This is a genomic window from Micromonospora sp. WMMC241, from assembly GCF_027460165.1.
In the GTDB taxonomy this organism is placed as follows: Bacteria; Actinomycetota; Actinomycetes; order Mycobacteriales; family Micromonosporaceae; genus Micromonospora; species Micromonospora humi.
Genome location: NZ_JAPZBF010000001.1, coordinates 54665 through 961836, shown reverse-complemented (window position 1 = coordinate 961836; position 907172 = coordinate 54665). Strand labels below are relative to the sequence as shown.

The window sequence follows — 907172 nt, the reverse complement described above, 5'->3', positions numbered from 1 at the left end:
GAAGACGTCGAAGCCCGGGCCGCCGCGCCCGGGCTTTCGCGTCGGTTCAGCCGGCCTCGCGCCGCGCCTTCGCCCGCCGCTTGCCCTCGTGCATGGCCTGCACCCGGGCCACCGGGATGCCCCGCCCCTCGTCGACCAGCTCCGCCGGCAGCGCCTGCGGCGCGGGCAGCGCCTCCGCCCACGGATCCCGCTCGCCGAGCAGCGCCGGCACGGTCCGCACGGTGAAGTCGGCCGGGGTCGCCGACTCCAGGTCCGCCCAGCCGACCGGGTACGACACCGGCGTGCCCGGCCGGATCCGAGGGCTGTACGCGGCCACCACCGTCGCCCCGTACGCGCGGGTGGAGTCGACGAAGACCCGGCCCCCGCGGTCGGCCACGATGAACGCGGTGGTGGCCAGCGCCGGGTCGAGCCGTTCGGCGCGGGCCGCGAGCGCCCGGGTCGCGGCGGCGGCCTCCTCGGCCGTGGTTTCCGGCGCCACCGGCACGATCACGTGCAGGCCCTTCGCCCCGCTGGTCTTGACCGCGCCGGCCAGCCCGGCGTCGGCGAGCGCCTGCCGCACCAGCAGCGCGACGCGCACCGCCGCGCCGAACGAGTCGCCCTCCGGCGGGTCCAGGTCGAGCACCAGGTGGGTCGGGTGCTCGGCCTGCCCGGCGTGGGCCAGTGGGGCGTGGTATTCCACCGCCCTCTGGTTGGCGAACCAGAGCAGCGTCCGCCGGTCGTCGCAGAGGGCGTACGAGATGCGCCGGTGCGACGCCTCGGCCCACACCTCGGTGCGGCGCACCCAGTCCGGCGTGTACTTCGGCAGGTTCTTCTGCATGAACGGCTCCTGCCCGGGCCGGACCCGCAGCACCGACAGCGGCCGGTCCCGCAGCTCCGGCAGGATCCGGCCGTGCACCGCGTCGAGGTAGTCGACCAGATCGCGCTTGGTCGCGCCGGCGGCGTCGAACAGCGGCTGGTCCAGGTTGGTCAGCGGAACCCCGTCGCGGGTCTCGTCAGCGGCGCCCATCCGCCCACCTTCCCGGCCCGGACGTGCCTCGGCAACCCCGACACGGCGGCGGTGGCGCATGATGGTCACCGTCGGTCGTCGAGGTGAGGGAGGCGCGGTGACGTCCCAGGACGACAGGTGCGCGTCCGGCCCGGCGGACGCGGCGCGGGCCTGCACGGTGCGGGAGGCGCTGGACCGGGTCGGCGGCAAGTGGAGCATCGGCATCCTGATCGCCGCGTCGACCGGCCCGATCCGCTTCACCGAGCTGGAGCGGCGGGTGGAGGGCATCAGCCGGCGGATGCTCACGCTGACCCTGCGCAACCTGGAGCGCGACGGCCTGCTGGTCCGGCACGTGCACGCCACCGTGCCGCCGCGGGTGGAATACACCGCCACCCCGATGGCCCGGGAGCTGTACGAGTCGCTCGTCGCGCTCACCCGCTGGGCCGAGCGGCACCGCGACGCGATAAGCGCGGCCCGGGAGGCGTACGACCGGGAGCACCCTGTGGCGAAGCCCACGCAATCCGTCTGACCGATCGGTCAGGTGCTGACCGATCGGTCAGGCATGCTGGAGGGCATGGCACGCGCCACCCCCGCCACCCACGACGAGCTGCTCACCGCCGCGGCCCGTCGGTTCGCCGTCACCGGATACAAGGGCACCTCACTCCAGGACATCGCCCGCGAGGTGGGCTGCTCCAAGGCCACCGTGCTCTACCACTTCGCCAGCAAGGACGCCCTGCTCTGCGAGCTGATGGCACCCGCCATCGCGGTGCTGGAACAGCTCGACGCCCGGCTCGCCGACCTCACCGGCGCCGAGGCCCAAAGGGTCGCCGCCGAGGGCTTCGTCGACCTCGCGGTCCGGTTCCGCCGGGAGATCGCGCTGCTCCGGGGCGAGTTCCCCGACCTGCTCCAGCAGCCCGCGTTCGCGCACATCCAACAGATCTCCGAGCGGCTTATCGCCGCGTTCGCCGGCTTCTCCGACCGGCCGGTGGCCCGCATCGCCGCGCTCGTCGTCCTGGCCGGCATCGCCGAGACCTGCGGCGAGTTCCTGGACATCCCCGACGAGGAGCTGCGACCCGCGCTGCTCGCCGTGGCGCACCGCGCGCTCGAACCCACCACCTGATCCCACTGTCGCAATCCCGAGGACGAAGGAAGGTCCATGGCGACCCTGCTGTACCGGCTCGGCCGGGCATCCCTGCGCCGGCGGCGACTCGTCGCCGTCGTCTGGCTCGTCGTACTCGTCGGTCTCGGTCTGGCCGCGGCCACGCTGCGCGGCCCGACGGCGAGCAACTTCACCATGCCCGGCACCGAGTCGCAGAAGGCGATCGACCTCCTCGCCGACCGGTTCCCGGCGGCCAGCGGCGCCACCGGCACCATCGCCGTCAAGGCGCCCCAGGACGGCGCGCTCACCTCGCCGGCCGGCCAGGCGGTGGTCAAGCAGGTCACCCAGGAGGCGGCCACGCTGCCCGGGGTGGTCGGCGCGGTCGACCCCTACCAGGCGCAGGCGCTCACCCCGGACGGCCGGTACGCGCTGATCCAGGTGCAGTTCGCCGGCCGCGCCGACGACGTCACCACCGAGCAGCGCGACGCGTACGAGAAGGTCGGTGCGCAGGCCGAGGCGCAGGGCTGGCAGATCGCCCCCGGCGGCGAGGTGCTCAACGGCGAGCCGGAGGTCGGCTCGACCGAGGCGCTCGGCGTGCTGGTCGCGGCGATCGTCCTGGTCATCACGTTCGGCTCCCTGGTGGCGGCCGGAATGACCATGCTGAACGCGCTGATCGGCGTCGGCGTCGGCATGGCCGGCCTGTTCGCGCTCAGCGGCACCGTCGAGCTGACCAGCACCGCGCCGATCCTGGCGCTGATGCTCGGCCTCGCCGTCGGCATCGACTACTCGCTGTTCATCACCTCCCGGCACCGGCAGAACCTGCTCGACGGGCTCTCCCCCGAGGAGGCGGTCGGTCGCGCGGTGGGCACCGCCGGCTCCGCCGTGGTCTTCGCCGGCGCCACAGTGGTGGTCGCGCTGGCCGGCCTGGCCGTGGTGGGCATCCCGTTCCTCACCGTGATGGGCCTGGCCGCCGCCGGTACCGTCACCGTCGCCGTGCTGGTGGCGATCACGCTGGCCCCGGCGCTGCTCGGCTTCGCCGGCCGCAAGGTGCTGCCGCGCAAGCTGCGCAGCCGGGAAGCGGTAGCGGACCCGGGCACCGGCTCGGAGGACCGCTCCGGCTTCGGGTTCCGCTGGGCGAACTGGGTGACCCGGTTCCGCATCCCGGTGATCCTGGTCGGCCTGCTCGGCCTCGGCCTGCTCGCCATCCCCGCCCAGGACATGCGCCTGGCGCTGCCGGACGCCTCCACCGCCGCCGAGGGCACCCCGGCCCGGGTCAGCAACGACCTGATCCGGGAGGGCTTCGGGCCCGGCTTCACCGGCCGGCTCGCGGTCGTCGTCACCGCCGACTCGCCGCAGGCCACCCAGGCCGCCGTGCCCCAGGTCGCGGCGCTGATCCAGAAGACCGACGGGGTGCTGGCGGTGGCCCCGCCGCAGCTCGACCCGTCCGGCCGCACCGCGCTGCTCGGGGTGATCCCGAAGACCGGGCCGACCGACGAGAAGACCGAGGACCTGGTGCACGACATCCGGCGGCAGGTCGGCGGCATCCAGAACGCCGACGTCCTGCTGACCGGCGTCACCGCGATCGGCATCGACGTGTCGGAGAAGCTCTCCGACGCCCTCCCGGTCTACCTGCTGCTGGTGGTGGGCCTGTCCGTGCTGCTGCTGATGCTGGTGTTCCGGTCGATCCTGGTGCCGGTCAAGGCGGCGCTCGGCTTCCTGCTCACCGTGGCGGCCACGTTCGGCATCACGGTCGCGGTGTTCCAGCAGGGCCACCTGGCCGGTCTGCTCGGCGTGGACACGCCGGCGCCGCTGGTCAGCTTCCTGCCGATCCTGCTCATCGGCATCCTGTTCGGCCTGGCCATGGACTACGAGGTCTTCCTGGTCTCCCGGATGCGGGAGGACTTCGTGCACGGGGACACCGCCCGCCAGGCCACCATCAACGGCATGGGGCACGGCGCCCGGGTGGTCACCGCGGCGGCGCTCATCATGATGTCGGTGTTCGGCGGCTTCGTCTTCCTGGACGACCCGATCATCAAGTCGATGGGCTTCGCGCTCGCGATCGGTGTCGCCATCGACGCGTTCGTGGTCCGGATGACCATCGTGCCGGCGGTGATGTCGCTGCTGAACAACGCCGCCTGGTGGCTGCCACGCTGGCTGAACAGGATCCTGCCCAACGTGGACGTCGAGGGCGAAGGCCTCCGCGCCCACCTCGCCGCCCGCGAGCCCGCCCAGGTGAAGTGAAAGGCGGGGCCCCCTGTTAACGCCTGGCGTACAGCAGGGGGCCCCTCTTAACCTCACACCCCGGCCGGGTACGTCTCCATCTCGCCGGGAGTGACCAGCGCGGGCAACGGATGCAGGGCGGTCGTCTCGTCGCACCAGATGAACGCGTCGTACCGCTCCCCCAGCCGGGTCGGCACGTAGTTGCCCCAGGACTCGAAGCTCGGGTCGTACACCACGCCGATGGCCCGGTGGTCCGCCTCGCCGGTCACCCAGTCCGGCTCGTCCGGGCCACCGAAGACCAGCACCGCCCGGTCCGGCATCAGCTCGTGCAGCCGGTGCTCGACCGACCCCTCGCGGGCCGGCGGCACCACCATCGTCTCGGCCGGCGTGCCCCAGCGCGGGGCGGCGACCACGGTGCCCCGGTAACTGCCGAGGCCGATCAGCGCCACCGCGTCCCGGCCGTGCCGCTCCCGGCCGAGCTGGCCGATGTTCACCATGCCGTCCGCCGCCATCTCGGTCGCCCGCGCGTCACCGACGTGCGTGTTGTGCGCCCACACGATGCCCCGCGCGTCCGGCCCGTAGCGGTCGAGCAACCGGTCCAGCGTGTCGGCCATGTGGATGTCGCGGACGTTCCACGACTCCGGGCCGCCGCCGACCATGGCCCGGTAGTACCGCTCCGCACCGGCCACCACCTCCGCGTTCTGCCAGGCCGAGAAGCGGTCCGGCCCGTCCGCGGCGGCCTGTTCCCGGGTACGCGCCAACAGCCGGACCACCTCCTCCTCGCATCGCGCGGAGACGAACCGGCTGGCCATCCCGTACTCCTCGACCTGCTTGCCGTACGGCTCGAAGCATCGGTAGGCCTCCTGGGCCGCCTCCAGCGAGGCCGGGTCCTCCTCGCCCAGGTAGTCGAAGATGGCCTGCATCGACTCCCACAGCGAGTAGACGTCGAGGCCGTGGAAGCCGGCGCGTTCGCCCTCCGGGCGCTCCAGGTTCCAGGCCCGCAGCCAGCGGCAGAACCGGGCCACCTCGGCGTTCGCCCACATCCAGGTCGGCCAGCGTTCGAACCGCTCCAACGCGACCAGCGGATCGGCCGACCCGCCCGGCGCGCCCACCACCGAACAGTGCACCCGGTCGCAGTCCGGCCAGTCCCCCTCCACCGCGACGAAGTCGAAGCCCTGCTCGGCGATGAGCCGGCGGGTCAACTGCTCCCGCAGCCGGTAGTAGTCGTAGCTGCCGTGCGTCGCCTCGCCGATCATCACGATGCGGGCGTCCCGGACGCGCTCCAGCAGCGGGTCGAAGTCGCTCGGCGCGCCGAGCCGCTGAACCAGCATGTACGCGGCTACCCGGGACCCGTCGGGGCAAACCGCAGCCGTACGGGCATGCCGGTGGGCGCAGCGGGTAGCCGCGCGGCATGACCGTCACCGGCGCGCAGTTGCAGGAGTTCCTGGCCGGGCTCGACTATCCGGTCTCCCGGGAGGACCTGGTCCGCTGGGGTCAGGAGAACGGTGCCAGCACGGAGGCGCTGCAGGCGCTCCGGACGTTGCCGGCCGAGGAGTTCGACACCCCCGGCGAGCTGGGCGAGGCACTGGTCACCCTCACCGACTAGCCAGCCGGGTGTTGAGCGGGGCCCCTTCCTCTACCGAAGGCGTTAAGAGGGGGCCCTTCCTTTCACCGTCACGGTGATGGTGTGGTGGCCGGTGGCGCCGTCGGGGAACGGAGGGCGGCGCTGCTCGGGCTGCACCGCGCCGGTGCCGTCGGTGGCGCGTACCTTCAGGCTGTGCGGGCCGGCCGGGGCCCGCCAGGCGAAGCGCCACTGGACCCAGGTGTCGACGGAGGCGGTGGGCAGCAGCTCGGCGGCCCGCCACGGGCCACCGTCCACCGACACCTCCACCGCCGTGATGCCCCGGTGCTGCGCCCAGGCCACCCCGGCCACGGTGACCTCTCCGGCGGAAAGCCGGGTGAACGGCGCGGGCCGGTCGATCCGGGACGCCGTCTTCACCGGCGCATCCCGCGCCCAGCCCCGCCGCACCCAGTACGCGTCGAAGGCGTCGAATGTGGTCACCTCCAGCTCGGTGACCCACTTGCACGCGCCCGCGTACCCGTACAGCCCGGGGGTGAGCATCCGGACCGGGAAGCCGTGTGCGAACGGCAGCGGTGCGCCGTTCATGCCGACCGCGAGCATGGCGTCCCGTCCGTCGAGGAGCGTGGCGATCGGGGTGCCGATGGTCATGCCCTCGTCCGAGCGGGCCACCACCTGGTCGGCGCCGGCCCGGATGCCGGCGGCGCGCAGCAGCGGGGCGAGCGGCGCGCCGAGCCACCGGGCGGTCCCCACGTACGGGCCACCGACCTCGTTGGACACACAGCTCAGTGTGACGTCCCGCTCGATCAGGCCCCGGTCGAGCAGGTCGGCGAAGCTCAGCTCGACCGGCCGGGCGACCAGGCCGTGCACCCGCAGCCGCCAGGCGTCCACGTCGAGCCGGGGCACGGCGAGCGCGGTGTCGACCCGGTAGAAGTCGGCGGTCGGGGTGCGGAATCCGGGTGCCACAGCGGCCGGCGTCGGCCGGGCCGGCGAGGCCGGGGCGGGCAGCCGGACGGCCTCCCGGGACCGGGCGGCGTCGGCCACGTCGAGCCGGCGCAGCGCCGCCGCCCCGGCCCCGGCCAGCGCGGTGCCGGCCGCCACCAGCGCCGCGTTGCGCACCACCGCCCGTCGCGTCGCCCCACCCGCCGACGCCGAGCCCCCGGAGCCGGCCGCACCACCCGAGCCGGCGGAACCGCCGGAGCCGGCCGCGCCATCCGGACCGCCGGAACCGCCGCCGGAGCCGGCCGCGCCATCCGGACCGGCGGAACCGCCGCCGGGACCACCCGGACCACCCGGACCGGCGGGACCGGCCCCGGACGCCGCCCGGCCCACCCCCACCGGGTCGGGGGCGGCGTCCGGGAGATCAGGTGGGGCGGCCGGCAGGCCGGGCAGGGGCAACCAGCGCAGGAGGGCGGCGGCCACGGCGGCGCCGGCCAGGGCCGGCAGGGCGTCGACCGGGCGGGCGTCGGGGCGGGTCAGCGCGGCGGCGACGCCGGCCACCCCGAGCACCGCGGGCCCGAGCAGGCCCAACGCCGGGCGGCGGCGGGCGGCGATCCCGGTCAGCGCGGCCAGCAGCGCCAGCGCCAGCGCGATGCCGCCGAGCAGCAGCGGCTTGTCGTAGGTGCCGAACGTGCGCACCGCCCATTCCTTGACCGCTGTGGGCGCGCCGTCCACGACGGCGCCGCCGACCGCGACCAACGGCGCCGCCTGCGGGCGGACGGCGGTGGCGAGCAGCTCCGCGACCGCCACCCCGGCGGCCGCCGCGAGCAGGCCCGTTCCGGCGGCCGCCAGGGTACGGCGGGTCATCGGTTCCTCCCCTCACCGTCGGTCGACGCGTCAGGACTTCGGCATCAGGACCGAGTCGACGATGTAGACGGTGGCGTTGGCGGTCTGCACGTTGCCGCAGACGACCATGGAGTTGCCGTTCACGGTGAACTCGGTGCCGCTGCCGGCGACCGTCACCTCGCCGCCCTGGAGCGTCTTGTGCGCGCCGGCGAGCTGGTCCGGGCCGAGCTTGCCCTCCACCACGTGGTAGGTCAGCACGTCGGTCAGCATCTTCTTGTCGGCGAGGACCTTGTCCAGGTCGGCCTTGGGCAGCTTGCCGAACGCGTCGTTGGTGGGCGCGAAGACGGTCAGGCCCTGGGCGCTGTTCAGCGAGTCGACGAGCCCGGCCTGCTTGACGGCGGTGACCAGCGTGCTCAGCAGCGGGTTGCCGGACGCGGCGGTGGCCACCGGCACCTGGGCCATGGCGGCGAAGCTGCCGGGGTTCGACGCGTCGGTCGGCACCGCGGCGCACCCGGGACCGAACTGACCGTCGGCCATGGCCGGCGCGCTGCTGGCCGGCGCGGAACTCATCGGGGCGCTGCCGGCCGGCGCGGCGGCGCCGCTGTCGTCGCCGTCACCACCGCAGGCGGCGAGGCCGAGGCTGAGCGTGGCGGCGAGGGCGACGGCGGTGAGCTTCATGGGGCGCATCGGGTGAATCCCTTCAAGTGACTAATTGTCGGTCTGAAGGTGATTCGGTGCTCACCGCCGTCCGGATGGGTCGGCCGCCGAAAAAGATCAGGTGAGCGCGAATGCCACCAGTGGCGTCATGGTCGGTGCCGCCGACCCGGTCGCCGGCTCCTCGGTGACGCCGAACAGGCCCTTGCCGCGGACGCCCGAGAGCAGCTTCGTGCCGCCGCCCTGACCGGCCGGCAGCACCCCGGCCGAGGTGGCGGTGGTGCCCTGGATCAGCCAGAGCTGGTAGGCCCGACCCGGCGCGGGCGCGGCCAGCCCGTCCACCAGTGCCACCCCCTCGTCCCGGCTCGCCGACGCCACCACTGTGACTCGGCCGCCGGCCGCTACGGCTTCGGTGCGCACCACCGCGTCCGGGGCCGCCAGCACGGCCCGGATCCGGCCCGCCTCGTTCCGCGCCGCGCCCGCCTCGTCCCGGGCCGCGCCGGCCTCGGTGCGCGCGTCGCGTACCCGCTGCTCCTGGGCCACCCAGGTGGCCGCGCCCGCGCCGCCGGCCAGCAGCACGGCGGCGGCCGCGACCGCCAGCCGGCGCCGCCAGGCCCCGGCCCGGGCGGCCCCGGAGCGGCCCGCGGGACCGGGCCGTTCCTGCGGGGTACGCCGGATCTCCGCCAGCACCGCCGTGCGCAGCGCGGGCGGGGGTACGGACCAGGTCGAGTCGGCCAGCCGGGCGGCCGTCTCACGGAACTCGGCCAACTCCAGCGCGCAGCTCTCGCAGCCGTCCAGGTGCCGGGCGAACGCGGCCCGCTCGACGTCGTCCACCGCGTCGAGCACGTACGCACCGGCGAGCGCGTGGATGTCGGTCATCGGGTCAGCTCCACTCCCAGGCAGTCGCGCAGACGGATCAGTCCGTCCCGCATGCGGGTCTTCACGGTCGGCAGTGCGGTGTCCAGCAGGCCGGCTACCTCGCGGTAGCTGTGTCCGCCGTAGTAGGCGAGCGTGATCGCCTCACGCTGCACCTCGGTGAGCGCGTCCAGGCAGTGCCGCACCTGCTGCCGTTCCAGCCGCGCCGCCGCCTCCTCGGCCACCTCGTCGTACGGCGTCTCGGCGGATCCGGCGGCGACCCGGCGGGTGCGTTCGGCGCCGGCCTGCTCGGACCGGACCCGGTCGACGGCACGGCGGTGGGCGATGGTGAAGACCCAGGCGGTGGCCGAGCCCCGGGCCGGATCGAAGCGGGCGGCGGTGCGCCACACCTCGACCAGCACCTCCTGGGTGACCTCCTCGGCCTGGGCCGGGTCGCGCAGCACCCGCCGCACCAGCCCGTGGACGCGCGGCGAGACGAGGCCGTAGAGCCGTTCGAAGGCCGCCTCGTCGCCGCGCGCCACCGCCCGCAGCAGGTCGTCGGTCTCCGCCCGCTGGTCCGGGGCGGCCGAGGGCACGGCGTGCAACCTCGACCGCCCCGGCACGTCACCGGCGCTGTCGCCGTGGGTCATCCGGTCCCGCCTTCCGCCCGCTCCCTCTGCCAGCACGGTAGGCATTCGGAGCCGACGCCGGCCCGGATGGCCGCGATTTCCTACACCTCGACCGTGCGCCCCTGCGCCCGGGCGGTCTCGGCGGCCTCCAGCACCGCCACCACCTCCCGGCCGAACCGGACGTCGCAGCGGTGGTCGCGGGTGCCGGCGTCCACCTCCGCCAGGAGCTGGTCGAGCGCGGCGCCGAACGCCTGGAGCACGCTGCCGTCGCCGGGCGGGGCGCTCTCGACGCCGCCGGAGCCGAAGAAGACGAAGTCCCGGGTGACCGCCTCGGCGGGCGCGTCGAGGGTGAGCGAGAGCGAGCTGGTCGCGCCGCCGTGGTGGGTGAGCAGCAGGTGCACCAGGCCGCTCGGCCCGTCCATGGCGGCGACCCGGGTGACCCGGCCGAGCACCGGCAGGATCAACGACAGCGCGTGCGGGCCGATGTCCCACAGCGCGCCCCGGTCGCGCCGCCACTGCGAGTCGCCGTACGGGTTACCGGGCTGGTAGATCGAGGCGAACATGGTGGCGCGGGCGTGCTGCCAGCCACCGGCCGCCGCGGTCGAGGCGAGGAAGCCGGTGACGTTGGGGTGGAAGCGCTGGGTGAAGAAGACCACCGAGGCCACCCCGGACGCCTGGACCGCGTCGACCACCCGGTCGGCGTCCGCGAGGCCGAGTGCCAGCGGCTTGTCCAGCAGCAGGTGCCGCCCGGCGGTGGCGGCCCGCACCGCGATGTCGGCCTGCACGTCCGGCGGGAGCGCCACGGCGACCGCGTCGGACGCGGCGAGCAGCGCGTCCACGTCGGTGAAGGCCGGTACGCCGTGCCGCTGGGCCAGCGCCTCCGCCTTCGCCGGGTTCCGCCCCCACACGCCGGCCAACCGGGCCCGCGGGTGGGCGTCGATGGCGGCGGCGTGCGTTTCTGCCGCCCAGTGACCGGTGCCGAACAACCCGAACCGCACCGCGACCCCCTGGCGTCGTCGTCGGCCGTCGGCGTCCGCCGGGACCGTGATCCACGCTAGTCGCCCGGCCCGTCCGGCGCGCCCCGACCCGCGCGCAGAGCCACTACTACGAGGATTAGTAGGCTGAGCCGGTGAACGACACTGCGTCGATGACCAGCGCGGCGGCGGCCGGCTCGCCGGTGGACGGGTGGCTCGCCACGCTCGCGATCGTGCTCTCGCTGGCGGTGGCGGTCTGGGCCCTGGTGGCGGCCGTGCGGCAGCGCCCGCCGGACCGGATCCAGTTCGCCGGCCTGGCCGTGGTGGAGCTGGCGCTGCTGGCGCTGACCGTGGTGGCGCTCGTGGCGCTCGGCGGCGGCGACCGGCCCGGTGAGCCGGGGGCGTTCTTCGGCTACCTGGTGACGCTGGTCTGCCTGCCGCCGCTGGCCTGGGTGCTGGCCCGGATGGAGCCGACCCGCTGGGGCTCGGCCATCGTCTGCGCGATCTGCCTGGTCACGCCGGTCGTGGTGGTGCGGTTGCAGCAGACCTGGGAGGTCGTCGGTGGCTGAGACGCGGGCGCCGGAGCGCGCCACGAACCGGGGCCCGGGACGGCTGCTGATCGCGGTCTACATCCTCTTCGCCATCGCCGCGACCTCGCGGGCCGGGTTGCAGATCGCCACGAAGTTCGACGAGGCGCCGGTGGCGTACCTGCTCTCCGCGCTCGCCGCGCTGATCTACATCGTGGCGGCGGTCGGGCTGGCCCGCGCCGGGCACGCCGGCCGTCGGGTGGCGCTGGCGTGCTGCTCGGTCGAGCTGGTCGGGGTGCTCGCGGTGGGCCTGCTGAGCATCGCCGATCGGGAGCTGTTCCCGGACGAGACGGTCTGGTCCGGCTTCGGCAGCGGCTACGGCTACGTCCCGCTGGTGCTGCCGGTGCTCGGCCTGCTCTGGCTCTGGCGCACCCGGCGCGACCCCGCCTGAGCGGGGCCGCGCCGGGCAACGGTCAGTCCTTCGGGCCGCCGGCGACGTAGATGACCTGGCCGGAGACGAAGGACGCGCCCTCGCCGGCCAGGAACGAGATGGTGTGCGCGACGTCCTCCGGGCGACCGGTGCGGCGCACCGGGATCTCGGCGGCGGCGTGCTCCTGGAGCGCGGCGAAGTCGACCTTCATCCGGGCCGCGGTGGCCGCGGTCATGTCGGTGACGATGAAGCCCGGCGCGACCGCGTTGACGGTCACCCCGTACGGGCCCAGCTCGATAGCGAGCGTCTTGGTGAAGCCCTGCAGGCCGGCCTTGGCGGCGGCGTAGTTCGCCTGGCCCCGGTTGCCCAGCGCCGAGGTGCTGGAGAGGTTGACGATCCGGCCCCACTTCCGCTCGACCATGTGCTTCTGCGCGGCCTGGCTGAACAGGAACGCGCCGCGCAGGTGCACGGCCATGACCGTGTCCCAGTCGGCGTCGGCCATCTTGAACAGCAGGTTGTCGCGGAGCACGCCGGCGTTGTTGACCAGCACGGTCGGCGCGCCCAGCTCGGCGGCGACCCGCTCGACGGCGGCCTCCACCTGGGCCCGGTCGGCCACGTCGGCGCCGACGCCGAGCGCCCGGCCGCCGGCGGCGGCGATGGCGTCGACGGTCTCCTTGGTGGCGGACTCCTCGATGTCGACCACGGCGACGGCCATGCCGTCGGCCGCCAGCCGGCGGGCGGTGGCCGCGCCGATGCCGCGCGCGGCTCCGGTCACGATGGCGACGCGGGGCTCCTCCGACATGATTACCTCCCGGTAACTTGGGGTCGATCGAAGGAGCCTAACCCGCCGTCGCGTCCGCCTACAGGGCCCCGCCCCGGCAGAGCCGGATCCACCGATAACCGTGACCGGCGAGCTTGAGCCGGTCGAGCTTGCCCACGTCCTCGTAGTTGCGGTCGCTGAGCACGTCGATCGGCAGGTCCGCCTCGGGCGCCAGCGTGCTCAGGTCGACCTCCACGTCCTCGGTGCCGAGGTTGTGCAGGAAGACCATGGTCCCGGTCCGCCCGTCGGCGCGGTGCGCGAGCACGCCGGCCGGCACCGGCACGTCGATGTGGGTGGTGCTGCCCGAGCCGACCTCCGGGGCCTCCCGCAGGGTACGGATCATCCGCTCGAACCAGCCCAGCAGCGAGCGCGGGTCCTTGCGCTGCGCGGTGACGTTGACCTGCTGGTAGCCGTACTCGCCCTTGTCGATCACCGGGCGGACCAGCTTCTCCGGCTCGGCGGTGGAGAAGCCGGCGTTGTCCTTGTAGGACCACTGCATCGGGGTACGGATCGCGTCGCGGCCCTTCAGCGACAGGTCCTCCCCCATGCCGATCTCCTCGCCGTAGCGCAGCACCGGCGTGCCGCGCAGCGAGAACTGCAGCGCGTACGCCAACTCGATGTGCCGGCGGTCGTTGCCCAGCATCGGGGCCAGTCGGCGACGGATGCCCCGGCCGTAGAGCTGCATGTTCTCGTCCGGCCCGAACTTGGCCAGCACGTCGTTGCGCTGGTCGGCGGTGAGCCGGGACAGGTCGATCTCGTCGTGGTTGCGCAGGAACGTGGCCCACTGCCCGCCGGTGGGCAGCTTCGGGGTGTCCCGCAGCGCGTCGATGATCGCCTCCGGGTCCTCCCGGGCGAACGCCAGCATCAGCCGGCCGTTGAGCATGAAGTCGAAGAGCATGTGGATCCGGTTGCCGGAGCCGCTGCCGTCGCCGAAGTAGACGGGCAGCTGGTCGGGCTCGACGTTCGCCTCGGCCAGCAGGACCGCGTCGCCGCGCCGCCACTGCACGTGCTGGCGCAGGTCGGTGATGAAGTCGAAGTCCTTGGTCGCGTTCGGGTTGCCCGGCTCGGTCTTCTCGATGATGAACGGCACCGCGTCCATCCGGAAGCCGGAGACGCCGAGCTGGAGCCAGAACGAGGTGATCTTCTTGATCTCCGCGCGGACCTTCGGGTTCTCGATGTTGAGGTCCGGCTGGAACTTGTAGAACCGGTGGTAGAACCAGGCCTTGGCGGTGCGGTCGTAGGACCAGGTCTCGTGCTGCTCGCCGGGGAAGACCATGCCCTGGTGGCGGTCGGCCGGCTCGTGGTCGGACCAGACGTACCAGTCGCGGTACGGCGAGTCGGGCGAGGAGCGGGCGGACTGGAACCAGGGGTGCTGGTCCGACGTGTGGTTGACCACCAGGTCGATGATCACCCGGATGCCGTGGTTCTGCGCCTGGTGCAGCAGTTCGGCGAAGTCGCCGAGCGTGCCGAGCCGCGGGTCGACGTTGTAGAAGTCGGTCGCGTCGTATCCGTCGTCCTTGTTGGGCGAGGGATGGATCGGGTTGAGCCAGATGCAGGTCACACCCAGCCGGGCCAGATAGTCGAGCCGGCCGATCAGCCCTTGGAAGTCACCCACCCCGTCGCCGTCGGAGTCCGCGTACGTGTCGACGTCGAGGCAGTAGACGACCGCCTCCTGATACCACCTGTCACCCATGCGGGGACTACTTCTCCGAACCCGCGATCCGGCAAACCCCGGTACCGTGCCCCCATGAGCGAGGAGGCTTCCGACTGGTCCGCCGGCAGGTGGCTGAACCCACCCGAGCGGGCCGACGCCGTCGACGGCGGGCTGCTGGTCGAGCCGCGCGGCGGCAGCGACTTCTGGCGGCGCACCAGCTACGGCTTCGTGCACGACGACGGCTCCGCGCTGCTGGCCCCGTTCGGCGTGGACACCGCCGTCGAGGTCTCCTTCCGGCTCGACTACGCCGCCCAGTTCGACCAGGCCGGCGTGCTGGTGCGGGTGGACGAGCGGCGGTGGACCAAGGCCGGCGTCGAGGTGAGCGACGGGGCCCCGCAGGTGGGTGCCGTGGTGACCGACGAGTTCTCCGACTGGTCGGTGTCGCCGGTGCCGGAGTGGTCGGGGCGGGACGTGACGGTCCGGGTCAGCCGGGCCGGCGACGCGCTGACCGTCCGCGCCCGGGTGGACGACGAGCCGTGGCGGCTGGTGCGGGTCGCACCGCTGGACCCGGCGGCCGAGGCGACGGCCGGGCCGTACTGCTGCTCGCCCAGCCACGGCGGCCTGCTGGTCCGCTTCACCGGTTGGCGGCGCGGGCCGGCGGACGCGGCGCTGCACCCGGAGGGTTAGCCCGGTCACCGGCGGGTGTGAGCGGGGCTCGCACGGGTACTAGCTCCGGATCTCCGGCACCCGTGTGGAAGGACCGCTCATGGCCCTGGCCCAAGACGTCGATCCGAACCAGTTCACCGGGCTGACCGGGTGGGTGGCGAGCGTGATCGACTCGCTGGGCGCGGTCGGCGTGGCGCTGCTGGTGGCGCTGGAGAGCATCATCCCGCCGATCCCGAGCGAGATCGTGCTGGCGATGGCGGGCTACCTGTCCGCCGAGGGCCGGTTCAACGTGGTGGTGATCGTGCTGGCCGCTACTGCCGGCTCGCTGCTCGGCGCGCTGGTGCTGTACTGGCTCGGCGCGGCGCTCGGCGAGGACCGGCTGAAGCGCTGGCTGGACCACATCCCGCTGGTGGACCTGGAGGATCTGGAGAAGGCGGATCGTTGGTTCGAGCGGCACGGCCGCTGGGCGGTGCTGATCGGCCGGGTGGTGCCGGTGGTGCGCAGCCTGGTCTCGATCCCGGCCGGCGCGAACCGCATGCCGCTGGGCGAGTTCATCCTGCTCACCACGCTCGGCAGCGGGGTGTGGAACACGCTGATCGTCGGCGCCGGCTTCCTCCTCGGGTCGCGCTGGGAGGACGTCGACCGCTACAGCCAGTGGTTCAACTACGCGATCTTCGCGGTCTTCGGCGTGATGATCGTGAGCTGGGTGGCGAAGAAGGTGCGCCGGCGGCGCGCCCGGCAGTCGGTGACCACCGGGCGCTGACCGCGTCGGCTCAGCGGCGGAACGTGAACCAGTTGACGTTGACGAAGTCGGCCGGCTGGCCGCTGCTGAACGTGAGATAGACCGTGTGCCGGCCGGTCACCGCGCCGACGTTGCCGGGCACCGACCGCCAGGTCTGCCAGCCGCCGGTGTTGCCGACCGCGAAGCTGCCGATCGGTGTCGCGGTCGGGCTGTCCACCCGCACCTCCACCAGGCCGCTCACGCCGGCCGCCGCGCCGGAGGCGACCCGGGCCACGAAGTCGCGCGGCGGCGTCGAGCCGAAGTCCACGTTGTCGTAGCGGGCCCAGTCGCCGTTGGCCAGCCAGCCGATGTCCTGCCCGCCCTCGGCGCACGTCTCCACCTGCACGCCGCTCTGCGCGTTGAACGACTCGGCCTCGATGGTGTCGTACGCGTTGCGCACCCCGCCGGGCGGCGGCGTGGTCGGCGACGGCGACGGGTTGCCGCCGCCGCCCCGGGAGTAGACCGCCACGTAGTCGACGAGCATGGGCCGACCGGAGACGGTCGACCCGGTCGGCGTGGCCGAACCGGCGACCCCGTCCGGGAAGCCGCCGCCCATCGCCACGTTGAGCAGCAGGAAGTAGCCGGCGTGGCTGGTCATCTGGGTCCAGTACGGCTCACCGACCTGGCCCTGCGTGACGGTGTGGAACTGCTGCCCGTCGACGTACCAGCGCAGTTGCTGCGGGCTCACCGAGGTGTCCCACTCGAACCGGTAGGTGTGGAACGCCGACTGGCAGGTGCTGCCCGGGCAGGCCCGGGACGCGCCGCGACCGTTGAACTCGTCGCACGGGCCGCCCGGCGCGACGCCGCAGTGCAGCACGCCCCACACCGAGTTGATCCCGTTGACGTTCTCCATCACGTCGAACTCGCCGATGCCCGGCCAGTTCTGGTAGTTGCCGCGGTACGGCGAGCCGAGCGCCCAGAACGCCGGCCAGTAGCCGGCCGCCGCCGCGCCTGTCACGTTGGGCATCTGGATCCGGCCCTCGATCGCCAGCACGCCGCCGCTCGGCGGCTTGAAGTTGCTGCGTACCGTCTCGATGCGCGCCGAGGTCCAGCGGCCGGCGGAGTCCTTCAGCGGGGTGATGCGCAGGTTGCCGCCGCCGTCCTGGGCCAGGTTGGCGGTGCTGGAGGTGTAGGTCTGGATCTCGCCGGTGCCCCAGTTGGCCGGACCGCCCGGATAGCTGGTGCCGGTGTCGACGATCCAGTTGGCCGACGAGGGCAGCGTGCCGGCCGCGCCGGTGAAGTCGTCGCTCCACACCAGGCTCCACCCGGAGGGCGGGGTCGGGACGGCCGCCTGCGCGGCCATCGAGACGCCGGCGAGCGCGGTGGTGCCGGCCAGCACGGCCGCGGTCAGGCCGAGCCGGCGGCGGGACCGGGACATGGTGGTGGGGGCGGCCGGGGCCGCCGGGATCGGGTTCATGCGGGGTGCCTCTCTGCGGGGACGGGGCGGAGAGCGCTCTCTGAGGCGATTTCTACGCGCCCGTCCCCGCATTTGTCAACGCTTGTCGATGGCCGCCGGCTGCGGCCTCCGCAGCAGACCCTGCTCCAGCGCGGTCCACGCGGTGGTGGTGACCAGATAGAGCACCGCCGCGAGCGGCACCACGAGCGCCACCAGCACGGTCCCGAACGGCAGCAGCGGCAGCAGCCGGCCGAGCACCGCCGCGCCCGGCCCGTCGGCCGGCGCGCCGCCGACCGAGCCGGTAACGGCCGCCAGCCGGCGCGCCCGCCGCGACGACCACCAGGCCAACGCCAGCAGCGCGGCCAGCAGCACCCCGAACACCACCGGGACGCCACCGGCCAGCCCGTCGCCGAGATGCCACCCCAGCGGTACGCCGGCCAGCCGCTCCCCCAACAGCTCCGGCGCGCCGTCACCGGTGGCGAAGACGCGGTACATGACCAGGAAGAACGGCGCCTGCAACAACGCCGGCAGGCACCCCGCGACCGGGCTCGCCCCGGCCCGCCGGTAGAGCGCGAACAGCTCGCTCTGCAACCGGGTCGGATCGTCGGCGTACCGGCGTCGGAGTTCGCGGACCTCGGGGGCGAGCGCCGCGCGGCGCCGCTCCCCACGGACCTGCGCCAGCGTGAGCGGCGAGATCAGCAGCCGGACGCCGGCGGTGAACAGGACGATGGCGGCGGCCGTCGCGGCGCCGCCGGCGAGCGGGACGAGCGCGTCGGCGAGCCAGGTGACGACGGTCGCGGCGGCCGAGGCCGCGGAGTGCAACGGTGCGAAGGCGAACATGGGCAGACCCCTCGGACGATTCCGGACGTCCCAGGGCGCGCGAGGGCGCGACACGGCGGGACGAATGACGACGGAATCGGCCGCGCAGCCACGCGACGGACCGGCGGGCGTCGCCCGGCGGTGGGGGCACGGGTGTGCTCCCACGGGCGGCGTCCGGTCCGGGCCCGGCGGATGCGCGTTCGGGCGTCCGCACGGGGCGGAACGCGCTCCGGCGGATGCGCGTTCGGGCGTCCGCACGGAGCGGAACGCGCGCCGGTGGGGCTCCGGTGGGGCGTGGCTAGGCGGCCGAGGGGCGCAGCCCCGGCGCGCGGGGGCGCGGACGGCCCGGCGCGTCCGGATCGACCTGCCGGGGCACCCGGCGGGTCCGGACGCGGGCGCGCAGGGAGGCGGCGTGCCGGGCGCCGGGCGGCGTGGGCGCCAGCCGCACCCGCAACGCGAGCAACGTGGCGAGCAGCAGCGCGGCGGCGACCGCCGCGCCAGCCAGCAACCCGGCCGGCCGGTCCGCGAGCAGGGCGAGGGCGTACGCCCACGTCCCGGTCACCAGCCCCAGCATCCCCACCACACGCCCACCCTAGAACGCCGTGTCACGCCCGGCAGCCCCGTGACCGCCAGCTCGGGGAAATGGCGGCATCCACCCCGCCTCGACCCCGCCACCTCGCCGAACTGGCGAAACAAGCGCCCGCGGGGCCGGGCGGCGGGAAGCAACCGGTCAGGAGGACTCGCGGACCAGGGGGAAGGGCAGCGTCTCCCGGATCGAGCGGCCGGTCAGCAGCATCACCAGCCGGTCCACGCCCAGCCCCAGCCCGCCGGTCGGCGGCATCGCGTATTCCAGCGCGGTGAGGAAGTCCTCGTCCAGTTCCATCGCCTCCGCGTCACCGCCGGCCGCCTGCAACGACTGCGCGGTCAGCCGCCGCCGCTGCTCGGTCGGGTCCACCAGCTCGGTGTAGGCGGTGCCCAGCTCCATCCCGTACGCCACCAGGTCCCAGCGCTCGGCCAGCCGCGGGTCGCGCCGGTGCTGGCGGGTCAACGGCGAGACCTCGGTCGGGAAGTCCAGATAGAACGTGGGCGCCCCGGTGCGCGCCTCGACCAACCGCTCGTACAGCTCCAGCAGCACCGCGCCGGCCGTCCACCGCGGGTCGTACGGCACCCCGGCCGCGTCGCAGTGCTTGCGCAGCACGGCCGGCTCGGTGTCGGCGGTGACCTCCTCGCCCAGCGCGGCCGAGATCGCCTCGTGCACCGTGACCGCCCGCCACTCGCCGCCCAGGTCGACCAGCTCGCCGCCGGGCCGGCGGGCCACCGGCTCGCCGTGCACCGCGGTGGCCGCCGCCACGATCAGCTCCCGGGCCAGCTCGCGCATGTCGTGGTAGTCGGCATACGCCTGGTAGGCCTCCAGCACGGTGAACTCCGGGTTGTGGGTGGCATCCACGCCCTCGTTACGGAACGCCCGGCCCAACTCGTAGACCCGCTCGATCCCGCCCACGGCGAGCCGCTTCAGATACAGCTCCGGCGCGATGCGCAGACTCAACCGCAGGTCGTAGGCGTTGATGTGGGTGACGAACGGGCGGGCGTTCGCGCCGCCGTGCACCCGTTGCAGGATCGGCGTCTCCACCTCCAGGAACTCCCGACCGGCCAGCCCGGCGCGCAGGCTGTGCAGCGTCGCGCCGCGCGCCCGCAGCATCTCCCGGGCCGCCGGGTCCAGCGCCAGGTCGAGGTAGCGCTGCCGGACCCGGGCCTCCGGGTCGGCCAGCCCGTGGTGCTTGTCCGGCAGCGGGCGCAGGCACTTGGCGGTCAGCTCCCAGCTCGCCACCCGCACCGACACCTCGCCGCGCCGGGTCGCGTAGACCTCGCCTGCCGCGCCCACATGGTCGCCGATGTCGACGCTCGACCGCCACCGGTCCAGGTCGTGCTCCAGCAGGAGCTGGAGGTCGCCGCTGCCGTCGCGCACGGTGACGAAGAGCAGCCGGCCGTGGTCGCGCACCAGCAGCACCCGCCCGGCCACCGCCACCGTCTCGCCGGTGCCGGTGTCGGGGGCCAGTCCGGCGTGCCGCTCCCGCACCGCCGCACAACTCGCCGTGCGCGGATAGCCCGCCGGGTAGGGGTCGACGCCCTCGGCCCGCAGCCGGTCGAGCTTCGCCAGGCGTACCCGGATCTGCTCCGGCAGGCGGACGGCGGGCGGCTCCGGCGGAACGGCCCGGACCGCCGCGGCGGCCGGCGGCACGTAGCCGACCCCGCCGCCGGCCGGCGGCACTCCGTGCAGCGGGGTGGGCCGGCCGCCGGGCAGCGCCAGGAAGCCCTCGGCGGCGGCCGCCGCGAGACCCACCCGGGCCAGCTCCCGGCGCTCCGCGAAGCAGAGGTAACGCGGCGTCCAGTGCGGCTGGTACTTGGCGTTGGACAGGTAGAGCGACTCCAGCTGCCACCAGCGGGAGAAGAACAGCAGGGTGTGCCGCCACGCCCGGATGACCGGGCCGGCGCCGATCCGCGCGCCCTGCTCGAACACCGAGCGGAACGCGGCGAAGTTGAGCGACACCCGGTCGACGCCGAGGCGCGGGCCGGCGGCCAGCAACGCGGCCACCATGAACTCGGTGACCCCGTTGTCGGCGGTCCGGTCCCGGCGCATCAGATCCAGCGACACCCCGCGCGTGCCCCACGGGCTGAACGAGAGCAGCCCTCGCACCTGGCCGTCGCCGTCGCGCGCCTCGACCAGCACGCAGTCGCCGTCGGCCGGGTCGCCGAGGCGGCCCAGCGCCATCGAGAAACCACGCTCGTGCCCGGTGTCCCGCCACGAGGTGGCCAACGCGGCCACCTGGGCCAGCTCCTCCGGCGGGATCTCGGCGTGCCGGCGGACCAGCGCGGTGTAGCCGGCCCGCTCGACCCGGTGCACCGCCTGGCGGACCGGCCGCATGTCCCGGCCGTCCAGGTCGAACTCGCGGGTCAGCAGGATCGCCTCGTCGCCGAGCTGGAGCACCTTGAGGCCGTGCCGGCGGTACGCCCGCGCGCCGGCCTCGCTGGCGCCCAGCACCGCCGGCGTCCAGGCGTAGGCCCGGGAGTGCTCCAGCCACGCCTCGATGGCCGGGCCCCACGCCTCCGGGTCGCCGACCGGGTCGCCGCTGGCCAGGCTGACGCCGTTGACCACCCGGTAGGTGAGCGCGGCCTTGCCGCTGGCCGAGAAGACGGCGGCCTTGTCCCGCCGGGTGGCGAAGTAGCCGAGCGAGTCCCGCTCGCCGTGCCGGGCCAGCAGCTCCCGGATCCGCTCCTCCTCGCCGGCGTGCAGCACCGCGTTGGCCCGCTGCGAGCGGACCAGGGTGAACAGGGCGGCCAGGAACGCGGTCGCGCCGAACGCGCCGAGCAACAGGTTGACCCAGCCGGGCGCCTGACCCCGCCGGGTCACGTCCAGCGTGACCGCCCCGCCGAAGACCTTCTCCACCGCGTAGCCGAGCCGGTCCGACCAGGTGTGCAGGCTGCCCGGCTCGACCAGGAGCAGCAGGTAGCCCAGGCCGACGAAGGCGACGGCCAGGCCGGCGAGCACACCGAGGGCCCGCCAGGTGCTGCCCGGCCGGACCCGGGCGTAGAACTCCCGCCGGGCGGCGACCAGCAGCGCCACCGCGGCGGCGGCGAACGCGATGCCGACCCAGACGCCGATGGTCTCCAGGGTGCCGAAGAGGCGCTGGCCGGCGGCGTGGTTCAGCTCGTTGGCGCCCACCATCAGCAGCAGCCCGCCGGCCGTCAGGCCGACCACGAGCGTGAGGCTGAAGTAGACCAGCAGCACCCACCAGGCCAGCCGCTTGCGCCGCCGGGCCGCGGCGGCCAGCACGCCGAGGAACACCGCGTACGCCAGGTTGGCCGGCGCCGGCACCAGCAGCGCGTCGATCGCGGTGCGGACCGGCTGCACGTCGGCGGCGACGGCGCTGCTCAGCGCCGCGAGCGCGCACACCACCGCGACCACCGCGAGCAGGACCGCGAAGGCGCGCGGGACCTGGGCGCGAAGCCCGGTCACCGTCCGCGACGTGCCGTGCGCCGTCACCGCGACCTCCTCCGTCGCCGGCGGCGGCCCGCCGGGCCGGCTCATCGTAGACCCGGATTCCCGGCGCGCGGCGGCCCTCCACCGGCTCGCGGCGGCGACCCGGGCGGGCGAATCGGGCCGACACGCCGTCCGGTGCGTTTCCGGGCGTCGACACGGTGGGTAACAGGGCGTCTACCACACGGCACGGTGCCGTGACCGGTCGGGAGGAGACGGTGGTGACGATGAGCGGGCCAGTGGCGGAGCGGGAACGGGACGCCGCGCCGGGCGGGACGGACCTGCTGACGGTCGGCGTCGAGGAGGAGTTCCTGCTCGCCGATCCGCACACCGGCACCGCCGTGCCCGCCGTCGAGCTGGTGATGGAGCAGGTGCCGGCCGAGCTGCGGGGCCAGGTGGAACGCGAGTTCCAGACCAGCCAGATCGAGATCGGCAGCCCGCCCGGGCTGGAGCTGTCCTCGATCCGGCACTCGCTGGGCATGCTCCGCGCCGAGCTGGCCGACGCGGCCGAGCGGGCCGGCGTCCGGCTGCTGGCGATCGGCACCGGCCCGGTCGACGGGCCGGTCCCGCCGGTGGTGGACAAGCCCCGCTTCGACCGGATGATCGAGCGGTTCCGGCTGTTGGTGCCCGGCCCCGGCAACAACGGCATGCACGTGCACGTCGGCGTGCCCGACCCGGACACCGGCGTGCAGGTGCTCAACCACGTCCGGCCCTGGCTGCCGATCCTCCAGGCGGTCACCGTCAACTCCCCGTTCGCGCGCGGCGAGGACACCGGCTACGCGAGTTGGCGCTCCATCGAGTGGGAACGCTGGCCGTCCGTCGCGCCCACCCCCTACCTGGAGTCGCACGAGCACTACCAGCGGCTGATCCGGCAGCTCATCGCCAGTGGCGTGATGCTCGACGAGGGGATGCTCTACTGGTACGCGCGGCTCTCCGCCAAGTACCCGACCGTGGAGATCCGGATCGGTGACGTCTGCCCGTCCGTGGACGACGCGGTGCTGGTGGCCGCGCTGGTGCGCGGGCTCGTCGCGACCGCGCTGACCGAGATCGAGGCCGGCCGGCCGGCCGTCAACACCGACCACCACCTGCTGGTGGCGGCGCACTGGCGGGCCGCCCACGACGGGCTGGAGGGCCAGGGCGTCGACCTGCACGACGGCGAGCTGCGCCCGGCGTGGGAACTGCTGGACCGGCTGGTCGACCGGCTCCGCCCGGAACTGGACCGGCACGGCGACCTCGACCGGGTGACCGACCTGCTGGGCGGGCTGCGGCGGCACGGCAGCGGCGCGGCCCGGCAGCGTGCGGTCTTCGAGCGCACCGGCAAGCTGGTCGACGTGGTCGCCGACGTGGCCCGGCAGACCCGTGGCTGAGCTGCCCCGCGACGAGCGGGCGGCGTGACAGGATGAGCGGCGTGGCGGAGCGGATGATCGTCATCGGCGGGGACGCCGCCGGCATGTCGGCGGCCTCCCAGGCTCGGCGCCGCCGTGGCCGCGCCGAGCTGGACATCGTCGCGTTCGAGCGGGGGCACTTCACGTCCTACTCGGCCTGCGGCATCCCCTACTGGATCAGCGGCCTGGTGCCGGAACGCGACCAGCTCGTCGCCCGGACCCCGGACGCCTTCCGCGACGAGTACGACATCGACGTCCGGACCCGCCACGAGGTCACCGCCATCGACCTGGACCGCCGCGAGGTCGTCGCCCGGGACCTGGACGGCGGCGGCGAGGTCCGCGCCGGCTTCGACACCCTGGTGTACGCGACCGGCGCCACCCCGGTGCAGCCGGAGTGGGCGCGTGACGAGGTGGCCGGCGTGTTCGGCGTGCAGACGCTCGACGACGGCGCGGCGCTGCTCGACTGGCTCGAACACGAGCCCCGGCCCCGGCACGCGGTGGTGGTCGGCGGCGGCTACGTCGGCGTCGAGATGGCCGAGGCGCTGGTGCAGCGCGGGCTCACGGTCCAACTGGTCGAGCAGGCCGCGCAGCCGATGGCCACCGTCGACCCGGACATGGGCGAGCTGGTGGCCGAGGCGATGCGCGGGGTCGGCATCAGCATCCGCACCGGCATGACGGTCACCGGCCTCACCGAACGCGACGGCCGGATCGCCGCGGTGGTCACCGACGAGGGGCCGATCCCGGCCGACGTCGTGGTGCTGGGCCTCGGCGTACGCCCCAACACCGCGCTCGCCGAGGCCGCCGGCCTGCCGCTCGGGCCGTCCGGCGGGATCCGGGTGGACCGCCGCATGCGGGTGCCCGGGGTGCCCGGCGTGTGGGCGGCCGGCGACTGCGTGGAGTCCCTGCACCGGGTCAGCGGCATGCCGGTGCACGTCCCGCTCGGCACGCACGCCAACAAGCAGGGCCGGGTCGCCGGGATCAACATCGGCGGCGGCTACGCGACCTTCCCCGGCGTGGTCGGCACCGCCGTCACCAAGGTCTGCGAGCTGGAGGTGGGACGCACCGGCCTGCGGGAGCGCGACGCCACCGAGGCCGGCTTCGAGTTCGTCACGGTGACCGCCGAGTCGACGAACCGGGCCGGCTACTACCCGGGGGCCCGGCAGATGACCGTGAAGCTGATCGCCGAGCGGCCCAGCGGGCGGTTGCTGGGCGCGCAGATCGTCGGCTGGTCCGAGGCGGCCAAGCGGATCGACGCGCTGGCCGTGGCGCTGTGGAACGGCATGACTGTGGACGAGATGACCGCGCTCGACCTGGGCTACGCACCGCCGTACGCCCCGGTCTGGGACCCGGTGCTGATCGCCGCCCGCAAGGCCGTCGACGCCCTCGCCGCCGCCGGCAGGTAAGGAGGGGCCCCGCTTAACGCTTCCCGCATAGGCGGGGCCCCTCATCAACACCTCGCCGGCCGCCGTTTCGGGGCGGACACTCGCAGCGGAGCGCTGTGGACTGGACGGGTGCGGATACCCGGGGATGACGCGTCGCGGCTGGAATGGCTGCTGTTCGGGCAGTCCGGGGTGCTCACCTGGGCCCAGGCGATGGCCGAGCTCACCCCCGGCCAGGTCCGCCATCTCGTGGCCAGCGGTCGCTGGCAGCGGGTGTGCCGGGGCATCCTGCGAGCCGGGCCGGGCGGGCCGTACACCAGGGAACAGCAGTGGTGGGTCGCCGTGCTGGCGGCGGGCGACGGCGCGGTGCTCGCCGGGCCGGCCGCCGCCCGGGCCGGTGGGCTGCGAGGGAGCTGGGGCCCCGAGGTGGTGGACGTCCTGGTGCCGCACGGACGGCGCGCCGCCGACCTGCTGCGCCGGCTGCCACTGGGTCTGCCCGCGGTGCAGACCCACCGGGTCCGTCACCTGGCTCCGGCCGACCGGCAGCGCGGCCGGCCGGACCGCACCGGCATGGCGCGCTCACTGGTGGACGCGGCGGGTTGGGCACGCACCGACGATGAGGCGCAGGCGATCGTGGCGGCGGGCTGCCAGCAGCGGCGGACGACCCCGGCGGAAATCGGGGCAGTGCTGGAGCGGTTGCCCCGCGCCCGGCGACGGCAGCTCATCCGACAGACACTGGGGGACGTGGCGGGTGGTGCGGAGGCACTGTCCGAGATCGACCTGGTCCGGCTCTGCCGTCGCCACGGGCTTCCGCTACCGGACGGGCAGGAACGCCGACGGGACGCCGACGGCCGGCAGCGCTACCTGGACGCCTACTGGCGTCGCTGGCGGCTGCACGTCGAGGTGGATGGCGCGCACCACATGGACGCGCGCCACTGGGCGGCGGACCTGCGCCGGCAGAACCGGGTCTGGATCGAGGGCGATCGCATCCTGCGGTTCACCGCGTTCGACGTCCGGCACCGACCAACCGAGGTGGTCGCGCAGCTCACCGCCGCCCTGTCCGCTGCCGGGTGGACTCCCTGACCATCTTTGGGTGCGGTTGTTGTCGCCAGGGCAGCCACAACCGCACCCAAAGTCCGTGGCGGACTCGGGCAGGATGGGCGGATGCACATTCCGGACGGACTGCGGTGGACCGAGCGGACGCCGGGCGGGCGGGCGTGGCTGGCGGAGCTGCCCGACCGGCTGGCCGGGTGTGTCGCGCGGTGGGAGCTGACCGCCGTCGGACCACCGTTCGACTACGCGTTCGCCTCGCTGGCCCTGCCTGCGGAGCTGCCGGACGGGACGCGGGCGGTGCTGAAGCTCCAGTACCCGGACGACGACAGCGTCCACGAGGCGACCGCGCTGGCGCACTGGGCCGGCCGGGGCGCGATCCGGTTGCTCGCCTCCGACGCCGAGCGCCGCGCGCTGCTGGTCGAGCGCTGCGACCCGGGCACCCCGCTGCACGCGTTGCCGGCCGACGCCGCGCTCGACGCGGCGGTCGGACTGCTGCCCCGGCTCTGGGTGCCGGCCGGCCCACCGTTCACGCCGCTGGCGGAGGAGGCGGCCGGCTGGGCGGAGCGGATGCCGGACAACTGGCGGCGGGCCAACCGCCCGTACGAGCGGCGGCTGCTCGACGCCGCGCTCGGGATGCTCGCCGACCTGGCGCCGAGCCAGAGCGAGCAGGTGCTGGTCAACCAGGACCTGCACGCCGGCAACGTGCTCGCGGCCGACCGCGAGCCGTGGCTGGTCATCGACCCGAAGCCGCTGGTCGGCGAGCGGGAGTTCGCGGTGGTCCCGCTGGTACGCGGCGCGGAGCTGGGGCACTCCCCGGCGGCGGTGCGGCACCGGCTCGACCGGCTCAGCGCCGAGCTGGGCCTGGACCGGGAACGGGTGCGCGGCTGGGCGGTCGGGCAGACGGTGGCCTGGAGCGTCGGCGGCGACCAGGTCTTCCCCGGCAACGTCGAGGCGGCCCGCTGGCTGCTCGACGCGAGGTGACTCAGCCGGCCTGGCAGGTGGGGCACCAGTAGAGGTTGCGTCCGGCCAGCACGCCCCGGCGCACCTCGGTGCCGCAGACGTGGCAGGGCGCGCCGGGGCGGCGGTAGACGTACACCTCGCCGCCGTGCCTGTCGACGCGCGGCGCCCGACCGGTGGCCTCGGGCAGGTCGGCGTCGCGGACGGTGTCGATCCGGCCGCGCTCGACCGCGACCGTCATCAGCGCCACCAGGTCCACCCACAGTTCCGCCCAGCCGGCCGGGGTGAGTTCCCGTCCCGGCAGCAGCGGCGGCAACCCGGCCCGGAACAGCGCCTCGGTCACGAAGATCAGCCCGGTGCCGGCGACCACGGACTGGTCCAGCAGCAGCGCGGCGAGCGGGGTCGGGCTGCGCCGGATCCGGGCGTACGCCCGGTCCGGGTCGGCGTCGGCGCGCAGCGGGTCGGGGCCGAGCCGGGCGCGCAGCGCCGCCACCTCGGGCGGGGTGAGCAGCTCGCAGGCGGTCGGACCGCGCAGCTCCAGCCAGTTGCGGTCGCTGCGCAGGCGCAGCCGCACCTGGCCGACCGGGGCCGGCGGCTCCCCCGGCCCGTCGGCGAACTTCCCGTACAACCCCAGGTGTACGTGCAACGTCAGCTCGCCGGCGTAGTGGTGCAGCAGGTGCTTGCCGTACGCCTCGGTGCCGTCCAGGACGGTGCCGGTGAGCCGCGCGGCGCCGTCGGCGAAGCGGCCCTGCGGGCTGTCCGCGTGCACCTTGTCGCCGGCGAACAGCTCGGCGTGGCGGGCGGCGAGGCGGTGGATGGTGTGTCCCTCTGGCACAGGTGCCAAGCGTAGTCAGCCGCCCGCGCGTCGACTCCAGTACGGGCGAGGATCGGGAATCTCCCCGATGCGTCCCGGCCGGCGGACGAACAGACTCGGCCGCAATCGACGGGGAGGAATCGAACGATGCGCACTCAGGGAGTCCGGCGCTGGATCGGCGTTCTCGCACTGACCGCGGCCGCGGTCTTGACCGTACCGGCCGTCGCCCGAGCGGCAACCGTGCCGGAACTCGCTCTGCCCGCGCCCACCGGCCCGTATCCGGTCGGGGTGGCCGACCTGCACCTGGTGGACAAGCGGCGGGCCGACCCCTGGGTGCCGTCCGAGCGCCGCGAGTTGATGGTCTCGCTGTGGTATCCGGCGGCGAGCCGGGGCGGAGCGCCCCGTCCGTACGCGACGGCGGCGGAGTCCGCGCTGATCCTCGACGACCTGGAGGTCGAGGGTGTGCCGTCCGACGCGCTCACGACCGTACGAACGTACGCCCGGCTCGGTGTCCCGGCCGGCGCGACCAGGCGTGGCTGGCCGGTGGTGCTGCTCTCGCCCGGCTTCGGCAGCCCGCGCGCTTCGCTGACCGCCCTGGCCGAGGACCTCGCAAGCCGGGGTTACCTGGTGGCCGGCGTCGACCACAACTACGAGGCGGCGGCGATCACCTTCCCGGACGGCCGGGTCACCACCTGCCGGGCCTGTGACCTGCTCGACGGCGGCGACCCCGATGCCGGGGTGCGGGTGGCCCGGGGCCGCGCTGCCGACCTGGCGTTCACCCTGACCCAGCTGACCACCCACCGGCTGCCCGGCGGTGTCCGCCTCGACCCGTCGGCGGTGGCGGTGGCCGGCCACTCGATCGGGGGCGCGAGCGCCGCCGTGACCATGCTGAGCGACCGCCGCTTCGACGCCGGCATCAACATGGACGGCACGTTCTTCCCGCCGGTGACGACCGCGCTGAACCGGCCGTTCCTGATGCTGGGAAATCCCGGTCACGACTCGGCCGGCGGGGACGACAGCTGGTTGACGACCTGGCGGCACCTCACCGGCGGGCGGCGCTGGCTGACCGTCACCGGCACCACGCACAGCTCGTTCACCGACTTCGCGGTCCTCGGCGACCAGGCCGGCATCCCGGTCCAGCCGCTGCCGGGCGGCCGCTGCGCCGAGATCACCCGGGCGTACGTGGCCGCCTTCCTGGACCGGACCCTGCGCCACCGCCCGGCGCCGTTGATGAGCGGCCCGTCGCCTGCGTACCCGGAGGTGATCTGGCAGCCCGCGTCGTAGTCGGGCAGCCGGTGGCCGTCGCGCGTCCGGCCGGGCACGCCGGTCCGGCTACACCATGGGACGCCGTTGAAATCGATGGTTATCGAATGCCAGACTGGCTCCGGTCGCGCTCGGGAGCCGGTGCGAGCCGCTCGGTCCAGCAGGAGAGAGACGCGCGGAGTGGTGCGCCGCCCCGCGCCGGGCAGTCCTCTCCCGTTCCTCCGTCGTGCCGCCATTCCCGCCGATCGCGCCGCGGGGCGGGCTCTCAGCTCAGGAGAAACAGATGCTTCGTACGCTCGGCGCGGCACTGGCCGCCGCGCTCGCCCTGACCGGCCTGGCCGCCCCGGCCGGGGCCGTCCAGTCACCCGCCGTCACGGCGGCGACCCCCGCGCCTACGCCCACGGTGGCGTGCCCGCCGGCGCTGCCGGTCAGCGGCCAGGTGACCGGGACCACCGCCACCAGCCTCACCATCACCTACTGGATGCTGCTCAGTCCGCCCTGCGGCTACGACCCGCCGATGGTCGTCACCCTCTTCGCCAGCCGCGAGGACGCCACCGGCTGGCGCGACCCGGTGGCCGAGGCCGTCTCGAAGGCGGAGCGCTCCGGGACGGTGACCGTCGAGGGGCTGACGCCCGACACCGACTACTGGTTCCGGTTCAGCGACACCCAGGGGCACCGGGACCCGTACGTCATCGGCGGCCCGGCGCGGACGCTGTCCACGTCGACGTGCGCCGCGACGGTCCGGATCGACAGCCGGTGGTACGGCGGCTTCATCGCCACGGTCACCGTGCGCAACACCGGCACGGAGTCGACCCGTGGATGGCTCGTCTCCTGGCGGTGGACCGCCGACGAACGCATCGAGTCGATCTGGGGCGGGGTGGCCGAGCGCGCCGGCGAGAACGTCACGGTCCGCAACGCCTCCTGGAACGGGACGCTGGCGCCGGGTGCCTCGACGACGTTCGGCGTACTCGTGGCGGCCAGTAGCGCGTCCGCGGGCATCACGCCGATCTGCGGACGGTGAGCGGCATGCGTTTCCCGGCGGATCGGACGGGCGGACACGGACGCCTGCTGGCGGTCCTGGCGGCGCTCACCGTGGCCGCCGCGACGGTGCTCGGACCGGGCTCGGGCGCGGTGGCGGCGCCGGTGACCGTCACCAACGGCACGCAGTTCACCGACACGAGCGGCGCCGTCGTGCACGCCCACGGCGGCGGCGTCCTGAAGGTCGACAACTACTACTACTGGTTCGGCGAGAACCGTAACCCGGACAACACGTTCCGGGCGGTGTCCGTCTACCGCTCGACCGACCTGCGCACCTGGGAGTTCCGCAACAACGTGCTCACCCAGTCGTCGGCCGCCGAGCTGCAACGGGCCAACATCGAGCGGCCGAAGGTCATCTACAACGCGTCCACCGGCCGGTTCGTGATGTGGATGCACAAGGAGAACGGTTCCGACTACAACGAGGCGCGGGCCGCCGTCGCCTCGTCGGCCACCGTGGACGGCGCCTACACCTGGCACGGCAGCTTCCGGCCGCTCGGTCAGCACATGTCGCGGGACATCACGCTCTACAACGACAACGGCACCGCGTACATGATCTCGGCCGCCAACGAGAACCGCGACCTGCACATCTACCGGCTCACCTCGGACTACCTCAACGTGGCCGGCCTGGTGGGCAACTTCTGGGCCGGCGCGACCCGCGAGGCGCCGGCGATGTTCAAGCGGGGCAGCACCTACTTCCTGTTGACGTCGGCGGCGACGGGCTGGAGCCCGAACCAGGCCCGGTACGCCACCGCGTCGAGCATCTCCGGGCCGTGGAGCGGCTGGACCGACGTGGGCAACGGCACCACGTTCAACTCGCAGCCGGCCTTCGTGCTGCCGATCCAGGGCGCGTCCACCACCAGCTACCTCTACCTGGGTGACCGGTGGGCGGGCGCCTGGGGCGGGCCGGTCAACGACTCGCAGTACGTGTGGCTGCCGATCACCTTCCCGACCGCCACCAGCATGAGCCTGACCTGGTATCCGTCCGTCACCGTCGACACGGCCACCGGAACGGTCACCGGCAGTTCGCCCGCCTCCTACCGGGTGACCGCTCGACACAGTGGCCGGGTGCTGGACGTGATGGACAGCTCCACCGCGAACAATGCCGAGGTCAAGCAGTGGTCGTGGAACGGCGGCGGGAACCAGCGGTGGGAGTTCCAGGACGCCGGCGGTGGTTGGTACCGGCTCGTCAACGCCAACAGCGGCAAGTGTCTCGACGTCGCCAACGCGTCCACCGCCGACGGCGCCAACATCATCCAGTACACCTGCGGCAGCGGCGCCAACCAGCAGTGGCAGTGGGCCGCGACCGGCAGCTGGTTCCAGCTCCGGGCCCGACACAGCGGCAAGTGCCTGGACGTGGTCAACGCCGGCACCGGCGACGGCGCGGACGTCCAGCAGTTCACCTGTGGCAGCGGCACCAACCAGCAGTGGTCGCGGACCCAGTCCTGACGGCGAACCGGAACGCGGCCCGCCGGACGGGCGGGCCGCGTTCCGTCGACGGGTGTCGACTTCTGCGCTCCTGGGTACCTCCTGCGTGTCATGCGCGGCCTCCGCGCCTGCATCAGGAGGTGCCAAGGTGAACATTTTGTCCCGCCGGAAGTCTCCGGCGCGCAGTACCGATGTGAACGGCGACGGAGTCGTGGACGCCCGCGACGAGAGCCCGGTCGCGGACGGAACGGCCGGCCAGCCGGTGGTCACCGACCGCGACGCGGCCCGGACCACGTACCGCAGCGACGCGACCGCCACCGAGGCGGAACGGGCCGCCGACACCGGCCGGGTCGATGAGGCCGGCCGGATGGGTGAGGCTGCTCAGGTCACCGAGGCGGGCCGGGCGCCGACCGCCGGGCCGGTCGGTGACGGGCACGTCGAGACCGTGCCGCGGACCGGTGAGGCGGAGCGGCGGGCGGCACAGCGGGCCGCCGCGGCCCGGGCGGCGACCAGCCGGCCGTTGGGCCGCAACGCGCGGACCGTCGACCCGGAACCGACCCGGGAGCAGACCGTCGACCTGGACGGGGACGGCCGACCGGACCGCCCCGTCGACCTCGACCGCGACGGCCACGCGGACCGCCCCGTCGACCTGGACGGGGACGGCCGACCCGACCGCCCCGTCGACCTCGACCGCGACGGCCGACCCGACCGGGAACTCGACCCGGAGCTGACGAAGAAGCCGCGGGCCAGCCTGCTCGCCACGCTCGGTCTGATCGTGTCCGTGGCGGGCGCGCTCTTCGTGCTCTCCGGCACGCTGGCCGGCTACGGCATCGGGCTCGGCGCGATCGGCGCGGTGCTGGCGGTGCTGGGCCTGATCGCCACCCGACGCCGGCACGTGGCCGGGAAGACCGACGCGCTGATCGGCATCATGGTCGGCCTGGCCGCCGTGGTGCTCGGCATCGTGGCGATGACCGGCCAGTTCGACTGGCCGACCACGGACGGCGACTGGGTGGGCCGGTTCCGTGAGTGGCTTGATTCACAGTTTGTCGATCGGTTCTGAGGGCACTGTGGTGATCGCCGGCAGCGACCGGCAGCCCGAACATCCCGGTGGTTCACCGGGCGGACCCGGTGGTTCACCGGCCGGGCAACCTCTTTCGGGGGGCGACGATTTCGTCGCCCCCCGAAGTATGTCCGCGCCGCCCCCGGCTCAGAGATCTTGGAAGATCTGGCCCCTCTGGGAGCCGTTCGCTTCCAAGATCTCCGGCCATCTCGACACGCGGAACAACCGTCTCTGCTGGTGAGAGTTGGGCCGGGTGGGGCGCCAGTTCGCCGAAGTGGCGCCAACCCGAGCGTTGTGATGCCGCCACTTCACCGAGGTGGCGAGCCACCCGAGCGGACCGAGCCAGCGAGCCACCCCGAGCAGGTGAACCGTCCGAGTCGGCGAGTCACCGGGAGCGTGGACGCAACGGTTAGCCGAAAAAAGCCACGTAAACGCAACGATCTGCTGCTCAACGCAACTTCCCACGGTGGAAGTCGACGCCCCCGGCCGCATACGGTTGGAGCACGGCGCCAGCCCGTGGGCCGACCGTGGCCGGGCGCGCCCGACTCTGGGAGCACCACATGACGATGGACGCCACCCGCCAGCGCCTCCTGATGTGCCGGCCGACGTACTTCGCCGTCGACTATGCGATCAACCCGTGGATGGACCCCACCGCGCCGGTCGACCCCGACCTGGCGATCCGGCAGTGGGAGCAGCTCCACCAGACCTACCTCGACCTGGGCCACGAGGTCGAGCTGATCGACCCGGTCGCCGGCCTGCCGGACATGGTCTTCGCGGCCAACGGCGGCACGGTGATCGACGGCAAGGCGATGGCGGTGCAGTTCCGCGACCCGCAGCGCGCCGACGAGGCGCCCGCCTACCGGGCCTGGTTCGAGGCCGCCGGCTTCGAGATGCACGACCCGAAGCACGTCAACGAGGGTGAGGGCGACGTCCTGCTGGTCGGCGACCACCTGCTCGCCGGCACCGGGTTCCGCACCGCGCACGCCTCGCACGCGCAGCTCCAGGAGGTCTTCGGCTATCCGGTGGTGACCATGCAGCTGGTGGACCCCCGCTTCTACCACCTGGACACCGCGCTCACCGTGCTCGACGAGCGGACCGTGGCCTACCTGCCGGAGGCGTTCTCCCCGGGCAGCCGGGCGGTGCTGCGCCGGCTCTTCCCGGACGCGATCCACGCCACCATGGCCGACGCCGAGGTGCTCGGCCTGAACGCGGTCAGCGACGGCCGGCACGTGGTGCTGCCGGCGCAGGCCACCGACCTGGCCGCGAAGCTGCGCGACCGGGGTTACGAGACCATCGGGATCGACCTGTCCGAGCTGCGCAAGGCCGGCGGCGGACCGAAGTGCTGCACGTTGCGACTCCGTCAGGGAAAGGCAATCAAGTGATCATCGACGACATGCTGCGGACGCCCTCCGCGGTCCGGGACGCGGAGCGCCACACGGCGCACAACTACCACCCGCTGCCCGTGGTGATCTCGTCGGCCGAGGGCGCCTGGCTGACCGACGTGGACGGCCGCCGCTACCTGGACTGCCTGGCCGGCTACTCGGCGCTGAACTTCGGCCACCGACACCCGAAGCTGATCGAGGCCGCGCACGCGCAGCTGGACCGGCTCACGCTGACCAGTCGCGCGTTCGTCCACGACCAGTTCGCCGACTTCTGCCGCGAGCTGGCCGCGCTGTGCGGCAAGGACCTCGTGCTGCCGATGAACACCGGCGCCGAGGCGGTGGAGACCGGCATCAAGGTCGCCCGCAAGTGGGGCTACCAGGTCAAGGGCGTGGCCCCGGGCCAGGCCAACATCGTGGTGGCGGAGGGGAACTTCCACGGCCGGACCACCACCATCGTCAGCTTCTCCACCGACGAGGACGCGCGCGCCGACTTCGGGCCGTACACGCCGGGCTTCACCGTGGTCCCCTACGGCGACCTGGACGCGCTGGCCGCCGCGATCGACGAGAACACGGTGGCCGTGCTGCTGGAGCCGATCCAGGGCGAGCAGGGCGTCGTCGTGCCGCCGGCGGGCTACCTGCCGGGCGCTCGCGAGCTGTGCACCGAGCGCAACGTGCTGTTCGTCGCCGACGAGATCCAGTCCGGCCTGGGCCGCACCGGCGCGACGTTCGCCTGCGACCTGGAGGGCGTCGTCCCGGACATGTACCTGCTGGGCAAGGCGCTCGGCGGCGGCATCGTGCCGGTCTCCGCGGTGGCCGCGAACCGCGACGTGCTGGGCGTGCTCCAGCCCGGCCAGCACGGCTCGACGTTCGGCGGCAACCCGCTGGCCTGCGCGGTCGCCACCGAGGTGGTCCGGCTGCTCGCCACCGGCGAGTTCCAGCGCCGCTCGGCCGAGCTGGGCGAGCGGCTGAAGGCCGGCCTGGAGGCGTTGCTCGGCAAGGGCCTCGTCGCCGTCCGGGTCCGCGGCCTGTGGGCCGGCGTCGACATCGACCCGGCGCTGATGAGCGGCCGGCAGGCGTGCGAGCGGCTGATGGAGCGGGGTGTGCTGGCCAAGGACACCCACGGCTCGACCATCCGGCTCGCCCCGCCGCTGGTGATCACGGAGGACGAGATCGACCACGCGGTGGCGCAGCTCGCCGCCGTGCTGGCCGGCTGACCTCGTACCCGAAGAAGGGCGCCGGGACCACGACGGTCCCGGCGCCCTTCTCGCGTGCGGGTCAGGGACGCGGCAGCCGCATCGCCATGGTCGGCGCCTCGGCCATCACCGAGTTCGGGGTGTACGTCGCGTCGCTGGTCGTCTCGGCGGCCCGCCCGATCTGCACGCCCGGGTAGAGCTCGATCAGGTCCCCCTCGCCGAGCGTCCGGGACTGCTGCGGCGGCAGCGGGATGCGCTCCGCCTCGACCATCGACCCGCCCGGGCGTACGCCGGAGCCGTTGGTGCTGGTGTCGGTGACCACCACCTCGCCCCCGCGCCCCAGGTCGAAACGGACGTGACTGCGGCTGATCCAGCGCCGGGCCTCGTCGTTGAGCCACTGGCCGAGCTGCACCGCGCCGGGCCCGTCCGGCGCCCGCCCGACCGCCACCGGCTCGGTCTCGGTGAGCACGAACCGCCGCCGCACCAACCCCCCGATCCGCACCGCCAGCACCTCGCTGCGCGGGCGCTGACCGGCGTCGGAGAGGCGCGCGCCGTGCCGGGGGCAGGTCGGCGCGCCGGTCCGCAGCGTGGGCGGCGGCTGCTCGGACGGGCCCCGGTCCATCCCGGCCAGGTCGGCGAACGCGCCGCCGCCCCCGCCACCGCCGAAGAGCGCGCAGCCCGGCTCGGGGCAACGCCACTGCCGGGAGAGCAGCTTGACCCCGGCGGGCGAGCGGCTGCCGGTGGCCGGGTCCTGGCCGCCGCCGACGTGCGCGATGAAGACCGGGCCGCCGGCACCGGGCACCGGGGCGAGCACCCGACCGGCCTGGCCGACCCACGGGTACCTGCCGATCAGCCCGTCGAGCCGGGCCCGGGTGAGCACCGGCAGGCCGAGCAGGTCGGCCACCTCCAGCATCCGGTCACCGGGCTGGTCGAGCACCTCGACCAGGCCGTCGTCGGCCCAGCGACGGACCACCATCCGCTCGTTGGAGGTCAGGTCGGCGTCGGACAGCAGCGCCCGGTGCACGATCGCGTAGACCTGGACGCTGTCCTCCCCGATCTGCCGGGACAGCGCGTCGATCACCATCCCGAGCCGCAGCAGGCTGGCCGGCCGGCCGCCGTCGAGGTTCTGCCACCGGATCACCTCGGCCAGGTCGATCACGGCCCGCGCCAGCGAGGGGTCGGTGCTGACCCGCCCCTCGATGGCGTCCAGCACCTTGCTGATCTCGAATCTCATGCCGCGCTCCGCACCATGTCGCGCCCGTCCACCATGCGACGACCCTACCGGCCGCCCCCGACGCCCCCGCCCGGCCCGCCGCGCTCACCCCGCGCGCAGCGGTCGCCCCACGTCGTGCAGGTGCGCCAGACCCTGCCGGTACGACTCGACCAGCCCGGTCTCCGCGTACGGGATGCCCTGCTCGGCGCAGTACGCCCGCACCAGCGGCCGGGCCCGGCGCAGGTTGGCGCGGGGCAGGTTCGGGAACAGGTGGTGCTCGATCTGGTAGTTCAGCCCGCCCAGCGCCAGGTCGACGAGGCGCCCGCCGCGCACGTTGCGGGCGGTGAGCACCTGCTTGCGCAGGTAGTCGAGCCGGTCGTCGGCGGTGGGCATCGGCATGCCCTTGTGGTTGGGGGCGAACGCGCAGCCCATGTAGAGGCCCCAGAGCCCCTGGTGCACGGCGGCGAAGAGCAGCGCCTTGCCCGGTGACATCACCGCCAGGAGCATGCCGACGTAGCCGACGCCGTGCGCGGCGAGAAGCAGCGCCTCCACGGCCCGGTGCCGCATCGGGACGCGCCACCGGCCGTCCGGCTCCCGCCCGGTCAGCGCCCGGACGCTCGCCACGTGCAGCGCCAGCCCTTCGAGCAGCAGCAGCGGGAAGAACAGCCACGCCTGCCGGCGGGCCATCCACCGGCTCAGGCCCCGGGTCGCCAGCGCCTGCTCGTACGTCCAGACCAGCGCGCCCGCGCCGACGTCCGGGTCCTCGTCGGCGTGGTTCGGGTTGGCGTGGTGCCGGTTGTGCTTGTCCACCCACCAGCCGTAGCTGAGCCCCACGGCGAGGTTGCCGGCGACCAGTCCGGCCGCCTCGCTCGGCCCGCGCCGGCGGAACATCTGCCGGTGCCCGGCATCATGCCCGAGGAACGCGACCTGGGTGGTGGCCACCGCCATCACGGCCGCCATCGGGACCTGCCACCAGGAGTCGCCGACGGCCACCACCAGCGCCCAGCCGGCCAGGAAGGCGCCCAGGGTGAGCGCGATGCGAACCGCGTACCGGCCGGGTCGCCGCTCGAACAGCCCCGCCTCGGCGACCCGGCGGGACAGGCGCGCGTAGTCGCTGCCCCGCCGGGCGGCCGGTGCCGTCAACGTCGAAGAACTCACTGTCGCCCCCGGGTGCCACGAGCCGCACTCCGATAGGCGACTCTCCGTCACCAATCTTGGCGAAATCGATAGCGCTTAGTAATCCAGTCAGCCCCCGGGTCGGAGGTGGTGCTGGCCCTACCCTGCGGTCAGGACGCCTGGCGGGCGGGCAGGTCGGCGGTCCAGACGTCGGCCAGGTCGGCGAGGGGGACGCCGAGGGCCCGGCTGAGGCCGACCACGGTGCCGAACGCGGGCGCGGGCAGGCGACCCGCCTCGATCTTGCGCAGCGTCTCCGGGGAGATGCCGGCCGCCAGCGCCACCTCGACGAGACTGCGGTCGGCCCGCGCGGACCGCAGCGCGGCGCCGAGGCGCCGGCCGGCGGCGATCTGCTCGGGCGTCAGTGGCTGGCGAACCATGGCAGCAGGATATCCCTCCGGGAGCGCCCCGACCGGACGTGGTATAAAAATACCGTGATTGAGCTCAAGTCCACCAACGAGATCGACCGGATGGCGGTGACCGGCCAGTTCGTCGGCGAACTGCTCGCCGAGCTGAGCGGCGTCGCCGCGGTCGGCGTCAACCTGATGGACATCGAGCACCACGCCCGCCGCCGGATCGCCGAACGCGGCGCCGAATCCTGCTACTGGGACTACTCCCCCTCGTTCGGCCGCGGCCCGTTCCGCAACGTGCTGTGCCTGTCGGTCAACGACGCGGTGCTGCACGGACTGCCGCACGACTACGTGCTGCGCGACGGCGACCTGCTCAGCATCGACATGGCGGTCACCATCGACGGCTGGGCCGCCGACTCGGCGCTCTCCTTCGTCGTCGGCGCCCCCGACCCGGCCGACCTGAAGCTGATCGAGGCCACCGAGGTGGCGCTGGAGGCCGGCATCGCCGCCGCCCAGCCCGGCGGGCGCCTCGGCGACGTCTCCGCAGCGATCGGCGAGGTCGCCCACTCCTACGGCTACCGCGTCAACGGCGAGTTCGGCGGCCACGGCATCGGCCGCACCATGCACGAGGCCCCGCACGTCGCCAACAGCGGTCGCCCGCGGCGGGGCATGAAACTGTCGCCCGGCCTCACCATCGCCATCGAGCCCTGGCTGTGCCGCAGCACCGACAAGATCCGGGTCGACGACGACGGCTGGACCATCCGCTCCGCCGACGGCTCCCGCACCGCCCACTCCGAGCACACGGTCGCGGTCACCGACGCCGGCCCGCGGGTGCTGACCCGCCGCCCCGACGCCCCGCGCTCCTGACCTGATCAGCCCAGCCGGGTGACGGCCGCACGCAGCCGGGCCAGGTCACGCCGGCGCCGCTCGTACGTGGCCGCCAGGCCGATCAGCAGCAGCCCGCCCAGCGCAAGGAAGATCCACCGGGGCAGCAGGTCCCATCCCCGGGCCAGCTCGTGCAACGCCAACGGCACCAGCGTCGCCGCGCCCAGCACGACCGGCGCCTGCCAGCGCCGGACCGCCCCGCCGAACACGGCGCCGACCGCCACCGCGCCGAGCGCCAGCCGTCGCAGCGGTTGCGGGTCCGGCGCGGCCAGCACCGAGACCAGGCTGGGCAGCAGCGCCGCACCCAGCCCTGGGCCGAGCGCCAGCCAGCTGGTCAGCCCCGGCCGGTGCCGCAGCGCCAGCAGGCCGGCGCCGAGGGCGAGCAGCGCCGCCGGCACCGTGTAGGCCTCCAGCACCGCCACCTGACCGGCGGCCAGCAGCAGCCAACCGCCGAGCAGCTCGCTGCCCGCCGCGACCGCCACCAGACCGATACGCACGCCCGGCGTCTCCCCCCGCCGCAGAACCCGCAACCCCACGGCCACCCCCCACAGCGCACAGACCGCCGCCGCATACCGCAACGCCCCACCCGTGAGAAGCAGCGCCAGCACCGCCACCCCCTGCGCCACCGCCTCCAGTGCAGCCGCCGACACCCGCCTCGTCGATCTAGGAGTTGTGGCGCCCACGTGGTCGGATCCGCGCCTTTCGTGAACCACCACAAGTCCAAGGTCGACGGACCGAGGGGTGGTCCGCAGCGCCGGCACCGCGTGCAGCGTCACCGCCGCGACCGCCAGGACCGCGAACCCGGCGGTACGCAGCGGCAGCCCGCCGGCCAGTGGCGCGGTGACCGCGAAACCGGTGGCCGACGACACCGCGCCCAGCCAGCCGGCGAGCCGTACCGTGGCCGGCCGGCCCGCCGCCCCCACCACGACGCCGGCCACCACCAGTGCACCCAGTCCGACAAGCGTCCCGGCGCGGGTGGCGAGCAGCCCGGCGAACCCGAACCCGCCGAGCACCGCCCCCAGCGGCAGCAGCACCGCCGCGCGCGCAGCCGGCGCCCCGGCCGGACGCACGCCGAGCGGCGCGACCGCGTGATCGCCCGCCTCCGGACGCGCCCCAGCGGGCAGCATCGGGCGCACGCCGACGAGCGCGGCGGTCAGCAGCGCGGCGAGTCCGGTCCCGAACGCCACCGCCGGCACCACCGGCCAGGGTGCGCCGGCCGCCGCGAGCAGCACCGGCAGCGCCACCGCGCCGAACGGCAGCCCCGCCAGCGCCGGCAGCCCCCAGCCGAAGCCCCGGGCGACCACCGGAACGTTGGCACCCGCCCGGGCCGCGTCCGCCGTGGCACCGGCCGGATCCAGAACGCCCCGGGGACGCATCGCCGCCGACCGGGCGTACGCCGCCGCGACCACCCCCAGGAGCAGCAGCACCAGCCCGGCGCGGCCGGTACCCGCCGGGACCGCCGCGACCGTGGGCGCGCCCGACCAGGGCCGCACCGGCAGGCCCCCCAACACCGCCAGCGCGGCCGGGACGGCGGCCAGCAACGCCAGTCCGGCCAGCGCGACGCCGATCACCCGAGGGGCGAGCGGCGGGCGGGCCCCGCCACCGGCCGCGAGCGCCAGCAGCGCTCCCGCCACGGCGTAGAGCCCCACCGGCTCCCCGCCGGGCACGACCAGCGGCCCGACACCGACCCCGGCGAGCGCCACCGCGAGCCCCGCCGAGGCGTACCCGCTCAGGTCGGGCCACCGGCGGCGGACCGCGAGGACGGCGACCACCGGCAGCACGACGGCGGCGGCCCCGCCCCGAAGCTGCCACCACGGCGGCGCGCCCAGGCCGAACAAGGCGACCGCCACACCCGCCGGCCCGGCGAGCAGCGCCACGGCCAGCGCGACGCCGGCGACCGCCGGCTGCGCCCCGGACCCGCGCCGACCCAACGCTGCTGCCGTCACGCCGAGCCCGACGGTCACCGCGAGCACGGCCCCGACCCCGGCCGGAGCGGCGCAGCCCACCAGCAACGCGTGCCCGCCCAGCAGCGCGGCGGTCGACGCGGCGACCACCACCGTGACCGGGCCCCGGCGCGGCCGGAGCACGGCGACCAGCAGCAACGCGGCGGCCACCGCGAGGTCGGCGACCAGCACCACCGGCCAGGGCACGGCCACCACGGCCGGCGCGGCGAGAACGGTCAGGCCGGCCGCCAGCACACCGACCAACGGCCGGGTGGCCCGGGGCGCCAGCAGCGCCACCGCACCGGCGGCGAGCAGCAGCGCCGGCGGCAACTGCCAGCCCCAGGACGGGGTCGGCACCGCCCGGCCACCCTGCCAGGCCGGGAACGAGGCGCTCACGGTGGCGGCGGCGACCAGGCCGGTCAGCATCACGGCGACCGCCCCCAGGCCGGCCGCCACGGTGAACGCGCCCAGCCGGGGCCCGGTACGCACCCGGGCCGGCAGAGCCCGGACCGCGCCGGCCAGCGCGGCCACCACCAGCCCGGCCGCGATCAGCAGCAGCCCGGGACGTTCGGCGGCCACCGGTCGCACCAGCGCGGCGGCCAGCACCGGCACCAGCAACCCGGTGACCTCCGCGCGCAGCACCCGACCGCCGGCCGCGAACGCGCCCGCGACCAGGGCCAGCGCCACCACCACGAGCGGGCCACCGGCCAGCAGCGCGGTGCCGGCGGCGCGGCCCACGGCCAGCGGCACCAGCGCGCAACCGGCCGCCAGGGCCAGCGCCGCACCGTGTCCCGACCAGCCGAGCACCACCCCGGCCCGCACCACCGGACCGGCCGGCGCCGCGTCGCCCCCTCGCGACGCGGCACCGGCGACCCGGCGCAGGACGACCACCACCACCACGAGGTCACCCAGCGCCAGCGCGGTCAGGACCAGCGCCCAACCGGCCGCCGTCGGCCGGGCGCCCGCCGCCGCCAGCGGCAGCACCGGCTGCGCGGCCAACCACGCCGCGAACCACGGCGCGGTGAGCCGGCTGAGCCGCGCGTACCCGGCCGCCACCGCCGCGGTCCCGACCGCGACCAGCGCGGCGTACCGGCTGCCCGGCCAGCCGGCCACCCCGAACAGGTCCACCGACCAGGCCGCGTAACCGTCCAGGAGCACCAGCAGCAGCCCCACCGCGGCGATCGTCTCGGCGGTGCCGCGCAGGCCGCGCGCCCGGGCCGCCAGCGGCGCGGCGAGCGCCAGGACGGTGACGGCCAGCAGGATCAGCGCCCGGCCGGCCACCCCGAACGCCGCCCAGGCGACGGCGGTGAAGACCACCGCGGCGGTGCCGAGCAGCAGTCCACCGAGGACGAAGAGCAGGCCCTGCACCGCCCGGGTGGAGGTCTCCGCGCCGCCGGGGCGCACCGGGACGGGAGCGGGCGGCGCCGGCCGCACCGGCACCGGCGTGGCGGTCGGGCGCGGGGCGGGGATCTCCGACCGGATCCGGGCGGCCAGCGCCGCCCGCCGCTGCCGGACCGTGGACAGCCGGTTTGCCAGCTCCTGGTACGCGACCCGGGCCGCGTCCACCCGCGGGGTCAACGCGGCGATCTCCCGGTCCAGCCGCACCACCTCGGCGGCAGGCGGGTAGGGCGGGCGACCGCACGCGCGGCAGCCGACGACGAGGTCGGCCGGTGCGCCGCACCCGGGACAGGGGTAGCCGGTGTTCTCCACCCCGCCAGCCTCACCGACGGCGCGGTGGGCGGACAGAGTAGGCGTACCTAGGCTCGGGTGTGCTCGCGCACCCAGGCCGTGTAGTCGGGGTTGCCGCTGTCCTCCCGGCTGACCAGGATCTCCGGCACCTCGTACGGATGGTTGGCGCGGAGCTGGTCGACGAGCGCGTCCACCCGGTCCGGCGTGGTCTTGAACCGGACCCACCATTCGGCGGTGGTCTGGATCGCCGACTGCCACCAGTAGGTGCTGTCCAACGGCCCGCCGACCTGGGCGCACGCCGCCAGCCGGCCGGCGACGGCCGCGGCCGCCAGCACGTCCGCCACCCGGCGGGCGTCCACCACCGTCGTCACCACGCAGATCTGCTCCACCAGCGCACCCTACGCGGAGGCGGGGCCGCCACGCCCGAACCGGGCGCGAAAGCCGCTCAGTCGTCGGCCGTGCCGTCCCGGTTCGCGGCGACCCACCTGTCGATCCGGGCCCACCAGTCGAACAGCCAGTCGATGCGCTCCTGCTTGCCGGCCGGGATCTCCTCCGGCGGCACCGACCAGAACCGCATCACGATGCGCTTGTCCATCGGCAGCTCACGCCACACGTCCGCGACGGTGAGCATCTGGTCCAGGCCGGTGTGCGCCACGAAGATCACCCCGGCGTCCGGCGCGGCGTCGAGCGCGGCGAGCAGCCCACCCGGCTGCGGCGCCAGCACGTGCTGCATCCGCTCGGCGCGCAACGCCATCCGCTCCAGACCGAGCGCGCGCAGCCGGGCGATCGCGCGCAGCCGGCGCGACGGGGTGAAGTTGCCGCCCTCCGGGAAGATCACGAAGGCGTCGTCGTCGTCGAGGCCGGTGGCCAGGTGCTCGATCTGCCGCACCGCCGAGTCCCGGCCGTCCGCGCCCGGCGCGATGAACCGGTTGGGCAGCCGGTTGAGCAGCACGTCGATGGCCGGGTCCCACTGGAGGCTCTCCTTGAGCACGATCCGGGGCTCCCGGTGGAACCAGTTCACCAGCGCGTGGATCAGGATGAACGAGTCACCCGGCCCGGCGTGCCGGCAGAGCACCAGCTCGGGCCGGCCGGGCAGCGCGGTGTCCGGGTCGGTGCCGACCACGTCGATGCTCAGCCGCAGCGTCCACCGGGCCTGCCAGAACAGCACCCGCAGGAAGCGGCCGGCAACCACGTAGTGGGCCCGCTGGAAGGCCGGCGACCGCTTGTGGCGACCGAACCCGGAGGCCAGCCAGAGCAGGAAGAGGGTGAGCAGGGCGGCGGCGTCCCAGACCAGGTAGACGGCGCCGATCCAGAGCAGCCGCAGCGGGCGCAGCCGCCCCGGCACCAGCGGCGACGCGGCCAGCGCCAGCAGCGCCCAGCCCGGCAGCGTGATCACCACGGCGACGGCGAGCAGCACGACGCCCGGCGCGAGCAGCAGCCGGCGGACCCAGCGGGGTAGCAGCGGCATCAGCGGTCCAGCGCGGTGTCCAGGTAGCGGCGGGAGGCGGTGTACGCCCGGCTGATCCGCCGCCCCACAGCCGCCATGTCCCGGTAGGCCCAGGGGCTGTCGTCGCGCGGGTCGAGCCCGCCGGTCGGCAGCACGTGCACCTCGACGCCCTCGGGCAGCGCCGCCATCTCCCGGGCGAACCGGTGCCGCCGGGCGATCTCGAACGCGACCTGGGCGATCTCCCAGGGCCGGCGCGGCGGGCTCAGCTCACGTTCGATCCGGCCCACCTGGAGTACGAAGATCCGCGTCGCCCCGGCCGCCACCGCCTCGCCGACCGGGATCGAGTTGACCACCCCGCCGTCGATGTAGTGCTGGCCGGCGATCTGGGCGGGCGGCAGCAGCCCGGGCACCGAGGCGGAGGCGAGCACCGCCGGCACCACCGGCCCGGCGGTGAACCAGTGCTCGGCGGCGCGCTCGATGTTCGCGGCGCAGCAGCGGAACGGCACGGCCAGGTCGGCGAACGTGGTCGCCTCGCCCAGCTCGCTCTCCAGCAGCCGGCGCAGCGGGCGCGGCGAGTGCAGGTGGGTGCGGGCGGCGAACCGGCGCAGTTGCCGGGCGACCGAGTCGCCGTAGACCTCGCTCGCCTCCGGGGAGGCCCAGAGCCGGACCAGCCGGTCGGTGACCGCCTCGGTCGGGTCCGCGGCGACCAGGGCGCCGTTGACCGCGCCGATCGACGTGCCGAGCACCAGGTCGGGGTGGATCCGGGCGCGGAACAGGGCACGCAGCATTCCCACCTCGACCGCGCCCAGCACTCCCCCGCCGCCGAGCACGAACGCCACCGGACCGCCTGCCATGCCGTTCATCCTGGCACGCGACCCGCGGTCGGGCCCGTCCGTGCCACCGGACCGGGGGCCCGGTCACGCCGTGCCATCGCGGCGGCGCGCAGCGCCACCGCGGATCGACCCCCGTTGACAGGCAGGACACATTCCCGCAACCTGGTAGCGCTCCCGAGCCCAGGGCAGGTGCGAGGTGATGGCGACACTCCAGGCCGGCCGTCTGCTGGCCCGGCGGTACCGGCTCATCGACCGGATCGGCGCCGGTGGCATGTCGGTGATCTGGCGGGCCCGCGACGAGGTCCTCGACCGGGTGGTGGCGGTGAAGGTCCTCGCCCCCTCGCTCGCCGCCGACGCCCGGTTCCGCGACATGGTGCGCGAGGAGGCCCGCTCGGCCGCCCAGCTCGACCACCCGCACGTCACCGCCGTGCACGACTACGGCGAGACGGTGGCCCCGGACGGCTCGATCACCTCGTTCGTGGTGATGGAGCTGCTCAGCGGCGAGGAGCTGGAGCACCGGCTGACCGAGGGCCCGCTGCCCTGGGCGGCGGCGGTGGAGACGGGCGCGCAGGTGGCCGAGGCGCTGGCCGCGGCGCACCGGCTCGGCATCGTGCACCGGGACGTCACCCCGGCCAACGTGATGATGACCGGCGTCGGGGCGAAGGTGCTCGACTTCGGCATCGCCACCCGGGTCGGCGCGCCGGACGAGGACGAGGACGGCGGCACGTTCGGCACCCCGGCGTACGTGGCGCCGGAGCGGCTGGACGGCGCGCCGGCCCAGCCGGCCACCGACGTCTACTCGCTGGGCGTGCTGCTCTTCGAGACGCTGACCGGCCAACCGCCCTATCCGGCGGACACCTGGGAGCAGCTCAGCGCCGCGCTGGCGGAGAGCGCGCCGCCCACGCTCGACGGCGTACCCGGGCTGCCCCGGCCGGTCGCGGACATCTGCCTGCGCTGCCTGGCCCGTGACCCGCGGCAGCGGCCCACCGCGCACCGGGTGGCGGCCGTGCTGCGTGACCAGCTGCTGCCCGCCGACCCGCAGGCCACCACCATGCTGGCGCCGACGATGACGCTGCCCGCGCTGACGTCCGCGCCCACCCGGCCGGTGCCGCCGGCGTCCACGCCGCCCGGGCCGCCGACCCCGCCGGCGACGGCCGCGCCGAAGCGGCGGCGGACCCTGCTGCTGGCGGGCGCCGGCGTGGTACTGGTCGCCGCCGCCGCGCTGCTGGCGCCGACGCTGGTCCCGGACCGGACGGCCGACCCGCGGGTGCTGCCGACCGCCGGGCCGGTGGAGGCGCCCACCGACGCGCCGCCGGCGAGCGAGGACCCGACCGCCACCGCGCCGGTCGAGCCGAGCGGCGCGCCGAGCACCGCCGCCCCGACACCACCGGCGGTCGACGCGGCCGACCCGGCCGAGCGGGTGGACGGGCTGATCGAGGCCGGGCTGGCGGACGGTCAGATCCGCGAGGACGTCGGGGTGGACCTGCGCAACCTGCTGCGCAACGCGGTGGCCGCGAGCGACGAGGGTGCGGTGACCACCGCCGTGGAACGGCTCCGCGGCAAGATCGTCGAGCGTCGGCGCGAGGGCAGCATCACCCCCGGGTACGCGCGGCAGCTCGACGCCGCCGCGGCGGCACTGGTGGCCGGACGCACCTGAGCGGCGGTCAACCGGCGACGAGCGGGGCGACCGCCCGGGAACCCTCCGCCGTCGCCCGCCCGGCCAGGAAGCCCCGGTAGACCGCCTCGTAGTCGGCGGCCATCCGCTCCACCGAGAAGTTCTGCGCCACATGCGCGACGCAGTCCGCCGGATCCAGGTCGGCCACCGCGCGCAGCGCGGCCGGCAACTCCTCGGCGCGGTCGCAGACCAGCCCGGTGATCCCGGGGCGGACCAGTTCCGGCACCGCACCGCGGCGCAACGCCACCACCGGCGTCCCGGTCGCCATGGCCTCCACCATCACCATGCCGAACGGCTCGGCCCACTGGATCGGCATGACCAGGCAGCGGGCGTCGAGCAGCAGCCGCAGCACGGCCTCGCGGTCCGCGTTCACCACCAGGCTGACGTCGTCGTCCAGCATCGGCTCGACCACCTCGTCGAGATAGCGGCGTTCGGCCGGCTCGTTGCACTTGCCCGCCAGGGTGAGCGGCAACCCGGCCGCCCGGCAGGCTTGGATGGCCAGGTCGGGGCCCTTGTCCGGGCTGAACCGGGCAAGCCAGAGCACCGGCCCGCGCCCCGGCGCCCGCTTGCGCGGGAAGTCCCGTAGCGGCATCGCGTTGTGGACCGTGCCGACCCAGGGCAGGCCGGGGTTGGCCCGGCGCTGGGCGTGCGAGATCGCGATCAGGCCGACCCCCCGGTCGGTGTTGCTCAGCACGGTGCCGTACTCGCCGACCGGGTTCCCGTGCACCGTGGCCACGGTGGGGACGCGGCGCCGGCCGGCGACCAGCGGGCCGATGGTGCTGTGGTCGTGCACCAGGTCGAAGTGCGCCGGGTCGACCAGCCGGTCGACGTGCGCCAGGTGGGCCAGTTCGGGCAGCGACTCGCCCAGCCGGTCGTACTGCAGCTCGGCGCAGGTGGAGACGAACTCGGCGGCGGTGCCGTGCTCGGTGCCGGCCCCGAACAGCGTCACCGCGTGCCCACGGTCGATCAGCGCGTCGACCAGCCCGGCCACCAGGGTCTCCAGTCCGCCGTATCCGGGTGGCGGCACGGACAGCCACGGCGGCACCACCATCGCGATCCGGAGGGGCCCGGCCCGCGCCCGTTCCGGCGGCGGCTGGTTCACGGCCACGAGTCCCTCCCCTCTGGTCCCCCGGCGTACCCGATCGGCGACGGGTTCCCGAGCCGGCACGCGGTAAACGGCGGACCGGTGACACGAAGAGGGGCGGCGGGCGCCGGAGCCAACCCCCTTGGCTCCGTCGCCCACCGCCCCGGGAGGGAGGCAGGTCTTGTGGACTATGACGTCTCGGCGAGCGTCACGGTTGCCTTCTCGTCGGATCCGTTTCGCTTGAACTGGACCTCGACCCGGTCACCGACCTTGCCGGCCTGCACGGCGCCGACCAGGTCGTTGGAGTCGTTGACCGCCTTGTCACCGAACTTGGTGATCACGTCGCCCCGCTGGAGCCCGGCCTTCTCGGCGGCGCTGCCCGGGGTGACCGCGGCGACCAGCGCGCCCCCGTCCTCGGCGGCGTTCACGCTGACCCCGAGCGACGGGTGGCTGATCTTCTCGCCGCGCTGGAGCTTCTCGGCCACGTCCTTGGCCTTGTTGCTCGGGATGGCGAAGCCGACACCGATGTTGCCGTTGCTGCCCTGCCCGGCGGTGGCGATCGCGGTGTTGATGCCGATCACCTCACCCCGGGTGTTGACCAGCGCGCCGCCGGAGTTGCCCGGGTTGATCGGGGCGTCGGTCTGGAGCAGGCCGGAGATCGAGCTGGCGCCCTGCGGGCTCTGCTGCTGGCCGCCCTCACCGGCGGAGATGGTGCGGTCGCGGGCGCTGAGGATGCCGGCGGTCACCGACCCCTGCAGGCCGAGCGGGCTGCCCAGCGCCAGCACCTGGTCGCCGACCTGCATGCCGTCGCTGTCGCCGAACTTCGCCGCCTGCAGGCCGCTCACGCCGCTGGCCTGGACCACCGCGAGGTCGGTCTTCGGGTCGGTCCCGACGATCTTCGCCGTGGCGGTCTTGCCGTCGGCGAAGACCACCTTCACCGTGTCGCCGCCGGCGGAGGCGACCACGTGGTTGTTGGTCAGCACGAACCCGTCGGCGCTGAGGATCACCCCGGAGCCCTCACCGCTGCCCGTCATGATCGTGACGATGCTGTTCTGGACGGAGGCCGCGATCCTGGGCAGGTCGGCGCTGTTGATCACCGGAGCGGCGGAGTAGGAGCGGGTGATCCCGCCTCCGTCGCCGTCGAGGGCGAGCGCCAGCGCGCCACCGGCCACGCCCGAGCCGAACATCAGGGCCAGCGCGAGCGCGCCCGCGCCGATGAACTTGCCGGCCCGGCTCGGCCGGGCCGGCTGCGGCTGGCCCCACGCCGGGACCGGCTGGCCGGCCTGGTGCTGGTGCTGCTGCTGATACGGCTGGTGCCCGGGCTGCGCCTGGTAGGTCGGCACCGGTCCGCCGGCCGGCTGCGCCGACGGGTGGCCGGTGCCGCCCTGCTGGGCCCAGCCGCCGTGCTGCTGTCCCCCGTACCAGGGGTACGGCTGCTGCGGCTGCCCGGAGACCGGGTACTGCGGGGCGTACGGGCTGGCCGGGGTCGCGGCCGGCGGGCCGTAGGAGCCGGCCGGCGCGCCGGACGCGGGCGCGTACGGGCTGTCGGCGTGCGCGGTGGTTCCGGCGGCCGGGGAGTCGGCCGGAACCGACGCGGCGGCCGGGGTGGAGTCCGATGTCCCGCTCTGGACGCGGGGCAGCTCGGCGGTGTGGTGCGACGGCTCGGCGTCGGCGGGTGCCGGCGACCGCTGCGGCTCGGTCTCGTGGTCGGTCATGCCTACAGCTTTCCCCGTCGCACTGTCACCAGCCTGGAATCCGCCTGAATGTTTTCTGTAAGTCACTCGCCCGGCTCGGGCGCCTCGGGCAGCAGCGGCAGCTTCACCCGGAACGTCGCCCCGCCACCCGGCGTCTCCACCGCCTCCACCGTGCCGTGGTGCGCCGCCACCAGCGCGGCGACGATGGCCAGGCCGAGGCCGGTGCTGGTGGGGCCGCCGGCCTTGCGGGTCCGGGCGGCGTCCACCCGGTAGAACCGCTCGAAGACGCGTTCCGCCTGCTCCGGCGTGAGACCGGGGCCGGTGTCCGCCACCTCCACCACGGCGAGGTTCCCCGGCTCCGCCCGCAGCCGCAGGGTCACCGTGGCGTCCGACGGGGTGTGGGTGAGCGCGTTGGTCATCAGGTTGCCGATCACCTGCCGCAGCCGGGCGTCGTCACCGAGCACCACCAGCGGGCCCGCGCCCGGTTCCCGCTCCAGCTCGATCCGCCGCTCCGGGTCGACCACCCGGGCCGCCTCCACCGCGTCCGACGCCAGCACCGGCAGCTCCACCGGGGCCAGCGCGATCGGCCGCTCCCGGTCCATCCGCGCGAGCAGCAGCAGGTCCTCGACCAGCAGCCCCATCCGGGACGCCTCGTCCTCGATACGGCGCAGCAGGTCGGCGGTCTGCTCCGGTGCCCGCGCCGCGCCCTGGCGGTACAGCTCGGCGAAGCCGCGGATCGTGGTCAGCGGCGTCCGCAGCTCGTGCGAGGCGTCCGCGATGAACTGGCGCATCCGCTCCTCGGACCGGCGGGCCCGCGCCTCGGACGCCTGCGCGTACGCGGCGGCGTCCCGGGCGCCCACCTCGGCGCTGCGCGCCGCCGCCTCGGAGGCGGCCCGCGCGGTGAACGCGGCCTCGATCTGCGCCAGCATGGCGTTCAGGGCCCGGGAGAGCCGGCCCAGCTCGGAGGTGGGGCACGGCCGCCCGTCCTCCGGGTCGGGCACCCGCCGGGTCAGGTCGCCGCCGGCGATGGCCGCCGCGGTCCGCTCGATCTCCACGAGCGGCTTGAGGCTGGTACGCACGATGCCCGCACCGACCGACGCCAGGATGATCAGCACCGCGCCACCGGCCAGCAGGTCGATCCAGAGCAGTTGCCGCACCGAGAGGTCGACCTCGGTGAGGTTCTGCCCGATCACCCGGTAGGAGTCCTGGCTGTCCTGCCGAACCATCAGCCGCCAGCGGACCCGTTTGTCGGCCCCGCTCTCGGTGAACGCCTCGCCGTTGGCGTGCTCGTCGTACCAGCTCTGGTCGTTCAGCCTGGGCGGCAGGTCCCTGGGGCTCAGGCGCTGGTCGGCGGCGGAGAAGCCGGACTGGTCGTTGCGGCTCCACTGGGCCACGAGATAGTCGGTGGGGAACCTGCTGTTGGTCGCCCCGCTGATGCTCACCCCCCGGTCGAGCTGGTCGTCCAGCTCGCCGTCGATCCGGTCCACCAGATAGTTGTGCAGGAAGTACGCGGTGGAGACGCTGATCACGAGCAGGGCGCCGGCCACCAGCGCCAGCACGGCGGTGACCAGTTTGAGCCGCAGCGGGATCCCGCGTACCCAGCCCTTCGCGTCGTGGAGGACGTTCACGCCGCCGGCTTGCGCAGCACGTACCCGACCCCGCGCAGGGTGTGGATGAGCCGGGGCTGGGTGTTGTCGACCTTGCGCCGCAGGTAGGAGATGTAGGACTCGACGATGTTGTCGTCACCGCGGAAGTCGTAGTTCCACACGTGGTCGAGGATCTGCGCCTTGCTGAGCACCCGGTTGGCGTTGAGCATCAGGTAGCGCAGCAGCTTGAACTCGGTCGGCGAGAGCTGCACCCGCTGGCCGGCCCGGTGCACCTCGTGGGTCTCCTCGTCCAGCTCCAGGTCGGCGAACGTGAGCCGGGACGGGGCCTGCTCGCCGGTCGCGGTGCGCCGCAGCACGGCCCGGATCCGGGCGGTCAGCTCCTCGAGGCTGAACGGCTTGGTGACGTAGTCGTCGCCGCCCAGCGTGAGCCCCCGGATCTTGTCGTCGGTGGCGTCCCGTGCGGTCAGGAACACCACCGGGGTACGCGTGCCGCCCTCGCGGAGCATCCGGATGACCTCGAAGCCGTCGAGGTCGGGCAGCATCACGTCGAGCACGACCAGGTCGGGCCGGTGGTCCTTGGCGGCGTGCAGCGCCGCGCTGCCGCTGGTCGCGGTGGCCACGTCGAAGCCCGCGAAGCGCAGGCTCGCGGAGAGCAGTTCGAGGATGTTGGGGTCGTCCTCGACCACGAGCAGTCGGGCCTCGGTCTGGGTAGCCGCCATGGCACCCATCATCCGCGCTCCGGCTGCGGTCGCGCTGGGCGGAAGCTGGAAACAACCTGTGAGATCAGCGGAGCAGTCGCCGCAGCCCGTCGAGCGCGCCGTCGAGCAGCCGGATCGCGGTGCGGAGCTGGTTGTCGCTGAGCCGCCCGGCCCGCACCAGCGCGCCGACCTCGACGGTGAACGCGGCCAGCCGCTGATCGAACTCGGCGAGCAGCGGTGACTCGCCGGGACGGGTGCCGCCGCCGTTGCCGCCGGCCCGCACCGTCGGCGGTGGCGTCGTCCAGCGCCCCTGCCGGGTCTGCCGGGTCGCCTCGCGCAGCTCCCGTTTCAGGTCGCGCGTGGAGCCGCGTACCTCGGTGCGGATCTCGCCGGCCAGCGCAGAGAGATCCTCTACGGAGGCGCTGATGTCGGCCTCCAGGGTGGCCAGCTCGCCGGCGCGCTGGCGCAGCTCGGCGCGCCCGGCCTCGGTGATCGCGTAGACCTTGCGCCCACCCGCCGCGGTGTGGCTGACCAGCTCCTCCACCTCCAGCCGTTGCAGGCGGGGATAGATGGTGCCGGCGCTGGGGGCGTAGAGCCCGAGGAAGCGCTCCTCCAGCAGGCGGATCAACTCGTAGCCGTGCTTGGGCCCGTCGTCGAGGAGCTTGAGCAGGTAGAGCCGGAGCCGCCCGTGGCTGAACACGGCGGTCACGGCAGGTCCTCCGGGTCGTCGGCGTCCGTGACCGGGCGGGCCAGCAGCGCGATGCTGCCGGACGTCGCGGACGCCCAGAGCTTACCCGCGCCTCCGCCGAGCACCCCGTGGCTGTCCTTGACCGCGCCGAAGCCGTGCTGGCCGCCGCAGATCTGCGGGAAGCCGCTGGTGATCCGCCCGGAGGTGGTGTGCAGGTGCACGCTGAGGTCGCTGTCCTCGCGGACCCGGACGGTGATGCTGCCGGAGATGGCGCTGAGCTTGATCTCGCTGCCCCGCGGGTTGTCCAGGTCGCAGGTGATCGAGCCGGAGACCGCGTGGGCGCGGACCCGCTCGGGCGCGCTGTCGGCCAGGATCAGCTCGCCGGAGACGGTCTCCAGGTCGAGGTCGCCGCCGATGCCGAGCGCCTCCACCGGGCCGGAGACGACCTTGGCGGTGGTGCGGCCGCGCAGCCCCATCAGGGTGACCTGGCCGGAGGTGACGTCGACCCGGGTGTCGCGGCGCAGCCCGGAGGCGACCAGCGCGCCGTCCACCAGGTGCAGGTCGGCCAGCGCCTGGGCCGGCACGGCGACCGACACCTCGGCGCGGAACCGGCGACGGAGCTGACCGAGCCACCACAGCACGCCCGGCCAGCGGGGGAACCGCTCGTGCCGGACGCTCAGCCGCCCGTCGCGCAACTCGACAACGAGTGGCCGGCGGCTGACCCGGGTGACGTCGACCCGGGCCGGGCCGTCCGTGCCGACCACGTTGAGCCGCCCGCTGACCAGCCGGACGTCCAACCGGGTGACCGGCTCGTCCAGCGTGATCCGCTTCGGGCCGTCGACCGTCCAGCTGGCCATGTCGTCCTCCCCTCGCCGACGTGTCACCGCGACACGTCGAACAGCAGGAGGAGCGTAACGCGATACATCGCGATTGAACAAGACTGTATCGCGTTTCGGACCTGACTACGCTGCGCGACAGTCCTGGAACGCATGGGCACCGTGATGCGGTATACCTCAGAGGCATAATTATGACTGCGAGGTATACCGCTGTCGGGTCTGCTCTCTTTACTGGCGCGCCACGCCGACGCGTCCCCACGTGCCCCGGCGCGAGCGGTGCGTCAGGCAGCCAGATCGAGCCCGGTCCCGGTCGGCCGGTCCTCCCGCGCCGTCCCGAACCCGAACCCGGCACCGGCGGCGGGCCCGGGCAGCAATGCGGCCGAGCGCAGCGTCCCAGGCGAGGGCGGCGCCCGGTGGATCGCGGCCTCGGCGGCGCGGGCCAGCAGCCGGCGGTCCGCCCCGTCGGCCGGGTGCAGGGCGGCGGCCACGGTCACCGCCACGGTCAGGTCCCGGGCGGCCAGCACCCGGCGGAGCGACGCCCAGAGCGTCTCCGCGCCGAGGAAGGCGGGCAGGGTGCTCGGATCGCCGGCATACCGGTAGGCGACGGTCAGCGGCACCACCGGCGCGCCGGCCATCACCGCCGCCTCGAACATCGCCGGGCGGAAGCCACGGCCGGGGCGGCAGCCGATCGCCGCACCGCACCAGGTGGTGCCCTCCGGAAACACCGCCACCGGATGCCCGGCGCGCAGTGTGTCGGCCACCCGGGCGACCGTGGCCGGCAGGTCGCGCGGGCGGGACCGGTCCACGAAGACGGTGCCGCCCGCCGTGGCCAACGCGCCCACCACCGGCCAACTCCGGACCTCCCGCTTGGCCAGCATCCGGGCCGGCGACACCGCGAGCACCGCGAGGACGTCCAGCCAGGAGACGTGGTTGGCGACCAGCAGCGCGCGGCGGCGCGGCGGCCGGCCCCGGACCACCAGCCGCACGCCGAGGGCGCGGAGCGTCCCCCGGGCCCACCCGCGCAGCGCGGCCTGCCGGTCGGCCGCCGGCAGCACCGGCAGCAGCGCGGCCAGACCGGCCCCGACCACGAGCATTCCGAGTACGCCGAGCAGCCGTCCGATCCGACGCGGGGCGGACACGTCCGGCGCGGCCGGCGGGGGCAGGCAGCACGGCCCGCAGCCGGAGGCGGGCCGCCACAGCCCGTCGCCGGGCGGGCGGCCCCCGACCGGGAGAGCGGCGACGCCGGCCCGGCCCGGGTGAGCGTTCTCCACGAGCAGCGTCACGGCGCCACCTCGCCGAGGAAGTGCCGCAGGTGGCGCGGGTTCATCCGGTCCAGCGAGAACAGCACGTAGAAGTCGGCGCAGCCGAAGTCCGGGTCGTACGCCGGCTCGCCGGCGACCCAGGCCCCCAGCCGCAGGTAGCCGCGGAGCAGCGGCGGGACGAGCGCCCGGCGTTCGGCCGGGGTGAGCGTGGCTCCGACGGCGGCGCTCGGCGCCTCGGTGAACCAGGGCCGGCGCGGGGTCACCCGCAGCGGCGGCGGGGCGAGGTGCCGATCGGTGACCTGTGCCCACACCTCGGCGGCGGCGACACCGCCGTCGGCGACCGGCACCGAGGCGCAGCCGCCGAGCCAGCGTGACCCGCGCAGGTGCAGGTAGCGGCAGATGCCGGCCCACATCAGGTTGATCACCGCGCCGGTGCGGTGGTCCGGGTGCACGCAGGAGCGGCCGGCCTCGACCAGGTCGTCGCGGAGCGGGGCCAGCGGGCCCAGGTCGAACTCGCCGTCGGCGTACCGCCGGGCTGTGCGGCCGGGCGGCAGCAGCCGGTAGGTGCCGACCACCTCGCCGGTGCCCTCGTGGAGCACCACCAGGTGGTCGCAGTACGCGTCGAACCCGTCGGTGTCGAGCCCGGCGACCCCCGGTGGCAGGGTGGCGCCGAGTTCGCCGGCGAAGACCTCGTGGCGCAGGCGTTGCGCGGCCGCGACCACTGTCGGGTCGTCGGCGATCAGCAGGGTGTAACCGCTGGTCGTGATGGGTGTGCCAGCGGCGTGCAGAACGGCCATGGGTCCTGTGTAAGGGCCCCGGGTTGCCGCACCCGGGGTGAGGGGTGTCGATCCGGTGAACGCCCGTCGGCGGCGGCGTGCGCACCGGGGACGGCGGATGTGCGAGGCTGCCGGGCGACCACCGGCGACGGCGCCGGCAGAGGTGACCCGGAGGTGCACGTGCTGGTCGAGGCCCGCTTCCACGGACCGGACGGCTCCGGCAACGGCGGCTGGAGCGCCGGGATCTTCGCCGCGCTGCTCGACGACCGGGGGCCGGTGGAGGTCACGTTGCGCCGGCCGCCGCCGTTGGACACCCTGCTGACCGCCGCCGACGGCGAGGTGCGCGACCCGCAGGGCCGGCTGGTGGCCGAGGTACGCCGGGTCGAGCCGGTCGACGCGGTGGTGCCGCCGGTGGACCCGGCCACCGCCGAGGACGCCGCGCGGGCGTACCCCGGGCTGGTGGACCACCCGTTCCCCGGCTGCTTCGTCTGCGGCCCGGACCACCCGGACGGCCTGCGGATCTTTCCCGGCCGGCTGCCGGACGGGCGGACCGCGGCGCCGTTCCGCGCCCCGGCCGAGGTGGTGCCGGCGACGGTCTGGGCGGCGCTGGACTGCCCCGGCGGGTGGGCGGTGCTCTCCGCGGGCCGCCCGTACGTGCTGGGTCGGATCGCCGCGCAGGTCACGGCGCTGCCGCGGCCCGGCGACGCGTGCGTGGTGACCGGCCGCGCGGTGGGCCGCGAGGGACGAAAGGCCGAGGTGCACACCAGCCTGTACGGTCCGGACGGCACGTTGCTGGGCCGGGCCCGTGCCACCTGGGTCGCGCTGCCCGCCGGGTGATCTCCTCCCTGAGGAGGACGGCGCGTACACATCCCGCCTGATTGACCCCCTTGCGGCGGGTTGGAAGGCTGTGCGGGGCGCCCCCGCAACGGCGTCCCACCGGCGTGCGTCCAGTGCGCCGGGGCAGGAGAGGAGAATGATGTCCGACGGGCAGTCACGCCCCAGTGCCGCGACCGGCCAGATCATCGTGTCCGGCTTGACCAAGCAGTACAAGAACGTCCGCGCGGTCGACAATCTGTCGTTCACGGTCGAGCCGGGCCGGGTCACCGGCTTCCTCGGCCCGAACGGCGCCGGTAAGACGACCACGCTGCGCATGTTGCTCAACCTGGTCACGCCGACCGCGGGCACGGCCACCATCGGCGGCCACCGGTACGCCGACCTGGCCGACCCGCTGCGCACGGTGGGCGCGGTCCTGGAGGCGTCCAGCGCGCACAAGGGCCGCACCGGGATCAACCACCTGCGGGTGATCTGCGCGGCGGCCGGGCTGCCGAAGGAGCGGGCGGACGAGGCGCTCGCCCTGGTCGGGCTCTCCCCGGCGGCGAAGCGCAAGTTCAAGGGCTACTCGCTGGGCATGAAGCAGCGACTCGGGATCGCCGCCGCGATGCTCGGCAACCCGCAGGTGCTGATCCTGGACGAGCCGGCCAACGGCCTCGACCCCGAGGGCATCCGCTGGATGCGTGGCTTCCTCAAGGGGCTGGCCGCCGAGGGCCGGACGGTGCTGGTCTCCAGCCACCTGCTCTCCGAGATGCAGCTGCTCGCCGACGACGTGGTGATCATCGCGGCCGGCAAGCTGGTCCGGCAGGGGCCGGTCGAGCAGGTGATGGGCTCGATGACGCACGGCGCCCGGGTACGGGTGCGTACCCCGCAGGCGGACGAGCTGGCCGCGGCGCTGCGCGAGCAGTCCGCCACGGTGGACGCCGACTCGCACGGCGCGCTGCTGGTCAGCGGCGTGGACGCGCCGGCCGTGGGCCGCGTCGCGCTGGCCGCGAAGGTCGAGCTGCACGAGCTGACCACCGAACGTCCCGACCTCGAAGGGGTCTTCCTGGAGCTGACGGCCGGAAAGGCGGAGATCCGATGACGCTGGTCCGATCCGAACTGCTCAAGATCCGTACCACCAGCACCTGGTGGATCTTCGGGCTGATCAGCCTGCCGCTGTGGGCGCTCGCGCTGGGCTTCAACTGGCTGCAGACCGACGCCCTGGCCAGCGGGAACGTCGGCGACGTGCCGGCCGACCAGGCCGACCAGATCCAGGCGGTCTCGAGCGCCGACAGCATCGCCGCCAACCTCTACACCAACGGCCAGTTCTTCGGCCTGCTCATCGTGATGCTGCTCGGCATCGTGGTGGTGACCAGCGAATTCTTCCACCAGACGGTGACCACCACGTTCCTCACCGCGCCGCACCGCACCGCGGTGATGCTGGCCAAGCTGGTCGCGGCGGGCGTGCTGGCGCTGCTCTTCTGGATCGTCACCACGGTGCTCAACCTGATCTTCGCGCCGCTGATCCTGAACGCCACGGACGTCGGCACGCAGCTCGACAGCGGGGCGGTGTGGCGCGCGGTGGCCCTGAACGGGCTGGCCTACCTGCTCTGGTCGGTGCTGGGCGTCGGGCTCGGCGTCCTGATCCGCAGCCAGATCGGCGCGACCGTGACCGGCATCCTGCTCTACCTGGGCGGCACCATCGGCGCGGCCATCGCCATCAGCCTGCTGGCGCAGCGGTTCGGCGACTGGATCAACGAGCTGCAACTGCTCGTCCCGTCGCTGGCCTCCACGCTGATGGTGAGCGGCGCCGAGATTCCCGGCAACCCGCCGCGCTGGGCGGGTGCCGCAGTGCTGATCGGCTACGCGGTGGTGACCGGCGTGATCGGCGTGCTGACCATCCGGCGGCGCGACATCTCCTGAGTCACGACCCGACCGGGCCCCGGCCGGTGACCCTGCGTCACCGGGCGGGGCCTGTCGTCGTCTAGCAGGAGTCGACGGAACACGCAGCGTTTGCCGAACTTCTGGCATCTTCTGTGAAACGGGCCACCAGCCGGAGGCGAGAATGCCTGCGGCAATCGCACGGCGTAGCCTGGGATCCGTCTCCTGTGCCCCGGTGAACCGGGCGCGGGAGCCCACCGCGTGACATTCACAACCGCGTGAAAGAGGCGATTAGCGGCCGTGTCGACCCAGCAGACATCGCAGGAGAACCCACTGGCGGGTTTCGGCCCGAACGAGTGGATCGTCGAGGAGATGTACCAGCGCTACCTCGCCGACCCATCGAGCGTCGACTCGGCCTGGCACGACTTCTTCGCCGACTACCGGCCGGCACCCGGCGCCGCCACCCCGCGCCCGGAGAAGCCGGCGGCCAAGCCGGCCGCCGCGCCGGAGCCCGCCGAGCAGCAGGAGGCGGTGGCCACGGTCACCGAGAAGCCGGCCCCCGCCAAGGCCGCGCCGGCCAAGCCGGCCGAGAAGCCCGCCGCCAAGCCGGCGGCGAAGGCGGCCGAGCCGGCCCCGGCGAAGAAGGCGGCCCCGGCCAAGCCGGCCGCCAAGGCGGCGACCGCCGGCACCACCCCGCTGCGCGGCGTGGCTGCCAAGATCGTCCAGAACATGGACGCCTCGCTCGCCGTCCCGACCGCCACCAGCGTGCGGGCGGTCCCGGCGAAGCTGGTGGTCGACAACCGCATCGTGATCAACAACCACCTGGCCCGGGGCCGCGGCGGCAAGGTCAGCTTCACCCACCTCATCGGCTACGCGATGGTCCGGGCGCTGATCGAGCACCCGGAGATGAACAACTCCTTCACCGAGGTCGACGGCAAGCCGGCGATGCTCCGCCCCGAGCACGTCAACCTCGGCATCGCCATCGACCTGGCCAAGCCGGACGGCTCCCGCAACCTGGTGGTGCCGTCCATCAAGGCCTGCGAGCAGATGGACTTCCGGCAGTTCTGGCAGGCGTACGAGGACGTGGTCCGGCGCGCCCGCCGCAACGAGCTGACCATGGAGGACTACTCCGGCACCACCATCTCGCTGACCAACCCGGGCGGCATCGGCACGGTGCACTCGATCCCGCGCCTGATGCAGGGGCAGAGCGCCATCATCGGCGTCGGCGCGATGGAATACCCGGCCCCCTACCAGGGCATGAGCGAGGCCACCCTGGCGGAGAACGCGGTCAGCAAGGTCATCACGCTGACCAGCACCTACGACCACCGGATCATCCAGGGCGCGCAGTCCGGCGAGTTCCTCAAGGTCATGCACGAGCTGCTGCTCGGCGAGCGCGGCTTCTACGACGAGATCTTCACCTCGCTGCGCATCCCGTACGAGCCGGTGCGCTGGATGCGCGACGTGGCCGTCGACAGCGAAGGCCAGATCAACAAGACCGCGCGGGTGCACGAGCTGATCCACGCGTACCGGGTGCGCGGCCACCTGATGGCCGACACCGACCCGCTCGAGTTCGAGATCCGCAAGCACCCCGACCTGGACGTGCTCCAACACGGGCTGACGCTGTGGGACCTGGACCGGGTCTTCCCGGTCAACGGCTTCGCCGGCCAGCAGCGGATGAAGCTGCGTTCGATCCTCGGCGTGCTGCGCGACTCCTACTGCCGGCGTGTCGGTATCGAGTACATGCACATCCAGGACCCGGAGGAGCGGCGCTGGATCCAGGAGCGGGTCGAGCGCAAGTACGAGAAGCCCGGCTCCGACGAGCAGAAGCACGTGCTCAACCGGCTCAACGCCGCCGAGGCGTTCGAGACGTTCCTGCAGACGAAGTACGTGGGCCAGAAGCGCTTCTCGCTGGAGGGCGGCGAGTCGCTGATCCCGCTGCTCGGCGAGGTGCTGGAGTCCTCCGCCGAGGCCGGGCTGGACGAGGTCGTCATCGGCATGGCCCACCGCGGCCGGCTCAACGTGCTGGCCAACATCGTCGGCAAGCCGTACGAGAAGATCTTCTCCGAGTTCGAGGGCCACCTCGACCCGCGGTCCACGCAGGGCTCGGGCGACGTGAAGTACCACCTCGGCCAGAACGGCAAGTTCACCACCCCGGACGGCGACCACGCGGTCAAGGTGTCGGTGGTGGCGAACCCGTCGCACCTGGAGGCCGTCGACCCGGTGCTGGAGGGCATCGTCCGGGCCAAGCAGGACCGGATCGACCTCAAGCTGGAGGGCTACACCGTGCTGCCGCTGGCGGTGCACGGTGACGCCGCCTTCGCCGGGCAGGGCGTGGTCGCCGAGACGCTCAACCTGTCCCAGCTGCGCGGCTACCGCACCGGTGGCACCGTGCACGTGGTGGTCAACAACCAGGTCGGTTTCACCACCGCCCCGGAATACAGCCGGTCCAGCCTCTACAGCACCGACGTGGCCCGGATGATCCAGGCGCCGATCTTCCACGTCAACGGCGACGACCCGGAGGCCGTGGTCCGGGTGGCCCGGCTCGCGTTCGAATACCGCCAGGCGTTCAACAAGGACGTCGTGATCGACCTGGTCTGCTACCGCCGGCGCGGGCACAACGAGGGCGACGACCCGTCGATGTCCAACCCGCAGATGTACAAGATCATCGACTCGAAGCGGTCGGTCCGCAAGCTCTACACCGAGGAGCTGATCGGGCGCGGTGACATCACCGTGGAGGACGCCGAGGAGTTGCTGCGCGACTACCAGGCCCAGCTCGAACGCGTCTTCAAGGCCACCCGGGACGCCGCCACCACGCCGCGCCAGCTCAGCCGCCCGAAGCGGGAGGACGAGCCGGAGCCGCAGGTCGACACCGCCACCGACGCCTCGGTGGTGAAGGCGATCGGTGAGGCGCACGTCAACCTGCCCGAGGGCTTCACCCCGCACAAGCGGATCCAGCAGCTGCTGGAACGGCGCCGGAAGATGTCCGTCGAGGGCAACATCGACTGGGGCTTCGGCGAGATCATCGCCTTCGGCGCGCTGCTGCACGACGGAGTGACCGTCCGGCTCGCCGGGCAGGACTCGCGGCGCGGCACGTTCGTCCAGCGGCACGCCTCGATCGTCGACGCCCGCACCGGCGACGACTACCTGCCGCTGAAGACGTTCACCGCCGACGGCGAGCGGTCCCGCTTCTTCGTGCACGACTCGCTGCTCTCGGAGTACGCCGCCATGGGCTTCGAGTACGGCTACTCGGTGGAGAACGTCAACGCGCTGGTGGCCTGGGAGGCCCAGTTCGGTGACTTCGTCAACGGCGCCCAGTCGGTGATCGACGAGTTCATCTCCTCCGGCGAGGTGAAGTGGGGCCAGCGCTCGGCGGTCACCCTGCTGCTGCCGCACGGCCACGAGGGTCAGGGGCCGGACCACACCTCCGGCCGCCCGGAGCGGTTCCTCCAGCAGTGCGCCGAGGACAACATGCGGGTGGCCATCCCGACCACCCCGGCGAACTACTTCCACCTGCTGCGCCGCCAGGCGTTGTCGCCCAAGCGCAAGCCGCTCGTGGTGTTCACGCCGAAGTCGCTGCTGCGGCACAAGCTCTGCGTGTCGTCGGTGGAGGACTTCACCACGGGCACCTTCCAGCCCGTGCTGGCCGACACCGGCGCCCCGGCGCCGGAGCAGGTGAAGCGGGTGCTGCTCTGCTCGGGCAAGGTCTACTACGACCTGTTCCAGGCCCGGCAGGAGCGGGGTGTCACCGACACCGTGATCCTCCGGATGGAGCAGCTCTACCCGCTGCCGGTGGACGAGGTCCGCGCCGCGCTGGCGCAGTACCCGAACGCCGAGGACTTCGCCTGGGTCCAGGAGGAGCCGGCCAACCAGGGCGCCTGGTCGTTCGTCGCGCTCAACCTGCTGGAGCACCTGCCCGAGGTGCGGCTGCGTCGCATCTCCCGCCCGGCCGCCGCCGCCCCGGCGGTCGGCTCGGCGAAGATGCACGAGGTCGAGCAGAACGCGCTGATCGAGGCGGCCCTGCCCCGCCCGTGACACTGCCGGCAGCGGCCCGTCCCGGCACCGGGGCGGGCCGCTGCCGTACGAACGAGAGGACGATCGTGTACTTCACCGACCGTGGCATCGAGGAGCTGGTCGAGCGCCGGGGCGACGAGCAGGTCAGCCTGGAGTGGCTGGGCGAGCGCCTGCGCGACTTCGTCGACCTGAACCCGGAGTTCGAGACCCCGGTCGAGCGGTTCGCCACCTGGCTGGCCCGCCTCGACGACGAGGATGATGAGTGACGGTTCGCGTTTGACTAGTTCCGCTGCGTGACGTCCACTGTTGAGGTATGAACCCCGGGAGCCACAAACCACCGCAGGACGCGGTGACGGTGCGCCACCTGCGCCTCGGTGTCGGCTCGGTCGGCCTCGCGCTGCCGATCGTGCTGGTGGTCGGCCACATGGCCGCCACCCGGCGACTCACCCTGCTGGACTCGCTCAGCGGCTACTACCACTCCGAGATGCGGGACGTCTTCGTCGGGTCGATGTGCGCCGTCGGCGTCTTCCTGATCGGCTACCGCTATCGCCGGCCGGAGGACGTGCTGGGCACCGTCGCCGGCGTCCTGGCCGTGACGGTGGCCCTCTTCCCCACCACCACCGGCGCGCCGGCCGTCACGGTCGACGGGTTGGACCGGACCGCCGGCGTGGTGCACCAGGTCGCGGCCGCCGGCCTCTTCGCCCTGCTCGCGACCTTCTGCCTGGTGCTGTTCGTCCGCCCGGACACCGCAGGCGTACCGCCGCGCCGCTCGGCGGTGATCTTCTACCGGGTCTGCGGCGGGCTGATCGTGCTGGCGATCGCGCTCGCCTTGGCCAGCACGCAGCTTCCCGACGACGTCCGGCACACCGTCAAGCCGGTGCTGTGGTGCGAGACGCTCGCCGTGTTCGCCTTCGGCGCGGCCTGGGTGGCGAAGAGCGACGCCCTCCTGCGCGCCGCCACCCCCACCCCCGCCCCCACCCCAACCTCCCCCACCCCAACCTCCCCCACCCCCGCCTGACCATCCCCGCCGCCCGGCCACCCCCGCACCGCCGATCTTGGAGTTGTGGTGCCCCGAATGTTTGGTTCACGGCTCTTGTGAGGTGCCACAAGTCCAAGATCGACGGGAAGGGTGAGCAGCACCCCGCCACCTGGTGGCGGTTGCCCGATCGGCGGGCGGCGGGGCGGGAGCGGGCGGGTCCAAGGACCCGGGCGAGGGCTACCGCGATCTTGTAGCGTGGGGGCGTGGCGCGCAGCGTGTACCTGACCAGCGTGGGATCGGGCGGAGGGAAGTCGACCCTGGCGCTCGGGCTGGCCGAGCTGCTGTCCCGGCAGGTCGGCCGGATCGCCGCGTTCCGGCCGCTGGTGGCCGGCGACGGCATCGACCCGATCCTCGCCCTGCTCACCGAGCGCTACCGGGTGGAACTGCCGGTCGACGAGCTGCACGGCGCGACGTACGCCGAGGCCACCGACCTGGTCGCGAACGGCCGGCGGGAGGAACTGATCTCGCGGATCGTGGCCCGCTACCGGGAGGTGGAGCGGCGCTGCCCCGCCGTCGTGGTGGTGGGCAGCGACTTCGCCGACGGCGACGGCGCCGGCCCCCGCGAGCTGGCCTTCAACGCCCGCCTCGCGACCGAGTTCGGCAGCGTAGTGGTGCCCGTGGTGGACGGGCTCGGGCAGCCACCCGAAGCGATCGCGGCCGCGATGCGCGGCGCGTACCACGATCTCGCCGACCTGGGCGCGACGGTGGTCGCGGTGGTCGCCAACCGGGTGCCCGAGCCGATCACGGCGCCCGAGCTGCCGGTCCCCGCGTACACCATCCCGGAGGTGCCGACCGTGTCGGCGCCGACGGTGGCCGAGGTGGCGGCGGCGCTCGGCGCCAGCCGGCTCGCCGGCGACCAGGCCGCGCTGGACCGCGACGTGCTCGACTACGTGGTCGGCGCCGCGCACGTGCCGACGCTGCTGGACCACCTCACCGACGGGGCGCTGGTGATCACCCCCGGCGACCGGGCCGACCTGCTGGTCGCCGCCGGCGCCGCGCACGTGGCCGGGCAGGTCTCGCTGGCCGGGCTGGTGCTCACGCTCGGCGAGCAGCCCGACCCGCGCGCCATGCGGCTGGTCGAGCGGATGAACACCGGGCTGGCCGTGCTCTCGGTGACCAGCGACAGCTACGACACGGTCGAGGCGTCCAGCCGGATCGAGGGCCGCCCCAGCACCGCCAACCCGCGCAAGGTGGAGGCCGCGCTGGGCGCGTTCGAGCGCTGCGTGGACACCGACGACCTGGCCCGCCGGCTGCGGGTCACCCGCTCGGCCCGGGTCACCCCGCTGATGTTCGAGAACGACCTGATCGACCGGGCCCGGGCCCGACGCCGCCGGCTGGTGCTGCCCGAGGGCACCGAGGAGCGGATCCTGCGCGCGGCGGAGGTGCTGCTGCGCCGGGGCGTCGCCGACCTCACCCTGCTCGGCCGGCCGGACGAGATCGCCCGGCGGACCCGGGAGCTGGGCGTCGACGTCGGCGACGCACAGGTGGTCGACCCGGCGACCAGCGAGTGGCGGGACGAGTTCGCCGCCGCGTACGCGAAGCTCCGCGCGCACCGCGGCGTGACCCCGGAGCTGGCGTACGACGTCGTGGCGCAGCCGAACTACTTCGGCACCATGATGGTGCAGGCCGGTCGCGCCGACGGGATGGTCTCCGGGGCCACCCACACCACGGCCGCCACCATCCGCCCGGCCTTCGAGATCATCCGCACCGTGCCCGGCGTCTCGGTCGCGTCGAGCGTCTTCTTCATGCTGCTCGCCGACCGGGTGCTGGTCTACGGCGACTGCGCGGTCAACCCGGACCCGGACGCCGCCCAGCTCGCCGACATCGCCATCTCGTCGGCCGACACCGCGGCCCGGTTCGGCATCGAGCCCCGGGTGGCCATGCTGTCCTACTCCACCGGCAGCTCCGGCGCGGGCGCGGACGTGGAGAAGGTCGCGGCGGCCACCGAACTGGTCCGGAAACGCCGGCCGGAGCTGCTGGTCGAGGGCCCGATCCAGTACGACGCGGCGATCGACCCGCAGGTCGCGGCCACCAAGCTGCCGGACAGCGCGGTGGCGGGACGGGCCACCGTGTTCATCTTCCCGGACCTGAACACCGGCAACAACACCTACAAGGCGGTGCAGCGCTCGGCCGGCGCGGTGGCGGTCGGCCCGGTCATGCAGGGCCTGCGCCGGCCGGTCAACGACCTGTCCCGGGGCGCGACCGTGCCGGACATCGTCAACACGGTGGCGATCACCGCCATCCAGGCCGCCACGGAGGCGTCGGAATGAGCCGCATCCTGGTCCTCAACACCGGATCCTCGTCGGTCAAGTACCGGCTGTACGACGGCGACGACGTCCTCGACAAGGGCACCGTGGAGCGGGTCGGCGAGCCGGGCGGCGGCCCGGCCGACCACGAGAGCGCCGTGCGGGAGATCATCGACCGGCTCGACCTCACCGGCCTGGCCGGCGTCGGGCACCGGGTGGTGCACGGCGGGCGGCGGTTCAGCGCCCCGGTGCTGATCGACGACGCGGTCGTCGCCGCGATCGAGGAACTCGTCCCGCTCGCCCCGCTGCACAACCCGGCCAACCTGGCCGGCATCCGGGTCGCCCGGGAGGCGCTGCCGGACACCCCGCAGGTCGCGGTCTTCGACACCGCGTTCCACCACACGCTGCCCGAGGCCGCCGCCACCTACGCGATCGACCGGGCCACCGCCGAACGGTACGACGTGCGACGGTACGGCTTCCACGGCACCTCGCACGCGTACGTGTCGCGGCGGACCGCCGAACTGCTCGACCGGCCGTACGCCGAGCTGAACACCATCACGCTGCACCTCGGCAACGGCGCCAGCGCCTGCGCGGTGGCCGGCGGCCGGAGCGTGGCCACCTCGATGGGCATGTCACCGCTGGAGGGCCTGGTGATGGGCACCCGCAGCGGCGACCTCGACCCGACCGTCATCTTCCACCTGCGCCGCGAGGGCGGCATGGGCGTGGACGAGATCGACGACCTGCTCAACCACCGCAGTGGCCTGCTCGGGCTCACCGGCGTCAACGACATGCGGGAGGTGCTGGCCCGCCGGGACGCCGGCGACCCGGCGGCCGCGCTGGCGTTCGACGTCTACTGCCGCCGGATCACCGGCTACGTGGGCGCGTACTACGCGCTGCTCGGGCGGGTCGACGCGATCGCCTTCACCGCCGGGGTCGGCGAGCACGCCGCCGCCGTCCGGGCCGCGTCGCTGGCCGGGCTGGAACGGCTCGGCATCGCCGTCGACCCGGCCCGCAACGACGGTACGGGCGACCGGGCCGTCTCACCGGCCGGCGCGGAGGTCACGGTGCTCGTGGTCGGCACCGACGAGGAGCGGGAGATCGCCCGCGAGACCCGCGAGGTGCTCGCCTGACCTCCCGCCCTGCCCGGCGCGGCCCGGCGCGGCCCTGCCCGGCGCGGCCCGGCGCGGCCCTGCCCGGCGCGGCCCTGCCCGGCGCGGGGCGGGTCAGCCCAGCGCGAGCCAGGCGACCAGGGCGACGACGACCACGACGGCCACGCCGAGCCCGGCGATCAGCGGCAGCCGGGACGGGGCCGACGACGTTGCCGCCGCCGAGTCGGGCGCGTCGACGAAGGCACGGAACTGCGCCGTGTTGCCGCTCGGATCGGTGTAGTTCTCAGTCATGCGCGTGACCCTAGCGAAACCGGCCGGACCCGAGTGCCCCGCCGGGCCGGCGCCCGCGCCCACGGCGTCCCGGTCCCGGCGAAACCGGTCCGGCCGGTGGAGGCCCGGCCCGGCCGGACGGCGGGCGCGCGTCGACCGCTCGGCCGCTTACCGTGCAGGGGTGAGGGGGGAGCGGCTGGTGGCCGCGCTGACGACAGCGCTGCTGGCCGGCTGCGGGCCGGCCGTCGCGACCTCCGACCCGGTCCCGGCCGCCGTCCGGCCCGCGCCCGAACGCCCGTACGCGGTGGGCATGCGCCAGTTCACCGTCGACCCGGACGGCCCTCGCCCCCTGCCGGTCACCGTCTGGTATCCGGTGGACCCGCCGGCCTCCCCCGGCCGGGCCACGGGCGTCCCGTCCCGCACGGCGCCCGGTCCGGCCGCCGAGAGCCCATCCCCCGGCACGGTGCCCGCGCCACCCTCCTCCGGTCCGGCCGTCGACAGTCATTCCTCCGGCACGGTGCCCACGCCGCCCTCCTCCGGTCCGGCCGTCGACGTGACCTCTCACGCGGCGCCCGCACCCGATCGGTCCGGGCCGGGTCGACCGGCCGTCGCGCCGAGCCTCGGCACGAAGACCGGGCCGAGGGTGTGGGCCGGGGCGCCGGTGGCCGCCGGACGGTTCCCGGTGGTCGTCTACAGCCACGGGCTGCGCAGCCTGCCCGCGCTGCACGCGCCGCTGACCAGCCGTTGGGCGGCCGCCGGCCTGGTGGTGGTCGCGCCCACCTATCCGCGTACCAACCGGCGGGCCCGGAACTTCAGCCGCGATGACGTCCGCAACCAACCGGCCGACGCCTGGCGGCTGGTCCGCCACCTCGTCGGCCTGAGCACCCGCCCCGGTGACCCGCTCGGCGCGCACCTGGCCATGGACCGGCTCGCCGCCGCCGGGCACTCGGCGGGCGGGCACACCACCCTCGGCATGTTCGTGTCCGCGCCACCGGTCCCGCTGCGGGCGGCCATCGTGATCGCCGGTGGCCGGCCGGTCATCGGCCCGGTCCGGCCGCTCGCGCCGGTGCTCTTCGTGCACGGCACCGCCGACAAGATCGTCCCGCAGTCGATCGGCCGGGCCGCGTACGCCCGCTGTCTCGGGCCGGCCGCGTTCCTCAGCCTGCGCGGCCAGGGCCACGGCGAGTATCTGGGTCCCGGCCGGCCGGGTTTCCCGGAGGTGCTCGCCACCACCACCGACTTCCTCCGCTGGACGCTCTACGGCGACCGGGCCGCCCTGCGCCGCCTCCCCGCCGACGCCACCACGCCCGGCGTCACCGCCTTCACCACCCGCTCCTTCCCCGCCTGACCTCACCGGGCACCCTGTCGCCGGCCGCCCGTACCCGGCGCCCCGCCGCCGCCCGCCACCCGCCCGTACGTCGCCGCCCGCCGCCCGCCGCCCACCGCCCACCGGGCCGCCACCCGCGGCCGCCACCGCCTACCGCCCGCGGGCCGCGGGCCGCGGGCGGCGGGCCGCTCGTCGCAACGCCGCCGCCTCCCGCCGGGTGTTAACAGGGGGCCCCGCCTCTACCGAAAGCGTTAACAGGGGGCCCCGCCTTCACCCCGTCGGCGGTAGCGTTGCCGCGATGGACGAGTTGACCGGGCGGCAACTGGACACGATCGGTGAGGTGGTCGACCTGGCCGGCGGGGCCGGGATCGAGGTCTGGCTGCGGGGCGGCTGGGCGATGGACTTCCACCTCGGCGCGGTGAGCCGCCCGCACGTCGACGTCGACTGGTACTGCTGGCGGCACGACGCCGACGGGCTGGCCACCCTGCTCGGTGGGCGGGGCTGGCGTCCCGATCCCCGGATGCCGGCCGCGAAGCAGCTCGACCTGCTCCGCGACGACGTGGAACTGAGCTTCGCCTACCTGGAGCGGGATCCGGCCGGCCGGGTGGTCGTCGGCGCCGGGCCGTGGGCCGGCACCGCCCTGCCGGACGGGATGCTGGCCGCCCCGCCCGGCCGGATCGGCTCGCTGGTGGCACCGGTGATCAGGGTCACCGCACAGATCGAGTTCAAGGAGATGTTCCCGGTCTGGATGCCGGAGCGTCCCCGCCGCGCCAAGGACGCCGCCGACCTGGCCCGCCTCCGGGCGTCGGTCGGCGACCGTCCGCCGGCCTGACCCGCCGCACCGCCCCGCGAGGTGTCAAGCGGGGGCCCCGCCTCTACCGCAGGCGTTAAGAAGGGGCCCCTCCTTCAGATCGCGAGGCACAATCGGGTTCATGCGCCGTCGTCCCGTTGCCCTCGTTGCCGTCGCGCTGCTCGGCGTCGGTCTGGCCGGCTGCTCCGGGCCGCCGGCGGCCCCGGCCGGGCGGCCCGCTCCCGACAGCCCACCGCGGGCCACCACGCCCGGTCCCCGGGTACCCGCCGGCAAGGCGCCCACGGACAGCTTCGCGGTCGGGGTACGCCAGCTGAAGCTGAACCGCGACGGCGACCGGCCGCTGCCGGTGACGCTCTGGTATCCGGCGACGGGCACGGCCGGCGGCCCGGCCGAGCGGTCCGCCCGGGCGGCCACCGGGCGGTTCCCGGTGGTGCTGTTCAGCCACGGCCTGGGCGCCCGGCCGGAGGACTACGAGGTGCTGCTGACCCGCTGGGCGGCGGCCGGGTTCGTGGTCGCCGCGCCGCGCTTCCCGCACACCGGCCGGGGCGGTGACGGCAACCCGCTGGACGTGCTCAACCAGCCGGCCGACGTGTCGTACGTGTTGACCCGGGTGCTCGCACTCGGCGAGGCGGCGGGCGACCCGCTGCGCGGCCGGCTGGATCCGGAGCGGGTCGCCGCGACCGGGCACAGCGCCGGCGGGGTGACCACGATCGGCCTGTTCACCACCGGCCGGGACGAGCGGTTGGACGCGGGGATCGTGTTCGCCGGCACGGCGCTCGGCGTGGGCACCGCGTTCGCCGGCGCGGCGGCGCCGCAGATGTTCGTGCACGGCGAGGCGGACGAGGTGGTGTCCTACGCCGCCGGCAAGGCCGTCTTCGACGCGGTGCCGTGGCCGAAGGCGATGCTCAGCCTGCCGAAGGGCGACCACGGTCGGGCGTTGCTCGGCGACGGGAAGGCGCTGCGGGTGGTCGCCGACACCACAGTCGAGTTCCTCCGCTGGACCCTCTACGGCGACCCCGCCGCGAAGAAACGCCTCCCGGCCGACGCCACCCGCGGCAACCTCGCCACCCTCGACGACCGGCTGTAAGGAAGGGCCCCTTCTTAACGCCTCCGGTCGAGAAGGGGCCCCTTCTCACCACGCCGGCCTCACGCCGTGTGGTCGACGACCACCTTGCCGAAGACCTCGCCGGAGTGCAGCCGCGCGAACGCCTCGGAGATCTCGCTGAACGGCACCACCCGGTCCACCACCGGGCGGACCCCGTGCTCGGCGCAGAACGCCAGCAGCTCGGCCAGCTCGTCCGGGGTGCCCATGGAGGTGCCGAGGATCTCCAGCTGCATGGCGAAGACGCGGCGCAGGTTGACAGTGGGTTCGTGCCCGGCGGTGGCGCCGGAGACCACGATCCGGGCCATCGGGGCGGCCGACTTCAGCGAGTGGTCGAACGTGGCCGCGCCGACCGTCTCGATCACCACGTCGACCCGCTCGGGCAGCCGGGCGCCGGGCTCCAGCGCGGTGGCGCCCAGTTCGGCGATCCGCTCCCGCTTCGCGGCGTCGCGGCTGGTCGCGTACACCCGCTTGCCGAGCGCGACGGCGAGCGCGACCGCCGCGGTGGCCACGCCACCCCCGGCGCCCTGGACCAGCACCGACTCGCCGTCGGCGACCCGGCCCTTGGTGGTGAGCATCCGCCACGCGGTGAGCCAGGCCGTGGGCAGGCACGCCGCGTCGGTGGCCGACAGGCCGTCGGGCAGCGGCAGCAGGTTCATCCGGGGTACGGCGACCAGCTCGGCGAACGTGCCCTGGTAGTGCTCGGAGAGGATGGAGACCCCGCGCGGGTCGCCCGGGGTGGGCACGACCGGGTAGATGACCATCTCGTTGCCGTCCGGGTCGGTGCCGACCGCGTCGCAGCCCAGGATCATCGGGAGCTGGTCGGCGGTGAGGCCCACGCCGCGCAGCGACCAGAGGTCGTGGTGGTTGAGCGAGCTGGCCCGCACCCGCACGGTGACCCAGTCGTCCTGCGGGTGGGTCGGCTCGGGGCGGTCGCCGACGGCGAGCGCGGCGAGCGGGTTGTCGGCGTCGAAGGCCGAGGCATAGGCAGCACGCATGATCGGCACGGTAACAAGCTGAGCGGGCGTTAAGAAGGGGCCCTTCCTCTACCGGAGGCGTTAAGAAGGGGCCCCTCCTTACACCTCAGCGGCGGGCGACCCCGTCGCGCCGGGCGGCGTCGGCCACCGCCGAGGCGACGGCGGGGGCGACGCGCGGGTCGAGCGGGGACGGCACGATCGCGTCGGCGGTGAGCGACTCGGCCACCACGCCCGCGATGGCGTCGGCGGCGGCCACCTTCATCGCGTCGGTGATCCGGGTGGCCCCGGCGTCCAGCGCGCCGCGGAACACCCCGGGGAACGCGAGCACGTTGTTGATCTGGTTGGGGTAGTCGCTGCGCCCGGTGGCGACCACCGCGACGTGCCGGGCGGCCACCTCGGGGTGCACCTCCGGGGTGGGGTTGGCCAGCGCGAAGACGATGCCGCCGGGGGCCATGCCGGCCACCGCCGCCTCGGGGATCTGGCCGCCGGAGACGCCGATCAGCACGTCCGCGTCGCGCAGCGCCTCGGTGACGTCGCCCTGGCGGCCGTCGGCGTTGGTGAAGTCGGCCAGTTCGGCCTTGGTGCCGGTGAGTTCGCGGTGCCGGCCGATGATGCCGCGCGAGTCGCACACCACCACCCGGGCCGGGTCGACGCCGCCGGCGATCAGCATCTTGGTGACCGCCACCCCGGCCGCGCCGGCGCCGCTGACCGCCACCCGCAGGTCGCCGAGCTTGCGGTTGAGCAGCGTCGCCGCGTTGCGCAGCGCGGCCAGCACCACGATCGCGGTGCCGTGCTGGTCGTCGTGGAAGACCGGGATGTCCAGCGCCTCGTCCAGCCGGCGTTCCACCTCGAAGCAGCGCGGCGCGCTGATGTCCTCCAGGTTGATGCCGCCGAACGAGGGCGCGAGCGCCTTCACCGTCGCGACGATCTCGTCCACGTCCTGGGTGTCCAGGCAGACCGGCACCGCGTCCACGCCGGCGAACTGCTTGAACAGCACCGCCTTGCCCTCCATCACGGGCAGTGCGGCACGCGGGCCGATGTTGCCCAGGCCGAGCACGGCGGAGCCGTCGGTGACCACGGCGACGGTGTGCGACACCCAGGTGTAGGTGTCGGCGAGCGTGGGATCGGCGGCGATCGCCTCGCACACCCGGGCCACCCCGGGGGTGTACGCGAGGGAGAGGTCCTCCCGGCTGGTCAGCGGCACGGTGGAGGCGACGGCCATCTTGCCGCCGACGTGCAGTCGGAAGACGGGATCGGCGGGGTCCGGGGTGGACGCAGACATGGTGACTCCAGGATCTGTCGAGCAGACGGACCGGCCGGCGCGGTCAGCGGAGGTCAGCGACCGGCGGGGCGGCGGTGCGGGGGGTCACCCGGGCACTTTCCGAGCATAGTCACGCACCGGCTCCCAGGATGTGAGCGGGGTCATATCCACCACTACCCCTGTCCGCCCCTGATCCGGCCGGGGCGCGGCCACCAGCGGAGCACCACCCGGCCGCGCACGTCGGCCACCCCGTACGCCCGGGAGTCGTCGGTGACCAGGTCGTTGTCGCCGCGCAGCCACCAGCCGCCGTCCCGCGGCTCGACCGCGCGCTTGACCACCAGCAGGTCGGGGCGGCTGCGGAAGACCGCGATCACCACGTCGCCGGGGCGGACCGGGCGGCCACCGGTGCGGACCAGCACCGCGTCACCGTGGCGCAGCGTCGGCGACATGGACGGACCGGTGATCAGGACGGGCAGCACGGGTTTCACCTCCCGCCCGCTGGAAAGCATCTCCAGGAGTAATGTCGTCTTGGATCATCGCAAACATCCCGTGGAGGACCCTGATGCGCCTTCCTCGCATCCTCATGCCCCGTACGACCGCCAGTGCCCACTGTGACCTGCCCTGCGGTGTCTACGACCCGGCTCAGGCCCGGATCGAGGCCGAGTCGGTCAAAATGATCTGCGAGAAGTACCAGGCGAACACCGATCCGGAGTTCCGCACCCGCGCCATCCTGATCAAGGAGCAGCGGGCCGACCTGGTCAAGCACCACCTGTGGGTGCTCTGGACCGACTACTTCAAGCCGCAGCACTTCGAGAAGTACCCGCACCTGCACCAGCTCTTCAACGAGGCCACCAAGCTGGCCGGCGCGGCCGGCGCCAAGGGTGGCACCGACCCGGCCAAGGCCGACGAACTGCTCTCGAAGATCGACGAGATCTCCAAGATCTTCTGGGAGACCAAGCAGGCGTGACGTCGCCCGCCACGGCACCGACGATCCGGCCGGTACGTCCCGAGGACGTGCCGGCCGTCGTCGTCATGGTGCACGAACTCGCCGCGTACGAGCGCGCACCGGAGCAGTGCCACCTCACCACCGAGCAGCTGCACGCCGCGCTCTTCGGCGGGAACCCGGCGCTGTTCGGGCACGTCGCGGTGGACGCCGAGGACCGGCCGGTGGGCTTCGCCCTCTGGTTCCTCAACTTCTCCACCTGGGCCGGCGTGCACGGCATCTACCTGGAGGATCTCTACGTCCGGCCGGACGCCCGGGGCACCGGCGCCGGCCGGCTGCTGTTGGCCGCCCTGGCCGCGATCTGCGTCGAGCGCGGCTACCGGCGACTCGAGTGGTGGATGATCAACTGGAATCCGGCGGCCCGGTTCTACGCCGCGATCGGCGCCACGCCGATGGACGAGTGGACGCCGTACCGGCTGGCCGGGGCCGCTCTGCGCGATCTCGCCGCACAGGCGACGCCCGCACCCACGCGCCCGGCCGCCTGACCGGGTAGAGTCCCGCACCGGGGGGATGAGGCGTGACTCAACTGACCGGGCAGCCGACGACGGATGACGACGTCGTGCACCTCACCGTGCCCGCCGACGGTGGTTACCTCGGCGTGCTCCGCACCGCCACGGCCGGGCTCGCGGCCCGGCTCCAGTTCGCCCTCGACGAGATCGAGGACCTGCGCATCGCGGTCGACGAGGCGTGCGCCATGCTGCTCGCCATCGCCACCCGCGACGCCGAGCTGGAGTGCCGCTTCGCGGTCACCGAGGACGCGCTCACCGTCGAGGTGACAGTGCCGACCGTGCGAGGGGCCACGCTCCCGTCCGAGTCGTCCTTCGCCTGGAAGGTGCTCACCGCGTTGACCACCTCGGCGGGTGCCCGGGCGTCCGACGGCCGGGCCACCATCTCGCTGCTGACCCGCCGCTCCGGCGGCTTCTGACGGGTCCGGGCCGGGGGTCGCGCCGGCCCGGTGCGACCGGCCACGGCGCGGACGCACCGGTGGGCGGTCAGCGGCCGGCCGGGTCGCCGAAGCCGAGCGCCCGGTTCGTCGGGCCGCTGACCAGCAGTCCGACGACGCCGAGCCCGAGCGCCATCAGTGGCACGCCGAGCCAGCCCATCCCGCCCTGGATCATGAAGAACCCGATCGGCATCAGCATGAGCTGGAGCACGATGGCGGGCGCGCGGGCACCGGCCCGCCGGCGCGACAAGGCCCCACCGAGCGCCCAGAGTGCCGCCGCGCCGCCGACCGCGAACGCGGTCACCAGCAGCGCGGACGTCAGGTCGGTGGTCGTCGCGGTGAGATCCGACCAGATCAGCCACACCGCGACCAGCCCGAGCGCCACCGCCTCGGCGCGCAGCAGGAGCACCGCCGCGCGGAGCGGGCCGGGGAGCGGGTCGGAGTCGATCGTCACGGCCGCCACGATACCGGCGGGTAGGCGCGGTAATGTGCCGCCCATGCGGGCCGTCCTGGTGGTCAATCCGAAGGCCACCACCACAAGCGAGCGCAGCCGGGACGTGCTGGTCCGGGCTCTGCGCAGTGAAGTCGACCTGTCGGTGCGCTACACCCGCCGACGGGGCCACGCCATGGATCTGGCCCGGGAGGCCGCCCAGGAGGGTGTCGACCTGGTGGTCACGCTCGGCGGTGACGGCACGGTCAACGAGGTGGTCAACGGGTTGATGGCGGCGGAGCCGCCGACGTTCCGCACCGGGCCGACGTCGGCCGAGCGACTGCCGGCGCTGGCCACCGTGCCGGGCGGCTCGACGAACGTCTTCGCCCGCGCCCTCGGCCTGCCGCGGGAGTGGCCGGACGGCACCAGCATGATCCTGGAAGGGCTGCGGCTGGGCCGTTCGCGCACCATCGGGTTGGGCCGGGCGGACGACCGCTACTTCACGTTCTGCGCGGGCTTCGGGCTCGACGCGGCCGTCATCCGCCGGGTGGAGCAGGCGCGTAAGCGTGGGCGGGTCTCCACGCCGGCGCTCTACTTCCGCTCCACCGCGAGCCAGTACTTCGTCGGCTCGGACCGCCGGCACCCGCCGATCACGTTGGAGCGTCCGGGTGAGGCCCCGGCGACCGAGCTGGCGACCGCCATCATCCAGAACACCGCGCCGTGGACGTATCTCGGCGACCGGGAGATCAATCCGAATCCGGAGGCGTCGTTCGACCTCGGGCTCGACGTGCTGGCCATCCGGCAGCTCAAGGTGGCGAGCACCGCACGGACGGTGACCCAGTTCTTCTCCCGGCAGCCCGATCCGCACGGCAAGCAGGTGCTCCGGTTGCACGACCTGTCGGAGTTCACGCTGGTCGCGACGCGTCCGCTGCCGTTCCAGCTGGACGGCGACTATCTCGGCGAACGGGAAAAAGTCAGATTCACCTCCGTGCCGGCCGCACTGAGAGTAATCTGCTAGGTCTCGGGTATCCCCGTCGGTTGACGCGGACCTCCCACCGCACAGGGTGAGGTGGCCGCCACGCCGAGGAAGGGTGCCGGAAATGTCAGCAACGTCACGCAGACCGTACTATATTGATCCTCGACTGTGGCACGCCGGGTAACGAGAGCCCTCGTAAACCGGGACAAATGGGTGGTGAGCCCGCTCACTGTTCGGAGTTTTTCCGAGCGTCACCCTTGACATCGCTGTAGTTCGTGAAAGTATTCACAAGCGAACTCGTGTTACCGCGACATTGCCTGGATATGCTCGTCAGGTTGAGCTGTTCCAGCAGGTCCGGGGGCCAGCAGCCTGCTCACGCAGCGCCGAATTGACGGATGCTGACCGTCACCGATCGGCAATGCGGATGCATATAGGAATAGCAACAAAGCGTTATCCAGCCATCCACTAAGAATGAGGAGTGTTGCCGCCATGGACTGGCGCCACGATTCGGTCTGCCGCGACGAGGACCCGGAGCTGTTCTTCCCGATCGGGACGTCCGGTCCGGCCCTCCTGCAGGTGGAGCAGGCGAAGGCCGTCTGCCGGCGCTGCCCCGTGACCGACCAGTGCCTGCAGTGGGCGCTGGAGTCCGGTCAGGACGCCGGCGTCTGGGGCGGGATGAGCGAGGAGGAGCGCCGCGCGGTCAAGCGCCGCGGCGGTCTCCGGGTGCTGCGCGCTCACTCCGCCTGACCCACATCACGCGCGAACGCCCCGGCCGGGATCCCGGCCGGGGCGTCGCGCTGTCCGCTCCGGTCAGTCCGCTGCCGCCGTCACCCGTCGACGCACCAGGTCGGCCAGTTCCGGCAGGTCGGTGAGCGGTTCGGCGACCGCCACCGCGCCCGCCGAGCGGGCCGCCGCGCGTACCCCGTCGTGGAACCGGCCCGGGGCCAGGAAGTAGGCCGCCACCGCGACCCGGCGGGCGCCCGCCGCGCGCAGCCGCGTCACCGCGCCGCCGACCTCCGGGGGCGCCGCCGAGGCGTACGAGACGCGGCAGGGCACGCCCAGGCCGGCGCCGAGCGCCGCGGCCACCCGGCCCACCGAGGCGCGGGCACCGGGATCGCGGGTGCCGGCCGCGGCCAGCACCACCGCGTCCGCGTCCACGCCGGCCGCCTCGCCCAGCCGGCGCCGCAGCGCGGCCAGCAACCGGCCGTCGACCACGCCGCCGGTCGGGCCCAGCACCTCCGTCACCCGCACGTCGAGGCCGGCGCCGGCCGCCGCCACCGCCGCCGGGATGTCCACCTTCCGGTGGTACGCGGCGGTCAGCAGCAACGGCACCAGCACCACCCGGGAGTGCCCGTCGGCGGCCAGGTCGCGCAGCACGTCGGCCGGCCCGGGATCGGTGTGGTCGAGCCAGCTCGGCAGCACCGGCCGGCCCGGGCAGGCGGTCGCCACCGCCCGGGCCAGCGCCCGGGTCGCCTCCGCCGCGCGCGGGTCACGGCTGCCGTGCGCCACCAGCACCACAGGCGGCACGCCCGTCAGGTGTGCAGGCCGCACTCGGTCTTCTCGAACATCGCCCACCGGCCGGCCCGAGGGTCCTCCCCCGCCTTCGTCCGGCGGGTGCACGGCCAGCAGCCGATCGAGCCGTAGCCCCGGGCGAACAGCTCGTTGACCGGGATGTCGTGGCGGGCCACGTACGCGTCCACCTCGCGCTGCGTCCAGGCCGCGATCGGGTTCACCTTGACCTTGCCGCGTCGCGGGTCGAACCCGACCACGGGCGTGTTGGCCCGGGTCGGCGACTCGTCCCGGCGCAGCCCGGCGGCCCAGGCGTCGTACCCGGCCAGCGCCCGCTCCAACGGCTCCACCTTACGCAGCTGGCAGCACTCGTCCGGGGACCTGTTGAACAGGCGGGGGCCGTATTGGCCGTCCTGCTGGCCGACCGTCATCCGGGGCCGGATCGAGCGGACCCGCACCGGCATCCGCCGGGCCACCTCGTCGCGCACCCGGAGCGTCTCCGGGAAGTGCAGGCCGGTGTCCAGGAACACCACGTCGACGCCGGGGGCGACCCGGGACACCAGGTGCGCCACCACGCCGTCCGCCATCGAGCTGGTCACGCAGAACCGGTCGCCGAACGTCTGCGCCGCCCAGCGGGCGATCTCCAGCGCGGGCGCGTCCGCCAGCTCCCGCCCGGCCTCCTCGGCCAGCGCGCGCAGCTCCTCCGGATCCCGCCGGGCCTCGTCCACCGGGACGGTCGCTGTCGCGCCGACCAGACCCAGGCCGGTGGCGGAGAGCAGGCCGGTCACCGGTCCACCGCCCGGCTCAGCAGGCCGGTGAACTTCACCGAGAAGACCCGCGCGCAGGCGTGGCACTCCCAGGCGCCGTGCCCGGCCTCGTGCGGTCGCAGGTCCTCCTCGCCGCAGTACGGGCAGTAGAGAGGCGCAGATCGGGCATCACTCATCGGAGTTCCTCCTCGTCGACTCTGATCACCCAGTTGGCGAAGCTCTCGCCGTCGGTCCGGCCGGCCAGATAGCGGCGGGCCAGCCGTTCCACGTACTCCGGAAGCTCGTCGGCGGTCGTCTTCAGGCCACGCAGCTTGCGGCCGAAGCCGGCGGTCTGCCCGGCGGCCATGCCGAGCCCGCCGCCGAGGTGCACCTGGAAACCCTCGACCTGCCGGCCGTCCGGACCGACCACGAGCTGTCCCTTGAGCCCGATGTCCGCGACCTGGGTGCGGGCGCAGGCGTTCGGGCAGCCGTTGAGGTGGATGGAGATGTCCGCGTCGAAGTCGCGCAGCCGCTCCTCCAGGCGGGCCACCAGTTCCTCGCCGCGCCGCTTGGTCTCCACGATGGCCAGCTTGCAGAACTCGATGCCGGTGCAGGCCATGGTGCCGCGCCGCCAGGCCGACGGCCGGGCCTCCAAGCCGATCCCGCGCAGCGCCGTCACCAGCTCCTCGGTCCGCTCCGGCGCCACGTCCAGCACGAGCAGTTTCTGGTACGGCGTGAGCCGCACCCGGTCGCTGCCGTGCGCCTCGACCACGTCGGCCAGCGCGGCGAGCTGGGTGCCGGAGACCCGGCCCACCACCGGGGCCGCGCCCACGTAGTTGGCGCCGTCGCGCTGCGGGTGCACGCCGATGTGGTCGACCGGCTTCGCCGGCAGCTCCGCGGCCGGCCCGTCGAGCAGGGCCCGGCCCAGGTAGTCCTTCTCCAGCACCTCGCGGAAACGTTCCACGCCCCAGTCGGCGACCAGGAACTTCAACCGGGCCCGGTTGCGCAGGCGGCGGTAGCCGTAGTCGCGGAAGATGCCGACCACGCCGGCCCACACGTCCGGCACCTCGTGCAGCGGCACCCAGACGCCGAGCCGCTTGGCCAGCATCGGGTTGGTGGAGAGCCCGCCGCCGACCCACACGTCGAAGCCCGGCCCGTGCTCCGGGTGGTCCACCCCGAGCAACGCGATGTCGTTCGCCTCGTACGGCGTGTCGACCAGCCAGGAGATCGAGGTCTTGAACTTGCGGGGCAGGTTGGAGAACTGCTTGTCGCCGACGTACCGGCGGACGATCTCGTCGATCGCGGGGGTGGGGTCGAGCAGCTCGTCGCGGGCCACGCCGGCGACCGGGCTGCCGAGCACGATCCGGGGGCAGTCGCCGCACGCCTCGGTGGTCTGCAGGCCGACCGCCTCCAGCCGGCGCCAGATCTCCGGCATGTCCTCGACCCGGATCCAGTGGTACTGGATGTTCTGCCGGTCGGTGATGTCGGCGGTGTCCCGGGCGAACTCCCGGGAGATCTCGGCGATCACCCGGAGCTGGGCCAGGCTGAGCTGACCGCCGTCCACCCGGACCCGGAGCATGAAGAACTCGTCCTCCAGCTCGTGCGGCTCCAGCACGGCGGTGCGTCCGCCGTCGATGCCGGCCTTGCGCTGGGTGTAGAGGCCCCACCAACGGAACCGGCCGCGCAGGTCCTGCGGGTCGATCGAGGCGAAGCCCCGGTGGGCGTAGATGTTCTCGATCCGGTCCCGCACGTTCAGCGGGTCGTCGTCCTTCTTGATCCGCTCGTTGGGGTTGAGCGGCTCGCGGTGCCCGAGCGCCCACTGGCCCTCGCCGCGCGGCCGGCGGGCGGGGGAAGCCGGCTGGTCCGGGCGGGTGGGGGTGCTGCTGACCGCCATCGCGGCGTCCTCCGTTTGTCTGCTGCGGTGCCTGGGAGCGCGGACGCGACGGCCGGCCCTTCAAAGGGCCGTGGACGGCGATGTCGATGACGGCCGGCGCGGGTACGCGCCCGAGACGGATGGGTCGGGCGTCGTCAGTGGGCCGGACAGATCGCGCTGCGCACGCGGCCGTAGTCGACGTGGCGACGGGCCACGAAGCGGCGGACGACAGCGGCGGTCATGTGCCTCATGCTGCCACACCGCGGCAGGCCCGACCACCGCCCGACCCCCTGATCCCACATCACGGGCGCTCCTCACCTCGATCGACGCCCGTCCACCCCCCCAGCCCCGTGACCAGCATCACCCCCACCCCCCGCCGCCGTGATCAAGGAGTTCGTCGCGAACTCCTTGGTCACCTCCGGGGTCGTCGGTGGACCGGTGGGGGTGGAATCGGCGGAGCGGGGTGGTGGGGGCGGTCGGGCGTGTGACGCTGCGAGGGTGAGCGCGTTCACGGGGCCCGCGCCCGACCGAGCCCGCCTCGGTTGGGTGGTGTGGGCGGTCCCCGGACTGCTCACGCTGGCGGTCACACTGGTCGGGATCGGCCACGCGCAGCTCTGGCGGGACGAGTTGGCCACCTGGAGCGCCGCCACCCGCCCCCTTCCCGACCTGCTCCGCCTGACCCGCACCATCGACGCCGCCACCGGCCCGTACTACCTGCTCATGCACGCCTGGACCGCACTGGCCGGCACCTCGCCCACCGCGCTGCGCCTGCCCTCCGCGCTCGCCATGGCCGGCGCCGCCGCACTGACCGCCCGCCTCGGCGCGCGCCTCGCCGGTGACCGGGCCGGGCTGCTGGCCGGGCTGCTGTTCAGCGTGCTGCCGGCCACCTCGCGGTACGGCCAGGAGGCCCGCCCGTACGCGCTCGCCACGCTGCTCGCCGTGCTCGCCACGCTGCTGCTGGTGGACGCGCTGCACCGGCCGACGTGGCGGCGCTGGGCCGGGTACGCCGTCGCGGTCGCCGCGCTCGGCCTGCTCCACCTCATCGCGCTCACCCTGCTCGCCGCGCACGCCGTGGCGGTGCTGCTGACCGCCGCACACCCACAGCGTTCCACCCACGCCGGACACCGACCGCGAGTGGAACGCCATGGGTGTCACGGCGCCCGGGAGACACCCGTGGCGTTCCACTCGTCGGCGACATCGACCGCGGGTGGAACGCCATGGGTGTCACCGCGCGACGCGAGCGACGAGCACGACGCGAGCGGCGAGCGCGACGCGAACCCGCCCGGCGGCCCTGGAACGCAGCCGAGGGACGTGGGCGGCACGGATCGGGGCGGCCCCGGGGCACCGGCGACGGGCCGGCGACTGCTCGCGTGGTGGCTGCTGGCGCTGGTGCCGGCCGTCGTGCTCGTCGTCCCGCTGGCACTTGTCGCCCGGGGCCAGCGCGGCCGGCAGCTCGACTGGGTGGACCCGGCGCGCCTGCCGGATCTGGCCTCGCTGCCCGGCGGGCTGGCGCAGAGCGGCGTGGTGGGTGGGTTCGTGCTGGCTCTCGCCGCGCTCGGCGCGGTCCGGCTCGGCCGGCCGGCGCTGCTACCCGGGGCGGCGGTGCTGCTGCCGGTGCTGCTGCTCTTCGCCGCCGGCACGGTGGTGCCGCTCTGGGTGACCCGCTACCTGGTCTTCACCCTGCCGTTCGCCTGCCTGCTGGCCGGGGCCGCGCTGGCCGGAACGGCGCCGACCGGCACCGGTCCCGCCGCGGCGGGACAGCCCGAACCAGGACCAGCTCGAACCAGCCCGACCCGACCACCACCGCCCGGACCAGGAGCGGCCGGCACGGGATCGGCCGGCGGGCGGCTCGGGGCGGCGGCGGCCGTGGTCGCCCTGGCCGGGCTGCTCGGCCTGCCCGACCAGGCGGCGTTGCGCCGAACCCACGAGTGGCCCCGCAGCGCCCCGGTGGACTACGCGGGCGCGGCCCGGATCGTCGCCGGAGGCCAGCGACCGGGAGACGCGATCGTCTACTCGCCCCGCGACGGGTGGCTCTTCCCGGACCTGGGCCTGGCGTACCACCTCGGATCGCGGCGACCGCGTGACGTGCTGGTGGTGCGCGACCAGCGGGCGAACGCGAGCCTCTGGGCCGTCGAGTGCGGCGACCCGGCCCGCTGCCTGGCCGGCGTGGACCGGGTCTGGCTGGTGGTCACCGGTCGCCGGGCGGACCCGCTGGCGGCGGTGCCCGGTGTCGAGGGCGAGGCGCTGCGCGACGGCTTCACGGTCCGCCAGGTCTGGCCCCGCCCGGGCCTCACGGTGGCCCTGCTCGCCAGGTGAACGCCCGGACCGCCGCCGACCCGAGGCTCAGCCGGACAGGCGGTCGGTGGTGCCCCGGGCCAGCGGTACGACGAGGACCGCCTCGGTGCCGCCGGCCGCGCCGTCGCGCAGCGCGATGGTGCCGCGCAGCTCGCCGGTGACGAGCGCCCGGACGATCTGGAGCCCCAGGTTGCCGCCGCGCTCGGCGTCGAACTGGCCGGGCAGGCCCCGGCCGTTGTCGGTGACCGAGACGTGCAGTTCCTTGCGCAGCCGGTGCACCGAGACCACCACCTCGGGACGCGGCGCGTCGGCCGGTGCGGGTTCGGCCTCCTCGCCGGCCGGCGGGAAGCCGTGCTCGACGGCGTTGAGCAGCAACTCGTTGAGCACCATCACCAGCGAGGTGGCGATCTCGGCGGGCAGTATGCCGAAGCTGCCCCTGCGGCGCATGCCGACGGTCACCTCGGTGGCGGCCACCTCGGTCGCGGCGCTGGCCACCCGGTCCACGATGCCGTCGAACTCCACCGCCTCGTCGCTGGACATGGAGAGCGTCTCGTGCACCAGCGCGATGGAGGCGACCCGGCGTACCGACTCCTCCAGCGCGACCCGCGCCTCGGGCATGGCCACCCGGCGGGCCTGGAGGCGCAGCAGCGCGGCGACGGTCTGCAGGTTGTTCTTCACCCGGTGGTGGATCTCCCGGATGGTGGCGTCCTTGGTGATCAGGGCGCGGTCGCGGCGGCGTACCTCGGTGATGTCGCGGACCAGCACCAGCGCGCCGATCGGCACCCCGGCGGGCATCAGCGGCAGCGCCCGGGTCAGCATGGTGGCGCCCCGGGCGTCGATCTCCCGCCGGGGCGGTGCCTCGCCGCGCAGCGCGGCGAGCACCGCGTTGCCCGCGTCGGTGCCTTCGAGGGGGTCGCCGGCCAGCCGGCGGTGCAGCTTGGCCAGGTCCTCCCCGACCAGGTGGGACGCGTAACCCAGCCGGCGGTACGCGGACTGGGCGTTCGGGCTGGCGTAGGTGACCTTGCCGTTGGCGTCCAGCCGCACCAGGCCGTCGCCGACCCGGGGCGCGGAGGTGGTCTCGCCCGGGTGCCGGGGCGGCGGGAACGTGCCGTCGGCGATCATCTGGGCGAGGTCGTCCGCGGTGGTCAGGTAGTTCAGTTCGAGCTGGCTCGGGGTGCGCGCGGTGGAGAGGTTGGTGTCCCGGCCGACCACGGCGATGACCTCGCCGTTCTCCCCGTCGCCGGTGCGCAGCCGCACCGGGATGGCCTCGTGCCGGGCCGGCACGTCGCCGTACCAGACCGGGTCGCCCTCCCGCCAGATCCGCCCCTGCCGGTGGGCGACCTCCAGGTGCGCCACCTCGGGGCCGCCCACGATGCGACCGACCTGGTCGTCGAGGTAGGCGGTGGGGGCGGTGGTGGGGCGCACCTGGGCCACGCAGAGAAAGGTGCCGTCGCCGTCCACCGGCACCCAGAGCAGCAGGTCGGCGAAGGAGAGGTCGGACAGCAGCTGCCAGTCACCGGCGATGCGGTGCAGGTGGTCGATGTCGGCCGGCCGGAGCGCGGTGTGCTCCTCGGCGAGGTCACGGAGGGTGGACACGCCTCACAGCGTGCCACGCCCGGCTCACATCGTCGCGGTGACCTTCTTCAAGCCGCGCGGTGCGTCCGGATCCTCGCCCCGGGCCAGCGCCAGGGCCAGCGCGAGCCGTTGCAGCGGCAGGATGTCGAGCAGCGGGGCGTAGCGCTCGTCGACGTCCGGCACCGCCATCCGGGTGGTGCCGACGTCCGCGGAGCCGACCACCACCACGTCGGCGCGGCGCTCGCCGAGCCGGGGCAGCACCTCGCGCATCGACGTGCCGCCGGGCCCGGAACCGACCACGGCGAGCACCGGCACGTCCGGGTCGGTCATGGCGAGCGGGCCGTGCAGCAGGTCGGCGCCGGAGAAGGCGAGCGCCGGCAGGTAGGACGTCTCCATCAGCTTCAGCGCCGCCTCCCGGGCGGTCGGGTACGCGTAGCCCCGGCCGGTGGTGACGAGCTGGGCGGCGAACCGGTAGCGCGGGGCGAGCCGGGCCGGGGTGTCGTCGGCCAGCGTGCGCGCGGCCAGCTCGGGCAGCCGGGCCAGGGCGGCCCGTTCGTCGGCCGGCAGCGCGCCGTCGCCGGCGCGTACCCCCTCGACCAGCATGAGCAGCGCGAGCAGCTCGGCGGTGTAGGTCTTGGTGGCGGCGACCGCGCGCTCGTGGCCGGCGGCGATGTCCACGCTGAGTTCGGCGGTCTCCACCAGCGGCGAGTCGGGGTTGTTGGTGACCGCGAGGGTGAGCGCGCCGGAGGCACGGGCCACCCGGAGCACCTCGGCGAGGTCGGGCGAGCCGCCGCTCTGGCTGACGCCGACGACGAGCGCGTCGGAGAGGTCGGGGCGGGCGCCGAAGAGGGTGACCGCGCTGGGCGAGGCGAGCCCGGCGGGGAGCCCGAGGCGGATCTCGGTGAGGTAGGCGGCGTAGAGCGCGGCGTGGTCGGAGGTGCCCCGGGCGGTGAAGACCACGTGGCGGGGTCGCCGCTCGGCGACGACGGCCGCGACCTCGGCGATCGCCGTGGCGTGCTCGGTGGAGAGCAGCCGCTCGTAGCCCGCCGGCTGCTCGTCGATGTCGGCTGCCATGCCGGCCCCTGGACGCGTCACCCCGCACCCCCTTCTGCGCGATTGCCGCGCGTTCGATGCTCAGTCTTGCACGTTTCTGCCACCAGAAGCAAAACAACGAGCACTACTGCGCAGTGGATCACCATTGGTTGGCAAGATCCCCTACGCTGGCCCGGCTGAACCGACAGACCCGCCGGCGATGAAAGGACGACGTGCCCGAGGACGACGCCGCGCTCTCCGCGGAGGAGGAACTCGCGCTGGCCCGGCTGGCGCTGGGCGAGGGCGACCTCAAGCACGCCGCCGACCACGTCGCCGCCGCGCTGGTGCGCTCCCCCACCCTGCCCGAGGCGCACGAGACGCTCACCCGGCTCGCCGCGGCCAGCGGCGGCGACCTGGACCTCTTCCCGCTCGGCCAGCACGCCTTCGTCGGCGCCGTGGTGGCCCGCGCGCACCTGCTCGCCGCCGCAGGCCGGCCCGCCGAAGGACTCGACCTGCTGGCCGCCGCCACCGGCTACGCCCCCGGGGCGCCGTGGGCCGCCGTGCCCTGGGTGACCGCGGCCGACCTGCCCGAGCGTCTCGACCCGGAACGCACCGCCCGGATCCTCATGCAGGTCTGCGCCGCCACGCCCGACCCCGTCCCGCGCCGGCTGCACGAACCGCTGCTGCCCTACCTCACCCTGGCCCGCAACGCGATCGCCGTGCACCCCGCGCACCCGCTGCTGCTGGGCGCGGCGTCCGCGCTGGCCCGGCGCCTCGGCGAGGTCGCCCTCGCGGTCGGCTGGGCCACCCGGGGGGTACGCGCGAAGCCCACCAAACTCGGCGAGGTGTGGCTCGGGTACGCGTACCGCAGCGCCGGCCGCCCCACCGACGCGCTCGCCGCGCTGGAACGGGCGGTCGCGCTCGACCCGGACGACCTGGCGGTCTACGCGGACATCGCCGGCACGCTGGCCGACCACGGCAAGCTCGACGCGGCGCTGGTGTGGGTCGACCGGGCGTTGGCCAAGGACCCGACCTTCGACTGCGCCGTGCACACCGCGCACCGGCTGCGCTTCCAGCGCGACGGCGACGTGGACCACCTGGTGGCGCTCGCCGACTTCGTCCGGGACCACCCGGACGACTCGCACGAGCACGGGGACCTCGCCGAGTGCTGCCGTGGACGCCCGTGGCTCGGCCAGGTCACCCCCGCCGGCCCGGATCCCGTCCCCGCGCCGTCCGCCGACGCCGCGCGCCCGTCGGCGAACGCGGTACGGCGGCTCCAGCAACTGGCCCACCCGGCCTGGCCGCACCCGCCGGCCGCCTACGACGCCGCGGTCGGGCTGGCCACGCTGGACCTGGCCGACCTGCTCGGCCTCGTGACGTATCCGCCGGACGCGCCGTCCACCGCGCTGGGCCGGGTGCTCGGCGACCAGGACCCGGCGCTCTGGGCGCGCTGCGCGCAGGTCTGGGCCTGCCTCGGCCTGCTGCATCACCGCACCGACGAGCCGTGGGCGGAGTCGACGCGCCGCCGGGTGTTGCGGGAACTCGCCGGGGGCGAGCCGGGGCCGGTCGCCGAGGCGGCACTGTTCGCCCTGGTCACGGCCGCCTGGGTGGACCCGGCCGTACGCGCCGACGTGGCCTCGATGGTGGCCGGGCGGCTCGCCGAGGCGGCCTCCGGCCCGGCCCGGCGCACCCCGGAGGCGGTGTCGCTGGCGCACCTGGCCCGGGCCACCCCGGCCCTCGACCCGGCCACCCGGGCCACCGCCGACTCGGTGGTCGCCGACGCCGGTGCCGGCCCGCTACGCCGGCTGTGGCGACGCCTCGCCGCCCTGTTCCGCCGCTGAGCGCGCCGCGCGGCGTTGCGGCGTTGCGGCGTTAAGAGGGGGCCCCGGTACAACGCCAGGCGTTAACCGGGGCCCCCTCCTTACACCTCAGACGGGGGCCTTGCCGAGTGCCACCTCGGCCTCGTCCTCGGGGGTGGCGCCGGCGGGCGGGACGTCGTTCGTCGCGCGCAGCGGCACCTCCTTGATGAACCAGGCGAGCACCGGGACCGCCACGGTGAAGAAGACGGCCCAGAGGAAGACGTGCGAGATCGCGTCGGAGAGCGCGCCGAGCACCAGTTCCCGTGCCGGGCCGGTGAGCTCCTTGAGCTTCTCCAGGTCCATCGCGCCGCCCTCGCCGCCGCCCTTGCCGGCGAACGCCGGGCCGGCCGGCGAGTCGGCCAGCCGGTTGGCGAAGACGGCGCCGAAGAGCGAGACGCCGAACGAGCCACCGATGGACCGGAAGAAGGTGGCCGCGCCGCTCGCCGCGCCCAGGTCCTTCTGCTCGACGCTGTTCTGCGCGATCAGCATCGAGGTCTGCATGAGGAAGCCCATGCCCACGCCGAGCACGACCATGTAGAGCGAGGACTGCGCCTTGCTGGTGTCGAGGTCGAGCAGGCTGAGCAGGCCCATGCCGAGCGCCATCACCACGCCACCGATGATCGGGAAGGCACGGTAGCGGCCGGTCTTGGTGATCGTCCGGCCGACCACCAGCGAGACCACGAGCATGCCGAACATCAGCGGGAGCAGCAGCAGGCCGCTGTTGGTGGCCGAGGCGCCCTGCACGGTCTGCTGGTAGAGCGGCAGGAAGTTCATCGCGCCGAACATGGCGAAGCCGAGCAGGAAGCCGATCACCGAGATGAGGGCGAAGTTGCGGTTGGTGAACAGGCCGAGCGGCAGGATCGGCTCGGGCACCCGCCGCTCCACCAGCGCGAACGCGGCCAGCGCGAGCGCGGCCAGCACGGCCAGGCCGAGGATCTGCGGCGAGGCCCAGGGGTACTCGTTGCCGCCCCAGGTGGTGACCAGCACGATCGCGGTGATGCCGACGGAGAGAAGTGCTGCGCCCAGCCAGTCGATCTTGTGCTCGGTACGGTACTTCGGCAGGTGCATGGTGGTGGCGAGGACCAGCAGCGCCACACCGCCGAGCGGCAGGTTCACGTAGAACGCCCAGCGCCAGGAGAGGTGGTCGGTGATGAAGCCGCCGACCAGCGGCCCGGCCACCATGGCGATGGCCATGATGCCGGCGATCATGCCCTGGTAGCGGCCCCGCTCGCGAGGCGGGACCAGGTCACCGATGATCGCCATCACGCCGACCATCAACCCGCCCGCGCCGAGGCCCTGGACCGCCCGGAACGCGATCAGCTCGATCATGCCGCGGTCGGTGCCGCCGAAGACGCCGGAGCCGGACATGCCGCAGAGGGCGGAGCCGACGAGGAAGACGACCACCGCGGTGAGGAAGACCGCCTTGCGGCCGTAGAGGTCACCGAGCTTGCCCCAGATCGGGGTGGAGACCGTGGTGCCCAGCACGTACGCGGTGACCACCCAGGTGAAGTGGTCCGCGCCGCCGAACTCGAAGACGATGCGCGGCAGCGCGGTGCTGACGATCATGTTGTCGAGCATCGCGAGCATCATCGCGATCATCAGGCCGAACAGGACGACCCGGACGTTCGGTTTCGCGGTGACCGGGGTTGGTTGACTCATGGGTAGGCTCCCCCGCAGATCGGTGATCGACTTACTTGCCGCCCGGCTAGTTGACTTACCAGCCGCACGGTAAGCTCGATGCGAGGACAACGTCAAGCGGATTGGAAGGTGTCGGTCGGGTGAGCGAGAGCACAGGCGGCACACGGCAACGGATCCAGGCCGTCGCGCTGGAGCTCTTCACCGAGCAGGGGTACGAGAAGACCTCGCTGCGGGAGATCGCCGAGCGACTCAACGTGACCAAGGCCGCGCTCTACTACCACTTCAAGAGCAAGGACGAGATCGTCACCAGCTTCGCCGACGACCGACTGCGGCGGATGGACGAACTGATCGCCTGGGCTGCCGAGCAGCCGGCCACGCTGGAGACCCGACGCACCCTCATCGGCCGGTACGCGGACAGCATGTTCGCCGGCGAGCTGCCCAAGGTGATGCGTTTCTTCGAGCAGAACCAGACCCTGCTGAAGAGCCTCGTCGTCGGTCAGCAGATGCGTGACCGGATGATGCGGCTCGCCGGTGAGTTGAGCCGCGGCGACGAGTCGCCCGCCGCGCAGCTGCGCGCCGCGCTCACCCTGTTCGCGGTGCACAGCAGCTGGTTCGCGGTGCGCACCCCGGGGGTCACCGACGAGGAGCGCAAGAAGATCGCCTTGGAGGTGGCCGACGAGCTGCTCGCCAAGATCGGCGACGGCGACTGAGCCGGCGACCGGGACGGCGCGGGCCGGCTCAGCGCGCGGCGGTCAGGTCCAGGCGCAGGCCGAGCAGCTCGACGCCGGGCGCCGGGGTCCAGTCCTTCTCCGGCGCGCGGACGAACCCGAGCCGGTCGTAGAGCCGGCGCGCGCTCGCCGACATGCCGGCACGCACGCAGATCACCACGGCCACGCACCCCAGCTCGGTGGCGCGCGCCACGCACGCCTCCGCCAGTGCCGCGCCGGCACCCCGGCCCTGCGCGGCCGGATCGACCGCGAGCATCCGGAACTCGGCCTCGCCGGGCCCGGCGAGTTCCGCGTACGGGGTGCCGGGCAGCACGAACGTCACCGAGCCGAGCACCGCGCCGGTGGGCTCGTCCACCGCGACCAGCACCTCACCGGTCGCCGCCCGGCCGGCCACGTCGGCGAGCACCGCTTCGTACCCGGTCTCGGCCTTGAGCTGGCCGTCCGCCTCGTACGCGGCCACCGTCAGGCGGGCCACCGCCGGGAAGTCCGCCGGCCGGACGCGGCGGACGAGCGGGCCGGTCAACCGATCACCGCGATCAGGTCGCCGTCCTGCACCACGTCGCCCTCGTTCACCGCGAGCTGCTGCACCACGCCGTCGGACTCGGCGACCACCGGGATCTCCATCTTCATCGACTCCAGGATCACCAGCGTGTCACCCTCGGACACGGTGTCCCCGGCCGACGCGACGACCTTCCAGACGTTCGCCACCATCTCGGCGCGGATCTCCTCGGCCATCTCCGGGCCCTCCCTCAAGTCCGACGGTCCTGCGAACGTATCCAACCATGACCCCGGTCACGCCGGCCCGCTGACCACCGGCCCGCGACGCGGCCCCACCGCGCCCGGCGCGGCAGCGGCGGCACTAGCATCGTGCGGGTCGGCATCCGGCGATCCGCCGGCCGCACGCGACCTCCGCCGCGCTCGCCCGCGGCCGGACCCTGACCAGTACGAGGAGGCAGAGCATGGCGAAGAAGGCCCGGAAGAAGAAGGCCCGGAAGAAGAGCGGCGCCAACCACGGCAAGCGCCCCAACTCCTGATCACCGATCAGCGACGCCGGCCCCGGGGCCGGACACACCGGTGGCCCGGGTCCACGTGGACCCGGGCCACCGGTGTCTGATCGGTCGCCGACCTCAGTCGGCCAGCTCGCGGGACTCGCTGGTCTCGAACACCACCAGCTCGGTCAGCCGCAGCCGGAGCCGCTCGCGCAGCTTCTCGGGCGCCGCCTCGTTGCCGCAGCACCGGGCGACCAGCGCCTTGACCTCCTGCTCGATGCCGTACTCGCGCAGGCACGGCCCGCACTCGTCCAGGTGGTGCCGGATCAGCACCCGACGCTCCTCGCCGCACTCCAGGTCGAGGTAGAGGTAGACCTCGGCGAGCACCTCACGGCAGTCCGTCTCGTGCGGTTGTCCACAGCTCACGGTCACACCTCCCGGCCGGCGGCGGCGGTCGAACCCTTCGACGGCGCGGCGCTGAACCCGCGCTCCGCCGCGTAACGCTCCAGGAGCTTCCGCAGATTGCGTCGGCCGCGGTGCAGGCGGGACATCACGGTGCCGATCGGCGTGCCCATGATGTCGGCGACCTCCTTGTAGGAGAAGCCCTCGACGTCGGTCAGGTAGACCGCCAGGCGGAACTCCTCCGGCAACTGCTGGAGGGCCTCCTTGACGTCGCTGTCCGGCAGCCGGTCGAGCGCCTCGGTCTCGGCCGAGCGCAGGCCGCTGGACGTGTGCGACTCCGCCTCGGCGAGCTGCCAGTCGGTGATCTCGTCGGTCGGCGCCTGCACCGGCTGGCGCTGCCGCTTCCGGTAGGAGTTGATGTAGGTGTTGGTCAGGATCCGGTACAGCCAGGCCTTCAGGTTGGTGCCCTGCTCGAACTGGTGGAAGGCCGCGTACGCCTTCAGGTAGGTCTCCTGGACCAGGTCCTCGGCATCCGCCGGGTTGCGGGTCATCCGCAGCCCGGCAGCGTAGAGCTGGTCGACGAAGGGCATCGCGTCCCGCTCGAAGCGGGCCCTGCGCTCGTCCGTCTTCTCGGTGGTCAACCGCACATCCCCTCGCGTCGGATGCTTTCCCGCCGAGGATACGCGTACCCGCCTGGCGGCAGATTCACTTCCCGAGTGTGTGCCGGTGCTCACGGCCGACGCCGCCGCGGGCCACTCCGGCGCGTCGAGCAGCCGCCGGAGCTGCCGTTCGTCCCGTTCGTCCCGCTCCCGGCTCCGTGTCTCGATCGGCACCGGTCACCCCCCTCGCGCTGACAATGTCGTCCCAGGGGGGTCAACGCGGACCACGGGCCGCCGCATTCCGCCACGCCCGCCGCGGCTTCCGGCTCCCCGCTGTCGTCACCCCGAGCCGTCGCCGATCCGCCCTTGCCCTGCAGCCACCCACGCAGCACCGCATTGAGCAGAAACTTCGCCTGATCGGCCGAGGCGTCGGAGGCGACACCGAGGAAGTCTTGGAAAACGACGGCCCCTATAGGGGCCATTTCGTACCAAGATCTCCAAGACGTCGAGGCGGAGCGGCCACCCGTCCCGGCCCCAGCCTCGGCCGCGACCGACGCTGGGACCAGGAAGGGCCTGGGAGGTGGTCCCGGCCCCGCCCGAACCGGGCGGACGGCACCAACCGGTGCAACGACCGCCCACCAGGGACGGTCACGCACACCGATGCCGACGCCCGAGGCAGGACGGCTTCCGCCTCAGGCCGAGGTCACGGCAGCCAACCCCGGGCGGCGAGCCACCCGCGTACCACCTCGGCCGTGCCGGTCGGATCCCGTCGCAGGTCGTGCCGCTCCCCCGGCCGGACGACCACCTCGATCCCGGGCCCGGCACCGGGTACGCCGAACGGGTCCCGGTCACCGTTGACCACCAGCGTGGGCAGGCCGGTGCCCAGCTCGCCGGCCCGGGAACGCTCCGGCCGTCCGGGCGGGTGCAGCGGGAACGCCAACGCCACCACACCCGCCGCCCCGACCGCGCCGGCGGTCCGGCAGGCCACCCGCGCGCCACTGGACCGGCCGCCCACCACCCAGCGGCCGGCCTCCGGCAGGCGTCGACGCAGCTCGGCCAGCACCACGGCCCACGCCTCGTCCAGGTGCCCGGCCGGCGCGGGCGCGCGCCGCCCGGCGACCCGGTAGGGCTGGGTCACCAGCGCCACCCCCGCCCCGGCGCCGCACACCGCGTCGCGGACCGCCACGAGATCCGGCGCGTCGACGTCGCCGCCCGCGCCGTGACCCAGTACCAGCACGGTGCCGCCGGCCACCGACGGCGGGTCGAGCCGGATGCGGGCCGGTCCCCTCGGTGTGTCGATCTCGTCGTCGTGCCGCATCGGCCCATTCTGCGCACGGCACATCGCCCGGCGACGGCAGACCCGGCGACAGCCGTCGCCGCCGGACCGATCCGGCACCCAGACGCCATCGCCACCCAGACGCCATCGCCACCCGGCCGGCACGCAGACGCCATCTCCGCCGGGTCGACCCGACGCGGAAACGCCGTCGCCGGCTGAACCGTCCCGGGCGGCAGCTCCGTCGCCGGCCGGACCGCCCCGGGCGCCAGCTTCGTCGATCGTGGCCGGCAGGCGGGCCACGGGCGACGTCGGCGTCAGCTCAGCGGCACCAGGGTGAGCAGGCGGTCGCGCACCGGCGGACCGGGCTCGTCGACCGCGTCCGGATCCGGCTGCACCTCGCTGCGCCAGGCGACAAGCATGGCCCGCCGTTCCCGCGGCGTGGTGCCGCCCCAGACGCCGTGGCAGTCGCCCACCTCCAGCGCCCAGGCCAGACAGGAGCCCTGCACGTCGCAGGTGCGGCAGAGCGCCACCGCCGCGTCGGCCGGCTCGTTGGGCGCCGGGAAGAACGTCTCCGGATCGACGCTCTGGCAGGTTCCCCTGGTGCGCCACGCCTCGTCCTGGCGCCGTTCGCGCAAGGCCCGCAACAGGCGCGGATCACGCCGCGCGGCGGCCACCTCGTGCGGGCGCGGCATGCGTGCCCGTGTCAATACACCCACCTCCCCCGTGGGACCGGCGAAGATCTTGCTAGAGATCGATGGATGTCATCCGCCCCGTGCGAACAGACGCCCATCACCGGCGCTGTGTTCTATCGCACTCGCGTACGCGGGGACAAGTGTCTTCGGTAAACATGACTAAACGGCCGGGCGACGTATCAGGCGCAACCCCGGCAAATCAGCACTCGACAATGTGCTGAGTGTGATCAGAACAGCGTCGGTTCGGAGTCGGCCTCCACACCCGCCGGCACCACCCGGGCGATCAGCTCCGGGCCGTCGTTGCGGACGTCGCCGACCGCCGTCGAGACCGGTCGGATCTCCAACCCGGCCAGCTGCCCGGTGTCGGGCGGAACGAGCAACGCGGCCGGATCGTCGGTCGGGCCGAGCCAGGACGCCCACCGCTCCCGGGGCAGCAGCAGCGGCATCCGGTCGTGCACCTCCGCCAGCTCGCCGAGGGCCGCGGTGGTCAGCACGCTGAACGTGAGCCGGGACGACCCGGTCGACTCCCAGACCGACCAGATGCCCGCGAAGGCCAGCACCGAGCCGTCGCGCGGGGTCATGAAGTAGGGCTGCCGGCCGCCGTCGGGCCGACGGACCCACTCGTACCACCCGTCGGCCGGGACCAGGCAGCGACGGCGGGCGAACGACGGGGCGTAGGCCCGGCTGGTGGCGACCGTCTCGGCCCGCGCGTTGATCATCCGGGCGGCGCCGGTCGCGCTGCGGGACCACTGCGGAAGCAGCCCCCAGCGGCCCAGCGAGAGCAGCCGGTGCCCCTCGGGCGCGAGCCGCACCAACGGCGCGGGATCGGTCGGCGCGACGTTGAAGTCGGGCCCGACCGCACCGGCCGGGTCGGCCGCCTCGAACAGCGCGCTCAGGTCGCCCGCGCTCCGGGTCGTCGCGTACCTCCCGCACATGGCGCCCACGCTAGCCCCACCCGGCCGATCCGGCTGTCCCGCCCACCGGGAGCAGGCCCGACGACCGGTCCCACCGGCGGTGCCGGGTTGGCAGAATGGGGGCGTGGGGAATCTGACCGCTACGCGTCCGCCGCAGCCGTGGACCGCGCCGACCGCGAGCGACCCGGTCGCCGCGACGCTGCGCCTGCCCGGCTCCAAGTCGATGACCGCCCGGGCCCTGGTGCTCGCCGCGCTGGCCAGCGGGCCGTCGACGCTCGACCGGCCGCTGCGCGCCCGGGACACCGAGCTGATGGCCGGTGGCCTGCGCGCGCTGGGGTCGCACGTGTCGATCTCCGACGACGAACGCTGGCTGGTCCGGCCGCACCCGCCGGTCGGCCCGGCGCACGTCGACGTCGGCATGGCCGGCACCGTGATGCGTTTCCTGCCCCCGGTGGCCGGGCTGGCCGCCGGCCGGGTCACGTTCGACGGCGACCCGCACGCCCGCACCCGCCCGCTCGGCCCGCTGATCGACGCGCTGCGCGCGCTCGGCGTCCGCATCGACGCCCCGCCGGTCGGCAGCCTGCCGCTGGTCGTCCTGGGCGCCGGCCGGGTGGCCGGCGGCGAGGTGGTCATCGACGCCTCCGCGTCCAGTCAGCTGGTCTCCGGGCTGCTGCTCGCCGGGCCCCGCTTCGACCGGGGCGTGGTAGTCCGGCACCAGGGCCCACCGGTGCCCTCCGCGCCGCACGTGCGGATGACCGTGCAGATGCTGCGCGCCGCCGGGGCGGCGGTGGACGACACCACCCCCGACGTCTGGGTGGTCGAGCCCGGCCCGCTCACCGGGCGCGGCTGGGAGATCGAACCCGACCTCTCCGGCGCCGCGCCGTTCTTCGCCGCCGCCCTGGTCACCGGCGGTGAGGTCACCCTCCAGGGCTGGCCGCGCAGCAGCCTCCAGCCGGTCGAACGGCTGCGCGAGCTGCTGCACCGGATGGGCGGCGAAGTGACCCTCGGCACCGACGGGCTGCGGGTGCGGGGCACCGGCACGGTGCGCGGCCTCGACGCCGACCTCTCCGACGTCGGTGAGCTGACCCCGGTGCTGACCGCGCTCACCCTGCTGGCCGACACGCCGTCCCGGCTGACCGGCATCGGCCACATCCGGGGCCACGAGACCGACCGGGTCACCGCGCTGGCCAAGGAGTTCACGGCGCTGGGCGCCGACATCACCGAGACCCGCGACGGCCTGGAGATCCGGCCCCGCCCGCTGCGCGGCGGGACCTTCCGGACGTACGCCGACCACCGGATGGCGCACGCCGCGGCGGTCGCCGGGCTGGCCGTCCCCGGCATCGAGGTCGACGACGTGACGTGCACCTCGAAGACCATGCCGGAGTTCCCGGCACTATGGTCGGGGATGGTGACCGGCAAGAACTGACAGCGGGGGGACGTCCTGGCGACCAGGCGGCGGGAGTACGACGAGGACGACGTCCGGGTGCGCCCCGGCCGGTCGTCGCGGCCCCGCACCCGCACCCGGCCCCGCCACGACGACGCGGTCGACGGGTTCGTGATCGCGGTCGACCGGGGTCGCTACACCTGCGTCCGGCCGGACGCCGGCCTCGACGATCCGGTCGTCACCGCCATGCGCGCCCGCGAGCTGGGCCGCAAGTCGGTGGTGGTGGGCGACCGGGTGGGGCTGGTCGGTGACGTCTCCGGCGCGCCCGGCGCGCTGGCCCGCATCGTGCGCATCGCCGAGCGCACCTCCGTGCTGCGGCGCACCGCCGACGACGACGACACCACCGCCGAGGGGCGGCTGGAGCGGGTGGTGGTGGCGAACGCCGACCAGTTGGTGATCGTCAGCGCGCTTGCCGACCCGCCGCCGCGTACCGGGTTCATCGACCGCTGCCTGGTGGCCGCGTACGACGCCGGCATCGAGCCGCTGCTCTGCCTGACCAAGGCCGACCTGGCCGGCCCGGAGGCGGTGCTCGGCTACTACACCGAGCTGGAGCTGCCGTACGTGCTGGTCCGGCCGGGCTCCGAGCTGGCCGATCTGCGCACGCTGCTCGCCGGGCGGGTCTCGGTGATGGTGGGGCACTCCGGGGTGGGCAAGTCGACGCTCGTCAACCGCCTCGTCCCGGAGGCGGAGCGGGCGGTCGGCACGGTCAGCGCGATCGGCCGGGGCCGGCACACCTCGACGAGCGCGGTGGCGCTGCGCCTGCCGCCGGAGCCGGGCGCGCGGGCCGGCGGCGACCCGGGCTGGATCGTCGACACCCCGGGGGTGCGCAGCTTCGGGCTGGCGCACGTCTCCGCGGAGAGCCTGCTGCACGGCTTCCCCGACCTGGTCGAGGCGACCGTCGACTGCCCGGCCAACTGCCCGCACACCGCCGACGAGGCGACCTGCGCGCTGGACGCCTGGGTCGCCGCCGGCAAGGCGGACCCGCGCCGGCTGGCCTCGTACCGCCGGTTGCTGGCCTCGCAGAGCGGCGAGGGCGACGCGCGCGAGCCGGAGCGCAACCCCGGCGATCCGCTCGCCGGTTCCTGACCGGCGGACCGCGCGGCACCCGCCGGCACCGTCCGCCGCGGCGGCGCTAGCGTGTCGACCATGACCGGGTACGCCGACGACCTCGCCCTCGCCCACCTGCTCGCCGACGCCGCGGACGCGGTCTCGTCGGCCCGGTTCCGTGCGCTCGACCTGCGGGTGGAGTCGAAGCCGGACCTGACGCCGGTATCCGACGCGGACACCGCCGTGGAGCGGGAGATCCGCGCGCTGCTGGCCACCCACCGTCCCGCCGACGGCCTGCTCGGCGAGGAGTACGGGGAGCAGCCGGCGGCCGGCCCGAACGGGCGGCGCTGGGTGGTCGACCCGATCGACGGGACCAAGAACTTCGTCCGGGGCGTACCGGTCTGGGCCACCCTGATCGCGCTGCTGGAGCACGACCGGCCGGTGCTCGGGCTGGTCTCCGCGCCGGCGCTGGGCCGGCGCTGGTGGGGCGCGCTCGGCGCGGGCGCGTTCGCCGGCGCCGGCGCGGCGGACGGCACGCCGATCCGGGTCTCGGGTGTCTCGGCGCTGGCCGACGCGAGCGTCTGCTACTCCTCGCTGACCGGTTGGGAACAGGCCGGCCGGCTGGACGCGATGCTCCAGCTCATGCGGGACACCTGGCGCAGCCGGGCGTACGGCGACTTCTACGGCTACATGCTGCTGGCCGAGGGCGCGTTGGACGTGATGGTGGAGCCGGAGCTGTCGCTGTGGGACGTCGCCGCGCTGGTGCCGATCGTCACCGAGGCGGGGGGCCGGTTCACCGACCTGGCCGGGCGACCCGCGCCGGCCGGCGTCGACGCCGCCGACATCAGCGCCGTGGCCAGCAACGGCCGGCTGCACGAGGACATCCTGGGCCGGCTCGGCCGGCCGGCCGAGCGCTGAGGGGACCCGAGCCTCTATCCTCGCCAGGTGGTCTCCTCCGGTTGGTGCTTCCTCGCGGCGATGATCGTCGCGTACGGCTTCGCCAACCTCCTCCAGTCGGTGGCCGCGGCGCGGACCACCGTGCACCACACCTTCGACCCGGGGCTGCTGCTGCGGCTGGCCGGTCACCGGACGTACCTGATCGGCCTGGCCTGCCAGGTCGTCGGTTTCGTGCTCGCCTTCCTGGCCCGCCGGGACCTGCCGTTGTTCCTGGTCCAGGCGTCGGTGGCGGCCGGGCTCGGGGTCACCGCGGTGCTGGGCGTGCTGGTGCTCAAGTGGCGCCTGCCGGCCGCCGAGGTGGTGCTGCTGGTGCTGCTGTTCGGCGGCATCACCGCGCTGGTGCTGGCGGCCGAGCCGGCACCGTCCCGGCAGCTCGGCACCGCCGGGCTGGTCGGCCTGGTGGCGGCGCTCGGCCTGATCGCCGGGTCGGGTTTCTTCGCGGCCCGGTTACGGGGGGCGCTCGGTTCGGTGGTGCTCGGGTCACTGGCCGGGATGGCGTTCTCGGCCGCCGCGGTGGCCGCCCGCCCGCTCGCCTCCGCCGACTCGACGGAGGCGTTCGTCCGTGACCCGCTGCTCTACCTGCTGATCGCCCACTCGGTGGTCGGCCAGTTGCTGCTCGGCCTGGCCATGCAACGCGGGTCGACCACGGCGGCGGTGGCCGCGATGGACGCGGCCGGGGCGGTGCCCGCCGCAATCGTCGGGTTGCTGCTGCTCAACGACAAGATCTGGCCGGGGCGGGAGTGGTTGGCCGGGCTCGGCTTCCTGGTCACCCTGGCGGCCGTGGTGGGCCTGACCCGGTACGCCGAGCCGCAGCACCACCACGCGACCGCCCGGGGCCGGGAACCGGCGATGATCGGCGCCGGGGTGGTGCCGGTTCAGGCCGCCTCGACCGGCCCGCGTTCGGAGACGACCACCTCGACCGGGGGCGTCGGCTCCACCGAGATGGTGGCCGGGCGGCGGCGGCCGATCACCCGCTCGTAGAGCCGCTCCAGGGCGGCGGCGGTGCGTTCCCAGGTGTAGCTGCACCGCACCCGGTCCACCGCCGCGTGCCCGTACGCGAACCGGCCGGCGTTGTCGGTGAGCATCCGGCGCAGCGTGACCCCGAGGGTGCGCACGTCGCCGGGCGGCACCAGCTTGCCGGTCACCTCGTCGACGACCGCGTCGGCGATGCCGCCCATGGCGTAGCCGACCACCGGCACGCCGCAGGCCATCGCCTCCAGCGACACCCGACCGGCGGAGGAGTAGTGCGGGGTGCAGGCCACCACGTCCGCGGAGCGGTACCAGGTGGCCATCTGGTCGTGCGGCACCGCGCCGACGAGCTGGATCCGCTCCGCCACCCCGGCCCGCTCGGCCAGTTCGCGCAGCCGGCGCGCCTCCGCGTGCCCGGCCAGCCGTTCGGCCGGTGGGCCGCCGGCGATCACCAGCTCCGCGTCGCCGACCAGGCGCATCGCCCGGATCAGGTCGTCCTGGCCGTGCCCGGGCGCGAGCCCGCCCACGGAGAGGATCCGCGGGCGCTGGTCCCGGGGGGCCGCCTCACCGTCGGGGTGGAAGTATCCGGTGTCCACACCGGTCGGCACCATCGCCACGGCGGTCCGTTGCAGGCCCATCCGGGTCAGTTCGTCGACCTCGTCATTGCACTGGGCGACGGCGACGTCCACGGCCCGGGTCAGCGCCCGTTCCAGCGGGATCCGCTGGCCGGGCCCGGTGTAGCCGCGCCCGAGGTGACGCAGTTGCTCGACGCCGAGCGAGTGGAAGGTCTGCACCACCGGGATGTCGGTGGCGCGGACCGCGTGCGCGGCCGCCAGCCCGCCCACCCAGTAGTGCCCGTGCACGACCTCGGGCGTCCAGTCGCCGGACCACTCGCCGGCGAGCCAGCGGCCGAACTCGGCCACGTACGGCACCAGCTCGACGGTGGGCAGCGGATCGGGCGGGCCGACCGGCACCCGCTCCAGGCGGTAGCCGTCCAGCTCGGCCAGGGCCGGTTGGGTGGCCGCGTCGCGGCGCTCGTACACGCGGACCTCGTGGCCCCGGGCGGCGAGTTCAGCCGCCACACGCGCAATATGCTCCTGAGTCCCGACGGTGGGACCGTCGGTGGACGAGCCGGCGTGCGCGCAAACAAGGCCGACGCGCATGGTGCACCTCCATGCGTTGCTTCGGTAGCGGGGTCTCCCGGTAGAGCGTCCCATTAACCCGGGGTCGGTGGCCCCAAACCTGGCAGATCGCCACTGTGTCCGGCGTCCCGTCCACGGGACAGCACGTCCGACCGAACCCGATCAGCGTCACTCCGCCGGCATGACCGGCCGGCCCCGGGGTACCGCCGGGGAATGCCACTCACCCGCAGTCTCGCCGACGCCACCGTCGTCATCACCGGCGCCTCCAGCGGCATCGGTGCGGCCACCGCCTACGCGCTGGCCGGTCGGGGCGTCGCCGTGGTGCTGGCCGCCCGGAGCGAGGCGGCGTTGCGGCGCGTCGCCGAGCACTGTCGGGACCTGGGCGGGCAGGCCCTCGTGGTGCCCACCGACGTGACCGATCCGGACGCGGTGGAGCTGCTGGCGGCCCGGGCGGCGGACGAGTTCGGCCGGATCGACGCCTGGATCAACAACGCGGCCGTGGGCACGGTGGGGCTGTTCGACGAGATTCCGGTCGCCGAGTTCCGCCGGGTGGTCGAGGTGAACCTGCTCGGCACCGTGCACGGGACCCGGGCCGCGCTGCCGTGGCTCACCGCGGCCGGCGGCGGCGTGCTGATCAACAACGCGTCGGTGCTGGCCGAGGTGGCCATGCCGTACCAGTCGGCGTACAACGCGACCAAGCACGCCATCCGCGGGCTGACCGACACGGTGCGGCAGGAGCTCCGGGTCACCGGTCGCACCACCATCTCGCTCTGCACCGTGCTGCCGGCCAGCATCGACACCCCGTTCTTCCGGCACGCGGCCAACCACACCGGGCGCGAGCTGACCCCGCCGCCGCCGGTCTACCCGCCGGAGATGGTGGCCGAGACGATGGTCCGGCTGCTACGCCGGCCGCGGCGCGAGGCGTACGCGGGCGGCGCGGCCCGGTTGATGGGGCTCCAGTGGCGGCTCGCCCCGGCGCTGGCCGAGCGGGCGCTCGGCTGGTACACCGCGCGCACCCAGTTCGGCCCCGGCGTCCGCCTGGACGCCACCGGCAACGTCTTCACGCCCGGCTCGGCGGCCGAGCGGACCGACGGCTGGTCCGGCCGGCGCGGCCAGTTGCTGCGGATGACGGCGGCGTTCGGTCTGGCGGCCGCCGGCACGGCGGTCGGCACCGTCGCGGCGATCAACAGGCGCTCCCGTTCGGGGCGATCGTGAGTCCCGTCGACCGGACTGATGCGCGCGTCGGGACCGACGTGCACAATGGGACGATCATGCCGACGGACGCGCGTTGCCTGGTCGAGACCGACGAATCGTCGACGGTCAGGTTGACGGGTGTGCTCGACCGGGCCGGGGCCGAGACCGTACGCGGGGCGCTGCTGGCCAGGATCTGGGAGCGGCCGGGCCCGGTCGTGGTCGACCTGTCCGGGTTGCGGATCGACGAACCGGGCGTCCGCGACGTGCTCGACGAGGTTCGCCGGGAGGTCGCCGACTGGCCGGCCACCGACCTGCTGCTCGCCCCGGCCGGCCCGCCGGCGCCCCGACCGGCGGCGGCGCCGGAGCTGATCGAGGCCGAGCTGCCCCCGGTGGCGGAGGCCGCCCGCGAGGCCCGGTCGCTGATCGCCGACGGGTGCGCCCGATGGGGCCTGCCGGAGCTTGCCGAGCCCGCCTGCATCGCGGTCACCGAGATGGTCAACAACGTGGTCGCGCACGCGGTGACCCCGATGACGCTCCGGCTCGCCCCGTGCGGCGACGCCCTGCACGTGGCGGTCCGGGACCACGCCGCCGGGCGTCCCGCGTACGCCGGGCCGGCGCCTGTCGACTCGGTCGGCGGTCGCGGGCTGCTGCTCATCGACACGGTCGCCCGGCGCTGGGGCAGCACGCCGCTGCCCGACGGCAAGGTGGTCTGGTGCGTGCTGTACGCCGAGGACGAGGCGGCGTTCCGCAACTGAGGTGCCGTTTCGCACCGTTGCTCCCGATCCACCCGGCCGGTTGCGGTTAGTGCGGTCAACGCAGTGGGTAATTCACCCGCATGCGCGACGACGAGTACCCCACCCCCGTGTCCGACCCCGAGGCGGAGGGCCTGCCCGACACCGCCGACGACGACTCGACCGCCAACGACGACGTGCTGACCGGGCGCGAGGCGGACGGCCCGGAGCCGGCCCAGATCCCCGGCGACCGCACCCCGGTCGCCGTCGACCGGTTCGGCACCACGGCCGAGGAGCAGCTCGACGGCGAGTCGCTGGACTACAAGCTCGACCGCGAGCAGTACGAACGTCCGGCCGACGACCCGCTCGCCGGCACCGTCGACCCGGCGATCGCGGCCGAGGCCGACAGCGAGGAGGCCGCCGCGCAGGCGCAGCTGGACGCGGACGTGATCGACCCGGGACCGGTCTCCGACCCGCACTCCCCGGTCTCCGTCTACGACCACGGCCAGCTCGGCACCGTCGCCGACCACGAGGTGGGCCGGCTGGTCGAACCCGACGAGGGCGCGCACACCGACCAGGAGACCGACAACGTCGCCTACGACGCGGGCGCCGCCGGCGGCGGGGCCACCGCGGAGGAGCTGGCGGTGCACGAGACCCAGCCGCCGCCGGCCCACTGAGTCACCCGTCCAGGCCCCGCTCGATGGCGTACCGGGTCAGCTCGACCCGGTTGTGCAACTGGAGCTTGCCGAGGGTGTTCTGCACGTGGTTCTGCACGGTCCGGTGGGAGAGCCGGAGCCGCTCGGCGATCTGCTTGTAGGACAGCCCCTTGGCGACCAGCCGCAGCACCTCGGTCTCCCGGTCGGTGAGCCGGGGTGCGTCGTCGTGCGGGGCCGGCGGCGCGGCGGCCAGCCGGCGATACTCGCCCAGCACCAGCCCGGCCAGCCCCGGCGTGAAGACCGGCTCACCCGCCGCGGTGCGCCGCACCGCGTCCAGGAACTCGGCCGGGGCGGCCGACTTGACCAGATAGCCGGTGGCGCCGGCCTTCACCGCGTCCAGCACGCTCTGCGGTTCGCCGCTGGCCGAGAGCATGAGCACCCGCACCTCGGGCAGCGCGGCGCGCAACCCCCGGACCACCTCGACGCCGGAGACGTCCGGCAGCTGCAGGTCGAGCACGACCAGGTCCGGCCGGACCGCCGCGGCGACCCGGACCGCCTGCCGCCCCTCGCCGCTGGTCGCGACCACGTCGAGGCCGGCCTCGGTGAGGTCGCGGGCCACCCCCTCCCGCCACATCGGGTGGTCGTCGACCACCATCACCCGGATGCTCACCGCCGCCTGCTCCTCGGCACGGTCAGCTCGATCTCGGTCCCGGCACCCGGGGCGGAGACGATCCGTACCTCGCCGCCCAGGTCCGCCACCCGGCCCCGGATGGACTGGGCCACCCCGAGCCGGCCCTGTGCCGCGGCCTCCGCCAGTCGCCCGTCCGGGATCCCCGGCCCCTCGTCGCGTACCGACACGGTCACCGTCGCCTCCTCGTCCTCGATCAGCACCCAGGCCCGCCCGCCGGCGTGCCGGGTCACGTTGTCAAGCGCCGCACCGACCGCCGCGGCCAGCTCACCGGCCGCCCGCGCGGGCAGCGGCACCGGGGTCGCCGGCGCGGCGACCTGCACCGCCGCCGAGGCGTAGCGGTCCAGCAGGTCGCGCAGGTCCCGGTCGGCTCCGGCCCGCTCCGGCTCGGCGTCCACCCGGCCGATCAGCGACCGCAGGGCGGCCTCCTGCTCCCCGGCCAGCCGCGCCAGCTCGGCCGCCTCGCCGTCCAGGTCGGCGCCCCGCCGCCGGACCAGCGCCAGCACCTGGAGCACCGAGTCGTGGATGTCGCGGGCCAGCCGCTCCCGTTCCCGGGTGGCGGCCTCCAGCTCCACCGCCCGCTGCAACCGGGCCTCCGCCTCGACGACCAGCCGGCCCACGTGCCCGACCACCAGGCCGGCGAGCAGCAGCAGGATGGCCCCGGTGAACGCCGACGGGTTGATCGGGTCGCGGGTGGCGAGGTCGGCGCCGCCCAGCACCAGCGCGGCCACCGTGCCCCGCCGTCGGCCGCCGGAGACCGCCCAGGCCAGCACCGGCCCGGCCAGCCAGGCCGAGGTCAGCACCGGCACACCGGCGGCGAGCGCCGGGCGGCCGACCACCCACGGCGTGGCCAGGATGATCGCCAGTACCACGGCGAGGTCGGCCAGGAGCAACGGCCAGCGCCGCCCGGCCGGACGCCGGTAGCCGACCGCCGTCACGCCGCTCCAGGCCAGCATGCCCAGCAGTACGGCGCCGGCGGCCACCGGGTGCGCGTACTCGCCGCCGTCGCGCAGCACGAGCACACCGACGTACGCCAGCGAGGCGAACCGGAACACCGCGATGGACCGCCAGAACGGGCCTTCCAGGCCGGAGGACGACGGCATGGGCGTCACCCTGCCACAGTCGGTCACGCGGGGCCGCGGGGTGCGGGTCGAGAAACCCTGACGTACGGTGGAAAAGCCGCGAAAGTCGTCGAGAGCCATCGCCGGGACGGGGTCATGACAAACGCAGAACTCCCCGCACCGCGTACGGTTGTGCCCATCGAACCTTCCCGACTGATCGCCGAGGCCTTCGACCAGGCCCACGTGACCGAGCTGCGGCACACGGTCACCTCCTGCGCGCACGCCGTGGGGCTCACCGGGCAGCGGCTGGACGACTTCGTGCTGGCGGTCAACGAGCTGATCACCAACGCGGTGCGCCACGGGGGCGGGCAGGGCCGGTTGCTGCTCTGGCGACGCGGCGACGACCTGGTCTGCGAGGTCGCCGACCACGGGCACGGGATCAGCGAACGGCGACTGCGCGACCGTGACCGCCCGGCTCCGGAGACCGCCGGCGGATGGGGCCTCTGGCTGGCCCGGGAGCTGAGCGACACGATGGAGGTCGAGACCGGCGACGCCGGCACGGTCGTCCGGATCACCACGGCGTTGACCGCCCGGCAGAGCGTCACCCGCCCGCCGGACGGCTGACCGGCCGCCGGGCCGCCTCGCCCTCAGCCGAAGAGCGCGCTCACCGACTCGCCGTTGTGGATCCGGCGCATCGCCTCGGCCAGCGCCGGTGCCACCGAGAGCACCTCCAGCTTCGGCACCCGCTTCTCGGCCGGGATCGGCACCGTGTTGGTGCAGACGATCTCCAGCACGCCGTCCTGCGCGCTCAGCCGTTCCAGCGCACCGCTGGAGAAGAGCCCGTGCGTGCACGCCAGCCGGATCGAACGCACCTGCCGTTCCCGCAGGTGCGAGATCAGCTCGACCACCGTGCTGCCCTTGGCGATCTCGTCGTCCAGCACGATGACGTCCCGGTCGGCCACGTCCCCGATGATCGTGCTGATCTGCACCCGGTCGTCGCTGAACCGCTGTTTCGCGCCGGCCGCCACCGGGGTGCCGAGCATCCGGGCGAACGCCGCCGCCTCCTTGGCGTTGCCCAGGTCCGGCGAGACCACCACCGCGTTGCTCAGGTCGTGCCCCTTGAAGTGGGCGGCCAGCTCGCGCAGCGCGTGCAGGTGGTCGACCGGGACGCTGAAGAAGCCGTGCACCTGCGGCGAGTGCAGCGTCATGGCCAGCACGCGGTGCGCGCCGGCCGAGGTGAGCAGGTCGGCGACGAGCCGGCCACCGATGGAGATCCGCGGCGCGTCCTTCTTGTCCGACCGCGCGTACGCGTAGTGCGGCAGCACCACGGTGATCCGGGCGGCCGACGCGCCCCGGGCGGCGTCGATCATCAGCAGCAGCTCGACCAGGTGCTCCTGCACCGGCGGCACCAGCGGCTGGATGAGGAAGACGTCCCGCTCCCGGCAGTTCGCCTGCAACTGCACCTCAAGGCAGTCGTTGGCGAACCGGGACACCCGCACCGGGTGCAGCGGAACGGCGAGGTGGGCGCAGATCTCGGCGGCGAGGTCCGGGTGGGCGGTCCCGCTGAACACGGCAATGTCACGCACGTCTGATGATCGTACGGCCGGCCGGCGGAGGCGCGGGACGCGCCCGGCGGGTACGGTGCCTGCGTGACCGGAGAGTTCGTCGCCGCCATCGACCAGGGCACCACCTCCTCACGGTGCCTCGTCTTCGACTCCGCCGGTGAGATCGTCGCGGTGGCCCAACGCGAACACCGGCAGATCTTCCCGCGACCCGGGTGGGTCGAGCACGACGCCGAGGAGATCTGGACCAACGTGGAGCACGTGGTGCGGGAGGCGTTGGCGAGCGCCGACATCGGCCCCGAGCAACTGGCCGCGGTGGGCATCACCAACCAGCGCGAGACCACAGTGGTCTGGGACCGGGCCACCGGCCGGCCGGTGGCCAACGCGATCGTCTGGCAGGACACCCGCACCGGCCCGCAGCTGCGCGAGCTGGCCGAGGCGTACGACTCCGACCGGCTGCGGGCCCGCACCGGGCTGACCCTGGCCACCTATTTCGCCGGGCCGAAGCTGCGCTGGCTGCTCGACCACGTCGACGGGCTGCGTGAGCGGGCCGAGCGGGGCGAGGTGCTGTTCGGCACCATGGACAGCTGGATCATCTGGAAGCTGACCGGGCGGCACGTCACGGACGTGACGAACGCCAGCCGCACCCTGCTGATGGACCTGGAGACCCTCGACTGGGCGCCGGAGCTGCTCGACGCACTGCGGATCCCGGCCGCGATGCTGCCCGAGATCCGCTGCTCGGCCGAGGTCTACGGCACCGCCGAGGGCGTCCTCGCCGGGGTGCCGGTGGCCAGCGCGCTCGGCGACCAGCAGGCCGCGCTGTTCGGGCAGACCTGCTTCCAGCCCGGCGAGGCCAAGTGCACCTACGGCACCGGCAGCTTCCTGCTGCTCAACACCGGCGCGAGCCCGGTGCCGTCGCGACACGGCCTGCTCACCACCGTGGCCTACCGGATCGAGGGGCAGCCGGCCACGTACGCGCTGGAGGGCGCGATCGCGGTCACCGGCTCGCTGGTGCAGTGGCTGCGCGACAACCTCGGCCTGATCTCCACCGCCGGTCAGGTCGAGGAGTTGGCCCGCACCGTCGACGACAACGGCGGCTGCTACGTGGTGCCGGCCTTCTCCGGCCTGTTCGCGCCGCACTGGCGCAGCGACGCCCGCGGCGTGATCGCCGGCCTGACCGGCTACATCACCAAGGGGCACCTGGCCCGGGCGGTGCTGGAGGCGTCCGCGTTCCAGACCCGCGAGGTGGTCGACGCGATGAACGCCGACTCCGACGTCGCGTTGCGCCGGCTGCGGGTGGACGGCGGGATGACCGGCAACGCGCTGCTGATGCAGTTCCTCGCCGACGTGCTCGACGTGCCGGTGGTGCGCTCGCGGATCACGGAGACCACCTGCCTCGGCGCCGCGTACGCGGCGGGCCTGGCCGTCGGCTTCTGGCCCGACCTGGCGACGTTGCGGGACAAGTGGCGCTCCGACGCCCAGTGGGAGCCCACCATGGACCCGACCCACCGCGAGCACGAGCTGCACCAGTGGCACAAGGCCGTCCAACGCACCCTGAACTGGGAAGACTGACCCCTCCCACCCTCCCACCCCCGGGGTGGGTCAGGCTGGGGTGAGGACGCAGAACTCGTTGCCCTCGGGGTCGGCCATGACCGTCCAGTGGATGTGGGCTCCGGACAGGTCGATGCGGGTGGCGCCGAGCGTCTCCAGGCGGGCCACCTCGGCCGCCATGTCGTCACCCGGGTAGGGGCGGACGTCGAGGTGCACCCGGTTCCAGCCGGTCTTCGGGTCGGGGTTGCGGACGAACTCCAGGTAGGGGCCGACACCCTGGGCGGAACGCAGCGAGGCGTGCTGGTCGGTCACCTCGTGCACGGTCCAGTCCGTCGCCTCGCCCCAGAACCGGGCCATCTCGCGCGGGTCCACGCAGTCGACCACCACTGCGGCGATCGGCCCGGTGTCCCGGTAGATCGGGCGCGGCTCCAGCACGCAGAACTCGTTGCCCTCCGGGTCGGCCAGCACCGTGAACGGGACGTCACCCTGGCCGATGTCGACGGGCGTCGCGCCCAGCTCCGTCAGCCGTGCGACCAGCTCCGCCTGATGGGCCGCCGACGTGGTGGCCAGGTCGACGTGCACCCGGTTCTTGCCCACCTTGGGTTCGGCGGAGACGACGAGGTCGATGCAGACCGCGACCGGGTCGGGGTAGACGATGTCCTCGGGTTCGAGGTTGGTCACGCCCGGCCCCTCGCTGGAGACACCCCAGCCGAGCACCTTCGCCCAGAAGCCGCCGAGCGCGGCATCGTCCCGGGCCTTCATGTTGATCTGCACGAGCCTCGTCGCCATGCGGACGAGACTAGACGACCTTGATCGGCGCGACGAAGGCCCGCCAGGCGGCCGGGGCGAAGCCGAGGGCGCCGCCGGAGCGGTGGTACGGCCGGACGGCGGTATCGCGGTCAGTCCCAGCGGTTGCCGGTGAGCTTCTCGTACGCCTCGACGTACCGCGCGCGGGTCGCCTCGACCACGTCGGCCGGCACCTCCGGCGCCGGCGGGAGCTTGTCCCAGCCGCTCTCGACGGCCCAGTCCCGCACGTACTGCTTGTCGAAGGAGAACTGGGCCCGACCGGGCTGGTAGGACTCGGCCGGCCAGAACCGGGACGAGTCCGAGGTGAGCAACTCGTCGGCGAGGACCAGCGTGCCGTCCGGCGCCCAGCCCAACTCCAGCTTGGTGTCGGCGATCAGGATGCCCCGATCCGCGGCGATCTCCGCGCCCCGCCGGTAGACGTCGAGAGTGATCTCCCGCAGCCGCTCCGCGGTCTCCGGCCCGACCTTGTCGACCACCTGGTCGTAGGTGATCGGCTCGTCGTGCTCGCCCTTCGGCGCCTTGGTCGACGGGGTGAAGATCGGCTCGGGCAGGATCGACGCCTCCACCAGGCCCCGGGGCAGCGGCACGCCGGACACCGAGCCGGTGCGCTCGTACTCGGCGAGACCACCGCCGGTCAGGTAGCCCCGGGCCACGCATTCGACCGGCACCATCTCCAGCCGCCGGCACCGGACCGCCCGCCCGGCGAACTCCGCCGGCACGTCGGTGGCGGACACGACGTGGTTCGGCACCAGGTCCGACAGCTGCTCGAACCACCACAGCGAGAGCGCGGTGAGCAGACGGCCCTTGTCCGGGATCGGGGTCGGCAGCACCACGTCGTAGATGGAGACGCGGTCGGAGGCGACCAGGATCAGGTCCGCGCCGTCGGCGTAGACGTCCCGGACCTTGCCCGAGTGCAGAAGTTCCACGGCGGTAAGTACACCATGACCGGCGTGCGCCGTCCGGCGCGCCCGCCGGCCGTCCCACCCGGCGTTGACACCCCCGTTCGGGGCCGGTGGAATGATTCGTCCAGCCCATCATCGGAGAGAACCGTGCGCGCTCAGCGGCCCGTCCCCCGTCCCGGCCTCGACCGGCGACGGTTCCTCGGCGCGCTCACCGGCCTGCCGCTGCTCGCCGGTGGGCTGAGCGGCGGGCTGGCCGGTTGCAGCCCGGCGGAGGACGAGGCCGCGGCCGACGACGGGCCGATCGAGCTGTCGGTGTTCTGGTGGGGCGGCAACCGCCGCGCCCAGGTGACCGAACAGGCGCTGCGTCTCTACACCCAGCAGAACCCCCGGGTCAGCTTCCGGATCACCTGGCAGGGGCTGGCCGGCTACTACGACCGCCTCGCCACCCAGGCCGCCAGCGGCAACGTGCCCGACCTCTTCCAGATCGACGACACCCTGCTCACCGAGTACGACCGCCGCGACATCCTGCTCGACCTCACCCGCTACGCCGCCGACGACCGGCTGGAGCTGCGCGGCCTGCCGGAGCAGTTGGCCCGCTACGGCCGGGTGGAGGAGCGGACCGTGGCGGTGCCCGCCGCGCAGACCAACGCGGCGCTGGTCTTCAACCGGGACCTGCTGCGCCGGCTGGACCAGCCCGAGCCGCGCACCGGCATGTCCTGGAAGGAGTACGCCCGCTGGGCCGCCCGCGTCACCCGGGCCTCCGGCAACCGGGTGGCCGGCACCATGGACCCCTCCGGCGACTACCGGGCGCTCTGGCTCTGGCTGCGTGGCCAGGGCAGCGAGCTGTACCAGGGGCGGCAGCTCGGCTTCAGCTCGGCCGAACTGCTCGCCTGGTTCGAGTTCTGGGAGGTCGCCCGCTTCGACCGGGCCACCCCGAGCGCCGCCCTGGTGGAGCAGGCGGACACCGGCGAGCTGGCCCGCCAGCTCGTGGTCACCGGCCACACCGCGGCGTCCTTCGCCTGGTCGCACCAGTTCCCGGAGCTGCAACGCCTCACCGAGGACAACCTGGGCGTCGTCGCCTTCCCCGGCACGCCGGCCGCCCAGTGGCCGCGGGCGTCGATGTACTGGGCCGGCTTCCGCGGCACCCGCCATCCCGGCGTGGTGGTGGACGTGCTCAACTTCCTGACCACCAACGTGGCGGCCGGCCGGATCCTCGGCGTGGAACGCGGGCTGAGCCCCAGCACGCAGGTCCGCACGTACGTCGTCGACGGCGTTACCGACCGGGCCGAGAAGCGGGTGGCGGCCCTGGGCGGGGAGCTGGACCAGTTGGCCGGCCCGGCCCCCGCGCCGCCGCCGAAGGGGCACGCCGCGGTGCGGAGCCTGCTGATCGACGCGGCCGAGAGCATCCGTGGCAAGCGGGCCGGCGCCCGCACCGCGACCTCGCGGTTCATGGCCCGGGCGAACGCCGCCCTCGCCGGCGGGTAGGGCGGGGCCCCTTCTTGACGCATTCGGCAGAGGAGGGGCCCCCGCACAACACCCGCGACGCCCGTCAGCGCGGCGGACCCTTGCGCCGGTTCCGCATCAGCATCAGCACGAGCAGCACGATCCCGCCGACCACCACCAGGCAGCAGAGCAGGCCCAGGACGCCGAAGCCACCCCGGGAGCGCCGGCGCGCGGCCTCGACGACGATCTCGCCGGTGCCGGTCGACGCCCAGGCCGCGACCGGCACGAAGACCGAGAGCACGACCGTACCGATGACCGCGCCCAGGCGGCCCCACCATCTGTTCAATCCAGCCATGTCCCCCATCCTCGCCGAGGCGCGCAACCGGGGCACGTCGGACGCGAGGGAAGGATCCGGATAGGGCGAAGGGCCCCGGAGCGAACTCCGGGGCCCTTCGTCACGAGTAGCGGGGACAGGATTTGAACCTGCGACCTCTGGGTTATGAGCCCAGCGAGCTACCGAGCTGCTCCACCCCGCGTCGGTATGTACAGCTTATCGCATCCGAATCGGGGAGATCAGCCGGGTCCCCGATCCCGTGCGACCGCCCCTGCGGAACGGTGAAGGGCCCCGGAGTGAACTCCGGGGCCCTTCGTCACGAGTAGCGGGGACAGGATTTGAACCTGCGACCTCTGGGTTATGAGCCCAGCGAGCTACCGAGCTGCTCCACCCCGCGTCGGCTCGTTAACCGTAGCGCACCGGCACGGCGAGGCGCAAAACGGGGTGCCGCCTGCCGTCAGCCGCTCGGGGACGGCGACGGTGACGACGAGGCCGGTGGTGACGGCGAGGCGCTGCCCGAGGGTGCGGCGGACCCACCCGCCGCCGCCTGGGCCTGCTGGAACGCGGCCATCGCGTCGTCCAGCGCCTTCAACGCCCGGCCGTACCGCTCGAAGTCGCCGGACGCCTGCGCGGCCTTGACCTCGGCGATGGCGCTCTGCACCTTGCCGGCCGCGTCGGCCAGCTCGCCGGTGAGCGGCGGCGGGGTGTTGTTGTTGCCCCCGGTCGGCGGCGGGGTCTCGCCGTCGTCGGTCGACGGCGGGCTGCCGGCGCCGGCGCGTTTGCCCTGCTCGACGAGCTGTTTGATGCCGTCGCTCAGGTTGTTGGCGAGCACCACGTACGAACCGCCGTCACCGTAGGAGAGCAGCACCTTCTGCAACAGCGGGTACGCGTCCTGGCTGCTGCTCTTCACGTAGACCGGCTCGACGTAGAGCATGCCGTCGGCGAACGGCAGCGACAGCAGGTTGCCGTACTGCACCTGGGCCTGGTTGGAGGAGAGCAGGTTGAGCTGCTGCCGGATGTCGCCGTTGTTGGTCATCTGCTGGTGCACCTGGGTCGGCCCGGAGATCCGGGTCTGGTCCGGCAACTCCAGCACCTCCAGGCGCGGCTGCCCGTCCACGTACGAGCCGGAGACCAGCGCGGCGAGGTTCTGCCGCCCGTTCGGGGTGACCGCGGAGGTCAGCTGGAACCGTGGCCCCTCCTGCCCGGGGAACTGCGTGAACAGGTAGTAGGGCGGCTGTTTCTGCCCGCTGTCCGGCGCGTCCGGCACGTTCGGCACCTGCCAGAAGTCCTGGCCGGAGTAGAAGTCGCCGGGGTCGGTGACGTGGAACTTGGTGAGCAGGTTGCGCTGCACCTTGAACAGGTCGGCCGGGTAACGGAAGTGCTCGGCCAGCTCCGCCGGGATGTCGCCCTTGGGCAGCACCAGGTCACCGCCGAACGCCTTGTTCCACGCCTTCAGCACCGGGTCGGAGTCGTCGTACGAGTAGAGCTTGACCGTCCCGTCGTACGCGTCGACGGTCGCCTTCACCGAGTTGCGGATGTAGTTGACGTTCTCCCGGGCGAGCTGGAACGTGCCCCGACCGGTCAGCTCGTCGGCGGTCTCCGCCTGAAGGTTGACCCGCTCGGCGTACGGGTAGGTGGCCGCCGTGGTGTAGCCGTCGATGATCCACAGGACGCGGCCGTCGACCACCGCCGGGTACGGGTCGCCGTCCAGGGTGAGGAACGGCGCGACCTTCTCCACCCGGTCGCGCGGGTTACGCACGTAGAGAAGCTTCGAGTTCTCGTTGACCGCCTCGGAGAGCAGGAAGTTCGACTCCTGCTCCTTGATCGCGTAGAGCAGCCGCCGGGGGAACGAGCCGACCTTGACGCCGCCCTCGCCGGAGTAGGTGTAGTACTGCTCGCCGCCGGTCTGGGTGGGCCTGTCGAACTCGACGTTGCGGTCGCCCTTCTGCCCCACGATCGCGTAGTCGTCGGGCTCCATCCGCTCCCCGTAGTAGATCCGCGGCTGCTGGGCCGGGATCTCCTCGGTCGGCGAGGAGCACGCCTCCTGTGCCTTCTCGCCGAGGAAGCCGGAGACGAAGTACGGCTGGCCACCGCAGACCACCTGGTTCGCCGGGGCGGCGACCAGGCCGTAGCCGTGGGTGTAGACGGTGTGCCGGTTGATCCAGTTGCTCTGCTGATCGGTCAGCTCGCCATAGTTGATCTCGCGGACGCCGACCACGTAGTCGGAGGTCTTGTCCTTGACCGCGTACCTGTCGATGTCGAGCTTCGAACCGAAGTCGTAGAAGCCCCGCACCTGCTGGAGCTGCGTGTAGGTCTCGGAGACCAGCTGCGGGTCGAGCAGCCGGACGTTCGACACCACCGAGGTGTCGGTGGCCAGGCTGGCGGGTGGCACGAGGTTGCTGGCCGCGTACGGTGTCGTCTTCGTGTCGTTGAGGTTGAACGCGGACCTGGTCGCCTCGATGCTGCGTTGGATGTACGGCGCCTCCTTGTCCCGGGCGCTCGGCTTGACCTCGAAGGTCTGCACGGCCCACGGGTAGATGCCGCCGATCGCCACCGCGGAGACGCCGAGCAGGGCCAGCGAGATGCCGGGCCAGACCAGGTTCCGCATCACCGCGTTGGAGAACACGATGATCGCGAGGGCCACCAGCACCGAGATCCAGGCGAGGATCTCCTTCGCCGGGAGCAGTGCGTTCACGTCGGCGTAGCCGGCACCGTAGAGCTTGGCGCCCTCGTTGTACTCCAGCAGCATGGCCCGCCGGTCGAGCACGTAGGCGACGGCCTTGAGCAGGACGAAGACGGCCACCAGCGAGCTGAGGTGGGCGCGGGCGGAGTTGGTCATCCGGTCGCCGACGCCCTGCAGGCGCACCCCGCCGAAGATGTAGTGCACGGCCAGCGCGCCGAGCAGCGCCAGCACCACCGCGGTGAAGCCGACGCCGAGCACGTAGCGCCAGAACGGGAGCTGGAAGACGTAGAAGCCGATGTCGACGCCGAACTCGGGGTCCTTGACCCCGAAGTTGCCGCCGTTGCGGAACAGCAGCCACTGGGCCCAGCGGGTCTGCGCGGAGAGCCCGGCGAAGAGGCCGATCACGGCGGAGACCAGGGCGATCCAGGTGCCGAGCCGCGGGCTCAGCAGCATCCGGTAGCGCTCCAGCGTGGCCTGCTCGGCCGAGTGCGGGCGCATCCGGGGCCGCAGCCGGTAGGCCAACCAGAGGTTGCCGCCGACGATCAGCGCCATGCCGACACCGACCACCAGGAACAGCAGCAGCCGGGTGGCGAGCACGCCGGTGAAGACCTGGGTGTAGCGGACCTCGTCGAACCAGAGCCAGTCGGTCCAGGCGTTGACCCCCCACCCGAGCAGGGTGAACAACACGAACACCCCGACCAGGACCCCGATGGTGACGCGTCCGCGTCGGCTCATCCTCGGAAGGGGACTGCTACGCATGACCACTATTGGCTCCGCACGTTTGATGTGATCGGCTCCGACCAGGCACCCAAGAGTACGGGGTGTTCCTGAACACGTCGGGTCAAGGTCACGTCACGATCGCCCGGGGGCCGTTGACCGGTCCTGCTCAGCAGCGCGTCGGCTGCCCCCCGGCACGCAGCGCCTCCAGCGCCTTGAGCGCGTCGTCGAGCGTCGCCACCCGGAGCAACGGCAGATCCGGCTGCGGGTTACGGACCGCCTCGGCGCAGTTGTCCGCGGGCACCAGGAAGACCTTCGCGCCGGCCTCCTTGGCGCCGACCAGCTTCTGCGCGATGCCGCCGATCGGGCCGACCCGCCCCTCGTCGTCGATGGTCCCGGTGCCGGCGACGATCTTCCCGCCGGTCAGGTCCGCCGGCTCCAGCTTGTCGATGATGCCCAGGGTGAACATGAGGCCGGCGCTCGGCCCACCGATGTCCCCGAGGTCGATTTTGAGGGTGAACGGGTGCGGCTGCTGCTGGTCGATCTCGACCCCGATGCGCGGGCGGCCGTCCTGCTCGCGGCTGGTCACCGTCGCCGTGCCGGGCGTGCCGCCCCGGGTGTAACCGATCTTCAGCGCGGTGCCGGCGGGCTTGGCCCGGATCAGCTCGGTGAGCTTGGCCGCGCTGGTCACCGGTGCCCCGTCGACCGAGGTGAGCACGTCGTCGACCCGCAGCGCGTCCACCGACGGCCCGCCCGGCGTGACGGTCTTGACCAGCACCTTGATCGGGAAGCCCAGCTCACGCAGGGCCGCCGTCTCGGCGCTGGTCTGCGAGTTCTGGAAGTCCTCCGCGTTGCGCTTCTCGACCTCCTCCTGCGACTCCCCCGGCGGGTAGACCAGCTCCCGCGGCACCACCGCCTCGTCCGAGGAGAACCAGCCGGCGAGCGCGGACCGGAGCCGGACCGTGGGCTGCACCCCGACCGTGGTGAGCCGGAGCTGCCCGGCGGAGGTGGACGTGGCGCGGCCGGTGACCTGGATGACCTCCTTGCCGTTCTCACTGCCGAGCGTGTTGACGGTCGGGCCCGGGCCGAGCACGACGTACGGCAGGGGCACGCTCAGCACGCCGACGCTGAGCAGGGCGGTGAGCAGTGCACCGAGCAGGACGGTCACGCCGCGACGTCTCATGCGCCAGAGCGTACCGATCCGCGCCCCGCCGTCCGGCGCGGTGACCGACGGACTTCGCCCTCAGCGCAACGCCGACGGGCTCGACCTGCGGCGGGGCCCGCGTACCGTAGAGGTCGTGCCTGATATTCCGTTCGGCTTCGCGCTCCCGGGTGGTCAACCACCAGACCCCAACGATCCCGCGCAGATGCAGCAGTTCATGTCGCAGTTGCAGCACCTGCTGTCCGCGCCGGGCAGCGGGCCGGTCAACTGGGACCTGGCCCGGCAGGTGGCCGCGAGCCAGCTCGCCGCCGCCGGCGACCCGGCGGTCTCGCCGTTCGAACGCAACGCGGTCGAGGAGGCGCTCCGGATCGCCGACCTCTGGCTGGAGCCGGCGACCTCGTGGCCCTCCGGCATCCGCTCCTCGGTCGCCTGGAACCGCAACGAGTGGATCTTCAAGACGCTCGACGTGTGGCGCAAGCTCTGCGACCCGGTGGCCAGCCGGATGGTCGGCGCGATGGGCGACCTGGTGCCGCCGGAGGCGCGGGCCCAGCTCGGCCCGATGCAGTCGATGGTCGCCACGCTGGGCGGCGCGCTCTTCGGCGGGCAGCTCGGCCAGGCGCTCGGCTCGCTCGCCGCCGAGGTGCTCTCCGCCGGCGACATCGGCCTGCCGCTGGGGCCCGCCGGCACCGCCGCGCTCATCCCCGCCAACATCAAGGCGTACGGCGAGGGCCTGGAGCTGCCGGAGGACGAGGTACGCCTCTACGTGGCCCTGCGCGAGGCCGCCCACCAGCGGCTCTTCCAGCACGTGCCGTGGCTGCGCGGGCACGTGCTCACGGCGGTGGAGAACTACGCCGCCGGCATCCGGGTCAACCGGGAGGCGATCGAGGAGGCGATGGGCCGGGTCGACCCGACCGACCCGGAGTCGATGCAGGCGATCGCCCTGGAGGGCATCTTCACCCCCGAGGACACCCCGGCGCAGAAGGCCTCCCTGGCCCGGCTGGAGACCGTCCTCGCCCTGGTCGAGGGCTGGGTGTGCCACGTCGTCGACAGCGCCGCGGGCGACCGTCTGCCCAACGTGGTGAGCCTCGGCGAGGCGTTCCGCCGCCGCCGGGCCGCGGGCGGCCCGGCGGAGCAGACGTTCGCCGCGCTCGTCGGCCTGGAGCTGCGGCCGCGCCGGCTGCGCGAGGCGACCGTGCTCTGGGCGGCGCTGACCGAGCAGCGTGGCATCGCCGGCCGGGACGCGGTGTGGGGTCACCCCGACCTGCTCCCGTCGGACGACGACTTCGCGGCCCCCGAGGCGTTCGCCGCGACCTCCACCGACCTGGACGACGAGCTGGCCAACTTCGACTTCTCCGCACCCGGTGGGCCGGAGGAGCCGACCCCGGGCGAGGACGACGGCAAGCAGGCCTGATCCCGGCGACGCAGTTCGGGGCCCGCACGGTTCTCCGTGCGGGCCCCGCCGCGCGGGCGGGTCAGCCGGGGTGGCCGGAGAGCAGCGCCCGGGTCGCGTCCCAGCCCTCGAAGGCCGGGTCGAGCGCGCCCAGGTCGGCCGGACCGCGTAGCCGGCGCCAGCCGGCGGTGACCGCCACGTCTCCGGGTCGGGGCGCGGCGGCCCGCACCTCGGCCGGCGCGGTGGTGTCGAGGTCCAGCGCCGGCAGCCACTCCGGTACGGGTAGTCGCGCGGCCACGCCGAGCAGGCCCGGCCCGCTCCCCTCCACCGGAGCGATCGCCACCGGTCGGCTGGACAGCGGCCGGAGCAGCTTGCCGAGCGTCAGCCCGGGCACGTCGGGCGCGTCGGCGACGACCACGGCCGCCTGGTCGTACCCGGTGAGGGCCGCGAAGACCGCGTTCGGGGTGGGTTGCGGCACCTCGTGCACGGTGGTGCCGGGCCAGACCACCGCGTCGGCCAGCCAGCGGTCGGCGGGGGTGACCGCCACTGCGGTCTCCACCTCGTTCAGCGTGGCCAGCAGGTCGACCACGTCCTCGGCCAGGGCGGTTCGCCACCGCGCCGGCTCGACCCCCGGCGGAGACCAGGTCACCGGGCCGAGCAACGCCACCACCACACGTCGGACCATCCGCCGACCCTAACCCCGCGCGGGCGGTACCGGCTTGATCCACACCAGTTCGGCGAGATGGCGGGGTCCGAGCGAGCGGGACACCGCCACCTCGGCGTGCTGGAGGCACGGCGGACCAGGACGGGGTCAGATGCCGGCGGTGGCGGCCACGCCCTCCAGGTAGCCGCGGGCCCGCTCGGCCTTCGGGTAGCGGGCGACCAGGGACCAGAACGTGGCGTTGTGACTGGGAACGATCAGGTGCGCCAACTCGTGGAGAAGGACGTAGTCGATCACCCAGTCGGGCATGTCCTGGATCCGGTGGGAGATCCGGATGGTGCGGTCGGCCGGGGTGCAGGAGCCCCAGCGGCCGTTCTGGTTGGTCACCCAGCGCACACTTGCCGGCTCGGCGACGGAACCGTGGTCCGACAGGTAGAGGCCGATCAGACGGCAGGCCCGGGCGAGCAGTTCGGCGTCCGAGCGGGCGAAGCGGCCCTCCCGGGCGGCCAACCGGGCCAGCATCCGGTCGACCCACTCGCTCTCCTCGGCGCGGGAGAACTGGTCCGGGATGAGCACGACGACGCGCTCGCCGTCCCGGTACGCGGACACCGTGCGTCGCCGACGCTGACTGCGCCGCACCTCGACGACGGGCTTCCGCGCCACGGCCATTACCGCGCCGCGCAGCCTCGGTTGACTGTCACGAGGGAAAAGGTAATGCGTACTGACCAGGAGTCCGCAAGAGTCAACACGGCGACACGCGCCCGGAAAATGGCGTTTGGTAGTCAGGAGTCCCGAAAAATTTCTTTGCGACGGTAGTTGACCATCACCTCTCGGCCACCCGTCACGTTAGATGATCTACGACGGGTCGTCGGCGCGGGGGCCGCGCGAAGGGGATCTGAGCGCATTTAACCGGCGTGTCCTCCCGAAACTGACTTATCCGACGTTACTCGGCATGCACACTCTCGTCGTCGACTTGCTCACAGAGTCGGCGTGCAGCTGACATGGAACCGCCCAGACCTGGGTAGGGTCCGCCAACCAGCGGTCAGGAGACTGATCGCGGAGAACCCCCGGCGCCGGCGCCACGCGTGGCCCGCCGCAGGGAGACCCGCCGGGCACCTCCGGCGGACGAGACGAGGAGGCTACCGTGGCCGACCAGGCCCAGACCTACAACGGTTACTGCGTCAAGTGCAAGGAGAAGCGGGACTTCGAGGGGCACGTGGAGGTCTCGAAGACCGGCATGAACATGGCCAAGGGCAAGTGCCCGGTGTGCGGTACAACAGTGAACCGCATCCTGGGCAAGGCCAAGGTCTGACCCGACCGGTTCGTTCGGGGGAGGGGTGGCCGCCGGCCGCCCCTCCCCCGTCGGCGATCCGACATGGTTACCGACCGGTTGTGGAAAACCGGCGAGGTCCTGTGGACAAGGCTGGCCATGGCGCGCCGCGCCTGTGGACAACGAACGACGGAGCGCGCGGACACGGTCACCATTCGTGGTGTGACCCAGCCGACGCCACTCATCCGCCCCACCCTGCTGCCCGGGCTGACCCGCCTCTGGCGTGACCGGCGCACCCTCCAGCTCGGCGTGGAGCCCGGCCCGGCGGTGCTGGTCGAGGTCTCCACCCCCGGCACCACGTATCTGCTCGACCTGCTCGACGGCACCCGCAGCGAGCGGGCCGTGCTGGCCGCCGCCATCGCCGCCCGGGTCCCGCCGGCCGAGGCCCGCGCCCTGCTCGACGCGCTCCGCGCCGCCGGTCTGGTCGTACCGGCGCAGACGCTGCTCCCCCGCGACCTCGCCGGACCGCTGCGGACCCGGCTGGTCGCGGAGGCCGATGCCCTGGCTCTGGTCGCACCCCACCTGCCCGGCACGCCGGCCCGGCTGCTGCGCCGCCGGCGGGCCGCCCGGGTGCTGGTCACCGGCTCGGGCCGGCTCGGTGCGACGGTGGCGGTCGCGCTGGCCCAGGCCGGGATCGGGCACGTCGTACCCGATCTGTCCGGTCCGGTCCGCGCCGGCGACCTGGTCGGCACCGGCCTGCCCGACGAGGAGCTGGGCCGGCCGCTGGCCACGGCGGTGCGCGCGGCGCTGGGCCGGTGCGCGCCGGGCACCGCCACCGGCCCGCTGCGGAACGCCCGGCCGGACCTGGTGGTGCAGCTCGGCGTCGGCCGCCCGGCGGAGCTGCTCGCCGCCGGCTACGCCCGCCGCCGACAACCCCACCTCCTGCTCGACCTGCGCGGCGGGGTGCCCGTGGTGGGGCCGCTGGTGCGTCCGCCCGCCGGCCCCTGCCTGCGCTGTATCGACCTGCACCGCGGCGACCGGGACCCGGCCTGGCCGGCGCTCGCCGCCCAGCTCGCGGCCGACGTCGGCGACCCGGCGTGCACGGCCACCACCCGGCTCGCCGCGGCGGCCCTCGCGGCGGCCGAGGCGCTGGCCCAGCTCGACGGCGGCACCCCGGAGACGCTCGGCTCGGCGGTCGAGGTCCGGGGCCCCGGTCGCTTCCGGCGCCGCCGGTGGTCCCCGCACCCCGCGTGCGGCTGCTGCGGGCGTCGCTCGATCCGGTCGGCCCCGCCCGCTCCCGGCCGCACGCCAGCAGCGGGCCCCTCGCGTCGGTAACAATGGTCGGGTGACCGACATCCCGCGGCGGGCCGTGTCCCGCACCGCCAAACTCGCCGCCCTGCCGCTCGGATTCGCCGGTCGAACCGTCCTCGGCATGGGCAAGCGGGTCACCGGGCTCGCGTCCGACGTCATCTCCGCCGAGATCCAGCAGCGCACGGCCGAGCAGTTGTTCAGCGTCCTCGGGCAGCTCAAGGGCGGGGCGATGAAGTTCGGCCAGGCCCTGTCGGTCTTCGAGGCCGCGCTGCCCGAGGAGGTCGCCGCGCCCTACCGGCAGGCGCTCACCAAGCTCCAGGAGGCCGCCCCGCCACTGCCCGTGGCGACCGTGCACAAGGTGCTCGCCGAGCAGCTCGGGCCGGACTGGCGGGACCGCTTCGTCTCCTTCGACGACGTCCCGGCCGCCGCGGCCAGCATCGGCCAGGTGCACCGGGCGGTCTGGCGCGACCCGGGGTACGGGCCGAACGGCGGCCCCCTCCACCGGGACGTGGCCGTGAAGATCCAGTACCCGGGGGCCGGTGACGCCCTGCTCGCCGACCTCAAGCAGCTCTCCCGCCTGGGCGGCATGTTCCGCGCCATCCAGCCGGGGCTGGACGTCAAGCCACTCCTGGCCGAGCTGCGCGAGCGGATCACCGAGGAGCTGGACTACGAGCTGGAGGCCGAGTCGCAGCGGGCGTTCGCCGCCGCGTACGCCGACGACCCGGACATCTTCATCCCGGAGGTGCTCGACGCCGCGCCCCGGGTGCTGATCACCGAGTGGGTCGAGGGCATCCCGCTGTCCGAGATCATCCGGGAGGGCACCGAGGAGCAGCGGAACGAGGCCGGGCGGCTGATGGCCGAGCTGCACCTCTCCGCGCCGGAGCGGGCCGGGCTGCTGCACGCCGACCCGCACCCGGGCAACTTCCGGCTCCTCCCGGACGGCCGACTCGGTGTGATCGACTTCGGCGCGGTGGCCCGGATGCCGGAGGGCACGCCGGAGCCGATCGGCCGGATCGCCGCGCTCGCGCTGCGCGGCGACGCCGACGGGGTGGTGGACGGGCTGCGCGACGAGGGCTTCGTCGGGCGGAACGAGCCGATCGACGCTCCCGCGGTCCTCGACTTCCTCCGGCCGATGCTGGAGCCGATCGCGGCCGACGAGTTCCGCTTCACCCGGGCCTGGCTGCGGGCCGAGGCGGCCCGGCTGGCCAGTCCCCGCTCGGCGGCCTACCAGCTCAGCCGGCAACTCAACCTGCCGCCGTCCTACCTGATGATCCACCGGGTGACGCTGGGTTCGATCGGGGTGCTCTGCCAGTTGGAGGCGAAGGCGTCCTACCGGGCGATCCTGGAACGCTGGCTGCCCGGCTTCGCCCCGGTGGCCTGAGCGCGGAGCACGCCGAAGGGGCGGCGACCATTCGGTCACCGCCCCTTCCTCAGTTGGTCGATCTACAGAACGCCCAGGTCGCGGGCCGACTGGCCACGACCCCGCATGGCGACGGTACGGGCGGAACGGGTTGCCTCAGTGCTCGTGGTGGTGCGACCGGCCTGAGGCCGGGGCATTCGAGCCCTCGACAACGCTTCGTGGAGTAGTTGCATCTCGGTTCCGTTCGGCAGGTGCAGCATGGGTTTCTCTTTCAGGTCGGCCGGTGGAGGGACACCGGCATCGGTCGGTCGGTCGTGGAACGCAGGTTTGTCAGGCTGCCAGCCGGACGGCGCTACGCGACTCGGACAGCCCGCTGGCCGCCAGTCGCGCCTCCGCCTCAACCCGGAGCTGGGCGTCACGGGCGAGGTCCTCCTTGCGCGGACGGCCACGGGGCCGCTTGCGCGGGACGACCGCGCCACGCTCGAAGATCTCGCCGCCCCAGACGCCCCAGGGCTCGGCCCGCTCCACCGCCCCGGCCAGGCACTCGACGCGCAGCGGGCAGTCCCCGCAGAGCGACTTGGCCAGCTCGAGCTCGGCGGGCGAGTCGGAGAACCACAGGTCGGGGTCGAACTTCCGGCAGGGCAGGTTCGCCTCCACCTCGACGCTCACGTCGAGTGGGGCCAACGCCAGACTCATCCTCCGGTCACCTCTCTCTCACTTCGATCTCGTGGATCGCATTTCCGACGTACGGCGGCGGTACAAAAAACTGAGGCCGCGGATCCCGGTGAGCGGGTTCCGCGGCCTCGAGGTGAGCCGGTGGTCTGTGGATCAGACCGGTCTACCTCGAGGTGGAACGCCGCGGACATCAGTGCGCTTCTTGGCGCCGCCGATGCCCATGCCCGTGAAGCCACTGGTCCCCTCGACTCCGTTGATCGGTGCAACGGTCAGGTTCAGCTCGGCCTGAGCCTGGACCTGGTGCACCTGCGGAGCCGACGGTCGAGCGGCAAGGGCCAGCCGGACGGACGACAGGGGAACGCCGGCAGCTGGCATGGCCGCCGGACGCTCGTAGATGTAAATCTCCATTGGTGCCACCTCCCTGACCTTCCTCGTGCCGACCATGGACTCATCCCCCGTGAGCAGCCAGAACAGCGCTGCTCGTGAGGTGTGTCCTGAGGCTATTCCTCGCCCGCGGGGGAGGGCAAACGATTTACGGCTAGATTTTGAAACTTTTCTGCGGGCAGAACCTGGTCCACCGTGGCGCCGGCCACGAGGGCCAGCACCGGCTCGCCGTAGAGCCCCACCTTCCGGGGCCCGATCCCGGCGATCGCCACCAGATCCTCGACGCGTCCCGGCTTCCGCTCCGCCAGCGCGGTGAGCGTGGCGTCGGTGAAGACCACGTACGCCGGCACCTTCTGCGCGCCGGCCACCCGCTGCCGCCACTCGCGCAGTCGTTCGTACAGCTCCTCGTCGAGGTCCGACGGGCAGGTCGGGCAGCGGCCGAGCTTCCGGTCCGCGCCGGCGAGCAGCGTGGCGCCGCAGATCCGGCAGGAGACCACCTGCGGTCGTCGCCGTTCGGCCCGCCGGGCCGGGCCCACGCCGCCGGCCCGCTCGCCGCCGCCGGAGCGGTCCAGCTGGGGCAGGAAGCGGGATGGCCGCCGGGCCCGCCCGCCGGGCGAGCGCGCCGCCGCGTACGACAGCCAGAGCCACTCCCGGGCCCGGGTGATCCCGACGTAGAGCAGCCGCCGCTCCTCCTCGACCTGCTCCGGCGTCTTCGCGTACGAGGTGGGCATCGTGCCCTCGGCCAGCCCGACCAGGAACACCGCGTCCCACTCCAGGCCCTTGGCCGAGTGCAGCGACGCCAGCGTCACTCCCTCCACGGTGGGCACGTGCTGTTGGGCGGCCCGCCGGGCCAGTTCCTCGGTGAAGCCGCTCAGCGTCACCGGCCGCTCGACCGCGGCGGCCTCCCCGATCGGCACCACCTCGGGGGTCGCCGCGTACTCCTCGGCGAGCTGGACCAGCGCGGCGAGCGCCTCCCAGCGTTCCCGGGCGGCGCCGCCGGCCGGGGGGGCGTCCGGCGCCCAGCCGACCGCGGTGAGCCCTTCCACCACGGCCGCCCTCAGCGGTGTCTCGCCGGGGACCGACCGGGTGGCGGCGCGCAGCGCGATCATCGCCTGGCGCACCTCGGGCCGCTCGAAGAACCGCTCCGCGCCCTGGAGCACGTACGGCACCTCCGCCTCGGAGAGCGCCTTCTCGTACGCCTCGGACTGCGCGTTGGTGCGGAACAGCACCGCGATCTCGCGCGCCGGGGTGCCGCCGGCCACCAGCGCCCGGCAGCGGGCGGCGACGGCGTTGGCCTCGGCCGGCTCGTCGGTGAAGATCCGCAGCTCCGGCTCGGGGCCGGGTCGGCGCTGGCCGTGCAGCTCCAGCCGCAGCCGCGCCTCGGCGCCCCGGGCCGCCGAGATCACCGCGTTGGCCAGGCCGACCACCTGCGGGGTGGAACGGTAGTCGCGGACCAGCCGGACCACCGTCGCGCCGCGGTGCTGCCGCGGGAAGTCGACCAGATAGGACGAGGTCGCGCCGGTGAACGAGTAGATGGTCTGACTGGCGTCGCCGACCACGGTGAGGTCGTCCCGCCCGCCGAGCCAGACGTCCAGCAGCCGCTGCTGGAGCGGGTTGACGTCCTGGTACTCGTCGACGACGAAGTGCCGGTACTGGTTGCGCACCTGCTCGGCCACGTCCGGGTGCTCCTCGATCCCCCACACCGCGGCGCGCAGCATGTCCTCGAAGTCGATCACCCCGTTGCCGCGCTTGAGCCGCTCGTACGCGGTGAACACCTCGGCCACCCGGGCCGGCTCGTACGGCGTCTCGCGCAACGCCTTGGCCGCGGCCACCGGGTATTCGTCCGGCTCGACCAGGGAGGACTTGGCCCACTCGATCTCGGCGGCGAGGTCCCGGGCGGCGGCCCGGTCGGTGCGTAGGCCGACCTTGGCGGCGGCCAGCGTGACCACCCGCACCTTGCTGTCCAGCAGCTCCGGCATGGCCCGCCCGGCCAGCAGCCGGGGAGCGAAGTAGCGGACCTGGCGCAGCGCCGCGGCATGGAACGTGCGCGCCTGCACACCCTGCACCCCGAGCACGGTGAGTCGGCTCCGCATCTCGGCCGCGGCGCGGGCGGTGAACGTGACCGCCAACACGTGCCGGGCGGCGATGTCGCCGCTCAGCGCCCGGTAGGCGATCCGTGCGGTCACCGCCCGGGTCTTGCCCGTGCCGGCGCCGGCCAGGATGCAGACCGGGCCGGCCGGGGCGGTGACCGCGGACCGCTGCTCCGGATCCAGCCCGGTCAGCACCCGTTGCGCCGCTGAGTGAACCCCCACAGCAGGGAATCATCCCAGCCCCGTCCGACGTTGCAGCGGTTAGCCTGGCCTGATCGGACCGGGCGCGAGCCACCCTTGGAGGACCAGACCATGCTGACGATGTATTCCACCCCGTGGTGCGGCTACTGCCACCGGCTGAAGTCGCAGCTCGACCGGGAGGGCATCGCGTACGAGGTGGTCGACATCGAGCAGGACACCGCGGCCGCGGAGTTCGTGATGGGTGTCAACGGCGGCAACCAGACGGTGCCGACGCTGCGCTTCGCCGACGGCAGCGCGCTCACCAACCCCTCGATCAACCAGGTGAAGCAGCACCTCGCCGCGCTCCCCGGCTGACCGACCGCACCTGCCGAGCGGCCGTACCCCCGTCGGGGGTGCGGCCGCTCGTCGTCGGCTCACCGCGTGCGGCGCCGGTGGGTGGTGGCGAGCATCTCGTCGTCGAGCGGCCGGCGAGGGCCGGGGACGCGGGCCGGGCCGGCCCCCGGCGGGGTCAGCCCACGGCCCCGCCAGAGATAGAGGCCGGCGGCCGTGGTGATCGCGCCGACCAGCACGAACAGCAACCGGTAGTCGAACACTCCGACGAGCAGCGCGCCGGTGCCGATGGAGACCGCCTGCGGGCCGCTGATCAGCGCCTTCGACGCGGCGGTGACCCGACCCAGCAGCCCGGGCGGCGTCCGGCGCTGGACCAGCGTGTGCAACCCCACCATGGTCAGCGGCAGCGAGACGCCGGCCAGCAGCAGCGCGACCACCCCGAGCCAGAGCCGGGGGTACGCCAGCGCCACCATGGCCGGGCCGAAGAACGTCACCCCGGCGGCCAGCGCGCCCAGCTCACCGAGCCGGCGGACCACGGCGGCGGAGAGCAGGCCGCCGATCAGGCCACCGACGCCCTGCACCATGACCAGCACGCCGACGAACGCGGCGTCGCGGTGCAGCCCCAGATCGACGTACGCGAAGATCAGTGACTCGCTGAAGCCCATCACCAGCGAGCCGAGCCCGTAGCCGACCAGCGCCCGGCGCAGCGCCGCCTGGCGGGCCAGGTGGCGCAGCCCGGCGCCCACCCCGGCAGCCCAGTGGCGTTCGGGCGCCGGCGGCCCGTCCTCGTCCGCCCGGAGCAGGGCGACCACCGCGGCGGCGGCGAGGAACCCGCCCATCGCCACGGACGCCAGCAGCCAGCCGCCGACGGCGGCGTAGATGGCGGCCCCGGCGAGCGGCCCGACCAGCCGCAGCCCCTGACGGACGGTCTGCAGCGCCCCGTTCGCGTCGGCCAGCAGGTCGGCCGGGACCAGGTTGCGGATCAGCCCGTTGAGCACGGCGGTCACCGTGATCGAGGAGAGGCCGTAGAGCGCCGCCACCAGGTAGATGACCCAGACGTCGGACCGGTCCCGCACGGTGAGCAGCGGACCGAGCAGCACGGCGGCGACCAGGTTGGCGGCGATGAAGAAGGGTCGGCGGCGGTAGCGGTCGACCACCCAGCCCACCAGCGGGGCGAACGCCATCGGCGCGATGACGGCGAAGACGGTCGCCCCGGCCATGCTGTCCGAGCCGGTCAGGTCTTTGACCCAGACGGCCAGGGCGAGCAGCAGGATCGACTCCGCCGCCATGCTCGCCACCATCGCGGCGAAGAGCAGGCGGAAGTCGGGGCGGCGCAGGACGGTGCGCATCGGTTCCCTCCGGCAGGGTGCGCCCGCGGGCGCGTCGGGGGCGGGCGCCGGATGAAGGCGCTCTCCACAGTCCTCTTTTTGTCTCGTGACACGCCCTCGCCGGACCCGCCGACACCGGTCGCGCCGTCCATACTGGCCGTGGGGGGCGAATTCCATACAGTTACCGTCGCGTCTTGCGACGGTCGACGGGAAAGAGGACGCCGTGCCTCCTGCCGCACCAGGCCCGTTTCTGCGTCGTCGCCGCCTCGGCACCGAGCTGCGTCGGCTGCGCGAACAGGCCGGTCTGACCGGTGACCAGGTCATCGAGCGGATCGGTTGGGCCTCCGCATCCAAGCTGTCCCGGTTGGAGAACGGCCGCAGCCGCCCCGACCCGGACGACGTCGACGTGCTGCTGACGCTCTACGGCGCCGACGAGGAGCTGCGCGCGGAGCTGACCGGGATCACCCACGAGGCCGGCGACATGCGGGGCTGGCTGCGCAACTTCCCGGTGATGACCCAGCAGCAGCGCGCCTTCGCCGAGCTGGAGGCGGGTTGCGCGGAGATCTCCGAGTACAACCCGGTGCTGGTGCCGGGGCTGTTGCAGACGCCCGGGTACGCCCGGCACCGGATCCTCTCCGCGGCCCGGGTGGCCGAGGAGGCCGGCGACCCGGACCCGGAGGCCCCGGAGACCGAGGTGGCCGCCCGGCAGGCGCGCCAGTCGCTGCTGACCCACGTGCCCCGATACACCGCGGTGCTGGAGGAGGCCGCGCTCGGCCGCCGGGCCGGGCCGCCGGAGGTGCTGCACGAGCAGCTCGTCCACCTGTGCGAACTGGCCCTGCTGCCGAACGTGGAGCTGCGGTTGCTGCTGCGGGACACGCGGGTGGGTGACTGGTACCTTCCGCCGACCGCCTTCTCGGTCTATCGGTTCGCCGATCCCCTCGATCCGGAGACGTTGGCGATCGAAAGTGGGTTCACCGACGTCATGTCGACCGAGGTGAACACCCTAAATCGCTATAAAGTGGTGTACGAGTGGCTATGCTCGTCGGCACTCTCCGCATCGGACACCCTCTCCTGGTTGATCGAAGCGACGGGACGGCTGACCGGCACGGCAGTCGAGTCCACCGGGGCGCACGGGCCGGCAACGGCGCCGACCCAGCGCCGCCGTGACTCGGGGCGTCTCACGACGGAACGGTGATCCCCGGCGGACACCGTCCGGCGCCGGCGTCGCTCGTTCCCATCGGAGCACCTCATCAGGAGCAGGACACCATGAACGAGATCCGCCACAGCACGACCGCCCGCTCGGGGCGCCTCGCCGGCGCCGCCTGGCGCAAGAGCACCCGTAGCCAGACCTCGAACTGCGTCGAGGTCGCACCGCTCGGCACCGGGCCGGCGACCATGGCACTGCGCGACAGCAAGGACCCGAGCGGGCCGGTGCTGCTGTTCAACCGGGCCGGCTGGCTCGGCTTCATCGCCGGAGCGAAGAACGGCCAGTTCGACCTGAACTGATCCGGCGAGTGCCCGGGGGCCGTCGGCGTCATGCCGGCGGCCCCTCGCACGTCCACCCTCGACAACCGTGCTGACCTGGGGTCCCCCGAACGGTCGAGCCGGCCGGTTTCACTTGCTGGGACGACGGGCGAGCGTACGATGACGCGTGGAGTGACGTGGAAGTTCCACCGCGCATCCGTCCGTCTCCCGGGGGACACCATGCGGTTCCTGATCGTCCGCACCGAGATCCGTAACGCCGCCGACGCCGACATCGCCGCCGCCTGGGCCGACGGGGGGCGACTGCGGGACGAGACCCGCGCCCCGGAGCCCCGCCGCCAGGTCGTCCACGCCGAGGACCGGGACGCCGCACTCCTGCTCGCCCGGGCGCTGTCCGCCGTCGGCGCGGTACGCGCCGGCCGCCACCGGGTCAAGGTGCTGCCCATCGAGGAACCCGCCCCCGGCCGTCCGTACCGCTGGGACGGTTGACGACCGCCCACTGACGTCCGTCGTGGCCGGACCGGCTCCCCCGCCGCGCTCCACGCCTCACCCGGCCACGACGGCCCGTGTTCCCGGCCCGAGACCGCCGCGGCAACGACGGTCCGGGCCGGGACCGCGTTCCGCCCCACCCGACTCGCCCCACCACACCCCGGGCCGGCCCGCGCCACTGCACCCGAGCCGGCCCGCCCGCCGAGTCGAGCCGCTTCGCCCCCGAAGTTGCCACGGTCGGGTCAGGGTCAGCCGAGCCGGTACCCGAAGGCGGGCGGCCCCCGATCTTGGTACGAAAGTGCCCCCAGAGGGGCCATTTCGCACCAAGATCTCGGAGGGCCCCGCCAGACGAGCGGCAAGTCGGGCGAATCGCCTTCGGCCGAACCCGCCACTTCGGCGGAATGGAGGCGGGCGGCGCGGGAACGGCGGGCGGCGGAAGGTCAGCAGTGGCCGTCTAGCCAGCGGTGCACCAGGAAGAGCGCGATCGACGACGGCGGCGGCAGGAGCAGGCGGTCCCCGCCGTCCACCGGCACCGGCTCACCGGCCAGCGCCGCCCCGATCTCCCGCCGGCTGAACCACCGCGCGTGCGCGATCTCGGCCGGGTCGACCCGGATCTCCTCGTCGGCGTCGGCCCGGGCCAGGAAGCCGAGCATCAGCGAGCCCGGGAACGGCCAGGCCTGGCTCGACACGTACCCGATCTCCTCGACCGCGACGCCGACCTCCTCGCGGACCTCGCGCAGCACGGCGGCCTCGGCCGACTCGCCGGGCTCGACGTAGCCGGCCAGGCACGAGTAGCGGCGCACGCCGGGACTGCTCGGCCAGGCCGCGTTGTTGCCCAGCAGGCAGCGCCCCTCCGGGCCGTCCACCCCGTCGTGCACCAGCACGATCATCGCCGGGTCGGTGCGCGGCCAGGTCCGGTGACCGCCCGGGTCGATCCGGGACCAGCCGGCCTCGTCCACCCGGGTGGCCTGCCCGGTGGCCGCCGAGAAGCCGTGCCGCAGATGCCAGTTGAGCAGCGCCAACGCGGTGGTGAACAGGCCGGCGTCCCGGTCGGTCATCAGGTGGCCGACCTCGCGCAGGTGGGCCCGGCGGGCGTCCGGCACCGCCGGCAGCGGCCCGTCCACCGCGAAGACCGGAACCCCGTCCGGCTCCAGGCCGAGGAACATCGGCACCGAGCGCGGCACCTCGGGCAGCTCACCGGAGCCGACAAGCACCAGCGCCGGGGGCGCGCCCTCGCCGCGAACCAGGGTCCGACCCTCGTCGGTCGAGTCCAGCACCAGCACCCGGGCCTGCTCCCACGCCTCGGCCAGCCAGGCCGGGTCGGTACGCCGGTGGGCGGCCCGGTCCAGCGTGGACCGGGCCAGCGGCGGCGCCTGCTCTCCGGCGGAGCCGCCGTTCGCGACCGGTGCGGCCGGCGGACGCGGCTCGCCGCTCACGGGGACTCCGTACGCACCGGGGTGAGCGCCGCGAGCGAGTCGGCGACCCGGGCCGCGTCACCGAGCACCACGGTGACCGCCTGCGCCGGGGCGAGGTAGCGGGCGGCCGCCTCGGCGACGTCGTCAACGGTCGCGGCGGCCAGCCGGGCGGCGTGCTCGGTGAGGAAGTCCAGCCGCAGCCCGTTGCCGGCGTACGCGCTGGTCAGCGACGCCAGACCGGCCTGGGTGGACATGCCGAGCTGGAGCGTGCCGAGCGCGTACTGGCGGGCCTGCTCCAACTCCTCCGGCTTCACCGGCACGGTGGCCAGCCGGCCCAGCTCGTAGGTGGTCTCCAGCAGCGCCGCCGCGGTCACCTCGGTCGCCACCTCGGCGCCGGCGACCAGCACCGAGCCGGCCACCGAGTGCTCGACGAGCGAGTGCGGCCCGTACGTGTAGCCCTTGTCCTCGCGGATGTTCTCCACCCAGCGGGAGGAGAAGTAGCCACCGAAGATCAGGTTGGCCAGTTGCAGCGCCGCGTGGTCGGGGTGGGTGCGGGGCACCGCGGGCAGCGCCAGGCGCAGCGAGGACTGCACCGAGCCGGGCCGGTCGACCAGCAGCAGCGGCCCCGGCTCCAGCGGCGGGGCGGGCGGCAGCTCGGCGACGTGCCCGTCCCCCCGCCAGCCGGCGAGGGCCGCCTCGGCCGCGTCCAGCGCCTGCTCCGGTCGTACGTCGCCGACCAGCACCAGCACCGCGCCGGCCGGGTGCACCCGCTCGGCGTGCAGCCGGCGCAGTGCGGCCGGGCGGACCGCCCGGACCTGGTCCGGCTCGGGGGTCTGCACCGCGTACGGGTGCCGGCCGTAGACCCGCTTGAGCAGCGCCGTCCGGGCCAGGTGGGCGGGCTGGCTCTGGGCGACCTGGATGTGGTCGACCAGCCGGTCCCGCTCGGTCGCCACCCAGTCGCCCGGGTAGGTGGCACCGGTGAGCACCTCGGCGAGCAGCTCCAGCATCCGGTCCAGCCCGGTGACCAGGCCCGCGCCGGAGAGCATCAGCCGGTCCGGGTCGAGACCGGCGGAGAGCCCGCCGCCGACCTTCTGCAGCTCGGCGGCGATCTCGGTGGCGCTGTGCGCCTCGGTGCCGGCCAGCATGGTCTGCGCCAGCATCGCGCCGCGGGCCAGGTGGGTCCGCCCGAACGGCATCCAGAGCCGCAGCTCGAACAGGGGTACGGCGGGGCGGCGTACCGCGATCACGGTGAGGCCGTTGCCGAGCGTGCGCTCGGCCTGCTTCGGCACGGTCAGCCGCTTGTTGGGGCCCAGCGCCGGCAGCGGCCGGACGGTGGTGGTGGCATCGGCAGTCATCGGGCACCTCCGGCGACGACCTCGACGGACGCGCGGCGCTCGGGGCGCAGCGTGGCGGCGGCGGCGCGGACCTGGTCCTCGGTGACCGCGCCGACCAGCCGGGGCAGGTCGTTGAGCAGCCCCGGTTCGCCGCGTTGCTGTTCCAGCACCGCCATCCGCAGCGCCCGGCCGAGCACCGCGTCGGTGTCCCGCAGCAGGTGGGTGGCCATCCGGGCCTGGGTACGCGCCAGCTCACCGTCGACCAGCCCGTCGGTGGCCAGCCGGTCCAACTCCTCGTCGACAGTGCGCAGCACCTTGTCCACGTCGCCGCCGGGCGGCAGGTGCGCCTGGAGCAGCAGCGCGGTGGGGTCGCGCACGTCGAACGGGTCACCCATGAAGCCGAGGTAGCCGCCAACGCTGGTGACCGTGCGGTCCCGCTGCACCAGCCGCTCGACCAGCCGGGACGCGTCGCCGTCGGTGAGCACCTCGGCCAGCACCACGTAGGGCAGGTAGCCGGCGAAGTCGGTGATCGGGTCGGGCACCCGCCAGGCGCCCGCCACCGCCGGCAGCGGGGCCAGCGCGTCGGTGTACGTGCTGCGCCGCTCGTCGGTCAGGTCCGGCTCGGTGAAGTCGGGGCGCTCCGGGGCGGGGCGGGCGGGCACGTCGCCGAAGTGCCGTTCGATCAGCGCGGTCGCTTCGGCCACGTCGACGTCGCCGCTGACCGCGAGCACCGCGTTGCCGCTGGCGTAGTAGCGGCGGAAGAAGTCGGCGGCGTCGGCGACCGTGGCCGACTCCAGGTCGTCGAAGGAGCCGTAGCCGTCGTGCGCGTTGGGGAAGGTGTCGAACATCACCGGGGGCAGCGTCAGCCAGGGGAACCCGCCGTACGGCCGGTTGAGCACGTTGACCCGGATCTCCTCCTTGACCACGTCGACCTGGTTGCGCAGGTTCTCCTCGGTGAGCCGGGGGCCGCGCATCCGGTCGGCCTCGAGGAAGAGCGCCCGTTCCAGGGCGTTGCTCGGCAGCGTCTCGAAGTAGTCGGTGTAGTCCAGGTGGGTGGAGCCGTTGAAGGTGCCGCCGGCGCCCTGCACGTGCCGGAAGTGGGCCAGCTTCTCCAGGTTCTCCGAGCCCTGGAACATCAGGTGCTCGAAGAGGTGGGCGAAGCCGGTGCGGCCCTCCGGCTCGGAGCGGATGCCGACGTCGTAGACCACCGCCACCCCGATCACCGGGGCGCTGCGGTCGGGCGTGAGCACCACTCGCAGGCCGTTGTCGAGCGCGAACCGCTCGACCGGGTATTTCGTGGCGGGAATCCTGGCTCTCCGGGTCGGCACGCGATCGACACTAGCGCTTCCGTACCGGCCGCACCGGCGGTGTGCCGTGGCCGAACGGTGGACAGATGCGGGACGGGTCTTGACGCCGACCGCATCCTCCCCCACTCTTCCTACCAACTAAATAGGAATACTGCGGATTGGACATTCGATGAGACGGCTCCCCCTGCGCCGCCTGGTCACGCTGGCCACCCTGGCCGCGGTCGGCGCGGCCACGCTCGGCACCACCGCCGCCTGCGGCGGCGACGACAGCGACGCCGGCGCCTCCGGTCCGGTGACGCTGCGCCTCGGCTACTTCCCCAACATCACCCACGCGCCGGCCGTGGTCGGCGTGGAGAAGGGGATCTTCAAGGAGAAGCTGGGCAGCGACGTCACGCTGGAGACGAAGACCTTCAACGCCGGCCCGGCGGCCATCGAGGCGGTCTTCTCCGGTGCGCTCGACGCCACGTACATCGGTCCGAACCCGACCGTGAACGCCTTCTCGAAGTCGAAGGGCGAGGCGGTCCGGGTGGTCTCCGGCGCCGCGTCCGGCGGCGTCGCGCTCGTGGTCAAGCCCGGCATCACCTCGCCCGAGCAGCTGCGCGGCAAGAAGATCGCCACCCCGCAGCTGGGCAACACCCAGGACGTCGCGCTGCGCTACTGGCTCAAGGAGAAGGGCCTGCAGACCACCAAGGAGGGCGGCGGCGACGTCAAGGTCGTCCCGCAGGAGAACGCGCAGACCGTGGAGACCTTCGGCAGCGGCGCCATCGACGGCGCGTGGGTGCCGGAGCCGTTCGTCTCCCGGCTGGTCAACGCCGGCGGCAAGGTGCTGGTCGACGAGCGCGACCTCTGGCCGGACAAGAAGTTCGTCATCACCAACCTGCTGGTCAGCACCAAGTTCCTCAAGGCGCACCCGGACGTGGTCAAGAAGCTGGTCGAGGGTCAGGTGGCGGCGAACGAGTTCGTCAACACCAAGCCGGACGACGCCCAGCAGGCCATCTCCGAGCACATCGGCAAGATCACCGGCAAGCCGCTGGACGTCAAGCTCATCAAGCAGGCCTGGCCGACGTTGGAGTTCACCAACGACCCGATCGCGTCCTCGCTGAAGACCGGCCTGGACCACGCCGTCGCGGTCGGGCTGACCCAGCCGGTCGACCTGAACGGCCTCTACGAGCTGAAGTTCCTCAACGAGGTGCTGAAGGCCGAGGGCAAGCCCGAGGTCACCCAGCCGTGACGTCCACCACGACGACCCCGCGCAGCGCGACCGGCTCGGTCGCGCTGCGCGGCGTGACCAAGGTGTACGGCCAGGGCGAGCAAGCCGTCCTGGCCCTGGACGGGTTGTCGCTGGACGTCGCGCCGGGCGAGTTCGTCTGCCTGGTCGGCGCGTCCGGCTGCGGCAAGAGCACGCTGCTCAACCTGGTCGCCGGCCTGGACCGGCTCAGCGGCGGCACGATCGAGCTGGGCGAGGGCGTCAACCCGGGCCTGATGTTCCAGGAGCCGGCGCTGTTCCCCTGGTCGACCGTCGAGGGCAACGTCGAGGTGCCGCTGAAGCTGCGCGGCCTCCCCCGCGACCAGCGTAAGGAGCGGGTGGCCGAGCTGCTGCGCACGGTCCACCTGTCCGACTTCGGCCGCAAGCGCCCGCACCAGCTCTCCGGCGGCATGCGGCAGCGGGTCGCGTTGGCCCGCACCCTCGCGCTGGACACCCCGGTGCTGCTGATGGACGAGCCGTTCGGCGCGCTCGACGCGATGACGCGGGACATCCTGCACGACGAGCTGGAGCGGATCTGGACCGAGCGCAAGCTCACCGTCCTATTCGTCACGCACAACGTCCGGGAGGCGGCCCGGCTCGCCGATCGCATCGTGCTGCTCTCCAGCCGGCCCGGCCGGATCATCTACTCCACCCGGGTCGACGTGCCACGGCCCCGGCGGATCGACTCGCCGGAGGTGTCGGCCATCGCCGCCGAGGTCACCGACCGGCTGCGCAAGGAGGTGGGCCGGCATGGCCAGTGACACCCTCGCCGGTACGACGCGGAGCGACGCGGAGATCTCCGGCCTCGACGCGCTGGAGATCGCCGGCCGGGAGAAGGGCCCGTCCCGGGTCCGCCGGCTCTGGTCCGCCACCTGGCCCAAGTTCGCCGCGCTGGCGATGGCGATCGCCATCTGGCAGGCCGTGGTCCTCAGCGGCTGGAAGGAGCCCTGGGCGCTGCCCGGCCCGGCGGTGGTCTTCGCCGACCTCGGTCACTACCTGGTCAGCTCCGCGCTCTGGGAAGGGCTGGCCACCACCGCCCGCCGGGCCGCCGTCGGGTTCGCCGCCGCGGTGGCGGTCGGTCTGCTGCTCGGTCTCGGGGTGGCCCGGGTCAAGGTGCTCCGGGCCGCGCTCGGCTCGATGATCACCGCGTTGCAGACCATGCCGTCGATCGCGTGGTTCCCGCTGGCCATCCTGCTGTTCCAGCTCAGCGAGCAGGCGATCTTCTTCGTGGTGGTGCTCGGCGCCGCCCCGTCGGTCGCCAACGGCGTCATCCACGGCGTCGACTACGTGCCGCCGCTGCTGGTCCGCGCCGGCCGCAACCTCGGCGCCCGCGGGCTCAACCTCTACCGGTACGTGATCGCGCCGGCCGCGCTGCCCGCCATCGTGGCCGGGCTCAAGCAGGGCTGGGCGTTCGCCTGGCGCAGCCTGATGGCCGGTGAGCTGCTGGTGGTCATCGCCACCCGCACCTCGATCGGCGCGCAGCTCACCTACGCCCGGGAACTGAGCGAGGCGCCCCGGCTGATGGCCATCATGATCGTCATCCTGGTGGTGGGCCTGCTGGTTGACACCGCGTTCGGCGCGGCCGACAAGGCGATCCGCCGCCGGTGGGGCGTGCTGGACCAGGCCGGTAACTGACCTCGTGTACATCTCCGCGCGCGCCGACTACGCGCTCCGGGCCATGCTCGCCGTCGCCGACGCCGCTTCCACCGACGCCGCTTCCACCGGCGACGAGAGGTCCGGCGGCGGCGAGCTGGTCAAGGCGGCGAGCCTGGCCGACAGCCAGGACATCCCGCTCAGCTTCCTCCAGGGCATCCTGCTCGACCTGCGGCGGGCCGGGCTGCTGCACAGCCACCGCGGCACCGAGGGCGGTTACGCGCTGACCCGACCGCCGGCCGAGATCAGCGTCGGCGACGTGCTGCGCGCGGTCGGCGGCGCGCTCACCAGCGTCCGGGGGATGCCCGCCGACCGGGCCGGCTACCACGGAATCGCCACCGGGCTGCGGGACGTCTGGCTGGCGGTGGACGGCGCGATCGCGCTGGTGGTGGACCGCACGACGCTGGCGGACCTGCTGGCGGACCGCGCGCCGGCGCCCTGACCCGGCCCGCGGCCCAGCGGCCTGGCCCGGCCCGGTGGCCTGGCACGGTGGCACGGCCTGGCCCGGCCCGGTGGCCTGGCACGGTGGCACGGCCTGGCCCGGCCCGGTGGCCTGGCACGGTGGCACGGCCTGGCCCGGCCTGGGTGGCCCGGCCTGGCCCGGTGGGCGGACGCCGAGCGGGGCCCGGTGCCGGGGCCCCGCTCGGCTGCTCGCGCACCGCCTCGGGACCGCTACGCCAGGTGGCCCGACGGCCGCCGGCCTGGCGGAGGTCCCGCCGGGAAAGACATCGCCGGGAAGCCGCATGACCGTGAGGCATATTTATGCCTGTCAGTCATGCCGCTCGTCGGCGACCATTCTCCACCGGACGTCACGCAGGGTGACGCGCCCGGTGGTCAGACAAGGCTGTCGCACCCGCACCCGTGGGTCCGACCGGTCAGCCGGGATTGAAGGTGCGGGCGGCGCCACGGTCCTGCGGACCGTCCACCGCCGGGTGCCAGGGGCCGAACGCGGCCACCACGGCGAGCGCCAGGCCGGCGCCCGCGACCGCGAGCACCAACAGCACCTCCCGGGCACCGCCCGGGCCGGCGTCACCCGCCATGGTCGCCCCTCCGCATCCGGCCGGCCTCTGCGGACCGTCCGGACCCAGCATCGTCGCCCCGCCGGCAATGGACAGTCGGCCACCCGACTGAACATCCGCTGATCCCCGACTCAGCGAGAACACGCCTCGCGACCGGTCGGTCACGCCCGGGAAACGGCAGGTCGGCGACGCCGGGAACGACCGCGGGGAGGGACGCCGGGAACGACCGCGAAGACAGCCGGTCAGCGGCGTCGGGAACGACCGTGAGGGCGGCCGGTCACCGACGCCGGAGACCGTGGGGACGAGCGGTCAGCGACGGCGCGGGCGGCGGCGGGGACGCGTACCCGGGGCGGGGTGCGCGGCGGCCGGCGGCGTGATGGTCACCGGCGTGCCGGAGGGCTCGCGCGCCCCGGTCAGCCGGCCCAGTTCCGCGTCGCCCGGGCGTACCCGGGTGGTCTGCGGATTGATCCCCGCGGTGCTCATCAGCCGGGCGACGTCGCGGCGCTGCTCCGGCAGGACCAGGGTGACCACGGTGCCCGACTCCCCGGCCCGCGCGGTCCGGCCGCCGCGGTGCAGGTAGTCCTTCGCCTCCGTGGGCGGGTCGGCGTTGACCACCAGGTCCAGCCCGTCGACGTGGATGCCGCGGGCCGCCACGTCGGTGGCCACCAGCGCGGTGACCTGGCCGGTGCGGAACTGCTCCAGGATCCGGGTGCGCTGCGGCTGGGACTTGCCGCCGTGCAGCGCGGCGGCGCGAACGCCCTTGGCCAGCAACTGGCGGGCCACCCGGTCGGCGCGGTGCTTGGTGGCGATGAAGACGATGGTGCGGCCCTCCCGGGCGGCGATGTTCGCCAGCGCGCCCGGCTTGTCCTCCGGCTCCAGGTGCAGCACGTGGTGCGTCATCGCGGTGACCGTGGCGGTGCCCGGGTCGACGGAGTGCGTCACCGGGTCGGTCAGGAACCGGCGGACCAGCCGGTCCACGCCCCGGTCCAGGGTCGCCGAGAAGAGCATCCGCTGCCCGCCCGGAGCGACCTGTTCCAGCAGCTTCGTCACCTGCGGCAGGAAGCCCATGTCGGCCATCTGGTCCGCCTCGTCGAGCACGGTGATGGCCACCTGGTCCAGCCGGGCGGAACCCCGGTCGATCAGGTCGTGCAGCCGGCCCGGCGTGGCCACCAGCACCTCGGCGCCGGCGCGCAGCGCGTCCGCCTGGCGGGTCAGCGAGAGCCCACCGACCACGGTGGCGCAGCGCAGCCCGAGCGCGGCGGCGTACGGGGTGAGCGCGGCGGTCACCTGCGCGGCCAGTTCCCGGGTGGGCACCAGCACCAGCGCGAGCGGGCGGCCGGGACGGGCCCGGTGGCCGGCCGTGCGGTGCAGAAGCGGCAGCCCGAACGCGAGCGTCTTGCCGGAGCCGGTCCGCCCGCGGCCGAGCACGTCCCGGCCGGCGAGCGAGTCGGGCAGGGTGGCCGACTGGATCGGGAACGGCGCGGTGATGCCCTGGGCGACCAACTCGGAGACGAGCGCCGGGGCCAGGCCGGTGGCGGCAAAAGTGGGCATGGTCGTGGTCATGCGGAAAGCCTTCCTCGAGGCGGCACGTGTCGAGGAAGGGCGCCGACCAGCGGCGCGTCACCGGCGTGGCCGGTGGTCACAAGCACGAACCGAAAAGGTACGGGCCGGCCCGCCTCGGCGCGCCACGTCCCGGCTGGCGGGAGGGCGGCGCGGCGGGCCGGCCCGTGCACCACGCCCGGCGGGGCGTGGTGGTGGTGCCGGTTGATCTGAAAGATCAGAGCGGGCGGATGTTCTCCGCCTGCGGGCCCTTCTGGCCCTGGGTCACCTCGAACTCGACCCGCTGGTTCTCGTCCAGGCTCCGGTAGCCGGAGGTCTGGATCGCCGAGAAGTGGGCGAAGACGTCAGCGCCGCCGTCGTCCGGGGTGATGAAGCCGAAGCCCTTGTCAGCGTTGAACCACTTCACGGTGCCAATTGCCATGTGTTTCGTCTCCTTGACGGAACGGTCGGCCCGCACGTGTTGCGAGCCGGAGAGGAGCACCCCACGCATTGCTGCGTGGCGTGCCTGTCGCTGCTGGTCGCCCCGCCCGGAGAACTCCGGACACAACAAAGAGCGCCTGGGGCCACAATCCGCCAGGCGCACACAGAGTCTCTGGAAACCAAAACTGCAACGAGGACAACGTACCACGGATCTCGCCCGGTGGGGAGATCACGTCGAAAATTCTGGCACGGCGGCCACCAGGTCGGTCAGCCCGCCGGCGTCGAGCAGGTCGGTCGGGCGGACCGTCACCGCGTCCCGGACGTAGTGGAACGCCGCGCCGACCCGGTCCACCGGCACGCCCGCCAGCTCCGCCCAGGCCAGCCGGTAGACCGCCAACTGCACCGCCGCCGCCTCGGCCTCCCGGCCGGCGGGCTGCCGGCCGGTCTTCCAGTCGACCACGTCGTAGCGCCCGCCCGGGCGGGCGAAGACCGCGTCCATCCGGCCCCGCACCACCACACCGGCGATCACCGTGGCGAACGGCACCTCCACCTCCACCGGCACCCGGTCGGCCCACTCGCTGGCCAGGAAGCGCTCCTGCAGCTCGGTCAGCGCGTCGTCCGACGCGGCGCCCTCGTCGGCCGCGCCGGGCAGCTCGTCCACGTCCAGCAGCCGATCGGCGCCGAAGCGCTGCTCCAGCCAGGCGTGGAACGCGGTGCCCCGGCGGGCGTACGGGCTGGGCTCGGTCGGCATCGGGCGGCGCAGCGTACGGGCCAGCGCCTCGGGGTCGCGGCGCAACGCCACGAGCTGGGTCACCGAGAGCTGCCCGGGCAGTTCCACCTCGACCGCCTCGGCCCGGCGGGCCAGCTCCGCCTGCTCGGCGAGGAGCAGGTCGGCCTCCCGCCGCCACCGGGTCACCTCCGGATCCACCGGGACCGGTGCCTCGTGGCCCTCCGCCGGGCTCGTCCCGCCCGGCCCGCTCTCCGCCGCGTCGGCGGACCCGCCGACGGAGGCCAGCAGGGCCGCCTCGCGGCGGGCCGCGTCCGGGTCGGCGAGGTGTCGGCGGACCAGCGCCGCCGCCTCGGTCAGCGCCGGCCGGCGACCGCCCAGCGGGTCGGCCGGCCACTCCGCGCGCGACACCGTCTCGGTGGTCGGGTTCACCGCGTCCCCCGCCGGCTCCGGCGCCCAGGCGTCGATCACGTGCCCGTCGGTGCCGGACAGGCAGGTGTCGTGCACCTCACGGAGGAACACCGACGGTCCGCGGAACCGCTTCGTCCCCTCCCCCCACCAGTAGCCGGAGCAGAGCAGCAGCCGACGGGGCCGGGTCACCGCCACGTACGCCAGCCGGCGCTCCTCCCGCTCGTCGTGCGCCCGCCACGCGTCGGTGAACTCGGCCAGCACCCGGGCCACCCCACGCTGGTCCGCCGCCTCCGGAAGGGCCAGCTCGGGCAACCCGTCCGCGTCGCCGCGCAGCGGGAAGGGAAGCACGCCGAGCCCGCCCAGCCAGTGGTCGGAGCCGCGCACCGGCCCCGGCCAGACGCCCCGGGTGAGCCCGGCCACCGCCACCACGTCCCACTCCAGGCCCTTCGCGGCGTGTGCGGTGAGCACCTGCACCGCGCCCGCCACCACCTCGACCTCGCCCGGCGCCAGCCCGCGCTCCTCGTCCTCGGCGGCGGCCAGGTAGGCGAGGAAACCGGCGAGCGTGGCGCCGGGCGTCTCGCCGCTGAACCGGGCCGCCACGTCGCCGAGCGCGTCCAGGTGGGCGCGGGCCAGCCCGGCGTCCCCGGCGCCGTCCCGACCGGCCCGGACCGCCACCTCGACGTCCAGCCCGATGCTCCGCTCGATGTCCGCGATCAGCTCCGGCAGGGACTGGTCCATCCGGTAGCGCAGCAGCGCCAGCTCCATCCCGTACGACCGCAGCCGCGCGAACCCCTCCGCCGAGTAGGCCTGCGCCGGCCCGAGATCGGCCAACGCCTCCACCAGCGTCGCCTCGTCCAGCGCGTCCACCACGATCTCCGGACCGTCGTCCCCGGTCAGCTCCCGGCGGCTGCGGGCGATGGCTCGGGCCCGCCGGTGCAGGGCGACCAGGTCACGCGGCCCGATCCGCCAGCGCGCACCGGTGAGCAGCCGCAGCAGCGCCGCCCCGTCGGTCGGGTCGGCGAGCACCCGCAGGGTGCAGACCACGTCCCGTACCTCCGGGGTGTCCAGCAGGCCGCCGAGGCCCACCACGTCCACCGGCAGCCCCCGGGCCCGCAACGCCGCCTCGACGGCCGGGATCTGGCTGCGCAGCCGCACCAGCACCGCCGTGGTGGGCCGGCGGTCGGCCGGGATGTGCTCGGGCAGCGCGCCCGGCATTCCGGCCGCGCCCCGCCAGGCCGCCAGCACACTGTCCGCGATCCAGTCGGCCTCGTCGGCGTACGTCGGCAGCAGCGCGCAGTGCACGGTGCCGCCGGCCCGCCCGCCGGGTGTGCGGTGCGGGATCGGGTCGCGGACGCTGAGCGCGGCGTGCAGCTCCGGCACCCGGGCGCCGGCCGCCCGCAGCGGCACCGACAGCGCGTTGGCGACGCCGAGGATCTCCGGCCGGTTGCGCCAACTCGTGGTGAGGCCGAGCACCTCGGCGGGCGTGCCGTCGGAGCGGGCGAACTCGCCGGGGAACCGGTCGAGCGTGCCGGCGCTGGCCCCGCGCCAGCCGTAGATGGACTGGCAGGGGTCGCCCACCGCGGTGACCGGGTGACCACCGCCGAAGAGCGCGTTGAGCAGCACCACCTGGGCGTGGCTGGTGTCCTGGTACTCGTCGAGCAGCACCACCCGGTAGCGGTCCCGCTCGATCACGCCGACGCCCGGATGGTCGCGGGCCACCCGGGCCGCCCGGGCGAGCTGGTCGGCGAAGTCCATCGCCTCGAAGTCGTCCTTGCGCCGGCCGTACGCCCGGACCAGCGGCAGCAGCTTCAGCCGGGTCCGCTGGAGCTGGAGCGCCTTGCGCACGTCGGCGTAGACCCGGCCGGGACGCGACTGCACCTCGGCGAAGAAGCGGCCGGTCCAGCCGGCCAGCTCGTCCGGGTCGACCAGGTGCTCGTCCAGCTCGCCGGCCAGGGCCAGCACCGCGTCGGTGATGGTGGACGGCATCCGGTCCACCTCCGACATGTCCCCGTCGTAGTTGCGCACCAGCAGGTCGACCAGCTGCCAGCGGGACGCCTCGGTGAGCAGCCGGGTGGTCGGCTCGTAGCCGGCGCGCAGCCCGTGCTCGGTGACGATCCGCCCGGCGTACGAGTGGTAGGTGGACACCGTCGGCTCGCCCGCGAACGGGTCGTCACGTGGGTCCCGGCGTGGCCGGCCCAACCGGCGGACGAGCTGGTCGAGACGGGTCCGCACCCGGTGGGCCAGCTCGCCGGCCGCCTTGCGGGTGAAGGTCAGCCCGAGGATGTGCTCGGGGCGCACGTACGCGTTGGCGACCAGCCAGACCACCCGGGCGGCCATCGTCTCGGTCTTGCCCGAGCCGGCGCCCGCGACCACCAGCAGCGGCTCCACCGGCGCCGCGATGATCGCGGCCTGCTCCCGGGTGGGCGCCGGCAGCCGGAGCAGCCGGGCCAGCTCGACCGGGGTGTAGCGGGGGCCCGCGTCGGCGGTCCGGGGCGTGGGCGTGCCGGTGACACCGAACAGCGCCGGCTGTGTCGTCACGGTCCGGTCCCCCCGCTCACGGCTGGCTCTCCGGCGGCGGCTCGACCACCTGGCGGCCCTGGCCGGAGACCGGGCAGCTGGTGCGTACCGGGCAGACCCGGCACTTCGAGTTGGCCACCGCGGCGAACGTGGACGCCGCCATCGTCTCGGCGGTCCGGCGGACCAGCGCGGTGGCCCAGCCGGCCTCCGGGCCCTCCCCGGCTGCGGCCTGCGCCTGCTCCCGGGCGTCCTTCGCGCCGGTGCCGAGCTGCACCAGCGCCGCGCCGCCGGACTCCGCGCCGAACTCCGCGAACCCGCCCGCCTCGACCGCCGCCTGGTAGGCGCCGAGCTGCGGATGTTCGGCGACCTCCCGCTCGGTGACCGCGGTGGACTTGCCGGTCTTCAGGTCGATCACCACGAGCCGGCCCTCGGCGTCGACCTCCAGCCGGTCGACCCGACCGGTCAGCTCGATCGGCCGGGTCGGGTCGTCGAGCCGGACCGCGAACTCGTGCTCGATGGCGAGCAGCCGGCGCGGGTTACCGGCCAGCCAGCGCAGCAACTTGTCGACCATCGCCTCGGCGCGCTGCCGTTCCGGGCCGACCATCCAGCGGGCGGCCAGCTCGATCGCGTCGAACCGGGCGGCCACGTATTCCAGCAGAGCCTCCCGGTCGACGCTCGCGTCCTCGGCCAGCATCGCGGCGGCGTGCACCAGGTTGCCGACGCCCTGCGCCGCGCTGGCCGGCCCGCTGCCGCCGTGCCGTTCCAGCAGCCAGCGCAGGCTGCACCGCATGGCGCTCTCCATGGCCGACGGCGTGACCCGCACCGCCTCGCCGTAGTCGACGAGCGGCCGGTCGTCGGAGAGGCCGCGCAACCCCCACCAGTCGTCCGGGTGCGCGCCGGGCACCCCGGCGGCGGCCAGCCGGGCCAGCTCGCCCGCCGCCGCGTGCCGCCGGGTGATCGGTGCCGCCGGGTCGGTGATCGCCGTACGCAGCTCCGCCACCAGCGCGGACAGGGTGAGCCCGCGCGGCGGCAGGGTCACCGGGAGCGCGCCGGGCGGCCCGTCCTGGGGGTCTTCGTCACCGTGCGGCACCGGCCCGTCCGCCGCCTGTCCCCCGCCGAGCGCCGCCCGGCCCCGGCCCCCCTCGTTCGGGCCGTCCTTGGTCGTGCCGGGGCCGTTCGAGCCGGGGCCGTCCGATCCGGGACCGTTCGAGCCGGGGCCGTTCGGACCGACGCCGTCCGATCCGGGGCCGTTCGTGCCGGGACCGTTCGAGCCGGCGCCGTTCGGGCCGGCTCCGCGTGGGCCGGGGCCGTTCGGGGTCGGTGGGGAGGTGCCGCCCGCGCCGGTGGCGGGCGGGTCGGTCGCGGCCAGCTCGTGCAGGAAGCGGCTCGGCTGCTCCTCGTGGTCGTCGCCGCCGACCGCCGCGGAGGCGACCGCGGTGACCAGCAGCCGGCGCCGGGCCCGGCTGACCGCGACGTGGAACAGCCGGCGTTCCTCGTCCAGCAACGCCGACGTCTGCCCGACCAGGCTGGCCCGCAGCCCGGCCCCGTCGGCCCGGCCGGCGAGCACGTCGACCAGCCGCTCGGAGCCGAGCAGGCTGCCACGCAGCCGCAGGTCCGGCCAGACGCCCTCCTGCACCCCGGCGACGGCGACCAGGTCCCACTCCAGGCCCTTGGCGGCGTGCGCGGTGAGCAGGCGTACCGCCTCACCCCGGTCCGCGGCGGCGGCGAGCGTGTCGGCGGGCAGTTCCTGGCCGAGCACGTGGTCGAGGAAGACCTCGGTGCGCGCCCCTGGCAACCGGTCGGTGAACCGGGCCGCCGCGTCGAAGAGCACCAGCACGGCGTCCAGGTCACGGTCGGCGGCCTCGGCCCGCCAGCGCTGGGCCGTCTCGTGCTCGCCGGTGGCCGCCCGGCCGCGGGTGATCGCTCCGGCCCAGCGCTCGGCCAGCCCGCTCTCCCGCCACACCGCCCAGAGCACGTCCTCCGCGGTGGCGCCGGGCGCGCCGGCGGCCTGTCGGGCGGTCGCCAGCAGGTGCGCCACGGCCTGCGCGGGCGCCGCCCAACGCCGCTCGATGGTGGCCAGCTCGGCCGGGTCGCGCAGCGCCTCCACCAGCAGCTCGCCGGAGGGTCGACGGTCACCGCCGGCCAGCGCGAGCGCCCGCAGCCCCTGCCGCAGCCGCCGCTCGGCCAGCGGGTCGGCACCGCCCAACGGCGAGTGCAGCAGCGCGACGGCCGCCTCCTCGTCCAGCCGGTCGGGGTCGAGCGCGCAGCGGAGCAGGAGCAGCAGCGGGGCCACCGCCGGCTGGAGGTGCAGCGGCAGGTCCTCGCCGTGCACCACGGTCGGCACGCCCGCGGTGTGCAGGGCGCGCCGCAGCGACGGGAGCTGTCGCCCGGTGGACCGGACCAGCACCGCCATCCGGGACCAGGGCACCCCGTCCAGCAGATGCGCCTCACGCAGGGTGTGGGCCAGCCAGGCCGACTCGCTGGTGGCCGAGCGGAAGGTGCGGACGTCCACCGCGCCGGCCGGCGCGTCGGGGAGCGGGCGCAGCCGCCGGTGCGCCGCCGGGCCGCGCAGCCGACGGGCCAGCCGGGCGGTCGCCGCCAGCAGCGCCGGCCCGGCCCGGTAGGAGGTGGTCAGCACGACCTGGGCGGCCGGCGCGCCGGAGGCGGTGCGGAACCGGTGGCCGAACGTGGCGACCGCGGCCGGGTCGGCGCCCCGGAAGGCGTACGTGGAGGAGTCCGGGTCGGCGAACGCGACCAGGGACTTGCCGCCGCCGGCGACCACGGCGAGCAGGTCCACCTGGGCCGGGTCGGTGTCGGCCAGCTCGTCGACGTAGACGTGGGTCAGGCGGCGACGCTCGGCGGCGAGCAGCTCCGGGTCGTCGAGCAGCATGCCGGTGGCGGCCCGCACCAGCTCCGCCGGGTCGTACGCGATCGAGCCCCGGTTGCTCACGTCGCGCAGCGCGAGCACCGCGACGTACTCCCGGAGGAAGCGGGCGGCGGCCGGCCAGTCGGCGCGGCCCAGCTTCTCGCCGAGCCGGGCCAGCTCGACCGGGCCGACCCCCCGCTCGGCGGCCCGCATCAGCAGGTCGCGGAGCTGCTGGGCGAACGCCCGGGTGCGCAGCGCGGGAAGCAGGTCCTCCGGCCAGCCGACCGGGTCGTCGCCGGGCTCCGCACCGACGACGTCGAGCAGCTCGCGGATGATCAGATCCTGCTCCGGGCCGGTGAGCAGCCGCGGTGAGGGCTCACCCCGTTCGGCGGCGGCGCGGCGGAGCAGCCCGAAGGCGTACGCCGGGAACGTGCGGACCAGCGGCTCGCGGACCACGCGGTGCCCGTCCCCGGCGATCCGGGCCTCGATCCGCCGGCGCAGCTCGGTGGCGCCGCGCCGGCCGAAGGTGAGCACCAGCACCCGCTCCGGGTCGACGCCCTCGGCCACCCGGGCGGCGACCGCCTCGACCAGGGTGTCGGTCTTCCCGGTGCCGGGACCGCCCACGACCAGCATCGGCCCGTCGGTGTGCGCGACGACCTCGGCCTGCACCGGGTCGGCCCGACGCCGGTCGCCCACGGTGGGGCCCGAGTCTCCGGTCGGCTGCCGGCCGGGCTGCCCGGCCTCGATCGAAGGGTGCGCGGCATCGCCCGTCGACCCCCCGGATCGCGGCTCCGTCACGGCCGGCCCGTCGGACCGGCCCACCCCCTGCCCCGCCCCGGCGTCGTGGGTGACCCCCGCCCCCGCGCCGCCGGGCCGGCGCACCAACCGGTACGCCTGCATCACGGACATCCCACCACGCCGGTACGACACCCGGTAACCGACGCCGCCCCGCGCGCCGCAGCTCACCGAGAGCGCGGCCATCCGGCCGCTCCCCCGACAACCACCGCCCTACGTGGCGCGCAACCCCGATCATCCCCACCCAGAGCTCGGCTCGGCTCGGCTCGGCTCGGCTCGGCTCGGCTCGGCTCGGCTCGGCTCGGCTCGGCTCGGCTCGGCTCGGCTCGGCTCGGCTCGGCTCGGCTCGGCTCGGCTCGGCTCGGCTCGGCTCGGCTCGGGAGATCTTGGTATGGAATGGCCCCTATAGGGGCACCTTCCTACCAAGATCTACCTGGCTCCTGCCAGGTGGGAGGAGACTCCTGAAAGTTGGGAGCCGAGACGCAGCCGAGAGGCGGACGGGCGGCGGCGGGGTGCGGCAGGCATGGGGGCGGGCGAGGGGGCGGCGCTGCGGAGGGCGGGCGAGGGGGCGGCGCTGCGGAGGGCGGGCGCGGCGTCAGTTCGGGCGGATCGCGCGGGGCCTCGGCCGACCTGGGCGCTCACGACGGATCGGGCCGAAGCTGGGCAGGATCAGGCCGGAAAGGGGAGCCAAGCCGAGGGCGTGCCGGGAAACAGGGCCGAGCCAGGCCGGGTCGAAGGGCCCTCAGGTGAGGCGGGCGTCGATGAGGTCGAGCGCGGCGGGCACGCTGTCGGCGACCATCAGCAGGTCGAGACCGGCCGGCTTGAGGAAGTGGCGATCGGCCAGGGTGCGCAGCCAGTCGAGCAGCGGCCGGTAGAAGCCGTCGGCGTCGACCAGCACCATCGGCTTGGCGTGCAGGGTCAGGGTGGCGGTGGTCCAGACCTCGAACAGCTCGTCGAGCGTGCCCAGCCCGCCGGGCAGCGTGACGAACGCGTCCGACTTGTCGACCATCAGCGTCTTGCGGCTGGCCATCCCGTCGGTCACCAGCAGTTCGTCGGCGGCCAGGTCGGCGACCTCCAGGTCGACCAGGGCCTGCGGGATGACACCCAGCGTGCGGCCGCCGGCGGCCCGCGCCCCGTCCGCCACCGCGCCCATCATCCCGACGCAGCCGCCGCCGCTGACCAGCGTGTGCCCGCGCCGGGCCAGCTCCGTGCCGGTCTCGGTGGCCAACGCCAGCCAGTGCGGGTCGAGGGTGCGGGAGGACGCGCAGAACACGCAGACGTTGGCCATGTCAGCGCGACCCGGCCGGGCCCTCGGGTGCGGCCTCGGCGGCGGCCTGCTGGTCGGCGGCCACCCGGGCGACCGCCTCCTCGCGGACCGCCTCCTGCTCGGCGGAGAGCACCGCCTCGGCCTCCACGATGTGCCGGACCGCCTCGTTGACGTCGTCGGTGACGCAGATCAGGTCGAGGTCGCCGGGCCCGATCTTGCCCTCGGCCGCCATGGTGTCGCGCAGCCAGTCGAGCAGGCCGCCCCAGTAGTCCACGCCCATCAGCACCACCGGGAACCGGGTCACCTTGCCGGTCTGCACCAGGGTGAGCGCCTCGAAGAGTTCGTCCATGGTGCCGAAGCCGCCGGGCAGCACCACGAACGCCTGGGCGTACTTGACGAACATGGTCTTGCGGGCGAAGAAGTAGCGGAAGTCGATGGCGAGGTCGACCCAGTCGTTGAGGCCCTGCTCGAACGGCAACTCGATGCCGAGCCCGACGGAGAGGCCACCGGCCTCGCCGGCGCCCCGGTTGGCGGCCTCCATCACGCCCGGCCCACCGCCGGTGATCACCGCGTAGCCGGCCCGGGCCAGCGCGCCGCCCAGTTCCTCGGCCAGCCGGCACTCCGGGCTGTCCGGCTTGCTGCGGGCCGAGCCGAAGACGCTGACCGCGGGCGGCAGGTCGGCGAGCGTGTCGAACCCCTCGACGAACTCGGACAGGATCCGCAGCGCCCGCCAGGCGTCCTTGGTCTTCCAGTCGCTGCGCCCCCGGGAGTCGAGCAACCGCTGGTCCGCGGTGCTGGTCGGGATCGCCCGGTTGCGCAGCGTGACCGCTCCCCGGTGCCGCTCCATCCGCGGCCCCTGCTCAGCCGGCCTCCCGCTGCTCTCGCTCATGGGGCCACCGTAGTGGAGCGGCAGCGACCCGGCGCGCAGGCCGGCGAGCCGGAGAAAATCTTTGCGATCAAGGCAACTAATTCGCTCGCTGGTACGTCTTACTATTCACATACCCGGTATGCCTGGGAGACGCGCCTTCGGGGGAGGAGCCAGCGTTTTGATCAGCAACAGCGAGATGATCCGGATTCGGCGGCAGATGCAGCGGCGGATCCACGACGTGGTGGCCGAGCGCCGCCGCGCCCGGATGATGGAGGCCCACCGCGCCGAGCCCACCGGCGCGGCCGACGAGGCGGACACGCCGCTGACCACGAGCGTCTGACGATCCGGGGCCCGCGACGCCGGGCGCGGGCCCCGGATTCCGTACGTCAGGCCGGGGCGAGCCAGCGGTGCAGGGTGGCCGCGCCGTCACGGATCTTGGTCAGCTCGACGTGCTCGTCCTTGTGGTGGGCCAGGTTCGGGTCGCCGGGTCCGAAGTTGAGCGCCGGGATGCCCATCGCGGCGAACCGCGCCACGTCCGTCCAGCCGAGCTTGCCGATCGGCGCGGCGCCGACCGCGGCCAGGAACTCCTGCGCGGCCGGGCTGTCCAGCCCCGGGGCCGCACCGGCCGCCGCGTCGGTGACCGTCAGGTCGAAGCCGGCGAAGACCTCGCGCAGGTGTGCCTCCGCCCCCGCCGGGTCCCGGTCCGGGGCGTACCGGTAGTTGATCTCGATCTCGCAGAGGTCGGGGATGACGTTGCCGGCGACCCCGCCGTGGATCCCCGTCGCGTTGAGCCCTTCGCGGTAGTCGCAGCCCTCGATGGTCACCCGACGTGCCTCGTACGCGCCCAGGCGGCGCAGCACCTCCCCGGCGCCGTGGATGGCGTTCACCCCGTGCCAGGACCGGGCCGCGTGGGCCCGCTCGCCGCGCGTGGTGACGATCGCCCGCATCGTGCCCTGGCAGCCCGCCTCCACGATCCCGTAGGTGGGCTCCAGCAGCACCGCGAAGTCGGCCTGGAGCCACTCGGGGTGACTCTGGCTCACCAGGGTGAGGCCGTTGTAGCGCGACTCGATCTCCTCGGCCTCGTAGAAGAAGTAGGTGACGTCGTAGCGCGGGTCGGCCAGCGTCACGGCCAGGTGCAGCGCGAACGCCACCCCGGACTTCATGTCCGAGGTGCCGCAGCCGTACATCAGGTCGCCGCGCATGGTGGACGGGAAGTTGCCGTTGAGCGGGACGGTGTCCAGGTGGCCGGCGAGCACCACCCGCTGCGGCCGGCCCAGCTCGGTGCGGGCCATCACGGTGTTCGAGTGTCGATAGGTACGCAGGTGCGGTACGCCTCGCAGCACCTCCTCGACGCAGTCGGTGATCGCCTTCTCGTTGAGGGACACCGACTCGATGTCGACCAGGGCACGGGTCAGCGCCACCGGATCGGCCAGGACCTCGGGGGTCAACGGGTTCTGCATGTCTCGCACGGTACCGTCATCCTCGGTGGGTGCGAGGCACACGTTCCGCGCCCGCGGCCGCGAGCAGCGGCGGACGCCGCCGCCGGAAAAGAGAGGTGTCACCGTGACGTCCGCACCATCCGCCTGGGGCATCGGCCTGGCCACCGTCACCGCCGACGACCAGGTGCTCGACACCTGGTACCCGACCGGCAAGCTGGGCCTCGGCGAGCTGCCCCTGGTGCCCGGGGAGGACCAGGCCGACGTGCTGGACCTGCCGCCGGGCGCGATCGGCGAGCGGGCGCTGCCCGGCCTGCGTACCGTCGAGGTGACCACGGTGATCGGCTCGCTGGACGACCCGATCAAGGACGCCGCCGACGCGTACCTGCGGTTGCACCTGCTCTCCCACCGCCTGGTGCGGCCCAACGAGCTCAACCTCGACGGCATCTTCGGCAAGCTCGCGAACGTGGCCTGGACCTCGGCCGGGCCGTGCCCGCCGGAGCGGGTCGACGAGCTGCGCGTCATCGAGCGGGCCGCCGGCCGCCACCTGGCGGTCTACGGGGTGGACAAGTTCCCCCGGATGACCGACTACGTGGTGCCGGCCGGCGTGCGGATCGCCGACGCGGACCGGGTCCGGCTCGGCGCGCACCTGGCCGCCGGCACCACCGTGATGCACGAGGGGTTCTGCAACTTCAACGCCGGCACGCTGGGCACCTCGATGGTCGAGGGGCGGATCGTGCAGGGCGTGGTGGTGGGCGACGGCTCCGACGTCGGCGCGGGCGCCTCGATCATGGGCACGCTGTCCGGTGGCGGCACCGACAAGGTGCGCATCGGCGAGCGCAGCCTGGTCGGCGCGAACGCCGGCATCGGCATCTCGCTCGGTGACGACTGCGTGGTGGAGGCCGGCTGCTACGTCACCGCCGGTTCCAAGGTCACCCTGCCGGACGGCCGGGTGGTCAAGGCCCGCGAGCTGTCCGGGGTGGACGGGCTGCTGTTCTGGCGCAACTCGGTGACCGGCGCGCTGGAGGCCAGGCCGCGCACCGGCCGGGGCATCGAGCTGAACGCCGCCCTGCACGCGAACGACTAGTTGACGACCCCGTCCGGGTCCGCGGCACGATCGCCGCGGACCCGGACGGTCGGACTCACCGCAGGCGGTACGCCTGGATGATCCGCTGGGTAACCGTGTTGCCGGCGTCGTCGCGGGCCCAGGCCCGCAGCGACACGTAGCCGGGCCCGGCCGGGTGCCGGACCGTGGCGGCCCAACCGGCGCCCTGCTTCTTCACTGTCGCCTTCCGCCAGGTCTTCCCGCCGTCGTAGGAGACGTCGACGGTGAGTGCCTTGACCTTGCCGGCCGGCGCGCCGGGCTGGCGTTGCACCGTCACCGGGACGGTGAACGTCCGGCCGGCCGGCGCGTTGCCGTCCACCGAGAGCGACGGGGCGAACCGGATCGCCATCGCCGGCAGCCGTGCCGGCTTGTCGCCCGGCACCCGCTTCGAGCGGAACGTCCAGCTCGCCGAGACCTCGGTGCTCAGGTCGGTGAAACTGCGCTTCGCCAGCGTGTCGACCCGGTAGTTCGCGACGCCCGGCGGCACCTCGAACTCGCCGTATCCGGCGGCCTCGATCTCACCGACCAGCTTGCCGTTGCGGTAGAGCGCGGTGCGTGCGGTGTCGTTGAGCGAACCGCCCGGGTGCCCGGCCGCGTCGCTGTGCACCGGCAGCGAGATCACCACCGTGTTCCCGGTGCGGGTGATGCCCTGGTCCGGCCAGCGCGGCTGCGCGAAGGACGGGCCGTACGGCGCGTTGTTCCAGTGCTCCGTGTAGTTGTGGCCGGACCGGAAGCGGGTGGGCCCGGACTCCAGCACCGCCTGCGTGTCCAGCCAGCCTTCCTCGGCGCGCTTGCCGAAGTCCAGCTCGAAGTTCCAGCGCGTGCGGGCCGTGCTGAGGTGCTCGACCCGCTTGCCCGGCACCTGGACCGGCACGACGATCGCCGAACCTCCCATGTTGTAGTCGGGCTCCGGGTAGACGATGCGCTCGTTCTCCAGGCCCGCGTAGCCGTTCGCGAACCGGTTCGTGACGTGGGCCAGGTCGGCGGGCCGGTAGTGCCGGACGAAACCGGTCGGGAAGCGACCGGGGAACAACTCGTTCAGGCCGTAGAAGTAGGGGCTGCGTTCCGGCGCCTTCGCGTCGAGCCACTGGCTGGCCAGCGAGCCGACGAAGACCTTGTCGGAGACGTTGCGGCCGAGCTGGGCCGAGTAGAGGCCGTCGAAGGTGTCCGTCCAGAGCCCGAAGCTGGCGTAGTAGTCGCCGAAGCCCCAGGCCGCGGTGAAGTCGATCAGCAGCGGGGCGGCGCCGCGCTGCGGCACGGTGCTGCGGACCGGCTTGCCCCGTCGGGCGTCGAGGTCGAGCCGCTGGTTGCCCTTCACCACCAGTTCCGGCTGGGTCAGCATGGAGATCTCCGACCAGCCCTGGTCACCGTCGACGAAGAGCAGGCTCTGCACCCCGTAGCGGCCCTTGGGCACCCGGACGGTGGCCTCGCCGTCGGCGTCGAACACGTCGCGGGTGACGCCGTCGTCGAGCCCGATCAGGGTGGTGTAGTAGCTGCCGGTGAGGGCGCCGGCCCGGTTGCGGTGGGTCAGCGTCAGGTCGTAGCTCTCCACCTCCCGGTTGACCGCCAGCGGGGTCACCGCGACGGTGTCGCCGGACCGGGCGGTCAGCCGGCCGGTCCAGTAGCCGTCGACACCAAGCCGGGTGTCGACCACGACGGTGACCTGGGCGGTGCCGCCGGCCGGGACGGTGAGCCGGGTCGCGCTGAGGGTGACCATGCCGGCCGGCGCGGACCGGCCGCCCGGGCCGGTGAACTCGGCGCCCAGGTCGAGCGTGAGCGCGGCGGCGCCTCCGTTGCGGTAGGTGACGGTGCGGCTGATCGGCTGGTCGTCGCCGTGCGGCCAGAGCGCGACGCCGAACGAGACCGACGGCGGTTCACTGGTCACCTGCTCGGTGATCGCGTGGGCCAGGTCGACCCGGCCGGCGCCCTGCTGGAACGCGGTCTGCTCCGGGTGCGGCCGGGCGGAGGCCATCAGGGTGGCCTTGTAACGGCCCGCGTTCCAGCCGGGGTGCTGCTGGGCGATCAGCGCCACCGCGCCGGCCACGTGCGGGGCCGCCATCGAGGTGCCGGAGAGGGAGACGTACTTGTCCCCCACCGGGTCGCCGATCTGGCCGTGGGCCGCGCGGGCGGCCACGATGTCCACGCCCGGCGCGGTGATGTCCGGCTTGATGGCCCCGTCACCGACCCGCGGGCCGCGGCTGGAGAAGTCGGCCAGGTCGTCGTTCCGGTCGACCGCGCCGACCGAGAGCGCGGCGTCGGCAGTGGACGGCGAGCCGACCGAGCCGTCGGCGCCGTCGTTGCCGGCGGAGATCACGAAGAGCGTGCCGGTCTGCGCGGTGAGCGTCTCGACCGCCTGCTCCAGTGGATCGACCTCCGGGGTGTCCCAGCCGCCCAGGCTCAGGTTGGCCACGGTGGCGTGCTGCTCGGCGGCGGCCCACTGCATGCCGGCGAGGATCGCCGACTCGGTGCAGCCGTACTCCTCGCAGACCTTTCCGGACAGCAGCGTGGCGTCCGGCGCGACGCCCCGGTACTTGCCGCCGGAGGCGGCGCCGCTGCCGGCGATGATCGAGGCGACGTGGGTGCCGTGGCCGACGATGTCGTCCGGGTTCGCCTCCTCGCTGAAGTTGCGCGACTCGGCGACCTTGCCGGCCAGGTCCGGGTGGGTGAGGTCGACGCCGGTGTCGAGCACCGCGACCTTGACCCCCTTGCCGGTCCAGCCGGCGGCCCAGGCGGTCGGCGCGCCGATCTGCGGCACGCTGTGGTCCAGTGTCAGTTGCCGCCGGCCGTCCAGCCAGATCCGGTCGACACCCCCCGCCGCGTCGAGCCGGGCGCCGGAACGGTCCGTGGCGACGGCCCGCCAGAGCGCGCCGGTGTCGGACTTGGTCGCGCTGAGCGCCGCGCCGCCGATCGCCGGCAGGTCGCGGGTCACCCGGGTGCCGGCGAGCGGGGCCGCCGTCCGCCGGGCCGCCCCCGAGCGGTACGACACCAGCAGCGGCGTGTTGTCGCGGTGCGCGTCGTCGTACCCGGCCGCGATCAGCCCGGTGACGTCGAACAGGCGCGGGTCGAGCCGGCCGGACCGGACCAGCGGCAGCGCGTCCTGGGGGACCACGCTGAGGCCGGTCTTCTCGCGGCGGACCAGGAACTGGAGCTTGGCGCGCCCGGCGCCGGGGCGGACCGCCGCGCGGTTGCCGTCGGCGACGGTGACCTGGTCGCCGGTGATCAGGGTGACGGTGGTGGACTGACCGGACGGCCCGGTGCGGGCGGACGGACCGGTCGGGGCCGCCGGGGTGGCGGCGTGTGCGGGCACCGGCAGTCCGAGTGCCAGGCCCAGGGTGAGGCCGAGTGCGGCCAGTTTTCTGCGGTTCCGGGGCAACCTTTTCTCCTCCGTGAGGCGTCATCGTCGATGAGGAACACATCGACGCGGGTTATCAGAATTACATACCGGGTATGTAACTGGAAGTCGCCATTCCGACTCGATCCGTTCCACCCGAGCGGCCGAACCCGGGATGATCCCCCGATGACCTCCATGAAGGACCGCATGCTGGCCGGCGAGCCGTACATCGCCGACGACCCCGCGATCGTCGCCGACCTCGACCGCGCCGACCGCCTCACCGAACGGTTCAACCGCAGTTCCGCCGAGGACCCGCAGGGCCGCGCCGCCGCCCTGCGCGAGCTGCTCGGCTCACTCGGCGAGGGCGCCTGGGTACGACCGCCGTTCCACTGCGACTACGGCTACCAGACCCACATCGGGGCGCGCAGCTTCGTCAATTTCAACGCGGTCTTCCTCGACGTCGCCCGGATCACCGTGGGCGCGGACGTCCAGATCGGACCGAACGTGCAACTGCTCACCGCCACCCATCCGGTGGAGCCGGAGGCCCGCCGGGCCAAGTGGGAGGCGGCCCAACCGATCACCATCGGCGACAACGTCTGGCTCGGCGGCGGCGTGATCGTGCTCGCCGGGGTGAGCATCGGCGACAACACGGTGGTCGGCGCCGGCGCGGTGGTGACCCGCGACCTCCCGGCGAACGTGGTGGCGGTGGGCAACCCCGCCCGCCCGATCAGAGCCCTCGAATAACCGCCTGAGCTGCGGAAACAACCCCTTCGGGGGGATGCGGATTCCGGAATCAGCGTGCACTCTGGGTAGTGAGATGCTCACTCTGGGGAGGCCGCGATGGAGCGCGTGCTGGAACTACGGGTCCACGGGGTGTCGAACACCCCACCGGATCAGCTGCTGGGCCTCGACCCCGGAGCGGGAGCCGGCGGCACGCCACCGGAGCTGGTGGCCGGCGGACAGGTGACCGGTTTCTTCCGTTCCGCCACCGCCGCGCGCGACGACCCGATCAGCGTCGAGGCGTACAGCTGGGGGAAGTTGACCTCCGGCGCGCGGACCCGGCGGGACGTCGAACGCGCCCTCTGGACGCTGCTGCTCCCGTTCGCCCTGGCCAACGTCGCGCTGCACGCCCGGGCCGGCATCCCCGCGGACCCGGACCGGGAACGCTGGGCCAGCCGGTCCGGCATCACCGCCTGGCTCATCCGGCTGTTCTGCCTGAGCCTGACCTGCACCCTGGTGATCACCGTGACCGGGATCGGGGTGGACCTCGTCGGCTGGCAGTGCGTGAGCCGGGAGTGCCTCGGCCAGATCCCCGGGCCGTGGGAGTTCCTCGGCGACCCCTGGTGGCGTCAGGGCACCCGCACGCTCGCCGTCGGGCTGCTGCTGCCGCTGCTCGTGCTCGGCGCCATCGGGGTGCTCGCCTGGCGCACCTACCAGTACGAGGCGGAGATGCCGGCCGAACCGCGCCACCGGCCGGCCGGCCACGACGACGGGCCGGCCGAGCCGCCCGAGCCGCTGGAGAACCCGCTGCAGGACCCGACGTTCTGGAACGGGGAGGGCCAGTTGCGCCGGGCCGCGGTGCTGCACCTGTGCACCGGAGCGGTGGTCGCCGCCGCCGTGCCGGTCACCGCGGTACTGATCATGGATCCGCCGCGCGGCCTGCGGGCCGCGGTCGCCTGGCCGACCGTGCTGCTGTTCGCCACCGTGGTGACCATCGCCGTGATCGCGGTGGGCCGCCCCTGGCTCAGCCGCCGCCAGGGAGCCACCCCGCTGGGTCGGTGGAGCATCGCGGTGGCGGCGCTCACCGGGCTCGGGCTGATCGGCACATTCGTGCTCCTGCTGCTCCCGGACGGCCCGGCCGGGACCCCGTTGACCGGCTACCGGCCACCGGTCGGATGCGCGAGCACCCCGGCCCTCGCCGGCTGTGCCGCCGGGCGGCCGCTGCCCGGCTACGAGACCGCGCTCGCCTGGCTCGTCACCTACCAGGTGCTGCTGCTGGTGGCCATCGGCGCCGCGAACCGCTCCGGCCGGCGGGCGCTGGTCGGGCCGGTGGCCGCCGCCGCGCTGCTGCCGCTCGCGGTGGCCTGGATCGAACGCGGCCTGCCCGGCCTACCCGCCGCGCCGGCCGGGCTGCACACCTGGATGCTCGTCGGCCCGGCCATCGCGGTGGCCGTCGCCGGGCTGCTGCTGCCCCGGCTCCAGCCCGCGGTGCCGACCCAGCCGCTCGGCGCGTACACCGGTCTGGCCTGGCACGGCTGCGCGCCGGCGGTCATCGCCGGCTTCGGCTGGATGATGGCCGTCGCGTACTGCGCCGGGCTGCTCTACTGGGTCAGCGAGCGGCTGGCCGGCCCGCGCGAACCCGGCGACCCGAGTAGCGTGGTCCCACCGCTCGCCGTCTTCTGGGCCGGGCTGGCCTGCGTGATCGGGCTGGTCACCCTGCTCGGGTTGCTGATCCGCGTCGCGGTCCTGCTGCACGGCCTGCGCCGCGCCGAGTACGCCGGGCTGACCGCCGCCGGCGGCCTCTCCGCCCACGACCTGCGCCGGTGCCGCGACGTCAGCACCTACCGGGCGTTGCACCGGCTGGTGGGCGAGCACGCGGTCCGGTTGATCGGCTGCTACGCGGCCGTGTCCGCGGTCCTGATCACCCTCTGCTGCGCCGCCGCGCTCTCCGGCCACCGGCCCGACCCGCTCTCCCCGCCCGGCTGGCAGACCGTGATCCACGGGACCGCCGAACTCGGTGACGCCGTACTCGGTTGGCTGCCGGTGGTGACCAGCGCGCTCGGGCTGCTCATCTACCGCACCGACTCGGTACGCCGCTCGGTCGGGGTGATCTGGGACGTGTGCACGTTCTGGCCGCGGGCCGCGCACCCGCTCGCCCCGCCCAGCTACGCCGAGCGGGCCGTGCCGGAACTCCAGACCCGGGTGGCCGGGCTGCTGGCGCTGCCGCCGCAGCACCCGGACCGGATGGACGGCGTGATCCTCTCCGGCCACAGCCAGGGCACCGTCATCTGCGCCGCGGTGCTGCTGCAACTGCCCAGCCGGTGGCGGCGGCGCACCTGGTTCTTCTCCTACGGCTGCCAGCTCACCCGCCTCTACGGCCGGGTCTTCCCGTCCTACTTCGGCCCGGAGCGGCTGCGCACCCTGGCCCGGGCCGTCACCTGGCCGGGCGGGCACGTGGCCTGGACCAACTTCTGGCGGGACACCGACCCGCTCGGCTGGCAGGTCAGCGCCGGGCAGCGGGACGTGCCGGTGGCCGACCCGGAGGCGTTGCACCCGTCCGGCGGGGAGGTCGCCGACCCGCCCATCCGCAGCCACAGCGGCTACCCCGACGCGGTGGAGTTCGCCCGCGAGCGGGCCGTGGTGGCCCGCCTGCTACGCCGGAGCGTGCCGTCACCCCGACCGGGGGCCGGCTGAGCGCGGCCTCACGCGCGACCCGCCGGCCACCGTCGCGCCGGGCCGACCGCCCGGCGGCGGTCGGTCAGCGTCGCAACGGGACGTCCGCCCGGCGGCGGTCGGTCAGTCGCGCCGTCAGCCGGGCGGCGGGCCGGTCAGCCGGACCACCAGGTCGGCGTGCGCGGCCGTGCCGGCGACCAGCCGGGCGTTCTCCTCGTCGCTGCCCAGCGCCCAGGCGCGGGCCTGCTCCGGTGACTTCCCGTAGGCCTCGTGCCGGGCGGTGAGGCGGCGCAACCGCACCTCGGCGTCCAGATCGAGGAACCAGGCCTGGTGCAGCAGCGAGCGCACCTCCTCCCACGGGTCGTCCCGCAGCAGCAGGTAGTTGCCCTCGGTGACCACCAGTCGCACCTCGGGCGGCACCTCGATCGCGCCCGCGACCGGCTCCTCCAGGTCGCGGCGGAACTCCGGCGCCCACACCGAGGTCGGCTCCAGCCGCCGCAACCGGCGCAACGTGGCCACGAACCCGTTGACGTCGAACGTGTCCGGCGCGCCCTTGCGCGCCGCCCGCCCCAACCGGGTCAGCGCCGAATTGGCCAGGTGGAAGCCGTCCATCGGCACCAGCCGGGCGCTCGGGCCGACCTCGGCGACGACCCGCTCCGCCAGGGTGGACTTGCCCACGCCGGGCGCGCCGGCGATGCCGAGCAGCTGCCGGGGACCGTCCTCGGCCAGCGCCCGCGCGCGGGCGACCAGCTCGTCGAGCGCGAGCACCCGGGCCGGCGGCATCAGCCGAGCACCGGCTCGCTGATGGTGAACCGCGCCTCGACCGCCGCCTGCACCGGCTGCGGCACCGGGTCCAGCTCCAGCTCCGGTGCGGACTCGCCGGACCGGGCGTAGGCCGCCTTGGACAGCATCGGCGGGGCCGCGGTCAGGCCGGTGTCGGCCAACTCGCGCAGTGCGGTGACACGGGCGCCGAGCGCCTCGGCGTATTCCCGGGCCCGGGCCAGGGCGTCGGTGATCGCGGCCTGCCGCGCCTCCCGGTAGGCCGGATTGTCCGGCCGCAGCGACCACACCGGACCGGCCACCTCGACCTGCTCCTGGTCGGCCAGGCGGAGCATCAGCTCGCCGAGCGAGGTGAAGTCGGTGACCGTGACCGTGGTGCCGACGCTGCCCTGCCAGGCCACCACGCGGTCACCCGCGCGCTTCGTCACCGGCCAGACGTTGACCTGGCCGGTCTCCCGCCGGTCCACGGCCGGCTCGGCCGCGTCCAGCAGCGCCCGCACCGCGGCGGCCCGCTCCGCCAGCCGGGTCAGCGTGGTCTCCCGATCGCGGTCCCGGGCGACCGCGGTCACCGTGAAGCGGGCCAGCTCGGGAGCGACCTCCCGGTAGGCCTCGCCGCGTACCGCCACGACCGGTGCGTCCGCCATGCCGCTCAGCCTAACGGCGGGGTGGCCGGCAGGTGCGCCGTGTACCTCACCGCGCCGGCCGCCATCCGGCACCCGGTCAGGTGGCCCCCCGCCGCGCCCACCTCGCGCAGGTAGGCCAGCTCGACCGCGGGGTCCGCGCCGGCCGGGAACTCCCGCCGGTGCGAGGTGAACGCGCGGCCCCGCAGCGCGGCCCGCGCGGTGCGGGCCTCGGCCAGCCGGCCGGTCAGCGCCGCGGCGTCCCCGGCGCGCAGCGCGCCGGTCAGCTCGTCCAGGAAGGCGCTCACCTCGGTCAGCTCGGCCAGCACCCGGTCCCGGTTGCCGAGCAGCATGTTGGCGGTCCGCTCGGGCGGGCCCCCGGCGACCCGGGTGCCGTCGGAGAAACTGCCGGCGGCCAGTGCCAGCACCGCGTCCCGCAGCGCCGAGCGCTGTACCGCGCCGGCGAGCGCACCGGCCAGCAGGTGCGGCAGGTGTGAGGCGAGCGCCGCGGCGGCGTCGTGCTCCGGGGCCGACATCGGCACCACCCGGGCGTGGAAGACGTCGACCAGCAGCGCGGCGAGCCGCCGGAACGCGTCCACCCCGGTCGGGCCCGGGCAGAGCACCCAGGCGGCGCCGTCGAGCAGCTCCGGTGCGGCGGCACCGAGACCGGCCCGGTCGGCGCCGGCCATCGGGTGACCCGGCACGAACCGGTGCCCGAGCCCCTGCGCGGTGGCGGAGGTGGCCACCTCCGCCTTCACGCTGCCCACGTCCGTCAGCACGCACCGGTCGTCGGTGGCGGCGGCCACCCGGGCCAGCGTGGCGGGCAGCGTGGGCAGCGGACCGCAGACGAACACCACGTCCCGGCCGGCGACCGCCTCCTCGACCTCGTCCGGGGCCGCGACGCCACGCTCGCGCACCTGCCTCCGGGCCGCCGGATCGGGGTCCCAGGCCGCCACGTCCAGCCCGGCGTCGCGGAGCCGGAACAACACCGAGCCACCGATCAGCCCGGTCCCGACCACCGCCGCGCGTGCCAGCCCGCCGGCCTCGCCCACCATCGGCCCACCTCGGCGTCCGCGTCGTCGGCGGAGCCCGGGCGGCCCCGCGGGAAGTCCCGCCGAGGATATCGCCCGCCGTCCCGCCGAGGACCGGGGTGTAAGGCGGGGCCCCTTCTTAACATCCGGTGTTAACAAGGGGCCCCGCCTCTACCGGAAGCGTTAAGCGGGGGCCCCGCCTTACCGGATCGTCGGTGGAGATCGATCCGTCCGGACGGTGGATGTCCACACCGGGGCCGCGTCGTACGGTCCTCCGGCGGCTCGCCCGGAACGACCGGTCGGGCCTTCGTCAACGGGGGAAGGGACACTCATGTCCGCGACGTACCGGGCGCTCGCCTCGGTGGTCATGTTGATCGGTTTCTACGTCGTCGCGCTGCTCCAGCTCGCCGCCGTGATCGCGCTCGGGGTCTGGCTGTTCGGCCACACCACCGGGCTGATCACCGGCAAGCTGCTGCTGCCGCTGGTGGTCGCGCTCGGCGCGGTGGGCGTCGGGATGTGGAAGGCGATCCGTACGAAGAACGAGCCGGCGCCCGGCCTGGTCCTGGACGAGCGGGCGGCGCCCCGGCTCTGGGCCACCGTGCGGGAGCTGGCCGTCGCGGTCGGCACCCGGGCGCCGGACGAGATCCGGCTGGTGCCGGAGGTGAACGCCGCGGTCGGCGAGCAGAGCCGGCTGCTCGGCCTGGTCGGCGGCCGGCGCACGCTCTACGTCGGGCTGCCGCTGCTGCAGGCCATGCGGTCCGACCAGCTCCGCTCGGTGCTCGCGCACGAGCTGGGCCACTACTCCGGCCGGCACACCCGCCTCGGCGGGGTGGCCTACCGGGGCCGGCTCGCCATCGGGGAGACGATCGAGCGGATCAGCCCGCGCAACCCGATCGGCTGGGTGTTCAAGGGCTACGCGCTGCTCTACCTGATGGTGGACAACGCCGCCTCGCGCCGCCAGGAACTGGAGGCGGACCGGGCGTCGGTGGCAATCGCCGGCACCGAGGCGGCCACCTCCGCGCTGCGTACGCTGCCGGCGCTGGACGCCGCCTGGGCGTTCTACATGCGCCGCTACGTCGAGTCGGGCTGGTCGGCCGGGCTGGCCCCGGACGACCTCTTCGGCGGTTTCGCGGAGCTGCTCGACGCCCGCCGCGAGGAGATCGACTCGCTGCGGGAGAACGCGCCGGAGCGGGAGCCGTCCCGCTGGGACACCCACCCGCCGATCGGTGTCCGCGTCGCCGCGATGGCGGCCGCCGCACCGACCGCGGCGGGGGCGGACGACCGGCCGGCGCGGACGCTGCTCGCCGACGTGGGCGGCGCCGGCCGCCAGCTCCAGGCGCTGGTTGTCGCGCACGGCTCCCGGCGGGTGCTGCCGTGGCCGGAGTTCGTCGCCGAGTCGGTCGCCGCCGACGTGCAGCGGCAGGCGGACGGCATCTACCGGGCCGCCGGCCGGTTCACCGGCACCCCCACGCCGGGCCTGTCGACGGTGCTGGACCTGGTCCGGTCCGGCCGGCTGGGCGAGTTCGCCGAGGGGTTCTTCGACGGCGCCACCCGCAAGGAGGCGGCGACCGCGTTCGCCGGCCCGATGGAGACGCTGCTGGACAACGCGGCGGTCCGCTCCGGCCGGGCCCGCTGGGAGCTGTCCTGGTCCGGCCCGGCCCGGCTGGTCGGCCCGGGCGGGGAGCCGTGGGACCTGGCCGAGGTGGCCAAGCTGGCGGTCGTCCCGGCGAGCCTGGACGAGGCGCTGGCCCGGCTGGCCGAGCTGGGCGTCGACGTGACCGGCGCCACCGTGGTGCAGGCCCGCGCCTCGGCCCGTGACGCCGACCTGATCGGCGGGCTGGCCAACATCAAGATCGACGGCCGGGAGCACGACGTGCTGGTGCTGGACAACGGCCTGGTGCTGATCGCCGACCCGGGCAAGGCCGGCGAGGGCGAGAAGCGGCTGACCACGCTTGTCGGTTCGGTGCCGGTCGCCGAGCTGGCCGGCCGCCACCCCTACCTGCCGTACGAGGAGATCACCTCGGTGGAGGTGCGGCGGGAGGTGCCGCTGAAGGCCACGCTGACGCTGTTCGACGGCCGCACCGTGCAGATGCAGGAGCTGATGGCCAGCGAGTTCCTGGAGAAGCACAGCCGGGACACGCTGCTGAAGGTGTTCCGCCGGATCAACGGCTGAGCGGTGCCAGCCGCCGGCCCTCCCACGAGGGCCGGCGGCCGGCGCTCAGGACTCGGCGAGCCGCCCGGCCACGGCGTCGACGTGCGCGTCGGACTCGGTCAGCGCCACCCGCACGTGCCGGGCGCCGGCCGGGCCGTAGAAGACGCCGGCGGCCACCAGGATGCCGCGCCGGGCCAGCCAGTCGACGGTGTCCCAGCAGTCCTCGTCGCGGGTCAGCCAGAGGTAGAGCCCGGCCTCGGAGTGCTCGACCGTGAAGCCGGCTCCGGTGAACGCGGCCCGCAGCGTCTCCCGCCGGGCCCGGTAGCGCTCCCGCTGGGCGTCGGCGTGCGCCTGATCGGCGAGCGCGGCGACCATGGCGGCCTGCACCGGCGCCGGCACGATCATGCCCGCGTGCTTGCGCACCTTGAGCAGCTCGGCCGTCAACGCCGGGTCGCCGGCCACGAAACCGGCCCGGTAGCCGGCCAGGTTGGAGCGCTTGGAGAGCGAGTGCACCGCCAGCACGCCCGCGTAGGACCCGCCGCACACCTGCGGCGAGAGCACCGAGACGGGTTCGGCGTCCCAACCCAGCGGCAGGTAGCACTCGTCGCTGGCGACCACCGCGCCGCGCTCCCGCGCCCACTCGACCACCTTGCGCAGGTGGGCGGCGGGCAGCACCCGACCGGTCGGGTTGCCCGGCGAGTTGACCCAGACCAGGCGGACCCGGGGATCGGGGCCGAGCGCGGTCAGCGAGTCGCTGCGGACGACGGTGGCGCCGGCCAGCCGCGCGCCGTCCTCGTACGTCGGATAGGCGACCGACGGCACGACGACCACGTCACCGGGACCGAGCCCGAGCAGCGTGGGCAGCCACGCCACCAGCTCCTTCGAGCCGATCGTGGGCAGCACCCCCAGCCCGTCGACGCCCGCGCCGCAGGCCCGGGCCACCCAGGCCGCGATGGCGTCCCGCAGGGCGGGAGTGCCTGCGGTCAGCGGATAGCCCGGCGCGTCCGACGCGTCGGCGAGCGCCTGCCGGATCAGCGGCGGCACCGGGTCGACCGGCGTGCCCATCGAGAGGTTGATGAGACCGCCCGGGTGCGCCGCGGCCGTGGCGGCCGCGGCGTCCAGCGTGTCCCAGGTGAACTCGGGCAGCCGTGCCGAGACCGGCGTGGGCCGGCTCAGTGGCCCTCGCCGCGCGGCGGCTGCGCGGCGACGAAGGTGGCGTCCTTCTCCACCTTGCCGATCTTCGAGGCGCCCCCGGGCGAGCCCAGGTCCTCGAAGAACTCGTAGTTCGCGCCGGTGTAGTCCTTCCACTGCTCCGGCACGTCGTCCTCGTAGAAGATCGCTTCGACCGGGCAGACCGGCTCGCAGGCACCACAGTCGACGCACTCGTCGGGGTGGATGTAGAGCATCCGGTTGCCCTCGTAGATGCAGTCGACCGGGCACTCCTCGATGCATGCCTTGTCGAGCACGTCCACGCACGGCTCGGCGATGATGTAGGTCACCGGTCTTCTCCTCCGCAAGACTCGTCGCGATCATCCGCAACGGTAAGAGCCTAGTATCTCGCCGGGGAGGGGGTCGATCGTGCTCCGACAGCAGGACGTGGGACACCGGATCGTGGTTCGCCGGATTGTGGGGATTCGCGAGGGCCGGCCGCTGTTCTCCGACGCGCTCGGGGAGCTGGTCGAGCTGAGCGAGACCCACATCACCCTGGCCACCGACGGCGGGCCGCTGCGCGTCCCGGTCGGCGAGGTGCACCGCGCCAAGCGGGTGCCGCCGGCCCGCCGGCCGACCGCCGCCGCCGTGATCGCCCTGGAGACCGCCGCGGACGAGGCCTGGCCGGCACCGGTACGCGGACGGCTCGGCGACTGGCGCCTACGGTCCGCCGCCGGCTGGACCGGCCGGGCGAACAGCGCGCTGCCGATCGGCGACCCGGACCGACCGCTGCCCGAGGCGTTGGACGCGGTGCAACGCTGGTACGCCGACCACGGCCAGCCCGCCCTGGTCAACACGCCGCTGCCGCTGGCGGCGCCGGTCGGCGCGGAACTGGACACGCGCGGCTGGACGTCGCGCCCCCCGGTGCTGGTGCAGACCGTTCCGCTCGCCACCCTGACCGCACCGGGTCGCGCCGTCGGGACGTCGCACGAGGCGGTGCCGCCCGCGAACGCGTCGACCGGCGGGGACGCTCCCCCGGTGACCCTGGCCCGGGCGCCCGCCGACGACTGGCTTGCCGTCGCCGCCGACCGCAAGGGCGGGTTGCCGGAGGCCGCACGGCACGTGCTCACCGCCGTGGACCGGATCCGCTTCGCCGAGCTGCGGGTCGACGGCCGGCTGCTCGCGGTGGGCCGGGGCACCGTCACCGGCGAGGGCCGCTGGCTCGGCGTGAGCCTGCTCGAGGTGCTGCCGGAGGCCCGTCGGCGCGGCTACGCCGGGGCGGTCGTGCGGGCCCTGGCCGGCTGGGCCGGGGCGGAGGGCGCCACCCACGCGTTCCTCCAGGTCGAGCAGCACAACGTCGGTGCGGTGGCGCTCTACCGCCGGCTCGGCTTCACCACCCACCACACCTACCTCACCCGGGTGGCGCCCTGACTCAGCGGCGAACGATCTTGCGAGGCCGGGCCTGCTTCATCTCGGCGTACCGCTTGAGCTGGCGGGAGCGGAAGTCCCGGCCGAGCGCGGTGAGGGTCAGGTAGCCGACCAGCACACCGGCCGCGGTGGCCGCGAGATAGAGCCAGATCTGGGCGAAGAAGAGGCCGGCGCCACCGCCGAACGGGTTCTCGCCGACCAGCAGCGGGCCGACGAAGACGGTCAGCGCGAGCGCCGCCACCACCGCCAGGGCCAGGTCACCGGCCCAGTGCCCGAGCGGCCGGGCGGCGCCCCAGCGGAACGCCGCGCCGGCCAGGATCAGGCCGATGACCAGGAACATCACCAGCGAGACCCGGCTGGCGGCGGTGTCGTCGTCCGGGAAGGCGAACCGGATGACCAGCCGGGCCACCACGTTGACCGCGAACAACGCGGCCGTCAGCACACCTGTCGCACGCCACCGCTGACCCATCGCACGCCTCCCGCCGTACCGCCCGCCACCGCGGCGGGCCTCTGGCAGGAATGTTCTACCACCGCCACCGGTGCGGCGTCAGCACCTCACCGGTGCGTGTGCGGCGGCGTCACGATGTGCCGGAAGCCGATCACCGCGAAGGTGACCGCGCCGGTCACGATGAGCGCGAGGCCGAGCACGTTGTCGCCGGCCAGCGCCAGGTCGCCCTCGGTGGTGCGGAACCCGCCCACCACGATCACCAGGAACCACGGCAGCGCGACCAGCGCCACCGCCCACCGGCTGCCGGTCGAGGCGTGCGCGAACCAGCCCAGCAGCACCGTCGAGGCCGCCACCGCCGCGATCCCGGCCACCGCCAGCCCGATGCCGACCAGCGCCTGCGCGCCGCCGGAGCGGCCCTGCACGGTCTCCCAGGCCCAGGTGGCGAAGATCAGGTCGAGCAACGCGGCCAGCACGCCGGCCCAGAGCGCCACCACGCCGCCGGCCACCCGGAGCACACGGTCGAGCGCCCGCTCCGCCCGGCCGGGCGGGGCGGGCGGCGGCGGCTCGGGCAGGACCGACACGGGTGCGGCGGGCGACGTCACCGGAGACCGGCCGCCGCGACCGGAGCGTGGTCCGGCGCGTCCGGGGCGTGGTCCGGCGCGTCCGGGGACACCCCGGCGAAGAGATCGTCCTCCCAGCCGTACGGGCCGTTGCCGGGTCCCTTCTCGCCGACCGCGAGCGTGAAGTATTCGACGCCCATGAACTCGGCACCGAAGTTGCCGGCGATCGAGTAGAGCCAGGAGTTGGCCGGGATCTGGGTGGCGTGGGCGCGCATCGCCGCCTCCTTGGCCGCGTGCTGGTCGGTGGCGTCGATCCGTGCCGCGATCTGCGCGTCCGGCGTGCCGAACGGCAGCTCCGCCACGTCCTCGATGCCGGCGAAGGGATTGTCCGACGACTCGGTGAACGCCTCCAGGCCGGCGTCGAGCACGCTGCGCGGCATGGCCGTCCAGTAGACCTTCGCCGGGGCGATCCCCTCGGCCGCGGCCATCTCGACGCCGCGCATGGCGACCCGGTGCGCCTGGATGTGGTCGGGGTGGCCGTAGAAGCCGTTCGGGTCGTACGTGATCACGACCTGGGGGCGGACCTCGCGGATGACCTGCAGCAGGTGCCCGGCGGCGGCGTCGAGGTCGGCCCGCCAGAACGCCCGTGGGTGGTCGTTGGTGGCCAGCCCCATCATCCCGGAGTCGCGGTAGCGGCCCGCGCCGCCGAGGAACCGGTGGTCGGTGACGCCGAGCGCGGCGCAGGCCGAGGCCAGCTCCGCGATCCGGTAGCCGCCGAGCTGGTCGGCCTCGGCCGCGGCGAGACCGGCCAACTCCGGTACGTGGATCTCGCCCTCCTCGCCCAGCGTGCAGGTCACCAGCGTGACGTGGGCGCCGGCGGCGGCGTAGTGCGCCATCGTCGCGCCGGTGCCGATCGACTCGTCGTCGGGATGCGCGTGGACCAGCAGGAGGCGTCGGTCGGGCAGCGTCGTCACGCCCGTCACTCTAACCGGCGGTCCTGCCCCTCCGGCGGTCATGCGTCCGCCCAGGTCGGCCACATCACGCCGGGAGCCCGCCTACGATCTGCAGGCGTGGACTTTCCCGAGCTGGCCGCCCGTACCCGTCGGTTCAGCCACGGGGCGCCGCGCGCCGTGACCGTCGCGGGGGACGGCTCCCGGGTGCTCTTCCTGCGTTCGGCGGGACCGGAGAACCCGGCCGATGCGCTCTGGCTGCTCGACGTCGACACCGGCGCGGAGCGTCTGGTCGCCGACCCGGCGGTGTTGCTGGGCGCCGACGCCGAGCCGGCCCGCCTGGCGCCGGGCGAGCGGGCGCTGCGCGAACGGCAGCGGCTCAGTTCCGGCGGCATCGGCTCGTACGCGCTGGACGCCGCCGGGCGGGTGGCCGCGTTCGCGCTGGCCGGGCGACTGTTCCGGGCCGACCTGGTGCACGGCGACGTGATCGAGGTCGCCGCCGTCGGGCCGGTGATCGATCCGCGGCCCGACCCGACCGGCGAGCGGCTGGCCTACGTCACCGACACCGCCGAGGGCGTGCGCCGGGGCCAGCTCCGGGTGGTCGAGCCGGACGGCACGGACAACCTGCTCGCCGGCGAGGACAGCGGCGTGACCTGGGGGTTGGCCGAGCACATCGCGGCCGAGGAGTTCCACCGCCACCGGGGCTACTGGTGGGCGCCGGACGGGCGTTCGGTGCTGGCCGCCCGGGTGGACGAGTCCCGCCTGCCCCGCTGGTACCTGCACGACCCCGCCGAGCCGGCGAGCCCGCCGACGCCGCTGGCGTACCCGGTGGCGGGCGGCCCGAACGCGGAGGTGAGCCTGCACCTGCTCGACCTCGACGGCGGCTGGGTCGACGTGCACTGGGACCGGGAGACCTACCCCTACCTCAGCTCGGTCGAGTGGGCCGACGGCGGACCGCTGATCACCGTGCTGCGCCGCTCCCAGCAGCACGGCCTGGTGCTCGCGGTGGACCCACGCACCGGGGAGACGCAGGTGCACGCCGAACTGGCCGACCCGCGCTGGGTGGAACCGATCCCGGGCACCCCGGCGCACCTGCCCGACGGGCGGGTGCTGGTCGGCGGCGAGCTGGCCCACGACGGGTACGACGCCCGCTGCCTGTTCGCCGACGGCACGCTGCTCACCCCGCCCTCGCTGTACGTGCGGCGAGTCGTCGGGCGGCTGCCGGCCGGCCCGGGCACGGCGGCCGACCTGCTGGTGGAGGCGAGCGAGGGCGAACCGAGCCAGCGCCACCTCTACCGGGTGCGGACCGCGATCGGCGGCGGGATGGACGCCCGCCGGATGGGCAGCGACCCGGGCTGGCACACCGCCGCGATCGGCGGGTCCACGCTGGCGGTGGGCGTCGCCTCGCTGGAGCACGCCGGGGTCCGCTGGCGGGTGTGGCACGGCGACCGCGAGGTGGGCGAGCTGCGCTCGCTGGCCGCCACCAGCTCGTACGCCCCGCGGCCGACGCTGGTGCGGGTGACCGACCGGCGGCTGCCCAGCGCGGTGCTCTACCCCGGCGAACACGTCAAGGGCACCCGACTGCCGGTGCTGGTGGACATCTACGGCGGGCCCGGCCACCAGGAGGTGGTGGCGGCACGCGACGCCTGGCTGGAGCGGCAGTGGTGGGCCGACCAGGGCTTCGCGGTGGTGACCGTCGACAACCGGGGTACGCCGGGCATCGCGCCCTCGTTCGAGAAGGCGATCCACCGCCGGGTGGCCGACGTGATCCTGACCGATCAGGTGGACGCGCTGACCGCGCTCGCCGGCAAGCACCCCGACCTGGACCTGGGCCGGGTCGCGGTGCGCGGCTGGTCGTTCGGCGGCTGGTTGGCGGGGCTGGCGGTGCTGCGCCACCCGGAGCTGTTCCGGTGCGCGATCGTGGGCGCGCCGGTCACCGACTGGGCGTTGTACGACACCGCGTACAGCGAGCGTTACCTGGGCCTGCCGGAGGACGGCATGGACGTCTACGCCCACCACTCGCTCGTCGAGCTGGCCGCCGAACCGTTCGGCGACCCGGCCGAGGCGCGGCCGATGCTGCTGGTGCACGGCCTGGTCGACGACAACGTGCTGGCCGCGCACACGCTGCGGCTCTCGGCGGCGCTGCTGTCCACCGGCCGCCCGCACGCGGTGCTGCCGCTGCCGGGCGCGAGTCACCTCGCGGCCGGCGGCGTGTCCGAGCGCCTGCTCCGCCTGGAGCTGGATTTCCTCCGCCGCCACTTGTAAGGAGGGGCCCCCTGTTAACGCCTTCTGCATAGGAGGGGCCCCCTTTTAACAGCGAGTGTTAAAAGGGGCCCCTCCTTACCGGCGGGCCGGCGCTACTGCTTGACGTACGCGTTGACGAAGTTCGGGTAGCCGAAGACGGAGGAGATGAAGACGCCGCCGGCCTTGGAGCCGTGCACGTTGTACGCCACGTCGACGTAGAGCGGCACCACCGGCGCGTGCTCCTTCATGATCCGCTCGTCGAGCTTGCCCCACTCCGGGCCCTGGTCGGCCGGGGGCATGGCCAGGATCCGGTCCATCTCGGCGTTGATGGCGTCGTCGTTGAAGTAGGACTGGTTGCTGTTGCCCTCGGCCTTGATGGTGCGGCCGTCGTAGAGCACCGGCAGGATCGACGCGCCGCTCGGCCAGTCCGCGGCCCAGTTACCGATGTAGAGGTCCCAGGGGTTGTTCTTCTTCTTGACCTCGTCCAGCTTCGAGTCGTCCGGGATGTTCCGCACGGTGATCTTGAAGCCGGCCCGCTCCAGGTTGCCCTTGAGCTGGACCGCTTCCTGCTGCTCGGTGGTGTTGTCCGCGACGCCGAGGACCAGCGCGGGCGTCTGGCCGCCGAGCAGCTCCTTCGCCTTCTCCATGTTGCCGTTGGCGCCGGCCGGATAGGCGTCGTACGCCTTGTAGCCGATGGTCGACGGCGGCATCAGGGTGGTGATCGGCTGGGCGACGGTCTGGCCGCCGAGCGCCTTGACCAGACCCTCGCGGTCGATCGCGTAGTTGAGCGCCTGGCGGACCTTCAGGTCCTTGACCCGCTGGGTGTTGATCACGAGCTGGTTGGCGCTCGGGGTCGGCGACAGCAGGGTGCGAGACTTCAGCGCCGGGTCACCGGCCACCTTGGCGACCAGCGAGGCCGGCACCGAGTTGAAGGCCAGCGCGCCCTGGTCGGCGCCGTTGTCGGCGATCACCCGGTTGTTCGCGGCGTCCGCGGTCGGGCCGAAGCTCCAGACGAACTGGTCCGGGTACTGGTGGCGCACCGGGTCGGTCTTCGCGTCCCAGTTCGGGTTGCGGTCCAGGGTGAGCTGGACGCCCACCTGGTTCTTGGCGATCTTGTAGGGGCCGGACGAGAACGGCTTCTGGTCCAGGTTGACCCCGGTGTCCGCCTGCGGCTTCAGCGGGGCGGTGGTGGGCAGCGAGACCGCGAACGGCAGGTCGCAGCGCGGCTTGGCGAACTCGAAGCGCAGCGTCTTGTCGTCCGGCGTGGTCAGGCCGGGCGGCAGCGACGTCTTGTTCTTCTTGAAGTCCCACTTGGTGTCGAACTGCGGGGTGTCGGCCAGCCACTCCTGGATGTAGGTCGGGCCGCCGGTGAGGTCCGGGTCGAAGGAGCGGGCGATGCCGTACGCGATCTCCTTGGCGGTGATCGGGCTGCCGTCCTCGAACTTCACCCCGTCCTTGACCTTGAACTCCCAGACCTTGCAGTCGTTGTTGACGTTCGTGCCCGGGGTCTCGGCCAGGTCGCCCACCAGGACCAGGCCACCCTTGCCGTCGTCCTTCCAGGTGGTCAGGTAGCGGGCGAAGAGCGGGTTGGCCATCAGGCCGGCGAACGAGTACGTCCGCTGCGGGTCCAGGTGGGAGATGGGGGTCTCCCGGATGATGGTGAACGTCCCGCCCTTGGCCGCGCCGTCGATCTCGGCGGCCGGCCCCTGCGAGTCCTTGGGGTCGGTCGCGATGACTCCGGTCTGCTGCCGGTTGGTGTCCACCTTGGTGCCTTCGCCCGTGTTCTCCGAGCAGGCACCGAGTGCCACAACCAGTGCGATGGCACCGCCAGCGGCGGCCGCTGCGCGTGGTCGCATGTCCTACCTCCTCCACCCGTTCGCCGAGCGCATCCGCCGACGTCCCGAGGATCGTAAAGAAGAAAAACTACGAGTTGGGTAACAGTTGTCGATAAATTTCGTCGCGGTTCAGCCGAGCCGCACCCGCGGGTCGATCACCGCGTAGAGCAGGTCCACCACCACGTTCGCCAGCACCACGAAGACCGCCGCGATCAACACGGTCGCCATGATCGTCGGCAGGTCGCCGGAGCGGACCGCGTCGACAGCGGTACGCCCCATCCCGTTGAGACCGAACGTCGTCTCGGTGATCACCGTCCCGCCAAGCGCCCCGCCCACGTCCAGGCCGGCGATGGTCACCACCGGGGTGATCGCGGCCCGCAACGCATGCCGGCCGTAGACCGTGCGTTTGGCCAGCCCCTTGGCCCGCGCGGTGCGGACGAAGTCCTCCGACAGCGTCTCCAACATCTGCGCCCGGGACAGCCGGGCGTAGATGGCGGAGAAGAGGAAGGCGAGCGCCACCCAGGCCAGCACCAGCCCGCTGCTCCACTTCAACGGGTTGTCGAACAACGAGGTGTAGCTCGGCACCGGCAGCAATCGCAGGTTGTAGACGAAGACGATGAGCAGCACCGCGCCGACGAAGTAGAGCTGCAACGAGGCGCCGGTCAGCGAGAAGCCGATCGCCGCCCGGTCCAACCAACTGCCCCGGCGCAGCGCCGAGAGCATGCCGAGCCCGACCCCGAGCAGCAGCCACAGGACCGCCGCCGGGATGACGATGCTCAGCGTCACCGGCAGCACCCGGGCGATGGTGTCCGACACCGCCTCGTTGGAGACGTACGACCAGCCGAGGCAGGGCGCGTCGCAGCGGCCACCCTGGGCGCTGCCCAGATCCCGGCCGGTGACGATGCCCTTCATGTAGCCGGCGTACTGGCTGATCAGCGGGTCGCGCAGGCCCAGCTCCTGCCGTACCCGCTCCAGCCGCTCCGGGTTGCAGTTCTTCGGGCACATCCCGGTCACCGGGTCACGCGGCAGGGCGAAGAACATCAGGAAGCTGAGCACGCTGACCGCGAACAGGGTGAGCGCGGCCGAGAGCAGCCGGCGGACGAGGAAACGCGTCATGGGTCGGCCTCCTACCGGGACGACTTCGGGTCGAGCGCGTCGCGCAGCGCGTCGCCGAAGAGGTTGAAGGCGAGCACGAGCGCGAAGATCGTGATGCCGGGGAAGAAGACGTACGACGGATCGGTCTGCAGGTAGTCGAGGCTGCGGTAGATCATCCGCCCGAAGCTCGGCGTCTCGTCCGTCAGTCCGACGCCGATGAACGACAGCGCCGCCTCGCTGGTGATGTATTGCGGGACCGCGAGCGAGAAGGCGACCAGGATCGGCGCCCAGACGTTCGGCAGCAACTGGCGGAACAGCATGTGACCCAGCCCGGCGCCGCTGGCCCGGGCCGCCTCCACGAACTCGCGCTCGCGCAGCGCGATGATCTGACCCCGCACCAGCCGGGCCGTGCTGGTCCAGCCGAACAGCGCGAAGATCGCGATGAGCACACCGATCTGGAAGTACGCCGGGACGGCCTCCCGCTGGCCGTAGAAGCGCAGCGCCACGGTCGGCATCAGCGCCAGCGCGATGATCAGGAACGGCATCGCCAGGGTCAGGTCGGTGATCCAGTTGATCACCGAGTCCAGCCAGCCGCCGAGGTAGCCGGCGAGCGTACCCAGCGTCACGCCGATCACCGCGGTCAGCACGGCGGCGGCGAACGCGATGAACAGCGACGTCCGCAGCCCGTGCACCATCCGGATGAAGATGTCCCGACCGAGGCCGGGCTCCAACCCGAACCAGTGCTCGCCGGTGACGCCGCCGGCGTAGCCCAGCGGCATGCCGTAGCCGTCGAGGCGGCTCTGGAACTGCTCCTTCGGGCCCACCCCGTACAGCGCCTGGATCAGCGGGACGGCGAGCGCGACAAGCACGAAGAAGACGAGCAGCGCGCCGCTGACCATGGCGGTCCGGTCGCGTCGGAGCCGCGCCAGCGCGAGTTGACCGGGCGACCGGCCGACGAACTCCTTGTCCCGGCGTTCGTCGCCCTCACCGGAGGACTCGATCTCCGCGAGGGCCACGCCCTCGACCGGGGACAGGCTCATTCCGCCACCTCCTTCAGTTGCGGGGTGCCGCCGCCGACGGTCGCGGACGCACCGGCGTCGACCGGGTCGTTCTCGGGGTAGTGGCAGGCGGTGAGTTGGGTGCCGCCGTCGCGGGTGGTGAGTGCGGGTGTGTCGGTGGCGCAGTGGTCGGTGGCTTTCCAGCAGCGGGTGCGGAAGCGGCAGCCCGAGGGTGGGTCGAGGGGGGTGGGGACGTCGCCGGTGAGGCGGATGCGGCCGGCGGGTCCGAGGGTGGTGACGTCGGGGATGGCGGAGAGCAGGGCGCGGGTGTAGGGGTGCTGGGGGCGGGTGTAGATGGCGTCGCGGTCGCCGATCTCGACGATTTTTCCGAGGTACATGACGGCGACGCGGTGGCTGAAGTGGCGGATGACGGCGAGGTCGTGGGCGATGAACACGAAGGCCAGGTCGAGGTCGCGTTGCAGGTCGCGTAGCAGGTTGATGACCTGGGCCTGGATGGAGACGTCGAGGGCGGAGACGGGTTCGTCGGCGACGATGAGTTTCGGTTTCAGGGCCAGGGCGCGGGCGATGCCGATGCGTTGGCGTTGCCCGCCGGAGAACTCGTGGGGGTAGCGGTTGTAGTGCTCGGGGTTGAGTCCGACCAGTTCCAGCAGTTCCTGCACGCGGTGTTTGACGCCGCCGGGTGGGGTGATGTTGTTGACCTGCAACGGCATGGCCACGATCCGCCCGACGGTGTGCCGGGGGTTCAGCGACGCGTAGGGGTCCTGGAAGATGATCTGCAGGTCCTGCCGCAGACCGCGCAGGTCACGCCGCCCGGCGTGGGTGATGTCCCGGCCGGCGAACGTGATGCTGCCGGTGGTGGGTTCCAGCAGGCGCACCAGCATCCGCCCGGTGGTGGTCTTCCCGCACCCGGACTCTCCGACCAGGCCGAGGGTTTCGCCGGGGCGCACGTCGAAGTCCAGCCCGTCGACCGCCCGCACCGCCGCCTTGCCCCGCAGCCCTTGGCGGACCGGGAAGTGTTTGGTCAGCCCTCGCACACTCAGCAGCGGCTCGGTCTCGGTGCTCATCGGGCCACTCCCGTCTGGGCGACGTCCTGCCGATAGAGCCGGGTGCGTTGCTCTGCCGGCAGGTGGCAGGCCACCAGATGACCGGGCTGGCCGGCGTCGCGCAGTGCGGGCACCTCGGCGCGGGAACGGTCGCCGTTCACCTCGGCGTAGCGGCAACGCGGATGGAACGCGCACCCCGACGGCAGGTTGATCAACGACGGCGGGTTACCCGGAATGGGTACGAGGTCCGCGTCCGCGTCACCGTGCAGCGACGGCACGCTCGACAACAACCCCCACGTGTACGGGTGCTGCGGCGCCCGCAACACCTGCGCCACGCTGCCGCGCTCCACCGCCCGCCCCCCGTACATGACCAGCACGTCGTCGGCCACCTGGCTGACCACACCCAGGTCATGGGTGATCAGGATGATCGCCGAGCGGAACTCCTCCTGCAGATCACCGAGCAGATCCAGGATCTGCGCCTGCACCGTCACGTCCAACGCCGTGGTCGGCTCGTCGGCGATCAACAGATCCGGATCGTTCACCAGGGCCATCGCGATCATCGCCCGCTGCCGCATCCCACCGGAGAACTCATGCGGATACTGCTCGAACCGCCGCTCCGGCTGCGGGATCCCCACCCGCTGCAGCATGTCCACCGCCCGGGTGCGGGCCTCCCGCTTCCCCGCGCGCGGATGGTGCACCCGATACGCCTCGGCGATCTGCTTCCCCACCGTGTAGTACGGATGCAGCGCCGACAGCGGATCCTGGAAGATCATCGCCATGTCCCGACCCCGCAGCCGCCGCACCTCCTCCTCCGGCAGACCGACCAGCTGACGCCCACCCACCGAGATCTCCCCGGAGATCGACGCCCGCTTCGAATCGTGCAGACCCAGGATCGCCAACGACGTCACGCTCTTGCCCGAACCGGACTCCCCCACGATCCCGAGCGTGCGGCCACGCTCCACGGCGAACGACACCCCGTCCACGGCCCTGACCACACCGTCCTCGGTGTCGAACCGCACCCGCAGGTCGCTGACCTGGAGATAGGGCACCTCGCCGGGGCGCTGCTCCGGCACCTCGGGGCGGTCCGGCTCTCCGGACGGCACCAACTCCGACCTGCCCATGACCGCCTCCCCCTCAGTAGTGAAGAGAACCTACAGCAAATCTCTGGAGGCGAAAATAAGCTACAAAGCTCGGGCTGTCAGCGGTCAGAGCGTAACGACTCGGTTTCCGACCTGAACAGCCCTCACCTGGGACATTCACCGCCGCAACTGCGCATCGTCGTCTCGCCGTCGCACCCGAGGTGGGACCATGGTCGTGGCGACCACAGGAGGATTCCCGCCGACACGAGGTGGAGGTGACCATGACCGCGGCGGTGTTCGGCCACGACGGCCCGTGGACTGAAGAGAAGTACCTCGCCCTCGGCGAGACGCAGCAACGCGTCGAACTCTTCGACGGGAGCCTCCACGTGACACCGGCACCGACGCCACGGCACCAGCGGATCCAGCGGAACCTCGGCAACCTGCTCGAAGAGGCGGCGCGACGCGTGGGCCTGGAACTGTTGGAGACGGTGAACGTCCGGCTCAGGCCGGGCCGGATCCCCATCCCTGACCTGGTCGTCACCGCGCCGATCGACTTCGACGAGCCGATGGTCGAGGCGCGGGACGTGCGACTCGTCTGCGAGGTCATCTCACCGAGCAACGCGGCGACCGACAAGGTGCTCAAGATGCACTACTACGCCGCGTCCGGCATCGAGTGGTATCTGGTTGTCGAGCAGGAGGACGGCACCCTGCACCTCTACCGGCGACAGGGGCGGCACTACCGGGAGGTGTCGGTGACCAAGCCCGGCGACGCCCTGGAGCTGACCGAGCCCGTCCGGGCCACGATCCGGCCCGAGGACCTCGTCCCCTGACGGATGTCGGTGCGCTCGCCTAGGGTCGGGCGCATGGGATTCGACGCGGCGACCGCCGCCGTCCAGGCCGCCCTCGACGCGGGAGCCCGCTACGCGGACGCCCGGGTGATGCACCGTCGCTACGAGTCGATGTCGGCGCGCAACGGCGACGTCGAGGAGCTGGCCCAGCACGAGAGCATCGGGCTGGGGGTGCGTGCCCTGGTCGGCTCCGGTTGGGGCTTCCACGCCGTACCCGAGCTGTCCGACGCCGCGGCCCGCGACGCCGGCCGGCGCGCGGCGGCGATCGCGAAGGCGAGCGCGCGGGTCCCGGGCCCGCCGATCGACCTCGTGCCGGTCGACGCGGCGGTGGCGAGCTGGGCCTCCGACTGCGCGGTCGATCCGCTCGGGGTCCCGCTGTCCGACAAGGGCGACCTGCTGGTCGGCGCCACCGCGACGATGCGCGAGCACGGCGCCGATCTGGCCGAAGGGCTCTACCAGATCTGGGACACCACGAAGTGGTTCGTCTCCAGCGAGGGCCACCGGATCGACCAGCACATCCGGGAGTGCGGCGGGGGCATCTCGGCCACCTCGATCGGCGACGGCGAGACGCAGCGCCGGTCCTACCCGAGCTACCGCGGGCAGTACGGCACCACCGGTTGGGAGCTGGTCACCTCGCTCGACCTGGCCGCGCACGCCGCCCGGATCGCCGAGGAGTCCCGCGAGCTGCTCACCGCCCCGGAGTGCCCGGCCGGCGAGACCGACCTGATCCTCGGCGGCGAGCAGCTCGCGCTGCAGATCCACGAGTCCGTCGGGCACGCCATCGAGCTGGACCGCATCCTCGGCTGGGAGGCGGCCTTCGCCGGCACCTCGTGGCTCGACCTGGCCCGCCTCGGTTCGCTGCGTTACGGCTCCGAGCTGATGAACGTGACCATCGACCCGACCATCCCCGGCGCGCTGGGCAGCTTCGGCTTCGACGACGAGGGCTCCCCGGCGGTCGCCCGGGACGCGGTCCGCGAGGGGCGGTGGGTCGGCGTGCTCGCCGGCCGGGACTCGGCCGCCGTCGCCGGTCTGGGCTACGGCGGCAGCGTACGCGCCGACGGCTGGGCCCGGCTGCCGATGGTGCGGATGACGAACGTGGGCCTGGAACCGGGTCCGCACACGCTCGACGAGATCATCGCGGCCACCGACGACGGAGTGCTGATGGACGTCAACCGCTCCTGGTCGATCGACGACAAGCGGCTCAACTTCCAGTTCGGCTGCGAGGTCGGCTGGGAGGTGCGCAACGGCCGGCGGGGGCGGATGCTGCGCAACCCGACCTACACCGGCATCGGGCCGATCTTCTGGCGCTCGATGGACATGCTCTCCTCGGAGACGGTCGCCTGGGGCACGCCCAACTGCGGCAAGGGGCAGCCCGGCCAGATCGGGCACACCGGCCACCCGGCCGCGCCGGCCCGGTTCCGCGGCGTCCGAGTGGGGGTGCGCGCATGAGCGAGGGCCGTGAGCGCGTGCCCGGTGGGCACGGCATGAGCGGTGACGAGCGGGACCTCGCGGGTCGGGTGCTGGAGCTGGTCCGGCGGGTGGCCGGGTCGGCCGCCCAGGCGGAGGTCCTGGTGACCCGCTCCGACCTGGCCCTGACCCGGTTCGCCAACTCGTTCATCCACCAGAACGTGGCCGAGACCGGCATCACCGTGCAGCTGCGACTGCACGTCGACGGCCGGACGGCCGCGGGCGGCGGTAGCCGGGTCGACCCGGACGGGCTGACCGCGCTGGTCGAGCGGACCCGGGCGGCGGCCCGGCTGGCCCCACCCGACCCGGCCTGGCCGGGGCTGACCGCGCCGGCGCCCACGCCCACCGGCCGGCCCGTCGACGAGGCGACCGCGTTCGCGTCGCCCGACGAGCGGGCCGCCCGGGTACGCGCGTTCGTGGACGCGGTCGAAGGGCTGGAGGCAGCCGGTTACTGCCGCACCTCCTACCGGTCCGGGGCGTTCGCCAACTCGGCCGGGCATTCGGCGGTGGGCCGGGCGGCCGAGGCGACCATGGACGGCATCGCCCGCGCCGGCGGCGCGGACGGGGTGGCCCGGCACAGCGCCGACCGTCTGGCCGACCTGGACGGCGCCGCGCTCGGCGCCCGCGCGGCGGCCAAGGCGCGGGCCGCGACCGACCCGGTCGAGTTGCCGCCCGGGCGCTACGAGGTGGTGCTGGAGCCGGCCGCCGTGGCCGACCTGCTGCAGAACCTCGCCTGGTACGGCTTCAACGGCAAGCGGTACGCCGAACGCCAGTCCTTCGCCGAGCCGGGCGCGGCGCAGTTCGACCCGGCGGTGACGCTGGTGGACGATCCGCTGCACGCCTCGACGCTGCCGTTCGACCTGGAGGGCACGGCCCGGCGGGCGCTGCCCCTGGTGGAGGCCGGCACCACCGGAGCGGTGGCGCACGACCGGCGCAGCGGCGCCGAGGTGGGCGCCGGTTCCACCGGGCACGGCATGCCCGGCGGGTCGACGTTCGGCCCGATCCCGCGCAACGTACGCCTGCTGCCGGCGGACCGGGCGGCGGACGCGGCCGGCGGCGGCGCGGCGGGGGCGGTGGGCGCGGGGGTGACGGGCGCGGTGGGCGACCCGGACACCGCAGCCCTGGTCGCCGGCGTGCGGCGTGGGTTGCTGGTCAGCGACTTCTGGTACACGCGAGTGCTGGATCCGAAGCAGTTGGTGGTCACCGGTCTGACCCGCAACGGCGTCTGGCTCGTCGAGGACGGCGTGCCCACCCGGGCGGTACGCGACTTCCGGTTCACCGAGTCCTACCCGCGTGCGCTGGGGCCGGGGCGGGTGCTCGGCCTGGGCCGGTCACCGGTCCGCCAGCCGGACCGGTCCGACGGGTCCTGGTGGGAGGCGCCGGCGGTGCGGCTGTCCTCGTGGAACTTCACCGGTGGCGCGTCCGGCTGACCGGTCGGCCCGCGCCGGCGACCGGTCGGCGCGCCGCTCGCCGCGTCACGCATATTGATCATGATTCGGGTCTTTCCAACCAGCGGGACACACGGGACACTGCGTTGCGCGGCCGGGCCGTGAAGATCGGCGTAACGTGTGTCACTTGACCGCGCCGGTTCGCGGCGTGGTCGTGCGTGCGCAATGACGGGGTAGTGACGTCAGGGAGAATCGAATGACATCAACGGCAACGAGGCCGCGGGGTGTGCGGGCGCGTGCCGCCATCGCGGCGAAGACGTTGCGGACCGACCGCTGGTGGCTCGCGCCACTGCTCACCGTGGTCGGGCTCAGCGCCTGGGTCATCTACGCGACCGTCCGGGTGTTCATGCACGACTTCTACTGGGTCGCCGAATACCACTACCTGACGCCGTTCTACTCCCCCTGCGTGACCGAGCGGTGCGTCGAGGGCGCCTCGCACTTCGGCAGCTTCCTGCCCGGCTGGTGGATCATCCCGGATGCGGCGCTGACCCTGCCGTTCCTGCTGCTGTTCCGGCTGACCTGCTACTACTACCGCAAGGCCTACTACCGGTCGTTCTGGCTGTCGCCGCCGGCCTGCGCGGTGCCGGACGGTCACGAGAGCTACAGCGGTGAGACCCGCTTCCCGCTGCTCGGGCAGAACCTGCACCGTTACTTCTTCTACGCCGCCGCGATCATCTCGCTGATCAACACCTGGGACGCGATCTACGCCTTCCACTCGCCGAAGGGCTTCGGCTTCGGTCTGGGCAACGTCATCCTGCTGATCAACGTGGTGATGCTCTGGGCGTACACAATCTCCTGCCACTCCTGCCGGCACATCATCGGCGGCCGGCTCAAGCACTTCTCCAAGCATCCGGTGCGATACAAGGCGTGGACCGGGGTGTCCTGGTTGAACACCCGGCACATGCTGCTCGCCTGGATCACCCTGGGCACCCTGGCACTCACCGACTTCTACGTGATGGCGCTGGCGGCCGGCTGGTTCCCCGACCCGCGATTCATCAACTGAAGGCCCCTGACATGACTGAGACGCGAATCGAACGACACCACTACGACGTCGTCGTGATCGGGGCCGGTGGCGCCGGCCTGCGCGCGGCGATCGAGGCCCGGCTGGCCGGCAAGAAGACCGCGATCATCTCGAAGTCGCTGTTCGGCAAGGCGCACACCGTGATGGCCGAGGGTGGCGCCGCCGCCGCGATGGGCAACGTGAACTCGCGGGACAACTGGCAGGTGCACTTCCGGGACACCATGCGCGGCGGCAAGTTCCTCAACAACTTCCGGATGGCCGAGCTGCACGCCAAGGAGTCGCCGCAGCGGATCTGGGAGCTGGAGACGTACGGCGCGCTCTTCGACCGGACCAAGGACGGCAAGATCTCGCAGCGCAACTTCGGCGGTCACGAGTACCCGCGCCTGGCGCACGTCGGCGACCGGACCGGCCTGGAGTTGATCCGCACGCTCCAGCAGAAGATCGTCTCCCTCCAGCAGGAGGACAAGCGCGAGTTCGGCAGCTACGACGCGCGGATCCGGGTCTTCTCCGAGACCACGATCACCGAGTTGCTGCTGGACGGCGACCGGGTGGCGGGCGCGTTCGGCTACTACCGGGAGTCCGGCGAGTTCATCCTCTTCGAGGCGCCGGCCGTGGTGCTGGCCACCGGCGGCGTCGGCCGGTCCTACAAGGTCACCTCGAACTCGTGGGAGTACACCGGGGACGGTCACGCGCTGGCGCTGCGCGCCGGGGCCACGCTGATCAACATGGAGTTCCTCCAGTTCCACCCGACCGGCATGGTCTGGCCGCCCTCGGTGAAGGGCATCCTGGTCACCGAGTCGGTGCGCGGCGACGGCGGCGTGCTGAAGAACTCCGACGGCAAGCGGTTCATGTTCGACTACGTCCCCGACGTCTTCCGCAAGCAGTACGCGGAGACCGAGGAGGAGGCGGACCGCTGGTACACCGACCCGGACAACAACCGGCGTCCGCCGGAGCTGCTGCCCCGCGACGAGGTCGCCCGGGCGATCAACAGCGAGGTCAAGGCCGGTCGGGGTACGCCGGCCGGCGGCGTCTACCTGGACATCGCGTCCCGCAGGTCGGCGGAGGAGATCCGTCGCCGGCTGCCCTCGATGTACCACCAGTTCAAGGAGCTGGCCGACGTCGACATCACCAAGGAGCCGATGGAGGTCGGCCCGACCTGTCACTACGTGATGGGTGGTGTCGAGGTGGACCCGGACACCGGCGCGGCGGCGGGCACGGTCCGCGGGCTCTTCGCCGCCGGTGAGGTCTCCGGCGGCATGCACGGCTCCAACCGGCTCGGCGGCAACTCCCTCTCCGACCTGCTGGTCTTCGGCAAGCGGGCGGGCGGCCACGCCGCGACGTACGCCGATCAGCTCGGCGCGCGCCCGGCGGTGTCGGTGGCGGCGGTGGAGGCCGCGGTGGAGACGGCGCTGGCGCCGTTGCAGCGCGACACCGGCGAGAACCCCTACCAGCTCCAGCAGGACCTCCAGGTGGTGATGGGCGATCTGGTCGGCATCATCAGGCGCGAGGGCGAGCTGGCCGACGCGCTGGGCCGGCTGGCGGAGTTGCGGGAGCGGGTGGCGAAGGTGAGCGCGGTCGGCGGTCGCCGTTACAACCCGGGCTGGCACCTGGCGCTCGACCTGCGCAACATGCTGGTGGTCTCGGAGTGCACCGCGAAGGCGGCGCTGGAGCGGCAGGAGTCGCGTGGCGGGCACACCCGGGAGGACTACCCGGCGATGGACCCGGCGTGGCGTCGGGTCAACCTGGTCTGCGCGCTCGACGGCGACGCGGTCCGGCTCACCCACAAGCCGCTGCCGAAGATGCGGCCCGAGTTGATCGGGCTCTTCGACCGGGCGGAGCTGTCCAAGTACCTGACCGACGAGGAGCTCGCCGAGTTCGACGCCCTCACCGAGGAGGCGAGCAACTGATGGGAAGTAAGCGACAGTTCCGCATCTGGCGGGGCGACGAGACCGGCGGCGACCTCCAGGACTACACGGTCGAGGTGAACGAGGGCGAGGTCGTCCTCGACGTCATCCACCGCCTCCAGGCCACCGAGGCGCCGGACCTGGCGTGCCGGTGGAACTGCAAGGCGGGCAAGTGCGGCTCCTGCTCGATGGAGATCAACGGCAAGCCGCGGCTGGGCTGCATGACGCGGATGTCGACGTTCGAGGAGGCGGAGACCGTCACGGTCACCCCGCTGCGCACCTTCCCGGTGATCCGGGACCTGGTCACCGACGTCTCGTTCAACTACGAGAAGGCCCGGGAGACGCCGGCGTTCGCGCCCCCGGCGGACGTGGCGCCCGGCGACTACCGGATGCAGCAGATCGACGTCGAGCGGTCGCAGGAGTTCCGCAAGTGCATCGAGTGCTTCCTGTGCCAGAACGTCTGCCACGTGATCCGTGACCACGACGAGAACAAGCCGGCGTTCTCCGGTCCCCGGTTCTTCATCCGGGCCTCGGAGCTGGACATGCACCCGCTCGACACGCGCACCGACCGCAAGGAGTACGCGCAGTCGGAGATGGGGCTCGGCTTCTGCAACATCACCAAGTGCTGCACCGAGGTCTGCCCCGAGCACATCAAGATCACCGACAACGGGATCATCCCCATGAAGGAGCGGGTCGTCGACCGCAGGTACGATCCCCTTGTGTGGCTCGGTAACAAGATCTTCCGGAGGGGTCAGGTGCCTCAGACCAGCGCGACCAGCGGGCATTCCAGCGGTGCGGTGACCAGCGGCGCGGCCCACGGCGGGGTGCACTCGCACGCCGGCGGCTCGCACGACAGCGGCGCCGAGCGCCAGGCCCAGCAGGGCGTCAACTGGCAGCGGGAGGTGCCGCACCCGACGGCGCCGGCGGTCGACTCCAGCGGCAAGCTGCCGCTGACCGAGCTGACCTTCGACCGGGCCGCCGCGCCGTCGCCGTTCGGCGACGACGTGGAGTTCCCGCTGCCGGCCGAGCATCTCAACTTCGCCCACCCGCAGCAGGACGAACCCAAGCACTGAGCAGCGGCGCGACGATGACGGGGGCCAGCGGCACACGCCGCCGGCCCTCGTCCCGTTTCCGGCCGGCTGTCCGGTTCGCCGGCGGCTCGACGCCGCTCGGCGGCAACGCGCCGGGCCGGCGCGGCTCAGGAGGCGGCGGGCCCGAGCGACCCGGCTCAGGGGGCGGCGAGCAGCGGGCGCAGCGCGGGCACGATCGGCACGTCGGCCGGCAGCCAGTCGACGCTGTCCAGCTCGGTCGCGGAGAGCCAGCGCAGATCGGCGTGCTCCAGGGCGGTCGGCTGGTCGCCGTGGAGCAGACGGGCCGCGTAGACCCGCAGGACGGACCGGCCGTGGGCCATCCGCACGTCCCGGCCGACCCGCGCGCCGACAGCGACCCGGACGCCCAACTCCTCGGCGCACTCGCGAGCCAGCGCGTCGGTCTCGGTCTCCCCCGGCTCGACCTTGCCGCCGGGGAACTCCCAGCGGCCCGCCACCTCGGGAGGCGCCGCGCGTTCACAGGCGAGGACCCGGCCGGCCACGATGATCGCCGCTCCGACGACCACCCTCGGCTCACGCCGGTCGGCCTGCCCACTCCCGCTAAACCGTTCGGTCCGCACGGGCCACCAGCGTGCCAGATCAATCGGCGGTTTGGGTAGCTGAGTCGGCCATCAGGCCAGCAGAACACGGAAGTGTGGGCGTGGACACACCTTCCGTGCGACGACAGACTAGAGGGCGTCGACTGGGACACGGGATGGCGACGATTTGGCCACAAGCCGGCAACGACGCCTGGGAGGTGCGGTGATGCGCGTGCTGTTCAGCAGCCGGGCGAAGCACGACTACCTCAGCGACGCGCTCGCTCTGCTGTCCGGATGGACGCGGGAGGGTGAGCAGATCCGCCGCACGCTCGTCCTCGACGACACCCAGCACGCCGCGCTCACCGAGCGGGTGGCCGTGGTGGCCGACGCGCTGCGGCTGCGCCCGGAGATCAGCCGCCGGGCCGACCGGACCCAGATCCGGCTCGGGCACGACGACGGCGAGCCGCTCACCGAGGGCGAGGTCCTGCTGGCGGCGCGCATCGAGGACGCGGTCCGGGCGGTCACCGAGCACTGACCGCTGGCGCGGCTGTCCTACCGTCGTGGTCATGTCTGGCCCGACGTACGACCGCAAGGAACAGTTCCAGCAGATCCAGAGTGGCCTGCTGCCCGGTGAACAGATCGTCGCCGTCTACGACGCGATCGGCACCGGCACCGGCTTCATCGGCCTGACCGACCGGCGGGTGATCGTCCAGGACCGCTCCTTCGTCGGCAAGAAGTTCGCCATCACGAGCATCCCGTACTCGAAGATCACCAGCGTGAGCGTGGTGAGCAACAAGTCCTGGGGCGGCTCGTTCTTCTCCACCGGGGCGATCGCCGTGCACGTCGGCACCCACTCCTACGAGGTGGAGTTCCGGGGCGCGGACAAGGCCCACCACGTGCACAACGTGATCCTGCACCACATCTCCTGAGCGGGCTGGCACAATCGCCGCCATGCGGGGGCTGATCGCACGTGGGCGTGCCTGGCGCGCCACCCACCGGCGGGCCGTACGCCTGGCCCGCCGGCTCGTCCTGGTCGCCGCGGCCGGCGTTTTGGCACTGGCCGTGGTGACCGCGGCCAGCGCGGCCTGGATCCGCGGCGACGCCCGGGGGCGCGTGTTCAACGCCGCCGACGTGCCGGAGGCGCCGGTGGCGCTGGTGCTCGGCGCCAAGGTGGAGGCCGACGGCACGCCGTCGCCGTTCCTGGCCGCCCGGCTGGAGATCGCCCGGCAGCTGTTCGACTCCGGCAAGGTCAAGGTGGTGCTGGTCTCCGGCGACCACATGGACTGGGACTACGACGAGCCGGACGCGATGCGCCGCTGGCTGGTCGAGCGGGGCGTGCCGGCGGAGAAGATCGTGCTCGACCACGCCGGCTTCGACACCTACGACTCGTGCGCCCGGGCCCGACGGATCTTCGGCGTGCGGCGGGCCACCGTTGTCACCCAGTCGTTCCACCTGCCGCGCGCGGTGGCGCTCTGCCGGGAACTCGGCATCGAGACCAACGGCGTCGGTGACGACACCGTCCGCCGGTTCGCCCAGCAGTGGCGGATCAGCACCACCCGGGAGTACGGCGCCGGGGTGAAGGCCGCGGTGGACGTGCTCTCCGGGCGCGACCCGGTGCACCTCGGTCACCGGGAGACCGCTGTGGACGACGCCCTGCGGGCCGGCTGAGGCGCGGTAATCCGGTTGTCCACCGGGGACGGTGGCTGGTCTGCTGGCGTGATGTCCGTCTTCGACGATCCCGGCCACTTCGGCCGGCTCTGGGCCGCGAACTACGACGGCCCCGGCAATCCCGACCCCGCACCGGCCGTCGACTTCCTCGCGCCCCTGGCCGAGGGCGGTCCGGTGCTCGAACTGGCCGTCGGCACCGGCCGGGTGGCCCTGCCGCTGGCCGCCCGCGGCCTGACCGTGGAGGGCGTGGAGGCGTCCCCGGAGATGGTGGCGCGGCTGCGCGCCAAGCCGGGCGGCGAGCACATGCCGGTCGCCATCGGCGACATGGCCGACGTACCGGTGTCCGGGCCGTACCGTCTGGTCTTCCTGGTCTTCAACACGCTGTTCAACCTGGTCGACGCGGAGCGTCAGGCCGACTGCTTCCGCAACGTCGCCCGCGTGCTGGCCCCCGGCGGGGCATTCGTGATCGAGACGTACGTGCCCGACCCGGCGAACTTCGACCGGGACGAGCAGGTCCAGGTGCGGGAGGTGACCGAGGATTCGGCCACCATCCGGATGCACCGCTACGACCGGGCGGCGCAGACGTTCGTGCGGCAGACGATCACGTTCGACGCCGACGGCGTGCACCTGCACCCGTTCGCGATGCGCTACGCCTGGCCGGAGCAGATCGACGAGATGGCGGAACGGGCCGGCCTTCGCCTCACCGAGCGGTACGCCGACTGGGACCGCACCCCGTTCGACACGGAGAGCCGCGCGCACATCTCCGTCTACCGGCTCGGATAACGTTCCCGTCGATGACCGTGACCATTGCCGCGATGACCGACGCGCACGCCGACGCCGTGCTGGACATCTACCGCCTCGGCATCGCCGAGGGCAACGCCACGTTCGAGACCGAGCCGCCCGACTGGGAGCGGTTCACCGCGGCTCGGCTGCCCGGGCAGCGGTGGGTGGCGCTCGACCCGACCGGGCGGGTGCTGGGCTGGGTGGCGTGCTCGGCGGTCTCCGACCGCTGCGTCTACGCCGGCGTGGTCGAGCACTCCGTCTACGTGCACCCCGAGGCACGGGGACGCGGCGTCGGCCGGCTCCTGCTGGACGCGTTGATCGCCTCGACCGAGGCGGCCGGCGTCTGGACCATCCAGTCCGGTGTGTTCCCGGAGAACACCGCGAGCCTGGCCCTGCACGCGGCCCGCGGGTTCCGGGTCGTCGGCACCCGGGAGCGGATCGGCCGGCACCACGGGGTCTGGCGGGACGTCACGCTCATCGAACGGCGCAGCCCCCGGATCCGCTGACGCGGACCGGGGGCTTCGCGCCGGTTTCAGCGGGACTCGCGGGTGAACAGTCGCCTGGACCAGAGATACCCGCCGAGCGCGACGGCGGCGCACCAGCCGAGCGCGACCCAACCGTCGTTGCCGATCGGCTCCTCCATCAGCAGCCCGCGCAGGCTCTCGATGATCGGGGTGAACGGCTGGTACTCGGCGAACCAGCGCAGGCCGGCCGGCATCGAGTCGGTGGGCACGAACCCGCTGCCGAGGAACGGCAGCAGGATCAGCGGCATCGGCAGATTGCTCGCGGTCTCCACGCTCTCGCTCACCTGGCCGAGCGCGACGGCCAGCCAGACCAGCGCGAACGTGACGGCCGCGAGGAGGCCGACCGCGCCCAGCCAACCGGCCGGCCCGGCGGTGGGCCGGAAGCCGACCAGCAGCGCCACGCCGATCACCACGGCCAGGCTGATCGCTGCCTGGATCATGCTGCCGAGCACGTGGCCGGTCAGCACCGAGACCCGGGCGATGTGCATGGTGCGGAACCGGGCGATGATGCCCTCGGTCATGTCCATGGCGATCGAGATCGCGGTGCCCTGGACCGTCGCCGCCACGGTCATCAGGATGATCGCGGGGGCGACGTAGTTGGCGTATTCGGCGCGCCCGCCGCCGCTCCCCAACCCGGCGCCCAGCGTGCCGCCCAGCACGTAGACGAAGAGCAGCAGGAACACCACGGGCATCCCGACCAGCATCACGGTCATCGACGGGTAGCGCAGCATCCGCCGGAGGTTGCGGCGCAGCATCGTCACCGAGTCGCGCAGCGGGTGGAAACGCAGGTCGGCCTGGATCGGGATGCTCATGACGTGGTCACCTTCCGGTCGGTGAGGGCGAGGAAGACGTCGTCGAGGTCGGGGGTGTGCACGGACAGCTCGTCGACCTCGACGCCCCGGTCGTCGAGCCGGCCGATCAGCGCCTTCAACGAGCGCAGGCTGCCGTCGCCGGGCACCCGCAGGGCGAGCGCGTCGGTGTCACGCGTGGCCCGGTCGAGCACCCGTACGGCCGCGTCGAGAGCCTGCGGGTCGGCGAACCGCAACCGGACGTGCCCGCCGGGGATGCGGCGCTTCAACTCGTCGGGGGTGCCCTCGGCGACCACCCGGCCACGGTCCAGGACCGCGATCCGGTCGGCCAGCTCGTCCGCCTCCTCCAGGTACTGCGTGGTCAGGAAGATGGTGACGCCCCCGGCCACCAGGTCGCGGACGATCTGCCACATGTCGCGCCGGCTGCGCGGGTCCAGCCCGGTGGTCGGCTCGTCCAGGAAGATCACGCGCGGGCTGCCGACCAGGGTCATCGCCAGGTCGAGACGCCGCAGCATGCCGCCGGAGTAGGTCGACGCCGGCTTGCCGGCCGCCTCGGTGAGGCCGAACCGTTCGAGCAGCCCGGCGGCGCGCCGCCGGCCCTCCTCCCGGGGCAGGTGGTGCAGGTCCGCCATCAGCCGCAGGTTCTCCGCGCCGGTGAGCAGCTTGTCCACTGCGGAGAACTGCCCGGTGACGCCGATCGCGGCGCGTACCGCGTCCGGTTCGCGGGTCAGGTCGTGCCCGGCGACCCGCACCTCGCCGCCGTCGGCCGCGAGCAGGGTGGACAGGATCTTGACGGTGGTGGTCTTTCCCGCGCCGTTCGCGCCGAGCAGCGAGAAGACCGTCCCCTCGGGTACGCGCAGGTCGATGCCGTCGAGCACGACGTGGTCGCCGAACGACTTCCGGAGCCCGGTGACGGCGATCTGATTCGTGGTCATGGTGCCCTCCTCAGGACCGGTGGACGGTGATGTCGCCGTAGGAGGTGCGGCCGCGCACCTCGACGGTCTGCTCGGCCCCGCCCGGCCGGGCGGTGCTCTCCAGCCGGTTGTGCACCTGGCCGAAGCCGGTGTTCACCTCCAGCCACGCGGCGGTGCCCTGGGCCACGCCGATGTCCAGATCGCCCATGGCGGTGCCGAGCACGACCGAGCCGCGTACCACCTCGCCGACGCGGATGCCGCCGTTGGAGGTCTTCGCGTCGACGTCCGCACCGGCGCGGGCCACCTCGACGGCGCCGTTGGCGTTGCGTACCCGCACGTCGCCGGTGGCCGCGTCGATAGTGGTGTCGCCGTTGGAGTTCTTGACCGCCACCGCGCCCTCGACCCGGCCGACCTGGACGGTGCCGGAGCCGGTGGAGATCTCCGCGTCGCCGTCGACGCCGTCGACCGTGACGCGGCCGACGCCGGTGTGCAGGCGCAGCGGCCCGGTCTGCTCCAGCCGGACGTTGCCGGTGGTCTTGACCCGGGTCTCACCGAGCCGGCCGGTGGCGACGACGTCGCCCATCAGCAGGTGCGCGGAGAGACGGGAGTCGCTCGGCAGGTCGATGGAGACGTCCACCGACCTGCTCTTCTTCGAGAAGTCGAAGGCGCGCCTCGGGCCGGTGACCTGGAGCGCGCCGTTGGCGAAGTCGACGCGTACCTGCGCGGCGGCCTGCACGTCGGACTCGTCGTCGCCGTTGCTGGGGCGGACCTCGACCACGGTGTCGGCGCGGTCGCCAGCGGCGATCCGCACCGAGGCGACGCCGAGGTCCATCGTGACGGAGATCGATTCGGGAGTGTCGAAAACAGGCATGGTTGTCCCCGCATCCTGGGTGGGTGGGTCGTCCCCGCAGGTCAGGGGGACGTGAGAGGAGAAGTGGTGCGGCGCGGTGCGGTCAGTGCACCCAGCCGGTGAACCGCTGCTGGGACCGCCGGCCGCTGTGGGGCGGCTCGGGGCGCGCATCCCGGTCGCCGCCGCGCAGGCCGGCGGCGGCGGCCCGGACCAGCCAGGCGTTCACCGAACGCCCCTCGGTGGCTGCGGCCTCCTCGACCGCGGCCTTGAGCTGCTCGGGCATCCGGACGTTGATCCGGGCGACCGGGCCGTCCTCGGCGATCGGCAGGTCGATGTCGGGCGCCGCGCCCACCTCGGGCGCGGCGGGGAGCGGTTCGGCGGACGGCACCGTCACGACGAAGTCCGGGTCGCGGCCGCGTAGGCGCAGCTCCACCGAACCCGGCGCCAACTCCCGGGTGATCTCGTCGGCGGCGGCCGACAGCGCGTCCAGCAGCGTCATCCGGATCGCCGATTCCAGCGGTCCGGTCAGGCGCTCGACCAGCGCACGCGATTCTTCACCGCCGGCTTCGGCGAGGGCGGCGAACTCCCGCCCGAGGTTGCTCACATACGAGGTCAAGTCCATGGCACTACTGTGGCACACACCGTGGCACCACCGCAAGCCTTAATGGCATCACTTTGGCACACGCTTACCTTCTTTTCTGCATCACCGCTGCTCAGGCGTCATATCAGGATGGCACCACCGTGCTGCCATTGGTGCCATCGCCAGCCCGCCCGCCCGAAGCGGGCGCCATGTCCGTGCCACCTTTCGAGCTGATATCACCAACGACTCAGGCCGCATTCGCTCGGCAATCCTGTGTGGCGGGCCGTGGCTACACTGACGCCTCTAAATCCCTGCTCGGCAACGGAAGCGGAGGCGCGATGGGTAACCCGCTGTTGGACGTCGAGGATGCGCGGGAACGCCTGGAGGCATGGCAGGCCAATGCCTCGCGCCGGGCCGCCGACACGCAGGCCGCCAGTGCCGGCTTGCGCGCGCTGCGGGTCACGGCCACCGACGCCTCCGGGGGCGTCGAGGTCACCGTCGACTCCACGGGGGCGTTGGCCGACGTCCGGCTCTCTGCGCGGGTGCAGCGCATGAGCCTGGAGCAGACGCAGCAGGCGATCATGGGCGCCTATCGAAACGCGCGGGTCAAGCTCGCCGAGGCCGCCGCCGAGGTCGTGCGGGAGACGGTCGGCACCGACTCGGCGACCGGCCGGGCCCTGCTGGCCGGATTCCGGACCGCCGACACCGAGGACGAAGAGGGGCGTTACTGATGTACGGGGGGTTCGAGGTCGACATCGAGGCCCTGCGCGCGCACGCCGCGGCCATGTTGGCCATTCACGACCGCTTCGCCGCCGTCAAGGCCGCGAGCGGCACCATCTTCCAGGCCGACGATGCCTACGGGCAGCTCTGCCAGTTCTTCCCGCCCATCCTGGAGGGACGCCACCGGGACCAGGACAGGGGCGTGGAGATACTCGCCGAGAACATCGAGCTGCTCGCCGCGGGAATCAAGAAAACCGCCGACGCCTACCAGCGGGCCGAGGAGTCGACCACCGACGGCTTCAAGTCCTTCCACTCCGCGGCCTGAGCCGCCCCGGCGTCCTCTCATGAGCAACCCACTGGTCGCCACGACCTCCGACATCCCTTCGACCAGCGCCGCGCACCGCGACGGCTGGACCGGCCTGCCGCTCGCGGACGACTACAAGGGCATCAAGGACGCCATCGACTCCGGCAGCTGGATCGACGGATCGATCGCGGGCATGGGCGCCGCTCTCGACGCGGCGGCCATCGCCATCGACCCGTTCAGCACGCTCCTGTCGATGGGCATCGAGTGGGCCATCGAGCAGGTCGAGCCACTGAAGCAGGCACTCGACTGGCTCGCCGGTGATCCCGAGACCATCGAGACGCACGCCATGACCTGGGACAACATGGCCAATGAGCTGTTCTCCATCGCCGAGGACCTCAAGGCGCGGCTGGTCGGCGACCTCGACGGATGGCAGGGCGCCGCCGCCGACGCCTACCGCGACATGCTCGCCGTCAACATCGACGTCGCCGGGATCTTCGCGGGCACGGCCGCCGGCATGGGTGCCGCGACCCGTGGCGCGGGAACCCTGGTGCAGATCGTGCGGGAGTTCGTGCGCGCCTTCGTCGCCGACTGCATCGCCAAGGTCGTGGTGTGGCTGGCCGAGGAGGTCTTCTCGCTCGGCGTCGCCACACCACTGGTCGCCTCCCAGCTCGCGGTCGCCGTCGTCCGCTGGACCGGCCGCATCTTCGGCTGGCTGATGGGCCTGATCGCCAGCCTCTCCGCCCTCCGCGCACTTCTCGACGTCTAGGCGGCCCTCGATGCGACAACTCGTGGCGGTTCTGCGGACCATCGCCGTCCTGGTGGTCCTGTTCGCTGTGGCGGGCCTCCACAAGCACCCCTCAGGCCCCACCCCACCGCACGGCGGTGGCGACGACGGCCCCAAGCGTCCCAAGTTCAACCCCGGAATGATGCCCAAGCGCGTGGGACCAGCCCAGCAGCACGGCATCAAGCGCGCCCAGGAGGAGGGCCGCCCGAAGGACGCCGACACATCCGAGCTCGAGGCGCCCAAGAGGACCAACCCCTGGGACGACCCCGACTTCGCCGACGCCAGGTACGACATGCGCCGCTTCGGTCAGATGGGCGACGGGGCGATGGACAAGATCTGGGACGGCGACGGCCTGGGCAATGGCAACCACAAGCCTTCGTCCACCCAGCCCGGCAAGACGCTCTTCCCGCCCGGCACCACCAAGGCGCAGGTCGAGGGCTGGTTCAAGAGCATCGCCACCAACCCCGACAGCCGCCCTCAGCCACGTCCCCACGGCGACGGCTGGGTCGTCACCGGTACCCGCGACGGCATCACCTGCGTCGTTATCCTGGACAAGGACGGCAGCATCTCCGGTGGCTACCCCGTCAGCGGCGAGGGCGTCACCACCAATCCGGCCTAGCCACCGAACCCCACGGGAGACCCATGGACGTCAACGACTACTTCCGGCGCAGCCGCCGGATCACCGACCAGGTCGCACCCAAGATCAGCCCGAAGTACCTGCCGATCGTCCGGAGCGCCGCCGGCGCCGGGGCCTGGGACCTGGCGATCACGACGCTCGTCGGCGCCCTGTCGGAGGAGGACGTCGTGATCACCGCGGCGGAGAAGGACGCGCTGCGGGAGCTCATGGAGTACCTCCGGGAACCTCTGACCTACCTGGAGCAGATCCGGACCTCGGACTGACGGCCGAGGCGTAGCTCGGGCCCCTCGAACCCTGCACCGTGTCAACCTCCTGACCTGCGAAAACGGGCCGGAGTCAGACGTTGAAGCGGAACTCCACCACGTCGCCGTCCTGCATGACGTACTCCTTGCCCTCGATCCGGACCTTGCCGGCGGCCTTCGCCGCCGCCATCGATCCGGCCGCGACCAGGTCGTCGTAGGAGACCACCTCGGCCTTGATGAAGCCGCGCTGAAAGTCGCTGTGGATCACCCCGGCAGCCTCCGGCGCGGTCGCCCCGACCGCGACGGTCCAGGCCCGCGCCTCCTTGGGGCCGGCGGTGAGGTACGTCTGGAGCCCGAGCGTCCGGAAGCCCACCCGGACCAGCTGGTCCAGACCCGGCTCGGACTGCCCGATCGACTCCAGCAGCTCCCGGGCCTCGTCCTCGGGCAGGTCCACCAGCTCCGACTCGATCTTGGCGTCCATGAAGACCGCCTCGGCGGGTGCGACCAGGGCACGCAGCTCGTCGAGGAACTCGGCGTTGCCCAGCTCGGCCTCGTCGACGTTGAAGACGTAGATGAACGGCTTGGTGGTGAGCAGGTGCAGCTCGCGCAGGTGCTCCAGCTCGACCTTGGCGGCGGCCGCGCCCGCGTACAGCGTGACGCCCTGGTCGAGGACCTCGGCGGCCTTCTTCGCGGCCTCGACCGCGGCGGCCCGGTCCTTGCGGAGCTTGGCCTCCTTCTCCAGCCGGGGCAGCGCCTTCTCCAGCGTCTGGAGGTCGGCCAGGATCAGCTCGGTGTTGATCGTCTCGATGTCGTCGGCCGGGGAGACCTTGCCGTCGACGTGCACCACGTTCGGGTCGGAGAAGGCGCGCACCACCTGGCAGATCGCCGAGGCGTCGCGGATGTTGGCCAGGAACGCGTTGCCCCGGCCCTGCCCCTTGGAGGCGCCCCGGACCAGGCCGGCGATGTCGACGAACGAGACCGGCGCCGGCAGCACCTTCTGCGAGGAGAAGATCTCGGCCAGCTTGCCCAGCCGGTCGTCGGGCAGCCCGACCACTCCGACGTTCGGCTCGATGGTGGCGAACGGGTAGTTCGCCGCGAGCACGTCGTTCTTGGTCAGCGCGTTGAACAGGGTGCTCTTGCCCACGTTGGGCAGGCCGACGATGCCGATGGTGAGACTCACGACGAGCCAGCTTACGCGGTCGACCGGCCGTCCGGCCCGGCGGGCAGCAGCCGGGGCTCGATCCGGGTCTCCCGCACCGTGCCGTCCTCGGCGCGCACCAGCTCGTACGCGGCCACGTCCGGCCGGTCGGCCACCGCCTCGGACAGCTCGGTGCCCCGGTAGATCAGCCCGACGCCGTCGTCGGTGCAGTGGCTGGTCGGCAGCGTGCCGTCGGCGACCAGCTTGTGCATCAGCGGCCGGCGCTGCTCCTCGCTGTCGTAGTGCACGCCGTTGCCGTACGGGAGCCAGCCCAGCCCGTCGGTGAAGGCCCGCAGCTCGGGGCCGTAGCTGTCGGTGGCGCCGCCGGTGTGCCAGCAGATCGAGCCGGCGGAGACCCCGCCGAGCACCACGCCCGCCTGCCAGCACTCGTGCAGGATCTCCGGCAGGCCGTGCACCCGCCACACCGCGCACAGGTTGGCCACGCTGCCGCCGCCGACCCAGACGATGTCCTGGGCGAGCAGGTGGGCCCGGACGTCGTCGACGGTGGGCATCGGGAAGAGCGCCAGGTGGGACGCGCGGAACCGGGTGTTCGCGAACGCGCCGTAGAACACGGTGAGGCCGGTGGGCTGGTCGCCGACGGCCTGGCCGAGGTAGCAGACGTTGGGCGCGTCGCCGGCCTGCGCCAGCTCGGCCATGTGGTCGAAGAGCTGGCTGGGCCGGGCGTCCCAGGGGCCCCGGCGCCGGCTGAAGTAGCCCATGCTGGTGGCGACGATCGTCGGTTCAGAGGCGGGCATGGACGTCCTTCCGGCCGGTGGCGGTCGAGATCATTGTGCCCCGTCCGCGACCGGTTCCGCCGTTTCGGCGGCGGCGAGCAGCGTGCGCAGCAGGTCGGCCAGCTTGTCCTGGTCGGCGGCGGGTAGCGCGTCGAGGATCCGGCGCTGCACCTCCAGCCCGGCCTCCGCCGACTCCTCGACCACCCGGCGGCCGACGTCGGTGAGGCTGACCCGCAGGGCCCGCCGGTCGGCCGGGTCGGGCGCGCGGCGCACCAGCCCGGCCCGTTCCAGCCGGTCGAGCCGGCCGGTCATCCCGCCGGAGGTGAGCATCAGTGTGGCGGTGAGCGCCTTCGGGGCCAGGGTGTACGGCGCGCCGGAGCGGCGCAGCGCGGCGAGCACGTCGAACTCGCCGCGGCCGATGCCCCAGCCGGCGTACACCTTCTCCTGGCGGTCGCCGACCAGCCGGGCCAGCCGGTAGATGCGGCCGAAGACCGCCATCGGCTCGGGCCGCATGCCGGCCCGCTCCCGGCGCCACTGCTCGACGATCGCGTCGACCTCGTCCGTTGCCACGGCTGTCGATTGTGCCGTACCGCACCATTCCGCTTTCACTCGACACCAAGTAGCTTAGTGCCAAGATACTTAGTGTCGTGAAAAGAGGTCGTGATGAACCGTCGCACCGACGTCGCGCTCACCGCGCTCGCGCCCGCCACCTGGGGCACCACCTACCTGGTGACCGCCGAACTGCTGCCCGCCGACCGGCCGCTCTGGGCCGGGGCGCTCCGCGCGCTGCCGGCCGGGCTGCTGCTGCTGGCCCTGACCCGCCGCCGGCCGCGCGGGATCTGGTGGGGGCGGGCCGCCCTGCTCGGCACGCTCAACATCGGGGCGTTCTTCCCGCTGCTCTTCGTCGCCGCCTACCGGCTGCCCGGCGGCACCGCGGCCGTGCTCGGCGCCGCCCAGCCCTTGCTGGTGGCGGCGCTCACCGTGGCCCTGCTCCGGGACCGGCCCGGCCGACGAGCCCTGCTCGCCGCCGTGGCCGCCCCGGCCGGCGTCGCGCTGGTCGTGCTGCGGCCGGGCGCCGGGCTCGACCCGCTCGGCGTCGCCGCCGGCCTCGCCGGCACCGCCGCGATGGCCGCCGGCCTGGTGCTCACCCGCCGCTGGGGGCGGCCGCCCGGGGTGGGCACGCTGGCGGCCACCAGCTGGCAGCTCGTCGCCGGTGGCCTGCTGATCGTGCCGGTCGCCGCCGCCGTCGAGGGCGCGCCGCCCGCGCCGGACGGTCCGGCCCTGCTCGGGTACGCCTGGCTCGGGCTGGTCGGCACCGCGCTCGCCTACTTGCTGTGGTTCCGCGGCGCGGCCCGGCTGCCGGTGTCCCGCGTGTCGATGCTCGGCGCGCTCAGCCCGCTGACCGCCGCGGCGCTCGGCTGGCTCGTGCTCGACCAGACGCTCGGGCCGGTCCAGCTCGCCGGCTTCGCGGTGGCCGTCGCCGCCATGGTGCTCGGCCAGCTCCCGGGCCGGACCGCGACCGGCAACCGGCACGACCGGCCCGCGACCGGCGGGCCGGCTCGGACCGCCCTGGGCGGTCGGTCGGATCGGCCCGGAATCGGCGCACGGCCGGCTCGGTCGGATCGGGCCGGGATCGGCGCACGGCCGGATCGGCCCGGGATTGGCGCACGGCCCGCTGAGGTCGAGGTCGGGGTTTCGCCCGCTCAGCCGGCCCGCAGCCGACGCCACTCGTCCGGCCGGGCGTCGTCGGCCACCGCGTCGACCACCGGGTCGGGCAGCGCGCCGGGCGGCAGTTCGGCGGCGGCGGCCATCGGTAGCGCGAACCGGTGCGCGGCGGCGGGCCCGGCCTCGTGGGAGCGGTCGAGCAGCCAGCGCACCTCGTCGGCGGTCCAGCCGAGGCCGGACCGGGCGGCGATCTCCCGGACCAGCCGCACCCCGACCCGGGTGTCGTCGTCGTAGAACCGCATGCACCAGTGGTGCGCCCACATGCCGAGCGCCCGCAACCCGGCCGGGTCGAGCGAACCGGCCAGCCGCCCGCACGCGGTGTCGGCGAAGGGCCGCCCCGGGTCGTCGGCCCGGTCCCGCTCGATCGCGCCGTAGGCGGCCGGCGCCACCGCCCGCATCCGGTCGTAGAAGCCCTGCACCACCGCGGCGTCGATCCGTGCTCGCCTCGATCGCATCAGCGGACACCCCGCCCGGCCACGCTCGCCATGCCCCGCACCTTTTCTTGAGTTGGTGGCGGGACGGTACCGACCACTTACGACAGTTTCCCCGGCCCGCCGGCAAGATCCACGCCAGCTCGCCGAGGTGGCGGCATCCGGAGGGCGGGGAAACCACCACTTCCCCGAGCTGGCGGAACTGCCGCACGTCACGTCCGAATCCCGCCAGCCGAGCGCCCGACCTGCGAGGCAGGATCGGTGTCATGGAACTGGACTTCGAGCGGTGCTACCGGGCCGTCGACAGCCGCGACCCGCGGTTCGACGGCTGGTTCTACACCGGTGTCACGTCGACCGGGATCTACTGCCGGCCGTCCTGTCCGGCGATGACGCCGAAGCGGCAGAATGTCCGGTTCTTTCCGTCCGCCGCCGCCGCCCAGGGCGCCGGGCTGCGGGCCTGCCGCCGCTGCCGGCCGGACGCCGCGCCGGGCTCCCCGCAGTGGGACGTCCGGGCCGACCTGGTCGGCCGCGCGATGCGGCTGATCGCCGACGGCGTGGTCGACCGGGACGGCGTCCCCGGGCTGGCCACCCGGCTGGGCTACACCGAGCGGCACCTGCACCGGATGCTCCGGGCCGAGCTGGGCGCCGGCCCGCTCGCGCTGGCCCGGGCGCAACGCGCGCAGACCGCCCGGATCCTGGTCGAGACCACCGGGCTCGGCCTCGCCGAGGTGGCCTTCGCCGCCGGGTTCGGCAGCGTGCGGCAGTTCAACGACACGGTCCGCGACGTCTACGGCGCCACCCCGTCCGAGCTACGGGCCGGCCGGAGCCGCCTGCGGGCGACCGGCGGGGCGGGCACCATCACCCTGCGCCTGGCCCACCGGCCACCGCTGCACGCGGGCGCGCTGCTGGACTTCCTCGCGCTGCGCGCGCTGCCCGGCGTCGAGGAGGTCCGCGGCGGGGCGTACCACCGGGGCCTGCGCCTGCCGCACGGGCCCGGCACGGTGGCGCTGACCCCGGTCGACGGGCACGTGGCCGCCACGCTGCGGCTGGCCGACATGCGCGACCTGGCCCCCGCGGTGGCCCGGTGTCGCCGCCTGCTCGACCTCGACGCGGATCCGGTCGCGGTGGACGCCACGCTGGCCGGCGACCCCGCCCTGGCCCCGGCGGTCACCGCCGAACCCGGGGTCCGGCTCCCGCACGCGGTGGACGGCTTCGAGATGGCCGTCCGTGCCGTCACCACCCAGCAGATCTCGCTCCGTTCGGCCCGGACCACACTCGTCCACCTGCTCGCCGCCGTCCGGCGCGCCGACGCGTCGGTCGCCGACGGCGGGCCCCGGGCGTTCCCGAGCGCGGCCGAGGTGCTCGCGGCACCGGATGAGGCGTTCCGCATGCCGGGGGCCCGGCGGGCGACGATCCGGGCGCTGGCCCGGGCCGTCGCCGACGGCGAGCTGGACCTGGAGCCGGGCGGCGACCGTGAGGAGGCGGTGCGGCACCTGACCGCGCTGCCCGGCGTCGGGCCGTGGACGGCCGGCTACCTGGCCATGCGCGCGCTCGGCGACCCCGACGTCATGCTCGCCACCGACCTGGGCGTACGCCGTGGCGCAGCCGCGCTCGGCCTGCCCGACGACCCGAAGACCCTGCACGCCCACGCCGACCGCTGGCGCCCCTGGCGGTCGTACGCGACGATCCGACTCTGGAGAGCGGCATGACCATGTTGGACAGCACCGTCATCGACACTCCCGCCGGCCCGCTGAGCGTGCTCGCCGGCCCCGACGGGGCGGTACGCGCCGCCGGCTTCACCGCCGACCCGGCGACGCTGGTGCCGTTGACGCACCTCAGCCTGCGCGGCGACCTGCGGGAGCGGTCCGACCTCGGCCCGGTCACCGCCGCGGTCCGGGCCTACCTCGACGGCGACCTGACCGCGATCGACGCGGTCGAGGTGGAGCAGCACACCGACGGGGTCTTCCTGGCGCACGCCTGGCGGGTGCTGCGCGACGTCAAGCCGGGCGACCCGGTGACCTACACCGGTTTCGCCGCGCTGGCCGGCCGACCGGCCGCGGTCCGCGGCGCCGCGGCGGCCTGCGCGCGCAACGCCGCCGCGCTCTTCGTCCCCTGCCACCGGGTGCTGCGCACCGACGGCTCGCTCGGCGGCTACCGCTGGGGGCTGGACGTGAAGAAGTGGCTTCTCGGGCATGAGGGACGGGTGACGGCTAGCTGACCCCGCTTCGTCACACCAGGCCGCTACCGTCGGTTGGTGCCCGCGCCCAGCGACGGCAATCCCGCGGCGCATCCCGACGCCCGGTCCCAGCCGCTGCACAATCTCTGGCGGTTGCGGCCCTACCTGCGTCCGTATGCGGCGGAGTTCGCCTGGCTGCTGGTCGCGGCGCTGGCCGCCACCGCGGCGAGCCTGGCCGTTCCGCTGGTGGTGCAGCGGGTGGTGGACGGGCCGGTGGCCCGGCACGACGAGGTCGGGCTGCTCCGGCTCGGCGCGCTCGCGCTGCTGCTCGGGCTCGCCGAGGCGGTGCTGATCTTCATCCGGCGGTGGACGCAGTCGTCCTCCTCGGTCGGCATGGAGGCGGCGATCCGGGCCGACATCTACGCCCACCTGCAACGGCTCCCGGCCGGCTTCCACGACCGCTGGCAGTCCGGCCAACTGCTCTCCCGGGTCACCAGCGACCTCTCGGTGATCCGCCGCTTCCTCTCCTTCGGTCTGCTCTTCCTGGTGCTCAACCTGATCACCTACGCCGCCGTGGTGGTGCTGCTGATCCGGCTGCACCCGTGGCTGGGGCTGCTGGTCGCGGCCAGCGCCGTTCCGCTCTTTCTGATCAGCCGCCGGTTCGCCCGGCACTACCATGCGGCCTCCCGCCGCATGCAGGACCAGCAGGGTGACGTCGCCACGCTGGTCGAGGAGACGGCGCAGGGTTTGCGCACCATGCGCGCGTACGGGCGCGGTCCGGAGCTGGCCGCCCGGTTCGCCGCCGGCGCCCACCGGCTGCACGACACCGGGGTCGGCAAGGCCCGGCTGCTGGCCCGCACGTCAGCGCTGTTCGACCTGGTGCCCAACCTGACGCTCGGCGCGGTCCTGGTGGCCGGTGCCGCCGCCGTGGCCGGGGGCGCGCTCACCATCGGGCAGCTGGTCGCCTTCGTCAGCCTCCAGCTCATGTTGATCTGGCCGGTGCAGTCGCTCGGCTGGATCATCGCGAACGGGCAGGAGGCCGCCACCGCCGCCGACCGGATCCAGGAGGTGCTCGACACGCCGCCGACCATCGTGGACGCGCCGGACGCCCGGTCGCTGCGCCGCGCCGAGGTCCGCGGCCGGCTCCGGTTCGAGCGGGTGAGCTTCCGCTACCCGGGCGCGCCCACCCCGGTGCTGCACGAGCTGGATCTCACCGTCGAGCCGGGTGAGACGCTCGCGCTGGTCGGCGCCACCGGGTGCGGCAAGAGCACGCTGCTCTCGCTGGTCCCCCGGTTGCACGAGGTGACCGGCGGCCGGATCACGCTCGACGGGCACGACCTGCGTGACCTGCGGCTCGGCTCGCTGCGCCGGCTGGTCGCGGTGGCCTTCGAGGAGCCGACCCTGTTCTCCATGTCGGTCCGGGAGAACCTCACCCTGGGGCGGCCGGACGCCGGCGACGAGGAGATCCGGGCCGCGCTGACGCTGGCGCAGGCGGACTTCGCGTACGAGCTGCCGTGGGGGCTGGCGACCCGGATCGGCGAGCAGGGGCTGTCGCTCTCCGGCGGCCAGCGGCAGCGGTTGGCGCTGGCCCGGGCCGTCCTCGGCCGGCCCGCGCTGCTGGTCCTCGACGACCCGCTCTCCGCGTTGGACGTGCACACCGAGGCGCTGGTCGAGGCGGCGCTGCGCCGGGTGCTGCGGGACACCACGGCGCTGCTGGTGGTGCACCGGCCCTCCACGGTGGCGCTGGCCGACCGGGTGGCGCTGATGGAGGACGGCCGGATCGTCGCCGTCGGCACCCACTCGGAGATGCTCGCCGAGGTGCCGGCCTACCGGGCGGTGCTCTCCGCCGAGCCGGAACGCCGGGCCGGTGGCGTCGGTCTGGTGCGGTCGTGACCCGGCGGGCCGCGCGGGTCCCGCCACCCGGTGGCCCACGCGCCCCTGCCGACGACTCCGAGCCCGACCTGTCGCGCTGGCGGGGGCGGGCCACCGACCCCGACGCCGACCGCAGCCGCGCCGAGGACTCGTCACCCGCGGCGGTGACCCGACTCCGTGCCCGCAGCCGGCTCCTGCTGCGGCAGCTGCTCCGCCCGCACCGGCGTCCGCTCGGGCTGGCGGTGACGCTGCTGCTGGCCCAGAACGCGGCCGCGATGGCCGGCCCGTACCTGGTCATGCTCGGCATCGACCGGGGCATCGCGCCACTGCGGGCCGGGGACGCGGGCCCGTTGATCGCGGTGGCCGCCGCCTTCGTGGTGGCCACCGCCGTCGAGTACGCGGCCCGGCGCGCGTTCCTCGCCCTCGCCGCCCGGATCGGCCAGGCCGTCCTGCTCGACCTGCGCCGCCGGGTGTACGCGCACTTCCTGCGGCTCGACGTCGGCTTCCACGAGCGTTACACGTCCGGTCGGATGGTGTCCCGGCTGACCAGCGACCTGGAGTCGATCGGCGAGCTGGTCGACGGCGGGATCGACCGGCTGGTCATGGCCGTGCTGTCCGTGCTGTCGGTGGCGGGCATCCTGCTCTGGCTGGACCTGCCGCTGGCCGCGGTCACCCTGTCCGCGTTCCCGTTCCTGTTCTGGCTGTCCCGCTGGTTCGCCCGGGCGTCAGCCGGGGCCTACCGGCGCACCCGGGAGGCGGTGGCGCTGGTCATCGTGCACTTCGTCGAGTCGCTGCGTGGGATCCGGGCGGTGCAGGCGTTCCGCCGTGAGTCCCGCAACCAGCGCATCTTCGACGCGGTCAACGACGACTACCGGCGGGCCAGCCTGCGCGCGTTCCGGCTGATCGCGGTCTACTCCCCCGGCATCCGGCTGATCGGCAACCTGACCGCCGCGACGGTGCTCGCGTACGGGGGCTGGCGGGTGCTGGGCGGCCACACCGAGGTGGGTGTGCTCGCCGCCTTCCTGCTCTACCTGCGACGGTTCTTCGAGCCGATGGAGGAGCTGAGCCAGTTCTACAACTCGCTCCAGTCGGCGACGGCGGCGCTGGAGAAGCTGGCCGGGGTGCTGGACGAGCGTCCGGCGGTGGCCGAACCGGCCCGGCCGGCGCCGCTGCCCGCCGGGCCGCCGCGTGGCGCGGTGACCTTCCAATCGGTCTCCTTCGGGTACCGACCGGAGACGCCGATCCTGTCCGGCCTGGAGCTGACCGTGCCGGCGGGGCAGACGGTAGCGCTGATCGGGCCGACCGGGGCGGGGAAGTCCACGGTGGCCAAGCTGCTGGCCCGGTTCCACGACCCGCACGCCGGCGCGGTCCACCTGGACGGCGTGGACCTGCGCGACCTGGCCGACGCCGAACTGCGCCGGGCGGTGGTGCTGGTCACCCAGGAGACCCACCTGTTCAGCGGGTCCGTCGCGGAGAACATCAGGTTCGGCTGCCCGGACGCCGACGACGCCGATGTGGTCGCCGCCGCGCGGGCCATCGGCGCGCACGAGTTCATCGTCGCGCTGCCCGACGGGTACGCCACCGACGTGCACCGGCGCGGCGGCCGGCTCTCCGCCGGGCAGCGGCAACTGGTCGCGTTCGCCCGGGCGTTCCTGGCCGACCCCCGGGTGCTGATCCTCGACGAGGCCACGTCGTCGCTTGACGTGCCGACCGAACGCCTGGTGCAGCGGGCGCTGCGGAACGTGCTGCGTGACCGCACCGCGCTGGTGATCGCGCACCGGCTCTCCACCGTGGAGATCGCCGACCGGGTGCTGGTGCTGGACGCGGGCGGGATCGTCGAGGACGGCTCGCCGGCCGATCTGGCCGCCGCCGGGGGCCGCTACGCCGCGCTGCACCGCCAGTGGCGCGACTCGCTGCTCTAGGTGTTCGACCCGGCCGCGGCCTCGGCGCGCAGGTCGCGCCGGATCCGGTCGACCGCCCGGCCGAAGCCGAAGAGCAGCACGAGGACCACCGCGCAGGCCGCGACCAGCACCGGCACGGTCAGGGCCACCCCTTCGGCCGGGGCGGTGCTCAGGCCCACGAGCAGCGTCGGGGCCAGTGCCAGCGCGGACAGCGTCGCCGCGGCCGCGCCGAGCGCCAGGACCCCGGCCGCGGGCCCCGGCTCCGCGTCGACCCCGTCGACCCGACCGGCGTGGTTGTCCGTGCGAGCGGGGGTGTCCGGACCGGCGGCGGCGTCCGGACCGGCGGCGGGGTGCGGACCGACAGCGGCGTCCGGGCCGGCGGCGGGGTGCGGACCGGTGCCGGCGTCCGGGCCGGCACCGGCATCGCGGCCGGGAATCACGCCCCGGCCGGCGGGAACCGCGTTCGGGCCGGCGGAGGCGAGCACCAGGCCGAAGCCGAGCGCCAGGCCGAGCCCGACCGCCGAGGGCAGCGACACGACGAGGTTGGCGGTGCCCGGCAACTCGGCCTGGATCGCCGGGGCGGCGAGCGGCACCGCCAACGCGGCCAGCAGCAGGCCCGCCGCGTCCCAGGGCAGCAGGCCCGGACGCAACCGGGCCATCGACGCACCGGCCAGCACCGCCGCGACGCCGGCCAGCACCACGAGGTACGCCTGCGACCGCTGACCGGTGAAGATGAGCCGCAGCCCGAGGAAGAGCAGTGGCCCGGCGGCGAACCCGAGGACCACCCAGCGCGCGGCCACCACCCGGCCGGTGCGGTAGGCGTAGCCGAGCAGGACCAGACCGGCCAGCACCGCGACGGCCACCGGGGAGAAGTAGGCGACCGACTCGACGAACCGGGCCCGCCGCGGCCCCGCCAGCCCGTCCGGGCTGAGCCGGAACACGTCCACCACCCACCAGCGGACCACCAGCCCGACCAGGGTCAGCACGGCCGCCAGCGCGGTGACCACCACGGGGCCGATCCGCGCCGGCCCAGCCGGAGCGCGGCCGGCGGGCCGGTCGAGGTGGGTCAGCACCGCGGCCACCGCGACCGCCAGGACGCTGACCCCGGCCTGCGCCGGCCAGGCCCGCTCGACGCCCTGGTAGTCGTCGCTCACCGCGAGGCGGAACACGTCCGCCACGCCCGGATGCACCACCAGGCCGGCGGCGAGCGCCGCGGCGACCGGCCAGCGCCGCGGCGGCCCGAGCCGGGCCAGTGCGGACAGCGCCCCGCCGAGCGCCAGCCCCGCCCCGACCGCCATGGCGAGGACGGTCGACACCTGCTCGGCGGTGAGCGGCTGCTGGGGCACGATCCCGGCCCCGCGACCGAAGGCCACCCCGCCGGCCAGGTAGTCCAGCGCCAGCCCGGTCAGCGCGACCGGCCAGCCGGGCAACCGGTCGACCACGGCGACCGCGACCAGGACCACGGCGAGCAGCCCGCCGGCGGCCAACGGGAGCAGCGTCACGCCGGCCCGCAGCGACCCGGTCGGGAAGCCCTGGGCGAGATCGGCGAAGCCGGCCTGGCGGGCCACCGCGAGGCCCCGCGTGCCGAAGTAGGCCCCTACCGCGAACGCCGCGACCGAGGCGGCGACGAGCGCCGGTGTGCGTGTTCTTCCGTCCATCGTGGTGCCTCCCCCGCATCCGTGGACGGGCAGATGCTGTCACACCCCGGCACCGGCCCGCTGTCCCCCGACCGCCGGAAAGCCGTGGAGCGGCCCGGTCGGCCTGCCTACCATCGGCAGATGACCGACACGACGAGGACGGCCCGCGCCGGGGTCCCCGAGCGCCCGAGCCTGGACGGCCTCGAAGAGACCTGGGCCCGCCGCTGGCAGTCCGACGGCACGTACGCGTTCGACCGTTCGAAGGAACGCTCGGACGTCTACTCCATCGACACCCCGCCGCCGACCGTGTCGGGCGAGCTGCACATGGGGCACGTCTTCTCCTACACGCACACCGACACGGTGGCCCGGTTCCAGCGGATGCGCGGGCGGACCGTGTTCTACCCGATGGGCTGGGACGACAACGGGCTGCCCACCGAACGCCGGGTGCAGAACGTCTACGGGGTGCGGCCCGACCCGGCGCTGCCGTACGACAGGGACTGGCGACCGCCGGCCGCCCCGGTGGGCGACGACGCCCGGAAGAACCCGACGGCGATCTCCCGGCGCAACTTCATCGAGCTGTGCGAGACGCTGACCGTGCAGGACGAGAAGGTGTTCGAGGCGCTGTGGCGCCGGCTCGGCCTGTCGGTGGACTGGTCACTGACCTACACCACGATCGGGCGGGCGGCCCGCGCCGCCAGCCAGCGCGCGTTCCTGCGCAACCTCGCCCGGGGCGAGGCCTACCAGGCGGAGGCGCCGACGCTCTGGGACGTGGGCTTCGGCACCGCGGTGGCCCAGGCGGAGCTGGAGGACCGGGAGCGGCCGGGCGCCTACCACCGGCTGCGGTTCACCGGTCCGGGCGGGCGCGAGGTGCTGATCGACACCACCCGGCCGGAGCTGCTGCCGGCCTGCGTGGCACTGGTCTGCCACCCGGACGACGACCGGTACGCCGACCTGGTCGGCGCATCCGTGCGTACCCCGGTCCTCGGGGTGGAGGTGCCGGTGCGCGCGCACCCGCTGGCGGACCCGGCCAAGGGCACGGGCATCGCGATGGTCTGCACGTTCGGTGACCTGACGGACGTGACCTGGTGGCGGGAGCTGCGGCTGGACACCCGGGTGGTGATCGGCCGGGACGGCCGGTTGCTGCCGGAGCCGCCGGCCGGCGTGCCGGCGGGGCCCTACGCGGCGCTCGCCGGGCAGACGGTCAACGGCGCCCGGCGGACGCTCGTGGAGCTGCTGGGCGACGCGGGTGCCCTGGTCGGCGAGCCGCGCCCGATCACCCACCCGGTGAAGTTCTACGAGCGCGGTGACCGGCCGTTGGAGATCGTGTCGACCCGGCAGTGGTATCTGCGCAACGGCGGCCGGGACGCCGACCTGCGCGAGGAGTTGCTGGCCCGGGGCCGCGAGCTGCGCTGGGTGCCGGAGCACATGCGGCACCGCTACGAGCACTGGGTGGGCGGCCTCACCGGTGACTGGCTGGTCAGCCGGCAGCGGTTCTTCGGCGTGCCGGTGCCGGTGTGGTACCGGCTCGACGACGCTGGCGAACCGGACCGGGCCCACCCTCTCACACCGGACGAGGCGACGCTGCCGATCGATCCCACCAGCGAGCCGCCACCCGGCTACCGGGAGGCGCAGCGCGGCGTCCCGGGCGGTTTCACCGGGGATCCGGACGTGCTGGACACCTGGGCCACGTCGTCGTTGACCCCGCAGATCGTCGGCGGCTGGGAGACCGACCCGGACCTGCACCGCCGGGTCTTCCCGATGGACCTGCGCCCGCAGGGCCACGACATCATCCGCACCTGGCTGTTCGCCACCGTGGTCCGGTCCCATCTGGAGCACGGCGTGCTGCCCTGGCGGACGGCGGTGCTCTCCGGCTGGATCCTCGACCCGGACCGGAAGAAGATGTCGAAGTCCAAGGGGAACGTGGTGACCCCGATGGGGCTGCTGGAGCAGCACGGCTCCGACGCGGTGCGCTACTGGGCCGCCAACGGCAAGCCGGGCATGGACCTGGCCTTCGACCCGGCCCAGGTCAAGGTGGGTCGCCGGCTGGCCACCAAGCTGCTCAACGCGTCCCGGTTCGCGCTCGGGCTGGGCGCCGCCGACGCGCTGCGCGCGCCGGTCACGGCCCCCTTGGACACCGCGATGCTCGCCGAACTGTCCGGCGTGGTCGCCACCGCGACCGCCGCCTTCGACGGGTACGACCACACGGCCGCGCTGATGGCGACGGAGGCGTTCTTCTGGCGGTTCTGCGACGACTACATCGAGCTGGTGAAGGAGCGCGCCTACGGTTCCGGGCCGGCGGCCGACTCGGCCCGGGCGGCGCTGGCGACCGCGCTGTCGGTGCAGTTGCGGCTGTTCGCCCCGGTGCTGCCGTTCGTCACCGAGGAGGTGTGGTCCTGGTGGCGGTACGGCTCGGTGCACCGCTCGACGTGGCCGACCACCTACGAGGTGGGCCGCGCGATGCGCGCGCCCGGCGACCCGGAGCTGCTGCGGTTGGCCGCCGACGCGCTGGGGCAGGTCCGCCGGGCCAAGTCGGAGCGGAAGCTGTCGATGAAGGCGGACGTGCCGCTGGCCGAGGCGCTCGGGCCGGCGGCCCTGCTGGACCAGCTCACCACCGTTGCCGACGACCTGCGCGCGGCGGGGCGGATCGCGAAGCTCGACCTGCTTCCCGACCGCACTCCCGAGCTGGTCATCGCCTGCGCGTTCTGAGCACACGGAGCGGGGCGGCCCGGTGCGTGCCGGGCCGCCCCTCGACGTGCTAACCGGCCGCGCAGGCCGTCCTGAGCTTCGCCTGGGCGGCGGTGAGGTCCGCCTTGCTGGGCGCCTTCTTCGGCGCCTTGGCCCAGGTGTCGGCGAGGTCGCCCATCTCGGTCGCGACCGCCTTCACCGCGCCGTTGACCTCGTCGCTGCTGGTGAACGCGTGCGTGTACATGGTCGCCGCGCCGGCGGAGTATTGCGCGCTCACCGCGGAGTGACCGGCCGGCGGGCCGATCTTCTCCGCCTTGGCGACCTCCTTGAGCGCGGCCGTGATGTCCTTCTCGACGGCCGTGCAGGTGGTCCTGGTGGCGTCGTCGAGACCCACCGGGGCGGGTGACACCGACGACGCGGTCGGCGTCGACGCGGCCGGCGCGGACGATCCGGCGGGCTCGGCCGCCGAGGTGTCGTCACCGTCGGTGGTGCAGCCGGACATGATGATCAGCGCCACCGCGGCCGGAGCCAGCAGGGCGTGTCGAGCGGAACGCAAATTGTTCTCCCCGTGTCTGGTGTTGTCGCCGCCGCAACGTAACAGAACCACGGGGGTCGGGCGGGACCCCTTTTCCCGTCGCCGGAGCGGACGGGGCCGGGGTCCCGCCCGGCTCAGCTCGTCTCGCCGGCCACGCTGAACGACCGGAGGCGGTCGATCGCCAGCACGGTGAAACCGATCGCCACCAGGGCGGTCAGCACGGCCGCGACAGGCACCGAGACGGTGGTGCCGAGCAGTGACGTGGGCGCCATCCGGTCGGCCAGCGCGATCACCCACTGCTGGATCGAGAGCACCTTGGTGCCGTTGACGAACCGGCCGAGCAGACCCTCCCAGATCAGCACGTAGACCAGGCCGAGCAGCACCGGCCGCCGGGTCACCAGGCTGAGCGCCAGGAACAGCGCCGAGTACGCCAGCGCGCCCGCGGCCGACGCGGCGACCAGGGCCAGCCCGAGGCGTACCGAATCGGCCAGCACGCCCGCGACGTAGAGCGGGATGCCGGCGGTGACCGCGCTGACCGCGGCCGCCACCGCCAGCTTCGGCAGCACGATCTGCCAGCGGGGCAGCGGCTTGGTGAGGATGTGCACCACGGTGCCGTCGTCGATCTCGGCGCCGAGCACGCCGGTGCCCACGATCAGCGCCACCACCGGCAGGACCACGGCCAGGCCCAGGCCGACGAGCACCGGCGGCCCCCACTGGCCCGGGTCGACGCCGAGCGACCGGCAGAGCACCGCCAGGCCGATCAGGATCAGCGGCAACGGCAGGAGCATCAGGAACCGGCTACGACCGAACAGGCCGCGGGCGGTGATCCAGGTAACTGTCGACATCAGGCCTCCACCAGATACGAGAAGACGCTCTCCAGCGACTCGTCCTCCGGCAGCAGCTGCCGGACCCGGATGCCGTGGCGGAGTGCGATCCTGGGCAACGCCCGGGTGAAGGCGCCGTAGTCGCCGGCCTTCACGGTCAGGCCGGTGCGGCCCAGCTCGACGCCGCCGACCGACGGCTCGGCCATCAGCGCCACCGCCAGGGCCCGGTCGTCGGTGGAGCGCACCGTGAACACGTGCGGCCGATTGGTCATCAGCCGGCGGATGGTGCGGTAGTCGCCGGAGGCGGCCAACCGGCCGGCGACCATCACCTGGACCGTCCCGGAGACCTGCTCGACCTCCTCCAGGATGTGCGAGCTGAACAGGATGGTCCGGCCGTCGTCGCCGAGCCGGTGCAGCAGCGCCATCATGTGCAGCCGCTGCCGCGGGTCCATGCCGTTGAACGGCTCGTCGAGCAGCAGCACCTGCGGGTCGTGCACCAGCGCGGCGGCCACCCGGGTGCGCTGCCGCATGCCCTTGGAGTAGGTGCCGATCCGGCGGCCCTGCGCGTCCTGCATCTCGACCAGGTCGATCGCCCGCCGGGCCGCCGCCTCCGGGTCGGGCAGCCGGTGCAGCTTCGCGCTGGCCAGCACGAACTCGTACGCACTGAGGAAGGTGTGCACCGCCTCCCGCTCGCTGACCAGGCCGAGCCGCCGGTAGACGCCCGGGTTGCGCCAGGTCGGCTCCCCGTCCAGCGTCACCGCGCCCCGCGACGGGGCGAGGAAGCCGGCCATCATGTGCAGCAGCGTGGTCTTGCCGGCCCCGTTCGGGCCGAGCAGGCCGGTCACCCCCGGGCCGAGCCGCATGGTGACGTCGTTGACCGCCACCACGTTGCCGTACCAGCGGGAGACGCCGGCCAGGTCGAGGGTGCTGGTCGTGGCGGCGGGCACGTCGGCCGCCGGTTGCGTGTGCAGCGCCGTCATCGGGCGGCCACCTTCCGGTATCGCAGGAGCAGCAGGCTGACGCAGGCGGCGACCAGCAGCACGGCGACCACGGCGTAGACCGGCCCGAAGCCGCCGATCGGCATGCCGTCGCCCTGCCCCTGGGTCAGCCGGTCGCCCAGCGCCCAGGTGCCCACGCCGCCGACGAGCGTCGACGGGGAGGCGAGGAACGCCAGCTCGTTGACCGTCCGGGAGGGCATGATCGAGAGCACGCCGACCACCGGCGCGGTCATCAGGAACACCGCGACGATGCCACCGGCGGCGAACGCGCGCTTGCCGGTGAGCGACGCGACCAGCAGGCCGATCGCGGCGAAGACCACCGCCCAGAGCCCGGCGTAGAGCAGCCCGGGCAGCAGGTCGAGCAGCTCGTCCCACACGCCGCGCATGCCCCGCGAGGTGGTGAACGCGGCACCCAGGAACATCACCAGCTGCGGCCCGCCGAGCAGCAGCCAGAGCGCGGTGCCCAGGGACAGCAGCTTGGCCAGCGCGTAGTCGCCGCGCGGCAGCGGGCGGGAGAAGTAGAGCGGCAGCACGCCGCTGCGCAGGTCGCGGGAGACCAGCTCGGGGGCGGCCACCGCGACGAAGAAGATGACCAGCCAGCTCATCGCGTCGGCGAACTGGGCGTACGTCATCACCACCTCACCGATCTGGCTGCGCACCGCGGTCACCCCGGCGGCGACCACGGTGACCACGGCGACCACCAGCCACGGGAAGATCTTCGCCTTGGCGCTGCGGCCCAGCCCGAAGACGGTACGCACACCGTGGCCGTAGAGCGCGCCGAAGACCTGCCGGCGCCCCAGCCGGGGGCCGGTGTAGCGCTGGTAGCCGATGTCGTGGATGACGCCGGTGGCTTCAGACATGGCTGGGCTCCCTCGGGGCGAAGAGCTCGGCCACCCGGTGCCGCCGCTGGTCCAGCCGGTGCAGTGGCAGGTCCAGCTCGGCGACCGCGCCGAGGATCAGGTCGTAGGTGTGGTCGTCGGCGAGCGGGACGAGCAGCAGCCGGCCGTCCCGGGACACCGGCAGGTCGAGCGCGGCCAGCCGGGCGGCCAGCTCGTCCGTGCCCTCGCTCACCTCGACGGCGAGCACGTCGGTGGCGGTGGTCATCGCGGCGACCCGGTCGGCGCGCAGCAGCCGGCCGCCGTCGATCGCGACGAGCGTGTCGCAGATCCGCTCCACCTCGCCGAGCAGGTGCGAGCAGACCACCACGGAGATGCCGAACTCGGTGCCGATCCGGTGGATCAGGGCGAGCATGGCGTCCCGGCCGGCCGGGTCGAGGCCGTTGGTGGGCTCGTCGAGCAGCAGCAGGTCCGGGTCGTGCACCAGCGCCTGGGCGAGCTTGACCCGCTGCTTCATGCCGGTGGAGTAGCCACCGACGGCCCGGTGCCGCTCCTCGTGCAGGCCGACGTGGCGCAGCGCCTCGGAGGCCCGTTCCCGGGCGACGGTGCGCGGCAGCCCGCTCATCCGGCCCAGGTGGGTGACCAGCTCGGCGGCGGAGAGGTCGGGCGGGAGGGCGTCGTGCTCGGGCATGTAGCCGACCCGGGCGCGGACCGCGGCCGGGTCGGTGGTGGGGTCGAGGCCGAGCACCTGCACCCGGCCGGTGGTCGGCGGGAGCAGACCCAGCAGGATCTTGATCAGGGTGGACTTGCCGGCGCCGTTGGCGCCGACCAGCCCGATGATCCCCGGCTCGACCGACACGGTGAGGTCGGCCAACGCGGTGACCCGTCCTCCGTACGTCTTGGTCAGCGACTCGGTCGCGAGCAGTGTCACGCTGCCAGCCTAGGAAGCGAGGGCTCCCCGTTGCACCGGGAAACGCTCGGGGATGTCCCTGATTCCGCCCGGACGCCACCGGTAAGGCTTCCGTAAGCGGCCGGACCGGTGACCGCGCGGCCGGCGCCCGGGAGACTCGACGCATGCCGATGCGTCTCCTGCGCGCCCCGCTGACCTGGGTCGCCGTCACCGTCCTCGCGCTCGGCGCGGCGGTCGCGCTCTACTGGTTCCAGCCGTGGAAGCTGGTCACCGACACCGAGGTGCACGAGGAGCTGGCAGCGGTGCCGTCCGCGGCGACGCCGGCGCCGCCGCCGTCGGGTCCGTCGCCGTCGGCCGCGCCCGCGTCGACGCCGGCCGGCCCGGTGCTGCTCGGCAGCGGCGAGTTCGTCAGCCACGAGCACGACACCCGCGGCACCGCCCGGATCGTCCGTACCGTCGACGGGCGGCACCGGCTGGAACTGGTCGGGCTGGACACCTCCAACGGTCCGGATCTTCAGGTCTGGCTGACCGACCAGCCGGTTCGGACCGGTCCGTCCGGGTGGCATGTCTTCGACGACGGTCGGCACGTGGCGCTCGGCCCGCTCAAGGGCAACCGGGGCGACCAGGCGTACCCGATTCCCGCCGGAACCGATCTCGCCGGGCTGACCAGCGTCTCGATCTGGTGCGAGCGGTTCGCCGTCTCGTTCGGCGCGGCGGCGCTGGCCGGCGGCTGAGCGGTCGGCGACACCCGGGGAGACCGGGTGGTGGCCGGGAGGTGGAGTGGCGCTCTCGACCGATCGCCGGTGGGCTGCGAAACTGTGTGCCGGCCGGCGAGTTGGGGGTTCGATGAGCAACGGGTGGATCCTGCCCGAGGATGTTCTGCGGGATGCGCCGTCGTACGCGCCCAGGCCCGCTGAGCTGGCCGATCTCGAGTTGTTGCTGACCGGGGCGTACGCGCCGTTGACCGGCTTCATGACCCGGGCGGACCTCGCCGCCCTGGGTCGGCGCGGTCGGCTCGCCGACGGCACGCCGTGGCCGGTGCCGGTGACGCTGCAGGTGCCGGCCGCGCTCGCCGACGGCCTGGAGCTGGCCGACCCGGCCCGCCGGGCGCTGGTGCTCACCGACGGCGAGGGCGCGCCGGTGGCGGCCATGGACGTGACCGACGTCTGGCCGGCCCGCGAGGGCACGGTGGGCGTGGGCGGCGCGGTACGCCGGCTGGGCGACGGTGGCCACGGGCCGTTCCAGCGGCTGCGGCGCAGCCCCGACGAGGTGCGCGGGCTGCTGCCACCGGGCCGGGTGCTCGGTGTCTTCGCCGACCGCCCGATGCACCGCCCGCAGCTGGCCCAGATCGCGCACGCGGCCCGCACGCTCGGCGCGCACCTGCTGGTGCTGATCCCGGTGGGCGAGGAGTCGACGGGTGGCCTGCCGGCCGAGGCGCTGGTGCGCGGCGTGTTCGCGGCCCGCGACCGGATGCCGCCGGCCACGCTGGTGGCGGTGCCGCTGGCCCGCCGGCCCGACGAGATCAGCGACGCGTTGCTGCGGGCCCGGGTCGCCGCCGCCTACGGGGTGAGCCACCTGCTCTCCACCGAGGGCATGCTCTCCGGTGCCGGCCTGCGGGTGCTGGTGCCCCGGGAGCTGGCGTACGACAACCGGGACGGGCAGTGGCGCTGGCGGGAGGACATCCCGCCGCGCAACCGCCGGCTGGCGCTCAGCCAGGAGGAGATCGACGACCTGCTCGACCGGGGCTTCCCGCTGCCCGAGTGGCACACCCCGCCCGCGGTGGCCAAGGAACTGGCCCGGGCCCGCCCGCCTCGACGGCACCGCGGCCTGGTGATCTTCCTGACCGGGCTGTCCGGCTCGGGCAAGTCGACCATCGCCCGGGGTCTCGCGGACGCGCTGCGGGAGCAGGGCGACCGGAGCATCACGCTGCTCGACGGCGACGTGGTGCGGCGGGAGCTGTCGGCCGGGTTGGGCTTCAGCAAGGCCGACCGGGATCTCAACGTGCGCCGGATCGGCTGGGTGGCCGCCGAGATCGCCCGGCACCGGGGCGTCGGCATCTGCTGCCCGATCGCGCCGTACGCGGCCGCCCGGGCGACCGCCCGGGAGATGGCCCAGGCGGCCGGGGCCGGCTTCCTGCTGGTGCACGTCGCCACCCCGTTGGCGGTGTGCGAGCAGCGCGACCGCAAGGGCCTCTACGCCCGCGCGCGGGCCGGCCTGATCACCGGGATGACCGGCATCGACGACCCGTACGAGGAGCCCACCGACGCCGACCTGGTGGTGGACACCTCGGACCTGACCGTCGAGGAGGCGGTGCAGCGGGTGATGGAGCACCTCGGCGAGACCGGCTGGGTGGAGCCCCGCCTCCAGCCGGCCTGACCGCCGAGCCGCCGAGCCGCCGATCATCGTCGTCCCACGTCGCGTCCACTTCTCCTGCGCGGTAGTGTTCGTCTTTGTTGGAACACGTTCGACCGCGTTCGCACGGTCGGTGAGCGCTCGGGAGGCGACGCGGGATGCTGGCGCGACAGCGGCAGACGGCCATCCTGGAACGGGTCCGCGCCGCCGGCGGGGTCCGGGTCACCGACCTGGCCGCCGAGTTCGGCGTCTCCGACATGACCATCCGGCGCGACCTGGAGACGCTGCACGAGCAGGGGCTGCTCGCCAAGGTGCACGGCGGGGCGACGCTGGCCGGGCCCGGCTCGACCGACGAACCCGGCTTCCGGGCCAAGTCGGTGCGCCAGTCCGCCGAGAAGTCGGCCATCGCCGAGCACGCCGCGCGGCTGGTCCGCCCCGGCGCCGCGATCGCCCTCTCCGCCGGCACCACCACCGCCGAACTCGCCCGCCGCCTGGTGGACGTGCCCGGCCTGACGGTGGTCACCAACTCGCTGCCGGTGGCCGAGATCCTGCACGTCGGCGGTCGACCCGACCAGACCGTGGTGCTCACCGGCGGGGTCCGCACCCCGTCGGACGCGCTGGTCGGCCCGCTCGCCGTGGCCGCGATCGCCGCGCTCCACCTGGACTTGCTCTTCCTCGGCGTGCACGGGATCAGCGAGCGGGCCGGGTTCACCACGCCCAACCTGATGGAGGCGGACACGAACCGGGCACTGGTGGCGGCCGCCGACGCCCTGGTGGTGCTCGCCGACCACACCAAGTGGGGCACGGTCGGGATCTCCTCCATCGTCGGCCTGGACGCGGCGGACGTGCTGGTCACCGACGACCGGTTGACACCCGAAGCACGGCGGGTACTCGAGGACAGGGTGGGTGAGCTGGTGACGGTGCCGGCGACGAAGGGGGCGGAGTGAAGCGTACGCAGATCGAGCTGGCCGACGGCCGTGAGCTGATCTACTTCGACGAGCGGGACGACGCGGTGCGGGACCAGCCGGACCGGCGGGACCTGCCCCCACCACCTCCCGCCTCCCAACTGCGCCACGACCCGCTGACCGACGAGTGGGTGGCGGTGGCGGTGCACCGGCAGACCCGCACCTTCCTGCCCCCGGCCGACCAGTGCCCGCTCTGCCCGTCCCGGGGCGACCGGCACACCGAGATCCCGGCGCCGGACTACGACGTGGTGGTCTTCGAGAACCGGTTCCCGTCGCTGAGCCAGCGGGTGGCCGAGGAGCCGGCCGAGATCACGCCGTTCACCCCGGTCCGCCCCGGGCTCGGCCGGTGCGAGGTGGTCTGCTTCACCGACGACCACAACGCCTCGTTCGCGCGCCTCTCCCCGTCGCGGGTGCGGACCGTGCTGGACGCGCTCGCCGACCGCACCGCCGCGCTGAGCGAGCTGCCCGGCGTGGAGCAGGTGTTCCCGTTCGAGAACCGGGGCGAGGAGATCGGGGTGACGTTGAACCACCCGCACGGTCAGATCTACGCGTACCCGTTCGTGACGCCGCGGACCCGGAGCCTGCTGGCCGCCGCCCGGCGGCACGCCGAGCGCACCGGGGGCAACCTCTACGCCGACGTGCTGGCCGCCGAGCGGGCCGCCGGCGACCGGGTGGTGACCAGCAACGAGCACTGGACCGCGTACGTGCCGGCGGCGGCCCGCTGGCCGTTCGAGGTGCACGTGGCCCCGCACCGCCCGGTGCCGGACATCCCCGCGCTGGACGACGCCGAGCGGGACGCCTTCGGCCCGCTCTACCTCGACCTGCTGCGCCGATTCGACGGGCTGTTCGACATGCCGATGCCCTACATCGCGGCCTGGCACCAGGCGCCGGTACGCGTCGACCGGGAGCTGGGCCACCTGCACCTGCAGTTGTTCAGCATCCGGCGGGCGAAGGACAAGCTGAAGTACCTGGCCGGTTCCGAGTCCGGCATGGGCGTGTTCATCAACGACATCGCCCCGGAGCGCGCCGCCGAACTCCTGCGCGCCGTGTGAAAGGCGGGGCCCCCTGTTAACGCCTGCGGTAGAGGAAGGGCCCCCTGTTAACAACCGCGACTCGGGCGTGGGGCGCGGGGGGCCCAGGGCAGGACCCCCCGCAGGGAAGGGACGGCTGGCTGCGCTCAGCAGCCGCGAAGGTCAGCCGGCCGGCGTACGACCACGGCCCACCTTCCTGGACGCGACTGGCATCTCGTCCACCCTGTCAACGACGGCGCACCGGACGACGTCACGCCGGCTCGCCGCCCCGAGGCGTTAAGAAGGGCCCCTTCTACAACGCGAGGCGTTAAGAAGGGGCCCTTCCTTACTTCAGGCCGCGAGCTTGCGGGCCAGGTTCTCGTCGAGCGCGTTCATGAACTCGTCGGTGGTCAGCCACGGGGCGTCCCGCGAGATGAGCAGCGCGAGGTCCTTGGTCATCTGGCCGCCCTCGACGGTCTCCACGATGACCTTCTCCAGCGTGTTCGCGAACTCGGTGACCGCCGGGGTGCCGTCCAGCTTGCCCCGGTGGGCCAGGCCCCGGGTCCAGGCGTAGATCGACGCGATCGGGTTGGTCGAGGTCTTCTCGCCCTTCTGGTACTGCCGGTAGTGCCGGGTCACCGTGCCGTGCGCGGCCTCCGCCTCGACGGTACGGCCGTCCGGGGAGAGCAGCACCGAGGTCATCAGGCCGAGCGAGCCGAAGCCCTGCGCGACGGTGTCGGACTGCACGTCACCGTCGTAGTTCTTGCAGGCCCAGACGTACCCGCCCTCCCACTTGAGCGCGGCGGCGACCATGTCGTCGATCAGCCGGTGCTCGTAGGTGAGGCCGGCGGCGTCGAACTCGGCCTTGAACTCGGCCTCGAACACCTCGGCGAAGATGTCCTTGAACCGGCCGTCGTACGCCTTGAGGATGGTGTTCTTGGTCGACATGTAGACCGGGTAGTTGCGGTCCAGGCCGTACCGGAACGAGGCCCGGGCGAAGTCCCGGATCGACTCGTCGAAGTTGTACATGCCCATGGCGATGCCGCCGCCGGGGAAGTTGGCGACCTCCATCTCCATCGGCGCGGAGCCGTCGGCCGGGGTGTAGGTGATGGTGACCTTGCCCGGGCCGGGGACGACGAAGTCGGTGGCCTTGTACTGGTCGCCGTGCGCGTGCCGGCCGATGATGATCGGCTTGGTCCAGCCCGGGACGAGCCGCGGCACGTTCGACATGATGATCGGCTCGCGGAAGACCACGCCGCCGAGGATGTTGCGGATGGTGCCGTTCGGCGACCGCCACATCTTCTTCAGGCCGAACTCCTCCACCCGGGCCTCGTCCGGGGTGATGGTGGCGCACTTGACGCCGACGCCGTGCTCCTTGATGGCGTTGGCGGCGTCGACGGTGACCTGGTCGTCGGTCTCGTCGCGGTACTGGATCGACAGGTCGTAGTAGTGCAGGTCGACGTCGAGGTAGGGCAGGATCAGCTGCTCCCGGATCTGCTTCCAGATGATCCGGGTCATCTCGTCGCCGTCGATTTCCACGACCGGGTTGTTTACCTTGATCTTCGCCATCGGCCGGCGCTCCTCTCGGGGGACACGTGCTCAAGCAGTACGAGCGTACTGGAAACCGACCGGGGCGCCCCAGCCGGCCTCGCGGTGGCATCCTTCCCGGATGCCGCTGACGCACACGCTCGGGTCTATCACGATCACCGCGCTGCTCGACGGTGCGGGTTCCTTCTTCCAGCCGCGCGCGCAGGCCTTTCCCGACGCCACGCGGGCGCAGTGGCGCGAGGCGGACCGCCGGGACCCGGACGCGGTCGGGCCGGACGGCGGCTGGTGGTTGCCGTTCCGCGCGTTCGCGCTGCGCCGTGGCGACGGGCCGGTCGTCCTGGTCGACGCCGGCATCGGCCCGGCGGACGCGCTCGCCGCGAGCTGGGCGCCGGTGCCGGGGCGGCTGCCCGACGAGCTGTCGGCGGCCGGCATCGACCCGGCGGACGTCCGCACCGTCGTCCTCACCCACCTGCACACCGACCACGTCGGCTGGGCCGGGCCGCTCTTCGCGAACGCCGACCACCTGGTCCAGCGCGCGGAGCTGGCCGCGCTGGAGCTGTTCCACCCGGAGCTGCCGGCCCGGCTGCTGGGGCCGTTGCGCGCCGCCGGCCGGCTGCGGGTGGTCGACGGCGACACGGACCTGACCTCCGGGGTACGCGTGCTGAGCACGCCGGGCCACACCCCCGGCCACCAGTCCGTGCTGGTGGAACAGGGCGACGACCGCCTCCTGGTCACCGGCGACCTCCTGGTGCACGCCATCCAGCTGGTCGACCCGGCGCTGCCCTACGCCCACGAGGAGAACCCGCCCGAAGCCCGCCGAACCCGCGAGCAGATCCTGCGGGCCTTCTCCCCCCTGACCCTGGCCACCCCCCACCTGACCGCCCCCTTCACCCCCCACCCCCACCCCGCCTGAACCCGTCGATCATGAAGTTGGCGGCGTTTTCGATCTCCAGAACTGCCGCCAACTTCATGATCGACGCGGTGGAGGTGGGGGGTGGGGCCCGGGGACGTTGAAGGGCGGCCGGCGGGACGCCGGCCGCCCTTCAGCGGGTGGTGCGGGGTGGATCAGAGGGAGGAGATGTCGGCCTGCTTGGCGCGGACGGCCTCGGCGGCCTCCTTCAGGGCGGCCAGCTCGTCGGCGTCCAGGTCGGTCTCGACGACCCGCTTCACGCCCTGCGCGCCGATCTCGGCCTCGACGCCCAGGTAGACGCCGGAGATGCCGTACTCGCCGTCGACCCAGGCGCAGACCGGCATGACGTCGCCGGAGTCCTCGGCCACGGCCTTCGCCATCCGCGCCGCGGCGGCGGACGGGGCGTAGTACGCCGAGCCGGTCTTCAGCAGCGCCACGACCTCGGCGCCACCGTTGCGGGTCTTGACGACCAGTTCCTCGATCTGCTCGGCCGGCATGACGTCGCGCAGCGGCTTGCCGTTCACCGTGCTCTTGGACGGGACCGGGACCATGGTGTCGCCGTGCGAGCCGAGGGTCAGGGTCCGCACCGACTTCACCGGTACGCTCAGCGCCTCGGCGACGAAGTTGGTGAACCGGGCGGTGTCGAGCATGCCGGCCTGGCCGAGCACCCGGTTCTTCGGGAACTGGGTGGCGAGCTGGGCGAGCGCGGTCATCTCGTCGAGCGGGTTCGAGACCACGATGACGACGGCGTTCGGGGCGTACTTGGCGACGTTCTCGGCGACCTGACGGACGATCTTGGCGTTCGTCTCCAGCAGGTCCATCCGGCTCATGCCCGGCTTGCGGGGCAGGCCGGCGGTGATGACGACGACGTCGGAGCCCTCGATGGCCTCGTAGCCCTCGCCGTTCGGGCCGGTGGTGACGCCGACGATCGTGGTCTCGAAGCCCTCGACCGGCCGCGACTGGTTGAGGTCGAGGGCGAGGCCCGCCGGCTTGCCCTCCACGATGTCGGTGATGACGACGGTGTCGAAGACGTCGTACTCGGCCAGGCGCTGTGCGGTGGTGGAGCCGTAGAAGCCGGCCCCGACGACAGTGACCTTCTTACCCATGGTCGTCCCACTCCCTGATACCAGTCGGTTTCCCGGACCGTATCAGCCATCCTGGCACCGAACGGGCGAGGGGCGGACGGTTATGACCTGTCTGGGTGGTCAGGCGTCCCGTTCGGCCCGCTCGACCACGTTGGTGAGCAGCATGGCCCGGGTCATCGGCCCGACGCCGCCCGGCATCGGCACCACCTTGCCGGCCACCTCGGCCACCTCCGGGTCGACGTCGCCGGTGTAGCGCCCCTTGCCGTCGTCGCCGATGACCCGGGTGATGCCGACGTCCACCACTGTCGCCCCGGGGGTGACCATGTCGGCGGTGAGCAGCCCGGGCACCCCGGCGGCGACGATGACCACATCGGCGGCGCGGGTGTGCGAGGCGAGGTCGAGGGTGCCGGTGTGGCAGAGCGTGACGGTGGCGTTCTCGCTGCGCCGGGTGAGCAGCAGGCCGAGCGGCCGGCCGACCGTGTTGCCGCGCCCGACCACCGCGACGTTCGCGCCGCGCAGCGGCACGTCGTGCCGGCGCAGCAGTTCGACGATGCCGCGCGGGGTGCAGGGCAGCGGGGCGTCGTAGCCGAGCACGAGCCGGCCCAGGTTGACCGGGTGCAGGCCGTCGGCGTCCTTGTCCGGGTCGATGGACTCCAGCGCCCGCTGGGTGTCCAGGTGGGCGGGGAGCGGGAGCTGGACGATGTAGCCGTGGCAGGCCGGGTCGGCGTTCAGCTCGGCGAGCGCCGCGTCGAGTTGCTCCTGGCTCGCGTCGGCGGGCAGCGTCACCCGTAGCGAGGCGATGCCGACCTCGGCGCAGTCGCGGTGCTTGCCGTTGACGTACGCCTGGGAGCCGGGGTCCTCCCCGACCAGGACCGTGCCGAGGCCCGGCGTGATCCCGCGCTCCGCGAGCGCCTTGACCCGCGCCCGCAGTTCGTCCTTGATCTCCGCCGCCGTGGCCTTGCCGTCCAGGATCGTCGCCGTCACCACGTGATCGTCTCACGTCTGCGCGGAGGAGCCGCGACGCCCGGCAAGGACGCGCCGACGCGTGGCCTTCATCACTGACGGTCACCAGACACCTCTCAAAATGGAAGATTCGGGCACGATGCGTCACTGCTCCGTTACCCATTCGTTGTCGATCCGCCGCACCGCGACCTACCGTTACGGCTCGTTGCGCAGCGTCACCCAGCGTCGGGCCGACCGCGCAGCGTGAGGAGATGAGGAGACTCCATGCGTGTTCGTAGGCTCGCGGCCTGGACCGCTCTCCCGCTCGCGGTGACCCTGGGCCTCGCGGCCTGCGGCACGGGCGGCGGCAGCGGCGGCGCAAGCGACCCCGACGCGGCCGTGCGGATCGAGATCGCCGAGCCGCAGCACCTGGTGCCGACCAACACCAACGAGACCAGTGGCTCGCAGGTGCTGTCGGCCCTGTTCAGCCCGCTCGTCGACTACGACGAGGCGAACAAGCCGCACGAGGTGGCGGCCGACTCGATCACCTCGTCGGACAACAAGGCCTGGACGATCAAGCTGAAGCCCGGCTACACGTTCCACAACGGCGAGAAGGTCACCGCCGACAACTACCTCGACGCCTGGAACTACGGCGCGTACGCACCGAACGGCCAGAACTCCAGCTACTTCTTCGAGAAGGTCGCCGGCTACCAGGACCTGCAGGGCGAGACGCCGAAGGCGAAGACGCTGAGCGGCCTGAAGAAGGTCGACGACCTGACCTTCACGGTGACGCTCACCGAGCCGTACGTGGACTTCAAGACCATGCTCGGCTACACCGCCTTCTACCCGCTGCCCAAGGCGGCCTTCGCCGCGCCGGGCGTGCTCGCCGAGGGCTACGAGCAGGCGCCGATCGGTCAGGGCCCGTTCAAGATGAAGGGCAACTGGCAGCACGACGCCAGGGTCGAGGTGGAGAAGTACGACGCCTTCCCGGGCGAGCAGCCCAAGGTGAACGGCGTCGAGTTCCGCATCTACCAGCAGCCGACCGCCGCGTACGCGGACGTGCTGTCGGACAACCTCGACGTGATCAAGACGATCCCGACCGAGAACCTGTCGACCGCCGCCACCGACCTCGGCGACCGGTTCCAGCAGAGCCCGGCCTCGTCGCTCCAGGTGCTGGCGTTCCCGACGTTCCAGAAGGAGTTCAGCAAGCCCGAGGTGCGCAAGGCCATCTCGATGGCGATCGACCGGGACGAGATCACCAAGTCGATCTTCAAGGACTCCCAGCAGCCGGCCCGCTCGTTCGTCTCGCCGGTGGTCGCGGGCTACCGGGAGAACACCATCGGCACCGCCGGCTCGTTCGACCCGGCCAAGGCCAAGGCCATGTACGAGGCCGCGGGCGGCCCGAAGAAGATCGAGCTGTCCTACAACGGCGACGGCGGCCACAAGGACTGGATCGACGCCACCTGCAACCAGCTCAAGGCCAACCTGGGCGTGGAGTGCGTGGGCACCGCCGAGCCGAAGTTCGCCGACCTGCTGACCAAGCTCAAGCAGAAGCAGTCGGTGGGCCTGTTCCGGATGGGCTGGGTCATGGACTACCCGTCCATGGAGAACTACCTGGGCCCGCTGTACAGCACCAACGGCTCGTCGAACTACTACGGCTACAGCAACCCGGAGTTCGACAAGCTGCTCGCCGAGGGCGCCCGCGCGGCGACCGAGGACGAGGCGGTCAAGAAGTACCAGGCGGCGGAGGACCTGCTCGCGCAGGACATGCCGGTGATCCCGCTGCGGTACGGGCAGAACAACTTCGGACACTCGACCAAGGTCAAGAACGTCCACGTGGACCTCTTCGACCGGGTGGACCTGCTGAAGATCGAACGCGCCTGACCTGACCGACCCACGGGCCGGGCCACCCCCACCGGGTGGCCCGGCTCTGGCATTGGCACGTATTTAGCGCATTTTCGGCAGACTTGCCAGCATGCTCCGGTTCATCCTGCGGCGACTGCTCCAGATGGTCCTCGCCTTCTTCGGGACCACGCTGATCGTCTACGCGCTGATGTTCGCCGGGCAGGGCGACCCGATCCAGGCGCTCGCCGGGGAACGGCCGGTCACCGCGGCCCAACGCGCCTACCTGACCGAGAAGTACCACCTGGACGCGACCGGGGTCGGCGGTTTCTTCTACCGCTACCTCAACTATCTCGGCGGCCTGCTCCGGGGCGACCTCGGCCAGTCGCTGACCGGCCGACAGATCGGCGACATCCTCGCCGCCGCCTGGCCGGTCACCGTGAAACTCGCAGTGATCGCGATGGCCGTGACCATCCTCGTCGGGGTCACCGCAGGGGTCATCGCCGGCATCCGGCGGGCCGGCGTCTTCGACCACGCGACGCTCGTGCTCACGCTGCTGGTGCTCGGCATCCCGACCATCGTGCTGGCCCCGCTGGCGCAGTACTTCCTCGGCGTACGCTGGCCGATCTTCCCGCCCACCGCCGGCGCGCAACCCTCGCTGTGGGCGCTGCTGCTGCCCGGCATCGTGCTCGGCTCGCTGTCGCTGGCCACCGCGCTGCGGCTGACCCGGACGTCGGTGTCGGAGAACCTGCGCGCCGACTACGTGCGGACCGCCCGGTCGAAAGGGCTGGTGCGGCGCCGCATCGTCGGCGTGCACGTGCTCCGCAACTCGCTCATCCCGGTGGTCACCTTCCTCGGCGTCGAACTCGGCAACCTGATGAGCGGCGCGATCATCACCGAGGGCGTGTTCAACATCCCCGGCGTCGGCTTCAACCTGTTCCGCGGCATCCGCACCGAGGACGGTCCGCTCGTGGTCGGCATCGTCAGCGTGCTCGTCGTGGTCTACCTGCTGTCCAACCTGGTGGTGGACGTGCTCTACGCCGTACTCGACCCGAGGATTCGCTATGAGTGACTTCGAGACGGTGGCGGCGACCGAGGACCAGTCGGCGCGGCGGGGCGTCTCCGGCGAGCCCGGCACCCCGGACCGGGCCGGCGAGCCGAACCGGCCGCGCAGCCTGGCCGGGGACGCCTGGCGGGACCTGCGCCGCAACCCGGTCTTCTGGCTCAGCCTGCTGCTGGTCCTGCTGGTCGCCGCGATGGCCGTCGCCCCCGGGCTGTTCACGTCGAACGACCCGCGCGACTGTGTGCTCTCCCGGCAGCACGCCGGGCCGTCCGGCGGGGCCATCTTCGGGTACGACTTCCAGGGCTGCGACACGTTCGCCCGGGCGGTCTACGGCGCCCGGGCCTCGCTGCTGGTCGGCGCGCTGTCGGCGCTGATCACCGGCGTGATCGCGCTGATCGTCGGGATGCTCGCCGGCTACTTCGGCGGCTGGGTCGACGCGGTGCTCTCCCGGGTGATCGACATCGTGCTCGGCATCCCGCTGCTGCTGGCCGCGATCGTGCTGCTCAAGCGGGTGAGCACCAGCGGCGAGACGGTACGCCTGTTCGCGGTCATCCTGGTGCTGGCGCTGCTCGGCTGGACCACCGCGGCCCGGGTGGTGCGCTCCTCGGTGATCACCGCGCGGGAGCAGGACTACGTGGCCGCCGCCCGGATGCTCGGCGCCGGCAACGGCCGGATCATGTGGCGGCACATCCTGCCGAACGCGCTGGCCCCGGCGATCGTGGTGCTCACCATCGCGCTCGGGTCGTTCATCGCGGCCGAGGCCACGCTGAGCTTCCTCGGCATCGGGCTGAAAGCGCCGACCATCTCCTGGGGCATCGACATCGACGCGGGCCGGGTGCACATGCGCGAGTCGGCTACGCCGCTGATCGTGCCGTCGACGTTCCTCGCGCTGACCGTGCTCGCCTTCATCATGCTCGGCGACGCGGTCCGCGACGCCTTCGACCCGAAGCTGCGGTGAGCCCGATGCCGACACCCGTCTCCCCCACCCCGCCCGACGGGCACCTGCTGGAGGTGCGGAACCTGCACGTGGAGTTCCGCACCGGCGAGGGCGTGGCCCGGGTGATCAACGGGGTGAGCTACCACCTGGACGCCGGCGAGACGCTCGCCGTGCTCGGCGAGTCGGGCTCCGGCAAGTCGGTCACCGCCCAGGCGATCATGGGCATCCTGGACACCCCGCCCGCGTACGTCCGCTCCGGTCAGATCCTCTACCAGGGGCGGGACCTACTCACCCGGTCCGAGGAGGAGCGCCGGCGGGTCCGCGGCACGGAGATCGCGATGATCTTCCAGGACGCGCTGTCCGCGTTGAACCCGGTCTTCCCGGTCGGCTGGCAGATCGGCGAGTCGCTGCGGCAGCGGGCCGGGCTGTCTCGCGCCGACGCGCGCCGACGCACCGTCGAGCTGATGGACCTGGTCCAGATCCCGGGCGCGGCGAAGCGGCTCGGCGACTATCCGCACCAGTTCTCCGGCGGGATGCGGCAACGCGTCATGATCGCGATGGCGCTGGCGCTGGACCCGAAGGTGCTGATCGCCGACGAACCCACCACCGCGCTCGACGTCACCGTGCAGGCCCAGATCATGGACCTCCTGGCCGACCTGCGGCGGGACCTCGGCATGGCGCTGATCCTGATCACCCACGACCTCGGGGTGGTGGCCGGCGTGGCGGACCGGATCGCGGTCATGTACGCGGGCCGGATCATCGAGCACGCCGACGTACGCGCGCTCTACCGGGCGCCCGCCCACCCGTACACCAAGGGGTTGCTGGAGTCGATCCCCCGGCTCGACGTGCGCGGCCAGGCGCTGTCGACCATCCGGGGGCTGCCGCCGAACCTGATGCGGATCCCGCCCGGCTGCCCGTTCCACCCCCGCTGCCCCTACGCGCGACAGGTCTGCGTGGACGAGGTGCCGCACGACCTGGTCCTCGGCGACGGCCGGACCAGCGCGTGCCACTTCGCGCAGGAGGTTCACGATGACCGTGCCCGCTAGCCCCGCCAAGGTCCGGGGCGAGACCATCCTCGGCGTCGACGAACTGGTCAAGCACTTCCCGATCACCCAGGGCGTCCTGTTCAAGCGGCAGATCGGCGCCGTGCGGGCGGTCGACGGGGTGAGCTTCGAGCTGCGTCGTGGCGAGACGCTCGGTGTGGTCGGCGAGTCCGGCTGCGGCAAGTCCACGCTGGCCCGGCTGCTCATGCGGCTGGAGACGCCGACGTCCGGCCGGGCCACGCTGGAGGGGCGGGACCTGTTCCAGGCGTCCGGCGGGGAACTGCGCCGGCTGCGGCGGAACATGCAGATGGTGATGCAGGACCCGTACACCTCGCTCAACCCGCGGATGACCGTGGGCGACATCGTCGGCGAGCCGTTCGCGATCCACCCGGACGCCGCGCCGAAGGGCAGCCGGCGGCAACGGGTGCGGGAGCTGCTGGACGTGGTCGGCCTCAACCCGGAGCACATCAACAGGTACCCGCACCAGTTCTCCGGCGGCCAGCGGCAGCGCATCGGCATCGCCCGGGCGCTCGCGCTGCGGCCCGACATCATCGTCTGCGACGAGCCGGTGTCGGCCCTGGACGTCTCCATCCAGGCCCAGGTGATCAACCTGCTGGAGCAGCTCCAGGACGAGTTCGGCCTCTCCTACATCTTCATCGCGCACGACCTGTCGGTGGTCCGGCACATCTGCGACCGGGTGGCGGTGATGTACCTGGGCCGGATCGTGGAGATCGGCACCGAGGAGCAGATCTACCAGCGCGCCACCCACCCGTACACCCAGGCGCTGCTCTCCGCGGTGCCGGTGCCCGACCCGGAGGCCCGCGACCGGCGGACCGTCATCCGGCTCACCGGCGACGTGCCCAGCCCCGCGGAGCCGCCGTCGGGCTGCCGGTTCCGGACCCGGTGCTGGAAGGCGGAGGAGGTCTGCGCGGTCCAGGACCCGCAGACGGTGCCCCGGGCGGCCGACCCGCACCCGTCGGCCTGCCACTTCGCCGAGGTGCGCACGGACGTCTGAGGCCCCGTCCCCCGGAGGAAGTGGGGACGAGGCCTCGCGGGACGCGGACGGGGTGCGTGAGGCGCGCCCCCGTGGGCGACGACGGCCCGCCTCGGAACCGCCGGGTCGACGCGGCGGAATCCGGTGCGGCTCAGGCGGTGGGCGGCGCCCGCGCGGCGCGCACGCCGCGCGGCGGCAGCGGCGGGGCCGGCGGCCGGTGCGCGGGCGCGGACCGCGCCGACACGACCGGGCCGGCCACGCTCGGGGGCACCGTCGGAAGCGGCCCGTCCGGCCCGTCGCCGTAGGCGAGGCCGCCGCGCCGGTCACCCCACCATCCGCCGGAGACCTCCGCGCACCGCCGTTGCGGGTACGCGCGGACCGCCGCGACCGGGTCCGACCCGGCCCGGCAGCCGGTGACCGGTACGACGCCGGGCGAGCCGGTGCCGGGCGGCGCGACGGCGGGCACCACCGTTGCCGGCGGCACGGTGGCCGACACCGGCGCGGCGGCGGACGGCACGGCGGCGGACGGCACGGCGGCGGACGGCACGGCGGCGGCCGACACCGGTGCGGCGGCGGGCCGGGCGGCGGGCGGCGGCGCGGCGGCGGCCGCACCGGCAGCCGAGCCGAGTGCCACGAGGACGAACGCCAGCGTGACGACGGCGGCGGTCAACCGGTCGCGCACGCGCATGGCACACCTGCCGGGGCTCATGAACAGTGGCGATGGTCGATCAACCGCCGCCGGGCACACGCTAGCAACCGGCCTCACCGCCGGGCAACGGAGTCCGGAGGGACGCGGGGGGCCGTCGGCCTTCGGCGTGTCGGGGCCAGCGGTATTGAAGCGATGAGAGCGGTATACCTCAGAGGCATATTTATGCCTCTGAGGTATACCGCTCAGAACTGACTGTTCCTTTGCCGGGGCTCACCCACGGTGATCGGCGGTGAGGCGCGGCGCGCGGATCGGACCTAGTGGAAGAAGTGCCGGGTGCCGGTGAGGTACATGGTCACGCCGGCCTCCTTGCAGGCCGCGATGGTCTCCTCGTCGCGGATCGAGCCGCCGGGCTGCACGATCGCCCGGACGCCGGCGTCGATGAGGATCTGCGGCCCGTCGGCGAACGGGAAGAACGCGTCCGAGGCGCAGACCGAGCCGCGGGCCCGCTCGTCGCCGGCCCGCGCGACCGCCAGCCGCGCCGAGTCGACCCGGTTGACCTGACCCATCCCGACGCCGACCGTGGCGCCGTCGCGGGCCAGCAGGATCGCGTTGCTCTTCACCGCGCGCACCGCACGCCAGGCGAACGCGAGGTCACGCAGCATCGATTCGTCGGCCGGATCGCCGGTGGCGAGCGTCCAGCCGGACGGGTCGTCGCCAGGGGCGTCCACCGCGTCCCGCGCCTGCACCAGCACACCGCCGGTGACCTGCCGCCACTCGGCCGGGCGCGGCGCGAACGCGGGCGCGCGCAGCAGCCGGATGTTCTTCTTCGCCCGCAGCAGCTCCAGCGCGCCCTCGTCGAAGCCGGGCGCCACCAGCACCTCGGTGAAGATCTCCGCCACCTGCCCGGCCAGCTCCACGCTCACCGGCCGGTTCACCGCGATCACGCCGCCGAACGCGGAGACCGGGTCGCAGGCGTGCGCCTTGCGGTGCGCCTCGGCCACGTCCGCGCCGACCGCGATGCCGCACGGGTTGGCGTGCTTGACCACCGCCACCGCCGGCTGGTCCGGGAAGTCGTGCGCGGCCCGCCATGCGGCGTCCGCGTCGACGTAGTTGTTGTAGGACATCTCCTTGCCGTGCAGCTGCTCGGCCTGGGCCAGCCCGGCCGGCGCGCCCGGGTCGGCGTAGAGCGCCGCCGCCTGGTGCGGGTTCTCGCCGTAGCGCAGCACGGCCTGCCGGCGCAGCGCCAGCCCGGCGAACTCCGGAAAGCCGTCCTCGGCCGGGGCGACAGTGGTGGCGAACCAGTCGGCCACGGCCACGTCGTAGTCGGCGATGTCGGCGAACGCCCGGGCCGCCAGCGCCCGCCGTCGGGCCAGGGTGAAGCCGCCGTCGGCGAGCGCGGCCACCACCGCCGGGTACGCGGCCGGGTCGGTCACCACCGCCACCGAGGCGTGGTTCTTCGCGGCCGCCCGCACCATCGCCGGGCCGCCGATGTCGATCTGCTCGACGCACTCGTCGGCGTCCGCGCCGGAGGCGACGGTGGCCTGGAACGGATAGAGGTTGGAGACCAGCAGGTCGATCCCGGCGATGCCGTGCTCGTCGAGCTGGGTCGCGTGGGTGTCCTTGCGCAGGTCGGCCAGGAGACCACCGTGGATCTTCGGGTGCAGGGTCTTCACCCGGCCGTCGAGGATCTCCGGGAAGCCGGTGACCTGCTCGACCGGGGTGACGGGCACGCCCGCGCCGGAGATCGTCGAGGCGGTGCTGCCGGTCGAGACGATCTCCACGCCGGCCTCGTGCAGGGCACGGGCCAGCTCGGCCAGGCCGGCCTTGTCGTAGACGCTGACCAGCGCGCGCCGGATCGGGCGACGGCCTTCCTCAGTGGTGCTCACGGAATGCTGACCTTTCTGCCGGTGATCGTCCAACCTTCACGGACCAGGCGGCCGACCTGCTCGACGAGCTGGCGCCGCTCGGCGGACTTGATGCGCTCGGTGAGCGTCTCCACGTCGTCGTCGTCGCGCACCGGAACGGCGACCTGGGCGACGATCGGGCCGGTGTCCATCCCGGCGTCGACGAAGAACAGCGTGGCCCCGGTGACCTTCACGCCGTACGCCAGCGCGTCGCGGGGGCCGTGGATGCCGGGGAACGCCGGCAGCAGCGTGTTGTGCGTGTTCAGGTAGCGGTCGCCGAACGACGCCAGGAACTCCGGGCCGACCAGCTTGAGGAACCCCGCGCTGACGACCAGGTCGGGCCGGTGCTCGGCCACCCGGGCGGTGAGCGCCTTGTCCCAGTCGGCCCGGGTGGGGTGGTCCTTGACCCGCTCGACGAAGGACGGCACGCCGGCGGCGGCGGCCCGGTCCAGGCCGGCGATCCCGTCCCGGTCGGCGCCGACGGCCACCACCCGCGCGCCGTAGCCGGGGTCGGCGGCGGCGTCCAGCAGCGCTTGGAGGTTGCTGCCGGAGCCGGAGACGAGGACGACGAGGCGGGCGACGGACGCGGGCTCGGTCACGCGGCAACCCTATCGGGCAGTCCGGCCGGTCCGGCCGTCGGGCGGCGGCTTGTCGGGTGATCTCCCCGGTGGCGCCGTCGCGGTACGCTGCCGGTCGCCCGGTGTCCGGCCTACGCCCGACCCGCACCCCCAGAGAACCCGGCACGTCGCCCGTGCCGCCGGACCTAGGAGTCACCCCCATGCAGCCCGGTTACCCCCAGCAGCAGCCCCCGCAGCAGATCGACAACAACATGACGATGTCGATCGTCGCGATCTTCCTGTTCTGGCCGCTCGCCATCCCGGCGATCATCAACGCGTCCAAGGTCAACCCGCTGATCCAGCAGGGCGACTACGCCGGCGCCCAGGCCGCCGCCGCCGAGTCCAAGAAGTGGTCCAAGTGGGCCCTGATCGTCGGCCTGGTCTGGATCGGCATCATTGTGGTGTGTTGCCTGTTCGGTGGCCTGGCGGGTCTCGTCGGCGGCAGCAGCGGCACGAACTGACCGACAGCCGAACCAATCTGAGGAGTTCCCTGACATGCAGCCCGGTTACCCCGGCCAGGACCCGTACGGCCAGCAGCCGAACCAGGACCCGACCGCCCAGCCGCACGACCCGTACGGCCAGCCGCCGCAGCCCCCGCAGTACGGGCAGCAGCCGCAGTACGGGCAGCAGCCGACCTCCGGTCAGCCCTACGGCGAGCCGACCTCGGGCCAACCCTACGGGCAGCCCACCTCCGGCCAGCCCTACGGCCAGGACCCGTACGCGCAGCAGCAGCCGTACGGCGCCGCGCCGCAGTACCCGGCCGCGGGCTACCCGGCCGGCCCGGGCACGGGTCAGGGCCAGAACAACACGCTGGGTCTCATCGGCATGATCGTCGGCATCGCCTCGATCGTGCTCGGCCTCTGCTGCCCGCTGCTGGGCGTCCCGGCCGGCATCGCCGGCGTGGTGCTCGGCGTGCTCGGCCAGAAGAAGGTCCAGGCCGGCGAGGCCAGCAACGCCGGCCAGGCCCGGGCCGCCCTGATCTGCGGCGCGATCGGCGTGGTCATCGGCATCATCAGCGCCATCGGCGGCGCCATCATCAACACGAGCAACTTCGGTTCCTGAGCGGTTCCCCGAGGGGCGTCCGGCGACTGGCCGGGCGCCCCTCGCGCGTCCCTGCCGTTTCCCTCGCCGGGCCCGGGTGGTCGGGGTGGGCGAGGGCTCCGGTCCGGTCGCGCCTCCGGGCGCGGGTCAGCGCGGGTCGGGGGCGGCGCGGGGCGGGACCGGCGGGCGAGCCGGCGGCGCGGGGCGGGTGAGGGAACGGGTGGCGGCGGCGCCGAGCATCGCGCCGACCGCGATCACCACCGTGGCCACGCCGAACACCGGCCAGGGCGGCGGACCGATCTCGGCCAGCCGGCCACCGCCGAGCGGCCCGCCGGAGGCCGCCGCGACCAGCCCCAGCAGCACGCCGGCGACCGGACCGGCGAGCGCGGCCGGGACCAGGAGAGCCCGCCAGCCGACCTCGGCGCGGTCCTCGGCCGCGGCGCGCAGCAACCGCCGGGCCAGCAGCCAGCCGGCCGCCATCGCGGCCAGCACCGGCACCGCGAGCAGCCCGGCGCCGAGCCCGTCCACCGGGCCGCGCGGCAGGCCGGCGAGCAGGGGTACGGCCGGCAGCGCACCGACCGACACCTCGCTGGTGCGGACCGCCGTGTCGGTGCCGACGGCGAACCCGGGGCCGAGCAGGTAGCTGGCGGACCAGGCGGTGGCGTTCGGCGCGTAGGCGAGGCTGACCAGCGTGATGCCCGCCTGGCCGGCCACCCCGGTGCGGTAGGCCCCGATCATGTCGGCCGCGTCCCCGCCGCCGGTGGCCACCGACAACCCGGCCGCGCCGGCGCTCGCGCCGAACAGCAGCAACGCGGCGACCAGCCCGGCGCGCAGCCCGTCGCGGACCGGCGGAGGGCAGCTCCTCGCCAGCAGCGCCCAGACCCCGGTGGTGCGCAGCGCGCCGACCAGGGCGGCCGGGGCGGCGAACGCGGCGAACGTCAACGCTGCGGTGACCGGGGAGACCCGCAGCCCGCCGGCGCTCGCGGTCAGCGCGCCGAGCGCGCCGAGCAGCGCGTACGCGATGCCGACCGCGACCGCGACGGTGAGCGCCTGCCGCGGCGAGCCGCCGCCGCGGGCGCCCACGGCCCGGCTGACGTGCACCCCGGCGCGGGTGAGCCGCCAGACGACGAGCACGCTCAGGGCCAGCGGCGCCAGGCCGAGCGGCCCGGCGGCGGTCTGCAGCGGCACCCCGTGCCCGAGCAGCCAGCCGGCGAGCCCGGCGCGCAGCGCGCCGGTGAGCGAGCCGGCGTCCTCGGTGAGCTGGGCGAGGCCGAGCACCACGGTGACCGGCAGCCAGGAGGTCACCGCGGCCCAGAGCGCGGCCACCCCGGCGGCGACGGGCAGCGGGGCCCGGTTACGGGACGGCTCGCCCGGTCGGGGCGCGGGCACCCGCGCGGCCGGGCGGGCACGGTCGCGCGGCCGGGCGCCGGCGGTCGGGCCGGCCGCGCGGCGAGGCTGGTCAGGGGTGACACGTGACATCGCCGTCTACTCTGGCACGCCGCGCTGAGGACGGCAGTCCGATACCGGGGCGGGACGGTGGCGAGTTCGCCGAACCTGAGGATCGGTCCCGGTGATCCGGTCTAGCCTCGGCTTGAGGCGCGACCTTTCCTGTCGCGGCGCCGACCGCTCGGAGGAAGCCGTGAACGCTCCGTATCCGCCGCCCCCGCCGCCGCCGGCCGCCGGGAGGGACCGGACCACGCTCTGGGGCGTCCTCGGCATCGTGCTCGGCCTGCTCTGCTGCGGCATCCTGGGCATCGTCCTCGGCTGGTTGTCGATCCGGGACGCGCGGCGCTTCGGCAAGTCGCCGCTGCTCGGCTGGCTGGCCATCGCGTTCGGCGTGATCAACATCGTCGCCAGCGCCATCGTGCGGGCCCGGGGCAGCTACTACTACCCGTACTGGTACCGCTGAGCGACGAGAGGGCCGACCGGAGAACCGGTCGACCCCCTCGACATGTCACGCGACCGCTCAGCGGCCGGACATGAGCTCCCGCATCAGCTCGGCGGTCTCGGTCGGGGTCTTGCCGACCTTGACGCCGACCGCCTCCAGCGCCGCCTTCTTGGCGTCGGCGGTGCCCGCCGAGCCGGAGATGATGGCGCCGGCGTGGCCCATCGTCTTGCCGGGCGGGGCGGTGAAGCCGGCGATGTAGCCGACGACCGGCTTGGTGACGTTGGCCTTGATGAACTCGGCCGCCCGCTCCTCGGCGTCGCCGCCGATCTCGCCGATCATGACGATCGCCTCGGTCTCCGGGTCCGCCTCGAACGCGGCGAGCGCGTCGATGTGGGTGGTGCCGATGATCGGGTCACCGCCGATGCCCACGCAGGTGGAGAAGCCGATGTCGCGCAGCTCGTACATCATCTGGTAGGTCAGCGTGCCGCTCTTGCTGACCAGGCCGATCCGGCCGGCGCCGGTGATGTCGGCCGGGATGATGCCGGCGTTCGACGCGCCCGGCGAGGCGATGCCCGGGCAGTTCGGGCCGATGATCCGGGTCCGCTCGCCCTTGGCCACGTTGTACGCCCAGAACGCGGCGGTGTCGTGCACCGGCACGCCCTCGGTGATCACCACGGCCAGGTCGATGCCGGCGTCGATCGCCTCGACCACCGCGGCCTTGGTGAACTGCGGCGGCACGAAGATGACCGTGACGTCCGCACCGGTGTCCTTCATCGCGTCCGCGACGGAGGCGAACACGGGCAGCTCGGTGCCGTCGAAGTCGACGGTGGTGCCGGCCTTGCGCGGGTTCACGCCGCCGACGACGTTGGTGCCGGCGGCGAGCATCCGCCGGGTGTGCTTCGAACCCTCGGAACCGGTCATGCCCTGCACGATGACCTTGGAGTCCTTGGTCAGCCAGATAGCCATTGTCAGACCCCCGCAGCTGCCAGCTCGGCGGCCCGCTCGGCCGCGCCGTCCATGGTGTCGACCCGCTGGATGAGCGGGTTGGCCGCGCCGTCGAGGATGGCCCGACCGGCCTCGGCGTTGTTGCCGTCGAGGCGGACCACGAGCGGCTTGGTGGCCTTCTCGCCGCGCTGCTCGAGCAGCGCCAGCGCCTGCACGATGCCGTTGGCGACCGCGTCGCAGGCGGTGATGCCGCCGAAGACGTTGACGAAGACGCTCTTCACCGACGGGTCGGACAGGACGATCTCCAGGCCGTTCGCCATCACCTCGGCGCTCGCGCCGCCGCCGATGTCGAGGAAGTTGGCCGGCTTGACGCCGCCGTGCCGCTCGCCCGCGTAGGCGACCACGTCGAGCGTGGACATGACCAGGCCCGCGCCGTTGCCGATGATGCCGACCTCGCCGTCGAGCTTGACGTAGTTGAGGTCCTTCTCCTTGGCGGCCTGCTCCAGCGGGTCCACCGACGCCTGGTCGACCAGGGCCTCGTGGTCCGGGTGCCGGAACGCGGCGTTCTCGTCCAGGGTGATCTTGGCGTCCAGGAGCAGCAGCTTGCCGTCCTTGGTGGTGGCCAGCGGGTTCACCTCGACCAGGGTGGCGTCCTCGGCGACGAACGCCTGCCACAGCCCGACCGCGACGTCGACGATCTGGTCGGCGACCTCGGCCGGGAAGCCGGCCGCACCGACGATCTCGCGCGCCTTGGCCTCGTCCACGCCGGTGTTGGCGTCGATCGGCGCCTTGACGACCTTCTCGGGGGTCTCGGCGGCGACCGCCTCGATGTCCATGCCGCCGGCGACGCTGGCGATGCAGAGGAAGGTGCGGTTCGCCCGGTCGAGCAGGTACGAGAAGTAGTACTCCTCGGCCACGTCCGCGGTCACCGTGATCATGACCTTGTGGACCGTGTGACCCTTGATGTCCATGCCGAGGATGTCGGTGGCGCGGGCCACCGTCTCCTCCGCGCCCTCGGCCAGCTTCACGCCGCCGGCCTTGCCGCGGCCACCGACCTTCACCTGCGCCTTGACGACCACCCGGCCGCCGAGGCGTTCGGCGATCGCGCGGGCCTCCTCCGGGGTAGTGGCGACGCCGCCGGCGAGCACGGGCAAGCCGTGCCGCTCGAACAGGTCCCGCCCCTGGTACTCGTACAGGTCCACGATTGCGCGTCCCGTCCCGTCTCCGCGGCGCGCCGTCGCGCCGCCACCAGCGTTGGAAAATCAGTTTGACGCCTGTCATCAGACCAGACAGGCCATTTGCCGCAGCCTAACGAGATGGGAACCGGCGGCAACCGAGCGGGTGCGTGGTGTGCGGTAATGCACAGCCGTCGACGGATCGTCCGGTGCCGGTACGGCCCGACGTCAGCCGTCCGGGGGATGTCCGGGCCGGGGCGTAACCCCCGGTCAGGGGCGTCGTTGAGTCTGATGTCGGAGCGCTGGTCAAGCGCGATGACGGGAGCGGCCGATGCCCTGTCGGTCGAGGGGTGGCGGCGGGGCATCGTGCATAGAGGGGCCGGGCGTGTGAGGGGTGCGTCCGGCCCCTCCCCCTGCCCGCGATCCGGCGGCGCTCAGCCGACCGGCTGCGCCACGTTCTCCCGCACCCAGTCGACGATCGAACCGGTGGTGGCGCCCGGGGTGAAGATCTTCGCGACGCCGAGCCGCTGCAGCTCCGGGATGTCGCCCTCCGGGATGATGCCGCCGCCGAAGACCACGATGTCGGCGGCCTCGCGCTCGGTGAGCAGTTCGAGGACCCGCCGGAAGAGGGTCATGTGCGCGCCGGAGAGCACCGAGAGGCCGACCGCGTCCGCGTCCTCCTGGATCGCCGTCTCCACGATCTGCTCGGGGGTCTGGTGCAGGCCGGTGTAGATGACCTCCATGCCCGCGTCGCGCAGGGCCCGGGCGACGACCTTCGCGCCCCGGTCGTGGCCGTCCAGGCCCGGCTTCGCGACGACGACCCGGATACGAGAGCTCATTCGCGTACACCTTTCACCGGCACCGGCACTCCTGACCTGAACGAACGGTAACCCGGCCGGACGGCGGGCCGGTAGCCGGGCCGACCCCTACCGCCCGATCGCGTTCGCCGGAAGCCGGACACCTCCGCCGAATGGTCACCGTCCGCGACGAATGGACAGTCCAGGGGCCATCCGTCCGGGGGCACGAGCTATGACAAGAACGCACGGAAGCGGACATAAAGAATCGCCGGTTCGGCGCTTCGGCTTGTGACAGGAGTGGCGGTTGGCTAACGTGTCCACGGTTGTCATCGAGTCCACGGACGGGTGACGACGCGACACCGGAGGTTCGACCGAGCTTCACCGAACGGTCCGAGGTCGCATCGGATCCCCGACAACGGAGGGTGTGCGTGCGCCAGCGCCTGTCGTCTGAGCCCGATAGATATCGCGGCCGTCGCCGCGTACCCACCCCCCCGCGGAGCCGTTACGCGGCGGTCGTCACCACCGCCTTCGTCGGTGCCGGCATCGTCGCCCTCGGCGCGAACGCCCTCCCCGACGCCAAGAGCGTCAGCCCCTCGGTCCTCGACGAGCTCCGGCAGGCCTCGGTCGCCAGCCAGGATGCCGCCGACCGGGCGGACAGCGCCGACCGCGCCGACCGTGACGAGCGCCCGGGCGGCGTGGACGCCACCCAGCAGGACACCTGGCTCCTCCCCCTGCACGGCTACGACTTCAAGTCGCCCTACGGCGTGCGCTTCGGCAAGCTGCACACCGGCGTCGACCTGGTCGCCCCGGAGGGCACGCCCTACCAGGCCATCCACGCCGGCACGGTCACCAAGGCCGGCTGGTTCGGCGGCTACGGCTACGCGGTGATCGTCAAGCACGCCGACGGCAGCGAGGCCATCTACGGCCACTCCTCCGCGGTGACGGTCAAGGAGGGCCAGCAGGTGAAGGCCGGCGACCAGCTCGGCCTGGTCGGCAACACCGGCCACTCCTACGGCTCGCACCTGCACCTCGAGGTCCATGTCAACGGCCAGCCGCTGGACCCGGTGCCGTGGCTCGTGGACCGCGGAGTGGACATCAAGCTCGAAATCGAGGCAGCTTACAGCGATGTAGCGGCCTCCTGACTCTGCGCACCGCCCGACAGCCGCCCGGATCCCGCGATCCGGGCGGTTTCGCGTCCGGGCAAGTCTGGCGCGTCACATCGGAGAGTGTGAGCGGGCCCACACGGCCTCGTGATCGACTCTTCTCGGGAACCACCCAGTCGACGTGAAGCCGGACAGCCGCCCGTGGGGCCCGCGCCCGGGCCGCGAACCCGCCACCGAGCGGACCGAGGACCGACACCAGTATTTCCAGGTCCGCGTGCCCCTCGACCGGTGAAGGTTCTCGTGCAGCACAGCAGTCCCACAGCGAACGGCAACACCCCGGACCACGCCCCCGCCCGGCACCGCCGCGCCGGCCGGCGCACCGCGTACCTCGTCACCGGCGCGGTCGCCCTGCTCGGCCTGGGCCTCGGCGGCGTCGTGGTCGCCACCGGCGACGAACCGGCCCCCGCTCCCGCCGCGATCGGCCTCGACGCCCGGGAACGCGCCGAGGCCGCCGACCGGGCCGACCGGTCGGCCCGCGAGTCGGTCAGCCCGGTCACCCCGTCCGCTGCGCCGACCAGCCCGACGCCGAGCCCCAGCGCCACCACCCCGAAGCCGCGAAAGACGGCGAAGCCGAAGCCCAAGCCGAAGCCGAAGCCGAAGAAGATCGCACCGAAGCCGAGTTGGGTCGTGCCGATGAAGGGCGCCGACATCACCTCCTGCTACGGGCAGCGGTGGGGCACCCTGCACGCCGGCATCGACTTCGCCATGCCCGCCGGCACCCCGATCCGGGCCGCCGCGGCCGGCACCGTGGTGAAGGCCGGCGACGTGGGCGACGGCTACGGCAACTCCGTCTTCGTCGACCACCACAACGGCTATCTGACCCACTACGCCCACCAGAGCCGGCTCCTCGTCGACGTCGGCGACCGGGTGAAGGCCGGTCAGGTCATCGGCTACGAGGGCGCCACCGGCGACGCCACCGGCCCGCACCTGCACTTCGAGGTGCACAAGGGCGCCATGTGGAACCAGATCGACCCGGCGCCGTTCCTGCGCGCCCGCGGCATCGACGTGGCCTGCTGACGGCTGCCGCACGAGCAGGGGCCCGGTCCGGCGTCGCGCCGGACCGGGCCCCCTCGACGGTCAGAGCTTCTCGATCGGGGCGTGTCGCAGCACCAGCCACATGGTCTGGTCGCCGAAGTCGATCTGGGCCCGGGCACCCGGCCCGGCCCCCTCGACCGCCAGCACCCGGCCGAGGCCGTAGCGCTGGTGGTTGACCCGGTCACCCGCCGAGACCTTGGGCGCCTGCTTCAGCTCGCTCGCCGTCGCCAGCCGGCTGGCGTCCACGCCGAGCCGCTTGGCGAGCTGGGTCGCCTTGGGCGTGCCGCCGGTGAAGCCGCCCGACAACCGGTCCGCCCGGCCGCCGACGCCGCCCCCACCGCCACCCCACGAGGTGTACGACCCCTCGGTGCGCTCCCACCGCACCAACTCCGGCGGCAACTCCTCCAGGAAGCGTGACGGCGGGTTGTAGGCCGGCGCGCCCCAGGCCGAGCGGGTGACCGCCCGGGACAGGTAGAGCCGCTGCCGGGCGCGGGTGATCCCGACGTAGGCCAGGCGCCGCTCCTCCTCCAGCTCGCGGGTGTCGCCGAGCGAGCGCAGGTGCGGGAAGACGCCGTCCTCCAGGCCGCTCAGGAAGACCACCGGGAACTCCAGGCCCTTGGCGGTGTGCAGCGTCATGAGGGTGACCACGCCCTGGTGGTCGGGATCGTCGGACGGGATCTGGTCGGCGTCGGCGACCAGCGCCACCTGCTCCAGGAAGCCGGCCAGGGTGGCCCGCTCGTCGTCGGCGCCCAGCGCCTCGATCCGCTCGGTGTATTCCCGGGCGACGCTCACCAGTTCCTGGAGGTTGTCCACCCGGCCGGCGTCCTGCGGGTCGAGGCTCTCCTCCAGCTCGGCCAGGTAGCCCGAGCGGGTCAGCACCGCCTCCAGCACCTCCTCCGGGGTGCCGGTGGCGGCCAGCTCACGCGCCGAGTCGAGCAGCGCGACGAACTCGGCGATGCCGTTGGCCGCCCGGGTGGAGATGCCCGGCGCCTCCCGGGCCCGACGCAACGCGGCACCGAAGGAGACCCGGTCCCGCGCGGACAGCGCCTCGACGCAGGCCTCGGCCCGTTCGCCGATGCCCCGGCGCGGGGTGTTGAGGACCCGGCGCAGGCTGACCGTGTCGTCGTCGTTCACCACGGCGCGCAGGTAGGCCAGCGCGTCACGGACCTCCTTGCGCTCGTAGAAGCGCACCCCGCCGACCACCTTGTAGGGCAGGCCGACCCGGATGAACACCTCCTCGAACACCCGGGACATGGCGTTCGTGCGGTAGAAGACCGCGACGTCGCCCGGGCGGGTCTCGCCGGCGTCGACCAGCCGGTCGATCTCCCGGGCCACCCAGTCCGCCTCGGCGTGCTCGGTGTCGGCGACGTAGCCGACGATCTGCTCGCCGGCGCCGGCGTCGCTCCACAGCCGCTTGGGCTTGCGCGAGGTGTTCCGGTCGATCACCGCGTTGGCCGCGTTCAGGATGGTCTGGGTGGAGCGGTAGTTCTGCTCCAGCAGGATGGTGCGGGCGTCGGTGAAGTCCCGCTCGAACTCCAGGATGTTGCGGATGGTCGCGCCGCGGAAGGCGTAGATGGACTGGTCGGCGTCGCCCACCACGCACAGCTCGGCCGGCGGGATCCCCTCGGTGCCGGAGACCAGCTCCTTGATCAGCACGTACTGGGCGTGGTTGGTGTCCTGGTATTCGTCCACCAGCACGTGCCGGAACCGACGCCGATAGCTCTCCGCCACGTGCGGGTGGGACTGGAGCAGGTGCACCGTGGTCATGATCAGGTCGTCGAAGTCCAGCGCATGCGCCTCGCGGAGCCGTCGCTGGTAGAGCGCGTACGCCTCGGCGAGCGCACGCTCGTTCGGCCCCTTCGCGCCCGCGGCGAAGGTTTCCGGATCGGTCAGCTCGTTCTTCAGGTTCGACACCTGGGCGGCGAGACCTCGGGCCGGGTACCGCTTCGGGTCCAGGTCCAGCTCGCGGGCCACCATCTGCATCAGCCGGCGCGAGTCGTCCGCGTCGTAGATCGAGAAGGTCGACTTGAGGCCGGCGTGCTCGTGCTCGGCGCGCAGGATGCGGACGCAGGCCGAGTGGAACGTCGACACCCACATCATCCGGGCGCGCGGGCCCACCAACGCGGCCACCCGTTCCTTCATCTCGCCGGCGGCCTTGTTGGTGAAGGTGATCGCGATGATCTCGCCGGGGTGCACGTCGCGGGCGCCGAGCAGGTAGGCGATCCGGTTGGTCAGCACCCGGGTCTTGCCCGAGCCGGCGCCGGCCACGATCAGCAGCGGGGAACCGGCGTGGGTCACCGCGTCCCGCTGGGGGCCGTTCAGCCCGTCGAGGAGGGCCTGCGGATCCGACCGCGCGCCCCCGGAGTGGCGTGGCGGGGTCGGCCGGGACTCCGGCGCGGGCGGGGACGCGGGAATGTCGAAGAGAGGATGCATCGCGGTCCGAGTCTATGCCGCCGCCCGGACACTTCCCCGCCCGCGCCACCGGTCCGCGGCCGGCGTCGCGTCCCACCTGTTGGCCGGTTTCCTTGCGCGCCCGCCCCGGGGGTCGGCATACTCGACGGCGTGTTCGATCAGCGTTCCTTTTACTACGGCTCCGGGAGTCCGGCAGCCGTGGGTCGCGCCTGATCGTCAGACCTACGAAAAAGCCCCGGGCTCCCAGAGCCCGGGGCTTTTCCGTCCCGGGATCCGGGTACCGGGCCCGAGCCCTGAGAGGGACGACGATGATGACTGACGTGGTGGAGTCCAGCGGCAGCCTCGCGCGGCACGACCGGCCGACCGGCGGCGACCCGACCGGCGCCGCGGCGTCGCGGACCGGCACCGACGACTCGGCGGCGGCGGAGCGGATCGGTGAGATCCGGCGGCGGATCGACGAGATCGACCGCACGCTCATCACGCTCTGGCAGGAACGGGCCGCGCTGTCCCAGGAGGTCGGCGCGACCCGGATGGCCTCCGGCGGGACCCGGCTGGTGCTCTCCCGGGAGCGCGAGATCCTGGAGCGGTTCCGGACGGAGCTCGGCGCCGACGGCACCCAGCTCGCGCTGCTGCTGCTGCGCGCCGGCCGCGGCCCGCTGTGACCCGGCCGGCGCGGGCGCCGGAAACGACGAACCGCCTGCCGACGTCGAGCTGACGCCGGCAGGCGGTCCGGTCTGGTTCAGGCCACCTCGTGGGTGACGACGATCTCCCGCTTCTCGGCGAAGTGGCAGGCGCTCGGGTGGTCCGAGCCCCGCCGGATCTCCAGCAGCGGCACCTCCTGGGCGCAGACGTCCTGCGCCTTCCAGCACCGGGTGCGGAACCGGCAGCCCGAGGGCGGACTGATCGGCGAGGGGACGTCGCCCTGGAGCCGGATGATCGCCTTGGTCTCACGCAGGGTCGGGTCCGGCACCGGCACCGCCGACAGCAGCGCCTGGGTGTACGGGTGGGTCGGCCGCTCGTAGATCTCGTCCTCGGTGCCGATCTCCACCATCTTGCCCAGGTACATCACGGCGACCCGGTCGGACAGGTGGCGCACGACCGACAGGTCGTGGGCGATGAAGACGTACGAGAGGCCGAACTCGGCCTGGAGCTTCTCCAGCAGGTTCATCACCTGGGCCTGGATGGAGACGTCCAGGGCCGACACCGGCTCGTCGCAGACGATCACCTCGGGCCGCAGCGCCAGCGCCCGGGCGATGCCGATGCGCTGCCGCTGGCCGCCGGAGAACTGGTGCGGGTACCGGTTGATGTGCTCCGGGTTGAGGCCGACCAGGTCGAGCAGCTCCTTGACCTTGCCCCGCCGGCTGCCGCGCGGAGCCACCTCGGAGTGGATCTCGAACGGCTCGCCGATCAGGTCACCGACCGTCATCCGCGGGTTGAGCGAGGTGTACGGGTCCTGCATCACCAGCTGGATCTGCCGGCGCAGCCGCCGCAGCGCGCCACCGGAGAGCTTGGAGATGTCCTGACCCTTGTAGAGCACCTGACCCGCGGTCGGCTTCTCCAGGTTCATCAGCACCCGGGCGAGCGTCGACTTGCCGCAGCCGGACTCGCCGACCACGCCCAGCGTCTCGCCGGCCTTGAGTTCGAAGGAGACGCCGTCGACCGCCTTGACCTGGCCGATGGTCTTCTTGAACACGACGCCCTGGGTCACCGGGTAGTGCTTGACCAGGTCACGAACCTCGATGATGTTCTCAGTCACGGTTCACGAGCTCCTCGGCGAAGTGGCAGGCGCTGGCCCGACCGTTGCCCAGCTGCAGCAGCGGCGGGACCTTCTCCCGGCACACCGGCTGCGCCATCGGGCAGCGCGGGTTGAAGGCGCAGCCCGGCGGGATGTTCATCAGGTTCGGCGGAAGCCCCTTGATGGTCCGGAGCTCCTGCCCCTTCTCGTCCATTCGCGGGATCGAGTTGAGCAGGCCCAGCGTGTACGGGTGCCCGGGCTTGGCGTACAGCTCGTAGACGTTGGCTTCCTCGACGATCCGGCCGGCGTACATGACCGCGATCCGGTCCGCGACGTCGGCGACCACGCCGAGGTCGTGGGTGATCAGGATCATGCCCATCTGCCGCTCCCGCTGGAGCTCGCCGAGCAGGTCCATGATCTGGGCCTGCACGGTCACGTCCAGCGCGGTGGTCGGCTCGTCCGCGATCAGCACCTCGGGGTCCAGCGCCAGCGACATGGCGATCATCGCGCGCTGCCGCATACCGCCGGAGAACTGGTGCGGGTAGTTGCTGAACCGACCCTTGGCGTTGGGGATCTTCACCTGGTCGAGCATCTCGATCGCGCGCTTCTTGGCGTCCGCGCGGCTGAGGCCGCGCCGGATGCGGAACTGCTCGGCGATCTGGAAGCCGACGGTGAAAACCGGGTTGAGGGCCGAGAGCGAGTCCTGGAAGATCATGGCGATGCCCTCGCCACGGATCCGTCGCCGCTGCTCAGCGGACATCGTGAGCATGTCCTTGCCGTGGAAGCGCACCTGGCCGCCGGTGACGAACCCGGGCGGGGTGTCCAGGATGCCCATCACGGTCTGCGCGGTGACGCTCTTGCCGGAGCCGGACTCGCCGAGCACGGCGAGGGTCTCCCCCGCGTCGACGTGGTACGTCACACCGTTGATGACCTTGGCGACGCCGTCCCGGGTGCGGAACTCCACCCGCAGGTCGTCGACCTCGAGCAGGCGGCCCGAGGGGCGGCCGGATCCGTCGGCGCCCGCCGAGGACTGCTCGTGCACGAGAATGTCGGACAACTCAGGTCCCCTATCGGAGCTTCGGGTCGAGGGCCTCGCGGACCGCCTCGCCGAGCATGACGAAGCTCAGCACGGCGGTGACGAGGAACGCGGAGGGGAAGAACAGCAGATACGGCGAGACCCGGATGTAGTTCTGGGCTTCGCTGATCATGATGCCCCAGGAGACCACCGGGCTCTTCAGGCCGATGCCCAGGAACGACAGCGTGGCCTCGGCGCCGATGAACGAGCCGACCATGATGGTGCCGTAGACCAGCAGCGGGGCCAGGCAGTTGGGCAGCAGGTGCTTGAGGATGATCCGGCCGGTGCCGGCGCCCAGGGCGCGGGCGGCGACGATGTAGTCGGCCTCCTTGGTGGCGAGCACCGAGGAGCGCATCAGCCGCATCACCACCGGCCAGCTCAGCACGCTCAGGGACAGGATGACCAGCCCCATGATCGTCCACTCGCCGTTGTCGGTGCCGGAGCCGTTGAACGTGGTCAGGATGACGATCGCGCCGAGCACGAACGGCAGGCCGAAGAAGATGTCCGCGACGCGGGAGAGCAGGGCGTCGACCCAACCGCCGCGGTAGCCGGCGATGATGCCCATCGCGCCACCGAACAGCAGCGTGAGCAGGGTGGACACGACGGCCACCACGATCGAGGCGCGGGCGCCGTAGATGACCCGGGAGTAGACGTCACGGCCCTGCACGTCGTAGCCGAACCAGGCCGACGAGGACGGCTCGACCCGGCTGCGCTCCAGCGCGCCGTTGACCGCGTCGCCGGAGGTGAACAGCGACGGGAACGCGGCCATCACCAGGAACAGCACGATGAACGACGCGGAGATCCAGAACAGCGGCTTGCGCCGCAGGTCGATCCAGGCGTCGCCGAGCAGGCCGCGGGGCTTCTGCTGCTTGGCGCTCTCCGGCAGGCCGGCGTTGGTGGGCGCGCCGGACCCGGCCTCGGTGGGCATGGTCGCGGGCGGCGTCGTCACGATCGACGCGGTATTCGGGTCACTCATGCCCGCACCTCGCTGCGCTCGGCGCGGGCGTGGTTGCCCGCGCAGACTGCTGGGACGATTAGTTCGCTGCGGCGGTCACTCATAGCGGATCCTCGGGTCGAGGGCGGCGTAGAGCAGGTCCACCAGCAGGTTCATCACGAGGTAGACGACCACCAGCACCACCACGATGCCGACAACGGTAGCGCTCTCCTTGGTGACGATCGAGCGGAGCACCTGCCGGCCGATGCCGTTGATGCCGAAGATGCCCTCGGTGACGATCGCGCCGCCCATCAGCGCACCGAGGTCGGTGCCGAGCAGCGTGACCACCGGAATGAGCGAGTTGCGCAGCAGGTGCACGCCGACCACCCGGCGCATCGGGAGGCCCTTGGCGATCGCGGTGCGCACGTAGTCGGCCCGCCGGTTCTCGGCGATGCTCGTTCGCGCCACCCGGGCGATGTACGCCATCGAGGCGCTGCCGAGCACGAAGCCGGGCACGATCAGCTCGCTGAACCGCATCTCGTTGGAGACGGTCGGGTTGATGATGCCCCACTTGACGCCCAGCACCCACTGGAGCACGAAGCCGATGACGAAGACCGGCAGGGCGATCAGGAACAGGGTGGAGACCAGGACCAGGTTGTCCATGAAGCCGTTGCGTCGCAGACCGGTCAGGATGCCCGCGCCGAGACCGATCACGGCCTCGATGGCGAGGGCGACCACCGCCAGCTTCAGGGTGTTCGGGTACGACGTGGCGATGATGTCGCTGATCTCGCGACCGCCGAACGTGATACCGAAGTCACCCTGGAAAAGGTTCTTCATGTAGCTGGCGTACTGCACCCAGATCGAGTCGTCGAGATGATATTTCTCGGTCATCTGCGCCCGGAAGTTCGGCGGGCAGCCACGGTCGCCGCACTTGCCGGCGAAGGGGTCACCGGGCACCGACCAGACGAGCCAGTAGATCAGGAACGTCGTGCCGATGAACACCGGCACGAGTTGCAGCAGCCGTCTCAAGAGATAACGGCCCATGGGGTGGTCCTCCAGACAGGGAGCGCCGGGCACCCGACGCGGTGACGACAACGTGCGAGGGGTTTGTTGTACACCCCCTCGCGGAACGGCCCCGGGCCGGGCTCACCGGTTAGGCGAGCCCGACCCGGGGTCAGACCGTTCGGATCAGAGCTCGACCGAGGTGATGTCGAGCTCGCCGACGTTGGTCAGCTCCAGCTTCTTGATCTTCTCCGAGTGGCCGGACTGCTCGCCGCTGAAGTAGATCGGGACCGCCGGGACGTCCTGGTCGATCAGCTTGGTGGCCTCGGCGAACTTCTTGTGCGCCTCCTCGATGCTGGGGGCCGCGGAGGCCTCCTTGGCGAGGGCGTCCACCTGCGTGTTGCTGTACTTGCCGTCGTTCGAGGAACCACCGGTGACGTAGAGCGGGTTGATCCAGTTCTCGACGTCCGGGTAGTCCTGCTGCCAACCGGCGCGGTACATGCCGGTCATCTTGTAGTTGTTGATGTTGGCGCGGAAGACCGCGAAGGTCGGCACGCCGACCGCGACCGCGTCGATGTTCAGGTTGGTCTTGATCTGCTGCGCGACGGCCTCCATCCACTCCTTGTGGCTGGCGTCCGCGTTGTACGACAGGGTCAGCTTGCCCTGGAAGCCACCGGCCTCCTGGAGGAGCTGCTTGGCCTGGGCCGGGTCGAACTTGCAGACGGTGCAGTCGCCCGGCGTGGCGCCCGGGGTCAGCGGGTTGGCCCAGCTGTCGGCCGGCTTGCGGTTACCGAAGAAGATCTTGTCGGTGACGGCCTGCCGGTCGATGGACAGCGAGATCGCCTTGCGCAGCTTGGCGTTCTGGAACCGCTTGTCGTAGATCGGGAAGGCGATGATGCCGTTCGACGGGACGGTCGTCTGGATCGCCCGCTCGCCCAGGTCGGTCTTCCACTTGTCGCCGGCCAGCGACGAGACCGGAACCTGCTGCTGGAAGTCCAGGTTGCCGGCGAGCAGGTCGTTGTAGGCCGCCGTGTCGTCCTGGTAGATCTTGACGGTGACGTCCTTGATCTTCATCTTGTCGCGCAGGCTGTAGTCGTCGAAGCGGGTGAGCTTCAGCTCGACGTCGTCCTGCCAGGCGGTCAGCTTGGCCGGGCCGTTACCGATCGGCTTCTTGCCGAACTCCGCCGGGGTGGAGGAGAAGAACGCGTCCGGCAGCGGCATGAAGGCGCTGTAGCCGAGCTTGGTCGGGAACACGGCGGTCGGCGCGGCGAGGGTGACCTCGAAGTTCCAGTCGTCGACGACCTTGAGGCCGGACATCTCCTTGGCCTTCGGCTCCGGAGCCTTCTTCGGGCCGTCCGGGCCGTCCGGGTCCTCGGTGTAGACGTCGCCGAAGCCCTGGATGTCGGAGAAGAAGGAGGCGTTCTGCGCGCCGTTCGGGCCGTAGGCCGCCCAGTTCCAGGCCTTGACGAAGCTCTCGGCCTTGACGGTGGTGCCGTCGTGGAACTTGGTGTTCTGCTTGATCTTGATCTTGAAGACCTTCGAGTCGCTCGTGTCGATCGACTCGGCGAGCAGGTTCTGCGGCGCCCCACCGTTGTTGGGGTACTCGACCAGGCCGCTCCACACCCAGTCGATGATCTTTCCGCCACCGGTCTCGGTGGTGTTCGCCGGAATCAGGGGGTTCTCCGGCTGGGTGCCGTCGATGACGATGGCGCCGTCCGCGCTGGCACCGGCGTCGCCACCGTCGTCGTTCCCGCTGGAGCAGCCGGATGCGATGAGCGCGAACGCCGCGCCCACCGCGAGCGCGCCGCTCGCCCGCTTCGAGACTCTCATTCCGAGGGGCCTCCTCTTTCTTAACCTGGTTCCGTCGTGGGTTTCACGCACGTGGGGGGTGACACCGCCGACGACCCGAACCACAGGACGCCGGTTTACCGCAGAGGAAATCGGGACACCCCAGGGGTACCGATCCGCCGGGCGCCACACCCTTCGACGAGGACACCGCGCAGGGTCGACGGCCACGAGGCGACGTGGGTAACGGCGTCACGTGATCGGCGGGCCCGACGAGATGCCTCACACCGGGGGGTGAGGTGCTGCCACTGTGACACCCACCGGCCCTTTCCGTGAAGGTGCCGTTATCAAGCCGTTAGTTGCTCGCCACGTTGCCGATACTTGAGAAAAGATCACAAAGGGCGTGGAGCGTACGGCTCTGAACAGGTAAGACGTGCCCACACCGATCGACACCGCCCAGCGCCCGCGTCGCGGGGAGCGCGCCCAGGCCCGCGACGACGCCGGCCGGGCGAGGACCGACACGCACAGTTTTGTCCGTCCGGCCGATGGCACCTTCGGCTGTGCGGACGTGGGCGCCGCCCGGGTGGACGAGGGGGTCGAGGGTGCCGCGGCGCGTGGGCTCAGACCAGCCGGCGGTCGGCGGCCCACCGGGACAGCTCGTACCGGTTCGACATCTGGAGCTTGCGCAGCACGTTGGAGACGTGCGTCTCGACCGTCTTGATCGAGATGAACAGCTCCTTGGCGATCTCCTTGTACGCGTACCCCCGGGCGAGCAGCCGGAGCACCTCGCGCTCCCGGTTGGTGAGCTGGTCCAGCTCGGGGTCGGCGACCGGCGCGTCCGGCCGGGACGCGAACGCGTCCAGCACGAACCCGGCCAGCCGCGGGCTGAACACGGCGTCGCCGTCGGCCACCCGCCGGATCGCGTCGGTCAGCTCCTCCGGCGAGATGGTCTTGGTGACGTAACCCCGGGCGCCGGCCCGGATCAGACCGATCACATCCTCGGCCGCGTCGGACACGCTCAGCGCCAGGAACTTCACCTGCGGGTGGGTCCGCCGCATCGCCTCCAGCACGGCGCGGCCGCCACCGTCGGGCATGTGCACGTCGAGCAGCACCACGTCCGGCTGGACGGCCGCGATCCGGGTCACCGCCTCGGCCACCGAACTGGCCTCGCCCACGACCTCGACCCGGGTGCCCAGCTCGGCGCGGACGCCGGCCCGGAACATGGCATGGTCGTCGACGAGGAACACCCGCAGCGGCCCGCGCGGTGCCGCGCCCTCGACCGGTTCCTGCTCGGACATGGTCATCTGTCCCTTTCCGCCGTGGAGCCGGAGCCGCTGATCGGCAGGATCAGCCGAACCTCGGTCCCCTCTCCCGGCTCGGACCGGATCTCCGCCCGGCCGCCGTGTCGTTTCATCCGTCCGATGATCGAGCCGCGGACGCCGTGCCGGTGATTCTCCACCGTATCGAGGTCGAAGCCCTTGCCCCGGTCCCGGACGAAGACGCTGACCTGCTCCGGTTCCACCTCGGCATACAGCGACACGGTCCGCACCCCGGCGTGCCGGGCCGCGTTGACCAGCGCCTCGCGAGCGGCGGCGACCAGCGCGCCGACCCGCTCGTCGGTCTCCCGGTCGCCGACCACCACCGCCTCGACGGTGATCGCGAACGTGTCCTCCACCTCGGCGGCGGCCTGTTCGAGGGCGGCCGCGAAGCGCTCGGTCGGCGAGGCGGTCGGCTTGTAGAGCCAGTTGCGCAGCGAGCGCTCCTGGCCCCGGGCCAGCCGCTGCACCGTCTTGACGTCGCCGGCGTTGCGCTGGATCAGGGCGAGCGTGTGCAGCACCTGGTCGTGCACCATGGCGGCCAGCTCGGCCCGCTCCTGCTCGCGGATCCGCCCCTCCCGCTCCGAGCGGAGCTGGTTCCAGGTGCGCCAGAGCACCGGGCCGGTCACCACGCCCACGCCGGCCAGCCCGACCAGCGCGAAGATGACGCCGTTGAGCACCGCGTCGAAGTTCTGCGCCGGCGAGTAGACCGCGGCCACGCCGATGATGCCGACCGCGACCAGCACCCCGCCGCCGATGAACCGGAGCACGAACGCCCGCCGGTCGCTCTCCTCCACCACCGCGCCCAGCCAGGGCACCGCGGAGTCGCCCCACTGCCGGCGCCGCTCCGGCCCGGACTGGTGCCAGATGACGCCGGCGCCCACCGCGATGATCGCGACCAGCCACCCGGCGGTGCCGGCCGCGCCGACCGAGTCGAACGCGACCACCTGGAGCAGCAGCACGCCCAGCCCGATCGCCACGAACGGCAGCAGCTGGCTGAGGTCGCGGCGGGGCGGGGCGGCGGTGTCGCCGGGCCGGGGCGGGACCACCGCCCAGAAGGCGGCGTAGAGCAGCAGGCCGAGACCGCTCAACCCGAGCAGCACCATGAACGCCACCCGGACCCGGAGCACCGGGATGCCCAGGTGCTCGGCGATGCCGGCGGCCACTCCGGCGCCCAACCGGTGCCCGGTGGCGCGGTAGAGACGCGGGGGATGCGGCGTGACGGTGCTGGTGATTTTCAGGCTCCCGGGTCGGCGCGGAGGTGCCGGCGGCGGCCGACGAACCGATCGTCACACGGCGGGAGCGCCCCGGACCACGGGGACGCCCCGGACATTCACCATCGGCGGATCTCAGGGTGGGGTCAGGGTCGGTTCCTGAGGCCGTCCGGGCGGCCGGGGCAGCAGTATCGGAGGCATGACCGACGACGCTGCCCGTCCGCCCCGCCCCTGGGCGGCAGCACCTGACGACCCGCCACCGCCCCCGCCGGGGCCGGCATCCGCCGCCGACGAGAGGCCCCCGCCGTCCGGCGGCGCGCCGTTCGCCGATCCACCGCCCGGTGGGTACGCCCCACCGCCCGGCGCCGCCGGCTTCACCACCCGCTACGGGCTGGTCCGCCCGCGGGAGGGCCGCTACCTGGCCGGGGTGTGCGCGGCGGTCGGCCGGGCCACGAACACCGACCCGGTGCTCTGGCGCGTCCTGCTGGCCGTGCTCGGCTTCTTCGGTGGCATCGGGCTGCTGGTCTACCTCGCCGCGTGGCTGATCATCCCGGGCGAGGGGGACACCGCCTCGCCGGTGGAGTCGATGCTCGGGCGGGGCCGCTCCAGCATGTCCCCGATCACCGTCATCGTGCTCGGCATCGTGGTCGCGGTCGGCTTCGCGTACGTCGTCACCGACGGCTTCCGGGCCATCCTGCTGGGCGCGGTGATCCTGATCGGCGGCGCGCTGATGCTCAACCGCGAGCAGCGCGGCCTCGCGTCCCGGGCCGGAGCGGCGCCGGGTCCGGTGCCGCCGGCCGCGCCCTGGGGTGGGCCGACCGGCACGCCCTGGCCCGGCGGGTACCCGACGGCGCCCGGAGCCGCCGCCTCCCCCCGTCCCGGCGAACCGGTCGAGGTCACGCCGCAGGTATGGCCCGCCGCCGCGCCCGGTACGGGTTCACCGACCGACGTCCGGGGCGAGCCCGGCTACCCGCCCATGCCGCCCGCCCTGCCGGAGCCCGGCTACCCACCCGCACCACCGGCCCGGTCCGAGCCCGGCTACCCACCCGCACCACCGGTCCGGTCCGAGCCCGGCTATCCGGCGACGCCGCTGCCGGCCCCCGGGTGGCCGGCCGCAGCCGGTATCCGGCCGGTCCGGTCCGAGCCGGCGACCGGCGCGATGCCCGGGGTGACCTCGCCGGCCGGTGACACCGCAGCGTGGCCGACCTCCGGCCCTGCACCGGCCTGGCCCGCCGCGCCGACCACCGGCGCCCCGGTCGGCGAGCCGGCCGCCGTGCCGCCGCCCGCGCCGGTCGGCGCCCCGCTTCCACCGGGCGGTTACCGTCCGCCGTTCGCCCCGCACGGCCCGTACGCCGGCCCGCCCCCGGCCCCGGCGCCCGCCCGGCCACACCGGCCGCCGAAGCGGCCGAAGGAGCGCTCCCCGCTCGGTGCGATCACCTTCTCGCTGATCTTCCTGGCGCTGGGCCTGGTGGCGATGCTCGACCTGCTGGACGTGTTCCCGGTCGGCGCCGCCGGCTACTTCGCCGCGGCGCTGGCCACCATCGGCCTCGGGCTGCTCGTGGGAACCTGGTTCGGCCGGGCGCGTTGGCTGATCGCTCTCGGTCTGGTGACCGCGGCGGCGCTCGGCGTCGCCACCGTCGCCGAGTCCTACGACCGGGTCCGGGGCATCGACGGCAACGTCACCTGGGCCCCGACCGACCGCCGTGACCTGGCCGACCGGTACGAGAACAACTTCGGTGACGCGGTGCTCGACCTGCGCGGCATCGACTTCGACAAACAGGACATCCAGGTGACCGTCGACGTGAACCTCGGCAACGCGACAGTGGTCGTGCCGCCGAACGTGGACGTGACCACGGTGGCCGACGTCAACGCCGGCGAGGCGTCCGTCTTCGGCCGGCGCACCGGCGGGCTCAACGGCCGCCACTGGGAGAGCACCGACGCCGGCGCGGACGGCCCCGGCGGGGGCAGCCTGCGCCTCTACGTCCACCTGAACGCCGGAAATCTGGAGGTGACCCGGTGAAGGCCCACCGGACGGACATCGTCTCGTTCGCCTTCGGTCTCGTCTTCCTGGGGCTCGCGCTCTGGTGGCTGCTGGCCCGGATCCTCGGGCTGGCCGTGCCTCCGGTCGGCTGGTTCCTGGCCGGCGGGCTGGTCGTGATCGGCCTGCTCGGCCTGGTCGGCGCGCTGCGCTCGGTCCGCGGCCCGAACCAGCCCGCCCAGCCGGACGGACCGGGTCAGCCGGACGGACCGGGCCAGCCGGACGGACCAGGCCAGCCGGACGGACCAGGCCAGCCGGACGGACCAGGCCAGCCGGACGGACCAGGCCAGCCGGACGGACCGGGCCAGCCGGACGAGCCGGGCGAGCTGGACGGGCCAGGCGAGCCGGGCCAGCCGGGCCAGCCGGGCCAGCCGGGCCAGCCGGAGGCGACCGTGGCGGCGCCCTGGCGCGACGGCACCCCGACCGGCGCCGTGGCCCCCGTCGGGCCGGAGCCCGGGCGCGACGGCAGCCCGACCGGTACCGCGCCCCCCGTCGGGGCCGACGAGTGGCCCACCGACGCCGTCGGCGACGTGTCGGTCCAGGCGCGGGAGGACGGGCCCGTCGACGGGCAACCGCGCTGGTCGCCGGCCGGGGACCGGCCCGTCCTCGAACCCGAGGACCGGTCCGACCCGGTCACCCGCGAGCTGCCGCCGGTCGACGCGGAGACCGACGAACCGCCCGCCGGACGGCGTACCTCCGGGGAGCCGCCGGTCTGACCGCGCCGGTGCGGCGGCTCAGCGACGCGGCCTATGCTGGTCGCGGGAGATCTCGCCGCTGCCGTCCGGTCCGTGCCACCCCGACCGTGCCCGGAGCTCCCGGTCCCGCCCGGTCCGGCCGGTCGGTCGCGACAGGCGGAGCGGTCCCCGTCCGTCTCTACCTCGTCAGGAGTTCATCCGACATGACCCAGTCCCCCGCCGTGCGCGTCACCGGTCCGTCCGGTGCGGTCCGCCTCGGCGAGCGCGCCGCCCGTACGCTCGTCGCCGAGTTCGCCCGGCGTAACGACTCGAAGGCCGGCCTGCTGGTCGGCGCGACCCCGGAGTCCGCGGTGCTGGCCGCCGCGATCGAGGCACTGCTCCCGGGCGACCGGCTGATCGTCGTGCCGGCGGAGGGAGCCGCCGCGGCGGCGCTGCGCGAGCACGTGACCGCCCAGGGGCGTTGGGTCGCCGACCGGGTCCAGGTGATCGACACGCTCGCCGAGGCGGACGCCGCCGCGGTGGTGGTCGTCGCCGAGCCGTTCACCGGCACCGCCGACGAGGCCCGCGCCGCGGTGGACGGGCTGTCCAAGTACCTCACCGAGGGCGCGGTGCTGAGCGTCGCGGCACCGCTGTTCCGCACCGAGGGGGCCGGCGCCGAGCTGGACCGGCAGGGCGTGCTGCACGGCGTCCGCACCGACGTGGTGCTGCGCAACTCCCCACCGGTGCGCGTGCACCACCTGCGCTTCACCCCGGCGCCCGCCACGCTGGCCGCCTCGCTCTCGCCGGCGTACCGGCCGTCGAGCGTGCCGCTCAGCCGGCGGATGCACATCGACTCCAACGGGGTGGCCGCCGCCGGCATCACGCTCGGCCTGGCCGCCCTGGCCCGGGCCGCCCGGCCGAAGTCCAAGCTGTGGCTGCTGCCGGCGGTGGCCGCCGGCCCGGTGGCCGCGTTCTTCCGGGACCCGGAGCGGGACGTCCCGGAGGACCCGTCGGCCGTGGTCGCCTCGGCGGACGGCCAGGTGCTGTCCGTTCAGCGGCTCCAGGACGAGCGCTTCGGAGACGGCGAGTGGCTGCGGATCGCGGTCTTCCTGTCGGTGCTGGACGTGCACGTCAATCGCGCGCCGGTGGCCGGCAAGGTGGTCGACTACTTCGTCGCCGACGGCGGGTTCGTCAACGCCATGAAGCCGGACGCCGAGCACAACGTGGCGGCGTACACCGTGCTGGACACCGACCGGGGCACCGTGGTCGTGGCCCAGCGCACCGGGCTGATCGCCCGCCGGATCGTGCAGCGCGCGCCGGTCGGCTCGCTGCTCGCGAAGGGCGAGCGGTTCGGCCTGATCCGGTTCGGCTCGCGCACCGACGTCTACCTGCCGGCCGACACCGCGGATCCGCTGGTCGGCCCCGGCGACAAGGTGGTCGGGGGCTCCACCGTCATCGCCCGCTGGCGCTGACGCCGGAAGCACACGACGAAGGGCGCCGCTCGCGAGCGGCGCCCTTCGTGTCGTACGTGTCGTCGGCTCAGGCGGCGCGACGCTGGTGCAGCCAGAGCAGCGGGCCGCTGACCAGGTAGCCCACCACCACGAGGGCGAAGGTGAGCCGGATGTCGACGAGCGCGCCGACCACCGGGACGAACCAGAGCCACGGCGGCAGCTTCAGCAGCCGGGCGAGCTTGGCGTAGGGGAAGCTCGACACCATGGCGAAGGCGAGCAGCGCCACGCCGGCGACCATGACCAGGCCGGGGACCGGCACGCCGATCGCCACGGTCAGGGCGAGCACCATGGCCGCCATGGTGGTGGGCACGCCGCAGAAGAAGCGGCCGTCCTTCGGCGAGACGTTGAACCGGGCGAGCCGGATGGCCGCGCACGCCGCGACCAGCGCGCAGGCGACCGCGGCGGCCGCCGGCGGCACCGAACCGGCCAGGGAGGCGTAGACCACCACCGGCGCGGCGAGGCCGAACGAGCACATGTCGGCGAGCGAGTCCATCTGCGCGCCGAACGGGCTGGCCACGCCGAGCTTGCGGGCCAGCGCGCCGTCGAGGCCGTCGAACGCGACGCACGCGATCAGACAGACCGCGGCCAGCCGCACCTCGCCCTGCATGGCCAGGAAGATGGCCAGCATGCCGAGCATGAGGCTGCTCAGGGTGCACGCGTTGACCAGCGCGAACTTGGCGCGCCGGGCGGCGGTGCGCTCACCCGGCAGGAGCGGGATCGACATCGCCGGGGACTCGTCGACCGGCGCGGTCATGGGGAGCGCCGGGCTGATCGGGCGCACCGCTTCGACGTCGGCGTCGAAGCGGCCGTAGCGGATGCGCTGGCGGTCGGCGTAGCGGTGGTCGGGGGTGACCAGGTCGGACCCGGAACCGGCCAGGCCGTCGCGGCGACCCACCCGGACCAGAAGCACCTGGCGGGCGAACGTGCTGCTGCGGCGCAACCGGCCCGCCCAGCGACGCCCTGCGGGGCGCGGACTGTCAGTCGTACGACGCCGGCGCCATGGGGCTCTCGGCACGTTTCCTCCATCACCGGATCGACTGGCCGCCCACGTCGGGGCGGGTGTCCGGCTGTCTCGTGCCGGACCTTTCGGGCCCGGCAGCCCATTTGCGGAGTACACCATTGCACAGGGGACAAGGGCTTGGGTATAGCTGCCGGCGGTACTTATAACTCCCTTAACCGCGCGAACCGCTCAATCATTCCCATCTCGGGCCTGAACGCCCAATTTTATCGGCCTGTCCCAACTCCCGACTGTACCGGAGGTGGCCCAGGGCGGCTCGGCGAGCGGTTCAGCTCACCCGCCGCCGGGTGGCCCGGACGGCCACGTCGGTCATCGACAGGTCGGCCAGCTGGTCCCGGGTGAACCAGCCGGCCCGGGCGGTGGAGCCACCGGCCAGCTCGGTCACCACCGCCTCGGTCGGCACGTCCACCCGAACCCGGTAGATCACCCGGATGCCGTGCCAGTCCAGCGGGCGACCCTCCGGGCCGAGCGCGGCCGGCGTGTGCCGGCTGTCCACGGCGAGCAGCTCGACCACCCGACCCAGTTGACCGGCCTCCTCGACCAGCTCGCGGAGCAGCCCGGCGGCCGGCTGCTCGCCGTGGTCGGTGCCGCCTCCCGGCAGGTGCCAGAGGCCCGCGCCCGGATAGCCGTCGGCGATCATGGTGAGCAGCACCCGGTCGTCCGGGTCGGTGACCAGCCCGTACGCGGCGAAGCGCACGCGGCGGTCGGCGGACGGGCCGGCCGGGGCGGAGGGCAGGGCCCGGGGCAGGTCGGCCGGCAGCGGCGACACCGGCAGGCCGAGCAGCTCGGCGGTGAACGGCATCAGCGGACGGGCCGCGGCCTCCTCGGCGCTGAACCAGCCGACCTCGTCGCTGCCACCGGCCTCCTCGGGCCGCAGCCGTCCCCCTCGGGCCTCGACCTCGAAGATCAACCGGTCGGTGTGCACCGCCACGCCGTCAGGCGGATAGGTGGCCACGTCGGCGACCGCGTCGGCGAGCCTGCCGACCGCCACCGTCAGCCCGGTCTCCTCGGCGAACTCGCGTACCACCGCGTCGGCCGGGTGCTCGGCGTGCTCGACCCCGCCCCCCGGAAGCTGCCACACCCCCGGATACGGGCACCCCGCTCCCCCGCGAGCCAGCAGCACCCGCCCCCGCTCGTCCGACAGCAACCCGAACGCCGCCACCCGCCGCAGCCGTTCCACCACCCGGCACCTCCCCTTCCCCCTGCGTCGATCATGAACCTATTGCCCGCCGCAACGGCGTGTCGTGGCAATAACTTCATGATCACCGCGCCTGGCTAGGGCGGGGCGGGGCGGACGGCTAGAGGAGGTGGGCGGCCTGGACGGCCTCGGCGGTCACCTCGGTGAGGCGGTCGGTGGGGAGGGCGCCGAGTTCCTCGCGGCGGAACCAGCGGGCCTCGCAGGTGGAGCCGCCGACGTCCGCCACCGTGCACGGGGCGGGCTGGTCGACGACCACCCGGTAGAAGGCGCGGACGCCGTGCCAGTCGATCGGGTAGCCCTCCGGGCCGAGCGAGGCGGCGTCGCGGTGACTGGCCACCCCGAGCAGCTCGACCAGACGGCCGGTCTGCCCGGTCTCCTCGACCAGCTCCCGGATCAGCGCCGCGGCGGGCTGCTCGCCGTAGTCGGTGCCGCCGCCGGGCAGGTGCCAGCAACCGGCGCCCGGGTAGCCGTCGGAGACGCGGGTCAGCAGCACCCGCTCCTCCGGGTCGGTCACCACCGCGTAGGCGGCGAAGCGCTGCGCCCGGTGCAGCCCGTCCGGGCCGGGGACCGCGTAGAACGACGGGAACTCGGGGACCTCCTCCGGCACGACGTCGTCGGTCGAGGTGGGCAGGCCCAGGGCACGTGCGGTGAACGACCGCAGCGGCAGCTCCCGGGCCTCGTCGAGGGTGAACCAGCGGGCCAGGTCGGTGGGGCGGTCGATCCGCTCGGTGAGCGTCCCACCGCGCACCGAGACGGTGTAGAGCAGGCGGTCGGTGTGGATCGTGATTCGTCGCTCGGGCAGCGCCCGCATGTCGGCGAGCACGTCCTGCAGGCCGGCGACGGCGACCGAGAGCCCGGTCTCGGCCGCGGTCTCCCGGACGACGGTGTGCTTGGGGTCCTCACCATGGTCGACCGCCCCTCCGGGGAGGGACCAGGTGCCGGGGGTGCCGGAGCGCTCCGATGCGCGGACCAGCAACACTCGGCCGTTTGAATCAGCACAAACTGCGTATGCCGCGATCCTGCGCAGCGGCTCCAGCGAGGTGGTCACGGGAGCAAATTCTCCCCGGGCCGGGTTACCTCCATCGAAAAGAGTCAGATTCCTGACTCTTCGCTGGCGCCTCAGGGATGGATCAGGGTAGGCGTCCGGGCGGTCACCGAGGTCGCCCGCCGGACGACGCGGGACCGTGGACACATGACCTCCACGAACCCCTCCCAGGCCCCGTACAAGCAGCTCCGCCGCCCGGTCAGCGACCGCATGATCGCCGGGGTGGCCAGCGGGCTCGGTCGCTACTTCGCCCTCGACCCCACGCTGGTCCGGGTGGTCTTCGCGACCGCGACCGTGCTCACCGGCGGACTGGCCGCGCTCGCGTACCCGATCATGTGGTTCCTGATGCCCGAGGAGCCGGCCGGCGCGCCCGCCTGGCCGCACCCGCCGGGCACCGCGCCCGGGTGGCCGCCGGTCCCGCCGGCCGGGCCCGGCACTCAGGCCGGGCCGCCGCCGGCCGCGTGACCCGGCGTCACTCCCACTCGATGGTGCCCGGCGGCTTGCTGGTCACGTCCAGGACCACGCGGTTGACCTCGGCGACCTCGTTGGTGATCCGGGTGGAGATCCGGGCCACCACGTCGTAGGGCAGCCGGGACCAGTCGGCGGTCATCGCGTCCTCGCTGGAGACCGGGCGCAACACCACCGGGTGGCCGTAGGTGCGCCCGTCGCCCTGCACGCCGACGCTGCGGACGTCGGCCAGCAGCACCACCGGGAACTGCCAGACCCCCCGGTCCAGGCCCGCCGCGGTCAGCTCCTCCCGGGCGATCAGGTCGGCCTTGCGGAGCACGGCGAGGCGCTCCTCGTCGACCGCGCCGATGATCCGGATGGCCAGGCCCGGGCCGGGGAACGGGTGCCGCCACACCATCGCCTCGGGCAGCCCCAGCTCCAGGCCGATCGTGCGGACCTCGTCCTTGAACAGCGTGCGCAGCGGCTCGACCAGGGAGAACTTCAGGTCCTCGGGCAGACCGCCGACGTTGTGGTGGCTCTTGATGTTGGCGGTGCCGGTGCCGCCGCCGGACTCCACCACGTCCGGGTAGAGGGTGCCCTGCACCAGGAACTCCACGTCGCCGTGCGCGGCGATCTCCCGGGCGGCGGCCTCGAAGACCCGGATGAACTCGCGGCCGATGATCTTGCGCTTCTGTTCCGGATCGGTCACCCCGGCGAGCGCGCCGAGGAACCGCTCCCGGGCGTCGACCACCTTGAGCTTGATGCCGGTGGCCGCCACGTAGTCCTTCTCCACCTGCTCGGCCTCGCCGGCCCGCAACAGACCGTGGTCGACGAAGACGCAGGTGAGCTGGTCGCCCACCGCCCGGTGCACCAGCGCCGCCGCGACCGCCGAGTCGACGCCGCCGGACAGGCCGCAGATGACCTCCTTGTCACCGACCTGCTCGCGGATCCGGGCCACCTGCTCGTCGATGATGCCCTCGGGCGTCCAGGTCGGCGCGACGCCCGCGATGTCGTAGAGGAAGCGGGTCAGCATCTCCTGCCCGTGCGCGGTGTGCCCCACCTCGGGGTGGAACTGCACGCCGGCCCGCCGGCCGGCCAGGTCCTCGAACGCGGCCACCGGGGCGCCCGCCGACTCGGCGGTCACCGTGAAGCCGGCCGGCGCCTCGGTCACGCAGTCACCGTGGCTCATCCAGACCGGCAGGTCGGCCGGCAGGTCGCGCAGCAGCACGCCGGGCTCGGTCAGGCGCGGGCGCAGCGGGGTGCCGCCGTACTCGCGGTTGCCGGTGCGCGACACCGTGCCGCCGAGCGCCTGGGCCATCGCCTGGAAGCCGTAGCAGATGCCGAAGACCGGCACGTCGGCGTCGAACACGCCGGCGTCGATCTGCGGCGCCTCCGGGGCGTAGACGCTGGCCGGACCACCGGACAGGATGATCGCGGCCGGGTTCTTCGCCAGCATCTCGGACACCGGCATGGAGTGCGGGACGATCTCCGAGTAGACCTTCGCCTCGCGGACGCGGCGCGCGATGAGCTGGGCGTACTGGGCTCCGAAGTCCACCACGAGGACGGGGCGAGGCGTGCTCATGTGCGCAAAGCCTACCGACAGTCACGGGCCGCGCGGACGCGCCCCGGCGGCGCGTCGCTCGCCAGGTGTTAAGAAGGGGCCCCGCCTCTGCCGGAGGCGTTAACAGGGGGCCCCTCCTTTCACCTCAGCGCGGCGGGAGCGTGCGCCGGCACCGCGGGCGTACGCGGGGGCACCGGCGCGACGCGGCGGTACGCCGAGCCCGGTGCCGGCCGTGGATCCGCGTCGCCCTTGTTGGGCCAGAACGACATGGCGCGTTCGGCCTGGGCGGTGATCGTCAGCGACGGGTTGACGCCCAGGTTCGCCGAGACCGCCGCGCCGTCCACCACGTGCAGCCCCGGGTGGCCGTAGACCCGGTGCCAGGGGTCGACCACGCCGTCGGCCGCTGTGGCGCCGATCACCGCCCCGCCGAGGATGTGCGCGGTCATCGGAATGTTGAACGGCTCGGTCACCGCGCCGCCAGGGGTGCCGTCGATCTCCTCGGCGAGCAGCCGGACCGCCTCGTTGCCGGCCGGGATCCAGGTCGGGTTGGGCGCGCCGTGGCCGGGGCCGGAGACCAGCCGGCGCCCCCGCCAGCGGGTGGTCAGCGAGTTGTCGACCGACTGCATGACAAGCGCGATGACGGTGCGCTCGGACCAGCCGCGCACGGACAGCATCCGCGCGGCCAGCCCCGGCTGCCGGACGATGCTGCCCAGCCACCGCCGCACCCGGTGCGGCCCGCCGTCGACCAGCAGCGACTGGAGCAGGCCCATCGCGTTGGAGCCCTTGCCGTAGCGGACCGGCTCGATGTGGGTCTGCGGGTCGGGGTGGAACGAGCTGGTGATCGCCACCCCCTCGGAGAAGTCCAGACCGCGTCGGCGGGCCGCCCCGGAGCCCACCGAGGCGCCGAGGATCGCCTCCGAGTTGGTCCGGGTCAGCTCGCCCAGCCGGGGTGAGAGCGCCGGCAGCGCCCCGGTCGCCTTCATCTCGTGCAGCAGCCGCTGGGTGCCCAGCGCGCCGGCCGCGAAGACCACCTGGTCGGCGTGGATCACCGCGCGGCGCTTGCGCAGCCAGGCCCCGGTGCGCTCGGTGTGCACCGCGTAGCCGCCGGCCTCCTCCGGCCGCACGGCGGTCACCGTGGTCAGCGGGTGCACCTGCGCCCCGAGCCGCTCGGCCAGCCAGAGGTAGTTCTTGACGAGCGTGTTCTTGGCACCGTGCCGGCAGCCGGTCATGCAGGAACCGCAGTGGCTGCACCCGGTGCGGTCGGGCCCGACGCCGCCGAAGTACGGGTCCGGCACCCGCTGCCCGGGCCGGCCGATGTGCACACCGACCGGCGTCGGGTGGAACGTGTGGGCCACCCCCATCCGCTCGGCCACCGCCCGCATCGCCCGGTCCGCGCCGGTGTCGATCGGGTACGTGGTGACGCCGAGCATCCGCTTCGCCTGGTCGTAGTGGCGGGCCAGCTCGTCGCGCCAGTCGGTGATGTCCCGCCACTGCGGGTCGGCGTAGAACGCGTCCAGCGGCTCGTAGAGCGTGTTCGCGTAGACCAGCGACCCGCCGCCCACCCCGGCGCCGGAGAGCACCATCACCCCGCCGCCGGCCTTCCGGTCGGCGGAGCGGAGCAGGGTGATGCGTTGCAGCCCGAAGCAGCCGAGCTTCGGCGCCCAGAGGAACCGCCGCGCCTGCCAGGACGTCTTCGGGAACTCGTCGTCGGCGAAGCGCCGGCCGGCCTCCAGGAGGCCGACCGAGTAGCCCTTCTCGGCCAGCCGGAGCGCGGTGACGCTGCCGCCGAAGCCCGAACCGATGACGACCACGTCATAGCGCATGAACGCATCATTACCGACGGGTAGCTATGGCGCCAGCACGACTTTTTCGCAGATCATGCAGAGCGCTCCGGCCGCCGGTGCAACCTTCGGCGCCCCCGGACGCGTCGAATCCCACGGGGAGAGGAAAGAACGCGTGACGAGACGACGCCTGCTCGGCCTGGCCGCCCTGGTGGCGGCGCTGCTGGTCGCCGGCGGCACGGTGGTGACCACCCGGCTGGTCGGCAACCACTCGCCGACCCGGGCCGCCGCGCCGGCCACCTCGTCACCCGGCTCCCCCACGCCGGCGCCGACCACGGCCAGCCCGACCCCGCCGCCCGGCGCCGACCTGACCGGCCCGCTCAACCTGATGCTCGTCGGCGTCGACACCCGGGTCAGCATCCCCGGGTGGGAGCCGCACGCCGACGCCGTGCTGGTGCTGCACGTACCGGCCGGGCTGGACCGGGCGTACCTGTTCTCCCTCCCCCGCGACCTGGTGGTCGACATCCCGGCCTTCCCGAAGGCCCGCTACCCGGGCGGGAAGACGAAACTCACCCACGCGATGAGCTACGGCAGCCGGGTGCCGGGCGACAAGGCCCACCCCAGCACCGCCCAGGGGTACGAGCTGCTGCGCGCCACCGTCTCCCGCTACACCGGGCTGCGCATCGACGCCGGTGCCGTGGTCACCTTCGGTGGCTTCGACAAGCTGGTGGACACGCTCGGCGGCGTCGACCTCTACGTCGACCAGAAGGTCGCCTCCAGGCACCGCCGCCCGGACGGGAAGATGCGCCCGCTGGGCGGCGGCGGCTACACCGGGCCGCAGATGGTCTACCAGAAGGGCAACCGGCACCTCATCGGCTGGCAGGCGCTGGACTACGCCCGGCAGCGCTACACCGCCGGCGGCGACTACACCCGGCAGCGGCACCAGCAGCAACTGCTCCGCGCGCTCGCCCGCAAGCTGCTCGACCAGGGCGCGCCCCGCGACCCGCAGCGGGTCGAGCAGGTGGTCGCCGCGCTCGGCAAGACCCTGGTGTACGTCGGCGGCGGGCGGAAGCTCGTCGACTTCGCGTACGCCCTGGGTGGCATGCCGGCGGACCGGATCACCCTGGTCGGGTTGCCCGGCACCGGGGTGGGCAGCGGCGGGGCCTACCGGGGCGAGCAGCTCCAGAAGCCGGGCCGCGACTTCCTCACCGCGCTGCGCGGCGGCAAGGCCGACGCGTTCCTGGCCGCCCACCCGTCCCTGCGCGTGAAGACCTGAGGTGTCAGGCGGGGCCCCGCCTTACTTCGCCTTGGGTGCGGGGGGTCGTTCGGTGCCGAACAGCCAGGCGTCGAAGAGCTTGTCCAGCTTCTTGCCGGACACCCGCTCCGCCAGCGCCACGAAGTCCGCCGTGGCGGCGTTGCCGTTCTTCCGCTCCGCCGCCCAGGTCTTCAGGATGGTGAAGAACGCGGTGTCGCCGACCGCCAGCCGCAACGCGTGCACGGTCATCGCACCGCGCTCGTAGACGGACCGGCCGAACAGGTTCTCCACCCCCGGCTTGCCCGGCGGCGTCCGCCACACCAGACCCGAAGCCGCCGCGTACGTCTGCTCGAACGTGCGCTGGACGGTCGACGACCCGCTGTGCTCGGCCCACAGCCACTCCGCGTACGTGGCCAGGCCCTCGTTGAGCCAGATGTCCTGCCAGCGCTGGATCGAGACGCTGTCGCCGTACCACTGGTGGGCCAGCTCGTGCGCCACCACGTCGGTGTTGTCGCCCCGCCGGAAGAAGCTGGCGGCGTAGACCGGCCGGGCCTGCGTCTCCAGCGCGTACCGGATCCGGTCGTCGGCGACCACCACGCCGCCGTACGCGTCGAACGGGTACGGCCCGAAGATGCTCTCCAGGTAGTCGGCGACCTCGACGGTGCGGGCGATCGAACGGTCCGGCGCGCCGCCCTCGGGCAGCTGCGCGGCGACCGCGCTGAAGACCGGCCGTCCCTTGTGCTCGGCGGTGGTGACCCGGAACTTGCCGATCGCCACCATGCTCAGGTAGCTGGCCATCGGCGAGCCCTCCGCCCAGCGCCAGGTGGTCCAGTCGCCGGCCGTCGACTTCCCCTTCGGCACCCCGTTGGAGACCGCCGTGAGCCCCTTCGGCACGGTGACCTCGACGTCGTAGGTGGCCTTGTCCGACGGGTGGTCGTTGACCGGGAACCAGGTGCTCGCCGACTCCGGCTGGCCGAGCGCGATCGCCCCGTCCGTGGTGTGCAGCCAGCCGCCCTCGCCGAGCGCCTCGGTGCGCAGGGCCGCCGGCCTGCCGTCGTACCGGATCTCGGTGACGAAGCCGTTGCCGGAGGTGAGGCCGGTGGCGGGCGTGACGACCAGCTCGTCGTCGGTGCGGGCGTGCCGGGCCGCGGCGCCGTCCACGGTGACCGAGCGGACCGTCAGCCCGGCCAGGTCCAGGTTGAACGCGGACAGGTCGGCGGTCGCGGTGGCCCGCACCGTGGTGGTGCCGGTCAGCTTGTCGGTCTCCGGGTCGTAGCGCACCTTGATCGTGTAGTTCGCGACGTCGTAGCCGCCGTTGCCGTAGCTCGGGAAGTAGCTGTCGCCGACGCCGGCAGCCCCGGGCGCGAAGCTTCGGGTGGCGGTCGGGCCGGGCTCGGTGGGCGCCGCCGCGCTCCGGTCCGGCTCGGCCGATCCGCAGCCGGCCAGCAGCAGCGTCCCGCAGGCCAGCAGCCCGAGCCGTCGTCGTCCGCCGCGCCGCGCCATCGCCTCGATCCCTCCCGGGGCCCGAACGGCGGCCCTGCCCGCGGGCCGTTCCGCCCGCGGCAGCCTACCGAGTGTCGATCACGTCCGCGTCACGGCAGGCCCGGCGGCGTCGCCCCGATCAACCAGGTGTCCAGGAGCGCGCGCAGCGGCCGGCCGGCGGCCCGTTCCGCGTACCCGATGAAGTCCGCGGTGGTGGCGTTGCCGTCGCGGCGCTGCGCCAGCCACCCGCGCAGGACGCGGTAGAACGTCTCGTCGCCGAGCGCGCGGCGCAGCGCGTGCACCGCGAGCGCGCCCCGCTGGTAGACCGCGTCGCCGAACATCCCGGCCCGGCCCGGGTCGACCGACGGCTTCGACCAGTCGGTGGCGGCGTAGCGGTCGGCGACGGTCCGCGCCACGCTCCGCCCGCCGTCGTGTTCGGCCCAGAGCCATTCGGCGTACGTGGCGAAGCCCTCGTTGAGCCAGATGTCGCTCCACCGGGCCACCGACACGCTGTCGCCGAACCACTGGTGGGCCAGCTCGTGCGCCACCACCTCGGTGTTCGGCCGGCCGCTGCGGAAGAAGCCCGGCCCGTAGACCGGGCGGGTCTGGGTCTCCAGCGCGTACCGGATCCGGTCGTCGGCGACCGCCACGCCGCCGTACGCGTCGAACGGGTACGGCCCGAAGCGGGCCGCCAGGAAGTCGACGACCTCGCCGGTGCGGGCCACCGACGCGGCGGCCGGCCCGTCCGCGGGCAGCGCCGCGGCGACGGCGGTGACCAGCGGCTTGCCGGCGTGCGTGCCGGTGGTGACCCGGTAGTCGCCGATCACCAGCGTGGTCAGGTAGCTGGCCATCGGCGAGCCCTCCGCCCAGCGCCAGGTGGTCCGGCCGCCGGCGCTCGTCCGCCCCTTCGGGACGCCGTTGGAGAGCGCGGCCAGCCCGTCCGGCACGGTGACCACGACGTCGTAGGTGGCCTTGTCCGACGGGTGGTCGTTGACCGGGAACCAGGTGCTGGCCGACTCCGGCTGGCCGAGCGCGATCGCCCCGTCCGGCGTGTGGTGGAACCCGCCGTCCCCCAGCTCGGCGGCGGGCAGCGGCCGGGGCACCCCGCCGTACGCCACCTCCACGGTGAACCGCTTCCCGGCCGGCAGCCCGCGCGCCGGCGTCACGACCAGCTCCGCGCCGTCGTGCCGGTGCTTCGCCGGCTCGCCGTCGACCCGGACCCGGTCCACGGTGAGGCCGGCCAGGTCGAGCTGGAACCGCGACAGCGCCTGGGTGGCGGTGACGGTCAGCGTGGCCGTGCCGGTGAGCCGGTCGTCCGCCGGCTCGTAGCGGACGTCCAGCGCGTAGTGCCCGACGTCGTAGCCGCCGTTGCCGGCCCCCGGCACGTACGGGTCACCGGCGTCCGCGGCACCGGGCCGGAACCCGTCGCCGTCGTCGCCGCCCGTGCACCCGCCGAGGGCGAGCGCCACCGCCAGCACGCCCGCCGTCCACACCCGCCTGTGCGCCATCCCCCGACCCTAGGTGACCGGGCGGCGCCGGCCGGTGGAGTCGCGGTGAAGCGGCGGCGCGTCAGGGACGGTCCAGGACCAGGCCGACCTTCTGGAACTCCTTGAGGTCGCGGTAGCCGCACTTCGCCATCGCGCGGCGCAGGCCGCCGAAGAGGTTGAGCTGGCCGTCCGGCTCGTCGGCGGGGCCGAACAGCAGCCGCTCCATCGAGCCGATCGGCTCGCCGGCCACCTCGAACGCCCCCCGGGGCAGCGACGGGTGGCTGGCGGCGGAGTGCCACCAGGCGCCGCCGGCCGGGGCCTCCTCGCAGAGCGAGAGCGGCTCGCCGAGCATCACCGCGTCCGCGCCGCAGCCGAGCGCCTTGGCGATGTCGCCGGAGGTCTGCATGTCGCCGTCGGCGATCAGGTGCACGTACCGGCCACCGGTCTCGTCGAGGTAGTCGCGGCGGGCCGCGGCGGCGTCGGCGATGGCGGTGGCCATCGGCACCCGGATGCCGAGCACCGACTCGGTGGTCGACCAGTCGTCGCCGCCGATGCCCACGATCACGCCGGCCGCGCCGGTGCGCATCAGGTGCAGCGCGGTCTTGTAGTCGGTGCAGCCGCCGACGATGACCGGCAGGTCGAGGTCGGCGATGAACTCCTTGAGGTTCAGCGGCTCGTCGGTGGTGGAGACGTGCTCGGCGGAGACGAGCGTGCCCTGGATGACCAGGATGTCCACGCCGGCGTCGAGGATCACCGGGGCCAGCGCCAGGGTGTGCTGCGGCGAGACCCGGACGGCCACCGTGCCGCCGCCGGCCCGCAGCTCACGGACCCGCTCGGCGATCAGGTCGGGGCGGATCGGCTCGGCGTAGACCTCCTGGAGGCGCTTGGTGGCCCGGGCGTCCTCGCCGAGGCCGGCCAGCTCCTCCAGGATCTTGGTGGGGTTCTCGTAGCGGGTCCAGAGGCCCTCGACGTTGAGCACGCCGAGGCCGCCCAGCTCGCCCAGGCGCACCGCGGAGGCGGGGCTCATGGTCGCGTCCGAGGGGTGCGCGACGCAGGGGATGCCGAACGGGTAGGCGTCGAGCTGCCACGCGGTGGAGACGTCGTCGACGTCCCGGGTGCGGCGGCTCGGCACGATGGCGATGTCGTCCAGGTGGTAACCGCGCTGCGCGGTCTTGCCCAGCCCGATCTCGACCACGTCACGCATGGGGACTCCAGATGTGTTCGGGGGTGGAGGGAGAGGTCAGCGGGTGTGGTAGTTGGGCGCCTCGACGGTCATCTGGATGTCGTGCGGGTGGCTCTCCTTGAGCCCGGCCGCGGTGATCCGGATGAGCTGCCCACGCTCGTGCAGCTCGGCGATGCTCTCCGCGCCCGCGTAGCCCATCGCGAGTCGCAGGCCGCCGGTGAGCTGGTGCGCGACCTGGGCGAGCGGGCCACGGTAGGGCACCTGACCCTCGACACCCTCGGGGACCAGCTTCTCGTCGTTGGTGACGTCCTGCTGGAAGTACCGGTCCTTGGAGTAGGACTTGACCTGGCCGCGGGACTGCATCGCACCGAGCGAGCCCATCCCCCGGTACGCCTTGTACTGCTTGCCGTTGACGAAGATCAGCTCACCGGGGCTCTCCTCGCAGCCGGCCAGCAGGCTGCCGAGCATCACCGTGTCGGCGCCGGCCACCAGCGCCTTGGCGATGTCGCCGGAGTATTGGATGCCGCCGTCACCGATCACCGGCACGCCGGCCGGGCGGGCGGCCCGGGCCGCCTCCATGATCGCGGTGATCTGCGGCACGCCCACCCCGGCCACGATCCGGGTGGTGCAGATGGCGCCCGGGCCGACGCCCACCTTGATGCCGTCGGCGCCCGCGTCGACCAGGGCCTTCGCCCCCGCGTAGGTGGCGATGTTGCCGCCCACGATGTCGATGGTCACGTCCCGCTTGAGCCGGGCGACCATCTCCAGCACGGCCCGCTGATGACCGTGCGCGGTGTCCACGATCAGCACGTCGACGCCGGCGTCGACGAGCGTGCGCGCCCGCTTGTAGGAGTCCTCGCCCACGCCGATCGCGGCGGCGACCCGGAGCCGGCCCGCCTCGTCCTTGGTGGCGTCCGGGTACTGCTCGCTCTTGGTGAAGTCCTTGACCGTGATCAGGCCGCGCAGCTTGCCGGACTCGTCGACGATCGGCAGCTTCTCGACCTTGTGCCGGCGCAGCAGGGCGAGCGCGTCGTCCTTGCTCACCCCGACCGGCGCGGTGATCAGCGGGGTCCGGGTCATGATGTCGCGGACCGGCGTGGCCGGGTCGGAGACGAAGCGCATGTCGCGGTTGGTGACGATGCCGACCAGCTGCCCCTGGCCGTCGACGAGCGGGACGCCGGAGATGCGGTAGCGGCCACAGAGCGCGTCGACGTCGCGGAGCGTGTCGTCCGGGCTGGCCGTCACCGGGTTGGTGATCATGCCGGACTCGGAGCGCTTGACCAGGTCGACCTGGAGCGCCTGGTCGTCCACGGAGAGGTTGCGGTGCAGCACGCCGATGCCGCCCTGACGGGCCATGGCGATCGCCATCCGCCCCTCGGTGACGGTGTCCATCGCGCTGGAGAGCAGCGGCACGGTCAGCTCGATGTTGCGGGTGAGCCGGGTGCGGGTGTTGACCCGGCTGGGCACGACGTCCGACTCGCCGGGCTGGAGGAGCACGTCGTCGAAGGTCAGCCCGAGCGGCACCACCCGGGCGGAGCCGGCCGGCAGCTCGGGCAGATGGCCGCCCAGCTCGCCGCCGTCGGGGCCGGTCGGGATCTCGGTGCTGGGCGAATTCTCCACGATTGCTCCCCTGAGCTGGTCGAACGGGCTGCAGCGAGGTGGCGCGCGCGGGCAGGGGCGCGCACCGGGGTGACGGCGCGTCGCCTCATCGTACCCACTGGCCCGGTCGGTCCCGGGCAGCGGCGGGCCCGGGGTAGGCCGGGCCACAGCGCGGCCGGGGGCGGGCTTTCCGGCGGCGCGGGGTCTACGGTGAGAGGGTGCACGACGAGCCCATCGACCCGTTCAACGGCGACCCGGCCGATCCGGCTGCCGGCCTGCACGACTCCGGCGAGGAGGAGACACTCGACCCGCTGACCGAGGTCGAGCGGCAGGACGTCCTGGAGGATCTCGCCGATCTGGAGATCTACCAGGCCCTGCTCCAGCCGATCGGGGTGCGCGGCCTGGTGATCGAGTGCGAGGACTGCCGCGAGCCGCACTACTTCGACTGGGACCTGCTCCGGGGCAACCTGCGTCACCTGCTCAACTCGGGGCGTCCCCGGGTGCACGAGCCGGCCTACGATCCCGATCCCGACCACTACGTGAGCTGGGACTACGCCCGCGGCTACGCGGACGGCGTGCACGACACGCTCACCGAGGGCACGGACGACACCGCCCAGGAGTGATCCGGCCGCCGCTCAGGCGACCAGGCCGGCCCGGAAACCGGCGGCCACCGCGTGCGCGCGGTCCCGCGCGCCGAGCTTGCGGAACAGCCGCCGGGCGTGCGTCTTGACGGTGTCCTCGGAGACGAACAGCTCCCGCCCGATCTCCGCGTTGCTCTTGCCCTCCGCCATGCCGAGCAGCACCTGAAGCTCACGCTCGGTGAGCCCGATCGCGCTGCGCGGCGTCCGCGCCGGGCGCTGGCCCGGGCTCGGCTGGGGCGTCTCCGAACCCTCCGCCGCCGGGTCGTTGGCGTCCTCGCCCCGCTGCACCGGCACCATCGTGGGCAGGCCCGCGGCGTCCACCGGCGCCGCCGCCGGCCAGCCCGGCCCGCCCGGGGTACGCCCCGGCGCGGTGGCCCGGGTCGGCCCGCCGACCGCCGCCGCGTCCCGGGCGGTGTCGGCGACCCGGTGCCGGTTGGTCCGTCCGGGGGCGGAGAGCAGCAGCAGGGCCTTCGCCACCGCGCTGGTCAGGTCGTGGTCGGCATTCTGGATCAGACCGCGCGCCCCGGCGCTGATGGTGGCCGCCGCCGCCTCCGACTCCTCGGCGCCGAGCAGCAGCACCGCGGCCTGCGGCGCGCGGGCGAGCACCCGACGGACGAAGCCCGGGCTGTCCGGTCGGGTCAGGGCGGTGTCGGCGAGCACCACGTCGACCGGGCGCTCGGCCAGCCGCAACATCACCTCGGGATCGGAGACTGCCGTCCGGACGACGCCGGACAGCCCGAGCCGCGCCGCCGCGGAGGTCAGATGCTGGGCCGCCAATGGTGTCCGAACGCATACAAGAACGCTACGCACTGTGGTCTCCTCTCCGACTCAGAGCAGACCACGTGCGGGTGGGGTCGGGTGGGGGTTCCGAGCAATCATCCGAACTTTTCCGACAGATGGGGCATATGCCACGGACTGTCCGAGGTTTTCGATCACAGATGTGTGAGCCGGGGACGGCTCGGGTACCGAGTCGTTCATCCGGAACCGGCATCCCGCGCGGACCGCCGCCCGGTAGCTGGCCACGAACATTCTCCGCGGTGCCGCGCGGGAGGAGGGGTGCTGATGTCGAACGTACGTAGGCTGCCTGGACCCATCGTCGACCTCTGGGACTGGCAGCGGCTCGGCGCTTGCCGGGGCCGCGACAGCGCCCAGTTCTTCCACCCGGACGGCGAGCGCGGCTCGTCCCGACTGCGCCGCGAGACCGGCGCGAAGACGGTCTGCGGCACCTGCCCGGTGCGCGCCGAGTGCGCCGCCCACGCCCTCGCCGTCCGTGAGCCGTACGGCGTCTGGGGCGGGTTCAGCGAGTCCGAGCGGCTGCGGCTGCTCGCCCTCGGCTGGGAGGACGCCGCCGACCGCCGGCAGTCCCGGGTGGACGTCGCCCGGCTCGAGGCCCGCCTGGGCCGCGCGCACAAGACCGCCGTCCCCGACCAGCGCAAGGTCGCCTGACCCCTCCGCACGCCTCGACGCCGCGCCTCCGACCCCGGGGGCGCGGCGTCGTGTCGCGTCCACGCCCTGGTTCCGCGGCCCGACATCGTGCCGCGTCACGCCCTGGTTCCGCGGCCCGGCATCGCCGCCGCTGGCGGCGCCCCGGTGGAGGTCCCTCGATGACAGCCTTTGGAGCTGATATCGGGAACGACTCAGACCAGACCGGCGTGGCCTCGGGCCCGTCCGGAGGCGAGCCCGGAGCGCGACCCGAGCGCTCGCCTCCGGCCCATGGCCGGGCTCCGGAACCCGCTGCCGAGCGCCCACGGCGGGTTGGTACCTGAGTCGTTCCCGATATCAGCTCCAAAGGCGGTCCACCGAACAGCACGGCCGCACGCCGCCCGAGCCGCTGACGCGCCGACCACCCGCCCGCCCGGTCAGGCCACGGCCAGACCACGCGGTCAGGCCACGGTCACCTTGACGGTGTGCCAGCCGGTCGCGCCGTCCGGGGCTACCGGGCTGCGCCGCTCCGGCTGCGTCTCGCCGGCCGCGTCGGTGGCGCGTACCTGGAGGGTGTGCTCGCCGGGGGTGGCGTCCCAGCGCCACGACCACTGGACCCAGGTGTCCGACGACACCGCCGGGGCGAGCGTCGCCTCCCGCCAGGGGCCGTCGTCGACGCGTACCTCGACGCGGCGCACGCCCAGGTGCTGCGCCCACGCCACGCCGGCGACCGTCACCGGGCCGGCGGACGGGCGGCTGCGGGCCCGGGGCGTGTCGATCCGGGACTGCGTCTTGATCGGGCCCTGGGCGGACCAGCCGCGCGGTACCCAGTACGCGTCGAAGTCGGCGAAGCTGGTCAGCTCCAGCTCGGTCAACCACTTGCACGCCGAGACGTACCCGTAGAGGCCGGGCACCACCATCCGCACCGGGAAGCCGTGCTCGACCGGCAGCGGCTCGCCGTTCATCCCCACCGCGAGCAGCGCGTCCCGCCCGTCGCGCAGCACCGAGGTGGGCGTGCCGCAGGTCCAGCCGTCGGCCGACCGCCCGACCACCTGGTCCGCGCCCTCCTCCGGGCCGGCCTCGTCCAGCAGCTCCTTGATCGGCACGCCGAGCCAGCGGGCGTTGCCGATCAGATCGCCGCCCACCTCGTTGGAGACGCAGGCCAGCGTCACGTACCGCTCGACCATCGGCCGGGCCAGCAGCTCGTCGAAGCTCAGTTCGATCGGGTTGCGGACCCGGCCGTGGATGCGCAGCTTCCAGGTGACCGGGTCCACCTGCGGCACCACCAGCGCGGTGTCGATCCGGTAGAACTCCCGGTTCGGGGTGACGTAGGGAGCGAGCCGGGGCAGGGACAGGTCCGCGCCGGCCGGCACCGGCGGGGCGGGCACCGCCGGGGCGGGCAACGTCACCGCCTCCCGCGCCGCCGACACACCACGTCGGCCGGCCAGCCAGTGCCCGCCGAGGCCGGCGACCGCCGCCGCGCCGGTCAACAGGCCGGCGCCGCGCAGGAACCGGCGCCGCGACTCCTGGTCACCGCCCTCCATCGGCTCCCAGCCGCCCGGATGCTCCTCCTCGCGCGCGAGCGCGGCGGCCACCGACGGTGGCGGCGTGGGCCGGGACGCCGGCTCCGGCATCGCCGAGGGCAGCGGAGGCCCGGCCGGCGACGCCGATCCGGTGCCCGCCGGGGCGCGGTCGGCCCGCAGCGGGCCGGCCACGAACGCCCAGAGCGTCAGCCCGCCGAGACCGGCGCCGACCAGCGACGGCAGCGCGTCGAACCCGTCCGCGCCGGGCCGGGTCAGCGCGGCGGTCACGCCGAGCGCGGCGAACGCGGCGATGCCGGCCAGGCCCAACGCCAGCCGTCGGGCCGCGGCCAGGCCGAGCAGCGCCGCGAAGCCGCCCAGCAGCAGCGCCGTGCCGACCAGCAGCGCGATCTTGTCGTACCTGCCGAAGACGTCGATGGCGAACTGCTTGAGCGGCTCGGGCACCAGGTCGACCACGAGGCCGCCGACGGCGATCAGGGGGGCGGACCGGGGACCGGTCAGGACGGCCACCGGTTCGGCGACGCCGAGCGCCACCACGGCGGCGACGACACCGGAGAGTGCCGCGTGGCGGCGGGAGATCGGGCTCACCCGGCCCAGTGTGGTCGACCGGTCGGGCCGGTTGCCAATCTCGTCAGCGTTCCGTAAGCGGATGGGCGTCGGGGCACACCGCCGGCTCGGCGATGTGCCCCGACGTCGGGCCTTACTCCTCGGGTCAGAAACCCGGGCCGTGCTGGTGGCCGTGGCCGTGCGAGTGGCCGTGCCCGCCGGCGGCGGCCGGCTCCGGCTCGGCCGGCTTCTCCACCACGAGGCTCTCGGTGGTGAGCAGCAGGCCGGCGATCGAGGCGGCGTTGGAGACCGCGTTGCGGGTCACCTTCACCGGGTCGAGGATGCCGGCCTTGGCCAGGTCGACGTACTCGCCGGTGGCGGCGTCGAGGCCGGTGCCCCACTCCTGGCCGACGACCTTCTGCACCACCACGTAACCGTCGTGGCCGGCGTTCTGGGCGATCCAGCGCAGCGGCTCGACCAGCGCCTTGCGCACGATCGAGACACCGACCTTCTCCTCGCCGGTGAAGCCCAGGTCGTCGTCGAGCACCGGCAGGATCTGGGCCAGCGCGGCGCCGCCGCCCGGGACCGTACCCTCCTCGACCGCGGCCTTGGTCGCGGCGATGGCGTCCTCGATGCGGTGCTTGCGCTCCTTCATCTCGACCTCGGTGGCCGCGCCGACCTTGATCACCGCGATGCCGCCGGAGAGCTTCGCCAGACGCTCGGAGAGCTTCTCCCGGTCCCACTCGGAGTCCGACGCCTCGATCTCCTTGCGGATCTGGGCGACCCGGTCGGCGACCTCGGTGGACTGGCCGCCACCGTCGACGACAGTGGTGTTCTCCTTGTCGACCACGACGCGACGGGCGGTGCCGAGCACCTCCAGGCCGACCTGGTCGAGCTTGTAGCCCAGCTCCGGGGCGACCAGCTCGGCGCCGGTCAGGACCGCCATGTCCTGCAGCATCGCCTTGCGGCGGTCGCCGAAGCCGGGCGCCTTCACCGCGCAGACCTTGACGGTCTTGCGGATGGCGTTGACCACCAGCGTGGACAGGGCCTGGCCCTCGACGTCCTCGGCGATGATGAGCAGCGGCTTGTTGTTCTGGAGGACCTTCTCCAGCAGCGGCAGCAGCTCCTCGATCGCCGAGATCTTCTGCGTGGTGATCAGGATGTACGGGTCCTCCAGGACCGACTCCTGCCCCTCCACGTCGGTGACGAAGTTCGGCGAGATGAAGCCCTTGTCGAACTGGAGACCCTCGGTCACGTCCAGCTCGGTGGTGAGCGCCGAACCCTCCTCGACGGTGATCACACCGTCGCGGCCGACCCGCTCCATCGCCTCGGCGATCAGCTCGCCGATCGCGGCGTCCTGCGCGGAGACGGTCGCCACGTGCGCGATCGACTCCTTGCTGGCGACCTCGACGGCCTTGCCGAGCAGCGCCTCGGAGACCTTGGCGGCCGCCGCGTCGATGCCCCGCTTCAGGCCGGTCGGGTTGGTGCCGGCGGCCACGTTGCGCAGGCCCTCGCGGACCATGGCCTGGGCCAGCACGGTCGCGGTGGTGGTCCCGTCGCCGGCGACGTCGTTGGTCTTGGTCGCCACCTCCTTGACCAGCTGCGCGCCGAGGTTCTCGTACGGGTTGGTGAGCTCGATCTCCTTGGCGATGGTCACGCCGTCGTTGGTGATCGTGGGCACACCGAACTTCTTGTCCAGGACGACGTTGCGCCCGCGGGGGCCGAGGGTGACCTTGACCGCGTCCGCGAGGGCGTTGACACCGTGCTCGAGCAGGTGCCGGGCGTCATCCGAGAAGCTCAGGATCTTTGCCATCAGTATCCCTTCGAAGCGACGTTGCCCCGGCCCGGCGAGCCGGACCGGGGCAACGACACTGATCGGTTGCTTACTTCTCGATGACCGCGAGGACGTCGCGGGCGGAGAGCACCAGGTACTCCTCGCCGGCGTACTTGACCTCGGTGCCGCCGTACTTCGAGTAGAGAACGGTGTCGCCGACCTTCACGTCGACCGGCACGCGGTTGCCCTTGTCGTCGATCCGGCCCGGGCCGACAGCGAGGACGGTGCCCTCCTGCGGCTTCTCCTTGGCGGTGTCGGGGATCACGATGCCCGAGGCGGTGGTGGTCTCGGCCTCGTTCGCCTGCACCACGATGCGGTCCTCGAGCGGCTTGATCGCAACCTTGGTCGCGGTAGTCACGGGCATACCCTCCTGGGGTACTGGGTGTCGTTACCGGTCGGCGTGCCGACCAGCGTCAATCTGCCACATGCCACCGGGCGGGGCCGTCGTCGCGGGTGCCGGTCCGCCTGGCGTTCAACCGCCGGACACCAGGGCCCGGAGGTTGGCACCCTCAGGGTGAGAGTGCTAATCGCAGGTTATTCCTCGGCTAGCACTCCGTCAAGGAGAGTGCCAGCGTCGCGCCCACCGTGTCGCCGCCGGACCGGGTCGGGAGAATGGTCGGGTGGATCTCGACCAGCTCGCCGCGCTGCGTACCCCCGAGGGGTCGGCCGCGCTCGCCGCCGCGGCGGAGGTGGCCGGCGGCGACCCGCTGTCGGCGGCGGCCGCGCTGCGCTCGGCCGAGATCCCGGGTGGACTCGCGGCGGCGGCGCTGACCCAGGCGGAGCTGCGCCGCCGGGCCGCCGGCAAGTTCGGCGCGGCGGCGGCCGGGATGCTCCTCACCCGAGCCGGACTGGAGCAGGCCACCCGCCGGGTGGTCGCCGACCGGCGGGCCGCCCGGTTGCGCGCCGCGGGCGTGACCCGCCTCGCCGACCTGGGCTGCGGGCTGGGCGCCGACGCGCTCGCCGCGGCCCGCGCCGGCATCCGGGTGTACGGGGTGGAGGCCGACCCGGTGACCGCCGCGATGGCCGCCGCGAACGCCGAGGCGGCCGGGCTGGCGGATCTGGTCACGATCGAGTGCGGCGACGCCACCGCGTTCGACGTGCGCCGGGTGGACGGCGCGTTCTGCGACCCGGCGCGCCGGCGGGCCGGCACCGGTCGCCGCATCTTCGACCCGAACGCCTACTCCCCGCCGTGGGACTTCGTCACCGGGCTGGCCGCGCGGGTGCCGCACACCGTGGTCAAGGTGGCGCCCGGGCTGGACCACGCGCTGATCCCGGCCGGCGCCGAGGCCGAGTGGGTGAGCGTGGACGGCGACCTGGTGGAGGCCGCGCTCTGGTGCGGCCCTCTCGCCGGCGTCCCCCGCCGCGCCACAGTGCTGCGGGAGAAGGAAGGGCCCCCTGTTAACGCCTCCGGTAGAGGCGGGGCCCCCTGTTATCACCTCACCGGAACCGGCGCGGAGGACGCCGCGGTCGGCCCGGTCCGGCGGTTCCTCTACGACCCGGACCCGGCGGTGGTGCGCGCGCACCTGGTCGCGGAGCTGGCCGCCGACCTCGACGCCACACTCGCCGACCCGACGATCGCCTACCTGTACGCCGACGAGCCCAGGTCGACGCCGTTCGCCCGCTGCCTGGAGATCACCGACGTGCTGCCGTTCTCGTTGAAGCGGCTACGTGCCCTGTTGCGGGAACGTCGGGTCGGCCGGGTGGAGATCCGCAAGCGGGGGTCGGCGCTGGAGCCGGAGAAGCTGCGCCGCGACCTGCGGCTGGCCGGCGACGAGGCGGCCAGCCTGGTGCTGACCCGGGTGGCCGGCGCGCCCACCGTGCTGATCTGCCGCCCGGTGCCGACCGCCGGCTGACCGGACGGTTCCGGCTCGCCGGGCGGCGGTCGCCGGGTTAGCTTGACCCTCATGGCGGGACAGGGCACTCCGGCGACCGCGCTGCTGACCAGGCGGAAGATCGCGCACACCACGCACCCGTACGACGTGTCGCCGGACGCGCCGAACTACGGCGCGCTGGTCGCCGCCGCGCTCGGGGTGCCACCGGAGCGGGTTTTCAAGTCGCTGGTCGCCGAGGTCGACGGCAGGCTGACCGTGGCGGTGGTGCCGGTGACCGGGGAGCTGGACCTGAAGGCGCTGGCCGCGTCGGTCGGCGGCAAGCGGGCCGCGTTGGCGGACCGGGCGGTGGCCGAGCGGACGACCGGATACGTGCGGGGCGGGATCAGCCCGCTCGGGCAGCGCAGGGCGCTGCCGACCGTGGTCGACGCGTCCGCGCTGGATCACCCGACCGTCTATGTCTCGGCCGGCCGCCGAGGTCTCCAGGTGCAGCTTGCGCCGGCCGATCTGGTGGCGCTGACCGGGGCCGTGACCGCCCCGATCGCGGCCGGCTGAACCGGACGTCTGGGAGCGTTTCCGCAGCCGGTGTCGGTGAGGTGACAACCGCGTTGCTGAATTGTTACCGCCGCCAACAAACTTCTGACCTCGGCACTCTTGCGGAGCGCGGGAAGCGCGGAATACGTTGCCGGACACAACAAAACACTGGACGCAACTCCCCCCACCCCCCGAAAGGACCCGTGCACATGCGCAAGGGCTTCCTCACCTTCGCGGCCGTCGGTCTCCTCGCGACCGGCAGCATGGCCGCCTGTGGTGACAACGGCGGTTCTTCCGACCAGGCCGGCGGTTCGAACGACAAGAAGCCGAAGATCGGCGTGATCCTGCCGGACAGCAAGTCCTCCGCCCGCTGGGAGGGCGCGGACCGCAAGTTCCTCAAGGCGGCCTTCGACGCCGCCGGCGTCGAGTCCGACATCCAGAACGCGCAGAACGACAAGACCGCGTTCCAGACCATCGCCGACCAGATGATCACCAACGGCGTGAACGTGCTGATGATCGTCAACCTGGACTCCGGCACCGGCAAGGCCGTGCTCGACAAGGCCAAGTCGCAGGGCGTCGCCACCATCGACTACGACCGGCTGACCCTGGGCGGCTCCGCCCAGTACTACGTCAGCTTCGACAACGAGGCCGTCGGCAAGCTCCAGGGCGAGGGCCTGAGCAAGTGCCTGACCGACAAGGGCGCCAAGAACCCGTCGATCGCGTACCTCAACGGTTCGCCGACCGACAACAACGCCACCCTGTTCAAGAACGGGTACGACTCGGTGCTCAAGCCGAAGTTCGACGCGAAGGAATACACCAAGGTCGCCGACGACCCGGTGCCGGCCTGGGACAACGCGCAGGCCGCCACCATCTTCGAGCAGCAGCTGACCAAGGCCGGCGGCAAGATCGACGGTGTGCTCGCCGCCAACGACGGCCTCGGCAACGCGGCCATCTCGGTGCTGAAGAAGAACAAGCTCAACGGCAAGGTCCCGGTGACCGGTCAGGACGCCACCAAGGAGGGCCTGCAGAACATCCTCGCCGGTGACCAGTGCATGACCGTCTACAAGGCGGTCAAGAAGGAGGCGGACGCCGCCTCCGAGCTGGCCATCGCGCTCGCCAAGGGCGAGAAGAAGGACACCGGCCAGACCGTCAAGGACCCGGAGGGCAACCGGGACGTGCCGGCCGTGCTGCTGGAGCCGAAGGCCATCTACAAGGACAACGTCAAGGACGTCGTGGCCGACGGTTACGTCACCAAGGAAGAGCTCTGCACCGGTGCGTTCGCCAAGCTCTGCACCGACGCCGGCGTGAGCTGACCCACCCCGCCTCAGGCGGCGCCGCCCGGCACGGGACGACTCCCGTGCCGGGCGGCGCCCTCGCCGGACGGGATCCGAGACCTCCCTCCGCCCAAAGGAGACCCCCCGTGTCCGCAACCCCCCTGCTGGAGCTACGCGGGATCGACAAGAGCTTCGGTCCCGTCCAGGTGCTGCGTGACGTCGCCTTCGCCGCGCACCCCGGCGAGGTGACCGCGCTGGTCGGCGACAACGGCGCCGGCAAGTCGACCCTGGTCAAGTGCATCAGCGGCATCTACCCCACCGAGGCCGGCGAGTTCCTCTTCGACGGCCGGCCGGTGAGCATCAACAGCCCCCGGGACGCCGCCGCGCTCGGGATCGAGGTCGTCTACCAGGACCTGGCGCTCTGCGACAACCTCGACATCGTGCAGAACATGTTCCTCGGCCGGGAGAAGCGCAGCGGCATCGTGCTCGACGAGCCGACCATGGAGCAGATGGCCGCCGAGACCCTGGCCGGCCTGAGCGTGCGCACCGTCAAGTCGCTGCGCCAGCACGTCTCCAGCCTCTCCGGCGGGCAACGGCAGACGGTGGCGATCGCCAAGGCGGTGCTCTGGAACAGCAAGCTGGTCATCCTGGACGAGCCGACCGCCGCGCTCGGCGTCGCGCAGACCGCCCAGGTGCTGGAGCTGGTCCGCCGGCTGGCGGACAAGGGTCTGGCCGTGGTGCTCATCTCGCACAACATGAACGACGTCTTCGCCGTCTCCGACCGGATCGCCGCGCTCTACCTCGGCCAGATGGTCGCCCAGGTGAAGACCACCGACATCACCCATTCGCAGGTGGTCGAGCTGATCACCGCCGGTCGCTCCGGCGACCTCGGCCTCACCGGCGAGCCGGGCAGCAACGGCACCGGCGCCGCGCCCGCCGACATCACCCCAGGAGCCGTCCGATGACCGCCACCGCCGTGAAGAAGGAAGGCCCGGCCAGCGTCACCCCGGCGCCGACCGTGGGCAGCCACGTGAGCAACTACTGGCGCCGGGTACGCGGTGGCGACATCGGCGCCCTGCCCGCCGTGATCATGCTGCTCGTGCTCGCGGTGGGCTTCTCGATCGCCCGCCCGTCGTTCTTCACCGCCGGCAACCTGGCGAACCTCTTCACCCAGGGCGCGGCGGTCACGCTCATCGCGATGGGCCTGGTCTTCGTCCTGCTCCTCGGCGAGATCGACCTCTCCGCCGGCTTCGCCAGCGGCGTCTGCGCCGCGATCCTGGCCAACGTGGTCACCGTGCTCGGCTACCCCTGGTACGTGGCGACGCTCGCCGCCGTCGTCACCGGCGTGGTGATCGGCGTCGTGCTCGGCCTGCTGGTCGCGAAGGTCGGCATCCCCTCCTTCGTGGTGACGCTCGCCGGCTTCCTCGCCTTCCAGGGCGTCGTGCTGACGCTGATGGACGAGGGCGCCAACATCGCGGTCCGGGACGACGTGCTGGTCGCGATCGCCAACCGCAACCTCGCGCCCGTGCTGGGCTGGACGCTCGCCGCGCTCGCCGTCGGCGGGTACGCCGCCGTGCAGCTGCTGCGGCACCGCAACCGGTCCGCGCGGGGCCTGCTCACCGACCCGATCGCGGTGGTCGCCGCCCGGATCGGTGGCCTCGCCGTGATCCTCGGCGTCGCGGTCTACGTGCTCAACCTGGAGCGCAGCCGCAACGTCCTGGTGGTCTCGCTCAAGGGCGTGCCGATCGTGGTGCCGATCATCGCGCTGCTGCTGGTCGTCTGGACGTTCGTGCTCCAGCGCACCAGCTACGGCCGGCACATCTACGCGGTCGGCGGCAACGCCGAGGCGGCCCGCCGGGCCGGCATCAACGTGGACAAGATCCGCATCTCCGTCTTCGTCATCTGCTCCGGAATGGCCGCCATCGGCGGCATCGTGGCGGCCAGCCGGGCCAACTCGGTCGACCCCAACACCGGCGGCAGTAACGTGCTGCTCTACGCCGTCGGCGCGGCGGTGATCGGCGGCACCAGCCTCTTCGGCGGCAAGGGCCGGGTCCTCGACGCCGTGCTCGGCGGCGCGGTGATCGCGGTGATCGACAACGGTATGGGACTGATGGGATACAGCTCGGGCGTCAAGTACGTGGTCACCGGCGTGGTGCTGCTCGCCGCCGCCACCATCGACGCGCTGTCGCGGCGGCGCGCCGCCGCCACCGGCGTGCGCTGATCCCGGGTACGGACACACCATGGCAGTGGCAATGCGCGCGGGGCCCAGTCAGGACGAGATCCGCCGGCAGAACCTGGGCGCATTGCTCCGCTACGTGCACGTGCACGGCGCCACCACCCGCGCGGAGCTGACCACCGCGCTCGGGCTGAACCGCAGCACCATCGGCGCGCTGACCGCCGACCTGGCCGGCGCCGGTCTGGTCAGCGAGGGGACGCCGAAGGAGACCGGCCGGGCCGGACGACCGTCACTTGTCGTCCGGCCCGAGTCGGGACGGGTGTACGCGTACGCGTACAGCGTCGAGGTGGACCGGCTGCGGGCCGCACGGGTCGGGCTCGGCGGCGAGGTGCTCGATCGTCGCGAGCTGGACCGGCCGCGCAACCTGGTCGCCGGGGAGGCCGCGCCGCTGCTGGCCGGCGCGGTCAAGGAGATGCACCAGGCGGTGCCGCCGGACTCGCTGTGCGTGGGCGCGGGGGTGGCCGTGTGCGGCATGGTCCGCCGCGACGACGGGCTGGTGCGGCTCAGCCCGACCACCGGTTGGGTGGACGAGCCGATCGGCGGGGCGCTCGCCGCCGAGCTGGGCATCGACGTGCCCATCACCGTGGGCAACGTGGCCGACGTGGCCGCCTACGCCGAACACGCCCGTGGCGCGGCCACCGGCTGCGACAACGTCATCTACCTGTACGGCGACGTCGGCGTCGGCGCCGGCATCATCGCCGGTGGGCGGCGACTGACCGGGCACGGCGGCTACGGCGGCGAGGTCGGCCACATGGTGGTGGTCCGCGACGGCATGCGCTGCGACTGCGGCCGGAACGGCTGCTGGGAGACCGAGATCGGCGAGCACGGGCTGCTGCGCACCGCCGGCCGTGCCGACGAACGCGGCCGGGACGCGCTGCTCGCCGTCTTCGACGCCGCCGACCGTGGGGACGCCCGCGCGCAGAGCGCGGTCCGGCAGGCCGGGGACTGGCTCGGCTTCGGCGTGGCCAACCTGGTCAACATCTTCAACCCGGAGATGGTCATCTTCGGCGGCACCATGCGCGACCTCTACCTGGCCGCCGCCGCCCAGGTGCGCAGCCGGCTCAACCGCAACGGCCTGCCCGCCTGCCTGGAGCACGTGCGGCTGCGTACCCCGGAACTCGGCGACGACGCGGCGCTGATCGGCGCCGCCGAGCTGGCCTTCGAACGCCTCCTGGCCGACCCGCTGAACTGATCGGCCCGGTGATCCGTACCAAGGTGCGGACGGCCGGTCGGCTCGGCCGTCCGCGTGACCCCGCGTAGCGGTCCGGACCGAGGAGGCAACCCAACCATGGCATCGCTGGAATCCGCACGTCGCCGGCTGGCGCACCGGGTGACCCTGCTGCTCGTCGTGATCGGCGCGGGGATCGGCGTCCTTCCGGGCGCGGCACTTGCCGCGCCCAATCCCGGCGTGCAGATGAACGCCGCCGACATGACGCTGCTCAACGGCGTCCGGCTGGCCGGGCTCTGGGAGATGCCGGCCGGGACGATGGCCGCCGAGAAGGGCCAGTCCCCGCGGGTACGGGAGGTCGGCGCGGAGATCGCTCGTCAGCACGGCGTGCTGGACCAACTGGTGGTCGAGGCGGCCAACAAGCTGGGCGCGGTCCTGCCGACGGACCCGACCACCCAGCAGAAGGGCTGGCTGACCGAGATGCAGAACGCCAACGGCGCCCAGTTCGACCAGATCTTCGTCACCCGGCTCCGGGTCGCCCACGGCAACATCTTCCCGGTGATCGGGGCGGTCCGGGCCAGCACCAAGGACCCGGTCGTGCGCAAGCTCGCCGAGGACGCCAACAAGTTCGTCAACGACCACATGACCATGCTGGAGAGCACCGGACTGGTCCGCTGGCAGCAGCTGCCGCCGCCCGCGATTCCGGCGGCGCAGAGTGACTCGCTGGTCGCCGCCGCCCAGGCCAACGCGGCCAGCGGCGGCGGGATCCAGGTGGGCACCGGGATCGTGTGGGCGGTGTTCCTGATCGCGTTGGGCACCGGCGGGTACACGACCTGGCGGTTGATGCGCCGCTCCTGACGGGTGTCAAGCGGGGCCCCTTCCTATACGCCAGGCGTTAAGAAGGGGCCCTTCCTTACGCCTCAGCCGTGCCAGGAGCGCCACAGGGCGGCGTACGAGCCGTTGGCGGCGACCAGCTCGTCGTGCGAGCCCAGCTCGACGATCCGGCCGTCGGCGACGACCGCCACCCGGTCCGCGTCGTGCGCGGAGAAGAGCCGGTGCGCGATCGCGATGACGGTCCGCCCGTGCAGCACCGCCGCCAGCGAGCGCTCCAGGGCCCGGGCGGCCCGCGGGTCGATCAGCGAGGTGGCCTCGTCCAGCACCAGCGTGTGCGGGTCGGCCAGCACCAGCCGGGCCAGCGCGAGCTGCTGCGCCTGCGCCGGGGTCAGCGGGTGCCCGCCCGCGCCGACGACCGTGTCCAGCCCGTCCGGCAGCGCCCGCGCCCAGTCCAGCGCGTCGACCGCGGCCAACGCGGCGCGCACCTCCGCCGGCCCGGCGGTCGGGCGGACCATCGCCACGTTGTCGGCAAGCGTGCCGATGAACACGTGGTGCTCCTGGCTGACCAGCGCGACATGGCTCCGCAGCTCGTCCAGGGGCAGGTCGGCGAGGGGCCGGCCGTCCACTGTCACCGCGCCGGCGGTCGGGGTGTGCACGCCGGCCAGCAGCCGGCCCAGCGTGGACTTGCCGGCCCCGGACGGACCGACCATGGCCAGCCGTTCCCCGGGCCGGGGCACCAGCGTCACCCCGTGCAGCACGTCGTGACCTGCCCGGTACGCGTACCGGACGTCGTGCGCGGCCAGCCGGCTGCCGGCGTCGCGCCGGCCCGGGCCGGTGGGCGCCGCGAGCCGGTCGTCCGGCTCGACGGCGACGCCGAGCAGCCGGGCCAGCGAGGCGCCGCCCACCTGGAACTCGTCCAGCCAGCCGAGCAGCCGCTCGATCGGGTCGGTGAGCTGCTGGGCGTAGAGCGTGGCGGCGGTGACCTGGCCGAGACTGGCCCAGCCCTTCAGGTGGAACCAGCCGCCGATCAGCAGGGTGGCCACCATCGGCACCAGGTAGCCGAACTCGGCCACCGGCCAGAACACGGTGCGCAGGTACAGCGTGTACCGCTCGGCCGCGTACGAGCGGCGGATGTCGGTGTCGCCACGGGCCCGGCGGCGGGCCGCCTGGCGCAGCGCCTCGGTGGTCCGCGCTCCCTCGACCGTCTCGCTGATCCCGTCGGTGATGTCCGAGTAGGCGGCGTTCTCCCGCAGGTAGCCCTGCGGCGCGCGGCGCAGGTACCACCGGGTGCCGGCCCAGAGCACCGGCACCGCGAGCAGGCTGGGCAGCGCCAGCAGCGGCCCGGTCAGCACCAGCGCGCCGAGGATCAACACCACGGTGAGCGCCGCGATCAGCGTCTCCGGCCCGGCGAAGCGGACCGTCCGGGACAGCGCGGAGACGTCCCGCGAGGTGCGGGTGAGCAGGTCACCGGTGCCGGCGCGTTCCACGGTGGACAGCGGCAGCGCGAGCACCCGGTCGACGAACTCCTCGCGCAGCTCGGCGAGGATCCGCTCGCCGAGCCGGGCCGAGGCCAGGTGCGCGAAGCGGACCAGCACCGACTGCACCACCACGAACGCGGCGATGGCCGCCACCACCCGGTCGACGGTCGTCGCGCCGACGCCTCGCGAGATGCCCTCGACCAGGTCGCCGAGGAGACGCGGGGTGACCAGCCCGGCCGCCGCGGCCAGCGCGTGCAGGCCGAGCACGGCCGCCAGGCCGCGCGGATGGCGGCGGATCAGCTCCCGCACGTACCGGCGGACACGCGCGCCGTCCGCGACGGGCAGCGCGTTGCTCATCGGTCCTCCTCCCGGCTCACCGTGGCCGCGTACCGGGGCTCGGCGGCGAGCAGTTCCTCGTGCCGGCCCTCCGCGACGACCTTGCCGTCCTCCACGAAGACCACGTGCTCGGCCCGGCCGAGCATCAGCGGGCTGGTGGTGCAGATCAGCGTGGTGCGACCACGGCGGGCCGCGCCCAGCCGGTCGGCGATCTGCGCCTCGGTGTGCGCGTCCACCGCGCTGGTCGGCTCCACCAGGATCAACGTCTCCGGGTCGGCGACCAGCGCGCGGGCCAGCCGCAGCCGCTGCCGCTGGCCGCCGGAGAACTCCCGGCCCCGCTCGGCGACCGCGCCGTCCAGGCCGCCGGGCAGCGCCTCGACGACGTCCGTCGCGCTCGCCGCGGCCAGCGCCGCCTCGACCGAGGCCCGGTCGGCCCGGTCGTGCGGGTCCAGCTCCGCGCGGAGCACGCCGCTGAACAGCTGCGCGTCGTTGTCGGCCACCAGGATCCGCTCGCGCACCGTCGCCAGCGCCACGTCCCGCAGCGGTACGCCGTGCAGCGTCACGTCCCCGTCGACGTACCGGCCGAGCCGGTCGGCGATCTCGGCGGCGTCCTGCGGCGCGGTGGCGGCCAGCGCGGTGAGCCGGCCCGGCCGCAGCACCAGCCCGGAACGCACGTCCACCATCTCCCCCGGCCCGTTCGGCACCGGGACCGGGCGGGCCGGGTCGGTGAACTCCGGCGCGAGCCGGAGCAGCCGGACCACCCGGCGGGCCGCGACGTGCCCCCGGGTCAGCTTGTCGGCCGCCTCGGTGAGGTTGCGCAGCGGGCTGACCAGGAAAGCGGTGTAGCCGTAGAAGGAGACCAACTGGCCGGCGGTGATCTCGCCGCGCAGCGCGAACCGGGCGCCGAGCCAGGTCACCAGCACCACGAAGACGCCTGGCAGCAGGATCTGCGCGGCCTGGAGCAGCGACTCCACCCGGGCCACCCGCAGGCCGTCGGCGCGCAGCGCCTGCGACCGTTCCCGGTAGCGGGCGGCCAGCATCGGCTCCCCGCCCACCCCGCGCAGGACCCGCAGGCCGGAGACGATGTCCGCGGCCCGGGCGGTGAGCCGGCCGGTGGACTCCCGGTAGGCCGCCTGCTTCCGGTGCAGCGGCCGGATCAGCAGCCCCACCAACGCCATCAGCAGCGGCACGCCGAGCACCACCACGAGACCGAGCGGCAGGGAGGCGTCGAGCAGGATCACCGCGACCGTGACGATGCCGACCACGGCCCCGGCACCCCGGGCGGTGATGTCCACCGCGCTGCCGATGTGCTCGATGTCGGACGTGCCGATGCTCACCACCTCGCCGGCGGCGACCCGGCGGGGCAACGCGGCGCCGAGCCGGTTGGTGGCGTCCACGGTGACCTGCACCGTGCGGTAGGCGGCGCCGAGCCAGTTGTGCACCGCGCAGCGGTGCCGCAGGATGCCGGCGCCGGCCTGCACCATGCCCAACCCGAGCAGGGCGAGAGCCCAGCGCAGCAGCGCGTCCGGGTCGCGTTGGGCCAGCCCGGCCTCCACCGCCCGCCCGATCGCGGCCGGCACCAGCGCCTGGGCCAGCATCCAGATCACGCCCAACGTGAGGCCGCCGCCGAAGTAGACGGGATGTCGCCCGGCGAGCCACACCAGGTAACGGGTGGCGGACCGCGCGTCGGGGGTGCCGGGATCGCCGGCCGGTGAGAAGCGCATGACCCACCGACGCTAGGTGGCGGCCCGTGTCGGACGCCAACCAATTCCGGGCCGCCGTGACGACCGTCGCCTAGCGGTCGACCTCGGTGAAGTCCCAGCTGTGCGGCGGGCGGGCGACCAGACGCATGGGTGGCTCGGGCAGGTCGCGCGGGTTGTTCCGCCACTTGGAGATGACCACCAGCCGGTGGTCGGTGGAGGAGAACACCTCGCTGCCCACGTGCATGGGGTCGTGCTCGAACTCGGGCAGCGCGGTCTCGCAGACCCAGGTGATCAGGTCGGCGAAGCCGTACGGTTCGGCCTTCGCCTCCCACATTCGGACGATCATGTCGGTTTCCTCCTGCGGTCAGACGCTGACCACGGTCAGCGGCATCGCGGAGTCGGCCGGCAGGTCCAGCCGGCTCGGGGCGACGCCCGCGGCGACCAGGTGCGAACCGAGCGCCGCCACCATCGCGCCGTTGTCCGTGCAGAGCTTCGGCCGGGGCGTACGCACCCGGACGCCGTGCTTCTCGGCCCGCTGCTCGGCCATCGCCCGCAGCCGGGAGTTGGCCGCGACCCCGCCGCCGATCACCAGCGTGTCGATCCCACTGCTGCGGCAGGCGTCCAGCGCCTTGCCGACCAGCACGTCGCAGACCGCCTCCTGGAAGGACGCCGCCACGTCGGCCACCGGCACCGGCTCGCCGGCCCGCTGCCGTGCCTCCACCCAGCGGGCCACCGCCGTCTTCAGCCCGGAGAAGGAAAAGTCGTACCGGTGCGCGGCCAGGTCCTTCGCGGCGGTCAGCCCGCGCGGGAACGCGATCGAGGCCCGGTCGCCGGCCCGGGCCTCCCGGTCGATGTACGGCCCGCCGGGGAACGGCAGCCCGAGCAGCCGAGCCACCTTGTCGAACGCCTCCCCGGCCGCGTCGTCGATGGTGGCGCCGAGCGGGACGACGCCCCGGGCCAGGTCGTCGACGCGCAGCAGCGAGGAGTGCCCGCCGGAGACCAGCAGCGCGATCGCCGGCTCGGGCAGCGGGCCGTGCTCCAGCGTGTCCACTGCGACGTGCGCGGCCAGGTGGTTCACCCCGTACACCGGCTTCTCCGCGGCCACCGCGTACCCCTTGGCGGCGGCGACGCCGACGAGCAGCGCGCCGGCCAGACCGGGCCCGGAGGTCACGGCGATGGCGTCGACGTCGGCGATGGTGACGCCGGCCTCGCGCAGCGCCCGGTCCATGGTCGGCACGATCGCCTCCAGGTGGGCGCGGCTGGCCACCTCGGGCACCACGCCGCCGAACCGGGCGTGTTCCTCGACGCTGGAGGCCAGCGCGTCGGCGAGCAGCGTGTGCCCGCGCACGATGCCCACGCCGGTCTCGTCGCAGGAGGTCTCGATGCCGAGGACCAGTGGTTCGTCAGCCATGCCCGTCAGTCCTCGTTGCGCTGCATGACCAGCGCGTCGGTGTTGCTCGGTTGGTAGTAGCCGCGCCGTACGCCGATCGGCTCGAAGCCGTAGGTGGCGTAGAGCCGCTGCGCCGGGGCGTTGTCCGCGGCGACCTCCAGCAGCGTGCTGCGGACGCCCCGCCGGGCCGCCTCGGCGAGCAGTGCCTCCAGCAGCAGCCGGCCGGCCCCTCGGCGCTGGGCGTCCCGGCGGACCGCGATGTTCTGCACCCACGCCTCGTCGGGCGGCGCCACGGCCAGCCCGGCGTAGCCGGCCACGCTGCCGTCGTCGTCGGTGGCGACCAGGTAGAAGTGCCCGTTGGCGAGTTCGTTCCAGAACATTCCCGGGGTCCACTGCTCGGCGCCGAACAGGTCCGCCTCGATGGGCAGCACCTCGTCCACGTGCCACCAGCGGAACCGGCCCAGCCTCATCGCAGGACCGGCTTGTGGCCGGTGGCCGCCACCGCGTCCGGCCGGCGCAGGTAGAGCGGGGTGAGCGGCTCACCCGGCTGGCCCGCGCGGATCCGCGCCGCGGCGAGACCGGCCAGCGCCAGCGGGTCCGGGTAGCGCGGCTCGTCCCGTACCGGCAGCCCGAGCACGTCGGCGTACCGGTGCGCGCCGTCGCCCACCGCAACGGTGACCGCCAGGTCGCGGGCGCGGTCGGCGGCGACCGCCGGGGCGGCCACGTCCGGCCCGGCCACGCGCCGGCCGGCGCCGTCGTAGACGGCCCAGTAGACCTCGCGCCGCCGCGCGTCGCTCGCCACCAGCACCGTCCCGCCCTCGCCCGACGGCCCACCCGGCGCCGACGGCCGGCCCGCAGTCGACGGCCGGCCCGCAGTCGGCGGCTGGGCGAGGCCGTCCAGGGAGCAGACGCCGTATGTGGGGACGCCGAGCACCTGGCCCATGGTCGCGGCGGTGACCAGGCCGACCCGCAGCCCGGTGAACGGCCCGGGGCCGAGCCCGGCGACGATCGCGGCCAGGTCGGCGGGGCGCACGCCGACGTCGGCGAGCACGGCGTCGACCTGCGGCGCGAGCAGCTCGCCGTGGGCCCGCGCGTCGACCGTGCACCGGGACGCGCGGAGCGCGACGCCGTCCGCCGAGACGTCGACGAGCGCCGCGGTCACCGCGGGCGTCGAGGAGTCCACCACCAGTACGAGCACGGTGAACCAGCCTAGCCGCCTCCCGGCGAGCCCCTCCCACCCCATGCCATCACCCTGCGTAGCGCCCGGACCGAAGACATCACTATGCAGCGGTATACCTCTCAGTCATATTTATGACCCAGAGGCATACCGCTCGAAAGTGGACTGCCATCCTGTGGGCATGACGGAGAGTCGCCTGGTCCGGCAGATCGCCCACGCCCTGCGCCACGAACGCGAACGGGCCGGGCTCACCCAGCAGGCGTTGGCCGCCCGCGCCGGGCTGAGCCAGGCCGCCATCGCCCGGATCGAGCGAGGCGATCGGCTGCCCAGCCTGACCACCGCCGAGCGCCTGCTCACCGCGCTCGACCGCCAGTTGCGGATCGAGGTCGAGCCGCTGGACAGCCACCTGGACGCGGCGCTCGACGAGATGTCCGGGGCCGACCTGGTCGAGCAGCTGGCGGATCTCGGGCTGGACCGGCTGGTCGCCGCGCTCGGCGACCTGCCGTACGTGCTGGCCGGCAGCACGGCGGCGGTGCTGCAGGGCGCGCCGATACCGGTGGATGCCGTCGAGATCGCGGTGCGTTGGCGTGATTCCCCCGCGTTCACGGCGTTCCTGGAGCGGACCTACGCGCAGCGCTGGAACGCCCGCTGGGAGGAGTGGGGCGGGGTGCGCCACGAGCCCGAGGAGCCGGGCGAGCACCACTGGCGGACCCGCCACGGCGAGCTGCGGGCCCGGATGGTCGAGGAGCTGCCCGAGCCGATCGAGGTGCGGTTCGGCGAGCGGACCTATCCCGTCGAGCCGCTGGTCCAGGTGGAGGTGACCGACCGGCGCGCGGCCGACCTGCTGCGCCGGCACCGGCAACGCCTGACGGCCGACGCCGGCGGGTCAGCCGGCTGAGCGCGCCCAGTCGACGGTGGGCAGGCCGGCGTCGGCCAGTGCCTTGTCGGCCGCGCTGAACGGCCGGCTGCCGAGGAAGCCCTTCGGGTTCATCGGGCTGGGATGCCCGGCCTCCAGCACCACGTGCCGCGGGTTGGTGACCAGCGCCGCCTTCTTGCGCGCGTAGCCACCCCAGAGCAGGAAGACCACCCGCTGGTCGAGCGCGTCGAGCGCCTTGATGGTGGCGTCGGTGAACTCCTCCCAGCCCCGGTTGGCGTGCGAGCCGGGGCTGGCCTGCCGGACCGTGAGCACCGAGTTGAGCAGCAGCACGCCCTGGGCCGCCCAGCCGTCCAGGTTGCCGCTGCGCGGCTTCGGCACGCCCAGATCCGCCTCCAACTCCTTGAAGACGTTGCGCAGCGACGGCGGCACCGACACGCCCTCGCGCACGCTGAAGCTCAACCCGTGCGCCTGCCCGGCCTTGTGGTAGGGGTCCTGCCCGAGGATGAGCACCCGGGTCTGGTCCGGACCGCACAGCCGGTAGGCGGAGAACAGGTCGGCCAGCGGCGGGAAGACCGTGGCGGTCGCGTATTCCCCGGCGACGAACTCGGCCAACGCCGCGGTGCGGGTCGGGTCGAGGTGCGGAGCGAGGGCCGCACGCCACGGCTCGGGCAGGAGCGCCAACAGGTCGAGGGCGGGGGCGTCGTCGGGCATCGGCAACCTTTCGCAGTCGTCCCCGGGACTCTAGGCAGCGGGTACGACAGCGCTCAGTCGAGGGTGGCCAGCCGGGCCGCCCAGTCACCGCCGACCGGCTCCAGCGTGACCACCCGGGTGTCGTCGTCGCGCCGGTCGATGCGGACCCGCAGGTGCGCGTCGACCAACTGCTCGACCATCCCCTCGCCCCACTCCACCACGGTCACCGCGTCGTCCACCGAGGCGTCCAGGTCGAGGTCGTCGATCTCGGCCCGCGGGTCGGCGGCCTCACCCAGGCGGTACGCGTCGGCGTGCACCAGGGTCACCTTGCCGCCCCGCGCCGGGTCCGGCCGGTGCACCCGGGCGATGACGAAGGTCGGCGAGGTGATGTCGCCGCGTACGCCGAGGCCGGCACCGACGCCCTGGGTCAGCGCGGTCTTGCCGGCCCCCAGCGGGCCGCTGAGCAGCAGCAGGTCGCCGGCGCGCAGCACCCCGGCCAGCCGCCGGCCGAACTCGTGGGTGTCGTCGACGGTCTTCAGCTCCACCAGCACGGTCACAGCGACTCCAGGAACCTCTCCACGGCCGCGTTGACCTCGTCGGCGTGCTCCAGCATCACCACGTGGCCGCTGTCGTGGATCTTCACGAACTCGGCGTCCGGCAGCCGCCGGACGATCTCCTCCGAGTGGGTCACCGGTGTGATCATGTCCTTGTCCCCCACGATCACCAGCACCGGCGTGCCGGCCAGCGCGGCCAGCGCCGGGAACCGCGAGTGGGTGGCCAGCGTCCGCAGGTAGCGGGTGACGGTGTCGGCCGAGGTGCGGGAGTTCATCGTTTCCACGTACGACACCAGGGTCGGGCTGGGCTTCGGGGTGCCGAAGCCGTACCTGCGGGTGAGCAGCCAGGCCACGTTCGAGGTCGACTTGCGAGCCTTGTCGATCACCGTGCCGCCGTAGCGGGTGGCGTTGCTCATCATGTAGAGCACCGGCGCGCCGACCCGGCCGAGCAGCGCGGGCGCCACCAGCTTGGTCTCCGCCGCCAGGCCGCCCGAGGTGGCCATCAGCACGGTGCCGACCACCCGGTCGCCGAACAACTCCGGGTACAGCTCGGCCAGCGCCATGATCGTCATGCCGCCCATGGAGTGCCCGACCAGCACCAGCGGCCCCTCCGGGGCCACCTCGTCGAGCACCCGGCGCAACGTGCGGCCCAACGCGGTCAGGTCGTACTCGCCGGTCTCCAGCCGCCCGGACCGGCCGTGCCCTGGCTGGTCGTACGCCACCACGCGGTAGTCGCCCCGCTCGGCGAGCATCGCGCGCTGGAAGTGGAACGTCCCCATGTCCAGGCAGAAACCGTGCACCAGCACGACGGTCGGGTGCCCGGCCACCGGCCGGGTCGGCTCGACCACCTCCACATGGATGTCGGTGCCGTCCGGCATCTCCAGCCGGTACGCCTCGTCGTAGCGCTGCTGGCCGAAGACCTCGTGGGCGTACCGGTCGGCGGGGTCGTTCTTCAACCGGCGGACCAGCACCCGCTCGCTGACCACGCCCGCCGCGAGCCCGGCGGCGGCCACCCCGACGGCAGCGCCGACCAGCCCGGCGACCTTGCCGGCGGCGCCGCGCGGACGTGGCACCCTCACGGCTTCTCGCCGTCGTAGACCCGGGGCACCCGCACGCCGCCGAACCGGGTGACGATCTCGTAGTTGATGGTGCCGACCGCCTCGGCCCAGTCGTCCGCGGTGGGTTCGCCGTCCGCGCCGCTGCCGAACAGCGTCACCACGTCACCGGCGGCCACCTCGTCGTCGCCGCAGTCGACCACGAACTGGTCCATGCAGACCCGGCCGGAGATGGTCCGCCGCTCGCCGCCGAGCAGCACCGGCCCGGTGTTCGAGGCGTGCCGGGGCACCCCGTCGGCGTAGCCGAGCGGCACCACGGCCAGGTTGCTCTCGGCGTCGGTGAGGTAGGTGTGGCCGTAGGAGACCCCGGTGCCCGCCGGGACCCGCTTGGTCAGCATCACCCGGGCGCGGGCCGTCATCGCCGGGCGCAGCCCGAACCGCTCACCCGCGATCGGCGACAGGCCGTAGACGGCGATGCCGGGCCGGACCAGGTCGAAGTGGGTGTCCGGCCGGGTCAGGGTGGCCGCCGAGTTGGCCAGGTGCCGGTAGCGGGGCCGCAGGCCGGCCCGCGTCACCATCTCCAGCCCTTCGTGGAAGATCGCGAGCTGACGGTCCGTCGTGGGGTGGCCGGGCAGGTCCGCGTACACGAAGTGGCTCCACACACCGACCACCTCGACCACGCCGTCGGCCTGGGCCTTCGCGGCGGCCTCCAGCAACGCCGGCCAGTCGGCCACCGTGGCGCCGCCCCGGGCGAGCCCGGTGTCGATCTTGAGGTGGAGCCGGGCCGGGCGGCCCGCCCGGCGACTCGCCTCGATCATCTCGTCGAGCTGGGTCAGGCTGGCGCAGCCGAGGTCGACCCCGACCGCGACGCCGTCGTGCAGCGGCAGGCCCGGGTCGAGCAGCCAGGCCAGCACCGGCGCGGTGATCCCCTCCTGGCGCAGCAAGAGCGCCTCGTCGAGGGTGCAGACCCCGAGCTGGTCCGCCCCGGCGTCGAGCGCCGCACGGGCGGCCGGCACCATGCCGTGCCCGTAGCCGTCGCCCTTCACCACCGCCATCAGCTCGGCGCTGGTGCCGGCCTTGAGCCGGGCCACGTTCTCCCGGATCGCGTCGAGATCGACGCGCACCTCCGACTGCCACATGCCCCCAGCCTACTTCCGCCGGTGATCATCGTGGCCGTGAGCCGCCCGGCCGGCGCTCCCGGCCGGCCCCGGATCAGCCCAGACGGGCCAGCACCGGACGCAACGCGGCGGCCACGTCGGGCGCGGTCACCGGACCGCCGCGCGCCGCCTCCCGGCCGGCCAGCCCGTGCAGGTACGCCGCCGCGGCGGCGGCCCGCTCGGGGGCCAGCCCGGCGGCGAGCAGCGAGCCGAGCAGCCCGGCCAGCACGTCGCCGGTGCCACCGGTGGCCAACGCCGGGGTGCCGGTCGGGTTGACGTACGCCCGCCCGTCGGGCGTTCCGACGATCGTCCGGTCGCCCTTGAGCAGCACCACCGCGTTCATCCAGGCGGCCAGCCGCAGCGCCGCGGCGACCCGGTCCTCGCCCGGCATCTCGCCGCAGAGGCGGGCGAACTCCCGGTCGTGCGGGGTCACCACGATCGGGGCGTCCCGCCCGCGCAGCCGGTCGGCGAGCTTGCCGTCGACCAGCAGGGTCAGCGCGTCGGCGTCCAGCACCACCGGCACCGGCGCGGCCAGCACGGCGCGCAGCTCGGCGGCGGACTCCTCCCCGGTGCCGAGCCCTGAACCGCAGACCCAGGCCTGCACCCGGCCGGCGTCCGCGACCCGGGCGGTGGCGATCACCGACGGGTGCTGGTGCACCACCTCGGCCCGGGCGCCGCCGGCGTAGCGGACCAGGCCGGTGGGACCGGCCAACGCGCCGCCGACGGAGAGCACCGCCGCCCCCGGGTAGGTGGCCGAGCCGGTGGCCACCCCGACCACGCCCCGCGAGTATTTCTCCGCCGAGGCGCCGAGCGCCGGCCACCACTCGACCAGGTCGGACCACTCGGTCACGCGCAGCGCCGGCGTGCCGCGCAGCCACGGCGTGAGCCCGATGTCGACCAGGTCGACCTGACCGGCCAACTCGGCGGCGGGACCGACGACCAGGGCCGGCTTGAGCGCGCCGAAGGCCACGGTCACGTCGGCCCGGACCGCGCAGGGCCGCCCGGCGTCGGTCAGCGGGATGTGGCCGGTGTCCACCGCGACGCCGCTCGGCACGTCCACCGCGACCACCGTGGCCCGGGCGTCGTCGCGGCCGAGGCGCCCGGTCAGGCTGGCGGCGAGCTGGTCGGCGGTCTCCCGCAGGCCGCCCGCGCCACCGATGCCCACGATGCCGTCGAGCACCAGGTCGACCACCTCGGCCGGCCGGTCGACCACCCGCCCACCGGCGGACCGCAGCGCGGCCAGGCCCTCGGCGTGCGCCCGGCCGGGGGTGAGCAGCAGGGCGTCGACCGCCGCACCCCGGGCGGCCAGGCGAGCCCCCGCGTAGAGGGCGTCGCCGCCGTTGTCGCCGGAGCCGACCAGCAGCAGCACCCGGGCGCCGTAGACCCCGCCCCGCTCGGCCAGCAGCAACGCGCAGCGGCGGGCCAGCCCGGCCGCGGCCCGTTGCATCAACGCCCCGGTCGGCAGGGTGGCCATCAGCCCCGCCTCCGCCGCGCGAACGTCCGCGACCCGCCACACCGGTCTCATGCTATCCCGCCCCGTTCGTTCCGCCGGCCGGATCGGCCACGATCAGGACCCTCACCCTACCGGCGGCCCGGTTCCGGGGCCGGTTCACCGAAGGGCCTGTGGAAAACCCGGAGCCGTGTCCACAGGGCCGACGCGGGCGGTCCCGCTGCCCCTAGCGTCCCCGCTGTCCGGGACCGGCCGGTGGGGCCGGCGGGGTGGGGAGGTCGTCGTGGTCGAGGAGCCGTTCGCCGTCGATCCGGAGCTGCTGCGCGCGGTGGCCCGGGGCTTGACCGACGACGCGTACCGGCTGGCCCACGGGCCGGGCGGGATCCCGGGTCCGGTCCCGCCGCCGCCGGACGGGTGGCGGGCCGGCGCGGCCCTGGACGAGCTGGACACCGCGGTACGGCGCTGGTCCGGCATGCTCGCGGCCCGGGTGGCCGGCACCGCCGAGGCGTTGCGCGGCGGCGCGGACGGCTACGAGGCGGCGGACGACCGGGCCGCCCGCCGCCTCACCGGGACCACGCGATGAGCGGCCACGACACGCGCACCGTGGCCACCGGTCCGACGATGGGCGGACACGCCGCCCAGGTCGGGCCGACCACTCCGGACCCGACCGGCGGCGCACGGTCCCGGCCGGCCACCCAAGTCGGGCCGACCATTCCCGACCCGACCGGCGGCGCACGGTCCCGGCCGGCCACCGCAGGGACCGTCGGCTACGCGCAGCTCTGGCGGGCCGATCCGGGGGCCTGGCTGGCCGCCGGCGCGGCCTGGCGCGGGCTCGCCGGCCCGGTGCGCGGGCGGGCCGCCGGGCTGGCCGCCCACGCCGGCGTGCTCCGGCCGGGCTGGTCCGGCAGTGCCTCGGCGGCCGCCCAGCGGCGGATCGGTGAGCTGCGCACCACGCTCACCGACGTGTTGCCCGTCCTGTTCGAGGTCGACCAGGCGTTGGCCGAGTTCGCCGCCCGGATGAGCGTGGCGAAGGCCCGGCTCGGGGCCGAGGTGGCTCGGGCCGAGAGCGGCGGCCTGGCGGTGGACCGTCGCGGCGCGGTGCGGGCCGACCCGGCCCGGCCACCCGACCGGGTCGGCCCGGCGGTGGTCGGGGCCCGGGCCGGGATCCGCGGTGCGCTGGCGCTGGCGGGCGCGGCGGACCGGGAAACAGCCGAGCGGCTGGACGCGCTCGCCACGGCGGCGGTGACCGGGTGGGTCAGTGTGCCGCCCGCCCGGCGGCCGGGACCGGGGGCCGGGCCGGTCGAGGTGAGCCGCTGGTGGGCCGGGCTGAGCCCGGCCGAGCGGCGGTGGCTGGTCGGGCGCGAGCCGGGTCGGATCGGCCGGCTCGACGGGGTGCCGGCGGGTGCCCGCGACCAGGCCAACCGGGTGCTGCTCACCGACCGGCGGGAGGAGTTCCTCGCCCGCCGCCGCGCGCTGCTGCGCCCGCTGCCGGCCGGCCCGCTCGAGGTGACCCGGCGCGCCCGGTTGGCCGGGGTGGAGGCGGCGCTGCGCGGCCTGGACGGGCTCGGCGAGCGACTGGCGACGCCGGGTGCGCCGCGGGCGTACCTGCTGGGGTTCGACCCGGCCGGGGACGGGCGGGCGGTGGTGGCGCTGGGCAACCCGGACCGGGCCGGCGCGGTGCTGACGTACGTTCCCGGCATGACAGCGGATCTCGCCGACGCGCCCGCCGAGCTGGGCCGGGCCGCCCGGGTGCTGGAGCGGTGCGCGGCGATCGGGCCGGGCGAGGAAACGGCAGCGGTGCTCTGGCTCGACTACGACGCGCCGGACTTCCTGCCCGAGGCGTCCTCCGCCCGGCAGGCAGAGGATGCCGGGCCGGCCCTGCACCGGTTCCAGGAGGGGCTGCGGGCCACGCACGAGGGGCCGCCGGCCCGGCAGACGGTGCTCGGGCACAGCTACGGCTCGCTGGTGGTGGGCGCCGCCGCCCGCGACCACGGTCTGGCCGCCGACGCGCTGGTCTTCGTCGGCTCGCCCGGGGTCGGCGTCGACCACGCCGCCGAGCTGCGGATGCCGGCCGGGCAGGTCTGGGCGTCGACCGCGCCGGACGACGTGATCCGGTTGGTCCGCGAGCCGGACGAGCTGGCCCGCCGCGCCGTGCTGGCCGGTACGCCGCTCGGCCCGGTGCTGGCCGTGCTGGACCCGCACGCCGAACGGCTCTGGTTCGGCGCCGACCCGAGCGCGCCGGGCTTCGGCGGCCGGCGCTTCCCGAGCGCGCGGCACGGCCACACCGGTTACTGGGATCCCGACAATCCGGCGCTGGACGGGATGGCCCGGATCGTGCTGGGCCGGTGAGCGGCGGGAAGACGGCACCGGCCCCCTCCGCCGTGGGGCTGAGGGGGCCGGCGCGTCGATCCGGGCTACTCGACCGTGACCGACTTGGCGAGGTTCCGCGGCTGGTCGACGTCGTGCCCCCGGGCGGCGGCGATCTCGGCGGCGAGCACCTGGAGCGGCACGGTGGTCATCAGCGGCGCCAACAGCGTCGGCGTACGCGGCACGTAGATCAGGTGGTCGGCGTAGCGGACCACCGCCTCGTCGCCCTCCTCCGCGATCACGATGGTGCGGGCGCCCCGGGCGCGCACCTCCTGAATGTTGGAGACGACCTTGTCGTGCAGCATCCCCCGGCCGATCGGCGACGGCACGATGCAGATCACCGGCGTGCCCTTGTCGATCAGCGCGATCGGGCCGTGCTTCAGCTCGCCGGCGGCGAAGCCCTCGGCGTGCATGTACGCCAACTCCTTGAGCTTCAGCGCGCCCTCCAGGGCGACCGGATAGCCCACGTGCCGGCCGATGAACAGCACGGTCGGCTCGGCCTTCAGCTCACGGGCCAGCTCGCGGACCGGCTCGATCCGGTCCAGCAGTTCGCGCAGCTTGGCCGGCATCTCCTGGAGCTGGGACACCACGGCGCCCACCTCGTCGGCGAACTTGATGCCGCGCACCTGGGCCAGGTGCAGCCCGATCAGATAGCAGGCGACGACCTGGGTGAGGAACGCCTTGGTGGAGGCGACCGCGATCTCCGGGCCGCCGTGGGTGTAGAGCACCGCGTCGGACTCGCGCGGGATGGTGGAGCCGTTGGTGTTGCAGACGGCCAGCACCCGGGCCTTCTGCTCCTTGGCGTGGCGCAGCGCCATCAGCGTGTCCATGGTCTCGCCGGACTGCGAGATCACCACGATCAGCGTGGACCGGTCGAGCACCGGGTCGCGGTAGCGGAACTCGCTGGCCAGCTCCACCTCGCAGGGGATCCGGGTCCAGTGCTCGATGGCGTACTTGGCGACCAGGCCGGCGTGGTAGGCGGTGCCGCAGGCGACGATGAAGATCTTGTCGACGTCGCGCAGGTCCTGCTCGCTGAGGCGGACCTCGTCGAGCGCGATCTCGCCGCTCTCGGTCAGCCGGCCGAGGAGCGTGTCCGCGATGGCCTGCGGCTGCTCCTCGATCTCCTTGAGCATGAACCAGTCGTAGCCACCCTTCTCGGCGGCGGACGAGTCCCAGTCGATGTGGAAGTCCTTGCCGGTGGCGGGCTGGCCGGCGAAGTCGGTGATCTCGATGCTGTCGCCGGTGATCAGGACGATCTGGTCCTGCCCCAGCTCGACCGCCTCCCGGGTGTGCTCGATGAACGCGGCCACGTCGCTGGCGAGGTAGTTCTCGCCGTCGCCCCGGCCCACCACGAGCGGCGAGTTGCGCCGGGCGCCGACCACCGCGCCGGGGATGGCGGCGTCCACGGCGAGCAGCGTGAACGCCCCTTCGAGGCGCTCGCAGACGACCCGCATGGCCGAGGCGAGCAACTGCGGGCCGTCGGCCTCGCCGGCGGCCCGCAGGTCGGCCAGTGCGCGGGCGATCAGGTGCGCGGCGCACTCGGTGTCGGTGTCGCTGGCGAACTCGACGCCCTCGTTCTCCAGCTCGGTGCGCAGCTTCGCGAAGTTTTCGATGATGCCGTTGTGGATCACCGCGACCCGGCCGTCCGGGGAGAGATGCGGGTGGGCGTTGCGGTCGGTCGGCCCGCCGTGCGTGGCCCATCGGGTGTGGCCGATGCCGGTGGTGCCGTCGCCGATGCCGATCGGGCTGGCGGCGCAGTCCTCGGGGTTGTCGGCGGCCCGCTCGGAGAGCACCTTCTCCAGGTTCGCCAGCTTGCCGGCCTTCTTCTCGGTCAGCAGCTCGTCGTCGCAGACGATGGCGACGCCGGCCGAGTCGTAGCCGCGGTATTCCAGCCGCCGAAGTCCGTCGAGCACGATGCCGAGCGCCGGGCGCGCACCGGCGTAACCCACGATTCCACACATGGTCCGCAGCCTAACCCAGTTTCGCTCACCACGCGTGCGCGGAAGGCGGGTTAACGATCACTGACCATGAGTGAACCGGTCAGCGGAGCGCACCCAGCGGACAAAACACGCAGCCCTCGCGCACGTCCCCGGCCCCTCGCCCTCGTCCCACAGCCCCGAGACCCGAGGCCCGTGTGTCACCTATCGGGACAGACCAACCGCATGGCGAGAACCATAGATCTTGGTACGAAAGCGCCCCTCCAGGGGCCGTTCCGTACCAAGATCTCGGCCCGGCCGTGGAGGCGGAACGGCGGGTCCGCGGGGATGGCTACCACCCCCTACATTGAGGGCCCCGCTCCCTCCTCCGCGGTCGTCCGCGCCGTACCCCTGTGAGCTGAACCGATGTCCGAGACGACCCCCTCCCCCGAGCCGGCCGCCGGCCCTACGGACCCGGCGGCCGCGCCGGCCGCCGGGGAACCCGCTGCCTGGACGCCACCGGATCCGCTGGCCGCCCCGCAGCCCTGGACCCCGCCCGCACCCTGGTCGCCCTCGGAGCCCAGCCCCTGGGCAGCGCCCGGCTACGGCCCGACCGACCGGCCCACCGAGCCGGGCTCGGCCACCACACCCGGCTCGGCGACCCCCGCCGGCTCGCCGGGCTGGACCACCGCGCCCGAGCAGCCCGGGGCACCCGAGCAGCCGGGCGCGACGAGCCGGCCCGGCGTGACCGGCCAACCCGGCGCGTCCGACCGAGCGGACACCACGGGTGAGCCCGCCGGTGCCGGCGCGCCAGGCTGGCCGCCGGCCACCCACGGCACCGGGCCGTACCCGCCGGGACCACATGGGCCGTACCCACCCGGGCCGTACCCGCCGGGACCGCACGGGCCGTACCCCTCCGGGCCGCACGCGTCCGGGCCGTACCCGTCAGGGCCGCCCGCATCCGGGCCGTACCCGCCGGGGCCGTACCCGGCCGGGCCGTACCCGCCGGGGCCGTACCCGGCCGGGCCGTACCCGCCGGGGCCGTACCCGCCGCCGTACGCGTATCCCGGCTCGACGCCGCGCCGGTCGAGCGGGGGTTGGGTGGTCGGGCTGGTCATCACCCTCGTCGCCGCGGTGGTGCTGGCCGTCTGCGGCTGCGTCGGCCTCGGTGCGCTCGGCGGCTTCGTCGACGGGGTGGCCTCGTCCGGCGAGCCCTACGACGAGCCGTACATCTACGGGCCGGACGAGCCGGACCTCGCGCCGACCAGCCAGGCGCCGGCCACCCCGGTCACCACCCCCTCCGGCGGGCCCGGCCGGTTCACCGTCGTCTACGAGGTGACCGGGGCCGACCAGGTCTACCTGCAGTTCTACGACGCGGACGCCAACTTCCTCCAGATCGAGGACGTGGACGCACCGTGGCGACTGCGGTTCACCGCGAACGACCGCGAGCGGGTGCAGATCATCGCGAGCCCGTCCGAGTCGGGGGAGGTGACCTGCCGGATCACCATCGACGGCAAGGTCGTCTCGCGCGACTCGGGGGAATACGGCGCGACCTGCTTCGGCTGGTGACGGCCCGGAGGTGGGCCGTAGGCTGGCCGCCGTGACGACGACGGATCCGCTGGTGGCCCGGATGCGGCCGTTCGGCACCACCATCTTCGCCGAGATGTCGGCGCTGGCCGTGCGCACCGGCGCGGTCAACCTGGGGCAGGGCTTCCCGGACACGGACGGCCCGCCGGAGATGCTGGCCGCCGCCGCCGAGGCGCTGCGCACCGGCCACAACCAGTACCCGCCGGGTCCGGGAATTCCCGCGTTGCGCGCGGCCGTGGCGGCCCACCAGCGCCGGTTCTGGGATCTGGAGTACGACCCGGACGGCGAGATCGTGGTGACCGCCGGCGCGACCGAGGCGGTGGCGGCCAGCATCCTCGCGCTCTGCGAGCCGGGTGACGAGGTGGTCTGCTTCGAGCCGTACTACGACTCGTACGCCGCCTCGATAGCGTTGGCCGGCGCGGTGCGTCGCCCGGTGACGCTGCGCCCCGGCGGCGACGGCCGGTACGCCTTCGACCCGGCCGAGCTGCGCGCCGCGTTCGGCCCGCGGACCCGGTTGGTGCTGCTGAACTCGCCGCACAACCCGACCGGGAAGGTGTTCACCGCCGACGAGCTGGCGCTGATCGCCGAGTTGTGCGACGAGCACGACGCGTACGCGGTCACCGACGAGGTCTACGAGCACCTGGTCTTCACCGACGCCGCCGCGCCGCACGTGCCGCTGGCCACCCTGCCGGGCATGCGGGAGCGGACGCTGCGCGTCTCCTCGGCCGGCAAGACGTTCTCCTGCACCGGCTGGAAGGTCGGCTGGGTGAGCGGCCCGGCGCCCCTGGTCGCCGCCGTGCTGCGGGTGAAGCAGTTCCTGACGTTCGTCAACGCGGGCCCGCTGCAACCGGCGGTCGCGGTAGCCCTCGGGCTGCCGGACGCGTACTTCACCGGGTTCCGGGACGACCTGCAACGCCGGCGGGATCAACTGGTGTCCGGGCTCGCCGACGCCGGGTTCGGCGTGCTCGTGCCGGAGGGGACCTACTTCGTCACCGCCGACGTCTCCCCGCTCGGCGGCCGGGACGGGGTGGAGTTCTGCCGGGCCCTGCCGGAGCGGTGCGGCGTGGTGGCGGTGCCGACGCAGGTCTTCTACGACGACGTGGCGGCCGGCCGCCGGTTGGTCCGGTTCGCGTTCTGCAAGCGGCCGGAGGTGCTCGCCGAGGCGGTGACCCGGCTGGGCCGGCTCCGGGAGGACCGATGAGCGACGGGTACGCCGAGCGGCTGCGCCGGCTCGCCGCCCAGCGCGGCTGCGACACGATGCTCTCCGGCGTACGCCCGGCCACGGCGCGGGAGCAGTTGGCCGCGCTCGACGCGATGGCCGGCGACGACCTGCCCGACTTCTACGGCGAGGGCGGCGCGGTGGCGGAGCTGGAAGCCCGGGTCGCCGAGCTGCTCGGCGCGGAGGCGGCCGCGCTGTTCCCGTCCGGCACCATGGCCCAGCAGGTCGCGGTGCGCTACGGCGCGGAGGTGACCGGGCGGCCCGGCGTCGGCCTGCACCCGCTCAGCCACCCGCTGCTGCACGAACGCGACGCGTACACCCTGCTCGCCGGCGTGCGGGCGGTGCGCACCACGACCGCGCCGCGTAATCCGACGGCCGACGAGGTGGCCGCGCTCGACGAGCCGGTCGGCACGCTCTGCCTGGAGCTGCCGTTGCGCGATGCCGGCTTCGTGCTGCCGACCTGGGACGAGTTGGTCGCGGTCGTCGCGGCGGCGCGGTCCCGGGGCGCCCGGGTGCACTTCGACGGCGCCCGGCTCTGGGAGTCGACAGTCCATCTCGGATACTCGACCGCCGAGATCGCGGCGTTGGCGGACAGCACCTACGTCTCGCTCTACAAGTCCCTCGGCGGCCACTCCGGCGCGGTGCTGGCCGGCGACGCGGACCTGATCCGGTACGCCCGCGCCTGGCGGCACCGGTACGGCGGCACGCTGTTCCAGCAGTGGCCGGTGGCGCTCGCCGCGCTGGCCGGGCTGGAGCGGGAGCTGCCCCGGCTGGCCGGCTACGTGGGGCACGCCAAGGTGGTGGCGGAGGCGCTGGCGGGCCTGCCCGGCGCCCGGGTCCACCCGACGCCGCCGCACACCCACCAGTTCCGGTTCTGGCTGCCGTATCCGGCGGCGGTGCTCGACGCGGCGAACGTCGCGCTCGCCGAACAGGAGCGGGCCTGGTTCGTCGGCGGCTGGCGGGACAGCGAGGTGCCGGGGCTGGCGCTGGCCGAGGTGACGATCGCCGGGCCGGCGCTGGAGCTGGACGCCGACGGCGTACGCGAGCTGGCCGACCGGTTCCTGCGCCGCCTGCCCACCGGCTGATCGCGCCGACCGTCCGCCATCGGCCGAGCCGCCGGGTCGGGGCGCCGGTTCAGCCGGCGGCCCGCGCCGGGTCGGCATCCTCGCCGGATCGGGCACCCGAGGGTTTGCCTGGTCCGGCCGCGGTGGTCTCGGCGGCGAGGCCGGCGAGCGTGGCGCCGCCGTCGGCGAGCAGCGCCGCCTCGGCGTCGTCGACGAAGGCCAGGTCGGCCTCGACGTGCCGGCCGGCGGCCGAGAGCAGCAGCCGGACCACCGGGTCGTCGGCGCCGCGCCGCAGCCCGTCGAGGTTGCGCAGCTCGCGCATGAGGTGGCCGCGCTGGTTGGCGAGCACGGTGCGGACGACGGCCGGTTGACCGGACCGGGCGGCGGCGGTGACCTTGAGGAAGAAGTCGTCCCGGAAGCCGCCGCTGCGCGGGCTGGGCGCCGTCAGCCAGCGGTCGAGTTCGGCGCGGCCGTCGTCGGTGATCTCGTAGACCACCCGGTCGGGCTTGACCGGCTGGGGCTGCCGCTCGGCGATCACCAGGCCGTCGCGGGAGAGCCGGTCGAGGATCTGGTAGAGGTGGCCGATGTTGAGCGGACCCCACTGCGGGCCGACCGCCGCCTCGAAGGCGCTCTTCAACTCGTAGCCGTAGCTGGGGCCGCGGGCGAGCAGGGCCAGGACCGCGTGCTGGATCGCCACCGTCTTCTCCGATCCGGTTTTCGGACAGGCACCCGGGCGGGGCCTTGCATTGTCACAATGTATCGCGCACAGTGTGCTCAGCACACGGGGAGGCGCAATGGTTCGGTTCGTCTGGGGTCATCTTCGCGGCCGCGCCGGCCGGTCGGTGGCACTGCTGGTCGGCGTACTGGTGGCCACCACCGGCTTCGTCGTCCTGACCGGGGCCACCACCACGTCCCGCCTCGCGGTGACCGGCACCGTGGAGCGGAACACCCGCGCCGCCTACGACATCCTGGTCCGGCCGAAGGGAACGCGCACCGCGCTGGAGGCGGAGCGCGGGCTGGTCCGGCCCAACTATCTCTCCGGCAGCTACGGCGGCATCACCACCGCCCAGTACGACCAGGTCAAGGCCGTCGAGGGGGTGGACGTCGCCGCCCCGATCGCCATGCTCGGTCACTCCACCACCGAGGTCGAGCTACCGCTCGACCTGACCGGCGTGGTGGACCGCTCGCTGGAGCGCCAGGTGATCCGCGTCGACCGCACCTTCCTCGCGGAACGCGGGTCGAGCCACGTCGCCGCGGAACCGATCTACGTGTACGTCACCACGCACCCCCTCCTTTATCCGCGGACCGACAACGGCTTCCGCGCCGACGCGATCCCGTACAGCGACGGTCGCAGCTACGACTCCTCACTCTGTGGGGACGTGCCCCGGGAAGTGCTGTCGCGCGGGCGCAGCGCGCCCGTCTGCGATCCCCGCTGGTACCTCGCCCCGTCGATGAACACCCTCACCGACCGACAGGTCTGGTCCGTCGAGGCGTTCCGGTTGCTGCCGGACGGACGGTTCGAGAGCCGCGCTCCCGGCTCGACGCCCAGCCAGCGGTCGGACCGGCTCGTCGTCCGGCCGAAGGTCACCGTGCCGTTCCTGCTCGCGGCCGTCGATCCGGACGCCGAGCAACGACTGGTCGGCCTGGCCAGATCCGTCGTGGCCGGCCGACCGCTGGAAGCGGCCGACGCCGTGCGGACGAGACGGACGACGGGCACCCGCGTGCACACCGTTCCGGTGCTGGTCAGCGCCCGGCCCTACCTGGACGGCACGGTCCGCACCACCTGGCACCGGATCACGCCACGGAACAGCCTCGGCGATGTCCCACCGGAGGATCTCGGCCGGGTGCTGCGCGACGCCCCGACCACGCCGGTGGGTGGCGCCGAACAGAAGGTCGCGACCGCGTACCAGGCACAACTCGCCGGTGACGCGGACTGCTGCGCGGGCCAGCTCACCCGCGTGGTGCAACCCGGCCAGACCAGCTACGACCGGCAGCCGGACGGCAGCCTCCGGGCGCGTTCGGCGGACCCGAACCCCAAGGTGTACGTCGGCAAGGACCAGGCCATCGCCATCCCACGCCCCTGGCTCACCGCGGACACACCGTTCCGACCGCTGGCGGCGCTCGGGCTGCCGTCGTCCGGACGATCCCTCACCGACGTGCGAGGTTGGCGGTCCGTGGGCTCCTTCGACCCGGAGAAGCTGACCGGGTTCAGCGACCTGGGTGAGGTGCCGCTGGAGACGTACGAGCCACCGCGCGCCGAGGGCGCCGACGACTCCAGCCGTGCCGTGCTGGGCGGGGAGCCGCTGGAACCCAGCGGGAACCCGGCCGGCTACCTCACCGCACCGCCGCTCCTGCTGACCACGCTCGCTGCGGTGCCCGACCTGCTCAAGGGCGGCACCAGTCCGCAACGCACCGCGCCGATCAGCGCGATCCGGGTCCGGGTGGCCGACGTGGACGGTTACCGCGAACGCTCCGCCGAACGGGTCCGGCTGATCGCCGAGCGGATCGCCACCTCCACCGGCCTCGACGTCGACATCACCCTCGGCTCCTCCCCCGCCCCGCAGACCGTCGACCTGCCCGCCGGCGAGTTCGGGCGCCCCGACCTGCGGCTCACCGAGAACTGGTCCGCCCTCGGCGTCGCCTCGGTCATCACCCGGGCGGTCGACCGCAAGAGCGCCGTGCTGTTCGCGCTAGTGCTCGTGGTGTGCGCGCTCTTCCTCGGCAACGCGGTCACCGCCGCGGTCCGGGACCGCCGGGCCGAACTCGCCGTGCTGGCCTGCCTCGGCTGGTCGGCCCGCCGCATCGGCGCGCTCGTCCTCGGCGAGGTCGCCACGCTCGGCCTGGTCGCCGGGCTGCTCGCCGTCGGCTTGGCCGTTCCGCTCGGCCACGCGCTCGGCATCGGCGTCGACTGGCGGCGGGCCCTGCTCGCCGTACCGGTGGCTCTGCTGCTGGCGCTGGTCGCCGGCCTGGCACCCGCGCTGCGGGCGGCGCGCGCCCACGCCGCCGCCGCGCTGCGCCCACCCGTCACGGGCGCCTTCCGCGCCCGCCGGACGCGGACCGTCGCGGGGATGGCCCTGGTGAACCTGACCCGGGTTCCCGGGCGCACCCTGCTCGGTGCCGCCGCGCTCGCCATCGGCGTGGCCGCGCTCACAGTGGTCGCCGCCGTCTCGTACGCCTTCCGCGGCGCCGTCGTCGGCAGCCTGCTCGGCGACACGGTGTCGCTGAGCGTGCGCGGCGCGGACACCCTCGCCGCGGTGGCCACCGTGCTGCTCGGCGTCGCCGCCGTCGCCGACGTCCTCTACCTCGACGTCCGTGACCGGGCCGCCGAGCTGGCCACGCTGCGCGCCACCGGCTGGACCGACGGCGCGCTCGCCCGCCTGCTCGGCTACCAGGCGTTGTTCCTCGGCGGGTTCGGCGCGCTCACCGGCGCCGGGCTCGGCCTCGGCGGCGCGGCCTGGCTGGTCGGTGACGTGCCGGCCGCCCTGGTGACCGTGGCGGCCCTGGTCGCCACGGCCGGCGTGCTGCTCACCTGTTTCGCGGCGCTCGTACCGGCCGGGCTGCTGCGCCGCCTGCCCACCGCGCGACTGCTCGCCGAGGAGTGACGATGGATCCGACCACCGGAAGCAACGTGCGCGCGGAGGGGCTGGTCCGCGAGTTCCGGTCCGGCGCCGAACGGCTCACCGCCGTCGACGGGGTGTCGCTGGAGATCGCGGGCGGTTCGGTGACGGCGCTGACCGGGCCGAGCGGCTCGGGCAAGTCGACGCTGCTGCACCTGATCGGCGCGATCGAACGGGCCGACCGGGGCAGCCTGACCGTGGACGAGGTGGAGGTCACCGCACTGCGCCGGGCGGCGCTGGCCCGCTATCGGCAGCGGGTCGGCTTCGTCTTCCAGCGCTACCACCTGCTGCCGGCGCTGACCGTGCTCGACAACGTGATCGCGCCGGTGCTGCCCCGGCGGGAGGGCCGCGCCGACCACCCGGCGCGGGCCCGGGAGCTGCTGGCCGCCGTCGGCCTGGCCGGGCGCGAGCGGGCCCTGCCCGCGCAGCTCTCCGGCGGTCAGCAGCAGCGGGTCGCCATCGCCCGTGCGCTGATGGGCCGGCCCCGGCTGCTGCTGGCCGACGAGCCCACCGGCAACCTGGACTCCACCACCGGCGCGCAGATCCTCGACCTGCTGCTGGAGTTGCGCGACAAGCACGGCATGACGATCCTGCTGGCCACGCACGAACGGACCATCGCCGCCCGGTGCGACCGGTTGATCCGGCTGGGCGACGGGCGGATCGTCGAGGACGTCGACCTCACCGACGGCGAGGACCCGGCCGACACGTTCGACCGGGCCTCCCGACTACGTATGTGACCGCCGGCGGGCCGCTCAGCCGACCGGGCTGGCGGTGCGTACGTGCCCGGCGATGCGCTCGGCGACCTCGCGCGCGGTGGCCTCGGTGGCCGCCTCGACCATGACCCGCACCAGCGGCTCGGTGCCGGACGGGCGGAGCAGCACCCGGCCGGTCTCGCCCAGCTCGGCCTCGGCCCGCTCGACCTCGGCGCGCACGGCCGGCGCGGCGGCGCCGACGGTACGGTCGCCGACCGGCACGTTGATCAGCACCTGGGGCAGCTTGGTGACCACGGCGGCCAGTTCGGCCAGGGAGGTGCCGGTGGCGGCCATCCGGGCCATCAGGTGCAGGCCGGTGAGCACGCCGTCGCCGGTGGTGGCGTACGCGGGCAGCACGATGTGGCCGCTCTGCTCGCCGCCCAGGGCCAGGCCGGAGGCGCGCAGCTCCTCCAGCACGTACCGGTCGCCGACCTTGGTCTCGACCAGCCGGATGCCGTGCGCGGACATGGCCAGCCGCAGGCCGAGGTTGCTCATCACGGTGGCGACCAGGGTGTCCTGGGTCAGCTCGCCGGCCTCGCGCATGGCCAGGGCGAGGATCGCCATGACCTGGTCGCCGTCGACCTCCTCGCCGTCGGCGGTGACCGCGACGCACCGGTCGGCGTCGCCGTCGTGGGCGAGGCCGAGGTGCGCGCCGTGCTCGACCACGGCGGCGCGCAGCGCGTCGATGTGGTTGGAGCCGCACTCGTCGTTGATGTTGAGCCCGTCCGGCTCGGCGTGGATGGCGATCACCTCGGCGCCGGCCTCCCGGTAGGCCACCGGGGCGACGTCGGCGGCCGCGCCGTTGGCGCAGTCGACCACGACCTTGATTCCGTCGAGGCGGTGCGGGACGGTGCCGACCAGGTGCTGCACGTAGTGGTCGGCGCCGTCGAGCAGGTCGTTGACCCGACCCACGCCGGCACCGATCGGGCGCTCCCAGGCGGTGGTGGCGTTCGCCTCGACGGCAGCCTCGATCCGCATCTCGATCTCGTCGGGCAGCTTGTGCCCGCCGGCGGCGAAGAGCTTGATGCCGTTGTCCGGCATCGGGTTGTGCGACGCGGAGAGCATGACCCCGAGGTCGGCCTTGATCTCGGCGGTGAGGAACGCCACCGCCGGGGTGGGCAGCACACCGACCCGGACCACATTGGCGCCGGCGCTGGTCAGGCCGGCGACGACGGCCGCCTCCAGCATCTCGCCGCTGGCCCGGGTGTCCCGGCCCACCACCGCGAGCGGCGGATGGCTCCGGTCCGTCTCGGCCAGCGTGTGGGCCGCGGCCACCGCGACCGCGAGCGCCAACTCCGGGGTGAGATCCGCGTTCGCCCGCCCGCGTACGCCGTCCGTGCCGAACAACCGGCCCATACCCGCCAACCTCCGTGGAACTGCCGTTGAGGAGAGAAACACGGAACGGCCGGGCCGCCCCCGCAGAAGGGAGGCGGACCCGGCCGTCCGTCAGAAGTACAAGACGCTGTCGGTGATCAGCGCTTCGAGTACTGGGGAGCCTTACGGGCCTTCTTGAGGCCGTACTTCTTGCTCTCCTTGACCCGGGCGTCACGGGTCAGGAAGCCGGCCTTCTTCAGGGCCGGGCGGTCGTCGGGCTCGTTGACGATCAGCGCCCGGGCGATGGCGAGCCGCAGCGCGCCGGCCTGGCCGGTGGTGCCGCCGCCACGCAGGTTGGCGATCACGTCGAAGGTTTCCGGCTTCTCGGCGGTGACCAGCGGGTCCTTGATGAGCTGCTGGTGCACCTTGCTCGGGAAGTAGGCCTCGAGGTCGCGGCCGTTGCAGGTGATCTTGCCGCTGCCCGGGATGATCCGGACCCGGACGATGGCTTCCTTGCGACGGCCCACGGTCTGGATCGGGCGGTCACCGCGGGGCGCGCGCGCGACGGGCGCCGGCGCCTCGGTGGCCTCGGGGGCGACCTCGGTCTCGGTGATGTCGGTCATGCTGCTTCCTTCGCCCGCGCTCACTGCGCGATCTGCTTGATCTCGAACGGCGCCGGCTGCTGCGCGCCGTGCGGGTGCTCGGCACCGGCGTAGACCTTCAGCTTCTTCAGAATCTGACGGCCCAGCTTGTTGTGCGGGAGCATGCCCTTCACGGCCAGCTCGACGGCCCGCTCGGGCCGCTTGGTGAGCAGCTCGTCGTAGCCGACCCGCTTCAGACCACCCGGGTAGCCGGAGTGGCGGTAAGCGACCTTGGTCTGGCGCTTGTTGCCGGTCAGCGCGACCTTGCCCGCGTTCACGATGACGACGAAGTCGCCCGTGTCGACGTGCGGCGCGAAAGTCGGCTTGTGCTTGCCACGCAGCAGCGTGGCGGCGTGGGTCGCGAGGCGGCCCAGCACGACGTCAGAGGCGTCGATGACGTGCCACTGACGCTCGATCTCACCCGGCTTCGGGCTGTACGTACGCACAGGTCTACCTTGTCTCGTCGTCGGTCTGGGGTCGCGCGCCGAGGTAACCGGGGCTTCCCAGTCGAACCAGCGCGCACGAACGACCAAGCGTACCTGATGCGGCACGCCTAAGAATGTCGTACAACAGCAGGCAACGATACCGGGCCGCCGGGCGGCAGGTCAAAACGGGGTCACCTCGCGCGCGGCCATGACTCCGCTCACACTCCGTGCAGCGTACGCGGTCCCGGCCGCAGGTAGACCGCCCAGGTCACCAGGAAGCACAGCGCGTACCAGCCGATGAACGCGAGGTAGGCCGCGTCGGCGGTGCCCGAGGTCAGGAACGACTGCCGGAACGCCACGTTCACCAGCACCCCGCCGGACGCGCCGACCGCGCCGGCGATGCCGATCAGCGCGCCGGAGAGCCGTCGGGCCCGGCGCTGCGCCGCCTCCGGGTCACCGGTCGCCTCCGCCTCGGCGGAGGCACGGGCCCGGAAGATCGCCGGGATCATCTTGTAGGTGGAGCCGTTGCCGATCCCGGAGAACACGAACAGCGCCAGGAACCCGGCCAGGTAGAGCGGGAAGGACCGGTCCCGGGCGGCGGACAGCACCAGCGCGGCGCCGGCGGCCATCGCCACGAAGTTCCAGAACGTGACGCGGGCCCCGCCGATCCGGTCGGCGAGCTGACCCCCGAGCGGCCGGACCAGCGAGCCGACCAGCGGACCGAGGAAGGTCAGCCAGGCCGCGTCGACCGGGGTCGGGAACCGGTCGTGGAACTGGAGCTGGAGCACCTGGCCGAAGGCGAAGCCGAAGCCGATGAACGAGCCGAACGTGCCGACGTAGAGCAGCGACATCACCCAGGTGTGCGGGTCCCGGGCCGCGGCGCGCAACGCGCCCGGCTCGTTACGCGCCCCCGGGACGTTGTCCAGCCAACGCGCCGCGGCCAGCGCGGCGAGCACGATCAGCGGCAGGTAGACGGCGGGCACGAGCCGGGGGTACGCGGCCCCCGCGGTGGCCAGCACCGCCAACCCGACGAGCTGCACCGCCGGTACGCCGAGGTTGCCGCCGCCGGCGTTGAGCCCCAGCGCCCGCCCCTTGAGCCGGTCCGGGAAGAACAGGTTGATGTTCGCCATCGAGGAGGCAAAGTTGCCGCCGCCCACGCCGGACAGGCAGGCCAGCACCATCAGCGTGGCGTACGACACCCCGGGGGTGATCAGCAGTGCCATCGGCACCGCCGGCACCAGCAGCAACAACGCGCTGACGACGGTCCAGGTCCGGCCGCCGAACCGGGCCACGGCCAGCGTGTACGGCAGCCGCAGCACCGCGCCCAGCGCGGCCGGCACGGCGGTGAGCAGGAACTTCCCGGCCGGGTCGATGCCGTACTCGGGGCCGAGGAAGAGCACCGTCACCGACCAGAGGCTCCACACCGAGAAGCCGACGTGCTCGACGAAGATCGACACGTACAGGTTGCGCCGGGCGGTCCGGGCGCCGCCGGCGGCCCAGAACGCCGGGTCCTCCGGACGCCATTGCGTGATCCCTCCCGGCCGGCCGGTGGCGACCGGGGTCGGGGTGGTGGTGGAAGCGAGCGTGCTCACGGCGACTCCTCCTCGTCGGTGACGAGGGGGACGCTAGGTACGGGTGGTTTCGCACCCGGTGCCCCGCGCGCGTCGGCGCGGCTACGGAGATCGCACGTCCGCCGCGCGGCGGCGGTGAGGCGGTCACAACTCCTGGAGGATCCGCAGCGCCCGGCCGACCCGCTGCATGGTCTCCGTGTCGGCCACGTCCACGCACTCGCTGAACCACTTCTTCATCGGCGAGGAGAGCCGGTCGGGCATCACCACGAAGCCGCCCATCCGCACGGCGAGCGGCGAGTCGCGCAACAGCGACTCCTCGACCACCTCGGCCACGATCACGATCGGCACGTCGGTGGAGTTGTAGACGTCGGAGCTGATGACCAGGCCGAACCGTTCCCGGGCGCCGGAGATGCGCCAGACCTCTCCCCTACGCAGCACGCGGGCGTCCACCGCCGAACAGGGCGTCGTGGACCATGCCGACCTCCTGGGCGTCGGCCAGGGCGGCGGATTCCAGGTCCAGCCCGGCGCGGCCGACCGCCTCGGCGTGCGCGGTGAACACCTCGCGCAGCGCCTTCTCCCGGGCGGCCTGGTCCATCCAGGCGGAGAGGGAGAGCCCTTCCCGCTTGGCGAACCGGCGCGCTTCCTCGATCGTCTCGTCGGAGAACGACAGTGTCACCTTGGCGGTCATGCCGAGCAGACTACCCAGCGGTATGACCGCCAGTCATCCCCGCTCGCGCCGATGGCGGAATCGGACACCGCGGATCATCGGGGACGCCGGCCGCCGAAGACCGCGAAGCGCCACTCCTTGAAGAAACAGTCCACGTCGACCAGGCCGGCCTCGTCGAGCCAGTGACACTGGTCGACCACGGTGGCCGGGCGGTCGTAGCGCATCCGTTCCCGCGACGCGGCGATCTCCTCGGCGTCCGAGCCCAGTTCGGTGATCCGCGCCGTCCACACCTCGTCGTAGCGCCGGTCCAGCGCCGGGGTGGGGCCGGCCACCTGCTCGGCGTTGACGAAGACCCCGTCGGGCGCCAGCGCGTCGGCCGCCCGCCGGTAGAGCGCCCGCTTGCCGTCGTCGTCCAGGTGGTGGACGGCCAGCGCGGAGACCACCGCGTCGTAGCGGCCGGCGGGCAGCGGGTCGGTCAGGTCGGCGTGCACCGTGCGGTGCGGCACCCCACGGGCGGCCAGGTGGCCGGTGGCCACCGCCAGCATGCCGGGCGCGCCGTCGACGAGCGTCAGCCGGACGCCCGGGACGGCCGCGGACAACAGCAGGGAGAGCAGGCCGGTGCCCGCGCCGAGGTCCAGCACCTCGGGGGTACGCCCGGCGGCGAGCGCCGCTCGCAGGGGCGGCGCGGCCACCTCGACGGCGGTGCCGTAGAAGGCGTCGAAGCAGGGCACCAACCGGCGCCGGGCCTCGTCGTAGCTGCCGGCCACGGCGTCGAAAGCGTCCGTCACGCTCATACGTGCCTCCCGTATTATGAGACAGTTTTCTCATATTCTAGACTCTGCGGTCCGTTCCGTCACGCCGGTGCGGTGTGAGGGGCTCTTGACAGGACCGAAACAGAAGGGACCCGGACCGGAAACCGCCCGGCGGCACGCTTTCCCGACATGACAGACGGTGCGCGCGTGGCGACGCAACCGGGGGTGCGCCCCCGGGAGGCGGCGACGCACTGCCCGTACTGCGCGTTGCAGTGCGGCATGGTGCTGCGCGACTCCGCCGCCGGCGTCGAGGTCACGCCCCGGAACTTCCCCACCAACCGGGGCGGGCTGTGCCAGAAGGGCTGGACCGCCGCCGAGCTGCTCGACCACCCGGAACGGCTGACCACGCCGCTGCTGCGCGACCGACCCGGCGGCGAGCTGCGCCCGGCGGGCTGGGACGAGGCACTCGACCGGGTCGCCACCGGGCTGCGCACGATCGCCGACCGGCACGGCCCGGACGCGGTCGCGGTCTTCGGCGGCGGCGGGCTGACCAACGAGAAGGCGTACGCGCTGGGCCGGTTCGCCCGGGTCACGCTCGGCACCCGACACATCGACTACAACGGGCGCTGGTGCATGTCGTCGGCCGCGGCGGCCGGCAACCGCGCCTTCGGCGTCGACCGCGGGCTCCCGTTCCCGCTCACCGACCTGGGCCGGGCGGACACGCTGCTGCTGGTCGGCGCGAACCCGGCCGAGACCATGCCGCCCCTCATGCGCCACGTCGCCGACCTGCGGGAGCGCGGCGGCACGCTGATCGTGGTCGACCCGCGCGCCACCGCCACCGCCCGCCAGGCCGACCTGCACCTGCAACCGCTGCCCGGCACCGACCTGGCGGTGGCGAACGCGCTGCTGCACATCGCGCTCACCGAGGGCCTCGTCGACCGCGCGTACGTGGCGGCGCGGACCACCGGCTTCGACGAGGTCCGGCGGACGGTCGCCGGCTGTTGGCCGGCGGCTGTGGAACGCCTCTCCGGGGTGCCGGTGGCCGACCTGGAATCCGCCGTCCGGGCACTGGCAGGCGTGGACCGGGCGATCGTCCTCACCGCCCGGGGCGCCGAGCAGCACGCCAAGGGCGTGGACACGGTCACCGCCTTCGTCAACCTGGCGCTCGCCCTGGGCCTGCCCGGCCGCCCCGGCTCCGGCTACGGCTGCCTGACCGGCCAGGGCAACGGGCAGGGCGGCCGGGAACACGGGCAGAAGGCCGACCAGCTCCCCGGCTACCGGCGGATCGACGACCCGGCGGCCCGGGAGCACGTGGCGAAGGTGTGGGGCGTCGACCCGGCGACGCTGCCCGGGCCGGGCGTGCCGGCCTACCAGCTGCTCGACGCGCTCGGCACCGCCTCCGGGGCGCGGGCGCTGCTGGTGTTCGGCTCGAACCCGGTGGTCTCCGCGCCGCGGGCGGCCCGGATCGAGTCCCGGCTGCGCGACCTGGACCTGCTCGTGGTCGCCGACTTCCTCCGCTCGGAGACCGCCGAGCTGGCCGACGTGGTGCTGCCGGTGGCGCAGTGGGCCGAGGAGGACGGCACGATGACCAACCTGGAGGGCCGGGTGCTGCGCCGGCGGGCGCTCCGCGAACCGCCCGCCGGTGTCCGTACCGACCTGGAGGTCCTGGCCGCGCTCGCCGCCCGTCTCACCGACGGCGAGCCGTTGCCGACCGACCCGCGCGTGGTGTTCGAGGAGCTGCGACGGGCCTCGGCCGGCGGCCCGGCCGACTACGCCGGGATCACCTGGGACCGGATCGACGCCGACACCGGGGTCTTCTGGCCCTGCCCGGACCCGGCCGGGCCGGACCGCCCCCGCCTGTTCGCCGACCGGTTCCCCACCCCGGACGGCCGGGCCCGGTTCCATCCGGTCACCCACCGCCCGGCCGCCGAACCGGTCTGCGCCGACTATCCGCTGCACCTCACCACCGGCCGGGTGCTCGCGCACTACCAGTCCGGTGCCCAGACCCGGCGGGTGGCCGCGCTGCGCAAGGCCGCTCCCGGCGGGTTCGTCGAGCTGCACCCCGACCTGGCCGCCCGACTCGGCGTGACCGAGGGGACGCCGGTGCGGGTGGTCTCCCGCCGGGGCGAGCTGTGCGCGCCGGCCCGACTCAGCACGGCGATCCGGCCGGACACCGTCTTCGCCCCGTTCCACTGGCCCGGTGCGGCCCGGGTCAACTCGGTCACCAACGACGCCGTCGACCCGATCTCCGGGATGCCGGAGTTCAAGGTCTGCGCGGTCCGGGTGGAGCGGGCATGACCGGCCGGATCGTCGTCGTCGGGTACGGCATGGCCGGCGCCCGGCTCGTCGCCGACCTGCACGCCCGGGGCGGCGACCGGCGGATCACCGTGCTCGGGGCGGAGCCGCACCGGGCGTACAACCGGATCATGCTGTCCACGCTGCTGGCCGGGAAGATCGACGAGACGGACGCGGAGCTGGTCGAGGCCGTCGGCCCGGAGGTGGACGTGCGGACCGGCACGCCGGTCGCCGCGATCGACCGGGCCACCCGCGAGGTACGCACCGGCGACGGCGACCGCCACGGGTACGACCACCTGGTGCTCGCCACCGGCAGCCGGGCCGTGGTGCCGCCGCTGCCCGGCCTCGACCCGCTGCCCGACCGGGTGGTCCCGTTCCGCACGTTGGCCGACTGCCGGCGGATCCTCGCCGCCGCCCGGGGCGCGCGCCGCGCCCTGGTGCTCGGCGGCGGGCTGCTCGGGCTGGAGGCGGCCCGCGGCCTCGCCACCCGGGGCCTCGACGTGACAGTGGTCCACCCGCTCGGGCACCTGATGGACCGGCAGCTCGATCCGGCCGCCGGCACGGTCCTCGCCGGCACGCTCGCCGGGCTGGGCGTGCGGGTTCGGCTCGGCGTGCCGGCGACCGGGGTGACCGCCGACGCCGGTGGCGTCCGACTGCACCTGGCCGACGGCGAAGCGCTCGCGGCCGACCTGCTGGTCCTCTGCTGCGGCGTCCGCCCGGACACCGCGCTCGCCGCGTCCGCCGGGCTGGCCGTCGACCGGGGCATCGTGGTGGACGACCGGATGCGGACCGGTGACCCGCGGATCTCGGCGATCGGCGACTGCGCCCAGCACGACGGGACGCTGACCGGGCTGGTCGCGCCGGCCTGGGCGCAGGCCCGGGTGGTGGCCGACGTGTTGACCACGGCCGACCCGTCGACCCGCTACCGGCCCGGGCCGGTGGTGACCCGGCTCAAGGCGGCCGGCATCGACCTGGCCGCGATGGGCGACGTGGCCGGCGCACCCGGGCCGGGCGACGTGGCCGGCGCACCCGGGCCGGGCGACGTGGCCGGCGCACCCGGGTCGGGTGACAGGACCGGCTCGGCGGTCGGGAGCGATCCGGGCGGAGTCGGGCCGGTGGAGGAGCTGACGTTCGCCGACCCGGCCCGGGGCACCTACGCCCGGCTGCGGATCCGCGACGAGCGGCTGATCGGGGCGATCCTGCTCGGCGACAACCCCGCGGTCGGCGCCGTGGTGCAGCTCTTCGACCGGGGCGCCCCGGTGCCGGCGGACCGGCGTTCGCTGCTGCTCGGCCGCGCGTTCGGCGCGGCACCGGCCGAGCCGGCCGCCTCCCCCGCGCTGATGCCGGACGCCGCCACGGTCTGCCGGTGCAACGACGTGACCAAGGGCGCGCTGGTGGCGTGCTGGCGGGCCGGCGCGCGAACCGTGGCGGCGCTGTCCGCGGCGACCCGGGCCGGCACCGGCTGCGGCGGCTGCCGGGACGCGGTGAGCGGCATCGCCGGCTGGCTCGCCCAGGCCGAACCGGGCGTCCGGCCGGACACGGAGACACCGAACGGCAACCCGGCGACCGGCATCGGTCCGGGCGTGGCGGAACGAGGCGCGGGCGCGGACCGCGCGGTGGCGGAGGTGACGCGATGAACGAGCGGGGCGGCCGGCTGGTGGTCGTCGGCAACGGCATGGTCGGGCAACGCTTCGTCGAGGCGCTGCGGGCCCGCGACCGGGACGGGCGCTGGCGGATCACGGTGCTCGCCGAGGAGCGCCGACCGGCGTACGACCGGGTGCGGCTCTCGGCGGTCTTCGACGGGGTCGACGCGGACGAGCTGAGCCTGCACACCCCGGACGACGGGGTGGAGCTGCGGCTGGGCGAGCCGGCCACCGGCATCGACCGGGCCCGGCGGGTGGTGACCACGGCGACCGGGGAGCATCCGTACGACGCGCTGGTGCTGGCCACCGGGTCGTCCGCGTTCGTGCCGCCGGTCGACGGCACCGACCTGCCGGGCGTCTTCGTCTACCGGACGCTCGGCGACCTGACCGCGATCCGGGAGCGGGCCCGGGGCCGGCGTACCGGCGCGGTGATCGGCGGCGGGCTGCTCGGCCTGGAGGCGGCGAACGCGCTGCGCCTGCTGGGGCTGGCGACCAGCGTGGTCGAGTTCGCGCCCCGGCTGATGCCGGTGCAGGTGGACGCGGCCGGTGGGGCGATGCTCCGCCGCTACGTGGCGGAACTGGGCGTCACCACGTACCTCGGGGTGGCCACCACGGCGCTGCGCCCGGGCCCGGACGGCACGGTGGCCGCGCTCGCCCTCGCGGACGGCCGCACGGTGGACGCGGAACTGGTCGTGGTGGCCGCCGGGATCCGGCCCCGGGACGAGCTGGCCCGCGCGGCCGGGCTGCCGCTGGGCCCGCGCGGCGGGGTGCTGGTGGACGCGACCTGCCGGAGCGCGGACGAGCGGATCTGGGCGGTCGGCGAGTGCGCGGCGGTGGACGGCGTCTGCCACGGGCTGGTCGCGCCCGGGTACGCGACCGCCGAGGTGGTCGCCGACCGGCTGCTCGGTGGGGCGGCCACGTTCCCCGGTGCGGACACCGCGACCAAGCTCAAGCTGCTCGGCGTCGACGTGGCCTCGTTCGGCGACGCGCACGGCGTCACCGCCGGCAGCCTGGACGTGACGTACACCGACCCGGCCACCCGCTCGTACGCGAAGCTGGTCCTCTCCGACGACGCGCGGACGCTGCTCGGCGGCGTGCTGGTCGGGGACGCGAGCGCCTACCCGACGCTGCGGGCGAGCGTCGGCGGGCCGCTGCCCGCTCCCCCGCTGGCGCTGCTCGCCCCGGCCGGCGACCCGGGCGCCGGCGCGCTGCCGGCCGCCGCCCAGGTCTGCTCCTGCAACGCGGTGACCCGGGCCGACCTGGACGCGGCGATCGCCGGCGGGGCGACCGACGTGCCGGCGTTGAAGGCGTGCACCCGGGCCGGCACGAGCTGCGGCTCCTGCGTGCCGATGCTGAAGCAACTGCTGGACGCCGCCGGGGTGCGGCAGTCCACCGCGCTCTGCGAGCACTTCGACCTCGGCCGGCAGGAGCTGTTCGACCTGGTCCGGGTGCGCGGCATTCGCACCTTCTCCCGGCTCGTCACCGAGCACGGGCGCGGGAGCGGGTGCGACATCTGCAAGCCGGTGGTGGCCTCGATCCTCGCCTCCCTCGGCACCGGCCACGTGCTCGACGGCGAGGCGGCGTCCCTCCAGGACACCAACGACCACTTCCTGGCCAACCTGCAACGCGACGGCAGCTACTCGGTGGTGCCCCGGATCCCCGGCGGGGAGATCACCCCGGAGAAGCTGATCGCGATCGGTGAGGTGGCGCGCGACTTCCGGCTCTACACGAAGATCACCGGAGGGCAGCGGATCGACCTGTTCGGTGCGCGCGTCGACCAGCTGCCGCAGATCTGGCGCCGGCTGGTGGACGCCGGCTTCGAGTCCGGTCACGCGTACGGCAAGGCGCTGCGCACGGTGAAGTCCTGCGTCGGTGACACCTGGTGCCGCTACGGGGTGCAGGACTCGGTCGGGCTGGCGATCGCGCTGGAGCTGCGCTACCGGGGCCTGCGCGCCCCGCACAAGCTGAAGTCCGCGGTCTCCGGCTGTGCCCGGGAGTGCGCCGAGGCGCGCGGCAAGGACTTCGGCGTCATCGCCACCGAGACCGGCTGGAACCTGTACGTCGGCGGCAACGGCGGCTTCCGGCCCCGGCACGCCGACCTGTTCGCCACCGACCTGTCGACGGAAGCGCTGATCACACTCATCGACCGGTTCCTGATCTACTACATCCGCACCGCCGACCGGTTGCAGCGCACCGCCGCCTGGATCGAGGCCATGGACGGTGGGCTCGACCACCTCCGGTCGGTGCTCGTGGACGACTCGCTCGGGCTCTGCGCCGACCTCGACGCGGCCATGGCCCGGCACGTCGCCGGCTACTCCGACGAGTGGCGGGACGTACTGGAGGACCCGGTGCGGCTGCGCCGCTTCACCTCCTTCGTCAACGCCCCGGACGTGCCGGACCCGTCCATCACCTTCACCGTGGAGCGGGGCCAGCCGGTGCCGGCCCGCGGCGCGCCGCCGGGCCCCGACCGTCGCCGCCAGCCCGTCGCGCTCGGCCTTCCGGAGGTACGGCGATGAGCCCGGCCACGACGCTCGACTGGACGCCGGTCTGCCCGCTGGACGCACTCGACGAGGACCGTGGCGTCGCCGCCCTGGTCGACGGCGTGCAGGTCGCCCTCTTCCGGACCGCCGCCGGGCTCTTCGCGGTGGACAACCTGGACCCGGTCGGCGACGCGTACGTGATGTCGCGGGGCCTGGTGGGCAGTCGCGGCGGCGCGCCGACGCTCGCCTCCCCCCTGCACAAGCAGGTCTACGACCTGACCACCGGGCGCTGCCTGGACCTGCCCGGGGTGGCGCTACGGCGGCACCGGGCACGCTGCCGGGACGGCCTGGTCGAGGTGCGGCTGCGGCAGGAGGAGTGAATGCGGGACGAACTGGCGGGCTTCACCATCGGGGTCACCGCGGACCGGCGGCGCGACGAACTGGCCGCGCTGTTCCAGCGCCGTGGCGCCCGGGTGGTGCTCGCCCCGGCGCTGCGGATCGTGCCGCTGGCCGACGACAGCGACCTGCGCGAGGCCACCCGGGCCTGCCTGGAGCACCCGCCGGACGTGTTGATGGCCAACACCGGCATCGGGATGCGGGGCTGGCTGGAGGCGGCCGAGGGCTGGGGGCTGGCCGACCCGCTGCACGCCATGCTCGCCCGCGCGTACGTGGTGTCGCGCGGGCCGAAGGCGACCGGGGCGATCCGCGCCGCCGGCCTGCGCGAGCACTGGTCGCCCGCCTCGGAGAGCTGCGACGAGGTGGTCGAGCACCTGGTCCGGCGCGGGGTGGCCGGTCAGGTGGTGGCGTTGCAGTTGCACGGTGACCGGCAGCCGGAGTGCACCGAGGCGCTGGTCGCGGCCGGGGCCACGGTGATCGAGGTGCCGGTCTACCGCTGGGCGCCGCCGGCCGACCCGGCGCCGCTGCACCGGCTCATCGACCTGGTCGCCGGGCGGCTGGTCGACGCGGTCACGTTCACCTCCGCGCCGGCCGCGGAGGCGCTGCTGCGGGCGGCCGGGGACCGTACCGAGACGGTGCTGGCGGCGCTGCGCGGCGACGTGCTGGCCGGGTGCGTGGGCACGGTCACCGCCGAGCCGCTGGTGCGGCGCGGGGTTCCGGTGAGCGCGCCGAGCCGGGCCCGGCTCGGCGCGCTGGTCCGGACGATCGTCGAGGAACTGCCCCGCCGTACCGTCTCGGTGAAGGCGGCCGGGCACGTGCTCACGTTGCGCGGTCACGCCGCCGTGGTGGACGGCGAGCTGCGCCAGTTGGCGCCGGCCCCGATGGCAGTGCTGCGGGCGCTGGCGGCGGCGCCGGGGAAGGTGCTCTCCCGCACCGCGCTGCTGCGGACGCTGCCGCGCGGTGCGGACGAGCACGCCGTCGAGATGGCGGTGGCCCGGCTGCGGGTGGGGCTGAAGGCGCCCCGGGTGGTGCAGACCGTGGTGAAGCGCGGCTACCGCCTGCGGGTGGACTGACGCCGGCTCAGCCCTGACGGGCCGCGCGGTCACCCCCGCCGCCGACCTGGAGGTCGACCAGGGCGAGCAGGAACGCCGACGCGTGGCCGGCCTCGTCGTGCGCGATCTCGGCGAACAGGTCCGCCGCCTCGTCCTCGCCCACCGAGGCCGCCTGCCGGGAGAAGGCCGGGTACATGGTGCCCGCCTCGTAGACCTCGCCGTCGATCGCGTCGCGGAGGTTGTCGGCGTCGCCGCGGACCAGGCCGGCGAGCGTGGCCGCCTCGGCGAAGTGCTCACCGAGTTCCTGACTGGCGGTGTTGTCCCAGAGCCGGGCCAGGCGCGGCTGGCCGCCGTCGCGGGCGTGCCGGGCGTAGAGGGTGTACTTGGCGTACGCGAACGCCTCACCGCGCACCGTCGCCTCCAGGTTGTCCCGGGTAGCGCCCGAGCAGACCGGGCGACCGGCGGTGACGGGAACCGGCGGGACCGCCTCGCCGACCGGGATGCCCACGCCGGAACCCGGGTGGGTGATCGCGTACCGGGCGAGGCGGAAGCGGGCGGCGTGCCGGGCCTCGTCGCCGGCCAGTTCCTGGAACAGTCGCGCGGCCCGCGGGCAGCGGTCCCGGCGGGCCTGCTGGGCGTAGCCCGGGTAGACCACTGTGGCCTCGTGCCACTCCCCGTTGATCGAGTCGTTCAGGTTCGCCTCTTCCGAACCGACGAAGCCGATCAGCGCGGCCTCCTCGGTGAAGTGCTCGGTCAGCTCGGTGGCACCGGTGGTCCGGAACAGGTCGGCGATCCCGTCGTGGCCGTTGCGTGCCGCCTCCGCCCCGTACGCCAGGTACTTGGCGTGCGCGAAGGCCTCCCCCTTCATGGCCGTCAGCGTGTTGGCGCGGGTCCTGGCGTCGGTCACCGCGGCCTGCGCGGGCGCCGCCGTCAGGCCCACACCGAGCAGGGCGCCGACGACCAGCGCGGTGATGCCTCTGACTGTCCGCATCGGGATCCCCTCTCACTTGCGCCCACTGTGAAAATCCGTTCACACAGCGTGACGATGTTCGGGGGAATCCTAAGTTTGCGCAGGTCAGGAGCGGAAGAACCGCGATCCGGCGGGTCGCCCTCAGCCGACGGACGCCGGGTAACCGTGCTCGGCCTGGAGCCGGAGCATGGCGTGCTCCACCACGGTCACCAGCACCTGCTTGACCGAGTCCCGCCGCCGGGCGTCACACATCACCAGCGGCACGTCCGGCGAGATGGCCAGGGCCTCCCGGATCTCCTCCAGCTCGTAGTGCGGCGCGTCGTCGAACCGGTTCAACGCCACCACGTACGGCAGCTTGCGGTTCTCGAAGTAGTCCAGCGGCGCGAAAGCGTCGGTGATCCGGCGCGTGTCCACCAGCACCGCCGCGCCCACCGCACCCCGGATGATCTCGTCCCACATGAACCAGAAACGCGTCTGGCCCGGCGTTCCGAAGAGATAGAGGATCAGGTCCTCGGCCATGGTGATCCGGCCGAAGTCCATGGCGACCGTGGTGGTCTCCTTGCCCGGCACCTTCGACGGGTCGTCGATGCCCACGCCGGCCGCGGTCATCAACGCCTCGGTGGTCAGCGGCTGGATCTCGGAGATCGCCCCGACCAGGGTGGTCTTGCCCACCCCGAAGCCACCCGCGATCACGATCTTCGCGGAGATGATCTCCCGGCCGCGGCTCGCCCCGTCGGGGTCATAGTTCGCGAAGTCCACTTAGCACCCTTCCAAGCAGGTTCATCCGCGCCGCGAACCCCGTCGCGGGAGCGGCACTGTGTAGCGTCAGCAGGCCCTCGGCCACCATGTCGGCGACCAGCACCCGGGTGACGCCCAGCGGCATCCGGGTGTAAGCGGCGATTTCCGCCAGCGACTGCGCCCGGCCTTCACAGACCGAGGAGATGCGGTACTTGTCGTGCCCGGCGAAGCGCGCCTCGGCGGACTGGGTGGCCGTGCTCGACAGCACCGCCTCGAGCGCGATGTTCTGCAACGGCTCGGTGCGGCCGCGGGTGACCGCGTACGGTCGCACCAGCGCGCCACGCGGATCACGTCGCGGTTCCATCTCGCGATCACCTCCCCTCGTACGGAGCCGGACCGGCCCCGGATCACCAGGTCAACAGCCGGTCAGGACCGGACGGCGTCCCTGGGCAGCGGCACCAGCGCCTGGCCGACCCGCTCCACCAGCAGCGCCATCTCGTAACCCACCTGGCCGACGTCGCAGCTGCGCGCCGCGAGCACGGCCATCGAGGAGCCGTCGCTGATGGACATCAGGAAGAGGTATCCGCTGTCCATCTCGATCACGGTCTGCAACACCCCGCCGGCGCTGAACATCCGCGCCGCGCCCTCGGTGAGGCTGACCACGCCGGAGGTGATCGCGGCGAGCTGGTCGGCCCGGTCACCGGGCAGGTCCCGGGAGGAGGCGAGGAGCAACCCGTCCGCGGACACCGCCACCACGTGGGCGATACCCGCCACGCTGTCGGCGAAGTTGGTGAGCAACCAACCCATGTCCTGCATGGCCGCAGGCCTGTTCATCGGTTCGTCTCCTTGGTCGAGGTGCTGTTCAGGTCGGTGCCGGCCGTACGACCCCGCTGGACGCCACGGTGGTAGGCGGAGAGCAGACCCCGTACCTCGTCCGGCGTACGGCGGCTGCGGTCCCGTCCGCTCTTCGGTTCGATCCCGCCGGGCACGAGCTGCGCCTGCGGCACCCGCTTGGGCAGGCCGGAGCGGGTGGTGCCGCCGGTGGTGGGCTCCGCGGCCTGGCTGGCCCGACTCCACCCGTCGTCGGCCGCCGTCCGCCAGGCCTCCGGGTCGATCGTCGGGGCCGCGGCGGCCTCCGGCGCGGGCGTCACCGGGCTCGCGGGTGCGGGCGCTGCCGGCGCGGGCGGCGCCGCCGCCGGCGGGGCGGTCGGAACCGCGGGTGGGCTGTACGCGGGTGGGGTGGTCAGCCCGGACGCCTGGGCGCCCGGGGTACGGGTGGGCAGCGGTGGCCGCGCGGCCGCGGCGGGTTGCGCCGGGGCGGGCGGCGGCTCGTCGAACCGGGGCCGGGTGAAGATGGTGGTCTCGTCCTCTCCGTGCGAGCGGAACCAGACCGCCTCCATCTCCCGGAATATCGGCGCCTCGGCCGGCCGGGCCGGTCGGGCCACCACCGGTGCGGCCGGGGTGGACTCGACCGCCGGTGCGGCGGCGAGCGGCTGGTAGGCCGGCGGGGCCGGCGCGGCGGCCGGTTCGGCCTCACCGCCCGGCGTCCGCTTGGGCAGCGGGTCGAGGGCGGGGTACGCGACCGTCGGCCCACCCGCCGACCAACCCGCCCCCGAGGCCGGGGCGGCGGCCGGCGCCGGGGCGGCGGCGGGCATCCCGCCGAGCTGGACGGCCGGCGTGGTGTCCCGCACCTCGGCGGGCGCCTGCCACCGCGCGGGCGGCGGCGTCGTCGTGTTGCGCCACTGGTCGGCCAGGGTGGCGGTGCCGCCCCGGCCGGCGCCGGCCAGCGCGTCGGCGGCGCCGACCTGGCTGAGCGGCGACGGCTCCACGGCCAGCGGCTGGCGCGGCCGGGTCAGCGGCGCCTGGCCCCGGTTGGCCGGCAGCACCACCGTGGAGTTCGGCAGGGTCACCTGGGCGACCGTGCCGCCCTCGACGTTGCGGCGCAGCTCCACCCGGATCCCGTAGCGGGAGGCGAGCCGGCTGACCACGGCCAGACCCATCAGCCGGAACGCGGCCACGTCGACGGTCGGCGGCGCGGCCAGGCGGCGGTTGAGCGAGTCGAGCTGGTCGTCGGTGAGGCCGAGGCCCCGGTCCTCGACCTGGATCAGCACGTAGTCCCGGATCCGCCGGCCGTCGGCCACCACCACCGTGTTCGGCGGCGAGAAGCGGCTGGCGTTGTCGAGCAGCTCCGCCACCAGCCGTACCACGTCGTTGACGGCGTGCGCGGCGACCGAGATGTCGGTGTCCACGGTGCCGAACTCGATCCGGTTGTAGAGCTCCACCTCGGACTGGGCGGCGCGCAGCACGTCGACCAGGAGCGCGTCGTCGCGGCGCGGCACGGCCGAGTCGGCGCCGGCCAGGACCAGCAGGTTCTCGTCGTTGCGGCGCATCCGGGTGGCCAGGTGGTCCAGCTCGAAGAGCTGGGCGAGACGCTTCGGATCCTCCTCGCCGCGCTCGATCGCGTCCAGCTCGCCGATCATGCGGTCGACCAGGCTCTGCGAGCGGCGGGCCAGGTTGAGGAACATCGCCGAGACGCTGGTCCGCAGCGCGGCCTGCTCGGCCGCGACGCGGACCGCCTCGCGGTGGACCACGTTGAACGCCACCGCCACCTGACCGACCTCGTCGCGGTTGGTCAGCTTGATCGGGTCCCGCACCTGCTGGACGATCTCGTCCACGCCACCGTCGCCGATGGCATTGACGTTCTGCAGCCGGCTCACCGCGTCCGGCAGGTCGTGGTTGGCCACCGAGAGCGCGCCCTCACGCAGCCGCCGCAGCGAGTCGTTGAGCGAGCGGGCGAGCACCACGGCGAGCGTCACGGCGACGGCCAGGGTGAGCAGCACGAGCAGGCTCTCCACGAAGGCCTGCCGGATCACGTCGGTACGCACCGCGTCGGCGTCGGCGAGCAGCTCGTCCAGGAGCTGGGTCTCCGCCCACCGCATCAGGTCGTCGACCGCGCCGACGGCGGCGGACGCGTCGAGCGCGGTCACCAGCGCGGGCCTGCCGACCGACCGGGACAGGTCGCCGGCGACCCGGTCGGCGAGCTGGACGGCGTCGCCGGAGACGGTGCGGTCCACCAGGGCCCGCTGCTCCGGGGTGGCGGCCCGGGAGAAGGCGAGCAGCGCCTCCTGCTGACCGGTGAGCGTGGCCACGAAGGAGGAGAACTGCTCCTCGTCGATCCTGCCGCCGGCGGTGAGCGCGGTGAAGGCGACCGCCTCCTCCTCCTGCACCTCGGCCTTGGCGTGGGCGAACGCGGCAACCGCCCGGCGGGCGTCGGCGAGACTCTCCGCACCGGGCTGCTGAGCCAGCGTGTCGCCGTACGCGACCAGGTCGTCGAGGACGATGCCGTAGCGCAGGCTCGCCTCGGCCACCGGCATCTGCGCGCGGTCGAGCACCTCCTGGCGGGTGCCGTTCAGCGTCTCCAGGTGGTCGTCGATCACCTTGAGCCGGTCCCGGACCGAGGTCGACACGTCGCCGAGCGTGCCGCGTTCCTCCTTGTAGGCCGCGATCCGCTCGTCGGTCCGGCGCACCCGCAGGTTGTAGGCGTCGGGCGTCACCGCCGGGTTGGCCAGGAAGATGGCCGCCGCCATCCGCTCCTTGTGCAGGTCCTGGGCGAGGGCCGAGACGTCGACCGATACCGCGGTCAGCGCGCGGACCTGGTCTGCCTCGTACGCACCCTGGCCCACCGAAATGAGTCGGATAGTTGCCAGTGCAATGACAGCGGCCACCGGGACGACCAGGATGAGGGCGAGCTTGGAGCGGATCCGCGCGTCACGCAGCCGGGGCAGGAGCCGCCGGCGGTTCCGCTGATCGGCGTGGGGGCTCCCGGGCAGGGTCGTAGGTCCGGTGCTCACGACATCGCCTCCGTCGTTTCTTCCACGCGTGACCCGCTGACCCGTGCCTGGTGCAGCGGCCAGCGCCACGCGCGGCACGGCCGCGATTTCATCAGACGAGATCCTTTTTGGGAAGCCGCGGTGAGGTAGGAAACGGTCGGTGTCGACGCAAGCCGCGATCCGGTCACCTAATACCTTCTTTTCTCCGACGCCCTGAACTGGGGATGTCACTCCAGAGTGGCCGCGCGCATCTGGGCAGTAATTGTCAGTTAACGTTTCGTGTCCCCAACATGTGGGATGAGCGTCCCGAAACGGCATCCTGCCGCCGCGCTTGACCACGGGGCCCGGCATTGGCAAGGTTTTGCAGGCTTCGCGCACACCGTACGGCACACCAATCCCGTTCCTCCACTGAGGACGGACAAGCGGCGGTGGTCGGGCGCCGGCCCGCGCCGCACCCTGGAGGACTGAGTTGAGCCCCATCCGCTCCGCGCGCATCGCGGCGCTCGCATCGGCCGTGCTGGCCACCACGCTCACCGGCTGCGGGATCGGCGGGGAACCGCAGGACACCAGCCCGATCGTGATCGCCGCCGACCTCGAACTCTCCGGCGCTTCCGCGCCCATCGGCAAGGTCTACCAACGGGCCCTGGAACTGAAGGTCGACCAGATGAACACCTCCGGCGCGCTCGGCGGCCGGAAGATCGAACTGAAGGTCAAGGACAACCGCTCCGACGCGGCCGAGTCGTTGCGCAACATCAATGATTTCAGCGCCGACTCGAAGGTGGGCGCCGTCATCATGGGCGGCTGCAACGAATGCGCCGTCGGCGCGGCCCGCACCATCAACGACAAGCGCATTCCGACCATCGCACTCGCCTCCGCCGGCGCGGTCACCGAACCGGTCGACCAGCGCCGCTACGTCTTCAAGCTGGCCCCGAACGCGGTCGACAGCGCGGCGGCGCTCACCACCGAACTCACCCGCCGCGACATCCGCAAGGTGGCGGTGCTGCACAGCGCCGACGGGTACGGCCAGGAAGGGCTCGCCGCGCTGCGCCGCGAGTTCGACAAGACCTCGCTGCGGCTGGTCGCCGACGAGTCCGTCCGCATCACCGACACCGAGGTGAGCGCGCAGATCGGCGACCTGGTCAAGAAGAAGCCGCAGGCGCTGATCCTGTGGACGCCGCCGGAGCAGGCGACGCTGGCCGCCACGACGGCGCGGCAGCAGAAGTTCGGCGGGGCGCTCTTCTTCGACGCCTCCGCCGCCGGTGACCTGTTCCTCGGCCCGTCGGCCCGCTCCACCGAGGAGGCCACGCTGATCTTCACCCAGACCATGGTGATCGACGACGTGATCGCCACCACCCCGGCCAAGGCCGCCCGGCGGCAGTGGTTCCAGGACTACACCGCCCGGTGGGGCGGCTACAACGGCTTCTCCTCGTTCGCGGCGGACGCCGTCCAACTGATCGCCGACGCCGAGCAGCGCGCCGGCGGCGAGCCGGGCGAGGTCGACCGGGACGCCCTGCGCGAGGTCCTGGAGACGTCGCAGCTCGACGGCCTCTCCGGGCCGATCCGGATGACGCCGGACAACCATTCGGGGTTGATGCCGCAGGCTCTGACGACGCTTGTCGCTCGGGGTGGTCGCTGGCGTCTCGCCGGGTAGTCACCGCGGGGGTGTGGGCCCCGGCACAACCGGCTCCGGGCGGTCAAACTTGACCACTCCGCCGGTTGCGCCGGGGCCCACACCGTCGTGGTCGGCCGCCGTCCGGCCGCCACTGCTTCGATCTTGGATGCGACCCGGTCGACCTGATGTTCTCGGTCAGCGGGCGGAGGTGGTGGCTCGGACCCAGGGGAGGGCGAAGCGCTCGATCGCGCTCAGCGCCGCGTAGAGCACGATGCTCATCAGCGCCACCAGCACGATGGCCGCCCAGGCGGTCGCCGTGTCGCCGACGCCGTTGTACTGCAGGATCTGGTAGCCCAGGCCGGGCCGGTCCGAATAGAACTCGCCGATCACCGCGCCGATCGCGGCCAGCGGCATGGCCACCTTGAGGCCGACGAAGATCTGCGGCAGCGCGGCCGGCAGGCGCACCTTGCGGAACGACTGCCACCAGGAGGCGTTGAGCGACCGCCCCAGCTCCGCCAGGTCCGCCGGGGTGGTGGTCAACCCGGTGGCGGTGGACAGCACGATCGGGAAGAAGCAGAGCAGGAAGACCATGGTCAGGATGGGCTTCTGACCGAAGCCCACGGCCACCACGAGCAGCGGACCGAAGGCGATCTTCGGGACCGCGTTCACCGCCACCAGCAGCGGCGCGAACATCCGCTCCACCCGGCCGGAGGCGGCCAACGCCATCCCGATCAGCACGCCGACGACCGCCGAGAGCAGGAAGCCGGAGAGGGTCATCCAGGTGGTGATCCCCAGCGCGGGCAGCAGCACGTCGGTGGTGTCGGCCAGCGAGCGGGCCACCGCCTGCGGCGGCGGCAACGCGACCGGGTGCACCAGGTGCAGCCCCGACGTGACCAGCCACCAGGCGGCCACCGCGATGACCAGGCCGAGCACCGGCAACCCGACCGCGGCCGGGGACACGGCCCGGCGACGTCGGGCGGCCGCCGGGGGCGGTTCCGCCGGCGCTCCCGGCCGGGCCTCGGTCAACTGCGTCAACGTGTCCTCCTTCTCCGGCCGGTCGCGACGACCGGCACGCGAAGGGGGTACGACCCACCGGGTGTCCGGCGGGTCGCACCCCCGTGGCCCGAGCCGACCGGTCAGGCCTTCGGCGCCAGGTTGAAGTCGATGATCTGGTCGGGGGTGAGGTTCTGCTTGAGCGCACCCGCGCCCTGCAGCAGCGCGATGCTCTTGGCGACCCGGCCGCTGTCCAGCGTGCCGATGGCGGTGCCGGAGTTGCTCGACCGGACGTACGCGGCCATCAGCTGGAGCTCGGCGGCGGACGCGGCCGGGTTCGCGGCCGGCACGTTCTTCTTCAGGATCTCGCCGGCCTCGTCCGGGTGCTCCAGCGAGTACTCCAGGCCCTTGAGCAGCGCGGCGGTGAACTTCTTCACCATCTCCGGCTTCTCCTTGGCGATCTTGCTGGAGGTGATCAGCGCGTTGCCGTAGAGGTCCTGCATCACGTTGCTGTAGGGCAGCACGACCGGCTTCTTCTTGGTCACCACCTCGACGGTGGGCTGGCCGACGACGAACTGGCCGATGCCGTCCACCGCGCCCGAGCCGAGCATGCCGATCAGGCCCTGGGCCTCACCGTTGACCCAGGTCACCTTGCTGTTGTCGATGCCGGCCAGCCGGGCGTACGTGGGGAAGAGGTTGCGCACGACGGAGGTCGGGGTGTCGGCGAGCTTCTTGCCCTCGAGGTCCTTCGGGGTGGCGATGTTCTTGCCCTCGACCGTGACGATGGCGGCCATGGTGCGCTGCTGGATCGCGGCCACCGCGACGAAGTCCTTGGCCTGGCCGTTGCCGAGCTGCAGGATGCCGCCGGTCAGGTCGATCGGGCCGAAGTCGGCCTGGCCACCGGTGATGGTCTGGATCACGGAACCGGTGCCCTGGCCGGGCTTGATGTCGACGTCGAAGCCGGCCTCCTTGAAGAAGCCCTTGTCCTTCGCCACCCAGGCGTAGGAGTCACGGCCGAAGTTGCCGAACGAGGTGAGGTAGGTCACCTTCTCCAGCGCCGCTCCGTTGCCGCCGCTGCCGCCCTCGGACTTGTCCGAGTCACTGCTGCAGCCGCCCACGAGGGCGAGGGCGGTCGCCAGCGCCGCGGCGGCGACCGTACGGGTCAACCTTCTCATCAGTGCACCATGTCCTTTCCGACCAGGAGATCTTCGCCGGTCGGGTCGTGGGTCCGACGGGGTCGGCAGGAGGGGTCGGCCGACTGGACCGTCGCGAGGGGACTCTTCGCGCGCAACAGCGTACGAGAAGGCTGATGACGCGCCGCAACCGTCCGGGTTGCGGAAAGGAAACGAAGTGGGGTGACGGAAAGCGGACTGACGTCCACCCCGGACGGTGCTATAAGCACGAGCCCGCTACGCTAGCCCGGCTCGCGTTCGCGACGATGTGGGAAGGGAGCCGGCGGGAGATGATCCGACTGTCCGGGGTGTCCCGCACCTTCGACGGCCGCTCGGGGCGGGTGGAGGCGCTGCGCGGCATCGACCTCGACGTCGCCGAGGGCGAGTTCGTCGCCGTCCTCGGTCGATCCGGCTGCGGCAAGTCGACGCTGTTGCGCATGATCGCCGGTCTGCTGCCGGTCACCGCCGGCGAGATCACCGTCGCCGGCACGCCGATCACGAAGCCGCGCCAGGACGTCGCCATGCTGTTCCAGCGCCCGGCGCTGCTGCCCTGGCGTTCGGTGCTCGACAACGTCCTGCTCCCGGTGGAGATCTTCGGCTGGAGCCGGGCCAAGCACCGCGGCCGCGCCCGCGAGCTGCTGGAGATGGCCGGGCTGGGCGGCTTCGAGAAGCGCCTCCCGCACGAGCTGTCCGGCGGCATGCAGCAGCGGGTCTCGCTGTGCCGCTCGCTGATCGGCTCGCCCCGGGTGATGCTCATGGACGAGCCGTTCTCCGCGCTCGACGCGCTCACCCGCGAGGAACTCTCCGGCGAGCTGCAGCGGGTGCACATGGACACGAAGGCGACCATCGTCTTCGTCACCCACTCGATCGACGAGGCGGTGCTGCTGGCCGACCGGGTCGTCGTGCTCAGCCCGCGTCCCGGCCGGATCCGCGAGGTGGTCGAGGTGGCCGTCCCCCGGCCCCGCACCCTGGGCCGGCACGCGCACCTGGCCGACGTCGCCCGGATCAGCGCCGAGCTGCACGAACTGCTGATGGAGCGGGACGCCCCCGACGTACCCACGCCGGCCGGCCCGGCGCGACCGCCGGCCGCACCGGCCGAGACGCCGCCGCGGGCCGCGGCGGCGGGAGGACGGTGAGCATGCGGGTCTCGGTCTTCACCGAACCCCATCGCGGCGCGGACTACGACGACCAGCTCCGGTTCGCCCGGCTGGTCGAGGACGCCGGCTTCGAGGGCTTCTTCCGCGCCGACCACTACCGGTCGATGGGGGACGAGCCGGCGCTGCCGGGGCCCACCGACGCCTGGCTGACGCTCGCCGCGCTGGCCCGGGAGACGTCCCGCATCCGGCTCGGCACACTTGTCACCTCTGCCACCTTCCGGCTCCCCGGGCCGCTGGCCGTCATGGTCGCCCAGGTCGACCGGATGAGCGGCGGCCGGGTGGAGCTGGGCATCGGCGCCGGCTGGTTCGAGCGCGAGCACACCGCGTACGGCATCCCGTTCCCGCCGGTCAGTGAGCGCTTCGACCGGCTGGCCGAGCAACTGGAGATCGTCACCGGGCTGTGGCGCACCCCGGTCGGGGAGACGTACAGCTACAGCGGCGAGCACTACCGGCTGGTCGACGCGCCCGCGCTGCCCAAGCCGGTGCAGCGGCCCGGCCCTCCGGTGATCGTCGGCGGCAAGGGCCCGAAGCGCACCCCCGAGCTGGCCGCCCGGTACGCCGACGAGTTCAACATGCCGTTCAAGAACGTCGCCGAGACGGCCGCCGCGTACGAGCGGGTCCGCGAGGCGTGCGACCGCACCGGACGCGACACGTCCGGGCGCGCGCCGCTGACGCTCTCCGCCGGCATCGTGGTGGCGATCGGACGCACCGACGCCGAGGCGCAGCGGCGGGCGGCGCCGCTGCACGTCACCAGCGCGCTCCCGCCGGAGGACCCGGTGGTCGGCTCCCCGGCCCAACTCGTCGACCGGCTCGGCGAGTTCGCCGCGGTCGGGACGACCCGGGTGCACCTGCGACTGATCGACTTCGACGACCTCGACCACGTGGAGCTCATCGCCGCCGAGGTGCTCCCCCAACTGGACGGAACGCGATGAGCGAACTCTCCACCGACCTCGAACTCGGCCCGGTGGGCCAGGAGATCGTCTTCGAGAACGACCGGGTCCGCGTCTGGCACATCCGGCTGGAGCCGGGCGAGCGGCAGCCGCTGCACCGGCACGACCACCCGTACCTGGTGGTGGCGGTCCAGGGCGCGAAGAACGTGGTGCAGACGATCGACGGCGTCACGATCGACGCCGACGAGCCCACCGGCGGGGTGGTCTACCGCGACCCGGGCGCGGTGCACATGCTGACCAACGTCGGCGACACCACCTACCTCGCCCGACTGGTCGAGTTGAAGTAGCCACGTCGGCGCGGTTCGCCGCGCCGCGCGGTGGCAAGGTGGCGAACCACCCCACCGGGCCGTAACGTGCCCGACATGGCCTTTCGGACGTGGGGCAGGCTGCTGCTCACGGCGCTCGGGGTGAGCGTGCTGGCCGGTGCCGGCCAGCTCGGCATCGCGTACGGCTTCGGAGTCGTCCGCCTCGACGGCGCGTTCGTCGACGGCTCGGTCAACCGGTGGCCGGCCCAGCTCGTCTGGGTCGCCTGGTTCGCCGCGGTCGCCACCGTCGCCGGCGCCGTCCTCACCGAGCGCCTCGCCCGCCGCGACGACCGTCCCGGCGGCACCACCGAGCTGCTCTCCGTCGCCGGCGTGAGCGCGCTGGGCGCGATCGTGGTCGCCCCGCTCTGCATGCAACCGGCCCGCGCCGCCGAGCTGGGCGGCTCCGTCGACCCGGTGTGGGCGGCCGGCATCTGCGCCGTCCTGGGCGCGGTGGTGGGCGCGGGCGCGGCGATCGCCGTGCTGCTGAAGCCACCGTTCGGCTGGGGCGTCGCGGCCACCGCCGCGATCGTCTGGCTGCTGGCCCTGCTCTCCGTGGCGCCGGCGATCGTCACCAACCGGCCGCTGGCCACCGTGCGGCTCGGCGTTCTCGAGCCGTCCTGGCTCGACGCCGGGACGGCGCAACGCCTGGCGATGCTGCTGCTGCCCACGCTGGCGCTGCTCGCGGGCGGCGCGCTCGGCGTGCTGGCCCGCCGGGCCGGGCACCCGCCGCTCGTCGGCGGCGCGGCCGGGGCGGCCGGGCCGGTGCTGGTGGCCTTCGCCTACCTGACCGCGGGCCCGGGCACCGCGACCGACCGCTACCAGGTGGCGCCCTACTACGGCGCGTTGATCGCGATCGTCGCCGGGGCGCTCGGCTCGACCGCCACCACTGTGCTCCCCCGGCCCGTCACCGGGACCGACGCCGTCGACCCCACCGACATCCTCGCGCCACTGCCGACCGGCGCGCCACTGCCGACCGGCGCGCCACTGCCGGCCGGCGCGTCCGCCCCGGCAACGGCGGCCCTGGCCACAACCGGCGCGCCGGCACCCGCGCACTGGGACTGGCCCGAGGCAGGTGGGCCGACCGCACCGCGGCGCGCCGCCGCCGTGCAGACCGACCCGCCGACACCGACCGACGCCGGGACCGACCGACCGGCGCCGACCGGTGCGCAGGCCGACCGACAGACGTCGCCGGGCGACGAGGACGCGACCCGTGGCCTGCCGATGCCCGGCCTGTTGCCGCCGGGCCGGCGGACCTCGGCGATCGACGTCCTGGCGGCCGGCCGTTCCGGTCCGCAGCCGCCGGCCGGGCCGGATCCGCTCGGCACCGGCACCCGGGCACCGGCTGGTGGACCGGCCGAGGCCGAGCCACCGCCGACCGCCGAACCGCTCCAGGCCGGACCCGAGCCGCTGACGGCCCCGGCGACCCTCTCCGAACCGCGCACGGTCCCGATCGACGCCGAGCCACGCACGGTGCCGATCGACGCCGAGCCACGCACGACCCCGGCGACTGTCGACGCCGCGACGGCCGATGCCTCGCCCACCGACGCGGCCATGCCGGGAACGACGCCGCGAGCCACCCGGCCACGGCGTGGTCGCACCGCCGCCGGGTCCACGCCGACGGCGGACGGACCGACGCCGACGGACCGTTCCGCGGAGCCGTCGGTGGGCGCGGCCACGCTGGCCGGCGGCCCTGCCCCGGCACCCGTCGGGAACGACGCCGCTCCGACCGCTGCCCCCCGGCGGCGCGCCGCCCGCCGCCCCGCGGCCCCGCAGCCGGTGACCCCGCCGGCCACCGCACCGCAGCCCGTGACCCCGCCGGCCACCGCACCGCAGCCGGTGACCTCGCCGGTAGCCGCCCCGCAGCCGGTGACCCCGCCACCCGCCGCCCCGCAGCCCGTGGTCCAGCCGGCCGCGGCCCAGCCGCCAGCCGGCGCCGCCGCGGCCGGTGCGTCCGTGCCGGCGCCGGACGACCCCGTCGCGCCGGCCGAGCCGCCGGTCGCGGCACCGAAGCCGGCCCGTCGCCCGCGCAGCTTCTTCTTCGCCCCCGAGCCGGCCGACAGCCCCGCCCCGCCCTCGTCGCCCCGACCGCGGTATCCCATCTTCGACGACGTGACCGAACGGCCGGGAGACGTGCGGCCGGCCTGGCCGATCCCCCCGGTGGCGAGCCGCCCGACCGACACCGTCGCCACGGGAGAACCGTCGACCGGCCCCGGGAAGCCGCCGGGCGAGCCGGCCGCGACGGGTGGACCGGCCGGCGCACCGGGCCGGACCGTGACCGACCGGGACGGCGATGACGCGACGGTCCGGGTCGAGACGGCACCTCGTCCCCGCCACCAGGGTCTGCCCGAGCCGGGCCGGAGCACGGGATGGGACGCCCTCGCCACCAATGCCCGCCGCGCCGGCCGGACCGGACCCGGCGCGACTGTCCCGGCCCAGGGCGACGACGCGGGAACGGATCCGACCGGATCGGCCGGTCCGGGTGCGGAGACCTCCGACCGGGAGACCACCTCGGGCCGGCACGCCGGGGCGGACGAAGCCGAGGCCGCCGGCGGGAAGTCGAAGGGCCGGCGCGGCCTGTTCCGCCGCAACCGGGACCGGAGCGGGTCGGCACCGGCCGACGACGCGGCCGAGCCGAGTGCCACCCCGGACGAGGAGTACGTCGACTGGGTCGCCGGTCTCGCCTCCGACGACAATGCCGACGACGCCCACTCCCTGCGTACCGGCCGGCACCACCGCGACTGAGTCGTGAGCCGGCGCGCCCGCCGACGACCAGATCTTGGTACGGAACCGCCCCGCCGAGGGCCGTTCCGTACCAAGATCTACTGATCTCCCCGCACGTGGACGAGTTCAGGCCAGCGGCAGGTAGACCCGGGAACCTCCGGCGACGAACTCCTCGGACTTGCCGCGCATGCCCCGCGCCGCGTAGTCCTTCAGCTCCTGGGTGATCTTCATGGAGCAGAACTTCGGCCCGCACATCGAGCAGAAGTGCGCCGTCTTCGCGGGCTCGGCGGGCAGCGTCGCGTCGTGGTACGCCCGCGCCGTCTCCGGGTCGAGCGCCAGGTTGAACTGGTCCTCCCAGCGGAACTCGAACCGCGCCTTGGACAGCGCGTCGTCCCAGGCCTGCGCGCCGGGATGCCCCTTGGCCAGGTCGGCCGCGTGCGCGGCGATCTTGTACGCGATCACGCCCGCCTTCACGTCGTCCCGGTCCGGCAACCCGAGGTGCTCCTTCGGCGTCACGTAGCACAGCATCGCGGTGCCGAACATGCCGATCATCGCGGCCCCGATCGCGGACGTGATGTGGTCGTACGCGGGCGCGACGTCGGTGGTCAACGGACCGAGCGTGTAGAACGGCGCCTCGTGGCACCACTGCTGCTGGAGGTCCACGTTCTCCTTGATCTTGTGCATCGGCACGTGCCCCGGACCCTCGATCATCACCTGGACGTCGCGTTCCCAGGCCACCGTCGTCAGCTCGCCCAGCGTGCGCAGCTCGGCGAACTGGGCCTCGTCGTTGGCGTCCGCGATCGAGCCCGGACGCAGCCCGTCACCGAGGGAGAAGGTGACGTCGTACTTCGCGAGCAACGAACACAGCTCGGCGAAGTGGGTGTAGAGGAAGTTCTCCTCGTGGTGCGCCAGGCACCAGGCCGCCATGATCGAGCCGCCCCGGGAGACGATGCCGGTCACCCGATCCACGGCGAGCGGCACGTACGGCAGGAGCACCCCGGCGTGCACCGTCATGTAGTCGACGCCCTGCTCGGCCTGCTCGATCACCGTCTCGCGGAACACCTCCCAGCTCAACTTCACCGGGTCGCCGCCGACCTTCTCCAGCGCCTGGTAGATCGGCACGGTGCCGATCGGCACCGGCGAGTTGCGCACGATCGCCTCGCGGGTCTCGTGGATCCGCTTCCCGGTGGACAGGTCCATCACGGTGTCCGCGCCCCACCGGGTGGCCCAGGTCAGCTTCTCCACCTCGTCGGCCACCGACGACGTCACCGCCGAGGTGCCGATGTTGGCGTTCACCTTCACCAGGAACGCCTTGCCGATGATCGCCGGCTCGCACTCCGGGTGGTTGACGTTGAGCGGCAGCACCGCCCGCCCGGCCGCGATCTCGTCCCGGACGAACTCCGGCGTCACCCCCTCCCGGATCGCCACGAACTCCATCTCCGGCGTGACGGTCCCGGCCCGGGCGTACGCGAGCTGGGTGGGACGGGTCCCCGCCAGCGGCGTGCCGGCGCCTCGGACCGGCGCGACATCGCCCCGCTCGGCGATCCACGGTCCGCGCAGCGCGGGCAGCCCCACCTCCGGGTCGGAGCCGGGGCCGGAGGTGTCGTAGAGCCGCACCGGCGGGTTGTCCCCGGTCAGCGTCACCTCGGCGAACGGCACCCGGACGCCCGGCCGGGTCCCCTCCACGTACACCTTGCGACGTGCCTGCATGACAGCCTCCCTGTCGCTCAAGCGGACCAGCCGAAGTGGTCCAGCGGGCCGTGTCCCGCGCCCAACGCCCAGCTCCGCGCGCCGGTCAGCGCGCGGGTCACGTACTCCTTGGCGGCGGCCACCGCGACCGGCGGCGGATCGCCGGCGGCCAACCGGACCGCGACGGCCGCCGCGAACGAGCAGCCGGTGCCGTGGTTGTGCCGCGTCGCCACCCGCGGCGCGCGCAGCAGCCGCGTCGTCCCACCGCCGGCCAGCACGTCCACCGACTCGCCGGCCGCGTCGGCGTCACCGCCGGTGACCACCACGAACGCCGGTCCGCGCGCGGCCAGCGCCTCGGCCGCGGCGACCATCTCCTCGACCGTGCCCACCTCGCGTCCGGTGAGGGCCGCGGCCTCCGCGCAGTTCGGCGTCGCCACCTCGGCGTACGGGAGCAGCCGCTCGACCGCCTCCACCACGCCGAGCCGGTGCCCACTGGTGGCGACCAGCACCGGGTCGACGACCAGGTGCGGCAGCCGGCCGCCCCGGGCCACCTCGGCCACCGCGTCGGCGACCGCCGGGGTGCCGAGCATCCCGGTCTTCACCGCGCGGACGGCGAAGTCGCCGAGCACGCTGGCGAGTTGGTCGCGCACGGTCTGCGGGGGCAGCGGCAGGACCGCGTCCACGCCCCGGGTGTTCTGCGCGGTGACGGCCGTGAGCACGCTGGTCCCGTACGCGCCGAGCGCGGCGAACGTCTTGAGGTCGGCCTGGATGCCGGCGCCTGCGCCGGAGTCGGAGCCGGCGATGGTCAGAACTGTCTGCGGCGTCACTGCGTTCCTCTGGTGGTCGCGGTGGGGGGCTGCGGTTCTTTGGTCGCGGTGGGGGGCTGCGGCCGACCGTGCCCACTCCGGGCGGTCAGGCTTGATCCCTCCGTGGTCACGGTCGGCCGCAGCCCTCTCGGGGGGACGTCCGTCGGTGGGTGGAGGGTGCCCGACAAGCGGGTGGCCGCCTCTTCGAAGGTGCCCGAAGTCAGGGGTGACGTCGGGGTGGGCGCCTGCGGGAAGGCCTTGCCGAGCGTGGTGGCGGTGTGGGTGGGGTTCTCGGCGCGCATCAGTGCACCGAGGACGGCGACGCCTGTGGCGCCCGCGTCGACGCAGGCCCGCACCTGGTCGGGGGTCTCGATGCCGCCGAGGGCGAGCACCGGCACGGGGCTCACCTGCACCAGTTCGCGTAGGCCGTCCGGGCCCAGCGCGGGGCCGTAGCCGGGTTTGGTGCGGGTCGGGAACACCGGGGAGAGGGTCGCGTAGTCCTCGGTGGTCAGTCGGGCCAGTTCGGCGGCGTCGTGGCAGGAGCGGCCGACCAGCGCGAGGCGAGACGGCGGGTACGGGCCGGCGGCGGGCAGGTGCACGGCGTCGCCGTCGAGCGGGTCGGGGCCGGCGACGATCAGCGTGCCGCCGACGTCGGCGAGCACCGCCCGCAGCGCGACGGCGAGGGCGAGGCGCTCGACGCGGGGCAGGTCCTTCTCCCGCAGCACGACCCACCGCACTCCCCCGCCCACCGCCGCCGCGACGACGTCCGCCAGCGGCCGCCGAGCCACCCGCCGATCCGTCAGCAGCACCAGCCCGCCCGGGCGTCGACGGACCCTGGTACGCATCCGCCCCTGGATGGGCGCGTTCGTACCAAGATCGGAACAGGCCGTCACAGGTCCGGTCGACCTTCGTCGGGAGTGGACGGCAGGGCGTGGTCGCGGCGGGGGATGCGACCCGCGCCGTACGCCAGACGGCCGGCCTCGACCGCGTACCGCATCGCGGTGGCCATCGCCACCGGGTCGGCGGCCCGGGTGACGGCGCTGGCCAGCAGCACCGCGTCGCAGCCCAGCTCCATGGCGAGCGCGGCATCGGAGGCGGTGCCGACGCCCGCGTCGAGGATCACCGGCACGTCCACGGCCTGCCGGACCAGCCGGATGTGGTGCGGGTTGCCGATGCCCAGACCGGACCCGATCGGCGAGCCGGCCGGCATCACCGCCGCGCATCCCACGTCGGCCAGCCGGCGGGCCAGTACCGGATCGTCCGAGGTGTACGGCAGCACGGTGAATCCGTCAGCGACCAGGTCCTCCGCGGCGCGCAGCAGTTCCACCCCGTCGGGCAGCAGCGTGCGCTCGTCGCCGATCACCTCCAGCTTCACCCAGTCGGTGTCGAACGCCTCCCGGGCCAGGTGCGCCGTCTTCACCGCCTCCACCGCGGTCCGGCAGCCGGCCGTGTTCGGCAGCAGCCGTACGCCGCAGCGCGCCAGCAGGTCGAGCAGCCCGCCCGGCCCGCCCGGCGTGGTGTCCACCCGGCGCAGCGCCAGCGTCACCAGCTCGGTGCCGGAGGCGCGGATCGCCGCTTCCAGCACGTGCAGGTTGGCCGCGCCGCCGGTGCCGAGCACCAGCCGGGAGCCGAACGTGACGCCGCCGATCTCCACGGACATCCCGCTCACCCGCCCTGCGCGGCGCTGAGCACCTCGACCCGGTCGCCGTCGCGCAGCACGCTCGCCGGCCAGCCGCCGCGCGGCACCACCTCGCCGTTGACCGCGACCGCGACGCCGCGCTGCTGCCCGGTGACCGCGCGGACCACCTCGGCCACCGTGGCGCCGTCGGGCAGCGTCCGTCCCGTGCCGTTGACGATCAGTTCCACAGGTGCTCCTTCGCGAACCGGTCCGGGGTGAAGGGGGCGAGCGCCGGATCCGGCTCGCCGGTGACGATCAGCTCGGTGACCAGGTCGGCGGTGACCGGGGTGAGGACGATGCCGTGCCGGTGGTGCCCGGTCGCGGCGAGCACGTCGGGCCGGCCGGGCAACGCCCCGAGGATCGGCGCGTTGTCGGGGGTGCCCGGGCGCAGCCCGGCGACCGCCTCCACCAGCTCGTACTCGGTCAGCTCCGGGACCAGCTCGGCGGCGGCGCGGAGCAGCCGCAGCACACCGCTGGCGGTGACCTCGGTGTCCGCGCGTTCCTCGACGGTCGCGCCGACCACCACCTCGCCGCTGTCCCGGGGCACCAGGTAGACCGGGTCGCCGTCGGCGTACCCCCGGATCACGTGCCGGAAGCCCGGTGGACCGCCGGCGGGCGCGCGGAGCCGGAGCACCTGCCCCTTCACCGGCCGCACCGGCAGCCCGGTCAGCGCGGCCGCGCCGCAGCCGGCCGCGACCACGGTGACCCGCGCGTCCACCTCGGACAGCGCGCCGACCCGTGCCGGCCGGAACACCACGCCGGCCCGCTCCGCCGCGACGCGCAGCGCGGCGACCAGCCGCCGCGGATCGACCTGGTGGTCGCCGGGCGCGACCGCGCCGCCGCGCACCCGGGTGGCCAGCGCCGGCTCGCGGTCGCGCAGCGCCGACGGGCGCAGCGGCGTGATCGGCAGTCCCAGCCCCTGCTGGTACGCCCACAGCCGCCCCGCCTCGGCCAGGTCGTCGGCGGTGAGCCCGACCACCAGCGTGCCCTCGGTGCGGTGGCCCGGGTCGACGCCGCTCGCCTCGGCCAGCTCGGCGGCGAAGCCGGGCCAGCGGGCCGCCGACTCGACGAGCAGCGCGGTCAGCTCGTGCTCACCGAAGTACGCCTCGGCGACCGGGGAGAGCATGCCGGCGGCGACGTGCGACGCGCCGGACCCGGGGCGGTCGTCGTACACACTCACCCGCAGCCCTCGCTGCGCGCACCGCCACGCGATCGCCAGCCCCACCGGCCCCGCCCCCACCACCCCCACCTCGGTAAGGAAGGGCCCCCTGTTAACGCTTTCGGTAGAGGAGGGGGCCCCGCTTAACACGTCAGCGCCCCGAGCAGCTCGGCGGTGGCGTGCGCGGGATCGGCCGCCGAGCTGAGCGCGCCGACCACCGCCACCCCGTACGCCCCGGCGGCCCGCAGCGCCGGCACCGACGCGGCGGTCACCCCGCCGATGGCGATCACCGGCACGGTCACCGCCCCGGCGACCGCGCGTACCCCGTCCGGGCCGATCGGCGCGGGCAGGCCCGGCTTCGTGGTGGTGGTGTGGCACGGGCCCACGCCCAGGTAGCTGGCCCCGGCGGTCACCGCGGCCCGGGCGGTGTCCGGCTCGCGGGCGGTCGCGCCGAGCACCGCGCCGGCGCCGAGCACGTGCCGGGCGGCGGCCACCGGCAGGTCGTCCGCCCCGACGTGCCCACCGGCCGCACCCACCGCGAGCGCCACGTGCAGCCGGTCGTTGACCAGGCAACACGCCCCGTACGGCCGGCACTCCTCGACCACCCGGCGGGCCAGTTCGTACGCCTCGCGATCGGTGGCGTCGTCCGCCACCCGCACCTGCACGACGAGTTCGGCGCGGGCCACCGGCAGGGCGGCACGCAGCACGCCGAGCGGATCCCGCCCGGACCGGGTGTCGGTGATGAGATGCAGTCGTCCCAGGGACGGCACGGCAACGCTCCTCCCTGCGCCGGCATTATCCGGATCAGGTTCGACGGTCGGGGGCTGTCAGCCCCCCTCTCAGCCCGGTCCGCACCGGGCTCCCGTGGGTCACTTGCGGCCTACCGTACGACGCGTCCCCGCCGGGCGGAAGACCTGGTGAGGTTTTTCCCAGGACGGCACCACTCGGCGGACCGGGTCAGCGGGTGACCGTCCCATCACGACACGCTGCCCGGATGTCCACCTCCGCCCGTGTCCCGCAGCGCCTGTCCCACCTGCCGTTCCGAGGCAGCCGTGCCGTCTCCGGAGGGCTGCTGACCTGGACGATGCTGCGTGGGCCGACCTGGGTCCGGCTGCTGCCGGACGTGTACGTGCACCGGGACGGGCTTCGTGCCGACGACCACCGGATGTGGTGCGACGCGGTCGCGTTGCGCCTGCCACCAGGCGCCGCGCTGGCCGGTCGCAGCGCGGCCTGGCTGCTCGGTGTCGACCTGCTCGCCCGGGGCGACCGGGTCACCGTGCTCCTGCCGACCGGTGCCCGGCTGCGCCCGCACCCTCGGCTGTCGATCGTGCGGTCACCACTGCCCGGTGCGGATCGCCGCTGGTTCGCGGGGCTGCCGGTCACCACCCCGCTGCGCACCGCCTTCGACCTCGGCCGTCAGGGTGCTCGTGCGGAAGCCCTGGTCGCTGTGGACGCGCTGCTGCGTCGGCAGGTGGTGAAGCTCCCCGCCCTGCGGGCCTACGCCGCCGACCGACCAGGCTGGCCGGGTTCGCGGCTGCTGCGTGAGGTGTTGGCGCTGGCCGAGCCGCTGAGCGAGTCCCCGATGGAAACCCGCCTGCGGCTGCTCCTCCTCGACGCCGGGCTCGGCCCCCTCACCGCCCAGCACGAGGTGCGTGGTGGTGGTCGCTTCCTGGCCCGGGTGGACCTGGCCTGGCCGGCGCTCCGCATCGCGGTCGAATACGACGGCGACCAGCATCGGGAACGAGCCCGGTTCCGGCGGGACGTGGCACGCCTGAACGCGCTCCGCTCGGCCGGCTGGATCGTGCTCCGCTTCACCGCCGACGACGTGCTGCGCCGTCCGGAGGCCACGGTCGCCCTGGTCCGTCAGGCCATCGCGGAACGCCGCACCCCCGCCCCGCCCCGCTGACCCGTGCACGCGTCCCCCGCCCACGCCAGCGCCTCCCACCCACACCTATGACGTTCCACTCACCGCGAGCACCAAGCGCGGGTGGAACGCCATGGGTGTCTCACCGCCCCTTTGGCACCCATGGCGTTCCACTCACGACGAGCGCTGGCCGTGGGTGGAACGCCATGGGTGCCTCGAAAGGGGTGGCGGCATTTCGCCGAGTGGCGAAGCCACGCGGCCAGGCCGCACACGTGGGCACGCCGCACACGCGGGCGACGCCGCGCGGGACGGTCAGAGGAGGGCGTCGAGGGTGTCCTGGTCCTCGTCGGTGGGCTGCCAGGTGCCCGCCTCGGCGTTGGCGCGTACCTGCTCGGGCGTGGTGGCGCCGGCGATCACCGAGGTCACCGCGGGCCGGGCGGCCAGCCCGCCGATGGCCACCTGGAGCATGCTCACCCCGCGCTCGGCCGCGTACGTCTCGATCGCCTCGATGGTGTCCCAGCGCGCCGCGGCCAGCCGCTCGGCGTACCGGCCGCCGCCGGCGAGCCGGCTGCCCTCCGGTGGCTGCTGACCACGCTTGTACTTGCCGGTGAGCAGCCCGTTGGCGAGCGGGAAGAACGGCAGCATGCCGAGGCCGAACCGCTCGCAGGCGGGGATCACCTCGTCCTCCACCCCGCGCTCCAGCAGCGAGTAGTGGTTCTGCGCGGAGATGAACCGGCTGTGCCCCTGCGACGACGCCGTCCAGTCCGCGTCGGCGATCTGCCAGCCGGCGAAGTTGGAGTTGCCGAGGTAGCGCACCTTGCCGGCGGTCACCAGGTCGTCGAGCGCGGCGAGCGTCTCGTCGATCGGGGTGCCCGGGTCGGGCTCGTGCATCTGGTAGAGGTCGATGTGGTCGGTGCCGAGCCGGCGCAGCGACGCCTCGACCGCGCGGGCGATGTAGCGGCGGGCGCCCCGGGCCCCGTGGTCCGGCCCGTTGGCGCCGTGCATGTCCATGCCGAACTTCGTGGCGACCACCACGTCGTCACGGCGGCCCTTGAGCGCCTGACCGAGCAGTTCCTCCGAGCCGCCCTGGGGTTCGCCGTAGATGTCGGCGGTGTCGAAGAAGTTGATCCCCGCGTCGAGCGCGGCGTCCACCACCGCCCGGGTGCCGTCGCTGTCGAGTTTGCGGCCGAAGTTGTTGCAGCCGATGCCGACCACGGAGACCACGAGCCCGGAGTCGCCCAGCCGGCGATAGGTCATCTCACTCACGAGATCCACCCTATGCCTGCCGGCCGCGGGCGGCGCCTCAGCCGAGGACGTCGTCGGCCAGCGCGCGGGCGGCGCGCACCGTCGCCGCCAGCTCCGCCGGGGTACGCCCCACCGTGCCGAGCAGCGTCTGCGCCCGTTCGGCGAAACCCGGCGGCGCGCCCGGCAGCCGACCGGCGGAGGCGAGCATGCCCTTCTCGTTGACCAGCCACCGCCCGGCCCGGCCGTGCAGCGCCTGCGCGAGCACCCCGACCACCCGGAACAGGCAGCCGGCCACGTAACCGGCGTCGCCGCCGGACGCGCCCTTGGCCGCGGCGTCGAGCAGCAGGCCGGTCTCCCAGCCGCCGGCCACCAGCGCGGCGCCGAGCGCGGGCGGGTAGTCGACGGTCTCGGCGCGCAACGCGCTCAGCTCGCCGGTCGGGTCGGCGTGGACCCGGCCGAGCGCCACCTCCCCGGCGTACGCGTGCGAGTAGAACCCGAGCGGGTGCCCGGCCTGCACGGTCACCGTGTAGCGGCCGGCCCGGCAGTCCGCCCAGACCCGGTGCACCCGGTCCAGGTCCCGGTAGATCCAGTCGACCGCCGCCCCGCCGACGCGCAGCCAGCCGCCGCCGTCGACCCAGGGGCCCCAGCCGCCGGGGGCGGTGAGGTCCACCGGGCCGTCGGCGATCGAGGTGGCGATCGCGCGCAGGCCGGCCAGGTCCGGCGTACCCCGGTAGTAGAGGCCGACGTCCCAGTCGGAGTCGGGCCGGTGCTCGCCACGGGCCCGGCTGCCGCCGAGCGCCACCGCGACCACGCCGTCGACCGCGCAGAGCCGGTCCGTCAGCTCCTGGTCGATCATCCGACGTCCCAGACCGGCTCCGGCGTCTCCACCACGTCCCCGTCGCCGCGGAACAGCACGAACCGGTCGAAGGTGCGGGTGAACCAGCGGTCGTGGGTGACCGCGATCACCGTGCCGTCGAACGCGGTCAGGCCCGCCTCCAGCGCCTCGGCGGAGGCCAGGTCGAGGTTGTCGGTCGGCTCGTCGAGCAGCAGCAGCGTGGCCCCGGACAGCTCCAGCAGCAGCACCAGGAAACGGGCCTGCTGGCCGCCGGAGAGCGTGCCGAACCGCTGGTCGCCCTGGCCGGCCAGCTCGTAGCGGGACAGCACGCCCATGGCCGCGTGCCGGTCCATCCCGGCCCGGTGCTCGTCGCCCCGCCACAGGATCTCGACGAGCGTCCTCTCCATCAGCTCCGGCCGGTCGTGGGTCTGCGAGAAGTGCCCGGGCCGGACCCGGGCGCCGAGCCGGACCACGCCGTCGTGCGCGACCGCTGTGAGCGCGGCAGCGCCGTCGACCGGGGTGTTGCCCGGTTCGGGGTCGGTGCCGCCGCGGGCCAGCAGGCGCAGGAAGTGCGACTTGCCGGTCCCGTTCGCGCCGAGCACCGCGACCCGGTCGCCGTACCAGATCTCCAGGTCGAAGGGGTAGGTCAGGCCGTCCAGCTCGAGCTGCTCGGCGATCACCGCACGCTTGCCGGTCCGCCCGCCGGTCAGCCGCATCCGGATGTCCTGGTCCTTCGGGGGTACGGGCGGCGGTCCGGCCTCCTCGAACTTGCGCAGCCGGGTCTGCGCGGCCTGGTACCGGGAGGCCAGCCCGTCGTTGTACGCGGCCTTCTGCTTGTACATCAGCATCAGCTCGCGCAGCTTCTGGTGTTCCTCGTCCCAGCGCCGGCGCAGCTCGTCGAGGCGGGCGTGCCGGGCCACCCGCGCCTCGTGCCAGCTCGCGAAGCCGCCCGGGTGCACCCAGGCGCTGCCGCCCTCCACGGCCACCACCCGGTCGGCGGTCTGCGCCAGCAGCTCGCGGTCGTGCGAGACGTAGAGCACCGACTTGCCGGACTCGCGCAGCCGCGCCTCCAGCCACCGTTTGCCGGGCACGTCGAGGAAGTTGTCCGGCTCGTCGAGCAGCAGCACCTCGTCCGGGCCGCGCAGCAGCAGTTCCAGGGCGAAGCGTTTCTGCTGGCCGCCGGAGAGGGTGCGGACCGGCCGGTCCCGGGCGCTGTCCCACGGCAGGTCGAGCACGATCGTGGTGACGGTGTCGAAGAGCACCTCGGCGTCGTACCCGCCGCTCTCACCCCAGGCGGCCAGCGCGTCGGCGTACGCGAGCTGGGCCTTGCCGGCGGCGGAGCTGTACTTGCCGCGGACCTCGGCCGCGCGCATGGCCGCCTCGGTCTCGACGAGCCGGTGCCCGGCGTCGCGCAGCGCCGGCGGGGCGAGCGACAGGGCCAGGTCGGCGAGCGTCGAGTCGTCGCCGATCATGCCGATGAACTGCCGCATCACGCCCAGGCCGCCGGCGCGGGCGATCGCGCCGCTGCGCACCGGCAGGTCGCCGGCGACCATTCGGAGCAGCGTCGTCTTGCCGGCGCCGTTGGGGCCGACGAGCGCGACCTTGGCGCCCTCGCCGACCCGGAACGACACCTCGCCGAACAGCTCCCGCCCGTCCGGGAGGATGTGCCCGACCCCTGCCACGTCCACGTATCCCACGCCGGCATCCTGCCCGAGCCGGCGGTGCGGGCGACACCGGATTACCGGGTGACGCGCAGCACCCGGTAGCCCTTCTGGCTGGCGTGCCGCTCGACCTGCCAGCCCTGCTCGACGAGCCAGCGGTGCAGCGAGTCGCCGCCGAGGTGACGGGCGACGACGAGCCAGGCCACGCCGTCCGGGGTGAGCCGGGGCAGCCAGCGCAGCAGCAGGTCGTGCAGCTCGGCCTTGCCGATGTGGATCGGCGGGTTCGACCAGATCTGGGCGAACGTGACGTCCGCCGGCAGGTCGTCCGGCGCGACGGCCCGGACCCGGTCGGCGGCGCCGATCCGGTCGGCGTTGGCGGCGGTGAGGGCGCGGGCGCGTTCGTTGACGTCGACCGCCCAGACGGTGGCGGCCGGCGCGACGGTGGCCAGGACGCAGGTGATCGGGCCGAACCCGCACCCGATGTCGAGCAGCGGGCCGGCGACGTCGGCGCCCGGCAGGTCGGCCTTGCGCAGCAGCACCGCGGTGCCGGGGTCGAGCCGGTCGGCGGAGAACACTCCGCCGGCCGAGCTGAGCGCGTAGTCGCGCCCGGCGACGGAGAACTCGACCTCGCGCGGCCGGGCCGGGGTCGAGGGTTCAGCGGTGAAGTAGTGGTCGCCGGTCACGCCGGCATTCTCGCACCGCCGGGCGGCGGGCCGGGCGACGGTACGGCGGGCAGGGGCGGACGCCACTCTGCCGGAATTTCCCAATATTGCCCTCGAAAGGGACAATCGGTCTTACTCTATCCCACATGGTGTACCGGTACGAGTCCGATGAGGACGCCTTCCTGGAGTACCCGGAGCCCGGGCCCGCGGCCGCGACGCCGCCTCCGGCAGGTCCGTCGCCCTCCCGCTTCCCGACGCCGTCGCTGCCGCCGGCCCGGGCCACCCGGCCGGCCCTCGACGACGCCCGGGCGCCTGCTCCCGCGCCGCCCGCGCCCGCGCCGGCGCCGGGTCCACCCGCGCCGCCCGGGGAACCCTCGCCGGTGCCGCAGCCGCTGCCGCCCACGCCGCAGCCCGTGCCCGCCGCGTCGACGCGGCCCACCGTGCCGATCCCGGCCAGCCCGACGTTCCGCGCCACCGACGTGTCCGAACTGCCCCGCAGCCGGCGCGCCGACCGTCGCGGCGGCCGCGTCTGGCAGACGCTGATCGGCGGCGCGGCCGTACTGCTCCTGCTCTCCCTCACCGGCCTGGCCGTCGCGGCGCTGCTCGACGAGCGGGCCGCCACGCCCCCGGCGAGCCAGCCCACCGCGCAGCCCACAGCGGCGGACACGGACCCGCCGGGCCGGTCCGACCTGGACTCCCGGGACACCGACCAGACGTCCGTCACCGTCAAGGAACTCTTCCCCGGCAAGCAGCTGGTGATCACCGACGGCAAGCCCGCCTACCGGGTGCTCAAGACCCAGGCGAGTGCGAACTGCGCGGTCGCGGCCACCGGAGAGATCGCCGACCTGCTGGTCCGGCTCGGGTGCAACCAGGTCGTCCGGGGCACGCTCCGCTCCCCCGACGGCGACCACCTGCTCACCGCCGGCCTGTTCAACCTCACCGACCTGGCCAGCGCCCAACGGGTACGCGACCGGATCCGCCCGCTGCTGGACGACCGGCAGGGACGGTTCCGCGGCCTGGCGACGGGCGACGACGACACCGAGGTGGTGGAGAAGGCCGCCGCCCGGGTCGGCTGGCAGGTACGCGGGCACTACATCGCCTTCTGCCTGGTCACCCGCGCCGACGGGGAGCGGATCCCGACCGACGACGCACGCGCCCGCGAGATCATGTACGACCTGGTCGAGCTGCACCTGAACCGGGGCGTGCTGGACCGCCGGGCATCCGGCGGGACGGCCGGACAACCCAGCGGCGGCCCGACCGACGACAGCGCCGGCCAACAGAGCACCGACGACTGATCCGGACCGGCGACGGCCCGTCACCGCAGCGGGGTGGCGGGCCGTCGCCGTGCCCGGGTACGGCCCCGCTCAGCCCTCGGCGACCGGCACCCGCAGCCGGCGGGTGAGGTCGGCGCGGCGGGCGTAGTCGGCCGGGTCGACCGGGTAGCCGACCTCGACCAGGGCGAGGCCGTGCGCCGGGGCCACGGTCACCTCGCTGGACCGTTCCCGACGGGTCAGGAGGCTCGCCGGCCAGGTCACCGGCCGGCGACCGTCGCCGGCGACCAGCATGGCGCCGACCAGGCTGCGCACCATGTTCTGGCAGAACGCGTCGGCCCGCACGGTGGCCACCAGGATCCCGTCCGGGTCGCGGCGCCAGTCCAGCCGGGTCACTTCGCGCAGCGTGGTGGCGTTCTCCTTGCGACGGCAGTACGCGGCGAAGTCGTGCTCGCCGACCAGGCCGGCCGCGGCCTCGTTCATCGCGACCAGGTCCAGCGGCTTCGGCCAGGCCAGGGTGTCCCGCCGGCGCAGCGGCTCGGCGCCCCAGGGCGCGTCGGTGACCCGGTACTCGTAGCGGCGGAAGGTGGCCGAGAACCGGGCGTCGAAGTCGGCCGGCACCTCGGTCATCGCGCGTACCCGGACATCCGTGGGCAGCAGCCGGGCCAGCCGGCGCAGGAGCCGCCCCTCGTACGCGCGCCACACAGCGGCCGGCAGGTCGAGGTGGCAGACCTGCCCGGTGGCGTGCACCCCGGCGTCGGTGCGACCGGCCACGGTCAGGCCGGTGACAGTGCCCGCGCCGAGGACGAGATCCAGCGTCTCCATGAGCACCCCGGCCACCGTGCGTCGGGTGGGCTGGGGGGCCCAGCCGGAGAAGTCGGTGCCGTCGTACGAGACGTCCAGCCGCAGCCGGGTCCGCTCGTCGTCCACCTCGTACCTCCCGTTGACGGCGTCGGGCCCGGCACCCCGCGAGGGGATGCCGGGCCCGACGATGCTGCCTGCGATCAGGCCTTGTCGTTCTCGGTGGCCTCGTCGCTGTCCTCACGTGCGGCGGCGGTGTCGCCCGACGCGGAGACGGGCGCCTCGGCGTCCTGGTCACCGGCGGTCGACTTCGGGGCCTCCTCGGCCGGGGCCAGGGCCTCGACCTTGTCCTGCTGGGCGGCCTTGCGGGCGGCGGTCTTCTTGTTCGCCTTCGGCTCGGCGACCTGAAGCTCCTCCACCAGCTCGATGACCGCCATCGGAGCGTTGTCACCCTTGCGCGGACCGGTCTTCACGATCCGGGTGTAGCCACCGTTGCGGTTGGCGTACCGGGGCGCGATCTGGTCGAACAGGGAGTAGACCACGTCCTTGTCCTTGACGACGCCCGCCACCCGCCGGCGCGAGGCGAGGTCGCCGCGCTTGGCCTTGGTGATGAGCTGCTCGGCCAGCGGACGGAGCCGCCGGGCCTTCGTCTCGGTGGTCTTGATCTTGCCGTGCTGGAACAGCGCGGTGGCCAGGTTGGCCAGCATCAGCCGCTCGTGCGCGGGGCTGCCGCCGAGGCGGGGGCCCTTGGTGGGCGTGGGCATGCTTGGTGCTCCTCAGGTGTGGCGGCAGCGCGGACTAGAGCTGCTCGGTCTCGCGGTAGTCGTCGGTGTCGTAGTCGGCCTCGCCGAAGGCGTCCACGACGTGCGCCGGGTCGAAGTTCGGAGCCGAGTCCTTCAGCCCCAGGCCCATCCCGGCGAGCTTCATCTTGACCTCGTCGATCGACTTCTGACCGAAGTTGCGGATGTCGAGAAGGTCGGCCTCGGTACGCCCGATCAGCTCACCAACGGAGTTGATGCCCTCGCGCTTGAGGCAGTTGTAGGAGCGGACGGTGAGGTCCAGCTCCTCGATCGGCAGAGCCAGGTCCGCGGCCAGCTGGGCGTCCTGCGGGGACGGCCCGATGTCGATGCCCTCGGCGGTCTCGTCCAGCTCACGGGCGAGCCCGAACAGCTCCACGAGCGTCGAGCCGGCGGAGGCCAGCGCGGTACGCGGGCCCATCGACGGCTTGGTCTCGACGTCGATGATCAGCCGGTCGAAGTCGGTCCGCTGCTCGACGCGGGTCGCCTCGACGCGGTACGTCACCTTGAGCACGGGCGAGTAGATCGAGTCGACCGGGATCCGGCCGATCTCGGCGCCCGCCTGCTTGTTCTGCGCAGCGGTGACGTAGCCCCGGCCCCGCTCGACGGTCAGCTCCATGTCGAGCCGGCCCTTGCCGTTGAGGGTCGCGAGCTTCAGGTCCGGGTTGTGCACCGAGACACCGGCCGGGGGCTGGATGTCGCCGGCGGTCACGTCGCCCGGGCCCTGCTTGCGCAGGTACATGCTGACCGGCTCGTCGTGCTCGGAGCTGACGCACAGCTCCTTGATGTTCATGACGAGCTCGACCACGTCCTCCTTGACCCCGGGGATCGTGGTGAACTCGTGCAGGACACCGTCGATCTTGATCGAGGTGACCGCCGCACCGGGGATGGACGACAGCAAGGTACGCCGCAGCGAGTTGCCGAGCGTGTAGCCGAAGCCGGGCTCCAGCGGCTCGATGGTGAACCGGGACCGGGTCTCGTTGATCGACTCTTCGGAGAGAGACGGTCGCTGGCTGATGAGCATCTTTTCTCTTCTCTTCCGGGGCGCCCGCTATTTGACGCCCACGACACAACTGTTCCGGTGGCCCGCCCCGGAGGACGGGCCACCGCAACGAGCCCTTACTTGGAGTAGAGCTCGACGATCAGCTGCTCCTGGACCTGGGTGTCGATCACCTGGCGGGCCGGGAGCGAGTGCACGAGGACCTTCATCTGGCTGGGGATGGCCTCGAGCCACGCCGGAACGGTCTTGGAGCCGGCCTCGGCCTGCGCGACGATGAACGGGGTGAGCTCCTTGCTCTTGCCCCGGACCTCGACGATGTCGTGCTCCTTGACGCGGTACGACGGGATGTCGACCTTCTTGCCGTTCACCGTGAAGTGACCGTGCTTGACCAGCTGACGGGCCATGTCCCGGGACTTGGCGTAGCCGGCCCGGTAGACCACGTTGTCCAGCCGCGACTCGAGGATCTGCAGCAGAACCTCACCCGTCTTGGCCTTCTTGCCCACGGCCTCTTCGTAGTAGCCGCGGAACTGCTTCTCCAGCACGCCGTAGACACGGCGGGCCTTCTGCTTCTCACGGAGCTGGAGCAGGTACTCCGTCTCCTTCGTGCGGCCGCGGCCGTGCTGCCCGGGCGGGAACGGCCGGGACTCGAACGGGCACTTCGGGCCATCGCACTTGCTGCCCTTGAGGAACAGCTTCATCTTCTCCCGCCGGCAACGGCGGCAGTCAGCACCGGTGTAACGAGCCATCTCTCTCTAACCTCTCAGACCCGGCGACGCTTCGGCGGACGGCACCCGTTGTGCGGCTGCGGCGTGACGTCGGAAATCTGTCCGACCTCGAGACCGGCGGCCTGCAGCGAACGGATGGCGGTCTCCCGGCCGGAGCCGGGACCCTTGACGAACACGTCGACCTTGCGCATGCCGTGCTCCATGGCCCGACGCGCGGCGGCCTCGGCGGCCAGCTGCGCGGCGAACGGGGTCGACTTGCGGGAGCCCTTGAAGCCCACCTGGCCGGAGGAGGCCCAGGAGATGACCGCACCGGTCGGGTCCGTGATGGACACGATGGTGTTGTTGAAGGTGCTCTTGATGTGCGCCTGCCCGTGGGCGACGTTCTTGCGTTCCTTGCGCCGGACCTTCTTGACGGCGGCTCCGGCACGAGCCTTCGGTGGCATAAGTCTTCTGCGCTCCTATTACTTCTTGCCGGGCTTCTTCTTGCCGGCCACGGTCCGCTTCGGGCCCTTCCGGGTCCGCGCGTTGGTCTTGGTGCGCTGTCCACGCACGGGCAGACCGCGACGGTGCCGGATGCCGGCGTAGCAGCCGATCTCGACCTTGCGGCGGATGTCAGCGGCGACCTCGCGGCGCAGGTCGCCTTCAACCTTGTAGTTGCCCTCGATGTGGTTCCGGAGCTCGACGAGCTCCTCGTCCGTGAGGTCCCGAACGCGCTTGTCCGGCGAGATGCCGGTCGCGGCGAGCGTCTCCAGGGCGCGGGTGCGACCGACCCCGAAGATGTAGGTGAGCGCGATCTCCATCCGCTTTTCGCGGGGGAGATCCACGCCGACTAGACGTGCCATGTGCGGGCGTACTCCTCATGTCTGTGGCGGAGGTGTGGACCCGTCCCACCCCGCTGCCCGAGCGGGCCCCGGCCTCCGACCGGGGGTCAACCACGAGGGGTACGCGTGACGCGCACCGTCCGCGGCTGGGACGAGCTTGGTGATGTGGGGCGTCAGCCCTGGCGCTGCTTGTGGCGCGGGTCGGTGCAGATGACCATGACCCGGCCGTGCCGGCGGATAACCCGGCACTTGTTGCAGATCCTCTTGACGCTCGGCTTGACCTTCACGGTTGCCTTACTTCCCATCTGGCCCGGAGCGCGCAAGCGCGACCCGGACGTCGAAGACGGACACGGGACGTCCCGGCCGCCGTCAGGCTTACTTGTAGCGGTAGACGATGCGCCCGCGGGTCAGGTCGTACGGCGACAGTTCGACGACGACCCGGTCCTCCGGCAGGATGCGGATGTAGTGCTGCCGCATCTTGCCGCTGATGTGCGCGAGCACCTTGTGGCCGTTCGCGAGCTCCACCCGGAACATGGCGTTCGGCAGGGGCTCGATGACCCGACCCTCGATCTCGATGGCTCCGTCTTTTTTCGGCATGTACTCCGCTGTCCTGACGTCGGTTGCTCCGGACGGCCCACAACGTCTTACACGGGCCACCCGATCAAGATCAGGAAGCCCGCGCCAGCCGCGGCTCCGACTCCCACCGAAGCGCAGGGTGGGCATGGCGGAGTGGACGCTGTGCGCCGATCTGAAAGTGTACGCCGCGCGAAGCGCTGCCGCCAAACCGACCGGCAGGCAGGTCACCCGCAGGGCGTGGATGTGACGACCGTCATGCCTCCGGCAGCTCCCGGCCCGCGTCGTCCTCCCGCTTCGCCCGGCGTCGGGCGTCCCGCTCGACCTCCTTGCGCCGGCGGCGCTCGGCCGCCCTGGCCGGTTCCCCGGTCGCCAGCCCCTGCCAGATCTGGAACAGCACCACGGCACCCCACGGGCCGAGCACCCAGAGCGGCCAGTAGTACCCGAACCCGCCACCCAGCCCGGAGACGAACCAGATCGCGGTCAGGATCAGGGCCACCTTCAGCCAGGGGCCCCCGGTCTCCATCAGCCAGGCGGCGCGCTCCCCGCCCGCCGCCACCGGAGCCGGGCCGGCCACCGGCGCCGCCACGCTCTCCCCGGCCGCGCGGGGGGCCGGCAGCGCGCGCTCCCCGGGCAGGTCGCTCAGCAGGTCGTCCAGCTCGCCGTAGGTCTTGGCCCCGTACGCCCGCCCCAGTCGCTCGTCGTACTCGTGCAGGCCGAGGCGGCCCTCCTCCAGCGCCACCCGGAGGCGCTCCGCGATGGCCTCCCGGTCACTGTCGGCCGCCCGCATCTCCCGCTGCCCGTCCATGGCCGCAAGGATGCCACCGTCCCGCCACCGGGCGGAAACGCATGGCCGCATGATCCCTACCAGCTCGCCGAGGTTGCGGCATCGGACCCAGCCCGACACCGCCAGATCGCCGAACTGGAGTCGATCAACCAGCCCGGGCCGAGGCCGGGCCGAGGCCGGGCCGGGCCGGGCCGAGGGACTCCCGGCGCGGGCGTCAGCGGGCCGGGGAGTCCGCGGGCTGGCGGGAGGTGACCAGGTCGCCGAGCCGCGCCCGACCGCCGTCGACAGCGGTCAGCACCCACACCCCGTCGTCCAGCAGCGCCATCGAGTGCTCGACGTGCACCGCCATCGAGCGGTCCCGGGTCACCACCGTCCAGCCGTCGGACAGTTCGACGGTACGCGGGGAGCCGGCGGTGATCATCGGCTCGATGGCGAGCGCCAGGCCGGGCACCAGGCGCGGACCCTTGCCGGGGCGGCCGTGGTTGAGCACGTGCGGGTCCTGGTGCATCTCGGTGCCGATGCCGTGGCCGCCGTAGCCGTCCACGATGCCGTACCGCCCGCCCTTGCGGACCGCGGTCTCCACCGCGTGCGAGATGTCGGTGAGCCGGCCCCGACCGGACGCGGCACCCCGGGCCGCCGCGGCGATCCCGGCCCACATCGCGTCCTCGGCGACCTCGGCCATCCGCAGCAGCGCCGGGTCGACCTCCCCCACCGCCACCGTGACCGCCGCATCGCCGTGCCAGCCGTTCAGCACCGCGCCGCAGTCGATCGAGATCAGGTCGCCCTCGCGCAGCACCTGCTTCGGCGACGGGATGGCGTGCACCACCTGCTCGTTGACCGAGGAGCAGATCGACGCCGGGAAGCCGTGGTAGCCCTTGAACGACGGGACGGCGCCGGCCTCCCGGATGGTCGTCTCGGCGATCGCGTCCAGGTCGGCCGTCGTCACGCCGGGCGCGACCGCCTCCCGCATCCGAGACAGGGCGCGGGCGACCACCAGACCGGCGGCCCGCATCAGCTCGATCTGCTCGGGGGTCTTCAGCTGGACGTCCAGCTGGGGACGGCGCATGACGGCGTCACCTTTCGTTACACGGAACAGCGGGGCACGTCTCGCGTACCCCGCTGTTCGTACTCTATCCGCCGGTGTGAGGTCAGCCGCCGTACGACCGCAGGGCGTCGATGGCGCGGACGGTGACGTCCTCCACCGGCCCGGCCGCGTCGATGCCGACCAGCTTGCCCTGCGCGCCGTAGTAGTCGACAAGCGGCGCGGTCTTCTCGGAGTATTCCCGGAGCCGGGCGGCGATCGTCTCCGGCTTGTCGTCGTCCCGCTGGAACAGCTCCGCGCCGCAGCGGTCGCAGACGTCCTCCCGGCTGGGGGCGTCGAACTCGACGTGCCAGATCTTGCCGCAGCCGCGGCAGGTGCGCCGGCCGGAGAGGCGCCGGATCACCTCGTCGTCGTCGACGACCAGCTCCAGCACCAGGTCCAGCGCGGTGCCCAGGTCGGCGAGGAGCTTGTCCAGCTCGGCGGCCTGCGGCGTGGTCCGCGGGAAGCCGTCGAGCAGGAACCCCTCACCGGCGTCCGGCTCGTCGAGCCGGTCCCGGACCATGTTGATGGTGACGTCGTCCGGGACCAGCTTGCCGGCGTCCATGTAGCGCTTCGCCTCGACCCCCAGCGGCGTGCCCTGGGTGACGTTGGCCCGGAAGATGTCGCCGGTGGAGATCTTCGGCACCGAGAGGTGAGCGGCGATGAACTCCGCCTGTGTGCCCTTGCCCGCACCCGGCGGGCCAACCAGAACGAGTCGCATCTACCGCAGGAACCCTTCGTAGTTCCGCTGCATGAGTTGGCTCTCGATCTGCTTCACGGTCTCCAGACCGACGCCGACCATGATGAGCACAGCGGTGCCGCCGAACGGGAAGTTCTGGAACTGCTGGTTGTCCAACCAGATGAAGAAGAAGTTCGGCAGGATCGCGACGATGCCCAGGTAGAGCGCGCCCGGCAGGGTGATCCGGCTGAGGATGAAGTCGAGGTACTCGGCGGTCGGCTTGCCGGGGCGGATGCCCGGCACGAAGCCGCCGTACTTCTTCATGTTGTCCGCGACCTCGGTCGGGTTGAACGTGATCGACACGTAGAAGTACGTGAAGAAGATGATCAGCAGGAAGTAGATCGCGATGTGCTCCGGCGCGCTCGCCTTCACGATGTGGTTCTGGATCCAGGCCTGGGTCTTGCCCGGGTCGTTCTGGTCGAAGAACTGGAGCGCGAGCGTCGGCAGGTAGAGCAGCGACGAGGCGAAGATGACCGGGATGACGCCGGCCTGGTTCACCTTGAGCGGGATGTAGGTCGACGTGCCGCCGTACATCCGCCGGCCGATCATGCGCTTCGCGTACTGGACCGGGATCCGCCGCTGCGCCTGCTCGATGAAGGTGACCGCGGTGATGACCAGCAGCACCAGGGCGATGACGAGGAGGAACATCCCCCAGCCCTTGGTGGTCTTGATCTTCCAGCCCTCGCTGGGGAGCCGGGCCGCGATCGAGGTGAAGATCAGCACGGACATGCCGTTGCCGACGCCCCGGTCGGTGATCAGCTCGCCGAGCCACATCACCATGCCGGTGCCGGCGGTCATGGTCAGGACCAGGATGCCGAGGGTGAGCCAGTCCGGGATGCCGGTGCCCCGGGGCACGATCGGGAACTGGTCGCACTGGTTGTTGAACAGCTGCCCGGAGCGGGCCAGCGCCACGAACGCGGAGGACTGGAGGATGCCCAGGCCCAGCGTGAGGTAGCGGGTGTACTGGGTGATCTTCGCCTGACCGGCCTGGCCCTCCTTGCGGAGCTGCTCCAGGCGCGGGATCACCACCGTCAGCAGCTGCAGGATGATCGACGCGGTGATGTAGGGCATGATGCCCAGCGCGAAGACCGAGAGCTGGAGCAGCGCGCCACCGGAGAAGAGATCCAGCAGGTTGAGCACGCCGGTGCTGCCCTGGATGGTGTCGAGGCACTTCTGCACGTTGCCGTACGAGACGCCCGGGCTGGGCAGCGTGGCGCCCAGCCGGTAGACCGCGATGATGCCTACTGTGAACAGCAGCTTCTTGCGCAGGTCAGGCGTACGGAACGCACTGAGAAAGGCGGACAGCAACTTCTTCCTCCTGCGCGACGCGGGCCGCCGGTGACGATCCCTGGCGGGGCGGGGTGGATGCCGGGCCCAGTGCCCGGTATCCATGGCTGGCAACGGACTCTAACAGTCCGATCCCGGTCCGGGCAGATGTGCCCGGCTACATAAAACGAATCCGATGTTACCCGGCGCACACGTGGCCGGTAGACCATGACGCCCGCCCAGTTGCGAACAACTGAGCGGGCGCCACGAACATGCCTTACAGCTCGGTGACCGAGCCGCCGGCCGCGGTGATCTTCTCCTTGGCCGACGCGCTGAACGCGTGCGCCGACACCTGGAGGGAGACACCGCCGAGGTCGCCGGTGCCGAGCACCTTGACCGGGTGGCCCTTGCGGACCGCGCCGGACTCGACCAGCTCGACCGGGCCGACCTGGCCGCCGTTCGGGAAGAGCTCCGCCAGCCGGTCCAGGTTGACCACCTGGAACACGACCTTGAACTTGTTCTTGAAGCCCTTCATCTTCGGCAGGCGCATGTGGATGGGCATCTGCCCACCCTCGAACGCCGCCGAGATGTTCTTCCGGGCCTTCGAACCCTTGGTACCGCGACCGGCGGTCTTGCCCTTCGAGCCCTCACCGCGACCCACACGGGTCTTGTCGGTCTTGGCTCCGGGCGCCGGGCGCAGGTGGTGCACCTTGATCGTCATTACTCGACCTCCTCGACCTTCACGAGGTGGTTGACCGTGAAGATCATGCCACGGATCTCCGGCCGGTCCTCCTTGACCACCACGTCGTTGATCCGCTTGAGCCCGAGCGAACGCAGCGAGTCACGCTGGTTCTGCTTGCGCCCGATCCCGGACCGGACCTGGGTGACCTTCAGACGTGCCATCAGGACGCCACCCCCGCACGCGACGCCAGCATGGCGGCCGGCGCGACGTCCTCCACCGGCAGGCCACGACGCGCCGCGACCTGCTCGGGGGACTCGAGCCCCTTCAGGGCCGCCACGGTGGCGTGCACGATGTTGATCGGGTTGGACGAGCCGAGGCTCTTGGAGAGCACGTCGTGGATGCCCGCGCACTCCAGCACGGCACGCACCGGGCCACCGGCGATGACGCCCGTACCGGCCGAGGCCGGCTTGAGCAGCACCACACCGGCGGCGTCCTCGCCCGTGACCGGGTGCGGGATCGACTGACCGATCCGCGGCACCTTGAAGAAGTGCTTCTTGGCCTCCTCGACACCCTTGGCGATCGCCGCGGGCACCTCCTTGGCCTTTCCGTAGCCCACGCCGACGGTGCCGTCGCCGTCGCCCACGATCACGAGGGCGGTGAAGCTGAAGCGACGACCACCCTTCACGACCTTGGCGACGCGGTTGATCGCGACGACCCGCTCGAGGTGCGGGGTCTTCTCGACGGGCGCGTTTCCGCGGCCGCCCTCACGGCGGTTGTCGCGGCGACCACCCTCGTTGCCACCGGACCCGCCGCCACGGCGCTGTTGACCTGGCATCAGCAGCCTTCCTTCTCTCTCGTGACGGGGTTTCTAGAACTCGAGCCCGGCTTCGCGGGCGGCGTCGGCAAGCGCGGCGACCCGCCCCGCGTACCGGTTGCCACCGCGGTCGAAGACGACCTTCGAGACGCCGGCGGCCTTGGCACGCTCGGCGAGCAGGGCGCCGACCTTGCCGGCCAGGGCGCTCTTGTCGCCCTCGGAGCCGCGCAGCGAGGCGTCCATGGTCGAGGCCGACGCCAGGGTGTGACCCTTGGTGTCGTCGACGACCTGGGCGACCATGTGCCGCAGGGAACGGGTGACGACGAGGCGGGGACGCTCGCCGGTGCCGCTGACGTTCTTGCGGACCCGGAAGTGCCGACGCGCACGCCCGACGGCACGCTTGGCGGCAACGCCGCGGCGGCGCTTGAGCAGCGTGGCGCTCACTTCTTACCTGCCTTTCCAGCCTTGCGGCGGATGACCTCGCCCTGGTACTTCACGCCCTTGCCCTTGTAGGGCTCCGGCGGGCGGATCTTCCGGATGTTGGCGGCGATCTCGCCGACCTGCTGCTTGTCGATGCCGGCCACGTGGAACAGCGTGGGCCGCTCGACCGTGAAGGTGATGCCCTCCGGCGCCTGCACCACGACCGGGTGCGAGAACCCGAGCGCGAACTCCAGGTCCTTGCCCTTGGCGGTCACGCGGTAACCGGTGCCGGCGATCTCCAGGCTCTTGCGGTAGCCCTCGGTCACCCCGACGATCATGTTCGCCACCAGGGTACGGCTCAGGCCGTGCAGTTCCTTGGCCTTGCGCTCGTCGTTGGGCCGGTTCACGAGCAGCTCGCCGTTGTCGCTGCGCTCCGCCGTGATCGGCTCGGCCAGCACGTGGCTCAGCTCGCCCTTGGGGCCCTTGACCTTGACGGTCTGGCCGTCGATCGTGATGTCGACGCCGGATGGCACCGGGATCGACTTACGTCCAATACGCGACATTTCTACCAGTCTCCCGTTACCAGACGAAGGCGAGGACTTCCCCGCCAACACTCCGCTTGCGGGCCTGCCGGTCGGTGAGCAGCCCCTGGGACGTCGAAATGATCGCCACGCCCAGCCCGCCGAGCACCCGCGGGAGCCCGTCCGACTTGGCGTACACCCGGAGACCGGGCTTGGACACGCGCTTGATGCCGGCCAGGCTCCGCTCGCGGCTCTGGCCGTACTTCAGCTCGACGACCAGTCGCTTGCCGACGGCACCCTCCTCGGGGTCCTCGACCGACCAGGCGGCGATGTAACCCTCGGCCTTGAGGACCTCGGCGATGTTCGCCTTGATCTTCGAGTAGGGCATCGTCACCCGGTCGTGGTACGCCTGGTTGGCGTTACGCAGACGCGTGAGCATGTCTGCGATCGGGTCGGTCATCGTCATGAAAACTCGTCAACCTTTCTCGCCGGGGTTCCCCGGGCCAGGCCCGGGGCCTACGGCGAAGAGACAGTTCAGCTGACGCGCCGGAGCGCGCCTGGCTATTACCAGGAAGCCTTGGACACGCCGGGCAGCTCACCGCGGTGGGCCATCTCCCGGATGCACACCCGGCAGAGACCGAACTTGCGGTAGACCGCCTTCGGACGCCCGCACCGCTGGCAGCGGGTGTACGCGCGAACCGAGAACTTCGGCTTCGCGGCCGCCTTGAGGATCAGCGCCTTCTTGGCCATCTCAGTTCTCCTTGAACGGGAAGCCCAGGAGCTTGAGCAGCGCCCGGCCCTCGTCGTCGGTCGTGGCGGTCGTGACCACCGTGATGTCCATGCCCCGCTGGCGATCGATCTTGTCCTGGTCGATCTCGTGGAACACCGACTGCTCGGTCAGACCGAACGTGTAGTTGCCGTGCCCGTCGAGCTTGCGCCCGTCCAGACCGCGGAAGTCGCGGATACGCGGCAGCGCGATGGACAGCAGCCGGTCCAGGAACTCCCACATCCGGTCGCCCCGCAGGGTGACCTTCGCGCCGATCGGCATGCCCTCGCGGAGCTTGAACTGCGCGATGGACTTGGTGGCCCGCCGGACCAGCGGCTTCTGACCGGTGATCGTGGCCAGGTCGCGGACGGCGCCGTCGATCAGCTTGGCGTCCCGAGCGGCCTCGCCGACACCCATGTTGACCACGATCTTGACCAGACCGGGCACCTGCATGGGGTTGCCGTAGGCGTACTGCTCCTGCAGCTTCGCCACGACCTCGTTGCGGTACCGCTCCTTGAGACGCGGCAGGGTCTTCGTTTCGGTAGCCGTGGTCATCACAGGTCCTTACCGGTGCTACGCGCGATGCGGACCTTCTGGCCGTTGTCGTCGATCCGGTAGCCGACGCGGGTCGGCTTGCCGTCGGAGTCCACGACCATCACGTTCGAGACGTGGATCGGGGCTTCCTGGGTGACGATGCCACCGGTCTTGGCGCCACGCTGGGTGGTGCTGATGCGAGTGTGCTTCTTGACCCGGTTCACGCCCTCGACCAGGACCTTGTCCTGCCGCGGGTAGGCCGCGATGACCTTGCCCTTGGCACCCTTGTCCTTGCCGGCGATGACGACGACCGTGTCGCCCTTCTTGACCTTCACGGTCACAACACCTCCGGCGCGAGAGAGATGATCTTCATGAACCGCTTGTCCCGCAGCTCGCGGCCCACCGGGCCGAAGATGCGGGTGCCGCGCGGGTCCCCGCCGTCCTTGATGATGACGGCGGCGTTCTCGTCGAAGCGGATGTACGACCCGTCCGGCCGCCGCCTCTCCTTGGCGGTCCGAACGACGACGGCCTTGACGACGTCGCCCTTCTTCACGCCGGCACCGGGGATCGCGTCCTTGACCGTGGCCACGATGACGTCGCCGATGCTCGCGTAGCGCCGACCGGAGCCACCGAGAACCCGGATGCACAGGATCTCCCGGGCACCCGTGTTGTCGGCGACGCGCAGTCGCGACTCCTGCTGAATCACGTCTATCTCCTATGTCTGCCGGTTCTCCGGCCGCCGGGGGCGGCCGGAGCCTGGCGGAACCTGCGCCCGACCGATACCGGCCGAGCTCGAGCCTTCGCTACTTGGCCTTCTCGAGGATCTCCACGAGCCGCCACCGCTTGGTGGCGGAGAGCGGCCGGGTCTCCATAATCACGACCCGGTCACCGGTGCCGGCCGAGTTCTGCTCGTCGTGCACCTTCAGCTTGCGCGTACGGCGCATGATCTTGCCGTACAGCGCGTGCTTGACCCGGTCCTCGACCTCGACCACGACGGTCTTGTCCATCTTGTCGCTCACCACGAGGCCCTCACGGACCTTACGGCGGGCCCGCACGGTGGCGGTGGCGTTCTCGTCACTCATGATGCAGTCACCTCAGTCGGCGCGGTCGAGAGACCCAACTCACGCTCACGCATGATCGTGTAGATCCGGGCGATCTCCCGACGGATGACCTGCAGCCGCCGGTTGTTGTCCAGCTGCCCGGTCGCGCCCTGTACGCGGAGGTTGAACAGCTCCGCCTTCGCCTCACGCAGCTTCGTGACCAGCTCCTCCTCGGAGAGCTCACGCAGCTCGGAGGCCTTGACGCCCGCTGCCATCAGGATTCACCCACTTCGCGCGTAACAATGCGGCACTTCATCGGGAGCTTGTGGATCGCGCGACGCATCGCCTCTCGCGCGATCTGCTCGTTGGGGAAGGACATCTCGAAGAGGACCCGCCCCGGCTTCACGTTGGCGACCCACCACTCGGGAGAACCCTTACCGGAACCCATCCGGGTCTCGGCCGGCTTCTTGGTAAGCGCCTGGTCCGGGAAGATCGTGATCCAGACCTTGCCGCCACGCTTGATGTGACGGGTCATCGCGATACGTGCCGACTCGATCTGGCGGTTGGTCACGTACGCCGGCTCGAGAGCCTGGATCCCGAACTCGCCGAACACCACCCGGTTACCACCCTTGGACGCGCCACTGCGGTCCGGGTGGTGCGGCTTGCGGAAGCCCTTCGGGGGCTTGCGCGGCATCAGCATCTGTCAGCCCTCCTGCTGCTGTTCTGCCGGCTGGGTCGTAGCCGCGGCCGCGGCCACGGCTCCGGCGTCGACCGGCTCACCGGCCGGCGTCTCCGCCTGCTGCGCGATGGTGGTCGCGGCAGCCCGGCCGGCCTCGGTACCGCCGGCGGTCGTACCCGACGAGCCCGACCGGCCACGACGCGGCCGCTCCGGCCGGTCGCCACGGTCGCGGCGCGGGCCGCGCGACGGGGCGGTCTCGGCCGGGGTCTCGCGACCCGGGACGGCGTCGCCCTTGTAGATCCAGACCTTCACGCCGATCCGGCCGAAGGTGGTACGGGCCTCGAAGAAGCCGTACTCGATGTTGGCCCGCAGCGTGTGCAGCGGGACGCGGCCCTCGCGGTAGAACTCGGTCCGGCTCATCTCGGCGCCGCCGAGACGGCCCGAGACCTGAACCCGGATGCCCTTGCAGGCCGGGTTCTTCATCGCGGACTGCATCGACTTGCGCATGGCCCGACGGAAGCTGACCCGGCTGGACAGCTGCTCGGCGACGCCCTGGGCGACCAGCTGAGCGTCGGCCTCGGGGCTCTTCACCTCGATGATGTTCAGCTGGACCTGCTTGCCGGTGAGCTTCTCCAGCTCGCCGCGGATCCGGTCGGCCTCCGCACCCTTACGGCCGATGACGATGCCCGGCCGGGCGGTGTGGATGTCGACGCGGACCCGGTCCCGGGTGCGCTCGATGTCGACCTTGGAGATGCCGGCGCGCTCGAGGCCCTTGGACATCATCCGGCGGATCTTGACATCCTCGCCGATGTAGTCCTTGTAGAGCTTGTCCGCGAACCAGCGGGACTTCCAGTCGGTCGAGATGCCGAGCCGGAACCCAGTGGGGTGAACCTTCTGACCCATTACTCGGCACCCTCCGTCGTGCTCTGCGCCTGCGCCGGCTCGGCCTGCTTGGCCGGAGCGGCCTTCTTGGCCGACTTCCTCGGCGCGGCCGGAGCCACCGCCTCGACCGCCACGGTGATGTGGCACGTCCGCTTGCGGATCCGGTACGCCCGGCCCTGCGCCCGCGGCCGGAACCGCTTCATCGTCGGGCCCTCGTCGACGAACGCCTCGCTGACGAGCAGCGCGTCGGGGTCCAGCCGCTCGTTGTTCTCCGCGTTGGCGATCGCGCTAGCGAGCACCTTGTACACCTGCTCGCTCGCAGCCTGCGGCGCGAACTGCAGCACCGTGAGCGCCTCCTTCGCGGGCAGGCCGCGGACGAGGTTGACCACCCGGCGCGCCTTCATCGGCGAGATGCGCACGTGCCGCGCAACCGCCCGCGCGCCCGGAAGCACCGGAGCGTCGCCCTTTCCTGGCATCGCTGTAACCCCTTGTTCCTCTATCCGTATGCCCGCGGCGTCAGCGCCGGCGGCTCTTCCGGTCGTCCTTCTCGTGACCCTTGAACGTGCGGGTCAGCGCGAACTCGCCGAGCTTGTGCCCGACCATGGCCTCGGTCACGAAGACCGGGACGTGCTTGCGTCCGTCGTGCACGGCGATCGTGTGACCCAGCATCTCCGGGATGATCGTCGAGCGCCGCGACCAGGTCTTGATCACGTTCTTCGAGCCCTTGTCGTTCTGCGTCTCCACCTTCTTGAGCAGGTGGTCGTCGACGAACGGGCCCTTCTTCAGGCTGCGAGGCATGTCTTATCTCCCTCAGCCGCGCTTACGCGTGGCGTAACGGCGGCGGACGATCAGCCGGTCGCTCGGCTGGCCCTTACGACGGGTGCGGCCCTCGGGCTTACCCTGCGGGTTGACCGGGTGGCGACCACCGGAGGTCTTACCCTCACCACCACCGTGCGGGTGGTCGACCGGGTTCATGGCGACACCACGGACGGTCGGGCGCTTGCCCTTCCAGCGCATGCGGCCGGCCTTGCCCCAGTTGATGTTCGACTGGTCGGCGTTGCCGATCTCGCCGACGCTGGCGCGGCAGCGCACGTCGACCCGCCGGATCTCGCCGGACGGCATACGCAGGGTCGCGTACGCGCCCTCACGGCCGAGCAGCTGGATGCCGACGCCGGCCGAGCGGGCCAGCTTGGCGCCGCCGCCCGGACGCAGCTCCACGTTGTGGATGGTGGTACCCACCGGGATGTTGCGCAGCGGCAGGTTGTTGCCCGGCTTGATGTCGGCGCCCGGACCGGACTCGACGCGGTCGCCCTGCTTCAGGTCCTTCGGCGCGAGGATGTAGCGCTTCTCGCCGTCGGCGTAGTGCAGCAGCGCGATGCGCGCGGTGCGGTTCGGGTCGTACTCGATGTGGGCGACCTTCGCCGGCACGCCGTCCTTGTCGACCCGCTTGAAGTCGATCAGACGGTACTGCCGCTTGTGACCGCCACCGTGGTGCCGGGTGGTGATCCGGCCGTGGGCGTTGCGTCCGCCCTTCTTCGGCAGCGGAGCCAGCAGCGACTTCTCCGGCGTGGACCGGGTGATCTCGGCGAAGTCGGCGACGCTCGAACCGCGTCGGCCCGGCGTCGTCGGCTTGTACTTACGGATAGCCATTGTCTACACCCCTCAGCTGACCGGGCCGCCGAAGGCCTCGATACGGTCACCGTCAGCCAGCTTCACCATCGCGCGCTTGGTGTCCTTGCGCTTGCCGAACCCGGTGCGGGTCCGCTTGCGCTTGCCCTCGCGGTTGAGCGTGTTGACCGTCAGGACGCGGACGTTGAAGATCTGCTGGATAGCGATCTTGATCTCGGTCTTGTTCGCGTCCGGGTGCACCAGGAAGGTGTACCAGTTCCGGTTCAGCTCGCTGTAGCTCTTCTCCGAGACGACCGGCGCGACGATGACGTCACGCGGATCGGCGATCGTGCTCACTTGCCACCCTCCTCGGTGGTCTCGGCTGGCACGCCCAGGAACTCGTCCAGGGCCTCCTTGGTGAAGACCACGTCGTCGGCCACCAGCACGTCGTAGGTGTTGAGCTGGCCGGCCTCGATCAGGTGCACCCGGCTGTCCCGCGCGTTGCGCAGGTTCCGCAGCGACACCCAGTTCAGCTCGTCGGTGCTGCTCAGCACGACCAGGACCCGACGGGCGCTGGTCAGCTTGGTCAGCGTGGCCAGGGCCGCCTTGGTCGACGGCTGCTCGCCCGAGACGAACGCCTCGACGACGTGCACCTGGCCGGCGCGGGCCCGGTCGGAGAGGGCGCCACGCAGGGCGGCGGCCTTCATCTTCTTCGGGGTCCGCTGGCTGTAGTCGCGCGGCACCGGGCCGTGGACCACGCCACCGCCGGCGAACTGCGGCGCGCGGGTCGAGCCCTGGCGGGCACGACCGGTGCCCTTCTGCTTGTAGGGCTTCCGGCCACCGCCGGAGACCTCGCCGCGGCTCTTGGTCTTGTGCGTACCCTGCCGGGCCGCCGCGAGCTGAGCCACCACGACCTGGTGCATCAGCGCGATGTTCGCCTGCACGTCGAAGATGTCGGCCGGCAGCTCGACGGAGCCGCTCTTGCCGCCTTCGACGTTGAGGACGTCAACGGTGGTCACTTGGCCACACCGCCCTTCTTCACCTTCGCCTTGGCCGCGGTGCGGACCAGGACCAGCGCGCCCTTCGGGCCAGGGATGGCACCGCGGACGAGCAGGAGGTTGTTCTCGGTGTCGACCGCCTGGACGGTCAGGTTCTGGACGGTGTAGCGCACGCCACCCATCCGGCCCGCCATCCGGGTGCCCTTGAAGACGCGACCCGGGGTCGCGCAGGCGCCGATCGAGCCGGGCGAGCGGTGCTTGCGCTCGACACCGTGGCTGGCGCGCAGACCGTGGAAGCCGTGCCGCTTCATCGGGCCGGCGTAGCCCTTGCCCTTGGTCTTGCCGGTCACGTCGATCACGGCGCCGACCGGGAACTCGCCGACGGTGACCTCCTGGCCCGGCGCGTAGTCCGCGGCGTCGGCGGTGCGCAGCTCGACGATGTGCCGGCGCGGCGCGACGTCCGCCTTGGCGTAGTGCCCGGCGACCGGCTTCTTGACCTTGCGCGGGTCGATGGCTCCGTAGGCGAGCTGAACGGCGGAGTAGCCGTCCTTGTCGGCGCTACGGACCTGGCTCACGACGCACGGGCCGGCCTCGACCACGGTCACGGGGACAACCTTGTTGTTGTCCCAGACCTGGGTCATGCCGAGCTTGGCGCCCAGGATCCCCTTGACTTGCCTGTCCATTTGATCGATCCCTACAGCTTGATCTCGATGTCGACGCCAGCCGGCAGGTCGAGGCGCATGAGCGAGTCGACCGTCTTCGGGGTCGGGTCGATGATGTCGATCAGACGCTTGTGCGTGCGCATCTCGAAGTGCTCGCGCGAGTCCTTGTACTTGTGCGGCGAGCGGATGACGCAGAAACGGTTGATCTCCGTGGGCAGCGGCACCGGGCCCGCGACCTGCGCCCCGGTACGCGTCACCGTCTCGACGATCTTCCGAGCCGACGAGTCGACGACCTCGTGGTCATAGGCCTTGAGCCGGATGCGGATCTTCTGTCCCGCCATGGTGGCTTCTGTTCCTTCTCTCGATGCCGCTGTCTTGCGGGCACCTGTACCGGCTGGTGCAGGCCCCACTTCGCCGACCCCCGCGGTCGGGCGTGTCGCGCCCGTGGACCAGGCTCCGCCCCGAGGCTCCGGAGCGATTCTCTGACCGCGCGGTGGGTCATGACGCCGATCGCGGATACCGCGACCTGGACGCCGCGCGAGGGTGGTTGACCGCCGATGGCGATCAACCACCCCACGCGAAACGATCTGACTCCCGGAGGTCCAGCCTCAACCGGACGCAGGTGACCGACCGTCGTTACGCAACCTGACTAGTATGCCGCACGACCGGCGGCAACGCTAATCGGGGTTACCCAGCTCACTTGATGATCTTGGTGACGCGACCCGCGCCGACCGTACGACCACCCTCGCGAATCGCGAACTTCAGGTTGTCCTCCATGGCGATGGGCTGGATCAGCTTCACCGACATCGAGGTGTTGTCGCCCGGCATGACCATCTCGGTGCCCTCGGGCAGCGTGACGACGCCGGTGACGTCCGTGGTCCGGAAGTAGAACTGCGGACGGTAGTTCTGGAAGAACGGGGTGTGGCGGCCACCCTCCTCCTTGGAGAGGATGTAGACCGTCGCCTCGAACTCCGTGTGCGGGGTCGTGGTGCCCGGCTTGATGACGACCATGCCGCGCTCGACGTCCTCGCGCTTGGTGCCACGCAGCAGCAGGCCGACGTTCTCGCCTGCGCGGGCGTCGTCCAGGGTCTTCCGGAACATCTCGATCGCGGTGACCTTGGTCTTGAAGCCCTTCTCGCGGATGCCGACGACCTCGACGTCCTCGTTCGGGAGCAGCACGCCACGCTCGACACGACCGGTGACGACGGTGCCACGACCGGTGATCGTGAACACGTCCTCGACGGGCATGAGGAACGGCTTCTCGGTCTCGCGCTCCGGCTGCGGGATCGCGGTGTCGACCGCGCTCATCAGCTCCAGCAGCTTCTCGGTCCAGACCGGGTCGCCCTCGAGCGCCTTCAGCGCGGAGACCTGGACGACCGGCAGGTCGTCACCCGGGTACTCCTGCGAGGAGAGCAGCTCGCGGACCTCGAGCTCGACGAGCTCCAGGAGCTCCTCGTCGTCGACCATGTCGCTCTTGTTGAGCGCCACGACGATGTACGGCACACCGACCTGACGGGCCAGCAGCACGTGCTCGCGGGTCTGCGGCATCGGGCCGTCGGTCGCCGCCACCACCAGGATCGCGCCGTCCATCTGCGCGGCACCGGTGATCATGTTCTTGATGTAGTCGGCGTGACCGGGGCAGTCGACGTGCGCGTAGTGACGCGCCTCGGTCTGGTACTCGACGTGCGCGATCGAGATCGTGATGCCGCGGGCCTTCTCCTCCGGCGCCTTGTCGATCTCGTCGAACGGCGTGTACGGGTTCAGGTCCGGGTACTGGTCGTGCAGGACCTTCGTGATGGCCGCCGTCAGCGTCGTCTTACCGTGGTCGATGTGACCAATGGTGCCGATGTTGACGTGCGGCTTAGTCCGCTCGAACTTCGCCTTCGCCACTGGTGTCCTCCTGGTGGACTTTCTTGGTTCGTTCGCCCCGGTGCGCCGGTCGGCGCGTAGGACTCTGTCGACAGCCTTTCCGGCCTGACGGCCGGATAGCCTTTGTGGGTTCTGCGGCGATGAAGCCTACAGGCCCGGATTCACACAACCCGACCGAGGTGGCCGCGGGCGGGATATCCCTCCCGCGGCCGGCCCCGGATCACCGGGTCAGCTACGGGTGAGCGTCACTCACCCGTCGCCTTGGCGATGATCTCCTTCGCCACGCTCTGCGGCACTTCGGCGTAGGAGTCGAACTGCATGCTGTAGCTAGCCCGGCCCTGGGTCTTCGACCGCAGGTCGCCGACGTAGCCGAACATCTCCGACAGCGGCACCAGAGCCCGGACGACGCGAGCGCCGCTGCGCTCCTCCATCGCCTGGATGATGCCCCGACGGGAGTTGAGGTCGCCGATGACGTCACCCATGTTCTCCTCAGGAGTGGTGACCTCAACAGCCATCATCGGCTCGAGCAGTGCGGGGTCGGCCTTGCGGGCCGCCTCCTTCATCACCATCGAGCCGGCGATCTTGAATGCCATCTCCGACGAGTCGACCTCGTGGTACTGGCCGTCCAGCAGCGTCAGCTTGACACCCACCAGCGGGAAGCCGGCGAGAATGCCGTACTGCATGGCGTCCTGGGCGCCGGCGTCCACCGACGGGATGAACTCCCGGGGGATGCGGCCACCGGTGACGGCGTTCGCGAACTCGTAGGTCGGCGAGTCGTTGCCCATGGGCAGCGGCTCGACGCTCACGATGACGCGGGCGTACTGGCCGGAGCCACCGGTCTGCTTCTTGTGGGTGTACTCGATCTTCTCCACCTTGCGGCGGATGGTCTCGCGGTACGCCACCTGCGGCTTACCGATGTTCGCCTCGACGTTGAACTCGCGGCGCATCCGGTCGACCAGGATGTCCAGGTGCAGCTCGCCCATGCCGGAGATGACCGTCTGACCGGTCTGGTCGTCCAGCTTGACGCGGAAGGTCGGGTCCTCCTCGGCCAGCCGCTGGATGGCGGTGCTGAGCTTCTCCTGGTCGGCCTTGGTCTTCGGCTCGATCGCGACCTCGATGACCGGCTCCGGGAAGGTCATCGACTCCAGGATGACCGGGTTCGCCGAGTCGCAGAGCGTGTCGCCGGTGGTGGTCTGCTTCAGACCCTGCACCGCGATGATGTCGCCGGCCTGGGCCGAGCCACGCTCTTCCCGCTTGTTGGCGTGCATCTGGTAGATCTTGCCGATGCGCTCCTTGCGGTCCTTGGTGGAGTTGACCACCTGGGTGCCGGTCTCGACCACACCGGAGTAGACCCGGACGTAGGTGAGCTTGCCGAGGTGCTTGTCGGTCTGGATCTTGAACGCCAGGCCGGAGAACGGCTCCGACTTCGACGGCTTCCGCAGCATCGGCGTCTCGCCGTCGGTGGCCGTACCCTCGATCGCCGGAACGTCCAGCGGCGACGGCAGGAAGTCGATGACGGCGTCGAGCATGGGCTGCACGCCCTTGTTCTTGAACGCCGAACCGCAGAGCACCGGGTTGGCCTTGCCCGCGATGGTGGCACGACGGATGGCGGCCTTGATCTCCTCGACGGAGATCTCCTCGCCCTCCAGGTACTTCTCCATCACCGCGTCGTCGACGTCGGCCAGGGTCTCCATCAGCTTCTCGCGCCACTCGGCCGCGGAGTCGGCCAGCTCGGCCGGGATCTCCTCGATCGCGTAGTCCTCACCCTTCTGGGTCTCCCCGCGCCAGGTGAGGGCGCGCATGCCGATCAGGTCGACGACGCCGATGTGGTCGCCCTCGAGACCGATCGGGATCTGGAGCACCAGCGGGGTGGCGTTGAGCCGGTCGATCATCATCTGCACGCAGCGGAAGAAGTCGGCGCCGGTCCGGTCGAGCTTGTTGACGAAGCACATCCGGGGGACGTTGTACTTGTCCGCCTGGCGCCAGACGTTCTCCGTCTGGGGCTCCACACCGGCCACGCCGTCGTACACCGCGACCGCACCGTCCAGAACACGCAACGACCGCTCCACCTCGACCGTGAAGTCGACGTGGCCGGGCGTGTCGATGATCTGGATCGTGTGGCCCTTCCACTCGCACTTCGTGGCGGCGGAAGTGATCGTGATACCGCGCTCCTGCTCCTGCTCCATCCAGTCCATGACGGCGGCGCCCTCGTGGACCTCGCCGATCTTGTACGTGATGCCGGTGTAGAAGAGGATTCGCTCGGTGGTCGTGGTCTTACCGGCATCGATGTGCGCCATGATGCCGATGTTGCGTACGTTGGCGAGCGCGTCTGCGGCGGCCACTTCAATCCCTACTTATCGTCGTCTCGACACAACTGGTGGTTGGTTCCGGCGCCTGGTGGGCGCCGGAACCTCAGGTGTTACCAGCGGTAGTGCGCGAAGGCCTTGTTGGACTCGGCCATCTTGTGCGTGTCCTCGCGCCGCTTGACGGCGGCACCGAGGCCGTTGCTCGCGTCCAGCAGCTCGTTCATCAGCCGCTCGATCATGGTCTTCTCGCGGCGCGCCCGGGAGTAGGTCACCAGCCAGCGCAGACCGAGCGTGGTCGCGCGGGCCGGCCGGACCTCGACCGGAACCTGGTAGGTGGCGCCACCGACCCGGCGGCTGCGGACCTCGAGCGTCGGCTTCACGTTGTCCATCGCCCGCTTGAGCGTGACGACGGGGTCGGTGCCGGACTTCTCGCGGCAGCCCTCCAGGGCGGCGTACACGATGCGCTCGGCGAGCTGACGCTTGCCGCGCAGCAGGATCTTGTTCACCAGCTGGGTGACCAGCGGCGAGTTGTACACCGGGTCAGCGACCAGCGGATTCCGCGGAGCGGGTCCCTTACGCGGCATGTCAGCTCTTCTCCTTCTTCGCGCCGTAACGGCTGCGAGCCTGCTTGCGGTTGCGGACACCCTGGGTGTCCAGCGAGCCGCGCACGATCTTGTACCGCACGCCGGGGAGGTCCTTCACACGGCCGCCACGCACGAGCACGATCGAGTGCTCCTGCAGGTTGTGGCCGACGCCCGGGATGTAGGCGGTCACCTCGATCTGGCTGCTGAGCTTGACACGAGCGACCTTGCGCAGCGCCGAGTTCGGCTTCTTCGGGGTGGTGGTGTACACGCGGGTGCACACGCCGCGCCGCTGGGGAGACCCCTTGAGCGCCGGGGTCTTGGTCTTGGTCGTCTTGGCCTGTCGGCCCTTCCGGACCAGCTGCTGAATGGTGGGCACCGGGTTTCTCCGCTCCCTTCGGCCGCTGCGAGGCGACCGCGCCGTCTGCTCTAGCCGGCCTGATGGACGGCTCTCCTACATTCCAGCCGGGGCCACCTGACGGGGGTCCCAGCACCCGCGGTCGGGCGTGTCGCCCGAGTCACGGCCCGGCAGCGTCGCTTGCGCGTCGTACCGGATCTTTGGTCTTCGTGTGCGACCGCGCGATCACCGGGTGACCGGCTCCAGCGCACGCACGCATTGCCCGGGCTGGCCCGGGCGCAAGGGGAAAGAGTACCTATCACAGCCGCGCCGGTCAAAACGGATCGGCTCGGGAGGACCGCGTCGCAGCCCCGCCGACCGGCTTCCGGATCGCCGGCGCGCCCTCGATGGGCACCTACGTCGTCAAGTGTACCGGCTCGTCCCGGGCCCGACCCGGCGGCCCCGGCCCACCCAGACCCGGCCATTCCGGTCACAACCGGCCATCGACCCGAGCGGGCTCAGGTGATCTGCACCACCAACGCGATTCCCAACCCGATCACGCTCAACACCAGCCCCACCGCGCCGCAGCTGAGCCCGGCCACCGCCAGGCCGGCCCCGGTGAACCGGACCGCCGGCGGCGGCGCCGGACGCCGGATCTGCCGGCGGGCGAACAGCCAGGCCACGATCGCTCCGACGCCGGCGAGCGCGCCGAGCACGGTGAAGGCCCCGGCCGCCCAGGCGCCACCGTAGTCGGGACCGGCGACGCCGAAGCAGAAGACCAGCAGCGACACCAGGATCGAGCCGATCCCGGTGACCAGCGAGCCGATCGCCAGGCCGGAGGTGACCGGCGGCACGTCGAGGTGGACCACCCCGAACGGCGTGCCCGGCACCGCGTCGACCCGCTTCGGCGGCCGGGGCGCCTCCCGCGGGGGCGGCGGGAACGCCGGCGGTCCGCCCGCCGGACCCCACCCACCGCCGTGGGCCGGCCCGCTCCCCGGGTACGCCCCGAGCGCCGGCCCGGAACCGCCGTACCCGCCCTGCCCCGGGTGGTACGGCGAGCCGTGCGCTCCGGACGGGTACGGCCCACCGGATCCCGGGCCGGGCGCGCTCGACGAATACGGCCCTGCGGACCCCGGGTCGTGCGTGCCCGGCGAAAACGGACCGGGCCCCGGGCCGTGCATCCCCGGCGGGTACGGTCCCGCCGGCGGCCAGGGGCCGGGCGGCGCGGAGTGCGGGGCCGGCACCGATCCCGGCGGCGCGGAGTGCGGGGCCGGTTCCGGCGCGGAGTGCGGGGGCGGCGCGGCGTGCGGGGCGGCCCACGGGCTGACCGCGTCGGCGGCCGGCGGCGCGGCGGGATCCGGCCCGGCACCTGGGCGGGTCGGGTCGCCTCCCGGCGGGGCCGGTTCCGTCACGGCGTCCTCCTGTCCACATGGCTCACCCGCCACGCGGCGGACACCGGCCAAGGCTACCGTCGCGGGTCACCACCGGGTGGACGGGCGCGGAGCCGCTCCCCCGCCGGGTCAGTCGAAGTTCGGGGCGAAGTCGTGCCCGAACGAGGCGTCGGCGTGCCGGACCACGCCGATCACCACCGCGGCCACCACCGCGACCGCGGTCAGCACCAGGCCGATCCGGGCCAGCCGCTCACCGCGGCGCAGCCAGTCGGCGCCGGTGAGGTAACCCCCCGAGGCGTACGCCTCCCGGCGGGCCTGCCGGGCCAGGGTGAGCGCGAGCGTGGCGGGCACCGCCCCGCCGACGAAGAAGCCGGTCAGCGCGCCGATCAGGCCGAGGGCGAAGACGGCGCGGGCCTTCGTGGAGCGGACCGGCTGAGGATCGTGCGGATGGCGTTGCGCCTGCGGCACGACGGGCACCTGCTGCCCCGGCACGGTCGTCATGCCTCCCATTCTGCCCCCGCCCGGACGAGCCGGCGCGCCAGCTCGCCGAGGTGGCGGCATCCGGGCGTACCGGTGTGGGGCAGGCGGTCCCGGACGCGACGAGGCCCCCGGCGGGTGCCGGGGGCCTCGTCGTTCGTGCGGTTTAGCGGTACGACCCGAAGTCGAAGTCGTCCAGCGGCACCGCCTGGCCGCTGGCCGGCCCGAAGCCGTAGTCGGTCTCCGGGTAGCCGGTCATCGAGTAGACCTTGGCCTTCGCCTCCTCGGTCGGCTCGACCCGGACGTTGCGGTACTTGCTGATGCCCGTACCGGCCGGGATGAGCTTACCGATGATCACGTTCTCCTTGAGGCCGATCAGCGAGTCGCTGCGGGCGTGGATCGCCGCGTCCGTCAGCACCCGGGTGGTCTCCTGGAAGGAGGCCGCCGACAGCCAGGAATCCGTGGCCAGCGAGGCCTTGGTGATACCCATCAGCACCGGGCGACCGGCGGCGGGCTCGCCACCCTCGCCGACGAGCCGGCGGTTCTCCGACTCGAACAGCGCCCGGTCGACCAGCACGCCCGGCAGGAACTCGGTCGAGCCGGAGTCGATGACCGTCACCCGCTTGAGCATCTGGCGGATGATGATCTCGATGTGCTTGTCGTGGATGAGCACACCCTGCGAGCGGTAGACCTCCTGGACCTCCTGGGTCAGGTGGACCTGGACCGCGCGCGGGCCGAGGATGCGCAGCAGCTCGTGCGGGTCGATGGTGCCCTCGGTGAGCTTCTCGCCGACCTCGACGTGGTCGCCGTCGTGCGCCCGGAGCCGGACCCGCTTCGAGATCTTGTCGTAGACGATCTCGTCGCTGCCGTCGTCCGGGATGACCACGATCTTGCGGGACCGCTCGCCGTCCTCGATCCGGATGCGACCGGGGGTGTCGGCGATGGGCGCCTTACCCTTCGGCACCCGGGCCTCGAAGATCTCCTGGACACGGGGCAGACCCTGGGTGATGTCCTCACCCGCGACACCACCGGTGTGGAAGGTACGCATGGTCAGCTGCGTACCCGGCTCACCGATCGACTGGGCGGCGATGATGCCGACCGCCTCGCCGACGTCCACGGTCTTGCCGGTCGGCAGCGAGCGGCCGTAGCACGCACCGCAGACGCCCAGCTTCGACTCGCAGGTGAGCACGCTGCGCACCCGCACCGTCTCCACGCCGGCCGCCACGATCGCGTCGACCCCGATGGAGTTGATGTCCTGGCCGCGGTGGGCCACCACGGTGCCGTCCGGCCCCTTGATGTCGTCGGCCAGCGTCCGGGCGTGCACGCTGGTCTCGGCGTGCTCGTGCACGACCAGCTTGCCGTCCAGCTGCTCACCGATCTGCATCGGGATGGCCCGGTCGGTGCCGCAGTCCTCCTCGCGGATGATGACGTCCTGCGAGACGTCCACCAGACGACGGGTCAGGTAACCCGAGTCGGCGGTACGCAGGGCGGTGTCCGCGAGACCCTTCCGGGCGCCGTGCGTGGAGATGAAGTACTCCAGCACGGACAGACCCTCCCGGTACGAGGCCTTGATCGGCCGCGGGATGATCTCGCCCTTCGGGTTGGCCACCAGACCACGGATCGCCGCGATCTGCCGGAGCTGGAGCAGGTTACCGCGGGCACCCGAGTTGATCATCTTCCACAGCGGGTTCTCCTGCGGCAGCGCGGTGTCCATCTCCTTGGCGACCTCGTTGGTCGCCTTGGTCCAGATCTCGATGAGCTCGCCGCGACGCTCCTCGGCGGTCATCAGACCACGCTGGTACTGCTTGTCGATCCGGTCGGCTTCCTTCTCGTACCGCTCCAGGATCTCCCGCTTGCGCGGCGGAGCGATGACGTCCTCCATGCCGATGGTGACGCCGGACCAGGTGGCCCAGTGGAACCCGGCCTCCTTGAGCCCGTCCAGGGTGGCCGCCAGGGCCACCTTGGGGAAGCGCTCGGCGAGGTCGTTGACGATCGCGGAGAGCTGGCCCTTACGGATCTCGTAGTTCACGAAGCGGTAGCCCGGGGGCAGCGTCTCGTTGAACAGGACCCGGCCCAGGGTGGTCTCCACCGTGACGGTGTCGCCCTCGGCCCAGCCCTCCGGCGCGGTCCACGGCTCGGCGCCGGCGCCGTTGTCGACACCGACCACGTCGTGCAGCCGGATCTTGACCGGGGTCTGCAGGTGCAGCTCGCCGTTGTCGTACGCCATCCGCGCCTCGGCGTCCGAGCTGAACGCCCGGCCCTCGCCCTGACCACCCGGAGTGAGGTGGGTCAGGTGGTAGAGACCGATGACCATGTCCTGGGTGGGCATGGTGACCGGCTTGCCGTCGGCAGGCTTGAGGATGTTGTTCGACGACAGCATCAGGATCCGCGCCTCGGCCTGGGCCTCGGCGGACAGCGGCACGTGGACCGCCATCTGGTCACCGTCGAAGTCGGCGTTGAACGCGGTGCAGACCAGCGGGTGGATCTGGATGGCCTTGCCCTCGACCAGCTGCGGCTCGAAGGCCTGGATGCCCAGCCGGTGCAGGGTCGGCGCCCGGTTCAGCAGGACCGGGTGCTCGCCGATGACCTCTTCCAGCACGTCCCACACGACCGGCCGCTGCCGCTCGACCATCCGCTTGGCGGACTTGATGTTCTGCGCGTGGTTGAGGTCGACCAGCCGCTTCATCACGAACGGCTTGAACAGCTCCAGCGCCATCTGCTTGGGCAGGCCGCACTGGTGCAGCTTGAGCTTCGGGCCGACCACGATGACCGAACGGCCGGAGTAGTCGACGCGCTTGCCCAGCAGGTTCTGGCGGAACCGGCCCTGCTTGCCCTTGAGCATGTCGGAGAGCGACTTCAGCGGCCGGTTGCCCGGGCCGGTGACCGGACGACCACGACGGCCGTTGTCGAACAGCGCGTCGACGGCCTCCTGGAGCATCCGCTTCTCGTTGTTGACGATGATCTCGGGCGCGCCGAGGTCGATCAGCCGCTTGAGGCGGTTGTTCCGGTTGATCACACGCCGGTAGAGGTCGTTCAGGTCGGAGGTCGCGAAGCGGCCACCGTCGAGCTGCACCATCGGGCGCAGGTCCGGCGGGATGACCGGGACGCAGTCCAGCACCATGCCGAGCGGCGAGTTCCGGGTGTTCTGGAACGCCGCGACGACCTTCAGCCGCTTGAGCGCACGGATCTTCCGCTGGCCCTTGCCGGAGCGGATGGTCTCGCGCAGGTTCTCCGCCTCGGCGGTGAGGTCCATGTTCTGGACCAGCGCCTTGATGGCCTCGGCGCCCATGCTGCCGGTGAAGTACTCACCGAAGCGGTCGCGCAGCTCGCGGTAGAGCAGCTCGTCGGTGACCAGCTGCTTCGGCTCCAGCTTGCGGAAGGTGTCGAGGACCTCGTCGAGGCGGTCGATCTCGCGCTGGGCCCGGTCGCGGATCTGGCGCATCTCGCGCTCTCCGCCCTCCTTGACCTTGCGCCGGACGTCCGCCTTCGCGCCCTCGGCCTCCAGCTCGGCGAGGTCACCCTCGAGCTTGGCGGCCCGCTTCTCGATCTCCGAGTCACGGCTGTTCTCGGCCTGCCGCTTCTCGGCCAGGATCTCGTTCTCGATGGTCGAGAGATCGCGGTGACGCGCTTCGGCGTCCACGCTCGTCACGACGTACGAGGCGAAGTAGATGATCTTTTCGAGGTCCTTCGGGGCGAGGTCCAGCAGGTAGCCCAGCCGGCTCGGCACGCCCTTGAAGTACCAGATGTGGGTCACCGGAGCGGCCAGCTCGATGTGACCCATCCGCTCCCGGCGAACCTTGGAGCGGGTCACCTCGACGCCGCAGCGCTCGCAGATGATGCCCTTGAAGCGGACCCGCTTGTACTTACCGCAGTAGCACTCCCAGTCCCGCTGCGGACCGAAGATCTTCTCGCAGAAGAGCCCGTCCTTCTCCGGCTTGAGGGTGCGGTAGTTGATGGTCTCGGGCTTCTTGACCTCGCCGTGGGACCACTGACGGATGTCGTCGGCGGTGGCGAGACCGATGCGCAGCTCGTCGAAGAAGTTGACGTCGAGCACTGTGTCCCCTATGTCGTCGTCTGTACTGCTAGCTAACGGGCGGGATCGGGGGCCGGCGAGCCGGCCCCCGAATCACCGCCTCAGACCTCTTCGACCGAGCTCGGCTCGCGCCGGGACAGGTCGATGCCCAGCTCCTCCGCCGCCCGGAACACCTCGTCGTCGGTCTCGCGCATCTCCAGGGCCACACCGTCGCTGGAGAGCACCTCGACGTTGAGGCACAGCGACTGCAGCTCCTTGAGCAGCACCTTGAACGACTCCGGGATGCCCGGCTCGGGGATGTTCTCGCCCTTGACGATCGCCTCGTAGACCTTGACCCGGCCGAGGACGTCGTCGGACTTGATGGTCAGCAGCTCCTGCAGGGCGTAGGCGGCGCCGTACGCCTGCATGGCCCAGCACTCCATCTCACCGAAGCGCTGGCCACCGAACTGCGCCTTACCACCCAGCGGCTGCTGCGTGATCATCGAGTACGGGCCGGTCGACCGGGCGTGGATCTTGTCGTCGACCAGGTGGTTGAGCTTCAGGATGTAGACGTAGCCGACCGCGATCGGGTCGGGCAGCGGCTCGCCGGAACGACCGTCGAACAGCTGCGCCTTTCCGGTGCGCCCGATCAGCTGGTTGCCGTCCCGGTTGGGCAGGGTCGACGCCAGCAGGCCGGAGATCTCCTCCTCGCGGGCACCGTCGAAGACCGGGGTGGCCACGTTGGTGTCCGGCTCGGACTCGTGCGCGTTGATCGACTTGAGCTGGCGCTTCCACTCCTCGTCGTCACCGTCGACGCTCCAGCCGGTCTTGGCCACCCACCCGAGGTGGGTCTCCAGGACCTGGCCGATGTTCATCCGGGACGGGACACCGAGCGGGTTCAGCACGATGTCGACCGGGGTGCCGTCCTCCAGGAACGGCATGTCCTCGATCGGCAGGATCTTGGAGATGACGCCCTTGTTGCCGTGGCGGCCCGCGAGCTTGTCACCGTCCTGGATCTTGCGCTTCTGGGCCACGTAGACCCGCACCAGCTCGTTCACGCCCGGGGGCAGCTCGTCGCCGTCCTCGCGGGAGAAGGTACGCACGCCGATGACCGTGCCGGTCTCGCCGTGCGGCACCTTCAGCGAGGTGTCACGGACCTCGCGCGCCTTCTCACCGAAGATCGCGCGGAGCAGCCGCTCCTCGGGGGTCAGCTCGGTCTCGCCCTTCGGCGTGACCTTGCCGACCAGGATGTCGCCGGGGACGACCTCGGCGCCGATCCGGATGATGCCGCGCTCGTCGAGGTCGGCGAGCATTTCCTCGCTGACGTTCGGGATGTCGCGGGTGATCTCCTCCGGGCCGAGCTTGGTGTCCCGGGCGTCGACCTCGTGCTCCTCGATGTGGATCGAGGTGAGCACGTCCTGCTGCACGAGGCGCTGCGACAGGATGATCGCGTCCTCGTAGTTGTGGCCCTCCCAGCACATGAACGCCACCAGCAGGTTGCGTCCGAGCGCCATCTCGCCCTCGTCGGTGCACGGACCGTCGGCGATGACCTGACCGGCTTCGACGCGGTCGCCCTCGAAGACGACCGGCTTCTGGTTGACGCAGGAGCCGGCGTTGGAGCGGCGGAACTTGTGCAGCAGGTACGTCCGGCGGTGGCCGTCGTCCTGGTGGACGGTGACGTAGTCGGCGCAGAGGTCCTCGACCACACCGCCGACCTCGGCGACGACGACGTCGCCGGCGTCCACGGCCGCGCGGTACTCCATGCCGGTGCCGACCAGCGGGGCCTCGGCCTTGACCAGCGGCACCGCCTGACGCTGCATGTTCGCGCCCATGAGCGCGCGGTTCGCGTCGTCGTGCTCCAGGAACGGGATCATCGCGGTGGCGACCGAGGTCATCTGCCGCGGCGACACGTCCATGTAGTCCACGGCGCCGGGCGCCACGTCCTCGGTCTCGCCGCCCTTACGACGGACCAGGACGCGGTCCTCGGCGAACGTGCCGTCCGACTTCAGCGGCGCGTTGGCCTGGGCCTTGACGAACCGGTCCTCCTCGTCCGCGGTCAGGTAGTCGATCTGGTCGGTGACCCGACCGTCGATGACCTTCCGGTACGGCGTCTCGATGAAGCCGAACGGGTTGACCCGGGCGAAGGTGGAGAGCGCGCCGATCAGGCCGATGTTCGGGCCTTCCGGCGTCTCGATCGGGCACATCCGGCCGTAGTGGGACGGGTGCACGTCGCGGACCTCGAAGCCGGCCCGCTCACGGGACAGACCACCCGGGCCGAGCGCGCTCAGCCGGCGCCGGTGGGTCAGACCCGCCAGCGGGTTGGTCTGGTCCATGAACTGGGACAGCTGCGACGTGCCGAAGAACTCCTTGATCGCCGCCACCACCGGGCGGATGTTGATCAGGGTCTGCGGCGTGATCGCCTCGACGTCCTGCGTGGTCATCCGCTCGCGGACGACCCGCTCCATCCGGGAGAGACCCACCCGGACCTGGTTCTGGATCAGCTCGCCCACGGTGCGCAGGCGACGGTTGCCGAAGTGGTCGATGTCGTCGGCCTCGTAGCCCTCCTCACCGGCGTGCAGCCGGCAGAGGTATTCCACGGTGGCGACGATGTCGTCCTCGGTCAGCGTGCCGGTGTTCATCGGCACGTCGACTTCGAGCTTCTTGTTGAACTTGTAGCGCCCGACCTTGGCGACGTCGTACCTCTTCGGGTTGAAGAAGAGGTTGTCGAGCAGGGTCTGGGCGTTCTCGCGGGTCGGCGGCTCGCCAGGGCGGAGCTTCCGGTAGATGTCGAGAAGCGCCTCGTCCTGACCGGCGATGTGGTCCTTCTCGAGCGTGGTCATCATCAGCTCGGACCAGCCGAACTTCTCGCGGATGCGCTCCGCGGACCACCCGATGGCCTTGAGCAGGACGGTGACGGCCTGGCGACGCTTACGGTCGATGCGGACGCCGACCGTGTCGCGCTTGTCGATGTCGAACTCCAGCCAGGCACCCCGACTCGGGATGACCTTGACGCTGGAGAGGTCGCGGTCGGAGGTCTTGTCCGGCTGCTTGTCGAAGTAGACGCCCGGCGAGCGGACGAGCTGGCTGACCACGACGCGCTCGGTGCCGTTGATGATGAAGGTGCCCTTGGGCGTCATCATCGGGAAGTCACCCATGAACACCGTCTGGCTCTTGATCTCGCCGGTGGTGTTGTTGGTGAACTCCGCGGTCACGAACAGTGGCGCGCAGTAGGTCAGGTCCTTCTCCTTGCACTCCTCGATCGAGGCCTTGACCTCGTCGAAGCGCGGAGCGGAGAAGGACAGCGACATGGTGCCGGAGAAGTCCTCAATGGGACTGATCTCGTCGAGGATTTCCGCGAGACCCGAGCGTGCGTGCGGGTCGTCCGCCGACCGGCCCTGCCAAGCCTCGTTGCCGACGAGCCAGTCGAAGGACTCGTTCTGGATGGCGAGGAGGTTGGGGACCTCGAGGTGTTCGGTGATCCGACCGAAAGAAACTCGGCGGGGTGCGAAAGCGCTCGACGTACGACTGGTCTTCGCAGGGCGGGAAGCTGCCAAGATGCGTCCTTCCGAGGACCGGTGCTGCAGAACGGCTGGTACGCGTGCACTCCAATGACCCCACCAGAAATATCCGCAATCGGACATTTCCGAGCAGGGGTCAAGTCGGAAGGCAGCGCAAACTAGCAGTGTAGCCGAGAGGCTAACCGCTGTCCAGCCCACCCCGCAGGTCGTCGCGGAACAAGCCCTGGGACCTCGGAAAACCGGGTCCGCCGGGCCGCTCGGAACGCGACGCTCCTGCCGGTCCGCTCGTGGTGCGGCGGCGGTGGTGCTGCCGTTGCCCTTACCCGAGTGGCGGCCGTTGCAAGCGCGGAAGGTCTTGCTGATGTCAGCGTGCCTGCCCTGCCGGTGCCGCGTCAAGGGCCGGTGACCCCTCGGGGTGTCTTTCCCCCCGACGGACTACCGACTCGGCATCCCTGAAAGGCCGGTGCGAGGACGCTGGACGCCCTGCTCACGCCGCTGCCACCGGGTAGCACCAACACGACGGGCGGTGATCCTCTTCCGGATCACCGCCCGTCGCGACGCGGTTGTGCCCCGGCTCACGTGAGCCGGACGCGCGTCAGGTCAGACCAACGTCACTTGAGGGTGACCTTGGCGCCCTCGCCCTCGAGCTTGGCCTTGGCCTTCTCGGCGGTCTCCTTGTTGGCCTTCTCCAGGACGGCCTTCGGAGCGGCCTCGACCAGGTCCTTGGCCTCCTTGAGGCCCAGGCCGGTCAGCTCGCGCACGACCTTGATGACCTGGATCTTCTTGCCACCGTCGGCGTCGAGGATGACGTCGAACTCGTCCTTCTCCTCCTCGGCCGGGGCAGCGGCAGCGCCACCGGCGCCACCGGCGGCGGCGACCGCGACCGGAGCCGCGGCGGTGACCTCGAAGGTCTCCTCGAACTGCTTCACGAACTCGGAGAGCTCGATCAGCGTCATCTCCTTGAACGCGTCGAGCAGCTCGTCGGTGCTGAGCTTCGCCATGTCTGGCGTCCTTTCCTCAAAGAATTAACTAAGAACGTGGTGCGCCGCGCGGCCTCAGGCCGCCTCGGCGCCCTCCTGCTCGCGCTTCTTGTCCGCCAGGGCGGCCGCCGCGCGGGCGGCCTTGGAGAGCGGAGCCTGGAACAGGGCCGCGGCCTTGCTCAGGTTGCCCTTCATGGCGCCGGCCAGCTTGGCCAGCAGCACCTCGCGGGACTCCAGGTCGGCGAGCTTCGTGACCTCGGCCGCGGAAATGGCCTTGCCCTCGAAGACACCGCCCTTGATGACGAGCTTCGGGTTGGCCTTCGCGAAGTCGCGAAGCCCCTTCGCCGCCTCGACGACGTCGCCCGAAACGAAAGTCAGCGCGGTAGGACCGGTGAACAGCTCGTCGAGGCCGGAGATGCCCGCATCGGCCGCGGCACGCTTGGCCAGCGTGTTCTTCGCGACCGTGTAGCTGGTCTCCTTGCCGAGCGTGCGCCGCAGCTGGGTGAGCTGCGAGACCGTGAGCCCGCGGTACTCGGTCAGCACGGTGGCTCCCGAAGAGCGGAAGCTCTCGGTCAGCTCGGCGACGGCCGTGGCCTTGTCGGCCCGGATCGGCTTGTCCGCCATGTCCCTCCTCTCTCGTTGCTCGGAGCTGGCACGCCGGCGACGAGAGAACTCGCGACGGCGGCGGAGGCGCCACGACAACGAAAAAGCCCCGGCGCGGGGCGCACGGGGCGAGGGCCGGGATCATGGCACAGTCGGCGGACCGTGGATGACACCGAGTTTCGCTTGCCGCCCTGCGCGGGTCGCCCGTCGTCGCGGGACCTTCGACCGTGCCAGGGCACGGTGACCAGCGGTCTGTGGGTGGAACTACCGCACCAGGTTACGCGACCGCGCCACCCGCGCCAAATCGCCCCCGGGTGCTCCCCGTCACCCGTCGGTCAGGCACGGGTGCGGCGGCCCCAGGCGTAGCCGGTCAGCGCGACCGCCGACCACAGCGCCGCCCAGCCGGTCAGCAGCAGCCCGGTGCCGGGCGCGACCGGCCCGGTGACCGCCCGCGCCGTCGCCATCACCGGCGGGACCAGCCACGGCACCAGCGAACCGGACAGCCCGAAGACCACGAAGCCGACCGCGCCGACCGCGAGCACGGCCACCCCGTAGCCGGCGCTGCGGGTGATCGCCCGACTGGCCAACGCGCCGAGGGCCACCGCCGCCGGCAGGGCGAGCAGGTGCGCCCACAGCCCGAGCGCCACGCCGACCAGGGCCGGCCGCCCGTCCGGACCGGCCGTCGTGGTGAGCCCGCCGATCGGCCACGGCAGCACCAGCGCGACCGCCACCACGGCGAGCCCGGCCACCAGCGCCGCGAGCAGCCCGGCCGCCCGCTCCCGGGCCGGCCCGACCACCACCCGGGCCAGCCGCCGCTGCACGTCGGGCTCGACGTCGAGCAGGATCTTGGTCTGCCAGGCCAGCACCGGGAAGAGGACCACCGCGGAGACCCCGTAGGCCTCCGCCGGCCGCGCCCGACCGCCGCCGTAGAGGACGCCGAGGGCGAGCAGGCCGGCCAGGACCGGCGCCAGCGCCCGTCCGGTACGCACGAAGCCGGCCAGTCGCAGCCGCACCAGGGCGATCACCGGCTCACCTCCGCCGCCGGACCGGGCCGCTCGGGCGAGACGCCCTCGGCGTCGTCGACCGGGGCGCTCCCCCACCGTGCGGGCGGCCCGTCGGACGCGCCGCCCGAGGTGTCGGGCGGGCTCGCGACGGGTCGGCCGGGTGGCGTGGCGGCGGCGGGGACGGCGTGGTCGCGTATCCGAAGGATCTGGTGGCCGTCGGCGCGCAGGCGGGCGACGGCGGTGGCGAGGCTCGCTGCCGGCACCGCCAGCTCGACCACCGCGACGGCCGAACCGCCGGTCGGCGCCGCCTCGGTCAGCGTGCCGTCGGCGACCGACCACTGCCGGGCGCCGGGCAGCCGGACCGTCTCGCCCCGGTGGTCGCTGACCAGCACCGCGCCACCACCGGCCAGCACCTCGCCGATCAGCTCGGGGACCAGCTCGCGGGCGGCGGCGTCGAGCCCTTCCCAGGGTTCGTCGAGCACCAGCAGGCCGGGCGGACGCAGCAACGCCTGCGCCAGGCCGACCTTCTGCGCGGTGCCCTTGGACAGCTGCGGCAGGCGCACGCCGTGGAAGCGGGTCAGGCCCAGCCGCTCGACCCAGTGGGCCACCGCCCGGTCGGCGGCGGGCCCGGGCAGGCCGGCGACGCGGCCCATCGCGGCCAGGTAGGCCCCGACGGTGAACGGTTGGTCGGCGGGGAAACGCTCGGGCACCCAGCCGACCGTCGCCGGCCGGTCGGTCACCCGGCCCCGGCTCGGGCGCAGCACCCCCGCGGCGAGCTGGAGCAGCGTGGACTTGCCCGCCCCGTTGCGGCCGAGCACGACCGCGACCTCACCCGGGCCGATCGCCGCGTCGACCTGCCGCAGCACCCACGGGCCGTGCCGGTGGTAGCGGAGCCAGACCCCGTCGAGCCGCATGCGCCGAGCCTGCCACACCGGACAGACGGACGGGGCCCCGCCACGGCATGGTGGCGGGGCCCCGTCCGGGGAGTGTGGTTGCTCAGGCCTCGGCCGAGCCCTCCCGCAGGTTCTTGACGGCCTTCGGGTCGACCGGAACGCCCGGGCCCATGGTCGTGGTCAGGGTGATCTTCCGGAGGAAGGTGCCCTTGGACGCGGACGGCTTGGCCCGGAGCACCTCGTCGAGCACCGCGGCGTAGTTGTCGACCAGCTGGGTCTCGGAGAACGAGGCCTTGCCGATGATCAGGTGCAGGTTGGAGTGCTTGTCCACCCGGAAGGTGATCTTGCCGCCCTTGATGTCCGCGACCGCCTTGGTGACGTCCATGGTCACGGTGCCGGTCTTCGGGTTCGGCATCAGGCCGCGCGGGCCCAGGATCCGCGCGATCCGGCCGATCTTGGCCATCTGGTCCGGGGTGGCGATGGCGGCGTCGAAGTCCAGCCAACCACCCTGGATGCGGGCGACCAGCTCGTCGGTGCCCACCTCGTCCGCACCCGCCGCGACGGCCTCCTCGGCCTTCGCGCCGGCGGCGAAGACGATCACGCGGGCGGTCTTACCGGTGCCGTGCGGCAGGTTGACCGTGCCGCGGACCATCTGGTCCGCCTTGCGGGGGTCGACGCCGAGGCGCATCGCGACCTCGACCGTGGCGTCGAACTTGACGTTGGTGTTCTCCTTGGCCAGCTTGACGGCCTCGGCGGGGGCGTAGAGCTTCGAGCGGTCGATGACCTCGGCGGCCTTGCGGTAGCTCTTGCTGCGCTGCATTTCTGGTGACTCCTGTGGTCTCTGGCGGGCGCGCGGGGTCGCGGCCCTCCCACGAACGGATCGGGTGGAGCGGTGGCGCGAGATCAGTCGGCGACGGTCAGGCCCATCGACCGGGCGGTGCCGGCGATGATCTTCTCGGCCTGGTCGATGTCGTTGGCGTTGAGGTCCGCCATCTTCTTCTCGGCGATCTCACGCAGCTGGGCGCGGGTCACCGAGCCGACCTTCTCCTTGTGCGGGACGCCCGAGCCTTTCTGCACACCGGCGGCCTTGATCAGCAGCCGGGCGGCGGGCGGGGTCTTCAGCACGAAGGTGAAGGTGCGGTCCTCGTAGACGCTGATCTCGGCGGGGACGACGTCGCCCCGCTGGGACTCGGTCTGCGCGTTGTAGGACTTGCAGAACTCCATGATGTTCACGCCGTGCTGGCCGAGCGCGGGGCCGACCGGCGGCGCCGGCGTGGCCTGGCCCGCCGGCAGCTGAAGCGTGAACGTCTTGACGAGCTTCTTCTTCGGAGGCATGTCTCTTCCTGGGGCTTGAAACTGGGATTCTCCGCCGCCCGCGGGCGCGCACGGTCAGCGCGGTGCGGACGGCCGACGTTCAAGAGTAGCGCAGTCTCACGCGACACCGGCGGCCGGCCCGCGAAGGCCGACCGCCGGTGCGGACGTGACGTGCGTCAGATCTTGGCGACCTGGTTGAAGTTCAGCTCGACCGGAGTCTCCCGGCCGAAGATCGACACCAGCACCTTGAGCTTCTGCTGGTCGGCGTTGATCTCGCTGATCGTCGCCGGCAGCGACGCGAACGCGCCGTCGGTGACGGTGACCGAGTCGCCGACCTCGAAGTCGAGGACCTTGACCTCGGGCTTGGCCTTCTTCTGCTCGGTCTCGACCGCCGGCGCGAGCCACTTGAGGACCTCGTCGAGGCTCAGCGGCGCCGGCCGGTCGGCCCGGTCGGTGGCGCCGACGAAGCCGGTGACCCCCGGGGTGTTCCGGACGCAGGAGTAGGACTCGGCGGTCAACTCCATCCGGACCAGGATGTAGCCCGGGAAGACCTTCGCCTGGACCTGCGACCGCTTGCCGTTCTTGACCTCGACCTCTTCCCGGGTCGGCACCTCGACCTGGTAGATGTAGTCCTCCATGTCGAGGGACGTGATCCGGGTCTCGAGGTTGGTCTTGACCTTGTTCTCGTAGCCGGCGTACGAGTGCACCACGTACCAGTCGCCGGGCGCGTAGCGCAGCTTCTGGCGCAGCTCGGCGACCGGGTCGAAGTCTTCCTCCGGGGCCGGCTCGGTGGTCGGGAACTCCGGCTCGCTGGCGGCCTCGACCGACTCGTTGCTGTCCGCCGTCGCCACCGCGGACTGCTCGTCCGGGGTCTCGGCGGTCTCGTCGTACTCAGGCACGCTCGCTCACTTCCGTCAGTATCGCTGTCCGCAGGTCAGCTGGGGTTGCCGAAGACCCACAGCACCGCCTTGGCGAAGCCGTAGTCCAGGCCGGCCACGATCGCCAGCATCACCGCGACGAAGGTGACCACCACCGCCGTGTAGGTCAGCAGCTCCTTGCGGGTCGGCCAGATGACCTTACGCAGCTCGGCCACGACCTCGCGGAAGAACCGCGCGATGCGGGCGAAGAGCCCGATCCGCTCGGTGTCCTTGCGGGTCTTGCGGCCCTCGGCCGGCTCGGCGTGAGCCCGCTTGCGGGTCGCCGTGCCGCCCCGGGAGACCGGCTCGTCCGCGTCGGCGGCGTCGTCGGCCACATCGTCGTCGGCAACGCCGTCGACGGTCGCGTCGTCGTTCAGACGCTCGTCGCCGTCGTCCTCGCCGCGCCGCTTCTTCTCGGCCACTTCGCCCTCCGTGCGGGTATGGGGTCGCACGCCGGGCGGCGTGCGCGGCGTGTTGGTCACGCCGGCCGGACCAACCGTCCCGCGACGGGCCGCGGCCGGCGGACCGGCCGGGAGAGCCCCGATCGCCTCGGAACCACCCCACCGGTGCCACCACCACGGGCCGGACGCCGCCGCGAACGGCGACGCGACCCACGGGAACGGTCAGGCCTGAGGCGCAGGGGTGACAGGACTTGAACCTGCAGCCTGCGGTTTTGGAGACCGCTGCTCTGCCAATTGAGCTACACCCCTGTGCGGCAACTCACCTCCACCCGGACACGTTGTGCCGAGCGGGGGTCACTTGCCCCACGGCGGACCAGTGTACGGGTAGTCGTACGACTTTCCCAACCGGTCTGCCCCTCGCGCGTCTCCTCGCCCCTCAGCGAGAAGTGCGGATCAGTGCCCGGGCCTGCGACAGCACCTTCTCACCCCGGCAGGTGGCGGTGATGTCGAGCCTGGTCAGCCCGTCCTCGGTGACCTCCTTGACCACCGCGGCCACCTCGACCTCGGTGCCCTCGTCGGTGTCCGGGACGACCACCGGGCGGGTGAAGCGGACGCCGAAGTCGACCACCGCGTCCGGTGCGCCGGCCCAGCCGGCGACCGCGCGGCCGACCAGGGCCATGGTGTACATGCCGTGGGCGATGACGCCGGGCAGGCCCACACCGGTGGCGGTCCGGTCGCTCCAGTGGATCGGGTTGAAGTCACCCGAGGCGCCCGCGTAACGGACCAGGTCCGCCCGGGTCACCCGGTAGGTCTGCACCGGCAGGTCCATGCTCACTTCTCCCCGCGTACGACGATCTTGGCCCACACCGTGACCACCGGCTCACCGTCCACCGTGCTCACGTCCGTGCGGGTGGTCAGGAAGCCGTGCCCGCCCCGGCTGGTCACGTCCTCGATGGTGTTCACACAGACCAGCTCGTCGCCGGCCAGCACCGGCCGCGTGTACGCGAACCGCTGGTCGCCGTGGACCACCCGGCTGTAGTCGACGCCCAGCTCCGGGTCGTTGACGATCTGCCGGCTGGCCGCCATGGTCACGAGCACCGGGAACGTCGGGGGCGCCACCACGTCGGGGTGGCCCAGCGCCCGGGCCGCCTCCGGGTCGTGGTGCGCCGGGTCGGTCGCCCCGACGGCGGTGGCGAACTCGCGGATCTTTTCTCGGCCCACCTGATAGGGGGCGGTCGGCGGATAGGTCCGGCCGACGAAGGACGGGTCCAGGGACATGCCGCGAACCTACACGGAAAACACGAACGCCGATCCGAGCGGTCGGCCGGCTGGGTGGCCGTCGACCGGGCGGATCGGCGTCGGTGAAGCTGCTGCGGGCCGGCGGCGCCGGCCGTGCGTCAGCGGGTCTCGCGGTGGACGGTGTGCTTGCCGTCCCGGGGGCAGAACTTCTTCAGCTCGATGCGGTCCGGGTCGTTACGACGGTTCTTGCGCGTGATGTAGTTGCGCTCCTTGCACTCCACACACGCCAAAGTGATCTTCGGCCGGACATCGGTCGCCTTCGCCACGGCGGAGTGCCTTCCTCGCTCAGGAATATCAACTACGGCGTGTCAGCCTACGCGCTGACGACGCGGACATGCAAAGTGGGCGCCTGTGGCGCCCATCCCACCGGCCACCGGGCGGACCCGGAGGACGAGAGTAGCGGTGGCCGGACTTGAACCGGCGACACAGCGATTATGAGCCGCTTGCTCTGCCATCTGAGCTACACCGCCGTGGCGGGTCCAGCCGGACCCTTTGAGCCCCCTTACGGAATCGAACCGTAGACCTTCTCCTTACCATGGAGACGCTCTGCCGACTGAGCTAAGGGGGCCTGCCCGATCACCCTTCGGGTGTCGCGCAGAGGAAACAGTACACGACCTCGCCCCCGAGGTGAAATCGGATCCCCCCGACAGGTGTCGCGCCTGATCAGGGCACCACACGCAGGCGCGGAAGCTCGCCGGCGACGATGGTCTCCGGGTCGACCTGGGCGCCGAACCAGGCCTCCAGACGTTCGTACGGCAGCGGCCGGCTGAACAGGAAGCCCTGGCCGATCTCGCAGCCGATGTCCTGGAGCAGTTCCAGCGTCAGCTCGCTCTCCACGCCCTCGGCGACCACGGTCAGACCGAACTGCTGGGAGAGCGTCACCACCGCGTTGACGATGGCCAGGTCGCCCGGGTCGGTCGCCATCCCCTGCACGAACGAGCGATCCACCTTGACCTCGTGCACGGGCAGCCGGCGCAGTTGGGCCAGGGACGAGTTGCCGGTGCCGAAGTCGTCCACCGAGAGCCGGACACCGAGGTCACGAAGACTGCGCAGGGTCGGGATGGGACGTTCGGTGCCGTCCAGCACACCCGACTCGGTGATCTCCAGGGTGAGCCGCTGCGGGGGGACGCCGTACTCCGCCAGCAGGTCGCGCACGAGCGCCGGGAAGTGCTGGTCGTTGAGCGTACGGGCGGCGAGGTTGACCGAGACGGAGAGCGCCTGCTCCCCGTGGCTCCAGTCGCGGCTGCGCCGCAGGCTCTCCCGGAGCACGAACTCGGTGAGCCGGCCGAGCTGGCCGGTGTGCTCGGCCACGGCCACGAAGTCGTCCGGCTCGACCGCGCCGTGCGCCGGATGTTCCCAGCGGGCCAGGCACTCCACGCCCACCAGGCGGCGGTCCCGCAGCGTCACCTTGGGCTGGAAGTAGACCTCCAGGTCACCGTCCGCCAACGCCCGCTCCAGGTCACCGGCGAGGCCGAGCCGGCGCAGCGAGCGGGACTCCAGCGCCGGGCTGTAGAGCTGCACGCTGCCCGGCACCGACTTGGCCGCGGTGGCGGCCAGGTCGACCCGCTGGAGCAGGGCCACCGCGTCGCCGCCGTGGTCGGGGTGAACGGCCACACCGACGGCGGTGTCCACGTCCAGGGTGAGCGTGTCGAAGACCATCTCGTCGCGGATCTGCTCGCGGAGCTGGGCGGCCAGCTCCAGCGCCGCGTCGGCGCTCTCCAGCCGCAGCGTCACCAGGAACTCGTCGCCGCCGGCGCGACCCACGAGCGCCGAGGAGGGAGCGCAGGCGCGCAGCCGCTCGGCCACCTCGACCAGGACCTTGTCGCCGGCCGCGTGCCCCAGCGACTCGTTGACCTGGCGCAACCGGTCGACGTCGAAGAGCAGCAGCGCCACCACCTCGTCCGGCGCCTTGATCTTGATCGCCTCGGCCACCGCCGACGTGAGCCGCCGCCGGTTGGGCAGCTTGGTGAGCGCGTCGTGGTCGGCGTCGTGCCGGAGCCGGTCGACGAGGCGGGAGTTTTCCAGGGCGACCGCGGCGTGCGCGGCGACCGTCTCGAAGACGGGCAGGTCGCGCGGGGTGAAGTGGCCGACGTCGCTGATCCGGTTGACCACCTCGAGCGTCCCGATCACCGCCTGCCCCGACCGCAGCGGCACCACGATGGCGTCCTTGACCTGCTTCACATCCGCCACGCCGCGCAGCGCGGTGTCGGCGCCCAACTGCCGGCCGGTGGTCAGCGTGCGACCCAGGCTGCGCGCCTGCTCCCGGAACACCGCGGGGGTGGGAGCGACGTCCAGCAGCCCGGGCGCGTCGACGCGGGCGGTGAGCAGCACCTCCGGATGCCGGCCCTGGGCGGGCAGCCAGAGCGTGGCGTATTCCGCCTGCATGAGCGCGCGGACCCGGTCGAGCAGCACGTCGCCCAGGGCGCCCTCGGCGCTGGTGGTGATCAGGCGGGCCAGGTCGTACATACCGGCCAGCGTGCGGTGCTGCTGGAAGAACTGGGAGTAGGAGCGGTAGACCTGGCCGAGCGCGACGAAGAGCGCGCCGAGCAGCAGCGCGGACCACCAGGTCGTCTCCAACGCGATCAGGATGAGCAGACCGATCGAGGCGTTGATGGACGACGTCAGGAAGACCGACGGGGCGGTGCGCAACGCCTCGCGGCCGGGCTGCCAACCCTGGAGGAGCACGTGCACGCCGACCACGGAGAGCAGGCTGACCAGGGTGATGGTGTTGATCGCGACGAAGAGACTGGCCCAGGTGCCCGGCCGGTCGACGCCCTGCAACGGCGGCAGGGCCAGGAGGACGAGACCGGCCAGCGAGGTCGCGGCCGCGGCCTTGGCCGCGTTGAACCACAGTTTCGCCGGCGTGAAGCGGTGCCAGACGCACCAGCCCAGCGTCGACAGCGTGTAGATGAGGACCACCGTCAGTGGTGGCAGGTAGAACAGCGCCACCACCAACGGCACTTCGGTCAGCGTCACGGCTACCGACTGGCGCCGGACGATGAAGTTGAGGACGGGGACGCTGACCGCCGTCATCACGAGGAGCAGGACGAAGCCCCAGCCCCAATCACCGAGGGGGTTGTCCGCGGTGATCGCGATCGCGGTGCTGAAGATGACCGCGCTGAGCGTCAGTGGTGCGGTGATGAGCCAGGCCCGCTCCGTCGATCGGCGTCCTTGGTTCCGGCCGGCCATACCACTCCCCTGTGCCGCACGAGGCGGTCCTTGGGTCACCGGGTGATGTCGGCGGCCCAGATGACGTCGCCCAGTTGCGCTTCGTTGCTGCCGATGACGCTGGAACCAACCAGAAGGGCAGCGAGCACGAGGAGCGAGCCGAGCAGCCGGCCCAACCTTCGACCAGACATGATTGCTCCTGTCGGGAGAGTGTCACAGGGATGGTGGAGGTTCCACGATCGTGCCACACCGGTCAGGGGCAGAAAAGGCGAGAAGACCCGCGCAGCCCGAGTAGCTGTCAGGTTCCGCCGTTCGGCCCAGGCACCCGCCACACGCAGCCAGGTCATGGAGTTGGAAGGTGGTCGTCGACTCCGTCCATTGCGGATTCCGACGTTCACCGCGAAGCGATCAAGACACGCGAAAACTCCGTCCCACCAGCGCCCATGCTCGTCTGGCCCACGACCCGCCCGCGAGGCGAGATCGGCTCCGGCCATAGACCACCATACCTGCATTCGGCATGAGCGCCAGAGGGTGATTCCCTCACTCACGGCGAAACCCACCTGACGTACGCCAACTGTGGCGTGACCGTCAACGCCGGGCACGGGAACCGACCCGACCGAGCAGGATCAGCAGCCCCGCGCCGACCAGCAGACCGATGACGGCGAAGACGAGCGTCTGCGCCAACCAGTGCGCGCCGCCCAGGAACGACGTGGCCAGCCAGACGCAGAGCAGCCCGGCGAGCGGCCCCGCCACCAGGGCGAGCACGATCGCGGTCAGTCGCTGGCCGTCGCTGGCTTCGAGGTACGTGTTGAACCTGTTGATCGAGCGGCGACCGGAGACTGACATGTATCGCTGGATACCCGCACGCGGTGCCGCCGCAAACCGGTTACCGCCGCACGACTCCGCCGACGGATCATGTGGGGGTGCTCGCCCACGCCGCCCTCGCCCGACTCCAGGAGACCGCCGTCCTCTGGAGCACCGGCCCGGGCACCGCCGCCCAGGTGATCGAGGCCGCCTGCGACTGCCTGGTGGCGGGCGTGGACAGCCCCACCCTCCGCATCCTCGCCGGCGCCTCCTGCGCCAAGGGCGAGGAGAGCGACGAGCTGCGACGGTGGCTCGAAGGCGCGCTGACGGAACTCTCCCTCACCTACTACCCCCAGGGGAGCCGCGCGGGCGAGGAGGCGGCCGTCCGACTCATGGCCCGGCGGGTGGTCGCCGGGGAGATCACGCCACGCGAGCTGACGGTCTGGGCGTACCTGCACATCACCTGGGACGGCACTCCCCTGGCCGCCGAGCTGGTCGCCCTGGAGAACACCTACGAGTACGCGGAAGCCGTCCGTGACACGACCACGGACATCGACGCGGACGTGATCGCCGAAGCCCGACACCTGGTCGACGGGCGCCGCTGATTCGGAGCCCCCGGCACCTCACTCTGCTCGATCGCGGTTCAGGTCGCGCCGCTCCCGCATGGTGCGGCGGCGGGTCGCACGGACCTCGGCGAGCATCCGCTCCCTCTGCTCTGCCACCTTGGCCTCGTCGAGGTTCATCCGGGAGCGGGTGTCCTGCCAACTTCGCACCATCAGCGCTGTTCCTCCAACGTCCGCCGGCGGGATCGCCGCCGGGTCTGACTACCGCGAGCAGGTGGGACGGACCCCGGTCTCAACCCCCGTCGCATGACGAAGATCGAGCGACGCGCCACGGCTTCACCCCGCTCGTCGAGCTGGTAGCCGTCCAACCACGTCCAGCCGTCATAGGTGGTCCAGTCGAGGACCCGGATCAGGCGGAAGTGGAACGGCTTCCCGAACTGCACGCTCGCCGCCCTGCTGATCAGGAGCAGCGCGCCGGACCTCAGCTCCGCCACTGCTCGCGGACCCGGCCCCACGCGCGAATGCGGGCCCGCGCCACCACGACCCGAGGACACCAGCCGTACGGACGGCAGCGGGAGCAGGTGTACGCCAGGTGGTAGTCGACGATCGCCCAGGACAGCGCCACCAGGAATGGCGTGTCCAGCCGCTGCTCGGGCGTCACGGCTAGCCGATGAGGTCCTTGAGCGGCATCGTCCGGTCTGGTCATCCCGCCTCCCGCCGGTCAATGAGCACGCGGGCACCCCGTCAGCCGTCGCTGGAGACGGGGCACCCACGTCGGGACGACCCGGCCGCCAAGCTGAGAGGCCCCACGAGCAACTTAGGACGCAATGTGCGCAGGGTCAACAGCTACGACACATAGCGTTGTAAGTTGCGCCGGAGGTGTGGTCTGCTTGCACCAGCCGCCAAGCTGGGAGCACCACCTATGTCTGAAGCCGCCTACCTCCAGGTCGCCCGGGATATCCGAGAGCAGATCAGCTCCGGCCAGTTGAAGCCGGGCGACAAGCTGCCCTCGTTCGCCGCTCTCTGCGAGAGCTACGGCGTCAGCAACACCGTCATCAGGGCGACCATGCTGCTGCTCAAGGCCGAAGGGTTGATCGACGGCCGACAGGGCAAAGGCGTCTACGTCACGAAGCCGCCGCCCCGGTAGGCGCGAGACGCAACGCTGTCGGCCGCGAGCGTCTACGAGGGAACGACGGAGCGGCAGCCGGGCTAAGGTCTCGCCGTGTCGGTGACGAACATCGTGGAGAAGTTCGGGACAGACGGTTACCTCGACCGCTCGTGGGATCTCCCAGCAGAGGTGATCGAGCCGCTGCGCGCGCACGTCGAGGTGACGCCTGCCGGATGGGTCGTGAACGCCTGGCCCATGACGGCGCAGCTCGCCAGCATCGTTCAGCCCTGGATCGACGAGCCCATCGACGTTCTGTCGAGCGACTGGTTCGTCAGCTCTGCTCAGTCCGCGTCGGCAGAGGCCTCAGCGACCGAGAGCGACCGCCAACTGCCGGCGACCGGTCGTCGACCGCTCAACCGAGCCGGCCAGACCGACGACAACGGCCCCTGATCAGCATCTCTGCTGGTCAGGAGCCGCATCTGCACCTGGTGGCGGGTAGAGGATTCGAACCTCTGAAGCTTTCGCGACGGATTTACAGGGCGTCCGCGATCTTGCTGCGGGCAAGGCACCTGAACAGGCGTTTCGCCCCTTACTGACTGGTCGATCAATTCTGACGCCCACGGTGTGCCCACTGCCTACGCTCACGTCATCAACCCCAAGAGCAGGAGGCCCGGCGGACCTGCCAAGAGCGCAATCTCGGCGGCACAGCGCCGGAAGGCCAAATACTCTACTGCCTACTCAGAAGTAACTAGGTAGTTCAGTTTTTTTGGGGGTGCCCATGACCTGCACCCCACTGCTCCGAGCCGCGAGCGAGCCGAGCAAGGCGGAAGCCCCCAAGATCCAGACGTGCGAATCACGAATCGATGCTCCCGGCACGGCGAGCCCAGCCGTCACCGCAGCCGCCGAGGTAAGCAGATGCGGCCTCAGCCACAACGCGACCCGACGAAGCTTCCGCATCCGACAAGTCTGGCATGGCTTGGTTCCAATCACCCTCATCCGAGCGCGTCGCCGATCTTTTCGTTGATCGTGTCGTCGCCGCCGTCGATGCAGTTGGCGTAGACGCGGAGCAGGACGGCGACGCCGTGGCCCAGGCGGCGGGCGACCTCGGTCGGCGTGACGCCGGCGTTCAGCCAGAGCGAGGCCGCCGCGTGCCGCAGGTCGTAGGGCCTGCGGACGAGCGGCGAGGCGACCTGCGCTTCGGTCAGCGCCTTCTCGCGGGCGAGCTTCCACCACCGGTCGTAGACCGACTCGGAGAGCGGCCCACCGTGCAGGCCCCGGAAGAACCGGCCATCCGGACCTACCCCGTGGTTCTCTACGTGCGCGCACAGCAGCTCGACCAGCCGGGGCGGGATCGGGACCGTACGAGTCTCGGCCCTCCCCCGGTGCTTGAGTCCGCGTCGCTCGTGGGAGCCGCCGTCGTCGGTCCAGTGGGAGCCGGCGCGCGGCGAGGTACCGGCGAGCACCAGGCGGCCCCAGCGATATTCGATCTTCTCGTGCTCACAGGACCGCGAAGGCTTGACCGCCGCCAGGTCGTCGAACTCGGCGCCGCAGTCGATGCACCGGCCGGGTAGGTCGCAGTCCTCCCGCCGCAGGTCGGCCGCTTCCGAGGGCCGCATGCCCGCGTAGTAGAGACAGCCGAAGAACGCCGTGACCTTGTCGGCCCGTTTGCCGAGAGATTTCACCGCTTCCAGGAGTGTGGCCACCTGAGCGGGATTCGCCACCACCCGCCGGTCGATGGACTGGGCGACCTCGGGCGCGGTCCACTGGACCTTGTCGACCGGGTTGGAGTCGATCAGCTCCAGCTCGACGGCGTACCCGAGCACGTTGTAGAAGGTGGCTCGCTTCCGCTGGACGGTCGAGGCAGCCGCGGGCTTGCCGTCGAGGCGTACGCAGAGGCTGTCCAGGACCCGGCGGACCATCGCTGGCGAGTCCAGCTCGACGACCCACCGCCCGACCCGGCAGCCTCTGTACGAGCCGTCAAGGTCCGCTTGACGTGGGGGGCCGAGCGGACGCCCGCACCAGGGAGGGCGGGTCGCCGGCAGATGGTTTCCACGCCATCTCAAGTCTGACGACTAGTTTTCGCTTAACCAGTCGAGCGGGATCAACGCCTCGTCCCCTCGCCAGTTATCCACCAGGGCATTCTGAAACCACTCCTCAGAGAGATTCGCGTGATCACAGACTATAATCTGGACCCCTCCCTCTGTTACGCGTACGAACTCTCGGAACAGGAGAAACTGGCGTCTTACGGCCGCCCAGTCTGCGTCTGCAACCTCGGTTGCGTCCGGTACCTGTTCCGGGAAGAAGGCTTGAGTGGGCTGGTCAAACATTATGAAGTGCGGGACCGGTCGGTCATGCTCATAGAACCACCAATGAATCCCAAGATGCGCCACCAGGTGGTACCCGATCCAGTTTTCGGCACTGCCGATTCTCCGCAGCGGCCGCGGCCCCTCCGGCTTATCGGCGATAACCGTTAGTTGTTTCGGATCGAGTCGGACGTTGTGTTCCGAATGTTCTAGCCCGAGTTGCTGCGCCCATTCGGTCATTCGCTGGCTGACAAGAGATAGCCGCGATGACAATTCGTTCTCGGCCTCACTAGCGTCGAGCTGGTCTTCAAGCTGGGCAACTGCGCGTTGATACCGACTCACGTCGACTGGAGCGCTCGGCGTTGTCGTGGGCGTAGCCACCCGTTCAAGTGCACTCGCGATCCGACCCCGAAGATAGGCGGCGCGTTCCCTATCCCGCAATTCGCCCTGAATTACCGACTCGGCAGATGCAAGCTGCTCAAGCTCTGTAGCATTATCGCGCATACGGTTGCGAATCTCGGAGATGCTGTCGGAAAGCTCCGCTAACCGTCGATTATTTGCGGGTCGGGCCCGGTCTACCCTACTCAACTCCTCCGATATGCGATCCGTCAGATTCGTAATCTCGGCGACGGTGGCATCCGGTTCGGCTAGCCGGGAGGAGCAGAGGGGGCATGTTTCGTTGTCACCGTCGGGCGCAGGGATAAGGCCCAGAGCCGTTAGTCGTCCCCTCTGGACCTGAAGCTCCCGTTGAAAGTCGGCTCCTTCAACTTGCATGCTGCTTATGAGGTTAAATTGCGACTCTACGTAGTCCAAGTCTCTGCGCATATCCCTTCTCGTCGCCAGCAATTCCTGGCGACGAGGCTCCAGTTCGGGTGAAAGCGTCGGCCCGTCCGTCGTTTCCTCGAAACCTGTTATTCCATTCAGGCGTTCCATGATCTGGCCGGAAGCCAGTTGAAGCACGTCGGAATCGAGCGCTCCAAAAGCAACTGCTGTGCGTGCAAGGGACTGGATCTCTGCGTCGTTCGCAACGTTCGCCGCATCACGTCGGGCTGAGTCGCGCTCAGCTCTTGCCAGTGCACGTTGAGCGGTGCGGAGTTCGTAGCGTAGCTGAGCGAGGTCGGGACCGGCCGCACCCAGAAAGTATGGCAATGTGTCTTTGATCGATTGCTCGATTCGGCCTTCATCCTGGCGATGGAATAGCTGTCGCTGGCTCGCAATCTCGGTCTGCTTCTGCAGACAGAATAGGATTGCTTGCGCCACGGATATGTCGTACGGATATCGTAACGAGCCCTCAGTCGGTTCAATGCGGTAGCTCTCGATTCCAAGGCGGCGGCTTAACTCAGCACGGAGAGAGTCGGAATCCGCGTTGGCAGCTAGCCGCCCAGGCGCCGGAAGGTCTAGGTCGGGACCACCGACGGTGATCATGGCCTGGTTGGTGGACGCACCTTCAGGATTGGGACGGGCTAAGACCAACCGGGATTCGCCAATCTCGACCAGAACCGCATACCAACTCGTTACGTCTGTGATGGTACCCAGTGGGAGGGATATCTCAGTCCGGCCGAGGCAAAAGTCGACAATGTCGAGCAACGCGGACTTCCCGGTTTTCGACTTGCCCGTAAGGATGTTCAAGCGTTTCGGCTTGAATCTGATTTCTCGTCGTTGCTGTCCGCGTTTGCTGTACAAGGCTACGGCAAGAATCTGCATGCTACGGCCTAACTCCAAGGAGGGCAAAAGCTGTTGCGATATCAGTGGTCTGGAACCAAAGGCCAACGATCCTGGCTGCTCTCACACATGCCACCACGTCGACGCTCTGGGCAGTCGGCACCGGCCTCGGGCGCGTGCCGAGCAGTAGCCCTCCCTCATTGGCTACGCGGATCATTCCGGTTCTTAGAGCCAACCTGAGGCCTTCACGCGTTAGTTCCACCGTCTCAGGGGCGCGCGACGCAAAGGTTGCAACTATCCAAGGATTCTCGGCGATCCACGCCGCAAATCTCTTACGCCGATTACGTGGAAGGGCTTGCCGTGTCTCTTCATGTAGGACCAGGGGCAGAGCCAAGAACGCCATCGGGAAGGGCATGGCTTCCCCACTACCTTCGAAGTAGCCGCTGACTGACTCGGTCAATACCCGGGCTGTGAAGGCTGGGTTGAATAGAGCAGCCGCCTCCGGCAGTCGTTCGGTAAAGCGTGTCATGCGACCGGTTCTTCTGCTAGAACGGGGCGAAGCAGGGATTCCAACTTGCGCTCAAACTCGGGGTGCCACCCGACGGTGAGCCCAGCAAATCCCTCAGCCAACTGATGCAGCGTCCCGCGATTCAACCATCCTTGGTCGAAGCGCTCTCTAATCCGAGCGCGTGAGTTGGCGCAGACGTCTTCGAAGACCGCCATCCCCGTGTCCTCATGCGTCACGTCGCCCGCCCGTTTCGCTCTCGCGACCAAACGGTCGAATACTTGCTCCCACTCGTCATGTAGCGCAAAGGCGAATCGGTCTATCTCAGCCTCGCACAAATATCCTCGGCGAAGCCATTCTGATCGCTGGGTATATGCGCGGTGATAGTCCCTGATTGCCTTCAACAAGCGGGTCTCATCAAGTGCGATCCAGAGCAGTTGGGTTACAAAGGTTCGATCGCGATAGACGTCGGCGTCTTCTGGGGCGAACCTCGCCATTACCTGCGGGTCAAGGGGTAGGGTTTGGGGGCCAAATTGGTCCCGGAGATCTTCGGCCTGTATTCGAAGATCTTCCGCTTTAATCGCCTGCAACGACCGATCCAAGAGGCTCACGGAGATTCCGCTCCACCACCCCTTCAGGTACCTAATGTAGTCGTCCTCGCGGCCACGGGGCACAACGTATCCGAACGCCTTCCGCAAGCTCTTGTCTATGTCAGCGGCATGGGGGGCACCGTCGTCGATAACAATCGCTCCCACTAGCGCCTCCCGATGTTCCGTGGATCGGCCCAGAAATGCCTGCCGCCATGGTTCGGTTGTGCGGGATCTGCTATTAGTGGCTGCCGCTTCAATCGCAACGAGAGCCGCAGGCACATCCCTGTCAGGTCCATCGCGAAGTTTTGCTAGAACACCGCCGCTAGGCGCTTCCGCCGTGGTTAGAAGCCGTAACACGGGAATCCGGTCAAGTGACAGATTTACTGTGTCCAACCAAGCGTTGATAGATCGCCACAGATCGGTGTTATTTTCGGTGAGATCGCTCGCAGGCGTGACATGATGCTTAACTTGCAGAAGTTCGTCCGGGGTACCGTCACGCATGAAGTCGATGTCATCAAGTGCTTCCAGCCGAAGCTCTACACTCGGGTCTTCTCGTCCACGCTCTGCCAGCTCAACCAGAGCCCACTGGCACTGATAGAGGTAACCTAACGCGTTTCCTGCCGCAGAGTGTGAGCCCCTTACAGCCATAGCGGCAGCCTAGGGATCACTTCACCGTTCCGCAATCCTCCGGTAGCAGTCTGTGCAGGACGGACGGCCGAACGAAATGCCGCGCCGGACGTTGCACGGGCGCAGGGCAGTGGGTACCTCCACTCCCGCGGCAGCTCCCGGAGCACCGATCCACGACGAGGTCACCCGCCCAGCGGCCGTGGGGACGGTCGGCTGAGGCCGGAGTCGGGCAGCCAAGACGGTGCATACCGACGGACGAGGCCGCACCTCGATGGACCTAGGGGGATTTAGACGGACGGCGGAGGTAGCGTGCTCATGATCCGCAGGCACAGATCCGGCACAGCTAGCCCCGACAAGCGCTGTCAACGGCTGTAAGACGAGAGCACGACTTGCTGCCCAGTCCGCACGGCCCATCCGCCCGGTTCGATCTGGTCAGGAACCCGCCCGAGGGGTTCAGGGTTCGGTCCCTGGCATCAGAAGCTGCACGGCATCCGAGGGCCGGGGGCCGAATGGCTTCACTGCCGATTTCCTCTGTTTTGGATCAAGGCGCCGCGCTCCGCGCGGCGCGGGGCGGTGAGCCGGCCGGCGGCAAGCCGCCCCGGCCGCCTGCGGCGCCGGGGCGGAGAGCCACCGACTGCCGCCGGACCGCCGCCCCAGGTCTATTGATCCGCCCCACGGCACGATCACGGCCGGGCGGCGGAAGCCGAACCGGTCGGCCCCATCGACGGTCAGGGCTTCCGACTGCCGCGCCAGTCCAACCCCGGGACTGGCTTGCCCCCGGTCCCTCTCCCACAGCCGGCGACACCTCACCGCCGACCCCTCAGCCGATCGCCACACCCGCGGACTCGCCAGACCGGAAGACAGCCACTAACCCCGGCGTTCGCAGCGCCAACAGAGCCCTCAGCCGGCAAGATCGACCTGCCCACCATCTCCCCACAACCAGTCGTCAACGGCTGGACTCAGCCGGACCAGACCGGACAGACGACGACGGCCCCCGATCAGCATCTCTGCTGGTCAGGGGCCGCATCTGCACCTGGTGGCGGGTAGAGGATTCGAACCTCTGAAGCTTTCGCGACGGATTTACAGTCCGCTCCCATTGGCCGCTCGGGCAACCCGCCAGGGCACCCCACCGCGTCGCAACGCGGCGGCGGAAGCAAGGATAGCGGTTGCCCCCGGCCTCTCCGCAACGGGGTACCGTCAGGGAGTCCCACGCTGGTCAGTGCGGGACGGATCAGGACACATCGCCGGATAGCAGGAGCATCAGCATGGCAGCGAACCCGTCGTTCGACATCGTGAGCAAGGTCGACCGTCAGGAGGTCGACAACGCCCTCCGCCAGGCGGAGAAGGAGCTGTCGCAGCGGTTCGACTTCCGCGGCACCGGTGCTGAGATCTCCTGGTCGGGCGAGGAGGGCATCAGCCTCCAGGCGGAGACCGAGGAGCGGGTGCGTGCCGCCCTCGACGTCTTCAAGGAGAAGCTGGTCAAGCGCAACATCTCGCTGAAGTCGCTGGATGCGGGCGACCCGAAGGCGTCCGGCAAGATCTTCAAGATCGACGCCAAGGTGATCCAGGGCATCGACACCGACAAGGCGAAGGCGATCAGCAAGAAGATCCGCGACGAGGGTCCGAAGGGCGTGCAGGCGCAGATCCAGGGCGACCAGCTCCGCGTCACCGGCAAGAAGAAGGACGACCTCCAGGCCGTCATCGCGCTGCTCAAGGGCGAGGACTTCGGCGTCGCGCTCCAGTTCAACAACTACCGCTGACCGCGAGAGGGCTTCTGCCCTGAGGCAACTTCGTTGAGTTGCGGGCCCCGGGTGCGGTCGGGTGGGGACCATGCCGTTCCTCCCGTACCGCCCGGTCCTCGCCCAACCGGTGTTGCGCCGGCTGCTGCCCGGGCTCGCCGTGTCCGCCCTCGGCGACGGGTTGGCCCTGGTCGCGGTGACCTGGCTGGCGCTGCAACTCGCACCCGCCGGGCAGCGTGGCACCTGGACCGCGTTCGCGGTAGCCGCGTACACGTTGCCGGGCGCGGCCGGTGCGGTGCTGTTGGGGCGGGTGCTGGGTGCGCGGAGCGGCGCCCAGCTCGCCGGGTGGGACGCGGGCGTGCGGGCGCTCGCGTTGGGGGCGATTCCGGTCGCCCACCTGGCCGGGGTGCTGGACGTCGGGCTCTACGTGGCGTTGCTGGCGGTGTCGTCGCTGCTGCACCCGTGGGGGACGGCCGGCCGGTTCACGCTGGTCGCGGAGCTGTTGCCGCAGCGGCACCACCTGGCCGGCAACGCGCTGCTGGGTCTCTTCGGCCAGGCGGCCACCGTGGTCGGGCCGCCGCTGGCCGGGCTGCTCATCGCCGGGGTGGGGCCGGTCTGGGTGCTCGCGATCGACGCCGCCACGTTCGCGGCGCTGGCGGTCAGCTACCGACTCGCGGTGCCCGCGGATCGCCGGCGCGCGCGGCGGGCGGCGGGGGCCGGGCCGTCGCGTACCTCGGGTTTCCGGGTCATCGCCCGGGACCGCGCGCTGCTCGGCCTGCTGGTCCTGACGTTCGTGTTCTTCTTCCTGTTCGGGCCGTTCTACGTGGCCATGCCGGTGCACGTGACCGAGGATCGGCACGCCTCGGCGGCGCTGCTCGGCGCGTTCTACACCGCGTTCGGCGTCGGGTCGCTGCTCGGCGGGCTGCTCACCGGGTTCCTGCGGGACCGGTCGCCGCGGGCGGTGCTGGCCGGCGTCGTGGTGGTGTTCGGTGCGGCGTTGCTGCCGCTCGGTCTGGGCGCGCCGGTCGCCGTGTCACTGCCGGCGTTCGCAGTCGCCGGGCTGGTCTGGGCGCCCTACCGGCCGACCGCGACGGCGCTGTTCCAGCGCCGGGCCGGCGCGGCGGAGCTGCCCCGGGTGCTGGCCGCCAACGGGGCGGTCACGGTGCTGGCGGTGCCGCTGGGCACCATGCTCGGCGGCCCGGCGACCGCCGCGCTCGGGGCGCGGCAGACGCTGCTGTGGTGCGCGGCGGCGACCGTCGCGGTCGGGCTGGTGGCGGCGTTCGGGGCGCGGTCAGGCGGCGAGGGACTGCTCGGCGCGGACCGCGGCGGCCTCCGCGCGGGCGATCGGGCCGCCGGGCAGCGCCGCGACCAGGGCGCCGACGCCGACCGCCGCGCCGGCGAAGAGGAACGCCCACGGCACGCCGCCGGCGTGGTCGACGATCAGACCGGCCACCGCGCCGCCGACGGCGCTGGCCGCCACCGACATGGTGACCACCCAGGTGTACGCCTCGTTCAGCATGCCGGCCGGGGCGACCCGCCCGACAAGCGTGTTCTCCAGGGTGAGGGCGGGTGCGATGGCGGCGCCGCCGAGCACCAGGGCGACGCCGAGCGCGACCGGGCCGGGCATCACCGCGAAGACGGCGAAGCTGGCCGCGACCGCGCCGAGCAGCCAGGCGAACTGGCGGGTCATGTTCGCGGCGGGCCGGCGTACGCCGAAGGAGAAGCCACCGACGGCGCTGCCGACGCCCCAGACGGCGAGCAGGACGCCGGCCAGGCTCTCCGGGTCGTCGGCGCCGGTGTTCCCGGCGAAGGCCGGGACGATCACGCCGGAGGCGCCGAACGCGACGCCGAGGCTGGCCACGCAGAGCAGCAGCGCGGGGAAGCCGCCGACGCGCAGCGGGCCGAGGCCCCGGGCGTGGTGTTCGCGCGGGTGCGGCCGCCAGCCGCGCATCACCCGGCCGAGCGCTACCGAGCCGGTGCCGACGAAGGTGACCACGGCGGCGCCGACCAGCGCGGCGGACGCGTCGGCGGCCAGCACGAAGCCGGCCACCAGCAGCGGGCCGAGCACGAAGACCACCTCGAACAGCGAGGTCTCGGCGGCGAGCGCGGTGTTGCGCAGGTGCCCCCGGCCGGTGGCCGGGGCGGTGAGGTCGTTCCAGGCGCCCCGGATGGCGGCGGTCAGCGGCGGGTAGGTGGCGCCGGCGACGCCCGCCGCCAGGTAGATCAGGGGGAGGTTGGCGACGTCGGCGCGGCTGGCGCCGAGCAGCCCGATCAGGGCGAGCGGGTGGGCGAGCGCGGTGGCCAGCAGCACCGGCGCGGGGCCCACGCGGTCGGCGATCCGGCCGGCGACCGGGCTGAGCGCGGCGCCGGAGAGCGCGTAGATGCCGCCCGCGACGGCGGCGAGCGAGTAGCGGCCGGTGACCTGCTCGACCACGAGCAGCAGCGCCAGCGGGGTCATGCCGATCCCGAGCCGGCCGATGATGCCGAGGATCAGCAGCATCGGCGCGCCGGGGATCCGCCAGACGCCCAGGTACTGGCGCAGTGCGGCCACGGTCGACCTCCCGGATGTAATGAGTCAGAAGCCCTTCGACCCTAACGCCGGACCGGGCCCGGCGGAACGGTCGGCTGCCTCACAGCGCCCCGGCCGTGCGCCTTTCCCGGAAAGCCGTCCCACGCGGGCATCCGGCGTCGGAGAGTCGGGACGGGACGTCCGGGCCGAGGAGGAGCGGTTGAGCCACCCGAGGGGCAGGTTGCTCGGACTCGTCGCGCTCGCCGCGGCCGTCCCGGTGCTGCAGAACGTGCTGTTCCTGATGCTCGACTTCCAGAGCGCGGAGGGCCTCTCGCCGCAGGGCTCGGCCGTCTGGCCGTACGACTCGTACAACGACATGCGGTGGCTGCTCGTCTACCACAACACCTGGCAGGCGTACGCGGTCGGACTGGTGGCCGCCATCGTGCTGCGCGGGCTGCTCTCCGCGGCCCTGGTGAGTCTCGCCTGGCCGGCCGAGTCACCCCGGCCGGCCGGCGGATCCTGCTGCGCAACCTGGGGCTCGCGGCGCTCACCGCCCTGATCGTCTCGCCGTTCGCCGCGCTCGCCATCGCCGCCGGGGTGGTGTCGCTCTCCTGGTTCGTGTTCGCCGCGGTGGCGCCGATGCTGCTGCTCGCGCCGTTCCTGCAACGCGCGGCGGTCGGCCCGGGCTGGTGGCGCGGCCTGCCGTCGGCGGCGCTGGTCGGCTGGTCGCTGCTCGACTTCGTGGTGATCACCATCGCCGGCGCGGTCGTCTGGCGGGTGCCCGGCTGGTGGACGCTGCTGGTCGCGGCGCTCGCCGGGGCCGTCAACGGGCTGCTGTGGAACCGGACGGTGCGGGCGGCGGTGCTGCCGGCCCGGGTCCACTGGGCCCGGGTGCCGGTGGCCCCGTTCGTGGTGGCGCTCGCCCTGGCCATCCCGCTGACCGCCCAGGTGGTGACGTCGAGTCCGGCATACCAGGTGGGCGTGTTCCGGCCGCTGCTGCTCGACCGGCGACTCCCCTCCTCGGTGCCGTACGCGGTGATCGTGATCGGCCCGCACAACTCGCGGTACGACGGGCGGCCCGCCGTCGACCCGTTGGTGGAGACGTTCTCCTACGCCGGCCGGGACGCCGCCGGCCGCCCGAAGCCGTACGTCGCTCGGGACACGCACCGCTCGCTCGGCTCCAGCTCCGAGCTGCTGGACCAGCAGGTGCGGGCGTTGCACGCCCGGACCGGCCGGCCGGTGGCGTTGCTCGGCGAGAGCGAGGGGGCGATGGTCGGGCGGACCTACCTGCGGGACCACCCGTCGTCGCCGGTGAAGGCGCTGCTGATGTTCAGCCCGCTGGTCCGCGCCGCCCGGGTCTACTACCCGCCGGAGGACGCGGCGGCGGGCTGGGGCATCGCCCCCGGCTGGCAGTTGCGGGGGATCTTCGCGCTGGCGGCCCGGCTCAGCGGGGGCTCGGACAGCCCGGACGAGCCGTTCATCCGCTCGCTGATGGAGAACGCGCCGTTCTACCGGTTCCAGACCATGTGCCCGGTCCCCGGGATCCGGGTGATCGCCTTCCTGCCCACGGTCAGCGCCACCGAACTCCCGCCCGGCCCGTACACCCAGATCCCGGTCTACGAGGTGCCCGCCCTGCACGGCGGGCTGCTGGGGCGGCCGGACATCAGCGATCGGGCGGTCGAGTTCCTCTCCGGCGCCGACCTCCAGTCGAAGCGCCGCGAGTACGGCACGTTCCAGCTGCTCGGCGCGGCGTGGCAGGTGCCGACGCTGGCGGTCACCATCAACCCGGTCTGGCGGGGCCACGTGTCGCCGGGACCGCCGTTCTCCCGGGGGCGCCTCTGCGGGAAGTAGGGGCGCGGTACCGGGGCTGACTGGCTTGCCGGCAAGGGGTAGGTTGCTCATCGAACTGAGTCCATGCCAACGGCGGCGGGGTCGGCCGCCGGCGTGATCGGAGGTCGGATGAGCGGCAGGGCCGTCACGCCGCAGCGTGTCGAGGTCGAGGAAGCGGACCCGTCGCACCGATGACCGACACCGCGACGCCCTCCCCCGGCTACCGCGCGCTCTTCCGGCATCCAGTCGCGGCCCGGCTGCTCGCGGCTCGGGCGATCTCCGAGCTGGGTGACTTCATCGGGCTGGCCGCGCTGCTGCTGCTCGCCTACGACGAGACCCGGTCGGTGCTCGGGCCGGCCGCCGTCTACGCCGCCCGGATGCTGCCCGCGCTGCTGGTCGCGACCGTGTTCAGCGGCTGGCTGGACGTGCCGGCCCGGCGCACCATGCTGGTCGCGCTCTCGCTGGCCGGCGCGGCGCTGATCGCCGTACCGGTCGCGGTTCCCCGGCCGCTGCCGGCGATCCTGGCCGCCGGCCTGCTCGGCGCGGTCCGGGCCGCCTACTCGAGCGTGCACGTGGCGGTCACCGCCGAAGCCGTGGCGCCGCCGCTGCGGCTGCCGCTGTTCGGGCTCTCCGCGTTCGCCAACCAGAGCGGCCAGGTGGTCGGCCTGCTCGCCGGGGCGAGCATGACGGTGGCGCTCGGCCCCCGGCTGGCACTCGTGATCGACCTGGTGTCGTTCCTGGTCGCGGCCGTGGTCCTCGCCGGGCTGCCGGTGAGTCCGCAGGAGGGCAGGCGCCGCCGGCCACCGGCCACCGCGGGCATCCGGATCATCGCCGGTCATCCGGTGCTGCGCGTCGTCGCCCTGCTCACGCTGGCCACGGTCCTGTCCGGAGCGCTGCCGGAGACGCTCGCCCCGGATCTGGCCGGCGGGGGCTGGCGGCCGGTGCTGCTGGCCGCCTCGTCGTTCGGCGGCGCCGTGTTCGTGCTCGTGGTCGGCAGTCGCGGCTGGCTGGCCCGGGTGTCCGGCCAGTTGGTGGTCGTCCGGGCGCTCGGCCTGGCGCTGCTGCTGGCCGGTCTGCTGGTGGCGGTCGGCGCCCCGGCCTGGGCCGTGGCCGTGGCGAACGCGCTGATCGGTGCCGGCGCGGGCTGGCTCATCGGCGCGCAGGCGACGTTCGCGCGGCTGGCGCCCCGGGAACGGATGGGACAGGTGGAGGCGACCATGATCGCCTCGAACATCATGTTCTCCGGGGTGGGGATCTTCCTGCTCGGCGGTACGGCGGCCCTGTTCGGCCCGGCCGCGGCCTACCTGGCGGCGGGGCTGGTGGTGCTCGTCGTGGTGCTCGCCACCCGGGCGGACCGGCTGGTCGAGCCGGCCTGAACGCGGTTCCGCCCGCGTCCGGGACGGACGCGGGCGGAACCGGACGGACGGGTCAGCGCTGGAACTGCACCGGCCCGGAGTTGCGGGCCATCTGCTCCAGCCGGGCCACCCGCTGCTCCATCGGCGGGTGGGTGGCGAACATGGCGGCGATGCCGCCGCCCCGCTTGAACGGGTTGTCGATCATCAGGTGGGCGGTGCTGGCGAGCTGACCCTGCGGCGCCAGCGGGCGGGCCTGGGTCCCCATGTGGATCTTCTTCAGCGCGCTGGCCAGGGCCAGCGGGTCGCGGCTCAGCTCGGCGCCGGACGCGTCGGCCTGGTATTCGCGGCTCCGGCTGATCGCCAACTGGATCACGGTGGCCGCGATCGGGCCGAGGATCAGGGTGAGCAGCAGCACCGCCGGGTTCGGGCCGTCCTCGTCGTCGGAGGAGCCCAACGGGATGAACCAGGCCAGGTTGGCGAGCATGGTGATGATGCCGGCCAGGCCGGCCGCCACGCTGGAGATCAGGATGTCCCGGTTGTAGACGTGGGACAGCTCGTGCCCGATCACGCCGCGCAGCTCCCGGTAGTCGAGGATCTCCACGATCCCCTGGGTGACGCAGACCGCCGCGTGCTCCGGGTTACGCCCGGTGGCGAACGCGTTCGGCTGCGACGTCGGGCTCACGTAGAGCCGGGGCATCGGCTTGCCGGCCTGCGTCGACAGCTCCCGCACCATCTGGTAGAGCTCGGGGAACTGTGCCTCGCTGACCGGTTGCGCCTTCATCGAGCGCAACGCGAGCTTGTCGGAGAAGAAGTAGGTGACGCCGTTCATCAGCAACGAGACGACCACGGCGATGACGAGACCACCGCTACCGCCGAACCAGTAGCCGACCGCGAGGATCAGCGAGGTCAACAGGCCGAGCAGCGCTGCGGTCTTGAGACGGTTGTGATGCACGATCGATCGCTCCTTCGGTGCGCGGGCCCGTGCGGGTGTCCCGCTGACCGGTTCAACACACCGGTACCCGTCAACCATCCGGCTCATGGCTGAAAGTTGGCTGGGGATTCCTGTGCGCCCGCTGAACCACCCGCCCAGCCGGGCACGAACCGGTCAGCGCGCCGCCACGTCCAGCACCAGCTGCGGTGCGAAACCGATCACCACGGCCGCTGCGGTGGCCACCCCGAGCGCGATCGCCACCGTGCGGGCCGGCCGGGTCACCGCGACCCCGCCGGACGGCGCGTAGAGCGTCGCGGCCACCCGCAGGTAGTAGGCCAGGCCGAGCACCGCGTTCAACGCCACCACCAGGGCCAGCCAGCCGGCGTGCCCGGCCAGCAGCGACCGCACCACCGTCACCTTCGCGAACAGCCCGGCCAGCCCCGGCGGCAGCCCGGCCAACCCGATCAGCGCCAACGCGAACGCGCCACCCACCCACGGGTGCCGCCGCGCCGCGCCGCGCAGGTCGGCCAGCGTGCCGCCGTCGCCGTCCGCCGGCCGCAACGCCACCACCGCGGCGAACGCGGCCAACTCCAGCAGCACGAAGAACACGGCGTACGCGACGGCCGCCGCGTACGCCCCGACGCGCGCGTCGGCGGTGCGCCCCGCCGCCAGCGCCAACGCGCCCAGCGGGGCCAGGATGTAACCCGCCTGGGCCACCGACGACCAGGCCAGCAACCGGACGGTACGCCGCTGGCGCAGTGCCACCAGGTTGCCCACGGTCATGGTCAGCGCCGCCAGCGCTGCCAGCACCGGACCGGTCACGCCGGCCGGCAGCGCCCGCTGCACCACCGCCAGCAACGCCACCACACCGCCCAGCTTCGACGCGGTGGACAGGTAGGCGGCCACCGGCAGCGGCGCGCCGTCGTAGGTGGCCGGCGCCCACGCGTGGAACGGCACCGCGGCGACCTTGAACGCCAGCCCGGCCACCACCAGCGCCACCGCGACCGTGGTGAGCGGCAGGTCGCGCAGGTCGTCCCGGGCGGCCAGGGTGCCGCCCAACCGGTCCAGGTGCAGGCTGCCGGTCACCGCGTAGAGCAGCGCCGCGCCGAGCAGCGTCACCGAGGTGGCGACCACGCTGACCACGAAGAACGTCACCGCCGCCTCGGCCCCGGCCAGGCTGGCCCGGCGCAGCCCGACCAGCACGTAGAGCGGCAGCGTCAGCGTCTCCAACGCCACCAGCAGGGTGATCAGGTCGCCGGCCGCGCCGAGCACCACACCGCCGGTCATCGCGCAGGCCAGCAGGAAGCAGTATTCGCCGGCCGGGGTGCGCCCGGCCCGCAGCAGCGGCCCGGAGATCGCCAGCACGCCGACCGTGAGCAGCGCGATCACCACCGCCACCAGCGCGGCCCGGCCGCCCCACACCCAGGAGCAGTCCGCGCCCACGCAGAACGTGCGCCGCTCACCGGCCGCCCCGACCAGTGCCGCGCCAGCCGCGGTGCCGGCAGCGCCGAGCGCCGCCACGGCCACCGTCACCGCCCGGCGGGCCACCAGCAGGTCGACCAGGAGCACCAGCACCGCCGTGCCGGCCGCCAGGTAACCAGGCAGCAGCGCCACGTTGTCGACAGCCTGCACCAGACTCATGGCACGACCCCCAGCAGGGCCTCCACCGGGCCGGAGGCGTAGGACAGGACCAACGCCGGCGCCAGGCCGACCGCGAGCGCGAGCACCACCAGCGGCGCCCAGGCGGTCAGCTCCGCCCCCGCCAGCCCCGGCCCGAGCGGCGCCACCGCCGCGCTGGGCCGGCCGTGGCTGACCCGGCGCAACAACCGCAGGAGGTACGCGGCGGTCAGCGCGCCGCCCAGCGCCGCCAGCACGGCCAGCGTCAACCACAGCGGGCCGCCCCGCCGCACGGCCGCCACCACCGCGAACGCCTCACCCCAGAACCCGGCCAGGCCGGGCAGCCCCAGCGAGGCCACCGCCGCGAAGCCGAGCAGCCCGGCCAGCCGGGGCGCGGTCTCCCGCAACCCGGACAGCTCCGCCAGCGAGCCGGTGTGCGTGCGGTCCTTGATCGCCCCGGCCAGGAAGAACAGCAGACCGGTGATCACCCCGTGGGCGATGTTGCCGATCAGCGCCGCCTGGAGGCCGGTGGCGGTGAGCGTGGCCACCCCGAGCAACACGAACCCCATGTGCCCGACGCTGGAGTAGGCGATCAGCCGCTTCAGCTCGGTCTGCGCCAGGCAGACCAGGCCACCGATCAGGATCGCCGCCACGGCGAGCGCGCCGAGCACCGGCGACGCCCAGCGGGCGCCCTCCGGCGCCACCCCCACGGCCACCCGGATGAGCCCGTACGTGCCCATCTTGAGCAGCACCCCGGCGAGGATCACGCTGCCCACGGTGGGCGCCTGGGTGTGCGCGTCGGGCAGCCACGAGTGCAGCGGCCAGAGCGGGCTCTTCACCGCGAACGCCAGCGCCAGCAGCGTGAACGCGGCGAGCTGGGTGTCGCGGGACAGGCCGGCGCCGCCGGTCAACGTGACCAGGTCGGCGGTGCCCGCGGCGGCCACCACCACGTAGACGCCGACCAGCAGCAGCACCGAGCCGAACAGCGTGTAGAGCGCGAACTTGCGGGCCGCCCGCCGCCGGTCGTCGCCGCCCCAGCCCGCGATGATCGCGTACATCGGCAGCAGGACGACCTCGAAGAAGAGGAAGAACAGCACCAGGTCGAGCGCCAGGAACGTGCCCAGGATGCCCACCTCGACCACCAGCAGCAACGCCACCAGCGCCCGGCCGCTGCCGCCACCGGCCGGCACCCGCCAGAGCGTGTAGCCGCAGCACAGCAGCGTGAGCAGCGCGGTCAGCACCACGAGCGGCCAGGAGATGCCGTCCACCCCGAGGTGGAAGCGCAGGTCCAGCCCCGGCACCCAGGTCAGGTCGAGCTGGTGCCACGGCTGCACCGCCGGCCGCGGACCGTACCCGAACCAGCCGTGCTCGCCACCGACCAGCGGGAGCGTCGCCAGCAGCGTCAACGCGGCGGCGGCGGTGCCGACCAGCCGGCCGGCCCGGTCACCCGGGACGGCGGCCGTCGCGACCGCGCCCAGCGCCGGCACCGCGACCACCGCGACCAACAGGACCTGCCCGAACGTCATGAGCCGACTCCGATCAGGGCGACCGCCAGGCCGATCAGCAACGCGCCGGCGAGCACCCCGGCCGCCGCCCGCGGCAACGCCGCCCGGTGCGCCGCGGCCAGCCCGTCGCCCAACTCCACCGCCGCCCGACCGGCGCCCTCGACCAGGCCGTCCACCCCCAGCTCGTCGCCGGCCCGCACGGCCCGCGCCAGCGCGCCGGTCGGGCGTACGACGAGAGCGTGCTGGACGTCGTCGAGCCGGAACGCCCGGGCGAACACCGGCCGCAACGGACCCAGGAAGCGGGCCGGGTCGGCGGCCGGATCCCGGCGCCAGCCGGCCCAGGCCACGCCCGCGCCGACCACCAGCAGCAGGAACGGCAGGATCAGGTTCGGCGCCAGGTGGACCAGCTCGACCGCCTCGCCGGTGTCGTCGCCCGGCACCCGCAGGCGGTCGGCGAACCAGGGCGCGAACGCGGCCAGCCCGAGCAGCGCGGCCGGGACCGCGAGCAGCAGCACCGGCCAGCGCAGCGACGCCGGCGGGTCGTGCGGGCGGACCAGCGGCGAGCGGGCCGTGCCGAAGAACGTGCGCAGCAGCAGCCGGGTCGCGTACCAGGCGGTGACCGCGACGCCGAGCAGCCCGGCCAGCCAGACCAGCCAGCCCACCCAGCCCGCGGTCGGGCCGGCGCCGTCCAGCGCGGCGGCCTCGGCGGCGGCGAGCACGCCGTCCTTGCTCCAGAACCCGGACAGCGGCGGCACCCCGGCCAGCGCGCCGAGGCCGACCACCATGCACCAGAACGTGACAGGCATGCCGGCGCGCAGGCCGCCCATCCGGGACATCAGCGTGGTGCCCACCGCGTGGATCACCGCGCCGGCGGCGAGGAACAGCAACGCCTTGAACGCGGCGTGGGTGAGCAGGTGGAACAGCGCGGCGGCGGGCGCGCCGACCGCGAGCGCGCCGGTCATGTAGCCGATCTGGGACACCGTCGACCAGGCCAGCACCCGCTTGATGTCGTCCTGCGCGGTGGCCGCGAACGCGCCCAGCAGGATGGTGATCGCGGCCAGCACGCCGAGCACCGCGAGCGCCGCCGGGGCCTGCGCGAAGAGCGGGAACAGCCGGGCCACCGCGTAGACGCCGGCGGCCACCATGGTCGCGGCGTGGATCAGCGCGGAGACCGGCGTCGGGCCGGCCATCGCGTCCGGCAGCCAGGTGTGCAGCGGGAACTGGGCGCTCTTGCCCGCCACCCCGGCCAGCAGCAGCAGGCAGGCGGCGGTCAGCGTGCCGGTGGACCAGTCGTGGGCCAGCACGTCGGCGATCCGGAAACTGCCCGCGCCCACCCCGAGCAACGCGATGCCGAGCAGGAAACCGACGTCACCCACGCGGGTGACCAGGAACGCCTTCACCGCGGCGCCGGGCGCCTCCGGCAGCCGCCGGTCGTGGGCGATGAGCAGGTACGAGCAGATGCCCATCACCTCCCAGCCGACCAGCAGCATGATCAGGTCACCGGACACCACCACGGTCAGCATGGCGGCGGTGAAGAGGCTGAGCTGCGCCGCGTACGGCGGGTAGCGGTGGTCGACGTCCACGTCGTCGTGCGGGCCGCGACGCAGGTAGCCGGTCGAGTAGACCTGCACGGCCAGCGCCACCACGGTGACCGCGGTGGCCACCAGCACGGCCACGCCGTCCAGCCGCAGGCCCAGCGTGACCCGGAGCCCACCCAGCTCGACCCAGGTGGTGGCCGCCTCCACCGGCGCGTCGACGCGCAGCAGCAACGCCAGCGCGGCCAGCAGCGCCACCGCAGCGCCGGTCACGCCCAGCCCGACCGCCAGCCGCCGGGCCGGCGCGCGGTCCCCGTGCGACGCGGGCGGCAGCAGCAGCCCGAGCAGGCCGGCGACCAGCGGCGCGCCCGGCAGCACCGCCGCGAGCCAGACCGTTGCCGTGCTCATCGGGTCGCGCCTTCCGGGGCGGGCGACGCGGGCTCGCCGGTCGCGGTCGGCTCGTGCTCGGTGAGCGGGACGTCGTCGACAGTGACGCTGGCCCGCAGCCGGTAGAGCTGGAGCACGATGGCCAGCCCCACCCCGATCTCGGCGGCGGCCAACACGATCACGAACAGCGCGAACACCTGGCCCGAGTGCGGCAGCGCGGCCCGGACCGTGGTGTCCGCGGTGACCAGGATCAGGTTGACCGCGTTGAGCATCAGCTCCACCGCCATCAGCACCAGCACCGCGTTGCGCCGGCGCAGCACGCCGTAGACGCCGAGGCCGAACAGCAGCGCGGCGGTGACGTACGGGATGACCGGCCTCACCGGCGCCCGCCCTCGTCGGCGGCCACCGCGGCCGGTTCCGGCCGGTCCGGGCCGTCGCCGGCCGGGTTCTCGTCGGCGGCGGTCTCGGCCGGGCGGCCGATGTCGGGGCGGGAGAGCACGATCGCGCCGACCAGCGCGGCGAGCAGCAGCACCGAGAGCACCTCGAACGGCAGCACCCAGGAGCGGAACACCTGCTCGCCGAGACGCTCGGCGGTGCCCGCGGCGGGCAGGTCCACCCGGGACCAGCGGAACGCGTCGACGAGCAGCGCGGCCAGGCCCAGACCGCTGCCGGCGCCGACCAGCGCGGCCGCCCAGCCGGGCCGGTCCAGGTCGTCCGACGGGCCGATCGGGGCCCGGGTCAGCATCACCGCGAACAGCAGCAGCACCACCACCGCGCCCACGTAGATCAGCACCTGCACCCAGGCCACCAGCTCGGCGGTGAGCACCAGGTAGTCGCCGGCCAGCGCGCCCAGGCACACCACCAGCCACAGGCCGGCCCGGACCAGGTGGCGGGTGGCCACCACCAGCGCGCCCGACCCCACCGCCACCGCGCCGAGCGCGAGCAGCAGCACGTCCGCACCGGTCATGAGGCCGCGCCTCCGCCCGGCTCCTCGGCGGCGTCGGAGCGTACCCGGGTCGGGGCCGGACGGGCGGCGGGCGCCGCGGCCTTGCGGGCGGCGGTGGTCTCCTCCTTCGAGGGGTCGCCGAGCGGGTCGTGCGCCGGCGGGGGCGGCACGGTGCCCATCCACTCGCCCAGGTGGTCCTTGTCGTGCAGCAGGTCCTTGATGTCGTACTCGGCGTACTCGAACTCGGGCGACCAGTAGAGCGCGTCGAACGGGCAGACCTCGATGCAGATGCCGCAGTACATGCAGAGTGAGAAGTCGATGTCGAACTTGTCGAGCACGTTGCGCTGGCGGGGGCGGGCGGCGCCGGGCACCGCCACCTCCTCCTTGTGCGAGTCGATGTAGATGCACCAGTCCGGGCACTCGCGGGCGCACAGCATGCAGACCGTGCAGTTCTCCTCCAGCAGCGCGATCACGCCACGGGAACGGGGCGGCAGCTCGGGTGCGACGTCCGGGTACTGCTGGGTGGTCGAGCGGCGGGTCATCGTCTTCAACGTGACCGCGAGGCCCTTCACCAGCCCGCCGCCGGGCACTCCACCGTGCTCGCTCATGCCGCCCATCCTGCCCTGTGGCCCCGGCGCGCGCGACCACCACCCGACTCTTGGCGGCGCTGTCGTGAGCGCGGGGAGATCACGCCTCGCCGGGTGTGAACGGGGGCAGCATCTGCACACCGAGCTGCTGGAGCACCTGGAACAGCTCGTTGACGCTCCACACGTCCACGATCCGGCCCGCCTCGTCGAAGCGCAGGAACGACGCCCCGGAATAGCTGACCACCCGCCCGGTCGGCGGCACCGGCCCGAACTGCCCGGCCTGGGTGCCGGCGGCCCGCCAGCGCACCGCCACCCGCCCGCCGCCGGCCACCACCTCGACGATCTTGTAGCGCAGGTCGGGGAACGACGCCCGCCGGTCCCGGTGCCAGGCCAGCACCGCCTCCGGCCCGACGCCGCCCAGCCCGGGGCACTCCGGGGCCACCAGCTCGTAAGCGCTCTCCTCGCGGCCGGCGTTCCACACGTCGGCGACGAAGCGTCGGGCCGCCGCCTCCACATCGGTCACGCCCGGCAGCCTATGCCGTCCTCTGCGCCGCTCGCCCTGCCGGGACCGGCCGGAGCGACCATGATGGGAACGGAACCAACTCGGGAGGTGGGCGTGGGCGGCAGCGACGACGAGGTCCTGGACCGGACCGGCGGCAAGTACGTGGAACCCGGTGGCGAGTTCACCCGGGACCAGCGCTACATCGCCACCCGGATCACCGCGGACGCGCGGGACGGCTGGCCGGTGGAGCCGGGCCGCTACCGGCTGGCGGTCAGCCGGGCCTGCCCCTGGGCGAACCGGCTGATCATCGTACGCCGGCTGCTCGGGCTGGAGGGCGCCATCTCGCAGGCGGTGGCCGGGCCCACCCACGACAAGCGGAGCTGGACGTTCGACCTGGACCCGGGCGGCAAGGACCCGGTGCTGGGCATCGAGCGACTGGCCGACGCCTACTTCGCCCGCTTCCCCGGCTACGAGCGGGGCATCACCGTGCCGGCGCTGGTCGACGTGCCCACCGGCCAGGTGGTCACCAACGACTACGCGCAGATGAGCCTGGACCTGTCGGCCGAGTGGACCGCGCACCACCGGCCGGGCGCGCCGGACCTCTACCCGGAGCGGCTGCGCGGCGAGATCGACGAGGTCAACGCGGTGGTCTTCGCCGACGTCAACAACGGTGTCTACCGGTGCGGCTTCGCCGGCAGCCAGGAGGCGTACGACAAGGCGTACCACCGGCTCTTCGACCGGCTGGACTGGCTGAGCGAACGGCTGGCCGGGCAGCGTTACCTGGTCGGCGACACGATCACCGAGGCGGACGTGCGGCTGTTCACCACGCTCGTCCGCTTCGACCCGGTCTACCACGGGCACTTCAAGTGCAATCGGCAGAAGCTCAGCGAGATGCCGGTGCTCTGGGCGTATGCCCGGGACCTGTTCCAGACGCCGGGCTTCGGCGACACGATCGACTTCGACCACATCAAGCGGCACTACTACGAGGTCCACCGGGACATCAACCCGACCGGCATCGTGCCGCTCGGCCCCGACCTGTCGAACTGGCTCACCCCGCACAACCGGGAGGAGTTGGGCGGCCGCCCCTTCGGCGACGGCACTCCGCCCCCGCCCCCCGCCCTCGACGAGCGGGTCGACCCCGCCCATACCCCGCTGCCCTGACGCACCCCACTCGTCGGTTGGGTCGCGACGCCGCTGCTCGGGCGTGTCGCGCCCGGGGGAATAGAAGTGCTCAGAGCGGTATACCTGAGAGGCATAAAAATGCCTCTCAGGTATACCGCTCAAGGGCGACTGTTTCTTCGCTGGGGTCACGCACGGTGACCGGCGGCGCGGTGCGGTGCGGCCGAGCCGGACCTAGAGGGCGAGGCGGACCGCGACGGTGAGGACCAGCTGGGCCAGGGCCAGGGGGACCAGGACCAGCCAGCAGAGGCGCTGGAGCTGGTCCTCGCGCAACCGGGGATAGCTCACCCGGAGCCAGATGATCACGAATGCCACGGCGAAGACCTTGAGCAGCGTCCACAGCCAGCCGAGCTGGGCGTCGGCGAACGGCCCCTGCCAGCCACCCAGGAAGAGCACAGTGGTCAGCGCCGCGATCACCACGATGCCGACGTACTCGGCGAGCAGGAAGAACGCGAAGCGCAGGCCGGTGTACTCGGTCATGTAGCCGAAGACCAGCTCGGAGTCGGCGATCGGCATGTCGAACGGTGGGCGGCGGATCTCGGCCAGCCCGGCCACGAAGAAGATCACCATGGCCGGCGCCTGCCAGAGCAGCCACCAGGGCCGCCACGCCTCGACGATGCCGCTCAGGCTGAGCGTGCCCGCCGCCATCGCCACCGAGGCGGCGGCCAGCACGAGTGGCAGCTCGTAGCCGAGCAGCTGGGCCGCGCCGCGCAGCCCGCCGAGCAGGCTGTACTTGTTGGCCGACGCCCAGGCGGACATGAGCACCGCCAGCACCCCGACGCCCACCACGGCGAGCACGAAGAACAAGCCGATGTCCAGCGGCTGGGCGACCAGGTCACCCGGCCCGAGCGGGATGACCAGCAGCACCAGCAGATAGGGCACCAACGCCACCGCCGGGGCCAGCCGGAACACCTGCCGGTCCGCGTCGCGCGGGGTGACGTCCTCCTTCTGCACGAACTTGACGCCGTCGGCCACGAGCTGCGCCCAGCCGTGGAAGCCGCCCGCGTACATCGGGCCCAGCCGGCCCTGCATGTGGGCCATCACCTTGTGCTCGGCCTGGCCCACGATCAGCGGCAGGGTGAGGAACGCGACCAGCACGCCGGCCACCCGCAGGACCAGCTCCAACCAGTCCGGCATCAGTCCTCCCCCGCCTCGGGCGCGGCACCGGGCTCCGGCCGGGCCGGGTCCGCGGGCCGGTCGCCCGCCGGCTCCGGCCGGGCCGGGTCCGCGGCCCGGTCGCCTGCCGACTCCTGCCGCACCGGGTCGGCCGCCGGCTCCTGCCGCGCGGGGCCGGTCGGCCGCTCCCCGGGCACCGGACGCCCGAGCGGGCCGGGTTCCGCCGGCGGCGGGGCGGGCTCCCGGCGGGCCGGACCGGTCGGCCGGGACGCGCCCGGGACCGGACGATCATCGGGACCCGGACGCGCCGGGCGCTCGCCGGACGCCGGACGCGCGGGGCGTTCACCCGGACCCGGACGCGCCGGGCGCTCGCCGGACGCCGGACGCGCGGGGCGTTCACCCGGACCCGGACGCGCCGGGCGCTCGCGGGCCGGGCGGGCCGGCGTACCCCCGCGCGGGCCCTCGCCGACGCCGACCGCGCCGGCCGGCGTGGGCGTCGTCCCCCACTCCCCCGGCGCGGGCACGCCCGGCGGACGGATCGGCCGGCGCCCGCCGCCCGCCTCCGACTCGCCCGGCTCCTTCGCGCCCGGCCACGGCTTCGCCACCCGGGACGCCAGCACGAACTCCTTGCGCAGCGGATGGCCCTCGAACTCCGGCGGCAGCAGCAGCGGTCGCAGCTCGCCGTGGCCGGCGAAGTCGATGCCGAACATCTCGTGCGTCTCCCGCTCGTGCCACGCGGCGCCCGGGAAGACGTCGACCACGGACGCGACGACAGGCGCGCCCCGGGGCACCCGGGTGCGCAGCAGCAACCCGTGCCGGTGCCGGACCGACCAGAGGTGCGCGACCACGTCGAAGCCGTCGGCCAGCTCGTCCACCGCCGACAGCCAGTCGAGGAAGTCGCACCCCAACTCGGCGTCGTCGCGTGCCGCGCGCACCGCGTCCGCCCAGCTCGCCGGCGGTACGTCGACGGTGGCGCGGGCGTGCCCCTGACCGCCGGAGACCGACGCGGTGGCCTCCACGGGCGCGAGCAGCTCGACCACCCGCCGGCCGACCTCTTCCGGAGTCATGCGCTGATCCTATGGCCGACGGCTTCCGCCCGGGTCGGGCCGTCCGGGCCCGGATCGTCGCTTTGCCGGGCGGGTGGGCGGCCGGCGGGGAAAGATGAGGCTCGTGCGCGCTGTGACTGTGACCCCCGGTGTCCCCGACTCGCTACGCCTCACCGAGGACTGGCCCGAGCCGGCGCCCGAGGAGGGCGCGATCCTGGTCGAGGCGCTCGCGGTGGGCGTGTGCGGCACCGACCAGGAGATCATCTCCGGGGAGTACGGCGAGGCGCCGCCGGGCCAGGAGCGGCTGGTGCTCGGCCACGAGTCACTGGGCCGGGTGCTGGAGGACCCGACCGGCACGTTGCACCCCGGCGACCTGGTGGCCGGCGTGGTCCGCCGCCCCGATCCGGTGCCCTGCGCCAACTGCGCGGTGGACGAGTGGGACATGTGCCGCAACGGGCAGTACACCGAGCACGGCATCAAGGGGTTGAACGGCTTCGCCCGGGACCGTTGGCGGCTGCAACCCAAGTTCGCCGTCGGCCTGGACCCGGCGCTCGCGTCGGTGGGCATGCTGCTGGAGCCGACAAGCGTGGTGGCGAAGGCCTGGGACCACATCGAGCGGATCGGCCGCCGGGCCGAGTGGAAGCCGAAGACCGCGCTGATCACCGGTGCCGGGCCGATCGGCCTGCTGGCCGCGCTGCTGGCCAGCCAGCGCGAGCTGTCCGTGCACGTGCTGGACCGCAACACCACCGGCCCGAAGCCGGACCTGGTCCGCGCGCTCGGCGCGACCTACCACACCTCGACCGTGGCCGACCTGGACCTCGAACCGGACGTGGTGGTCGAGTGCACCGGCGCGCCACCGGTGGTGCTGGACGCGATGTGCAAGGCCGCCCCGAACGGCATCGTCTGCCTCACCGGCGTGTCCAGCGGCGGCCGGAGCATCGACTTCGACGCGGGCGCGCTCAACCGGGAGCTGGTGCTGGAGAACAACGTGGTGTTCGGCTCGGTCAACGCCGGCCGGCGGCACTGGGAACTGGCCGGCGAGGCGCTCGCCCGGGCCGACCAGGCGTGGCTGAACGCGCTGATCACCCGCCGGGTGCCGGTCTCCGCCTACCGGGAGGCGTACACGTCGACCGGCGACGACATCAAGGTGGTCCTGGACTTCGCGCAGTGAGCCGGGCGCCGGCTCAGATGCCGGGCAGCCGGCCGTTGCGGAACAGGTCCACGAAGAGCTGGTGGTCCTCCCGGGCCCGGATCCCGTACCGGTGGGCGAAGTCCACCAGGTAGCCGGTGAAGCCCTCGGCGTCGGCGTCCACGGCCGCGACGATCGACTCCTCGGTCGAGTAGTCGACCAGGTCGTGGCTGGACTCGTCGTCGGCCACCGAGTGCATCCGGGCCACCGCCCGGCCCAGGTCGGTGAGCACCCCGGCCAGCTCCTCGGGCTCGTTCACGTCCGCCCAGTCCAGGTCCGCCGCGTACGGGGAGACCTCGGCGACGAGCTGGCCGACGCCGTCCAGCTCGGTGAAGCCCAGCCACGGGTCGGCGTGCGCCTGCAACGCCCGCTGCGACTCGGCGGTGCGGTGCCCCTGGTGCCGGAAGTACGACCGGACCCGCTCGTCGTCGATGTGCCGCGCCACCGCCGGCACCTGCGCCTGCTTCATGTAGATGACGACGTCGTTCTCCAGCGCCTCGGTGTGCCCCTCCAGCAGGAGGTTGTAGGACGGCAGCCCGGCCGAGCCGATGCCGACGCCCTTGCGCAGCACCACGTCCTTGATGCCGGCGGCCACCGGGCGGTGCCGGGTGGTCGACTCGGGCAGCGTGTCGAGGTAGTCGGCGAACGCGGCGCAGACCTGCTCGCGGGTCGCCGCGTCGATCTCGTGCACGCCGTCGCCGAGGGAGAACCGGCGCTCGTAGTTGTCGACAGTGGTCTGCGCGGCGAGCAGGTCCACCCGGGTGCTCAGCCGCGCCTGCTGGAGCACCCGGCGCAGCACGCCGTCGGCGTTCTCCAGCGTGATCGAGCCGATCGCGTCGTCCCCACCGGCCGCGATCGCCCGCAGCTCGGCCAGGTAGGAGCGCGCGAAGCCGGTCACCAGGTCGCCGATCACCAGGTCGGAGAGCGCCTTGGCGTAGCCGAGCAGGGCGACGCTGGCGGCGAGGCGCTTCAGGTCCCAGGTGAACGGACCGACGTACGCCTCGTCGAAGTCGTTGACGTTGAACACCAGCCGGCCGGAGGCGTTCATGTAGGTGCCGAAGTTCTCGGCGTGCAGGTCGCCGTGGATCCACACCCGGCTGGTCCGGTCGTCGAGGTACCTGTCGCTGGTGAATTCGCCGCGCTGGTCGGCGTAGAAGAGCGAGGCGCTGCCCCGGTAGAACGCGAACGGTGAGGCGGCCATCTTGCGGAACTTCCGGCGGAACGCCGCCGGGTCGATCGCCATGGACGCGCCGAACTCCTCGGTCAGCACGTCGACGATGAAGGCGGAACGCTTCTCCGGGGAGTCGGTCATGGTCCGCAGGCTAGCGCCGCCCCGCCACCGGCGGGATCAGTCGGCCGGCGGACGCACCGGCGGCGCGGTCAGCGCCTCCACCGGCCGGGGGACCACGTCCGCCGGGGAGGCGAGCGGGTCCGGCCGGGAAACCCCACCCGGGCCGGACTGCTCGGCGGCGATCTTCTCCTGGAGGCGGAGGATGCCGTGCAGCAGCGCCTCCGGGCGCGGCGGGCAGCCGGGCACGTAGACGTCGACCGGGATGAGCTGGTCGACGCCCTTGGTCACCGAGTAGGAGTCCCAGTACGGGCCGCCGCAGTTGGAGCAGGCGCCGAACGAGATCACGTACTTCGGTTCGGGCATCTGGTCGTAGAGCCGCTTGACCGCCGGGGCCATCTTGTCGGTGACCGTGCCGCTGACCACCATGAGGTCGGCCTGCCGGGGGCCGTGGGCGAACGGGATCACACCGAGCCGCATGAAGTCGTGCCGGCCCATGCTGGTGGCGATGAACTCGATGGCGCAGCAGGCCAGGCCGAAGTTGAACACCCAGAGCGAGTAGCGGCGGCCCCAGTTGAGCACGAACCGGATCGGCTCGCCGAGCACGGCCGGCAACTGCACCTCGGGCCTCCCCTGCGCTGTCTGTGAACCGACAGTCAACCACAGCGTCCGGGAGCGCATCCGGCGCAACCGACGGCGGCGTCAGCACGTGTGACGGAGGGGACCGCGTTGGCGGCGCCGTACGGGGAGGAACGGATGACGGTGACGAGGGAGGCGCGGCGCGGCGAGCCGCCACCCGACGAGACGACGGACGGCCCGGACCGACGTCAGGCGGTCGACTTCGACGGGCTCTACCACGCGCACTTCCGGTCGCTGACCGTGCAGCTCGCCGCGTACTGCGGCGACCTGTCCCAGGCGCAGGACCTGGTGCAGGAGGCGTTCTGCCGGGCGTTCGCCCGCTGGTCGCGGGTCTCCCGCTACGACGACCCGGTGGCCTGGGTCCGCCGGGTCGCCTGGAACCTGGCCACCAGCCGCTGGCGGCGGCTGCGGACGGCGGAGTCCTGGCTGCACCGGCAGCGCGAGGAGCACGTGCCGGGTCCCGGGCCGGACCGGGTGGCGCTGACCGCCGCGCTCGCCCAGTTGCCGCCCACGCAGCGCCGTGCCGTGGTGCTGCACCACCTGGCCGACCTCAGCGTCGGCCAGATCGCGGAGCAGGAGGGCGTGCCGGAGGGCACTGTCAAGTCCTGGCTGCACCGGGGGCGGGCCGCGCTGGCGGCCCAGCTCACCACCACGAACGAGGTGACCGATCATGCCTGAGCCCCGGGAGACGCGCCTGAGCGGCGCGTTCGAGGCGTACCGCACGCTGACGCTCGACGCGGTCGTGCCGGCCGGGCCGGACGCGGTGCGGCGCACGGTGCGACGTCGGCAGCGACGCCGGGTGGCCACCGTGGCCGTCGTGGTCGCGGTGGCGGTCGCCGCGCCGGTGGCCGCCTGGGCCGCGCTGGGCCGCCAGAGCACGCCGGCTCCGGTGACGTCACCGGCACCGACCACGTCACCCGCCCCGACCGGGTCGCCGAGCGCCGGCCCGTCGGCCCCACCGAGCGCGCCGACCGGCCGCATCGAACGGGCGGAACTGCTCGCGGCCACCATCGACCTGCCGTCCTGGTCGGCCGGCGCCGGGTGCCGGACCCGGGGCGTGCGGCTCGTGGACCGGGCCGGCGGCGGCGACGTGGTGCTCTCGAACGCGGCGTACGCCTACGGCGACGTCGACGGCGACGGGGTGCCGGAACCGGTGGCGGTGCTGCGCTGCCTGCGGGGCGCCGGCCCGTACCCGGAGCAGGTGGTGGCGTTCGACCGGGACGCGGCCGGCGCGCCGGTGGCGCTCGGTCGGGTCTTCCGCTCCGACCCGAGGCGGCCGGAGTGGTTGGTCGCGTTCGACGCGCGACCGGACGGCGCGGTCCGGGTGGAGGTCACCGACCGGGCCCCGACCGACGACACGGAGCCGGACGCGTCGCACCGGCAGACCCGGACCTACCGCTGGACGGACGGCGGGTTCACCCAGACCGGCGGGCCGACCGCCTTCCCGGTCGAGCCGTCGCCGCCGGCGTCCACGTCGCCGTCCGGCCCGACGCCGGTGTCGCCGTTGTTCACCGTCACCACCACCCCGGTCGTCTACGGCCCGCCGGACGCCGACGGATGGCGACGCGGCACCACGACCGTCACGTACACCAACCTCGGCCCCACCCGGCTGACCGACGTCCGGGTCACCCTGCCGGACCCCGGCGAGGACATCCACGAGCACACCCTCCTCGACGGCTGCCCCACGGCGGCTCAACGGCCCGGCGTCTTCCACTGCTATCCCGGCCCGCTCGACCCGGGCGAACAGGCCACCGTGGGTCTGCACTTCATGCGCCGGACCACCGGGGCGGACCACAAACTCGCCGTCTCGGTGGAACGGGGTGGCGACGCCGCAGCGGTGCCCGGCACCACCACGAGGGCCAGCATCCCGGTGACGTTCCAGTGACCGGTGGGGCGCCGTCACCAGGCCGGGCGCTGGAGCAGCCCGACGAACTCGGCGAGCAGCCGCTCCCGCACCGCCGCCGGGGCGGCGTCGAGCAGCGTGTTGACCACCGCCATCCGGTCCGGCACGCCGGTGCCGCCGCCCAGGCCGAGCCCTTCGGCCAGCCCGGCCACCAGCTCCGGCGTGAGCGCCTCCGGGGCGAGACCGCCGGCCAGCGCCACCAGCTCCGGCGGCAGCACCACCGGGCCGGCGGCCCGGGCCGCGGCCACCGCGTCGGCCAGCGCCGGGGCGAACTCGGCCACCCGGGGCGTCACCGCGGCGGTCACCGTGAGGTGCACGCTTGCCGGCAGGTCGGCGTACCGGAGCTGGGGCTGGGTGTGCCAGCCACGTGCGGTCAGCTCGTCGACAAGCACGAACAGGTCCAGCTCCGGGTCGTCGGCGGTGAAGCAGACCACCGTCGACTCGGGTTCGGCCATCAGCCGCAGGCCGTCCGTCGCCCGCACCGCGGCGGCGAGCCCGGCGACCGCGTCCCGGGTCGACGCGGCCAGCCGCAGGTAGCCGTCCTCGCCGAGGTGGCGCAGGGTGGCGTAGGCGGCGGCGATCGGGCCGCCGGAGCGGGTCGAGGCGATCACCGGGTTCACCATCGTGTAGCCGGGCCAGTCCGCGTACGCGAAGTACTGCGGGGCGCGCAACGCCGGATCGCGGTGCAGCAGCACCGACACGCCCTTCGGGGCGTACGCGTACTTGTGCAGGTCGACCGAGATCGAGGTGACAGCGGGTACGGCGAAGTCGAACGGCGGCACCGGCGCACCGAGGCGGCGCAGCCAGGGCAGCGCCCAGCCGCCGAAGCAGGCGTCCACGTGGCAGCGCACCCCGGCGTCCGCCGCGACGGCGGCGATCCCGGCGACCGGGTCGACGACGCCGTGCGCGTAGGACGGGGCGGACGCCACCACCAGCACGGTCTCCGGCCGGATCGCGGCGGCCACCGCGTCCACCGACGGGCGCAGCGCCACCGGGTCGACCGGCACCGGGTCCAGCGTCACCCGCAGGTAGTGGGCGGCCTTGGCGAACGCGGCGTGCCCGCTGGCCGGCACCACGATCCGGGGCTCGGCGAGGTCGGGCCGGGCGTCCCGGGCCGCCTTCACCGCGAGCAGCAGCGACTCGGTGCCGCCGCCGGTGACGCTGCCGACGACGTCCGGCGCGCTCGTGCCGGGGCCGCCGCCGAGCAGCCGGGCGGCTGCGCCGACCAGCGCGTTCTCCATCGCCAGCAGCGACGGGAAGGCGGTCGGGTCGAGGCCGTTGACGTGCGCGCTCTCCGCGTACGCGGCGTGGGCCAGCTCGTCCAGCCCGGCCACGCCGGGGTCGTAGACGTAGGCGAAGAGCCGGCCACCGTGCGTCGGCCGGTCGGCGGCCCGCAGCGCCCGGATCTCGTCGAGCACCCGCGCGGCGGGCAGCCCCTCGGCGGGCAGCGCGCCCGCCCCGGCCGGGTCGGTCATCGGGCGTTCCTCTCGTGACGGGCGGCCGCTGTGACAGTGGTGGCCGGGTGAGCCGAGGTGAGCGAATAGCCGCGCAGCAGCACCACCGGGGCGGCCACCAGCAGGGCCGGCAGGACGGTGAAGCCGAGCAGCACGCCGAGCCGGGCGGCGGCCGGCTGGGCGGCGGCGGAACCGGTCGACGAGGAGACGTAGCCGGAGAGCTGGAGCACCAGGCCGTAGATGCCCGGGCCCAGGGCCAGGCCGAACGTCTCCCCGGCGGTCCACAGCCCGGTGAACACGCCGGCCTGCCGGCGGCCGGTGCGCGCGGTGTCGTGGGCGATGCAGTCGGGCAGCATGGACAGCGCGAAGACCTGCTGGCCGGCGTATCCGACGCCGATCAGCGCGACTACCGCGTACACCGCGGCGGCCGGCAGCGCGGGCGCGGCGACCAGGGCGAGCGCGCCGGCCGCGAAGAGCAGCGACGCGGCGACCAGCGAGGTGCGCTTGCCCAGCCGGGCGCCGGCCCGGCTCCACAGCGGCATGACCAGCAGGGCCGGCGCGACGAAGCAGGCGAACAGCAGCGTGGGGCCGCTGTCCGGCGCGCGCAGCACCTGGTCGGCGAAGTACTTCACGCCGGCCAGCACGGTGGCCACCCCGGCGGACTGGATCACGAAGCAGACCAGCAGCACCCGGAACGGCCGGTTGCGGCCGGCGACTGCGAGCTGGGCCCGTAGGCTCGGCTCGCTCTCGGTCACCGTCCCGGCCGGCGCCGTCCGGGTGCCGAGGAACACGCCGAGCGTGCCGAGCACGATCAGCGCCGCGACGAACAGGCCCATCCACCGGTGGCCGGGCACGCCGTCGCCGCCGGCCGCCACGACCGCCGGGGCCACCGCGCCGGAGACCAGGATGGCCAGCGCCAGCACCGCGATCCGCCAGGTCATCATCCGGGTACGCTCCGCCGGGTCGGCGGTCAGCTCGGCCGGCATCGCCACGTAGGGCACCTGGAAGAACGCGAACGCGGTGGCGGTGGCCAGGAACGCCAGCGCCACGTACGCGGCGGCGGCCGGACCGCGCGCGAACGGCGCGGCGAAGATCGAGGCGAACAGCGCCGCCAACGCCAGCCCGCCGCCGAGCAGCCAGGGCCGGCGGGCGCCCCACCGGGAGCGGGTCCGGTCGGAGATCCGCCCGGCGACCGGGTTGACCAGCACGTCCCACGCCTTCGGCAGGAGCACCAGCAGCGCGGCCAGCCCGGCCGCGACGCCCAGCGTGTCGGTGAGGTAGGGCAGCAGGAGCAGCCCGGGCACGGTCCCGAACGCGCCGGTGACCAGGGAGCCCGACGCGTACCCGAGGTGCACCCGGCGGGGCAGGCCCGAAGCAGTCATGGAGCCGAATGCTACTCACGTTATGGTCGCGGTCACATCCCCTGCTCCGGCGACCACGCGGCCGCCGCCAGGTCCACCCGGTCCCCCCGTAACGGGCACCCCTCGGCGCGCAACCGGGCCCGGGCCTCCCGCTCGTGCCCCGGCGGCAGCCGGCCGGCCGCGTTCACCACCCGGTGCCACGGCACCCCGCCGCCGTGCCGCGCCATGATCGAGCCGACCAGCCGGGCCGACGCCCGCCCCGACCGTTCGGCCAGCGCGTCGGCCACCGCCCCGTAGGACATCGCCCGGCCCGGCGGGATCCGCTCGACCAGCGCCAGCACCGCCTCGACGTACTCGTCAGGTGTCACGAGCTGCCACGATATGGGAACGCGCCACGGCCGCGCGGACCGCAACCCGCAGAATGGGCGGGTGCGCGAAGCAGTCACCTCGGCCCGCCGGATCGTGGTCAAGATCGGTTCGTCCTCGCTGACCACCGCGACGGGCGGCCTGGACGACGCCCGGGTCGACGCGCTCGTCGACACGCTCGGCGCGCTGACCGCGCAGGGCCGCGAGGTGGTGCTGGTCTCCTCCGGCGCTATCGCCGCCGGCCTCGCCCCGCTCCGGCTGACCCGACGCCCGCGTGACCTGGCCACCCAGCAGGCCGCCGCCAGCGTCGGCCAGGGGCTGCTCATCGGGCGGTACGCGACCGCGTTCGCCCGGCACGGGCGCACCGTCGGGCAGGTGCTGCTCACCGTCGACGACGTGACCCGGCGGGCGCACTACCGCAACGCGTACCGGACCCTGCGCAAGCTGCTCGACCTGCGGGCCTTGCCGATCGTCAACGAGAACGACACGGTGGCCACCGAGGAGATCCGGTTCGGCGACAACGACCGGCTCGCCGCGCTGGTGGCCGCGCTGGTCGACGCCGACCTGCTGGTGCTGCTCTCCGACGTGGACGCGCTCTGGACCGGCGACCCGGCCCGCCCCGGCAGCACCCGGATCACCGAGGTGCACGGCGAGGGCGACCTGGCCGGCGTGGACGTCGGCGGGGCCGGCCGGGCCGGGGTGGGCACCGGCGGCATGGTGACGAAGGTCGAGGCGGCGCGGATCGCCACCGGCTTCGGCATCCCGGTCGTGCTCACCGCCGCGCCGCTGGCCGGCCCGGCGCTGGCCGGCGACCCGGTCGGCACGTTCTTCCACGCCAGCGCCCGCCGCCCGGCCGCCCGGCTGTTCTGGCTGGCGCACGCCACCGCGCCGCGCGGCCGACTGCACCTCGACCCGGGTGCGGTGCAGGCGGTGGTGGGCCGGCGCAAGTCGCTGCTGCCGGCCGGCATCACCGCGGTGGACGGCGCGTTCACCGCCGGGGACCCGGTGGACCTGGTCGACACCGCCGGCGCGCCGGTGGCCCGGGGCCTGGTCAACTACGACGCGGTGGAGCTGCCCGGCCTGCTCGGCCGTTCCACCTCGGAACTCGCCGCGGCGCTCGGCCCGGCCTACGAACGTGAGGTCGTCCACCGAGACGACCTCGTCCTGCTGTAAGGAGGGAAGCGCACGATGAGTGTCGTCGAGCAGGCCCGCCGGGCCCGGGACGCGGCGGAGGATCTCGCCACGACCACCCGTACCGCCAAGGACGCCGCGCTGCACGCGATGGCCGACGCGCTGGTGGCGCGTACCCAGGAGATCCTGGCCGGCAACGCGACGGACCTGGCGGCCGGGCGCGACGCCGGGCTGAGCGCGGCCGTGCTGGACCGGCTCGCCCTCGACGAGGGGCGGGTCGCCGCCATCGCCGACGCGTTGCGCGAGATGGCCGCGCTGCCCGACCCGGTCGGCGAGGTGGTACGCGGCTCCACCCTGCCGAACGGGCTGGAGCTGCGCCAGGTGCGGGTGCCGTTCGGGGTGGTCGGCATCGTCTACGAGGGCCGGCCGAACGTGACCGTCGACGCGGCGGGGATCTGCCTGAAGTCCGGCAACGCGGCGCTGCTGCGCGGCTCGTCGTCGGCGGCGCACTCCAACGCGGCCCTGGTCGCGGTGCTCCGCGACGCGGTCGCCGCGACCGGGCTGCCGGCCGACGCGGTGCAACTGCTCGACTCCTCCTCGCGTGACTCGGTCAAGGAGCTGATGCGGGCGCGAGGCCTGGTCGACGTGCTGATCCCACGCGGCGGCGCGTCGCTGATCCGCACCGTCGTCGAGGAGTCGACCGTGCCGGTGATCGAGACCGGGGTGGGCAACTGCCACGTGTACGTGGACGCCGCCGCCGACCTCGACAAGGCGGTGGCGATCACGCTGAACGCCAAGACGCAGCGCCTGTCCACCTGCAACACCGCCGAGTCGCTGCTGGTGCACCGCGACGTGGCGGACGCCTTCCTGCCGGCCGTGCTGGCCGCGTTCGCCGAGGCCGGGGTGACCGTGCACGGCGGTCCCGAGGTGGCCGCGCACTCCCCCGCCGTGGTGCCGGCGACCGAGGAGGACTTCGCCACCGAATACCTCTCCGCCGACATCTCGGTCGCCGTGGTCGACTCGCTGGACGCGGCGGTCGCGCACATCCGGCGGTACGGCACCGGTCACACCGAGGCGATCGTCACCGACTCGCAGCGGGCGGCCCGGGAGTTCGTGGCCCGGGTGGACGCCGCGGCGGTCATGGTCAACGCGTCGACCCGGTTCACCGACGGCGGCGAGTTCGGGTTCGGCGCCGAGATCGGCATCTCCACCCAGAAGCTGCACGCCCGTGGCCCGATGGGCCTGCCGGAGCTGACCAGCACGAAGTACGTGGTCACCGGCGACGGCCACCTCCGCTGACCCACCACCACCGGCCCGGGCCGGCTGGCAGTCACACGAGCCGAAACTCGCTACTCACCCCGCCTCGTCCAAGACCTTGGTAGCAAATGGCCCCTGGAAGGGCCGGATTCTTCCAAGATCTCCACGAACGGGGATGCTGCCGGGAGGGGGGTCGAGGGTCGACACAGCAGAGGCTGCCGGGTCGGGGACGGGGCGGGCTGCCGGGTCAGGGCCCAGGCCTGAGGACGGGTCGGGGGCGGCACCCGAGGACCCCTCGGGCGTGGGGGGCGCGGGTCGGGTGGACGGCCGGTCGGGGACGGAGCGCGGGGACGGCGGCGCGGGTCGGGGTGACGGCCGGTCGGAGGCGGAGCGCGGAGACGGCGGAGCGGGCAGCGCGACGGTGCGCGGCACCACGAACTGCGCGCCGGTGCGCAAGGCCTCCGGGGCGTTCGGGCGGCAGGCCCGGATCGCGCGCAGCGTGGTGTGCACGTCGAACTGGTGGCCGTCGTCGCTGTCCCAGCCGCCGTCGCTGCGCTGCGTCTCGGCGAGCCGCCGCCGCGCCGAGACCAGCAGCCACTGCTCCTCGCCCACCTCCACCCGCCGCAGTGTGGCGGCGAGCCAGGCCACGTCCGCCGGGGACATCTCCGGCAGCCGGTCGGCGAGCACCGCCTGGATGCGGGCCGACTCGTAGAACATCTGCTGCCGGTGCAGCACGGCCGCGGCCAGCCACCCGGCCGGCAGGAACGACGGCCAGGTGCCGTCCGGCGCGAGCTGCGCGGCGAGCGTGTGCGCCGCCGCCTGCACCACCCCGGCGTACGCCCCGCCGACGCGGTGGTCGAGCGGGCCGGCGGCGCGGGCGTCCAGCCCGGCCACGGTGAGCCAGAACCCGGCGTCGGCGGTCAGGTAGAACCGGGCCTCCGGATCGCCGGGGGTGGCCCACTCCGGGGCGAACCCGGCCAGCGACCGGTGCTCGTCCCAGCCGCCGTCGGCGAGCTGACCGCTGGCCAGCCAGTCCAGTGCGTGCCGGGCGGCGGGGCGGCCCAGCGCTCCGAGGTCGTCCAGCTCGGACAGGCGGAAGCAGGTCGCGTCGACCGAGGCGACCTCGCCGCCGAGCACGGCGGGCCAGCCGCCGCCCGGGGTCTGGCCGGACTCCGCCGCGTCGAGCAGCTCCGGCGACACCGGGGCGCCGGAGCGCAGCCGGGACATGCGGGCGCGGTCCACCGCGTCCCCGTGTGCCACGACGAACCCGATCGCCGCTTCCAGATCGACCACGGCGGTGACGCTACCTGCGCCGACGTGGTTACGCCTCGGTAGCTCGGCCAGCATTTGGCCCGGACCGCCGGACCGGCGGGGACACATGACGCGAAAGCCCCATCACTCACGGGTATGAATGTCCCGGAGTGATGGGGCCGCGGAGCGACAGGCGACTCAGTACGCGGGCAGTGACGGGTCGACCTGCTTGACCCAGGAGAGCACCCCGCCCTGCACGTGCACCGAGTCCTTGAAGCCGGCCGCCTTCAGCGCGGCGAGCGCCTCGGCGGACCGGACACCGGACTTGCAGTGCAGCACGATCTGCCGGTCCTGCGGGAACTTCGCCAGCGCCTCGCCGGAGAGGATCTCGCCCTTGGGGATGAGAGTCGAACCGGGGATCCGGACGATCTCGTACTCGGCGGGCTCGCGGACGTCGACCAGGAAGATGTCCTTGCCGGCGTCCTGCCACTCCTTGAGCTCCAGCGCGGTGATGGTGGAGTCGACCACCGCCTCCTGCGCCTCCTCGGAAACCGCGCCGCAGAAGTCCTCGTAGTCCTCCAGCAGGTCGGTCACCGTGGGGTTCTCGCCGCACAGCGCGCAGTTCGGGTCCTTGCGCACCTTGATCTTGCGGTAGCTCATCTCCAGGGCGTCGTAGACCATCAGCCGGCCGACCAGCGGCTCACCGATGCCGGCGAGCAGCTTGATCGCCTCGTTGACCTGGATCGACCCGATGGACGCGCAGAGCACGCCGAGTACGCCGCCCTCGGCGCAGGACGGCACCATGCCGGGCGGCGGCGGCTCCGGGTAGAGGCAGCGGTAGCAGGGGCCGTGCTCGGCCCAGAAGACCGAGGCCTGGCCGTCGAAGCGGTAGATCGAACCCCAGACGTACGGCTTGCCGAGCAGCACGGCCGCGTCGTTGACCATGTAGCGGGTGGCGAAGTTGTCGGTGCCGTCGACGATCAGGTCGTAGCGGGAGAAGATGTCCTTGACGTTCTCCCGGTCCAGCGCGGTGTTGTGGATCTCCACGTGCACGAGCGGGTTGATCTCGCGGATCGTGGCGGCGGCGGACTCGGCCTTGGAGCGGCCGACGTCGGAGACGCCGTGGATGATCTGGCGCTGAAGGTTGGACTCGTCGACGGTGTCGAAGTCGATGATGCCGAGCGTGCCGACACCGGCGGCGGCGAGGTACATCAGGGCGGGCGAGCCGAGACCGCCGGCGCCGACGCAGAGCACCCGGGCGTTCTTCAGCCGCTTCTGCCCCTCGACCCCGACGTCCGGGATGATCAGGTGGCGCGAGTAGCGGCGGATCTCGTCAACGGTCAGCTCGGCGGCGGGTTCGACGAGCGGGGGCAACGACACGGTGGACTCCCCGGGATCGGCGGTGGGACCGCGCCATTGTCGCTCGCCGCACCGACGATCGGCCATGACGAGGGACACCCGGCCCGAACTGCGGGACCGGGAATAACTCAGACGCCGTCGGTCGGCTCGCCCTCGTACCGCACCCCGTCGACGTACGGCCAGGCGTTCGGCACGCAGCCTTCCAGCCCGTACGTCTGCTGCTGCATCACCGGGGCGGGCGCGCCGGGGCGGGGGCAGGACTGGTGCAGCTCGCCGAACTCGTGCCCGACCTCGTGGTTGATCACATAGGTCCGGTAGACGTCCAGCGGGGCGCCGTAGTCGGGTACCGCCGTCATCCAGCGCGCCAGGTTGAGCACGACCCGGCCGGGCAGCCGGCAGGACGTGTACCGCTCGGTGTGCAGGCCTCCCTCGGCGCACATCCGTTCCGAGGTCACCGGCGTGGCCAGGTAGACGGTGAAGTCGGCGGCGGCCGCCTCCGGCACCCGCTGCACCCGCAGCCGGCCGGAGGCGATCCAGCTGCGTGGGTCCCCGAGCACCGTGTCGACGGTGGCGGCGAACGCGTCGACGTCCGGCCCGGCGCCCTGCTCGACCTCGACCCGGTAGCGGCGCAGCGGGCCGGCGTCGCCGCGTACCGGTGATCGGCCCTCGGCCACCGCGAAGGTGCCGGGGCCGGCGGTGGGATAGCCGGTCGGCGACGCCGCCGGTCCGGTGTCGGCGTCCGGCATCAGCGTCGGCTCGGCGGCGAGCGGCAGCCGCTCGGGTCGCGGCGGCTCGCTCAGCCGGGTGATCCCCACCGCGCCGCCGACGGCCGCGACCAGCATGGCCAGCAGCAGCGCCGAGCGCCGGCGGCGGCGCCGCATCCGGCGCAGCCCGGGACGTTCGGGCGGGTCGTACGGGGACGACGACGTCATGACACCAGCGTGACACGCAATTCGGGCATTTAGCTGCTTTACCGCTTATGCCGCGAATATCTTTCGCGATCGACTCACAGCGACGGCCCGGTGTACCGCTTCCCGCCCAGGTACGGCCACGGGTTCGGCCGGCAACCGTCGAGGAACAGCGTCTGCTGCTGCATCACCGGCGCGGGCCGGCCCGCACCCGGGCACGCCTCGTGGTGGTGCCCGAGCTGGTGCCCGACCTCGTGGTTGACCACGTAGAGCCGGTAGGTGTCCAGCGGCATCCGCGCGGCCACCAGGTGCGGCGCCGAGGTGCGCCACCGATCCAGGTTGATCACGACCTTGCCGGGCACCCGGCAGGACGTGTACGGCACGCCGCCCTTGCGGATGTCGATCCCGCCCGCCCCGCACAGCCGGCCCGCGGTGTCCCGGGAGGCCAGGTAGATCGTGAAGTCGTACCGGGTGCCCGGCGCGACCCGCTGCAACCGCAGCCGACCGCCGTCCACCCAACTCCCCGGCCCGGCCAGGGCCCGCTGCACCGCGTCGCCGAAGGCACGTGCCTGCTCACCGGAGCCGATCTCCACCGCCACCCGGAACCGGCGCAGCACCCCGGCCCGACCCAGCACGCCGCCGGACCGGTCGTCGTAGGAGAAACCGCCGCTGCCGTGCGCGGGCACCGGACCGGGCAGCGCCAGCACCGGCGCCGCCGGCGAGCTGGGCGCGACGGGCGGCGGCGCGGCGGACGACGGCGCGGCCGTCGGCGCCGGCGGCTGCGCGGCGAACCCGTCGGCAACCAGCTCCTTCGCGCCGGCCGGCGGCAGCCGCAACGCGACCCCGACGCCCACCCCGGCGGCGGCGAGGAACGCGCAGACCACCACGGCGGTACGCCACCGGCGGGCCAGAGACGTGGACCGCGCGGCACGCGGACGGCGGGAGCTGGGCATCCGGCTCAGCCTGCCACGTCACGCCCGCTTTCGCTCTCCCCCGTTCCGGTGACCAGGGCCGTGGCCTGCGCTTTCCGCTCCGCCGGGCCCGGCGTGGCGGCGACGTCCGGCGACCCGGCCGCCACCGGGACCGGGGCCGATGCCGCCTCGTCGAGCAACCCCAGCACCGCCCGGGCCACGACCCGGGGCACCTCGAGCTGGGCCACGTGCCCGACACCGTCGAGCATCAGCAGCCGGCTGTCCGGGATCACCCGGGCGGTCTGCGGGGCGACCCGCACGTCGACCAGTCGGTCCTGCCGCCCGCCCACCACCAGCGTGGGCACCCGCACCGAGGCGGCCTGCCGCCAGAGCGCGCCCTCCCCCGGCAGGTACGACCGCAGGAAGCTGCCCACCAGGCCCCGGAACGTGCGCACGTAGGCGGCGGCGTAGTGGGCCGCCTCGTACCGGATCCGGATCTCGTCGATCGCCTCCTGCCGGCGTTGCTCGCTGATCCGGGTCAGGTCCGCCACGCACGACTCCATCACCTGCTGCGCCATCACCTCCGGTGCGAGCTGCGCCAGCCGCCAGGCGGCCAGCCGCTCGCCCCGGGGGATCACCAGCACCGGCAGCATCCGCCCCTGCAACGAACGCCGGAAGTCCAGGAACGGCAGGGCCGGCGAGATCAGCGTAAGCGTGCGGACCAGCTCCGGCCGCAACGCCGCCACACGGACCGCGACCGCGCCGCCCAGCGAGTTGCCGAACAGGTGCACCGGCCCCCGGTCGCTGTGCTCGATCCAGCGGACCACCCGGTCGGCGAAGGCCGGGATCGTGTAGCGCCGCCCCGGCTCGCTGCGCCCGAAACCGGGCAGGTCGATCGCCTGGCCGTCGAGCCGGCCCGCGAGCAGGCCGGCCAGGTCGGTCCAGTTCTGCGCGGAGCCGCCGAGGCCGTGCACGTACAGCGCCGGCTCCGCGTCGGGTGTGGTGGCCGGGGTGTCCCGGACGTGCACGAGTGTGCCGTCGAGCGGCACGTGCCGGCCGGGCCAGGGCGGCGGGACGTGGTGCGCGGGGAGGAGATGATCCGGCCAGAGTGCGGCACGCTTCATGTCTCCAGTCTTCCCCGGGCGGCCCCGACCGCACCACTCCTCAGGCGAGCAGCGCCTCCAGGCGGCGGTTCACCGCCGCCAGGGTGGCCCGGACCACGGCCTGCCGCGGATCGCCGGCCACCAGCGCCGAGCCGGCCAACTGCTCCACCCACCCCTCGCAGACCAGCAGCACCACCACGGTCGCCACCTCGCAGTTGCCGAACGGCACCACCGCGGCGTGCTCGACGAAGCAGCGGCCCCGCTCACCGGCCGGGACGTCCCCGCCGCCGAGCAGCTCGTCCACCGCGGCGGCCGCGGCCACCGCGCAGAGCCGCAGCACGTACCCGTCGACCGCCGGCCCGGTCGCGTGCCCGTCGGCCGCCCGGTCCCCGGCGAGCAGGCGGACCTCGGTGGTGGCGTCCAGCCCGAACGTGCTCACCAGGACGTGGTCGATCACCACCCGGGGCCCCGGCGCGCCGCCCGGGTCCAGCGGTCGCGACGGCGCGGTCTCCGTCGTGGTCATCTGCCCACCGGAGTACGAGGTGCCGAGCGTGACCGGGCTGCCGGTGGACATGCCGGTCGGCGCGGCGGCCAACGACGTCTCGTCCACGGTGGCCCGGCCCCGGTGGGTGGACTGGCGACGTCGGCGCGGCGGCTCGCCGCCCGGCTCGACGCCCTCGGCGGGCGCCTCGGTGGATCGGCCGGTGCGCGACTCCACCCCGCCGAACCGGCCCTCACCGGAGCGGTTCTCGGCCGGCCGGTTCGCCGTCCGCACCAGACCGGGCCGGGCGGGCGTGTCGTCACCGGCCGGGCCGGGCGGCACCGCGGCACGCGCCGGGGCGTCCGGCTCGTCGTCGGCGCGCGACCGGGGCGTACCCGATCGGGGTTCGGTCGGAAGCTCGCCGATGCGGTCGCCGCGCGCGGCGGCGGACCGGCGGCGGACCGGTGGCGGCGGCACGGCCGGCGCGCCGGGCAGGTTCTGCGGCGCGGCGGCCAGGCCCATCCGCTCCTGGAGCAGGCGGGCCACCAGGCGGCTCACGTCGGCCGGATCGGCGCCGTCGGCCAGGTCCAGCCGGAGGCTGTGCGCCCCGGCCGGGGTGCGGCGGAGCGCGGCGTCACGGACGCCGGCCACCTCCCGGACCGCGTCCAGGATGGCGTTCACGTCGAAGCCCTCCGGCCGTTCCCGCAGCGGCGCGGGTTCGTCGTCCCGGCGCAGGTCGGTGGCGATGCGGGCCAGCTCGGGAGTCTCGGCGGACGGTTCCACCGCCGGTGGCTCCGGCACGACCGGCACGTCCGGCTCGGCGGGAACGCGCTGCGGCAGCACCGGCGGGGCCGGCTCCGCGGCCGGGGACTCGGCGACCGGCGCGGCGGCGGCCGGCGGCGGCTCGGGGGCGGACCGGCGGGCCGCGTAGGGCGGGGCGCTCGTCGGCCGGGGCGCCCGGAAGCTGTCGAACGGCGCCGGGGCGGCGGAGACCGGCGGGACGCCGGCCGGCTCGGCGGACGGCTGGTCCGGCGCGCGCGCGGGCTCGTCGGCCGGCTCACCGGCGGCCCGGGCGGCCGGCGCGGGAGCGTACGCCGCCGGCGGCGGACCGGCCGGCGCCTCGCGCGGCGTCGGCGGGACGGCGGTCGGCTCGGGACGCGCGCCGAACGGGGTCACCGGCACCGGCGGGCCGGCCCAGGAGGGCCGCTGGGCGGCCGGCTCGTGCCCCGGACGCGGCTCGGGGTCCTCGCGGGGCAGCCGGAACGGTCGGGTCGGTTCCGGGTGCGGCGGCTCGTGCCCGGCACCCGACTCCGCCCGCACCGGCTCGTACGGTCGGACCGGCTCGGGCCGGGGTGGCTCGTACCCGGTGGGCGGATCGACGCGGGCCGGCTCGTACGGCCGCACCGGCTCGGGCGCCCACTCGGCGGCGCGGTCCTCCCGGGCGGCACGGCGACCGCTCGGCTCGTCGTCGCGGGGCGCCCGGTCGACGGGCTCGTCGTCGGGAACCGCCCGACGGAGGCCGGGCCCATCGTCGGGAACCGCCCGGCGGAGGCCGGGCCCGTCGTCGGGAACCGCCCGGCGCCCGGCCGGCTCGTCGTCGCGACCGGCCCGGCGCCCGGCCGGCTCGTCCGTGCGGGCCCACGGCGGGGCCCAGCCGTCGCCCCAGCTCGGACGGTTCCAGGACGGGCCGGACCAGTCCGGCCCGCCCGGGCCCGCGCCCGGGTCGTCCGCCCCGGCGCCTCGTGGGTCGGCGGCGGCGCGGGCCCCGTCGGACGCGCGAGGGTCGACCGGGTGCTGCGCCGGCGGCTCGGTCAAGGGCTGCTCGGCGCGGGCGGCCGCGGCCGGCTCGACCGGGCCCCGGTCGGCCCAGCCACGCGAGAGCGACGGGGCGGTGGGGTCGACGGTCGGCGCGTGGAAACCCGGCGGCACCTCGAAGCCGGAGGCGGCGGCGCCGACCGGCGGCACCTGGAGTGCCGGGGGCGCGGAGGTCGGACCGGTCTCGGCCCAGCGGGGGAGCCGCCCGGCGGCGGTGTCGTCCGAGGCGTGGCGGGAGCCGGTCGCATCGGGCTGCTGCTCGACCGCGGGCGCGGGTCGCGGGGCCGGCACGGCCAACCGGTCGCCGTCGGTCTCCCGCGGCGGCTCGCCCACGGGCGGGGCACTCACCGGCGCCTGGCGGGTCACGGGCGACTCCTCCCCGGCGTGACGCACGCCGTTGACGTGGCGGCCGTTGGCGCGGGCCGGCGGCTCCTCGGCCGCGTGACCGGGCAGCGGGGCCGGCAGGTCGCCGTGCCGGGGCGAGGAGGCGGCCCAGCCACCGCCCAGGTCGCCGTAGGGCCAGCCACCGGGCGCCGGGGCGCCTCGGGACCAGCCGTTCGCCGGGGGCGCCCAACCGCCGCCGGTGCGGGCCGGGTCGTCCTGCTGACCCGTCCCGTCGCCGTGCTCTCCCGGGGTGGCGGCTCCGGGTTGCCCTGTTTCACTCACCGCGCGCTCCTTGGTCGCCCCCGCTGAGGCTACCGTGTGGTGACAGTGGCGATAAGTTACAGCGGCGGGCCAATTCCGCGACGGGTTCACGAACCCGGCCCGGTTCGGGCGATACGTGCCGGCTCGACGCAGATACTCGGAGGTTCCCATGACCGCAGTGGGGAACGGTTCTCAGACCGCCGGCCGGCCCACCCGCCTGCCCCGCTCGGCGCGCCGTAAGCAGCTGCTCGCCGCTGCCCAGGAGGTGTTCGTGGCGCACGGCTACCACGCCGCGGCGATGGACGACATCGCCGAGCGGGCCGGCGTCTCCAAGCCGGTTCTCTATCAGCACTTCCCCGGAAAGATGGAGCTCTACCTCGCGCTGCTCGACACGCACTGTGACGCCATCGTCGCGAAGGTGCACGACGCGATGCGCGGCACGCAGGACAACAAGGAGCGGGTCGGCGCGGCGGTGCGGGCCTACTTCGACTTCGTCGACCACGAGAGCGAGGCGTTCCGGCTGGTCTTCGAATCCGACCTGCGCAACGACCCGGCCGTACGGCAGCGGGTGGAGCGGGTCGAGCAGGGCTGCATCGCGGCGATCACCGACACCATCATCTCGGACACCGGGTCCAGCCGGGCGCACGCCGAGCTGCTCGCGTCCGGGCTGGTCGGCGCCGCCGAGACGGCCGCCCAGTTCTGGCTGGCCGGCGGTCGGCAGGTGGCCAAGCCGGAGGCGGAGGCGCTGGTGGCGGCGCTGTCCTGGCGGGGCATCGCGAGCTTCCCGCTGCAAGGTGAGTCAGCCTGAACATCGCGCCGTCCGATCGGATAGCCTTCCCACGGTGGCTTTTTCGCCCCAGTTGAGGAGGCACAGTGGAGGTCAAGATCGGCGTGCAGTACGCGCCGCGGGAGCTGGTCCTGGAGAGCGCGCAGTCGCCGGCCGAGATCGAGCAGATCGTGACCGACGCCTTCGCCAGGAGCGAGGGCACGCTCTCCCTGACCGACGAGAAGGGCCGGCGGGTCATCGTGCCGGTCGGCAAGGTCGCCTACGTCGAGATCGCGGAGGCCTCGCCCCGCGCCGTCGGGTTCACCGTCCGCTGATCCGCGTCGCGCCGGTCGCCGTGGCGGGGTCACCCGCCGCGGCGACTCAGTCGCTCCGGCCGGCCCGGTCCTCCGGGCCGGCTCAGTTGTTCCGGCCGACCCAGCTCAGTTGTTGAGGCCGGCGGCCGACATCCGCGCGGCGTGCGCCTCGGTCAGTTCGCGCAGCAGCGTCGGCACGTCCACGCCGGCCCGGCCGATCAACGCGACGAGCGCGCCCCGGTCGGCGGCGGCGACCCGGCCCGCCTGCGAGAGCGCCTCGCCGAGCAGCCGCCGCGCCCACATCGAGAGCCGGCCGGCCGCACTCGGGTCGACCGCCAGCGCGGCCCGGATCTCGGCCGCGGCGAACTCGGCGTACCGGGAGTCGTGCAGGACGTCGAGCAGCAGCGCGCGATCCGGCCCGGTCAGGCCGCCGGCGAGCCGGCGCAGGAAGTCGTCGGTGATCGCGTCGCCCACGTACGCCTTGGTCACCGCCTCCGCCCAGTCCCGCGGCTCGGTCGAGGCGTGGTACGCCCGCAATGCGTCGACATAGGGGGTCATCGCCTCCTCGGGGGCCACGCCCAGCGCGCCGAGGCGGTCGGCGAGCCACCGGTAGTGCGCGATCTCGGCCGCGGCCATCTCGCTGAGCGCGGCCCGTCGGCGCAGGTCGGGAGCGAGTCGGGCGTCGGCGGCCAGCCGGTCGAAGGCGAGCAACTCGCCGTACGCGACGAGGCCGAACAGGTCGACGGCGGCAGGGTCGGGGGCGGACACGAGCGCAGGCTACCGCCCCGTTGCCATGTGGCGCAGGTCACACGAGGCACCCCTGGATACGCGGTCGGCACCCGGAATCGGGACGACTGAGAGGCTGTTCAGGTAGGATGAGACAGTTGCCGTGGGCACCGACCAGGTCAGCTTTGCTGATCAGCACCGGTCCCCGGAGCGCGTGCGGCCCGGTCCGGCTCGGCGAAACCGCCGCCGACCGCGTGGCCCGCGCCAAACCGTTCGCGCCCTGAGGACATGAGGGGCGCACCACGAGAGGGCACCCCCACATCCACATGAGTGAGCAGACTATCGGCCAGCCACTGGCCCCCACAGCTCCGGTCCCGCCGGAGGCACCCACGTTCGCCGCGCTCGGCGCCCGTCAGGAGACCGTCGAGGCGCTCGCCGCCGCGGGCATCACCCGCGCCTTCGCCATCCAGGAATACGCGCTGCCGATCGGCCTGCGCGGCGTCGACCTGATCGGCCAGGCCCCGACCGGCACCGGCAAGACGCTCGGCTTCGGCATCCCCCTGCTCGAGCGCGTCTTCGCCCCGTCCGAGGGGAGCGACGGCGTGCCCCAGGCGCTGGTCGTCGTCCCCACCCGTGAGCTGGGCATCCAGGTCGCCAAGGACCTCGACGCCGCGGGCCGCACCCGGGGCGTCCGGGTGCTGCCGATCTACGGCGGCGTGGCGTACGAGCCGCAGATCGAGGCGCTGCGCAAGGGCGTCGAGATCCTGGTCGGCACGCCCGGCCGCCTGCTCGACCTGCAGAAGCAGAAGCACCTGCGGCTCGACCGGGTGCGCGCGCTCGTGCTCGACGAGGCCGACCGGATGCTCGACCTGGGCTTCCTGGACGACGTCGAGAAGATCCTCGCGATGCTGCCGGAGGACCGGCAGACCATGCTCTTCTCGGCCACCATGCCGGACCCGATCGTCGCGCTGTCCCGGCGCTTCCTGCGCCGGCCGGTGACGATCCACGCCGGGCACACGGCCGAGACGGGCCCGTCGCCGCAGACCCAGCAGCTCGCCTACCGCACCCACTCGATGAACAAGATCGAGATCGTGGCGCGGATCCTGCAGGCCGAGGGTCGCGGGCTGACGATGATCTTCACCCGCACCAAGCGGGCCGCCGACCGGGTCGCCGAGGACCTCGACTTCCGCGGCTTCGCCGTGGCGGCGGTGCACGGCGACCTGGGTCAGGGCGCCCGCGAGCGGGCCCTTCGGGCGTTCCGCGCCGGCAAGATCGACACCCTCGTGGCCACCGACGTGGCGGCCCGGGGCATCGACGTCACCGGCGTGACCCACGTGATCAACTACGACTGCCCCGAGGACCAGGACACCTACACCCACCGGATCGGCCGCACCGGCCGGGCCGGGGCGACCGGTGTCGCGGTGACGTTCGTCGACTGGGACGACGTGCCCCGCTGGCGGATCATCGACAAGACCCTCGGGCTGGACATGCCCGAGCCGCCGGAGACCTACCACACCTCCGCGCACCTCTACACCGACCTGGACATCTCCCAGGACGTCAGCGGCACCCTGCCGACCGCCGAGCGCACCCGCGCCGGCCTGTCGGCCGAGGTCGAGGAGGACCTGGGCGGCGGCCGTGCGCGTCGCGGCGACAGCCGGGGCCGGGGCGGCGACAGCCGTGGTCGGGGCGGCGACAGCCGGGGCCGCGGTGGGGACCGCGGGCGCGGTCGCGGGGGCGAGACCGGCGGCGCACCCGCCGTCGGGAGCGAGCCGACCGAGGCCGGGGCCGACGAGGGCACCCGTACCCCGCGTCGCCGGCGCCGCCGCCGGGCGGGCGAGACGTTGGCCGGCGAGCAGCCGACCAACGTGATCACCGCCGAGGGCGGCGCGGAGCCGACCGTCGCGGCCGCCGGCGAGGGCGAGACCGCCGCCAAGCCGCGCCGTCGCCGGCGCCGTCGTGGCGGCAGCTCCGGCGCGCCGGCCGAGGCCACCACCGACTGACCAGGACCAGACACACCACGGCCCCCGGACCCACCAGTTCCGGGGGCCGCTCCCTGCCCCCACCCCGGGCACCGGCGACGATCATGAAGTTGGCCGCGCGACACGCCGTGTCCGCGCCGGTCAACCTCATGATCGACCGCCCGGGCACGGACGGGACGGCAGGGCGGCAAGGAAAGGGGTACGGCATGGCGGAACCGTTGGACGCGGCACTACGGGAGGTACGGGAGCTGCTGCTCGGCGCGGACCTGACCCGGGCCGTGGCCGCCGGTCGGCGGCGGGGGCAGCGGCCCTCGGTGGTCCGCGCGGAACTGCGCCCGGTCACCCTCAAGGCCGGCGCCCGGCTGCAGATCGCCACCTCGGACGGTGCCCGGCCGCACACCCGCAACGTCGTCCCTGGCGCGGAGGCCGGCACGGCCGTGGACGAGCTGCTCGCCGAGCCGTTCGGCAACTGGCACGTGGAGACCGCCGACACCACGCTCCAGCTCCGGGTGACCAAGTCCGGCGAGGCGCAGGTGCACCGCGCCACGGCCAACCGGCCGACCGCCGAGCCGGCCGGGCACGACCGGGCCAAGGACTGGCTGCTCGACCCCGGCGACCCGCTGTTCGACGCGATCGGCGGGTCGGCCGCCAAGCGTCGCCAGGTCGACGCGTTCCTCCGCGCGCTCGCCGCCACCCTGCCGGACGACCTCGCCGGCCCGCTGCGCGTGGTGGACCTGGGCTGCGGAAACGCGTACCTGACGTTCGCCGCCCACCGCTATCTGACGCAGCGCGGCCTGGACGTGACGCTGGTCGGCGTGGACGTCCGCGAGGACCAGCGGCGCCGCAACACCGAACTGGCCGAGCGACTGGGCTGGGCCGACCGGGTCAGCTTCGTGGCCGGCACCATCGCCGAGGCACCTGTCGAACCGGCCCCGGACCTGGTGCTGGCACTGCACGCCTGCGACACGGCGACCGACGAGGCGCTGGCCCGGGCGGTGCGCTGGGACGCCCGCTGGGTGCTCGCCGCCCCGTGCTGCCACCACGACCTGGCCGCGCAACTGCGGGCCCGCCCCGCGCCCGGGCCGGACGAGCTGCTCACCCGGCAGGGCATCCTGCGCGAGCGGTTCGCCGACGTGCTCACCGACGCGCTGCGAGCCGGGCTGCTCCGGCTGCACGGCTACCGCGCCGAGGTGGTGGAGTTCGTCGACTCCCGGCACACGCCGCGCAACCTGCTGATCCGCGCGCGGCGGACCGCGGGGCCGCCGACCGACGACAACCAGTCCGACTATCGCGAGCTGGTGGACCGGTGGGGCGTCACGCCCCGGCTGGAGACGCTGCTCGCGGACGCGGGCCGGGCACCGCGCTAGCGGCGGCGCTCCCCCCGGTTGCGGTCCCCCCGGTCCAGCACCGAGATCCGCTCGCCCGGGCCGCGGTTGGTGGACCGCTCGCTGTCCGGCGACGGGCTCGGGAACGGCACCACCTTCGCCGGCTCGTCGGAGTTGCCGGCGGCGGCGAACGCGTTCCAGGAGATGTCGACCAGGAGTCGCTTCAGCTCGGCGTGGCGGGCGGCGGCGTTGCGCTGGAGCGCCATCCGCGCGCCCAGCACCACGCCGACCAGCGTGGTGCAGACCGCGCCGGTCGCGGCGATCAGGTGCAGGCCCTCCGCCGGATCCCCCTGCGCCGCGAGCACCAGCAGCCAGATCCAGAAGCCGAGCGCGAAGACGCCGGCCTTGGCCACGAAGAAGAGGCTCACCGCGCCAGGGCGGTGCGGGACGGGACGGTCCGGCTCGGCCATGCTGCTCCTTACGAACTCGCTGCCGGGGAGGGTTTCGACCAGCTTAGTTGACAGTTCGCAAGTGTTCACGCTGTGTGGGTCCCACCCATGGGACCTTCCGACCGATCAGTCAGTTGTTTCCTCGCGCCGGCGTACTAGGCTCGGGGCGCAGAGCCGGGCGCACCGGCGGAAGGGGACGATTCCGGAGGGATGGGCGCCACCGACGTTTCGCCGCAGATGGCCTTCGCACGCTTCGTGCGACGGGCCATCGACGACGCGCGCGAAGAGCGCGGCTGGACGGTGACCGACCTCGCGACCCACACCGGTGTCGGCCGCTCCACCGTGTTCCGCTGGCTGGCCGGCGACTGGCAGGACTACCCCGAACTCGCCAAGGTGCGCGGCTTCTGCGCCGCCCTCGACCTGCCGGTGGCCGCCGCGTTCCGGGCGCTGGGCCTGCCCGACGCCGGGTCGGTGCCCCGCCGCCGAGGCGCCGAGGACGGCCCGGTCGAGGCCGACGTGCGGGTGATCCTGGACCGGCTGGCCGACCCGAACGTCCCCGCCGAGGAGAAGCACCACATCCGCGACCTGCTCCGCTATCTGGCCCGCCGCCCGGTCCGCCGGGCCGGCTGACCGACAGTCCCCGGGGCCCGGGTCAGGCCACCGTGAGCGTGAACGCGGCGGTACGCACCACACCGGCGACCTGGAAGTCCAGGAACATCCGATAGCGACCCGGCCCGGGCGCGGTCAACCAGAACGTGACCGCGTCGCCGTCGCGCACCGGCTCCGGGTGCACGTGCAGGTAGCCGAGATCGCCCTCGCGCAACGCGACCAGGTGCCCGTACGCGCCCAGGTAGGGCTCCAGCGGCGCGACTCCGCCGCCGGGGGCGGTCACCCGGAACCGCAGCGGGGCCGCGCGGCCCACCTCGGGCGTGCCGGTGTACGCGGCGGTGAACCCGTCGACCGTGGCCGTCGTGGCCGGGGCGGGCAACGGGCGGGGCGCGTACCCGCCGGGCACCGCCAGATCGGCGCCGAGCACCGCGGCGACCTGCCGACCGTCGTCGGCGACCGCGGTGAAGTCCGCGTACATCCGCCAGGCGCCCGGGTCGGACGGCGGCAACGGCACCGACCAGGTCCCGTCGGCGGACATCGTCGGGTGCAGGTGCCGGTAGCCGGTGAGGTCGCGGCGCACCACGATCACGTGCATCGGCTTGTCGTGCACGACGGCGAACCGGGTGACCGCCCGGCGCCTGTCGTCGCGGATCTGGAACCGCAGCTCACCGGCGCGGCCGGCGGTCGGCTCCGGGCCGGACGGGACGAGCGTGTAGCCGGCCGAACTGATCGACAGGCCGGTCGCGCCGTCGCCCCCGCCCTGGGTGACCGTGGCGCCGTCGTGGGAGTGCGCGCCGGTCCCCGGCGCGTGGGAGTGGTCGCCGGCGACGGCGGCGGCGGAGGTCGCGCCGCCCGGCGCGGCCCCGGCCGGGTTCGCCGGCGGGTTCAGCCGGCCCAGCCCGAAGCCGAGCAGCACGGCCAGGACCAGGCCGCCGACCACCAGGGCCAGCCGCAGCGTCTCGCGGTCCACCGCGACCGGACCCGCGGCACCGGGACCCACGGCACCGGGACCTGCCGCGCGGCCGGTCGGGCCGTTCCCGACGCCACCGGCCGCCGGCGCGGGACCGTCCGGCCGGGGACCGCCGGCGGCCGCCGGACCGTCGACCGCGGGTGCGGTGGACTCAGGCAACGCCGCCGGCCAGTTCGTAGCCCGCCTCGTCGACGGCGGCGCGGACGGACTCCACCGGCAGCGGGGCCGCGCTGGTGACCGTGGCCGTGCCCCCGGCCAGGTCGATCCGGACCTCCTCGACGCCCGGCAGCGCGGACAGCTCCTCGGTCACCGCGCGGACGCAGTGTTCGCAGGTCATCCCGGTCACGGTGTACGTCTGGACGACGGGTCGCTGCTCGGTCATGGCCCCACGGTACCGCCGGCCGGGTCGCCCGCCGACGACGCCCGCGCGGACGGTGGCGCCGCTCGCACCTGCCGGGTGTCAAGCGGGGCCCCTTCCTCTACCGGAAGCGTTAACAGGGGGCCCCGCCTTACACCGTGGCGAGCGCGAGCGGCAGCACGTCCGGCGCGCCGGCGCGGCGCAGCAGGCGCGCCACCATGCCCATCGTCCAGCCCGAGTCGACCAGGTCGTCGACGAGCAGCACCGGCCCGTCCAGGCCGGGCAGCGCGTCGGTCAACTCCTCGGGCAGGTGGAAGGCGTCGTGCAGCGTGCGTACCCGCTGGGCACTGTTGCCGCGCGGCCCGTCCGCGCCGGCCGGGCCGGTCGGGACGACCACGCCGAGCAACGGCAGCCGACCGACCGCGGCGATCCGCTCGGCCAGCGAACCGACCAGCAGCGGCCGGGTCCGGGAGCCGACCGCGACCACGCCGGCCGGGCGGCGCGGCCACGGGTCGTCGCCGTGCGCCCACGCCTTCAGCACCTCGACCACGGCCGCGGCCACGTCGTCGGGCACCGGACCGTCCGGCGCCTCCGGCCCGACCAGGCCCCGCAGCCGCCCGCCCCACCCCAGGTCGGACAGCCGGCCCACGGCCCGCCCGGGCAGCGCCTGCTCCGCCGGCGCGATCCGACCCTTCAGGGGTACGCCCACCGCGTCCAACCCGGTCGGCCAGAGCTTCTTCGGCGCGATCTGGACGCCGGGGCGGCCGAGGAAGGTCTGCGCGGCGGTGAGCGCCTCGGCGGAGACGTCAGCGTCGAACAGCGGGCCGGCGCAGTTGTCGCACCGGCCGCAGTCCTGGGCCCCGGCGTCGTCGAGCCCTTCCCGCAGGTAGCGCATCCGGCAGCCGGAGGTGGCCGCGTACTCCCGCATGGCCCGCTGCTCGGCGGTGCGCGCGTCGGCGACGCGCCGCAGGCGGGCCTCGTCGTAGACCCAGGGCTCGCCGGTGGCGAGCCAGCCGCCGCGCACCCGGCGGACCGCGCCGTCCACGTCGAGCACCTTGAGCATCAGCTCCAGGCGGGCCCGGCGCAGGTCGACGATCGGCTCCAGGGCCTGGGTGGAGATCGGCCGGGTGGTGTCCAGCGCGGCGAGCACGGCGCGGACCTGCTCCTCCGGTGGGAAGGCCAGCGAGGCGAAGTAGCGCCAGATCGCGGCGTCCTCGACGCCGGGCAGGAGCAGCACCTCGGCCTGGTCGACGGCGCGGCCGGCGCGGCCGACCTGCTGGTAGTAGGCGATCGGCGACGGCGGCGCGCCGAGGTGCACCACGAAGCCGAGGTCGGGCTTGTCGAAGCCCATGCCGAGCGCGCTGGTCGCCACCAACGCCTTGATCTTGTTGTCCAGCAGGTCCTGCTCGGCGGCGCGGCGGTCGGCGTCCTCGGCCTGCCCGGTGTAGGCCGCCACCGACCAGCCGCGGGCCCGGAGGAACTCGGTCGTCTCGGTGGCCGCGGCCACGGTCAGCGTGTAGACGATGCCGGAGCCGGGCAGCCGGTCCAGGTGATCGGCCAGCCAGGCCAGGCGGTGCGCCGGGCTGGGCAGGTCGAGGACGCCGAGCCGCAGCGACTCCCGGTCGAGCGTGCCGCGCAGCACCAGGGCGTCGCCCAGCTGCTCCGCCACGTCGCGGGTGACCCGGGCGTTGGCGGTCGCGGTGGTGGCCAGCACCGGCGTGCGCTCGGGCAGGTTGGCCAGGAACGTCCGCAGCCGCCGGTAGTCGGGGCGGAAGTCGTGCCCCCAGTCGGAGACGCAGTGCGCCTCGTCCACCACCAGCAGGCCGGTGGTGGCGGCGAGCTTCGGCAGCACGCCGTCGCGGAAGTCCGGGTTGTTGAGGCGCTCCGGGCTGATCAGCAGCACGTCGACGGCCCCGGCGTTGATCTCGGCGGTGATCTCGTCCCACTCGTCGAGGTTGGCCGAGTTGATGGTGCGGGCCCGGATGCCGGCGCGGGCGGCGGCATCGACCTGGTTGCGCATCAACGCGAGCAGCGGCGAGACGATCACGGTGGGCCCGTGCTCACCGTGCTCGCGCAGCAGCGCGGTGGCCACGAAGTAGACGGCCGACTTGCCCCAGCCGGTGCGCTGCACGCAGAGCACCCGCCGCCGGTCGACGACCAGCGCCTCGATGGCCCGCCACTGGTCCTCGCGCAGCCGGGCATGGTCCCCGGCCAGCCGCCGCAGCACCGCCTCGGCCCGTTCCCGCACGGCCATCCGATCCTGACTCATCCGGCATTTCTACCAGGGGAGGCGGGAGCGGCCGGCGGGCCGGGCGGGGGCTCGGGCGGCAGGAAGAGCAGCAGCTCCCGCAGCGGATCACTGATCGCCGGCGACAGCAGGCACCGCGCCGCCAGTTCCTCCATCGAGGCGTACGGGCCGCGTACCCGCCGGTCGAGCACCAGGTGCTGGGCCTGGCTCGGGCTGAGGCCGGGCAGCCCGACGAGCACGTGCTCGGCCACCGAGTTGATGTCGACCAGCCCTCCGTCGTCGTATCCCCGGGGCAGGTCGGGCCGGCCGATCCGCAGCTCGCCGCGGGCCGTCGGATAGTGGTAGAGCAGGTAGCGGGCGTGCTCCCGCCGCAGCCTGCCGGCCGGGGCCGGCCCGCGCCGCCGGTAGGTGCCGACCCAGGCGAGGAACCGGCCGTTGAGCAGCGTCACGTGCAGCACGCCGGCCGCCCAGGTGATCAGCCAGAGGAAGATCAGCGCGCCCTCCGGGTCGCTCACCTCCTCCGTCTCGCTGGAGCCGATGATGATGACGAACGCCGCCCCGAGGGTCAGGTAGTAGACCGCCGCGAGGGCGTTGCCCCAGCTCCGCCGCCAGATCGCGTATCCGCCCACCACCAGCCAGGTGAGCAGGCCGAAGGAGAGCAGGGCGACCAGCGCGCCCAGCGCGGTGGCGCCCACGCTGAGCCAGCCCGGGATGCCGCGATGCCCACGGGGGGTCGCCGGCAGCGGCAACGGCGGCCCTCCGGGCCAGTGCCAGGCCGGCAGGGCCGACGTCGGTGCGGCGGGGCTCGCCGGCGGAGGCTGGACCAAGCTGACGGGATGTGCCGGACTGACCGGGGCCGGGGCCGGGGCCGGGGCCGGGGCCGGGGCCGAGGGCTGGGCCGGGACGGCGGCCGGGACCGGGACGACCGGGGTCGAGGGCCGGGCCGAGTTCGCGGGCTCCGCCGGGATCGCGGGGTCGACCGGCGGAGTGGGCCGGATCGGCGGGGCCGGGTGGTTCGGGAGCGGCAGGGGTGAGCGATCGCGCTCGTGGTCGGTGCCGCCGCGCCCGTGCACCGGCGCGTCGGAGGCACCCGGCCCGGCCGGTGCGCCCGAGGTCGGCCGGAGGCCCGGGTCGGAGCGGAGGATGCGCCGGTGCAGGGTCTGGAGCGGCTCGCCGGGCTCGATGCCGTACTCGTCGCGCAGCAGGGTGGCGAAGTCCCGGTAGGCGGCCAGCGCCTCGGCCTGCCGGCCGCTGCGGTGCAGCGCCAGCATGAGCTGGAGACGCAGCCGCTCGCGGACCGGGAACTCGGCGATCAGCTCGACCAGCCGGCCGACCGCCTCGTCGTGCCGGCCGGCGGCCAGTTCCAGCTCGGTACGCGTCTCCAGCGCGACCGCCCGCAGCTCGACCAGCCGGTGCCGGGCGGCGTCGAACCAGGGCCCGGTGAACCCGGTGAACGGCTCGCCCTGCCACAGCTCCAGCACGGCGTCCAGATCGGCCAGTGCCTCCGCCGTACGCCCGGCCGCCTGCGCCTGCCGGGCGCGCTGGACGCCCCGCTCGAACCGTGTCGCGTCCACCGCCTCCGGCGCGACCCGCAGCACGTAACCGGCGTCGGTCAGGGTGAGCACCCGGGCCGGGGTACGCGGTGACCGGTCCGGCTCCAGCACCCGGCGCAGGCCGGCCACGTGCTTCTGCACCACGTTGGCGCCGTTGACCGGCGTCTCCTCCGGCCACACCGCCTCGACGATCTGGCCGGTGTGGACCGGACGGCCGGCGGCGAGCAGCAGCACGGCCAGCACGGCCCGCTGTTTGGCCGGGCCCAGATCGAGTGGACGGTCGGCGTGCCAGGCCCGCTGTGGACCGAGGAGCTCGAAGCGCAGCGCCTCTGACATGCGAGTTTCCGCCCCCGTACCCCCGGCCGTCGTCCGCCGTGGCCGACGGCAGTCGGACGGCAGCATATCGGCAGCGGAGCGGCCGTGGCGGCCTGCGATGCTTCCCGGCGACAACCCGACCCGGGAAAGAGAGTCGAACAAGATGACGCAGCGAAACGGCACCGCCGCGACCGTCCGGCGGATCGTGCTCCGCACAGCCGCCGTGCTGGCCACCACCGCCCTGGCCGCCGGGTGCGGCACCGGGGACTCCTCGGAGGGCGCCGGTCCCGCGCCCTCCGCCTCGCCCGACCCGAAGGCCGCCCTGCTGGCCGCCGTCCCGAACGAGCAGGACCCGGGCTTCCGGTTCCTGCTCCAGGACGGCGCCGACAAGTACACCGGCGTGCTGGACCCGGCCACCGAGGCCATGGATCTCGCCCTCAAGCAGCAGAACGACGACCCGAAGTTCACCATGGCCATGACGTTCCGCTGGATCGACAAGGATCTGTGGATGCGGGTCAAGCTGACCGGCCTGCCCGGCCTGCACGAGATGCTGAAGCTGCCGAAGCGTTGGATGGCGATGGACCGGGACAAGCTCAAGGACGAGGCGAGCATCCCGGCCTACCAGGGCGCCGACCCGGGCAACACGGCCGCGGTCATCCGCACCGCGGACACGGTGACGGACAAGGGCAACGGTACGTACACCGGGCTGGCGGACCTGACCGACAACGCCGACGTGCAGTCCACGTTCGAGAACGTGGACCTGAAGGCGCTGGGCGAGGCGGGCCGGAAGGTGCCGTTCACCGCCGTCGTCGGCCCGGACGGCAACCTGACCTCGCTGACCCTGGACGTGCCCGCGGCCGGCAAGCAGAAGGCGATGAAGCTGGTCACGAAGTACTACGACTACGGCAAGGCGCCGAAGATCGCCGCACCCACCGGTGACGACGTGCAGAAGGCGCCGTCCTCGGCGTACGAGATGCTCAACGGCTGACCCACGACGCGTGGGACGGGCGGCGGCCGCACGGGGGGCCGCCGCCCGTCGCGTCGGGTCAGCGGCCGAGGACGGAGCCGCCGTTGACGCCGAGGACCTGCCCGGTGACGTAGCCGGCCGACGGGCCGACCAGGTAGCGGACCGCGGCGGCGATGTCGTCCGGCACCCCGGCCCGACCGACCAGGGTGGCCGCCACCCGCTTGGCGTGCCCCTCCGGCGTCATCCGGTCGCCGAAGAACTCGGTCTCGGCGACGTATCCGGGGCTGACCACGTTGACCGTGATCCGGTCCGGGCCGAGCTGCGCGGCCAGGTCGTACGCCCAGCCGTGCAGCGCCGCCTTGGCCGCCGAGTAGGGCCCGCCCCCGCCGCGCTGGGCGGCGATGGAGCTGAGCAGGACCACCCGCCCGCCGGGGCGGCGCAGGGCGGGCAGCAGCGCCTCGGTGAGCAGGACCGCGGTGAGCACATTGGCGTCGAGGTTGGCGCGCCACCAGGCGGCCACCTCGTCGAGGGTGCCGGTCGGCCCGCCGAGGTAGCCGCCGGCGTTGTTCACGATCGCGTCCACGCCCCGCCCGCCGACCGCGTCGACAACGGCCCGGATCTGCCCCGGATCGGTCAGGTCCGCGACCACCGGCACGACGGCGTTCGCACGTCCACACTCGGCGGAGATGTCCCGGGCGGCAGCCGCGAGCACGTCCCCCCGCCGCCCCACGACCAGCACGTCGAACCCGTCCGCCACGAGCCCTCGCGCCACGGCGGCCCCGATCCCCGTCCCACCCCCGCTGACCACCGCGAGCCGCTGTCCTACCTCACCCATCCCCGACCCCTCCCCGGACGCACCGAACCCCGTTGACCATGAAGTTAGCGGCAACGGACACGGCGTGTCGCGCCGCCAACTTCATGATCGACGAGTCAGTGCCCGGGTGAGGGGGATCAGGCGGGACTTCAGGCTGGCCAGGCCGCCGGGGAAGAAGTAGACCGCCAGGATGAAGACGGTGCCCAGGACGAACAGGGGCTGGCTCAGGGGATGGCTCAGGAAGGCCGGCAGGCTGTTGACCGCGTCGCTGCTGCCGAACGCGGTCAGGCGGTGGTCCAGGTACATGTAGAGGATGCCGCCCAGCACCGGGCCCCACCGGGTGCCCGGGCCGCCGAGCACCACCATGACCAGCAGCGACAGCGTCAGCTCGGACGACGTGATGTGCGGGCTGGCCCCGCCCACGATCAGCACGTAGACCACCCCGCCGGCGCTCGCCAGGCCGCCGGCCAGGGTGAACGCGACAAGCTTGAACCGGTACGGGTCGAGCCCGAGCACCCCGATCCGCCGCTCGTCGTCGCGCAGCCCGGCCAGCACCCGCCCGGTCGGCGAGCCGCTGACCCGGTGCACCACCAGCACCACGAGCGCCAGGTAGGCCAGCGCCAGCCAGTAGAGGTTGACCGTGTTGGTGACGCCCACCAGCGCCGCCGGCAGCCCGGACACGTCCAGCGGCAGCCCTTCCTCGCCGCCGGTCAGGCCGCCGAAGTCCCGGGCCACCAGGATCGCCCCGACCTGCGCGAACGCCAGCGTCACCATGGCGAACGCGATGCCCACGGTGCGCAGCGCGACCGCGCCGAGCAGCGCGGCCAGCGTGGTCCCACCGATGACGGTCAGCACGGCCGCCTGCCACAGCGGCAGCCCTGCCTTGGTGACCAGTACGTCGGTGCCGTACACGCCGGCGGCGAAGTAGAGCGCGTGCCCGAAGGAGAGCATTCCGGTGCGCCCGAACAGCAGGTCGTAGCCGGCCGCGAGGCCGCCGAAGACCAGGCAGATGGCGAGCAGTTGCAGCGTCCCCGGCGAGTTGAGCGGCCCCTCGAAGATGCCGGGCAGGTTCAGCGTCGAGTACGGCAGCACCGCCGCCACCACCAGGGCCACCAACGGCAGGTACGGGCGGAGGCCGTGCCAGCGGGAACGCCCGGGGGTCAGTTCGTCGGGCACCTGCGCCGGGGGCGCGTCGACCACCGAGTTGGTCATGCGTGAGCCACCTTTCCGGCCAGACCCTGCGGACGCAGCAGCAGCACCACGGCGAGCAGGCCGACCACGCACAGGTCACCCAGGCCGGACGTGCCGTAGTAGTTGACGAACTGTTGCAGCAGCCCCACCGCGACCGCCGCGTACGCGGACCCGACCACCGAGCCCATCCCACCGATCACCACCACGATGAAGGCGAAGATCAGCAGCGAACCGCCCTGGCCGGGCGAGACGGTGCCGAAGTAGACGCCGCCGAGCGCGCCGGCCAGCGCGGCGGCGGCCCCGCCGATCGCGAAGACCAGCGTGAACGCCTTACGCACGTCGATGCCGAGCGCGGTGACCATCTCCCGGTTCTCCACCCCGGCCCTGATGATCAGGCCGTACCGGGTCCAGCGCAGGAATGCCAGCAGCGCGCCGAGCACCACCACGGCGGCGACGATCAGCAGCAGCCCGGCGTTCGGCACCTGCGCACCGAGCACCGCTGTCACCTCGCGGCTCCAGTCGGGGCGGGGGAACGTCCGCGGGTCCGCGCCCCAGGTGGCCTGGAGCAACGCCACGCCGGCCAGCGACAGGCCGACGGTGACCAGCACCTGCTCGATGGTGCGGGAGTAGAGCGGCCGGATCAGCACCAGCTCGACGAGCACCGCGACCAGCGAGCCGGCCAGCACCCCGAAGAGCACCGCGACCACGAAGCCGAGGCCGTCCGGCCCGGCGCCGGGCAGGTTGCCCGCCGCCCACCAGGTCGCGTACGCGCCGACGCCGAGGAACAGGCCGTGCGCGAAGTTGAGCACGTCGGCGAGGCCGAAGACCAGGGACAGGCCGGAGGCGACGAGGAAGTAGAGCGCCGCCAGGCCGAGCCCGGTCAGCGTCAGCAGAACCACCGTGTTCATCAGGCGTGCACCTCCCCGGAACCGACGCCCAGCAGCGACTTGGTCAGCGCGGTCTCCAGCAGCAGCTCGCGGGCGTCGCCGGTCCAGGCGACCCGACCGGCGGAGAGCACCACCGCGTCGGACGCCAGCCGCCGCACCACCGCCAGGTTCTGCTCGACCAGCAGCACCGGCACGGATTCCGCCACCCGTTCCAGCACCTCGGCCACCTCGGTCACCACCTTCGGCGCCAACCCCTTGGTCGGCTCGTCGACCAGCAGCAGCCGGTTGTCGTTGAGCAGCACCCGGCCGATGGCGAGCATCTGCTGCTGCCCGCCGGAGAGCGAGCCGGCCCGTTGCCGTCCGCGCCGGTCCAGCTCCGGGAAGAGCGCGAAGACCTTGTCGTACGCCGGGGTGGTGCCCCGCCGTTCGGCGAGCCGCAGGTTCTCCGCGACGGTGAGCCCGGCGAAGACGCAGCGGTCCTCCGGCACGTAGCCGAGGCCGCCGCGGACCAGCCGGTGGGTGGGGCGGGCCAGGAGGCTCTGCGCGCCCATCCGCACCGTGCCACGCACCTCGCCGTTGCGCGGGGTGAGGCCGACGATCGCCCGCAACGTGGTGGTCTTGCCGACGCCGTTGCGCCCGAGCAGCACGGTGACGCCGGTCGGCGCCACCTCGAACGACACGCCCTGGAGGATGTGCAGCCCGGCGATCCGCACGGACAGGTCCTCCACGCTCAGGACAGGCTCAGTCATAGGGACTCCCCCAGGTACGCCTCCTGCACGGTGGCGTTGGCCATCACCGTGTCCGGGGTGTCGCAGGCCAGCAGCGCGCCGTGGTGCATCACGGCGATCCGGTCGGCCAGCTCCAGGATCACGTCCATGTGGTGCTCCACCATGAGCACCGCCCGCCCGCTGTCCCCGGTCAGCGACCTGATCACGCTGACCAGCTCGGGCACGTCCTCGGCGCTCACCCCGGCCATCGGCTCGTCCAGCAGCATCACCCGGGGTTCCCCGGCGAGCAGCAGGGCGATCTCCAGCTTGCGCTTCTCGCCGTGGGCGAGCGTGCCGGCCAGCGCCGTACCCCGGTGGTGCAGGCCGACCCGGTCGAGCGCCGCGTCGGCGGCGGCGGCCACCTCCCGGTCGGCCGCCGCCCGCCGCCACAGCTTCATCGAGCCACCCCGGTGCGCCTGTACGGCGAGCCGGACGTTCTCCCGCACCGTCAGCGAGCCGAAGACCGAGGACGCCTGGAAGGTACGCCCCAGGCCGAGCCGGGCCCGCCGGTGCGGGGGGAGCGTGGTGACGTCCGCCCCGTCCAGCACGACCCTGCCCTCGGTGGGCCGGCGCAGGCCGGTGATCAGGTTGAACAGTGAGGTCTTGCCGGCGCCGTTGGGCCCGATCACGCCGAGGAACTCCCCCGGCTTCAGGTCGAGGTAGACGGAGTCGACGATGGCGACCTCACCGATCCGCCAGGTCAGACCGCGGGTGGCGAGCATCGGTCAGCCCTTCATCTGCGCGACCGGCGGCGCGCTCTCGTCACCGGTCAGGGTCTTCTGCGCGGTGGCCGTGAACGCGGTGCCGCTGCCGGTGAGCTTGGCCTGGTACATCGGCTGGAGCAGCGCGTGGTCCTCGGCGCGGATCTTCATGGTGCCCTTGACGCCCTCGAACTCCCAGCCCTCCAGCGCCGTGACCATCTTGTCCACGTCGTCGCCGCCCTCCTGCACGGCCCGCACGACCATCTGCGCGGCGGCGAACCCGTCCGGGTGGAACAGGTCGAGCGTGCCGCCGGCGATCTTCGCCTTGGCGGCCTTGGCCGCCTCGGTGTCGCTGGCCCCGTCGAAGTAGTGCGACAGGAAGGAGATCTTGCTGCCGGCCGCGCCGAACGTCGGCCAGGAGGCGCGGATGTCCAGGCCGGTGACGACCGTGGTGGCGGCGAGTACGCCCTGCTGGTCGAGCGTCTGCCACATGGCGCCGGCGGTGGTGCCGGCCCAGGCGACGAAGAGCAGGTCCGGCTTGGCGGCCTTGATCTGGCTGGCGAACGGGGTGAACTCGGTGGCGCTGGCCGGAGCGCGGACGCTGCTCACGGTCGCGCCGGCGCCGCCGATCACGGCCTTGACGGCGGCCTCGTTGGCGTCACCGAACGCGCCGTCCTGGGCGAAGACGACGACCTTCTTGCCGGCCGCGTCGCCGATGAACGACTTCGCGGTCACCACGTCCTGCCAGGACTGCCGGCCGGAGCGGAAGGTGTACTTGTTCGCGCCGGTCACCGCGTCGGTGGCGGCCGGGCCGGAGATGAACAGCACCTTGTTCTGCGCGGCGATCGGGGCCACCTGGAGCGCCACTCCGGAGGAGGTGGACCCGGCGATGATCTTCGTGCCCTTGCCGATCAGGTCCTTGGCCGCGGACACCGCCTTGGCCGGGTCGCCGGCGTCGTCGGCCTCGGTCACCTCGATCTTCCGGTCACCGACCTTGCCGGTGCCCTTGGTGGCGAAGTCGAGGCCGGCCTTGAACCCCTCGATGTACTGCTTGCCGTAGCTGGCCAGCGGCCCGGACTGGGAGTAGACCAGACCGACCTTGACCGGCGCGGCGTCGCCGCCGCCGGAGGCGGTGTCCTGCGGGCTGCCACAGGCCGTGGCGGCCAGCGCGGCCGCCATCATCGTGGCGGCGGAAAGGAACACCCGTCGCGTGTGCCGGATCGTCATTGCGACTCCAGGTGAGGACAGGGGAATGTCAGTTGTCGGCTCACGCTAGAAGTGACGTCACCCACGGGCTATGTGGTCGGCGCACACAAGTCTCCGGAGCGGGATGGCCGCACGTTACAACGTCGGACATCGCCTGGTAACCCCACCGACCCGGGATGGCCCGGCCCACCACGCGGGACCCGGCCGCAATGTCGGAGCGGCCCATCGCGGACGGCGGACGCGCGACGGCCCGGCGGGAAATCTCCCGCCGGGCCGCCGCCCCCGGTCAGCCCTTCACCGGCCGACCCTGATCGGTCACATCGTCCGGCGTCGTCGCCAGCCCAGGACGATCAGCACCACGCCGCCGGTCATCGCCAGCGCGCCGCCACCGATCAGTCCGGTCAGCTTCATGCCGGTGACCGGCAGGTGCTTGCCGGGGTGGAACGGCGGGAACGGCTTCTCCGCCATCCGGTTGGTGAAGGTGCAGGTGATGTCCTGCCCCCGCGCCGGGGTGACCACCCCGTCCACCACCGGAACCGGGGTGTCGGTGCCGGTCAGCACGCACTCCGGCGGCCCGACCTGCTGGTAGCCCTTCGGCCCGCCCGACTCGCCGAGCCGGTAGCCGACGCCGACCTGCACCGGCACCGCCGTCACCTCGGGACTGCCGGACGGCCCGCTGATCGGCGTCGCCGCGTTGCCCGGCGCCGCGGTCAGCGTCCAGTCGGTCGGCGCGGCCTTGCCCCAGACCTTCTTGACCAGGGTCAGGTGCGCCCCGTTCGGGTCGAGCTGCCCGTTGCGCCAGGTGCAGGTGTACGCACGGCCCGCGGCCGGGGTGAGCACGTTGCCCGGGGTGGGCGCCGGCTCACCGGTGTCGTTGAAGACGCAGCGCAGCTCCGTCAGCTCGTACCCGGCCGGACCGCCGCTCTCGCTGAGGCCGTACGGCACGCCGGCCGTCACCACGGCGTCGGTCACCGCCGCCTCACCGCTGCGCCCGCTGACCGGGTTCGCCCCGGAGCCCTGCGGCGGGGTGGCGCCCAGCACCCAGTCGGTCGGCTTGGCGGTACCCCCGTAGGTGTTCGCCACCTCCTTGACCAGCGTGACCGTGCCGGTGGCCGGCGGCTGCGGCACGTCGGCGTTGACGAACGTGCAGGTGATGTCCTGCCCGAACGTCGGCGTCAGCACGTTGTCCGGCGTCTGGACCGGCGTGGAGGTGCCGGTGAGCACGCAGGTGGGCGTGCCGACCTGCTCGTACCCGGCCGGGCCGTCGCTCTCGGCGAGCCGGTAGGCCAGGTTCGGGTTCACCGCCGCCTTCGTCACCGCGGGTTCGCCACTGCGGCCGGTGACCGGCGTGGCGGACCCGGCCGGCGGGGTGGCGTTGAGCACCCAGTCGGTCGGCACGGCGGTGCCACCGTGGGTGTTGCGCACCTCCTTGACCAGGGTCAGCAGCGCCGGCTGGGCCTGGTTGACCGCGATGCACACCACGGTCTGCCCGATCTGCACGGCCACCTGGCCGTTCTCGCCACCGAAGTCGGGGTTGACCCCCGGACCGGCGCGTTCCCGGACCCCGCAGCTCCAGCTACCGGTGGCCGGCGGCACGATCACCGCGCCCGGCACCACGGTCTGGGTGAAGCCGGGCACGGCGCTCTCGCCGAGCGAGTAGATCGCCTCCGCGACGACCGGTCGGGCCGGGTCGCCGCTCTTCACGGTGAACCCGTTCGGCCCGTGCGCGGTCAGGTCCCAGGCCGTCGCCGGCGGCGCCGGCGGCCCGTACGGGTTCTGCACCGACTTGGCCAGGATCAGCTTCGTCTCGCAGGTCACCGTGTTGGTGATCTGGTAGGTGTTGGCGCCGGCGGCGAGCGTCTGCTCACCGAGGTCGCCGCTTGCCGTGTTGCTGCACCCGGGCGGCAGTGCGGTGATGGTCTCGTCGATGACGACCGACTGCCCCGCCTGGAAGGTGTGGTACTCCACGCCCCAGGCCGGCTGGTCGACGCCGGGCAGCAGCAGCCCGGCCTGGATGGAGACGTCCTGCTGCGGGTCCGGGACGGTCTGCCCGTTGACCACCCAGGTCTTGTTCACCACCACCGTCGCCGGCGTGGGTTCGGCCTGGTTGATCATTACGCAGCTCACCGCGTCGTTGGCGAGCGCGTCCACGTTGAAGCCGGCGTCGCCGTTGTTCGTCACCAGCACGGGCTGGCCGCCGGCCGTGCAGGTGGCGTTGAGGCCGTCCTGCTGCACCAGGGCGTACCCGGCCTGCGGCGTCTCCGCGATCGCCACCGCCCGACCGGGCTGGGTGCCGAGGTCGACGGCGAGGCTGACCGCGCCGGTGGCGGTGTCGGTGACGGCGCTCGGCGGGGTCACGCCGGTGCTGCTGGACGAGATCGTCCAACCACCGGTCGGCTGCGGGTCACCGCCGCCCGGCGGGATCACCATCTTGACCACGCTGACCGTACCCCGGCAGTTCTCCAGGGCGAGTTCCCGGAATACGGCGGCGAGTTGGTCGTAGTCGGTCTGGTAGTAGTCGGAGTTGGCGACCGGCCCGGAGATGGCGACCAGGTTGTCCGGCGCGCCGGAGACACCGGCGCCGACGCCGACCGCGACCACCCGCGTGCCCTGCGCCTTCACCGCGTTGGCGGAGAAGATGCCGTTCTCGACCTCCACGAAGCGGGTGAAGCTGCCGGACCCCTGGGCGGGCGGCGGGCCGTACACGGTGGGGTTGCCGTCGGTCAGGACGATGACCGCGTCGTAGTCGTACGGCGCGGCGGCGATCTGCCACAGGCCCTGGTCCCAGTTGGTGGAGCCGTTGGCGGTGAGGCCGTTGATCGCGGCCTTGACCGTGTTGGCCCCGCTCGGGTCGGAGACCGGGACCGGGTTCAGCACCGCGTTGGCGTTCGTGGCGAACGTGTAGAGGCCGATCTCCGACGGCGTGCCGGTCAGCGCGTCCACGAAGCCGTTGGCGGCGTTCTTCACCACCGGCAGGTCCGGCCGGATCGACCCGGACACGTCGATCAGCAGCGCGACGCGCAGGCCGCACGAGGCGGGCAGCGCCGGGTTGTCGCGCTCGTCGGCCCAGACCGCGCCGCGCGCGGTCCGGTTGGTGTTCCCGGTGGTCACCGCCGGGAAGGTGTACGTCTGATTGTTGGCCACCGCCCCGGTGAACACCCCGTTGTACGGGGTGGACTGGTAGGGCGCGCTACCCCCGTTGCCGGTGACCAGGCTGTCGACGACGCGCCAGCCGCTCGGCGCGCTGCGCTCGACGATCCAGTAGCCCTGGTTCGTGCCGGTCCGCCCGGGCACGTCGACCGCGCACCTGCCGCTGGCGTCGGTGGTGCAGGACGCGTCCGGCGTGGCGCCCGGGCCGGGCCGCGTCCCGCTGACGCCCGCGTAGAAGTCGAAGGTGGCGCCGGCCAGCGGCCCCACGGTCTGTTCGCCGGTGCGGTCGCCGCCCTTGTTGACGACGAGCGTCGCGTGGGTGGCGTCGGCGGCGCGGGCCGGCGTCGCCGCCTGCGGCCCGATCAGCGGCAGCAGGCCGCCCACCAGGGTGAGGGCGGCGGCCGCGCACCACCGGCGCCGCGCACGTGTCATCGTAGGAATGGACATTCACAACCCCCGTACAGCGCCTGCCCTTGTCGCAGGACAACCAGGCCAGTATTGGGTGATATGTCCGTTTCCCGGGGCACTTTGCCAATGGTGAGCGTTGGTCACCTCCACCCACGCTCCCACCCGGACCTCGGACGTGCGGCAGCGCTGTTCGCAGCGGCCGGCCCGGGTTGAGTCGTTTCTGATATCAGCTCTGAAGGCAACGGAACAGGAACTGCCCGCAGCGAACGACAGCCGCCAGGCGCAGGTCGCCGACCGCCCGCCTGGGCGGAACGCGCCAGGCGGGCGAGCCGGACCGACGTCGAGCGGTACGCGGGTCAGCGGCCGGCGCGGGCGGCCACCGCGGTGTCCGGCTGGTCGGCGAACACGCCGTCCAGGCCCAGCCCGAGGAAGAGTTCGTACTCGGACGTGATGTCGCCGCGCGCGTTCGGGTCGGCGCCGAGGCGGAAGTCGAGCGGCAGGAACTGGTTCTCGGCGCGGAACGTCCAGGCGTGCACCACCAGGCCGAGCCGGTGCGCGTCCCGGATCACCGAGGTCGGCGCGAGCAGCCGGCCGGTGCCGTCGCGGGGCACGATCAGGTTCTTGTTCAGGCCGACGCCGTCGGCGTACCGGGACACCCAGGCCAGGCCGGTGGCGGTCGCCAGATCGGCGTAGGTCCGGCGGTCGCCGGCCGCGGTGAAGTCGTAGGGCGCGCCGGTCGCGTCCATCAGCTGGACCAGACGCACGTCGATCATCGTGTCGAGCTTGCGCAGGTTGGCGGTCTCGAAGCTCTGGACGAAGACCGGGTCGTCGCGGTGGGTCAGCCGGTTCCGGCGGAGCACCGCCACCAGCGGCTCCTCCAGCGCACGACCGATCGACGCGAAGTAGGTGGGGTGCTTCGTCTCCGGGTAGACGCCGATGGTCCGACCGCGGGCCTTCGACTCGGTCCGGGCCAGGTCGACGACCTCCTGGAAGGTGGGGATCTCGAACCGCCCGTCGAACGCGGTGTTGGTCACCCGCACCTGCGGCAGCCGCTCCTTGGCCCGCAGCGTCTTCAGCTCGGCCAGGGTGAAGTCCTCGGTGAACCAGCCGGTCACCGAGACCCCGTCGATGGTCTTCGTGGCCTTTCGGGCGGCGAACTCGGGATGCGACGCCACGTCCGTCGTACCCGAGATCTCGTTCTCGTGCCGGGCGACCAGGATGCCGTCCTTCGTCGAGACCAGGTCCGGCTCGATGAAGTCGGCGCCCTGGCGGATGGCCAGCCGGTAGGACTCCAGGGTGTGCTCCGGGCGGTAGCCGCTCGCCCCACGATGGCCGATCACGAGCGGTCGCTGGGCCGCGCGGGGCCGCTCGGCGCGGGCGTCCGGGCCGGCCTGGGCGGCCACGGCCGGCACCACCACGGCCGCCGCCGCGAGCAGCGTGCCGGCCACGCCGAGGGCGGAAAGGGTACGTCGCAACGCAGTCTCCTGTCGTCGATGGGTACGCACAGCAGACCCGGCGTGGTTGACGTCCAGTTGGTCGGTTCCTGACCTGCCGGTGAATCTCCGGACGGAAGATGACGGGATGCGCCGCCTGCTCCGGAAGCCGGTACGGCTGGTGCCGCTCGGGTTCCTGGCGGTGATCCTGGTCGGCACCGGGCTGCTCATGCTGCCCTGGGCCACCAGCCAGCAGCGTTGGACGCCGTTCCTGACCGCGCTGTTCACCTCCACCTCGGCGGTCTCGGTGACCGGCATGACGGTCACCGACACGCCGAACTACTGGAACGACTTCGGGCTCGTGATGATCACCGTGCTGACCCAGCTCGGCGGGCTCGGCATCCTGACCGGCGCGTCCCTGGTGATCCTGGCGGTCTCCCGACAGCTCGGCCTGCGCAACCGGCTGCTCGTGCAGGCCGAGACCGCCGAGTTCGGTCTCGGCGACATACGCCGGCTGCTGCTGCGCATCGCGGCCACCGTCTTCGTCACCGAGGCGCTGATGACCGCCGTGATCAGCGGACGCTTCTGGCTGGTCTACGACTACCCGGCCGGGCGGGCGCTCTGGTCGGCGGTGTTCCACTCCGTCCAGGCGTTCAACAACGGCGGCTTCACCCTCTACACCGACGGGCTGGTCGCGTTCTCCCGGGACCCGTGGGTGGCGCTGCCGCTCAGCATCGGCGCGATCATCGGCGGGCTCGGCTTCCCGGCGCTGTTCGAGGCGGTACGCGAGTGGCGGCAGCCCCGCCGGTGGGCGGTCGCCACCAAACTCACGGTCTGGGGCAGCGTGGTGCTCACCGTCGTCGGGTTCGGCTACCTGCTGCTGGCCGAGTGGCGGAACCCGTACACGCTCGGCACGTTCGACGTGCCGGGCAAGGTGCTCGCCGCGTTCACCCAGATCGCGTTGAGCCGCACCGGCGGCTTCGACGTGATCCACGTCGGACGGCTCACCGAGGAGAGCTATCCGATGCTGATCGGGCTGATGTTCATCGGAGGTGGCAGCGCCAGCACCGCCGGCGGCATCAAGGTCTCCACGTTCTTCCTGCTCGGTTTCGCCATCTGGGCGGAGCTGCGCGGCGAGCCGGACACCACCGTCGGCCACCGCCGGGTGTCCTCGAACAGCCAACGGCAGGCGCTGACGGTCGCCCTGCTCAGCGTGGCGCTGGTGGCCGGTGGCACGGTCGTGCTGATCGCGATGACCGACGAGGTGCGTTACTACGCCGCGCTGTTCGAGATCACCTCCGCGTTCAGCACCACGGGCCTCACCGTCGGCCTCGCGCAACGACTACCGGAGCCCGGCCAGTATCTGCTGGTGGCGCTCATGTACATCGGCCGGATCGGACCGCTCACCCTCGGGTCGGCGATCGCGTTGAACACCCGGCGACGCCTGTACCGCTATCCGGAGGAGCAACCCATTGTCGGCTAGACACTCGGACGACGCCGGCGTCGTCGTGATCGGCCTGGGCCGGTTCGGCTACCACCTGGCCGGCGCGCTGACGCGACTCGACCACGAGGTGCTCGCCATCGACCGGGACCCGGCGCGGGTCCAGCGGTGGTCCGCCGAACTGGACCGGGTGGTGCAGGCCGACGCCACCGAGGAGATGGCGCTGCGCCAGCTCGGCGTGGCCGACTTCGCCCGGGTGGTGGTCGCCATCGGCGCCTCGGTCGAGGCCAGCGTGCTCACCGTGCTGGCCCTCACTGAGCTGGGCATCCCGCAGATCTGGGCGCGGGCCACCTCGGAGAAGCACGCCAAGATCCTGCACTCGGTCGGCGCGCACCACGTGGTGTTCCCGGAGGCGGAGACCGGCGAACGGGTGGCGCACCTGATCGTCAGCCGGATGCTCGACTTCATCGAGTTCGGCGACGACTTCGCGATCGCCAAGGTCCGGGTGCCGGCCCCGCTGGTCGGCCGCGCGCTGCGCGAGGTGGCCCCGCGCGACAGGTACGGGGTGATGGTGGTCGGCGCGAAGCTGCCCGGCGAGCCGTTCCGCTACGCCGGGCCGGACACGGTGCTGGCACCGGAGAGCGTGCTCATCGTGGAGGGCAGCATCACCCAGGTGCAGCGCTTCGCGGCATTGACCTGACCGTCGGCACCGACCTGACCGTCAGCCCTTCGGGCCCTTGCCCTTCCCCTTGGGCTTGCCCGGCCCACCCCCCTTCGGCTGTTCGCCTACCCTTTTCCCTTGCCGCCCTCCTTGCCCTTCTTGCCGGGCTTCGGCGGTTCCGCCTTGGGTTTCGGCGCCGGCTTCGCCTTCGCCGGCCCGCTCTTGGCGGCGCTCTTCGTGGTCTTCGCGGGCGGCTTGGCCGGCGCCTTGGTCTTCGGCGCGGTGGTGATCGGCACCGACCCGGCGATGCCCGACACCTGCACCCCGCACGCCCTACCACCGACCTTGAACTCCACCGGCAGCGTGTTGCTTCCGGTGTAGCGCCCGGCCAGCGTGAGCTTCGTCGACGCGCCCGGCGCCAGCGCCGGGGTGGCCGCCGGGGCCGCCACCGACACGGTCCGCCCCTCCTGGCGTGCCGGCGGCTTCGCCGTGGTGACCGCCTGCTTACCGGGGAAGCTGAAGCTCATCGTCCAGTCGCGCAGTTCCCGGGTGCCGGTGTTGGTGAGCGTCAGCTCGGCCGAGAAGTCCCTGCCGGTGTCGCGGCGCAGCGAGTAGTCGACCGCGCAGGGCGCCGGCTCGGGCAACCCCATCCGCGCCTCCGTCGGCTCCACCCCGCCGCTGGCCGGGCTGCGCGACGTCACCCCCCACATGGCGGCGGTGACCGCGATCAGCCCGGCGGCGGCCACCCCGGCCTCCACCTTGCGCCGCCGCGCCGCCGACCGCCGGGTCCGGGTGCGGATCGCCGAGTACGGCAACGCGTCGGTCGCCGCCGACCAGGGCAGGATCGTGGTGTCGGCGTTCTCGGTCAGCGCCGGGTCGACGCCACCGAACGCCGGCGACACCGGCACGATCGACGCGATCCCGGCGGCCTCGGCGAGCGTCCGCGCCACCTCGGGGGTGGGCGGTCGGTCCTCCGGGCGCTTGGCCAGGCAGCGCTGGACCAGGTCACCGACCTGCCCGGGGAGCCCCGGCACCGGCGGCATCGGGTCCGGGTCCTGGTACATGTGCGCGCGCAGCATCTGGGTGGTGGTGCTGGCCTGCCACGGCAGCCGGCCGGTGAGCATCCGATAGAGCAGCAGGCCGACCGCGTAGACGTCGGTGGCCGGCGAGACGTGCCCGTTGTCGAGCCGCTCCGGTGCGAGGTAGGCGGGCGTGCCGAGCAGCGCCCCGTCCGGGCCCTTGTCGCTCTCCCCCACCAGCGCCGAGATGCCGAAGTCGACGACCTTCACGCCGGTCGGGGTGAGCATCACGTTGCCGGGGGTCACGTCCCGGTGCACCACGCCGCGGGCGTGCGCGGTGGCCAGCGCCGAGGCGACCTCCGCGCCGATGGTCAGCGCCTCCCGCCAGGGCAGTTGCCCGTCACGGCCGAGCCGGCCGCTGAGCGGGCCGCCGTCGACCAGCTCCATGACCACGTACGGCACGGTCAGCCCGACCTGGACCGACTCGCCGTAGTCGTACACGTTGGTGATGTTGGGGTGGCAGAGCCGCGCGGCGGCCTGCGCCTCGACGCGGATCCGGTGCCGGAACGCCTTGTCGGTGGCAAGCCGGGAGGCGAGCACCTTGACCGCCACCTGCCGGCCGAGCACCTCGTCGTAGCCGCGCCACACCACCGACATGCCGCCCGCGCCCAACTGCTCGACCAGGCGGTAGCGCTCACCCAGCAGCTGCACGCCGTTCCTGACCGCTGCACCCATGGTCGGTGCAGTTGCCCGAAGTGGCCCCCGGTACACCTGTCCGGTCGGAATCGGTCAGGAAAGTCACCCGATCAGGCGGTCGCGAGGAGTTGGTCCACCGGGGCGAAGTCGTCGGTGAGGACCCGTGCGTCGCCGACCCAGGCGGCCGTCCTCGCCTCGTCGAGCAGCTCGGCCGGCTCGGGGAAACGCTTCAGGCCGGCGGGGATCCCGGCCAGCGGCAGCGGCACGTCCGAGGCGACGATCACGAAGTTCGCCCCGTGCTGGCCGGCGATCGCGCCCGGCGGCGCGATCAGCGCGACGTGGTCGAACACGGCCGACACGGTGGCCAGCTCGGCCCGGATGAACCGGTCCGGCGGATAGTCGATCACGTTCTGCACGTAGATCCCGTCCGGCCGGAGCACCCGCCGGATGTCCGCGGCCATCTCCCTCGTGGCCAGGTGCCAGGGCACCACCAGGTGGCCGAACGCGTCGCCGACGATGAAGTCCCGGCTGTCGGCCGGCTCGCCGCCGAGCAGCACCCGCGCGTCGCCCACCTCGGCCCGCAGCTTCGGCCCGGTGCGCAGCCCCATCTCCCGCTTGTCCAGCTCGACCAGGCCGCCGTCGACCTCGAAGACCAGGTTGTCGGTGCCGGGCCGGGTCGCGGCCAGGTAGCCGGGCACGGTGAAGCCGCCGCCACCCAGGTGCAGCGCCTCCATCGGCTGCCCGGCCGGCCGCGCCAGGTCCGCGACCAGGCCGACCCACTGGGCGTACGAGTACTTCAGGCGGGTCGGATCGCTCAGGTCGACGTAGGAGTGCTCGGCCGAGTTGAGGAAGAGCGTGCGCCCGTCCGGCGAATCCGCGTCCACCTCCACCCGGGCGCAGTGGTAGGCGGTCTCCACATCGCACGGGTTCGGCGCGGCCGCGGTCAGCCCGGCGGCGGAGAGGCCGAGCAACGCCAGCGCCGCCTTCGCCCGGCCCGGCGTCGACAGCCCCGAGCCGTCCCGCCGCCGCAGCCAGAACCCGAGCGCCAGCCCGGTCACGCCGAGCACCGCGGCCAGCGCCAGCACGATCACCGAGCTGGGCAGCGCGGCCACCAGGATGAAGCCGGTGCCCAGCGTGGCGGTGATCCCGCCGAGCGTGCCGATGCTGGAGAGCTTTCCCACCACCTGGCCGGTACGGCGCAGGTCGGCGAGCTGGAGCTTCACCACGAGCGGGGTGATCCCGGCGAGCAGCGCCGCGGGCAGCAGCACGGTCAACGCGGTCAGCAGGAGCACCGCGCTGGCCGCGCCGCCGCGCAACGCCTCACCGGCGTACCGGACGATGGGCAGGGTGACCGCGGTGGCGATGCCGGCCAGCACCAGAGCCGGGGCCAGCAGGGCGCGCGGGTCCCGCCGGTCGGCGAGCCACCCGCCCATCCACGCCCCGTACGCGATGGCGGCCAGCGCCATGCCGATGACCGAACTGGTCACCTGGAGGGTCACCCCGACGTACGGGCCGACCAGGCGCAGCGAGACGGTCTCCAGCACCAGCACCGCCCCGCTGGAGAGGAAGACCAGGAAGGCGGCCAACCCGTTCGGCAGGGCGCGCGGCGCGGCCGGCGCGTCGGTCGCCGGCTCGATGACGATGTCGGACGATGTGCTGCTCACCGTCGCGAGGGTACGCGGCGTTCCTGGTGGTTCGGGTCAGTACATCGAGATGTGAACATGGTTTGTGTGGTCGGCGGCCGGGCTGCCACCGCCGCTGTACGCCCGCCAGCCGGTGTTCGGCATCCAGATCTGCCGATACCAGATCACGTACATGATGCCGAGCCGGTTCGCGTTGTTCTTCGCCCAGCTGGCGAGGCGGTCGCCGTACGACTTGTCGCCGCCGGTGGCGGTGCGGTCCTCGAAGCCGCCGCTGGCGGCGGAGAAGTCGCAGGCCCGACCCTTGGGGTGTTCCCCGCCGCCGCCGCTGCGGTGGCAGGAGGCGTAACGCGTGAAGCTCGCCGCCTTGGCCTGCTGGAGCATGTGCAGGGTGCGCGGCGTGATGCAGCCGCTGGCCGGCGTCGGGTCGTCCACCGAGCAGGACTCCGACGGCCAGGAGCCGTCCGAGTTGCGGGGGGCGGGCTTGGCCGACGAGGAGCCGCCGTTGAAGCCGGAGCCGGCGCCGGAGCTGACCTTCGCCAGCGCCACCTCGGCGTCCTTCTTCTTCCGGGCCAGCACGGCGACCTGCCTGGCCTGTTCCCGGACCTCGGCGTCGAGGGCCAGCTTGGACTCGGCGAGCTGGGCCTTCGCGGCGGCCAGGGCACCGAGGCGCTGGCTGTCGCGCTGCGCCATCATGTCCAGCTCGGCGGCCCGGTGCAGGAAGTCGTCCGGCCCGGAGCTGGCCAGCAGCATCGACACCGCTGTCAGCCGGCCCTGCCGGTAGGACTGCACCGCCACCTCACCGGCCTGGGCGGTCAACCCGACCAGCCGTGCCTCGGTGTCCTTGAGCTGGACGGCCAGCTGGGCCTGGCGGCGCTTGGAGTTGTCCAGCTTGTTGCGGGCGTCGATGTGGCCCTTCGCCGCGGCCTCCAGCGCCGCCCGGAGCTGCTTGCTGTCGCCCTCGTCGGGGGCGTTCGGGCTGGGCGCGGCGGCGGCCGGGCCGGCCGTGGCGAGGCCGGCGCCGAGCAGCACGGCCGTCGCGGCGAGCAGCGCGAGCAGCGACCGGCGGACCCGCCGGCCGGTGAGCCTGGTCCTGGGCACGTGATGGTCCTTCCGTCAACCGCGGTCACGATACCGGACCAGGCGCGCCGCGCCAGATCCGTGACCGCCGACAAGGCGGATCGTCGACGCAGCGTGTCGCCGACGTCGCCGAGCGCTGCTCAGCGCGCCAGCAGCGCCGCGTACACGTCGTCCCAGATCTCCGGGCTGGCCGCGACCAGCAGGCCCCGACCCTCGTCGGCCGGGTGGTAGTCGGTGCCGTCGAAGCGGCGGGCGACCCCGCCGGCCTCCCGGACCAGCAGCGTGCCGGGGGTGTGGTCCCACGGCAGCGTGCGCCAGAACAACACGAACTGCTGCGCGCCGGTGAGCACGTCCAGGTATTCCCGGCCGGCGCAGTGCTGGCCGGGCAGCAGCTCGCCGATCCGGCGACCGCCGGCCTCGACGTCCCGGCGGACGTCGCCGGGCAGGAACTTCGTCATCGCGGTGCCGCGCAACGCGCCCGCCGCCGGCGTCGGCCGGTCGGTCCGCACCGGGGCGCCGGCCAGCGTGGTGCCCCCGTCGAGCCGACCCGCGGCCATCGTGCCGTCCAGCGGGTCGTACACCCAGGAGGCCACCGGCACGCCGTCGGTGAGCAACGCCGCCATCAGCGCGAACGGCCGCTTGCCGGCGGCGAAGTTGGACGTGCCGTCGACCGGGTCGACCAACCAGACGTCACCGCTGCCTCGCAGGTGCCGCAGCAGGTCCGGGTCCTCGGCGACGGCCTCCTCGCCGACCACCACCGAGCCGGGGCGCAGCCGCCGCAGCCCTTCGGAGATCAGCTTCTCGGCCTCGCGGTCGGCGACGGTGACCACCTCGCCGGGCGCCTTCTCGGAGATGTCGGACGGGTCGAGCCGGCGGAACATCGGCACGACGACGTCGGCCGCGGCCTCCCGCAGCAGCGCGGCGACGTCGTCCAGCAGCGGGTCAGCCACGCGGCGGCAGCTTGACCACGCTGACGAAGAACTCGTCGATCTGGCGGACCACCGAGATGAAGCGCTCGAAGTCCACCGGCTTGGTCACGTAGGCGTTGGCGTGCAGCTGGTAGCTGCGCAGGATGTCCTCGTCGGCCTGGGACGTGGTGAGCACCACGACCGGGATCCGGCGGAGGACCTCGTCCTTCTTGATCTCCTCCAGCACCTCCCGGCCGTCCCGGCGGGGCAGGTTCAGGTCGAGCAGGATCAGGTCGGGCGTGACCGCGTCCGCGTACGGGCCCTCGCGGCGCAGGTAGGCCAGCGCCTCGGCGCCGTCGGAGACGACCGTCAGGCGGTTGCGGAGCTTGTGCTCCTCGAACGCCTCCTGGGTCATCAGCACGTCACCCGGATCGTCCTCGACGAGCAGGACCTCGATCGGGCTCTTGCCGTCCGCAGGCGCGGTCATCCCACCGTCTCCTTCATGCCACCGTTTGTATCCTGTCGGTCCGCCTCCGTGGGCGGCTCTTCCCGTGCCACGCCGTCCGGCTGCGCCGCGTCGTCCGCAGGCGCGTCCTCGGCGGTCGGCTCCGCCTCCTCCGCGTCCCCGGCCGCCTTCGCCGCCTCGACGTCGGCCTCCAGCGCCGGCAGCGTGAACCGGATCGTGGTGCCCTCCTCGGCCTCGGTGTCCACCCAGACCCGGCCGCCGTGGTATTCCACGATCTTCTTGACGATGGCGAGCCCGATGCCGGTCCCCGGGTACGCGTCCTTGGAGTGCAGCCGCTGGAAGATCACGAAGATCTTGTCGGCGAACTCCGGCTCGATCCCGATGCCGTTGTCCCGGCAGCTGATCTCCCACTCGCCGTCGACCAGCCGGGCCGAGACGTGCACCTTCGACGGCACGTCGGGGCGGCGGAACTTCACCGAGTTGCTGACCAGGTTGACCAGCAGGTTGGTCAACAGCGGCTCCTCGCCGCGGATGGTCGGCATCTCGTCCCAGGTCAGCTCCGCGTCGGCGTACTGCCGGGCCGCCTCGGTCTGACCGGCCACGTCGCCCATCACCCGGTTCAGGTCGACCTCGGTGAACCCGGTGGTGAGCCGGCCGATCCGGGAGAACGCCAGCAGGTCGTTGATGAGCCGCTGCATCCGCTGCGCGCCGTCCACCGCGAACGCGATGTACTGGTCGGCCCGCTCGTCGAGCTGGCCGGCGTAGCGGCGCTGGAGGAGTTGGCAGAAGCTGGCCACCTTGCGCAGCGGCTCCTGCAGGTCGTGCGAGGCCACGTAGGCGAACTGCTCCAGGTCACGGTTGGAGCGGGTCAGCTCCTCGGCCTGCTTCTGGAGCTGGTCGTTGACCCATTCGATCCGCTCCCGGGCCTGGCGTACCTCGTCCAGCTCTTGGGCGATCTTCTGCCGCATCTGGTCGATGTCGTCGGCGAGCCGGCGGAACTCCGGCGGACCGGACCCGGCGATGCGGTGCTGGTAGTCGCCGTCGGCGACCTCCCGCACCTGGCCGACCAGGCCGGCCAGCGGGCGGATCAGGATCCGGTCGAGCGAGAGCAGCATGACCGCGCCGGCCACCGCCACCACCAGCGCCGCGACGATCAACAGCACGACCAGCGCGTTGCTCGTCGAGTTGACCCGGTCGGCGGTCTCCTTCCGGACGGTGAGGACCTCGTCCTGGAGCGTGGTGATGGAAGCCCTTATCCCGTCGAACTGCTGGCGGGTCCGGTCGGTGATCAGTGCCTGGCCGGCCGTCGGGCCGCCACGGTCGGTGGCCGCGATCACCGGCTCGGCCACCTGGGACCGCCACTGCGTGGTCTGCTGCTCGACCACGCCCAGTTCCCGGCGTACGTCGGGGTAGTCGGCGGAGAGCCCGCGGATCGAGGCGATCAACGCCTGCTCGCGCTTGACGCCCTCCTGGTAGGGGCCGAGGTCGTTGCGGTCGCCGTTCACGGCGTAGCCGCGCACCGCGGTCTCCTGGTCCAGCAGGACGCTCATCAGCTCCTGCGCCTGGACCCGTAGCGGACCGGTCTTCAGCAGCACCGCGTCGATGTTCTGCCGGTTCTTGGCGGCGACCGCCGCCTCCGCGGCGGCCAGCCCGAGCAGCAGCGCCAGGACCACGCCGAGCAGCGCGACCACCCGCCGCCGCAGCGTCCACCCCTGCTGGTACGCCTTCATCGTGCCTCTTCCATTCGAACCGTCACCGACCGCTGCCCCGGGTCACCAGCAACATCGCCACGTCGTCGGCGAGCGGGCCGCCGTTGATCTGCTCGGCGCGGCCGACCAGCCAGGCGGGCAGCTCGGACAGCGGCACCGCGCGGTTGGCCGGTTCGGCGAGCAGGCCGGTGAGCCCGGGCACGTCGAGTCGTTCGTCGCCGCCCTCGACCCGACCCTCGATGAGGCCGTCGGTGTACATCAGCAGGGACCAGTCATCGGTGTCGAACTCCAGGTCGAAGGCGACGGGGCGGCGGGGCCGGACGCCGAGCAGCAGCCCGCCCTTGGCCGGCACCGGGGCGACCTTACCGCCGCTGAGCAGCAGCGGTGGCGGGTGACCGGCGAGCCGTACGGTGGCCCGGGCGGACGCCAGGTCGAGTCGGGCGGTGGCCACCGTCGCGAAGATCTCCTGGAGCCGGCGCTCGCTCATCAGCACCTGCTCCAGCGCGGGCAGCACCTCGTCGTCGGGCACCCCGGCCAGCACCAGGGCCCGCCAGGCGACGCGCAGCTCGACCCCGAGCGCGGCCTCGTCCACGCCGTGACCGCACACGTCGCCGACGATCAGGTCGATCCGGTCCGGCCGGGTCTGCACCACGTCGTAGAAGTCGCCACCGATCAGCGCGGCGTGCCGGCCGGGCCGGTAGAACGTGTGCACCGACACCTCGTCGGTGGTCATCAGCGGCTGCGGCAGCAGACCGCGTTCCAGGCGGGCCGACTCGGCCTGGCGCAGCTCCACCTCGCGTAGCCGGCGGGCGTTCTCGTCGGCCCGTTTGCGTTCCACCGCGTAGCGCAGCGCCCGGGTCAGCAGCACACCGTCGACCTGGCCCTTGACCAGGTAGTCCTGCGCGCCCTCGGCGACCGCCACGATGCCGAGGTGCTCGTCGGAGCGGCCGGTGAGCACGCAGACCGCGGCGCCGCTGGCCATCTCCAGCACCCGGCGCAGCCCGTCCAGGCCCTGCGCGTCGGGCAGGCCCAGGTCGAGCAGGACGCAGTCGACGCCCATCACCCGCTGGCGGGCCTCGCTGAGGCTGGTCGCGACCAGCAGGTCGATCATCGAGTTGGTCTCGGCGAGCAGCTCGCCGACCAGGAAGGCGTCGCCTTCGTCGTCCTCGACCAGCAGCACCCGCAGCCGTTCGCCGGGCGGGAGGCCGCCGTGCAGCGCCGAGCCGGCCCGGGGCACGACGGGGGCGCCCGGTGTGTCGGTCCCCCGGTGCGGCCGGGCCACCGCCGCGAGTCGCGGGAGTTCGCTGGTGATGGCGGGCTCCTTCCGAGTGCCCTTGCTGATCCTGGCGGAGACAACGGTCGCACACAACACGAACCCCGCCGTGGGTGGCGGGTGGGTGACCCGTCCACCCGGACAGCGACGCGGCCGACCCACGATGTTACGCGGGAGCGCTGCCAGCCCGGCAACGCACCGACGCCGGGAGTGCCGCCGCGCCCGGCGGGGGTGCAGGATGATGCCCACCCCCGTTGATCCACCCCGAGGAGTTCCCGTGGGCGCACCCCCCACCCGCCCCGCCGACCGGGCGTTCGCCAAGCCTCGTCGCCGGCTGCTCGCCGCCGTCGTCGCGCTTGTCGCGCTGCTCGCCGTCGGGGCGGGCGTCCTGGTCGGTCTGGCCACCCCGGCGCCGCGCCCGGCGGACGCGCCGGCCGGCGAGTTCAGCGCCGGCCGGGCGTACCGGAACGTCGAGGTGATCGCGGCCCGGCCGCACGTGGCCGGCAGCGAGGCCAACGACCGGGTACGCGAACACCTGGTCGGCGCGCTGCGCGGGCTGGGCCTTCAGACCGAGGTGCAGGACGCGGTGGCGCCCGAGGCGGGGCAGCTCAGCGGCGCGGCCGGCGGGTCGACGCTGGCCCGGGTGCGGAACGTGGTGGCCCGGCTCCCCGGCACCGACCCGACCGGCAAGGTCTTCCTGGTCTCGCACTACGACTCGGTGCAGACCGGGCCGGGCGGTAACGACGACGCCGCCGGCACCGCCACCATCCTGGAGGTGGCCCGCGCGCTGAGCACCGGCCCGCGCCCCCGCAACGACGTGGTCTTCGTGCTCACCGATGCGGAGGAGGCGTGCCTCTGCGGCGCGGCCGGGTTCGCCGCCGACCACCCGTTGGCAGCCGACGGCGGGGTGGTGCTCAACCTGGAGGCGCGCGGCTCCACCGGCCCGGTGATCATGTTCGAGACGTCGCGGAACAACGCGAAGCTGGTGGACGTGTTCGGCCGGGCCGCGCCGCACCCGGTGGGCACCTCGTTCGCGGTGGAGATCTACCGGGCGCTGCCCAACGACACCGACTTCACCGCGTTTCTCGACCAGAAGTTCGTCGGCCTCAACTCGGCCTACATCGACGGGGGCGCGATCTACCACACCCCGCTGGACGTGCCGGCCCGGATGGACCGGGGCAGCCTCCAGATGCACGGCGACAACGCGCTCGGCCTGGCCCGCGAGTTCGGCCGCACCGACCTGGGCGACCTGCGCTCCGGCCACGACGACACCTACTTCCCGGTGTTCGGCGGGCTGGTCAGCTACCCCGGTTGGCTGACCCTGCCGCTGGCGGTGGCCGCGCTGCTCGCCGTCGGCGCGCTGGGCTGGCTGCTGCGCCGCCGGGGCCGGGCCTCCGTCGGCACGCTCGCCGCCGGCTTCGGGCTGTCCCTGGTGCCGGTCGTCCTGGCCCCGCTGGGCGCGTGGCTGCTCTGGGCCGCGGTCACCACGATCCGACCCGGGTACGCCGAGCTGCTCGACCCGTACCGTCCGGTCTGGTACCGCCTCGCCGTGGTGGCGCTCGCCGCCACGGTGCTGCTCTGCTGGTACGCCCTGTCCCGCCGCCGGGTCGGCCCGGCCGCGCTGGCCTTCGGGGGCCTGCTCTGGCTGGCCCTGTTCGGCGTGCTGCTCGCCGTGCTGGTGCCCGGCGGCGCGTACCTGACCACCCTGCCGGCGCTGGCCGGCGCGGTCGCCGGCCTCGCGGCGCTGGCCACCCGGCTGGACGGCCCGTGGCCGGTGGTCGCGGTGACGCTGGCCGGCGCGGTGGCCGTGGTGATCCTGCTGCCCCCGGTGGTGCTGCTCTTCCCGGCGCTCGGCATGGGCATGGGCGCGGTGGCCGCGCTGGTCGCGGTGCTGCTGGGCCTGGCCCTGCTGCCGGTGGTGGACCTGCTGCACCCGCGCGCCGGCGGCCAGCGTGGCCTGCTGGCGCTGCGCGCCCGCCGCCTCGGCGCGCTGCCGGCCGGCGCGGCGTTCGTCGCGGCGGCGGTGCTCGCCGCTGTCGGCCTCGCCGTGGACCGTTTCGACGCCGACCACCCCGTGCCCACCCACCTGATGTACGCGCTGGACGCCGGCACGAAGAAGGCGGCCTGGCTCAGCCACGAGGACAGGCCGCAGCCCTGGACCGACCGCTACGTCGACCGGACCATCTCGGTGGCCGACGACTTCCCCGGGATCGGTGACGGCGAGCTGCGCGCCGGCCCGGCCCCGGCGGCGGCCCTGCCCGCGCCGAAGCTGGAGACGCTCGACGACTCCCGCGACGGCGACCAGCGGGTGCTGCGGGTGCGGGTCACCCCGCAGCGGCAGGTGCGGCTGCTCACGTTGCACGTCGACACCGGCACCGCCACCGTGCGGGCCGCCTCGGTGGCCGGGCGGGACGTGCCGGTGAAGGCGCGCGCGGGCCGGTGGGGCTTCGGCATCGTGTTCCACGCCCCGCCGCCGGAGGGCGTCGAGGTGACGCTGACGCTGGTGCCGTCGTCCGACTCGGTACGCCTGCGGGCGATGGACGCCAGCGACGGGCTGGACGCGCTGCCCGGCTTCCGGCCCCGGCCGGCGACCGTGGGCGTGGTCGGCTCGCACAGCTCGGAGATGCTGGCGGTGGCCCAGACGTACTCGTTCTAACCGGCCGTCCCGGGAGCGGGCACCGCGTGCTCGGCGGCGCGGCTGACCCGCTCCCAGCCGGCCCAGGTGTCCATCCGTCGGCGGGAGATGTCGAACGCCAGGTCGTAGACCATGCTGCCGAGCAGCAGCCGCAGCGGCGGGTTGTCGCTGTCGACGAGTCGCAGCAGGGCCTCGGCGGCCAGCCGGGGCTCGCTGTCGACCGAGCCGTCCGCCCACTGTCGCTCCAGCTCGGCGCGGAGCGGCGCGTAGGCGTCCATCGGGGTGGTGGCGCCGGCGCTGGTGTAGAGGTCGGTCCAGTAGCCGCCGGGCTGCACGATGCTGACCTTGACGTCGAAGGCCGCCGCCTCCGCCGCCAGGGCCTCGCTCATGCCCTCCAGGGCGAACTTGCTCGCACTGTACATGCCGGTGCTCGGGAAGCCACCGAGCGCGGCGATGCTGGAAACCTGCACGATGTGGCCGGACCGTTGGGCGCGTAGGTGCGGCAGCACGGCCTGGCTGACCCACAGCGCGCCGAAGACGTTCACCTCGAACTGGGCGCGCGCCTCGGCCTCGGTGAACTCCTCGATCATGCCCATGGACAGGGTGCCGGCGTTGTTGACGACGACGTCGAGCCGCCCGAAGTGCTCGACCGCGCTGGCCACGGCGGCGAATACGGCCGCCCGGTCGGTCACGTCGAGGGTCAGGGTCAGCAGCCGGTCGCCGTGCCGCGCGTCGAAGTCGTCGGGGGTGACGGTCCGGGCCGCGGCGACCACCCGGTCACCCCGGTCGAGCGCCGCTCCCGCGAACGCCCGACCCAGGCCGCGGCTGGCGCCGGTGATGAACCAGGTACGCATGTCGGTGTTCCCCTCCGTTGATGAGACGAGACGGTCCGTCTCGACTCTGCACCCTCACGCCGTTCGTCGTCAAGACGAGACGGTTCGTCTCGTTGATATGCTGCTCCCATGACGCCGCCGAACACGGCCCGCCGACGGGAAGCCTCCCGCCGCGCCATCCTCACCGCCGCCTTCGACCTGCTCCAGGAGGTCGAGTACGCGAAGATCAGCATCGAGGGCATCGCCAGCCGCGCCGGCGTCGGCAAACAGACCATCTACCGCTGGTGGCCGTCCAAGGGCGCTGTCGTCTTCGACGCGTTCCTCATGCTCAGCGAGGGCGCCGAGGGCGAGCCGGTGCGCCTGCCGGACACCGGTGACCTGGCCGCCGACCTGACCGAGGTGCTCCGCGCGACGGTGGCGGAACTGACCGACAGCCGGTACGAGCCACCGATGCGCGCACTGGCCACCGAGATCGCCCACGACCCCGACCTGGCGGCGGCATACGCCGAACGACTCGACGGGCCGCTGCGGGAAGCGAAACGGGAGCGCCTGCGCAGCGCCCAGCGGGCCGGACAGCTCGCCGAGGATGTCGACCTCGACGTCGCGGTGGACCTGATCTGGGGACCGGTGTTCCAGCGCTGGCTGCACCGAGGCGGGCCGCTCACCACCGACTGGACGGACCGCCTGGTCGCCACCGCGCTGGACGGGTTGCGACCCCGCCGGTGACTTCTTCGGTATGGATGTCGAGGAAGGGCCGGTCGGCTTCTACCCCCGGGTGAAAGCTGGCGACGCGACCCGAGGAGCAGACGATGAACAAGGTGACCACCGGCGCGACCGTGTCCCTGGACGGCTACATCGCCGACCCGTCGCACGGCGGGTTCGAGCACCTCTTCCAGTGGTACGGCAACGGCGACGTCGAGGTGCCGACAGCCGACCCGGACCTGACGTTCCGGACCTCGGCGGCCAGCGCCGAACACATCCGCGCGCTGGTCGAGCGCACCGGGGCGCTCGTGGTCGGCCGCACGCTGTTCGACCTGACCAACGGCTGGGGCGGCCGGCACCCGCTGGACAAGCCCGTGGTCGTGGTGACCCACCGGGTGCCGGACGGCTGGGAAGCCGCGGGCGAGTCGTTCGTCTTCGTCACCGACGGCATCGAGCAAGCCATCTCGCGGGCCCACGCCCTGGCCGGGGGCAAGGAGGTCGGGGTGAACGGCGGGACGATCGCGCGGCAGGTGCTGGAGGCCGGGTTGCTGGACGAGGTGCACGTGGACCTGGTGCCGGTGCTGCTCGGCGACGGGATCCCGTTCTTCTCCGGGCTGGGGATCGCGCCGGTGCAGTTGGAGGGGCCGTTCCGGGTGGTCGAGGGCACCGGGGTCACCCACCTGGCCTACCGGGTCCCGCGTCACCAGTGATCCACACCACCTCGGCGTAGCGGAGTCGATCACGAGCCTCGCGGCCGATCAGCGGGGTGGACGCCCCTCGCTAGGGTCGCCTGCGTGATCGACGCGATCTCGGCCGCCGTGGTGCGGCATCGACGTCCCATCCTGGTGGCGGACGTGCTGCTGGCGGCCGGGAACGCCGCCGCGATGGCGTACGCGCCGGACGTGGCGGATGCGTTGGTCCCGCTGATCCTCCTCCTCGCCCTGACCGGCCTGCTCCTGTCCATCATCAGCCTCGGCAGGCGCCGCGCCGCCCTGGTGGTGCTGCCGCGGCGCCCGGCCTTCGCCGCACCCGTCCCGGCGTGGCGGGTCCTGCTCACCCTGGGTCTCCTCGGGCAGTCCTCCGTGACCGTCGGCGCGTACCTGCGGTCCACCGAGGCGGGCATCTCGACCACGTTCGACGCCGTCGTGGGCGCGCTCTGGCTCGGGGTGATCGCGCTGCTGGTCGTAGCGGCGTGGCGCGGAGACGACGTGCGGCTGAGCCCGGACGGCGTACGCACGATCGGGCTCCTCGGCTCGCGCACGGTCCCGTGGGAGGCCGGGCCGGGCGTCGCGGTACCCCGCGACGTCGAGCGGCCGCCGTTGCGGCTTCCGCTGACGGTCGCCGAGCCCGCGCTGGCGCGACGTCGTGGCCTGGTCGGGCGCGCCACCGTGCCGGTCGACAGCGTCGAACCCCGGTTCCTCGCCGCCGTGGTCAGCCACTACGTCGCCCACCCGCAGCATCGGACCGCCATCGGTACACCGGACGAGTACCAACGCCTGCTCACCCACCTGCGCGGCGCGACCGGTTGAACCGAGCGGCACGGCAGGCCAGGGTGGACGGGTGTGGCGCGCGCCCGAGGCCGACTGCTGGCTCCACCCCGACGTCGAGGTCCGCCCGTCCGGGATCTCGGGTGAGGGCCTGTTCGCCCGGGCTGCCATTGCGGCCGGGACGGCGGTGTCCCGGCTCGGCGGCCGGCTCGTCACCGACGGGGAGTTGCGCGCCCTGCTCGCCCGACCGGACCGCCCCTACGTCGACACCATCACGGTGGCGGACGATCTGCACCTCGTTCTGCCGCCCGGGCGGCCCAACGGCAAGGGCAACCACAGTTGCGACCCGAACCTGTGGTGGGACGCCCCGTTCACCCTGGTCACCCGCCGGGACGTCGCAGCCGGCGAGGAGCTGACGAACGACTACGCCACCAGCACCGGAGTCGGCGACTTCGCGATGGCGTGCGGATGCGGCGCGACGCGCTGCCGCCGGGTCGTCACCGGCGACGACTGGCGGTTGGCGGACCTCCAGCACCGGTACGGGGACCACTGGGTCCCCGCCCTCCTGACCTGGATCCGCCGTTCATAGAAACCGGACCGGCCAGACCGTTGATCCACACCAGTTCGTCGAGGTGGTCGCATGCACCCGCCCGGGATGCCGCCACTACGGCGTACCGGAGTGGATCACCGAGTCGCCTGGCAGGACCGCCCGCTGCGGCACGCGGTCAGGACGTGCCGAGTTCCACCCGGCACCCCTGGCCGATGTCGTCCGCCTCGTCGTCGGTGACCACCGCGTACGCGCCTCGCGGCACCCGGTCGAGCGCGGCCACCCGGGACGCGGCGGCGAGCAGGCCCGCCTCCTCCGCACCGCCGACCGCGAAGACGTAGACGTCGCCGCGTTCTTCACCCTCGTCGAACACGTCGATCTCCCCTCGGCCGTCCATCTCGGCGAGAAGCGCCTCGATGTCGTCGATCCAGGGGAAGGGATACACGTCAGCGGAGAGACCGGACGCCGGCACCAACGGAACGTGGATCTCCACGATCAACTCAGCCACCCGAGCATGATCGCCGTTGGCGGGGCTCCCGTCCACGAATACGGAGTCGCCGGCTCCGGCCTACCTCACTACGCTGCGCGCATGCGGCTGGAGAAGGTCACCCCCGACAACTACGAGGCGGCCCTCGGCCTGTCGGTACGCCCCGACCAGGAGGATCTGGTGGCGCCGGTGGTCAAGTCGCTCGCCGAGGCGTACGTCTTCCCGGAGCACGCCTGGCCGCGGCTGGTCTACGACGGGGACCGGCTCGTCGGCTTCCTCATGGCGTTCTTCGACATCGCGTGGAACGACGACCCGGACGACGTGCGCGCCGGCCTCTGGCGGCTGAACATCGCCGCCGACACCCAGGGCCGGGGCTACGGCCGGTTCGCCGTCGAGGCGGTGTGCGAGGAAATCCGCTCCCGGGGCGGCCACCGGGCGTACGTCACCTGGGAGCCCCGCCCCGGCGGCCCGGAGGAGTTCTACCTGAAGCTGGGCTTCCGGCCGACCGGTGAGCAGAGCGGCGGCCAGACGGTCGCCGTCCGGGACCTGTAGACCGAGTCCTGGTGTCGGCCCGGGCTGGCATGATCCGCGCCGTGGGCATCCTCTGTGACTACTTCTCGGCGCCGGACGACGACGCCGCCGCCACGGTCGCCGACGTGCTCGGCGGCCCGCGCTCCGCGTCGGGCTTCGAGGTGGTCGAACTGAAAGGGATCCAACCCGTCGTACAGCTCGGCACGCTGGAGGCGCTCCTGACCGGCGTCGCCTACGACGTGGTGACGGAGAACCCGAGGTGGGGCCAGGCCGTCGCGGTCCGCCACGACGGCGAGCTGCTGGTCATCTCGCTGACCGACGAGTTGCACGCCGCCCTGGCCGACGCCTCGGAGAGCCGGCTCCGGGAGGTGGCGGTGCCCTGGTCGGAGACCGAGGAGTTCTGGGGTCGGGGCGAACCGTCACTCCTGGCCGAGGTCCTGATCGAGCTGGCCGGTCTGGCCCGGCGGGCAACCGCCCGCAGCGAGCGGCTGTACTGCTGGGTCTGCGTCTAGTCCCGGTGCGTCACCACTCCGCTTCAGTTGCCGAGCGGTCATGATCGCGACGCCCAGCGAGACGACGTACAGGGCGAACGGGAAGACAAGCAACCAGGCCGCCGGGCCCACGACCCGGAGCAGCGCGGCACAGCCGACCGCGGCCCCGGCATTCAGGGCCACGTAGAAGCGGGCCAACCAGGCTCCCAGCCACCGGGCCCACACTCGGTCGCGGCGCAGTCCGATGCAGACAACGCCTGTCGCGACGGCGAACAGGAACGACGCGACGATGTCGCCGAGCCAGGTCGCCGTGCCGGCGGTACGGCCGAGTTCCGAGATCAGCAGCAGGTGGGCCGGCCCGAGGAGCGGTGCGACGTTCAGGGTCGTGATCACCCACAGGGTTCCCCGAAGCAGCACCGATCCGACCAGGCCGATCAACAGCCAGGTTCCGGCCGACCACTCTTTGAACATGTTCAGATCTTGCACCGTCCGCCGTGCGGGCCGCAGCCCCGGCGAAGCGCTATTTCCAGCGGAAGTGCACGAACAGCCGGCCGAAGTTCTTCGAGTCCTTCTCGACCCGGTGGTAGAGCTGCTTGACGTCCTTCTGGTCGAGGAAGCGCAGCACCTTCTTCTTCAGCGCGCCGGAGCCCTTGCCCGGGATGATCTCCACGAGCGTGGCCTTCTTCGCCACCGCCTCGTCCATGATCCCGCGCAACGCGCGGTCGATGTCGTGGCCCTTGTTGTAGATGTCGTGGAGGTCGAGCTTGAGCTTCACGAGTCCATCCTAGGTATGCCGAGGGGCAGCCCACCCGGGCTGCCCCTCGACGGAACTAACGACCGACCCGCCCCTCGACCCGCTTGAGGGCGGTGGCGTAGTCGGTGTTGGTGGAGTGCATGGCCGCCGCGATGCGCAGATGCCGCAGCGCGTCCGCCGGCCGGTTCATCCGCTCCAGCGTGCGACCGAGCACGTGGTGCGCGTAGTGGTCGCTCGGGTCCCGGTCGACCAGCTCACGCAGGTGCTCCTCGGCCCGGTTGAGCTGGGCCGACTGGAAGTAGGCCCGGGCCAGCAGCTGCCGCACCGAGGAGTTGTCGGGCTCCGCCTCGATGATCGGCTCGAGCAGCCGGGCCGCCCCGGTCGGGTCCCCCGAGTCGAAGAACATGGTCGCCCGCCGGTACTCCGCCAGAAGGTCCACTCGACCCACCTCCTCGTGTCGCGTCAGCCCTTTGTCCGACGCTGGCACAACACCGGAGGAACCGCGAGTGTTCCACGGGTAGAGATCAGGGCGTGGGGTCGTATCTGTCGCCCACAAGCTCCCAGGCCCGGACACCACCCACGATTCCGGCCGTGTTCGGGACGACCACGACATCGTCCCCCATCCGGGCCACCTGCTCGGAGCGGATCAGGCGCGAGTTGCCGCCGCCGAGGTAGAGCCGGTCCCAGCGGAACACCGGCCGCAGCCCGTCCACCACCTGCCGGATCCGCCGGGACCAGAACGCGTCGCCCAGGCGCCGCCGTTCCGGCTCCCCGACGTACGTGTCGTAGGTGGTGTTCCACCGCACCGGCGCGTGCGACAGCTCCAGGTGCGGGGCGATCGTCCCGCCGTCGAAGAGCGCGCTGCCCAGCCCGGTGCCGAGCGTCAGCACCAGCTCGCAGCCGGTCCCGGCGACCACGCCGGCGCCGTGCACCTCGGCGTCGTTGAGGACCAGCGCGGGCACGCCGAACGCCTCGGCCAGCGCGCCGCGCGCGTCGTACCCGGACCACTCCGCGACCAGGTCCGGGTCCACGCGGCTGCGCGGCCCGGCGCGGGTCACGTAGTGCGGGGTGGCCACCACCACGCCGTGCCGGATCATGCCGGGCATGCCGACGGTGAGCCGGTCCGCCGCGGGCAGCCGGGCGCCGAGATCGCGCAGCGTCTCGACGAACAAGGCCGGGGGCAGGGGGTACGGGGTGGGCACGCGCAGCGGGCGGGCCCGCATGGTGCCGGCGGCGTCAAGCACGGAGGCCTTGATCCCGCCGCCCCCGCAGTCGATCGCCAGTGTGGTCACCACGGCTGTGAGTCTCCCTCACGGGTGTGCCTGCCCGAGCGCGGGTCACGGTAATCCGGATGCGCGCGCCGGTAGGCTCGGTGACCTGATGAGCGCCACGTTGATCGCCAAGGATCTCACCGCCGGCCACGGTGACCGCCTCCTCTTCGAGGACCTCAGCCTGGTCGTCGCCCCCGGCGACGTGATCGGCCTGGTCGGGGTGAACGGCGCCGGCAAGTCCACGCTGCTGCGCACGCTCGCCGGCCTCCAGCCCCGGGAGCAGGGCACGGTGGCGTTGAACCCGCCCACCGCCACGGTCGGCTACCTGCCGCAGGAGCCGGAACGCCGGCCGGGCGAGACGGTCCGCGACTTCCTGGCCCGGCGCACCGGCGTGACCGCCGCGCAGGCCGCGCTGGACGCCGCCACGGAGGCGCTGACCGCCGGGGCGGCCGGCGCCGACGACGCGTACGCCGTCGCTCTGGAACGGTGGTTGGACCTGGGCGGCGCGGACCTGGACGAGCGGGCCGAGCAGGTCGCCGCGGAGCTGGGCCTCGACGTGGGCCTGGACCATCCGACGGTGGGGCTCTCCGGCGGGCAGGCGGCCCGTGCCGGGCTGGCCTCGCTGCTGCTCAGCCGCTACGACATCTTCCTGCTCGACGAGCCCACCAACGACCTCGACCTGGCCGGGCTGGACCGGCTGGAGCGGTTCGTCACCGGGCTGCGCGCCGGCACCGTGCTGGTCAGCCACGACCGCGAGTTCCTCACCCGCACGGTCAACCGGATCGTCGAACTCGACCTGCACCAGCGGCAGGTCAACCACTACGGCGGCGGCTACGCGGCCTACCTGGAGGAACGGGCCGTGGCGCGCCGGCACGCCCGCGAGGAGTTCGAGGAGTACGCCGACACGAAGGCCGGCCTGGAGGCGCGCGCCCGGACCCAGCGGGCCTGGATGGAGAAGGGCGTGAAGAACGCCCGCCGCAAGGCCACCGACAACGACAAGATCGGCCGCAAGTTCCGGGCCGAGTCGACCGAGAAGCAGGCGGCGAAGGCCAAGCAGACCGCACGGCTGATCGAGCGGCTGGAGGTGGTCGAGGAGCCGCGCAAGGAGTGGGAGCTCCAGATGGAGATCGCCGCCGCGCCCCGCGCCGGCGCCGTCGTGGCCTCGCTCCGAGGAGCAGTGGTACGCCGGGGCGCCTTCACGCTCGGCCCGGTGGACCTCCAGATCGACTGGGCCGACCGGGTGGCGATCACCGGGGCGAACGGCTCCGGCAAGAGCACCCTGCTGGCCGCGCTGCTGGGCCGGCTGCCGCTGGACGAGGGGCACGCCGCGCTCGGCCCGGGTGTGGTGGTCGGCGAGGTGGACCAGGCGCGCGGGCTGTTCCTCGGCGACCAGCCGCTGCTCGACGCGTTCGCCGCCGCCGTACCCGAACTCAACCCGGCGGACGTGCGGACGCTGCTGGCCAAGTTCGGCCTGCGCGCCGACCACGTGCTGCGCCCGGCGGCGACGCTGTCCCCCGGCGAGCGGACCCGGGCCGCGCTGGCGCTGCTCCAGGGCCGTGGCGTCAACCTGCTGGTGCTCGACGAGCCGACCAACCACCTCGACCTGGCGGCGATCGAGCAGTTGGAGTCGGCGCTGGCCGGTTACCCCGGCACGCTGCTGCTGGTGACCCACGACCGGCGGATGCTCGACGCGGTGAGCGTGAACCGGCGGCTGCGCGTGACCGACGGACGGATCGCCGAGGACTGATCCGTGCCGGCGCGCTCCCCCGGGGTGACAATGACCCCATGCCCAAGTGGGAGTACGCGCTGCTGGTCCGCCGCCGCCAGCCCGCCACCAACGACGCCGGCTGGGAGATCGTCTTCATCTGGTACGGCCCGGACGGCTCCATGGTCGACGTCACGCCCTACGGCGACACCGCCCTGGCCCACCTGAACCGGGCCGGCGACCAGGGCTGGGAGCTGGTCGCGATGAGCGAGGACCCGTCCCTGGCCGGCAACAACGAGCTGCACCGCTACCACCTCAAACGCCCGAAGCCGGCCGCTCCCCAGCCCCGCCAGCGCATGCGCCCCTCCCGCCGAACCCTCGCCCCCTGACCCCCCTCCCCTCCCCTCCCCTCCCCCACCCCGCCCCGCTCGCGTCGATCATGAAGTTGACGGCAGCGCGTGCCCGATTTGTCGCCGCCAACTTCATGATCGACGCGCTCTCTCGGGGCCGATCGGGTCGGCACGAGCTCCTTGATCACTGACCGGCGAGGCGCGGGCGAGGGGCAGACGCTGGGGCGGAGGGGGGTGCGGGCGCGGGGCGAGGGCGGGCGCGCGGGCGAGGGCGGGCGCGCGGCGCGGGCGCGGGGCACGGTGGGCGGGCGTGTATCGGGGCGGAATGGGGGTAACGCGCGGCCGGAGGTGGCGCATGGTGGCGATGGGGCAGGCCGCGCTCTCGGGTGAGCGGCTCCGGCAGGCCGACGGTTTCCTCGCCGAGGCGTGGGCCGATCTGGCGCGGCACGACGAGCGGCTGCGCGGCACGACAGTGGAGGTGCGCTTCGACCGGGGCGTAGCCCACCTGACCGGGGAGGTCGCCGACCCGACGCAACTTCGGCTGGTGCGGGATCTGATCGGCCGGTTGGACGGGGTGCTCGGGGTGTGGTGCCGGGTCGGGGTGGCCGGCCGGCCACCGGTGGTGGTGGACCTGGGCTGCGGGGCGACCAAGCAGTGGCCGGGCAACCTGGGGCTGGACATCTATCCGGCGCCGGGGGTGGACGCGGTCGCCAACCTCTCCGGGTCACTTCCGCTGCGGGACGACTCGGTGGACGTCTTCTTCGCCGTGCACATCGTGGAGCATCTGATCGACTTTCTGCCGCTGTTCGACGAGTGCCACCGGGTGTTGCGGCCGGGCGGGGTGCTGCACGTGATGAGTCCCTGGTGGCGGCACGTCAACGCGGTGGCCGACCCGACCCACGTCCGACTGCTCGACGTACAGACCTTCAAGGGCATCTGCGGTCAGCGCCCACCGGGCGCCCCGCGCTGGTATCCGCTGCACGTGGGCTGCGACGGCGCGTCCATCTTCGCCGACCTGACCCCGCTCCCCGCCGACGCTCCCCCGCCCCCCTCGTCCCACCTGGCCCGCTTCTTCGACTGACCCCGCCCCCCACCTCGCTGATCTTGCACTTTGTGCCCCTCGGACGAGGCATTCGCCCCGAATGCCGGGGCACCAACTGCAAGATCGCGGAGGGGAAGGGGGTGGAGGTCAGGGGCGGGGGGCGGATTCGCGGAGGGAGAGGCGGTGCGGGGCGACCAGTTCGCGGGGCGGGGCGTCGCGGTCGGCGGTCAGGCGGCCGGCGAGTAGTTCGACCGCCAGGCGGGCGATGCGTTCCTTGTCGGGGGCGACAGTGCTCAGGGTGGGGATCGAGAAGCGGCCGTCCTCGATGTCGTCGAAGCCGGCGACCGCGACGTCCTCCGGCACGCGCAGGCCGGCCTCGTGCAGGGCGCGCAGCGCGCCGAGGGCGAGCGTGTCGTTGAAGCAGAAGACGGCGTCGGGGCGTACCCCGGAGGTGAGCAGGTGCCGCATGGCGGCCGCGCCGTCCGCGCGGTGCCAGGCCGGCGCGGGCGCCACCAGGCTGTCGTCGTACCCGATGCCGGCCTCGGCCAGCGCGGCGGCGTAACCCTCCAGGCGCAGCCGGGCGCTGGCGCCCTCGGGGGTGCGTTGCGAGCCGATGGCGGCGATCCGGCGGCGGCCGAGCCCGACCAGGTGGGCGGTGATCTCCCGGGCGGCGGCCACGTTGTCGATCATGACGTGGTCGGCGGGGCCGTGGTCGACCCGCTCGCCGAGCAGCACCATCGGCAGGCCGTCGAGGCCGGCGAGGTCGTCGGCGGTGAGCGCGAGCGGGCTGAGGATCAGGCCGTCGATCATGTGGTCGCCGATCCCGCTGGCGGCCTTGCGTTCCTGCTCCGGGCCGCCGCTGGTCTGGTCGATCAGCACCGTCCAGCCGTGTTCGGCGGCGGCGGCGACGACGTGGCGGGCCAACTCGGCGAAGTAGGGGATGTCGAGTTCGGGGACGGCCAGCGCGATCACGCCGGTGCGTCCCTTACGCAGGTTGCGGGCCGACAGGTTGGGCCGGTAGTGCAGTTCGGCGATGGCCTCCTCGACCCGGGCCCGGGTGTCGGCGCGCACGTGCTGGTAGCCGTTGACGACGTTCGAGACGGTCTTCACCGACACGCCGGCCCGCTCCGCCACGTCCTTGAGCCTGTGCCGCACTGAACTTCCTCCCCGCCGAGCACTCCGGGCGCACTCTACCGCGTCACGACGTCGTAACGACCTCTTTACAGCACGGGTTACAACGTTGTAGAAACCAGGGACACGGTGACCGTGGTCACCGTTGAAGCGGCCCCGAGGGAAAGGTGGCATCCGTGCCGAACGCGCAGCTCACGGTCGACCCGGCGTTCCGGGTCGGCGAGGCCGACCGGCGGATCTTCGGCTCCTTCGTCGAGCACATGGGGCGATGCGTCTACGGCGGGATCTACGAACCCGGGCACCCCAACGCCGACCCGCGTGGCTTCCGCCGCGACGTGCTGGACCTGACCCGCGAGATGGGCGTCTCGGTGGTCCGCTACCCCGGCGGCAACTTCGTCTCCGGCTACCGCTGGGAGGACGGCGTCGGCCCCGTCGGCGACCGGCCGCGCCGGCTCGACCTGGCCTGGAAGACGATCGAGACCAACGCGTTCGGGCTGGACGAGTTCATGACCTGGGCCGCCGAGGCCGGCGTCGAGCCGATGATGGCGGTCAACCTCGGCACGCGCGGCATGCCCGAGGCCTGCGACCTGCTGGAGTACGCCAACCACCCGGGCGGCACCCGCCTCTCCGACCTGCGCCGCAAGCACGGCGCCGAGCAGCCGTACGGGGTGCGGCTGTGGTGCCTCGGCAACGAGATGGACGGTCCGTGGCAGGTCGGGCACAAGACCGCCGACGAGTACGGCCGGCTGGCCGCCGAGACCGCCCGCGCCATGAAGATGATCGACCCCTCGATCAGCCTGGTCGCCTGCGGAAGTTCCAACCGGGGCATGCCCACGTTCGCCGGGTGGGAGGCGACAGTGCTGGAGCACACCTACGAGCACGTCGACTACATCTCCGCCCACACCTACTACGACCCCTCCGACGGCGACCGGGCCAGCATCCTGGCCTCCGCCGTCGACATGGACGCCTTCATCACCGAGGTGACCGCCACCGCCGATTACGTGGGCGCCAAGCTGCGGCAGAAGCGCAAGCTGAAGATCTCCTTCGACGAGTGGAACGTCTGGTACCAGTCCCGCCTCCAGGCCGACCTGGACCGGCGCGGCTGGGTCGAGGCGCCGGCGCTGATCGAGGACGACTACACCGCCGACGACGCGGTGGTGGTCGGTGACCTGCTGATCACCCTGCTCCGGCACGCCGACCGGGTCGGGGTGGCCTGCCAGGCGCAGCTCGCCAACGTGATCGCCCCGATCCGCACCCGCAACGGCGGCCCCGCCTGGCGGCAGAGCATCTTCCACCCGTTCGCCCTCACCGCCCGGTACGCGCGCGGCACCGTGCTGCGCACCGAGCCGGTCGGGCCGACGTACCCGACGAAGCGGTACGGCGACGTGCCGGTGCTGGACACCGTCGCCGTGCACGACGAGGAGACCGGCGGCCTGGCCGTCTTCGCGGTCAACCGGGGCCCCGACGACCTCCCGCTCGACCTGGACCTGCGCGGCCTGCCCGGGCTGCGCGGCGAGGCGCATACCACCCTCGCGGCCGGCGCCGACCCGGTCGCCACGAACACCGAGGCCGATCCCGAGCGGGTCACGCCCCGGGAGCTCACCACCCCCACCCTCGACGGCGGCCGCTGCACCGTGGCGCTCCCCGCCACCTCCTGGAACCTGCTGCGTTTCGTGCCTCAGCCGTGACCAGGCAATACTCCAATTCCGTCCCCCAAGGAGTTCGCATGATCCAGAACGAGATGAGCCGGCGACGCCTGCTCGGCCTCGGCGTCGGCCTCGGCGCGGCGGCCTCGATGACCCTGGCCGGGTGCGGTGGCGGCAGCAGCAGCCCCGACAAGGCCGGCTCGGCCGGCAACGGCGGCAAGGACTACACCGGCCCGAAGGTCGACCTGAAGCTGTGGAACGGCTTCACCGGCGGCGACGGCGACATCTTCAAGACGCTGGTGCAGCAGTTCAACACCGAGCACCAGAACATCGCGGTCAGCGTGGTGACCTACCAGTGGGAGGACTACTACAGCAAGCTCCCCGGCGCGGTCTCCAGCGGCAACGGCCCGGACATCGCGGTCATGCACATGGACCAGCTCGCCACGTTCGCCGCCCGTGGCACGATCAGCGAGCTGGACGACGTGGCCAAGAACCTGGAACTCAGCGAGGGCGACTTCGCCCCCACGGTGTGGAAGGGCGGCCTGTACAACGAGAAGCGCTACGGCATCCCGCTGGACATGCACCCGCTGGGCTTCTACTACAACAAGGCCGTCATGCAGAAGGCCGGCCTGGACCCGAACAAGCCGCCGGCGACGAAGGACGAGTACACCGCGGCGCTGACCGAGCTGAAGAAGTCGGGCGTGCAGGGCTTCTGGGTCAGCCCGTTCCAGTTCACCGGCGGTATGACCTACTACAGCCTGCTGCACCAGTGGGGCGGGAAGCTCTTCGACGACGAGGTGGCGAAGGCGACCTTCAACTCCGACCCGGCGGTCGAGGCGTGCACCTGGCTGGTCGACCTGATCAAGCAGGGCCACTCGCCGGCCAACGTCGGCCAGGACGCCGACTACCTGGCGTTCAAGAGCGGCAAGAACGCCTTCAACTGGAACGGCATCTGGCAGATCAACGACCTGAAGAAGAGCGCGAACGTGGAGTGGGGCGTGGCCCCGCTGCCCCAGATCGGCAGCCAGCAGGCCGCCTGGGCGAACTCGCACAACTTCACCATCGTCAAGCAGCGCTCCGCCAACGAGAACAAGGTCTCCGGCGCGAAGGTCTTCATCAACTGGCTGAGCCAGCACTCGCTGGACTGGGCCAAGGGCGGCCAGGTGCCGGCCCGCAAGGCGGTCCGGGAGAGCGCCGAGTTCAAGGCGCTCGCCGAGGTCAACGCGCTCGCCCCCGAGCTGGAGTACGCGGCGTTCCCGCCGGCCACCCCGGGTCTCGGCGAGGTCATCCTGACCTTCTACAACGCCTTCAACGAGGCCGCGCTGAACAAGAAGTCGCCGAAGCAGGCGCTGGACGACGGCGTGGCCAAGGCGAACAAGCAGCTCGAGGACAACCGCAAGAAGTACGGGAACTGATCCGTCGTGGCGGACGTGATCGAGGCCGGGGCGGCGCGTGACAGCGCGCCGCCCCCGGCGGGGCCCACCCGTCGCCGGCGCGCGACGGAGCGCGGCAACCGGGCGACGCCGTACCTCTTCCTCGCGCCGTACCTGATCCTGTTCGGCGTCTTCGGGCTGGCGCCGATCCTGTTCGGGGTCTGGATCAGCCTGCACCAGTGGGACCTGCAACTGCCCAACCGGCCGTTCATCGGGTTCGACAACTACCAGGACCTGTTCTCCAGCGACTCGGCCATCTACGGCGACTGGTGGTCCAGCGTCCGGGCGACAGGCATCTTCACGCTGTTCTCGGTGCCGCTGCTGGTGGTCATCCCGCTGGGGCTGGCGCTGCTGCTCAACCGTTCGTTCCCCGGCCGCACGTTCTTCCGGGCCGCGTTCTTCGCCCCGTACGTGCTGGGCGTGGCGGTGATCGGCCTGCTCTGGCGGTTCCTGCTGGACGCCAACCTGGGCCTGGTCAACCGGCTGCTCGGCGCGGTCGGCCTCCCCTCGGACACGCCGTGGGTCACCGACGTGCCGTGGGCCTGGGTCTCCCTGGTCGGCGTGACCGTGTGGTGGACCTGCGGCTTCAACGCGGTGATCTACCTGGCCGGCCTCCAGGACATCCCGGCCGAGCTGTACGAGGCGGCGAAGGTCGACGGGGCCGGCGGGTGGGACCGGTTCCGCCACGTCACGATCCCCGGCCTGCGCCCGGTCATGCTCTTCGTCTTCACCACCACGATCCTCGCCTCGGCGAACGTCTTCGGGCAGGCCTTCCTGATCACCCAGGGCGCGCCGGGCGAGCAGACCCGGACCGTGGTGTGGCGGATCGTCGACGAGGGCCTGCGCGACTACGACGCCGGTCGGGCCGCCGCGATGAGCGTGTTCTTCGCGCTGATGCTGGCCGTGGTGAGCATCGTCAACTTCCGGCTGTTCCGCTACCGGGAAGACTGAGGGACCGACCATGTCGAAAGTCCGTCCGGTGCTGCGCTACGGCGTACTGCTCCTGATCACCGCGATCTTCGTGACCCCGCTGGTGTGGATGCTGCTGACGTCGGTGAAGACCTACGACGCCGCGCAGCAGGTTCCGCCGAGCTGGTTGCCGAACCCGTTCTCCACCTACGGCTACGACCAGATCCTGAACAGCACCGCCAACCCGGTGCTGCGCTGGTTCCTCAACAGCATGCTGGCGGCCACCCTGCACACGTTGCTGGTGCTGGTCACCGCGTCGATGGCCGCGTACGCCCTGGCCCGGATGCGGTTCCGCGGCCGCAAGGTGCTGTTCGCGCTGATCGTGGGCACGCTGTTCCTGCCGCCCACCTCGCTGATCATCCCGAACTTCATCATCGCCGAGCGGATCAACTGGATCGACACGCTGACCGTGGTGATCGTGCCGGGCGCGGCGAGCGCGTTCGGGGTGTTCTTCCTGCGCCAGTTCTTCGTCTCCATCCCGGCGGAGCTGGAGGAGGCGGCGGTGCTGGACGGGGCGAACCAGTGGCAGATCTTCCGCCAGGTGCTGCTGCCGCTGTCCAAGCCGGCCCTGGCCACTCTGGCGGTGCTGTCGTTCCTGACCAACTGGAACGACTTCCTCTGGCCGGTGTACGTGCTGTTCAGCCCGGAGCGGCTGACCCTGCCGGCGGGCCTGGGCCTGCTCCAGGGCGCGTACGTCACCGACTATCCGGTGATCATGGCGGGGGCGATGCTGGCGAGCGTGCCGGTGCTGATCCTGTTCGTGTTCGCGCAGCGCCACATCATCCAGGGCGTCTCCCGCAGCGGCCTGAAGGGATGACCGGCCGACTGTTCCGGCGCGGCGCGGCGGCCCTGGCCGTCGCGCTGCTCGCCGCCGGTTGCGGCGGCGGACCCACCACCGAATCGAGTACGCCGAAGGACGCGAACGTGTTCACCAACCCGGTCGTCCGGACCGACGCACCCGACCCGCAGGCGATCCGGGTGGGCGACACCTGGTACCTGTTCCACACCAACGCCGGCGGCCAGAACGTCCCGGTGCTCACCTCGCCCGACCTGGTCGAGTGGACGCCGGCCGGCGACGCGCTGCCGGAGCTGCCGGACTGGGCGGACGCCGGGAAGACGTGGGCGCCGGAGGCGATCCAGCTCGCGCCGGACCGGTTCGCCCTCTACTACACGGTGGCCGACCGGGCCTCCGGCCGGCAGTGCCTGGGCCGGGCGGTGGCGAGCGCGCCGCTCGGGCCGTACGCGGACGACTCCGACAAGCCGCTGGTCTGCCAGCCCGACCTGGGCGGCTCGATCGACGCCAGCCCGTTCCGGGACACCGACGGCAGCCTGTGGCTGTTGTGGAAGAACGACGGCAACGCGATCGGTGTGGACACCTGGCTCTGGTCGCAGCGCCTCTCGCCGGACGGGCTGACGCTGACCGGCCCGGCGACGAAGCTGCTCAAGCAGACCGAGCCGTGGGAGGGGACCCTGATCGAGGGGCCGTTCTTCCACCGGCACGACGGGAAGCTCTTCCTGTTCTTCGCCGCGAACGCCTACGACAAGGACACGTACGCCGAGGGCTACGCGGTCTGCGAGGGCCCGACCGGGCCGTGCGTGAAGGCGCCGGAGAACCCGATCCTGAAGAGCAACGACGTGGCCACCGGGCCGGGCCACGCCTCGATCGTCGAGCAGGACGGCCGCACCTGGCTGCTCTACCACGCGTGGCCGCCCGGGCAGGAGGGCACCACCGATCCGGGCCGGCAGGTGTGGCTGAACGAGCTGGTCTGGACCGACGGCAAGCCGTCCGTACGCGGCCCCCTCACTCAGGTGACCCGGTAAGGAGGGGCCCCCTCTTAACGCCTCCGGTATAGAAGGGGCCCCCTCTCACCACCGGGTGTTAAGAGGGGGCCCTTCCTTGCACAGCTGGTCTCAGGGGGTGGGGGCGGGCTCGGGGGTGTCCTCGGCGTGCTCGAGGCGGGCCAGCCGGTTCTTGCGGTGCCCGTAGCCGAAGTAGATGATCGCGCCGAGCGCCATCCAGATCAGGAACCGCACCCAGGTCTCCACCGACAGGTTGAGGCTGAGGTAGAGGCAGGCCACCGCCGTGACGATCGGCAGCACCGGCGAGAACGGCACCTTGAACGGCCGCTCCAGGTCGGGCCGCCGCTTGCGCAGGATCGGCACCGCGATCGCGACCAGCATGAACGCGCAGAGCGCGCCGATGCTGACCAGGTCGGCCAGCGCGGACAGCGGCAGGAAGCCGGCCAGCAGCGCGACCGCCACCGTCATGATCGCGGCGATCCGGTACGGGGTGCCCCAGCGCGGGTGCACCTTGGCGATCGACGGGGGGATGAGCCCGTCCCGGGCGATGGCGAAGCCGATCCGGCCCATGGCCACCAGGTCGACCAGGATCACGCTGGTCAGGCCGGCGACGGCGGCGATGGAGACGAGCGTCGCGGCCCAGCCGGCGCCGACCGCCCGGAACGCGGACGCGATCGGCGCGCCCTCGTCGATCTCGGTGTACTTGACCATGCCGACCACGACCAGCGAGACGCCGATGTAGAGCACGGTGGAGATGACCAGGGTGCCGAGCAGGCCCAGCGGCAGGTCGCGCTTGGGCTTGCGGGTCTCCTCGCCCAGGTTCGCCACGGCCTCGAATCCGGTGTACGCGAAGAACACCACGGCGGCGGCGGTGAGCACCCCGACGAAGCCGAAGACGGAGGGCTCCAGCCCGAACAGGGCCTGGGTGACCGGCTGCTTGATGCCGTCGTCACCGGCGCCGGCCGGCTCGCTGGACGGGATGAACGGGGTGAGGTTGGCCGCCTTCACGAAGAACAGCCCGGCGATGACCACGAAGGCGCAGATCGCCACCTTCACCAGCACCAGCACGTTGGTGACCCGGGCGGACTCGCGGATGCCGACGATGGCGACCACGCCGAGCAGCAGCACGATGCCGATCGCACCCAGGTTGACGATGCTGCCCTCCTCGGCGAACCAGGCGCTGGGCAGGCCGAACAGGTCGGCGAGGTAGCCGGACCAGCCGCGGGCCACCACCGCCGCGCCGAGCGCGAACTCCAGCAGCAGGTCCCAGCCGATGATCCAGGCGACGATCTCGCCCATGGTGGCGTACGCGTAGGTGTAGGCGCTGCCGGCGGTCGGCACGCTGGAGGCCAGCTCGGCGTAGCAGAGCGCGGCGAGCAGGGCGACCACGCCGGCGATGCCGAAGGAGATCACCACGCCCGGGCCGGCGGTGTTCTTGGCCTCGACGCCGGTCAGCGTGAAGATCCCGGTGCCGATCACGATCCCGATGCCGAAGCCCATCAGGTCGACCGGGCCGAGCCGGCGCCGAAGCCCGGGCTTGCCGTCTTCGCCGTCGGCGTCGCCCTGGGCGAGCACGTCCTTGATCGGCTTGGTCCGCAGGACTGACATGGATCACCTCCCCCAACAGTGCGAACCGCCGCGGTCGGCGGCCCGTGACCGGCCAAGCTACCCAGCCGCTCCCTCACCCAATCCAGTACGCGAGGTGTCGGAATGGTCACGATCCGCGAGGTGACCCCGCTCACCGGGACCCGCCCGGCGGATGCCTGCGCATCGATCCGGGCCGGGGTCTTGCGCCAGGTCGGGATAGATGAAAGTTTTCTACCGGCGGCTTGAACTGCGCGGCGAATGTTGCCGTGGCCGCCGTCCGTCCCCGGACCCGACGAAGGGACCGCACCGCATGAAGGCAACTCCGCTCAGGGCCGCCGCGCTGGCCGTGGCGCTGCTCGGCGCGCTGGTGGCCGGCGTTCCGGCGCAGGCCGCACCGACCGAGACGACAACCACCAACTCCACCGACTGCGTGACGAACCCGGCCACCCCCAAGCGGCAGTTCCGGGCCATGTGGATCGCCTCGGTGACGAACATCGACTGGCCGAGCAAGGACTCCTGGACCGCGCCGGACCAGGTCGCCAAGCAGAAGGCGGAATACCTGGGCTGGCTCGACCTCGCCCAGAAGCTCAACCACAACGCCGTCGTGGTCCAGGTCCGCCCCACCGCCGACGCGTTCTGGCCCTCGCCGTACGAGCCGTGGTCGGAGTACCTGACCGGCGTGCGCGGCAAGAACCCCGGCTGGGACCCGCTGGCCTTCCTGGTCGCCGAGTCGCACAAGCGGAACCTGGAGTTCCACGCCTGGTTCAACCCGTACCGCGTCTCCATGCCGGCCCCCGGCGGCGCCGGCGCCGACCTGTCGCAGCTCGCGCCGGACAGCCCGGCCCGGGCGCATCCGGACTGGGTCTTCGCCTACCCGCCGGCCGGCGTCGCCGGCAGCCGGCTCTACTACAACCCCGGCATTCCCGCGGTCCGCGAGTTCGTCCAGACCGCGATGATGGACGCGGTCAAGCGGTACGACGTCGACGGCGTGCACTTCGACGACTACTTCTACCCGTACCCGAGCGGCACCCACCAGGTGCCCGACGACGCCACCTTCGCCCAGTACAACCGGGGCTTCACGGACAAGGCGGACTGGCGGCGGGACAACATCAACCTGCTGATGCAGGAGATGAACGTCAAGATCAAGGCGGCCAAGCCGTGGGTGAAGTTCGGGGCCAGCCCGTTCGGCATCTGGCGCAACGCCTCGGCCGACCCGAACGGCTCGGACACCACCGGCTCGCAGTCCTACGACATCATCTCCGCCGACACCCGTAAGTGGATCAAGGAGGAGTGGATCGACTACGTGGTGCCGCAGCTCTACTGGTACATCGGCCAGTACCCGGCCGCCGACTACGCCCGGCTCGTGCCGTGGTGGGCGGAGCAGGTGCGCGGCACCAAGGTCCAGCTCTACATCGGCCAGGCCGACTACAAGAGCGGCGACCCGGCGTACGGGTCGTTCTGGATGAACCCGCAGGAACTGTCGAACCACCTGACGTTGAACCGGTCGTACCCGGAGGTGCTCGGCAACGTGCACTTCTCGGCCGTGCAGGTACGGGCGAACCGGCTCGGCGCCACCGACATCTACGCGGCCGAGCACTACTCACGGCCGGCGCTGGTGCCGACCATGACGCACCTGCCGCACAAGCCGCTGCTCTTCCCGGTGGTCACCAAGGCCCAGCGGGAGGCGGACGGGGTGCGGCTGAGCTGGCGGCAGCCCGCCGACGGCAAGGGCCCGCTCGGCACCGCCGCCTCGTACGCGATCTACCGGTTCGACGGCCTCGGCCTGGCCGGTCGCTGCGACTTCGCCGACGCGTCCCACCTGGTCGGCACCGTGCGGGCCACCGACGGCGCCACCCAGTCCTGGGTGGACACCACGGCGGTCGCCGGCAACCGCTACACCTACTACGTGACCGCGCTGGACCGCCTGGCGAACGAGAGCCCGGCGAGCCCGCCGCGCTTCGTCCGCTGACCGGTGACGCCCGGGGCTCCCGCCGTGGAGCCCCGGGCGTTCCCCGGCGGTCAGCCGGCGCGGGTGAGCCGGACCTCCAGGCCGATCCCCCCGTCCCGGTCCACCTCGGCACCACCGAACGCGCTCGCCCCGGCGAGCCGGGCGAAGGTGTCGGCGGTGACCGCCCGCCGGCGCAGCATCCGCAACGCCGAGCGGGTCCAGAAGGCGTCCAGCCGGCCCAGCCCCATCCCGGCCACCTCCCGCGCGATGTCCGCCGCCGAGATGTCGGACCGCAGGTCGTGGATCACCGCCCGGCCGCCCGGCCGCAGCACCCGGTGCATCTCGTCGAGCGCCCGCACCGGGCGGACGAAGTTCTTGAACGCCGCCTGGCAGACCACCAGGTCGAAGGCGCCCGCCGGGAACGGCAGGTCGTGGACGTCGCCCTGGCGGAAGTCGACGACCACGCCCGCCCGCCGGGCGGCCTCGCCGGCCAGCGCCACGAACGTCCGACTGACGTCCAACCCGGTGATCCGGTACGCCCCGAGCCGGGCCAGCTCGATCGCCAGGTAACCGGGGCCGGGCGCGACCTCCAGCACCGCCGCCCCGTCGGGCAGCCCGTCGGCCAGTCTCGCGGCCTGCCGGCGGTACTCGGCCAACTGGGCCGCCGAGCCTCGGTTGCGGGCGTACCAGCGGGCGGTCGCCCCCTCCATCTCGGGCATCACCTTGCGCTTGGGCGCGCGCAGGTCCTTCGTACCCATCTCTTTCCTCCGTCTCGATTCGTGCGGGCACGAACCGACCCGGGGACGGACGCCCGGTTATCGTTGCGGTTGCCACCTTGCGGCCGGGCTGCCGTTCCCGCGGTATCGGTTCGCAGGTCAGGGCCCCGGCGGCGGTGTTACCGCACCCCGCCGGGGTCCGTGGGTCAGTGCTCCTCGGTCCCCCTCTCCGCCGGTTCCGCCCACTCGGGCGGCATGGCGCCGGTCTCGTGCCAGGCCCGCCACGCGGCCAGCCCCGGCAACGAACCGGTGGTCAACTCGTCGAGCAGCCCGCGCACCCAGGTCGCCTCGGCCTTCCGGACGGCCAGGTCGTACTCGGCCTCGACGAGGAAGAGCCGGGGCACCTCGCGGGCGTGCCGGGCCAGCTCGGCCCGCTGCGCGGCGAGCTGCTCGGTCAGCCGGTCGAGGCGCCGCCGCAGCAGCTCGGTCGCCTCGGCCGGGTGGAGCGCGCCGAGCACGGACAGGCCGGCCTCGAAGCGGGGGTGCTCCCGCTCCGGCACGGCGACCAGCTCCCGGGTCCAGTCCACGAGCTCGGCCCGCCCGGCATCGGTGATCCGGTAGACGGTCCGCTCCGGACGCCGCCCCTGCCGGCCGCTCTCCACGGCCGCGAGCAGGCCGTGCCGTTCCAGGTTCGCCACCACGGTGTAGAGCGAGCCCCACTTGATCGGCATGTCCTGGTCCTTGCCGCGCGCGCGGAGCACGGTGGCGATCTCGTACGGGTGGCGCGGGCGCTCGACCAGCACGGAGAGCACGGCGAGCGCCAGCAGGTTGCCGACCCGGCGTCGCTTGGCCACGACCGAACTCCTCGCTGCCGATTACTCGTAGACGAGCATAGAGGGCTCGCTCCGCGAGGCCATTCGTCTGTTTGGGCGAATGTCAACAAGTGTCCGTCCGAGGCATCCCCCGACGTCGCCGCATTGATCGACAATCTTCGAAATCCGGAGATCCCGGAGCGCTCGATCCGACGCCGACCACGCGGAGGTCCCCATGCCCCGACGCCTCGCCACCACCCTCGCCGCTGGGCTGATCGCCCTGCTCACCGTGCTCGGCCTGGCCGCACCGGCCAGTGCCGCGGTGAGCACCGCGCAGAAGCTCTCGGTGCTGTCCTCCTGGACCCAGACCAGCGCCACCAGCTACAACGCCTGGAACAGCGCCCGGCTGAACAAGTCACCGTGGGCGGAGTACGGCTTCGACTGGTCCACCGACTACTGCTCGTCCAGCCCGGACAACCCGCTCGGCTTCTCGTTCAACCTCTCCTGCTACCGGCACGACTTCGGCTACCGCAACCACAAGGCCATGGGCATCTTCCCGGCCAACAAGTCCCGCCTGGACAGCGCGTTCTACGAAGACCTCAAGCGGGTCTGCGCCACCTACAACGCGGTCGTCCGGCCCGCCTGCTACAGCCTCGCCTGGACCTACTACCAGGCGGTCAGCGTCTTCGGTTCGGTCGCCGCGGTGCAGCAGGCCGACATCGACCGCGCCGCGAAGATGAAGGCCGACGCCGAACGTCGCGCCGCCGCCCGAAGCTGATCCGCCGCCGGGGAGCCCGCCCGACGGGCTCCCCGGCACACGGCTCGGGGACGCTCAGCCTGCGGTGCTCCGGGGCTCGGCCGCCGGCCGCGACCCGGACGGGCCGAACCAGAACGAGTCGGCCGTCAGGTCCGGATGCTCCACGTGCAACGCCAACGCCGCCGCCTCGTCCAGCCGCAACCCGGCACCCGCGCCGTACGCGGCGTCGAACGCCTCGTCGCCCAGGGACCGGCGCAGCTCCGCCTGCCGGGCCAGCCAGTACGGCTCGAAGATGCCCGGGGTGGCCCGCAGGCTCGCCCGGGTGGCCTGCGCCGCGCCGAAGAGCCGGGCCGCCGCCACCGCGTCCCCGGCCAGCGCGCAGCGCACCGCGATCGCGTTGATCGTGTCGCAGGCCCGACCCAGGTAGCCGTGGCTCATCCGGGACCGTAACGCCACCAGCAGGTGCTCGTGCGCCGCGACCAGGTCGCCGCGGGCCAGCGCCACCATGCCCAGCAGCATGTCCACCGACCGGCGCCCCCGCTCCACCGGGCGGGCCGCCTCCACCGGGCGGGCCCCGCCGAGCACGTCGGCCGCCTCGTCCAGCGCGCCCCGCCTCCAGAGCAACTCGGCCAGGTTGTAGACGGCGAGCAGCGCGTCGCCGACCACGTCCTGCGCGTACGCCCAGTCGAGCACCTCCCGGCAGACCCGCTCCGCCTCGGCGAACTGGCCCATGTCGACGAGCGGCGCGGCGCGCCCGGCCAGCACCCGGGCCAGCAGCCCCAGGTCACCGGCCTGCCGGGCGGCCGCCTCGGCCCGCTGCGAGTAGCGCAGCTCCTCGGCGAACTCCCCGTCGGCGCCCGCATGCAGCGAATGCATGTGGTAGGCGGCGGCCAGCTCGGCCTCCGGGATCTCCTCGCCGGTCTCGGCGATCCGGCCGTAGAGCCGGAACAGCCACAGCCGCCCCTCCCGGGCCAGCCCACGCTCGCGCCACCACTGGTCCAGCCCGCCGGCCAGGTAGAGCCCCGACCGGGCGCTGCCGCCGGTGGCGCACCACCGCAACGCGGCCCGCAGCTCCCCGGCCAGCGGATCCAACGCGTAGAGGGAGAGCGTCACCGGCCGGCCGTCCGGGCCCAGGTGCGCCCGGTCCAACGCGTGCCGGGACCAGGCGACGTGCCGGTCCCGGGCGGTCTGCTCCTCACCCGCGGAGACCAGCCGGCGGGCCGCGTACGCCCGGATCGGGTCCAACATCCGGTAGGTGCTGCCCGAGGCGTGCGGCTCGGCCAGCACCATCGACTTGTCCACCAGCACCGACAGCGGATCCAGCGGATCCTCGTCGAGCAGCCACTGCACGGTCGGCAGGTCCACCGGGCCGGCGAAGACCGCCATCCAGCGCAACAGCCGGGACGAGCGGGCGCCCAGCGTCCGGTAGGACCAGGTCACCGTGGCCTGGATGGTCAGGTGCCGCTCACTGGCCGAGCGCTGCACCGCCCGGGTCGCCGGGGTCGGCGGCGCGGACCCGGTCGCGGCGGCCACCAGGTCCACCGTGTCCTGCTGGTTGCCGCTCCAGCCGGCCTCCACCGGCGGCGGCTCCGCGGAGTCCCGCCCCGCGTCCAGGGTGCCCAGCATGTCGTCGAGCCGCTCGGCCAACTGCCCGGCGGAAAGCACCCGCAGCCGCGCCGCGGCCAACTCGATGGCGAGCGGCAACCCGTCCAGCCGGCGCACCACCCGGCGCAGGTCGTCCTGCTCGGTCGGCTCCGGCGGTCGCCCACCCCGGGCCGCGGCGGTGCGGTCCAGCAGCAGGGCCACCGCGTCGCTCCCGCCGACACCCGGGCCCTCGTCCACCGAGAGCGGCGGGATCCGCCACACCACCTCGCCCGGCACCCCGAACGACTCCCGGCTGGTCGCCAACACCCGCACCCCCCGGCCGCCGGCCAGCAGCCGGGAGATCACCTCGGCCGAGGCGGCCGGCTGGGCGTCGCAGGTGTCCAGCACCACCAGCATCCGGCGCGGCGCCGCGTACTCGACCAGGGTGTCGACCATCGGCCGGCCCGGCTCCGGGCGGAGGCCCAGCACGGCGGCGATCTCGAACGCGACCAGCCCCGGGTCGGTCACCGCGGCGATGTCGACGAACCACACCCCGTCCGGATAGTTCTCGACGATCCCGGAGGCCAGCTCCACGGCCAGCCGGGTCTTGCCGGCGCCGCCCGCGCCCAGCACGGTCACCAGCCGGTACGCCTCCACCAGCCGACCCAGCTCGGCCCGCTCGAAGTGCCGCCCGACGAACGAGGTCACCTGGGTGGGCAGGTTGTGCGCCGCCGCGTCGGCGGTACGCGGGCGCGGGAACCGTCGCTCCAGGCCGGGCGCGACGAGCTGGAACAGCCGCTCCCGGTCGTCGAAGCCGCGCAGCCGGTGCAGCCCGAGGTCGAGCAGGGAGGCGCCGTCGGGCAGCGGATCGGCGTGCCGGGCGGTGGCGGCCGAGCAGAGCACCTGACCACCGTGCGCGGCGGCCGCCACCCGGGCCGCCCGGTGCACCTCCGGGCTGGCGTACTCGCCGTCGCGCGGCTCGGCGTAACCGGTGTGCAGGCCCATCCGGACGCGGGGCGTCGCGTCGGGGTTCGGCCACTCGTGGGCGGCGAGCGCGCGCTGCGCGGTCAGGCAGGCGTGCACCGCGGCGGCCGCGTCCGGGAAGGCGAGGAAGAACGAGTCGCCCTCGGTCAGCAGCTCCGCCCCGTCGGTGCCGGTGAGCGTGTCGCGCAGCAGCCGGCGGTGTTCCGTCAGCACCGGCCGGTAGACCGGGCCGAGCATGCGGGCCAGCCGCGTCGAACCCTCGATGTCGGTGAACACGAAGGTCACCCACCCGCTCGGGAGGTGGATCCGTTGCGACATACGTCGAACCTCCGCCCGCTGACGTCGGGTTCATGCTGCCCTATGATCGCGTCGTCACGCATCGTGAGAACGGTCGGGCAGATTCCGACCAAACGTTCCCACGAGCGACGCGGTACCCGCCGCCCGGGTCAGCAGCCGCAGGCGCCGCCGCAGCAGCCACCGCCGGCCGGGGCGGACGCCCCACCGACCGGCCCGGCGCCGCCGCCCCGGCCGGTGAACGCCACCGTGGAGAGCAGCTTCACCGTGTCGGCGTGGCCCTGCGGGCAGGTCGCGGGCCGGCCGGCCTCGGCCATCGGGCGGTTGACCTCGAAGGTGTCGCCGCAGGCGCGGCAACGGAACTCGTACCGGGGCATGACGCCAGCGTACGGCCGGGCCTGACGCCGTCGCACGGATGGGTGATACTCGACGGGTGGTGGACGGCGAACGGCGATCGACGGTCCGACCCCTGCGACCCGCCGCGCCGCCCGACGGCGACGCCGGGCCGGTCCCCCGCCCGCGACGCGGCGCATCCACGCCCAAGTCCACTCCGGAGGCCGCGACCGCACCGAGGAGCGGGCCCGGAACCGGCGCGAAGCCGGAGACCGGCGCGACCACCCCCGACACCGAGCCGACGCCCGACAGCCCCACCGCCGAGCTGGAGCCGGCCGGCAAGGACGGCACCGCCACCGAGGCGGGCCCCGCGACGGGCGACCGGGCCGGCGCGAAGCCGGACCCCGAGGCCGGCGACAGCGCGGGCGCGAAGCCGGGCCCCGAGGCGGGCGACAGCGCCGGCGCGAAGCCGGATCCTGAGGCGGGCGACAGCGCCACCACCGGGCCGGGCGACGACGGCGCCGAGCCGAAACCGTCGGCGGCCGGCCGGCGGCGGCGGGTGCCGTTCGCGCACGCCGGGCGGGTCCGCCCGCGGCAGCTCGCCGTCGGCGCCGCCCGGGCCATTCGCGCCTGGTCGCGCCGGCCGAGCGGACGCACTGCGGTCCCCGCGCTGTTCCTGCTCGTCCTGGTCGGCGCCGCCGTCGCGGCCGGCGCGGTGCTCGTGCCGGCCGCCGTCCGCAAACCCGAGCCGGTCGCGGTCGAGGCCACCAGCGCCGCGCCGATCCTCGGCGTGCCGCAGACCGGCGCCGTGCCGGGGCTTACCGCGGCGCCCGGCCCGACCGGCCAGCCGGGCCTGCCCGGCACGGTGGGCCCGACCGGCACGCCGCCGGCCGGTGGCACAACCGTCGCCCCGGTGCCGCCGACCGGCCGCCCGGCCGACGCGCTGAGCGGTTGGGCGCAGCGCGTCGGCGCCACCACCGGGATCCCCGCGGTGGCGGTGCAGGCGTACGGCTACGCCGAGCTGGTGCTCGCGCAGACCCACCGCAGCTGCCAACTGAGCTGGACCACGCTCGCCGCGATCGGCTTCGTGGAGTCCCGGCACGGCTCGTTCGGCGGGGCGACCCTGCTGCCCAGCGGCCTCACCTCGAAGGAGATCCTCGGCTCGCCGCTGGACGGGCAGGGCGGCCGCTCCCGGATCCTCGACACCGACCAGGGCCGCCTCGACGGCGACACGACCTACGACCGGGCGCTCGGGCCGATGCAGTTCATCCCGAGCACCTGGCAGGAGATCGGCGCGGACGCCGACAACGACGGCGTGAAGAACCCGCACGACATCGACGACGCGGCGCTGGCCGGGGGCGAATACCTGTGCAAGGGCGGCCGGAACCTGACCATCCCGGGCGACTGGTGGGGCGCGATCCTCTCCTACAACGATGTGCGGCGCTACGCTCAGGAGGTCTTCACGAAGGCCGACGAGTACGGGCGCTCGAGCGGCACGTGATGTGACGACGCGCGCACATTCGCGGACTCAACCCTTCCCCCGAGCTGCGGTTGACGGCAAGCTAGACGGGTGATGGTGCGCGAGTGGGACCCTCGGACCGCGTCGTCCGCCGAGATCGCGTCGCTGTTGGACACGCTGAACGCGGTCCTGGCGGCTGATCTCCCGCAGGATCCGCCCTGGCGGGCGAACTCCCTTCGGGAATACCTGTCCGAGGTGATGCCCGGCGAACGACGGATCTCCTGGGTCGCCCAGGACGACCCGGCGCCCGACGGCACGCCCGGCGCGATCGTCGGGCACGTGCACGTGCTGCTGCTCGGCGGCATCGGCGTGCTCGAGGTGCTGACGCACCCGGCGCGTCGACGCACCGGCATCGGCCGCGAGCTGGTGCGGGTGGCCGCCCGACGGGTCTGGGACGAGGGCTTCCAGTCCATCGGCGTCGAGGTGGTCGGCGACACCCCGGCCGTCGGGTTCTACGAGGCGCTGGGCTTCACCCGGGACTACGTCGAGACCCGCAGCGTGCTCGACCTCGGCGCGGTGGACTGGCCGGCGCTGACCGAGATGGCCACCGAGGTCGGGGCGGGTTACCACGTCGAGTTCTGCCCGGGCGGGCCGCCGGACGAGCTCATCGAGGCGTACGCGCGGGCGAAGGCCGAGGTGCGCGAGGTGGACGACGTCGAGCTTCGCCCCAGCTCCTACGATCCCGACCGGCTCCGCGACAGCCTCGCCACACTGCACCGGCGGGGCATGAAGCCGTACATCGTGCTGGCCCTGCACGAGCAGACCGGCGAGGTGGCCGGGTTGACCGAGGTGGTGGTGCCGGCGCAGCACCCGACCCGGGCCGACCAGTACGACACCATCGTGGTCCGCGAGCATCGCGGCTACGGCATCGACCGGGCCATCAAGGCGCGGATGCTGCTGGAGCTGCGCTCGGCCGAGCCCGAGGTGGCCGAGGTGCAGACCTGGAACGCGCAGGTCAACGAGTCGATGCTCAAGGTCAACGCGGAGCTGGGCTACCGGCCCGACCGCGACTGGTGCGAATACGGCGTTGACGTCGGCGAGTTGGTGCACCGGCTGGACAGCCATCGTTGACCCCTGTTCACCAAACGGCTGGCCGGGGGATGGACGACGGACGGCCGTGACCCTTAACGTGCGTTAGTTCCCGCCCACCCATCGTGGAGGCTCCATGCGCCCGCGCCGCACACTGGCCGCGCTCGCGACCACCGCCGCCGTCACCGTCACGGCGATCGGCGTCGCACCCCCTGCGGCCAGTGCCGCGCCCACCGACCTGTTCATCTCCGAGTACGTCGAGGGGTCGTCCAACAACAAGGCCGTCGAGCTGTTCAACGGCACCGGCGCCCCGGTCGACCTGGCCGCCGGCGGCTACCAGCTCCAGCTCTTCTTCAACGGCGCCACCACCTCGACCAACGTGGCGCTGAGCGGCACCGTCGCCGCCGGGGACGTGTTCGTCTTCGCCGCCGCGGCGGCGGCGCCGGCCGTTCTCGCCCAGGCCGACCAGACGTACGGCGGCGCGCTGTTCAACGGCGACGACGCGATCGTGCTGCGCAGGGGCGAGACGGTGGTCGACTCCATCGGGCAGGTCGGCGTGGACCCGGGCACCGAGTGGGGCAGCGGGCTCACCAGCACGGCCGACAACACGCTGCGCCGGCTGCCCTCGGTGAGCGCCGGCGACACCGACCCGGCGGATGCGTTCGACCCGGCGGCCCAGTGGGCCGGCTTCGCCACCGACACGTTCGACGGGCTGGGCAGCCACAGTGTCGACGGCGGCGGCCCGGTCGACCAGCCGGCCACGCTGACCTGCGGCGGCGCGCTGACCCTGGAGGCGGGCGCCACCGCGACGCGCGAGGTGACCGCGACCGACGCCGACGACACGATCACCGACCTCGCGGTCACCTCGGTCGTCCCGACGCCGGCGAGCGGCTCGATCAGCCGTACCGCGTTCACCCCGGCGACCGCGGCCGGCGGCACCGCCAAGGCGACGCTGACCGCGACCGGCCTGCCGGCCGGCCCCTACACCGTCACCGTGACCTCGACGGACGCCGACGGCGGCACCGCCAGCTGCACGATCGCCGTGCAGGCGACGAGCGTGCTCTCCGTCGGCGAGGTGCAGGGCCGCACCGGCGACGACGAGAGCGGCCGCACCGACCGGTCGCCGCTCGCGCCGGCGACCGGCAACGGCACCAGCTCGACGCTGTACGACGTGCGCGGCGTCATCACCGGCAAGTCGCTGACCCGCACCTCCGCCGGAGCCGACCAGTGGGGCTTCTATCTGCAGAGCCGGCTCGGCAGCGAGGACGGCGACCCGCTCACCTCGGACGGCATCTTCGTCTTCACCGGCGCGTTCACCACGCTGATCGGCGGCTACGCCCCGACCGTCGGTGACGAGGTCGTGCTCCGCGGCCGGGTCTCGGAATACTTCAACCAGACCCAGCTCTCCAGCGCCTCGCTGGTCCGCAAGCTCGACTCCGGGCTCGACGTGGACACCGCGGTCCGCACCGACGACGCGGTGCCGCCGGCCGAGGCGGACGCCGCCGACCTGTTCTGGGAGCGGCACGAGGGTGAGCGGATGCGGGTCCGGGCCGGCAGCGGCGTCTCCGCGCCCCGGCACATCTACGCCTCCACAGCGGATTCCGAGATCTACGTGCTGGACCGCGAGGACCCGATCATGAAGCGGTCCGACCCGTACGCGCGGCGGGTGTTCCGGGACGCGCACCCGCTGGACGACATCCCCGGCACGCTCTTCGACAACGGCAACAACCAGCGGATCCTGCTGGGGGCCGGTGGCGTGAAGGCGACCGCCGGTGACTCCGGCGCACTCCTGCCCGAGGCGCGCACGTTCGACACGCTGACGGAGGACGCCTTCGGTTCCGTCTCGTACGCGTTCAGCAAGTACAGCGTGCAGCCCGAGCAGCTGACGCTGACCGGCGGCGCGGACCCGGCGGAGAACCACCCGCCGCTGCCGGCCGACCGCAACGGCGAGGTCGCGGTCGCCACCTACAACGTGGAGAACCTGTACGACTACCGGGACGACCCGTTCGACGGCTGCGACTTCGCGGGCAACAGCGGATGCCCCGGTGTCAGCCCGCCGTTCGACTACGTGCCGGCCAGCCCGGAGGCGTACGCGGCCAAGCTGGCCACGCAGGCGCGGCAGATCGTCAACTCGCTGCACAGCCCGGATCTGATCCTGGTGCAGGAGGCCGAGGACCAGGACATCTGCTCGGTGGTCGACGGCAGCCTCGCCTGCGGCGACACCAACGACGCCGACGGCGCGCCGGACACCGTGCAGGAGCTGGCGCTCGCCGTCGCGGCGGCCGGCGGCCCGGCCTACGCCGCCGCGTACGACCGGACCGGCGCGGACGCCCGCGGCATCGCCTCGGCGTTCCTCTACCGCACCGACCGGCTGACGCTGGCCCAGGCGACCGCCACCGACCCCCTGCTGGGCGCCACGCCGACCGTGGAGTACCGCTCGTCCGCGTTGCCGTCCAACGCGGACGTGCAGAACCCGAAGGCGTTCAACGCGGTGCTGCCGGCCGACGTGGACCGGTCGACCGGTGTGGACGGCAGCAACGTCTACACCCGGGCGGCGCAGCTGGCCCGGTTCACCGTCAGGGCGGCCCCCGGGTCGAGCGAGCAGTTCACGCTCTGGGCGGTGGCCAACCACTTCTCGTCCGGGCCGGACAGCCGGGTCGGGCAGCGCCGCGAGCAGGCCGCGTACGGTGCCGCGCTGGTGCGGGCGGTCGAGGCGACCGACCCGGACGCGCGGGTGGTCTACGGCGGTGACCTGAACGTCTTCCCGCGCCCCGACGACCCGATCGTGACCGCGCAGAACCCGACCCCGTCGGACCAGCTCGCCCCGCTCTACCAGGCCGGCCTGCACAACCTCTGGGACGACCTGGTCGCGGACGCCCCGGCGGCGGCCTACTCGTACACCTTCAGCGGGCAGGCGCAGACGCTGGACAACATGTTCGTCAACGACCCGATGCACGCGGACCTCGTGCAGGTGCGGACCGCGCACATCAACGCCGACTACCCGACCGACGCCCCGGAGCTGGGGGACCGGGGCGCCAGCGACCACGACCCGACGGTGGCCCGGTTCCGCTCCCGCGCCGCGCTGCGGGTGGCCGACACCTCGGTGACCGAGGGCGACAAGGGCACCACCACGATGACGTTCACGGTCACCGTGTCCCGGCCGCTGTCCGAGCCGGCCCTGCTCTGCGCGGCCACCTACGGCACCACGGCACAGGCCGGCTCCGACTACGACCCGTACGTGGGCTGCCGGGTGCTGGCCGCGGGCCGGACGTCGCTGGCCTTCCCGGTCACCGTGCGCGGAGACCGCAAGCGGGAGGCGGACGAGCGACTCACCTTGTACGTGGCCGGCGTGCCGGGGCTCCGGCTGGCCGACCCGTCCGGCGTCGGGACGGTCCTGAACGACGACTGACCGGCCCACCGCCCCGCGGCCCGTCGTTCCGCTCACCAGCGGATCGGCGGGCCGCCGCGGTATCCGCAGCGCTGCGGATCCTTCGGTGGTGGCACGTTGCGGTACTTGGCCACCCGGACCTCCCACTGGCTGCGCCGCCGCAGCGCGTCCCGGACGGCCCGGTCCCGGTAGAACGTCTCCGGCGGTCGGGCCAGCCCGTAGATGTCGGCCCACCACTCCCCCGGCTGCGGGTCGACGACGACGTCGAGGTGCGACGGGTATCGCCGCTCCGCGCCGTCGCGCAGGTCGGCCCGATCTCGCATCGGCGTGAGCACGGTGCCGGAATCGTCGACGACGACGAGCCGGAAGCCGGCCGTGCCGACGATGCGCGACAGCATGGCGAGACTCGGCACCAGGGCGCCGGCCTCGATCCGGCCGACCGTGGTCGGGTGCACGCGGGCGAAGCGGGCCAGTTCCCGTTGGCTGGCGTCGGCGCGGCGGCGGACCGCCCGGACGATCCCGGCGGCCGGGAAGGGAACGTCGAGCGGTTCGGTGAGCAGCGCCGGCCGTTCGTCGTCCTCGGGCGCACCGGCGCCGCCACGGGTGGCGGGCGGGTCCGGCGCGGCGGCCAGGGCCGCCTCGGTCGTGGCGTCGTCGGTGGGGCCGGTCATGCCGTCACGCTCGCGCCTCCACGCCTGACCGGCAACCCCGCCCGCGCCGGCTGTGGACAACCCGGGCCTGTGGCGGCCGCCTCTCGACGCCGCACCGACGCGTGTTCCCTCAGGGCGTCACGGAGCGTCATTTTCACGGTGCGTGACGCTCGGCCTCGTCCGTTCAGCTGACTGCCGCCCTCAGAAGCCGCCCAACGGACAAATGGTCGCGATCGGGCCCGGCGACCAGGACGCCCGCCGCTGCCTTTGCTCTGCAACCACGGAAGCAGCGGTGACCGAACGTTCCTGCTGCGTCGATGGCTGCAGAGCAAAGGCAGCGGGAGGTGAGGGCTGCGGCGGGCGGGAATGTGACGCTCCGCCACGAAGGCCGCTCACCCCGGCGAGCTCGGCGGAGGACCGGATGATGCGGCGCGCAGACCGGGGCGGCGGAGGCGAGCCGGCGGCCGCGCCGGACGCGGAGGACGGCGCGTCGTCCCGGGGGCGACGGACCACCTCACGACCGCCGAGAACGAACGGGTCAGGACGAGCCGCGCCCTCTGGGTCACAGGTCGCAGAGGCGGCGGCCGGAGCGGATGTCGTCAAGCGCGGCGTGCAGTTCGGCGATGCGCCGCTCCGCCTCGGCGGTGAGCCGGTCGTGCAGTCGTTGCCAGTCGGCCAGGGCCGGCTCCGGCGGCAGGGCGGCGAGCAGGTCCCGGATCTCGCCGACGCTCAGCCCGATCCGCTGCGCCACCCGGGCGACCCGCACCCGGCACGCCGCGTCGGGACCGAACCGGCGCTGGTTGCCGCTGGTCCGGCCGGCCTCGATCAGGCCCTGGCGCTCGTAGAAGCGGATCGCGGAGCCACTGACCCCGCTCTCCCGGGCCACCTCGCCCACCGTCAACGTGTGCACGATCGCTCCCCACGCCGGCTTGACTTCAACAATTGTTCAAGTCCTACCGTCCAGAGCATGACGACGCAAGAATCGCCGCTCACCCTCGCCGTGCTCGTCGGCAGCGTGCGCCGCCCCCGGATGGGCCGGATGATCGCCGACTGGTTCGTCGACCACGCCGGCCGTCGCGACGGCCTCCGTACCGACCTGGTCGACCTCGCCGACGTGCCGCTCCCGCTCGCCGACACCCCGCCCGGCGGCAACCCGGCCAGCCCGATCGCCGGCCGCCTCGACTCCGCGGACGCGTTCGTCGTGGTCACGCCGGAATACAACCACAGCTTCCCGGCGGCCCTGAAGAACGCCATCGACTGGCACCACCGGGAATGGGTGGCGAAGCCGGTCGGGTTCGTCTCGTACGGCGCCGGCTCCGGCGGGATCCGCGCGGTCGAGCAGCTCCGGCTGGTCTTCGCCGAGCTGCACGCCACCACCACCCGCAGCGGCGTGGTGCTCACCGCGCCGTGGGACCGCCTCGACCAGCAGGGCCGGCTGGTCGCCGACGGCCCGCTGGAGCGGGCCGCCGACGCGACGCTCGACGAACTGAGCTGGTGGGGCGACGCACTGCGCGCCGCCCGCGAGCGACGGCCGTACGGTCAGTAGCGATCGCGCAGCATCTGGGCCGCCTCGACCGCCCAGTAGGTGAGGATGATCTGGGCGCCCGCCCGGCGGATCGAGGTGAGCGTCTCCAGCATCGTCCGCTCCCGGTCGATCCAACCGTTGGCGGCGGCGGCCTCGACCATCGCGTACTCGCCGGAGACCTGGTAGGCGGCGACCGGGACGTCCACCGCGGCCCGGACCGCCGACACCACGTCGAGGTAGGGCAGCGCCGGCTTGACCATCACCATGTCGGCGCCCTCGGCGACGTCCAGCTCGACCTCGCGCAGCGACTCGCGCAGGTTCGCCGGATCCTGCTGGTAGGCGCGCCGGTCGCCGTCCAGCGCCGACTCCACCGCGTCGCGGAACGGGCCGAAGAACGCGGAGGCGTACTTGGCGGCGTACGCGAGCACCGAGACGTCCTGGTGCCCGGCGGCGTCCAGCGCCTTGCGGACAACCCCGACCTGGCCATCCATCATCCCGGACGGCCCGACCACGTGGACCCCGGCGTCGGCCTGGGCGACCGCCATCTCGGCGTACGCGGCGAGCGTGGCGTCGTTGTCCACGCCGCCGTCCGGGGTGAGCAGGCCGCAGTGCCCGTGCGAGGTGAACTCGTCCAGGCAGAGGTCGCTCATCACCACCGTCGCGTCGCCGACCTCGGCGATCACGTCCCGGATGGCCACGTTGAGGATGCCGGCCGGGTCGAGACCGCCGGAGCCGGTCTCGTCCCGGGTGGCCGGCACCCCGAACAGCATGATCCCGCCGACCCCGGCCTGGACCGCCTCGACGGCCGCCTTGCGCAGCGAGTCCCGGGAGTGCTGGAGCACCCCCGGCAGCGACGCGACGGCCCTCGGCTCGGTCAGCCCCTCCTTGACGAACATCGGCACGACCAACTCGGCCGGGGCGACGCGGGTCTCGGAGACCAGCCGCCGCACGGCCGCGTTGCGACGCAGCCGGCGGGGCCGGATCTCGGGGTACGGCATGGGGGTGCCTCCTGTCAGCGGAACCGCAGGGCGGTCGGCCCCTGCACCTTCGAGCCGCGGCGCTGCTTCGCCGGCATGGCGGCGAGCTTCTCGCGCAGCTCGACGGCGTAGGCGGCGAGCGCCTCCACCAGGTCGGGCACCGAGGCGTGCGGCGGCTGCACGTCGACCCGCAGGCCGAACTCCGTCGCGGTCTCCGCCGTCTTGGGCCCGATGACGGCAACAACGGTACGCGCGTGCGGCTTCCCGGCGATGCCGACCAGGTTCCGGACGGTGGAGGACGAGGTGAAGAGCACCGCGTCGAACCCGCCCGACTTGATCGCGTCGCGGATCTCGGCCGGCGGCGGCGCCGCCCGCACGGTCCGGTAGGCCGTCACGTCGTCGACCTCCCAGCCACGCTCGGTGAGGCCGGCGGCAAGCGTCTCGGTGGCGATGTCGGCGCGGGGCAGCAGCACCCGGCCGACCGGGTCGAGGATCTCGTCGTGCGGCGAGAACTCGGCCAGCAGGCCCTCGGAGGACTGCTCCCCGGCGGGGACCAGCTCCGGCTGGATGCCGAACGCGCGCACCGCGTCCGCGGTCGCCTCGCCGATACAGGCGATCTTGACGCCGCCGAAGTGCCGGGCGTCCAGGCCGTGCTCGGCGAACTTCTCCCAGACCGCCCGGACCGCGTTCACCGAGGTGAAGATCACCCAGGCGTACCGGCCGTCGACCAGGCCCTTGACCGCGCGCTCCATCTGGGCCGGGGTGCGCGGCGGCTCGACCGCGATGGTCGGCACCTCGCACGGGATCGCGCCGTACGCGCGCAGCCGCGCGCTCATCGCGCCGGCCTGCTCCTTGGTGCGGGGCACCAGCACCTTCCAGCCGTACAGCGGGCGGTTCTCCCACCAGCTCAGCTTGTCGCGGTCGGTGACGCCCGCGCCGACGGTGAGCACGACGCGGCCGGTGAAGCCGAGCGCCGCCGCGACGAAGGAGTCCACGCTCGACGTGGTGGTGTACTGCGTCTCGCCGGTGCCGTCGCCGGTCACGCCGACCGCGGTGGTGCCGTCGACGCCGGCGGCCAGCAGCCCGTCCCGGACGGCGGCGAGGTCACCGGCGTCCACGGCGAGCGCCAGCGAGCCCCGGCCCACGGCCGCGGCGAGCGCGTCGAAGTCCAGCGTGGTGACGTCCTCGACGTCGGCGGCGGTGCGGACACCCGGCAGCGGTACGCCCGCGTAGGTGGCGACGCCCTCGGCCTGGCCGACGCCCGGCACCACCTCGAAGTGCGCGGCGGTGCGCGCCACCGCCTGCACCTCCTTGACCACCGAGTCGTGGCCGAACGGGTCGCCGGCCACCAGGTGCACGGCGTTCTGGCCGGAGCGGGCCGCGGAGATCAGCACCTTCGCCACGTCCCCCGGCACGCCCTCGGCGGGGCTGAACTCGGCGTCGGACCTGGCCTGGGCGCGGACGTGGGTGAGCAGCGACTCGGGGACTCCCCGGTCGTACACCACGTGGTCGGCATCGACCAGGGCGTCGAGCGCCCGGCGGGTCAGCAGGCCCGGGTCGCCGGGGCCGGCCCCGACGAAAGCGATCCGGCCTACGGGCTTACGGGTGCGGGTCATTCTGTGCTCCCAAGTTGCTGGGTCCCCGGGCCGGCGTGTCCTTCTTGGCCGAGGATCGAGTCGGCGCCGAGTTCGAGGAGTTCGGCGGCGAGTGCCTTGCCGATCTCCGCCGCGTCGGCGGGCGTTCCGGTGCGGGACAGCCGGAGGTCACGGGAACCGTCCGGGCTGATCACCGCACCGCGCAGGTAGATCTCCTCACCGGTCTCACCCTCGGCGAGTTCGCCGTAGGCGGCCACCGGTGCGCTGCACCCGGCCTCCAGGGTGGCCAGCAGCGCCCGTTCCGCGGTGACCGCGGCCCGGGACGGCGCGTGGTCGAGCCGCGCGATCAGCTCGACCAGGTCGTGGTCGTCGGCCCGGCACTCCACTGCGAGCGCGCCCTGGGCGGGCGCGGGCAGCATGAGCATCGGGTCGAGCGTCTCGGTGATGACGTCGGCGCGGCCGATCCGGGCCAGCCCGGCCCGGGCCAGCACGACGGCGTCGAGGTCGGCGTCCGGGCCGAGCACCCGGCCGAGGCGGGTGTCGATGTTGCCCCGGATCGGAGTGACCTCGAACTGCATGCCCAGCGCGTGCAGCTGGGCGATCCGGCGCAGCGCGCCGGTGCCGATCACCGCGCCGGGCGGCAGCTCGGCGAGGGTACGGCCGCCGGTGGCGACCAGCGCGTCCCGCGGGTCCTGCCGGGGCGGCACGGCCGCGATGTGCAGGCCGGGAGCCGCCGCGGTCGGCAGGTCCTTGTACGAGTGGACGGCGAAGTCGATCTCACCGGCGGTCAGCGCGTCGCGCAGCGCGGAGACGAAGACGCCGACGCCGAGCCGCTGCACCGGGGCGGTGGAGCGGTCACCGGCGGTCACCACCTCGACCAGCTCGACCGGGCGGCCGGTGGCTGCGGTGAGGGCCTCGGCGACCTGGCCGGACTGGGCCAGCGCCAGGACGCTGCCCCGGGTGCCGAGGCGCAGGGGGGCGGTCATCGCGCACCTCCGGTGGACGGGACGTCGGCGGCGTCGAAGGACGGCCGGCCGTCGGTGTCGGTGGCGACCACGTCGGGGACGGTGTCGACCGGGGACGTCTGCGGCACTTCCAGGTCGAACAGCTCGCGCAGCAGGGCCGCGTACTGGTCGCCGCCGGGTTCGGCGGCGAGTTGGCGGACCCGTACGGTCGGCTGGTGCAGCAGCCGCTGCACGACCCGGTGCACGGTGCGGGCGACCTCGGCGCGCTGGTCGTCGCTGAGGTCGGGGCGGCGCTGGCCGAGGCGGCGCAGTTCGGCGGTCACCACGTCGTCGGCCCGGCCGCGCAGCGCGGCCACGGTCGGTGCCACGTCGGCGCCGCGCAGCCAGCTCAGGAACGCCTCGACCTCGCCGGCGACGATCCGGCCGACCTCGGCGGCGTCGGCCGCGGCCGGACCGTCGGCGAGGACGGCGGCCATCCGGTCGATGTCGATCACCTCGACGCCGGGTAGTTCCGCGACGCCCGCCTCGACGTCGCGGGGGACGGCCAGGTCGAGCAGGACCAGCGGGCCCCGGTCGGCGTCCCGGCGGGCCAGCGCCCGGGTCACCACGTCGCGGGTGAGCACGGCCTCGGTGGCGGCGGTGGCGGCGACCACGACGTCCACCGTGGAGAGCGCCTCGACCAGGTCGGCCATCGGCACGGCGGTCGCGCCGTACGACTCGGCCAGCCGGACGGCACGGGCGGCGCCCCGGTTGGTGACGGTGAGCGGGCCGGCGCCCAGCCGGGACAGCGTCGCCACGCCCAGCGAGCCCATCGCCCCGGCGCCGACCACCATGGCGGGTCGGCCGGCCAGGTCGCCGTGGAGCAGGTCGGCGGCGAGGTCGAGCGCGGCGGTGACCACGCTCTGCCCGGCCCGGTCGATGCCGGTCTCGGCGTGGGCGCGCTTGCCGACCCGCAGCGCCTGCTGCATCAGCTCGTGCAGGAGGCGGCCGGCCGAGTCGGCGCCGCCGGCCGAGTGGTAGGCGTCACGGAGCTGCCCGAGGATCTGCGCCTCGCCGACCACCATGGAGTCCAGCCCGGCGGCGACCCGGAAGACGTGGTCGACGGCGGCGGCGTCGTAGTGCACGTAGAGGTGACCGGCGAGCGCCGACGGCGGGCAGTCGGCCTGTTCGGCCAGGACCGCGCAGATGTCGCCGAGCCCACCGTGGAACCCGGAGACGGCGGCGTAGATCTCCACCCGGTTGCAGGTGGAGACGAGGACGGCCTCGGCGACGTACGGCTGGGCCACGAGCCGGTCCAGCGTGCGGGTGAGGTCCGCGGGCGGGACGGCGAGTCGCTCCAGGGCGGCGACCGGGGCGGTGCGGTAGGACGCGCCGACGACGAGCAGTTTCACGTGCCGATCGCCTCCTGGGTGTCGGGGGTCGCGAGCCCGCCGGGCAGGGCGGTGAGGGCGGACCCGCCGGTGGCGGGCAGCGCGGTCAGCGACGCCTTGCGGTGCTCGTGGAAGGACAGGATCTGCAGCTCGATCGCGAGGTCGACCTTGCGCACGTCGACCCCGTCCGGAACCGAGAGTACGCACGGCGCGAAGTTGAGGATGCTCGTCACGCCGACGGCGACGAGCTGGTCGGCGACCGCCTGGGCGGCCGGCGCCGGGGTGGCGATCACGCCGATCGAGATCGACTCCTCGGCGACCACCCGGGGCAGCTCGTCGACGTGCCGGACGACCAGGCCGTGGATCTCCTCGCCGACCCGGGAGGGGTCGGCGTCGAGCAGCGCGGCGATCTGGAAGCCCCGGCTGGCGAAGCCGTCGTAGCCGGCCAGGGCGTGACCGAGATTACCCACGCCGACCAGCGCGACGGCCCGGCACTGGGTGAGCCCGAGCACCGACTCGATCTGGTCGATCAGCAGCGCTACGTCGTAGCCGACACCCCGGGTGCCGTACGAGCCGAGGTGGGAGAGGTCCTTGCGGAGCTTCGCGGAGTTGACCCCGACGGCGCTGGCCAGGCCCTCGCTGGACACGGTCTCGTGCCCGGCGTCGGCGAGCGCGTGCAGCGCGCGCAGGTATTCCGGGAGCCGGGACACGGTCGCCTCGGGCAGGTCCGGAAGCGCCGGTACGGCACCGGTGCGGCCGGGCGCGCCAGAAGGACGGTGCTGACTCATGAGACTCCGTGCGGTGCGATCCTCGACCGGCGACGGGGGCCGGCCGCTTCGGGACTCCCGCTGGCGACCGATGTTGCCGGCTGTGCTAGCAGGGCGCGTCGGAACTACAGAGTAGGCGCTTGTGAAGAGGTGCACAAATCGCGATCTTGATGACTCGCGACGCGGCTCCACCTGCCCCTCCATTCCCACAAGATCGATAAACCGCGCTTCCTCGGCGGCGCCTGGCGATTATTGCTCAATCCAGACTTCTCTGACCAATCGCGCGCGCCCGGTAGCGCTCCGTGATCGGCGCGGCGAGGCGCGGCTCACGTTCCGGAGTAGGGAGAACCCCACCCGGGAGAGGCCGGCGAGCGGGATGGGCCGGGCCGCGCCGCGCCCATAGCCTCGAACCATGACCGCCGTACCCGTCCCCTCCTCGCCCGCCCGAGGGCTCCTCCGTCAGCTCGCCCGCGACACCGGCTACGTGCTCTTCAGCCTCCCGCTGGCGGTGGTCGGCTTCGTGCTCGCCGTGGCGGGGATCTCACTCACCGCCGGGCTGCTGGTCACCACGCTCGGCCTGCCGGTCCTCGCCGGCGTGCTCTACGCCGCCCGCGGGCTGGCCGACCTGGAACGGCTCCGGCTCCCCGGCGTGCTCGGCCGGCCCCGGGTCCGCCCGGTCTACCGGACGCCCGAGCGGGGTGCCGGGTTCTGGCGGCGGGTCTTCACCCCGATGCGCGACCCGCAGTCCTGGCTCGACCTGCTGCACGCGTTCCTGCGGCTCCTGGTGGCATTGCCCACCTTCGTGCTGATGCTGGTGTGGTGGGCGCTGGCGCTGACCGGCACGCTCTACGGCGTCTACGACGGCGCCATCCCGCGCGGGCCGGACGACCAGGACCTCAGCGAGCTGCTCGGGATGGGCGACGGGACCGGCGCGCGGATCGCGCTGAACACCGCGATCGGGCTGTTCGCCCTGTTCACCCTCCCACTGGTGGCCCGGGCCCTGGCCCGGGTGCAGGCCGCGCTGGCGTACTCCCTGCTCACCGGCGTGGCCGAGATGCGGCAGCGGATCACCACGCTGGAGGAGCAGAAGCGGGCCGCGGCCTCGGCGGAGGCGTCCGCGCTGCGCCGGCTGGAACGGGACATCCACGACGGGCCGCAGCAGCGCCTGGTCCGGCTCGCCATGGACCTGGGTCGGGCCCGCCAGCAGCTCGCCGCCGACCCGGAGGCGGCCCGGCGCACCCTGGACGAGGCGGTCGCCCAGACCCGGGAGACGCTCGACGAGCTGCGCGCCCTGTCCCGGGGCATCGCCCCGCCGATCCTGGTCGACCGAGGGCTGCCCAGCGCGCTCGCCGCGCTCGCCGCCCGAGCCCTGGTGCCTACCGAACTGGTGGTCGACGACGAGCTGGGTCGGGCCGGCGGCCGGCTCGACCCGGGCCTGGAGAGCACCGCCTACTTCGTGGTGGCCGAGGCGCTGACCAACGTGGCCAAGCACAGCCGGGCCGGCGCCTGCCGGGTCGAGGTGACCCCGAAGGTGGGCCGGCTGGAGATCACCGTCGCCGACGACGGGATCGGCGGCGCGCACCTGGCCAAGGGACACGGGCTCAGCGGCATCGCCGACCGGGTCCGGGCGGCCGGCGGCACGCTCGAGGTGACCAGCCCGGCCGGCGGGCCGACCCGGGTCCACGCCGAGCTGCCCCGGTGACGACGCCCGCCGGCGCGCCGCCGTCCGACGCCACGGACCGGGCCGGGGACGCGTGGCCCGGCGACGCCCCGGCCCGCACCGAGGCCGCGCGGTGGGACCCGGACGTGATAGACACCGGACCCATGCGGGTGGTGATCGCGGACGACGCCGTACTGCTCCGGGAGGGGCTGATCCGGCTGCTGACCGAGTCCGGGCACGAGGTGGTGGCGGCCGTCGCCGACGGGGACTCCCTGGTCGAGGCGGTGGTGACGCACCGGCCGGACATCTCCGTGGTGGACGTGCGGATGCCGCCGTCGCACACCGACGAAGGGCTGCGCGCGGCGGTGGAGGCCCGCCGCCGGGTGCCCGGCACGCCGATCCTGGTGCTGTCCCAGTACGTCGAGGTGTCGTACGCCGACGACCTGCTGGACACCGCGGGCGGCGCCGGCGGCGGCATCGGCTACCTGCTCAAGGACCGGGTGGCCGCGATCGACGAGTTCCTGGACGGGCTGGCCCGGGTGGCGTCCGGCGGCACCGTGCTCGATCCGGAGGTGATCAGCCAGTTGCTGGTGCGGCGGCGGCGCGACGACCCGCTGGCGGCGTTGACCCCGCGCGAGCGCGAGGTGCTGGCGCTGATGGCCGAGGGCCGGTCCAACACCGCCATCGCCCGCCTGCTCGTGGTGAGCGACGGCGCGGTCGAGAAGCACGTGCGCAACATCTTCACCAAGCTCGACCTGCCGCCGGACGCCACCACCCATCACCGCCGGGTCCTGGCCGTCCTGGCCCACCTCCGCGCCTGAGCGACCGGCTCAGGGCAGGGCACGGGCCAGGGTCACCGCCTCGGTCAGGGTGTCGGCCACCGGGTGACCACTGGCCCGCAGCCGGGCCGGGTCGGAGAGCCCGCCGGTGTAGAGCACGGCGGCGCCACCGACCGAGGTGGCCGCGTCCGCGTCGTCCAGCGAGTCGCCGATCAGCACCACGTCGGCGCCGTCGAGGCCCAACTCGGCCAGGTGCTTCTCCAGCCACTCCGCCTTCGGGCCGCCGCCGACCGTGGCGCGCAGCCCGTCCACCCGGCGGAAGTGCGGGGTCAACCCGTAGGTGTGCACGGTGGGCACCAGCTCGTCGTGGAACCACATGGACAGCAGCGACTGGCTGCCCGGCCAGGCGGCGATGGCGGAGGTCGCGTCGGCGGCCAGGGCGCAGCTGGTCAGCCCGGCCCGGTACGCGTCGTGGAAGATCCGGTCGAGCGCGCCGAACGCCTCGGCGTCGACCGCCCGGCCGAGCATCTCGGCGTAGTAGTCGGCGATCGGCCGGCGGAACCGCACCCGGTGCTCGTCGGCGCTGACCGCCGGGCCGCCGGCGCTGGCGAACGCCACGTTGGTGGCCCGCACCACCAGGTCGAGGTCGTCGAGCAGGGTCCCGTTCCAGTCCCACACCAGGTGGCGCCGCGTCTCCGTCACCCGGACACGATAGCTAGAGCTGCGGCGTGGTCAGGTCCCGCAGCAGCCGGTCCTCCTCGACCCGCCAGTAGCCGTGCTCCTTGCCGTCGAGCAGCACCACCGGCAGCCGGTCGCCGTAGTCGCGTTCCAGCTCGACGTCGCCGGTCACGTCCTTCTCCACCCAGCGGTCGCCGGTCACCGCGACCACCCGGTCGAGCGCCGCCTTCGCGTCGTCGCAGAGGTGGCAGCCGGGCCGGGTGATCAGGATGAGCCGCGGGTCACTGGACATCGGATACCTCCGTGCGGTTCTCGGTCGACGGCGACGGCGACGGCACCACGGGCGCCGGGCGCAGCTCGGTCTTGCGGACCTTCCCGATCGCCGAGTACGGCAGGGCGTCGACGAACTCGACGGCGGTCGGGCACTTGAACCGGGCCAGGTTACGCGCGCAGTGGGCGAGCAGTTCCTCCGCGGACACCTCGGCCGCCCGCACCACGTACGCCCGGACAGTCTCGCCGGTCCGCGGGTGCGGCACCCCCAGGACGGCCGACTCGGCCACCCCGGGGTGCGCCTGGAGCACCAGCTCGACCTCGTGCGGGTAGACGTTGAAGCCGTTGACCAGGATCAGCTCGCCGAGCCGGTCGACCAGGAAGAGGTCGCCGTCGCCGTCGGCGTAGGCCACGTCACCGGTGGCCCACCAGCCGTCCGGTTCCGGCCCGCCCCGCGCGTCCGGCCAGTAGCCGGCGAACAGGTTGGCCCCGCGCACCACGATCTGCCCGGGGTCGGTGCCGGTGGGGTCGTCGGAGAGGTCCATCCCGTCGTCCTCGGTCTCGGCGGCGGGCACCCCGTCGCGCCACAGCTCGGCACCGTCGGCCCCGACCAGGCGCAGCTCGACGCCGGGCAGCGGGCGGCCGATCGAGCCGGGTTTCGGCTCGCCGCCGACCAGCGTGGAGGTGAGCACCGGCGCGGTCTCGGTGAGCCCGTAGCCGACGTGCACCGGGTGCCCGGTCAGCTCGGTGAAGCGCGCCCCGGCCGCGGGCGGCAGCGGCGCCGCGCCGCAGACCGCGAGGCGCACGCCGGCCAGCGCCGCGGCCGGGTCGCCGTGCGCGCCGGCCCAGGTCAGGAACATCGACGGTACGCCGAGCAGCACGCTGACCCGGTGCCGGGCGATCTCGTCCAGCGCTCCGTCCGGGCCGGGCTCGTCGACCAGCACCCCGGTGGCGCCGTGGTGCACCACGGCCCCGAGCCCGGAGTTCAGCCCGTACGCGTGGAAGAGCGGAAGCGCCAGCAGCACGGTGTCGTCGGGGCCGACCACCGGCGGTTCGATGCGGTCGACCTGGTGGTGGTTGGCGGCCAGCGCGCGGTGCGACAGCATCGCGCCCTTGGGCCGCCCCTCGGTGCCCGAGGTGTAGAGCAGGACGGCCAGGTCGTCGCCGTCGCGTTCCGGGAACCGGGCGAGGGCGCCGCCGTCGGCGACCGGCGGGGCGGTGTGCACCGCGCGCAGGGCGGGCAGCGCCGCGGTGTCCACCCGGGCGGTCACCTCGGCGGCGCCGACCAGCAGGGCGGCGCCCGAGTCGGCGAGCACGTGCCCCAGTTCCCGGCTGGTGAGCGTGGGGTTGACCGGCACCGCGACCAGGCCGGCCCGGAGCGCGGCCAGGTAGGTGACCACGAAGTCGGGGGTGTTGCCGAAGGCGACGGCCACCCGGGGCGGGTGCGCCGTGCCGTCGGGCGGCGGTGCGGCGGCGTGCAGCGCGCGGGCGGTGGCGGTGACCGCGGTGTCCAGGTCGGACCAGGAGAGCGTCCGGTCGCGCCAGTGCAGCGCGGCCCGGTCGCCGTGGTCGGCGGCCGCCCGGCGGAGCCGGTCGGCGAGGTTCGGCGCGGGGCTGTCGGCGGCGTCCTGCACGGTGGCTGAGTCTGGCACAGCCGCGTCCGCCGGACCATGCCCCGACCGTCGGCGCGGGTCCGCCGCACGGGACCGCAATTGGGATAGCGTGGGATTCCCGAGCGTGGGATCCAGATCTTCACCAGCCGGCGGAGGTGCCGCCGGACCGGCCCGTCCCGGCCGCCGCCGCGACACGCCGAGCGGAAAGAAAATCCGCTCCGACCTGGACTTCCATTCGCACCCAGGTTCCGGCGCGAAAGTCAACCACACGCGACGGACAACGGGTCCGGCGATAGTGCGACCGCACGGGAAATACTTCCGCTCTGTGTAACGGACTTGCCACGCGCGGGTGACGTTGGGCCTATCATCACTCGGGTCGGCTCACCCCATTTGCCGTGAGTCGACACCCCTCAGCCCGAGGAGGCCCCCGTGCCCGTGAGCGCATTGGACCAGCACCTCAAGGGGATCTGCCGCCCGCCGGCACGTCCCGGACCGGCCGTGCCCGACCGGGTCGTACCCGGCCTCGCGGTTCCGGCGCGGTCGCTGTCCACCTGGATCGGGGAGGCACGGTGACCACCTTCGGTTACGCGGACCGGCCGACCGGACTGACCGGCCCGACCCAGCGGAACCCGCTCAACGAGCGCGCCGACCCGGCCCCCCGCGCCGACGGCCTGCTCACCGCGCGCAGCGAGGCGGCCCGGCGGACGCGCAGCCGCACGCACCACGGCAACGAGGCGCCGCTGCGCCCGGCGCTGCCGGGCACCAACGCGAAACCGGCCGGCGGACGGCTCGGCGCACCGCCCCGCCCCGGCCCACCGACCCAGGTCCGGCGGGGTGAGGCGGCGACCAGCGCGGAGCCGTCCGCCGCCGAGACCGCCGTGCTGCCGGCGGTGACCGCCGGCGACACCGCGGTGCTGCCGGCCGTCCCGGCCGCCGCACCGGCCACCGGCTTCCCGAGCCGCCCCGACCCGTCCGACCCGGCCACCGAGGTCTGGGGGCTCGTCGAACGGGCGCAGGCCGGCGAGGCCGAGGCGTTCGGCCTGATCTACGACCGGTACGTCGACACCGTCTTCCGGTTCGTCTACTTCCGGGTCGGCAACCGCCAGCTCGCCGAGGACCTCACCTCCGACACGTTCCTGCGGGCGCTGAAGCGGATCGGCAGCTTCACCTGGCAGGGCCGCGACCTGGGCGCCTGGCTGGTGACCATCGCCCGCAACCTGGTCGCCGACCACTTCAAGTCCGGCCGCTACCGGCTGGAGGTGACCACCGGCGACGTCCTGGACGCCGACCGGGAGGACCGCGGGCCGGAGGGCAGCCCGGAGGCGGCGGTGGTCGAGCACATCACCAACGTGGCCCTGCTCACCGCCGTGAAGCAGCTCAACCCGGAGCAGCAGGAGTGCATCGTGCTGCGGTTCCTGCAGGGCTTCTCGGTGGCCGAGACGGCCCGTGCCATGGGCAAGAACGAGGGTGCCATCAAGGCGTTGCAGTACCGGGCGGTCCGGGCCCTGGCCCGGTTGCTGCCCGACGGCTTCCACGGCTGACCGACCCGACCCGTCCGCACCACCGGCGCAGTCGCCGGTGGTCGGCGTGTGTCCGACATCCCCCGCGGCACCGATCACACCCGGTGATTTCGCCGCCGATCGGGCCGTAACCGGCGACCGGCGCGAACCGTTTCTCCGGGTGCGACCAGTGGTTGTCCCGGCGTCCCCCGGGCCACCCGGTCCGGCGGGTCAGGTCGGCCGTCCCGGGCGACCCTCGGCCGCACGCTGCCACGGGTCGCTGGTGACGATGACGGCCACCCGGCCGTGACCAGCGGAAGGGGGTGCCCGCGGTGGACAGCGACCTCTTCTCCGGTCGGCGAGCCGAGCGCTTCGCGCAACTCCTCGACGAGGCCAACGGCGGACGCCGACACCACGTCCGGTCCCGGGCCGACCACGAGCTCACCGCGCTCGTCGAGGTGGGCCGGCGGCTCACCGTCGAACGGCCCACCGTCGACGTCGACAGCGAGTTCCGCACCGGCCTGCGGGCGATGCTCGTGGCCACCGCCGAGCGCGAAGGCGTCACCGCCGCAGCCGCCTCCGGCGCCGGCACCGGCCTGCGCGGTGCGTTGCTGCCGGCCATCACCGGCCGACGGGCCCGCGCCCGGGGCGCGATCCTGGTCGGCGTGGCCGCCGGCGCCATCGCGCTCTCCGGCATCTCCGCCGCCAGCGAGAACGCGCTACCAGGTGACGCGCTGTACGGCATGAAGCGCTCCACCGAACGCGCCCAGCTCGCACTCGCCAACTCGGACATCAGTCGGGGCCAGCTCTTCCTCGACTTCGCCCGCACCCGGCTCGACGAGGCCGCCTCGGTCCGCCACGACCGGCTCGGCTTCAGCGCCGTCCTGGACGACATGGACGCGGACACCCGCCAGGGCGTACGCCTGCTGACCACGGTGGCCGCGCAGCGCTCCGACCCGACGGCGCTGGACGCGGTGGACACCTTCCTCGCCGGCCAGCGTCGGGTGGTCAGCGGCCTGCTCGACCGGCCCGACCACGCCGACCGGGACCGCACCCGTCGCTCGCTGGCGCTGCTCGACGCGGCCGGCCGGCGCGCCGACGCGCTGCGCGAGGCGATCGCCTGCGGGCTGCCCGCGCCGACCGCCAGCGACACGCTCGGCCCCGCGCCGAGCACCTGCCCCGGCGAGCGCTGAGCCCACGGCCACACTTCTCCCGGCGGACACCCGACCGTCACGGCGGGCCGGATACGCTCGACGCGGAGCCCGTACACCGCCGTCGAGGGAGGGAGGTCGCCGTGACCGAGTCCCGCAAGGTGACGGTCAGCACCGACGTCCACGGCCACACGGCCGGCTGGGCGGAGACCCCGGCGGCACCGGCGACCACCGTCACGCCGGATCCGACCGCCGCCGCGTTCTTCGACGTGGACAACACGATGATGCAGGGCGCGTCGATCTACTGGTTCGCCCGCGGGCTGGCCGCCCGCAACTACTTCACCGCCGGTGACCTGGCCCGGTTCGCCTGGCAGCAGGCCCGGTTCCGACTGCTCGCCACCGAGCACGTGGGCACCATGTCGCAGGCGAAGGAGGCCGCGCTCGCGTTCGTGCAGGGCTGGCGGGTCGACGACGTGGAACGCCTCACCGAGGAGATCTTCGACGAGCTGATGGCGCCGCGCATCTGGGCCGGCACCCGCCGGCTCGCCCAGCGTCACCTCGACGCGGGCGAGCGGGTCTGGCTGGTCAGCGCCGCCCCGGTGGAGATCGGCCGGGTGATCGCGGCCCGGCTCGGCCTGACCGGCGCGATCGGCACGGTGGCCGAGGTGGTCGACGGCGCCTACACCGGCCGGCTGGTCGGCGACCTGATGCACGGGCCGGCGAAGGCCGAGGCGGTCACCCAGCTCGCCGCGGTGGAAGGGCTGGACCTGGCCCAGTGCGCGGCCTACAGCGACTCCGCCAACGACCTGCCGATGCTGTCGGTCGTGGGCCGCGCGGTGGCGGTCAATCCCGACCCGGCGCTGCTACGGCAGGCCCGCGAGCGGGGCTGGGACGTCCGCGACTTCCGCACCGGGCGCCGGGCCGTACGCATCGCGGTGCCCTCGACCGCCGCCGTCGGCCTGCTCGCCGGCGCGGTCAGCGCCGGCCTGGCCCTGCACCGCCGCCGCCAACGGGCCTGAGCCGCGCCGGTCAGGGGCCGAACGGGTCCGGCCGGCGTTCGAGCAACTTGTGCAGCGTCTGCTGGATGGTCTCTCGCACCTGGTCGGCGAGGTTGAACACGACAAGTGGGTCGTCCGCCGAGTCGCGCAGGTGCGCGGTCGGGATCGGCGGGCAGAACTCGATCAACCATTTGCTCGGCAGCGGCACCATGCCCAGCGGCCCCAGCCAGGGGAAGGTCGGCGTCACCGGGAAGTAGGGCAGCTTGAGCAGCCGGGCGAGCGGCTTGATGTCGGCGAGCATCGGGTAGATCTCCTCGCCCCCGACGATCGCCACCGGCACGATCGGGGTGCCGGTGCGCAGCGCGGCGGAGACGAAGCCGCCCCGGCCGAACCGCTGGAGCTTGTAGCGGTCGGCGTAGAGCTTGCCGACCCCCTTGAAGCCCTCCGGGAACACGCCGACCAGCTCGCCGTTGCCGAGCAGCCGTTCCGCGTCCGGGTTACAGGCGACGGTGCCACCGGTCTTGCGGGCCAGTTCGGAGACGACCGGCATCCGGAAGACCAGGTCGGCGCCGAGCAGGCGCAGGTAGCGGTGCGCCGGGTGCCGGTCGTGCACCGCGGTGGAGAGGATCAGCGCGTCCAGCGCCACGGTGCCGGAGTGGTTGCCCACCACCAGGCCGGCGCCGTCGGCCGGCACGTGCTCCAGGCCGCCGACCTCGGTGCGGAACCAGTCCCGGTAGAGCAGCCGGACCAGCGGGTGGAAGACCGCGTCGGTGAGGTCGCTGTCGAAGCCGAACTCGTCCACCTCGTAGTCACCGGAGAGCCGGCGCCGCAGGAACGCGAGCCCCTGCGCGACGCGGCGGTCCCAGTGGTCCCCCGGCCGGTCGGTAACGGCCGGCCCGGGCGCGCTGTCGGCCGCCGTGTCCCCGGCCGCCGGCACGGGCGCGGCCTTCTGCACGACCGCCTTCTTCGCCACGGCCTTCTTCGCCACGGCCTTTTTGGCGACCGCCTTCTTGGCGACCGGGCGGCCGGCGGCGGACCCCGAACCGTCGGTCCCGCCGGGTGCCGCGTCGGCCGGTGCCGCGGGCGCGTCGCCCCCGACGGCCGACTCGCGGATCGGGGTGGCCGGCTCGTCGGCGGAGGTGTCCGGCTCGTCGGCCGGTGCGGGCGGGCGGGCGGCCGGCGCGGTGACCGGCCGGTGTCCGTTGCGCCGCGCCGGCTCCGCGTCCGGCCCGGACCCGGCCGGGGGTACGTGGAACCGCGCGTCACGCCGCTCCGGCGAGCTGCTCACGGGCGCTCCCGGACGGTCGAGCGGACCTGGCGGATGCTCTCCAGCACCAGCTGCTCGGCGGCGGCGAGCTGATCCCGGGTCACGACCACCCCGCCGTGGTGGGCTCGGACGAAGTCGTCGAAGGCGGCGGCGGTCGAACGGGGGGTGAAGCCGAACTCGCGCTCCAGTCGGGTGGTGTCCACCACCCGACCGTGCACGAAGAGGTCGACCTGATCCAAACCGTAGCGGCCGAAACCCATGGTGCGGGCGATCGCGGCCACCCCGGCCAGGCCCGGCTCCAGCACCGGCACGGCCACCCGGCCGGCCCGGCGGATGGCCTGCGACAGCGACAGCACGCCCGGCCCGGCCACGTTGAACGTCCCCGGGTGCTCCTCGGCGACCGCGCGGTACAGCACCGTCAACGCGTCGTCGATGTGCAGGAACTGCAGGCGCGGGTCGCGGCCGAAGATGGTGGGCACGACCGGCTGGGAGAAGTAGCGGGTGAGCGTGGTGTCGGCGGTGTAGCCGATGAACGGGGCGAAACGCAGCACGGTCGCGGTGACGTCGGGGCGGCGGCGGCGGAAACCACGGACGTATCCCTCGATGTCGAGGATGTCGCGGCCGAACCCGCCGCGCGGCACCTCGCGCGGCTCGGTCTCCTCGGTGAAGACGGCCGGGTCGCGGAACGACACCCCGTACGCGGCGGTCGAGGACCGGACCACGAGCCGGCGCAGCCGGGGCGCGCGCTGGCAGGCGGCGAGCAGCTGCATGGTGCCGATGACGTTCTGTTCCTTCATCGCCGCCCGGCCACCCTGCTGCTGGTCGGGGGCGGTGACGAGCGCCAGGTGCACCACGGCGTCGACGTCGAGGTCGATCAGGAGGCCGCCGAGCGAGTCGAGGTCGAGGCGGACCAGCTCGACGTCGGTGAGCAGGTCGGCCAGCTCGGGGTTGGGCGGGGCCGGGTCGACGCCGATGACGCGTTCGATGCGCGGGTCGGCGGCGAGCCGGGCGGCGACGTTGGCGCCGAGGAACCGGCCGACCCCGGTGACGACGACGACCCCCGGGGCACCTGGGGTGCCACCGGGGGTCATGTCGTGCGCCTTGCGCGGCAGGCACGATCGAGCCGGGACGTCCGCGGCCTGATCACCTGAGCCTCCGAGGGTCGACAGTTGGCAAGTGGTGCCGGTGCCGGGTCAGCGCCCGGCCCCGGTCACTTGCCGAGACGGCGACGCTGGACGCGGGTCTTGCGCAGCAGCTTGCGGTGCTTCTTCTTAGCCATGCGCTTGCGGCGCTTCTTGACCACCGAGCCCATACGACAGCCTTTCGATGCAACGTGCGGGGCGGACCGGCAGGCACCACCGCACGGTGGCACCGTGCCCGCTTGCGGACAACGGACCGGACCAGCGAGGTGGGCAGGGCACACCAGGGTGCGATCTCGGTCGGGCTCCAGGGTAGCCGGAGAGCGTCAGCAGGACCAACGCGCCCCCGTCGATGCCCCTTTTCGTCGCACTCGGCGGCGGACCGCCGAGTGCGTCAGGCGGACTCCTGGAAGGCGCCTCGGAGGTATTCGTGCACGGCGTGCTCGGGCACCCGGAACGAGCGACCGACCCGCACCGCGGTCAGCTCACCGCTGTGCACGAGACGGTAGACCGTCATCTTGGAGACCCGCATGACCGTGGCCACCTCGGCGACGGTCAGGAACCTGACATCCGACAGCCGTGCGTCGGACTGCGACCCGGCCATGGCTCACCGACCCATTCCCGTGCCCGGCGCGTGCCACCGGGCAGGTGCTTCCGCCTCGACGAGCGACGCGCGTGTAACCAGTACGGTAGCGGGACGGCTGTGACCTGCGCGATCCCTTCCCACCTTTGATCATGGCGGGACACCCGTTCACCCCGTGTCCACCAGGGCTTTTTCGCCCGGACGGGTGGCTCGTCCCGTTCCCGCCGACCGGTACGCCTACTCGGCGCGCAACGCGACCACCGGATCGAGCCGCCCGGCCCGCTGCGCCGGCACCACCCCGAAGACGATGCCGACCGCCGCCGACACCCCGAAGGCGAGCGCCAGCGACCACCAGGTGATCGCGGCGGGGATCGGCGAGAACGCGTCGACGAGCAGCGCGGTGCCCACGCCGAGCGCCATCCCGGTCAGGCCGCCGATCGAGGTGAGCAGCACCGCCTCCAGCAGGAACTGCACCCCGATGTCCCGAGGTCGGGCGCCGACCGCCTTGCGCAGCCCGATCTCCCGGGTCCGCTCACGCACCGACACCAGCATGATGTTGGAGACGCCGACGCCGCCGACCAGCAGCGAGATGCCGGCGATGGCGGCCAGCACGCCGGTGAGCACGCCCAGGATGTCCCCGAGCACGCCGAGGATCTGCTGCTGGGTGACGGCACTGAACTCGGTGTCCGGGTGCCGGCGGGACAGCTCCGCCACGATTCGCTCGCCGAGCTGGTCGATCCGCTCCCGGTCGGGCGCCTTGACCGCGATGCCGTCGATCCGCTGGGTGCCCCACAGCCGCTGCGCGGCGGTCACCGGGACGTGCACCTCGTCGTCCCGGTCCACGCCGAGGCTCTGCCCCAGCGGGGCGAAGACCCCGATCACCCGGAACCGCACCCCGGCCAGCGTGACCTGCTGGCCGAGCGGGTCCCGGTCGGGAAAGAGCGCCCGGGCCACCGAGGCGCCGAGCACCGCCACCCGGCGGCTGGTGTCGACGTCGGCCCCGGTCAGGTAGCGGCCGCGTTGCAGCGATCGGGTGAACACCGACGGGGTGGTCTCCAGCACGCCCTGCACGGTGGTGAAGTCGGACCGGTTGCCGGCCCGCGCGGTCGCGCCGGACGCCACCGTCACCGCCACCCGGCCGGGGTCGCCGACCACCCGGGAGACGGCGTCGACGTCCTTGAGGTCCAGCGGGGACACCACCGGCGCGGTGCCCACCTCGATCTTGCCCGGCACCACCAGGAGCAGGTTCGAGCCGAGCCCTTCGACCTGCTGCTCCACCTGCTGCTTGGTGCCGGTGCCGATGGCCACCAGGATGACCACCGAGGCGACCCCGATGATCACGCCGAGCATGGTCAGCACGCTGCGCATCCGGTTGGCCCGCAACGCGTCCAGCGCCACCCGCCAGGCCTCGGCCAGCCTCATCCGGCGCCCCCGGTGGTGTGCGGAAGGCGTCCGGTGGCTCCGGTGGCGCCACCGGAGCCACCGGACGGGCGCCCCGGACCGCTTCCGGACGCGGACCGGGGCTCCGCGCTGGGAGCGGGATCCAGTGTCGCAGGTTCGCCGGCGCCGGCCGATCCCGGTCGATCATGAACGGTGTCGGACCGGATCAACCCGTCCCGCACCGCGATCCGCCGGCGCGCGCGGGCCGCCACCTCCTGGTCGTGCGTCACCATCACCAACGCCACCCCGGACTCGGCGTTCAGCCGCTCCAGCAGCTCCAGCACCGCCTCGCCGGTGACGCTGTCCAGGTTGCCGGTGGGTTCGTCGGCGAGCAGCACCGCCGGCTCGGTGACCAGCGCCCGGGCGATCGCCACCCGCTGCTGCTCACCGCCGGAGAGCTGGTTGGGCCGGTGGTGCAGGCGGTGCCCCAGCCCGACCCGGCCGAGCATCGCCGCCGCACGCTCCCGCCGTTGCCGCGCCCCGACGCCGCGATAGACCAGCGGCAGCGCGACGTTGTCCACGGCGGACGTGCGGGCCAGCAGGTGGAACGCCTGGAAGACGAAGCCGATGGTCTCGTTGCGCAGCGTCGCCAGCTCCGGTGCGGTCAGCGAGGCGACGTCCCGGCCGCCGATCACCAGCCGGCCGCCACTGGGCCGGTCCAGCCCACCGAGCAGGTGCATCAGCGTGGACTTGCCCGACCCGGAGGGGCCGATCACCGCCACGTACTCGCCCTGGGCGATGGTGAGCGACACGCCGCGCAGCGCGGACACCGACACCCCGTCCAGTTCGTACGTGCGGGACACGTCGACCGCCTCGACCGCGGCGACGGTCACGGGAGTTCCTGGCCGTCGGTGACCTGGTCGGCGCCGCGCACCACGACCCGGTCGCCGGCCCGCACCCCGTCGACGATCTGCACCAGGTCCTGCCCCTGCACGCCGACGGTCACCGGCACCCGGTCCGCCCGGCCGTCGCGCGACACCCAGACCGCGTCCCGCCCGTCGGCGGAGAAGACCGCCGAGGCCGGTACGGCCACCGCGTCGGCCGCCTCCCGCACCCGCAGCCGGACCACCGCGTTCATGCCGGGGCGGGGCGCCGGGGCGGCCTCCGCCTCGCCGAGCCGGCCGGCGCCCAGGTCCAGCCGGACCCGGTAGGTGACGCCGCCCCGCGCCGAGCTGGTCGGCAGCACGTCGACCGAGCGCACGGTCGCGTCGTACGTCGCGCCGGTCACCGCGTCCAGCTCCACCGAGGCGGGCACCCCGGCGCGCACCAGCAGCACGTCGGTCTCGTCGACCTCGGCGAGCAGGCCGAGCCGCGCGGTGTCCACCACGGTGAGCACCGGAGTACCGGCGGTGACCCGGCCCCCGGCCGGCACGGCGTCGTCCACCCCGGCCGGCGGCCCGCCCGAACCGGCCCCGCCCGACACCGACGGGTCGAGGCCGGGCGGCACCCCGCCGGCCGCCCCGAACAGCCCGGCCAGGTCGGTCGGCGCCGCCGCCCGGGTGCCGCCCGGCTGCACCACACCCGCGATCGGGGCGCGCAACGTCAACGCGTCGACGGTCGCCTTCGCCAGGTCGTACGCCTGCTGGGCCTGGAGGCGTTGCGCGGCCGACAACGCGCCGACGGCGCTGTTCAGGCCGGACACGCCGCGCTGCACGGCGGTGACCGCGCGGTCGGCGGCGCGGGCGGCCGACGCGTACTGCTTCTGCGCCGACTCGACCTGGAGCAGCAGCGCGGCGCGCGCCTGCGGGTCGCCGACCTTGCCGGCGGCGGCCCGGGCGGCGGCGAACGCCTCGTCGGCGGCCCGGTCGGTGCCGCGACGGTTGCCGCCCAGGTCGCCGACGCCGACGCCGCGGCCGGCCCGCTTCGCGGCACGCAGCGCGTCGCGGGCCTGGGCCAGCCGGTCCCGCGCGGACGGCGAGTCGACCACCGCGAGCACCTGCCCCTTGGCGACCCGCTGTCCGGGTTGGACACGCAGGGCGGCCAGGGTGCCGTCGGCGGGGGCGGTGAGGGTGGCGGCGGCCCGCGCGGTCACCGTGGCCGGCGCGTCGATGACCTCGGAGACCGGGGCGCGGCCGACCGGGGCGACGGTGACCGCCGGGGTGTCGTCGCCGCAGCTGGCGGCCGTGGTGCCGGTCAGCGCGACGGCGGCGAGGAGGGCGGTGAGCAGGCGGGGCCGCGTGGCTGGGCGCAGCCGCGGCGAGGGAGGGCGGGCCACCCGGCCCATGCTACGACCCGTCGACAGGCGTCGACGTCGTCGGCGCGTCGGGGGTGGCGCTCAGCCGGCGGCCGACCGGACGTAGGCGACGCAGTCGTCGTGCAGCATCGACCACGGGTCGCCGAACACCTCGTCGGCGGCCTCGGCCGGGGACCGGCGCTGGTGCACCACGGCCCGGAAGAAGTCCAGCACCCGCTGCTCGCCGTACCGGTCGACCAGGTGCCGCACGGCCAGGTACCCGACGCCGTAGGCACCGCCGACGCGGTCGTCGGTGGCGTCGTCGGCCGGCGCCACCGCGTCGAGCCGGCCGGCCCAGTCGCCGCGGACCAGCTTGCGCACCTCGGCCAGCCCGTCGTAGCGGTCCACCGGCTGGCCGTCCGTGCCGGCGTACTCGGCCAGCCCTTCCACCAGCCACCAGTCCGCGTGGTCCGCGTAGCCCTGGTCGGGCAGCGAGGAGGCGTGGGTCAGCTCGTGCCGCAGCAGGTCGTCGACGCCGCCCGGGGCGAGGCTCTGCGCGTTGAGCACCACGTCGTGACGGCCACCGCCGACCCCTACCGCGTACCCGGCGGTCCACTTCGGCCGGCCACCGCCGTACCAGCGCTGCCACTCGGCCTTGCCGGCGTAGTAGACCAGGTACCGGTCCGGCGGCGGCCCCACCGCGTACCGGTCGGCGACCCGGGCGGCAGCCTCGGCCTGGGCGAGCAGGCCGGGCAGCTTGGCCCGTTGGGCCGGCGTGGTGGCCACCAGCGCCCGCTTCCCGACCGCCACGGCCAGGTCGTTCACCGCCCAGGGACGGACGCCGGTCGGATCCGTGCGGGACGGCTCCACCGCGAGCAGCCGCGGCTGCTCCCCCACCAGCCGCCATCGCGTGCCCAGCCCGGTCGTGCTCGGCGCGCATCCCGGCACCACGAAGCAGTAGCCCACCGTCACCGTCAGCCGCCACTCCCCCGGCCGCCCGTCGACCGCCACCGGCACCCCGTCGGCGGCGGGCCGCCACACGGAGACCCGGAGCGCCCGCAGGGCCGCGTAACGCTTGGTCAGCGTCGGCCGCGCGGCCGGCTCCGCGACCGCGAGGAAACCGGTCCGGTCGCCACCGAGCAACGCGGCGGCCTGCCGGTCGAGCTGCCCGACCATCCGCTCGGCGAGCTGCCGCTCGGCCGCCGTCCCCCGGTGGGCCGGGCCCGCCGCCGGCCGTCCGGCCGCGTCCGGCGCCAGCTCCCGCAGGAGTACGCCGGGAACCGCGCCCGCCACCAGGCCGAGCGCGAGCCCGAGCGCGGTCCAGAGTGGCCACCGCCGCTTCCGCACCGGCGCGACGGGTACGGGCCACTGCGGCCCGGCCGGACCCGCCATGCTCGGTACCGGCGCGCTCGGAACCGGCGCGGGGGCGGTGGGGATCGACGGCGATGCGGCCGGCTTCGCGGCGGCGGCAGCTTCGCTCGGCTCGGGGTGAGCCGCCGTCACGGCGAGGATGACTGTGCTCGCCTCGCCCGTGCCCGGCGCCGAGGTGGGGACAGCATCGGTCGGCGCGGTTGCCACCGGGGTCGGGGCCGGAACGACTGGGCTGCCCACAGGGGCAACGGCTGTCGCCTCGGAAGCTGAGGCCGGCGCCGGACCGAGATCGGCCGCGCCCCGGCTGAGCGAGTTCTCGCTCGATTCCGGGCAGCCAGGCGGGCTCGCTTCCGGACCATCGGCGGCAGAAGCGGGCTCGGGCACGGCCGGACCTGGTACGGGCACGGCCGGACCTGGTACGGGCACGGCCGGACCTGGTACGGGCACGGCCGGACCTGGTACGGGCACGGCCGGACCTGGTACGGGCACGGCTGGACCTGGTTCCGACGCGACCATGTTCGCCTCGGACGCGGCTGGGCTCGACGCGGGCGCGACCGGATTCTCCTCGGACGTGGCCGGGCCAGGCGCGGGCGCGATCGGGCTCGACTCGGGCGGAACCACGGTCCCTCCGGGCACGACTGAATTCGGAGCGGGCGCGGTGGGCGGTGGACTGGACACCATCGGTCGAGGTGTGACCGGGGCGGCCTGCGGGAGTGCGCCGTCCGTCGGCGTCTTCGTCGAGGTCGGAGGCGGTGTCACCGCGTCAACGTCGGCGCGGGGGCGCTGCCCCTCGCCGTCGCCGCCGGCCTGTGGCTCGTCGCCGTCGGCTGCCCGGCCGGGAGGCTCCTCGTCGCCGTCGGTCACCGGCGAAGGGTACGACCAATCGGGCGTTCCGGGAAAGAGCCCTGCGCGCAATCGCAGGGCTCTTTCCCACGCCAGATCTTGGAAGCGTAGGGCCCCTCTGGCGGCCATTTGCTTCCAAGATCCAGGTGGGAAGCGGCAATCCGCGGGGATCTTGGTACCGATCCGCCCCTCCGCGGGCGGTCCCGTACCAAGATCGCGGGGCGCGGGGCGCGGGGCGCGGGACGCGGGACGCGGGACGCGGGACGCGGGACGCGGGACGCGGGACGCGGGACGCGGGACGCGGGACGCGGGACGCGGGACGCGGGACGGCGGGGTGGGTGGGGTGGGGTGGGCGGGGCGTGTCCCGGTCGGGCCTTGAGGATGGGTCAGACCGGGTCGCCGGAACGCAGCAGGAGGGACTTGTCGACGGCCCAGGCGAGCACCAGGGCCACGCCGGCGAGTGGGTGGCCGGCCAGGGCGAGCAGGACTCCGCCGGTGAGGAAGCAGGCCGCCTGGACGGTGAGCTTGGCCGGGGCGGGCAGCGGGACGGCGGCCCGTGGCGAGCAGAACACTCCCCACGTCACGGCGAGCGCCAGCGGCGCGCCCAGCCCGGCGAGCAGCCGCACCGGCCAGCCGGCGTCGAGCGTGAAGCCCCAGAACCCGGCCGCGGCGAGCAGCGCCAGTTCCAGCAGGAAGACGAGGCCCAGCAGCGCGGCCTTCGTCGCGCCACCGGCGGACGCCGGCCCGGCCCTCATCACGACCGCCAGCCGCGGTACGCGAGGTCGAGCCCGTCGATCATCCGGTCGAACGAGCGGTCGACGTCGCGGGGCAGCCCGAACCCGCCCGCCGCCTCCAGGGTGACGAAGCCGTGCACGGTGGCCCGGAACATCCGGGTGGCGTCGACTGCGGCGTCGCCCTCGACGCCGTACCCGCGCAGGATCGCGAAGATCGCGCCGACGGCACGCTCGGCGGCGGCCAGGTGTTCCGGGTCGCCGGGGTCGGGCGCCCGCTGGGTGGCAGGGTAGCGGCCGGGGTGCCGGTGGGCGTACGCCCGGTAGGCGGCGGCGACGGCGCGCAACGCGTCGCTGCCGGCCCGGCCCGCGGCGGCGCTGGTCAGCACGTCGGCGATCTCGGCGGTGGCCAGGACGGCGAGCTTCTGGTGCAGCGCGTCGACGCCGCGCACGTGCTTGTAGAGGCTGGGCAGCGCGACGCCGAGCCGGCCGGCGAGCGCGGCCAGGGTCAGCCGGTCGTGTCCGACCTCGTCGACGAGCACGGCGGCCTCCCGGACCACGGTCACCGGGGTCAGGCCGGCCCTAGGCACGCGCGGTCACCGTCAGGAACTCGACCAGGTCGGCGGCGGTGGCGTCGGGCTGGTCGGCGTGCGGGTAGTGGCCGGAGTCGGCGACCATGCGCGCCTCGGCGACGGCGAACTGCCGGCGGGCGGCCCGGGCCTCGGCGCCCGGGTCGGGGAAGTCGGGGTCCTTGGTGCCCATCAGCACCAGCACCGGTTGCCGCACCTGGGCGGCCCGCGCGGTCCAGTGCGGGTCGACCGGCGCGACCACGCCGCGCACCGCGTCCATCCGGCCGCGCAGCTTGGCGACCAGTTCCTTGCGGTACGCGGCGTCGTCGGCGGGCCGCCCGCAGGGGAACAGGGTGCGGTGGAACATCCCGAACAGCCGAGGGCTGCGCAGCACGGCGGCCTGGAGGGCCCGCATCGCCGGGTTCGGCTTGGGTCGGGTGGTGAACGGGCTGATCTGCACGATGCCGCTGACCAGCTCGGGCGCCTCGGCGGCGGCGAAGACCACGCCCGCACCGCTGGACGAGCTGCCGACCAGCGTGGCCGGCCCGCCGCCCAGGGCCCGCACCACGGCGAGCAGGTCGCCGCCGACCTCGGCCGGGGCGTAGGTGGGCCAGTGCGGGCTGGAGTCGCCGTGCCCGCGTACGTCGACCGAGGCGACCCGGTAGCCGGCCGCCACCAGCAGCGGCGTCAGGTGCCGGAAGGCCGCCCGGTTCTCCCCCATGCCGTGCGCGAGCACCACGAGGGGCCCCGAGCCGTGCACCTCGTACGCGATCGTCCCGCCGTCCCGCGCCACCTGGCTAACAATCATAGCCATAAAGCTAATGTCATTAGCTTTGCCCGTCAAGGCTTGACCTGAACCCGACCTGAGGTCGCACGATCACCGGCATGCCGATCTCCGCCGACACCCACGTCCGCCTCGCCCGGCCCAGCCGCGACCTGACCGCAGCCGAGCGGTTCTACGCCGACGGCCTGGGCCTGGACGTGCTCTACCGGGGGGCGCCCGACGGGCCGGGCGAATACCACCTGGTCATGCTCGGCCTCCCGGGCGCCGGCTGGCACCTGGAGCTGTTCGGCGGCGCGGCGCTGACCGTCGACCCGCGGCCGGCCGAAAACGACCTGTTCGTGCTCTACCTGGACGGGCCGGTCGAGGACGCGCTGGTGACCGGACTCGAACGGGCCGGCGGGACCAGGGTCTCCGCCGGCCCGTACTGGGACAGGTGGGGGATCGCGTTCGCCGACCCGGACGGCTACCGCCTCGTGCTGTCCACCCGGACCTGGTCGAACGACTGACTCACTTCTTCGACATCACCGCGCGGCCGAAGAACGCCAGGTTGGCCGGACGCTCGGCGAGCCGGCGCATCAGGTAGCCGTACCACTGGTCGCCGTAGGGGACGTAGGTGCGCACGGTGTAGCCCTCGCCGACCAGGCGCGTCTGCTCCTCCGGGCGGATGCCGTAGAGCATCTGGAACTCGAACCGGCCCGGTTCGCGGTCGAACCAGCGCGCCCGGTCCTCGCCGATGGCGATCAGGCGCGGGTCGTGGGTCGCCAGCATCGGGTAGCCGTCGCCCGCCATCAGCACGTTCATGCAGCGCACGTACGACTTGTCGACCTCGCGGGCGGACTGGTAGGCCACCGACTCGGGCTCCTTGTAGGCGCCCTTGCACAGCCGCACCCGCGAGCCGGCGGCGGACAGCTCGCGGCAGTCCGACTCGGTGCGCCGCAGGTAGGCCTGGAGCACCGCACCGGTCGACGGGTGGTCCTTGCGCAGCTTGGCGAGGATGTCCAGCGTCGAGTCGGTGGTGGTGTGGTCCTCCATGTCCAGGGTGACAGTGGTGCCCACCGCGTCGGCCGCCGCGCAGATCTGGCGCGCGTTGTCGTACGCGAACTGCTCGTCGAACGCCTGGCCGAGCGCGGACAGCTTCACGCTGACCTCGGCGGCCGGGGTGAGCCCGGCGGCGCCGAGCAGACGGAGGAGTGTGAGGTATTCGTCCCGGGTGGCGGTCGCCTGCTCACCGGTGGTGGTGTCCTCGCCCAGATAGTCGAGGGTGACCGCTTGGCCGTCGGCGACGAGTGCGCGGGTCGCGCGCAGCGCGTCGTCGGTGCCGGCGCCGGCGACGAACCGGCGGACGACGTCCCGGGTGAACGGGGCCGTCGCGACGAGCCGCTCCACCTGGGATGACCGGGAGGCGGCGAGGATGACGGAACGGAGCATGAGCCGAGCGTAACGCCCACCCCCGACCCCCCGCCGGGCAGCCGAAGTAGCGACGATCGGCTACAACGTTCACGTGGAACGACACCCCCGACGCCGCCTCCGCTCCGCCACCGTGCAGCTCGGCGCGCTCACCGCGCTGGCGCTCGCGCTCTCCGGCTGCAACAACGGCTACGACGACGACGATGACGACTGCGCGCTCGGCCCGGCCGGCGGCGGTGGCGACACCGTCGCGGTGGCCCTGCGGGTTCCCGCGCCGGCCACGGCCGCGCGCGGCGACGCCGCCCCGGCCGCCGCCGCGCTGCCCGAGCGCGGCGGCTTCGGCTCCCACCTCGCCTCCTGCGGCGGCTGACGTGCGCCGGGAGGCGAGCACGCCGCGCCCCGAGTGGGACGACACCATCCGGGCCCAGGGCCTGGTGTACGTCGACACCGAGCTGCCCGACGGCGAGATCATGTCGTACTGGGACGAGACGGCCGCGTACGCCTTCACGCTGGACGAGGTGCTGCGGCTGGAGGAGGCGACCGAGGAGCTGCACCGGATGTCGGTGGCCGCCGCCGAACACGTGGTGGCCCGCCGCCGCCACACCGAGTTCGGCATCCCGGAGTGGGCCGCCGAGGCGGTCGCCCGCTCGCTGCGGGAGGGCCCGCCGACGCTCTACGGCCGCTTCGACCTCGCCTACGACGGCAGTTGGCCGCCGAAGATGCTGGAGTACAACGCCGACACCCCGACCGCGCTGGTCGAGGCGAGCATCGTGCAGTGGTACTGGCTGGAGGACGCCCGCCCGGACGCGGACCAGTGGAACAGCCTGCACGAGCGGCTGGTCGGCGCGTGGGCCCGGATCGGCGCCGGGCTGCACGAGCCCCGGGCGCACGTGGTCTGGTCGAACGAGGAGGAGTCGGGCGAGGACCAGATCACCGCCGGCTACCTGGCCGAGACCGCCCGCCAGGCGGGGCTGGACGTGACGCTCATGCCGATCCAGCGGGTCGGCTGGGACGGGCGGCGCTTCGTCGACGCCGACGACCGGCCGATCACCACCTGCTTCAAGCTCTACCCGTGGGAGTGGATGCTGGCCGAGCCGTACGGGCCGCCGGCGCTGGACCCGGGCACCCCCACCACCTGGATCGAGCCGGCCTGGAAGTTGCTGCTGTCGAACAAGGCGCTGCTGGCCGTGCTCTGGGAGCTGTATCCCGGGCACGAGTTCCTGCTGCCCGCCTACCTCGACTCGCCGCGCGGGATGACCGAGTACGTGGCCAAGCCGCTGCTCGGCCGCGAGGGCGGGTCGGTACGCATCGTCACCGGCGGCTCCGAGATCACCAACCCAGGGATCTACGGCGACGAGGGTTTCTGCTTCCAGGAGTTCCGGGCGTTGCCCCAGTTCGCGGGCAATCACACAGTGCTCGGCAGCTGGATCGTCGACGGCGAGTCGGCCGGCGCCGGGGTCCGCGAGAGCGAGAGCCTCATCACAGACGGTTACGCGCGGTTTCTACCCCACTACATCGACGCGCCACGCCCGGTCTGAGTCGTCTACCGTTGGGGTCGTGAACTTCGACGCGTACGCCCGGACCGGGGTCGAGCTCGTCAACGCCCGGCTGGACGACCTCGACGGCCTGCGGGCCCTCTTCCCGGACGAGAACGCCTGGATGCGCGACGAGGTCGCGGAACGGGACCTGGCGATCTTCCGCCGGGCGCAGAAGCGCCTGCGGGACGTCTTCGAGTACGGCACCTCAGGAAGGGACGCCGACGCGGTGACCGAGCTGAACGCGCTGCTGGAGGCGTTCCCGGTGCAGCCGCGCATCTCCGGCCACGACTCCTCCGACTGGCACATGCACGTGACCAGCCGGGGCGCCTCGGTCTCCGCCGAATACCTGGCCGGCGCGGTCTGGGGCCTGTCGGTCTGGCTCTGCGAGTACGGCAGCGCCCGCTTCGGCGTCTGCGCGGACGAGCGCTGCGGCAACGTCTACCTGGACACCTCGTCCAACTGCTGCCGGCGGTTCTGCTCGGAGCGCTGCGCCACCCGCTCCCACGTGGCCGCGCACCGGGCCCGCAAGCGGGCCGCGGTCGGCGAGCAGGCCGTCCCGGCCCAGCCGCTCGCCCCGGTCAGCTGACCTTCGGCGGCCGGCCGGGCTCCGGTCAGACGTCGACCGGCGAGGGGGCGGTCAGGTTCGCGCGGGCGAACTCCAGCGACTCGCGCAGGTCCGCCTCGCGGACCGCGCGGCTCTTCGCGCCCCGGGTGGTCACCTCCACCGCGACCGAGCCGGTGAAGCCGCGCCCGGCCAGCGACCGGAGCAGCTCCGCGCAGGGCTGACCGCCCCGACCGGGCACCAGGTGCTCGTCGCGCCCCTCTCCGGTGCCGTCACCCAGGTGCACGTGCGCCAGCCCGGCGCCCATCCGGTCGGCCATCGCGAGCGCGTCGGTGTGCGAGGCCGCGCAGTGCGACAGGTCCAGCGTGTAGGAGGCGTAGCCGGTGTCGGTCGGATCCCAGCCCGGCACGTACGGCACGAACTGCCGGCCGGCCATCCGCACCGGGAACATGTTCTCCACCGCGAAACGCAGACCGCCGAACTGCCCGCCGATGGCGTCCAGCCCGTCAGCGAACGTGCGCGCGTAGTCACGCTGCCAGGTGAACGGCGGGTGCACCACCACGGTGGGCGCCTCCAGCGTCTCGGCCAGCTCGGCGGCCCGCCGCAGCCGCTCCCACGGGTCGGGGCTCCACACCCGTTGGGTGACCAGCAGGCAGGGCGCGTGCACCGAGAGCACCGGCACGCCGTAGTGCTCGGAGAGCCCCCGCAGCGCGCCCGCGTCCTGGCTCACCGGGTCGGTCCAGACCATCACCTCGACGCCGTCGTACCCGAGCGCGGCGGCGAGCTGGAACGCCGCCGCGGTCCGTTCCGGAAAGACCGAGGACGTGGACAGGAGCACCGGGACGCGGGAAGTCACACCCCTCAGGGTAGCCGCACCCGTGGGGAAGCATCGGGACGAGCAGCCGCAAAGCGCCCAGAGCGGCCGCGCGGATCACATCGGCGCGAGCTGATCCAGCCGGCGCAGGATGACCCCCTCGCGCAGCGCCCAGGGGCAGATGTCGAGGCACTCCACGTCCAGCCGGCGCATCACCGCCTCGGCCACCACCGCGCCCGCCAGGAGCTGGTGCGCCCGCTGCGCGCTGACCCCCTCCAGCTCGGGCAGGTGGGTCGGCGGGATGTGCCGGACGAAGCCCAGCACCTGCCGCAGCCCGGTGCGGGTCAGGCTGCGCCGGGCCCACAGGCCCGCGCCGGACGGCGCGGCCCCGGCCAGCCGGGCCAGCGTGCGGAACGTCTTCGAGGTGGCCACCGGACGCTCCCAGCCCACCTCGGTCAGCTGCTTCACCACCGGGTCGAGCTGCGCGTCCACGTACTCCCGGAGGTCCTCCACGGCCTCGGCGGACGGCGGCATCAGACCGGCCGGGTCGACCGCCAGCCGCTCCCGACTGAGCCGGCCCGCGCCGAGCGGCAGCGAGATCGCGACGTCCGGGTGCTCGTCGATGCCGGCGGCCAGCTCCAGCGAGCCGCCGCCGATGTCGAGCGCCAGCAGCCGGCCCGCGGACCAGCCGAACCACCGCCGCACCGCGAGGAACGTCATCCGCGCCTCGTCCGCGCCGGAGAGCACCTCCAGGCGTACGCCGGTCTCGTCACGGACCCGGGCCAGCACCTCGGCGGCGTTGGTGGCGTCGCGGACCGCGCTGGTGGCGAACGCCAACAGATCCTCGGCACCCAGCCCGTCGGCCGCCGCCCGGGCCATGCCGACGGCCTTGACCAGCCCGTCCGCGCCGGCGCCGGTCAACGCGCCGTCCGGGCCGATCTGCTCGGCCAGCCGGAGCACCACCTTCTCCGAGTGCGCCGGCCAGGGATGCGCGCCGTGGTGGGCGTCGACCACCAGCAGATGCACCGTGTTGGAACCGACGTCGAGGACACCCAGTCGCATGCAAGAACCCTAGGCGCAACACGTTTCGTCGGCTCGCCGGCCGGCCGGGGTGACCGCGCGTACGCTGGTCCGGGTGACAGGGCAGATCGAGCTTCACGTGCTGGTGGACGACCCGGCCGACCCGCGCAGCCGCGAGGTCGGGCTGGACTTTCCCCGGGAGTGGATCGAGTTCGCCGACCCGGCCGACCCGAAGCACGTGGTCCGGGCCGACCTGACCTGGCTGCTCTCCCGCTGGACGTGCATCTTCGGCTCGGGCTGCCACGGCATCGTGAAGGGCCGGGCGGCCGACGGGTGCTGCTCGCACGGCGCGTTCTTCACCGACGCCGACGACGAGAAGCGGGTCCGGGCGGCGGTCAAGCGCCTCACGCCGGAGACCTGGCAGCACTTCCGTCGCGGCTTCAAGAACTGGACCGAGAACGACACGGTCGACGGCAAGACACCGGCCCGGCGCACGGCCACCCGCGACGTGGACGCGCCGTGCGTGTTCCTCAACGACGCCGACTTCCCCGCCGGGGGCGGCTGTGCGCTGCACGCCCAGGCGCTGCGCGACGGGGTGCACCCGCTGGAATACAAGCCCGACGTCTGCTGGCAGCTGCCGGTCCGCCGGGACCAGGAGTGGCACAAGCGGCCGGACAACACCAAGGTGCTGATCTCCACGCTCGCCGAGTTCGACCGGCGCGGCTGGGGTGCCGGCGGTCACGACCTCGACTGGTGGTGCACCTCCTCGACCGACGCGCATGTCGGCGCCGACCCGATGTACGTCTCCTACGGTCCGGAGCTGACCGCGCTGATCGGTGCGCCCGCGTACGCGAAGCTGGCCGAGCTCTGTGCCGCCCGCCAACGCCAGGGCCAGATCGCCCCCCACCCCGCCAGCGAGTAAGGAAGGGCCCCCTCTTAACGCCTCCGGTAGAGGAAGGGGCCCCTCTTAACGCTTCGGCAGCGCCGCGTCGACCAGGGCGCGGGCGGTGCTGCGGGCTGCCTCGGCGATCGCCGGGTCGCCGTCGAGCACGCCGCCGGCCAGGCCGCCGTCGAGCAGCAGGGTGAGCTGCCGGGCCAGCAGCTCCGGCTCGGCCGCCCCGGCCTGCCGGGCCAGGTCGGTCACCCAGGCCCGCACCGCGTTCTTGTGCGCGACCGTGCGGGCGTGCACCGGGCTGCCGGCGGGTGACTCGGCGGCGGTGTTGATGAACGCGCAGCCGTGGTAACCCTCCCGGCGGCAGGCGCCGGTGAGCGCGTCGAACATCCCGACGAGTTGCGCGCGAGGGTCGTCACCGGCGGCCCCAGCGGCGGCGTGCAACGCGCCGGACCAGGCCTGGTCGACCTTGTCCAGGTACGCCAGGACCAGGTCGTCCTTGCTCGGGAAGTGCTTGTAGAGCGTGGCCTTGGCGACGCCCGACTCGGCGATCACCGTGTCGACGCCGACGCCGCGCGGCCCGTACGCGTAGAAGAGCCGGAACGCGGTCTCCAGGATGCGGTCCCGGGCGGTGCCGGCGGGGGTACGGGCCATCGGTCCTCCCTGTCGTGGTCCGCCGAAGTCTACAGACAGGTACGTCTTCTTCACGCTTCCAGTAGACAGACCTGTCTGTTAGTCTCGACCGCACGAGGCGGGCGCATCGGCGCCCCCCGATTCCGGAGGACGGATCCGACATGCGCATCGCAGTACTGGGCACCGGCATGGTGGGCCGCGCCGTCGCCGCCCGCGCGGCCGAGCTGGGGCACGAGGTGGTCGTCGGCACGCGAGACGTTGCCGCCACCCGTGGCGGGGAGTGGGGCGGGTGGGCCGCCGACCACCCCGGCATCACCCTCGCCGGCCACGCCGACGCCACCGCCGAGGCCGACCTGGTGGTGAACGCGACGAACGGCGACGGCTCCCTCCCCGCCCTCGACGCGGCGGGGGCGGAGAACCTGGCCGGCAAGATCCTGCTCGACATCGCGAACCCGCTCGACTTCAGCCAGGGCTTCCCGCCCACCCTGTCGGTCGTCAACGACGACTCGCTCGGCGAGCGGATCCAGCGCGCGTTCCCGCGTACCCGGGTGGTGAAGGCGCTCAACACGCTCACCGCCGACCTGATGGTCCACCCTCGGCAACTCGCCGACGGGGACCACAGCATCTTTGTGTCCGGCGACGACGCCGACGCGAAGAGGGTGGTCACCGAGCTGCTGACCAGCTTCGGCCACACCGACGTGATCGATTTGGGCGACATCACCACGGCGCGGGGCACCGAGATGCTGCTGCCGATCTGGCTGCGCCTCTACGGCCGGCTGGGCACGGCGCTGTTCAACGTCAAGGTCGTGCGCTGAAGGCCGGCACCCGTTCTCGGGTGCCGGCCTTCGCGTGTGTGCTTACTTGGTCCAGTGCTGGTTGACCAGGTCGGTGGCCTGCTTCTCCCACTGCGCGTACGCGTCCGGGTAGGCCGAGACCTGCACGGTCTGGGCGGCCTTGGTCAGCGGCATGTCCTGCCAGCCGTCGACCTGCTTCAGGCCCTTGAGGAACGCAAGCGTCGAGTACTCGGGGTCGGTGATCTGCTCCGGGCTACCCCAACCGGAGGAGGGGCGCTGCTGGAACAGGCCCAGCGAATCGTGATCGTTCTTGTCGCCGAGGTGGCCCAGGTTCTCCAGCTTCGACTCCTGCAAGCTGGTGGCGATCGAGACGACCGCGGCGCGCTCGGGCAGGCCGGCCTTCTTCGTCGCGGCGATGATCGCCTTGACGTTGGCGGTCTGCTCGTCGTTCAGGCTGATGGTCGACTGCTCACCCTGCACCGTGGCGACCGCGACCGGCTTGGTCGAGGCGGCGTGGGCGGGGGTGTCGGCGTGCGCGGCGATCGGACCGGCGAACACACCACCGGTGAAAGCCAGACCAGCAATACCGAGAATGCTCTTACGCAGGATCGTGTTCATGAGGGGCTCCATTCGGGGGTCGACGCACCACCGTCCGGGGGGACGGGAGTGCGGGGGCACCGTCAGGCGCTCAAAGATCAAGGGGTCCGGCTGCTCGCGTTGCGGCGCCGGGAGTGTGTGTAACGACCGGGCGGCCACCGTCATTCCCTCGGGGGGCGGGGCCATGGGGCTTGCCTTCCTCGGTCGTTCACCGGGTTACAACGCCCCGCCCCCGCCGACGATTCCGTCGTCAGCGTGCCGCCCACCACCGCCGAACCGGATATCGGGCCCAGTCGGCGCATCCCGCGCCCTGCCCGACCCCGCAACGTCGTCGATCTTGGAGTTGCGGCGCCATGATATGTCAGATTTCGACCATTATCGGAAGTGCCACAAGTCCAAGATCGACGACGGCCAGGCCGGAGGGCGCGAGCTGGCGCCATCGGCGGATCGGCGGGGCTGGGCGGGTGCTGTGGCGTTAGGAGGGGGCCCCTCTTATGCAGAATGCGTTAACAAGGGGCCCCTCCTAACGCACGGCGCAGGTAGGGCGCTCACGGCTCGAACTTGTAGCCCAGACCTCGTACGGTGACGATGTAGCGCGGCGTGGACGGCTCCGGCTCGATCTTGGAGCGCAACCGCTTCACGTGCACGTCAAGCGTCTTGGTGTCGCCCACGTAGTCGGCGCCCCACACCCGGTCGATGAGCTGACCCCGGGTGAGCACCCGGCCGGCGTTGCGCAGCAGCAGCTCCAGCAGCTCGAACTCCTTGAGCGGCAGCTGGACACCGGCCCCGTCCACGGTGACCACGTGCCGTTCGATGTCCATCCGGACCGGGCCGGCGGCCAGGGTGGGCGCGCCCGTCTCGTTCGCCTCGGCGCTCTGCCGGCGCAGCACCGCCCGGATCCGGGCGACCAGCTCACGCGGGGAGTACGGCTTGGTCACGTAGTCGTCGGCGCCGATCTCCAGGCCGACCACCTTGTCGATCTCACTGTCCCGGGCGGTGACCATGATGATCGGGACGTGCGACCGCTGGCGGAGCTGGCGGCACACCTCGGTGCCCGACATCTCCGGCAGCATCAGGTCGAGCAGCACGATGTCCGCGCCGGTCCGGTCGAACTCGGTGAGGGCGGAGGTGCCGGTCGCGGCGACGGAGACCTCGAACCCCTCCTTGCGGAGCATGTAGGACAGGGCGTCGGAGAACGACTCCTCGTCCTCGACCACCAGTACGCGGCTCAACGGGTGTTTCCTTTCCTGTGGTCAGACCTGCCGGAGCTCGGCCGGGCCGGCCTCGATCCCAGCGGAGGCGAGTGTCGCCTCCAGGTCGTCCGGGGGGCGGGCAGGCAGCCGGAGGGTGAACGTCGACCCACCACCAAGAGTGCTCGACACATCCACCCGGCCGCCATGGTTGCTGGCGATGTGTTTGACGATGGCCAGCCCCAGGCCGGTGCCGCCGGTCGAGCGCGAGCGGGCCTGGTCGGCGCGGTAGAAACGCTCGAAGATCCGGTCGACCTCGTTCGGGGCGATGCCGATGCCCTGGTCGGCCACCGCGATCTCGACGTGCTCGTCGGCGCCCCGCACGGTCACCCGGACCGTGGTGTCCTCGGCCGAGTAGTTGACCGCGTTCTCCACCAGGTTCGCCACCGCGGTGGCGAGTTGGCTGTCACTGCCGTACACGGTCAGGCCCCGCTGCCCGCCCACGACGATCTCCACCCGGCGGGCGGTGGCCGCGGTGCGGGTCCGGTCGACCACCTCGGCGAGCACCCAGTCCACGGAGACCGGTTCGGGTGCGGGCTGCGGCTCGGCGCCCTGGAGCCGGGTGAGTTCCAGCAGCTCCTGCACCAGCCGGCCGAGCCGGGTCGACTCGTGCTGGATCCGCTCGGCGAAGCGCCGCGCGGCGACCAGGTCCTCGGACAGGTCGGGCGCGCCGTCACCGGTCGGTTCGGTGGCGTCCACCAGCGCCTCGGCGAGCAGTTGCAGGGCGCCGATCGGGGTCTTCAGTTCGTGGCTGACGTTGGCCACGAAGTCCCGGCGCACCCGGGCCAGGCGGTGCGACTCGGTGACGTCGACAGCCTCGATCGAGACGTAGCCGGCACCCAGCCCCATGGCGCGCAGGTGCACGCCGAGCGGGTTGTCACCGGCGCTGTCGCGGCCCCGGGGCAGGTCGAGCTCGATCTCGCGACGCACCCCCGTGCGGCGGACCTGGCCGGCGAGGGTACGGATCAGGGGGTGCGCCGCGATCGCGCCCGGCCCCGGCCCGGCCCGGAGCAGGCCCATCGCCCGGGCGGCCGGGTTCACCAGCACGGGCACGTCGTCGGAGTCGAGCACCACCACGCCGGCGCGCAACGAGTCGATCGTCTTGCGGCCGAGCCCGGATAGGCCCCCCTGCTGGTCGTCCGGAATCGTCGGCCTCCCTGCGTCACGACGGGAGGTCCCGCCGCCCCGCGACGCCCGGAGGCGCCGCCACTCCCCTATCGGCCCGGACAGCATCGCCCCGGCGACCAGTCCGGTCACCAGCGCCACGGCCACCGCGATGGCCACCGCCCATTCCACCCGGCGATCGTAGGGTCATTGTTAACCCAGAGATCGGTCACAAAGGGACGAATCACTCTCGCTTCCGGGAATGTTCACCCACGGGTCCCGCGTCGTTCATCCGCGTTCACCCTGGTGCCGGCCGTCCGGCCTACCGTGGGGCGCGCACCTGCTCACGCCGTACCCGAACCGGGCAACGGCCACCGACCCCAGGAAGTGACGATGCGCGACGAGTTCCGGGCCGACCTGCAGATTGTCAGCCAACTGCTGGTGGACATGGCCGAGGCGGTGCGCGCGGCCATGCGGCAGGCCACCAGAGGGCTGCTCACCGCCGACCGCGCGGCGGCCGAGACGGTGATCGCGCGGGACGCCGAGATCGACGAGCTGTACAAGCACGTGGAGGAGCGGGTCTGCGATCTGCTGGCCCGGCAGGCGCCGGTCGCCTCCGACCTGCGCGCCATGATCACGGCCCTGCACGTGGCCGCCGACCTGGAGCGGATGGGCGACCTGGCCGACCACGTGGCGAAGACGGCGTTGCGCCGGCACCCCTCGCCGGCGGTGCCGGCCGAGCTGCGGCCGGTCTTCACCGACATGGCCGGCATCGCCGACCGGATGGCCGAGAAGATCGGCGCCGTGCTGGCCAAGCCCGATGCCGACGTCGCCGCGGAGTTGGACCGGGACGACGACGCGATGGACGACCTGCACAAGAGCCTCTTCGGCGTGCTGCTCGGCGAGGACTGGCCGTACGGGGTGGAGACCGCGATCGACGCCACCCTGCTGGGCCGCTTCTACGAGCGTTTCGCCGACCACGCGGTGAACGCCGGCGAACACGTGGTGTACCTGATCACCGGCGCCCCGTCGGCCTGACCCACCGGGGGTAAGGAGGGGCCCCTTCTTAACAGGGGAGTGTTAAGAAGGGGCCCTTCCTCTACCGGAGGCGTTAAAAGGGGGCCCCGCCTTACATCAGCGGCCCTGGTTGGCCACCGCGGCGGCGGCCGCCTTGGCGGCTTCGGGGTCCAGGTAGGTGCCGCCCAGGACCTGGGGGCGCAGGTCGGGGTCCAGGTCGTAGCGCAGCGGGATGCCGGTCGGGATGTTCAGCTTGGCGATCGCCTCGTCGGAGATCTGGTCGAGGTGCTTGACCAGCGCGCGCAGCGAGTTGCCGTGCGCCGCCACCAGCACCGTCCGGCCGGCCAGGATGTCCGGCACGATCGAGTCGTACCAGTAGGGCAGCATCCGCTCGACGACGTCCTTGAGGCACTCGGTGCGCGGCATCAGCTCGGTCGGCAGCAGCGCGTACCGGGGGTCGCCGACCTGCGACCACTCGTCGTTGTCGTCGATCGGCGGCGGCGGCGTGTCGTACGACCGGCGCCAGAGCATGAACTGCTCCTCGCCGTACTCGTCGAGGGTCTGCTTCTTGTTCTTGCCCTGGAGGGCGCCGTAGTGGCGCTCGTTGAGCCGCCAGGAGCGGCGCACCGCGATCCAGTGCCGGTCGGCGGCGTTCAACGCCAGCTCGGCGGTGCGGATCGCCCGGCGCATCACGCTGGTGTGCACCACGTCCGGCAGCAGGCCGTGCTCGCGGAGCAGCTCGCCGCCGCGCCGCGCCTCGGTCTCACCCTTGGCGGTCAGGTCGACGTCGACCCAGCCGGTGAAGAGGTTCTTGGCGTTCCAGTCGCTCTCGCCGTGCCGCAGCAGGACCAGCGTCCCGATGGTGGGTCCTTCGCTCGCAGTCATGCGGATCATCCTGCCGTACCGGCCGGGCGGACACGCGGGGACCTGTGGTGACGACCACCACGTGGAAATGCGGATGACCGACGTTCCGGCGCGGCACTAGGTTGTAAGGCGTCCGAGATTGATCGGTCATTACCGAACGGGGGGCGTCGGGATGCGGACGGTGCGGGGTTGGTTCCGGGACACGGCGGGCGGGCTGCCGCGTTCCTTCTGGTACCTCTGGACCGGCACGCTGATCAACCGGCTCGGCTCGTTCGTGCTGATCTTCCTCGCCATCTACCTGACCCGGGAGCGGGACTTCTCGGCCGCGCAGGCCGGCCTGGTGATCGGGCTCTGGGGAGTGGGTGGCGCGGTCGGCACCACCGTCGGCGGCACCCTCACCGACCGCTGGGGCCGGCGACCCACGCTGCTCACCGCGCACCTCGGCGCGGCCACCATGATGGTCGCGCTCGGCCTGGCCCGGCCGCTCTGGGCGGTGGCGGTGGGCGCGCTGCTGCTCGGCATGTTCGCCGAGGCGGCCCGCCCGGCCTTCGGCGCCATGATGATCGACGTGGTGCCGGAGAAGGACCGGCTCCGCGCGTTCTCGCTGAACTACTGGGCGATCAACCTCGGCTTCGCCTGCGCCGCCGTGCTGGCCGGTCTCGCCGCCGAGGCCGGCTACCTGCTGCTCTTCCTGGTGGACGCGGCCACCACGCTGGTCACCGCGCTGATCATCTTCACCCGGGTCCGGGAGACCCTGAACCGGCCGGCCGCCCCGGTCACCAAGGGCGCAACGGCGCCGGCCGGAGCGCTGCGCACCATCCTGCGCGACCGGGTGTTCCTCGGCTTCGTGGCGCTCAACCTGTTCGCCGCGCTGGTCTTCCTCCAGCACATCTCGATGCTGCCGATCGCCATGGTCGACTCCGGGCTCAGCCCGGCCACCTACGGCTCGGTGATCGCGCTCAACGGCGTGCTCATCGTGATCGGGCAGCTCTTCGTGCCCCGCCTCATCCGCGGCCGGAGCCGGTCGCACGTGCTGGCGCTCGCCGCACTGATCATGGGGGTCGGCTTCGGGCTCACCGCGTTCGCCGACACGATCTGGCTCTACGGCCTCACCGTGCTGATCTGGACGGTCGGCGAGATGCTCAACTCGCCCTCCAACGCCACCCTGATCGCCGAGCTGTCGCCGGCCGCGCTGCGCGGCCGCTACCAGGGCGTGTTCTCGCTCTCCTGGCAACTCGCCGGGGCCTCCGCGCCGATCCTCGGCGGCCTGCTGCGCGAGCACGGCGGAAACACCGAGCTGTGGCTGGCCTGCGCCGGCATCGGCGCGGTGACGGCGGTGGCGCACCTGGTCTCCGGCCCGGCCCGGGAGCGGCGCGCCACCCAGCTCCGCGTGGCCGGCGCCCCGGTCGCGCCGGTCACCCTGGCCCGCACCCCGGCGCCCGAGGCGGCCGAGGCCGCGGCCGCGTCACCCGCCGAGCAGGTCCGGGTCGGTTCCTGAGTACGCCGACCGGCTGGGTACGGTACCGGGGGCGTATCGGTAAGGAAACCTTCCTGGAGGACGGGTGCGCGGCCTGCGGCGCTGGTGGGACGACACGGCCGGCGGACTGCCCGCCACCTTCTGGTACCTCTGGTCGGGGCTGCTGGTCAACCGGGCCGGCGCGTTCGCGCTGCTGTTCCTGTCGCTCTACCTGACCTCCGCCCGGGGCGCCTCGCCGTCGCTGGCCGGGCTGGTCGTCGGCGCGTACGGGATCGGTGGTGCCGGCGGCACGCTGCTCGGCGGCGTGCTGGCCGACCGGTGGGGCCGGCGGTCCACGCTGCTCGCCGCCCACCTCGCCGCGGCCGGGCTGATGACGGCGCTGGCGTTCAGCCGGCACCTGGCGGTGATCGCCGCGCTGGCCGCGCTGGTCGGGGTGGCGCACTCGATGCCCAGCCCGGCGTTCGTGGCGGCCATCGTGGACGTGGTGCCGGAGGCCCGCCGGTCCCGCGCGTTCAACCTCCAGTTCTGGGCGTTCAACCTGGGCATGGCCGTCGCCTCGCTGCTGGCCGGGGTGCTCGCCGAGGCCAGCTTCCTGGCGCTGTTCCTGGTCGACGCCGGGGCCACCCTGACCGCGGCAGTGGTCATCGCGCTCAAGGTGCCGGAGACACTCGACCGCCGGGCGGTGACCCCACGGGCGGTGCTGGGCCGGCGGCCCGGGCTGCACACGGCGCTGACCGATCGCACCTTCCTCGCCTTCGTCGGGCTGACCTTCCTGCTCGCCGTGCTGACCATGCAGACGTCGACGATCATGCCGCTGGCGATGCGCGCGGACGGCCTGCGCCCGACCGCGTACGGGCTGGTGGTGGCGCTCGGCGGGGCGCTGATCGTGGCCGGGCAGCTCTTCGTGCCGAAGCTGATCGAGCCGTACCGGAAGTCGACAGTGCTGGCCGTCTCCACCGGGTTGATGGCGCTCGGGTTCGGCACGCTGACCGTCGCCGACGGGTTGCCGCTCTATCTCGGCGCGGCGGTGGTCTGGACGGTCGGGCAGATGCTCGCCGCCCCGCCGAACGCGCAGATCAACGCGGATCTGGCCCCACCGGAACTGCGGGCCCGCTACCAGTCGGTGTTCTACCTGACGTTCCCGGCGGCGTCCTTCGTGGCGCCGGCGCTCGGCGGGCTGAGCCTGGAGCACCTCGGCGAGCGGCACTGGCTGGTGGTGGGCGGGCTGGGCCTGTGCGCCGCGGCCGGGCACCTGCTCGCCGGCGGGCCACGCGAGCGCCGGGTCGCCGCGTTGCGGGCCGCGGCCCGGCGGCCGGAGGAGGTCCGGCGGTGAGAACGGCAGAGCGCCCACCCCGACCCCCGTCGAGATGGGCGCTCGTACCGTACGCCCGGCGGCGGCGGGCGACACTCACCCCCGTAAGCGTCGCCCGCTCGCGCCGCCGGTTACCACGGGCGGCACCGTCCCCCAACGGTGTGCTCCACCCGATCCTCGCGTCTCGCTTGCGCGGATCTGATCGATCCGCCGCTCCCCCGAACGAAAACAAGCGTGACGCGGTGCAATAAAGTTAGTTCGCCCGGATTCCGGATTCAACCCAGATCGCTGTCTTACCCGTCACAGCATCCGTGTCGGGAATCCGGCTGCCCCTGCTGTGGTCTCCGCGATGGCCAACGTCGGGTTCCCGGCGACCATTCCCGTAAACCTCAGCCGTCCTCGCGATTCGGGTTCTCGGTCCGGAAGAAGTTGCTCTGCCGGCCGTCCCGCATCTGCTCCTGGTAGATCAGGTTGAGCCGACGCGAGTCGAACGTGCGGAACCAGTCGTCCCAGGTGACCTCCCGGATCCGGCTGCTCTCCCGGTAACCCGGCATGTTGAAGGTCAGCACCCCGGGCCGGTCGCCCCGCTCGGTGCCGGCAATGGTGGCCGGCTTCGCGCCCCGGGCGCGGGCCCAGCGCTGGATCACCTCGTGGTCGCGGGTCACCAGGCTGCGCCCCGGACGCTCCGGACGATCCGCGAGCGACGTGATGAGCTGCGAGGACCCGATCGACCGGCTGGACGCGGGCCCCCGTGTCGGCGCGGCCTGCGCGCGAGTGGACGCCCTACTCGGCGCGGCCGTTGCCTTCGGCCGAGCGACCTTGGCGCGGGCCGGGGCGGCCTTGGCGCGCGCGGGCGCCGCCTTCGCCCGAGCCGATGTGGCCTTCGCCCGCGCGGGTACCGCCTTCGCCCGAGCCGGAGCGGTCTTCGCGCGCGAGGGAGCAGCCTTGGCGCGAGCGGCCTTCGCCCGGGCGGGGGCCGCCTTGGCGCGAGCCGGGGCGGCCTTCGCCCGAGTGGGCGTGGCCTTCGCCCGCGCCGGGATCGCCCTGGCCCGCGACGACGTGGCCTTCGCCCGCGCGGGGGCCGCCTTGCGCGTACCCGTCGCCTTGGCCCTGGCCCCGGTCGCCCGCGCGGCCGGCGCGGACTTGGCCGGGCTCTTCCGCGCCGCCGTGGTCTTCTTCGCGGCGCTGGACCTGCGGGTGGCGGAAGCCCGACCGGCCGGGCCGGTGCTCCGCCGCGCCGCGCCGCCGCGCCCCTCCGCGCGCATGGTGCGCGCGAGCGTCTTCACCAGCTCCGGCTTCCGCAGCGCGGAGATCCCGGAGACCCCACGCCGGCGGAGCTGGCCCCGGATGTCGTCGACCTTCATCCGGGAGATCTCGGACTCCGACACCGTCGGGGTGTTCGGGGTCTGGTTACCGGTTTGCCGCTTCGTCCGGGTCGCAGTCGTGCCGCGACCTGAGCTGTTGCGCTGAGCCATGGGACACGCTCCTCGACAGTCCGTCCTCGGCCCGCGGTGGGTCCCAGTGCTCCGCACCGCGCGGTGCGGCATACCCGTCAGGAGGGCTCCGAACCTCCGGCGGTCGAGCCGGCCGGCGCCGAGGGCTCGAAGAGGTGGGCGAACGCGGCCAGGTTGGCGGTCGACTCGCCCCGCTTCACCCGCCACTCCCACTCCCGGCGGATGGCGGTGCCGAAGCCGATCTCCAGCATGCTGTCGAAGGACTCGTCCGCGTAGGTGAGCACGGAGCCGAAGAGGCGGTCCAGCTCGTCGGCGTCGAGCCCGGCCAGGTTGACCCGGCCGGTCAGGTAGACGTCGCCGGCCGCGTCGATGGAGAACGAGACGCCGTACATCCGCGCGTTGCGCTGGAGCAACCAGGCCCACAGCTCCTCGCGACGCTCGTCGGGCTGGCGCATCACGAACGCCTCGATCCGCAACGCGTGCTCCCCGACGATCAGGTTGCAGATCGTCTTGAGCTTGTGCGTGCCCGGCAGGGTCACCGCGTACGACGCCTCGCCGGTGGACTCCCACTGAAGCTCGCGCTCCGCGCAGACGGCCTCGATCAGCGCGGCGACCTCACTCGTACGGCTCATCGCACCCACTCTACGGTCGCCCCACGCCGGCTGCCGGGCGGCGGTGTGTCACCAGGAACAGGCGAGCGCCGGGTCGCCGAGCCGACCGGCCAGCCGGGCCCGGTGCTCGGTGATCGCGTTGCCGTAGACCGCCAGCAGCCCGGACACCGTCCGGTGCCAGGAGAAGTCGCGGGCGTGCCGCTCGGCGCCCACGGCCAGGGCGGCCCGACGCATCCGCTCGGGAAGCAGGCCGGCCAGTGCCCGGGCCCAGTCGACCGGGTCGTGCCCGTCGATGAGCATCCCGCTGACGCCGTCGCGGACGGCGGTGACCAGGCCGCCCACGGCGGCGGCCAGCACCGGCGTGCCGCAGGCCTGCGCCTCCAGCGCGACCAGCCCGAACGACTCGTTGTGCGAGGGCACGGCGACCAGGTCGGCGGCGCGGTAGAGGGCGGGCAGGTCCGCGCCGGTCTGCGGCGGGAGGAAGCGGATCCGGTCGGCCACGCCGAGCGAGTGGGCCAGTTCCATCAGCGCGGTGGGCCGGTCCAGCCCGCTGCCGCTCGGGCCGCCGCAGATCACCACGGTCAACTCGTCGGCGAGCGCGGGGTCCCGTTCGCGCAGCGCGGCGACGGCGCGGACCAGCACGTCCGGGGCCTTGAGCGGCTGGATCCGGCCGACGAACGCGACCACGTAGCCGTGCGCCGGCAGACCGAGGCGGCGACGGGCGGCGCGCATCGCCGACTCCCGGTCACCGCGCGCGGGGCGGAACCGGTCCAGGTCCACGCCGGGCTCGACCACGGCGACCCGGCCGGGGTCGGCCGCGTACCGGTCGAGCAGGTCACGGGCCTCCACCCGGGTGTTGGCGACCAGCCGGTCGGCCTCGGCGACCACCTGCTCCTCGCCGATCACCCGGGCCTTCGGCTCGGGTCGGTCGCCGGCGGCGAGCCGGGCGTTCTTGACCTTGGCCAGGGTGTGCGCGGTGTGCACCAGCGGCACGCCCCAGCGCTCCTTGGCCAGCCAGCCGACCTGGCCGGAGAGCCAGTAGTGCGAGTGGATCAGGTCGTAGTGGCCGGGCGGGCGGGCCGCCTCGGCGCGCAGCACGCCGGCGGTGAAGGCGCAGAGCTGACCGGGCAACTCCTCCTTCGTCAGCCCTTCCAACGGACCGGCGGTGACGTGCCGGACGGTCACCCCGGGCGCCATCTCGACCACCGGGGGCAGGTCACCGGAGGTGGCCCGGGTGAAGATCTCTACCTCCACGTCGGCCTCGGCCAGTCGTCGGGCGACCTCCAGGATGTAGACGTTCATGCCGCCCGCGTCGCCCGTGCCGGGCTGGTGCAGCGGCGAGGTGTGCACCGAGAGGGTGGCGATGCGGCGCGGCCGGGGCCACGGCAGGGAACCTCGCTGACGACCGACACCGGTGTGCACATCCGCCACGTCCGCTCCCTCTGTCACGGTTGATGCCGTCCCGCACGACCGGCGCCTCTCGGGTCAACCCGCACGCCGGGTGTCATCTTCCCCATCGGGGTTCGGAAATGCCTGCGGCGGGTTCCCCGGCGTGACGGACCTCATCGCGGCGGGACACGGGACGGCGGGGCAGAATGTCCGGATGACCTCAGTCGCCATCGTCACCGGAGCGTCCAGCGGGATCGGCGCGGCCACCGCCCGCCGGCTGGCCGCGGAGGGTTTCCACGTGCTCGCCGCGGCGCGGCGTACCGACCGGTTGGCCGCGCTGGTCGCCGAGATCGAGGCGGCCGGCGGCGTCGCCACCGCGGTGGCCTGCGACGTGACATCGGACGAGTCGGTCGCCGGCCTGGCCGCCACGGCGGACGCCGCGCCCGGCCCGGTCACCCTGCTGGTGAACAACGCCGGCGGCGCCCGCGGCTTGGACCCGGTGGAGACCGCCGACGTCGGCGACTGGCAGTGGATGTACGACGTCAACGTGCTCGGCACGCTGCGGGTCACCAAGGCGCTGCTGCCCGCGCTGGAGCGTTCCGGGGCCGGCACCGTGGTGATCGTCAGCTCGACCGCCGGGCACGTCGTCTACGAGGGTGGCGGTGGCTACACGGCGGCCAAGCACGCGCAGACCGCGATCGCCGGGACGCTCCGGCTGGAGCTGTCCGGCCGGCCGGTCCGGGTGGTCGAGATCGACCCGGGCATGGTGAAGACCGAGGAGTTCGGGCTGGTCCGTTTCGGCGGCGACGCGGACCGGGCCGAGGCGGTCTACGCCGGGGTGGCCGAACCGCTGGTCGCCGACGACGTGGCCGACTGCGTCGCCTGGTGCGCCACCCGCCCGCACCACGTCAACGTGGACCAGCTCGTGGTCCGACCGCTGGCCCAGGCCGCCCAGCACAAGGTCCACCGGACGTCCTAGTGGAGCGGCCGCTCGGGGTGGTCACCCGGGGCACGACGAACCCCAACCGGCTCCGGCGGGTGGACAACTGGATCGTCACGGCCTGCGGCGACGCGCTGCGCGCCGCCGCCGACCCGCTCGTGGTGGACCTGGGCTACGGCGCCAGCCCGGTCACCCCGGTCGAGCTGCGGAGCCGGCTCGTCGCCGGGGTCCGCGCGGACGTCCGGGTGGTCGGGCTGGAGATCGATCCGGTACGCGTGGCCGCCGCCCAGCCGGCCGCCGACCCGCCCGGGTTGACGTTCGCCCGGGGCGGCTTCGAGCTGGCCGGGCTGCGTCCCGCACTGGTCCGGGCATGCAACGTGCTGCGCCAGTACGACGAGGGCGAGGTCACCGACGCCTGGCGCACGATCACCGGCCGGCTGGCGCCCGGCGGGTTGCTGGTCGAGGGCACCTGCGACGAGTTGGGGCGGCTCGGTGCCTGGGTGCTGCTGGACGCCGCCGGCCCGCGCACGCTCACGCTGGCCGCGAAGCTGACCACGCTGGAGAGCCCGGCCACGCTCGCCGAGCGGCTGCCGAAGGCGCTGATCCACCGCAACGTGCCGGGTGAGCGCGTGCACGAGCTGCTCGACGCGCTGGAGCACGCCTGGCGCTCCGCCGCCGGCTACGCCCCGTTCGGCCCCCGCCAGCGCTGGCTGCACGCGGTGACGGCGCTCAAGGAGTCGGGCTGGCCGGTCCTCGACCGCCCGAGCGCCTGGCGCCACGGCTACCTGACCCTCCCCTGGCCCGCCGCGTCCCCCACCTGACCCCTCGTTCCCGCCCCGCCCCGCCCCGCCCCGCCCCGGCGATCTTGCAGTTTCGGCCCCCGGAACGCGGCATTAACGAGGATTGTCCGGGCCGAAAGTGCAAGATCGACGCGCTGAGGGGGCGGGGCGAGGGAGGCAGGGGTGGGGGTCAGATGGTGCAGTTGACCAGGACGGGTTCGGGGTGGAGGGGGACGCCGAAGCGGGCGTGCACGCCGTCGCGGATCTCCCGGGCCAGGGTCACCAGGGCGGCGGTGCTGGCCGTGCCGGACCGGTTGGTGAGCGCCAGCGTGTGCTTGGTGGAGATGGCCACGCCCTCCGGGCCGGCGTACCCCTTGCCGAAGCCGGCCTTGTCGATGAGCCAGGCCGCGCTGACCTTCACCACGTCGCCGGCGCCCGGCCAGTGCGGTGGCTCGCCGAGGTCGGCGGCGCGCTCCCGGAGCAGCTCGTACGCCTCGCGGTCGAGCACCGGGTTGGTGAAGAACGAGCCCACCGACCAGGTGTCCGGGTCGGCGGCGTCGAGCACCATGCCCTTGCCGGCGCGCAGCCGGCGCACGGTGGCCCGGGCGTCGGCGAGCGGCACCCGGTCACCGACCTCGACGCCGAGCGCGCGGGCGAGTTCGGCGTAGCGGACCGGGCCGGAGAGCGGCGAGCGGGTGAGCCGGAAGTCGACCGAGAGCACCACCCAGCGGTCGCTGTACTTGAAGACGCTGCCCCGGTAGGCGAACCCACAGTCGGCGGCCGGGATCCGGACCACCTCGCGGTGCGTGCGGTCGTACGCCTCGACCGCGACGATCGTCTCGGCGACCTCCTGGCCGTACGCGCCGACGTTCTGGATCGGCGTCGCGCCGGCCGAACCGGGGATGCCGGAGAGGCATTCCAGCCCCGCCCAGCCGCGTTCGACGGTGGCGGCGACCAGCTCGTCCCACGGCTCGCCGGCGGCCACCCGTACCGTCAGGGTGTCGCCGTCGGTGGCGACGACCTCGAAGCCCCGGGAGCGGACGAGCACGACGGTGCCCGGGAAGCCCTGGTCGCCGATCACCACGTTGCTGCCGCCGGCCAGCACCAGCACGGCCTGTTCGCGGGCCTCCGCCTCCTGCACCTTACGGACGATCCCGGCGGCGTCGTCGGCGATCTCCAGCCGACCGGCCGGGCCGCCGAGGCGTAGGGTGGTGTAGCGCGCCAGGGTGCCCGGGTCGGTCGGTCCGGTGGCGGTCGTCGGTTCGGCGTAGACGTCTGACACGCCTTTCACCCTAGGCTGAGGGCTAGCCGCGGCACCCACTGGTGGCCCGGTCACCCCCGGGAGGATGGCGATGAGCAGACTGCACCACACGAAGGACTTCTGGATCGGCGCGTTGCGGACGGAGGGTCCGGCGTTCGCCGCGGCCGTGACGGAGGCGCCTCCGGAGACACCGGTGCTGTCCTGTCCCGGCTGGACGGTCACCGATCTGGCCCATCACCTGACCCGGACCTACGTCTGGGTGGGCACGGTGCTGACCGCCGGCGCCACCACCCGCCCGGAGCGGCACGACCCGGAGCCGCCGGCCGGTCTCACCCCGGCCCAGTGGTACGCGCAGGAGTACGAGCGGCTCACCGCGCTCCTGGACGGCCTGGACCCGGAGACGCCGGCCTGGAACTTCGCCCCGCAGCCGAAGAAGGCCGGTTTCTGGCCGCGCCGGGTGGCGCACGAGACCGCGGTGCACCGCTGGGACGCCCAGCTCGCCATCGGCGCGGGCGACCCGATCGAGTCCAAGCTCGCGGCCGACGGGGTGAGCGAGGTGCTGGACACCTGGCTGCCCGCGGGCCGGCGGGTCAACTCCGGCCCGTGGCACGGGGTCGTCCAGTTGACCGCGACCGACGCCGCCCAGGAGTGGTATCTGCGGCTGCGCGGCGAGGGGGTGGCGTTGCTGGACACCGCGACGATCCTGGACCACGACGACCACCGGGCCCGGGCGCAGGTGACCGGCACGGCCAGCGACCTGCTGCTGGCGTTGATGGGCCGGATCAGCTTCGACGCGTTGGGGGTGGCTGGCGACCGGAGCCTGCTGAACGGGCTGCGGGTGGGCTGACACAGCACCCGATACCGGGCGGAGAGGGGCGTTGATCGCCCCTCTCCGCTTTTTTCGGACGCCATGAGAGCGCTCTCTTGACACGGTCCCGGGCCAACCACCAGGCTGTCGAGAGAGCGCTCTCTAAGTACCGGAACCGCCTTCCACCACCCGTTACGACCCCGAGAGGTCAGGACAGCATGCTCACCTTCACGCGCCGTCGACTCGCGGCGGCGGCCCTGGTCGCCGCCACCGCACTGCTCGGCACCACCGGCTGCGGCGGCGGCGACGACGAGGCCGCCGCCGACGGGCCGGTCACGCTCACCGTCGACGTCTTCGGCCAGTTCGGTTACGCGGATCTCTACCAGGAGTACATGGCCAGCCACCCCGGCGTGAAGATCGTCGAGCGCGGCACCGGCAGCAACCTCGACGAGTACTCGCCGAAGCTCACCCAGTGGCTCGCCGCCGGCAAGGGCGCCGGCGACGTGGTCGCCATCGAGGAAGGGCTGCTGGTCGAGTACAAGGCCAACCCGCAGAACTTCGTCAACCTGCTCGACCACGGCGCGGCCGACCTCAAGGGCAACTTCCTCGACTGGAAGTGGAACCAGGGACTCACCGCCGACGGCAAGCAGCTCATCGGCCTCGGCACCGACGTCGGCGGCATGGCGATGTGCTACCGCAAGGACCTGTTCGCCAAGGCCGGCCTGCCCACCGACCGGGAGGCGGTGTCCAAGCTCTGGCCCACCTGGACCGACTACGTCAAGGTCGGCGAGCAGTTCACCGCGAAGAAGACCGGCGCCGCGTTCCTGGACGCCGCGACCAACACGTTCAACACCATCCTGCTCCAGACCGCCGGCAACACCAGCGGCTACAGCTACTACGACACCGACAACAACCTGGTCGTGGGCAGCAACCCGGCGGTGAAACAGGCGTACGACACCACGATGGACATCATCGACTCCGGCCTCTCCGGCAAGTACGGCTCCTGGTCCGAGGAGTGGGTCTCCGCGTTCAAGCAGTCGAAGTTCGCGACCATCGCCTGCCCGGCCTGGATGACCGGAGTGATCGAGGGCAACGCCGGCCCCGGCGCCAAGGGCAAGTGGGACATCGCCCAGATCCCCGGCGACGGCGGAAACTGGGGCGGTTCCTTCCTCGCCGTGCCGAAGCAGAGCAAGCACCAGGCCGAGGCGATCGAGCTGGCCAAGTTCCTGACCAGCGCCAAGGGCCAGATCGGCGCGTTCAAGCTCAAGGGCCCGCTGCCCTCGTCCCCGCAGGCGCTGGCCGACCCGGCGATCGTCGACTCCAAGAACGCCTACTTCTCCGAGGCCCCGGTCGGCAAGATCTTCGCCGAGGGAGCCAAGAACCTGAAGCCGGTCTACATGGGCCCGAAGAACCAGGCCGTCCGCACCGAGGTGGAGAACGCCGTGCGCACCGTGGAGCTGGGCAAGCGCTCCCCGCAGCAGGGCTGGACCGACGCGGTGTCCAACGCTGAGAAGGCCGCCGCCAAGTAACCCGAGCAGCGCGTGCGGGCGGGCCCGGCGACGGGTGCCGCCCGCACGGCGGAAAGGAGTTCTCAGGCATGGCCGTCCAGCTCGACGCCCGCCCGCCGGTCGCACCGGCCCCCCGGCACAGCCGCCCCGTGCGGGGCGCCCGGCTCAGCCGGTTCGACACGAAATACTCGCCCTACCTCTACATCGCCCCGTTCTTCCTGCTCTTCGGCGTCTTCGGGGCCTACCCACTGGCGTACACGTTCTGGGTCTCGCTGCACGACTGGGACCTGCTCGGCGCCGAGCACCCGTTCATCGGCCTCGACAACTACAGCCAACTGCTCGCCGACCCGGACTTCTGGCACTCCGTGGTCAACACGCTCGGCATCTTCGTCATCTCCACGATCCCGCAGCTGCTGGCCGCGCTCTGGCTCGCCAACCTGCTCAACCGCCAGCTCCGCGCCCGCACCACCTGGCGGATGGCCGTGCTGGTCCCGAACGTCACCTCGACCGCCGCGGTGGCGATCGTGTTCGCGGTACTGTTCGGCCGCGACTTCGGCATGATCAACTGGCTGCTCGACCACGTCGGGGTGAGCGCGATCGACTGGAAGGCGAACAGGTTCGCCGCCTGGACGGCCATCTCCACCATGGTCGACTGGCGGTGGACCGGCTACAACGCGCTGATCTTCCTGGCCGCCATGCAGGCCATCCCCCGCGACCTGTACGAGTCGGCGTCGATCGACGGCGCCGGACGGGCCCGGCAGTTCTGGTCCATCACCGTCCCACTGCTCAAGCCGACGATCATCTTCGCGGTGATCATCTCCACCATCGGCGGCCTCCAGCTCTTCACCGAGCCGCGGATGTTCAACTCCGGCACCAACGCGATCCGGGGCGGGCCGCTGCGCGAGTCGCAGACGGTGACCATGTACATGTTCGAGAACGCGTTCGCGCCGCACTACAACTTCGGCTACGGCTCGGCCATCGCCTGGCTGCTCTTCGCGCTGATCGCGATCGTCGCGGCGATAAACGTCCTGTTCCTGCGCCGGCTCGGCGGCGGCTCCCGCAAGGAGGTCTCCCGATGACCCGCGTCTGGTCCGCCAGCCGGCTCACCTACCTGGCCCTGGCCATCTCCGCGCTGCTGTCGGTCTTCCCGATCTACTGGATGTTCGTGGTGGCCAGCCGCACCAGCGACGCCATGGGACAGGTCCCGCCGCCGCTCACCCCCGGCGGCAACCTGGGCGCCAACATCGCCCGGCTGTTCGACAACACCGACGCCTACTTCCTCACCGGCCTGATCAACTCGACGATCGTGGCCGTCACCGTGACGTTCTCGGTGGTCTTCTTCTCCACCCTCGCCGGGTTCGCGTTCGCCAAACTGCGCTTCCGCGGCCGCAACGGGCTGCTGCTGGCGATCGTCGCCACCATGATGGTCCCCACCCAGCTCGGCGTCATCCCGCTCTACCTGCTGATGACGAAGCTGAACTGGAACGACAGGCTGCCCGCCGTGATCGTGCCGGCACTGGTCACCGGCTTCGGCGTGTTCATGATGCGCCAGTACGCCGGCCAGGCGGTCAGCACCGAGCTGATCGAGGCGGCCCGGATGGACGGCTGCAACACCGCCCGGATCTACTGGAACGTGGTGCTGCCCGCGCTGCGCCCCGCCGCGGCGGTGCTCGGCCTGCTCACGTTCATGACCACCTGGAACGACTTCCTCTGGCCGTACGCGGTGCTCAACGACCCGGAGAACCCGACCGTGCAGCTCTCGCTGCGGGCCCTCTCCGACGGGTACTACCAGGACATGTCCCAGGTGTTCACCGGAACGGCCATCGCCACGCTGCCGCTGCTGCTGGTGTTCGTCCTGTTCGGCCGCCAGATCATCGGCGGGATCATGGAAGGTGCGGTGAAGGCATGACGGATCTCCGTTTCCCCGAGGGCTTCGTCTGGGGGGCGGCCACCGCCGCGTACCAGATCGAGGGCGCCGCCCGCGAGGACGGCCGCGGCCCGTCGGTCTGGGACACCTTCAGCCGTACGCCGGGGGCGGTGTTCCAGGGCCACAGCGGCGACGTCGCCTGCGACCACTACCACCGGTACGCCGAGGACGTCGCGCTGATGGCCGAGCTGGGGCTGCGGGCGTACCGGTTCTCGGTGGCCTGGCCCCGGATCCGTCCGGACGGCACCGGCCCGGTCGAGCCGCGCGGGCTGGACTTCTACGACCGGCTGACCGACGCGCTGCTGGAGCACGGCATCGACCCGATCGTCACGCTCTACCACTGGGACCTGCCGCAGGCGCTGGAGGACCGGGGCGGCTGGACCGTCCGGGAGACCGCCGAACACTTCGCCGACTACGCGGTCGCGGTGCACCGCCGCCTCGGCGACCGGGTGCGCACCTGGACCACGCTCAACGAGCCGTGGTGCTCGGCCTACCTCGGCTACGGCAACGGGGTGCACGCGCCCGGCCGGCGCGACGCCGCTGACGCGTTCCGGGCCGTACACCATCTGCTGCTCGGCCACGGCCTCGCGGCGCGGGCGCTGCGCGCGGCCGGCGCGGAGACGCTGGGGATCACGCTCAACCTGGCCGACGTGCAGCCGGCGGACGCCGGCAGCGCCGCGGACGCCGAGGCGGTGCGGCTGGTCGACGGCCTGCACAACCGGATCTTCCTGGACCCGCTGACCGGCGCCGGCTATCCGGCGGACGTGCTGGCGCACGTCGAGCGGATGGTGGCGACCGACTTCGTCCGGGACGGCGACGAGAAGGTCATCGCCGCGCCGCTGGACCTGCTCGGGCTGAACTACTACTCGCCCACCTACGTCGCCGGGCGGGCGGGCGGCGCGGGCAGCAGCGCCTACCCGGGCACCGAGGGCGCGGTCGAGTTCCTGCCGGCCACCGAGCCGGTCACCGACATGGGCTGGACGATCGAGCCGGCCGGGCTGACCCGGCTGCTGGAACGGGTGGCCGCCGACCACCCCGGCCTGCCGTTGTTCATCACCGAGAACGGCGGCGCCTTCCCGGACGCCGGCCGGGACTCCGCGGGCCGGGTGGCCGACGCCGACCGGACCGCCTACCTCGACGGCCACCTGCGCGCCGCGCACGAGGCCATCGCCCGCGGGGTCGACCTACGCGGTTATCTCGTATGGTCGTTGCTGGACAACTTCGAATGGGCCGAGGGATACCGGAAGCGGTTCGGGATCGTCCACGTCGACTACCTGACCCAGCGGCGCACACCCAAGCAGAGCGCCCGCTGGTACCAGGAGGTGATCGCCCGGAACGGGCTGTGACGAGGTGGTGGTTACGGGGATGACGACGGCACATCGACCGACCCTGGAGGCGGTGGCCCGACGGGCCGGCGTCTCCCGGGCCACGGTCTCCCGGGTGGTCAACGGCTCGACCACGGTCGCCGAGTCGATCCAGCAGGCGGTCCGCCGGGCGGTCGAGGAACTCGGGTACGTCCCGAACCTCGCCGCCCGCAGCCTGGTCACCCAGCGCACCGACTCGGTCGCGCTGGTCCTGCCCGAGGCGGCCACCCGGGTCTTCTCCGACGACCAGGTGTTCCCCGGCATCATCCGCGGCGCCGCCCAGGAACTGGAGGCGGCCGACAAGCAGCTCGTGCTGATGCTGGCCGGCTCCCCGGCCGGGCACGAACGGGTCGAGCGGTACACCACCGGGCGGCACGTCGACGGCGTGCTCTTCGCCTCGCTGCACGGCGAGGACCCGCTCCCAGGCCGGCTGGCCCGGCTCGGCATCCCGGTGGTGTGCAGCGGCCGGCCGCTCGACGGCGCCGAGGTGCCCTACGTCGACGTCGACCACACCGGCGGCGTGACCACGGCGGTGGAGCACCTGATCGCCGCCGGGCGGCGCCGCATCGCCACCATCGCCGGGCCGCAGGACATGGTGGCCGGCATCGAGCGGCTGATCGGCTACCGCACCGCGCTCACCGGCGCCGGGCTGCCGGAACTGGTCGCGTACGGCGACTTCACCCGGGAATCAGGCACCGCCGCGATCCGCGAGCTGCTCGCCGCCGACCCGGAGCTGGACGCCGTGTTCGCCGCCTCCGACCTGATGGCGCACGCCGCCCTGCGGGCGCTGCGCGAGGCCGGGCGGCGGGTGCCCGACGATGTCGCGGTGATCGGGTTCGACGACATCGAGACGGCCGCCTACACCGAGCCGCCGCTGACCACCGTGCGGCAGCCGATAGTGGAACTGGGCCGGGCGATGACCCGCCAACTTCTGCGGATCACCGCCGGCGAGCACGTCGAGCAGGCCCTGATGCTCCCCACGGAGCTCGTCCTCCGCGATTCGGCGTAAGGCGGGGCCCCCGGTTAACGCATTCCGCATAGGCGGGGCCCCTTGTTAACCGCTCGCGCGGCACGCAACGAAGTGACTAGGGTCGCGCCGATGAGCGAAGCCGAGATCCGTCCCGCCCGTGCCGACGACGCGCCCGCCGTGGTGGCGCTGCGCGCGCTGGTCTTTCCCTACCTGGTCCGGGGCGTCCCGTCGACCCGCCGCATGATCGCCGAGCCGCCGCCCGGCGAGGACTGGGCGGCCTGGGTCGCCGAGGCGGACGGGCAGGTGGTCGGCTGGGTGTCGGCGTACCGCAACACGCAGACCTCGACGCCCGGGGTGGGTGAGATCGCCACCCTGCACGTCCACCCGGAGCACCGCCGCCGGGGCATCGGCACCGCGCTGTTCGACCACGCTCTCGCGCACGTACGGGCGCTCGGGTCCACGCGGGTGCTCACCCACGCCCGCACCGAGTCGCTGCCGTTCGCGCAGCGGCACGGCTTCACGCCCAGCCGCGAGCTGCGCTACTCCGCGCTCGACCTGGACCCGGCCCCGCCGATGCCGGAGCCGCCGCCGGGCGTACGGCTGCTGCCGATCGCCGGGCTCGACCCGCGCCGGGTCCACCGGGTGGACTCCGAGTCGGCCCGGGACGAGCCGGGTGACGTGCCGACCGACGCCCTCGGCTACGACCTCTGGCTGCACGAGTGCTGGGAGAACCTGGGGCTGGACCGGGACGCCAGCACCGTCGCCGAGATCGACGGCGAACTGGTCTCGCTGAGCCTGGTGAAGCGGGACGGCGACCGGATGTGGTCGGACTTCACCGGCACGCTGTCCGCGTACCGGGGGCGGGGGTTGGGCCGGCTGACCAAGCAGGCCGCGCTGCACGCCGCCGCGGCGCGCGGGGTACGCACCGCGTACACCTCGAACGACGAGGCGAACGCGCCGATGCTGGCGATCAACGCGGCCCTCGGCTACCGGCCGGTGGACAGCCAGTGGTCGTGCCGGCGCACGCTCAGCTGAGCCGCCCGGCGGCGACCCGCACCGCGGTCGCGTACGTGTCGGCGCCGAACAGCACCAGCCGGGCCTCGACCAGGTGCGTCGGGGTGGCGGCGTGCAGCACGGCCAGCGCCTGCGCGACCGCGTCCTCGACCGGCCAGCCGTAGATCCCGGCCGAGATCAGCGGGAACGCGATCCGGAGCGCGCCCAGCTCGTCGGCGACCCGCAGGCTGTTGGCGTAGCAGTCGCGCAGCAGCGCGGACCGGTCCTCGCGGGGCGAGAAGACCGGCCCGACGGTGTGCACCACCCAGCGCGCCGGCAGGTCGCCGGCCGTGGTGGCGACCGCCTGCCCGGTCGGCAGCCCCCGCCCGTAGCGGGAGGCGCGCAGCGCCTGGCACTCCGCCAGGATCGCCGGCCCGCCCCGGCGGTGGATCGCGCCGTCCACTCCCCCGCCGCCGAGCAGCGACGAGTTCGCCGCGTTGACGATCGCGTCGACCTGCTGGGCGGTGATGTCGCCCTCGATCAGCACGGTGTCCATCTCATCGCTCCTCGACGTGCTGGCCCAGCGACCGGCGGGCCAGCAGGGCGGCCCCGGCGACGGCGGCCGGCATGACCAGCACCGCGCCGAGCGGGATCAGGAAGCACAGGAAGACCGCCACGCCGAAGCCGAGCGCGGTCGGCCGGTCGGCCCGCAGCCGCGACCGCCGGTCGGGCAGCCGCATCCCCCGCCGGTAGAACGGCGCGCCGACCAGCTCCAGGGCCAGGAACCAGCCACCCACCAGGGCGCCGACCACCGGCACCACCGTCTGGCCCACCACCGGGATGAAACCGGCAGCGAAGAGGGGTACGCCGATCAGCGCGGAGATGGCCACGAGGCGCAACGAGTCGGCGATGCTGCGCCGCAGCGACGCCCAGAACGGCACGTCCACCTTGCCCGGGGTGCCGCCGAGGCGGTCCTCGACCCGCTCGGAGATGGCCTCGTAGAACGGGTCGCCGACGGCGAGCGTCACGGCGGTGAAGGTGAGCACCCCGACCAGCGCGGCCACCCCGACGACGGCCAGCCCGGCGGCGACCCGCAGCAGACCGCGCGCGGTCGTCGACCAGTCGTCGGCGAACGGGGTGAGCCAGGCGGCCAGGTCGTCCACGAAGTAGATCAGCGTGGCGAACAGCGCCAGATAGAGCACGCCGGAGATCAGCGCCGGCACCACGCCGAGCAGCATCAGTTTCGGGCTGCGGACGTACATGCCGAAGCCGCGCAGCAGCAGGCCGGCGCCGCCGAGGAAGCGGCCGACCGCGCCGGTGACGGGCGCGACGGTACGGGAGGCGTTCACGACGGCACAGCCTAGTGGGCCCGCGCACGCCGCCCGGGTGTGAGGAGGGGCCCCCTCCAATCCGTATGCGTTAAGAGGGGGCCCTTCCTTACACCCACAATGGGGGGGTGCGTGCGTCGCGGCTGATCTCGTTGGTGCTGTTGCTCCAGTCCCGGGAGACGATGACGGCGGCCGAGCTGGCCCGCGAGCTGGAGGTCTCCGAACGCACCGTCTACCGGGACGTGCTGGCGCTCTCCGCCGCCGGTGTGCCGGTCTACGCCGACCGGGGTCGCGCCGGCGGCTACCGCCTGCTCGGCGGCTACCGGACCCGGTTGACCGGGCTGAGCCGCGACGAGGCCGAGGCGCTGTTCCTGGCCGGGCTGCCGGGACCGGCCGGCGACATGGGGCTGGCCGACGCGGTGGCCGCCGCCGAGCTGAAGGTGCTGGCCGCGCTGCCGCCGAGCCTGCGGGACGCGCCGGCGCGCACCGGCCAGCGGTTCCACCTGGACGTGCCCGGCTGGTTCCGGGAGTCCGCGCCGCCGCCCCTGCTCACCGAGCTGGCCGGGGCGGTGTGGCGGGACCGGATGGTCGAGCTGCGCTACCGGCGCGGCGACCGGGAGGTGACCCGCACGCTCGCGCCGTACGGGCTGGTGCTGAAGAACGGGGTCTGGTATCTGGTCGGCCGGGTCGGCGTGGCGTGGCGGACGTACCGGGTGGACCGGGTGGTCGGCGTCGAGGAGGGCGCGGACGGGTTCGACCGGGACGAGCGCTTCGACCTCGGGGCGTACTGGCGGGAGCAGGCCGGCGCGTTCCTGCGCGAGCTGCTGAGGGAGCGGGTCACCGTGCGGCTCGGCCCGGTCGGCCTGCGGCTATTGCGGCACCTGGTGGACGCGCCGTTCGTCTACGCCGAGGCGGTCGCCGCCGCCGGCCGGCCCGACGGGCAGGGCCGGCTGGTGCTCCGGCTGCCCGTCGAGTCGGTCGACGTGGCGTACGGCCAACTGCTGGCGCTCGGCCCCGAGGTGGAGGTGCTGGCGCCGCCGGAGCTGCGGGCGCGCTTCGGCGAGGCGGCCCGCCGCGCGGCGGCGCTCTACGCCGACCCGGGCGAGCACGCCGAGCCGCGCGAGCACGCCGACCCGCCGGAGGACACCGGTCAGCGGTAGCCGCTGTCGTCGGCCGGCTTGCCCGGCTTGATCACTTCCTCGTGGTAGCGGAGGAAGTGTGGGCGGGTGCCGTCGAGGTCGGTGAAGCCGTACTCCTGGGCGAGGCTGCCGGCATCCAGCGACTGGCCGTTCCAGCGGTGCCGGTCCGGGTCGGCGGCCAGCGCGGCCACCGCCCGCCCGACGAACGCCGGCGTCTCGGACATGACGAAGTGCGGATCGGTCTTCGCGCCGTCGCGCCAGTTGGCCTCCGTGACGCCGAAGTGCTCCAGCATCGACTCGGAGCGCAGCCAGCCGGGCGTGAGCGCGACCGCCGTGCCGCCGTGCGGGGCCAGCTCGTGCGCCTGGGTGAAGCCGAGCCGGTTCACCGACACCTTCGCCAGGTCGTAGAAGACGGACAGCCGGTAGGTCGCGTCGTTGTACGCCTTGGTGCCGTCGCCGATCTCGACGACCAGGCCGCCCGGCCTGCGGATCAGCAGTGGGATCGCGAAGTGGCTGGTGATGATGTGGGTGTCGACGGCCAGCCGCAGCGTGTGGAAGCCGGCGTCGAGCGGCTGCTCCCAGACCGGCTTCTCCCAGGTGATCAGCGGGTCGGCGCCCCAGATGTCGTTGACCAGCACGTCGAGCCGGCCCTGCTCGGCGTCGATCCGCTCGACCAGCGCGCGTACCTGCGCGGGGTCGAGGTGGTCGACGGCGACCGCGATGCCGGTGCCGCCTGCGGCGGTGATCAGCTCGGCGGTCTCCTCGATGGTTTCCGGCCGGTTCATCTCCGAGCGGCGGTCCCGGGTGGTGCGGCCGGTGGCGTAGACGGTGGCGCCGGCGGCGCCGAGCTGGACGGCGATCTGCCGGCCGGCGCCGCGGGTCGCGCCCGCGACGAGGGCGACAGTTCCGGTCAGTGGTGAGTTCATGGGTTCACCGTGTCACCGATACCTGACAGCCGAAGTCCGGTTTCCCGGCGCGGTTGGATCCGCGATCATGACGGCATGCACCTGCTGCTCTCCGGCGTCGTCGGCTCGGTCGCGTACGGCCTGGCCGGCCCGGGCTCGGACACCGACCGGCTCGGCGTCTTCGCCGCGCCCACCGTCGCGTTCCACGGCCTGCGCCCGCCCCGGGAGTCGGTGGTCACCACCGACCCGGACGTCACGCTGCACGAGGCGCGAAAGTTCGCGCTCCTGGCGCTGAGCGGCAACCCGACCGCCACCGAGCTGATGTGGCTGCCGGACGACTGCTACGAGACGCGCACCGCGTTCGGCGAGCGGCTGATCGGCATCCGCTCGGCGTTCCTCAGCGCGCCCCGGGTCCGCGACGCCTACCTCGGGTACGCCGCACAGCAGTTCCGCAGGCTCGCCGGCGCGCCGCCGGACACCGGCGGCGCGCGGCGCTCGGCCAAGCACGCCCGGCACCTGGCCCGGCTGCTGCACCAGGGGCGGGTGCTCTACGCGACCGGGGTGCTGGAGATCCGGCTGGCCGACCCGGAGTGGTTCCGCGCGTTCGGCGAGCGGGTGGCCGCCGGCGCGCTGGACGAGGCGCAGGCGCTGGTGGCGACCGCCGAGGCGGAGTTCGCCAGGACCCGCTCGCCGCTGCCCGAGCGCCCGGACGAGGAGACCGTGGAACGCTGGCTGCTCGACGTCCGGGCGGCGTACCTGCCCCGCTGAGTCAGTCCGCGAGCCGGACCCGTACCCGGCGGTTGGCCCGTCCCTTGCTCTCCACCTTGACCACCTGGACCTTGCCGATCTGGGCGGTGGACGCGACGTGGGTGCCGCCGTCGGCCTGCACGTCCAACCCGACGATGTCGACGATCCGCACCTCCTGCTCGCTCGGCGGGATCAGGTTGGACTGGGTGCGGATGATGTCCGGCAGGGCCAGCGCCTCGGCGCGCGGCAGCACCCGGACGGCCACCGAGCGGTCGGCGGCCACCTCGGCGTTGACCAACTCCTCGATGCGGGCCTTGAAGTCCGGCGGCACCTCGGGGAGGTTGAAGTCCATCCGGGCCTCGCCGGGTTCCATGTTGCCGCCGGTAACCAGCGCCCCGAAGTCCCGGAAGACCACGCCGCAGAGCACGTGCAGCCCGGAGTGGGTCCGCATCAGCATGGTCCGCCGGGCGTCCTCGACCGCGCCGGTGACCTCGGTGCCGACCGGCGGCAGCGGGTCGCCGTCGACCGGGATCAACCAGAGGTCGTCGGCCTTGCGGGTGCCCGCGATCCGGGTCTGCACGCCCTGCCAGAGCAGCACGCCGTGGTCCGGCGGCTGCCCGCCGCCGCCCGGGTAGAACGCGGACCGGTCCAGCACGATGCCCTGTTCGGGATCGGCCGCCAGCACCCGGCACGTCCACTCCCGCAGCGTGGGGTCGGCGAGGTCGAGGCGGTGCGTACGGCCGTGGTGTGTGACGCCCATGCGCAGCGACGTTACCCGTTCAGGAACGACGAGACGCGCTCCCGCAGGTCGGCGCGTTCGGTCCAGAGGACACCGGGCCTGTCGTACACGTGCAGGGTGGCCGCCGGCAGCGCGGCCGCAAGCCGCTCGGCGACCGCGACCGGATGCAGGTCGTCGTCGGCGCAGGCGATCACCAGGACCGGCGCGGTGACCGCGGCGAGCGCGGCGGCGTCGTCCAGGGCGGCCTGCTCGGGCAGGCCGGCCAGGCCGGGCGCGAGCCCGTCGCGCAGCAGTTGGTCGAGCCGCTGCCGCAGGTAGGCCCACCCGGCCGGGGTGTTGCGGACCGACGGCGGCAGTTCCAGCGACACCGCCTCGGCGAGCGCGTGCGCGTCGCCGTCGGCCACCGCGTCGAGCAGACCGGTGAGGCGGGCCCGGGCCACCTCGCCGCGCGGCGTGTCCAGCACGGCGGGCAGGAAGAAGACGAGCTTCTCGAAGCGTTCCGGGCTCTCGGCCAGCAGCCGGCAGAGCGCGCCCGCGCCGAGGCTGGCGCCGAACGCCCGGGTGGCGCCGCCCAGGTCGGCGACCGCGCGCAGGTCACGGGCGAGGTCGAGGTAGGTCCACGGGCCGGGCGGGGAGTCGGAGCGGCCGTGCCCGCGGAACTGGAAGAAGACGCGGCGGCCGGTGACGCCGCTGCCGAACGGCCGGGTGGTGGCGATGCCGTTGCCGAGCCCGTGCGCGAACACGGTGACCGGATCACCGACGCCGGTGACCAGGCGTTCCAGGCTCACGCCGTGCGGGGTGGCGACCAGCTCCGTCTCCGGCTCGGGCAGCGCCGGCCGGCCGGTCCGCGGCCCGCCGGGACCGGGCCCCCAGGTGCGGGGACCGCCGTCCGGCGGCGGTGGCCAGCGGAAACCTCTCACCAGGACCCTCGGCCGTCGTGCAGGTCCCGCAGGCCGGGTCGCACGTCGAGCAGGTAGATGAGACCGGCGGCGATGCCGACGAGTCCGAACAGGCTGATCGGGCCGAAGCCGAGCAGGGTCAACAGCATGCAGACCGCCAGGATGGCGACCCAGCCCCCCTTGGGGAGGGTGCCGATCGCGGCGAACCCGTCGCCGCGCTGGGTGACCGCGTGCACCAGGGCCACGCCCTGGATGACCAGGGCGAAGACGAGCAGGATCAGCTGGATCACGGAGCGTACTTCGAACGCGAAGATCGGCGCGGCGTAGGCCATGTCGGCAAGCTTATGCCGAGACCCCGGAAACGTCCGACAGGACGCTGTCCGGGGTCTCGGTGGAGAGTCGGGTCACTCGGCGGCCGGGCGGGTCCGCTTCGTGGTCTTCGGCAGCTTGGCCGACGGCGTGGCGGCGGCCTTGGTGGCGGTCGCCTTGGTGGCCCGGGTGCGCTTCACGGCGGCCGGCTTGGCGGCCACGGCCTCGGCCACCTCGACCGGGCTGGGCGCCTCGGTCTTCGGGGCCACCGCGGCCGGCGCCGGGAGGGTCTCCTCGGTCGCCTCGATGTCGGCGTTCACCGTGTCGGCGGCCTCCAGCACGCCGGCGCCGACGACCCGCTCACCGCGGGCGACCAGCTCGGCGTACGCGGCCAGGGCGCGCTCCTGCGCGGCGTAGGCGCCGGACACCACGGCGGCGGCGTTGCGGGTGGCGGTCTCGCGGAGCCTGTCCAGGTTGGCCGCCTGGCGGAGCTGGTCGAGGTCGGTCGTCCGCAGCGTGTCGGTGGCCTTCTGGCGCAGCTCGAAGCCGGTGCCGACGGCCTTGCCGCCGAGGTCGGTGACGACGCGGGTGCCGAGACCGCTGACCACGGTGGGCAGCTTGCGGAGCTGCTCCAGGGCCAGCTCGCCGGCGCCGGCGGCGGCGTAGAGGGGGGCGGGGATGCGGTTGGTCTTCGGCTGGGTCATGACTGCTCCTCTTCGGCCGCACCGGCGGCCTTCCGGGCCGCCCGGTGGGCGGTCGTGCGTTCACGGGCGGCGGTGGTCGGTGCGGGCGCGGTGCCCGCCTCGGTGACGGCGACCGACTCGAGGACCGCCTCGGTCGGGGTGCCGTCGGGCGTCACGGGGCCGGTCGCGGCCGGCGCGACGGTGGCCGGGGCCTCGGGCGCCGCGCTCGGCCCGGTGGGCTCCGCCGGGGCCGGCCCGGCCTGCTCGGCCGGGGTGGCGGCGCCGGTCGCCTCGGCGAGGCGCGCGTTCTCGCGGCGGAACGTCTCGTAGATCTGGGTGAGCGACTGCTTCTGGGCCATGGTCAGCTCGCTGTCGACCGCGATGGCCGCGAGCACGCCCTGGCCCTCCTTGTCGTCCAGCAGCCCGGCCCGCAGGTACATGGCCGGGGTGGAGACGCGCAGCGCGCTGGCGAGCTGTTGGAGCACCTCGGCGCTCGGCTTGCGCAGCCCGCGTTCGATCTGGCTCAGGTAGGGATTGCTGACGCCCGCCTGCTCGGCGAGCTGACGCAGCGAGATCTTCGCGTTGCGCCGCAGGTCGCGAATGAACCCGCCGACATCGGGAAGGTCCTTGCTGGTGGCCATGACTCCACCGTAACGCGGCCTGCTAGCTGCTGCAAGCAAAGTGCTAGCCAGAGTTAGCGACGTCACCACAAGCCGGTTGCGGGCCCGGTGTTCGGTTCCGTACCGTTCCACCGTGACCAAGATCGAGATCAACGGCGCCTCGCTCGCATACGACGAGGCCGGCGACGGCAGCGCCGTGGTGCTGTTGCACGCCGGCATCGCGGACCGCCGGATGTGGCACGCGCAGGTGCCGGCGCTCGCCGCCCGGCACCGGGTGATCGTCCCGGATCTACGCGGCTACGGCGACTCGGAGCTGCCGACCACTCCGTTCACCCACCACGACGACGTGCTCGGGCTGCTCGACGCGCTCGGCGTCGAGCGGGCCGCGCTGGTCGGCTGCTCGTTCGGCGGGCGGGTCGCGGTCGACACCGCGCTGGCGCACCCGGATCGGGTGAGCGCGCTGGCGCTGTTCGGCGCCCCGGTCTCCGGGAACGAGTGGTCCGAGGAGACCGAGCAGCTCTGGGAGGAACTGGTCGGCGACGTGGACCCGGAGGACTTCGCGGCCACCGCCGCCGGCGAGGTGCGCTTCTGGGTGGTCGGGCCGACCCGGCAGCCCTCGGACGTCGACCCGGAGCTGATCCGGTTCGCCGAGGAGATGGACCGCCGGGCGCTCGCCGCCGAGCAGGCGCTGAGCGCGATCGAGGTGGGCGAGTTGGACCCGCCGGCGATCGACCGGCTGCACGAGCTGCGGATGCCGGTGCTCACCGCCGCCGGCGCCGACGACCTGCCCGACATCCGCCGCCTGGCCGACCGCATCGCCGCCGAGGCGCCGCAGGGCCGACGTCTCCCCGACATCCCCCACGCCGCCCACCTGCTCCCCCTGGAGCGCCCCACCGAGGTGAACGCGGCCCTGCTCGACTTCCTCCCCTGACCCCCGCCCCCCTCGTCGGTGCGGTCACCAGAGGGGGCGGACCGCCCCGACCGGGAGGCCGCCGCCGAGGAGCGGCAGTTCGGCGTACTCGGTGAGGATGGGGGCGCGCACGTCGAGGCGGGACAGGGCGGAGGTCAGGACCGGCATCCGGGCGCGGGTCGCGCCGTCGTCGATCTTCAAGGCGACCGCGCCGACGTCCGGGACCGCCGCGGCCATCACACCCTCCGCGCCGATCTTGGCCAGGAGCCCGGGTACGCCGCGCATCAGCCGGGTGTCGTCGGCCAGGGTGCCGCCGACCATCTCCGGGTACGCCCGCATCGCGTCCGCCACGGTCCGCTCGGCGGTGCCCGGCTCGGCGGTGACCAGCCGCAGGAAGGCGCGCGCCAGCCCGGTCAACGAGACGGCGTGCACCGGCGCGCCGCAGCCGTCCACCCCGATCGCCGCCGCCCGCTCGCCGGTGAACTCCTCGACGGTCGCGGTCAGCCGCTGCTGGAGCGGATGCTCCGGCCGCCAGTAGCCGTCCAGCGGCCAGCCGGCGGCCAGACAGGTGAGCAGCATGCCGGCGTGCTTGCCCGAGCAGTTCATCAACACCCGTGACGGTCCACCGCCGGCCCGCAGCACCGCCTCCCGGGCCGCCTCGCCGAACGGCAGGTCCGCCGGGCAGTGCAGCGCGTCCTCGCCCAGCCCGGCACCCCGGAGCAACGCGACCACCCGCTCGACGTGGAACTCCTCGCCCGCGTGGCTCGCGGCGACCAGCGCCACGTCGGCCGGGTCGGTCAGCGGCAGCCCGGCCCGCAGCATGCCGATCGCCTGCATCGGCTTGTTCGACGAGCGGGGAAAGATCGGCGAGACGACGTCACCCGCCCCGACCACCGGCGAGCCGACGGCGTCGAGCACCACCACGGAACCCCGGTGGACGCCCTCCACGAACCCGGACCGCACCACCTCGATGAGCGGCACGCCGCCCTCGTACGTCTTTCCCACGAGATGGACGGTACCGACGGGACGCCGCGGGTCCGCAGCGGGGTGACCTGCGACGTCGACCCCGGCCGTACAGGGGTACGGGCGCGTGCGCCGCTTACACGCCGAGCAGCGCGCGGGCCTCCGCGGTGGTCAGCGGCGGGCGCTGGGCGAGCTGGGCGAAGCCGACCGCCCGCGCGACGAGCTGCATGTTGGACTCCACCGGGCGGCCCTTGGCGTAGGTGACCGTGTCCTCCATGCCGACCCGCAGGTGACCGCCGGCCGACAGCGAGGCCAGCATCACCGGGATGGTGCTGCGCCCGATGCCGGTGGCCGAGAACGTGGTGCCCTCCGGCAGGTCCCGCAGCATCTGGTGGGCGGCGACCAGGGTGGCCGTGGTGCCCGGCATGCCGCCCGGCACGCCCATCACGAAGTCGACGTGCACGTGCCCGCCGTGCGGCAGCCCGTACTTGCCGAGCAGCCGCTGCAACGCGGTGAGGTGGCCCAGCTCGAAGATCTCGTACTCGGGGACGACGCCCCGCTCCTGCATCCGGGTGTGCAGGTCGACGATGAACTCCCAGCGGTTGAGGAACACGTCGTCGCCGAAGTTGACAGTGCCCATGGTGCAGGAGGCCATGTCCGGCGCGGCGTCGACGACGGCCAGCCGGTGTGCCTCCGGGTCGGTCACCGCGCCGCCGGAGGAGAGCTGAACGATCAGGTCGGTGCTCTCCCGCAGCGCCGTCACGGTCTCCCGCAGCCGGCCCTGGTCGAGCGTGGGCCGCGCCTCGTCGTCGCGGATGTGGACGTGGACCACGGCCGCGCCGAGCGCCTCGCACTCCTTGGCGGTCAGCAGCAGCTCGTCGAGCGTCACCGGCAGCGCCGGCACCTCCGCCTTGGCCGACTCCGCGCCGGTGGGGGCAACCGTGATCAACGTCCCTGTCGTCATGCCCCGGATCCTAGACCGCCAGCCAGCGCCACCTCGACGGGTGTTGAGCGGGGGCCCTTCCTCTACCGGAGGCGTTAAGAAGGGGCCCCTCCTTACACATCGATGGCGGCGGCGCTCTCGCCGACCATCAGGCGCGCGTCGTCGGGAGTGTTGCGCTTGATGACGGCGAGCGCGATCTGACCCAGCTCGTAGTGGTGCACCGCGGTGCCGACGAACCCGACGGTCCGGCCGTCCAGCGTCACCGGCGTGCCGGCGGCCGGCGGCTGGTCGCTCGCGACGCCGTCCAGGTGCAGCAGCGCGAGCCGGCGCGGCGGCCGGCCCAGGTTGTGCACCCGGGCCACCGTCTCCTGCCCCCGGTAGCAGCCCTTGTCCAGGTGCACGGCCGGGGCGATCAGGTCCACCTCGGCGGGGATCGTCCGGTGGTCGGTGTCCACGCCGACCCGGGCCCGGCGGGCGGCCACCCGGATCGCCTCGTACGCCCACAGCCCGGCCACCGCCACGCCCGCGCCGCGCAGCCGGTCCACCACCTCGGCCATGGCCGGGCGGGGCACCAGCAGGTCGACGCCGAGCGCCACCCGCCGGGCCCAGCCGCCGGTCGGCAGCGGCTTGACGTCGTAGAGCACGGAGGGCCGCGCAGGCACCTCGCCGGAACGGAACTTCGGGCCCGGCACCCCGACCAGGTCGGGTGCGGCCAACTCGGTGACGTCCAGCGTGGCGAGCGCGCCGGCGGCCTCCGGGCCGACCAGCGAGAGCAGCGCGTGCTCGGCGGTGGCGTCGCGCGGGTCGACCTTGCTGAAGAACCGCATCCGCTCCAGGTACGACAGCAGCCCGGCGGTCATCCCCGGCTCGGTGTCCAGCCAGGTGGTCTCGCCGTCCTCGGCGACCGACGCGTGCTGCTCGACGTGGCCGTTCGGCGAGAGCACCAGCAACTCGGTGCCCTGCCACGGGGCCAGGCCGGACAGGTGCTGGCTGGTCAGGGTGTGCAGCCAGCCGATCCGCTCCTCGCCCGGCACCGCGACCACGCCCCGGTGCGAGCGGTCGACCAGGCCCACGCCGGTGGCCAGGACGCGCTGTTCGCGCATCGGGTCGCCGTAGTGCGCGGCCACCGGAGCCACGCCGGCCGCCCGGTGGGCCGCCTCGGGCTGGTCCCGGGTCTGCTCGTCGATGGCGTCGGTGGTCACCGCGCCGGCGATGTCGATCATGTGGGTTCCCCGTTCTGTGCGCACCGACCGCAGACCCCGAAGAGCGCCACGTGCCCGATGTCGACCTGGAAGCCGCGCTGCGCGGCCAGCTGGTCGGCGAGCGGCCGGAGCATCTCCGGGGAGATCTCGTCGATCGCCCCGCACTCCCGGCACACCAGGTGCACGTGCTGGTGCTCGCCGGCCGCGTGGTAGGTCGGCGAGCCGTGCGAGAGGTGGGTGTGGGTGACCAGGCCGAGCCGTTCGAGCAGCTCCAGCGTGCGGTAGATGGTGGTGATGTTGACCCCGGCCGCGACCTCACGGACCGCCGTGTGGACCTGCTCCGGGGTGGCGTGCCCCAGCTCCAGGACGGCCCGCAGGACCAGCTGCCGCTGCGCCGTCAGCCGCAGCCCGCGCGAGCGGAGCAGTTCCGCGAGGGAGGATTCGGACACCCTCCGATCATAGTTCGGGCGCCGCGCCGCGCCGATCCGGTCAGCCGGCCACCCGGATCAGGCGGGCGGAGAGGTGCGGGCTGAGGGGGTGTCCCATGGCGGCCATCTCCTGCGCGTAGAGCAGGGCGCCCTCGACGATGCCGAACAGGCGGGCGCCGGCCGTGACCTCCTTCGCCGTCGCGGTGCGGACGACCGCGTCGGTGGAGAACTCGATCTGGGTGCCCTTGCGCTTGCCGATGTGCAGCTCCATCACGCCGGTCGGCACGCTCATCAGCGCCTCGATCTCGTCGGTGACCCGCTCGCCGTCCAGCACCGGACGCCACCAGCCCACCTCGCGACCGGCCGGGCGGACCGGGCGGCTCTGCTCGTCGAGGATCCAGGCCCGCGACTCGTAGAGCAGGAACGGCCGGCCGTCATGGCTGATCCGGATCTCCTGGGCGAAGTCGAAGTCCTCGATCGTCGGGAAGCCGCCCCGACCCCGGCCGCGCCACACCCCGATGTACGGCAGCAGCCCGTCCAGGCTGGGGTGCAACTTCGGGCCGACGCGCAGGTCGTGGCTCTCCTCGTACGGGTATTCCTCGACCGGGGGCGCGTTCAGCCACGGCGGCTGAAGCGGATTCTCACTCACGCACTCACCACTTACCTCTTGCTATCCGGACCGCGACATAGACCAGGCCACCGGCGAGCGCGCCGAGGCCGGCGACCAGCAGGCTGACGAACCCGATCTCGGTAACCATCCGGGCCATCCTATGCTGGGCGGCATGACGCGCACTCTCGTCGTCAAGGCCACCGCCGGGGCGGACGCCCCGGAACGCTGCGCCCAAGCGTTCACCGTCGCCGCCACCGCGGCCGCTGCCGGGGTGGACGTGTCGCTCTGGCTGACCGGCGAGTCGACCTGGTTCGCGTTGCCCGGCCGGGCGGAGTCGTTCGAGCTGCCGCACTCGGCGCCGCTGGGCGAGCTGCTGCACGTGATCCTCACCACCGGGCGGGTGACCGCCTGCACCCAGTGCGCGGCCCGCCGGGAGATCGGCCCGGACGACGTGCTCGCGGGCGTCCGGATCGCCGGGGCGGCGGTCTTCGTCGAGGAGGCGATGGCCGAGGGCGCGCAGGCCCTGGTCTACTGAACCGCCCGCCGGGTTGTCCATTCTGCCCGGTGCGCCGATCCTGACCCGATATGCCGGGCTCGCGCCTACCATTCGGATGTGAGTGAGGCGATCGAACGATTCTTCGCGTCCCTGCCGGCGCGCGCCCCCGCCCTGTTGCGCAGCCCGATCGGCGGCACCCTCCGGATCGACCTCGCCGACGGCAACCACACCGAACATTGGTACGTGACGCTGGCGCCCGGCTCGGCCCGCGTGAGCCGGCAGGAGGAGGGTGCGGCGGATGCCATCCTGACCATCGGCACCCAGCTCTTCGAGGCACTGGTCACCGGCCGGGAGGCCGCGCTGTCGGCGGTGCTGCGCAACGAGGCCACGTTCGGCGGGCACGTCGTGCTGTTCCTGGCGCTCCGCCGCTTCCTGCCCGACCCGCCCGACGTCCGGGACCCGCGGGAGACCGCCCGCGAACACGTCCGGCGGTCGGCGTGAAGGAACGGGTCAGCATCCTCGACGGCAACACCTTCCTGGTCAGCGACCGACGCGGCAACATCGAACCGTCGTACGACTTCCCCACCGGGCTGTTCTCCTTCGACACCCGGTTCATCTCGACCTGGATCCTCTCCCTCGACGGCCAACTGCTGCACGCGCTCTCCATCGACGACTCGCTCTCCTACAAGACCCGGTTCTTCATGGTCCCCGGCGAACCGACGCACTACCTGGACGCGGACGTCTCGGTGATCCGCAGCCGCTCGATCGGCGGCAGCTTCGACGAGGAACTGACCCTGCTCAACCACTCCGAGCAGGAGCAGGAGTTCCGTCTCCGGCTCGACATCGGCTCCGACTTCGCCGACCTCTTCGAGATCAAGCACCGGCGGGAGAAGAAGGGCAGCACCACGCCGACGGTGGAGGAGAACGGCCTGCGGCTCACCTACCGCCGGCAGGGATTCCACCGGGAGGCCAGGATCAGCAGCACCGCCCCGGCCGAGGTCGACCGGGACGGGATGACGTTCCGGATCCGCATCGCGGCGCACGGCGAGTGGACCACCCGGCTGCACGTCGCCACCATGATCTACGGGGCGCGGGGCGAGGACATCAGGGCCACCCTGCCACTCGGCGGCCACCGCTCGGTGGCGGCCATCGAGGCCGAGCAGAACGCGCTCATCGAACGCGCGCCCACGCTGGGCTGCGACTGCGAACCGCTGGCCGGGGCGTACCGGCGCAGCCTCACCGACCTGGCCGCCCTCCGGTACGAGTCGATCACGCTCGGCGTGCGGCTGGTCGCCGCCGGCCTGCCCTGGTTCATGACGCTGTTCGGCCGGGACAGCATCTTCACCTCGCTGCAGATCCTGCCGTTCCTGCCCGAGGTGATCCAGCCGACCATCCTCATGCTGGCCGGGTTGCAGGGCGTACGGATCGACGACTTCCGGGACGAGGAGCCCGGCAAGATCCTGCACGAGCTTCGGTACGGCGAGACCGCCGGCTTCCAGGAGCAGCCGCACTCGCCGTACTACGGCGCGGCCGACACCACCGCGCTCTTCGTGATCCTGCTCGACGAGTACGAGCGGTGGACCGGGGACACGAAGCTGGTCCGCCAGCTCGAACAGGAGACCCGGGCGGCGCTGGCCTGGCTCGACACGTACGGGGACCTGCTCGGCACGGGCTACGTCTGGTACATGACCCGCAACCCGGAGAGCGGGCTGCCCAACCAGTGCTGGAAGGACTCCCCGGACGCCATCTCCTACTCCGACGGCCGGCTGCCGCCGTTCCCCCGGGCCACCTGCGAACTACAGGGGTACGCCTACGACGCCAAGCGGCGCGGCGCCCGGATGGCCCGCGAACTCTGGGGCGATCCGGCCTATGCGGACCGGCTGGAACGCGAGGCGGCGGCGCTCAAGGAGCGGTTCAACCGCGACTTCTGGATCCCGGAACGGGAGTACTACGCGCTGGCCCTGGACCCGCAGGGACGACACGTGGACGCGCTCACCTCCAACATCGGTCACCTGCTGTGGAGCGGCATCGTCGACGAGTCCCGCGCCCCGGCGGTCGCCGCGCATCTGCTCGGGCCACGTCTCTTCTCCGGCTGGGGCGTCCGCACGCTCGCCGACGACCAGGGCCGCTACAACCCGATCGGCTACCACGTCGGCACGGTATGGCCGTTCGACAACTCGATCATCGCCTGGGGCCTGTGGCGGTACGGCTTCCGGGAGGAGGCCGGCCAGATCTGCGACGCGATGCTCAGCGCCTCCCGCTACTTCGACGGGCGGCTCCCCGAGGCGTTCGCCGGCTACGAGCGCGGCCTCACCGACTATCCGGTGCAGTACCCGACCGCGTGCAGCCCGCAGGCCTGGTCCGCCGGCACCCCCCTGCTGCTGCTCCGGGTGATGCTGGGGCTGGAGCCGCAGGGCGAGCACCTGATCATCGATCCGGCGGTACCGCCCGGGATGGGCCGGGTGGAGCTGCTCGACATCCCCGGCCGGTGGGGACGGGTGGACGCGTTGGGCCGCAGCCGCGCCCCGCACGACGAGAACCACCGGCACTGAGCCCGGCCGGGTTCAGGACGGGCAGGAGGTGGTCACCGCCACCCGGACCCGCTCGTCGACCCGCTCCGCCAGCACCGCCGGATCACCCGGTCGGGCGTACCTGTCGACGGAGTCCACCACCGGCGCGGCGCCGGCACCGAACGCGGCGGCCAGCCGCTGGTCCGCCGGCGCGGCCGCCTCGGCGCGGGCGGTCCGGGCGGTGCCACCGCCGGGGCAGGGCGCGGTCAGCACCTGGACCGCCCCGGTCGCGCCGCCCCAGGGACCCAACGCGCGGGCCAGCGCGGCGGACTCCCCGGCGGCGTCGGCGGCCGGGGCGCGGTAGCCCGCGCCGACCGGACGGCAGCCGGTGGCGGCGGTCAGCAGCACCCGCCCGGGCCCACCGGGCCGGCCCTCGACCGCCACGAAGTCGCCGGCGTCGGCGCGCAGCAGCGGCTCGCCGTCGAACGACGAGACGCCCGCCCGCCATTCCGACGGCAACCGGTCCGCCACCCGACGCAGCACGTCGCGGGCGTCGCCGCCGGTGGTCGCCACCTCGATGCCGCGCTCCAGGGCCGCGCCCCGTTCCAGCGGGGTCACCCGGCAGTCCCGCTCCAGCCGGTCGGGCAGGAGCGCCGGCACCCCGGCCGTACCGATCGCGGCGCTCAGCTCACCGATCGCCCGGTCCACCACCGGGCCGGCCTGGTCCAGGGAGCGCTGCTCCTTGACCGTGGGCGGATCGTTGCGCACCGACCACCAGGTCAGCCCGGCGAGCAGCACCGCCCACACCACCGCGGCGACCACCAACCAGCGCTGCCGGCGACGGCCGGGACTGGGCTGGTCGGGACGGGTGGGCGGGGCGTAGCCCGACGGGACGGCACTCACCGGGTCATGGTGTCACGCGTCGGCGAACCGCCCGCCCGCGGCTCGGCACCCCGGTCAGGCCGGGACGGACCGCCGGGACAGCAGCCACAGCAGGTAGAAGGGGCGCTGACGCAGCTCGCCGCGACGGTCGGCGTACTGGTCGGCGGCGAGCACGGCGGAGAAGAAACCGCCCGCCCCGAGCATGCCGAGCACCGGCGCCAACTGCGTGCCCTCCACCGCGACCAGGGTGGCCGCGACGGTCGCCACCGCGGCGCCGGCGGCCTGCACGGCTGACCGTCGGGCCACCCGGGCGACCTCGGAACGCGCCGCACGCACACCCTCCTGGATCTCCGCGTCGAGCTTCGCCAACTGCACCAGCGCCTTCTCCGGGTCGGTGTCGACGTCCAGCATCCGCCCCCGCAGGTGGGCCTGGGTCGCGGCGAGCGCGTCGCCCTCCTGGGTGAGGATGGCGCAGTAGTCGCGCAGCGAGGTGCCCTCCAGCATCGGCAGGTCCAGTCGGAGCAGCGGGGTGACCAGGCGTGCCTTCACCGGGTCCCCACTCGGCACGTCGACGACCCGGTGCCCCTTCACGATCAGGTCCAGCGTGCGGTCCGGATGGTCCCCCAGCTCGATCCGACCGACACTGTCGAAGGGCGACGAGGTCGACTGGGCGTCCGGCGCGCGGGACTCCAGGTGGCTGCGGCGGGAGGTCTGCGGGAAGTAGACCAGTTGACCGCTCTCCAGCAGCGGCGCGCAGTCCCGCAGGTACGCGCCGAGCCTCTCCAGGTCCTCGCACTCGGCGTAGAGGTCGTCGATCTGGACGTCCTCGAACCGGCAGTCCCGTCCGCAGCGGGCCGGGTCCTCCCCGCACCGCATGCACCGCTCGCGATTCGCCAGGTAGCGCGTGGCGCCGCCGGGCTGGGAGAGGATCAGCTTGCCGGTGACCAGCGTGGCCCGTTTGGTGAGGAACGAGAGGTCCTGGTCGAGACTGGCGACCGAGACGTCGAACGGACGGGACCGGCCGGACCGCCCGGTCGGCGCGAGGTCACGGGCGATCTCCTCGCCCCGGTTCCCGTCGATGAAGTCGACCAGGTAGCGACGGGCGTAGCCGGCGACGTCGTCAGGCACCTCGGTCCCCTTTCGGCGCGGCGGAACGCCGCCGCCCAGCGTGCCACGCCCGGGCAAGGAGCGCCGTCGACGCCCGTGGCCCGCCACCCCGGACGGGGGCGGCGGGCCACGATCCCAGCGTGTGGGTCAGGCGGCGCGGGCGTTAAGAAGGGGCCCTTCCTCTGCCGGAAGCGTTGACAGGGGGCCCTTCCTTACGCCTTCACGGTGACGGTGACCTCGTTGATGCCACGCGCGGCGGTCACGGCGGTGTCGCCGTTGCCGTGGCGGGAGAGCGCCCGCAGCGTCCACGAGCCCGGCGCGGCGAAGAACCGGAACTGGCCGGCCGGGGACGTCACCACCTCGGCGGTGAACTCACCCGTCGAGTCGAGCAGCCGGACGTAGGCGCCCGGCACCGCCTCGCCGGACTCGGCCAGCACCTGACCGGTGATCACGGTTTCCTTCTCCAGGTCCAGGCTGGCCGGGAGCGGGGCGGCCTGGTCCGGCGCGGCGCAGCCGGCAGCGGTCGGAGCAGTGGGTGCGGTCGCCATGGTCACGCCTCCCCGGGCTCGTCGCCGAGGGCCACCGGCACACCGACCAGCGAGCCGTACTCGGTCCAGGACCCGTCGTAGTTCTTCACGTTCCGGTGCCCGAGCAGCTCCTGGAGCACGAACCAGGTGTGCGACGAGCGCTCGCCGATCCGGCAGTAGGCGATGGTCTCCTTGCCGTCGTCCAGCCCGGCGGCGGCGTAGATCTTGCGAAGCTCGTCGTCGGACTTGAACGTGCCGTCCTCGTTGGCCGCCTTGGACCACGGCACGCTGATCGCGGTCGGCACGTGCCCGGCCCGCTGCGCCTGCTCCTGCGGAAGGTGGGCCGGGGCGAGCAGCCGGCCGGCGTACTCGTCGGGGCTGCGCACGTCGACCAGGTTCTTGGTGCCGATGGCGTCGACCACCTCGTCGCGGAACGCGCGGATCGAGGTGTCCGGCGCCTGCGCGACGTACTGCGTGGCCGGGCGGGTCACCGCGTCCTTCACGAGCGGGCGGGCGTCCAGCTCCCACTTCTTGCGACCGCCGTCGAGCAGCTTGACGTCGCGGTGGCCGTAGAGCTTGAAGTACCAGTACGCGTACGCGGCGAACCAGTTGTTGTTGCCGCCGTAGAGGATGACGGTGTCGTCGTTGGCGATGCCCCGCTCGGAGAGCAACGCGGCGAACTGCTCCTGGTTGACGAAGTCCCGCCGGATCTGGTCCTGCAGGTCGGTCTTCCAGTCGAGCTTGATCGCGCCGGCGATGTGGCCGGTGTCGTAGGCCGAGGTGTCCTCGTCGACCTCGACGAAGACGACGCCCGGGGCGTCGAGGTTCTTCTCGGCCCACTCGGCCGAGACGAGTGCGGTGTCGCGACTCATCAGATCACTCCCTGGTGAGGATGGGTGGTGAGCCTGCGCGCGGAGATCGAAGTCGGTGGTTGTCGCACCACGCGCGGGACCCAGAGCTAGGAACGGATCACGGGTACGTGCGACGGCGCCGCTGCCGGGCGTGGAGGGGGTGGTGAAGACCCTTGGTGCCGTGGCCGCTCAGGCGGCCGGAGACAGCCCCGCCGTCAGATGACGGGGCGACACAGGCAGGTGGCCACGCGGCACAGGTCGACCGCGCGCCGTTTGGTGAGGTGGGTCCCCATGGGCAGGGACATTACCAGCCGTCCCGGCATGCGCCACCGGTCCGACCAGCATGCGAGACGTCGACACCGCCAGCCGGGAGCGCCCGGCCGGCGGTCAGCCGGCCGAGTTGATCGGGACGTTCTTGGCGTCCGCGTCGACCACCAGGCCCTCCGGCGTCGGCGAGACCTTGCGGAGGTTGAGCTGGAACGGCAGTTCCGGCAGCGGCACGTCGATCGAGATGCTCTTGGCGTAGTTGGCCAGCAGCGTCCGGGCCAGCGCCACGTTCGGCAGGCCCTCGGCGGTGAGGTCGTTGAACCGCAGCGCCACCTTGCCGTCGGCCACTGTCACGTCGGCGATGCCGTTGACGGTCAGCTTGACGCCGAGGATGTCCACCGGCGCGGTCACCGCCAGCTTGCCGTCCCGCTCGCCGAGCGTCAGGCCGGGCCGCTTGATCAGCTTGGCCAGGCTGTCGTAGGTGACGGTGCCCCGCCCGTCGACGGTCTGGGCCACCACGTCGCCCTGACCGGAGCGGAGCGTGTCCAGCGACGCGGTCACGTTGCGGGCGTCCACGTCCAGCCGGGGCACGTCGACCGCGCCGCCCTGCACGTTGCCCTTCACGTCGGTCAGCTGGATCGAGATACGCTCGTACTTCCCGGCCAGCACCTGGTTGAGGAACGGGAAGCCACCCACCTCGACCTTGGGCGCGGCGGACTGCGCGTCCTGCTTGCTGAGCTCCTGCCGCACCTGGTCGGCGATGGCCCGCTCGGCGACCCCGGCCGCCACCCGGTCGGCGACGACCAGCAGCCCGGCCAGCACCAACAGCAGGACGACGAAACCGATCAGCACCTTCCGACCCCGGCGACGGGGCCGGCCCTCCGCCGGGTACGCCTCTGCCACGCCGCCTCCAAGCCTCGCCGCCGTCACCGCGTCTCGCGGCGCAACCGTACTTACCCGGGGCGAGACTTCTCCAACCGGGCGCTCAGAGGAAGAGCACACACATGGCGTACGCGGCGGGAGCGGCGAGCGCGAAGCCACCCAGCGGCCCCTGCATGTGCCGGGCCACCCACATGGTGGGCGGCTCGCCGGCCATCAGCCGGCCCGCCTCGGCGTACCCCACGGCGAGGTCGGCCAGCACGGCGGTGGCCGCGGTGACCACCCCGACCAGCGCGGCGCTGGTCGGGGTGAAGCCGACCAGGTAGCTGCCGAGCACGGCGCTGGTCAGGGTGCCGAGCATGGCGCCCGCGACGACGCCGGCCGCGCCGCGGGGCACCTGCGGGGCGAGTCGGGGCCACGGCGCCACCGCGTCGGTCAGCCGCGCCACCAGCAGGGCCACCCCGGCGGCGGTGAGGCAGACGGTGATCGCCTGGGTGCCCTTGGGGATCCGGCTGAGCACGATCAGCGAGGCGAATGCGACCACCCCGACCACGATGAGCAGGGTGCCGCCGAGCGAGTCGGTGACCCGGACCCGGTCCACCCGACGGACGAGCTGCCCGAGCACGCCGAGCACGAGGCCGGCGACCGCGGCGTAGCCGAGCGGGGCCAGGCCGGCGATGTCCGACTGCACGGCGGCGACGTCGGCGATCGCCGCGGTGCCGGCGCTGACCAGCGCGACGACCAGCAGCGCGGGCGGCCGCATGGCCATCGTCCAGGCGAGCACGTAGAGCAGTTGGACGCCGAAGATGATGGCGGCGAACGGCAGCCGGTGCCCCGGCCCGGCGGTCTGCGCCCCGAGCACCAGGCCGACGCCGAGCAGCGCGGCGAAGCCGGCCACGGTCAGCGCCAGCGGCCGGCGGAACTCCACCGGCGGCACCTCCTCCTCGGGCGCGGAGTCCGGGGCGTCGTCGGGGCGGCGGCCGGGGCCGCCCTTGCGGAGCCGGCGCGGGCCCTTACGCGCCCGCGGCTCCGCCTCCTCCTCGTCCGGCCCGGTGCGCGGGGCGGGCGGGTAGCCACGGGCGGGGGCGGACGGCCCGGAGGACGGGTCGTCGGCCCACGGTTCACGACCGGCGTCGCGCGAGGTGGAGGGAAACACGCCCCGATCGTGCCAGACCCGGGCGGCTCGGCGGAGGTCACGGTTTCGGCAACGTTAAAACCTGCGCCGCGATCGAGGGCAGAAAGGGCAAACGGGAAAAGGCGTGAAGGTGACGGCCGGACCATCGGTTAGGCTCACCCCGTTACCCCGCCCGTCAGCGACGCCGGGACCCACGCAAGTTCACAGCGCCGCCCCACCCGGGTGTGCCGCTGGTCGCGCGCGGCCGAAGGGCCGCCGGGACGGAGGTGATCGTGGAGCTCCTGCTGCTCGTGACCGCACGAGCGGGTGAGCCGTCGGCGGTGCTGCCGGCACTCGACCTGCTGCCGCACTCGGTGCGCACCGCACCCCGTGACGTGCGCACCCTGGTTTCCGGTCCGACCCCGGACGCCGTCCTGGTGGACGCCCGCTCCGAGTTGAGCGAGGCGCGGGCCACCTGCCGGATGCTGCACGCCACCGGGCTCGGCGTGCCGCTGGTCGCGGTGGTCACCGAGGCCGGTCTGATCGCGTTGAACGCCGACTGGGGCGTGGACGACGTCATCCTCGCCGCGGCCGGCCCGGCCGAGGTGGAGGCCCGGCTGCGGCTGGCGGTCGGCCGGCTGAGCAACGCCGTGGCCGGCGCCGGCGGCTCGATCCGGGCCGGCGAGCTGAACATCGACCCGGACACCTACGCCGCGAAGCTCAAGGGCCGGCCGCTCGACCTCACCTACAAGGAGTTCGAGCTGCTGAAGTTCCTCGCCCAGCACCCGGGACGGGTGTTCACCCGGGACCAGTTGCTGCGTGAGGTCTGGGGCTACGACTACTTCGGCGGCACCCGCACGGTCGACGTGCACGTCCGGCGGCTGCGCGCCAAGCTCGGCTCGGAGTACGAGTCGATGATCGGCACGGTCCGCCAGGTCGGCTACAAGTTCGTGGTGCCGCCGTCGCGCTCGTTGCCGGAGTCGGAGCCGGCCCCGCTGCCGGTCTGACCGCGGCCCCCAACCGGGGGCACTTTTCCTATATGCCCTATTTGTGCGCCAAGCCGCCCATATCCTGACTGCCGGATTCGTCAGGCTGAGGGGGGCCAACGGTGCGCGCGGTGACCACGGGGGCGGCGAACGGCCGGTACCACTGATGCCCGGCTCGACGCTGAAGGCGGTGGCGGTCGTCACCGTGGTGCTCGCCGGGCTGCTGGCCTCCGCGTACGCGCTGGGCCGCAGCCTGGTTGCCGAGCCGCACCCGTCGACGGCGGGCGCGACCACCTCGGCCTACGGCCCGCGCTACGCCGACCAGCCGCCCAGCGGCGACCCCGGCACGCCGAGCCCGGACCCGGCCCCGGACGCGGCCGACGGCACCGGCCCGTACGGCGCGCACGTCAGCACCGGCTCCGCCCGGGTCGCGCTGACCTTCGACGACGGCCCCGACCCCCGGTGGACGCCACAGGTGCTCGCACTGCTCGACCAGTACGGCGTGAAGGCCACGTTCTGCGTCGTCGGCGAGAACGCCGAGAGCTACCCGGACCTGGTCCGGTCGATCGCGGCCGAGGGGCACACCCTGTGCAACCACTCCTGGAAGCACGACGTCAACCTCGGCAGACGCACCCCGGAGACGATCCGGACGGACCTGGTGCGCACCAACGACGCGATCCTGGCCGCCGTCCCGAACGCCCACGTCGCCTACTACCGCCAGCCGGGCGGGGTCTGGACACCGCAGGTGATGTCGGCCTGCGCGCAGTTGGGTCTCACCCCGCTGCACTGGAGCGTCGACCCGTCGGACTGGAAGACGCCGGGTGCCACCGCCATCGAGGCCACCGTCCGCACCCAGACCGGGCCGGGCTCGATCGTGCTGATGCACGACGCGGGCGGGGACCGCTCCGGCACGGTCACCGCGTTGCAGCGGCTGCTGCCCGAGCTGCTGGCCCGGTTCGAGCTGGAGCCACTGCCCACCGGCGCCGCGTGACGAGCACCACCGCCCACGTCGTCGCTGCACCGCGAACGGCGGCCCACCGGCCGCTACCGTGACTCAGATGAGCAGCACCGAGCCGACGAGTGGTGGCGGACCCGACAAGGCGGCCCCGGGCGACCGGGTGGACTCCGCCGGCCGGCTGACGGCGCCCGAGGTCGCCGAGGTGCTGGCGCTGGCCCGGGCCGCCGGCGACGCCGACGGCGCCGACCCGCTCGACGAGCACGTGCTGCTGCGGATGCGCGACCCCGAGGCGCCGGCCGTACACCTCACCGCCCGCGCGGCCGACGGGACCCTGACCGGGTACGCGCACCTCGACACCACCGCCCCGGCCGAGGGGGTCGGCGTGGAGCTGGCGGTGCATCCGGGCCACCGGCGGCGGGGCACCGGGCGGGCGCTGGCCCGGGGCGTGCTCGCCGCCACGCCGGGGCCGCTGCGCGCCTGGGCGCACGGCGACCACCCGTCGGCCGCCGCGCTCGCGGTCGACCTGGGCTTCACCCGCGCCCGGGTGCTCTTCCAACTGCGCCGGCCGCTGACCGAGGCGGTGCCCGCACCGGCCCTGCCCGAGGGCGTCGAGCTGCGGGCGTTCCGGCCCGGCGAGGACGACGAGGCCTGGCTGGCGGTCAACAACGCCGCGTTCGCCCAGCACCCCGAGCAGGGCCGGTGGACCCTCGACGACCTGCGCGTACGGTTCGCCGAGCCGTGGTTCGACAGGGCCGGTTTCCTGCTGGCGGTGGACGCCGCCACCGGTCGGCTGCTCGGTTTCCACTGGACCAAGGTGCACGAGCGGCAGGGGTCGGCCCGGATCGGCGAGGTCTACGTGCTCGGCGTCGACCCGTCCGTCCACCGCGGCGGGCTCGGCCGGGCGCTCACCGCCGCCGGCCTGGCCCACCTGCGCGACCGACGCGGGCTGGACCGGGTGATGCTCTACGTCGACGAGAGCAACACCGGGGCGGTCGCGCTCTACGAGCGGCTCGGCTTCGCCCGCTGGTCCGCGCACGTCAACTACCAGCGCGACTGATCACCGAAGCGGCAAACCACCCACGAGGACGCCGACGGGCCGCCAGTTCACGAAATGGACAGGCCCTCCTCAGCGTACGGCCATCCCGCCGGCCGGACGTGTTCATCCCGCGTTCACTTCCGACCGGCGAACCGTCCACCTGGCCCTCCTAGCTTTCACGTCAAGCCGGTCAGCGCCGGCCCCCGGCAACCCCGGGCGACCTGACCAAAGACGTGAAGGGAAACCCCTCAAGTGAAGCTCCAGCGGCACGGCGCCATCGCCTGTCTCGCTCTTACCGCGGTTCTCGGTCTCAGCGCCTGCGGCTCGGACAACAACGAGCCGGCCTCCGCTTCCGGCTCCACCGCCGCCGTCGACTGCGGCAAGGGCACGCTGAACGCGCAGGGCTCCTCCGCGCAGAAGAACGCCATGGCCGAGTGGATCAAGGCCTACCAGCAGAAGTGCTCCGGCACCACGATCAACTACGAGCCGAGCGGCTCCGGCGCCGGCATCCAGGCGTTCATCGCCGGCACCGCCGACTTCGCCGGCTCCGACTCCGCGCTCAAGCCGGAGGAGCAGCCGCAGGCCGACGCCAAGTGCGCCGGTGGCCAGGCCCTCAACCTGCCGATGGTGATCGGCCCGGTCGCGGTCGTCTACAACGTCGGCGGTGCGGACAACCTCCAGTTCAGCCCGGCCACCCTGGCGAAGATCTTCGCCGGCAAGGTGACCAAGTGGGACGACGCGGCGATCAAGGCCGACAACCCGGACGCCAAGCTGCCGTCGGCCGCGATCCAGGCGGTGCACCGCTCCGACGAGTCGGGCACCACCGACAACTTCACCAAGTACCTTTCCAAGACCGCCGAGGCGGACTGGACCTTCGGCAACGCCAAGGCCTGGAAGGCGCCGGGCGGCGTCGGCGCGGCCAAGTCCGACGGTGTGGCCAGCAAGGTCAAGAGCACCGAGGGCACCATCAGCTACGTCGAGCTGTCGTACGCCGAGAACTCGGGCCTGAAGATGGCCAAGATCAAGAACGGCGCCGGCGAGTTCGTCGAGCTGACCGGCGACTCGGCCGGCAAGACCATCGCCGGGGCCAAGTTCGAGGGCCAGGGCAACGACCTCAAGATGTCGATCGACTACAACACCAAGGAGGCCGGGGCCTACCCGATCGTCCTGGCGACCTACGAGATCGTCTGCAGCAAGGGCCTCGCCGCCGACAAGCTGCCGCTGGTCAAGGGCCTGCTCGGCCACGCCGCCAGCGCCGAGGGCCAGCAGGAGCTGGCCGAGCTGGGCTACGCCCCGCTGCCGGACGCCGTCCGCACCAAGGTCGAGGCCGCCGTCAAGAGCCTCGCCTGACGCCCTGAACGACACCTCCTCAACGCGAAGCGAGCGAGCAGATGGGTGACACCCCTCAGCGCTCGGCGCACGCCGGCACCGGCGGGACCGGAGTGGCCACGAGCCACGAGCGGCCCGCCGGTGCCTCGGCGCGTGTGGCCGAGCGCTTCGGCAACCCCGGCCGCCCCGGCGGCGACCTCGGCGGGGGCGGCGGCCTGCCCCGCGCCCGCGCCTTCGGCGCGGAACGGGCGTTCCGCGGCCTGACCATGGCCGCCGGCACCACCGTGCTGGTGATCATCGCGGCCATCGCGATCTTCCTGATCGCCAAGGCCGTGCCGGCGCTGCGGGCCAACACCGAGTCGTTCTGGACCTTCGAGGGCTGGTTCCCCAACGACGACCCGCCGAAGTTCGGCATCGGCGCGCTCGCCTTCGGCACGGTCCTGAGCTCGCTGCTGGCGCTGTTCATGGCGGTGCCGGTCGCGCTGGGCATCGCCCTCTACCTGACGCACTACGCCCCGCGCCGGCTCGGCAACGGCCTGGGCTTCCTGATCGACCTGCTGGCCGCCGTACCGAGCGTGGTGTTCGGCCTCTGGGGCCGCGACTACTTCGCCGGACCGGTCGCCGACCTCTCCGCCTGGCTGCACACCTACTTCGGCTGGATCCCGATCTTCGGCGACGGCCCGTACGGAAGCTCGATCCTGCTCGGCTCCGTGGTGCTGGCGATCATGGTGCTGCCGATCGTCACGTCGCTCTCCCGCGAGGTGTTCCGGCAGACCCCGACCGCCAACGAGGAGGCCGCGCTCGCGCTCGGCGCCACCCGCTGGGAGATGATCCGCACCGCGGTCCTGCCGTACGGCCGGCCCGGCGTCATCGCCGCGGTGATGCTGGGCCTGGGCCGCGCGCTCGGCGAGACCATCGCGCTGGCGCTGACGCTCGGCTCGACGTACGCCATCTCGTTCAACATCCTGCAGAGCGGCGGCAACTCGATCGCCGCCAACATCGCCAACCGGTTCGCCGAGGCGAACGACACCGGCCGGGGCGCGCTGATCGCCTCCGGCCTGGTCCTCTTCGCGATCACGCTGATCGTCAACATCACCGCGCGGGCGATCATCTACCGGCGGCGCGAGTTCACGGAGTCGGCTGCCTGATGACCACCACACTTCCCACCCGTCGTCCGCGCCCGCCGGCCCAGCCGGCCACGCTGCGCGCCCGGCGGCTCCCCGCGTACGCCGCGCCCGCCATCGCCGTCGCGGCGCTGCTGGTCGCGACCGGCCTCGTGTACGGCGCCGGCATCGGCGGTCCGGTCCTGGTCGTGGTGCTCGGCGCGCTGCTCTACCTGGTCGGCCTCTTCGTCGCCACGAACGCGGTGGAGGGCCGACGGTCCGCCCGCAACCGGACCTGGAGCGCCCTGATCCACTCCGCCTTCGTGCTGGCCGTGCTGCCGCTGGCCTCGGTGGTCTGGACGCTCGTCAGCAAGGGCTCCGAGCGGCTGGACGGCAACTTCTTCGGCACCTCGATGAACAACATCGGGGCGCGGGACGCCAACGGCGGCGCCTACCACGCGATCATCGGCACGCTGGAGCAGGTCGGCATCGCCGCGCTGATCACCGTGCCGCTCGGCGTGCTCTGCGCGATCTACGTGGTCGAGTACGGCCGGGGCCGGTTCGCGTTCACCATCCGCTTCTTCGTGGACGTGATGACCGGCATCCCGTCGATCGTGACCGGCCTGTTCGTGCTGGCCTTCTGGGTGCTCATCGTGTCGCCCTGGTTCAACGACGGCCGGCCGAGCTTCTCCGGCTTCGCCGCCGCGCTGGCGTTGAGCGTGCTCATGCTGCCCACCGTGGTGCGGTCCACCGAGGAGATGCTCCGGCTGGTGCCGGCACCGCTGCGCGAGGGCGCGTACGCGCTCGGCGTACCGAAGTGGAAGACCATCCTGCGGGTCGTGCTGCCGACCGCGCTGCCCGGCATCGTCACCGGCATCATGCTCGCCATCGCGCGGGCCGCCGGTGAGACGGCGCCGGTGCTGCTCGTCGCCGGCGGCGGCGCGGCGATCAACTTCAACCCGTTCGAGAACAACCAGTCGTCGCTGGCGCTCTTCGTCTACCAGCAGGCCGGCGAGGCGTCGAAGTACTCGCCGGCGCGGGCCTGGACCGCGGCACTGACCCTGGTCGCGCTCGTCCTCGTCCTGACCGTCGCGGCCAAGCTGCTGGCCCGTCGAAACCAGCTCGGCCGATGAACCCCGGAGGTACCGCCACCATGGCCAAGCGTGTCGAAGCCGCCAACGTGACCGCCTACTACGGCGGTTTCAAGGCGATCGAGAACATCAACCTGACCGTCGAGCCGAAGACCGTGACCGCCCTGATCGGCCCGTCCGGCTGTGGCAAGTCGACGTTCCTGCGGTCGATCAACCGGATGCACGAGGTGCTGCCCGGCGCCCGGGTCGAGGGCAACCTGACCATCGACGGGCAGGACATCTACGACCGGGACGTCGACGTCACCGCGGTCCGCCGGATGATCGGGATGGTCTTCCAGCGGCCGAACCCGTTCCCCACCATGAGCATCTTCGAGAACGTGGTGGCCGGCCTGCGGCTCAACGGGGTGCGGCGCAAGTCGATCCTGGAGGAGTCGGCCGAGCGGGCGCTCCGCTCGGCGAACCTGTGGGACGAGGTGAAGGACCGGCTGGGCAAGCCCGGCGCCGGCCTCTCCGGCGGTCAGCAGCAGCGGCTCTGCATCGCCCGCACCATCGCGGTCGAGCCGCAGGTGGTGCTGATGGACGAGCCGTGCTCGGCCCTGGACCCGATCTCCACACTGGCGATCGAGGACCTGATGTTCCAGCTCAAGGACAAGTTCACCATCATCATCGTCACGCACAACATGCAGCAGGCCGCGCGGGTGTCCGACCGTACCGCCTTCTTCTCGATCGAGAAGACCGGCGACCCGGGCCGGCTGATCGAGTACGACAACACCCAGAAGATCTTCAGCAACCCCACCCAGAAGAAGACCGAGGACTACATCACCGGCCGCTTCGGCTGAGGCGTCAGCGCAACACGAAGCGCGGCGCGGCGGAGTCGAGGCCCTCGATGCGCGGCAGGATCGGCGTACCCGGGTCTCGTTCCGCCGCCGCGCGGGCCACGCCCGCGAGGTCGCCGGCGGCGGCGATCTCGCCGAGCGTGACCATGGTCGGCGGCAGCATGGTCAGCTCGCCCGCCTCCGCCCGGGCCAGCGCGTCCGCCGGGCGCAACCACAGCGTGTGGTCGGCCTCGCCGGAGACGTCACGGGTCCGCTGCCCCTCGGGCAGCAGGGCGACGAAGAAGTACGTGTCGAAGCGGCGCGGCTCGAACTCCGGAGTGATCCACCTGGTCCACGGCAGCAGCAGGTCCGACCGGAGCGTGAGCCCGCGACCGGCCAGCAGGTCGGCGAAGCCGGTACGCCGACCCACCAGGTCCTGCCGGGCCGCCTCCCAGTCGTCGCCGCTCACGTCGCCGACCACGGTCCCGGAGTCCGGGCCGGCGAGCAGCACGCCCGCCTCCTCGAAGACCTCGCGGGCGGCGGCGCAGACCACCGCCTGCGCGTCCGCCGGGTCGAGCCGGAACCGCTCGCCCCAGGCCGCCGGCTCCGGGCCGGCCCAGCCCAGGTGCGCCTCCGAGTCGGAACGGTCCACCCCGCCGCCGGGAAAGGCGTACATCCCGCCGAACGTCATCGCCGCCACCCGCCGGATCAGGTAGACCTCGAACTCGTCGCCGGCCGGACGGAGGAGCAGCACGGTGGCGGCGACGCGGGCCGGGGCGGGCACGCCGCCTTCGGCGTGGAAGCGGCGGGCGTGCTCCACCAGGGCGGGGGGTGCGGCGAAGCCGTCGATCGTCATGTGCCGAGCCTAGTTCCCGCTCAGGCGGCTCGACGGCGTCGGTTCCCGCCATTGTCGTCGCGCTGCGTAACGGTTCGTCCCGACACCCATCCCACCCCTCGCCGCCTTTGCTCTGCAGCCATTCGCGCATCAGCAACCAACAGCTACCGCTGCGTCGGCGGCTGCAGAGCAAAGGCGGCCGAGGGCAACATGTGAGCCAGGGCCCAAGGGGCAGTTATGTCCGAGAGAAGCCTTTCGCAGCCGTCGCTCGCGGCCAAGAACGTCACCGCTGGCTACGCTCCGCAACCTTGACACTCCGTGATCGGCACCGGCCGTCCGACGCCCCGAGCCCCAGCGCCGAACGAGACGTCCCGACGGGTGGATCATCTCGCCGACCGGAGAACCGACCGGGATAGCGTTCCAGGCATGACGCGTTGGGGAATCCTGGCCACCGGACACATCGCCGCCGCCTTCGCCACCGACCTGCGGCTGGCGCCGGGCGCGGAACTGGTGGCGGTCGGGTCGCGTACCCGGGAGAGCGCCGAGGAGTTCGCGCGGCGGCACGACGTGCCGCGGGCGTACGCCTCCTGGGCCGAACTGGCCGCGGACCCGGACCTGGACGCGATCTACGTGGCGACGCCGCACGCCGCGCACCACGAGGCGGCGCTGGCCTGTCTGGCCGGCGGCAAGGCCGTGCTGGTGGAGAAGCCCTGCACGCTCGACCTGCCCACCACCACCGAGCTGGTGGAGACGGCACGCGCCCGCGGCCTCTTCTTCATGGAGGCCATGTGGATGCGGACGAACCCGCTGATCCTGCGGGTACTGGAGCTGATCTCCGACGGCGCGATCGGTGCGGTCACCCACGTCCGGGCCGACTTCGGGGCGGCCGGGCCGTTCCCGCCCGAGCACCGGATGCGCAATCCCGCGCTGGGCGGCGGCGCGCTGCTCGACCTCGGCGTCTATCCGCTGAGCCTGGCCCACATGGTGCTCGGCGCACCGCAGCACGTGCAGGCGTGGGCCCGGCTGAGCCCGGAGGCGGTGGACGAGAACACCGGCATCGTCCTCGGCTGGGACTCCGGCGCGGTGGCGACGTTGAGCTGCGGCATGGTCGGCGCCACCGCGATCACCGCGTCGATCACCGGCACCACCGGCCGGATCGACCTGCCCGAACCGTTCTTCCGGCCCGGGTCCGCGGTGCTGCACCGGCTCGGGGCCGAACCGGAGACGATCCCGGCGGACATGACCGGCGGCGGCTACCAGTACGAGGCGATCGAGGTGGGGCGCTGCCTGGCGGCGGGGCTGACCGAGAGCCCGTTGGTGCCGCACGCCGCCACCCTGGAGATCATGGCGCTGATCGACGACATCAAAGCCCGGATCGGCGTCTCCTACGCGGTGTGAGATGGGGCCCCTTCTCTACCGGAGGCGTTAAGAAGGGGCCCCTCCTTTAGAACAGCGGCCGGACCAGCAGGTACGCGAGGCAGGCGATGGCTGCCGCCGCCGGGAACGTGATGATCCAGGCGATCACGATGTTGCCGGCCACGTTCCAGCGGACCGCGGAGAGCCGCTTGGTCGCGCCCACGCCCATGATCGCCGAGGTGATCGTGTGGGTGGTGGAGATCGGCGCCTTGAGCACCAGCGCGTTGAAGTAGAGCACCGCGCTGGCCACGGTCTCGGCCGCGAAGCCCTCCGCCGGGCCGAGGTCGATGATCTTCCGGCCCAGCGTCCGGATGATCCGCCAGCCGCCCGCGTACGTGCCGAGCGCCAGCATCGTCGCGGAGGTCCAGAACACCCAGCTCGGGATGTGCGTCTTGCTGTCCTGGAAACCGCCGGTGTAGAGCGCCAGCACGATGATGCCCATGGTCTTGGCGGCGTCCTGCATACCGTGGCCGACGGACATCGCGGCGGCGGACACGGTCTGCGCCCAGCGGAAGCCGCGGCTGAGCTTGCCCGGCTGCCCCTTCCGGAACAGCCACATGATCGCCAGCATCACCAGGAAGCCGAGGACCAGGCCGACCACCGGGGAGAGCACCATCGGGAGGAGGACCTTCTCCACGATGTTGCCCCACTGGACGATGCCGTCGGCGGCGAACAGGGTCGCGCCGACCAGCCCGCCGAAGAGGGCGTGCGACGAGGAGGAGGGCAGGCCGAAGTACCAGGTGATCAGGTTCCAGGCGATCGCGCCGAGCACGCCGGCGAAGACCACGCCGAGGCTCTCCACCCCGGTCGGGAGTGTGACCAGTCCGTCGCCGACGGTCTTGGCGACCCCGGCGCCGAAGTGCGCACCGACGAAGTTGCCGACGGCGGCCAGGCCGAGCGCGATCCGGGGGGTCAGGGCCCGGGTCGAGATGCTGGTGGCGATCGCGTTGGCCGCGTCATGGAAGCCGTTCGTGTAGTCGAACGCCATGGCGACCGCGATCACCGCCAGCACGGCGATGAGTTCGGGGCTCACTGGATCAGGACTCCTTGACCGCGATGGTCTCGACGGTGTTGGCGACGTGCTCGAAGGCGTCGCAGGCGGCCTCCAGCTCGTCGGCCACCTCCTTCATCTTCAGCACGGTGAGCGCGTCGTACTCACCGGAGAAGAGGCGGACGAGCAGCATCCGGTACGCCTGGTCGCCGTCGTTCTCCAGTCGGTTGCACTCGATCCAGTAGTCCTCGAGGTCCTTCATCGACTTCAGCCGGGGCATCGCCTCGGCGGTGAGCTTGGCCTGCAGGTCGAGCACGTTGACCAGCTCGTGCAGCTCGCGCGGCAGCGACGGGAGCTTGGTCAGGCCGTACAGGTAGAGCAGGTTGCCGACCGCCTCCAGGTGGTCCATCACGTCGTCGAGCAGCGAGCCCAGCCGGTAGATGTCCTCCCGGTCGAACGGCGTGATGAAGGTGGAGTTGATCTTCTTGTAGAGATCATGGGTGATCTGGTCGCTGTCGTGCTCGATGTCGGTCAGCCGCTCGCTGATCGACTGCACGTCGGAACCGGGCAGGGCCAACTCGTTGAGCAGGTCGGTCCCCTTCACCAGGTTCTGCGCGGCCCTGGTGAAGAGCTCGTAGAAGGCGCCCTCGGTGGGACGGAAGGAAAACTTCACAGCACGGACCTCGTCGTGTCGGTGGAAGGGGGGCCGTCGCCTCCGGAAGGCGCCTGCTCTGGGCATGCTAGGGACCCGGTGGAACCGGGCATCGACCGGCCCACCCCTGGTCAGGCCCGATTCACCGCTCGTTCACCTGCTGTTCACCTGAGGGCTCGCCACCCTGGTCGCGCAACCGGGCACGCTCCCGTTCTACGTCGAAATCGGGAGCCGGATACCCCAGATCCAAGTCGTCGAACGTCTCCCGCAGCAGGTGGGCCACCGCCCAGTCGCGGAACCACTTGCGGTCCGCCGGCACCACGAACCAGGGCGCGGCGTCCGTGCCGCACCGCTGGAGAGCCTCGGCGTACGCGGCCTGGTATTCGTCCCAGCGGGCCCGGGTGTCCAGATCGCTCGGGTTGTACTTCCAGTGCTTCGTCGGGTCGGTGAGCCGCTCCATCAGCCGCTCACCCTGCTCGGCGTGGGAGATGTGCAGCATGACCTTCACCACGGTCACCGCCTGCTCGGCCAGCTCCCGCTCGAAGTCGTTGATGATCTCGTAGCGGGACCGCCAGGTGGCCTCGTCCACCAGCTCCTCCACCCGGGCGATGAGCACGTCCTCGTAGTGCGAGCGGTTGAACACCCCGACATAGCCGGGAGGCGGCAGCGCCCGCCGGATCCGCCACAGGAAGTCGTGCCGCAACTCCTGCTTCGTCGGCGGGCCGAAGGAGCGGATGTGCAGCCCGAGCGGGTTCATCGCGCCGGCCACCCGCTTGACCGTGCCGTCCTTGCCGCCGCAGTCCATCGCCTGGAGCACCAGCAGCACCCGGCGCGGTCGTCCCCCCACCAGGCCCGCCCCGGCCTGAGTGGGCGCGCTGGTGGCACTGCCCGGGCCGGCGGCGACCTGTGCGGCGGCGTACAGCATCTCCTGCTGCCGGGCCAGTTCCGCGCCGATCAGCTCGACCTGGCCGCGAGCCCACTCCTTGCGCGCCGACCCGCGCCCGGCCGCCTTCGGCAGCCCCGGCATCGAGCGGGGGTCCACCGCCCTCAGGTCCACCGGCCCCGGCCCCACCCGCAACAACTCCCGCATCGACCCGTCCTCGGGCCCGACCACGCCACTCATCCCCCGATCCTCACCCCACAACCCCGATCATGGGTACGGAGCATCCGCTACACCCGATACATGCACTTTGTCCGGTGGGGATTCGGGTTCGCGTCCCGGCAGCCACCTGCCCGACCACCCCCGTCCGGCCCGGAGGAGGCCGGGCGATCAAGGAGCGCCAAAGGCGCAGCGCCCTGGCGGACGAGGAGGAGAAGAGGGGCGATCATGAAGTTGACTGCCGTGAGAGCGCTCCCCCGCGACGTCAACCTCATGATCACGGGCCGTGGGAGAGCAGCCGGTCCACGCGTGGGGAGACTCGGAGATCTCGTCGATCATGGAGTTGTGGCACCTCACGAACCTTCCCAAAGCCACAAATTGGGTGCCACAACTCCATGATCGGCGCGGCGGGGCGGACTGCGAGGCGGGCGGGGCGGGGGGCAGGAGGCGGGGGCGGGAGGATAGGAGGGTGGACGAGCTGGCGGCGGAGTTCGAGGCGGAGCGGGGGCACCTCCTGGCGGTGGCGCAGCGGATGCTGGGCAGCCGGAGCGAGGCCGAGGACGCCGTGCAGGAGACCTGGCTGCGATGTGCCGGCGCGCTCGCCGACCCGGCCGACCGCGCCCGCGTACGGGACCTGCGCGGCTGGTTGACCACCACCTGCTCGCGGCTCTGCCTGGACGTGCTCCGCTCGGCCCGGGTGCGTCGCGAGGCGTACCCCGGTCAGTGGCTTCCGGAGCCGGTGGTGGCCGGCCTGCCGACGGCGGACGGGTTCGCCCCCGACCCGGCGGAGCGGGCGGTCCGCGCCGACCAGCTCGGCACCGCCCTGCTCGTGGTGCTGGAGCGGCTGACGCCGGAGCAGCGGGTGGCGTTCGTGCTGCACGACGTGTTCGCGGTGCCGTTCGGCGACGTCGCCGAGGTGCTCGGCGGGACGCCGGAGGCGGCCCGGCAGCTCGCGTCCCGGGCCCGCCGGGCGGTGCACGGGCCGGACGCGCCCCGGCACAGCGCCGACCTCGCCGAGCAGCGACGGGTGCTCAGCGCGTTCGTGGCCGCGGTGGAGTCCGGCGAGTTGGCGCAGCTCGTCCGGGTGCTCGCGCCGGACGCGGTGTCGATCGGAGACTCCGGCGGCCACTTCCCGGCGGCCCGCCGGCCGGTGGTCGGCGCCGAGGCCGCCGCGCGCCTGCTCCTCGGCCTGTTCGACCAGGCCCGCCGGCGGGGCGGCCTGCGCGTGCGGCCGGTGCTGGTGGACGGGACGCTGGGCTGGCACGCCGAGCTGCCCTGGCGCGACGGGCGGACGATGCGCATGGTCACCTCGTTCGCCGTGCACGAGGGACGGGTCACCGGCGTGTTCAACCAGCTCAACCCGGAGAAGGTGGCCGAGCTGCCGCCGCTGGGCCCGGGCGCCGCCTGGCCGCCGCGCTGGTGAGCGCGGCTCAGACCACCAGGGCCAACCACTTCCGGTACGAGGTGGCGAACGGCTCGCTGCCGTCGCCGAGCGCGCCGAGCAGCCAGCGGGCCGCCGCCTCGGCCTCGGCGACCAGGTCGTCCGGGTAGTTCCACCGGGCCCGGTGCTCGGCGAACTCGTCCTCGTCGCGCAGCTCGACGAGGCCGGTCTCGCGGCGGCGCACCACGTCCAGGTCGAGGTCGACCAGGTGGACCGTCTCGTCGCCGTCCCAGCGGGCCGGGGTGGCGATGTCGCAGTAGACCTCGCTGGTGCGTGGCGGCGGGTTGAACATGCCCGTCCACCAGCCGTGCCGGGGCACCAGCAGGACGAACGGGATCTGCTCGACGGAGGGCCGGCCGTGGTAGACCGACTCGGTGCCGGCCGGCACGCCGAGCCAGACACCGAGGTCGTCCTCGGCGAGGCGGCGGGCCGGGTAGTCGCGGTGGGCGCTGCCGTCGTACTTGCGGTAGATCACGCGGACCACGTCGCTCGGCATGCCTGGCACCCTAACCGATTCCGGCCACGCCACGCGATCGGCAGGTAACCGGACGCGACCTGCCGTACGCCACGCCGCCGGAGCGGCCGGACCGGCGTCGGTGCCGGCGGGTACGGTCGCACGGTGAGCCCGTCCCGCACCGCCACCGGCACCGCCGTCCCGAAGAAGCGCCGGAGCGGCCGCCCGAGCGGTGAGGAGCTGTTGGCGGCCGCGGTCGGCGCGGTCCCGGGCGGCGCGACCCGGCCCGGCCAGCAGCAGATGGCCGAGGCGATCGAGCGGAGCATCGCCTCCGGCGAGCACCTGCTGGTGCAGGCCGGCACCGGCACCGGCAAGTCCCTGGCCTACCTGGCCCCGGCGCTGACCGTGGACGGCCCGGTGGTGGTCTCCACCGCCACCCTGGCGTTGCAGTCCCAGCTCGTCGACCACGATCTGCCCCGCCTGGCCGACGCGGTCGAGCCGGTGCTGGGCCGCCGTCCCACCTTCGCCGTGCTCAAGGGCCGCCACCACTACCTGTGCCTGGCCCGGCTGGACAGCTCCGTGGAGGACGAGCCGGACGACACGCTCTTCGACACGCCCTCCGCCGGCGGGGGCACGAAGTGGCTCGGTGAGGCGGGCCGGCTGGGCAAGCAGGTCCAACGGCTGCGCGACTGGGCGGAGGAGACCGCCACCGGCGACCGCGACGAGCTGGATCCGGGCGTCGACGACCAGGTCTGGCGGAGCGTCTCCATGCCGGCCCGGGAGTGCGTCGGCGCGTCCCGCTGCCCGTTCGGGCAGGAGTGCTTCGCGGAGGCGTCGCGGGCCCGGGCCCGGGAGGCCGACCTGGTGGTCACCAACCACAGCCTGCTCGCGGTGGACATGCTCGCCGGGCGGCACATCGTGCCGCCGCACCGGCTGCTGGTGGTCGACGAGGCGCACGAGCTGGCCGACCGGGTCTCCTCGGCGGCCCAGGCCGAGCTGGTGCCGGAGCTGATCGACAGGTCCACCCGGCGGGCCCGGCCGCTGCTCCGCCCCGACCTGGCCGACCGGCTCACCGAGGCCGGTGACGCGCTGGCCGTGGGGTTGGCCGAGGCGCCGGCCGGGCGGCTCACCGCCGGCCTGCCGCCGCCGCTGCGCGAGGCGTGCACGCTGCTCGACTCGGCGACCCGGGCCGCGCTGGAGACGATCGGCGACGTGAAGGCCGACGACCCCGACCCGGTCCGCAAGCAGCAGGCCAAGGCCGTGCTGGACGAACTCTCCACCACCGCCCAGCGCCTGCTGGAGGAGGGCGACCACGACGTGGCCTGGGTGGAGAAGCCGGAGAACGGCAGCCGCCGGGCGCTGGTGGTGGCGCCGTTGTCGGTGGCCGGCACGCTCGCCACCCACCTCTACGACGAGCGCACCGTGGTCGCCACCTCGGCCACGCTGGCGTTGGGCGGGCGGTTCGACACGGTGGCCCGGGCGCTCGGGCTGGAGGCGCCGCCGCCCGCCCCGCCGACGCCGGCCGCCGCGGCGATGGCCACCGCGGCCGCCGCCGGTCGCGGCACCGGTCCGGCCCCGGTGGCGAGCACCGAGGGCAGCCGGGCGGCGGTCGGCACGGTGCCGGCCACCGAGGGTCCCGGCTGGCGGTCGCTCGACGTCGGCTCGCCGTTCGACTACGCCCGGCAGGGCATCCTCTACGTCGCCGCGCACCTGCCCCGCCCCAGCGTCTCCGGGCTGCCCACGGCGGCCGGCGAGGAGCTGTTGGCGCTGGTCGGCGCGCTCGGTGGGCGTACCCTCGGGCTCTTCTCGTCGCGGCGGGCCGCGCAGCAGGCGGCGGAGCTGCTCCGCGCGCGGACCGACCTGCCCGTGCTGCTCCAGGGCGAGGAGGCGCTGCCGCTGCTGGTGCGCCGGTTCCGGCAGGAGCGAGAGAGCTGCCTGTTCGGGGTGATGTCGCTCTGGCAGGGCGTGGACGTGCCCGGCGACGCCTGCCAGCTCGTGGTGATCGACCGGCTGCCGTTCCCCCGGCCCGACGAGCCGCTCGCCGCGGCCCGGGCGGCGGCGGTGGACGCGGGCGGCGGGTCCGGTTTCGCGGCGGTGAGCGTGCCGATCGCCGCGGTCCGGTTGGCGCAGGGCGTCGGCCGGCTGATCCGGGCCACCGGCGACCGGGGTGTGGTGGCGGTGCTCGACTCACGGCTGGAGACGGCGCGTGGCTACGGCCCGTTCCTGCGCCGCTCGCTGCCCCCGTTCTGGTACACCACTCGCCCCGAGGTGGCCCGGGGCGCGCTGGAACGGCTGGCGAAGAGCTGACGCCCGCGCCTCCCCGGGCGGGGTGACGCGGGCGTCGGCGGGTCGGTCCGGGTCAGGGCGCCTGGGAGGCGACCACCACCGCGTCCGGCGGGGTGTCCGGCACGGTACGGGCGGCGAGCCGCCGGACGGCCGTGTTGAGCACGGCGATCAGCGGCACCGCGACCAGCGCGCCGGCGATGCCGGCGAGCACCACGCCGGCGGCGATCCCGATGATCACGGCGAGCGGGTGGATGGCCACCGCGCGGCCCATGATCAACGGCTGGAGCACGTGCCCCTCGACCTGCTGCACACCGATCACCGCGCCGAGGATGATCAGGGCGGTGACCGGGCCGCTGTCGACGAGCGCCACCAGCACGGCCACCACGCCGGACAGGAACGCTCCGACGATCGGGATGAACGCGCCCAGGAAGACCAGCGCGGCCAGCGGGAACGCGAACGGGATGTCGAAGATGACCAGGAAGATGCCGATGCCGAGGGCGTCGATGAACGCGACGAGCACGGTGGCGCGGACGTACGCGCCGAGCGTCGCCCAGGACGCGCGACCGGCGTCGTCGACCTTCCAGCGCGCGGCCACCGGCAGCAGCCGGACCAGGAACCGCCAGATGTTGTTGCCGTCGCGGAGGAAGAAGAACGTCGCGAAGAGCACCAGGACGGTGCCGGTGAGCACCTCGGCGAGCGTGGCCGCGGTGCTGAGCGCGCCGCTGGTGAACCGCTCGGTGTTGCCGTTGATCCAGTTCTGGGCCTCGTCGATGTAGCGGGTGAGCTGGCTGTCGGACAGGTGCAGCGGGCCGGTCTTGAGCCAGTCCTGGATCTGCCGGACGCCCTGGGAGGACTTCTCGCTCAGCTCGGGCACGCCCTGGATGAACTCGTTGACCACCAGTGTCAGCGTGCCGACCACCGCGGCGAGACCGCCGACAAGCACCACGCCGGTCGCCAGCGACCGGGGGAACCGGGCCTTGAGCAGCCAGCCGACCGCCGGGGCGAGCAGCGCCGAGAGCAGTAGGGCGACGGTCAGCGGGATGATCACGATGCTGATGGTGCCGACGATCTTGAGCAGGGCCCAGGTGACGATCCCGATCACGATCAACCGCCAGCACCACGCGGCGGCGATCCGCAGCGCGTGCGGCACCTCGGTGTCGTCGCGGCTGACCGTCGAGTTGTGCATCGCGGCCGGCGGCTCCGCGCCCACTACCGTCGCCGCCGCCGGCGCCGCCGGACCGGGCGCGCCGGGGGAGGCCACGCCGCCCGCCTCGCCGGGAGTCGGGTCCGCGTCGGACCGGCCGGCCGCAGCCGCCTCACGACCCGACTCGTACGCGCGGCGGAGCCGTCCGCGCATCCGCTCGAAGCGGCTCAAGCGCACCTCCCGCAAGAATGGTCCACCCACGTCACAGGTGGGACAGGATACGTCCGACCGGCCCACCGTAGGGCGGTCCCGCCACACATTGCCCCGTCGCGGCCACCGGCAACCACGACGGGACCGCCCGTGGGGCGCGCGGTAGCGTCTTCGCGTGACCGCCGACCAGAGTCTCGACGCCGGGCTGCCCATCCGCCTGCTGCACGATCGCGTGCTGGTGCGTACCGAGGGCGGTGAGGGGGAACGCCGCTCCACCGCCGGCATCGTCATCCCGGCGACCGCGGCGGTCGGCAAGCGGCTGGCCTGGGCCACCGCGGTGGGCGTCGGGCCGCACGTGCGCTCGATCGTCGCCGGGGACCGGGTGCTCTTCGACCCGGACGACCGCTCCGAGGTCGAGCTGCACGGCCGGGCGTACGTGCTGCTGCGCGAGCGTGACGTGCACGCGGTGGCGGCGGAGCGGGTGGAGAGCAGCGACACCGGCTCCACCGGCCTCTACCTCTGACGGCCGGCTCCGCCGGCTCTACCTCCAGCGCCGCGCCGTTTGCGGCGCGTCCCGGCGGGAAGCCCAGGCACCTCAGCGCGCCCTGGGGAGGGACCATGCCGATCGTGATCAAAAGGATTCTCGCCTGGGGGTTCCTCGCGTTCCTGATCTATTTCATGGCGTTCCGGCCGGACGGGGCGGCGCAGCTGTTCCGGGGCATCGGGGTCGCGCTGATGGCCATCGCCCAGGGGCTGGGCGACTTCCTCACCGGCCTGATGGCCTGAGCGCTCAGCCGCGCGGATACCACGGGTGCGGGCCGTGCCCGATCGGCGGCGGTGGCGGGGCCAGCACCACCGGGATCGGCACCACCGGCTCGTCCGGCGCCTCGACCGCGCGCTGGGAGCCGTCCGGGAACCGCAGGTGGTAGCGCTGACCGTCCCAGACCCCGACCGGCGCCTGCGGGTCGCGGCCGACGAAGAACGACCGGTACGCGGCGATCGAGTCCAGCAGCTCCCGTTCCTCCCGCGCCGTCCGGTCCCGCTCGGCGGGCTTGCGGTCCAGCCCCCGGCGCATGCCGTCGCGCAGCAACGCCAACCGGGTCGCGGCGAACTGGTAGCCGCGCATCGCCTTCACCCCGCCGTCGCCGGCCACCCGCCGGGCCCAGGCGCGGGCGGCGTGCCGCCGGCCGAGGCTGCCCAGCGCCGCCACCTCGGGCGGGGTGAGCCAGCCGGCCCGGACGTAGTCGGGCAGGGTGCGCTCGGTGAGCCGCCCCTCCCAGGCGCGCAGGCCGACGGCCAGCCCCACCATGCCGAAGAAGATCGGCACCATCACGCCGATGTAGCCGTAGAGCACGATCACCGTCTGCCCGGTGGCCTGCGCCAGTGAGGGGATCAGGTTCCAGGTGCCGTGCAGCATCATGGCCAGCAGCAGGCCGGCGAGCGGGGCGAGGATCCGCACCCGCCGGTCGGCGGTACGCGCGGCCACGCCCAGCCCGACGCCGGTCATCGAGGTGAACAGCGGGTGGGCGAAGCCGAACAGCAGGATCCGCACGATGAAGATCGCGATGACCTGCTGCGCGCCGGTGGCCGGGCCGTATTCCTCCACGCCGGTGCGGTAGCCGTACCCGCCCAGGTAGAGGATGTTCTCCACCATGGCGAAGCCGACCGCGGAGAGCCCGCAGTAGACCAGGCCGTCGGTCACCCCGGAGAACTCCCGTCGCCGGAAGATCAGCAGCAGGATCGGCCCGGCCGCCTTGGTCAGCTCCTCGATGAACGGCGCGACCAGCACCGCGGTCAGCGCGGCGGGCAGCCCCCAGTCCTTGAACAGCCGTGCGCCCGTCTCGTTGACCAGCAGCGAGATGGCGGTGGAGACGAACGCGCCCCAGGCGAAGCAGAAGATCAGGTATTTCAGCGGCTCGGGTTCGTAGCGGTCGAGCCAGAGGAAGCAGGACACCAGCACCGGCACCGGCAGGATCGCCGCGATCACGCCGATCAGCAGCGCCTCGGCGCCCAGGCTCTCGCCCAGCGTGAACACCATGAACAGCGCACCGGCCGCGATCAGCAGCACCACCCCGGCCAGCGCCAGGAAGCGGCGCCAGCCGAGCCGGCGCAGCGGCATCCGCGGCGTCGGCGCCCCGGGCGGCGGGACGGCGGGCGCGGACGGCGGCGGCAGTGCTCCGCCGGGCGGGGTGACGGCCATGCGGTCAGCGTAGTCACCCGCGCCCCACTGTTCCGGCCGCATCACGACGGCTATGCTCCGCAACAGGTCACGAGCGCCAGCGTCAAGCCCCGGCTTGCTGGCCGGCAACCCTCGTCAGTTCGCGGTGGGGTGCCCCGGGTGATGACCGGGCCCAGCGCCGACACGCGTGCTGGGCAAGCGCGGACCCCTTCGGCGACATCCGGGGGTCCCCGGTGGCCCGGGAGGCTCCGCCATGACCGTCACCCTCGTCCCCGCCCCGCCCACGCTGCCCGGGCCGGTCCGACCGGACCCGCTCGGCGTGCTCGGCGTACCGGGAGAGATCAACCTGGACCACGCCGCCAGCGCGCCGTGCGCGCGGGCCGCGGCCGACGCGGTGGCCGAGCTGCTGCCCTGGTACGCGAGCGTGCACCGCGGCGCGGGCGCGCTGTCCCGGCGCTGCACGCTCGCCTACGAGCGGGCCCGGCAGACCGTGGCGGACTTCCTCGGCGCCCGCCCCACCGATCACGTGATCTTCACCCGGAACACCACCGACGCGGTGAACCTGCTGGCCCGGGCGCTGCCCGCCGGCACCACGGTGGTCACCTTCGGCGGTGAGCACCACGCCAACCTGCTTCCCTGGCCGCGCGGCTCGGTGCGGCTGCCGGTCCCGGACAGCCCGGCCGGCGCGGTCCGGTCCCTGAGCCTGGCGCTGGGCGAGCTGGCCCGCGACGCCCGGCCCGGCCTGCCGGTGCTGGTCTCGGTCACCGGCGCCAGCAACGTGACCGGCGAGCGCTGGCCGGTGGCCGAGCTGGCCCGGGTGGCCCACCGGTACGGCGCGCGGATCCTGGTGGACGCCGCGCAGCTCGCCCCGCACGCCCCGGTCGACGTGACCGCGTCGGACCTGGACTACGTGGCGCTCTCCGGCCACAAGCTGTACGCCCCGTTCGGCGCGGGCGTGCTGGTCGGGCGCGCGGACTGGCTGGACGCCGCCCCGCCGTACCTGCCCGGCGGCGGGGCGACCAGCCACGTCGGCGCGGCCACCCACGACGTCCGGTGGACCACCGGCCCGGCCCGGCACGAGGGCGGCACCCCGAACCTGCTCGGCGCGGCGGCGCTGGCGGCGGTCTGCGCGGCGTTCGCGGCGGTGGACCGGGCCGCGCTGCACGCCCGGGAGCAGGCGTTGCTGACCCGGCTGCGGTCCGGCCTGGCCGCGCTGCCGGACGTGGTGGAGCTGCGCACGTTCGGCCCGGCGGCGCCCCGGGTGGGCATCGTCAGCTTCGTGGTCGCCGGGCGGGACTCCGCCGAGGTGGCCGCGCACCTGGCGGCCCGGCACCGGATCGGCGTCCGGGACGGCCTGTTCTGCGCCCATCCCCTGACCCGGCGCCTGCTGGCCGAGGCCGCCGCCCGGTCCGGCCGCGCCGACCTTCCCCCCACCGCCCTGCGCGCCAGCCTCGGCCTGGGCACCACAGCCCACGAGATCGACACCCTCCTGGGGGCCCTGGCCACCCTCTCCCGTTGACCGTCGACGGTCAGCCGACCGGCGGGGCGGTGGGAGGTCGGGGCGCCTCGTCGGCCTGCTGGTCGCTGCCGTGGAACGCCTCGCGGACCAGGCGGTTCGCCTCCTCCTGCTCGATGCCGGAGGCCACCATCAGGTCGCTGGCGGCGGTACGCACCTGCGCGATCACCACGCTGCCGGAGAAGCCCACCCCCACGCCGTACGCCCGGCCGGCCTCGCTGACCGCGCGCAGCGTCCGCTCCCGGGCCTGCTGCGGCTCCTCCCCGACGGCGAACTCGTGCCGGAGCAGGCGTACCGACTCGGCGAGGTGGGCGATGGCGTCCGGCATCGGCTCGGGGATCGCCTCCTCGTCCTCGATCATGGTGACCGAGCGCCGGATCAGCGTGCCGCTGTTGCGCATCGCCCGGTCGATCGGCTCGGCCGCCTCCGCGTAGTGGGTCAGCTCGCTGCGCCGGTGCCAGCGGGCCGGCGAGATGGTGATGGTCTCCTTGGCGCCCTCGATCGCCTCGCTCAGCGCGGCCAGTTCCTCCTTGTTCTCCCGGAGCCGGAACAGCGCCCGCTGGGCCGCGCCCCGGTCCCGGTTGCGCAGCGCCTCGGCGCACACGTCGAGCTGCTCGGCGAGCAGGTCCAGCGCCGGCCGCGCGGCCCGGTTGATCACCCGGAGCGGGTTGAGCGGGAGCAGGACGGCGGTGACCACGAGCGCGATGCTGCCGCCGATGAAGGCGTCGACGAAACGTGGGAACTCCAGGTTCTGGGTGGACGGGCTGAGCGTCACGATCAGCACCGCGGTCGCCGCCGCCTGGATCACGATGGCCACGCTCGCCCCGGCGAAGATGGTCAGCAGGATCGCCGAGGTCACCACCAGCGCGAGCTGCCAGGCGCCGGTGCCGAGGAAGTAGATCAGCACGTCGCCGACGAGGACACCGACCGCCACCCCGATGATCAGCTCGACAGTGCGCCGGAACCGCTGGCCGACCGAGGCGGCCAGCGTGCCCACCGCGGAGATCGGCGCGAAGACCGGCTGCGGGTTGTGCAGCAGCCGGTGCGAGACGAGGTACGCCAACCCGGCCGCGAGCCCGGCCTGCAACGCCAGGCCGAACGCGGTGCGAACCCGGTGCAGCCGGTCGTGCAGGGTGGCCTTGCCCTTGTCGCGCAGCTCGTCCATGGCGGCGGAGATCCGCGGCCCGTCCAGATCGGCCAGCCCTTCGCGCGACGTCATCCGCCGCAGGAGCGGCGGTCGTGGGTCCCGGGCCATGGCGGGTACTACCCGTCCCGCCCCGGGTGAATCCTCGCCCCGCCGCCCGGATCGGGCAGACTGCACCGGATGGACGAGCTGACCGCGCGATGGCGCACCGCGGCGCGGGCGGCCGGGGCCACCGACCCGGACGCCGTGCGGCGGGCCGGGGCGCGGCTGCTGGCCGGCTGGCGGGAGCCGCACCGACACCACCACACGGTGGATCACCTGCGGACGGTGCTCGACGTCGTCGACGCGTACGCCGGTCGGGCCCGCCGCCCGGACCTGGTCCGGCTCGCGGCGTGGTGCCACGACGCGGTCTACGACCCGCGCGCGGGCGGCGACGCCAACGAGCGGGCCAGCGCCGACCTGGCCGGGGCGCTGCTCACCGCCACCGGGCTGCCGGCCGGGGCGGTCGACGAGGTACGCCGCCTGGTGCTGCTCACCGCCGGCCACGCGGTCGCACCGGACGACCCGGACGGCGCGCTGCTCTGCGACGCCGACCTGGCTGTGCTGGCGGCCGAGCCGGGCGACTACGACAGGTACGCCACCGCGATCCGCCGCGAGTACGCCCACGTCGCCGAGCCGGACTTCCGCGCCGGCCGGGCCGCGGTGCTGCGGGAGCTGCTCGACCTGCCGGCGCTCTACCGGCTACCCGAGCCGCACGCCCGCTGGGCGGACCGGGCCCGCGCCAACCTGACCCGGGAGCTGGACGGCCTCACCTGAGCCCCGGCGCTTCGGGCGGCGCAGTCCGGCGGCGTGCAGCCGGCGGACGATCTCCCGGGACGGAACCACCGTGGCGCCCAGCCAGACCGCCACCGCGAACCGTTCGGCGGGCAGGTCGTAGTGGTCCCGGTCGAAGCCGCGCCGGGGCACGCCGAGCAGTTCGGCGAAGGCGTGCAGCTCCGCGTACGAGACGTCGCTGATCAGGTGCGACCAGAGCCGGCCGCGCCAGGGCACCGCGGGCGGGTCCAGGAAGAGCATGGCGACCGAGGGTACGCGTAGCCTTCCCGGCATGGCCGCCCATCCCCTCCTCGACGAACTGCGGGCCGAACTCGGCGACACCGCCGTGCTGACCGACCCGGACCTGCTGGCCGGCCACGAGCGGGACGAGGCGGACCTGTGCGCCTCGGGCACCCCGCTGGTGGTGGTCCGCCCCCGCGACACCGCCCAGGTGGTGGCGACCGTGCGCGCGGCCGGGCGGCACGGCGTACCGGTGGTGCCGCAGGGGGCGCGGACCGGGCTGGCCGGCGCGGCGAACGCGGTGGCCGGGGCGCTGGTGCTGAGCACCGTGGCGATGGACCGGATCGTGGAGGTCGACCCGGTCGGCCGGATCGCCGTGGTGCAGCCCGGAGTGGTCAACTCGGCGCTGGCTCAGGCGGTGCGGGCGCGTGGGCTCTGGTATCCGCCGGACCCCGGCTCCTGGGAGTCGTCCACCATCGGCGGCAACGTGGCCACCAACGCCGGCGGCATGTGCTGCGTGAAGTACGGCGTGACCAGCGAGTACGTGCTCGGCCTGGAGGTGGTGCTCGCCTCCGGCGAGGTGCTGCGCACCGGCCGGCGCACCGCCAAGGGAGTCGCCGGGTACGACCTGACCCGGCTCTTCGTCGGCTCGGAGGGCACCCTCGGGGTGATCACCGAGGTGACCGTGGCGCTGCGGCCGGCGCCCGAGGCGTCGCTGACCCTGGTCGCGGTCTTCCCGACCACGGCCGCAGCCGGCGGCGCGGTCGCCGGGATCGCCGAACGGGGGCTCACCCCGAGCCTGCTGGAACTGCTGGACCGGACGCACCTGCGGGCCATCGAGGCGTACCGGCCGATGGGGTTGCGGACCGACGCGGAGGCGCTGCTGCTGGCGGCGGTGGACACCGGCGACCGGGCGGCCGGCGACCTGGCCCGGATCGCCGAGGTGTGCACCGCGGCCGGCGCCGACGAGGTCTGGACCGCCACCGACGCGACCGAGGCCGCCGCGCTGCTCCAGGCCCGGCGGCTGGCCCACCCGGCGATGGAACGGTTCGCCGCGCAGACGTTCCCCGGCGGCAACGGCGGCCTGGTCATCGACGACGTGGCGGTGCCGCGCGGCCGGCTCGCGGAGCTGCTGGACGGGGTGGCCCGGATCGCCGGGTCGTGCGACGTGCCGATCGGCGTGGTCGGTCACGCCGGCGACGGCAACATGCACCCCAACATCGTGGTCGACCGGGCCGACCCGGCGAGTCTGGACCGCGGCCGGCGAGCCTTCGACGAGATCATGCGGCTCGGTCTGGAACTCGGTGGCACCTGCACCGGCGAGCACGGCGTCGGGCTGCTCAAGCGGGACTGGCTGGCGCGGGAGATCGGCCCGGTGGGCGTCCGGGTGCACCGGGCGATCAAGACCGCGCTGGACCCGGCGGGGCTGCTCAACCCCGGCAAGGTGATCTGACTCAGCCCTTGTCCTCGGCCGGCGTGGCCTGGGTGAGCAGCAGCAGCACGTCGTACGCCACCGGGGGCGCCGGCTCGCCCGGGCAGTCCTGGATGGTGATGGTCAGCTCCGGCGGGATGAGCAGCGACGAGGTCAGCGCGCCGATGCACAGCTGCCGGTAGCGCCGGGCCTCGTCGGTCTCCTTCGCCAACGCCGGGTCGGCGAGCATCCGCTGCAACCGCTGGGTCTGCTCGGGGTTGAGCGCGCCTGTCGCGTCGACGCCGTCGCCGGCGCAGTCGCGGCACTGCCACCGCCCGGCCGGGTCGACGTCCAGCGTGCGGACCTTGCCGTCCGAGCCGAGCCGTTGCAGCAGCGTGACCCGCTTCCCGACCGGCGTCGGGGTGGCCGAGAGCTGCTCACCGGTGGGCGTGGCGCTCTCGGCCCGGCCGAGGAGCGAGCAGCCGGTCAGGGCGGTTGCCAGCAGGACGGCGACGGACACTGCGGGGACGCGCGTCGAGGATGGACGAACCACGCGGGAAACCTACACTTCCGTAGGTTGCGCGCACTACCCACCGAGCGGCCGGTAAGGGTTCCGGTCTGCTCAGCGGGGCGAACTCGGCAACTCGGTGCCCCGATCGGCGGCGAAGCCGCGCACGTCGGGAGCGCCGAGGCGCGCCGCGTCGGCGGCGATGTCGTCCGGCATGAGCTGCGACTCCCGCTCGGCCTCCACCCGCGCCCGGTAGTTGGCGACCTCGCGGGCACGGGTCGCCGCGTCCCAGCCGAGCACCGCGCCCATCAGCTCCGCGACGTGCTCCGCCGACTCCAGGCCGCGGTGGCTGGTCTCGATGGAGATCCGGGTACGCCGGGTGAGCACGTCCTCCACGTGCAACGCGCCCTCGGCCCGCGCCGCGTACGTCACCTCGGCGGCGAGGTATTCCGGCGCGCCGGCCAGCGGCGAGCCGAGCAGCGGGTCGGCGTCGACCAGGGCGAGCACGTCGAGGGTGAGGTTGCCGTAGCGCTCCAGCAGGTGCTCGACCACCCCGACCGGCACCCCGTGCCGGCGGGCCAGGTCGGCCCGGTCCCGCCACATCGCGGCGTAGCCGTCGGCGCCGAGCAGCGGCAGGTCGGCGGTGCGCGACGGACGGGTCCGGCCGAGCCGGTGCGCCGCGTGGTCGACGACGTCGGCGGCCATCACCCGGTAGGTCGTGTATTTGCCGCCGGCCACCAGCAGCAGGCCGAGCATCGGCTCGACCACGGCGTGCTCCCGGGAGAGCTTGGAGGTGGAGTCGGCCTCGCCGGAGAGCAGCGGGCGCAGCCCGGCGTAGACGCCCTCGATGTCGGCGGTGGTCAGCGGCCGGTCCAGCACGGTGTTGACCTGTTCCAGCAGGTATTCGATGTCGCGCGCGGTGGCGGCCGGGTGGGAGCGGTCGAGCTGCCAGTCGGTGTCGGTGGTGCCGATGATCCAGTGCCCGCCCCACGGGATGACGAAGAGGACGCTCGTCGCGGTGCGCAGGATGAGGCCGGTCTCGCCGACGATCGCCGACCGGGGCACCACGAGGTGCACGCCCTTCGACGCCCGGACCCGCAGGCCGGGGCGCAGCCCGACGTCGTTGAGCATCCGCGACATGTCGTCGCTCCACACGCCGGTCGCCGCGATCACGGTGCGGGCGCGGACCTCGAACTCGGCGTCCGGCGAGCCGGCCGGCGCCTCCAGGTCGCGCACCCGGACGCCGGTCACCTCGCGGGCCTGCCGGACCAGGCCGACCGCCCTGGCGCTGTTGACCACTGTGGCACCGAGGCTGGCCGCGGTGCGGGCCAGCGTCACCACCAGCCGGGCGTCGTCGACCTGGCCGTCGTAGTAGCGGATCGCGCCGGCCAGCGTGTCGGGTCGCAGGCTCGGGAAGACCCGGCGGGCGCCCTCGCGGGTCAGGTGCCGGTGCAGCGGCATGCCGCGCCCGCCGCCGAACACCCCGGCGAACGCGTCGTACGCGGCCACGCCGAGGCCGTAGTAGGAGCGGCGGAGGAACCGCCGGGGCAGGTCGCGCACGCCGCCCTCGGCCGGCAGCGGCACCAGGATCGGCACCGGGCGGACCAGGTGCGGGGCGAGCCGGGTGGCGAGCAGCCCGCGTTCGGTCAGCGCCTCGTGGACCAGGTGGAACTCCAACTGCTCCAGGTAGCGCAGGCCGCCGTGGATCAGCTTGCTGGACCGGCTGGACGTGCCGGCGGCGTAGTCGCGCGCCTCCACCAGGGCGACCTTCAGCCCGCGGGACGCCGCGTCGAGCGCCGCGCCCGCGCCGGTCACCCCGCCACCGATGATCAGCACGTCGAACCGCTCGGCGCGCAGCCGGCGCAGGTCGTCGGCGCGGCGCTCGGCGGAGAGCTGACCGGCCGCGGATCGGGACACGTTGGGGTCGCGCACCCGTCCACGGTAGCCGTCCCCGCGCCACGGCGACACGCCTCGGCCGTACCGTGATGACCATGCTGACCGGCCCGCCCGCTGCTCCCGTACCCCTGCCGCCGCGCGAGACCGGGCCGTGGCCGGTCGTCGCGGCGGTGGCGACCGGCGTCTGGGCGGTGCTGGTCACCGTGCCCGGCCAGGTCACCGGCTGGTTGATCGACCAGGTGGTACTGGTCACCGGGCTGGACCGGGCGGTGGCGGTCTGGCCGATGGTGGCGGTGATCACCATGCTGCTGGTGGGCGGACCGGCGCTGGCGCTGGCGCTGCTGCCCCGGTCCCCGGCGGTGCGGGCGGCCGGGCGGGCATGGACCGGCGGCGCTGTCGCGCTCGGCGCGGCGACGCTGCTCCGGGCGCTGCCGCCGGTGCACCACGAGGCGTACCTGGCGGCGCTGGCGGTGACCGCCGCGCTGCTCGCGCTCGCCGCCGCGTGGCTGGCCCGCCGTCGCCCGGCGGCCCCGGCGACGCCACCGCCCGGCCACGTCGCGCCCACGGCGACAAGCGGGGGCGACGGCGGAACGGCGGCCGGCGGCCCGGATCCGTCGCCGGGGACGGCCGCCGGCGGGGGTCGGCGGCCCGGCGCGGTGTCGCTGCTGGCGGTCGCCGCCGGGCTGGCGGTCCTGCTGCCCTGGGTCTGGGTGGGCGCGCTGGGCGGGGCGTTGGAGACGCTGCTCGCCGGCCTGGCCGCCGCCGCGTTCGGCGTGCTGGCCGGGGTGCTGCTCGGCCCCGCGTTCTGGGCCGGCCTCGCGCCCGGCACCGAGGTCCGGCCGGCCCGGCTGGTGCTTGTCGGCGGCCTGGTCGCCGGCGTCACGCTGGCGCTGCTGGCCGCCGGCGCCGGGCAGTCGGGCGCCCAGTTGCCGGGCCTGCTCCTGCTGCCGCCGCTCGGCTTCGTGCTGGGCGCGCTGGAGGTGGCGGCCCGGCACGCCGGCCGGCCGGCCGGGCCGGCGCCGGTGCGCTGGCTGGTCGGCCTGGCGCTGGCCGGGCCGCTGGCCCTCACCGACCCGGAGGAGATCACGCTGCTGCTGGCCAGCACCCGCGACGTGCCGTTCTGGGTCGCGGTCGGCGCCGGCGCCGCGTTCGCCGTCGCGGTCCTGCTCGCCGTCGGGTACGGCGTGCTGCTCGCCCGCCCGCGCGCCGGCGCACCCCGCCGGGGCGTGGCCGGGTCGGTCGCCGGGGCGCTGCTGGCCGCCGTGGCGGTGGTCTACGTGGTGCCCGGCCAGCCGGGCCTGTACGGCGAGCGGCTGCTTGTGGTGCTGCGCGAACAGGCCGACCTGAGCGGCCTGCCGGCCGGCGCGCCGGGCCGGGCCGGCCGGGACGCCCGGGCCGCCGAGGTGTATCGGCGGCTGGTCGACACCGCCGACCGCACGCAGCGCGACCTGCGCCGCACGCTGACCCGGCTGCGCCTCGACCCGACGCCCTACTACCTGGTCAACGCGATCTCCACGGACGGCGGCCCGGCGGTACGGGCCTGGCTGTCCGGCCGCCCCGAGGTGGCCCGGGTGCTCGTCGACCAGCGACCGCGCCCGCTGCCCGCGGCGGCGCCGCCGGCCCGGGGTGACACGCCCGCGCCGACCGGCCCGACCTGGAACGTGTCGCTGATCGGCGCGGATCGGGTCTGGTCGGAGCTGGGCGTCACCGGCGCCGGCGTGGTGGTGGGCAGCTCGGACTCCGGCGTGGACGGACGGCACCCGGCGCTGGCCGGCGGCTTCCGGGGCGGCGACGACTCCTGGTACGACCCGTGGGAGCACCGCCGGGCGCCGGCCGACCGGGGCGGCCACGGCACGCACACGCTCGGCAGCGCGGTGGGCCGGGACGGAATCGGGGTGGCGCCGGGCGCGAGCTGGGTCGGCTGCGTCAACCTGGACCGCAACCTCGGCAGCCCGGCCCGCTACCTGGACTGTCTCCAGTTCATGCTGGCGCCGTTCCCGCCGGGCGGGAACCCGCTGACCGACGGCCGGCCGCAGCGCGCGCCGGACGTGCTGACCAACTCGTGGGGCTGCCCGCCGCTGGAGGGGTGCGACCCGGGGGCGCTGCGCCCGGCGACCGCCGCCCTGGCCGCGGCCGGCATCCTGGTGGTGGCCGCCGCCGGCAACGAGGGGCCCCACTGCGGTTCCATCTCGGACCCACCGGCGCCGTACCCGGACGTGCTCACGGTCGGCGCGGTCGACCGGTCCCGTCGGCTCACCGAGTTCTCCAGCCGGGGCCCGACCGGGACGGTCGCGAAGCCCGACCTGGTGGCCCCCGGCGCGGCCGTGCCGTCGGCGTTCCCCGGCGGCGGGTACGCCACCCTGGACGGCACCTCGATGGCCACCCCGCAGGTGGCGGGCGTGGTGGCGTTGATGTGGTCGGCCAATCCGGCGCTGGTGGGTGACCTGGACCGGACCCGGCGGATCCTCACCGAGACCGCCACCCCGGCCACCGTTCCGGGCGGCTCGACCTGTGGCGGCACCCGGGACCTGGTCGGCGCCGGCCTGGTCGACGCGTACGCGGCGGTGCGGGCGGCCCGCGCCGGTTAACAAACCTTGCCCGATGGCCTAACGTCGGCCGCCATGGAGATCATCGAGCTGGGCCCGGAGCGCCTGCCCGAGGTCGTCGACCTCTGCCGGCGGGCGCTGGACCTGCCGGAGGACGCGGCCGAGGCGCCGGCCGTGGTGGCCACGCTGGCCGTGCGGGCGGCGGCCGACCGTCCGGTGCTGTGCCTCGGCGCGGTCCGCGACGGCACGCTGGTCGGGGCCCTGGTCGGGTCGCTGTCGGCGACCGATCCGCGGCGCGGCCACGTCGACCTGGTCGCGGTGGCGCCGACGGAGCGCCGCCGGGGGATCGGCACGGCGCTGCTGACCGGGGCGGAGGATCGGCTGGCCGCGCTCGGCGCGTCCGAGCTGCTGCTGGCCGGCAACCCGCCGTACTACGCCTGGCCGGGCATCGACGTCCGGTACACCCCGGCGGTCTGCGCCGCGTCGCGGCTCGGCTACCGGCAGGACCGGACGGCCTGGAACATGACCGCCGCGCTGACCGAGGGGTCGCCGGCGCTGCGCCCGACCGAGGCCGCCGAGCATCGGCTGGCCGCTCACGGCGTGACGGTACGCCGGGCCAATCCGGCGGACCTGCCGGCGTTGGTCGGGTTCGCCAGGTCGGTGTTCGGCGGCACCTGGGACGGTGAGCTGGCCGGCTCGGTGGGCCGCCCGGACGCGGGCACGCACCTGGCCGAGCGGGACGGCGAGATCCTCGGCTTCGCCGCGTACGGGTCCGCGCGGCCGAGCTGGTTCGGGCCGATGGGCACCGCCCCGGCGGCCGAGGGCTCGGGGATCGGCGGGGTGCTGCTGCGCCGCTGTCTCCGGGACCAGGCGGCGGCCGGGATCGCCGCGGCGCAGATCGGCTGGGTGGGGCCGGTGCCGTTCTACTCCGGCGCGGCCGGCGCCCGGATCGAGCGCGTCTTCTTCCTCTACCGGAAAGCCATCAAAGGCGCATAACGCCGTTCGCCCTCCGCGATGATCGGCCGCCCCCTACGGTCGAGGCACGGAGGAGGCGGCGCATGCCCACGGATGACGAACGGACCCACGAGCCGGCCGGCGAACTGGCCGCCGATCGGCTCGACCTCGGCGACGCCGAGCAGGACGCCGCCGACCAGCCACCCACGGAGGAAGCACGCCAACCGGTGGACGAGCCGAGGCGGCTGGTCCCGCCGTACGACCGGGCGCACAAGCGGCGCAACCAACGCCCGCTGCCCACCTGAGGCGACATGCGGAAGGGGCGGACCGCTGACGCGGCCCGCCCCTTCCGGCGTACTGGTGGAGCTGGACTCAGAAGTCCATCTCCCCGCCACCCGGGCCAGCCGGGGCGGCCGGGGTCTTCTCCGGCTTGTCCGCCACGACGGCCTCGGTGGTGAGGAACAGCGCGGCGATCGAGGCGGCGTTCTGCAGCGCGGAACGCGTCACCTTGGCCGGGTCGATGATGCCGGCGGCCAGCAGGTCCACGTACTCGCCGGTCGCGGCGTTGAGGCCGTGACCCGGGTCGAGGTTGCGAACCCGCTCGACGACGACGCCACCCTCGAGGCCGGCGTTGACGGCGATCTGCCGCAGCGGGGCGTCCAGCGCGATCTTGACGATCTGCGCGCCGGTCGCCTCGTCGCCGGCCAGGTCCAGCTTGTCGAAGGCGGTCTTGCCGGCCTGCACCAGCGCGACGCCACCACCCGGGACGATGCCCTCCTCGACGGCGGCCTTCGCGTTGCGGACGGCGTCCTCGATGCGGTGCTTGCGCTCCTTCAGCTCGACCTCGGTGGCCGCGCCGACCTTGATCACCGCAACACCGCCGGCCAGCTTGGCCAGACGCTCCTGCAGCTTCTCCCGGTCGTAGTCGGAGTCGCTCTTGTCGATCTCGGCCCGGATCTGGTTGACCCGACCCTGGATCTGGTCGGCGTCGCCGGCGCCGTCGACGATGGTGGTCTCGTCCTTGGTCACCACGACCTTGCGGGCGCGGCCCAGCATGTCGAGGTTGACGGCGTCCAGCTTGAGGCCGACCTCCTCGCTGATGACCTGGCCACCGGCGAGGATGGCGATGTCGGTCAGCATGGCCTTGCGGCGGTCACCGAAGCCCGGCGCCTTGACGGCGACCGACTTGAAAGTGCCACGGACCTTGTTGACCACCAGGGTGGCGAGGGCCTCGCCCTCCAGGTCCTCGGCGATGATCAGCAGCGGCTTGCCCGACTGCATGACCTTCTCCAGGATCGGGAGCAGGTCCTTCACCGACGAGATCTTGCTGTTGACGATCAGGATGTAGGGGTCGTCGAAGACGGCCTCCATACGCTCCGGGTCGGTCATGAAGTAGGCGGAGATGTAGCCCTTGTCGAAGCGCATGCCCTCGGTGAGCTCGAGCTCGAGGCCGAAGGTGTTGCTCTCCTCGACGGTGATGACGCCTTCCTTGCCCACCTTGTCCATCGCCTCGGCGATGATCTCACCGACGGTGGTGTCACCGGCGGAGATGGAGGCGGTGGAGGCGATCTGCTCCTTGGTCTCCACGTCCTTGGCGAGCTTGAGCAGCTCCTCCGAGACGTTGGCGACGGCGGCCTCGATGCCCCGCTTCAGGGCCATCGGGTTGGCACCGGCGGCCACGTTGCGCAGACCCTCGCGAACCAGGGCCTGGGCCAGGACGGTCGCCGTCGTCGTGCCGTCACCGGCGACGTCGTCGGTCTTCTTCGCGACCTCCTTGACCAGCTCGGCGCCGATCTTCTCGTACGGGTCCTCGAGCTCGATCTCCTTGGCGATGCTCACACCATCGTTGGTGATGGTGGGGGCACCCCACTTCTTCTCGAGCACGACGTTGCGGCCCCTCGGGCCGAGCGTCACCTTCACGGCGTCGGCGAGCTGGTTCATGCCCCGCTCGAGGCCGCGGCGCGCCTCTTCGTCGAACGCGATCATCTTGGCCATACGGCGTTGTCCTCCTGGACACTCACGGGCCACCCGGGATGCCCGGATGGGCCGTCTGGTGTACGCACCTTGGGGACGTCGCCACCTGGCGACGACGACGTCCTCCTCGGTCGGGCCGGACAGCCCGCGACGACCGGCCCCGTGCCGCGCCGACGCCCTCCAGGCACCTGCGCGGCCGTGGCCCTACCGCCCCGACCATTGGCACTCACCGTACGCGAGTGCCAATGACTTGTTTAGCACTCTCCCTAGCCGAGTGCAAGCACGACAGCGCCGCTCAGCCGAGTTCCGCAGCCAGTCGGGCCGCGTTCACCGGGCCTTCGTGGGCCCGCTGCTCGGCGTACGCGGCGACCAGCCCGACGAGCTGCGCGAGGTAGGCCGGCACGGCCACCGCGGCGCCGATCACCGCCAGCGCCACCGCACCGACAGTGGTGCCCGGCGCCGCCGTCGGATCGGCACCGAACAGCGCGCCGCTCACCGCGCTCACCACGACGTCCAGCACGCTCGCCGCGACGAGCGCGCACACCACCAGCGCCACCCGGCCCAGCATCATGCCGAAGCGCTGGTGGAACATCCGCCAGGCCCGCCCGATCGGATCCTGCCGCTCGAACAGGTACACCGGCCCGAACAGCGCCACCGCGAACCCGGCGTAGACGCCGGGCAGCAGGCAGAAGCAGGCGCCGACGGTGACCAGCAGCGAGACCACGATCGTCCAGCCCCACAGGCCGAGCGCGCGGCGCAGCCCGTACCGCAGCGCGGCGCCGACACCCACCGGCTCGCCGGCCGCCTGCCGGGCCACCACCCAGGTGCCCGCGGCCCAGCCCACGGCCTGGAGCGGACCCAGGAGCAGGGCGGCGAGCAGCACCGCGCCGTAGAACACGAAGAACCGCTCCAGGTAGCCGTCCGGCAGCACCGGCGCGCCGTCCGAGCCGGTCACCATCTGATCGGTGGGCACGAGGAAGAGCGAGAGGACGGAGATCACCGCCGCCGGGACGCCCTGGGTGAGCAGCATGATCGGCAGGAGCTGCCGCCACCCCCGCCGCACCGCGCCCACGCACCGGGCGAACCAGCCGCCGACGCCCGCGTGCGGCGGGGTGACGAGCGGATCGTTCGGGTCGAGACCCGGATACCAGCCGTGCGGACCGCCGGGCACCGGCTGCGCGGGGAAGGCCGCGCCGGGCATCGGATGACCGGGGTACGCCGGGCCGGCCTGCCAGTTCCAGCCGGAGGACGGTACGGCGTCCGGCGCGGGCCAGCCCGGCGCGGCGGTGTCCGGCGCGGGCCAGCCCGGCGGGGCGGCGTCCGGCGCGGGCCAGCCCGGCGGGGCGGCGTCCGGCGCGGGCCAGCCCGGCGGGGCGGCGTCCGGCGCGGGCCAGCCCGGCGGGGCGGCGTCCGGCGCGGGCCAGCCCGGCGGGGTGCCCTGCTGCGCCGGCCACCCGGGCGGCGGCGGGCCGTCCGGAGTGGGGCCGGGCGGGGTGCCGTACCCGTGCGGGGTGGAGCGGCCCGGGTCGGAGTCGGACGGCCCGGCGGTGGCCGGCGCGGCCCACGGGTCGGCGGCCGGCGGACCGGAGGTGGGCGTCGGCGGATCGGACGGGCCCGCCTGCGCCGGCACCGGCCCGGCGGCCGGCGATGCGGGCCGGTTCGGGTCGGTCGGGGGCACCGGTGGGGTGGAACCCGACGGGGGCAGCTCGGACATGGGCCCTCCTCAGCGGCAACGGCTGGAACGGCTCATGATCTTCCACGGTGCGGTGCCACGACGCTGCACCGGTCGGGGTGGTTCGGCCGCGTGCGGCGGCCGCCGAGGGATCAGGCGATGACGCGGACGTGCTCGGCCTGCGGACCCTTCTGGCCCTGGGCGATCTCGAACTCGACCCGCTGGCCGTCGTCCAGTGCCTTGTAGCCGTCCATCTCGATCGCGGAGAAGTGGACGAAGACGTCCTGCCCGCCGTCGACGGCGATGAAGCCGTAGCCCTTCTCGGCGTTGAACCACTTCACGGTGCCCTGTGCCACGGTGCACTTCCTCACTCTGCGCGGCGTTCCAAGACCCGGGAACCGGCGGACCGGCACCGGCGGCGCACCGGTTCGAGCCATCGGCGACGGCCGCTGAATTCGGTGACCGAAATCGCACGCTACACGAGGCGTGACGACGGCGCACGACCACAAATCGGGCATAATTCGGCCGCCTGCGGCCCCGCCGGAGCACGATTCCGGACCGATCCGGTATGCATGCGGCATGACCAGCGCGCCCACCCCGACCACGGTCCGCCGGATCCGCCCCGAGGACGCCGCCCGGATGCGGGCGCTGCGGCTGGAGATGCTGGCCGACGCGCCGCTGGCCTTCCTGGAGACCGTCGCCGAGGCCGCCGCCCGGCCGCACGCCGACTTCGCAGCCCGGGTGGCGACCGTCTCCCGGGGCGACCACACCGCCCAGTTCGTCGCCGACCCGGGCGGTCGCCTGGTCGGCCACGCCGGGGGCACCGTCGCACCGGACGAGCCGGGCCTGACGCTCGTCTACGCGGTCTACGTGACGCCCGCCCGGCGCGGCAGCGGGCTGCTCGCCGCGCTTGTGGACGAGGTGGCGGCCTGGTCGCGCGCCTGCGGGCGGCCGGAACTGATGATGGAGGTGGTGGTCGGCAACGACCGCGCCTTCCGTGCCTACCAGAAGCTGGGCTTCACCGACACCGGCGTACGCGTCCGGCACCCGCGGATCCCCGCCCTGCGCGAACTCCAGATGCGCCGCCCGGCCTGACCTCCGCGTCGTTAAGAGGGGGCCCCTCCTCTACCGAATGCGTTAAGAAGGGGCCCCGCCTTTCACGCGTGGCGGCGTGACTGGACGATGCGGAAGCGGTTCGCGACGTAGGCGCCGTCGGTGAGCGCCGAGTTGGCCGCGGGGTTCGCGCCCGAGCCGTGGAAGTCGGAGAACGCCGCCGACTGGTTGACGAACACGCCACCGGTCAGGTTGCAGGACAGGTGCACCCCGGCGTCGACCGCCGCCGCCTCGGCCGCGTCCAGCACCGCCTCGTCGGTGGAGTAGACGGCGGCGGTCAGCGCGCCCTTCTCCCCCACCGTCTCGCGCAGCACGCGCAGGCTGTGCTCGGTCGAGTCGGTCGCGATGGCGAACGAGATCGGCCCGAACCACTCCCGCCCATAGGTCGCGGTGTCGCCGGCGTCCAGCTTCACCACCGTCGGCGTACGCACCACGGCGCCCGGGAAGGACGGGTGCTCGACGGTGCGCGACTCCAGCACCGGCTCGCCGACCTTGGTCACCTCGTCGAGGCGCTCCAGCACCCCGTCGTTGACGATGGCGCCGGTCAACTCCACGCCCCGGGCCGGGTCGGCGGTGAGCTTGGCGACCGCGCTGGCGATCCCGGCGGCCACCTCGTCGAAGCTCTTGTGCCCCTGGTCGGTCTCGATGCCGTCGCGGGGGATCAGCAGGTTCTGCGAGGTGGTGCACATCTGGCCGCTGTAGAGCGTGAGCGTGAAGCCCAGGTTGCGGCAGAGCCCGGCGAAGTCGTCGGTGGAGTCGATCACCACAGTGTTCAGGCCGGCCTTCTCCGTGTAGACGGCGGCCTGCCGGGCGTTGGACTCCAGCCAGTCGCCGTACTCGGTGGAGCCGGTGAAGTCGACGATCTTCACGGCCGGGTGCAGGGCCAGCGTCGAGGCGAGCTTCTCGCCGGCCGCCTCCGGGGCGAGCTGCACCAGGTTCGGGTCGAAGCCGGCCTCGGCGAGCACCTGGCGGGCGTACTTCACGGTGATCGCCAGCGGCAGCACCGCGCGCGGGTGCGGCTTCACCACCACCGGGTTGCCGGTGACCAGCGAGGCGAACAACCCCGGGTACGAGTTCCAGGTCGGGAACGTGTTGCAGCCGACGACCAGGGCCACCCCGCGCGGCACCACGTGGAACGTCTTGGTCATCCGCAGCGGGTCGCCCTTGCCGGCGGCCTTCTCCCAACCGGCCGTCCCCGGGTGCCGGGTCATCTCCGAGTACGCGTAGGCGACCGCCTCCAGCGCCCGGTCCAGCGCGTGCGCGCCACCGGCCTGGAACGCCATCACGAACGCCTGGCCGCTGGTGAACTGCACCGCGTTGGCCAGCTCGAAGATGTTCCTGTGCAGGCGGTCGAGGATCTCCAGGCACACCCCGGCGCGGGCCTTCGGGCCGGCGTCACGCCAGGCCGGCAGCGCGGCGGTGGCGGCGTCCACGAGCTGGTCGGCGCCGGCGTGCGGGTAGCGCACGTCCAGCGGCACGCCGAACGGGCTGGCCTCGGTGGCGACCGTGCTGCCGTCGCCGGGTTGGTCGAGCGGGAAGTCGCCGCCCAGGTACGCCTCGAAGGCGGCCTTGCCGTCGGCGGCGGCGGTCTCGCCGTACACCCGAGGGCTGGGCGACTCGGGATAGGCCGACCAGTACCCGCGCTCCGTGATCGCGGTCAGCGCCCGGTCGAGGGTCTCGGCGTGCCTGTCGTACAGGGGGTGCGGGGTCTCCGTCATGCCCGCCATCATGCAACAGGAAGGCACCAGATCAGTAGGGGCGTGTCACAACTCAGATGGCCAACTGCCAGTCGACCGAGCCGGCGGCCGGGCGGAAGCCGAGCTGCTCGTTGATCGCGATCATCGGGGCGTTGGCGGCGGCGTTCCAGGTGTCGACGGTCCGCAGCGCCGGTTCGTGCGCCAGCGCGTACCCCAGGTTGGCGGCCTTGCAGAGCAGGCCGAGCCGGTGGCCGCGGTGGCCGGGGTCGACGATGGTGATCTGCTGCCAGGCGTGGTCGGTGCTGCTCGCGTTGAGGCTGAGCTGGCTCCAGCCGACCAACCGGCCGGACGCCTCGTGCACCGCGCCGGTGTTGTAGCGACGCACGCCCCGGGCGTCGAGCGCCCGTTCCACGCTCCGCTTCCGCTGCGCGTCCATCTTCTGCTGCTCCCACGCCAGCTCCCCCATGGGCGCGTCGAGCAGCAGGCGGCCCTCCAGGTGGGCGACGTCCGCGACGTGCTCGTCGGGCACGCGGTCGCGCCAGCGCACGGTCCGGTAGCCGGCGGCTGCGGCGCGGGCCTCGGACAGCAGCGCGGCCAGCCGGGTCCGGTCGAGCGCGGCCACGTCGAGCCGGCGGCGGACGTCGACGTTTGCCGCCGTCGCGCCCATCGCGGCGGCGAACGCGACACCCGGGAACTCCCGGTCCTCCTCGCCGGGCAGCGCGGCGACGGTGGAACCCACCAGCCGCTTGCCGCCGTGCTCCCGGAGCAGCCGCAGGCCGTGCTCGTGCAGCGCGCGGCCGATCCCGCGCCGCCGGTGGGCCGGGTCCACCACCAGCTCGACGCCGGCGTTCTCGGTGTTCTCCAGCGTGTGCAGGTGCAGCCGGAGCCAGCCGACCGGCTCGCCGTCGAGGCGGGCGACGGACCAGCGCCCGTCGATCCCGGGCATCGGGTGGCGCAGCAGCGCCTCGAACCGCCGCCGGCAGGTCGGTGGCAGGTCGGGCTCGTCGACGGCGCGGGCCGCGCAGTCGATCCGGTACGCCGCGTCCAGCGTCGGCTGGTCGGCGGGGTCGAGCGGCGCGACGGTCAGGCCCATGACGGTGATCCTGGGCCGGGAACGGCGACAGGGCCAGCGGATTTCCGCTGGCCCTGCGCGAGGTTGGTCGGGAGGGACGTCCGCACAACGCCTCCGGCGTTGGGTCGCAAAACTTAGAAAAGTCTCCGGCGGATGCCCTCCCGCACGGAGCATCTTGCGCCGTCCGGTTCCTGCCGTCAAGTCCTTGCCGGCGGTTTTCTGCCACTCCCCGCAGTTTCCCCGTCACCCCCTGGTCGCCCCCAACCCCCCACCCGGGCGCGCCGAACCCCGCCCCCTTCGCCGATCTTGCACTTTCCGCCCCGACAGAAAGGGCGAATCACCCACATCGAGGGCCACAACTGCAAGATCGCGGAGGAGGGCGGGAGGGAGGGAGGGAGGGGCGGGGCGGGGGTTATGGGAGGAGGCCGGCGTCTCGGGCGGCGCGCAGGTTGGGCTTGATGCGGTGGGTGGGGCCGGACTCGGCGGCCACCGCGTCGAGCGTCTTGAGGCCCTCACCGGTGTTGAAGACCACCGTCTCCGCCGTGGGATCGAGCCGGCCGGACTCCACCAGCTTGCGCAGCACCGCCACCGTCACGCCGCCCGCGGTCTCGGCGAACACACCTGTGGTGCGGGCGAGCAGCCGGATCGCCGCGCGGATCTCGTCGTCGTCGGCGTACTCCATCCAGCCGCCGGTGCGACGGACCGCCTCCAGCGCGTAGACGCCGGCCGCCGGGTCGCCGATGTTCAGCGACTTGGCGATGCCGGTCGGCTTGACCGGGACGATGGTGTCGCGGTCGTCGTGCAGCGCGGTGGCGATCGGGTTGCAGCCGGCCGACTGCGCGCCGAACACCTTCCAGCCACCGGCCGGCGCCTCCACCAGCCCGATCTCGACCAGCTCGGAGAACGCCTTGTCAATCTTGGTGAGCAGCTCCCCGCTGGCCATCGGGATGACCACCTGGGCCGGGATCCGCCAGCCCAACTGCTCGGCCACCTCGTAGCCGAGCGTCTTGGAGCCCTCGGCGTAGAACGGCCGGACGTTCACGTTGACGAACGCGGTGTCCTCGAACTCGTCGGTCTCCACCAGCTCACCGCAGAGCCGGTTCACGTCGTCGTAGGAGCCGTCGATGGCGACCAGGTCGCCGCCGTAGACCGCGGTGGTGACGACCTTGCCCTGCTCCAGGTCACCGGGAATGAAGACCACCGACGGCACGCCCGCGCGGGCGGCGTGCGCGGCGACGGAGTTGGCCAGGTTGCCGGTGGACGCGCAGGCGTAGCGGGTGAAGCCGAGCGCGCGGGCGGCGGTCAACGCCACCGACACCACCCGGTCCTTGAACGAGTGGGTGGGGTTGGCGCTGTCGTCCTTGACCCAGAGCGGGCCGGTGAGACCCAGCTCGGCGGCGAGGTTCCCGGCGGCGACGAGCGGGGTCAGCCCGGGGTCGAGGGTGACCCGGGTGGCCGGGTCCTGGCCGGCCGGCAGCAGCGCCGCGTAGCGCCAGATGCTGTTCGGGCCGGCCTCGATCTGCTCCCGGGTGACGGTGGCCAGCGCGGCGGTGTCGTAGTCGACCTCCAGCGGGCCGAAACACTCGTAGCAGGCGTGCTGGGCGGCCAGCGGGTAGCGCGCCGAACAGGCGCGACAGACCAGGGCGCGGGCCGGGCTGCGGGTGGTGTCGATACCGGAGACGGCGGGAAGCGTCGACGTCATGTCGAGGGGTTCCTCTCATCTTTCCCCGCATCGCCGGGTGCGGCGGGGACGGAATTGGCACCTGCCCGCAGGGCGCTCGGCGTCGAGCGTGCGGGTGGTTGCCGGGGCGTCGTCGGGCCGTATCCCTCAGCCCCTCTGGATGAGGTATGCAGTTGTGCCGTCGAGTCTATGCGCCGCTCACGCCGTCGCCACCCGGGGTTCCCACGCAGTGGGCCGGCTCAACGACCGACCACGGCGACCGGTTCCACCACCGCCGGGTGGTCGACGACGGCGGCGACCACCGGGGCGGTCAGCGTCACCGACCGGTTCCGGGTGACCAGGTTCGCGGCCACCAGGGCGGCGATGGTCAGCGCGGCACCGGCCAGCTCCACCGCGCCGGGCCGGTAGCCGCGCGCGATCTGCACCGCGAACGTGGTCACCGGCACCAGGTTCATGAACAGCGCGGCGTCGGCCGGGCCGAGCCGGCGTACGCCGGTGTTCCAGGCCAGGACCGCGACGACGGCGGCGACCAGCACCGCGTACGCCAGTTGTGGGGCGACCGCGACGAGGGCGGCGGCGGCCGGCGCGTGCTGGAGCCCGGTGAGGTCCGCCACCGCGCTGGCGGCGAGCATGGCGAGCGCGCCGGCGACGGCGGTCAGCGTGGTGTAGCGCAGCGCGGACCACTCGGGGAACCGGCTCGCCCCGTGGGTGTAGAACGCCCAGCCGAGCACCGCGCCGATCATCAACAGCCCGCCCACGCCGAACTCGCCGAGCCCGTCGAGCCGGCCACGGGTGATGACCAGGCCGACGCCGACGAGGGCGACCAGCGAGAGTCCGAACAGCGCCGGGCGGGGGCGTACGCCGTCGCGCGCCCAGCGGACGAGTTGGGTGACCACCGGCACGGTGGCCGCGAAGAGGGCGATCTGCTGCGGGGCGGCGTGCCCGAGGGCGAGGTTGGTCAGCGTGTTGAAGCCGGCGAAGCCGAGCCCGCCGAGCAGCAGCACCTCCAGGCCGCGCCGGTCGGTGGCGAGCGACGCGACTCCCTCACGGGCCAGCAGCAGGGCGAGCAGCACGGCGGTGGCGAGCACGTACCGGGCGGCCGTCAGGTTGAGCGCGTCGACCCGGGTGAGCGCGCTGGCCAGCACCGGGAACATGACGCCCCAGCTGAGCACCGCGAAGAGCGGGAAGGCAGCGTTTCGGGTACGCATCGCAGCTCCTATGTTCGAGTTTCGTCGAACCAACGGGGCCGACTCTAGGAGCTTGTTCGATGAAAGTCGAACATGGGTTAGGCTGGTCACATGGAGCTGCACGAACCCGAACTGCGCGAGGTGCCGGTCACCGCCGTGCTGGCGGCGCTCGCCGACGACGTCCGGCTGCAGATCGTGCGGACGCTCGCCGAGGGCGGCGAGTACGCCTGCGGCACGTTCGAGTTCGGCGTCTCCAAGGCCACCCGCAGTCACCACCTCAAGGTGCTGCGCGAAGCCGGCCTCACCCGCACCCGGGTCGCCGGCACCAGCCGCTACGTGCGGTTGCGCCGCGACGAACTGGACCGCCTCTACCCGGGGCTGCTCGACGCGGTCCTCACCGCGCCGGAGGCGGTGGCATGATCACCGGATGCGGAACGCGGCAGCCGGGACCGGCCTCCTCGCGGCGCTGACGCTGCTCGCGTCCTGCACCCGGGCACCGGCGCCGATCGACCCGCCGCCCACGCCTCCGACCGGCCCGGTCGTCTCACCCACCCCGCTGTGCACCCCGGCCGGCGTCCGGATCACCGAGACCGGGGTGAGCGCCGCGATGGGGCTGCGGGCCATGGGGCTGGAGCTTGTCAACTGCGGAAACCAGCCGTACGAGCTACGCGGCTATCCGGCGGTCCGCCTCGCCGACGCCGACGGGGACCCGATCGCGGTCCGGATCATCCCGGGCGCCACCGGAATCACCTCCGGGTTCGACGCCCCACCTGCCCGACTCGTGCTGCGCCCCGGGGAGCGGGCCGGGGCCGCGCTGCTCTGGCGCAACACCGTCACCGACGCGACTGTGGTGGCGACCGAGGGCCGGGAACTCGACGTCGCGCCGGTGACCGGCCGGCCGGCACAACCGGTAGCGCTGGACGGACCGATCGACCTTGGCACCACCGGCCGGCTCGGGGTGAGCGCCTGGAAGCGCCGCGACGCCGACCCCACCACGGAACCGACCGCGCCGAGCGCCCCGCCATCCACGGCCACCACCCCGATCAACCCACTCTGAGCGCTCCACCTGCACCGCCGACAGCAATCGGAGAGACCTTGGAAGGAAGGCGCCCCTCCAGGGGCCATTTCCTTCCAAGATTTCGGGCGGTCCGGCTACTCGTCGGCGTCGGGGACGGCGTTGGATCTTGGTACGGGACGGCCCCCTGAGGGGCGCGCCCGTACCAAGGTCTCGGCGAGCGAGGGGTTCAGGCGGGCACGGACGCGCGGCGGGTGGACGGGGTTTCCGCCTCGGCGGCGGGGCGGCGGCGGGCCAGCAGTGCGTCGAGCGCCCAGGGGCCGGCGCCGAGCACCGCGACCAGCAGGAACGACCAGCAGAACATCGCTGCCGCCTCGCCGCCGTTGCTGATGGGCAGCAGGCCGTGCGGCTGGTGCACCACGAAGTACGCGTACGCCATCGAGCCGGAAGCGAGCAGCGCGGCGGGCCGGGTGAACAGGCCGACGAGCACCAGCGCGCCGCAGACGAGCTGGATCAGCGCGGCCCACCAGCCGGGCCAGGTGCCGACCGGGACCGCCTTGCCGGTGACCGGGTTGCCGCCGAGTATGCCGAAGATCGACGCTGCGCCGTGGAGCAGGAAGAGCAGGCCGACGACGATGCGGAACAGGGAGAGCACGGGGCCTTTCAACTGCGCCGGAACCATGGGAAACCTCCTGGGACGGGTGTCGGACGACGTCCAGGATGGCGGGCAAGAGCATCGATGGTAATCGATTCCTTGCAGGCGGGACAATCTTGTGGGAACGCTCCCATGATATGGGCCGAAGGTGTTAAGCGGGGCCCCTTCCTCTACCGGATGCGTTAATAAGGGGCCCCTCCTTACACCTCAGCTCGTGATGTCCTTGCGGGTGAAGCGCCAGAAGGCCAGCGACCAGAAGAGCGTGGCGTAGACGACCGCCGAGATCGCGCCCTTGACCACGTCGTCGGTCTGCATCGGCGACGACAGCAGGCCCAGCCAGGCGCTGCTGTAGTGGGTCGGCAGCAAGTTGCGCAGCCCGCCCAGCGCGGTGATCTGGTCGAGGATGCTGGACAGGATCCAGAGCAGCACCGCCCCGCCGACCGCGCCCAGCGCGGCATCGGTGGTCACCGAGAGCAGGAACGCGAGCCCGGCCACCACCAGCAGCACCACCGCCAGGTAACCGAGCACCCCGAGCAGCCGGAGCAACCCGTCGCCCGGCGCCAGCTCGGCGGAGACCTGGCTGCTCAGCGGCTCCCAGCCGTAGCGCAGGGTACCGGCGACCAGCGCGGTGCCGGCCAGCAGCAGCAACGCCAACCCGGAGTACGCCAGCGCGACCACCAGCTTCACCGCCAGCAGCCGGGCCCGGGGCACCGGCACGGCCAGCAGGTAGCGCAGGCTGCCCCAGCTCGCCTCGCTGGCCACCGTGTCACCGCAGAACAGCGCCACCACCACGACCAGCAGGAACGACGCCGACACCAGGATCGAGAAGAGGGTGAAGTTGAGCCCGCCCGAGGTGGCCAGGTCGGCCAGGCTGGCGAACTCGCCCCGCCCGCCGCCGTCGTCGTCCCCGGAGTCGAACTGGAACGCCACCAGGATGATCAGCGGCAGCAGCACCATGAACCCCAGCGCCAACTGGGTACGCCGGCGCGACGCCTGCCGCCGGAACTCCGCGCCGAACGGCATCGTGGCCGCAGGCCGGTAGCCCGCCGCCGCCCCGCCCGGCGTCGTCGCCGTCGAAGAACCCACCATCACCGGTCACCGCTTCCCCGAGAGTTCTCGCCGACCAGGGCGAGGAACGCGTCCTCCAGGCGGCGCCGGGGCACCACCCGGTCCACCCCGATGCCGGCCCGGACCAGTTCGGCCACCACCTCGCTGCGGGCGGTGCCGTTGGTGTCGACCACCAGCGCCCCGTCGTCGTCGGGCAGCACCCGCACACCGCCGAGCCGATCGAGCACCGACCGTGCCGCCTCCGGGTCGCTCACCTCGAACAGCACGCTCGGCGACTCGCCGACGATCTCCTCGACCGGACCGGACGCGACGATCCGCCCCTTGTTCACCACCACAGCGTGCGTGCAGGTCTGCTCCACCTCGGCGAGCAGGTGGCTGGAGACCAGCACCGCCCGGCCGTCCGTGGCGTAGCGCTGGAGCACCCGGCGCATCTCGGCGATCTGCGGCGGGTCCAACCCGTCCGTCGGCTCGTCGAGCACCAGCAGCTCGGGCAGGCCGAGCATGGCCTGGGCGATGGCGAGGCGCTGCCGCATGCCGTGGCTGTACTTCTTCGTCCGCCGGTGCACCGAGTCACCGAGCCCGGCGATCTCCAGCGCCTCGTCGAAGTGCGCGTCCTCCCACGGTCGCCCGGTGGCCCGCCAGTACGCCTTCAGGTTGTCCAGCCCGGACAGGTGCGGCAGGAAACCGGGCCCCTCGACCAGCGCGCCGATCCGGGAGAGCACCGGCGAGCCGGGCACCAGCCGGTGCCCGAAGACGTAGATCTCGCCCGCGGTCGGCTGGGTCAGCCCCATCAGCACCCGCAGCGTGGTGGTCTTGCCGGCGCCGTTCGGCCCGAGCAGGCCCACCACCTGACCGGGGTGCACCTCGAAGTCGACGTCGGAGACGGCGACGAAACCGTCCGCGTACTCCTTGCGCAGGTTGCGCACGGCGAGCGGGACACCCGCGTACTCCGGGTGGATCGAGCGGTCCTGGCGGCGGTGCCGGCGGCGGGTGAGCAGCACGACCACGACGAGCCCCACCACGATCGCGGCGAGCAGGCCGGCCAGCACCCAGCGCCAGACCGCGGCCGAGGTCGGGATCGGCGCGGCGTCCACGGTGGGCAGCACCAGCGGGCCGTCGCCGAGCGCCACGGTGTGCACCGCCGGTTGCGCCGGCGAGGCGTACGCCTGGTCCGACGTCGCCACCACGAGCCGCAGCCGGTGCCCGGCCTCGACCCGCCGCACGATCGCCGGCAGCGTCACCGTCACCGGCGTCGCGGCGTCGAGGTCGGCCGGCAGCCCGGTCAGCCGCACCGGCGCGACCAGGCCGTCGGGCAGCGTGGCCGCGCCCTGCGGATCGACGTCGTAGAGCTTGACGAAGAGCACCGCCTCGCCGGTCGCCGAGGCGGCCCGGATCCGCACGGTCGGCGCGCCCACCACGTCGACCGGGTCGTCCAGCGGCGCCGACTCGAAGCGGGCGTGCTGGCCGGGAATGTCGCCGGCCACGCCGTCCAGCAGCGAGCCGAGCGCCCCGGCGAACGGGATCGCCGAGATCGCCGCCGGGTTGCCGTTCGGCGGCACCGCGACCGGCTGGGCCGGGCCGGTCAGCGCCACGTCGCGGCGCTCCTGCCCGCTCACGCCCGGGTAGTCGTCGGTGCGGTAGCCGGTGGCCACCAGGCCCCGGTCGAGCGCGTCGAACCCGGCGATCCGGGAGAACGTGAAGGTGTCGCCCGGCGCCGGCCCGTCACCCCGGACGTAGTGGTCGAGCCACTGCGCGGTCAGGAACTTCACCCGGTCGGAATCGGAGGTCGGCCCCGCGCCGCCGTCGTGGCCGCCGGTGAACCAGGCGACCCGCACCGGCGTGCCGGCGGCGGCGATGCCGCGCGCGTTGGCGTCCGCCTCGGTGAGTGGGAAGAGCGTGTCCGCCTCGCCCTGCACCAGCAGGGTGGGCGCCTTGATCCGGTCGAGCACGCCGGCCGGCGAGGAGCGGCGCAGCAGCTCCACCGCGGCGGCGTCGGCCCGGCCGGTGGTGGCGATGCGCAGGTACGCGGCGCAGACGTCGGCGGCGAACCGGCCGCACGACGGGTCGGCGGCGCCACCGGGCGCCCGGCCGGAGCCGCTGCCCGGGCCGGCGCCCGGCTGCGGGCTGGCCGGCCCGGCCGAGGCGGGCGCGCCCTCCGGCGCGGCGGCGGTGGCACCGGACAGCCCGGCCGGGCCGGAGCCGGCGTTGCCGCCACCGCCGAAGAAGATCCCGGCCCAGCCCTTCTTGAACACGCCCTCGGTCGGCGCCTTGCCGGTGCTCTCCGGCAGGAACGCGCGGGACAGGTCGTTCCAGGTGATCATCGGGACGATCGCGTCGACCCGGGGGTCCTGCGCGGCCAGCAGCAGGGCCAGGCCGCCGCCGTACGAGCCGCCGACCACGCCGACCCGCGGGTCGCCGGCCGAGTCGAGGCGCACCTCCGGGCGGGCGGCGAGCCGGTCCAGCAGGCGCTGCGCGTCGCGGACCTCGTAGTCCGGGCTGTCCAGGTGGATCTGGCCGCCGCTGCGACCGAAGCCGCGGGCGGTCCAGGTGAGCACCGCGTAGCCGCGGGCGACCAGGTCCTCCGCGTCGGAGCGCACCGACTCCTTGGTGCCGCCGAAGCCGTGCGCCAGCAGCACCGCCGGGACCCGGTCGGCCTCGGAGGCGTCGGCGGGCAGGTAGAGCGTGGTGTCCAGGTCGACCGGCTCGTCGCCGCCCGGCCCGGAGCGGACGCTCACCAGCGCCGACTCGGTCCGGAAGTCCGGACCCTGCGGCCGGACCACCCAGACCAGCGCGGCGGCGACCAGGACGACCACCACCACGGCGGCGACGATCCGGCGCGGGTGGCCGGACAGGGCGCGCCGGACCCGCGCGACGGACAGCGGTGATCTCATGCGGCACACGGTACGGCCCGCCGGCTGAGCGTTCCCTGAGATCCGCCGTACGTCCGTCCGGTTGCACCGTTCGGCGCGTACCGCCCGTCGTCCGCAGAAGGTCCAGAGCATCCCAGCGGGATGTATTCGGATCACGTGAATTCACATCTACAGCCGCAAATCAGTGCCGATGCCGCGTCTCGCCGGTTCAATCGGACGCTGAGTGTCCTCTTTATCGACTTTCTGTCACCCCGGACGAACTGACGTGAAGCCGACTCCACGACCACGGCTCCACCCGCGCCCGGTTCGACTAATTTTCCGGTCCGGTGCACGGGACTGCGTACGGCGACCTTCCGCGCACCGACCGCCCCGCCGTCGCCGGAGGAGACAGACCATGACAGTTCCCGCGCCGCGGGTCCGTCGGCGGCCCTCCGTACCGGGCCGCGTCCTGCCCCTGCTGCTGGCGCTGGCGCTCGTCGCCCCGCTCGGCCTGCTCTTCGCGCTGGCCGAGGGGACCACCTCGGACGACCACGACCTGGCCGCCCGGGAACGGCTCGGCGTCCGCTACCTGCGCGCCCTCGGGCCGGTCACCGACGCGCTGGTGGAGGCCCAGTCCACCGCCGTCGCCGGGGCGCCGGTCTCCCGCACCGCGCTCAACGCCGCGATCGAGCAGGTGGCCGGCGTGGACAACGCGGTCGGCGACGAGTTGCGCAGCCACGAACGCTGGGCCGGGCTGCGAGCCAAGCTGGAAGGGCTGCCGGACCGCGGGCTCGCCGACCCGGAGGCCGCCTACCTGGCGTACGGCGAGGCCAACGACCTGCTGCTCGCCCTCTACCGCAAGGTACGGGAGAGTTCCGGCCTGATCCGCGACCCGAAGGCCGACTCGTTCTTCCTCCAGGACGGCATCGGCGGGGACCTGCCCACCGCGATAGCGCTGGCCGGCCGGCTCGCCGACCTGGTCCGGCTGGCCCCCGCCCGGCCCGCCGCCGAGCGCGCGAAGACCGGCCTCGAACTGGCCGAGCTGCGGGTCGCCGCGTTCGGCCCGGCCAACGACCTGGTCGCCGACCTGCGCGCGGCGGTGGACAGCTCGGAGAGCACCGACCTGGGCCCCAACGTGCTCACCCCGCTGGACGCCTACCAACGCTCGCTGGAGGCGTTCACCGCCGCGGGCGGCGGACGCGCCGCGCCGAATACCGACCAGCTCACCGCCGCCGGTCTCACCGCCCAGGCCGCCGCCAAGCAGCTCCGCACCGTCATCCTCGACCAGCTCGACACGCTGCTGGAGGAGCGGCTGGACGCCGTCGACCGGGACCGGCTGCTGGCCCGGGTCGCGGCCGGGGTGGCGATCGCGCTGCTCATCGGGCTGGCCGTGATGCTCTTCCGGCGCCCGACCGGCGCGACCCGCCCGGCGCCGGCCGAGGCCCCGCTGCCCGCGGCGGTCCGCCCGGACCAGCCGGCCACCGCCCGGGACGCCGACCGCCTGCCCGTCGCGGTCGGTACCGGTGCCGACGCCGAGCGGTGGAGGCCGTTCGATGCTGCTCGCTAGGTTGCGGATCCGGGGCAAACTCGCCCTGCTGGTCATCATCCCGCTGCTCAGCATGGTCGGGCTGGCCGTGCCGGTGATCATCGACCGGGTCGCCGCCGCGCAGCGGGCCGCCGACACCGCCGAGACGGTCCGCGTCGCCAGCCGGCTCGGCAGCCTGGTCCAGGACCTCCAGCAGGAACGCCTGCTCTCGATCGGGCTGCTGCTCGGGCGGGTGACCCGCACCGAACTCATCCAGAAGTCCGCCACCGTCGACGACCGGGTCGCCGACCTGCGCGCCGACTCGCTGCCGACGCCGGTCCGCGAGTCCCTCGACGGGGTACGCCGACTGGCCGACGTCCGCACCGCGACGCTCGCCGGCCGGGCCACGCCGGAACAGATCCTCACCACCTTCGCCGCTGTCGACACCGCCCTGATCGACTCGCTGCGGCTGCCGTTCCAGGTGGACACCGAGACCTCGGCCGGACGGCAGGTGCTGGCGCTGGACGCGCTGCTGCGCACCGACGAGGCGCTCAGCTCCTGCGCCACCCAGATCGTGCTGGTCCGGGCGACCGGCGACCCGCGGGTGTCCGCCTCGTACATCGCCTGCATCGCCGCGCTCAACGTGGACAACCGGCGCTTCCGCCGACTCATCACGCCGGAGCAGCTCAAGCTGGCCCTGCTGGACGACGCGGCGGTGGCCGCCCGGACCAGCCCCACCTTCCTCCAGGACAGCGTCCGGGACCCGGTCGGCGCGATCGCCCCCGTGCCGCTGGACGCGCTCTTCCCCTCGGTCCGCTCGATGATCACGCTGGGCCAGTTCGTGGAGAAGAAGGTCGTCGCGGACGTGATCGCGGAGACCCGGACCGAGGAGCGGAACGCGCTCACCACCGCCTGGCTGGTCGCCGGCGCGGCGGCCGTGATCCTGCTCCTGGTCGTGCTGCTCAGCATGACGGTGGCCCGTACCGTGTCCCGCCCGCTGAGCCGGCTCACCCGCTCCGCCGAGCGCGTCGCCCGGGTGACCGAGGCGGAGCTGACCCGGGTGGCCGACGACGAGACCGAGTCGGTGCCGCCGGTGCGTCTGGACCCGGTGGACGTCGGCGCCCGGGACGAGATCGGCGACCTGGCCCGCGCCTTCGACCGGGTGCAGCACACCGCCGCCCGGCTGGTCGAGCGGCAGGTGGCCGGCCGGCGCAACGTGGCGCAGATGTTCGGTCACGTCGGCCGGCGTACGCAGAACCTGGTCGGCCGCCAGATCGCGCTGATCGACCGGCTGGAGCGGCAGGAGGCCGACCCGGGCCGGCTGGAACACCTCTACCGGCTGGACCACATCTCCAGCCGGCTGCGCCGCAACGCGGGCAGCCTGGTGGTGCTCTCCGGCGCCACCGGCTCGGACGGCCACGTGGCGCCGATCCCGCTGGCCGACGTGGTCCGGCTGGCGCTCGGCGAGATCGAGGACTACACCCGGGTCGACGTGCAGGTCCCACCCGGCGTCTCGGCGGCGCCCGCGATCGCCGGTGACCTGGTGCTGGCGTTGGCCGAGCTGATGGAGAACGCCACCGCCTTCTCGCCGCCGCACACCCGCGTGGTGGTGGCCGGCGAGCTGACCGAGGGCGGCGCCCGGCTGAGCGTGGTGGACCACGGCATCGGACTCACCGAGGAGCGGCTCGCCGAGGAGAACGCCCGGCTCACCCGACGGGAGCGGCTCGACCTCGCCCCGACCGAGGTGCTGGGGCTCTTCGTGGTGGGCCGGCTGGCCCGCCGGCACGGCTGGCACGTCCGGCTGTCGGCGACGCTCGGTGGCGGCGTCACCGCCGGCGTGGAGATCCCGGCCGGGTCGCTGGTGATCCGCCGGCCGGAGCCGGTGGGCGCGACCATGGCGCGGGCCACCGTGCCGGCGGTCGAGCGACTGCGGGAACCGGGGCCGGCGGAGCACGCGATCGCCGCCCCGCCGGCCGGCGGCGAGCCCGTCGGCTTCGACGCCGAACTGCTGAGCCGGGCCACCCGCAGCATCTCCCACGGTGACTCGTGGAACGCCTTCGGCAGCCAGGCCGACGAACCTGAGCCGGGCGACACGCAGGATCTCGCGCCGTCCGCTCCGGCGGCGCCGGCCGCCGACGGACCACCGGTCGAGGACTTCCGCTTCCCCACCGGCGGCCCGCCGCCCGCCTGGCCGCCCGCAGCCGGCTCGCCCACCACGCTGCCCGCCGGCCCGTCGGCGCGTCCCGCGAACACCACCCCGCCGACACCGGTCGTCGGCCCGGCACCGGCCGCTCCCCCGGCCGCCGGGCCGACGACCGGCCCCGCCCCACTTCCCACCCGGCCGGTGCCACCCGCCGGCCCGGCCCACGCGGCGCCACCCGCCGGCCCGGCCCGTTCCGCGCCACCCGCCGGCCCGGCCCGTTCGGCGCCACCCGCCGGCCCGGCCCACGCGGCGCCACCCGCCGCGCCGCGCCGCCCGACACCGCCCGCCGGCTACCCGCCGGCCGGGTCACCTCCCGCGCCGGCCGACCGGCCGGCCGCCACCCCGTCCTCCCCCGGCCCCGTCGGCGCGCCGGCCGGGCCGGCCGGGACCCGGCCGATCCGCAAGCGGGTACCCGGGGCGAACCTGCCGGCCGGCCCCCCGGCCGCGCCGGCCGGGCCGGTGATCGGACCGCTGATCGGCGTCCCCGACGACCCGGCCACGGTTCGCGCCCTGGTGGAGGCGTTCCAGGACGGGGTACGCCGAGCCGAGGACGACGTCACGCCGGCCGAGCCCGAGCCGGAGCGGCCCCGGCTCAGCCGCCGGGTGCCCGGGGCGAACCTGTCCGTCTCCCCGGTGCCGCCCGCACCCCCCACCAGCTCCGATCCCGGTGACCCCGTCGAGGTCCGCAACCTCGTCACCGAGTTCGAGGCGGGCGTCGCCCGCGCGCTGCGCGAAGTCAGTCCCGACCGCCGCTACGAAGAGGATCCATCACGGTGACCAGCCCGTTCCTGCACGACAACGTCGAACAGAGCACCGGCGACCTCAGCCCCGAGGCGCGCACCTTCAACTGGCTGCTCGACTCGTTCACCTCGAGCACCGCCGGGGTGATGGAGGCGATCGCGGTCTCCTCGGACGGGCTGCTGATGGCCATGTCCGCGATCAAGGACCGGTCCAACGCGGAACGCCTCGCCGCCGTGGTCTCCGGCATGACCAGCCTCGCCGGCGGCGCCGCGAGCTGGTACGCGCTGGGCGGGCTCAACCGGGTGATCGTCGACATGGCCGAGGGCTACCTGCTCATCAGCTCGATCAGCAGCGGCTCGGTCCTCGGCGTGGTCGCCGACCGCACGGCCAACCTGGGCACGGTGGCGTACGAGATGACGCTCTTCGCCGGCCGCGCCGGCGGCGCCCTGAGCCCCCGCCTGATAGCCGAACTGAAGAACGCCGTCCAGCAATGATCCCGGGGGCCGCCGGTGGGGACCCGGAGCCGGAGCCCGGCGTCCGGATCCGCCCCTTCCTGCGCGCGTCCACCCCGGCTCCGGCAGCGGACGACGGCGACGGGGAGCCGCCCGGCCCACGCCCGTTCGTGCTGACCGCCGGACGGGTGGACGGCGACCCGTCGATCGGCCTGGAGACGCAGGTGACCGCCCGCCCGGGCAGCAGTTCGTGGGCGGTGACCGCTCGACTGGCCCCGGAGCTGGCCACGATCGTCGCGATCTGCGCCGAGCCGGTGTCGGTCGCCGAGATCTCCGCCCGGACCCGGTTGCAGTTCGGGGTGACCCGGGTGCTGGTCGGCGACCTGCGCGCCGCCGGGCACCTCGACGTGCACGTCGCGGACGTCGACGACGCCCTCGATCCCGACCTCATCCTGCGAGTGATTGATGGACTTCGTGCGATCTCCTGAATGGCGGGCGGCCGGCCAGGGCGGGCCGGCCGCGAACAGCGCCCCCGCCCGCTACGGCAACCCGGCCCCCCTGATCGGTCGGGCCACGCCGCCCCCGCCGGCCGGGCCACCGCTGCCGTACCGGCCACCGAGCGGGCCCGGGGAACCGACCCCGATCGTCAGCCGGGTGCCCGCGCCCCGACCTCCGATCCCGGTGAAGATCCTGATCGCCGGCGGCTTCGGCGTCGGCAAGACCACCACGGTCGGCGCGATCTCCGAGATCGCGCCGCTGACCACCGAGGCGGAGATGACCACCGCCGGGATCGGCGTCGACGACCCGGGCGGGGTGGCCGGCAAGACCACCACCACGGTGGCCATGGATTTCGGCTGCGTCACCATCGACCGCAGCCTGAAGCTCTACCTCTTCGGCACGCCCGGCCAGGCCCGGTTCGGCTTCATGTGGGACGACCTGGCCCGGGGCGCGCTCGGCGCGCTGGTGGTGGTGGACAGCGCCCGGCTCGACGACTGCTACCCGGCGATCGACTTCTTCGAGCGGGCGGGGCTGCCGTTCGCCGTGGGCGTCAACGCCTTCGACGGGCGGCTGGCCCTGGACCTGCCGTCGATCCGCTGGGCGCTGGCGATCGCCGAGCACGTGCCGCTGGTCCAGTTCGACGCCCGGGACCGGCTCTCCGTACGGGACGCCCTGCTGGTCGTCCTCGACCGGGCGCTGGACCGGGCGACCCGAGCCCGGGAACGCTGAACCGCCCGTCGGTGCGGTCCGTGATCTGCGAAGGGGTGGGCGCGATGAGAGGTGATCTGGACGAGACACTGGCCCGGCTGGCGCGGCGGGAGGAGGCGCAGCGCCGCCGGGTGCCGCTGCCGGACGAACCGGCCGGGGAGATCGACCGGGGGACGCCCGTCCCGGAACCGGTGGAGCCGGCGGAGCGCCGGGCCGGGCACGGCGCGTACCGGCTGCGGGGCGGCGTGGCGCTGCGGGGTGGCGAGACGCCGCCGCGCCGGGACCCGGTCGAGGAGGTCGCCGAGGCGGTGCGACGGGTGGTGGCCGAGCACCCCGGGCTCGCCGTGACGCTGCGGGTGGAGGTGGGCGAGCAGGCGTACCCGCTGCGGGTCTCCTGGGCGGGCCCGGCGGTGACGGTGGGTCCGGTGCCCGCGCCGACGCCACCACCGGCCTGGCCGATGTCGGTGAAGACGGTGGTCGCCCCCGGCAACGACCCGCTGGAGGCCGATCCGGCGGCCCGGCTCGCCGAGATGATCCGGCGCGACCCGTCGCTGCTGGAGGACCCGGGCCCACGCTGAGCCACGCGGTGGTCCGGACCCGGCGGCTACTGTCGGCGGGTGGCGGAACCCGACCTGACCCTGACCGCGAGCCTGCGGCCGGCCGCGCTGGACGCCCGCCGCGGCGTCGTGCGCCTGCACCCCGAGGTGCTGACCGCGCTGGCGCTGCGTCCGGGCGACCCGGTGCGGCTGACCGGCCGGCGGGTGACCGCGGGCATCGCGGCGGCCGCCGACCCGGGCACGAGCAGCCTCCTGCTCCACGCCGACGACCTGCTGCTCGGCAACCTCGGCCTGCGGGCCGGCGGCCAGGTCACGGTGAGCCCGCTGCCCTGCACCCCGGCGACCCGGGTCACGCTGACCGGCCCGGTGGCGGTGACCGCCGCGGTGCCCCCGGAGATGCTGCGGCTCGCGCTGCTGGGCAAGGTGGTCACCGCCGGCGACGACGTCTCGCTGCTGCCGCAGGACGTGCTCCCGGACGCCGCCGTGCGCGGCCTGGTCGAGGCCGCGCGGCGCAGCCTCGCCAGTTCCGTCGGGTACGCCTGGACCAGCACCCTGCTCGACGTCGTGGCGGCCGAGCCGGCCGGCGGCGCGCTGGTCACCATGGACACGGTGGTGGCCTGGGAGCACGGCGCCGAGACCCACGGCCCCGGCCCGTCGGGCACGGCCGGCGCGGCGTCCCCGGCGGGCGCAGCTTCCTCGAATGACGCGGCGTCATCGGGGGGCGCGACGTCCCCGAGCGGCGCGACGTCCCCGAGCGGCGCGACGTCCCCGAGCGGCGCGACGTCCCCGAGCGGCGCGACGTCCCCGAGCGGCGCGACGTCCCCGAGCGGCGCGACGTCCCCGAGCGGCGCGACGTCCCCGAGCGGCGCGACGTCCCCGAGCGGCGCGACGTTCCGGTCCGGGAGCGCGGACCCGGCCGGCGGCGCTGCCGCGTCGGAGTCGGTCGACGGCCGGCGCGACGCGGCGGAAGCCGGTGGCCTGCTCGGGCCGGAGGACGCACCCGACGTGGACGAGCTGCCGGGGCTGCGGGCGCAGGCCGAGGAGCTGACCGAACTGCTGGACCTGGGCTTCCACCACCGGGAGGTGCTGGGCCGGCTGGCCACCACGGTCTCGCTCGGTGTGCTGGTCGAGGGTCCGGCCGGCTCGGGCAAGTCGTCGCTGGTCCGGGCCGTCGCCGCCCGGGTGGGAGCGCCGATCCGCCCGATCTGGGCGCCGGAGCTGGCCGCGCTGGCCACCGACGCGGCGGCCCGGCGGCTGCGGGAGGCGGCCGCGGCGGTACGCGGCGACGGACCCGCCGTGCTGCTGGTCACCGACGTGGAGGCGCTCGCTCCGGCCGACGACCCGGGCCCGCTGGCCACCGTGTTCCGGCAGCTGGTCGACGAGGTCCTGCGCGCCGGTGCGGCGGTGGTCTGCACCACGGGGCGACCGGAGGCGGTGGACCCGGCGTTGCGCGCCCCGGACCTGCTGGCGCTGCGGATCACCGTCCCGCTGCCCGACCCGGCGCTGCGCCGGGAGCAGTTGACAGTGCTCACCCGGCAGGTGCCGCTGGCCGGCGACGTCCGGCTGGACGAGGTGGCGGCGCGTACCCCCGGTTTCGTCGCCGCGGACCTGGCCGCGCTGGTGCGGGAGGCCGGGGTGCGGGCGGCGCTGCGGCAGAAGACGGCGGAGACGCCGACCGTGGCGATGGCCGACTTCACCGCCGCGCGGGAAGTGGTCCGCGCGACCACGATGGCCGCCTCCACCCTGGAGCTGGCCTCGGTGACGCTCGACGACGTCGGCGGCCTGCACGAGGTGAAGCAGACCCTGACCGAGTCGGTGCTCTGGCCGCTGACCTATCCGGACACGTTCGCCCGGCTGGGCGTGACGCCACCGCGCGGTGTGCTGCTCTACGGCCCGCCCGGATGCGGCAAGACCTACCTGGTCACCGCGCTGGCCGGCTCCGGCCGGGCGAACGTGCTGTCGGTGAAGGGCGCCGAGCTGCTCTCCAAGTGGGTGGGTGAGAGCGAACGCGCGGTCCGCGAGCTGTTCCGACGGGCCCGCGAGGCGGCACCCACGCTGCTCTTCCTGGACGAGGTGGACGCGCTGGCGCCGGTACGCGGCCAGGCCACCGACGGGGGCACCACCGACCGGGTGGTCGCCGCGCTGCTCACCGAGCTGGACGGGGCGGAGGCGCTGCGCAACGTGGTGGTGGTCGGCGCGACGAACCGACCGGAGCTGGTGGACCCGGCGTTGCTGCGCCCCGGCCGGCTGGAACGCCCGGTCTACGTGCCGCCGCCGGACGGGCCGGCCCGCGCGGAGATCCTCCGGGCCGCGGCCCGGCACGTCCCGCTCGCGCCGGACGTCGACCTCGACGCGCTCGGCGCCGAGCTGGACGGCTTCTCCGCCGCCGACTGCACGGCGCTGGTCCGGGAGGCGGCCCTGGCCGCGATGCGCGAGTCCCTCAGCGCGAGCACCGTCACGGCGACGCACGTCGAGGCGGCCCGCGCCCGGGTCCGCCCGTCCCTGGACCCGGTCCAGCTGGCCCGCCTGGAGTCCTACGCGGACCGCCAGCGCTGAGCCCGGCGCCGGATCACCCACGAGTGGTCCAGCCGAGGAGGCGGTCGAAGAGGTCCTTCGGGCTGGGCATCCGATCGGGATTGAGTTTCAGCAGGTCGGCAGTGGCGTCGGAGAGACAACCCGCCATGTGGATCGAGAGAGCGACACGATCACACCGGTAGTCCATCAGCAACAGCAGGCGCCCCGGCTGGCACGGCCAAGGGGCCGCACACACTCGGCAGAGCCATAGCGGCCGCACGGCCCGTCGGCTGCGATCGGGTACGGGGACAGCGCTGTGTGGTCATCCCCCGATAGCGCTGTTGTCATCGGTCGTCAACAGCGGTCGCTGTCAGCGGCCGTCAGGCAATCGGCGGTACCTACCGTCAAGACGTGGTCGAGTTCGTGAGAAGTGGGTCAAGGAACGCCGCCCGGACCTGTCGCCCGACTGACCGCCGTCCGAGATCTTGGAAGGAATCGGCCCTCATAGGGGCCCTTCCGTACCAAGATCTCCCCCACTCCCGACATGCAGGACGGCCCACCCACCTTGCGGGAAGCCCTCGTCGATCATGAAGTTGACGGCAATGTGGATCTCCATTGGTGCCGTTAACTTCATGATCGACGCCGCCTGGGGCGGGCGGGGGTCAGTCGGTGGGGAGGAGGGGCCCCAGGGGGCCCAGGTCCAGGTTGAGGTCCTCGGGGGCCAGGCCGAAGTAGTCGCGGAGCTGGGTCATCTGCTCCTCCAGCGCCATCAGCGTGGCGCCGATCCGCTCGATCTGGTCGTCGGTGAGGTCGCCGAGGTCGACCCGGCGCAGCGCCTGCCGTTCCATGAGTTGGCGGAGCAGCTCGACGACGGTGAGCACCAGGCTGGCCAGTCCACGCTCGACCGAGTTCTCGTCGACCGCCAGCCGACGGTCCAGCGGCCGCACCCGGGGCGCCTGCCACTGCGGCTCGCCCAGCGCCGCCGCCAGCTCGGCCGCCTCGTCCCGGCCGGTCACGACGTGCCCACGACCGGTTGCGGGACTTCCACCGCGAGGCCGGTCACGGCAGCACCGCCGGATCGGCCGGGGCGAGCGGCCCGCCGACGGGAGCGGCCGGGGCGAGCGGGCCGCCGACGGGAGCGGCCGGGGCGAGCGGGCCGACCTCCGGACCCGGCAGGACGAGCGGGCCGGCCACCGATCCGGGTGGGACGAGCGCGCCGACGGACGCGACGAGCGCGCGCAGCGAGATCCGGACCAGGTCCACGTCCGCGACGGCCAACGTGATGTCCCCGGTGATCACCACGCCGGTGGCGAGGACCCGGTCGAGCAGGTCGACCAGCGCGACCTGCTGGTAGGCCGCCGGGTCGTCGGCGCTGCTCGGCGCCAGCGCCGTCACTCCCATGCCGGCTCCGCCCCCGGTTCGGCCACGAAGGAGTACGGCGGCCACGGCCCGGTCAGCTCGAACCGGAGTTCCGGATGCCGTTCGGCCAGCTCCCTCGCGAGCGTGGCGAACGCGTCCACCCGGGCGCGCTCCACCAGGTAGGCGCCGTTGAGCACCATGGCGGTGGCCGCGCCGGACAGCCGCCGGTCCTGCGGCGCGTGCCGCCGAGCGGCGACCGCGTGCCCGGCCAGCGCGGTGTGCACGGTGGCCGCCGCGTCGGCGGCGATCCGCTGCCCCTCCTCCCGCGCGGTGAGCTGGGCCCGGCGTCGCCGCAGGTACGCAGCGCCCGCCCCACCCCCACCGGCGGGTTCCTCGACGCGCGGGGTGGCGCCGGGCACCACGTACCCCTTGACGCCCCACTCCTCGCGGTCGGTGAGCCGGCCCAACGTGTCGGCCAGGGTGTCGTGCCGCTCGGCCAGCACCCGGGCCACCCGGTCGTCGTCGTGGTGGACGGTGGCGAGCCGGGCCGGCACCACGGCGACGGTGCGGGCTAGCGCGTCCACCACCGCGTGGTGCGCCCGGGCGGCCCGCTCCAGCCAACCCAGGTCCTCCAGGTTGCGGCGCAACGCCTCCTCGCCGTACTCGGTCAGCGGGACGTCGGCCACCACGGCGACCAGGCCGGCGCCCGCGACCGCGCGCACCGGGGCGCCGGCGATCCCGGCGATCCCGGCCAGCGACGCCGGGTCCACGTCGGCCACCACCGCGTGCAGCCAGACGCCGGTCCCGGTCGCCGGCGCCACCGGGACGGGCTCAGCGGTCGTACTGTTCATCCCGGTCCCTCCTCGCGGCCCGGGCGGCGACCCGCGGCCGGCGCGACGCCTCGACCTCCTCCGGGTCGCGCGGACCCGGCTCCACCGGCGGGCGGGCCCGGGAGCTGAGCCACGGGTCGTGTTCCCACCAGTCGATGCCGATCTGCCGTGCGGTGTCCACCGAGGCGATGACGAGCCGCAGCTTCAGTGTCAGCAGTTCGATGTCGAGCAGGCTGACCCGGATGTCACCGGCGATGACGATGCCCCGGTCAAGGACCCGTTCCAGGATGTCGCCGAGGTTCGCCGGCTCGTTGCCGGCCGGCAGCACCTGGCCCGAGTTCTGCACCACGGGTGGCGTGGACGCTTGGCTCATGTCAGCCCCCGTCGCCCTTGCCGCGTTGGTAGCGGCGGGTCCGCCGGTAGCCGAGCAGGCTGCCGGTCATGTCCAGCTCGACCTCGTAGAGACCGAGCAGGTCGGTCGAGGCCGGGATGCGGTGGTCCTCGACCACCTCCACCCCGACCAGCCAGCCGTCGTCGGTGGGCTGGATCGAGGTGATGCCGAGCGCGTCCCTGCCGGTCAGCGCCACCACTTGACGCTGCCCCTCGCGGGCCGCCTCGGCCGCGCTGATCTCGTCCTCGTGATACCGCTCGCGGTCGTCCCGGGTCCGCGCGGATGTCATCGTCGCCCCCCTCGTGGCCGGCGCGGCTCGCCGCGGCGGTCGGTGGTCGCCCGCCGCGCGGCCGCCGGCCGCCGCGCCGCCCCGTTCCGTTCCGACGGGGTACGGCCGGCGGCCGGCCCGGTCAACCGTTCCAGGACCTGCTGCTGCCCGCGGTCCCGCTCCTCCGGCGTGATCTCCCCGGCAGCGGCGGCCCGGTCCAGTTCCTCCAGCTCCCGCCGGATGTTGACCGGGCTGTGCTGCTGCGACTCCGCCTCCCGAGCGACCACCTTGACGATCGCGGTCAGCCCGCGCACCGGCGCGTACGGCAGGGTCAGCAGCGTCCAGAGGATGTCCATGCTCACTCCACCAGTTGGTGCGCGCTGACGAAGTCGTACGGCGCCAGCGGCCCGATCAGGCGCATCCGGATCAGCTCCCGCCGCTGCTCGGCGAAGTCCTCCACCGCCCCGATGAACTCGTCCTCGTCCTCCTCCGCGACCAGGAACGCGACGTGCACGGCGTCCATCTCGTGGCTCGGGGCGCGGGCCGCGTCCGCCACCGCGTACCGGCCCACCGCGTCGATCAGCTCGCGGTTCTCGGACTCCCGGCGCAGTTCCACCGACTGGCTGATCATCTCGCCGAGCCGGATCCGCTGCTCCCGGCTCTGCCCCTCCGGCCGGCCGCGCACCTGCTCGGCGAGCGCGGCGGCGTCCCGGCTGGCGGCGAGCAGCTCGCCGATGAACTCCTGCTCGTCGAAGCGGCCGCGCACGGTGTACTGCACCCGGCCCTCGAACTCATCCAGGGCGGCGGCGAACCGGTCCTGGTGCGCGTCGAGCAGGTCGGCGACCGCGTCCTCGCCGGTCACCACCGTGCCGAACCGCACGGGCAGGACCGGCGCGACCTCCGCCGTGCCGTCCAGCAGCCGCTCGTACGCGGTCAGGTCGGCCGGCCGGCCCAGCGGCTCCTCCAACACCACCTCGCTGACCAGCGCGGCCAGCTCGCCGTGCCGGACCGCGCTCACCTCCCCCGGTGGGGAGCCGACCCCCTCCGCGTCGGGGGTCGGCTCCACGTCGGACGGCACGATGCCGTAGATGAACAGCCCGCTGTCCTGGGCCATCTCAGTCCTCCCCGTCCCGCCGGCGTGACCGCTCACGCCTGGCGCCACGGTCGCGCACCGAGTCCGCCACCGCGCCACTGATCTCCTGCGCCGCCTTGCCCAGTCCGGCCACCGCCGTGCCCTTGGCGGCCGCGCCCGCGGCGCCGTCGATCAGGTCGGGCAGCGTCTTCTGGTCCTTCGGCACGATGCTCATCCGGTCGACCGCCTCGGCGTACCGCAGGTACGTCTCGATGCTGGAGATCACCACCCGGGCGTTGATCTCCAGGAGCTGGATGCCGACCACCGCGATCGACACCTGGGCGTCGATCACCACGCCCTTGTCCAGCACGGTCTCCACCACGTCCGCGAGCGCGCCGCCCCCACCGCCGCCGGCGGTGCGTTCCAACGCGCCGCCCGGCTGGCCGGCCGTCGCCACGCTCACTCGTCACGCTCCTCACGGCGACGCCGGACCACCGGCCGACGGGGCGCCTCGGGTGCGCGGCGGGCCCGCTCCTCGCGGGGCGCCCGCTCCTCGCGCTGCGGGCGGCGGGCCCGCTCGGGCTGCCGGCGACGCGGCGGCTGCTCCTCCTCCGCCGGCTCCTCGTCGTACTCGTCGTCGTCGAAGTCGTCGCCGGAGTCGTAGTCGTCGTACTCCTGCTCCTCCTCGGTCGGCCGGCGGCGCTGCGGCGGACGGCCGCGACCGCGCTCGGCGGGTCGACGCTCCTCCGCCGGCTCCTCGTCGTGGCCCGGCTCCTGCCCGCTGCCCTCCTGCTCCTCGCGGAGCGCGGTCTCGTGGTCCTTGACCACTTCGGAGTCCCGGATCTCGCCCCGCCAGCCCTCGACCGAGTCCGGGTCGAGCACGGTCTCGGTCATCACGTGCCGGACGAAGTGCTTCAGCTCCAGCCGGACCCGGCGGCCCTGTGCCCGCCAGAGGTTGCCGGTGTGCTCGAAGAGGCCCTGCGGGTGGTACTCCAGCACGACCAGGATGCGGGTCAGCTCCGGGCCGACCTCGTGGAAGCTGACCGTGCCGTCGACCGAACCCTTGTCGCCCTTGGACCGCCAGTGGATGAGCCGGTCCGGGATCTGCCGGACGATCGTCGACTCCCAGGTGCGGTGCGACCAGAGGACCTGGGCCTTCCAGGTCATCTTCTCGTCCTCGTCGTTGTCGGCCTGCTCGACCTTCTTCATGAAGCTCGGGAAGTCGCCGAAGGTGGTCCACTGGTTGTAGGCCACCCGGACCGGCACGCCGACCTCGATGGTCTCGACGATGTTGGTGACCTTGAGCTTCTTGCCGCCGCCCTTGCCACCCTTGCCGCCGCCGAACGCCGACATCAGCTTCTCCTTACCGCCGGCCAGGCCGGCATGGAACATGGCCTTCAGCGGGGAGTGGCCGTCGGCGAGCTTCTGCGCGCCGGTGGCCGCGGCGACCAGGCCGGGGCCGCCACCCTGCTTCGCGTACTCGCTGAGCCGCCCGGTGGCGCCGGTGACCCGCTCGGTCACCACCTGCACGGCGCGTTCGCCGATCGCGGTGGCGAGGTTGCGCAGTTCGCCGCCGAGCTGGTCGCGCGCCCGGTCGGTGAGGCTGTTGGTCGTGGGCATGGTCACCGCCCCCGACGTCGACGCACGGGGGCCGGCTGCTCGGCGCGGTCCTCGTCGTCGGTCTCGTCGTAGTCGGCGTCGGGCTGGTCGTCGAGTTCCTGCTCCTCGTCCGGAGCGGACCGCTGCCCGTCCTCAGCCGGCGCGCCGGAGCGGCGGCGCAACGCGTCCGCGCCGCCGCGCAGCCGGCCGCTGACCGCGTCGATACCGCTGCCGGCGGCGGCGGTCGCCGCGGCCCGGCCGGCGGTGACCAGCGGCGCGCCGAGCTTGCTCAGGTTGCCCAGTTGGGGGTTCGACCCGAGCAGGCCGGTGGCCATCTGCTTCAGGCCGCCGGGGTTCTGGCTGGCCCGCCCGGCGGCCACGGCGGCGGCCAGGGTGAGTGCGGTCCGCAGCTTCCGGCGGCGGCCGAGGACATATCCGAAACCGACCGCCAGTGCGATCCGAGCTCCGCTCTTCATGAGTTCTCCTTCGCTCCCCGGCGGAAGGGACACCTGATGGGTGGAGCAGGCCCGGACGACAACTGCCGGGGATCAGCGAAAAAGGGCCTGCGGACCGGTGTCCCGCATCAGCGGACCTGGCCGGCAGTACCCGTCACAGAATGGGTGAAACATTTGCTCAGCGGAGTTGGATACGCGTCGCAGCGAGGTGAAAACCTCGCATCTACACCTCAACGAGCAGGGAGAACGCGGGGAAGTTGCCGAACGGCAAGCGATGACTCAGTGGGTGGGGAGGGCCGAATCCAGGCACATTCTGGCGTACGTCTTTCCGCCTTCTTCGCGCAATTCAGCGCCACATTTGCGGAGCACCGAAATGGCACCGGCATTGTCCGGCGTGGTGTCGGCCACGACCGTGTGCATCCCGGCCGCCGCAGCGGCGTGCAGCAGTTCCCGCAGCGCGGCGGCACCCAGGCCACGACCCCGCGCGGACCGGCCGAGCCACATCCCGGTCTCCACCGTCCCCGGCTCGTCGCGGCGGGCCATCCGCACCATGCCGACCACCTCGCCGCCGGAGACGATCGCGTACATCAGGGTGCCGGTCGGGCCGTCCAGCCCGCCGAAGCTGGCCCGGTGGAACTCGCGGAACGCGTCCCGGCGGGCCAGCGACCAACCGGCCGGAGCGTCCACCGGAGGCATGACATCCTCCGGTTCCGCCTCCGCCGCCGCTACGGAGAGCAACGGCTCCAGGTTGCGCTCGTCCACCGGCTCCAGCTTCACCGCACCAGTCACGAGCCGGAGTCTGCCGGCCGGTGCAGCGCCCGTCCACCCCTTTGCCGACTCATTGCCGGTACGGCGGAACGGGGCGGCCGGTCGTACCCCCGGGGTGTTCCGCCTCACGCTGCGTTGTCATCCGACCGGTCCGTTCCGGGCGTGAGGGTGCTCACGCCGGGGGCCCGAACTCACAGAGCGCCACCGAAGCGTCGTCGGTGCGCTTGCGCCGGCGCAGCCGGTCGGAGTAGTCCCGCTCGGCCGCCCTGACCCGGTCGATCAGACCCTCCGGGCCCTCCACGGCCACCACCTCCAGCAGCCCGGCCCAGTCGAAGAGACCGAACTGCTCCACCGCGCAGGACGCGCCGTCGCTGAGCAGCACCGCCCGACGCAGGGCCCTCGGCCCGCGCAGCGGCACCGACCCGGTCACTGCGTGGTACGCCGCGTCCGGGTCGGCGGCCGCCGCCCAGTAGCCGTGCGTGCGGTTCATCCGGGTCCGCTGCACGGTCACGGCCCGCCGGAACCGGGTCGACGGGTCGGCCTCGCCGTCGGGCAGCGCGGCGGCGGTGCGGCGCAGGTCGGCGAGCGCGGTCTCCAACCGGTCGTCGGAGACCACCTCGATTCCGTCGCCGGTGTCCAGCACCAGCGGACTGTCGCAGAGCACCAGGTGGTCGACCCGGTCACCGCCCTCGCGCAACAGGCAGACGGTGGACGACGGGGTGCCCGGGTGGTCGAGGTCGCAGGCGCCGCCGTGGTCCGCCCGCACCGCCAGGATCGCCGCCGCCAGGCTGCTCATCAGCGTGGCGGCCGGGCGCGCGGCGACCGCCAGGGCGATCCGGGCGGCCAGGTGCCGCACGTACCAGGCCGGGCCGTGCACGCAGCCGGTGTCGAAGCCCTCCGGCACGGTGGCCCCGTCCAGGATGCCGACGAGCGGGCCGAACCGGAACACCAGGTCCTCGTTCTCCAGCCGACCCGGTGCCGGGTCGGAGGCGGTACGGACGCGCATCATCGGCGCCGCACCGACCGGTCGGGTCGTCGCGCTGCCGGTCGCGTACCGGCGGTCCGGTGCCCCCATCGATCCGCTCCCTCCGTCGCCGCCCGCCGCCTTACCCGGAGGGAGCGCGGCCATGCCGCGCATCCGGTCAACTCCACGTCACCATCCTGGCGCAGCCGGTAGCGTCGGTCTCGACCTGCTCGGACCGTGACAGGGGGATCACCATGTTGGAGCGACTGCACGAGTCGGGAATCCGCGCGGAACACGCCTACCTGGCCGGGTTCGTCAGCATCGGGCTCTCGTTCACCAGTTGGTTTCTCTCCAAGAGCCTGGAACGCGCCGGCGTGGACCGGGCCGACCGCTGGGGCATCTTCATCGGCGAGTGGGCGCCGACCTTCTTCGCCATCGGCAACGGGCTGCGTTCGTACGAGAAGTGAGGCCGGTCAGCGTCGCCGGTTGCGGGCCCGCGACGAGCGGAGCCGGCGCAGCCGGCCGATCAGCAGCGGCTCGGCGGCCAGCGCGGCCGGGTGGTCCAGCAACGCGTTGAGCATCTGGTAGTACCGCGTCGCGGAGAGGCCGAACGTGTCCCGGATGGCCTGCTCCTTGGCACCGGCGTGCTTCCACCACTGCGACTCGAAGTCGAGGATCCGCCGCTCCCGCTCGGTCAGCCCGCCTGCCGGTTCTGCCGGGACGGCGTCCGGTACGGCCTCGTCGACGGCCGACGGCTCGGCGGGCGACGTGGGGTCGACCGGCGGGGTGGACTCGACGGGCGGCGCGGGGCGGGGCGGGGGCACGGAGACACCGGCGCCGCGCGTACCCCTGGTCGTGGCCGACTCGTCGACGGCGGCCCGGTCGGTGGCGTCGGCGGACATGGCGCTCCTCTCCGACGGCGAATGACCGGCGCGGAGACGCGCCGGCCGGGGAACCCCAGCGTAACCAGGGCCGCCACCGGCCGCACCGGACGCGTGGTCCGCGCCGCCGGCGTCGGCCGGCGGCGCGGACCTCGGTCAGGCGATGTCCCGCCGGCGCATCGTCCAGAACGCGGCGACCAGGGCCGCCACCGCGCCGAGGCCGAACACCACTGCCGACTGCTCCCAGGTGACCACGTACTTGGCCGGCTCGCAGGCGCCCTTGGCGAACTGGCAGGTGTCGTAGTCGAACAGCTCCGCCTGCTTCATGAACCACGACTGGGCGTACGTGGAGAGCACGTAGCGTTCGCCGAACGGCACCGACAGCACGCCGACCGCGATCCGGATGCCGATCTCGCTGATCGCGAACAGCGCCACCGCCGCACCGAGCGCCATCGCGGTGTGCCGGCCCAGCGAGGCGAGCGCGTAGGCGACCGCGCCGACGACCAGGATCAGCGCCACCGCACGCAGCCCGTCCAGCCCGATCGAGCGCCACGCCCCGGCGGTCATCTTCGCGGTGGTGCCACGGGACGTGCCGATCAGCCAGAACGCCGCCGTCCACAACGCGCCCAGCACCACGCTCAGCCCGAGCACGGTGGTGAGCAGCGCGGCCAGTTTGGTGCCCAGCACCGCCAGCCGCTTCGGCCGCCAGAGCAGCAGGTTCATCATCCCGCCGGTGTTCCACTCGGCGCCCACGAAGGACGCGCCGACGATGAACGCGAAGAGCGCCACCGCGCCGGCGAACACGGCGATGAACATGGGGAACTCGGCTCGGAAGTCGAACTGGTAGGGCAGGTTCCACTTCGGGTCGAACATCTCCGGCTGCGGCTGGTAGTCCTTGCCGCAGTTCGGGCCGTACCGTTCCTCGGTCTGCTCGCCCTTGGCCTGGGCGGCCTCGCACTCGGTGACCGTGCGCTGCCACTCCTGGACCGACCGCTTGTACTGGGCGTCGGACTCGGCCTGCGCGGCGGCCACGACCTCGGGTGAGAGCTTGTGGCTGGAGAAGCTGAAGGCGGTGGCCACGGTGGCGAGCCCGAGCACCAGCAGGACCAGCATGAGCCGGGTGAGCCGGCGCTTGGTGAGCCGCCGCAGCTCGGTGACGAACAGGCTCATGCGCCCCAACCTCCTGCGGTGCCGGTCTGGTCGACCTTGGCGGACTGATCGACCTGACGGTTCTGGCCGGGGACCGGCGCGGTGGCGGTCAGTTCGAGGAACACGCTCTCCAGGTCGACCGCGACCGGGGTGAGTTCGCTGACGTAGAGGCCCTGCTCGGCGAGCATCCGGCTGACCACGGCCGGCTTGTCGACGCCGGCCAGCATCAGGTGGTCGGGCTCGGTTGCGGCGACGCGGATCCCGGAGCGGGTCAGCGTCTCCGCCGCCTGGGGCAGGTCGGTGGCCGCCTCCAGGCGGACCCGGACGCTGCCCTGGGAGTGCGCCGCGAGCACCTGGTCGACCGGTCCGAACGCGACCCGGCGGCCGAGCGAGATGATGGTGACCGAGTCGCAGATGAGCTGGATCTCGCCGAGGATGTGGCTGGAGAGCACCACTGTCATCCCGGATTCGGCCAGCTCGCGCATGAGCCGGCGCATCTCCCGGATGCCGCCCGGGTCGAGGCCGTTGGCCGGCTCGTCCAGGATCAGCAGCTTCGGCTCCTTGAGCAGCGCGGACGCGACCGCGAGCCGCTGCTTCATGCCCAGCGAGTAGGTCTTCACCCGCTCCCCCGCCCGGTCCCGCAGCCCGACCTGCTCCAGCACCTCGTCGACCCGTCGTCGCGGCAGCTCGCCGGCCTGGGCGAGCAGGCCGAGGGTGTCCCGCGCGGTGAAGTGCGGGAAGAACTGTGGGCTCTCCACGATGGCGCCGACCTGACCGGCGACCGCCGGCAGCGCCCGCGGCAGCTCCTGCCCGAGGATGGCCATCCGGCCGCCGTTGGGCCGGATCAGCCCGAGCAGCGTACGCAGCGTGGTGGTCTTGCCGGATCCGTTGGGGCCGAGGAAGCCGTGCACCTGGCCGGCCTCGACCCGCATGTCGAAGCCGTCGAGCGCGTGGCGGACCCCGCGTTTCCGGCTCCGGTACGTCTTACGGAGACCTTCGATCTCCAGGACAGCCGACACAGCTGACCTCCCCCGATGAGTTAGGTGACAGCGACACCATACGCGGTATGCACGGGAAGGCAATACCGGGTATGCAGTATCGGCGTGTTCCGCTCAGGCGCAGACGACGTGCACGCCGGCGTCCCGGAACGCCTGCACCACCGCGGGCGCGGCCCCCGAGTCCGTCACCAGCGTCTCGATCCGGTCGACCGGGCAGATCCGGGCGAAGGCGTGACCGCCCAGCTTGGACGAGTCGGCGATGACCACGACCCGCTTCGCCCGCGCCACCATCAGGCTGTTCATGGCCGCCTCACCCTCGTGGTGCGCGGCGGCGCCGAGCTGCGGGTCTATCGCGTCCACGCCGAGCAGCGCCACGTCGAGCGTGACCTCACGCAGCAACGCCCCGCCCAGCGGCCCGACCAGCTCGAACGACTTCGGCCGGACCACGCCGCCGGCCACCACCACCTTCATCCGCGAGCGCACCAGCAGCTCGTTGGCGATGTTCAGCGCGTTGGTGACCACGGTGAGCTGGGCACCCTCGGCGCTGGTGTTCAGATCCGGGCGGACCGCCAGGGCTCGGGCCACCTCGGTGCTGGTGGTGCCGCCGTTCAGGCCGACCACGGTGCCCGGGGAGACCAGCGCGGCGGCGGCCGCGCCGATCCGCTGCTTCTCAGCCGAGTGCTTGGCGGTCTTGTAGCGCAGCGGCAGGTCGTAGGAGACGCCGTTGGCGACCGCGCCACCCCGGGTCCGCGTGATCATCTGCTGCTGGGCGAGCTGGTCGAAGTCCCGCCGGATGGTGGCCTGGGAGACCTCGAGCCGCTCGGCCGCCTCCTCGACGCTGACCCGGCCGCTGTCGGTCAGCATCTCGAGCAGCGCGTTCCAACGCGCGTAGCGGTCCACCGCGGGGGCCTCCCCTGACTGTGCACGTACGGTGATTGATTGCGTGCACAGTAGTGCGCGAAACTAGGTCTGCGCAAAACCCTGCTCTGCGCGAACCGGGAGATGGTTGCCACGCCCACCCCACTTCGCGCAGAATGACGCGCGAAAGAAGGCCCTATCGCGCCGTATTGCGCAAGGTCTCCCCTGGCGAGGAGTTGTCATGGCGTACGTGCACGCGGAGATCGCGAGCCAGCCCGACTGCTGGCGTGAGGCGGCCCGGCTCGCGCCGACCGTCGCCGAGCATCTGCCGCGCCCCGGCGAGCGGGTCGCCGTCGTCGGGTGCGGCACGTCGTGGTTCATGGCGGCGGCGTACGCCGGGCTCCGCGAGGGCGCCGGCCAGGGCGAGACCGACGCCTTCCAGGCCAGCGAGTTCCCCACCGGCCGCCACTACGACCGCCTCATCGCGATCACCCGCTCCGGCACCACCACCGAAGTGCTCGACCTGCTCGCCGCGCTACGCGGGCGGATCCCCACCACGGTCCTGGTCGGCGACCCGGGCTCGCCCGCCGTCGCGCTGGCCGACGCCGCCGTCGCGCTGCCCTTCGCCGACGAGCGCTCGGTCGTGCAGACCCGCTTCGCCACCACCGCGCTCGCGCTGCTCCGCGCCCACCTCGGCGAGGACCTCGGCCGGCTGGCCGCCGACGCGGAGGTGGCCGTCCGGGCGCCGCTGCCGATCGACCCGGCCCGCATCGAGCAGGTCACGTTCCTCGGCCGCGGCTGGACGGTCGGGCTGGCCCAGGAGGCCGCGCTGAAGTGCCGCGAGGCCGCCACGTTCTGGGCCGAGGCGTACCCGGCCATGGACTACCGGCACGGCCCCATCTCGATCGCCGCGCCGGGCCGGCTGGTCTGGGCGTTCGGCGGCATCCCGGACGGGCTGGCGGAGGACGTGGCGGCCACCGGCGCGGCTTTCGCGCACAGCCGCACGCACGGCTGCCGCACGGTGCTGACCAGTTGGGCGGCCGGGCGCACCCCGGTCGACCCGATGGCCGACCTGATCCTCGCCCAGCGGTTCGCCGTCGCGCTGGCCACCAGCCGCGGCCTCGACCCCGACGCGCCCCGGCACCTCACCCGGTCCGTGGTCCTGGCGTGACGGACCGCGACGAGGTCGTCGTCGCGCTGGACGTGGGCGGCACCGGGATGAAGTGCGCCCTGGTCCGCCCGGACGGCACGACCGTGCACACCGAACGGCACGCCACCGATGCGCAACGCGGGCCGGACGCCGTGGTCGAGACGATCCTGGACGTGGCCGACGGACTGGCCGGCAGGGCGCGCGCCGCCGGCCGCACGCCGGTCGCCTGCGGCGTCGCCGTGCCCGGGGTGGTCGACGAGACGCGCGGGGTGGCGGTCTGGTCGGCGAACGTGGGCTTCCGGGACGTACCCCTGCGCGATCTGGCGACCACGCGCCTGGGCCTGCCCGCGGCGCTCGGCCACGACGTGCGGGTGGGCGGCCTGGCCGAGGCCCGGCTCGGCGCCGGCCGGGACGCCGGCCACGTGCTCTTCGTCGCGATCGGCACCGGCATCGCCGCCGCGCACGTGGTCGACGGCTCGGCCGCCACCGGCGCGCACGGCGCCGCCGGGGAGATCGGCCACATCCTGGTACGCCCCGGCGGTCCGCGCTGCGGCTGCGGCCGCGACGGATGCCTGGAGGCGGTCGCCTCGGCCGCGGCGATCGGCCGCCGGTACACGGAGCTGGCCGGCGCGCCGGCCACCGCCGCCGAGGTCGCCGACCGGGCGGCGGCCGGCGAGCAGCTCGCCGGCGACGTCTGGCGGGAGGCGGTCGAGGCGCTCGCCGACGGTCTCGCCACCGGGCAGGCGCTGTTCGATGTGGCGACCGTGGTGATCGGCGGCGGACTGGCCCAGGCCGGCCCCCGGCTGTTCGACCCGTTGCGGGAGGCGTTGCGCGAGCGGCTGACCTTCCACCGCGAGCCGCGCCTGGTCGCGGCCGCCCTCGGCGACGAGGCCGGCTGCCTCGGCGCCGCCCTGCTGGCCCTGGACACCCTGGCGAAGGAGAGTCGATGACCCGGCGCGTGACCGGCAAGGTGGTGGCCCCGACCGGTGTCATCCGGCAGGGCTGCGTGGAGATCCGGGACGACCGGATCAGTGCGGTCGCCGACTACCCGTCGGTACGGGACGGCCACTGGATCGTGCCCGGCTTCGTGGACATGCACACCCACGGCGGCGGCGGGCACACGTTCACCACCGGCGACCCGGAGTCCGCCCGACGGGCCGCCGAGTTCCACCTCGGCCACGGCACCACCACGCTGCTGGCCAGCCTGGTCAGCTCGCCGTTCGCGCTGATGCGTGACGCCACCGCCGCGTTCCGCCCGCTGGTCGAGTCGGGCGTGCTCGCCGGCCTGCACTTCGAGGGCCCCTACCTGTCCGCCGACCGCTGCGGCGCGCAGAACCCGGAGTTCCTGCGCGACCCGTCCGTCGACGAGCTGACCGAGCTGATCGAGCTGGGCGGCGGCGCGGTGCGGATGGTCACGCTCGCCCCCGAGCGGGCCGGCGCGACCGCGGCGATCGAGCTGCTGGTGGCGCGGGGCGTGGTGGCGGCCATCGGGCACACGGACGCCACCTGGGCGCAGACCCGCGCGGCGGTGGCCGCCGGCGCCAGCGTCGGCACCCACCTGTTCAACGGCATGCGCCCGGTGCACCACCGCGAGCCCGGGCCGGTGGTGGCGCTGCTGGAGGCCCCGAACGTGGTCTGCGAGCTGGTCGCCGACGGCGTACACCTGCACGACGGCATGCTCGGCTTCGCCACCTCGGTGGCCGGCCCGGAGCGGGCCGCGCTGATCACCGACGCGATGGCCGCCGCCGGCATGCCCGACGGCGACTACGAGCTGGGCGGCCAGGCGGTCACCGTGGCCGACGGCGTGGCCCGGCTCAGCGCCGGCGGCGCGATCGCCGGCAGCACGCTCACCATGGACGCGGCCCTGCGACACGCGGTCGGTGCGGGCGTGGCGATGCCGGACGCCGTCCGGATGGTCGCCACCACCCCGGCCCGCGCCCTCGGCCTGGGCGACCGGGTGGGCGCGCTGCGGGCCGGCCTGCGCGCCGACCTGGTGGTGCTGGACGACGACCTGAACGTGGTCCGGGTGATGCGCGCCGGCGACTGGGTGGAGTGAGTCAGGCGGTGGGCACCTCGACGCCCAGCACGGCCTGCTCGTCCGGGCGGTGCACCAGCACGTCGGCCAGGTAGGAGTGCACGGCCCGGCGCATCCCGACGTCGCGGCCGGCCTGCTCGGAGAGCAGCCACTTGTGCTCGATGATCTGGGCGAACAGCTCCTGCGGCTCCAGCTTGCGGCGCAGGTGGGCGGGGACCGCCCGGACCACCGGCTCGAACACCTCGGTGAGCCAGCGGTGCGCCGCCTGCTGCTCGTCGGTCAGGTCGCTCTCCACCCGGTAGGCGTCCAGGTCGTTGAGGAGCTTGCGGGCCTGGTTCTCCTCGGCGTCCAGGCCGGTCAGCCGCAGCAGCCGCCGGGTGTGGTAGCCGGCGTCGACCACCTTGGGTCGCACCAGGTAACGCCCGTTGTCGACGGTCGACAGGGCCACCTCGGCCACGTCGAAGCCCAACTCGTTGAGGCGGCGGATGCGTCCCTCGATGTCGTGCCGGGCGGCGCGCTCGACCTGCTGCTCGTAGGTGATCTCGTGCCAGAGCCGCTCGTAGCGCCGCACCACCTCCTCGCAGACCACCTCCGGGTCGATCGACTCGTGCAGCAGGCCGGCGGCCTGCAGGTCGAGCGCCTCACCGAAGATGTTCACCCGGGCGATCTCCAGATCCTCCCCGCGCTGGCCGTTGGAGAGCGACGGGTGCAGCGCCCCGGTCTCGGCGTCCACCAGGTAGGCGGCGAACGCGCCCGCGTCCCGCCGGAACAGGGTGTTCGACAGCGAGCAGTCGCCCCAGAAGAAGCCGGTCAGATGCATCCGCACGATCAGCGCGGCCAGCGCGTCCAGCAGCCGGTTCATCGTCTCCGGGCGCAACGTGTTGGAGAACAGCGCGCGGTAGGGCAGCGAGAACTGGAGGTGCCGGGTGATCAGCACCGGGTCGAGCGGCTCACCGTCGTCGGTCTGCCGGTCGGCCACGATCGCGATCGCCTCGACCGACGGGAAGTCGATCCGTTCCAGCGCCCGCAGCAGGTCGTACTCGCGCTCGGCGACCCGCTCGCCGGTCTCCTTCACCGCGTAGACGAAGCCGCCGAGCCGGACGAAGCGCACGACGTGCCGGGAGATGCCCTGCGGCAGCGCCACCAGGTGCTCGGCAGGCCACTGCTCCAGCGGGGTCGACCAGGGGAGGTCGAGCAGCGCCGGGTCGACGAGGGCCGAGGTGATCCGCACGGCAACCAGTGTGACCGCTGGCTCCCCGGAGCGCTTCCCTTCGTGGTTCGGCACACAGGCCGCCGAGGCCCGCGGGGGCCGGGCCGCCGCCCGCGGCCGGTAGCGTGGTCGCGTGCGCCAGACCTCAGGGGTACGCCGCGACCTGCGGCTGCGGCCCGTCCGACCGGCCGGGTGGTGGTGCGACGGGCTGCTGCTCGCCGCCCTGGTGGTGCTGACCGTGGCGCTCGCCTCGGGCCACCTGTTCGGGCTCGACCGGGCGGTCGCCGACTGGTCGGCCGCGCACCGGCCGACCGCCGCCCGGTGGATCGCCATGGCGCTCAACCTGCTCGGTCAGGGCACCCCGCTGACGTTGCTGGCGGCCGGGCTGGGCGTGCTGCTGGCGCTACGGGTGCGCTCGGTGCGGGCGGTGCTGCCGCCGGTGACCGCGTTCGTGCTGACGTTCTTCACGATCGGCCCGCTGAAGGTGTGGACCGCCCGCCCGGCGCCGAGCGCGAGCGTGAAGGAGCCGTTCCTGCCGCCCGAGCAGACGTTGCCGCTGTTCCAGCACGAACTGCCGGTGCGTTTCGCCCAGTCGTACCCGTCCGGGCACGTGGCCAACGCGATCGTCTGGTACGGCGTGCTCGCCCTGCTGTTGGCCCCGCTGCTGCGCACGGTCGGCCGGGTGGTGCCGCCCCGGTTGGTCACCGTGGTCCGGGTGGCGCCCCCGGCGATCGTCTTCTGCACCACCGTCTACCTGGGCTGGCACTGGATCACCGACTCGGTCGCCGGGCTCCTGCTCGGGTTGCTGCTGGACCGGCTGCTGCGCCGGGTGCCCTGGAACGCCCTGCCCCTGCCGGCGCGGCTCGGTGCCTGGGGGCGGCCGGCCGACGGGCTCGACTGACACCCGCCATTAACCCCGGCACCCTAGGCTGCGGGCGTGGAACGGCTGGCGCGGCGACTCGGCGTACCCGATGCGGTCGTCATCGGTCTGGGCTCGATGCTCGGCGCGGGCGTCTTCGTGGTCTTCGCCCCGGCCGCGTCGGCGGCCGGCGGCGTCGGGCTGCTGGTCGCGCTCGCGCTGGCCGGCTTCATCGCGTTCTGCAACGCCACCAGCTCGGCCCGGCTGGCCGCCCGCTACCCGGAGTCCGGCGGCACCTACGTCTACGGCCGCGAGCGGCTGCACCCGTTCGCCGGCTTCGTCGCGGGGTGGGGGTTCGTGGTCGGCAAGACGGCGAGCTGCGCGGCCATGGCGCTGACGGTCGGGCCTACCTGTGGCCGGGGCGGGCGCGGCTCGTCGCGGTCCTCGCGGTGGTGGCGGTGACCGCGGTGAACCTGCGCGGGATCGGCAAGACGGCGGCGGCCACCCGGGTGCTGGTCGCGGTGGTGCTCACCGTGCTGGCAGTGGTGGCGGTGACCGGCGCGCCGCAGGTGGCCGGCGACCGGTTCACCGGGTTCGCCGACGTCGGCACACACGGCGTGCTCACCGCCGCCGGCCTGCTCTTCTTCGCCTTCGCCGGGTACGCGCGGATCGCCACCCTCGGCGAGGAGGTCCGCGACCCGGAACGCACCATCCCCCGCGCGGTGCCGCTGGCGCTCGGCGCGGTGCTCGCGATCTACCTGACGCTGGCCGTGGTCGCGCTCGGGGTGCTCGGCGCCGACCGGCTGGCCGCCTCGGCCGCGCCGCTGGTCGACGTGGTGACCGCGGCGGGCCGGCCCGGGCTGGCCTGGCTGGTGCGCGCCGGGGCCGCCGTGGCGGTGACCGGGGTGCTGCTCTCCCTGCTCGGCGGCGTCGGCCGCACCACGCTGGCGATGGCCCGCCGCCGCGACCTGCCGGGCGCGCTGGCCGCCGTGCACCCGCGCCACCGGGTGCCGCACCGCGCCGAGCTGGCCGTGGCCGCCGTGGTGATCGTGGTGGTGGCGTTCGGCGACGTCCGGGGCGCGATCGGCTTCTCCAGCTGCACCGTGCTGGTCTACTACGCGATCACCAACGCGGCGGCGCTGACGCTGGGCCCGTCGCTGCTCGCCGCGCTGGGGCTGGTCGGCTGCCTGGTGCTCGCGGTCAGCCTGCCGCTCGCCAGCGTGCTCGCCGGGTTCGGCGTGCTCGCCCTCGGCGCGCTCTGGTACGCCGTCCGCCACCCAACCCGCGCGACCTGACCTGGATCACTCGGTCGCGCGTGGATGGCCGGTGCCCGCGTAGGTGAGCCACACCGTGCGGCGCTCATCGTCGATCAAATACCAGATCCGGCCACCGCCGGTCACTTCGTACTGCCAGCGCTCCAGGGTCTGCCCCTTCCACCGGCTGATCGCCAACAAGCCTTTGAGTCGGTGGTGACGGTCGGGGTTCGCCATGGATCGTGGGTCCGCCCGCAGCGCTTCGAACGCTCGGCGCAGGTTCGTCGGCACCTGGCGGGCCAGATGCTCCCAACCCTCGGCAGCGGCCGAGTCGGCGAAGCGCAGTTCGTACTCGCCGCCCACAGCCGGTGGCGCCGCCCGATCGCCCCGCTTCGGGCTCACGGCTGGGCGTCCGGCGCGGGCACCGGGCCGAAGTCTCCGCTGGGTTCCCGGCCGACGTGCTCGAGCAGAACGGGATCGGCGTGGACCTCGGCAGTGTGCCGCCACTGGGTCAGCAGGACCGCGACGGGCGACAGGTTCTCCAGCGAGGCGGCGCCCTGCGCGACCGTGGTCAGCTCGGCGAGCAACTGGTCGACGTCCTCGTCGGGCAGGAAGGCGACCCAGGGCAGGGCCTCGCCCAACACTCGACGGACAGCCACCAACGGCTCGGTCCGAACCATGCCGGCCAGTAGCCGAGCGGTGAAATCGACGACGACCGCATCCCGTTCCAGTTGGTCGGCGCGGGTCAGCGCCAGGTCCCCCGCCTCCCGCCGGCGCAGCCGTAGGGCACGCACCTTCTCCAGCCGGTCCGCGGTGGCGGCCGGATGGTGGAGGAATTCGCTGAATGGAAGCTCTTCGTAGACTGCACCCATGACTTCCACACTACCTTGGAAGTCGACCTCAGTGGGTCACTCGTCCGGTTGGCGGGGCGTCGGCACCGGTGTGGTTTCCCGCAGCAGGGCGGTCAACCCGGCCCGCCGGGCCACCACGGTCAACCGGTCACCGGCGTTCAGCACCACGCGCGGGTCGACCGACCAGTCGGCCTTGTGCCCGGTGCGGGTGTGCGCGAGCAGGCGCACCTCCCCGGGGCGGGCCACCGCGCCGAGCGGACGCCCGTCCAACGGGGAGCCGGCCACCACGGGCACCTCGGTGACCAGCAGCGCGTGCCGGTCCACCGGGATGGTGGCGATCACCGCGCGGTCCAGCAGGGCCGCCGCGAACGACGGCGCGGCCAGGTAGGAGACGCTGCGCGAGATGCCGATGCCGAACGCCTGCTGGATCCGCTCGGCGAAGTCGCCGTCGAACAGCCGCAGCACCACCCGCAGGTCGGGGTCGAGCGAGCGGGCGATCAGCGCGGCCCGCAGGTTCGCCCCGTCGTCCGTGGAGACCACCACCAACGCCTGGCTGGTGTCGACCGAGGCGGACCGGAGCGTCTCCTCCAGGCCGGCGTCCCCGACGATCACCGGTACGCCCAGCCGGTGCGCCAGCGCGGCGCCCCGCGCCTCGGAATTCTTGTCGATGGCCACCACCTCGACGCCGAAGTCGTGCAGTTGGGCCATCACCCGGGTGCCGATGTTGCCCAACCCGACCACCACCACGTGCCCGGAGCGGTCGGGTTGGATCCGGCCGGCGTGCAGGGCCAGCCGGGCGTTGACGATGCCGTCGACCACCGCGGCCGTGATCAGCGGGATCAGCGCCAGCCCGGCCAGGTTGAGCACCACCTGCATCACCTGGGCGGCGGCCGGTTTGTTGACGTCCGGGTCCTGACCGCTGAGCGTGGTGACCAGGGTGAGGTAGAGCGCCTCGCCCCAGTCGACGCCGGCGGCCCGGGCATTCAGCCAGCCCAGCACCGCGATCACGCCGAGCAGCACCAGCACCGCGATGCCGATCTTGCGGGTGGCGAAGCTGCGCACGGCGCGCAGCAGCACCTCCACCGGCTGCCGGCGCCGCCGGGCCCGCACCAGCCGGCGGGCGGCCAGCTCGGTGCCGGGCGGCTGGCCGGTCGCCTCGGCCAGCACCACGTCGGCCGCCGCCTCGTCGGCGGGCAGCACCCGGACCAGCTCCGGGTCGGCGGTGACGGCCAGGCCGCACACCACGTCCTGCGCGCGTACGTCGGTGCGGCGGGCCACGTAGAGCGTGCGGCCGGCGTGCCGGAAGTGCGTCGGCGCCAGCTCGCCCAGCGCGGCGGCGACGAAGGCGGGGGCGGCCATCGAGGCGTCCGAGATGATCGCCGAGTCGGGGAAGAGCTGCCGCAGCCCGTCGGCCAGGTTGGTGTTGAACATCCGCACCACCAGGCGCAGCCGGGGCTCGACCTCCTGCGCGCAGAGCGCCGCGTGCATGTTGCCCACGTCGTCCTGGTGCAGCAGCGCCAACCCGGCCGCGTCGGCCAGCCCGGCCCGGCGGAACGCGGCCTCGTCGAGCCGGTCCGCCAGGACCACGCGTACACCGGGCACGTCCCGCCCGTCCGGGCCGTCGGAGCGGCGGCGCTCCGGCACCACGAGCGTGACCCGGACCTGACCGGCGGCCGGGTCGGTGGCGAGCAGCGCCCGGACCACCCAGTAGGCCAACGGGTCCGAGCCACAGACCACGTAGTGGGGGCGTTCGTCCCCGTTCGGCCGGAACCGCCACCCGGTCGCGCGGCGCGCTCGATCGCGCAGAGGCTCGGCCATGCCCGGATCGTAGTCAGCCGCTCGCGGTGGGCGCAGCCCCCATCGATCTTGAACGCATGGCGTCGCCTGCTGCGGGTAGAGCACCGGCATGCAGACGTTCCTGCCGTATCCGGACTTCCTGGCCAGCGCCCGGATCCTGGACCAGAAGCGGCTGGGCAAGCAGCGCGTGGAGGCCATCCAGGTGCTGCGCGGGCTGACCCGACCCGACTACGGGTGGCGCAACCATCCGGCGGTGAAGATGTGGGCCGGGTACGAGGAGGCGCTGACCCGCTACGGGCTCGACATGTGCGCGGTGTGGTGCGAGCCCGGCCGGGCGGACACCTGCGCCGCCACGCTCGCCACCGACCTCGCCGCCGCCTGCGGCGTCACCACCGTCCGGACCCAGGACGAGCTGGCCGCCACCGGGGACGTCCCGCCCTGGTTGGGCCGCGACGACCTGCATCGCAGCCACCGTTCGTCGCTGCTGCGCAAGGACCCCACCCACTACACACCACTCTTCCCCGCCGACACCCCGCTCGACCTCGACTACGTCTGGCCCTCCTCCGACCGCCCCCGCCGCTGCCTCGGATGAAAGGCGGGGCCCCCTGTTAACGGATTCGGTAGAGGAAGGGGCCCCGCTCAACACCACGGCCCGCGCTCAGCCCGGAGGTGTTAAGCGGGGGCCCGCCACATCCGAATGCGTTAACAGGGGCCCCCGCCTTACACCTCGGGCAGGATGGGGGCACTGTTGAGCGGAGGGTGGGGCGTGGGGCTGTCGCAAGTGGTTGGTCGGCTGATCGGCGTACGTGAGCACGTGGTGGACCCGGGCGGCGGTGGCGCGCCGCGCGTGCCGCAACCGGCCTCGGCGCTCGTGGTCGGCGGTGGCATCGCCGGCATGTCGGCGGCGGTGGTGCTGGCCGAGCGCGGGGTGGCGGTGACCGTGCTGGAGGCCGCGCCGCACCTCGGTGGTCGGCTCGGCGCCTGGCCGGAGGCGCTGCCGGACGGCGCCCAGCAGAACGAGCACGGATTCCACGCGTTCTTCCGGCAGTACTGGAACTGGCGCTCGATCCTGCGTCGGGTCGACCCGACGCTGGGCTTCCTCAAGCCGATCCCGGGTTATCCGATCCTGTCCGCGCAGTGGCCGACCGAGGAGTTCGGCAAGTTGCCGCCGGCACCGCCGGCCAACCTGCTGGCGTTGCTGCTGCGCAGCCCGAGCCTGCGCCTGGCCGACCTGCGCGCGATGGACCGGGACGCCGCGCTGCCGCTGCTCACCTACGACCCGGTGCGCACCTACGCGGAGTTCGACGAGCGGACCGCCGACGAGCTGCTCAGCTCGTTGCGCCTGCCGGATCGGGCCCGGGCGATGCTGTTCGAGGTCTTCTCGCACTCGTTCTTCAATCACGAGGCGGAGATGTCGGCCGCCGAGATGATCGCGCAGTTCCACTTCTACCTGCTCGGCAACCCGGAGGGGTTGGCCTTCGACTGCCCGGACCAGGACTATGCGACGGCGATCTGGGAGCCGCTCACCCGGCACGTGGAGAAGCACGGTGGCCGGGTGGTGACCGGCGCACCGGCGGCCCGGTTGGACCGTACCCCGGAGGGTTGGCGGGTGACCGGCGCCAACGGCGACACCTGGGCGGCCGGGCACGTGGTGCTCGCCGTGGACCCGCCGGCGCTCGCCGCGCTGGTCGCGGCCTCCCCCGGCCTGGTCGCGGCGGCGCCCGAGCTGGTGGCGCGGATGCCCGCGTTCGGCCGGCCCGGTCCGCCGTACGCGGTGGCGCGCTACTGGATGGACGGGGACGTCCGCCCGGACCGGGCGGTGTTCAGCGGCGTCTCCCGCCAGCCGACGCTGGACTCGGTGACGCTCTACCACCGGCTGGAGGACGAGCCGCGCCGCTGGGCGGAGCGCACCGGCGGCTCGGTGGTGGAGTTGCACGCGTACGCCTGCGAGCCGGACGTGCCGGCGGACGAGTTGGCCGCGCGGATGCTGCGGGAGCTGACCGCGCTCTGGCCGGAGGTGGCCGAGCTGCGGGTCCGCGAGTTGCGGGCCCGGGTGGAAGCGCAGGCCCCGGCGTTCACGCCGGGCAGCCACGCCGGCCGTCCCGGGGTACGCACCGACGCCGAGGGGCTCTACCTGGCCGGGGACGGGATCCGGACCGAGTTCCCGAGCGCGTTGATGGAGCGTTCGGCGGCGACCGGGATCATCGCGGCGAACCACATCCTGCGGGCCGAGGGCGCGGCGGCCGAGCCGGTCCGCTCGATCCGTCCGCGAGGGCTGCTGGCGCGAACCGCCGATAAGCGGTCATAAAACGCATAAGGTCGAGCGGTGGGCACCGCGACCCGGACGGAGGACCGGCAGGACGAGCGGACCGCCGTGGTGACCGCGCTGCGCCTCGGCTGGTCCATGGCGGACGCCTACCACCACGCGCGGACCGCCGACCTGGCCGAGGACACGGACCGGCCGGCGACCGCCCCGGGGAAACTGTCCAACCTCACCGAGATGCCGGGGCGGCACCGGCTCGGCATGTACCTCGACGGCGTGGACGTGGCGCTCGCCCTGCTCGCCCCTTCGGCCCCGGCCGGCCGCGCACTGCCGTCGACCGACGCCGCCCGCCGGGCCGGCGGGGCGGACCGGGAACCGCTGCTGCTCGCCCTCGACGAGCTGAACGTCCACGTGCTGCGCTGGACCATGGCGACCAACCACCGGGTGGGCGTGGCGTACCGGCTCGGCCGCTCGCTCGCCGACACGGTCCGGCGCGGCGACGCCGCCGAACTGGTCCAGCGCTTCGGCGGCCGGCAGATCCAGCTCAGCCGGTGGCTGGACGAGCTGGCGAGCGTGCTGCCGCCGTACTCGGCGGCGGTGGTACGTCGCTCGCTGTCCGCCTGGGCCGACGCGGTCGGCCGGGCCACGGTCGGCGCCCCCGGCGAGGCCGGACTGGCGGAGCTGGCCCGCGAGCTGCGCAACCAGGGCGACCTGTGGCAGGACGTGCTCACCGGCGGCCTGCACCCGCGCGACCTGCTGGACGAGGAGAACTGGGCGGTGGTGGCCCGCAACGTCGTCATCCGGGACCGGAAGCTGGTGGCGCAGGCGGCCCGCGGCCTCTTCTGGCCGGTGCTGGCACCGCTGCTGGTGGTGCTCCTGGCCGTGGTCGGGGTGAGCGCCGCGGCGGCGGCCGGCTCCCCCACCACGCGGGCCGCGGTGGCACTGGTCGGCCTCGGCGCCGGGCTCACCGCCATCTGGCGGTCGATCTCCACCCCGACGCTGTCGGTGGCCGCCGAGGTGAACCGGCCGCTGCTGGAGAGCGAGCTGGTGGCGCAGATGAGCGCCCGGATCGACCGCCCGCTCGCCGCCGCCCGCCGGGCCGGACGCGCCGGACGGCAGCGGCCACCGTCCGACGGCCTATCGAAATACGTTGCCCGCGTTTCCGAGATGGATCTACCGTGAACGCGCAAGGTCAACCACCGTTCCGGGAGCCGTCCATGTCGTACCGACCCGCCACCACGATGACGTCGTGGCTGCTCGGCGACGGCTGCCCGTGGTCCGGAAGGCCCGACTGACGCGTGCCTCGCGCGTCCCCGTCGTCGCCGCCCGGTCCGTGTGGACCTGGCGGCTTTTTCGTCTGATCGTGAAGGGAGAACCCGGTGGACGCCGTCCTCGTCGTCAACGCCGACCTCGGCCCGCTGCACCGGGTCACCGTCCAGCACGCGATCCGGATGCTCTGCCGCCGGGTCGCCGAGATCCACGAGGCCGAGCCGGACCGGCTGATCGGCGTCTTCCCGCTGCCGCGGGTGGTCCGCCTCGTCCGGTACGTGGTGACGCGCTGGCGGTTCCGCGCCGGCCCGGCCTGGTCCCGGGCCGGGGTGCTGGCCCGCGACGGCCGGCGGTGCGCCTACTGCGACGGCCCGGCCGGCACGATCGACCACGTCCTGCCCCGCTCGCGCGGTGGCCGGAACACCTGGGGGAACACCACCGCCGCCTGCTACGCGTGCAACCAGCGCAAGGGCGACCGGACCCCGGCCGAGGCGGGCATGCCGCTGCGGCGGGAGCCGACGGCCCCGAGCTGGGCAACGCTGGCGCGGTGACGGACGGCCGGCGGGCACAGGGGGCGGCGTCGGGGGCAAGCCCTTCGGCGCGGCGCCCGCCGGCCCCACCCAGCCGAGATCTTGGAAGGAAATGGCCCTCAGAGGGGCCGAAATCTTCCAAGATCTAACGCGACGCGCGGTTCTCACGCATTCGTGGGGGCGGTGGCGGGTGGCTCGGCCGGGTGGTGGCGCAGGAACGCCGCCGCTCGGCGGGCACCATGGTGGACCTGCCAGCCGACCAGCGCGAAAGTCACCGCGATCAGCCCGAAGAGGGCCACGAAAGCCGGTGAGGTGACGCGGATCAGCGCCTGACCGAGGTTCACCAGCACCAGCCCGGCGACGGGCACGGCCGCCCACGCGCCGTCCACCATCTGGCGCGCGACGAGAGTGAGCGTCGGCAGGTCGGCGTCGGGGCCCACGGTGCCGCGCCGCACCTGCTTGATCAGCCGGGATCGCCGGCGCATCGGCATGGCCCACATGGAGGACTCCCGGTTGGACCGGTACCGCCCGCTGCGGACGGCCCACACGATCGCGCCCACCTCGACCACCAGGCCGAGGCCGACGAGCACCGCGCCGGCGATCTGGGCCGCCTCCGGGGCGTCTCCCTCCCACCAGCTCGACCAGCCCGCGCCGAGCAGGCTGCGAGCGAGCAGGAATCCGAGCACACCGAACACCAGCCCCACGCCCAGCATCAGCCCACGGGTCCGGCGCCTGCCCCGCCGGATCAGGTCTGCCTCGTCGTCGCGACCGTCCATGGTGGCCTCCCCCGTTCGACCGCTCAGGGCGTACCCCGGGGGTGTGGCGGGCAAACGGCGGTCAGCGCGTCGCCGGCGGCGTCCAGTCGAAGCGCGGCGGCCGGCGCTCGTTGACCGCCGCCACCCCCTCGCGGGCCTCGCCGCTGTCCCGCACCTGGGCGTGCCACCAGGCGATCCGGTCGGCGTCGACGCGCCCGTCGACGATCTCCTTGGCGGCGGTCACGGTGAGCCGGGACCGCTCGGCGATCGTGGCGGTCAGCGCGGCCACCCGGTCGGCCAGCCCGGCGGCCGGGAGCACCTCGTCGACCAGGCCGATCCGCAGCGCCCGCTCGGCGTCGACCAGGTCGCCGGTGAAGAGCAGGTGCTTGGCGGCGGACGGCCCGACCAGCCCGGCCAGCCGTCGCGTGGTCGGCACCGGATAGACCAGGCCGAGCCGCGCCGGGGGTACGCCGAACCGGGCGTCCGCCGCGGCGAGGCGCAGGTCGCAGGCGACGGCGAGCTGGCAGCCGCCGCCCACGCAGGCGCCCTCGATCGCGGCCACGGTGGGCCGGCCGAACGCGGCGAGCCGTTCCTCGGCGGCCACCGCGATGCTGCCGTCACCGGCGGCCAGCAGTTCGTCCAGGTCACCGAGGTCGGCGCCGGCGCAGAACGTGCCGCCCGCACCGGTGAGCACCAGCGCCCGCACCGCCGGGTCGGCCTCCAGGCCGTCGAGCAGCACCGGAAGCCGGCGCCACATGGCCGGGGTCATGGCGTTGCGGCGGGCCGGGTTGTGGATCACCACGGTCGCCACCGGACCGGTCACCGTGACGGTCAACTCCGCGTCGGACATGGGCCCGACCGTAACGGGCGGGGCCCGGTGACCACCCACGTGGGGTGGCCGCCGGGCCCCGGGGTCGGGCGGTCAGGTCAGGAGACGTTGACCGCGGTGTCGTCGACGACGAACGAGGTCTGCAGCGAGGCGTCCTCGGTGCCGGTGAACTTCAGGGTGACGGTCTGCCCGGCGTACGAGGCCAGGGAGAACGACCGCTGGGTGTAGCCGGTGGCCTTGTTCAGGTTCGAGTAGGTCGCCAGCGTCGCCAGCACGGTGCCGGACGAGTTGAGCACCTGCACGTTCAGCTTGTCGTACTGCACCGTCGACGTGCTCTCCGCCGAGTCGATGTGCAGCCAGAAGCTGAAGTTGTAGGTCGAGCAGCCCGACGGCAGGCTCACCGACTGGGCCAGCGTGTCGGTGCGGGTGGTGCCGTAGCCGTTCAGCCACGCGTTCCAGGTGCCGCCGTGGGTGGGCTGGCCCTGCGAGCCGTACTGCCCGATCACGCCGGAGGTGGTGGTCCAGCCGGTGTTGCCGGACTCGAAGCCCGGGTTGCCGAGCTTCTGGCCGGCGCCGGTGCAGCCGCCGCCGGTGCCGGTGACCGTCAGCGAGTACGTGGCGGTCTTGGTGCCCGAGGTGGCGCTGCCGGTGACCGTCACCGAGTAGGTGCCGGTCGGGGTGCTCGCGCTGGTGGCGATGGTGAGCGTGGACGAGGCGCCCGAGGTCACCGAGGCGGGGCTGAACGACGCGGTGGCGCCGGTCGGCAGGCCGGACGCGGAGAACGTCACGGTCTGCGCGGTCCCGCTGGTGGTGGCGGTGGCGACGGTGGTGGAGGCGGATCCGCCCTGGGTCACCGACCCGGCGGTCGGCGACAGGGAGACGGAGAAGTCGTTGCCGGTGGAGCTGCACGGGGCGTCGTTGCCGGCCACGTTCACCGCGGTCCACGCCGCCTGGACGGTCTTGTACTCGGTGGAGCAGTTGCCGTACAGGTCGGTCGCCGCGCGCAGGGTGTACGCCCGGGCGGTGTTCGACGGCGTGGTGTTGTTGACGTACGAGGTGTTCGAGGTGAAGTACACGTCGAGCGCCCGGTACCAGATCTTCTCCGCCTTGGCCCGGCCGATGCCGGTGACCGCCGGAGCCGAACCGCAGACCGGCGAGGTGCCGTACGAGGTGGCGCCGGTGCCCTCGGCGAGGTTGAAGAAGAAGTGGTTGCCGACGCCGGACGAGTAGTGCACGTCCTTGTTCTTGGTGCTGGTGGACCAGCAGGAGTCGGACGAGCCGTCCAGCGACGGGTTGTACATGTAGCGCAGCGGCGTACCGTTGCCGTTGATGTTGATCTTCTCACCGACCTGGTAGTCGCCCGGGTCGCTCGGCGCGGCGGCGTAGAACTCCACCATGTTGCCGAAGATGTCGCTGGTGGCCTCGTTCAGGCCGCCGGACTCACCGGAGTAGACCAGGCCGGACAGCGCCTCGGTGACGCCGTGGCTCATCTCGTGCCCGGCCACGTCCAGCGAGACCAGCGGGCGGGAGTTGCTCGACCCGTCGCCGTAGGTCATCTGGGCGCCGTCCCAGAAGGCGTTGACGTAGTTGTTGCCGTAGTGCACCCGGCTCGGCACGCCCTGGCCGTTGCCGAAGATGCCGTTGCGGCCGTGCGTGTTCTTGAAGTAGTCGAACGTCTTCGCGGCGCCGAAGTGGGCGTCCACCGCGGCGGACTGCCGGTTGGAGGTGGCGCCGTTGCCCCACGCGTTGTCCGCGTCGGTGAAGGTGGTGCAGGTGGACGTGCCGTTGTTCATGTCGCAGGTACGGCCGTTGCCGTGCGACGGGTCGATCATCTGGTAGGTGCTGCCGGAGAGCGTCGTGTCGATGCTGACCGTGCCGGTGTAGATGCCCTGGCCGCTGCCGACCACCGACTCGATCTCGTCGTACGAGCCGATCACCTTGCCGGTGGTGGCGTCGGTGACGACGTGCAGCTTCGACGGCGTCTGCTTGTCCGCCTTCCACCCGGTGGCGACGGTCTCCCACGCCAGCCGGCCCTTGCCGCTGCTGGCGTCGACGAAGAGTTCGGGCGCACCGACGGAGGTGAGGCTGCCGGTGAACGCCTTGCGCGCGCTGGCCTTGGCCGCGGACGCGCCGACCTTGGCGCTGGTGCCGAGGGTGAGCGGGGCGGACAGGCCGACCGAGGTGCCGGTCAGGGTGCCGTTCGGGGCGGTGTGGACGACGAAGTCACCGCCGTAGACCCGCAGGCCCTGGTAGGTCCGGGTGTAGCGGGTGTGCGCCGCCCCGGAGGGGTCGACCTTGGTGCGGACGGCCTGGTAGGCCTCCCCGTCGGCGCCCTGGACGGCGCCGGGGTTGGTACGGATCAGGCTGTCGGCCCGGGCCGCGGCGGCGGGCTCGGGGCTTCCGGCGTTGGGCGCGGCCGCTTGCGCCGTGGTGGTGACGCAGGCCAGCACGCCGCTGGTGAGCAGCGCTGCACTGACGGCGGCGACGGTTCTTTTCACGTGCCCTCCTGAAAGGAGAAGTTGTGACGGGGGTAGTCACTGATGTAGATATAGCTGAGACATCGACAGGCGTGAAAGAGGGCGACGGTTTCCCGTCCCAGACACTGACCGAACGGATGAGGAGGCGCGGTGGTCCGGAACCGGGTGGCCCCGTCGCGCGTCCGATCGGCATGAGAGCAGCCCCCGCCGTGGCGGTCACCGTCGCCGCCGTCCTCACCCCGCTCGCGGGCTGCGCCCGCGCCGACACCCCGCCGCCGGTCGGCCCGGCCGTCACCGCACTGCCCGGCGTCGAGGTGACGCTCGTGAAGTCGGGCGGCATCGCCGGCCTGACCGACACCATCACCGTGCGGCCCGACGGCAGCTGGACGAAGACCGACCGGGCCGGCGCCGCCCACGACGGCCGGCTCGCCGAGCCGGACCTCGACCGGCTGCGGCAGCTCGCCGCCGACCCGCGGCTGGCCGCCGAGGCGGCGGTCACCGTGCCGGCCACCATGTGCGCCGACGCGTTCAGCTACCGCCTCACCATCGGCCCGACGAACGTCGGCTACGTGGACTGCCCGCCGCAGGCCACCCCACCGGCCGCCACCGCCGAGGTGGTCGGCCTGCTCACCCGCGCCACCGGCTGAGGAGGGCCGCTCACCAACCGGGCGCGGCCGCGAGCAGGGTCCGCCGCACGGCCTGCACCTCGCGCCGCCCGGCCGCGCCCGGCCGGGCCGCGAGGAACAGCGTGTTGAGCGGGGGCACCGGCGGCGCGAGCAGCGCCCGCAACTCGCCGGATGCCAGCTCACCCCGGCAGAGGTACGCGGGCAGCACGCTCACCCCGGCGCCCGCCGCCACCGCCGCCCGGACCGCCCGCAGGTCCGCCACGACCAGGCTGGGCGTGCGGGTGAGCCGGGTGTCGAAGACGGTCCGCCAGTACCGCCGCAGGATCGGCGCCTCCTCGCCCCAGGCGACCAGCGGCACGTCCCGCAGCGCCGCCGGGGTCACCGGCCCGGCCAGCCGCTCGGCCCAGGACGGCGCGGCCACCAGCACGAACTCCTCGTCGTAGAGCGGCTCGACGACCACTCCCCGCCGGCGCGGCCGCACGCTGGTCACCGCCAGGTCGAGCCGGCCGGCGACCAGGTCGTCCAGCAGTCCCTCCGGCATCCCGGCCACCGCCCGCAGCTCCAGGCCGTCGGCGACCGGACCGGCCAGCGCCGGCAGCACCCGCTCGGCGAGCAACTCGGCGGGTCCGCCGAGGAAGACCGTCCGGGCGTACGCCGTGTCCGGCGCCCCGGTCAGCACGGCGGCGAGCCGGTCCAGCGGCTCCGCCACCCGGCGGGCCAGCTCGTCCCCGGCCGCGGTCGGGGTGACGCCGCGGGGCAGCCGGTCGAAGAGCGGCCGCCCGACCGCCTCCTCCAGCGCCCGGAGTTGCGCGGTCACCGTGGGCTGCGCCACACCGAGCAGCTCGGCCGCGCCGGTGATCGAACCGGCGCGGTGCACGGCCAGGAAGCTGCGGAGCAGGTCCAGCGACGCCTTCACATCAGCAAACCTATCGCCGACGTGACTCTTACCTATTGGTCAGCTATGGCTCGACGCGCCAGCATGGGTGGCATGACTCGTGCACTCATCGCCCTGACCAGCCATTCCGAGCTCGGTGACACCGGCCGCAAGACCGGCTACTACGTCGGCGAGGCCGCCGAGCCGTGGGAGGTCTTCCGCGCCGCCGGGTACGACGTCGACCTGGTGTCGGTGGCCGGCGGCGAGCCGCCGACCGACGGCCGCGACGCCGACGACAAGACCCAGAACGACTTCCTGGCCACCGCCGGCGTGACGGACACCCCGAAGGCCTCGGACGTCGACCCGTCCCGGTACGACGTGATCGTCTTCGCCGGCGGCCACGGCACCATGTGGGACTTCCCCGACGACGAGGACCTGGCCCGCATCGCGCGCTCGGTCCACGAGCGGGGCGGCGTGGTCGCCGCCGTCTGCCACGGCCCGTCGGCGCTGGTGAACCTCACCCTCACCGACGGCTCCAGGCTGATCGCCGGCAAGCGGGTGGCCGGCTTCACCAACGACGAGGAGGCCGCCGTCGGCCTCACCGACGTGGTGCCGTTCCTGCTCGCCGACAAGCTCACCGAGGCCGGCGCGCAGCACGTCCCCGCGCCGAACTTCACCGAGCACGTGGTGGTCGACGGCAACCTGGTCACCGGCCAGAACCCGCAGTCCGCCCGCGCCGTGGCCGAGGCAGTGGTCAAGCTCCGCAGCTGACCCCTCCCCCTCCTTGATCACCGCCCGTTTCCACCGAGGCTCGGGCGTCAGAAGTGGTAGTCGTCGGGGAAGCCGGTGGCGCGCAGGTCGGGCGGCAGGTGGGCGGCGTCGTTCAGGGCGATCAGCGTGGGCGGGCCGGCATCGCTGTAGCGGATCACGGTCAACGCGCAGTTGGCGTGGTTCAGCCCGATCCAGCGGCGCTCCGGCGCCTCCAACGCGTGACGCACCAGCCAGGCGACCAGGAAGTTGTGGGTGACGACCAGCTCGCGGACGTCGCCGGAGGCGGGGGCGGTGGCGAACCGGGCCACCGCCCCCGCCGTCACCTCCGGCCCGTCCCGACGCTCCGCGTCGGTGAACCCGGCCAGGAACGCGGCGTGCCGATCCGGCAGGCCGGCCGGGTCGGTGTCGTGCGGCATGTGGTCGCCGGCCCGGTCGTCCACGTGGACCGGGACACCGGGCAGCGCGGCGGCCACGAGCGCGGCGGTCTCCGCCGCCCGGGCCAACGGCCCGTGGTGCACCGCGTCGATCCGCGCCCCGCGCAGCCGCTCGCCGAGCAGCGTCGCCTGCCGGCGGCCCCGGGCGGAGAGACCCACCTCCGGAGCCTCCGTGCCGGTCTCCTCCTGCTCGCCGTGTCGGGCCAGGAACAACAGTCGGGTCGCCACCGGTCACCTCACCAGATCGGGAACGGCCGACCCTAGCCGCCCGCCCCCGATCCGCGCAGCCCCGCGGTCAGCCGTTCGCCCACTGCTCACGCGGGTGCATCTGACCGATCCGGATCCGGTTGCCGAACGGGTCGCGGATGCCGAAGTCGATCCCGTACGGCCGGTCGGTCGGCTCGTCGGTGACCTCCACGCCCTTGGCGACCAGGTCCGCGTACGTCTTGTGCGCGTCGTCGGTGGTGAGGAACAGGAAGCCACCGGCGGCGCCCTTGGTGAGCAGCTCGCGGACCTGCTCGGCGGTCTTCGGGTCGAGCGCGGGCGGGCCGGGCTTCTCCAGCAGGATCTCCCGCTCGACGTCGCCCGGCACGTTGACAGTGAGCCAGCGCATGAAGCCGAGATCCTGGTCGGTGTTCACCTCCATGCCCAGCTTGCCGACATAGAAGTCGAGCGCCTCGTCCTGGTCCAGGACGTAGATCTGGGAGCGGGAGATCGAAGTCATCGTCATGCCACAGACGCTAGAGCAACGCCCTGACCTGGCGCTTATCCGAAACTGCTCGGTCTGGTCCAGGACTTGGCGAAGCAGCTCGGCACGTTCGCGGCGGCGCTCCGACGGCGCCGGAAGTCGCTCGGTGACTCGCCGACGATCTCCCGGAAGGTCCGGCTGAACGTGCCGAGGCTGGCGAAGCCGACGGCCAGGCAGACGTCGGTGACGTCCCGGTCGGTCTCCAGCAGCATCGACATGGCCCGCTCCACCCGGCGGCGCTGCAGGTAGCGGTGGGGTGTCTCGCCGAACGTGGCGCGGAAGGTGCGGATGAAGTGCGCCTCGGACACGTGCGCGATCCTGGCCAGCGCGGGGATGTCCAGCGGCTGCGCGTACGCCCGGTCCATCGCGTCCCGGGCCCGCAGCATGGCCCGGTTGGACTCCTCCACCGCCCGACTCATCGCTAGCAGGCTACCGCCTGCAAGGCGGGGCCCCCTGTTAACGCATTCGGTATAGGAAGGGGCCCCGCTTAACAGCCGCCAGGACGCGCGCCGCGGCGAGGATGCCCGAGCGGCCGATTCGCAGCCGCCAGCGGAGTGGCCATCATCGATGGCGTGGCGGCGGCGGAAGGGGCACCGATGGAGTCACTGCGGAAGACCTCGCTGGTGGCCGGCGGGTTCTACCTGCTCACCTTCGTCTCGATCCCGACCGTCGCCCTGTACCGCCCGGTGCGCGACGCGAACTACCTGGTGGGCACCGGATCGGAGACCCCGGTCGTCGTCGGCGGCGTCCTCGAGGTGATCGTGGCCCTCGCCTGCATCGGCACCGCCGTCGCGCTGTTCCCGGTGCTCAGGCGGCATGGCGAGGCCCGGGCGCTGGGGTTCGTCGCCGCTCGGGTGGTGGAGGCCACCGGCATTCTCGTCGGCGTCGCGAGCATCCTGACGATCGTCGGGCTGCGGCGGGCCGGCGCCGGAGCGGACGCGCTGGCCACCGGGTCGGCGCTGGTCGCCCTCTACGACTCGATGTTCCTGCTCAGCCAGAGCCTCGTCCCGGCCGTGAACGCTCTGCTGCTGGGCTCCCTGCTGTACCAGTTCCGCCTCGTCCCGCGCGTACTCCCGCTGCTCGGGCTGGTCGGCGCGCCGCTGCTCGTCGCGTCCGACGTCGGCGTGCTCTTCGACCTCTGGGACCGGCTGTCCCCGGTGACCGCGGTCGCGGCCCTCCCCATCGCGGTGTGGGAGTTCTCGCTGGGCGTCTATCTGGTCGTCAAGGGCCTCCGACCTGCGCGCGGAATCGCCGCCTGAGCACCGGTCGGGTCACCGCCTGCGGGAAACGGGGCAGCGGTGAGCCGGCCGCCTCCGCCACCCACGGTAGCGTGACTGTGATTGATATCTTCTGCGGCATGAGTCGGGGCCGGGGTGCTGACAGCCGCAGCAAACGGCGGCAGGTCAGCGAGCGGCAACGCGCTGCGGCGGTGGAGGACTACCGGGAGTCTGTCGGCCGGTTGCAGCACACCGCCTACCGGAACATGCGGCGGACGGTCGCCTTCGCCACGTGCTTCGTCGCGGTCATCGCTACGTGGATGCTCTTTATGGGTCAGGCGACGCCAGCGATCTTCCCGTGGTACGCGGTGGCGATCCTCGGCGGCGCGTTCGGCTTGACCACTTACTTCGTTCGGCAGTCGCGCCCGCGGCTGTACGTGCTCACCGTTGCTGTCGTCCTGGCGGTGGTGGGCGTGACCGGCATATTCCTAACGAGCTAAGGGCCTGCGCCGCGCGACGCCCGCGGGCGACGGCACCCCGAGCGAGCAGACCGTTCAGCGGGTCGCCGGGAAGCTTCACATCTTGGACGCGCAGGCGCTCGGCAAGCTCGACGGGCAGCTGTCGTGACCCCGGTTGCTGTCAGCGTTGCTGTCAACCGGGGAGATCACGACGGCCACCGGCCGGGATCGCCTTGTGGAATTGGAGCCCCCGGCCGGGATCGAACCGGCGACATCTCGCTTACAAGGCGAGTGCTCTGGCCAGCTGAGCTACAGGGGCGCGTGTGACGGGCTCAGCATAGCGACTGGGTCCCGGAATTCCCGCCTGGCAGCGCTCCCGACCACGGAAAACGTCAGTTTCCCGACCGGCCCCACCGATGGATCGTCGACGGATCGCGCTCCCAGCCGGGAGATTGATGCCTCGCCGTGCCCGGCTGACCGAAATGTCTATGCCGTCCGTCCCACCCGTTGCCCCACGTCTTGGCACGATCGTGAAAGCCGTTTACGGTGCAGTGACACGGACGACACTCCGACCGGCCCCGGCTGCCCGGATGACGTCCCGTTGGCCGGCGCCTCGGGCGCCGGTCGCTCCTTCACTCGGATCGTCCGGCACGTTCCTGCCGGTGAAAGGAAGCGCCCCTCATGGCTACGGTCACCTACGCGAAGGCGTCCCGGATCTATCCGGGCACCGAGCGCCCCGCCGTCAACCAGCTCGACCTCCAGATCGGTGACGGGGAGTTCCTCGTCCTGGTCGGCCCGTCCGGCTGCGGCAAGTCCACCAGCCTGCGGATGCTCGCCGGCCTGGAGGACGTCGACGACGGCGCGATCTACATCGACGACCGGGACGTCACCCACCTCCCGCCGAAGGCCCGCGACATCGCGATGGTCTTCCAGAACTACGCCCTCTACCCGCACATGACGGTGTACGAGAACATGGCGTTCGCCCTCAAGCTGCGCAAGACCTCGAAGTCGGAGATCGACCGGCGGGTCAAGGAGGCGGCCAACCTTCTCCAGCTGGAGGAGTTCCTCAGCCGCAAGCCGAAGGCGCTCTCCGGTGGTCAGCGCCAGCGGGTCGCCATGGGTCGCGCGATCGTCCGCGAGCCGCAGGTCTTCCTCATGGACGAGCCGCTGTCGAACCTCGACGCCAAGCTCCGCGTGCAGACCCGTACCCAGATCGCCTCGCTCCAGGCGAAGCTCGGCGTCACCACGGTCTACGTCACCCACGACCAGGTCGAGGCCATGACCATGGGCCACCGGGTGGCGGTCATGCTGGACGGCGTGCTCCAGCAGGTGGACACCCCGCGGGCGCTCTACGACACCCCGTCCAACGTCTTCGTCGCCGGTTTCATGGGCTCCCCCGCCATGAACATCAAGACGGTGAAGCTGACCGATCAGGGCGGCGCGTTCGCCGAGCTGATGATCCCGCTGACCCGTGAGCAGATCGAGGCGGCCCGCGCCGAGGGCGGCGACGGCAAGGTCACCGTCGGCTTCCGTCCGGAGGACTGCGACCTGGTCGGCCCGTCCGAGGGCGGCATGCCGGTCGTGGTCGAGCTGGTCGAGGACCTGGGCTCCGACGCCAACGTCTACGGCCACGCCGCGCTCGAGGGCCACAACGAGCGGTTCGTGGTCCGCACCGACCGGCGCACCATGCCGAACATGGGCGACACCGTGTTCGTCAAGCCGCGCACCGGCCGCAGCCACGTCTTCCACGCCTCGACCGGGCGCCGGATCTGACGTACGCGAAGAAAGGGGCGGTCCGCCACGGCGGACCGCCCCTTTTTCGTGTGCGGCGTCAGGCCTCGGCGGCGCGGCGGCGGGCGACCTCGGCGAGCGTGACCGCGGCGGCGACGCTGGCGTTGAGCGACTCGACGTCGGAGACCATCGGGATGCTGACGGTCAGGTCGCAGGTCTCGCCGACCAGGCGGGACAGGCCCCGCCCCTCCGAGCCGACCACCACGACCAGCGGACCGACCGCGGCCTCGAGGTCGTAGAGGTCGGTCTGCCCGTCGGCGTCCAGGCCGACCACGACGAAGCCGGCCTCCTTGCACGCCTTGAGCGACCGGGTCAGGTTGGTGACCTGGGCGACCGGGACGCGCGCGGCCGCGCCGGCGCTGGTCCGCCAGGCGGTCGCGGTGATACCGGCGGCACGCCGCTCGGGTACGAAGACACCCTGTGCGCCGAACGCGGCAGCCGACCGGATCACCGCGCCGAGGTTGCGCGGGTCGGTGACCCCGTCCAGCGCGACCAGCAGCGGGGCGGCCTGCTCCAGCGCGGCGGTGACCAGGTCCTCGAACGGCTCGTAGGCGAACGGCGGCACCTGGAGGCCGACACCCTGGTGCAGCACCCCGCCGGTCATCCGGTCCAGCTCGGCGCGGCTGACGTCGAGGATCGCGATGCCCCGGTCGGCGGCGGTGCGGACGATCTCCTTGACCCGGTCGTCGACGTCGATGCCCTGCGCGGTGTAGAGCGCGGTCGCCGGCACCTGCGCGCGCAGCGACTCCAGCACCGGGTTCCGCCCGACGAGCAGTTCGGGGCTGTCCTTCGCCGGGTTCGACTTGCGGCCCGGGGAGACCCGGGGCCCGCCGGAGCGGCCGGTGGGCTTGCCACCCCGCCCCTTGGCGGCGGTGGGTACGCCCCGGCCGCCGCCCCTGCCCCAGGTGGTGTCCTTGCTGCCGGGCTGGCCGATCTTGGGCGCGCGGCCCTCCTCGGCGGCGGCGCGGCGCTCCTTGTCCTGCTTCCAGGCGGTGCGCTGGGGCAGCTTCTCGGTGCCGGAGTAGGCCTTGTGCCAGGGACGCTCGTCCGCGGGCAGGGTGCGACCCCGGCCGGCGAGGGAATCCTTGTTCTTGCCACCGGTGCCCTTGGGGGCGCCAGCCTTCGACGTCAGTCGCCGGCCACGGCGCTGCGAGTTGCCGGCCATCAGTCCTGCTCTCCAATAGTCCAACGCGGGCCCTGGGGGGTGTCCTCGACGACCACGCCGGCCTGCTTGAGCTGGTCGCGTACGGCGTCGGCGGCAGCCCAGTCCTTGCGGCCGCGGGCCTGCGCGCGCTGTTCCAGGGCCAGCGCGACCAGGGAGTCCACCACGCCGCGCAGGTCGCCCGCGCGGTCGCCGCCGGTCCAGGCCGGATCCAGGGGGTCGACGCCGAGGATATCCAGCATCGCCCGGGTGGCGGCGAGCGTCGTGCGGACGGTCACATCGTCGCCGCCGCTCAGCGCCGTGTTGCCGTCCCGGACCACCTCGTGCAGCACGGCGAGCGCCGCCGAGGTGTTGAGGTCGTCGTCCATCGCCGCCGCGAAGGCGTCCGGCAGCCCGTCGGGTCGGCCCGCGCCGACCCGCTCGGCCGCCCGCTGCACGAAGCCCTCGATCCTCCGGTACGCGACCGCGGCCTCGCGCAGCGCGTCCTCGGAGTAGTCGATGCGGGACCGGTAGTGCGCGGCGGCGTAGTAGTAGCGCAGCTCGACCGGGCGCACCCCGAGCGAGGCCACGTAGTCGAGGTCGAGCGTGTTGCCCAGCGACTTGCCCATCTTGGTGCCGCCGATGCCGAGCAGGCCGTGGTGCACCCAGTAGCGGGCGAACGGCAGGTCGGCGGCCTGCGACTGGGCGATCTCGTTCTCGTGGTGCGGGAACGTCAGGTCGAGCCCACCGCCGTGGATGTCGAACTCGGCGCCCAGGTAACGCCAGCACATCGCGGAGCACTCGATGTGCCAGCCGGGTCGGCCGCGACCCCACGGCGACGGCCAGGAGGCGTCGGCCGGTTCGTCCGGCTTGGCGCCCTTCCAGAGCGCGAAGTCACGCGGATCCTTCTTGCCCCGGTCGGGGGCGTCCCCGGCGGGCTGCATGTCGGCGGGGGACTGCCCGGACAGCGAGCCGTAGGCCGGCCAGGAGGCCACGTCGAAGTAGACGTCGCCGGAGTCGTCGCCGGCCGGGTAGGCGTGCCCGGTCTCGATCAGGCGGGCGATCAGCTCGTGCATCTCCGGGACGTGCCCGGTGGCCCGCGGCTCGTAGGTCGGTGGGAGCACGTTCAGCGCCCGGTAGGAGGCGGTGAGGATCTGCTCGTTGGCGTACGCGATCGACCAGAACGGCCGGTCCTGCTCCATGGCCTTGGCGAGGACCTTGTCGTCGATGTCGGTCAGGTTGCGGATGAACGTGACCTCGAACCCGTGGCGGACCAGCCAGCGACGCAGCACGTCGTAGTTGACGCCGGAGCGAAGGTGGCCGATGTGCGGGGGCGCCTGGAGCGTGAGACCACACAGGTAGACCCCCACCTTGCCGGCTTCCCGCGGGACGAAGTCCCGCACCGATCGGGTGGCGGTGTCATACAGGCGTAGCGTCACCTCACAAGGGTAGCCGTCCGCACATTTCGAGGTTGGCCGGAGCCGGGTCGTACGCTGCGTGCTGTGGACACGGCGGCACGCCCTCCAGAGACCGCGCAGACCCTGGACCGGGGTCTACGCCTGTTGCACCTCGTCGCGGACGCCCCGGGCGGGCTGACCGTCACCGAGGCGGCACACCGGCTGGGCATCGGCCGGGCGGCGGTCTACCGGCTGGTCGGCGCGCTGGCCGGGCACGGGATGCTCCGGCGCGACGGCGAGGGCCGGCTGCGGATCGGGGTCGGCGTGCTGCACCTGGCCCGCCGCGCCCAGCCGCTGCTCGCCGAGGGGGCGATGCCCGCGTTGCGCCGCCTCGCCGAGCGGACCGGGGCGACCGCGCACCTGACCGTGGTCGAGGGCGGCGAGGGCGTCGCGCTGGCGGTGGTCGAGCCGAGTTGGACCGCCTTCCATGTGGCGTACCGGACCGGTTCCCGGCATCCGTTGGAGCGGGGCGCGGCGGGCCGGGCAGTGCTGGCCGGACGCGCCGGCGACGCCGGGCCGGTCAGCACCAGTGGTGAGCTCCAGTCCGGCGCGTACGGGGTGGCCGCGCCGGTGCTCGGGGTGCCCGGGCTGGAGGGGAGCGTCGGCGTGGTGTCGCTGACCCCGCTGGACGTGGCCGAGGTGGGCGCCCAGGTCACCGCCGCCGCCGAGGCGGTCGCCGCCGCGCTCGCCTGATCCGGCGTGCCCGCCCTGCGCCGAGCGGGGATTCACCTCCTGCTCGCCGAGATGGTGGCATCCGTCCGGCCCCGACCCCACCACCTCGGCGAAGCGCAGCCGATCGTTCCGGGCCCCAACACGGCCCGGCCCGCAGGCCCGCCAGTCAGACGCCACCTCGGCGAAGTGAACTCGATCTTCGGGCAGATGGAGCACGGCGCTAGCACACCGACAGGCCGCGTGGCGGTTGTCCACAGGTGCGGCGATCAGGGCCGTCAGTGGTTGTCCACAGGGATGGAGACGGCGGCAGGCACGGCTCACGCTGGACACATGCCACCTCATCCATATCGGCCACCGCAGTTGGCCTGGCAGGTCTTCCGTGGCTCGGACGCGGTTCGGCGCGGGTTGCTGTCCCGGCACCATCTCCGGGGCGCGTCCTGGGTCCGGCTCCGGCAGGACGTCTACGCCGACGCGCGCCTCGACCGTGACCACGCGCTGGCCTGCCGGGCCGTGCTGCTCCGGATGCCGCCCGGCACCCTGGTCGCCGGCCCGTCCGCGGCCTACCTGCACGGGGTCGAACACGCCGCCGACTTCACCGACGACGTGCACGTCCTGCTTCCGGCCACGGTCCGGGCCGACTCCCAACCGGGCATCCGGGTGCACCACGCCCCGATGACCGACCCGTGCCATGACCTTCCGGCCCGCGCCGACGCTCGCGGTCCCGCCAAGGACCGACCCCTGACCGGCGCCCACGATCCCGGCACTCGGGGCCCCGCCCCGGGCCGACCCCCGACGAACGATTCCGGCACTCGCCGCAGCGGCGCAGGTCGTCCCGGAACTGGCCATCTCGCCAATGATCGTCTCGGCACGGGCCGTCCGGATGCTCGGTCGGGATCGCTCGCCGCCTCCACGTCGACCGGGCTCGTGACGGCGACCATCGTCGGCACGTCGCCACTGTCGGTCGGGCCGTCGGACATGGCGGCACCGGCCGGGAGATCAGAGCCGGACGGTCCGTCCCGCCTCATCCATGCGCCGTTCCCGCCCGAACCCACCCGCCCCGGGCCCTCACCACGCACCGGGCCTGCCGCCTGCGCCTGGGAGACGGCGGTCTGGGTCGATCCGGTGAAGGCCATAGGCATCATCGACGGGCTGCTGCGGGTCGGGGCGGTCAACCGGTCCGGGCTGGCCTCGGAGGCGGCCCGGAACGCCGGTCGGCCGGGTGGCCGGCGGGCGTCCTGGGTGTTCGGCCTGACCGACGGCTGCGCCCAGTCGCCACCCGAGTCCCACCTGCGGGTCCGGCTCGTGTTCGCCGGTCTGCCGCGACCGTTGGCACAGCATCCGGTACGCGTGTCCACCGGCCTCGTCCTGCACCCCGACCTGGCCTGGCCGCAGTTCCGGGTCGCCGTGGAATACGACGGTCAGTGGCACGCCGATCCCGACCGGATGCACCTCGACAGGCGTCGGCTCAACCAGTTCGTCGAGGCCGGCTGGCTGGTGCTGCACGTGACCGGCCGCCGCCTGCGACAGGAGTTCCCCGCCCTGGTCCGCGAGATCCGCGCCGCGTTGGTGGCCCGCGGATGGCGCCCATGACGCGTCTCGGCCTGGCCGGCACCCGCCCGGGCACCGAAGGCACGACGGACGCCCCACCACCGGGCCCGAGGGACCCGATAGACAGACCACGCACCGGCCGGTGGACACGACCCACGCGCAGCCGCACCCCGAGGACAGGGTGCGGCGGCGCCCAGGCCGGCCGGACGCCGCCGCACCGGTTCCGGTCAGGCCGGCGTGGTCACGGCAATGATGCCGCTGAACGCCGAGCTGCCGGACGAGTTGACGGCTTGGATCCGGTAGTAGTAGGTGGTCGACCGGGCCCGCCCGGTGTCGCTGTAGCTGCGGGCGGTTCCGGCCGGCGTGAACGTTGCCAGGTTGGCCGTGAACGCCACGTTGGTGGCCCGTTGGAGCACGAAGCTGGTGACCACGCTCGTGGCGCTCTCCTGCCAGGTGAGGTTCACGGTCGCCGTACCGCCGGTCACGGCGACGGCGGTGCCGGCGAGGTTCGTCGGGACGGCCGGCGGGCCACCGACGGCGATCGTGGCGGTGTTCGACCAGGGCGAGCCGACGCCGAGATAGACCGTACGCACCCGGTAGTAGTAGGAGGTGCCGGCCGCGACGGTGGTGTCGGTGTAGCTGGTCGCGTTGGCTGCCAGCGTGACAGTGGTCAGACCGGTGGTGAAGGTGGCGTTCGTCGCGCGCTGGAGTTCCACCGAGGTGGAGTACGACCGGTTGATCCAGGTCAGGGCGACGCGCACCGGAGTGCCGCTCGGTTGGGTGGCGGTCAGGTTCGTCGGGCCGGTCAGGGTGACCACCGCGGACGCGGTGTTCGACCAACCGGAATAGCTGGCGCTGTTCTCCCGACGGATCCGGTAGAAGTAGGTGGTGCCCGGCGCGGCGGTCGAGTCCGTGAAGCTGGTCGCCCCCGCCGCGGCGGTGAAGGTGGTGAGCCCGGCGGTGAAGGTGGAGTTCGTCGAGCGCTGCACGAGGACCTGGGTGGCGGCGGGCAGGCCGGCCGGGTTGACCCAGCTGAGCACGATTGCCGGCGGGACCGTGGTCGACCCGGCGTTGGCCGTGGCGGTCAGGTTGGTCGGCGGCGCCGGCGACACCCGGATCACCATCGGCCGCATCATGTCGAAGTCCTCGTGGTCGACCATGTGGCAGTGCCACACGTACTCCCAGCCGAAGTTGTAGGGCTGGTTGGTGACGGTGGCCGGGTCGCCGGTCTGCGGGTTGATCTGGGTGAACCCGTTGGTGGTGCCGGCGACCTGGGTGGGGTCGAGCATCCGCACGCTGTCGCCGATCTTGAACGGCAGGTTGGCGGGCAACGCGGGCCGCATGGCGACGATGCAGTCCTCGAGCGGGTTCATCCGCACGGTTTCCTTCCACCCCACCTCGTTGGCGTCCGGCGGCTTGTAGGCGCCGTCCCAGCCCACCCGGTTGATCAGTTGGACGTTGAAGTAGTGGAAGTGGATGAAGTGGGTGTCCACCCCGTTGTGGGTGACCTTCCAGATCTGGGTGCCGTCACCGGTCGAGCCGACCGGGGTGGCCAGGTTCGACATGTAGAGGATCTCGGTCGGCGGGTCGATGTAGGCCAGCGGGATCGTGGTCTGGATGAACGCGCTGGTCTTGGGCAGCTCGACGCCGAGGGTGGGCATCATCCGCCCGTACGTCGGGTCGAATTCCTCGACGATGGCCTTGGGCTGGAGATCGAGGGTGACCGGGGTGGTGCCGCCCACCGGGACGTAGGTGATGGTGGTGTCCTGGATCGCCACGTAGTGGTTCGTGTAGTTGGTTCCGAACGCCGCGTTGTACGCCTTCTCCGGCACGATCGGCTTCGGCTGGCTCTGCGCGTAGGCCTGGGGCAGTCGGGTCCGCAGGCGGGCGAGGTCGAACGGCGTGGCGGGGGTGCCCACGACGCGGATCTGCATGATCGTCCGGGTGTTCGGGCCGTAGCCGGGCTGGGTGGTGGGCGCCCCGCCGCTGTCGGTCTGGTCCGGGTCGCCGGTGTAGTAGTCGTACCGGGTGTCGTAGGCCGGCATCGGCGCGGGGGCGTCGTTGTAGAGGATGAGCGTCGAGCCGGGCGCGACCGTGGAGAAGTCGACGATCACATCCGCGCGTTCGGCCGGTCCGATCAGCAGCGAGTGGTCGGAGACGTTGAGCACGGTGATCGACCGACGGTCGTACTCGTAGTTGATCGGCTGGGGTGGGATGACGGCGACCTCCGGCAGGAGCCCACCCTCGTTGCCGATCTGGATCCAGTCCGGGCCGACCGCGCTGGGGGCGGGCACTCCGCCCTCCCGGCCGTCGGTGGGCCAGGTCGGTGGCAGGCCCTCGCCCGGGCAGGCTTCCACCATCGGCACCTCGCCCGCCGCGCCGTCGTTCAACGTGCCGTCCGGCTTCCACATCGTCCCGTTCGAGGCGGCGTGGTAGAGCTGCAGGTTGAGGGCCCGGTCGTTGCAGGCGTTGAGGATCCGGAACCGGTACGCCCTCGGTTCGACCTGCAACGTGGGGTAGGCGCAGCCGTTGACCACGGGGGTGTCCATGAACGCCTCGGGTGTGATGGTGGGCAGCGGCGTCCCGGGCTGGACCGGCGGCTCCCAGGGCCGGTTGACCGGGTCGTAGTACGGGTTGGGCACCGGGCCATGCTCGATGCCGGTGAAGGGCGGCCAGAACCACGGTCCGTAGTCCCAGCGGCCCATCGGGTTGGCGCCGGCCTCGTTGTACGGGTTCTGGTTGGGCATGTAGACGTGTGGCAGCCACAGGCTGCCCTTGCCGCCCCAGTTGGCGGTGTCCCAGGTGGGGTCCTGCCTGGCGAGCTGGGCCGGGTCCGGCACGAACGTCTTGTCCTGGATCAGGAGCGGGATCTCCTCGGCGGGGATCACCCCGTCGGTCACCAGCTGCCGCTCCACCGGGTCCTGGAGCAGCAGCATCCCGATCTGTCCGCTGTACGGGTTGAGGTGGGTTGTCCCCTCGGTGTGGTCGTGGAACCACATCATCCGGGCGCTCTGCTGCATGGGGAAGTAGAGCGTGACCGCGCCCGCACCCGGGTCGGGCATGTCCGGCACGATCGCGTAGGCGGCGCCCTTCGGGTAGGACGTGACCTCGCCCGCCGGGGTGAACCACTGCAGCGGGGTGCCGTCACTGATCCACTGCGTCTCCGAGCCGTGCAGGTGCAGGACGGCCCGGTTCTGCTTGTACAGCTCGGTGCTGTTCAGGGGTCCGGTGCCGTTTCCGCACAGGGTGATGTCGACGGGCAGGAAGAGGTTGCCGGCCGCGCCGGTGGGCAACTGGTTGACCAGCTTGATCCGCACCGGGCGGTTCCGCCGGGCGTAGATGAGCGGACCACCGTAGTAGGGGCGGGGCGGTGGTGCCACGGTGTTGTGCCCGCTCGGGTCGGTGCCGTTGTTGATCTGCTTGTAGCCGCGCAGGCGGGTCGCCGGCAGGTCCTTGTGGAACTGCTGGGAGTACTGCTGGATGCCGATCTCGTAGTAGTCGCTGCCGGGGTAGGTGATGGTGTCGGGCACCGCAACCGGCAGGTAGTTGCCCAGGTCGTTCGCCTTGGTGGGGCCGATGCCGGGCAGCGTGTCGACGAACTTGCGCATCCCGGTGCCCGGCTGCACCACGCCCCCGACCACCGTCGGCAGCGGACTGTTCGCGTAGTTCGGGGTGAACCCGAAGTAGTCGGGCGGCGCGGCGGCCAGGGCCGCCTCGGCCGCGCTCTGCTTCGGGATGGCCACCTCGCGGATGGTTTCCTCGGACATGTCTTTACCTCCTCCCCGAGGGCCGCCGCAGCAGCGCCGCCCGCAGCCCGACGATCACTTTCCGTGACAAGTCAAGCCGAGCAACGTCGGGGAAGGAAGGGACCATTGGCCCGTCAAAGCGGGTTTGAGCTGGGCAAACGCCAATTCACGCCAACCGGACAGTCCTCGGCGGGAAAACCACGGTACGCATTCGCCGACACGGAGAAGCCCGGGCGACAGACGTCGCCCGGGCTTCTCGCGGTGGTGCGAGGTGGTTACGGTCGCGCGTTGGGCTTCAGCGGGGTCTTCACCGCGGCGTAGGCGTCGACGATGCCGTAGCCGTAGAAGCCGCTGAAGTTCAGCGAGCCCGCGCAGTACGCGTTGAACTCGTCGCTCCGGCCCTCGTTGGTGTAGGTCTGCAGCCGCGGCTCCGGGCAGGCGTGCTCGGCCGCCGTCCGGTAGAGGTGCTGCTCGACCTGGTCCGGCGCCATGCCGTAGCCGTCCCGGCCCTGCTTCTTGCCCCACTTGCTGACGATCAGCGCGGCCACACCGGCGGCGTGCGGGGACGCCATCGAGGTGCCCTGGAGGTAGGTGTACCAGCCACACTCACCCTTGGCGGTGCACTGCTTGAACACCGAGTTCTCGAAGCCGGCCACGATGTTGCCGTCCTCGTCGACCGACCCTTCCTCCTGGAGCACCTTCTTCGGGTACGTGGAGAGGATCATGTTGGCGTCGGCACGGTAGGTGTCGGTGCCGAAGCCGTCCCGGAACCAGCCGCCCGGGGCCGCCACCGAGGTCTGCTCGGTGCCGTAGTTCGAGTAGTCGGCCTTCTTGCCGGACGGGCCGACCGCCGACACGCTGATCACGTGCGGGCCCTCGGTGGGCAGGTCCCAGCAGCTCGCGTTGTCGATCGGCCGCGGGTACGGGTCGGCGCCGTAGTCGGGGCTGCTCACGTCGGTGCGCGGGTCGCCCAGGTCCTCGTGGTTGTTGCCCAGCGCGCCGACCAGCGTGACGCCCTTGCGGTGGGCGAAGGTCAGCGCCCGCTTCATGGCCTCGATGATGGTCCGCTGCTCGGCCTGCGCCTCCGGCGAGTCGGCCGGGTTCGCGGCGCAGTTGTAGAGCCACGGGTCGACGTAGAAGGACATGTTGACCACGTCCAGCCCGGAGCGGCCGGCGTGCACCAGCGCGTTGACCACCGGGTTGAGGAAGAAGTAGCCGCTGTCCTGGCCACCCTTCAGCTCGACCAGGGAGATCTTCGGGGCCACGCCGGAGAGGCCGAAGCCGTTGGCGGCGGCGCCGATCGTGCCGGCGACGTGCGTGCCGTGGCCGCCGTCGTCGGTGCCGACCGGGTCGAGGCAGCTCGCCACCTCGCACGGGCCGTCGACGTCGGGAAGGTCCGGGGCGAAGTTGCGCGACAGCGCCCAGTTGAAGTTCGGGGCCAGGTCGGGCTGGCTGGCGTCGACGCCGGTGTCCAGCACGCCGACGGTCACCCGGCGGTCACCCGGCTCGATCTTGCGGGCCTGGTCGGCCCGGATCATGTCCAGACCCCAGAGCTTGTCGTCCAGCGGGTCCATCTTCTTGGCGTTGCCCTTGGCAGCCTTGCCCTTGGCCGCGGCGGCGGCCAGCAGGTGTTCCTGCTCGACCCGGTCCAGCTTCGGCTTGCGGCCGATCGCCTTCTCCTCGGCCGCACCGACCAGCGCGCCGGCGGCGGTGGCGCGGCTGGCGAAGTCCGCCCGCTCACTGGTCACCTGGAAGAGGCCGACGTCGTCGGTGCGGGAGACGACCGTGCCGCCGGCCGCCTTGATCGCGGCGATCGCGGCGTCGGTGGAGACGCCGTTCTCCGCCAGCACGGTGAAGGTCCGGGTGTCCGACGGCGCGGCGGTCGCCGGGACACCCAGGCCGGTCACCGTGAGTGCCAGCGAGGCCGCGACCGCGACCGCACCGGCGGTGAAGCGCTTGCTCACCACATCAGATCCTCTCGTTGAGGGACGTGGCAGTCATCCCACAACATGGACGCGGGTTTCGCCAGGGGCCCGTCCGGAATAGCCCTCAATCAGGCATTCGCGCTCGTCACATCGATCAGCACGCCGGGCAGGTCGGTCAACGTGGACACCTCGGCGTCGGGTCGGAGGCCGGGCGGGCGCGGCAGGCCGCCCCGGTTGAGCCAGACGGCCCGCAGGCCGGCCCGCTGGGCGGCGATCACGTCGTGTTCCGGCGAGTCGCCCACGTGCACGACCCGGGCGGCGGGCAGCCCGGCGGCCACCACCACGGCGGCGAAGAACTCCGGTGCCGGCTTCTTGGGCAGGCCACCCTCGTGGGCGTACAACGCGAAGGCGAACTGGCCGGCGAGGCCGCAGCGTTCGGCGCGGCTGTTGCCGTTGGTGGCGAAGCCCAGCAGGTGGTGCGGTCGCAGGGCGGCCAGCGCCGGCAGCGCGTCCGGGAACGGCCGACTCAGGGCGTACCGGCGGGCGAAGAAGAGCGCGGCGAACTCGTCGAGGTGGGCGCCGAGCCCGGCCCGCTCCAGCGACCGGGCCAGCGCGGCCCGCCGGATCTCCTGCACCGGGGCCGCGCTGAGCGCCCCGAACACCGAACCCCAGTCGCCCTCCAGGTCCGCGAGCGAGACCTCGGCCGCCGCCGGGGTCCGCCGCCGCATCTCCTCGAGTACGGCCGCCAGCGCGCCGGTGACCGCCGGGCGCAGGTCGACGAGGGTCTCGTCGGCGTCGAAGACGACGGCGGTGCGGTGGCCGCTCATCGGTCGCCGCTCAGCGCCGGCTCGGCCGGGGTCGGCGCGACCGCCCCGGCGGCGGACCGCAGCTCGTCCACCCGGACCAGGGCGACGCCGCCGACGATGAGCGCCCCGCCGGCAAGCTGGACCACGGTCGGCAGCTCGTCCAACACCAGCCAGGCGATCAGCACGGCGAACATCACCTCGGTCAGCCCCACGAACGAGGAGAGCCGGGCGCCGAGCAAACGCGTGCCCGCCACCCCGGTCAGGTAGGCCACGACGGCGGCGATCAGCGACAACCCGGCGATCGGCACCAGCCAGCTCACCCGGTGGCCGGCGAAGCTGACGTCGGCGGTGCCGGCGGCCAGCGGAAGGGCCCCGACCGCACCGAGCAGCAGCAGCGCGAGGGCGCCGACGGCCATGCCGCCGCTCGCCATCACCACCGACGGCAACTCGTCGTCGAGGCGGCCGGCGATGACGAAGTAGCCGGCCAGGCCCACCCCGGCGCCGAGCCCCCAGAGCACGCCCACCGGGTCGAGCCGGCCCGCGCCGGTGAGGTCGAGGACGAACACCAGGCCCACCAGGGCGGTCAGCGAGCCGGCCACGGTCAGCCGCCGGGGGCGCTGGCCGTGGACCAGCCACATCCACCCGACCACCAGCACGATGCCGAGGTATTCCAGCAGGAGCGCGACGCCGACCGGCAGGTAGCGGACCGCGTTGAAGAAGCACGCCTGGGCCATGGCCACGCCGAGCAGCCCGAACAGCACCACCGGGAACGCGTTGCGGCGCAGCACCGGCCACCGGCCGCGCAGCGCCAGCAGGGCGGGCACGGCCAGCACCAGGGCGGCGATGCCGACCCGGGCGATCACCACCGCCACGGCCGACCACTCGCCGCTGATCAGCGGTCGGGCGAACGTGCCCGAGGTGGCGAACGTGAGCGCGGAGAGCAGGGCCAGGCCGAGCCCGGCGCCGGACCGTTCACGCATCGGCAACTCCTGGTCATTGGTGAAGGAGCGTTACGCTGATGACGCTAGGGGCACCGTCCGACAGGAGTCAAGTTGCTTTTCGCTCATGACACCGAGTGCGCGCTGGTCGCCGCCGCCGCGCTGGTGAACACCGCCGGCCCGGACCGGGAGGGCCTGCCCGACGTGGCCGCGCTCGACAGGTTCTTCACCGCTTACGGGTGGAGCGGCCGGCACGAGCACACCGACGCCGAGCTGCGCCAGGTCCGGGCGCTGCGACCACGGCTGCGCCGGATCTGGGACGCCGACACCGACGAGGTGGTGGAGATCGTCAACGCGCTGCTGCGCGAGTCCCGCGCGCTGCCGCAGCTCATCCGGCACGACGACGAGCCGTACCATCTGCACGCCGTGCCCCGCGACGCGCCGCTGGCCACCCGGATGGCGGTCGAGGCCGCGATGGCCCTGGCCGATCTGGTCCGGATGAACGAGCTGAGCCGGCTGCGCCACTGCGACCACCCCGACTGCGACGACGTGCTGGTCGACCTGTCGAAGAACCGGTCCCGCCGGTTCTGCGACGGTGGCTGCGGCAACCGGGCCGCGGTCAGCGCCTACCGGGCACGCAGGGCCGCGTCCCACTCCTGACGCACCCCCGGCCAGTCCGACCGGGTCAGCTCGTACTCCACCTCGCCGTGCTCCGTACCCGGGATCGGGTCGTCGAACGTCAGGTGGAACGTGCGGACGAAGCGCAACCCGGCCCGGGCCATCACCGCGCGGGACCTGTCGTTCACCGCCATCGTCTGCGCCCACACCCGCCGCACCCCGACCGTGTCGAACGCGTGCCGCACCAGCGCCCGCGCCCCCTCGCTGGCCAGCCCGTGCCCCCAGGCCGCGCGACGCAGCCGGTAGCCCAGCTCCGCCTCGGCGCCGTCGTGGGACGGGTCGAGCGCGTGCCAGCCGAGGAACTCGCCGGTGAACCGGTCGAGAGTGGCCCAGCGGCCGAGGCCGGGATGCCGGTCGTACTGCGCCAGCAGCCGGGGCAGCATCTCGCCTCGAACCGTCGCGGCCGGCGTCGGCTCGCCGCCGGTCAGGAACCGCATCACCTCCGGGTCGGCGTCCAGCGCGACCAACCGGTCCGCGTCGTCCACGGTGAACCGGCGCAGCGTCAACCGCGCGGTCTCCAGCAACACCCCGTCGTCAGCCACGGTCGGATCATCCCGCCGTCCCCGGCGCCCGAGCGAGGCATTTACCGCCGCGGTGGCGCGGCGACGAAAACCCGCCAGGGGTACGCGTCGAAGGTGAGCACCGGTCCCGCCGGGTCCTTGCTGTCCCGCACCCCGACCACGCCCGGCAGGTCGACAGCGACCTCGACACAATCATTGCTCTGGGCACTCCGGCGGCTCTTGCGCCAGGTGGCGCCGCTCAGATCCACGACTCCGCCACCTCCCTCACGAACTCGATGGACTCCTGCGGGGGCAACGCCTCACCGAGGATAGCCTCCCAGACTCGCTGGACGAGGCCGAGATCCGCCGGTTGATCAACCTCTTGGCCACCCGCCAGTGTGGCCATGAACGCCAGATCGGCTCCGTCCCGCAGGGTCGCCAGAATGAACGGACCGCCGAGGCCCGGATACTCCAGAGCGGACCGCGGCACGACATGCAACCGGACCCGCGGATGCTCGGTCACGATCCTGGCCAGATGCGTCGCCTGGTCGCACATCGTCTTGCGGGTGCCGACCTGCCGGCGCAGCGCGGCTTCGTCCAACACTGCCCACAACCGTGGTGGGTTCTCGTCGTAAAGAAGGCGCTGTCCCTCCATGCGCTCGGTCAACCGGTGCTCGACAACGTCCGGTTCGAGCACGCCGCCCGCCTCGAAGACGGCGCGGGCGTATGCCTCGGTCTGGAGCAGGCCGGGCACGTACAGCGGCTCGTACCAGCGCAGCACCCGCGACTGCGCGACGATCTCGCCCCGGCCCCGCAGCCAGGGCTGGGCGCGGTCCAGGCTGACCAGTTCGGTGAGCATCCGGCCGAAGAGGCCGCCGGCGTCGAGCGCCTGGTCGACCAGCTCCACGTACTTCGCGGTCGGCGGCTGGTGACCCAACTTCACCGCGCTCACCATCGACGCCGAGTAGTTGACCGCCCTGGCCAGCTCCTCCTGGCTCAAGCCGCGTCGAACCCGGGCCCGGCGCAGCTCGGCGACCAGGAAGGCCGCCGCCGTCATCTGCCCGTCCGCCATCCAGCCGCCCTCCAACGCCGGGTCGGTCAACTCCGACGGCGTGCCACCGACCCGGCGGCCCGCCGCAGCGTGCCTCGCGCAGCGCGCGCAAAGCCTTCCGAGCGTAGTCGTGCCATCAGCAGACTGTGAAGCGCGACGTTCGTGCTCCGATCCCCCGGGCACGGCGTCGCGGTGGGACCGCCCGCTCCCCCGGCCGGGCGGTCCCACACCCGCCGGGGCGGCGACATCACCAACGACTCAGCTCGAAAGGGACTGGCATGCCCCCACCCGACCGGCCGCACCTGGCGTTACGCCCGCTCTGGCTCTGCCGTACGTGCGGCGCCCCCTGGCCATGCCCGGAGGCGCGCCTCACCCTGGTCGGCGAGTACGCCACCGACCCGGTCGGGCTGAGCGTCTATCTCTGCGGCGTGCTCCACGAGACGACCGCCGACCTGCACCGGCTCCACCCCGACCACCGGCTCGACCCGGCCGCCCTGTTCGACCGCTTCCTCGGCTGGGCCCGGCGGCGGGCGACGCCCTGACTCAGGGGTGCGTCATCCGCAGCAGGTCCAGCGCCTCGTCCAACTGGGTCTCGGTGAGCTTGCCCGAGTCGACATGGCCGCGGGAGATCACCACCTCACGGATGGAGACCTGCTTGGCCAGCGCCTCCTTGGCGATCGAGGCGGCCTCGTCGTAGCCGAGGTGGCGGTTGAGCGGGGTGACGATCGACGGCGACCCTTCCGCGTACGCCAGGCAGACCTCGGCGTCCGCGACCAGGCCGGCCACCAGGCGCTCGGCGAAGAGCCGGCTGGACGCGGCGATCAGCTTGATCGACTCCAGCAGGTTGCGGCCCATGACCGGGAGCATCACGTTCAGCTCGAAGTCGCCCTGCGAGCCGGCGAAGGCCACCGCCGCGTCGTTGCCGATCACCTGGGCGCAGACCTGGCGCATCGCCTCGGCCACCACCGGGTTGACCTTGCCGGGCATGATCGACGAACCGGGCTGGAGATCGGGGATGCGCAACTCGCGCAGGCCCGCGCGGGGCCCGGAACCCATCCAGCGTACGTCGTTGGCGATCTTGTACAGGCCGACCGCGACGGTGCGGAGCTGACCCGACGTCTCCACCAGCGCGTCCCGCGCGCCCTGCGCCTCGAAGTGGTTGCGCGCCTCGGACAGCGGCAGGCCTGTCGAATCCCGCAGCCGCCCGATCACCTTGCCCGCGAAGCCCAGCGGCGTGTTGATCCCGGTGCCCACCGCGGTGCCCCCGAGCGGCAGCTCGGCCAGCCGGGGCAACGCCATCTCCAGCCGCTCCACGCCGTAGCGGACCTGCGCGGCGTAGCCGCCGAACTCCTGCCCCAGCGTCACCGGGGTGGCGTCCATCAGGTGCGTCCGGCCGGCCTTGACGACGGTTTCGAACTCGGCCGCCTTGGCCTCCAGCGCCATGGCGAGCTGGGTCAACGAGGGAAGCAGATCCTCCACCACGAACTGGGTGGCGGCCAGGTGGATCGAGGTCGGGAACACGTCGTTGCTGGACTGCGACGCGTTGACGTGGTCGTTCGGGTGGACGTCCCGGCCCAGCTCACGGCTCGCCAGGGACGCGATCACCTCGTTGGTGTTCATGTTGGACGACGTGCCGGACCCGGTCTGGAACACGTCCACCGGGAACTGGTCGTCGTAGCCGCCGGCGACGACGTGCGCGGCCGCGACGGCGATCGCCTCGGCCACGTCCGCGTCGATCACCCCCAACTCACCGTTGACCTGGGCCGCCGCACCCTTGATCTGCGCCAGCGCCTTGATCTGGGCCGGTTCGAGCCCGCGCCCGGAGATCGGGAAGTTCTGCACCGCGCGCTGCGTCTGCGCCCGCCACAGCGCCTCGGCGGGCACCTCCACCTCGCCCATCGAGTCGCGTTCGATCCGGTAACCGGTCGCCTCTGGAGTCGTCACGGATCCCATCCTGCCGCGCCGCCCGCCGACGTGCAGCGGAACGCGCGCCGGTCTCAGCCCAGCTCGGCCAGCAACTCCTCGGTGGCCCGCCGGTCCGGCGACTCGATCTGGACGAACAGCGCCAGCGCCCGGCTGGCGTACCGGTGCGCCTGCTCCGGGTCGGTCCACCGCAGGCACCGGGCCATGCCGTCCAGCGCCCGGGCCTGCTCGTAGCGGGCGCCGAGCCGGGTGGCGTCGGTGAGCACCCGGCGGTGCAGGTCCAGCGCGCTCGCCTCGTCGCCCTGGTCGAGGATCGCCCGGGCGAGCAGGTTGCGGGAGGCGCACTGCCCGACCAGGTCACCGGCGTCGTTGATGGCGACCAGCGCCTCCCGGTGCAGGGCCGCGGCCAGGTCGGGTCGGCCCTCCTCGCGCTCGATCACGCCCAGCTCGTTGAGCAGCTCACCCTCGCCGAACCGGTTGCCGGTGCGGCGCTTCACGGTCAACCCGGCCCGCAGCAGCCGCCGCGCCGGCTCCCGTTCCCCGCGCTGGCGCCGGGCCATGCCGAGATGGCCGATGGCGTTGCCGATCTGGCGCAGGTCGCCGCTCTGCCGGGCGACGCCCAGGTGATGGCGGCACATCCGCACGGCCTCGTCGGTGCGCCCGCTCCACAGCAGCGTGAGCGACAGGTTGTTGAGCAGGTTGGCCAGCGGCGCCGGGCCGTCCGACTCCCGGAAGAACGCCCGGGACGCCTCCAACGTCTCGATCGCCCGCCGGAACTGCAGACCCACCGCGTACGCCGTGCCGAGGTTGGCCACCGCGCCCCGCAGCTCCCCCGTCAGGCCGAGCCGCCGGTAGATCCCGACCGCCACCTCCATCTGCCGGATCGCCTCGGCGAAGCGCGCCCGCCGGTAGTTGGCCGAGGCGAGATAGTTGTGCATGGTCGCCACGGCCTTGTCGTCACCCAGCCGCTCGGCGGCCCGCAGGCCGACCCGGTGCGTCTCGATCAGGTCGTCCAGGTGACCGCCGTCGAAGTTGACCGCCCACCCGGCGCGGGCGAGCTGCCAGCTCTGCTGGAGGAAGCCCTCCGCCTCGGCCAACTGCACCAGCGCGGCCAGCGTCGCCCGGTTCTCCTCGATCCAGGTGCGGCCCAGCCCGACCGTGGCCGCCACCAGGTCGGGCCGCAGTGGGTCCGCCAGCGCGAACAGATCGCGCGGCACGGCGAGTTCCAGCGACAACGCGATGGTCGCGGCGACCTGCAGGTGATGATCGAGGAGCCGGGCGAGCGCCGCCCGCCGCTCCTCGGCCGTCTCGCGCTCCGCGCCGAGGGTACGCGCGTACTCCCGGATCAGGTCGTGCAGGCCGAAACGGCCCGGTTCCACCTCCTCGACCAGGTGCGCGTCGACCAGTTCGTCGAGCGCGTCCTGCGCGTCGGCGAGCGGGAGATCCGCGAGCACGGCCGCCACCCGGTTGTCGGCTCGGGCGCCCGGGTGGAGCCCGAGCAGCCCGAACACCCGCTGGGCGGCCGGCGACACCTGCTCGTACGACAGCGCGAAGGCCTGGGCCACCGACCGTTCCCCGGCGGCCAGTTCGGCCAACGGGTCGGCGGCGGTGGTCAGCCGCTCGGCCAGGTCAGCCACCCGCCACCGCGGTCGGTGTGCGAGGCGCGCCCCGGCCAGCCGCAACGCGAGCGGGAGGAGCCCGCAGCGACGGGCCACCTCCGCGGCAGCTTCCGGCTCGGCCGCGACCCGCTCCACCCCGGCCACCCGGGCCAGCAACTCGACCGCCTCGTCGAGGTCCAGCACCGGCAGCGACGACGGGCGGCCCTCGTCCAGACCGATCAGGCGGCGGCGGCTGGTGATCAGCACCAGGCAGTCCGGACCGTTCGGCAGCAGCGGTGCGACCTGCGCCGCGTCCGCCGCGTTGTCCAGCACCACGACCGCCCGTCGTTCGGCCAGCTCGGAACGCCACATCGCCAGCCGGTCGGCGGCGTCGACCGGCACCCGCTCGGCCGGCACGCCGAGCTGCCGCAGCAGGGTCGCCGCCGCGGCGGCGGTGGTCAGCGGGCTGCGCGCACTGTGCCCGTGCAGGTCGACGAAGAGCTGTGCGTCCGGGAACCGGTCCGCCAGGGCGGTCGCCACCTGGACGGCGAGCGTGGTCTTGCCGCTGCCCGCCATGCCGTCGACCAACTGGACCCGGACCCCGTCCTGCTCGATCTCCTTGACCAGCCGGGCCACGGTCTGCTGCCGCCCGGTGAAGTCGCTGATCGCCCGGGGCAGCGCCCGCACCGGGCCGGTGGCCCGGCTCTCCGTCCCGCCCAGTGCCAGGTCACCGGCGAGCACCCGCTGGTGCAGCTCCTGCAACGCCGTACCCGGTTCGATGCCCAGCTCGTCGGCGTAGATGCGCCGGCCCTCGCGGTAGACGGCGAGCGCGTCGGCCTGGCGACCGACCGCGGACAGGGCCAGCATCAACTGCCCCCGCAGCCGTTCGCGCAGCGGGTTGCGTTCGACCGCCTCGGTGAGCTCGTCGATCAGCTCGGCCGCCCGGCGCAACCGCAGCTCGACGTCGACGCGCTCCTCCAGCACCGCCAACCGTTGCTCGTCGAGGATCTGCGCCCGCCGCCGCACGCTCCGGGCGGGGATGCCGGCCAGCGCGGGACCGCGCCAGAGCGCCAGCGCGGACCGGAACTGCCGGCACGCCTCGCCCACCTGGCCGGCGACCACCTGCGCGCGGGCGGCCTCCACGGTCCGGGCGAACACCTCGGCGTCGAGGTCGTCCGGCTCGACCCGGACGCCGTAGCCGGCCGGATCGGTGACGATGGTCTCGGCGGGCAGCCCCAGCACCACGAACCGGTGCCGCAACCGCGAGACGCAGATGTGCAACTGGGCCCGGGCCGTGGCCGGCGGGCGTTCCTCCCAGACCGCGTCGATCAGCTCGTCGAACGGCACCACCCGGCCGGCGCGCAGCAGCAACAGGGCGAGCACGGTCCGGTCCCGACCTGCGGTGACGGTGGCTTCGCCACCGCCCACCCGCAGGGGTCCCAGGATCCCGAACCGCATGCGCGCCCCCGTACGCCCCTTGGTCACTTCCTGGAGCGTAACGCGGTGGTCACCGAACGCCGCGTGGAGGTGATAGAGATCTGATAGACGTTCGAGAGCGGCGGCGTCCACACTCATCCCGGGTTGCTGTCGGTGACGGCATCCGACGGGGGCGGTGCGCTCGCCGGGCCGAGAGGTCGGGCGAGCGCACCGATGTCGCTCAGCGGCGGCCGACCGTGAGCACCGGCTTGGTGACCTCGGCGAAGAAGTCGTTGCCCTTGTCGTCGACCACGATGAAGGCCGGGAAGTCCTCCACCTGGATCTTCCAGACCGCCTCCATCCCCAGCTCGGGATATTCGAGCACCTCGACGTGCTTGATGCAGTCCTGGGCGAGCCGGGCCGCCGGGCCGCCGATCGAGCCGAGGTAGAACCCGCCGTGGGTGCCGCAGGAACGGGTGACCTGGGCGGACCGGTTGCCCTTGGCCAGCATCACCATCGAGCCGCCGGCGGCCTGGAACTTCTCCACATAGGCGTCCATCCGGCCGGCCGTGGTGGGGCCGAACGAGCCGGACGCGTAACCCTCGGGGGTCTTCGCCGGGCCGGCGTAGTAGACCGCGTGGTCGCGCAGGTATTGCGGCATCGGCTCACCGGCGTCCAGCCGCTCGGCGATCTTCGCGTGCGCGATGTCCCGCGCGACGACGAGCGGGCCGGTCAGCGACAGGCGAGTCTTCACCGGGTATTTCGACAGCTCCGCGCGGATCTCGGCCATCGGCCGGTTGAGGTCGACGCGGACCACCTCCTCGGCGTCCAGCGTCTCGTCGGTGACGTCGGGCAGGAACCGCGCCGGGTCGGTCTCGAGTCGCTCCAGCCAGACACCCGACGGAGTGATCTTGGCGACCGCCTGCCGATCGGCCGAGCAGGACACCGCGATCGCGACCGGGCAGGAGGCGCCGTGCCGGGGCAACCGGACCACCCGCACGTCGTGGCAGAAGTAGCGCCCGCCGAACTGCGCCCCGATGCCGAAGTTGCGGGTCAACTCCAGCACCTCGGCCTCCAGCTCCAGGTCACGGAAGCCGTGCGCGCTCATCGAGCCCTGCGTCGGCAACGCGTCCAGATATTTCGCGGAGGCGTACTTGGCGGTCTTCAACGCGTATTCCGCGGAGGTGCCGCCGATGACGATCGCCAGGTGGTAGGGCGGGCAGGCCGCGGTGCCGATCAGCCGCAGCTTCTCCTCCAGGAACTGCATCATCCGCGTCGGATTCAACAGCGCCTTGGTCTCCTGGTAGAGGTAGGACTTGTTGGCCGACCCCCCGCCCTTCGCCATGAACAGGAACTTGTAGGCGTCGGGGTGGCCGTCCGGATCCTCGGCGTAGAGCTCCACCTGGGCCGGCAGGTTGCTGCCGGTGTTCCGCTCGTCCCACATGGTCAGCGGCGCGAGCTGCGAGTAACGCAGATTGAGCCGGGTGTAGGCCTGGTAGACGCCGCGCGAGATCGCCTCCGCGTCGGCGCCGTCGGTGAGCACGTGCCGGCCGCGCTTGCCCATCACGATCGCGGTGCCGGTGTCCTGGCACATCGGCAGCACCCCGCCGGCCGCGATGTTGGCGTTGCGCAGCAGGTCGAGCGCGACGAACCGGTCGTTCGGCGAGGCCGCCGGATCGTCGATGATCGACCGGAGCTGGGCCAGGTGGGCCGGGCGGAGGAAGTGGGCGATGTCGTGCATGGCCTCGGCGGTCAACGCGGTCAGCGCGGCCGGTTCCACGGTGAGGAACCGGCGGCCACCCGGGCCGTTGACGACGTCCACGCCCTCGTCGGTGACCAGGCGATATTCCGTCTGGTCGGGACCGGTCGGCAGCAGGGGTGCGTACGAGAAGGCGGCGGCACTGCTCATGACCGAAAAGCCTAGGGCAGACCGATCGATCGGTGACACCCGCAGGTGGGTCGTGGGACGCCGATCTCACCGGGCGTCACTTCCCGTCGGCGCAGAGTTCCTTCTTCGGCCCGCAACTGCCCTGGTCGTTCGGGGGACGCCAGGTGTCGGCCGGGTCCGGCGCCGGCACGGCGCCCTGCTCCGGTGCCGGCGCGCCGGCGGTGCCGGCGCCCCAGCGGACGTACCCGATCTCCCGGCCCTCTCCGACGATCATGCCGTTCGGACCGACCGCCAACGCGTTCGCCGAGGTACGCAGCTCGACCAGGACCCGGCCTCCGCGCGGCTCGACCGCGCTCAACCGGGACGGCTTGTCCTCGCTGATCACCGCCGCGTAGGGGGTGAGCGCCGCACCGCTCTTCTGACCGGCCGGGCGGGTCCACCGGGTCCGGTCGGCGGCCAGCTCGCGGCCGAGCAGGGAATCCTTGTCGGCGCTGCGCACCACCGCGTAGCGGTCGTCGACGGCGAGCAGCTTCTCCCCGTCCGCGCCGACCTGGAGCAGCCGGCCGTCGTAGCCGTCGAGCACCGCCTCGCGGCCGTCCGGGGCGACGCCGATCAGCACGTTCCGGGCACCCTGCGGATCCTCCCGCTGGACGCACCCGGCCGAATCCGCGGTGCGCAGGTTGATGCCGGTCCGCCGCCACACCTGCTGCCCGGTGGCCGGGTCGACGGCGGTGATGACGAAGTAGCAGCTCCCGTCGCGGGAGGTGGCCGCGATCCGGAGCAGCCGGCCGCCGACCACGGCGAGCCGCTCGTCCCGGCCGGGTTGGACGTTCTGCAGCACCCGGCCGGTGGCGGTGTCCACCACGTGCACCCGGCCGTCGACCGGGAAGCCGAGCAGCGGCGGGACCGACTCCGGCCCGGCCACCCCGCCGTCGATCCGGGTCGCGCCGAGGCGCCGGGTGCCGAGCAGCTCCGGGTTGTCGGCGAGTACGCCGCTGTGCACGCCGGGCAGGAACGCGCTCCACAGCGGAGCGGTGCCGCGCGGCTCCCAGGCCCGCAGGGTGCAGTCGGTGGGTTGCACGCAGTAGGCGTCGAGCAGCAGGTTGCGGTAGGTCCAGACCGCGATCGCGCGATCGTCGCGGCGACGGGTCACGCCGGAGGACGGGTCGAGCACCTCGTACCCCTTGTCCAGCAGCTTGCCCACCGCGACGACCGACTCCCGGCCGCTGCCGGCCACCGCCGACCAGTCGGCCTTGCGCTCCCAGAGCTGGCTGCCGTCGGCGAGCTTGCGCGCCTCGATCCGGGTGCGCTGCTCCACGACCACGGTGTCGCCGGCGATCGTGACGCTGCGCGGGGTGCCGCCGACGCGCTGCTGCCAGACCACGTCCGGCTCGGAGATCGGCTCGCTCCGGTCGACCCAGTCCCACAGGCGGGGGAACGGGTTCCACACGCCGGTGGCGGCGAGCACGACCACGGTGATGAGCCCGAGCAGCAACCAGCCGCGTACGCCTAGGCCCTTCACACCGACACGGTAGCGACGATCACCGTTCTCCCGGGCCCCGTGCGGGGCGTGTCGCGCCGCTTCTTGCTCGGCCCCGGATGTTAAGAGGGGCCCCTTCCTCTACCGAATGCGTTAAGCGGGGGCCCCTCCTTACCCCCGGGCCGCGGAGCGCACCAGCGGCAACGTGCGGTAGGGGATCTGCTCCGCCAGCGCGATGATCGTCGAGGCGCGCCGGATGCCCTCCGAGGCGACGATCTGGTCGATGACCCGCTGGAGGTCGGTGTTCGAGCGGGCCACGATGCGGCAGAGCAGGTCGCTGGAGCCGGTGATGGTGTGCGCCTCCAGCACCTCCGGGATGGCCGCCAGGTGCGCGGTGACCTGGTCGTGGCCGTGCCGCTGGCTGATCTCCAGAGTGACGAAGCTGGTCACCCCGAAGCCGATCGCGGCCGGCGAGATCTCCGGCCCGAACCCGCCCACCACGCCCCGCCCGACGAGCTTGTCCAGCCGGGCCTGGACCGTGCCCCGGGCCACCCCGAGCCGCCGCGAGCACTCCAGCACCCCGATCCGGGGTTCCTCGGCGAGCAGTTCGATCAAGCGGGCGTCCAGTTCGTCGAGCTGTGCATCCTGACCAGTGTTCATGGTGATGCACCGTACCGAATGCGCAACCTGACCAGGAATTTCGACAACTATTGCCCACCACCCGGCGGTCCGGAGATGCTCGCCGGAAGCACATCCACGGCGGCCCACGAGGCCGGCCGGTACGCGAGGGAGGCCACCATGACCCAGGCGATCGACCGACCCCAGTCCACCGACGAGGCCGACGCCGACGTTCTCGTCGGCGCCGTCGACCACGACATCAGCCGGGACCCGTTCCCGGTGAAGGGCCTCGACCACCTGCACTTCCTGGTCGGCAACGCCAAGCAGGCGGCGCACTACTACTCCACCGCCTACGGCATGACCTGCGTGGCCTACCGGGGCCCCGAGCAGGGCTACCGGGACCACGCGCAGTACGTGCTGACCAGCGGCTCGGCCCGGTTCGTGCTGACCGGCGTGGTCCGCCCGGACGCCGACGGCGCGGAGCACGTGGCCAAGCACAGCGACGGCATCTCCGACATCGCGCTGGAGGTGCCGGACGTGGACGCCGCGTACGCGCACGCCACCGCGCAGGGCGCCACCGGCCTGCTGGAGCCGCACGACGTCACCGACGAGCACGGCACCGTCCGGATGGCGTCCATCGGCGCGTACGGGGACACCCGGCACACGCTCGTCGACCGCTCCCGCTACACCGGCGTGTTCCTGCCCGGCTTCGTCGCCCGCGGCCCGATCGTGGACCGACAGCCGATGATCGACGCCGGCCTCCAGCCGAAGCGCTTCTTCCAGGCCGTCGACCACGTGGTCGGCAACGTGGAGCTGGGCCGGATGGACGAGTGGGTCGAGTTCTACAAGCGGGTCATGGGCTTCACCAACATGGCCGAGTTCGTCGGCGACGACATCGCCACCGACTACTCCGCGCTGATGAGCAAGGTGGTCGCCAGCGGCACCCGCAAGGTGAAGTTCCCGCTCAACGAGCCGGCGGTGGCCCGCAAGAAGTCGCAGATCGACGAGTACCTGGAGTTCTACCGGGGCCCCGGCGCCCAGCACGTCGCGGTGGCCACCAACGACATCCTGGCCAGCGTCGACGCCATGCGGGCGGCCGGCGTCGAGTTCCTGGACACCCCGGACTCCTACTACCAGGACCCGGAGCTGCGCGCCCGGATCGGCAACGTGCGGGTGCCGATCGAGGAGCTTCAGTCCCGCAAGATCCTGGTGGACCGGGACGAGGACGGCTACCTGCTGCAGATCTTCACCAAGCCGGTCCAGGACCGCCCGACCGTCTTCTTCGAGTTGATCGAGCGGCACGGCTCCCTCGGCTTCGGCAAGGGCAACTTCAAGGCCCTGTTCGAGGCGATCGAGCGGGAGCAGGAGAAGCGCGGCAATCTGTGACACTGTCCGCGTGACCCAGCCTCCCCCGAACACGACGCCGCCGCCCGCCGGGCCCCCGCCCGTGGGCGGCGGCTTCGCGCCGCCCACGCAGCACACCCCGCCGGCGTACGCGGGCCTGCCCGGTTATCCGCCACCCCCACCCGGCTACGTGCCGCACCCGCCGCTCGCCCCGCCCGCGGTGGCGCCGGACGGGCGGCCGCTGGCCAGCTTCGGTGACCGGCTGCTGGCCTGGCTGATCGACACCGCGGTGGCCTCGGCGGTGGCGATGGTGCTGTTCCTGCCGGTCTTCCTGTGGATCGTCTTCCGGGTGGTCGACGACCTGGACGCGGCCGGCCCGGAGGGGCCCGATCCGGCCATGGTCTGGACGGAGATCTTCTTCCCGCTGCTCGCCGCCGAGCTGGGCCTCTTCCTGGTGGTGCTGGTCTTCTACTGGCTCTACCACGTCGAGTACGCCCGCCGCAGCGGGCAGACGGTGGGCAAGAAGGTGATGAAGCTGCGGATCGTGCCGGCGCAGCCCGGTGCCACGCTCACCCGGGGCATGCTCGGCAAGCGCTACCTGGTCGAGTTCGTCGCCGGGTCGCTGGTGCCGTTCCTCAGCTACCTCGACGGTTTCTGGCAACTCTGGGACAAGCCCTGGCAGCAGTGCCTCCACGACAAGTTCGCGAACACGGTCGTCGTTAAGGTTGGACCGTGAGCGAGCGCAGCGAGGCACGACCGTGAGTTTGGAACCCGGCTGGTACGTCGACCCCGCCGAACCGGAGACCCGCCGCTGGTGGGACGGGGAGGGGTGGATCGGCGCGCCGATCCCGGTCGACGTCACCCCGCCCGACGGTCCCCCGCCCGCCGAGCCCGAGCCGGCCGCGACGCCGGCCCCCGGCGCGACCGCCGACCGGTCGGCCGTCGGCGCGTCGGGCCCGGTCCCGACGTCCGGCGCGCCCGGCCAACCGGGCCAGCCCGGACCGTGGCCCGGCCAGCCGGGGCAGGCCGGACCGTGGCCGGGGCAACCGGGCCAGCCGGGTCAGGCCGGGTCGTGGCCCGGGCAACCGGGCCAGGCCGGACCGTGGCCGGGGCAGCCCGGTCAGCCGGGGCAGCAGGGGCCGCCGCCGGGCTGGCCGTACCCGCAGTGGCCGGGCCGACCGCCGATCCCGCGCCCGCACGGGCTGCCGCTCGCCTCGTACGGCGCCCGGCTGGTCGCCCGCCTGATCGACCTGGGCGTGGTGTTCCTGCTCAACGCGCTGGTCAACGGCTGGTTCGTCTGGAAGTACTTCGAGGCGATCTCCCCCTACCTACGGGAGACGATGCGTCGCGCGGTGAACGGGGACACCTCCACCGAGGGGCTGCCCCAGATCGACGACCAGGCCGGCGGGTTGCAGGTCGTCATCCTGCTGATCGCCACCGCGCTCTGGTTCGCCTACGAGGTGCCGTCGATGGCGGCGCGCGGGCAGACGTTCGGCAAGCGGGTGGCCGGCGTACGCGCGCTGCCGGTCGAGGCGGACCAGCCGCTCGGCTTCGGCCGGGCCTTCCGGCGCTGGAGCACGCTCGGGATGCCCACGCTGCTCTGGTACTGCTGCGGGCTGGGCCTGGTGCTCCAGTTCGTCGACGCCGTCTCGCCGCTGTTCGACCAACCACTGCGCCAGGCGCTGCACGACAAGCGGGCGCAGACCGTGGTGGTCCAGCTCCCCCGCAACCGCCCCGATCCCCGTACCGCCCCGCACGACCGCGCCGACCCCCCGGGAGACACCCCATGACCGACACCGGACGTCACCAGCCTCCGCTGCGGCTCACCCGCGCCGACCTCGACGCGCTGCCCAACTACGTGCCCGGCCGCAGCCCCGCCGACCTGGCCCGCGAGCTGGGCCTGCCCGAGGCGATCAAGCTGGCCAGCAACGAGGTGCCGTACGGCCCGCTGCCCGGCGTGGTGGAGGCGGTCGCCGAGGCGGTAGCCGGTTCGCACCGCTACCCGGACATGGGCGTGGTGGCGCTGCGTCAGGCCCTCGCCGAGCGCTACGGCGTGGACGCCGACCGGATCGCCACCGGCTGCGGCTCGGTGGCGCTGGCCGAGCACCTGGTGCGGGCCACCTGCCTGCCCGGCGACGAGCTGATCTACTCGTGGCGCTCCTTCGAGGCGTACCCGATCATCGCGGCGACCAGCGGCGCGACCAGCGTGCGGGTGCCGAACGACGCCGGCCACGGGCACGACCTCGCGGCCATGGCGGCGGCGGTGACCGACCGGACCCGGATGATCCTGGTCTGCAACCCGAACAACCCCACCGGTACGGCGGTGCGCGGCGCCGAACTGGACCGCTTCCTCGACGCGGTGCCGGACGACGTGCTCGTGGTGATCGACGAGGCGTACCGGGAGTTCGTCACCGACGCCGAGGTGCCGGACGGCCTCAGCTACCTGGACCGGCCGAACGTGGCGGTGCTGCGCACGCTGTCCAAGGCGTGGGGCCTGGCCGGCCTGCGGATCGGCTGGCTGGTCGCCGCGCCGGCGGTGGCCGCCGCCGTGCGCAAGGTGGTCACCCCGTTCTCCACCAGCATGGCCGCCCAGGCCGGCGCGCTGGCCGCGCTGGCCCAGGCCGACGAGGTGGAGCGGCGCTGCGCGCTGGTGGTGGCCGAGCGGGACCGGGTCACCGAGGCGCTGCGCAAGTTCGTGCCGGACGTGCCGGAGAGTCAGGCCAACTTCGTCTGGCTGCCGCTGGGCGAGCGGGCGGTGGCGTTCGGCAAGGCGTGCGAGGCGCGTGGGGTGATCGTGCGGCCGTTCCCCGGGGACGGGGTGCGGGTCACCATCGGCACCCCCGCCGAGAACGACGCGTTCCTCACCGCCGCCGAAGCCGCCCTGGCGTAAGGAAGGGCCCCTTCTTAACGCCTGGCGTCGAGAAGGGGCCCCTTCTCACCGGCCGATCAGGTGGCGGCGATCAGGACCGGTTCGGCCATCAGGAACCAGCCCTGGTCGTCGTCGTCCGCGGTGGCGGTCTCGCGGACGCGCTCCACCGCGACGTAGCCGCCCACCGCGTACGCCCGGCCCGGCTGCCAGCCGATCCCGTCCCGGCCGGCCGTGAACACGAACTCGGACCGCGTCGCGCCGGTGAGCGGGTCGAGCGTGACCAGTTCCCGCCGGTCGGTCAGCAGGTGCACCCGGCCCGGCTCGGTGGCGAGCACCCGGGCCGGGTGGATGTCCGCCCGGCGCCACAGTTCCTCCCCGGTACGCGGGGACCGCCCGGTCACCACGCCGCCGGAGGTGTCCACCACCCGCTCGCCGTCCAGCGCCGACTCCGGGTCGTCCAGTCCCGGCGCGGCCGTCGGCTCGCCCGGATCCGTCACCAACCAGCCCCGACTGCCCCCACCGTCCGGTCCGGCGGTACGCAGGCCACGGCAGCCGGAGTGCCCGTCGCGGCAGCCGACCGGGGTGACCACGAGTCGGTCCGGCGCGTCCGGTGGCCGCCAGCGGGTGCGGACCACGCCGGTCGCCGCGTCCCGCAGCTCGACCGAGGGCGGCCCCGCGCAGGTGTCCACCCCGACCATCTCCCCGCTCGCGGTGCTGCCCACGTCGACCCGGCAGCCCCGGCCCACGTCCGCGCGCCAGAGCCGGCGGCCGTCGGTCAGGGCGTACCCGCCGACCGCGCCCGGGCCGGCGGCGAGCAGCACGTCGACGCCGTCGGCGGTGCGCGCCAGGTGCAGGCCGGCCGGGTCCCAGACCGTGGCGGCGAACGTGCGGCGGGGCTTCGGCACCGACCCCGGCGCCGGCCCGTCGGCCCGCCAGGACACCCGGCCGGTACGCGCGTCCAGTGCCACCAGCCTTCCGTCGGACCAGCGGCTGACCACCGTGGTGCCCTCGGCGAGCACCCCGACCAGCTTCGCCGGCCAGCGACGGTAGGACCAGAACGGGGTGACCCGGTGCCGGCCGGTGACCGGCTGGTCGGCGTACACCTGGCGGGCGCCGGCGTAGACGCGGAGCCGGCCGTCCACGACCAGCGGGGCCACCGGCAGCCGCCCGATCACCCCGGCGGTCGGCGCGGGCGCCGCCGGGTAGGGGTCGCGGGCCACGGTCTCGACCTCGGCCGGCGCCAGCACCCGGGCGACCACGGCGACCGACGCCGCGACGGCCAGCACCGCCACCAGCGCCACCACGGCCCGCCGCCTGCCGGTCTTCGCCATCCGCCACCTCCGCCCCGGCACCCTACCGGCCGGGGTTGAGCCACGATCCGGTTGCCCGGTGACGGACCCGGTCGGGCGCGGCGCGCGATCGGCCGCGACGAGCGAGCGCGTGGCGGGTCGGGCTCAGGCGGCCTCGGCGGAGCGGGCGGAACCGGCGGCCAGGGCCAGGTCGGCCAGGTCACGCCGGAGCGCGCCCTCCACCGCCCGGGCGGCCAGGCCGCCGAGGATCAGGGCCAGCACCCGACCGTACGGCCGGGTCGGCACCGCCTCCTGCTGGACGGTGACCTCGGTGCAGCCGCGTCGCCGCCGCTCGACAGTGCGCAGCGTCCAGGTGATCCGGTAGTCGACGCCGGCGCCGCGCGAGCAGAGCACCACCCGGCGCGGTGCGGTCGCCTCGACCACCTCGAACTCCTCCGCTTCGGAGCCGCCGTCCGGGCGGACCCGGGTCTCCCGCCACGAGGTGCCGGGGGAGAACCCGCCGCCGGTGAGCACCTCGACCGCGCCCACCGCGGAGAGCCAGTCGGCGCGGGCCGGGAGGTCGGTGAGCAGGCGCCACAGATCGGCGTCCTGCGCTTCGATGAAGGCGGAAACGGTCACCGTCGACATGGCACCTCCCGTGTCGTCCACGGTACGGGCCGTCACCGGTCGAGGGGAGCCCCAGAGTGACATTTCCACCACCGGCGCCCCGGACGGGGCGCCGGGGTCCGGCGGATCGGTCAGCCGCGGAAGGCGTCGCCGCGCAACGCCTCGACGAACGCGGTCCAGCCCGGCGGGCTCACCGCGAGCGTCGGACCGTTCTGGTCCTTCGAGTCGCGTACCCCCACCACGCCGTGCGCGGAGACCACGTTGGTGGCCACCTCGACGCAGAGGCCCTGATCGTTCGAGCGGCTGCTGGTGCGCCAGACGGCGCCGGTCAACTCGGTCATGCTCGGTCCTTCCTGTGTGCACTCCTCGCGTGCGCCCCCGGACCGGCACCGCCCGGGGTGCACACGACCCGCGTCGATCAACGCACCACGAAACGACCCCGGTCGCACAGTGGGTGCGATCCGGGGCCGTCGATACGGAAGGCGAATCTAGCGGGCCGGGAGGACCGTCCCGGTGACCTCGCCGAGCGCGATCGTGGTGCCGTCCGGGCCGGGCGCGTTGGCGGTGATCGTCACCGTGTCGCCGTCCTCCAGGAAGGTTCGCTGGCTGCCGTCGGCGAACTTCACCGGCTCGGCTCCGCCCCAGGTGAGTTCCAGGAACGAGCCGACCTGGCCGCGTTCCGGGCCGGAGACGGTGCCGGAGGCGTAGAGGTCGCCGGTGCGCAGGGACGCCCCGTTGACGGTGAGGTGGGCGAGCTGCTGGGCCGGGGTCCAGTACATGGTGGCGAACGGAGGCTCGGCGACCCGTTCGCCGTTCCACTCCACGCCCAGCGTGAGGTCCAGCCCGAGGTGCGGGGTGTCGCGGAGGTAGTCCTGCACCGGCGGGTCCTGGTCGGGCGCGGGCACGAACGCGTCGGCGAGCGCCTCCAGCGGCGTGACCCAGCCCGACACGGAGGTGGCGAACGACTTGCCGAGGAACGGGCCGAGCGGCTGGTACTCCCAGGCCTGGATGTCCCGGGCCGACCAGTCGTTGACCAGCACCACGCCGAAGACGTGGTCGGCGAAGTCGGTCACCGGCACGCGCTCGCCGAGCCGGCTCGGCACGCCGACCACGAAGCCGACCTCGGCCTCGATGTCGAGGCGGACCGAGGCGCCGGTGGTGGGGCCCTGCGCGCTGGCCCGCTGGCCGGTGGGACGGACCACCGGAGTGCCGGAGACGACCACCGTCCCGGCCCGGCCGTGGTAGCCGATCGGCACGTGCTTCCAGTTCGGCAGCAGCGGCGGCTGGCCGGGTCGGAAGATCTGCCCGACGTTCCCGGCGTGGTGCTCGGAGGAGTAGAAGTCGACGTAGTCGGCCACCTCGAACGGGAGCAGCATCTCGACCTCGACGACCGGTACCAGCAGCGGTTCCACCACCGGCCGGTGCGCCGGGTCGGTGAGCAGCTCGGTGACCCGCGCCCGGACGGCGCTCCACTGCGGCCGGCCGAGCGCCAGGAAGGCGTTCAGCGTGTGGTGACCCAGCGCCCCACCGGCGAGCACCAGACCGGCCGCCTCGGCGCCGGCCAGGTCGAGCACGAGGTCACCGATCCGGACGCCGATCCGCGGCTCGCGGTCACCGTGCCGGAACACGCCGTACGGCAGGTTCGTCACCCCGTACGGCGACCCCGCCGCCCCTTCAACCCAGCTCATGAGTCGTAGCCTCCGTTCACCAGCCCCAGCCGGATCAGATCGGTCAGTGGTTCGGAGATGCTGCACGAGCCGTACCCGACCCAGAGCGGGCGCGGGGCCTCGCGCCGGGCCCGGGCCGACTCGACCACCCGCAGCGGGTCGGTGGCGGCCAGCAGCTCGGCCACCCCGTCCACCTCGGCGCCGTCGACGGCGGCCAGCGTGGCGGCCAGCACGTTGACGAAGCCGTGGTGGGTGAAGCCGGTCTCCGGGTCGCGGTGCCGGATCGCGTGGTGCAGCCCGGCGGTGAGCTTGAACGGCAGGTCACGCTCGCGGCAGGCGCAGATCACCGCGGCCAGCTCGACCGGCGTCGGGAACAGCTCGGCGGCCAGTCCGCCGGTGCGGAACTTGGCCGCCACCGGCAGCCCGTCGGCGCGTGCCCGCGCGAGCGTGTCCAGCGCGCCCATCAGGCCGAAGGTCAGCGGGATCTCCGCGTAGACGGCGGTGCCGTCGAGGCGGCCGGCGAGTGCGACCAGCTCGGCCAGGCCGGGCTGCGGGTCCTCGCCGCGTTTGGCGACCGGCGCCTCGACCTGTCGGGCGGTGACGCCGTCGGGCGTCAGTGCCGACAGCGCGGCGGGCAGCTGGTCGAGGCCGGTGTCACCGATCAGCCCGATGACGAGGCCCGGGCCCACCACGCCGTGCAGCGCGCCGCGGACGATCTCCGAGGCGGGCAGCAGCAGCGGGCCGACCAGGTCGGCGTACCAGGCGGCGCGGTGCGTGCGGTGCGCGGTCACGGCGTCGGGCAGCGCGGCGTTGCCCGGGGGGAAGACCGCGGCGTCGTCCACCAGGCCGGCGAGGAGGCGGGGCACCTGCGTTGACACGAGACAAGAATGTACGGGACGCTACGAGGAACGGACAACCGCGTCCGATTATCGGACGCCACCGGCCGGAGACGGGACATAACGGGAGGCGAAATGCCCTACTACCGCAGCGTGGGCGAGGTGCCCCGCAAACGCCACACCCAGTTCCGGCAGCCCGACGGCACGCTCTACGCGGAGGAACTGGTCGGCCAGGAGGGCTTCTCCTCCGACTCGTCGCTGCTCTACCACCGCCACGCGCCGACCGCGATCCTCGCCGCCGAGGAGTTCGCCCCGCCCACCGTCACGCGGGTGCCGAACCTGCCGCTCAAGCCGCGCCACCTGCGCACACACAAGCTCGACGGCACCGGCGCCGACCCGGTGCTCGGCCGGCAGTACCTGCTCGCCAACGACGACGTCCGGATCGCGTACGTGCTGGCCGACCGGCCCTCACCGCTGTTCCGCGACGCCACCGGCGACCACTGCCTCTACCTGGAATCCGGCTCGATGCGGGTGGAGTCGCCGTTCGGCGTGCTCGACGCGGTGGCCGGCGACTACGTCGTCATCCCCACCTCGACCATCCACCGCCTGGTGCCGACCGGCGACGAGCCGACCCGGCTGCTCGCCGTGGAGGCGGCCGGCCACATCGGCCCACCCAAGCGCTACCTCTCCGTACGCGGGCAGTTCCTGGAGCACTCGCCCTACTGCGAGCGCGACGTCCGCGGGCCGGACACCCCGCTGCTCGTCGACGGCGAGGAGGTGGAGGTGCTGGTCAGGCACCGCCGCGGTTGGACGAGGTACGTCTACGCGCACCACCCGTTCGACGTGGTCGGCTGGGACGGGCACATGTACCCGTGGGCGTTCTCCATCCACGACTTCGAGCCGATCACCGGGCGGATCCACCAGCCGCCGCCGGTGCACCAGACGTTCCAGGGCCCGAACTTCGTGATCTGCTCGTTCGTGCCGCGCAAGGTCGACTACCACCCGGCCGCCATCCCGGTGCCGTACAACCACCACAACGTCGACTCCGACGAGATGCTCTTCTACACCGGCGGCAACTACGAGGCCCGGCGCGGATCCGGCATCGAGCAGGGCTCGATCTCGCTGCACCCGTCCGGCTTCACCCACGGCCCCCAACCGGGCGCCGCCGAGCGGTCCATCGGGGCGGACTTCTTCGACGAGCTGGCGGTCATGGTGGACACGTTCCGCCCGCTGGACCTCTGCGACGCGGGCACCGCCTGCGAGGACGACGGCTACGCCTGGACCTGGGCGCGCAAGCCCTGACGTACGACGAAAGGGGCCGCGCGGACGCGGCCCCTTTTCGTGTGTCTGTTCGTCAGAACGTCGAGGCGTCGATGACGAAGCGGTAGCGCACGTCGGACGCGAGCACCCGCTCGTACGCCTCGTTGATCTTCTCGGCTCCGATCACCTCGATCTCGGCGCCCAGCCCGTGCTCGGCGCAGAAGTCGAGCATCTCCTGGGTCTCGGCGATGCCGCCGATCATCGAGCCGGCGAACGACCGCCGGGCCGGGATCAGCGAGAACGCGCGCACCGACAGCGGGTCCTCCGGGGCGCCCACGTTCACCAGCGTGCCGTCCACGGCCAGCAGTCCCAGATAGGCGTCCAGGTCGATGGACGCGCTGACCGTGTTGACGATCAGGTCGAACGAGCCGGCCAGGTCCGTGAAGGTCGCCTCGTCGGAGGTGGCGAAGTAGTGGTCGGCGCCGAGCCGCAGCCCGTCCTCCCGCTTCTTCAGCGACTGAGACAGCACGGTCACCTCGGCGCCCATGGCGTGGGCCAGCTTCACGGCCATGTGGCCGAGACCACCCATACCGACCACTGCCACCCGCTTGCCCGGGCCGGCGTTCCAGTGCCGCAGCGGCGAGTAGGTGGTGATGCCGGCGCAGAGCAGCGGCGCGGCGGCGTCCAGCTCGATGCCGTCCGGAATCCGCAGCACGAAACCCTCGGTCACCACGATGGCCTGCGAGTAGCCGCCCTGGGTCGGCTTGCCGTCCCGCCCGACCGCCCCGTACGTGCCGATGTTGCCCTTGAGGCAGTACTGCTCCAGGCCCTTGCGACAGTTGTCGCACTCCCGGCAGGAGTCGACCATGCAGCCGACGCCCACCCGGTCGCCGACGGCGAACTTCGTCACCGCGGAGCCGACCTCGCGCACCACGCCGGCGATCTCGTGGCCGACGACGATCGGGTAGGTGGTCGGGCCCCACTCGCTGCGCGCGGTGTGGATGTCGGAGTGGCAGATGCCGGCGAACTTGATGTCGATGAGGACGTCGTCAGGTGCGAGGTCACGCCGCTCGATCGTGGTCGGCGTGAGCGGGTCGGTCGCGGACGTGGCCGCGTAGGCGTTGACGGTGAGCATCCGAATTTTCTACCCCCGGCGGAACGCGGCGAACCCGGCGACCACCGTGGCAGTGATCGCACCCACCAACGGCCACGGGCCGCCGACCAGGGCATACAGCGCCAACAGCACCGGCGCCGCGGCCACCGCGTAGACGGCCGTCGACAGCCCGCGCGACATCGCGTCGCGCACCCCGGGCAACCGGGACGCGGGCAGGCCCGCCAGCAGCCCGACCCCGACCGCCGCCAGCGCGGCGAGCAGCCGGGACGCGCCCGGCGCGGCCGGGGCCAGCGCGGCGACCAGCACGGTGAGCACCAGCGACCAGCCGGCGGCGGACAGCACCAGCCGGCGCAGGCCGGCGTCGGCGGTCCGCACCGGGTCGGGGCCGGTCGGGGAGATGTCGGCCACCGCGGTGAGGTGCTCCAGCGCCTCCGCGTAGCGACGCCGCTCCAGCCGCGCCACCCCCGGGTCCTGCCCCGCCCCGGCCAGCTCCGGGCCCAGCCGCAACGCCTCCCGGTAGGCCCGCTCGGCCAGGTCGAACAGCTCCAGCCGCACCGAGACCAGGCCGAGCACGAGGTGCGCCTCCGGCTCGTCCGGGGCCAGCTCGACACCCCGCCAGGCCGCGTCCAGCGCCGGCTGCCCGTTGCGCGCGGCGGAGAGGATCGCGGCGGCGCTGCGCTGCGCGTACGCGTCGGCGGGGCCGAGCGCCAGGATCTCCTCGGCGGTGCCGGCGGCAGCCTTCCAGCGCTCCAGGTCGAGCAACGCGAGCCCGCGTGTCACCAGCGCCGGCACGGTGCCCGGCGCGGCCGAGACGGCCGCCTCGGCCACGGTGAGCGCCTCGGCGGGACGGTCGGCGGCGAGCTGCATCCGGGCCAGCATGGTCAGCGCCTCGAGGTGCGCGGGCTCCGTGGCGATCAGCGCGGTGAGCTCGCCGATCCCCTCGTCGTAGCGGCCCAGCTCGGCGAGGAGGTGGGCGCGTTGCAGGAAACCGTCGGCGGCGGACTGGTCTTCGGCGGCGTCACTCGGCATCCCGGCGAGCCTAGCCGCCCGGGTCCGTCCCGTACCGGCCGGCGCGGTCAGGCGCTGCGGCAGGGCGCGTCCGCCCGGCCCCCGCAGGTGCCGAGGCTGCACCACCGCCGCAGGCCGCTCCCGTCGAGGAACAGCCATCCGCAGCGCTCGTCCGGGCAGGCCCGGACGGTGAGTCGGCTCGGGTCGGCGAGCAGTTGCGCGCCACTGAACGCGACGGCGTGCAGCGGCAACCGCAGCCCGGCGCTCAGGTCGGCCCGCCAGCGACCGCGCCCGTCCGCGGCTCGGCGGAACACCATCGTCCGGGCGGCCGCCTCGGCAGCCCGGGCGACCGCGTCGAAGGCCCGGTGGTCGGCCGGATCGACGAGGCTGGCGTAGAGGACGGCGCGGAACGCACGGGCCTCGGCGAGCACCACCTCGGCCGCGGCCGGGTCGCGTCGGGCAAGGTGCAGCAGGCGGTTGACGGCGACCTCGTCGGCGAGCCCGGCATGACCGCTCCAGACGGCGAGGGTCCGGTAGCCGCGCAGCCACTCGGCGCCGGGTAGCGGGAATTCCCTGCCCCACCCGGCCAGTGTGTTGCAGAAGTCCAGCGCCGGATGCCCGCCGACGCTCCAGGGCAGGCTCTCGTCGCGGACCCGCACCTCGTACACCGGCCGACCGGTCCGGTCGAGCCGGTCGTCCCCGTCCAGCACGCGGCGGTGCACCTCGCGCAGCCGCGGCCCCGGCTCGACGCCGAAGTCCGCCCTCAGCAGTTCCCGGGTGGTGCGGTAGAGCCGGGACGCCTCGGCCCGGCGGTTCCCCCGGTAGAGGGCGGTCATCAGCACCGCCACCAGCTGTTCCCGAACGGGATACCGGTCGGCCAACGGCATCAGCTCCGCGACGACGTGCGCGTGCTGGCCCAGCGCGAGCTGCGCCTCGGCCCGTAGCTCCACGGCGACCAGCCGCAGTTCCTCGACCGTGCCGTGCAACCGGTCGCGCAGTTCGCCGTCCGCGGCGTCGGCGAGCAGCGGCCCACGCCAGAGGGCGAGCCCTCGGTCGAGCAACCGCGCCCGCTCGGCGGGGTCGGTGGCCACACCGGCCGCACGGACCAGCGCGGCGAACTCGTCGACGTCGACGCTGATCCCCTCCCCCTCGACGGCGTAGCCCTCACCCCGGGTGCTGATCCGCACCCCGTACGGCTTCAACGCACCCCGCAACCGGCCGATGTACGTCTGCACCGCGCCGCGCGCGGCAGCCGGCGGCCGGCCGTTCCACAGCAGGTCGATGAGGCGGTCCGTGGGCACCACCCGACCGGTGTCGAGCAGCAGCATCCCGAGCAGGCAGCGTTCCTGCCGCCGGCTGCCGATCTCGACGGGCCGGCCGTCGTGGCGGGCCTCGAACGGCCCGAGCAGGCGGAATTCCATGTCGAACAGGACGATCCGGCCGGCCCGGGCGGTTGTCATCCGGCGGTGAGCGCGCGGTCGGGCGCCCCCGCCGACCGACCCGGAGCCGGGTCGGACGCCCCCTGCCACCGCCCGTGCGCGGTGAGCCGGTGGTGATCCGCCCCGAAGACGCTGGGACCCGCCCTGACCAGCAACACGGATGGAGTGAGCATGCGTTTCAGCGGGATGAGTATCGCGGTGGCGGCGGCCGTGGCGGCCGTGGTCGCGGCCCTGCCCGGATCGGCGTCCGCCAGCGGGGGTGAGCGCACGTCCGGCGCCTGGGTGCCGGCGCCGCAGGAGGCGTTCGAGATGCCGGCCGGCGCCCGGTGCGAGTTCGCGGTACGGGTCGAGCCCATCGTCGACGAGGTGCGGAAGCTGACCCTGGCGACCTACCCGGACGGCTCACCGAAGCGGGAACTGTTCACCGGCGCCCTCGTCGACCGGGTGACCAACCTGGAGACCGGAGCCACCTCCACGGCGGACGCGAGCGGCACCTCGCTCGTCGTCTACGGCACCGACGGCTCGATGACCTGGTACGTCACCGGTCCGGTGCTGCTCGGCTTCCGGGAGAACGCGGGCACGCTGCCGAAGGGCCTGTGGATCGTCGACGGCCAGTTCCGGGTGGAGTTCACCCCGAGCTTCGACAAGACCATCACGATGCTCCACGGCACGACCCACAACGTCTGCACCGACGTCGACTGATCGGGCGCGGTGACCGGGGATCCCGGTCGCCGCGTCAGTCCGCCGGCGCCTCGTGGACCAACGCCACGGCGATGCCGGCCAGGCCCTCGCCGCGCCCGGTGAAGCCGAGCCCGTCGGTGGTCGCCGCGGACACCGTGACCGGCGCGCCCACCGCCTCGGAGAGCACCCGCTGCGCCTCGTCCCGACGTGGCCCGATCTTGGGCCGGTTGCCCACCACCTGGACGGAGACGTTGCCGATCGCGAAGCCGGCTGCCCGCACCCGGCGGGCGGACTCGGTCAGCAACGCCACCCCGGACGCGCCGGCCCACTCCGGCTGGTCCACCCCGAAGTTCGCGCCCAGGTCGCCGAGGCCGGCGGCGGAGAGCAGCGCGTTGCAGGCGGCGTGCGCCACCACGTCGGCGTCCGAGTGGCCGGCCAGGCCGTCCTGGTCGGGCCAGTGCAGGCCGGCGACCCAGCAGGGCCGCCCGGCCGCGAACGCGTGCACGTCGGTGCCGACAGCCACCCGAGGAACGATCATGACCAGAGGGTACGCGGGGCGCGCGGTCAGGCGCCGGTGGTCAGGAGGTGTTCGGCCAGGGCCAGGTCGAACGGGCGGGTGATCTTCAGGGCCAGCTCGGAGCCGGGTACGCAGAACACCGCCACGCCCTGCTTCTCCACCAGGCCGGCGTCGTCGGTGAGCGGGTCACCGGCCGCCCGGTGCGCGGCGGTCAGCACCGCCCGGCGGAAACCCTGGGGCGTCTGCACCGCCCGCAACGCCGACCGGTCGACAGTGCCGAGCACCCGCTCGAGGGCGTCGACCTCCTTGATGGTGTCGACCACCGGCAGCACCGGGATCACCGCGTCGCGCCCGGCCCGGACCGCCGCGGCCACCGACTCGACCAGCTCCGGTGGGGTGAGCGCCCGAGCGGCGTCGTGCACCAGGACGATCTCCGGCCCGGCGGGCACGGCCGCGAGAGCCGCGGCCACGGAAGCCTGGCGCTCGGCGCCACCCGGCACCACCGTCACCGGCGCCACCGGTGCGAGCAGTGCCCGCACCGACTCGACGTCGGCGGCCGGTGCGGCCACCACGATCGTGTGCACCGAGGGCGCGGCGGCGATGCGCCGGACCGCGTGCACCAGCAGTGGCTCGCCGGCCAGCGGCCGGAGGGCCTTGGGAGCGCCCGGGCCGAGGCGTACGCCGGCACCGGCCGCAGGAACGAGGACCGCGACGTCACCGCGCGGGTTGAGCTGCGCGGTCACGTCGCGGTCCTCGGTTTCGTTCGCTGTGGTGCGGGTAGAGGCAGAGTTGCGGATCAGGCCTCGGTCAGCACCTTGTCGAGCAGCGTCTCCGCCTCGTCCTTGGTGCTCTTCTCGGCCAGCGCGACCTCGCCCACGAGGATGTCACGGGCCTTGGCGAGCATGCGCTTCTCGCCCGCCGACAGGCCCCGCTCCCGCTCCCGGCGCCACAGGTCGCGGACGACCTCGGCCACCTTCAGCGGGTTGCCGGAGGCCAGCTTCTCCAGATTTGCCTTGTAACGCCGCGACCAGTTGGTCGGCTCCTCGGTGTGCGGTGCACGGAGCACGTCGAAGACCTTGCCCAGGCCCTCTTCGCCGACCACCTCGCGCACACCCACGATCTCGGCGTTCTCGGCAGGCACCCGGACCGTCAGGTCACCCTGTGCGACCCTCAGGACGAGGTATTCCCTGGGCTCGCCCTTGATGACCCGAGTCTCGATTGCCTCGATGAGTGCGGCCCCGTGGTGGGGGTAAACAACGGTCTCGCCGACACTGAAAACCATAGGTTCGAAACCCCTTTCGCTGTGTCTAGGGTAACACGCTCAGGCACCGATGTCTCACCGCTGTCCTGACCGTTGGCGCAGCTCAGGGGCCCTGTGAGAGGTATTTCTTCGGCTTGACAGGAGGTCAAGTCGATGGTTCAGACACGCTCCGTGATTAAGACATGACAACCGGGTGCGGGCGGTGGGAGCGTTCAAGATCTAGGGCAATGCGCTCCTTCCATGGTAGCTCCGCAACTCCGTCCGCGCCCAGGTGTGGCGGTACGGCCCCCGGTGCGGGACGCTGGTGGTGGACGTGACGTCCGCTCACCGAGACGTTCTGGGGGTCCGATGGGCGTGCCTGACGCGGACGGCCAGGGGCCGCCGGACGGCCTCCCCGGGCTGCCCCCGGAATGGGGCCGGGTGGTCGTCCCCGACGACGCCTCGGCGCTCGCCGAGGAGGCCCGCCAGGTGCGCCGCGAGTTGCGCCACGGCCCCCGGCACACCCACCGGCCGGCCCGGGTCCGGCTCGGGCTCCCCCTGCTGGTGCTGCTGGTCTCGATGCTGGTCACGCTCGCCGGGCTGGCCGCGGTCACCTGGCCGCGTCCGCAGCGCTCCGGCGACGCACCGACCGTGCTGCCCCGGGCCACCACGGCGGCGCCGTCCGCGGTCGGCCCGCTGCCCGCGCTGGACCTGGTCGGCGCCGACGACACCCCGGTCCCGCTGCGCAGCCTGCTGCCCGCCATGATCATCCTGGTCGACGCCTGCGCCTGCGCCGACGAGGTCGGCACCGCGGCGGCCACCGCCCCCGCCGGAGTCACAGTGGTCACGGTGACCGAGGGCCGCCGCGCCGGGCCCGCCACCGCGACCGGCGTACGCCCGCTCGGCGACCCGGCCGGCGGCCTGCGCTCCTACCTGCACCTCGCGGCCCAGCCGGGCACCGGCGTCGCGCTGCTGGTGGACCGGCAGGGCAGGCTGGTGCGGGTGGTTCCCGAGCTCGGCCCCGCGACCGACTACCGGGACGACCTGGTCCGCCTGGCCGGCTGACCCAGGCTCAGTAGAGCGCCTCCAGGCGGGCGTCCAGCTCGGCCTCGCCCCGCAGCGGCTCGAACCGCACCAGCACCGGGGCGCCGGTGCCCTCCAGCAGCGGAATGTCCAGCACGGCGCCGCAGCTCAGCACCCGCTCCGTGTCGCCGGCGCCGGTCACCCGCAGCGCGACGGCCGCCCCGTCACCGGAGCACCGCACCGACAACCGGTACGTGTCGCCCGACGAGGGGTTCGCCTGGCGAACCACCGCCGGCGCGCCAGGTGCCAGCCGGGACGTCTCCCGCCACACCACGTGCGAGACCTCGAGCGGACGCGCCGACCCGTCCGGGTCGATGTGGATCACCACCGAGCGGTCCGGCCCCGGACCCACCTCGCCGGTCTCGGGGTCGACGGCGACCACCGCCGGCTCCCGGCCGGTCGACCGGGCCTGCCCCAGCGCGTCCTCGACCTCGACCCGGGACCGGACGAGGTCGTCGGTCGTCGAGCTCCCGGTCGTGCCGAGCCAGGGCGCCGTCGACCGCCACCACCATGCGCCGAGCGTCAACGCCAGCACGGTCAGGCCGACCAGCATCGCCGACCGGATCCGCTCCTCGGAGGCCATGCCCGTCAGGGTAGCGGCGGGCCGGTCAGCCGGTGCGCTCCAGCAACGCCGCGTAGAGCGTCAGCCCCGGCCCGAACGCGAGCATCACCACCCGACGCGGCGGCGACGGCGTACGGGCCAGGCGGTCCAGGATCAGCAGCACCGTCGGGGACGAGCAGTTGCCGTGCTCGGCCAGCGTCTCCCGGGACGCCGCCAGGGCCGTCGGCGGCAGGGCCAGCTCACGCTCCACCACGTTGAGGATGCGCGGTCCGCCCGGGTGCACCGCCCAGCCGTCCACCCCGGACCTGTCGCACCCGTGCCGGGCGAGCAGGTCGTCCACCAGGTCGCCGACGAACCGGGAGAGCACCTTCGGCACCTTCGGCGACAGTCCCATCCGGAAGCCGCTGTCGGTGACGTCCCAGGTCATGTGGTCGGCCGTGGAGGTGTCCGTGACGGAGGTGACCTCGCGCACCGCGTACCCCCGACCGCCGGGCACGATCACGGCGGCGACCGCGGCGTCCGAGAAGAGCGCGTGCGAGACGATCTGCTGGGTGTCCACCCGGGTGCCCGCCGGCTGGATGTGCAGGCTGGTCAGCTCCGCGCAGAGCAGCAGCGCGGGCCGCTGCCGGGCGGTGACGAAGTCGCCCGCCGCGCCCAGCCCCGGCAGGGCCGCGTAGCAACCCATGTGGCCGACGAACATGCGCTGCGTGTCCGGGGCCATGCCGAGGTCCCGGGCGAGCAGGATGTCCAGGCCCGGGGTGGCGTACCCGGTGCAGGAACAGACCACGAACAGGCCGATGTCGCCGGCGTCCAGGCCGGCGGCGGTGAGCGCGCGGCTGACCGCCTCCTTGCCCAGCGGCAGCGCCTCCACCTGGTAGCGGCGCATCCGGCGCTCGGTCGGCCACTCCGAGACGTCCTCCAGCAGCGGATTCACCGCCGCCTGCCGACGGGTCACCCCGGAGTTGGCGAAGATCCTCTCGGCCAGGGCACGGGTGGTGCCCGAGAAGTGCTTCTCGAAGAACCCCGTCCACAGCTCGTCCTGCGCGGCGCCCGGCGGTTGCGCCATGCCCAGACCCGCGATCACCGGTACGCCCACGTCCCCCACCTCTCGACAGCTTTCTCCGCTCCGCTCACCAACGAGGGACCGTGCCGTCCCGGTCCGGGTCGCCGCCGAGCGCGGCGATGCCGAGCCAGTCGGCGCACACGTCGGAGGTCGCCGGGTGCAGCGAGCCGCACCGGGCGTCCCGGTAGAGCCGCTCCAGCGGATGACCCCGGCGGGTCGCCGAGGTGCCGGCCGCCTCCAGCACGGACGCCGCCACCTCCGCGGCCGTGGTGCCGGCCAGCAGCTTGGCCCGCCACACCCAGCGGTTCGTCTCGGCGGAACCGGGCTCCTCGTCGACCCGGCGGGCCGCCTCGGCGACCACCAGCTCCGCGGCCGCGGTGGCCGCGTCGGCCCGCCCCAGCCGGGCCCGGACCGCCGGCAGGCCGGCCAGGTTCCGGGAGTTCAGGTGCTCCGCCGCGGCGTCGATCGCGGCCCGGGCCACCCCGACGTAGACGGCGGCGTAACTGGCCACCAGCCAGTGCGGCATGAGCTGGGCCACCACCAGGGCCAGCCCCTCCACCCCACCGAGCAGCCGGTCGGCCGGGACGGTCACGTCCAGGTGCAGGTCGTGCGAGGAGGTGGCGCGCATGCCGAGCGAGTCCCAGGTCGGCTCGACCGTGATCCCCTCCCCGGCCGGAACCAGGAACTGGGAGACCACGGACGGGTCGGTGGCGCTGCGCGCGGCCACCAGGTAGCCGTCCGGGTGGCCGGCGCCGGAGCAGAAGGTCTTGCTGCCCTTGACGTGCCAACCGCCGTCGACCGGCTGGTAGACGGTGCTGAGCTGGGACAACCGGGCGCCGGCGCCGCGCTCGCTCATCGCCACCGCGTACCAGGAGCCGTCGGCCGCCGCGCGCAGCAGCCGGTCCCGGGCGGCCAGCGCCTCGTCCGGTACGCCGAGCGCCTCGGCCAGTTCCTCGGTGACCGCGCCCAACGCCCCGGTCACCGAGGCGTGCATGTTGAACACCAGCGCGGTGGCGCCGTTGCCCCGGGCCAGTTCGGTCGCGACGGCGGCGTACTCGGCGAACGTCGCACCCGACCCGCCCAGCTCGCGCGGGACCATCAGGCCGAACAGGCCGGCCTCGCGCAGGTCGGCGAAGTCCTCCACGGGGAACGAGCCGTCCCGGTCGTGCGCGGCCGCGCGGGCGGCCAGTCGCGGCGCCAACCGGCGGGCCGCCTCCAGCGCGTGCACAGTCATGTCGCCCCCTTCTCGACGTCCCTTACCCCGGGTGGTCCCGGCTACCCTCCCCGACGCCCACTGCCCTGGTAGAGCACCGCGGTCGACCGGGTCGGCACGATGCGCGGCTCCGTCCGGACCGGACGGTCGGCGCCCCGCCACCGACGCAGCAACCACGCCAGCGTGCCGCCCAGTTCCGGCCGGACCCCGCGCAGGCGCAGCGCCACGCCGTGCCGGGCGCACTCGGCCACCAGCGCGCGGGCGTCCACGAACAGCCGGTGGTCGTGGATGCCGCGCGGCACCGTGGGCAGCCGTTCGCCCAGCTCCACCGCGACCAGCCGGGCCAGCAGCGTGTCGTTGAGGGTGTCCAGCACCAGCAGGCCGCCGGGGCGCAGCAACCGGCACGCCTCGGCCACCGCCCGTCGCCAGTCCGGCACGTGCTCCAGCAGTTCGCCGGCGGAGACCACGGCGGCACAGCCGTCGGCCAGCGGCACCGCGGTGGCGTCGCCCTGGAGCACTGTCACGCCGTGCGCGGCGGCCTGGTCGAGCGCGGAGCGGGTCAGGTCCACCCCCACGTGCCGGTAGCCCTTGCCGGCCAGGTGCGGCGCGAGCAGCCCGGCACCGCAGCCGAGGTCGACCAGCAGGTCGTCCCTGGTGGACGCCGGGGGCACCAGGGCCGCGCGGGCGCGGGCCAGCCAGTGCAGCATCGCGAAGGCGCCGTCCGGCCGCCACCACTCGCCGGCCAGGTCGTCGTACTGCCGGGGGTCGTTCGGGGGCAGCGCCCGGCGCGGACCGACCACCGGGGACGCTTCTGGCATGGACCGAGCGTGGCACGACTCCCCGGTAACGACCAGACTTCCCTTATGTCGACGCGGGTGTTAGGGCTGGTCAGGGCGAGCCATCCGGAGCCGGCGGCGGCGGTCGTCGTGGTCGCCGCGCTGCTCGCCGCCGCCGTCGGGCACACCGCCGCCGGAATCGTGACGGTGGCACTGACGGTGCTCGCCAGCCAACTCGCCGTCGGGTGGAGCAACGACCTGATCGACGCCGACCGGGACGCCGCGGTGGGGCGTACCGACAAGCCGGTGACCACCGGCGCGGTCGCCCGGCCGACGCTGGCCCGGGCCACCGCGGTGGCCGCCGTCGCCACCCCGCTGCTCGCGCTGGCCGCCGGTCCGGCGGCGGCGGCCTGCGCGACCCTGGGCCTGGTCTCCGCACTGCTCTACAACAAGCCGCTGAAGTCGACGCCGGTATCGGTGCTCCCCTACGCGGTCTCGTTCGGCGCGCTGCCCGCCTTCGTGGTGCTGGCACTGCCCGGGTCGCCCGCGCCCCCGGCCTGGCTGGTGGCCGCCGCCGCCCTGCTCGGCGCCGGGGCGCACTTCGCCAACGTCCTGCCCGACCTGGCCGACGACGCCCGCACCGGGGTGCGCGGGCTGCCGCACCGGCTGGGCCCGGCGGGCAGCCGGCTGACCGCCGCCGGGCTGCTCCTCGCGGCCACCGTCGCCCTGGTGTTCGGCCCACCCGGGCCGCCGTCGTGGACCGGCCTGTCGGCGGTCGCCGCCGCCGTCGCGGTGCCGGCCCTCGGTTGGTACGCCGGACGCGCCACCGCCCGGGCCGGCGGCCGTCCGGTGACCGCCTTCCGGGCGGTGCTGGTGGTCGCGCTCATCGATGTGGTGCTGCTGGTGGCGAACGGGCGGGTGGTCTGAGGAATCCCCGCCGCGGGTGGCATTGCCGGGTCCGCGTGCGGGCCTCGATCAGCTCCAACTACCCTGGAGCGCGGTCTGCGCGGGTAAGGCCACCCCGTGCCCGGCGGTCGACCGGGCGGGGATCGTGACGAGGAGGACCGACGTGACGCGCTCGATCAGGGGTTCCCGGGGGCCGGCCCTGCTGCTGGCCGGCACGGCGGCGGCGAGCCTGCTGCTGTCCGGGTGCGGCACCGGGCAGATCGCCGAGACCGCCAACAAGATCCCGTCGGTTCAGGGCGTCAACGTCCAGACCTCCGACAACCTCTACCAGGTGCGCGGGCTGTACGTGCAGTTCCCGGGGCCGAAGGGCTACGAGGCGGGCGCGGACGCGCCGGTCAACGTGGTGATCTACAACGACAGCAAGGCGCCGGTGACGGTGACCGTCACCACCGACAGCGCGCGCGAGATCGTGCTCACCGGCGGTGCCGGGTCCAGCGGCGCGGCCACCCCGACCGGGTCGCCGACCGAGCCGGCCTCCGCCTCGCCCACCGCCACCGACCCGAGCGCCTCGCCCAGCCAGTCGCTGGAGGTGCCCGCCTCCCCGTCGGCCGGCGAGTCCGGCTCGGCCAGCCCGTCGCCGTCGGAGAGCGCGTCGCCGTCGGAGAGCGCGTCGGCGCCCGCCGGCCAGCCGGCCCGGATCGAGATCCCGGCGCTCGGCTACGCCCAGCTGAACAGCGGCAACCCGCAGTTCCTCCAGCTCGTCGGCCTGAACCAGAAGCTGCTCGTCGGCCAGCAGGTCAACCTGACGTTCGACTTCGGGAACGGCAACGTGATCAAGACCCCGGCGCCGATCGGTGTCCCGCTCACCCCGGAGGCGCCGCCGTCGCCGGTCGTCAACCCGCGTGAGCACTCCGCCGAAGAGGGTGGCGTCGAGGGTGGCAGCCACGGCTGACGCCGTACCGTCTCCGTCGACACCGCCGCGGTGGCCTGCGCCACACCGGCGGTGTCGTCGTTTCTCCGGTGGGCTTTCGTCGTACCGCCCGGTTAGCGTCCGGTGGTGACCACGCCCCGATCGACCTCCCCGCGCGCCGGTGCCGGCCGTGGCCGCGCCGCCGCCCGCGAACCCCGCCCGGCCTACGAGTGCGACGCCTGCGGTCACCAGCCGCCCAAGTGGATGGGCCGGTGCCCCGAGTGCGGCGAGTGGGGCTCGGTGGTCGAGTCGACGGTCACCGGCCCGCTGGTCTCCGGCCGGGTGGTCAGCTCCCGGATGCCCGCCGAGCCGGCCCGGCCGATCGCCACCATCAGCGCCGCGCCGGCCCGGGCCCGGCCGACCGGGGTGAGCGAGCTCGACCGGGTGCTCGGCGGCGGTCTGGTCCCCGGCGCGGTGGTGCTGCTGGCAGGCGAGCCCGGCGTCGGCAAGTCGACCCTGCTGCTCGACGTGGCCCAGCAGTGGGCCGCCGGTGCGGGCAGCCCGTCGCTGGTGGTCAGCGGCGAGGAGTCGGTCAGCCAGGTCCGGCTGCGCGCGGAGCGGATGGGCACCCTGCACGACCAGCTCTACCTGGCCGCCGAGAGCGACCTGGCGGCGGTGCTCGGTCACCTCGACGCGGTCCAGCCGGGCCTGCTGGTGCTCGACTCGGTGCAGACCATCTCGACCACCGGCACCGAGGGCGTGCCGGGCGGCGTGACCCAGGTGCGCGCGGTCACCGCCGCGCTCGTCGCGGTCGCCAAGGAGCGTGGCGTCGCCACCGTGCTGGTCGGGCACGTCACCAAGGACGGCCAGGTGGCCGGCCCCCGGGTGCTGGAGCACCTGGTCGACGTGGTGCTGCACTTCGAGGGCGACAAGCACTCCTCGCTGCGCATGGTGCGCGGCGTGAAGAACCGGTTCGGCGCGGCCGACGAGGTGGGGTGCTTCGAGATGCACGAGGGTGGCATCAGCAGCCTGGCCGACCCGTCCGGGCTGTTCCTGACCCGCTACTCCGAGCCGGTGCCGGGCACCTGCGTGACAGTGGCCATGGAGGGCCGCCGGGCGCTGGTCACCGAGGTGCAGGCGCTGATCGGCGCGACGGTCGCCGGCTCGCCCCGGCGCACCGTCTCCGGCCTCGACAGCGCCCGGCTGGCCATGGTCCTCGCGGTGCTCCAGCGCCGCACCGAGCGGCTGACGCTGCACGACCGGGAGGTCTTCGCCGCCACCGTCGGCGGCATCCGGGTGGTCGAGCCGGCGGCCGACCTCGCGGTGGCGCTCGCGGTGGCCTCCGGCGGGCTCAACCTGGCGCTCAACCCGCACCTGGTCGCCATCGGCGAGGTCGGGCTCACCGGCGAGGTGCGGCGGGTCGGCGCGGTGCCACGCCGGTTGGCCGAGGCCGCCCGGTTGGGCTTCCGGCTCGCCCTGGTCCCACCCGGTTGCGGCCCCGGCAGCAGCGGAGTCGCCCCGGAGAACATGCGCGTGATCGAGGTCACGGACGTCCGTGCCGCGCTCCAGGCTGCCGCCCGCGCATCCGCGGAGTGACCGTGCGTGCGCATGCGCGGGGGCCACGGCCGGACGATTCCGGACAGGCCACGCGGTCCACCGAGGGCCGGGCGAGCCCGGCATCGTGACACATCACAGTAACCACGAGAGCACCCACCGCACCGCAGTCCGTAGACTGTGCCCGTGCCGATCGACCGCGATGCCACCAAGCCCGCAACGGCGACGCCGCACGCCCGCACCGGTGCCGTGAGCGGCAACCCCACCCGCGCCATCAGCGTGAGCGTGGCCGGGAGCGTCGGCGGCGCCGGCGCCGACCCGCTGCGCGCCAACCTCGCCCTCATGGCGCCCGGCACCGCGCTCCGCGACGGCCTGGAGCGGATCCTGCGCGGTCGCACCGGCGCGCTGATCGTGCTCGGCTACGACAAGGTGGTCGAGCAGATCTGCACCGGCGGCTTCCCGATGGACGTGGAGTTCTCCGCCACCCGGGTCCGTGAGCTGTGCAAGATGGACGGCGCGGTGGTGCTCTCCAGCGACGGCACCCGCATCGTCCAGGCCGGCGCGCACCTGATGCCCGATCCGTCCATCCCCACCGAGGAGTCCGGCACCCGGCACCGCACCGCCGAGCGGGTGGCCCGGCAGACCGGCTACCCGGTCATCTCGGTGAGCCAGTCGATGCGGATCATCAGCCTCTACGTCAACGGCCAGCGGCACGTGCTGGACGACTCGGCGGCCATCCTGTCCCGCGCCAACCAGGCCCTGGCGACGCTGGAGCGCTACAAGCTCCGGCTGGACGAGGTCTCCGGCACGCTCTCCGCGCTGGAGATCGAAGACCTGGTCACCGTCCGCGACGCGGTGGCGGTGGTGCAGCGGCTGGAGATGGTCCGGCGGATCGCCGACGAGATCGCCGGCTACGTGGTGGAGCTGGGCACCGACGGTCGCCTGCTGGCCCTTCAGCTCGACGAGCTGATGGCCGGCGTGGACGCCGACCGCACCCTGGTCATCCGCGACTACCTGCCGGTGGGCCGCAAGTCGCGCACGCTCGACGAGGGGCTGGTCGAGCTGGACCTGCTCAGCGCCACCGAGCTGATCGACCTGGTGGCGGTGGCCAAGGCCATCGGCTACCCGTCCGCCTCCGACGCGCTCGACGCGGCGGTCAGCCCGCGCGGGTTCCGCCTGCTGGCCAAGGTGCCCCGGCTGCCGGCGGCCGTGGTCGACCGGCTGGTGGTGCACTTCGGCAGCCTGCAGCGGCTGCTCGGCGCGACCGTCGAGGATCTCCAGGCGGTCGAGGGGGTGGGCGACGCCCGCGCCCGTGGGGTCCGCGAGGGCCTGTCCCGGCTCGCCGAGGCGTCCATCCTGGAGCGGTACGTCTGATCCGCCTCAGCCGGTGACGGTCAGCTTCACCGGCTCACTGATCTTGGTGCCGACCCGGGCGAAGACCTGGTACGTGCCGATCGGGGCGTACGGCCCGGCGGCCAGCCCGTCGGCGCAGCGGCTGGTGTCCCGCCCGTTCCAGCCCAGTTCGTAGGCCCGCTCGAAGTTCGGCGTGAACGACTGCACGTCCGAGCCCTTGCCGGTGCCGCAGGTGTCGGAGGACCAGACCTTCTCCGCGCCGGCCTTGAGGTAGAGCTCCTGGAGGTCGGCGCCGACGTCGCGGCTGCACGTACGGTTCGAGACATTCTTGATCTTGAGGTGCAGCGTGACCACGGTGCCCCGCTGGGCGCTGGCCGGCACCGCCACCGGCGTCACCCGGATCTCCGAGTCGGTGCAGGCGCCGTCGACGGAGACCGGTTCCCCCGACGCTCCGCCGTCACCCGTGCCCGACCCGCCGCCAGTGCTCGTGCCACCGTCGGTGCCCGTGCCCCCGCCGGTGCTCGTGCCACCGCCGGTGTTGGTGCCGTCGCCGGTGTCACCGGAGGTGCCCGGCGAGGGCGACGGACCTGTCGACTGCGGGGCCAGCACCGAACCGGACGGGCCGGGGACGGCCCCGGCGGAGCCACCCGGCGACGGGTCGCCGCCCGGCGCGCCGGTGTTCTTGTTCGTGCCGGTGCAGGAATAGAGCAGGACAATCAGGAAGAGCAGCCCCGCGCCGAGCACGACGGCACGACGCCGCCAGTAGACAGCGGGGGACAGGGGGCCGACCGTCAGACGCATGATGCGCCTACCGTAGCCGCGTGGCGCTCGACGCGCCGGTCCGACGCGCCGGTAACCGCGTGCGACACCCACTGAGAAGTCCACAGTGGATGCCCACGCTGGCCGTCAGAGATAGACCTTGCGCTGGTAGACGGCGTGCGCGCCGGCAACCTGGTCGAGGAAGAGCAAGCCCGCGCAGTGGTCGATCTCGTGCTGGAGCGCGCGCGCCTCGAAACCGTCGGTAACCAGCCGGACCGGCTCGCCGCTCCCCGGCAGCATGCCCTCCACCACCAGGCGGCTGGCCCGCTTCACGTCACCGGTCAGGTCCGGCACCGACATGCAGCCCTCCCGGCCGGCCTTCCACCGGCTCGCCTCCACCACCCGGGCGTTGCAGAGCACGAACGTGCCGTGCACGGTGACCGCCTTCGGGTGCCCGGTCACGTCCACCGCGAACACCTGTGCGCTCACCCCGATCTGCGGGGCCGCCAGACCCACACAGCCCGGCGAGACCCGCATGGTGGCCACCAGGTCGGCGGCCAGTCGCACCACCTCGGCCGAGGTCGGGTCGACCTCCGGACCGGGACGGCTCAGCACCGCCTCCGGCGCGGCCACCACCGCACGCACCTCGCCCGGGACACCGAGCTTCTCCGGCGTCCAGCCACCCAGGCCGGCGTACTCCGGGCCGGTCACAGCAGGTCCGTGTCCGCCGGGCGGAGGCTGACGCCGACGCCCAGTTCCGCCGCGGCGCGGGTGAGCCGGCCGGCCACCTCGTCCGAGCTGCCCGGCGGCAACTCCACCTCGGCGACCACCACGTAGAGCGAGCCGGTCAGCCGGGTACTCAGGTCGGTGACGTTGCCACCGGCGTCGGCCAGCACCCGCGTCATCGCCGCCACGATGCCCATCCGGTCGGCGCCGTGAACCGCCAGCACGTACGGCTCGCCGGCCGGCTCACTGGCGCCGTCCGGGGTGACCGCGCGTACGGTGGCCAGCAGGTGCCCGTCCGCGGCGAGCGGGGCGAACGCGGCCTCGACGTCGGCGGCGGCCGGCCCCACGCAGATCAGGGTCATGGCGAAGTGCCCCCGCAGCCGGGTCATCGTCGAGTCGGTGAGGTTCGCGCCGAGCCCGGCGAGGACCTCCGCGACGTCGGCGACGATGCCCGGCCGGTCCCGGCCGATGACGGTGATCGCGAGCTCGTTCATTCGGACATTCTGCCCCGCCGCCGAAGATCCACCCCACCGGGCCCACCCGGCCCGCCCACCCTGCGGGAAAACCGACCGTGACATCATCGGCACCGCCATGACTGAACCCACATTCGCCACCCAGGTCAGCCGGTGGTACGAGCGCAACGCCCGCGACCTGCCGTGGCGCAAGCCCGGCATCGGCGCCTGGGCGATCCTGGTCAGCGAGGTCATGCTCCAGCAGACGCCCGTGGTCCGGGTGGTACCCGCATGGGAGGCGTGGCTGGCCCGCTGGCCGGAGCCGCGCGCACTGGCCGAGGACACGCCGGCCGAGGCGATCCGGATGTGGGGACGGCTCGGCTACCCCCGCCGGGCGGTACGCCTGCGCGAGTGCGCGGTGGCGATCGTCGAGCGACACGGCGGCGTGGTGCCCGACCGGCTGGAGCAGTTGCTGGCGTTGCCGGGGGTCGGCACGTACACGGCCCGGGCGGTGGCCGCGTTCGCGTACGGGCAGCGGCACCCGGTGGTCGACACGAACGTCCGCCGGGTGGTGTGCCGCGCCGTCGCCGGCGAACCCGACGCCGGACCGACCACCCGCCCCGCAGACCTGGTCGCCACCGAGGAACTGCTGCCGGACGAGCCGGCCGCGGCGGCACTGGCCAGCGCCGCGTTCATGGAACTCGGCGCGGTCGTGTGCACCGCCCGGGCGCCACGCTGCGCGGTGTGCCCGGTCGAGTCGAGCTGCGCGTGGCGAGCCTCCGGGCAGGCCGCGCCGACCGGGCCGACCCGCCGTCCGCAGCGCTACGCCGGGACCGACCGGCAGGTACGCGGCCTGCTCCTCGCCGTGCTCCGGGACTCCACCGGTCCGGTGCCGCACCAGCGGCTGGACCAGGTCTGGCACGACGACGTGCAGCGGGCCCGGGCGCTCGCCGGCCTGGTCACCGACGGCCTGGTGGAACCGGTCGGGCCGGAGTCCTTCCGCCTGGCCGGCGACGGGCCGCCCACCCCTCTCCCTCTTCCCTGACCTCACCCCCGGCCGGACAGGGAAAGGCGACGGCCCCGGTGGCTCTCGCCGACCGGGGCCGTCGCCCTGGAACCAGTCTCGCCCGAACTTACGCGGCGGTGTCGTCCGCGCCGGTGGCAGCGGCGCCGAGGTCCGCCGGGACCGCGTCCGGCACGGCGGCCGGCTGGTCCGTGCCCCGGAAGACGAGCTTGGACTTGTCGATGTTTTCGGGGTCGCCTTCGCAGTCGACGACGACGATCTGGCCGGGGGTCAGTTCGTTGAACAGGATCCGCTCGGACAGGTTGTCCTCGATGTCGCGCTGGATCGTGCGTCGCAGCGGACGCGCGCCGAGCACCGGGTCGAAGCCCTTCTTCGCCAGGTACTTCTTGGCGTTGTCGGTCAACTCCAGACCCATGTCCTTGTTCCGCAGCTGACCTTCGATCCGCTGGATCATGATGTCCACGATCTGCAGGATCTCGTTCTCCCGCAGCTGGTGGAACACGATCGTGTCATCGATGCGGTTGAGGAACTCGGGCCGGAAGTGCTGCTTGAGCTCGTCGTTGACCTTCTGCTTCATCCGGTCGTAGTTCGACTCGGAGTCCTCCGACTGCTGGAAGCCCAACGACACCGCCTTGGCCACATCGCGCGTGCCCAGGTTGGTGGTCAGGATGATGACCGTGTTCTTGAAGTCCACGATCCGACCCTGACCATCGGTCAACCGGCCGTCCTCCAGGATCTGCAGGAGCGTGTTGAACACATCCGGGTGAGCCTTCTCGATCTCGTCGAACAACACCACCGAGAACGGCCGGCGACGCACCTTCTCCGTCAGCTGCCCACCCTCGTCGTAGCCGACGTAACCGGGAGGCGCACCCACCAGCCGCGACACCGTGTACCGGTCGTGGAACTCCGACATGTCCAGCTGGATGAGCGCGTCCTCGGAACCGAACAGGAACTCGGCGAGGGCCTTGGACAGCTCGGTCTTACCCACACCCGACGGGCCGGCGAAGATGAACGACCCGGACGGACGCTTCGGGTCCTTCAGACCCGCCCGCGTGCGGCGGATCGCCTTCGAGACCGCCTTGACCGCGTCCTCCTGCCCGATGACGCGCTTGTGCAGCTCGTCCTCCATGCGCAGCAGACGCGACGTCTCCTCCTCGGTCAACTTGTACACCGGGATACCGGTCCAGTTACCGAGGACCTCGGCGATCTGCTCGTCGTCGACCTCACTGACGACGTCCAGATCCCCGGCCTTCCACTCCTTCTCCCGCTGCGCCTTCTGACCCAGCAGCTGCTTCTCCTTGTCCCGCAACTGCGCGGCCCGCTCGAAGTCCTGCGCGTCGATCGCGGACTCCTTGTCCCGGCGCACCTGCGCGATGCGCTCGTCGAAGTCCCGCAGGTCCGGCGGCGCCGTCATCCGACGGATCCGCATCCGGGCGCCCGCCTCGTCGATCAGGTCGATCGCCTTGTCCGGCAGGAACCGATCCGAGATGTAGCGGTCGGCCAGGGTGGCGGCGGCAACGAGAGCGGCGTCGGTGATCGAGACGCGGTGGTGCGCCTCGTAGCGGTCCCGCAGGCCCTTGAGGATCTCGATGGTGTGGGCCAGCGACGGCTCACCCACCTGGATCGGCTGGAAGCGGCGCTCGAGAGCGGCGTCCTTCTCCAGGTGCTTGCGGTATTCGTCGAGCGTGGTGGCGCCGATGGTCTGCAGCTCGCCACGGGCCAGCATCGGCTTGAGGATGCTGGCGGCGTCGATCGCGCCCTCGGCCGCGCCCGCACCCACCAGGGTGTGGATCTCATCGATGAACAGGATGATGTCACCGCGGGTACGGATCTCCTTGAGCACCTTCTTCAGACGCTCCTCGAAATCACCCCGGTAACGCGACCCGGCCACCAGCGCACCCAGGTCAAGCGTGTAGAGCTGCTTGTCCTTCAGCGTCTCCGGCACCTCACCCTTGATGATCTTCTGGGACAGGCCCTCGACCACCGCGGTCTTACCCACACCGGGCTCACCGATCAACACCGGGTTGTTCTTGGTGCGCCGCGACAGCACCTGCATCACCCGCTCGATTTCCTTCTCCCGCCCGATCACCGGGTCGAGCTTGCCCTCGCGGGCGGCCTGGGTCAGGTTCCGACCGAACTGGTCCAACACCAGACTCGTCGACGGCGCGGCCTCACCCGGCGCGGCCCCGGCGGCGGCCGGCTCCTTGCCCTGGTAACCCGACAGCAACTGGATCACCTGCTGACGGACCCGGTTCAAATCGGCGCCGAGCTTCACCAGCACCTGCGCGGCCACGCCCTCACCCTCACGGATCAACCCGAGCAGGATGTGCTCCGTGCCGATGTAGTTGTGCCCCAGCTGCAACGCCTCGCGCAGCGACAGCTCCAACACCTTCTTCGCCCGCGGCGTGAACGGGATGTGCCCACTCGGCGCCTGCTGGCCCTGGCCGATGATCTCCTCGACCTGCTGACGCACACCCTCCAGGGAGATGCCAAGGCTCTCCAGGGCCTTCGCCGCCACACCCTCACCCTCATGGATCAGGCCCAACAGGATGTGCTCCGTGCCGATGTAGTTGTGGTTGAGCATCCGGGCCTCTTCTTGGGCCAGGACGACAACCCGTCGCGCTCGGTCGGTGAACCGCTCGAACATGCCCTCGTGCTCCTCACATGCCGTGCGCCTTGATGGTCAGATCTCGGCGGGGCCGGTGCGCGAACGTCCGGGACGGACGTCCGTGCCTCCTTACTCTATCGCCGCGGACCGTCTCCGCTGAGGTCGTGTGACCCCGCTGATGACCGTTCCGACGTCGTTCTTGCCAACCGTCCACGCTCAGGAGGTGTTCCGGGACCCCCGCGTGTACGCGCAGAGCGAAATTCGACCGACGGTGGAAGGCCCGGTCGAGGGGCTCCGAGCGGGGGTTCAGGCACCCGCCGCGCTCGTCCACAGCCTGTGGACGCAGTCTCCACCGCCTGTGGACAACTCCACCGGGCGCCGGTTTCTTCCCCGCCGGGAGAGCCGACCGCCCGGCCGGGGTGAGACCGGACACCGGGCCCGCATGGTCGGAAACGCCGCTCGGCGACAACGCGGGCGGGAAACGACGGACGCCGGCCCGGAGTCGCCCTCCGGACCGGCGTCGGATCGCCCGTCGCCACAAGTCGGGGTCAGTGCCCCGCCTTCGCGTGGTACTCGTCCACGATCTCCTGCGGGATCCGGCCCCGGTCGGAGATGTCCTTGCCGGCCTTCTTGGCCCACTCGCGGATGGCCCGGTTCTGCTCGCGGTCGGCGGTCGCCCCGCCCCGCCCGCGCGCGGCCCGGCCGCCCACCACCACTCCACCGCGACCGACCTTCGTGCCGTGCGCGATGTACTGCGCGAATTCGCCGCGCAATTTTTCAGCGTTGGAGGCCGAGAGGTCGATCTCGTACTGCACGCCGTCGAGCGCGAACTTGACAGTCTCGTCAGCGTCCCCGCCGTCCAGGTCATCGACCAGCTTGTGAATGATCTGCTTGGCCACGTCCCACATTCCTTTCGAGCAGGGTTGTGCTCCTGCAATACAGGAGCACAATAACCTGCCCGATGCTCGCCCCGTCAATAGGATGGCGTGACGAGGCGGCCAAGCTTTGCCCGCCTACTCGGGGCGGACCAACGGGAAGAGGATGGTTTCCCGAATTCCCAGGCCGGTCAACGCCATCAGGAGACGGTCGATTCCCATTCCCATACCACCGGCCGGCGGCATTCCATACTCCATCGCCCGGAGAAAGTCCTCGTCGAGACGCATCGCCTCGTCGTCGCCACGCGCCGCGAGCTGCGCCTGAGCCACCAGCCGCTCGCGCTGCACGACCGGGTCGACCAGCTCGGAGTACGCGGTGCCCAGCTCGAATCCCAGCACGTAGAGGTCCCACTTCTCGGCCAGCCCCGGCTCGCTCCGGTGCGCCCGGGTCAACGGGCTGGTCTCCTCCGGGTAGTCGCGGACGAACGTGGGCGCCTGCAACGACGGCACCACCAGCTCCTCGAACAACTCCTCGGCCAGCTTGCCCGGCCCCCACTTCGGGTCCACCGAGAGGCCGACCTTGTCCGCGTACTCGACCAGGCGTGACCTTTCGGTGCGGACGCTGACCTCCTCACCGAGCGCTTCGGAAAGAACACCGAACAGCGTCACCGAGCGCCACTCGCCGCCCAGGTCGAACTCCTGGCCGTCGGCATGCGTCACGGTCGTCGAGCCGGCGACCGCGATGGCGGCCTGCTGCACGAGATTTCGGGTCAGCTCGGCCATCGTGTCGTAGTCGCCGTACGCCTCGTAGGTCTCCAGCATCGCGAACTCCGGCGAGTGCGAGGAGTCGATGCCCTCATTACGGAAGTTGCGGTTGATCTCGAAGACCCGGTCGACGCCACCCACCACCGCGCGCTTGAGAAACAGTTCCGGCGCGATTCGCAGATACAGATCGGTGTCGAGCGCATTGCTGTGGGTCACGAATGGGCGGGCCGTCGCGCCGCCGTGCAGCAACTGCAGCATCGGCGTCTCGACCTCGACGAAGTCCCGGGAGTGCAGGGTGTCGCGCAGGCTGCGGACCGCCGCGGCCCGGGTGCGGACCATCTGCCGGGCCTGCGGGCGGACCACCAGGTCCACGTAGCGCTGGCGGACCCGGGACTCCTCGCTCAGCGGCTTGTGCGCCACCGGCAGCGGGCGCAGCGCCTTGGCGGTCACCGTCCACTCGTCGGCAAGCACCGACAGCTCGCCCCGCCGGCTGGTGATCACCTCGCCGGTCACACCGACGTGGTCACCGAGGTCGACCAGGCGCTTCCAGTCGGCCAGCCGCTCCGGACCGACCCGGTCCAGCGAGAGCATCGCCTGGAGTTCGGTGCCGTCGCCGTCGCGCAGGGTCGCGAAGCAGAGCTTCCCGGTGTTGCGGATGAAGATCACCCGACCGGTGACCGCGGCCCGGTCGCCGGTGGCGGTGTCGGTCGGCAGATCGGCGTAGCGCTCGCGGAGCTTCGCGAGCGTGCTGGTCCGCGGGAAACCGACCGGGTACGGCTCGACGCCCTCGGCGAGCATTCGGTCCCGCTTCTCCCGGCGGACCTTCATCTGCTCGGGAAGGTCGTCGGCGGGGTCGGTGGGCAGGGCGTTCTGCTCGGTCACGGCACGCTTCCTCAGGCCTGGGGAACATCGGCGGGGTCAGCCCATGAGCGTACTCAAGCGTCGTGCCGGCCGTTACGGGATAACCTGCCCGCCATGACCGACCCCACTGCGGCGCTCTCGTTCGGCGCCGCCGCCGCCGAGTACGACCGGTTCCGGCCCCGCTATCCCGAGGCGGCGCTGCGCTGGGCGCTGGACCGGCAGCCCACCCCGGCCCGGGTGGTGGACCTCGGCGCCGGCACCGGCATCCTCACCCGCGGCCTGACCGCGCTCGGGCACGACGTCGTACCCGTCGAGCCGGACCCGGGGATGCGGGCGCAACTGGCCGCCGCCACCCCGGGCACGACGGCGCTGGCCGGCAGCGCCGAGTCGGTGCCGCTGCCGGACGCCGCCGCGGACGCGGTGCTCGTCGGTCAGGCCTACCACTGGTTCGACCGGGAGCGGGCCCACGCGGAGGTGGCCCGGGTGCTGCGCCCCGGCGGGACGTTCGCGCCGGTGTGGAACGTCCGCGACGAGCGGGTCGGTTGGGTGGCGGAGCTGACCCGGATCGCCCACCTCGACCACAACGCCGGTGACGTGATCGACAGGTACGCCGACTTCGGTCCCGCCTTCATCCCGGTCCAGGTGGGCGAGTTCGACCACGCCACCACGCTCACCCCGGACGAGTTGGTGGCGATGCTGCACACCCGCTCCTACTGGCTGACCGCCACCCCGGCCGAGCGGGCGCGGGTCGACGGCGGGCTGGCCGACCTGTTCGCCACCCACCCGGAGCTGGCCGGCCGGGACACCGTGGAGCTGCCGTACCGCACGATCGTGCTGCGCGCGCGGCGGTACTGACGTCAGGTGTTGCGGTCGTAGACCATCCGCAGGCCGATCAGGGTGATCATCGGCTCGTGGTGGGTGATGGTCCGGCACTCCCCCAGCACCAGCGAGGCCAGGCCGCCGGTGGCGATCACCGCCTTCACCTCGCCCAGCTCGTCGGACATCCGCTCGACGATCCGGTCCACCTGCCCGGCGAAGCCGAAGTAGAGGCCGGACTGGAGGCACTCGACGGTGTTCTTGCCGATCACCGAACGCGGCCGGGTGGCCTCCACCTTGCGCAACTGCGCGGCGCGGGCGGCCAGCGCGTCGAACGAGATCTCGATGCCGGGCGCGAACGCCCCGCCGAGGAACTCGCCCCGGTCACTGATCACGTCGAAGTTGGTGGTGGTGCCGAAGTCCACCACGATCGACGGCCCGCCGTAGAGCGTGTACGCGGCCAGCGTGTTCACCACCCGGTCCGCGCCCACCTCCTTCGGGTTGTCGATGGCGAGCTGCACCCCGGTGCGGACGCCCGGCTCGACGATCACGCTCGGCAGGTCGGCGTAGTAGCGACCCAGCATGGTGCGCAGCGAGCGCAACGCGGCCGGCACGGTCGAGCAGGCCGCCACCCCGGTGATCTCCACGGCGTCACCGGCCAGCAACCCCCGGAACATCAGGCCCAGCTCGTCCGCGGTGGAACGGGCGTCGGTCTTGATCCGCCAGGAGTGCACCAGCTTGTCGCCGTCGAAGGTCGCCAGCACGGTGTTGGTGTTTCCGATGTCGATGCAGAGCAGCACAGCGGCAGCCTAGACGGTCAGTTCGGCCGCAGGTCGAGGGCGATGTCGAGGATCGGCGACGAGTGGGTGAGCGCGCCGACCGAGAGGAAGTCCACTCCGGTGGCCCCGTACTCGGCCGCCACCGGCAGGGTCAGCCCACCGGTCGCCTCCAACTCCGCCCGGTCACCCACCACGGCCACCACCGCCCGCAGCTGCGCCGGGGTCATGTTGTCCAGCAGCAGGAAACCCGCCCCGGCCTCGACCGCCTCCACCGCCTCGTCCAGCGTGTCCACCTCGACCTGCACCGGCACGTCCGGGAACGCCTCCCGGACCCGCCGGAACGCGGCCGCGATCCCGCCGGCCGCCAGCTTGTGGTTGTCCTTGATCATGGCGACGTCGTGCAGGCCCATCCGCTTGTTGGTGCCACCGCCGGCCCGGACCGCGTACTTCTCCAGCGCGCGCAGCCCCGGCGTGGTCTTGCGGGTGTCCAGCACCATGGCCTTCGTGCCGGCCAACGCGTCGGCCCAGGCCCGGGTGTGGGTCGCCACCCCGGACATCCGGGAGAGCAGGTTGAGCGCCGTCCGCTCGGCGGTGAGCAGCAGCCGGGTCGGCCCGGTCACCGTGGCCAGCACGTCGCCGCGCGCCACCCGCTGACCGTCGAGGGCCACCGACGACACCGCGAGCGTACGCCCGGCGCCGGTCACCTCACCCACCAGCTCGAACACGGCGGCGGCCACCGGCAGCCCGGCGACCACGCCGTCCTCGCGCGCCACCAGGTCGGCGGTGTCCCGCTGATCCTCCGGGACGGTCGCGACGCTCGTGACGTCGAGGAAGTCCGGGCCCAGGTCCTCGGCCAGCGTGTCGACCACCACCTGCCGGACCCGGTCCGGATCCAGGCCGGCGTCCCGCAGCGCCCGCACCGTCGACTCGATCATGAGTTCCGCTCCCAACTCTCCGACAGCAGCCCGTCCGGGCCCACCTCGGCCACCAGGTGCCCCAGCCACCGGTCGTCGGCCGAGGGGAAGTCCTCCCGCCAGTGGCAGCCGCGCGTCTCCGCGCGGGCGTACGCGGCGGCGACGAGCGTCGACGCCACGGTGAGCAGGTTCGTCGCCTCCCAGTCGGCGGTACGCGGCACACCCCGCCCCTCGCCCAGCCCGGTCAGGGTGACCGCGGTGCCGGCAAGCGTCTCCGCCGAGCGGAGCACGCCCGCGCCCCGGGTCATCGCCCGTTGCAGCTCCGGCGTGCCGGTCGCCGGCACCAGCCGGCCCTCGCCGCCCACCCAGGCGCCGGTCTCCGCCGGACGGGCCTGCTCGGGCAGCCCGGCGGCGATGTCCTCGGCGATCCGGCGGGAGAAGACCAACCCCTCCAGCAGCGAGTTGCTGGCCAGCCGGTTCGCGCCGTGCACGCCGGTGCAGGCCACCTCGCCGCACGCGTACAGGCCGGGGATCGAGGTGCGGCCGTGCAGGTCGGTGCGGACCCCGCCGGAGGCGTAGTGCGCCGCCGGCGCGACCGGGATCAGGTCGGTCGCCGGGTCCACGCCGACGGCCAGGCAGGACGCCACGATCGTGGGGAACCGCCGGGCCAGGAAGTCGCCGCCCAGGTGCCGCGCGTCCAGGAAGACGTGATCAGCGCCGGTGGCGAGGAGGACCCGGTGGATGCCCTTGGCCACCACGTCCCGGGGCGCCAGCTCGGCCAGCTCGTGCTGGCCCACCATGAACCTCTTGCCGTCGCCGTCGACCAGGTGGGCGCCCTCGCCCCGCAGCGCCTCGGAGACCAGCGGCTGCTGCGCCAGGCCGGCGCCCGGCCCGCCGGCCGGCACGATCAACGCGGTCGGGTGGAACTGGACGAACTCCAGGTCGGTGACGGCGGCGCCGGCACGCAGCGCCAGGGCCACCCCGTCGCCGGTGGAGACCGACGGGTTGGTGGTGGCCGCGAAGACCTGCCCCATCCCACCGGTGGCCAGCACCACCGCGCGGCCGAGGATCGCGCCGACGCCGTCCTCGCTGCCCTCACCGAGCACGTGCAGGGTGATCCCGCAGGCCGGGCCGAGCCCACCCGGACCGTCTCCCGGCGCGCGCAACAGGTCCAGCACCAGGGCGTGCTCGACGAGCCGGATCCAGGGGTCGCGGCGCACCGCCGCGTGCAACGCCCGCTGCACCTCCGCGCCGGTGGCGTCGCCGCCGGCGTGCACGATCCGGTCGGCCCGGTGCCCGCCCTCCCGGCCGAGCATCAGCGAGCCGTCCGGGTTGCGGTCGAACTCCGCCCCGATCCGCATCAGCTCGCGCAGCCGGACCGGACCCTCCTCGACCAGCACCCGGACCGCCGCCGGGTCGCAGAGGCCGACGCCGGCCACCTCGGTGTCGTACGCGTGCGCGCCCGGGCTGTCCGCCGGGTCGAGCACCGCGGCGATGCCGCCCTGCGCCCAGCGGGTGGAGCCCTCGTCCATGTCCACCTTGGTGACGACCGTGACGTGCAGGCCCGCCTCGCGCAGGTGCAGCGCGGCGGTCAGCCCGGCGACCCCGGAACCGACGACGATCACGTCGGTGGTCTCCACCCAGCCGGGCGCGGGCGCGGCGAGCAGCCGGGGCAACGCGGGCAGGTCGACGGTGGGAAGGTCCATGGGCACAGTCAACCCGAAGCATCCTCGTCCCGGGCGACGGGGGCGGGACGAGTGGTTTCGGCTACCTCGTCCGGACCGGCAGGCGGGCCGGGCCGGCGGCCTTCAGCGACCCGGTCACCGTGCGGTTGCTGAGCCACAGGTAGCAGCGGACCCCGCGGTCGCCGACCCCCCAGCGGCCAGCGGCCGGCGGCCGCACCACCACGTCGCTGCGGTAGCGCAGGGACCCGTCGGCGGGCACGCCGGCGAAGCGCGCGATGACACCGAAGCAGCCGGCGTAGAGCGGCGCCCAGTCCGCCGGCTTCTTCGGGTACGGGCGGTCCGGCGCCACCCAGACGCCGGCGAACTCGGCGTCGTGCGCCACCGCGCAGCCGACCGGGGTCAGCGCCTGCACCCTGCCACGGTCCTGCCCGGTGCGCTGGCAGCCCAGGCGCAGCGGGGACGGCGGCTTGAGCGCGTCGCGCAGGCTGCCCGTCCGGGTCACCACGACGGCCGCCGCCTCGACGGTGTTCAGCTCGGTCAGGTCGCACCGGTACCAGCGGGAGCCGGCCGTCCAACCGGTGCCGGTGGGCAGCGCCACGGCCAGCCGGAGCCGCCCGGCGCGCCAGTCGTCGCCCACGTAGCCCCGGGCCCGGGTGTCGCACTCGGTGAACGCGCCACGCATCTCCGGCGAGCCGAGCGCCGGCGGGGCGGCCCGGTCGACGGTGAACGCGCCGACGTGCACCGTCTCCACCCGGTGCGGCAGGTCGCAGCCGACCGGCGCGTACGCCGGCAGGCCCACGGCCGGGGTGAAGTCGGCGACCTGGCAGACGCCGGCCACCGGAGTGAACGGACCGGCCGGCGGCATGGCCGCCCAGTCGTCGCCGAGGTCGCCGTCCAGCCCGCCCGTCGAGGCGCACCCGGCCGCCAGCACACCGGCGACCACGGCGGCGACGAGGCTTCGCATCGCACGGCCCATCGCGCCTCCCCCAGCCCGACGACCGTCGATTCCGACGGTGCGACCAGGGTAGCCGAAAATGACCTTCCGGTGACAGACCGCGTCGGTGGATCAGGTCAGGGCGGCGGCGAGGGGGTTCGGGGTGGGATCGCCGGCGGTGCCGGGGGCGGCGGTGGTCGGGTCGGCGGTCAGGTCGACGATGCGGTTGTCGGCGTCGACGTGCACCACCCGGGGCTGCCAGGCGCGCGCCTCGGCGTCGTCCATCTGCCCGTACGAGATGAGGATGACCAGGTCACCGGGGTGGACCAGGTGGGCGGCGGCGCCGTTGATGCCGATCACGCCGCTGCCCCGCCGGCCCGGGATCACGTAGGTCTCCAGGCGGGCGCCGTTGGTGATGTCCACGATCGCGACCTGCTCGCCGGGGAGCAGGTCCGCCGCGTCGAGCAGATCCTCGTCCACGGTCACCGAGCCGACGTAGTGCAGGTCGGCCTGGGTCACCGTGGCCCGGTGGATCTTCGACTTGAGCATGGTCCGGAGCATCGGGGTGCCTTTCCGCATTCGTGGTGGGGTTCAGGGACGCGGCGCGAGGTGGATCGCCGTGTTGTCGATCAGGCGGGTGGCGCCGACCCAGGCGGCGATCAGCAGCCGGGCCGCGCCGGCGACCGGCCCGGGCTCCAGATCGGTGTCGGTGAGCACCAGGTAGTCGAGGCGGGCGTCCGGCGTACCCGGGTCGAACGCCCGGTGCGCGGCGGCCAGCACCGCACCCGCGTCGTCGCCCCGCTCGGCCGCCGCGACACCGGCGCGCAGCGCGGCGGAGAGGCTCAGCGCGGCCCGCCGCTCCTCGGCGGACAGGTACCGGTTGCGGCTGGACAGCGCCAGTCCGTCCGGCTCGCGGACGGTCGGCACGCCGACGATCTCGGTCGGCACGTCCAGGTCGCGGACCATCCGGCGGACCAGGGTGAGCTGCTGGTAGTCCTTCTCGCCGAAGAAGGCGAGATCCGGGCGGGTGAGCTGGAGCAGCTTCATGACCACGGTGAGCACGCCGTGGAAGAAGCCGGGACGGCTCAGGCCCTCCAGGTCCTCGCCGAGCGGACCCGGGTTCAGCCGCACCGTCGGCTGCCCCTGCGGGTACATCTCGTTCACCGGGGGTGCGAAGACCAGGTCCACCCCGGCCCGGCGGCAGATCTCTAGGTCGGCGTCGAGCGTGCGCGGGTAGCGGTCGAAGTCCTCGTTCGGGCCGAACTGGAGCGGGTTCACGAAGATCGTCACCAGCACGTGGTCGGCCCGCTCCCGGGCGGCCCGCAGCAGCGTCTCGTGCCCTTCGTGCAGCGCGCCCATGGTCATCACGACGCCGACCGTGCCGGTCAGCCCGTCCCGGGCCGCCGCCAGCTCCTTGCGCGTGTGCAGCACGTTCACCACGAGGAGGCCACCTCCATCCCGTCCAGCACGTCCCGCAGCGGCGTCGCGTCCGCCGGGCGCAGCCGGCCCGCCGCGACGGCGCGGTCCGCCGTCCGTCGGGCCAACGCCAGGTAGGCGGGTACGGATTCCGGCGCGGTCGCGGCCAGCCGGTCCAGGTGCCGGCGTACGGTGCCCGCGTCGCCCCTGGAGACCGGGCCGGTCAGCGCGTCGTCGCCGAGCGCCAGGGCGTTCTCCAGGGCGGCCCGCAGCAGCGGGGCGAGCACCTTCTCCGGCCGGTCCACGCCGGCGTCGCGCAGCCGGTCGGCCGCGTCGTTGACCAGGGTCACCAGGTGGTTGGCGCCGTGTGCGAGGGCGGCGTGGTAGAGCGGCCGGTCGGCCTCGCCCACCCACTCCGGCACCCCGCCCAGGTCGGCCACCAGCCGGGCCGCGAACGGGCGCAGCTCGGCCGGGGCGGTCACCCCGTAGGAACTGCCGGCCAGGCGGGACAGGTTGTCCGGCGTACCGGTGAAGGTCATCGCCGGGTGCAGCGCGAGCGGCCGCGCGCCGGCCGCGGCGGCCGGGGCCAGCACGGCCAGCCCGTGCGCGCCGGAGGTGTGCGCCACCACCTGCCCGGGACGCAGCGCGCCGGTCGCGGCCAGCTCGGCGACCACACCGGCCAGGGCGTCGTCGGGGACCGCGACGATCAGCAGGTCGGTGGCGGCGCGCGCCACGGCGGGCGCGGAGCGGTGCGGGGTCTGCGGCAGCAGCAGCGCCAGCCGGGCCCGCGAGGCGCCGGACGAACCGGACGCGGCGACCACCCGGTGACCGGCGGCGGCGAGGGCCGCGCCGAGCACGGCGCCGACCCGGCCGGCGCCGAGCACACCGACGGTGAGGGTACGGGGGAAGGCGAGCGGGGCGCGGAGGGCCCGCGGGCGCAGCGGTGCGCTCATGGCAGCGATCCAGTCCTCGAAGGGGGTACCGGTCGATGGCAAGTATGCGCCCGGGTGACAGACCGGAAACAAGAAGGTGTGAAAACCTTCACCGACCGCCCGAAGCGCCCGCCCCGGTGGCGCGCAGGGGCAGCTTAGGGTCGGCACGTGACATCCGGTAACCCCTGTCTGCGCTGGCGCGACGCGATGGAGCGGGCGCTCTACGGGCCGGGCGGCTTCTTCGTCTCCGGCACCGGCCCCGCCGCGCACTTCCGCACCAGCGTGCACGCCTCGCCGGCCTTCGCCGCCGCCCTGGCACGGCAGCTCACCGCCCTGGACGAGGCGCTGGGCCGCCCGGCCCGGCTGGACGTGGTGGACGTGGGCGCGGGCCGGGGCGAACTGCTCCGCGCGCTGCTGGCGCACGCCGCTCCGGAGCTGGCCGCCCGGATCCGCCCGGTCGCGGTGGAACGCGCCGCCCGCCCCCCGGACCTGCCCCCGGAGATCGACTGGCGCCCCGAGATCCCGGAGGGGATCACCGGCCTGCTGCTCGCCACCGAATGGCTGGACAACGTCCCCCTGGACGTCGCCACCCACACCCCCGACGGCTGGCGCCACCTCCTGGTCGACCCCGCCACCGGCGAGGAGACTCTCGGCCCCGCCCTCTCCCCCACCGACACCGCCTGGCTGACCACCTGGTGGCCCCTCCCACCCCACCCGCCCCTCCCGTCCCCGGTGATCAAGGAGTTCGCGTCGGGCGCGGCCCCGGACGACGACGCAAACTCCCTGATCGACGACGGGGGGCACGGGTGGGACGGCCGGTGGGGGCGGGTGGAGATCGGGCGGGAGCGGGACGAGGCGTGGGCGGAGGCGGTGGGACAGATCGAGCGAGGGCTCGCGCTGGCCGTCGACTACGGGCATCTGCGGGATGCCCGGCCGGTGGACGGGACGCTGAGCGGGTACCGGAACGGGCGACAGGTGCCGCCGGTCCCGGACGGGTCGTGCGACGTGACCGCGCACGTCGCCATGGACTCGGTCGCCTCCGCCGGTGAGCGGGTCGCGCGGTGCGCGTACACAGTGGTGTCGCAGCGGGAGGCGCTGCGGGCGCTCGGGGCCGACGGCGGGCGACCGCCGCTGAGCCTGGCCGCCCGGGACCCGGCCGGCTACCTGCGGGCGCTGGCCGCGGCGTCGGCGGCGGCCGAGCTGACCGACCCGGCCGGCCTCGGCGGGCACTGGTGGCTGTGGCAGCCGGTCGGCGTCGCCCTCGACCCGCTCGTGGCACGATGACGGGCATGACCACGGACGCCGGTGACCTCCGCGAGCTGACCGTCGGCACCGGGGCCGGCGGTGAGCAGCTCGGCACCGACATGGTGCTCAACATCGGCCCGCAGCACCCGTCCACGCACGGCGTGCTCCGGCTGCGCCTGGTGCTCGACGGGGAGCGGGTGGTCGCCGCCGAGCCGATCGTCGGCTACATGCACCGGGGCGCGGAGAAGCTCTTCGAGGTCCGCGACTACCGGCAGATCATCGTGCTGGCCAACCGGCACGACTGGCTGTCCGCGTTCTCCAACGAGCTGGGCGTGGTGCTCGCGGTCGAACGGCTGATGGGCATGGAGGTGCCGGAGCGCGCCACCTGGCTGCGGATGGCGCTGGCCGAGCTGAACCGGGTGCTCAACCACCTGATGTTCCTCGGCTCCTACCCGCTGGAGATCGGCGCGATCACGCCGATGTTCTACGCGTTCCGGGAACGGGAGACCATCCAGGCCGTGATGGAGGAGGTCTCCGGCGGCCGGATCCACTACATGTTCAACCGGGTCGGCGGTCTGAAGGAGGAGGTGCCGGCCGGCTGGACCGGCCGCGCCCGCACCGCCATCGGCGAGGTACGCCGACGCATGCCCGACCTCGACAACCTGATCCGGCGCAACGAGATCTTCCTGGCCCGCACCGTCGGCGTCGGCGTGCTCTCCGCCGCCGACGCCGCCGCGTTCGGCGCGTCCGGGCCGGTCGGTCGGGCCTCCGGCCTCGACCTCGACCTGCGCCGGGACGAGCCCTACCTGGCGTACGACCAGCTCGACGTGCCGGTGGTGACGAAGACCGCCGGGGACTGCCACGCCCGGTTCGAGGTGCTGCTCGACCAGGTGTACGCCTCACTCGACCTCGCCGAGCAGTGCCTGGACCGGGTGGACCGGATCTCCGGCCCGGTGAACACCCGACTGCCGAAGGTGGTCAAGGCGCCCGAGGGGCACACGTACGCCTGGACCGAGAACCCGCTCGGCATCAACGGCTACTACCTGGTCTCCCGGGGCGAGAAGACGCCGTGGCGGCTCAAGCTGCGCACCGCCTCGTACGCGAACGTGCAGGCGCTGTCGACGCTGCTGCCCGGGTGCCTGGTGCCCGACCTGATCGCCATCCTCGGCTCGATGTTCTTCGTGGTCGGCGACATCGACAAGTGACGTCCGCCCCGCCGCCGATCCCGCTCGGAGGACGCGCGAGCGGTCAGCGCCAGCGGTCGGCGGGATCCCCGGGCGGTTGCCCGTAGGTGCCCGGCTCCGGCCGGCGCCCTCCCGGCTCGGGCTGCCGCCACTGCGGCTCCGGCTGCCGCCGATCCGGCTCGGGATGCCGCCACTCCGGCCCGGGCCGGCGCCATTCCGGCTGGCCGCTGCGCTGGGTCGGCGGTCGCCACTCGTCCGGCACCGGCAACCCACCGGCCGGCAATGCCGGCGGGCTCTCCGGCGACCGACCGGAAACGCCGTGGGACGGCTCCGGGTCGTGCCACGGGGACGCCGAGCCGCCGTACGACGGCTCCGGGTCGTGGCGGCGCGGCGAACCGCCGTACCCACCGGGGGCGCCCCGGACCTCGGCCCAGCGGTCCTCCACCCGGTACTCGGTGCCGTCGCCGTCCGCGTGCACCGCGGCCCGCCGCTCACCGACCCGGTACTCCCGGCCCTGACCGTCGTCGCGGACCGCCGCCCAACGGTTGCCGGCGCGCAGCTCGGACCAGTTCTCTCCACCCGGCTCGGCGGGCGCGGCCCGGCCGTACCGCTCGGGCGGCTCCTCCCGGCCGTAACGTTCGACCGGCTCCTCCCGGCCGTACCGTTCGGGCGTCGCCCGGCCGTACTGTCCGGCCGGCGGCCAGGCCGGCGCCGGTGGCTCCTCCACGAGCCGGGCCGGGTCGTCGCCGGCGGACCAGCCGTCGTCCGCCGACCGCGCCGACCAGCCCCGCTCACCGGCGGCGGACCTGCCGACGCTCGCCCAGGGATGCTCGCCACCGGCCCACGAGGAACCGTCGCCGGCCCACGAGGAACCGTCGCCGGTCCACCCGGAACCGTCGCCGGTCCACCCCGAGCCGCCGGCCCGTCCGGAACCGGCGCCGGCCCACCCGTCGGTCGAGCCGCCCGGCCGGAAGCCGTCGTCCCGGGAGTCGTCGTCGTGCGCGCCGGGCCAGGGCCGCTCCGCGCCGGAGGCGGCCCGCAGGCTCCCCGGCCAGCCGTCCGGGTCGGCACCGGACCGTGGCCGGTCGTCCCGGTACTCGGCCGGGTCCCCGCCACGCGGTCGCTCCTCCGCCGGCGGTGTCCAGCGACCCGAGAATCCGCCGTACCGGGAACCGGACCCGTCGCCCACGATGGTGTGCCGCGTGGTGACGTGCACGGTCTCGGTGTGGTGGACCACGCCGACCGGACGGGAATCCGGCCGCGCCCCCGGCTCGGGGGCCCGGGCCGCCCCGTAGACGCCGGCCGAGGCGCGTCCGGCGGGCCGTGCCGGCTCGGCGCCGTGACCGGCGAAGCCGGTGTGTTCCTCGTCGTGGTCGACCGACCGGTCGCGCCCCGCGCCACGGGGCTCGGGGCGGGCCCGACCCTCGGCGGCGTACGCGTCGGAGCCGGTCCGCTCGACGTCGTGCCGGCCCGCCCGCGCCGGCTCGGCCCGCTGGTCGGCGCCGTATCGCCCGCCGGGTTCGGGCTCGGCACGGCCGGTCGGATGCGCCGGACCCGCCTCGTACGCCCCGGCCACCGGCACCCGGGCCCGACCACCCGGCCGTTCCTCGGCGGGCGCGGCGGCCAGGCCCGCCGCCGCCGCGTCGAGCCGGTGGCGAACCGCGCCGGCCGCTTCCTCCGCGCGGCGCGCCTGGTCGAGGGCCTGGTTGCCGCGCTGCGCGGCGGCCACGATCTCGGCCCGCAGCTCGCGGCGGAGCTCTTCCAGCTCCTCGCGCAACTCCTCGGCGTCAGCGCCGTTCTCGGCCCGCAGCGCGATGGAGAGGCCGATCAGCACCACGGCGAGGATCGCGAGCACCGCACCGAACCGGAGCGTGCCGTTGCCGTCGGCGATCAGCAGGATGAGCGCGGCCAGCGGCGCCAGCCCCACGCCGATCCAGAACAGGACGGTGAGCAGCGTCGGGGTGCGCTTGTCGGCGGGGGCGACCGAGGCGGGCATGGGAGTGCAGAGTACCGAGAGTTCCACCGGAGGGGAACGGGTCGGCGCGCTCCGGTGCACGGAGCGCTGAGCGTGCTGCCGCCCGGCTGGGGACGCCGCCGGCCGGCCGGTGCGACCGGCCGGCGGCGGTGGGTCAGCTCGTGGCGAGCGCGGCGTCGGAGGAGAACACCAGGCCGACGCTGGCGGAACCGGTCTTGAGAGCGTTCTTGGTCTGCGGGCCGCCCGCGTCCAGCGAGCTGAACGAGCCGGCCTTGAAGTCGTAGACCTCGACGAGACCGGCCTGGCACTTCGGCCGCTGCGGGCACTCCGGCGGACCGGCCAGCACGGTGGCCTGACCGGAGCACTTCGCGGCCAGATCGGAGAGGGTGGACACGCCGTACTTGTCGGCGAACGCCTTGGTGACCGCGAAGGCGTTCTGGTCCTGCGCCTGGGACGGCTGGCCGAACACCAGACCGGCCTTGTCGCCCTCGGTCTTGAGCGCCGAGACCGTCTTCTCCAGCTCGGGCGAGGAGACCGGCTGCGCGTCCTTGCCGTTGGCCTTGGTGTTGAGGAACTCGGCCATGGTCGCGGCGTACTCCGGGACGACCTGGATCTGCCCCTTCTCCAGCGCCGGCTCGTAGAGCTCGCGGTTGCCGATGGTCTGCACCTTGACCTGGTAGCCGGCCGCGGTGAGGGCGATCTTGTAGAGCTCGGCGACGGTCTGGCTCTCGCTGAAGTTGCCCGCGCCGACCGTCACCTGGCCGCCCGGGCCCTTCTCGATGCCGTCGGTCACGCCGTTGGCGGCGGCGAACTCCTGCGCCGCCACCTGGGGCGTCTTGCGGTCGACGTCGACGGCCCGGTTGAGCTGGATCAGCTTGGGCGTGTCGAGCTTCGCGGAGGCCTTGTCCAGCGCGGCGACCAGCTGCGGGGTGGCCGCCTTCTTGTTGATCGCGGGGAGGACGTTGTCGGTGTTCTGGAGTTTCTTGTCGTCGGTGAGGACGACCAGCTGGTCACCCGCCACCGGGGCGCAACCGGCGCCCGAGGCGCCCGCCTCTGGGGCGTCGGTGCCGGACGAGCCGGCGTCGCCGCAGCCGGTGAGAAGGCTCGCCGCGACGAGAGCGCCGAAGGCACCCGCGGCCAGCCGTGAACGTGCGCGCATCAGGTGCCCGCCTTCCGTGTCCCGGCGCGACCCCTTCGGGCCGGCCGCGTGTCCGACGGGCGATCCGAACGCCGCCCGCGACTCCACCCAACATCCTCACGGACCCCACCGACAAATTCGGAGCGAATTTCGTCATCCGATCGTCACCGGCCGCCCGCGCGGCGGTGACCGCCGTCTCAGCGACCCCGGAGCGGACCCGTCAGCCGCCGGCCGTGGCCGCGGCGGCGCGGCGGTTCGCCCGCCGCCGGACCCGGCGCAGCGGACGCGGCGTGACCATCCGCTCCACCACCGCGAGCACGCCCTCGACCAGCATCGCCAGACCGGCCACCAGGACACCTCCGGCGATGATCTGGCCGCCGCCGGCCGCGATGTCGAGGCCGAAGCCGGCCCGGATGATCTGGCCCAGCCCGCCACCGTTGACGAACGACGCAAGCGCGGCGGTGGCCACCACCTGCACGGCCGCGGTCCGGAAACCGGCCGCCAGGTAGGGCACCGCGAGCGGCAACTCCACCCGGCGCAGCACCTGCCCGCCGGAGAGCCCCATCCCGCGCGCGGCGTCCCGGGCCTCCGGGTCGGCCTGGCGGACCCCGGTGTACGCGTTCGCCAGCAGCGGCGGCACCGCGAAGACCGCGAGCGCCACCACCACGGACGCGCGGCCGAACCCGAGGAAGGTCAGCGGCAGGATGGTGAGCAGGGCCAGGGTCGGGATCGCCAGGGTGACGTTGGAGACCAGCAGCACCAGCCCGCCGCCCCGGCCGCTGTGCCCCAGCCAGAGGCCGACCGGCCAGGCCACCAGGCAGCCGAGCAGCACCGCCAGGGCGGACATGCTCAGGTGCTCGCCGAGGCGGTCCAGCACCCCGCCGGGATTGGTCCAGTTCAACGGGTCGTTCAGCCAGGTCACGGCCGCCTGCACCGGGTTCATGAGATTCTCCCGCGCAGCCACGGGGTCAGCAGCCGACCGACCCCGGCCAGGATCAGGTCGAGCACCAACGCCAACAACACGCAGAGCACGGTGCCGGTCATGATCTGCGCCTTGTAGAAGTTGTTCTGGAAGCCGGCGAAGATGAGCTGCCCGAGCCCGCCCCGACCGACCACCACGCCGACCGTGACCAGCGCGACCGTGGACACCGTGGCCAGCCGTACGCCGGTGAGGATGCCGGGCAGCGCCAGCGGCAGCTCGATCCGGAACAACCGGCCCCACCGGCCGTAGCCCATGCCCTCGGCGGCCTCCCGCACCTCGGGTGGCACCTGGTTCAGGCCGGCCAGCGTGTTGCGCACGATGACCAGCAACGCGTACAGCGCCACCACGGTGAGCACGGTCGCCGCGCCGATGCCGAGGTAGGGCGCGAGGAAGGCGAACAGCGCCAGCGACGGGATCGTGTAGAGCACCCCGGTCAGCGCCAGGATGGACGCGGCCAGCGACCGGAACCAGTACGCTGCCACCGCGAGCGGCAGCGCCACCAGCGCGGCGATCACCACGGCCCGGCCGGTCAACCAGGTGTGCTCGCGCAACGCGGCGAGGATGCTGTCAGAGTTGTCCCGCACGTACTGCCAGGAGAACCACGGATTACCCGGGGCGGCCCGGTAGCTCAGGTGGAGGAACACACGTGGACGTTACCCCGGGGAGCGACACCGGTCACGGCGCCGCCTCGATCACGCTGGAGCGCATCCGCAAGCGCTACCCGGACGGCACCGAGGCGGTCCGCGAGCTGAGCCTCGAGGTCAAGGCCGGCGAGCTGGTGGTGCTGATCGGGCCGTCCGGCTGCGGCAAGTCCACCGTGCTGCGGATGATCAACCGGCTGATCGAGCCGACCGACGGGCGGATCCTGCTCGGCGACGACGACGTCACGAGGGTCGACCCGGTGACGCTGCGCCGCCGGATCGGCTACGTGATCCAGAACGTCGGCCTGTTCCCGCACCAGACCGTGGCCGCGAACGTGGCAACCGTGCCGGGGCTGCTGGGCTGGTCCCGGGACCGGACCCGGACCCGGGTCGACGAGCTGCTGGAGCTGGTCGGCCTCGACCCGGCGCAGTTCGGCAAGCGCTACCCGCACGAGCTCTCCGGCGGCCAACGGCAGCGGGTGGGCGTCGCCCGGGCGCTCGCCGCCGACCCGGTGGTGCTGCTGATGGACGAGCCGTTCTCGGCCGTCGACCCGATCGTCCGGACCCGGCTGCAGGAGGAGTTCCTCCGGCTGCAGGCCGAGGTCCGCAAGACCATCGTGCTGGTCACCCACGACCTCGACGAGGCGGTGCGGCTGGGCGACCGGATCGCGGTGCTGTCCGAGGGCGGCGTCCTGGAGCAGTACGACACGCCCGCCGCGCTGCTCGGCTCGCCCGCCTCGGCGTTCGTCCGCGAGTTCGTCGGCGCCGACCGGGGCATCCGGCGGCTGGCGGTCACCCCGGTGACCCACGCGGCGCTCGACCCGGTCCCGGCCGGCGACCGGGCCGGCCTGCCCACCGTGTCGCTGGGCAGCTCGGCCTACGACGCGCTGGGCGCGCTGCTCACCTCCGGCGCCGACCAGGCGGTGGTCACCGAGGACGGCCGACCGGTCGGCCTGCTCACCCGCGCCCGGGTGCTCGCCATGGGGGCGGTGGACTGATACCCGATCTGCCGGGTCAGGCCCGGCCGCCTCGGCCCGCCCGACCTGGCCAGGCCGACGATCCAGCCGGGATCAGGCCCGGCCGCCGAGGCTGGCCAGGCCGACGATCCAGCCGGCGAAGAAGCCGTACGTGACGCCGGCGCTGGCGGCCTGGAAGGCGGCGTAGAGCGTGCCGCCCGGCCCGAGGAGCGTGGCGAGCAGCGCGGCGATGCCGGCCGCCAGGGCGTACGCGCCCCAGCCGGAGAGGAACTGGCTGCCCGAGGCGGCCACCCGGTCCACCTGCGGGCCGGGCAGCAGGTAGAGCAGCGCCGCGGCCGCCACGATCAGCAGGATCGCCCGCAGGTTGGCGGTGAGCAGCCCTTCGTCCGCGTGCCAGCGCCAGGCCGGCCAGGCCAGCAGCCGCAGGAACCAGCCGCCGGCGCCGGTCGGGTCGGTGTGGCCCTGTGCCCAGCCCACGTACATCGGGCTGCCGCCGACCGCGACGAGCAGGAACGCGGCGAGCGTGCCGGTGCCGGCGGCCGTGCCGTACCGGCCGACGGTGCGGGGGCGGTTGGTGAGGGCCATGGAACGGTCAGTTCCCGGGCCGCCGCGCCGGGCAAACCTGCCCCACCGCGCGGCCGCCGCCGGCCGCCGGACGGCCACCGGATCAGTGCTTCATCAGGTAGTCGATGAAGGCGGCGCGCAGCAGCGGCGCGGACTCGTCGTAGCCGTGCCCGGTCAACTCGCGCCACAGCGCGTTGGCCTCGTCGATGGTCGGCCCGACCGAGTTCGGCGCCCCGTCCAGGGCGGCGGCCTCGTCGGCGTTCGGCAGGTGCCGCAGCACCGACCAGAAGAACCCCACGTCGCGACGCTCCCGGGCCAGGTGGAACGCCTGCTCGCGCAGCTCCTCGGTGGAGAGCTTGTCGAGCTCGTCGAAGGTACGGCCGCCGGGGGCAGGAGTCTCCGTCATGCCGCCGAGCCTAACCGGCGAGATCAGCTCCGGCCCGCCGGACGCGACGCCCCCGGCCGGCGTCAGCGGTCGTCGGCGTCCCAGCGTCGCGGCTCGCTCTCCCAGCGCGGCGCCTCCCACGCGTCGACGGGCGTGTCGGTGTCGGTGCGCATCGGCAGCACCGACGGCCAGGTGTCGGCCGGCTCGGGCGCCGGCGTCATGGCCCAGCCGCTGCTGAGCGTGCCGTCGCCGGTGGGCCGCTGCGGTCCGGACGTGCGCGGGCCGGGCGGTGCCGGACGGGGTCGGCCGAACGTCTCCACCAGGCGGGTGACCAGCAGCCCGACGCCGAGGGCCGCGCCGCCCACCGCCCACCGGCTGACCGTCCAGTCGTGCGCCACGGCCCAGGCCAGGAACACCACCACCAGGCAGACCGAGAGCAGGGCGCCGAAGATGCCGCCACGCCGGCCGTACGCGCTGGTGCCGCCGAGCAGCACCGCGCCGACCGCCAGCACCGACCAGTCCAGGCCGGTGCCCGGCGCGACAGTGCCGTCGCCGTTCGCGGCGATCAGCATCCCGCCGAACATGGCCAGCACCGTGGAGCCGACGAGCGCCAGCGCGGTCACCGAGGCGGCCACCGCGCCACGCCGGCGGGCCGGGTCGGCGACCGGACGGAACCGGCCGATCAGCCGGCGCACCGGTTTGATCGCGCCGAAGAGGCCACCGAGGACGGCCACCGCGGCGAAGCCGACGAAGAGGTAGAGCGCGGCGCGCCGCGGGTCGTAGTCGCCCTGGACGGTGACCGGGGCGGTCCGCCGCTCCAGCCAGACGATCACGCCGGCCGCGCCGGCCAGGCTCGCCGCCCAGCCGGGCACGTGCAGCACCACCACGGCCAGGGCGAGCGCCAACCCGGCGACCGCCGCCACCGCGAGCGCCGGGAGCAGCACCTCCCGGGCGCCCCGGTCACCCTGCTCGGCGTAGTGCAGCGCGGCGGCCAGCGCGACCGGGCCGATCGCCAGGTTCACCGCGGCCGCCCGCAGGCTCAGACCGGCGGCCAGGGTGAGCAGGCCGAGCCCGGCCACGTCGACAAGCAGCGTCTTCAGCGCCCCGCCGTGCAACGCGTCCGAGTCTTCCCGCCAGAGCAGCCAGGTCACCGCCGCCAGCCCGGCGAGCAGCACGAACTCCCAGACCACGTGCACCGCGATCCGGTCCCGGCCGGGCTCGCCGTGGGTCGGGTCGTCGAAGACGTTCTCCAGCACCGCGGCGGGCACGCCGGACGACGTCTCCGGTGGGACCGTCCGGCCCGACTGGTCGTACCCCATTGGCCCGCGCCTCCCAGGTGGCCGCGTCCGGCCCACTCCTCGGGCGGACCGTGGCGGCCGTCGCTCTCCGGTCGCCACGGACGGTACCTGCGGGCGGGAGGTGGCGGAACCCTCGGATCAGCGGCGTCCGCGCGGCGTCTCCCGGTCGCCCGGTTCCCGGTCCTCGTCGTCCTCCTGCTCGGGCACCCGGCACGAGCGTTCCAACCAGAGTGCGGCCACGACCAGGGCCAGCGAGGCGACCAGCCCGGCCATCGCGGCCGGGCGGTCGCCGACGGCGGCGTTGGTCCGCTCCACGAACAGCCAGCCGGTGAGCCCGGCGTAGAAGCCGGTGAAGATGGCTCCGGCCAGCGCGGACGCCTTGGCGAGCACCACGAACCGGGCCACCAGCAGCGGGTTCACCGGTTCCCGGCCGGGTCGCCGCTCGATCCGGCTGCGGGTGTTGGCCGCCGCGTAGCCCTCCAGCACGGCCAGCCCGGCCAGCGTGATCACCGGCAGCCAGGGCAGGTCCGGCGCGAAGTCGTAGTAGAAGCCGCTGATCAGCAGCCAGGCCACCGCGGCGGCGGCCAGACCGGCCACCACCAGCGTGGAGACCCGGGTCGGACCCATCCGGAAGCGGTCGGGGTCCTGCGGGTTCCGGGCCGTACTCATGCGTCCGACTCTAGCGTCAGATCGGGTCGCGGGCTCAGTTCCAGGGCGTCGCCGGCCAGCGGCTCGGCGTTGAGCAGGTCGGTCAGCCAGCCGTGCCCGGGCAGCCGGCCGTGCGGCTCGATGTCGATCCACGGCCGCAGCACGAAGGCCCGCAGGTGGGCGCGCGGGTGCGGCAGGGTCAGCTCGGGGTCGTCGGCGAGCACCGGCTGCCCGGCGTCGTCCCAGACCGCGATCACGTCCACGTCGAGCGTGCGCGGCCCGTACCGGCGGGCCGGGTCGCGGGTCCGCCCGGCCGCCGCCTCGGCGGCCCGGGCCCGGGCCAGCCAGTCGCCCGGCGCCGCCGCCGGGTCCGCCACCATCACCGCCGCGTTCAGGTACGCCGGCTGCTCCGCGTCCCCCCACGGTGGAGTCGCGTAGACGCCGGAGACCAGCAGCACGTCGTCGCCGAGCGCGGCCACCGCGGTTCGCAGGTGGTCGAGGCGGTCGCCGAGGTTGCTGCCGATCGACAGCACGGCCCGGGTCACCGGGTACGCCGCATGGTGACGGCCACGTCCCGGAAGGCGTGCGGGATCGGGGCCTCCGGCTTGTGCACGGTCACCGTCGCGGCGGCGACCCGCGGCTCGGCCAGGCAGATCGCGAGCAGCCGGTCGGCCAGCGTCTCGATCAGGTTCACCGGCTCGCCGGTGACCACCGCGACCAGCCGTTCGGCGAGTTCGCCGTAGTGCACGGTGTCGGTCACGTCGTCGGAGCGGGCGGCCGGGCCCAGGTCGAGTTCGAGCACCGCGTCGACCACGAACTCCTGCCCCTGGGCGCGCTCGAAGTCGTAGACGCCGTGCCGGCCGTGCGCGCGCAGGCCGGTCAGCTCGATCCGGTCGGTCATCGGTGCCCTCCGCTGCCGGCGCCGGCCACCCCGGCCCGCGTCGTGGTCGCCAGCCGCGGGCGGCCGGTGGCGCGCCAGACGGCGAGCGCGTCGGCGGTGCCGCGCACGTCGTGCACGCGTACCCCCCAGGCGCCGGCCGCCACGGCCAGCACGCTGGTCGCGATCGTCGCGGCCTCCCGCCCGGCGGTCGGGCGGGGATCGCCGGCCGGGCCGGCGAGCAGCCGGCCCAGGTAGGACTTGCGGCTGGAGCCGAACAGCACCGGGAAGCCGAGGTCGACCAGCTCGGGCAGGCGCGCGCTGAGTTCCCAGTTGTGCGCGGCGGTCTTGGCGAAGCCGAGCCCCGGGTCGACGATGATCCGGTCGGCGGCGACCCCGGCGGTGAGCGCCGCGTCGACCCGCCGGCCCAGCTCGGCCCGGACGTCGGCCACCACGTCGGTGTAGGTGGCCAGGTCCCGCATCTCACGGGCGTGCCCCCGCCAGTGCATGAGGACCCAGGGGCAGCCGGCGTCGCGGACCACCCGGGCCATGTCCGGGTCGGCGAGGCCGCCGGACACGTCGTTCACCACGTCCGCGCCGGCGGCGAGCACGGCCTCGGCGACCCGGGCCCGACTGGTGTCGATGCTGACCGGGATGCCGGCGGCGCTCAGCTCGCGGACCACCGGCAGCACCCGGGCGATCTCGGTCTCCGCGTCGATCCGGTCGGCGCCGGGCCGGGTGGACTCGCCGCCGACGTCGACGAGGTCCGCGCCGGCCGCGCGGAGTCGCACCCCGTGTGCGACGGCGGCGTCCAGATCGGCGTATCTGCCGCCGTCGGAGAAGGAGTCGGGGGTGACGTTGAGGACGCCCATCACCACCGGGGCGTCCGCTCGTACCAGATCGGTCACGGACCCGACAGTACCGTTCGCCGGCAGGGCTTCCGGCCACCGGGCGAGACCCGGATCCGGCGGCCCTGACGTGCACATTGGAACAGGTGTACGATTGGACGTCCGGGTCGTTCCGGGTCCACTCTTCGCGGCTTGTCGCAAAGGTGGCCGGCCCGTACGCTTTGGAATTGCCCAGCATCGAGATGGCGAAGCCTGGAGGGAGGGCCGAAGCGGGACGAATCCGCCCAGGACTCACCACCCTGCGTGGCGAGTGACGGACTCAGCGTCGAGTGCGCTGTTCCTGACGAGCACCATCCCGCCAGGCTTGCCTAACTGCACCACCGCGGCACCGCCGGCCGCGACCTTTGGGGAGGTTTCCAGTGATCGCCATCGAGCTCATGGCAACGGCGTCGACCGCCGTCGACCACGCGCTCCACACCCTGGCGTCGACTCCACTCGCCGAGCCGGCCCCGAAGGGCATCGACACCGACAACGTCGTCACCTTCTTCGCCAGCAAGGTCGCGCCGATCCTGCTCGCCGTGCTCGGCGTGATCTTCATCGGCCGGGCCAGCCGGGGTGAGATCTCCAAGGTGCTGACCAGCTCGGCCATCGCCATCATCGGGTTGGCCTTCATCGCCGGCGCGGCCACACTCTTCTTCGTCGGCGACTACCTGATCAACCTCATCTTCGAGTAGGGCGTTGGGCGACGATGCGGCTGCGCACCGACGACGACATCTACCGGGCACGCCTGGTCTACCTGGGCCCGCCCGGCTACACCCTTCCCGTCCACCTGCCGTACGCCCAGTACGGCCTGTTCATGCTGCTCGTACCCCTCTACGTGTTCATCCACTGGTTGTTCACGCTCCAGGTCGAGCTCTTTCCCGCCTGGGAGATCTCGCTCGCCATCGTGACGACCTCGTTCATCTTCCGGTACGTCGACCCGGACCGGCCGGCGCGCATGGTCATCCGGACCGCGCTGACCGACTGGCGACGCACCCGGGAGCCGGCCGCCGAGCTGCGGGACCCGCGCCTCGTCGCGAGCCGGATCAGGATCCGGGAGGAACTGGCATGACCGGGCGTACACCGACGGTGCAGACGAACGACGCGGGTGAGGCGGTCGCATGAGTCGCTCTTCCACGCCGGGTTCCCCGGCCGGGCGCCCGGCCGGGCCGCCCGGTCACCGTGCGCGATCGTTCGAATACGCAGACGTCGAGGAGGCGGACGAGGTCGTCCTGGACCCGGCGCTCGTCACCAGCCCCGGGCACGGTCGGGTGGGCGTCTTCCAGCCACCTCGCCCCCTCGCCGCGCGCGGCGCGGAACCGCGCGAGCCGGTACGCCCCGACGGCGACATCGACTCGCCCTTCCTCGACCTGTTCGGCGGCGCGTCCCCCCGGGTCCGTCGCCCCGCCACCCCGCCGGTCACGCCTGCGGAGCCGGTGGTGGCGCCGCCCCGGCGGGGGGTGGGCCGCGACGCCCTGCCGATCCCGCACCAGCCCGTCGCGCCGGTCCAGTCGGCGCCCCCGGCCGATCCCGAACCGCCGTCCCGCGAGCAGACCCCCGGCGCACGCGCGGTCGGGCGGCCCCGGCCGGAGCCCGCGATCGCCGCGCCCCCGACGCCGCCCGCGATCGACCCGCCGCCCGCGACCCGCAGCCGGGTGCCGCTCCAGGCCGGTGACCGGCTGCCCGCGCTCCGGCCCACCGCCGAGCCGGAGCCGGCCGCCGAGTCCGTCACGGCGCCCGCACCGGCACACGCTCCCGCCCACCACACCGAGCGGCGGGAGCCGGAACCCGAGACGGTGGACGCGTACCCGATGCCGGCCGTGCCGTCGCGCGAGGTCGGGCGCCCGGCGCACCGTGAGGTGGCACCGCCCCGGCAACGCTCCGCCGAACGCCGCGACAAGCCGGCCAAGCCGGTCCGGGTCCGCGCCCCGAAGATCAAGTTCGGTGACCGGGACCCGTCGGTCGAGCTGGCCATCACCGAGATCGCCGGCCACCTCACCTTCACCCCCAACACCGTCACCGCGTGGTACTGGCTGCCCGAGGTGCGCTGGGCGTTCCGCCCGGACGCGGAACGCGAGGCGCTGCTCTCGGCGATCTCCGAGCAGTACGCCGGCCTGGCCGGCTTCCGCCTGCACCTGCGCCGCACCACCCGCCCCTTCCCGGCCGACGAGTGGGCCCGCACCATCGACGGGCTCACCGCCGCCCCGCTGCCCGACGTGCCGGGCACCACCGGCTGGGCCGACCACCTGGTCGCCGCCCAGCGGCACCTGATGTCGGTCAACCACGCCGAGGGCCAGACCTACCTGGGCGTCACGTTCGCCCGCCGGTCCCTCGGCGACTCGCTCACCGAGCGACTGCTGCGCACGTTCGGCCGGGGCACCGCCGACGGTGAGCGGCGCCGGCTGGGCCGCACCGTCGAGCAGTTCGACGAGGTGCTCGGCGCGTTCGGCATGCGCGGTCGGCGGGTCAGCGCGCCCGAGCTGGAGTGGCTGCTCTACCGCTCGGTGGCGCTCTGCATGGCGCCGCCCGGCGTGCTCTCCCCGATCACCAACGGCCGGTGGGAACGCGGCGACCTGCTCGCCCTCACCGAGCAGGTCGAGCGCTACCGCACGCCCTACGGCTCCACGGTCAAGCTGGTCAACCGGATGACCGGCGAGGAACGGCACGTGGCGGTGCTCGCGGTCGGCCGGATGGAACCGCTGGAGATCCCCGAGCGGCACGAGCCCTGGCTGCACTTCCACGAGCGGCTGCCGTGGCCGATGGAACTGTCCACCCGGGTCGACATCCTCGGCCCCAACGACTCCTTCCGGAACCTCGAACACCGGCTCCGGATGATCCGCTCCCAGCAGCTCGACTACGCCGAGCACGGCATCGACGCGCCGCCCGAGCTGGAACGGCTGGCCAAACGGGCACTGGTCATCGGCGACGAGATGACCACCGGGCTGCCGGTCGACTCGGCCCGCGCGCACGGCTGGCACCGGATCGCGGTCGGCGGTCGCACCCGGGAGGAGTGCCTGGAGCGGGCCCGCCGGCTCATCCAGCTCTACTCCCGCGAGCTGCGGATCTCGCTCCAGCACCCGAAGAACCAGGACTGGCTGGCCCGCGAATTCATCCCCGGTGAGCCGATCGCCAACACCGGCTACGTGCGACGGATGCCGGTCAACCTGCTCGCCGCCGCGCTGCCCCAGGCCGCCAGCACCGTCGGCGACCGCCGCGGCGACCTGATCGGCCGCACCGCCGGCACCTGCCGCCGCCCGGTCTTCCTCGACCTGCACTTCCCGATGGAGGTCCGCGAGCGATCCGGCCTCGCCGTCTTCGTCGCCGAGCCGGGCGGAGGCAAGTCCACGCTGCTCGGCGCGCTCGGCTACCTGTCCGCGCGGCGCGGCGTGCAGGTGACGCTGCTCGACCCGTCCGGCCCGCTGGCCCGGCTCTGTGCCATGCCCGAGCTGGCGCCCTACTCGCGGGTGCTCAACCTGACCGGCTCGGAGCAGGGCACGCTGGCGCCGTACGCGCTGATCCCCACGCCGCTGCGCAGCGAGTTCACCACCGGACCGGCCGGCGACCGCGAGTTCGAGATCGCCGTCTCCAACGCCCGGGCCGAACGCCGGATGCTGGTGCAGGACATCTGCATGATGCTGGTGCCGCCGCAGGTGGCCCGGGAGGCGTCCACCGCCACGCTGTTCCGGCACGCGGTCCGCCAGGTGCCGGCCGAGGAGACGTCCACCCTGGACGACGTGGTCACCTGCCTCCAGGGCCTCGACGACGACGCCGGGCGCGAGCTGGCGAACCTGCTGCTCGATACCGCCGAGATGCCGCTGGCCATGCTCTTCTTCGGCCGGCCGCCGGAGGGGCTGCTCGGCGCCGACGCCGCGCTCACCGTGATCACCATGGCCGGGCTCCGGCTGCCCGACCTCAAGATCGAGCGGGAATACTGGTCGGCCGAGGAGGCCCTGGCCCTGCCGATGCTGCACACCGCGCACCGGCTCGCGGTCCGCCGCTGCTACGGCGGCTCGATGTCCTCCCGCAAGCTCGTCGGCCTGGACGAGGCCCACTTCATGGAGGGCTGGCGCTCCGGCCGGTCGTTCCTGGTCCGACTCGCCCGCGACTCCCGCAAGTGGAACCTGGCCGCGCTCGTCGCCTCGCAGAACCCGAAGGACATCCTCGGCCTCGACGTGCAGAACCTCGTCTCCACCGTCTTCGTCGGCCGCATCGCCGAGGACAGCGAGATCGCCTCCGAGGCGCTCCGGCTGCTGCGGGTGCCGGTCGACGACGGCTACGAGGCGACCCTCGCCTCGCTCTCCCAGGCCGACAGCGGCTCGGCGAACCGGCTCGGGTTCCGTGAGTTCGTCATGCGCGACGTCGACGGGCGCGTGCAGAAGGTCCGGGTCGACGTGTCGTACGTCGACGGGCTGCTGAAGCACCTGGACACCACCCCCGCCGCGGTCGCCCAGGCCGCCGGGCAACTGCCGACCGTGCTGGCTGATCTGGAGGCGTGACATGGCGAGGGCCCGGGCACGGATCGCGGCGCTCCTCATCGCTCTCGGCGTACTCGCCGGAGCCACGATCTCCTGGCCGCTGATCGGCGCCACACCCGCGTCCGCGGCCGGGCCGACCACCCAGGCCCGGGCCGAGCTGTGCAGCACCAAGGAGTGGCAGACCGACTTCCGGGCCTGCGTCGACCGGCTCAAGGCGGTCAGCGAGGACCAGGTCGAGTGCCGGAACGCGCCGGTCCCCGGCGCGCCGGACTCCGGCCTGGCCGGCTGGTTCGCGTCCCGGCCCGACTCGGCCAAGCAGCCCGGCCCGAAGGGCCTCTACAGCGACTACGGGTACGCCGGTTACAGCTACACCACGTACGACGTGGACGGCGGCTGCGCCTCGTCGGTGCTCCATCCGGACTACCGCTTCACCACCATGGTCGCGAACGGCGAGTTCATGTTCGCCAACGCGGTGATCGGCGCGTCGAACGCGCTGCGGGAACGCGCGTGGGATCCCCGGACCATGTGGCGCTGGGCGGACCCGCTGGTGGAGCAGGCCACCAAGGCCGTCTACCAGAAGGTGTTCAGCGTCTTCGGGATCATCACCATCTGCGTGGTCGGCCTCTACCTGCTCTGGCGCTCTCGCCAGTCGGACATGAGCAACGCGATGACCACGGCCGGCTGGGCCATCCTGGTGATGGTGGCGGTGACCGCGTTGGCCGCGTGGCCGGTGAAGTCCGCGAACATCGCCGACAGCACGCTGATCACCACGCTCGGCGTCGTGCACGACGCGGTCGGCCCCGCCACCAGAGACATCCCGCCGGACAAGTGCGTCCTGCCCAACCCGAGCGCCTGCGTCGACAAGCGTCCGCCGGCCGTACGGGCCAGTGACACCGCGACCGAGACCATGCTCTACCGCAACTGGCTGCGCGGGGTGCTCGGCTCGGCGGACAGCGAGACCGCGAAGAAGTACGGCCCGGCCCTCTACGACGCCAAGTCGCTGACCTGGGACGAAGCTGCCTCGATCCGCGCCAATCCGGCCACGCGGGATGTGGTGATCAAGGCCAAGCAGCAGCAGTGGGCCCGGGTCGCCGAGCAGATCAAGTCGGAGGACCCGGAGGCGTACGAGTATCTCCAGGGCACCAAGGACATGGACCGGATCGGTGCCGGCTTCATCGCGGTCCTGGCCTCGCTGCTCTTCGCCATGTTCGACCTGACCGCGTCGGTGCTGGTGCTGCTCGGCTTCCTGATCTTCCGGTGGGCGGTGATCGCCGCGCCGATCCTCGGCACGGTCGGTCTGATGCGCCCGGCCAGCGCCGGGCTGCGCCGGCTCGCCAACGCCGTGGTGGCCGCCGTGTTCAACATCGCCATCTTCGGCACCGGCGCGGCCATCTACCTCTTCGCCGTCGATCTGATCATGAACACGGCCACGCTGCCCGGCTGGCTCCAGGTGGTCCTGGTCTGGCTCTGCGGCGTGGTGGGGTGGCTGCTGCTGCGGCCTTATCGGCGGATCACCCAGCTCGGCGGCAAGGACAGCAGCGAGGCCGTCAGCTCGGCCGGCTCGTGGCACCGCCGGTTCTTCCGGGACATGCGGGTCGCCGCCCGGCTGGACGTGGCCGAGCCCGGCGGCACCAACGAGCCGGCGCTCGGCCGGCGGCGCGGTGTCGTGGCCGACCAGCGCAGCCTGCGGCCGGAAGCCCGGCACGAGGATCCAGCGCACGCCGCCACGACTGTGGAACGGGAACGCCCGGACGGGCGGGAGCGGCCGGAGGAGGCACCCGCGCCCGAGCGCCGGGGCGGGCGTCCCACCGCCGCCCCCGACCGCGCCGTGCGCCGTCCACCTGGACCGAGCCGGACGTGCCCGAGGAGGTGCCCTCCTACGCCGTCTACCGGCCGGACTCGGCGGAACGCGGCACACCCGCCGCCCGGCCGGCACCGCGGATCCGCTCCGAGGCCAGGTGACACCGGTGCGACGGGCGGTGGAATTCCTCTTCACCCGGGTCCTCCGGTCCCGGATCGGCGTCGCGCTGGTGATCGCCGTCCTGATCTTCGGGGTGATCGGCGCGGCGCGGCTCGTCTCCGGTCCCGGCGAGCCGGGTGCCGGCGTGGCCGTCCGCCCCACCCAGCCGATCAGCACGGTGGACCCGGAGGCCGGTGAGGACGGGGTGCTGTCCAGCCCGCCTGCGGCGGTCGCCCCGCGGACCCGCCCGGGCGAGCCCACACCCCAACAGGTCGCCGAGCGCTTCACCGCCGCGTGGCTGACCGGCCCGGGCAGCACGGCCGACGCCTGGCAGGCCCGACTACGCCCGCTCTCCAGCCCCGCGCTGGTGGAGAAGATGACCGGCGCCGACCCGGAGACCGTGCCAGGGCGCCGGACCACCGGCCCGCCGACGCTGCGCCCCCGCACCGAGTCCTTCGTGGAGGCGTCCATCCCGCTGGACAACGGCACGCTCCGGCTCGAACTGGTCGCCCCGGACGGACCGTGGCTGGTGGACGCGGTCGACTGGGAGCGCTCGTGAGCACCGGGCCGGCCGTCGTCGCGCGGGCCCGCCGCAAACTGCGCGTGGGCGTGCTGGCCACCGCGGTCACCGCCGTGCTCGCGCTGCTCTGCTGCGTCGGCGGCGCCGGCGCGTTCCTCCTCACCGAGCTGGGCGGCGACCCGGAGGACCCGAAGCTCGCCGGCCTGAGCTGCGACCCCGCCTACCAGGTGAACCTGACCGGAGACATGCCACACTTCGCCGACTACGGCGAGAGCCAGCTGCGCAACGCCGCCGTCATCATCAAGGTCGGTCAGGACATGAAGCTGCCCGCCCGCGGCTGGGTGATCGCGCTGGCCACCGCGATGCAGGAGTCCGCGCTGCGGAACCTGGCCAACAGCACGGTGCCGGCGTCGCTGGCCCTGCCGCACGAGGGGGTCGGCGCCGACCACGATTCGGTGGGCCTGTTCCAGCAGCGGCCCGGCTGGGGCAGCGTCGAGCAGCGGATGACGCCCTCCTACGCGGCCCGCAAGTTCTACCAGAAGATGGCGAAGGTGCCGAACTGGCAGCAGCGACCGCTCAGTGTGGTGGCGCAGCGGGTGCAGGTCAGCGCGTTTCCCGACGCGTACGCCAAGCATGAGGGCCTGGCCGGACGGATCGTGGATGCGCTCGCCGGTGGAGCGGCCCGGACCGTCGAGATCGCCGGCAAGGCCGTCTGCGACGCCGCCGCCGGGGCCCGGATCGCCGCCTCCGGCTGGACCGCGCCGCTGCCCGGCGGCGTGGTGTCCGGCTTCCGCACCGAGGCCCGCCCGAGCCACGACGGCGTGGACCTGGCCGCGGGCAAGCGCACCCCGATCCACGCCGCCTCGGCCGGCCGGGTGCTGGTGGCCCGCTGCGACCCCGACCACTCCGGCCGGCGGGACTGTGACCGGGACGGCTGGCCGGACAAGGGCGGCTGCGGATGGTTCGTGGACATCCTGCACGCCGAGGGCTTCATCACCCGCTACTGCCACATGATCGAACGACCCCGGGTCCGCCCGGGTCAGCAGGTCGCGGCCGGCGAGGTGATCGGGCTCTCCGGCACCAGCGGCAACTCCTCCGGCCCGCACCTGCACTTCGAGGTGCACCACGACAGCGACCGGTCCAGCCGCAGCGCCCAGAACCCGGTGCCGTTCATGCGCGAACGGGGCGCGCCCCTGGGCGAGACCGAGTGAGGTCCCGCCGATGAGCAACCCGCTGCCCGATCCCTTCGCGGACCGGCCCGACTGGGCTCCGCTACCGCCCCGCCCGATCGATGTCGTGCCCGCAGTCGGCGGGGCCGAGCTGCGCGGTCGGCGTGTGCTGGTCGGCCTGCCCGGCCTCGGCTGGCGCGGTGACCTGCGGGCCGACGAGCGGGTGGTCCAGGGCAGCCGCACCTATGTGCCGGTCATCCCGGAGCACGAGTGGTACCGGGCCGAGTCCGAGCAGGTGGAGGTGTTCGCGCCGCTGGTGCCGGTGGAACGCGTCTGGGTCGAGACGGTCGGCGAGCGCCGGCCGCCGCCGACTCCCACCGGATCGGGCATCCGGCTGGTCTCGCTCGACGTGCCGACCCGCCGGCCGCCGACGCCGGTGTTCGAGGCCGACGCGGTGACCGGCCGGCGGGTGGTGCACGTGGACGGCGGCGCGGAGCGACGCGACCTGCGCGCGGTCACCGAGACCTACTCGGGCGCCGACGGCGACATCTGCGTCCGGGTGGCGCCGGAACTGGAGTGGTACCGCTGGGCCTGGCGCGGCCAGGCACCCACCACCCTGGAAGTGCCGGTCCACCTGCTCTGGCTGGAATAGACGGACCTAGGCGGCGCGCTGAGCCGCGCAGACGCCCCAACTGTCCCCGCGCCTCGTCTCGAACCGCCAGCCCTGCCGATCGCTCTGCGAGACGCCGTCAACGGAGGCGGAGATGATGAGTTCGACGTCGACCACCGCCACGTCGCCGGACTCTCGGGCGGTCAGCGGACCCCAACTCACCGAGATCGTCGTGCCGAACCGCTGTTCCCTGGCCACGAGGTCGTCGCGGAGCGCTCGCACACCGTCCAGGTCTGCCCGCCCGCCACAGGTGTACTCCTCCGCTTTGGTGTCGTTGCGTTCCTCGAAAAGTGCTTGGACGTAATTGGCCACCACCACGTCCGGGGCGCTGCGGTCCGGGGCGGTCGCCCGGTCGTACAGCACGAAGCCGACCACCGCGCCGCCCGTGCAGAGCAACGCCAACACCCCCGCGACGATCGCGAGCACGGTGCGCAGCGGGCGCTTCGGCCGCACCGGAGCCGGAGCGGGCGCGGGAGGCGCCATCTGCTCCGGCGGGGTCCGCTGCGCCGGTACGCGGGAGACCTGGGAACCGGCGGGGGGCTGCACTGATTCCACCTCCTGAGGCTATCGGCTGCGCGCCGCGTACCCAATGCCTCAGAACTGGCGGATCGTGGCGAACCGCCGGGCGGACGCCGGCCGGCTGCGGGGTGAGGCTGCTCACCGCCGCGCAGCTCACCGCGCCGACCGACATCCCGGTGGTCGACTGCCGGCTGGGTTACCGTCACAGCTCGGGGGGAAGATGTCGGCCTCGGGAAGAGAGGTGGACGCGGTGGCGACTCCGAAGGCACGCGCCGGCCGGGCCGCCGCGCTGCACCGTAGGGCCGAGGCCGCGGCGACGGCGGCGGCCGGCATCCTCGACGAGATCCGGCCCGCGCCGGCGGACCACCAGCGGCAGTACGAGTTGGCCGAGCGCCTACGGGCGGCGGCCGAGCAGGTGGCGCCCGGTTGGGCCGGCGCGCCGCTGGAGACGTTGACGTCGGCCACACCGCCGGGCGACGGCCCGCCGGCCTGTGTCCGGGTCGGCGCCGCCGCGCCGCTGGACGACGCCCGGTTCCCCGCGCTGGTGCCGCTGTTCGGCAGCGGCCACCTGAGCATCGACGTCGACGCCACGGATCCGCGGGTGGCGGGGCTGCTCCGAGCGCTGCTGCTGCGCCTGTTCGCGGCGACGCCGGCCGGCGCGTTGCTGGCCCGGGTGGTCGACGGCGGCCCCGGGGACACGTTCGCCGGCTTCGCGGCGCTCGCCGACGCGGGCCTGCTGCCGCCGCCGGCCACCGACCTCGCCGGGTGGCACGCGGTGCTGGCCGAGGCGGAACAGTGGGTGGCCGCGGGCACCGCCCGGCAGCGCGGTCACGACCGCACGCTGCTGCTCGTGGTGGCGTCCCTGCCGGACGACGCGACCCCGGCCGACCTGGAGCGGCTCGCCGAGCTGGCCGATCGGGGGCCACGTGCCGGGCTGCACCTGGTGGCCGCCGGCTGGCCCGTCGGCGGTGCGCTGCCCCGGGCCACCCCGCTCGCGGTGCGCACCGCGTACGCGCTGGTCGGTGATCCGCCCGCGGCCGGGTTCAGCAGTCCGGGCGCCGAGTCGCCGGGCGGGTTGAACTCGCCGGTGTTCGTGGACGAGGATCCGCCGGCCGAGCTGGTGACCGAGGTGTGCCGGCGGCTGGCCCGACAGATCGAGGACGGTTCCCGGCTGGCCCTGGCCGACCTGCTGCCGTCGGACGGGCTGTGGACGGTCGGCTCGGTCGACGGGCTCAGCACCACGGTGGGTGACGCGGCCGGGCGACCGGTGAGTCTCGGCTTCACCGAGCTGACCCCGCACTGGCTGGTGAGCGGCCGGTCGCAGGCGGGGCGGTCGGCGTTCCTCACCGACGCGTTGTTCGGGCTGGCCGCCCGGTACGGCCCGGACGAGCTGGCGCTCTACCTGACCGATCTCGGCGACGGCGAGTCCTTCGTGGAGTTCCTGCAGACCGAGCGGGACCGGTCCTGGGTGCCCCAGGTGCGCGCCGCCGGGGTGGCCGCCGACCGGGAGTACGTCGCGGACCTCTTCGGCGAGCTGGAGGCGGAGGTGCGCCGCCGCGAGGAGGCGTCCCGGCGGGCCGGCGGGCAGCGGTACGCCGAGCTGCGCCAGCATCAGTCGCTGCCCCGGATCGTCTGCGTGATCGACAACTTCCCGCTGGTGCTGCGCGAGCGGGACCGGCTCGCCACCGACCTGCTGGCCCGGCTGGACGCGCTGGCCCGCGCCGCCCGCTCGTACGGGATCCATCTGGTCCTGGCCGGCGAGGGTGACCTGGGCATCGGCGGCCCGCGTGATCCGCTGCTCGGGCAGTTCCCGGTGCGGGTGGCGCTTCCCGGCGGCTCGGCGGTGCTGGAGCCGGCGAACGACTCGGCGGCCGGCCTGCCGGTGGGCAGCGCGGTGGTCAACACGGCCGGTGGGCTGGGCGGCCCGCGCGGCGCGACCCGGGGTCACGAGCGGATGATCCGCTTCCCGGACCCGTACGGGGATCCGGAGGTTCTCACCGAGCTGCGGCGGCGGCTCTGGTCGGTGCGGCCGGAGGGGTCCGTCCCGCCGGTGGTGTTCGCCGGTTACGCCCGCCCGCTGCTCGCCAACGATCCGCGGCACCGGGCCGCGCTGGCCGGTCGGGTCCACGCGCCGGCCGCGCTGCTGGGCCGCGCGGTGGACGTCCGGCGCAGCACGGTGGCGGTGCCGCTCGGGCCGGGGGCCGGGCGGAACCTGGCCGTGCTGGGCCGCGACGAGGAGGCGGAGCGGCTGCTGGTCACCGCGGTGCGCAGCGCGGCGGCGGCGCAGCCGGAGCCGGGGCGGTTCGTGCTGGCACCGCTGGCGAACGGGTCGGCCGAGCCGGCCGGTGTGCTCGCCGCCGAGCTTGCCGGGCGGCACCGGGTGGAGACGGTCGACGCGGCCGGGCTGCGGGCGGCCATCGAGTCGGGAGAGCCGGGTTACCTGGTGGTGTTCGGGTCGGACGTGCCGGACGCCACCGAGCTGCCGCCGGAGTTGCTGCGCTCGCTGCTGCTGGAGGGGCCGCCGGCCGGCCGGCACCTGCTCGGCTGGTGGCGCACGCCGGCGCCACTGGCCGGGCTGCTCGGCCCGGACGGCGCGGTGGACAAGCTCACCGCCGTGGCGGTCACCGACGTGCCGGGTGGCCGGCTGGAGCGACTCTTCGACCGTCCGGTGTGGTGGGAGCCGCGCCCGGGCCGCGCGGCGCTCTGGGACGGTCCGGAGGAGCAGGGGACGGTCTTCGTGCCGTTCGGCTCCGGGGAGGCGGCCTGATGACCGAGACTCCGACGGCGGTGCCGGGGCCCCGGGTGGGTGACCCGACCGTGGTGGTGGACCCCGCCGAGTCGGCCTGGGCGGAATATGTCGCGGCCGCGCGGCAGCTCGACGGGGTACGCCGGTCGGCGGCGACCGCCGCCGGGGAGCAGGCCCGGTCGGTGGCGGCGGCCCGCGAGGAGCTGACCGGGGTACGCGAACGGTTGGCGTCCCAGCAGTCGCGGCTGCGCGATCTGGGGGTGCCGGCGATCTCCCTGGTGCCGACGCCGCCGGAGGTGACCGAGGCGGCCCGGTCGATGGCGGGTGGGCCGTCCGCCGTGCTGGCGGCGCTGCGCTCGGCCGGCGGCTGGGCGGACGCGGCGGACGACACGCTGTCCGCGCGGGGCCTGCCCCGCCTGGCCCGCTGGCCGTCCCGGCCGCGCAACCTGCTGGTGTACGGGCCGGTGGCGTTGGTGGTGCCACTGCTTCAGCTCGTCCTCCACGCGGTGGCCGGCCCGGGGCCGGTGACCGTGCTGGCGCTGCTGGTGGGGCTGCCGCTGCCGGCGGTCTCGTTCATGCTGGGCTGGCTCGCGGTGGGGCGGGTCTTCCGCCCGCGTCCGACCGACCGGGTGGACCGGACGCCCCGGTTCGGCGCCCTGGTCTGCCTGGTCCCGGCGGTGCTCACGGCCGCCGGGCTGCTGCTGGCCATGCTCCCGGGCTGACGCGTCCGGAGAGGGCGACGGCCGCGCCTCCCGTTTCCGGGAGCGCGCGGCCGTGGGAGTCGTCGGGTCAGCGGTGCATGATCAGGGCCATCGCCTCGGCGCGCGACTTGGCGTCGTTCTGCAGGCCGCCGCGGACCGCGGAGGTGATGGTCTTCGCGCCGGACTTCTGGATGCCCCGCATGGCCATGCACATGTGCTCGCACTCGAGCACCACGATCACGCCGCGCGGGGCGAGGCTGGACATCAGCAGGTCGGCGATCTGCGAGGTGAGCCGTTCCTGCACCTGGGGCCGGCGGGCGAACACCTCGACCAGCCGGGCCAGCTTGGACAGGCCGGTGATCCGGCCGTCCGGCCCGGGAATGTAGCCGATGTGCGCGCTGCCCCGGAACGGCAGCAGGTGGTGCTCGCAGAGGCTCATCACGTCGATGTCCCGGACGAGCACCAGTTCCTCGTGGTTGGCCTCGAAGGTGGTGCGGAGCACCTGCGCGGGGTCGACGCGCAGGCCGGCGAAGAGTTCGGCGTATGCGCGGGCGACCCGGGCCGGGGTCTGCTGGAGGCCGTCGCGGTCGGGGTCCTCGCCGACCGCGATGAGGATCTCCCGGACGGCCTTCTCGATCCGGGGCAGGTCGACGCTCTCCTCGACCGGGCCACCGGTCAGCTTGCCGCTGATCAGGCGCGCGGCCACGTAGTCGAGCGCGTCGTCCCCGTCGGGCTCGGTCGCGGAAACGGCCGGCTCCCGGTGAGGGGAGCCGGCCGTCGGGTCGCTGCTCAGTGCGTACCGTCCGAGTTGTTGCTGGATCCGCCGACCGAGATGCCGTCGGCCGTGGCCTGCTTCTGCAGCGCGTCCTTCTCGGCCGGGGTGAGCACCGGCGGCTCGGTGGAGGGCAGGCGCTTGCCGAAGCCGTGGTAGGGGGCCATCGGCGGGCGCTTGACCACCCGGGCGGCGATCCGGGCCATGTCGGCGGTGGAGAGGGTCTCCTTCTCCATCAACTCCAGGACCATGTTGTCCAGCACGTCCCGGTATTCCACCAGGATCTCCCAGGCCTCGTCGTGGGCCAGTTCGATCAGCGCGCGCATCTCGCTGTCGATCTCGGCGGCCACCGAGTCGGAGTAGTCCCGCTCGTGGCCCATGTTGCGGCCGAGGAACGGCTCGTCGCCGCTGGTGCCGTACTTGATCGCACCGAGCTTGGAGCTCATGCCGTACTGGGTGATCATCGCGCGGGCCAGTTGGGTGGCCTTCTCGATGTCGTTGCCGGCACCGGTGGTCGGCTCGTGGAACACCAGTTCCTCGGCCGCCCGGCCGCCCAGCGCGTACGCCAGGGTGTCGATCATCTCGGCCCGGGTCTGGGTGTACTTGTCCTCGGTGGGGAGGACCAGCGTGTGACCCAGCGACCGGCCGCGGGACAGGATCGTCACCTTGTGCACCGGCGCGGCGTGCGGCAGCGCCCAGGCGACCAGCGCGTGCCCACCCTCGTGGTAGGCGGTGATCTTCTTTTCCTGGTCGCTCATCACCCGGGTGCGGCGCTGCGGACCGGCGATCACCCGGTCGATCGACTCCTCGAGCGAGTCGTTGGTGATCGCCCGCTGCTCCTTACGCGCGGTGAGCAGCGCGGACTCGTTGATCACGTTGGCCAGGTCGGCGCCGGAGAAGCCCGGGGTACGCCGGGCGACGGCGTCGAGGTCGACGTCGGGCGTGAACGGCTTGCCCTTGGCGTGCACCCGCAGGATGGCCTTGCGGCCCTCCATGTCGGGGGCGTCGACCGGGATCTGCCTGTCGAACCGGCCCGGGCGCAGCAGCGCCGGGTCGAGGATGTCCGGCCGGTTGGTGGCGGCGATCAGGATGACGCCGCCCTTGGTGTCGAAGCCGTCCATCTCGACCAGGAGCTGGTTGAGGGTCTGCTCCCGCTCGTCGTGGCCGCCGCCCATGCCGGCGCCACGGTGCCGGCCGACCGCGTCGATCTCGTCGACGAAGACGATCGCCGGGGCGTTCGACTTGGCCTGCTCGAACAGGTCACGGACCCGGCTGGCGCCGACACCGACGAACATCTCGACGAAGTCGGAGCCGGAGATCGAGTAGAACGGCACCCCGGCCTCGCCGGCCACGGCCCGGGCGAGCAGCGTCTTACCGGTTCCGGGCGGGCCGAAGAGCAGCACACCCTTCGGGATCTTGGCGCCCAGGGCCTGGTATTTCGCCGGGTTCTGCAGGAAGTCCTTGATCTCGTGCAGTTCCTCGACGGCCTCTTCCGCCCCGGCCACGTCCGCGAAGGTGGTCTTCGGCGTGTCCTTGGTGATCATCTTCGCCTTGGACTTGCCGAAGTTGAGCACCCGGGAGCCGCCGCCCTGCATCTGCGACATGAAGAACAGCAGCAGGAGCACCAGCAGCGCGATGGGCAGGAGGTTCACCAGCAGGCTGACCCAGATGCTGTCCGACGACACCTTGGTGTCGACCGCACCGGTGATCCGGTCCGCCGCCTCGGCCTCGCGGACCTGGTTCCAGACCTGGCCGCCGACCTCGTACGGGAACTGCGCCTCGATCTTGTCGGTGGTGGTGTCGTCGAACTTGGCCTTGTCCTTCAGGTCGAGCTGGAGCGTCTGCTCCTTGTCCTGGAAGACGACCTTCTCGATGCCACCCTTATTGAGCTGGTCGAGCGCAACGGATGTGTCCACCCGGTGGTAGCTGGGACCAGCGGTGAACAGTTGACTGAGCACAACGGCGCCGAGGATGACCAGGATGATCCAGACCACCGGTCGGCGGAAGAAACGCGTACGTTCCATGCTGTCGTCGGGCACCGAGGCGCCCGCATCCTCCTGATCGACGTCCTGACCGTCTGAATGGTGTCGCCGCCTCGGGCGGCGGCCGGAGCCGCCGTGCGGGCCGGCCCGACCCCCGCAGCGCGCGAACTGCCGCACCACGGTCATTCGACGGTACACCGTACGAGCGAGGTGTGAGCTTGTGAGCCCGGCACTTACGCGTAGGGCGAACCAGGGTTTGAGCCGGCGTGGCGGGGAGCTCCGCACCCGACCCACCCATGCCGCACGGTCTTGCGGCTCGAGGGGTCGGGCGTGGAGGGTGCCTCCACGTCACCGGCCCCTACCGTAGACCGAAAGACTGAGAGCCCGCTGAACGTCCGCTGACGAGCGGCCCGCCGGCGCTCAGGCCCGCGCGTAGACCTCGGGCTTCAGCACCCCGACGTAGGGCAGCTCGCGGTAGCGCTCGCCGAAGTCGAGGCCGTAGCCGACGACGAACTCGGTGGGGATGTCGAAGCCGACGTACTTCACCGGGACCTGCACCTTGACCGCGTCCGGCTTGCGGAACAGGGCGACCACCTCGACGCTGGCCGCGGAGCGCGACTCGAGGTAGCGCAGCAGCCAGGAGAGGGTCAGGCCGGAGTCGACGATGTCCTCGACGACCACCACGTGCCGGCCGGCGATGTCGCGGTCCAGGTCCTTGAGGATGCGCACCACGCCGGACGAGGTGGTGCCCTGGCCGTACGAGGAGACGGCCATGAACTCCAGCTCGGCGGGCGGGCCCTGGCGACCCAGCGCGCGGGCGAAGTCGGCCATGAACATGACCGCGCCCTTGAGCACGCAGACGAGCAGGAGACCGTCCTCGACGTGCGCGTAGTCCGCCGAGACCTGCTTGGCCAGCTCCGCCGTCTTCTCGCGGATCTGCGCCTCGGAGATGATCACGTGGTCGATGTCGGCGTCGTACCAGGAGCCGTCAGCCATGCTCCTAGCCTGCCGTACGCCGGATGGCCTCCGTCGGCGGGGCCGCCCCTTTTGGCGCGGTCCCGCCGGGGATTTTCGGCGCGAACGAAACAAATCACCTCAGCAGGTGCGGGAGCGCCAGCGCCGCCCGTCGTCGGTCGGCTTCCAGTCGGCCGAGTCACGGGTGTCGGCGGTGAGCCCGAGGGCGCTGGCCCCGACGAGCAGGAGCAGGAAGAGCAGGAGCAGCAGAACGGTCATGGCGGCGCTCGCTTTCACATGGTTGAGACTGTTTTCGCCGCCGGTGCGCACCGGACACCACCAAGTCTGCGGCCCGCCGTCCGGTGCGGACAGTGGCAGAAATGCCAGCGGGCATCGATTTCCTGCCACTGCCCGGGTTACCCTCGTCACATGCTTCGCTCCGTCGCCGTCATCGCCCTCGACGACGTCGCCGCGTTCGAACTCGGGGTACTCGCGGAGGTCTTCGGCACCGACCGCACCGTCGACGGGTTCCCCGGCTACCGGTTCGACGTCTGCACCGCCGACGGCGGCCCGGTACGCAGCCGATCCGGCTTCCTGCTCACCCCGACCGCCGACCTCACCCCGGTCGACGACGCCGACCTGGTGGCGGTGCCGGCGCACCCGGGCGACACCGCCGTGCCCGAGCCCGTGCTGGCCGCGCTGCGCCGCGCCGGCGACCGGGGCGCCTGGCTGCTCAGCGTCTGCTCCGGCGCGTTCGTGCTGGGCCGGGCCGGGCTGCTCGACGGGCGTGACTGCACCACCCACTGGCGACACGTCGACGAGCTCCAGGAGCAGTTCCCGACGGCCCGGGTCCGGTGCAACTCGCTCTACGTGCAGGACGGCCGGCTGCTGACCAGCGCCGGCACCGCCGCCGGGATCGACGCCTGCCTGCACCTGGTCCGCCAGGAGCACGGCTCGGCCGTGGCCACCCGGCTGGCCCGGCGGATGGTGGTCCCGCCGCACCGCGACGGCGGCCAGGCCCAGTACGTCGAGGCGCCCATCCCGAAGGCGCCGGAGGCCCCCACCCTGGAACCGGTGCTGGAATGGCTGATGGGTCACCTGGACCGCACCGTGACCGTGGACGAGCTGGCCGCCCGGGCCGGCATGGCCCCGCGCACCTTCGCCCGCCGGTTCCGCGCCGAGACCGGCACCACGCCGCACGACTGGCTGACCAACCAGCGGGTGCTGCTGGCCCGCCGGCTGCTGGAGGACACCACGCTCAGCGTGGAGAACGTCGCGGAGCGGGCCGGCTTCGGCGACGCGGCGACGCTGCGGCACCACTTCACCCGCCGGGTCGGCACCACACCGCAGGCCTACCGGACCACGTTCCGCGAGCGCGTCGACGCCTGACCGGCAGCGTTGAGCGGGGCCCCCGCCTCTACCGGAGGCGTTAAGCGGGGGCCCCGCCTTGCACCAGGCGGCCGGCGTGGCGGCGCACCGGCAGACCGCCGGGCAGGTGCGCCGGGCCCTGCCCGCGCCAGTCGGTGACCAGGGCGTCGAGCGCCGCCACGTGTCGGTGTGACAGGTCGGCCGGCGCGGCGCCCAACTCCCGCGCCCAGGCGTGCAGCACCCGGGAACGGACCGCCGCCGGCAACGCGGCCAGCGCGGCCACCGAGAGCCCACCGCCGGCGTCCCGGACGTCGTCGAGGGCGGCGGCGGACAGCGCGTCCAACGCCGCCACGTCGTCCGCGAGCAGGCGGGCGGTCCGGGCCAGGTTCGCCACCACGCCCGGCCCGAGCGCGTCGACAAGCGCCGGCAGCGCCTCGGCCCGGACCCGGGCCCGGGCGTACGCCGGGTCGGTGTTGTGCGGATCGGTCCACGCCGCCAGGCCGAGCGCGGCGCAGGCCGCCCGGGTGTCGCACCGCGCCACGTCGAGCAGCGGGCGCAGCAGCGGGACCCCGTCCAGCTCCCGCCGCTCCGGCATCCCGGACAACCCGCGCGGGCCGGAACCGCGCGCCAGCGCGAGAAGGACCGTCTCCGCCTGGTCGTCCCGGGTGTGCCCGAGCAGCACCCCGGCCGCGTCATGGCGCCCGGCGGCAGCGACCAACGCCTCGTAGCGGGCTGTCCGGGCGGCCGCCTCCGGGCCCCCGGGCCGGCCGGCCACCCGTACCGCGACCACCTCGACCGGGTCGAACCCGGCCGTACGCGCCCAGCCGGCGACCGCGTCGGCCCGGTCGGCGGAACCCGGCTGCAGGCCGTGGTCGACGGTCACCAGGCCGACCGGACGGCCGAGCCGCGGTGCCACGAACACGGCCGCCGCGGCCAGGGCCAGCGAATCGGGGCCGCCCGAGCAGGCCACCAGCACGGGCCCGGTCCCGGGCAGCCCGGTCAGCATCCGGCGTACGGCGAGCCGCACGGCGGCGACCGCCGGCGCCGGCGACGGCGTGCTCGCCGACCGCCCGGCCGGCGCGACCGGTTCAGCCGGCGGTCGGGGTGGCACCGGCCGGCCCGTGCACCCGGGACACCCAGGCCTCCGGGTCGCCCAGCTCGTCGAGCCGGGGCAGGGTGAGCGGGGACGAGAAGATCTTGTTGAAGCCGGCCATGCCGACCCGCTCCACCACGCCGTGCACGAACTTGCGCCCCTCGGCGTACTGGCGCATCTTGACCTCGACACCGAGCAGCCGCCGGATCGCCTTCTCCAGCGGGTTGCCGGACTCGCGACGGCGGTTGAACGCCGCCCGGATCGACTCGACGCTGGGGATGACCGCCGGGCCGACGCCGTCCATCACGAACTCGGCGTGCCCCTCCAGCAGCGTCATCAGCGCGGTCAGCCGGTCCAGCACGGCGCGCTGCGCCGGGGTCTGCACGATGTCGAGCACGCTGGAACGGCTGTCCGGGTCCTTCACCGCGTCGGAGAGCGTGGCCACCCCGCGGCGCAGGCGCTCCAACAGGTGCTCACCGCCCTGCGAGGCGTCCACGAACGCCTGGACCTCGCCGAGGAAGTAGGCGCGCATCCACGGCACGGCGGTGAACTGGGTGCGGTGGGTGACCTCGTGCAGGCACACCCACAGCCGGAAGTCACGCGGGTCGGCGCCGAGCTTCCGCTCGACCTCGACGATGTTCGGGGCCACCAGCAGCAGTTGGCCGGGGTCGCCGGCGAAGACCTCGTACTGGCCGAGCACCCGGCCGGACAGGTAGGCCAGCACGGTGCCGGCCTGCACACCGGTGAGCCGGGAGCCGATCGCCTCGGTGAACGCGCCCGGCCGCTTGTCACCGGAGAGCCGCTCGACCAGCGGGGTGACCACCTCGCGCAGCCCGGCGATGTTTGCCGCCGCCCAGTCGCGGCGGTCGACCACGCGCACCGGCGGGTGGGCCACCTGGGCCCGCAGTCCGGTGTAGTCGGCCACGTGACCGGCGGCCTCCTCGGTCAGCCGGCGCAGGTCGCCGACCACGTCGGTGGCCTCGGTGTACGACACCCGAGGGCCCGACTTGCTCAGCGCCCCCGCGGTGGCGGCGGCCAGATCCCAGTCCACGAACTGCGCCATGAACCCACCGTACCCGCGCCGCGACACCCCCACCCGGGCTCGCGCCGGCCGATCGACGCCGGTCGGTGGTCAGCGGCAGCCGCAGCCGGCCAGCGCGGAGGTGATCCGGTCGAGCGCCTGCCGGGTCTCGTCGAGCGAACCCTGCGTCCGGTCGGTCAGGACCGCGAAGGTGAGCAGCCGGCCGTCGGCGGTGGTCACCGTGCCGGCGATGGCGTTCACCCCGCTCAGCGTGCCGGTCTTGGCGCGCACCACGCCGGCGCCCGTCCGGGTGGTGGCCGCCCGGTAACGCTCGTCGAGCGTGCCGGACCATCCGCCCACCGGCAGGCCGCCGAAGATCGCGGCCAGCTCGGGGTGGCTCCCGTTCCCGGCGAGCGTGATCAGGTCGGTGAGCAGCGACGGGCTGATCCGGTTGGTGCGGGACAGCCCGCTGCCGTCGGCCAGGCTGATCTCGCCGGCCGGCAACCCCAGCCCGCCGAGCACCTCGTCGGTGGCGGCCGCGCCGCCGGCGAAGGAGCCCGGCTTGCCCTTGGCCAGCGCCACCTGGCGGGCCATCGCCTCGGCGATCACGTTGTCACTGTCGCTGATCATGATGTCGACCAGCCGGATCACCGGCAGCGACTCGACGGTGCCCAGCTCGGCGCCGGGCGCACCCGCCGCCCCGGCCGCCGGTGCGGTCCCGCGCGTCACCTGGGCGGCGCTCCCACTCAGCCCGAGCAGCTTCGCGAACTGCCGGCCGGCGGTCAGGTCCGGCTGGGGGACCCGGTCCGCGGCGTGGTTGGTCTCCTCGGCCGTGCGCCGGGCCTGCGCCGGGTCCTTGCGGGCGCCGTCGGTCATCAGTGCGGTGATCGCCGCGCCGAACCCGCCGGTGGGGATGTCCGCGTCCCACCCGGGCTCGAACACCGGGCCGCTGAACAGCGACGAGTCGACGATCACCTTCGTCGGGGCGGTGCCGCCGAGCGCGGCGCGCACCTGGGCGGCGAGGTCGTCCAGCCGGGCCGCGCCCGGGTAGAAGGCGTTCTTCCGGTCCACCGCGAGGGTGGGGTCACCGCCGCCGACCAGGACCACCTCGCCCGGGTTGGCGCCGGCCACCGCCCGGGTGGGGATCCGGTAGGCCGGGCCGCGCGCGGAGAGCACCGCGACGCCGGTGGCCAGCTTGGTCACCGAGGCGGGCACGGTCGGCGTGTCCGGCCCGCTGCCGTAGAGCGCCTGGCCGGTGGTCACGTCCGCCACCGACACGTTCACCCGGTCGCCGAGCGCGGGAGCGCGCACCAGCGGATCCAGTGCGGCGCGGATGCCGGCGCCGGTGGGCAGCGGCGCGTTGGCGTCCGGGCCGGCGAGCACCGCCTGCGGGTCGGGCTCGGGCGACGCGGCGGTCGCGCCGGACGGGGTGGCCTCGCTGCCCAGCCAGCCGGCGACCGGGCCGGGTCGGAGCACGGCCAGCCCGGCCGTGGCGAGGACCAGCACCAGCACCGTGGCGAGCACCGCGACCAGCCGGCCCCGGCGGCGCGGGCCGGCGGGCGGCGCGGAGGGCGGCGGCGGGGCCGTCCCGACCGGCGGGACGGGCGGGCTCACCGGGATCGGTGCCGGCCAGTTGCCGGGGTGCGCCCGGTCGTCGGGGCGGCCGACCCGGGCCGACCCGGTGGCGGGGGCGCCACGGTGGGTGACGTTGGCGCCGGGGACGGACACCCGGCCGGCGGCACCGGCGGAGCCGGAACCGGATCCGACGGACCGCCGCCCGTCAACCCCCTCGGGGCGGTAGTGTGAATCTTCCCTCCCCACGGCCCCCTCCTCCCCCGCTCGAATTCACCTTGGGTGACACTACTTCGGTCCGAACACTATGCGGCGGCCGGAGCCGGCGGGGGGCGTTCCTCCCGCGCGGGTGGCCAACCGCTGGGTTCCGTTAGCCAGCGTGGGCAGACGAGGGAGCGTGGAAGATGGATTTCGACGTCACGGTTGAGATCCCCAAGGGTCACCGCAACAAGTACGAGGTGGACCACGCGACCGGCCGGATCCGGCTGGACCGCACCCTCTTCACCTCCACGCAGTACCCCGCCGACTACGGCTTCATCGAGGGCACCCTGGGCGAGGACGGCGACCCGCTGGACGCGCTGGTGCTGGTGCCCGAGCCGACCTTCCCGGGCTGCCTGATCCGCTGCCGCACCATCGGCATGTTCCGGATGACCGACGAGAAGGGCGGCGACGACAAGGTCCTCTGCGTGCCCTACGAGGACCCGCGTCAGGAGCACCTGCGCGACATCCACCACCTCGGCGAGTTCGACCGGCTGGAGATCCAGCACTTCTTCGAGGTCTACAAGGACCTGGAGCCGGGCAAGTCGGTCGAGGGTGCGACCTGGGTGGGTCGGGTCGAGGCGGAGGCGGAGATCGTCAACTCGTACCGCCGGGCCAAGGAGGCCGCGGAGCGCGGCGAGACGCTGCACTGACGGCGGAACTTCCGGGCCCGGGTCGCACACGCGGCCCGGGCCTCGCCGTGTTCAGGCGAGCAGGCCACGCGCCCGGGCGTAGAGGTCGAGCACCGCGCAGGCCACCGGAACCACCGCGACCACCAGCGCGGTGTCGGCCAGGTCGGCCAGCCGGCCGAGGTACGGCGAGACCGGGCGGCGGGCGTACGTGGCGCCGGCGGTGACCGCCACCAGGGCCAGCGCCAGCCCGCCGACGACCAGCGCGAGCCGGCCACCCGGCCCGGCCCGGCCCGCGAGCACGGCGCCGAGCACTGCGTAACCGGCCAGCCCGGCGGTGATCGCCGGCACCCGGTGCCGGACCGCCACGAAGAGCCGGGAGCGCAGCAGCAGCACCGCGCAGCCGACGGCGACCAGCAGCCGCCCGGCCGTCCCGCCGGTGGCGACGAGCACCGCGGCGGCGCCCACCGCCAGCACCGCGTGCCCGAGCAGCATCCCGGTCAGCACCTCCTCGGCCCGGGCCACCGCCGCGTGCACCCGCCCCCGGTCGGGCAGGTCACGGGTGCCGGCCGGGGTGGGCAGGGTGAGCGGCGGCAGCGGCAGCTTGCCCACCCGGATGGCCAGCAGCGGCAGCCCGCCGAGGGCGAAGACCAGGACAGCGAGCAGCACGGCGGCCGCGCCGGCCGGGTCGAGCGGCAACGCACCGAGGGCGGTCGCCGCGCCGGCCGCGCCGACCGTCACACCGGCCACCGGCACCCGGGAGCGGTGCGCCACGCCGAGCAGGGCGAGCACGGCCGCCAGCAGCAGTGCCACCGAGCCGACGAGCAGTTCGGGGGCGCCGACCCAGCGCAGGCCGGGGATCGGACCGACCGGGTCACCCGAAGCGACCGCGAGCGCGCCGGCCGCCGCCGCCCAGGGCAGCGCGTACCCGCCGAGGGTGGCGCCGGCCGGGCCGTCGGAGTAGGCGCGTGAGGCCGCGGTGGCGGCGAGCACCAGGATCAGGGCGACCGCCGCGGCGACCGGCCAGCCACGCTCGCCGGGGCCGACCGAGAGCACCGCGACCAGGCCGACGGCCAACGGCACGCCGGCGCCGGCCAGCGCGGCTGTCCGGGTCGCCCCGGCCGACCAGGCGGCGCCCCGGCGGCGGGCCCCGTCGACGATCGCCTCGACCACGTCGTCGTACTCCAGCTCGGGCCACTCGGCGCGGGCCGGCACGAGATGCAGCACCTCGCCGTCGCGGACGCCCTGCGGCAGCAGCGCCTGGGCGGTCGCCAGCACCGCGCCGTCGGTGCGCCGCAGCACCCACCCGCCGTGCCGCTCACCGTCGTCGGCGAGCCCTTCCCCGGCGTGCCGGAGCACCTCCGGGAGCAGCTCGGCGAGGGGAACCTGCTCCGGCAGGGCCACGTCGACGCGGCGGCGGGGCGCGCTGATCGTGACCCGGGCGAGCCCGCTTGTCATCGACGTATCTCCATCATCGGGCCGGAACGGTGGGCTGACGGACGAGAGGACTTTACCTACTATGAGCCAGGCTCGGGTTACCGAGAGCCATGGGAGGCTGCGTGTCCACTGTCGTCATCAAGCGGCCGCCGCGCCGACCGGCCCCGGAGATCCCGGTCGGCGAGCTGCCCGTGGAGGCGCCACCGGAGATCCCCGCGGCGGCCGGCGGGCGCTGGCAGCAGGCGCTGCTGGTGCTGCCGATGCTCGGCGGCACGGTGGCCATGGCGATGATGTTCGGCCGGGGCGGCGGCGCCTACTCGTACGTGGTGGGCGGGATGTTCGGGCTCTCCTCGCTGGCGATGCTGGTGACCACCTGGGGCAACGCCGGCCCGAAGAAGTCCGAGCTGATGGCCGCCCGCCGGGAGTACCTGCGGCACCTGGCCACGCTGCGCCGCAGGGTGCGGGAGACCGCCGGCGCCCAACGGGCCGGCCTGGCCTACCGCCACCCCGAGCCGGGGCGGCTCTGGTCCACCGTCGACAGCCACCGGGTGTGGGAACGCCGGCCCGGCGACCCGGACTTCGCCGTGGTCCGGGTCGGCATCGGGCCGCAGACGCTGGCCACCCCGCTGGTCCCCCCGGTCACCCGACCGCTGGAGGAGTTGGAGCCGATGACCGCCGGGGCGCTGCGGCGCTTCCTGGACGCGTACTCGGTGGTGCCGGACCTGCCGGTGGCGCTGTCGCTGCGCAGCTTCGCCCGGGTGTTCGTGCGCGGTCCGGCCGGCGCGGTGCGCGGGTCCGGCTCGCCGGCCGCGCAGGCGCTGGCCCGGGCGGTGCTCACCCAGCTCGCGGTCTTCCACGCCCCGGACGAGCTGCTGGTCGCGGTCTGCGCCGGGCCGGAACGCCGGGACCGGTGGGAGTGGGTGAAGTGGCTGCCGCACGCCCACCATCCGGTCCGCACCGACGCGCTCGGCCCGGTGCGGCTGGTCACCAGCTCCGCCGCCGACCTGGAACGGCTCCTCGGTGACGTGCTCGGCAGCCGGTCCCGGTTCAGCCCGCACGGCCCGGCGACCGACGGGCCGCACGTGGTGGTGGTGCTCGACGGCGGCGACCTGACCGGGGCGGCCGACCTGGCCGGCGACGGCGGCATCGACGCGGTCACCGTGCTCGACCTGGACACCCCACCGCCCCGGCTGCTCGACCGGTACGCCCTGCTGCTCGACCTGGTCGACGGCCGGCTGCACTCGCACTCGTCGGAGGGGCACGCCGAGGTGGGTGCCGCGGACGCGCTGGCGCCGGCCGACGCGGAGGCGGTCGCCCGGCGGCTCGCGCCGCTACGGCTGGCCGGCACGGTACGCGGACCGGACGCGCCCGCCGGCGCCGAACCGGGCCTGCCCGAGCTGCTCGGCCTCGGCGACCCGGAGGGCTTCACCGCCGAGCAGGGCTGGGTGCCCCGCGCCGCCCGGGACCGGCTGCGGGTGCCGATCGGGGTGGGCGCCGACGGCGGGGCGATCGACCTCGACCTGAAGGAGTCGGCGCTGGACGGCATGGGCCCGCACGGGCTGCTGATCGGCGCCACCGGCTCGGGCAAGTCGGAGCTGCTCCGCACGCTGGTGCTCGGGCTGGCCGCCACGCACAGCTCGGAGCAGCTCAACTTCGTGCTCGTCGACTTCAAGGGCGGTGCCACCTTCGCGCCGTTCGAGCGGCTGCCGCACACCGCCGCCGTGATCACCAACCTGGCCGACGCGCTGCCCCTGGTCGACCGGATGGTCGACGCGATCAACGGCGAGCTGATGCGCCGGCAGGAGCTGCTGCGCCGGGCGGGCAACTTCGCGAGCGTCCGCGACTACGAGCGGGCCCGCGCGGCCGGCAGCCCGCTCGCCCCGCTGCCGTCGCTGCTGCTGATCTGCGACGAGTTCTCCGAGCTGCTCTCCGCCAAGCCCGACTTCATCGACCTCTTCGTGCAGATCGGCCGGCTGGGCCGGTCACTCGGCGTGCACCTGCTGCTGGCCAGCCAGCGGCTTGAGGAGGGGCGGCTGCGCGGGTTGGACACCCACCTGTCGTACCGGATCGGGTTGCGCACGTTCTCGGCGCTGGAGTCCCGGACGGTGCTCGGCGTGCCGGACGCGCACGAGTTGCCCCGCAGCCCGGGGCACGGCTACCTGCGCTCCGGCACCGAACCGCTGGTCCGGTTCAAGGCCGCGTACGTCTCCGGGGCGGTCCGCCGGCGCACCGGCCCGGCGGGCTCGGCCGGCGGCGGCGCCGCGCGGGTGCTCGCGTTCTCCACCCACCTGGCGCCGGTGCCCCGGCCGGCGGCGCCGGCCGCCCTCCCGGTCGAGGAGGAGAGCGGCGAGACGCTGCTCGACCTGGTGGTCGACCGGCTGGCCGGGCAGGGCCCGCCGGCGCACCGGGTGTGGCTGCCCCCGCTGGACGCCTCACCCACGCTCGACGAGCTGCTCGGCCCGGTGGGCGTCGACCCGGCCCGCGGGCTCACCGTGGCCAATCCCGAGCTGCACGGTGCGTTGCAGGTGCCGGTGGCCGTGGTGGACAAGCCGTTCGAGCAGCGGCGGGACCTGCTGTGGCTGGCCCTGGACGGCGCGGCCGGGCACGTGGCGGTGGTCGGCACCACCCGCAGCGGCCGGTCCGGGCTGCTGCGCACGCTGATCTGCGCGCTGGCGCTCACCCACACGCCGGCCGAGGTGCAGGTCTACTGCCTCGACTTCGGCGGCGGGACGTTCGGCGCGCTGCGCGACCTGCCGCACGTCGGCGGCGTCAGCGGGCGGACCGACGGCACCGCGGTCCGACGTACCGTCGGCGAGGTCGCCGGCCTGCTCGCCGAACGGGAGCGGCGGTTCACCGAGGCCGGGGTGGAGTCGATGGCGGCCTGGCGCCGACGGCGGGCCGCGACGCCGGCGGGCGGTGCGGCCGGGGCCGACCCGTTCGGCGACGTGTTCCTGGTCGTCGACGGCTGGAACACGCTGCGCGGCGAGTACGAGGACCTGGAGCCGCTGGTCACCGAGCTGGCCACCCGGGGCCTGGCGTACGGGGTGCACGTGGTGGCGAGCGCGCTGCGCTGGTCGGACTTCCGGCCGGCGATCCGTGACCTGTTCGGCTCCCGGCTGGAGTTGCGCCTCGGTGACCCGTCCGACTCGGTGGTGGTCAAGCGCGCGCTGGCGGCGACCGTGCCGGAGGAGCGGCCGGGGCGCGGGATCACCGCCGGCGGGCTGCACTTCCTCACCGCGCAGTCCCGGGTGGCCGCCCTGGGCGGCGAGAGCGGCGACCTGGTCAAGGCGGTCGCCGGCGGGTGGACCGGCCCGGTGGCGCCCCGGGTGCGGCTGCTCCCGCCGGTGCTGCCGTACGCCGAGCTGGACCAGACCGCCACCACCGGACTGGCGTTCCCGGTGGGGGTGGCCGAGGCGGACCTGTCCCCGGTGGTGCTGGACTTCGCCGCCGAGCCGAACTTCGTGGTCTTCGGCGACGCCGAGTGCGGCAAGTCGTCGTTCCTGCGCGCGCTGGCCACCTCGATCGTCGGCCGGTTCACCCCGGAGCAGGCCCGGGTGATCCTGGTCGACTACCGGCGCAGCCTGATGGGCACGATCGAGACCCCGCACCTGATCGGCTACGGCACTGCCGCGCCGCACACCACCGAGCTGGTCGAGTCGGCGGCCGGCTACCTGCAGGGGCGGCAGCCCGGCCCCGAGGTGACCCCGGCCGAGCTGCGGACCCGGTCCTGGTGGACCGGGCCGGAGCTGTTCGTGCTCGTGGACGACTACGACCTGGTGGCCGGCGGGCCGACGAACCCGTTGCGCGCGTTGGAGGAGCACCTCCCGCACGCCCGGGACGTCGGCCTGCACCTGGTGCTGGCGCGGCGCTCGGGCGGTGCCGGCCGGACCGCGTACGAGCCGATCATCCAGCGGCTGCGGGAGTTGTCCACGGCCGGACTGGTGATGTCGGGTGGCCCGGAGGAGGGGCCGCTCGTCGGTCAGGTGAAGGCCGGGCCGCTGCCCCCCGGCCGGGCGCGACTGGTCACCCGCCGTGAGGGCGTACGTCTGGTGCAGTTGGCTCATCTCCCGCCCGGGTGAGCCAGGTACGCGGAGTTGCCCCGTGACGGCCGGGACAACCGGTAATCTCCGAGCAGCATGTGTCGGAAGCGACGGAATGGCTGGGGAATGTGACCAGGGATCGGCAGGGACTTCCCGGCGTGCCGCCCCGGCGTCTCGCCGGGCGGGCGTTGCTCGCCGCCGTGGCGGCGCTGGCCGTCACGGCCGGTCCGCTGGCGCCTCCGGCGCACGCCGCGCCGGCCGCCCCCGTCGCCGCGCTCCGCACCGACCAGGTCCGCGACGAGCAGTGGCAGTTGAAGGAGCTGCGGGCGAAGACCGCCTGGCGGACCTCCACCGGGCGCGGCGTGGTGGTCGCGGTGATCGACTCCGGGGTGGACGCTTCCCATCCCGACCTGGCCGGTCAGGTGTTGCCCGGCCTCGACCTGGTCGATCCGGCCGGCGGCGGGGACGAGCCGGACCCGGTCGGGCACGGCACCACGGTGGCCGGCCTGATCGCCGGGCGGGCCGACGACGACCGGGGCGTGGTGGGCCTGGCGCCGGACGCCAGGATCCTGCCGATCCGGGTGTTGGACGCCGAGAACCGCTACGACGACGCCCTGGTCATCGCGAAGGCGGTGCGCTGGGCGGTCGACAACGGCGCCCGGGTGGTCAACCTGTCGCTCGGCGGCAGCGGTGACAGCCCGGCCCTGGCCGCCGCGCTCGACTACGCCTTCGCCCGGGACGTGGTGGTGGTCGCCTGCACCGGCAACCTGGCCACCTCGACCACCACGAAGGTCTGGTACCCGGCCCGGGAGCCGGGCGTGCTGGCGGTCACCGGCCTGGACCGCGACAGCGAGAACCTCTGGTCCGGCTCGATCACCGGCCACGAGACGGTCCTGAGCGCCCCCGCCACCGCTCTCTACGGCGCCCGCTCGCGGGGCGGCTACTGGCGGGTCCAGGGAACGAGTTTCGCCGCGCCGCTGGTCGCCGCGACGGCCGCCCTGGTCCGCGCCCGCTATCCGAAGATGACGGCCGGTGACGTGGTCAACCGGCTGGTCAGCACCGCCCGGGATCTGGGCCCCACCGGCCGGGACGACCGCTTCGGCTACGGCATGGTCGACCCGGTGGCCGCGCTCACCGCCGACGTGGCGGCGGTGGGGCAGAACCCGCTGGACGACAACGCCTCCCCCGGCGTGGTGGGCTTCGGGCCCGCCCCCGGTGCGGGCCCGGACACCCGGGCCGCGGTGGCGGGGCAGGGCGGTGACCCGTTCGGCGGCCCGAAGCAGACCGGGTGGTCGGCCCGCCCGGCGGGCCAGGCCGAGGTCTCCGCGCCGGAGCGGCTATGGACCGGTCTGGCTCTGTTCGTCGCCCTGCTCACCGGTGCCGCGCTGATGGTGCGCCGGTTCCGGCGGGCCCGCCGCTGACCGGTCTGACCGGGCCCGGTCCGGGGTAGTGAACGGCACATGAACAGCACCGGTCCGACGTCCGTCCGTGACCGGTCCTGGCGGCGCCGCCGCCTGGACCCCGATCACTCGCTGGGCCTGCGGCTCACCCTGGCCGCCGCCGCGGCGGTCCTGGTGCTGGTGCCGTTCGCCCTGCTCGCGCTGCTGGTCCTGGGCGCGTGGCCGCCGCTGCTCCGGCTGGACGCGTCGGTCACCGACGCGTTCCACGGCTACGCGCTGGAGCATCCGGCGTGGGTGCGGGCGATGACGGTGTGGACGCACGTGTTCGGGCCGGGCCCGCTGCGGGTGGCCGCCGCGGTTGTGGTGGTCTGGCTGCTGCGGCGTCGGGCTCCGCGGCTGGCCGTCTGGGTGGTCACCACGATGCTCGTGGGTGGGCTGCTCGGCGCGTTGCTCAAGCTGCTGGTCGGCCGGAACCGGCCGGATCTGCTGGAGCCGGTGGCCCGGGCCGCCGGTTACTCCTTCCCGTCCGGGCACGCGCTGACCGCGGCGCTGGCCGCCGGGGTGCTGCTGCTGGTCTTCCTGCCGTTCGTCCAACACAGCCGGGCCGGGCGGGTCGCGTTGTGGACGGCGGCGACGCTGCTGACGGTGGTGACCGGGCTCAGCCGGATCGCGTTGGGCGTGCACTGGACCAGCGACGTGGTGGGCGGTTGGGTGCTGGGGACGGCCGTGGTCGCGGCCACCGCGGCCGGGTTCGCCACCTGGCGGACCGGGGCCGGTCACCGGCGGGTCCGCCCGCTGCGGGAGGGCGTCGAGCCGGAGCTGGCCGACCCGGGACCGGCGGACAGACGGGCGTAACTGAACGCCCGCAGGGGTATAGGGCGGCTCATGTCCGATGTCGCGGTCCAGATCGCCCGGCGGGTCCTGCTGCCGGTGTCCCTGCTCTTCGCCGTCATGGTGGGGCTGGGCCTCCTGGTCACCCGGGTGTTCACGCACACGTGGCCGTTCACCGTGGAGGACGGGGTGAACCGCGAGTTCGCGGGCGACCGGTCGCCCGGCTGGAACGACGTGTCGCTGGTCTTCAGCACGCTGGCCAGCACCCAGATGATCGTCGTGGTGACGGTGCTGGCGGCGCTGGTACTGCGGCTGGTGCTGCACCGCTGGCGGGAGCCGATCTTCCTCTGCGCGGCGGTCATCGCGCAGGCGCTGATCTTCCTGTTCACCACCATGGTCATCGACCGGAACCGGCCCGCCGTGGAGCACATGGACGCCTCCCCGCCGACCTCCAGCTTCCCCTCCGGGCACACCTCGGCGGCGACCGCGCTCTACGTCGGTCTGGCCGTGCTGCTGGCACTGCGGTCGCGCAGCACCCCGGCCAAGGTCGCCTGGTGGACGCTGCTGGTGCTGGTGCCGGTCGGTGTGGCGCTCACCCGGATGTACCGGGGCATGCACCACCCCAGCGACGTGGTCGCCTCGTTCCTCAACGGCGGCACCTGCGTGGCGATCATGGCCCGGGCGGTGCTCGACAAGACGCTCACCTGGGGTCGCGCGAAGTTGTCGCCGATCCGGCCGGGTGACGACGTGGCGCCCGCCGCGGCGCCGGCCGGCGGCTGACCGCCGCGCCGGTCGCCCGCCCGCCGGCCGGTACAGAAATCGGCCGCCGGTCGCCGGTCAGGTGCAGTCGCCGGTGGCGACGCCCCGGGTACGCTCCGCGCCGGTCAGCGCCACCGACCGTGCCTCGGCCGCGGTCACCGCGAAGCCGGTGTTCGGGTCGTCCGCCGCCGCCGCGAAGATCACGCCGAGCACCAGGCCGTTCGAGGAGACCAGCGGGCCGCCGGAGTTGCCGCTGCGCACCAGCGCCCGGATCGTGTAGATCTCCCGCGTCACGTCGCCGGACGAGTAGATGTCCGGCCCGGTGATCCGGTCGACGTCCCGCACCCGGGCCGGCCGGGCGTCGTACGGGCCGTCGAGGGGGAAGCCGAGCACGATCGCGTCCGCGCCGCTGGCGGCGGCCCCGGCGGCGAAGCGCAGCGACGGCCCGGGCAGCCCCGGCACGTAGAGCACGGCCAGGTCCCGATCCGGGTCGTAGACCACCACCTCGCCGTCGTAGCGCTCGCCGCGCAGCTCCACCGCCACCGAGCGGGTGCCGGCCACCACGTGCGCGTTGGTCATCACCCGGTCGTCGGCGTAGACGAAGCCGGAACCCTCGATCCGGCGGGAGCAGCTCGGCGCGGAGCCGAGCACCTTCACCACGGACCGCTTGCTGTTCTGCACCACCTGGGAGTTGGCCAGCGCCGGGTCGGGCGGCGAGACCTGGCGCGCGTTGGTGCTGCCCAGGCCGTTGAACACGTCGGGGAAGCCGTTGGTGTCGACGGTGTCCCGCAGGGCGGTGGAGAGGTCCTGGGCCCGGTCGGGCAGCACCCGGTCCACCACGGTGAGCAGCGCGCTGTCCTTCACCGAGGCGGCCAGCCAGGGCACCGAGGACGAACCCAGCGGCACCGCGACCAGCCAGGCCACCAGCATGACCGCGATGACCGAGATGAACGCGCCGCCGACGTCGTCGACCTTCTTCCCGGTCGGCCCGGTGATGGCCGCGCGCAGGTTGGAGCCGAGCCAGCCGGCCAACGCCTGGCCCAGGACGGCCAGCCCGAAGATGGCCACCAGGGAGATCAGCACCCGGGTGCCGCTGGACGCGAACTGCTGGGCGATCAGCGGGCCGATCTGGAGGCCGAGCAACGCGCCCAGGAAGAACCCGGAGAACGACAGGGCACCGATGACGAAGCCCTGACGGTATCCGCTGATCGCGAACACGAGCATGAGCAGGAGCAGTACGAGATCCACGGCGGACACGCCCCAAGGGTACGGGCACCGGGCTCGCGGCCGGCTCAGCGCTCGCTGAACGTGACCTGAGGATCCGTGCGGGTGATCAGCGCACCGGGCTCTCGTCGGCGGCGTCGGTGCCGGCCGACGGCGCGGGGGCGGCGACGGGCGGCAGCTCCACCACCCGCGAGCGCGGCCAGGGGCGGGCCCAGCCGCCCATCTCCAGCAGCGTGTCGATCACGCCGGCGGTGAACCCCCAGACCAGCATGCCGCGCGCCGAGAAGGCCGGCCCGATCCAGCCGCTGGGGTGGCGGACCCGCATCCGGTTGTCCGGGTCGACCAGCTCGGCGACCGGTAGCCGGGCGACGTGCGCGACCTCGGCCGGCTCACGCGGGTGCACCGGGTGCGGGTCGTGCCACCAGGCGAGCACCGGGGTGACCACGAAGTCGCTGACCGGGATCCAGAGCCGGGGCAGCTCGGCCAGCACGGTGACGCTGCCCGGGTCGAGGCCGACCTCCTCGTTCGCCTCGCGCAGCGCGGTGGCCCGGGCGTCGGCGTCCTCCGGGTCGGCGGCGCCGCCGGGGAAGGCCGGTTGACCGGCGTGGTTGCGCAGTGTCGCGGCGCGTTGGAGGACCAGCACGTCCGGCCCGACGCCGGGCTCCTCGCCGAGCAGCACCAGCACGGCGCTCTCCCGGCCGCCGGTCTCGGGGGTGGTGAGCCGGGTGAAGTCCTCCGCCCGCGCCGTGCCGAGCCGGCCCAGCAGCGGGTCGAGCCAGGCCGGCGGCCGTCGGGTCATACCCGCACCCCGAGGTGGGTCCGCACGAGCGTCGCGAGGCGGGCGTCGTCGAGCGCGCCGGTGCCCTCGATGTGCCGGATCCGGCCGTCGGCGCCGACCAGGACGGTCAGCGGGAACGCGCTGCGTTCGAGCGCGCGCTCGAACGCGTCGCCCTGGTCGACGAGCATCGGGAAACCGACGCCGAAGTCCTCGCCGATGGACTGCGCGCCGCCGCGGCTGTCCCGGCTGTTCACGCCGATCACCTGGAACCGGCCGTCGGCCCGTTCGCTGAGGCGCTGGAAGGCGGGCAGTTCCTTGCGGCAGGGCGCGCACCAGGACGCCCACACGTTGATCACGGCGGGGCCCTTGACGTCGCGCAGCTTGACCGGCGTGCCACCGGTGAAGCAGTTGAGCGCGAGGTCGGGCAGCGGGCCGAGGGGCTTTCCGGCCGGCGAGGGCACGGCCGAGGCCGGCGCGACGGTCAGCGGGGCGCAGTCGGCGAACGGGGACGGACGTTCCGCCCGGGTGGCCGGCGCCGGGCCGGCCGGCTCCTCGGCCGTGGCGGTGCAACCCGCCGCCGCCAGCAGCACCAGCGGGACGAGCAGGCGGGCGAGCCGGCGGGTCACGGCGCGTCCGCCACGGCCGCCTGCTGCGGCACCAGGTCGGGATCGAGGCCGACGGCCGCCGCGAGGTCCCGCGCGCGGGGACCCTTCAGCAGCTTCGCCGCCGCGGCCGGCTCGGTCGGCCCGGTGCCGTAGGCGGGGCAGAGCTTCGCCAGTGTGCACGCGCCGCAGGCCGGCTTGCGCGCGTGGCAGACCCGGCGGCCGTGGAAGATGATCCGGTGCGACAGCATGGTCCAGTCGCGCTTCGGGTAGAGGGCGCCGATCTCGTGCTCAATCTTGACCGGGTCGGTCTCGGTGGTCAGCTGCCAGCGCTGCACAAGCCGCTGGAAGTGGGTGTCGACGGTGATGCCCGGGACGTCGAACGCGTTGCCGAGGATGACGTTGGCGGTCTTGCGCCCGATCCCCGGCAGGGTGACCAGGTCGACCAGCTTGCCCGGGACCTCGCCGTCGTAGCGCTCGCAGAGCGCGCGGCCCAGGTTGATCAGTGAGCTGGTCTTGTTGCGGTAGAAGCCGGTGGGCCGGATCAGCTCCTCCATCTCGCCGCGGTCCGCCCCGGCGTAGTCGGCGGCGGAGCGGTAGCGGGCGAACAGCTTCGGCGTGACCTCGTTGACCTTCTTGTCGGTGCACTGGGCGGACAGGATCGTCGCGACCGCCAACTCCAACGCGTTGGAGTGGTCGAGTTCGCAGTGCGCGTCGGGGTGGGTCTCGGTCAGCACCCGCCCGATGCGGCGGGCCCGACGCGTACGGCCGAGGTCGGTCTCGGGGGAGCGCGTGGTCACGCCGGCCAGCCTACGTCGCGGGGCCGACGCTCCGGTGGGTCGACGCGGGCGGCGTGCGCTCAGCCACCCTTCGGCGCGCTGATCTTGCCGGACGCGTCGATCTTCGCGCCGGTGTCCGGGAAGTCGGCCCGGGTCACCTCGCGGACCAGACCGAGGCCGCGGTCCTGCCGGTCGACGGCCGGCCGACCGACGCCGTTCATCGCGGTCGAGGTGAACGTGCCGCCGGCGAAGCGGCCCTCGGCGGTGAGCGACACCTTGAGCACGCCGCCCCACCCGAGCCGGCCGGCGCTGTTCAGCGACTTCCCGCCGCCGGCGAAGTTGCCCAGGCTGTAGGCGATCAGCCGGCCCTGGTAGAACTCCATGCCGCGCAGCACGTGCGGGCCGTGCCCGATCACCAGGTCGGCGCCGGCGTCGATCACGGTGCGGGCGAAGCGCATCGGGTCGCCCCGGTTCTCGCCCACGTACGTCTCGGTGCCCGGCTTGACCCTGGTCTTCTCGGCGCCCTCGGCACCCATGTGCACCTGCACCACGACCAGCTTGGCCATCCCCTTGGCCATTTCGATGACCTGCTTGGCGGCGTCGAGGTCGACCAGGCTGTTCGACCAGGGGTACGACGAGAAGCCGACCACTGCGACCTTGACGCCCTTGACGTCGACCACGGTGATCTCGCCGGGCGCCCCGGTGTGCTTGAGCCCGTGCGCCTCCAGCGCCGACTGGGTGTTCTCGTAGCCCTGCTGGCCGTAGTCGTTGCCGTGGTTGTTGGCCTGGTTGAGCAGTTGGAACCCGGCCGAGCGCAGGTGCGCCGCGTAGCCGGGCGGCGCCCGGAACTGGTAGCAGTTCTTCGGGTTCGGGCCGCACTTGCCGGCGCCGGTGTCCTCGGTGAGCGGCTCCTCCAGGTTGCCCATCACCAGGTCGCCCTTGAGCGCGGACTTCACGTCGTCGAAGAAGCCCTTGCCGCCGTTCGGCGGCAGCCGGTTGGGCGCGTTCCCCATGATCACGTCACCGGTCGCGGTGAGGGAGATCGACGCCTCGGTCGTCCCGTCGGTCGCCGCCGGCTGGTCGCCGGTCGCGGGGCCGGCCGAGCCGGTCGACCCGCCACCCTGCCCGGTCTGCCAGAGCGGGTCGTCGGTGCCGCCGGAGTCGGAGCAGCCGGCGGCGAGGAGGACGGCGAGGAGCGCGACGAGCGCGACGAGGCGCGAGCCGGGGGCCGGACGGCCGGGGACGGCACGGCGCGGGCCGGGACCGGCCGGGTGCGGGCCGGCGGCGCGGCGGGAACGGGGCAGAGAGCGGGCGGGAGCGTACATCGTCGGCGACGCTACCGTGCCGGGAACGCCACGACGAGGACCGAATGGCCGGAATACCCGGACCGGCGGTTGTCGGCGGGGCCCGCCGACCCGCCTCGGGCCGGCCGCGCGCCGCCGCGGCCCGTCGGCCGGCCCGCCCGGTCGGACCGGGCACGACGGCACGTCAGCGGCCGACCGGTCGGACCGGGGCACGTCAGCCGGCCCGCCGGTCGGACCAGGGCACGACGGTGCCGGCGCCCCCGGCGCGGACGGCGGCGTGCACGGCGCGGGCCAGCGGGGCGCCCCAGGTCGAGCGCGGGCCGCCGTACGGGGCCGGCTCGCCGTCGGCCGGGCAGAGCACGGTGACCGCGTCGGTGGCGGTGCCGGTGGCAGGCAGTCCCAGGTCCCAGATCGCCTGCGCCTTCGCCTCGGTGGCCGTGGCCACCGCGTTGACCAGCGCCGCGTCACCGAGGCGGGCCGGCACGTACACGACGATGTTGACCGTGCCGACGCGTTGGGCGGGCGTCGCGGGCGCCGGCGCGGCGGCCCACACCGGGGTCCCCAGGCCGACGGTCGCCCAGACCCGCACGTCGCGGTCCGTCCGGCGCACCACTTCGGCCACGTCCACCCCGGTCAGCAGCCCGACCCCGGGCCCGGCCAGGTCGAGGTCGCGGGCCAGCTCGGCCAGGTGGGCGGCGGGGTCGTCCCGGTCGTACGACATCGGCACGGTCGCGTTCAGCACCCACCGGCGGACGCCGATCCCCCCACCCAGCGGGGCGGAGCCGACCGCCAGCAGCGGCGTCTCGGCCCGCCAGCACAGCAACGGGATGTCCCACCCGGATTCGGACCGGCTGGTCAGGGTCGGCTCGCTCAGCACGCCGGTCACCCTACGATCACAGGTGGGAACGGGTGGTGCCGGCCCGGCCCGGAGGGCGGGGATCCAGGGGTGCACCTCCGATTCCTGCTCATGTGCGCCTAGACTGGCGGCGCGCGAGGGATCAGCGGACGGCGGACCCGGGCCGACGGACGGCACGCGCAGGCGGAGGTGCGCGATGGACGAGGTACTGGCCCGCAGCGGGATCTTCCAGGGTGTCGACCCGGAGGCTGCCGAGGCGCTCGCCAAGGAGATGGAGACGATCGACGTCCGCAAGGGCGAGGTGGTCTTCAACGAGGGCGAGCCCGGCGACAGTCTCTACATCCTCCTGTCCGGCAAGATCAAGGTGGGCCGCCGCGCCGCGGACGGCCGGCAGAACCTGATCGCCGTGATGGGCCCGTCGGACATGGTCGGCGAGTTGTCGCTGTTCGACCCCGGCCCGCGGACGGCGACCGCCACCGCGGTCACCGACACCCGGCTGGTCCGGCTGCGCAAGCAGGCCCTGCGGCCGTGGCTCAACAACCGGCCCGAGATCGCCGAGCAACTGCTCCGGGTGCTGGCCCGCAGGCTGCGCCGGACGAACGACTCGCTCGCCGACCTGATCTTCACGGACGTGCCGGGCCGGGTCGCCAAGAACCTGCTCCAGATGGCCGGCCGGTTCGGCACCCGTGACGGCGGCGTGCTGCGGGTGACCCACGACCTCACCCAGGAGGAGATCGCCCAGCTCGTCGGCGCCTCCCGGGAGACCGTCAACAAGGCGCTCGCCGACTTCGCCTCCCGCGGCTGGCTGCGGCTGGACGGCAAGAGCATCATCATCCTCGACCCGGAGCGCCTGGCCCGTCGCGCCCGCGTCTGACCCACCGCCGGCCCGGGTTGCTCCCCGGCCGTCCTTCGTCCCGGCCCGGACCGCCGCACGCGGTCCGGGCCGGTTCCGTCCGGGCCGGTGCTCGATCGGGCCGGTGCTCGATCGGGCCGGTGCTCGATCGGGCCGGTGCTCGATCGGGCCGGTGCTCGCCCAGGCCGGTGCTCGCCCAGGCCGGTCGTGCCGGCGGCGTCGCCCTGACCGGGCCGACGGCGCCGGCCTGGCGGCGGACCCCAGGGCAGCGACGGCGGGGCGTCTGCCGGGCGCAGAATCGCTGGACGTGCCGGTGCCGGTCGCGCAGGCTCGGGCGATGCATGAACGCGTCGCCGTCCTCTCCGACATCCACGGTGTGCTGCCGGCGCTGGAGGCCGTCCTGGCCGAGCCGGACGTGGCCGCCGCCGACCTGATCGTGCTCACCGGTGACCTGGCCGCCGGCCCACAGCCGGTCGAGGTGCTGGACCGGCTCACCGCGCTCGGCGACCGGGCCCGCTGGGTGGGCGGGAACGCCGACCGGGAGCTGGTCGAGGCGCGGGCCGGGAAACCGTCGGAGATCGAGGTCTCCAACTGGGCCGCCGGGCAGCTCCGCGCCGACCAGGTGGCCCGGCTGGCTGCGCTGCCGCCGCACCTCACGCTGCCGGTGGCAGGTCTCGGCGAGGTGCTGTTCTGCCACGCGACGCCCCGCGACGACGAGGAGGTCGTGCTCGTCGACTCGCGGCCGGAGCGCTGGGCCGAGGTCTTCGCCGGCCTGTCCGCCGAGGTCGGGACCGTGGTGTGCGGGCACACCCACATGCCGTTCGCCCGGTTGGTCGACCGCCGCCTGGTGGTCAACCCGGGCAGCACGGGCATGCCGTACGGGGGCGCGGGCGCCTGGTGGGCGCTGCTCGGCCCCGGTGTGCAGTTGCGCCGCACCCGGTACGACGTGGACGCCGCCGCCGACCAGGTGATCGCCGGGTCCGGCTTCCCCGAGGCGGCGGCGTGGGTCGACGAGTATCTGCGCGGGCGTTACTCCGACCTGGACGCGCTCGCCGTCTTCGGGCCCCGGGACGGTCGCCGACCGTCCATCCTGGACGGGCCACCCCGATCCGCGACTCTGCGATAGCGTGGCGTGATGGGCCGGCGATACCGGATACTCCTCGTCTCCAGCAGCGGCGGAGTCCTGCTCGACCTGCTCGCCCTGCGCCCGTGGTGGGAGCGGCACGACCCGGTCTGGGTGGCGGTCCGCGCCCCCGACACCGAGGTGGCGCTGGCCGGGCAGCGGGTGCACTGGCGGCCCGAGCTGTCGACCCGCACCCGGCTGCGGGTGCTGCCGGCGACCTGGTGGGCCCTGCGGCTGCTGCGTCGGGAGCGACCCGACGTGGTGGTCTCGGCCGGCACCGGGGTGGCCGTCGGCGTCTTCCTCGCCGCCCGTCTGCTCCGGGTGCCCTCGCTCTGGCTGGAGACGTTCAACATGACCGGGCCGGCCGGCGCCGCCGCCCGGCTCTGCTCCCGGCTCGCCGCCGCCGTGCTGGTGCAGCGTCCCGCGCTGCTGGCGTCCCGCCCCCGCGCGGTGCTCGTCGGGGAACTCTACTGACCATGGCCCGCGTCCTGGTCACCGTCGGCATGGGCCCCTGGCCGTTCGACCGCCTGGTCGACGCCGTCACGCCGCTCTGCGCCGCGCACGAGGTGTTCGTCCAGACCGGCACCTCGACCGTGACCCCGCCGTGCCCGCACGCCCCGTTCCTGCCCCTGGACGACCTGCGGGAGCGGCTGGCCACCGCCGACGTGGTGGTCACCCACGCGGGGAACACCGTCCGGCTGGTGCAGCGACTCGGTCGGGTGCCGGTGGCGGTGGCCCGGGAGGCGGCACGGGGCGAGATGGGCAACGACCATCAGGTCGCCTACCTGCGCGAGGAGGAACGCTCGGGGCGGGTGGTCGCGGTGTGGAAGGTGGCTGACCTGCCGGCCGTGGTGACCGCGCACCCCGAACGGCAGCGGCGGTTGCTGGCCGAGCGCCCGCTGCCCGGCGCGGTCGACGGCGAACGGCTCGCCGAGACGCTGGACGCGCTCTGCGCCCGGCTGGTCCGATGAGCCGGGCCGACGAGCGCCCAACCGGGCCGATGAGCCGGGCCGACGAGCGCCCAACCGGGCCGATGAGCCGGGCCGACGAGCGCCCAACCGGGCAGACGAGCGGGGCCGACGAGGCGTCGCGCCGGCCGGGCGCGTCGCCGTTCGCCGCGCATCCGCTACGCCGGTACGCGTTCGCCTGGGCGGCGCTGGCCGGTCGCACCGGCCGGCACCTGGACCTGGGCTGCGGTCCCGGTGACTTCCTCGGCGTGCTGCACGAGCACGGCACCGTGACCTGCGAGGGTGCCGACCCCCACCCGGGCTACCTGGCCGGGCTCGCCGAGCGCCACCCGAGCCTGCCGCTGCACCGGCTCCGGGTTGGTGGGCCGCTGCCGTTCGCCGACGGCCGCTTCGACTCGGTCAGCCTGCTCGACGTGCTGGAGCACGTGCCCGACGAGGCCGCGCTGCTCGCCGAGGCGCACCGGGTGCTCGCCCCCGGCGGGCTGCTGGTGCTGACCGTGCCGCGCCGGCACGTCTTCAGCTTCCTCGACCCCGACAACGCCAAGTTCGACTTCCCCCGGCTGCACCGCCTGGTCTACTCGTGGCGGTTCGGACCGCAGGTCTGGCACGACCGGTTCGCCGACCTCTCCGACGACCTGCGCGGCGACATGTCGGTCGGCCGGGACCGGCACACCAACTACCGCACCGCCGACCTGCTCCGCCTGCTGGCCGCCGCCGGCTTCGCACCGACCACGGTGACGGGCGCCAACCTGTTCTGGCGGTGGTTGCAGATCCCGGCGCTGCTCACCGGCGGGCCGGTACGCCGCCTGCTGGAGCGCGGCATCCACCTCGACGGCCGGCTGTTCCGCTCGGCCAACCTCTTCGTCGTCGCCCGGCGACGCCCGTGAGCACCGCCGACACCGCCCGGAGCCGCGCCCGTGAGCACCGCCGACACCGCCCGGAGTCGCCCGTGAGCAACGCCGACACCGCCCGGAGGCGGCCATGAGCGTGGCGGACACCGCCCGGCTGGCGTGGTTCTTCGGCCGGCTCGCGGTCAAGGAGCGGGTCGCGCCCCGGCTGCACGTACGGCCGCTGGTCGCCGAGCTGTTCCTCACCGACAACTGCAACCTGCGCTGCACGAGCTGCGGTTGTTGGACCACCAACACCAAGGGTGAACTGTCCACCGAGGAGTGGCGGGACGTGCTGCGCCAACTCGTCGCGCTGCGCATCCACAAGGTGAACTTCACCGGCGGTGAGCCGTTGATCCGGCCGGACGCGCTGGCCCTGATGGCGTACGCCCGCGAGGTGGGCGTACGCCACCTGCACCTGAACACCAACGGGATCCGGCTCACCCCGCCCGTGCTGACCGAGGTGCTCGCCGCCGGCGTACGCAGCTTCAACGTCTCCGTCGACGGCCCGACGGCGTTGGTGCACGACCGGATCCGGGGCCGGCTCGGCGCGTTCGAGACGACGACCCGGCACCTGCGGCACCTGATCGCGGAGCGCGACCGGCTCGGCCTGAAGGTGCGGATGAACTTCACCGTGATGCGGGACAACGTGGACAGCCTGCCCGGCATCGCGGCACTGGCCCAGGAGCTGGGTGTGGCGCTCTATCTCAACCTGGTCACCGACCGGACGTTCCTGTTCCGCACCGAGGCGGTCACCGGGCAGACGGACGTGGCCGGCGACCGGCTCGACGCGGCGCTCGCCGAGCTGGAGGCGATGGCCCGGGCCGACCGGCGCTGGCTGCCGCGTTACTCGGAGCTGCGCTATCTGCGCGGGCACTTCGACGACCTGGTGCAGCGTGACCTGCCGTGTGCCGAGTCGCAGCTCAAGCTGATGGTGCACTCCCGGGGCGAGGTCGGCGGCTGCTGGGCGCACGACCCGACCGCCTCGGTCCGGCAGCGTCCGATCGCCGAGATCGTCGACGCCCCGGAATACCGCGCCGAGCACGCCCGGCTGTTCCGCAAGGAGTGCGTCGGCTGCGGCAGCAACTACAGCCTCAACCTGCGCTGGCGGCCGGGCACCTATCTGGCCGACCGGCAGTGGCGGCGCGGGCGGCGCAGCCTTGTCTGAGCCGATGCGCCCGAGCCAGCCGCTGTACGACGCGCTGGCCCCCGGCTACGAGGAGCACTTCGCGGTGCCGCACCGGCGCGCGTACGACGACCTGGCGTGGGAGCGGGTGCGGGCGCTGCTGCCGCCGGACGGCCCGGTGGTGGACGCCGGTTGCGGGGTGGGTCGGTGGGCCCGGCGGCTGCTCGACCTGGGCCATCCGGTGACCGGCGTCGAGCAGGCGCCGGGGATGGTCGCCGAGCTGCGCCGCCGTCCGCCCGGGCCCGGCTTCACGCTGGTCGAGGGCTCGATGACGGAGGTGACGCTGCCCGCGACGGCCGGCGCGGTGCTGGCGATGGGCTCCCTGCAATACACCGCCGACCCGGAGGGGGCGGTCCGGCGCCTGGCCGGTTGGTTGCGCCCGGGTGGGGTGCTGGCCGTGCTGGTCGACTCGCTGGTGGGCCTGGTGCTGGAGCTGGTCGGCGTCGGCCGGGGCGAGGAGGCGGTGGACCGGTTGGCCCGGCGCCGGGGCGTCTGGCGTTCCGACGGGCACGCCGCCGACCTGCATCTGCTGGACCGCGCCCGGCTGGAGGCCGCGTTCGCCGCCGCCGGCCTGGTCGAGGTGCGCAGCGCCGGGCTGTTGGTCAGCGCCGGGCCGCTGGGCCGGGCGGGGTTGGCCGAGCGGCTCGCCACCGATCCGGACGCGCTGCTCGCGCTGGAGCGCCGGCTGGGCGATGATCCGGTCCTCGCCGACGCCGGCAAGCAGCTGCTGGTGACCGGCCGCCGCGCCCCGGCCTGACCGCTCGGGCCGCCGCCCGGAGCGGCGAGGTTCAGCCCAGGCAGCGGCGCAGCGCGGCGACGACCCGTTCCGCCTGTTCCACGGTGAGTTCCGACGACATCGGCAGGGCCAGCGCCTCGGCGTCCAGCCGTTCGGTCACCGGGAGTCGTTCACCGCCGCCGAGCGGGCCGCGGTGGATAGCCGCGAAGTAGGGCTTGGTCTGCACGCCGAGGGCGGCCAGTTCCGCCGCCACCCGGTCGCGTTCGGCGAGCCGGGCCACCCAGTGCACCCAGCAGTGCCGGTCCCCGGCACGGACCCGCTGGAACCGCATCGGCAGGGTGCGGGCGGCGTCCGCGTACACCTCGGCCACCTCGGCCCGGCGGCGGACCAGCGCGTCCAGCTCGGCGAGCTGGTCGACCGCGACCACGGCGTGCAGCTCGTTCATCAGCTCGGAGCGGGTCCAGCCGGCCGGTGCGGCGAGCACCGCCTCGGCGGCGCCGGCGGGCAGCACCAGGGCGCCGCCGGCACCACCGGCCGAGACCACCTTGGCGAAGCTCATCGAGTACGAGTGGGCCAGCGCCTGCTGCGCCACCGGGCGCCCCTGGTGCAGGCTGCCGAGGGCGGCGGCGGAGTCGGCCAGCAGCGGCACCCCGGCGGGGTCGCAGACGGCCCGCAGGGCCGGGTAGTCGCACGGGTTGCCGAAGGTGTCGACGCAGAGCACCACCCGTACCCCACCCCGCTCGACCGCGGCGGCGACCGTCGCCGGGTCCAGCGTCCAGGTCGCGTCGTCCACGTCGACGAAGCGCAACGCGTACCCGAGCTGGACCAGGATCTCCGCGGTCGCGGGGAACGTGTACGACGGCAGCACGGCCACGTCGCCGGGGTGGGCCGGGCCGACGGTGGCGGCCACCATGATCCGCAGTGCGGCGGTGCCGGACGTGGTGACCAGCACCCGGTGGTCGTCGTCGAGTTCCAGCTCCTTGCCCAACCGTTCGGTCAGCTCCCGCGTCCACCGGTTGCCGTGCTTGACCTCGCCGCTGGTGAGGGCCTCCTGCTGGCGGGCGGCCACCAGCTCGGGGTGGGCGGGCGGTGGCGGCACGACGACGGGCAGCGGCGGCCGGAACAGCGGCGTCCGGTCGTGGTCCATCTCGGCGACCAGCGCCGGCAGGTGAGGGCGGAGCGGGCCGATCGGGTGGCCGGCGGCGGTCAGCTTGTCGGTGACCACCAGGCCGGAGCTGTCCGGCGTCCGGCGCGGCACGGTCCGCAGCGGCGCCGACGAGCCGCACAGGTCCCGGATCCAGGTGGCGAGGTCGGTCAGCGGCACCGGTTCCCCGCCGACGTTCCAGACGCCGGGGCCGATGCCGTCGAGCAGCATCCGGGCGAGGGCGGCAGCGGGCAGGAAACTGCGGACGGCGTCCGCGGTGACCGGCAGCGGCAACCCCTGCCGGGCCCGGCGGATCAGCCGGGTGGCGACCCGGTGCTGCCCCGCGCCGACCACGTTCGCGAGCCGGAGCACGGTGAGCCGGTCGCTGTCGACCGCGTCGGCGACGAGCCGTTCCTGGGCGAGCTTCGCCATCGCGTACGTCCAGCGGCCGGTGGGGTCGGCGTCGGCCATGGCGCGGGCCAGCGGGGCGGCCCGCCAGGGCGGGCAGGGGCTCCGGGCCAGGTCGCGGGCGAGCGCGCACCAGTCGTCGATCTCCTCGACGGTCCACGGCAGCTCGGGTGGGGTGTCCTCGGTCAGCGGACCGGCCGCCGCGCCGTAGACCTCGACGGAGGAGGTGAGCACCACCTGGCGGCCGGTGAGCCGGGGCAGCAGCCGGGTGGTGCTGACGGCGTTGTCGAGCGGCAGCGTCCAGGGCCGGCGGGGGCGCGGCTCGCTCGCGCCGAGCAGCACCACGACGGTACCGGGCGGCAGCTCGGGCGGGTCGTCGGCGAGCAGGTCCGCCCGGATCCAGTCGAGCCCGGCGGCGGTGTTCGTCCCGGCCGGTGGATGACGGTCCACGGTGGTGACCCGCGCGCCTGCGGCCAGCAGTGCATCGGCGGTCGCGGTGCCCAGGAAACCGGAACCGCCGACCAGCACGAATTCGTCCATGTCGTGCCCTCCCCGTGAGCGGAGCACAGTATCGCGCGGAATCCGACCGCCGAAGGTGTCGGATGTCGGCCGCAGAAAAAGTCAGTCTTGACTGTTTGTTTCCGGGGCGGGACGCTGTCCCCGTGCCCACCGCACCGACCCGCGTCCCGCAGCAGGAACGCAGCCGCGCCACCCAGGCCCGGCTGCTGGAGGCGACCGTCGAGTGCCTGGTGGAGCACGGCTGGTCCGGCACCACGACCACCGTGGTGGCCGCCCGGGCCGGCGTCTCCCGCGGCGCGCAGCTGCACCACTACCCCACCAAGGCCGCCCTGGTCACCGCTGCCGTCGCCCACCTCGCCGAACGCCGGGCGGTGGAGCTGCGCACCGAGGCGGACGCGCTGCCCGCCGGCCCGCGCCGGCTGGACCGGGTGATCGACCTGCTCGCCGCGGCCTTCACCGGGCCGCTCTTCGTCGCCGCCCTCGAACTCTGGGTCGCCGCCCGCACCGACGCCGAGCTGCGCGACGCGCTCGTGCCGCTGGAGGCCACCGTGGGCCGGGAGATGCACCGCCTCACCGTCGAGCTGCTCGGCGTCGACGAACGCCGTCCCGGCGTCCGTGAGGCGGTGCAGGCCACCCTCGACCTGCTGCGCGGGCTGGGCGTGGCCAACCTGCTCAACGACGACTCGACCCGCCGCACCGCCCTGCTGCACACCTGGAAACGCCAGCTCGCCACCCTGCTCACGCCCGACGCCACCACCGGCCCGCGCGGCGCCCGCCCCGCCGAACCGGGGCCGGCCGACGCCGGCCCGCCCACCGCCGGCCCGTCCGGCGACGAAGCGGCCGTGACCCGAAGCCCCTGACCGGCACAACTCGCCCGGAGGCACCATGGTCGACCTGACCGCCCTGCTCGCGGACCTGACCGCCGAGTCCGAGCAGCTCGACGCGCTCGTCGCGGGGCTGCCGGCGGACGGATGGGAACGCCCGACACCCGCACCGGGCTGGACCGTCTCGCACCAGATCGCGCACCTGGCCTGGACCGACCACGTGGCCCACCTGGCCGCCACCGACGAGTCGGCGTTCTTCGCCTCGGTCACCGCCGCGCCGGACCCGTCCCGCCTGGTCGAGGACGGGGCGGAGTCCTTCCTCGCCCCGCCGCCCGCGCTGCTGGCCCGCTGGCGGGACGGCCGGGCCGCGCTCGCGGCGGCCCTCGCCGCCACCCCGGCCGGCGAGAAGCTGCCCTGGTACGGGACCCGAATGTCGCCCACCTCGATGGCCACCGCCCGGATCATGGAGACCTGGGCGCACGGCGAGGACGTCGCCGACGCGCTCGGCGTCACCCGCGCCCCGACCGCCCGGCTTCGGCACATCGCCCACCTCGGCTTCCGTACCCTCGGCCACGGTTTCACCGCCCACGGCCGCGCGGTGCCGGCGGACCCGGTCCGGGTCGAGCTGACCGCGCCCACCGGCGCCGAGGTCTGGACGTTCGGGCCGGCGACCGCGACCGACCGGGTCACCGGCCCGGCGCTCGACTTCTGCCTGCTGGTCACGCAGCGCCGGCATCGCGCCGACCTGGCCCTGGTCGCCGCCGGCCCGGTCGCCGACGAGTGGCTGGACGTGGCCCAGGCGTTCGCCGGTCCGCCCGGCGGCAAGCGGGAGCCGGCGAGCGAGGTGCGTCCATGAGCACGGGCGTGCTCCGGGTCGGCAACGCGTCCGGCTTCTACGGCGACCGCTTCGCCGCCTGGCGGGAGATGCTCGACGGCGGCGAGCTGGACGTGTTGACCGGCGACTACCTGGCCGAGCTGACCATGCTCATCCTCGGTCGCGACCGGATGCGCGACCCCTCGCTCGGCTACGCCAAGACGTTCCTGCGGCAACTGGAGGACGTGCTCGGCACCGCGCTGGAGCGCGGGGTCACGCTGGTCACGAACGCCGGCGGCCTCAACCCGGCCGGCCTGGCCGACGCGGTCCGGTCGCTCGCCGCGCGGCTCGGCCTCGACGTGCGCGTCGGGTACGTCGAGGGCGACGCGCTCCAGCGACCGGACGCGCTGACCGCGAACGCGTACCTGGGCGCGTTCGGGATCGCGGCCTGTCTGGACGCCGGCGCCGACGTGGTGGTCACCGGCCGGGTCACCGACGCGTCGCTGACGGTCGGGCCGGCGATCGCCCGGTTCGGCTGGACCCGCGACGACCTCGACGCGCTGGCCGGGGCGACCGTGGCCGGGCACCTCGTCGAGTGCGGGGCACAGGTCACCGGCGGGAACTTCAGCTTCTTCACCGAGTTGCCGGACGGCGGTCACCGCCCCGGCTTCCCGATCGCCGAACTGCACCCGGACGGGTCGTCGGTGCTGACCAAGCACCCGGGCACCGGTGGCGCGGTCACCGTCGAGACGGTCACCGCCCAGCTCCTGTACGAGGTGGGCGGGCCGGACTACCTCGGCCCGGACGTGGTGACCCGGCTGGACACGGTCCGGCTGGAGCAGGCGGGCCCGGACCGGGTACGGGTCTCCGGGGTGCGTGGCACACCTCCACCGGACACGCTCAAGGTGGGCGTCAACAACCTGGGCGGTTTCCGCAACTCGATGACGTTCGTGCTGTGCGGGCTGGACATCCCGGCCAAGGCGGCCCTGGTGCGGGGCCAGGTGGAGGAGGCGGTCGGCAAGGAGGGGCTGGAGTTCACCCTGGCCCGCACCGACCATCCGGACGCCGCCGACACCGAGGCGGCGAGCGCCCTGCTGCACGTACACCTGCGTGACGGCGACAAGGCGCGGGCCGGGCGGGCGTTCTCGGCGGCCGCGGTGGAGCTGGCGCTCGCCTCCTACCCGGGCTGCACGTTGACCACCCTGCCCGGCGACGCCACGCCGTACGGCGTGTTCACCGCCGACACCGTCGCGCAGGACGCGGTGGCGCACGTCGCGGTGCTTCCCTCCGGCGAGCGCGTGCCGATCCCGCCGCCCTCCGTGGTGGGTGGTTTGCCGGGGCCCCCTGTTATGCACCAGGCGTTAACAGGGGGCCCCTCCTTACATCCCACCCGGCGGGGGGCACTGGGTGAGGTGGTGGGGGCGCGGTCGGGCGACAAGGGCGGCGACGCCAACCTGGGCGTCTGGGCGCGCACCGACGCCACCTGGTCCTGGTTGCGCGGCTGGCTCACCGTGGAGCGGCTGGCGGACCTGTTGCCGGAGACGGCGACGCTGACCGTCGAGCGGCACGAGCTGCCGAACCTGCGCGCGGTCAACTTCGTCATCCGAGGCCTGCTGGGGCAGGGCGTGGCCGCGTCCACCCGGTTCGACCCGCAGGCCAAGGCGCTCGGCGAGCTGCTCCGCGCCCGGGTGGTCGACCTGCCGGCGGAGGTGTCGGAGTGACAATCGTGGACACCCCGGAGCGTCGCCAACTACGCGAGCTGACCCGCGCCTTCGTCACCCGGGAGGTCCTGCCGCACCTGGCGGACTGGGAGCGGGCCGGCGAGGTGCCCCGGTCGCTGCACGAGACCGCCGCGAAGATCGGGCTGCTCGGCATCGGCTTCCCCGAGTCGGTCGGCGGCAGCGGCGGCGACCTGCTCGACTCGATCGTGGTCACCGAGGAGATCATCCGCTCGGGTGGCTCGTCCGGGCTGATCGCCGCGTTGTTCACGCACGGCATCGCGCTGCCGCACATCGTGGCAGCACAGGACGAGGCGCTCATCGACAGGTACGTCCGGCCGACGCTGGCCGGGACGATGATCGGCGCGCTGGCGATCACCGAGCCGGACGGCGGCTCGGACGTGGCGGGCATCCGCACGTGCGCGGTGCGCGACGGCGACCACTACGTGGTGAACGGGTCGAAGACCTACATCACCAGCGGCGTCCGGGCCGACTTCGTGACCACCGCGGTCTGCACCGACTTCCCCGGGTCGGGCTCGCTGAGCCTGCTGGTGATCGACAAGGGCTCGCCCGGGTTCACCGTGGGCCGGCGGCTGGAGAAGCTGGGCTGGCACTGCTCGGACACCGCCGAGCTGTCCTTCGCCGACGTCCGGGTGCCGGTGGCGAACCGGGTCGGCCCGGAGGACACCGCCTTCCTGGCCATCATGCAGCAGTTCGCCGCCGAGCGGCTCTCACTCGCCACCCAGGCGTACGCGACCGCGCAGCGCTGCGTCGACCTGGCGGTGCGGTGGTGCCGGGACCGGTCCACGTTCGGCCGTCCGCTCGCCACCCGGCAGCTCGTCCGGCACCGGCTCGCCGAGATGCACACCCGCGCCGAGGCGGCCCGCGCGTACGTGCACGAGGTGGCCGAGCGGGTGGCCGCGAAGCAGCCCGTGGTGACCGAGGTGGCGATGGCGAAGAACGTGGCGGTAGCCGCCTGCGACCACGTGGTCGACGCCGCGCTGCAACTGCACGGCGGTTTCGGCTACCTCCGCGACGCCGAGGTGGAACGGCACTACCGGGACGCCCGCATCCTCGGGATCGGCGGCGGCACCACCGAGATCATGAACGAGATCATCGCGAAGGGCATGGGCCTTTGAGCACACTCGACACGGCCATCGACACCGCCTCCCCCGCGTTCACGGCCAACCGGGAGGCGCTGCTGGAGCGCCTCGCCGAGCTGGACGCGGCGCTCGACCAGGCCCGCGCCGGCGGCGGGGAGAAGTACGTGACCCGGCACCACAAGCGCGGCAAGCTGCTTCCCCGGGAGCGGATCGAGCTGCTGCTCGACCCGGACAGCCCGTTCCTGGAGCTGTCGCCGGTGGCCGCGTACGGCACGGACTTCCCGGTGGGCGCCAGCACCGTGACCGGCATCGGCGTGGTCGAGGGCGTGGAGTGCCTGGTCGTGGCGAACGACCCGACGGTACGCGGCGGCGCGATCAACCCGTGGTCGCTGGCGAAGACCCGACGGGCGGGCGAGATCGCGCTGGCCAACCGGCTGCCGATGGTGAACCTGGTCGAGTCGGCCGGCGCCGACCTGCCCACCCAGGCGGAGATCTTCATTCCCGGCGGGCGGGTGTTCCGCGACCTGACCCGGCTCTCCGCGGCGAAGATCCCCACGGTCAGCGTGGTCTTCGGCAACGCCACCGCCGGCGGCGCGTACGTGCCGGGCATGTCCGACTTCACCATCATGATCCGGGACCGGTCGCAGGTCTACCTGGCCGGGCCGCCGCTGGTGAAGATGGCGACCGGCGAGGTGACCGACGACGAGTCGCTCGGTGGCGCGAAGATGCACGCCGGCACGTCCGGCCTGGCCGACTTCCTCGCCGAGGACGAGCGGGACGGCATCCGGCTGGCCCGGCAGTGCGTCCGCCGGCTCAACTGGCGCAAACACGGCCCGCCGCCGCGCAACCCGTCCCCGCGGCCACCCCGGTACGACCCGGAGGAGCTGCTCGGCATCGCCAGCGCCGACCTGAAGGTGCCGTTCGACCCGCGCGAGGTGCTGGCCCGGGTGCTCGACGACAGCGCGTTCGACGAGTTCAAGCCCGGCTACGGCACCGCGCTGGTGACCGGCTGGGGCGAGTTGCACGGCTGGCCGGTCGGCGTGCTGGCGAACGCCCGGGGCGTGTTGTTCAGCGAGGAGGCGCAGAAGGCCGCGCAGTTCATCCAGCTGGCCAACGCCGCCGACACCCCGCTGGTCTTCCTGCAGAACACCACCGGCTACATGGTCGGCACCGAGTACGAGCAGCGCGGCATCATCAAACACGGCGCCCTGATGATCAACGCGGTGTCGAACTCGACGGTCCCGCACCTGACCGTCAACCTGGGCGCCTCCTACGGCGCGGGCAACTACGGCATGTGCGGCCGGGCGTACGACCCGAGGTTCCTGTTCACCTGGCCGAACGCGAAGTCGGCGGTGATGGGCCCGGCCCAGCTGGCCGGTGTGCTGTCGATCGTGGCCCGGCAGGCCGCCGCGGCCCGGGGCCGGGACTACGACGAGGACACCGACACCGCCATGCGGATGATGGTCGAGCAGCAGATCGAGTCGCAGTCCGGGGCGCTGTTCCTCTCCGGCCGGCTCTACGACGACGGGGTGATCGACCCCCGCGACACCCGTACCGTCCTCGGGCTCTGCCTGTCGGCGATCCACAACGGACCGGTGAAGGGCGCCGACGGTTTCGGCGTCTTCCGGATGTGACCTGTGAGCGCGAGGAACGCAGCGAAGCGGAGTCCCGCAGTCGCGAACGAAAGGCAGGCAACCGTGAGCGCGAGGAACGCAGCGAAGCGGAGTCCCGCAGCCGCGAACGAAAGGCAGGCTCAGCGCGAATGATCACGAAGCTTCTCGTGGCCAACCGGGGGGAGATCGCCCGCCGGGTCCTCGCCACCTGCCGGGCGCTCGGCGTGGCGACCGTGGCCGTGCACTCGGACGCGGACGCCGACGCGCCGTTCGTGGCCGAGGCCGACCAGGCGGTCCACCTGCCGGGGAACACGCCGGCCGAGACGTACCTGCGGATCGACGCGATCCTGGACGCGGCGCGCCGGTCCGGCGCGGACGCCGTCCACCCCGGCTACGGCTTCCTCGCCGAGAACGCCGAGTTCGCGGCCGCGGTGACGGACGCCGGCCTGACCTGGGTGGGGCCGACGGCCAAGGCGATCGCCGCGATGGGCGACAAGATGGCCGCCAAGGCGCTGCTCGCCGACGCGGGCGTGCCGATGCTGCCCACCTGGACCGACCCCGATCAGGTGACCGACTTCCCGGTGCTGGTGAAGGCCAGCGCGGGCGGCGGCGGCCGGGGCATGCGGGTCGTCCGCGACGCCGCCGGGCTGGCCGAGGCCGTCGCGGGCGCGCGGCGCGAGGCGGCGGCGGCGTTCGGCGACGGCACCGTCTTCATCGAGCGGTACGTCGAGCGCGGCCGGCACGTCGAGGTGCAGATCTTCGGCGACACCCACGGCACGATCGTGGCGCTCGGCGTGCGCGACTGCTCGATCCAGCGCCGGCACCAGAAGATCGTCGAGGAGGCGCCCGGGGTGCTCCCCGACGACGTGCGCGAACGGCTGCACTCCGCGGCGGTGGCCGCCGGCCGGGCGGTGGACTACGTGGGTGCCGGCACTGTGGAGTTCCTGCTCGCGCCGGACGGGCAGGTGCACTTCCTGGAGATGAACACCCGTCTCCAGGTGGAGCACCCGGTCACCGAGCTGACCACCGGGCTCGACCTGGTCCGGCTGCAACTGCTGGTGGCCGAGGGCGAGCCGTTGCCGCTGTCGGCGACCCCGGCCGCCGAGGGCCACGCCATCGAGGTGCGGCTCTGCGCCGAGGAGCCGGCCGAGGGCTTCCGCCCGGCCACCGGCACGCTGCACCGGTTCGCGATCCCCGAGGTCGACGCCGAGTTCGGGCCGGCCCGCCGGCTACGCCTGGACTCGGGCGTGGTGGACGGCTCGACGGTGAGCGTGCACTACGACTCGATGCTGGCCAAGCTGGTCGCCTGGGCGCCGACCCGCGCCGAGGCGGCCCGCGCCCTGGCCGGCGCGCTGGTCCGGGCCGAGCTGCACGGCGTGGCCACCAACCGGGACCTGCTGGTCCGGGTGCTGCGCAGCCCGGACTTCGCCGCCGCCGACGTGGACACCGGCTTCCTGGACCGGCATCCCGAGGTCTTCGCACCGCTGCTGCCGGCCGACCAGTTTCCGCTGGCCGCGCTGGCGGCGGCGCTGGCCGGTGCGGCGGCGCGCCGGGCCGCCGCGCCGGTGCTGGCCGGACTGCCGTCGGGCTGGCGCAACGTGCCCGCCCTCCCCCAGCTCACCCGCTTCACCGACATCGAGATCAGCTACCGCCTCACCCGCACCGGCGCACTCGCCGAGTGGGAAAGGAAGGGCCCCTTCTTAACGCCTGAAGCAGAGCAGGGGCCCCCTCTCAACACCGAGCCGCAGCCGCGGGTGGAGCTGGTGAGCGCCGCGCCGGAGCGGGTGGTGCTCGACGTCGACGGGGTGCGGCACGCGTTCCGCGTACACCGGGTGGGTTCGTCGGTCTTCGTGGACGGCCCGGACGGGGCGGCGAGCCTCACCGAGCTGCCCCGGCTGCCCCGGCCCACCGCGGCGCTGGCGGCCGGGTCGCTGCTCGCGCCGCTGCCCGGCGCGGTGACCCGGGTGCACGTCGAGGTCGGCCAGCGGGTCACCGCCGGTGACCTGCTGCTAACGCTGGAAGCGATGAAGCTCGAACACCCCGTGCTCGCCCCGGCCGACGGCGTGGTGGCGGAGTTGCCGGTGCCGCCCGGCGGCCAGGTGGAGACGGGCGCGGTACTGGCCGTGGTCGACCCCGAGGAGGACCCGCAGTGAACTTCGACCTGACCGACGAACAGGATCAGCTCCGCGACGCCGTCCGGGCGCTGGGCCGCAGGTACGGCCACGAGTACTTCGTCCGCAAGGCCAAGGCCGGTGAGCACACCACCGAGCTGTGGCACGAGGCCGGCCGGCTCGGCTACCTCGGCGTCAACATCCCCACCGAGTACGGCGGCGGGGGCGGCGGCATCACCGAACTGGCGCTGGTCTGCGAGGAGCTGGCCGCAGCGGGCTGCCCGCTGCTGCTGCTCGTCGTCTCCCCCGCCATCGCGGCCACCGTGATCAACAAGCACGGTACGGAGGAGCAGCGCAAGCGGCACCTACCAGGCCTCGCCGACGGCTCCCAGAAGATCGTCTTCGCGATCACCGAGCCGGACGCCGGTTCGAACTTCCACCGGCTCGGCACGGTGGCCCGCCGCGACGGCGACGACTGGCTGCTCTCCGGCCGCAAGGTCTACATCTCCGGCGTCGACGAGGCCGACCACGTGCTGGTGGTGGCCCGCACCGAAGATTCATCGACCGGGAAGCTCAAGCCGGCGTTGTTCATCGTGCCGACCGACGCCCCCGGGCTGGAGAAGTCCAAGCTGGACATGGAGATCCTATCCCCGGAGAACCAGTTCCTGCTCTACCTGGACGACGTCCGGCTGCCCGCCGACGCACTGGTCGGGGAGTCGCTGGACGCCGGCCTGCCGGCGCTGTTCGCCGGCCTCAACCCGGAACGGATCACGGTGGCCGCGATGGGCGCCGGCACCGGCCGGTACGCGATCGAGAAGGCGTCCGACTACACCGCCACCCGCAAGGTCTGGGGCGGGCGTTCGATCGGCTCGCACCAGGGCGTGGCGCACCCGCTCGCGCACGCGGCCGTGCAGGTCGAACTGGCCCGCCTGATGATCCAGAAGGCGGCAACCCTGTACGACGCCGGCCGCGACCTGGAGGCCGGCGTCTCCGGCAACATGGCCAAGTACGCGGCCGGCGAGGCCGCCGCGCTCGCCGTGGACACCGCCGTCCAGGCGCTCGGCGGGGCCGGCATGACCACCGAGTACGGCGTGGCGACGCTGCTCGGCGCGGTGCGCGCCGGCCGGATCGCCCCGGTCAGCCGCGAGATGATCCTGAACTTCGTCGCCCAGCACGTCCTCGGCCAGGACAAGTCCTACTGACCGTCCACGCCGTCCCCGCCGCCGCACGGAACCCGTTCGACGCCGGCGGCGGGGGCGCGGAGACTGGCGGGGTGTGGGCGGGTGAGGTGGAGCGGGCGGGCGAGCGGCTGTACGCCGTCTTCGCCCGGCACCCGATGCCGTCCGACATGGCGGCGTGCGAGCACTGCGTGGACCCGGCGGACGTCGACCGCTTCCGGCGCACCCCGCTGCGCGCGCTGAACCCGGAACAGCTCGGCGGCTACCTCGGCAACTCGGGCACCTGGGGCGACGGGAGCGAACTGCCGCACCTGGTGCCCCGGCTGCTGACCGCTTACGCGGGCGGCGAGATGACCGACTGGTGGTGGCCGGCGACCGTGACCCGCCGGATCGGCGAGCAGTGGGCAGTCTGGACACCGGCCGAGCGGGACGCGGTCGAGGGCTTCCTCCGCGCCTGGTGGCGATGGACGTTGACCTCGTGGCCGTCGACATGCCCGGCGGAGGAGGTGCTGGACGCGGTGGCCGCACTGGAGCTGAGCGTCGACCCCTACCTCGCGGACTTCGCCGAACTGCCGGGCGAAGCGCCCATCCGCCACCTGGCGGAAATCGTGCGGTGGTCGGCGCCGAACGAGCGGTCCGGGCGGGAGCTGGCGCGCTGGTTGGCCTCCGACGTCCCGGCCGAGCTGCTGTGGACGGCTGCGGTGGCCGGTGCGGGCACTCCGCTCGGCGACGAGTTGGTCGAGGCGGCAGACCTGGTCGACCTGCTCCGAAGCACGCGCTGACCTCGTCGGTCGCGCTACGAGGAGAGATCTGGGTACGGAACCGCCCCTTGAGGGGCGCGGGCGTACCAAGATCTCGCGGGAGCGCGGGACGGAACTCAGGCGACAGTGCGGCAGGCGGCGTCTATCCGGTGGACCGGGCGGACCCGGCGACCCAGCCCCTCCAGCAGCGAGTCCTCCACGTGGAAGTCACGCACCCGGAGCTGCCGTCGGGGCAGCTCGTCCTCGCTCGGGCAGAGCACCTGCGCGCGTACCTGGCCGACCGGCAGGTAGCGGACACCGCCGCGTTCCTGGAGCAGCACCACGTCGACGTCGTCCACGGTCACGACGTGACCCCGGACGTCCTCCGTGACGCCCGGCGACGACTCGACGGTGGTCACGGTCAGCGGCAGCACCGGCGTAGTGATCACCGGCAGGGCGGCCCAGACCAGCATGGCCAGCACCGCCGCCTCGGTGACCGACGCGAGCGGCCGGATCACCGCCGCCGGCAGCGGGCCGGTCACGAAGAGCGCCAGCACCGGGGGTACGACCAGCAGCACCAGCGCGAGCGCCTCCCCCTGCCGGACGGCGTCGACCAGGGTGGGCCCGAGAAGCCAGAGGTATCCGGCGAAGCCGGCGGCGAGCAGCAGCAGCCGCGGCGCCCGCTGCTCGTGCAGCCGTTCCGGGCCGAGCTGGAAGGCGGCCACGAACGCGGGCAGCAGCAACGGCAGGTAGAGCAGCGGCCAGGTGACCAGCGCGAGCAGGAAGCTGGCCACGGCGAACCAGGCCGGCGTGCTGTCCACCCAGCGGGCGAAGAGCGGACGTCGCATCCCCGACGGCATCCGGTCCACGCTGGCCCGCAGCACCGCGCCGAGCGCGAAGACCGCGACCAGGGCGGTGGAGAGCAGCGCGGCGGCCGTGGTGAGGAAGCCGGCCAGCAGGTTCACCGTGCCGACGTTCGCCACCAGCAGCAGCGTGGTCTGCAGTTCGCCGCCCGCCTCGACGCCCAGCCGCAGCACCGAGAAGACCGCCGGCACACCGACCACCGCGGTCCAGAAGGACTGGGTGGCCCGGGCCCGGCGCGCCGCCGGGTCGACCGGCGACGGTACGGGCCGGGCGGGCGGCGCGCCGACCGACCCGGAACCGGCCGGGGCGGGACGGTCCGACCCGGAACCGGCCGGGGTCGGACGGTCCGGCGGGGCGGCGTCCGGGGTCGGACGGTCCGGCCCGGAACCGGCCGGGGTCGGACGGTCCGGCGGGGCGGCGTCCGGCACGTCGCCTTCGGGCGGGGCGGCCTCGGGCGGGGCGGTCATCGCCGGGGCGCCTTGTCGTCGAAGTCGACGAGCTTCGGCACGTGCAGCGGCTGCGGTTGGGACTTGTCGGCCTTGAGCCACGGCCCGAGCGTGCGGTTGTAGGCGGTCAGCCAGGGACTGCTGATCCCGTCCCGGCCCTCCAGGTAGCTCTTCTGGAGGGCGAACGCGACCAGGTCGCGCAGCGCCGGGTCACCGATCGGCACCCCGATGCCGAGCAGCTCGCTGGTGCCGAACGGCATGTCGACGATCTCGAACTCGGTCGGGTACTGGGAGAGGAAGCCGGCCAGGATGGTCTCGTCGGAGCTGACCGCGTCGTAGCGACGTTCCCGGATGCCGCGGACGCAGTCGCCGACGGTCTTCACCACGTACGCGCGGACCTGGTGCTTCTCCAGCTCCGCCTCGGTGGTGGAGCCGCCACTGGTGCAGATCCGCAGCTCCGGCCGGCGCAGGTCTTCGATGGTGCGGATGCGGTCGCGCAGCCGCGTCGGCACCATCACCTCCTGGGTGGTGACGAAGTAGGGCCCGGCGAAGCTGATCAGCTTCTCCCGTTCCTCGGTCATCGAGAAGCTGGACACGACCAGGTCGACGGTGCCGCCCTGGAGCGCGGGGATGCGGTCCTCGGTGGCCAGCGCCACCCACTGGATGCGCTGCTCACCCTGGAAGCCGAGCGACGCGGCGATGTAGCGGGCGATCTCGACGTCGAAGCCGACGTGCGCGCCGTCGCGCAGGGCCCCCATCAGCGGCTCGGTCTCGGATATCCCGATCTTGATCTTTGCCTGACCGTCGACGTGCGACTCGTGCAACTTGTCGAGGACCGAGGGCAGTGGCGGTTCGCGACGGTTGTCGCAGCCGGCGGCGGCGGCCAGGGTGAGCGTCAACGCCACGGCCAGCGTGGTGGCGAGCGAGCGGAGCCGGTGGCGGGGAGAGACCTCAGGCATCGGGCACCTCGATCACGGACACGACGACGGGGCACTCAGAGTAGCCGCCACCACACAATCGGCTGCGTTCCTGCCGGCCCGGGGTGCGGCGGGCGCCCGATCACCCGCCGCACCCCGGGGGTCCGTCAGCGGACGGTCAGCGTGCCGACCGCGGGCCGCGGCGTGGCCACCGGCGGCAGCCGCTTCGGCTCGCCCCGGCCCGGCTCGCCGGCGCGGGCCAACTCGCTCTTGGAGGCGTCCGCCCGCTCGGGCGCCGCCTCCTCCTCAAACGGCTGGGAGTCACCGACGCAGAGCGTGCCCTTGGCCGGCGGCTTGCCGGTGAGCAGGTAGGCGTCGATCCGGCTGGTCACGCACGCCGAGGTGCCGTACGCGGTGTGCCCCCAGCTGTCGCTGCTCAGCAGCCGGCTGTTCGGCAGCAGCCTGGCCGAGCCGACCGCGCCCTGGTAGTTGGTGGCCGGGTCCCAGTAGTTGCCGACCACCAGCACCGGGGCGGCGGTGGTGCGGTTGAACGGGCCGGTGTAGGCGTCCTCGTCGCGCACCGTCCAGGTGTTGCGGGCGCAGGGCGAGGTGCCCCAGGCCCAGGCCCGCCCGAAGTACGGTGCCCGCTGGTCCTCCTTGGCCGACAGCGCCGGCCAGGCGTCCGCACTCTTCGGGTGGTAGGCGTCGGTGCAGTCCACGGTCAGGAACGTCTCCAGCCCGTTGTTGTACGGGAAGTCGTATCCCCGCTGCTGCCGGGCCTGCGCGGCGCGGGCGGCGAGCGCCTTGCGGGCCGTCGCGGTGGCGGCCTTGCCGGCGGCCGGGTCGGTCGCGTCCAGCAGCAGGACGGTGATCTCCACGACGGACGACCAGCCGTACGGGTCGTAGAGCGCGCCGAGGGTGGCGCCGACGAAGTCGGCGTAGCTGACGGTGTACGAGCCGTAGTCCGGGTCGTCGATCACCACCGGCTTCTTGCGCAGCCGCTTGGCCACCGTCTCGTAGGCGGCCACCGGGTTGCCCTTGGCGGCCAGCTCGCACTTGTCGGCGCCGACCTTGCCGCACCGGACCAGGATCTCGTGCAGCGCCTCGTAGGCGCCGTCGGCGCTGCGCAGCCGGGTCTCCTGGAGCTGGTTGCGGGCCTTGCCCTGGCCGACCCAGGCGTTGGGGTTGAGCACGCCGTCGACGACGAGCGCGCGGAACCGGTCCGGGAACATGTTGGCGTAGTACTGGCCCAGCGCGGTGCCGTAGCTGAAGCCCAGGTAGCTGAGCTTCTTGTCGCCGACCGCCCGGCGCAGCACGTCCATGTCGCGGGCCACCTCGGCGGTGGACGCCGCGCCGGTCAACGGCTTGCCGGTGGTCGAGCACGCCTTGCCGACCGCCTTGGACGAGGCGACGTACGCCTTCTCCTCGGCCTTCGTCCACGGGAACGCGACGTTCAGCCCGGCGTACGCCCGGGTCTGCTCCTTCACCGACGGGAAGCACTTGATGTTGTCGCTGGCCGCCACGCCGCGCGGGTCGACGCCGACGATGTCGAAGCGGTCGAGCAGGTCGTCGCCGAGGAAGTAGGGTGCGGCGAGTGCGATGTCCGTGCCGGAGCCGCCCGGGCCACCCGGGTTGAGGAAGAGGCTGCCGACCTTGTGCTGCCGGTCGCGGGCCTTGACCCGGAGCAGCGCGACCTCGGTGGTGGCGCCCTTCGGGTTGTCGTAGTCCAGCGGCAGCCGGACCGTCGCGCACTCGGCGTAGTCGTAGCAGGCGTACCAGTCGAGTTTGGGCGTGGGCACGCGGTCCACCCGGCGTGCCTCGGCCGTGCTGGTGCGGTCGTACGTGGGCGCTTGCGCTGCCGGCGCGGCGGCCGCGGCGGGCGCGACGGCCGATCCGGCGAGGAGGATCCCGGCGATCCCTGTTGCGGCGAGGGACCGGACTACTCGGGGCATGTGGCTGCCTTCCGGTGGGGAACAGATCCGTCGAGGAGACCTCGACCCTCGTCACTCTAGGGATCGACGGCCATCGGAGGTGCCCCGCAAAAGCGGATCGATGTGGCAAAAGGCCAATGGACGTAACGAATTTTTCTTGATCGACGCTTTTCGCGATCCTCTGTGGAACGGATCAGTGACGGGAAGCCGTCCCGGGCCGGCGGTTGACAGGCCGGCCTGCTGGGCCATGCTTGTCGGGTGAGTTCGTTCCCGAGGTCGAATGCGCGGACGAAGGCCCTCGTCGCCTCCGTGGCGACGGTGGCCGCGCTGGTGACGCTGGCGGCCTGGCGACCGCCCGGCATCCTGTCGGTCGTGCTGGCCCTGGTCTGTGTCGTACTCGGCATGGTCGCCGGGGTGACGATCACCGCCGCCCGGCAGTCCGGCGGCGGTGGCGTCGACACCCCGCGGGCTCAGGGCTGGCCGGTCCCCGACCCGGGGTACGGGGTGGACGCCGACACGCTCGAGGCGATCGACCCGCGTGCGGTGCGGAACCTGCGCACGCCGGGCGGCCACCCGGTCGACGCGGACACGCTGGAGACGCTCGACCCGAGGTCGGTGCGGCAGCAGCAGCGCGCCGGAAACGGGCTCAGCGACCGGTGAGGGTGGGGCGGGCGAGCGCGTTCACGCCCTGCCCGGCCAGGCAGCGATAGGTGCGGTCGGCCTCGGTCGCAGCCGGCGGCAACACTTCGAGGTTCCACCCGGTCGCCTTCTCGACGCCGCTGACCAGGCGGAACGTGCCGGTGTTGCAGACCTTGCGGACGGCCGGGTCGGCGGTCACCGCGTCGTGCGCCGCCCCGGCGAGCGCGGCCGGCAGGTCGCCCGCCGCGTAGGTCTCCCAGGTGTGCTGCCCGTCGCACGGCACCCGGCTCGCCTCGGCCCGGTCCCGGCGCAGCCGCACCGGGCCGTAGCACTCCAACTCGGACCCGCAACGCGCGCCGGCCGGGAGCCGGACGTCGGCGGAGGCGCAGCCGGGCAGTGGCGTCGCCCCGGCCACGCCGGTGGCCAGCACCGTCGGCGACACCGCGGGCGGCGGCCCGCCGGCCAGCCAGGCGCCGCCGCCGGCGGAGGCGGCCAGCGCGAGCACGCCCGCCCCGCCGAGGAACCAGCGCCTCGGCCAGCGCCGGCTCCGCGTCGGCACGGTCGGGTGGTCGTCCTTGGCGGGCTGCCGCGGGCTCGGCCCGCCGGTACGGCCGTACGGGCCGCCGGTGCCGACGAACGGGGGCGTCGGAGCGCCCGGGTCGAGCGGGAGCGCGGCGAGCATGCCGCGCAGCTCGACGGCGGAGGGCCGCTCACCCGGGTCGTTGGACATGCCCAGGCGCAGCACGTCGATCAGTTCCTCGGGCACCCCGGGCAGGCCGGGGATCGGCTGTTGGAACATCTCCAGCACGGTGACCAGGCTCGGATTGCGCTCGGACTGCCAGCGCGGGGGGCGGCCGTGCATCACCGCGTAGAGCGTGGCGCAGAGCGCGTAGACGTCCACGGCCGGGCTGGGCGGGCTGTGGCTGAACATCTCCGGCGGCGCGTACGCCGGGGTGAGGACCTCCAGCGTGACCGAGGCGTCGCGCACCTCGGCCAGCACCGCCAGCCCGAAGTCGGCGAGCACCGCCGAGTTGAACTCGGAGTGCAGGATGTTGGCCGGCTTGACGTCGCGGTGCAGCACGCCTGCCGCGTGCGAGTGGGCCAGCGCGTCGGCGATCTTCACGCCGAGGTCGCGGGTCTCCGCCGCGTCCAGCGGCGAGGTGCGCATCCGTTCCGCGTACGAGCCGTCGCAGAGCTCCATGATCAGGTAGGGGTGCTGGTCGACGGTGACCCCGACGTCGAAGAGGTCGACCACGTGCGGGTGCGACGACATCCGGCCGGCGGCCCGGGCCTCGCGCAGGAACCGGGCCTGGTCGCGCTCGCTGTCCAGCGTCCGGTTCTCGACCTTGACCGCCACCTCCCGCCCCACCGAGATCTGGGTCGCCCGGTAGACGGTGGCGTAACCACCGCGGGCGAAAACCTCCAGATCGGTCAGACCGGGCACGATGGGCAGCCGCAGGGCGCCGGGCGGGGTCTCGGTCACGGCTCGAAAATACCCAACGGTCCTGGTCGGTCAGCGCGCCGCGTCGGAGGCCGGCACCGGCACGGAGTCGCCCGACCCGGTCGGGACGGTCGGATCGGCGGTCGCCCGGCGCGCGTCCCACCACAGGCCGGCGGCGGTCGCCAGCGCGCCCAGGCCCTCCCACGCGGCCACCCCGAAGAACCGCCCCGGTGCCACGTCGGAGAGCACCGCGATGGTGAACACGGTGAACGTGACCAGCCGGAACCAGACCGTGAAGCGGTAGAACGGGCGCCACTCGGTGGCCACCGCGAGCAGGTAGTAGACGCCCATGTTGAACGAGGCCATCGAGGCGGCGGTGAGGAACGTGCCGGTGTAGTCGCCCGGCGCGCGCTCGGCCGGCACCTCGAAGCCGAGCAGGCGCAGCTGGGTCTCCGGCCAGATCAGGCCCAGCGCGCCGAGCAGCAGCGCCAGCAGCCCGAAGACCGCGATCGTCCAGCCGGCGCCGGAGCGCGGCAGCCTCATCGTCCCTCCTCATGCACCCGCGGCGGTGCTCGCCCACACGCGCCGCCGCCCCACGCTAACCGCCCGCACCGTCGAACACATCCCCGGAACCGGCAGAACCGGAAGTGCTCAGCCGGCGAGGAGGCGGGCCCGCAGCGCGTCGGCGGCGGCCCGTTCGCTGCGCTGCTCGGTGGCGTACGCCAGGCGCACCGCCTCCTCGGCACTGGCCAGCGCCTCGGCCGGACGGCCGCAGGCGTCCAGCGCCTCGGCCAGCACCAGTCGCGCCACCACCTGGCTGCGGACGTCCTCGGCCGGGGCGGAGATCGCCCGCTGCGCCCAGTCCAGCGCCTGCTCCCGCTGGCCGTGGGCGAGCAGCGCGCCGGCGTACCGGGCCATCGTCTGGCGCCGGGAGAACAGCAACGAGGGCGCGTCGGCCGCCCCGGTGGCCACCGGGGCGAGCAGCCCCACCGCGGTGCCCGGGTCACCGGCCGCGACCCGCGCCATGGCCAGCAGCACCCGCGGCGCGACCTGGGCCGGCGCCTGCGGGTTGTGCGGTTCCACACTGGTCAGCACCGAACGCGCCTCCCGCTCGGCGGTCTCGCAGTCGCCCATCTCCAGCGCGACGAAGCCGCGCAGCGTGCCGGCCATCCCGGTGAGCAGTGGATGGGTGGTGCGGTCGGCGTACTCGAGGGCGTCGCAGAACAGGTCGGCCGCATGTTCCGGCTCGCCCAGCCCGCGCGCCACCACGCCGCGCACCACCAGCGCGAAGCCCTGCCCCCAGTCGTCACCCACCTCGGCGAAGTCCCGGTACGCGCGCCGCGCCGCCCGGTCCGCCTCGGCCAGGTCGCCCAGCTCGGCCGTGGCGTACGCCTCGACCGCCCGCAGCGTGCCCACCGCCCACGCCTCACCGACCCGTTCCCCGAACGGCAGGAACACCCGGGCCAGCCGGCACGCCTCCCGCAGCCGGCCGGCGAGCAGCCGGGCGAACGCGGTGGTGCCGCGCAGCCAGGCCCGCCCGTACGGGTCCTTCAGCTCGGCGAAGAGCCGCGCGGCGCGGCCGAGCACCGCGTCGGTGCCGGCGAAGTCGCCCCGGGTGGTGGTCACCCAGGCCAGGTTCTGCAACGACCACGCCTGCCCGCGCGGGTCCCGCGCGGCGAGACTGACCTGGTAGGAGGCGGCCAGCCGGCTGCTCGCCTGCCCGAGCCGGCCGGCGATGAAGTCGGCCATGCCGAGCCGGCGCATCGCCGAGCCACGCACGGTCGGCAGGTCCGCGTCGGTGGCGACCTGCAACGCCTCCTGATAGCTGCGCTCGGCCCGCTCGGCGTCACCCAGGGTCTGCTGGGCCTGCCCGGCGAGCAGCAGCGCGGCGGCCCGGGTGGCCGGTTCGCCGGCGTTCGCGGCGATCTTCTCGGCCGAGGCGAGCGCGTCGGCCGGGCGGCCGATCTGCAACAGCGCCCGGGCGTGCACCACCCGGTCGGCCGGGGGCACCGCGCCCCGGGCCAGCTCGGCCGCGCGTTCGGCGTACTCGACGGCAAGGGCCGGCTCGCCCAGCCGCAGCGACCGGCGGGCGGCCCGGCCCAGCGCGGCCACGCCCAGGTCCGCGACCGCCCGGGCCGGCGCGTCCGGGCGGAGCTTCACCGCGTCGGCCAGCGCGGTGGCCCGCTCGACGTGCTCGGCGACGAAGTCGTCCCGGGCCGCCTCGGTGAACCCGCCCGCCGGGGCGCCGGCCGGGGACACGCTCTCCGGCGCGGCCCAGCGGGCCAGCGCGGCGTGCCGCTCGGCCAGCTCGGCCTTGCTCACCCCGGCGTACGCGGCCTCCCGCATCAGCGGGGTGGCGAAGGCGAAGCCGGTGCGCGTGCGGTGCAGCATGCGGCGTTGCAGCAGTTCCTCGACTGCCCGCTCCCACTCGACCGCGGCCACCGCGGCGGGCCGACCGTCCCGCCCGGCCCGCTGCTCGCGCAGCGCCTCCAGCGCGCCGGCGACCGCGGCGTCGCCGACGACCGCGGCGTCGCGCAGCACCGAGCGGGCGTCCGGCGGCAGTGCGTCGATCCGCGCCGCGAGGACGGCGGCCAGGTCCCGGGAGAGCAACCGGCTGCCCAGCGAGCCGGGAGCCAGGCGCCAGGACACGTCCGCGCCGCGGCCCGGGCCGGCGGTCAGCGCCCCGCGCTCCATCAGCAGCGTGACCAGCTCGGCCAGGTAGAACGGGTTGCCCTGGGCGGTGGCGAGCAGCCGGTCGGTGTCGGCCTGGGGCAGCCGGCCCCCGGCCAGATAACTGGTGAGCAGCCGGGCCGCGTCCGCGCCGCGCAACGGCGGCAGCGCGTGCACCTCGGCGTCCGCGAGCCGGGTCAGCGCGCCGGCGGTCCGCACCAGTTCGGGGCGGCCGAGCAGCAGCACCAGCACCGGGCCGGCGAGCCGGTTGAGGGTCAGCGCGAGCGCCTTGACCGTCTCGGCGGTGGCATCGTGCAGGTCGTCCACCACGATCACCATCGGCGCCTCGCCGGCGAGCGCGCTGAGCAGGTCCGCGACCGCGTTCGGCACCGCCTCGGCGTCCGGTGGCGCGGTGGCGGCGTTCCACTCGACGCTGTCCGCGGCGGGCGGCAGCTCGGCGTACCCGAGCAGGGCCAGGAGCTGGTCCACGGCGATCGGTGGCGGGTCGCCGGGGAGCCGGGCGAGGCGCTGGCCGAGCCGGCGCAGCCGCTCCTCGACGGCCGGCCGGGTGACCGCGGTGGCCGCGTCGTTGGGCAGGCCGACCGCGGCGCGGACCAGGTCGGCCAGGGGCGCCAGCCGGCGCCGCTCGCCGAACGCGGCGCAGCGGACCGAGAGCACCCGGGCGCCGGTGTGCGCCGCGTACCGGCCGGCGCCGACGTCGTAGCCGGCGGCGAGACGTTCCACCTCGGCGGCGAACCGGGACTTGCCGATGCCCGCCTCGGCAGTCATCAGCAGCACCCGGGGCTCGCCCCGGTCGATCACCTCGGCGAGCCGGCCGGCGATCCGACCGATCTCGGTCTCCCGGCCCACGTAGGGCGCCTCGTCGCCGAGGCCGGACCGGGTGCCCGGCGCGTCCAGCAGGCCCAGCAGCTCGTACGCCTCGACCGGCTCGCGCTTGCCCTTGAGCCGCAGCGGGCGCAGCGCCCGCCAGGAGGCGACGTGCCGGGTCGCGGTGGAGGTCCGCGCGCCGGCGTAGATCGCGCCGACCGCGGCGGCGTCGGCCAGCCGCGCGGCGGTGTTCACCGTGTCGCCGATGACCGTGTATTCGATCGCGGCCTGGATGCCGGCGATGACGTCCCCGGTGTTGAGCCCGACCCGCAGGCCCAGCGGCGCGCCGCCGCCCCGCTCGTCGTCGAGCACCCGGCGGACGGCCCGCTGCATGGACAGCGCCGCCCGCACCGCACGCTCGGCGTCGTCCTCGTGCGCGACAGGCGCGCCGAAGACCGCCATGATCCCGTCGCCGGTGAGCTTGTCGACGTGCCCGCCGAACGTCTTGACGGCGCCGGCCAGGGCGGCGAGCACCCGGTCGGTGACCGCGCCGACCCGCTCCGGGTCGAGATCCTCCGACCAGGAGGTGAATTCGGAGAGGTCGCCGAAGAGCACGGTGACCACGCGGCGCTCGGCGGCCGGCAGGGTGGCCGCGGCCGGCAGCGCCGCGCCGCAGTTGTGGCAGAACCGCGCGCCGGGCACCGCGACGGTCCCGCACACCGGGCAGGTCACGGCTGCTCCACCCCGAGGTGTTCGAGCTGGGCGCGGACGGACCACTCGGCGGCCCACCACAGCGACCGGTCGACGTCGGCGTAGACCACGGCGACCACCTCGGGCGCGGTGGTGGCGCCGGCGGCCACGGCGGCGCGCACCTGGTCGAGTCGGGCCCGCCGGTGGGCCAGGTAGAACTCGGCCGCCGCGCCGCAGTCGGCCAGCGCCGGGCCGTGACCCGGAAGCGCCGGGACCCCCCGGTACGTGGACAGCAGCTCCAGGCTCGACAGGTAGTCCCCGAGGTGCCCGTCCGGGTGGGCGACCACTGTGGTGCCCCGGCCGAGGATGGTGTCGCCGGTCAGCACGACCCGCTGGCCGTCGTGCTCGACCAGGAGGCAGACCGAGTCGGCGGTGTGCCCGGGGGTGCTCAGCAGCCGGAGCGTCATCCCGAAGCCGCCGAAGTACTCCACCGGCCCGGTCAGCGGCTCACCGCCGGCGGTGTGCGCCGGGTCGGCGGCGAGCACCGGCACGCCGCCGAGCAGCTCGCGCAGCCGCGGCGCGCCCTCGGTGTGGTCCGGGTGCCCGTGCGTGATCAGCACGAACCCGACCGGCCCGTGCGCGGCGATCGCGGCCAGGTGCCCCTCGTCCGCCGGCCCCGGGTCGACCACCACTGCCGGCGCGTCCGGAGCGGCCCGCAGCACCCAGGTGTTGGTCCCGTCGAGCGTCATCGGCCCCGGGTTGGGCGCACGCAGCAGCGACACCCACCCCGGCAGTTCGTCCAGGAGCGCCCCTGCGGCCCCCGTCACACGCCCACCCATGGCAGCGATCGTACGACCCCGCCCGCCATCCCCCGCGATCTTGCAGTTCCGGCCCGGGGTTTGTCCTCGTTCGGGGCTTCTGCCGGGGCACAACCTGCAAGATCGCGGGGACGGGGAGTTACGCCACCTCGACGATCAGCTCGACCTCGACGGGGGCGTCGAGGGGGAGTTCGGCGACGCCCACCGCGCTGCGGGCGTGCCGGCCGGCCTCGCCGAAGACGGCGCCGAGCAGGTCGGAGGCGCCGTTGATCACGGCCGGCTGGCCGGTGAAGCCGGTCGCGCTGGCCACGAAGCCGGTCAGCTTCACGATCTTGACCACGTTCTCCAGCCCGACCAGCGCGTCGATCGCGGCGAGCGCGTTCAACGCACACCGCTCCGCCAGGTCCTTGGCCTGCTCGGCGGAGACACCGTTGCCGACCTTCCCGGTGGCGAGCAGCTTGCCCTCGGCCATCGGGAGCTGACCCGAGACGTAGACGTGCTGCCCGGACTGGACGGCCGGCACGTAGCTGGCCACCGGCGGCACCACCTCGGGCAGGTCGAGACCGAGTTCGGCGAGCTTCGCGTGGGGTCCGTTGCTCATCTGATCTAGCCCTTCGGGCGCTTCAGGTATGCGACGAGCTGCTCCGGATTCGGGCCGGGCACCACGGAGACCAGCTCCCAGCCGTCCTCGCCCCAGTTGTCGAGGATCTGCTTGGTCGCGTGGACCAGCAGCGGAACCGTGGCGTATTCCCACTTCTGCATCGGAGGAAGGCTCCCTTGCCTGGCTTGGACTTCGGTCAGGCACAGCCTACGGTCCGGCGACCTCAGCCAGTCGCGGGACGCTGCTCCGGCGCGGGCGGCTCGCCGCAGGGGCCCAGGTGCTCGTAGCGCTGCGGGCAGCGGCTGCGGTCGGCCAGCAGCAGGTCGCAGAAGACCCGGTGGCGGTTGTTCTGGTCGTCGGCGGTGGAGACGGTGGTCTCCCCGGCGTCCAGCTCGGCCAGGAAGCCCAGCGAGGTGGCCACGATGCTGGCGAGTGCGGTGGCCGCCGCCAGGTCGGGTACCCGCACCGGAAGGTGGATGACGTAGCCGGGCTCCTCCTCGTCCCGGCCGCGGCCGGCGGGCCGGACCAGCGTGCGGACCACCTCGACCGGCGGGCGGTAGGAACGCTCGTTGAACGGCGTGCCCGCGCCGGGGCCGTCGGCGTCGCCGGGCCGCGCGGCCCGGTCGCCGGGGGGAAACTGGGCTCGGGGAATGTTCTCCGCGTCGCGCATCCGCTGCCTCCGGGCGTCATACCTGCTCACAAGCACCATCGGGCGGCTCGAAGTCCCCCGATCCGGCCACCGCGTCGCGACGAACGTAGGACGCGGCGACCGTCCCGACAACGGGACGCGCATGACTGATCACGTTAAGTCACATATGCGACACAAGGCTGGTCGGGAACGCGACGGCTTTCTCGCGTTCGGCACGCCGTCCACTCGGGGCTGGCAACCGGCCCGCCGACCGCTACCCTTCCGGACTGGGCGCGCGCGGTGCGCACACCCACCACCTCGACCCCGTGCCCGTCGCCTGGGGCGGCGACGGGCGCGCCGCAACCCGGGGGAGATCGATGACCCAACCACCCGCCGGTGGCGCCACCGGCACGCCTGGCGACCCCTTCCCACCACCGACCTCCGCCGGGGCCACGCCGGCCGGGCCCGGCCAACCACCGCTCACCGCCACCCCGGGGCCCGCGCCCGGCCACCCGCCGTACCCCGCCGGGGCGCCGAGGCGCAAACGCCCGACGCTGCTGATCGCCTCGATCGTGCTGGCCGCGGCCGTGCTGCTCTGCGGCGGTGGCGGCACGGTCGCCTTCCTCGCCCTCCGCAACGGCGAGGACGGCCAGGGCGCCAAGGAGCCACAGGTGGCGGTGGACGGCTTCGTCAAGGCGGTCTACCAGGACCGGGACGCCGAGAAGGCGGCCACGTTCGTCTGCTCCGCCGCCCGCGACGAGGAGAAGATCGCCGCCAAGGTCGCCGAGGTGCAGAAGTACGCCGGCCAGTACCAGAACCCCCGGTTCCGCTGGACCAACCCGACTGTCGACAACCAGACCGGGGACCGGGCCACGGTCTCCACCCGGGTCACCATGACCACCGCCGACGAGAAGGTCGCCGACCAGGAGCTGCGCTTCACCGTGGTGCGGAAGACGGGTTGGTGGGTCTGCGAGGTCGCCTGATCCCGACGGCTGGTTACGCTCGACGGGTGGCAGCGAGTGAGCAGCCGGCCGAGTCCGCCGGCAGATGGCGGGGCCGCCTGCACGTGGTGACCGGCAAGGGCGGCACGGGCAAGACAAGCGTGGCGGCCGCGCTGGCCCTCGGGCTGGCCGCCGGGGGTCGGCGCACCCTGCTGGTCGAGGTCGAGGGGCGGCAGGGCATCGCCCAGCTCTTCGACACCGACCCGCTGCCCTACGAGGAGCGGCACCTCACCGACGCCCCCGGCGGCGGTGAGGTGCGGGCCCTGGCGGTCGACGCCGAGGAGGCGCTCCTCGAATACCTGGACATGTTCTACAAGCTCGGCGCGGCCGGCCGGGCGCTGCGCAAGCTCGGCGCGATCGACTTCGCCACCACGATCGCCCCGGGCCTGCGCGACGTACTGCTCACCGGCAAGGTCAAGGAGGCCACCACCCGCAGCGTCGGGTCACGCCGGGCGTACGACGCGGTGGTGCTGGACGCCCCGCCCACCGGGCGGATCGGCCGCTTCCTCAACGTCACGGCGGAGACCGCCCGACTCGCGAAGGTCGGCCCGATCAAGACCCAGAGCGAGGGTGTCTCCGCGCTGCTGCGCTCGCCGATGACCTCCGTGCACGTGGTGACGCTGCTGGAGGAGATGCCGGTCCAGGAGACGCTCGACGCGGTGGCCGACCTGACCCAGCTCGGCTTCCCGGTCGGCCGGGTGATCGTGAACGGCGTCCGCCCGCCGGTGCCGGCCGGCCGCGCGGTGACCGCGGCCGAGCTGAAGCGGGGGTTGGCCACCGCCGGCCTGCCCACCGACGCCCGCACCGTGGCCGGCCTCGCCCAGGAGGCGCGCGACCAGCGGGTACGCCGTGAGCTCGAGGACTCGCTCCGCGGTGACCTGGTGGAGCTGGGGCTGCCCCTGACCGAGCTGCCGCTGCTGCCCGACGGGGTCGACCGGGCGGGGTTGGCGACGCTCGCCGAGGCGCTCGTCCGGGCGGATTGACTCACACCTGCGGCCGGCACGGAGCAGAGAGCCCCTCGGGACCGATACGCTCGATTGGTGCCTTCCGAAGACGCGGCGCCTCCGCTGGACGTCGACCAGATCCTCGCCGACCCGGGCGTGCGGATCGTGGTCTGCTGCGGCGCGGGCGGCGTGGGCAAGACGACCACCGCCGCGGCGCTGGCGCTGCGGGCGGCCGAGCGGCACGGGCGGCGGACGGTGGTGCTCACCATCGACCCGGCCCGCCGGTTGGCCCAGTCGCTGGGCCTGACCGAGCTGGACAACACACCCCGCCAGGTCAAGGGCATCGACGTGGAGGCCAGCGGCGGTGAGCTGCACGCCATGATGCTCGACATGAAGCGCACGTTCGACGACGTGGTGCTCCAGCACACCGACCCGACGAAGGCGGCGGAGATCTTCGCCAACCCCTTCTACCAGGCCATGAGTTCCACCTTCGCCGGCACGCAGGAATACATGGCGATGGAGAAGCTGGGCCAGTTGCACGCCCGGGGCGACTGGGACCTGATCGTGGTGGACACCCCGCCGTCGCGTTCCGCGCTCGACTTCCTCGACGCGCCGGCCCGGCTGTCGCGGTTCCTCGACGGCCGGATGCTACGGCTGCTGCTGGCCCCGGCGCGCAGCGGTGGGCGGAGCATGTTCAGCCTGGTCACGGCCAGTTTCGGGATGTTCTCCAAGGTGGTGCAGAAGGTGCTCGGCGCCCAACTGCTCACCGACCTGTCCGGCTTCGTCGCCGCGCTCGACTCGATGTTCGGCGGGTTCCGGCAGCGGGCCGAGCAGACGTACCGGATCCTGCAGGCTCGCGAGACGGCGTTCCTGCTGGTCGCGGCGCCGGAGCCGGACGCGGTCCGGGAGGCCGCCTACTTCGCCGGCCGGTTGCGTGACGAGCGGATGCCGCTGGCCGGGCTGGTGCTCAACCGGGTGCACGAGCCGGCGGCGGAGTTGGGCGCGGCGGAGAGCCTGGCCGCGGCGGAGCGGCTGGCGGGCGTCGGCGGGCACGAGGGCACCGTCGAGGTGCTGCGCGCGCACGCCGCGCTGGCCCAGCAGGCGGACCGGGAACAGCGGGTGGCGGCGCGGTTCACCGAGGCGTTCCCGGCGGTGCCGGCGGTGTCGGTGACGGCGCAGCCCGCCGACGTGCACGACGTCGACGGGCTGCGGACGATCGGCGAGGCGATCAGCCGGCGGTGAACGCGCCGGCCGGCCGGGACGTCAGGTCGCGGTGGTGACCAGGACCTTGTCCTTGCCGGCCTTCTCCCTGGCGTTCTTCTTCATGGCCGCCTCGAACATCTTGCGCCAGCTGGTCACCTGCGGGTGACGGCGCAGCAGCGCCCGGCGTTCGCGTTCGGTCATGCCTCCCCACACCCCGAACTCGATCCGGTTGTCGAGCGCGTCGGCCAGGCACTCGTACCGAACTGGGCAGCTCCGGCAGATCCTCTTCGCCACGTTCTGTTCGGCGCCCTGTACGAACAACGCGTCCGGGTCCCCGTTCTGACACGCCGCCAGCGACGGCCAGTCAGTGATCATGCCCATCTGTACACGTCCCCCCTTGCAGTACCTACCGACTTCGCGCGAGCAGCCCCCGAACTTCCCCCGGTCGTCCTCGCCGGCCTCCCCAGGGCGGCATGGACGACATGTGACTGCGATCGCCGCCACCATCATGCTGTGTAGTCACCCGATTACGCAACGTTGTCGGCAAAATCCACTGTTCCGGACATTCCCGGCTTCCCGGGCCTTCGCCGCCGTCTACCCGACCCCGGTACGGCAAAACGCGGCTCTTTGACGGAACTTCTGTGGATCTCACGCAACCTCGCCCCGGGTGTCGTGCGTTTAGCACAACGAGGCCGGCGCGTGATGGAAATGGGGAAACTTCCCCATGCGCCCGCCGATCCCTGCTCGCGTACCCTGTCGAGGTGACCTGGATGCGGAAACGTGACCACAACGTCTTTACCAACGCCGCATCGCTGCTGATCTGCGGCCTGCTGGCCGGTGTGGTGGTCGCCGCGGCGGCCTTCCCCGCGGTGGCGATGTCCGGCCTGGCCGCCAAGGCGGGCGCCGAGACGTTCGGGGCGCTGCCCAAGGAGCTGACGGTGGCCCGGGCCCCGCAGATCACCTACGTGTACGCCTCGGACGGCAAGACGCCGCTGGCCACGATGTACGACGAGAACCGCAAGGACGTCAAGCTCAAGGACATCTCGCCGCACATGCGCAAGGCCATCATCGCGGCCGAGGACCACGACTTCTACAAGCACAACGGCGTGGACCTCAACGGCGTGGCCCGGGCGTTCGTCAACAACCAGTCCGCCGGGTCGTCGCGGCAGGGCGCGTCCACGCTCACCATGCAGTACGTCCGGCTGGCCATCTCCTACTCGGCCACCCACCCGGCCGACGTGGTCGCCGCCACCGAGGACACCAGCACCCGCAAGCTGCGCGAGATGAGCCTCGCGCTCCAGGTCGACAAGGAGCTCTCCAAGGACGAGATCCTGGAGCGCTACCTGAACATCGCCGCGTTCGGCAACGGCGCCTACGGCATCTACGCCGCCAGCCAGGTCTACTTCGGCAAGCTGCCGAGCAAGCTCGACATCCAGGAGTCGGCGATGCTCGCCGGGCTGGTGAAGGCGCCGACCTCGTTCGACCCGACGACCAAGGCCGGTTACCCGGAGGCGGTCGGCCGGCGTGACTACGTCATCCAGAACATGGTGCAGATCGGCGCGATCACCCAGGCCGAGGCGGACGCCGCCAAGAAGATCAAGCTGGTGGTCAAGGACAAGCGCACCCCGAACGGCTGCGTGCAGGCCAACACCAACTCCTGGGGCTTCTTCTGCGACTACTTCTACCGCTGGTGGCTCCAGCAGGAGACGTTCGGCGCCACCTCGTACGACCGCGACCGGCGGTTGAAGAGCGGCGGCTACTCCATCATCACCAGCCTGGACGTGCAGGCGCAGGCGGCCGCCGACAAGGCGGTCCGTAACCATCTGAGCAACAGCAGCAAGGCGGCCCGGATGGTGGCCGTGATCGAGCCCGGCACCGGTCGGGTCCGGGCCGTGGCGGTGAACCGGAAGTTCAAGATCGACGACCCGAAGAACCCGCAGAACAAGCTCTCCAGCGACCCGCGGAAGGCCAAGAAGAAGATCCGGGGCAACTACCCGAACACGGTGAACCCGCTGGTCACCGGCGGTCCGGGCATCGCCGGCTACCAGGCCGGCTCGACCTTCAAGATCTTCACGCTGGTCGCCGCGCTGGAGAAGGGCTATCCGCTCAGCTACAGCATCAACGCGCAGAAGGTGTTCAAGTCCGACTACCCGGTCGAGTTCAACTCCCCGGCCGCCTGCCCGGGCACGAACAAGTACTGCCCGCAGAACGCCAACGAGTCGATGGCCGGCCCGCACAACATGTGGAGCGGCTTCGGCTTCTCGGTGAACACCTTCTTCATCGACCTCCAGCAGCGGGTCGGCGCGGAGAACGTGGTCAAGGCGGCGCAGAAGCTCGGCATCAGCTTCCGCTCCTCCGACGACGCCAAGCTCGCCGCGAACCCGCACCAGTGGGGCGCGTTCAGCCTCGGTGTCTCGCAGACCACCCCGCTGGAGCTGGCGAACGCGTACGCCACGCTGGCCGCCGACGGGAAATACTGCGACCCGATCCCGGTGCAGCAGATCCGCGGGCCGGACGGTGACAAGCTCGACATCGCCAACCCGCACTGCGAGCAGCGGATCAGCACCGAGGTGGCGCGCGCCGCTGTGGACGCGGCCCGCTGCCCGGTCGGCGACCGCTCCGACACCTCCAAGTGCGGCACCGCCACCGCCGGCAACGTCCGTGGCATCGTGAAGGCCCCGGTGGCCGGCAAGTCCGGCACCACCGACTCGGAGAAGACGTCCGCCCTGGTCGCCATGACCAAGCAGTACGCGGTGGCCGGCATCATGGCCGACCCGGACTGGGCCCAGACCAACCAGAAGATGGGCCACGACGTGAAGGACGGCATCAACCCGGCTGTCTACGAGACGCTGCGGGACGCCATGAAGGGCAAGGAACGGAAGAACTTCACGCCACCCAACGGCAAGATCGTGATGGGTGACCAACGTTCGATCCCCGGCGTGAAGTGCCAGACCGTGGACGCCGCCAAGTCGCGGATCAGCGGCGCGGGCTTCGAGCCGGTGGTGTCCAGCAACAAGGTGCCGTCGGAGTGCCCCGCCGGCACCGCGGCCGGCACCAGCCCGGACGGGCGGACCATCAAGGGCGGCGTGGTCCTGATCGAGGTCAGCTCCGGGAAGGGCGCGCCAGGGCCGGGCAACACCGCCGGACCGGGCGGGCCGGCGGTCCCCCCGAACCCGGGCAACGGCCGACCAGGCCGGCGCTGACCGGCAACGACGACGACGGGCGGGCACCCCACCGGGGTGCCCGCCCGTTCCGTGTCGGAGCGTGCGTCAGAGGCCGAGCTGGCGGCGTACCTCGGCGGCGACCCGACCACCCTCGGCCCGGCCGGCCACCGCGGCCTGGGCCGCCTTCATGGCCGGGCCCATCTGCGCCTTACCGGTGAAACTGCCCGCGGCGAGCGCCCCCGAGACCAGCTCGGCCAGTTCCTCGTCGGAGAGCTGCTTCGGCAGGTAGCGCTCCAGCACCTCACCCTCGGCGGTCTCCTTGCCGGCCTGCTCGGCGCGCCCCGCGTCGGCGAAGGCGGTGGCCGCCTCGCGGCGCTTCTTCGCCTCCTTGGTCAGCACCGCGAGCACCTCGTCGTCGCTGAGCTCGCGCTTCTCGCGGCCGGCGACCTCCGCGTTGCCGACGGCCGCGAGGGCCATCCGCAGCGTCGAGGTGGTCAGCTCGTCGCGCGCCTTGAGAGCGGCGCGCATGTCGGTGGTGAGACGGTCCTTCAGCGTGCTCATGAACGGTGAAACTACCCTGAACCCCATGCGAAAGCGCACACTATTCCGGCTCGCGGCCGGCACCGTCGCCGCCGGCGCGACGACCCTGGCCTACGCGTCGCTCGTCGAGCGCAACCTGTTCACCCTGCGCCGGTACGACGTGCCGGTGCTCCCGACCGACGCCGAGCCGCTGCGGGTGCTCCACCTGTCGGACCTGCACATGATGCCGAACCAGCGGCGCAAGCAGGACTGGGTGGCCTCGCTGGCCGCGCTCGACCCGGACCTGGTGGTGGTCACCGGCGACAACATGGCCGACCCGGAGGCGGTGCCCGGCGTGCTGCGGGCCCTCCAGCCGCTGCTCGACCTGCCCGGCGCGTTCGTGTTCGGCTCCAACGACTACACCGGGCCGGTGCTGAAGAACCCGTTCACCTACTTCCTGCCCGACCGGGAGTACTCCGACGGCGTGCCGCTGCCGTACGAGGAACTGCGGGGCATCCTCACCGGCGCGGGCTGGGCGGACCTGAACAACGCCCGCACCACGCTCAAGGCCGGCGGTCGGGAGATCGAGCTGGTCGGCGTGGACGATCCGCACATCGAGCGGGACGACTACGACGCGGTGGCCGGGCCGGCCGGCGACTCCGCCGCGCTGTCGATCGCCCTGGCCCACTCCCCGGAGCCGGCCGTGCTGGACCGGATGGCCGCCGACGGCTTCCGGCTGCTCCTGGCCGGGCACACCCACGGCGGGCAGGTCTGCGTGCCCGGCTACGGCGCGCTGGTGACCAACTGTGGGCTGCCCCGGTCGATGGCGCGCGGGCTGCACCGCTGGCCCGGCTCGGACTCCTGGCTGCACGTCTCCGCCGGGTTGGGCACGCACCCGACCGCGCCGATCCGCTTCGCGTGCCGCCCCGAGGCGAGCATCCTCACCCTGATCCCCCGCTGAGCCCGCTCGCCCTCGGCTCGCCACTGGCAATCTTGGTACGGATTCGCCCCCGGGAGGGCGGATCCGTACCAAGATCCAGGTGATCGGGCGGGCGGGGGTACCGAGTTTGATCCCGGAGGCGGGTGGGCTACTATTTGTCGGCACGCCTCGGGGTGTGGCGCAGCTTGGTAGCGCGCTTCGTTCGGGACGAAGAGGTCGTCGGTTCGAATCCGGCCACCCCGACCAGAGGTAAGTGACGGTCAAGGCCCCTCCACAGAGGGGCCTTGACTCGTTTCCAGGGGCGGCCGCGGGCGGTCGATCGCATGTCCTGGCAAGGTAGACGCATGCCAGCGATGATGATCCGATCCCGCCTGACCGATTGGACCACCGTCGTACCCGTGCTCGCCGTGCTCCTGCTGGTCTTCACCTGGGGCCGGGAGCTGCCCGGTGCGCTGATCTTCGTGGTGGCCGCCCTGCTCGCGGTCGCCGTCCTGGCCGCCGTCCACCACGCCGAGGTGGTCGCGCACAAGGTGGGTGAGCCGTACGGCTCGCTGGTGCTGGCGGTCGCGGTCACCGTGATCGAGGTCGGTCTGATCGTCACCCTGATGATCAGCGGTGGGGACAAGACGCAGGCTTTGGCGCGGGACACCGTCTTCGCCGCCGTGATGATCACCTGCAACGGCATCCTCGGCCTGTCGCTGCTGCTCGGCGCGCTGCGGCGGCAGGTGGCGGTGTTCAACCCGGAGGGCACCGGCGGGGCACTGGCCACCGTGGCCACCCTCGCCACGCTCAGCATGGTGGTGCCGACGTTCACCACCGCCCGACCGGGTCCGGAGTTCTCCCCGGCCCAGCTCGCCTTCGCTGCGGTCGCGTCGCTCGCCCTCTACCTGCTGTTCGTGATGGTGCAGACCGGCCGGCACCGGGACTACTTCCTCCCGGTGACCCAGGAGGGCAGCATCATGGCCGAGGACCGCGACGGCGACGGGCACGCCGAGCCGCCGTCCACCCGCACCGCCCTGGCCAGCCTGGCGTTGCTGGTCGTGGCGCTGGTCGCGGTGGTCGGCGACGCGAAGACCATCTCCCCGGCGATCGAGACCGCGGTCCAGGCGGCCAACCTGCCGCAGGCGTTCGTCGGCGTGGTCATCGCGCTGTTGGTGCTGGCGCCGGAGACGCTTGCCGCCGCCCGGGCGGCCCGGCGGGACCGGGTGCAGATCAGCCTCAACCTGGCCCTCGGCTCGGCGATGGCGAGCATTGGGCTGACCATCCCGGCCATCGCGATCGCCTCGATCTGGCTGGACGGCCCGCTGCTGCTGGGGCTGGGCGGCACCCAGATGACGCTGCTGGCGCTGACCGCGGTGACCGCGGTGCTCACCGTGGTGCCCGGGCGGGCCACCGTGCTCCAGGGCGGGGTGCACCTGGTGCTGCTCGCCGCGTTCGTCTTCCTCGCCGCCAGCCCCTGACCGGCAGCCAGCCCCTGACCGGCAGCCGGCCCGTGACCGGTCGCCGACCCCGCAGCGGCGTGCCGGCCGGCCTCGGTCAGTCGTGCAGCTCGGTGCGGGCCACCTCGGCGAACGCCACGCTCAGGTAGTCGGCGAACGGGCGGTCGGTGACCGCCAGCAGGTCGGCGACGAGCAGCGGGGCGTGCCGGGCCACGGCCGCCGGGTCGGGCGGGGCGTCGTCGTCGCCCGGGTCGTAGACGCCGAGGGCGCCGGCGAGCAGCACCAGCAGGACGTGCGGGTCGACCTCGGGCCACCACGTCGTGGCGGCCCGGACGCAACGCTCCAGCACCTGGCGTACGTCGTCGCCGTCCAGCCCGTCCGGATGCCCCTCCTCCAGCAGGAGCCGGACCACGCCGCCGAGCACCAGCCCGGCCCGGTCGACGGTGGCGAGCCGCTCGACGGCCGGTCGGTACGCCCCGGCGTCCCGGGCCCGGGCCGCGTCGACCGCGTCCGTGGCGGTCACGGCGATCTCGCGGGCCGGTGCGGGCAGATGACGCCAGGCGGTGGTCACCGGGCCAGCATGGCAGACCGGGTGGGCTTGCTCACCTTCCGGCTGGGCGTCCGCCCGGCACGGCGGTAAACGGGTCGCGGTCGTCGTACCCGCCACCCAGAATCCCAGCCATGCTGCGCCGCGCCCTGCCCGCTCGTCCCGAAGCCCGCCGGATCCTCCTCGGCACCCTGCTCTCCGCCGTCGGGCGCGGTCTCACGCTGCCGTTCCTCTTCATCTACCTCACCGACGTGCGTGGCCTGACCGACGCCCGCGCCGGCCTGGTGATCGGCTGGTTCGGCGCGGTGACGCTGGCGTTGTCACCGCTGGGCGGCACGCTCATCGACCGGTTCGGCGCGCGCCGGGTGGTGCTGCCCTGCCTGGTCGTGGAGGCGGTCGGCACCGGCTCACTGGCCCTTGTCGACTCGACCGCGTCGGCGTTCGGCGTGATGACGCTGGTGGCGATCGGCAGCTCGGCGATCTGGTCGGGGCAGAACACGATCCTCGCCTCGCTCACCGGCGACGGTGAGCGGCAGCGGGTCTTCGGGCTCAACTTCGCCCTGCTCAACCTGGGCATCGGCGCCGGCGGTCTGATCTCCGGCGCGGTGGTCGACGTGGCGCGCCCGGTCACCTTCCAGGCGGTCTACCTGCTGGACGCGGTGAGCTACCTGACGCCGGCCCTGATCCTGCTCACGCTGCCGCACGTGGGGCGCCGGCCGGTCGCGGCGGTGGGCGGGGGCGCTGCCGCGCCGACTGCCGGCGGCTACCTGACCGTGCTGCGGGACCGGCCGTTCCGCCGGCTCGTCCTCTTCGGCCTGGTGCTCACCACCTGCGGGTACGCGCAGATCGAGGTGGGCTTCGCGGCGTACTCGGTGCGGGTGGTGGAGGTGACGCCACGGGTGGTGGCCTGGGCACTCGCCGCGAACACCGTGATGATCGTGCTCTCCCAGCTGCTGGTGATCCGCCGGATGGAGGGTCGCAGCCGGACCGGCGCGCTGGCGGCGGTCGGCGCGGTCTTCGCGGGCGCCTGGTTGGTGCTCGGCGCGGCCGGCGTGGTCGGTGGCGGCAACGCGCTGCTCGCGGCGCTGGGCGTGGTGGCCTGCTCGGCGATCTTCGGGTTCGGCGAGACGATGCTGTCCCCGGTCATGCCCGCCCTGACCAACGCACTGGCCACGGACGAGCTGCGCGGTCGCTACAACGCGATGAGTTCGATGATCTTCGGAATCAGCGGGGTGGTCGGCCCGGTCACCGCCGGGCCGCTGATCGGCGCGGCGGACGGTCGGGTCTGGGTGGCGGTCGTGGTGGGCGGTTGCCTGGTCGCCTCCCTGCTGGCGCTGTCCCTGCGCCCCCTGCTCACCCCCACCCAGGACGGCCGCCCCTCGCCCGCCCCCACCACGCAACCCCAGCCCGCCCCCGCGGCCTGACCCGCAGCGGACGAGGAACGGGCCCCCGGGAGCAGTGCTCCGGGGGGCCCGTTCGGGAGTGCGATGCCGTCAGGCGGCGGGAACCTCCGCGGTGGTCTGGATCCGGTCCAGCGCCGGCGCGGACACCGGCGACTTCTCGGTCAGGTACGCGGTGAAGGCGTCCAGGTCGATCTGGCCGGTCACCGCGTTGGTGCCGCCGGTCAGGACGCTGAAGCCGTCGCCACCACCGGCGAGGAAGTTGTTCACCGTGACCCGGTAGGTCGCGGTGTCGGTCACCGGGGTGCCGTTGATGGTGAGGCTGCCCCGGACCACCCGGGTGCCGGCGCACGGCGTGCCGGCCGGCGCGGTGGTGCCGTTGACGTCGACGACGTAGTGCACGGTCGAGGACGCGTAGAGCACCCGGGCCACGGTGAACTGCTGCTCCAGCATGCAGTAGAGCTGCGCGCCGGTCAGGTCCAGCGTGACCAGGTTGTTGGCGAACGGCTGCACGGTGAACGCCTCGGCGTAGGTGACCGGGCCGGCGTCGACGTCGGCACGTACGCCGCCGGGGTTCATGAACGCGGCGACCGCGTTCTGCTCGTTGTCGGTCGCGGCGAGCTGCGCGTCGGCGATCACGTTGCCCAGCGGCGACTCACCGGTCTGGTAGGTCGGCTTGCCGTTGGCGTCGACCCCGGTCTGGTAGAGGTTCTCCTGGGTCTTGGTGATCGCCTCGGTGGTCTCGCCGACGATCCGGTCGGCCACCGGGCCGAGCGCGGTCTTGTACCGGGTGATCAGCTCGGTCGAGGCCGGGTCCTTGGCGACGTCCCGGGTGACCACCACGTTGTTCGCCGACGCGCTGACGACGTCCCGGGTACGCGGGTCGATCTTCAGGTTGATGTCGGTGACCAGGCGGCCGAACGAGCTGGCGCTGGTGACCAGCTTGCCGTTGATGTTGCAGTTGTACGCGGCGTGGGTGTGGCCGCTGACGATGACGTCGATGGCCGGGTCCATCCGGTTGGCGATGTCGACGATCGGGCCGCTGAACCCGGTGCAGTCGTTGATGCCGCCGCCGTTCTGCACGCCACCCTCGTGCAGCAGCACGACGATGCTCTTGACGCCGAGCAGGCGCAGGATCTTGGCGTACTTGTTGGCGGTGTCGGCCTCGTCGGTGAAGCGCAGCCCGGCGACGCCCTGCTGGCTGACGATGTTCGGGGTGCCCTCCAGGGTCATCCCGATGAAGCCGATCGGCACACCCTTGACGATCTTGATGCCGAACGGCTGCATCAGCGGCAGGCCGGTGGAGGTCTTGAACGCGTTCGCGGAGAGGTACTTGAACTTGGCGCCCTCGAACGGCGTGCCGTCGGCGCAGCCGTCGACCGGGTGGCAGCCGCCGCGCTGCATCCGCAGCAGCTCCTTGGCGCCCTCGTCGAACTCGTGGTTGCCGACGCTGGCGAACTCGAGCCCGGCGAGGTTCATCTCCTCGATGGTGGGCTCGTCGTGGAACGCGGCGGAGAGCAGCGGCGAGGCGCCGATCAGGTCGCCTGCCGCGACCGTGACGGTGCCCTTGCCCTGCTGCTGGGCCGCCGCACGCATCGCCTTCAGGTGGCTGGCCAGGTATTCCGCGCCACCGGCGGCCTGGCCGTCGATGGTGCCGCTGGACCCGGTCGGCGGTTCCAGGTTGCCGTGGAAGTCGTTGATCGCGAGCAGCTGGACGTCGACCGGCTTCGAGTGGGCCTCGGCCTGGTCGGGGGTGACGGCGACCGCGGCGAACGCGGTCGCGGCGAGTGCGGCCAGGCCTACGGTGGCCCGGCGGCGCATCCCGGAGACGGACATGGAACTCCTCGTGAGATACCGGCGCGTGGTGGCCGGACGATGGTTCGCCCGGTGACCCTGATCCGTGCCGTGACAGGGGTCGATCGCGGAAGGCGGCACTCGGGGGGAACGCCGCCCGCCGGGGTAGCTTCTCATCCGCCGGGCCGCAGGTCGAGCCCACGGCGTCGGCTCCCAGGGACCAGGGAGCCGACGCCGACGCTCATGTCACGCGGAATTCCTTGCGCTGGCAACCACCGTTGGCCGAAACATCTCCGGCAGGTCACCCATCGCGAGCCGAACGGCCGTTCACGTCCGCCGGTCCGACATCCGAGGCGGACTGTCCGAACTCGACATGAGCACCGGAGGGGCGGTTCCCGATCCGCCGTGGGCCGCCCGCACCAGTGCGCGCAACGCCGGCCCGGTCCAGCGCCCGGCCACCCCGGGCCGACCCGCCAGGTAGTCGACGGTCCGCGCGACGTCCCAGCCGTGCGCCTCCCGCAGCCCGCGCGCCAGCATGCCGAGGTAGACGGCGGCCGGGCGGGTCCAGGGCACCTCCACCGCCCGGTGCCCGGCGGTGAAGGTGAGCATCGGCAGGCCGTCGCGCTCACCGACCCGTAGCAGCGTCTCGTAGCGGCCCGGACCGAGCGTGGCCCGACCGGTCCCGGCGGCCGTGCGGATCCCGGCCAGGTCGGCGCCGGGCCGCCGGTACATCTCCTGGGCCGCGATGTCGGCGAACTGCTCGACAGTCACCAGGTAGCCGCGCACCGCCGCCCGCCCGGGCAGCTCCGGGTCGTAGAACGCCATGCCGCCGGTCCAGGCCCGGGACTCGCCGGCGAAGTAGATCCCGCCGGGGATCAGCGCCGGGACCGTCCGGTGCGGTGGTCGACAGTCCCGGCAACCGGGGTACGTGCGCAGTCCGCCGGGCGGTCGCCCGCCGCGCAGATACCAGTCGAGTCGTGCCGCGTGCAGATTCGACCCGTAGGCGACGTACCAGAGGAGCGGCACGGGGTCAGGCCCAAGAGGTCCGTCCGGCGGCGTGACTGACCTGGACGGTGTGCGTGACGCAGCCGCCGTCGGCCACCCGGTGCAGCAGGAACGCGGTCGGTTCGGCGACCCAGCCGATCTCGTCCTCGTCGCTCATGGTCAGGCTCGCCTGCACCCAGGTGCTCGGTGCGGTGGTCAGGACCGTACCGGCGAACGCGCTGGTCACCGGCCGGTGCAGGTGACCCGCGGCGACGCGTACGACATGGGGGTGCCGCCCGAGCACGGCGGCGAGCGCGTCGGCGTCGGCGAGCCGGATGGCGTCGGCGGCCGGGACACCGACCGCGACCGGCGGATGGTGCAGGCACACGACGGCGGGCGCCTCCGGCCGGCCGGCGAGCACCCCGTCGAGCCAGTCGAGCTGCTCGTCACCGAGCCGCCCGCCGGAGCCGCCCGGGGTGAGCGAGTCGAGCACCACGAGCGTGGCGTCCGGGTGGTCGACGTGGTAGTGCGCGGAGAACCCGCCGGCCAGGTGGGGGGTGCCGCCGAACGTGTCGAGCAGCGACTCGCGATCGTCGTGGTTGCCGGTGGCCAGGTGGACCGGCAGCGGGAACCGCCCGACGATCTCGCGGAGGGCGAGGTATTCGTCCGGCCGGCCGTGGCCGGTCAGGTCGCCGGTGATCACCACGCATTCCGGGCGGGGGCGCAGGGCGAGCACCGTGCCCAACGCCCGGTGCAGGCCGGCCGCCGGCTCGGCGGCGAGGGGACCGGTGGTCACGTGCGGATCACTGAGTTGGGCGATGAGCATCGGCGCCTCCTCGGGCCCGGGATCTCCACGCTATCGCCGCAGGCGTGGGCCGCGCAGCCCACAGGCGGCGTCCACAGCCTGTGGATAGCACATGTGTACGAAGGTCGACGGCACCCGCGATGAGTACATTTGATCGCGGCCCCACCCCCTCCCAACAGGAACGACGTGGATCACGAGCGAGTCCTCCGCGACGTCACGGTGCGCCTTCCCACGGCGTCGACCGTGCCGGAGGCGTGCCAGTGGACCGTCGCCGCGCTCGCCCGGCACACCCCGGCGACCGCCACCGTCCTGCTCCGCGTCCACGACCGCCTCCGGTGCGTCGCGGCCACCGGCGCCTGGCAGGTCTTCTCGCACGTGCCGGCCGCGACCGACGGGCCGACCCGGCACCGGCCCGAGCCCTCGGTGGTGCGCCGGGTCTACACCTCCGGCGTGACCGCCGCCGTGCCCGACGTCGCCGCCGACCCCGACTACCTGCCGGTCCGACCGGACGTCACGGCCGAGCTCTGCGTGCCGGTACGCGACCCGGCCGGCCGGCCGATCGGCGTGCTCGACCTGCAGTGGAGCGAGCCGGTCACGCTCGCGCCGTGGCGGGAGACCGCCGAACGCCTGGCCGACCGCCTCGGCGCCCGGATCGCGACGCTCGGCGGCCCGCCGGCCGAGAGCCGCAGCGAGAAGCTGCTCCGGCACGCCGCCGCGTTCACCGCCGCGCCGACGGACTGGGACCTGATGACCGCCGCGATCGCCGCGGCCCGGGACGTGTCCGCGCTCTCCGCCGCCGTGCTGGTGCTCACCGGCCGGCGTGGACCCCGGCTGGGTGCGGCCACCGACACCCCCGGCGAGTTGGAGGCCCGGATCCGGGCCGAGCTGGCCGAGTCCGGTCCGGCCGCGCTCGACCGGATGATCGACCGGGCCCACCGGTACGGCTCGGCGTACACGCTGGGCGAGGCGGGGCACCCGCCGACCGGCGAGTATCTGCCGCTGACCCGGGCCGGCGCGCGCACGTTGGTGGCGGTGCCGGTCGGCGCGCCGACCGCCGGTGGCGTGCTGCTGGTGGCCGACGAACGGTCACTCCGGCCGGACCCGACCACGGTCAACCTGATCGAGTTGCTGGCCGGGCAGGCGTGGACCTGCCTCGACCGGCTGCGCACCCTGGCGCGGCTGCGCGAGCAGGCCAGTTCGGACCCGCTCACCGGGCTGCGGCACACCGGGCCGTTCGGACAGCGGATCGCCAGCGCCACGCCGGGGCGTACCGCGCTGCTGGCGATCGACGTCGACGGATTCAAGGACGTCAACGACACCTACGGCCACCAGGCCGGTGACCGGCTGCTGGTGGGGCTGGCCCGGGCGCTGGAGGGCGCGTTGCGCCAGGGCGACGAGCTCTACCGGACCGGCGGCGACGAGTTCGTCGCGGTGATCGAGGTGAGCCACCCGCAGGAGGCGGTCGGGATCGCCGAGCGGCTCACCGAGGCGGCGCGCCGCACCGGCCGGACGATCAGCGTCGGCATCGCGCTGCCCCGCCCCGGCGAAACCCCCGAGCGCACCCTGCACCGAGCCGACCAGGCCCTCTACGCGGTCAAGCGCCAGGGCCGCGACGGCGTCCACCTCTCCGCCGCCTGACCCGTCCCCGCCCTCGCACCCTCACCCCGGCGCGTCGATCTTGCACTTTCGGCCCAGGTTGTGCGGCAGATGCGCCTTTTGCCCGGGCAGGAACTGCAAGATCGCCGAGGTCAGGGGGTGAGTTCGCGGGCCAGGAGTTCGGCGATCTGGGCGGTGTTCAGGGCGGCGCCCTTGCGGAGGTTGTCGCCCGTGACGAAGAGGTCGAGGGCTCTCGGGTCGTCGACCGCCCGGCGGATCCGGCCCACCCAGGACGGATCGGTGCCGACCGCGTCGATGGGCATCGGGAACTCGCCGGCCGCCGGGTCGTCGACCAGGATCACGCCCGGCGCGTTGCGCAGCACCTCGCGGGCGCCCTCGGCGTCCACCTCGGTGGCGAAGACCGCGTGCACGGCGACCGAGTGACCGGTCACCACCGGCACCCGCACGCACGTGGCGGAGACCTTCAGGTCGGGCAGCCCGAGGATCTTGCGCGACTCGTTGCGCAGCTTCAGCTCCTCGGAGGACCAGCCGCCGTCGGCCAGCGAGCCCGTCCACGGCACCACGTTGAGCGCCAGCGGCGCGGGGAACGGGCCCAGCTCGTCGCCGACCGCCTGGCGTACGTCGCCGGCGCGGGAACCGAGCACCCGGTCCCCGGCGATCTTGCCGAGCTGGAGGTGCAACGCGTCCACCCCGGCCTGCCCCGCCCCGGAGACCGCCTGGTAGGAGGCGAGGACCAGTTCGCGGAGGCCGTACTCGCGGTGCAGCGGGGCGACCGCGACGATCATCGCCAGGGTGGTGCAGTTGGCGTTGGCGATGATCCCCTTCGACCGGTTGCGCACCTGGTCGGGGTTGATCTCGGGGACCACCAGCGGCACGTCCCGGTCCATCCGGAACGCGCCGGAGTTGTCCACCACCACCGCGCCGCGGGCCACCGCGACCGGCGCCCACTCGGCCGAGACGTCGTCGGGCACGTCGAACATCGCCACGTCGACGCCGTCGAACGCCTCGGGCGTGACGGCCTGGACGGTCAACTCCTCGCCCCGGCACCGTACCCGGCGGCCGGCCGAGCGCTCGGAGGCGAGCAGCCGGATCTCGCCCCACACGTTGCGGCGCGAGGAGAGGATCTGGCACATCACGGTGCCGACGGCACCTGTCGCGCCGACCACGGCGAGGGTGGGCAGCGGCGGCATCCGCGTTACCGCCCGGTGCCGGCGTAGACGACGGCTTCGGTGTCACCGCCCAGATCGAAGGCGTCGTGGATGGCGCGGACCGCCTTGTCGAGGTCGGTGTCGCGGCAGACCACGGAGACCCGGATCTCCGAGGTGGAGATCATTTCGATGTTCACGCCGGCCGTGCCGAGCGCGGCGAAGAAGCCGGCGGCGACGCCGGGGTGCGAGCGCATGCCGGCGCCGATCAGGGAGACCTTGCCGACGTGGTCGTCGTAGAGCAGGCCCTTGAACTTGACCGTCTCCTGGATCTTGCTGAGCGCGGCCATCGCGGTCGGGCCGTCGGCCTTCGGCAGCGTGAACGAGATGTCGGTGCGGCCGGTGCCCTCGGTGGACACGTTCTGCACGATCATGTCGATGTTGATCTCGGCACCGGCGACGGTGTCGAAGATCCGCGCGGCGGCGCCCGGCTCGTCGGGCACCCCGACGATGGTGATCTTCGCCTCGCTGCGGTCGTGGGCGACCCCGGTGATCAGTGCCTGTTCCACAGCAAGGTCCTCCATCGATCCGGTGACCATCGTGCCGGTGTTGGTCGAGTATGACGAACGGACGTGGATCGGCAACCCCGCGCGCCGGGCGTACTCGACGCTGCGCAGGTGCAGCACCTTCGCGCCGCAGGCGGCCAGCTCCAACATCTCCTCGTAGGTGATCTGCCTGATGTGCCGGGCGTTCGGCACGATCCGCGGGTCGGCGGTGAAGATGCCGTCCACGTCGGTGTAGATCTCGCAGACGTCCGCGTGGAGCGCGGCGGCCAACGCCACGGCGGTGGTGTCCGAGCCGCCCCGGCCGAGCGTGGTGACGTCCTTGGTGTCCTGCGAGACGCCCTGGAAGCCGGCGACGATGACCACCGCGCCCTCGTCGAGCGCGCCCTTGAGCCGCCCCGGGGTCACGTCGATGATCCGGGCCCGGCCGTGCACCGAGGTGGTGATCACGCCGGCCTGCGAACCGGTGAACGAGCGTGCCTCGTACCCCTGGTTGTGGATGGCCATGGCGAGCAGCGCCATCGAGATCCGCTCGCCGGCGGTGAGCAGCATGTCCAGCTCGCGGCCGGGCGGCAGCGGGCTGACCTGGTTGGCCAGGTCGAGCAGCTCGTCGGTGGTGTCGCCCATGGCGGAGACCACCACGACGACGTCGTCGCCCGCCTTGCGGGCCGCCACGATGCGCTCGGCCACCCGCTTGATCCGCTCGGCGTTGGCGACGGAGGACCCGCCGTACTTCTGCACCACGAGTGCCACGACGGTGCGCTCCCCTCCCAGTGACGGCCCTGAGCGTGCCGACGCCGCCGGGTTTCTCGGTCCGGCGGCGCGTGTCAGACCTCCTCAGGGTATCGGGCGGGCCGCGCGACCGGAGCGGGTGATCCCACCATCCGGCCCGGGGCGCCAACCGGTACAGCCGTACGGTGGGCTGACCCGGACCGCCGCGACGTCGCAGAATGACCCGGTGCACGCTCATCGACGCGCGGCCCGGCGGCTGACCGGCGTACTCGCGCTCACCCTGCCGGCGCTGCTCGCCGCCTGCGTCGCCGACCGCCCGCGGACGGCGCCGGCCGACGGCGCCGATCCGGTGCCGGTGCAGGTCGACGCCGCCCGCGACGAACTGGCCGGGCTGGCCGCTGCCGCGCAGGACCGGCACCTCGTCGCCACCTACGCCTGGGCGCCGCCCGGCGGGCCGTCCCGCACCGTCACGTGGACCAGCGCGAACGACGACAGCTGGCGGGTCGACGTGCCGGGGTGGGGGCGGGGCGGCACGGTGGACGTCTCCCTCGCCGGCACCTCCGACGGGTTGTTCCAGTGCGCCCTGCCGTCCACCGGCCGGACCCGACCGGCCGGCTGCGTGCGACTCGGCGACACCGACGACGCGGTGCCCCGTCGGTTGGACCCGCGGGTGCAGCACCCGTTCACCGACTGGCTGGAGGTGCTCACCGACCGGCGGGCGCCGCTCGCGGTCTCCCCCGCCGCGTCGCCGCCCGGCGTCACCGGCCGGTGCTACGCGGTCGACTCCACCGCGGCCTCGATGAACGCGCCGCTGGACGTGGGCGTCTACTGCTTCGGCGAGGACGGCACTCCGCTGGCGGTCCGCGCCACCCTGGGCAGCCTCACGCTGACCGGGAAACCCGGCCCGGCGCCGGGGACGGTGGAGCTGGCCGGCGCGGTGACCGAGGGCGAGCCGGTCGACCGCGAAGCGTCTTAGCATTTTGTCCGTTACGGGTGTCCTTGACCACATTGAACCAGCCCGACCGTAGTGGCAAAACGGACATCGGGGACGCTGTGCCCATGACCGACCTGACCCCGCTGCTCGCCTTCCGGTGGAGCCCTCGCGCGTTCGACAGCGATGCGGAGCTGACCGCCGACGAGATGGCCGCCCTGTTGGAGGCGGCCCGATGGGCCCCCTCGGCCGGCAACGCCCAGCCGTGGCGGTTCGCGCTCGGGCACCGACAGGACGAGACGTGGAAACGCATCCTGGTCGGCCTCACCGACGCCGACCAGGGCTGGGCCCGACACGCCGCCGCCCTGCTGCTCGCCGCGCACGCCGGTGGCGAGCCGGAACGGACCGCGTACGACCTGGGCCAGGCGGTCGCCCACCTCACCGTGCAGGCCACCGCGCTCGGCCTGCACGTACGCCAGCTCACCCGCCTCGACCGCGCCCGCCTCACCACCGAACTGGACCTGCCCGACGACATCCGGCCGCTGGCGGTGGCCGCGATCGGCCGCCTCGGCGACCCGGCCACCCTCCCGCCCGACCTGTACGACCGGGAGACCGCGCTCCGCCGCCGCCGACCCGTCGGCGCCCTGCTCCTGCGCTGAGGCGTCAGGCGCCGCGCGCCGCACGGAGCAGGGCGTCACCGACCTCGGTGTTGCGGTAGAGCACGTGCCGACCGACTCGGGACCGGGCGACCAGCCCGGCCGCGTGCAGCGCGGTGAGGTGCTGAGAGACGTTCCCGGCCGACATCCCGGTCAGCCGGGCCAGGTCGGTCGTGGTCACCGCCGAGTCGAGCAGGTGCAGCAACGCGGCCCGGCCGGCGCCCACCACCCGGGCCAGCGGGTCGCCGGGCGGCGCCGGGGCCCGCTCCCAGAGCGTCCCGACCGCCCGGACCGGGTACGCCCCGGCCGGCAGCGAATCCTCCAGCAGGTTCCACAGCACCCGCCGGTCGGTGAACACGCTCGGGTTCAACGCCAGGCCCCGGCCGCGCAGGTCGAAGTCGCGCTCGAACGGATCGTCGCTGACCACCCGGTCGCCGAGCCAGCGCAGGCTCGGGTGGAGCTGCTCGAACAACCGGCCCGCGCCACCCTCGGCGAGCTGGGCCGCCCGGTGGGCCACGTCGGCGTCGAGCACCGCCCGCATGCGCGGCCAGTCCGGGGCGATGGCCTCGTCGTGCCAGATCCGCACGGCGTCCACGAGTTGCGGCAGCAGCCCGCGCGGATCGGCCAGCAACGCCGACCCGAACGGGCTCAGCGGCCGGCTCGGGAGGGTCGCCAGCAGGTCCTGGACCACCACGTCCGGCGGCGTCGCCGTGATCTGGTCGAGCTGCTCGGCGATCCCCACGTCCGGCCGGGCCGCCGGGGTGAGGAAATCCGGCAGCCAGCGGCGCGGCAGGGCCAGCTCCACCAGCGGGCGGACCCGGACCGCCACGTCCGGGCGACGCAATGTGGCCCGGGCCCGGTCGATCCACGGCAGGTGCACCGCGTAGCGGACCGGCTGGGACAACGCCCACAGGCTCATCACCGTCTCGTTGACCGGCGACACCGCGAACCGCACGCCCGCCACGTCGGCCAGGTTGAACCGCAACTCGGACACCCGCACCCCCGGAGCCAGGATTCGGCCCAGCCTAAAACGTTCGACCGGAACGCGGGGGGCACGGTTTGCTCACCGGTCATGGGGGCCAGAGAGAACATCCGCACCGCCGTCCGACACGTCGTACCGCCGGCCGGGCTGACCCGCGCCCTGGCCGTGCAGGCCATGGTGTTCGCCGTCGGCCACGGGCTGTTCCAGGCCGGCAGCGCGGTCTTCTTCACCCGGGCGCTGGGGCTGAGCCCGGCCCAGGTGGGTCTGGGCCTCTCGCTGGCCGCCGGGGCGTCGCTGCTCGGCACCGTCCCGCTGGGCGGGCTCACCGATCGGTACGGCCCGCAGCGGGTGTGGATCGTCTGCCTGCTGCTCGACGCGGCGCTGTTCGCGACGTACCCGTTCGTCAGCGGCTTCGGCGGCTTCCTCGCCGTGGTGCTCGCGCTGGCCACGACCGGCGCCGCCACCGGCACGGCGCGACAGGTCTACTCGATCAACGCGTTGCGCCCGGAGGAACGGGTCACCGCGATGGCCTACCAGCGCTCCTCGCTCAACGTCGGCTTCGGGCTGGGCGCGCTGATCAGCGGCCTGGTGCTGGCCGTCGACACGATCTGGGCGTACCGGAGCATGGTCTTCTTCATCGCGGCGGTCTACCTGGTGACCGCCGGCTTCGTGAACCGGCTGCCCCGGCTGCCCGAGGTGACCCGGCCGGCCGAGCCGATGAGCCGGCTCGCGGTGCTGCGGGACCGGCCGTTCATGACCGTCTCGCTGCTGTCCGGGCTGCTCACCGCGCACCAGACGCTCTACCTCACGGTGATGCCGCTGTGGATCCTCACCCACACCGACGCGCCGAAGACGATCATCGCCGCGCTGGTGCTGCTGAACACGGTCCTGATCGTGCTGCTCCAGGTGCGGGCCAGCCGGGGCGCGGACACCGCGACCGGCGCGGCCCGGGCGTCCCGCCGGGGCGCGCTGCTGATCGCCCTGTTCTGCCTGGTCCTGCCGATCTCGGCACAGACCCGGGGCTGGCTCACCGTGGTGGCGCTGGTGGCCGCCGCGACGCTGCTCATCCTGGCCGAGCTGATCGAGTCGGCGGGCACCTGGGGGCTCACCGCCACACTCCCGCCCGCCGCCCAGCGCGGCGCGTACGTGGGCGCGTTCGGGCTCGGCTCGCAGTTGCAGAACCTGATCGCGCCGGCCGGGCTTACCGCGCTGGGCGTGAGCACCGGCGGCTGGGGCTGGTACCCGGCCGCGGGGATCTTCGTGCTGGTCGGGCTGGCGATCGTGCCGGCGGTGGCCCGGGCGGAGCGGACACCCCGGCTGGGCGAGGCGCCCGAGTCCACCCGCACGGTGACTCCGGTCCCATAGTCCGGACCGGCCTTCCCACCACCCGTCCCACCACGTAGGGTGACTCTGTCATGTGGCAGGCGTCTCTTCTCCTTGGCTGCCGCGACGAGGCCTGACCGGCCGGCACCTCGTCGCGGAGTTGAACCGCGCCGTCCAGCACATCCGAACTTCCCCTCGGCACCGCCGCGCACCGTCGCCCGGCACCTCGCCGACACCTTCCGATCTGCTGACGCCACATGTTCCAGGGAGCACTCCGAGATGGCTCAACCCGTCACCGAGACCGATCCGTTCGCCCGGCAGCGCCCGAGCCGGATGCCGGTCCACCGCTACCTCCCGTACGACAGGCAGTTCCGCGTCGAACTGCCTGATCGCGCCTGGCCGACCCGCCGCGTCGAGGCCGCGCCCCGCTGGTGCGCCGTCGACCTCCGCGACGGCAACCAGGCGCTCATCGACCCGATGTCGCCCGAGCGCAAGCGCCGCATGTTCCAGCTGCTGGTGCAGATGGGCTACAAGGAGATCGAGGTCGGCTTCCCGTCGGCCAGCCAGACCGACTTCGACTTCGTCCGCCAGCTGATCGAGCAGGACCTGATCCCGGAGGACGTCACCATCCAGGTGCTGACCCAGTGCCGGGAGCACCTGATCGAGCGGACCTTCGAGTCGCTGCGCGGTGCCCGCCGGGCCATCGTGCACTTCTACAACTCGACCTCCACGCTGCAACGGCGGGTGGTCTTCGGCCTCGACCGCGACGGCATCACCGACATCGCCACCCAGGGCGCCCGGCTCTGCAAGAAGTACGCGGAGATCCACACCCCGGACACCGACATCCACTACGAGTACTCGCCGGAGTCCTACACGGGCACCGAGCTGGACTACGCGGTGGAGGTCTGCGCGGCGGTGATCGAGGTGATCGACCCGACGCCGGACCGGAAGCTGATCGTCAACCTGCCGGCCACGGTCGAGATGGCGACGCCCAACGTCTACGCCGACTCGATCGAGTGGATGCACCGGCACCTGCCCCGGCGGGACAGCCTGGTGCTGAGCCTGCACCCGCACAACGACCGGGGCACCGGCGTGGCCGCCGCCGAGCTGGGGCTGCTGGCCGGCGCCGACCGGATCGAGGGCTGCCTGTTCGGCAACGGTGAGCGCACCGGCAACGTCGACCTGGTCACGTTGGGCCTGAACCTGTTCTCCCAGGGCATCGATCCGATGATCGACTTCTCGAACATCGACGAGGTCCGGCGCGCTGTCGAGTACTGCAACCAGCTGCCGGTGCACGAGCGCCACCCGTACGCGGGCGACCTGGTCTACACCGCGTTCTCCGGCTCCCACCAGGACGCCATCAACAAGGGCTTCGCCGCGCTGCAGGCCGACGCGGCGGCGGCCGGGGTGCCGGTCGACGACTTCACCTGGGCGGTGCCCTACCTGCCGGTCGACCCGAAGGACCTGGGCCGCACCTACGAGGCGGTCATCCGGGTCAACTCGCAGTCCGGCAAGGGCGGCGTCGCGTACATCATGAAGTCCGAGCACCAGCTCGACCTGCCGCGCCGCCTCCAGATCGAGTTCTCCGGCGTGGTGCAGGCCGTCACCGACCACGACGGCGGCGAGGTCGAGCCGGGCACCATGTGGGAGATCTTCGCCCGCAACTACCTGGTCGACCACCAGGTCGACCCGGCGGTCACGCTGGCCGGCTACACCATCGGCACCGTCGACGGCAAGGTCGAGATCGACGCCCGGGTCGGCTTCGACGGCGCGACGCGGGCGCTCACCGCGGTCGGCAACGGCCCGATCGACGCGTACGTCAACGCGTTGCAGTCGCTGGGCGTCGCGGTCCGGGTGCTCGACTACCACGAGCACGCGCTCTCCTCCGGCGGTGACGCGCAGGCCGCCGCGTACGTGGAGTGCGAGGTGGACGGCCGGACGGTGTGGGGCGTCGGGGTGGACGCCAACATCGTCACCGCCTCGATCAAGGCGGTCACCAGCGCCGTCAACCGCACCCGCTGATGTGAAAGGCGGGGCCCCTTCTTAACGCTTTCTGCATAGGAAGGGGCCCCGCTCAACGCTTCGCCCGGGGGCGGTGGATGAGCACGGCGGCGAGCAGGGCGCCGGCGAGCAGCAGCCCGGCGCACCACGCCAACGCGCCCCGGTAGGCGTCGGCCAACGCGCCCTTCTGCTCGTACCCGGTGCCGGAGAGCCCGACCAGCAGCGGCAGCGCGGCCACCGCGAGCAGGCCGCCGGCCCGGGAGGCGGCGTTGTTGAAGCCGCTCGCCACCCCGGCGAAGCGGTCCGACACGGCGGCGAGCACCGACGTGGTCAGCGGCGCGACCACCAGCGTGAGCCCGGCGCCGAACAGCACCACGCCGGGCAGCACGTCCACCCAGTACGACGCGCCCGGCCCGACCCGGCGCAGCAGCAGCAGGCCCACCGCGGCGATCACCGGGCCGACGGTGAGCGGCAGCCGGGGGCCGATCCGGGCGGAGAGCGCGCCGGCCCGGGGCGAGCCGACCAGCAGCAGCAGCGTCATCGGCACCGTGGCAAGGCCGGTGAGCAGCGCCGACCAGCCGACCACGTTCTGCAGGTAGACGGCGAGGAAGAAGGTGAACCCGCCGAGCGCCGCGTACACCACCACGGTGAAGATGTTGAGCACCGAGAAGAGCCGGCTGGAGAACAGGCCGGTGGGCAGCATCGCGTGGTCGCCGCGCCGCCGCTCGACCAGCACGAAGACCACCACGGCGGCCAGCCCGGCCACCGCCGCGGCGAGCACCGCCGGGGAGGCGCCGTGCGCCGGGGCGTCGATCAGCGCGTACGTGACGCCGCCGAGCGCCAACGCGCCGAGCAACGCGCCGGCCACGTCGAAGCCGTGGTGCTCCCCACCGGTACGCGAGATCGACTCGTCCCGGCTCTCCGGCACCCAGCGCATCGCGGCGAGCACCACGCCCACGGCCAGCGGCAGGTTGACGAAGAAGATCCACCGCCAGGAGAGCGCGTCGATGAGCCAGCCGCCGACCAGCGGCCCGAGCGCGGTGGACACGCCGGAGAGGCCGGACCAGGTGCCGATCGCCTTGCCCCGGTCGTCCGGGTGGAAGCTGGCCTGGAGCACGGAGAGCGAGCCGGGGGTGAGCAGCGCCCCGCCCGCGCCCTGCAGGAATCGGGCGGCGATGAGCCAGCCGGTGCCCTGGGCCAGCCCGCAGAGCACCGACGCCACGGCGAACCAGACCACCCCGAGCAGGAAGATCCGCCGCCGGCCGAACCGGTCGCCCAGCGCGCCGCCGAGCAGCACGAACGCGGCGAGCATCAGCAGGTAGCCGTTCACGGTCCACTGGAGACCGGCCACCGTGGCGTCCAGTTCGGCGCCGAGGCGGGGCAGCGCCACGTTGACCACGGTGCTGTCCAGGAACACCATGCCGGAGGCGAGGACCGCGGCGAGCAGCGTGCCGCGCCCGGCGGCGGTTCCGGTACGCAGCTGGGGCGCGGAAGCGGGTGAGGTCACGTCCATCCACTCTGCCCTCGATCCACCGCCGACGCCACGAATCAGAGAAACCGCCGCCGGGTACTGTGCGGACTCGCCCGGAGCCCGCAAGCTGGAGAGGTGTCGTCTGTGCGTACGAGTTCAGGAGTCCGAGCCGGGCTGACCGCCGCGCTCACCGCGGTGCTCGCCCTCGGCGCGGCCGGCTGTGACCCCGCGGTCACCGAGCCGGACGCGTCGCCGAGCGCCGCCGGGAACGTCGACCAGCAGCTCGGCCAGTTGACCGTGGCCGCCGCCGGGTCGATGAAGGGTTACAGCCGCACCCGGTTCCCGCACTGGCGGGACACCGGGAAGAACTGCGACGTGCGCGACAGCGTCCTCCAGAAGGACGGTGAGGGGATCAAGCTGTCCGGCTGCAACGTGGTCGGTGGGCGGTGGGAGAGCGTGTACGACGGGGTGGAGCTGACCGACCCGTCGGACGTGGACATCGACCACACCGTGCCGCTGGCGAACGCCTGGCGCTCCGGCGCGGACGAGTGGGACGACTCGAAGCGCGGCGACTTCGCCAACGACCAGACGCGACCGCAGCTCATCGCGGTTTCCGCGCGCTCCAACCGGGCAAAGGGTGACCAGGACCCGTCGCAGTGGAAGCCGGCGAACCGGTCGTACTGGTGCCAGTACGCCGCCGACTGGGTGACGGTCAAGCACTACTGGCGGCTGACGGTGACCACTGCCGAGAAGGCCGCCCTCACCGACATGCTGGAGGGCTGCACATGGGCGAGCAAGCCGTGACCGGGGCGGGTGGCGCACCGGCCCCGGAGAAGACGCCGGACGCCACCGGCGACGACGCCGCGGCGGCCGGCACCGACCCGACCCCGACCGGGCCGGCCTCGGCCGGGATGACCGCGGACGGCCAGCCGGCGGCGCCGGCGGACGTCTCCGGCGCCGGCATGTCCGCCGACGCCGCACCGGCCGGGGCCGCGCCGGCCGCACCCGCCGGGGGCGAGGCGGCGACGCGTACCGCCGACATCACGGCCGGCCCCGGCGGGGTGATGACCGACGAGGTCGGTGTGGTGACCGGCGAGCTGACGTTGCGGACCGAGCACGCCGGCGGCACGGTGACGGTGCGCGTGCAGTACAAGGACGCCGACGAGTGGTACGCGGTCACCGGCGGCAGCGCGCCGCTGGCCGACCCGGCCGGGCTGGACGCGGTGCACACGATCGCGGTGGGGCTGCTCAACCGCCCCGAGGGCTGAGCCGAGGCGACGCGTCGGCCCCGGTTCGGGGCCGACGCGTCCTCGTGTCACGGGGTGGGGATGAGTTCGCCCGTCTCGCCCGGCCCCGCGCCGTCGTCCGGCCGGACCAGTTCCGGTTCCACCTCGTGCGGCCGGATCTTCCCGGCCGCGATGTCCTCGGCGTAGTGGCAGGCGACCCGGTGCCCGTCGAGCACCTCGCGCAGCGCGGGCCGCTCGTCGACGCAGCGGGTGGGCTGGGCCCACGGGCAGCGGGTGTGGAACCGGCAGCCGGCCGGCGGGTTCGCCGGCGACGGCAGGTCACCGGCGAGCAGGATCCGCTCCCGCCGGTCCTCGACCTGCGGGTCGGGCACCGGCACCGCCGACATGAGCGCCCTGGTGTACGGGTGCATCGGCTCCCGGTAGAGGTCGTCGCTGGACGCCTCCTCCACCAGGCCGCCGAGGTACATCACCCCGACCGTGTCGGCGATGTGCCGGACCACCGCCAGGTCGTGCGCGATGATCAGGTACGTGAGGCCACGCTCCTCCTGCAGTTCGTCCAGCAGGTTGAGCACCTGGGCCTGGATCGACACGTCGAGCGCGGAGACCGGCTCGTCGGCGACGATCAGGTCCGGTTCGAGCACCAGCGCCCGGGCGATGCCGATGCGCTGCCGCTGGCCGCCGGAGAACTCGTGCGGATACTTGCTCAGCGCCGACGCCGGCAGGCCGACCGCGGCGAGCGCCTCGCGGAGCCGCTTGTCGACGGCGGCCTTGTCCTTCGCCATGCCGTGCGCCTTGAGGCCCTCGACCAGCAGCGACTCCACCGACTGCCGGGGGTCGAGGCTGGACAGCGGGTCCTGGAAGATCATCTGGATCCGGCGACGGATCCGGCGCATCGGCTCGTCCTTGAGCGCGCGCAGGTCGGTGCCGTCGAAGACGATCTCACCGTCGGTCGGCTCGACCAGGCGCAGCAGGCCCCGGCCCAGCGTGGACTTGCCGCAGCCCGACTCGCCCACGAGCCCGTACGTCTCGCCGCGGTTGATGGAGAGCGACACCCCGTCGACGGCGTAGACGTGCCCGATCGTCCGGTCGACGAGCACGCCGCTCTTGATCGGGAAGTGGACCTTGACGTCGCGCAGTTCGACCAGGGGTCCGGTCGGCTCGGTCGGCTCGGTCACGGGACCGCCACCTCCTCGGAAACGGGGTTGTTGCAGCGCAGGTCGCCGCCGTTCGCGGTGGGCTCCAGCGGGGGCGTGCCGTCGAGGCAGGCGTCCACCACGTTGTCGCACCGGGGCGCGAACGCGCAGCCCTCGGCCCACGGGATGTTGTCGGCCACCGAGCCACGGATGGCGTGCAGCCGCTCGCCGCGCGGCGAGTCGAGTCTCGGCACGGAGTTGAGCAGCCCGTGCGTGTACGGGTGCTCCGGCCGGGCGAACAGCTCGTGCCGCTCCGCCCGTTCCACGATCTTGCCGCCGTAGAGGACGTTCACCGTGTCGCAGAGCCCGGCCACCACACCCAGGTCGTGCGTGATCATGATCAGCGCGGTGCCGGTCTCGTCGACGAGCTGCTTGAGCAGCGTGAGGATCTGCGCCTGGATCGTCACGTCCAGCGCGGTGGTCGGCTCGTCGGCGATCAGCAGCCGCGGCTTGCAGGCCAGCGCGATGGCGATCAGGGCCCGCTGCCGCATGCCGCCGGAGATCTGGTGCGGATATTCCTTCAGCCGCCGGGTCGGGTCCGGGATACCGACCGCGTCGAGCAGCTCCCGGGCCTCCTTCAGCGCCGCCTTGCGGTCCATGCCACGGTGCCGTTCGAGCACCTCGGCCACCTGGGTGCCGATCGGGATGACCGGGTTCAGCGAGGAGAGCGGGTCCTGGAAGATCATGCCGATGTCCCGGCCGCGCCGGTCCCGCAGGTCGTCCGGGCGCAGCTTCAACAGGTCGGCCCCGTCGAAGTTCACCTCGCCGGTGACCTTGTTGCCGCGCTGCGGCAGCAGGCCCATGATCGCCAGGCTGGTGACGCTCTTGCCGCAGCCGGACTCGCCGACCAGGCCCACCGTCTGCCCCGGCTCCACACTGAAGCTGACCTCGTCGACGGCGGTGAACGGTCGCTCACCGCGGCGCTGGAACACGACGCTCAGGTCGCGTACGTCGAGCAGGCTCATCGGGTCACTTCCTCACCGTGCTTGTCGTTGGTCCGCACCGCCGTCACCGCCGGCTCTTCGGGTCGATGGCCTCGCGCATGCCCTCGCCCAGCAGGGTGAAGCCGAGCGCGACCACGATGATGGCGGCGGCCGGGAAGTAGGCCAGTTCCGGCCGGACCTCGAAGTAGCGCTGACCGTCCACGCCGAGCATCAGGCCCCACTCCGCGCGGTTGATGTCGGGGTCACCGAGGCCGAGGAAGGACAGCGACGCGGCCTCCAGGATCGCGGTGGAGAGCGTCAGGGTCGCCTGGACGATCACCGCTGTCATCGCGTTGGGCAGCATGTGCCGCAGCACGATCGCCCCCCGCTTGACCCCGAGCGCCCGGGCCGCCAGCACGTGGTCGCTCTCCCGCTGGGCGAGCATCGAACCGCGCAGCAGCCGGGCGAAGATCGGCACGTTCACGATGGCCACCGCGAGGATCACCGTCCACTGGCTGGAGCGGCTGGCCAGGGCCACCAGGCTGATCGCCAGGAGCAGCGCCGGCAGCGCCAGCATCACGTCGGTGAAGCGCATCAGGATGTTGTCGACCCAGCCGCCGAACGCACCGGCGAGCGCGCCCACGAGCACACCCAGCGCCAGCCCGATCAGCGTGGCGAGCACGCCGACGAACAGGGTCTGCCGGCTGCCGTGGATCATCCGGGACAGGAAGTCCCGGCCGAGCGGGTCGGAGCCGAGCGGGAACCCGCTGCTGGCGCCGGGGATGTTGTCGACGGTGAGGTTCTTGGTCAGCTCGTCGAAGCGCTGCGCCGGGTCGTGCGGCGCGAGCAGCGGCGCGAAGATCGCGACCAGGACGAAGAGCGCCACGATGGCCGCGCCGACCATCGCGGTCGGGTTGCGGCGCAGCCGGCGGAACGCGTCCCGGACCAGGCTCACGCCGCCCTTGTCCGCGGTGGCCTGCGCCAACTGCTCCAGCCGGGCGCGCTTGCGCTCGCCGAGCCGGTCCAGACCTCGGGGCAGGGTGCCCTCGGGCTTCTCGGCGACGGCCGAGGGGTCCACGCTCTCGCGCGGGGCGCCCACGGTGGGCCGGGTGATCGGATCGCTCATCGCACACGCACCCTCGGGTCGATGAAGGCGTAGGAGAGGTCGACCAGGAGGTTGACCAAGACGAAGACCAGCGCGGCCAGCAGGATCAGCGCCTGGAGGACCGGGTAGTCGCGACCGCCGCTGATCGAGTCGTAGATCAGCGTGCCGAGACCGCCCCAGTTGTAGACGCGCTCGGTGAGCACCGCGCCGGAGAGCAGCGCGCCGGTCTGCAGACCGATGGTGGTGACCACCGGCAGCAGCGCGTTGCGCAGGATGTGCCGGCCCCGGATCGTCTTGTGGCGCAGGCCCTTCGCCTCGGCGGTGCGAACGAAGTCCTCGTTCAGCACGTCGAGCACGCTGGCCCGGGTGATCCGGACGACCACCGCGAGCGGGATGGTGGCCAGCGTGACCGCCGGCAGGATCAGGTGCCACAGCGCGTCGCCGGTGGCGTCGAACTCCCGGGTGAGCAGCCCGTCCAGGACGAAGAAGCCGGTGACGTCGGTGTTGTCCAACCCGGTGCTGATCCGGCCGGACGGCGGGAACAGGTGCATGTTCTGGGTGAAGACGTCCTTGAGCAGATAGCCCAGGAAGAAGATCGGGATGGAGATGCCGAGCAGCGTCCCGCCGATGCTCAGGTTGTCGAGCAGCCGGCCGCGGTGCCGGGCGGCGAGGTAGCCGAGCGGCACGCCCAGCCCGATCGCGATGATCATCGCGGCGGCGCCCAGCTCCACGGTGGCCGGGAAGGCCCGGCCGATCACCTCGGTGACCGGGTCGCCGCTCCGGATCGAGTTGCCGAAGTCGCCGGTGACGAGCCGCTGCATGAACTTCGCGTACTGCACCAGGATCGGCTGGTCGTAGCCGAGGGCCTTGACCAGCAGCGCGCGTCGCTCGGGCGTGGCCCGCTCACCGAGCAGCGCCTCGACCGGGCCACCCGGCAGGTTCCGCAGCCAGACGAAGACCAGCGCGGACAGCCCTATCAGGGTCACCACCAACTGCAGCAGGCGGCGAACTATGACTCGCAACATCTCTCACACACCAGGTTTCTCGGTTGAACAGCGGGTCGGCCCGGGCCGGGAGAGAGAGCCCCGGCCCGGGCCGATTCCGCGTGTTGCGTCAGCGGTGGGTGCTGCGTCAGCCGACGCTGACGGTGTTGAACCGCTCGTCGGTCAGCGGGCTGGCGACGAGACCCTTGACGTCCTTGGTGACCACGATGGCCGGCGGGGCGTGCCAGACCGGCACCGCGGGCAGCCACTTGGCGGCGATGTCGCGGTTGACCTGCTCCCAGGCGGCCTTCTTGCCGGCCTCGTCGACGGTGCCGTCGGCCTTGCCGATGGCGGCGAACATCTCGGTCATGGCCTGGTCGCCGAACTCGACCTTGCCGCGACCGAAGAAGGTGCCGACGAAGTTGCCCGGGTCGTTGTAGTCACCGGTCCAGCCGAGCAGGTGCAGGTCGTGCTTGCCGAACTGCTGCACGTCGTCCTTGTAGCCGCCGTTCCACGGGCGGGCCACACCGTTGACCGTGATGCCGACGGCCTTCAGGTCGTTGGCCAGGACGGTGAAGATCTCCTGCGGGTTCGGCATGTACGGCCGGGAGACGTCGGTCGGGTAGTAGAAGTTGAGGGTCAACTTCTCCGCGCCGGCCTCCTTGAGCAGCTGCTTGGCCTTCTCCGGGTTGTAGTCGTACTTCTGCACGTCCTGCGCGTAGCCGAGCACGGTGTCCGGCATGAACTCGTCGGCGACCTTGGTGCCACCCGGGCCCTTGGTCTGGACGAGCTGCTGACGGTTGAGCGCGTAGGCGATCGCCTGACGCACCCGCAGGTCCTTCAGCTTCGGGTTCTTCTGGTTGATGCCGAGGTAGAGGATGTTGAACGCCGGGCGGTCGAGGACCTGGAAGCCCTCACCCGACAGCGCCTTGCGGTCGGCCGGGGCGGGGAAGTCGATGCCCTGGACGGTGCCGGCCTTCAGCTCCTGCTTGCGGGTGTTCTCGTCCTTGATGATCTTGATGATCAGCTTGTCGACCTTGGCCTTCTCGCCCCAGTAGTCGGGGTTCCGGTCCAGGGTGATCTCACCCTTGGCCTTGTCCCAGCCGACGAACTTGAACGGGCCGGTGCCCACCGGGTGCTCGTTGGCGAACGCGCTGTACTCGAACGAGTCGCCGTTCTGCTTCACCGCGTCGGCGTCGTACTTCTTCAGCGCCTCGGGGCTGGCGATCGAGAGCGCGGTCAGCGCGAAGGCACCCGGGAAGGCGCCCTTGTACTGGTTCATCGTGATGACGGCGGTGCCGTCGTCCTTCGCCTCGCACTTGTTGTAGACCGGGTCGCCGACGCCCTCGGCCTCGTTCTTGGCGAAGCCGCCGAACGTGTCCGAGTAGTAGATCATCTGCGACTGGGCGGCAGCGCCCTTCATGTTGAACCAGCGGTCGAAGTTGAAGCAGACCGCGGCGGCGTTGAAGTCGGTGCCGTCGTGGAACTTCACGCCCTTGCGGAGCTTGAAGGTCCACACCTTGCCGTCCGGGTCGTGCTCCCAGCTCTCCGCCAGGGCACCCTGCAGCTCGGCGGTGCCGGGCTTGTTCTGCACGAGGGTGTCGTACATCTGGCGGATCGGCCGGAACGACTCACCGTCGTCGTTGAAGATCGGGTCGAAGTTCTTCGGGTCCCCGGCACCGGCGAAGACGAAGGTGCCGCCGGTCTTGGCGTCACCACCGCCCTCTTCACGGTCGCTCTTGGCGCAGCCGGACGCACCGACCGCCAGGGCGGCCACGGCCGCGAGGGCCACGGCCGTTTTCAGCCTGCTCGCCTGCATCTCTCACCTCTGTCATGCGCATGTGTACACGCCGAGCTGTGACTCAGTCCGTGAGCGGGAGGTTATGGCATGTCACACAGAAGAGGAAAGAGCCGAGGGCAATCGCTACCAAGCCGACACCTTCCGAGGCTTCCTCGCACCGCGCGGCCGGAGCGGCCCGGCGGTGGGCACACCGCCCACCGCCGGGCCGGGAACTCAGACCGCCCGGCGCCCCTCGAAGGCGCGGCCCAGCGTGATCTCGTCGGCGTACTCCAGGTCGCCGCCGACCGGCAGGCCGCTGGCCAGCCGGGTCACCGCGATCCCCATCGGCTTGACCATCAGCGCCAGATAGGTCGCGGTCGCCTCACCCTCGGTGTTCGGGTCGGTGGCGAGGATCAGCTCGCGGACCTCGCCACCGCCCAACCGGGTCATCAGCTCGCGGATCCGCAGGTTGTCCGGGCCGATGCCCTCCAGCGGATTGATCGCGCCACCGAGCACGTGGTAGCGCCCGCGGAACTCGCCGGTCCGCTCGATCGCCACCACGTCCTTCGGCTCCTCGACCACGCAGAGCACCTCGTCGGTACGCCGCAGGTCGCGGCAGATCCGGCACTGCTCGGACTCGGCCACGTTGTAACAGGTCGTGCAGAACCGCACCAGGTCCTTGACCTTGCGCAGCGCGCCGGCCAGCCGGTTGACGTCGGCCGGATCCGCCGACAGGACGTGGAACGCGATCCGCTGGGCGCTCTTCGGGCCGACGCCCGGCAGCCGACCCAACTCGTCGATCAGGTCCTGGATGGCACCTTCGTACATCTGCCGGCTCAGAAACCGGGCAGGCCGAGGCCGCCCATCCCGCCCGCGACCGGACCCATCTTCTTCTCGGTCAGCTCCCGGGCCGCCTCGGCGGCGTTGTGCACGGCCGCGACGACCAGGTCCTCCAGGGTCTCCACGTCCTCCGGGTCGACCGCCTTCGGGTCGATCTTGATCGCCTTCAGTTCACCGGTGCCGGCGACGGTGGCCGTCACCAGCCCACCGCCCGCGGTGCCGGTCAGCTCCGCCTCGGCCAGCTCGGCCTGGGCGTTCGCGATCTGCTGCTGCATCTTCTGCGCCTGCTTCAGCATCTGCTGCATGTTGGGCTGTCCACCTGGGCGCACGGGCCGCTCCTTATCGCACTCGTCTGCTCGGCCGCCGCTCAGCCTATCCGCTGCGAGCGGCCCGCCCCGCACGGCAGCCGCCCCGCCGCGCGTGGACCGCCGGCCGCGCCGCGATCACCGGGGCGGCGGGTGGCCGCCGGGCCAGCCGGCGTCGGCGACGAAGACGTCCAACATGTCGTTGGTGTCGCCAGGCACCAGGTTCGTCGCGTACGAGGTGAACGACACGTACCGGCCTCGGTGGTCGATCGAGGGATCGTTGCTGAAGCTGTCGGCCTGGACACCCTCGGCCGAGACGCTCAGCCGGGTGGTCGTCCCGGTCCGCCACCGGGCCAGGAAGACGTCCTCGGTCCCGTTGGTGTCCCCCGGCACCAGGTTGGACGCCGCCGAGACGAACGCGACCCGCCTCCCGTCGCCGCTGATAGCGGGCTGGCTGCTGCTGCGGTTGCCCTGTACGCCACCGGCGCCCAGGCTCACCCGGCGGGTCACGCCGGCGGCCAGGTCCCGGACGAAGACGTCCTCGACGCCGTTGGTGTCGCCCGGTGCCAGGTTCGACGACCAGGAACTGAACGCGGCGAACCGGCCGTCGGCGCTGATCGCCGGATCGCTGCTGACGCCGTCGCCCTGCGCTCCGGTGGAGGAGACGCTGATCCGGGAGGTGACCGCGCGCCGCCGGTCGCGCAGGAAGATGTCCGGTGCGTCGTTGGTGTCGCCGGGCACCAGGTTCGACGCCGTCGACAGGAAGACCACCCACCGGCCGTCGCCGCTGATCGTCGACGACGAGAAGCCGCTCAGGCCGTCGGCCTGGCCGCCCGCGGCGGGGACGCTGACCCGGCTGGTGGTGCCGCGCAGCATGTCCCGGACGAACAGGTCGGCGAACCCGTTGGTGTCCCTCGGCACCAGGTTGCTGGCGAACGAGCTGAAGGCGACGTACCGGCCGTCCTGGCTGATGCTCGGCACGGTGCTGTCGCCGTTGCCCTGCCCACCGCCGTCGGGCACGCTCACCCGGACGGTCGTGGACGCGACCCGGTCCCGGACGAAGACGTCGACCACGCCGTTGGTGTCCCCCGGCACCAGGTTCGACGCGGCCGAGATGAAGGCGACGTACCGGCCGGTGCCACTGGTCGCCGGACCGGTGCTGTACGCGTTGCCCTGGACGCCGGCGCTGGAGACGCTGACCCGGCTGGTGGTCGCCGTCGCCCGGTCCCGGACGAAGACGTCGTCGACGTCGTTGGTGTCGTCCGGCACCAGGTTCGACGCGCGGGAGGCGAAGGAGACGTAGCGGCCGGTGCGCGACGAGCTGCTGCTGGTGCTGCGCTCGTTCGCCTGGGACCGGTCGCTGGAGACGCTGATCCGGGCCGTCGCCGGATCGGGTTGGCGCACCGGGGCGGCACCCGAGGGCACTGGCGCCAGCACTGCGGTCAGGGACAGGGCGGCTCCGAGAACCACCCCTGATGGAACAATTCCCACTTTGCTCACCGACCCCTCTGAACGGCATCAAGCCGACATCGATGGTCGCCGGGCAATTCCGCCGACGTCAAGGACTCTGAGCAGGGAGAACGCCTATCGGACAGGACGGGATGCGGTATGTGACTACCGCGCGTCCACCTCACCGATCTGCTCCGCGCCGAACGCCTCGCGGAGCAGCCGAACCGCCTGCTCCTGACTGGACTCACGCGCGGTCCGCTCGTCGATGACCTCGTCCAGCGGCTCGTCGCCCGGATCGAAGCCCTCGAAGTTCGCCGCCGGCGCGCCGCCGGGGCGTCCCGCACCACCGCGCACCGGGCCGTCGAAATCCGGATCGTACGGCGGCTCGCCGGCCCAGTCGGCGTCCGCCGTCTTGCGCGTCCCCGCCCCGGTACGGGGACCTCGCCCCGCCGCGGCCGCCCGCGCCGCCGCGATGGCGCTGCTGACCGGCGGGCCGCTGGGCGCGGGCGTCGAGGACGCGCCCGACTGGGCCCCGGTCGCCCGGGTCGCCGGCGCGGTGGTTGTCGCCGGCGTGCCGCCGCCGGACGTGCCGTTCACCGTCGTGCCGCCCACCTGCGCGGGGGCCACCGGCGCGCCGGCCGCGGATGCGCCGTTCCCCGGCTCGCCACCCGGCCGGGCGGGTTCCGGCCACTCGTCCGCGGTCGCCGTCGCGCCACCCGGACGGGCCGGCTCGGGCCAGTCCTCGGCCTCGCCGGCGGCGGGAACCGCACCCGGGGCGTCGGGCCCGGACCCCGACCGGCCCGGGCCACCGCGGTCCTCCTGACTCCTGGGCCCACCCTGGCCACCCTGGCCACCCTGGCCGCCCTGGCCGCCCTGGCCGCCCTGGCCGCCCTGGCCGCCCTGGCCGCCCTGGCCGCCTTTGCCGCCTTTGCCGCCTTTGCCGCCGGCATCGTCGCCCGTGCGCCCGGCGCGACCCGGGTCGGTCGGGCCGCCACGGTCCGGGCGGGCGGGGGCATCCGCAGGCGGGGAGGCCGGCCGGGCCGCGGCACGCGGCGGACCGCCGAGCGTCGCGCCCCCCCGCTCGCCGGCCACCTCGCAGCGGATCTGCCAGCGACCGCCCAACTCCTCGTAGAGCGCGTCGGTGAGCACCGCGGCGTGGTCCGCCATCATCTTCGCCAGCACCGTCGACTTCACGGTCAGCACCAGCGTGTCGCCGTCCAGGTCCCGAACCACGGCGTCACGCATCAACGCGGCGATCCGCTTGTTGCTCCGGTTGACCTTGCCCACCACCTCCGGCCAGACCCGGCGCACCGCGACCGCGTCCAGCGCGCCCGGGTTCGCCGTGCCGGGGCGGGGCGGCTCGGGGGTGGCCGGATCGGGCATCACCACCGGCGGCGAGGCGCGGCGGACCGCCGCCGGGCCGTCGGCACCCGCGACCGGGCGGGCCGGACCACCGCCGAGGGCATCCGGCGTGGGACCGACGGGAGCGCCCGGAACAGGGCCGTGACCTGCGACGGGAGCGCCCGCGACGGAACCCGCACCGGTGACGGGAGCGCTCGCGACGGGACCCGCGCCGGTGACGGGAGCGTCCGCGACGGAGCCCGGGCCGGCTGCGGAGGCACCCGCGCCGGTGTCGGCGCCGGCCGGCGTGGTGCCCAGGCCGGAGGTCGGAGCGGCGGCGGAACCGGACCGGTCGGCGGCGACCGGACCGGACCGGGAACCGGGTCCGGAGGTGCCACGGGACCCGGATGCCGCCGCGGCAGCGGCCCGGGCGGCGGCGGCGCCGGTCGGGCCGTCGGCAGCCGCCGGCGTGCCGGCGGACTCCGGGTGGATCGCGGCGGCAGCCGCGCCCGGGGCGGGAGCCGTCGGGCGTACCTCATGGGCGGCGGCGGGGTCGGCGGCGCCGAGGGTGAGCCGGCGTTCCATCCGCTCCAGACGCTGAAGCAGGCCGCCGGACGAGTCGTCGACGCCGGGCAGGAGCATCCGGGCGCAGATCAGCTCCAGCAGCAGGCGGGGCGCGGTGGTGCCACGCATCTCCACCAGGCCGTTGTGCACGATGTCGGCGCAGCGCGACAGCGTGGCCGGGCCGAGCCGCTGGGCCTGCGTGGCCATCCGCTCGATCTGGTCGGCCGGGCCGTCGATGAGGCCCTTGGTCGCGGCGTCCGGCACCTGCTGGAGCACGATCAGGTCGCGTAGCCGCTCCAACAGGTCGGAGGCGAACCGGCGCGGGTCGTGGCCGGCCTCGGCGACCCGGTCGACGGTCGCGTACGCGGCCGCGCCGTCCCCGGCGGCCAGCGCGTCGCACATCTCGTCGATCAGCGCGGAGTCGGTGACGCCGAGCAGCGCGGCGGCCCGGGCGTAGCCGACCCCCTCCGGGCCGGCGCCGGCGATGAGCTGGTCGAGCACGGAGAGGCTGTCCCGCGCGCTGCCGCCACCGGCGCGGACCACCAGCGGGAAGACCGCCGGTTCGATCTTGACGCCCTCGGCCTCGGCCAACTGCTCCAGGTAGGGCCGGAGCACCTTCGGCGGCATCAGCCGGAACGGGTAGTGGTGGGTCCGCGACTTGATCGTGCCGAGGACCTTCTCCGGCTCGGTGGTGGCGAAGATGAACTTGACGTATTCCGGGGGCTCCTCGACCAGCTTGAGCAGGGCGTTGAAGCCGGCCGACGAGACCATGTGCGCCTCGTCGATGACATAGATCTTGAAGCGGCTGCGGGCCGGCGCGAAGAACGCCTTCTCGCGCAGCTCGCGGGCATCGTCGACGCCGCCGTGGCTGGCCGCGTCGATCTCGATGACGTCGATCGAGCCGGCGCCGTCGGTGGCCAGCGAGCGGCAGGATTCGCACTGCCCGCACGGCTCGGGCGTGGGGCCCTGCTCGCAGTTGAGCGAGCGCGCCAGGATCCGGGCGCTGGAGGTCTTGCCGCAGCCGCGGGGGCCGGAGAAGAGGTACGCGTGGTTGAGCCGCCCGCTGCGCAGCGCCTGCGACAACGGCTCGGTGACGTGCTCCTGGCCGATGACCTCGGCGAACGTACGGGGCCGGTACTTGCGGTAAAGGGCCAGTGCCACCCGTCCCGCCTCCTCTCGACCGAGCCATTCTGCGCCGGTCGGCCGCCGGTGACCACCCACCACCCCGTGACCTGACCCGCAGCGACGTTACCGGGACCCGGAGACAGAAAGGCCCCCCGTGCACCCGTCAGAGCCCGCTTATCCTTGCTGCCTTCCGGCCCTGGGGAGGTTCACGAGATGCACGCCGCACGGGGGGTGCCGCCAAGCCTACCCGAAGCCGTGTGGATCTTCCGGGAGGGTGGGGTGGCCCGCCGTCGCGGGACCTGTATCCTGGCTCGCGGAGGATTCGCCTAGAGGCCTAGGGCGCACGCTTGGAAAGCGTGTTGGGTTTACACCCTCACGAGTTCGAATCTCGTATCCTCCGCCGTCGAAGAAGGGCCGGCACCTCGCGTGCCGGCCCTTCTTCGTTCCCGTCATCCGGCCTCCCGGCGACGCCCACGCCAGGCCTCCTGCTTGGCCCGGTTGCCGCACAGCTGCATCGAGCACCACTTGCCGGTGCCGGAGCGGGACGAGTCGTAGAACGCCCACCGGCAGGCGTCGCTCGCGCAGATCTTGAGCCGGGGCCAGGTGCCGTCGGCCATCGACTCGGTCACCCGGAGCACGAGTTCGCCCGTCGCCCCGTCGGCGCCGGTCGCGCCGGCGGTCGCGCGCCAACCCCGGTCGGGGGTGAAGGAGATCCGCACCCCGGCCCGCTCGGCGGCGGCGTCCAGGACCGCCAGCACGGGCGGGGGCAGCGCGGCGCGGTCGTGGTTGGCGACGGCCGCCGCCCGCAGCGCCTCCCGCAGCTCGCGCGCCCGGCGGAGGTCGTCGTCGGTCACCGGCGCGTCGCCGCGCCACAGGCCGGATTCCGTCAGCCACGTCGCCAACCCGGCCGGGTCGGTGATCGCGTCGGTGCCCGCTTCGACGTCGAGCGTGTTGAGGAACCGCCGGACCGGTTCGAGCCGGTCCGGCGCCGCCATGGCGGGACCGGTGGACATGCCGACATCGTAACCGTCTTGCGCGGATACCGGGTTATCCATAACCTCCATTAACATGATGACGGTTAGCGCCGACCGGACCACGCCGCCGGCGTGGAGCAACCCGAACTTCCGGCGGCTCTGGCGCGGGTCCGCCGCCTCCGCGCTGGGGAGCGAGGTCGCCGAACTCGCGTTGCCGCTGTTCGCGCTGCTCACGCTCTCCGCCTCGGCGGCGCAGGCGAGCACGCTTCGGGTGGTCCAGTTCCTGCCGTTCCTGTTGGCCACGCTCCCGGCCGGGCTGCTCGTCGACCGGCTCGGACCGGGCCGGCTGCGCCTGATGATCGGCGCCGACCTCGGCCGCGCGCTCCTCGTCCTGCTCATTCCGGTGGCCGCCTGGACGGGCACCGCCACCGTGACCGGCCTCTACGTCGTGGTGTTCGCCGTCGCGTTGCTGACCGTGGTCTTCCAGGTCGCCGACTTCGCGGTCCTGCCGGCGATCGTCGACGAGGGTCAACTCGTCGACGCCAACGGCAAGCTCGCCGCGGCCCAGTCGGCCGCCGAGATGGGCGGCCGGGGGGTTGCCGGGCTGCTGGTCCAGGCGATCTCCGCGCCCGCCGCGCTGCTGGGCAACGCACTCGGTTACCTCGCGTCGGCGGTGTCGCTCGGCCGGATCCGCCCGGCCGGCACCGACCGGCAACCGGTCGCGCACCGACCGCCGGCCCGCCGTTCGGCGCTACGCGAGGCGGCGCAGGGCGTGGCCGTCGCGGTCCGACACCGGTACGTGCGACCGCTGCTCGGCGAGGCCGCCACGTTCAACCTGTTCAACGAGGTCTTCGTCCTCGGCCTGCTGCTCTGGGCCGTCCAGCAGGCGCGACTGGGCCCGGTGGCGATCGGCGCGATCTTCACCGCCGGCGGGGTCGGTTCGTTCGTCGGCGCGTGGTTCGGCGCCCGGCTCACCGGCCGCTTCGGATACGGCCGGGTGCTGCTGTGCACGCTCGCCGTCGGCAACGGTGCCCCGCTGGGCGCACTGCTCGCGAACCGGGCCGGGCCCGCGCGGCTCCCGCTGCTCTGCGCCGCCTTCGTGGTGATGGGTGTCGGCATCGGCATCGCCAACGTGCACGCGGTGAGCCTGCGCCAGACCGCCACCCCGGAGAGCCTGCGCGGCCGGGTCAACGCCGCGTACCGGCTGATCTCCTGGGGTTGCGTTCCGGTGGGCGCCGCGCTGGGCGGGGTGGTGGCGACGCAGGCGGGCCCGTTCGCGGCGATAGCGGTCGGCGCGGTGGGCGTCTCGCTCGCCACGCTCTGGGTGGTCTTCTCCCGGGTGCCGGCGCTGACCGCCATCCACGACGCGGCCGCACCCTTGACCGGTTCATAATCCTTACCGTTCGACGAGTGTTCGACAGGCATTGACAAAGTTAACCGGTTAAGAAGACCATCATGGATATCTTCGCCGGGTCGGCCGCCGGAAGGGCAACCGACGGTCCGACCCGTCCGGGCGGCGAGGGCTCCCCGCAACCACCATCCGTACGGGAGTTCCTCATGATCCAGCGCACCCGCACGCGGGCGTGCCTGGCCGGGGCGGCGGCAGCCGTCACCGCGCTGGCCACCGCCCTCGTCACCACGCCACCCGCCCAGGCCGCCGCCGGCGCCTGCTCGGTGGCCTGGCAGGTCAGCAACGAGTGGAGTGGCGGCGCCACCACCAACGTCACGATCACCAACACCGGCGCCGCCGTGAACGGCTGGACGCTGGGCTGGGCGTTCCCCGGCAACCAGGTGATCGGCGACATGTGGAACGCCACCAAGACGCAGTCCGGCGCGAACGCCACCGCCACGAACGTCTCCTACAACGCGAGCGTCCCGGCCGGCGGCACGGTCAGCTTCGGCTTCAACGTCACCTACACCGGCTCGAACGCGGCCCCCGCCGCGTTCACGCTCAACGGCGCGGCCTGCGGCGACACCACCCCGCCCAGCCCGACCGGGAGCCCGACGCCGAGCCCGACCGGCAGCCCGAGCCCGAGTCCGAGCCCGACGGTGGACCCGAACCCGACCAGCACCCCCACCGGCAACCTCGCGCTCAACCGGCCGGTCACCGCGTCGTCCACGGAGAGCCCGAACGCCGCCGCCCAGGCGGTCGACGGCAACGGCGGCACCCGTTGGTCCAGCCTCTACGCGGATCCGCAGTGGATCCAGGTCGACCTCGGCGCCACGTACCCGATCAACACGGTGCGGCTGCGCTGGGAGGCCGCGTACGGCAGGGCGTACCAGATCCAGACCTCGACCGACGGCACCACCTGGACCCCGGTGTTCAGCACGACCACCGGCGACGGCGGCACCGACGACGTCACGCCGGCCGGCGCGAGCGGCCGGTACGTGCGGATGTCCGGCACCGCCCGCGGCACCGCCTGGGGCTACTCGCTCTACGAGTTCGAGGTGTACGCGGTGAAGCCGCCCACCCCGCCCGGCCCGGACTGCGGCCAGGCCCCGGCCGACCCGCAGGCGAACTCGAAGGCCCGCAACCTGATCTGTTACCTGCGCACCCACACCTACGTCAGCGGCCAGACCGACCTGCCGGACGCCGACAAGGTGCAGCAGCTGACCGGCCGCTACCCGGCGATCGTGACGTTCGACTTCATGGAGTACACCAAGGGCAGCATCCAGACCCAGCAGGTCATCGACTGGGCGAAGGCGCGCAACGGCATCGTGGCGTTCCAGTGGCACTGGTACTGCCCGCGCGGCGGCAACTACTCCGCGCCGTGCGACTTCCAGCCCGACCTGAACAACCCGTCGTCCCAGCTCTACAAGGACATCGACCTGGTGGTGCGCGAGCTGAAGAAGATGGGCGACGCCGGGGTGCCGGTGCTGTTCCGCCCGCTGCACGAGGCCAACAACAACTACATGTGGTGGGCGAAGAAGGGCCAGGACGCCTACAAGCAGCTCTGGCGGCTGATCTACCAGCGGGCCCAGCTCGCCGGCGCGCACAACATCGTCTGGGTGTTCAACGGCATGGCCAGCGGCCAGGGCACCTCGCTCGCGTCCTGGTACCCCGGTGACGGCTACGTCGACCTGGTCACCTCGGACTACTTCCAGAGCAGCAGCGACTTCGCCACCACCAAGGCGGTCAGCGGCGCCAAGACCACGGGCGTGGCGGAGACGTTCAGCCCGCTCAACCCCAACTCCGACCCGGCCTGGCCGTACTACGTGGTCTGGGCGTCGCGCGACTGGAACGGCAGCGGCAAGGACGTGGCCGGGCTGTGGCGCACCGCGATGTCCAACCCGAGGACCATCTCGATCGACCAGCTCCCCGACATGACCGCGTGGTGACGACCTGACCGCCAGGGGGGCCGGCCCCGTCGAGGGCCGGCCCCCTTCGGCGTACGCACAAACTGGGAGTCATGGCCGACGAGCGCCCTCTGTACGAGCGAGATCCGGCAGCCTGGCAGGCGCATCTGGCCGAGGGCAACGCCCGACAACCCCGCAAGCGGGTCGGTGCCGACGTGCTCCTGCGGAACGGACATGGCGAGATCCTGCTGGTCGACCCCCGCTACAAGCCGGACTGGGACCTACCGGGCGGCATGGCCGAGGCCAACGAACCGCCGCACGTCACTGCCGCCCGGGAACTCCGCGAGGAACTCGGGTTGGAGGTGCCGGTCGGCCCGATGTTGGTGGTGGACTGGGTGGCCCCACACGGCCCCTGGGACGACAGCCTGATGTTCGTCTTCGACGGCGGTGTGCTGCCGCCCACCGCGAAACTTCGGCCGATGGACGACGAGTTGGCCGAGGCGCGTTTCGTCGTCCTCGACGACGCGCGGGCGCTGCTTCGCCCGTACATCTGGCAGCGGCTGCGTCACGCGGTGGCCGCGCTCGCCGACGGACGCCCGAGGTATCTCGTCGGCGGCGCCTGACGTCAGCCGCCGAGGTGGCGGAGGACGGCCAGGACCCGGCGGTTGTCGCCCTCCGAGGGCGGCAGGCCGAGCTTGGCGAAGATGTTCGCCACGTGTTTCTCCACCACCCCCGGCGTGATGACGAGCGCCGCCGCGATCCCGGCGTTGGACCGGCCTTCAGCCATCAGCGTGAGCACCTCCCGCTCGCGCGGGGTCAGCGTCGACAGCCCGGCGGTGTCCCGCCCGGCGCGCATCAGGTGGCCGACCACCTCCGGGTCCAGCGCGGTGCCGCCGGACGCGACCCGGGTCAGCGCGTCCACGAAGTCGGCGACGTCGGCGACGCGGTCCTTCAGCAGATAGCCGACGCCGGTCGGCCGGTCGGCGAGCAGGCGGGTCGCGTAGCGGGTCTCCACGTACTGGGAGAAGACCAGCACGCCGACGTCGGGATGGTCGCGCCGGATGTCGATCGCGGCGCGCAGCCCCTCGTCGGTGTGCGTCGGTGGCATCCGGATGTCGACGACTGCCACGTCGGGCCGGAGCGCGGCGGTCGCGGACCGCAACGCCTCGGCGTCGGCCACCGCCGCGCACACCTCGAAGCCGCGGTCGGTGAGCAGCCGGACCAGTCCTTCGCGCATCATCGCGGCGTCCTCCGCGATCACCACCCGCATGCCGTCGCCTCCGTTCACGCGTGTGTGGGCATGTCGATCTCGACCCGGGTCGGACCGCCGACCGGGCTGTGCACGCGCATCCGGCCGTCCACCACGGCGATGCGGTCGGCCAGGCCGGTCAGGCCGGGGCCGTCCGGGTCCGCGCCGCCGGTGCCGTCGTCGGTGACGGTGAGCGTCAGGCGCCCGCCGGCGCCGGTGACGCCGAGTCGGATCCGGGTCGCCCGACTGTGCTTGGCCGCGTTGGCGAGCAGTTCGGCGGCGCAGAAGTAGGCGATGGTCTCGATCGCGGGCGTCGGGCGGTCGGGCAGGTCCACGGTCACCGCGACCGGAACGGCGCTGCCGGTGGCGAGCGTCTCCAGCGCGTCGCCGAGGCCGTTGTCGAGCACCGGCGGGTGGATCCCGCGCACCAGGTCGCGCAGGTCGGCGAGGGCCTCCTTCGCGCCCCGGTGGGCGAGCGCGACCAGTTCGCGGACCTGTGCCAGGTCGGGCGGCGGACCGTCCGCGCCGAGTTTCTCGGTGGCCATGCCGAGGTTCATCGCGAGCGTGGCCAGCTTGATCTGCGCGCCGTCGTGCAGGTCCCGTTCCAGCCGGCGCATCATGGTGGCCGCGTCGTCGATCGCGCGGGCTCGGCTGGCCTGGAGTTCGCGTACCCGTTCGGCGAGCCGGCGCGGGCCGAGCAGCCGCCGCATCGCGGCCAGGTCCGCCGTGGTGCCGGCGCGCATCAGCCACGGCGCGACCAGCAGCATGGCGAGCCCGGCCGCGGCGATCAGGAACGCGCCGGCGAACGTCCGCGTGCCGAGCAGGCCGAACGGTGTCAGCGCCCACACCGGCCCGAGGCGGGTGCCGGGCGGGTGGTTGCGGAACAGCGGCCACCACAGCGGATAGCTGAGGTTGACCGGGCCGAGCACGTAGCAGAACAGGCCGTAGCCCTGCGGGATGGCCAGTGGCACCTTGAGCAGGCCGTACCCGACCGCGCGCCAGCCCGGGCCGTCGGCGACCAGCGCGGCGAGCTGGTTCGAGGGCCGCGGTGGTGGGCCGTCCACGTGTACGCCGAGCAGCCGGCCGGCGAGCCGGCGGTGCACGCCGCCGGTCGCCCGCCCGAGCGGGGCGGCCAGCACGACCAGGAGCGCGACGGTGAGCGGGAACAGCACCAGGAAGATCGGCGCGACGGCCGGCGCGGGCTGCCGGGACATGCCTCCGGTCGCCCAGAGGATCAGGGCGCCCAGGGTCGGCACGAGCGCCGGCACCGCCAGGATCGCGACCGCACTGACCACGCCGACCAGGCAGAACACCGCCCGGCGCAGGGTCGACCCGGTGAACGGGGCGCGCAGCGCGGTCATCGGCCCATTGTCGCCGCTCACGCGTCGCGCCGGCGGAGCAGGACGCCGCCGCAGAGGATCGCCACGGTCGCGTACCCGCACATCAGCAGCACGCTGATCCAGCCGGCGAACAGCCCGGGTGTCGGCGTGGTCACCGCGACGGAGTTGAGCAGCATCAGCAGCGGGACGAAGCGGCCGACCGCGATGCCGCTCTCCCCGAACAGTCCGATCGCGAACGACGGGACGAACACCAGCGCGAACAGCGTGCCGATCGCGGCGCCGGAGTGCCGTACGACGGTCCCGACGCCCACGCCGATCAGCGCGGCGGCGGCCAGGTAGCCGCCGGTGAGCAGCACCGCGCGCAGGACCCGCGGGTCGCCCAGGGAGGCGGCCGGGATGGCGGTGCCGCGGATCGCGAGTTGCCCGCCCAGGTAGCCGGCGAAGCTGGCGAGCAGGCCGACGACGAGCGCCGCGCCACCGCCGACGGCGACCTTCGCGGCCAGAACGGTCCGGCGGCGGGGGACCGCGGCGAACGTCGAACGGATCATCCCAGTGCCGTACTCGCCGGTGACCGCGAGGACGCCGAGCGCGCCGAGCAGGAGTTGGGCCAGGATGGCACCGCTCAGGCTGTTGTTCAGGATCTGGGCGGTGGTGGCCACCGGCGTGTGGGCACGGTAGCCGATTCCCACCCCCACGCCGGCCGCCGCCATCGAGAGCACCGCCGCCGTCGCCAGCCACCACGTCGACCGGACACTGGTCAGTTTGATCCGTTCCATCCGGGCCGCGTGCCGGAATCCGTAGCCGCTCATGACACGTCCGTTCCGTGGTAGTCGGTGACCTGCGAGGTGAGTCGGAGGAACGCGTCCTCCAGGTTGTCGCCGCCGGCCGCGAGTTCGGCGACCGTCGTCTCGGCCAGCAGCCGGCCGCGGCCGATGACCACCAGCCGGTCCGCGGTCAGCGCCATCTCGGCGATCAGATGGCTGGACACGAAGACGGTCCGGCCCTCGGCGGCGAGCCCGCGCAACAGGTCCCGGATCCAGCGGATGCCCTCCGGGTCCAGCCCGTTGACCGGCTCGTCGAGCAGGAGGACGCCCGGGTCGCCGAGCAGCGCGACCGCGATCCCGAGCCGCTGCCGCATGCCCAGCGAGTAGGTGCCGGCGCGCCGGTCCGCCACGTCGGACAGGCCGACCACGCGGAGCACCCGCTCGACCCGGGCATCCGGGATGTCGTTGCTCGCGGCCAGCGCCGCCAGGTGGGCGCGGCCGCTGCGGCCGGGGTGGAACGCGCCGGCGTCGAGCAGCGCGCCGACGGTCCGCAACGGCCAGCTCAGGTCCGCGTACCGGACGCCGTCGACCAGCGCCTCACCGTGGTCCGGGGCGTCCAGGCCGAGGATCATGCGCATCGTCGTCGACTTGCCGGACCCGTTCGGGCCGAGGAAGCCGGTCACCACGCCCGGCTGCACCCGGACGGTGAGCCTGTCCACGGCGGTCCGGTTCCCGTAGCGTCTGGTCAACTCACGTAGTTCAATCACGGGATCGACGCTAGGCACCGCGTTCGGCTGCGGTAAGCCGGAAACCATCCGACCTGATCCGGGGGTTTTCCACCCCCGCCGGCGGGCTACCGTGCCAGGGCGGCAGCGGATCCGCCGTCGTACACATGTTCTATCCACAGGCTGTGGATGCCGAGAGGATCGGATGAGTTACCAGCTCAGCGCCGTGGTCGCCGACGTGGAGCTGCTGCGCGAGCAGACCGCCGACCTGGATCACGCGGTGCTGGCCGCACTCCGGCAGGACTTCGCGCTGCTGCCGGTCACCCCGCAACTCGTGCAGGAGCTGACCGGTCGGCCGCCGGACTTCGCCACCGACGAGCCGTGCGCCGAGCGACCGTTCGAGCTGGTCCTGTCGCCACCTCTGGCGGAGCTGCTGGCCCGCTGGTCGACGGACGGGCCGGTGGCGTACCTGGAGGCGGAGTTCGCCGGCGGCCTCGGTCATCAGTCGGCAGTGGTGTGGCTGGGCGGCGACGTGAGCTGGGGGCCGCGCTACGACAACGCGCTGGACCGGCCGCGCGCCGAGTGGCCGATCAACACGGCGCTGACCCGGCTGGGCGTCGAGCCGGGCTCGTGGATCGACCCGTTCGCCGAGTTGGGGCTGCACCTGGAGCGCGACACGGACGGATGGTTGACCCACGGCCGGCGCGGTCTGTCCGCCGACTACTGGGACGAGCTGGCCGACGAGTGGGAACTGCGCCAATCCGGCCCGCACCAGCAACCTCTCGGCCCCGGTCCCGTTGGGGACTGGGGGAATGCATGAAATTACGACAATTCGGCTTTATAGCCACACTGCTGGCTGCCGCTTCCATCGCCGGGAGCGGCGTCCGTCCACAAGGGCCCGACATGGCGGCCCGGCCGGTCGGCTCCGCCGAGATGGTCAGCCTGGACGGCCTGCGCAACGCGGAGTTCGGCGCCACCGAGGAGGACCTCACCCGGCGCGGCCTGCTGCGCACCGACGAGGAGGCCTGCGGGCCCACGCTGGCCGGGCACGGATCGGTCAGCCCGATCTTCGTCGACGACCGGCTCGTCCTGCTCTGGCTCGACGACCCGATGACCACGCCGGAGGGCATCAGCGCCGGCACGCCGATCGGCGAGGTCCGCGCCGCGTACCCCGGCGCCGCCGCACTGCCGGCACCACCCGGCAGCCACCGCTTCGCCGGGCTGCTCGCCCGCGTCGGCGACCGCGCCTACCTGTTCCTGCACGACGGCGTCACCGTCCGAAAGATCATCGCCGGGTACGCGGACTGGGCCCGCCGCCTCTTCGACGAGGACTACGGCCCCTGCTGACCCAGATGTGACCGATCGCGCGCCTCGACCAGTCCTTCTGGGAGGAAGCCATCGGACACCAGGAGCGAGCTGTGGACCAGAACCTGCACGTCCTCTTCGAGCGGGCGCTCGGCGTCGAACCCGCACCCCCGGCCGGGGAACTGGCCCGGGAGGCCATGACGGCGGGAACCGCGCTGCGGCGCAGGCGCGGCCGGCTCGCGGGCGGCGCGGCGGCCGGCGTCGTCGCGGTCGCCGCCACCCTGGTCGCCCTGAACCTCGCGCCGTCGTCGAGGGAGCCGGTGTCGCCGGTGGTCGCGGCCGGCGCGCTCATGCCCTCCACCGACCCCACCTGTGATCGGCGATGGGGGTACGAGCCGGTCGACGTCCGCGTCTTCCTGCGACCGGAGATCACCGATCAGCAGCGCCTCGACCTGCGTGAGGCGCTGCGCTCGGATCCGCTCGTGCGAAGCGTGGCGTTCCAGAGCCACGACGAGGCGTACGCCAGGTTCAAGGAGATGTACCGGGACAGTCCGGACCTGGTCGACGCGGTCCGACCGGAGCAGATGCCCGAGTCGTTCCAGGTCCGACTGGCCAGGGCCGCGGACTTCTCCCGGCTCGTGACGAACTTCCACGACACCGGCGGCGTCGACCAGATCCTGGGCGGACCGTGCCCGGCCCGCTCGGGCGCCGGGGAGGGCGAGTGACCAGCGGGCAGATCGACGTGTGCGCCACGCCGCCCACCGAACACCAGGCCGGCCCACTGGCCCGGTGGAGCAGCGCCCGCCGACGTGAGCGCGAGATCCGGGACGAGGACTTCAGCGCGTTCGTCGCGGCGACCGCGCCCCGGCTGAGACGCACCGCCTACCTGATGTGCCGGGACTGGCACCTCGCCCAGGACCTGACCCAGATCACGTTCGCCAGGATGTACGCGTCGTGGGGTCGGATCCGGCGGACCGCGAACCTCGACGCGTACAGCCGTCGGGTGCTCATGAACGCCGTGTTCGACCAGCGGCGGCGGCGCAGCGACACCGAGGTGGTCTGCGCCGACCTGCCCGAACGACCGCAGCCGCCGACGACGACGGACCTGCACGTCGCGTTGATGACCGCGCTGGCGACGCTGCCCGTACGGGACCAGGCGGTCGTGGTGCTGCGCCATTGGGAGGACCAGAGCGTCGCCTCCGTCGCCGCGATCCTGGGCCTCTCCGCCTCGGCGGTGAAGATGCGCGACGCCCGGGCGTTGGGCCGGATCCGCGCGCTGCTCGGCGAGGACTTCACCGGCAACTGAGGGCCGGAACACGGAACGCCCGGTGTGATCCGAACGGATCACACCGGGCGTTCTCGCTGTTCACGAGCGGTGGCGGCGGGATTTGAACCCGCGGAGGGCGTAAACCCTCACACGCTTTCGAGGTCTGCGACAGACCGTTCACCCACCTTCAGAGGCATCCGCAAGCAGGGACGGAACATGAGCCAACCGCCAGCGAACGTTCTTGCATCTGCGCGAACGAGACCACAACTGAGACCGCCGGTCATCACGACCGGAGGCACCACCACGAGCGCAGTCTTAACACTCGACCAGTCCGAGCACCACTGCTGCACTGGTTCGATTAGTCATCTAGGCGATACGGTTGCTGGCTAGGGTTCCTCGCCAAATACATTTGTGTTGCGACAGCATCAAATTGGATCAGCGCCGGAGGGTCGGTTATGGCTATACCTGCATAGATTGATTCGATTATTTTCCGCGACGTCAAGGCACTTAGCGCCATGTCCATGCTGGAGCTCGACACGGAAATCAGCCTGGCTAGATCGAGGTTCGTTAGCGAAAGCAAAACCGCTTCCATGCGCTCAGCCGGCAGTAGCGCGACGAGGGTGCGGACGAGCCGCTCCCTGGAGCCCCCCTGAAAGCGACATTGCTCGATTCTCTCCAGCCTGCTTCGCTGCGCCTGATTCGCAACAACTCGCCGCGACCATGAAGGATTTGAACGTAGCAAGCGGCGAAAATCATCAACCGGAAAGGCGACAACCCGAGTTCGTGTTGTAGCGATGGCCATATACGGATAATCTATGCCACTTAGAGCGTCCGTCAGAGCCTCTCCTCGCCGAAGAACGCCAACGAGTTGCCCGGTGTGGCTAACGAGTCTCACAACCCCAGACCGGACGATCCAGACTGAGTGTGCCTCGTCATTCTCCTTGAAGAGCACCTGCGAAGGGCTGTACGAGCAGCTGAACTCGGTCGCCGCCCGTCGCCACAGGTATCCCCACTCATAGTGCCGGTACTCAAGGGTGCGGCGATCGAAGAAGACTGCACTCGACGCTGGCGGGTGATTCGATGTCCGCTGTCGGTCGCTGTCGTTTCCCGGCCATAGCTCTTGAGCGGCTCCTGACATTGGGCGAGTAAACTGTTCGTCGATCATCGTTGCATTGACTCGATGATCGCGGGCAGGGCGCCGAACAAGGCAGCGACCGCCAGTAGCACCGCCGCAATGGCTCGCCCCCCGTTTCGGGCCTTCGCCAGTTTGCTCACGACATAGGCTGTCAGCAGCATCGCGGACACAACAATGCCTGCGAATAGCATCAATGAACGGATGTCGTTCAACTTCTTACCTTTCTTCGGTCAGCTGGCCTCGTGCGGATTGCCTCGTTGAATGGCTTGGTAGGAGCCCAAGGCAGGTCATCAGTCTACGAAGGGCGAACAGCTCTTCAAAGCCGTCAGCAAGTCGCGGGGCTCCGCCCGCGGACGACCGGTAGCCGCGTTAGCACAGGTCACGTGCCTTCGCCCTGTAACGCGTTGTAAAGTTAGTTGACGAGCGAGCACCCAAAAATGGGCAGTTCGTGTTGCCTATCTAAGGGGTGACGGAGTAGAAATCTGTCACCGGGCTGCTGGCCTCGTGCGAAGAGATCTTGGCGCCGGTGGACGACGTGCTCGTGGTGGGGTTGGTAGCCCACCACGGCCGTCGTCACTCAGATCTGTCTCGTCCCGACAGGTCGCGGCCTTAGCAGCCAAGCGCGGCACCCGAGGCGAGCCCTCCAGCCTCCACTACTCAAAGCGTCCTTGATCACGCCCATCCTGCACCGCACGTACCGACTACCTGCCCCGCCTCAGCAAGCCAGATCAGAGATGGTGGAACCACGGCGAGCGTACGGGGGTATGCCGAACTGGACCGCTCCCTAAGGCGGTCCGTCACACGTGTGTGCCGAGTCAACGACGTGCGCATGACCGATGACAGCGGCCGGTTGCTCGACGCCGAATACTCCGTGGAGCCCGACGGCGATCACCTCGCCCTCATCCTTGAAAGCATGAGCGGACGGGCCGAGGGCAGGGCACCCCGCAACACCGACTACCGGCCCGCGTTTGAACTTCTCCTGAAGCGGCTCAAAGCACGCCGGGCTGTCATCGAAGCGGCGGTGGTCGACTCCCGCCGGACTCGGCCACTTCCGGAGGCGGACCGCAGCCTGATCAACGGTCCGGTACGCCTGGTCGACGTTGCCGACGTTCCCTCCTTGCGACGGCGGCTGACCAATGCGCAGACCACGATCGGGCAGGCGTCCGGCGCCCGCCTCCCCGGCAACAGCACAAAGCGGATACGGCTGCGTCTGGCCATTCCCGGCTACGGCGTTTCCGACGCTGGACGCTTGGCGGCCGACCTCTCGAACAGCCCGCCGTCCGAAGCGGCCACGGAGCCAGACCTTTCCCCAGTTGCGCCACATCAGCTGGCTTCCGCGTCTGGGGCCGAACGCCTTGGTGGAGGCGGCCGGTACGGCGGATCCGGTTACATGACCGATCAGGAACTCAAACGAGCGATTGAACTGCACGCCGTGCAGACTGTTATGGACCACTACCGGGTCGTCGAGAGATACCACGTCGAGAATGTCGGCGATCGAGCGAGCTACGACATCCGGGCGACCCGCGGGGCGGAGGAGTTGCACATCGAGGTCAAGGGCTCGTCGGGGCTGGCGGACAAAATCGACCTGACCAGCAATGAGGTCGCACATGCGAACGGTGCCGACACCCATCTCGTTATCGTCGACCAAACGCTGGACCGCATGGATCCCCGCTGAGGAGCACCTAACGCCCTCGCGGTACTGGTACCGCCCGCCCGCCCACGCCGATGAACTGCCGCTGCCACACCACATCATCACCTGTACGGCTGGTCATATCTGACGAACCTGCCAGGTACCGGATGGCCTCAAACCATTACAAGCTGGTCTACTCTGAGCGGATCATTCCACCTCACGCGTCCGCCTTGTCGGTGCTCGGGCCTATCCTCTGATGTGGACTTCCAGGACGGCTGCCGATCTCGACAGCAACGCCTGGCTTCCCCGGAACGAAGGATCCCGAGATGACCCCGATGACCGCCAGTAGCCTGCGGGAGCACCTCCTCGATCGCCTCACGCCCGCCCAGGCGACGGCTGTACAGTCTGACGCCCGCCGCCTCCTCGTGGTCGCGGGAGCAGGCTCGGGCAAGACCGAGGTCACGGCCCGTCGAATTGCCTGGCAGGTCGGGGTCAACGGCATTCAGAAGGACCAGATCGTCGCCTTCACGTTCACTGAGAAGGCGGCGGAGGAGATGCAGTTCCGGATTCGGCGGCATCTCTCGGTGCTCACGCCTGACGATGCCGCCAGCACTCTCGGCGGTATGTACGTCGGGACGATCCACGCCTACTGCCTCCAGCAGCTGCGCCTTCTCGCCTCGGATGTCTTTCACAACTACGACGTCTTGGACGATGGGGCGCGCATCGGGCTCGTCGAGCGCCACTGGTACCAGATGCTCGGGGGCCCGGCGCTAGAGGCAGCCTTCCGAGACGAGGGTCTGACGCAGGGGCACTTCGAAGCCGTGAATCGCTTTCTGCAGGCGTACGACCTGTTGAACGAGTACCACCAGCTTGCCGTCGCCCTACCTGCCGGCACGCCTCCGAGCCCCGGGCAGGAGGAGCGGGACTGGTGCTCGCAGGCGGCACTCGAGACCGTCGTCGGGGACGGCCGCGCGGCGCAGGCCTTTGCGACGACCGCGGGACGCTTCTACGCGCTCCTCCACTGCCGCCGCTTCCTCGACTTCTCCACCGCCCAGGCGGAGCTCCTGCGCCTGCTCGAGTCCGACGATGCTGCTCGTGCCACCCTGCGCGAAGGCCTCGCCCACCTCGTGGTCGATGAGGTACAGGACGTGAACCCGGTCCAGTCGGAGCTCATCGCGATGCTGGTCGGCGATGACCGGCGCCTCACGGTCGTGGGAGACCATCGACAGGCGATCTTCGGATGGCGCGGCGGGCGCGTCGAGATCATGGGCGCGCTGCACGACGACCTCGCCGGCGCCCACGACGGCGAGGTGGTCGAGCTGCAGGAGAACTTCCGTTCGACGCCGCGCGTCATTGATATCGCCAACCGGTGGGCCACGACCATCACGCCCCCGGGCGGCATGAGCACGCCTGATATGACTCACGGCCGCGACGAGCGGGTCGACTACGACGACTCCCACATCGCGTTCATGAGCTTCCTCGAACGCGAGGACGAGGCAGAATGGATCGCCGACACCATTGCCGCAATGGTCCAGGAAAAGCAGGGCGCGAGGCACGACGAGCACGACGGAGAGCGTGGCTTGCGCCACGGTGACATCGCCATCCTCCTTCGAGCGGCGACCGATGCGCGCACTTACGGCGACGCCCTTCGAGCCAGAGGCATCCCCGTCGTCTTCCGTGGCTCGGACCTCTTTGCCCAGCCTGAGGTGCTGCTCCTCCTGGCCGCACTGGCACGCGTCGCTGGCGTCCAGCAGTTCATGGGGCGGATGATCACCGGCTACATCCAGTCCGCGCTCGGCTGCCCGCCTGAGCCCGAACCCGTCCTCCGCGGGGCCGCCGCCGAGCTGCGCACGCGAGGGCTTCCCCTCGAAGACGACGTCGAGGAAAGGTTGCTAGCCCTCTGCGACGCGCTCAACGGACGCATTTACGATGGCGTTGCTCCGACCTTCCGGGAGCTTGGCGCCCTGCGCGCGCGGTCGGCTCGGCCGCTTCTCAGGCCGGGTGACAAGCCGCGCCGCGTTTTCCCGCAGGCGATTCTCCACGCGCTGCTCGAGGAGGCCGGCGTCGCCGCCTGGGACGCGATGGGCCCTGCCGGAGAGACGTACATGTTCCACATCGGGGCGCTGTCAAGCATGGTCACCTCGATCGAGACGCCCGGCTGGACCACCCCTTACGACCTGAGGTCCCAGGTAAAGGCGCTGTCCATGTGGGGACCGACCGGCGCTCGGCTGCCAGAAGCCGACCTGCTCACCGCCCCAGATGCGGTGAGCATCGGCACCGTGCACTCCGCCAAAGGGCTTGAGTGGGCGACAGTGTTCGTCGCTGACGTGCGAGCGCGCCGCTTTCCTAGCCAGCGGGCTAGGCAGCAGACGACGCTGCCCTTCGAAGGCGAGCTGCGGACGGTCATCGACCCGGCGGGCTTGGCCGACAACAATAACTACGATGCAGAGCGCCGGCTGATGTACGTCGCGCTCACCCGGGCCGAGCGCTACCTGTTCGTCAGCTGCTCCGGCACTCAGCGGTCTATGTTCCGGCGCGAGCTCGAGCCTGTGGTCGCCGCCGCCGGCGGCGCCGTCGCCGCTGGCGCCCCCGGGGTGGCTCCTCGTGTGATCGAGCTGCGTGACGGTCACCGGGACGTGGAAGCCCAACGTCTGGTCTCCTCGTTCTCGGACCTGCGGTACTACCTCGAGTGTCCGCACGACTTCTACCTGCGCAAGGTCCTCGGCTTCGCCCCCACCATCGACGGCGCCTTCGGCTACGGCCGCGGCGTCCACAACCTGATGCGCGCCGTCCACTCTGATCCGGCGCGCTGGGCGGCCCTCGCTGCCGAACCGCAGGCGCTGCGCACGGAGCTGGAGCAGCTCGTTGATCGGGGCTTGTTCTATCTGCGCTACACGACCGGTGAGCCCAAGGACCGGATGCAGCGCAAGGGCGTCGAGGTCGTCGCTGATTACATCACGACGTACGCGGCCGAACTTGAACGGCTGACGTACGAGCCGGAAAAGGAGTTCGAGACCCTGCTCCCCGAGGAGCAGGTCCTGATCTCCGGCGCCATCGACGTGATCCGTCGAGACGACCCGCCGCGCGTCACGCTGATCGACTTCAAGAGCGGCGAGGCGGCGTCCGACTCCGCAATGAAGCTCGACTCCGACGAGATGCGGCTGCAGGTCAGCCTTTACGGCATCGCGGCGCGGCGTGAGATGGAGTACGAACCCGAGCGCGGCCTTGTGCGCTACCTTGCCGAGCCGGACCCGGCGCAGCGCGAGCTCAACGTACCGCTCACGGAGGCGGCCCTCGCCGAAGCGGCCAACACCGTCGTCACCACCGCACGTCGGATCAAGGCCCGCGAGTTTCACATCGGCCCCGTTGCCCGCGAGCACGACGAGGAGCGCGGCCCGCGCTGCGGGCGCTGCGACTTTGCGTCCTTCTGCGGCCTGCGCGCCGGGCGAGCCTGACTTGCGGACGGGCGGATTCGGTCACACGTGGACGATCTAGCCGAGACCGTCAAGCCGGCGTTGCAAGTCCCGTTTCGCTCGGCACGGCGTATCGGTAGGCGATAGGAGTCAGGCCAGAGTCATCGATCTTCCAGGGGTGCACCACACGCAGCACCCCACCGCTGGCTACCGGCGGGTCGGAATCACGGTCGAGTGCAATGCCACTGACGATCACAAGCATGGTGTTCGGGTGCTCTCGGGCATGAAGGCGCACCTCTCCCCTGGTAAGGATCACCTCCGCTCCGTCGGAGGCGGTGCCCTTGACCTCCACGAACAAGCGCTCCTGACCACGCCTCGCATCGATGTCGTACGGCTGGGTGGCTCCCACGTCTTTGACGCTGTACTTGTGTTCAATCAGGTAGTCACAGGCAACCTTGACAGCCCGCCGTTCGATGGCCAGTCGCTCGCCAGCGCTCTGCCGAAATCCCCGTTGCCCAAAGCGACGGCCCGCCGCACGCTCAACGGCGGTCAGTGCGTCGGCGACCTCCGGAGCAGGCTCCCCGGGCAAGGCCAAGGCTTGGTCCGCCGCGACATAAAGCTTACCGAGGACGGAAACCAGGAAGCGGAGGTCGGCTTCAAGAACATCCTCACTCGGGAGGGCGTCGACCGGATATGGGAAGGCTGCTACGTTTCCCCGCTCATAGCCCGATCCCAGATCCGAAGACCTGGCCTTCAAGCTGATCTTCTCGGCCAGCTTCGGCGTTGCAGCGAAGTCGCCGGCGAGCAGGTGCCGGGCCCAGTCGACGCGGGCCTGCAGTTCATGAGGCGGCCGTGGTCGGAACACCCCGTTCTCCCACCGCGTGGTCCCTTGATTGAGGGACAGGTACACAACTTCCCCGTCGGCGCTGAAAAGGTAGACCACATACCAGCCCTCAGTCGCGGACGGGGAACGACTAGCAGAATGCACTCGCACCCAGGGAATCTCCGTCTTCCGGCCGGTCCCATCTCGCCCTTCCACCTTAAGGTCATCGATGGCGGGAAGGACGAGGCCCGACAGCTCAGGCAGGTGTTCGTGGAGCCACGCGGCGGCCTCCCGGCGGACCAGAAGGCCCCGCTGTTCCATGGCTGGCGTGTTCCGCCAGGTCCAGTCGGGCTGGAAGCGGAGAATCTCCTTCAGTAAGTCTCGCACGCGCGCCAATGTAGGCGAATCGCTGGCGATGTTCTAGTCGTCGAAGAGCTCAGACGTGCGCGACGCCTCGGGCGACATCCGCTGACGGCAGCCGGTCCAGCGTTGGGGAACTGTGGGGCGGAGCGCCCCTTCGATGGCGAGGGGGCCTACACGGTCCAGGCCGCACCCACAGCGGTCGCTGATCGTATACGACTGGCGGACAGGCCCCGCAGGAGCGTCGCCGAGCGCTTGCTCCAAGTCCGTGGATTTGGATGCGTCGGCGGAACGCCTGGCATACGTCTGACTCAGGTCATGGCCTGGACAGCACCATGCGGCGAAGGAGCATCGGGCGGCAGTTGTCAAGTGACTGTCAGCTATCCGCCATGCTGCATCGCAGTAGCGCAAGGCCATTCGGCCTCCGGGTAACTTGTCAGACCTCTTGCGTAGCCTACTTGCCATGAACCGGGAGGACCCCGTGGCGAAGAATCGCGACACGCCCTACCGATCGCTAACTACCTACAGATACGTCCTTGTAGCAGCTGCCGTCTTCGCTGTTGGGGCTTACTTCCTCTACCTAGGAGGCGAAGAGACCCGGTTTTGGCGGAACCACCCAGGCTGGCGGACGCTGATGGAACAGCTCGGTGGGTTGCTAATTGTCACGGGCGGTATTTCTATACTCTGGGAACTTGTCGGGAAACGTTCGTTCGCACGCGAGGTACTAGAGTCAACACGGACGGCGAACGAGCTTGAATCCGCTGGCCTCAAACGTATAACAAACCAGTTTTACGACGAGGCGCTGTGGAAGGATTGCTTTAAAGGTGTCGAGAAGCTAGATATCTTCGTCGCCTACGGTGGGACATGGCGAAGGACGTACCTTTCGCAACTGCAAGCGCTAGCCAAGAGCCCGAAGGGCAGAATCCGGGTCTACCTTGCCGATCCAGAGGACCCCGCGACGGTCGCGACATTGGCTAATAGGTTTGGCTCCACCCCCGAGAGGCTAAAGGAAAGGATTTGGGAGACTAAAGAGGAATTCGAGGCACTGCAGCAGGAGGGGGGCGCTTCCGTTGAAGTCTTCTTCTGGGCCGGCGACCGCGTCTTTACCTTTTATAGATTCGACAATCGTGCCGTCATAGCGCTATATCAACACAGTGAAGGGCGATCTCCGGTCCTGCCAACGATGCTATGCGAAAACGGCGGCTCTCTCTTCCAGTTTATCTATGACGAACTTCGCTCTATCCGTGCTGCAAGTCGGCCTGCTAACCAGGGAGCCGGCACATCCGCGGTCGTCACACAAATTAGAAAAGGTTAGCGTTATGACAGTGCGAGCGAATGTCGTTCGAAACGATCTCGACGACGATATCCTTGCGGCCCTTTACTCCTCAGGCGAAGTTGCATGCGACATCGAGACAACCGGCTTGAATCCGAAGATTGACAGCATCGGGACAGTGCAACTTCATGCGCGAGGAATTAATGACATCGTTTTGCAAGTAAGTGATGCACACCCTGAACGCCTCTGTTCTTTAATTCAGGAGCCAAGAGTGCGGAAAGTATTCCATCATGCCATGTTCGACCTACGTTTCATGGCTGCGCACTGGCAGGTACGCCCTAAAAATATTGCATGCACCAAGATTGCATCCAAGCTACTAAATCCTCATTTGAATGGCGCACATCATTCGCTTCAGACCCTACTCAAAGAGCGATTAAATATTTGCATCAGCAAGGAAGAGCGACTCAGCAATTGGACGAGTTCGAGCTTGACCTCTGCGCAAATCAGCTATGCTACGGCCGATGTGGAACATCTCCTCCCGCTACTCAATGTCCTCGAGCTTGACCTACGTAGTTCCGGACTAATCGAACTCTTCGAGGAGTGCATCTCCTTCATACCCGCGCGAGTCCAGCTTGACCTGGGTGGCTGGCCTGACGTGTTTAGCTATTGATGTAGCTACGACACCCAGGCGACGCGCGTGCTGCGGGCTGAGTGGTGACGATCTCGCTGCTCCGCCAATCCCTCTCGGGATTGGATGTCACCCTGGATACGCTGGTGTCCTTCTATCCGGCGCCATGACCAGACGGTTCATTCGGACTCGTTCCGGCTACTCGGAGGCCAACGGCATTAGCCTTGACCTACGGTCATCCACGCGTCCCGACCGGACGTCGAGAGCTCCTGGAGCATCCCGGGCCTGCGTGCAGTAAGCCAAGGTCAGCTTGATCTCAGCCGTCGGCCGGATCAATCAGCGCCTTGGCGATCGTCCCCATGCTGGTAATCAGGGCGTCCGCGCCGGCGGCCCGGAGCGCCTCGGCCTTCGCCGGCCGGTTCGCATAGCCAATCGCGCGCACTCCGGCGGCCTGCGCTCCCTCTATGTCCGACAGTGAGTCGCCGACGAGAACGCAGCGGTCCGACGACTCGCCGAGGGCTCTGACGGCTTGCAGGATGGGGTCCGGGTTGGGCTTCATGCGAGCCGGCTCCGCGTACGCCCGGCCGATCACCGGCGACACGTACCCGGCGAGCCGGTGTGCCGACAGGTAGGCGCTGACCGCTCCGGCAGAGTTGTTGCTGACCACCGCCACAGATAGCCCAGCCTGCCGGGCTGCGACGATGACCTCCCGCCCGTACCGCGTCGTTTCGGCACTTGCGGCGGCCCGGCGCTCGGCTGCGCAGAGAGCGTCCTCTACCGCCTGCGTGACCCCCTGGTCGCCAGCCGCGCCGGTACGGCGCAGTACCTCCAGCGGGTCTGGCTCGCCAGCGAGGTCCGGCGGCACGTCGATACCTCGCCGCCGCAGGACGTCGACTAGCTCGGCGGCAACCTTCGGCGCCGGGTATCCGGCGAAGATGCTGCACACTGGGCCGTCGAAGTCGAGCAGCACCGCACCGACCTGGCCCAGCAGCCGGCCGAGGTTGGCGGTCATCCGTCGTGCCGGTAGGCGATGGTTGACCACACCGAGTCGAACCACTGGCGGGATGCCAAGAACTGCGTGCCGTGCGAGGCGTCATCGTCGGTCACCGCGTAGTGGAACAGCGGCACGTCCTTGCCCATCAGGTCGTAGATCGCCATGGGCTCACCCTTGATCGAGACGGTCCGCTCAACAACCGGATAGAAGCCGTAGAAGACCTCCTCGCCGTTCAGGATGTAGAGCTTGAACAGCGGAGACGCCCGGTGCATCCGCACCTCAGCCGTGGCCGACCTGATGAGGCCGAGGTCGCCCAGCTCGGCAACCTGATCGATGATGCCGTCCGCCGCCCGCCGGGTGATGCGCTCTGCACGCTCCCGTACCGCCGGGTCGTCGGCCTGTGTCTCGGACCGCGATGGCAGCGCCATCGGTACGGTCATGTCGGAGATCAGAACGCGCACCGCGATCGTCTCCGGTGCGAGCCGGCCCACACGTACCTTGTCGAGCGCTTCCGCGAGCGCGTCGCACAACGTCTCGCCCGAGAAACCAGCGAAGTCGATCGTGACGTGGGGCCGGTCGAACGCCGCTTCGATGTGTGGGCGCAGCTCAACGGCTCGCTGTGTCTGTGCTCGGACGAACGCGCCGCTGCCCTGCCGGGTCACGATCAGCCGCTCTGGAACGCTTCTATCGCCGGATGCAGGAGACGGGCAGCGCCCCGGCGACCGCCCACCAGGCGCACCGCACGATCCGGACCGCGCTGAACGAGGCCGTACGCCGGGGGCACCTCGCCAAGAACCCAGCCACCCTCGCCAAGGCACCGCGCCTGCCAGAGAGTGATATCGAGCCGTACACGGTCTCCGAGGTACAGCGGTTGATGGCCACCACCCGCGGCCGGCGCAACAGCGCGCGGTGGGCGGTCGCGCTCGCCCTCGGCCTGCGCCAAGGGGAAGCGCTCGGCCTCCGCTGGTCGGATGTCGACCTGGACGCGGGGACGCTGACCGTCCGGCGCGGTCGGCAGCGGCCGCGGTGGGAGCACGGGTGCCGCTCACCGTGCGGTCGCAAGCACGGCGGGCACTGTCCCGACCGGCGCCAGGTGCGGGCCGATACCGCCGACACCAAGTCTCGGGCTGGTCGGCGCAGTATCGGGCTCCCTGACGAGCTGGTGGCGCTACTCCGGAAGCACCGCGACGAGCAAAACCAGGAGCGCGCTACCGCCGCCCAGCTCTGGGAGGGAGGTGACTGGCTGTTCACCACGCCGACCGGCGGCCCGGTCAACCCGCGCACCGACTACGACGAGTGGAAGCGCCTGCTCAAGCTCGCCGGGCTGCGCGATGGCCGACTACATGACGCCCGGCACACCGCCGCCACAGTGCTGTTGATCCTCGGCGTGGCCGAGCGGGCGGTGATGAGCATCATGGGCTGGTCCAACTCGGCGATGGCGGCCCGGTACCAACACCTCACCGCCCAGGTCCGGCGGGACATTGCCCAGCGCGTCGGAGGGCTGCTGTGGGACAGCCCGACAGAGGACCCGAAATCGACCTCTTGAGCAGCAACTGAGACCACAAGCGGAACGCCCGGTGCGATCCTCGCGGATCGACCGGGCGTTCTCGCTGTTCACGAGCGGTGGCGGCGGGATTTGAACCCGCGGAGGGCGTAAACCCTCACACGCTTTCGAGGCGTGCTCCTTAGGCCACTCGGACACGCCACCGCCGACGAGGGTACAGGACCACCGGTACGGACGCCGAACCGGTATCCCGCCGGCCGGCCTGGCAGGATCTTTGTCATGAGTACGCACATCGGCGCTGAGCCGGGAGAGATCGCCGAGCGGGTCCTGATGCCGGGCGACCCGCTGCGGGCCAAGTGGATCGCGGAGACCTACCTCGAGGAGGCCCGCTGCTACACGACGGTTCGCGGGATGCTGGGCTTCACCGGGCGGTGGAACGGCGTCGACGTCTCCGTCCAGGGCTCCGGCATGGGCATGCCGTCCGCCTCCATCTACGCCCACGAGCTGATCAACGACTACGGCGTGAAGACGCTGATCCGGGTCGGCTCCTGCGGCGCCCTGACCGAGGACCTGCAACTGCGCGACGTGGTGGCGGCCATCGGCTCGTCCACCGACTCGAACATGAACCGGATGCGCTTCGACGGGCTGATCGACTACGCCCCGGTGGCCGACTTCGGCCTGCTGCGTACCTCGGTCGAGGTGGCCGAGCGGCGCGGCATCACCATGCGGGTCGGCCCGATCCTGGCCGCGGACGCCTTCTACACCGACCGGCCGGACCTGTACGACACGCTCGCCGACTACGGCGTGCTGGCGGTGGAGATGGAGTCGGCGGCGCTCTACACCATCGCGGCCCGGTTCAAGGCGCGCGCGTTGACCGTCCTGACCGTCAGCGACCACATCAAGACCGGTGAGAAGACCACGTCGCAGGAGCGTGAGCAGACGTTCGGCCAGATGGTCGAGATCGCCCTCGACACCATCATCGCCTGACCTGTCGTTCCCGCCCGCCCGTCCCGCCACCGCCTGGTGCCGGGGCGGGCGGCTTCGTGAGAAGGGAACCCTTCTCTACCTGAGGCGTTAACAGGGGGCCCCGCCTTACCGGAAGAACGCGCGCAGCAATGCTGCGCTCTCCGGCGCGAGGACGCCGCCGTACACCTCGGGCCGGTGCGGGAGGCGGCGGTCGCGCAGCACGTCCCAGAGCGAGCCCACCGCGCCCGTCTTCGGCTCCCACGCCCCGAACACCACTGTCGGTACGCGGGCCAGCGCGATCGCCCCGGCGCACATGGTGCACGGCTCCAGCGTCACCACCAGCGTGCAGTCGTCCAGCCGCCACCGGCCCAGCCGCCGTGCGGCGCGGCGCAGCGCCAGCACCTCGGCGTGAGCGGTGGGGTCGCCGGTCAGTTCCCGCTCGTTGCGCCCGATCGCCAGTTCCGCGCCGTCGGGGCCGTAGAGCACCGCGCCGACCGGCACGTCGTCGGCGCCCTCGTCGGGCGGCCCGCCGTCCGGGCCGGTCACCGCGACCTGCAGGGCGCGGCGCATCCACAGCTCGTGCCGTTGCCGGCGGCCCAGCGCGCCCGCGTCGGCCAGCCCTTCGTCGGCCCCGGGGCCGACGCGCGACGATCCGACGGTCTCCAACGCCGGGTCGGTGGCGTCGGCCGGCTCGGCGGCGCCTGGTGCCACCGACTCGCCGGGCTCAGACCTCACGCAGCTCCTCGACCTCGTCCACGCAGCCGAGCACCTGGCAGATCTCGGCCGTCACGTCGGCCGGCATGTTGCCCTCGTGCGCGCAGAGGGCGAGCAGCTTCTGCGCCGGGATCCCCAGGTCGGCGAGGAGGTCGGCGTCACCGACCGGGTCGGCCTCCGGGTCCACGGCCGGCTGCTCGGTCTCGTCGTCGCCGCCGGACGGCCGCGGCTCGTCGACGTCCTCCAGGCCGGTGACCGACGTCTTCAGGTCACCCACCAGCAGCGCGCCCAGCCGGGACTCCTCCGCGTACGCCGAGTCGGAGCCGAAGATCCGCAGGTCCTCCCCCTCGTCCAGGCGCAGCAGCACGAGGTAGGTGTCGTCGGCCTCGACGAAGAGCAGGGAGAGGTCCGCGTCCGGCTCGACGTCGCGCAGCCGGTCGGCGACCTCCTCGATGTCGGTGACACCTCGCAGGCTCACCTCACCGGCGGTCCAGCCGCCGTCGACGCGCGCCACGGCAGCAGCGAAGTACGACACGGTCCCCCCAAATTGGCCTCGGCAGCACGCCGACATGTCACGCGATGCACGTTAACCGGTCGGGTCGGCAGGCGACCGGTCAACGCCCCGTAAGGGGCCGGCCGTTCCTGGAGAAAGTCGGTCAGCCGGCGACGCGCCGGCGGGTGGCGATCAGCTGGCGCAGACGTTCGCTGCGCGCCCGCTGGGGCCGTTCGCGCTGCTGTACCGCTCGGGCGCCGGCCAACTCGGCTAGGAGTTGCAGGCGGCGGCGGCTCCGATCGGGGTCGAGCCGCGGCGGTGTGGTCCAGGCCATACGGCGAGCGTGAACCGTCACCGCCCGTACGTCAAGATGGTCTTCGCTACGCAGCGAAACCGGCACCCAAGGTCACCAGAGCGGCCAGTCTCCGGCCTGCGCCCAGCGCACCGCGACGATCGCCGCGGCGATGCTCCACCCGCCCGCGGTGACGATCGCGACGCCGGTCGCCACCCCCCGGTCGCCGTGGCGGACCAGCACGGCGGCGGCCACCCAGGCGAGCCAGCCGGCCAGCAGCGTCCACCACGCGTAGCCCGGCACGTCGCGGCCGACCAGCCCGAACAGCAGCAACCAGGCGAACGTGACCACCGCGCCGACGGCGACGCCGCCGCCGGTGACCGGGTTCGGCTCGCGATAACTGGGCCGGATCGGGCCGCCGGACGGGAAGAGCCCCGACGGGGTACGCGGCGGCGGCGTGAACGCCCCCGCACCCGGCCCGTCCCCGCCGCCGTGCCACCCGTTCGTCACCGCTGCCCCCTTCCCCGGATCACCCGCCCTGCCGTTACGCACAGTGACGCCGACGGTGCGGGCGGGTCTCGGCTTTCGTCCCTACGGTAGTGGTCTGCCAGGATGGCCGGATGCGCTCGCCATCGATCGGACGCCGCGCGCGTCCGGCGTTCCCGGTCCTGCTGCTCGTCGCGGCGCTGGCCGCCGGGTGCGACCGTCCCGCCGGGCCGGCCGACGCGTGGCAGGACCCGAGCCCGATGGTGACCGCCGCGCAGCCGGCCGAGCCGACGGCGAGCCCGGCCCCCTCCGTGGTGTCCTCCGCCGTGCCCACCCCGACGCCGACGCGCGCGGCGGTCCGGCGGGTCTTCCCGGTGCGTTCCGGCAACGTCGACTACCACCCGACGCACGGCGGCTACCCGGGCACCGACCTCTTCGCCGACTGCGGGGAGCCGGTCGTGGCGGTCACCGACGGGGTGGTCCTGGAGGTGAGCCGGGTGGATCGGTTCGACAAGCGCGGGCCGCTCGGGCCGAACAACGGCGGGCTCTCGGTCTCGCTGCTCGGCGACGACGGGGTGCGCTACTACGGCTCCCACCTGAGCGCGGTCACGGCCGGCGTCGACGCCGGCGTCCGGGTCCGCGCCGGGCAGCAGCTCGGCAGGGTGGGCCGCACCGGCAACGCCAACAACGTGTGCCACGTGCACTTCGGTCTCTCCCCGAAGTGCACCGGCCACGACGACTGGTGGATCCGCCGGGGTGTGGTCTGGCCGGCGCCCTATCTCAACTCCTGGCGTAAGGGCGGCAACCGCTCGCCGGCCGCCGAGGTCACCGCGTGGCAGCGCAAGCACGGCTGCCCGAAGTCGCCGGGCGGGTCCGCCGCGGGTGGCTGACCCGACGCGCGCCCGCCGGCTCCCGATGGGCCGCCGGAGCGCGTAGGTTCCAGGGCATGACTGCCCGGGATCCCATCGCCGACCTGCGCCGGATCGCGTTCCTGCTGGAACGGGCGAACGAGGCCACCTACCGGGTCCGGGCGTTCCGGTCGGCGGCGAACGCCCTGGGGGCGCTGCCGGCCGGCGAGGTGGCCGAGCGGGCCCGCACCGGAAAGCTGACCGAGCTGGCCGGCGTCGGTGACGTCACCGCCCGCTGCGTGGCCGAGTCGCTGGCCGGTGAGGAGCCGGTCTACCTGCGCCGGCTGCTGGCCACCGAGGGCACCGACCTGGACGAGGAGGCGGCGAGGCTGCGCGACGCGCTGCGCGGCGACTGCCACAGCCACTCCGACTGGTCCGACGGCGGCTCACCGATCGAGGAGATGGCGCTGGCCGCCGTCGAGCTGGGCCACGAATATCTGGTGCTCACCGACCACTCGCCGCGGCTGAAGGTGGCCCGGGGCCTCACGGCGGACCGGCTCCGCAAGCAGCTCGACCACGTGGCCGCGGTGAACGAGGCGCTGCCGAAGGGCTTCCGCATCCTCACCGGCATCGAGGTGGACATCCTCGCCGACGGCTCGCTGGACCAGACCGACGAGCTGCTGGCCCGGCTGGACGTGGTGGTCGGCTCGGTGCACAGCGGGCTGGGCGACGACCGGGCGAAGATGACCCGCCGGATGCTGGCCGCGGTCGCCAACCCGCACCTGGACATCCTCGGTCACTGCACCGGCCGGATGGTGTCGTCCCGCCCGGTCGGCGTGACCGGGCCGGGCGACAAGGGGCACCGGGCGCGCACCCGCAAGGAGAGCGACTTCGACGCGGACGCCGTCTTCGCCGCCTGCGCGGAGCACGACGTGGCCGTCGAGATCAACTCGCGGCCGGAGCGGCAGGACCCGCCGAAGAGGCTGATCCGTCGGGCCCTGGAGGCGGGCTGCCGGTTCGCCATCGACACCGACGCGCACGCCCCCGGTCAGCTCGACTGGCAGCGTTTCGGCTGCGAGCGGGCGGCCCGCTGCGGCGTACCGGCCGACCGGGTGGTCAACACCTGGACGGCCGAGCGCCTGGTGAAATGGACGGCGAGCCGGGGCTGAGCGCTCAGCCCCGGGCGGCCGGCTCGACCGGGCGGGCGGCGGGCGCCACCGGTGCCGGGCCGGGGCGACGCCGGGCGAAGAGCCCCTGGGCCACCGCCACGCCGACGAGCACCACCAGCGCGCCCACCGGCTGGTGCCAGTTCATCCGCTCGCCGAGGACCATGGCGCCGACCAGCACCGCGAACACCGGGATCAGGTAGGTCACGGTGGACGCGGTGCTGGCGCCGGCCAACCGGATGTTGCGCATGTTGATCACGAAGGCCAACCCGGTGCCGAGCGCGCCGAGCGCGAGCACGCTGGCCACCACCCGCAACGAGAGCCCGGTCGGCACCGGCGGCGCGCCCGCGACCAGCGGCGCGACCAGCGCGAGCTGCGCGGTCGCCACGAGCAGCTGCGCCGCCGACAGCGACAGCCCCGAGTAGGCGCTGCCCGCGATGAACTTCTTCTGGTACGGGATGGCCAGGCCGTAGCAGGCAGCCGCGCCGAAGCACATGAGCTGGCCGGTGAAGTGGGCGCCGCCGACGCCCTCCCAGACGCCGAGCACCACCAGCACGCCGGCGAAGCCCAGGGCCAGCCCGATCGCCCGCCGCGCGGTCAGCCGCTCGGTGCGGAACACCAGCACCGCCAGCGGCAGCACGATCAGCGGCGTGGTGGCGTTCCAGATGCCGGCGAGCATGGACTCGACCCGTTGCTCGCCGAAGCCGAACAGGGTGAACGGCAGCGCGACGCCGAACGCGGCCACCACCAGCAGGTGCGCCCAGACCCGGGGGTCGCGGGGCAGCCGGTCGCGCAGCGCGGCCAGCACCACCAGCAACGTGGCGGCGCCGGTGGCCACTCGGTAGAGGGTGAGGTGCACCGGGTGCAGCTCGGTCACCCCCACCTTGATGAAGAGGAAGCTGGAACCCCAGATCGCAGCCAGCGCGACGAAGCCCGGCAGCCAACTCCGCAGCGGCGCCCGGTCAGGAGTGGTGTCGACGTTCACCCCTGACACTCTGCCCCTCGGGTACGACGAAGTCGCGCGGATTTCGGTCGCCGTGTCGGCCGCCACAGCAACCCGTCGCCGCACTGTCCTGAACACGGCAAACACGATCGACACCGGGGCGGCCCGGTCACGTAGTCTCGCCCGGTGGGACGAATCGATGACCTCGCCAACCGCTACGTGGCGGAGTGGGCTCCGCTGAGCCCGACCGGCGCCACCTACGTCGGCATCGCCGGCTACGACGACCAGCTCGACGACCTCTCGCCCGACGGCTACGCGGCCCGCGCCGACCTGGTCCGGCGCACGCTGACCGAGCTCGACGTGACCGAGCCGGAGACCGAGGCGGAGCGCACCGCCCAGGAGGCCATGCAGGAACGCCTCGGCCTGGAACTCGCCCGGTACGACACCGGCGAGACCACCAGCGAGGTCAGCGTGATCGAGAGCGGGCTGCACGAGCTGCGGATGGTCTTCGATCTGATGCCGACCGACGGCGAGGAGGCCAAGGCCAACGTGGCCGCCCGGCTCAACCGCTTCGCGTCGGCACTGGACGCCTACAAGCGCACCCTGCGCGAGTCCGCCGCCGCCGGTCGGGTCAGCTCGCAGGTGCAGCTCGTCGAGGTCGCCAAGCAGTGCGACATCTGGGTCGACCCGGACGGCGACAACTTCTTCCACGGTCTGGTCGAGCGCCTCGACGCGGACGGCACGCTCGGCGCCGAGCTGCGCAGGGGGGCCGCCGCCGCGACCGCCGCGACGGCCGAGTTCGGGCAGTTCCTGCGCACCGAACTGGCCCCGGTGGGCCGGCAGAAGCAGGCCGCCGGCCGGGAGCGCTACGAACTGGCCTCGCAGTACTTCCTCGGCGCGAAGGTCGACCTGGACGAGACGTACGCCTGGGGGTTCGCGGAGCTGGCCCGCCTGGAGGCCGACATGCGGACGGTGGCCGGCCGGATCGCCGGTCCCGGGGCCACGATCGACGAGGCGGTACGCGCGCTCGACGCCGACCCGGCGCGGACGGTCCACGGCAAGGAGGCGTTCCGCGACTGGATGCAGGCGCTCGCCGACAAGGCGATCACCGAGCTGGACGGCACCCACTTCGACATCCCGGAGCAGGTCCGCCGGATCGAGTGCTGCCTCGCGCCGACCAGCGACGGCGCCATCTACTACACCGGCCCGAGCGAGGACTTCTCCCGACCCGGGCGGATGTGGTGGGCGGTGCCGCAGGGCATCACCGAGTTCTCCACCTGGCGCGAGGTGACCACGGTCTACCACGAGGGCGTGCCGGGCCACCACCTCCAGGTCGCCCAGACCGCCGTCCGAGCCGACCTGCTGAACCGCTGGCAGCGGCTGCTCTGCTGGGTGTCCGGGCACGGCGAGGGCTGGGCGCTCTACTCCGAGCGGCTGATGGACGAGCTGGGCTACCTGGAGGACCCGGGTGACCGGCTCGGCATGCTCGACGGGCAGGCGTTGCGGGCCGCCCGGGTGATCGTCGACATCGGCATGCACCTGGAGTTGGAGATCCCGGCGGACAATCCGTTCGGCTTCCACCCGGGCGAGCGGTGGACGCCGGAGCTGGGCTGGGAGTTCATGCGGGCGCACTGCCGGGTGCCGGACGAGAACCTGCGTTTCGAGTTGAACCGCTACCTCGGCTGGCCGGGGCAGGCCCCCTCGTACAAGGTGGGCGAGCGGATCTGGTTGCAGGCGCGCGAGGAGGCGAAGGCCCGCAAGGGCGCCGACTTCGACCTGAAGGAGTTCCACCGCCAGGCGCTCGACCTGGGTGCGCTGGGGCTGGACCCGCTGCGCCGGGCGCTGGCCCGGCTCTGAGTCGCCGGCACGGCGAAACGGCCGGGAGCCGGAGGTTCGTCCCTCCGACTCCCGGCCGTTTCGTCGTACGGGTCAGGCCAGGTCGACCCGGAGCACCGGCTTGGCGGTGAGCGACTTCGAGTGCTCGTAGGCCAGCTCGATCACCGGGTCGTCGAAACTGATCGGGATCGGCGAGGTGATCGGGATGCCGTCCGGGAACGGCAGGTCCGGCGTCAGGGTGATCTTGATGCCCAGCAGGTGCCCGACGAACCGGGTGGCATAGAACGCCACGTCACCCTCGACCGTGAGCCGGTCGGTGACGTACCGCTGCTTCTTGCCCGCCGGGCCGCTGGCCAGCAGCGTGAAGTCGTCCGTGACCGCCTTGTCCATGGTGAACTTCAGGCACTTGAGCTTGCCGTTATGGGTGGGCAGCTCGACGATGCCCTCGAAGCGCAGCCCGGTCATGGTCACCTTGGAGCCGGTGAGCCGCGACGGCGGGTCGGCGACGAGGGGCTGGTCGGGGTCGGCGGCGAGCTTGGGCAGCGGCTTGCCCTCCTCGACCGGCTTCGGCTTGGTCGGCGCCGGTTCGGCGCAGTCGTCGCCCGGCGTCGCCGAGGCGGACGGTTTGGCGCTGCCGCTGGGCTCCGGCGTGGCGCTGCCGCTGGGTGCGGCGGCGGCCTTCGCCTCGGTGGAGGGCGACGGCGACGGCGACGCCTCGGTCTTGTCCTTGTCGCCGGTGAACAGGCCGGTGATGCCGTCGACGAGATCGGTCAGCAGGTTGCCGTCCGACTCTCCGGCCGGTTCGGCCGGCGCGGTGGTGCTGGGGCTGGCCGACGGTGAGGGCGAGGCGGTGGTCTTCGAGGCGGACGGCTTCGGCGCGGGCGCCGACGCGGTCGGGCAGGCCGCCGGTGCGGCGACCGCCGGCCGCGCGTCCCGGACCGCGATCAAGCCGGCTGCGGAGACCGCGGCGACCAGCAGGATCGCGTACGCCCTGGGCGGGTGCCCGGGACCGCCCGGCCGGTACGCGGGCGGCGCCTCCACGGCGGGTTCCGCGGGTGCCGACTCCCGCAGCGGGTTGCGCGGCTCCGGGAGCGTGTCGGTGAGGACCCCGGTGGTGTCCTCCTCCCGCTGCCGTGGCAACAGTTCGTCCACCAGGGCGGGCTCCGGCTCGTCGGCCGGCTGCTCCGCCACCGGCTCGTCGACCGGCTCCACGGGCGTCGCCTCGGCGGCCTTGCGGGGCACCCAGGCGAAGCCGAGCGCGCTGCCGACCATGCCGAGCAGCAGGCCGATGAAGAAGCCGCCGAGGTTGACCCCGATCAGCGAGTAGAGCGCGGTGATCGCCGCGACCACCGCGTAGAACATCCGCTGGGCCGGGCTGAACCAGAGCAGCATGCCGCAGGTCACGAGGATGGTCGGGACGAGCCAGGACAGGAAGCCGGTGGGCCCCATCTGGAAGGTGAGGCCGTTGAGGCTCATCTGGGTGGTGGCGAAGATCTCCAGACCGGCCAGGGCGGTGAAGAGGCCACCCCAGAACGGCCGCTCCCGGCGCCACCGGCGGAAGCCACGCCACGCCTGGCCGAGCCGACCGGGCCGGGCCTGCTGCGTTTCGGCGGTTGTCACGTACTCCTCCTGGCGGTGCTGACGGGGTGCGACATGGTTGAGGCCCGCGGAGGGCGCCCTCCGCGGGCCTCGCCATCAGATCAGAAGCATTCCTTGGCGTCCTTGCCCACGTTGACCTTCAGCTTCAGGCCGTTGAGGGTGAAGACGCCGGCGCTGGTGGAGCGGGCCACCTGCTGCAGCTTCGTGATGGTCACCGAGTCGGCGCTCTGCCCGAACGCGCCGGGCTGACCCTTCGTCGGGTTGAGGTCGTTGGCGTCCCGGCCGATCTGGATGTTCTCGAACGTGGCGTCGCCCTCGAGCGACTCCATGTCGATCAGCAGGTTCGTCGCGGTGGCCGGCTTGCCGCCACCACCGGCGTTGATGGTCAGCACGATCGGCACGCCGGGGATGCTGGCGTTGACGGACTGGCAGAGATCGTAGAGCTTGGCGTCGGCGATCTCCGAGACGGCGACCGGGTGCTGGGTCTTGTCCCGCTCCTGGACCAGGCCGCCGTACTGCTTGAAGCCGTTGCCCTCCAGCTTCGAGGCGCCGACCTTGAAGGTCTGGCCCGACACCGCGAACGAGGCCGCGATGGCGCCGTTGGCCATGCCGAACACGATGCCGCCGGCCACCAGGGTCGCCGGCACCATCATCGCGGCGAAGCGCCGCCAGCGGGTGCCACCACTCATCTGGCGGTTCTCCGATTCACTCACAAGGTCCTCCTCGACGGGGGTGCGTCTCCGGACGCGGGACGCGTCGCGGGACGGGAAAGCTGCGGGGCGGCGCGGAGGCCGTTGTGCCGAACGGGCCGCGCGGGTCGCGGATTGGATGCTCTCGCGAAGCGACAGACCTCACAAGTCCCTTGCTACTGACGGGTAACACAGTTGTGGTATCAAGATCGCCTACGGTTACCAACGGTTAACGTCCCGGCAGCACGGAGCCCCGGACAAACCATCGCCATTACGACACGATGGCGGAGAGGTTTCACCTGTGGTAGCCGTCACCGGCAAACATCACAGTTCAATAACGGCGAGCTGACAAGCCGCTGAGGGTGAGGGGCCACTCACCCGTCCGGTCAGGCCCAACCGCCGACCGGAGCCGGGTCAGCCCCGCCCGTCCAACCACGACCCCAGCAGGAGGCGGTCGATCGAGTCGATCCGGCCGAGCGGACGCCCGGCCGCGACCCGGGCACGCAGCTCCGCCCGGGTGAACCAACGCGCCTCCACCACTTCCTCGTCGTCGACCCGCACCCGCGTCGACGTCGCACTCGCACGGAAGCCGACCATCAGCCCGGCCGGGAACGGCCACGCCTGCGAACCCTGATAGGTCACCTCGCCCACGGCCAAACCGGCCTCCTCGGCCACCTCCCGCCGGACCGCGTCCTCCAGGCTCTCGCCGATCTCCACGAACCCCGCCAGCGTCGACCAGGAATCCTCCGCCGCCCCACGGTGCCGGGCCAGCAGGCACCGCTCCGGCTCACCGGGCGCCTCGACCAGCATGATGACCGCCGGCTCGATCCGGGGGAACAGCAGCCGGCCGCAACCCGCGCCGGCGCAGGACCGGGTCTGCCCACCCGGCCCGGCCACCGTCGCCGTGCCGCAGCTGCCGCAGAACCGCTGGCCGCGGTGCCAGTGCAGCAACCCCTTCGCGTACGCCAGGACGGCCGCCTCGGCCGGCGCCAGCCCACCCACCAGCGCCCGGACGTCCACCGCCTCGGCCGCGCCGGCCAGCGCGCGGGCCGCGCTCTCCTCCCGGCTGGAGAGGTCGACGGCGAACACCGCCCGCCCCGCGTCCAGCCCGAGGAAGACCGTCTCGTCGGCGCCGGCGAGCAACTCGACCGCGTCCACCGCCGCCGGGCGCACCGGCGCCCGCCCGGCGTCGACGAGGCACCTGTCCCGCCACAGCGGCAGCACCACGCTCTCCGGGTCGCTCAGCCGCTCGGCGAGCCACTCCGGGTCGCCGCGCAGCGCCGCCGCCCGGTCCAGCCATCCACCGCCGTACGCCAACACCCGGTCGTCCGTCCGCACCCGCCCACCGTGTCACGACCTGCGCCGGAACGGTGACCCGAAACGGGTGATCGGTGCGACACCTCCGCCGGGCCGACACGACCTCGCGGCCGGAGACTCCCGACCGGCCCGAGCGTTGGTTACCGTAGGTGTCTCCCGCGGGGGAAGCGGTCCCCGCACGCGTTTCCGATCGAGGTTGCAGTGACGATGAGCGGCGAGAAGATGCCGGCTGCCGACGACCGGCCCACCATCAAGGTGGCAGCGGTGAGCTGGCCCGGGGTCGAGCTGGAGCCGGTCGCCACACCGCCCGCCGCCGACGGGGGGAAGCCGACGCGCTCCCGGCGCGCCCGGCTGCTGCTGGCCGGCGGGCTCACCGCTGCCCTGCTCGCCGGCGGCATCGGCGTCGGCGCCTACGCGTACGCCGGCGACGTACCCCGCGGCACCACGGTGCTCGGCACCGAGCTGGGCGGGCGCAGCCGGGCGGACGCCGCCCGGGCGCTCCGCGCCGAGCTGGAGCGCCGGGCCGCCGCGTTGAACGCCCCGATCGTCGTGACCGTGGGCGAGAAGAAGGCCGAGCTGAAGCCGGCCGACGTCGGGCTCGCCATCGACGTGGACGCCACCGTGGCGGCGGCCGCCGCCGCCGAGGCGCACCCGGTGAGCCGGCTGGTGGGCTCCCGCGCGGTCGAGCCGGTGGTGACCGTGGACGCCGCACGGCTGGGCGCCGCCCTGCGCAAGGCGGTCGGCGACCAGGGGCGCGAGATGACCATGCCGACCGTCATCTGGACCGACACCACCCCCAAGCCGGTCTACCCGAAGCCGGCGCTGACCGTCGACACGGCCGGCGCCACCGATGCGGTCACCGCGGCGTGGCTGGCCGGCCAGCCGGTCACCGTGCCGCTGGTGGAGAAGTGGCCGGCGACCAGCCGCGAGGAGGTCGACCGGCTCGTCACCGAGCTGGCCCGGCCGGCCGTCGCCGCGCCCGTCACGCTCACCACCGAGGGCGGCTCGGTCACCATCCCGCCCGCCGCCATCGCCCGGTCGCTGCGCTTCTCCACCGACGACGCCGGCAAGGTCACCCCCCGGGTCGACGTCAAGCGGCTGCGCACCGCGCTCGGCGGCAAGCTGGCCAAGCTCGAGGTGGAACCGCGCGACGCCGGGCTGACCATCACCGGGGGCAAGCCGAAGGTGGTGCCCAGCCGCGCCGGCCGCCAGGTCGACGCCGCCGCGCTCGGCCCCGCGCTGCTCGCGGTGCTGCCGAAGTCCACCGACCGCACGGTGACCGCCCAGCTCAAGCCGGCCACGCCGGAGCTGACCGAGGCGAAGCTGGCCGAGCTGGGCATCAAGGAGCGGGTCTCCACCTTCACCACCCGGTTCACCGGCGGCCTCTCCTCCCCGCGCAGCCAGAACATCGTCCAGGCGGCCAAGGACGTGGACGGCACCATCGTGAAGCCGGGGGAGACGTTCTCGCTCAACGCCCACACCGGCGAGCGGGGTTACGACCAGGGCTACCAGGACGCGCCGACGATCGTGAACGGCAAGCTCGTGCCGGGCGTGGGTGGCGGCGTCTCGCAGTTCACCACCACGCTGTTCAACGCCACCTACTACGCCGGCATGGAGGACGTGGAGCACAAGCCGCACTCGTTCTACTTCAGCCGCTACCCGGCCGTGATCGAGTCGACCATCTACTGGCCGCAGCTCGACTTCAAGTTCCGCAACAACACGCCGCACGGGGTGCTGATCGACACCTCGTACACGGGCAGCTCGATCACCGTGTCGATCTGGAGCACCAAGATCTACGACAGCGTGAAGACCGAGTACGGGCCGCGCCGGAACGTCACCCAGCCGAAGACCGTCTATCTCGAACCCGGCCCGAACTGCATCTCCGCGGCCGGCGGCATCGGCTTCGCCCAGGACGCGTTCCGGGTCATCAAGAAGGACGGCAAGGTCGTCAAGCGGGAGAAGTTCAGCTGGCGCTACGACGCCGAGCCGCGCTTCATCTGCGCCCCTGATCCCGGCGCCTGACACCCGACACGAGGAAGGCCCCGCCGAGGCGGGGCCTTCCTTCGTGCTCAACGTCGTCAGGGCCGCGCCGCGGCCAGCCCTTCCCGGACGCCGTCCGCGTCGCGGTCGGTGCCGTAGACCGGGGTGTCGGGCTGCTGCCGCCAGCTCTCGTCCAGCGTGCCGGCATCGACCGGCTCGAAGCCCAGCTCGTCCACGAGGCCCATGACGGCCTGCTTGGCGTCCGCGTCGTCACCGGCCACCGGCAGGGCGATCCGGCCCGCGGTGCCCGCCGGCTTGCCCTGGTCCATCAGGTGCGCCGCCTGGATGTTGTTGAAGGCCTTCACCACCCGGGCGCCCTTCAGGTGGTCGGCGGTCCACCGGCTGGAGCTGAGGCTGCGGTCCAGCAGCTCGGCGACGTCGCCGTCGCGCTGCGGGTAGTAGTTGTTCGCGTCGACGACCAGCTTGCCGTCGAAGAGCGCGGCCGGCAGCTGCGGGACGGCCTTCAGCGGGATCGCGACGACCACCACCTCCGCGCCCTGGACCACCTCCTCCAGGGTGCCGGCCCGCGCGCCGGTCTCGGCCGCGAGGTCGGTCAGGCTCTCCGGGCCGCGGGAGTTGGTAACCGCGACGTCGTGGCCGAGTGAACTCAGACGACGGGTGAGGGTGCCCCCGATGTGCCCCGACCCGATGATTCCGATCTCCATGACCACTCCTGTACCCCGGCGGGTCCGTCCCGATCACGAAGCCGCCGTACGCCATGTCACGTTTCTGGATCCGCCAGGCCGGCGGGGGACGCGCAGGGGCGGTCCCGGCTCGACGGTACGAGATGCGGTGGCTCGGTCGTGGTGATTCCGCCGTAACGGCGGAAAAGCAGTCAGGGCCACCCCGATCGGGGTGGCCCTGACTGAAAGATTGTCCGGCGGTGTCCTACTCTCCCACACCCTCCCGAGTGCAGTACCATCGGCGCTGGAGGGCTTAGCTTCCGGGTTCGGAATGTTGCCGGGCGTTTCCCCTCCGCCATGACCGCCGTAACTCTATGAACATGTCAAACAACCCTGAAACCGGGTCGCCGTTTGTTCAGAGTTGCACAGTGGACGCGTAGCAGCTTGGTAGTCAAGTCCTCGGCCTATTAGTACCGGTCAACTGAACCCGTTACCGGGCTTACATTTCCGGCCTATCAACCCAGTCGTCTAGCTGGGGGCCTTACCCCACAAAGTGGGTGGGATACCTCATCTTGAAGCGAGCTTCCCGCTTAGATGCTTTCAGCGGTTATCCCTTCCGAACGTAGCTAACCAGCCGTGCCCCTGGCGGGACAACTGGCACACCAGAGGTTCGTCCGTCCCGGTCCTCTCGTACTAGGGACAGCCCTTCTCAAGTATCCTACGCGCACGGCGGATAGGGACCGAACTGTCTCACGACGTTCTAAACCCAGCTCGCGTACCGCTTTAATGGGCGAACAGCCCAACCCTTGGGACCTGCTACAGCCCCAGGATGCGACGAGCCGACATCGAGGTGCCAAACCATCCCGTCGATATGGACTCTTGGGGAAGATCAGCCTGTTATCCCCGGGGTACCTTTTATCCGTTGAGCGACACCGCTTCCACATGCCAGTGCCGGATCACTAGTCCCGACTTTCGTCCCTGCTCGACCTGTCAGTCTCACAGTCAAGCTCCCTTGTGCACTTGCACTCAACACCTGATTGCCAACCAGGCTGAGGGAACCTTTGGGCGCCTCCGTTACCCTTTAGGAGGCAACCGCCCCAGTTAAACTACCCACCAGACACTGTCCCTGAACCGGATAACGGTCCGAAGTTAGATACCCAAATCAACCAGAGTGGTATTTCAAGATTGCCTCCACCCATACTGGCGTATGGACTTCACCGGCTCCCACCTATCCTACACAAGCTAATTCAGATACCAATGTCAAGCTATAGTAAAGGTCCCGGGGTCTTTCCGTCCTGCCGCGCGTAACGAGCATCTTTACTCGTAATGCAATTTCGCCGGGCCTGTGGTTGAGACAGTGGGGAAGTCGTTACGCCATTCGTGCAGGTCGGAACTTACCCGACAAGGAATTTCGCTACCTTAGGATGGTTATAGTTACCACCGCCGTTTACTGGCGCTTAAGTTCTCCGCTTCGCCCCGAAGAGCTAACAGGTCCCCTTAACGTTCCAGCACCGGGCAGGCGTCAGTCCATATACATCGAATTACTTCTTCGCATGGACCTGTGTTTTTAGTAAACAGTCGCTTCCCCCTGCTCTCTGCGGCCATACAACGCTCCACCCGCGCGGGGCTTCACGTCTCCGGCCCCCCTTCTCCCTAAGTTACGGGGGCAATTTGCCGAGTTCCTTAACCACAGTTCGCCCGATCGCCTCGGTATTCTCTACCTGACCACCTGTGTCGGTTTGGGGTACGGGCCGCTAAGAACTCGCTAGAGGCTTTTCTCGGCAGCATAGGATCACTGACTTCACCTGAATCGGCTCGGCATCACGTCTCAGCCTATATGCACCGCGGATTTGCCTACGGCACGGCCTACACGCTTACCCCGGCACAACCACCGGCCGGGCTCAGCTACCTTCCTGCGTCACCCCATCGCTTGACTACTACCCGCCAGGTTCCCACGCTCCCCACCCTCAACCCGAAGGTCTTGGATGGTTTGGGTGGTTAGCACAACGAGGTTCGTCAGGGTCGCTCTTTCGCGGGTACGGGAATATCAACCCGTTGTCCATCGACTACGCCTCTCGGCCTCGCCTTAGGTCCCGACTCACCCAGGGCGGATTAGCCTGGCCCTGGAACCCTTGGTCATCCGGCGGAAGGGTTTCTCACCCTTCTTTCGCTACTCATGCCTGCATTCTCACTCGTGCCGTGTCCACAACTAGGTCACCCCGTCGCTTCACCCCCGGCACGACGCTCCCCTACCCATCCACACACCTGCACCAGATATCAAGACCTGGCGAAGTTGAAATGTGAATGCCACAGCTTCGGCGGTGTGCTTGAGCCCCGCTACATTGTCGGCGCGGAACCACTTGACCAGTGAGCTATTACGCACTCTTTAAAGGGTGGCTGCTTCTAAGCCAACCTCCTGGTTGTCTATGCGACCCCACATCCTTTTCCACTTAGCACACGCTTAGGGGCCTTAGCTGGTGATCTGGGCTGTTTCCCTCTCGACTACGAAGCTTATCCCCCGCAGTCTCACTGCCGCGCTCTCACTTACCGGCATTCGGAGTTTGGCTGATTTCGGTAAGCTTGTGGGCCCCCTAGACCATCCAGTGCTCTACCTCCGGCAAGAAACACGCGACGCTGCACCTAAATGCATTTCGGGGAGAACCAGCTATCACGGAGTTTGATTGGCCTTTCACCCCTAACCACAGGTCATCCCCCAACTTTTCAACGTTGGTGGGTTCGGCCCTCCACGCGGTCTTACCCGCGCTTCAGCCTGCCCATGGCTAGATCACTCCGCTTCGGGTCTAGAGCATGCGACTGAATACGCCCTATTCAGACTCGCTTTCGCTACGGCTCCCCCACCCGGGTTAACCTCGCCACATGCCACTAACTCGCAGGCTCATTCTTCAAAAGGCACGCCGTCACCCCGTAAGGCTCCGACGGATTGTAGGCGAACGGTTTCAGGTACTATTTCACTCCCCTCCCGGGGTACTTTTCACCATTCCCTCACGGTACTCGTCCGCTATCGGTCACCAGGAAGTATTTAGGCTTACCAGGTGGTCCTGGCAGATTCACGGCAGATTTCAGGAGTCCGCCGCTACTCGGGAACACCCACAGAAGACCAGCAGCTTTCACCTACCGGACTATCACCGTCTACGGTCAGCCATTCCAGACTGTTCGACTAACCACTGGCTTTGTAACTTCTCGACTGTGTGTCAGCACAATCAGCAGGGTCCCACAACCCCGACCACGCAACCCCTGACAGGTATCACACGCCGCCGGTTTAGCCTCGATCCGCTTTCGCTCGCCACTACTCACGGAATCACTAAATTGTTTTCTCTTCCTACGGGTACTGAGATGTTTCACTTCCCCGCGTTCCCCCCACACACCCTATGTGTTCAGGTGCGGGTGACATCACATGACTGATGCCGGGTTCCCCCATTCGGACACCCTGGGATCACAGCTTGGTTGACAGCTCCCCCAGGCCTATCGCGGCCTCCCACGTCCTTCATCGGCTCCTGGTGCCAAGGCATCCACCGTTCGCCCTTGACAACTTGACCACAAAGATGCTCGCGTCCACTGTGCAATTCTCAACAAACAACCAACCCACAACCCGAACAGTCCCACACCAATGACCCGGCAACCGCCGGCGGTATGCGAGACCAGGCCATGCCTGGCGCCACCCCGAGGCATCACCTCGGGCATCGGCTCTGAAGACAACAACCGTGGTTGTTCCTTCAGGACCCAACAGGGTGCTCTACGCCCTCCCCCAGCCGCACCAGGACTCCGCTCCACACCCACCCGAAGGCGAGCAGTACTAGAAGGATCCCGGCCGTTGCCGAGGAAAAACTAACCAGTGTCTCCGCCATCTGAGCACCCCACCACCACATTCGGGCGGCGCGGGCTCCATACCAGCTTTCGCTGGATGGTGCTCCTTAGAAAGGAGGTGATCCAGCCGCACCTTCCGGTACGGCTACCTTGTTACGACTTCGTCCCAATCGCCAGCCCCACCTTCGACGGCTCCCTCCACAAGGGTTGGGCCACCGGCTTCGGGTGTTGCCGACTTTCGTGACGTGACGGGCGGTGTGTACAAGGCCCGGGAACGTATTCACCGCAGCGTTGCTGATCTGCGATTACTAGCGACTCCGACTTCACGGGGTCGAGTTGCAGACCCCGATCCGAACTGAGACCGGCTTTTTGGGATTCGCTCCACCTCACGGTATCGCAGCCCATTGTACCGGCCATTGTAGCATGCGTGAAGCCCTGGACATAAGGGGCATGATGACTTGACGTCATCCCCACCTTCCTCCGAGTTGACCCCGGCAGTCTTCGATGAGTCCCCGCCATAACGCGCTGGCAACATCGAACGAGGGTTGCGCTCGTTGCGGGACTTAACCCAACATCTCACGACACGAGCTGACGACAGCCATGCACCACCTGTGACCGCCCCCGAAGGACCTTACATCTCTGCAAGTTTTGCGGCCATGTCAAACCCAGGTAAGGTTCTTCGCGTTGCATCGAATTAATCCGCATGCTCCGCCGCTTGTGCGGGCCCCCGTCAATTCCTTTGAGTTTTAGCCTTGCGGCCGTACTCCCCAGGCGGGGCGCTTAATGCGTTAGCTGCGGCACAGGGAACCGGAGAGGCCCCCCACACCTAGCGCCCAACGTTTACAGCGTGGACTACCAGGGTATCTAATCCTGTTCGCTCCCCACGCTTTCGCTCCTCAGCGTCAGTATCGGCCCAGAGACCCGCCTTCGCCACCGGTGTTCCTCCTGATATCTGCGCATTTCACCGCTACACCAGGAATTCCAGTCTCCCCTACCGAACTCTAGCCTGCCCGTATCGACCGCAGGCCTGGGGTTGAGCCCCAGGTTTTCACGGTCGACGCGACAAGCCGCCTACGAGCTCTTTACGCCCAATAAATCCGGACAACGCTCGCGCCCTACGTCTTACCGCGGCTGCTGGCACGTAGTTGGCCGGCGCTTCTTCTGCAGGTACCGTCACTTACGCTTCGTCCCTGCTGAAAGAGGTTTACAACCCGAAGGCCGTCATCCCTCACGCGGCGTCGCTGCATCAGGCTTCCGCCCATTGTGCAATATTCCCCACTGCTGCCTCCCGTAGGAGTCTGGGCCGTGTCTCAGTCCCAGTGTGGCCGGTCGCCCTCTCAGGCCGGCTACCCGTCGTCGCCTTGGTAGGCCATCACCCCACCAACAAGCTGATAGGCCGCGAGCCCATCCCAGGCCGAAAAACTTTCCACCACACACCATGCGACATGTGGTCATATTCGGTATTAGCCCCGGTTTCCCGGGGTTATCCCAAAGCCTAGGGCAGGTTGCTCACGTGTTACTCACCCGTTCGCCGCTCGAGTACCCCGAAGGGCCTTTCCGCTCGACTTGCATGTGTTAAGCACGCCGCCAGCGTTCGTCCTGAGCCAGGATCAAACTCTCCAACAAAAACTTTGTCGGACACAATGTCCTGGCAACAAAAGTGTTGCCAAAGGAATCCCAACCAGCAACCATCCGAAGACAGCCACCAGTCCGGGGTATAAAACAATTGGCACTGGCTTTACAAGCACCCTGTTGAGTTCTCAAAGAACAACCACACACCACACCGGAAACCCCCACCAGGAGGCCCCCGACCCGGGGCATTTCGTTCACCGCGCCCGCCGCTCTCGCGCCGGGCACTTTTACTACGTTACCGCACCGTCTCCGCCGTGTCAAACCGTGTGTCCCGGTCTGTCATGCTTCGTACGGGTTGGCGCCGCTGAGCACGCGCAGCAGCGAACCGCTGCGCTTGATCATCGGATTTGGCAGACCGGCCGCCGCGGTTTCCCGCTAGCTCGCCCGGTGCCCTGCCGGTCGACAACACTACCCGGTCGGTTCCGCTCCGCCAAATCCGCCCTGCGGCGTTTCGGCGGGCCCCGCCCGGACCGCTTCCCCGGGGACTGAACATCCCTTCGGATCCGGTCACCTGCTCGGATCGGCACCCCCGGGCTTTCGTCCCGTTTGCCCCGTTCCGCGCTGGCAGAGAGAAAGTTACGCGTCTGCGGGTTTGATCGTCAAATCCAGGGGAAGCGTCCCGCGTCACATCATCACCGGCACGCTATATCCGCAGCTCAGGACGCATGCGTCCGGAACTCGTCCAGCGCGGGCCGTGCTGCGCGGCGGCTAGCGGGGCCCGGAGGCGCGGCGGGCGGCACGCCAACCGCGCACGCCCAGGACGCCTGCGGTCGTACCGATGGCCAGGGACGCGGCGATGAGCAGCGCGTGCACCCAGAGGAAGCTCGTCGGCCCGCCCTCGCCGACGACCCCGGCGGACCAGGCCCGGGTGTCGTTCCAGATGGCGACCGCGAACCTCGGCCAGATCACCCAGGCCCACACCCCGACTCCGACCAGGAACAACGACCAACCGCGCGAGAGAACCATGGTCGGCGAGTATGCCAGCGGCACCGCGGCCGGGGTCAGAAACAGGTGACCGCGCCACCGATCGCCGGGTTCGCCCGCTCGTGCTGGTGGACCACGCCGTCGGGGCCGGTCATCGACCCGCCCCAGATCACGCAGCCGGCACGGACGTACCCGTGGACCGGTCCGGCCGCGTAACGCCGGCCACCTTCGTCGACCGAGAACGGAAGCCACTCCGGGTCCAGGTGGACCCGGGTGGGGGTGAGCGTCCCGGCGTACGCGGACTTCACGGTGACCGCACATCCGAACCCGGTCAGCAGGTTGCGCAGCAGGTGCACGGTGCCGAGCAGCTCGCCGGTGCCGGCGTCGCGGATCGGGTCCTGGTCGACGGTGGCGTATCCCGGGCCGCAGAGGGTGGACGGGGTCACCTCCGAGGCACGCGCGCCGGTGCCGGCGAGCGCGACGAGGACGGCCGCCACAGCCGTCGGGACACCGGTCAGCCGAGTGATTCGCCGCATCGGTACTTCCTTTCTCGATCCGCCTGGATGCGGGATCGAGAATGGTGCGCGCGGCGCCCGGAGCCGAATGTGCCGACGGCACATCAGCGCCCGATCTCCGGTGTGCCGATCGACCGCCACCCGGGCCTTGAGCTGGGTGGGAGGGTCGACGGGTCGGGATATGAGCTATCTCGCAGCACGGCCGGAGGATGAGGCCGGAATTGCTCCGGCGTTTCCTTGCGCGGTCCCGAGGGCACTGTCGACGATGCCGAGACGACATCGCGGAGGTGCCGACATGCAGCCGTTCAATCCATGGGCCTGGCGGGACCCTGCCGCGCTCGCCGGAGGCTACGACCAGACCGGTCCGGACGACGTGCCGCGGCAGCGCCCCGGGGGCGGCGACGACCGAGTGGACGCTCCCGGTCCGGGGACGCCGATCGACCTCGTCGGCTACCGGGTGGAGGCGACCGACGGCCGGATCGGCTCGATCGACGAGGCGAGCGAGGAGGCCGACGCCCGCTACCTGGTGGTCGACACCGGCCCGTGGATCTTCGGGAAGAAGGTGCTGCTGCCGGCCGGGACGGTGGACCGGGTCGACCACCTGGAGCGTGTCGTGCACGTGGACCGCACCCGGGACCAGGTGAAGAACTCCCCGGCGTTCGACCCCGACGACTTCGCGCGCGCCGAATACCGGGAGCGGGTCGGCACCTACTACTCGGAGAGCTACCGGCAGGGCTGAGCCGCGGGCGGGAGAGGGCAGCCGAAGGGCGACCGAACGGTTACCGTGTCAGGCATGGACCGGTCGCGCAGGTGTGCCCCGGAGACCCCTGCCGGTCTCCCGGGTCGTGCTGACGACGGCCGGGAGCAGATCCTCGACGTTCTTCGTGCCGGTGGGCTGCGGTTCCGCGCCGGCGGGCGATGGCGGCGCTCGTTCTGACGAGCCCGTTCCACCGATCCGGGTCACCCGGGTCGTTCCGCGCGTCCGCGCGTCCCGCCAGCGACCGGCACGAAAGGCGTACCACCATGTCCTCAGCACGCATGCTCACCGGCGACCGTCCGACCGGGCGGCTGCACCTCGGCCACTACGTCGGCAGCATCGCCAACCGGGTGCGGCTGCACCAGCGCTACGAGAGCTTCTTCATCATCGCCGACCTGCACATGCTCACCACGCGGAACACCCGCGCCGACATCGAGCAGGTGGCCCGCAACGCCCGCGAGATGGTCACCGACGTCCTCGCCGCCGGCGTCGAGCCGGAGCGCGCCACGTTCTACCTCCAGTCGGCGATCCCCGAGGTCGGTGACCTGAACACGCTGTTCCAGAACCTGGTCACGGTGCCGCGCCTGGAGCGGGTGCCGTCGCTCAAGGAGATGACCCGGGACGCCGGCAAGGACGAGATGCCGTACGGCCTGCTCGGCTATCCGGTCCTCCAGGCGGCCGACATCCTCTGCGTGAAGGGGCAGGTCGTGCCGGTGGGGAAGGACAACGCCGCGCACGTCGAGGTGACCCGGGAGATCGCCCGCCGCTTCAACCACCTCTACGGCGAGGTCTTCCCGGTGCCCGACATGATCATGTCCGAGACGCCCACGCTCGTCGGCACCGACGGGGCCGGGAAGATGAGCAAGAGCAAGGGGAACGCGATCGCGCTCGCCGACGACGCGGCGACCGTGCGGCGCAAGGTGATGGGGATGTACACCGACCCGAACCGGGTGCGCGCCGACGTGCCGGGCACGGTCGAGGGGAACCCGGTGTTCGCGTACCACGACGTGTTCAACACCGACCGGGCGCAGGTCGAGGACCTCAAGTCACGGTACCGGGCGGGACGGGTCGGTGACGTCGAGGTCAAGGAGGCGCTCGCCGCCGCGCTCGAGAGGTTCCTCGACCCGATCCGGGAGCGGCGGGCCCGGTTCGAGGCACAGCCCGGCCTGGTCGACGAGCTGATCGTCGCCGGCACCGAACGGACTCGGGCGCAGGTGCACGCCACGCTCGTCGAGGTCCGCCGGGCGATGGGCCTGACCAGCGCGTACACCCAGGTTCGGCGGCGGGCCGAGCGCTACCGCAAGGCCGCCGCCACGCCGGCCTGACGTTCCGGGTACGCCGACCGGCCGGTCCGGGTTACGCGCTTGCGCCACCCCCGGGCCGGCCGGTTACGCTGCCGGCATGAGCAGCTCGCAGGCGTACCCGACGGCGTCCCCCGACGTCCGGCTCGGCGCGCTGCGACGCCGGCGGTCCCGCGACCGCCTGCGCTGAGCCTTCCTCTCCTGCGACCGGCGGATCGAGCCGCCGGTCGTCGTCGATCGTCCTCGCTCCGCCGCCTTCCTATCCGGTGATCCGCGCGGCGGATCGAGCGAGATCGGCGTACCCATGGATCTTGAAAAGGTGTTGTCCGACCGGCTGGCGCCGGCGTTCGCGGCGGTGGCCGGCGGGCCGGTGGACCCGGTGGTGCGGCGGTCGCAGCACGCGGACTTCCAGTCCGACGCGGCGCTCGCGCTGGCCCGGCGGCTCGGCCGGCCGCCGCGGGCGATCGCCGCGGAGGTACGGGACCGCGCGGAGCTGGCCGACCTCTGCGCGGCCGTGGAGGTCTCCGGTCCGGGCTTCCTCAACCTGACCGTGGCCGACCGGGCGCTCGGCGACCTGGTCTCCGCGCTGGCCGCCGACAGCCGGCTCGGGGTGCCGGTGGTCGCCGAGCCGGAGACGGTGGTGGTCGACTACTCGGCGCCGAACGTGGCGAAGGAGATGCACGTCGGTCATCTGCGCTCGACAGTGATCGGGGACGCGGCGGCGCGGTTGCTGGAGTGGCTGGGCCACCGGGTGTCGCGGGCCAACCACCTCGGCGACTGGGGCACGCCGTTCGGGATGCTGATCGAGCACCTGGTGGACCTGGGCGAGGCGGAGGCGGCGCAGGAGCTGTCGATGGGCGACCTGGACGCGTTCTACACGGCGGCGCGGGCGAAGTTCGACGCCGACGAGGCGTTCCGGGAGCGGTCGCGGTTGCGGGTGGTGGCGTTGCAGGGCGGCGACCCGGCGACGGTGCGGCTGTGGCGGCTGCTGGTGGCGCAGTCCGAGAGCTACTTCCTGACCGTCTACGACCTGCTCGACGTCACCCTCTCCCGGGCCGACTTCCGGGGCGAGAGCAGCTACCACGACCTGCTCGCGCCGACGGTCGACGAGTTGGACCGGCTCGGCCTGCTGCGCCGCAGCGACGGCGCGGACTGCGTGTTCCCGCCCGGGTCGGTGGGCCGGGACGGCGAGCCGCTGCCGCTGATCGTGCGCAAGTCGGACGGCGGCTACGGCTACCCGGCGACCGACCTGGCCGCGTTGCGGCACCGGACCGGCACGCTGGGCGCGACCCGGCTGCTCTACGTGGTCGGGCTGCCGCAGCGGCGGCACTTCGAGATGGTCTTCGCTTCCGCCGGTCAGGCCGGTTGGCTGGCCCCGCCGGCCCGGGCCGAGCACGTCGGGTTCGGCTCGATCCTCGGGCCGGACGGGCGGATGCTGCGCAGTCGGGCCGGCGGGGCGGTGAAGCTGGTCGGGTTGCTGACCGAGGCCGTGGAACGGGCCACGGCGCTGGCCCGCGAGCGCAACCCGGAGCTGGGCGAGGCGGAGGCGGCCGAGGTGGGCCGCGCGGTCGGCATCGGGGCGATCAAGTACGCCGACCTGTCCGGTGACCGGCACAAGGACTACGTGCTGGACTGGGAACGGATGCTGGCGCTGGACGGGAACACCGCGCCGTACCTCCAGTACGCGTACTCCCGGATCCGGTCGATCTTCCGGCGGGCCGGCGTGGCGGCCCGGCCGGACGCGGCCGTGGAGCCGGCGGAGCCGGCCGAGCGGGCGCTCGCGATCGAGCTGCTCGGGTTCCCGGCGGTGGTCGACGAGGTGGCCGGCAGCCTGGAGTTCCACCACCTGGCCGCGTACCTGCACCGGCTGGCGTCCGCGTTCAGCGCGTTCTACGAGCGCTGCCCGGTGCTGCGGGCGGAGGGGGCGGTGCGGGAGAGCCGGCTGGTGCTGTGCGACGTGACCGCGCGGGTGCTGCACCAGGGCCTGCACCTGCTGGGCATCCGCACCCCGGAGCGGTTGTGAGCGGGCCGGGTCAGCGGGGCAGCCAGGACTGCACCTCGACCACGTTGCCCTCGGGGTCGCGCAGGTAGGCGGAGCGGACGCCCCAGCCGGGACGGTCGGCCGGTTCGACCAGGACCGGCCCGGCGGGCAGCGCGGCGACGGCGGCGTCCACGTCGGGCACCGGCACCACGACGAGCACGCCACCGTCGCCGCGACCGATCGGCAGCACGGCCTCGGCGGCCCGCCGGCCGAGCAGCGCGAGCACGGTCTCGTCTCCGGCGTCGAAGCTCGCGTACTCGAACTCGCCGACCACCTTCTCCGGCTCGCCGAGCAGGGCGGTGTAGAAGGCCAGGGTGGCCGGGAAGTCGTCGGTGACGACGCGGGGATGCACGCTCATGGTCGGACCCTAACGGCCACCGCCGGCCGTTAACCGATTCAGTCGGCGGCGTCGACGCCGCCAAACTCGTGACGTCATCGATAACGTTCGAATAACGCGGTGTTTCCGACGCTTGACGCTCGTCACCTTAACCGGTTCAGTGACTCCTGGCGACGGCCGGGACATCGACGGGTGCCGTCGCCGCTCGGTCGCCGCCGGCCCTCGGCGGCACAGCTGCGGAGGTTCCCATGACACTGCGCATCCGCCGGACCGCCGTCGCGCTCGTCGCCGCGCTGGCGGCCGGTGCGCTGTCCGCCCCACCGGCGGTCGCCGGCGGCCGGCAGGCGGCACCCGAACCACCGGCCCGGCACGCCGAGGCGGCGTTCGTGGTCCGCGACGGCACCCGGCTGAGCGTCGCCGGCCGGCCGTTCCGGTTCGCCGGGCCCAACATGTACTGGCTGGGCCTGGACGAGAACGTCGGCGGCACCGACCCGGCCGACCCACCGGCCGTCGACTACCCCACCTACTTCCGGATCCGGGACGGGCTCACCACCGCCCGGCGAACGGGCGCCACCGTGGTCCGCGCCCACACGCTCGGCGTGTCCACCGGAAACCCGAAGTCGCTCGAACCCGCGCTCGGCCAGTTCAACCCCGAGGCGTTCGACCGCATCGACTACGCGGTCGCCGAGGCACGCCGGCAAGGGCTGCGGCTGATCGTCCCGCTCACCGACAACTGGCAGTACTACCACGGCGGCCGCTACGACTTCCTGCGCTGGCTCGGCCTGAGCACCGCCGACGACGGCGCGCTGTTCTACACCGATCCCGGCGCCCGGGCCGCGTTCAAGCAGTACGTCCGCACGCTGCTCACGCACGTCAACCCCTACACCGGCAAGCGGTACACCGACGATCCGACGATCATGGCGTGGGAGCTGGGCAACGAACTCAACGGGATGACCGGCGACTGGGTCGACGACCTCGCCGGCCACGTCAAGACGCTCGCCCCCCGACAACTCGTCGCCGCCGGCAGCCAGCACGGCACCGACCCTGCCGTCCTGGCCTCGCCGCACGTCGACATCAGCGACTCGCACTACTATCCGCCCACCGCCGCCGGCATCGCGGCCGACGCCGCCACGGCCACCGCCGCCGGCAAGGTCTACGTCGCCGGCGAGTACGGCTCCGGCCAGGCCACCGACGAACTGCTGGACCAGGTCGCGGCCAACCCGGACGTGAGCGGCGCGTTGTTCTGGTCGCTCTTCGGCCACCACGACCACTCCGGCTTCGTGCCGCACGGCGACGGCTTCACCGTGCACCACCCGGGCGACACCCCGGCGATGCGCGAGGCGGTCGCCGCGTTGACCCGCTTCGCCGCGACGATGTCCGGACGCCCCGCGCCGGCGGTGACCGGTGACCGCCCGCTGCTGACCGCGCTCGACGCCGACTACGGCATCACCACGCTGCGCTGGCGGGGCACCGCGGGCGCGGCCGGCTATCTGGTGCAGCGACGCGGCCCCGGCGGTGCCTGGGCCACCGTCAGCGGCACCCGGCCGTTGAGCGCCGACGACGCTCCCTGGTACGACCTGACCACGCCCGCCGGCCGGGTCACCTACCGGGTGGTGGCGGTCGACGGCACCGGCGCCGCGGTGGCCGTGTCCGCGCCGGTCGGCACCGACGCGAGCAGCGACCAGGTGTACGACCCGCTGGAGGACTGGTTCGTCAGCGCCGGGCACAGCGACTCGCTGCGCCGCACGCCGACCGCCGACGGGGTGCTCGTCGCGCCCGTTCGCGGCCGGCCGGGCGAACTGCGCTACCGGCGGGACGACCTGACCGCCGCCACCGTCACGGTCGCCTCGGCCGGACGTCCCCGGGCCGTGGTCGAGGTGTCCGCCGACGGCACGACCGCGTGGCACGCGGTGCGGCCCCGCGTCGACCGGGTCGGCCACGGCCGGTACGCGCTCTCGGTCAGCGGCCTGCGCCGGGTCGACGGGATCCGGGTGGTGTGGCCGCGGGACGCCCGCTTCGCGGTCGCCTCGGTCGCGTTGTCCGCCCGGTCGGACTCGGTGACCAGCACCGTGCCCGGCGCGTTCGCGTTGACCGCGCCGGCCCCGGACGCGACAGACGTGAGCCGGCTGGCGGCGCTGGACTGGTCCGCCGCGCCGGGCGCCGCGTACTACTCGCTGACCGTGTCCGAGCACGCCGACCTCAGCGCGCCGCTGGTGGCGGTGTCCGGCCTGCGTACGCCTGGTTTCACGCCGACCACGGCGTGGCCCGCCGGAGCCACCCTGCACGTGCGGGTCACCGCGACCAACGGGTACGGCTCGACGGTGACGGACGCCGCGTTCACCACCCGCGCCGACCTGCCCGGGGTGGTGGTCGACGACTTCGACACCTACCCGTCGGACGAGGCGCTGACCGCCGCCTACCCGCGCAACAGCGGCGGCGACCCGATCACGACCACGCTGGCCCCGGCCGGCGAGGGCAGCGGGCACAGCATGCGGCTGAGCTGGACCCCCGGCGCCAGCGGCTACGCGGGCGTCATCCACAACCTGCCGGCGGCGCAGGACTGGCGCGGCACCACCGGGCTGCGGATGTGGGTCGAGCCGGGCGCCGACGGGCAGCAGCTGACCGTCCAGTTCGTCGCGTCCGGCTTCTACTGGGAGAAGACGCTGACGTTCACCGGGACCGAAGCCCGGGTGGTGGAGGTGCCGTTCGCCGACTTCGCCCCGCCGCCGTGGGCCACGCCCGGCCCGCTCGACCTGGGCGCGGTCACGCAGTTGTCGCTCTACCCCGGCGGCGCGACCGGTCCGAGCAACCTGCGGCTGGACTCCCTGGGCGCGTACGCGAGGTGACCGTGGGCGTCGGGCCGGGGCCGTCGTGCCCCGGCCCGACCGCGTCACGGGGCCGCGTGGGTCCTGCGGAGCGGATAGCGTGAGCGTCGGCCGGACGAGGGAGGCGACCATGGCGGATCGGCGGGCGGTGCTGGCACCGGGGCGCGGCTACGACACCCGGGGCCCGCTCTTCGTCTATCTCGGTGAGGCGTTGCGCCGGCTCGGCTTCGAGGTGCACGAGGTGACTTGGCAGCGGCTGGACCAGCTGCGCCCGGAGGCGGCGTCCGGCTTCGTGGCCGAGCAGCTCACGCCGGTCCTCGACGACGGCGTCGACCTGCTGGTCGGCAAGTCGCTGGGCAGCTTCGCCGCCCCACTCGCGGCCGACCGGGGCATCCGGGCCGTCTGGCTGACCCCGCTGCTGACCGACCCGGCCGTCCACGACCCGTTGGGGCGGGCCACCGCGCCGTTCCTGCTGGCCGGCGGCACCGCCGACACCCTCTGGAACGGCGAGGTGGCCCGCCGGCTCACCCCGCACGTGGTCGAGGTGGCGGATGCCGACCACTCGATGATGGTGCCGGGTCCGCTGGCCCGCTCCGCCGAGGTGCTCGGCCGGGTCTGCACCGCCGTCGAGGAGTTCGCCGCCGGCTAGGGCCCCGGCCGGGTGGCTTGGCCGTCCAGCCAGAGCAGGTCGCTGTCATCGCGGTGCGCGCCGGTGGAGCCGACGTGCTTGGCGCTGATCCGGGGTCCGTTTCGGATCACGTGGGCCAGAGCCATGGCGTGCCCGCGTCCCAGCCCGTAGTCGTTCTTCAGCCAGTCCACGATGACACCCGCCTTCACCCCTGCCTCTCCGTAACCGCGTTGCTCCGCCTCCTGGACGAGCACGCGTGGGGTCTTGCCGGTCCGGTTCTCGATCGCGTCGAGGTACGCCTGGAAGGACATGCCCACAGCCTGCTTCACCGCCGGACGGCGATCAAGGCGGCTGCGAAACACGGGCATTGACCCACAGGCAACGATCCCTGTCCGGATCTGACCGGTCTGTCGCCGCCCGGATGTCGGGATCGCGACCCAGCACTACCGCCACCCGTTCCCCGGCCCGACAGTGCACACGGCCGGAGGGGGTGGGGGGATTGGGGCAGCCGACGGGCGAGTCCGTCATGATCCAGGACTGGTTCAGCGTGCCACGGGTGTCCGCCGTGGATCGGGCCGCGATCTACGGCGATCGCACCCAGGACCCGCGGGTGGAGTTCGTCGCGCTGACCGTCAGGTACCTGGTCGACGCGCAGGCCACCCGGTCGATGACACGTGACCGCGTGCTGCAGGCGATGGCCGGCCGGATCACCGCCGACAACGTCTGGGACCTGGTCCGGATGCTGGCCCGGCTGGGACTGGCCGACGAGTTCTTCGACCTGGCCACCTCCGACGTCGACAACGACGGCGCGTTCCGCCGCTTCCTGCTCGGGCTGGACCCGGTGCTGATCGACGCGATCCGCCACTACGACGCGTGGAGCGGGATCAACCCGAAGGTGTTCCTGGACGGCTTCTTCGTCGGTGTCGGCGAGTCCGTCGCCACGGTCGTGGTCGACCTGGGCAAGCTCGTGCAGCTGATCGGCCGCCTTCAACAGGAGCAGATGACCACGCTGATCGTGCTGACCGTCGACCCCCGGGCCGGGCTGGCCCGCCTCGCCGACCAGGCCACCGTGGTCCGCGAGGCGCTGGCCGGGATCGTCACCGCGCTGGACCCGACCACCGTGCCCGAGCGGCTCCTGGCGCTGTGGCGCGGCTGGGTCGCCGAGTTCGCCCGGCACCTGGAGAACCTCGACCCGTTTGCCGCCGGCAAGCTGCTCGGCCGCATCGCCGGCGACCTCTACCAGATACTGACCGGCCTGGTGCACCTGGTCCGGCTGCTCGGCGGCGTGGCGGTACGCGCCGCGGTCCGCTACGTGCCGCTGCTGATCGTCGGCGCCCGCCAGGCCGCCGCCGACGTCCGCCTGCTGACCGGCCGGATCGCCGCGCTGCTCGTCGCGGTCGGGCGGGCGGCGATCCTGGCCACGCCGCAGGTCGGGCTGGCGGTGCTGCGCACGCTCTTCCCGCCGAAGGTGCTGGAGGCGTTGTTCCGGGAGGGCCGGGCGCTGCTCGCCGACGCCGAGCTGACCCTGACCGTGTTCAACCAGGCCGCGCACGCCGAGGCGTTCGCCGGGGCCGGCGCCGGCGCCCGGCTCAGCGCGATGGTCAGCGCGGACGGCAAACCGCTGCTGATGGCCTGCATGTCGGAGACGGTGTCGTCGGCCGGCCGGTCGGCCAGCCGGGCCGAACTGAACGAGGCGCTCGACGAGATCATCAAACGGATCGACGACCTGCGCGAGCTGAAGCCGCCCAAGGCGCCCCGTGACATCCGCGCCGCGGC

Annotated in this window: 842 protein-coding genes, 10 tRNA genes, 3 rRNA genes, 1 other RNA gene, 15 pseudogenes and 3 riboswitches (1 of these 874 cut by a window edge); of the genes and pseudogenes, 348 read left to right on the top strand and 523 right to left on the bottom strand. The window is 73.2% G+C overall.

Annotated features, from left to right (window positions below):
- Positions 1-46: 46 nt before the first annotated feature.
- Positions 47-1006, bottom strand: coding sequence for a non-homologous end-joining DNA ligase (gene ligD, locus O7598_RS04665; RefSeq protein ID WP_442929799.1), 960 nt, complete (start codon positions 1004-1006; stop codon positions 47-49).
- A gap of 97 nt (positions 1007-1103) precedes the next feature.
- Here ligD and O7598_RS04660 point away from each other — a divergent pair, with 97 nt between their 5' ends.
- From O7598_RS04660 to O7598_RS04650, 3 genes are read left to right on the top strand one after another with little or no spacing between them, the layout of a single operon-like run.
- A complete protein-coding gene (locus O7598_RS04660) occupies positions 1104-1514 on the top strand; it encodes a winged helix-turn-helix transcriptional regulator (protein ID WP_269690164.1) in 411 nt (136 codons plus the stop codon).
- A gap of 45 nt (positions 1515-1559) precedes the next feature.
- The gene (locus tag O7598_RS04655; RefSeq protein WP_091069117.1) at positions 1560-2105 is read left to right on the top strand and encodes a TetR/AcrR family transcriptional regulator; all 546 of its coding nucleotides are present in this window, start codon (positions 1560-1562) and stop codon (positions 2103-2105) included.
- A gap of 36 nt (positions 2106-2141) precedes the next feature.
- Positions 2142-4325 carry an MMPL family transporter gene (locus O7598_RS04650; RefSeq protein ID WP_269690163.1) on the top strand — a complete coding sequence of 728 codons (2184 nt, stop codon included), beginning with the start codon at positions 2142-2144 and terminating at the stop codon, positions 4323-4325.
- A 53-nt stretch (positions 4326-4378) separates the two neighbouring features.
- Here O7598_RS04650 and O7598_RS04645 read toward each other — a convergent pair whose 3' ends face one another.
- Positions 4379-5635, bottom strand: coding sequence for an erythromycin esterase family protein (locus O7598_RS04645; RefSeq protein WP_091068945.1), 1257 nt, complete (start codon positions 5633-5635; stop codon positions 4379-4381).
- An 80-nt stretch (positions 5636-5715) separates the two neighbouring features.
- Between O7598_RS04645 and O7598_RS04640 the strand changes: the two genes are divergently transcribed.
- Positions 5716-5910: a DUF2795 domain-containing protein gene (locus tag O7598_RS04640; protein ID WP_269690162.1), complete on the top strand. Its 195-nt coding sequence runs from the start codon at positions 5716-5718 to the stop codon at positions 5908-5910.
- A 42-nt stretch (positions 5911-5952) separates the two neighbouring features.
- On the opposite strand, the gene O7598_RS04635 is transcribed toward O7598_RS04640, so the two are convergent.
- The 5 genes from O7598_RS04635 to O7598_RS04615 form a co-directional block, all read right to left on the bottom strand.
- Entirely contained in the window at positions 5953-7689 is a 1737-nt protein-coding gene (locus O7598_RS04635; protein ID WP_269690161.1) for a molybdopterin-dependent oxidoreductase, read from the bottom strand.
- 30 nt (positions 7690-7719) lie between these two features.
- Positions 7720-8355, bottom strand: a complete 636-nt coding sequence (locus O7598_RS04630) for a fasciclin domain-containing protein (protein ID WP_269690160.1) — start codon at positions 8353-8355, stop codon at positions 7720-7722.
- Between the two features lie 87 nt (positions 8356-8442).
- Positions 8443-9201, bottom strand: coding sequence for an anti-sigma factor (locus O7598_RS04625; protein WP_269690159.1), 759 nt, complete (start codon positions 9199-9201; stop codon positions 8443-8445).
- Positions 9198-9827, bottom strand: coding sequence for an ECF RNA polymerase sigma factor SigK (gene sigK / locus O7598_RS04620; RefSeq protein WP_269690158.1), 630 nt, complete (start codon positions 9825-9827; stop codon positions 9198-9200). The genes O7598_RS04625 and sigK overlap by 4 nt, the downstream gene beginning before the upstream one ends.
- 80 nt (positions 9828-9907) lie before the next feature.
- On the bottom strand, positions 9908-10804 hold the full coding sequence (locus O7598_RS04615) for a Gfo/Idh/MocA family protein (RefSeq protein WP_269690157.1): 897 nt from the start codon (positions 10802-10804) through the stop codon (positions 9908-9910).
- 149 nt (positions 10805-10953) lie between these two features.
- Here O7598_RS04615 and O7598_RS04610 point away from each other — a divergent pair, with 149 nt between their 5' ends.
- Positions 10954-11349 carry a hypothetical protein gene (locus O7598_RS04610; RefSeq protein WP_091068918.1) on the top strand — a complete coding sequence of 132 codons (396 nt, stop codon included), beginning with the start codon at positions 10954-10956 and terminating at the stop codon, positions 11347-11349.
- Positions 11342-11808: pseudogene (locus O7598_RS04605) on the top strand (hypothetical protein). Before O7598_RS04610 ends, O7598_RS04605 begins: the two are co-directional and overlap by 8 nt.
- Here the strand turns inward: O7598_RS04605 and fabG are convergent.
- Positions 11781-12539, bottom strand: a complete 759-nt coding sequence (gene fabG, locus O7598_RS04600; RefSeq protein WP_269690156.1) for a 3-oxoacyl-ACP reductase FabG — start codon at positions 12537-12539, stop codon at positions 11781-11783. The pseudogene O7598_RS04605 and the gene fabG sit on opposite strands and share 28 nt — an antisense overlap.
- Positions 12540-12597: 58 nt before the next feature.
- Positions 12598-14250, bottom strand: a complete 1653-nt coding sequence (locus O7598_RS04595) for an alpha-amylase family protein (protein ID WP_269690155.1) — start codon at positions 14248-14250, stop codon at positions 12598-12600.
- A gap of 54 nt (positions 14251-14304) precedes the next feature.
- On the opposite strand from O7598_RS04595, the gene O7598_RS04590 reads away from it, so the two are divergent.
- A complete protein-coding gene (locus tag O7598_RS04590; protein WP_269690154.1) occupies positions 14305-14898 on the top strand; it encodes a DUF1349 domain-containing protein in 594 nt (197 codons plus the stop codon).
- A 79-nt stretch (positions 14899-14977) separates the two neighbouring features.
- Positions 14978-15640 (top strand): DedA family protein, encoded by a 663-nt coding sequence (locus O7598_RS04585; RefSeq protein WP_269690153.1) that lies wholly within the window; start codon positions 14978-14980, stop codon positions 15638-15640.
- A gap of 10 nt (positions 15641-15650) precedes the next feature.
- Here the strand turns inward: O7598_RS04585 and O7598_RS04580 are convergent, their stop codons facing one another.
- The 4 genes from O7598_RS04580 to lysX all read right to left on the bottom strand — a co-directional run bounded on the left by O7598_RS04580 (position 15651) and on the right by lysX (position 21915).
- Positions 15651-17075, bottom strand: coding sequence for a carbohydrate-binding protein (locus O7598_RS04580; protein WP_269690152.1), 1425 nt, complete (start codon positions 17073-17075; stop codon positions 15651-15653).
- A 75-nt stretch (positions 17076-17150) separates the two neighbouring features.
- Positions 17151-17894 (bottom strand): YidC/Oxa1 family membrane protein insertase, encoded by a 744-nt coding sequence (locus O7598_RS04575; protein ID WP_269690151.1) that lies wholly within the window; start codon positions 17892-17894, stop codon positions 17151-17153.
- A gap of 277 nt (positions 17895-18171) precedes the next feature.
- The gene (locus tag O7598_RS04570; RefSeq protein WP_269694747.1) at positions 18172-18447 is read right to left on the bottom strand and encodes a DUF6412 domain-containing protein; all 276 of its coding nucleotides are present in this window, start codon (positions 18445-18447) and stop codon (positions 18172-18174) included.
- Between the two features lie 156 nt (positions 18448-18603).
- The gene (lysX, locus tag O7598_RS04565; RefSeq protein WP_269690150.1) at positions 18604-21915 is read right to left on the bottom strand and encodes a bifunctional lysylphosphatidylglycerol synthetase/lysine--tRNA ligase LysX; all 3312 of its coding nucleotides are present in this window, start codon (positions 21913-21915) and stop codon (positions 18604-18606) included.
- Positions 21916-22127: 212 nt separating this feature from the next.
- Between lysX and O7598_RS04560 the strand changes: the two genes are divergently transcribed.
- The 4 genes from O7598_RS04560 to O7598_RS04545 all read left to right on the top strand — a co-directional run bounded on the left by O7598_RS04560 (position 22128) and on the right by O7598_RS04545 (position 26707).
- Positions 22128-23276 carry a carboxylate-amine ligase gene (locus O7598_RS04560; protein ID WP_269694745.1) on the top strand — a complete coding sequence of 383 codons (1149 nt, stop codon included), beginning with the start codon at positions 22128-22130 and terminating at the stop codon, positions 23274-23276.
- Positions 23277-23317: 41 nt separating this feature from the next.
- Positions 23318-24697: an FAD-dependent oxidoreductase gene (locus tag O7598_RS04555; protein WP_269694744.1), complete on the top strand. Its 1380-nt coding sequence runs from the start codon at positions 23318-23320 to the stop codon at positions 24695-24697.
- A gap of 108 nt (positions 24698-24805) precedes the next feature.
- Complete coding sequence (locus tag O7598_RS04550; protein WP_332367362.1) at positions 24806-25756, top strand: DUF559 domain-containing protein; 951 nt, start codon at positions 24806-24808, stop codon at positions 25754-25756.
- An 81-nt stretch (positions 25757-25837) separates the two neighbouring features.
- Positions 25838-26707 carry an aminoglycoside phosphotransferase family protein gene (locus tag O7598_RS04545; RefSeq protein ID WP_269690149.1) on the top strand — a complete coding sequence of 290 codons (870 nt, stop codon included), beginning with the start codon at positions 25838-25840 and terminating at the stop codon, positions 26705-26707.
- A 1-nt stretch (position 26708) separates the two neighbouring features.
- On the opposite strand, the gene O7598_RS04540 is transcribed toward O7598_RS04545, so the two are convergent.
- Positions 26709-27518, bottom strand: a complete 810-nt coding sequence (locus O7598_RS04540) for an Fpg/Nei family DNA glycosylase (RefSeq protein WP_269690148.1) — start codon at positions 27516-27518, stop codon at positions 26709-26711.
- 126 nt (positions 27519-27644) lie between these two features.
- Here O7598_RS04540 and O7598_RS04535 point away from each other — a divergent pair, with 126 nt between their 5' ends.
- The 6 genes from O7598_RS04535 (at position 27645) to rocD (ending at position 34879) form a co-directional block, all read left to right on the top strand.
- Complete coding sequence (locus O7598_RS04535; RefSeq protein WP_269690147.1) at positions 27645-28781, top strand: alpha/beta hydrolase family protein; 1137 nt, start codon at positions 27645-27647, stop codon at positions 28779-28781.
- A gap of 262 nt (positions 28782-29043) precedes the next feature.
- The gene (locus O7598_RS04530) at positions 29044-29781 is read left to right on the top strand and encodes a cellulose binding domain-containing protein (RefSeq protein WP_269690146.1); all 738 of its coding nucleotides are present in this window, start codon (positions 29044-29046) and stop codon (positions 29779-29781) included.
- A gap of 5 nt (positions 29782-29786) precedes the next feature.
- Positions 29787-31244: an RICIN domain-containing protein gene (locus O7598_RS04525; RefSeq protein ID WP_269690145.1), complete on the top strand. Its 1458-nt coding sequence runs from the start codon at positions 29787-29789 to the stop codon at positions 31242-31244.
- A gap of 172 nt (positions 31245-31416) precedes the next feature.
- Complete coding sequence (locus O7598_RS04520; RefSeq protein ID WP_269690144.1) at positions 31417-32283, top strand: thrombospondin; 867 nt, start codon at positions 31417-31419, stop codon at positions 32281-32283.
- A gap of 566 nt (positions 32284-32849) precedes the next feature.
- Positions 32850-33665: a dimethylargininase gene (gene ddaH, locus O7598_RS04515; protein ID WP_269694742.1), complete on the top strand. Its 816-nt coding sequence runs from the start codon at positions 32850-32852 to the stop codon at positions 33663-33665.
- The gene (gene rocD, locus O7598_RS04510; protein WP_269694740.1) at positions 33665-34879 is read left to right on the top strand and encodes an ornithine--oxo-acid transaminase; all 1215 of its coding nucleotides are present in this window, start codon (positions 33665-33667) and stop codon (positions 34877-34879) included. Before ddaH ends, rocD begins: the two co-directional genes overlap by 1 nt.
- A gap of 61 nt (positions 34880-34940) precedes the next feature.
- Here rocD and O7598_RS04505 read toward each other — a convergent pair whose 3' ends face one another.
- From O7598_RS04505 to O7598_RS04495, 3 genes are all read right to left on the bottom strand, one after another.
- Complete coding sequence (locus tag O7598_RS04505; RefSeq protein WP_269690143.1) at positions 34941-36092, bottom strand: FHA domain-containing protein; 1152 nt, start codon at positions 36090-36092, stop codon at positions 34941-34943.
- 84 nt (positions 36093-36176) lie between these two features.
- On the bottom strand, positions 36177-37229 hold the full coding sequence (locus tag O7598_RS04500; RefSeq protein WP_269690142.1) for a fatty acid desaturase family protein: 1053 nt from the start codon (positions 37227-37229) through the stop codon (positions 36177-36179).
- Positions 37230-37357: 128 nt separating this feature from the next.
- Positions 37358-37624 (bottom strand): helix-turn-helix domain-containing protein, encoded by a 267-nt coding sequence (locus O7598_RS04495; RefSeq protein WP_269690141.1) that lies wholly within the window; start codon positions 37622-37624, stop codon positions 37358-37360.
- Positions 37625-37678: 54 nt separating this feature from the next.
- Here O7598_RS04495 and map (O7598_RS04490) point away from each other — a divergent pair, with 54 nt between their 5' ends.
- Positions 37679-38461: a type I methionyl aminopeptidase gene (gene map / locus O7598_RS04490; RefSeq protein ID WP_269690140.1), complete on the top strand. Its 783-nt coding sequence runs from the start codon at positions 37679-37681 to the stop codon at positions 38459-38461.
- 5 nt (positions 38462-38466) lie between these two features.
- Here map (O7598_RS04490) and O7598_RS04485 read toward each other — a convergent pair whose 3' ends face one another.
- Genes O7598_RS04485 through O7598_RS04470 form a run of 4 tightly spaced genes read right to left on the bottom strand, consistent with a single transcriptional unit; the run spans position 38467 to position 44412 of the window.
- Positions 38467-42132 carry an SCO7613 C-terminal domain-containing membrane protein gene (locus O7598_RS04485; RefSeq protein ID WP_269690139.1) on the bottom strand — a complete coding sequence of 1222 codons (3666 nt, stop codon included), beginning with the start codon at positions 42130-42132 and terminating at the stop codon, positions 38467-38469.
- Between the two features lie 47 nt (positions 42133-42179).
- A complete protein-coding gene (cutA, locus tag O7598_RS04480; protein ID WP_269690138.1) occupies positions 42180-42500 on the bottom strand; it encodes a divalent-cation tolerance protein CutA in 321 nt (106 codons plus the stop codon).
- A 56-nt stretch (positions 42501-42556) separates the two neighbouring features.
- A complete protein-coding gene (locus tag O7598_RS04475) occupies positions 42557-43579 on the bottom strand; it encodes a 1-acyl-sn-glycerol-3-phosphate acyltransferase (protein WP_269690137.1) in 1023 nt (340 codons plus the stop codon).
- The gene (locus O7598_RS04470) at positions 43579-44412 is read right to left on the bottom strand and encodes a patatin-like phospholipase family protein (RefSeq protein WP_269690136.1); all 834 of its coding nucleotides are present in this window, start codon (positions 44410-44412) and stop codon (positions 43579-43581) included. Before O7598_RS04470 ends, O7598_RS04475 begins: the two co-directional genes overlap by 1 nt.
- 178 nt (positions 44413-44590) lie before the next feature.
- Here O7598_RS04470 and O7598_RS04465 point away from each other — a divergent pair, with 178 nt between their 5' ends.
- On the top strand, positions 44591-46048 hold the full coding sequence (locus O7598_RS04465; RefSeq protein WP_269690135.1) for a serine/threonine-protein kinase: 1458 nt from the start codon (positions 44591-44593) through the stop codon (positions 46046-46048).
- 7 nt (positions 46049-46055) lie between these two features.
- On the opposite strand, the gene O7598_RS04460 is transcribed toward O7598_RS04465, so the two are convergent.
- From O7598_RS04460 to O7598_RS04425, 8 genes are all read right to left on the bottom strand, one after another.
- Positions 46056-47174 carry a glycosyltransferase family 4 protein gene (locus tag O7598_RS04460; protein ID WP_442929797.1) on the bottom strand — a complete coding sequence of 373 codons (1119 nt, stop codon included), beginning with the start codon at positions 47172-47174 and terminating at the stop codon, positions 46056-46058.
- Positions 47175-47338: 164 nt separating this feature from the next.
- Positions 47339-48865: a S1C family serine protease gene (locus O7598_RS04455; RefSeq protein WP_269690134.1), complete on the bottom strand. Its 1527-nt coding sequence runs from the start codon at positions 48863-48865 to the stop codon at positions 47339-47341.
- A 62-nt stretch (positions 48866-48927) separates the two neighbouring features.
- Entirely contained in the window at positions 48928-50472 is a 1545-nt protein-coding gene (locus tag O7598_RS04450; RefSeq protein ID WP_269690133.1) for a sensor histidine kinase, read from the bottom strand.
- Positions 50469-51170: a response regulator transcription factor gene (locus O7598_RS04445; RefSeq protein WP_091068807.1), complete on the bottom strand. Its 702-nt coding sequence runs from the start codon at positions 51168-51170 to the stop codon at positions 50469-50471. Before O7598_RS04445 ends, O7598_RS04450 begins: the two co-directional genes overlap by 4 nt.
- A 64-nt stretch (positions 51171-51234) precedes the next feature.
- Positions 51235-51858 carry a PadR family transcriptional regulator gene (locus O7598_RS04440; protein WP_269690132.1) on the bottom strand — a complete coding sequence of 208 codons (624 nt, stop codon included), beginning with the start codon at positions 51856-51858 and terminating at the stop codon, positions 51235-51237.
- The gene (locus tag O7598_RS04435; protein ID WP_269690131.1) at positions 51855-52694 is read right to left on the bottom strand and encodes a DUF4097 family beta strand repeat-containing protein; all 840 of its coding nucleotides are present in this window, start codon (positions 52692-52694) and stop codon (positions 51855-51857) included. Before O7598_RS04435 ends, O7598_RS04440 begins: the two co-directional genes overlap by 4 nt.
- Before the next feature lie 260 nt (positions 52695-52954).
- Positions 52955-53872 (bottom strand): lysophospholipid acyltransferase family protein, encoded by a 918-nt coding sequence (locus tag O7598_RS04430; protein ID WP_269694738.1) that lies wholly within the window; start codon positions 53870-53872, stop codon positions 52955-52957.
- An 80-nt stretch (positions 53873-53952) separates the two neighbouring features.
- Positions 53953-54732 (bottom strand): GNAT family N-acetyltransferase, encoded by a 780-nt coding sequence (locus tag O7598_RS04425; RefSeq protein ID WP_269690130.1) that lies wholly within the window; start codon positions 54730-54732, stop codon positions 53953-53955.
- 159 nt (positions 54733-54891) lie between these two features.
- On the opposite strand from O7598_RS04425, the gene O7598_RS04420 reads away from it, so the two are divergent.
- The 8 genes from O7598_RS04420 (at position 54892) to O7598_RS04385 (ending at position 65831) form a co-directional block, all read left to right on the top strand.
- Positions 54892-55548 carry a PaaI family thioesterase gene (locus tag O7598_RS04420; protein ID WP_269694736.1) on the top strand — a complete coding sequence of 219 codons (657 nt, stop codon included), beginning with the start codon at positions 54892-54894 and terminating at the stop codon, positions 55546-55548.
- A 139-nt stretch (positions 55549-55687) separates the two neighbouring features.
- Positions 55688-56626 carry an ABC transporter ATP-binding protein gene (locus O7598_RS04415; protein WP_269694735.1) on the top strand — a complete coding sequence of 313 codons (939 nt, stop codon included), beginning with the start codon at positions 55688-55690 and terminating at the stop codon, positions 56624-56626.
- Positions 56623-57447 (top strand): ABC transporter permease subunit, encoded by an 825-nt coding sequence (locus tag O7598_RS04410; RefSeq protein ID WP_269690129.1) that lies wholly within the window; start codon positions 56623-56625, stop codon positions 57445-57447. The genes O7598_RS04415 and O7598_RS04410 overlap by 4 nt, the downstream gene beginning before the upstream one ends.
- 258 nt (positions 57448-57705) lie before the next feature.
- A complete protein-coding gene (locus O7598_RS04405; RefSeq protein WP_269690128.1) occupies positions 57706-61437 on the top strand; it encodes a multifunctional oxoglutarate decarboxylase/oxoglutarate dehydrogenase thiamine pyrophosphate-binding subunit/dihydrolipoyllysine-residue succinyltransferase subunit in 3732 nt (1243 codons plus the stop codon).
- 65 nt (positions 61438-61502) lie between these two features.
- On the top strand, positions 61503-61682 hold the full coding sequence (locus O7598_RS04400) for a DUF6104 family protein (protein WP_091068787.1): 180 nt from the start codon (positions 61503-61505) through the stop codon (positions 61680-61682).
- 47 nt (positions 61683-61729) lie between these two features.
- Positions 61730-62434 carry a hypothetical protein gene (locus tag O7598_RS04395; RefSeq protein WP_269690127.1) on the top strand — a complete coding sequence of 235 codons (705 nt, stop codon included), beginning with the start codon at positions 61730-61732 and terminating at the stop codon, positions 62432-62434.
- Between the two features lie 224 nt (positions 62435-62658).
- Positions 62659-64725, top strand: a complete 2067-nt coding sequence (pta, locus tag O7598_RS04390) for a phosphate acetyltransferase (protein ID WP_269690126.1) — start codon at positions 62659-62661, stop codon at positions 64723-64725.
- Complete coding sequence (locus O7598_RS04385; RefSeq protein ID WP_269690125.1) at positions 64722-65831, top strand: acetate/propionate family kinase; 1110 nt, start codon at positions 64722-64724, stop codon at positions 65829-65831. The genes pta and O7598_RS04385 overlap by 4 nt, the downstream gene beginning before the upstream one ends.
- A gap of 93 nt (positions 65832-65924) precedes the next feature.
- Here the strand turns inward: O7598_RS04385 and O7598_RS04380 are convergent, their stop codons facing one another.
- Positions 65925-66101 carry a hypothetical protein gene (locus tag O7598_RS04380; protein ID WP_269690124.1) on the bottom strand — a complete coding sequence of 59 codons (177 nt, stop codon included), beginning with the start codon at positions 66099-66101 and terminating at the stop codon, positions 65925-65927.
- A 160-nt stretch (positions 66102-66261) separates the two neighbouring features.
- Between O7598_RS04380 and O7598_RS04375 the strand changes: the two genes are divergently transcribed.
- The 3 genes from O7598_RS04375 (at position 66262) to O7598_RS04365 (ending at position 69305) form a co-directional block, all read left to right on the top strand.
- Positions 66262-67428, top strand: a complete 1167-nt coding sequence (locus O7598_RS04375) for an alpha/beta hydrolase family protein (protein ID WP_269690123.1) — start codon at positions 66262-66264, stop codon at positions 67426-67428.
- A gap of 277 nt (positions 67429-67705) precedes the next feature.
- Positions 67706-68239, top strand: a complete 534-nt coding sequence (locus O7598_RS04370; RefSeq protein ID WP_269690122.1) for a nucleotidyltransferase domain-containing protein — start codon at positions 67706-67708, stop codon at positions 68237-68239.
- A gap of 100 nt (positions 68240-68339) precedes the next feature.
- Complete coding sequence (locus O7598_RS04365; RefSeq protein WP_269690121.1) at positions 68340-69305, top strand: alpha/beta hydrolase family protein; 966 nt, start codon at positions 68340-68342, stop codon at positions 69303-69305.
- A 59-nt stretch (positions 69306-69364) separates the two neighbouring features.
- Here the strand turns inward: O7598_RS04365 and O7598_RS04360 are convergent, their stop codons facing one another.
- The 3 genes from O7598_RS04360 to O7598_RS04350 form a co-directional block, all read right to left on the bottom strand.
- Complete coding sequence (locus O7598_RS04360; RefSeq protein WP_269690120.1) at positions 69365-70327, bottom strand: zinc-binding dehydrogenase; 963 nt, start codon at positions 70325-70327, stop codon at positions 69365-69367.
- Between the two features lie 76 nt (positions 70328-70403).
- Positions 70404-71579: an NAD(P)-dependent malic enzyme gene (locus O7598_RS04355; RefSeq protein WP_269690119.1), complete on the bottom strand. Its 1176-nt coding sequence runs from the start codon at positions 71577-71579 to the stop codon at positions 70404-70406.
- Positions 71580-71731: 152 nt separating this feature from the next.
- Positions 71732-72067 (bottom strand): S24/S26 family peptidase, encoded by a 336-nt coding sequence (locus O7598_RS04350; RefSeq protein WP_269690118.1) that lies wholly within the window; start codon positions 72065-72067, stop codon positions 71732-71734.
- Between the two features lie 53 nt (positions 72068-72120).
- On the opposite strand from O7598_RS04350, the gene sodN reads away from it, so the two are divergent.
- Genes sodN through O7598_RS04335 form a run of 3 tightly spaced genes read left to right on the top strand, consistent with a single transcriptional unit; the run spans position 72121 to position 73486 of the window.
- Entirely contained in the window at positions 72121-72525 is a 405-nt protein-coding gene (gene sodN, locus O7598_RS04345; RefSeq protein ID WP_091068755.1) for a superoxide dismutase, Ni, read from the top strand.
- Positions 72522-73046, top strand: coding sequence for a GNAT family N-acetyltransferase (locus O7598_RS04340; RefSeq protein ID WP_269690117.1), 525 nt, complete (start codon positions 72522-72524; stop codon positions 73044-73046). Before sodN ends, O7598_RS04340 begins: the two co-directional genes overlap by 4 nt.
- Before the next feature lie 32 nt (positions 73047-73078).
- On the top strand, positions 73079-73486 hold the full coding sequence (locus O7598_RS04335) for an ATP-binding protein (protein WP_269690116.1): 408 nt from the start codon (positions 73079-73081) through the stop codon (positions 73484-73486).
- A gap of 67 nt (positions 73487-73553) precedes the next feature.
- Here O7598_RS04335 and O7598_RS04330 read toward each other — a convergent pair whose 3' ends face one another.
- Entirely contained in the window at positions 73554-73958 is a 405-nt protein-coding gene (locus tag O7598_RS04330) for a hypothetical protein (RefSeq protein WP_269690115.1), read from the bottom strand.
- Positions 73959-74001: 43 nt separating this feature from the next.
- On the opposite strand from O7598_RS04330, the gene O7598_RS04325 reads away from it, so the two are divergent.
- Both O7598_RS04325 and O7598_RS04320 read left to right on the top strand, forming a co-directional pair.
- On the top strand, positions 74002-74952 hold the full coding sequence (locus tag O7598_RS04325) for a diacylglycerol/lipid kinase family protein (protein WP_269690114.1): 951 nt from the start codon (positions 74002-74004) through the stop codon (positions 74950-74952).
- A gap of 447 nt (positions 74953-75399) precedes the next feature.
- Positions 75400-75657: a WhiB family transcriptional regulator gene (locus O7598_RS04320; RefSeq protein WP_013288358.1), complete on the top strand. Its 258-nt coding sequence runs from the start codon at positions 75400-75402 to the stop codon at positions 75655-75657.
- Between the two features lie 63 nt (positions 75658-75720).
- Here the strand turns inward: O7598_RS04320 and O7598_RS04315 are convergent, their stop codons facing one another.
- From O7598_RS04315 to O7598_RS04300, 4 genes are read right to left on the bottom strand one after another with little or no spacing between them, the layout of a single operon-like run.
- On the bottom strand, positions 75721-76461 hold the full coding sequence (locus O7598_RS04315; RefSeq protein ID WP_269690113.1) for a sirohydrochlorin chelatase: 741 nt from the start codon (positions 76459-76461) through the stop codon (positions 75721-75723).
- Complete coding sequence (locus O7598_RS04310) at positions 76443-77207, bottom strand: phosphoadenylyl-sulfate reductase (RefSeq protein WP_269690112.1); 765 nt, start codon at positions 77205-77207, stop codon at positions 76443-76445. Before O7598_RS04310 ends, O7598_RS04315 begins: the two co-directional genes overlap by 19 nt.
- Positions 77204-77362: a hypothetical protein gene (locus O7598_RS04305; RefSeq protein WP_269690111.1), complete on the bottom strand. Its 159-nt coding sequence runs from the start codon at positions 77360-77362 to the stop codon at positions 77204-77206. Before O7598_RS04305 ends, O7598_RS04310 begins: the two co-directional genes overlap by 4 nt.
- A complete protein-coding gene (locus O7598_RS04300) occupies positions 77359-79059 on the bottom strand; it encodes a nitrite/sulfite reductase (RefSeq protein WP_269690110.1) in 1701 nt (566 codons plus the stop codon). The genes O7598_RS04305 and O7598_RS04300 overlap by 4 nt, the downstream gene beginning before the upstream one ends.
- A gap of 477 nt (positions 79060-79536) precedes the next feature.
- Here O7598_RS04300 and O7598_RS04295 point away from each other — a divergent pair, with 477 nt between their 5' ends.
- Positions 79537-81354 carry a glycosyltransferase family 39 protein gene (locus O7598_RS04295; protein ID WP_442929796.1) on the top strand — a complete coding sequence of 606 codons (1818 nt, stop codon included), beginning with the start codon at positions 79537-79539 and terminating at the stop codon, positions 81352-81354.
- A 27-nt stretch (positions 81355-81381) separates the two neighbouring features.
- On the opposite strand, the gene O7598_RS04290 is transcribed toward O7598_RS04295, so the two are convergent.
- Together O7598_RS04290 and O7598_RS04285 are read right to left on the bottom strand one after the other, a co-directional pair.
- Positions 81382-82929, bottom strand: coding sequence for a PAS domain-containing sensor histidine kinase (locus tag O7598_RS04290; protein WP_269690109.1), 1548 nt, complete (start codon positions 82927-82929; stop codon positions 81382-81384).
- Between the two features lie 24 nt (positions 82930-82953).
- Positions 82954-83982 (bottom strand): SIS domain-containing protein, encoded by a 1029-nt coding sequence (locus O7598_RS04285; RefSeq protein WP_269690108.1) that lies wholly within the window; start codon positions 83980-83982, stop codon positions 82954-82956.
- A gap of 191 nt (positions 83983-84173) precedes the next feature.
- Between O7598_RS04285 and O7598_RS04280 the strand changes: the two genes are divergently transcribed.
- Complete coding sequence (locus tag O7598_RS04280; protein WP_269690107.1) at positions 84174-85781, top strand: tetratricopeptide repeat protein; 1608 nt, start codon at positions 84174-84176, stop codon at positions 85779-85781.
- An 87-nt stretch (positions 85782-85868) separates the two neighbouring features.
- Here the strand turns inward: O7598_RS04280 and O7598_RS04275 are convergent, their stop codons facing one another.
- Positions 85869-87458: an MDR family MFS transporter gene (locus O7598_RS04275; RefSeq protein ID WP_269690106.1), complete on the bottom strand. Its 1590-nt coding sequence runs from the start codon at positions 87456-87458 to the stop codon at positions 85869-85871.
- A gap of 119 nt (positions 87459-87577) precedes the next feature.
- Between O7598_RS04275 and O7598_RS04270 the strand changes: the two genes are divergently transcribed.
- Positions 87578-88147, top strand: a complete 570-nt coding sequence (locus tag O7598_RS04270; protein WP_269690105.1) for a TetR/AcrR family transcriptional regulator — start codon at positions 87578-87580, stop codon at positions 88145-88147.
- A gap of 28 nt (positions 88148-88175) precedes the next feature.
- Here the strand turns inward: O7598_RS04270 and O7598_RS04265 are convergent, their stop codons facing one another.
- A complete protein-coding gene (locus tag O7598_RS04265) occupies positions 88176-88688 on the bottom strand; it encodes a GNAT family N-acetyltransferase (protein ID WP_269690104.1) in 513 nt (170 codons plus the stop codon).
- On the bottom strand, positions 88685-88900 hold the full coding sequence (locus tag O7598_RS04260; RefSeq protein ID WP_091068708.1) for a biotin/lipoyl-binding carrier protein: 216 nt from the start codon (positions 88898-88900) through the stop codon (positions 88685-88687). Before O7598_RS04260 ends, O7598_RS04265 begins: the two co-directional genes overlap by 4 nt.
- 224 nt (positions 88901-89124) lie before the next feature.
- Here O7598_RS04260 and O7598_RS31425 point away from each other — a divergent pair, with 224 nt between their 5' ends.
- Positions 89125-89199: a 50S ribosomal protein bL37 gene (locus tag O7598_RS31425; RefSeq protein ID WP_369700219.1), complete on the top strand. Its 75-nt coding sequence runs from the start codon at positions 89125-89127 to the stop codon at positions 89197-89199.
- A 93-nt stretch (positions 89200-89292) separates the two neighbouring features.
- On the opposite strand, the gene rsrA is transcribed toward O7598_RS31425, so the two are convergent.
- The 5 genes from rsrA to O7598_RS04235 all read right to left on the bottom strand — a co-directional run bounded on the left by rsrA (position 89293) and on the right by O7598_RS04235 (position 93058).
- Positions 89293-89580, bottom strand: a complete 288-nt coding sequence (rsrA, locus tag O7598_RS04255) for a mycothiol system anti-sigma-R factor (RefSeq protein WP_091069073.1) — start codon at positions 89578-89580, stop codon at positions 89293-89295.
- A 2-nt stretch (positions 89581-89582) separates the two neighbouring features.
- Positions 89583-90389: a sigma-70 family RNA polymerase sigma factor gene (locus O7598_RS04250; protein WP_269690103.1), complete on the bottom strand. Its 807-nt coding sequence runs from the start codon at positions 90387-90389 to the stop codon at positions 89583-89585.
- Positions 90390-90858: 469 nt separating this feature from the next.
- Positions 90859-91473: an alpha/beta hydrolase family protein gene (locus O7598_RS04245; RefSeq protein WP_269690102.1), complete on the bottom strand. Its 615-nt coding sequence runs from the start codon at positions 91471-91473 to the stop codon at positions 90859-90861.
- Between the two features lie 272 nt (positions 91474-91745).
- On the bottom strand, positions 91746-92138 hold the full coding sequence (locus O7598_RS04240; protein WP_091068696.1) for a WhiB family transcriptional regulator: 393 nt from the start codon (positions 92136-92138) through the stop codon (positions 91746-91748).
- Positions 92139-92350: 212 nt separating this feature from the next.
- Positions 92351-93058 (bottom strand): SOS response-associated peptidase, encoded by a 708-nt coding sequence (locus tag O7598_RS04235; protein WP_269690101.1) that lies wholly within the window; start codon positions 93056-93058, stop codon positions 92351-92353.
- 103 nt (positions 93059-93161) lie between these two features.
- On the opposite strand from O7598_RS04235, the gene aroA reads away from it, so the two are divergent.
- The 4 genes from aroA to O7598_RS04215 all read left to right on the top strand — a co-directional run bounded on the left by aroA (position 93162) and on the right by O7598_RS04215 (position 97466).
- Complete coding sequence (gene aroA / locus O7598_RS04230; RefSeq protein WP_269690100.1) at positions 93162-94463, top strand: 3-phosphoshikimate 1-carboxyvinyltransferase; 1302 nt, start codon at positions 93162-93164, stop codon at positions 94461-94463.
- 204 nt (positions 94464-94667) lie between these two features.
- Positions 94668-95567: a ribosome small subunit-dependent GTPase A gene (gene rsgA, locus O7598_RS04225; RefSeq protein ID WP_269694732.1), complete on the top strand. Its 900-nt coding sequence runs from the start codon at positions 94668-94670 to the stop codon at positions 95565-95567.
- 60 nt (positions 95568-95627) lie between these two features.
- Positions 95628-96446: a histidinol-phosphatase gene (gene hisN, locus O7598_RS04220; protein ID WP_269690099.1), complete on the top strand. Its 819-nt coding sequence runs from the start codon at positions 95628-95630 to the stop codon at positions 96444-96446.
- Positions 96447-96506: 60 nt separating this feature from the next.
- Positions 96507-97466, top strand: coding sequence for a hypothetical protein (locus O7598_RS04215; protein ID WP_269694731.1), 960 nt, complete (start codon positions 96507-96509; stop codon positions 97464-97466).
- Here the strand turns inward: O7598_RS04215 and O7598_RS04210 are convergent.
- Positions 97361-98617, bottom strand: a complete 1257-nt coding sequence (locus O7598_RS04210; protein WP_269690098.1) for a glycosyltransferase — start codon at positions 98615-98617, stop codon at positions 97361-97363. The two genes, O7598_RS04215 and O7598_RS04210, sit on opposite strands and share 106 nt — an antisense overlap.
- Positions 98618-98809: 192 nt before the next feature.
- On the opposite strand from O7598_RS04210, the gene O7598_RS04205 reads away from it, so the two are divergent.
- The 3 genes from O7598_RS04205 (at position 98810) to O7598_RS04195 (ending at position 101198) form a co-directional block, all read left to right on the top strand.
- Positions 98810-99811: an SDR family oxidoreductase gene (locus tag O7598_RS04205; protein WP_269690097.1), complete on the top strand. Its 1002-nt coding sequence runs from the start codon at positions 98810-98812 to the stop codon at positions 99809-99811.
- 56 nt (positions 99812-99867) lie between these two features.
- Positions 99868-100545, top strand: a complete 678-nt coding sequence (locus O7598_RS04200) for an ATP-binding protein (RefSeq protein WP_269690096.1) — start codon at positions 99868-99870, stop codon at positions 100543-100545.
- A gap of 80 nt (positions 100546-100625) precedes the next feature.
- Positions 100626-101198: a DUF5709 domain-containing protein gene (locus O7598_RS04195; protein WP_269690095.1), complete on the top strand. Its 573-nt coding sequence runs from the start codon at positions 100626-100628 to the stop codon at positions 101196-101198.
- A 1-nt stretch (position 101199) separates the two neighbouring features.
- Here the strand turns inward: O7598_RS04195 and O7598_RS04190 are convergent, their stop codons facing one another.
- A complete protein-coding gene (locus O7598_RS04190; RefSeq protein WP_175441460.1) occupies positions 101200-101832 on the bottom strand; it encodes a response regulator in 633 nt (210 codons plus the stop codon).
- An 11-nt stretch (positions 101833-101843) separates the two neighbouring features.
- Positions 101844-102968: a MacS family sensor histidine kinase gene (gene macS, locus O7598_RS04185; protein WP_091068662.1), complete on the bottom strand. Its 1125-nt coding sequence runs from the start codon at positions 102966-102968 to the stop codon at positions 101844-101846.
- Between the two features lie 114 nt (positions 102969-103082).
- On the opposite strand from macS, the gene O7598_RS04180 reads away from it, so the two are divergent.
- Positions 103083-103550, top strand: a complete 468-nt coding sequence (locus tag O7598_RS04180) for an ATP-binding protein (protein ID WP_269690094.1) — start codon at positions 103083-103085, stop codon at positions 103548-103550.
- A gap of 23 nt (positions 103551-103573) precedes the next feature.
- Here the strand turns inward: O7598_RS04180 and O7598_RS04175 are convergent, their stop codons facing one another.
- A complete protein-coding gene (locus O7598_RS04175; RefSeq protein WP_269690093.1) occupies positions 103574-104512 on the bottom strand; it encodes a ribose-phosphate diphosphokinase in 939 nt (312 codons plus the stop codon).
- A 63-nt stretch (positions 104513-104575) separates the two neighbouring features.
- Between O7598_RS04175 and glpK the strand changes: the two genes are divergently transcribed.
- Complete coding sequence (glpK, locus tag O7598_RS04170) at positions 104576-106060, top strand: glycerol kinase GlpK (protein ID WP_269690092.1); 1485 nt, start codon at positions 104576-104578, stop codon at positions 106058-106060.
- Positions 106061-106090: 30 nt separating this feature from the next.
- Here glpK and O7598_RS04165 read toward each other — a convergent pair whose 3' ends face one another.
- Together O7598_RS04165 and O7598_RS04160 are read right to left on the bottom strand one after the other, a co-directional pair.
- Positions 106091-106828 (bottom strand): VOC family protein, encoded by a 738-nt coding sequence (locus tag O7598_RS04165; RefSeq protein WP_269690091.1) that lies wholly within the window; start codon positions 106826-106828, stop codon positions 106091-106093.
- 110 nt (positions 106829-106938) lie between these two features.
- The gene (locus O7598_RS04160) at positions 106939-107772 is read right to left on the bottom strand and encodes a phosphoribosylaminoimidazolesuccinocarboxamide synthase (RefSeq protein ID WP_269690090.1); all 834 of its coding nucleotides are present in this window, start codon (positions 107770-107772) and stop codon (positions 106939-106941) included.
- A gap of 123 nt (positions 107773-107895) precedes the next feature.
- Between O7598_RS04160 and O7598_RS04155 the strand changes: the two genes are divergently transcribed.
- Complete coding sequence (locus tag O7598_RS04155; protein ID WP_269690089.1) at positions 107896-109233, top strand: ABC transporter substrate-binding protein; 1338 nt, start codon at positions 107896-107898, stop codon at positions 109231-109233.
- A gap of 64 nt (positions 109234-109297) precedes the next feature.
- Here O7598_RS04155 and O7598_RS04150 read toward each other — a convergent pair whose 3' ends face one another.
- From O7598_RS04150 to O7598_RS04130, 5 genes are all read right to left on the bottom strand, one after another.
- Complete coding sequence (locus O7598_RS04150) at positions 109298-109546, bottom strand: hypothetical protein (protein WP_269690088.1); 249 nt, start codon at positions 109544-109546, stop codon at positions 109298-109300.
- Positions 109547-109653: 107 nt separating this feature from the next.
- Positions 109654-109727: transfer RNA gene (locus tag O7598_RS04145), tRNA-Met, on the bottom strand.
- A 121-nt stretch (positions 109728-109848) separates the two neighbouring features.
- Positions 109849-109922: transfer RNA gene (locus tag O7598_RS04140), tRNA-Met, on the bottom strand.
- A gap of 60 nt (positions 109923-109982) precedes the next feature.
- On the bottom strand, positions 109983-112967 hold the full coding sequence (locus O7598_RS04135) for a UPF0182 family membrane protein (RefSeq protein ID WP_269690087.1): 2985 nt from the start codon (positions 112965-112967) through the stop codon (positions 109983-109985).
- A 127-nt stretch (positions 112968-113094) separates the two neighbouring features.
- Positions 113095-114108, bottom strand: a complete 1014-nt coding sequence (locus tag O7598_RS04130; protein WP_269690086.1) for a YlbL family protein — start codon at positions 114106-114108, stop codon at positions 113095-113097.
- Between the two features lie 115 nt (positions 114109-114223).
- Between O7598_RS04130 and O7598_RS04125 the strand changes: the two genes are divergently transcribed.
- On the top strand, positions 114224-115498 hold the full coding sequence (locus O7598_RS04125) for a zinc-dependent metalloprotease (RefSeq protein ID WP_269690085.1): 1275 nt from the start codon (positions 114224-114226) through the stop codon (positions 115496-115498).
- 61 nt (positions 115499-115559) lie between these two features.
- Here O7598_RS04125 and O7598_RS04120 read toward each other — a convergent pair whose 3' ends face one another.
- Positions 115560-116162, bottom strand: coding sequence for a hypothetical protein (locus O7598_RS04120; RefSeq protein ID WP_269690084.1), 603 nt, complete (start codon positions 116160-116162; stop codon positions 115560-115562).
- Between the two features lie 126 nt (positions 116163-116288).
- Positions 116289-116807, bottom strand: a complete 519-nt coding sequence (locus O7598_RS04115; RefSeq protein WP_091068628.1) for a M48 metallopeptidase family protein — start codon at positions 116805-116807, stop codon at positions 116289-116291.
- A gap of 475 nt (positions 116808-117282) precedes the next feature.
- On the opposite strand from O7598_RS04115, the gene O7598_RS04110 reads away from it, so the two are divergent.
- From O7598_RS04110 to O7598_RS04100, 3 genes are all read left to right on the top strand, one after another.
- Complete coding sequence (locus O7598_RS04110) at positions 117283-117450, top strand: DUF5679 domain-containing protein (protein WP_007464795.1); 168 nt, start codon at positions 117283-117285, stop codon at positions 117448-117450.
- Positions 117451-117630: 180 nt separating this feature from the next.
- Positions 117631-118743, top strand: coding sequence for a TOMM precursor leader peptide-binding protein (locus tag O7598_RS04105; RefSeq protein WP_269690083.1), 1113 nt, complete (start codon positions 117631-117633; stop codon positions 118741-118743).
- Between the two features lie 10 nt (positions 118744-118753).
- Entirely contained in the window at positions 118754-120100 is a 1347-nt protein-coding gene (locus O7598_RS04100) for an ABC1 kinase family protein (protein WP_269690082.1), read from the top strand.
- A 309-nt stretch (positions 120101-120409) separates the two neighbouring features.
- On the opposite strand, the gene O7598_RS04095 is transcribed toward O7598_RS04100, so the two are convergent.
- From O7598_RS04095 to O7598_RS04085, 3 genes are all read right to left on the bottom strand, one after another.
- A complete protein-coding gene (locus O7598_RS04095; RefSeq protein ID WP_073828771.1) occupies positions 120410-120775 on the bottom strand; it encodes a WhiB family transcriptional regulator in 366 nt (121 codons plus the stop codon).
- Between the two features lie 132 nt (positions 120776-120907).
- On the bottom strand, positions 120908-121162 hold the full coding sequence (locus O7598_RS04090) for a hypothetical protein (protein WP_269690081.1): 255 nt from the start codon (positions 121160-121162) through the stop codon (positions 120908-120910).
- Positions 121163-121254: 92 nt separating this feature from the next.
- The gene (locus O7598_RS04085) at positions 121255-123450 is read right to left on the bottom strand and encodes an ATP-dependent DNA helicase UvrD2 (RefSeq protein ID WP_269690080.1); all 2196 of its coding nucleotides are present in this window, start codon (positions 123448-123450) and stop codon (positions 121255-121257) included.
- A gap of 90 nt (positions 123451-123540) precedes the next feature.
- Here O7598_RS04085 and O7598_RS04080 point away from each other — a divergent pair, with 90 nt between their 5' ends.
- Positions 123541-123783: a mycoredoxin gene (locus tag O7598_RS04080; RefSeq protein ID WP_091068606.1), complete on the top strand. Its 243-nt coding sequence runs from the start codon at positions 123541-123543 to the stop codon at positions 123781-123783.
- Positions 123784-123842: 59 nt separating this feature from the next.
- Here the strand turns inward: O7598_RS04080 and O7598_RS04075 are convergent, their stop codons facing one another.
- Positions 123843-125108: an MFS transporter gene (locus O7598_RS04075; protein WP_269690079.1), complete on the bottom strand. Its 1266-nt coding sequence runs from the start codon at positions 125106-125108 to the stop codon at positions 123843-123845.
- Positions 125109-125310: 202 nt separating this feature from the next.
- On the opposite strand from O7598_RS04075, the gene O7598_RS04070 reads away from it, so the two are divergent.
- From O7598_RS04070 to O7598_RS04060, 3 genes are all read left to right on the top strand, one after another.
- Positions 125311-126282, top strand: coding sequence for a helix-turn-helix domain-containing protein (locus O7598_RS04070; protein ID WP_091068602.1), 972 nt, complete (start codon positions 125311-125313; stop codon positions 126280-126282).
- Positions 126283-126353: 71 nt separating this feature from the next.
- On the top strand, positions 126354-126593 hold the full coding sequence (locus O7598_RS04065) for a DUF397 domain-containing protein (RefSeq protein ID WP_091068599.1): 240 nt from the start codon (positions 126354-126356) through the stop codon (positions 126591-126593).
- Between the two features lie 198 nt (positions 126594-126791).
- The gene (locus tag O7598_RS04060) at positions 126792-127058 is read left to right on the top strand and encodes a hypothetical protein (RefSeq protein ID WP_269690078.1); all 267 of its coding nucleotides are present in this window, start codon (positions 126792-126794) and stop codon (positions 127056-127058) included.
- Between the two features lie 440 nt (positions 127059-127498).
- Here the strand turns inward: O7598_RS04060 and nudC (O7598_RS04055) are convergent, their stop codons facing one another.
- From nudC (O7598_RS04055) to O7598_RS04045, 3 genes are read right to left on the bottom strand one after another with little or no spacing between them, the layout of a single operon-like run.
- The gene (gene nudC / locus O7598_RS04055) at positions 127499-128494 is read right to left on the bottom strand and encodes an NAD(+) diphosphatase (RefSeq protein WP_442929795.1); all 996 of its coding nucleotides are present in this window, start codon (positions 128492-128494) and stop codon (positions 127499-127501) included.
- Positions 128491-129828: a M16 family metallopeptidase gene (locus O7598_RS04050; RefSeq protein ID WP_269690077.1), complete on the bottom strand. Its 1338-nt coding sequence runs from the start codon at positions 129826-129828 to the stop codon at positions 128491-128493. Before O7598_RS04050 ends, nudC (O7598_RS04055) begins: the two co-directional genes overlap by 4 nt.
- On the bottom strand, positions 129825-131135 hold the full coding sequence (locus tag O7598_RS04045; RefSeq protein ID WP_269690076.1) for a M16 family metallopeptidase: 1311 nt from the start codon (positions 131133-131135) through the stop codon (positions 129825-129827). The genes O7598_RS04050 and O7598_RS04045 overlap by 4 nt, the downstream gene beginning before the upstream one ends.
- 148 nt (positions 131136-131283) lie before the next feature.
- Between O7598_RS04045 and O7598_RS04040 the strand changes: the two genes are divergently transcribed.
- Genes O7598_RS04040 through O7598_RS04025 form a run of 4 tightly spaced genes read left to right on the top strand, consistent with a single transcriptional unit; the run spans position 131284 to position 134455 of the window.
- Positions 131284-132345 (top strand): ABC transporter substrate-binding protein, encoded by a 1062-nt coding sequence (locus O7598_RS04040; protein ID WP_269690075.1) that lies wholly within the window; start codon positions 131284-131286, stop codon positions 132343-132345.
- On the top strand, positions 132342-133121 hold the full coding sequence (locus tag O7598_RS04035; RefSeq protein WP_269690074.1) for an ABC transporter ATP-binding protein: 780 nt from the start codon (positions 132342-132344) through the stop codon (positions 133119-133121). Before O7598_RS04040 ends, O7598_RS04035 begins: the two co-directional genes overlap by 4 nt.
- Positions 133111-133995: an ABC transporter permease gene (locus tag O7598_RS04030; RefSeq protein ID WP_269690073.1), complete on the top strand. Its 885-nt coding sequence runs from the start codon at positions 133111-133113 to the stop codon at positions 133993-133995. The genes O7598_RS04035 and O7598_RS04030 overlap by 11 nt, the downstream gene beginning before the upstream one ends.
- A 4-nt stretch (positions 133996-133999) precedes the next feature.
- A complete protein-coding gene (locus O7598_RS04025) occupies positions 134000-134455 on the top strand; it encodes an RrF2 family transcriptional regulator (RefSeq protein WP_269690072.1) in 456 nt (151 codons plus the stop codon).
- 433 nt (positions 134456-134888) lie between these two features.
- On the opposite strand, the gene O7598_RS04020 is transcribed toward O7598_RS04025, so the two are convergent.
- The 7 genes from O7598_RS04020 to O7598_RS03990 all read right to left on the bottom strand — a co-directional run bounded on the left by O7598_RS04020 (position 134889) and on the right by O7598_RS03990 (position 146484).
- On the bottom strand, positions 134889-135053 hold the full coding sequence (locus O7598_RS04020) for a hypothetical protein (RefSeq protein ID WP_172967924.1): 165 nt from the start codon (positions 135051-135053) through the stop codon (positions 134889-134891).
- 288 nt (positions 135054-135341) lie between these two features.
- The gene (locus O7598_RS04015; RefSeq protein WP_091068571.1) at positions 135342-136595 is read right to left on the bottom strand and encodes a DEAD/DEAH box helicase; all 1254 of its coding nucleotides are present in this window, start codon (positions 136593-136595) and stop codon (positions 135342-135344) included.
- 214 nt (positions 136596-136809) lie between these two features.
- Positions 136810-137013 (bottom strand): transcription antiterminator/RNA stability regulator CspE, encoded by a 204-nt coding sequence (cspE, locus tag O7598_RS04010; protein ID WP_013288421.1) that lies wholly within the window; start codon positions 137011-137013, stop codon positions 136810-136812.
- Positions 137014-137241: 228 nt separating this feature from the next.
- Entirely contained in the window at positions 137242-140688 is a 3447-nt protein-coding gene (locus O7598_RS04005; protein WP_269690071.1) for an ATP-dependent helicase, read from the bottom strand.
- Positions 140689-140704: 16 nt separating this feature from the next.
- Positions 140705-144433 (bottom strand): PD-(D/E)XK nuclease family protein, encoded by a 3729-nt coding sequence (locus tag O7598_RS04000; protein ID WP_269694728.1) that lies wholly within the window; start codon positions 144431-144433, stop codon positions 140705-140707.
- Positions 144434-145070: 637 nt separating this feature from the next.
- Positions 145071-145616, bottom strand: coding sequence for a TIGR00730 family Rossman fold protein (locus O7598_RS03995; protein WP_269690070.1), 546 nt, complete (start codon positions 145614-145616; stop codon positions 145071-145073).
- Position 145617: 1 nt separating this feature from the next.
- Positions 145618-146484: a TIGR00730 family Rossman fold protein gene (locus tag O7598_RS03990; protein ID WP_091068560.1), complete on the bottom strand. Its 867-nt coding sequence runs from the start codon at positions 146482-146484 to the stop codon at positions 145618-145620.
- Positions 146485-146659: 175 nt separating this feature from the next.
- Between O7598_RS03990 and O7598_RS03985 the strand changes: the two genes are divergently transcribed.
- On the top strand, positions 146660-146803 hold the full coding sequence (locus O7598_RS03985) for a hypothetical protein (RefSeq protein WP_269690069.1): 144 nt from the start codon (positions 146660-146662) through the stop codon (positions 146801-146803).
- 46 nt (positions 146804-146849) lie between these two features.
- Here O7598_RS03985 and dapE read toward each other — a convergent pair whose 3' ends face one another.
- Positions 146850-147923 carry a succinyl-diaminopimelate desuccinylase gene (dapE, locus tag O7598_RS03980; protein ID WP_269690068.1) on the bottom strand — a complete coding sequence of 358 codons (1074 nt, stop codon included), beginning with the start codon at positions 147921-147923 and terminating at the stop codon, positions 146850-146852.
- A 103-nt stretch (positions 147924-148026) separates the two neighbouring features.
- On the opposite strand from dapE, the gene dapD reads away from it, so the two are divergent.
- Positions 148027-148986 (top strand): 2,3,4,5-tetrahydropyridine-2,6-dicarboxylate N-succinyltransferase, encoded by a 960-nt coding sequence (dapD, locus tag O7598_RS03975; RefSeq protein ID WP_269690067.1) that lies wholly within the window; start codon positions 148027-148029, stop codon positions 148984-148986.
- A gap of 55 nt (positions 148987-149041) precedes the next feature.
- On the opposite strand, the gene O7598_RS03970 is transcribed toward dapD, so the two are convergent.
- Positions 149042-152377 carry a S8 family serine peptidase gene (locus tag O7598_RS03970; protein WP_269690066.1) on the bottom strand — a complete coding sequence of 1112 codons (3336 nt, stop codon included), beginning with the start codon at positions 152375-152377 and terminating at the stop codon, positions 149042-149044.
- A 144-nt stretch (positions 152378-152521) separates the two neighbouring features.
- Between O7598_RS03970 and O7598_RS03965 the strand changes: the two genes are divergently transcribed.
- Positions 152522-153079 (top strand): sugar O-acetyltransferase, encoded by a 558-nt coding sequence (locus O7598_RS03965; protein ID WP_269690065.1) that lies wholly within the window; start codon positions 152522-152524, stop codon positions 153077-153079.
- A 96-nt stretch (positions 153080-153175) separates the two neighbouring features.
- Positions 153176-155749 carry a hypothetical protein gene (locus O7598_RS03960; RefSeq protein ID WP_269690064.1) on the top strand — a complete coding sequence of 858 codons (2574 nt, stop codon included), beginning with the start codon at positions 153176-153178 and terminating at the stop codon, positions 155747-155749.
- Positions 155750-155863: 114 nt separating this feature from the next.
- Here O7598_RS03960 and O7598_RS03955 read toward each other — a convergent pair whose 3' ends face one another.
- Genes O7598_RS03955 through O7598_RS03945 form a run of 3 tightly spaced genes read right to left on the bottom strand, consistent with a single transcriptional unit; the run spans position 155864 to position 158183 of the window.
- On the bottom strand, positions 155864-156511 hold the full coding sequence (locus O7598_RS03955) for a nucleoside/nucleotide kinase family protein (protein ID WP_269690063.1): 648 nt from the start codon (positions 156509-156511) through the stop codon (positions 155864-155866).
- Positions 156511-157152: an SIMPL domain-containing protein gene (locus O7598_RS03950; protein ID WP_269690062.1), complete on the bottom strand. Its 642-nt coding sequence runs from the start codon at positions 157150-157152 to the stop codon at positions 156511-156513. Before O7598_RS03950 ends, O7598_RS03955 begins: the two co-directional genes overlap by 1 nt.
- A 5-nt stretch (positions 157153-157157) precedes the next feature.
- Positions 157158-158183, bottom strand: coding sequence for a prephenate dehydrogenase (locus O7598_RS03945; RefSeq protein WP_269690061.1), 1026 nt, complete (start codon positions 158181-158183; stop codon positions 157158-157160).
- Positions 158184-158490: 307 nt separating this feature from the next.
- On the opposite strand from O7598_RS03945, the gene O7598_RS03940 reads away from it, so the two are divergent.
- Positions 158491-160332, top strand: coding sequence for a M48 family metallopeptidase (locus tag O7598_RS03940; RefSeq protein WP_269690060.1), 1842 nt, complete (start codon positions 158491-158493; stop codon positions 160330-160332).
- Positions 160333-160377: 45 nt separating this feature from the next.
- Here the strand turns inward: O7598_RS03940 and dapC are convergent, their stop codons facing one another.
- Positions 160378-161487, bottom strand: coding sequence for a succinyldiaminopimelate transaminase (dapC, locus tag O7598_RS03935; RefSeq protein ID WP_269694726.1), 1110 nt, complete (start codon positions 161485-161487; stop codon positions 160378-160380).
- Positions 161484-161810 carry a ferredoxin gene (gene fdxA / locus O7598_RS03930; RefSeq protein WP_007464872.1) on the bottom strand — a complete coding sequence of 109 codons (327 nt, stop codon included), beginning with the start codon at positions 161808-161810 and terminating at the stop codon, positions 161484-161486. Before fdxA ends, dapC begins: the two co-directional genes overlap by 4 nt.
- A 79-nt stretch (positions 161811-161889) precedes the next feature.
- On the opposite strand from fdxA, the gene O7598_RS03925 reads away from it, so the two are divergent.
- Positions 161890-162891 carry a GNAT family N-acetyltransferase gene (locus O7598_RS03925; RefSeq protein WP_269690059.1) on the top strand — a complete coding sequence of 334 codons (1002 nt, stop codon included), beginning with the start codon at positions 161890-161892 and terminating at the stop codon, positions 162889-162891.
- Position 162892: 1 nt separating this feature from the next.
- Here the strand turns inward: O7598_RS03925 and O7598_RS03920 are convergent, their stop codons facing one another.
- The 3 genes from O7598_RS03920 to mshB all read right to left on the bottom strand — a co-directional run bounded on the left by O7598_RS03920 (position 162893) and on the right by mshB (position 164879).
- Positions 162893-163357, bottom strand: a complete 465-nt coding sequence (locus tag O7598_RS03920) for a hypothetical protein (protein WP_269690058.1) — start codon at positions 163355-163357, stop codon at positions 162893-162895.
- A gap of 86 nt (positions 163358-163443) precedes the next feature.
- On the bottom strand, positions 163444-163917 hold the full coding sequence (locus tag O7598_RS03915) for a hypothetical protein (RefSeq protein ID WP_442929794.1): 474 nt from the start codon (positions 163915-163917) through the stop codon (positions 163444-163446).
- Between the two features lie 17 nt (positions 163918-163934).
- Positions 163935-164879, bottom strand: a complete 945-nt coding sequence (gene mshB / locus O7598_RS03910; protein ID WP_269690056.1) for an N-acetyl-1-D-myo-inositol-2-amino-2-deoxy-alpha-D-glucopyranoside deacetylase — start codon at positions 164877-164879, stop codon at positions 163935-163937.
- Positions 164880-164966: 87 nt separating this feature from the next.
- Between mshB and O7598_RS03905 the strand changes: the two genes are divergently transcribed.
- Complete coding sequence (locus O7598_RS03905; protein WP_269690055.1) at positions 164967-167111, top strand: S9 family peptidase; 2145 nt, start codon at positions 164967-164969, stop codon at positions 167109-167111.
- 92 nt (positions 167112-167203) lie between these two features.
- On the opposite strand, the gene O7598_RS03900 is transcribed toward O7598_RS03905, so the two are convergent.
- The 5 genes from O7598_RS03900 to O7598_RS03880 form a co-directional block, all read right to left on the bottom strand.
- The gene (locus O7598_RS03900) at positions 167204-168853 is read right to left on the bottom strand and encodes an ABC transporter substrate-binding protein (protein ID WP_269690054.1); all 1650 of its coding nucleotides are present in this window, start codon (positions 168851-168853) and stop codon (positions 167204-167206) included.
- Between the two features lie 201 nt (positions 168854-169054).
- The gene (locus O7598_RS03895) at positions 169055-170041 is read right to left on the bottom strand and encodes an ABC transporter permease (RefSeq protein ID WP_269690053.1); all 987 of its coding nucleotides are present in this window, start codon (positions 170039-170041) and stop codon (positions 169055-169057) included.
- An 11-nt stretch (positions 170042-170052) separates the two neighbouring features.
- Positions 170053-171060: an ABC transporter permease gene (locus tag O7598_RS03890; RefSeq protein WP_269690052.1), complete on the bottom strand. Its 1008-nt coding sequence runs from the start codon at positions 171058-171060 to the stop codon at positions 170053-170055.
- Positions 171057-172103, bottom strand: a complete 1047-nt coding sequence (locus O7598_RS03885; protein WP_269690051.1) for an ABC transporter ATP-binding protein — start codon at positions 172101-172103, stop codon at positions 171057-171059. The genes O7598_RS03890 and O7598_RS03885 overlap by 4 nt, the downstream gene beginning before the upstream one ends.
- The gene (locus O7598_RS03880) at positions 172100-173203 is read right to left on the bottom strand and encodes an ABC transporter ATP-binding protein (RefSeq protein ID WP_269690050.1); all 1104 of its coding nucleotides are present in this window, start codon (positions 173201-173203) and stop codon (positions 172100-172102) included. The genes O7598_RS03885 and O7598_RS03880 overlap by 4 nt, the downstream gene beginning before the upstream one ends.
- A gap of 239 nt (positions 173204-173442) precedes the next feature.
- Here O7598_RS03880 and O7598_RS03875 point away from each other — a divergent pair, with 239 nt between their 5' ends.
- The 6 genes from O7598_RS03875 to O7598_RS03850 all read left to right on the top strand — a co-directional run bounded on the left by O7598_RS03875 (position 173443) and on the right by O7598_RS03850 (position 180922).
- Positions 173443-173991 carry a Uma2 family endonuclease gene (locus O7598_RS03875; protein ID WP_269690049.1) on the top strand — a complete coding sequence of 183 codons (549 nt, stop codon included), beginning with the start codon at positions 173443-173445 and terminating at the stop codon, positions 173989-173991.
- Between the two features lie 33 nt (positions 173992-174024).
- Positions 174025-175458, top strand: a complete 1434-nt coding sequence (locus O7598_RS03870; protein WP_269690048.1) for a TldD/PmbA family protein — start codon at positions 174025-174027, stop codon at positions 175456-175458.
- Positions 175459-175493: 35 nt separating this feature from the next.
- On the top strand, positions 175494-176906 hold the full coding sequence (locus O7598_RS03865; protein WP_269694724.1) for a TldD/PmbA family protein: 1413 nt from the start codon (positions 175494-175496) through the stop codon (positions 176904-176906).
- Between the two features lie 214 nt (positions 176907-177120).
- Positions 177121-177927 carry a hypothetical protein gene (locus O7598_RS03860; protein WP_269690047.1) on the top strand — a complete coding sequence of 269 codons (807 nt, stop codon included), beginning with the start codon at positions 177121-177123 and terminating at the stop codon, positions 177925-177927.
- An 11-nt stretch (positions 177928-177938) separates the two neighbouring features.
- Complete coding sequence (locus O7598_RS03855) at positions 177939-179852, top strand: fumarate reductase/succinate dehydrogenase flavoprotein subunit (protein WP_269690046.1); 1914 nt, start codon at positions 177939-177941, stop codon at positions 179850-179852.
- Entirely contained in the window at positions 179852-180922 is a 1071-nt protein-coding gene (locus O7598_RS03850; protein WP_269690045.1) for a succinate dehydrogenase/fumarate reductase iron-sulfur subunit, read from the top strand. Before O7598_RS03855 ends, O7598_RS03850 begins: the two co-directional genes overlap by 1 nt.
- A 155-nt stretch (positions 180923-181077) precedes the next feature.
- Here the strand turns inward: O7598_RS03850 and O7598_RS03845 are convergent, their stop codons facing one another.
- Entirely contained in the window at positions 181078-181464 is a 387-nt protein-coding gene (locus tag O7598_RS03845) for a (deoxy)nucleoside triphosphate pyrophosphohydrolase (RefSeq protein ID WP_269690044.1), read from the bottom strand.
- A 238-nt stretch (positions 181465-181702) separates the two neighbouring features.
- Here O7598_RS03845 and O7598_RS03840 point away from each other — a divergent pair, with 238 nt between their 5' ends.
- The 5 genes from O7598_RS03840 to O7598_RS03820 are packed head-to-tail and all read left to right on the top strand — an operon-like array spanning position 181703 to position 184433.
- Positions 181703-182011 (top strand): 4a-hydroxytetrahydrobiopterin dehydratase, encoded by a 309-nt coding sequence (locus tag O7598_RS03840; RefSeq protein ID WP_091071967.1) that lies wholly within the window; start codon positions 181703-181705, stop codon positions 182009-182011.
- A 31-nt stretch (positions 182012-182042) separates the two neighbouring features.
- Positions 182043-182405: a PH domain-containing protein gene (locus O7598_RS03835; RefSeq protein ID WP_091071970.1), complete on the top strand. Its 363-nt coding sequence runs from the start codon at positions 182043-182045 to the stop codon at positions 182403-182405.
- Between the two features lie 22 nt (positions 182406-182427).
- Complete coding sequence (locus O7598_RS03830; RefSeq protein WP_269690043.1) at positions 182428-183144, top strand: SanA/YdcF family protein; 717 nt, start codon at positions 182428-182430, stop codon at positions 183142-183144.
- A 51-nt stretch (positions 183145-183195) separates the two neighbouring features.
- Positions 183196-183927, top strand: a complete 732-nt coding sequence (locus O7598_RS03825; RefSeq protein WP_269690042.1) for a class I SAM-dependent methyltransferase — start codon at positions 183196-183198, stop codon at positions 183925-183927.
- An 11-nt stretch (positions 183928-183938) separates the two neighbouring features.
- Positions 183939-184433 (top strand): GNAT family N-acetyltransferase, encoded by a 495-nt coding sequence (locus O7598_RS03820; protein ID WP_269690041.1) that lies wholly within the window; start codon positions 183939-183941, stop codon positions 184431-184433.
- Positions 184434-184459: 26 nt separating this feature from the next.
- On the opposite strand, the gene O7598_RS03815 is transcribed toward O7598_RS03820, so the two are convergent.
- The 4 genes from O7598_RS03815 to O7598_RS03800 form a co-directional block, all read right to left on the bottom strand.
- Complete coding sequence (locus tag O7598_RS03815; protein ID WP_269690040.1) at positions 184460-185263, bottom strand: ABC transporter permease; 804 nt, start codon at positions 185261-185263, stop codon at positions 184460-184462.
- On the bottom strand, positions 185260-186195 hold the full coding sequence (locus O7598_RS03810) for an ATP-binding cassette domain-containing protein (RefSeq protein ID WP_269690039.1): 936 nt from the start codon (positions 186193-186195) through the stop codon (positions 185260-185262). The genes O7598_RS03815 and O7598_RS03810 overlap by 4 nt, the downstream gene beginning before the upstream one ends.
- A gap of 10 nt (positions 186196-186205) precedes the next feature.
- Positions 186206-187045 carry a DUF4097 family beta strand repeat-containing protein gene (locus tag O7598_RS03805; protein WP_269690038.1) on the bottom strand — a complete coding sequence of 280 codons (840 nt, stop codon included), beginning with the start codon at positions 187043-187045 and terminating at the stop codon, positions 186206-186208.
- Positions 187046-187127: 82 nt separating this feature from the next.
- Complete coding sequence (locus O7598_RS03800) at positions 187128-187646, bottom strand: ribbon-helix-helix protein, CopG family (RefSeq protein WP_269690037.1); 519 nt, start codon at positions 187644-187646, stop codon at positions 187128-187130.
- A gap of 296 nt (positions 187647-187942) precedes the next feature.
- Here O7598_RS03800 and O7598_RS03795 point away from each other — a divergent pair, with 296 nt between their 5' ends.
- The 5 genes from O7598_RS03795 to O7598_RS03775 are packed head-to-tail and all read left to right on the top strand — an operon-like array spanning position 187943 to position 190312.
- Complete coding sequence (locus O7598_RS03795; protein WP_269690036.1) at positions 187943-188335, top strand: YbaB/EbfC family nucleoid-associated protein; 393 nt, start codon at positions 187943-187945, stop codon at positions 188333-188335.
- Positions 188335-188649 carry a type VII secretion target gene (locus tag O7598_RS03790; RefSeq protein ID WP_269690035.1) on the top strand — a complete coding sequence of 105 codons (315 nt, stop codon included), beginning with the start codon at positions 188335-188337 and terminating at the stop codon, positions 188647-188649. The genes O7598_RS03795 and O7598_RS03790 overlap by 1 nt, the downstream gene beginning before the upstream one ends.
- Positions 188650-188668: 19 nt before the next feature.
- Complete coding sequence (locus tag O7598_RS03785; RefSeq protein WP_269690034.1) at positions 188669-189394, top strand: WXG100 family type VII secretion target; 726 nt, start codon at positions 188669-188671, stop codon at positions 189392-189394.
- Between the two features lie 10 nt (positions 189395-189404).
- A complete protein-coding gene (locus O7598_RS03780; protein ID WP_269690033.1) occupies positions 189405-190031 on the top strand; it encodes an EndoU domain-containing protein in 627 nt (208 codons plus the stop codon).
- A 23-nt stretch (positions 190032-190054) separates the two neighbouring features.
- Complete coding sequence (locus tag O7598_RS03775) at positions 190055-190312, top strand: hypothetical protein (RefSeq protein WP_269690032.1); 258 nt, start codon at positions 190055-190057, stop codon at positions 190310-190312.
- 73 nt (positions 190313-190385) lie between these two features.
- Here O7598_RS03775 and ychF read toward each other — a convergent pair whose 3' ends face one another.
- Genes ychF through O7598_RS03760 form a run of 3 tightly spaced genes read right to left on the bottom strand, consistent with a single transcriptional unit; the run spans position 190386 to position 192793 of the window.
- On the bottom strand, positions 190386-191471 hold the full coding sequence (gene ychF, locus O7598_RS03770; RefSeq protein ID WP_091072016.1) for a redox-regulated ATPase YchF: 1086 nt from the start codon (positions 191469-191471) through the stop codon (positions 190386-190388).
- A gap of 11 nt (positions 191472-191482) precedes the next feature.
- Entirely contained in the window at positions 191483-192244 is a 762-nt protein-coding gene (locus O7598_RS03765) for a peptidase E (protein WP_269690031.1), read from the bottom strand.
- Between the two features lie 30 nt (positions 192245-192274).
- Positions 192275-192793, bottom strand: a complete 519-nt coding sequence (locus O7598_RS03760) for a MarR family winged helix-turn-helix transcriptional regulator (RefSeq protein ID WP_269690030.1) — start codon at positions 192791-192793, stop codon at positions 192275-192277.
- Between the two features lie 93 nt (positions 192794-192886).
- Between O7598_RS03760 and O7598_RS03755 the strand changes: the two are divergent.
- Positions 192887-193657: pseudogene (locus tag O7598_RS03755) on the top strand (EamA family transporter); the annotation flags it as partial.
- 269 nt (positions 193658-193926) lie between these two features.
- Here the strand turns inward: O7598_RS03755 and O7598_RS03750 are convergent.
- A complete protein-coding gene (locus O7598_RS03750; protein ID WP_269690029.1) occupies positions 193927-194403 on the bottom strand; it encodes a hypothetical protein in 477 nt (158 codons plus the stop codon).
- 242 nt (positions 194404-194645) lie between these two features.
- Between O7598_RS03750 and O7598_RS03745 the strand changes: the two genes are divergently transcribed.
- The 4 genes from O7598_RS03745 to O7598_RS03730 all read left to right on the top strand — a co-directional run bounded on the left by O7598_RS03745 (position 194646) and on the right by O7598_RS03730 (position 200349).
- Positions 194646-196088 carry a DNA-3-methyladenine glycosylase 2 family protein gene (locus O7598_RS03745; RefSeq protein WP_269690028.1) on the top strand — a complete coding sequence of 481 codons (1443 nt, stop codon included), beginning with the start codon at positions 194646-194648 and terminating at the stop codon, positions 196086-196088.
- Positions 196085-196597, top strand: a complete 513-nt coding sequence (locus tag O7598_RS03740) for a methylated-DNA--[protein]-cysteine S-methyltransferase (RefSeq protein WP_269690027.1) — start codon at positions 196085-196087, stop codon at positions 196595-196597. The genes O7598_RS03745 and O7598_RS03740 overlap by 4 nt, the downstream gene beginning before the upstream one ends.
- A 36-nt stretch (positions 196598-196633) precedes the next feature.
- Positions 196634-198448 (top strand): ABC transporter ATP-binding protein, encoded by a 1815-nt coding sequence (locus O7598_RS03735; RefSeq protein ID WP_269690026.1) that lies wholly within the window; start codon positions 196634-196636, stop codon positions 198446-198448.
- 68 nt (positions 198449-198516) lie between these two features.
- Entirely contained in the window at positions 198517-200349 is a 1833-nt protein-coding gene (locus tag O7598_RS03730; RefSeq protein WP_269694723.1) for an ABC transporter ATP-binding protein, read from the top strand.
- Here the strand turns inward: O7598_RS03730 and O7598_RS03725 are convergent.
- Positions 200346-201986 (bottom strand): hypothetical protein, encoded by a 1641-nt coding sequence (locus tag O7598_RS03725; RefSeq protein WP_269690025.1) that lies wholly within the window; start codon positions 201984-201986, stop codon positions 200346-200348. The genes O7598_RS03730 and O7598_RS03725 overlap by 4 nt on opposite strands.
- A gap of 120 nt (positions 201987-202106) precedes the next feature.
- On the opposite strand from O7598_RS03725, the gene valS reads away from it, so the two are divergent.
- Positions 202107-204671 (top strand): valine--tRNA ligase, encoded by a 2565-nt coding sequence (gene valS, locus O7598_RS03720; RefSeq protein WP_269690024.1) that lies wholly within the window; start codon positions 202107-202109, stop codon positions 204669-204671.
- A gap of 49 nt (positions 204672-204720) precedes the next feature.
- Here the strand turns inward: valS and O7598_RS03715 are convergent, their stop codons facing one another.
- The 5 genes from O7598_RS03715 to O7598_RS03695 form a co-directional block, all read right to left on the bottom strand.
- Positions 204721-205206, bottom strand: a complete 486-nt coding sequence (locus tag O7598_RS03715; protein WP_269690023.1) for a hypothetical protein — start codon at positions 205204-205206, stop codon at positions 204721-204723.
- A 113-nt stretch (positions 205207-205319) separates the two neighbouring features.
- Entirely contained in the window at positions 205320-206030 is a 711-nt protein-coding gene (locus tag O7598_RS03710; RefSeq protein ID WP_269690022.1) for an ABC transporter permease subunit, read from the bottom strand.
- Positions 206030-206989, bottom strand: coding sequence for an ABC transporter ATP-binding protein (locus O7598_RS03705; protein ID WP_269690021.1), 960 nt, complete (start codon positions 206987-206989; stop codon positions 206030-206032). Before O7598_RS03705 ends, O7598_RS03710 begins: the two co-directional genes overlap by 1 nt.
- On the bottom strand, positions 206986-207867 hold the full coding sequence (locus O7598_RS03700) for an ABC transporter permease (protein WP_269690020.1): 882 nt from the start codon (positions 207865-207867) through the stop codon (positions 206986-206988). Before O7598_RS03700 ends, O7598_RS03705 begins: the two co-directional genes overlap by 4 nt.
- Positions 207860-208774 carry an ABC transporter ATP-binding protein gene (locus tag O7598_RS03695; protein WP_269690019.1) on the bottom strand — a complete coding sequence of 305 codons (915 nt, stop codon included), beginning with the start codon at positions 208772-208774 and terminating at the stop codon, positions 207860-207862. The genes O7598_RS03700 and O7598_RS03695 overlap by 8 nt, the downstream gene beginning before the upstream one ends.
- Positions 208775-208917: 143 nt before the next feature.
- On the opposite strand from O7598_RS03695, the gene O7598_RS03690 reads away from it, so the two are divergent.
- The 4 genes from O7598_RS03690 (at position 208918) to galT (ending at position 213122) form a co-directional block, all read left to right on the top strand.
- Positions 208918-209487: a DM13 domain-containing protein gene (locus O7598_RS03690; RefSeq protein WP_269690018.1), complete on the top strand. Its 570-nt coding sequence runs from the start codon at positions 208918-208920 to the stop codon at positions 209485-209487.
- Between the two features lie 112 nt (positions 209488-209599).
- The gene (gene cysC / locus O7598_RS03685; protein ID WP_269690017.1) at positions 209600-211129 is read left to right on the top strand and encodes an adenylyl-sulfate kinase; all 1530 of its coding nucleotides are present in this window, start codon (positions 209600-209602) and stop codon (positions 211127-211129) included.
- Positions 211130-211263: 134 nt separating this feature from the next.
- On the top strand, positions 211264-212052 hold the full coding sequence (locus O7598_RS03680) for a DeoR/GlpR family DNA-binding transcription regulator (protein ID WP_269690016.1): 789 nt from the start codon (positions 211264-211266) through the stop codon (positions 212050-212052).
- Positions 212049-213122, top strand: a complete 1074-nt coding sequence (gene galT, locus O7598_RS03675; protein WP_269690015.1) for a galactose-1-phosphate uridylyltransferase — start codon at positions 212049-212051, stop codon at positions 213120-213122. Before O7598_RS03680 ends, galT begins: the two co-directional genes overlap by 4 nt.
- Before the next feature lie 309 nt (positions 213123-213431).
- Here the strand turns inward: galT and O7598_RS03670 are convergent, their stop codons facing one another.
- Complete coding sequence (locus O7598_RS03670; protein WP_269690014.1) at positions 213432-214649, bottom strand: NADP-dependent isocitrate dehydrogenase; 1218 nt, start codon at positions 214647-214649, stop codon at positions 213432-213434.
- 100 nt (positions 214650-214749) lie between these two features.
- On the opposite strand from O7598_RS03670, the gene O7598_RS03665 reads away from it, so the two are divergent.
- On the top strand, positions 214750-215541 hold the full coding sequence (locus O7598_RS03665) for an MBL fold metallo-hydrolase (RefSeq protein ID WP_269690013.1): 792 nt from the start codon (positions 214750-214752) through the stop codon (positions 215539-215541).
- A 152-nt stretch (positions 215542-215693) separates the two neighbouring features.
- On the opposite strand, the gene mdh is transcribed toward O7598_RS03665, so the two are convergent.
- Together mdh and O7598_RS03655 are read right to left on the bottom strand one after the other, a co-directional pair.
- Complete coding sequence (gene mdh / locus O7598_RS03660; protein WP_269690012.1) at positions 215694-216644, bottom strand: malate dehydrogenase; 951 nt, start codon at positions 216642-216644, stop codon at positions 215694-215696.
- A gap of 99 nt (positions 216645-216743) precedes the next feature.
- A complete protein-coding gene (locus O7598_RS03655; protein ID WP_269690011.1) occupies positions 216744-217607 on the bottom strand; it encodes a bifunctional methylenetetrahydrofolate dehydrogenase/methenyltetrahydrofolate cyclohydrolase in 864 nt (287 codons plus the stop codon).
- A 243-nt stretch (positions 217608-217850) separates the two neighbouring features.
- Between O7598_RS03655 and O7598_RS03650 the strand changes: the two genes are divergently transcribed.
- The 5 genes from O7598_RS03650 (at position 217851) to O7598_RS03630 (ending at position 223465) form a co-directional block, all read left to right on the top strand.
- Positions 217851-219449, top strand: a complete 1599-nt coding sequence (locus O7598_RS03650) for a peptide ABC transporter substrate-binding protein (RefSeq protein WP_269690010.1) — start codon at positions 217851-217853, stop codon at positions 219447-219449.
- A 91-nt stretch (positions 219450-219540) separates the two neighbouring features.
- Positions 219541-220479, top strand: coding sequence for an ABC transporter permease (locus O7598_RS03645; protein WP_091072116.1), 939 nt, complete (start codon positions 219541-219543; stop codon positions 220477-220479).
- Positions 220472-221428, top strand: coding sequence for an ABC transporter permease (locus O7598_RS03640; protein ID WP_269690009.1), 957 nt, complete (start codon positions 220472-220474; stop codon positions 221426-221428). Before O7598_RS03645 ends, O7598_RS03640 begins: the two co-directional genes overlap by 8 nt.
- 5 nt (positions 221429-221433) lie before the next feature.
- Positions 221434-222453, top strand: coding sequence for an ABC transporter ATP-binding protein (locus tag O7598_RS03635; RefSeq protein ID WP_269690008.1), 1020 nt, complete (start codon positions 221434-221436; stop codon positions 222451-222453).
- A complete protein-coding gene (locus O7598_RS03630) occupies positions 222437-223465 on the top strand; it encodes an ABC transporter ATP-binding protein (RefSeq protein ID WP_269690007.1) in 1029 nt (342 codons plus the stop codon). The genes O7598_RS03635 and O7598_RS03630 overlap by 17 nt, the downstream gene beginning before the upstream one ends.
- Before the next feature lie 130 nt (positions 223466-223595).
- Here O7598_RS03630 and O7598_RS03625 read toward each other — a convergent pair whose 3' ends face one another.
- From O7598_RS03625 to purN, 3 genes are all read right to left on the bottom strand, one after another.
- Positions 223596-224132, bottom strand: coding sequence for a hypothetical protein (locus O7598_RS03625; protein ID WP_269690006.1), 537 nt, complete (start codon positions 224130-224132; stop codon positions 223596-223598).
- Between the two features lie 275 nt (positions 224133-224407).
- Positions 224408-225979 (bottom strand): bifunctional phosphoribosylaminoimidazolecarboxamide formyltransferase/IMP cyclohydrolase, encoded by a 1572-nt coding sequence (gene purH, locus O7598_RS03620; RefSeq protein ID WP_269690005.1) that lies wholly within the window; start codon positions 225977-225979, stop codon positions 224408-224410.
- On the bottom strand, positions 225976-226596 hold the full coding sequence (gene purN, locus O7598_RS03615; protein WP_091072134.1) for a phosphoribosylglycinamide formyltransferase: 621 nt from the start codon (positions 226594-226596) through the stop codon (positions 225976-225978). Before purN ends, purH begins: the two co-directional genes overlap by 4 nt.
- 179 nt (positions 226597-226775) lie before the next feature.
- Between purN and O7598_RS03610 the strand changes: the two genes are divergently transcribed.
- Both O7598_RS03610 and O7598_RS03605 read left to right on the top strand, forming a co-directional pair.
- Positions 226776-227075 carry a CD225/dispanin family protein gene (locus O7598_RS03610; RefSeq protein ID WP_091072139.1) on the top strand — a complete coding sequence of 100 codons (300 nt, stop codon included), beginning with the start codon at positions 226776-226778 and terminating at the stop codon, positions 227073-227075.
- A gap of 34 nt (positions 227076-227109) precedes the next feature.
- Complete coding sequence (locus O7598_RS03605) at positions 227110-227676, top strand: DUF4190 domain-containing protein (RefSeq protein WP_269690004.1); 567 nt, start codon at positions 227110-227112, stop codon at positions 227674-227676.
- 126 nt (positions 227677-227802) lie between these two features.
- On the opposite strand, the gene O7598_RS03600 is transcribed toward O7598_RS03605, so the two are convergent.
- Positions 227803-229134, bottom strand: a complete 1332-nt coding sequence (locus O7598_RS03600; protein WP_269690003.1) for a cell division protein PerM — start codon at positions 229132-229134, stop codon at positions 227803-227805.
- 160 nt (positions 229135-229294) lie between these two features.
- Between O7598_RS03600 and O7598_RS03595 the strand changes: the two genes are divergently transcribed.
- Positions 229295-229564 carry a DUF4190 domain-containing protein gene (locus tag O7598_RS03595; RefSeq protein ID WP_269690002.1) on the top strand — a complete coding sequence of 90 codons (270 nt, stop codon included), beginning with the start codon at positions 229295-229297 and terminating at the stop codon, positions 229562-229564.
- A 57-nt stretch (positions 229565-229621) separates the two neighbouring features.
- Here O7598_RS03595 and sucD read toward each other — a convergent pair whose 3' ends face one another.
- The 3 genes from sucD to O7598_RS03580 form a co-directional block, all read right to left on the bottom strand.
- The gene (gene sucD, locus O7598_RS03590; protein ID WP_091072154.1) at positions 229622-230509 is read right to left on the bottom strand and encodes a succinate--CoA ligase subunit alpha; all 888 of its coding nucleotides are present in this window, start codon (positions 230507-230509) and stop codon (positions 229622-229624) included.
- 2 nt (positions 230510-230511) lie between these two features.
- Positions 230512-231690, bottom strand: a complete 1179-nt coding sequence (gene sucC, locus O7598_RS03585) for an ADP-forming succinate--CoA ligase subunit beta (protein WP_269690001.1) — start codon at positions 231688-231690, stop codon at positions 230512-230514.
- A 407-nt stretch (positions 231691-232097) separates the two neighbouring features.
- Positions 232098-232502, bottom strand: coding sequence for a cobalamin B12-binding domain-containing protein (locus O7598_RS03580; protein WP_269690000.1), 405 nt, complete (start codon positions 232500-232502; stop codon positions 232098-232100).
- Between the two features lie 386 nt (positions 232503-232888).
- Between O7598_RS03580 and O7598_RS03575 the strand changes: the two genes are divergently transcribed.
- A complete protein-coding gene (locus O7598_RS03575) occupies positions 232889-233602 on the top strand; it encodes a M23 family metallopeptidase (RefSeq protein WP_269689999.1) in 714 nt (237 codons plus the stop codon).
- 261 nt (positions 233603-233863) lie between these two features.
- Positions 233864-234640 (top strand): M23 family metallopeptidase, encoded by a 777-nt coding sequence (locus tag O7598_RS03570; protein WP_442929793.1) that lies wholly within the window; start codon positions 233864-233866, stop codon positions 234638-234640.
- Positions 234641-234700: 60 nt separating this feature from the next.
- On the opposite strand, the gene pcrA is transcribed toward O7598_RS03570, so the two are convergent.
- Positions 234701-237091, bottom strand: a complete 2391-nt coding sequence (gene pcrA / locus O7598_RS03565; protein WP_269689997.1) for a DNA helicase PcrA — start codon at positions 237089-237091, stop codon at positions 234701-234703.
- 287 nt (positions 237092-237378) lie between these two features.
- Here pcrA and O7598_RS03560 point away from each other — a divergent pair, with 287 nt between their 5' ends.
- Positions 237379-237732 (top strand): chorismate mutase, encoded by a 354-nt coding sequence (locus O7598_RS03560; RefSeq protein ID WP_269689996.1) that lies wholly within the window; start codon positions 237379-237381, stop codon positions 237730-237732.
- A 77-nt stretch (positions 237733-237809) separates the two neighbouring features.
- On the opposite strand, the gene O7598_RS03555 is transcribed toward O7598_RS03560, so the two are convergent.
- The 7 genes from O7598_RS03555 to O7598_RS03525 all read right to left on the bottom strand — a co-directional run bounded on the left by O7598_RS03555 (position 237810) and on the right by O7598_RS03525 (position 246152).
- Positions 237810-238826: an ABC transporter ATP-binding protein gene (locus tag O7598_RS03555; RefSeq protein ID WP_269689995.1), complete on the bottom strand. Its 1017-nt coding sequence runs from the start codon at positions 238824-238826 to the stop codon at positions 237810-237812.
- Positions 238819-239847, bottom strand: coding sequence for an ABC transporter ATP-binding protein (locus O7598_RS03550; protein ID WP_269694722.1), 1029 nt, complete (start codon positions 239845-239847; stop codon positions 238819-238821). Before O7598_RS03550 ends, O7598_RS03555 begins: the two co-directional genes overlap by 8 nt.
- A gap of 25 nt (positions 239848-239872) precedes the next feature.
- Positions 239873-240856: an ABC transporter permease gene (locus tag O7598_RS03545; RefSeq protein ID WP_269689994.1), complete on the bottom strand. Its 984-nt coding sequence runs from the start codon at positions 240854-240856 to the stop codon at positions 239873-239875.
- A 75-nt stretch (positions 240857-240931) separates the two neighbouring features.
- On the bottom strand, positions 240932-241858 hold the full coding sequence (locus O7598_RS03540; RefSeq protein WP_269689993.1) for an ABC transporter permease: 927 nt from the start codon (positions 241856-241858) through the stop codon (positions 240932-240934).
- Positions 241859-242002: 144 nt separating this feature from the next.
- Positions 242003-243646 (bottom strand): peptide ABC transporter substrate-binding protein, encoded by a 1644-nt coding sequence (locus O7598_RS03535; RefSeq protein WP_269689992.1) that lies wholly within the window; start codon positions 243644-243646, stop codon positions 242003-242005.
- A gap of 575 nt (positions 243647-244221) precedes the next feature.
- A complete protein-coding gene (locus tag O7598_RS03530; RefSeq protein ID WP_091066167.1) occupies positions 244222-244899 on the bottom strand; it encodes a response regulator in 678 nt (225 codons plus the stop codon).
- A gap of 2 nt (positions 244900-244901) precedes the next feature.
- Positions 244902-246152, bottom strand: coding sequence for a PspC domain-containing protein (locus O7598_RS03525; protein ID WP_332367402.1), 1251 nt, complete (start codon positions 246150-246152; stop codon positions 244902-244904).
- Between the two features lie 178 nt (positions 246153-246330).
- On the opposite strand from O7598_RS03525, the gene O7598_RS03520 reads away from it, so the two are divergent.
- The 3 genes and pseudogenes from O7598_RS03520 to O7598_RS03510 all read left to right on the top strand — a co-directional run bounded on the left by O7598_RS03520 (position 246331) and on the right by O7598_RS03510 (position 250315).
- Positions 246331-248151: a PspC domain-containing protein gene (locus tag O7598_RS03520; protein ID WP_269689991.1), complete on the top strand. Its 1821-nt coding sequence runs from the start codon at positions 246331-246333 to the stop codon at positions 248149-248151.
- Positions 248148-248411 (top strand): annotated as a pseudogene (locus O7598_RS31420) (hypothetical protein); the annotation flags it as partial. The gene O7598_RS03520 and the pseudogene O7598_RS31420, both read left to right, overlap by 4 nt.
- A 656-nt stretch (positions 248412-249067) precedes the next feature.
- Positions 249068-250315 (top strand): phosphatidylserine decarboxylase, encoded by a 1248-nt coding sequence (locus O7598_RS03510; protein ID WP_269689990.1) that lies wholly within the window; start codon positions 249068-249070, stop codon positions 250313-250315.
- 67 nt (positions 250316-250382) lie between these two features.
- On the opposite strand, the gene O7598_RS03505 is transcribed toward O7598_RS03510, so the two are convergent.
- The 3 genes from O7598_RS03505 to O7598_RS03495 all read right to left on the bottom strand — a co-directional run bounded on the left by O7598_RS03505 (position 250383) and on the right by O7598_RS03495 (position 253618).
- Positions 250383-251294 carry a CDP-alcohol phosphatidyltransferase family protein gene (locus O7598_RS03505; protein WP_269689989.1) on the bottom strand — a complete coding sequence of 304 codons (912 nt, stop codon included), beginning with the start codon at positions 251292-251294 and terminating at the stop codon, positions 250383-250385.
- Positions 251295-251640: 346 nt separating this feature from the next.
- Positions 251641-252555 carry an NUDIX domain-containing protein gene (locus tag O7598_RS03500; RefSeq protein ID WP_269689988.1) on the bottom strand — a complete coding sequence of 305 codons (915 nt, stop codon included), beginning with the start codon at positions 252553-252555 and terminating at the stop codon, positions 251641-251643.
- Positions 252556-252670: 115 nt separating this feature from the next.
- A complete protein-coding gene (locus tag O7598_RS03495) occupies positions 252671-253618 on the bottom strand; it encodes an NUDIX hydrolase (protein ID WP_269689987.1) in 948 nt (315 codons plus the stop codon).
- 144 nt (positions 253619-253762) lie between these two features.
- Here O7598_RS03495 and O7598_RS03490 point away from each other — a divergent pair, with 144 nt between their 5' ends.
- Entirely contained in the window at positions 253763-254080 is a 318-nt protein-coding gene (locus O7598_RS03490; RefSeq protein WP_091066049.1) for a PspC domain-containing protein, read from the top strand.
- Between the two features lie 7 nt (positions 254081-254087).
- On the opposite strand, the gene guaA is transcribed toward O7598_RS03490, so the two are convergent.
- Both guaA and O7598_RS03480 read right to left on the bottom strand, forming a co-directional pair.
- Complete coding sequence (gene guaA / locus O7598_RS03485; protein ID WP_269689986.1) at positions 254088-255644, bottom strand: glutamine-hydrolyzing GMP synthase; 1557 nt, start codon at positions 255642-255644, stop codon at positions 254088-254090.
- Between the two features lie 119 nt (positions 255645-255763).
- Positions 255764-257446, bottom strand: coding sequence for an FAD-dependent oxidoreductase (locus O7598_RS03480; protein WP_269689984.1), 1683 nt, complete (start codon positions 257444-257446; stop codon positions 255764-255766).
- 133 nt (positions 257447-257579) lie between these two features.
- Between O7598_RS03480 and O7598_RS03475 the strand changes: the two genes are divergently transcribed.
- Positions 257580-258680, top strand: a complete 1101-nt coding sequence (locus O7598_RS03475; RefSeq protein WP_269689983.1) for an LCP family protein — start codon at positions 257580-257582, stop codon at positions 258678-258680.
- 21 nt (positions 258681-258701) lie between these two features.
- Here O7598_RS03475 and O7598_RS03470 read toward each other — a convergent pair whose 3' ends face one another.
- From O7598_RS03470 to guaB, 4 genes are all read right to left on the bottom strand, one after another.
- The gene (locus O7598_RS03470) at positions 258702-260162 is read right to left on the bottom strand and encodes a M1 family metallopeptidase (protein WP_269689982.1); all 1461 of its coding nucleotides are present in this window, start codon (positions 260160-260162) and stop codon (positions 258702-258704) included.
- Positions 260163-260251: 89 nt separating this feature from the next.
- Positions 260252-261649 carry a M1 family metallopeptidase gene (locus tag O7598_RS03465; RefSeq protein WP_269689981.1) on the bottom strand — a complete coding sequence of 466 codons (1398 nt, stop codon included), beginning with the start codon at positions 261647-261649 and terminating at the stop codon, positions 260252-260254.
- A gap of 61 nt (positions 261650-261710) precedes the next feature.
- On the bottom strand, positions 261711-262832 hold the full coding sequence (locus tag O7598_RS03460; protein WP_269689980.1) for a GuaB3 family IMP dehydrogenase-related protein: 1122 nt from the start codon (positions 262830-262832) through the stop codon (positions 261711-261713).
- A 36-nt stretch (positions 262833-262868) separates the two neighbouring features.
- Positions 262869-264431 (bottom strand): IMP dehydrogenase, encoded by a 1563-nt coding sequence (guaB, locus tag O7598_RS03455; RefSeq protein ID WP_091066024.1) that lies wholly within the window; start codon positions 264429-264431, stop codon positions 262869-262871.
- Between the two features lie 197 nt (positions 264432-264628).
- Here guaB and O7598_RS03450 point away from each other — a divergent pair, with 197 nt between their 5' ends.
- Positions 264629-265033, top strand: a complete 405-nt coding sequence (locus O7598_RS03450; protein WP_269689979.1) for a DUF5319 domain-containing protein — start codon at positions 264629-264631, stop codon at positions 265031-265033.
- 12 nt (positions 265034-265045) lie between these two features.
- On the opposite strand, the gene O7598_RS03445 is transcribed toward O7598_RS03450, so the two are convergent.
- On the bottom strand, positions 265046-265861 hold the full coding sequence (locus O7598_RS03445) for a helix-turn-helix transcriptional regulator (RefSeq protein ID WP_269689978.1): 816 nt from the start codon (positions 265859-265861) through the stop codon (positions 265046-265048).
- Between the two features lie 252 nt (positions 265862-266113).
- Between O7598_RS03445 and O7598_RS03440 the strand changes: the two genes are divergently transcribed.
- Positions 266114-266497: a WhiB family transcriptional regulator gene (locus O7598_RS03440; protein ID WP_269689977.1), complete on the top strand. Its 384-nt coding sequence runs from the start codon at positions 266114-266116 to the stop codon at positions 266495-266497.
- A 437-nt stretch (positions 266498-266934) separates the two neighbouring features.
- Here O7598_RS03440 and O7598_RS03435 read toward each other — a convergent pair whose 3' ends face one another.
- The 3 genes from O7598_RS03435 to groES form a co-directional block, all read right to left on the bottom strand.
- Positions 266935-268602 carry a sulfite oxidase gene (locus tag O7598_RS03435; protein ID WP_269689976.1) on the bottom strand — a complete coding sequence of 556 codons (1668 nt, stop codon included), beginning with the start codon at positions 268600-268602 and terminating at the stop codon, positions 266935-266937.
- 124 nt (positions 268603-268726) lie between these two features.
- Positions 268727-270373 (bottom strand): chaperonin GroEL, encoded by a 1647-nt coding sequence (gene groL, locus O7598_RS03430; RefSeq protein ID WP_269689975.1) that lies wholly within the window; start codon positions 270371-270373, stop codon positions 268727-268729.
- A 70-nt stretch (positions 270374-270443) separates the two neighbouring features.
- On the bottom strand, positions 270444-270758 hold the full coding sequence (gene groES, locus O7598_RS03425; protein WP_088998427.1) for a co-chaperone GroES: 315 nt from the start codon (positions 270756-270758) through the stop codon (positions 270444-270446).
- Between the two features lie 256 nt (positions 270759-271014).
- On the opposite strand from groES, the gene O7598_RS03420 reads away from it, so the two are divergent.
- From O7598_RS03420 to O7598_RS03390, 7 genes are all read left to right on the top strand, one after another.
- A complete protein-coding gene (locus tag O7598_RS03420) occupies positions 271015-272247 on the top strand; it encodes a THUMP-like domain-containing protein (protein WP_269689974.1) in 1233 nt (410 codons plus the stop codon).
- Between the two features lie 51 nt (positions 272248-272298).
- Positions 272299-272778, top strand: a complete 480-nt coding sequence (ybaK, locus tag O7598_RS03415) for a Cys-tRNA(Pro) deacylase (RefSeq protein ID WP_269689973.1) — start codon at positions 272299-272301, stop codon at positions 272776-272778.
- A 188-nt stretch (positions 272779-272966) separates the two neighbouring features.
- Positions 272967-274070 carry a sugar ABC transporter substrate-binding protein gene (locus tag O7598_RS03410; RefSeq protein WP_269689972.1) on the top strand — a complete coding sequence of 368 codons (1104 nt, stop codon included), beginning with the start codon at positions 272967-272969 and terminating at the stop codon, positions 274068-274070.
- Between the two features lie 107 nt (positions 274071-274177).
- Positions 274178-274996 (top strand): ATP-binding cassette domain-containing protein, encoded by an 819-nt coding sequence (locus O7598_RS03405; RefSeq protein ID WP_269689971.1) that lies wholly within the window; start codon positions 274178-274180, stop codon positions 274994-274996.
- On the top strand, positions 274993-276252 hold the full coding sequence (locus O7598_RS03400) for a sugar ABC transporter permease (protein WP_269689970.1): 1260 nt from the start codon (positions 274993-274995) through the stop codon (positions 276250-276252). Before O7598_RS03405 ends, O7598_RS03400 begins: the two co-directional genes overlap by 4 nt.
- Before the next feature lie 31 nt (positions 276253-276283).
- Positions 276284-277459, top strand: coding sequence for an ROK family protein (locus O7598_RS03395; RefSeq protein ID WP_269694719.1), 1176 nt, complete (start codon positions 276284-276286; stop codon positions 277457-277459).
- Between the two features lie 96 nt (positions 277460-277555).
- Entirely contained in the window at positions 277556-278293 is a 738-nt protein-coding gene (locus tag O7598_RS03390; RefSeq protein ID WP_269689969.1) for a DUF4142 domain-containing protein, read from the top strand.
- A 62-nt stretch (positions 278294-278355) separates the two neighbouring features.
- On the opposite strand, the gene O7598_RS03385 is transcribed toward O7598_RS03390, so the two are convergent.
- The 6 genes from O7598_RS03385 to tsaB all read right to left on the bottom strand — a co-directional run bounded on the left by O7598_RS03385 (position 278356) and on the right by tsaB (position 284374).
- Complete coding sequence (locus O7598_RS03385) at positions 278356-280104, bottom strand: ABC transporter ATP-binding protein (RefSeq protein ID WP_269689968.1); 1749 nt, start codon at positions 280102-280104, stop codon at positions 278356-278358.
- Positions 280101-281807, bottom strand: a complete 1707-nt coding sequence (locus O7598_RS03380; RefSeq protein WP_269689967.1) for an ABC transporter ATP-binding protein — start codon at positions 281805-281807, stop codon at positions 280101-280103. Before O7598_RS03380 ends, O7598_RS03385 begins: the two co-directional genes overlap by 4 nt.
- Positions 281808-281877: 70 nt before the next feature.
- Positions 281878-282132, bottom strand: coding sequence for a hypothetical protein (locus tag O7598_RS03375; protein WP_269689966.1), 255 nt, complete (start codon positions 282130-282132; stop codon positions 281878-281880).
- A gap of 18 nt (positions 282133-282150) precedes the next feature.
- Entirely contained in the window at positions 282151-283197 is a 1047-nt protein-coding gene (tsaD, locus tag O7598_RS03370) for a tRNA (adenosine(37)-N6)-threonylcarbamoyltransferase complex transferase subunit TsaD (RefSeq protein WP_269689965.1), read from the bottom strand.
- 5 nt (positions 283198-283202) lie between these two features.
- Complete coding sequence (rimI, locus tag O7598_RS03365; RefSeq protein WP_269689964.1) at positions 283203-283646, bottom strand: ribosomal protein S18-alanine N-acetyltransferase; 444 nt, start codon at positions 283644-283646, stop codon at positions 283203-283205.
- A complete protein-coding gene (gene tsaB / locus O7598_RS03360) occupies positions 283643-284374 on the bottom strand; it encodes a tRNA (adenosine(37)-N6)-threonylcarbamoyltransferase complex dimerization subunit type 1 TsaB (protein ID WP_269689963.1) in 732 nt (243 codons plus the stop codon). The genes rimI and tsaB overlap by 4 nt, the downstream gene beginning before the upstream one ends.
- 160 nt (positions 284375-284534) lie before the next feature.
- Here tsaB and O7598_RS03355 point away from each other — a divergent pair, with 160 nt between their 5' ends.
- Positions 284535-285251, top strand: a complete 717-nt coding sequence (locus tag O7598_RS03355; protein WP_269689962.1) for a helix-turn-helix domain-containing protein — start codon at positions 284535-284537, stop codon at positions 285249-285251.
- Here O7598_RS03355 and ung read toward each other — a convergent pair.
- The 5 genes from ung to O7598_RS03330 all read right to left on the bottom strand — a co-directional run bounded on the left by ung (position 285240) and on the right by O7598_RS03330 (position 290211).
- Positions 285240-285941, bottom strand: coding sequence for a uracil-DNA glycosylase (gene ung, locus O7598_RS03350; RefSeq protein ID WP_269689961.1), 702 nt, complete (start codon positions 285939-285941; stop codon positions 285240-285242). The genes O7598_RS03355 and ung overlap by 12 nt on opposite strands.
- A gap of 53 nt (positions 285942-285994) precedes the next feature.
- On the bottom strand, positions 285995-286477 hold the full coding sequence (tsaE, locus tag O7598_RS03345) for a tRNA (adenosine(37)-N6)-threonylcarbamoyltransferase complex ATPase subunit type 1 TsaE (RefSeq protein WP_269689960.1): 483 nt from the start codon (positions 286475-286477) through the stop codon (positions 285995-285997).
- Positions 286474-287553, bottom strand: a complete 1080-nt coding sequence (locus tag O7598_RS03340) for an alpha/beta fold hydrolase (RefSeq protein WP_269689959.1) — start codon at positions 287551-287553, stop codon at positions 286474-286476. Before O7598_RS03340 ends, tsaE begins: the two co-directional genes overlap by 4 nt.
- Complete coding sequence (alr, locus tag O7598_RS03335; protein WP_269689958.1) at positions 287550-288668, bottom strand: alanine racemase; 1119 nt, start codon at positions 288666-288668, stop codon at positions 287550-287552. Before alr ends, O7598_RS03340 begins: the two co-directional genes overlap by 4 nt.
- Positions 288669-288741: 73 nt before the next feature.
- A complete protein-coding gene (locus O7598_RS03330) occupies positions 288742-290211 on the bottom strand; it encodes an NAD(P)H-hydrate dehydratase (RefSeq protein WP_269689957.1) in 1470 nt (489 codons plus the stop codon).
- A gap of 208 nt (positions 290212-290419) precedes the next feature.
- Between O7598_RS03330 and O7598_RS03325 the strand changes: the two genes are divergently transcribed.
- A complete protein-coding gene (locus O7598_RS03325) occupies positions 290420-290719 on the top strand; it encodes a hypothetical protein (RefSeq protein WP_269689956.1) in 300 nt (99 codons plus the stop codon).
- Positions 290716-292485 carry an alpha/beta hydrolase gene (locus O7598_RS03320; RefSeq protein ID WP_269689955.1) on the top strand — a complete coding sequence of 590 codons (1770 nt, stop codon included), beginning with the start codon at positions 290716-290718 and terminating at the stop codon, positions 292483-292485. Before O7598_RS03325 ends, O7598_RS03320 begins: the two co-directional genes overlap by 4 nt.
- 65 nt (positions 292486-292550) lie before the next feature.
- Here the strand turns inward: O7598_RS03320 and glmS are convergent, their stop codons facing one another.
- Positions 292551-294464 carry a glutamine--fructose-6-phosphate transaminase (isomerizing) gene (gene glmS / locus O7598_RS03315; RefSeq protein WP_269689954.1) on the bottom strand — a complete coding sequence of 638 codons (1914 nt, stop codon included), beginning with the start codon at positions 294462-294464 and terminating at the stop codon, positions 292551-292553.
- 557 nt (positions 294465-295021) lie between these two features.
- Positions 295022-295537 carry a hypothetical protein gene (locus O7598_RS03310; RefSeq protein WP_269689953.1) on the bottom strand — a complete coding sequence of 172 codons (516 nt, stop codon included), beginning with the start codon at positions 295535-295537 and terminating at the stop codon, positions 295022-295024.
- Between O7598_RS03310 and O7598_RS03305 the strand changes: the two genes are divergently transcribed.
- The 3 genes from O7598_RS03305 to O7598_RS03295 are packed head-to-tail and all read left to right on the top strand — an operon-like array spanning position 295521 to position 298310.
- Positions 295521-295988 carry an MmpS family transport accessory protein gene (locus tag O7598_RS03305; protein WP_269689952.1) on the top strand — a complete coding sequence of 156 codons (468 nt, stop codon included), beginning with the start codon at positions 295521-295523 and terminating at the stop codon, positions 295986-295988. The two genes, O7598_RS03310 and O7598_RS03305, sit on opposite strands and share 17 nt — an antisense overlap.
- A 31-nt stretch (positions 295989-296019) precedes the next feature.
- Positions 296020-297207: a pyridoxal phosphate-dependent aminotransferase gene (locus O7598_RS03300; RefSeq protein WP_269689951.1), complete on the top strand. Its 1188-nt coding sequence runs from the start codon at positions 296020-296022 to the stop codon at positions 297205-297207.
- Positions 297204-298310, top strand: a complete 1107-nt coding sequence (locus O7598_RS03295; RefSeq protein ID WP_269689950.1) for a threonine aldolase family protein — start codon at positions 297204-297206, stop codon at positions 298308-298310. The genes O7598_RS03300 and O7598_RS03295 overlap by 4 nt, the downstream gene beginning before the upstream one ends.
- Positions 298311-298359: 49 nt before the next feature.
- Here O7598_RS03295 and O7598_RS03290 read toward each other — a convergent pair whose 3' ends face one another.
- Positions 298360-298986 (bottom strand): PadR family transcriptional regulator, encoded by a 627-nt coding sequence (locus O7598_RS03290; protein WP_269689948.1) that lies wholly within the window; start codon positions 298984-298986, stop codon positions 298360-298362.
- Between the two features lie 97 nt (positions 298987-299083).
- On the opposite strand from O7598_RS03290, the gene O7598_RS03285 reads away from it, so the two are divergent.
- Together O7598_RS03285 and O7598_RS03280 are read left to right on the top strand one after the other, a co-directional pair.
- Positions 299084-301891 (top strand): FtsX-like permease family protein, encoded by a 2808-nt coding sequence (locus O7598_RS03285; protein ID WP_269689947.1) that lies wholly within the window; start codon positions 299084-299086, stop codon positions 301889-301891.
- A gap of 2 nt (positions 301892-301893) precedes the next feature.
- Positions 301894-302643, top strand: coding sequence for an ABC transporter ATP-binding protein (locus O7598_RS03280; protein WP_269689946.1), 750 nt, complete (start codon positions 301894-301896; stop codon positions 302641-302643).
- Positions 302644-302658: 15 nt separating this feature from the next.
- On the opposite strand, the gene glmM is transcribed toward O7598_RS03280, so the two are convergent.
- The 7 genes from glmM to O7598_RS03245 all read right to left on the bottom strand — a co-directional run bounded on the left by glmM (position 302659) and on the right by O7598_RS03245 (position 308070).
- A complete protein-coding gene (glmM, locus tag O7598_RS03275; protein WP_269689945.1) occupies positions 302659-304014 on the bottom strand; it encodes a phosphoglucosamine mutase in 1356 nt (451 codons plus the stop codon).
- A 116-nt stretch (positions 304015-304130) separates the two neighbouring features.
- Positions 304131-304595, bottom strand: a complete 465-nt coding sequence (gene rpsI / locus O7598_RS03270; protein WP_269689944.1) for a 30S ribosomal protein S9 — start codon at positions 304593-304595, stop codon at positions 304131-304133.
- Between the two features lie 20 nt (positions 304596-304615).
- Entirely contained in the window at positions 304616-305059 is a 444-nt protein-coding gene (gene rplM, locus O7598_RS03265) for a 50S ribosomal protein L13 (protein WP_091065920.1), read from the bottom strand.
- 197 nt (positions 305060-305256) lie between these two features.
- Positions 305257-306630, bottom strand: a complete 1374-nt coding sequence (locus tag O7598_RS03260) for an MFS transporter (protein ID WP_442929791.1) — start codon at positions 306628-306630, stop codon at positions 305257-305259.
- Positions 306631-306753: 123 nt separating this feature from the next.
- Positions 306754-307059 (bottom strand): hypothetical protein, encoded by a 306-nt coding sequence (locus tag O7598_RS03255; protein WP_269689943.1) that lies wholly within the window; start codon positions 307057-307059, stop codon positions 306754-306756.
- Entirely contained in the window at positions 307037-307297 is a 261-nt protein-coding gene (locus tag O7598_RS03250) for a DUF6364 family protein (RefSeq protein ID WP_269689942.1), read from the bottom strand. The genes O7598_RS03255 and O7598_RS03250 overlap by 23 nt, the downstream gene beginning before the upstream one ends.
- 74 nt (positions 307298-307371) lie before the next feature.
- Positions 307372-308070: a class I SAM-dependent methyltransferase gene (locus O7598_RS03245; protein WP_269689941.1), complete on the bottom strand. Its 699-nt coding sequence runs from the start codon at positions 308068-308070 to the stop codon at positions 307372-307374.
- A 147-nt stretch (positions 308071-308217) separates the two neighbouring features.
- Here O7598_RS03245 and O7598_RS03240 point away from each other — a divergent pair, with 147 nt between their 5' ends.
- The 5 genes from O7598_RS03240 to O7598_RS03220 are packed head-to-tail and all read left to right on the top strand — an operon-like array spanning position 308218 to position 315915.
- Positions 308218-310326 carry a molybdopterin oxidoreductase family protein gene (locus tag O7598_RS03240; protein WP_269689940.1) on the top strand — a complete coding sequence of 703 codons (2109 nt, stop codon included), beginning with the start codon at positions 308218-308220 and terminating at the stop codon, positions 310324-310326.
- Complete coding sequence (locus O7598_RS03235; protein WP_269689939.1) at positions 310323-311960, top strand: FAD-dependent oxidoreductase; 1638 nt, start codon at positions 310323-310325, stop codon at positions 311958-311960. The genes O7598_RS03240 and O7598_RS03235 overlap by 4 nt, the downstream gene beginning before the upstream one ends.
- On the top strand, positions 311957-314482 hold the full coding sequence (gene nirB / locus O7598_RS03230; protein ID WP_269689938.1) for a nitrite reductase large subunit NirB: 2526 nt from the start codon (positions 311957-311959) through the stop codon (positions 314480-314482). Before O7598_RS03235 ends, nirB begins: the two co-directional genes overlap by 4 nt.
- Complete coding sequence (gene nirD / locus O7598_RS03225; protein ID WP_269689937.1) at positions 314479-314826, top strand: nitrite reductase small subunit NirD; 348 nt, start codon at positions 314479-314481, stop codon at positions 314824-314826. The genes nirB and nirD overlap by 4 nt, the downstream gene beginning before the upstream one ends.
- Positions 314827-315915 (top strand): uroporphyrinogen-III synthase, encoded by a 1089-nt coding sequence (locus O7598_RS03220; RefSeq protein ID WP_269689936.1) that lies wholly within the window; start codon positions 314827-314829, stop codon positions 315913-315915.
- Between the two features lie 7 nt (positions 315916-315922).
- Here the strand turns inward: O7598_RS03220 and O7598_RS03215 are convergent, their stop codons facing one another.
- The 5 genes from O7598_RS03215 to O7598_RS03195 form a co-directional block, all read right to left on the bottom strand.
- A complete protein-coding gene (locus O7598_RS03215; RefSeq protein ID WP_269689935.1) occupies positions 315923-316885 on the bottom strand; it encodes a ferritin family protein in 963 nt (320 codons plus the stop codon).
- 120 nt (positions 316886-317005) lie between these two features.
- A complete protein-coding gene (locus tag O7598_RS03210; protein ID WP_091065903.1) occupies positions 317006-317623 on the bottom strand; it encodes a GTP-binding protein in 618 nt (205 codons plus the stop codon).
- Complete coding sequence (locus O7598_RS03205) at positions 317604-317966, bottom strand: DUF742 domain-containing protein (protein ID WP_091065900.1); 363 nt, start codon at positions 317964-317966, stop codon at positions 317604-317606. The genes O7598_RS03210 and O7598_RS03205 overlap by 20 nt, the downstream gene beginning before the upstream one ends.
- 62 nt (positions 317967-318028) lie before the next feature.
- A complete protein-coding gene (locus O7598_RS03200; RefSeq protein WP_013288588.1) occupies positions 318029-318436 on the bottom strand; it encodes a roadblock/LC7 domain-containing protein in 408 nt (135 codons plus the stop codon).
- On the bottom strand, positions 318433-321453 hold the full coding sequence (locus O7598_RS03195) for a sensor histidine kinase (RefSeq protein WP_269689934.1): 3021 nt from the start codon (positions 321451-321453) through the stop codon (positions 318433-318435). The genes O7598_RS03200 and O7598_RS03195 overlap by 4 nt, the downstream gene beginning before the upstream one ends.
- A gap of 448 nt (positions 321454-321901) precedes the next feature.
- Between O7598_RS03195 and O7598_RS03190 the strand changes: the two genes are divergently transcribed.
- Positions 321902-323083: an ABC transporter substrate-binding protein gene (locus O7598_RS03190; protein ID WP_269689933.1), complete on the top strand. Its 1182-nt coding sequence runs from the start codon at positions 321902-321904 to the stop codon at positions 323081-323083.
- A gap of 156 nt (positions 323084-323239) precedes the next feature.
- Here O7598_RS03190 and O7598_RS03185 read toward each other — a convergent pair whose 3' ends face one another.
- Positions 323240-324070: an ABC transporter permease gene (locus O7598_RS03185; protein ID WP_269694717.1), complete on the bottom strand. Its 831-nt coding sequence runs from the start codon at positions 324068-324070 to the stop codon at positions 323240-323242.
- Between the two features lie 110 nt (positions 324071-324180).
- On the bottom strand, positions 324181-325212 hold the full coding sequence (locus tag O7598_RS03180; protein ID WP_269689932.1) for an ABC transporter substrate-binding protein: 1032 nt from the start codon (positions 325210-325212) through the stop codon (positions 324181-324183).
- A gap of 287 nt (positions 325213-325499) precedes the next feature.
- Here O7598_RS03180 and O7598_RS03175 point away from each other — a divergent pair, with 287 nt between their 5' ends.
- The 4 genes from O7598_RS03175 to O7598_RS03160 all read left to right on the top strand — a co-directional run bounded on the left by O7598_RS03175 (position 325500) and on the right by O7598_RS03160 (position 330363).
- On the top strand, positions 325500-326345 hold the full coding sequence (locus O7598_RS03175; protein WP_269689931.1) for an ABC transporter ATP-binding protein: 846 nt from the start codon (positions 325500-325502) through the stop codon (positions 326343-326345).
- A 2-nt stretch (positions 326346-326347) separates the two neighbouring features.
- A complete protein-coding gene (locus O7598_RS03170) occupies positions 326348-327298 on the top strand; it encodes an LLM class F420-dependent oxidoreductase (protein ID WP_269689930.1) in 951 nt (316 codons plus the stop codon).
- Positions 327295-327603: a cupin gene (locus tag O7598_RS03165; protein WP_269689929.1), complete on the top strand. Its 309-nt coding sequence runs from the start codon at positions 327295-327297 to the stop codon at positions 327601-327603. Before O7598_RS03170 ends, O7598_RS03165 begins: the two co-directional genes overlap by 4 nt.
- A gap of 75 nt (positions 327604-327678) precedes the next feature.
- Entirely contained in the window at positions 327679-330363 is a 2685-nt protein-coding gene (locus O7598_RS03160) for a hypothetical protein (protein ID WP_269689928.1), read from the top strand.
- A 105-nt stretch (positions 330364-330468) separates the two neighbouring features.
- Here the strand turns inward: O7598_RS03160 and thiC are convergent, their stop codons facing one another.
- From thiC to thiE, 7 genes and pseudogenes are all read right to left on the bottom strand, one after another.
- A complete protein-coding gene (gene thiC, locus O7598_RS03155; protein WP_269689927.1) occupies positions 330469-332052 on the bottom strand; it encodes a phosphomethylpyrimidine synthase ThiC in 1584 nt (527 codons plus the stop codon).
- Positions 332053-332069: 17 nt separating this feature from the next.
- Entirely contained in the window at positions 332070-332858 is a 789-nt protein-coding gene (gene thiD / locus O7598_RS03150) for a bifunctional hydroxymethylpyrimidine kinase/phosphomethylpyrimidine kinase (protein ID WP_269689926.1), read from the bottom strand.
- Positions 332859-333088: 230 nt separating this feature from the next.
- Positions 333089-333682: pseudogene (locus O7598_RS03145) on the bottom strand (thiamine phosphate synthase); the annotation flags it as partial.
- Between the two features lie 44 nt (positions 333683-333726).
- Positions 333727-334506: a thiazole synthase gene (locus tag O7598_RS03140; protein ID WP_269689924.1), complete on the bottom strand. Its 780-nt coding sequence runs from the start codon at positions 334504-334506 to the stop codon at positions 333727-333729.
- A complete protein-coding gene (thiS, locus tag O7598_RS03135; protein WP_269689923.1) occupies positions 334503-334703 on the bottom strand; it encodes a sulfur carrier protein ThiS in 201 nt (66 codons plus the stop codon). Before thiS ends, O7598_RS03140 begins: the two co-directional genes overlap by 4 nt.
- Positions 334694-335824, bottom strand: a complete 1131-nt coding sequence (gene thiO, locus O7598_RS03130) for a glycine oxidase ThiO (protein ID WP_269689922.1) — start codon at positions 335822-335824, stop codon at positions 334694-334696. Before thiO ends, thiS begins: the two co-directional genes overlap by 10 nt.
- Positions 335818-336444 carry a thiamine phosphate synthase gene (gene thiE, locus O7598_RS03125; protein ID WP_269689921.1) on the bottom strand — a complete coding sequence of 209 codons (627 nt, stop codon included), beginning with the start codon at positions 336442-336444 and terminating at the stop codon, positions 335818-335820. The genes thiO and thiE overlap by 7 nt, the downstream gene beginning before the upstream one ends.
- A riboswitch (TPP riboswitch) is annotated at positions 336439-336550 on the bottom strand. (Overlaps the previous gene by 6 nt.)
- A 118-nt stretch (positions 336551-336668) precedes the next feature.
- On the opposite strand from thiE, the gene O7598_RS03120 reads away from it, so the two are divergent.
- A complete protein-coding gene (locus O7598_RS03120; RefSeq protein ID WP_269689920.1) occupies positions 336669-337580 on the top strand; it encodes a DUF559 domain-containing protein in 912 nt (303 codons plus the stop codon).
- Between the two features lie 270 nt (positions 337581-337850).
- Here the strand turns inward: O7598_RS03120 and O7598_RS03115 are convergent, their stop codons facing one another.
- Genes O7598_RS03115 through O7598_RS03100 form a run of 4 tightly spaced genes read right to left on the bottom strand, consistent with a single transcriptional unit; the run spans position 337851 to position 341962 of the window.
- Positions 337851-338813 (bottom strand): aldo/keto reductase, encoded by a 963-nt coding sequence (locus O7598_RS03115; protein ID WP_269689919.1) that lies wholly within the window; start codon positions 338811-338813, stop codon positions 337851-337853.
- Between the two features lie 28 nt (positions 338814-338841).
- A complete protein-coding gene (locus tag O7598_RS03110; RefSeq protein ID WP_269689918.1) occupies positions 338842-339639 on the bottom strand; it encodes a nucleotidyltransferase family protein in 798 nt (265 codons plus the stop codon).
- Entirely contained in the window at positions 339636-341315 is a 1680-nt protein-coding gene (locus tag O7598_RS03105) for an ABC-F family ATP-binding cassette domain-containing protein (RefSeq protein ID WP_269689917.1), read from the bottom strand. The genes O7598_RS03110 and O7598_RS03105 overlap by 4 nt, the downstream gene beginning before the upstream one ends.
- Positions 341316-341356: 41 nt before the next feature.
- Positions 341357-341962: a class I SAM-dependent methyltransferase gene (locus O7598_RS03100; protein ID WP_269689916.1), complete on the bottom strand. Its 606-nt coding sequence runs from the start codon at positions 341960-341962 to the stop codon at positions 341357-341359.
- Positions 341963-342087: 125 nt separating this feature from the next.
- Between O7598_RS03100 and O7598_RS03095 the strand changes: the two genes are divergently transcribed.
- Positions 342088-343236, top strand: a complete 1149-nt coding sequence (locus O7598_RS03095; protein WP_269689915.1) for a hypothetical protein — start codon at positions 342088-342090, stop codon at positions 343234-343236.
- A gap of 69 nt (positions 343237-343305) precedes the next feature.
- On the opposite strand, the gene truA is transcribed toward O7598_RS03095, so the two are convergent.
- From truA to O7598_RS02810, 57 genes are all read right to left on the bottom strand, one after another.
- Entirely contained in the window at positions 343306-344142 is an 837-nt protein-coding gene (truA, locus tag O7598_RS03090) for a tRNA pseudouridine(38-40) synthase TruA (protein ID WP_269689914.1), read from the bottom strand.
- Positions 344143-344216: 74 nt separating this feature from the next.
- The gene (gene rplQ, locus O7598_RS03085; RefSeq protein ID WP_269689913.1) at positions 344217-344777 is read right to left on the bottom strand and encodes a 50S ribosomal protein L17; all 561 of its coding nucleotides are present in this window, start codon (positions 344775-344777) and stop codon (positions 344217-344219) included.
- 34 nt (positions 344778-344811) lie between these two features.
- Positions 344812-345834 (bottom strand): DNA-directed RNA polymerase subunit alpha, encoded by a 1023-nt coding sequence (locus tag O7598_RS03080; RefSeq protein ID WP_007073009.1) that lies wholly within the window; start codon positions 345832-345834, stop codon positions 344812-344814.
- Positions 345835-345929: 95 nt separating this feature from the next.
- The gene (gene rpsD / locus O7598_RS03075; RefSeq protein ID WP_091065834.1) at positions 345930-346556 is read right to left on the bottom strand and encodes a 30S ribosomal protein S4; all 627 of its coding nucleotides are present in this window, start codon (positions 346554-346556) and stop codon (positions 345930-345932) included.
- Between the two features lie 14 nt (positions 346557-346570).
- On the bottom strand, positions 346571-346978 hold the full coding sequence (gene rpsK / locus O7598_RS03070; protein WP_014440747.1) for a 30S ribosomal protein S11: 408 nt from the start codon (positions 346976-346978) through the stop codon (positions 346571-346573).
- Between the two features lie 18 nt (positions 346979-346996).
- Complete coding sequence (rpsM, locus tag O7598_RS03065; protein WP_013288614.1) at positions 346997-347377, bottom strand: 30S ribosomal protein S13; 381 nt, start codon at positions 347375-347377, stop codon at positions 346997-346999.
- 152 nt (positions 347378-347529) lie between these two features.
- The gene (gene rpmJ / locus O7598_RS03060) at positions 347530-347643 is read right to left on the bottom strand and encodes a 50S ribosomal protein L36 (protein WP_012184307.1); all 114 of its coding nucleotides are present in this window, start codon (positions 347641-347643) and stop codon (positions 347530-347532) included.
- Positions 347644-347731: 88 nt separating this feature from the next.
- Positions 347732-347953, bottom strand: coding sequence for a translation initiation factor IF-1 (gene infA, locus O7598_RS03055; RefSeq protein WP_007073013.1), 222 nt, complete (start codon positions 347951-347953; stop codon positions 347732-347734).
- 232 nt (positions 347954-348185) lie between these two features.
- Complete coding sequence (locus tag O7598_RS03050; RefSeq protein WP_269694716.1) at positions 348186-348719, bottom strand: DUF1707 SHOCT-like domain-containing protein; 534 nt, start codon at positions 348717-348719, stop codon at positions 348186-348188.
- Positions 348720-348930: 211 nt separating this feature from the next.
- Positions 348931-349782 carry a type I methionyl aminopeptidase gene (map, locus tag O7598_RS03045; protein WP_269689912.1) on the bottom strand — a complete coding sequence of 284 codons (852 nt, stop codon included), beginning with the start codon at positions 349780-349782 and terminating at the stop codon, positions 348931-348933.
- Positions 349783-349864: 82 nt separating this feature from the next.
- On the bottom strand, positions 349865-350518 hold the full coding sequence (locus O7598_RS03040; RefSeq protein ID WP_269689911.1) for an adenylate kinase: 654 nt from the start codon (positions 350516-350518) through the stop codon (positions 349865-349867).
- Positions 350519-351844: a preprotein translocase subunit SecY gene (gene secY / locus O7598_RS03035; protein ID WP_269689910.1), complete on the bottom strand. Its 1326-nt coding sequence runs from the start codon at positions 351842-351844 to the stop codon at positions 350519-350521.
- Positions 351845-352079: 235 nt separating this feature from the next.
- A complete protein-coding gene (rplO, locus tag O7598_RS03030; protein WP_091065821.1) occupies positions 352080-352523 on the bottom strand; it encodes a 50S ribosomal protein L15 in 444 nt (147 codons plus the stop codon).
- Positions 352523-352705 carry a 50S ribosomal protein L30 gene (rpmD, locus tag O7598_RS03025; protein WP_091065818.1) on the bottom strand — a complete coding sequence of 61 codons (183 nt, stop codon included), beginning with the start codon at positions 352703-352705 and terminating at the stop codon, positions 352523-352525. Before rpmD ends, rplO begins: the two co-directional genes overlap by 1 nt.
- Entirely contained in the window at positions 352705-353319 is a 615-nt protein-coding gene (gene rpsE / locus O7598_RS03020) for a 30S ribosomal protein S5 (RefSeq protein ID WP_013288621.1), read from the bottom strand. Before rpsE ends, rpmD begins: the two co-directional genes overlap by 1 nt.
- Before the next feature lie 33 nt (positions 353320-353352).
- Entirely contained in the window at positions 353353-353742 is a 390-nt protein-coding gene (gene rplR, locus O7598_RS03015) for a 50S ribosomal protein L18 (RefSeq protein WP_091065815.1), read from the bottom strand.
- Entirely contained in the window at positions 353739-354281 is a 543-nt protein-coding gene (gene rplF / locus O7598_RS03010) for a 50S ribosomal protein L6 (protein ID WP_269689909.1), read from the bottom strand. The genes rplR and rplF overlap by 4 nt, the downstream gene beginning before the upstream one ends.
- A 16-nt stretch (positions 354282-354297) precedes the next feature.
- Positions 354298-354705, bottom strand: coding sequence for a 30S ribosomal protein S8 (gene rpsH, locus O7598_RS03005; protein ID WP_091065808.1), 408 nt, complete (start codon positions 354703-354705; stop codon positions 354298-354300).
- Between the two features lie 98 nt (positions 354706-354803).
- Positions 354804-354989: a type Z 30S ribosomal protein S14 gene (locus O7598_RS03000; RefSeq protein WP_007073023.1), complete on the bottom strand. Its 186-nt coding sequence runs from the start codon at positions 354987-354989 to the stop codon at positions 354804-354806.
- Position 354990: 1 nt separating this feature from the next.
- Positions 354991-355560 (bottom strand): 50S ribosomal protein L5, encoded by a 570-nt coding sequence (gene rplE, locus O7598_RS02995; RefSeq protein WP_091065804.1) that lies wholly within the window; start codon positions 355558-355560, stop codon positions 354991-354993.
- Positions 355560-355880, bottom strand: coding sequence for a 50S ribosomal protein L24 (rplX, locus tag O7598_RS02990; protein WP_018217055.1), 321 nt, complete (start codon positions 355878-355880; stop codon positions 355560-355562). Before rplX ends, rplE begins: the two co-directional genes overlap by 1 nt.
- Positions 355877-356245 carry a 50S ribosomal protein L14 gene (rplN, locus tag O7598_RS02985; protein WP_007465279.1) on the bottom strand — a complete coding sequence of 123 codons (369 nt, stop codon included), beginning with the start codon at positions 356243-356245 and terminating at the stop codon, positions 355877-355879. Before rplN ends, rplX begins: the two co-directional genes overlap by 4 nt.
- A 97-nt stretch (positions 356246-356342) precedes the next feature.
- The gene (rpsQ, locus tag O7598_RS02980) at positions 356343-356621 is read right to left on the bottom strand and encodes a 30S ribosomal protein S17 (protein WP_269689908.1); all 279 of its coding nucleotides are present in this window, start codon (positions 356619-356621) and stop codon (positions 356343-356345) included.
- On the bottom strand, positions 356618-356854 hold the full coding sequence (rpmC, locus tag O7598_RS02975) for a 50S ribosomal protein L29 (RefSeq protein ID WP_091065796.1): 237 nt from the start codon (positions 356852-356854) through the stop codon (positions 356618-356620). Before rpmC ends, rpsQ begins: the two co-directional genes overlap by 4 nt.
- A complete protein-coding gene (rplP, locus tag O7598_RS02970; RefSeq protein ID WP_007465292.1) occupies positions 356854-357279 on the bottom strand; it encodes a 50S ribosomal protein L16 in 426 nt (141 codons plus the stop codon). Before rplP ends, rpmC begins: the two co-directional genes overlap by 1 nt.
- A 3-nt stretch (positions 357280-357282) precedes the next feature.
- Positions 357283-358161 (bottom strand): 30S ribosomal protein S3, encoded by an 879-nt coding sequence (gene rpsC / locus O7598_RS02965; protein WP_269689907.1) that lies wholly within the window; start codon positions 358159-358161, stop codon positions 357283-357285.
- Positions 358161-358616: a 50S ribosomal protein L22 gene (gene rplV / locus O7598_RS02960; protein ID WP_091065791.1), complete on the bottom strand. Its 456-nt coding sequence runs from the start codon at positions 358614-358616 to the stop codon at positions 358161-358163. Before rplV ends, rpsC begins: the two co-directional genes overlap by 1 nt.
- Before the next feature lie 40 nt (positions 358617-358656).
- On the bottom strand, positions 358657-358938 hold the full coding sequence (rpsS, locus tag O7598_RS02955; RefSeq protein WP_007073032.1) for a 30S ribosomal protein S19: 282 nt from the start codon (positions 358936-358938) through the stop codon (positions 358657-358659).
- Positions 358939-358950: 12 nt separating this feature from the next.
- Positions 358951-359790, bottom strand: coding sequence for a 50S ribosomal protein L2 (gene rplB / locus O7598_RS02950; RefSeq protein WP_091065788.1), 840 nt, complete (start codon positions 359788-359790; stop codon positions 358951-358953).
- A 12-nt stretch (positions 359791-359802) separates the two neighbouring features.
- Entirely contained in the window at positions 359803-360105 is a 303-nt protein-coding gene (gene rplW / locus O7598_RS02945; RefSeq protein ID WP_013288632.1) for a 50S ribosomal protein L23, read from the bottom strand.
- Positions 360102-360767, bottom strand: a complete 666-nt coding sequence (rplD, locus tag O7598_RS02940) for a 50S ribosomal protein L4 (RefSeq protein ID WP_269689905.1) — start codon at positions 360765-360767, stop codon at positions 360102-360104. The genes rplW and rplD overlap by 4 nt, the downstream gene beginning before the upstream one ends.
- Positions 360764-361429, bottom strand: a complete 666-nt coding sequence (gene rplC / locus O7598_RS02935) for a 50S ribosomal protein L3 (protein ID WP_091065776.1) — start codon at positions 361427-361429, stop codon at positions 360764-360766. Before rplC ends, rplD begins: the two co-directional genes overlap by 4 nt.
- A gap of 11 nt (positions 361430-361440) precedes the next feature.
- A complete protein-coding gene (gene rpsJ, locus O7598_RS02930; RefSeq protein ID WP_007073037.1) occupies positions 361441-361749 on the bottom strand; it encodes a 30S ribosomal protein S10 in 309 nt (102 codons plus the stop codon).
- A 355-nt stretch (positions 361750-362104) separates the two neighbouring features.
- Positions 362105-363298: an elongation factor Tu gene (gene tuf, locus O7598_RS02925; RefSeq protein WP_091426406.1), complete on the bottom strand. Its 1194-nt coding sequence runs from the start codon at positions 363296-363298 to the stop codon at positions 362105-362107.
- Between the two features lie 224 nt (positions 363299-363522).
- Positions 363523-365619, bottom strand: coding sequence for an elongation factor G (gene fusA / locus O7598_RS02920; protein ID WP_091065770.1), 2097 nt, complete (start codon positions 365617-365619; stop codon positions 363523-363525).
- 77 nt (positions 365620-365696) lie between these two features.
- The gene (rpsG, locus tag O7598_RS02915; RefSeq protein ID WP_091065767.1) at positions 365697-366167 is read right to left on the bottom strand and encodes a 30S ribosomal protein S7; all 471 of its coding nucleotides are present in this window, start codon (positions 366165-366167) and stop codon (positions 365697-365699) included.
- Position 366168: 1 nt separating this feature from the next.
- Positions 366169-366543, bottom strand: a complete 375-nt coding sequence (rpsL, locus tag O7598_RS02910) for a 30S ribosomal protein S12 (protein ID WP_007465318.1) — start codon at positions 366541-366543, stop codon at positions 366169-366171.
- A gap of 476 nt (positions 366544-367019) precedes the next feature.
- Positions 367020-367391, bottom strand: a complete 372-nt coding sequence (locus O7598_RS02905; RefSeq protein WP_269689903.1) for a hypothetical protein — start codon at positions 367389-367391, stop codon at positions 367020-367022.
- Between the two features lie 630 nt (positions 367392-368021).
- Positions 368022-368393: a hypothetical protein gene (locus O7598_RS02900; RefSeq protein WP_269689902.1), complete on the bottom strand. Its 372-nt coding sequence runs from the start codon at positions 368391-368393 to the stop codon at positions 368022-368024.
- Between the two features lie 142 nt (positions 368394-368535).
- Positions 368536-372423, bottom strand: a complete 3888-nt coding sequence (locus O7598_RS02895; protein ID WP_269689901.1) for a DNA-directed RNA polymerase subunit beta' — start codon at positions 372421-372423, stop codon at positions 368536-368538.
- 80 nt (positions 372424-372503) lie between these two features.
- Positions 372504-375935 carry a DNA-directed RNA polymerase subunit beta gene (gene rpoB / locus O7598_RS02890; protein WP_091065761.1) on the bottom strand — a complete coding sequence of 1144 codons (3432 nt, stop codon included), beginning with the start codon at positions 375933-375935 and terminating at the stop codon, positions 372504-372506.
- 575 nt (positions 375936-376510) lie between these two features.
- Positions 376511-376900, bottom strand: coding sequence for a 50S ribosomal protein L7/L12 (gene rplL / locus O7598_RS02885; RefSeq protein ID WP_089155263.1), 390 nt, complete (start codon positions 376898-376900; stop codon positions 376511-376513).
- A gap of 54 nt (positions 376901-376954) precedes the next feature.
- Complete coding sequence (gene rplJ, locus O7598_RS02880) at positions 376955-377503, bottom strand: 50S ribosomal protein L10 (RefSeq protein ID WP_091065754.1); 549 nt, start codon at positions 377501-377503, stop codon at positions 376955-376957.
- Positions 377504-377817: 314 nt separating this feature from the next.
- Positions 377818-378507, bottom strand: a complete 690-nt coding sequence (locus tag O7598_RS02875) for a hypothetical protein (RefSeq protein WP_269689900.1) — start codon at positions 378505-378507, stop codon at positions 377818-377820.
- A complete protein-coding gene (locus O7598_RS02870) occupies positions 378504-379400 on the bottom strand; it encodes an ATP-binding cassette domain-containing protein (protein WP_269689899.1) in 897 nt (298 codons plus the stop codon). The genes O7598_RS02875 and O7598_RS02870 overlap by 4 nt, the downstream gene beginning before the upstream one ends.
- Before the next feature lie 82 nt (positions 379401-379482).
- Entirely contained in the window at positions 379483-380199 is a 717-nt protein-coding gene (gene rplA, locus O7598_RS02865) for a 50S ribosomal protein L1 (protein ID WP_091065744.1), read from the bottom strand.
- Between the two features lie 83 nt (positions 380200-380282).
- On the bottom strand, positions 380283-380714 hold the full coding sequence (gene rplK, locus O7598_RS02860; RefSeq protein WP_091065740.1) for a 50S ribosomal protein L11: 432 nt from the start codon (positions 380712-380714) through the stop codon (positions 380283-380285).
- 155 nt (positions 380715-380869) lie between these two features.
- Positions 380870-381592: a transcription termination/antitermination protein NusG gene (gene nusG, locus O7598_RS02855; RefSeq protein ID WP_269689898.1), complete on the bottom strand. Its 723-nt coding sequence runs from the start codon at positions 381590-381592 to the stop codon at positions 380870-380872.
- 35 nt (positions 381593-381627) lie between these two features.
- Entirely contained in the window at positions 381628-382032 is a 405-nt protein-coding gene (gene secE, locus O7598_RS02850) for a preprotein translocase subunit SecE (RefSeq protein ID WP_091065734.1), read from the bottom strand.
- 215 nt (positions 382033-382247) lie between these two features.
- A tRNA-Trp gene (locus tag O7598_RS02845) sits at positions 382248-382320 on the bottom strand.
- A gap of 127 nt (positions 382321-382447) precedes the next feature.
- Complete coding sequence (locus tag O7598_RS02840; RefSeq protein WP_269689897.1) at positions 382448-382840, bottom strand: MaoC/PaaZ C-terminal domain-containing protein; 393 nt, start codon at positions 382838-382840, stop codon at positions 382448-382450.
- Between the two features lie 2 nt (positions 382841-382842).
- Positions 382843-383289, bottom strand: a complete 447-nt coding sequence (locus tag O7598_RS02835) for a MaoC family dehydratase N-terminal domain-containing protein (RefSeq protein ID WP_269689896.1) — start codon at positions 383287-383289, stop codon at positions 382843-382845.
- A 119-nt stretch (positions 383290-383408) separates the two neighbouring features.
- Positions 383409-383576, bottom strand: a complete 168-nt coding sequence (gene rpmG / locus O7598_RS02830) for a 50S ribosomal protein L33 (protein ID WP_013288652.1) — start codon at positions 383574-383576, stop codon at positions 383409-383411.
- Between the two features lie 131 nt (positions 383577-383707).
- Positions 383708-383780, bottom strand: a tRNA-Met gene (locus tag O7598_RS02825).
- Positions 383781-383805: 25 nt separating this feature from the next.
- A tRNA-Thr gene (locus tag O7598_RS02820) sits at positions 383806-383878 on the bottom strand.
- A 95-nt stretch (positions 383879-383973) separates the two neighbouring features.
- Positions 383974-386499 carry a putative bifunctional diguanylate cyclase/phosphodiesterase gene (locus O7598_RS02815; RefSeq protein WP_269689895.1) on the bottom strand — a complete coding sequence of 842 codons (2526 nt, stop codon included), beginning with the start codon at positions 386497-386499 and terminating at the stop codon, positions 383974-383976.
- A 567-nt stretch (positions 386500-387066) separates the two neighbouring features.
- Positions 387067-387324, bottom strand: a complete 258-nt coding sequence (locus O7598_RS02810) for a hypothetical protein (RefSeq protein WP_269689894.1) — start codon at positions 387322-387324, stop codon at positions 387067-387069.
- A gap of 77 nt (positions 387325-387401) precedes the next feature.
- Here O7598_RS02810 and O7598_RS02805 point away from each other — a divergent pair, with 77 nt between their 5' ends.
- Positions 387402-387887, top strand: a complete 486-nt coding sequence (locus O7598_RS02805) for a hypothetical protein (RefSeq protein WP_269689893.1) — start codon at positions 387402-387404, stop codon at positions 387885-387887.
- A gap of 18 nt (positions 387888-387905) precedes the next feature.
- Here the strand turns inward: O7598_RS02805 and O7598_RS02800 are convergent, their stop codons facing one another.
- From O7598_RS02800 to O7598_RS02790, 3 genes are read right to left on the bottom strand one after another with little or no spacing between them, the layout of a single operon-like run.
- The gene (locus tag O7598_RS02800; RefSeq protein ID WP_269689892.1) at positions 387906-388058 is read right to left on the bottom strand and encodes a hypothetical protein; all 153 of its coding nucleotides are present in this window, start codon (positions 388056-388058) and stop codon (positions 387906-387908) included.
- Entirely contained in the window at positions 388058-388339 is a 282-nt protein-coding gene (locus tag O7598_RS02795) for a hypothetical protein (protein WP_269689891.1), read from the bottom strand. The genes O7598_RS02800 and O7598_RS02795 overlap by 1 nt, the downstream gene beginning before the upstream one ends.
- Positions 388327-388506 (bottom strand): hypothetical protein, encoded by a 180-nt coding sequence (locus tag O7598_RS02790; RefSeq protein ID WP_269689890.1) that lies wholly within the window; start codon positions 388504-388506, stop codon positions 388327-388329. Before O7598_RS02790 ends, O7598_RS02795 begins: the two co-directional genes overlap by 13 nt.
- A 261-nt stretch (positions 388507-388767) precedes the next feature.
- Here O7598_RS02790 and O7598_RS02785 point away from each other — a divergent pair, with 261 nt between their 5' ends.
- Positions 388768-388992: a GntR family transcriptional regulator gene (locus tag O7598_RS02785; protein ID WP_269689889.1), complete on the top strand. Its 225-nt coding sequence runs from the start codon at positions 388768-388770 to the stop codon at positions 388990-388992.
- 75 nt (positions 388993-389067) lie between these two features.
- Positions 389068-389403, top strand: a complete 336-nt coding sequence (locus tag O7598_RS02780) for a hypothetical protein (protein WP_269689888.1) — start codon at positions 389068-389070, stop codon at positions 389401-389403.
- 542 nt (positions 389404-389945) lie between these two features.
- On the opposite strand, the gene O7598_RS02775 is transcribed toward O7598_RS02780, so the two are convergent.
- The 5 genes from O7598_RS02775 to O7598_RS02760 form a co-directional block, all read right to left on the bottom strand.
- Positions 389946-390872 carry a tyrosine-type recombinase/integrase gene (locus O7598_RS02775; RefSeq protein ID WP_269689887.1) on the bottom strand — a complete coding sequence of 309 codons (927 nt, stop codon included), beginning with the start codon at positions 390870-390872 and terminating at the stop codon, positions 389946-389948.
- Between the two features lie 153 nt (positions 390873-391025).
- A complete protein-coding gene (locus tag O7598_RS02770) occupies positions 391026-392960 on the bottom strand; it encodes a DUF3732 domain-containing protein (RefSeq protein ID WP_269689886.1) in 1935 nt (644 codons plus the stop codon).
- Position 392961: 1 nt separating this feature from the next.
- Positions 392962-393447 carry a three component ABC system middle component gene (locus O7598_RS31415; RefSeq protein WP_442929789.1) on the bottom strand — a complete coding sequence of 162 codons (486 nt, stop codon included), beginning with the start codon at positions 393445-393447 and terminating at the stop codon, positions 392962-392964.
- The gene (locus O7598_RS02765; RefSeq protein ID WP_269689885.1) at positions 393444-394661 is read right to left on the bottom strand and encodes an ABC-three component system protein; all 1218 of its coding nucleotides are present in this window, start codon (positions 394659-394661) and stop codon (positions 393444-393446) included. The genes O7598_RS31415 and O7598_RS02765 overlap by 4 nt, the downstream gene beginning before the upstream one ends.
- A 1013-nt stretch (positions 394662-395674) precedes the next feature.
- Positions 395675-395758: transfer RNA gene (locus O7598_RS02760), tRNA-Tyr, on the bottom strand.
- Positions 395759-395905: 147 nt separating this feature from the next.
- On the opposite strand from O7598_RS02760, the gene O7598_RS02755 reads away from it, so the two are divergent.
- Together O7598_RS02755 and O7598_RS02750 are read left to right on the top strand one after the other, a co-directional pair.
- Positions 395906-396400, top strand: coding sequence for a YajQ family cyclic di-GMP-binding protein (locus O7598_RS02755; protein ID WP_091066126.1), 495 nt, complete (start codon positions 395906-395908; stop codon positions 396398-396400).
- 70 nt (positions 396401-396470) lie between these two features.
- Positions 396471-397655, top strand: a pseudogene (locus tag O7598_RS02750) (MFS transporter); the annotation flags it as partial.
- 15 nt (positions 397656-397670) lie between these two features.
- On the opposite strand, the gene O7598_RS02745 reads toward O7598_RS02750, so the two are convergent.
- Positions 397671-398930: an MFS transporter gene (locus O7598_RS02745; protein ID WP_269689884.1), complete on the bottom strand. Its 1260-nt coding sequence runs from the start codon at positions 398928-398930 to the stop codon at positions 397671-397673.
- Positions 398931-399108: 178 nt separating this feature from the next.
- Between O7598_RS02745 and O7598_RS02740 the strand changes: the two genes are divergently transcribed.
- The 3 genes from O7598_RS02740 (at position 399109) to O7598_RS02730 (ending at position 402094) form a co-directional block, all read left to right on the top strand.
- Positions 399109-399447 carry a hypothetical protein gene (locus O7598_RS02740; RefSeq protein WP_269689883.1) on the top strand — a complete coding sequence of 113 codons (339 nt, stop codon included), beginning with the start codon at positions 399109-399111 and terminating at the stop codon, positions 399445-399447.
- Between the two features lie 41 nt (positions 399448-399488).
- Positions 399489-400739 (top strand): hypothetical protein, encoded by a 1251-nt coding sequence (locus tag O7598_RS02735; RefSeq protein ID WP_269689882.1) that lies wholly within the window; start codon positions 399489-399491, stop codon positions 400737-400739.
- A gap of 170 nt (positions 400740-400909) precedes the next feature.
- Complete coding sequence (locus O7598_RS02730; protein WP_269689881.1) at positions 400910-402094, top strand: MFS transporter; 1185 nt, start codon at positions 400910-400912, stop codon at positions 402092-402094.
- A 52-nt stretch (positions 402095-402146) separates the two neighbouring features.
- On the opposite strand, the gene htpX is transcribed toward O7598_RS02730, so the two are convergent.
- The 8 genes from htpX to O7598_RS02690 all read right to left on the bottom strand — a co-directional run bounded on the left by htpX (position 402147) and on the right by O7598_RS02690 (position 410104).
- Positions 402147-403025, bottom strand: coding sequence for a zinc metalloprotease HtpX (gene htpX, locus O7598_RS02725; RefSeq protein WP_269689880.1), 879 nt, complete (start codon positions 403023-403025; stop codon positions 402147-402149).
- Positions 403026-403178: 153 nt separating this feature from the next.
- Positions 403179-404645: an NADH-quinone oxidoreductase subunit N gene (locus O7598_RS02720; RefSeq protein WP_269689879.1), complete on the bottom strand. Its 1467-nt coding sequence runs from the start codon at positions 404643-404645 to the stop codon at positions 403179-403181.
- A complete protein-coding gene (locus tag O7598_RS02715; protein ID WP_269689878.1) occupies positions 404642-406147 on the bottom strand; it encodes a complex I subunit 4 family protein in 1506 nt (501 codons plus the stop codon). The genes O7598_RS02720 and O7598_RS02715 overlap by 4 nt, the downstream gene beginning before the upstream one ends.
- Positions 406144-408069: an NADH-quinone oxidoreductase subunit 5 family protein gene (locus O7598_RS02710; protein ID WP_269689877.1), complete on the bottom strand. Its 1926-nt coding sequence runs from the start codon at positions 408067-408069 to the stop codon at positions 406144-406146. The genes O7598_RS02715 and O7598_RS02710 overlap by 4 nt, the downstream gene beginning before the upstream one ends.
- Positions 408066-408428 carry an NADH-quinone oxidoreductase subunit NuoK gene (nuoK, locus tag O7598_RS02705; protein WP_269689876.1) on the bottom strand — a complete coding sequence of 121 codons (363 nt, stop codon included), beginning with the start codon at positions 408426-408428 and terminating at the stop codon, positions 408066-408068. Before nuoK ends, O7598_RS02710 begins: the two co-directional genes overlap by 4 nt.
- Positions 408425-409015, bottom strand: a complete 591-nt coding sequence (locus O7598_RS02700) for an NADH-quinone oxidoreductase subunit J family protein (RefSeq protein ID WP_269689875.1) — start codon at positions 409013-409015, stop codon at positions 408425-408427. Before O7598_RS02700 ends, nuoK begins: the two co-directional genes overlap by 4 nt.
- A complete protein-coding gene (locus tag O7598_RS02695; protein ID WP_269689874.1) occupies positions 409012-409602 on the bottom strand; it encodes a NuoI/complex I 23 kDa subunit family protein in 591 nt (196 codons plus the stop codon). Before O7598_RS02695 ends, O7598_RS02700 begins: the two co-directional genes overlap by 4 nt.
- Before the next feature lie 79 nt (positions 409603-409681).
- On the bottom strand, positions 409682-410104 hold the full coding sequence (locus O7598_RS02690) for an ester cyclase (RefSeq protein ID WP_269689873.1): 423 nt from the start codon (positions 410102-410104) through the stop codon (positions 409682-409684).
- A 93-nt stretch (positions 410105-410197) separates the two neighbouring features.
- Between O7598_RS02690 and O7598_RS02685 the strand changes: the two genes are divergently transcribed.
- Positions 410198-411244 carry a glutathione S-transferase family protein gene (locus O7598_RS02685; protein ID WP_442929788.1) on the top strand — a complete coding sequence of 349 codons (1047 nt, stop codon included), beginning with the start codon at positions 410198-410200 and terminating at the stop codon, positions 411242-411244.
- 192 nt (positions 411245-411436) lie between these two features.
- Here the strand turns inward: O7598_RS02685 and O7598_RS02680 are convergent, their stop codons facing one another.
- Positions 411437-412399 carry a complex I subunit 1/NuoH family protein gene (locus O7598_RS02680; protein ID WP_269689871.1) on the bottom strand — a complete coding sequence of 321 codons (963 nt, stop codon included), beginning with the start codon at positions 412397-412399 and terminating at the stop codon, positions 411437-411439.
- A gap of 467 nt (positions 412400-412866) precedes the next feature.
- Positions 412867-413445 (bottom strand): annotated as a pseudogene (locus O7598_RS02675) (NADH-quinone oxidoreductase subunit C); the annotation flags it as partial.
- A gap of 103 nt (positions 413446-413548) precedes the next feature.
- Here O7598_RS02675 and O7598_RS02670 point away from each other — a divergent pair.
- Positions 413549-414595 (top strand): glucose 1-dehydrogenase, encoded by a 1047-nt coding sequence (locus O7598_RS02670; protein WP_269689870.1) that lies wholly within the window; start codon positions 413549-413551, stop codon positions 414593-414595.
- A 13-nt stretch (positions 414596-414608) separates the two neighbouring features.
- Here O7598_RS02670 and O7598_RS02665 read toward each other — a convergent pair whose 3' ends face one another.
- Together O7598_RS02665 and O7598_RS02660 are read right to left on the bottom strand one after the other, a co-directional pair.
- Positions 414609-415925 carry a DUF2252 domain-containing protein gene (locus O7598_RS02665; protein ID WP_269689869.1) on the bottom strand — a complete coding sequence of 439 codons (1317 nt, stop codon included), beginning with the start codon at positions 415923-415925 and terminating at the stop codon, positions 414609-414611.
- A 36-nt stretch (positions 415926-415961) separates the two neighbouring features.
- Complete coding sequence (locus O7598_RS02660; protein ID WP_269689868.1) at positions 415962-416522, bottom strand: NADH-quinone oxidoreductase subunit B; 561 nt, start codon at positions 416520-416522, stop codon at positions 415962-415964.
- Between the two features lie 135 nt (positions 416523-416657).
- On the opposite strand from O7598_RS02660, the gene O7598_RS02655 reads away from it, so the two are divergent.
- Together O7598_RS02655 and O7598_RS02650 are read left to right on the top strand one after the other, a co-directional pair.
- Complete coding sequence (locus O7598_RS02655; RefSeq protein ID WP_269689867.1) at positions 416658-417218, top strand: SigE family RNA polymerase sigma factor; 561 nt, start codon at positions 416658-416660, stop codon at positions 417216-417218.
- The gene (locus O7598_RS02650) at positions 417211-418425 is read left to right on the top strand and encodes a hypothetical protein (protein ID WP_269689866.1); all 1215 of its coding nucleotides are present in this window, start codon (positions 417211-417213) and stop codon (positions 418423-418425) included. The genes O7598_RS02655 and O7598_RS02650 overlap by 8 nt, the downstream gene beginning before the upstream one ends.
- A gap of 14 nt (positions 418426-418439) precedes the next feature.
- Here the strand turns inward: O7598_RS02650 and O7598_RS02645 are convergent, their stop codons facing one another.
- Genes O7598_RS02645 through O7598_RS02635 form a run of 3 tightly spaced genes read right to left on the bottom strand, consistent with a single transcriptional unit; the run spans position 418440 to position 421626 of the window.
- Positions 418440-419918, bottom strand: coding sequence for a pyridoxal phosphate-dependent decarboxylase family protein (locus O7598_RS02645; protein ID WP_269689865.1), 1479 nt, complete (start codon positions 419916-419918; stop codon positions 418440-418442).
- Positions 419915-421279 (bottom strand): MFS transporter, encoded by a 1365-nt coding sequence (locus tag O7598_RS02640; RefSeq protein ID WP_332367360.1) that lies wholly within the window; start codon positions 421277-421279, stop codon positions 419915-419917. The genes O7598_RS02645 and O7598_RS02640 overlap by 4 nt, the downstream gene beginning before the upstream one ends.
- Before the next feature lie 32 nt (positions 421280-421311).
- Positions 421312-421626: an MGMT family protein gene (locus O7598_RS02635; protein WP_091065638.1), complete on the bottom strand. Its 315-nt coding sequence runs from the start codon at positions 421624-421626 to the stop codon at positions 421312-421314.
- Positions 421627-421639: 13 nt separating this feature from the next.
- Between O7598_RS02635 and proB the strand changes: the two genes are divergently transcribed.
- Together proB and O7598_RS02625 are read left to right on the top strand one after the other, a co-directional pair.
- Positions 421640-422797 carry a glutamate 5-kinase gene (gene proB, locus O7598_RS02630; protein ID WP_442929787.1) on the top strand — a complete coding sequence of 386 codons (1158 nt, stop codon included), beginning with the start codon at positions 421640-421642 and terminating at the stop codon, positions 422795-422797.
- A gap of 15 nt (positions 422798-422812) precedes the next feature.
- Positions 422813-424054, top strand: a complete 1242-nt coding sequence (locus O7598_RS02625) for a glutamate-5-semialdehyde dehydrogenase (protein ID WP_269689863.1) — start codon at positions 422813-422815, stop codon at positions 424052-424054.
- Positions 424055-424486: 432 nt separating this feature from the next.
- Here O7598_RS02625 and O7598_RS02620 read toward each other — a convergent pair.
- The 6 genes and pseudogenes from O7598_RS02620 to O7598_RS02595 all read right to left on the bottom strand — a co-directional run.
- Positions 424487-425359 (bottom strand): annotated as a pseudogene (locus O7598_RS02620) (hypothetical protein); the annotation flags it as partial.
- A 102-nt stretch (positions 425360-425461) separates the two neighbouring features.
- Positions 425462-426709, bottom strand: coding sequence for an adenylyltransferase/sulfurtransferase MoeZ (gene moeZ / locus O7598_RS02615; RefSeq protein WP_269689861.1), 1248 nt, complete (start codon positions 426707-426709; stop codon positions 425462-425464).
- 41 nt (positions 426710-426750) lie between these two features.
- Entirely contained in the window at positions 426751-427554 is an 804-nt protein-coding gene (locus tag O7598_RS02610; RefSeq protein WP_269689860.1) for a DUF3152 domain-containing protein, read from the bottom strand.
- Between the two features lie 74 nt (positions 427555-427628).
- The gene (locus tag O7598_RS02605) at positions 427629-428483 is read right to left on the bottom strand and encodes a DUF3152 domain-containing protein (protein WP_269689859.1); all 855 of its coding nucleotides are present in this window, start codon (positions 428481-428483) and stop codon (positions 427629-427631) included.
- A 5-nt stretch (positions 428484-428488) separates the two neighbouring features.
- The gene (locus tag O7598_RS02600) at positions 428489-429565 is read right to left on the bottom strand and encodes an alpha/beta fold hydrolase (protein ID WP_269689858.1); all 1077 of its coding nucleotides are present in this window, start codon (positions 429563-429565) and stop codon (positions 428489-428491) included.
- A 40-nt stretch (positions 429566-429605) separates the two neighbouring features.
- Positions 429606-432506, bottom strand: a complete 2901-nt coding sequence (locus O7598_RS02595) for a hypothetical protein (RefSeq protein ID WP_269689857.1) — start codon at positions 432504-432506, stop codon at positions 429606-429608.
- Positions 432507-432654: 148 nt separating this feature from the next.
- Here O7598_RS02595 and O7598_RS02590 point away from each other — a divergent pair, with 148 nt between their 5' ends.
- Together O7598_RS02590 and O7598_RS02585 are read left to right on the top strand one after the other, a co-directional pair.
- Positions 432655-433293, top strand: coding sequence for a TetR/AcrR family transcriptional regulator (locus O7598_RS02590; protein WP_269689856.1), 639 nt, complete (start codon positions 432655-432657; stop codon positions 433291-433293).
- 65 nt (positions 433294-433358) lie between these two features.
- Positions 433359-433586 carry a DUF3107 domain-containing protein gene (locus O7598_RS02585; protein ID WP_030502928.1) on the top strand — a complete coding sequence of 76 codons (228 nt, stop codon included), beginning with the start codon at positions 433359-433361 and terminating at the stop codon, positions 433584-433586.
- A 105-nt stretch (positions 433587-433691) separates the two neighbouring features.
- On the opposite strand, the gene O7598_RS02580 is transcribed toward O7598_RS02585, so the two are convergent.
- The gene (locus tag O7598_RS02580; protein ID WP_269689855.1) at positions 433692-434333 is read right to left on the bottom strand and encodes a ferritin-like fold-containing protein; all 642 of its coding nucleotides are present in this window, start codon (positions 434331-434333) and stop codon (positions 433692-433694) included.
- Between the two features lie 284 nt (positions 434334-434617).
- Here O7598_RS02580 and O7598_RS02575 point away from each other — a divergent pair, with 284 nt between their 5' ends.
- Complete coding sequence (locus tag O7598_RS02575; protein WP_269689854.1) at positions 434618-436291, top strand: DEAD/DEAH box helicase; 1674 nt, start codon at positions 434618-434620, stop codon at positions 436289-436291.
- Positions 436292-436476: 185 nt separating this feature from the next.
- Positions 436477-437637: a class I SAM-dependent methyltransferase gene (locus O7598_RS02570; RefSeq protein WP_269689853.1), complete on the top strand. Its 1161-nt coding sequence runs from the start codon at positions 436477-436479 to the stop codon at positions 437635-437637.
- Here O7598_RS02570 and O7598_RS02565 read toward each other — a convergent pair.
- Positions 437634-438065, bottom strand: coding sequence for a hypothetical protein (locus O7598_RS02565; RefSeq protein WP_269689852.1), 432 nt, complete (start codon positions 438063-438065; stop codon positions 437634-437636). The genes O7598_RS02570 and O7598_RS02565 overlap by 4 nt on opposite strands.
- Positions 438066-438254: 189 nt before the next feature.
- On the opposite strand from O7598_RS02565, the gene O7598_RS02560 reads away from it, so the two are divergent.
- The gene (locus O7598_RS02560; protein WP_091065599.1) at positions 438255-438674 is read left to right on the top strand and encodes a helix-turn-helix domain-containing protein; all 420 of its coding nucleotides are present in this window, start codon (positions 438255-438257) and stop codon (positions 438672-438674) included.
- A gap of 22 nt (positions 438675-438696) precedes the next feature.
- On the opposite strand, the gene O7598_RS02555 is transcribed toward O7598_RS02560, so the two are convergent.
- The 4 genes from O7598_RS02555 to O7598_RS02540 all read right to left on the bottom strand — a co-directional run bounded on the left by O7598_RS02555 (position 438697) and on the right by O7598_RS02540 (position 444118).
- Entirely contained in the window at positions 438697-439653 is a 957-nt protein-coding gene (locus O7598_RS02555; protein WP_269689851.1) for a hypothetical protein, read from the bottom strand.
- A gap of 121 nt (positions 439654-439774) precedes the next feature.
- Positions 439775-440005 carry a heavy-metal-associated domain-containing protein gene (locus O7598_RS02550; protein WP_269689850.1) on the bottom strand — a complete coding sequence of 77 codons (231 nt, stop codon included), beginning with the start codon at positions 440003-440005 and terminating at the stop codon, positions 439775-439777.
- Positions 440006-440132: 127 nt separating this feature from the next.
- Positions 440133-442250 carry a RecQ family ATP-dependent DNA helicase gene (locus O7598_RS02545; RefSeq protein ID WP_269689849.1) on the bottom strand — a complete coding sequence of 706 codons (2118 nt, stop codon included), beginning with the start codon at positions 442248-442250 and terminating at the stop codon, positions 440133-440135.
- Positions 442247-444118: a BTAD domain-containing putative transcriptional regulator gene (locus O7598_RS02540; protein WP_269689848.1), complete on the bottom strand. Its 1872-nt coding sequence runs from the start codon at positions 444116-444118 to the stop codon at positions 442247-442249. Before O7598_RS02540 ends, O7598_RS02545 begins: the two co-directional genes overlap by 4 nt.
- A 142-nt stretch (positions 444119-444260) precedes the next feature.
- Between O7598_RS02540 and O7598_RS02535 the strand changes: the two genes are divergently transcribed.
- Positions 444261-445085 (top strand): hypothetical protein, encoded by an 825-nt coding sequence (locus O7598_RS02535; protein ID WP_269689847.1) that lies wholly within the window; start codon positions 444261-444263, stop codon positions 445083-445085.
- Positions 445086-445143: 58 nt separating this feature from the next.
- Here the strand turns inward: O7598_RS02535 and O7598_RS02530 are convergent, their stop codons facing one another.
- The 8 genes from O7598_RS02530 to O7598_RS02495 all read right to left on the bottom strand — a co-directional run bounded on the left by O7598_RS02530 (position 445144) and on the right by O7598_RS02495 (position 455663).
- Positions 445144-445899 carry an SDR family NAD(P)-dependent oxidoreductase gene (locus tag O7598_RS02530; RefSeq protein WP_269689846.1) on the bottom strand — a complete coding sequence of 252 codons (756 nt, stop codon included), beginning with the start codon at positions 445897-445899 and terminating at the stop codon, positions 445144-445146.
- An 81-nt stretch (positions 445900-445980) separates the two neighbouring features.
- On the bottom strand, positions 445981-447090 hold the full coding sequence (locus tag O7598_RS02525) for a branched-chain amino acid ABC transporter permease (protein ID WP_269689845.1): 1110 nt from the start codon (positions 447088-447090) through the stop codon (positions 445981-445983).
- Positions 447087-447977 carry a branched-chain amino acid ABC transporter permease gene (locus tag O7598_RS02520; protein ID WP_269689844.1) on the bottom strand — a complete coding sequence of 297 codons (891 nt, stop codon included), beginning with the start codon at positions 447975-447977 and terminating at the stop codon, positions 447087-447089. The genes O7598_RS02525 and O7598_RS02520 overlap by 4 nt, the downstream gene beginning before the upstream one ends.
- Positions 447977-448705 (bottom strand): ABC transporter ATP-binding protein, encoded by a 729-nt coding sequence (locus O7598_RS02515; RefSeq protein ID WP_269689843.1) that lies wholly within the window; start codon positions 448703-448705, stop codon positions 447977-447979. The genes O7598_RS02520 and O7598_RS02515 overlap by 1 nt, the downstream gene beginning before the upstream one ends.
- Positions 448702-449445: an ABC transporter ATP-binding protein gene (locus tag O7598_RS02510; RefSeq protein WP_269689842.1), complete on the bottom strand. Its 744-nt coding sequence runs from the start codon at positions 449443-449445 to the stop codon at positions 448702-448704. The genes O7598_RS02515 and O7598_RS02510 overlap by 4 nt, the downstream gene beginning before the upstream one ends.
- Positions 449446-449448: 3 nt before the next feature.
- On the bottom strand, positions 449449-450651 hold the full coding sequence (locus tag O7598_RS02505) for a substrate-binding domain-containing protein (protein WP_269689841.1): 1203 nt from the start codon (positions 450649-450651) through the stop codon (positions 449449-449451).
- Positions 450652-450945: 294 nt separating this feature from the next.
- A complete protein-coding gene (locus O7598_RS02500) occupies positions 450946-454212 on the bottom strand; it encodes a VWA domain-containing protein (RefSeq protein WP_269689840.1) in 3267 nt (1088 codons plus the stop codon).
- Positions 454213-454544: 332 nt separating this feature from the next.
- The gene (locus O7598_RS02495; RefSeq protein ID WP_269689839.1) at positions 454545-455663 is read right to left on the bottom strand and encodes a glycerophosphodiester phosphodiesterase; all 1119 of its coding nucleotides are present in this window, start codon (positions 455661-455663) and stop codon (positions 454545-454547) included.
- A 106-nt stretch (positions 455664-455769) separates the two neighbouring features.
- Between O7598_RS02495 and O7598_RS02490 the strand changes: the two genes are divergently transcribed.
- Both O7598_RS02490 and O7598_RS02485 read left to right on the top strand, forming a co-directional pair.
- Positions 455770-457104 carry a TrkH family potassium uptake protein gene (locus O7598_RS02490; protein ID WP_269689838.1) on the top strand — a complete coding sequence of 445 codons (1335 nt, stop codon included), beginning with the start codon at positions 455770-455772 and terminating at the stop codon, positions 457102-457104.
- Positions 457094-457762: a potassium channel family protein gene (locus O7598_RS02485; protein ID WP_269689837.1), complete on the top strand. Its 669-nt coding sequence runs from the start codon at positions 457094-457096 to the stop codon at positions 457760-457762. Before O7598_RS02490 ends, O7598_RS02485 begins: the two co-directional genes overlap by 11 nt.
- 86 nt (positions 457763-457848) lie before the next feature.
- Here O7598_RS02485 and O7598_RS02480 read toward each other — a convergent pair whose 3' ends face one another.
- The 7 genes from O7598_RS02480 to O7598_RS02450 all read right to left on the bottom strand — a co-directional run bounded on the left by O7598_RS02480 (position 457849) and on the right by O7598_RS02450 (position 466478).
- Positions 457849-459477: a serine/threonine-protein kinase gene (locus tag O7598_RS02480; protein WP_269689836.1), complete on the bottom strand. Its 1629-nt coding sequence runs from the start codon at positions 459475-459477 to the stop codon at positions 457849-457851.
- A 71-nt stretch (positions 459478-459548) separates the two neighbouring features.
- Positions 459549-461102, bottom strand: a complete 1554-nt coding sequence (locus O7598_RS02475) for a fused MFS/spermidine synthase (protein ID WP_269689835.1) — start codon at positions 461100-461102, stop codon at positions 459549-459551.
- 36 nt (positions 461103-461138) lie between these two features.
- Entirely contained in the window at positions 461139-462179 is a 1041-nt protein-coding gene (locus O7598_RS02470) for a coiled-coil domain-containing protein (RefSeq protein WP_442929786.1), read from the bottom strand.
- 119 nt (positions 462180-462298) lie between these two features.
- On the bottom strand, positions 462299-463108 hold the full coding sequence (locus O7598_RS02465; protein WP_269689834.1) for an inositol monophosphatase family protein: 810 nt from the start codon (positions 463106-463108) through the stop codon (positions 462299-462301).
- On the bottom strand, positions 463101-463553 hold the full coding sequence (locus O7598_RS02460; RefSeq protein ID WP_269689833.1) for a response regulator: 453 nt from the start codon (positions 463551-463553) through the stop codon (positions 463101-463103). Before O7598_RS02460 ends, O7598_RS02465 begins: the two co-directional genes overlap by 8 nt.
- Complete coding sequence (locus O7598_RS02455; RefSeq protein WP_269689832.1) at positions 463550-465262, bottom strand: sensor histidine kinase; 1713 nt, start codon at positions 465260-465262, stop codon at positions 463550-463552. Before O7598_RS02455 ends, O7598_RS02460 begins: the two co-directional genes overlap by 4 nt.
- 22 nt (positions 465263-465284) lie before the next feature.
- The gene (locus tag O7598_RS02450) at positions 465285-466478 is read right to left on the bottom strand and encodes a PP2C family protein-serine/threonine phosphatase (RefSeq protein WP_269689831.1); all 1194 of its coding nucleotides are present in this window, start codon (positions 466476-466478) and stop codon (positions 465285-465287) included.
- Between the two features lie 313 nt (positions 466479-466791).
- Here O7598_RS02450 and O7598_RS02445 point away from each other — a divergent pair, with 313 nt between their 5' ends.
- Entirely contained in the window at positions 466792-469170 is a 2379-nt protein-coding gene (locus tag O7598_RS02445; protein ID WP_269689830.1) for a M28 family peptidase, read from the top strand.
- Here O7598_RS02445 and O7598_RS02440 read toward each other — a convergent pair.
- The gene (locus O7598_RS02440; RefSeq protein WP_269689829.1) at positions 469167-470003 is read right to left on the bottom strand and encodes an SDR family oxidoreductase; all 837 of its coding nucleotides are present in this window, start codon (positions 470001-470003) and stop codon (positions 469167-469169) included. The genes O7598_RS02445 and O7598_RS02440 overlap by 4 nt on opposite strands.
- Positions 470004-470111: 108 nt before the next feature.
- On the opposite strand from O7598_RS02440, the gene O7598_RS02435 reads away from it, so the two are divergent.
- The 4 genes from O7598_RS02435 to O7598_RS02420 all read left to right on the top strand — a co-directional run bounded on the left by O7598_RS02435 (position 470112) and on the right by O7598_RS02420 (position 472760).
- A complete protein-coding gene (locus O7598_RS02435) occupies positions 470112-470708 on the top strand; it encodes a TetR/AcrR family transcriptional regulator (protein WP_269689828.1) in 597 nt (198 codons plus the stop codon).
- Positions 470709-470791: 83 nt separating this feature from the next.
- Entirely contained in the window at positions 470792-471394 is a 603-nt protein-coding gene (locus O7598_RS02430; RefSeq protein ID WP_269689827.1) for a dihydrofolate reductase family protein, read from the top strand.
- Between the two features lie 84 nt (positions 471395-471478).
- Positions 471479-472213: a hypothetical protein gene (locus O7598_RS02425; protein WP_269689826.1), complete on the top strand. Its 735-nt coding sequence runs from the start codon at positions 471479-471481 to the stop codon at positions 472211-472213.
- Between the two features lie 31 nt (positions 472214-472244).
- Positions 472245-472760 carry an SET domain-containing protein gene (locus O7598_RS02420; RefSeq protein ID WP_269689825.1) on the top strand — a complete coding sequence of 172 codons (516 nt, stop codon included), beginning with the start codon at positions 472245-472247 and terminating at the stop codon, positions 472758-472760.
- A gap of 136 nt (positions 472761-472896) precedes the next feature.
- On the opposite strand, the gene O7598_RS02415 is transcribed toward O7598_RS02420, so the two are convergent.
- The gene (locus O7598_RS02415; protein ID WP_269689824.1) at positions 472897-473226 is read right to left on the bottom strand and encodes a hypothetical protein; all 330 of its coding nucleotides are present in this window, start codon (positions 473224-473226) and stop codon (positions 472897-472899) included.
- A gap of 81 nt (positions 473227-473307) precedes the next feature.
- On the opposite strand from O7598_RS02415, the gene O7598_RS02410 reads away from it, so the two are divergent.
- Both O7598_RS02410 and O7598_RS02405 read left to right on the top strand, forming a co-directional pair.
- Positions 473308-473757 carry a GNAT family N-acetyltransferase gene (locus O7598_RS02410; protein WP_269689823.1) on the top strand — a complete coding sequence of 150 codons (450 nt, stop codon included), beginning with the start codon at positions 473308-473310 and terminating at the stop codon, positions 473755-473757.
- Positions 473758-473798: 41 nt separating this feature from the next.
- Positions 473799-474248: a hypothetical protein gene (locus O7598_RS02405; RefSeq protein WP_269689822.1), complete on the top strand. Its 450-nt coding sequence runs from the start codon at positions 473799-473801 to the stop codon at positions 474246-474248.
- Here the strand turns inward: O7598_RS02405 and O7598_RS02400 are convergent.
- The 4 genes from O7598_RS02400 to O7598_RS02385 all read right to left on the bottom strand — a co-directional run bounded on the left by O7598_RS02400 (position 474156) and on the right by O7598_RS02385 (position 476276).
- Positions 474156-474698, bottom strand: coding sequence for a hypothetical protein (locus O7598_RS02400; protein WP_269689821.1), 543 nt, complete (start codon positions 474696-474698; stop codon positions 474156-474158). The genes O7598_RS02405 and O7598_RS02400 overlap by 93 nt on opposite strands.
- Before the next feature lie 49 nt (positions 474699-474747).
- Positions 474748-475002, bottom strand: a complete 255-nt coding sequence (locus O7598_RS02395; RefSeq protein WP_013288724.1) for a Smr/MutS family protein — start codon at positions 475000-475002, stop codon at positions 474748-474750.
- A gap of 55 nt (positions 475003-475057) precedes the next feature.
- Complete coding sequence (locus O7598_RS02390) at positions 475058-475420, bottom strand: tetratricopeptide repeat protein (protein ID WP_091065485.1); 363 nt, start codon at positions 475418-475420, stop codon at positions 475058-475060.
- Positions 475421-475505: 85 nt separating this feature from the next.
- Positions 475506-476276 (bottom strand): ROK family protein, encoded by a 771-nt coding sequence (locus tag O7598_RS02385; protein WP_091065482.1) that lies wholly within the window; start codon positions 476274-476276, stop codon positions 475506-475508.
- Between the two features lie 85 nt (positions 476277-476361).
- Here O7598_RS02385 and O7598_RS02380 point away from each other — a divergent pair, with 85 nt between their 5' ends.
- From O7598_RS02380 to O7598_RS02370, 3 genes are all read left to right on the top strand, one after another.
- Positions 476362-477999 (top strand): ABC-F family ATP-binding cassette domain-containing protein, encoded by a 1638-nt coding sequence (locus O7598_RS02380; RefSeq protein ID WP_269689820.1) that lies wholly within the window; start codon positions 476362-476364, stop codon positions 477997-477999.
- Positions 478000-478037: 38 nt separating this feature from the next.
- The gene (locus O7598_RS02375) at positions 478038-478346 is read left to right on the top strand and encodes a hypothetical protein (protein WP_269689819.1); all 309 of its coding nucleotides are present in this window, start codon (positions 478038-478040) and stop codon (positions 478344-478346) included.
- 316 nt (positions 478347-478662) lie between these two features.
- Positions 478663-479388, top strand: coding sequence for a methyltransferase domain-containing protein (locus O7598_RS02370; protein ID WP_269689818.1), 726 nt, complete (start codon positions 478663-478665; stop codon positions 479386-479388).
- A 108-nt stretch (positions 479389-479496) separates the two neighbouring features.
- On the opposite strand, the gene O7598_RS02365 is transcribed toward O7598_RS02370, so the two are convergent.
- Positions 479497-480504 carry a LacI family DNA-binding transcriptional regulator gene (locus O7598_RS02365; RefSeq protein WP_269689817.1) on the bottom strand — a complete coding sequence of 336 codons (1008 nt, stop codon included), beginning with the start codon at positions 480502-480504 and terminating at the stop codon, positions 479497-479499.
- 152 nt (positions 480505-480656) lie between these two features.
- On the opposite strand from O7598_RS02365, the gene arfA reads away from it, so the two are divergent.
- From arfA to O7598_RS02340, 5 genes are read left to right on the top strand one after another with little or no spacing between them, the layout of a single operon-like run.
- The gene (arfA, locus tag O7598_RS02360) at positions 480657-482168 is read left to right on the top strand and encodes an arabinosylfuranosidase ArfA (RefSeq protein ID WP_269689816.1); all 1512 of its coding nucleotides are present in this window, start codon (positions 480657-480659) and stop codon (positions 482166-482168) included.
- A 38-nt stretch (positions 482169-482206) separates the two neighbouring features.
- Complete coding sequence (locus O7598_RS02355; RefSeq protein WP_269689815.1) at positions 482207-483541, top strand: ABC transporter substrate-binding protein; 1335 nt, start codon at positions 482207-482209, stop codon at positions 483539-483541.
- A gap of 6 nt (positions 483542-483547) precedes the next feature.
- Positions 483548-484510 carry a carbohydrate ABC transporter permease gene (locus O7598_RS02350; protein ID WP_269689814.1) on the top strand — a complete coding sequence of 321 codons (963 nt, stop codon included), beginning with the start codon at positions 483548-483550 and terminating at the stop codon, positions 484508-484510.
- A gap of 10 nt (positions 484511-484520) precedes the next feature.
- Entirely contained in the window at positions 484521-485345 is an 825-nt protein-coding gene (locus tag O7598_RS02345; RefSeq protein WP_269689813.1) for a carbohydrate ABC transporter permease, read from the top strand.
- On the top strand, positions 485342-486349 hold the full coding sequence (locus tag O7598_RS02340) for a glycoside hydrolase family 43 protein (RefSeq protein ID WP_269689812.1): 1008 nt from the start codon (positions 485342-485344) through the stop codon (positions 486347-486349). Before O7598_RS02345 ends, O7598_RS02340 begins: the two co-directional genes overlap by 4 nt.
- Positions 486350-486439: 90 nt before the next feature.
- Here the strand turns inward: O7598_RS02340 and O7598_RS02335 are convergent, their stop codons facing one another.
- A complete protein-coding gene (locus tag O7598_RS02335; RefSeq protein ID WP_269689811.1) occupies positions 486440-487936 on the bottom strand; it encodes an APC family permease in 1497 nt (498 codons plus the stop codon).
- Positions 487937-488225: 289 nt separating this feature from the next.
- Between O7598_RS02335 and O7598_RS02330 the strand changes: the two genes are divergently transcribed.
- Complete coding sequence (locus O7598_RS02330) at positions 488226-489884, top strand: glycoside hydrolase family 10 protein (RefSeq protein WP_269689810.1); 1659 nt, start codon at positions 488226-488228, stop codon at positions 489882-489884.
- Between the two features lie 50 nt (positions 489885-489934).
- Here O7598_RS02330 and O7598_RS02325 read toward each other — a convergent pair whose 3' ends face one another.
- Positions 489935-490621 (bottom strand): class I SAM-dependent methyltransferase, encoded by a 687-nt coding sequence (locus O7598_RS02325; protein WP_269689809.1) that lies wholly within the window; start codon positions 490619-490621, stop codon positions 489935-489937.
- Between the two features lie 164 nt (positions 490622-490785).
- Entirely contained in the window at positions 490786-491433 is a 648-nt protein-coding gene (locus O7598_RS02320) for a PadR family transcriptional regulator (protein ID WP_269689808.1), read from the bottom strand.
- A gap of 193 nt (positions 491434-491626) precedes the next feature.
- Between O7598_RS02320 and O7598_RS02315 the strand changes: the two genes are divergently transcribed.
- The gene (locus tag O7598_RS02315) at positions 491627-492169 is read left to right on the top strand and encodes a phospholipase (RefSeq protein ID WP_269689807.1); all 543 of its coding nucleotides are present in this window, start codon (positions 491627-491629) and stop codon (positions 492167-492169) included.
- A gap of 54 nt (positions 492170-492223) precedes the next feature.
- Here the strand turns inward: O7598_RS02315 and O7598_RS02310 are convergent, their stop codons facing one another.
- Complete coding sequence (locus tag O7598_RS02310; protein WP_269689806.1) at positions 492224-495034, bottom strand: ATP-binding protein; 2811 nt, start codon at positions 495032-495034, stop codon at positions 492224-492226.
- Positions 495035-495162: 128 nt separating this feature from the next.
- Entirely contained in the window at positions 495163-495387 is a 225-nt protein-coding gene (locus tag O7598_RS02305; protein WP_091066098.1) for an FmdB family zinc ribbon protein, read from the bottom strand.
- Between the two features lie 38 nt (positions 495388-495425).
- Here O7598_RS02305 and O7598_RS02300 point away from each other — a divergent pair, with 38 nt between their 5' ends.
- The 3 genes from O7598_RS02300 to O7598_RS02290 all read left to right on the top strand — a co-directional run bounded on the left by O7598_RS02300 (position 495426) and on the right by O7598_RS02290 (position 501300).
- On the top strand, positions 495426-496844 hold the full coding sequence (locus tag O7598_RS02300) for a murein transglycosylase (RefSeq protein WP_442929785.1): 1419 nt from the start codon (positions 495426-495428) through the stop codon (positions 496842-496844).
- 72 nt (positions 496845-496916) lie between these two features.
- Positions 496917-497933: a GNAT family N-acetyltransferase gene (locus O7598_RS02295; protein ID WP_091065420.1), complete on the top strand. Its 1017-nt coding sequence runs from the start codon at positions 496917-496919 to the stop codon at positions 497931-497933.
- Positions 497934-498027: 94 nt separating this feature from the next.
- A complete protein-coding gene (locus O7598_RS02290) occupies positions 498028-501300 on the top strand; it encodes a lamin tail domain-containing protein (protein WP_269689805.1) in 3273 nt (1090 codons plus the stop codon).
- A gap of 32 nt (positions 501301-501332) precedes the next feature.
- Here the strand turns inward: O7598_RS02290 and O7598_RS02285 are convergent, their stop codons facing one another.
- Positions 501333-501950 carry a helix-turn-helix transcriptional regulator gene (locus O7598_RS02285; protein WP_269689804.1) on the bottom strand — a complete coding sequence of 206 codons (618 nt, stop codon included), beginning with the start codon at positions 501948-501950 and terminating at the stop codon, positions 501333-501335.
- Between the two features lie 541 nt (positions 501951-502491).
- On the bottom strand, positions 502492-502839 hold the full coding sequence (locus O7598_RS02280; RefSeq protein ID WP_269689803.1) for a MerR family transcriptional regulator: 348 nt from the start codon (positions 502837-502839) through the stop codon (positions 502492-502494).
- Between the two features lie 57 nt (positions 502840-502896).
- On the opposite strand from O7598_RS02280, the gene O7598_RS02275 reads away from it, so the two are divergent.
- Positions 502897-503475 (top strand): NADPH-dependent FMN reductase, encoded by a 579-nt coding sequence (locus O7598_RS02275; RefSeq protein WP_269689802.1) that lies wholly within the window; start codon positions 502897-502899, stop codon positions 503473-503475.
- Here the strand turns inward: O7598_RS02275 and hemB are convergent.
- From hemB to O7598_RS02250, 5 genes are read right to left on the bottom strand one after another with little or no spacing between them, the layout of a single operon-like run.
- Positions 503469-504452: a porphobilinogen synthase gene (hemB, locus tag O7598_RS02270; RefSeq protein WP_269689801.1), complete on the bottom strand. Its 984-nt coding sequence runs from the start codon at positions 504450-504452 to the stop codon at positions 503469-503471. The two genes, O7598_RS02275 and hemB, sit on opposite strands and share 7 nt — an antisense overlap.
- A gap of 14 nt (positions 504453-504466) precedes the next feature.
- Entirely contained in the window at positions 504467-506047 is a 1581-nt protein-coding gene (locus O7598_RS02265; RefSeq protein WP_269689800.1) for a uroporphyrinogen-III synthase, read from the bottom strand.
- Positions 506044-507012: a hydroxymethylbilane synthase gene (gene hemC, locus O7598_RS02260; protein WP_269689799.1), complete on the bottom strand. Its 969-nt coding sequence runs from the start codon at positions 507010-507012 to the stop codon at positions 506044-506046. The genes O7598_RS02265 and hemC overlap by 4 nt, the downstream gene beginning before the upstream one ends.
- Positions 507009-508382, bottom strand: coding sequence for a glutamyl-tRNA reductase (locus O7598_RS02255; protein ID WP_269689798.1), 1374 nt, complete (start codon positions 508380-508382; stop codon positions 507009-507011). The genes hemC and O7598_RS02255 overlap by 4 nt, the downstream gene beginning before the upstream one ends.
- Positions 508379-509149 carry a redox-sensing transcriptional repressor Rex gene (locus O7598_RS02250; RefSeq protein ID WP_269689797.1) on the bottom strand — a complete coding sequence of 257 codons (771 nt, stop codon included), beginning with the start codon at positions 509147-509149 and terminating at the stop codon, positions 508379-508381. The genes O7598_RS02255 and O7598_RS02250 overlap by 4 nt, the downstream gene beginning before the upstream one ends.
- Before the next feature lie 391 nt (positions 509150-509540).
- On the opposite strand from O7598_RS02250, the gene O7598_RS02245 reads away from it, so the two are divergent.
- Both O7598_RS02245 and O7598_RS02240 read left to right on the top strand, forming a co-directional pair.
- Positions 509541-510830, top strand: a complete 1290-nt coding sequence (locus O7598_RS02245) for a sensor histidine kinase (RefSeq protein WP_269689796.1) — start codon at positions 509541-509543, stop codon at positions 510828-510830.
- A 122-nt stretch (positions 510831-510952) separates the two neighbouring features.
- On the top strand, positions 510953-511609 hold the full coding sequence (locus O7598_RS02240) for a response regulator (RefSeq protein WP_269694713.1): 657 nt from the start codon (positions 510953-510955) through the stop codon (positions 511607-511609).
- A gap of 9 nt (positions 511610-511618) precedes the next feature.
- On the opposite strand, the gene O7598_RS02235 is transcribed toward O7598_RS02240, so the two are convergent.
- Genes O7598_RS02235 through O7598_RS02225 form a run of 3 tightly spaced genes read right to left on the bottom strand, consistent with a single transcriptional unit; the run spans position 511619 to position 514167 of the window.
- On the bottom strand, positions 511619-512269 hold the full coding sequence (locus O7598_RS02235; protein ID WP_269689795.1) for an HAD family hydrolase: 651 nt from the start codon (positions 512267-512269) through the stop codon (positions 511619-511621).
- 13 nt (positions 512270-512282) lie between these two features.
- Complete coding sequence (locus O7598_RS02230) at positions 512283-512537, bottom strand: glutaredoxin family protein (RefSeq protein ID WP_091065377.1); 255 nt, start codon at positions 512535-512537, stop codon at positions 512283-512285.
- A complete protein-coding gene (locus tag O7598_RS02225; RefSeq protein WP_269689794.1) occupies positions 512527-514167 on the bottom strand; it encodes an AMP-binding protein in 1641 nt (546 codons plus the stop codon). Before O7598_RS02225 ends, O7598_RS02230 begins: the two co-directional genes overlap by 11 nt.
- A gap of 530 nt (positions 514168-514697) precedes the next feature.
- Here O7598_RS02225 and O7598_RS02220 point away from each other — a divergent pair.
- From O7598_RS02220 to O7598_RS02210, 3 genes are all read left to right on the top strand, one after another.
- Positions 514698-515669, top strand: a complete 972-nt coding sequence (locus O7598_RS02220) for an ECF subfamily RNA polymerase sigma factor, BldN family (protein WP_269689793.1) — start codon at positions 514698-514700, stop codon at positions 515667-515669.
- A 290-nt stretch (positions 515670-515959) separates the two neighbouring features.
- Positions 515960-516820, top strand: coding sequence for a DUF5667 domain-containing protein (locus tag O7598_RS02215; protein ID WP_269689792.1), 861 nt, complete (start codon positions 515960-515962; stop codon positions 516818-516820).
- A gap of 101 nt (positions 516821-516921) precedes the next feature.
- Positions 516922-517797 (top strand): HAD family hydrolase, encoded by an 876-nt coding sequence (locus tag O7598_RS02210; RefSeq protein WP_269689791.1) that lies wholly within the window; start codon positions 516922-516924, stop codon positions 517795-517797.
- Between the two features lie 10 nt (positions 517798-517807).
- On the opposite strand, the gene O7598_RS02205 is transcribed toward O7598_RS02210, so the two are convergent.
- The 11 genes from O7598_RS02205 to O7598_RS02155 form a co-directional block, all read right to left on the bottom strand.
- The gene (locus O7598_RS02205) at positions 517808-518713 is read right to left on the bottom strand and encodes a lysophospholipid acyltransferase family protein (protein WP_269694712.1); all 906 of its coding nucleotides are present in this window, start codon (positions 518711-518713) and stop codon (positions 517808-517810) included.
- Between the two features lie 347 nt (positions 518714-519060).
- Positions 519061-520134 carry an NAD-dependent epimerase/dehydratase family protein gene (locus O7598_RS02200; RefSeq protein WP_269689790.1) on the bottom strand — a complete coding sequence of 358 codons (1074 nt, stop codon included), beginning with the start codon at positions 520132-520134 and terminating at the stop codon, positions 519061-519063.
- A 119-nt stretch (positions 520135-520253) separates the two neighbouring features.
- Positions 520254-520355: a 30S ribosomal protein bS22 gene (locus O7598_RS02195; RefSeq protein WP_007465623.1), complete on the bottom strand. Its 102-nt coding sequence runs from the start codon at positions 520353-520355 to the stop codon at positions 520254-520256.
- Positions 520356-520576: 221 nt separating this feature from the next.
- Positions 520577-520786 carry a helix-turn-helix domain-containing protein gene (locus O7598_RS02190; RefSeq protein WP_013288759.1) on the bottom strand — a complete coding sequence of 70 codons (210 nt, stop codon included), beginning with the start codon at positions 520784-520786 and terminating at the stop codon, positions 520577-520579.
- Between the two features lie 216 nt (positions 520787-521002).
- Positions 521003-522187, bottom strand: a complete 1185-nt coding sequence (locus O7598_RS02185; protein WP_269689789.1) for an ABC transporter permease — start codon at positions 522185-522187, stop codon at positions 521003-521005.
- Positions 522184-523038, bottom strand: coding sequence for an ABC transporter ATP-binding protein (locus O7598_RS02180; protein ID WP_269689788.1), 855 nt, complete (start codon positions 523036-523038; stop codon positions 522184-522186). Before O7598_RS02180 ends, O7598_RS02185 begins: the two co-directional genes overlap by 4 nt.
- The gene (locus O7598_RS02175; RefSeq protein WP_269689787.1) at positions 523035-524429 is read right to left on the bottom strand and encodes an efflux RND transporter periplasmic adaptor subunit; all 1395 of its coding nucleotides are present in this window, start codon (positions 524427-524429) and stop codon (positions 523035-523037) included. Before O7598_RS02175 ends, O7598_RS02180 begins: the two co-directional genes overlap by 4 nt.
- Positions 524430-524480: 51 nt before the next feature.
- The gene (locus tag O7598_RS02170; protein ID WP_269689786.1) at positions 524481-525725 is read right to left on the bottom strand and encodes a hypothetical protein; all 1245 of its coding nucleotides are present in this window, start codon (positions 525723-525725) and stop codon (positions 524481-524483) included.
- Between the two features lie 1253 nt (positions 525726-526978).
- Positions 526979-527347, bottom strand: coding sequence for a YrdB family protein (locus O7598_RS02165; protein ID WP_269689785.1), 369 nt, complete (start codon positions 527345-527347; stop codon positions 526979-526981).
- On the bottom strand, positions 527347-527913 hold the full coding sequence (locus tag O7598_RS02160) for a TetR/AcrR family transcriptional regulator (RefSeq protein ID WP_269689784.1): 567 nt from the start codon (positions 527911-527913) through the stop codon (positions 527347-527349). Before O7598_RS02160 ends, O7598_RS02165 begins: the two co-directional genes overlap by 1 nt.
- Entirely contained in the window at positions 527906-528706 is an 801-nt protein-coding gene (locus tag O7598_RS02155) for an alpha/beta fold hydrolase (protein WP_269689783.1), read from the bottom strand. The genes O7598_RS02160 and O7598_RS02155 overlap by 8 nt, the downstream gene beginning before the upstream one ends.
- A gap of 71 nt (positions 528707-528777) precedes the next feature.
- Here O7598_RS02155 and O7598_RS02150 point away from each other — a divergent pair, with 71 nt between their 5' ends.
- Positions 528778-529182: a VOC family protein gene (locus tag O7598_RS02150; protein ID WP_269689782.1), complete on the top strand. Its 405-nt coding sequence runs from the start codon at positions 528778-528780 to the stop codon at positions 529180-529182.
- 1 nt (position 529183) lies between these two features.
- On the opposite strand, the gene O7598_RS02145 is transcribed toward O7598_RS02150, so the two are convergent.
- The gene (locus O7598_RS02145; RefSeq protein ID WP_269689781.1) at positions 529184-530104 is read right to left on the bottom strand and encodes a proline dehydrogenase family protein; all 921 of its coding nucleotides are present in this window, start codon (positions 530102-530104) and stop codon (positions 529184-529186) included.
- A 73-nt stretch (positions 530105-530177) separates the two neighbouring features.
- On the opposite strand from O7598_RS02145, the gene O7598_RS02140 reads away from it, so the two are divergent.
- The 3 genes from O7598_RS02140 to O7598_RS02130 are packed head-to-tail and all read left to right on the top strand — an operon-like array spanning position 530178 to position 532207.
- On the top strand, positions 530178-530453 hold the full coding sequence (locus tag O7598_RS02140) for a hypothetical protein (protein ID WP_269689780.1): 276 nt from the start codon (positions 530178-530180) through the stop codon (positions 530451-530453).
- A gap of 1 nt (position 530454) precedes the next feature.
- On the top strand, positions 530455-531621 hold the full coding sequence (locus O7598_RS02135) for a glutathionylspermidine synthase family protein (protein WP_269689779.1): 1167 nt from the start codon (positions 530455-530457) through the stop codon (positions 531619-531621).
- A gap of 19 nt (positions 531622-531640) precedes the next feature.
- The gene (locus O7598_RS02130; protein ID WP_181570539.1) at positions 531641-532207 is read left to right on the top strand and encodes a CGNR zinc finger domain-containing protein; all 567 of its coding nucleotides are present in this window, start codon (positions 531641-531643) and stop codon (positions 532205-532207) included.
- Positions 532208-532232: 25 nt separating this feature from the next.
- On the opposite strand, the gene O7598_RS02125 is transcribed toward O7598_RS02130, so the two are convergent.
- Both O7598_RS02125 and O7598_RS02120 read right to left on the bottom strand, forming a co-directional pair.
- Positions 532233-533039, bottom strand: coding sequence for a sugar phosphate isomerase/epimerase family protein (locus tag O7598_RS02125; protein ID WP_269689778.1), 807 nt, complete (start codon positions 533037-533039; stop codon positions 532233-532235).
- 75 nt (positions 533040-533114) lie between these two features.
- Positions 533115-534059, bottom strand: a complete 945-nt coding sequence (locus O7598_RS02120; protein ID WP_269689777.1) for a Ppx/GppA phosphatase family protein — start codon at positions 534057-534059, stop codon at positions 533115-533117.
- A 73-nt stretch (positions 534060-534132) separates the two neighbouring features.
- Here O7598_RS02120 and O7598_RS02115 point away from each other — a divergent pair, with 73 nt between their 5' ends.
- Entirely contained in the window at positions 534133-534939 is an 807-nt protein-coding gene (locus O7598_RS02115; protein ID WP_269689776.1) for a hypothetical protein, read from the top strand.
- A gap of 45 nt (positions 534940-534984) precedes the next feature.
- On the opposite strand, the gene O7598_RS02110 is transcribed toward O7598_RS02115, so the two are convergent.
- The gene (locus O7598_RS02110; RefSeq protein ID WP_269689775.1) at positions 534985-535563 is read right to left on the bottom strand and encodes a TetR/AcrR family transcriptional regulator; all 579 of its coding nucleotides are present in this window, start codon (positions 535561-535563) and stop codon (positions 534985-534987) included.
- 140 nt (positions 535564-535703) lie between these two features.
- Between O7598_RS02110 and O7598_RS02105 the strand changes: the two genes are divergently transcribed.
- Positions 535704-536357, top strand: a complete 654-nt coding sequence (locus O7598_RS02105; RefSeq protein WP_269689774.1) for an NADPH-dependent F420 reductase — start codon at positions 535704-535706, stop codon at positions 536355-536357.
- A gap of 42 nt (positions 536358-536399) precedes the next feature.
- Here O7598_RS02105 and O7598_RS02100 read toward each other — a convergent pair whose 3' ends face one another.
- From O7598_RS02100 to O7598_RS02090, 3 genes are all read right to left on the bottom strand, one after another.
- Positions 536400-536954: a hypothetical protein gene (locus O7598_RS02100; RefSeq protein ID WP_269689773.1), complete on the bottom strand. Its 555-nt coding sequence runs from the start codon at positions 536952-536954 to the stop codon at positions 536400-536402.
- A 527-nt stretch (positions 536955-537481) separates the two neighbouring features.
- The gene (locus O7598_RS02095) at positions 537482-538165 is read right to left on the bottom strand and encodes a response regulator transcription factor (RefSeq protein WP_269689772.1); all 684 of its coding nucleotides are present in this window, start codon (positions 538163-538165) and stop codon (positions 537482-537484) included.
- A gap of 21 nt (positions 538166-538186) precedes the next feature.
- On the bottom strand, positions 538187-539416 hold the full coding sequence (locus O7598_RS02090) for a sensor histidine kinase (protein WP_442929913.1): 1230 nt from the start codon (positions 539414-539416) through the stop codon (positions 538187-538189).
- A gap of 264 nt (positions 539417-539680) precedes the next feature.
- Between O7598_RS02090 and phoU the strand changes: the two genes are divergently transcribed.
- Positions 539681-540325 (top strand): phosphate signaling complex protein PhoU, encoded by a 645-nt coding sequence (phoU, locus tag O7598_RS02085; RefSeq protein WP_269689770.1) that lies wholly within the window; start codon positions 539681-539683, stop codon positions 540323-540325.
- Between the two features lie 96 nt (positions 540326-540421).
- On the opposite strand, the gene O7598_RS02080 is transcribed toward phoU, so the two are convergent.
- Positions 540422-541189 carry a phosphoglyceromutase gene (locus O7598_RS02080; RefSeq protein WP_269689769.1) on the bottom strand — a complete coding sequence of 256 codons (768 nt, stop codon included), beginning with the start codon at positions 541187-541189 and terminating at the stop codon, positions 540422-540424.
- A gap of 151 nt (positions 541190-541340) precedes the next feature.
- Here O7598_RS02080 and O7598_RS02075 point away from each other — a divergent pair, with 151 nt between their 5' ends.
- Positions 541341-542666, top strand: coding sequence for an MDR family MFS transporter (locus O7598_RS02075; RefSeq protein ID WP_269689768.1), 1326 nt, complete (start codon positions 541341-541343; stop codon positions 542664-542666).
- Between the two features lie 64 nt (positions 542667-542730).
- Positions 542731-543978 carry an MFS transporter gene (locus O7598_RS02070; RefSeq protein WP_269689767.1) on the top strand — a complete coding sequence of 416 codons (1248 nt, stop codon included), beginning with the start codon at positions 542731-542733 and terminating at the stop codon, positions 543976-543978.
- 368 nt (positions 543979-544346) lie between these two features.
- On the opposite strand, the pseudogene O7598_RS31410 reads toward O7598_RS02070, so the two are convergent.
- Positions 544347-544706: pseudogene (locus O7598_RS31410) on the bottom strand (hypothetical protein); the annotation flags it as partial.
- Between O7598_RS31410 and O7598_RS31405 the strand changes: the two are divergent.
- A complete protein-coding gene (locus O7598_RS31405) occupies positions 544666-545427 on the top strand; it encodes a hypothetical protein (protein ID WP_269689765.1) in 762 nt (253 codons plus the stop codon). The pseudogene O7598_RS31410 and the gene O7598_RS31405 sit on opposite strands and share 41 nt — an antisense overlap.
- Before the next feature lie 82 nt (positions 545428-545509).
- On the opposite strand, the gene O7598_RS02055 is transcribed toward O7598_RS31405, so the two are convergent.
- Together O7598_RS02055 and mshA are read right to left on the bottom strand one after the other, a co-directional pair.
- On the bottom strand, positions 545510-546043 hold the full coding sequence (locus O7598_RS02055; RefSeq protein WP_269689764.1) for a YbjN domain-containing protein: 534 nt from the start codon (positions 546041-546043) through the stop codon (positions 545510-545512).
- Positions 546044-546091: 48 nt separating this feature from the next.
- Positions 546092-547453, bottom strand: coding sequence for a D-inositol-3-phosphate glycosyltransferase (gene mshA, locus O7598_RS02050; protein WP_269689763.1), 1362 nt, complete (start codon positions 547451-547453; stop codon positions 546092-546094).
- A gap of 172 nt (positions 547454-547625) precedes the next feature.
- Here mshA and O7598_RS02045 point away from each other — a divergent pair, with 172 nt between their 5' ends.
- A complete protein-coding gene (locus O7598_RS02045) occupies positions 547626-548390 on the top strand; it encodes an SDR family NAD(P)-dependent oxidoreductase (protein ID WP_269689762.1) in 765 nt (254 codons plus the stop codon).
- Entirely contained in the window at positions 548390-549172 is a 783-nt protein-coding gene (locus tag O7598_RS02040; RefSeq protein WP_269689761.1) for a class I SAM-dependent methyltransferase, read from the top strand. Before O7598_RS02045 ends, O7598_RS02040 begins: the two co-directional genes overlap by 1 nt.
- A 148-nt stretch (positions 549173-549320) precedes the next feature.
- On the opposite strand, the gene O7598_RS02035 is transcribed toward O7598_RS02040, so the two are convergent.
- Positions 549321-550412, bottom strand: coding sequence for a UDP-N-acetylmuramate dehydrogenase (locus O7598_RS02035; protein WP_269689760.1), 1092 nt, complete (start codon positions 550410-550412; stop codon positions 549321-549323).
- Positions 550413-550482: 70 nt separating this feature from the next.
- Here O7598_RS02035 and O7598_RS02030 point away from each other — a divergent pair, with 70 nt between their 5' ends.
- From O7598_RS02030 to O7598_RS02000, 7 genes are all read left to right on the top strand, one after another.
- The gene (locus O7598_RS02030) at positions 550483-551238 is read left to right on the top strand and encodes a maleylpyruvate isomerase family mycothiol-dependent enzyme (RefSeq protein ID WP_269689759.1); all 756 of its coding nucleotides are present in this window, start codon (positions 550483-550485) and stop codon (positions 551236-551238) included.
- A 179-nt stretch (positions 551239-551417) separates the two neighbouring features.
- Positions 551418-552728 carry an ABC transporter substrate-binding protein gene (locus tag O7598_RS02025; protein WP_269689758.1) on the top strand — a complete coding sequence of 437 codons (1311 nt, stop codon included), beginning with the start codon at positions 551418-551420 and terminating at the stop codon, positions 552726-552728.
- Between the two features lie 68 nt (positions 552729-552796).
- Positions 552797-553786 (top strand): carbohydrate ABC transporter permease, encoded by a 990-nt coding sequence (locus O7598_RS02020; RefSeq protein WP_269689757.1) that lies wholly within the window; start codon positions 552797-552799, stop codon positions 553784-553786.
- Positions 553783-554616, top strand: coding sequence for a carbohydrate ABC transporter permease (locus tag O7598_RS02015; RefSeq protein WP_269689756.1), 834 nt, complete (start codon positions 553783-553785; stop codon positions 554614-554616). Before O7598_RS02020 ends, O7598_RS02015 begins: the two co-directional genes overlap by 4 nt.
- Positions 554613-555980 (top strand): GH1 family beta-glucosidase, encoded by a 1368-nt coding sequence (locus O7598_RS02010; RefSeq protein WP_269689755.1) that lies wholly within the window; start codon positions 554613-554615, stop codon positions 555978-555980. The genes O7598_RS02015 and O7598_RS02010 overlap by 4 nt, the downstream gene beginning before the upstream one ends.
- Positions 555981-555999: 19 nt before the next feature.
- Positions 556000-557007 (top strand): LacI family DNA-binding transcriptional regulator, encoded by a 1008-nt coding sequence (locus tag O7598_RS02005; protein ID WP_269689754.1) that lies wholly within the window; start codon positions 556000-556002, stop codon positions 557005-557007.
- 90 nt (positions 557008-557097) lie between these two features.
- Positions 557098-558003: a GNAT family N-acetyltransferase gene (locus tag O7598_RS02000; protein ID WP_269689753.1), complete on the top strand. Its 906-nt coding sequence runs from the start codon at positions 557098-557100 to the stop codon at positions 558001-558003.
- On the opposite strand, the gene O7598_RS01995 is transcribed toward O7598_RS02000, so the two are convergent.
- On the bottom strand, positions 557996-558517 hold the full coding sequence (locus tag O7598_RS01995; protein WP_269689752.1) for an O-acetyl-ADP-ribose deacetylase: 522 nt from the start codon (positions 558515-558517) through the stop codon (positions 557996-557998). The genes O7598_RS02000 and O7598_RS01995 overlap by 8 nt on opposite strands.
- Before the next feature lies 1 nt (position 558518).
- Positions 558519-559310, bottom strand: coding sequence for an EI24 domain-containing protein (locus O7598_RS01990; protein WP_269689751.1), 792 nt, complete (start codon positions 559308-559310; stop codon positions 558519-558521).
- A gap of 107 nt (positions 559311-559417) precedes the next feature.
- Here O7598_RS01990 and O7598_RS01985 point away from each other — a divergent pair, with 107 nt between their 5' ends.
- A complete protein-coding gene (locus O7598_RS01985; RefSeq protein ID WP_269689750.1) occupies positions 559418-560449 on the top strand; it encodes a helix-turn-helix transcriptional regulator in 1032 nt (343 codons plus the stop codon).
- Here O7598_RS01985 and O7598_RS01980 read toward each other — a convergent pair.
- Positions 560440-561354 carry an SDR family oxidoreductase gene (locus O7598_RS01980; RefSeq protein WP_269689749.1) on the bottom strand — a complete coding sequence of 305 codons (915 nt, stop codon included), beginning with the start codon at positions 561352-561354 and terminating at the stop codon, positions 560440-560442. The genes O7598_RS01985 and O7598_RS01980 overlap by 10 nt on opposite strands.
- Before the next feature lie 75 nt (positions 561355-561429).
- Between O7598_RS01980 and O7598_RS01975 the strand changes: the two genes are divergently transcribed.
- On the top strand, positions 561430-562101 hold the full coding sequence (locus tag O7598_RS01975; RefSeq protein WP_269689748.1) for a nucleotidyltransferase domain-containing protein: 672 nt from the start codon (positions 561430-561432) through the stop codon (positions 562099-562101).
- A 1-nt stretch (position 562102) separates the two neighbouring features.
- Here O7598_RS01975 and O7598_RS01970 read toward each other — a convergent pair whose 3' ends face one another.
- The 5 genes from O7598_RS01970 to O7598_RS01950 all read right to left on the bottom strand — a co-directional run bounded on the left by O7598_RS01970 (position 562103) and on the right by O7598_RS01950 (position 565351).
- The gene (locus O7598_RS01970; protein WP_269689747.1) at positions 562103-562840 is read right to left on the bottom strand and encodes an alanyl-tRNA editing protein; all 738 of its coding nucleotides are present in this window, start codon (positions 562838-562840) and stop codon (positions 562103-562105) included.
- Between the two features lie 11 nt (positions 562841-562851).
- Complete coding sequence (locus O7598_RS01965) at positions 562852-563739, bottom strand: alpha/beta fold hydrolase (protein ID WP_269689746.1); 888 nt, start codon at positions 563737-563739, stop codon at positions 562852-562854.
- The gene (locus O7598_RS01960; protein WP_091069718.1) at positions 563736-564050 is read right to left on the bottom strand and encodes a DUF2516 family protein; all 315 of its coding nucleotides are present in this window, start codon (positions 564048-564050) and stop codon (positions 563736-563738) included. The genes O7598_RS01965 and O7598_RS01960 overlap by 4 nt, the downstream gene beginning before the upstream one ends.
- A gap of 72 nt (positions 564051-564122) precedes the next feature.
- Positions 564123-564731 (bottom strand): hypothetical protein, encoded by a 609-nt coding sequence (locus tag O7598_RS01955; protein WP_269689745.1) that lies wholly within the window; start codon positions 564729-564731, stop codon positions 564123-564125.
- Entirely contained in the window at positions 564728-565351 is a 624-nt protein-coding gene (locus O7598_RS01950; RefSeq protein ID WP_269689744.1) for a helix-turn-helix domain-containing protein, read from the bottom strand. Before O7598_RS01950 ends, O7598_RS01955 begins: the two co-directional genes overlap by 4 nt.
- Before the next feature lie 112 nt (positions 565352-565463).
- Here O7598_RS01950 and O7598_RS01945 point away from each other — a divergent pair, with 112 nt between their 5' ends.
- Positions 565464-566261, top strand: coding sequence for an alpha/beta fold hydrolase (locus O7598_RS01945; protein ID WP_269689743.1), 798 nt, complete (start codon positions 565464-565466; stop codon positions 566259-566261).
- 24 nt (positions 566262-566285) lie between these two features.
- Here O7598_RS01945 and O7598_RS01940 read toward each other — a convergent pair whose 3' ends face one another.
- From O7598_RS01940 to mtfM, 6 genes are all read right to left on the bottom strand, one after another.
- Complete coding sequence (locus O7598_RS01940) at positions 566286-567245, bottom strand: asparaginase (RefSeq protein ID WP_269689742.1); 960 nt, start codon at positions 567243-567245, stop codon at positions 566286-566288.
- Positions 567246-567339: 94 nt separating this feature from the next.
- On the bottom strand, positions 567340-568167 hold the full coding sequence (locus O7598_RS01935; RefSeq protein WP_269689741.1) for a 3-keto-5-aminohexanoate cleavage protein: 828 nt from the start codon (positions 568165-568167) through the stop codon (positions 567340-567342).
- A 92-nt stretch (positions 568168-568259) separates the two neighbouring features.
- On the bottom strand, positions 568260-569369 hold the full coding sequence (gene ygfZ, locus O7598_RS01930; protein WP_269689740.1) for a CAF17-like 4Fe-4S cluster assembly/insertion protein YgfZ: 1110 nt from the start codon (positions 569367-569369) through the stop codon (positions 568260-568262).
- The gene (locus O7598_RS01925; RefSeq protein WP_091069735.1) at positions 569366-569797 is read right to left on the bottom strand and encodes a Fur family transcriptional regulator; all 432 of its coding nucleotides are present in this window, start codon (positions 569795-569797) and stop codon (positions 569366-569368) included. Before O7598_RS01925 ends, ygfZ begins: the two co-directional genes overlap by 4 nt.
- 40 nt (positions 569798-569837) lie before the next feature.
- Complete coding sequence (locus O7598_RS01920) at positions 569838-570425, bottom strand: FABP family protein (protein ID WP_091069737.1); 588 nt, start codon at positions 570423-570425, stop codon at positions 569838-569840.
- 4 nt (positions 570426-570429) lie between these two features.
- On the bottom strand, positions 570430-570534 hold the full coding sequence (gene mtfM / locus O7598_RS01915) for a small membrane protein MtfM (protein ID WP_013288813.1): 105 nt from the start codon (positions 570532-570534) through the stop codon (positions 570430-570432).
- A 12-nt stretch (positions 570535-570546) separates the two neighbouring features.
- Here mtfM and O7598_RS01910 point away from each other — a divergent pair, with 12 nt between their 5' ends.
- From O7598_RS01910 to O7598_RS01900, 3 genes are all read left to right on the top strand, one after another.
- Positions 570547-570921, top strand: a complete 375-nt coding sequence (locus O7598_RS01910; protein ID WP_269689739.1) for a DsrE family protein — start codon at positions 570547-570549, stop codon at positions 570919-570921.
- Positions 570922-570999: 78 nt separating this feature from the next.
- Positions 571000-571383, top strand: coding sequence for an SCP2 sterol-binding domain-containing protein (locus O7598_RS01905; protein WP_269689738.1), 384 nt, complete (start codon positions 571000-571002; stop codon positions 571381-571383).
- Positions 571380-573434, top strand: a complete 2055-nt coding sequence (locus tag O7598_RS01900) for an amylo-alpha-1,6-glucosidase (protein WP_269689737.1) — start codon at positions 571380-571382, stop codon at positions 573432-573434. Before O7598_RS01905 ends, O7598_RS01900 begins: the two co-directional genes overlap by 4 nt.
- 12 nt (positions 573435-573446) lie before the next feature.
- Here O7598_RS01900 and O7598_RS01895 read toward each other — a convergent pair whose 3' ends face one another.
- The 7 genes from O7598_RS01895 to O7598_RS01870 all read right to left on the bottom strand — a co-directional run bounded on the left by O7598_RS01895 (position 573447) and on the right by O7598_RS01870 (position 579061).
- The gene (locus O7598_RS01895) at positions 573447-574295 is read right to left on the bottom strand and encodes a hypothetical protein (RefSeq protein WP_269689736.1); all 849 of its coding nucleotides are present in this window, start codon (positions 574293-574295) and stop codon (positions 573447-573449) included.
- Between the two features lie 54 nt (positions 574296-574349).
- Positions 574350-575402, bottom strand: a complete 1053-nt coding sequence (locus O7598_RS01890; RefSeq protein WP_269689735.1) for a hypothetical protein — start codon at positions 575400-575402, stop codon at positions 574350-574352.
- A gap of 191 nt (positions 575403-575593) precedes the next feature.
- The gene (locus O7598_RS01885; RefSeq protein WP_269689734.1) at positions 575594-575929 is read right to left on the bottom strand and encodes a DUF1416 domain-containing protein; all 336 of its coding nucleotides are present in this window, start codon (positions 575927-575929) and stop codon (positions 575594-575596) included.
- Between the two features lie 2 nt (positions 575930-575931).
- Complete coding sequence (locus tag O7598_RS01880) at positions 575932-576780, bottom strand: sulfurtransferase (protein WP_269689733.1); 849 nt, start codon at positions 576778-576780, stop codon at positions 575932-575934.
- A 194-nt stretch (positions 576781-576974) separates the two neighbouring features.
- A complete protein-coding gene (locus O7598_RS31340; RefSeq protein WP_310503780.1) occupies positions 576975-577052 on the bottom strand; it encodes an Ms5788A family Cys-rich leader peptide in 78 nt (25 codons plus the stop codon).
- 94 nt (positions 577053-577146) lie between these two features.
- Entirely contained in the window at positions 577147-577929 is a 783-nt protein-coding gene (locus O7598_RS01875) for an LmeA family phospholipid-binding protein (RefSeq protein WP_269689732.1), read from the bottom strand.
- Between the two features lie 82 nt (positions 577930-578011).
- Positions 578012-579061: a hypothetical protein gene (locus O7598_RS01870; protein ID WP_269689731.1), complete on the bottom strand. Its 1050-nt coding sequence runs from the start codon at positions 579059-579061 to the stop codon at positions 578012-578014.
- 245 nt (positions 579062-579306) lie between these two features.
- Here O7598_RS01870 and O7598_RS01865 point away from each other — a divergent pair, with 245 nt between their 5' ends.
- The 7 genes from O7598_RS01865 (at position 579307) to pstB (ending at position 586361) form a co-directional block, all read left to right on the top strand.
- Positions 579307-580026 (top strand): winged helix-turn-helix transcriptional regulator, encoded by a 720-nt coding sequence (locus tag O7598_RS01865; protein ID WP_217628656.1) that lies wholly within the window; start codon positions 579307-579309, stop codon positions 580024-580026.
- A gap of 145 nt (positions 580027-580171) precedes the next feature.
- The gene (locus O7598_RS01860; RefSeq protein ID WP_269689730.1) at positions 580172-580996 is read left to right on the top strand and encodes a polysaccharide deacetylase family protein; all 825 of its coding nucleotides are present in this window, start codon (positions 580172-580174) and stop codon (positions 580994-580996) included.
- A 67-nt stretch (positions 580997-581063) separates the two neighbouring features.
- Entirely contained in the window at positions 581064-582020 is a 957-nt protein-coding gene (gene mshD / locus O7598_RS01855; protein WP_269689729.1) for a mycothiol synthase, read from the top strand.
- A gap of 231 nt (positions 582021-582251) precedes the next feature.
- Positions 582252-583349, top strand: a complete 1098-nt coding sequence (gene pstS, locus O7598_RS01850; protein WP_269689728.1) for a phosphate ABC transporter substrate-binding protein PstS — start codon at positions 582252-582254, stop codon at positions 583347-583349.
- Between the two features lie 41 nt (positions 583350-583390).
- Complete coding sequence (gene pstC, locus O7598_RS01845; RefSeq protein ID WP_269689727.1) at positions 583391-584476, top strand: phosphate ABC transporter permease subunit PstC; 1086 nt, start codon at positions 583391-583393, stop codon at positions 584474-584476.
- Positions 584476-585564: a phosphate ABC transporter permease PstA gene (gene pstA / locus O7598_RS01840; protein ID WP_269689726.1), complete on the top strand. Its 1089-nt coding sequence runs from the start codon at positions 584476-584478 to the stop codon at positions 585562-585564. The genes pstC and pstA overlap by 1 nt, the downstream gene beginning before the upstream one ends.
- A 20-nt stretch (positions 585565-585584) precedes the next feature.
- A complete protein-coding gene (gene pstB / locus O7598_RS01835) occupies positions 585585-586361 on the top strand; it encodes a phosphate ABC transporter ATP-binding protein PstB (protein WP_269689725.1) in 777 nt (258 codons plus the stop codon).
- Between the two features lie 4 nt (positions 586362-586365).
- On the opposite strand, the gene O7598_RS01830 is transcribed toward pstB, so the two are convergent.
- Complete coding sequence (locus O7598_RS01830; RefSeq protein WP_269689724.1) at positions 586366-587193, bottom strand: NUDIX hydrolase; 828 nt, start codon at positions 587191-587193, stop codon at positions 586366-586368.
- A 405-nt stretch (positions 587194-587598) separates the two neighbouring features.
- On the opposite strand from O7598_RS01830, the gene O7598_RS01825 reads away from it, so the two are divergent.
- Entirely contained in the window at positions 587599-588570 is a 972-nt protein-coding gene (locus O7598_RS01825) for a Gfo/Idh/MocA family protein (protein WP_269689723.1), read from the top strand.
- A gap of 46 nt (positions 588571-588616) precedes the next feature.
- Here O7598_RS01825 and O7598_RS01820 read toward each other — a convergent pair whose 3' ends face one another.
- The 3 genes from O7598_RS01820 to O7598_RS01810 all read right to left on the bottom strand — a co-directional run bounded on the left by O7598_RS01820 (position 588617) and on the right by O7598_RS01810 (position 591354).
- A complete protein-coding gene (locus tag O7598_RS01820; protein WP_091069779.1) occupies positions 588617-589621 on the bottom strand; it encodes an inorganic phosphate transporter in 1005 nt (334 codons plus the stop codon).
- A gap of 4 nt (positions 589622-589625) precedes the next feature.
- A complete protein-coding gene (locus O7598_RS01815) occupies positions 589626-590252 on the bottom strand; it encodes a DUF47 domain-containing protein (RefSeq protein WP_091069780.1) in 627 nt (208 codons plus the stop codon).
- Between the two features lie 121 nt (positions 590253-590373).
- The gene (locus O7598_RS01810) at positions 590374-591354 is read right to left on the bottom strand and encodes a PPK2 family polyphosphate kinase (protein ID WP_269689722.1); all 981 of its coding nucleotides are present in this window, start codon (positions 591352-591354) and stop codon (positions 590374-590376) included.
- Positions 591355-591799: 445 nt separating this feature from the next.
- Here O7598_RS01810 and sigJ point away from each other — a divergent pair, with 445 nt between their 5' ends.
- Positions 591800-592753, top strand: coding sequence for an RNA polymerase sigma factor SigJ (gene sigJ, locus O7598_RS01805; RefSeq protein ID WP_269689721.1), 954 nt, complete (start codon positions 591800-591802; stop codon positions 592751-592753).
- A gap of 7 nt (positions 592754-592760) precedes the next feature.
- Here the strand turns inward: sigJ and O7598_RS01800 are convergent, their stop codons facing one another.
- Complete coding sequence (locus O7598_RS01800) at positions 592761-593267, bottom strand: DUF402 domain-containing protein (RefSeq protein WP_269689720.1); 507 nt, start codon at positions 593265-593267, stop codon at positions 592761-592763.
- Positions 593268-593390: 123 nt separating this feature from the next.
- Here O7598_RS01800 and O7598_RS31400 point away from each other — a divergent pair.
- Positions 593391-594734 (top strand): annotated as a pseudogene (locus O7598_RS31400) (ATP-dependent DNA helicase); the annotation flags it as partial.
- 111 nt (positions 594735-594845) lie between these two features.
- Positions 594846-595532, top strand: a pseudogene (locus O7598_RS31395) (ATP-dependent DNA helicase); the annotation flags it as partial.
- A gap of 52 nt (positions 595533-595584) precedes the next feature.
- Here the strand turns inward: O7598_RS31395 and O7598_RS01790 are convergent.
- Entirely contained in the window at positions 595585-596886 is a 1302-nt protein-coding gene (locus O7598_RS01790; protein ID WP_269689718.1) for an AI-2E family transporter, read from the bottom strand.
- Positions 596887-597040: 154 nt separating this feature from the next.
- On the opposite strand from O7598_RS01790, the gene O7598_RS01785 reads away from it, so the two are divergent.
- Positions 597041-597388 (top strand): GroES family chaperonin, encoded by a 348-nt coding sequence (locus O7598_RS01785; protein WP_269689717.1) that lies wholly within the window; start codon positions 597041-597043, stop codon positions 597386-597388.
- A 95-nt stretch (positions 597389-597483) separates the two neighbouring features.
- Positions 597484-597651, top strand: coding sequence for a hypothetical protein (locus tag O7598_RS01780; protein WP_175441480.1), 168 nt, complete (start codon positions 597484-597486; stop codon positions 597649-597651).
- A 4-nt stretch (positions 597652-597655) separates the two neighbouring features.
- Here the strand turns inward: O7598_RS01780 and O7598_RS01775 are convergent, their stop codons facing one another.
- The gene (locus O7598_RS01775) at positions 597656-599107 is read right to left on the bottom strand and encodes a PrsW family intramembrane metalloprotease (RefSeq protein ID WP_269694711.1); all 1452 of its coding nucleotides are present in this window, start codon (positions 599105-599107) and stop codon (positions 597656-597658) included.
- Between the two features lie 23 nt (positions 599108-599130).
- Positions 599131-599251: riboswitch (SAM riboswitch) on the top strand.
- A 46-nt stretch (positions 599252-599297) separates the two neighbouring features.
- Between O7598_RS01775 and O7598_RS01770 the strand changes: the two genes are divergently transcribed.
- Positions 599298-600563: an aminotransferase class V-fold PLP-dependent enzyme gene (locus tag O7598_RS01770; protein ID WP_269689716.1), complete on the top strand. Its 1266-nt coding sequence runs from the start codon at positions 599298-599300 to the stop codon at positions 600561-600563.
- Positions 600564-600573: 10 nt separating this feature from the next.
- On the opposite strand, the gene O7598_RS01765 is transcribed toward O7598_RS01770, so the two are convergent.
- A complete protein-coding gene (locus O7598_RS01765; protein ID WP_442929783.1) occupies positions 600574-601815 on the bottom strand; it encodes an FUSC family protein in 1242 nt (413 codons plus the stop codon).
- A gap of 69 nt (positions 601816-601884) precedes the next feature.
- Between O7598_RS01765 and O7598_RS01760 the strand changes: the two genes are divergently transcribed.
- Positions 601885-602520 carry an HD domain-containing protein gene (locus tag O7598_RS01760; protein WP_269689714.1) on the top strand — a complete coding sequence of 212 codons (636 nt, stop codon included), beginning with the start codon at positions 601885-601887 and terminating at the stop codon, positions 602518-602520.
- Here the strand turns inward: O7598_RS01760 and O7598_RS01755 are convergent.
- Complete coding sequence (locus tag O7598_RS01755) at positions 602446-602778, bottom strand: DUF4031 domain-containing protein (RefSeq protein WP_269689713.1); 333 nt, start codon at positions 602776-602778, stop codon at positions 602446-602448. The two genes, O7598_RS01760 and O7598_RS01755, sit on opposite strands and share 75 nt — an antisense overlap.
- 31 nt (positions 602779-602809) lie before the next feature.
- On the opposite strand from O7598_RS01755, the gene O7598_RS01750 reads away from it, so the two are divergent.
- A complete protein-coding gene (locus O7598_RS01750; protein WP_269689712.1) occupies positions 602810-604210 on the top strand; it encodes an FAD-binding oxidoreductase in 1401 nt (466 codons plus the stop codon).
- Position 604211: 1 nt separating this feature from the next.
- Here O7598_RS01750 and O7598_RS01745 read toward each other — a convergent pair whose 3' ends face one another.
- Entirely contained in the window at positions 604212-604688 is a 477-nt protein-coding gene (locus O7598_RS01745) for a hypothetical protein (protein WP_269689711.1), read from the bottom strand.
- A gap of 102 nt (positions 604689-604790) precedes the next feature.
- Positions 604791-606593, bottom strand: a complete 1803-nt coding sequence (locus O7598_RS01740; protein ID WP_269694710.1) for a glycerol-3-phosphate dehydrogenase/oxidase — start codon at positions 606591-606593, stop codon at positions 604791-604793.
- 68 nt (positions 606594-606661) lie between these two features.
- On the opposite strand from O7598_RS01740, the gene O7598_RS01735 reads away from it, so the two are divergent.
- The 3 genes from O7598_RS01735 (at position 606662) to O7598_RS01725 (ending at position 610377) form a co-directional block, all read left to right on the top strand.
- The gene (locus O7598_RS01735) at positions 606662-609160 is read left to right on the top strand and encodes a S8 family serine peptidase (protein WP_269689710.1); all 2499 of its coding nucleotides are present in this window, start codon (positions 606662-606664) and stop codon (positions 609158-609160) included.
- Positions 609161-609193: 33 nt separating this feature from the next.
- Complete coding sequence (locus tag O7598_RS01730; RefSeq protein WP_269689709.1) at positions 609194-610114, top strand: GNAT family N-acetyltransferase; 921 nt, start codon at positions 609194-609196, stop codon at positions 610112-610114.
- A gap of 62 nt (positions 610115-610176) precedes the next feature.
- Positions 610177-610377 (top strand): hypothetical protein, encoded by a 201-nt coding sequence (locus tag O7598_RS01725; protein ID WP_269689708.1) that lies wholly within the window; start codon positions 610177-610179, stop codon positions 610375-610377.
- A 67-nt stretch (positions 610378-610444) separates the two neighbouring features.
- On the opposite strand, the gene groL (O7598_RS01720) is transcribed toward O7598_RS01725, so the two are convergent.
- The 3 genes from groL (O7598_RS01720) to O7598_RS01710 all read right to left on the bottom strand — a co-directional run bounded on the left by groL (O7598_RS01720) (position 610445) and on the right by O7598_RS01710 (position 614074).
- Complete coding sequence (groL, locus tag O7598_RS01720) at positions 610445-612067, bottom strand: chaperonin GroEL (protein ID WP_269689707.1); 1623 nt, start codon at positions 612065-612067, stop codon at positions 610445-610447.
- 274 nt (positions 612068-612341) lie between these two features.
- Positions 612342-613760, bottom strand: a complete 1419-nt coding sequence (locus O7598_RS01715; RefSeq protein ID WP_269689706.1) for a hypothetical protein — start codon at positions 613758-613760, stop codon at positions 612342-612344.
- 110 nt (positions 613761-613870) lie between these two features.
- Positions 613871-614074, bottom strand: coding sequence for a cold-shock protein (locus tag O7598_RS01710; RefSeq protein WP_039909088.1), 204 nt, complete (start codon positions 614072-614074; stop codon positions 613871-613873).
- Positions 614075-614297: 223 nt separating this feature from the next.
- Between O7598_RS01710 and O7598_RS01705 the strand changes: the two genes are divergently transcribed.
- The gene (locus tag O7598_RS01705; RefSeq protein ID WP_269689705.1) at positions 614298-614813 is read left to right on the top strand and encodes a GNAT family N-acetyltransferase; all 516 of its coding nucleotides are present in this window, start codon (positions 614298-614300) and stop codon (positions 614811-614813) included.
- Between the two features lie 62 nt (positions 614814-614875).
- Here O7598_RS01705 and paaN read toward each other — a convergent pair whose 3' ends face one another.
- From paaN to O7598_RS01685, 4 genes are all read right to left on the bottom strand, one after another.
- Positions 614876-616549, bottom strand: coding sequence for a phenylacetic acid degradation protein PaaN (gene paaN / locus O7598_RS01700; RefSeq protein WP_269689704.1), 1674 nt, complete (start codon positions 616547-616549; stop codon positions 614876-614878).
- Positions 616550-616601: 52 nt separating this feature from the next.
- Entirely contained in the window at positions 616602-617774 is a 1173-nt protein-coding gene (locus O7598_RS01695) for a GNAT family N-acetyltransferase (protein WP_269694709.1), read from the bottom strand.
- A gap of 238 nt (positions 617775-618012) precedes the next feature.
- Complete coding sequence (thrC, locus tag O7598_RS01690; RefSeq protein ID WP_269689703.1) at positions 618013-619302, bottom strand: threonine synthase; 1290 nt, start codon at positions 619300-619302, stop codon at positions 618013-618015.
- A 12-nt stretch (positions 619303-619314) separates the two neighbouring features.
- Positions 619315-619448, bottom strand: a riboswitch (SAM riboswitch).
- Between the two features lie 72 nt (positions 619449-619520).
- Positions 619521-620489 carry a DMT family transporter gene (locus O7598_RS01685; protein ID WP_269689702.1) on the bottom strand — a complete coding sequence of 323 codons (969 nt, stop codon included), beginning with the start codon at positions 620487-620489 and terminating at the stop codon, positions 619521-619523.
- 90 nt (positions 620490-620579) lie between these two features.
- Between O7598_RS01685 and O7598_RS01680 the strand changes: the two genes are divergently transcribed.
- On the top strand, positions 620580-620888 hold the full coding sequence (locus tag O7598_RS01680) for an ArsR/SmtB family transcription factor (protein WP_269689701.1): 309 nt from the start codon (positions 620580-620582) through the stop codon (positions 620886-620888).
- Between the two features lie 7 nt (positions 620889-620895).
- On the top strand, positions 620896-621525 hold the full coding sequence (locus O7598_RS01675; protein ID WP_269689700.1) for a DUF4232 domain-containing protein: 630 nt from the start codon (positions 620896-620898) through the stop codon (positions 621523-621525).
- A gap of 187 nt (positions 621526-621712) precedes the next feature.
- Here O7598_RS01675 and O7598_RS01670 read toward each other — a convergent pair whose 3' ends face one another.
- From O7598_RS01670 to O7598_RS01660, 3 genes are all read right to left on the bottom strand, one after another.
- A complete protein-coding gene (locus O7598_RS01670) occupies positions 621713-622165 on the bottom strand; it encodes a DoxX family protein (protein ID WP_269689699.1) in 453 nt (150 codons plus the stop codon).
- Between the two features lie 180 nt (positions 622166-622345).
- Positions 622346-623227 (bottom strand): ABC transporter permease, encoded by an 882-nt coding sequence (locus O7598_RS01665; protein ID WP_269689698.1) that lies wholly within the window; start codon positions 623225-623227, stop codon positions 622346-622348.
- Positions 623227-626097, bottom strand: coding sequence for an alpha/beta fold hydrolase (locus O7598_RS01660; RefSeq protein WP_269689697.1), 2871 nt, complete (start codon positions 626095-626097; stop codon positions 623227-623229). The genes O7598_RS01665 and O7598_RS01660 overlap by 1 nt, the downstream gene beginning before the upstream one ends.
- A gap of 373 nt (positions 626098-626470) precedes the next feature.
- Here O7598_RS01660 and O7598_RS01655 point away from each other — a divergent pair, with 373 nt between their 5' ends.
- Genes O7598_RS01655 through O7598_RS01625 form a run of 7 tightly spaced genes read left to right on the top strand, consistent with a single transcriptional unit; the run spans position 626471 to position 635295 of the window.
- Positions 626471-627622, top strand: coding sequence for a hypothetical protein (locus O7598_RS01655; RefSeq protein ID WP_269689696.1), 1152 nt, complete (start codon positions 626471-626473; stop codon positions 627620-627622).
- Positions 627609-630560, top strand: a complete 2952-nt coding sequence (locus tag O7598_RS01650; RefSeq protein ID WP_269689695.1) for a sensor histidine kinase — start codon at positions 627609-627611, stop codon at positions 630558-630560. The genes O7598_RS01655 and O7598_RS01650 overlap by 14 nt, the downstream gene beginning before the upstream one ends.
- Entirely contained in the window at positions 630557-631018 is a 462-nt protein-coding gene (locus O7598_RS01645) for a roadblock/LC7 domain-containing protein (protein ID WP_091069851.1), read from the top strand. Before O7598_RS01650 ends, O7598_RS01645 begins: the two co-directional genes overlap by 4 nt.
- Positions 631015-631464: a DUF742 domain-containing protein gene (locus O7598_RS01640; protein WP_269689694.1), complete on the top strand. Its 450-nt coding sequence runs from the start codon at positions 631015-631017 to the stop codon at positions 631462-631464. Before O7598_RS01645 ends, O7598_RS01640 begins: the two co-directional genes overlap by 4 nt.
- Positions 631442-632203, top strand: a complete 762-nt coding sequence (locus tag O7598_RS01635) for an ATP/GTP-binding protein (RefSeq protein WP_175441482.1) — start codon at positions 631442-631444, stop codon at positions 632201-632203. Before O7598_RS01640 ends, O7598_RS01635 begins: the two co-directional genes overlap by 23 nt.
- A gap of 44 nt (positions 632204-632247) precedes the next feature.
- Complete coding sequence (locus tag O7598_RS01630) at positions 632248-632760, top strand: hypothetical protein (protein WP_269689693.1); 513 nt, start codon at positions 632248-632250, stop codon at positions 632758-632760.
- 39 nt (positions 632761-632799) lie between these two features.
- Complete coding sequence (locus O7598_RS01625) at positions 632800-635295, top strand: AAA family ATPase (RefSeq protein ID WP_269689692.1); 2496 nt, start codon at positions 632800-632802, stop codon at positions 635293-635295.
- 620 nt (positions 635296-635915) lie between these two features.
- On the opposite strand, the gene O7598_RS01615 is transcribed toward O7598_RS01625, so the two are convergent.
- The 12 genes from O7598_RS01615 to O7598_RS01560 form a co-directional block, all read right to left on the bottom strand.
- The gene (locus O7598_RS01615; protein WP_269689690.1) at positions 635916-636269 is read right to left on the bottom strand and encodes a gas vesicle protein K; all 354 of its coding nucleotides are present in this window, start codon (positions 636267-636269) and stop codon (positions 635916-635918) included.
- Positions 636270-636312: 43 nt separating this feature from the next.
- On the bottom strand, positions 636313-636654 hold the full coding sequence (locus tag O7598_RS01610) for a gas vesicle protein (protein WP_269689689.1): 342 nt from the start codon (positions 636652-636654) through the stop codon (positions 636313-636315).
- On the bottom strand, positions 636645-637463 hold the full coding sequence (locus O7598_RS01605) for a GvpL/GvpF family gas vesicle protein (RefSeq protein WP_269689688.1): 819 nt from the start codon (positions 637461-637463) through the stop codon (positions 636645-636647). Before O7598_RS01605 ends, O7598_RS01610 begins: the two co-directional genes overlap by 10 nt.
- On the bottom strand, positions 637444-637815 hold the full coding sequence (locus O7598_RS01600) for a gas vesicle protein (protein ID WP_269689687.1): 372 nt from the start codon (positions 637813-637815) through the stop codon (positions 637444-637446). The genes O7598_RS01605 and O7598_RS01600 overlap by 20 nt, the downstream gene beginning before the upstream one ends.
- Position 637816: 1 nt before the next feature.
- Positions 637817-638122 (bottom strand): gas vesicle protein GvpO, encoded by a 306-nt coding sequence (locus O7598_RS01595; RefSeq protein ID WP_269689686.1) that lies wholly within the window; start codon positions 638120-638122, stop codon positions 637817-637819.
- The gene (locus O7598_RS01590; RefSeq protein ID WP_269689685.1) at positions 638119-638457 is read right to left on the bottom strand and encodes a gas vesicle protein GvpG; all 339 of its coding nucleotides are present in this window, start codon (positions 638455-638457) and stop codon (positions 638119-638121) included. The genes O7598_RS01595 and O7598_RS01590 overlap by 4 nt, the downstream gene beginning before the upstream one ends.
- Before the next feature lie 2 nt (positions 638458-638459).
- Complete coding sequence (locus tag O7598_RS01585) at positions 638460-639215, bottom strand: GvpL/GvpF family gas vesicle protein (RefSeq protein WP_269689684.1); 756 nt, start codon at positions 639213-639215, stop codon at positions 638460-638462.
- Between the two features lies 1 nt (position 639216).
- Positions 639217-639636: a gas vesicle protein GvpJ gene (gvpJ, locus tag O7598_RS01580; protein WP_269689683.1), complete on the bottom strand. Its 420-nt coding sequence runs from the start codon at positions 639634-639636 to the stop codon at positions 639217-639219.
- A complete protein-coding gene (locus O7598_RS01575; protein ID WP_269689682.1) occupies positions 639633-640793 on the bottom strand; it encodes an SRPBCC family protein in 1161 nt (386 codons plus the stop codon). Before O7598_RS01575 ends, gvpJ begins: the two co-directional genes overlap by 4 nt.
- A gap of 2 nt (positions 640794-640795) precedes the next feature.
- Positions 640796-641248: a hypothetical protein gene (locus O7598_RS01570; RefSeq protein ID WP_269689681.1), complete on the bottom strand. Its 453-nt coding sequence runs from the start codon at positions 641246-641248 to the stop codon at positions 640796-640798.
- Positions 641249-641506: 258 nt separating this feature from the next.
- Positions 641507-642016: a GNAT family N-acetyltransferase gene (locus tag O7598_RS01565; RefSeq protein ID WP_269689680.1), complete on the bottom strand. Its 510-nt coding sequence runs from the start codon at positions 642014-642016 to the stop codon at positions 641507-641509.
- A gap of 151 nt (positions 642017-642167) precedes the next feature.
- Complete coding sequence (locus O7598_RS01560) at positions 642168-643070, bottom strand: hypothetical protein (RefSeq protein ID WP_269689679.1); 903 nt, start codon at positions 643068-643070, stop codon at positions 642168-642170.
- Positions 643071-643213: 143 nt separating this feature from the next.
- On the opposite strand from O7598_RS01560, the gene O7598_RS01555 reads away from it, so the two are divergent.
- On the top strand, positions 643214-643426 hold the full coding sequence (locus O7598_RS01555; RefSeq protein ID WP_091069881.1) for a hypothetical protein: 213 nt from the start codon (positions 643214-643216) through the stop codon (positions 643424-643426).
- 6 nt (positions 643427-643432) lie between these two features.
- On the opposite strand, the gene O7598_RS01550 is transcribed toward O7598_RS01555, so the two are convergent.
- The 4 genes from O7598_RS01550 to O7598_RS01535 form a co-directional block, all read right to left on the bottom strand.
- Positions 643433-643861: a DUF3263 domain-containing protein gene (locus tag O7598_RS01550; RefSeq protein WP_269689678.1), complete on the bottom strand. Its 429-nt coding sequence runs from the start codon at positions 643859-643861 to the stop codon at positions 643433-643435.
- Between the two features lie 135 nt (positions 643862-643996).
- Positions 643997-645010, bottom strand: a complete 1014-nt coding sequence (locus tag O7598_RS01545; protein WP_269689677.1) for an ABC transporter permease subunit — start codon at positions 645008-645010, stop codon at positions 643997-643999.
- Positions 645007-646008: an ATP-binding cassette domain-containing protein gene (locus O7598_RS01540; protein ID WP_269689676.1), complete on the bottom strand. Its 1002-nt coding sequence runs from the start codon at positions 646006-646008 to the stop codon at positions 645007-645009. The genes O7598_RS01545 and O7598_RS01540 overlap by 4 nt, the downstream gene beginning before the upstream one ends.
- A gap of 93 nt (positions 646009-646101) precedes the next feature.
- The gene (locus O7598_RS01535; RefSeq protein WP_269689675.1) at positions 646102-646887 is read right to left on the bottom strand and encodes a DeoR/GlpR family DNA-binding transcription regulator; all 786 of its coding nucleotides are present in this window, start codon (positions 646885-646887) and stop codon (positions 646102-646104) included.
- A 199-nt stretch (positions 646888-647086) separates the two neighbouring features.
- Here O7598_RS01535 and O7598_RS01530 point away from each other — a divergent pair, with 199 nt between their 5' ends.
- From O7598_RS01530 to nagA, 3 genes are read left to right on the top strand one after another with little or no spacing between them, the layout of a single operon-like run.
- Positions 647087-648016, top strand: coding sequence for an SIS domain-containing protein (locus O7598_RS01530; protein ID WP_269689674.1), 930 nt, complete (start codon positions 647087-647089; stop codon positions 648014-648016).
- Entirely contained in the window at positions 648013-648945 is a 933-nt protein-coding gene (locus O7598_RS01525; RefSeq protein WP_269689673.1) for an ROK family protein, read from the top strand. The genes O7598_RS01530 and O7598_RS01525 overlap by 4 nt, the downstream gene beginning before the upstream one ends.
- Positions 648942-650051 (top strand): N-acetylglucosamine-6-phosphate deacetylase, encoded by a 1110-nt coding sequence (gene nagA / locus O7598_RS01520; protein WP_269689672.1) that lies wholly within the window; start codon positions 648942-648944, stop codon positions 650049-650051. Before O7598_RS01525 ends, nagA begins: the two co-directional genes overlap by 4 nt.
- Position 650052: 1 nt before the next feature.
- Here nagA and O7598_RS01515 read toward each other — a convergent pair whose 3' ends face one another.
- Positions 650053-651315, bottom strand: a complete 1263-nt coding sequence (locus O7598_RS01515; RefSeq protein WP_442929782.1) for a DUF4032 domain-containing protein — start codon at positions 651313-651315, stop codon at positions 650053-650055.
- Between the two features lie 88 nt (positions 651316-651403).
- On the opposite strand from O7598_RS01515, the gene O7598_RS01510 reads away from it, so the two are divergent.
- Complete coding sequence (locus O7598_RS01510; RefSeq protein WP_332367399.1) at positions 651404-652141, top strand: phosphatase PAP2 family protein; 738 nt, start codon at positions 651404-651406, stop codon at positions 652139-652141.
- A 36-nt stretch (positions 652142-652177) separates the two neighbouring features.
- A pseudogene (locus O7598_RS01505) lies at positions 652178-653394 on the top strand (APC family permease).
- 6 nt (positions 653395-653400) lie between these two features.
- On the opposite strand, the gene O7598_RS01500 reads toward O7598_RS01505, so the two are convergent.
- From O7598_RS01500 to O7598_RS01490, 3 genes are read right to left on the bottom strand one after another with little or no spacing between them, the layout of a single operon-like run.
- Positions 653401-653715, bottom strand: coding sequence for a hypothetical protein (locus O7598_RS01500; protein WP_269689669.1), 315 nt, complete (start codon positions 653713-653715; stop codon positions 653401-653403).
- Positions 653716-653750: 35 nt separating this feature from the next.
- Positions 653751-654224, bottom strand: coding sequence for a hypothetical protein (locus O7598_RS01495; RefSeq protein WP_269689668.1), 474 nt, complete (start codon positions 654222-654224; stop codon positions 653751-653753).
- A gap of 36 nt (positions 654225-654260) precedes the next feature.
- Entirely contained in the window at positions 654261-656021 is a 1761-nt protein-coding gene (locus tag O7598_RS01490; RefSeq protein WP_269689667.1) for a potassium channel family protein, read from the bottom strand.
- 88 nt (positions 656022-656109) lie between these two features.
- Between O7598_RS01490 and O7598_RS01485 the strand changes: the two genes are divergently transcribed.
- From O7598_RS01485 to O7598_RS01470, 4 genes are all read left to right on the top strand, one after another.
- The gene (locus O7598_RS01485; protein ID WP_269689666.1) at positions 656110-656592 is read left to right on the top strand and encodes an MSMEG_6728 family protein; all 483 of its coding nucleotides are present in this window, start codon (positions 656110-656112) and stop codon (positions 656590-656592) included.
- Between the two features lie 174 nt (positions 656593-656766).
- Entirely contained in the window at positions 656767-658308 is a 1542-nt protein-coding gene (locus O7598_RS01480; protein ID WP_269689665.1) for an FAD-dependent oxidoreductase, read from the top strand.
- 18 nt (positions 658309-658326) lie between these two features.
- Complete coding sequence (locus O7598_RS01475) at positions 658327-659445, top strand: hypothetical protein (protein ID WP_269689664.1); 1119 nt, start codon at positions 658327-658329, stop codon at positions 659443-659445.
- A 197-nt stretch (positions 659446-659642) separates the two neighbouring features.
- Positions 659643-660083, top strand: a complete 441-nt coding sequence (locus tag O7598_RS01470; protein ID WP_269689663.1) for an HNH endonuclease — start codon at positions 659643-659645, stop codon at positions 660081-660083.
- Positions 660084-660226: 143 nt separating this feature from the next.
- Here O7598_RS01470 and O7598_RS01465 read toward each other — a convergent pair whose 3' ends face one another.
- From O7598_RS01465 to O7598_RS01455, 3 genes are all read right to left on the bottom strand, one after another.
- Positions 660227-660838, bottom strand: a complete 612-nt coding sequence (locus tag O7598_RS01465; protein ID WP_269689662.1) for a hypothetical protein — start codon at positions 660836-660838, stop codon at positions 660227-660229.
- Positions 660839-660899: 61 nt separating this feature from the next.
- On the bottom strand, positions 660900-661667 hold the full coding sequence (locus tag O7598_RS01460) for an enoyl-CoA hydratase/isomerase family protein (protein ID WP_269689661.1): 768 nt from the start codon (positions 661665-661667) through the stop codon (positions 660900-660902).
- Between the two features lie 77 nt (positions 661668-661744).
- A complete protein-coding gene (locus O7598_RS01455; RefSeq protein WP_269689660.1) occupies positions 661745-664144 on the bottom strand; it encodes a M4 family metallopeptidase in 2400 nt (799 codons plus the stop codon).
- Positions 664145-664314: 170 nt separating this feature from the next.
- Between O7598_RS01455 and O7598_RS01450 the strand changes: the two genes are divergently transcribed.
- A complete protein-coding gene (locus tag O7598_RS01450; RefSeq protein WP_269689659.1) occupies positions 664315-664770 on the top strand; it encodes a hypothetical protein in 456 nt (151 codons plus the stop codon).
- Between the two features lie 10 nt (positions 664771-664780).
- On the opposite strand, the gene O7598_RS01445 is transcribed toward O7598_RS01450, so the two are convergent.
- Positions 664781-665665 (bottom strand): LysR family transcriptional regulator, encoded by an 885-nt coding sequence (locus tag O7598_RS01445; protein ID WP_269689658.1) that lies wholly within the window; start codon positions 665663-665665, stop codon positions 664781-664783.
- A gap of 72 nt (positions 665666-665737) precedes the next feature.
- On the opposite strand from O7598_RS01445, the gene O7598_RS01440 reads away from it, so the two are divergent.
- On the top strand, positions 665738-666394 hold the full coding sequence (locus tag O7598_RS01440) for a type 1 glutamine amidotransferase domain-containing protein (RefSeq protein ID WP_269689657.1): 657 nt from the start codon (positions 665738-665740) through the stop codon (positions 666392-666394).
- A 47-nt stretch (positions 666395-666441) separates the two neighbouring features.
- Here O7598_RS01440 and O7598_RS01435 read toward each other — a convergent pair whose 3' ends face one another.
- From O7598_RS01435 to O7598_RS01425, 3 genes are all read right to left on the bottom strand, one after another.
- A complete protein-coding gene (locus O7598_RS01435) occupies positions 666442-667056 on the bottom strand; it encodes a histidine phosphatase family protein (RefSeq protein ID WP_269689656.1) in 615 nt (204 codons plus the stop codon).
- 67 nt (positions 667057-667123) lie between these two features.
- The gene (locus O7598_RS01430; RefSeq protein WP_091069944.1) at positions 667124-667558 is read right to left on the bottom strand and encodes a VOC family protein; all 435 of its coding nucleotides are present in this window, start codon (positions 667556-667558) and stop codon (positions 667124-667126) included.
- A gap of 35 nt (positions 667559-667593) precedes the next feature.
- Entirely contained in the window at positions 667594-667995 is a 402-nt protein-coding gene (locus tag O7598_RS01425; protein ID WP_269689655.1) for a helix-turn-helix domain-containing protein, read from the bottom strand.
- Positions 667996-668172: 177 nt separating this feature from the next.
- Here O7598_RS01425 and O7598_RS01420 point away from each other — a divergent pair, with 177 nt between their 5' ends.
- Positions 668173-668835 carry a DUF4386 domain-containing protein gene (locus tag O7598_RS01420; RefSeq protein ID WP_269689654.1) on the top strand — a complete coding sequence of 221 codons (663 nt, stop codon included), beginning with the start codon at positions 668173-668175 and terminating at the stop codon, positions 668833-668835.
- 71 nt (positions 668836-668906) lie between these two features.
- Entirely contained in the window at positions 668907-669293 is a 387-nt protein-coding gene (locus O7598_RS01415; protein ID WP_269689653.1) for a hypothetical protein, read from the top strand.
- A 200-nt stretch (positions 669294-669493) separates the two neighbouring features.
- On the opposite strand, the gene O7598_RS01410 is transcribed toward O7598_RS01415, so the two are convergent.
- Positions 669494-669570: transfer RNA gene (locus O7598_RS01410), tRNA-Thr, on the bottom strand.
- A 362-nt stretch (positions 669571-669932) separates the two neighbouring features.
- Between O7598_RS01410 and O7598_RS01405 the strand changes: the two genes are divergently transcribed.
- Positions 669933-671024 carry an ABC transporter ATP-binding protein gene (locus O7598_RS01405; protein WP_269689652.1) on the top strand — a complete coding sequence of 364 codons (1092 nt, stop codon included), beginning with the start codon at positions 669933-669935 and terminating at the stop codon, positions 671022-671024.
- Between the two features lie 58 nt (positions 671025-671082).
- On the opposite strand, the gene rlmB is transcribed toward O7598_RS01405, so the two are convergent.
- Entirely contained in the window at positions 671083-672207 is a 1125-nt protein-coding gene (rlmB, locus tag O7598_RS01400; protein ID WP_269689651.1) for a 23S rRNA (guanosine(2251)-2'-O)-methyltransferase RlmB, read from the bottom strand.
- A complete protein-coding gene (cysS, locus tag O7598_RS01395; protein WP_269689650.1) occupies positions 672207-673622 on the bottom strand; it encodes a cysteine--tRNA ligase in 1416 nt (471 codons plus the stop codon). The genes rlmB and cysS overlap by 1 nt, the downstream gene beginning before the upstream one ends.
- A gap of 63 nt (positions 673623-673685) precedes the next feature.
- On the opposite strand from cysS, the gene O7598_RS01390 reads away from it, so the two are divergent.
- Positions 673686-674333 carry an IclR family transcriptional regulator gene (locus O7598_RS01390; RefSeq protein ID WP_269689649.1) on the top strand — a complete coding sequence of 216 codons (648 nt, stop codon included), beginning with the start codon at positions 673686-673688 and terminating at the stop codon, positions 674331-674333.
- A gap of 309 nt (positions 674334-674642) precedes the next feature.
- On the top strand, positions 674643-675902 hold the full coding sequence (locus tag O7598_RS01385; protein WP_269689648.1) for a hypothetical protein: 1260 nt from the start codon (positions 674643-674645) through the stop codon (positions 675900-675902).
- A gap of 185 nt (positions 675903-676087) precedes the next feature.
- Here O7598_RS01385 and O7598_RS01380 read toward each other — a convergent pair whose 3' ends face one another.
- From O7598_RS01380 to O7598_RS01365, 4 genes are all read right to left on the bottom strand, one after another.
- Positions 676088-679627, bottom strand: coding sequence for a hypothetical protein (locus tag O7598_RS01380; protein ID WP_269689647.1), 3540 nt, complete (start codon positions 679625-679627; stop codon positions 676088-676090).
- 254 nt (positions 679628-679881) lie between these two features.
- The gene (locus O7598_RS01375) at positions 679882-681570 is read right to left on the bottom strand and encodes a S8 family serine peptidase (protein WP_269689646.1); all 1689 of its coding nucleotides are present in this window, start codon (positions 681568-681570) and stop codon (positions 679882-679884) included.
- Between the two features lie 89 nt (positions 681571-681659).
- Complete coding sequence (locus tag O7598_RS01370) at positions 681660-682358, bottom strand: HAD family hydrolase (RefSeq protein ID WP_269689645.1); 699 nt, start codon at positions 682356-682358, stop codon at positions 681660-681662.
- Entirely contained in the window at positions 682355-683317 is a 963-nt protein-coding gene (locus tag O7598_RS01365; RefSeq protein ID WP_269689644.1) for an EamA family transporter, read from the bottom strand. The genes O7598_RS01370 and O7598_RS01365 overlap by 4 nt, the downstream gene beginning before the upstream one ends.
- Before the next feature lie 72 nt (positions 683318-683389).
- Here O7598_RS01365 and O7598_RS01360 point away from each other — a divergent pair, with 72 nt between their 5' ends.
- Entirely contained in the window at positions 683390-683935 is a 546-nt protein-coding gene (locus O7598_RS01360; RefSeq protein WP_269689643.1) for a CGNR zinc finger domain-containing protein, read from the top strand.
- On the opposite strand, the gene O7598_RS01355 is transcribed toward O7598_RS01360, so the two are convergent.
- The 3 genes from O7598_RS01355 to O7598_RS01345 are packed head-to-tail and all read right to left on the bottom strand — an operon-like array spanning position 683902 to position 685525.
- Complete coding sequence (locus tag O7598_RS01355) at positions 683902-684495, bottom strand: GNAT family N-acetyltransferase (RefSeq protein WP_269689642.1); 594 nt, start codon at positions 684493-684495, stop codon at positions 683902-683904. The two genes, O7598_RS01360 and O7598_RS01355, sit on opposite strands and share 34 nt — an antisense overlap.
- 41 nt (positions 684496-684536) lie before the next feature.
- Complete coding sequence (locus O7598_RS01350) at positions 684537-684722, bottom strand: DUF397 domain-containing protein (RefSeq protein WP_269689641.1); 186 nt, start codon at positions 684720-684722, stop codon at positions 684537-684539.
- Entirely contained in the window at positions 684713-685525 is an 813-nt protein-coding gene (locus O7598_RS01345; RefSeq protein ID WP_269694707.1) for a helix-turn-helix domain-containing protein, read from the bottom strand. The genes O7598_RS01350 and O7598_RS01345 overlap by 10 nt, the downstream gene beginning before the upstream one ends.
- A gap of 257 nt (positions 685526-685782) precedes the next feature.
- On the opposite strand from O7598_RS01345, the gene O7598_RS01340 reads away from it, so the two are divergent.
- Positions 685783-686046 carry a hypothetical protein gene (locus O7598_RS01340; RefSeq protein ID WP_269689640.1) on the top strand — a complete coding sequence of 88 codons (264 nt, stop codon included), beginning with the start codon at positions 685783-685785 and terminating at the stop codon, positions 686044-686046.
- Position 686047: 1 nt separating this feature from the next.
- Here O7598_RS01340 and O7598_RS01335 read toward each other — a convergent pair whose 3' ends face one another.
- The 5 genes from O7598_RS01335 to O7598_RS01315 form a co-directional block, all read right to left on the bottom strand.
- Positions 686048-687448 (bottom strand): class II fumarate hydratase, encoded by a 1401-nt coding sequence (locus tag O7598_RS01335; RefSeq protein ID WP_442929780.1) that lies wholly within the window; start codon positions 687446-687448, stop codon positions 686048-686050.
- Between the two features lie 53 nt (positions 687449-687501).
- Positions 687502-690483, bottom strand: a complete 2982-nt coding sequence (locus O7598_RS01330; RefSeq protein WP_269689638.1) for an AfsR/SARP family transcriptional regulator — start codon at positions 690481-690483, stop codon at positions 687502-687504.
- Between the two features lie 199 nt (positions 690484-690682).
- Positions 690683-692350, bottom strand: a complete 1668-nt coding sequence (locus O7598_RS01325; protein ID WP_269689637.1) for a fumarate hydratase — start codon at positions 692348-692350, stop codon at positions 690683-690685.
- A gap of 76 nt (positions 692351-692426) precedes the next feature.
- The gene (locus O7598_RS01320; RefSeq protein WP_269694706.1) at positions 692427-693809 is read right to left on the bottom strand and encodes a PQQ-binding-like beta-propeller repeat protein; all 1383 of its coding nucleotides are present in this window, start codon (positions 693807-693809) and stop codon (positions 692427-692429) included.
- A gap of 171 nt (positions 693810-693980) precedes the next feature.
- Complete coding sequence (locus O7598_RS01315; RefSeq protein WP_091069997.1) at positions 693981-694469, bottom strand: Lrp/AsnC family transcriptional regulator; 489 nt, start codon at positions 694467-694469, stop codon at positions 693981-693983.
- A 138-nt stretch (positions 694470-694607) separates the two neighbouring features.
- On the opposite strand from O7598_RS01315, the gene hppD reads away from it, so the two are divergent.
- The 4 genes from hppD to hisC are packed head-to-tail and all read left to right on the top strand — an operon-like array spanning position 694608 to position 698661.
- Complete coding sequence (gene hppD / locus O7598_RS01310; RefSeq protein WP_091070086.1) at positions 694608-695813, top strand: 4-hydroxyphenylpyruvate dioxygenase; 1206 nt, start codon at positions 694608-694610, stop codon at positions 695811-695813.
- A 10-nt stretch (positions 695814-695823) separates the two neighbouring features.
- Positions 695824-696507: an RDD family protein gene (locus O7598_RS01305; protein WP_269689636.1), complete on the top strand. Its 684-nt coding sequence runs from the start codon at positions 695824-695826 to the stop codon at positions 696505-696507.
- A 22-nt stretch (positions 696508-696529) separates the two neighbouring features.
- A complete protein-coding gene (locus O7598_RS01300) occupies positions 696530-697561 on the top strand; it encodes an RDD family protein (protein WP_269689635.1) in 1032 nt (343 codons plus the stop codon).
- Positions 697558-698661 carry a histidinol-phosphate transaminase gene (gene hisC, locus O7598_RS01295; protein WP_269689634.1) on the top strand — a complete coding sequence of 368 codons (1104 nt, stop codon included), beginning with the start codon at positions 697558-697560 and terminating at the stop codon, positions 698659-698661. The genes O7598_RS01300 and hisC overlap by 4 nt, the downstream gene beginning before the upstream one ends.
- A gap of 56 nt (positions 698662-698717) precedes the next feature.
- Here hisC and O7598_RS01290 read toward each other — a convergent pair whose 3' ends face one another.
- From O7598_RS01290 to O7598_RS01270, 5 genes are all read right to left on the bottom strand, one after another.
- Positions 698718-699971 (bottom strand): outer membrane protein assembly factor BamB family protein, encoded by a 1254-nt coding sequence (locus tag O7598_RS01290; protein ID WP_269689633.1) that lies wholly within the window; start codon positions 699969-699971, stop codon positions 698718-698720.
- Between the two features lie 123 nt (positions 699972-700094).
- On the bottom strand, positions 700095-700577 hold the full coding sequence (locus tag O7598_RS01285; RefSeq protein WP_269689632.1) for an SRPBCC family protein: 483 nt from the start codon (positions 700575-700577) through the stop codon (positions 700095-700097).
- Between the two features lie 110 nt (positions 700578-700687).
- Complete coding sequence (locus O7598_RS01280) at positions 700688-700897, bottom strand: DUF397 domain-containing protein (RefSeq protein ID WP_269689631.1); 210 nt, start codon at positions 700895-700897, stop codon at positions 700688-700690.
- 147 nt (positions 700898-701044) lie between these two features.
- Complete coding sequence (fahA, locus tag O7598_RS01275; protein WP_269689630.1) at positions 701045-702244, bottom strand: fumarylacetoacetase; 1200 nt, start codon at positions 702242-702244, stop codon at positions 701045-701047.
- Positions 702241-703101 carry a hypothetical protein gene (locus tag O7598_RS01270; RefSeq protein WP_269689629.1) on the bottom strand — a complete coding sequence of 287 codons (861 nt, stop codon included), beginning with the start codon at positions 703099-703101 and terminating at the stop codon, positions 702241-702243. Before O7598_RS01270 ends, fahA begins: the two co-directional genes overlap by 4 nt.
- 93 nt (positions 703102-703194) lie before the next feature.
- Between O7598_RS01270 and O7598_RS01265 the strand changes: the two genes are divergently transcribed.
- Positions 703195-704361, top strand: coding sequence for a homogentisate 1,2-dioxygenase (locus O7598_RS01265; RefSeq protein ID WP_269689628.1), 1167 nt, complete (start codon positions 703195-703197; stop codon positions 704359-704361).
- 52 nt (positions 704362-704413) lie between these two features.
- Here the strand turns inward: O7598_RS01265 and O7598_RS01260 are convergent, their stop codons facing one another.
- The 3 genes from O7598_RS01260 to O7598_RS01250 are packed head-to-tail and all read right to left on the bottom strand — an operon-like array spanning position 704414 to position 707901.
- A complete protein-coding gene (locus O7598_RS01260; RefSeq protein ID WP_269689627.1) occupies positions 704414-705454 on the bottom strand; it encodes an NAD(P)-dependent alcohol dehydrogenase in 1041 nt (346 codons plus the stop codon).
- A gap of 9 nt (positions 705455-705463) precedes the next feature.
- Positions 705464-706462 carry a tetratricopeptide repeat protein gene (locus O7598_RS01255; protein WP_269689626.1) on the bottom strand — a complete coding sequence of 333 codons (999 nt, stop codon included), beginning with the start codon at positions 706460-706462 and terminating at the stop codon, positions 705464-705466.
- A gap of 47 nt (positions 706463-706509) precedes the next feature.
- Complete coding sequence (locus tag O7598_RS01250) at positions 706510-707901, bottom strand: BTAD domain-containing putative transcriptional regulator (RefSeq protein WP_269689625.1); 1392 nt, start codon at positions 707899-707901, stop codon at positions 706510-706512.
- A 150-nt stretch (positions 707902-708051) separates the two neighbouring features.
- Here O7598_RS01250 and O7598_RS01245 point away from each other — a divergent pair, with 150 nt between their 5' ends.
- Positions 708052-708582 carry a hypothetical protein gene (locus tag O7598_RS01245; RefSeq protein ID WP_269689624.1) on the top strand — a complete coding sequence of 177 codons (531 nt, stop codon included), beginning with the start codon at positions 708052-708054 and terminating at the stop codon, positions 708580-708582.
- Between the two features lie 34 nt (positions 708583-708616).
- Here the strand turns inward: O7598_RS01245 and ispF are convergent, their stop codons facing one another.
- From ispF to O7598_RS01230, 3 genes are read right to left on the bottom strand one after another with little or no spacing between them, the layout of a single operon-like run.
- Positions 708617-709099 (bottom strand): 2-C-methyl-D-erythritol 2,4-cyclodiphosphate synthase, encoded by a 483-nt coding sequence (gene ispF / locus O7598_RS01240; protein ID WP_269689623.1) that lies wholly within the window; start codon positions 709097-709099, stop codon positions 708617-708619.
- Positions 709100-709125: 26 nt separating this feature from the next.
- A complete protein-coding gene (ispD, locus tag O7598_RS01235; RefSeq protein ID WP_269689622.1) occupies positions 709126-709821 on the bottom strand; it encodes a 2-C-methyl-D-erythritol 4-phosphate cytidylyltransferase in 696 nt (231 codons plus the stop codon).
- Between the two features lie 53 nt (positions 709822-709874).
- Complete coding sequence (locus O7598_RS01230) at positions 709875-710360, bottom strand: CarD family transcriptional regulator (RefSeq protein WP_013288937.1); 486 nt, start codon at positions 710358-710360, stop codon at positions 709875-709877.
- A 327-nt stretch (positions 710361-710687) separates the two neighbouring features.
- Here O7598_RS01230 and O7598_RS01225 point away from each other — a divergent pair, with 327 nt between their 5' ends.
- The gene (locus O7598_RS01225; protein ID WP_269689621.1) at positions 710688-711383 is read left to right on the top strand and encodes a hypothetical protein; all 696 of its coding nucleotides are present in this window, start codon (positions 710688-710690) and stop codon (positions 711381-711383) included.
- A gap of 7 nt (positions 711384-711390) precedes the next feature.
- Here O7598_RS01225 and O7598_RS01220 read toward each other — a convergent pair whose 3' ends face one another.
- Genes O7598_RS01220 through O7598_RS01205 form a run of 4 tightly spaced genes read right to left on the bottom strand, consistent with a single transcriptional unit; the run spans position 711391 to position 715057 of the window.
- Complete coding sequence (locus O7598_RS01220) at positions 711391-711984, bottom strand: hypothetical protein (protein WP_269689620.1); 594 nt, start codon at positions 711982-711984, stop codon at positions 711391-711393.
- A gap of 25 nt (positions 711985-712009) precedes the next feature.
- The gene (locus tag O7598_RS01215) at positions 712010-713059 is read right to left on the bottom strand and encodes a type III polyketide synthase (protein WP_269689619.1); all 1050 of its coding nucleotides are present in this window, start codon (positions 713057-713059) and stop codon (positions 712010-712012) included.
- 34 nt (positions 713060-713093) lie between these two features.
- Entirely contained in the window at positions 713094-714260 is a 1167-nt protein-coding gene (locus O7598_RS01210; RefSeq protein WP_269689618.1) for an acyl-CoA dehydrogenase family protein, read from the bottom strand.
- Positions 714261-714301: 41 nt separating this feature from the next.
- Positions 714302-715057 carry a methyltransferase domain-containing protein gene (locus O7598_RS01205; protein ID WP_269689617.1) on the bottom strand — a complete coding sequence of 252 codons (756 nt, stop codon included), beginning with the start codon at positions 715055-715057 and terminating at the stop codon, positions 714302-714304.
- A 45-nt stretch (positions 715058-715102) separates the two neighbouring features.
- Here O7598_RS01205 and O7598_RS01200 point away from each other — a divergent pair, with 45 nt between their 5' ends.
- The 4 genes from O7598_RS01200 (at position 715103) to disA (ending at position 719759) form a co-directional block, all read left to right on the top strand.
- The gene (locus O7598_RS01200) at positions 715103-715942 is read left to right on the top strand and encodes a UbiA family prenyltransferase (RefSeq protein WP_269689616.1); all 840 of its coding nucleotides are present in this window, start codon (positions 715103-715105) and stop codon (positions 715940-715942) included.
- Positions 715943-716084: 142 nt separating this feature from the next.
- Positions 716085-716873: a hypothetical protein gene (locus O7598_RS01195; protein ID WP_269689615.1), complete on the top strand. Its 789-nt coding sequence runs from the start codon at positions 716085-716087 to the stop codon at positions 716871-716873.
- A 105-nt stretch (positions 716874-716978) separates the two neighbouring features.
- On the top strand, positions 716979-718427 hold the full coding sequence (gene radA, locus O7598_RS01190) for a DNA repair protein RadA (protein WP_269689614.1): 1449 nt from the start codon (positions 716979-716981) through the stop codon (positions 718425-718427).
- Between the two features lie 144 nt (positions 718428-718571).
- Entirely contained in the window at positions 718572-719759 is a 1188-nt protein-coding gene (gene disA / locus O7598_RS01185; RefSeq protein WP_091070100.1) for a DNA integrity scanning diadenylate cyclase DisA, read from the top strand.
- Between the two features lie 6 nt (positions 719760-719765).
- Here the strand turns inward: disA and O7598_RS01180 are convergent, their stop codons facing one another.
- The 3 genes from O7598_RS01180 to O7598_RS01170 form a co-directional block, all read right to left on the bottom strand.
- Entirely contained in the window at positions 719766-720539 is a 774-nt protein-coding gene (locus O7598_RS01180; RefSeq protein ID WP_269689613.1) for a hypothetical protein, read from the bottom strand.
- 105 nt (positions 720540-720644) lie between these two features.
- Positions 720645-721208: a peptide deformylase gene (locus tag O7598_RS01175; RefSeq protein ID WP_269689612.1), complete on the bottom strand. Its 564-nt coding sequence runs from the start codon at positions 721206-721208 to the stop codon at positions 720645-720647.
- Positions 721205-721717, bottom strand: coding sequence for a glycine cleavage system protein R (locus O7598_RS01170; protein ID WP_269689611.1), 513 nt, complete (start codon positions 721715-721717; stop codon positions 721205-721207). The genes O7598_RS01175 and O7598_RS01170 overlap by 4 nt, the downstream gene beginning before the upstream one ends.
- Positions 721718-721814: 97 nt before the next feature.
- Between O7598_RS01170 and O7598_RS01165 the strand changes: the two genes are divergently transcribed.
- Positions 721815-722720: an A/G-specific adenine glycosylase gene (locus O7598_RS01165; protein WP_269689610.1), complete on the top strand. Its 906-nt coding sequence runs from the start codon at positions 721815-721817 to the stop codon at positions 722718-722720.
- Positions 722721-722808: 88 nt separating this feature from the next.
- Here O7598_RS01165 and O7598_RS01160 read toward each other — a convergent pair whose 3' ends face one another.
- The 3 genes from O7598_RS01160 to lysS form a co-directional block, all read right to left on the bottom strand.
- Positions 722809-725346 carry an ATP-dependent Clp protease ATP-binding subunit gene (locus tag O7598_RS01160; protein ID WP_269689609.1) on the bottom strand — a complete coding sequence of 846 codons (2538 nt, stop codon included), beginning with the start codon at positions 725344-725346 and terminating at the stop codon, positions 722809-722811.
- Between the two features lie 509 nt (positions 725347-725855).
- Positions 725856-726206, bottom strand: a complete 351-nt coding sequence (locus tag O7598_RS01155; RefSeq protein ID WP_091070408.1) for a histone-like nucleoid-structuring protein Lsr2 — start codon at positions 726204-726206, stop codon at positions 725856-725858.
- 114 nt (positions 726207-726320) lie between these two features.
- Positions 726321-727829 carry a lysine--tRNA ligase gene (gene lysS, locus O7598_RS01150; RefSeq protein ID WP_269689607.1) on the bottom strand — a complete coding sequence of 503 codons (1509 nt, stop codon included), beginning with the start codon at positions 727827-727829 and terminating at the stop codon, positions 726321-726323.
- A 93-nt stretch (positions 727830-727922) separates the two neighbouring features.
- On the opposite strand from lysS, the gene O7598_RS01145 reads away from it, so the two are divergent.
- Positions 727923-728663: a class I SAM-dependent methyltransferase gene (locus O7598_RS01145; RefSeq protein ID WP_269689606.1), complete on the top strand. Its 741-nt coding sequence runs from the start codon at positions 727923-727925 to the stop codon at positions 728661-728663.
- Between the two features lie 2 nt (positions 728664-728665).
- On the opposite strand, the gene O7598_RS01140 is transcribed toward O7598_RS01145, so the two are convergent.
- The 7 genes from O7598_RS01140 to O7598_RS01110 form a co-directional block, all read right to left on the bottom strand.
- The gene (locus O7598_RS01140) at positions 728666-729424 is read right to left on the bottom strand and encodes a type III pantothenate kinase (RefSeq protein WP_269689605.1); all 759 of its coding nucleotides are present in this window, start codon (positions 729422-729424) and stop codon (positions 728666-728668) included.
- A gap of 17 nt (positions 729425-729441) precedes the next feature.
- On the bottom strand, positions 729442-730338 hold the full coding sequence (nadC, locus tag O7598_RS01135; RefSeq protein ID WP_269689604.1) for a carboxylating nicotinate-nucleotide diphosphorylase: 897 nt from the start codon (positions 730336-730338) through the stop codon (positions 729442-729444).
- Complete coding sequence (locus O7598_RS01130; RefSeq protein ID WP_269689603.1) at positions 730335-732023, bottom strand: L-aspartate oxidase; 1689 nt, start codon at positions 732021-732023, stop codon at positions 730335-730337. The genes nadC and O7598_RS01130 overlap by 4 nt, the downstream gene beginning before the upstream one ends.
- A gap of 61 nt (positions 732024-732084) precedes the next feature.
- Positions 732085-732978, bottom strand: a complete 894-nt coding sequence (locus O7598_RS01125; protein WP_269689602.1) for a septum formation family protein — start codon at positions 732976-732978, stop codon at positions 732085-732087.
- Positions 732979-733068: 90 nt separating this feature from the next.
- Entirely contained in the window at positions 733069-733497 is a 429-nt protein-coding gene (panD, locus tag O7598_RS01120) for an aspartate 1-decarboxylase (protein WP_269689601.1), read from the bottom strand.
- A 30-nt stretch (positions 733498-733527) separates the two neighbouring features.
- Complete coding sequence (panC, locus tag O7598_RS01115) at positions 733528-734376, bottom strand: pantoate--beta-alanine ligase (RefSeq protein WP_269689600.1); 849 nt, start codon at positions 734374-734376, stop codon at positions 733528-733530.
- Positions 734370-735305: a Rossmann-like and DUF2520 domain-containing protein gene (locus O7598_RS01110; RefSeq protein ID WP_269689599.1), complete on the bottom strand. Its 936-nt coding sequence runs from the start codon at positions 735303-735305 to the stop codon at positions 734370-734372. The genes panC and O7598_RS01110 overlap by 7 nt, the downstream gene beginning before the upstream one ends.
- A 186-nt stretch (positions 735306-735491) precedes the next feature.
- Between O7598_RS01110 and O7598_RS01105 the strand changes: the two genes are divergently transcribed.
- Together O7598_RS01105 and O7598_RS01100 are read left to right on the top strand one after the other, a co-directional pair.
- Entirely contained in the window at positions 735492-736568 is a 1077-nt protein-coding gene (locus O7598_RS01105) for an SAM-dependent methyltransferase (RefSeq protein WP_269694705.1), read from the top strand.
- Positions 736565-737734 carry an NADH-quinone oxidoreductase subunit D gene (locus O7598_RS01100; protein WP_269689598.1) on the top strand — a complete coding sequence of 390 codons (1170 nt, stop codon included), beginning with the start codon at positions 736565-736567 and terminating at the stop codon, positions 737732-737734. Before O7598_RS01105 ends, O7598_RS01100 begins: the two co-directional genes overlap by 4 nt.
- A 43-nt stretch (positions 737735-737777) precedes the next feature.
- On the opposite strand, the gene O7598_RS01095 is transcribed toward O7598_RS01100, so the two are convergent.
- From O7598_RS01095 to O7598_RS01080, 4 genes are all read right to left on the bottom strand, one after another.
- Positions 737778-739709 carry a hypothetical protein gene (locus O7598_RS01095; protein WP_269689597.1) on the bottom strand — a complete coding sequence of 644 codons (1932 nt, stop codon included), beginning with the start codon at positions 739707-739709 and terminating at the stop codon, positions 737778-737780.
- Between the two features lie 133 nt (positions 739710-739842).
- On the bottom strand, positions 739843-740847 hold the full coding sequence (locus O7598_RS01090) for a glycine betaine ABC transporter substrate-binding protein (protein ID WP_269689596.1): 1005 nt from the start codon (positions 740845-740847) through the stop codon (positions 739843-739845).
- A 199-nt stretch (positions 740848-741046) separates the two neighbouring features.
- Positions 741047-741769, bottom strand: a complete 723-nt coding sequence (locus tag O7598_RS01085; RefSeq protein WP_269689595.1) for an ABC transporter permease — start codon at positions 741767-741769, stop codon at positions 741047-741049.
- Entirely contained in the window at positions 741766-742452 is a 687-nt protein-coding gene (locus O7598_RS01080; protein ID WP_269689594.1) for an ABC transporter permease, read from the bottom strand. Before O7598_RS01080 ends, O7598_RS01085 begins: the two co-directional genes overlap by 4 nt.
- A 2-nt stretch (positions 742453-742454) precedes the next feature.
- On the opposite strand from O7598_RS01080, the gene O7598_RS01075 reads away from it, so the two are divergent.
- A complete protein-coding gene (locus tag O7598_RS01075; protein ID WP_269689593.1) occupies positions 742455-743447 on the top strand; it encodes an ABC transporter ATP-binding protein in 993 nt (330 codons plus the stop codon).
- Between the two features lie 72 nt (positions 743448-743519).
- Here the strand turns inward: O7598_RS01075 and O7598_RS01070 are convergent, their stop codons facing one another.
- The 7 genes from O7598_RS01070 to folP form a co-directional block, all read right to left on the bottom strand.
- The gene (locus O7598_RS01070; RefSeq protein WP_269689592.1) at positions 743520-744011 is read right to left on the bottom strand and encodes a hypothetical protein; all 492 of its coding nucleotides are present in this window, start codon (positions 744009-744011) and stop codon (positions 743520-743522) included.
- A gap of 82 nt (positions 744012-744093) precedes the next feature.
- Positions 744094-744396: a hypothetical protein gene (locus tag O7598_RS01065; protein ID WP_091070141.1), complete on the bottom strand. Its 303-nt coding sequence runs from the start codon at positions 744394-744396 to the stop codon at positions 744094-744096.
- A gap of 62 nt (positions 744397-744458) precedes the next feature.
- Positions 744459-745694, bottom strand: a complete 1236-nt coding sequence (locus O7598_RS01060; protein ID WP_269689591.1) for an ABC transporter permease — start codon at positions 745692-745694, stop codon at positions 744459-744461.
- Positions 745695-745811: 117 nt separating this feature from the next.
- Positions 745812-746300 (bottom strand): DUF3180 domain-containing protein, encoded by a 489-nt coding sequence (locus O7598_RS01055; RefSeq protein ID WP_269694704.1) that lies wholly within the window; start codon positions 746298-746300, stop codon positions 745812-745814.
- Between the two features lie 38 nt (positions 746301-746338).
- Complete coding sequence (gene folK, locus O7598_RS01050; protein ID WP_269689590.1) at positions 746339-746866, bottom strand: 2-amino-4-hydroxy-6-hydroxymethyldihydropteridine diphosphokinase; 528 nt, start codon at positions 746864-746866, stop codon at positions 746339-746341.
- Complete coding sequence (folB, locus tag O7598_RS01045; RefSeq protein WP_269689589.1) at positions 746863-747222, bottom strand: dihydroneopterin aldolase; 360 nt, start codon at positions 747220-747222, stop codon at positions 746863-746865. Before folB ends, folK begins: the two co-directional genes overlap by 4 nt.
- The gene (folP, locus tag O7598_RS01040) at positions 747219-748106 is read right to left on the bottom strand and encodes a dihydropteroate synthase (RefSeq protein WP_269689588.1); all 888 of its coding nucleotides are present in this window, start codon (positions 748104-748106) and stop codon (positions 747219-747221) included. Before folP ends, folB begins: the two co-directional genes overlap by 4 nt.
- A gap of 359 nt (positions 748107-748465) precedes the next feature.
- On the opposite strand from folP, the gene O7598_RS01035 reads away from it, so the two are divergent.
- From O7598_RS01035 to O7598_RS01005, 7 genes and pseudogenes are all read left to right on the top strand, one after another.
- Positions 748466-748780 (top strand): hypothetical protein, encoded by a 315-nt coding sequence (locus O7598_RS01035; RefSeq protein ID WP_091070155.1) that lies wholly within the window; start codon positions 748466-748468, stop codon positions 748778-748780.
- Positions 748781-748794: 14 nt separating this feature from the next.
- On the top strand, positions 748795-749157 hold the full coding sequence (locus O7598_RS01030; RefSeq protein WP_089157613.1) for a hypothetical protein: 363 nt from the start codon (positions 748795-748797) through the stop codon (positions 749155-749157).
- 49 nt (positions 749158-749206) lie between these two features.
- Complete coding sequence (locus O7598_RS01025; protein ID WP_269689587.1) at positions 749207-752581, top strand: ATP-binding protein; 3375 nt, start codon at positions 749207-749209, stop codon at positions 752579-752581.
- A 1-nt stretch (position 752582) separates the two neighbouring features.
- A pseudogene (locus O7598_RS01020) lies at positions 752583-754522 on the top strand (MFS transporter).
- The gene (locus tag O7598_RS01015) at positions 754519-755079 is read left to right on the top strand and encodes a hypothetical protein (protein ID WP_269689586.1); all 561 of its coding nucleotides are present in this window, start codon (positions 754519-754521) and stop codon (positions 755077-755079) included. Before O7598_RS01020 ends, O7598_RS01015 begins: the two are co-directional and overlap by 4 nt.
- Entirely contained in the window at positions 755076-756251 is a 1176-nt protein-coding gene (locus O7598_RS01010) for a M23 family metallopeptidase (protein ID WP_269689585.1), read from the top strand. Before O7598_RS01015 ends, O7598_RS01010 begins: the two co-directional genes overlap by 4 nt.
- Before the next feature lie 10 nt (positions 756252-756261).
- Positions 756262-756861 carry a hypothetical protein gene (locus tag O7598_RS01005; protein WP_269689584.1) on the top strand — a complete coding sequence of 200 codons (600 nt, stop codon included), beginning with the start codon at positions 756262-756264 and terminating at the stop codon, positions 756859-756861.
- 6 nt (positions 756862-756867) lie between these two features.
- Here O7598_RS01005 and O7598_RS01000 read toward each other — a convergent pair whose 3' ends face one another.
- The gene (locus O7598_RS01000) at positions 756868-757425 is read right to left on the bottom strand and encodes a hypothetical protein (RefSeq protein ID WP_269694703.1); all 558 of its coding nucleotides are present in this window, start codon (positions 757423-757425) and stop codon (positions 756868-756870) included.
- A 214-nt stretch (positions 757426-757639) separates the two neighbouring features.
- Here O7598_RS01000 and O7598_RS00995 point away from each other — a divergent pair, with 214 nt between their 5' ends.
- A complete protein-coding gene (locus O7598_RS00995) occupies positions 757640-760165 on the top strand; it encodes an FtsK/SpoIIIE domain-containing protein (protein WP_269689583.1) in 2526 nt (841 codons plus the stop codon).
- Positions 760165-760866 (top strand): hypothetical protein, encoded by a 702-nt coding sequence (locus O7598_RS00990; protein ID WP_269689582.1) that lies wholly within the window; start codon positions 760165-760167, stop codon positions 760864-760866. Before O7598_RS00995 ends, O7598_RS00990 begins: the two co-directional genes overlap by 1 nt.
- A 67-nt stretch (positions 760867-760933) precedes the next feature.
- On the opposite strand, the gene folE is transcribed toward O7598_RS00990, so the two are convergent.
- From folE to O7598_RS00970, 4 genes are all read right to left on the bottom strand, one after another.
- A complete protein-coding gene (gene folE, locus O7598_RS00985; RefSeq protein WP_269689581.1) occupies positions 760934-761551 on the bottom strand; it encodes a GTP cyclohydrolase I FolE in 618 nt (205 codons plus the stop codon).
- A gap of 83 nt (positions 761552-761634) precedes the next feature.
- On the bottom strand, positions 761635-763641 hold the full coding sequence (ftsH, locus tag O7598_RS00980) for an ATP-dependent zinc metalloprotease FtsH (protein WP_269689580.1): 2007 nt from the start codon (positions 763639-763641) through the stop codon (positions 761635-761637).
- A gap of 378 nt (positions 763642-764019) precedes the next feature.
- Entirely contained in the window at positions 764020-764595 is a 576-nt protein-coding gene (hpt, locus tag O7598_RS00975) for a hypoxanthine phosphoribosyltransferase (protein WP_091070183.1), read from the bottom strand.
- A gap of 99 nt (positions 764596-764694) precedes the next feature.
- Positions 764695-764832 (bottom strand): hypothetical protein, encoded by a 138-nt coding sequence (locus tag O7598_RS00970; protein WP_172967895.1) that lies wholly within the window; start codon positions 764830-764832, stop codon positions 764695-764697.
- A 150-nt stretch (positions 764833-764982) separates the two neighbouring features.
- On the opposite strand from O7598_RS00970, the gene O7598_RS00965 reads away from it, so the two are divergent.
- On the top strand, positions 764983-765942 hold the full coding sequence (locus O7598_RS00965; RefSeq protein ID WP_269689579.1) for a GlxA family transcriptional regulator: 960 nt from the start codon (positions 764983-764985) through the stop codon (positions 765940-765942).
- 40 nt (positions 765943-765982) lie between these two features.
- On the opposite strand, the gene tilS is transcribed toward O7598_RS00965, so the two are convergent.
- The 3 genes from tilS to dacB all read right to left on the bottom strand — a co-directional run bounded on the left by tilS (position 765983) and on the right by dacB (position 769559).
- Positions 765983-766927: a tRNA lysidine(34) synthetase TilS gene (gene tilS / locus O7598_RS00960; protein WP_269694702.1), complete on the bottom strand. Its 945-nt coding sequence runs from the start codon at positions 766925-766927 to the stop codon at positions 765983-765985.
- An 82-nt stretch (positions 766928-767009) separates the two neighbouring features.
- Positions 767010-768077, bottom strand: coding sequence for a zinc-dependent metalloprotease (locus O7598_RS00955; RefSeq protein WP_269689578.1), 1068 nt, complete (start codon positions 768075-768077; stop codon positions 767010-767012).
- 69 nt (positions 768078-768146) lie between these two features.
- Positions 768147-769559 carry a D-alanyl-D-alanine carboxypeptidase/D-alanyl-D-alanine endopeptidase gene (gene dacB / locus O7598_RS00950; protein ID WP_442929912.1) on the bottom strand — a complete coding sequence of 471 codons (1413 nt, stop codon included), beginning with the start codon at positions 769557-769559 and terminating at the stop codon, positions 768147-768149.
- Positions 769560-770011: 452 nt separating this feature from the next.
- Here dacB and O7598_RS00945 point away from each other — a divergent pair, with 452 nt between their 5' ends.
- On the top strand, positions 770012-770518 hold the full coding sequence (locus O7598_RS00945; RefSeq protein WP_091070192.1) for an inorganic diphosphatase: 507 nt from the start codon (positions 770012-770014) through the stop codon (positions 770516-770518).
- 51 nt (positions 770519-770569) lie between these two features.
- Here O7598_RS00945 and eccD read toward each other — a convergent pair whose 3' ends face one another.
- Entirely contained in the window at positions 770570-771952 is a 1383-nt protein-coding gene (eccD, locus tag O7598_RS00940; protein ID WP_269689577.1) for a type VII secretion integral membrane protein EccD, read from the bottom strand.
- A gap of 101 nt (positions 771953-772053) precedes the next feature.
- Between eccD and eccCa the strand changes: the two genes are divergently transcribed.
- From eccCa to O7598_RS00920, 4 genes are all read left to right on the top strand, one after another.
- Complete coding sequence (eccCa, locus tag O7598_RS00935) at positions 772054-776010, top strand: type VII secretion protein EccCa (protein ID WP_269689576.1); 3957 nt, start codon at positions 772054-772056, stop codon at positions 776008-776010.
- A gap of 89 nt (positions 776011-776099) precedes the next feature.
- Entirely contained in the window at positions 776100-777392 is a 1293-nt protein-coding gene (gene mycP / locus O7598_RS00930; protein WP_269689575.1) for a type VII secretion-associated serine protease mycosin, read from the top strand.
- A 39-nt stretch (positions 777393-777431) separates the two neighbouring features.
- Positions 777432-778226, top strand: a complete 795-nt coding sequence (locus O7598_RS00925; RefSeq protein ID WP_269689574.1) for a phosphatase PAP2 family protein — start codon at positions 777432-777434, stop codon at positions 778224-778226.
- A gap of 30 nt (positions 778227-778256) precedes the next feature.
- Positions 778257-778982 (top strand): phosphatase PAP2 family protein, encoded by a 726-nt coding sequence (locus tag O7598_RS00920; protein ID WP_269689573.1) that lies wholly within the window; start codon positions 778257-778259, stop codon positions 778980-778982.
- Between the two features lie 57 nt (positions 778983-779039).
- Here the strand turns inward: O7598_RS00920 and O7598_RS00915 are convergent, their stop codons facing one another.
- From O7598_RS00915 to O7598_RS00890, 6 genes are all read right to left on the bottom strand, one after another.
- Entirely contained in the window at positions 779040-780218 is a 1179-nt protein-coding gene (locus O7598_RS00915; protein ID WP_269689572.1) for a MarP family serine protease, read from the bottom strand.
- 76 nt (positions 780219-780294) lie between these two features.
- On the bottom strand, positions 780295-780984 hold the full coding sequence (locus O7598_RS00910) for an NUDIX hydrolase (RefSeq protein WP_091070208.1): 690 nt from the start codon (positions 780982-780984) through the stop codon (positions 780295-780297).
- Positions 780981-781589 (bottom strand): TlpA family protein disulfide reductase, encoded by a 609-nt coding sequence (locus O7598_RS00905; RefSeq protein WP_269689571.1) that lies wholly within the window; start codon positions 781587-781589, stop codon positions 780981-780983. Before O7598_RS00905 ends, O7598_RS00910 begins: the two co-directional genes overlap by 4 nt.
- The gene (gene nth, locus O7598_RS00900; RefSeq protein WP_269689570.1) at positions 781586-782365 is read right to left on the bottom strand and encodes an endonuclease III; all 780 of its coding nucleotides are present in this window, start codon (positions 782363-782365) and stop codon (positions 781586-781588) included. Before nth ends, O7598_RS00905 begins: the two co-directional genes overlap by 4 nt.
- Positions 782366-782424: 59 nt before the next feature.
- Positions 782425-783648, bottom strand: coding sequence for a CapA family protein (locus tag O7598_RS00895; protein ID WP_442929911.1), 1224 nt, complete (start codon positions 783646-783648; stop codon positions 782425-782427).
- 214 nt (positions 783649-783862) lie between these two features.
- Entirely contained in the window at positions 783863-784525 is a 663-nt protein-coding gene (locus O7598_RS00890; protein WP_269689568.1) for an adenosylcobinamide amidohydrolase, read from the bottom strand.
- 175 nt (positions 784526-784700) lie between these two features.
- Here O7598_RS00890 and O7598_RS00885 point away from each other — a divergent pair, with 175 nt between their 5' ends.
- The 7 genes from O7598_RS00885 (at position 784701) to O7598_RS00855 (ending at position 790278) form a co-directional block, all read left to right on the top strand.
- Positions 784701-785378: a Crp/Fnr family transcriptional regulator gene (locus tag O7598_RS00885; RefSeq protein WP_088976469.1), complete on the top strand. Its 678-nt coding sequence runs from the start codon at positions 784701-784703 to the stop codon at positions 785376-785378.
- 316 nt (positions 785379-785694) lie between these two features.
- Positions 785695-786483: a metallophosphoesterase family protein gene (locus tag O7598_RS00880; RefSeq protein ID WP_269689567.1), complete on the top strand. Its 789-nt coding sequence runs from the start codon at positions 785695-785697 to the stop codon at positions 786481-786483.
- 9 nt (positions 786484-786492) lie between these two features.
- Positions 786493-786954, top strand: coding sequence for a hypothetical protein (locus O7598_RS00875; RefSeq protein ID WP_269689566.1), 462 nt, complete (start codon positions 786493-786495; stop codon positions 786952-786954).
- Positions 786955-786956: 2 nt separating this feature from the next.
- A complete protein-coding gene (locus tag O7598_RS00870) occupies positions 786957-787451 on the top strand; it encodes a hypothetical protein (RefSeq protein ID WP_269689565.1) in 495 nt (164 codons plus the stop codon).
- On the top strand, positions 787448-788335 hold the full coding sequence (locus O7598_RS00865; protein WP_269689564.1) for a class I SAM-dependent methyltransferase: 888 nt from the start codon (positions 787448-787450) through the stop codon (positions 788333-788335). The genes O7598_RS00870 and O7598_RS00865 overlap by 4 nt, the downstream gene beginning before the upstream one ends.
- Positions 788336-788429: 94 nt before the next feature.
- Positions 788430-789503: a radical SAM protein gene (locus tag O7598_RS00860; RefSeq protein WP_269689563.1), complete on the top strand. Its 1074-nt coding sequence runs from the start codon at positions 788430-788432 to the stop codon at positions 789501-789503.
- 4 nt (positions 789504-789507) lie between these two features.
- Positions 789508-790278: a class I SAM-dependent methyltransferase gene (locus tag O7598_RS00855; RefSeq protein WP_269689562.1), complete on the top strand. Its 771-nt coding sequence runs from the start codon at positions 789508-789510 to the stop codon at positions 790276-790278.
- Positions 790279-790309: 31 nt separating this feature from the next.
- Here O7598_RS00855 and O7598_RS00850 read toward each other — a convergent pair whose 3' ends face one another.
- Complete coding sequence (locus tag O7598_RS00850) at positions 790310-792349, bottom strand: aminotransferase class I/II-fold pyridoxal phosphate-dependent enzyme (RefSeq protein ID WP_269689561.1); 2040 nt, start codon at positions 792347-792349, stop codon at positions 790310-790312.
- Positions 792350-792471: 122 nt separating this feature from the next.
- Here O7598_RS00850 and O7598_RS00845 point away from each other — a divergent pair.
- The 8 genes and pseudogenes from O7598_RS00845 to O7598_RS00810 form a co-directional block, all read left to right on the top strand.
- Positions 792472-793074, top strand: a pseudogene (locus tag O7598_RS00845) (TetR/AcrR family transcriptional regulator); the annotation flags it as partial.
- A 139-nt stretch (positions 793075-793213) separates the two neighbouring features.
- Positions 793214-794008 (top strand): TIGR03084 family metal-binding protein, encoded by a 795-nt coding sequence (locus O7598_RS00840; protein ID WP_269689560.1) that lies wholly within the window; start codon positions 793214-793216, stop codon positions 794006-794008.
- Positions 794005-795687: an acyclic terpene utilization AtuA family protein gene (locus O7598_RS00835; protein ID WP_269689559.1), complete on the top strand. Its 1683-nt coding sequence runs from the start codon at positions 794005-794007 to the stop codon at positions 795685-795687. Before O7598_RS00840 ends, O7598_RS00835 begins: the two co-directional genes overlap by 4 nt.
- Positions 795684-796823 (top strand): acyl-CoA dehydrogenase family protein, encoded by a 1140-nt coding sequence (locus tag O7598_RS00830; protein WP_269689558.1) that lies wholly within the window; start codon positions 795684-795686, stop codon positions 796821-796823. Before O7598_RS00835 ends, O7598_RS00830 begins: the two co-directional genes overlap by 4 nt.
- Positions 796820-798421 carry an acyl-CoA carboxylase subunit beta gene (locus O7598_RS00825; RefSeq protein ID WP_269689557.1) on the top strand — a complete coding sequence of 534 codons (1602 nt, stop codon included), beginning with the start codon at positions 796820-796822 and terminating at the stop codon, positions 798419-798421. The genes O7598_RS00830 and O7598_RS00825 overlap by 4 nt, the downstream gene beginning before the upstream one ends.
- Before the next feature lie 128 nt (positions 798422-798549).
- The gene (locus O7598_RS00820; RefSeq protein ID WP_269689556.1) at positions 798550-800553 is read left to right on the top strand and encodes an ATP-binding protein; all 2004 of its coding nucleotides are present in this window, start codon (positions 798550-798552) and stop codon (positions 800551-800553) included.
- On the top strand, positions 800550-801713 hold the full coding sequence (locus O7598_RS00815) for an acyl-CoA dehydrogenase family protein (RefSeq protein WP_269689555.1): 1164 nt from the start codon (positions 800550-800552) through the stop codon (positions 801711-801713). Before O7598_RS00820 ends, O7598_RS00815 begins: the two co-directional genes overlap by 4 nt.
- A gap of 71 nt (positions 801714-801784) precedes the next feature.
- On the top strand, positions 801785-802471 hold the full coding sequence (locus O7598_RS00810) for a hypothetical protein (RefSeq protein ID WP_269689554.1): 687 nt from the start codon (positions 801785-801787) through the stop codon (positions 802469-802471).
- A gap of 95 nt (positions 802472-802566) precedes the next feature.
- On the opposite strand, the gene O7598_RS00805 is transcribed toward O7598_RS00810, so the two are convergent.
- From O7598_RS00805 to O7598_RS00795, 3 genes are all read right to left on the bottom strand, one after another.
- Positions 802567-803760, bottom strand: a complete 1194-nt coding sequence (locus O7598_RS00805) for a hypothetical protein (RefSeq protein ID WP_269689553.1) — start codon at positions 803758-803760, stop codon at positions 802567-802569.
- A complete protein-coding gene (locus O7598_RS00800) occupies positions 803757-804698 on the bottom strand; it encodes a transporter substrate-binding domain-containing protein (RefSeq protein ID WP_269689552.1) in 942 nt (313 codons plus the stop codon). Before O7598_RS00800 ends, O7598_RS00805 begins: the two co-directional genes overlap by 4 nt.
- A 125-nt stretch (positions 804699-804823) precedes the next feature.
- Positions 804824-806608 carry an alpha/beta hydrolase gene (locus O7598_RS00795; protein ID WP_269689551.1) on the bottom strand — a complete coding sequence of 595 codons (1785 nt, stop codon included), beginning with the start codon at positions 806606-806608 and terminating at the stop codon, positions 804824-804826.
- 237 nt (positions 806609-806845) lie between these two features.
- Between O7598_RS00795 and O7598_RS00790 the strand changes: the two genes are divergently transcribed.
- Positions 806846-807247 carry a hypothetical protein gene (locus tag O7598_RS00790; protein WP_269689550.1) on the top strand — a complete coding sequence of 134 codons (402 nt, stop codon included), beginning with the start codon at positions 806846-806848 and terminating at the stop codon, positions 807245-807247.
- Here the strand turns inward: O7598_RS00790 and O7598_RS00785 are convergent.
- The 7 genes from O7598_RS00785 to O7598_RS00755 form a co-directional block, all read right to left on the bottom strand.
- Positions 807234-808709, bottom strand: coding sequence for a serine/threonine-protein kinase (locus O7598_RS00785; RefSeq protein WP_269689549.1), 1476 nt, complete (start codon positions 808707-808709; stop codon positions 807234-807236). The two genes, O7598_RS00790 and O7598_RS00785, sit on opposite strands and share 14 nt — an antisense overlap.
- 30 nt (positions 808710-808739) lie before the next feature.
- Positions 808740-809210 carry a hypothetical protein gene (locus tag O7598_RS00780; RefSeq protein ID WP_091070266.1) on the bottom strand — a complete coding sequence of 157 codons (471 nt, stop codon included), beginning with the start codon at positions 809208-809210 and terminating at the stop codon, positions 808740-808742.
- A gap of 108 nt (positions 809211-809318) precedes the next feature.
- Positions 809319-812897, bottom strand: a complete 3579-nt coding sequence (locus O7598_RS00775; RefSeq protein WP_269689548.1) for an adenylate/guanylate cyclase domain-containing protein — start codon at positions 812895-812897, stop codon at positions 809319-809321.
- Entirely contained in the window at positions 812894-813694 is an 801-nt protein-coding gene (locus O7598_RS00770) for an MBL fold metallo-hydrolase (protein WP_269689547.1), read from the bottom strand. Before O7598_RS00770 ends, O7598_RS00775 begins: the two co-directional genes overlap by 4 nt.
- A gap of 118 nt (positions 813695-813812) precedes the next feature.
- Positions 813813-814274 carry a RidA family protein gene (locus O7598_RS00765; RefSeq protein ID WP_269689546.1) on the bottom strand — a complete coding sequence of 154 codons (462 nt, stop codon included), beginning with the start codon at positions 814272-814274 and terminating at the stop codon, positions 813813-813815.
- Positions 814275-814279: 5 nt separating this feature from the next.
- On the bottom strand, positions 814280-814435 hold the full coding sequence (locus tag O7598_RS00760) for a DUF4177 domain-containing protein (RefSeq protein WP_013289021.1): 156 nt from the start codon (positions 814433-814435) through the stop codon (positions 814280-814282).
- A gap of 62 nt (positions 814436-814497) precedes the next feature.
- Positions 814498-814944: a hypothetical protein gene (locus O7598_RS00755; RefSeq protein WP_269689545.1), complete on the bottom strand. Its 447-nt coding sequence runs from the start codon at positions 814942-814944 to the stop codon at positions 814498-814500.
- A gap of 335 nt (positions 814945-815279) precedes the next feature.
- Here O7598_RS00755 and O7598_RS00750 point away from each other — a divergent pair, with 335 nt between their 5' ends.
- Genes O7598_RS00750 through O7598_RS00740 form a run of 3 tightly spaced genes read left to right on the top strand, consistent with a single transcriptional unit; the run spans position 815280 to position 818089 of the window.
- The gene (locus tag O7598_RS00750; RefSeq protein WP_269689544.1) at positions 815280-815885 is read left to right on the top strand and encodes an Rv0361 family membrane protein; all 606 of its coding nucleotides are present in this window, start codon (positions 815280-815282) and stop codon (positions 815883-815885) included.
- Between the two features lie 26 nt (positions 815886-815911).
- Positions 815912-816886, top strand: coding sequence for an ArsA-related P-loop ATPase (locus O7598_RS00745; RefSeq protein ID WP_269689543.1), 975 nt, complete (start codon positions 815912-815914; stop codon positions 816884-816886).
- Positions 816887-816940: 54 nt separating this feature from the next.
- A complete protein-coding gene (locus O7598_RS00740) occupies positions 816941-818089 on the top strand; it encodes an ArsA family ATPase (protein WP_175441498.1) in 1149 nt (382 codons plus the stop codon).
- 21 nt (positions 818090-818110) lie between these two features.
- On the opposite strand, the gene O7598_RS00735 is transcribed toward O7598_RS00740, so the two are convergent.
- Positions 818111-818431 carry a WhiB family transcriptional regulator gene (locus O7598_RS00735; protein ID WP_269689542.1) on the bottom strand — a complete coding sequence of 107 codons (321 nt, stop codon included), beginning with the start codon at positions 818429-818431 and terminating at the stop codon, positions 818111-818113.
- Positions 818432-818820: 389 nt separating this feature from the next.
- Between O7598_RS00735 and O7598_RS00730 the strand changes: the two genes are divergently transcribed.
- Positions 818821-821253: a penicillin-binding protein gene (locus tag O7598_RS00730; RefSeq protein WP_269689541.1), complete on the top strand. Its 2433-nt coding sequence runs from the start codon at positions 818821-818823 to the stop codon at positions 821251-821253.
- A 66-nt stretch (positions 821254-821319) separates the two neighbouring features.
- Here the strand turns inward: O7598_RS00730 and O7598_RS00725 are convergent, their stop codons facing one another.
- Positions 821320-821775, bottom strand: coding sequence for a GatB/YqeY domain-containing protein (locus O7598_RS00725; RefSeq protein ID WP_091070297.1), 456 nt, complete (start codon positions 821773-821775; stop codon positions 821320-821322).
- A gap of 25 nt (positions 821776-821800) precedes the next feature.
- Between O7598_RS00725 and O7598_RS00720 the strand changes: the two genes are divergently transcribed.
- The 3 genes from O7598_RS00720 to O7598_RS00710 all read left to right on the top strand — a co-directional run bounded on the left by O7598_RS00720 (position 821801) and on the right by O7598_RS00710 (position 824133).
- Positions 821801-822694 (top strand): metallophosphoesterase, encoded by an 894-nt coding sequence (locus O7598_RS00720; RefSeq protein WP_269689540.1) that lies wholly within the window; start codon positions 821801-821803, stop codon positions 822692-822694.
- Positions 822695-822842: 148 nt separating this feature from the next.
- Positions 822843-822919, top strand: a tRNA-Pro gene (locus O7598_RS00715).
- Positions 822920-823029: 110 nt separating this feature from the next.
- Entirely contained in the window at positions 823030-824133 is a 1104-nt protein-coding gene (locus O7598_RS00710; RefSeq protein WP_269694700.1) for a calcium:proton antiporter, read from the top strand.
- A 76-nt stretch (positions 824134-824209) separates the two neighbouring features.
- Here the strand turns inward: O7598_RS00710 and O7598_RS00705 are convergent, their stop codons facing one another.
- The gene (locus O7598_RS00705) at positions 824210-824683 is read right to left on the bottom strand and encodes a hypothetical protein (protein WP_269689539.1); all 474 of its coding nucleotides are present in this window, start codon (positions 824681-824683) and stop codon (positions 824210-824212) included.
- A 110-nt stretch (positions 824684-824793) separates the two neighbouring features.
- Here O7598_RS00705 and O7598_RS00700 point away from each other — a divergent pair, with 110 nt between their 5' ends.
- Positions 824794-826083, top strand: coding sequence for an MFS transporter (locus tag O7598_RS00700; protein ID WP_269689538.1), 1290 nt, complete (start codon positions 824794-824796; stop codon positions 826081-826083).
- Positions 826084-826152: 69 nt separating this feature from the next.
- On the opposite strand, the gene O7598_RS00695 is transcribed toward O7598_RS00700, so the two are convergent.
- The 3 genes from O7598_RS00695 to O7598_RS00685 all read right to left on the bottom strand — a co-directional run bounded on the left by O7598_RS00695 (position 826153) and on the right by O7598_RS00685 (position 829663).
- On the bottom strand, positions 826153-827895 hold the full coding sequence (locus O7598_RS00695) for a bifunctional metallophosphatase/5'-nucleotidase (protein WP_269689537.1): 1743 nt from the start codon (positions 827893-827895) through the stop codon (positions 826153-826155).
- A gap of 285 nt (positions 827896-828180) precedes the next feature.
- A complete protein-coding gene (locus O7598_RS00690) occupies positions 828181-828879 on the bottom strand; it encodes a histone deacetylase (protein ID WP_269689536.1) in 699 nt (232 codons plus the stop codon).
- A gap of 4 nt (positions 828880-828883) precedes the next feature.
- Complete coding sequence (locus O7598_RS00685) at positions 828884-829663, bottom strand: phosphodiesterase (protein WP_269689535.1); 780 nt, start codon at positions 829661-829663, stop codon at positions 828884-828886.
- A gap of 165 nt (positions 829664-829828) precedes the next feature.
- Here O7598_RS00685 and O7598_RS00680 point away from each other — a divergent pair, with 165 nt between their 5' ends.
- Complete coding sequence (locus O7598_RS00680) at positions 829829-831280, top strand: sensor domain-containing diguanylate cyclase (RefSeq protein ID WP_269689534.1); 1452 nt, start codon at positions 829829-829831, stop codon at positions 831278-831280.
- Positions 831281-831390: 110 nt separating this feature from the next.
- Here the strand turns inward: O7598_RS00680 and O7598_RS00675 are convergent, their stop codons facing one another.
- Both O7598_RS00675 and O7598_RS00670 read right to left on the bottom strand, forming a co-directional pair.
- Complete coding sequence (locus O7598_RS00675; protein WP_269689533.1) at positions 831391-832449, bottom strand: aspartate-semialdehyde dehydrogenase; 1059 nt, start codon at positions 832447-832449, stop codon at positions 831391-831393.
- 5 nt (positions 832450-832454) lie between these two features.
- Positions 832455-833720, bottom strand: coding sequence for an aspartate kinase (locus O7598_RS00670; RefSeq protein WP_269689532.1), 1266 nt, complete (start codon positions 833718-833720; stop codon positions 832455-832457).
- Positions 833721-833925: 205 nt separating this feature from the next.
- Here O7598_RS00670 and O7598_RS00665 point away from each other — a divergent pair, with 205 nt between their 5' ends.
- Both O7598_RS00665 and O7598_RS00660 read left to right on the top strand, forming a co-directional pair.
- The gene (locus O7598_RS00665) at positions 833926-834675 is read left to right on the top strand and encodes a hypothetical protein (protein WP_269689531.1); all 750 of its coding nucleotides are present in this window, start codon (positions 833926-833928) and stop codon (positions 834673-834675) included.
- An 83-nt stretch (positions 834676-834758) separates the two neighbouring features.
- Entirely contained in the window at positions 834759-835289 is a 531-nt protein-coding gene (locus O7598_RS00660; protein WP_269689530.1) for a nitroreductase family protein, read from the top strand.
- Between the two features lie 4 nt (positions 835290-835293).
- On the opposite strand, the gene O7598_RS00655 is transcribed toward O7598_RS00660, so the two are convergent.
- Positions 835294-836280, bottom strand: a complete 987-nt coding sequence (locus tag O7598_RS00655; protein ID WP_269689529.1) for an ArsR/SmtB family transcription factor — start codon at positions 836278-836280, stop codon at positions 835294-835296.
- A 78-nt stretch (positions 836281-836358) separates the two neighbouring features.
- On the opposite strand from O7598_RS00655, the gene O7598_RS00650 reads away from it, so the two are divergent.
- Both O7598_RS00650 and leuA read left to right on the top strand, forming a co-directional pair.
- The gene (locus tag O7598_RS00650; RefSeq protein WP_269689528.1) at positions 836359-837633 is read left to right on the top strand and encodes an MFS transporter; all 1275 of its coding nucleotides are present in this window, start codon (positions 836359-836361) and stop codon (positions 837631-837633) included.
- A 237-nt stretch (positions 837634-837870) separates the two neighbouring features.
- Positions 837871-839613 (top strand): 2-isopropylmalate synthase, encoded by a 1743-nt coding sequence (leuA, locus tag O7598_RS00645; RefSeq protein WP_269689527.1) that lies wholly within the window; start codon positions 837871-837873, stop codon positions 839611-839613.
- Between the two features lie 52 nt (positions 839614-839665).
- On the opposite strand, the gene O7598_RS00640 is transcribed toward leuA, so the two are convergent.
- On the bottom strand, positions 839666-841099 hold the full coding sequence (locus O7598_RS00640) for an MFS transporter (protein WP_269689526.1): 1434 nt from the start codon (positions 841097-841099) through the stop codon (positions 839666-839668).
- Positions 841100-841207: 108 nt separating this feature from the next.
- On the opposite strand from O7598_RS00640, the gene O7598_RS00635 reads away from it, so the two are divergent.
- Both O7598_RS00635 and O7598_RS00630 read left to right on the top strand, forming a co-directional pair.
- On the top strand, positions 841208-841867 hold the full coding sequence (locus tag O7598_RS00635; RefSeq protein ID WP_269689525.1) for an HNH endonuclease family protein: 660 nt from the start codon (positions 841208-841210) through the stop codon (positions 841865-841867).
- Positions 841849-842331, top strand: a complete 483-nt coding sequence (locus O7598_RS00630; protein ID WP_269689524.1) for a hypothetical protein — start codon at positions 841849-841851, stop codon at positions 842329-842331. The genes O7598_RS00635 and O7598_RS00630 overlap by 19 nt, the downstream gene beginning before the upstream one ends.
- Before the next feature lie 47 nt (positions 842332-842378).
- Here the strand turns inward: O7598_RS00630 and O7598_RS00625 are convergent, their stop codons facing one another.
- From O7598_RS00625 to ffs, 10 genes are all read right to left on the bottom strand, one after another.
- Entirely contained in the window at positions 842379-843485 is a 1107-nt protein-coding gene (locus O7598_RS00625; RefSeq protein WP_269689523.1) for an ABC transporter ATP-binding protein, read from the bottom strand.
- On the bottom strand, positions 843482-844468 hold the full coding sequence (locus tag O7598_RS00620) for an ABC transporter ATP-binding protein (protein ID WP_269689522.1): 987 nt from the start codon (positions 844466-844468) through the stop codon (positions 843482-843484). The genes O7598_RS00625 and O7598_RS00620 overlap by 4 nt, the downstream gene beginning before the upstream one ends.
- Positions 844469-844511: 43 nt before the next feature.
- Complete coding sequence (locus tag O7598_RS00615; protein WP_269689521.1) at positions 844512-845552, bottom strand: ABC transporter permease; 1041 nt, start codon at positions 845550-845552, stop codon at positions 844512-844514.
- Positions 845549-846556, bottom strand: a complete 1008-nt coding sequence (locus tag O7598_RS00610) for an ABC transporter permease (RefSeq protein ID WP_269689520.1) — start codon at positions 846554-846556, stop codon at positions 845549-845551. Before O7598_RS00610 ends, O7598_RS00615 begins: the two co-directional genes overlap by 4 nt.
- A 106-nt stretch (positions 846557-846662) precedes the next feature.
- Positions 846663-848333 carry an ABC transporter substrate-binding protein gene (locus tag O7598_RS00605; RefSeq protein ID WP_269689519.1) on the bottom strand — a complete coding sequence of 557 codons (1671 nt, stop codon included), beginning with the start codon at positions 848331-848333 and terminating at the stop codon, positions 846663-846665.
- A 195-nt stretch (positions 848334-848528) separates the two neighbouring features.
- Entirely contained in the window at positions 848529-849122 is a 594-nt protein-coding gene (gene recR, locus O7598_RS00600; protein ID WP_269689518.1) for a recombination mediator RecR, read from the bottom strand.
- Positions 849123-849130: 8 nt separating this feature from the next.
- Complete coding sequence (locus O7598_RS00595) at positions 849131-849439, bottom strand: YbaB/EbfC family nucleoid-associated protein (RefSeq protein WP_269694699.1); 309 nt, start codon at positions 849437-849439, stop codon at positions 849131-849133.
- A 138-nt stretch (positions 849440-849577) separates the two neighbouring features.
- Positions 849578-850843, bottom strand: a complete 1266-nt coding sequence (locus tag O7598_RS00590; protein ID WP_269689517.1) for a TolB family protein — start codon at positions 850841-850843, stop codon at positions 849578-849580.
- Positions 850844-851053: 210 nt separating this feature from the next.
- Complete coding sequence (locus O7598_RS00585; protein WP_269689516.1) at positions 851054-853954, bottom strand: DNA polymerase III subunit gamma and tau; 2901 nt, start codon at positions 853952-853954, stop codon at positions 851054-851056.
- A gap of 107 nt (positions 853955-854061) precedes the next feature.
- An RNA gene (gene ffs, locus O7598_RS00580) (signal recognition particle sRNA small type) lies at positions 854062-854152 on the bottom strand.
- Between the two features lie 81 nt (positions 854153-854233).
- On the opposite strand from ffs, the gene O7598_RS00575 reads away from it, so the two are divergent.
- Positions 854234-854318 (top strand) — tRNA-Ser (locus tag O7598_RS00575).
- A 49-nt stretch (positions 854319-854367) separates the two neighbouring features.
- On the opposite strand, the gene O7598_RS00570 is transcribed toward O7598_RS00575, so the two are convergent.
- Positions 854368-854931 (bottom strand): CGNR zinc finger domain-containing protein, encoded by a 564-nt coding sequence (locus tag O7598_RS00570; RefSeq protein WP_269689515.1) that lies wholly within the window; start codon positions 854929-854931, stop codon positions 854368-854370.
- Positions 854932-854986: 55 nt separating this feature from the next.
- Here O7598_RS00570 and O7598_RS00565 point away from each other — a divergent pair, with 55 nt between their 5' ends.
- The 3 genes from O7598_RS00565 (at position 854987) to O7598_RS00555 (ending at position 858812) form a co-directional block, all read left to right on the top strand.
- Complete coding sequence (locus O7598_RS00565) at positions 854987-856285, top strand: MFS transporter (protein ID WP_269689514.1); 1299 nt, start codon at positions 854987-854989, stop codon at positions 856283-856285.
- A gap of 164 nt (positions 856286-856449) precedes the next feature.
- Positions 856450-858231, top strand: coding sequence for a glycosyl hydrolase (locus O7598_RS00560; RefSeq protein ID WP_269689513.1), 1782 nt, complete (start codon positions 856450-856452; stop codon positions 858229-858231).
- 71 nt (positions 858232-858302) lie between these two features.
- Positions 858303-858812: an NUDIX domain-containing protein gene (locus O7598_RS00555; RefSeq protein ID WP_269689512.1), complete on the top strand. Its 510-nt coding sequence runs from the start codon at positions 858303-858305 to the stop codon at positions 858810-858812.
- Between the two features lie 2 nt (positions 858813-858814).
- Here the strand turns inward: O7598_RS00555 and O7598_RS00550 are convergent, their stop codons facing one another.
- From O7598_RS00550 to O7598_RS00535, 4 genes are read right to left on the bottom strand one after another with little or no spacing between them, the layout of a single operon-like run.
- Positions 858815-859459, bottom strand: coding sequence for a response regulator transcription factor (locus O7598_RS00550; RefSeq protein ID WP_269689511.1), 645 nt, complete (start codon positions 859457-859459; stop codon positions 858815-858817).
- 14 nt (positions 859460-859473) lie between these two features.
- Positions 859474-860799, bottom strand: coding sequence for a sensor histidine kinase (locus O7598_RS00545; RefSeq protein ID WP_269689510.1), 1326 nt, complete (start codon positions 860797-860799; stop codon positions 859474-859476).
- Positions 860800-860816: 17 nt separating this feature from the next.
- A complete protein-coding gene (locus tag O7598_RS00540) occupies positions 860817-861587 on the bottom strand; it encodes an ABC transporter permease subunit (protein WP_269689509.1) in 771 nt (256 codons plus the stop codon).
- Positions 861584-862309, bottom strand: coding sequence for an ABC transporter ATP-binding protein (locus O7598_RS00535; protein WP_269689508.1), 726 nt, complete (start codon positions 862307-862309; stop codon positions 861584-861586). Before O7598_RS00535 ends, O7598_RS00540 begins: the two co-directional genes overlap by 4 nt.
- A 163-nt stretch (positions 862310-862472) precedes the next feature.
- Here O7598_RS00535 and O7598_RS00530 point away from each other — a divergent pair, with 163 nt between their 5' ends.
- The 4 genes from O7598_RS00530 to O7598_RS00515 all read left to right on the top strand — a co-directional run bounded on the left by O7598_RS00530 (position 862473) and on the right by O7598_RS00515 (position 864878).
- Complete coding sequence (locus O7598_RS00530) at positions 862473-863087, top strand: hypothetical protein (protein WP_269689507.1); 615 nt, start codon at positions 862473-862475, stop codon at positions 863085-863087.
- A 32-nt stretch (positions 863088-863119) separates the two neighbouring features.
- Positions 863120-863614 (top strand): hypothetical protein, encoded by a 495-nt coding sequence (locus tag O7598_RS00525; protein WP_442929910.1) that lies wholly within the window; start codon positions 863120-863122, stop codon positions 863612-863614.
- Positions 863615-863685: 71 nt separating this feature from the next.
- Positions 863686-864297 (top strand): permease-like cell division protein FtsX, encoded by a 612-nt coding sequence (locus O7598_RS00520; RefSeq protein WP_269689505.1) that lies wholly within the window; start codon positions 863686-863688, stop codon positions 864295-864297.
- Positions 864294-864878, top strand: a complete 585-nt coding sequence (locus O7598_RS00515) for a SigE family RNA polymerase sigma factor (protein WP_269689504.1) — start codon at positions 864294-864296, stop codon at positions 864876-864878. The genes O7598_RS00520 and O7598_RS00515 overlap by 4 nt, the downstream gene beginning before the upstream one ends.
- A 319-nt stretch (positions 864879-865197) precedes the next feature.
- Here O7598_RS00515 and O7598_RS31390 read toward each other — a convergent pair whose 3' ends face one another.
- Positions 865198-865977, bottom strand: coding sequence for a Crp/Fnr family transcriptional regulator (locus O7598_RS31390; protein WP_442929909.1), 780 nt, complete (start codon positions 865975-865977; stop codon positions 865198-865200).
- 23 nt (positions 865978-866000) lie between these two features.
- Positions 866001-866186: a hypothetical protein gene (locus O7598_RS00510; protein WP_269689503.1), complete on the bottom strand. Its 186-nt coding sequence runs from the start codon at positions 866184-866186 to the stop codon at positions 866001-866003.
- Positions 866187-866803: 617 nt separating this feature from the next.
- On the opposite strand from O7598_RS00510, the gene O7598_RS00505 reads away from it, so the two are divergent.
- The gene (locus O7598_RS00505; protein WP_269689502.1) at positions 866804-867649 is read left to right on the top strand and encodes a protein NO VEIN domain-containing protein; all 846 of its coding nucleotides are present in this window, start codon (positions 866804-866806) and stop codon (positions 867647-867649) included.
- Between the two features lie 281 nt (positions 867650-867930).
- The gene (locus O7598_RS00500; RefSeq protein ID WP_269689501.1) at positions 867931-871059 is read left to right on the top strand and encodes an ATP-dependent DNA helicase; all 3129 of its coding nucleotides are present in this window, start codon (positions 867931-867933) and stop codon (positions 871057-871059) included.
- A gap of 49 nt (positions 871060-871108) precedes the next feature.
- Here O7598_RS00500 and O7598_RS00495 read toward each other — a convergent pair whose 3' ends face one another.
- Entirely contained in the window at positions 871109-872227 is a 1119-nt protein-coding gene (locus tag O7598_RS00495) for an MrcB family domain-containing protein (protein WP_269689500.1), read from the bottom strand.
- A gap of 436 nt (positions 872228-872663) precedes the next feature.
- On the opposite strand from O7598_RS00495, the gene O7598_RS00490 reads away from it, so the two are divergent.
- Positions 872664-873515 (top strand): hypothetical protein, encoded by an 852-nt coding sequence (locus O7598_RS00490; protein ID WP_269689499.1) that lies wholly within the window; start codon positions 872664-872666, stop codon positions 873513-873515.
- 10 nt (positions 873516-873525) lie between these two features.
- A complete protein-coding gene (locus O7598_RS00485; protein WP_269689498.1) occupies positions 873526-874143 on the top strand; it encodes a hypothetical protein in 618 nt (205 codons plus the stop codon).
- 274 nt (positions 874144-874417) lie between these two features.
- On the opposite strand, the gene O7598_RS00480 is transcribed toward O7598_RS00485, so the two are convergent.
- Positions 874418-875113 carry an HAD family hydrolase gene (locus O7598_RS00480; protein WP_269689497.1) on the bottom strand — a complete coding sequence of 232 codons (696 nt, stop codon included), beginning with the start codon at positions 875111-875113 and terminating at the stop codon, positions 874418-874420.
- Positions 875110-875769: pseudogene (locus O7598_RS00475) on the bottom strand (GntR family transcriptional regulator); the annotation flags it as partial. The pseudogene O7598_RS00475 and the gene O7598_RS00480, both read right to left, overlap by 4 nt.
- Here O7598_RS00475 and O7598_RS00470 point away from each other — a divergent pair.
- Positions 875769-876641, top strand: a pseudogene (locus O7598_RS00470) (tyrosine-type recombinase/integrase); the annotation flags it as partial. The pseudogenes O7598_RS00475 and O7598_RS00470 sit on opposite strands and share 1 nt — an antisense overlap.
- Before the next feature lie 75 nt (positions 876642-876716).
- Here the strand turns inward: O7598_RS00470 and O7598_RS00465 are convergent.
- Positions 876717-876803, bottom strand: a tRNA-Ser gene (locus O7598_RS00465).
- Between the two features lie 75 nt (positions 876804-876878).
- Here O7598_RS00465 and deoD point away from each other — a divergent pair.
- Complete coding sequence (deoD, locus tag O7598_RS00460; RefSeq protein ID WP_091070383.1) at positions 876879-877586, top strand: purine-nucleoside phosphorylase; 708 nt, start codon at positions 876879-876881, stop codon at positions 877584-877586.
- Between the two features lie 105 nt (positions 877587-877691).
- Here deoD and O7598_RS00455 read toward each other — a convergent pair whose 3' ends face one another.
- From O7598_RS00455 to O7598_RS00445, 3 genes are all read right to left on the bottom strand, one after another.
- Entirely contained in the window at positions 877692-878135 is a 444-nt protein-coding gene (locus O7598_RS00455; protein ID WP_269694697.1) for a nucleoside deaminase, read from the bottom strand.
- A gap of 154 nt (positions 878136-878289) precedes the next feature.
- The gene (locus O7598_RS00450; RefSeq protein ID WP_269689496.1) at positions 878290-878814 is read right to left on the bottom strand and encodes a tRNA adenosine deaminase-associated protein; all 525 of its coding nucleotides are present in this window, start codon (positions 878812-878814) and stop codon (positions 878290-878292) included.
- Between the two features lie 364 nt (positions 878815-879178).
- Positions 879179-879574, bottom strand: coding sequence for a hypothetical protein (locus O7598_RS00445; RefSeq protein ID WP_442929778.1), 396 nt, complete (start codon positions 879572-879574; stop codon positions 879179-879181).
- 110 nt (positions 879575-879684) lie between these two features.
- Between O7598_RS00445 and O7598_RS00440 the strand changes: the two genes are divergently transcribed.
- Positions 879685-880440 (top strand): M23 family metallopeptidase, encoded by a 756-nt coding sequence (locus tag O7598_RS00440; RefSeq protein ID WP_269689495.1) that lies wholly within the window; start codon positions 879685-879687, stop codon positions 880438-880440.
- A gap of 56 nt (positions 880441-880496) precedes the next feature.
- Positions 880497-881567, top strand: coding sequence for a PHP domain-containing protein (locus O7598_RS00435; RefSeq protein ID WP_269689494.1), 1071 nt, complete (start codon positions 880497-880499; stop codon positions 881565-881567).
- Between the two features lie 4 nt (positions 881568-881571).
- Here O7598_RS00435 and O7598_RS00430 read toward each other — a convergent pair whose 3' ends face one another.
- Complete coding sequence (locus tag O7598_RS00430; protein WP_269689493.1) at positions 881572-882549, bottom strand: DMT family transporter; 978 nt, start codon at positions 882547-882549, stop codon at positions 881572-881574.
- Positions 882550-882693: 144 nt separating this feature from the next.
- On the opposite strand from O7598_RS00430, the gene O7598_RS00425 reads away from it, so the two are divergent.
- The gene (locus O7598_RS00425) at positions 882694-884364 is read left to right on the top strand and encodes a DUF885 domain-containing protein (protein ID WP_269689492.1); all 1671 of its coding nucleotides are present in this window, start codon (positions 882694-882696) and stop codon (positions 884362-884364) included.
- Between the two features lie 72 nt (positions 884365-884436).
- Here O7598_RS00425 and O7598_RS00420 read toward each other — a convergent pair whose 3' ends face one another.
- The 3 genes from O7598_RS00420 to nudC (O7598_RS00410) all read right to left on the bottom strand — a co-directional run bounded on the left by O7598_RS00420 (position 884437) and on the right by nudC (O7598_RS00410) (position 887969).
- On the bottom strand, positions 884437-885963 hold the full coding sequence (locus tag O7598_RS00420; protein WP_269689491.1) for a DUF6114 domain-containing protein: 1527 nt from the start codon (positions 885961-885963) through the stop codon (positions 884437-884439).
- Between the two features lie 80 nt (positions 885964-886043).
- Positions 886044-886631 carry a DUF6230 family protein gene (locus O7598_RS00415; protein ID WP_091070403.1) on the bottom strand — a complete coding sequence of 196 codons (588 nt, stop codon included), beginning with the start codon at positions 886629-886631 and terminating at the stop codon, positions 886044-886046.
- 414 nt (positions 886632-887045) lie between these two features.
- Complete coding sequence (gene nudC / locus O7598_RS00410; protein WP_269689490.1) at positions 887046-887969, bottom strand: NAD(+) diphosphatase; 924 nt, start codon at positions 887967-887969, stop codon at positions 887046-887048.
- A 186-nt stretch (positions 887970-888155) separates the two neighbouring features.
- Between nudC (O7598_RS00410) and O7598_RS00405 the strand changes: the two genes are divergently transcribed.
- The gene (locus O7598_RS00405; protein ID WP_269689489.1) at positions 888156-889970 is read left to right on the top strand and encodes a VanW family protein; all 1815 of its coding nucleotides are present in this window, start codon (positions 888156-888158) and stop codon (positions 889968-889970) included.
- 56 nt (positions 889971-890026) lie between these two features.
- On the opposite strand, the gene O7598_RS00400 is transcribed toward O7598_RS00405, so the two are convergent.
- The 6 genes from O7598_RS00400 to O7598_RS00375 form a co-directional block, all read right to left on the bottom strand.
- Positions 890027-890653, bottom strand: coding sequence for an NADPH-dependent F420 reductase (locus O7598_RS00400; RefSeq protein WP_269689488.1), 627 nt, complete (start codon positions 890651-890653; stop codon positions 890027-890029).
- A gap of 210 nt (positions 890654-890863) precedes the next feature.
- Positions 890864-890980 (bottom strand): 5S ribosomal RNA (rrf, locus tag O7598_RS00395).
- A 78-nt stretch (positions 890981-891058) separates the two neighbouring features.
- Positions 891059-894168, bottom strand: a 23S ribosomal RNA gene (locus tag O7598_RS00390).
- 379 nt (positions 894169-894547) lie between these two features.
- A 16S ribosomal RNA gene (locus tag O7598_RS00385) occupies positions 894548-896062 on the bottom strand.
- Together the 16S, 23S and 5S rRNA genes form the textbook arrangement of a ribosomal RNA operon.
- Before the next feature lie 714 nt (positions 896063-896776).
- Complete coding sequence (locus tag O7598_RS00380; RefSeq protein WP_269689487.1) at positions 896777-897034, bottom strand: SCO4848 family membrane protein; 258 nt, start codon at positions 897032-897034, stop codon at positions 896777-896779.
- Positions 897035-897069: 35 nt separating this feature from the next.
- Positions 897070-897528, bottom strand: a complete 459-nt coding sequence (locus O7598_RS00375; protein ID WP_269689486.1) for a hypothetical protein — start codon at positions 897526-897528, stop codon at positions 897070-897072.
- Between the two features lie 274 nt (positions 897529-897802).
- On the opposite strand from O7598_RS00375, the gene O7598_RS00370 reads away from it, so the two are divergent.
- The 3 genes from O7598_RS00370 to argS all read left to right on the top strand — a co-directional run bounded on the left by O7598_RS00370 (position 897803) and on the right by argS (position 901588).
- A complete protein-coding gene (locus O7598_RS00370) occupies positions 897803-898246 on the top strand; it encodes a PRC-barrel domain-containing protein (protein ID WP_269689485.1) in 444 nt (147 codons plus the stop codon).
- Positions 898247-898530: 284 nt separating this feature from the next.
- Entirely contained in the window at positions 898531-899589 is a 1059-nt protein-coding gene (gene trpS / locus O7598_RS00365; RefSeq protein WP_269689484.1) for a tryptophan--tRNA ligase, read from the top strand.
- 280 nt (positions 899590-899869) lie between these two features.
- Positions 899870-901588 carry an arginine--tRNA ligase gene (gene argS, locus O7598_RS00360; protein WP_269689483.1) on the top strand — a complete coding sequence of 573 codons (1719 nt, stop codon included), beginning with the start codon at positions 899870-899872 and terminating at the stop codon, positions 901586-901588.
- A 10-nt stretch (positions 901589-901598) separates the two neighbouring features.
- Here the strand turns inward: argS and O7598_RS00355 are convergent, their stop codons facing one another.
- Positions 901599-901964 (bottom strand): VOC family protein, encoded by a 366-nt coding sequence (locus tag O7598_RS00355; protein WP_269689482.1) that lies wholly within the window; start codon positions 901962-901964, stop codon positions 901599-901601.
- 227 nt (positions 901965-902191) lie between these two features.
- On the opposite strand from O7598_RS00355, the gene O7598_RS00350 reads away from it, so the two are divergent.
- Complete coding sequence (locus O7598_RS00350; RefSeq protein WP_269689481.1) at positions 902192-904789, top strand: carbohydrate binding domain-containing protein; 2598 nt, start codon at positions 902192-902194, stop codon at positions 904787-904789.
- A gap of 109 nt (positions 904790-904898) precedes the next feature.
- Complete coding sequence (locus O7598_RS00345) at positions 904899-905417, top strand: alpha/beta hydrolase (RefSeq protein WP_269689480.1); 519 nt, start codon at positions 904899-904901, stop codon at positions 905415-905417.
- Here O7598_RS00345 and O7598_RS00340 read toward each other — a convergent pair.
- The gene (locus O7598_RS00340; RefSeq protein WP_269689479.1) at positions 905414-905725 is read right to left on the bottom strand and encodes a DUF4287 domain-containing protein; all 312 of its coding nucleotides are present in this window, start codon (positions 905723-905725) and stop codon (positions 905414-905416) included. The genes O7598_RS00345 and O7598_RS00340 overlap by 4 nt on opposite strands.
- Before the next feature lie 227 nt (positions 905726-905952).
- Here O7598_RS00340 and O7598_RS00335 point away from each other — a divergent pair, with 227 nt between their 5' ends.
- Positions 905953-907172 carry the 5' portion of a hypothetical protein gene (locus O7598_RS00335; protein WP_269689478.1) on the top strand. 808 nt of this gene lie beyond the right edge of the window, so 1220 of the gene's 2028 nt are visible here — the first part of the coding sequence; its start codon is at positions 905953-905955; the stop codon falls past the right edge of the window.

What these genes read in the sequence shown, in the direction of transcription:
- ligD (WP_442929799.1), bottom strand. Translation starts at nt 1,006, where the DNA reads ATGGGCGCCGCTGACGAGACCCGCGACGGGGTTCCGCTGACCAACCTG.
- O7598_RS04655 (WP_091069117.1), top strand. Translation starts at nt 1,560, where the DNA reads ATGGCACGCGCCACCCCCGCCACCCACGACGAGCTGCTCACCGCCGCG.
- O7598_RS04650 (WP_269690163.1), top strand. Translation starts at nt 2,142, where the DNA reads ATGGCGACCCTGCTGTACCGGCTCGGCCGGGCATCCCTGCGCCGGCGG.
- O7598_RS04645 (WP_091068945.1), bottom strand. Translation starts at nt 5,635, where the DNA reads ATGCTGGTTCAGCGGCTCGGCGCGCCGAGCGACTTCGACCCGCTGCTG.
- O7598_RS04640 (WP_269690162.1), top strand. Translation starts at nt 5,716, where the DNA reads ATGACCGTCACCGGCGCGCAGTTGCAGGAGTTCCTGGCCGGGCTCGAC.
- O7598_RS04635 (WP_269690161.1), bottom strand. Translation starts at nt 7,689, where the DNA reads ATGACCCGCCGTACCCTGGCGGCCGCCGGAACGGGCCTGCTCGCGGCG.
- O7598_RS04630 (WP_269690160.1), bottom strand. Translation starts at nt 8,355, where the DNA reads ATGCGCCCCATGAAGCTCACCGCCGTCGCCCTCGCCGCCACGCTCAGC.
- O7598_RS04625 (WP_269690159.1), bottom strand. Translation starts at nt 9,201, where the DNA reads ATGACCGACATCCACGCGCTCGCCGGTGCGTACGTGCTCGACGCGGTG.
- sigK (WP_269690158.1), bottom strand. Translation starts at nt 9,827, where the DNA reads ATGACCCACGGCGACAGCGCCGGTGACGTGCCGGGGCGGTCGAGGTTG.
- O7598_RS04610 (WP_091068918.1), top strand. Translation starts at nt 10,954, where the DNA reads ATGACCAGCGCGGCGGCGGCCGGCTCGCCGGTGGACGGGTGGCTCGCC.
- fabG (WP_269690156.1), bottom strand. Translation starts at nt 12,539, where the DNA reads ATGTCGGAGGAGCCCCGCGTCGCCATCGTGACCGGAGCCGCGCGCGGC.
- O7598_RS04595 (WP_269690155.1), bottom strand. Translation starts at nt 14,250, where the DNA reads ATGGGTGACAGGTGGTATCAGGAGGCGGTCGTCTACTGCCTCGACGTC.
- O7598_RS04590 (WP_269690154.1), top strand. Translation starts at nt 14,305, where the DNA reads ATGAGCGAGGAGGCTTCCGACTGGTCCGCCGGCAGGTGGCTGAACCCA.
- O7598_RS04585 (WP_269690153.1), top strand. Translation starts at nt 14,978, where the DNA reads ATGGCCCTGGCCCAAGACGTCGATCCGAACCAGTTCACCGGGCTGACC.
- O7598_RS04580 (WP_269690152.1), bottom strand. Translation starts at nt 17,075, where the DNA reads ATGAACCCGATCCCGGCGGCCCCGGCCGCCCCCACCACCATGTCCCGG.
- O7598_RS04575 (WP_269690151.1), bottom strand. Translation starts at nt 17,894, where the DNA reads ATGTTCGCCTTCGCACCGTTGCACTCCGCGGCCTCGGCCGCCGCGACC.
- O7598_RS04570 (WP_269694747.1), bottom strand. Translation starts at nt 18,447, where the DNA reads ATGCTGGGGCTGGTGACCGGGACGTGGGCGTACGCCCTCGCCCTGCTC.
- O7598_RS04545 (WP_269690149.1), top strand. Translation starts at nt 25,838, where the DNA reads ATGCACATTCCGGACGGACTGCGGTGGACCGAGCGGACGCCGGGCGGG.
- O7598_RS04535 (WP_269690147.1), top strand. Translation starts at nt 27,645, where the DNA reads ATGCGCACTCAGGGAGTCCGGCGCTGGATCGGCGTTCTCGCACTGACC.
- O7598_RS04530 (WP_269690146.1), top strand. Translation starts at nt 29,044, where the DNA reads ATGCTTCGTACGCTCGGCGCGGCACTGGCCGCCGCGCTCGCCCTGACC.
- O7598_RS04525 (WP_269690145.1), top strand. Translation starts at nt 29,787, where the DNA reads ATGCGTTTCCCGGCGGATCGGACGGGCGGACACGGACGCCTGCTGGCG.
- ddaH (WP_269694742.1), top strand. Translation starts at nt 32,850, where the DNA reads ATGGACGCCACCCGCCAGCGCCTCCTGATGTGCCGGCCGACGTACTTC.
- O7598_RS04505 (WP_269690143.1), bottom strand. Translation starts at nt 36,092, where the DNA reads ATGAGATTCGAGATCAGCAAGGTGCTGGACGCCATCGAGGGGCGGGTC.
- O7598_RS04495 (WP_269690141.1), bottom strand. Translation starts at nt 37,624, where the DNA reads ATGGTTCGCCAGCCACTGACGCCCGAGCAGATCGCCGCCGGCCGGCGC.
- O7598_RS04475 (WP_269690137.1), bottom strand. Translation starts at nt 43,579, where the DNA reads ATGCCGCTGCTACCCCGCTGGGTCCGCCGGCTGCTGCTCGCGCCGGGC.
- O7598_RS04470 (WP_269690136.1), bottom strand. Translation starts at nt 44,412, where the DNA reads ATGGCAGGCGGTCCGGTGGCGTTCGTGCTCGGCGGCGGGGGAGTGCTG.
- O7598_RS04465 (WP_269690135.1), top strand. Translation starts at nt 44,591, where the DNA reads ATGGCGACACTCCAGGCCGGCCGTCTGCTGGCCCGGCGGTACCGGCTC.
- O7598_RS04455 (WP_269690134.1), bottom strand. Translation starts at nt 48,865, where the DNA reads ATGACCGACCACGAGACCGAGCCGCAGCGGTCGCCGGCACCCGCCGAC.
- O7598_RS04445 (WP_091068807.1), bottom strand. Translation starts at nt 51,170, where the DNA reads ATGGCGGCTACCCAGACCGAGGCCCGACTGCTCGTGGTCGAGGACGAC.
- O7598_RS04435 (WP_269690131.1), bottom strand. Translation starts at nt 52,694, where the DNA reads ATGGCCAGCTGGACGGTCGACGGCCCGAAGCGGATCACGCTGGACGAG.
- O7598_RS04425 (WP_269690130.1), bottom strand. Translation starts at nt 54,732, where the DNA reads ATGGCCGTTCTGCACGCCGCTGGCACACCCATCACGACCAGCGGTTAC.
- O7598_RS04415 (WP_269694735.1), top strand. Translation starts at nt 55,688, where the DNA reads ATGTCCGACGGGCAGTCACGCCCCAGTGCCGCGACCGGCCAGATCATC.
- O7598_RS04410 (WP_269690129.1), top strand. Translation starts at nt 56,623, where the DNA reads ATGACGCTGGTCCGATCCGAACTGCTCAAGATCCGTACCACCAGCACC.
- O7598_RS04395 (WP_269690127.1), top strand. Translation starts at nt 61,730, where the DNA reads ATGAACCCCGGGAGCCACAAACCACCGCAGGACGCGGTGACGGTGCGC.
- O7598_RS04385 (WP_269690125.1), top strand. Translation starts at nt 64,722, where the DNA reads ATGAGCCGCATCCTGGTCCTCAACACCGGATCCTCGTCGGTCAAGTAC.
- O7598_RS04380 (WP_269690124.1), bottom strand. Translation starts at nt 66,101, where the DNA reads ATGACTGAGAACTACACCGATCCGAGCGGCAACACGGCGCAGTTCCGT.
- O7598_RS04370 (WP_269690122.1), top strand. Translation starts at nt 67,706, where the DNA reads ATGGACGAGTTGACCGGGCGGCAACTGGACACGATCGGTGAGGTGGTC.
- O7598_RS04365 (WP_269690121.1), top strand. Translation starts at nt 68,340, where the DNA reads ATGCGCCGTCGTCCCGTTGCCCTCGTTGCCGTCGCGCTGCTCGGCGTC.
- O7598_RS04355 (WP_269690119.1), bottom strand. Translation starts at nt 71,579, where the DNA reads ATGTCTGCGTCCACCCCGGACCCCGCCGATCCCGTCTTCCGACTGCAC.
- O7598_RS04350 (WP_269690118.1), bottom strand. Translation starts at nt 72,067, where the DNA reads ATGCTTTCCAGCGGGCGGGAGGTGAAACCCGTGCTGCCCGTCCTGATC.
- sodN (WP_091068755.1), top strand. Translation starts at nt 72,121, where the DNA reads ATGCGCCTTCCTCGCATCCTCATGCCCCGTACGACCGCCAGTGCCCAC.
- O7598_RS04325 (WP_269690114.1), top strand. Translation starts at nt 74,002, where the DNA reads ATGCGGGCCGTCCTGGTGGTCAATCCGAAGGCCACCACCACAAGCGAG.
- O7598_RS04320 (WP_013288358.1), top strand. Translation starts at nt 75,400, where the DNA reads ATGGACTGGCGCCACGATTCGGTCTGCCGCGACGAGGACCCGGAGCTG.
- O7598_RS04305 (WP_269690111.1), bottom strand. Translation starts at nt 77,362, where the DNA reads ATGAGTGATGCCCGATCTGCGCCTCTCTACTGCCCGTACTGCGGCGAG.
- O7598_RS04300 (WP_269690110.1), bottom strand. Translation starts at nt 79,059, where the DNA reads ATGGCGGTCAGCAGCACCCCCACCCGCCCGGACCAGCCGGCTTCCCCC.
- O7598_RS04285 (WP_269690108.1), bottom strand. Translation starts at nt 83,982, where the DNA reads ATGGCAGCCGACATCGACGAGCAGCCGGCGGGCTACGAGCGGCTGCTC.
- O7598_RS04275 (WP_269690106.1), bottom strand. Translation starts at nt 87,458, where the DNA reads ATGAGTCAACCAACCCCGGTCACCGCGAAACCGAACGTCCGGGTCGTC.
- O7598_RS04260 (WP_091068708.1), bottom strand. Translation starts at nt 88,900, where the DNA reads ATGGCCGAGGAGATCCGCGCCGAGATGGTGGCGAACGTCTGGAAGGTC.
- O7598_RS04245 (WP_269690102.1), bottom strand. Translation starts at nt 91,473, where the DNA reads ATGCGGCACGACGACGAGATCGACACACCGAGGGGACCGGCCCGCATC.
- O7598_RS04235 (WP_269690101.1), bottom strand. Translation starts at nt 93,058, where the DNA reads ATGTGCGGGAGGTACGCGACGACCCGGAGCGCGGGCGACCTGAGCGCG.
- rsgA (WP_269694732.1), top strand. Translation starts at nt 94,668, where the DNA reads ATGCGCGCCCGCGAGCTGGGCCGCAAGTCGGTGGTGGTGGGCGACCGG.
- hisN (WP_269690099.1), top strand. Translation starts at nt 95,628, where the DNA reads ATGACCGGGTACGCCGACGACCTCGCCCTCGCCCACCTGCTCGCCGAC.
- O7598_RS04215 (WP_269694731.1), top strand. Translation starts at nt 96,507, where the DNA reads ATGATCGTCGCGTACGGCTTCGCCAACCTCCTCCAGTCGGTGGCCGCG.
- O7598_RS04210 (WP_269690098.1), bottom strand. Translation starts at nt 98,617, where the DNA reads ATGCGCGTCGGCCTTGTTTGCGCGCACGCCGGCTCGTCCACCGACGGT.
- O7598_RS04205 (WP_269690097.1), top strand. Translation starts at nt 98,810, where the DNA reads ATGCCACTCACCCGCAGTCTCGCCGACGCCACCGTCGTCATCACCGGC.
- O7598_RS04200 (WP_269690096.1), top strand. Translation starts at nt 99,868, where the DNA reads ATGCCGACGGACGCGCGTTGCCTGGTCGAGACCGACGAATCGTCGACG.
- O7598_RS04195 (WP_269690095.1), top strand. Translation starts at nt 100,626, where the DNA reads ATGCGCGACGACGAGTACCCCACCCCCGTGTCCGACCCCGAGGCGGAG.
- O7598_RS04190 (WP_175441460.1), bottom strand. Translation starts at nt 101,832, where the DNA reads ATGGTGGTCGACGACCACCCGATGTGGCGGGAGGGGGTGGCCCGCGAC.
- macS (WP_091068662.1), bottom strand. Translation starts at nt 102,968, where the DNA reads ATGCCGTCGTCCTCCGGCCTGGAAGGCCCGTTCTGGCGGTCCATCGCG.
- O7598_RS04180 (WP_269690094.1), top strand. Translation starts at nt 103,083, where the DNA reads ATGACAAACGCAGAACTCCCCGCACCGCGTACGGTTGTGCCCATCGAA.
- O7598_RS04165 (WP_269690091.1), bottom strand. Translation starts at nt 106,828, where the DNA reads ATGGCGACGAGGCTCGTGCAGATCAACATGAAGGCCCGGGACGATGCC.
- O7598_RS04150 (WP_269690088.1), bottom strand. Translation starts at nt 109,546, where the DNA reads ATGGCTGGATTGAACAGATGGTGGGGCCGCCTGGGCGCGGTCATCGGT.
- O7598_RS04135 (WP_269690087.1), bottom strand. Translation starts at nt 112,967, where the DNA reads ATGCGTAGCAGTCCCCTTCCGAGGATGAGCCGACGCGGACGCGTCACC.
- O7598_RS04130 (WP_269690086.1), bottom strand. Translation starts at nt 114,108, where the DNA reads ATGAGACGTCGCGGCGTGACCGTCCTGCTCGGTGCACTGCTCACCGCC.
- O7598_RS04120 (WP_269690084.1), bottom strand. Translation starts at nt 116,162, where the DNA reads ATGGTCCGACGTGTGGTGGTGGCGTTGCTCGGCCCGGTGACCTGGTCT.
- O7598_RS04115 (WP_091068628.1), bottom strand. Translation starts at nt 116,807, where the DNA reads ATGGCCGTGGCGCGGAAGCCCGTCGTCGAGGTGCGGCGCAGTCAGCGT.
- O7598_RS04095 (WP_073828771.1), bottom strand. Translation starts at nt 120,775, where the DNA reads ATGAGTCTGGCGTTGGCCCCACTCGACGTGAGCGTCGAGGTGGAGGCG.
- O7598_RS04090 (WP_269690081.1), bottom strand. Translation starts at nt 121,162, where the DNA reads ATGGAGATTTACATCTACGAGCGTCCGGCGGCCATGCCAGCTGCCGGC.
- O7598_RS04080 (WP_091068606.1), top strand. Translation starts at nt 123,541, where the DNA reads ATGCTGACGATGTATTCCACCCCGTGGTGCGGCTACTGCCACCGGCTG.
- O7598_RS04075 (WP_269690079.1), bottom strand. Translation starts at nt 125,108, where the DNA reads ATGCGCACCGTCCTGCGCCGCCCCGACTTCCGCCTGCTCTTCGCCGCG.
- O7598_RS04065 (WP_091068599.1), top strand. Translation starts at nt 126,354, where the DNA reads ATGAACGAGATCCGCCACAGCACGACCGCCCGCTCGGGGCGCCTCGCC.
- O7598_RS04060 (WP_269690078.1), top strand. Translation starts at nt 126,792, where the DNA reads ATGCGGTTCCTGATCGTCCGCACCGAGATCCGTAACGCCGCCGACGCC.
- O7598_RS04050 (WP_269690077.1), bottom strand. Translation starts at nt 129,828, where the DNA reads ATGACTGCCGATGCCACCACCACCGTCCGGCCGCTGCCGGCGCTGGGC.
- O7598_RS04040 (WP_269690075.1), top strand. Translation starts at nt 131,284, where the DNA reads ATGAGACGGCTCCCCCTGCGCCGCCTGGTCACGCTGGCCACCCTGGCC.
- O7598_RS04030 (WP_269690073.1), top strand. Translation starts at nt 133,111, where the DNA reads ATGGCCAGTGACACCCTCGCCGGTACGACGCGGAGCGACGCGGAGATC.
- O7598_RS04020 (WP_172967924.1), bottom strand. Translation starts at nt 135,053, where the DNA reads ATGGCGGGTGACGCCGGCCCGGGCGGTGCCCGGGAGGTGCTGTTGGTG.
- O7598_RS04015 (WP_091068571.1), bottom strand. Translation starts at nt 136,595, where the DNA reads ATGACCACGACCATGCCCACTTTTGCCGCCACCGGCCTGGCCCCGGCG.
- cspE (WP_013288421.1), bottom strand. Translation starts at nt 137,013, where the DNA reads ATGGCAATTGGCACCGTGAAGTGGTTCAACGCTGACAAGGGCTTCGGC.
- O7598_RS04000 (WP_269694728.1), bottom strand. Translation starts at nt 144,433, where the DNA reads ATGCAGGCGTACCGGTTGGTGCGCCGGCCCGGCGGCGCGGGGGCGGGG.
- O7598_RS03995 (WP_269690070.1), bottom strand. Translation starts at nt 145,616, where the DNA reads ATGGCCAACGTCTGCGTGTTCTGCGCGTCCTCCCGCACCCTCGACCCG.
- O7598_RS03990 (WP_091068560.1), bottom strand. Translation starts at nt 146,484, where the DNA reads ATGAGCGAGAGCAGCGGGAGGCCGGCTGAGCAGGGGCCGCGGATGGAG.
- O7598_RS03985 (WP_269690069.1), top strand. Translation starts at nt 146,660, where the DNA reads ATGATCCGGATTCGGCGGCAGATGCAGCGGCGGATCCACGACGTGGTG.
- dapE (WP_269690068.1), bottom strand. Translation starts at nt 147,923, where the DNA reads ATGCAGAACCCGTTGACCCCCGAGGTCCTGGCCGATCCGGTGGCGCTG.
- O7598_RS03965 (WP_269690065.1), top strand. Translation starts at nt 152,522, where the DNA reads ATGACCTCCATGAAGGACCGCATGCTGGCCGGCGAGCCGTACATCGCC.
- O7598_RS03960 (WP_269690064.1), top strand. Translation starts at nt 153,176, where the DNA reads ATGGAGCGCGTGCTGGAACTACGGGTCCACGGGGTGTCGAACACCCCA.
- O7598_RS03955 (WP_269690063.1), bottom strand. Translation starts at nt 156,511, where the DNA reads ATGCCGCCGGCCCGGGTGCTCGCGCTCGACGAGCTGGTCGCCCGCGCG.
- O7598_RS03950 (WP_269690062.1), bottom strand. Translation starts at nt 157,152, where the DNA reads ATGGCGGACGCACCGGTCGTGGCGGTACGCGGCGAGGCCTACCGGGAG.
- O7598_RS03945 (WP_269690061.1), bottom strand. Translation starts at nt 158,183, where the DNA reads ATGGTGGGCGAGGCCGGCGGGCTGGCACGCGCGGCGGTGGTCGGGACC.
- O7598_RS03940 (WP_269690060.1), top strand. Translation starts at nt 158,491, where the DNA reads ATGTCCGCGACGTACCGGGCGCTCGCCTCGGTGGTCATGTTGATCGGT.
- O7598_RS03920 (WP_269690058.1), bottom strand. Translation starts at nt 163,357, where the DNA reads ATGGGTCAGCGGTGGCGTGCGACAGGTGTGCTGACGGCCGCGTTGTTC.
- O7598_RS03895 (WP_269690053.1), bottom strand. Translation starts at nt 170,041, where the DNA reads ATGACGCGTTTCCTCGTCCGCCGGCTGCTCTCGGCCGCGCTCACCCTG.
- O7598_RS03890 (WP_269690052.1), bottom strand. Translation starts at nt 171,060, where the DNA reads ATGAGCCTGTCCCCGGTCGAGGGCGTGGCCCTCGCGGAGATCGAGTCC.
- O7598_RS03885 (WP_269690051.1), bottom strand. Translation starts at nt 172,103, where the DNA reads ATGAGCACCGAGACCGAGCCGCTGCTGAGTGTGCGAGGGCTGACCAAA.
- O7598_RS03880 (WP_269690050.1), bottom strand. Translation starts at nt 173,203, where the DNA reads ATGGGCAGGTCGGAGTTGGTGCCGTCCGGAGAGCCGGACCGCCCCGAG.
- O7598_RS03875 (WP_269690049.1), top strand. Translation starts at nt 173,443, where the DNA reads ATGACCGCGGCGGTGTTCGGCCACGACGGCCCGTGGACTGAAGAGAAG.
- O7598_RS03870 (WP_269690048.1), top strand. Translation starts at nt 174,025, where the DNA reads ATGGGATTCGACGCGGCGACCGCCGCCGTCCAGGCCGCCCTCGACGCG.
- O7598_RS03865 (WP_269694724.1), top strand. Translation starts at nt 175,494, where the DNA reads ATGAGCGGTGACGAGCGGGACCTCGCGGGTCGGGTGCTGGAGCTGGTC.
- O7598_RS03860 (WP_269690047.1), top strand. Translation starts at nt 177,121, where the DNA reads ATGACATCAACGGCAACGAGGCCGCGGGGTGTGCGGGCGCGTGCCGCC.
- O7598_RS03855 (WP_269690046.1), top strand. Translation starts at nt 177,939, where the DNA reads ATGACTGAGACGCGAATCGAACGACACCACTACGACGTCGTCGTGATC.
- O7598_RS03850 (WP_269690045.1), top strand. Translation starts at nt 179,852, where the DNA reads ATGGGAAGTAAGCGACAGTTCCGCATCTGGCGGGGCGACGAGACCGGC.
- O7598_RS03840 (WP_091071967.1), top strand. Translation starts at nt 181,703, where the DNA reads ATGCGCGTGCTGTTCAGCAGCCGGGCGAAGCACGACTACCTCAGCGAC.
- O7598_RS03835 (WP_091071970.1), top strand. Translation starts at nt 182,043, where the DNA reads ATGTCTGGCCCGACGTACGACCGCAAGGAACAGTTCCAGCAGATCCAG.
- O7598_RS03830 (WP_269690043.1), top strand. Translation starts at nt 182,428, where the DNA reads ATGCGGGGGCTGATCGCACGTGGGCGTGCCTGGCGCGCCACCCACCGG.
- O7598_RS03825 (WP_269690042.1), top strand. Translation starts at nt 183,196, where the DNA reads ATGTCCGTCTTCGACGATCCCGGCCACTTCGGCCGGCTCTGGGCCGCG.
- O7598_RS03820 (WP_269690041.1), top strand. Translation starts at nt 183,939, where the DNA reads ATGACCGTGACCATTGCCGCGATGACCGACGCGCACGCCGACGCCGTG.
- O7598_RS03815 (WP_269690040.1), bottom strand. Translation starts at nt 185,263, where the DNA reads ATGAGCATCCCGATCCAGGCCGACCTGCGTTTCCACCCGCTGCGCGAC.
- O7598_RS03810 (WP_269690039.1), bottom strand. Translation starts at nt 186,195, where the DNA reads ATGACCACGAATCAGATCGCCGTCACCGGGCTCCGGAAGTCGTTCGGC.
- O7598_RS03805 (WP_269690038.1), bottom strand. Translation starts at nt 187,045, where the DNA reads ATGCCTGTTTTCGACACTCCCGAATCGATCTCCGTCACGATGGACCTC.
- O7598_RS03800 (WP_269690037.1), bottom strand. Translation starts at nt 187,646, where the DNA reads ATGGACTTGACCTCGTATGTGAGCAACCTCGGGCGGGAGTTCGCCGCC.
- O7598_RS03795 (WP_269690036.1), top strand. Translation starts at nt 187,943, where the DNA reads ATGGGTAACCCGCTGTTGGACGTCGAGGATGCGCGGGAACGCCTGGAG.
- O7598_RS03790 (WP_269690035.1), top strand. Translation starts at nt 188,335, where the DNA reads ATGTACGGGGGGTTCGAGGTCGACATCGAGGCCCTGCGCGCGCACGCC.
- O7598_RS03785 (WP_269690034.1), top strand. Translation starts at nt 188,669, where the DNA reads ATGAGCAACCCACTGGTCGCCACGACCTCCGACATCCCTTCGACCAGC.
- O7598_RS03780 (WP_269690033.1), top strand. Translation starts at nt 189,405, where the DNA reads ATGCGACAACTCGTGGCGGTTCTGCGGACCATCGCCGTCCTGGTGGTC.
- O7598_RS03775 (WP_269690032.1), top strand. Translation starts at nt 190,055, where the DNA reads ATGGACGTCAACGACTACTTCCGGCGCAGCCGCCGGATCACCGACCAG.
- O7598_RS03765 (WP_269690031.1), bottom strand. Translation starts at nt 192,244, where the DNA reads ATGCCCGCCTCTGAACCGACGATCGTCGCCACCAGCATGGGCTACTTC.
- O7598_RS03750 (WP_269690029.1), bottom strand. Translation starts at nt 194,403, where the DNA reads ATGCGATCGAGGCGAGCACGGATCGACGCCGCGGTGGTGCAGGGCTTC.
- O7598_RS03745 (WP_269690028.1), top strand. Translation starts at nt 194,646, where the DNA reads ATGGAACTGGACTTCGAGCGGTGCTACCGGGCCGTCGACAGCCGCGAC.
- O7598_RS03740 (WP_269690027.1), top strand. Translation starts at nt 196,085, where the DNA reads ATGACCATGTTGGACAGCACCGTCATCGACACTCCCGCCGGCCCGCTG.
- O7598_RS03725 (WP_269690025.1), bottom strand. Translation starts at nt 201,986, where the DNA reads ATGGACGGAAGAACACGCACACCGGCGCTCGTCGCCGCCTCGGTCGCG.
- valS (WP_269690024.1), top strand. Translation starts at nt 202,107, where the DNA reads ATGACCGACACGACGAGGACGGCCCGCGCCGGGGTCCCCGAGCGCCCG.
- O7598_RS03710 (WP_269690022.1), bottom strand. Translation starts at nt 206,030, where the DNA reads ATGTCGACAGTTACCTGGATCACCGCCCGCGGCCTGTTCGGTCGTAGC.
- O7598_RS03705 (WP_269690021.1), bottom strand. Translation starts at nt 206,989, where the DNA reads ATGACGGCGCTGCACACGCAACCGGCGGCCGACGTGCCCGCCGCCACG.
- O7598_RS03700 (WP_269690020.1), bottom strand. Translation starts at nt 207,867, where the DNA reads ATGTCTGAAGCCACCGGCGTCATCCACGACATCGGCTACCAGCGCTAC.
- O7598_RS03690 (WP_269690018.1), top strand. Translation starts at nt 208,918, where the DNA reads ATGCCGATGCGTCTCCTGCGCGCCCCGCTGACCTGGGTCGCCGTCACC.
- cysC (WP_269690017.1), top strand. Translation starts at nt 209,600, where the DNA reads ATGAGCAACGGGTGGATCCTGCCCGAGGATGTTCTGCGGGATGCGCCG.
- O7598_RS03680 (WP_269690016.1), top strand. Translation starts at nt 211,264, where the DNA reads ATGCTGGCGCGACAGCGGCAGACGGCCATCCTGGAACGGGTCCGCGCC.
- O7598_RS03670 (WP_269690014.1), bottom strand. Translation starts at nt 214,649, where the DNA reads ATGGCGAAGATCAAGGTAAACAACCCGGTCGTGGAAATCGACGGCGAC.
- O7598_RS03665 (WP_269690013.1), top strand. Translation starts at nt 214,750, where the DNA reads ATGCCGCTGACGCACACGCTCGGGTCTATCACGATCACCGCGCTGCTC.
- mdh (WP_269690012.1), bottom strand. Translation starts at nt 216,644, where the DNA reads ATGGGTAAGAAGGTCACTGTCGTCGGGGCCGGCTTCTACGGCTCCACC.
- O7598_RS03650 (WP_269690010.1), top strand. Translation starts at nt 217,851, where the DNA reads ATGCGTGTTCGTAGGCTCGCGGCCTGGACCGCTCTCCCGCTCGCGGTG.
- O7598_RS03645 (WP_091072116.1), top strand. Translation starts at nt 219,541, where the DNA reads ATGCTCCGGTTCATCCTGCGGCGACTGCTCCAGATGGTCCTCGCCTTC.
- O7598_RS03640 (WP_269690009.1), top strand. Translation starts at nt 220,472, where the DNA reads ATGAGTGACTTCGAGACGGTGGCGGCGACCGAGGACCAGTCGGCGCGG.
- O7598_RS03635 (WP_269690008.1), top strand. Translation starts at nt 221,434, where the DNA reads ATGCCGACACCCGTCTCCCCCACCCCGCCCGACGGGCACCTGCTGGAG.
- O7598_RS03630 (WP_269690007.1), top strand. Translation starts at nt 222,437, where the DNA reads ATGACCGTGCCCGCTAGCCCCGCCAAGGTCCGGGGCGAGACCATCCTC.
- O7598_RS03625 (WP_269690006.1), bottom strand. Translation starts at nt 224,132, where the DNA reads ATGCGCGTGCGCGACCGGTTGACCGCCGCCGTCGTCACGCTGGCGTTC.
- O7598_RS03610 (WP_091072139.1), top strand. Translation starts at nt 226,776, where the DNA reads ATGCAGCCCGGTTACCCCCAGCAGCAGCCCCCGCAGCAGATCGACAAC.
- O7598_RS03605 (WP_269690004.1), top strand. Translation starts at nt 227,110, where the DNA reads ATGCAGCCCGGTTACCCCGGCCAGGACCCGTACGGCCAGCAGCCGAAC.
- O7598_RS03600 (WP_269690003.1), bottom strand. Translation starts at nt 229,134, where the DNA reads ATGTCACGTGTCACCCCTGACCAGCCTCGCCGCGCGGCCGGCCCGACC.
- sucD (WP_091072154.1), bottom strand. Translation starts at nt 230,509, where the DNA reads ATGGCTATCTGGCTGACCAAGGACTCCAAGGTCATCGTGCAGGGCATG.
- O7598_RS03580 (WP_269690000.1), bottom strand. Translation starts at nt 232,502, where the DNA reads ATGAGCTCTCGTATCCGGGTCGTCGTCGCGAAGCCGGGCCTGGACGGC.
- pcrA (WP_269689997.1), bottom strand. Translation starts at nt 237,091, where the DNA reads ATGCATCCTCTCTTCGACATTCCCGCGTCCCCGCCCGCGCCGGAGTCC.
- O7598_RS03560 (WP_269689996.1), top strand. Translation starts at nt 237,379, where the DNA reads ATGATGACTGACGTGGTGGAGTCCAGCGGCAGCCTCGCGCGGCACGAC.
- O7598_RS03545 (WP_269689994.1), bottom strand. Translation starts at nt 240,856, where the DNA reads ATGAGTGACCCGAATACCGCGTCGATCGTGACGACGCCGCCCGCGACC.
- O7598_RS03540 (WP_269689993.1), bottom strand. Translation starts at nt 241,858, where the DNA reads ATGGGCCGTTATCTCTTGAGACGGCTGCTGCAACTCGTGCCGGTGTTC.
- O7598_RS03535 (WP_269689992.1), bottom strand. Translation starts at nt 243,646, where the DNA reads ATGAGAGTCTCGAAGCGGGCGAGCGGCGCGCTCGCGGTGGGCGCGGCG.
- O7598_RS03530 (WP_091066167.1), bottom strand. Translation starts at nt 244,899, where the DNA reads ATGTCCGAGCAGGAACCGGTCGAGGGCGCGGCACCGCGCGGGCCGCTG.
- O7598_RS03520 (WP_269689991.1), top strand. Translation starts at nt 246,331, where the DNA reads ATGACCGACGACGCTGCCCGTCCGCCCCGCCCCTGGGCGGCAGCACCT.
- O7598_RS03510 (WP_269689990.1), top strand. Translation starts at nt 249,068, where the DNA reads ATGACCCAGTCCCCCGCCGTGCGCGTCACCGGTCCGTCCGGTGCGGTC.
- O7598_RS03490 (WP_091066049.1), top strand. Translation starts at nt 253,763, where the DNA reads ATGACCTCCACGAACCCCTCCCAGGCCCCGTACAAGCAGCTCCGCCGC.
- guaA (WP_269689986.1), bottom strand. Translation starts at nt 255,644, where the DNA reads ATGAGCACGCCTCGCCCCGTCCTCGTGGTGGACTTCGGAGCCCAGTAC.
- O7598_RS03480 (WP_269689984.1), bottom strand. Translation starts at nt 257,446, where the DNA reads ATGCGCTATGACGTGGTCGTCATCGGTTCGGGCTTCGGCGGCAGCGTC.
- O7598_RS03470 (WP_269689982.1), bottom strand. Translation starts at nt 260,162, where the DNA reads ATGGCGCGGCGCGGCGGACGACGACGGCTCGGGCTGCTGGCCTGCGGG.
- O7598_RS03465 (WP_269689981.1), bottom strand. Translation starts at nt 261,649, where the DNA reads ATGGCGCACAGGCGGGTGTGGACGGCGGGCGTGCTGGCGGTGGCGCTC.
- O7598_RS03460 (WP_269689980.1), bottom strand. Translation starts at nt 262,832, where the DNA reads ATGCGTGACGTGGTCGAGATCGGGCTGGGCAAGACCGCGCAGCGCGGT.
- O7598_RS03440 (WP_269689977.1), top strand. Translation starts at nt 266,114, where the DNA reads ATGTCGAACGTACGTAGGCTGCCTGGACCCATCGTCGACCTCTGGGAC.
- groL (WP_269689975.1), bottom strand. Translation starts at nt 270,373, where the DNA reads ATGGCAAAGATCCTGAGCTTCTCGGATGACGCCCGGCACCTGCTCGAG.
- groES (WP_088998427.1), bottom strand. Translation starts at nt 270,758, where the DNA reads ATGCCCGTGACTACCGCGACCAAGGTTGCGATCAAGCCGCTCGAGGAC.
- ybaK (WP_269689973.1), top strand. Translation starts at nt 272,299, where the DNA reads ATGGCGGGACAGGGCACTCCGGCGACCGCGCTGCTGACCAGGCGGAAG.
- O7598_RS03410 (WP_269689972.1), top strand. Translation starts at nt 272,967, where the DNA reads ATGCGCAAGGGCTTCCTCACCTTCGCGGCCGTCGGTCTCCTCGCGACC.
- O7598_RS03400 (WP_269689970.1), top strand. Translation starts at nt 274,993, where the DNA reads ATGACCGCCACCGCCGTGAAGAAGGAAGGCCCGGCCAGCGTCACCCCG.
- O7598_RS03395 (WP_269694719.1), top strand. Translation starts at nt 276,284, where the DNA reads ATGCGCGCGGGGCCCAGTCAGGACGAGATCCGCCGGCAGAACCTGGGC.
- O7598_RS03390 (WP_269689969.1), top strand. Translation starts at nt 277,556, where the DNA reads ATGGCATCGCTGGAATCCGCACGTCGCCGGCTGGCGCACCGGGTGACC.
- O7598_RS03385 (WP_269689968.1), bottom strand. Translation starts at nt 280,104, where the DNA reads ATGAGCAACGCGCTGCCCGTCGCGGACGGCGCGCGTGTCCGCCGGTAC.
- O7598_RS03380 (WP_269689967.1), bottom strand. Translation starts at nt 281,807, where the DNA reads ATGCGCTTCTCACCGGCCGGCGATCCCGGCACCCCCGACGCGCGGTCC.
- O7598_RS03375 (WP_269689966.1), bottom strand. Translation starts at nt 282,132, where the DNA reads ATGATCGTCCGAATGTGGGAGGCGAAGGCCGAACCGTACGGCTTCGCC.
- tsaD (WP_269689965.1), bottom strand. Translation starts at nt 283,197, where the DNA reads ATGGCTGACGAACCACTGGTCCTCGGCATCGAGACCTCCTGCGACGAG.
- rimI (WP_269689964.1), bottom strand. Translation starts at nt 283,646, where the DNA reads ATGAGGCTGGGCCGGTTCCGCTGGTGGCACGTGGACGAGGTGCTGCCC.
- O7598_RS03355 (WP_269689962.1), top strand. Translation starts at nt 284,535, where the DNA reads ATGACGGAGAGTCGCCTGGTCCGGCAGATCGCCCACGCCCTGCGCCAC.
- ung (WP_269689961.1), bottom strand. Translation starts at nt 285,941, where the DNA reads ATGCCCGACGACGCCCCCGCCCTCGACCTGTTGGCGCTCCTGCCCGAG.
- alr (WP_269689958.1), bottom strand. Translation starts at nt 288,668, where the DNA reads ATGTGGCAGTCGGAGGTGCGCGTCGATCTCGACGCGATCCGGGAGAAC.
- O7598_RS03330 (WP_269689957.1), bottom strand. Translation starts at nt 290,211, where the DNA reads ATGAGACCGGTGTGGCGGGTCGCGGACGTTCGCGCGGCGGAGGCGGGG.
- O7598_RS03320 (WP_269689955.1), top strand. Translation starts at nt 290,716, where the DNA reads ATGAGCGGCCACGACACGCGCACCGTGGCCACCGGTCCGACGATGGGC.
- glmS (WP_269689954.1), bottom strand. Translation starts at nt 294,464, where the DNA reads ATGTGTGGAATCGTGGGTTACGCCGGTGCGCGCCCGGCGCTCGGCATC.
- O7598_RS03310 (WP_269689953.1), bottom strand. Translation starts at nt 295,537, where the DNA reads ATGACCAGCCCGACCACCCAACCCCCGCTCGACCGGCGCGGCGTCGAG.
- O7598_RS03295 (WP_269689950.1), top strand. Translation starts at nt 297,204, where the DNA reads ATGAGCGACGGGTACGCCGAGCGGCTGCGCCGGCTCGCCGCCCAGCGC.
- O7598_RS03285 (WP_269689947.1), top strand. Translation starts at nt 299,084, where the DNA reads ATGGTTCGGTTCGTCTGGGGTCATCTTCGCGGCCGCGCCGGCCGGTCG.
- O7598_RS03280 (WP_269689946.1), top strand. Translation starts at nt 301,894, where the DNA reads ATGGATCCGACCACCGGAAGCAACGTGCGCGCGGAGGGGCTGGTCCGC.
- glmM (WP_269689945.1), bottom strand. Translation starts at nt 304,014, where the DNA reads ATGGGCCGGTTGTTCGGCACGGACGGCGTACGCGGGCGGGCGAACGCG.
- rpsI (WP_269689944.1), bottom strand. Translation starts at nt 304,595, where the DNA reads ATGACCGACATCACCGAGACCGAGGTCGCCCCCGAGGCCACCGAGGCG.
- O7598_RS03250 (WP_269689942.1), bottom strand. Translation starts at nt 307,297, where the DNA reads ATGACCGCCAAGGTGACACTGTCGTTCTCCGACGAGACGATCGAGGAA.
- O7598_RS03245 (WP_269689941.1), bottom strand. Translation starts at nt 308,070, where the DNA reads ATGAGCGTGACGGACGCTTTCGACGCCGTGGCCGGCAGCTACGACGAG.
- O7598_RS03240 (WP_269689940.1), top strand. Translation starts at nt 308,218, where the DNA reads ATGACAGACGGTGCGCGCGTGGCGACGCAACCGGGGGTGCGCCCCCGG.
- O7598_RS03235 (WP_269689939.1), top strand. Translation starts at nt 310,323, where the DNA reads ATGACCGGCCGGATCGTCGTCGTCGGGTACGGCATGGCCGGCGCCCGG.
- nirB (WP_269689938.1), top strand. Translation starts at nt 311,957, where the DNA reads ATGAACGAGCGGGGCGGCCGGCTGGTGGTCGTCGGCAACGGCATGGTC.
- nirD (WP_269689937.1), top strand. Translation starts at nt 314,479, where the DNA reads ATGAGCCCGGCCACGACGCTCGACTGGACGCCGGTCTGCCCGCTGGAC.
- O7598_RS03220 (WP_269689936.1), top strand. Translation starts at nt 314,827, where the DNA reads ATGCGGGACGAACTGGCGGGCTTCACCATCGGGGTCACCGCGGACCGG.
- O7598_RS03215 (WP_269689935.1), bottom strand. Translation starts at nt 316,885, where the DNA reads ATGCGGACAGTCAGAGGCATCACCGCGCTGGTCGTCGGCGCCCTGCTC.
- O7598_RS03205 (WP_091065900.1), bottom strand. Translation starts at nt 317,966, where the DNA reads ATGGAACCGCGACGTGATCCGCGTGGCGCGCTGGTGCGACCGTACGCG.
- O7598_RS03200 (WP_013288588.1), bottom strand. Translation starts at nt 318,436, where the DNA reads ATGAACAGGCCTGCGGCCATGCAGGACATGGGTTGGTTGCTCACCAAC.
- O7598_RS03180 (WP_269689932.1), bottom strand. Translation starts at nt 325,212, where the DNA reads ATGAGAAGGTTGACCCGTACGGTCGCCGCCGCGGCGCTGGCGACCGCC.
- O7598_RS03175 (WP_269689931.1), top strand. Translation starts at nt 325,500, where the DNA reads ATGATCCGACTGTCCGGGGTGTCCCGCACCTTCGACGGCCGCTCGGGG.
- O7598_RS03170 (WP_269689930.1), top strand. Translation starts at nt 326,348, where the DNA reads ATGCGGGTCTCGGTCTTCACCGAACCCCATCGCGGCGCGGACTACGAC.
- O7598_RS03165 (WP_269689929.1), top strand. Translation starts at nt 327,295, where the DNA reads ATGAGCGAACTCTCCACCGACCTCGAACTCGGCCCGGTGGGCCAGGAG.
- O7598_RS03160 (WP_269689928.1), top strand. Translation starts at nt 327,679, where the DNA reads ATGGCCTTTCGGACGTGGGGCAGGCTGCTGCTCACGGCGCTCGGGGTG.
- thiC (WP_269689927.1), bottom strand. Translation starts at nt 332,052, where the DNA reads ATGCAGGCACGTCGCAAGGTGTACGTGGAGGGGACCCGGCCGGGCGTC.
- O7598_RS03120 (WP_269689920.1), top strand. Translation starts at nt 336,669, where the DNA reads ATGTCCACCTCCGCCCGTGTCCCGCAGCGCCTGTCCCACCTGCCGTTC.
- O7598_RS03110 (WP_269689918.1), bottom strand. Translation starts at nt 339,639, where the DNA reads ATGATCGACCAGGAGCTGACGGACCGGCTCTGCGCGGTCGACGGCGTG.
- O7598_RS03095 (WP_269689915.1), top strand. Translation starts at nt 342,088, where the DNA reads ATGGTGTACCGGTACGAGTCCGATGAGGACGCCTTCCTGGAGTACCCG.
- rplQ (WP_269689913.1), bottom strand. Translation starts at nt 344,777, where the DNA reads ATGCCCACGCCCACCAAGGGCCCCCGCCTCGGCGGCAGCCCCGCGCAC.
- O7598_RS03080 (WP_007073009.1), bottom strand. Translation starts at nt 345,834, where the DNA reads ATGCTCATCAGCCAGCGACCGTCTCTCTCCGAAGAGTCGATCAACGAG.
- rpsD (WP_091065834.1), bottom strand. Translation starts at nt 346,556, where the DNA reads ATGGCTCGTTACACCGGTGCTGACTGCCGCCGTTGCCGGCGGGAGAAG.
- rpsK (WP_014440747.1), bottom strand. Translation starts at nt 346,978, where the DNA reads ATGCCACCGAAGGCTCGTGCCGGAGCCGCCGTCAAGAAGGTCCGGCGC.
- rpsM (WP_013288614.1), bottom strand. Translation starts at nt 347,377, where the DNA reads ATGGCACGTCTAGTCGGCGTGGATCTCCCCCGCGAAAAGCGGATGGAG.
- infA (WP_007073013.1), bottom strand. Translation starts at nt 347,953, where the DNA reads ATGCCGAAAAAAGACGGAGCCATCGAGATCGAGGGTCGGGTCATCGAG.
- O7598_RS03050 (WP_269694716.1), bottom strand. Translation starts at nt 348,719, where the DNA reads ATGCGGGCGGCCGACAGTGACCGGGAGGCCATCGCGGAGCGCCTCCGG.
- map (WP_269689912.1), bottom strand. Translation starts at nt 349,782, where the DNA reads ATGCGCCGTCCCCAGCTGGACGTCCAGCTGAAGACCCCCGAGCAGATC.
- O7598_RS03040 (WP_269689911.1), bottom strand. Translation starts at nt 350,518, where the DNA reads ATGCGACTCGTTCTGGTTGGCCCGCCGGGTGCGGGCAAGGGCACACAG.
- rplO (WP_091065821.1), bottom strand. Translation starts at nt 352,523, where the DNA reads ATGACGATCAAGGTGCACCACCTGCGCCCGGCGCCCGGAGCCAAGACC.
- rpmD (WP_091065818.1), bottom strand. Translation starts at nt 352,705, where the DNA reads ATGGCACGTCTGAAGGTCACCCAGGTCCGGTCCGGGATCGGGCGCAAG.
- rpsE (WP_013288621.1), bottom strand. Translation starts at nt 353,319, where the DNA reads ATGCCAGGTCAACAGCGCCGTGGCGGCGGGTCCGGTGGCAACGAGGGT.
- rplF (WP_269689909.1), bottom strand. Translation starts at nt 354,281, where the DNA reads ATGTCGCGTATTGGACGTAAGTCGATCCCGGTGCCATCCGGCGTCGAC.
- rpsH (WP_091065808.1), bottom strand. Translation starts at nt 354,705, where the DNA reads ATGACGATGACCGACCCGATCGCAGACATGCTCACGCGTCTGCGTAAC.
- O7598_RS03000 (WP_007073023.1), bottom strand. Translation starts at nt 354,989, where the DNA reads ATGGCCAAGAAGGCGCTGATCCTCAAGGCGGCCGCGAAGCCGAAGTTC.
- rplE (WP_091065804.1), bottom strand. Translation starts at nt 355,560, where the DNA reads ATGACCACGGCTACCGAAACGAAGACCCTGCCGCGTCTCAAGGAGCGG.
- rpsQ (WP_269689908.1), bottom strand. Translation starts at nt 356,621, where the DNA reads ATGAGTGACGAGAACGCCACCGCCACCGTGCGGGCCCGCCGTAAGGTC.
- rpmC (WP_091065796.1), bottom strand. Translation starts at nt 356,854, where the DNA reads ATGGCAGCGGGCGTCAAGGCCTCCGAGCTGCGTGAGCTCTCCGAGGAG.
- rplP (WP_007465292.1), bottom strand. Translation starts at nt 357,279, where the DNA reads ATGCTGATGCCGCGCAAGCCCCCGAAGGGCTTCCGCAAGCCGCACCAC.
- rpsC (WP_269689907.1), bottom strand. Translation starts at nt 358,161, where the DNA reads ATGGGTCAGAAGGTTCACCCCACTGGGTTCCGGCTCGGCATCTCGACC.
- rplV (WP_091065791.1), bottom strand. Translation starts at nt 358,616, where the DNA reads ATGCCAGGAAAGGGCGACGCTCCGGTGCTTCCGGGCGCGCGGGCGGTT.
- rpsS (WP_007073032.1), bottom strand. Translation starts at nt 358,938, where the DNA reads ATGCCTCGCAGCCTGAAGAAGGGCCCGTTCGTCGACGACCACCTGCTC.
- rplB (WP_091065788.1), bottom strand. Translation starts at nt 359,790, where the DNA reads ATGGCTATCCGTAAGTACAAGCCGACGACGCCGGGCCGACGCGGTTCG.
- rplC (WP_091065776.1), bottom strand. Translation starts at nt 361,429, where the DNA reads ATGGACAGGCAAGTCAAGGGGATCCTGGGCGCCAAGCTCGGCATGACC.
- rpsJ (WP_007073037.1), bottom strand. Translation starts at nt 361,749, where the DNA reads ATGGCGGGACAGAAGATCCGCATCCGGCTCAAGGCCTATGACCACGAG.
- rpsG (WP_091065767.1), bottom strand. Translation starts at nt 366,167, where the DNA reads ATGCCGCGTAAGGGACCCGCTCCGCGGAATCCGCTGGTCGCTGACCCG.
- O7598_RS02900 (WP_269689902.1), bottom strand. Translation starts at nt 368,393, where the DNA reads ATGACGACCGTGCCGGGGCAGCAGGTGCCCGTCGTGCCGCAGGCGCAA.
- rplL (WP_089155263.1), bottom strand. Translation starts at nt 376,900, where the DNA reads ATGGCGAAGCTCAGCACCGACGAGCTGCTCGACGCGTTCAAGGAGATG.
- rplJ (WP_091065754.1), bottom strand. Translation starts at nt 377,503, where the DNA reads ATGGCGGACAAGCCGATCCGGGCCGACAAGGCCACGGCCGTCGCCGAG.
- O7598_RS02870 (WP_269689899.1), bottom strand. Translation starts at nt 379,400, where the DNA reads ATGCGGCTCGACGGGGTCTGGCTCCGCTACCACCGGCACGGCCCGTGG.
- rplA (WP_091065744.1), bottom strand. Translation starts at nt 380,199, where the DNA reads ATGCAGCGCAGCAAGAGCTACCGCAAGGCCGCCGAGGTCATCGACCGC.
- rplK (WP_091065740.1), bottom strand. Translation starts at nt 380,714, where the DNA reads ATGCCTCCGAAGAAGAAGCTCGTCAAGACGTTCACGCTTCAGCTGCCG.
- O7598_RS02840 (WP_269689897.1), bottom strand. Translation starts at nt 382,840, where the DNA reads ATGGACCTGCCGGTGCAGACCTACCGGGTGACCCGGGCGGACCTGGTC.
- O7598_RS02835 (WP_269689896.1), bottom strand. Translation starts at nt 383,289, where the DNA reads ATGTCCCTGGACCCGTCCTTCGTCGGCCGGACCTATCCGCCGACCGCC.
- O7598_RS02815 (WP_269689895.1), bottom strand. Translation starts at nt 386,499, where the DNA reads ATGGCCGGCCGGAACCAAGGACGCCGATCGACGGAGCGGGCCTGGCTC.
- O7598_RS02810 (WP_269689894.1), bottom strand. Translation starts at nt 387,324, where the DNA reads ATGTCAGTCTCCGGTCGCCGCTCGATCAACAGGTTCAACACGTACCTC.
- O7598_RS02800 (WP_269689892.1), bottom strand. Translation starts at nt 388,058, where the DNA reads ATGGTGCGAAGTTGGCAGGACACCCGCTCCCGGATGAACCTCGACGAG.
- O7598_RS02785 (WP_269689889.1), top strand. Translation starts at nt 388,768, where the DNA reads ATGTCTGAAGCCGCCTACCTCCAGGTCGCCCGGGATATCCGAGAGCAG.
- O7598_RS02775 (WP_269689887.1), bottom strand. Translation starts at nt 390,872, where the DNA reads ATGGTCCGCCGGGTCCTGGACAGCCTCTGCGTACGCCTCGACGGCAAG.
- O7598_RS02770 (WP_269689886.1), bottom strand. Translation starts at nt 392,960, where the DNA reads ATGCAGATTCTTGCCGTAGCCTTGTACAGCAAACGCGGACAGCAACGA.
- O7598_RS31415 (WP_442929789.1), bottom strand. Translation starts at nt 393,447, where the DNA reads ATGACACGCTTTACCGAACGACTGCCGGAGGCGGCTGCTCTATTCAAC.
- O7598_RS02765 (WP_269689885.1), bottom strand. Translation starts at nt 394,661, where the DNA reads ATGGCTGTAAGGGGCTCACACTCTGCGGCAGGAAACGCGTTAGGTTAC.
- O7598_RS02755 (WP_091066126.1), top strand. Translation starts at nt 395,906, where the DNA reads ATGGCAGCGAACCCGTCGTTCGACATCGTGAGCAAGGTCGACCGTCAG.
- O7598_RS02730 (WP_269689881.1), top strand. Translation starts at nt 400,910, where the DNA reads ATGACCGACACCGCGACGCCCTCCCCCGGCTACCGCGCGCTCTTCCGG.
- O7598_RS02720 (WP_269689879.1), bottom strand. Translation starts at nt 404,645, where the DNA reads ATGAGTCTGGTGCAGGCTGTCGACAACGTGGCGCTGCTGCCTGGTTAC.
- O7598_RS02715 (WP_269689878.1), bottom strand. Translation starts at nt 406,147, where the DNA reads ATGACGTTCGGGCAGGTCCTGTTGGTCGCGGTGGTCGCGGTGCCGGCG.
- O7598_RS02710 (WP_269689877.1), bottom strand. Translation starts at nt 408,069, where the DNA reads ATGAGCACGGCAACGGTCTGGCTCGCGGCGGTGCTGCCGGGCGCGCCG.
- O7598_RS02700 (WP_269689875.1), bottom strand. Translation starts at nt 409,015, where the DNA reads ATGACCGGTGCGGACGTGCTGCTGCTCGCGCTCGGCGCGGTGGCGGTG.
- O7598_RS02695 (WP_269689874.1), bottom strand. Translation starts at nt 409,602, where the DNA reads ATGAGCGAGCACGGTGGAGTGCCCGGCGGCGGGCTGGTGAAGGGCCTC.
- O7598_RS02680 (WP_269689871.1), bottom strand. Translation starts at nt 412,399, where the DNA reads ATGCCGGACTGGTTGGAGCTGGTCCTGCGGGTGGCCGGCGTGCTGGTC.
- O7598_RS02665 (WP_269689869.1), bottom strand. Translation starts at nt 415,925, where the DNA reads ATGACCGACTCCCCGGAGAAGCGTTCCGCCTTCATCGTCGACGTGCTG.
- O7598_RS02655 (WP_269689867.1), top strand. Translation starts at nt 416,658, where the DNA reads ATGACGGTGACGAGGGAGGCGCGGCGCGGCGAGCCGCCACCCGACGAG.
- O7598_RS02650 (WP_269689866.1), top strand. Translation starts at nt 417,211, where the DNA reads ATGCCTGAGCCCCGGGAGACGCGCCTGAGCGGCGCGTTCGAGGCGTAC.
- O7598_RS02645 (WP_269689865.1), bottom strand. Translation starts at nt 419,918, where the DNA reads ATGACCGACCCGGCCGGGGCGGGCGCGCTGCCCGCCGAGGGGCTGCCC.
- O7598_RS02640 (WP_332367360.1), bottom strand. Translation starts at nt 421,279, where the DNA reads ATGACTGCTTCGGGCCTGCCCCGCCGGGTGCACCTCGGGTACGCGTCG.
- proB (WP_442929787.1), top strand. Translation starts at nt 421,640, where the DNA reads ATGGGAACGCGCCACGGCCGCGCGGACCGCAACCCGCAGAATGGGCGG.
- O7598_RS02625 (WP_269689863.1), top strand. Translation starts at nt 422,813, where the DNA reads ATGAGTGTCGTCGAGCAGGCCCGCCGGGCCCGGGACGCGGCGGAGGAT.
- moeZ (WP_269689861.1), bottom strand. Translation starts at nt 426,709, where the DNA reads ATGGCCGATCGTCGGTGCGGCGAGCGACAATGGCGCGGTCCCACCGCC.
- O7598_RS02610 (WP_269689860.1), bottom strand. Translation starts at nt 427,554, where the DNA reads ATGACGTCGTCGTCCCCGTACGACCCGCCCGAACGTCCCGGGCTGCGC.
- O7598_RS02605 (WP_269689859.1), bottom strand. Translation starts at nt 428,483, where the DNA reads ATGCCCAGCTCCCGCCGTCCGCGTGCCGCGCGGTCCACGTCTCTGGCC.
- O7598_RS02600 (WP_269689858.1), bottom strand. Translation starts at nt 429,565, where the DNA reads ATGAAGCGTGCCGCACTCTGGCCGGATCATCTCCTCCCCGCGCACCAC.
- O7598_RS02590 (WP_269689856.1), top strand. Translation starts at nt 432,655, where the DNA reads ATGACCGCAGTGGGGAACGGTTCTCAGACCGCCGGCCGGCCCACCCGC.
- O7598_RS02575 (WP_269689854.1), top strand. Translation starts at nt 434,618, where the DNA reads ATGAGTGAGCAGACTATCGGCCAGCCACTGGCCCCCACAGCTCCGGTC.
- O7598_RS02570 (WP_269689853.1), top strand. Translation starts at nt 436,477, where the DNA reads ATGGCGGAACCGTTGGACGCGGCACTACGGGAGGTACGGGAGCTGCTG.
- O7598_RS02565 (WP_269689852.1), bottom strand. Translation starts at nt 438,065, where the DNA reads ATGGCCGAGCCGGACCGTCCCGTCCCGCACCGCCCTGGCGCGGTGAGC.
- O7598_RS02560 (WP_091065599.1), top strand. Translation starts at nt 438,255, where the DNA reads ATGGGCGCCACCGACGTTTCGCCGCAGATGGCCTTCGCACGCTTCGTG.
- O7598_RS02550 (WP_269689850.1), bottom strand. Translation starts at nt 440,005, where the DNA reads ATGACCGAGCAGCGACCCGTCGTCCAGACGTACACCGTGACCGGGATG.
- O7598_RS02545 (WP_269689849.1), bottom strand. Translation starts at nt 442,250, where the DNA reads ATGAGTCAGGATCGGATGGCCGTGCGGGAACGGGCCGAGGCGGTGCTG.
- O7598_RS02540 (WP_269689848.1), bottom strand. Translation starts at nt 444,118, where the DNA reads ATGTCAGAGGCGCTGCGCTTCGAGCTCCTCGGTCCACAGCGGGCCTGG.
- O7598_RS02535 (WP_269689847.1), top strand. Translation starts at nt 444,261, where the DNA reads ATGACGCAGCGAAACGGCACCGCCGCGACCGTCCGGCGGATCGTGCTC.
- O7598_RS02530 (WP_269689846.1), bottom strand. Translation starts at nt 445,899, where the DNA reads ATGGGTGAGGTAGGACAGCGGCTCGCGGTGGTCAGCGGGGGTGGGACG.
- O7598_RS02525 (WP_269689845.1), bottom strand. Translation starts at nt 447,090, where the DNA reads ATGACCAACTCGGTGGTCGACGCGCCCCCGGCGCAGGTGCCCGACGAA.
- O7598_RS02520 (WP_269689844.1), bottom strand. Translation starts at nt 447,977, where the DNA reads ATGAACACGGTGGTTCTGCTGACGCTGACCGGGCTCGGCCTGGCGGCG.
- O7598_RS02515 (WP_269689843.1), bottom strand. Translation starts at nt 448,705, where the DNA reads ATGACTGAGCCTGTCCTGAGCGTGGAGGACCTGTCCGTGCGGATCGCC.
- O7598_RS02510 (WP_269689842.1), bottom strand. Translation starts at nt 449,445, where the DNA reads ATGCTCGCCACCCGCGGTCTGACCTGGCGGATCGGTGAGGTCGCCATC.
- O7598_RS02505 (WP_269689841.1), bottom strand. Translation starts at nt 450,651, where the DNA reads ATGACGATCCGGCACACGCGACGGGTGTTCCTTTCCGCCGCCACGATG.
- O7598_RS02500 (WP_269689840.1), bottom strand. Translation starts at nt 454,212, where the DNA reads ATGACACGTGCGCGGCGCCGGTGGTGCGCGGCCGCCGCCCTCACCCTG.
- O7598_RS02490 (WP_269689838.1), top strand. Translation starts at nt 455,770, where the DNA reads ATGCGCCGCCTGCTCCGGAAGCCGGTACGGCTGGTGCCGCTCGGGTTC.
- O7598_RS02480 (WP_269689836.1), bottom strand. Translation starts at nt 459,477, where the DNA reads ATGGGTGCAGCGGTCAGGAACGGCGTGCAGCTGCTGGGTGAGCGCTAC.
- O7598_RS02460 (WP_269689833.1), bottom strand. Translation starts at nt 463,553, where the DNA reads ATGACCGCGCCTGCGGACGGCAAGAGCCCGATCGAGGTCCTGCTCGTC.
- O7598_RS02455 (WP_269689832.1), bottom strand. Translation starts at nt 465,262, where the DNA reads ATGAAGGCGTACCAGCAGGGGTGGACGCTGCGGCGGCGGGTGGTCGCG.
- O7598_RS02440 (WP_269689829.1), bottom strand. Translation starts at nt 470,003, where the DNA reads ATGCGTACCTGGTTCATCACCGGCGCCAGCCGCGGCCTGGGTCGGGCG.
- O7598_RS02435 (WP_269689828.1), top strand. Translation starts at nt 470,112, where the DNA reads ATGACGCCGCCGAACACGGCCCGCCGACGGGAAGCCTCCCGCCGCGCC.
- O7598_RS02430 (WP_269689827.1), top strand. Translation starts at nt 470,792, where the DNA reads ATGAACAAGGTGACCACCGGCGCGACCGTGTCCCTGGACGGCTACATC.
- O7598_RS02410 (WP_269689823.1), top strand. Translation starts at nt 473,308, where the DNA reads ATGCGGCTGGAGAAGGTCACCCCCGACAACTACGAGGCGGCCCTCGGC.
- O7598_RS02400 (WP_269689821.1), bottom strand. Translation starts at nt 474,698, where the DNA reads ATGTTCAAAGAGTGGTCGGCCGGAACCTGGCTGTTGATCGGCCTGGTC.
- O7598_RS02380 (WP_269689820.1), top strand. Translation starts at nt 476,362, where the DNA reads ATGAGCGCCACGTTGATCGCCAAGGATCTCACCGCCGGCCACGGTGAC.
- O7598_RS02375 (WP_269689819.1), top strand. Translation starts at nt 478,038, where the DNA reads ATGCCCAAGTGGGAGTACGCGCTGCTGGTCCGCCGCCGCCAGCCCGCC.
- O7598_RS02370 (WP_269689818.1), top strand. Translation starts at nt 478,663, where the DNA reads ATGGTGGCGATGGGGCAGGCCGCGCTCTCGGGTGAGCGGCTCCGGCAG.
- O7598_RS02355 (WP_269689815.1), top strand. Translation starts at nt 482,207, where the DNA reads ATGATCCAGAACGAGATGAGCCGGCGACGCCTGCTCGGCCTCGGCGTC.
- O7598_RS02345 (WP_269689813.1), top strand. Translation starts at nt 484,521, where the DNA reads ATGTCGAAAGTCCGTCCGGTGCTGCGCTACGGCGTACTGCTCCTGATC.
- O7598_RS02340 (WP_269689812.1), top strand. Translation starts at nt 485,342, where the DNA reads ATGACCGGCCGACTGTTCCGGCGCGGCGCGGCGGCCCTGGCCGTCGCG.
- O7598_RS02335 (WP_269689811.1), bottom strand. Translation starts at nt 487,936, where the DNA reads ATGTCAGTCCTGCGGACCAAGCCGATCAAGGACGTGCTCGCCCAGGGC.
- O7598_RS02330 (WP_269689810.1), top strand. Translation starts at nt 488,226, where the DNA reads ATGAAGGCAACTCCGCTCAGGGCCGCCGCGCTGGCCGTGGCGCTGCTC.
- O7598_RS02325 (WP_269689809.1), bottom strand. Translation starts at nt 490,621, where the DNA reads ATGGGTACGAAGGACCTGCGCGCGCCCAAGCGCAAGGTGATGCCCGAG.
- O7598_RS02315 (WP_269689807.1), top strand. Translation starts at nt 491,627, where the DNA reads ATGCCCCGACGCCTCGCCACCACCCTCGCCGCTGGGCTGATCGCCCTG.
- O7598_RS02310 (WP_269689806.1), bottom strand. Translation starts at nt 495,034, where the DNA reads ATGTCGCAACGGATCCACCTCCCGAGCGGGTGGGTGACCTTCGTGTTC.
- O7598_RS02305 (WP_091066098.1), bottom strand. Translation starts at nt 495,387, where the DNA reads ATGCCCCGGTACGAGTTCCGTTGCCGCGCCTGCGGCGACACCTTCGAG.
- O7598_RS02300 (WP_442929785.1), top strand. Translation starts at nt 495,426, where the DNA reads ATGGGTGATACTCGACGGGTGGTGGACGGCGAACGGCGATCGACGGTC.
- O7598_RS02295 (WP_091065420.1), top strand. Translation starts at nt 496,917, where the DNA reads ATGGTGCGCGAGTGGGACCCTCGGACCGCGTCGTCCGCCGAGATCGCG.
- O7598_RS02290 (WP_269689805.1), top strand. Translation starts at nt 498,028, where the DNA reads ATGCGCCCGCGCCGCACACTGGCCGCGCTCGCGACCACCGCCGCCGTC.
- O7598_RS02285 (WP_269689804.1), bottom strand. Translation starts at nt 501,950, where the DNA reads ATGACCGGCCCCACCGACGACGCCACGACCGAGGCGGCCCTGGCCGCC.
- O7598_RS02275 (WP_269689802.1), top strand. Translation starts at nt 502,897, where the DNA reads ATGACGACGCAAGAATCGCCGCTCACCCTCGCCGTGCTCGTCGGCAGC.
- hemB (WP_269689801.1), bottom strand. Translation starts at nt 504,452, where the DNA reads ATGCCGTACCCCGAGATCCGGCCCCGCCGGCTGCGTCGCAACGCGGCC.
- O7598_RS02265 (WP_269689800.1), bottom strand. Translation starts at nt 506,047, where the DNA reads ATGACCCGCACCCGTAAGCCCGTAGGCCGGATCGCTTTCGTCGGGGCC.
- hemC (WP_269689799.1), bottom strand. Translation starts at nt 507,012, where the DNA reads ATGACCGCCCCCCTGCGCCTCGGCACCCGGGGCAGCGTCCTGGCGCTG.
- O7598_RS02250 (WP_269689797.1), bottom strand. Translation starts at nt 509,149, where the DNA reads ATGAGTCAGCACCGTCCTTCTGGCGCGCCCGGCCGCACCGGTGCCGTA.
- O7598_RS02245 (WP_269689796.1), top strand. Translation starts at nt 509,541, where the DNA reads ATGACCGCCGTACCCGTCCCCTCCTCGCCCGCCCGAGGGCTCCTCCGT.
- O7598_RS02240 (WP_269694713.1), top strand. Translation starts at nt 510,953, where the DNA reads ATGCGGGTGGTGATCGCGGACGACGCCGTACTGCTCCGGGAGGGGCTG.
- O7598_RS02230 (WP_091065377.1), bottom strand. Translation starts at nt 512,537, where the DNA reads ATGTCCAGTGACCCGCGGCTCATCCTGATCACCCGGCCCGGCTGCCAC.
- O7598_RS02200 (WP_269689790.1), bottom strand. Translation starts at nt 520,134, where the DNA reads ATGACCCCCGGTGGCACCCCAGGTGCCCCGGGGGTCGTCGTCGTCACC.
- O7598_RS02195 (WP_007465623.1), bottom strand. Translation starts at nt 520,355, where the DNA reads ATGGGCTCGGTGGTCAAGAAGCGCCGCAAGCGCATGGCTAAGAAGAAG.
- O7598_RS02190 (WP_013288759.1), bottom strand. Translation starts at nt 520,786, where the DNA reads ATGGCCGGGTCGCAGTCCGACGCACGGCTGTCGGATGTCAGGTTCCTG.
- O7598_RS02185 (WP_269689789.1), bottom strand. Translation starts at nt 522,187, where the DNA reads ATGAGGCTGGCCGAGGCCTGGCGGGTGGCGCTGGACGCGTTGCGGGCC.
- O7598_RS02175 (WP_269689787.1), bottom strand. Translation starts at nt 524,429, where the DNA reads ATGGGCCGGGTGGCCCGCCCTCCCTCGCCGCGGCTGCGCCCAGCCACG.
- O7598_RS02165 (WP_269689785.1), bottom strand. Translation starts at nt 527,347, where the DNA reads ATGAGGGCCGGGCCGGCGTCCGCCGGTGGCGCGACGAAGGCCGCGCTG.
- O7598_RS02155 (WP_269689783.1), bottom strand. Translation starts at nt 528,706, where the DNA reads ATGGCTATGATTGTTAGCCAGGTGGCGCGGGACGGCGGGACGATCGCG.
- O7598_RS02150 (WP_269689782.1), top strand. Translation starts at nt 528,778, where the DNA reads ATGCCGATCTCCGCCGACACCCACGTCCGCCTCGCCCGGCCCAGCCGC.
- O7598_RS02145 (WP_269689781.1), bottom strand. Translation starts at nt 530,104, where the DNA reads ATGCTCCGTTCCGTCATCCTCGCCGCCTCCCGGTCATCCCAGGTGGAG.
- O7598_RS02120 (WP_269689777.1), bottom strand. Translation starts at nt 534,059, where the DNA reads ATGCGACTGGGTGTCCTCGACGTCGGTTCCAACACGGTGCATCTGCTG.
- O7598_RS02110 (WP_269689775.1), bottom strand. Translation starts at nt 535,563, where the DNA reads ATGGCCCGTACCCCCGCCGGCACCGCCCGGGACCGCATCCTGGAGACC.
- O7598_RS02105 (WP_269689774.1), top strand. Translation starts at nt 535,704, where the DNA reads ATGCGCATCGCAGTACTGGGCACCGGCATGGTGGGCCGCGCCGTCGCC.
- O7598_RS02100 (WP_269689773.1), bottom strand. Translation starts at nt 536,954, where the DNA reads ATGAACACGATCCTGCGTAAGAGCATTCTCGGTATTGCTGGTCTGGCT.
- O7598_RS02090 (WP_442929913.1), bottom strand. Translation starts at nt 539,416, where the DNA reads ATGCTGTCCGGGCCGATAGGGGAGTGGCGGCGCCTCCGGGCGTCGCGG.
- phoU (WP_269689770.1), top strand. Translation starts at nt 539,681, where the DNA reads ATGCGCGACGAGTTCCGGGCCGACCTGCAGATTGTCAGCCAACTGCTG.
- O7598_RS02080 (WP_269689769.1), bottom strand. Translation starts at nt 541,189, where the DNA reads ATGACTGCGAGCGAAGGACCCACCATCGGGACGCTGGTCCTGCTGCGG.
- O7598_RS02075 (WP_269689768.1), top strand. Translation starts at nt 541,341, where the DNA reads ATGCGGACGGTGCGGGGTTGGTTCCGGGACACGGCGGGCGGGCTGCCG.
- O7598_RS31405 (WP_269689765.1), top strand. Translation starts at nt 544,666, where the DNA reads ATGAGCTGCGAGGACCCGATCGACCGGCTGGACGCGGGCCCCCGTGTC.
- O7598_RS02055 (WP_269689764.1), bottom strand. Translation starts at nt 546,043, where the DNA reads ATGAGCCGTACGAGTGAGGTCGCCGCGCTGATCGAGGCCGTCTGCGCG.
- O7598_RS02045 (WP_269689762.1), top strand. Translation starts at nt 547,626, where the DNA reads ATGACCTCAGTCGCCATCGTCACCGGAGCGTCCAGCGGGATCGGCGCG.
- O7598_RS02030 (WP_269689759.1), top strand. Translation starts at nt 550,483, where the DNA reads ATGAGCAGACTGCACCACACGAAGGACTTCTGGATCGGCGCGTTGCGG.
- O7598_RS02025 (WP_269689758.1), top strand. Translation starts at nt 551,418, where the DNA reads ATGCTCACCTTCACGCGCCGTCGACTCGCGGCGGCGGCCCTGGTCGCC.
- O7598_RS02020 (WP_269689757.1), top strand. Translation starts at nt 552,797, where the DNA reads ATGGCCGTCCAGCTCGACGCCCGCCCGCCGGTCGCACCGGCCCCCCGG.
- O7598_RS02015 (WP_269689756.1), top strand. Translation starts at nt 553,783, where the DNA reads ATGACCCGCGTCTGGTCCGCCAGCCGGCTCACCTACCTGGCCCTGGCC.
- O7598_RS02010 (WP_269689755.1), top strand. Translation starts at nt 554,613, where the DNA reads ATGACGGATCTCCGTTTCCCCGAGGGCTTCGTCTGGGGGGCGGCCACC.
- O7598_RS02005 (WP_269689754.1), top strand. Translation starts at nt 556,000, where the DNA reads ATGACGACGGCACATCGACCGACCCTGGAGGCGGTGGCCCGACGGGCC.
- O7598_RS02000 (WP_269689753.1), top strand. Translation starts at nt 557,098, where the DNA reads ATGAGCGAAGCCGAGATCCGTCCCGCCCGTGCCGACGACGCGCCCGCC.
- O7598_RS01995 (WP_269689752.1), bottom strand. Translation starts at nt 558,517, where the DNA reads ATGGACACCGTGCTGATCGAGGGCGACATCACCGCCCAGCAGGTCGAC.
- O7598_RS01980 (WP_269689749.1), bottom strand. Translation starts at nt 561,354, where the DNA reads ATGAACTCACCACTGACCGGAACTGTCGCCCTCGTCGCGGGCGCGACC.
- O7598_RS01975 (WP_269689748.1), top strand. Translation starts at nt 561,430, where the DNA reads ATGCACCTGCTGCTCTCCGGCGTCGTCGGCTCGGTCGCGTACGGCCTG.
- O7598_RS01970 (WP_269689747.1), bottom strand. Translation starts at nt 562,840, where the DNA reads ATGGGCGTCACACACCACGGCCGTACGCACCGCCTCGACCTCGCCGAC.
- O7598_RS01960 (WP_091069718.1), bottom strand. Translation starts at nt 564,050, where the DNA reads ATGGCCTACGCCGCGCCGATCTTCGCGTTCGAAGTACGCTCCGTGATC.
- O7598_RS01955 (WP_269689745.1), bottom strand. Translation starts at nt 564,731, where the DNA reads ATGACCCAGCCGAAGACCAACCGCATCCCCGCCCCCCTCTACGCCGCC.
- O7598_RS01950 (WP_269689744.1), bottom strand. Translation starts at nt 565,351, where the DNA reads ATGGCCACCAGCAAGGACCTTCCCGATGTCGGCGGGTTCATTCGCGAC.
- O7598_RS01935 (WP_269689741.1), bottom strand. Translation starts at nt 568,167, where the DNA reads ATGACGACAGGGACGTTGATCACGGTTGCCCCCACCGGCGCGGAGTCG.
- ygfZ (WP_269689740.1), bottom strand. Translation starts at nt 569,369, where the DNA reads ATGATCGACATCGCCGGCGCGGTGACCACCGACGCCATCGACGAGCAG.
- mtfM (WP_013288813.1), bottom strand. Translation starts at nt 570,534, where the DNA reads ATGGTTACCGAGATCGGGTTCGTCAGCCTGCTGGTCGCCGGCCTCGGC.
- O7598_RS01910 (WP_269689739.1), top strand. Translation starts at nt 570,547, where the DNA reads ATGCTGGGCGGCATGACGCGCACTCTCGTCGTCAAGGCCACCGCCGGG.
- O7598_RS01885 (WP_269689734.1), bottom strand. Translation starts at nt 575,929, where the DNA reads ATGGCGACCGCACCCACTGCTCCGACCGCTGCCGGCTGCGCCGCGCCG.
- O7598_RS01880 (WP_269689733.1), bottom strand. Translation starts at nt 576,780, where the DNA reads ATGAGTCGCGACACCGCACTCGTCTCGGCCGAGTGGGCCGAGAAGAAC.
- O7598_RS31340 (WP_310503780.1), bottom strand. Translation starts at nt 577,052, where the DNA reads ATGGGGACCCACCTCACCAAACGGCGCGCGGTCGACCTGTGCCGCGTG.
- O7598_RS01860 (WP_269689730.1), top strand. Translation starts at nt 580,172, where the DNA reads ATGCCCGGCTCGACGCTGAAGGCGGTGGCGGTCGTCACCGTGGTGCTC.
- mshD (WP_269689729.1), top strand. Translation starts at nt 581,064, where the DNA reads ATGAGCAGCACCGAGCCGACGAGTGGTGGCGGACCCGACAAGGCGGCC.
- pstC (WP_269689727.1), top strand. Translation starts at nt 583,391, where the DNA reads ATGGGTGACACCCCTCAGCGCTCGGCGCACGCCGGCACCGGCGGGACC.
- pstA (WP_269689726.1), top strand. Translation starts at nt 584,476, where the DNA reads ATGACCACCACACTTCCCACCCGTCGTCCGCGCCCGCCGGCCCAGCCG.
- pstB (WP_269689725.1), top strand. Translation starts at nt 585,585, where the DNA reads ATGGCCAAGCGTGTCGAAGCCGCCAACGTGACCGCCTACTACGGCGGT.
- O7598_RS01830 (WP_269689724.1), bottom strand. Translation starts at nt 587,193, where the DNA reads ATGACGATCGACGGCTTCGCCGCACCCCCCGCCCTGGTGGAGCACGCC.
- O7598_RS01825 (WP_269689723.1), top strand. Translation starts at nt 587,599, where the DNA reads ATGACGCGTTGGGGAATCCTGGCCACCGGACACATCGCCGCCGCCTTC.
- O7598_RS01810 (WP_269689722.1), bottom strand. Translation starts at nt 591,354, where the DNA reads ATGAGTGGCGTGGTCGGGCCCGAGGACGGGTCGATGCGGGAGTTGTTG.
- O7598_RS01800 (WP_269689720.1), bottom strand. Translation starts at nt 593,267, where the DNA reads ATGCCGAGCGACGTGGTCCGCGTGATCTACCGCAAGTACGACGGCAGC.
- O7598_RS01780 (WP_175441480.1), top strand. Translation starts at nt 597,484, where the DNA reads ATGCCGATCGTGATCAAAAGGATTCTCGCCTGGGGGTTCCTCGCGTTC.
- O7598_RS01775 (WP_269694711.1), bottom strand. Translation starts at nt 599,107, where the DNA reads ATGCGGCCGGAACAGTGGGGCGCGGGTGACTACGCTGACCGCATGGCC.
- O7598_RS01770 (WP_269689716.1), top strand. Translation starts at nt 599,298, where the DNA reads ATGACCGTCACCCTCGTCCCCGCCCCGCCCACGCTGCCCGGGCCGGTC.
- O7598_RS01765 (WP_442929783.1), bottom strand. Translation starts at nt 601,815, where the DNA reads ATGGCCCGGGACCCACGACCGCCGCTCCTGCGGCGGATGACGTCGCGC.
- O7598_RS01760 (WP_269689714.1), top strand. Translation starts at nt 601,885, where the DNA reads ATGGACGAGCTGACCGCGCGATGGCGCACCGCGGCGCGGGCGGCCGGG.
- O7598_RS01755 (WP_269689713.1), bottom strand. Translation starts at nt 602,778, where the DNA reads ATGCTCTTCCTGGACCCGCCCGCGGTGCCCTGGCGCGGCCGGCTCTGG.
- O7598_RS01750 (WP_269689712.1), top strand. Translation starts at nt 602,810, where the DNA reads ATGGCCGCCCATCCCCTCCTCGACGAACTGCGGGCCGAACTCGGCGAC.
- O7598_RS01735 (WP_269689710.1), top strand. Translation starts at nt 606,662, where the DNA reads ATGACCATGCTGACCGGCCCGCCCGCTGCTCCCGTACCCCTGCCGCCG.
- O7598_RS01730 (WP_269689709.1), top strand. Translation starts at nt 609,194, where the DNA reads ATGGAGATCATCGAGCTGGGCCCGGAGCGCCTGCCCGAGGTCGTCGAC.
- O7598_RS01725 (WP_269689708.1), top strand. Translation starts at nt 610,177, where the DNA reads ATGCCCACGGATGACGAACGGACCCACGAGCCGGCCGGCGAACTGGCC.
- groL (WP_269689707.1), bottom strand. Translation starts at nt 612,067, where the DNA reads ATGGCCAAGATGATCGCGTTCGACGAAGAGGCGCGCCGCGGCCTCGAG.
- O7598_RS01715 (WP_269689706.1), bottom strand. Translation starts at nt 613,760, where the DNA reads ATGTCCGAGCTGCCCCCGTCGGGTTCCACCCCACCGGTGCCCCCGACC.
- O7598_RS01705 (WP_269689705.1), top strand. Translation starts at nt 614,298, where the DNA reads ATGACCAGCGCGCCCACCCCGACCACGGTCCGCCGGATCCGCCCCGAG.
- paaN (WP_269689704.1), bottom strand. Translation starts at nt 616,549, where the DNA reads ATGACGGAGACCCCGCACCCCCTGTACGACAGGCACGCCGAGACCCTC.
- O7598_RS01695 (WP_269694709.1), bottom strand. Translation starts at nt 617,774, where the DNA reads ATGCTCCGTGCGGGAGGGCATCCGCCGGAGACTTTTCTAAGTTTTGCG.
- thrC (WP_269689703.1), bottom strand. Translation starts at nt 619,302, where the DNA reads ATGACGTCGACGCTTCCCGCCGTCTCCGGTATCGACACCACCCGCAGC.
- O7598_RS01685 (WP_269689702.1), bottom strand. Translation starts at nt 620,489, where the DNA reads ATGCGTACCCGAAACGCTGCCTTCCCGCTCTTCGCGGTGCTCAGCTGG.
- O7598_RS01680 (WP_269689701.1), top strand. Translation starts at nt 620,580, where the DNA reads ATGGAGCTGCACGAACCCGAACTGCGCGAGGTGCCGGTCACCGCCGTG.
- O7598_RS01675 (WP_269689700.1), top strand. Translation starts at nt 620,896, where the DNA reads ATGCGGAACGCGGCAGCCGGGACCGGCCTCCTCGCGGCGCTGACGCTG.
- O7598_RS01670 (WP_269689699.1), bottom strand. Translation starts at nt 622,165, where the DNA reads ATGGTTCCGGCGCAGTTGAAAGGCCCCGTGCTCTCCCTGTTCCGCATC.
- O7598_RS01665 (WP_269689698.1), bottom strand. Translation starts at nt 623,227, where the DNA reads ATGGTGGGTTCTTCGACGGCGACGACGCCGGGCGGGGCGGCGGCGGGC.
- O7598_RS01660 (WP_269689697.1), bottom strand. Translation starts at nt 626,097, where the DNA reads ATGAGATCACCGCTGTCCGTCGCGCGGGTCCGGCGCGCCCTGTCCGGC.
- O7598_RS01655 (WP_269689696.1), top strand. Translation starts at nt 626,471, where the DNA reads ATGACAGTTCCCGCGCCGCGGGTCCGTCGGCGGCCCTCCGTACCGGGC.
- O7598_RS01650 (WP_269689695.1), top strand. Translation starts at nt 627,609, where the DNA reads ATGCTGCTCGCTAGGTTGCGGATCCGGGGCAAACTCGCCCTGCTGGTC.
- O7598_RS01640 (WP_269689694.1), top strand. Translation starts at nt 631,015, where the DNA reads ATGATCCCGGGGGCCGCCGGTGGGGACCCGGAGCCGGAGCCCGGCGTC.
- O7598_RS01635 (WP_175441482.1), top strand. Translation starts at nt 631,442, where the DNA reads ATGGACTTCGTGCGATCTCCTGAATGGCGGGCGGCCGGCCAGGGCGGG.
- O7598_RS01630 (WP_269689693.1), top strand. Translation starts at nt 632,248, where the DNA reads ATGAGAGGTGATCTGGACGAGACACTGGCCCGGCTGGCGCGGCGGGAG.
- O7598_RS01610 (WP_269689689.1), bottom strand. Translation starts at nt 636,654, where the DNA reads ATGGGAGTGACGGCGCTGGCGCCGAGCAGCGCCGACGACCCGGCGGCC.
- O7598_RS01605 (WP_269689688.1), bottom strand. Translation starts at nt 637,463, where the DNA reads ATGAACAGTACGACCGCTGAGCCCGTCCCGGTGGCGCCGGCGACCGGG.
- O7598_RS01600 (WP_269689687.1), bottom strand. Translation starts at nt 637,815, where the DNA reads ATGAGCCAAGCGTCCACGCCACCCGTGGTGCAGAACTCGGGCCAGGTG.
- O7598_RS01595 (WP_269689686.1), bottom strand. Translation starts at nt 638,122, where the DNA reads ATGACATCCGCGCGGACCCGGGACGACCGCGAGCGGTATCACGAGGAC.
- O7598_RS01590 (WP_269689685.1), bottom strand. Translation starts at nt 638,457, where the DNA reads ATGGACATCCTCTGGACGCTGCTGACCCTGCCGTACGCGCCGGTGCGC.
- O7598_RS01585 (WP_269689684.1), bottom strand. Translation starts at nt 639,215, where the DNA reads ATGGCCCAGGACAGCGGGCTGTTCATCTACGGCATCGTGCCGTCCGAC.
- O7598_RS01575 (WP_269689682.1), bottom strand. Translation starts at nt 640,793, where the DNA reads ATGCCCACGACCAACAGCCTCACCGACCGGGCGCGCGACCAGCTCGGC.
- O7598_RS01570 (WP_269689681.1), bottom strand. Translation starts at nt 641,248, where the DNA reads ATGAAGAGCGGAGCTCGGATCGCACTGGCGGTCGGTTTCGGATATGTC.
- O7598_RS01560 (WP_269689679.1), bottom strand. Translation starts at nt 643,070, where the DNA reads ATGGGGGCACCGGACCGCCGGTACGCGACCGGCAGCGCGACGACCCGA.
- O7598_RS01555 (WP_091069881.1), top strand. Translation starts at nt 643,214, where the DNA reads ATGTTGGAGCGACTGCACGAGTCGGGAATCCGCGCGGAACACGCCTAC.
- O7598_RS01550 (WP_269689678.1), bottom strand. Translation starts at nt 643,861, where the DNA reads ATGTCCGCCGACGCCACCGACCGGGCCGCCGTCGACGAGTCGGCCACG.
- O7598_RS01545 (WP_269689677.1), bottom strand. Translation starts at nt 645,010, where the DNA reads ATGAGCCTGTTCGTCACCGAGCTGCGGCGGCTCACCAAGCGCCGGCTC.
- O7598_RS01530 (WP_269689674.1), top strand. Translation starts at nt 647,087, where the DNA reads ATGGCGTACGTGCACGCGGAGATCGCGAGCCAGCCCGACTGCTGGCGT.
- nagA (WP_269689672.1), top strand. Translation starts at nt 648,942, where the DNA reads ATGACCCGGCGCGTGACCGGCAAGGTGGTGGCCCCGACCGGTGTCATC.
- O7598_RS01495 (WP_269689668.1), bottom strand. Translation starts at nt 654,224, where the DNA reads ATGGGTGCAGTCTACGAAGAGCTTCCATTCAGCGAATTCCTCCACCAT.
- O7598_RS01490 (WP_269689667.1), bottom strand. Translation starts at nt 656,021, where the DNA reads ATGGCCGAGCCTCTGCGCGATCGAGCGCGCCGCGCGACCGGGTGGCGG.
- O7598_RS01485 (WP_269689666.1), top strand. Translation starts at nt 656,110, where the DNA reads ATGCAGACGTTCCTGCCGTATCCGGACTTCCTGGCCAGCGCCCGGATC.
- O7598_RS01465 (WP_269689662.1), bottom strand. Translation starts at nt 660,838, where the DNA reads ATGGACGGTCGCGACGACGAGGCAGACCTGATCCGGCGGGGCAGGCGC.
- O7598_RS01460 (WP_269689661.1), bottom strand. Translation starts at nt 661,667, where the DNA reads ATGTCCGACGCGGAGTTGACCGTCACGGTGACCGGTCCGGTGGCGACC.
- O7598_RS01450 (WP_269689659.1), top strand. Translation starts at nt 664,315, where the DNA reads ATGAGAGCAGCCCCCGCCGTGGCGGTCACCGTCGCCGCCGTCCTCACC.
- O7598_RS01440 (WP_269689657.1), top strand. Translation starts at nt 665,738, where the DNA reads ATGACTCGTGCACTCATCGCCCTGACCAGCCATTCCGAGCTCGGTGAC.
- O7598_RS01430 (WP_091069944.1), bottom strand. Translation starts at nt 667,558, where the DNA reads ATGACGATGACTTCGATCTCCCGCTCCCAGATCTACGTCCTGGACCAG.
- O7598_RS01425 (WP_269689655.1), bottom strand. Translation starts at nt 667,995, where the DNA reads ATGAGTCGGGCGGTGGAGGAGTCCAACCGGGCCATGCTGCGGGCCCGG.
- O7598_RS01420 (WP_269689654.1), top strand. Translation starts at nt 668,173, where the DNA reads ATGGAGTCACTGCGGAAGACCTCGCTGGTGGCCGGCGGGTTCTACCTG.
- O7598_RS01405 (WP_269689652.1), top strand. Translation starts at nt 669,933, where the DNA reads ATGGCTACGGTCACCTACGCGAAGGCGTCCCGGATCTATCCGGGCACC.
- rlmB (WP_269689651.1), bottom strand. Translation starts at nt 672,207, where the DNA reads ATGGCCGGCAACTCGCAGCGCCGTGGCCGGCGACTGACGTCGAAGGCT.
- O7598_RS01385 (WP_269689648.1), top strand. Translation starts at nt 674,643, where the DNA reads ATGCCACCTCATCCATATCGGCCACCGCAGTTGGCCTGGCAGGTCTTC.
- O7598_RS01380 (WP_269689647.1), bottom strand. Translation starts at nt 679,627, where the DNA reads ATGTCCGAGGAAACCATCCGCGAGGTGGCCATCCCGAAGCAGAGCGCG.
- O7598_RS01370 (WP_269689645.1), bottom strand. Translation starts at nt 682,358, where the DNA reads ATGAGCGGCCACCGCACCGCCGTCGTCTTCGACGCCGACGAGACCCTC.
- O7598_RS01365 (WP_269689644.1), bottom strand. Translation starts at nt 683,317, where the DNA reads ATGCGTGAACGGTCCGGCGCCGGGCTCGGCCTGGCCCTGCTCTCCGCG.
- O7598_RS01345 (WP_269694707.1), bottom strand. Translation starts at nt 685,525, where the DNA reads ATGGCGGACGGGCAGATGACGGCGGCGGCCTTCCTGGTCGCCGAGCTG.
- O7598_RS01340 (WP_269689640.1), top strand. Translation starts at nt 685,783, where the DNA reads ATGCCCCCACCCGACCGGCCGCACCTGGCGTTACGCCCGCTCTGGCTC.
- O7598_RS01330 (WP_269689638.1), bottom strand. Translation starts at nt 690,483, where the DNA reads ATGCGGTTCGGGATCCTGGGACCCCTGCGGGTGGGCGGTGGCGAAGCC.
- O7598_RS01325 (WP_269689637.1), bottom strand. Translation starts at nt 692,350, where the DNA reads ATGAGCAGTGCCGCCGCCTTCTCGTACGCACCCCTGCTGCCGACCGGT.
- O7598_RS01315 (WP_091069997.1), bottom strand. Translation starts at nt 694,469, where the DNA reads ATGAACACTGGTCAGGATGCACAGCTCGACGAACTGGACGCCCGCTTG.
- hppD (WP_091070086.1), top strand. Translation starts at nt 694,608, where the DNA reads ATGACCCAGGCGATCGACCGACCCCAGTCCACCGACGAGGCCGACGCC.
- hisC (WP_269689634.1), top strand. Translation starts at nt 697,558, where the DNA reads ATGACCGACACCGGACGTCACCAGCCTCCGCTGCGGCTCACCCGCGCC.
- O7598_RS01290 (WP_269689633.1), bottom strand. Translation starts at nt 699,971, where the DNA reads ATGGCGAAGACCGGCAGGCGGCGGGCCGTGGTGGCGCTGGTGGCGGTG.
- O7598_RS01285 (WP_269689632.1), bottom strand. Translation starts at nt 700,577, where the DNA reads ATGTCGACGGTGACCGTTTCCGCCTTCATCGAAGCGCAGGACGCCGAT.
- O7598_RS01280 (WP_269689631.1), bottom strand. Translation starts at nt 700,897, where the DNA reads ATGACCGAGTTGACCGGCGCCGTCTGGCGCACCAGCAGCCGCTCGAAC.
- fahA (WP_269689630.1), bottom strand. Translation starts at nt 702,244, where the DNA reads ATGAGCTGGGTTGAAGGGGCGGCGGGGTCGCCGTACGGGGTGACGAAC.
- O7598_RS01265 (WP_269689628.1), top strand. Translation starts at nt 703,195, where the DNA reads ATGCCCTACTACCGCAGCGTGGGCGAGGTGCCCCGCAAACGCCACACC.
- O7598_RS01260 (WP_269689627.1), bottom strand. Translation starts at nt 705,454, where the DNA reads ATGCTCACCGTCAACGCCTACGCGGCCACGTCCGCGACCGACCCGCTC.
- O7598_RS01255 (WP_269689626.1), bottom strand. Translation starts at nt 706,462, where the DNA reads ATGCCGAGTGACGCCGCCGAAGACCAGTCCGCCGCCGACGGTTTCCTG.
- O7598_RS01250 (WP_269689625.1), bottom strand. Translation starts at nt 707,901, where the DNA reads ATGACAACCGCCCGGGCCGGCCGGATCGTCCTGTTCGACATGGAATTC.
- O7598_RS01245 (WP_269689624.1), top strand. Translation starts at nt 708,052, where the DNA reads ATGCGTTTCAGCGGGATGAGTATCGCGGTGGCGGCGGCCGTGGCGGCC.
- ispF (WP_269689623.1), bottom strand. Translation starts at nt 709,099, where the DNA reads ATGATCGTTCCTCGGGTGGCTGTCGGCACCGACGTGCACGCGTTCGCG.
- O7598_RS01230 (WP_013288937.1), bottom strand. Translation starts at nt 710,360, where the DNA reads ATGGTTTTCAGTGTCGGCGAGACCGTTGTTTACCCCCACCACGGGGCC.
- O7598_RS01225 (WP_269689621.1), top strand. Translation starts at nt 710,688, where the DNA reads ATGGGCGTGCCTGACGCGGACGGCCAGGGGCCGCCGGACGGCCTCCCC.
- O7598_RS01220 (WP_269689620.1), bottom strand. Translation starts at nt 711,984, where the DNA reads ATGGCCTCCGAGGAGCGGATCCGGTCGGCGATGCTGGTCGGCCTGACC.
- O7598_RS01210 (WP_269689618.1), bottom strand. Translation starts at nt 714,260, where the DNA reads ATGACTGTGCACGCGCTGGAGGCGGCCCGCCGGTTGGCGCCGCGACTG.
- O7598_RS01205 (WP_269689617.1), bottom strand. Translation starts at nt 715,057, where the DNA reads ATGCCAGAAGCGTCCCCGGTGGTCGGTCCGCGCCGGGCGCTGCCCCCG.
- O7598_RS01200 (WP_269689616.1), top strand. Translation starts at nt 715,103, where the DNA reads ATGTCGACGCGGGTGTTAGGGCTGGTCAGGGCGAGCCATCCGGAGCCG.
- O7598_RS01180 (WP_269689613.1), bottom strand. Translation starts at nt 720,539, where the DNA reads ATGCGTCTGACGGTCGGCCCCCTGTCCCCCGCTGTCTACTGGCGGCGT.
- O7598_RS01170 (WP_269689611.1), bottom strand. Translation starts at nt 721,717, where the DNA reads ATGAACGAGCTCGCGATCACCGTCATCGGCCGGGACCGGCCGGGCATC.
- O7598_RS01165 (WP_269689610.1), top strand. Translation starts at nt 721,815, where the DNA reads ATGACTGAACCCACATTCGCCACCCAGGTCAGCCGGTGGTACGAGCGC.
- O7598_RS01160 (WP_269689609.1), bottom strand. Translation starts at nt 725,346, where the DNA reads ATGTTCGAGCGGTTCACCGACCGAGCGCGACGGGTTGTCGTCCTGGCC.
- O7598_RS01145 (WP_269689606.1), top strand. Translation starts at nt 727,923, where the DNA reads ATGACCGACCCCACTGCGGCGCTCTCGTTCGGCGCCGCCGCCGCCGAG.
- nadC (WP_269689604.1), bottom strand. Translation starts at nt 730,338, where the DNA reads ATGATCGAGTCGACGGTGCGGGCGCTGCGGGACGCCGGCCTGGATCCG.
- O7598_RS01130 (WP_269689603.1), bottom strand. Translation starts at nt 732,023, where the DNA reads ATGGACCTTCCCACCGTCGACCTGCCCGCGTTGCCCCGGCTGCTCGCC.
- O7598_RS01125 (WP_269689602.1), bottom strand. Translation starts at nt 732,978, where the DNA reads ATGGGCCGTGCGATGCGAAGCCTCGTCGCCGCCGTGGTCGCCGGTGTG.
- panD (WP_269689601.1), bottom strand. Translation starts at nt 733,497, where the DNA reads ATGCTCCGGACCATGCTCAAGTCGAAGATCCACCGGGCCACGGTGACC.
- O7598_RS01110 (WP_269689599.1), bottom strand. Translation starts at nt 735,305, where the DNA reads ATGAGCGCACCGCTGCGCCCGCGGGCCCTCCGCGCCCCGCTCGCCTTC.
- O7598_RS01105 (WP_269694705.1), top strand. Translation starts at nt 735,492, where the DNA reads ATGGAGCGGGCGCTCTACGGGCCGGGCGGCTTCTTCGTCTCCGGCACC.
- O7598_RS01100 (WP_269689598.1), top strand. Translation starts at nt 736,565, where the DNA reads ATGACGGGCATGACCACGGACGCCGGTGACCTCCGCGAGCTGACCGTC.
- O7598_RS01095 (WP_269689597.1), bottom strand. Translation starts at nt 739,709, where the DNA reads ATGCCCGCCTCGGTCGCCCCCGCCGACAAGCGCACCCCGACGCTGCTC.
- O7598_RS01090 (WP_269689596.1), bottom strand. Translation starts at nt 740,847, where the DNA reads ATGCGCGCACGTTCACGGCTGGCCGCGGGTGCCTTCGGCGCTCTCGTC.
- O7598_RS01085 (WP_269689595.1), bottom strand. Translation starts at nt 741,769, where the DNA reads ATGAACCCGGTGCAGGCGGCCGTGACCTGGCTGAACGACCCGTTGAAC.
- O7598_RS01070 (WP_269689592.1), bottom strand. Translation starts at nt 744,011, where the DNA reads ATGGCCCTCACCAACCGCCCCCGCACCGTCGGCCGGTACGGCACGGCC.
- O7598_RS01065 (WP_091070141.1), bottom strand. Translation starts at nt 744,396, where the DNA reads ATGACGGAGACTCCTGCCCCCGGCGGCCGTACCTTCGACGAGCTCGAC.
- O7598_RS01060 (WP_269689591.1), bottom strand. Translation starts at nt 745,694, where the DNA reads ATGGGGTACGACCAGTCGGGCCGGACGGTCCCACCGGAGACGTCGTCC.
- O7598_RS01055 (WP_269694704.1), bottom strand. Translation starts at nt 746,300, where the DNA reads ATGGGTCCGACCCGGGTCTCCACGCTGGTGGTGGCCGGTCTGGCCGCC.
- folB (WP_269689589.1), bottom strand. Translation starts at nt 747,222, where the DNA reads ATGACCGACCGGATCGAGCTGACCGGCCTGCGCGCGCACGGCCGGCAC.
- O7598_RS01030 (WP_089157613.1), top strand. Translation starts at nt 748,795, where the DNA reads ATGCGGCTGCGCACCGACGACGACATCTACCGGGCACGCCTGGTCTAC.
- O7598_RS01025 (WP_269689587.1), top strand. Translation starts at nt 749,207, where the DNA reads ATGAGTCGCTCTTCCACGCCGGGTTCCCCGGCCGGGCGCCCGGCCGGG.
- O7598_RS01005 (WP_269689584.1), top strand. Translation starts at nt 756,262, where the DNA reads ATGAGCAACCCGCTGCCCGATCCCTTCGCGGACCGGCCCGACTGGGCT.
- O7598_RS00990 (WP_269689582.1), top strand. Translation starts at nt 760,165, where the DNA reads ATGACCGAGACTCCGACGGCGGTGCCGGGGCCCCGGGTGGGTGACCCG.
- ftsH (WP_269689580.1), bottom strand. Translation starts at nt 763,641, where the DNA reads ATGGAACGTACGCGTTTCTTCCGCCGACCGGTGGTCTGGATCATCCTG.
- hpt (WP_091070183.1), bottom strand. Translation starts at nt 764,595, where the DNA reads ATGGCTGACGGCTCCTGGTACGACGCCGACATCGACCACGTGATCATC.
- O7598_RS00970 (WP_172967895.1), bottom strand. Translation starts at nt 764,832, where the DNA reads ATGACCGTTCTGCTGCTCCTGCTCTTCCTGCTCCTGCTCGTCGGGGCC.
- O7598_RS00965 (WP_269689579.1), top strand. Translation starts at nt 764,983, where the DNA reads ATGCTTCGCTCCGTCGCCGTCATCGCCCTCGACGACGTCGCCGCGTTC.
- tilS (WP_269694702.1), bottom strand. Translation starts at nt 766,927, where the DNA reads ATGCTGACCGGGCTGCCCGGGACCGGGCCCGTGCTGGTGGCCTGCTCG.
- O7598_RS00955 (WP_269689578.1), bottom strand. Translation starts at nt 768,077, where the DNA reads ATGGCGCAGTTCGTGGACTGGGATCTGGCCGCCGCCACCGCGGGGGCG.
- O7598_RS00945 (WP_091070192.1), top strand. Translation starts at nt 770,012, where the DNA reads ATGGATTTCGACGTCACGGTTGAGATCCCCAAGGGTCACCGCAACAAG.
- eccD (WP_269689577.1), bottom strand. Translation starts at nt 771,952, where the DNA reads ATGACAAGCGGGCTCGCCCGGGTCACGATCAGCGCGCCCCGCCGCCGC.
- O7598_RS00925 (WP_269689574.1), top strand. Translation starts at nt 777,432, where the DNA reads ATGAACAGCACCGGTCCGACGTCCGTCCGTGACCGGTCCTGGCGGCGC.
- O7598_RS00920 (WP_269689573.1), top strand. Translation starts at nt 778,257, where the DNA reads ATGTCCGATGTCGCGGTCCAGATCGCCCGGCGGGTCCTGCTGCCGGTG.
- O7598_RS00910 (WP_091070208.1), bottom strand. Translation starts at nt 780,984, where the DNA reads ATGACCCGACGGCCGCCGGCCTGGCTCGACCCGCTGCTGGGCCGGCTC.
- O7598_RS00885 (WP_088976469.1), top strand. Translation starts at nt 784,701, where the DNA reads ATGGACGAGGTACTGGCCCGCAGCGGGATCTTCCAGGGTGTCGACCCG.
- O7598_RS00880 (WP_269689567.1), top strand. Translation starts at nt 785,695, where the DNA reads ATGCATGAACGCGTCGCCGTCCTCTCCGACATCCACGGTGTGCTGCCG.
- O7598_RS00875 (WP_269689566.1), top strand. Translation starts at nt 786,493, where the DNA reads ATGGGCCGGCGATACCGGATACTCCTCGTCTCCAGCAGCGGCGGAGTC.
- O7598_RS00870 (WP_269689565.1), top strand. Translation starts at nt 786,957, where the DNA reads ATGGCCCGCGTCCTGGTCACCGTCGGCATGGGCCCCTGGCCGTTCGAC.
- O7598_RS00865 (WP_269689564.1), top strand. Translation starts at nt 787,448, where the DNA reads ATGAGCCGGGCCGACGAGCGCCCAACCGGGCCGATGAGCCGGGCCGAC.
- O7598_RS00860 (WP_269689563.1), top strand. Translation starts at nt 788,430, where the DNA reads ATGAGCGTGGCGGACACCGCCCGGCTGGCGTGGTTCTTCGGCCGGCTC.
- O7598_RS00855 (WP_269689562.1), top strand. Translation starts at nt 789,508, where the DNA reads ATGCGCCCGAGCCAGCCGCTGTACGACGCGCTGGCCCCCGGCTACGAG.
- O7598_RS00850 (WP_269689561.1), bottom strand. Translation starts at nt 792,349, where the DNA reads ATGGACGAATTCGTGCTGGTCGGCGGTTCCGGTTTCCTGGGCACCGCG.
- O7598_RS00840 (WP_269689560.1), top strand. Translation starts at nt 793,214, where the DNA reads ATGGTCGACCTGACCGCCCTGCTCGCGGACCTGACCGCCGAGTCCGAG.
- O7598_RS00835 (WP_269689559.1), top strand. Translation starts at nt 794,005, where the DNA reads ATGAGCACGGGCGTGCTCCGGGTCGGCAACGCGTCCGGCTTCTACGGC.
- O7598_RS00820 (WP_269689556.1), top strand. Translation starts at nt 798,550, where the DNA reads ATGATCACGAAGCTTCTCGTGGCCAACCGGGGGGAGATCGCCCGCCGG.
- O7598_RS00805 (WP_269689553.1), bottom strand. Translation starts at nt 803,760, where the DNA reads ATGACCGCCCCGCCCGAGGCCGCCCCGCCCGAAGGCGACGTGCCGGAC.
- O7598_RS00800 (WP_269689552.1), bottom strand. Translation starts at nt 804,698, where the DNA reads ATGCCTGAGGTCTCTCCCCGCCACCGGCTCCGCTCGCTCGCCACCACG.
- O7598_RS00795 (WP_269689551.1), bottom strand. Translation starts at nt 806,608, where the DNA reads ATGCCCCGAGTAGTCCGGTCCCTCGCCGCAACAGGGATCGCCGGGATC.
- O7598_RS00780 (WP_091070266.1), bottom strand. Translation starts at nt 809,210, where the DNA reads ATGAGGCTGCCGCGCTCCGGCGCCGGCTGGACGATCGCGGTCTTCGGG.
- O7598_RS00770 (WP_269689547.1), bottom strand. Translation starts at nt 813,694, where the DNA reads ATGGGTGGGCGTGTGACGGGGGCCGCAGGGGCGCTCCTGGACGAACTG.
- O7598_RS00765 (WP_269689546.1), bottom strand. Translation starts at nt 814,274, where the DNA reads ATGAGCAACGGACCCCACGCGAAGCTCGCCGAACTCGGTCTCGACCTG.
- O7598_RS00760 (WP_013289021.1), bottom strand. Translation starts at nt 814,435, where the DNA reads ATGCAGAAGTGGGAATACGCCACGGTTCCGCTGCTGGTCCACGCGACC.
- O7598_RS00755 (WP_269689545.1), bottom strand. Translation starts at nt 814,944, where the DNA reads ATGCGCGACGCGGAGAACATTCCCCGAGCCCAGTTTCCCCCCGGCGAC.
- O7598_RS00750 (WP_269689544.1), top strand. Translation starts at nt 815,280, where the DNA reads ATGACCCAACCACCCGCCGGTGGCGCCACCGGCACGCCTGGCGACCCC.
- O7598_RS00735 (WP_269689542.1), bottom strand. Translation starts at nt 818,431, where the DNA reads ATGGGCATGATCACTGACTGGCCGTCGCTGGCGGCGTGTCAGAACGGG.
- O7598_RS00730 (WP_269689541.1), top strand. Translation starts at nt 818,821, where the DNA reads ATGCGGAAACGTGACCACAACGTCTTTACCAACGCCGCATCGCTGCTG.
- O7598_RS00725 (WP_091070297.1), bottom strand. Translation starts at nt 821,775, where the DNA reads ATGAGCACGCTGAAGGACCGTCTCACCACCGACATGCGCGCCGCTCTC.
- O7598_RS00720 (WP_269689540.1), top strand. Translation starts at nt 821,801, where the DNA reads ATGCGAAAGCGCACACTATTCCGGCTCGCGGCCGGCACCGTCGCCGCC.
- O7598_RS00710 (WP_269694700.1), top strand. Translation starts at nt 823,030, where the DNA reads ATGATCCGATCCCGCCTGACCGATTGGACCACCGTCGTACCCGTGCTC.
- O7598_RS00700 (WP_269689538.1), top strand. Translation starts at nt 824,794, where the DNA reads ATGCTGCGCCGCGCCCTGCCCGCTCGTCCCGAAGCCCGCCGGATCCTC.
- O7598_RS00695 (WP_269689537.1), bottom strand. Translation starts at nt 827,895, where the DNA reads ATGTCCGTCTCCGGGATGCGCCGCCGGGCCACCGTAGGCCTGGCCGCA.
- O7598_RS00685 (WP_269689535.1), bottom strand. Translation starts at nt 829,663, where the DNA reads ATGCTCATCGCCCAACTCAGTGATCCGCACGTGACCACCGGTCCCCTC.
- O7598_RS00675 (WP_269689533.1), bottom strand. Translation starts at nt 832,449, where the DNA reads ATGCCGCCGCTGCCCACCCTCGCCGTGGTCGGCGCGACAGGTGCCGTC.
- O7598_RS00660 (WP_269689530.1), top strand. Translation starts at nt 834,759, where the DNA reads ATGACCGACCTGACCCCGCTGCTCGCCTTCCGGTGGAGCCCTCGCGCG.
- O7598_RS00650 (WP_269689528.1), top strand. Translation starts at nt 836,359, where the DNA reads ATGGGGGCCAGAGAGAACATCCGCACCGCCGTCCGACACGTCGTACCG.
- leuA (WP_269689527.1), top strand. Translation starts at nt 837,871, where the DNA reads ATGGCTCAACCCGTCACCGAGACCGATCCGTTCGCCCGGCAGCGCCCG.
- O7598_RS00630 (WP_269689524.1), top strand. Translation starts at nt 841,849, where the DNA reads ATGGGCGAGCAAGCCGTGACCGGGGCGGGTGGCGCACCGGCCCCGGAG.
- O7598_RS00620 (WP_269689522.1), bottom strand. Translation starts at nt 844,468, where the DNA reads ATGAGCCTGCTCGACGTACGCGACCTGAGCGTCGTGTTCCAGCGCCGC.
- O7598_RS00615 (WP_269689521.1), bottom strand. Translation starts at nt 845,552, where the DNA reads ATGAGCGATCCGATCACCCGGCCCACCGTGGGCGCCCCGCGCGAGAGC.
- O7598_RS00610 (WP_269689520.1), bottom strand. Translation starts at nt 846,556, where the DNA reads ATGTTGCGAGTCATAGTTCGCCGCCTGCTGCAGTTGGTGGTGACCCTG.
- O7598_RS00605 (WP_269689519.1), bottom strand. Translation starts at nt 848,333, where the DNA reads ATGCAGGCGAGCAGGCTGAAAACGGCCGTGGCCCTCGCGGCCGTGGCC.
- recR (WP_269689518.1), bottom strand. Translation starts at nt 849,122, where the DNA reads ATGTACGAAGGTGCCATCCAGGACCTGATCGACGAGTTGGGTCGGCTG.
- O7598_RS00595 (WP_269694699.1), bottom strand. Translation starts at nt 849,439, where the DNA reads ATGCAGCAGATGCTGAAGCAGGCGCAGAAGATGCAGCAGCAGATCGCG.
- O7598_RS00570 (WP_269689515.1), bottom strand. Translation starts at nt 854,931, where the DNA reads ATGTCCACCGGTCCCGCCATGGCGGCGCCGGACCGGCTCGAACCGGTC.
- O7598_RS00565 (WP_269689514.1), top strand. Translation starts at nt 854,987, where the DNA reads ATGATGACGGTTAGCGCCGACCGGACCACGCCGCCGGCGTGGAGCAAC.
- O7598_RS00560 (WP_269689513.1), top strand. Translation starts at nt 856,450, where the DNA reads ATGATCCAGCGCACCCGCACGCGGGCGTGCCTGGCCGGGGCGGCGGCA.
- O7598_RS00555 (WP_269689512.1), top strand. Translation starts at nt 858,303, where the DNA reads ATGGCCGACGAGCGCCCTCTGTACGAGCGAGATCCGGCAGCCTGGCAG.
- O7598_RS00550 (WP_269689511.1), bottom strand. Translation starts at nt 859,459, where the DNA reads ATGCGGGTGGTGATCGCGGAGGACGCCGCGATGATGCGCGAAGGACTG.
- O7598_RS00545 (WP_269689510.1), bottom strand. Translation starts at nt 860,799, where the DNA reads ATGACCGCGCTGCGCGCCCCGTTCACCGGGTCGACCCTGCGCCGGGCG.
- O7598_RS00540 (WP_269689509.1), bottom strand. Translation starts at nt 861,587, where the DNA reads ATGAGCGGCTACGGATTCCGGCACGCGGCCCGGATGGAACGGATCAAA.
- O7598_RS00530 (WP_269689507.1), top strand. Translation starts at nt 862,473, where the DNA reads ATGAGTTACCAGCTCAGCGCCGTGGTCGCCGACGTGGAGCTGCTGCGC.
- O7598_RS31390 (WP_442929909.1), bottom strand. Translation starts at nt 865,977, where the DNA reads ATGTCAGGAGCCGCTCAAGAGCTATGGCCGGGAAACGACAGCGACCGA.
- O7598_RS00505 (WP_269689502.1), top strand. Translation starts at nt 866,804, where the DNA reads ATGACCGATGACAGCGGCCGGTTGCTCGACGCCGAATACTCCGTGGAG.
- O7598_RS00500 (WP_269689501.1), top strand. Translation starts at nt 867,931, where the DNA reads ATGACCCCGATGACCGCCAGTAGCCTGCGGGAGCACCTCCTCGATCGC.
- O7598_RS00490 (WP_269689499.1), top strand. Translation starts at nt 872,664, where the DNA reads ATGAACCGGGAGGACCCCGTGGCGAAGAATCGCGACACGCCCTACCGA.
- O7598_RS00480 (WP_269689497.1), bottom strand. Translation starts at nt 875,113, where the DNA reads ATGACCGCCAACCTCGGCCGGCTGCTGGGCCAGGTCGGTGCGGTGCTG.
- deoD (WP_091070383.1), top strand. Translation starts at nt 876,879, where the DNA reads ATGAGTACGCACATCGGCGCTGAGCCGGGAGAGATCGCCGAGCGGGTC.
- O7598_RS00455 (WP_269694697.1), bottom strand. Translation starts at nt 878,135, where the DNA reads ATGCGCCGCGCCCTGCAGGTCGCGGTGACCGGCCCGGACGGCGGGCCG.
- O7598_RS00440 (WP_269689495.1), top strand. Translation starts at nt 879,685, where the DNA reads ATGCGCTCGCCATCGATCGGACGCCGCGCGCGTCCGGCGTTCCCGGTC.
- O7598_RS00435 (WP_269689494.1), top strand. Translation starts at nt 880,497, where the DNA reads ATGACTGCCCGGGATCCCATCGCCGACCTGCGCCGGATCGCGTTCCTG.
- O7598_RS00415 (WP_091070403.1), bottom strand. Translation starts at nt 886,631, where the DNA reads ATGAGTGGTGGCACCCGCTGGCGGCGCTTCGCCGCGATGATGGTGCCG.
- O7598_RS00405 (WP_269689489.1), top strand. Translation starts at nt 888,156, where the DNA reads ATGAGCGGCGAGAAGATGCCGGCTGCCGACGACCGGCCCACCATCAAG.
- O7598_RS00400 (WP_269689488.1), bottom strand. Translation starts at nt 890,653, where the DNA reads ATGGAGATCGGAATCATCGGGTCGGGGCACATCGGGGGCACCCTCACC.
- O7598_RS00380 (WP_269689487.1), bottom strand. Translation starts at nt 897,034, where the DNA reads ATGGTTCTCTCGCGCGGTTGGTCGTTGTTCCTGGTCGGAGTCGGGGTG.
- O7598_RS00375 (WP_269689486.1), bottom strand. Translation starts at nt 897,528, where the DNA reads ATGCGGCGAATCACTCGGCTGACCGGTGTCCCGACGGCTGTGGCGGCC.
- O7598_RS00370 (WP_269689485.1), top strand. Translation starts at nt 897,803, where the DNA reads ATGCAGCCGTTCAATCCATGGGCCTGGCGGGACCCTGCCGCGCTCGCC.
- trpS (WP_269689484.1), top strand. Translation starts at nt 898,531, where the DNA reads ATGTCCTCAGCACGCATGCTCACCGGCGACCGTCCGACCGGGCGGCTG.
- argS (WP_269689483.1), top strand. Translation starts at nt 899,870, where the DNA reads ATGGATCTTGAAAAGGTGTTGTCCGACCGGCTGGCGCCGGCGTTCGCG.
- O7598_RS00355 (WP_269689482.1), bottom strand. Translation starts at nt 901,964, where the DNA reads ATGAGCGTGCATCCCCGCGTCGTCACCGACGACTTCCCGGCCACCCTG.
- O7598_RS00350 (WP_269689481.1), top strand. Translation starts at nt 902,192, where the DNA reads ATGACACTGCGCATCCGCCGGACCGCCGTCGCGCTCGTCGCCGCGCTG.
- O7598_RS00345 (WP_269689480.1), top strand. Translation starts at nt 904,899, where the DNA reads ATGGCGGATCGGCGGGCGGTGCTGGCACCGGGGCGCGGCTACGACACC.